This window comes from Pseudoalteromonas sp. SCSIO 43210, from assembly GCF_054133285.1.
Genome location: NZ_CP087225.1, coordinates 3,517,961 through 4,440,706 on the forward strand (window position 1 = coordinate 3,517,961; position 922,746 = coordinate 4,440,706).

Sequence of the window (922,746 nt, forward strand, 5' to 3'; positions counted from 1 at the left end):
TAAAATTCTCCGTTGGTTGTTGTAGTGTGTTTTAGTTATGTGTCGCTTGTTATGCTTGTGTAGATAGAATGTGAATCCTGTATTTAATATACTCAACTGAAGTCACTTGATCAACCAATTTAACACTTAAATATTACCAGCGTTAAGACCAATTCTATTTTATAGGTATTACCAAGGGGTAAAATAGGTTGTTGGTACAAGTATTACGAATAAAATATTTGCTTATAAACGCAACATGCGTCTGGGCGTGTCTATCTATTGGGAGTCAATTTACCTGCTGCGCAGGTTTGAGGGGGTATTTGGGAGGAAATAAAAAGCCCCAAAATTGGGGCTAAAAAATTAGTAAGTTTTTAATCAAAACACCGATTAAACGTTTTACTACAAATTAATCGTTTTGTATTTTCCAAGTAGATCCAACACCCACTTCTGAAGTTTGAATATAATGAAGGCCTCTAGCACCAGCCAAAACCTGCGCACCAGTTGGTGATGTTTCTATTAGCGTACTTGTTGCTGTAACATACTCTAGCACTTCTTTATTATTAGTTGCTGGGTCTTGGTCGATAGCTCCATCAGTATCAAATGCACCATTACCGTTTAGTTTTCTGATTTCAACCCAGTCGCCGCTTGCATCACCTGATACTCGACTATCCGTATAACCAAAGTTGTTACTTAATACCGATGAAGTATGATTAATTAAGTCGCAGTCATATTCAAAAGCATGGTCACTACTAAGTGTATATGGGTAAAATAAACCTTGTGTTAATGCACTACTGGCAATTGTATCGCTACTAGATTGATCACCTAAACCGTTTGCAATTAAATTTCCATCAAAGTTGATAACAAACGCATTTTTGGTTAGACCATATAGCACTGGCGCATTCACTGCGGTTAACTCATCACAATCACTTGCTGGTGCTTTAGAGCCGATCTCAGTACTGAACACTATGGGTTGTTGAGAGTTTAATACCGTATTGTTCTTAACGTTAAGTGTAAAGTCACCAGCAGCATTTAGCACTGCTTGATTTCCTGACTTTGGTACGCCGCCATCGTCTTGCGAAAAGGGATTAGCTGTAAACACTATGCCACCCGCTTCTTTATTATCAGAGCGAATACCTGCAATATAGTTATTACTAACGGTATGTCCAAGTGGTGTAATTAACACACCGCTCGGTCTATCATCTGAGCTAGCAATATCCGTAGTACGAATAATCACATTATCTGTGACACTGTTAAATCCTCCATCTTCTAATGAAATACCGCCATTAGGATTTACAATTGTATTGCCTTTGATAGTTGCACCAGATGTTTGCACTTTGATTAAACGACGCCCTGTTACAAAGTTTTCTATCCTGTTGTATTGAATAGTAAAATTAGCGTTTTCTGCCGCGTCAGCGCCCGTTGTATTACCCGCATTAATTAGGTGTAAGCTTGATTCAGCAAAGTTTGGATTATTACTATTACTGAATAAATTATACTGAATAGTGTGATCAGAGCTTGAAGATGACATTTTAATCACAGAGCCTTCTTCTACCGTATTTCGGTTAGTAAACGTGTTTCGTTCCACTAGTGCGCCTTTACCTTTTAACACTATCCAATTGTATTTAGCGTTATTAAGTGAAGTGTCTTCTCCATCCATCGTATTTTGTGAAAATATAAAGTTATCGCCCTCTGAGTAAATTACAGTTTCTTCTTCGGTTTCACAAAATGCACCCGCTTTAGTGTCTATGTTTTTAAAGGTAAGCCCTGTTAATGCAGCGCCGTCAACGCCGTTGGCAACATGTACACATACTTCCCCGCTAAGTACCGGATTCTGCCCTTCTACAGCGCGCAGCGTTACTGCACTGGTTAATAAAATTGCGTCCATATCAGCATAAACACCGGTGTTTAAGCCAATAACATCGCCATCAGCTAAACCGCCACTTATAGCACCAAGGAGTGCTTCGGGGTTACTAACTAATTGTGTGTAAACCACTGTGTCAAGTGAGTTTGTAGCGCTACTTGCAAAGCCATCGTTGTCTGTATACGTAGCTGTAACTGACATTATTGAGCCTGCGTAAGCAGAAGGTGTAAATGTTTTACTATTGCTGCCAGCTATTTCAACGCCATCAGCAGACCAAGTATAAGTAACGTTAGCCTCTTCAACACCGTTGTTATCAGTTATCTCAGCGGTTAACTCACCACTTGTTAAATAAGGCACTACTCCCATAATGGCTACGCTACCGGCTTCGTCAACCGCAACAGCAGAAACAGCAATTGTTTCCTCTGATGTATTATCCTCGATAAATCCATTATCATCTGTATAAGCAACTTGCACACTTATTTTTTGACCTAAAAGTGATGCATCAACTGCAAAGGTGCTCTCTATTGCGCCATCTATCTCTTGTGCGTCAGCAAGCCATTGATAAGTAATATCTCCTGATGCTCCATCGGTATCATTAATTTCTGCTGTTAATGTGTTTCCAACAGTTGGCGTGCCGCTAATTATCACTTCACCCTCTGAGTTTGTTCGTGCTACAACCTCTGTACTGGCTGAAGTAACAGATTCAGCAAACCCACGTTCATCTTCAAAAGATGCACTAACAGTAATAACCGTACCAAACTGTGCGTCTGTTAACGTGAGCGTTGAAAGTACTTCATCTGCAATTTCTACATCATCCGCAAACCATTTATAAGTTACTGTATCGCCATCAAAACCATTTTCGTCAGCTACATTGGCAGTTAGTTGCGAACCAACTAGCGCGTCACCCGTAATGGTTAAGCTTGCAGGGAATGCAATTGCGGCAACATCTGCGGTTGGTTCTGTGATATGTGATTCATTAATGCCATCATCATCGGTATAAAGTGCTTGCGCAGTAATAGATAAGCCGATTTGGTCATCCGTTAATGTAAATGATGAACTTTTAGCCCCTTCAATAGCTTGCCCATCTGCATACCAAAAATATGTAATTTCACCCGATATCCCATCTGGGTCACTAACGGCCGTTGTTAATGTTTGCCCACTTGTTACTGTTCCGGTTAGAGCAATAGAGCCCAAGTTGTTGTCATTATTGTTTGAATCTGTGTCACAACCAACTATTGCTATCGCAATAGCGCATAGTGCAAAGTGTTTTAATTTCATGGTGGCTCTATTCTCCAAATTTATAGTTTTAATATTTGGCTATCTATTGTGTGTGTTACCAAATAAATCGCGCGCTTATTACCAAACCCATCTAAATTGCAAATGAATTGTTAACCAACTTGGTAATATAACCATAATAAAATAACTTTTTCCACTATACCCAACGAATTAAATAACAATAAATGAACATACAGTTAACCCTACGCTGTTATTTCTAGTCAAAAATTGAATTCAATCGTGCATAATTACTAGGAAAATACATAACCCTAGAGTAAAAAATTGGTTTTACTCGGGATTAAGTAAATAAGATTTATTTAATATGTGAAGTATTCTTACTTGAAGACTATAAAAAATTAAGAAATGCAGTGAATTTGCATAGAAAAGATTATTTACAAAGAAAATGAAAAATAAGGGTAAAAAAAGGGCAATTTTCTTGCCCCTTTTTTGTTGAGTGCTGTTTTATAACATAGCGCTATTATAAAATTCCACAGGTTCATTCGAGCCTAAAGCAACAGGCACACGTTGATGCAAGCTAGTTGGCGCAATATCTAAAATTCGCGCTCCTCTAGAGGTTGCTTTGCCACCTGCGTTTTCAACTAAAAGTGCTAACGGATTTGCTTCATAAAGCAGTCTTATTTTTCCGTTATCGTTACCGATACGTTTATCTTGTGGATACAAAAATAAACCGCCTCGGCATAAAATACGATGAACGTCGCCGACCATCGCTGCATTCCAACGGATTGAGCTTTTTTCGAAGTTTTCACAGGTGTATAGCAATTTATCAAAATACACTTGTGTTGGTTCGTCCCAGTAACGGTAGTTAGCCATATTAACGGCAAATTCACGACTTTGTTCTGGCACACTTAACTGCTTATTTGTCAGTAAGTAACCGCCATGTGTTGAGTCTAACGTATAACAACGTGTTGGCCCGCCAGTGCTCATTACAAGTAATGATGAAGGGCCGTATAACACATAACCTGCACATACTTGATTTATACCAGGCTGACTAAATTGCTCGTCGCTGTCAAAAGGAACATCATCACGGGCTAAGTAAATAGTAAATATAGTGCCTATTTGCCCATTAACATCAATATTAGAAGAGCCATCTAGCGGGTCAAAAGCAACAATAAATTGACCTTCAGGATGGCCACCTACCGCATGATCTTCTTCCTCTGATGCAACTGCTCGTACGCTGCTATCGTCAAGTAGGATGTCTTTAAGTAGTTGATTTGCGATTACATCAAGCTTTTTTTGAACTTCACCTTGAACGTTTTCATTCAATGTTGAACCTAAAACACCGGCTAATTCACCTTGGCTTACTCGAAAGGCGATTTCTTTACTGGTCGCTAAAATTGTGCGAATAAGTAAAATAAGGTCGGTATTTACACCGTCTTCTTTCAATACTGTATTTAATCTTTTCATACGCTATACCTATTTACACAATTTAGATCGTCAAAGCATTGCTCTAGCCTTGCAACCATACTTTGCTCTGAATGACGCAGCCATACGCGAGGGTCGTAATATTTTTTGTTTGGCTTATCATCCCCATCAGGGTTACCAATTTGCCCTTGTAGGTATGCTTGGTTGTCTTTGTAGTAATCTAAAATACCTGTCCAACACGCCCACTGCGTATCGGTATCAATATTCATCTTCACTACGCCATACGTTAAAGACTCTGCAATTTTACTGTACTCAGAACCACTACCACCATGAAAAACAAAGTTAATTGAGTTACTTGGTAGATTAAATTTTTCTGATACGTAAGCTTGTGAATCTTTTAAAATAGTTGGCGTAAGAACAACGTTACCCGGTTTATATACACCATGAACATTGCCAAAAGATGCCGCAATTATAAAGTTAGGGCTAATACGACTTAAACGCTCGTAAGCAAATGCAACATCTTCAGGTTGAGTATATAAAGCAGAACTATCTAAGTGTGAGTTATCAACACCGTCTTCTTCGCCGCCCGTGCAGCCAAGCTCAATCTCTAGCGTCATACCTATTTTTGCCATACGCATTAAGTAACGTTCGCAAATTTCGATATTTTCTTCTAAAGGCTCTTCTGACAAATCAATCATATGCGAGCTAAACAGTGGTTTGCCAGTCAGTTCAAAGTGTCTCTCACCTTCATCAAGCAAACCATCAATCCAAGGTAGTAGCTTTTTAGCTGCATGATCAGTATGAAGCATCACTGCCACTTCATAATGTGCTGCCACTGAATGTACATATCTTGCAGCACTTACCGCCCCAAGCACTGCTGATTGTTGCTCTGGTAAGGATAAGCTTTTACCACAAAAAAATTGAGCTCCACCATTAGAAAGCTGAATAATAACGGGCGAGTTTTTCTTTTTAGCAGCTTCTAGCGTCGCATTTATAGATGTTGTACTAACAACATTTACCGCTGGTAACGCATATTGGTTAGTACGTGCGTGTTCATACACAGCACTTACTTCGTCGCCAACGATTACGCCTGGCAGTATTGTTGGGGCTAAATAATTCATTTATCAGATCCTTTCTACTTTAAAGCTTGGATACAAGAATCGGTAATTGCTTGCCAATTTTCTTGTTCAACCCATTCTTTTTTCGCTATCCAAGTACCGCCAACGGCGAATACATTATTTAAAGAAAGATAGTCCATTTTGTTACTTTCGCTAACACCACCTGTAGGACAAAAGCTGACTGCTCTAAATACTGACGACACAGCTGATACAAAAGGTGCTCCACCGGCAAGCGAAGCCGGGAATAATTTTTGCTCTTCAAAGCCATATTCAAGCGCCATTAAAATATCACCGGTGTTTGATACACCAGGAAGTACCGGTACATTACATTTAGCAAGCGCTGTAAGTAATGCAGGAGACACCGCTGGCGTTACAATAAAGTCAGAACCAGCTTTAAGTGCTTGCTCTAAAATATCAGTATTTATGACTGTACCCGCACCTACTTTTAGCTCAGGCACTTGTGCTTTAATAGCTTTTAATGCCTCTATTGATGCCTCTGTTCTTAGTACTACTTCAACTAGAGTAAGGCCCGCGTTAGCCATGGCTTTTGCTATTTGAACACCTTGCTCTGGCGTATCAGCTTGAATTATAGGTAGCAGTGTTTGTCCTGACATAAGTTCAGAAAAGCGAGTCATAACGTTGTTCCTTTATAAAAAGTAATGCGGCCTATGTATGGCGGCCTTTAATGTTTGATTAACCTGAACTCTAGATAATAAATCTATCTCAAGCAGCTATTTTCAGCGCTAACTGTGTTGAATTTACTTGCAATAGGCCCGCTATTGACGCGTAAATTCGCCTTGTTTTCACTGACAATCTCTAGCTAGAGAAAATAATTTTAAATATCACCATGATTCAATATGTTAGTAAATCTCTTAACCAGAGTTCAGGTTAATTATTTTGTTATACCAATTGCATTAAATTAATGAGCTATTATAGCGACAAGAAAATAGCTCAATAACAAGGCTAAAATTATGATACATAGTTGCTCTATATAAATAATTTTTAACGTAGTTAGTGAGTTATTTAATACGCTAAGGTGATCATGTTTTTAATAAAATTGGTATCAGCTCCCAGCTTCAGCCATTGCTAGCTGAAATATATCTTTTGGAGCAATTGCGCCTGGCTGTTGTATAACAGCACCTGCTGCTTTTGCAGCAAGTTGTACAGCACTTGAAATTGATTTATCAGTTAAACGAGCACCTAAATAAACACCGTTAAAGGCATCGCCAGCGGATGTCGTATCTACAACATTTGTTACCGGTATTATGGTGTGGCTTTGAAGCGTATCGCCCTCTTTTGTCACTACCGATTCAGGGCCATTTTTAACAACAATTTCTTCAATTTGGTAAGGTTTTAAATATTCAACAACCGCTTCTACGCTATGTACGTCATAAAGTGCTGTTAAATCTTCAACCCCTGGTAGGGTGATATCTGCAAGCGTAAAAGCTAAATGATATTGCTCTTTAGTTTCCTCTACACTATTCCACAAACGCGCTCTGTAATTAGGATCAAAAACTATTTTAACCCCAGCATCTTTAAGCTGCTTTACAACTTTCCAAAAGTGCTTACGTGCACTTTCTTCAATTATTGCTAATGAAATTCCTGAAAAGAAAAACATATCACCTTGGCTAAGCTGCTCGAGCGCATCAGAATCTAAAAAATCAACAACCTTTTTAGCTGCAGAATCATTACGCCAATAAATAAAGCTACGCTCACCATGCTCATCGGTTTCTATGTAGTACATACCTGGTACTTTGGTGTCGTGAGCAAATACAAGTTGTGTATTTATTTTTTCACTTTCAAAGCGTTCTAGCATTTTTTTACTTAAATTATCTTGACCTAAAGCCGTAACAACCGAAGTAGTAACCTGCGGGAAGCAACGTTTTAAATACACTGCAGAATTATAAACATCGCCTGCAAATGATTGGTGTAGTGTGCCTGCGCTCATAGCTCTAAGCTCGACCATGCATTCACCGATAAAGTAAATATTTTTCATCTTGGAAGTTACCCTATGTAGTTAACTGCTATGCGCTTATACAGAATATGTTGGCATAGCAGTTATTATCTAGATTATTGAGGCTTTTTAAGAGGTTCTATTTTTGGAATTAAAATCCAAACAGCTGCCATTGCTATAATGGCTAAAGAAGCACCAATTACAAATGCTGGCGTGTAGTTACCATCAGCAGTAAGAATAGGCACAAGCGATGTAAGGCCTACAGCACCAAGTTTTGCCGCCATACCAGAAAAACCTGATAATGTACCTACCGCTTTTTTGCCTAACAAATCACTTGGTAGTGTTTGCACATTACCAATTGCAGTTTGAAAACCAAATAAAATAACAGCCATAATAAGCACCGCTGTCGTTGGTCCGCCAGGATTGGCCATCGCAAGTAACGCTGGTAGCATAATTAAACAACCTAGCGTAATAGTTAACTTACGTGTTTTATCTGTATTCCAACCGGCTTTAAGCCTGTTTTGTGCCAATAAGCCACCAAACCAAGCACCAAACATAGCGCCAACATAAGGTACCCAACCATATATACCAATAGATTTAACATCCATGCCGTATACTTCGTTTAGGTAAATAGGGATCCAAAAAACAAATAACCACCAAATTGGGTCAATTGCGGCAGAGGCAATGATTACACCCCAGCTTTGCTTACGAGAAAGTAACTCAGCAGTTGAAGGATTATATTCTTCTTCGCCTGTTACATCGCCATTATCATCAACACGTCTTTGACCTGTTAAAATGTATTCACGTTCTTCAGCTGTAAGCCAAGGATGAGAGCTAGGCGGCGCTTTAACTAAAATTAACCAAGGCACTAACCAAAGAAAACCTAATACGCCCACAAAAACAAACACCATTTGCCAGCTAAAGTAGATAGTTAAATAAGCAATTAAAGGAATAGCAATAATACCGCCAATTGCGGCGCCAGAGTTGAAGATACCCTGTGCTAAAGCACGTTCTTTAGTAGGGAACCATTCTGCGTTACCTTTAGCTGCACCTGGCCAATTACCGGCTTCTGCTACACCTAAGATTGCGCGAAAAATACTAAGACTAAGTACACCTTGTGCAAATGCATGCGCAACGGTTGCAATAGACCAAACACCTATTGACAGTACAAAACCGAAGCGTGTGCCTACCCAGTCAAATATTTTACCAAATATGGCTTGACCAAATGCATAAGCAAATACAAACACAATTGAAATATTAGCGTATATTTGTTTGCGTTCTAGCGCTGATTCATCAGGAAATAAATCTTCAACAATGTCCGGCCAAAGCACACTAAGTGCTTGGCGGTCTATATAGTTAATAATGGTAGCTAGCGCAATTAGCGCTATAACCCACCAACGTAAGCCTTTAAGTTGCATAATTAATCCTCAAGAAAGTCTTCACGCGCTGGGCTAAAAGTATCAATCAGGATTCCGCCTGTTGGACAGGTAGCTCCATGATCAGCAAATGGTGGGATTAAGCAGCTATCACCCGGTTTTAAGATTTTAGTTACGCCATCAATGTTAAAGTGAAACTCACCTTCAACAACATACGTTACTTGAGAATGTCTGTGAGCATGGTTATAACCAATAGCCCCTTTCTCAAACCAAATTTTAACAGCCATTAGCTCTTCGTTATAACCTAGCATTTGACGTTTTAGACCATTTCCTAAGTCTTCTATTTCGGTCTCGTTACCAAATGAAAAGTTTGCGCTTTGCTTTTGCATCCTATTTACTCCTGATTATTGTTCATCATATAAACGCCTAATCGGCCATTTAAAGTGAACTCTTTATTTTGATAATTGAATGTGTTTTTAGCTGATGTTGGTGCTTTATTAATTGCCACTAAATATGAGTTGCCTTTAATATCAAGTTCAACAAGTGTTAAATCGCCCTGCTGACTATATTCAAGCTTTGTAACTCGACTAACAGCTTCTAGGGTATATTCTTTACTTGGGTTGTACTCACCATGTGGCTCTAATACAGATATAAACTTATGTTGCTTTTGACCCTCAACACGACGAATAAAACCGTTTTCGTTGCGTAAATTAAAGTGAGGGTCATTTGCGCCTATTTGAGTAAACAAGAAAGACTCATCACCTTTAACCAAGCTCGTTTGCGTATAAAAGCGACCATTTTCGTTTAGCCACGTTACTTTAGCTAAACCACTTTGAGGTTGCGCTTGAGCTTTAAGCCATAGATGTTGGTAGCCATTTTTAGTACCTAGCGCAGACAGTTGTGTTGCATTTGCTTTTAACTCAAAGCTGGTATCGATAAGCTGACCTTTATAATGCAAAGGCAGGTCAAGTTGATGCGCTTCATTTGCAGCAACATCAAATATATCAAGTGCAACTGTGCTTTGTAGTTCAGGTAAGTTAATAAGTGCAAGCGTACGCTCAAGATCAACGCCGTTATAAGCTGTGCTTATTTCGCCGCTTGAAATCGTGCCGTATTCATTTGTTTCGAAAAAGTTAAGTGTAGGGTAATTACTATTTCCTACTTCAACATTTGCATTAAAATGCGTTGTTTCGTCAACCACTACCGTATTGTGCGCAACAGTGTGTTTAGCGTAAGTTTCGTTTTCAGGTAAATAACGACCGCCGTATTTAGCTTCTACATTTAAAAAACGTGCTGCGCCATAATCAGATACAATTTCATTACCGTGGTCGTAAAATTGCCATGTTAGTTTGTCAAAATGACCGTGACCTAAGCCTTGTGCAGCAGGTTTAAATAGCAGTGCTTGATCGCCACCTACCTGCGTTCTCATTACAACTAGAGCACCTTGTTTACCGTCATTACCATCGCCGAAGGCAACAGATTTAAACGAATAAGGTTTTGCCATGTTGTTATCAAGTGCTTGAGCTACTTTTAGTCCATCACCAGAGAGAATTATTTGGTCTTGTTGCTTAGCAATATCTAAATAACCCGCATCGTTGGTTAAGCCATAGGCTGCCGTTACACCATTAACTAACTCAATGGTATCGATACCTTTACTTTTTATTGCATCGTTAATTGGGAAAAACAAACCGTTGTAGCTAAGTTGAATCGTCGTATCAATCGCTTTTAATAATATGCCATCACGATATTCAAATATTTTTCGTTGTGGTTCGTTATTTTCAATCGCTTTAGCAAACGTTACAAAGGGTAATAGTGCAAAGCGTTGATAGTAAGGACCTTCGTTATAGTAACCTTGTGGTGAAAACAGCATCTCTAGCTGCTTAATAAAGCCACCCTTACCCGACTTTTCTAAATCGTATAATGATTTTTCTACCCACTCAGATTCGCCTAATACATACCCTGCCATGCCAACACCCGCTGTTGCCCATGTTCCATGGTTATGTACTTTATTAAATGTAGAGGGTTGGCCTACAGACGTGAACAACGAAACAGGACGGAGTAAGTCATTCTCGATTGTTTTAATGTTATCGGCATTTAACGAGTCATGAATTAGATCATAAGCTTGTATTGTGTACACAAGCCACATTGCTTCATTTAGGCTTTGCCAAAAAAACTTACCTGGATTTTGCGAGTCCATTTTACGTTTTGGATGCAGACCAAGCGTTGGGTATAATTTTGCATACTCAAGCAACATATCACGTACATAGTTTGCATATTTATCATCTTGGCTTAGTTGATAAATGATGCCTGCGTTATACATAAGCTGATAATTTTTTTTGTGGCGTTCATGTGTATAACCACCACCACCATCTTTTGGTACAGGTACCGCAATTGGTTGAGCTATTTGTTCGTCTACTTGCGCTTTTAATAGCTCAAACGCAGTAGAAAATTTACCTTCGCTGCCTATTGCTTGGCGCATTTGCTTAACATCATCAGTAGTAATTACTAAGTTTGGGTGCGCTGCATGCGCCCCCAATGATGTTAGTAATGTAAGTGCAGCTACAGCGGCTATTTTAAAACCTGTTTGGCATTTTAATAAGTACATAGTATTTACCCTGCCTTATTTAAAATGTTGTTGTTTTTTAATACTGCCGTGTGTGGGCCTTTAACTCTTAGTTCTTTAACACTTGGTGCTTTAGTTGCATCAAATGTATTGTCTGAGATTTCAGTTTTAGGCTCGCCTACTGTGTGCTCTACAACAATAGGAGCAGATTTAACAAATTTATTATCTTTGATATTAGTAACCTGAACACCGTGAACATAAATGCTCGCTTGCTCTTTGTTACGCTTACCAAGGCCGACGTTATTAAGCGTGTTATTTGTCATTTCAAAATGGGGGCCAAATGTACTTTCATCAGAACCACCACGGTAAAGCTTAACTATGCCGCCTTTTACATCATTAAATGTATTATTATTGACAATAACGTATTCGGCGTTATAAACACCTAAGTCTTCAATTTCAGTATTTAAACGTAAAATATCGCCAGTTACTGCATTAAAGGTATTATCTGTAACAATAATTTCGTCAGCCATTGCGCCTTTACCAGTGATAAAGAAATGGAATGAATGATTAATATCTAAAGCATTTAACTGTGAGTTGGTCATTACAAAGCGGTAATTATCAACCATACCCCATTTTTGCGTACGAACAATGCTGTTACCTATTGCATCTGGCGCGTTTTCACCTGAAATTGATAAACCATCTAGTTTTAAGCTGCCGCCATCATGTATTTCAAACAAGGTAGAGCGTTGAAAAGTAAGTTTAGACTTTGCGCTCTGCTTCGCTTTAATTGTCAACGTTTTATCAATTTTAACCAGTTTAGAAACATCATACTGGCCAGGCGCTAGTTCTAGAACATCGCCAGACTCTGCATTATCAATAGCGTCTAGTAATGCACTTACATCAGCTTTAACAGAATGTGTCTTACCAGAATCAAAATCAACTAAAGCAGGTACTTTTGCATACCAGCTAACACCGGTATCTTCTTTTTTAAGTACTTTTAAATCGCGCTTTGCACCTACATTTAAACTTTTAGATGTTGGGTAAAGTAGACCATTACTTGCTTTTTCAAGCGTGATTTTTTCTTTTTTTACACCGTAAGTTAGCTCAGAAAGCACTTTTGTATCTGCAATGTTGTTACTTAGTACCAGCCCGCTTACATCGTCGAATGTGGTAAATGGCTGTTCACCATCTTGATTTATGATTAAGTTGTTTTTCATTACGCTATTTTTAGGGGTTGCGCTACGCTCAGCATCGCTACCTGCAGCAAGTTGAATATGACGCACATTTATAAATGTGTTGTTTTCAATCGTCGCATTTTCTACTTGGTGATAACGATTAATAGATGAATTTGGTACGCCGTTCATCACAGTAAAACCACTGCCAAAACGATAGCCTGTTAGGCCTTGTAGGTAGTTATTTCTTACAATTTGATCTTTATTGATAACGCGGATACCACCTGTGTGATCAACACCATTACCAATAAAAATATTTTCTTCTATAAGATTACCATTACCATGGCGCAGCGTTAATGTACCGCGCGCTTCATAAAATACGTTATTACGAAGGATGTTTTTGCCTGATTTAACCGAAACAATTTCTACTTCACCATTGGTACGTTCAAAGTAATTATTTTCAACCAATGTATGCGAATCAGTTAGTGAGTAGTGGCTGGTGCCAATACGCAGGGTTTCACCACCGTTCGAACCAAAAGTAGGACGGTAGCCAAAATAGTTGTTGTCTATGTGGTGATAGTTTTCCTGGCTTGCTTTAGTGTTTAAACGAACAGCAACTGTCACACCTTTATTTCGTTTGCCAACTAAATGACTATGATCAAAGCGGTTATGCTGTCCATATAAGGCAACCCAATAATCAGACTCTCGTTTGTCTGGATTACTGTAATTATCGATTACTGTTTGAGTAACTCGTGAATTGTAGGCTAATTCATTTTTATTTTTACGAAATTCTATTACAGCTGAGCTCGGTGTGTAGCCGTCTTTAAATACTAAACCTGAGGCTTCAAGGTATTTACCTGCAAGTCTTAGGTTAGATTGACCTGATAGAATTACTTTTCCGTTAGTTTCAGCGGTTAATATAATAGGAGAGTTTTTTGTACCTTGGCCTTCAAGTAGGATTTCGAAGTCAGACCAAGTACCATTTTTAAGTACTACTTTGTCGCCAGCAACTAGATTGGCTGCGATATCATTAAAAGCTTGTTTACTTTCTATAAAATAATCTTTGGCCGCTATTTGTGTGGATATGCAACCGATGAGAACTAGACTAAGCTTTATTGTATTAATCAAACGCATAGTTAACTCTTTTTCGTTGTGACTGAAAGTAATGCTTCATCAGAATTTAAAAAAGCTGACATTGCACAAAGACTTTAGTCAATTGGTGTCATGTGTGTTAAAGCGCCTTAAGTTAAAAACTTAAAGCGCTCAATAAGGTCGAGAAGTATTACTTTTCTAACTTTTTGAAGTAATCAAAAATTTCAGGAACGTTACCTTGACCCATACCAGCGTCAAACGCTGCTTGTAGGTTAGCTGATGAACCTTCAGCGATTTTTGATTCAGTACCTAGGTCTTCTACCATTTGTAGGAAGTAGCCTAAATCTTTGTTTGCATTAGCAATCGAGAAACCAAGGTCGCTAACATTATCAACTGCATAGTTTTTACAAAATTGCATAAACGGTGAGTTAGATGGACCAGTCGACATGATGTCGAAAAGTTGTTGACGATCAACACCAGCAAGCTCTGCCACTGCAAATGCTTGTGACATAGCACAAACTGTCGTCATGCCCATAAAGTTGTTGATTAGCTTAGTTGTATGACCTGCACCTAGCTCGCCAAGATGGAAAACGTTTTCACCTTGATCTTCCAGTACTGGTTTAACTTTATTGAATGTATCAATATCACCTGCAGCCATAATGTTTAAAAGACCGTCTTTAGCATGTGCTGGTGTACGACCTAGTGGCGCGTCGATCATGCCTGCGCCTTTAGCGGCTAAATCAGCACCAATTTTTTTCGTAGATGATGGGATAGAAGTACCAAAATCAACTAATACTGCACCTTCTTTAATGCCCGCTAGGATACCGTCTTCTGCGTAAACGATTTTTTCTACAACGGCAGACGTTGTAAGACAAAACATAACAATATCAGAACCTTCAGCTAGCTCTTTTGCAGTGCTTGCTGTTTTTGCACCTCGAGCAACACATGCTGCAACCGCATCTTTACTAAGGTCCATAACAATTAGCTCATAGCCTTTGTTTTGTAAATTTTCGGCCATATTGCCGCCCATAAGGCCTAGACCAATGAAACCAATAACAGGTTTTGACATGAATAACTCCTAGATATGATGGCGCAAACTTTTATGAGTATGAGTAATGATTTACCCCATAAAATAGGTACGCTCTGTCTTTATTTTAATTCAGTAGAGTAACCCTTAGTAAGCTAATGAAATAAACCATCTATGTTCTGCAATTTTGCTATATAAAATAACTCTACCTATAAATAAGTTGTCTTATTTGGCTGAAACATTACTGGTTATATATTAACTACGACTAAGTATTACTCTGATAATTTACCAACATATTTAACCCCCTGAAAACAGAGGTTACCAATTGGTATGCAAAAACTTTATTACCATACAGTAATTTTGTCAACCAATAAGTTAACTTTGTAAAACATGTCAATTTACAATGCATTAAACCAAAAACAACTAAGTTACTTAATAACAACAACTTGGTTAATAAAAACCATATTTCAAGCAATAATTTCCAATAAATATTTAAATGTTTTCATAACCATTCACAGGTTGACCAATAATCAAACTTTCACTGTTAAACTTGTTATATTAGACAAAAATAAAGTAAATCAATAAATAAATGTTGTAACAGGATTAGCTCAACCGATTTTATTTGCCTAGCTTGCCTTCATCTATTGCAAAAGCGCATAAAGCTCATACACTGTGCAGTAAATAACAGCTTAATAAATGAAACTAAGGTAGTAAAAATGCGCTTATTACATACTATGCTGCGTGTAGCCGATTTGAATAAATCAATTGCTTTTTATACTGAAATACTAGGTATGAAGGAATTACGCAGAGCCGATAACAGTGAATACAGATACACGCTTGCTTTTGTTGGATATGGCGATGAAGTAGATAACACAGTGTTAGAACTAACTTATAACTGGGACGAAGATAGCTACGACCTTGGTAATGGATATGGCCATATTGCTATTGAGTTTGATGATATTTACAAAGCATGTGCTGATATTAAAGCTGCCGGTGGCAATGTAAGCCGTGAACCTGGGCCTGTAAAAGGTGGTACTACTGAAATTGCTTTTGTAAAAGACCCTGATGGTTATGCAATTGAGTTAATTCAGAAAAAAATATGAGTGAATCTTAAATTACCTACCAACTAATTCAAGTTATAACAATTTGCTTAATGCTAGTCTGCTTATATATGGGGTCTATTTAACGTTAAGAAAATTACGCTAGAACTAGGCAAAAATTTTTGTATCTAGTTGTTCTAAATGAAAATTTTTAACGACGTTATAGTGCAATTTAATTCGTTAAATTGTTCAAAGATTCATGCTGGTTGGTATAACTATGGAGGGATTTAATTTTATAAATTTCAAATACTTATTTAGATTGGTATTAAATAAAAAGGTGCTTTTCAGCACCTTTTTAACGCAACTGACTATCTTTACTGCCACGTCTATTAAACGATTTAGCGCTAGTACCATTACCTTCTATTGCAGCTTGGCATGCAACACAATAACGCACTCCAGGTAACGCGAGCCTTCGCGCTTGTGGGATTTTCTCATCACACTCATCACATAGCTCTGCACTTGCGCCAGATATTAAATTGCTTCTTGCAAACTGCACGGCGTCGTTAACACTTGCATCAATTTGATCTTGAATTGCACCGTCTCGTGCCCATCCACTTGCCATAAATCCTCCTAATAAAGTTGGATGTTTAAATTTATGCTACCAAATTGAATCTTTATAAGTACTGAATATTTTTGGATTTTTGGATTTTTGGATTTTTGGATTTTTGGATTTTTGGATTTTTGGATTTTTGGATTTTTGGATTTTTGGATTTTTGGATTTTTGGATTTTTGGATTTTTGGATTTTTGGGTTTTTGGATTTTTGGATTTTTGGATTTTTGGATTTTTCAACACTAATAACACTTCACTTCCCTATTAAATAAGTAAGTGGCGTCCCCAAGGGGATTCGAACCCCTGTTACCGCCGTGAAAGGGCGGTGTCCTAGGCCTCTAGACGATGGGGACACATAAATGTGTCACTAGGACAACTGAATTTTTAAACTCGTTTCAGGCGAGCTTTCTTAATAACACTACACTTTCCTATTAAAAATAAGTAAGTGGCGTCCCCAAGAGATTAGTACTCTTGATAACGTCGTGCATAGAGAGTGCGGTGTCACACTGCTTTACACAATACTTAAAATAAGTAAGTGGCGTCCCCAAGGGGATTCGAACCCCTGTTACCGCCGTGAAAGGGCGGTGTCCTAGGCCTCTAGACGATGGGGACACATAAATGTGTCACTAGGACAACTGAATTTTTAAACTCGTTTCAGGCGAGCTTTCTTAATAACACTACACTTTCCTATTAAAAATAAGTAAGTGGCGTCCCCAAGGGGATTCGAACCCCTGTTACCGCCGTGAAAGGGCGGTGTCCTAGGCCTCTAGACGATGGGGACACATAAATGTATCACTAGGACAACTGAATTGTTTAACTCGTTTCAGGCGAGCTTTCTTAATAACACTACACTTTCCTATTAAAAATAAGTAAGTGGCATCCCCAAGAGATTAGTACTCTTGATAACGTCGTGCATAGAGAGTGCGGTGTCACACTGCTTTACACAATACTTAAAATAGTAAGTGGCGTCCCCAAGGGGATTCGAACCCCTGTTACCGCCGTGAAAGGGCGGTGTCCTAGGCCTCTAGACGATGGGGACACATAAATGTGTCACTAGGACAACTGAATAGTTTAACTCGTTTCAGGCGAGCTTTCTTAATAACACTACACTTTCCTATTAAAAATAAGTAAGTGGCGTCCCCAAGAGATTAGTACTCTTGATAACGTCGTGCATAGAGAGTGCGGTGTCACACTGCTTTACACAATACTTAAAATAATAAGTGGCGTCCCCAAGGGGATTCGAACCCCTGTTACCGCCGTGAAAGGGCGGTGTCCTAGGCCTCTAGACGATGGGGACACATAAATGTGTCACTAGGACAACTGAATTTTTAAACTCGTTTCAGGCGAGCTTTCTTAATAACACTACACTTTCCTATTAAAAATAAGTAAGTGGCGTCCCCAAGGGGATTCGAACCCCTGTTACCGCCGTGAAAGGGCGGTGTCCTAGGCCTCTAGACGATGGGGACACATAAATGTGTCACTAGGACATTTGATAAGTTTAACTCACATCATGAGCTTTAAGGTAATTGCGTTTAATACAAGTAAAGACTCGAGCCTTAATTGTGACGCTATTTTCTCGGTAAAACCGCCTTTAACTAACAAAAGTTAAGTGGCGTCCCCAAGGGGATTCGAACCCCTGTTACCGCCGTGAAAGGGCGGTGTCCTAGGCCTCTAGACGATGGGGACACAGAAAACTGCTACCCTAGGACAAAACACTAATTTTTGGTGGAGCCATGCGGGATCGAACCGCAGACCTCTTCACTGCCAGCGAAGCGCTCTCCCAGCTGAGCTATGGCCCCAACTTAATCAATACTCGTCGTGATGAACACATCGTGTATTGCTTAGTGCGGGGCGCATTCTATGCACCACCCAAAATAAAGTCAACAGTTTTTTACCTAGCTTTATTTAAATGGTTTAATTTTCAACAAACTGGCTATCAAGCGTGCTAAAAAATACGATCTGAATAAAATTATCGCTCTACTGCTTATAATAACATCACTATATTGCAGCTAATACTCAATAACACCCTACTCTTCCTAATTAATGCAACTAAAGCTGCATCTAAGTAAAGGTATACATTTATATGCAAATTGAACTTATCTAAAAACTACCCATTAAGGCCTGACTAATCGCATTAATCTTTTAAAAGTTACAATTGCTTATAATTACCAAAGCTTAAATGTGGATTTGAGAGTACAGCAGCTTTCACTCGCTTAATAACCAGTGTAGCTCGTACTGGAAAAACTTGATTATTGTTTGAAGAACATTTTTTAAAGAGCATTGCAGTTTCGTAATTCTATGCACAAAACTTCAGGGCGTGTTGATCTTTGATGGGTGAATTTGCAGCAGTATGTTAGGTTTTTAGGCAAGGCAGAGCCTATGTAGTTTGGTTATTACCCATGAATAGGCGATAACGCCGCATAAAGTCCAAACATGCGCTGCCCTTTGGGTTCAATCCACAAAGGTCAACACGCACTAGTTATATGTGATCTATTTAGTTTTAACCCGAAGAGCTAGTAGTGAAGAATGGATATTTACGAATTGGCTAGGTTGGCTTATAAAAATAAAGCAAGTACAAAAATAAAAATAGGGTTTAGGATGCCGTAAATATCATTTGTTTTGGGAAGTTTAAATTAAATTCATTTTTAAAAGCCAGCTCTACTCTCTAAATAACTTGCCCTAATGTTAATTCATCTTGTTCATAGTCATAAAAACGACTCCAATAAAAAACAATGAGTATCGTAAAACTAAATTTAAGATTAATAGAACTACAATTCCCTGCTCACTTTTAGGTGTTTAATTGAACTGCAACCTTAAATTTGATGATAAAATAGACTTCAATCGCATCCTGTTGTTTATAAAACCTTCGTTCAGTACATTTTTATCATTCAAGTGTTGACACATTTTCAACTCTATCTATAATAGCGCCCCACAACAACGCAGCAATGCAATGTTGTTTAGATGTGGGTGATTAGCTCAGTTGGGAGAGCATCGCCCTTACAAGGCGAGGGTCACTGGTTCAAGTCCAGTATCACCCACCACTTTTTAATTAAAGTGTTCACATCTAAATTCTATATGAGTCATAAGCTCAGTTAGAAAATAGAGAGCATTACCGCTACTTACAAGTAACGGCAAAGTTCACTGGTTAAAGTCCAGTACTATTTATTTAATAGTAGCGTTTTAATTTATATGTGGGTGATTAGCTCAGTTGGGAGAGCATCGCCCTTACAAGGCGAGGGTCACTGGTTCAAGTCCAGTATCACCCACCACATATAAAATCTATTACTATATTAATAGTCGTGTTTTAAAATTGTAATATGGGTCGTTAGCTCAGTTACAAGAAAAGAGAGCATCACCGCCTTTATAAAAGATGGCGAAGTTCACTGGTTAAAGTCCAGTACTATCTAGGTAGTAGCATGTAATATGGGTCGTTAGCTCAGTTGGGAGAGCATCGCCCTTACAAGGCGAGGGTCACTGGTTCAAGTCCAGTACGACCCACCACTTTTTAAGTGGTGCATATTACAATAAAATCTAAATGGGTCGTTAGCTCAGTTAGAAAAAAGAGAGCATAACCGCTATTTACAAGTAACGGAGAGGTTCACTGGTTAAAGTCCAGTACTATTTATCTTAATAGTAGCGTTTTAATTTATATGTGGGTGATTAGCTCAGTTGGGAGAGCATCGCCCTTACAAGGCGAGGGTCACTGGTTCAAGTCCAGTATCACCCACCACATATAAACCTATTATTATATCAATAGTCGCGTTTTAAAATTTAATATGGGTCGTTAGCTCAGTTGGGAGAGCATCGCCCTTACAAGGCGAGGGTCACTGGTTCAAGTCCAGTACGACCCACCATTCCTAGAATGGTGCATATTAAAATGTAATTTGGGTGATTAGCTCAGTTGGGAGAGCATCGCCCTTACAAGGCGAGGGTCACTGGTTCAAGTCCAGTATCACCCACCAAATTACATCAAGCGGTTAATTGATAATAAAGAATTAAATAACAGGCATACCTATTATATGTGGGTGATTAGCTCAGTTGGGAGAGCATCGCCCTTACAAGGCGAGGGTCACTGGTTCAAGTCCAGTATCACCCACCACATATAAGTACTATTAGATAACTCCTTTAATAATAACTTCTCTAGTAATAACTCTTTCTTCCCATATTAAATACATTTAAGAACTTTATAAAAACTCAATATATAAGTCGTATGTAATTAACTTAGCCGTAAGAAAAAGAGCATCGCCACCCTTTACAAATAATGGCGAGGGTCACAGGTATCAAGCCAAGTAATCACCCACCACATATAAGTACTATTAGATAACTCCTTTAATAATAACTTCTCTAGTAATAACTCTTTCTTCCCATATTAAATACATTTAATAACTTCATAAAAACTCAATATATAATACCAATCTGCTTATATATGGGGTCTATTTAACGTTAAGAAAATTACGCTAGAACTAGGCAAAAATTTTTATATCTAGTTGTTCTAAATAAAAAATTTTTAACGACGTTATAGTGCAATTTAATTCGTTAAATTGATCAAAGATTTATGTAGGTTGGTATACGTCGTATGTAATTAACTTAGCCGTAAGAAAAAGAGCATCGCCACTCTTTACAAATCATGGCGAGGGTCACAGGTATCAAGCCAAGTAATCAACCATCACACATAAATCCCATTCGATAGTTTCTTTAAAAATATAAATTTTCATATCAAAACACTCATCATTTAATTATGTTATTTAGATCCTTGCTTTTATAGTTAGCAAAAACGTATTAGGAAAAGTTAAATACCTAATAAATACTGCTATCATTTGAATTTTCTTGTAAGCAGCTAAAGTGTTGATTATAGTCAGTACTAAACATAATAACTGTTAAGCCAATGCCAACTAAGATTTATTCAAAAGCAAAAATACTTATAGTCGAGGAGCAACCACTTGCTCAAAGCTATATGAAACAATCGTTAGAAAGGCTTGGCTTTCAGCAATTGCACTTCGCTGATCATGCAAACTCAGCAAAAGAGCAGTGTTTAAGTGAAGAATTTGATTTGATCGTTTGTTCATTTAATTTAAGCAAACAACAAGACGGCTACCAACTTTACGAAGAGTTACGTGTTAAGCACCTCATAAAAAGCTCTACAGGCTTCATTTTTATATCTGCTGAAACAAATGGCTCGCTAGTTCATAGTGTTCTTGAGTTACAACCTGATGATTTTTTAGTGAAACCTTTTACCGTTCAGGAACTACAAGTACGTATTGAGCGTATTTTAAGACGCAAACACGATTTGCAAACGGTTTATACTCTAATTGATGATGGTAACGATTCAAAAGCAATTAAATACATCGACACCGTTCTAAATAAAAAAAACAATAGTTATAGCCCTATCTTACTGCGTTTAAAAGGTGATGCTCTTCTTCGTTTAAATCGCAGCGAAAATGCAAAAGACTTTTTTAAATCTGTTCTCGATATACAAAAATTTGCTTGGGCAAAAGTAGGTTTAGTAGAAGCACTTACAGCAAATAATGAACATATTTTAGCTCAGCGTATGCTAAAAACGATGCTTGAACGACAAGAAACTCGATTAGTTGCGCTTGATTTACTCGGCCGTTTAGAAATAAAACTTAATCAGTTTGAACTAGCGCAAAGTTTTTTAAGCCAAGCAGCCTACATTGCACCGCGAAATATTTCACGCCAAAAATCACTAAGTAATGTGTCATTAATTAATCACGACTACGAAAAAAGCTACTTAACTCAAAAAGACATTGCAAGTTTTGCAAAGCACTCAATACATGACCACCCCGATGTGTATTTAAATGCTGCACGTGCCGGTATCGACTTTGCATTAACAACAGATCAAACAGATCAAATACAGAGAATATCTAGACAAACTAATCAATATATAAGCGATTTAAAAAAGCAGTTTCCTAACAATGCCAATCAAGCTCAAATTGATGTGCTTAACGCACGGCTTCATTATTTAAAAGATGAGCATAAAAAAGCGAAAAAACTCATTGAGCAACTCGAAGATGATGATACACATATTCGCTCTGTCGATGGTGCACTTGATAAAGCGAAAGCGTTCCATGAGCTGGGCTTTCATCAAAAAGCGCAAACTCTCTTCACTCAAATTATTGGACACTGTGAACGCCATCCAAGTGTTAGCGACACAACTTACTTACGTTATATCCAGCAACAGCAAAGTGAGCGACGCGATATTAAAATGGGGCCAAAGGAGCTCAACAACCATGCTGTTACTCAATTTAATAGAGGACAGTTAAACACTGCACTTGAAGCTTTTACGCAAGCATTTAGGGTTATGCCTCGTAATCAGAGTATTGCGCTTAATTTATTGCAGTGTTTATTTGATTCCACTAAGCAACACAATGGCTCATTTAACCTTGAACTTGCTAAAAAATGCTACGCCTTACTTACTAAAACTCAATTACCAGCAGATCAGACGCAGCGGTTAGATAAAATTTTGCACATAGCAAAAGAAATGAATTTAGATATTGGAAGTTAAAGCTTTTTCATTGATGCCGCATTAACGCAATAGCGTAGACCGGTCGGTAATGGACCATCAGGGAAAATATGGCCTAAATGTGAATCACACACGTTGCAAACCACCTCTATGCGCTCCATACCATGACTTGTATCACTTACGTAGCCAATTGCTTCAATTGTCGCCGGTTGTGTAAATGACGGCCAACCAGTGCCACTATCGAACTTTTCATCTGCATCAAACAATAAATTATCGCAGCAAATACACACATACTTACCAGGTTCCAATAATGTGCAACTACCAGAACTACTTGGACGTTCGGTTCCCTTTTTACGTGTTATGTAATACTCATCTTCTGATAGTTGCATCCGCCACTGCTCGTCCGTTTTGACTACTTTTTTACTTGGAGTAGGATTGCCGTTGGTGGCAAAGTTAATAACATCATTCCACTTCAACATGATAACCTCATTGAATAGTTAATTAACCGTACTTAATAAAATTATAAAAAGTACGGTTAGTTATTACGTTATTGAATACACTAAAGATCAGCTAAAGAGTGTTGACCGTTTAAAACTAAAACTTGTTCAGTTTTAAGGTGATTTTCCTAGCTAAAGGTAATATTTTGTTTTTCTGAGTCGGTAAATATTCGTTTAATAAAACTATCTAGTTCTGCTTTTTTTGCAGGTAAGCTAACACTCATTTGGCGCTCGTTATTACTGTAAATTATTAGCTCGTCATCCTTCGTCGTTATGCGTTCAATACTCTCAATTACTAACCAATCTGGACCGTGCTTTTTATCAAAAAAACCCATTAAACTAAAAAGTAATAAGTGTTGGGCGTCTCGCTGAATAAAATCCTCTAACCGGTTTCTTGATTTAAATAGAGGCGTTAGCCTATAAACGCTTGAGCAAAAAACAAATACCCATAAACCAAATAACGCTTTAAACCACATAAATTCTAAAAGCTCAGTGCTAATCATTAAAATAATAAGCACTAACCCTATTAACGATATAGCTATCGCTATTTTTTTATTTACAGCGTCCACAACTAATCCCTTTTAAGTCGCTTTTTTTCTTCTGATGCTTTTTCTGTCGGCTCAGGCCAATCATTAAAAAAAACGGTTAAATAACGGCTTTTCACCAAATACCACAATACCCATAAAACAATCATCATTTGTACTGCTAAAAATGATGAAAATCGATAATGGCTATGCGCGGCTTGAATACTTAACCATGTTAAATCAACAACAGCACATAAAATAAGAGGCCAGCGCATATGTCGCCATACTTTTGCTAACCTGTCGCTCGCACTGTGGGAGTCTCGCGGCCGACGTAAACAAAATAAAATAGTCGGTATTATTGCAATACTTCCAATTGCTATTGCGATAAAAAAATCATTTTTATTTTTAAAAAATAACGACATTAAATCCAGTTCTGGCCTGCGGCTTAAAGCCGCAATAACCCAAATAAAATAGCCACGTAAAAGCACCAGCAAACTTAAATGAAATGCTATAGGTGTACGGTAACTTCCGTACTTATCCCAGTATTCTGGCCCATATCGGCTCATTGTCGTTTTCCTAGCCATTATGCTTTTTAAGCAGCTCAATTAATTCATCTTCCGTGAGTATGTCGATACCTAAATCTTGCGCTTTAGTTAGTTTTGAACCTGCTTTTTCACCTGCGACTAACGCATCTGTTTTAGCCGATACGCTACCCGAGACTTTAGCACCTAATTGCTGCAAGCGAGCTTTAGCATCATTACGGTTAAGTGTATTAAGCGTGCCGGTAAGTACATATGTAAGTCCTGCGAGTGGTTGCTCTTCCTCAGAAGGCGCACTTAACGCTGGCCAATTTACGCCTTGCTCTATTAATGCGTTTACTACCGCTAAATTATGCTCTTCAGCAAAAAAACCGCGAACATGCGCTGCAACTATTTCACCGACATCACTTACCTGCGTTAAACTATCAATGCTGGCATTAATTACATTTTCAAGGGTTAAAAAGTGAATAGCTAAATTTTGTGCTGTCGCTTCCCCCGCTTCACGAATACCTAGTGAGTATAAAAACTTAGCGAGCGTAGTGCCTTTAGCTTCATCAAGTGCTGTTACTAAGTTTTTAGCTGACTTAGGTCCCATACGTTCAAGTGATTCAAAATGCCCTTGTTTTAAAACGAATAAATCAGCGGGCGTTTTTATAAGCTCTCTATCTACAAGTTGATCAACAATCTTATCGCCAAGGCCATCTATGTCTAGCGCTTTTCGTGAAGCAAAGTGTTTTATCGCTTGTTTGCGTTGTGCAGGACACACAAGCCCGCCAGTACAACGGGCTACAGCTTCACCTTCCACTTTTTCAATATGCGAATCACAAATCGGACAAGTCACTGGAAATTCAATATCTCTAGCATCATCAGGACGGCGTTCAAGTACAACTTGTGTTATTTGCGGGATTACATCTCCTGCGCGACGAATAATAACCGTGTCGCCTACTTTTACACCTAAACGTGCAATTTCATCGCTATTATGAAGTGTTGCATTTGATACGGTTACACCACCGACAAAAACAGGCTCTAAACGCGCAACTGGCGTAATTGCCCCTGTGCGCCCTACTTGAAAATCAACATCAAGTAATTGAGTTATTTCTTCTTGCGCCGGAAACTTATAAGCAATAGCCCAACGAGGAGCACGTGCTACAAAGCCTAAACGCTCTTGTAAGGCCTTTTGGTTTATTTTGATTACTACGCCATCAATTTCATATTTAAGCTCGCTACGGCGCGTTAAAATATCGCTGTAGTACTCAAGCGCGGCTTTAGGACCTTCAACTAATTTTGTTTCTGGGCACAGTGGCAACCCCCAGTCAGTCAGCTTTTCTAGTTGCTGATAGTGATCCTCTGGAATGCTGCCATCAGCAACAAGTCCAGTACTGTAAGCATAAAACATCAATGGGCGTTTAGCGGTAATTTTAGAGTCGAGTTGGCGTAAGCTACCTGCCGCTGCGTTACGCGGATTAACGAATACTTTGTCTCCACGTTTTTGCGCTTCCGAATTTAGTTTGTCAAAGCCGGCGCTGTTCATAAATACTTCGCCGCGCACTTCAAGCTCTTTTGGGTAATCGCCACGTAACTTAAGTGGTACATTACGAATTGTTTTTACATTCTGAGTAATGTTTTCACCGGTAAAACCATCACCTCGCGTAGCCGCTTGTACAAGTACACCATCACGATAAATAATTGATACAGCTAAACCATCAAGTTTTGGCTCACAACAAAAAGTAAGCTCATCGGTACTCATTAAACGCTCTTTTATACGGCGATTAAACGCAGTGAACTCTTCTTCACTAAAGGCGTTATCAAGTGAAAGCATGGGTACTTGGTGCGCTACTTGCTCAAATTTACTCAGTGCTGCACCGCCTACTTTTTGTGTTGGGGAGTCGGCGGTTAAAAATTCAGGGTGCTCGGTTTCTAGTGCGCTTAGTTCGCGTAATAACCTATCGTATTCAGAGTCAGGAATACTGGGGGTATCAAGCACATAATAGTTATAATTGTGTTGCTCTAATGTAGTACGAAGATGATTAACTTGCTCACTAATGCTGCTAGACATTTAAACCTCAATAAACATAAAAAAAGCCACTTTGATGAATAATCATCCAGTGGCTTATAAAAATATAATATGTGCGCTATTTACGCTGAAAAAGAACGGACCTGCTCAACATACTGCCTGACGCGTTCTACGGTCATTTCATTTCGCTCTGCATCTAAAATTTGCGCACCAAACTCGTCAGCTAACTTTTTAGCTGCACTGTGCAACATGTTAAATGCAGCTAGGCCGTCACCGTCGCACGGCAATGTCATAAATAAGCTAACCCCTGCGGTACTAAACTGTTCCATATTATCAATATCAAACGTACCTGGGTTGTACATATTTACTAATCTAAATAATACAGGGCCTTGGCCTGCCGGATCTAAGTGGCGATTAAAAAAGCCTTCCTCAGAATATTTAAATCCTAACGTGTTAACGGCTGGTAATAATTTACTGCCCTGCATGCTAAGCCCCTCTGGCATTTGAATATGCACAATAACAAAGTCAGGCATTTGCGCAGATGATTTTTCATCATTTTGCTCTTTTGCTTCTAGATCATCAACTACTTCTAGGTCATCTTCAATGGGCACTGCTGGTACGCTTGTATCAATTTGTGGCTCATTCTCATCAAAGTTAAGCTCACCGAATTGTGGTTCATCACGTTCTTCTACCACAGGCTCTTTTAGCTCTGCCTCTGTAGGAAATGATTTAGATGAAGCTGGTGCACTTTCTTGCAATGGTTCAACCCGTTCGTTATTTAACACTTCTGGGCGGTCTTTTTTTCTAACAGACCACAATCCATGTATTAATAAACCACCAATGACAACTACACTGATAATGATTAAAACCCATCTTAATTGTTCGGCCATCCCCTCACCTTTTCTTATTTGATATGCCTAAAGCCTGTATATTAATTGAAACTAATATACTTGTTATAAAAATTTATACATGTGCAAGTTGCACTGCTTGTTCTATATCTACAGCAACCATACGCGATACGCCAGGTTCTGCCATAGTTACACCTGTTAATCTACCCGCCATTTCCATCGCAATTTTATTATGACTAATATAAATAAACTGTACTGATTGTGACATTTCTTCAACCAAACGGCAAAAGCGAACAACATTAGCATCATCTAATGGTGCATCTACTTCGTCCAGCATACAAAATGGGGCTGGATTGAGCCTGAATATAGAAAACACTAATGATAATGCGGTCAGCGCTTTTTCTCCACCACTTAACAAGTGAATTGTTGAATTTTTCTTACCCGGTGGTCGTGCCATTATACTAACACCACTTTCGAGTAAATCGTCACTGGTTAATTCTAAATACGCACTGCCACCACCAAAAACTTTAGGAAATAGCTCAGCAAAGTCTTCGTTAACTTGATCGAACGTCGCTTTAAAGCGTGTTTTGGTCTCAATATCAATTTTACGAATAGCACCTTCAAGGGTACTTAACGCTTTTGTTAAATCATCTAATTGATTATCAAGATAATCACTACGAGCTTTGGCTAAATCAAACTCTTCTATTGCCGCTAAGTTTACTGCACCTAATTTATCTAACTGATTAGTAAATCCGGTTAACTGATTTTGCGCTGCGCTCAAATTTAATGAATCTGGTAATTCATCAAGTATCGCTTTTAAGCTTTGTTTTAATTCTTCTAATGGTTCAAGCGCAGCTTGTGCTTTTATCAGTAAGCTTTGCTCTTCAATTGTTAGCTTTTGGTGCTGCTGTTGCAAGCCCACCAGCTCACCTTGTGAATTTTTAAGGCTTATTTGCTTAGTGTTTAAGCTCTCTTTCGCCTGAGCTAATTCTTTTTGTAGCAATACTAATGCCTGCTCACCTTTTTGATGCTGTGCTAAGAGCTGCGTAATTTTATCGCTAAGTTCTTGCTCTGGTATCAGCAGCTCTTCTATTTCACTAAGTAGTTCTTGCGCACCTTCTGATGCACTAACGTGCTCTTGCTCTGCATGGCTCAATTTGGTTTGGCTTAACTGCCATTCACTGCGTGCCTTTTGCTCTGATAGCGTTGCCTTATGTGCTTGTGTTTTATATTGCTCAAGCATGCTTAATGCTTCGCTATAACTTTTATCACTTAGTGAGCGCAAACTATTTGCAGCGTCTACTTCATCCGCTAAGTTAAGTTGCTGATCATTTAACACTTCAAATTGCGCAGTTTGCTCATCAAGCACGGTATTTAATTGTAAAAGCTGATTTGTTAATTGCTGTTTTTGTTGTTGTAGCTTTTCTAGTTGTAACTTAAAGTACGCTACTTGCTGTTTGAGCATATCGCTTCGCGTACCGGCTACCGCTATATTTTGCGCAAGCTCATGTATCGCTTCTTTTAGCTCGCTTTGCTCGTTAACTAACTTTATTTGCTCAGCTGTATGTTCGTCACGAGTGTGTGTTACTTGTTGTAACTCGCCCTCAGTATTAGTTAACTGCTGAGCTTTATCTTGCAATTGCTTATGCTTTAACAGTAATGAGTTTTCTGCATTACATTCGGCACTTACATGCCAATTACGACCATATAGAGCACCGTTTTTATCCATAACGGCTGTATAAAAACTATCTTTTAGTATTTCTAAATCACCGCTTTCACTATAAGCAATACGTGCTAAATGCTCTGGATAAACACCGCTTGTTATATATGTAGCTAAGCTATTTGTTGGCATGCGTTTATTACTATTTGGCCACACACTGTTATCAGCTTGCTGCTCACTTACATTTAAATGCTCTAAAGATTTAAGTGCTTGCTCTATTAGAAGCTCAAAGCCCTCTTTAACACTTAGCTGATTAAACAAACCATTAGTACGTACACTTTTCTCATCAAGCCCTAATGTACTTTTAAGCCCAGTTATACTGGCTTTTAACTCGTTTATTGTTTGAGTAAGCGTCGAATATTGCTTTTGTGAGTTATTAACAAGCTCATTTTGCACTTCAAGCTTAGCGCTACAGTGCGTATGTGCTGTTTGTTTAGCGGCAAGTTCTTGAGTTAATGTTTGTATTTGCTGTGTTTGCTGCGTTAATTGCTGCTCTACATCACTACTTTGTAGCTCGCTAAGCTGAACAGTTAACTGATCAATTTGCTCGTTAACATGATCAATTTGCTGCTGAGTTTGTTTAATGTGACTACCATGTAGTTGCACATTATTATTAAGTTGTTGCTGTTGCTCACACAAAGCTTGCCAATGAGTATGGTGGCGCTGCTTAAGTGCTAATAATTCCTCAAGTTCATGCGTTAACCCACTTACTTGCTCTTCACATATTAAGGCATTTTCACTTGCCTCTTGCAGGGTTTCATTTAGTTGCTCGCACGCAATTTGCTGCTGCGCTTTAACTTCAAGGCTATGTGTTTGGCGTTGCTGTAATTTAATTAAATTTTGCTTAAGCGTTTGAGTTTGTTGTTTTACGTTTATTTGTTGTTGCTCAGCGCGAGTAAGCTCGGTGTGTATTACATGTTGTTGATGCTGGGCATCGCTTAGTTTATCTTGCTGGGCTTGTACTTGCCCTTCTAGGCTTGCAAGTACATCGTCATGCCCTGAGTTAGCGGTTTTAAAAAACGAAATTTGATCGTTCAGTTTTTTAATTTGGGCACTTTTTTCAAGTTGCTGCTGATGTAACTTTTGCCATTTTAAAACCGCAATTTGGCCTTTTAGCGTGCGTTCTTGTGCTTTTAATTCGCGGTATTTTTTTGCATCAACCGACTGCACAGCCAATTTATCGAGCTGGCTTTGTAGTTCTTTACGCACATCTAACAAGCGTTCAAGATTTTCGCGAGTGCTTTTTATACGAGTTTGTGTTTCGCGGCGACGCTCTTTGTATTTAGAAACGCCAGCGGCTTCTTCTAAAAATACGCGCAGCTCTTGTGGTTTGCTCTCTATTAAACGCGAGATCATCCCTTGCTCAATAATTGCGTAACTACGCGGACCAAGACCGGTGCCTAAAAATATATCGGTAATATCGCGCTTACGGCATTTACTGCCATTTAAAAAATACAGTGACTGTCCGTCGCGCGTTACTAAACGCTTAATAGCAATTTGGTTTCGATCGGCAAATGTGTTTGAAGGACTTCCTTTATCGTTATCAAAAACAAGCTCTACAGAGGCTTGTGATATGGCTTTACGATTAGTTGAGCCATTAAAAATAACGTCGGTCATGGCGTCGCCACGCAGATTTTTAGCAGAGCTTTCACCTAGCACCCATCGTACTGCATCAATAACGTTAGATTTGCCACAGCCATTGGGGCCAACAACACACGTCATTTGATCAGGAAATGGAATTTTAGTGGGCTCTACAAACGATTTAAAGCCCGCTAATTTAATAGTGCTTAAGCGCATCTTATTGTTATTACCGATTATTATTGTTATTGATTACAAACAATTTAACTCATTAACAGTTAAATTGTTAAGCTTGTCGTTTAAAATTATCTAAAATAATACCGGTCGCCATTGCCACATTAAGCGACTCTGCACCGCCAAAAGCGGGAATGGTGATTTTATTAGTTACTAACTTTGCACATGTCTCGCGTATTCCATGCGACTCACTGCCCATTAGTAAAACGCCTGAGCCCGTAAATTGGGTTTTATGCACGCTTTGCCCATCTAAAAAAGCACCGTAAACAGGTAAATTTAAAGACTGTAGGTAATCAGGTAAATCTACTTGGCTTACCGATACCCTTACAAATGAGCCCATCGTGGCGCTAATTGTTTTAGGGTTGTAAGCGTCTGCGCTGTCGGTGCTAGTTACTATATGTTTAATACCGTACCAGTCTGCCACTCTTATTATTGTGCCTAAATTACCAGGGTCTGATACGCCATCAAGCGCGAGTATTAAGCCATTTGCGTGTGGTAAAGCCGCCGTTGGCATATCAACAATAGCAATGGCTGCATTATTGCTAACTAGCGTGCTGGCTTTGGTGAGGGCTTCTTCATCCGCTTCAATAAAATTAGCGTGCGGATACTTACCTTGGTACGCATTTATAAATTCGTTTGTAGCAAAAATATTAACCACATTTAATGGGCTGTTTAATAACTCAAGTACGTTTTTCTCACCCTGTACAAGGTATTGATTATATTGCTTTCGGTACTTTTTTTGGCCAAGTTGGCGAATAAGTTTGAGTTGGTTTTTTGAAATCATAACAGCCCCATAAAATTATCCAGCAAGTATAACAGATTTCGTTATAACATCTGAACTCGAAAAGCAGCGAATGGGGCTAATTTATCTTACTCGCACTTCTTTCGAAGGTCAGATTAATTCGAATAAACATGCCTTTTATTGCCTCTAATTGATTTGAATCGTCAACCGTCTGAGCCAATTCCTCATAAAGATTATCTGACGCTTGCTTAAACTTATTATTAAACTTGCCCTTGGTTGCCAACATAAATGCATCGGCTAATGTACGCTGCCACTCATTTAAATACTTTAGCTTTGTATTACCAGCCAAATTTTCACAAATTGAGTTTAATCGAACCGACGCATGCCCTAAGTTTAGAGCGGTTAGTGCAAGATCTGTAATAACGCGTGAGTGTGAACCTTGATCGTAATTAGTTAAGCGTATTAACCTATCGGCCATGCGGCGGTTATACCAAATACTTGGGGTTGGATGGTTATTTATTTCGAGTAAATCTTTATAAGTAGCCTTAAAAACACGATGAACAAGTAATTGTACACTCGGACCTGTAAATAACTGAAAAATCCAAAATAAAATACTCACCCCCGCAAAAATTGCCATTGCAGAGCTAAGTGTGTAATCGATTGAAAACGCAAGGCTCATATCGGTACTGGGTCTTACCAAAATCGTAAATGGGATACAAAACCCCAAGCCATATGGCAATGTTTGTTGATCAGCTAGCAGCAGTAAACCCAGAAAATAAGGCCCTGCTAATACAAGTAGTAATATTTCTAATTGCCCACCACTTTGTGATAATAAATTGAGTGCGTAAAAAATAGTTACAATAGCAGCAACCACCACGCCTACCAATAAACGCTTTATTACCACCTGTAAAATAGCTAACGGTATTCTCGCCAACATTATCGAAAATATGACCGGTAAAATCATAATTAATAATGCAGCAGAAGAGCCTGTATTAATCCAAATAAATGCGCCGATAGAAAACACCAAAGCAGTTCTAAATCCAACAATTATGCCAGCTAATGGGTCGCGATATGTAAGCATACTGGGTGCATTTAATAATGTTTTATCACGCTCTTCTAACGCTCTGTATGCGCGTAGTAAAATTGTTAAGTCGGCTGCTACTTCTAAGCTCACATTGAGCATGTGAGATTCAAATGGCGAATCACACACCGTATTTGCTCTATAGTCGGTTAGCTCTTTACGCAGCGTTTTAACTTGTTCGGCGCAGTAATCAAAATCGTCAGACTCTTTAATTTGCGCAAATACCTGCTTAAGTTTACTTATTAATTTATCTAAAGTAGGTGTAATAAGATCTTCGTGGTTTCGCTGTAGACGGCCAATTATTTGAATTAAGGCCAATAAAGAAAGTACTTTTTGCGACAACTGATTTGCAGCACGCGAGCGCCCTGGACCTTTTGGTCCTTCGTACCTTACTGCGCTGGAATCTTCGTTTATTGATCCCAATGTTGCCATAATGCCATCTATTTGCTGATGGCGATTTTCGTGCGAGCCCTTAGAATCAAGCTCAATAACTAAATAATGTAACGTTTGATTTATAACCGACCGCGCTTGTGTTTGCAGTAAATGTTTAACCTTTACAGGCCAAAATAGATGACTCACAAGCCCAGCACATACAGACCCTATTATTATTTCGCTTACTCGCGCTTGTGCAATATCAAATATACTTTGACTGCTTACCATTGCCGGAGTAACCATGACTAAAAGCACAATAATGGCGGCTGTTACACCGGCCATAGCAAACGCATACACAAAGTTTGCTTGGCGTACCATTGCCGATAACGCAGAGTTTACTCCCAACCATAATGCCAGTGCACCGAGCGCTAAATAAGGGTAGAGAATTAACTGAGTTAAAAGCAATATGCCAAATAAACCGCCCACTATGGTGCCTATTATTTGACAAATTGCTTTTTCAATAACCAATCCGCTTTGCGGGCGTAATTGCAAAAATATAGCCGAGACTAACGCCCAATAAGGCCTTTCAAGATTAAGCGACATAGCAATAGTCAGCGCCATCACCATGGCTATAACGCCCTTAGTCGCAAAAATAATTGCCTGTTTTTTAGGAAAAAACAAATTTTGTAATACAACGCCCACTGTATTCCCCTTAGCGCGTAGCGAGATGTATAGTGGCGGTCATTCCTGCGCTAAGCTGTGTATTTTCGGGCAATGAATCTAACTTAATATCAACAGGTATACGCTGTGATAAACGTACCCAATTAAATGTTTGTTGCACTTGCGGTAAAAGTTGTCCGTTACTTTGTGTATTCGTATTTGCAATTGCTTTACCTACACTCACTACATGCCCTGTTAATTGCTTACCACCACTTAAAAGGGCTATTTTAGCTTTTTGATCAGGATAAATAAGCGGTATTTTACTCTCTTCAAAGTAACCCGTTACATAAAATGAATCTGACTGAACAATAGCAAAAACAGGTGTGCCTTGAGCTACATAGTTACCTTGGCGTAAATTCAAATTAATTATTTGCCCTGATGCAGGCGCAACAATTTTAGTTCTATCAACATTTAACTGCGCAATTGTTTGCTCTGTCTTGGCTAAGTTATAATTTGCTTCAGCAATTTTAGTATTAATACGAGTTGATTCTAGCGTTTCTTCACTAATTGCCTGTTGAGTGTTTAGCTCAACACGTCTTTCGTATTTGTGCTTGGCAAGTTCCCATGTATACAATGCGTTTTCTGTGTTTGCTTTACTTTTATCAAGCGCTGCTTGATAACGCTTTTTATCAACATTAAAAAGTACTTCGCCTTTTTGTACGTTTTGACCATCTTTAATATTTAAAACAGTTACCCAGCCCGACACGTCTGGAGCAACCGTGACAATATCGGCTCGAATACGCCCATCACGCGTCCAAGGAGTATGCATGTAGTCAGTCCATACCCAACGCCCAGCAAAAACCGCAGCTATAACAACCAAGATAGTAAAAGTAATACGCAGATATTTAATCATTCAATTTATCTTCCACTTAGTAATACCAATCCGCAATAATACTTGAGCAATTTGAGGGCTTAAACCAGACGCTAACTGTGTTAAAAATTTCTGATATAGAACAACTAAATAACGAAATTTTTGCCTTGTTATCGACACGGTTTTCTTACCTCAAAATAGCTCACTTAATTAAGCAAATTGGTATAAATAGACGGCCAGTGCCAAGTAACAAACAAATAGTGACACTTCAAACCAAGCCACTTTCCAAATACGGTCATGCCAATCTAGTCGATGCAAAGCAAAACGAGTCAGCGCTGTTAAAATAAACGCAATTGGGAAGTAAACAATCAGCGGGCTAAACTCTAATCCCCCTAACACGACTGCTTGAAACATAATAAATATCCTAATGTTATTTAAAGCGGTGATAAAAGCTGTAAAACCTAAATAAATTTACATCCTCACTACTCTTACAATCTATTATTTTGGCATATAAATCAATTAGCTTAATTGTACGTAGGTGTGCTTAATACATAATTAATGCCATTACATTTAAGCAGCATTAACTATGTATAGTAGCTAAATCGCATATTAAAAAGCTAAAGTTCCCAGTTACCAGCCAAATAAATAAAACCAGCGAGGTTTATTTATAAAAAAGTATTAGAGTATTTAACTCAATACTTAAAACGCCTATTTATAGCTGTTTACAGAAGGGTGAGATAATTATAAACATTGAATTTTGCACTAAAAATAGGTAAATTAACAAAAAAAATATGGACATAATTTTAATGGAATCAATACACCCTACCCTCTCTGAAACAAGCCCACCAATAAATGAGCCTGCTGAACCAATTTTTAGCGGAAAAGTGCAATTTAGTGGTAAAGGCGGTGAGTTTTTTGGAATTTGGATTGTAAATATATTACTTAGCGTTATTACGCTTGGCATATATTCAGCGTGGGCTAAAGTACGTACGCATCGCTATTTTTACGGCCACACTCGTATAGATGGTCATAGCTTTGACTACCTAGCAACACCAATACAAATTTTAAAAGGTCGGATTTTAGCGGTTGTTGTATTTTTTATTTACACATTCTCTATTAGCTTTTTGCCTATTTTAGGGCTGTTTATTGCTCTTGGTTTTATCTTTTTAATGCCATGGATTATTAATCAAGGTTTACGTTTTAATCTGCGTATGACGCGCCATCGTAATGTTCGTTTTACTTTTAAAGGCAATTACGGCGAAGCCTTTATTAACTTTATACTTTTGCCTATCGCCAGCATATTTACACTTTATTTATTAATGCCTTATGTTATAAAACGTATTGATAGCTATATCCATAGCAATATTAGTTACGGTGACAAACCACTTACTGTAAACCTAAAAGGCGAAACCTATTACCTAACAGCGCTTATTTGTTTTGTAGTGAGCTCTATCACCATGGTGCTCTTTATGGGAATTTTAGGGTTATTTGGCCTCAACTTAATAGATGTTGAAAATCAACAAAATTTAGAAAACTCCGCTGCTATGGTTATGCTTCCTATCTTTATGATGATTGCCTATGTACTAATGATTGCCATTGTTTCTGCTGTATGGCACGCCGCTATTCGTAATCACATTTTTGATAACAGCCATTTTGAAGGCGTTGCCACATTTAAATCAGAGCTAAAACCAATTCCTTTCGCTGTTTTACTATTAACTAATATGTTGGCTATTGTATTTTCTTTAGGGCTTGCATACCCATGGACAAAAGTACGTACATCAAAAATGCTCGCTGATGTAACTAACGTCACTATTTATCCTGGTGCATTAAACCTAATCGATACCGCGCAAGAACAGCAATCATCATTTGCTGAGGAAGCTGCAAACGTATTTGATATTGACCTTTCTCTAACTTAAGAGCTCACTATGCATGTAAAGGGACATTTTTTCCCCATCGCATCGAGTAACTATCAAGTGTGTGTTGCAACTATTAGCGACACGCACATTGAAGTTATTAACGATGAACACGTTATAGCTCGCCACGCAATCTCAAGTCTAAAATTAAGTTCGGGGATGGCAGGACTTGCCGACGAACTAAACTTTGAAGATGGTAGTCGTTTTATTCCTCAAGATGTAAGTTACAGATGGCCATTTAAAGAAAATAACCATCACATAATGGAGCGCCTTGAAAAAAGTAAATGGGCAATTTTAGCCGCAGTCATATTTACACCACTTTTTATGTGGTTAGTACTTTATAAAGCGGTACCGGCCATTGCTGTTTACAGTGTTGATACCCTGCCACGTAATGTTGTGGAACAAATGGGGGAGCAAAGCTTTACACTTATTAAAAAGATTGCGCTTGACCCAAGTGAGCTCCCCGCAGAGCAGCAAGCTAAAGTACAAGCACATTTTACAAGTATGCTTAATGCGTTATCGCTTGATCAATCGGTTTATAGATTATCGTTTTATAAATCAGACAGCTTTGGTGCTAACGCGTTTGCACTACCCCATGGCCGTATCGTGGTCACAGATGATTTAGCAAATTTACTTGCCGATAAACCCAATGCACTAAAAGCGGTATTGCTACACGAGATGGGCCATGTAGTCCACCAGCATAGCGTACGTATTACAGCACAATCTGCCGCAAGTACGATTGTGCTAGCGGTTGTATTTGGTGATTTAGAAGGGGTTGCAGAGGTTGCATTAGGTACGGGTGCATCGTTTGCTCAGCAAGGGTTTTCACGAGATATGGAACGCGAGGCAGATACCTTTGCACTCATTCAATTAGAGTCGCTTGGGTATTCGAGTAATGACTTTGCTGATGCAATAGAGGCCCTACAAGAAAGCCATACCAGCAAAAACGAGCACCTCGAAAAAGTAAATGACTTTTTAGAGTACTTGTCTAGCCACCCAAGTGCACAAGAGCGTATTGACAATGCTAGGAAATAATCGCGGTTATATTCAACTTGCTCGCTACATAGTGAGTTTAAGTTGGATATACTAATTCAATTAACTATGGGGGCTATTTTAACGTTAAATAAATCATTTAGTAACTAGGCAAAAAACTTTGTGTTTAGTGGTTCTAAATAAAAGTTTTTTAACGACGTTAGTAATTGATTTAGAACGTTAAATTGTTCAAATAGTTATTTGGGTTAGTATCATTCACGGCTTTTTCCCAAAGCTTTATCACGTAGCACCGCTTGAAAAATTAATGACTGGCAGTGCCGGCTATTCTGAACAGGTGTCTGACTTAATTACACGTTCGGCGGGTGTTGGCGAGATTATATTTGGATTGTGTTTATTTGTGTTTTATAAAAATAAACACCTAGTAATTTTAAATATTTTAGCATTAATTGGCCTTTTACTCGCTGTAGTTGCAATGCAGCCACAATTACTTATTGAAGCATTTAACCCTGTTACTACTAACCTGCCTCTTATTGGGCTAAGCGTTATTTGGTTAAAGGAAATTAAGCTGCTGAATAATCGATACCTCTAAATAAAAAAGGGTATGCCTGCGCATACCCTTTTTTGTAGTACTTAAGTTATATAATTAGTACTTGTTTTTATGCGTCCACAAATGCAGTAATTCGCTCGCAATGGTTGCTGCGGCAATAGCGGTAAGCTCACTTTGGTCGTACGAAGGTGATACTTCTACCACATCCATACCTACCATGTTTATGCCTTTTAGCGCACGCAGTACTTTAAGTACTTTATCTGACGTTAAACCACCGCACACAGGAGTGCCTGTACCAGGCGCAAACGCAGGGTCTAAACAATCAATATCAAACGTTAAGTAAACAGGTAGGTCACCTACTCGTTCAAGTATTTGCGCTGCAATATCATTTGCATGTAAATCGTTGGCTTGCATTGCATCAATCACAGCAAACTCATGTTTACTTTGATCAAAGTCGGTACGAATACCTATTTGTATACTGTGCTCAACATCAATCAGCCCTTCCATTGGCGCATGATAAAACATAGTGCCGTGATCAAAACGCGAGCCATTGCTATAGGTATCGGTGTGCGCATCAAAATGTACTAACGCCATTTTGCCATGTATTTTTGCGTGAGCACGTAATAGCGGAAGCGTTACAAAGTGATCGCCCCCTAAACCTAATAGCGTTTTACCTTGACGGAGTATTTGATCAGCAGCCATTTCAAGTTGCGCAGTAAAATACTCAGGATCCCCGACAGGGTAAGTAAAGTCCCCTGCGTCTGCCACTTTTAGGCGCTCAAACAACGGGAACGTCCACGGGTATTTAGTGTCTTCCCATGCTAAATGAACCGATGCACGACGAATTGCATCAGGGCCTAAGCGCGCACCAGGGCGACCCGATGTCGCTAAATCAAACGGTAAGCCTAAAACGACTACGTCTGCATCAATTGCATTAATATTTTGCACCATAGGACGACGTAAAAACGTCATCCCATTTGAGTACAATGAGTGATCTGCGTGACCAAACAAAGTCGACATTGCTTATAACTCTTCTAAATAAGTGTAGCCATCAAGGCCGCTTTGCAACTCGTCTAAAACGCTTTGCTGTTCGTGTTTTTCAATTTTAGTGCTTACTAACTGCTCGTATGATTGCTGAAAACTTTCTACATCTAAATGTACATAGCGCATCATATCGGCAACAGTGTCACCTTGGTTTATCTCGGTAATACTTGCAACGCCTTGCTCATCCATATTGACAATTGCGCTGTGCGTATCGCCAAACAAGTTATGCATGTCACCTAAAATTTCTTGATAAGCACCCACCAAGAAAAAGCCCATTAAATAAGGTTTATCAGCACTAAACTCTGGTACAGGTAATGTGCTTTCAATACCTTGTCCATCTACGTAATGTTCAAGTGCGCCATCTGAATCACAGGTTATATCAAGTAATACAGCACGCTTTTTTGGTGCTTGCGTTAAGCCACTTAATGGCAATACCGGAAACACTTGATCAATGCCCCATGCATCTGGAAGCGATTGAAATAACGAAAAGTTTACAAAAAACTTATCGGCTAAACGAACGTTTAACTCGTCAATAATAGGACGATGAAAACGGTTTTTATTATCCATGTGCTTGTTAAGTTCATAACAAATACGAATATTAATTTGCTCAGCCCACGCACGCTGCGATAAGTCTAATAAACCGAGTGCAAATTGATTATGCGCTTCAGCTAAATCACCTTGGCTGTCGTGATAAATTTCAATTAATGCACGGTCATCCGTTAAATCAGTTAACTGTACAAACGATGCCCACATGTTTTTTAATAACAGGGGTGCATCTGCCGCTGGCGCTACTAACTCTTCTGGCGTATAGCTTTCAGTACCAATAACATTAGAAATAAGCACAGCATGATGCGCCGTAAGCGCACGACCCGACTCAGAAATAATAGTCGGCATTGGTTGCTCATATTGCTTACATGTATCACCAATGGTGTACACGATGTTATTTGCATATTCAGCTAAGCTGTAATTCATAGAGTTATGCGATTGGCTACGCGTGCCGTCGTAATCAACAGCTAAACCACCGCCTACATCAAGGCAATCAATTTCTGCGCCTAATTTACGTAGCTCACAGTAAAAACGCGCCGCTTCGCTTACACCTAAACGTACGTCACGAATGTTCGCCATTTGTGACCCTAAGTGAAAATGTACTAGCTGAAGCAAATCAAGCTGGTTTGCGTCTTTTAAACGATTAACTACATGCAAAACTTGCGATGCAGATAAACCAAATTTTGATTTTTCGCCGCCACTCGCTTGCCATTTACCTTTACCTTGCGACGCTAAACGTACACGAATACCAATGCGTGGTTTTACGTTAAGCTCTTTTGCTTGGCTAAGTACCATGTCTAGCTCAGAAAGCTTTTCAAGTACGATATACACTTTATGACCTAGCTTTTCGCCAATAAGTGCTAAACGTACGTATTCTTTATCTTTGTAGCCATTACATACAATAACAGCGCTGGTTTTTTCAGCTAATGCTAATACTGTGAGTAGTTCAGGCTTGCTGCCTGCCTCTAAACCAAGTTGCTTTTTTTCTACTTGTGCTTGGCTTGCTACTATTTCTTCAACCACTTCACGTTGTTGGTTTACTTTTATTGGGTAAACTAATAGGTAGTCTTTAGGGTAACCATAGTTTTCAATCGCAGTATTAAATGCGCCGCATAAGCTGTGTACACGATGGTGTAAAATTTGCGGAAAACGAACTAAAGCAGGTAAGCTTAAACCTTTATCTTGTAGTTGCTTTGCGATATCTGTTAATGCAATGGTTTGCTCTGGTGCATGAGCCTTGGGTGCAACATACACATCACCTTGATCATTAATACCAAAAAAACCTTGGCTCCAATGACGAACATTGTAGCTCGTACGAGCTTGTTCTAGTGATGTTGTTTCTTTCATTTATCTTTCTCTCTTATTTAATTAATGCCGACTCGGCTAGTGCCGCGCATTAAAAGAAAAATAGAGATTTAAGTCCAACAAGTATTTTTACTCGTAACGAGTGATTTTTAATGTTGATAAAACAACCAATCACGTATTGCTCGCTAGCGTATATAAAATAGGACTTTGATGATTATTAAAGATAAGAAAAGTTGTAAAAAATGGCTGTTTTTAAATGACTCATTATAAATTTTATTAGCAAAATGAGTTAGCTCATTCACTAAAATTAATCTTGAGTTACTTTGCTTATTGAATTTACTTTTGATGGATTAGAGTAAGGTGTTCTCAACGCCTCAAATTACTGCTATTTAGCCAACGTGTTGTGACCAAGTAATACCTATGTATTCTGCAACATGAATAAAAACTACACGTCTAAAACGCGATGGATAACATCCACCAGCTTAAATCATTACTTGGCGCATATGTAGCGTTAGGTATTGCCTGTGGCATTGAAAGTAGGAAATTGCAGTAGTGTGCAGGCGAATTCGATTAATTGAGTATAAGCTAGCTATGCACTTTTTGGGGCGAACATAATTATTGCCATACCCAGCAGTGCAACTAAACCACCGATAATATCCCACATAGTAAGCTTTACGCCATCAACAACCCATAACCATAATAGCGCAACGCAAATATATACGCCGCCATAAGCTGCATACACACGCCCGGCAGCAGTAGGATGTAAAGAGAGCAACCATGCAAATAGTGCCAAACTTAAAGCCGCTGGAATTAAAAGTAAAATGCTTTTATCTTGCTTAAGCCAAAGGTAGGGCAAATAGCAACCCACTATTTCTGCTAAGGCTGTAATAGTAAAAAGTGCGATTGTTTTTAATTCAAACATAATGCTCCGCGCTAAGATAACAAGCATAACAATCTATATAAATTGTTATGCTTAGTATTCGTTATGAATCTGAGTTGTTATTCGCTAAGCGCCATAGTGGCAAGTTTCATTGTGCTTTCAAACGACTTAGTGCCCGCTATAAATAAACCATTGTGACAGAACACAGCGTCGTCAATACCTGTTTCATCTACAAACGCTTGGTCAGATAAACCAGACCATGCTTTAGGCAGCGATTTTCTATCTTCAAACGAACCTGGCTCAACGGGTACAGTTTGTAATATCCATTGTCCAGAATGCGATGGGTAAACCATGTATAGCGCATCGCTTGATAAAATATGCACCGTTTTTTTCCACGGTGTGTATTTTTCAAGTACGATTACTCTGGCATCTTCAGCATTTTCAATTGCTTTGGCGACAATCTCTTTTGCATTTACACTTCCGTGAGCCGAAGCGATAAAACGAATAAGCATGCGAGCTGCAAATTCAACGGCTTCGTCAAAACAAGTATCAAAGTTACTTTCTTCTTCCCACGTAGGGTTAAACATTGAGATTGTTTGGCTCAAGCTTATCCCTTTTGATACCCCTTCAACATGACCACAATCGATGGCGTCAATAGTTGAAACTAAGCCTGAATCCACTCTATCAGCAACGGCTTGGTTATCATCACACAACGCTAAGCCGTATTTTTTCCATATTAAACCAAACGACGAAAAAGGAATGCCATTTTCTCGCTCGCCTGCACCACCACGCTGGTGATGATCAAAGCGGTTCGTTTCAGGGTCGTATTCGCCACCTACATCAATTACAAAATCGGCATTTTCTATAAGCGCTTTATCGCGAGTACGTACCAGTTTAAACGCTGGCAACACGTGTTTAAGTACTGCAATACTAAAAACGTCATCCGCATGAAAATTACCGTTATGGGTTACTACTGTTATGTCTGTCATTGGTTTAGTGTCATTTTTAGAAAGGATAAGAAAGTCTCGCTATTTAAACGTTATGGTTTGAAGTATTTTAAGGAGCATAGTAAATGACGGATTTTATACGATTATAGCCAACAAAAACAGTATTCTGCTTTTGTTAATTTTAAGAGGGCATTTTTGAAATGATCTTTAACAGACAATATATAATAGTACTAATGAACTTTGGGTATATTTGAAAGTAGCAATTCATTATAGTTTAATTTATACACTATAAAAAACTATAATTAATCGCTACTTAAATAATTTAGTGTGGTCACTTAGAGTGAAGCTGTTAACCTTTATGCGCTTTGTTACTGGCTTAGGCCTAACTCCATAAATACACTTTGTGGATTCTCGAGGTAAGGCCCAAAACTAGCACATCGTTTGAAACCAAGATTTTCATATAGCTTAATCGATTGAATTTGCTTTGGCCCTGTTTCTAGCCTGATCAGTGGGATTTTCTCCTCACCTGCGTGATGTAAAAGTATCTGCATAATACGCCTAGATAACCCTTTACCACGATAACTAGGGCTTACATAAAGCCGTCTAATTTCACCATAGGGCGTTTTATCAAACTGCTTTACAATAGCGCCACACGCAATAATACCATCATCATTCTTTAAACCAATCGCATACACACTTGGCTCATTTAGTTCATTTAACGTAAGAGACTGTGCAGTGGCAACTGGATATAGAGAGTTTATTAGTCGGTCGATATCAGAAAAAACATTAATCACATCCTGGTCATTCGGTTTTAAATCAACTAACTGCATAGAACATCTCAATTTATATTAAAAATATGTGTTGGCAAACTATACCGAATTGTAAAAAATGAACAACCTCGTTCTACTTATTTAAACGTTTAAATAAACCCAGTAATTTACGCGAATAAAGAATGCCCTCATTATTAAATGCAATTACTTGCTAAATTCAGTGTAGGCCTCTAAAAATAGCATATGCTACCAGCTCAATCATTTTATTTAATTTGGTCGATGCAAAAAATTTTAATAACAGAAAAGTCATATTTCGTATTCACTTTAATGGGGTCAGCGAATAGTCAAAGTATTTTCTATGTTCTTTTCCAGCTAAATTAGAGTTAATTTTATTTGGGTGTTTATATTCTTTCCAGTTGGCGACTTGACGTCCTATATTTAATTTAGGGAAACAGGTATTTCCTTGTATCTCCACGCCTAAAAACTGTTTTAGTTTTAACAAACTATCAGGTTCACTAATATCTATTGCTAAAAAATTGTCACTATTTTTGAAATACGAAAAAACAGCTTGTTCATGCTTTAAATAACAACCAGCTAGCGCTGTCGATGATAAGGGTAATACATCAGAGAACGTACGATGAAAACTACGCTTTAAAATAGGATTAAACTTACCTGTATTTAAATCTAAATGAGGCGCCATTTTTTCGAGCAACATAGTAATTGAAGGCACCCATTTGTTTAGCTCTCGACTTAAGTATATAAATTTAGCATTTGGGAATAACTCGTCTAAATGCATGTAGTCACTAAAGCAAGGTGCGTCAGATATTGCATCAGACATTTCAAATGCTTGCTTTGTAAAAGCGGTATGCGCCACCGAAAAGCCCATTTCTAGTAGCGCAACACTTATGCTAGTAGTGCCAGTTCTGGGCAACCCAATCACAAAGATCTTAGCCATCTATAATTACTCGCTTTTAAAATAATGTCACTAAAACTGCATGCGTTAGGGAGCTGAACAGAATCAGCCTAAGCTCTCTATAAAAAAGTAACTTAATTCCCTGCCATAGATAAATCACCATTAAGTTAAGCCACTTTATAGCATTATTAGTGCCTGTTGGCCTTTCAGAATTAAAATTCATTCAATCTATGGGCTATTTAATCGCGGCGTGAGGTTTGTAACCTAGTGGGCTCGGTAACTGCTCCTGTATTACTCTACTGGCTTACTCTACTGGCTTACATCCATGTAAGAATAAGTAAAAACCGAACCAAGCTTCCGCGGGCAGCGCATGCTTGGCATTTATTCTACGTTATCGCCTATTTATGGAGAATAACCAAACTACATAGGCTCTGCTTTGCCTAAATACCAAGCACACTGCTGAAAACTTAACCTCGAAAGATAAACAAGCCTAGTATTTAAACACTTTGTTACCTAAAAACGCTGTTCAAAAAAATTCAGCTATTTATACTAGCTACAGTGGTAAACATTTATTGAGGTTACTGTGCAGATAGTACAAGGTATGGAATATTTTTTTTCAGGTTTTAAATTAATTACTCAAAAGGGGTTAAAACGTTTTGTTTTTATTCCATTATTAATTAATATTTTACTTTTTGGTAGCTCGCTATTTTTCTTATTCGGTTGGCTAAGTGACAGTTTTAGCTACATCAATGATATGTTGCCACAATGGTTAAGTTGGCTTGAATGGCTAATGTGGCCAATTGCTATATTAATGGTTTTATTTAGCTACAGTATGCTCTTTACAGTGATCACTAATTTTATCGCAGCCCCCTTCAACGCTTTGTTAAGCGAAAAAGTAGAACTTTATTTAACAGGCCAAAAGATTAACGATGATGGCTTTGCTGAATTAGTAAAAGACATACCTCGTATGCTAGCCCGCGAGTGGACAAAGTTATGCTATTACCTTCCTCGCGCTATAGGTTTTTTTATACTGCTTTGGATACTCCCCGTCATAGGTCAAATATTATGGGTCCTATTTACCTGTTGGATGTTCGCAGTGCAATACGAAGACTATGCGTTCGATAACCATAAAATTGGGTTTAAACAGATGAAAGACGATTTAAAAAGTAAACAAGGTCTATCGTATGGGTTTGGCTTGGCCGTTATGCTATTAACAGCAATACCATTTATAAACTTAATAGTAATGCCTGTCGCTGTGTGTGGGGCTACGCGTTTATGGGTTGATAATTACAGGCCCAAATATCGAAGTTAAATATATAAAAAATGGGTCATCAGACCCATTTTTTATTACTAATAAAACTTAGCTGTATAGGTTTTGTGGCACCTTAGTAACGTTTAAATGAACGGTTATTTCCTCACGATCATGATACAAATGCTTAGCTTGCAACTCGTAGTTAATACCTTGTTTATCTAGCTCTTTTCTAATCATCGAAAGGCATTCGTAGACACTGTCAAAACGTTTTTTCATTGGAAGCTTTAAGTTAAATATAAACTCTTTAGCGTAGGCACTCACAGCCCAATCAATCATTAAGGTCGTCACTTTAGTGGGTTTTTCCACCATATCACACACCAACCAGGTAACATTTCTTTTTTCAGGGCGATATTTAAAACCGTCAGCTCTAAAATGTTTAACCTGGCCTGTTTCCATCAAATCATCATTCATCGGACCATTGTCAATTGCACTTACAAACATACCACGGCGAACAAGCTGATATGTCCAGCCCCCAGGGCAAGCGCCTAAATCGACACTGCGCATACCTGCTGCAACACGAGATTCGCGCTGTTGTTCAGGAATAAATACATTAAACGCTTCATCAAGCTTTAATGTTGATCGACTCGGTGCATCGCTTGGCATGCGAAGACGTAAAATACCCATAAAAAATGGAGAATTATTAAAACTATATGAGTAACCTACATAAGCTGTGTTGTTTGTTAAAAACATGACATGCATTACAGGACGGTTTGCTTTGGGTTCGCGCAATACTGTATTTTGTTTTTCGAGGGCTTTTTTAAGTGGTGTTGATATTTTTTTACAAAACGTTAAAAGCTCTTTTCCTTCATTTGTGTCAGGGGTTTCTACACGTAGCTCTGAGCACAATGTAAACTCTTTTGCAGCTTCAACTACCGCGCCAACGCGATCTTCCACAGGCATGTTTTCAAGTAATGTACCGGCAAACCATTGGCGTGCAAACACCATATTTTTAAAATCAACTTTTTTGATTATTTCGTCGCTGTGATGCGCTTCAAAACATTCATAAACAACGTAACCCGTATTTGGCTTTGCTTTTACATAACCCGCAAAGCCTTGCTCTGCAGCGTGAAACGTTATTTCAGCAGCGGCATCGTTTTCAAACCCACTACGACAGTAAATCACAACACTAGACATATAAACCCTTAAACTCTTTAAAACTTAAATCGTGCAACTTGCACTAAAATAACTACCCAACCAATAATAAAGCACAGCCCACCAATTGGTGTTATTGGCCCCAGCCACTTCATACCAGTTAATGCGAGTAAATATAAACTGCCACTAAAAAGTAGTGTGCCTGTTATAAAAAAACCACCAGCCCAGCTCAGATTTATGCCCCACTTAATTAAAATAGCAACCGCAATAAGCGCAAGTCCATGCACCATTTGATATTCAGCAGCAGTTTTAAAAACCCCAAGCGAATACTCTGTTAAACGGCTTTTTAAACCATGTGCTGCAAATGCACCTAACATGACCGAAAGCATACAAAAAATACTGCCCATCATTAAAAATACTTTAATCATTAATTACCCTCTAAATTTAAATCCACACAGTTTTTAATAAATTCAACAGCCTCCAAAGCAGCTGTTCCTCTATTTTGTAGCTCAGTCATACCACTTTTTTTACGAGGTTTAAGTGAGTGGTCCCCATCTGTAAGCCATATATATTGTGGCTGTTTCGGCATAACCATTGTTGCAAGCTCTTGGCGAGTACCAAACGTATCTCGCTCACCTTGCAATACTAAAAAAGGGCAGACTATATCTGCGAAGTGATCGGTACGCAGCTTTTCAGGTTTGCCTGGTGGATGAAACGGATAGCCAAAAGCAAGAACACCTAAAACAGGTTGTTCTGTCGTACAAGCAAGCATGGATGCCATTCGTCCACCCATTGATTTCCCGCCAATAAATAGCGGAACATTTGGCTGTGTATGGCTAAGTATTTGCTCGTAATAACTAAGTAATTTAGGTGCTCGCTCAGGAGGCCTACGCTTATTCGTTTGTTTGGCTATTTGCATATACTCAAAATCAAATAGGCCGACATCAACACCCTGTTCACTGATTAGTTTTGCCACATGCTGCATAAAGTCTGAATCACTACCGGCACCAGCTCCATGGGCAAATATAAATTGCGCTATTGCTGGCTGCTGACTACTTTTAACCCACTCAATCATATTAATACTCTTGCTCTTGCTCTACTAAGCTCAACATCCACTCTTTAAAGGATACTATTTTACCTAGCTCTGTTTGTGATTCTCTAAGGACTAAATAATAGGCGTTTTTACTTTCAAGACTGTGATTAAATGGGATCACTAAGCGCCCAGCGTCAATGTCAGGCTTTGCCAGCACGCTGTTACCAATTGCCACACCTTGGCCATGCACTGCTGCTTGCAGCACCATCGACGAATGACTAAATATAGGACCTTGGTTAACTTGAATATTGCGCACACCAGCCGTTTTCATCCATGTTTTCCAGTTTTTACGGGTAGTGTCATGTAGTAAAGTGTGATGTGCTAAATCGCTTGGTTGGTCAAGCGGTTTTATCCCACTTAACAACATCGGGCTACATAAAGGGACTAAATACTCGGTATGTAATTTATACGCTTGCACACCACTCCAATGACCTCGCCCGTAATAAATAGCCACATCAACATCATCTGTTAATGAGTTTTCGTCTTGGTCTTGCGCTTTGATCCGCACGTCGATCTCAGGATGTAACTCATTAAATAAGCTTAAACGAGGTACAAGCCATTGAATTGCAAAACTTGGTGTTAAGCTAACTGTTAATGAGCCCTTAGCACCACGCGCTAATAGTTTTTCGGTTGCATCAATTAGTTGCGTAAAAATCTCTTTAATATCGAGGAAGTAGCCTTGCCCTTCTTCGGTTAATAATAACGAACGATTTTTACGTAAAAACAATTTCAAACCTAAATGTTCTTCAAGTGTTTTTATTTGATGACTGACAGCCGCTTGAGTTACATAAAGCTCTTCAGCAGCTTTTGTAAAACTTAAATGGCGCGCAGCGGCTTCAAAAGCTTTTAATGCGTTTAATGGAGGTACTCGTCTTGACATGATGACCAAGCTTAGAATTAGTTTTTCTTATGCGGTGAATTATATACCTATGCTGAGAAAGAGTATATTTAAGGTGTAAAAAAAGCGACCTAAGTCGCTTTTCTAACATTTCACTTAATTGTTAAGCTTTTAATTATAAGTTATTTGCACTTGTATCAAGCGGTTCAAAGCTTTTAATCAAATCGTCTACCGCTTTCATTTGCGATAGGTAACCTTCTAACTTGCTAAGTGCTAGCGCGCAAGGGCCATCACATTTCGCTTCGTTAGGATTTGGGTGCGCTTCTATAAATAAACCAGCAATACCCAATGCCATACCACTTCGAGCAAGCTCAGCTGCTTGTGCACGACGACCATCAGCCGAATCTGTACGACCGCCTGGACGTTGTAGCGCATGTGTTGCATCAAAAATCACTGGAGCCATTGCTTTCATGTCATCCATGCCAAGCATATCAACCACTAGATTATTATACCCAAAGCTAGAGCCTCGTTCACAAAGTGCTACGTTGTTATTACCCGCTTCATTAAATTTAGTAATGATGTGACGCATTTCGTGTGGTGCTAAAAACTGTGGTTTTTTCACGTTAATGATCGCGCCTGTTTTTGCCATAGCAACCACTAAATCAGTTTGACGTGCTAGAAATGCAGGTAACTGAATAACATCGACAACTTCAGCAACAGGGGCCGCTTGATGTGGTTCATGTACATCGGTAATAAGCGGAATATTGAACGTTTTTTTAATCTCTTCAAATATTTTTAAACCTTCTTCCATACCTGGACCACGGTACGAATTGATTGAAGATCGATTAGCTTTATCAAATGACGCTTTAAATACATAAGGAATATTTAATTTAGCGGTTACTTCTACGTAATGCTCTGCAACACGCATAGCTAAATCGCGAGATTCTAATACGTTAATACCACCAAACAATACAAACGGTTTGTTGTTTGCTAGTTCAATTTCATTAATTTTAATAATTTGGTCTTTCATTTAAATTCCTTACGGTGCAACTGCTTGCATCATTAATCCACAAATATAAGCCATATACGTACCCACACCATAGCCCAGTACAGCTAACAGGACACCAACAGGCGCTAATGACGGATGAAACGCTGATGCTACAACAGGTGCAGACGCTGCACCGCCCACATTAGCCTGCGAGCCCACTGCCATATAAAATAACGGTGCTTTAATTAGTTTAGCAACTAGCAACATTAAACTTGCATGTACAAGCATCCAAATAGCACCCACTAAAAACAAGCCGGGATTATCAAAAATGGCGGTTACATTCATATGCAAACCAATCGATGCAACTAAAATATATAAAAAGCTAGAGGCCACTTTTGAAGCACCAAACGCCTCTATTTGTCTCACTTTAGTAAAAGATAAACTAATACCAATCGTAGTCGATATGACAATCAACCAAAAGAATTTGCTGTTTAGGCTGTACTCTTTTGCCCACTCATAAGTAGTGCCAAAATAAGGACCTAGAAAATCAGCACAAAAATGTGCTAAACCAGTAATACCAAATGCAATAGCAAGTAATGTCATGTAGTCGTTAAGAGTAGGCATGCGAGCATGTTCTGCGTGATATGTTTCTACTCGGCGTTTTAAATCTTCAATTGCGCTAGTATCGGCACCTGTTGCCGCATCAATTTTCTTATGATTTGCTGCCATTAACAATAAAACAGCCATCCAAATATTAGCGACTATTACATCAACAGTAACCATCACCGAAAATATATCGCCGCCAACTTCAAACATCTCTTTCATTGAAGCTTGGTTTGCACCGCCACCAATCCAGCTACCCGCAACAGTTGTCATACCGCGCCATACCGCATCAGGACCATGGCCACCAACAATACTAGGGTCAACAGCACTGACGACTAAAATAGCCAAAGGTCCACCAATAACAATACCCAAGGTACCTACTAAAAACATAATAAGTGCTTTAGGGCCTAAATTAAGTATGGCTCTTAAATCAATACTAATGGTAAGAAGTATTAAACAAGCTGGCAGTAAGTAGCGCGAAGCTACGTAATAAACATTGGACTTATTGCCATCAACTATACCAAATGTATTCAGTAGTGACGGTAAAAAGTAACAAAGTAACAAGGCCGGTACGTATTTATAAAATCTTTTTAGTGCTGGGCGTTCACTGTTTGAGGTTTTAAATATAAACCCCAAAATAACAGCAAGTAAACCAAGTACAACGGCATCATTGGTTATTAATGCACTTTGAGTTTCAACCATAATTTTTCCTATTCTTAATGGTGAGTTTTATTATTATCTTCTAATTCTTCTATCTGATGTTGAATAATCTCAATAGCAGGATCGTCAGGACATTCATCGACAAAAAATTGTAAATCATCTCGTGCCATTTTAGGACAATCGAGTTGATTTAATAAGTAGCCTCTGTCGCGTCTTTCATACGGGTCGTCGCCAATTAATTCCATCAACATTTCTACACACGTTAAAGCATGGCCAAATTTATTTTCGCTTATAAAAGACCATTTTTGTTGAGCTAAGAACAATTTATATACTTCATCATCAAAAATAAGTTCTAGTGGTTCCTGTTCTTGCCCATCATCTTCATCCGCATTTTCAGGGATAATATACCAACTTTGTTGACCGCTACTTGGTTCAATTATGTAGCCTTCCTCATCGCTAATAGCGACATGCACACCAATATCGCCTTGGTTTAAGCTCATGCTAGCATCGAGTTTAGCGTGTTGTAAAAAGTGGCACAGTAAAATAGCTAATGTAGTTGGGGAGCCACTGCGCATGGTTAAGGTATAACTTAAACTATTTAGTTTATGCTCAGGCACTTTTAAGCTTGAGGCACTAAATAGCCAGGTACTATAAAAAGTATCTAATAATTTTTCTAAGCGATCGTGATCGTCGCTGACTTTTAAGCACAAAACATTTATTTGTTGCTCAAAGTCGGTGAGAATGTCAAAACTTGCTGTTAAATCTAATTGAGGATCCCATTTAGACTCAGCTTTAATACAACGATAAATTGCCGCTGGGGTAAATTCATCAAAAGCATCATCAACATAAGATTCATCGTGTTCATCAAACCCGAGGGTGGTCATCAATACTGCAACATTTTAGAAAACGAAGGCGTAGTTTACCTAACTTTAAAGCTATATACCAATATAGTGATGTTTTTGAATACTTGCAGCGAGGTGGAAGAACGAGCTTTACAGACAATACCGTAAAGCTCAAATTATTAAGGTTGACTTTAGAACAACAAAGCTGATTTAGACGTCGCTAAATAACCTATCGCTAAAACAACAACGGTATTAATTACAATGTAAATAATTTTAGCTAGGGTGTTAGTTTGCTTTGAACTTTTAACCCCTATCGCAATATACACAACAACTAAAATTATCTTTTCTAACAACCATAGCTGCTCAAAAGGGTTAATTTTAGCCATAAAAACAAGTGTAAGAGCAGAAACCAACAGTAGTGTATCTATGCTATGACTACCAATAAGTACCAACTTATTCTTAGCTATTTTGCCACTACCAATTCGCGAAAAAGAGCGAACATAAAATAAAATAACACTGAGCATAGCAATTGCCATGTGTGAGTGCTTTACTGCTAAATAATCCATATGCCCCTGTACTTCTATATTTTTGATATTAATCTGGAAAACGAGTTAATACTATTTCTATTTCATTAAGCTTATCGTTAAGCACTTCAACAAGTTTAGGCTCAAAATGCGATCCTTTTTGTGAATTGATTTCATCAACCACTCGTTGCAGTGACCAAGGCTCTTTATAACAGCGTTTATGGCGAAGTGCATCATAAACGTCAGCAAGAGAGACTATTCGGCCAAATACATTTATTTCTTCACCTTTCAATCCATTCGGATAGCCAGAGCCATCCCATTTTTCATGGTGTTCTTTTGCTATAATTGCACCAGCACTAACAATTTCCCTCGGTGAATCTTTTAAAATGCTATAACCTTTATCTGTGTGGGTTTTCATCACTTCCCACTCTTGGCCGTCGAGCTTTCCTGGTTTATTTAAAATAGCATCCGGTATACCTACTTTTCCAACATCATGCAAAGGCGATGCTAATCGAACTAAATCGGCTTCTCGCTTAGATAAGCCATAACCCTCAGCCAATATATGACAAATATTAGCCACACGCTTAACATGATTACCTGTTTCACTTGAGCGCTGCTCTACCGCTTCACTCAATCTATAAACTAATTCCTGCTGAGTTGCTTCTATTTCTGATTGTAACTGCACATTTTCAAATGCTAATTGCACATTTTGCGAAAAAATCTCAATTAAATGACGTTGCGTATCCGTTAATAATTTTGGGATACCTGATATAAATAACATTGAGTTATGATTATATTGACTACTGCAGTAAGCAAATAGGTAATTATCTTTATATACGATTGTTTTGCCACTTAATGCTTGTTGACACGCCGTAAGTTGTTCACTTTTAAGAACCAGCTCTAACTCTTTTCCTTCACTTTGTTCAAAGTCCCCTGTACCTGAACGAACAATAAGCTTTTTGTTATTGTTTTCTTCTGGATTTTGAGCAACTAATGTAGTGGCGTACATTGCTTGATCTGCAATACCTAATAACGAGGTAAGTTGCTGCATTACGCCCTCAGTGAAACTATCTATTGAATGAGCCGAAAATATATCCCTTGAGGCTTTTATTATTTTCTCTAGCCCTTCGCGTGATTGTTCAATAGAAATAATATCGCGATATGAACGAAGACTAGACATAATAACAGTGAATAGTTTTTGCGCCGTTAATTCCGTTTTCGATTTATAATCATTAATATCATAATCAACAATAACTTGTCTTTCAGGTGCTTGACCCGGTTGACCCGTTCGTAAAATAATTCGAATATGATTGTTTTTAGCTGTTTCACGAATGTATTTAGCGACTTGCAAACCCGCATCATCCGTTTCCATTACTACATCAAGCAAAACTATGGCGGCATCAGAGTGCTCGTCTATTAACTTTTTCGCTTCTGCACCAGAGTATGCACTTACAAACTCCAATCGTTTATTTTGAAAATCAAAATCGCTTAATGCCAATTTTGTTACAGCATGAACCTCAGGTTCGTCGTCAACGATTAATACTTTCCAGGTGCCCTGTTCTATTTTACTAACAGGCTCTTGAGGCTCATCTGAAAATAAGAAATCATCCATCATAGCTAAAATTTCCTCGCAGCATTTTTTAATACACAAGTAGACAATTTTTACTATTTAAGGCCACTGTGCGAGCGTTACACGGTCATTATTACCAAGGTCTTTCACTGTTTTAATATTAACAAACGCCATTTTTTCAAAGAAATGACGAACAGCTTCACCTTGCTCAAAACCGTGTTCTATTAAAAGATAGCCATTAGATAGCAAATAGTCACGTGATTGTGTAATTATTTGTTTAATATCAGACATTCCGCAATCATCAGCCACTAATGCCGATAAAGGCTCAAAACGCACATCGCCCTGATTTAAATGTATATCGTTGCTTTCGATGTAAGGTGGGTTTGTGACTATTAGATTAAACTTTTCACCGTGCAACTCACTAAACCAGTTGCTTTGTTTAACGTGCACGTTATTAATTGCCAATCGCTGCTGGTTACGTGTAGCAAGTGCAACGGCATCACTTACTCTATCTACTGCAATAATTTGCCAATCAGGCATTTCACTACCCAGTGCCAACGCAATTGCACCAGTACCCGTGCCTAAATCAAGTACTTTAGCTGTAGCAGGAACAGCCACTTCAAGTGCTTGTTCTACTAATGTTTCAGTATCAGGGCGAGGTATTAAGGTTGTTGCGTTAACTTCAAGCGATAAACTCCAAAACTCACGTTGCCCTGTAATATGTGCAACAGGTTCACCGTTTAAACGTCGTTGGCAAAATGTATTAAATTGCTGTTGTTGCTTAGCGTTAAGTTCATGCTCTGGCCAAGTAAAAAGGTAACTGCGAGGTTTTTGAAGAATATGTAGAAGTAAAACTTGTGCGTCTAATTTAGCACTTTCGCTGCTAGGTGCTAATAAATTAGCGCCTGCAGCAATTGCTTGTTCAAGAGTTTGGCTCACGATTACTCGTCGCCCATAGCCGCTAATAAGTCAGCTTGATACTCTTGCATTAATGGGTCAATAACGCAGCTTAAATCACCCGCTACCACTTCGTTTAAACGATAAAGTGTTAAGTTAATGCGGTGATCGGTAATACGACCTTGCGGGTAGTTATAAGTACGGATACGTTCAGAACGATCGCCACTACCAACTAAGTCACGACGTTCAGATGCTTCTGCCGCATGGCGCTTTTCATCTTCAGCTTGTTGCAAACGTGCTGCAAGTACTGACATCGCTTTAGCGCGGTTTTTATGCTGCGAACGCTGATCCTGACACTCAACCACAACACCGGTAGGTATATGTGTAAGTCGAATAGCAGAATCGGTTTTGTTAACGTGCTGACCACCTGCGCCTGATGCACGAAATGTATCAACTTTTAAATCTGCGGTATTAATTTGTATCGCTTCGGCCTCTGGTACTTCCGCCATTACCGCAACAGTACACGCAGAGGTATGCACTCGCCCTTGTGATTCAGTTTCTGGCACACGTTGTACACGGTGTACACCTGATTCAAACTTTAATTGACCGTAGACGCCTTCGCCACTGATATTCGCAATCACTTCTTTGTAACCACCGTGCTCACCTTCATTGGTGCTCACAACTTCTACTTTCCATTTTTTAGTTTCTGCATAGCGGCTGTACATACGGAATAAATCGCCAGCAAAAATAGCCGCTTCATCACCGCCTGTTCCAGCGCGTACTTCAACAAACACATTATTGTTATCTCGCGGATCTTTTGGCAACATTAATACTTGAATTTGATCCTCAATTACCAAAATTTGTGCTTTAGCTTCTTTATATTCTTCTTGCGCCATTTCACGCATTTCAGGGTCAGAATCTTTAAGCATCTCTTCTGCACTGGCTAAATTGTCTTGCGTTTCTTTATAAGTTAAAAACGTTTTTACAATCTCTTCAAGCTCGGAGTATTCTTTTGAAAGCCCACGAAAACGATTTTGATCACTAATGACCGACGGGTCGCTTAGCAGCGCTTGTACTTCTTCGTAACGCTCTACTAAGGTTTCTAATTTATTATAAACAGACTCTTTCATTTAACGGTTATTCCTGATCAATACCTAACATTTTTTTCAACTGGTTTAGCTGCGCCACTTCACCTTTTTTCGCTGCATCTTGTATTGCACGGGTAGGCGCGTGCATTAAGCGATTGGTTAATTTATTGGCCAACTCTAAAATTACTTTTTCTGCGTCTTTACCACTAGAGAGCTGACTAACGGCTCTTTCCACTAATTCCGACTTTATTGTTTGTACATCATTTCGATAATGGCGAATTAAATCTACCGAATCGAGTGAGCGCATCCACATTGCAAATTCTTTGGTGCGTTCAGTGATAATTATTTGTGCTTGTTCAGCCGCTTGTTCTCGTGCCGCCATATTCTCGCTTACAATGGTTTGTAAGTCATCAACGGAATATAAATAGGCTGCATCAAGTTCTCCTACCTGGCTTTCTATATCGCGTGGAACCGCAATATCAATAAATAGCATAGGTTTATGGCGTCGCTGTTTAAGCGCTTGCTCAACAACCCCTTTACCAATAATTGGTAATGTACTGGCGGTAGAACTAATCACGATATCCGCTTTATATAAACGTTCAGGCAGTTGCGCTAATGCAATAACATCCGCAGACACTTCATCAGCTAAGCTACGCGCTCGTTCAATTGTTCTATTGGCAACGGTGATATTTTGCGGCTCATTTTGGTATAAGTGTTTAGCTACCAGTTCAATTGTTTCGCCTGCACCAATTAATAAAACTTTGGTTTTGTCGAGTTTGCCATAAATATGTTTTGCCAAGTTAACGGCGGCAAACGCCACTGAAACAGCGCTTGCACCAATATTGGTTTCTGTACGAACTTCTTTAGCAACCGAAAATGTTTTTTGAAACAACCTATCAAATGTAACACCTACAGCATCATGCGTTTTGGCGCTATTGTAGGCTTGCTTAATTTGCCCTAAAATTTGCGGTTCACCCAAAACTAAAGAGTCTAACCCGCAAGCAACACGCATTAAGTGCTTTATTGCCTCGTTATTTTCATAGCAATATATATTCTTAATCAGTTCAAGTTCATCCAAACCATGGAAACTGGCAAGCCAACTCAACAGTGTTTGGGAATTTTGCTGAGCAAGGCTACAATAGACTTCAGTTCGATTACAGGTAGAAACAATTACAGCTTCATTAAAGTCGGCGTGGCCACTTAATTGTTGCAACGCCTCTGAAATTTGCTCAGGCGAAAAAGCCACTTTCTCACGTAATTCTACGGAAGCGGTTTTGTGATTAATACCGAGTGCTATTATGGTCATATGTGCCAAATATTGCTGAGCCCTACTTCAAAGGCGGCAATTTTATCAAAAATCAGCGGAATATGGAAAGTAAGGAACAACATTTGATTCGACAATATTTTATTTTACTCATGTTTTTTTTATTTTTAGGCGGTTGCGCCCAACAAATAACATCTAAAACAATACTTTATGACAATTGGAAAGCTCACCTAGCAGATCAAAAAACTTGGCATGTAAAAGGTAAATTGGCTTTTATAAGCCCAGATGAGCGCCAATCTGCAAATTTAAATTGGCAACAAACCAAAAACAATAACAATTTAGTGCTTACCTCATTTATTGGTACGCGTATTTTGCAACTCAGACAAACAAGCGAAGGCGCAGAACTAGAATTTGATGACGATAAGTATTACGACACAAATGCCGCACAACTTCTTAAGCGTTTAACTGGTTTTACTCTCCCTGTTAATAATGCTGAAAATTGGTTAAAAGGCACAATTGACGCGCAAAGTTTAAAAGTCGATGAACTTGGTCGTGCCACACAAGTACTGTGGTTCGATGACATAGGTAAAAAGTGGCAAATAGAGTATGCCAGCTATATACAAAGTGCAGGATATTGGCTGCCAACAAAAATAACATTAAAACACCAAAAAATTAAAATCAAAATTCAACTCTACGATTGGCAATTTAATTAAATATGAATAACACGACGTCTTTTACACTTATTGCTCCGGCAAAACTCAACTTATTTTTACACATTAATGGTCGCCGTGAAGATGGCTATCATGAGTTAGAAACGTTATTTACTTTTTTAAATTTTGGTGACGAACTGACTTTTGAGCTGATAGATACACCCGACATTTTTATAACAGGTGATACTAAAGGCATACCATTAACCGATAATCTAATCTATAAAGCCGCTTTATTATTAAAAACTCAGAGTAAAACACGACTGGGTGTAAAAATAAATTTAATAAAACGTTTACCAATGGGTGGCGGTGTTGGCGGTGGTTCGTCTGATGCTGCGACCACGTTATTGGCCTTAAATAAACTCTGGAAAATTGATCGTAGTTTAGATGAATTAGCACGTTTAGGGTTACAACTAGGGGCTGATGTTCCTGTATTTGTTCGAGGTCAAAGCGCCATAGCACATGGGATTGGCGAAGAATTACACCAGGTAGAACTTGAGCAAAAATGGTACTGCGTCGTACACCCAAATCAACATGTAAGTACAGCTACAATATTTACGCATCCGGATTTAAAACGCGATACACCAAAAATTTTAGGCGATTGGAAACACCATACTTTGACCAACGATTGTGAGCCTTTAGTTAAAAAGCTCTGTCCCGAGGTTGAAAAGACCCTCCAGTGGTTGCTAAAATACGCTCCGTCGAAGATGACCGGAACAGGTTCATGTTGTTTTGTAGAATTTGCGAGTCAAGTTCAAGCACAAGATGTACTTGCTAATCTCCCCCATACTTGGCAGGGATTTATCGCCTCAAGCGTTAATATCTCCCCTGCTCATACGGAGTTAGCCGCCATATTCGATCAATGAAGTAACGTACAAGTAATAATAAGTTAACTCGCAGTGGTATTTATCATTGCCCGTTAGTCCAAAATTTCAGTGCCTGAGGAACCCAACCGTGCCTGACATGAAGCTCTTCGCTGGTAACGCAACACCTGAGTTAGCTCAAAAAGTTGCAAAACGTTTATATATTGAATTAGGCGATGCTGTTGTTGGCCGTTTTAGCGACGGTGAGATCAGTGTTCAAATAAATGAAAATGTTCGTGGCTCGGATGTTTTTATATTGCAATCAACCTGTGCCCCTACAAACGATAACCTTATGGAACTTATCGTTATGGTTGATGCACTACGTCGTGCATCTGCAGGTCGTATTACTGCCGTCATTCCTTATTTTGGTTATGCCCGTCAAGATCGTCGTGTACGTTCTGCCCGTGTACCAATTACTGCTAAAGTTGTTGCAGATTTCTTATCAAGCGTTGGTGTTGACCGTGTTCTTACGGTTGATTTACACGCAGAGCAAATCCAAGGCTTCTTTGATGTACCAGTGGATAACGTATTCGGTAGCCCTGTATTACTTGAAGATATGAAAGAGCGTCATTTTGATGATGTCGTGATTGTATCTCCAGATATTGGTGGTGTTGTACGAGCTCGCGCTATTGCAAAATTACTAAATGATACTGATTTAGCTATTATTGATAAACGCCGCCCACAAGCAAACGTTTCTCAAGTAATGCATATTATTGGTGACGTTGAAGGCCGTGATTGTATTATCGTCGATGATATGATTGATACCGGTGGTACCTTATGTAAAGCAGCTGAAGCACTTAAAGAACATGGTGCAAAGCGTGTATTTGCTTATGCTACCCACCCGATTCTTTCAGGTAAAGCAGCAGAAAATTTACGTGACTCAGTAATTGATGAAGTTATTGTAACTGACTCAATTCCATTATCTGAGGAACTTAAAGCCCTTGATAAAATTAAGGTATTAACGCTTGCAGATATGTTAGCGGAAACTATTCGTCGTATTAGTAACGAGGAATCTATTTCAGCGATGTTCGAGCACTAAAATCAAACATTTCTGAATATAAAAGCGCCTTTAGGCGCTTTTTTTGTAAGCGATGTATATTTTAAAATCGTGTGGTGGTATGATAGCGCGCCTTTTGGCTGGGGTCCTTGGTCGCAAAGGCCCTACACATTTAATTATTGGAGACATCATGTCTAACAAAACTTACACTTATAACGCTGAACTTCGCGTAGAAACTGGTACTGGTGCGAGCCGCCGCCTACGTCGCGAAGACAAAGTTCCAGCAATCCTTTACGGAGCTGATAAAGAAGCTTTATCACTTACTTTTGCTCATAAAGATATGATCAAAGCACAAGAAGACGAAGGCTTTTACACGCATATCCTTACGCTTAACGTAGATGGCGAAGCTGTTGAAGTAATCTTAAAAGATATCCAACGTCACCCATTCAAGCCTAAGCTTACTCACCTTGATTTCCAACGTGTAGATGCTACTCATAAATTTCAAACTAAAGTTCCTCTACACTTCATCGGTGAAGAGATTGTAACTAAAGCTGGCGCAACTGTTGTTCACCAGTTAACTGAAGTTGAAATTACGTGTCTTCCAAAAGCACTTCCAGAATTCATTGAAGTAGATGTTTCTAAGTTTGTTGTTGGCGATTCTGTTCATATTTCTGACCTTACTTTCCCTAAAGGCGTTAGCTCTGTAGATTTAGGTAAAGGCGAAGGCCATGATCAGTCTATCCTGACTATCAAAGCAAACAAAGCAGCTCCAGTTGAAGACGACGCTGCAGCAGCAGAATAATTTTTAAGGTCTCGCAACCTTGAATTCTATTCAAATGCTTGTGGGCCTGGCTAATCCAGGCCCCGAATACGCAAACACACGCCACAATGCAGGTGCTTGGTTTATCGAGCAAATCGCTGCACGCTATAACTGCACTCTAAAACACGATCCTAAGTATCACGGCCTTACAGGCAAAGTGATAATTCAAGGCCAAGAATTCAAATTATTGATCCCCACTACTTACATGAATTTAAGTGGTAAAGCGGTCAGTAGTTTAGCTAATTTTTTCAAAATCCCTGTCGAGGACATTTTAGTTGCCCATGACGAATTGGATTTAGACCCAGGCGTTGCCAAATTAAAAAAAGGCGGCGGGCATGGCGGTCATAATGGTTTAAAAGACATTATTGCAAAAATGGCAAATCAAAAAGACTTTATGCGCTTGCGCATTGGTGTAGGTCATCCGGGGCATCGTGAAATGGTAACTGGTTGGGTGCTTGGAAAAGCGGCCAAAGAAGACCAAGAAAAAATGGATGCTGCTGTTGATGAAGCAGTTCGTTGCATGGAAATGCTTGCAAAAGATGGTGTGTTAAAAGCACAAAACAGACTACATTCGTTTAAACCCTAGTAACTTGGGTCCAAGTACACCGTTTAAACGAATTCTAAACAAGGTATCTTACTATGGGTTTTAAATGTGGCATCGTTGGCTTGCCTAACGTTGGTAAATCAACGCTTTTCAATGCACTAACTAAAGCGGGTATTGAAGCCGCTAACTTTCCTTTTTGTACCATTGAGCCTAATACAGGTGTGGTACCTGTGCCAGATCCTCGTCTAGACGAACTTGCTAAAATTGTTAATCCTCAACGAATTCTTACCACTAGTATGGAATTTGTAGACATTGCAGGATTAGTAAAAGGCGCATCTAAAGGTGAAGGCCTTGGTAACCAGTTTTTAGCTAATATTCGTGAAACCGATGCAATTGGCCACGTAGTTCGCTGTTTTGAAGATGAAAACATCATCCACGTAGCTGGTACTATTGACCCTGCTGACGATATTGACGTAATCAACACTGAGTTAGTACTTGCTGATATGGATAGCGCTGAAAAAGCCCTTTTCCGTAACGCAAAAAAAGCAAAAGGTGGTGATAAAGACGCCAAAGAGCAAAATGCCGTACTTGAAAAAGTAAAAGTACATCTTGATGAAGGCTTAACTTTACGAGCTTTAGCATTAACTAAAGAAGAAAAAGCAGCAATCAGCTCTATCAACTTCTTAACTATTAAACCAACTATGTATATTGCAAACGTTGCTGAAGATGGTTTTGAAAATAATCCATACCTTGACCGTGTACGCGCTATTGCTGCAGCTGAAGATGCGATTGTTGTTCCTGTATGTGCTGCTATCGAATCTGAGCTTTCAGAATTAGATGACGAAGACAAGCTTGAGTTTATGGCTGATCTTGGCTTAGAAGAGCCTGGCCTTAATCTTGTTATTCGTGGTGGTTATGAATTACTACAATTACAAACTTATTTCACTGCGGGTGTTAAAGAAGTGCGTGCATGGACAATCCCTGTAGGTGCAACAGCGCCACAAGCAGCGGGTAAAATCCATACCGACTTCGAGCGTGGCTTTATTCGTGCGCAAACGATTGCTTTTGACGACTTTGTTGCCTTTAAAGGTGAAAGCGGCGCAAAAGAAGCAGGTAAGATGCGTCAAGAAGGTAAAGAGTACATTGTTAAAGATGGCGATGTAATGAACTTCTTATTCAACGTATAAGTCAAATGAAACCAAATTAGTATTGGTAATAATTTTAAAGGCTCGTTTTTACGAGCCTTTTTTGTACCTCCAACGTTATAAACTTATAACATTGGCATAGCCACAACCTAAATGCCTACGTTTAATCTAAAAATACACCCTAAGCAGAAGATCAAACCTCAATAATAAGTACCTCTTAAACAAATTAATGTTAAGATTTAACCAGAGCGTAATAATTTGTTGAATAATCAAACACCTTCAAACTATTGGTTTTTGCTTTTTTTATTTAGCGACAAATTTTGTATGTGAATTGCACTCAAAAAATCATCATTTTTATTAAAATTTAGCCGCTTAGCTTAATTTTCCTGCAAACAAACACAGTTAAGTGTTTTTTTGCAAAAAAGGTGTTGACGAATTTGGGTCATATCAGCATAATACGCCCCGCACTCAGCGATGAAGTGCTAACAAAAAAAGATGGCTAAGTAGCTCAGCTGGTTAGAGCACATCACTCATAATGATGGGGTCACAGGTTCAAATCCCGTCTTAGCCACCATATTTTTTGTTGCTCAATGAAGAGTTTAAAATAACTACCTTGTGTGCGGGAGTGGCGGAATTGGTAGACGCGCTGGATTTAGGTTCCAGTATCTTAGGATGTGAGAGTTCAAGTCTCTCCTTCCGCACCATAATTCTTGATAAGAATTAAAACTATCAATTGTTATTGTTGGGATATCGCCAAGCGGTAAGGCACCAGGTTTTGATCCTGGCATTCCCAGGTTCAAATCCTGGTATCCCAGCCAACAATGGCTAAGTAGCTCAGCTGGTTAGAGCACATCACTCATAATGATGGGGTCACAGGTTCAAATCCCGTCTTAGCCACCATTTCTTTTTAGAAGTGGCTCTGCAAGAGTTAAATTGCACTCAATGAAGAGTCTAAAATAACTACCTGTGTTTTATAACACAAACGATGCGGGAGTGGCGGAATTGGTAGACGCGCTGGATTTAGGTTCCAGTAACTTCGGTTGTGAGAGTTCAAGTCTCTCTTTCCGCACCATGTTCTTGATACGAACTAAAAATATCAATTAATTCTTTGTTGGGATATCGCCAAGCGGTAAGGCACCAGGTTTTGATCCTGGCATTCCCAGGTTCAAATCCTGGTATCCCAGCCAACTTCTTCTACCAAGGAAAGTTGGATAAAAGAATAACTCTTGCTTAGAGTTTAAATGAGCAAATTAGTGATGCGGGAGTGGCGGAATTGGTAGACGCGCTGGATTTAGGTTCCAGTATCTTAGGATGTGAGAGTTCAAGTCTCTCCTTCCGCACCATGTTCTGATAAGAACTAAAATTATAAAAGAATTCTTTGTTGGGATATCGCCAAGCGGTAAGGCACCAGGTTTTGATCCTGGCATTCCCAGGTTCAAATCCTGGTATCCCAGCCAACTTCTTCTACCAAGGAAAGTTGAATAAAAGAATTACTCTAGCTTAGAGGTTAAATGAGCACATTAGTGATGCGGGAGTGGCGGAATTGGTAGACGCGCTGGATTTAGGTTCCAGTAACTTAGGTTGTGAGAGTTCAAGTCTCTCCTTCCGCACCATGTTCTTATTAAGAACTAAAACTAATGCAAATTTATAGTTGGGATATCGCCAAGCGGTAAGGCACCAGGTTTTGATCCTGGCATTCCCAGGTTCAAATCCTGGTATCCCAGCCAATTTGTTAAACTACCCCACCTATTTCTTCATTTAAGTACTTCAGTATAAAATCATTAATTTTAATAGGTTTGCTATAATAATACCCTTGTAAATAATCACATTTCATTGCTGTGAGTGTATTTCTAAGCGCTTTATTTTCAATGCCCTCTGCCACTACTTTACAATTAAGTCTGCTAGCTAAAAATAACGTTGATTCTACAATCGCATAGTCAGCGGGTTGTGTTAGCATATCTTTAATAAATGACCGGTCTATTTTTATTTGGTTGATTGGTAACTCTCTTAGTAATGATAACGAAGAAAATCCAGTCCCAAAATCATCTACACTAAACTCAAAGCCGCGGTCGTTAAGCTTGTACATCATAGTGCGAGCGGCTTCTATATTTGTCATCATAGCACCCTCTGTGATTTCAAAAATTATTGAGTCACTCAACGTCGGATCGACACTGATTAATTGCTCAATAAGCTCATAAAAATCTTGGCTCTCTAAATCCCTTGTTGATAAATTTACGTGAATAGCCCCGATAAACCCCAAAGCTTTTAACGACTTTAAATGATTTATAGTTTCTAACACCACCCACTTGGAAATATTTAAAATTAACCCCATTTGCTCAGCTGTTTTAATAAACACCTCAGGGCTAATAAATGAACCATCACTTTGTGGCCAGCGTATTAATGCTTCAGCTCCATGCATTTCATTAAGGTTAGAAGAAAATATTGGTTGTAAATAAAGCTCAAACTCTTCATTTTTCAATGCTTGCTTTATAAGTAAGGACATATCAAATAAATTATCCGCCCTAATGCTCAAATCCTTACAATAAATAACACTCTGTTGCTGTGTCTTTTTTGCTTCATGCAGCGCTAAATCAGCCTGTTTGAATAGTTCGTTAGTTTGCATACTATGTTTGGGGTAATAGCTCACTCCAATTCTTAGCTTAACGCGTATAGTTTGTTCATAAATTAAAAAAGGTTTTTGTACTGACTTATTTATTAATTGAATACATAAATCATACTTATCCTGAGTGGCTGAGTTTAAAAGCAATGCAAATTCATCTCCCCCAATTCTATATAACTTAGCAATCTCGGATAAGTGTTGGCTTAATGTTTTGGAAAATGCACACAACAACAAATCCCCAAAATTATTTCCATAAGTATCGTTTACACGTTTAAAGTTATTTAAATCTATTAAAAACAAAATGAAAGGTTGGTTATATTCTATGTTCTCATTGAGTACATTAAAGAATTTTTTACGTTTAGGTAGGTTAGTTAAACTATCGTGTTCAGCTAGAAATTGTTGGTGTTGAGCTGATCGCTCTAGCTCTAAGATACTTTTGAGGCTTAACCTAACAACTAAATACACAAATGTGCCGCCACCAACTAAAATAAATGAAACACTAGTTGCTACAAACGGTTCACCACCATAAAAAGTAAAATAATAAAGTACCCAACAGTAGCCAAAAATAAACAGCACAATTAAAATAAGCAATAAGCTCCATGCAAACCGATTCGTTTTTTTGCATACTTGTATTGTTGGTTTGATACTTACAGTTAACAGTAATATCCCTACTATAATCATAAAAATAAATGGCTTATCCACAGACACTCTTTAAATGCAATTTGTTATACATTTAGTATGGCTAATAAATCTAATAACGAAATAAAATACATTAAAAAGCTCAGGGTAGCCCACTTACCAAATATGATTGTTGTTTTATGAAGAGGTTATAACTTTTAAGGGCGCGATTAACAGCATTGTTAATCGCTTTATTAGGGGGTAATCTTTTTAGAAACTAACTTAGCTCTCCGCTAATGGCATATTTTAACACCCAGTTTTTTATTGGCCCTGTATTATTAGCCATTTTTAAAAACTGGCTACGTGCCCATTTAAGCGGCGCTACTTGGTTAGAAAAGCCAAAGTAACAGGCATCCATCATGCTCATCATTAACAAATTAGCCTTACGGCGAGCTCGCTCATATTCTTTAAGCATTAACGGGCACCCTATATCCCCAGCATTGTCTAAAACCTCAGCAAGTGCCACTACGTCCTGAAAACCTAAATTTACACCCTGCCCTGCAAGCGGATTAATTGTATGTGCAGCGTCGCCCACTAAAACCAAACGCCCTTGCGAATAGTTGTTAGCATGTTGGCGAGTAAGCGGAAATATCGCATGGGTTTGTACTTCAAAGTCTCCAGCAAGCTCTGGAAATTTATTAAGTATGTGCGTTTTTAACTGAGTTGGGCTTAGCCCTTTAAATGCTTGCAGTGTATTTGCATCGTCGTACCAAATTAAATTAGCGTACGGTGCCTGCATTGGCAAAAATGCGAGTGGCCCACTTGGCGTAAACTGCTGCCAGGTTTTAATTTGTTGCGGCGCATCGAGTTTAATTAACACCCCCATGCAATGCTGCTGGTACTGCCACCCCGTAATACCAATATTCGCCTTATCACGCAATTGCGACTGCCCACCATCGGCTGCAATTACTAAATCAGCGGTATAGGTTTGAGCTCCATACTCAAGCGTAATTAAATCACTGGTTTGCTCTATTTTAGTAATCGGTGTGGCTTGCTCAATAACTTCAATATTGTATTGTGCAAATTGCTGCCACAAACAGGCTTGAATTAAATTATTTTCAATCAAATGACCTAAATGCGTGGTGTTTATATCGGCGCAATCAAATAACAAATTGTCACCACCGCGCTCAAAAGCCTCTAATTGTTGATAAGGCGCTATGCGGTTTTGTCTTAAAAGCGGCATGGCACCTAATTCATCAAGCAAATTTTCTGAAAAACGATTAATAGCCGACACTCTAATATCCACCTTATCACTACTAAGAAGCTGTGATGGGTCTATTAGGTGTTTTTCGATTATGCGAACGCCAAAGCCTTGCTGGGCAAGCTTTATCGCCATAGCCGCGCCAACCATGCCCCCACCAACCACTATCACATTATTTTTAGTCATGTTTTTCATCATTTTATTATTACTTGAGTCTGTTTTGATTGTATCAAAATTAATTTGTTTTATACCAGAGGATATCCCTAACAGCACATTAAACTGGCCTCGTATTGATTTGAGATCACAAACATGAAAACTATACTTGGATCTGGGCGGGTATCCAGCTAAAATACGCGTCCTTTAAGTGAGCATGCTTGCTCCTTAATCCTGTTTCAAGCACATTTTTGTGCCACTATCGAATTGAACACGAGGCTATATTTCAATGAGCAAAAAGCTGCATATTAAAACCTGGGGTTGTCAGATGAACGAATACGACTCTCAGAAAATGGCTGAACTTTTAGATGCCACTAACGGCTACCAGCTAACTGAAGATGCAACAGATGCCGACGTAATCTTACTTAACACCTGTTCAATTCGTGAAAAAGCACAAGAAAAAGTATTTCACCAATTAGGTCGTTGGAAGTTGTTAAAAGACGACAAGCCAGATTTAATAATTGGTGTAGGTGGGTGTGTTGCCTCACAAGAAGGTGACTCTATTCGTCAACGAGCGCCATTTGTAGATGTTATTTTTGGCCCACAAACACTACACCGTTTACCAGAAATGATTAAACAAGTGCAGGGCGACAAAGGCTCATCGGTAGTTGATATTTCATTCCCAGAGATTGAAAAATTTGACCGCCTGCCAGAGCCAAAAGCTGATGGCCCATCTGCATTTGTATCAATTATGGAAGGCTGTTCTAAATACTGTACTTTTTGTGTTGTACCTTATACTCGCGGCGAAGAAGTTAGTCGCCCAGTCGATGACGTATTACTTGAAATTGCACAGCTTGCTGAGCAAAACGTACGTGAAGTAAATCTTTTAGGTCAAAACGTAAACGCATACCGCGGCGATACGCACGATGGCGAAATTTGTTACTTCTCTGATTTAATTCGTCTTATAGCAGCTATTGATGGTATTGACCGTATTCGTTACACCACATCGCACCCGGTAGAATTTACCCCAGACATCATTGAGGTTTACGCCGATGTACCAGAGCTTGTAGATCACTTACACCTACCAGTACAAAGTGGTTCAGACCGTATATTAAACCTGATGAAACGTGGCCATACGGCAATTGAATACAAATCGACAATTCGTAAGTTACGTAAAATTCGCCCTAACCTAAGCATGTCGTCAGATTTCATTATTGGTTTTCCAGGCGAAAGTAAAGAAGACTTTGAAGCAACCATGAAGCTTATTAGCGACATTGGTTTTGATATGAGCTTTAGCTTTATTTACAGTGCGCGCCCAGGTACGCCAGCGGCAGATTTGCCAGATGACGTAACAGAGCAAGAGAAAAAAGAACGCTTATACTTACTACAAAACCGTATTACACAAATGGCGCAGCAAATTAGCCGTCAAATGTTCGATACAGAGCAACGTATCCTTGTTGAAGGTCCTTCTAAGAAGAACCCAATGGAATTACGTGGCCGTACCGAAAACAACCGTGTAGTAAACTTTGTTGGCCCGCACACAGTGATCGGACAGTTTGTTGATGTACGTATTACCGAAGCACTGCCTAACTCTTTACGTGGTGACTTAATTCGTACAGAATCAGAAATGAACTTACGACGTGAAGTCGCTCCTTCAGCTATTTTAACTAAAGCTGCAGCTGCAGAGCCAAAACCAGACACTGTTAACGAAATTGGCGTAGCTACTTTCGTTCCTTAGTCACACAATTAGCGCCAGTTAACGCTGGCGCAGTACGATAGGAAGCAATTTTGAGTAATCAGTTAAAAACGTTAGAGATTTATTTAGAACCTGCCGATAACAAACGCCTTTCTTCTTTATGTGGCCCGTTTGACGAAAACATCAAACAAATTGAACGCCACCTGGCTGTTGAAATAATTCACCGTGACAACTTTTTTAAAGTAACCGGTAAACTACACAACTGCGCCGGCGCTGTAGAAATCTTAAAAAACCTTTATGTTGATACTCAACCAGTGCGTGGTGTTTTAGGCGAAATAGAACCCGACGCCGTTCATTTAGCTATTACCGAATCAAAAGCCTTAGAGCAAGATGCATCAAGCAGCGCTTATGGCAAAGAAATGGTGATTAAAACCCGCCGTGGTGTTATTAAACCACGTAACGACAACCAAGGTGTTTATGTGGCTAATATTTTAAACCACGACATTACCTTTGGTATTGGCCCTGCTGGTACTGGTAAAACTTACCTTGCAGTTGCTGCCGCCGTTGACGCCCTTGAGCGCCAAGAAATACGCCGCATATTATTAACGCGTCCTGCTGTAGAAGCGGGCGAAAAGCTTGGCTTTTTACCAGGCGATTTAAGTCAAAAAATAGACCCATACCTGCGCCCTCTTTACGATGCGCTTTTTGAAATGCTAGGTTTTGAAAGAGTAGAAAAACTCATCGAAAAAAATATCATCGAAGTCGCCCCGCTTGCTTACATGCGCGGACGTACTTTAAACGATGCCTTTATTATTTTAGATGAAAGCCAAAATACCACCGCCGAGCAAATGAAAATGTTTTTAACCCGTATAGGGTTTAACTCAAAAGCGGTGATTACAGGCGATATTACACAGGTCGATTTACCTCGTAGCACACGCTCAGGCCTTCGCCATGCAATTGAAGTGCTTGATGGCGTAAACGAAATTAGCTTTAACTACTTCAAAGCCCACGACGTAGTACGCCACCCTGTTGTAGCACGCATAGTTGAAGCCTACGAGCGTAACGACGAAAGCGAGCGACTTAAGCGCATTGAAAAGCAAAATGCAAAAGACGCACTTGCAGCTCTTCAACAGCCTACTACTAAAGAGTAATACTTTGACAACCGAACTTGATTTACAAATAGCCTGTGAGTTTGACAACCTCCCAAGCGAAGAACAATTTGCACTGTGGGCCGACAAAGCCCTTAGCCAATACCGTGACGAGTCAGAACTCAGCATCGTTATTAGCGACGAAGCGCAATCGCAACAACTTAATAACGACTATCGCGGTAAAAATAAACCAACCAACGTACTGTCGTTTGAATTTGAAGCACCACCCGGAATAGATATTCCTTTGGTTGGTGATTTAATTATTTGCCCAGCCATTGTATTAGCTGAAGCAATTGAGCAAGAAAAGTCATTTCATGATCACTTTGCTCACATGGTTATTCACGGATGCTTGCATTTGATTGGATTTGACCATATAAAGAGTGAAGATGCTTTTGAGATGGAAAGCATAGAAAAGCAATTACTTGCAGAGCTAAACATAGCAGACCCATACCGGGACGAAATTTAAATTAACGGAGCAATTAGACGCAATGAGCGACGGTAACTCGCAATCTAGCCAGGGTTCTTCTGGCAAAACGTGGTTGGGTAGAATAGCCCAAATGTTGCAAGGGGAACCCCAGAATAGAGAAGAGCTGGTCGAAGTTATTGCCGATGCGCAAGAACGAGACGTAATCGATCCAGAAACAAAAGAGATGATAGAAGGTGTGCTTGGCGTGTCTGAGCTTAAAGTGCGAGACATAATGGTTCCGCGCTCACAAATGATCACTCTTGAGATCGACAGCCCGCTTGAAGAGCTAATTCCAATGATGGTCGATTCAACTCACTCACGTTTTCCAGTGGTGATTGAAGACAAAGACCATGTAGAAGGTTTTTTACTCGCTAAAGATTTGCTACCGCTTATCTTAAATAAAGACGAGCACTTACCATCAATACGCGATTATTTACGCCCAGCTATGGTAGTGCCAGAAAGCAAACGTGTTGATACATTGCTAAATGAATTTCGTCAGCAACGCTACCATATGGCCGTTGTTATTGACGAATATGGCGGCGTATCGGGCTTAGTAACGATTGAAGATATTCTTGAAATAATTGTTGGCGAAATCGAAGATGAGCACGACGAAGAAGAAGAACATCAAGATATTCGTCAACTTGCTAAACATGTTCACGTAGTGCAAGCACTCACACCTGTAGATGACTTTAACGAGCACTTTAAAACAGGTTACAGCACAGACGAAGCCGACACTATTGGCGGGACTGTACTGCACGCATTTGGCCATATGCCAAGTCGTGGTGAAACGATTGATATAGAAGGTTACCAATTTAAAGTAACCAACGCCGACAATCGTCGTATTTTGCAACTGCAAGTCACCGTTCCTAAGGCTGATGATAACGACATTGAAGAAACTGCTAACTAGGCTTACCGTATTAGCAAAAGATAAAAAAGCATGGCTCGCACTCGTTGCGGGCCTTATTTTAACTTTTGGCTATGCCCCCTTTGAAATTTGGCCCATCGTATTTATTAGCCTTGCAGCCATAATTTTTTGCATCAACCCAAATAATACCGGTAAAGCACACGCAAAAAGCGCCGCTAAGTATGGCTTTATATTTGGCCTAGGCTGGTTTGGTGCAGGTATAAGCTGGGTACATGTTTCTATTGCCACCTTTGGCGGCATGCCGCTTATTGCGTCGCTCTCGTTAATGGCCTTACTGTGTTCATACTTAGCGTTATTCCCAGCCCTTGCCTTTTGGGCAACTACTCGCTTTGCCACAGGCCCTAAAAGCTTTGGCGCATCACTAATTGCCTGCTTTGCAATTAGTGAGTATTTACGTGGCACTGTACTTACCGGTTTCCCGTGGTTAAGTTTTGGCTATACACAAACTGACGGACCTTTTAGGCTGCTTGCCCCTTATATTGGCGAGTTTGGCTTAACACTTACCTGTGTCGCTATTGGCTTTGCACTGTATAGACTTACCCAAAAAGATATTAAAACCCCAGCACTTACTGCCTCTGCTGTTGCGCTTATTTTTACAGGTGCAAACACCACAGGCAGTATTCATTACACTGATAAAAACATGTCAGTATTGCTTGTACAAGGCAACATACAGCAACACTTGCGCTTTGAGCCAAGTGAGTTTTGGACCACAATGAGCAAATACCAAGATATGACGCGCCCACATTGGGATGCCGACTTAATAGTATGGCCAGAAGCCGCAGTGCCTGAAATAGAAATGCTTGCCGATTCCTACCTAGCCAATTTAGACAGTGCCGCCTCGTTTAATAAAACCGCCCTTGTAACCGGTATTGTTGACTATCAACTAGACACTAAAACCATTTACAACACCCTTATTGTGGTCGGTAATAAAGAGCACAACGACGATCAGGGCCACTATCGCTATTTAGACAAAAACCGCTATCGCAAGCATCAGCTACTCCCTATTGGCGAATTTGTACCGTTTCAAGATATATTGCGCCCAATAGCACCACTATTTGATTTACCTATGTCGTCGTTTACCCGTGGTGATAAAGTACAAAACAACTTACGCGCCAATGGCTATAACCTGCTACCCGCCATTTGCTACGAAATAGTATTTGCCGATTTAGTACGCGGTAACTACAAAAGCGACTCAGACCTACTTTTTACCGTAAGTAACGACGCCTGGTTTGGTGACTCTATTGGGCCATTGCAACACATGCAAATAGCTCGCATGCGCGCGCTCGAACTACAACGCCCGCTGGTACGCGTTACCAACAATGGTGTAAGCGCCGTATACGACCCAATAAGCCACACACAACAAACTATGCCACAGTTTGAAGCTGCAACCATGAAAGCCGATATAAAGCTTATACAAGGCGACAGCGTGTACAGCCAATACGGAAACATGTTTGTATGGGGATTTGTGGTGTTGCTCGGTGCTTTAGGGGTTGGGGTAAAACTGAAAGATAAAATAAACACTTAAGATTAAAGCGCGGTAAGATAATTATCGCGCTTTAATTTCAAGCTAAAATAGCTGCCTCAATTAATTGAAACTAAAGTTTTAACATTTCCGATATAAACTTCAGTGCATCATTTTTTAGACCTTCAAATTTACTTTCGCTTACTTCTGGTCTATCAACTATTTGACTATAAATCACACGGGTGTTTTTTGATTTAATATTTTTGATCAAAGCGTGTACTTTATTTAGAGTTGCTTTATCTAAAGCACTGACTAAATCAGGAATATCGTCGTGACAGTTTAAGAATAAATACAGCAAATTAGCTTCGCTGACAGGATCCTTGCCATCAATAAATTGTAAAATAAGATTATTCATAGGGATTTTATAATCTCTCTGTTCACCGCTAAAGCCCTTATAAATTTTTAATAGTGCAAACAAGGTTCCATGTTTAAAAGAGGTACGTTGCTCAAATAAGTCGTTTATTATCCTTTCTGAAAAAAGGTATTTAACAAATGCGCTACTTGAGTCAACATCATAGCCTCTTACAGCAAATGATGTTAGAAGTTCTAAAGATTTCCTTGATGACCGAACATTAATCGCTTTTTCAAATAATTGCATAACGGTCACTTCATCTTTAATTTCATTGTAAAGAATATGCCAACCATAATACTTGATTGACTCAAGCCAAAAACCAGAAGTCTCATTATCTTCCACAGCGGCACATAAGTCAGTAATTGCTTGGTTTTTAATAATACGGCTATCACCACTAGAAATTTCATTCAACGTTTTAAAAACGTGCCTTTGTTTAAGCTTTTTCGCTGTAAGTCTGCCTTCGATTAATGAGCTACTTATATGCTCGTGTTTATAAAATGATAAAACATGAGCAGGCGGGTTATCTTTTGAAACGCATATTTCGTTACTTTTCTCATTAATAAAAATATCAATTAAGCCAAAGTGAACTAAACAACTTTTTATAAGTTCTTTATCTAAATTATCTTCCCGAGAAAAGTTATCTGCAATAAATTTAGTTAATGGTTGGCTTTTAAAGGACTTTTTATTTAATAACACTATTAGTGCATCGTAAATAGCTGGGCTATTATTTTTCAATGCCTGAAGTAAAACAAAGTCGTAAAATAATACTTCACCACCTAACGTCTGCCAAATAGGTTTAATTTGTTCTTCAAGAGTGTGTAAAGCCCTAAATGAAGGTAACAATTGATTAATGAGTTGTGGGCACCCAGGTATATATTGACCCAAAAGAATTTTTTGATAATAGTTTTTCATATCTGCATCTATTAACTCATTTTCTAACTCGTTTATTTCCTCAGTAAAATTGGGGATAGAAAAGTCAAATCGGATTGGGCAAATACGTAGTAACGTATCTGAAAACTCTGGGCGGTTTTCACCTGCAAAAATATAATCTATACCTTGCAGTTCTTCTAATCGATCTAGCAGACCAGCAAGCGCATGAAGACTGTCTAGCGCCTTTGCATTACGGTCGAGATCTTGAACCGTTACTAATAACCTTAAATTTGCTGCATTAATAACATCACTTAAGCTTTTTAAAAGTGCATCAGGAGATGTAGGTTTATGCATAAACGCTGCAAATATTTTAGAAGACGTATTACCTGCATTCATAGCTGAAATATAGTGCGACGGTAAAGAACGGAACTTACACATATCAATTTCAGTACTAAGTGCTATTAGCACTTCATCCAATACATATTGGATAATAGATTCAGCTTCAACACCCCACAGATCAATATTACAGTGAACTAATTTAGGCAGTTCTTTTTTATTTTTTAGTTTATCAACTGCTAAATTTATTGCCGTTGTTTTCCCGACACCAAAAGCTCCACATATTAAAATGCGCTTACTCTTCGCTTGATTTTTCTTATCGCATAAAGTTTTTTCAATTTGTTTAGCAATATGCCGCGTTGAAGCATTATTTTTTGGTTTATTAGGTTTAGTACGAGTTTTAAAAAGTTCTAATACAGGTAAAAATACTAACCCGACTATAAGAGGTAAGTATAAGAGTACTAACTCTAAACTAACCACAGAACCAGTTGCTTTAGATTCAAAAAACAACCAAATAGCAATAGTGCATGTTACAGATAGCATTAGCGAAGGATACCGCCAATTAAATTGCCAATACCTTTTTGAATTATAGATAGAAAAGCTATCTGCAATTTTGTTTACGGCTAAGCCTGCTAAAAATAATAATGTAGCGTAACCATACAAAGGTGTGAAATTTGAAGTATTAAATGTTTTTTGAAGAAGATTAGTCCAAGCGAGCAACAATTCTTGAATAATGGTTACTGAAGACATAATTAAAAACAAAATATAGGTAATAACACCATATAAAATTAATGTCGTATAACGAGAAAAAGTGACCATATTCATCCATGTACTCAATATTTACTTTTTTATATGCTAACACGCCCTAATATAAACAGAAAAATAGTCTGAGCTACTTTATGTCACTTTAAGCATTAGCTTTTTCTAATTAATGTAATTCAATTGATAAGAGCTATAAGTCATCAATGCTAACTTCAATCTCCTGAGATAAATCAGCTCTACGACTTTCAATAATTTTAGCTAATTCATAGTCATCAAGCTGATCCATTATCAACTCATACAATTGTGCAGGAACTAAATAAGCAACTGTCTTATTATATTTCGAAATTTCGATGCTCTTTCCACCAGCTTTATTTAAGAGCCCAATTGGATTTTTTCTCAGTTCTGAAATACTTGCTGAACCATCAGCTAATAACGCTTTCATAAAACACCTGATAAAGTTAAACCTGTACTTAATTTTAAGTTTTTTAACTCAATCTGTATATTTTTATAATTACTTTACTCTTTCACTGCATCTTCTACCGTTTCAACATTTACAACTTGATTCAAGTTACCTTTAATAACCACTGTCGCTGATATTTTATCTTGAATGGCTTGCCTGTTTGGGTCCCAATACACTTGTAAAAAGCCTAATAAGCCCGTGGCAAAACCGGCGCCGTAGCCGCCATATCGGCCAAAGCAATCTAATAAACCTAATGGTTCACCGCTTAGCGCTACTACGCGAATATTACATACTTTTTTACCTGGGGTTTGTCCGCGCCATAATAACGAGAACAACGTAAAATATACGGCGGCCCAACCAAAGCCAAGGCCTAGGTCTTGAATAATGCCCTTGCTCCACTGCAAAATACTGTTTGTGGTTGTTTGTGCAGGTTTTTCTTCTATTAACTGTGCAGGCTTTATTTCGTTATTTTCACTGACCACTAATAGCTGTAAAAGTAGGGTAGCAAGTTGTGGGCTTTGTAGGTCGTCCATTTCTGCTAATTTGGGAACTTGCCCAATTAAATTATCAAACGCGTTTTGTTGGCAAGGTTGCTCACAGCTTTCATCGGCTGTTTGCGCTAAATAAGTATTTACCCGTTGTTTTTCTGTGGCGGAAAGCTGAATTTCATCTTGTATTTTTACGCCCTGAACAGCTAAACCTTGATCAGCGTTATCGCCTTCTAGGTAATCAATGCCAATTGAAAGCACAGTAAGTGCGCTTACAAATAAAATACTTGCTGCCGTTATTTTTAAAATTCTTCGCCACACATTCGACATTTTTGGAAGGTATTGCTGAGCCGTGCCTTTATAAAAGGCCATTGCAGCAACAAATGCTATTAAAGCCGCGCTGAGCTTGGCTGCTAAAAATATCAGTGCTACATCAATAATAATAGCTAGTGCACGCCGGATTGGCGTAGCTAAAGGCAAGCCCAGTAAAGCACTGTCAATTTTAAAGGCGTAGGGGGTAATCACTTCTCTGGTTTCAGAATTCGACAATTCTAATTGTTCTATCTCTTTGGCTTTCATTTATTTTCTTGTTATTAAAATAGGTAACCCGGTTAACTTACGCGTTTTTTATTTTTTGCTCAACATTAACTTTTACCCCAATTTACTAAAAGCATCGTCTCGGCCAATTGGATAAAAGGAAATATAAGCCTCAAATTACAAACTTTAGGTTAACATCATTTACAAATGTACCTATTGAACATATATTAACGCTCGAATTTCTTTCATCCTTAAAATTAAATACATGGAGTATATTTTGAAGTTATTAACTAACGTGTTTTTCTTGTTTTCTGTCCTTATTTTGAGTGGCTGTGCCCACCAAATAAGTTTAAATCCAGACACTGAAAAACTTCAAGTTACAGAAAATAAATCAGCATCAGCTGTAGGTTATTATATTTCTGAAGATGATATAAAAAAGCAAGTAAAAACACCTGGCGGTGGTGGCGATAATGTTAGTTACAAACCTTATAAAGACACAGAAGCAGCACTGTATACTGTGCTTTCTAATAAATTTGAGAACGTTTATAAGCTTGAATCATTAACTAATAGTGCATTTTTAAAAGATAAAAAAATTGAGTATGTATTCATACCGACAATAACAACGGAATCTAGCTCAGATAGCTTATTCACATGGCCTCCTACAGAATTTACTTTCACGCTAAACTGTAAAACTTTAAATAACAATGGCGATATAGCATGGAATAGTGAAGTTAAAGGTTTTGGCAAAGCTGAATTTGATGAGTTTAAAAATGATTTTTCTTTATCTGCAAAACGTGCAACAGAAGAAGCATTCAACAAACTAGTTGTAGAGCTTGATCAATCAAACTTATAAATAAGGACCGAAATAAAATGAATTATAAAAGTTCACTGGGTTTAATCTCGGCTTTATTTTTAAGTGCATGTACCATTCAAGTTCCACCTTATAGTGCAGATATCAGCAACGTTTCTAAACTAAAAGAAGAGTCTAATACACCAGTCTCAGTCGGAAAAATTGAATCTGAAAAAAAATTAAATAAGATATCGCTTCGAGGCTCACCTCTTGTTTCATCAGTAGGCAAAAGCTATGGTGAATATATTGAGAGCGCTTTGATACAAGAATTGAAACTAGCAAAACTATGGTCTGGCGTTGCAACAAAGCAAGTCTCGGGAAAAGTAATTGAGCAAGACATTGATGTAACAGGTTTCTCTGAAGGCAGTGCGTTTATAAAAGTTAAATTTACTGTATCAGATGGCGATATTACTTTATTTGATAAGGTAATATCTGCCGAACACACTTTCGACTCTTCTTTTCTCGGAGCAATTGCAATACCAAACGGGCAGCGAAGTTATGTAGAATTAGTTCAAAAATTGCTTACGAATCTATACGCTGATGAAGAATTTATAGCTTCAATAAAGTAAATAAATAAACTAAAAAGGAGCTTTATGATTTCATACAGCTCCTTTTTTATATTACATAAATTTATTTACTTTAAAATTACTAAGCGCTCATCAATAGGCTCACTTTTAGGTAAGCGATACCTAAACTCTCTGCGTAATAACATAAAACTAATAACTGCCTGAACAACAACTGTGCTTGCCGATAAATACCACAATTGCGTTAAATTAAAGCCATCCATTTGGCTTAATAAAAGAGCTGGTAAAACAAATAAAATAATCCGCAGTGTAGTACTATAAAGTGAAGGGAGTGTGTTACCGAGAGACTGAAATAGCCCCGAACACGTAAACACTATGCCCGTAGGAATAAAGTTAATACAAATAATTTGTAAAAATGTAGCTGCAACTAAAATAACATTTTGATCATCAGAGAACCCTTGCACTAGTAATTCTGGAATAAAAAAGCAAACTACGCTTAACACTGCCATTAAACTACAGGTCATTAGGGCTGACCAAAAAAAGGTTTCTCGGACACGGTCAAATTGCTTTGCACCAAAATTTTGACCCGCGACGGCTGGTGCAGCAAACGCAATTGCCATTGCAGGTAAAAACAATGACTGCATGATGCGAGAACCTAAACCAAAGCCAGCTTGGGCTTCAGGTCCAAAATGTTGAATTAACCAATAAATTAACCCCATATATGCAAACATTAAAAAGAATTCACCTCCTGCGGGTAATCCAATCCCTAATAAGCGCTTTATAATAGCGCTATCTACGCGCCATAAACTGACTTTAAAGGTAACGAACTTTTCAGCCTTAACAAAGTATACGCATAGCATTACTACCGTAACAACTACCGAAATAGTACTTGCCAACCCAGCTCCGGCTATACCCATTGGAAAGTCAGTTCCCCAACCTATAATTAAAATAGGAGATAAAATAATATTGACGATAATAGACAAGGTTTGAATCAACATAGTTGGCTTAACAATACCGGCTCCTCTTAATGCAGCACTAACTGCAACTAAAGGAAACTGCAATGCCATACCCGGCAAAAACCAATGCAAATAACGTTGTCCCGCTTCAATTGTTGCAAGGTCTGTTGAGATGCTAGTTAAGTATGTATCAGACCCTAAATAACCTAAAAACATGACAACCAAGGCCATGAAGCTAGCCAGCATCATACTTTGATTAAACACTGCATTTGCATCTTTGGCATCTTTTCGACCCGCTGCATGAGAAATCAACGCGGTTGTTCCCACATTTAGAATTTGCGTGAGTGCAAAAATTAAAAACATTGCATTACCTGCTAAGCTGAGTCCTGCTAAAGCATTTCCACCTAAATTACCTACAAAATATAAATCAACTAAAAAATACAATGTTTGAATTATCATTCCTATCATCATAGGAATAGCCATTTGGATTAAATGCTTGGGTATCGAGCCACGAGTCAGATCATGCATATTATCATCCTAACCATTAATAAGAATAGTTATCATAACAAGTTGCATGCAATTAAGCATACTTTTAATAGTTATGGAAAGGTGTTTTATATAGCGTGAATTTCATACTACAACTTTGCTATACTGGCTGTAAGTCTTCATTAAATGATTCATTATTATTCATTCAACATACCCTCTTTTTTGGCGAGATAGCGCCCTACCTTATGTAGAACTAAGGCAAGTCTTGGATGGTCGAAAAGTAACTTACGCCGCCCATTCTCATGCTCAGTGATCAATTGGTGCTATTTTAGAGGGCCAAAGTGAATTTATTTGGAAGACAAACTTTACCAAATAGATAAAGGCACTTTAGTGCTAATGAACCCTGATGCTGTACACGCATGCAACCCCAACCAAAACTCGCCCTGGGCTTATTATATGATGCATGTAGATAAAAGTTGGTTAGCTCAATTGCTTGTTAAGTTTAATATAAGGGCAAGTAACCACTGGTGTAATAGCCAACCTGATACATTAACAACCCCTGTATTTTACCAGCAGTTTGTTTTAGTTTGCGAAACCTTATGTCGAATAAGCTGTCTTCTAAACCCAAGTGCTGCACTGGTTAAGAGATTTACTGACATATTGAATCATGGTGATATTTAAAATTATTTTCTCTAGCCAGAGATTTTCAGTGAAAACAAGGCGAATTTGCGCGTCAATAGCTGGCCTATTGCAAGTAAATTCAACGCAGTTAGCGCTGAAAATAGCTGCTCGAGATAGATTTATTATCCACAGTTCAGGTTAAATTAACTGGCCCTGACGATAAAGACGCAGCTAATGCAAATAACGACATTGACATAATTAAAGATAAAGTCATGGTTCACTTTCTAATTAATTCAAACTGATGGTGAGTATCTACATTAAATAGAGGCTGGTATTGAACAAAATTGACTTAATCAAATAAAAGTAAGTTATTTCGCGCATATCAATACTAGTTTTTAATTTTCAGCATTGTGAACTATTAATATTTTTAGTCGTATCAATAAAGTGTTAATTCATTAGGATCGACCATGACCACTAAACAGCTTTCGTCACTGTTTGTATTTAACTTAGTCTTAGCGACAAGCGAGGCCAATGCAAATCAACAATGGTATGTTATTAACGACTCTGTAATGGGCGGCGTATCTAATAGCCAAGTAACAAAAACACAAGATAGCTTGCTGTTTACAGGCAATGTTTCGCTTGCTAATAATGGCGGTTTTGCATCAATACGTACCGAAATTGACACGCAAGGTCAAAACTCAAAAACTATAGCGCTGCGTGTTAAAGGCGATGGGCAAATCTATCAGCTTAGGCTCAGAACAACTACTTACCTTGATGGCGCAGCGTACACCCACTCATTTAAAACAATAAAAAGCGAATGGGTAGAAATCAACTTTACCCCGAGTGATTTTACTTTAACGTATCGCGGACGAGTGCTTGAGCAACAGCCTATTATTGATTTTAATGATATAAAACAGCTAGGCTTTATGATTGCAGGTAAGCAAGAAGGTAAATTTAAACTTGAAGTGAGTAAAATCGAATTTAAAAGCTAACCCACCAGCATGTTAGTGGCGCTATACAGTATAGTCGTGATCGCCCCGCCTTTTCATTTCACTAATAACCAGCTCAACCATTTGTTGCTTTATTGCCGCTTGCTCTGATTTTAACTCCCCTAATTGCAGCTCTAACATATCTATTTGCTCTTGCTGTTGCGTGTTTTTATATTTTTTAGAACCTAGGTGCTCAGCGTCTAAAGTTAAACTCGCATCACTTTCATCTAGCTCACTTGCTGAAGTATTTATAGTTAAACTACGTTGTACGGGGCTTTGTTTAAGTTTATTAATTTGTTCTTGCAGCGCAATAACTCGCCCAGTGAAGTGTTTATATACTTTTTCGAGATTTTTATACTGATCGCCAAATGTTGCGTTATCTTCACTGTATTTTTGCGCTTTGGTATCTAAAAACTTTGATAACACATATTTTGGCTCTTCCTCATTCTCTTCCTCACTTCCTTTTTCAACAGCTAGTTTATCTGATTGCGCTAAAGGTTGAGTATTTGAGCTATGTACTTGGTATGGAATGGGAGCCGCTGAAATCTTCATTATTTTGTCCCTAAAATAGCTTACCTCTTTTATAGGTATCGACCTCGTATTAAAATCCTTGAGTAAATTTTATTGTTAGCTAAAAGCAAAAAGCCCCACTTTATTAAAGTAGGGCTTTAGCAATTAATTACTTTGAATCAAATTATACCAATCTGCTTATATATGAAGTCTATTTAACGTTAAGAAAATTACGCTAGAACTAGGCAAAAATTTTTGTATCTAGTTGTTCTAAATAGAAAATTTTTAACAACGTTATAGTGCAATTTAATTCGTTAAATTGTTCAAGTATTTATGCAGGTTGGTATTACGGCTCAATTGCCAGTAACTCTACTTCAAAAATAAGTACTGAGGCAGGTGGAATACTGCCTACACGTTTTTCGCCATACGCTAATTGATGCGGTACATAAAACGTGTATTTATCGCCTGGGCTCATCAATTGTAGGCCTTCGGTCCAACCTTTAATCACTTGGTGCAAACCAAAACTAATCGGTGTTTTACGCTCTACTGAGCTGTCAAACACAGTGCCGTCGATTAGCGTGCCATGATAATGCACGTTAACCATACTTGTTGAGCTTGGTGTGTTTTCACTCTCACCTTTATGCATTACTTTGTACTGTAAGCCAGAAGCTGTTTCTACTATACCTTCTACTTTTGAATTAGCGGCTAAGTAATCTGCCCCTATTTGCGCATTTATGCCTGCTTGTTGTTTTGCTTTTTTACTATTTTGAAATATTAAAAAACAAAAAATGGCGATAACCACCGCCAAAATTATATTGATCATTATTAACCTTTTTCGTTATCTAGTTCTTCGTCTTTTTCGTCGTCATTATCGCCATTTACAATGTCGGCAATCTCTTTTAGACGCGCAAGCGCAATACCGTTTACTGAGTTTTCTGGATACTGGTCATCAATAATATCGCCTGCTTCTATATCCATTAATAAGTTAAGCGCTTGATCTACGGTTTCAACTGCGTAAATATTAAATTTACCCGCCTCTACCGCATTGAGGATCTCGTCATCAAGTACTAAGTTAACTTGGTTTGATTTAGGAATAATAACGCCTTGCGAACCGGTTAAACCACGCATTTTACACAGTTTAAAAAAGCCTTCTATTTTTTCGTTTACACCACCAATAGCTTGTACATCACCATGTTGGTTAATAGAGCCTGTCAGCGCGATAGATTGGCTAATAGGGAGGCTTGTAATAGATGAAATAAGCGCACAAAGCTCTGCTAAAGATGCACTATCGCCATCTATGTAACCATAACTTTGCTCTATGGCAATATTAGCACTAAGCGTTAAGCTAAACTGCTGTGCGTACTTATTGCCTAAATAGCCGGTAAGCAACATCACGCCTTTTGAGTGGATAGCTTTACCTAGTTCGGCTTCGCGTTCAACGTCTATTACGCCATCGGCGCCTGCATAAACAGTTGCCGTAATACGCGCAGGGGTACCGAACGAGGTATCGCCAATGTGTAGTACTGTTAAACCATTTACTTTACCTATAGCTTGGCCATCGGTTGCAATAAGTGTATGGCCTTCTTTTATATCGCTAAGCATGTTTTCGCTGATCTGACCGGTACGATATTGTTTGCCTTCAATGGCTTCGTCAATATGGTATGCATCAATAACCGTTAAGTTATCTTGTTTCGCGTAATAACTCGCTTCAGCAACTAATTCAAGCACATCAGCAAAGCGCGCCGAGAGTTTATTATGATGCTCAGCTTGGCGGTAACTAAATTTAAGTAACCGTACCATAGCAGCCTCTGTAGCAGTGCATTTTAATGTTTGCTCGCAATACTCAGTCACTTTGGTAATAAACTGGTACTGTAATTTATCGCTACTTGGTAAGTAGTAATCAAAATCGGCAAGTACTCTAAATAGCTCAGCAAATTCTTCGTCGTATTCACCTATGGTGTAGTACAACTCGCGCGATCCCAATAAAATAATCTTCACATCAAGTGGAATAAGTTGCGGGCGAAGCGTAAAACTTGTCCCGACTGTGCTGTCTTGATAGGGTAAATCATTTTTTATTTGATGTGTTTTTAAACACAGCTTTAAACCATCCCACACTTGTGGATTAGCCATTATTTTTTCGGCATCCATTATTAAGTAACCACCATTGGCACGATGCAATGCACCGGGCTGAATTGAGCGATAACTCGTAATCAATGTACCTTGGGATGTAGCGTATTCAATTTTACCAAATATATTACCAAAGGTTGGGTTTGGCTCATAAACGACTGGCGCTGCGTCGTCTTCTTTAAATTCAACTAAAATGTTAGGTGCAAAAAAGTCGGTAAGCATACCTTTGCGGTCAAAGTCTTCTTTGCTTTCTTCGCTTTCGTCTTCGTCATCTAGCCATTCAAGTACCGCGTCGATAATTTCAACGCGAATATCTTTTAAATAACGCAGTACGCCAATGTGTGTCGCGTACTTATGTTCTAAGTCTTTTAAAAGTGGTTTAGTGGCTTGCTCTGCGGTCGATTTTTTAAGATTACGAAGTTTTTCTTTTGATTCGCGTTTCCACCGTGGTAGCTCTATTAACGCTTCTATTAATGCATCTTCTAGCTTTTCGATTTTTTCAAAAAACGCTTCGCGCAATGTTTCTTCAAGCTCACCAAATTCACTGTCGCTCAATTGTTTTCCATCAACAAGTGGTGCAAAACCCACTGAGCTTTTTTCTTCTACTAGAGCAACACTTTGCTCAAGTGCTGCGATTTCAACTGCGGTAATTGCGCTGTCGTAAGCGTCGTTAAACTCGCGATCGATTGATTTTTTCTTGCGTTGGTACGCTGGATTATCAAATGCCGCTGGAAAAGTGTCGAGCACTTCATCTAAGAATGAGTCTATGTCGTCGCTAAGTTGCTTACTTTGCCCTGCTTGCATAAAAAGTGCGATAGGCTCACGGTGATCGGCGTAATTATTTACGTACAACCATTCATTAGGCGTTGCTCTGTCTTTTGCGTGTTGTTTAAGTTTATCTTTGACTAGCGTATAACGTCCATGAGCCGCTTCGCCCATTACATAAACATTATAGCCAGGTAAATCCATACCTAATGAAAAGTCGAGCGCACTTTGGGCACGTTGTTGGCCTATAAAAGTAAGTTGCTCTGGGTACGGGTTACTCATGCATGTATGTACATGATTACTAGAAATACTCGGTGCGAGCTTTGAAACAGATAGTGGCAGCAATTTTTTCGTCATTCTAACTTCTTTGTTTACCAGCATATTCACTGGCTTTTGGGCGTATTAAGTGGCACGCAGCCACCTAATACCAATATTTAAGGGTTCAGCGCCTTACGACTAAAGTAGATTCCATCACATTGCGTGCAAGGTATTATTTGCGTTGCGTGATAAATGTCGTGGCTATGGTTGCAATTCTTACATACTAATGTGCCCATGGCTATCCATTCGCCTGCGTGATACACCCCATTGTGCTTAAAATCTTGGCTTAAAGATTGCCACTCTAGTTGTGTTTTATCTTCTATGTGCGAGAGTTCAAACCATAAAGATTCTTTAAGTTCTTGCCATGCAAGCGAATTGTAATAAGCTTCGTGCTCAATAATGTGTTCAATATCATGCTTTAAGTAACTTTTATAAAGTTCATACCTTTCTTGACTTAAATCTTTGATTGCTTGCTCAGATTCAACAAACCCAGTAACTACATCTTTTACACCATGATCTTTTACATCTTTTAGCCAACTAGTAAAACTGCTAAGCCATGCTTTGTAATCAGTCATTTTTTACTCCTTCAAAATTGCTGTTAAATCAGTCTGTAACTTATGTATTTAGCTAACTACATTATAAAAAAGCAGGTTAACCTGCACTGAAAGTTACAATTTAATAAAAGCATGTTTTTGACGCTGTGAATAGTGTTTTATTTGGGGTATCCTAACGGCAATTTTTTATTAGTTTGCAAGAAGTCTGGAACCATAGATGCAAGAGCAATATAACCCGCAAGATATAGAGTCAAAAGTACAAAGCTACTGGGAAGAAAACCAGGTATTTAAAGTCACTGAAGATGAGAATAAAGAAAAGTATTACTGCCTTTCTATGTTTCCTTATCCGAGTGGTCGACTGCATATGGGTCATGTACGTAACTACACCATCGGTGATGTTGTTTCTCGTTTCCAGCGCCTGCAAGGCAAAAACGTAATGCAACCTATGGGTTGGGATGCGTTTGGTTTACCTGCAGAAAACGCCGCTATTAAAAACAAAACAGCACCAGCTAAGTGGACATACGAAAACATTGATTACATGCGTACACAGCTTAAGCAATTAGGTTTTGGCTATGACTGGGATCGCGAAATTGCGACGTGTCACCCAGAGTACTACAAGTGGGAACAGTGGTTTTTCACTAAGCTTTACGAAAAAGGCCTAGTGTATAAAAAAATGTCTACAGTTAACTGGGATCCAGTGGATCAAACAGTATTAGCTAACGAGCAAGTTATTGACGGTCGCGGTTGGCGTTCAGGCGCTGTGGTTGAGCAAAAAGAAATTCCACAGTGGTTTATTAAAATTACTGATTACGCACAAGAGCTACTAGATGACTTAGATCAGTTGGAAGATTGGCCAGAGCAAGTTAAAACAATGCAGCGCAACTGGATTGGCCGCTCTGAAGGCTGTGATATTGAATTTAAACGCACCGATAACGACGAAACATTTAGCGTATACACAACTCGTCCAGATACCTTTATGGGTGTTACATATGTTGCTGTTGCCGGTGGTCACCCTATTGCACAAGAAGCGGCTAAAAATAGCGATGCTATTGCAATGTTTGTTGAAGAATGCAAAAACACCAAAGTTGCCGAAGCAGACATGGCAACAATGGAGAAAAAAGGCATAGCAACAGGCTTTTACGCCACTCACCCATTAACGGGCGAGCAAGTACCAATTTGGGTCGCTAACTTTGTATTAATGCATTATGGCTCAGGCGCTGTAATGGCAGTACCTGCACACGATCAACGCGACTTTGAGTTTGCAACCGCTTACGGTCTTGATATAAAACAAGTCATTGCACCGGTTGAAGGTTCAGACCTTGAAGTAAACCTTAAAGAATCAGCGTTTACTGATAAAGGCGTACTTGTAAATTCAGGTGAATTTAACGGCCTTGATTTTGACGCTGGTTTTAAAGCCATTGCGGATAAATTAGAAGCTCTCGGTGTGGGTGAGCGCAAAGTAAACTTCCGCCTGCGTGACTGGGGTGTTAGCCGTCAACGTTATTGGGGTTCACCAATCCCAATGCTTAGCGACGAAGATGGTAAAGAGCTTGCAGCAACAGAAGATATGCTACCCGTTCGCTTACCTGAAGATGTGGTAATGAACGGTGTAACTTCACCACTTAAAGCAGACCCAGAGTGGGCTAAAACTACCGTAAATGGTGCACCTGCGTTTCACGAAACTGATACGTTTGACACCTTTATGGAGTCTTCTTGGTACTACGCACGCTACTGTAGCCCACGCTACGACGAAGGCATGCTAGATCCCGCAGCTGCTAACTACTGGTTGCCAGTAAACCAATACATTGGTGGTATTGAGCACGCTATTTTACATTTATTGTACTCGCGCTTTTTCCATAAATTATTACGTGACTTTGGTTTAGTAAATTCAGACGAGCCGTTTGACCGCTTACTTTGTCAAGGTATGGTGCTTGCTGAAACATTTTATCGTAAAGATGAAAAAGGCGGCGATATTTGGATTTCGCCAAGTGATGTAAACACTGAAACCGACGATAAAGGCCGCGTGACTAAAGCATGGCATAAAGAGGACGGTGAGCCAGTTTTCTCATCAGGCATGAGCAAAATGTCCAAGTCTAAAAACAACGGTATAGACCCGCAACATGTAATTGCCCAATATGGTGCAGATACTGTGCGTTTATTCATGATGTTTACAGCACCACCAGAGCAAACGCTTGAATGGTCAGACTCAGGTGTTGAAGGCGCGCATCGCTTCTTAAAACGTGTATGGAAATACGCGGTAGACGTTAAAACAGTAGGTTACCAAGCACTTGATAAATCAGCGCTAACAAACCCACAAAAAGTATTACGTCGCGACTTACACAAAGCGATTGCTAAAGTGACTGATGATGTTGAACGTCGTCAAACCTTTAATACCGCCATTGCAGCTATTATGGAGCTTTCTAATAAATTATTAAAAGCACCTTTAATAGATACGCAAGATATAGCAATTGCAAACGAAGCATTAGAAGCGCTTATTATTATGCTTGCACCTATTACGCCACATTTATCGCACGAGCTTTGGAAAGAGTTAGGTAAAGAAGGTGAGATTTTGGATGCTGCATGGCCAAAAGTTGATGAGTCGGCACTTGTTGAAGATGAAAAACTAATCATCGTACAAGTAAACGGCAAGCTCCGCGCTAAGTTAACCGTTGCAGCTGATGCAACGCAAGAGCAAGTAGAAACCCTTGCGTTTGCAGAATCTAATGTAACTAAATTTACTGATGGCTCAACCATTCGTAAAATCATTTACGTACCAGGCAAGCTACTTAACGTGGTAGCTAACTAATATGGCTGCATTTAACGCCATTAAAAACGGACTAGCCTTAGTGCTAGTCTGTTTTTTGATAACTAGCTGCGGGTTTCATCTAAAAAAAGCCTCTAGCATGCCTGATAACCTAAAACAGCTAACTCTTGTAGGTGATGATGAAAAGTCAGCCTTATTTGAAAGCCTTAAAAACGAGCTAAGAGCGAGTAATGTAGAGCTAATATCAGCAGCTAAAGATAAAGATAAAGCCCAATTATATTTGTATAAAGAAAGTATTGAACGTCAAACACTATCGTTATTTCAAAATGGTCAAGTAGCTGAATACGAACTCGCTTATGGCGTATCGTATGTAGTTAAACGCCCTGGCGAAAAAGCCATTGAAAAGCGCTTTGAGCTTTACCGTAATTACCAAGACGATCCAGATCATGCGCTAGCTAAAGCAAAAGAGCTTGAGCTACTCATTAGCGAGATCCGTGAGCAAGCCAGTCGTCGTATTGTTAGAGAGCTGTCGCAACTATAATGCGCTGTTATGCTAATCAACTACCGAGTGAATTAAATAAAGGGCTAAAGCCCTTTTATTTAGTGTTTGGGGAAGAGCCTTTTCAAGAAGCACAGTGCGTACAACAAATTCGCGACAGTGCTAAAGCACAAGGCTTTGACGAAGTAATTAAGTTTACTTTAATGCAAGGATTCGATTGGCAAGAAATCATAGCTCAATATCAAAGCATGTCACTATTTAGCGCGCGCACTATTATTGAGCTTGATTTAAACCAACAAAAACCAGGCGTTATTGGCAGCAACACCTTTAAAAAAGTAATTGAGCTGGTTAATCCAGATACTATTTTAATTGTTAAAGGCGCTAAAGCCAGCCAAGAAGTACAACGCGGTGCATGGTTTAAAGCCCTTGATAAGCAAGGCGTATTTGTACCTTGCTACCCGCTTACCGGCACGCATGTAAAACGATGGCTTGATGAACAGTGCCAACGCTTATCGCTCAACATGCAAAACGATGCCAAACTGAGTTTAATAAATGCCACAGAAGGTAACTTATTAGCGTGCTTCCAAGAGCTTGAAAAGCTCTCACTACTGCACGGCAATGCATTAATTACTCAGCAATTAGTAATGCAAGGGCTGTTAAACCAAGCCAAGTTTGATATTTTTGATTTAAGCGATGCACTATTAAATGGCCACGCTAAACAAGCTATAAAAGTATTAAACAAACTTGCCAGCGATAACACCGAAGTGGTGAGTATTTTATGGGCTATAACCAAAGAGCTTAATACGCTAATAAATGTGCAACTTGGTTTATTAAATGGCGAACCAATCGCTAATTTATTTAAACAAAATGCTATTTGGAAAAACCAGCAAGGGCCAGTTCAAAACGCAATTAACCGCTTAAACATACACACACTTGAACAAATAAATAGTGATGTAGCTTTGTTTGATGCCAGTTATAAGCAAGGTAATTTAATTGCCCCTTACCAAGCGCTTGCTCATATTTGTATTAAATTTTGCCAGCCGCTCAACATTCCTATGCCGTGCCACGCGGTTAATTAATAAATAGCTAATAGGTGTTAAATGATCGCAATTTTTGGTGGCACTTTCGACCCTGTCCATTTAGGCCATATAAATATGGCGCAGCAATGTGTTACTGCGTTTAATTTAAACACACTTTATTTTATGCCTTGTGCATTACCGGCGCATAAAGCAGCGCCTGGTATTAGTACGCAGCACCGTATTAATATGCTAAACGCGGCTATTGCGCCCTACCCTCATTTTAAACTCGATTTAAGAGAACTTAACCGAGCCGGCCCATCGTATTCGTTACTTAGCTTGCAAGAACTTCGTAAAGAGCACCCTACTACACCTATCTTATTTTTAATTGGTATGGACTCATTTAACAATCTCGATAAATGGTTTGAGTGGAAGGCAATTACGCAGCTTTGTCATATTGTGGTATATCAGCGCCCTGCTCAACATTGTACTGCAAGTGGTGAACTAAAAGGCTATATGCAAGATGCGAATGTAGACGAAGCAACCTTACTTGAGCACTCACTTGCTGGTAAACTTTATTTTTTACCGGGTAAAATGCTCGATGCTGCTTCGAGTACAATTCGCGAACAACTGAAAAAAAGCAATAAAAAGAATGAACTATTACCCGCTGCAGTGAGTCATTACATAGAACAGCATCAACTCTATCAAATTGATGCTTAAAAACGCCTAGCGTGTTAAAATGCGCGCCATTAAATTTTTAAATTGAGACAAAACCTTGGATTCAAAACAACTACTCGCCTTTGCAATGGATAAAATTGACGATATGAAAGCACGTGACATCGTTCATATTGACGTAACAAAGACATCAGATATTACAGATTACATGGTAATTTGTTCTGGTACTTCTAAACGTCACGTACAGTCAATTGCCGATCACTTAGCAAAAGAAGCGCGTCACGCAGATTCAGAACCATTAGGTTATGAAGGTGAAGGCGATGGCGAATGGGCACTGGTTGATTTAGGTGATGTAGTTGTACACGTGATGCAAAACGAAGCACGTAGCTATTACGATCTAGAAAAACTGTGGGGCTAAACACGCACTCATTTTAGACAATGCTTGGAAGTAATACGTGAAAATACAAATGATTGCTGTTGGTACAAAAATGCCAGCATGGGTAGAAACGGGATTTGCAGAATATCAGCGCCGTTTCCCTAAAGATATGGCCCTTGAGTTAATTGAAATCCCTGCCGGTAAACGTGGCAAAAACGCAGACATAAAGCGCATTTTACACATTGAAGGTGAAAAAACATTAGCGGCTATTCCAAAAGGCAATCGTATTGTAACGTTAGAGGTAACAGGGAAAGCACTGGATACTCACCAACTTGCTAAAAATATGGAAAAATGGCAACTCGATGGCCGCGATGTAAGTTTACTTATTGGCGGACCTGAAGGGCTTGCTCCAGAGTGCATTGCAGCGTCTGAGCAAAAATGGTCGTTATCTAATTTAACATTGCCGCACCCCTTGGTGCGTATTATTGTTGCAGAGAGCCTTTACAGAGGCTGGAGCTTAAATAACAACCATCCTTATCATCGCGAGTAATGCCTTGCCATGCTAAAACATAGACCCACTATTCGTGACCACTCCGCAGAAGCAAATTTATTTGCTAGGCGAGCATTTGTGGGTTTTGTTTTTGTATTAGCTATGGTGGCTATTTTGCTGTCAAACCTATATAAAATTCAAGTAGAGAACCATCAAGATTACCAAACCCGCTCTAATGACAACCGTATTAAAGTTATTCCTATTGCACCCAACCGTGGTTTAATTTACGACCGTAACGGTGTACTCCTTGCTGAAAACAAACCAGTTTACAATCTTGAAGTCATTCCCGAAGATGTAAACGATTTAACCGAATCGCTCGATCAAGTCAGTAAAATAATTACTATTAGTGAGCAAGAAAAAGAAGATTTTTTAAAAGATATTAAACACACTCGGCGTTTCAAATCGCAAATTCTTAAAGCACGCTTAAACGAAACTGAAGTCGCTAAGTTTTCTGTAAATCAACATAAATTCCCAGGCTTTAGTATTGAAGCACGCCTAGCCCGCTACTACCCCTTTGGCGATACCCTAACCCATGCACTCGGTTATGTGGCAAAGCTTAATAAAAAAGAACTTAATAAACTAGATCAAGAAGGTCAAGCAACCAATTATCGAGCCACATACGATATTGGAAAATTAGGCATAGAAAAATATTATGAACAATTATTACACGGTGAAGTAGGCTCCCAGCGCGTAGAAGTAAATAATCGCGGCCGCGTTATTCGCACACTCAGTATGATCCAACCTAAGCCTGGTAGTGATATTGTACTTACGCTTGATATTGGGCTACAGCAAATAGCACAACATGCGCTTAAGGATATGCGCGGCGCTATCGTCGTTATGGATGCAAAAGATGGTGGCGTACTCGCACTTTATTCAAATCCAAGCTACGATCCAAATTTATTCGTACATGGTATAAGTAGCAAAAACTACAAAGCATTGCTTAACCAAGATCGCCCGCTAATTAACCGAGCAACACAAGGTCGTTACGCGCCAGCTTCGACTGTTAAACCTCACATGGCAATTTTAGCCCTTGAAGAAAATATTGTAAGTGAAAGCACTTCTATTTGGGATCCTGGCTTTTTTGAAATACCAAATGTGGAACATAAATGGCGCGATTGGAAACGCTGGGGTCATGGCCATGTTGATGTATATAAAGCGATTGAAGAGTCGTGCGATACTTATTTTTATGATGCAGCTTATCGCTTAGGTATTACTAAAATAAGCGATTTTATGGCGCGATTTGGCTTTGGTGATTTATCCGGTATTGATATTCATGAAGAAACCACTGCAATTTTACCTTCAAAAGAATGGAAAGAAGGCCGCTTTAAAGAATCATGGTGGCGAGGTGATACTATTTCTGTAGGTATTGGACAAGGCTATTGGACGGCAACCCCGATTCAAATTGCTAACGCAACGAATATTCTTGTTAATAAAGGGATTAATCATCCACCGCATTTAGCCCAAGTTGCAAAAAAAGAAGATCAAGTAACGCAAATTAACGGTGATGAAAAACCGCCGGTAATACTTAAAAACCCTGATAACTGGCGCATTGCAATTGATGCAATGCATAACACGGTAAAAAAAGTAACAGGTACCGCACACAAAGCTTTTAAAGGTGTAAGCTACGATCCGGCGGGTAAAACAGGTACTGCGCAAGTAGTTAGCATTGCCCAAGGCGAACGTTACGACGCTAAATCATTAAAAGAGCGTCAGCGTGATAACGCCATTTATGTTGGTTTTGCACCTTATAACAACCCACAAATTGTGCTCTCTATCGTTGTAGAAAACACTGGGGGCGGAAGCTCGGTAGGTGCGCCAATTGCTCGTCAATTAATGGACTACTATTTTGCAGCTAATCCTGTTGAACTTGCAGGGAATATAAAATAATGACCATTTTACACGATAAACGATCCATATGGATGCGAATGCATCTAGACCTACCATTACTCATCGCTTTGCTTATCATGATGATTGGCAGTATTACCGTTGTATATAGTGCAAGCGGGCAAGATACAGCAATGATGATCCGCCATATGACTCGCATGGGCGGAGCCGTTATAGGCATGATTATTCTAGCCCAATTTTCTCCAGCAACACTTAAACGTTTAGTTATCCCACTTTACTGTGTTGGCTTACTCATGCTGGTGGGTGTACTTTTATTTGGGGTCAGCTCAAAAGGCGCTCAACGCTGGTTAAACTTGGGGATCACTCGCTTTCAACCATCAGAACTAATGAAGCTAGCCGTCCCAATGATGGTGGCTTGGTACATAGGCAGAAACCACTTACCACCCCGCCCACTGCATTTAATTATTGGCTTTATGATTGTAATGCTTCCGACATTATTAATTAAAGAACAGCCCGATTTAGGTACTTCTATACTTATTGCGAGTTCGGGTATATTTGTGTTGTTTTTATCCGGTTTAAGCTGGCGCTTAATCGGCTTTTTAAGTTCTGTTGTTGCGCTTGCTGCATGGCCATTTTGGCACTATGGTATGCACGACTACCAAAAACAACGTGTACTTACTTTTTTAGACCCCGAAAGCGATCCGCTTGGTTCCGGTTACCATATTATTCAGTCAAAAATAGCAATAGGCTCTGGTGGTGTTGAAGGCAAAGGCTGGCTGCTTGGTACACAATCGCAATTAGAATTTTTACCAGAGCGTCATACTGATTTTATATTTTCGGTTTTAAGCGAAGAGTTTGGCTTATTCGGCGTATGTGTTTTACTTAGCCTGTACTTATTTATTATTGGCCGAGGCTTGTACATTGCCGTTAATGCGCAAGATGCATTTGGTAAATTACTGGCAGGTGCACTCACTCTGACATTTTTTGTTTATGTATTTGTAAACATAGGTATGGTATCAGGGTTATTGCCTGTTGTAGGAGTTCCTTTGCCTCTAATCAGTTATGGAGGAACATCGATGGTGACGCTCATGGCTGGCTTTGGCATTATTATGTCAATAGCGACAGATAAAAGGATGCTTTTAAAATAATGAAATTCACTTTGCGTGTTCTAATAACTGTTTTTTTAATACTCACCTTAAGTGCATGTAGTAGTTCAAGTAACCGCTACCATATGCGCCATGATTCAGCACCACTTAGAGCCCCAACTGCACTTGAAATGCAAGACGCAATAATCACTGATGTTACTAAAAGCGCCAGTGCAAGTCGTCCATATACAGTGCTTGGTAAAAGTTATTCGCCAATGCTTGATGAGTCAGGCTACTCTGAGGAAGGCATTGCCTCTTGGTATGGTCGTAAATTTCATGGTTATCACACCTCTAATGGTGAAACCTACGATATGTTTGCCATGACTGCTGCGCACAAAACACTGCCGTTACCTAGCTTTGTTAAAGTAACCAATACAGCGAACGGTAAATCAGTAATCGTGCGCGTGAACGACCGCGGCCCATTTCATGACGATAGAGTAATTGATCTTTCGTACGCTGCCGCTTACAAGCTAGGCTATTACACCCATGGTACAGCAAGGGTTAAGCTAGAAGCCGTTAAGCTTGCGGGCGCAACTGCCCGTCAAACCTATATTCAGGTAGCTGCAGGTAGTACACTTGCTAATATTGAAGCGCTTGCCAGTACATTGCGAGAGCAATACAAATTACCAACAAATATCGTGCAAAAAGACGATATTTACAGACTGCATTTAGGGCCAATAAAAGATACCCCTCATGCAGACGAAGTATTAAAAAAATTAAAACAAAATCAATTTCAAAACGCGTTCTTGCTTTACACTCAGTAAGACCTTTAAAATGGCGTAACGCGAACCTTTAACTTTAACCATTAATGAGTATGATGAAATCTATTAAACATAAAATCCTCAAAGGTGTATGCGGCTTAGTTTGTACAGCCGCCGTATTTTCAGCCAGCGCCCAAATTATCCCGGCACCACCTCAAGTTAATGCAAAAGGTTATTTTTTAGTAGACTTTACAACAGGTAAAGTAATTGCCCAAGGTGAAGCTGATACGCAGCTAGCCCCAGCAAGCTTAACTAAGATGATGACCAGTTATGTAATTGGTACTGAAATTAAAGCCGGCAATATTGCACCAACAGATATGGTAACTGTGAGTGAAAAAGCATGGGCTAAAAACTTCCCAGAATCGTCTAAGATGTTTATTGAAGTAGGCAAGCAAATTAGTGTTGATCAGCTTAATCACGGCATTATTATTCAATCTGGTAATGATGCCTGTGTTGCAATGGCTGAACATATTGCTGGAAGTGAAAGCGCATTTGCTGATTTAATGAATGCACATGCTACTAAATTAGGTATGAGTAACAGCCATTTTATCAATAGCCACGGCCTTGATACGAATGAGCATTATACTACTCCACGCGATATGGCAACCTTAGGCGCAGCACTTATTCGTGACGTACCGGATGAATACGCACTTTATAAACAAAAGTCGTTTACTTATAACGGTATTAAGCAATATAACCGTAACTCGCTATTATGGGATGAAAGCTTAGACGTAGACGGTATAAAAACAGGCCACACCTCGGAAGCTGGCTACAGTTTAGTCACTTCAGCAACTAAAAATGGTATGCGTTTAATTGCCGTTGTAATGGGCACTTCAAGCGAACGTGCTCGTAAAGTGGAAAATAAAAAACTACTTAACTACGGTTTTCGTTTCTATGAAACAATTACCCCGTACAAGGCCGGCGATAGCTTTGCTGAGCAACGTATTTGGATGGGTAACAAAGAAAATGTATCTTTAGGTATTTTAGAAGATACACCAATTACTATTCCACGTGGTCAACATAAAAACCTTAAAGCTAACTTTGAGCTAGATAACACGCTTGAAGCACCACTCGCTAAAGGCACTAAAGTAGGTACGTTATTCTTACAATTAGAGGGTGAAGACATTGCTCAATACCCACTAGTAACACTTGAAGAAGTGGAAGAAGGCAGCTTCTTTAGTAAGATTTATGACTACTTACGTTTACAAATAATGTAGACGTAAAAATAAACTCACAGCTATTGTGAAAGTTAAACGAGACGCCTCTATTATGAGGCGTTTTTTTTTGCTTGAAAAATGCTAGAATGCGCCCCATATAAAGCAATCATATTGAGTTGTTATTTTTGGCACTCCAAAAAAGCAGCATTAGCTCAAGATTGTCATAACCCTTTCAGTTTAGCGCCTAGCATTTTGCTCAGAGCCAATACTTTATTTGTTTGAGGAGTCACCGTCGTGGTTCAACCTGTTAAAGATACAAAATTTGATGAGTACTTAGAGTACCCTTGCCCATTTACATTCAGAATAATGGGTTTAGCTAACGTAAACTTAACTGATCAAATTTTAGCTAAGTTACAACCAATAGCACCTGGCGATTACGCCCCTAAAGTAAAACCAAGCAGCAAAGGTAATTACGAGTCAGTAAGCCTTGTAGCAACAGTTACTAGTGGCAAACACATTGAAGAAATTTACAACGTGATCAGCAATATTGATGACGTACGCCACATGCTTTAATCCATAGTTGAGATTTGTTGTGAACGAAAACACTTTGATCGTACGCCAACTGGGTCGTCAGCGTTATATGCCTATTTGGCAAAAAATGCAGGACTTTACCGACACCCGTGATGAAAATACGCCAGATGAAATTTGGCTTGTAGAGCACGAGAGTGTATTCACCCAAGGTCAGGCTGGTAAGGACGAACACTTACTAGCTCCTGGCGACATTGAGGTGATTAAAGTTGACCGTGGCGGGCAAGTAACTTACCACGGCCCTGGCCAGCAAATGATGTATGTATTATTTAATCTACGTCGTTTAAAGATTGGTGTACGTGAACTGGTTACGTGGCTTGAAGAGTGCATTATTGAATCACTCGCCGAGTATGGTATTGAAGCTTATGCTAAAGCTGATGCACCAGGTGTATACGTTAACGACAGCAAAATTGCATCCCTTGGGTTAAGGGTTCGTCGTGGCTGCTCGTTTCATGGCTTAGCATTAAATGTTAACATGGACCTAAGTCCATTTTTACGCATTAACCCATGCGGTTATGCGGGCATGAATATGGTGCAAACTAAAGAATTAAATGGTCCTCAAAACCTAGAAAGTGCGGGTGAAGGATTGGTGAAACACATGATCAAGAAGCTTAATGCAACACAGGTTAAGCATACTGAAGGGTTTGAAAACGAATGAATAAACCAGTCAAAATGGAACCAGGTGTAAAACTACGCGACGCAGAAAAAATGGCGTTGATCCCAGTAAAAGTTTTACCTACAGAAAAAACTGAAATGTTGCGTAAGCCAGAATGGTTAAAAATTCGCTTACCTAAATCAACCGATCGCATTGACGGCATTAAAAAAGCGCTACGTAAGCATGGCTTACACTCAGTCTGTGAAGAAGCTTCGTGCCCTAACCTATCTGAATGTTTTAACCACGGTACAGCTACCTTTATGATTTTAGGTGCTATTTGTACTCGTCGTTGCCCATTTTGTGATGTGGCTCACGGTCGCCCATTAAAACCTGATGCCACTGAACCTGAAAAGCTAGCACTTACTATTAAAGATATGAAGCTAAGCTACGTTGTAATCACTTCGGTTGACCGTGATGATTTACGTGATGGTGGTGCACAGCATTTTGCTGATTGTATTCGCGAAATTCGTAAACATAATCCAACTATCACTATCGAAATTTTAGTACCTGATTTTCGTGGCCGTATGGACCGCGCACTAGAGATACTAATCGAGACGCCACCAGATGTGTTTAACCACAATCTTGAAACTGCGCCACGTTTATACAAACTAGCTCGTCCTGGTGCTGACTATAAGTGGTCTTTAGAATTACTTCGTCGCTTTAAAGAAGCTCACCCAGAAGTAAAAACTAAATCAGGCTTAATGGTTGGTTTAGGTGAAGAAATTAGCGAAATTGAAGAAGTACTTCGCGATTTACGTGCACACAACGTTGACATGCTAACTGTAGGCCAATACCTACAACCTTCTAAGCATCACTTACCGGTTAAGCGCTACGTGCCACCAGTAGAGTTTGACGGCTTAAAAGCGTATGCAGACGAAATTGGCTTTACTCACGCGGCTTCTGGCCCGTTTGTACGTTCAAGCTACCATGCTGATCAACAAGCAGCGGGTAAAGAAGTGAAATAATCACTTTCTCAAAAAATTAAAAAAGCCGTTAATGATGCATAATCATTAACGGCTTTTTCATGCCAATTGATAAAATAGCTTACTGCGCTAACTTACCTTTTGTAATAGAAAAATCAGCAAACCTAACACGTTCTTCATCAGCGCGAAGGCTGTCGGTTTCAACAATTGAGCGGTATATTCCCCACTTAGGACGAGCAAAATCATCATCACTAAAGCCCCGCCACATATCTATGTTTTGCTCGCTTATAGTAAATATCTCTGCATTATCGCTTAAGCGCGTTAACGTCATATCAAACTTACCACTTTCACTAAATGTAGCTTGTACAAATACCTCAACCCATTCATCTGTAATGAGTGACCAGTCGGTTTCAATTAAGTTTTTATCAAGACCCGTACTGTTACCGTTTTCATCAAACCCTGCGCTATATCGAACCTGTAGCTGATTACCTATACTATTTTTTTGCGCACCTGAGAGCGTGATAATAGGCTGATCGTCATTACCATTGGTGTTGTCGTTACTCTCGTTACGGGCTTTTATTTGAAAAAAATGGCTAAATTTACTCGTAAGCTCAAGCTCGCTACTTACTTTAAATTTCCAGCTATATTGAAATGTCTCGCCCTCAAACGCCAGTGTTTCTTGTGGTGATTTATCGTAGGTTTTTATTTCGTTGCGTTGTCTGTCACTTGCGCCTTTGTCTTTATCTTGGTCATCATCTCGGTGAGCTAAAAAGACAAAATGGTTACCAATTATCGTATCGGTATCTTCAATAATATGGACAACACTTTCATGATTGCCAGCGTATAAGTCTGGAGATTCAATTGACCCTTCGCCGAAGGCATTTTCAATAAGTGTGTATGCGTCAAGCCCCGAATTAACGCCATCTGATCGCAATAAAACGTGTGATATTTTCTCAAAGCCATCAGCTTGAGCTATTGGTGCACCTACAATTGTTATGATAATTTGTGCGCTAGTACCATCTACAGAGTTTACTGTTATTGTATCTTGCAGTATTCCACCTTCACTTAAAGATGTTATTGATGCGTTTAAATCATCAAGTGTGTATGACCAATCTCCACCAGCATTTAAGCTAAAAAAACCATAGCTTGTAGCGCTATTTTCTTGTGCTGCAAAAGCAGCTTCACCTGATTGTTGATCCGTAATAGTTAACGAGCCTGTTATTGCATCATTACTATCGCTAATAACTTCACCTAGACTGTTACCACCGATTATTGCAGGAGTTTGTATAGTAATCGCTTCATTATTTTGCACCGTAGGATCAGAGCCTGAGCTGCCACAACCAGTAACTAAACAAGATAGAAGTATAGCTGTAAATGTATTGCACGGTTTAAGGGTATATTTAGACATGATTAGTTCTGTGGTTAATAGCAAGTTAATAAAATATGAATTTACCAATTTATTGTACAAATAACCACAATTCAATTACCAATTAACATTACCAATTTACTGATATTTCAAATTTAATTATAAAATCTATTATTTTCATAGTGATACAAAAAATTATTTCTATCGAGTGTTTATTTATATTTGTTTTAAAATAAAATTAGGTTAAACCTGAGTTACTTGAGATAATTAGTACTGACATAATTATTTAGGTTCATTATGAAACTATTAGTTCGTAACTTGTCTCGTGCTACCACTGAGCATGAGCTTCGTACTTTATTTGCAGAGCACGGTAAAGTGACTACCTGTAACTTGGTACTTGATAAAGAAACTGGCCAATCTAAAGGTTTTGCCTTTGTAGAAATGCCAAACGACATAGAAAGTAAAAGCGCAATTACTGCACTTAACCAATCTACTGTTGATAAAAGTAAGATCCGCGTGAAATTAGCGGATGCTTAAGTAATAATTTATTACTTAAAGTTAAAAGAACCAGCTTGCGCTGGTTTTTTACTAATGACTGATAGTTAATCTGCAATTGAATGAAAAGTTCTCTATAAAAATTCGACATCGCTGCGGTGCTTCCTTTATATTGAAAGCCTAATTAAATAACAATATGAAGACCATGGCATCTACTCTTTTAAAAAGCGCTAGCCTAAGCCTGCTAGTTGCACTCTTTGGCTGCTCAGAGCCTGCAAGCGAACAAACTCCATTAGAAAATACAGCAGGTGTAAGCCTTAGCAATATTAAACAGCATATTAAAACGCTAGCCTCTGATGACTTTCAAGGCCGAGGCCCGCTAACTCATGGTGAAGTGAAAACAGTAGGCTACTTAAGCGAGCAATATAAAGCGCTGGGTTTAACCGGTGCTTATAAAGGTAAATACTTACAGCCTGTAAAAATGGCAATGGTGACAGCTAATCAGGATATGCAGTTAAAAGTAGGTGATTTGAGCTTTGAATCAGGTAAAGACTTTACCGCACGTACCGAGCAACTTCAGCCATTAATTGATGTACGCAATTCTGACGTTGTATTTGTTGGCTATGGTATTAATGCGCCAGAATATAAGTGGAATGACTATAAAAATATTGATGTAACGGGTAAAACAGTGGTTGTGCTCGTTAACGATCCAGGTTTTGCTACTCAAAACGACGCCCTTTTTACTGGTAATGCAATGACCTACTACGGTCGTTGGACTTATAAATATGAAGAAGCCGCTCGCCAAGGTGCAAAGGCTGTATTTATTATTCATGAAACTGCACCTGCGGCATATCCTTGGGGCGTAGTTGAAAGTTCAAACACCGGCACTAAATACACGTTAATGGATAACAATTTAAACGCGTCTAAATTACCGGTTATGGGCTGGCTAACACTTGATGCGACTGAGAAAATGTTTAACGCCGCAAAGCTTAACTACCAAGATTTAAAACAAGCAGCATTAAATGATGACTTTAAAGCGACGCCACTTAACTTAAAAGCAAACCTTGCTTTTAAAAACGAAGTATCACATGCAAAATCGCATAATGTAGTTGCACAAATTACAGGTAGCGAATCACCTGACGAATACGTTGTTATTAGCGCTCACTGGGACCACTTTGGTACTAAACAAACTGATACCGGCCCTAAGATTTATAACGGCGCGGTAGATAACGCTTCAGGCACTGCAGCCACGCTTGAAATAGCACGTATAATGAGTAAAAAGAACAAGCAAAAGCCATTTAAACGCTCAATTATTTTTGCTAACTTTACAGCAGAAGAAACGGGGTTAATTGGCTCTGAAGAATTTGCATCGGGTGCGGTTGTACCTACAAAACAAATGGTCGGTCTATTAAATATTGATGGCATGAACGTGCTTGATGGCACTGACTACATTTTACAATACGGTAAAGATTTATCGACAATGGAAAACTATTTAGCAAAGGCTGCAAAATCACAAGGCCGTGTTGTTAAAATGGATCCTCGTCCGCAAAATGGCTTATTTTTTAGATCTGATCATTTCTCACTTTCTAAGCAAGGCGTGCCTAGTTTATTATTTATGAGCCTGGGCGATACCGATCCTGAGTACATTGCGCATAAGTACCATAAAGAAGCAGACGACTACTCTGCTGATTGGTCGTTAGGTGGTGTTAAGCAAGATATAGATCTTATTGTTGATATAGCCACTCAACTTGCAAACAATGGCGATTGGCCAAAGTGGACGAGCGAGTCTGACTTTAAAGCCAAACGCGCGCAAGATAAACAATAAATAACTATTAATAGTTATGTAATATAAAAATCCTCCTACTTGGAGGATTTTTGTTTTAAACGAGCCCGCATTAATAGCGTTTCGGCCTTTGCTCCTAAATAAACATAAATAGCTAGTGCAATTAAAAGCCCCACTACTGCAAGCATCATCGCTATTGCAGGCATTAAATACTCCGATTGCCCCAACGCCGCTTTAAACATAGTTAACAACGCCTCAATTGATATAGCAATTAACACGGTAGATATAAACCGTGTAATAGTGCGCCGCGTAGATGAGTGCCTAAAAATATCCTTATGCATAAGGATTTCTTCTTCGAGTATTGTTTTACCTAAATCGAATACTGCTAATGCTAGGGTGATGTAAATAATGATACTAAAGGGTTCAAGTGGGTCTGATGAGGTATCTACATGGGTTAATAGCGCGTATATATCATTAAAAACGATATTCAGTAAAAATAATACTAAGCAAAATAAGCACGCAACAATAATACCGTAACCCGCTTTAAAGTAAGGCGACATATTAGCGCGCGCAGTATCACCCATTACAAACTCAATAAGCTGCGTTAAGCTCACATCAACGACCAAGTAATGTTGATTATTAATTGGTTTTTTTAGTTCTTTAATCGCCGATATACATAAATGGTTAGTCGCTATAGAAATGTAGGGATCAGTAAAGCACACCCTATCACTTGTTTTAGCGTTCAAAAAATAGGGGCGCTCGCTTAAATCTTGTTGATTACCACTTTCACCTAATTTTTTGCTATATGCCCGTTTAAAGCAGACATTATTACCCTGCTGCAAACCTTCTGCATTTAAACAATATTGTAATTCTAAAAATGGGTACTGCTTAATCAGATAGCGGGTATCACGCTCTTTGGTTAATCCGTCCTCAATACTCATTAAAATAGATTCAAGTAAACTGTGTATTACATGCTCATATTCGTGGTAGCGCTCAACACTACTGATATAACTCATTCGCGCCATTTTAAATACTCATTAGCCTAAGTTATCAATTGATTTGCAAGTTTAAAACCAACAATAAAATAACTTAATAATCAGTAACTTGACACTATTCAAACTCAAGTTTTGCACCACTTTGGTGACTAAAAAGTAATATATTAAATTAAATGCACAAAAAAGCAGCTAAGTATTAATTACTTAGCTGCTTTGTGAGTATGACTGGTAAGGTTCTACATAGAGCTTATCACTGAACCTTCGAAAACTCTTCTTTAGATAACTCGCCATTTCCATCTGTATCTAATTGATCAAAAAGCTGTACTAGTTGCGAGTTTACTTGGGCTTCTGTTTTACTAATTACGCCGTCGCCATCTGTATCAAAAGAATCAAAATCTACCGCAGCAAACGCCGCTGAAGAAGAAGCTAGGGCTACAAGAGCTAAAGTTTTGTGTAATGTTTTCATAATCGTTTCCTTAGGCTTTGAGCCTGATTAGGGGTAAGAAGTCCTTTTCAAAGATCCTTTAGGAGTAAAGTGTCTATAAATTAATATTCAAAAAAATCATTTTCTGTCGGGCCACCGCTACTTTGAACATTCAGCGCGTCAAATTGCTCTATCACTTGAGCCGATTCTTCAGAGCGACTAATTGAAGCGTTGTCGTCTGCATCGCGTGTTTCAAAGTCTGTGTTTGCAAATACTACTGACGAAGAAACAATAGCTATAAGTACAAATGTTGATTGTAGCTTTCTCATAATTTAATCCTTCAAAAGTATGCGGTGTCCTAAATAAATTTGCTCTATGGTGCTCTCTAGTCACATCCTGGTTATTCTTTTTAGTAGGCTCCCTTGCCTACTTAGGTTGTCTTTGGCAACTCAGAATTTAGATAACATTACAGAGCATTAACTGCTTAAGGCTTTAATTTTAGGCCTTAGAAAACTCATCTTCAGATAGCTCACCATCTTGGTTTGTATCGAGTTCTTCAAATTTGCTTAAAAGCTCAGCATCCACTGATGCTTCGGCTTGGCTGATTGCGCCATTACCATCTACGTCTAGCGTATCAAAATCTGTTGCTGCAAAAGCCGCTGATGAAGAAGCTAGCGCCATTAGTACTAATGTTGATTGAAATGTTTTCATAATAGTATTCCTTCATTGGGTTGTTGCGATTAAGGCCTTTGGCTTTCATCACGTTTTGCTTAATACACTCTAGGTATTACAACTTCGGTGCCACTTTTTATTTATTATTTAAAAACAATGAGTTGAATTATATAAAGCGAGAAAAGCTTAATTTGGGGAGGTGTTATTGTTGCTATTTAGCAACAGCCATTTAACTAAAAACAATAAACCATTATAAATCAATTGGTTAAGTTTAATTAAAAAGACACACTTTTGCTAAAAAGCCGATAAGGGGGCGTTTAGGTTAGCCTTCAAAATAAACTGAATATGAACATGGAAATGACATAGGATTTATTTTCGGCTACTAAAAAATTAATTCATTTATAATTAGTAAGTTACATTATTTTTTGAGATTTATTATAAAAATTTTGGAAGGATATTTTGAAATTAACTGTTTTGTTGCCAAATGGCGAATTTATCTAGGAAGGTTTCAATGCTAAAGCTAAGTTGTAGCATTAAACTCATAATTTAATGCGCCGTAAAATATAGGTTCGCTTGAGTTAAGCAAACCTACATCGTGTGCCAGCTATTGGAGTGAGGTAAATTATATAGATTTAAACTACTTCCACCCTTGCAACCACTTTTGGTTATCTTTTAAATCTCGCCAACTAATTGGATATTGATTTTTTGACATAACAGCCTCGGTAATACATTCAATTACGTTGCCATCTTCATCAAATTCCACCTCAACAATAATGAAGTGTTTTTCTTTATTTATAGCAGGTGTTGCGGTCCATTTACTATTCAATAATTTTTTAGGGTTTAGTTTATTCATTGAGTATAACGACTCCTACTCATCTATTTATGCAGCTTATCTAAGGCAACTATACGACCCCAACACCTACTTAGTTCAGATTACTCTGCAACTAGCTTGCCCTTATACATTTGCATTTGGCAATGAAAGTCATATTCACCGGCTTCAAGCGCAGGTAGTTTAACTGTATTGCCATCACCCATTGCCAGCGTTTTACTTATATCAAGCTGTGGAAATACAACGGTTTCGGCGCACGGCGCGCTGTCTTTTCTATCAAAGGTAAGTACAACCTCTTTGTTGGCTGCCACTTTAATGTGTCCTGGCTTATAAACACCGTTATCAACGACTATTGTTTCTTTGTTGTCATCACTTTGTGTTTGCTCTGGTTTGTATAGCCAAAACCAATAAATAATTGCAGCTATTAACAGTGCACCACCTATATTAATCATCAACATAATGTACTCCTTAGCTTAAATTACGATTTATTTGGTTTGAAAAAACGTAAGCGATTAGCGTTACTTACCACTGTAAGCGATGAAAGTGCCATAGCTGCACCTGCAACAACAGGGTTAAGTAGGATGCCAAAAAATGGATACAACACGCCGGCTGCAATCGGAATACCCGCCACGTTATAAATAAAGGCACCAAATAGGTTTTGTTTAATATTTGAAATAGTTGCATTACTCACTGCAATTGCATCAGCAAGGCCATGTAACGAACCACGCATTAAGGTAATGTCTGCACTTTCTATTGCAACATCGGTACCTGTGCCAATTGCAAACCCTACATCCGCTTGCGCAAGTGCGGGGGCATCGTTAATACCGTCACCTGTCATACCCACTATTTCACCGTTTGCTTGGCGTTTTGTTACTTCGTTTACTTTGTCATCGGGCATTACTTCTGCAATAAAGTCATCAATACCGACTTGCTTAGCAACGGCTTGTGCAGTGGCTTTGTTGTCACCTGTTAGCATAACTAGGTGGATACCTTTATCTTGCAGGCGTTTAATAGCTTCAACTGAATCCTCTTTGATAGGATCCGCTACTGCAATAATAGCGTGGAGCTTATTATTGCTTGCAAAATACATGGGCGTTTTAGCATCACAGGCAAGTGCTTGAGCTTGCTCGGTTGCATCATCAACGGCCACGTTGTATTTATCCATTAGCGCTTTATTACCAAACAACAATGTTTGCCCGTCAACACTGCCAGTGACACCTTTACCTGTAATTGCGTTAAAGTCAGCTACTTTGCTTAAAGCTAAGCCCTGCTTTTGAGCATATGCCGTAATTGCTTGGGCCAGTGGGTGCTCTGAGCTACTTTCAAGGCTTGCAACAAGTTGCATTACTGTATTTTCATCACTGTTATTAAAGGTAACTACATCGGTAACTTGCGGTGTGCCTTGAGTAATAGTGCCTGTTTTATCTAAAATCATGGTGGTGATTTTAGATGTTGTTTGCAGCGACTCACCATTTCGAATTAATATTCCTGACTCTGCAGCTTTACCAATACCCACCATAACCGACATAGGGGTTGCGAGTCCTAGCGCACAAGGACAAGCAATAATAAGTACGGTGGTAACCGCAACAACGGCATAAGCAATTGATGGCTCAGGTCCGAAGTTTAACCATGCAAGGCCTGCAAGCACTGCAATAATCATGACTGTTGGTACAAATATTCCTGATATAACATCAGCTAAGCGCCCTATTGATGGCTTTGAGTTTTGTGCACGCTTAACCATATTGATAATATTGGCAAGTGTGGTTTCGCTACCAATGTGCGTGGCTTTAAATAATAAAGTGCCACTTTTATTAATACTTCCGGCAACGACTTTATCGCCCGTTTTTTTGCGGACGGCCATTGGCTCACCAGTAAGCATTGACTCATCAACCGTACTGCTGCCTTCAATAACATCGCCATCCACAGGGATTTTTTCACCCGGGCGTACGCGTACTTCATCATTTTTTACAACATCACTAATGTCGATGTCTTGCTCTTGCCCATCGCGAATTACGCGTGCAGTTTTTGGTTGCAGGCCAATTAAGCGTTTAATTGCTTGTGAGGTGCGCCCACGTGCTTTTACTTCAAAAGCGAGCCCTAAACTAATTAAACCGATGATCATCGATGATGCTTCAAAATATACGTGTCTTGCGACTTGTGGTAATAAGTTTGGTGCTATTACCACAAACATTGAATACAACCACGCAGTACCTGTACCAAGCGCTATTAATGTATCCATATTAGCAGCATGGTTTTTGAATGCCTGCCATGCACCGTTGTAAAATTGTTTACCTGATATAGCCATAACCACAAGCGTGACTATACCCACTAAAAACCAGGCTATTCGTTGTGTGTCGGTGGTCACACTCATGTCAAAAATAAGCCCGTATATCATTAACGGCGCACCGACCCCTAACGCTAATATCATATTACGCATCAGCTTTTTATAATGTGCCTCATCCGACTTTGCTTTTTCATCAAGTGCATCTTGATCAGACTCATTACTCATTGGCTTAGCTGAATAACCAATGTTTTCGACTGCTTTAATAAGCATGCTTTCGCGGGCTTTACCTTCTACACGTACTGTACGCTGTGCAAAGTTCATTTCCACGTTTTGCGCGCCTTGCACGCTATTAAGGGCTTTTTCAATTTTAGCCACACAACTGCCGCAATTAGCGCCTTCAATAATAAAGTTTTGCGCGGTGTCTTTTGTATTAGTCGTCATTACGCTGCTCCTTATTTGCAGAATCGTTTATTGGATCAACAAAAGATTCTATTAAACTACACACGTCACTGGCATTTGCACCATCGGCTGATGTATCCCATTGATCCAGAGCTGCATGCATCCTGTTTCGTAGTTTTAATGTTTCTTGAAATAGTGCTTCGGTTTCTTCTAGGCGTTTAGTAATGAGTTTTCGCGTTAACGGACAAGGACAATTCCCTTGCTCTGACTCGCCTATAATGTGTTGAATATCTTTGAGTGAAAAACCAAGTTGACGCGCACTAATAATAAACTTTAAACGTTGCTGGTCTTGCTTTGTATATTCTTGATAGCCATTTTCTTCACTGCGTATTGGGTTAAGTAACCCAATACGTGTGTAATGACGAACAGTATCGGCAGTCACGCCCATTAATTTGGCAAGTTGTTTAACATACATAATTTAGCCCCGTGGAATTTCAATAGATCAATAATAAACCTATGTGCAACACACAGGTCAATAGAGAGGAGCATTAAAGCATAATTTAAATTTACTGAAACTGATTTAGCGAAAAAGTGAAAGCGCTCTGGCTAGAGCGCTTAAATAAGAGAGATAAAAGTATTGAATCTATTGTTCTTTAAAGGTTAAATTTAACCAGCAAATATCAGCAGTCTCTAGTTAGCATGCTCGCGTGAGGCTTTTAGCTCTTCGCTTAGCTTGCCTGCTATATCTTGAATTTTTGGTATAGCATCTTTCATTAAGCTTTGTGACATTTGCATAGACTCTTGCATTACAACAGGCATTTTTTCAAGTATTTTTTGCCCTGTATCTGTTTTATAAAACGCTAACATATCAGCAATTTCTTGCTCACTAAAATGTTTGTCGTACACGCTAATCATCATTGGCTGCATTTTAGCCCAGCTCATTTCGGTTTTTAATACCGTTGTCATGTCGCCGTAGTATTTATCAAAAATAGCCTGTTCAGAAGGCTTAACGCCCATTTGGTCTGACATGCCTTTCATCATACCTTCAACCTGGCCGTACATAGAATCAACCATTGCATCCATGTTCATTACATTAATGAGTTCATCTATTTTTTGCTGCTTAGAATTTTGTTCAGCATACAAACTACTAGAAAAAATCAGTAATGATAAAAGTAGTACCTTACCCATAATAATATCCTTTCATATAAATAATGGACTTATGGTCACATGAATAATTTGTATTGTAAAGGGTACAAGCAATCATTAAAAAGGCCGAGTAAAATAAATTTATTCGGCCTTTTATAAATATATTTTTATGCTAATCGTCTTCTACATTATCTAGGCCTTTAGTGCCTTCTTTGGCTTTTAGCTTATGATGGATAGCAGACTTTATTAACATGTAGCCACTAATCGGTGCCGTAATTAGTAAAAATATAGTAATGAGTATTTCTTTAACACTTAGGCCATGCCCTGAATTTGCAAAATAAACCATAGCAGCAATTAACATACTCGCCATGCCCAACGTGGTTGCTTTAGTTGGTCCATGCAAACGCATAAAAAAGTCAGGTAGTTTAATTAAGCCTATTGAGCCAATTAAAATAAACGTACCACCAAATAACAATAATATTGATACAACCCATTCGCTGATCATGTTTTCACCTTATTCAATTATATCGCCACGTAGTAAATACTTACACACTGCAACTGTACTTATAAAACCGAGCATAGCAATAAGCAGTGCAGCTTCAAAATAAAGCCCTGTATCCATACTAATACTGTATAAAATAATCAGTGCGATGACGTTAATGTACATAGTATCGAGCGCTAAAACACGGTCAGGCACTGACGGACCGATGATCAATCGCCATAAATTAAGTAATAATGATAAGCCAATCATCGAAAAAACAATGAGTAATACAGTATCTAACATTGAAATATCTCCTTTAGTGGAGCTTCGTAGCGTTGTTTTATTTGTTTGATAAGTGCTTGTTCATCTTTAAGATCAAGCACATGTATTAATAAGTAGCGTTGCGTTGGCTCTTTACTCTCAGGTAACGATTCAGCAATTGGGTAAACCTCTGCACTCACAGTACCAGGTGTAAGCGATACACAACTGGCCAATATAGTAATTGGCATATCATGGGTTAAATCTATCGGTACTTTTATAAAGGCCGGACGCAAATTTTTAGATGGCCCAAGTATAAGTAAAGCCACTTGTAAATTTGCTACAACAATATCGTACAGCACAATAAGCAACTGCTTGAGAGCCAAGCCCGGCTTTAAAATTAGCGGCTGAGGCTCGCGAAGCGAAAAACTTAATATCGGGATAAGTATTGCAAAAATAGTCGCTAATACTAAGTGCCCTACCGACACGCTATTATTTAACAATAGCCAAACCATAAACAAAAATAAGCTACGAAATGGCGTTGGTAACCAACGAAAACGGGCTTGTAATCTCATCACATGCCTCCTTTAAGTACAGCATTAATGCCGCCGCTTATTTCATGTAACTGCACAGCAGCACCCAGCATATATTCACTAATGGGCCCGCCAAAAATTACTAATAATGGTGAACACGCAAGTAAACCTATAATTACAATTACTTGCAATGGGTTCGCATTTACACACTCAGCATTTTCGCTATTTTTACTTTTATGCTCCCAGAACAAGGTTGTGCCAGCGCGCGAAAGCGCTACTAACAACGCAAAACTTGTTACTAAATATACTGGCCAAAATAGTAAAGCTTGCTCACTGTTTAATGTCGCTTTAAGTATCCAAATTTTACCTACAAAGCCTGACAGTGGTGGCATACCAACTACCGTTAAAGCCGCAATAATAAAGCACACACCTAATAAAAATGGCTGTTTAACAGAGCGACCCGCCACAAGCCTATCGCCAACTTTACCCCGCTGGATTGAAACTAAGTCTGCTAGTAAAAATAGAGCGGCACTAACAAGTGTTGAATGCACTAAATAATATAAAAGTGCAGCAGTGGCATTTACATTTTGCAATGCAATTAGCGCAACCAACGTACCTACCGATACTAATACTAAGTTAGCCGTTAGTTTACGTAAATCTTGCGCTGCCATAACACCAATGGCACCCACTATAATGGTGGCAATTGCTAAGCCCCAAAGCCAAGGCTGCGCCATATGTTCAAGCGCTCCTGCTTGTTCGCCAAAAATCACAGTGTAAACTCTAAGCATGGCGTAAACGCCTACTTTGGTCATAATCGCAAACAATGCAGCAACCACAGGTTTAGCACTTGCATACGTATTTGGAAGCCATAAATGCAGAGGTAATAGTGCGCCCTTTAAAGCAAATACAATGAGTAATAATAAACCACCTGCTTTTGCTAGGTATACATCATCGCCCGAAAGCTCCGATACCTTTTGCGCCATATCTGCAATATTGAGCGTACCAAGTACACCGTACAAAATACCCAAACCGATTAAAAATACGCTTGAGCCAACTAAATTTAATATTACATATTGCAGCGCAGCACGGGTGTTTTGTTTATCACCTGCGTGCATTAACAATGCATATGATGCAATCAGTAATACTTCAAAAAATACAAATAGGTTAAATAAATCGCCAGTTAAAAACGCGCCATTTACACCCAATATTAAAAAGTGAACAAGTGGGTGATAAAAACTGCCTTTTTCATCATCGCCAGCACTACCATATAAAATAGCGCCCAAACCTAAAAGTGAAGTTAACGTAACCAATAAGGTAGACAACATATCGGCTACTAAGACTATCCCAAATGGTGCAGACCAATTACCAATAGCGTAAACGTTAATACCCGTATTATTAATATGTACAAGTAAAAATACACTAATGGCAAAAGTAGCTATTGCCATTACAATTGAAACTAAGCGGCGTATTTTAACGCTTTTACCACATGGTGGCAGTAATAAAATAACGGCCGTAAGCATAGGTAATAAAATAGGGAGCGAAGCTAAATGTTGGATCATTTTTGCTCCTTGTTATCTGCTGAGGTATTAGGCACATAACCATCAACATGGTCGCTACCTAAATCGGCGCGTCCACGTATTGCCAAAATAACCACGAATGCGGTCATCGCAAAACCAATAACAATAGCTGTAAGCACTAAAGCTTGAGGTAGAGGATCGGCGTATTCTGTGCCAGTACCAAGCACTACTGCTTTATTAATAGTAAGACGACCTGCTGAAAACAAAAATAAGTTAACAGCATATGAAATCATAGTAAGCCCAAGTACTACAGGGAACGTACGAGCTCTTAGCAGTAAAAACACACCGCAACTGACCAATACTCCAACGCAAGATGCGTACAATAATTCCATTAAATATTTACCTCTTTTTTCTGGGTATCTGCCGTCATATTACCTAAGCTTGCTAAAATCATTAACGTAGCGCCTACAACCGTTAAGTAGACACCTAGGTCAAATGCAATCGCGCTGGCAAGCTCTGTTTTACCGACAAACGGAATATCAAAGTAGTCAAACCAGGTTGTTAAAAATGGCTTATCAAAGAACCAGCTACCCACACCTGTAAACAGTGAAATACCAATGCCTGAAGCTATGATTTTACGATAATTAACATCAAAACGTTCGTTTATCCATGCCGTACCATGCGCCATATATTGTAAAATAAACGCGATTGACGTTACCAGTCCTGCAATAAAGCCACCACCAGGTAAGTTATGCCCTCGTAAGAAAATATACGCCGACACCAACAACGCAAGCGGTAATAAACTTTGTGAAATACTCGCCAATAATATTGGATGACGTTCTTTAGCCCATGGGCGGCCTTCGCTGTCACTTGCAGGCATAAATAATGGAATTCGAGAAAGTACTTTAAATATACCTAATGCGGCAATGCCTAATACGGTAATTTCTCCAAGCGTATCAAAGCCCCTAAAGTCGACCAAAATAACGTTAACTACGTTAGTACCACCGCCACCAATTTTAGCGTTAGCAATAAAGAAGTCTGAGATTGAATCTAATGGGCGTGTGAGTAACGCGTAACAAATACTTGCTATAACTACACCTAACGTAGAGGCTATTGCTAAATCTCGAAGTACACGTAATGAACTTGATTCTTTTGGCGTATGTTGGGGCAAGAAAAACAATGCCAGCATAAGTAAAATAATAGTAACCACTTCAACGGTTAGCTGCGTAAGCGCTAAATCTGGAGCAGAAAAACGTGTAAATACAACCGACACCATTAACCCCACAATTGAGAGCATTAACAACGATACCATTCGAGAGCGATGCCAAATAACGGTGGCAAGAGCACCAATAATCAATAAGCCTGCACCAATTGCATTGTGCACATCAACAGGCGTAAGTGGCATGCTACCGGCAAGTTGTTGCATTTCAAATAATGGCCAACCTGCACACAGTAATACTACCGCTAACATAATTACAAGGTAGCGCTGCAGCGATCCATTTTCTGTACTGCTTACCTTTGACTGACACCAAGCAATAACGCTTAATATTACACGTTCAAACGTTTTTTTAGCGTTTAGAGGTGGTAACGATGCTTGAAATTGAAATAGATATTTACGATTAACATAAATAAATAAGCCGCCAACAACAGCCATTGCACTCATAAGTAAAGGTAAGTTAAATCCATGCCAAATAGCTAATTCGTAATGTGGCATCTTTTGCCCTAATACAGCTAAGGATGCCGCAGATAAGATGCCATCAATTGCAAAGTGCGGAAACATCCCTACTAATAAACAAATGACAACGAGTATCTCTATTGGTACACGCATATAACGTGGTGGTTCATGAGGTATTCGTGGTAAATTAATTGGATCACCGTTAAAAAACACATCGTGAATAAAGCGTGCGGAATACGCAACCGCAAATGCGCCTGCAACAGTTGCCAGTACTGGTATTAGCCACGACATAGAACCAAGTACTTGCTGATGCAGCGTTTCTGCAAAAAACATTTCTTTAGATAAGAACCCATTAAGTAATGGTACACCCGCCATTGCAGCCGCCGCGACCATCGCAAGCGTTGCAGTGTATGGTAAGTATCGCCACATACCATTTAATTTACGCATATCGCGCGTGCCTGTTTCGTGATCAATAATACCAACGGCCATAAATAACGACGCTTTAAACGTGGCATGGTTAATGATGTGGAATATTGCCGCAACAGTTGCAAGCTCAGTATCAAGCCCGAGTAACAGCGTTATTAAACCCAAATGGCTTATTGTTGAATAGGCTAACAAGCCTTTTAAGTCATGTTTGAATAATGCTATATAAGCACCAAACAACAGCGTAGCTAAACCCGTTAACCCAACGAGCAAGAACCACGTATCGGTGCCGGCTAAAGCAGGGTGAAAACGTGCTAACAAAAATATACCGGCTTTTACCATGGTTGCAGAATGTAAATACGCGCTCACTGGCGTAGGTGCAGCCATTGCATGAGGAAGCCAAAAATGAAATGGAAATTGTGCCGATTTAGTAAATGCACCCAATAGCACCAATACCAATGCTACTTCGTATAAATCGTGAGATTGAATTATTGCTTTACTCGCTAGAATAACATCTAAGTCATAACTACCAACAATATCACCTAATAGCATTAAGCCTGCAAGTAACGCTAAGCCGCCCGCGCCTGTTACAGCAAGTGCCATACGAGCACCCTTTCGCGCTTCAGACTTATGCCACCAAAAACTAATTAATAAAAATGAGCTGATGCTCGTTAATTCCCAAAACAACCACAGCTGAATAACATTGTTAGACATAACAATGCCAAGCATAGCGGTCATAAACAGCATTAAATAACTATATAACTTAGCCATTGAATCGTTAGCGCTTAGGTAGTAACGCGTGTAGAGGATAACGAGCAAGCCTATGCCTAAAATCATAAACATAAACAATAAACTGAGGCCATCTAACCGCAGAGATAAATCGAGTCCTATTGACGGGATCCAAGCTAATGAATAACGAATGGTTTCGCCCGCTAAAACTGCAGGTGCATGGTATAGAGTAATCCCCAAAGCCGTCAAAGGCGCGAGAGCCGTTAAACTAGTGCTTAAATTGCGGGATAACTTACCTGTGCATGCAGAAATAACACTGCCAATTAAGGATAACAAGGGTATCCAGAGCAAAGTCATAATGTAGGGCCTTTTATAATCATAAGTTTATCAGGGCGTCACTCTTTTAGGATTAAGTGATGCTTTTACTGCCTGTTTTTTAACGACATTAATAGTTATAGTTATACTGAAAAACACTAATTTTGTCTATATAAAGCGGGGTTATATGAATGTTTTCAAAACAAAAACTAACAATTTTTTCAAGCTAAAAAATCAATATAGCATTGCTGACGATTGTTAATTTAATATAGCCTTATTTATAGACGTAAGCTCATCTGAGTGACGGTAGAAGTCCCCCTTAGTCATATCTAAATACTTCAACCAAAGTTCCCTGTATTGCGTTGAGAGCCCTAATTGTTGATACTGCATAATAGACCACTTTTCACTTGGCTTATAAGCTATACCTCCTTGTTGACAACTTTCACTTTTATGCCAACCTTCTGGTGCAGGTTCACCATGTGTAATATATAAATTTGGTGCTACAAACCCACTTTGTGCGCACAACCATGCTTGTTTTGATATAGGCAAAGTATACTCATCCTCAAAACGGTTAAAGTGCATAAGTTCGTGTAAAAATATACTGTAGTTTGCCTGTGAGTTAATAAGCATTTTGCCTTTACTGACATTTGCAGTGCCATGCTTTGGCATCATTACTAAAAAATCATAATTGCTAAGAAGCTCATTTTTAAATCTAGAGGCCTGCCAATCACATTGCGCAGCATTATTGATATTACTCTTACAATTGAGCGCAGTCGCAACATAAACGGGCTTTGAAAAACAAAATATATTTTCGCGTGGCTCTGGCTGCCGATTGTATGTAGTTATAAAGTCACCTAATTTATATAAACCATTTCGGTGATCGCTCATTACAATTACATTAAACATACAGTGCTTTTTAGGCTCATCAATATCCTCTAAAAAAGAAAAGCCCAAATTTTGTATAAATTCACGCGGTATATTATTTTCCGCTATAGATAAATGCAACCTGAGGTGATTAAAAACATCCCCTTCTGGTAACTGCTTTATATCGGCTAAAAGCTTTAAATCAACCCAACGTGATTGAGCTAATAACTGAACAGCTAACTCTTTACGCTCAATTGCATTTAATTTATTTATACCTGCCAACCAAAATTGTTTAGCCGTATCACTGTCGTTATTATTTAAAAGTCTTATTGAATAAGCATATTGTGCAGAGGGAATGTGATTTCTAGCCAATATAGCAAGGGAGGTATCTGGTAGTTGCGGTAAATGAACCGCAAAATAATTAGGGAAGCGTCTATAGACTTTTAACACACTGGCCTTTGTGTTCAAAACATGCCAAAAGCCAATCGCGTCAAGGTGATTACCTGAGCCTGTTATTAAAAGGCTACACAGTAATACACCTGCCAATTTTAATGCCTTAACTTGCGTCGTCACCAGCCATTAACTCAAGTTCTAAACGTGCATATTTATACTCAATAAACTCATGTACATTAGTTGCTAGAGCTAATCTAAAATAATCAGCGGCTAAGTATTTATCACCAGCAGCCTGATGCAATTTAGCTAAGTAAAAATAAGCTTCACATAAACGCTGAGCATATTCTTGTTCCGACTTAACACCCTCACTAATGCCAGATAAAAAAGCATGCTCGCTCATATCACCTGCAAAAAGCGAAATTAGTTGAAACGCCCATTGTGAATCGTCAAGTGCTGTTGCATTCGTTTTAAGTTCAACAAGAGCTTGCTCCTTATTTACCTTGGCATCTGCTAAATAAACCCATAATACACGATAAGGGTCATTTGGAGAGCGGGCTAAAAATGCACTAAAATCGGTTTTAGCAATACCAGACCTATCACCATAATAAAGTGCAATACCTCGATTTAAATAAGCATATTCATGATCTTCATCAAGCTCAAGGGCCGAATCGAAAAATTCATAAGCTTTTTCATATTGTTGCATTAACGTATGTTGAATACCCAAAAAATTATATACTTCAGCTAAATCAGGCTTAAGTTTTACAGCGCGGTTAAAATCAATACGCGACAGCGTAGTCATGCCTAAGCTATCAAATAACACACCACGGTCATAATATAACTTCGCTTGTTGATCAGGGCTTAAATCTGCTCTATTCAATAACTCTGAGTAGCGTGCAATAGCAATTTCACTTCTAAAGTCAGAGGCTAAAGGTGCAGTAAATGGCACATTAACAATCGGGGTTGGTTCTGATTCTGTTGTAGTTTGGCAAGCGCTTAAAGACAAAATAGCGAAAGATGCCAAAGCTAAATGTTTGAGTATCATTAAAATCCTTAATACCAAGATAGGTAGCAATATGACAGACGATGTCTCAATAGGTTCATAGCAATTGATGAACTATTATTGCTCTAGGTAAACTGCTCAGTAATTAGGTAAAATTATGTTGTGAGTTTGTCACTTTTAAATTTGAACACTATTTATGAGTAATTTAGCTTCCTTGAATAATCTTTGTTTAAATTTAATTAGCCTCATTAAAGCATAAAAAAAGGGGCTAAACAGCCCCTCTTTTATATTATCCAGTAAATATCTGGATGAAGTATTAGCAATTACGCGTCAGTTGGCGCGTCAGCTGCAGGTGCTGCTGATTCCATTGCTTCTTTAATACTTAGACGTACACGGCCTTGGCGATCTACTTCTAGTACTTTAACTTTAACTTCTTGACCTTCAGAAAGGTGATCAGCCACGTTATTAACGCGCTCAGTACTAATTTGAGAAATATGTACTAGACCATCTTTACCAGGAAGAATGTTTACAAACGCACCGAAGTCTACGATACGTACAACTTTACCTTCGTAGATAGTACCTACTTCAAGTTCAGCTGTTAATTGCTCAATACGGCTAATCGCATTAGCTGCACTTTCGCCATCTGTAGCGGCAATTTTAATTGTACCGTCGTCACCGATTTCAATCGTTGTGCCAGTTTCTTCAGTAAGCTGACGAATAGTTGCGCCACCTTTACCAATAACTTCAGCGATTTTCTTCTGTGGGATTTTCATTGTGTATATGCGAGGAGCAAACATTGATAGCTCTTCAGAAGGAGCCGAAATCGCTTCATCCATCACTTCTAAGATATGTAAACGTGCAGCTTTTGCTTGTTTAAGCGCAATTTGCATGATTTCTTGAGTGATACCTTCGATTTTGATATCCATTTGAAGTGCAGTAATACCCGCAGCAGTACCGGCAACTTTAAAGTCCATGTCACCTAAGTGATCTTCATCACCTAAAATGTCAGAAAGAACAACGAATTTTTCGTCTTCTTTAACTAGACCCATCGCAATACCAGCAACAGATGCTTTAATTGGTACACCCGCGTTCATAAGTGCTAGTGAAGTACCACAAACAGACGCCATTGAAGAAGAACCGTTTGATTCAGTAATTTCAGATACTACACGGATTGAGTAAGGGAACTCAGTAAGTGTAGGCATTACAGCTGAAATACCACGCTTAGCAAGGTTACCATGGCCGATTTCACGACGCTTAGGAGAACCAACAAAACCAGTTTCACCTACACAGAATGGAGGGAAGTTGTAGTTAAGCATAAAGTGGTTTTTATGAGTACCCGTTAAATCGTCGATTAACTGTGAATCACGTTCTGTACCAAGTGTCGCTGTTACTAACGCTTGAGTTTCGCCACGTGTAAAGATAGCAGAACCGTGAGTACGCGGTAATACGCCAGTCATTACGTCTAGTGCACGAATCATATCTGGTTCACGACCATCGATACGTTTTTCGCCAGCAGCGATACGGCCACGAACGATTTTCTTCTCAAGTGAACCGAAGATTTTGCCAATTTCTTGCTTGTCTAAAGACTCGCCTTCAGCAAGTTCAGCTGTTAATACTGCAACAACTTCATCCTTCGCTTCGCCAAGTGCTTCTTTACGCGCTACTTTATCAGTGATTAAGTAAGCTGCGCCTACCTTATCAGCAGCGATAGTTGCTACTTTATCTTCAAGTGCAACATTTTTCTCAGGTGCAGTCCAATCCCAAGTAGGCTTGCCTGCTTGCGCTTTAAATTCTTCGATTGCAGTGATGATCGCTTGAGATTGCTCATGACCATATACAACAGCACCAAGCATTACGTCTTCAGCAAGTACGTTAGCTTCTGATTCAACCATAAGTACCGCTTTATCAGTACCGGCTACCACTAAATCAAGTTGGCTTTCTTCAAGCTCTTTTAATGTAGGGTTAAGTACATATTCGCCGTTGATGTAACCAACGCGAGCTGCACCAATTGGGCCACTGAACGGGATACCAGAGATAGCAAGTGCTGCTGAAGTACCAATCATCGCAACCATATCTGGTTGGATTTCAGGGTTAACAGAAACAACAGTTGCAATAACTTGTACTTCGTTTACAAAACCGCTTGGGAAAAGTGGACGAATTGGACGGTCAATAAGACGTGCAATAAGTGTTTCGCCATCGTTAGGACGACCTTCACGCTTTAAGAAACCACCTGGGATACGACCAGCAGCGTACATACGCTCTTGGTAGTTTACCGTTAATGGGAAAAAGTCTTGACCTGGTTGTGCTTCACGCTTACCTACAACAGTTACTAAAACTGAAGTATCGCCAATGCTTACTAGTACTGCGCCGTCTGCTTGACGAGCGATTGCACCAGTTTCTAGTGTCACTGTGTGTTGACCTAGTTGAAATTCTTTAATAATTGCTTGCACTTAAAATATTCCTTAAATGTATTCTAATAAGTTGTCATCAAAGTACCAATTACAGTACATAATTGTATTCAGTTGGAAATCAATTAAGTACTACAATTGGCAATGATGTGGATAAGCGTAGATAAACCTTTTTATCTACGCGCATAGTATATACCAAAGCTACTTCAAAATGCGAGTCTAGGGTGTGTTGTTCTTTGCGGATTGAAATTTGTTCAATCTAACTACTCGATTTCAGCTGGGCTTATTTTAGCGGTTAAATACAATAGCTCTTGGTAAGCTATGAAATGGGGGTTTTATATTGCAATTCAATAGGTTTAAGAATTTTCTTAATTTAAAAACACAAATTTCAGGCACAAAAAAAGGAGCTAAAAAGCTCCTTTTTCTATAATCTAGTTCTTAGCGACGTAGGCCAAGTTCTTTGATTAGTGCAGTATAACTAGTGATATCTTTACCTTTAAGGTAATCAAGTAGTTTACGGCGAGTGCTTACTTTACGAAGCAGACCACGACGTGAGTGGAAGTCATGCTTGTGATCAGCAAAGTGACCTTGAAGCTTGTTGATATCATAAGTAAGTAATGCTACTTGTACTTCTGATGAACCTGTATCGCCTTCTGCACGTGCAAATTTAGCAATGATATCGATTTTTTCTTGATTGCTTAGTGACATAGTAACTCCAAAAATTAAATTTAAAAGGTGTCTTAGCCGATCACTAATTCAGCCAAAACGATTAAGCGGGCGTATTCTACCAACTGTGGGAATAACTACAAGTTAATTATCCCCATCTACAACTAATAAGCCACTACTGGGCACATTAGTTGCTTATTCCGGCTTTACGTAATCATCTTGCTGGCTAGCAAGACCACGTTTAACCTTTAAATGTCCATTTGAGTTGCGCTCACCAGTACCAATAAATATATTATCCGCAACAACTTTAATTGCACCATCAGGTAAAGCGATTGGTAATTCTACAGCTTGCCCGTGACTAAAAATTCCCCCTTGTTCTTTTGTGATTTCAACAACGGGTAAATCAGTTAAAGCAGTGTCTATAGGTAATAACAACGAGTCTAAATAAGTCGAAGGCGCAAGCTCTTCTTCTTTCGCTTTAGCAAGTAATGCTTCAATTTCATCAAGCGATACCATTTTATCTGCCGGATACTGACCAACAGCGGTTCTGTGGAGCATAATAACGTGTGCACCGCAGCCTAGGTTTTCGCCTAAATCGTCAACGATTGTACGAATGTACGTCCCTTTAGATACATGAGCCGTCATTTGTAATACGTTGCTTTGTTCATCAAATTCGTCAAACGATAAGCTAAACACGTTTATTTTTCTGCATTTGCGAGGTACTTCAATACCTTCGCGAGCGTACTTATATAACGGTCTACCTTGATACTTAAGTGCCGAGTACATTGACGGATATTGATCAGACTCACCAACAAAAGCAGCAATTTCTTTTGTTAGCTGTTCACGCGTTACGTTCACATCTTTAGTGCTAACAATTTCGCCATCAGAATCTGATGTTGTTGTACGCTCACCCAGTTGTGCACGAACGATATAGGTTTTATCTGTATCGAGTAAAAACTGCGTAAACTTAGTCGCTTCACCAAAACAAATTGGCAGCATACCTGTAGCAAGTGGATCTAAAGCACCTGTGTGCCCAGCTTTTTGCGCAAAATAAACACCTTTTGCTTGCTGCAGAGCTTTATTTGATGAAATGCCTTGCGGTTTGTTTAACAACAAAATACCGTCAACTGCACGGCCTTTACTGCGCTTTGCCATCTGTATCAGTGCCTTCTTCGCTATCTGTATCGTCTACGTGCTCAGTACTTTCTTCGCTATCTAAAACTTCATCAGCATCAACACTTTCTACGTCTTCATCAACATGCTTTGCGTTATCTTCGCGGATAATAGAATCCACTAAATTAGAAATACGCATACCTTCCATTAATGAGTTATCAACAACAAACTTTAACTCAGGCATTATACGTGCACGAATACGCTTACCAAGTAACGAGCGAATATAACCCGTTGCTTCATTTAGTACTTTTGCGCTTTGCTTTGCTGCATCTTCATCTTGTGTGTTAAACACAGTAATGAAAATTTTGGCATAAGATAAATCGCGCGATACTTCTACCGCTGACACTGTCACCATACCTAAGCGTGGATCTTTAATTTCGCGTTGTAAAATTACAGCAATTTCTTTTTGGATTTGCTGTGCAACACGATCAGTGCGAGAAAATTCTCTCATTATACTTGTCCTAAAATAATAACTTATTGAAATTAAATAATAAGTTAACTAAATAATGGATATGCAAATGGGGGCTAAGCCCCCATTTAAAATCTTAGCGTAGAGCGTGTAGAACGCCCGGGCGTTAACCTTAAGCGTTCAATACACCCTAGTAACAATTATAGAGTACGTTGTACTTCAACTGTTTCAAATACTTCGATTTGGTCACCAACACGTACGTCATTGTAGTTCTTAACGCCGATACCACATTCCATGCCGTTACGAACATCAGCAACATCGTCTTTAAAGCGACGAAGTGACTCAAGCTCACCTTCATAGATAACCACGTTTTCACGTAGTACACGGATTGGAGCGCTACGTTTGATAACACCTTCAGTAACCATACAACCAGCAATTGCGCCAATTTTTGGAGACTTAAATACGTCACGAACTTGAGCAAGACCAATGATTTCTTGTTTAAACTCTGGCGCTAGCATACCTGACATGGCTTGCTTAACTTCTTCGATTAAGGCATAAATTACGCTGTAATAACGAAGGTCTAAGTTTTCAGTATCAATCACTTTACGAGCAGAAGCATCAGCACGAACGTTAAAGCCAACTACAATTGCGTTAGACGCTGCAGCTAGGGTTGCATCAGTCTCAGTAATACCACCAACACCTGAACCAACAATCTTCACTTTTACTTCATCAGTAGAAAGCTTAGTTAGTGAATCAGAGATTGCTTCGATAGAACCTTGAACGTCTGCTTTAAGTACCACGTTAACTTCAGAAACATCGCCTTCAGTCATGTTAGTAAACATGTTTTCAAGCTTAGCTTTTTGCTGACGTGCTAGCTTAACATCGCGGAACTTACCTTGACGGTATAAAGCAACTTCACGCGCTTTACGCTCATCTTTAACAACAGTCGCTTCGTCGCCCGCAGCTGGAATACCAGAAAGACCTAAAATCTCAACTGGAATAGATGGACCAGCAGATTTAATGTCTTTACCGTTTTCATCGCGCATTGCACGAACACGGCCATACTCAAGACCACATAATACAATGTCACCTTGGTTAAGCGTACCAGATTGAACAAGTACTGATGCTACTGGACCACGGCCTTTATCAAGACGAGATTCAATAACAACACCTGCAGCCATACCTTCAGTAGGTGCAGTTAATTCTAAAAGCTCAGATTGCATAAGCACAGCTTCAAGAAGGTCGTCAATACCTAAACCAGTTTTAGCTGAGATATGAACATACTGCGTATCGCCGCCCCACTCTTCTGGAATAACGTCAAGTACAGCTAGTTCGTTTTTAACGCGATCTGGATCTGCGCCTTCTTTATCCATTTTGTTTACAGCAATGATTAAAGGAACGCCAGCTGCACGTGCGTGCTGTACCGCTTCTTTAGTCTGTGGCATAACGCCATCATCTGCTGCAACCACTAGGATTACGATATCTGTCGCTTTAGCACCACGAGCACGCATTGATGTAAATGCAGCATGTCCTGGTGTATCTAGGAACGTGATCATATTGCCGTTTACATCAACATGGTATGCACCAATATGCTGTGTAATACCACCGGCTTCGCCTGAAGCAACTTTTGCAGAGCGAATATAATCAAGAGTCGATGTTTTACCGTGGTCAACGTGACCCATAACAGTTACTACTGGAGCACGTGGCTCTGACTTACCATCTTCATGGCGGTCATTAAGTACTGTTTGCTCTAATTCGTTTTCTTTAACAATGATAACCTTGTGACCCATTTCTTCTGCAACTAATTGTGCAGCTTCTTGGTCAATCACTTGGTTAATGGTAACCATGTCACCCATTTTCATCATTGTTTTTACAACTTCAGCGCCTTTAACAGCCATGCGTGATGCAAGCTCAGCTACTGTAATTGTTTCGCTAATACGCACTTCATTTTTAACATCAACAGTTGGTTTTTGGAAACCATGCTGCAGCGATGCTGGTGCTTTTAACTTAGACTTGTTACGGCCTCTTGACGCTGCAAATTTATCTTTTGCTGGCGCTTTTTTCTTTTTCTTAGCACGGCGTGTACCTTGCTCATCACGAGCATCGGCAACATCTTCTGCTTCACGTGCGTAAGTAGAAGTCGTAAGATGGTGATCCGCTGTTTCTTCGCGTTTCTTACGCTCTTCTTCTTCTTTCTTCCAGCGTGCCGAGTTTTCTTCAGCTAGCTTTCTTGCTTCTTCTGCTTGACGTTTCGCTTCTTCTTCAGCTTTCTTCAATGCGGCCTCTTCTGCTTCTTTTTGCAGACGCTCAGCTTCTATGCGATCTTTCTCAGACTTAGCACTTTGCTCTGGGGTCATCTGCTTTTGTTTCGCTTTACGCTCTGCATCTGCTTTGCGTTTAGCTTCTTCTTTGGCTTTACGGTCAGCGTCTTCTTTCGCTTTGCGCTCTGCCTCTTGTTTCGCTTTTAATTCTGCGGCTTCTTGCTCAGCTTTTTGCTGCTCTTCAAGACGTACTTTTTCTTCAGCGGCTAGGCGTGCTTGCTCTTGCTCTTGTTCCATTGCGCTTTTTTTCACGTACGTACGTGTTTTGCGAACTTCAACTTGAACAGCTTTAGCTTTACCCGTAGAGCCAGTCACACTTAATGTGCTTTTGCTCTTACGTTGTAAAGTCATACGCGCTGGACCATCTGAACCTGTACCGCCATGATGCTTGCTTAAATGATCAAGTAACGTTGCTTTTTCAGCTTCTGTTACATTATCAGTTGCTTGCTTAGTGATACCTGCTTGTGAAAACTGCTGTAGCAATTTATCAACAGTTGTACCTATATCGCCGGCTAGTTTTTCAACATTTACTTCTGCCATAGTGTGTAATACCTCCGTTAATAAATTACTCGTCTGCAAACCAACAAATGTTTCGTGCAGCCATAATTAGTTCACCCGCTTTTTCAGATGAAAGTTCTGTAATATCAACTAATTCGTCAATACCTTGCTCTGCCAAGTCTTCAAGTGTAACAACACCCTTGCTTGCCATAACAAATGCTAAGTGACGCTCTAAGCCTTCAAGCGCAAGTAAGTCTTCAGCCGGCTCTGCGCCTTCTAAGCTTTCTTCCGTTTTAAGTGCTTTAGTTGTTAATGCATCTTTTGCACGTGAGCGCAGCAGATCAACTGTTTCTTCGTCTAAGCCATCAATTTCTAAAAATTCAGATGCTGGTACGTACGCTACTTCTTCAAGTGTCGAGAAACCTTCATTTATAAGTAATGATGCAAACTCATCATCAATTTCTAAATTTTCAGTGAATAAGTTAAGCAACTTATCTGATTCAGCTTCATTTTTAGTACGCATGTCTTCAACAGTCATTACGTTTAGTTCCCAACCTGTTAGTTGGCTTGCTAAACGAACATTTTGACCATTACGACCAATCGCTTGTGCTAGGTTATCTGCATCAACTGCAATATCCATTGAGTGAGTGTCTTCATCCATTACGATTGAAGCAACTTCTGCAGGTGACATTGCATTAATAACAAACTGCGCTGGATTATCGTCATAAAGAACGATATCAACACGCTCGCCGCCAAGTTCTGACGATACAGCCTGAACACGTGCGCCACGCATACCGACACATGCACCAATTGGGTCAATGCGTTTGTCGTTAGATTTAACTGCAATTTTAGCGCGAGAACCTGGATCACGCGCAGCTGCACGTAACTCAATCATTTCTTCGCCAATTTCTGGCACCTCAATGCGGAATAGCTCCATTAGCATTTCAGGCTTAGAACGCGTTACAAATAATTGTGCGCCGCGAGCTTCAGGCTTAACTTCGTATAAAAGGCCACGGATACGGTCACCCGGGCGGAAGTTTTCACGTGGAAGCATATCATCACGGTAGATAACAGCTTCAGCGTTATTGCCTAAATCAAGAACGATAGAATCACGTGTTGCTTTTTTAACAACACCGGTTACTAACTCACCAACTTGATCTTTGTATGCATCGACTACTAAAGCACGCTCAGCTTCACGTACTTTTTGTACGATTACTTGCTTAGCCATTTGCGTAGTTATACGGTCAAATTTAATTGAATCTATTTGCTCTTCAACGTAATCGCCCATCTGCAAATCAGGTTCTTCAACCTGCGCAGCTTCTAACGTAATTTCGCTGTATGGGTTCTCTAAAGAACCATCTTCTAATACTGCTGCAATCTGCCAACGACGGAACGTATCGTAATCGCCGGTCTTACGGTCAATTGCTACACGTACTTCAATTTCGCCATCATGCTTTTTCTTTGTCGCTGTCGCTAATGCGAACTCTAAAGCTTCAAAAATCTTTTCTTTTGGAACCGCTTTCTCATTGGAAACGGCTTCAGCAACCAATAATATCTCTTTTGCCATGGGTAATGCCTCGCTTGCCCTATTCCTTCGCACTCGAATTTAAAACTTAGCGATTAAATTCGCACGTTCGATGTTACTAAGCATGATTAGATGCTCTGCACCATCACTAGATAGTGTGATCATATCGCTGCTAACTGCTACTAAGTCGCCCTTAAAATTACGGCGACCATCCTGTGGAAGTTTGGTACGCACGCGTACTTCCTCTCCTTGCGCCTGCTCGTAATGATCTTGTTTGAATAATAGACGATCAACACCAGGAGACGATACTTCCAAATCATATTCATTTGTAATTGGGTCTTCGACGTCTAAAATCGCACTAATTTGGCGACTTGCATCCGCACAGTTATCAACTGAGATCCCATCCTCATGAGCAATATACACTCTTAAGGTAGAATGGCGACCCGCTTGTACAAACTCAAGACCATGTAATTCAAAGCCTAACATTTCTACCGCTGGCGATAACATGGTTACTAAATCTTGTTCAAGTTTTGTCACGAAAATCCTCCATACAAACAAAAAAAGGGCTTATAGCCCTAAAATACTGAGTTTAAGTTTTGATTTGATGACAAAAGCCATAAATCGAAAGGTGCAGATACAACAACGCCCCGAACCAAGCGGGGCGTCACACCAATAAAGCATAAAACTGTGTGGCCGAGGGCCGAGCTTGGTTGCGAGTCAGTAACTGACCAAATTAAACTACATTAGCCTAAACGCAAAACGCGCATTACTTAGAATGCGCGATATAAATTAATAAGCTTACACTTATTAGTAGAATTGGTTGCGGGAGCCGGATTTGAACCGACGACCTTCGGGTTATGAGCCCGACGAGCTACCAGACTGCTCCATCCCGCGCCAATAGATATTAAATCTTAATTTAATATCGCTGTTAGCGGTTATACAACACACTAAACAATGGCGGCTATTATAAGGATGTGCGGGATAATTAGCAACCATAATAACTAATAAGTTTATAAAATTTGCAATTCGTCAAGTTGTTAATTTAATGTATTACAAATTAACATTTGTTGTAATAACCTTTAGGGCCTCATTATCTTGCGAGCCTAAATTTAAAGCACCCGTTTAGCTTCTACGCAAGGCTGTGTCGATCATGTGTGGTTATTCCTCACAAATAAGCGATAGCACAGCATAAATGCCAAACATACGCTGTCCTTAGGTAAAACAGATTTAATCCTCAAAGATCAACAACCCCAATCGTAGCATTGAAGTAAATATTAAACAGCCATCCCAATGAATAGATAATCAATCTCATTAACAAAAACAAAATAAATAAAATCAGTAACTTATTAATTAAACCCTCTATTTAAGCCAATAAACCCGTGCGGTTTCAACTTCTCTAGCTATAATAAAAGCAACGAAAGCAATAACAATCACAATCACACTTAATGCAAAGAGGCATTTAATGAACACAAACCAATCAGTATTATTAAAAAGCCTACAGATTGTTAAGCCGAATTTCCATGCTTTTACAGCACGCTTTCATCGTAAATTAGCAGAATCAGGTATTGTAATGAATTACCCAACTGCAAATCAATTCAACGAAAAAAGTTATACGTTTTACTGCGTGCTAGAGCGCATAATTAAACATTTAGATAATCCATCTTCTGTCACTCCTTTTTTAACACATTATTTAGAACACCTAAATAAACGTAATATTCAGCAAACTGATATTAAAATATTGTGTGATATTTTTTACGCTACTTTAGAAGCTCATCTTGGTCAGCATTTTTGCTTACAAAGCCAAACCGCATGGCAAGAATTTCTAACCTTTTTTGAAAACTGCACTAACAGTTCACTTTTCAATATAAGTAACGTTATTTCACTTCAACAACGAATAAGCAAAACAAAAAATAATACCAATTAGAACCTGTATTTATTGCTCATTCTTTTATAACAAATGCGCTTATATATAAGTAGGTATTGAAATACATATAAGCTAAGCATAACAACACTCAAGTTTATAATGAGCCGGTTAAGCTTCATTAAGTAGTAAAAAAACAGCCCCTTATAAAACCAGCAAAGCTCAATACCTTTTTAGAATTAGCTCATCGAGCATTAAAAACACCAGCTATTGTAAAACTCCACGCATAATTAAGCGGTACTACAACACCTTTAAAAGATCGTTTTACGACACTTTGGCGTACTAAATATATTTGGCTCTAAGTATGAAACACTATAAAACACTCAGGCTTATTTTGGGCGACCAACTAAACCCATCGCATTCTTGGTTTAAACAAAAAGATAATGAAACCCTTTATATTATTGCTGAACTTGCACAAGAAACTCATTATGTTAAACACCATATCCAAAAATTATGTGCTTTTTTCCATGCTATGGAAAACTTTGCTTCAGCGTTAAGCCAGGCTGGTTTTAATGTATTGCATTTAACCTTAGATGAGACTTGTAACGACAACAATTTACCCGATTTGCTTAACCGTATTGCAAAACAATACCAATGCTCGGTAATAGAGTATCAATACCCTGATGAATTTAGACTTCACTCGCAATTAGAACAATTTAAAAAAACGCATATGCTAAGTGTGAGGGCTGTGGATAGCGAACATTTTTTGTTCCCCTTTTCACAAATTAAAAAACGCTTTGTAAAAAATAAACATGTAACGATGGAGCATTTTTATCGCGATATGCGCAAGCAGTTTGATATTTTAATGGACTCCGGTAAGCCTGAAGGAGGTAAATGGAATTTTGATAGTAACAACAGAAATAAATTTTCTAAGAACGACATACACGACATCCCCTCTCCAAAGCTATTTACTAATGATGTAAAGTCAATTATATCTCGCTTAAACAAACATAAAGTCGCTTATTTTGGCAGTATAGATAATCAACTCACTTGGCCAACAACGCGAAAGCAAGCAATTAGTAGCCTTGATTACTTTTGTGAATATTTGCTCGTTAATTTTGGCAAATTTCAAGATGCTATGACTGACCAGAGTAAGCATAATACTAGCCTTTACCATAGCCGTTTATCATTTGCTTTAAATACAAAAATACTACACCCGCTTTATGTAATTAAACGCGTAATTACTGAATATAAACAAAGACCCAGCGAAATATCCATTTCACAAGTCGAAGGTTTTATAAGGCAAATACTGGGTTGGAGAGAATACGTACGCGCCATCTATTGGGTTAACATGCCCGACTACGCAACTAAAAATCAACTACAAGCCAATAATAAGATGCCATCCTATTTTTGGACTGGCTCTACTAAAATGAATTGTTTAAGCCACACACTTACACAAAGTTTAGAAACCTCATACGCGCATCATATTCAGCGCTTAATGGTTATTGGAAACTTTTGTATGCTCACGGGAATTAATCCTGATGACGTAGATAATTGGTATTTAGGTGTCTATATAGATGCAATAGAGTGGGTAGAAATGCCTAATACTCGAGGAATGAGCCAGTTTGCCGATGATGGCATTATTGCTACAAAACCCTACGCAGCAAGCGGAAACTATATTAATAAAATGAGCGATTATTGCAAGCGTTGCCAATACGATGTTAAACAAAAAGTGGGAGAAAAAGCATGTCCCCTTAATAGTCTGTACTGGAACTTTATGCACACCCACCGCAGTAAATTAGAGAAAAACCCGCGTATAGGCATGGTTTATAAAAACTGGGACCGACAAACCGAAGAGCAAAAAACGGTGCTATTAAAACAAGCTGCTGCGCATTTAATTGATTTAGAAAGTTTGTGATATATAAAACAGGTAAACTTGTTAATTAAATGTTTAATTCTTCTGTCATTGTAATGTAATAGCGCTATCTTTTAATAGCGTTAATTTTTAAATACAGCAATGAGATAAAAATGAAAAAAATATTAACGTCGGCAATTATATTACTTACAAGTATCAACCAAGCACACGCATTTAGCCAAGAAACCCATAAGCGGATTGTTATTGACGCTGTAAGTTATATGGAGCAAAACCCACAATCAACGCAATATGCAGCACTGTCGCAATATGCTTTACAAAATAAAATGTCAGTCTCACAACTGGCTGAGCTACTAGGGCAAGCAGCCTATGATGTTGATGATTTTGAAGATACTTTTTTATGTGGTGCCATTACAGGCTCTTGTGTCCAAGCTCCTCTTTGGGGCGCGGCTGAAAGCATTGTAAAATATACTAGCTATTGGCACTTTCAAAACCATACGCAAGGCGCTGATCAGCATGGTAATGATTTTGGCGGCTATAACTACGACAAACTCACTGTATGGGGCACCATTGATAGCTTAGCTGCGGCTTGGTTAAAAGGAGACTATTTAGATGATGGAAAGGGAAGAGAAACGGGCTGGTTTAATGCTGACTCTTCAAAATATAATAGTTATGACATTACCGAAGCTCATTACCGAATTGATAGTCAATCAAACTATAGTATGTATAATGATTTTGAAAAAATCCCTTTTCAACCAATCGATAACTTAGGCCAATACTGGTTTCAAAGCTATTTAGACAGTGGTAATCCACAGGTACTGGGCTTTGTATTTCATACAACTGATTTACTTCAGCCGCATCACACATGGACAACTTCAGATTTAAATCACTCTAGCTGGGAAGGCTGGATAAAGGATTATTATGATCAAGAACAACTCAATGATCCTAGCTTAATACGTCAAGCAATAAATACCTTTTCACCGTTAGATAAAGCCTCAACGGATGTACGTCCATTGCTAACCCAAGGCGGCTCTTTTTCGTACGCTCAAGGCGGTATTGTGCTTAATTCGGAAGATCATTACGACCGTGTTGATACCGCAAAACAAGTTATCCCTCATGCTATTGCAATGGTTGTACATTTATTAAATCATGCCATGGTTGCCCGCTAATGAGGTATTTAGTCTACCTATGTGTAGTAATGTTTGGGCTGCTTTACAGCAGCCAAGCATTTACGAGTGTTGAAAAGTACACACCCGCTGAAATACAGTTGATGCATCAAATATATCAACAGCAAAATAGTGACATTAGTCTTTCGCAAACACGTTATCGTTTATACGAGAACCAATTTTTACTAAGTGAAGCAAAACGCCTAATGCCCAACAAGGTAGCGCGTTTGTCTGATGTCGGTTTTACCACCGGTTACCATGTAGATCGCTACCTAAATAACCTTTTTATAAATCAACTACATTTACCACCGAGCATCGAAGCTTCTAATAATGTTAAACATTTTACGGCCAGCTGGCTTACAAACACATTAGGTGAATATCCTGCGAATGGACAATATTCTGAAACGCAAAAAAACACATTAAATTTAGTAAAACTTGAAAATTTTGCGTTTCCTGCAATGTCTGTTTATGACTTCATTAAACCACTTTCTATGCAAATACGGTTTAGATTGCATCAAGGCGATAACCAGTTATTTCATACAGAAATAGCTAAAAAGCATCAATATTTTATAAATTTAGAAAAAGCGACCAACGCGTTTAAAGCAAAAGATATCAACATTGATAATTTAATAAGCATTGCTCAAGGTGACATCTTGCGCCCTTCGATTCAAAGCTGGCTTGGCGTAAAAGACATGATGCATGGACAGAGCCCGATACTCGAACAATTAGAAAAACAAGTTTCCGAACAACAAATAAATCAGTATTACCAAAAGAATAAAAGTCGCTTCAAATATTTATACCAAATAACAGCCCAAGGTGCTGAATTTAAAAACAGAAATGACGCGGTTAAATTTAAAAATGAAGTGGCAAAGAGTACTTTCAAAGTTGCTTTAAAAGCGGCTAATATGAATGATATTTATAGTAAATTTAATAATAATATCAATCGAGAGCATAAAAAAGAGTGGGTAGTACAACTTGCATTTACGCAAAATGAGAATGAGCTTTCTGAAGTCATTCGTTCGCCAACGGGATTATGGGTTGTGGTGTTAACTAGTGACTATGAATATAAATATTTTGCAGCAACGGGCCAAACAGTTCGCTATCAAGCGATTAAGTCTGTGGCGTTACAAAATGCGCATCAGCAATACCAGCAAAAGTGGGCTGCGTGGCACACACAAAATGAGATTAAGTTATGAAAATAAAGCTCCCGGCACTCATTATAATGTCTTTAGGCATCACCCTCATATACTACTTATCTGGCTCCACCGAGCAGAAAAAAATGGTACTAGCGACTAAACAACCAACAGATGAGCGTCCTACAATAAAGCAAACAGTACATACCGTAAAAAAAATTGAAGATGTACATTCTTCAAATATTAAAAAAAGTACCTTGAATGAGCATGCTCAACAGGCAATTACCGAACCGAATTACTTACCCCCACTAAATAAAAGTAAACTAAGCAGTGTTCAATACAAGGGGGATTTAGACGACCATAAAGCCTACGAACAATTTCAACAAGAGAAGCGGCGCGCACTAGAAAGTAGCTTTGTAAGTGCTGTTAATAGCAAAGTAGCAACGCTAGAAAACTTACTTGCTAAAGGGCGTAAACAAGGAATGAAGCAAGAGCAGCTTCAAGAAGCGATTGATAAAATTGCTCTGCTGAAAAAAACACAAAAGCACTTAATTAACCTGAACTCTGGTCAAGAGATTTACTAACGTATTGAATAATCGTGATATTTGAATTTATTTTCTCTAGCCAACGATTTTCAGTGAAAACAAGGCGAATTTACGCGTCAATAGCTAGCCTATTGCCAGTAAATTCAACGTAGTTAGCGCTGAAAATAGCTGCTTGAGATAGATTTATTATCCAGAGTTCAGGTTAATTAGCCAAGACTAAGAGAACGTTCTAGATTCAAGACCATTTAAAACTCTATTGCATAAAAAAGCCGTCTCAAGCGAGACGGCTAAACAATCAGGGGAAACTAAGGTTAAACAGGGTTTATTTGTCTTCGATTAAATGACCTTGCCCTATCTGGATTTTACGAGGTTTAAGTGCTTCTGGGATTTCACGCTGAAGCTCTATGCTCAATAAGCCGTTAGCTAAATCTGCACCAAGTACTTTTACATGGTCGCCAAGCTGAAATTTACGCTCAAAGTTACGCTCCGCTATACCTTGATGAATAAACTTACGTTCATTATTCTCATCTTTATTAGCCTTAGTACCGGCGACTTTCAACGTGTTATTTTCTGACTCAATGGTCAACTCGTTATCACTAAAACCAGCAACGGCCATAGTAATCCTGTATTTGTCTTTATCGAGCGCTTCAATGTTATAAGGAGGAAAACTTGGCTGCTTGTCTGTACTTGCTGCCGCATCCATAAGTGATGCTAAATGTTCGAAGCCGATAAATGAACGATAAAGTGGTGATAAATCTACTGTACGCATAATAATATCCTCATATTTAAGCGATATTTTGCATGTGCTTTTCTATTGAACAAGCTCAAGCAAAGTATAATTAATAATATAAATTTCAATTGTTTAAGTTTAATTTAGGACCCATCAGGCGTCCTACTTAACTATATATGGACGGTAAAATTGTTTTCAAGTAAATTTATTAAAAATAAAATATAAATTTAAGCGCGCTATTAAACACGCCTAAATTTATGCATAACAACTTAAGAAAATGTTCCTCTAATAGGGTAATCATTTTCGCGTGTATATTGAATACCTGAAAGTAACTGCTGCATATCAGGGCGTGAAAACGGGCTGTTTGATTTATCTAAAACTTGCACTTGATTTTGCTCGTTTAGGACAATAATTGCAGGCTCTGCAAACGGATGATCTGTCTCAGTGTTACTTCTTGGCTCACTGATATACAAACCTAATTCAGTCATTTGCTCAAGCGTTAAATTATAATAAAGAGGAAAATTAACGTCTAGCTTTTCAAAGTGCGCTTCCAACTGATCATGGCTATCACCACTTACAGCAACAACTTCAACACCAATATCTTTAAAATCTTGAGTCATTTTAGCCAAAGCATTTAATTGCTTCGTACACATAGGGCAATGCTGACCTCGATAAACAACTATCATTTTCCATGGAGCATCTGTTATACGCTGCGTAATATCAACCTGTTCTCGCTCTGTATTACTTACAATCAGCTCAGAGAGTTTTGATGCGGGTTTTACTGTGTTATTACTCATAATGTTCTCCTTAAGAAATGTTATAAACCATTTACCAAATAGAGCTTAGGGCAGATAACTAATTTTCAAGAGGATAAATTGTAACCAAGATTGAATTATCGACTCTAATAACATCAATACATACATAATCTATTTAAATAAACTTAGCTAAACGCATTATAAAAATACCTCTGAAGCTTTGCAGCTAATTAAAAACATTTTCTGCATCGTGTAATTAATTATGCTTATGGCACGCTTTATAAAGCTTAAAATATAGCCATTAATGGTAAAGCTTAAAGGAAGGTTGGTATTAGACCCAAAGGTCGTTTTATTGGTAAGCAGATTTATTTTTGGTAACAAATTTATGACGATTTTTAATGCGCAATATGTCATTTTATTTTGTACGCTAAAATTAACGATTGAAATTTGGGTAAACTGTAACTTTATGTCAGCTTATTCGGATTAATTGGGCTACAGCTAATCAAGTGAAGTATATGCCGGCATAAAGTTACAAACAAAGCTTTATAAAGTTAGATTCCTTAAAGCACAATCGACTGGTACGGACTGCGCTATGCACCATGAGAGGACGTTGGCAATATTCATCGCTTGTTAGAGTAAATTTACTTTATATATAAATTATGCTTGACCAAAATATCTCTAATTGAATCAGGCTCTGTGAGTGTTTTTTGATATATCCATTTATAAAAATACTTTGAATTTGTAGAAATGATTTTATGTGCTTCTTCTTCACCTAAAATTTCTGTAAGAGCATCATACTCTAATAAACAAACAGCTAAATGTAAGTACGTTGAAAGTTCACTTCTTGCACCTTCAGGCCCTTTTTTTGGTGCATCAGGGTATTTTATTTTTAGGTCATTTATGACATTTTGGACTTCTGTTTTTCGAGAATCTTCAAACCAATGTATCTGCTCGTGCAAATATTGTGATAAGAATGCACCATCGTTTTTAGGCATACTAACTGTCAAGGTAAGCTTAGGGTGACTATGCGGTCTTTTAGCGAACTCATCTATTACAACACTGTCTGTAAATTGCCATTTACCAAGGTCATAAGTCTTTTCTACTCTTTTTAATTGAGAATATTTAAGTTGCTCTTTTTCGGATTTGTTTGCTAATTCGACATTGAGATCGGCAAAGGCGTCAAATGATAAAATAGCAACAAATAATAATGAATATTTCAACTGAACTCTCCTAGTACCCTAACATTTTAGTATTTATGCGACGAACAAACTAAACAGCCACTTTAATTTAACAAACAAAACTATGCCACTAAATTTATTTTTAGGTTCAGAGTCTGTTTCTTTTTGTACAGGGTTAATTCCTGTTGTTTGATGCATTAGTTGGCATAAGAATATACGTTTTTACTGGGATACAGCGCAGTAAGTGAAATGTAACTTGGCATGAAATTGAAGCTTAAGGTGGCATAAAGTTACCAAATACAGACTTTATGAAGACAATCTCAAAAAATACTGCCAAGTTTAATTGGCTGCTATGTGCCCAGACTGTGTAAAAACTAATTTTGAATAAATTGTCTTGAGTGTGTTCTTAGTTTGAAACCATCTAAGATGGTTGCGATCGATTTTTTCTTAGTATCGCAATTTTCCCTGCGCGAGCGAAACTGCTATAGCAACGCTACTCTAATCGCTTTACTTAGACCATTAACTCCCATAATTGTTATCATTCTTCTGAAGTTGTAAGCCAGAACATGAAGACTTATTTCTGTCCCCACGCTTTTTAAACCTCGTGTTAGTAAGTGGGTAGCTCCCATCCAGAGTTTAATTGTGCCAAAGGGGTGCTCAACAGCTTGCTTGCGATGAAGCATCAATTCAGGTTCATTCTTTAGCTTTTGAAGCATTTCTTCTGTCAGAATCTCATGCACCCACCGCCTTATTCGCCTAGGGTCTTTTTTAGAGTTAGTGCACTGACTTCTTATTTTACAATCTCGACAAGCAATGTGATTGAAGTAAACATCAAGGTATTTACCTTGCTCAAATACCTGCATTCGATTTTGAAGTTCATTGCCAGCGGGGCATAAGTAAATGTCTTTATTTGCATCGTATTTGAAGAGTGAGCGGTTAAATATCCCTTTCTTTTCAGAGGACGATGTATCCGTCTTGGGCATGATTGGCTCTGCACCTAAATCTATAGTGTCTTTTATATCAGGCTGACTGAAGTAACCTTTATCTGCTAATACCCGTATATCTTTCTTACGCAATGCTTCTTGTGCGAGTTTTGTCATTGACGCAAGCTGACCTCTATCTGGCACATTGGTCACGTCATGCGCCACTATGTGAGGTGGTGCTTGGTATCAACCGCACTTTGTACGTTATAACTCACAACTCTTGTAAAACCTTGAGTTTTCATTAAACGTGAATCAGAATCAGTAGTGGATATTTGCTTGTCAGGATGAGCTTCAACTTGTTCTTTAATCTCGTATAGTTTTTTTAACTGGCTGCGAAAGTCAGCTAGCCTCTCTTTTGTGGCTTTAATTTTTGTGACGTTAGCTTGCTCTTTATCGGCTTCATTAAGTAATTAAAGATAACGTTCAATGTTTTTTTCGACTCGGTCGATGTAAAATTTAACTTTGCTTGGCGTAAAATTATTGCCTTTGTTGTTGCTAGCTTTAAACTTACTACCATCGATGGCAACAACTGGTTTCTCAAACATATTCAGGCGACGACAGACTTCAACAAACGTTTTGCACACATTTTTTATACCGCCTCCGTTGTCTTTTCTAAAATCAGCAATCGTTTTAAAGTCGGGTGCCAACTTACCAAGTAGCCACATCAGTTCAATATTCCGTTGGCATTCGGTTTCTAATCGGCGGGATGATTGAATACGGTTGAGGTAACCATAAAGATAAAGCTTTAATAGTGTGACTGGATGATACTTAGGGCGGCCTGTGGACTTTAAGGTTAATCCCTTAAACCCCAATTCAGCTAGATTTAGTTCCTCAATGAAAACATCAATCACTCTGACCGTATTATCTTCACTGACGTAATCTTCCAACGATTCTGGAAATAACGTTGATTGGTCACGACTTTCACCGCTTATAAACTTTGACATATTGCCTCAACCCTCGACTGAATCAATAGTCTTATTATATAAATATCAGTATATTAAGTGAACTAAATGTATAGATTAATCGATCATAAGCAGCACATACTTAGACCAAAAGGTGATCAGAGTTTGGACAAAGAGCGGACCTTCCCTACGTCAACTTGGCTTTCTGCTTTGCTTTTATTTTGAGAGCAATGTCGCGCAAAAAGAAGCGACCGTTTAGCCAATAATAAGTGCGAAATTTTCTCTCTTTACACCAAATTAAATAATATCAAACTTATTAATTTTGAAGGGGCTAAAGACTTTAATTTCTTATTTCACGCTAATTATATCTGAAATATGCTGCATGACTTTTGCGCCGTCCCCGGTTTCATAAACTTCAAAGGCAATATCCCCAACAACAAAATTGCATTCAGTGTTTTCCTTAATGCACTCTTCAATACTATCAAACTCCACAGGAGGAGCTTGAACCCAGCTGGAAACATTTGACAACTTTAGTCTCATCAATTTATCACTAATTACTGAATCAGCTTCAGAATTAAGGTTGTCAATTGGTTGACCAATTGGTAGGTACCCCAACGACAAAGAAGAATTCGCTTTGATTAGATAAGTCTCGTCTTCATAACTCGATTGCGCAACCCAACTCAGTTTTAACTTAATGTCTATTTCAACAAAGTCAGAAAGTGATTTTGCTGCGGCATTTTCGATGTTTATATAGATTGGATTTAATCGAAAGGCATCAACAGATTCGGAATAAATAAGGTCGAAAGTGATGTCCAATCCAGATTTTAAAGAGTCGTCATCTTCAAAAAAACGAAGAAACCGAATGCATCGACTGGGAATGCTTAAATTCCATGAATTTTCCTCGTTATTCTCAGCTGGTGCCAAATGATAAAACCCATTGACGACGGACTTACCAGAATACTTTGAAAGAAATTTAGATTTTTCTATCTCAAACACTTTTGTGCTTATGTCTTTCAATTTTTCTAGAATATCCATCTCGCTAAAACCAATACCCTCGGCAGAGCTCCTAGCTCCTACAACCACAATCTTTTCTAACTTGTCTTCATCCACCCCTTTTTTTACAGCATACTCTTTGACAATAAGGGAGTTGTCACAGTGTTCTTTTATTTTTTTTGGTAATTGATAAGTGGAGTAGAATTTATTATTTTCACTTCCATAAAAAAAAGCTAAAGAGAATGCTCCATTGGATTTCCCAGAATGTTCAACTCCCTGAACAAAAGAAAAGCCGGAAATCGTATACAAAAAGTACAACACATAGACGCTTGCCATTCCTAGGGCACCTTTAATGAAAGGTAGCCAATTTGCTAATATTGAGTTCTTTTCTTTTTTTTCATCATCTTGCATGTCGTTTATGTCCGTATGAATATTATCCAATCAGACCATGAAGATAGTACAGTTACAAACAAGTTGCTTTCATTTGGGATAAGTTATTGCATGATATTTCTATTAGAATTTTGACTGCGGCGCACTTCGTCGGTGGTCGTGAGTGTAGTGGTACAGTGATTTTGACCACTACAACTGCAGCATCAAAAGTACAAAGCAGTAAATCTGCAATATTTGGATGTTTAGCTTTAGGATTACTATCAACTAATTCGACAAAATAATTAATAATCTCATCAATTACTTTGTTTTTACGGTTACTTGTTGCAGCTATTTGACCATCACGGATCATATTGCCATAGACAGAGTTGAACTTAGTTTTATTAAAAGGGTTAAGTTGCTTAAGCCGCGCATTGTTTGTGAGTAAATCTAATTCAGCGTTAAAGCCATCAGGCCAAGTACTAAAGTAATCAACAAAAGTACGGTTAAAGTCAGCATCGGTTACATCAAATTGCTTAATTTTCGCAAACCAAGATATTAACCCAACTATTTTTTGGCTGTTATTACCTGCAAGCGCAATTGCAATTTTAAAGTCTGCATCGTTTAACTGTTTACTATTGGTTAGTTTACAACCACAACCACACTCTAAAAGCACCTCAGAAGCTCTTTAATCAATTGGCATTCTTTACAATGTGTAGTTAATTGTGCTTTATGCTTATGACACGCTTTATAGGGCTTTAGATGCCAATAAAAAGGAATATATGAAGATTCAGCTAAGCATTCAATGCAAACAGGTATGTTATCAGTGCTAAGTAGTTCAAGAGGAATGGTCAGATCATTACGGCTTACTGCGGCAAGGTTGCCAAATTTAAAGTTACTGCGCCGCCATGCAAGTTCAAGAATGTCACCAGCGTTAACATCAGCTAATTGGGCTACTAACTTAAGCGCTCTTATTCTAAAGCTGCTCGCTTGCCTAGCATGATAAACATCAACCTTACTCAGCTCTAACGGCAACGAACCTTCAAGTTCATGATCTTGCTCTGCAAGCCATTGCCATAAAATATCAGCAAGCTCACTATAGCCATCGTATGAGTTATCCCTTGCAAGCCTGAGTAAATAGCTTTCAAGCGCCTCATCAGGATAAGGTTTTGTTTGAACTAAAAAATGCATCGCCAACCTAAACTAAGAAAATCTTAGTTTAGGTTTAGGCTAAATAAATTAGATAGTCAAAAATAATTAACGTTAAATCATTCGTACTTCACAAAAGTACAATATCTGATACTGTAGAAAGTGTTACGGCATTTCTAAAGGATGTATTAATAGCCAGTAACACAATAAAAACTCTAATTTAAAAATACAAAGCTAACTTATAAGGAGATTCTTATGGCTTGTAACTGCTGTGGCAAAGCTTTAAATAGTGGCATGGTTCAAAAAAAAGATTCATCAACTGGTCAAAAGTTTAAATCTTGCCCTCATTGTTCAGACGCTAATAGTTCTGAACATATATTCCATCCATATCCGGCTTCTTTTGGAATTACTCCTGCTCGTAAAACAGCTCGCAACCCTGATGGATATCAAAGCTATTGCATTGATTGTCGACGATTAAAAAAGGGCGTTGCTTCGAAAGCTTTTCACAATGGCCGTTTGTGTAGCACATTTTAGCTAAAGAGATTTAATGCAAGTACATAAAGATGATGCAGTAAATTGGTTATCAACACTTTCAACCGAAAGTGTTGATCTTTTAATTACTGACCCACCCTACGAATCATTAGAAAAACATCGAAAAATAGGAACTACCACTCGCCTAAAAGTAAGTAAATCGTCAAGCAATCAATGGTTCGACATATTTCCAAATAATCGCTTTGAAGATCTACTAATAGAAATATACAGAGTGCTGAAAAAAGGTTCGCATTTTTATCTATTCTGCGATCAGGAAACAATGTTTTATATTAAGCCAATAGCTGAAAACGTAGGTTTCAAGTTTTGGAAGCCAATAATTTGGGATAAAGTGACTATTGGAATGGGCTATCATTACAGAGCTAGACACGAATATATTCTTTTTTTCGAGAAAGGTAAGCGCAAGTTAAATGATCTAAGCGTTCCAGATATCCTCACATGTAAAAGAGTATACAGGGGCTACCCTACTGAAAAGCCAGTTAAGTTAATTGAAACACTCATCTCGCAAAGCAGTAATGAAAATGAACTCGTCGTTGATCCTTTTTTTGGCTCAGGAGCTACTTTAGTAGCAGCCAATAACTTAAATCGACAAGCTATCGGATGTGATATCTCTGAGTCCGCTCACTTACATCTAAAAGGTCGAATCACATAAGCAGTTATTGATTATGTGATTCAATAAAATCCCAGACCGTTTCACATAGCGAAGTTAGCTCTGGCGTTAACTTCCAATCATCAGACTCATTCATTAGTGAAATTGCAGTATGACAAAATTTAACTTTGTCTTTAATTGTACCTGATTTGTCAGAATAGAATTTCCGTTCAAGTCCATCAGCTTTGTCGACATAGCGCTCTAACACTTCACCAATACCATACCTATTAGATTTAAATAGCTCTTCCTTCATATTTTCAAATCTATCGATATTACTATCAGTACTCTGTTTAAAAGTCTCCCATCTAGCTTTAGCTGTATCAATCAAAATATCAAAGGGTATAAAGTTTTCGATTTCCTTATATTCAAGTAAATAAAATGCCTCTTCCAAAGCTTCTCGTAAGCTTTCAACACGCTCACCTTTGCCCTCAATATCTGCATCAGCAATTAATAAGATATTTCTGTTGAGTCTTTTAGCGGGGGTTTCACTACCATTATTTTCAACATCATCACTGAAATCCCAGTGAGTAATATTACTGCCTTGGTATTCTGTGAAAACAAAATGAAGATTTTCATGATAACTTTTTAACTTACTTTTCTTATCTTCATCTTCGAGCTCTTCAATGTATTTATTTAGATAGGCTCGCAAGTATAATTTATCAGTAACGCCTTCCACCCAAATTGAACAATTAGCAAGAAGTACCGACGATGCACGTACACCAAGCTCATTAAGTAACTCACCGTAATCTAATGAGGCTTGTACTTTACTCTCACCATTTACCCTGGAAACTTGTTGAATAGAAATATCGTCACACTCTTGAGCCAAATCTAAAAAATGGTTTGAATGGGTAGTCATAAAAAACATATGTTCTTTATGTTTTGCAAATATTTCAATTAACGTTCTTTGAAGTCCAGCGTGTAAAAAGTGTTCAGGCTCTTCAATAAAAAACATTGTCGATTTTTCAGCCATAAAAACTTTATACGTCAATAATATAATTGATTGAATACCATCGCCTAAATCATAAATAGGCCTGTCTTCATCATCACCTTCTTTGACATGTACAACATCTTTATCAACCATTGGTACTAACGAAATATCCCTGCCAAAAAAGAAGTTTTCAGAAAGATACTGTTCATAGTCGCGAACTTTTTGCCGTTTTCCGTAAGAGCCTAGTAAGTGTTGTGTGAGATCTTTATAAAGGCTGTGACCTGTAAAAACCTCACACTCATCTTTTTTTAATTGAGGAAAGTAATCAGACTTAGTTCGAGACTCAAAAATATCTTCTCCAGCAACATGCCGAAGCCCTCTCAAAGTTGGAATATAAATTTTACTCCAGTGATTGGTCACAGAGTAATCGCTAATATTTTTTAATAACGCTTCAGAGAAATATCCATTTATCATTGAATTAATGACCTCAACAAATCGGCCTTGCTCTCCAGGGGAGGTATAGTTTGAAGCCTTAAACATTGAATAAATTTCTTCTGCTAAATTGTTTAAACCGATAGGTTTATTCTGAATTGATGATAATTGATTAAGCATTTGATCATAATTTAGCGATCTCATTCTTACTAGCAGTTCCCTCGAACGACCTTGATGGAAGTCACTTTCTAGTTTTTCGATTATTCCCTTTATTTCAAAGCCTTCATACTCTAATGCCAATTGCTTTACATTTTCATTAAACAATTTTCTTAATTCGCGACTTTTACCTGAATTATTTGGGCCAATAAAAAATGTTATTTGACGAGTATCCTTTAAGAGCCAAGAATCATCTCCCGTCTTACCTATTTTCCTAATTGAATTAGCATTTACTTCCATGTTTTCTGATCCTTTATAGCTTTGCAGGTTTGAGTGTATTTAATAATTCAATTTGGTCTTCTTTTTTTAACTTACCCAAAACACAAATTAGTTCAGATAGAATATCTTCTTCACAATAAAAGTAAGCTACTGGCACATCTAGCTCTTTAGCAATGCGTTTCATGGTTAAAAAATCAGGGGCATGTTTGCCTTTTTCGTATTGGTTCATGCGAGCACTTGCCGTGTTTGGCTCCATTCCTAATGCCATACCTAGCTGTTGCTGAGTAAGGCCAGCTGCTTTTCTTGCAGATTTTAGGCGTGAAGGTGTTGGAGTTTCCATGTGAACCTTAGCGATAAATTATATTATGCTAAGATTCTCTTAGTATAACGTCCTATTTGGTACTAAGGAATACTTAGTTAAGTTACAAGTTCTCCTTTTTTAAATTTAGAACTAATAGCTACCAATAATAATTTTAGATTGAGCACAACCAGAAAGAAACCATACATATTTGAAAATACAAGTTACATTGCATAGTAGTTTATTCGATTATTTAAACTAATTTTATTTGTAAAATCATAAGGTAGATGTCATAAAGTTAGTTTGCCGCCGTTTTCTCAAAGACTAAGGAAGTATTACCCGATGACAAACCTTGCTAATTTATCACATATTGACTTTGAGGAATTATGCATCGACATCATCCAAAAAGAGACTCAAGAAAGGTTTTCTTCTTTTGGACCAGGAGCTGATGGTGGCATTGATGGCCGGCATTCAAAAGGCGATAATTTAACTATTTTACAATGTAAGCATTACATACGCTCAAACTCTTCTGAACTAATAAGAGCCGCAAGAAAAGAGTTACCAAAAATCCAAAAATTGGGAGCTAATAAATATATTTTCTTAACCTCATACTCATTGACTCCCGCCCTAAGCGATAAGCTTCAGGACTTATTTTCTCCATACATTGAGAATGTTGAAATCTGGGGTACTGAAGATATTCAGAGTTCCCTTAGAAAGCATCCAGATATCCTTAAATCACATATAAAACTATGGCTCACTGATTCTGCAATATTGGACAAGATCCTTCATTCGGGTTTAGAGAATTTTACCGCTATCACTAAAGAAGAAATTATCGAAGAGTCAAAAATCTATGTGATGAACCCAAGCTACCCTGATGCATCCACTATTTTAAACGACAAAAATACCCTCGTTATTTCAGGTCCTCCAGGTGTTGGGAAAACTACCTTAGCAAAAATGGTATGTTACCAATATCTAAAAGATGGCTGGTCCTTTCAAGCAATAAATTCGCTAGAACAAGGATATGCGAGAATTAACGAAACAAAGCCGACAATTTTCTTCTTTGATGACTTTTTAGGCAAAATTGAGCTCAATAGAAAAGCCTTAGTGACCCACGAATCAGCTTTAGCGACTTTTGTCAGGAAAATCCAAAGGTCTAATAACTCAAAGTTTGTTCTGACTACAAGGTCACATATTTACGAGGAAGCAAGAACCTTATCTGACAACATAGACAGCCAGAGGTTTGAACTATCAAAGTTTGTCCTCAATGTAGGGCTCTATACGAGAAAGATAAAATCACATATATTATTCAATCATTTATCTATTTCTGAGATTAGTTCAGAGCATATTTCTAAGCTATTAGAAAATGATTGGCTACGCCAAATTGTCGATCACGAAAACTATAACCCTCGGGTTATTTCTCATATGTCTAGTGAGAACATTGCACTACCTTCACCTCAAAACTACCCACAATCAATTTTGTCAGCCCTTGAAAATCCGAGCTTAATTTGGGAAAAGGCTTTCAACCAGCTACCTGTTAATTGTCGTCACTTGCTGATTACGTTGTTTTTTTGTGATGAGTATTTCGGAACTGAAGTCGAAGATTTAAAAGGTTATTATATACCGCTGCACAGATTGTTATCTGAGCACTATTCCAATCAACAAAGACCAAATGATTTTGAAGAAGCAATTAAGGTTTTGGAGTCAGGGTTTATTTCAATCTCAAATACTAAAATAAGTTTTGTAAATCCGTCAGTTCAAGATTTTTTAAAAGCCCACCTAAAAAACGATGAACTTATATTTCTCGTTTTAAGCAGCGCCACTCGTGTGAGATTTGTGCAGAAGGTATGGCGCCACATTCGCTTTCTCTTTAAGCAGAATCGACTAAACCTAAAAGCTAGTACGTTTAAGTATGAAAGCTTGTTCCCACTGTTTCTTTCTTCACCTGTTTCCTTAGTAGAACAAGAAAATGAGTACACTACCTATAAAAACTATGATCTCTATCTTTCAGATAGAATTAGCCTACTTCTTAATATATTTTTTGACACCTCAGACATAAAGACCATCGAGGCGATCACATCATTATTACTTGCAGACAATCTGGCTCTAGATGTTTCCCGTGACTCTAGAAACCTTCCAGAAATACATGCTGAGATATTGGAAATAGAGGATATCAGTAGCCAACAGAAAATAGCGTTACTTACCTTGATTGAGAACAAAATATGCCATTTATTGAGTTTAAACATGGACATAGAGGATCTCGTATCTACTATCGAGTATTTATATGAATTCATGCCCGAGTCTTTCACCAGTAAAGTCCAAGTAACCATTAATGGTTTAATTTCTGATGAAATACTAAACGTAAAAAACGGCAATGCATATCTGGAAGATCTGTACGATGTAGATCTATACCTTGAAAGCTTCAAAAAAATAACTGATATAACAAAATACAGTACAGATGACGTCATCACGCTTTTAGACTCAATGGCCTCAGAAATTGAAGAAGCGGAAAGTACAACTAAGAAGCCATCGGATGTCCAAAACTCAGATCACATGCTCAAAAACTATTCTGACGCTGAAATGAAAAATTTGTTTAATAGTCTTATAAAATAAGGAACTTAATAGCCCCTTGTTTTACTTCCGATTATAAATAAAGCTCATCATGACACTTGTTATATTACGCACATCTGCAATGCTCATTACCATCAGTTCATGCATTGGCGTGTACCGCTACAAGGCATATGTGTAGAACAATTTATTCCTGATATTCTTTATACGAATAATTCGATAATTAAAAAACTATTTACATATACCGTGATTTCATAATTGCCTTCACTTCCTCAACAACTGACTAATAGGCATCCGGTCTGTAAACCTAGTCGCTATAAACGGATCTTCATCTTGGGCGCTTTCAGGTTTGTATAGTGAATAGTACTCGACTTCACTTGCTGCGATTTCTGCGACTGGCAAGGTAAATAAATTTGGAATATTAGGAAAGAGTACATCAAATGCTTTGACTAAATGCTTGGTTGTGAGGGTTTTCGAATGTTCCATTAATGCATAAAGTACGGCATCATCTAAAAAGTATTTGAGCGTTCTAAAGCAGCCTTTTGATAATGAGAACAAAGCAAAAACTGTAGCTTGTTCACTTAGGTTTGGCTTTTCGGTGAATGGCATACGGTTGGCTAGGCCAATTATTAACTGCACAAAATGCTTTGGGTTTTCTGATAATTTAAAATAAGGCACCTGCCGTCTTACCAATAAACGCGATGACCATTGAGGTTCGTCTGCTATTTTTTCTGTCCACGGCATACCAACTAATACTATCGATACCCCCGCTTCGTCGTTAATATATTTTAATCGGTTGGCAATCTCGCGGCGTTTTTTACCTTGGTTGTGCTCAATTAGCTCTTGAAACTCATCAATAATTATAAGCTCTGTGCCACACGTTTTTAGGCATTTTATTAGTGATGTCGTTAACCGAGTACCATTTACTCGCAGTTTCCGCTCTGTGCTACCCGCTTGCCCTAAGTCTTTAAGAAGTTCGGCTAAAGTAGATTCTAGTGTAGGGTTACTAGGTATGCGGCTTACTAATACAGGGTGATTCATCACTCCATTAATAAATTGCGGTAAGTGACGTTCTTTATACTGTTTTATTAGTGCTGTTTTACCTGTGCCTGTATCGCCACTTAACAGCATGCAAGGCTTTTCACCTGTTAACCCTTTACCAAGTCTTAATCTATCAAAGTCGTTAAATACCGTGGTTATTATTGGGTATTCAATAAATACATCGCGAAATTCATTTAGCTTTTCTTTTTGTTTGTCGGTCAGCATAATTAAAATCCATCTAAGTCTGAAATAAAGTCATCCCAGCTATCTGTTGGTTGCTCTTTAGGTGTAACCTTTTTGTGTTCTACTGGCTCGCTCTGAGCTATTGATTTCTGCGAGTCGCTACTAACATTTTGATGCTTAGCTAATGCTTTACCGCCTTTTACTTTTGAGTGTTTTGGCGCATTTTTTAACTCTTCAAACTCGTTTTGAATTTTATTATGAATAAACATACGCGCTTTTGCTAAGCCTACATTATCGATAGAGCCCGAAATAAAATCGCGATGAATACGTATATTTATTTTATGCTGATTTAAACTTAAATTTTGGGTGTAACCGTTTGGATCTATGCATGGCACTTTTATGTAATGCTCTAGCTTATCGAGGTAAACGTATATATAAGAAATATCATCGGGGTTTAATTTAATTAAAACTTCTTGAGATACTTTGTGGCTAAACTGCTTTCTATAGTTCGCCAGTTCAGTACTGTCGTAGCTTAAGTTTTCTAGCCGTATCCCACCTTTACGAAGCACCCGATGATTTGAAATACTGAGCACAACATCCAATTGTTGCAGATCATCATTACTCAGCACTGTTGGTGGTAACGTATTAAAGCCTTGATCCCATAATTGGCTAGGTATGTACTTAAATCGGCTGTCGGCATCTTGGTGGTAAACGTCTACTACCCATTTATGAAATAACTGCATAAAGGTCGTAAAGCGCATGATTGCATCTTTTTTGGGATTGTATTCATGCTTTTGTAAAATGTTAGAAAAGGTTTTACCAGGAACAGGATCTAGTATTAATTGTGCCGAACATACGTTCTACAAACGGTTTTAACCACGGCTTTGCAACAGGGTTATATTGAGTATTAATGCCTATTTCTTCACAAGCTAGTTCAAGGCTGTTACTCCAAAATTCAGCGCCATTATCAACTACGAGTGTTTCAATTTTACCTGCACACTTCCACTCATTAATCGTATCTGGGTATAGTTTTGCCACTTCATTTTTAGGTTTCATCGCATTTAGCATTGCTCGCCTTACTGCATCATAGCTAGGCTCACTGAAACTAAAGTAATAGCCAACAATACAATGGCTATACACATCTACTAACATGGTGAGTGTTGGCCTACCAAGTGGGATGTGCAGCTCATCATCTAATAGAATAAGATCAAGTGGTGTATGGTCAATCTCAACTTTTTCGAGTACTCGGGTAGGCCGTGTATGCCCTTCTACTTTATTAAAAGCAATATCAGCAAGGCGCTTACCATAACGAGCAATCATTACTTCGTATTGTGGTAAGTTATCTATTCTGTTTTTAAACGCTTTGTATGTTAAAGGCTTTAAATCAATACCTACAACATTATCATTTTCGATAGTCACTAAGTCTTTATAAAACTTGTAAGCCGTAGACACAAAAGGCTTTTCTTTTACTAAGTAACGCTCAAGCGCTTTTTCAAAAAACTTATCGGTGGCTGTATCACGCTCCCTGTTCCCTTTTTTTTGGTGGCTTGGTATTAGCGCCATTATATTTTTATCCGCATTGGTATAAACGCTATACCATCGTGCGGCGGTTCTCCAACTGGGCTTTTTTTCACCCTCAGCTTCTGGCATTAGTTTTAATAAAGGCTCAAGGTTTTTTTGTGTCCAACCGCCTTGAATATTAGCCTCAAGCCATTGAATATATTTAAGCTTAGCAAACGTTGTGGTTTTTATTTTTTCAGGTAGGGCTTGTAAGTCTTTGGCGTAATTTTGAGGTAGTTTGGCTGCTACTTTTGTTAATGGCTGGTTAAATTCATCTTCAAACAAACCATCATTAAACATTGTTAGACCAAATTGCTGTTTCTATTGATATTTCATTTGTAGTTAAGTCGGCAAATAACTGCCCTAGTGATAATAAGCGTAGCACAGTAGCAAGTAGCTCACCGGCAGTTACTTTTAAAAAGTTAACTAACTGGCCCACTTTAATAGAGCCGTATTGCTTAACAAGCTTTAGCACCGATGCTTGCAGCTCTGTTAAAGACTGAAAACCAGAGTAGCGATGCAAAAGCTTTAAGTTATTGAGTGTTGGGTATACACGGATTTGCTTATCAGTAACCAGTATTAAATCGCGCCCACCTTGCTTAGCGATGGCTTGCTTTTCAATAAAACGTGCACGAAAGTCTTCGTCAGCAATTTCGCTTTGCGGTTTTACTTCAATAAATTTTTGTGTACCGTCTGTGTGGGTAAGTAAAAAGTCAGGCGTGTAAGGGCAAATACGGTTATCGAACTCATATTCGTAACCTAGTGGTTGTGCTTCAAATACGGCTATTGATGGTGAGAATTCAAAATGGAAACAAGCATCAAACTCTAAAGAGGATTGAACTAAACAGGTAGATTTATTTTTTGACTAGCAAATTTATGATTGTGATTAATTGGAGATTTTTTGATTTTTTTTACGTACATGTGAGTTAACCATTTAACCATTTGGTTAAATACTAGACTATGCCACCTTATGCTTCCAATTTATGTCATCTTTTAGTAAAAATATGTCAACTTATACTTCAAACAACACCCAAATGAGGAATTTGGGTGGCAGTCTTACCAGCCACATCTCGGCACACACATCACAAACTGTGGCTGCTCCCTTCCGGGCCTGACCAGGTTCGCCTGCTAGTGTTGCGAGAGGACCAATAAGACTACCATTGAGGGCCTTGGTTGGCGCGGGGGGATTATCTCTACTTTTGCTCTGTTATTCAAGGGATAATCTAAAAAGAAAGTGCGATTGCATACTTCATATACAATCGCGATGCATTTAGCTGTTTTAATGCGTATTAATTGCTCTCTAACTGAGTTTTAATATTACGTAATGCTGCTTTTACTTTTTTCATGTTCTCAGGGCCCATGCGTAAAAGTTGTTTTTGTGCGGCTGGTAATTGCTCCCACTCTGAAAATGCGTATTGATATGTTACTGAATTACGAAGTAATGGTAAGTCGCCCTCAGGTTCTGGCGTATCAAGTAATAAATCAATTGCATCGGTTAGGGTTTGATTAAACTCATCATCGCCGTAACCTATTTCAGTGTATGCACTATTAATAAGCGGTTTATATTCTTCGTACATACGCACTGCTTGAGCGGCACTCATACTGGTGAATACTTTTACATACGGTGTATAACGCTCATAGCTATTAGGATCAATCGTTAAAATATCTCCTTCTGTTACGCTAAAACTCTCTTCTGGCTTAATAACAGGTGTATGCTTTTTGGCGATTTTGCCTTGGGCAATGTTATCTATAAATACAACACCACGGCGAATCACATCGTCGGTTACCATTAAGCTCATCACAGAATCACTCAAGTACTCATCCATTTTAGCAACAACCACCGTGTCACTTTCGTCAAGCGTCACTAATGGTTCTACTTTTGGGGCCGGCTCAACAGCGCGTTGTGTTGGCACTTCAAGTTCTTCAGGTTCCTCTGGTTTTACTGCAGAAGGAGTATCAATAATAGGAGCAATTTCTGGTTTAAGCTCCATTATTGGCTGCTCTTTAGCTGGCGGTTCTACCTCTGTGCGTGTTACTTTTTCATCACTTGGTTTAAGTAATACGAAAGCAGCCGCGCATGCTACGACTATTAAAATAATAACGGCAAAAAGAAGATTGTTATTAGGTGGACGTTTTTGAACATCTGACACTTCTGGTTTATCTGACATACGAACTCCATAAAAAATTAAAATGCGATATCACTTAGAATACGCTAAGTGGATTAAATTCATTCTGACACACATACTATGACATTTAATAACACGGCAATAATAGCTCAAAGGTTAAGCGCTAAATTGCAAAGTTAAATAAGGTAATGAGTATAAGGGCAGTTATCCTTTGATTCTTCTAGCTTAAAGACTTACAGTGAATAAATAAAGCAAAGACGTAGAACAGTTTAACCACCAATATGAAAATCAAGCAAGTTGATCCCAAAAAACCTAAAATAGCCTTGTTACTTACAGGTGGTGGCGCACGTGCTGCTTACCAAGTGGGCGTACTAAAAGCACTCGCTCATAGCATGCCGCGTACAGCTCCATTACCATTTAGGGTAATAAATGGCACCTCAGCTGGGGCAATTAATTCTGCAGCGTTAGCATGTTACGCCTCGTGTGCGCATTTGGCTGTACGAAAGCTCGAATCTGTTTGGAAAAACTTTTCAACCTCTATGGTGTATAAAAGCGACTTTTTAAGTGTGTTTGGTCATATTGCGCGTAATATTTTAACGAGCTTTCAGTCAGAGCATATTAATCACCCGCCTGCGAGCTTGCTAAATAATCGCCCTCTGCGTAGTTTATTAAACGAAATTTTAGATTTACACCGCATTGAACGCAATTTACATCGTAATTATTTAGATGCGCTGTCTATTACGGCCTCAAGTTATACAACGGGTGACTCGGTTGCATTTTTTCAATCTAATACGCAAACATCTTGGCAGCGTGCTAAACGCGAGGGTCGTGCTACGCGCATTAATGTTGAGCATTTAATGGCGTCGAGTGCCATTCCGATGGTATTTCCTAGCGTAAATATTTATAACCATTACTTTGGTGATGGCTCTATACATCAGCTTTCTCCGCTTAGTCCGTCGATTCATTTAGGCGCTGAAAAAATATTTATTATTGGGGTCGACCAACCCAAAGAATTACACCCACCGGGTTACTCGCCACATTATCCGGGTCTATCTGCTGTTGCAGGGCATTTACTCGACAGTGTATTTACCGACACTATGCAATCGGATTTAGAACGTTTGGACCGTATTAACCGAACCCTAGGGCTATTACCTGCACGCGATAAACATCAAGAGCTTAAACAAATTGATACGTTTGTAATTAACCCTTCGCAAAATTTTAATGCCATTGCAGCGCAGTATTACAACGATATGCCATGGGCTATTAAAGTATTGCTTCGTACCATAGGTGTAAAAAAGCATTCGCAATCGAGCTTAACCAGTTATCTATTGTTTGAAAAACGCTACACCCAGCATTTAATGCAAATTGGCTATGAAGACGGTATGAGAAAATTACCGGAGATACGCAAGTTTTTAGAACTAGATTAAGCCCAAACAGAAACGTTATTCTATTCCGTCGAGCAGGTAGTGCTCTACTCGCTCAACGCGCCTTGGTTTTCCTTGCAGTACTAATATATCGTTAGCCAGTAATAAGGTTTGATCCGATGGAGCGTCTATTTCGCGATCTTGCCTGCGTAACGCTTTTATAAACACTCTTCGTTTTGTTAAATTAAGCTCACTAATACTTTTATTTACAGCAAACGCTTTATCGGGCAAAGCTATAACATGCAGGTATTCTAATCTATCGCTATTATTTTCATCGCTATCAATGTGCTCACCGGAAAAAAAGCTTTGCAAAAATTTATAGCGATTACGGCGCTCTTTACTTACACGCCTAACAATTCGGCTCATGGGTACACCCGACATAGATAAAACATGCGACACTAACATTAAACTTGCTTCTAAAGTTTCGGGCACAACTTCGGTTACCCCCAATTCTTTTAACTTTTCGAGCTGACTGTCATCTCGCGTGCGTATAAGTATTTTAACTTCGGGCGCTATTTGCTTTATAGCGTCTATTACTATTTGTGTTTGCTCAAATTCAGTAAAGGTAATAATGACTAAGCGTGCACGCTCTACCCCTGCACATTTTAAAATGTCTTTTTGTTTAACGTGTCCAAATATTACGGGTTCTCCAGCGGCTTTACCTTCTTGAACGAGTATTGGGTTACTCTCAATAGCGACATATTCTATTGCCTCAGGCTTTAAAAACCGCGCAATGGTTTGCCCAACTCTTGAAAAGCCACAAATAACAACATGATTACTATAAAGCGCGCTACTTTTAGGTTCATTTTCCCATCCCATACTTGCGCGTTTTAATACGCCTAAACGTTTTAAAATAAGCGGTGTTTTATCAATTAAAAATGGTGTAAAGGCCATTGAAAGTACACCCAATGCAATTAAAAATGAGGTTTGATCACTCGTTAATAATTGCTGTTGTCCACTTAAGGCAATAAGTACAAAACCAAACTCCCCCATTTGCCAAAGCATAATTGCACAAGCCAATGCATCTTGTCTTCGCTCACCCATAAGCTGCGCGCTTATTGCAACAACGGTTATTTTTAAAATTAATAAGCCAAGTAACGCACCAATTATAAATAAGCCATTACTAAACACATATAATAAATCAAGCTGCATGCCGACAGTTACAAAAAAAAGGCCCATTAAAATATCGCGAAAGGGCCTTATATCAGCCTCTAGTTGGTGTCTGTAATGACTCTCGCCCAACATCATACCGGCTAAAAAAGCGCCAAGAGCCATTGATAGACCAAACATATATGTTAGCAACGCGGCAAATAACGCAACCAGTAATGTTGTAAGCACAAATAACTCATCGGTGCGTACTAGCGCTATTTCGTTAAATACTTTAGGCAGTATCCATTTGCCTATAGCCCATAACAATAAACAAACAAATGCGCCTTTAGTTAATGCAAAAGCAAGCGCCCAACTAATGCTTTGTGAATCGCTAGATGCTAATAAAGGAAGGATAATAAGCAAGGGAACAACCGCTATATCTTGAAATAACAATACACCAACGGCTAGTTGTCCACGACGCTGGTTTAGCTCGCCGGTTTCTTTTAATAACTTAACCACCACGGCAGTGGATGAAAGCGCCATAATGATACTAATAGCAAAGCTAGTTAATAAGCTGAAATTTAAGCAATATAAAACAACAATAAGTATCAGGCTGGTCACAACTACTTGTAGTGACCCAAGGCCAAACACAATATTGCGCATTGCCATTAAACGTGAAATAGAAAACTCTAACCCTAAGCTAAATAACAAAAATACAATACCAAGCTCTGCCACAAAGTCGATTTCATGCGTGTGTGCCACCCAACCAATACCATGGCTGCCAGCTAAAACCCCTGTTGCTAGATACGCCAAAATAGGCGGCAATCCAATGCGCTTAAAAAACCATACAAAAAGTACTGCAACAACTAATAAGCCAAAAAATTGAACATTAATACTCTGCAAACTGAACCTCACGCTTAAATTAAACCAAGGGACTTACATTAAATATAGCAACCATCTGTTTTTCGGCCAGTTTTAAAATATGGCATAAAAATAGCTTAGTAATTGTAAAGCAACACCCTCGGGGGAGATTTTAATGGAAAACGTCCATATTTTGACACAACGTGTATCAGGTCGCGGTGATTTTTTGCCGTTCTCGGCAGAACACACACGTGTAGATGAAACAACTGAAACACACGAACTTGTTACTGAACTACAAACTAGTTTAGTTATTGAAGATGTTTTAGCTATGTATGCTAAGTTCGCAAAACAATTGCTAAACTTTTCGGGTATACAGTTTCAATCGACGCTTGGCACAGCGCAAACATCAGATAGTGATACAAACAATACACCCTATATTTTTGACTTAACAATAGCAGCAGAACACTTAGGACAACTAATTTACTTTAGTAAATATCCTCTTAGTGCTGTAATTGAAAAAAAATTACGCGTTTTACATACCGCGTTAATTTACCCACTTCGAAATGCGATGATGTATAGCCGAGTATTAAAACTTGCGACAAAAGATACCTTAACGGGATTAAACAACCGCAGTCAATTTAATGATATTTTGTCGCAAAAACTCGAAAATTGTCGCCGCTACCAACGTCCTTTTAGCTTAATGCTGCTCGACTTAGATAACTTTAAACAAGTTAACGATAACTTTGGTCACAAAGTGGGCGACGATACATTGAAAGAATTCGCTAAAGTTTTATGTAGCAGTATTCGTGGTACAGACTCAGTATTTAGGTTTGGCGGCGATGAGTTCTCAATTTTAATCGAAGACCCTGAGTTTACAACTAACAAAGTAGTTGCTGAACGGATCATGCGCCTTGTTAGAGAATCAAGTTTAATGTCGCAATATGGCGTAACAACCAGCATAGGTTTTACCTTAGCAAGCAGTCAAGATTGTGATAATGAGATATTTGCTCGCGCAGATAAAGGGCTGTATAAAGCAAAGGCCTCGGGCAGAAACTGTGCTAAAGCATATTAAAATTTAAAAATACATTTAAAATAAAAGAGTCTAACTTCCCCCGTTAGGCTTTTTTATTTTGCTGTATTGTCCTGTTTAAAACTCAGGACAACACACTAAAAAGCATGACTTAACGCTCTGACTTTATTGGTAAAAATTTATATATAACAAGTACTAAGCAAAAACCAAAAAAGAAACCACTCACTAAGTTAAGTAATGCAGCACTCTTTGCAATTGGCGTGAATAAAACTAAAATTAACGGCGTACTCACTCCTAAAACAAAAAACAGCCCACCTTTACCTAACCAATAAGCCAGTAATAATGCACCACATAATATTCCACCAGCAATAGCGTGACCCAAAGTAATTAGGTTAAGCGAAAACAAGGCATTAGCTAATACCGCAACGATAGCTGTAACTAACATCCCCAGTGGTGCTTTGTTTACTAGTGATAAGCCTACATGTGGTTGTTCTGTCATTATTTACACTCCCAAAAAATACCTGTTTCGTCAAGATGATTGGCACTCATAAAGTAGCCAACCACTTGAACCAATTCGTCATTATAAAAAATTAATGGCACATTAGCACGTAACCAAGGGGCTACTTTTGCATCTTTAAACCAATGTTTTAATGTATTACCACCTGGTTTTTTTTCCGGTTTGATCCGCGCATTGTTACAGTTAAAACGCACAGTAACTTGTTCATGCTTAAACGGCGGTCGAATACCCTTGCCATTTTTTTTTATTAGCAAACGGTCATCATTAAATTTAAGCTCATCACTTACAAGCATTTGATCTTGTAATATTTGATATGGATTCACAAAATACAAATAGCCTTGATGGCGACGTACTTGCCCACCAGCCAAATCAATAAGCATTTGCGAATCGCTCTTAGCGCATATAGCTTGATTAATAATTTGCTCAAGTTGTTTTTGCGATGGCATAATTTGTGTAAATAATGCAAGCCACGCACGCACTATATTTGCAATGCGCGTAGTGCTGTATTCGCTTATTTTATTAATACACAATGCTTGATGCTGGTTAATACACTTATTTAAATCAAGCTGAGTATATTCATCAAGTAATGTTTGTTGTTGCTGCAGTAGCTCAATACTTCGCGCTGTACATTGCTCAAACCCATTAAAGCGTTCGGCTAATAATGGAATAACTTTGGAACGTAAAAAGTTTCGATCAAAGCGCTCATCTGTATTAGAGTCATCAGTGATATGCTTAATATTAAACTGCGCCGCAAAGGCTTCTATATCACTTCGCTTTACATTCAATAACGGCCTGAAACACACACGCCCACTTTGTAGAAAACGCGCTTGGTGCATGGCGCCAAGCCCTTTTAAACCCGAACCACGCTTTAAGCGCAGTAAAAACGTTTCTACTTGGTCGTTTAAATGTTGGCCTAGTAAAATAATGCTGCCTTGTGGGCTTAGTCCATCAAGTGCTTTATAACGGGCGTCGCGCGCTTGGGCTTCAAGGCTCGTGCGCGACTGCTGCTCAATTACCACTTTCGCAGCTTCAAAAGGCACATTGAGCTCAACACATACGTTTTTGCAAAAGCGTTGCCAGTCATCAGCATACTGGCTTAAACCATGGTGAACATAAATAGCCGATACATCAATTACAGGGTTATCTTCTTTTAACGCACGCATTAAATGCAGTAACACCACAGAATCAACGCCACCAGATAACGCAACTGTAAAAACAGTCTTACCTTGCTCAATATAGCTACTTAGTGATTTTTTTAATTGTTGATAAATTACTGATGTATACATATGGGCGCACTTCAATATAAAAACTCTGAGTATTTTAAAGTAAAAAAGCCGCATAAGCGGCTTTTTTTAACATTTAATGTGCTTAGCAATAGCCAAACGACATTAAACGCTTGTAACGCTGATCAAGCATTTCTTCAAGCGTAAGAGCTTGTAGGTCAGCTAAATCTCGTTTTAGGCGCACTTTTAAGTTACGTGCCATAGCATCGTAATTACGGTGCGCACCACCTAGTGGCTCATCAACTAAGTTGCTGATTAAATCTAGTTCTTTAACGCGCTCTGCGGTTACACCCATTGCTTCTGCTGCAAGGGGTGCTTTGTCGGCGCTTTTCCAAAGAATAGACGCACAACCTTCAGGCGAAATTACAGAATAAGTACTGTACTGCAACATATTAACTCTGTCGCCAACACCAATCGCTAATGCACCGCCTGAACCACCTTCACCAATAACTGTACATATTGTCGGCACTTTAAGTGTCGCCATTACTTTTAAGTTACGTGCGATTGCTTCAGATTGGCCACGCTCTTCAGCGCCTACACCTGGGTATGCACCCGGCGTGTCGATAAAGGTCATGATTGGCATTTTAAAACGCTCAGCCATTTCCATTAAGCGTAATGCTTTACGGTAACCTTCTGGCTTTGGCATACCAAAGTTGCGTTTAATTTTTTCAGCAGTGTCGCGGCCTTTTTGTTGGCCAATAACCATTACTGGTTCGCCATCTAAACGCGCTATACCACCTAAAATAGCCGGATCGTTAGCAAAAGTTCGATCGCCAGCAAACTCGTCAAATTCCGTGAAAATACGCTCGATATAATCTCGAGTATAAGGACGCAACGGGTGACGTGCCAACTGTGATACTTGCCAAGCGCCAAGTTCAGAGAATATCTTCCCTTTTAACTGGTCGCTTTTCTCTTTTAATTTGCTGACTTCCTCTTCTAATCCAAGGTCTAATTCGCCAGCGCGGCTTACATTTTGTAATTCTTCAATTTTCGCTTCTAATTCTGCAATCGGAAGCTCAAAATCAAGATAATTGAGGCTCATGCTCTAAACTACCTAATTAGTTAAATTCCAGTTCTACATCTTGCGCCGCCATTAGCGATAACTTATGAATTAAGTCATCACTTGGCGTAACACACCATTCGATCCCAAGAGTTAATTGTGCCAACGCATCTGGACGTTGGTAATAAACCTTGATCGGACACGTTCCCATTTTGTAGGGTTCGAGTACTTTTTGTAATTTATCGAAGAAACCAGCCTCGATTTGCACCATGTTCAGCGTCATTTTAATCGCTTTAATACGCTTTTCACGCGCCTGAGCAATGGTGCTTATTTCTCTGGCGGTCATTGTAATACCACCAGAGAAGTTATCAAAGCTGACCTGTCCAGATATTACCAAGATATTATTAACTTGGAGCATATCTTGGTACTTTTCAAACTCGTCTGAATACAAGCGTACATCAATGCGTGCACTCTTGTCATCTAAAGTTACTAAGGCCCAACGATTTCCTTTTTTATTAATTAACACCCTAGAAGCAATCACTAAACCAGCCGCTGTGGCAAACACATCGCGATTAGTAGGCTGTAAATCAACTATTTTCCCACTGGTGTAATGCTTAAGTTCACGGCGGTATTGATTTATCGGATGCCCTGTTAAATAAAGGCCTAGGGTCTCTTTTTCACCATCCAACCATTCGTTATCAGTGAGGCCTATGGCTTTAATAAAAGCTTGTTCAACTTCATCAGGCTCAGTGGCTAATAAACCAAACAAGTCACTTTGCCCTAATAGCTCAGCTTTGTTGTGTTGGTCGGCCGCACGCATTGCACTTTTTAAACTAGCCAATAACGTAGCACGTCCAGGTTGCGTTTTTTCAGGCCCAAGCTTATCAAGTGCGCCTGAGTAAATTAATTTTTCGGTCACACGCTTATTTAAGCGTTTTAAGTCAACGCGGGCACAAAAATCAAATAAATCTTTAAATGGGCCGCCTTTTGCACGCGCTTCTAGGATTGCATCAACCGGTGCTTCACCCACGCCTTTTATTGCGCCAATGCCGTAAACAATTTCACCTTCAAGGTTTACTGTAAACTTAAACTCACCTGCATTTACGTCTGGCGGTAATAAGGTGAGTTTCATGTTTTCACATTCATCCACCAAAATAACTATTTTGTCGGTGTTATCCATATCGGCCGACATTACCGCAGCCATAAACTCTGCCGGATGATGGGTTTTCATCCACAATGTTTGATACGAAACCAGTGCGTAAGCTGCCGAGTGAGATTTATTAAATCCGTAACCTGCGAACTTTTCTACCAAGTCGAAGATTTTTATCGCAAGCTCGCCGTCAATGCCGTTATTTCTTGCGCCATCTTCAAATGTTGAACGCTGCTTTGCCATTTCTTCGGGTTTTTTCTTACCCATTGCACGGCGCAGCATATCGGCGCCACCTAGCGTGTAACCTGCTAGTACTTGCGCAATTTGCATTACTTGTTCTTGATACAAAATAATGCCGTAGGTTGGATCAAGTATTGGTTTTAAGCTTTCGTGCTGATATTGCGCATCTGGGTATGAGATTTCTTCTCGGCCCAGTTTTCGGTCGATAAAGTTATCTACCATGCCTGATTGCAGCGGACCTGGTCGGAACAAGGCCACAAGTGCAATCATATCTTCAAAGCAATCGGGCTTAAGGCGGCGTACTAAGTCTTTCATACCACGCGACTCTAGCTGGAATACAGCAGTCGTTTCGGCGCGAAGTAGTAGCTCAATACTTTTTTTATCATCCAGTGGAATAGTGTTTATATCGACAGGGTCTTTACCTTGGCGCTTCATGCGCACGTTGGTCATATCGACCGCCCACTGCAAAATAGTCAGTGTACGTAAACCCAAGAAGTCGAACTTAACTAAGCCTGCAGTTTCTACGTCATTTTTATCAAACTGTGTGACCGGAAACTTACCTTCGTCATCGCAATAAAGCGCGGCAAAGTCGGTAATAGTGGTTGGCGATATTACTACGCCACCCGCATGCTTACCGGCGTTACGTGTACACCCTTCGAGGATACGACACATATCGATTAAGTCTTTTACTTCGTTGTCGCCATCGTAGGCTTCTTGCAAGCGAGGCTCTATATCAAACGCTTTAGCAAGTGTCATCCCAGGGTCCCCTGGAATCATTTTTGAGATACGATCAACGAATCCATAAGGATGCCCAAGCACTCGCCCTACATCGCGTATTACCGCTTTTGCAGCCATAGTACCAAAGGTAATAATTTGCGATACCGCATCTCGACCATACAAAGCCGACACGTGATCAATTACTTCGTCTCGTCTATCCATACAAAAATCGACGTCGAAATCGGGCATTGATACACGTTCAGGGTTTAAGAATCGCTCAAAGAGTAAGTCAAACTCAAGTGGATCAAGGTCAGTAATTTTAAGCGCGTACGCAACTAACGAACCCGCACCTGAACCACGACCAGGTCCAACTGGAATATTATTATCTTTACTCCACTGAATAAACTCCATTACGATTAAGAAGTAACCTGGGAATCCCATTTGGTTAATTACGCCAAGCTCTATATCAAGCCGCTCATCGTATTCAACGCGTTTTACTTTTCGCTCTTCTTCATCGGGGAATAAAAACTGTAGACGTTCTTCAAGGCCGTCTTCTGACACTTTAACTAAAAAGTCTTCAATTTTAAGCGAGCCGGTTGGGTAATCAGGTAAAAAGTAAGTCCCTAATTGCACAGTTACATTACAACGCTTAGCGATTTCTACGGTATTTTGTAGGGCTTCTGGAATATCGCTAAACAACTCAGCCATTTGCTCTGGTGTTTTTAGGTATTGTTCTTCAGAGAATCGTTTAGGCCTGCGTTTATCATCAAGAGTGTAACCGTCAAAAATAGCAACTCGAATTTCGTGCGCTTCAAAGTTTTCAGGTTTTAAAAATACCACTTCGTTGGTGGCTACAACAGGTAACTGCTCTTTAGCTGCAAGCTCTACCGCCATGTGTAAGTAATCTTCTTCAAGCGGGCGATTGGTGCGAACAAGCTCAAGGTAGTAGTTATCGCTAAAATGCTGCTTATAAAAACTAACAACCGATTCAATTACACTCGGATTATTTTTTAATAACGCCTTACCTAAATCACCGTCTTTAGCACCCGAGAGAATAATTAAGCCTGCTTTTAGCTCAACTAACCATTCGCGGTCAATCACTGGGCGATGAAATACATGCCCACGTTGATACGCTTTAGATATTAATAAGGTAATGTTTTTATAGCCGTCGTTGTCTTTGGCTAATATGGTTAAACGGCTTGGCTCGTCAGGAAATTCTGGGCTACGAACCCAAAAATCAGCACCCACTATAGGTTTAATACCGGCATTATGTGTTGCGCCATAAAAGCGCACTAAACCACAAAAGTTCATTTGATCGGTAATCGCAATCGCGGGCATTTGCAGCTCTTGCGCTTTTGCGACTATTGGCTTTGTTTTAGCAAGGCCGTCAACCATCGAAAAATCTGAATGAACTCTTAAATGAACAAAATCAGGAGCAGCCATGCTTAGCCCTCACCATTGGCTTGCGCCAATACACGCTGCACAGGTTTAAAGCTTTTACGATGCTCGTCAATCGCGCCGTACTGCTCAAGCGCTGCAAAATGCGCTTTAGTTGGATACCCCTTATGCCCTGCAAAGCCATATTCAGGGTGGCGTTTATCAAGCTCAATCATTTCGTCATCGCGCGCTACTTTAGCTAAAATAGACGCTGCTGAAATTTCTGCCACTAGGCTATCGCCTTTAACAACAGCTTGCGCTGGCATAGTGAGTTTTGGCAAACGATTACCATCTATAAATACAAATTCAGGTTGCGTACTTAATGCCTCCACTGCGCGAGTCATGGCAAGCATAGTCGCGTGTAAAATATTTAACTCATCAATTTCTGTTGGACTGCAGCGACCATATGCGTAACACAATGCTTTTTCTTTAATTTCAATTGCCAGTGCTTGGCGTTTTTTATCCGTTAATTTTTTAGAATCCGCTAAGCCAGCAATAGGTTTAGTGGGATCTAAAATGACGGCGGCAGTAACTACATCACCAACAAGCGGGCCGCGCCCAACTTCATCTACACCGGCAATTAGGGTTACATTTGGTCTATCAATTTGCATTTATTAACTCCGCCACAGCGTTGGCTGCTTGTTCACTGGCATTTAATCTAATTTTTTCGTGAATGGCTAAAAAGCGTGCTTTTAGCGCTTTGTTATCTGTGTTGAGCATAGGAGTAAGCGCATTTGTTAAGTTAGTTACGTTACACTCACTTTGCAAAAACTCAGGCACTAGCTCTTCGTCGGCTAATAAATTAGGCAGCGAAAAGTACTTAATATTAAACGTAAATAGAGTTTTAAAAATCCAATAGCTCAAAGGCTTTATTTTATAACCCACTACCATTGGCTTTTTATAAAGCATGCCTTCAAGTGTTGCAGTGCCCGACGCTAATAAAATAGCATCGGCAGCTTGCATCGCTAATTTTGATTGCCCATCAAGCAGATTAACATTAAGGTCAGGCGCGGTGGCGTTTAATATTTCAGTAAACTGCGCTTTGCGCTTTTCGTTTACCAGTGGCACCACAATTTTAAGATTTGGGTTTTGCGCTTGCAGCTTTTCAGCTGTTTTAATGTAAGTTTCACTTAGTAAACCAACCTCAGAGCCTCGACTACCAGGTAGCAATGCCAGTACTTTGTCATCAAGGCTTAAGCCGAGTTCTTCACGCGCTTTGCTGTCGTCGTGTTCAAGTGCTATATCGTCTGCCAAGGTATGACCCACAAACGTACACGGTACTTGATGCTTATCATAAAATTCTTTCTCAAAAGGCAACAATGCAAGGACTAAGTTAGTCGCTGCACTTATTGTATGAATGCGCTTTTCGCGCCATGCCCAAACAGATGGACTTACGTATTGCACCGTTTTAATACCCGCATCTTTGAGCGGCTTTTCTACTCGTAAGTTAAAGTCGGGTGCATCAATACCTATAAATACATCAGGTGGGTTATCTACAAAATGCTGCACGAGTTGTTTACGTATTTTGAGCAAACGCGGTAAACGCCCTAACACTTCAACAAGCCCCATTACCGAAAGCTCATCCATGTCGTAAAGTGTTTTACAACCCTGCGCTTGCATTTTAGGCCCCGCTATCCCTTCAAAAATAGCGTCCGGAAAGTGTTTTTGAAGGGCTTTAATTAAGCCTTCACCTAAAATATCGCCCGACAGTTCACCTGCCACAATACCAATTCGTAGTTGTTTTTTATCTTTATTCATTTGATTTTATTTCACAAGTAAACCAGGCGTTCATGCTTATTAGTTTACCGTGTTTTACTGTTTGATTAAACGCTTTAAATAACTGGTTTTTTATCACCTGAGTTAAGCCTTTATGTTGTTTGTTTTTAATACTGATGTAGCATAGGAAATATATTAAGTTTTACTAATATACATATTGACAAAAATTGCACAAACGTAAATAATATTACAAACTTTCAGTAATTACTGAAAGTTCATTAAATGTTAACTTTGCCAATTAAGCACTGCCCTGTTAATCCGTCACTCTCAAGGAGCCAATAATGATAGATGAAACCTTTGTGGATCTATCGCGATTACAGTTTGCTGTTACCGCTCTCTTTCATTTCTTATTCGTACCGTTAACGATAGGTATGACCTGGATTTTAGTTATTATGGAATCGGTTTATGTTATGACCGGTCGCGAAATTTATCGCGATATGACTAAGTTTTGGGGAAAATTGTTTGGTATTAACTTTGCAATTGGTGTGGCGACAGGCCTTACCATGGAATTTGAGTTTGGTACTAACTGGTCTTATTACTCGCATTACGTAGGTGATGTTTTTGGAGCTCCCCTAGCTATTGAAGGTTTAATGGCATTCTTTTTAGAATCGACCTTTGTAGGTATGTTCTTTTTAGGCTGGGACAGACTCTCTAAACGCCAACATTTAGGTGCAACCTTTTTAATGGCCATTGGTACTAACATGTCGGCGCTGTGGATTTTAATTGCCAACGGTTGGATGCAAAACCCAGTAGGCGCTGAATTTAACTATCAAACCATGCGCATGGAAATGACCAGTTTTGCAGAGCTTGTGTTTAACCCTGTAGCCCAAGTTAAGTTTATTCATACTGTATCGGCAGGTTATGTAGCAGCGTCTATGTTTGTGCTAGGTATAAGCAGTTGGTATATATTAAAAGGCCGTGATTTAGCATTCGCTAAACGTTCTTTTTCAGTCGCATCAGGCTTTGGTTTAGCGTCAATTTTATGTGTAATTTTACTCGGTGACGAATCAGGCTACGAAGTAGGCGAAGTCCAAAAAGTGAAACTTGCCACAATTGAAGCCGAATGGCACACAGAAGAAGCTCCAGCTGCGTTTACCGCATTTGGTTTTCCTGATTCAGAAGAGCAAGTAACACATGCGGCGGTTAAAATACCTTACGCACTTGGGTTAATTGCTACGCGCTCACTTGATGAGCAAGTAACGGGTATTAACGACCTAGAAAAACAACATGAAGTACGTATTCGTAACGGTATGATTGCTTATAAATACCTTACGATGCTCAGAAACGGTGAAGATACGCCAGATAATATTGCCAAATTTAATACTCTAAAAGATGATTTAGGTTATGGCTTGCTACTTAAGCGCTACACACCTGATGTTGTAGATGCTACCGAGGAGCAAATTCAAAAAGCAGTTAAAGACTCTTTTCCTAAAGTAGGCCCTATGTTTTGGTCATTTAGGATTATGGTTGCCTGTGGTGTGGCCATGCTTGGTGTATTTATATTGGCATTTTACTACAACGCACATCGCGTTATTGAGCAAAAACGCTGGTTGTTATGGGCTGCCGTATTGAGCATTCCACTACCTTGGATAGCGATTGAATTTGGCTGGATAGTTGCTGAGTATGGCCGTCAACCTTGGGCTATATCTGAAATACTGCCGACCTTTTTAGCCACGTCGTCACTAACAGTAAACGATATTTTAATTAGCTTAACTGGGTTTGTTATTTTCTATACTGGTTTAGCCATTGTTGAAGGTTGGTTGATGATCCGCTTTGTTAAGCAAGGACCAAGCTCGCTACATACTGGTAAGTATCATTTTGAATTACCAAACAAAACTGATCAAACTGAAGGAGAGCAATCATGATTTTTGATTATGAAACATTAAAAATGCTTTGGTGGTTGATCATTGGTGTGCTGCTTATTGGTTTTGCTATTACCGATGGCATGGATATGGGCGTTGCTATGTTACTTCGCCTCGTTGGTAAAACAGATTCAGAGCGCCGCACAGTAATAAACACAATTGGCCCGCATTGGGATGGTAACCAAGTATGGTTTATAACTGCAGGCGGCGCGTTATTTGCAGCGTGGCCTATGGTTTATGCTGCCGCGTTTTCGGGCTTTTACTTTGCCATGATGCTAGTACTCTTTGCTTTGTTTTTTAGACCACTTGGGTTTGATTACCGCAGTAAAGTAGATTCAAAACGCTGGCGCAATAACTGGGATTGGGGTTTGCTTGCAGGCAGCGCGATTCCAGCATTAGTTTTTGGTATTGCGTTTGGTAATTTATTTTTAGGCGTACCGTTTAATATTGATAACCTTATGCGTGTTAGCTACCAAGGTTCATTTTTTGGCCTGCTTAATCCATTCGGATTACTTGCAGGTTTAGTGAGTATTACCATGTTAGTTGCGCATGCGGGTATGTGGTTACAACTTCGTACAGCAAGTGTGGTTGCAGAGCGTTCGGGTCAATATGGTCGCTATTCTCTGATTGTGTTTATCGTGTTATTTGCTGCAGCTGGTTTTTGGGTTGCTAATTTAACGGGATACCAAATTGTATCTATGGCTGATACACAAAGTCATGCAGATCCTTTAGCTAAAGTGGTCACTACAGCGCAAGGTGCTTGGTTAAGTAACTATAGCACCCGTCCGTGGACAATGACCTTCCCTATTTTAGCCTTTGCAATGGCATTAAGTGCACTTGTGTTTTCTAAATTAAATAAACCAGCACTTGGGCTTATTTCAACAAGCTTAATGTTAATTGGCGTAATTATGACGGCCGGTGTTTCACTGTTCCCATTTATTATGCCATCTAGCAACAACCCTAATATTAGCTTAACAATTTGGGATGCGGTATCGAGCCATAAAACGCTCAATATAATGCTTATTGCAGTGTGTATTTTTGTACCACTAATTTTGTCCTACACCACTTGGTGTTACGTAAAAATGTGGCGCAGAGTAACGGTAGAAGAAATTGAAAACAACACTCACGGTAGCTATTAAGGAGACTAAACTATGTGGTATTTCGCTTGGATTTTAGGTGTACTTTTGGCCTGTACCTTAGGTGTAATAAATGTAATGTGGTATGAGTTTCATCAAAATAAAAACAGTATTGCTGATGATGAGCAAGTTATGCATGATTTATTAAATGAAAATAACTCGACCAAAGATGACGACTAACCCCCGACCAGATCGCGCGCAGCAGCAATCACTGCGCGCTTTTTTAAAGCGTCAAAGTAAACCCGCTGCAGTGTGGTTAAAGTTAAGCATTGCATTGGGTACTTTTAACGCATTACTAATGATTGCAGGTGCTTATTTACTGGCTCAAGCTATTCATAATGTAATGTTTGAAGGTAATAACTTAGCCCAAGTTACTTATTTACTATGGCCCTTAGCAGGCATTATTTTATTACGCGCAGTGTTTTTGGCGCTAAGTGAACGTTTGAGTGCATTTGCTGCACTTAAAATAAAATCGGCTATGCGCCAAACACTTTTAAATAAGCTCAGTTTACTTGGGCCAAGCTATATAGAACAACACGGCCAAGGCGCTACATTAAATACCCTGCATAATGGCGTTGAAGCACTCCACGACTATTATGCTAAATACTTACCCGGTGTTGCTTACAGTGCGCTTATTCCGCTGGCAATATTGGTTGTTATTTTTCCGACAGATTATAAAGCTGGGCTGATATTTTTATTAACCGCCCCGCTCATTCCTTTTTTCATGATTTTGGTAGGCTCAAAAGCCGAGGCTTTAAACCAAAAACGCTGGAAGCAACTTGCTGTACTAGGCAATTACTTTTTTGACCGCGTACAAGGTTTAACTCAACTCAAGCTATTTAATGCAACACGTACCGAACTTAAACAAATAGCTAAAATTTCAGACGACTTTAGACACGCGACACTCGATGTTTTAAAAATCGCATTTTTGTCATCATTCGCACTTGAGTTTTTAGCTACCATTAGCGTGGCACTCGTTGCCGTAATTATTGGTTTTAGGTTGTTTTTTGGTACTCTTGATTTTGCAACTGGCTTTGTCGTGCTGCTTTTAGCACCTGAATTTTATTTACCACTGCGCCAGCTGGGTAGCCATTATCATGCGCGCTTACAAGGCATTAGTGCGGCGGCCGATATGGTTGCAATTTTAAATGCACCACTGCCAAGTGACGTAAATGCGTTAGTGGCTACAAGCACACCTGAAAACAATTTAACTTTAAATACAATTAACTCAATAAGTATTACCGACCTTAATTTTATATACCCAGATAGTAACGAAGGCATTAAAAATATAAATTTAACACTACCAAATAAAGGCTTAATTGCCGTTGTGGGCAGTAGTGGCTCAGGTAAAAGTACATTGTTTGATTGTCTATTAGGGTTTCACCCTGAGGTAATTAAGCACCTATCTATTAATGAGCAGAGTTTAAGTGCAACCGATATTACTTACTTGCAAAATAATATTGCATGGATTCCACAAAAAGCGACGCTGTTTTACGACACCATTGCTGCCAACATTAAATTGGCCAAACCCACTGCCACACAGCAAGAGCTTGAACATGCAGCAGAGCAAGCTGGTGTGCTTGAATTTATAAATACCCTACCCGATGGTTTTAACACGCTGATAGGTGAGCAAGGCGAAGGGCTTTCTGGCGGTCAAAAGCAACGTATTGCACTGGCTCGCGCATTTATAAAACAAGCACCAGTCTTAGTGCTTGATGAGCCCACAGCGCACCTTGATAGCCAAACAGAGCTGCTTATTCAAGATGCTATTAATGAATATGCTAAAAACAACTTAGTGTTAGTTATTGCCCATAGATTAAATACGGTTAAACATGCCAGCAATATCATTGTGATGCACGATGGAAAAATAGCTGAGCAAGGTCACTTTGAAACACTTGCAGCGCAAAATGGTGCATTTGCTGACTTACTAAAAACGGCTGAACAAGGGGTGGCGCATGCGTAATTTTATTCGCTTATTAAAGCTTTGTGCTCCTCATTACAAAGCTATGCTATTAGGTACATTTTTAGCGACGATTACGGTATTAGCTAATGTGGGCCTGTTGGCTATATCTGGCTGGTTTTTAGCATCAATGGCCGCTGCTGGTATTGCAGGCGTACAAATGAATTATTTTACTCCTGCCGGCACGATTCGTTTTTTAGCCATTGTACGAACAGCATCGCGCTATGGCGAACGCCTAGTTACTCATAACGCCACGTTCTTATTACTAAGTGAAATACGTACCAATGTATTTGCAACGTTAAGTAAGCTTAACAATGTTGATTTAGCAATGAGCCGCAGCGCTGATCTAGTTAACCGATTACAAAATGATGTAGACGCACTCGACAAATTTTATTTAAACGTTTTACTTCCTATGCTGGTCGCTCTTTTAAGTGTGCCAATCATCATGCTGTTTATGTCGGCCTATAATGGCAACGTCGCCCTTATTTGCTTTACTGGCATTATACTTATTGGTGTAGTTATACCTGCCCTACTCAGCGCAAAGCTCACTAAAAACAGCCACAAAGAAACACAACTTAGTGCACAACTTCGCTCTGAGCTTTCAGATACACTCACAGGCCTTAGAGAGCTTAGTATTTATCAAGCCCGTTCGCAGCAGCTTAATAAGTGCGACGAATTAAGCGAGCAGTACAATCAGCAATTATTTATTCGCCACAAAGCATTGGCAAACTCTGATGGGTTAAGCTTGTTGGTTGTTCAATTAGCCATGCTTGCTAGCATAGTAACCATTGTCCCACTAGTTTACGCAAACAGTATGGTAAATGTAGAGCTTGCTATGTTGAGTTTATTTGTACTGGCAAGCTTTGAAAGTGTATTGCTACTACCCAATGCGTTTATAGAGCTTCCGAGTGTTTTAAAAGCAGCAGAGCGATTGTTTACACTTGAAGATAAGGCTGCTAGTTCGCAAATTGAAAGCACACATATAGACGTTGATGAAAACTTTAGCGCGCAAAACCACACGTTAGTACTTAACAATATTAGCTACCAATATGGTGAACAAACAGCGCTAACCAATATCAGTTTTGAACTAAAGCCCCAGCAAAAGGTAGCAATTGTAGGTAGAAGCGGCAGCGGTAAAACGACGCTTGTAAATTTACTTACTGGTTTATGGCCTTTGCAACAAGGCAGCATAGCGCTAAACAATCAAAATAGCGTTGTTGACTTACATTCGTTAAATAATGATATACGCGCAAATGTTATAAATATACTCGCCCAGCAGCACCATATTTTTGATGGCACATTAAGTGAAAACTTACGTTATGCCGCGCCAAATGCAACTAAAGAGCAAATGATTGAAGCGCTCGCATTAGCTCAATTAAGCCCATGGTTTAATGAACTAAAAGAAGGTTTAAAAACACGATTAGGCACTGGCGGGCGTAACGTGTCGCAAGGTCAATCTAGGCGTATAGCTATTGCACAAGCATTACTTAAAAACCCTGCTATTTTGGTTCTTGATGAACCAACAGAAGGTCTTGATAATCAATCTAAGCAAGGAGTAATGCAAGCAATAATGCATGTTATGGATAACGCGAGCGTGCTGACAATTACGCACGATCCCGCTCTACTTGCTCAAATGGATAATGTTGTGTGGTTAGAAGACGGCAAAGTAGTTGCGCAAGGCTCTCATAAAGAGCTCAGTGGCACTTATCCCAACTATGTGGCGCTCACTACTCGGTTTTAGTTAAAGTCACCTGAACTTTGGATAATAAATCCTTTAACCAGGGTTTAGGTTAAGTAACAATTCCATTTTTAGTTTTTTCAGTTAAACAGTACCGCTTAAACCAACCTGCATAAATTTTTGAGCAATTTAACAAATTAAATTGCCCCTGAGCAAAACCGTACGGGCAGCACATGTTTGGCATTTATTCTACGTTATCGCCTATTTATGGGGAACACCGCACTACATAGGCCCTGTCTTGTCTAAACACCAAGCTTACTGCTGCAAGTTCAGCCTCGAAAGATAAACAGGCCCAAAATGAAGTATTTCTTAATCGATTACAAAAAAAATACTGTGATTACAAATATACACACTTTCTTAAATGCATGATATTTATATGTTATTTTATTGTAAATTAATTATTACAAAAAAGATCGCTCCATCTAATCCTTTTTACTTATTGTTATTATTATTATTTAAAGTGAATATGCCACCGGTGGCATTTGTAGTTCAAGAATAAAACTTGTTAATGATCACTGCAGTCTTAAATACAAAAGTTTTTACACTGAAAACCATTTTAATTGGAGTTAAAATGAAAAAAACTAATATTTTAAAATACTCTTTACACACAACTGCAATAGTAGCCGCAATTTATGGCGGCAGTGCCCTAGCTGCAAATGCATCTGGATATGCTTCAACAAACGGTAATACAACAGGTGGTGCCGGTGGTGATGTAGTATATGCAACAACAGGAACCCAAATACACCAAGCTTTATGTAATCGTGCATCGAGTGATACACCAATTATCATTCAAGTTGAAGGCACAATTAATCATGGTAATACAAGCAAGGTATCTGGTGATAGCTGTAACACTGGTCCTGACTTAATTGAACTAAAAGAAATTAGTAACGTTTCTATTATTGGTGTTGGCAGTGGTGCTTTATTTGACCAACTCGGTATCCATATTCGTTCTTCGTCAAACATTATTATTCAAAATGTTCATGTCCGAAATGTAAAAAAATCAGGCTCACCAACCTCAAACGGAGGTGATGCAATTGGTATGGAATCTAATGTTCGAAATGTATGGGTTGACCATGTAACACTTGAAGCAAGTGGTGGTGAAAGCAGTGGCTATGATGCACTTTTTGATATGAAAAATAATACAAAATACGTAACTTTATCTTATAGTATTTTGCGTAATTCAGGTCGAGGTGGTTTGGTTGGCTCAAGCGACAGCGATGATGCTAATGGCCCAGTAACATTTCATCATAACTACTATCAAAATATAAATTCACGAACACCTTTACTCAGACACGCAACAGCCCATGCTTATAATAACTACTATAGTGGCATACAGTCATCTGGGATGAATCCACGCATAGGTGGTAAGATGCGTGCTGAAAATAACTACTTTCAAGACTCTAAAGACCCACTAGGTACTTTTTACACTAACGATATGGGATATTGGCAAGTAAGCGGTAATATCTGGGACAATATTGATTGGTCTGAAGATGAAAGTAAGCTTCACCCAGCAGGCCCAAATCCTTCATCAACTACTTCTATTAGTATACCTTATAACTATCAACTGGATAATACTCAGTGTGTTCCTGCAATTATTGCAGCAACCGCAGGTGCAAATAAGGGCTTAAAAGAGTCAAATGGTGAATGTGGTACGACTGAGCCCACAGATCCAACTGAGCCTACGGATCCAACAAATCCACCTGAGCCGACTCCTTCAGGGGAAAATCTTGCTTTGGCTGCAGGTGTAGATGGCAGCTCTAAAGCCAGCGGTACAAGTTATGGTAATGTTAAAGATGGAGATACATCCACTTACTGGTCGCCAAATTCATCTACTGGCACAATAAATATTAAAAACTTAAATACGACAATTAATGCTGTAAAGATTATTGAAGCGTCAGGTGCTCAAGGAAATATTACTTCATGGTCGCTGGTTAATTACGATACAGGCACAACGCTCGCTAATGGCGGGGCTGTACCTAATGTAATCACCTTTTCGAGTGTAAATTTGTCAAAAGTCAGTTTTGTTATTAACTCTTCAAACTCAACACCGAGAGTTGCTGAATTTGAGGTTTACAATGGCTATAACGACTCAGGTAGTTCAGTCACTAATACCCTAGTTAATGGCGTATACAGGGTTACACCTAAGCACAGTGCTAAATCACTTGATGTAGCTAATTGTGCAAATAGCAATGGTGCTAACATATCGCAATGGTCATGGTTAAATAACGATTGTCAAAAATTCAATATATCAACGGTCGATGGTATTTGGCATAGAATTTCACCAGTTAATGCTCCATCAAAGGGCCTTGATGTAGCCGCTAATTCAACGGTTAATGGTGCAAACATTGCTCTGTACACATATACCGGTAGTTATAATCAACAATTTAGATTCCAAGCCGCTGGTACAGGAAAATGGCGGATAATAAATCGTAATAGTGAACTTTGTTTTGATGTTGAGGGAAATAAAGCAAATGACGGGGCAAATCTATTGCAATGGACTTGCAGCGCTGGATCTGAAAATCAAATGTTTGAACTAACGCGACAGTAAACTTTAAATAATAAAAAACCACCTTCGATTTCTCTAAGGTGGTTTTTTTAATTAAGAAGCCGTTATCTGACAATACCGCGCTCAGAACCTTTAACAAAGTCGATCATCAACTGCACTGCAGGATACTTTGCAGCATCTTCACTAAGCGACTCAATAGCTTCTTCAACACCTAGGCTCTTACGATAAAATGCTTTATATGCACGGCGTACAGCCATAATTTCGTCACTTTCAAAACCACGGCGTTTCATGCCTTCTTTATTGATAGCTGCAGGGCCTGCTGGCATACCAATGGTAGTAACAAATGGTGGTACATCTTTGTTAACACCAGAATACATGCCAATAAATGCATGTGCGCCGATTTTACAAAACTGATGAACTCCCGAATTACCACCTAAGATAACCCAATCGCCTACATGTACATGACCAGCCACACTTGCATTGTTAGCAAAAATTACGTTATCGCCAATTACCGCGTCATGTGCAACGTGTGTATAAGCCATAAACAAATTATTACTACCAATTTTAGTAACGCCTTGGTCTTGAATCGTACCACGGTGAATAGTGGCACATTCACGGATAACGTTGTTATCACCCATGATTAATGTGGTTGGCTCGTTGTTGTATTTTTTGTCTTGGCAGGCTTCGCCTACAGACGCAAATTGAAAAATATGATTGCCAGCGCCAATAGTTGATGGCCCTTTAACAACAACGTGAGACTCAATAATACAGTTATCACCGATAACAACATCATTGCCAATATAACTATACGGACCAACTGAGACATTGTTGCCTAGTTTAGCGCCAGGTTCGATTATTGCTGTAGAATGGATCACTATTAAAACTCTCTTCTAGCACACATAATTTCGGCACTACATACTATTTTGCCGTCGACTCTTGCTTCTGCCGAAAATTTCCAAATGTTGCGACGTTCCTTTAAGAACTCAACATGAAGATGCATTGTATCACCAGGAATTACCGGTTGCTTAAAACGCGCATTATCGACTGCTGCAAACAAGTAAAGCTCGTTTTCGCTACGATTTTCAACCGTTTTAAAACCAAGTAAGCCCGTTGCCTGAGCCATTGCTTCTAAAATTAACACACCTGGAAAAATAGGCTGATTTGGAAAGTGCCCAGTAAAAATAGGTTCGTTTATAGAAACATTTTTAATAGCATGTAAAGATTTACCAGGAGTAAAGTCAATAACACGATCTATTAATAGCATCGGATAACGGTGCGGTAATAAAGCTAAAATTTCTTGAATATCAAGGCTATTTAATTCGTTTGCCAAAATAGCATCCTTATTAGTGTTCAACGTTTATGACTTAGCCAATGCTTCAAGCGCTTTAAGACGAGATTTCATATCTGAAAGGTTACGCAAGTGAGCTATTGATTTACGCCATTCTTTGTTTGTTGTATGGGGCATACCAGATGAGTAAATACCTGGTTCGGTGATTGATTTTGTCACCATACTCATGCCGGTAATTATAACACCATCACATACAGACATGTGACCATTAATTGCAACCATGCCACCAATTTGACAGTTTTTGCCAATGGTAACGCTTCCAGCAAGTACAGTGCAGCCCGCAATTGCGGTGCCTGAATTAACTTCAACGTTGTGCGCTATTTGACATTGATTATCGATAATAACATTGCTATGGATGATGGTGTTGTCCAGTGCGCCACGATCAATTGTTGTGCTAGCACCCACTTCAACTTTGTCACCTATGATCACAGAACCTAGCTGGGGTATTTTAACCCACTGCCCGCGTTCGTTCGCATAACCAAACCCATCGCTACCTATAACACTATTTGCTTGAAACAAACAATCTGTACCAATTTCGACATCGTGATAAATAGTCACACTAGGCCAAAGCTTAGTGCCAGAACCAATTTTAACACGTTCCCCGATAAAACTGTTCGGACCAATTTGCGCATTGTCACCTATCACTGCACCAGCTTCAATGACTGCGTTAGCACCAATAGCCGCGCTGTCACTAACGATCGCTGTTGAATGGACAGTGGCACTTGGATGAATACCCGTCGAGGCTGAGCGTGGCGTGGTATCCATAAATTGCGCTAATTTAGCGTAACTTACATACGGATTAGCAACAATAATTTTACTGCCATTAAAGTACTGTGCATCGGCTTGGCTTACTATTACAGCACTAGCTTGAGTAGTCTCAAGTTGCGATCGATATTTTGAGTTCGCTAAAAATGCAATATGCCCAGAATGGGCATTTGCAAGTGTCGCTATTTTTTTTATTTCTAAAGCGCCATCACCCTGAAGTTCGGCGCCTAGAAGTTCCGCAATTTGCGAAAGCGTATAATTTTGCATGGAGTGATTATTTCTTACTAACAGCGGCTACAACTTTAGATGAAAGATCGGTAACTTCTTTAGGGTTAAAGTAAATTGTCGTGTCTTTTACTTTAACTTCATCAAAGTCGCCATCTTTAGCAATTTCTTCAATTGTTTTAATAATAACACCCTGAACTTTAGCAAGTTCTTGGTTTTGGCGTGCTTTAATTTCTTGCTCTAAAGGACGACCTTGTTCAGCAAGGTTTTTTTGCATACCTTGAATTTTGTCACGTAGTGCATCTTTTTGAACTTGGCTCATCGTTGTGCTTTCACGCTTAAACTTTTCAGCTTCAAAGCGAATATCACCTTGTAACTTTTCAAGTTCTTGACGGCGCTCAGCAAACTCGGTTTGTAAAGACTGTTCGATTTTTGCCATTTGAGGAATTTGTTTATAAATTTCCTGCATATCTACGATACCTACTTTATGTGCAAGTGCACTCGCAGAAGTTCCCATAATAAGTGTTGCTAAAACAGCTACTGCTGTTGATTTAAATAATTTTTTCATAAAAAGCTCCTTTAAAAAGTGTTACTAATATTAAAACTGATGGTTTTCGTATCGTCATCTTCTTCTTTTTGCAATGGATACGCAAAACTTATCAGCATAGGACCCATTGGAGAGATCCACTGTAATGATAAACCGGTTGAAATCCTAAAACGCAGCGGATCTGAATAATCATCTAATTTGGCACGCTCATCAACACCTAAGTTTTGAAAGCGATCTACATTAAATTCAGTATCCCAAACGTTTGCCGCATCAACAAAGAAACTCGTACGGACAGAACTGGTATTTTCTTCATCTAAGAATGGCGTAGGAACAATTAGTTCCATTCCAGCTACCGCTTTAGCATTACCACCAATTCGACCTTGAGGTATTAATACATCAAACTCAGACGCACCGCCTATAGTGCCTGTTGTAGCACCGTCTGTGCCCGGTGTACCCGGAATAGACTGCGGTATACGCGATACAGCACGTGGTAATATTGTATTACGGTCAAAGCCACGAAGTTCCATTTCAGTTATACGAAAGTATTCTTGAAATGGTAATGTTTGATCATAACCATTTGTTGAACCGTAACCGTTACCATAACCAAGCGCTGCACGCGTTGAAAATACCCAACGGTGGTCATTTGATATAGGCCAATAAAAACGTGAATCGTAATTCAGTTTAAAGTACTGAAGATCAGAATTTGGCGTTGTCGCAGTTAGGTTAAGTGTTTGACGTGAGCCCGCTGTTGGAAATAAACCTCGGTTAACAGTAACGCGCGACCAACCTACACTTAGCTCATATTTATTAAAATCGAAACCAGCATCTGGGTTTTCCGGATCTAAGAATGTTTCACGCAATACTCGTGTTTGCTCATACTCAGCAATATCCGATAGCTCTTCTTTGATCCAGCGCACACCAAAGTTAATACGATTAATCGCATCAATTGGGAAACCTATATTTGTACCGATACCGTAACTTTTCGATTTGTAGTCAACAAGACTAAAGGCACTCGCATCATAGTTACTGTAAAAAATACTACTACCTTGTGATACACCATCAGGCGTAAAGTAAGGGTCAGTGTACGATAAACTTACACGTTCAGAACCCTTAGAGGTATTAATATTGAATCCAATTTGGTTACCAGTACCTAAAAAGTTAGATTCTGTCACACCAATATTAAATTGTAAGCCTTGGTAAGAACCATATGCCAGACCGGCATTAAAGCTACCGGCTGATTGCTCTTTTACTGTAAAATCAACATCTACTTGGTCATCCACACCAGGGACTGGCACTACATTAAAATCAACTTTTTCCATGTAGGCCAAACGTTGAATTTGTAGTTTTGAACGCTCTAGGTTCTGATTAGATAACCAAGCACCTTCAAGTTGTGTCATTTCGCGGCGCAATACTTCATCAGCCGTATTTTGGTTACCACCAACAATAATACGACGCACATAAACACGTTTACCCGGATTAACCGACAACGTTAATTGCACTTCTTGCTTTTCGTCGTCAATCTCTGGAATAGTACGTACTTCAGCATTTGCGTAGCCAAAACGTGCTAAGTAACTTTTAATAAACTCTTCAGAAGACGTTACTACTGAACCGTTATATAACTCGCCTGCACGAAGTGGAATAACACTTTTTATTAAGTCTTCGCGCCCAAGTAAGTCACCAATAAAATCAAAACCCTTAACTTTGTATTTTACGCCTTCAGTTAAGTTGGCTGTAACATATACTGACTCACGTTCAGGACTTACTGACACTTGTGTTGAATCGATATTAAATCGTAAGTAACCACGGTCTAAATAAAAGCTGCGAATTTTTTCTAAATCGCCTTCAACCGTTTGCTTTTGGTAACGGTCGCTGCCCATAAATTGCCACCACGGTAAATCTTGTTGTGACTCGGCAAGCTTTAATAAGTCTTCATTAGAAAAAAGTTCGTTACCAACCAAGTTTATTTGGCGGATGGAGGCGGCATCACCTTCATCAAACTCTAATTTAAGCTTAACGCGGTTACGTGGTAATTTAGTTACACTAATATCAACTTTAGCGTTGTATTTACCAATACTGTGGAAGAACTCAACTAACCCTTTTTCGATATTATCGATAACAGTTTTATCAAGCGGTTCACCTTGGCGAATATCTTGTTGTTCAAGCGACTCATTAAGTTGCTCGTCTTTTATATCTTTATTGCCTTCAAACTCAATAAAGCTAATCGTAGGACGTTCTGTTACTTTAAAAATAACATTATTGCCATCACGAAGTGCTTTTATGTTGTCAAAGTGACCAGAGCGGTAAAGTGACTTTATTGTTTTTGAAATCGTATAGTCGTCAACATTATCGCCCACATTGATAGGAATATGCGTTAATGCAGCACCCAGTGCTACGCGCTGTAAGCCTTCAACTTTAAGATCTTCAACAATAAAGGAAGTTTGGCCCAGTGCTGCAAAGCTTGCACCCAATAAACTTGAAACTGCCAAATGTTTTTTTATAGCCATTTTATTATCTTTATCCTATACAACTGTATTACCGCTTAGCACCTAAAATTAATGATGCTTTACAATCGTGTTCTAATTAGTAATTGTCACGCTGTAGCTACAAACGTGATACATCATTGAACAAAGCGAAACATGTTAGAAAAATGAGTAGCAAGGCTCCCACTTTAAAACCAAACTCTTGTGTCTTTTCAGAGACTGGCTTTTTACGAAAAAGTTCAATTATGTAATACATTAAGTGTCCACCATCAAGCACTGGCAAGGGTAATAAATTAAATACACCCAAGTTAACGCTAATCAAGGCTAAGAAGCTTAAAAATGCAACTAAGCCATAGCTTACGCTAGTTCCAGCACCGACTGCAATGCCCACGGGACCACTTAAATTTTTAACAGAAACTTGGCCTGTAATTAAATTACCTATCATGTCAAAGCTAAGAGTAATCAAGCGCCATGTTTCTTTTGTTCCTCGGACAATGCTGTCAAGAGGGCCGTATTGTCTAGTCTCTACATACCCTTCTGGCCATTGTTGAACAACCGGTGCTACGCCCAAAAAGCCCTGTTCAATACCGCTATTATCAAGGCGGCTTTGCGGGGTTACTGTAATGCTTTTTATACTATCTTGTCTTTTTACACTAAATTGTAAAGATTTGTTAGCCGATTGCGTAATAAGATTAACTAATTGCTGCCAACTGCTTATTGTTTCGCCATTTACAGCCAAAATAGTGTCATTAACCTTCAAATCTGCTTGTTTTGCTGCTGAATTTTCAGTCACAGCGGCAATAGTCAGTGTTGCCTGAGGTCTAAATGGAACAATACCTAACGAACTCAGTGGCGGAACATCTTGCTGATCAAGTTTCCAACCATCTAAATTAAGCGTTTTAATACGTGGTTGTAGATTTTTATCACGAACCGTAACCTCAACGCTTTCCTCACCTAAGCTCGACATTAGTGCAAATGTAGCATCTTGCCACGTTGTTATATCGTCATCGCCAATTTTAATAATATGCTGGCTTGGCATTATGCCCGCCTGCTCCGCTCGACTCCCTTCAGTAACGCTGCCAACAACTGGCTTAACCGATTGCACACCCACCATATACATGGCAGCAAGTGCAAAAATAGCAAACAAAAAGTTTGCCATAGGACCCGCTGCAACAATAGCAATACGCGCTTGAACCGATTTAGCATTAAACGATAAGTGACGTTGGTTTTGTGGTACTTCATCAACACGCTCATCAAGCATTTTTACATAACCGCCTAGTGGTATTGCTGCAATTACGTATTCAGTATTATATTTATCGTGCCATTTTATAAGTGGTTTACCAAAACCAATTGAAAAACGCAGCACTTTAACGCCCATTTTGCGCGCAACCCAAAAATGGCCGTACTCATGTATGGCCACTAAAATACCAAGCGCTAAAATAAATGAGCCTAGGTTCCAAAAAAAATCAAACATATTAATGCGCCACTTTTGTTATAAATTGCAAAGCGCTAATCCGCGCTAATTTATCGCACTCTAAAATTTCATCTAAGCTTTGCACATTGGTGTACGTTGCAGCTTCAAGTGTTTGTGCATTTATTTTGTATATATCGGTAAAACCAATTTTACCATTTAAGAACGCGTTTACTGTTATTTCATTCGCTGCATTTACTGTCGTTGTAGCACCTTGCCCTGCACTACATGCATCAACCGCAAGTTGTAAATTAGGATAACGGGCGTAATCAGGCTTGGTAAATGAAAAGTCTGTAATATCAGAAAAATTGAGAGGCTTTACACCCGCATTAATTCGCTCAGGATATGCAAGTGCATGGGCAATAGGAGTGCGCATATCAGGGTTACCCATTTGCGCTAAAATAGAACCGTCGTGGTACTGAACCATTGAATGAATAATGCTTTGCGGATGAATAACTACATCAATATCACTGGTGTCACAATTGAATAACCACTTAGCTTCAATAAACTCCAAGCCTTTGTTCATCATAGTGGCCGAATCTACTGATATTTTTTGACCCATAGACCAATTAGGGTGAGCGACTGCTTCGCTAACAGTGACATCTTTTAACGTATTTATATCACGGGTTAAAAATGGGCCACCAGAACCGGTAAGCAAAATTTTACTTACGCCATGTTGCTGTAAATTTTGATCGCCTTTGGCATTTTGTAACGAAGAAGGTAGACATTGAAAAATAGCATTATGTTCGCTATCAATTGGTAGTAAAGTTGCTTTATGTTGTTTAACTTTGTCAATAAACAACTGGCCAGACATCACAAGTGATTCTTTATTGGCAAGCAGTACTTTTTTACCTGCTTCTACTGCACTTAATGTTGGCAATAAACCAGCAGCACCTACAATTGCCGACATAACAACATCAACATTAGGATAAGCACACACGTCACTCATAGCTTGCTCGCCATGCCTTACTTTAGTTTTACACTGAGTATTAGTTAAATACGATGACAACTGCTCAGCAGCCGTTTGCGAAGCCATAACTGCATATACAGGTTCATGCTCTATGCATAACGCAGCCATTTTTTTTGCATTTTGTCCGGCGGTTAAAGCAAAAACATCAAATAGTTCTTTATTTAGCGATACAACATCTAATGTGCTTAAGCCAATAGACCCTGTTGCACCTAAAATAACCAGTTGTTGCTTTGGGCTCATAAACTCAGCGTCCATGCATAACACATAACAAACATTGGAGCCGCAGCGGTTAAGCTATCAATTCTATCTAAAATCCCACCGTGACCAGGTAAACAATTACCACTGTCTTTTAAGCCAGCTTCGCGTTTAAACATGCTTTCGAGTAAGTCACCTACAGCAGAAAACAACGCAATCAAAGCGGTCATAATGGCGTATACAGGCCAAACAACTAAATCAACATCGGTGAAATGACAAAATATTAAGACAAAAATAACAGCAGCAACGACACCACCGGCGAGCCCTTCAATTGTTTTATTTGGGCTCACTTTAGGCATCAATTTATGCTTACCAAAACTTTTTCCAGTAAAGTAGGCACCCACATCAGCGCTCCACACAATACCTAAAACGACTAAAATCAGCATAGAACCAAAATGAGCAGATTCAGCATACTGCGCACTACGTAAGGTATTAAGTGCAAGCCACAATGGCACAAGCGTTAGTAAACCAGCGATGCCTCGCATCACGAGGCCTTCATTCCAAGCTTTAGCCATAGCGGGATAACGCCATACTAAATAACTGGCAACAATCCACCAAGCAAATGCAAGTGTAAATAAATAATTTGCATCACCCACTAATTTACCATTTTGCCATAAAGCTTCAATTGGCCAATGTAAGTTGAGCACTGCGAGTAAAGCCGCAACTAAAAGTACAAAAGCACTTCTTTTGAGTTTGTCACACAGGCCCATAAATGCAGACCATTCCCATGCACCTAATAATACTATTGCACCTGCAAAATAACTAAATAACGTAAGCGGTGTATAAAAAACCAATGCTAATGCTAAAGGCGCTAGCACGAGCGAGGTTAAAATGCGTTGTTTTAACAAAATTGTGACCCTTATTCTATTTAGGTTTGAGCGAGTAATTGTTTTATTTGTTCGCCCGTACAACCAAAACGTCGCTCTCTGGCAACGTAACACGCAATGGCCTCAGCAAATGCTGCTTCATTAAAATCAGGCCAAAGTGTGTCGGTAAAGTAAAGTTCTGCGTAAGCGGCTTGCCATAATAAAAAGTTACTAATACGAACATCGCCACCAGTGCGAATAAGTAAATCAGGTTCTGCCTGATCTGCCATGCTCATATGCTGCGCTAAACGCTCTTCGGTAATATCTTCTGCGTTGAGTTCACCCTTTGCTACTTGCAACGCGAGTTGTTTTGCCGCATTCGCCATGTCCCAACGTCCGCCATAGTTAGCGGCTACATTTAAACACAACCCGGTGTTATTCTCAGTCAACGCTTGTGCGGAATATACTTTACTACGCAAGCTCTCCGAGAATCGTGATAAGTCTCCAATAATGGTCAGTTTTACATTGTTTTTGTGAAGCTTTTTAACTTCTTTTGTTAAAACAAACAAAAAAAGCTCCATTAACGTATTCACTTCATCCTCAGGTCGGCGCCAGTTTTCACTGCTAAAAGCAAATAAAGTTAACGATTGTATCCCTAACTTAGTGCAAAACTGAACAGACTGACGAACGGCATCCACGCCTTTTTTATGCCCGTATACACGAGGTCTATTTCTAGCTTGCGCCCAACGTCCATTACCATCCATTATGATGGCAACATGTTTAGGTAAACATTGCTGTGAAATTGTGTCAGCGTCTAGAACCATAAATATTGAATATTCCATAAAAAAACGCCGCCTAGTATACCCCAGACGGCGTTTCAAAACTAATAATTTTAGTTGCCTAGATTTCCATCAATTCAGTTTCTTTGGCAGCTAATAGCGTATCCATTTCTTTAATAAACTTATCAGTAAGTTTTTGAATCGCATCATCTGATTGACGCGCTTCATCTTCTGATATGTCTTTATCTTTTAATAACGCTTTCACATCGCCATTAGCATCGCGACGAATATTACGAATAGCAACACGACCGCCTTCAACTTCAGCGCGTACAATTTTGATTAAGTCTTTACGACGCTCTTCTGTAAGTGGAGGAAGTGGTACACGAATAACAGTACCTGCTGACATAGGGTTTAAGCCTAAGTCAGACGCCATAATCGCTTTTTCAACAGCTTGCGCCAAAGACTTATCAAATACACCAATAGCAAGTGTACGAGAATCTTCAATTGTCACGTTAGCAACTTGGTTTAAAGGCGTTGGTGCGCCATAGTACGACACCATAATGCCATCTAAGATAGCTGGATGTGCACGGCCAGTACGAATTTTAGATAATTGGCTACCTAGTGCAGTTACACTTTTTTGCATGCGCGCTTGCGCGTCTTTTTGAATATCGTTAATCACGGTTTAATCCTAATTATTTGATTATTTCATCTGAGGCTTGTGAAGAAATAAGTGTTCCTTCTTCTTCACCCATAATTACGCGTTTTAGCGCGCCTGATTTATTCATGTTAAATACGCTCAACGGCATATTGTGATCGCGGGCTAGAGTAAATGCCGCTAAATCCATAACTTTTAATTCTTTATCGATGATTTCATTGTAGCTTAAGTGGCGATAAAGCGTCGCTTCTGGGTTTTTTACAGGGTCATCACTGTACACGCCATCCACTTTCGTTGCTTTAATTACTGTATCCGCTTCAATTTCGATACCGCGTAAACACGCTGCAGAATCAGTCGTGAAGAATGGATTACCCGTACCCGCTGCAAAAATAACAACGCGGCCCGTTTTTAATAAGCTAATTGCTTCAGCCCAGTTATATGCATCACACACACCATTTAATGGGATAGCCGACATTAAACGACAATTTACAAATGCACGATGCAGCGCGTCACGCATTGCAAGGCCATTCATAACTGTTGCAAGCATACCCATATGGTCACCAACAACGCGATTCATACCTGCTTCTGCAAGCGATCCACCGCGTAAAAAGTTACCTCCACCAATAACTAAACCCACTTCTACGTCGAGCTCTACTAGCTCTTTAATTTCTTGTGCCATACGGTCTAAAACTTTAGGATCGATGCCGAAGCCTTCGTCTCCCATTAAAGCTTCACCACTTAATTTGAGAAGAACACGTCTAAAAATAGGTTTACGATTGATAGTCATAGTATTGGGGCCAACTTTTATTGAATTATGGATAAAAAATAACCGCGCTTATGTTAAACATAAAAGCGCGGTTATTTTAAAGAATTTCTAGCTGTGAAGCAAAACCAAATAGTACTTTAATTGCATCTAATTTCCTTTTGCATCACAAATAGTTAATCTTACTGACCTTTAGCTGCAGCAATTTGAGCAGCAACTTCAGCAGCAAAATCTTCTTCTTTCTTCTCGATACCTTCACCAACTTCTACACGTACGAAGCTAGTAACTGTTGCGTTTTTCTCTTTAAGAATATCGCCAACAGATTTTTTAGGTTCCATGATGAAAGCTTGACCAGTAAGAGAAACCTCACCAGTAAATTTCTTCATACGACCAACAACCATCTTCTCAGCGATTTCAGCAGGCTTGCCTTCATTCATCGCGATTTCGATTTGTACTTGCTTTTCTTTTGCAACAACATCAGCAGGCACATCAGAAGGTGTTAAGTATTCAGGGCTAGATGCAGCAACGTGCATTGCAACGTGCTTAAGTGTTTCTTCATCAGCAACACCAGCAACAACAACACCGATACGATCGCCATGACGGTACTCAACTAGGTTTTCACCAGTTACGTACTGCAGGCGACGTACGTTGATGTTTTCGCCAATTTTAGTAACTAGCTCAACACGGTCTTCTTCAAACTTAGCTTGTAAGTCTTCGATAGAGATTGTGTCAGCAATTGCAGCGTCAGCAACTTTGTTAGCAAATGCTAAGAAGCTTACGTCTTTTGCAACGAAGTCAGTTTGACAGTTAACTTCTACTAGTACTGCAACACCCGCATTCTGCTTGATGATGATAGTACCTTCAGCAGCAATGTTACCTGCTTTTTTAGCAGCTTTAGCAGCGCCACTTTTACGCATATTTTCAATCGCTAACTCGATGTCGCCATCAGTCTCAGTTAACGCTTTTTTACAATCCATCATGCCAGCGCCTGTGCGCTCGCGTAATTCTTTAACTAGGGCAGTAGTTACAGCCATTAGTAAATCCTCAAATCTGAAATCTGGTTTAGATAAGCGGGTTACCCGCTCTACAAGAATAGCAAGTCTTCACCTTAAAAAGATGAAGACTTGATGACAGCTAATTACTCAGCTTCAACGAAATCGTCTTTCTCAGCTTGAGCAACGATGTTATTCTCGCGACCTTCAGTGATAGCAGCTGCAACAGCGCTAGTGTAAAGGCTTACAGCACGGATAGCATCATCGTTACCAGGAACGATGAAATCAACGCCGTCTGGATTAGAGTTAGTATCAACGATTGCAACAACTGGAATACCTAGGTTGTTAGCTTCACGGATAGCAATGTGCTCGTGGTCAGCATCGATAACGAAAAGCGCGTCTGGAAGACCGCCCATGTTTTTGATACCACCAAGGCTTTTTTCAAGCTTGTCCATTTCGCGGTTAAGCATTAACGTTTCTTTCTTAGTTAATTTCTCGAAAGTACCGTCTTGGCTTTGTACTTCAAGGTCTTTAAGACGCTTGATTGATTGACGAACTGTTTTCCAGTTAGTCAACATACCACCTAACCAACGGTGATTAACGTAATACTGGTCGCTTGCAATAGCTGCTTCTTTAACTGCTTCGCTTGCTGCGCGCTTAGTACCAACGAAAAGAACTTTACCTTTGTTTGAAGCAGCACCAGTTAAAAACTTAAGTGCGTTATTGAACATTGGTACTGTTTGCTCAAGGTTGATGATATGAACACGGTTACGTGTACCGAAGATGAAAGGCTTCATCTTAGGGTTCCAGTAACGTGCTTGGTGACCAAAGTGAACACCAGCTTGAAGCATATCGCGCATTGAAACATTTGCCATTTTATAGATCCTCTATAGTTGTTTAGGGTTAGGCCTCCACATATCCCATAGCACCAACACCGAAGTAATTAAACTTCAAATGCACCCAAGTGTATGTGACGATACGTGTGTGTGTTAAAATCAAATTGTGTTTGCCTTAAATACAAAAAATCATTTAAGAATTTATTTGTAAAAAGACGGCGCGCTTTATACCATATTAAAATTAAATACTCAACGTCGCGTGCAAAATTTGTTCGACGATAAATGTTAAAAACTCAACTTTGGAGCCTCAATGAGCGCTATTATCAAGACCCCTGAAGAAATAGAGAAAATGCGCGTAGCTGGGCGCTTAGCGGCCGATGTACTTGAAATGATCGGCCCTCATGTAGTGCCAGGTGTTACCACCGATGAGCTAAATACACTTTGTCATGATTATATTGTTAATGTGCAACAAGCAATCCCTGCTCCATTAAATTATCATGGCTTTCCAAAATCAGTTTGTACGTCAGTTAATCACGTTATTTGTCACGGAATTCCAAATGACAAAGCATTAAAAGAAGGCGACAGCGTAAATATTGACGTAACTGTCATTAAAGACGGTTACCACGGCGACACATCTAAAATGTTCCACGTTGGTACACCAAACATTCAAGCTAAGCGTCTTGCAGAAGTAACACAAGAAAGCTTATACCTTGCTATTAAAATGGTAAAACCAGGTGTGCGCTTAGGCGATATTGGCTCAGCAATTCAAAAATATGCAGAAAGCTTTAACTACTCAATCGTACGTGAATATTGCGGCCACGGTATTGGCGCAGGGTTTCATGAAGAACCACAAATAATGCATTATGGTAAAGCCGGCACTGGCGAAGCCTTAAAAGCAGGTATGTGTTTAACTATTGAACCTATGGTTAATGCGGGTAAACGCCAATGTAAGCTTCTTAAAGATGATTGGACAGTAGTAACACGCGACCGTAGTTTGTCTGCACAGTGGGAACATACTTTATTAGTGACCGAAAATGGTGTTGAAATTTTAACGCTACGATCGGATGATACTATCGACAGGATAATAGAACACTAATAAAACCGAAACACTTGATAAGAAAAACCTTATCCGTGTGAAAGGTTCAACAAGGAGCCAGCCCACGTGGCATTACCCAACAAAGTAAAAAAGTTGCTTAGCGATGCTGAGCAACTTAGTGATTATCGCGATTGTTCTAGCTATTTTTATAAATGGCTACATAACGAATTTTCTAAGCAACCGGTTGGGAATTTAATTAATGCCCGGGCTGAGTTTATTGACCGCCTATTAATTAAGCTCTTTCATGTTTATGAGTTATCGCACGAACCTGATTTAGCGCTAATTGCTGTGGGCGGATATGGACGCGGCGAACTTCATCCTTATTCCGATATTGATTTTCTACTTTTAGTCACTGAACAACCCAGTGAAGAAATATGCGAAAAAATAGGCCAGTTTGTCACTATGCTGTGGGATCTCAACTTAGAGATTGGCCATAGCGTGCGTACCATTGAGCAAGCTATTGAGCAAAAACGTGAAGACGTCACCTTTGCCACCAGCTTACTCGAAAGTCGGCTTATTTTTGGCAACCATATCGAGTTCGAAAAACTTAAAACCTTTGTACTAGAAACCCCTGTTTGGGGTTCTAGCGACTTTTTTGTTGCCAAAGTACAAGAGCAAAACTTACGTCACAGAAAGTGCCACGGCACTGCGTATAACCTTGAACCAAACATCAAAGAAAACCCCGGTGGCCTTCGCGACTTACAAACCATCATTTGGGTTGCTAAAAAACACTTTAGAGCAGAAACACTGCAAGAGCTAATTAGCCACGGTTATCTGACTCACGAAGAGTTTCAAGAGCTATCAGAGTGCCTAGAAAACCTATGGAACATTCGTTTTGCTCTTCATTTGGCTGCAGGGCGTTCAGAAAACCGTTTATTGTTTGATCATCAACCCCAAGCCGCCGAAATTTTAGGTTTTGGCAGCGATGGTAAAGCCTCGGTTGAGCGTATGATGAAACGCTTATTTAGAATAATGAGCCGCGTACGCGAGCTTAACCAAATGCTGCTTTCGTATTTTGAGCAAAGCATTTCACCGCAAAACAGCGAAAATGTTGTAGAAGTACTCGACAGAAATTTTGAACGTGTTGGCCATCAAATACGCGTAAAAGATCCATCCGTATTTTTTAGACGTGACCAGCTCTTTGTATTGTTTGAGCACATCGCCGACAACCCCGAAATCACCCATATTTACCCAAGTACTATTCGTACTATTCGACAAGTACGCCGTCGTTTATTGGGTGATTTACAAGATTATGCAGCCTGCCGTGAAGCATTTTTACGCTTAGTCAAACACCCTAACGGTATGGGACGCGCATTTACGTTAATGCACAAACACGGCATGCTTGCCGCCTACTTACCGCAGTGGCGTAATATATTTGGGCAAATGCAGTTCGATTTGTTTCATGCTTATACCGTAGATGAGCACACTCACAAATTAATCAAAAACATTTACGAATATTTTGATAAAACCGGTATTAGCGAGTTTCCTATTTGCAGTGAAATAGTCACTCGCATGGATAAACCGGAGCTACTTTATTTAGCAGGTATATTTCACGACATCGCTAAAGGCCGAGGGGGCGATCACTCAGAACTTGGCGCTGTTGATGCTATAGCCTTTGCTAAATTACATGGTTTTTCATCGGCTGATGCAAAATTAGTAGCATGGCTTGTAAGTAACCATTTACTTATGTCGGTTACCGCGCAGCGTAAAGACATTAACGACCCTGCTGTAATAAAAGACTTTGCAACACGTATTAAAACAGAGCGCCAACTCGACTATTTATATTGTTTAACCGTTGCCGACATACGTGCAACCAACGACAACTTATGGAACGATTGGAAAAACACCCTACTGCGTGAATTGTACTTACACACGCAACGCGCGTTGCGCTTAGGGCTCGAAAACCCAATGGATCAACGCGACCAAATTCGCGATAAAAAGCACCAAGCTAAACAACGTCTACTTAACTTGGGCTATCAAGAGGAAAAAATTGATTTAATTTGGAGTCGCTTTAAAGCCAATTACTTTACCGCCTTTAGCGAACAGCAAATATCGTGGCAAAGTGAGCATTTATTAAGTAGCACCGATTTAAGCCAACCTAGTGTAATTGTATCTAACAAAGCCATGCATGGTGGTACACAAGTATTTGTATACAGCCCTTACTCTGGTGCACTATTTGCGAGATTAGTGAGTGTCATTGGCTCTAAAAAAGCACAAATACAGCACGCGCAAGTACTGACCACCAAAGACGGTTACGTCCTGTTTAGCTTTGTCATACTTGAAGTAAGTGGCGACCCAATAGCGAGCGGTCGAGCGCAATCAATTAAACGCGGGCTTGAGCAAGCACTTAGCGATCCACGTAAAAAAATTCGCTTTAAAAAGAGCCGCTCTCAACGCTTTAAAGATTTTAATATTAAACCTAAAATTGTGTTGCGCCCACATGCACGCAAAGACCGTAGCTTAATAGAAATTCAAGCCGTCGATATACAAGGTTTACTAACCAAAATAGCCGAAGTTTTCCAAGCGCATTTACTACACATTCACGCTGCCCGTATTACCACGGTGGGTGAACGTGCAGAGGATTTCTTTGTTGTATCTAATAACGAATACCAAGCGCTGACTGATGAAGAGCAAGCAAAAATTCATCAGGCATTACGTAAAAAATTCAACGCCGAAACAGAATAGAGGACACACATGTCAGATTTAAAAACGATGATCGAAAACGCATGGGACAACCGCGATAGCATTAGCCCAAGCACAGTATCAAGCGACGTAAAACAAGCTATTATCGACGCACTTGATTTACTTGATAGCGGCGCAGCACGCGTTGCTGAAAAAATATCGGGTGAATGGGTTGTACACCAGTGGCTTAAAAAAGCAGTTTTACTGTCGTTTCGTATTCGCGACAACCAACCAATGAACGACGGCGTAAACCAGTTTTACGACAAAGTACCGCTTAAATTTAGCGACTACACGCCAGAGCAATTTCAGCAAGGCGGTATGCGCGTAGTACCAAACGCGGTAGCACGTAAAGGCAGCTTTGTAGGTAAAAACGTCGTACTTATGCCATCGTACGTAAACATTGGCGCATACGTTGACGACGGCACCATGGTTGATACATGGGCAACTGTAGGCTCATGTGCACAAATTGGTAAGAACGTACATTTATCAGGTGGCGTAGGCATAGGCGGCGTTTTAGAGCCTCTACAAGCTAACCCAACCATCATTGAAGACAACTGTTTTATTGGCGCACGTTCTGAAATTGTTGAAGGCGTAATTGTTGAAGAAGGCGCGGTAATTTCAATGGGCGTTTACATCAGCCAAAGCACTCGTATTTATGACCGCGAAACTGGCGAAATTCACTATGGCCGCGTACCAGCAGGCGCCGTAGTTGTTCCAGGCGCACTACCGTCAAAAGATGGCACCCACAGCCTGTACGCTGCAATTATCGTGAAAAAAGTAGATAAACAAACACGTGAAAAAGTAGGCATCAACGCCCTACTACGCTCAATTGATGAATAACACATAGGTTGGGTTGAGTGAAACGAAACCCAACGATACTTTAAAGTTAAGTGTTTTAGCTGAACTTTAATTGTATATAGAAAAGCTCTAAGCCGTTGGTTTGGAGCTTTTTTAAACTAAAAGGATTTATAATGTCTTCACTTTTAGACCTATCAAACTCAATAAAATCATCTATAACAGATAAAGTTACTCACCCTTTATTAGGTAGCTTTATTATATCTTGGTTTTTTTTCAACTGGAAAGCCGTTTATTTCATCTGCTTCTCAAATCTAGATGCTACTTATAAAATAAAAAGTATTACTGAAAATTACTCTGATTGGTGCCTGAATTTATTTACACCGCTCATCTCTAGTCTAGTACTTGTATTTTTGTTACCACTTTTTACCGCTGCTTACACACGCTTCATAGCCTATACTAAAGAGTTTCAAATGAAGTCACTACCTGAATTTTTTAAACCCCACAGCCTAACTTTAGAAGATTCAAACTCATTAAGAGATTTCTATGAAACCGAATTTACCTCTTTAAATAAAGAGCTTTCTAAAGCAAATAAAACTATCACAAGTTACAGAACAAGAGATGAGGGCATATTTAAAGAGTACAAAGGCAAAATTAATAATGTGTTTGATTTGTTAGCTGCAGTAAAATTAGATGAAAAAATTCTAACAGTAGAGCTAGGAAGCTCTGAAATAGATAAAATAAAATTCTTAGAGCAATTTTTAAGCTCATCAGTTAATTATGAAAGCTTCTATCCAGATTCAGTATATATTTTAAAAAATAGTAACGATTTATCAACATGGGGATTTGAAGAAGATTTAATAGAAAGTGAAGATGGGAATAACGATAAGGTGAACATAACAAGAAAAGGGGTTGAAAAGCTTTCTAATTTGAAGTTTGAAGCCCTCAAAAAACATTACGGTTTAGATTCAGCCAATAACCTCAATGGGCGTGGTTTAACATATTAAACAATAAATTAAATCGTTGGGTTTCGTTTCACTCTACCCAACCTACGCTAATACCCCCCCAAAACCAAAAAAGCACTTATAAAAGTAAGTGCCTTTTTAGTTTACTCAATTAATTTTTAATTACAGCGCGTTAAATACGTCGTCTGTTTTAGCTGCGCAAATAAAATCGTTTTTGTGAAGGCCTTTAATTGAATGACTCCACCATGTAACGGTTACTTTGCCCCACTCGGTTAATAAACCTGGGTGATGGCCTTCGTCTTCTGCCATGTCGCCTACTTTATTGGTAAACGCGATAGCTTGCTTAAAGTTTTTAAATTTATAAACACGCTCAAGCTGCATAATGCCGTCGCGTACTTCTGGTACCCAGTCTGGGATTTTAGTAATTAATTGTGCTAACTCTTCGTCAGATACTTTTGGCGCATCTACATGACAGGCTTCGCATTTTTGTGCACTTAATGAAGACATTCTAAATCCTTACTTTTAGCTTTTTTAGCATTAATGTTTAACTGGCTAATTTTTCTTTTGGTGGAAATTTTGGGTCGTGCAAACCAAGCTCTTTAGCTCGCTCAACCAAAGTCATAATATCCATTTGCGATATATCAAACAGATCATGAATCGAATTTATGGTGTAGTACTGTGGTTGCATAATATCAATACGGTACGGCGTACGCAGTACATCAAGCACGTTCATTGGGCTAATTTCTGGCGTATTTGAGTATACGTACTGAGTCTCCCCTGGGCTTGATAAAATGCCGCCGCCGTAAATACGCAGGCCATCTTCGGTTTGCATTAAGCCAAATTCGACTGTAAACCAGTATATACGCGCAAGGTATACACGGTCTTTTTTCTGCGCTGCGTAACCTAATTGCCCGTACTTATGCGTAAACTCGGCAAAGTCAGGGTTAGTTAGCATGGCGCAATGGCCAAATATTTCATGAAAAATATCTGGCTCTTGTAGGTAGTCAAATTCTTCGCGGCTACGAATAAATGTAGCTACCGGAAACTGCTTGTTTGCCAGTAATCTAAAAAACTCATCAAAGTCGATAAGCGCAGGTACTGGCGCAACTTGCCAACCGGTAGTGGCTAGCAACACTTCGTTTAGCTCGCTTAACTGCGGAATACGGTCGTGCGGCAGGTTAATCTTTTTTAACCCTTGCATGTACTCACTGCAGGCTTTGCCTTCAATGCACGCAAGTTGGCGCGCTACAAGCTCAGACCAAATTTTATTTTCTTCATCACTCCAGTGTATAACACCATTTTCGTCTGGTGTTTTGGATGTGTATTTACTTGCTTTAGCCATAAGTACCTTCTTGGGTGTGAGCCCTAAATCGGTGTCAGTGTGATACTCAAACCTGTTGAATATCGAATGACCCCATACTATGCAAAAGTGAAGAAAAGTTTAATAGATAGGCTAACATCAGTATTTAGCGTGATCACTTAGATCGTAAAGTTAAAATTACACTCATGGCACATTAAAAATACAGACCTTTAAATAAAGGCCTGCAGCTTATTTTTAAGTGTATACAATTAAATACACCTAACCAACTTTAGTAAAAGCTTGGTCTAAATCACTAATAATGTCGTTAACATCTTCAAGCCCAACCGAGAGTCTGATCAGCCCATCACTTATTCCAGCGGCAGCTCGCTCCTCTGGCGTATAAGGCGAGTGAGTCATAGATGCAGGATGCTGAATCAGTGTTTCAGCGTCGCCGAGGCTTACTGCAAGTGTACAAAGTTTCATACTATCAATAAATTGTGCGCCATCTTGTAGCGTGCCTTTTATTTCAAACGCAATAACACCACCAGCAGCTTTCATTTGGTCACCAATAAACTTATAACCTGGGTGCGATTTAAGCCCCGGGTAATATACGGTGCTTACTTGTGGATGCGCTTCTAGATATTGCGCTATTGTTTGTGCGCTTTGACAATGGCGCTCTATTCTAATAGCGAGTGTTTTTAGGCCTCGATTAATTAGCCATGCATCGTGCGGGCTTATGGTTGCACCAATGTCTTTTAGTACGGTCATTTTAATGTGTGTTATGTGCTCAAGCGATCCACATACAATACCGGCGACTACGTCTCCGTGGCCATTTAAGTACTTGGTCGCACTGTGCATTATTATATCGATGCCGTATTTTTTGGGTGATTGCAGTAGCGGCGTTAAAAAGGTGTTGTCGACTACACTAATTAAGTTGTGCTCTTTAGCAACTGCGCCAATGAGTGCCAAATCAATAACCGCCATAGTGGGGTTGATTGGCGTTTCTACAAATATCATTTTTGAATTAGGTTTGATGGCAGCGCGTAGTTCATCCTCATTGGTCATATCAACAAAGGTGACTTCGATTCCCCAGCGCGGCAACATGTGCGAGAAAAACGCAAAGGTACAACCATACAAAGCACTTGAGGCAACAAGGTGATCTCCTTGCGATAAAAAGCTCAGTACTGAGGCAGATACGGCCCCCATACCTGTTGCGGTTGCAGCAGCTGCTTCACAGCTCTCTAGTTGAGCAACTTTTTGTTCAAGCTCTGTGGTTGTAGGGTTTCCTAAGCGCGTATAAATATAGCCAGGTTCGTCGCCTGCAAAACGCGCAGCACCTTGAGCGGCATTTTCAAAATGAAAGGTAGAGGTTTGATACAAAGGAGAAGTGAGTGCGCCGTGCGGGTCGTTTGCTTTTTGTGGTCCGTGAATACACTGGGTGTTTATATGATACTTGCTCATTGTAGGCTCATTTTTTTGATTATTATGTTTTTGCGATTCAACAATCAAAACGTATGCGCTTACAAACAGCAAGCATGCCGGATGCTCAGATGGCTATTTGTGTAAAAACCGTGCAGCGCACGTTTGTACACAAATATTGCCACTGCTAATCTAGTGTGTTGGTTCCGCCTTTTTACGGCTCATAATTTTACCTGCGATGCTTTGCACAGTGCCTTTTAGTAAGCTGCGCTTGTTTTCAAGCCTTGGTAATGGGCGACTAAGCTCCATTGCTTTGTAACCAATACGCGCTGTAAAAATACCAGCACTGACCCCTTGCGCTGCCCGCCCCGAAAGCTTACCTAAAAGCTCAGCACTTAGTGCAGTTGCAGCAAGGTCAGATACAAGCTCTGCACTGCCTACAAACATTACTTGTTTTATCAGCATACGGTACAGTTTTATACGGCTCGCGTAGCCAAAACCAATGCCGTAAATTTTACCAATTTGTTCTATTAACTTAGTACCGCGCCAAAGCACAGCCATCATATCCACCAGCGCAAGAGGGCTTAGGGCAACTAGTAGAGCTGATTCAGTCGCAAAACGATTTATAAGCTTTTTAGCTTTGGTGTCTTGGGTTATTAATAAACTGTTGGCGTACAGCGTCATTATTTCTTTGTCGCTGTGATGCGTCGCTACTTGGTTTTTAAAGGTTTCAAAGTTATCAAGCTCCTGATGTTTATTGAGCTTTTCGAGCCAAGGTAATGCACCGCCTACTTGCTCGCTGTTTAAAAGCCTGTCGGCTTCAACTCGGTGCAGTTGGTTACGCTTTAAACTGCGCAGCATTCGGTACTCTCGCCACAATAAGCGCCCAATTAGCAGCACGCCACTTACAACTGCGGTTAGATAAACACTGCCTAAAATAATTGACTGCTCGAAAGCAAATAATAACGAGTACGCAAATTCTAAAAGCACCAGTACTATAAAACTAAGAGCAAAAACACCTTTAAGCGTTTGCCACTTTGACTTTTTATAAACAGGTTCCAGATCTATTTCTGGCTCTAGTGCTTCATCTTCAAGTTCTTCGTAATCACTTTGTCCGTGGTGAATAATTTTTGCAGGTGCTAAAACGGGTTCGTTTTGCTCAATGCTTTGCGTATCTATACGACGCCCTGCTTGAAATGGTTGGTTTGACTCACTCATGTTAATTTGTCTCCTAGCAGGTACTGCATGACATGATCTAATCGAATATGTTTTAGTTGTTTATCGGGGCTCGGCATTGGGGAGAACGATAAAAACTCAAATCCCTGTGCTGGCCACTCATTTTTATTAAGCATCCGCGAGGGAGGTTGCGGCGGTAAATACGTAAGCCAATCAGGCTCGTTTAACGGTTTACCGTAAATACAATCAAGCGTTTGACCTTTGTCGGTAACTTGGCGCGGCTGCGTTGCTGTAATTGACGACATAGCCATGGTTTCTATTTTTACACCATCAAACTTTAAATGATTACTTTGCTCATGCACGAGCGAATCAAGTAGCAGTGCTAAATCTTTATGGTGCTTAGCACTTATATGATCTGATTTATTAGCTGCAAATAATATTTTGTCTATGTTGGGCTTAAATAAACGTTTAAAAAAGCCCGACTCGCCATAGTTAAAGTGTGCGAGTAATTGGTTTATTACACTGCTTTGCTCTTGGAGTGTTTCGTGCCCTTCGTTTAACGCACTAAGTACATCTACAAGTACAATTTGGCGATCGAAGTGCCTAAAATGCTCATTATAAAATGGTTTTACAACTTCTTTTATATAGGCGTTAAAACGCTTAGTTAAATGCGCTAAATTAGAACCCGCAACGACATCGTCACTATTTACTTTACCCGATACCGGAAAAAACAATAACAATGGCGCACCTTGTAAGTCGCCAGGCATAAGCATGCGCCCAGGTTGCAACATGGCAAGTTTGGTGTCTTTTTTAAGCCCGACTAACATGCTTTGATAAAGCTGAGCAATATGAGCAAGTGCGTTTTCATCAACGGGGGCGTTTAAGTCAAGTTGCTCTACGGCCGCTAAAAAATCACTTGATGTGTTTACGCGCGAAGGCTGAGTTAATAACGGGTATTGCTGCTCGCACCATTGAGCATAGCTTTGCTCAAGCATAGGTAAATCAAGGAGCCATTCACCCGGGTAGTCAATAATATCTAAATAAAGCGTTGATTGCGGCGAAAAGTGGCCGCGCAGCCCTGCATTACTTTGATACTTTATTGCCAAGCGCAGCGTATTAATCCGCTCAGTTGATGCCGGCCATGTAGGCATCCCATCGCTTGGTAATAATGAATTTAGCGCACGCGTATAATTAAACGTAGGGACTTTTAACGCCTCTTGCGGCACAACTTTAGTGGCCACATGGCGGTGCTCGCGCATTACATCAAAAAAAGGTAAGTTTTTATCGTCAGCTTGGGTTGTTAAGTGTTTAACAAGCGCGGTAATAAAGGCTGTTTTACCACTACCACTTAGGCCAGTTACGGCAAGTTTTACGTGTTGGTCTAAACTGCGATGAAGGGCTTTTTGTGCTTTGCCTTTAATACTTTTAAAGGTCTTTTTTGCAAATGATTGGCTCATAAAGTGTCTTGCACCTAATTTGCCGTAATTTATCACGCTGCAAATAAGGTGCTATTAAATCCTTTAAAGTTTGTTAATTTCACGGCTCACCGTAAACTCGCTTGAAGTTACATGGCGCTCCATATCTTGAAGGCGAGTATCTACACGCGTTAAACGCTCTTTTAAATCTTGCAATGCGCGGCGCGGTGGCTCGCCTTTTTGCCATACTTTAAATTTTACTTCTAGCGGATCGTCAGTTTTAGTTGAGCTTTTTGTTTGCGCCGCTGCGGGCTCTTTTTTATCTAAAATGAACCAGGCTGCAATATACGCTACCACAAATAATGGGCCACCCGTTAGCAGTACCGCACTAACAAATATAATGCGAACTAACCATAACTCCATATTAAAGTAGTCACTTAATCCCGCACATACACCGGCTACTTTACCGCGTTGAGGGTCTCTTAATAATTCGCGTTTGGCACTCATACTTTGCGTCTCCATTGTGGTGACTCTTGATCAAGCAATGCTTCAAGTGTTTCTAATCGTTCAGCCATTTTTTCAGCTTTGTGTGCAAGCTCAAGTAATTGGCGATGTTCGTGTTCACTTAAACCTTGGTTTACTTGTTTTTTGCTGCGGTAGTGTAAAATTAGCCACAGCGGAGCAACAAAAATCATAAACAAAATAAATGGTGCAACTAATATCTCTGGATCAAACATAATCCTCTCCTGACAATCCGTTTTGATGTTTTTAAGCAGTGGGGCACTTTAAGTGCCCCTTTATAAATTATTTATCAGCTAACTTCTTTTTAAGTTCGGCTAGCTCATCATCTATCTTTTCATTTTTTTGTAGGTTAGCAATTTCATCCGCTAACGTCTTTTTACCTAAATCGTACGACTCAATTTGAGATTCTAGTCCATCAATTTTGGTTTCGTAACGTTCAAAGCGGTTAAGTGCTTCTTCTACTTTTGAGCTATCAAGTGTCTTTTTCACTTCAAGGCGCGACTCAGCCGAACGTTGGCGAAGTATAATCGCTTTTTGACGAGATTTAGCATCTGCTAGCTTTTCTTGTAACGTCGTTACTTCTTGCTGTAATTTCTCAATATGAGACTCTACATGTTCAAGCTCACTCGCTACTGAAGCAACGGCATCTGCCGACTTTTGCTTTTCAAGTAGGGCTGAACGCGCTAAATCGTCGCGGTCTTTACTTAAAGCCAGTTCGGCTTTATCTTGCCAATCACTTACTTGCGCTTTAAGTGTATCTAAGCGGCGTACAATTTCTTTTTTCTCAGCCAATGTTTTAGCTGATGTAGAACGTACTTCAACAAGCGTATCTTCCATTTCTTGAATAATCAGACGAACCATTTTTTCTGGGTCTTCTGCTTTATCTAAAATGGCATTGATATTAGAATTAACAATATCTGCAAAACGTGAAAAAATTCCCATAACATTTACCTCTGTAATTAAAACTTAGTTAGTCTGCTATAACTAGTATCAATATGCTTGCCAACTTTTTAAAAGATAAAATACACTTTATTTTCATTAAGTTAAACTAAATATACAAATTTCTTTAGTTCTCCCTAATTATGAAATACACTAACAGTTAGTAAAAATGACCAAGAGTTAGGAAATATGAGCCAATATCGCCAACAGGATAATTTACTCGGCCAATCAGATAGCTTTCTGTCTGTATTAGATCAGGTATCGCAACTGGCTAATTTAGATAAACCGGTACTTATTATTGGTGAACGCGGCACAGGTAAAGAGCTAATAGCAGCACGCTTACACTTTTTATCAAAACGCTGGGATCAAAACTACGTAAAGCTTAACTGTGCAGCGCTTAACGAGAACCTACTCGAAAGTGAATTATTTGGCCACGAAAGCGGTGCTTTTACGGGGGCAAGCAAACGCCACGAAGGTCGTTTTGAACGCGCTAACAGCGGCACACTGTTTTTAGATGAATTAGCTAATACCTCAGCTATGGTACAAGAAAAACTGCTGCGCGTTATAGAATACGGTGAGTTTGAACGTGTTGGCGGCAAACAAACTGTAAAAGTAGATACCCGCTTAGTGTGTGCGACAAACGAAGATCTTCCTTATTTGGCCGAGCAAGGTGAATTTAGAAGTGATTTACTCGATCGCCTTGCCTTTGATGTAATTACCCTGCCACCACTGCGCGAACGCCAAGACGATATTATGCTTCTTGCTGAGCAGTTTGCGATGAATATGGCGCGCGATTTAGAGTGGGAACTGTTTAGCGGTTTTACCCGAAGCGCAACAGAAACACTGCTTAGTTATGATTGGCCCGGCAATATTCGTGAACTTAAAAATGTGGTTGAACGTAGTTTGTATCGCCATGGCAGTGAACATATCCCCGTTCACCAGATTATTTTAGACCCATTCGATAGCCCATTTAGACCAAAAGCGCGCATTAAAGCACCTATAGCGGCCCAAACTGTTAATGTCGAGCCTATTGTTGTTGCGCCGCCGATTGCTCAAGCAAGCAGTAATATAGCCGTTGATATTCAATTTCCGTGTAGTTTAAAAGAGCGTTCAAACGACTTTGAAATAAACATGATTAATAAAGCACTCGAACATAGCCAATTTAATCAAAAGAAAACTGCAGAAGTACTTGGTTTAACGTATCATCAATTACGTGGTTATCTTAAAAAATACAATTTGTTGGATCAACAATAGTTAGAGGTTATGCGGGTGCATAAATTATTACTTACTTTACTAGCGGTCACCTTAGTAGGTTGCATTGATAACAAAGAAGAAATCATAGAAGAAAAAAACCAAGGCTTAGTTTATTGCGCTGAAGCTAACCCTGTGTCGTTTAATCCACAAGTTACGACCACAGGTTCTACTATTGATATTATTGCCAACCAGCTATACGACCGCCTAATTAGCATTGACCCTGTTACGGCAGAGTTTCAAAGTGAGCTGGCAACCGATTGGAAAATAAGTAAAGACGGTAAATCTATTACCTTCACATTGCGCAAAGGTGTGAAATTTCATACAACCGCTTATTTTACCCCTACTCGGGATTTTAACGCCGACGACGTTATATTTACCTTTAGCCGACTATTCGATGTCTATAATCCATATCACTTTGTGGGCGATGCCAATTACCCGTATTTTCAAAGTGTGGGGATTGATCAACTTATTCGTAAAATTGTGCGTGTTACTGATCATCAAGTTCGTTTTGAATTGTTTAATCCTGAAAGCAGCTTTTTAGCTAATATGGCCACCGACTTTGCCGTGGTGCTTTCAGAAGAATACGCCATGAAACTTAAGAAAAATAATCAAGAAAACTTATTTGATCAGTACCCTATTGGCACCGGCCCATATATTTATAAAGAATATCGCCGAGATCACCTCGTACGCTTTTACCGAAACCCACTTTATTGGAAGCACCACGTCGCACTTGAACAATTGGTTTACGACATAACGCCTAACGGCACTACGCGTATAGCAAAAATGCTGACTAAAGAGTGCGATGTAACGGCTCATCCAAGTAGTGCGCAATTGAGTATTTTAGCGCAACGCGACGATATAAACGTTGAAAAAGAAACAAATTTAAATATTGGTTACTGGGCTTTTAATACGGAGCGCGCCCCGTTTGACGACTTACGTGTACGCCAAGCACTTGCTCACGCCATTGATATCGATAAAATTATGCAAGCTGTATATTATGGTAATGGTACACGTGCACAATCTATTTTACCGCCAACCTCATGGGCATTTGAGCCACAAGCAAACATGCCAAGTTTTGATCCAGAACTTGCTAAAAAGTTATTAATTGAAGCTGGGTTACCAGATGGTTTTGATATGACTATTTGGGCGATGCCCGTAAGCCGTATTTATAACCCGAATGCGCGAAAAATGGCAGAACTAATGCAAAGTGACTTACGTAAAATAGGCGTTAATGTCAGTATTGTAGAGTATGAATGGAATACGTTTATTCAACGTATTGGCGAGCACAGGCATGATAGTGTATTGCTTGGTTGGGCCGCTGATACACCTGATCCGGATAACTTTTTTAGCCCTCTTTTAAGTTGCACTGCAACCTTTACCGGTAAAAATCCTGCTAACTGGTGCAATCCGCAATTTGATTTATTACTTACAAAAGCGCTCGATACGACTGATTTAAACATGCGAAAAAAATACTACGATGATGCACAAAGCTTAATTGTTGACGAGCTGCCATTGCTGCCTATTGCACATGGCTTACGTTTTCAAGCCAGTAGCGCAGACGTTGAAGGTATAACGCTTGGCCCATTTGGTGCAATTTCACTAGCTAATGCGAGGAAAAAATAATGATCTTAGATTATATTTTACGTCGTTTAGGTTTATTGCTTTTTATGACCCTAATGCTGAGTGTTTTTACATTTTCAATTAGTTATTTGTTCCCAGGCGATCCATTAAGTAATTTAAGTGGTGTACCAAGTAGTAACTTTGCTCAACACAGTGAGCTTGAAGATAAATATTTGTATAACAGTAACTATTTTGTTCAATATATAGCCTTTTTAGGACGAATATTCCAAGGCGATTGGGGGCTTTCTTTTGCATCAGGTGACAATGTATTTAGCCATATTGTTGATTTATTACCCGCTACACTGGAACTAAGTGTTTATGCATTAATTGTATCGATTGTCGTTGGCGTACCCGCTGGCATTTTAGGTTCTGCGTACTATAAACGTTGGCCTGATAAACTTATAAATTCAACCACTATGGTTGGTTATTCCATGCCCGTATTTTGGTTAGCACTATTGCTTATTATGGTTTTTTCTCTCAAACTGGGCTGGTTTCCGATGTCGGGAAGAATGGGGTTACTTTATGAGATCCCCGCCAATACAGGCTTTATTTTAATTGATATTGCACTGGCTGGATTTCCATATAAAGGAATGGCATTTTTAGACGCCCTGCGCCATTTAACACTACCCACAATTGTGCTCGCCATGTATCCGACCACCGTATTAGTGCGCTTTACTCGTGAGTCTATGCTTAAAGTTATGGACCAAAGTTTTATTAAAACCGCAAGGGCTAAAGGCCTTAACCGCAGACAACTTATAATTCATCATGCACTGCGTAATGCGCTATTACCGGTAATTAAACAAATTGGTTTGCAATTTAGTACGCTAATAACGCTTGCGATGATTACTGAAGTTATTTTTTCGTGGCCCGGCATTGGCCGCTGGCTTATCGATAGTATTTATCAACGCGATTATCCAGCTATACAAGGCGGCTTAATGGCAGTGTCACTATTTGTTATATTAGCCACTATTATTGCAGAGCTTACTTATACGCTATTCGATCCACTCTCGCGGAATCAAGCCCATGGCAAAGTTTAATATATTTTCTGAAGAGTCGAATAAATCGCCACTTGCACGATTTTGGCGTAAATTTAAAAATAATCACCCTGCGTTAGTTGGCTTGTGGATATTTGTAGCATTTGCTTTACTTGCCGCCAGTGCTCCACTTTTAGCACCGTACGGTGTTAACCAACAGCATAGTGATGCATTACTTATTCCGCCTTCGTGGCGGGAAATGGGTGATGTACGCTTTATTTTAGGTACTGATGACTTAGGTCGCGATGTACTTTCGCGTTTAATGAATGGTGCAACTTACACATTTGGCCTCTCTGTTGTCGCCGCGCTTATTACAACTATTATTGGTGTATTAGTAGGTACATTTGCAGGTATTAGCCGAGGTATTCGCTCAAGTTTTTTAAATCACTTACTTGATATAACGCTCTCTATACCTTCTTTGTTACTGGCTATTATTATCATAGCAATTTTAGGCCCAGGCTTAATGAACACGGTATGGGCAATTATTTTAGCGCTATTACCACAATTTATTCATTCAATCAGAAACCTAATTGTTGATGAACTAAACAAAGATTATATTACCGCGTTTAGGCTCGATGGTGCGTCTAACTGGCATATTATATCACGCGGTATCTTTCCTAATATTTATGAGCACATTGTGGTTATATTCACGATGGCGCTCTCCACTGCAATTTTAGATATTTCTGCATTAGGTTTTTTAAAGCTTGGTGCTCAGCCACCTACCACTGAATGGGGAGCTATTTTAGCCGAAAATTTAGGGCTAATTTATTTGGCACCATGGACTGTTGCGCTGCCAGGCGTACTGTTATTTTTAGCTGTGTTATCGACTAATTTAGTAGGCGATGGCCTGCGACAAGTGTTAAAAGCACGTAAGGCTGATTAAATGCAATTACTTGATGTTCGAAATTTAACCATTGAGCTGCGTACCTCAGAAACGATAATTAGAGCCGTTGACAAGGTAAGCTTTAGCTTAAAAGAAGGCGAAGTACATGCCCTTGTAGGTGAGTCTGGTTCTGGTAAAAGCTTAATTGCAAAAGCAATTGTGGGTGTACTAAACGAACGCTGGAATATTACTGCCGACCGTATGCATTGGCGTGGTGTTGATTTAATGCGCTTAACACCCGAGCAACGCCGTAAAACGGTAAGCCAAGATATTGCCATGATCTATCAAGACCCTAGCCGTTGTCTTGACCCTACAGCAAAAATGTTTGATCAAATAGCCGAAACCTTGCCTGAAAACCCAACAAAGGGGTTTTTCTTAAAACGTAACCGCGAGCGAAAAGACAGAGTAAAAGCGCTTATTCATAAAGTGGGCATTAAAAATCATGAAGCCGTGCTGGATAGCTATCCACATGAGCTCTCAGAAGGCGTATGTCAAAAAGTAATGATTGCAATGGCCATAGCCCGCACACCAAAGCTTTTAATCGCTGATGAGCCCACTACAGCACTAGAAAGTACCACTCGCGCACAGGTATTTAGGTTGTTGAAAAGTTTAAACCAGCTAAAAAACATGTCGATTTTGATGATTTCTCACGAATTAGAAGAAATTGCACATTGGTCACATGGGATCCATGTTTTATATTGCGGGCAAATGGTTGAAGCTGGCCCAACTCACAAAATTTTTAGTCAGCCTCGCCACCCTTATACACAAGCTTTATTAAAAAGCCTACCTGATTACGAACAAGGCCTAGCTCATAAAGAGCCTTTTTACGCATTAAAAGGCACCATACCTACATTACAACATTTACCGATAGGTTGCCGATTAGGGCCACGCTGCCCACAGGCTCAAAAAGCCTGCGTAGTTACACCTAAGCTTACAAAGCACAACGGGCACAGCTACGCGTGTCATTTCCCGCTGATTAAGGATATGAGATAATGCAACCAGTATTGAAAGTACAAGCTTTGTCTAAAACATTTAATATTCGTGCAGGCTTATTTAGTCGTAAAAAATTTGCGGTACTTAAAAATATTTCATTTTGCATTGGCAAAGGTGAAACTATTGCTGTTATAGGCGAAACGGGAGCGGGTAAAAGCACACTTGCCAAACTGCTTTCAGGCGCTGACAGCGCAGACTGCGGACAGATCTTATTAGAAGGCAATATTATTGAAGATAACGGTATTCGTGATAATCAGTGTCGCTATATTCGTATGATTTTTCAAGATTCAGCGGCCTCTCTTAATCCAGGTTTAACCATTGGTGATACGCTTGATGACTGCCTACAATACAATACTGACTTTGATAAAGCTGAACGGACTGAAAAAATTAGCGCTACGCTGTCAAAAGTTGGATTATTAGTCGATCACCAACATTACTATCCACACATGTTTAGTGTGGGGCAATTACAGCGCGTAGCACTTGCTCGTGCGTTAATTTTAGATCCAAAGGTTGTTGTACTTGATGAGGCACTATCATCACTAGACCCTTCTGTTCGTGCACAAATAGTTAATCTACTTCTCAAATTACAACAAGAAACAGGCCTGACATATGTGATGATCACTCATCATTTAAGCTTAGTTCGTCATATTAGCGACCAAGTTCTTGTACTTGATAAGGGAGAAGTCGTTGAATATGGCGCCACTGAAGTTGTTTTCCAAACACCTCAATCGAAAATCACCCAACGTTTATTAAGCTGTTAAAACAGCATTTTTTTCGTATCTAACCTGAACTCTGGTTAAGAGATTTACTATCATATTGAATCATGGTGATATTTAAATTTAATTTTTCTAGCCAGAAATTTCCAGTGAAAACAAGGCGAATTTACGCGTCAATAGCTGCTCGAGATAGATTTATTATCCAGCGTTCAGGTTATCTATTCTGCTTTGTAATATAACCTCGTTTATTAAGGTCTCTTGTTAAATACACTGCATTTAACAGTTATACCAATTCGCTTAATTAAGTGATCTATTTTGAAGTAAGAAAATCGTGTCGATAACAAAGCAAAAATTTCGTTATTTAGTTGTTCTATATCAGAAATTTTTAACGCTATTAACGCCAGATTTAATCCCTCAAACTGATTAAGTATTATTGCGAATTGGTATTAATACTACAAAGAGGATTTATGTTAAAAAAGACACTACTCGCTAGCATTTCATCGCTATTACTTTTATCAACAACGGTTATCGCCGATGTAGCACCTAGTTCAAATGTTAAAAACTGGGTTGGCGGAGTTGACCACTTAGGATTAACCGTGTCAGACCTTGATGCGTCTAAAGTTTTTTTTACTGACGTACTTGGTTTTAAAGTGCTCGGGAGTGACCCAAGTTACCCAGCTTACTTTTTGTCAAACGATAAAATAACGATTACGTTGTGGCGTGTTAAAAATGATGAAAAACGTGTGGAGTTTAATCGAGCAGAAAATGTGGGGTTACACCACTTAGCACTCAGTGTTGAGAGTATTGAAAAGTTAGCGCAGCTACACGATCATTTAAAAACGCAACATAATATTAAAATAGAGTTTGCACCCGAAAATCTAGGTAAAGGTCCAACAAAACACATGATGATTAGAGAGCCTAGCGGTAATCGCATAGAGTTTATTGCAAGAGGCAAATAATACCAACTATATTGAAGACAATAAAAAAGGCGCTTTAAAAGCGCCTTTTTTTATGAGCTAAATTAATTACTCAACGGGTTGTGCAACCGTTGGTAAGTTAAGCTCAGCATTCGCTTTTAACGCTTCAATAAATACCATGTAGTTTTTATTAGCTTGCGCCATAGTGATACTTTGCTTTGCTTGTGGGTCAATATTAGCTGTAACTTGTGCATCTGTTACCGACTTAAGTGCAACAATTGCAGCATCACCATTATTTAAATCAACTACTTCAAACACTGCAGAACCTGCAGGATGAGCCATTTTAAATGCTTTAGTTACAATTGCTGGCGAAACAGTATAGCTTTGACGTGTTAATTGCGCTTCTTGGCGAAGTGTTAAGCTTTGCTCATTGGCTACATCACTTAAACTCTTACCTGCTTTTACTTCTGCAAATAAGCTACGTGCTTTATCTTTAGCAAGCTCAGATGATTTTTCATTAACTAAACGTGCTTTAATTTGCTCGCTTACTTCACTTAGTGGCTTAGTGGCAGCTGGTTTGTGTTCATTTACACGAACAATAATCGCATGCTCATCGCCAAGCTCAATAACTTCAGAGTTAACTTTATCTTCCAGTAAATCAACTGACGATAACGCAGCAATTACAGAGGGCGTATTTAACGGCTCTGGTAATGCGTTAATTGCTAAAAGCGGCGTTGATTTAATCTCTACCTCTGCAACTTCGGCAGCATCGTCTAAGCGATCTGAAATTTCAAATGCTAGTGCACCCATTTCAGTTTGCTTTTCGTAAAAGGCATCTATTTTTTCAGCTTGTTCAAGCTCCGCACGTAAATCAGCTTTAACATCGTCATATGCTTTAACTTGTTGCGGCTGAATATCAGTAAGTTTAATTATGTGGTAACCAAACTCTGATGCTACAACCTCTGAAAAGTCACCTTTATTTTTAAGCGCAAATGTCGCGTCTTCAAATGCAGGGTCCATTACATCGCGTTCAATCCATTCAAGGTCGCCGCCCATTTCACCACTAACAATATCATCAGATGATGACTCTGCTAATTCAGCAAAATCTGCACCTTGCTCTAATTGTGCGTGAAGTGCATTGGCTTTTTCTTTTGCTGCATCATCGTCTTCGCTGTTATCGATTAAGATATGTGAAACACGGCGTTTTTCTGGCTCAACGTATTGTGCCTTATTTTGATCGTAATACGCTTTAACATCATCTTCAGTAACTGACTCAACCGTAATATCTGTGGCTTTAAGCTCAATATAATTAACTGAGATAAGTTCTGGCGATAAAAACTGTGATGCATTTAGCTCGTAGTAATCAGATACTTCTTGCTCTGATACTTCAACACTTGCTGCTAGCGCTTCTTTGTTTACAACTAAGTAATCAATGCTGCGCGTTTGCTGCTGTAGAGAAATAGCGCTTTTAAGCTCGCTCTCAAGAGCAAAGTCAGTACCGGCTACGGCAGTAACAAGTTGACTGCGCGTCATATCTTTACGAAGGTATTCACGAAATGCATCTGGTTGAAAATTCATTTGACGAATAACTTGTAGGTAACGGTCGTTATTAAACTGCTCACCTACTTGAAAATACGGTAATTCTAAGATTGTTTTACGTACACTTTCGTCGCTTACGCGAAGGCCTAAATCAGCCGCTAGCTGTGATTGCAATTCTTGTTGTACTAAGCGGTCAACTACACCTTGACGTATTTGTGCCATGTAATTTGGATCTGCAGAAATTTGTGCAAAATATTCACCAAATTGTTGTTCTAATCGACTACGCTCATTTTGGAACGCACGATTAAATTCAGTTTGGCTAATTTTAATTCCATTTACTTCAGCAACAGGTTGTTCCGTGGTTTGACCTAGGTAACTACCAATCCCAGCTAAAGCAAAAGATAAAATCACCGCGCCTAAAATTATTTTGGCTACAGGTCCTTGTGAACCTTCTCTGATTTTCTCAAGCATTTGTTTATCTCTTTTTGATCAAGGTTTTTACCTTGTCACATGTAAAAAAAGCGTATCTTACCAGATACGCTTTTTCACTTGAAGTAATTGGCGGTAAAGTTACTTAATTCATCATTTAGATTGATTAAGTAAATTTACATTCGCCATAACTAAACTGTATGAAAACAGTGATTAGTTTACTGCGTCTTTAAGCGCTTTACCGGCTTTAAAAGCAGGAATATTTGCAGCAGCAATTTGAATAGCTTCACCAGTTTGCGGGTTACGACCTGCACGTGCAGCACGCTCACGTACTGAGAAAGTACCAAAGCCAACAAGTGCAACTGAGTCACCATCTTTTAGCGCACCAGATACAGATTCGATGAATGAATCTAGAGCACGACCTGCAGCCGCTTTAGAAATGTCAGCATCAGCTGCGATTTGATCGATCAATTGAGATTTATTCACAATATCATCCTCTTTCATTGTTATTATCAAGAGCGATGGTTTTTTAAACTAACATCACTTTTTTGAAAATTTTAGAGCAAACTAATTATGCTCACATGATTATATTTTTCTTAAGCCTAGGCCCCGTAAGGGCTAGGCTTGAAAACCAGTGCTTAACTTATCATATCGTTTAGATTTGAAAAGCCCTAAAAAGCACTTTTTTCGGTTTTTTACTGTTTTTTTGGTGTTTCGACTGAAAAACTCTCAACCGGATGCACTAAAGCCAGTTTTAAAACTTCGTCAATCCATGTAACTGGGTGAATATCTAAGCCCGCCAGCACATTGTCTGGGATCTCTTTTAAATCACGTTCATTAATTTTTGGAATGATGACTGTTTTAATCCCACCACGATGCGCCGCGAGTAATTTTTCTTTTAAACCACCAATTGGTAATACTTCACCGCGTAGTGTAATTTCGCCGGTCATTGCAACATCCGCACGTACAGGGTTACCCGTTAAACTAGACACTAAACCAGTCACCATAGCAGCACCTGCGCTCGGACCATCTTTAGGTGTTGCACCTTCAGGCACATGCACGTGAATATCACGTTTTTCATAAAAGTCGCTATTAATACGAAATGTATCTGCACGATTACGCACGACCGTCATGGCCGCTTGAATCGACTCTTGCATTACATCGCCCAGTGAACCTGTATAAGTAAGCTTACCTTTACCTGGTACCGCTGCGCATTCAATAGTAAGTAAGTCACCGCCTACTTCAGTCCATGCAAGACCAGTTACTTGGCCAATACGGTCGCCATCTTCCGCTTTACCGTAATCGAAACGCTGTACACCTAAAAAGTCTTCTAGGTTATCTTGATTGATAGTCACGGTTTTAGTGTCTTTTTCAATTAAGATATTTTTAACCGCTTTACGACATAGTTTTGAAATTTCACGCTCAAGATTACGTACACCCGCTTCACGTGTGTAGTAGCGAATAATGCCAATAATTGCACTATCAGCAATCTCAATCTCATGCTCTTTCAGGCCATTACGTTTCACTTGTTTAGTAATTAAGTGCTCTTTTGCGATGTTTAGTTTTTCATCTTCGGTGTAACCCGATAAACGGATAACTTCCATACGATCCAGTAATGGACCAGGAATGTTAAAGCTGTTTGATGTCGCTACAAACATAACGTCAGATAAATCGTAATCTACTTCAAGGTAATGATCGGCAAAATGGCTGTTTTGTTCAGGATCAAGCACTTCTAATAGCGCTGATGCTGGGTCGCCACGCATGTCTGATGACATTTTATCGATTTCATCTAGCAAGAATAATGGATTTTTAACACCCACTTTAGTCATGTTTTGAATTAACTTACCTGGCATTGAACCAATATAAGTACGGCGATGGCCACGAATTTCAGCTTCATCACGCACACCGCCTAGCGCCATACGGATATATTTACGACCTGTAGAGCGTGCGATAGATTGCCCAAGTGATGTTTTACCCACACCCGGAGGGCCAACTAAACATAAGATTGGACCTTTTAGTTTATTAGTACGCTGTTGCACCGCAAGGTACTCCAGAATACGTTCTTTAACTTTATCAAGGCCATGGTGATCACTATCAAGAATTTTTTGCGCGCCTGCTAAGTCTTTTTTAACTTTAGAGCGCTTTTTCCACGGCACATTAATTAATGTATCTATATATGAACGCACTACGGTCGCTTCTGCTGACATTGGCGACATCATTTTGAGTTTATTAAGCTCTGTGGTCGCTTTATCTTGTGCTTCTGTTGGCATACCAGACTCTTCAATGCGCTTTTTAAGTGCTTCAAATTCATCCGGTACATCATCAAGCTCACCCAGCTCTTTTTGGATGGCTTTCATTTGCTCATTTAGATAATACTCACGCTGAGATTTTTCCATCTGCTTTTTAACGCGAGTACGAATCTTTTTCTCAACTTGCAGTAAGTCTATCTCGCCTTCCATAAGCGCCATTAAATATTCAAGACGCTCTGTAACGCTTGAAATTTCTAGCACTTTTTGCTTTTCAGGTACCTTTAATGGCATATGAGCAGCCATTGTATCGGCTAGCCGCGCAGGATCATCAATACCTGAAACTGACGTTAGTACTTCTGGTGGGATTTTTTTATTTAGCTTTACATAGCCTTCAAATTGGCTAATTGCGCTGCGAATAAATACATCTTGCTCTTGCTCATCAATTAAGTCAGATTCAATAAATTGAGCATTAGCAACAAAAAAGTCTTCGCTATCAACGAAGTCTTCAATTTGTGCACGTTGCGTCCCTTCTACTAAAACTTTAACGGTGCCGTCTGGTAACTTTAATAACTGAAGTACAGTAGCAATAGTACCAATACGATAAATATCATCTTGTTCTGGCTCATCTACAGTTGCATCTTTTTGTGCAACTAAGAAAATTTGTTTATCTTTGTCCATTGCCGCTTCAAGGCATTTTATTGATTTTTCACGGCCTACAAAAAGCGGGATCACCATGTGTGGATACACCACAACATCGCGCAGTGCTAGCACTGGGATTTCGACTCGGTCGGTTCTCTCAAGCGTCATTATAATTTCTCTTCGCACTTCATTTATTTTAAAGATTACTCAAGTATATGGGGATAACCTAATTAAAGTTCAACAATTTTCCCATACTCGATTAAATTAATTATAAAAAAAGGAGCCTAAGGCTCCTTTTTTCATTCAAATAGCTTAAAAACTATTCTGATGCAGCTTTATCTTGTTTATTATTTTCATAAATCAAGATTGGGTCAGATTCACCTTTAATAACGGTTTCATCAATAACCACTTTACTTACATCATCCATTGAAGGAAGCTCGTACATTGTATCAAGCAATACACCTTCAACGATTGAACGAAGACCACGCGCACCTGTTTTACGCTCCATTGCTTTGTGGGCAATTGCAGCTAAGGCATCATCGCGGAACTCAAGTTCAACGTCTTCCATGCCAAACAACACTGAAAACTGTTTAGTAATCGCGTTTTTAGGCTCACTCAAGATTTGTACAAGTGCTGCTTCATCAAGCTCAGTTAACGTTGCAACTACTGGCAAACGGCCTATAAATTCAGGGATTAAGCCGTATTTAACTAAATCTTCTGGTTCTACGTCTTTAAATGTTTCACTTAAAGAACGACTCGCCGCAGACTCTTTTACGCTAACGCCAAAACCGATACCGGTATTTTTATGGCTACGTTGCTCAATTACTTTATCTAGGCCTGAAAATGCACCACCACAAATAAACAAGATTTTAGATGTATCTACTTGTAAAAACTCTTGTTGTGGATGTTTACGACCACCTTGCGGTGGAACTGAGGCAATTGTACCTTCGATCAGTTTAAGTAGCGCCTGTTGAACGCCCTCACCCGATACGTCACGCGTAATTGATGGGTTATCTGATTTACGAGAAATCTTGTCAATTTCATCGATGTATACAATACCACGTTGTGCTTTTTCAACATCGTAATCGCACTTTTGTAAAAGCTTTTGAATGATGTTTTCAACATCTTCACCTACATAACCCGCTTCGGTTAATGTAGTGGCATCGGCCATAGTAAACGGCACATCAAGTAGACGCGCTAACGTTTCTGCAAGTAATGTTTTACCACTACCAGTTGGGCCGATAAGCAAAATATTACTTTTACTTAATTCAATATCTTGCTTAGTCGATTGATTGCGCAGTCGTTTATAGTGGTTATAAACTGCAACAGACAATACTTTTTTAGCATGATCTTGACCAATAACATAATCGTCTAAGTGTTTACGAATTTCTTTTGGTACAGGTAGTTTATCAGACGTGTCATGCTTAGGAGCAATGTCTTTAATTTCTTCCCTGATAATATCGTTACACAACTCTACACATTCATCACAAACGTATACTGATGGGCCTGCAATTAATTTACGTACTTCATGCTGGCTTTTGCCGCAAAAAGAGCAGTATAACAATTTATTACTTTTGTCGCCGTCTGTAGGAGTGTCAGACATTCAGCTACCTCATTTTATTACGTTGGCCACCAAAACTGTTGGTGGCTATTTCAATACGCTTTAACTATACCAAAATTTATTGGTTTTCGCATAGTAACTCTAAGTGGTAAGCAGATAACCTGCTCACCAAGCGCTTACTTTTTATCGCGATTTGTAAACACTGAATCAACCAAGCCGTAATCTACAGCCTGCGAAGCACTCATAAAGTTATCACGATCAGTATCTTTGGAAATCACATCTAACGGTTGGCCTGTATGCTCAGCCATTAAGCGATTTAGTTTGTCTTTAATAGACAGAATTTCTTTCGCATGAATTTCAAAGTCAGATGCTTGACCTTGGAAACCACCTAATGGTTGGTGAATCATCACGCGTGAGTTAGGTAGGCAAAAACGCTTACCTTTAGCACCAGCAGTAAGTAAAAAAGCACCCATGCTTGCAGCCTGACCTACACATATTGTACTTACATCAGGTTTGATGAAGTTCATAGTGTCATATATAGCCATACCTGCAGTTACTGAGCCACCTGGTGAGTTGATGTATAAAAAGATATCTTTATCAGGGTTTTCTGATTCTAAAAATAGCATTTGCGCTAAAATCAGATTTGCCATGTTGTCTTCAACTTGACCTGTTAAAAAGATAATACGCTCTTTTAATAATCTCGAATAAATATCATACGAGCGCTCGCCTTTAGGTGTTTGTTCAACAACCATAGGGACCAATGCATTGAGGGGATCTGTAATACCAGTATTCATACTTATTTAATTCCTTATGCGCTTATACTTATCCTTACTATAAGAAAAGCATAATTATCGTTTTTCGCAAATTAAAGGCCAAAAACTAAAATGGCCCGGGCACGCTGTATAAACAGAGTAGCACGAGCCATTTAATCGTTAGCGAGAGCTTAAGTCAATGACTTATTAAGCACCTTGCTGTGGATTCATGATGTCATCAAATGCTTTTTCAACGTCAGTTACAACTGCTTTAGCTAAAATAGCTTCAACAGCTTGCTCTTCCATTGCTACATTACGCATTTGCTGCATAAGTTGATCATTTGCTTTGTAGTATTCTACTACTTCAGTTGGATCTTCGTATGCAGAAGCAACTGTTGCGATTAATGCTTCAACTTTAGAATCATCAACTTTAATCTCGTTAGCTTTGATCACTTCACCTAATAAAAGGCCAGTTTTAACACGTGTTACAGCTTGCTCATGGAACAATTCAGCAGGAAGCTCAGGCATATTTTTAGCATCACCACCAAAACGTTGAGCCGCTTGCTGACGTAGTGCATCAACTTCTTGATCAACAAGCGCTTTAGGCACTTCAATTTCGTTGTTAGCTAAAAGACCTTTGATTGCTTGGTCTTTAACACTTGCTTTAACCGCTTGGTCTAGCTCACGTGTCATGTTCTTTTTAACTTCTTCTTTAAGCGCGTCTACGCCGCCTTCGGTAACACCGAATTTAGTTGCAAACTCTTCGCTTAATTCTGGTAATTCTTGCGCTTCAACTTTTTTCACTGTGATAGTGAATTGAGCCGCTTTACCTTTTAAGTTTTCAGCGTGGTAATCATCAGGGAACTTTACATCAGCAACTACTTCTTCGCCTGCTTTTTTACCTACGATGTTATCTTCAAAACCTGGGATCATACGACCTTGACCAAGTTCTAATGGGAAGTCTTCAGCCTTGCCGCCTTCAAATACTTCACCGTCGATAGTACCTACGAAATCAACTGTTACACGGTCGTTTTCGCCAGCAGCTGCATCAACATCAGCCCACGCTGCATGTTGCTTACGAAGTGTTTCTAGCATGTTAGCTAAATCTTCGTCAGTTACTGTTACCGCTGGTTTCTCAACAGTAATCTTATCTAAACCTTGAACTTCAACTTCAGGGTAAACTTCAAACGTTGCTGAAAACTCTAAATCTTTACCTGCTTCAAGTGATTTAGGAGCGAATGTAGGCGCGCCAGCTGGATTGATTTTTTCAGAAACGATTGCTTCGTAAAAATTACGTTGCATTACTTCGCCAGCAACTTCTTGACGAACTGCAGGGCCAAAACGCTTGTTAATTACAGATACTGGAACTTTACCAGCACGGAAACCATCTATACGCTGTGTTTTTGACAGTTGTTGTAGGCGTTTTTTTACTTCGGTCTCAACGTTCTCTGAAGGAACGGTGATAGTTATACGGCGCTCAAGGCCTTGGGTCGTCTCAACAGAAACTTGCATGATTTACCTCAATATTCAATTTTGGCGATTGTTCGCCTTCCTTACAAACAAAGTGATCTGCATGAGTCTTGATAAAGTTTAAGCGGTTTTTCACACTTAAAAGCATCCGTCGCTACCATGAGATACCATTGCTGCTTTGCCCTTCGGGCACTATGTTAAACAATAGACGCGGCATTATAACCTAATATTTATGATAGTCGAGTATAGGGCGCAATTATTTGGACTAGATATGGGACTATAGAAGCTAACTGAATAAAAAACAGACTAACTAAGCGTTAGATGAAATGAAATACAAATTATTTAATATAATTATAGGTTAACGTGTATTGATTTATAATATTAGAGGATTTTATTTACTAATCTTACTAGATAAGAAATGGTCGGCGATGCAGGATTTGAACCTGCGACCCCTTGGACCCAAACCAAGTGCGCTACCAAACTGCGCTAATCGCCGACATTGAAGAATTAACTTCTTTTTCATACTGAACACTTAAACTGAGAGCTTAAGACCATTTTAAGAAATGGTCGGCGATGCAGGATTTGAACCTGCGACCCCTTGGACCCAAACCAAGTGCGCTACCAAACTGCGCTAATCGCCGATATTCGTTGTAAATGGGGTGACTGATGGGGCTCGAACCCACGACAACCGGAATCACAATCCGGGGCTCTACCAACTGAGCTACAATCACCGCTATATTTACATGTTTTCAAATGGTGCACCCAGAAGGATTCGAACCTTCGACCCACGCCTTAGAAGGGCGTTGCTCTATCCAGCTGAGCTATGGGCGCATCGAAAACTTCGTAGTTTACCAATAAGCTATTCGATTATAATAAATTATAAAAAAATGGTCGGCGATGCAGGATTTGAACCTGCGACCCCTTGGACCCAAACCAAGTGCGCTACCAAACTGCGCTAATCGCCGATACTTACTATTGTTTGCGAGTGACCTCGTTGACAACGGGGTGCATAATAGTGATTTGACGGGGTTAGGTCAAACGTTTTTTTTATTAAATCAATCAAGTGTTCATTTTTAGTGCACAATGGTTAAATATTATAATAGAAGACTGAATTTTAAACTATTTAACCACTCAAGTACTATATAACTTAAAAGCAACTTGGCGCTGCAATGCTTTTCTGCGAAAATAGTAGGCACATTATAAAACGAGTTAAATAAAGACTGTATTTTCTTTATTAGCATTTTTACCCCTATTTTATTATGCATTCGTTTTTAGAGTATCGGTATCGAGTTAATTAACCCCAATTAAAGGTCACCCATGACGGCAAACATCATTGATGGTAAGGCAATCGCAAAACAAGTACGTAGCGCTGTAGCAGAACGCGTAAGTGAGCGTGTAGCAAATGGTTTACGTGCACCAGGACTTGCAGTAGTACTTGTAGGACTTGATCCAGCAAGCCAAGTTTACGTTGGTTCAAAACGTAAAGCCTGTGAAGAAGTAGGTTTTATTTCTAAATCATTTGATTTACCTGCGGACACACAAGAGCAAACTCTTTTAGATTTAATTGACGAGCTAAATAATGATGCCGAAGTTGATGGAATTTTAGTGCAGTTACCACTGCCCAAAGGTCTTGATGCTGAAAAGATTTTAGAACGTATTACCCCACATAAAGATGTTGATGGATTTCATCCATATAACATTGGCCGATTAGCACAACGTATGCCTGCTCTTCGCCCATGTACGCCAAAAGGTATTATTACATTACTTGATTCTACGGGCGTACGTTATAAAGGTATGCATGCAGTTGTCGTTGGCGCATCAAATATTGTGGGTCGTCCAATGTCGTTAGAGCTTTTATTAGCCGGTTGTACAACCACAGTATGCCATAAGTTTACTCAAGACTTAGAAACGCATGTTCGCCGCGCTGACTTATTAGTTGTGGCTGTCGGTAAACCTGAATTTATACCTGGAGATTGGATAAAAGAAGGCGCTATAGTCATCGATGTAGGCATTAACCGTTTAGATACGGGTAAATTAGTCGGTGATGTTCAATACAGTGTGGCTGAACAAAAAGCGCATTTTATTACACCTGTACCAGGTGGCGTTGGCCCGATGACGGTCGCAAGCTTAATTGAAAACACACTTGAAGCGTGTGAGAAATATCACAGCTAAGCTGTTAAAAAATCAAAAAAGGGTTGCCATTTGGCAACCCTTTTTTAGTTGAACGTGAATTACTTTAAACGCTTACGCTTTACGCCACGTTGTTTTACCGGCTGAATCTTCAAGTATTACACCTAACGCATTAAGTGCATCACGAGCTTCATCAGCAGCAGCCCAATCTTTACTAGTACGCGCTTCATTACGTTTTACAATTAATGCTTCAATTGTCGCCACTTCGTCATCATCTTGCCCGCCTTGTAAAAAGGCTTCCGGTGCTTGTTGAGCAACACCCAAAACGTTACCAATACTGCGTAATATAAACGCAAGTTGCCCAGCTTGAACTACGTCACTTTCTTTTACGCGGTTTAACTCTTTAGCAAGTTCGAACAACACAGGTAGTGCTTCTGGTGTATTAAAGTCGTCATCCATCGCTTTTCTAAATTTAGCAACAAACTCATTGCCTTCTAAATCGCATTCTACTGGCTCAACATCACGAAGCGCTGTATAAATACGTTCAAGTGATGAACGCGCTTGGTCTAAATTTTCTTGCGAGTAATTTAATTGGCTACGGTAATGACCTGAAATTAAAAAGTAACGAACAGATTCAGCATCGTATGCTTTTAAAACTTCACGCACTGTAAAGAAATTATCTAACGACTTAGACATTTTTTCTTTATTTACTTGTACCATACCAGTATGTATCCATGTATTTACATACTTGCCGTTGTTTGCACAGCACGACTGGGCAATTTCGTTTTCATGATGTGGAAACTGTAAATCAGACCCCCCACCGTGAATATCAAAATGCTCACCTAAATGCTTTGAGCTCATTGCCGAACATTCAATATGCCAACCAGGACGCCCTTCTCCCCACGGTGATGACCATGATGGTTCACCTGCTTTTGCTTTTTTCCATAACACAAAATCAAGTGGATCGTCTTTATCTTGTGCCACTTCAACGCGAGAACCTGATTGCAACATTGTTAAATCTTGCTGAGAAAGCGCGCCATATTGCTCAAACGTTGATACATCAAACAATACATCGCCATCAGCTGCGACATAGGCATGGCCTTTTTCAATCAAGCGCTTAACCATGACGATAATTTCATCCATATGGCTTGTAACTGTTGGTTCAATATCTGGGCGTAGCATATTTAGGCTATCAAAATCTTCATGCATCGCTTTAGTCATGCGAACAGTTAAGTCGTTTATTGACTCACCATTTTCGTTCGCACGTTTAATTATTTTATCGTCGATATCTGTAATGTTACGAACATATTTTAAATCGTAACCAATATGACGTAAGTAGCGCACAATAACGTCAAAACCAACAAAAGTACGCGCGTGTCCAATATGGCAGTAATCATAAATGGTGATACCACACACATACATGTCGATTTTTCCTTCGACCATCGGTTTAAATTGCTCTTTTTGTCGCGTGAGTGTGTTGTATATATTTACCATTTACTTTGAGTCCTTGACTATTTACTTGAACAGTTATGTTACCACTTGAAAAGCCCCTGCTCTAGCGCTTTATAACAAACCAAACATCTACTTTGTTAATCTTAGCCAACTACGATAAAATAGCGCCAATATTTAAACCGGATATAGGAAAACACATGGTTGTTCTACACACTAATTTTGGTGACATCACCATTAAAATGTTTGAGCAAGAAGCTCCAAACACAGTTAAAAACTTTTTAGAGTATGCAAATGCTGATTTTTTCAACGGCACTATCTTTCATCGTGTAATCGATGGTTTTATGGTTCAAGGCGGTGGTTTTGTTCCAGGTATGGAACAAAAAGAAGTAAACGACCCAATTCAGAATGAAGCTAATAATGGCCTGTCTAATAAAGTAGGCACTTTAGCTATGGCACGTACACCTGATCCTCATTCAGCTACAGCACAGTTTTTCATTAACGTGAACAACAACGACTTTTTAAACCACAGCAGCGAAACATCGCAAGGTTGGGGTTATTGTGTTTTTGCTGAAGTTGTAGAGGGCATGGACGTAGTCAATAAGATTAAAGCAGTTGCAACAGGTAGTACTGGTTTTCACCAAGACGTACCTCTTGAAGATGTGATCATCGAAAGCGTTACTGTTAGCTAATAGTACGTTTACCCACGTAATGTGGAGTACCAGCGGGCATTTACGCAATGTGTATACGCCCGCTTTATTTATATCGAAAAGATTGATCTATGACTCACCAAACTTACTTTATTGCAGATTTACATCTAAGCGAAAACCGCCCCGACATTAGCGCTGCATTTTTTGACTTTTTAAATACACATATACTAAATAAAAATGTAGATGCACTTTATATTTTAGGTGATTTTTTTGAAGTTTGGGTTGGAGATGACTACATTACAGCGCTGAGTGCCGATGTAGCAAAGCATTTAAGCGCCGTTAATGATGGTGGGACACCTGTTTATTTTATACATGGCAATCGTGACTTCATTATGCGCAAGCAATATGCTGACATGGCCGGTATGACATTACTTGCTGAACAAACGGTCATTGATTTATATGGTACGCCAACAGTCATTTTACATGGCGACGAAATGTGCACTCAAGATACTGAGTATCAAAACTTTAGAAAAAAGAGCCGTGGTTGGTGGTGGCCAAAACTAATGCTTGCAATGCCGCTTTGGTATCGTAAAAAAATAGCGCGCAACGCCCGCGAAAAAAGTAAGTTAAGTCAAGCTGATAAACCTATCGAAATTTTAGACGTTGTCGATGACGCTGTACTTGCAACCTTTGCCAAACATAACGTTACTAATATGATTCATGGTCATACTCACCGCCCTAATGTTCATACATATAAAATTAATGAACAAACACTTACTCGCACAGTGCTAGGTGACTGGTATACCCAAGGTTCTTATTTAGTGGTCACCCCTAAATCACAAGAGTTAATCAACACGCCTTTCGCATAATTTCGAATTCTGACTACTCTTGTTCAGTAAAGTTTAATAAAAGTGAGGGGCTAAATGATAAAGCTGATAATTTTCATCCTAGTGACTGTTATTCCAACAAAGGCATTATGCGAGCAAACATGGCAAATTGTTACTGAGAACTTTCCCCCATACTTTAGTAATGACTTACCTAAAAACGGCTGGCTCTATGAGATAACCCGCGCGGCCCTTATAACACAAGGTATTAATAGTGAAATAGAATTTACCACATGGGATCGCGCTTTAAAATTATTAGAAAAAAAGAGAAAAACAGCTATTTTAGGCGCTTTTTATTCTGCAAAGCGGAATGAGGTTTTTTATTATTCTCGTCCACTTGCACGTGCCCACACTGGAGTTTTTAAACGAAAAGAAAGTACAATTAATTTTGATGGCACCACTCAATCATTAGTACCTTATAGTATTGGTAAAGAAGGTAGCGCTTTTATAAGCCAAGAATTCACTAGAAACACCGAATTGGCAATCACGTCCACTAAAAGCCTCCCTACTAGCTTATACTTACTGCAACAAGGGCGTATTGATCTGGTCGCAGGCACTAAAGAGGTTGGCAAGTATTGGCTTGAGTACAGTACAGAAGTTAATTTAGATAAGAATAAAATTGAGTACTTGTTACCCGATCTTGCTACTCACAAGTTATATTTAGTTGTTTCTCAATCAAACTATAGAGCTAAAGAATATTTACAAAAGTTTAATAGGGGGATTGATGCAATAGTAGAAAACGGAAGTATTGCTGATATTATGAAAAAACATAATTTCAGCAATGAAAAAATTACTGAATACATTAATTTTTTAAAAGAAAATTAACTAGTTTGACACTGTAGGTACGCCACTATGAAACTTAAAGTCAGTGTCAGTTGTAGAAATTAGTTCTTTTTCTTTTTCACCAAAAAAGTTCACGCGTTCGGTAATATCAAAATCAGCTATTTCTTGCGCTAAAGTTAAATAATCTTGGTAATGACGCGCTTCTGAGCGTAATAACGAAATATAAAAATCACCCAAACGTTTATCAACATGTGGCGCAAGCTTTGCAAAACGCTCACACGAACGTGCCTCAATATAAGCGCCTACTATTAGCTTATCGACTAATGCATCAGGCTCGAATGTTTTAACATGACGAAGCATACCTTTTGCATAACGACACGGTGTAATGCTTTGATACTCTACACCGTACTCGTCCATAATTTCGAGCACTTGATAAAAGTGATGCAGCTCTTCTTTTATTAATAAAACCATTTTATCGATTAGGCCTTGCCCGTATTGTGAGCTAGATTTAGGTATTATTGATTTAGTGAGTTTATTTTTAGCCGCCAGATCGCGCCAGTTACCTTCACGCTTATAAATAAGTGCTTCAAATGGCTTTAGCCATTCAAGTAAGGCATCACTTCCCTCTTTATCAACAGCATATTTACGTATTAAAAACATCGCACTTTGAGCCGCTTTTAATTCACAAATTAAGTGATCTATTAAAATGACTGATAGGTTTTCTTTTTTAATTGCTTGCTCCACCCATTGCTCTGGGGTGGTACACAATAAAAAGTTATTAATCGGCTCTAAAAGTTGGCTGTGTGGCACGTTGACTGCTCATTACTAAATAAATTTGATAGACCATTATTTTAACACGAAATTTTGCTTGGGATAAATCAAAGCCCTAACTTGCGTAAAAGTGTTAATAGCGAGTTAACTTGACTTTGCAAAATAAGTGAACCATAACTGTACATAGACTGTATAAAAATAAACCAACCAAAACAATAATACGTTCCTTTATGGAGTAAATACTATGATACTAAACCATCTTTGGGGAATCTATGCTCATCCCCTAGAAGAGTGGCAAACAATCGATAACCGCCACGAAAGTTTAACCTACAGCTTGTCACATATTTTATTAATTGCTCTGTTCCCCTCAATAATGGGCTACTACTCGTCTGTTTATTTAGGATGGAGTATAGGCGCAGGTGATGCGGTATTTTTAACACACGATAGTGCACTGCTAATTGCAGGCGCGATGTATTTTGCTTTAATAGCGGGCGTATTCGCATTGGCGTATTTAGCCCATTGGATGGCGGTTACATTTGGCTCTAAGCCTACATTTACACAAACACTTGAACTTGCAGCATATACTGCAACTCCAGTGTTTATGTCGGCACTCGCCGCTTTTTGGCCTGTACTTTGGTTTGTAGTGTGTGTTGGAATTATTGCACTGGCTTACTCGGTTTATTTACTCTACACCGGCGTACCAATACTTATGCATATCCCAGAAGAGCGTGGCTTTATTTACGCCAGCTCGGTAGTAACGTGTGGATTAATATTACTGGTTATTATTTTAGCTGTAACAGCTATGCTTTGGACAAATGGGATTGTTAGCCCAATGTTTACTTAATAAAGTTTACCTAATAGAGAGTCGTGTTTGATAGAAATGTTCCCTTTCTTTCCTTCGCAAAAAAGGAGCTAATTAGCTCCTTTTTTTATGTGTAATAATACCAATTTAATTAAAAACATGATCATTCTATCGCATTAAATAACTCACTAACTGCGTTAAAAATTATTCATATAGAACAACTATATGTCACAATTTTTGCCTTGTTATTGTGCTATTTCTTTAGCGCTATAATAGATCACTTATTTAATGCAATTGGTATAATATTTATTAATGATTAATCAGCTTCGTTTTCGTCTTGGTTGTGTATTTCTAAACCTGAAGACATTGCACTTTCGCGGGTGCTTTTTGCTGAATCGTTACGTAGCTTATCGATACGATTTAAATAGTTTTGATCAATATCGCCTGTAATATATTGGCCATCAAATACTGACGTTTCAAACTTAGTAATTTCAGGATTTTCTTGGCTAACCGCAGCAATTAAATCTTTTAGCGATTGAAAGATTAAACCGTCAGAACCAATACTTGCATTAATATCTTCTACTTCACGTCCGTGAGCAATAAGCTCAGCTGCTGAAGGCATATCAATACCGTACACATTAGGGAAGCGTATTTCAGGCGCTGCTGATGCAAAGTAAACGTTTTTAGCGCCAGACTCTCGGGCCATTTCAACAATTTGTGCTGATGTTGTACCACGCACAATTGAGTCATCAACCAATAATACGTTTTTACCTTTAAACTCACGATCAATTGCATTTAGCTTTTGACGTACTGACTTTTTACGCATCTCTTGACCAGGCATGATAAACGTACGACCAATATAACGGTTTTTAACAAAGCCTTGGCGGTATGGTAAATCAAGCACACGTGCGATTTCCAGTGCTACATCACATGACGTTTCTGGGATTGGGATAACGACATCAATATCTTTGTCAGCCCATTCACGTGCAATTTTTTCGCCTAGTTTAGTCCCCATGTTTACGCGTGTTGCATACACAGACATACGGTCTATTGTTGAATCAGGACGTGCAAAATAAACGAATTCAAAAATACATGGCGAGTAAGATGCCTTATCAGCACAACTAAGCGAATGAAATTCACCTTCTTCTGTAACATATATAGCTTCGCCAGGCGCAACATCACGAATAAACTCAAAGCCATCAGGCTTTAACGCAACGCTCTCTGAGGCAAACATGTATTCCGTACCCTTTTCGGTTTCGCGTTTACCAAATACAAGTGGGCGAATACCATTGGGGTCGCGAAAAGCAACAATACCGTGACCGATGATCATAGCAATTGTTGCATAACCACCGCTTACTTTATTATTTACTTCGGTTACCGCAGTAAAAATATCTTCAGGGTCTAAATGCAACTTATCAGATTTACTTAATTCATGTGCCATAACATTAAGTAAAATTTCAGAGTCTGATGTTGTATTAACATGACGACGTGCTTCTGAGAATAACTGCTCTTTTAAAGTTTCTGCATTAGTAAGGTTACCATTATGGGCAAGCGCTATACCAAACGGTGAGTTAACATAAAAAGGCTGTGCTTCAGATGAACTTGAAGATCCTGCGGTAGGATAACGCACATGGCCAAGACCAATTGTACCTTGTAGTCGTTTCATATGACGAGTGTGAAAGGCATCTTTCACTAAGCCATTTGCTTTGCGTAAGCTAAACGTATTATTCTCAATGGTAATGATACCCGCGGCATCTTGACCACGGTGCTGCAAAACAGTTAAGCCATCATAGATCGCCTGGTTAACAGGAGATGTTCCGACTATTCCAACGATACCACACATGTAATTTATCCTCGCCGATTAACGGTTTACTGAATTTAAAAAGCTCGAGTTGTTTTCTAGGTACGAAAAGAACCATTCAACAACAAAGCCAAATTCTGGAATCAAAATAGAATTGCCCCACCAGTGCGTATTGGGTGCACCAGTAAAAGCATCAAGAAAGAAGAGTAACGCGCTCACGACCAACACGCCTCGTAGAGCACCAAACACTATGCCAAAAACACGGTCGGTACCCGATAAACCAGTACGATGTACAAGCTCACCTAAAATATAGTTTAGTAAACCGCCTAACAGTAGCGTCGCAAAGAATAATATGGCTATGGCCGCAGCATTTCTTAAAAGGGGTTCAGAAATGGTTGTTAGGAAGGAAGCTAAATATTGGTAAAACAAGCTAGAGATGATAAAGGCGCCAGCCCATACCGCTAATGACATTGCTTCTTTTACAAAGCCGCGTATTAAACCGATGATGGTAGACAGTGCAATGATGCCAATAATGGCGTAATCAACCCAGATCATAAGAACCAATTAGTCGCTAATTTGGGGCGCATTCTATACCCAAACATCGTTAGTATGCAAGTTTAAACGGGAGAATACTGGGTTGTAGTCAATACAAAAAATTAACATTTTAGAATGGGTATTGCGGGCGAGTGATAATCATAAAAACAAATATTAATAAATAAAAAAGGCTTGTTATACAAGCCTTTTTTATAATTATTTTGTTACTTCGTATTGCGTAACTTTACCATTTAATTTAGTAAGCTTTTTAAGCTGGGGGAGCTGCTTTTGTAATTCACTTTTATCAAGTGAAGGGCCAACAAATACTTTGGTTAATGTCCCATTTGGGGTTTTAATCGGTTTAGTAAACGTTTTAAACCCTTCAACCTTTAGTTTAGCTTGTAATGCTTTTACGTTTGCAACATGTGAAAAACTACCTAATTGAATAACATAAGCCATACTCATTAGGTTTTCATCACTTTTACGCGGTGCAATCGGTTTTGGTTTAGCTTGAACAGGAGTCGTTGGTTTTGCTTTAGGCTCTATGCTTGCTTCAACGACTTTATCCTCTACAGCATAATCACTTTCCACTATTGCATTTTGCTGCTCAAAAGCCTCATCATCAGCTTGAATATCTTCGATTTCATCTTGCTTTAGTGGCTCTGCGTTAGCAACATTTTCATCAATCGACTCTTGAAGATCGATTGTTTTGAACTCAGGGCGATCAGGAATCGCTTTAAAGCCTTCTTTATAATGCACTTTTTCGCCATCGAGTATATTAGGGATAAACACAATTGCTGCGATCACCACTATACTTGTTCCGACTAAGCGATTAATAAAACTTGAGTTCACCGACATCCTCTCTATTTTTTAAAGTAATTAATAGCGCCGGCCACAGTAAAAAAAGAACCAAATACAATCAACATAGTATCACGTTGTTGTTTTGGTAAAATTACACTTAGTGCCTGTGCCACACTATCATAGCTATTGATAGTATTATGATGAGACAATTCCTGCAGTGCATTTTGTAAATTACTTGCAGTGTCGCCTCGCGGGCTACTTAAGCTCGCTAACGACCACTCATCGACCAGGTTGCTTACTTCTTTAAGTACACCGACTTTGTCTTTATCAGCAAGCATAGCGACTAATGCATGAATTTTAAAGCCTTTATCTTTATAGCTTGATAACTTATTGGCTAAATAACGCGCCGACTCAGGGTTATGTGCCACATCTGTAAAGACTAAAGGCTCAGTACTTAACTGCTGAAACCGCCCTTCTACAACTAAATTAGCTAGGCAATCTCTTATTATCTGCACACTAGGTAATAAGTTTAAAACACTTAGCGCAGTTAGCGCAGTGGCTGCATTTTGACACGGTATTGCTGGCTTATCTATTTCAAGATTATGCTGTTTATATTGCCAATTAAAGCTCTCAGCATTTTCTTTGAAAATAAAGTCACTGCCCGACAACGTCATATTGGCATTAATTTCCTTGCCATAATTAGTCATTGTATGAGGAATATTTAAATCCCCGATAATAGCGGGCGTATTTTCACGAAAAATACCGGCTTTATCATAAGCCACCAACTCACGGGTATCACCTAAATACTCTTTATGGTCTAAGTCTATAGTGGTAATCACACTTGCATACGGCGTTACTATATTTGTAGCGTCAAAGCGCCCACCTAAACCAACCTCAAGTAATACATAATCGACGTTACAGCGTTTAAAAATTGCCAATGCCCCCAAAGTACCATATTCAAAATAAGTCAGAGGAGTGTCTTTACGGCCTTGCTCAAGCTGGTGAAAAGCATCTATATGAAATTGGTCTGCCAATTCTTCCCCATTAACTCGTACACGCTCGTTATAACGAATTAAATGTGGAGATGCGTAAGTACCCACGCTAAAACCTTGCGCTAGTAATAGCGACTCTAAGCAACGTGCAGTGGTGCCCTTACCATTTGTACCGGCAATAAGAATAATTTTACTTGGAGTGTTTAAAAGGCCAATATTGTTGGCAACATTAGCAACTCGTTCTAAGCCCATTGCAATGTTAGCAGGGTGAACACTTTCTAAATAAAAAAGCCAATCATCAAGGCTTGATGATTGGCTAGGAATTGTTTTTGTCATAGCGTGTAATCAGTAAAGCTGAAATTTACGCTACTCTATGCTCTTGTTCCGTAGAAGGCAAGTTCATAAATTTAGCTAAAATGCGTGCAAGGGTATCGCGCATTTCACGGCGGTCAATAATCATGTCAATTGCACCGTGTTCTAGCAAAAATTCACTACGCTGAAAACCTTCAGGTAATGTTTCGCGAACAGTTTGCTCGATAACACGAGGACCCGCAAAACCAATTAACGCTTTAGGTTCTGCAACGTTAATATCGCCCAGCATAGCAAGTGATGCAGATACACCACCCATTGTTGGGTCAGTCATTACTGAAATAAACGGAAGGCCTTTTTCAGTCATTTTTGCAAGCGCAGCACTTGTTTTAGCCATTTGCATAAGCGACATAAGCGCTTCTTGCATACGTGCTCCGCCTGATGCAGAAAAACAGATAAGCGGCATATTGTGCTCTAAACATTGATCAACAGCATCAACAAAACGAGCACCAACAACCGAAGCCATTGAACCCCCCATAAATGAGAACTCAAATGCTACCGCTGCCACTGGAATACCTTTTAATCGGCCTTTCATAGCTACAAGTGCATCTTTTTCACCACTTGCTTTTTGGGCTGCACTGATACGGTCAGAGTACTTTTTAGAATCTTTAAACTTAAGAATATCTTTAGGCTCATGTTGTGTACCAAGCTCTTGACGATCACCTTCATCTAAAAAGTGCTCTAGGCGCTTACGGCCACTAACACGCATGTGGTGGTCACACTTAGGACATACGTTTAATGACTTTTCTAATTCAGCTTTATATAAAATTGAATCACACGATGTACACTTAGCCCAAACACCTTCTGGGATTTCTTTACGACCTGATGATTTTGTCGTTTTAGGTAAGATTTTTTCTAGCCAACTCATTTGCAACTCTCTTAATACTGTTCTGTGTCGCGAGCCTGCTAATAGCAATTAGCAGACAAATTTTTTCAATTAAAACATGAATTACACTAACGCGGTATAAAAAACTGGTCTTAGTAGTTAAAAGTGCTCATAAAAAGCACTTATACTAACCTTAATTAAACATCTATATCCGGCAAAAATAAAGGGCCTAAAGGTGTTTGAGGAATATCAAATTGCTCAGGGTAGTCAACATCCACTAAATACAAACCAGCAGCCTTAGCGGTAGCACTGGCCTTTGCGCGTTCTTTACAATCAAGTAGCTCTTTTATCCATATAGGTTGGTGTTTATGCAAACCAACATCCATTAAACTGCCTGTGATATTACGCACCATGTGATGTAAAAACGCATTCGCTTTAATATCAATAATAACGTAAGTACCTTGGCGACGTACCGATAAATGATGAATTGTTCTTGTCGGTGTATTCGCTTGACAATGAATGGCCCTAAAAGAAGTAAAGTCATGTTTGCCAATTAAATACTGACACGCTTCCTGCATTTTGGTTTCATCTAGTTGATGATGGAAATGCGTAACGCCTTCATTTAGTACAGCTCCTCGCAAAGGCGAGTTATAAATAATATAACGATAACGACGTGCTGTAGCACTAAAACGAGCGTGAAAATCATCTGCAACGGGTTGAGCAAAACGAATAGCAATATCTTTAGGCATTAAAGTATTCATACCTAGTGTAAATGCAACCATATCGCGATCGGCCTCAGTGTCAAAGTGTATTACTTGGCCTGTACCGTGTACACCCGCATCTGTACGACCTGCACATATAACTTCAACTGGATGATTACAAATGCGCGACAGCGCCTTTTCTACTTCTTGCTGTACGCTATTTACATGAGATTGACGTTGCCAACCACTATAACGTGCGCCGTTGTATTCAACTCCAAGTGCTACTCGCATAATTACTGCTTTACCTACTGTGCTAATGAACGAGGCATTTTATGCTATCTAACGATGCAATAAAAGGAGACCTGTCGTAATCAAACCAATACACATAAAAAAACCCGTATTTAGCTAAGCCAGATACGGGTTCTTATAAACATTTTAATTATTTTAGTTTAGCTTTTAAACTAAGCGCCTCTTCTTGAACTTCTTCAGGACCTTTGTTAATAACATCCTCAATGACTTTAAGCGCAGAATCAAAATCATCAATTTCAATATAAGCACGCGCTAAATCTAATTTAGCTGAGTAGCCACCACTTTCAGCATCAACATCCGTCGGGTTATCACCGGCAAGTAACGCGTCAAATTCACTCAAGCCAACATCCATATTAACGTCGTTGTAAGGTTCGTGTTCAATTTCTGCGTCGTCACTTTCTTCTAATAATGAATCAATATCTACAAATTCATCATTATCAAGTAGCTCAACATTGTTACTTTGAACAAGCGGTTCTTCAACAACTAACGCCTCATCAACTCCTAAGTCTTCTTTTAGCAAACTGTCAAAATCAACGTCAAACTCACTACTATCTTCAACACTTAATTCTTCTGGTTCAGCTAATTCGTTAAGTAATGAATCAAAATCAGTTTCCGTTAGCTCAGCCATAAACTCATCATCAAGCTCATCATCTGATGCCATATCACTGCTATTAAATAACTCAGTTCGGGTTATTTCAGCTTCACGATCGGCATTCGTTTGCTCACCAGCGAGCTCATTAGAAAGCGCTTCATCTGGGTTTTCCGAAATCATAGTTTCAGAGCCTGCGGTGCTTTCTAATTCAGCATCAAGTTCCGTAAAATCATTATCAAGTAACAGCTCGTTGTCAAAATCATCATCCAAGTTATTTAAATCGTTTCCAGCTGAGAGCGCATTCATTAAGTCTTGTTCGGTTTGACTCGGTAATGAATGTGTTGGTTCGTCATCTAAATTTACCGATAATTCATCGCTATCAGCATCATCCTCTACATTAAGAGCTTCATCTATTTCAGCGTTTGAATTATTTTGTGGCTCAGCATCAATTGCTAAATCTGTATCAAGCTGCGCAGAATCATTATCGAGTAATAATTCGTCGTCCGGCTCTGTAGGTTGAGTTTCTTCAAACTCGGGAGTTTCAGATTCATTAACCGTAATAGCATCATCTAAGTTTATCGGTAATTCATCGCTATCTGTATCAAGCTCCGTAAAGTCATTATCAAGCAATAATTCATCGTCAAAATCATCATCTAAGCTATTTAAATCATTTTCAGCTGAGAGCGCATTCATTAAGTCTTGTTCGGTTTGACTCGGTAATGAATGTGTTGGTTCGTCATCTAAATTTACCGATAATTCATCGTTATCCTCTACATTAAGAGCTTCATCTATTTCAGCGTTTGAATTATTTTGTGGCTCAGCATCAATTGCTAAATCTGTATCAAACTGTGCAGAATCATTATCGAGTAATAATTCGTCGTCCGGCTCTGTAGGTTGAGTTTCTTCAAGCTCGGGAGTTTCAGGTTCGTTAACCGAAATATCAGCATCTAAATTTACCGATAACTCATCGTTATCCTCTACATTAAGAGCTTCATCTATTTCAGCGTTTGAATTATTTTGAGGTTCAGCATCAATTGCTAAATCTGTATCAAGCTGAGCAGAATCATTATCTAAATTTACCGATAATTCATCGCTATCTTCTACATTAAGAGTTTCATCTATTTCAGCGTTTGAATTATTTTGAGGTTCAGCATCATTGACTAAATCTGTATCAAGCTGCGCAGAATCATTATCGAGTAATAATTCGTCGTCCGGCTCTGTAGGTTGAGTTTCTTCAAGCTCGGGAGTTTCAGATTCATTAACCGCAATATCAGCATCTGAATTTACCGATAACTCATCGTCATCCTCTACATTAAGAGCTTCATCTATTTCAGCGTTTGAATTATTTTGAAGTTCAGCATCATTAACTAAATCTGTATCAAGCTGAGCAGAATCATTATCGAGTAATAATTCGTCGTCAGGTTCTAAAGGTTGACTTTTTTCAAGCTCTGGAGTTTCAGATTCATTAACCGTACTAGCATCATCTAAATTTATCGGTAATTCATCGCTATCTGTATCAAGCTCCGTAAAGTCATTATCAAGCAATAATTCATCGTCAAAATCATCATCTAAGCTATTTAAATCATTTTCAGTTGAAAGTGCATTCGCTAAATTTTGCTCTGTTTGACTCGGTAATGAGGGTTTTGGTTCGTCATCTAAATTTAGTGATAATTCATCATCATTGATTAGATCTGTATCAAGCTCAGTAAAATCATTATCAAGTAATAATTCGTCGTCAGGTTCTAAAGGTTGACTTTTTTCAAGCTCTGGAGTTTCAGATTCATTAACCGTAATATCATCATCTAAGCTTATCGGTAATTCATCATTATCGAATTCGTCAAGGTTTTCACCTATTTGACTGTTTTGTGGTTCAGCATCAATTGCTAGATCTTTATCAAGTTCAGTAAAGTCATTATCGAGTAACAGCTCATCGTCTAAATCATCCTCGAGGCTATCTAAATCGCTTCCTTGCGCAAGTGCACTCGCTAAATCTTGTTCAGTTTGACTTGCTATAACTTGTTTAGTCTCAGATTTTAAATCAATATCTTGCGTAGACTCAACATCTTGTTCATCAGTAGCACCTGAGTAAGGTTCGTCTATATCTAATTCAGTATATTCGTCTGAATTTTCATCACTCACTACCATATTGGTATCTGAATGTTCAGGTAATCGATTTGTGCTTGCATCATCTGCTAATGGATCATCACCTAAATCAATTTCAACTTCTTCAATATCATTATCTAAATCTTCTAAAGACCACTCTGGCGTTTCAATATAATCATCTTCTACCTGCTGTAACTCATTTAAGAGTTCATCAACACTTTTTAGTTCGTCATCATTGTATTCTTCTAGTGCATCTTCTGGATCAAGTAAGGTCTCTGAAGTATCTGAAAAATCATCTAGGTCTGCCGCAAGTTCAGGCTCTTCTATAAGCGCAGGCTCTTCTAAAAGCGCAGGTTCTTCTGCAAGTTCAGGTTCTTCTGCAAGTTCAGGCTCTTCTACAAGTTCAGGCTCTTCTACAAGTGCAGGCTCTTCTACAAGTTCAGGTTCTTCTGCAAGTTCAGGCTCTTCTAGAAGTTCAGGCTCTTGTTCAAGTTCAGGCTCTTCTTCAAGTTCAGGCTCTTCTTCAAGTTCAGGCTCTTCTTCAAGTTCAGGCTCTTCTGCAAGTTCAGGCTCTTCTGCAAGTTCAGGTTCTTCTACAAGTTCAGGTTCTTCTACAAGTTCAGGCTCTTCTACAAGTTCAGGTTCTTCTAAAAGCGCCGGCTCTTCTTCAAGTTCAGGTTCTTCTACAAGTTCAGGCTCTCCTGCAAGTTCAGGCTCTTCTAAAAGTTCGGGCTCTTCTGCAAGTTCAGGCTCTTCTTCAAGCTCAGGCTTTTCGTCAAGTTCAGGCTCTTCTACAAGTTCAGGCTCTTCTGCAAGTTCAGGCTCATCTACAAGTTCACGCTCTTCTGCAAGTTCAGGTTCTTCTACAAGTTCAGGTTCTTCTACAAGTTCAGGCTCTTCTACAAGTTCAGGCTCTTCTACAAGTTCAGGTTCTTCTAAAAGCGCCGGCTCTTCTTCAAGTTCAGGTTCTTCTACAAGTTCAGGCTCTTCTGCAAGTTCAGGCTCTTCTACAAGTTCAGGCTCTTCTGCAAGTTCAGGCTCATCTACAAGTTCAGGCTCTTCAATTAATGTAGATGCTAGTGACTCTACATCAGCAACATTTAATTCTTCCTGCGCTTCGGCTAAATCATCGGCAGAATCGGCTAATGCCACATTAATATCAGAGTCACGCTTTTCAGTCTCAGCTTCTTCATCTGCGGATTCATCAATTAAACTATCAATACCATCTAAATCAAAATCATCTTTTTCTTCGACTAACGCATCAGCTGCACTGTCATCCCCAGCGTCGTCAATTAAACTATCAATATCATCTAAATCAAAATCATCATTTTCTTCGACTAACGCATCAGCAGCACTGTCATCCGCAGCGTCATCAATTAAACTATCAATATCATCTAAATCAAAATCATCATTTTCTTCGACTAACGCATCAGCCGCACTGTCATCCGCAGCGTCATCAATTAAACTATCAATATCATCTAAATCAAAATCATCATTTTCTTCGACTAACGCATCAACAGCACTTTCATCCGCAGCGTCATCAATTAAACTATCAATATCGTCTAAATCGAAGTCGTCACTTTCTTCGACTAAGGCTTCATCAACGCTATCGTCTGTAGCCTGGTCAATTAAGCTATCAATGTCGTCTAAATCAAAATCATCTTTTTCTTCGACTAACGCATCAGGTGCAATGTCATCCGCAGCGTCATCAATTAAACTATCAATATCATCTAAATCAAAATCATCACTTTCTTCGACTAAGACTTCATCAACGCTATCGTCTGTAGCTTGATCAATTAAGCTATCAATATCGTCTAAATCAAAATCATCTTTTTCACTTGAAAGACTATCTTCTGTATTATCTAAATCTGATTCAGTATTTGTTTGATCTAATAAGTCATCAATATCAAAATCATCATCTTCAGCGAGTTCTTCGCTAAGGGCGGCCATTTCATCATTCGATTCTAAGCTATTATCTTCTTCTATATCGTTTGTTTGTGGTGAGTCAAACTCCGATAAGCCATCATCTTCATTAAATAAACTATCTAAATCATCATTACTTAAAATATCATCACTATTTGATGATTCTAGTGGCGAATCTAAATCAATATCACCTTCTGAGCTATCATCAGGTGATTTATCGAAATCTTGTTGCATGAAAATATCAAGTTCATCGTCTTCAATATTTTCATCGTCAAAAACAATATCATCGCTTAATAAACTTTCTAATTCATCCTGATCAAGTAGGCTATCAGACTCAGTAAAGTCCTCTAGGCTGTCATCAAAAGCAATATCATCATCCGGTAATGGGGTATCATCGTCCGGTAAGATATCATTTTCTAAACTATCATCTAGCTGAATACTTAAGTCATCAAGTGGTTCCGGGACGATAGGGTCTTCAATATTTTGAGTATCTAAATCGTCATCGTTTGCGTAGGTAGGTGTTTGTGGTAAAAAATCATCGTCGCTTTGGACATCATCTTTACTAGCCCGCTTGCGTAAGAACATCACAACAGCAAAAACAATCAATAACCCAGGAATAACCATCAATAATCCAAGAACAAAAGGATTAGATAAAAAAGATCCCAGATCAAATTCAGCTTCTGGCTCTATTTTCTCAGCCTTTTGCTGTTCTATCATTTCATTTTGTTTAATTATTAGTTCTTTTAACTGTTGCTGTATTTCACTGTCTTGACCGAGCTGCATACGCACATTTTCAAGCTCTTTGGAGATGCCCGTAAGCTGTTTTTTTAAATTATTATTTTCAACTAAAATTTCTTCTACGTTATCAACTGAACTTTTAAATTGTTGTTGAAGCTCAACTAACTTACTAGTTTGATCTGTTTTAATTTCTTTAATTTCTTTTTGTAATTCTTTTTTTGCGTCATCTACATCAACTTTACGAGCTTGAGTAACTTGAGTTTGAGCTGAATTAATTTCACTTTGCGTAAGCGTACCGTTTTTTTTCTTTTCCCATAACGCATCATCTTGTTCAGAACGTTGTTTAGCGAGTTGTGTATTAACATTTCTAATTTCAGCTAGAGTAGGAATTTTTAAATAGGCACCACTTTGCATGTGGTTAAGGTTTTGCTCTAAAAATGAATTAGGATTTTTGTTATACAAAGCCTGCATAACTTGATAAATGCTAACCGAGTTGTCCGGGCGTACCTTAGCCGCTATACGCCAAAGCGTATCCGTCGGTTTTATTGGCCCAATAGATCGCCCTTGCGCACCATAGTCAGCGCCCTTTGGCCCCTTTAACTGGGTACTGTCTTGAGAGTAAACTGATGTTACTATCAATGCAGACGCTAATATAATAAGTGTAGCTAAACCGCGCATGCTGATCCTTTAATGTTTAAATGTTAACGCAGCACCGAGAAAGTTAAGTGCATAAACATTGATTAATCTTGCTTTTATCAGTCAAATGACTGATTCACATTTGTTATTACAATCTATTTTTGTTGCAAGCTCTATTCCAATTACAAACTATAAACCAGTTCAGGAGTAATATCCATTGCAACACATTGAAAATAAATACCTAAAAACATTATTAATAATATAAATTTATCGAGGATTATCAGTAGGTTTATATACTTCGTGAGATAAGTGGCAAAAAAATGGCGGTAACCCGAATAAAAAGCGGCAAACAATTGGTGCTTACCGCTTCTAAACTAATCGTTAGCTATAAAATATTACATGTAATTAGCAATAAGTTCTTCTGCAATTTGTATACTGTTAGTTGCAGCGCCTTTACGCGTGTTGTCACTTACAACCCACATATTTAAACCATGAGGGTGCGAGATATCAGCTCGTAAACGACCAATATAAACAGTGTCATTTCCACTTGCATCAGATACTGCCGTTGGATAATCACCTTCATCGTCAATCAACTCAACACCAGGGGCATCTTTTAAAAGTTGCTTAACATGCTCAAAGTCATAAGGCATACGCGTTTCAATATTAATTGATTCAGAATGTCCAAAAAATACAGGCACACGTACGCATGTAGGATTTACAGCAATAGTCGTATCACCCAAAATTTTATGGGTTTCATTTACCATTTTCATTTCTTCGCGTGTGTAGCCGTTCTCTTCAAAGCTATCAATTTGAGGAATAACGTTAAATGCTATTTGCTTTGGAAAAACTTTATTATCCATAGGACGAGCATTCATTAAATTAGCAGTTTGTTTTGCAAGTTCATCAACCGCTTCTTTACCTGCGCCCGATACAGCTTGGTAAGTAGATACATTGATACGGTCTATTCCGTAAGCATCATAAATTGGTTTAAGTGCTAGCATCATCTGAATAGTTGAACAGTTAGGGTTAGCGATAATATTACGATTTCTAAAATCAGCTAGGCTTGAAGCATTAACTTCTGGCACTACTAATGGGATTTCAAAATCATTTCTAAAGTGTGATGTGTTATCAATTACAATACAACCGGCGTCTGCTGCAATAGGTGCATATTTTTCAGATACACTGCCACCAGCAGAAAACAAACCTATGTGCGCTTGGCTAAAGTCAAAGCCTTCAACGTCTAATACTTCAATGGTCTCACCACGAAACTTTATATCTTCACCCGCGCTGCGGCTGCTAGCAAGTAAAAAAAGCTGATCAACAGGAAACTTACGATCTGCTAGCGTTTCAATGATTTGACGGCCTACTAAACCAGTAGCGCCAAGTACGGCAACGTTATATTTTTGCGACATATTTCTTCCTCTATAAACGACATTAAAACAACATCGTTAGTTAAATAACTATTTAGCTATGGTAAAACCAAGTTGACTAAGTGCAGCTAGTTGTGAGCTATCACCTTGTATCGACAAGGTGCTAAATTCTCGTCTTACCGGATAGCTTTTTCGTAAACTATCAAAACCATCACTTTCTAAGTGGCGAAGTAAAATACCATCATCACGGCGAACGTCGTAAATTAAATGCACTAAACGGGCAACATCCTGCTCATTAAAGTTTGGCGTAATAACCGATTGTGTAATAGCTGGAGTAGGTAAAAAATCATTCAACGATTTACTCGCATCGACACTTTTCAGTTCACACAGTTTTTGATACAGCATTTGTGTACCACGTGCTTTGCCTTCAAGCGTATGACCCGCAATATGCACACTGGCGTAGCGAACATGTTCTAGTAATTCAGTTAAAATATTGGGCTCTTTTTCCCATACATCAAGCACTAAATCCAGATCAGCTCCCGCTTCCATTACCTCAAGCAACGCTTGGTTATCAATTACATCGCCTCGGCTTGCATTAATCAGCGTAAGCCCTGGCTTAAGTGCTTTTAATCGCTCTTTACCCATCATGTGCAGCGTTTTATGCTCGCCACTTTTAACAAGGGGAACGTGAAAAGTAACAACATCTGATTTTGCTAATAACTCATCAAGCGCTATATGATCTTGTAGTAAGCCTTGTTCGTGCTTAATTGGATCGCATAACAGTACATCAACATCTAGTGCTTTTAATTTTTCAGCTAAACACGTACCAATGTTACCCACCCCGACTATACCAATTGTTTGACCACACAATGGGCGCGCATTCTCTTGGCTTAATGCAAATAAGCTACTAATTACATATTCAGCTACCGCAACGGCATTACAACCAGGCGCGCTAGTAAAAGCGATATCTCTATCATGCAGTAATTGCGTATCAATATGGTCAATGCCAATTGTGGCTGTACCCACAAAGCTAAGCTTATTAGCTTGTGACAACAGCTCATAATTAACATTGGTCACTGAACGAGTAAGGAGTACATCTACATCAATTAATTGTTCAGGGGTTAATTTACGACCATCAAAACGCTCAACCTCACCAAAGTCTGCAAAGTACTGCTCAACTAAAGGCATATTTTGATCGGCAAGAATTTTCATTACAGAGTCCGTTTGGCAATTAAGAGGCGCTATTGTAGCGAACAACCTAGCCTTTACACAAACTAAAAAGCGAGGGCTTGTTGACCTTTCAGGATTAAAATTTGCTCGTTCTAGGGGCAATTTAATTGCGGCATGAGGTTGTAACTTAGTGGGCTAAGTAAAAATCGAGCAAAGCTTCCGCCCCTTACCTACACCCATTTAGGCAACAAAGAGTAAATTTCCCCTAGGGCGAACGCAAGGACTGTGTATGTTTAACCTCGAAAAATAAACAGGATCTAGTCAGTCCATTTTTGAAAAAAATCACCTTTAAAGGATCATATTAAGCTTTTGGATTACCGGTCAATTTAGAGAGGATTTATCACAGTATTATATTTTTAACCTGTGAGCTTAATAACGACACCGCTGTATATTTAATTTCTAAAGATAAATATATGTTGAAGTAACTCCCTAAAAAAAATGCAGCTCATCTAAACGAGCTGCATTTAATCAAAAGTAACTTTGAAGGATTACTTTATTATTTTATCTTCGTTTACTTCAACAACCTCAGGCGAGGCTTCTGTAGCATCTTCTTGCGTAACTTCAACGTCCGCTTTAACCGCAATCGCTGCATCCACAGTTGCTTGCTCACCAGCTATATCGGCTTGTAAAACAGTGTAAAAAGTAGCACTAGAGCTTGCCATTGTTACCAGTGATTCACATGGTGCAAAGTTAGCATCGCTGTTAGCTAATGTAGACATATCAGAGCTTATTTTACTTGCGCCTAATTTATCCATATAGCTAAACGGGCCACCTAAAAATGGTGGAAAACCAATACCAAATATTGCACCGATATCGCCATCACGTGGGCTGGCAATAATGCCATCATCTAAACAGCGTACTGCTTCGTTAAGCATTTGCGATACACAACGCTTAGCAATTTCGCTCTTGTTTAAACGTGGAGCCGGGGTAACACCCAATAGTTCGTAAACTGACTCATCAACCTTTTTGCCTTTTTTATCGTATTCATAAAAACCACGACCCGATTTACGGCCAAGGCGTTTTGAATCAATCATACGCATAAATGCATCAGGGCCTTTAAAACGCTCGCCTAATTCTTTTTCAAGAATTGGGGCAATTTTAGAGCCAATATCAATACCTACTTCATCAAGTAGAGCCAGCGGTCCTACCGGAAAACCAAACTCAACAAGCGCTGCATCAATCTTTTCAATTGGCTCACCCGCAAGCATCAAATTAGCAGCTTCGTTTAAGTAAGGCGCTAAAATACGGTTTACGTAAAAACCGGCCATGTCTTTTACAACAATTGGCGTTTTACCTTGCTTACGTGCAAAGTTAACAACGCGGGCAATGGTCTCTTGAGATGTACCTTCGTGTGGAATGATTTCCACTAATGGCATTTTTTCCACTGGTGAAAAGTAATGCAAGCCAATTACATTTTCAGGACGTGCTGCCTGCGCTGCAATTTGCGATATTGGTAATGATGACGTGTTACTTGCAAAAATTGTATTTGCTTGGCATTGCTGCTCTACGTCTGCAACCATACCTTGCTTAAGTGCAAGATCTTCAAACACCGCTTCTATTACTAAATCAATATGTTTAAAGCCGCTGTAGTCTGTTGCACCTGTAATGCGGTTCATTGTTAACTGCATATCAGCTTTAGACATAATACGGCGCTTAAGACGCTTATCTAAAATTTTGTAGGTGTAGCTCATTGCATTACTAATGCCCTGCTCTGCTACATCTTTAATACGTACCGGTACTTTAGCTTTAACTGCACTTACGTGCGCAATACCTGCGCCCATTAGTCCACCACCTAAAACAGCCGTTTTACTGATTGCGGGTGCGTCATCATTGCGCCACTCTTTTTTCATTTCAGTGGTTGCAAAGAAAATACCGCGAAGCGCTTTAGATTCGTCACTCATTACAAGTGTTGCAAAGCTTTCAGCTTCTGTTTTATACGCTTTTAGCTCATCAAGCTCTACACTAGCACGCACTGCTTTAATAATAGCGAGTGGTGCTGGGTAGTGCCCGCCCGTTTTTTTAAGTACGTTTTCTTTGGCTTTTTTAAAGATAAAGTTACGACCAAACGGGTTTGACTCTAATAATTTACTAATATTGTCAAGCTTTGGCTCTTTTGCTTGTGGCTTTTTCTTAGTCGCAAATTCTTTTGCAACTTTTAACAGCACACTGTGCGGTACGCAATCATCAAGCACGCCTGCTTTTTTAGCTTGCTTAGGGCGAATTTGTTTACCTGTTAGCATCCACTCTAGTGCTTTTTGAATACCAACAATTTTAGTTAAACGCTGCGTGCCGCCGCCACCTGGTAGTAAACCAAGTTGCACTTCTGGTAAGCCAATTTTTGTTAAATCGCTGTCGGTACCAACACGGTAATCACACGCTAAAGCAAATTCTAAACCACCACCTAATGCAGCGCCATGAATCGCACTTACTGTAGTGTATGGCAGTTTTGTCATATCAAAAAAAGCTTGATGGCATAGTTCGCTAACCGCTAGCGCATCTTCACGCTTTTGAACGCTATCGAGCATTTTTACATCGGCGCCCGCGATAAAGTTATCGCTTTTCCCGCTTATAAATACCATGCCTTTTACATTTTGCGACTTAGCGTCTTCTAGTAACGCTTTTAAATCATCGGCAAAACTGCTGCGCAGGGTATTCATTTTCTCCCCTGGCACATCAATAGTTACAACGGCGATTTTATTTTCATCTACCGCTAAATTAAATACTGAATCTGTCATTACGCGCTCTCCAATACAAAGGCTGCACCTAAACCACCAGCAGCACACGCTGTTGTTAATGCTAAACCGCCACCACGACGCTTAAGCTCGTGTAAGCTTTGCGTAATTAAGCGCGCACCTGTCGCTGCAAATGGGTGACCATATGCTAAAGAGCCGCCGTTAACGTTAAACTTATCCATGTTAATTTCGCCAATTGCTTTGCTGCGACCTAAATGCTCTTGTGCAAATTTGTCTGAGGCAAACATTTTCATATTGGCAAGTGTTTGCGATGCAAACGCTTCGTGCATTTCAATTAAATCTAAATCAGCAAGCGTAATACCCGCTCTATCTAGTGCAATAGGCGTTGAATGAGCTGGGCCCATTAACATGTCTTTTTCTACGCCAATTGCCGAAAATGCAAAGCTACGTACGTAACCTAGTATTTCATAGCCAAGTGCTTTTGCTTTGCTTTCGCTCATCATAAGTACGGCCGCTGCACCATCAGTTAATGGTGTTGCATTTGCGGCGGTAACAGTACCGTGCTGACGGTCAAAAACAGGTTTAAGCTTGGCGTAGCCTTCAACCGTTGAGTTTTTACGAATGTTGTTATCTTCTGAAATAAAGCTTTTATATGGCGGTAAATGCGCCGTCATTACTTCATCTTTTAACTTTCCATCAGCCCATGCTTGCGTTGCAAGTGAGTGAGAACGATGCGCTAACGCATCTTGATCTTCACGGCTAATATTATGTGTTTTAGCCATTTGCTCAGCAGTTTGCCCCATTGAAAGGCCTGTTGAGTACTCTGCAACTGCAGGAGGCACTGGTAATAAATCTTTTAAACGCAGTTTTGAAAATATTTTTAAGCGTTGACCAAGCGTACGCGCTTTATTTAAATCAACTAAGCTGCCTGCTAGCTTTTTACTAACACCAATTGGCAGTACTGATGACGAATCTGCGCCGCCTGCAATACCTACACTTACAGATCCCGCCATAATAGACTCAGCTACATTAGCAATAGCCTGAAAGCTGGTAGCACATGCGCGCGATACAGAATATGCATCGACCGATACCGGCATACCTGTGCCCAATACAATTTCACGTGCAATATTTGGCGCTTCTGGCATTTGTACTACTTGACCAAATACAAGTTGATCAATTTCTGACTTGTTGAAATTTAATCGTTCAAGCATTTCGTTAACCACCAATTTACCCATATCAAGTGCAGGTACATGGTGAAACGCTGTTGCTTGCTTTGCAAAAGGTGTACGTAAGCCGCTAACTATGGCAATACGGTCGCCCTTTGGTGTTTTTAGTATGTTTTGCTCAGACATTTATGCTCTCCCGCTGACAGGTCTGACCTGTTTGTTTTCCTCGATTCTAAACAACCCGTGTACTAAAGCCAATAGATAAACACAAATTTATATAAATAGTGTTTAATTACGACTATCACAATAGGCTTTTTTAGACGCATTTACAAAGTTTTGTGGTACGCTAAAAATCGTTAAAAAATAACGAACTATTTTAAAAAATACAGTCTAACTCTTGAGTTACCCAATTATAAACCTTATAAATAGGTCAGTATTTATCACCTAACACTATTAGGTACAAACCCAGCTGACGAGGACAGTCCACTTATTATGGCAGCTAACGCATTTTCACAATTAAAAACGTACTTAGATACACAAATCATTGGCCAGCCAGAGCTTACACAAGCGCTACTTATTGCTATTTTAGCTGATGGTCACTTATTAGTAGAAGGCCCTCCTGGGCTTGCAAAAACACGTGCAGTTAATGCACTTGCTAAAGGTATTGAAGGATCGTTTCAGCGCGTACAGTTTACGCCAGACTTATTACCGGCTGATGTAACAGGTACCGATATTTATCGCCAACAAACTAGCGAGTTTGTATTTGAAAAAGGCCCTCTTTTTCACAACCTAATTTTAGCTGACGAAATTAACCGTGCACCAGCCAAAGTACAATCAGCACTATTAGAAGCCATGGCAGAGCGACAAGTGACCGTGGGTAAAAACACTTATCCGCTTAGCGAACTATTTTTAGTTATGGCAACACAAAACCCGCTAGAGCAAGAAGGGACTTACCCGTTACCAGAAGCCCAGCTGGATCGCTTTTTACTGCACCTAAGTATTGGCTACCCTGGCGCTGAGCATGAGCTTGATATACTACGTTTAACACGTGGCGAAGCGCTTAACGAGCAACAACCAGTAATGCAAAAAATTAGTCAAAGCGATTTATTTGCAGCTCGTAAAGAAATATTAGGCCTTTATTTAGCAGAGCCGCTTGAGCAATATTTAGTACAACTTATTATTGCCACCCGTGAAGGCGCTAAATTAGATGCGCAACTAGGTAGCTGGATTGAGTTTGGTGCAAGTCCGCGTGCAACAATAGCACTTGATAAATGTGCTCGTGCTCATGCATGGCTTCAAGGCCGTGACTTTGTAGCACCTGATGATATTCAAGCTGTTGTGCATAACGTACTGCGTCATCGCATTATTTTAAGTTACGAAGCCCAAGCCGATGGCATTACTAAAGATCAAGTAATAAGCCGTATAGTTGAACTTGTAGCCGTACCATAAGTTATGCAAAAACAATTAGAATCCCAAGCATGGCTCAAACAGAGCCATAGCCACGGTGTTAATTTAGCACTCAAAGAGCTGATGTATTACAAAGCCAAAGCGCAATTGCTTGAACTTGCCCCTAAGGTAAAAATAAAAAATACCTTAACAGGGCAATACCTTGCACCGCACAAAGGCCGAGGAATGGAATTTGCCGAAGTCCGACATTATCAGCAAGGTGACGATATTCGCTCTATTGATTGGCGAGTTACTGCGCGTACCGGCGAGACTCACACAAAGCTCTTTCAAGAAGAAAAAGAGCGCCCTGTGTTTGTATTTACTGATTTTTCTAACTCAATGCTGTTTGGTTCAAAGTTACTATTAAAGTCGGTGCAAGCTGCGCATATAAGCGCTCTTGTTGCATGGTCGGCGTGTCAGCGCGGCGATAGAATTGGCGGTATTGTGTTTAATCAGCACTCGCATTTGGAGCTAAAGCCCAGCGCCCGTGAAAAAGCCGTCCTTAAGCTTTGTCATAATTTATGCGACAACCACCAGCAAGCACTCAACAACATTGATAAAACAGCCACTAACAACTTTAGCGATAACCTAAAGCGCCTTAACCATTTAGCAAAACCAGGCAGCTTAGTGTATTTAGTGTCTGATTTTAATGCTCTGGATGATGCCAGCTTTAAGCAACTTGAAATATTAAGCCGTCACTGCGAGCTGATTGGTTGCCACATAAGCGATCCATTTGAGCATCAGTTACCTGCATTTAAGCAAGCAGTCACCGTTAATGCAAATGGTCAAGACTTTGCCCTACCATTAATGGATAACAGCTTTAGAGAACGCTTTGCTAAAAATGCTGAGCAAGCATTTAGCGCGCGCTTTAATCGCCTAACTAAATCGGGTCTTAATTTAATATCATTCAATGCAGCAACACCGCTTGAGCTGCAATTAGTGAGAAAATAACCATGCAAACCAATCCACTCGATGGCCTGCACGATATAATAGCGCCAAGCCAAGTTAATTGGTGGCCACTCGCCCCTGCTTGGTGGGTTATTATTGCACTGCTGTTTTTAGCACTGTGCGCAGCTATTTATATATTTTATAAAAAACATAAATTTAAAAAGCCTAAACGCTACGCAATACAATTGAGCCAAAGTGAGCAAAACCCTCAGCAACTGCATATTATTTTAAAACGTTTAGTGATTGAATATTACGACAAGCGACTTGCTGCGCAATCTACCTCTAAATGGTGCACAACTCTTAATACGCTTACCGGTTTAAGCTTTACAGAACAAGAAATACTAAGCTTGTATAACCCCAGCCAAAAAGATACAACACTGTGCGAAAAATTTCGCCAAGGTATTAAGCAATTTAAAATAAAGGAGTCAGTAAATGTTTGAATTTAGCTGGCCATGGTTATTTTTATTAATACCCTTACCTTTATTACTTTTACTATTAAAACCCGCAGCAAGTAATGCCAGTACGCGTTTACGTATACCCAGTTTTGCAAAGCACAATTTAACCAGTCAAAGCATTGAGCCACACGCACGACGTTTAAATCCTTTCGAGTGGGTAATTTGGTTATTACTTGTTACTGCCGCTGCCAATCCAACATGGTTAGATGAGCCAATCTCATTACCAAATGAAGGGCGCGATATAATGTTAGCAGTTGACTTATCAGGCTCAATGACCGAACAAGACATGGCTTACAATGGCCAATATGTTGACCGCCTTACCATGGTAAAAGCCGTACTCAGTGATTTTATAGAGCAGCGTCAAGGCGACAGGCTTGGGCTGATATTATTTGGCGACACCGCGTTTTTACAAACCCCGCTCACGCGCGACGTTAAAACAGTAAGTAAAATGCTCAGTGAAGCGCAAATTGGTTTAGTAGGACGCGCAACAGCCATTGGTGATGCATTGGGTCTTTCAGTAAAACGCTTTGCCAATAAAGATGAGAGTAACCGTATTGTGGTGCTATTAACCGACGGACAAAATACCGCTGGTAATTTAAACCCAGAAGATGCTCTGCTGCTAGCTCGCGAGGAAGGTATTAAAGTGTACACCATTGGCGTTGGCTCAGATAATCCGCGCGGCTTTAGCCTCTTTAACATGGGTGGCTCTAGTGGCAGTAGTTTAGATGAAAGCTTACTTAAAAAGATTGCCGAGCAAACTGGCGGATTATACTTTAGGGCCAAAGATGTAGCAGGCCTTCAACAAATTTACGCAGAGCTTGATAAACTTGAACCTATTAGCGCTGATGAACAAACATTCCGCCCACAAAGCTCATTATTTTACTACCCGTTACTTATCGCTATTTTACTTATTAGCTTAAAAGTAATGCTTAGTACACTACGTGCATTAAAGGAGCCAAACTAATGGATTTTGAATTTATTCGCCCCGCTCTTTTATGGTTACTCATACCTGCTGTGGCATTATTTTTTGTCGCCTTAATTAAGCATAAAAAAACGACTAGTGAGCAGCTAATTGCACCGCATTTAGCACAATTTATAATGAGCGAAGCAAACACTAAAGCCAGCCAGCCACTTTGGTTAGTTGCTTTGTTTTGCAGCCTTGGCATTTTATTTAGTGCTGGGCCTAGCTTTGAGAAAAAACAAGTTCCTGTATTTCAAAGTAAAAGTGCCCGTGTAATTGTTATGGATATGTCGTACTCAATGTACAGCACCGATATTTTACCAAATCGTTTAATGCAATCACGCTTTAAAGCGCTTGATATGATTGAGCTATTTAGAGAAGGTGATACCGCGCTTGTAGCATACGCAGGCACAGCCTATATAATATCGCCGCTAACAAACGACGCCACAACACTCAGTAATTTAATTCCAAGCTTAAGCCCTGAAATAATGCCAGACAAAGGCTCAAACGTTTTAGCCGGTCTTGATATGGCCAAAGAGCTATTAACGCAAGCGGGTTATATTGATGGCGACATTATTTTAGTGACCGACGGTATTGACCAGCAAGAACAAAGCGACGTGAGTAGCTTTACCAGTAACACCCAATATAGATTAAATATATATGGCGTGGGTACCGCTCAAGGCGCTCCAATTAAGTTACCTGAAGGTGGTTTTTTGAAAGACAGATACGGCCAAATTGTAGTACCTACTCTCAATGCCAGTCAGCTTAAAAATTTAGCATCGAGCAGTGGTGGTAAATTTGCTAGTTACCAGCCTAGTAATAACGACATAAATACGTTTGCCCCAAATGCACAGAGTGAATTATTGAAAGACGAAAAACAAAGCCACGCACTTTGGCGAATAGATGCAGGTATATACGGACTCTTGTTATTACTGCCATTTGGCTTGTATTTATTTAGACGCGCTGCCTTGCTGGGGGCTTTTTTAGCTTTTGGTTTTTTACCGCAGCAAAATGCGTATGCCGTAGAGCTCCCTACTCTTTTGCAAAATGCAGATCAACGTGCATTAGAGGCTTACAATAATAAAGAATACGATGCAGCAACACAGGCGCAATCGAGTGAATTAAAAGGCGCGGCGCTTTACCAGCAAGGTAATTTTGATGCTGCACTTAATGAGTTTAGTAATGATAAGTCGGCTACCGGTTTATACAACTACGGTAATGCCCTCGCCAAAGCTGGCAAGCTTGAGGACGCCATTGAAGCCTACAAACAAGCCCAAACCTTACAAGACGACTTTACACAAGCAACTGACAACCAAGCTTTAGTTGAACAATTACTCAATCAACAAGAGCAACAAAACCAGCAAGATCAGCAAAGCGACGGCGACGACTCTCAAGACCAAGATGATAGCCAGAAAAAAGATGAGCAAAACCAAGGGCAAAATTCTGATGAGTCAAAACAGGATCAACAGCAAAATGGTGATAAAAGCGATTCTGAAAAAAGCGAAAACGAAAGTCAAAGCCCCGGCGATGAAAAATCTGATAAAGAATCAGATAAAGAGTCTGAACAATCAAAAGATCAACAAGGTGAGCCTGGCGAGCAATCAGACAAGCAAAATGAACCTGATATGCAAGCTCAGCCACAAAGTGAGCAAGGGCAAAATAAAGACACTGACCAACCTCAAGACGAGCAGCAACAAAGTAAGCCACAAGCAATGAATGAGCAACCTGCTACTGATGAGCAAAAACAAAATGCTCAGCAACAAGCTATGCAAGCCCAAGCAAGTGAGCTCACTAATGAAGAAAAAGAAAAAGCACAACAGCTTAATCAACTACTTAGAAAAGTCCCGGACGATCCGGCTATTTTATTACGGAATAAAATGCAATTAGAAGCCCAAAAAAGACAATATAAACGTCGCCCTACAGGAGTCGAAAAATCATGGTAATGCGATTATTTTGCTGTTTATTGCTATTAAGTGCGATGCCTTCGTGGGCTGCCACCAAATTAGAAGCCAGCGTAGATAAAAACCCTGTTTTAGCGGGTGAATTTTTTATGCTTAATATATCCGTAGACGATACGGTTAAAGGCGAGCAACCAGACACCTCATCGCTGTTAAAAGACTTTGTGGTAGGCCCAACAAGCTTAAGCTCTCGTACCAACATTATTAATGGCAGCATTAATAAACAAACCACGTGGTCAGTTAAATTAATGACCCGTGCAGAGGGTGATTACACGATTCCGGCATTTAGCGTTGCAGGGTTAACCTCAAAGCCTATTAAATTAAAAGTGGCAAAACGCTCAGTTGATGCAGATAAAAATAACGAAATATTTTTAAAAACGTCGCTCTCGAGTAATTCATTATTTGTGCAAGAAGCAGGCGTTTACACTATTAAACTTTACCTTGCGAAAGAACTGCTTGATGGCAGCCTAAGTGCACCAAGTATGGAAGACGCTCAGCTTACTCAATTAGGTAAACAAACCGAGAGCTATGAGCTGGTTGATGGCAAGCGCTACCTTGTTATTACTCGTGAGTATTTAATTCAGCCACAAAAAAGTGGTGTCTACACGATTGCAGGTCCTGCTTTTCAAGGGCGAGTACAACAAAATTATCGTCAATTAGAAGTATCCGCTCTTGGCGACGACCAGCAAATAGAAATCAAGCCAATTCCGAGTGACTATAAGGGAACGTGGTTACCAAGCGAGTTGGTTAATCTAGACGAAGAATGGCAACCTAACGACAACACCGTAGAAGTCGGTACGCCTATAACACGTACTATTACACTTACCGCTCTTGGCGTTACAAAAGAGCAATTACCTGAAATCTCTATGCCTACCATTGATGGCATACGCAGCTACCCTGATAAAAAAGAAAATAACAATGCAGTACGTGACGGACGTGTTGTATCGCAGCAAACTGCATCGTATGCATTACTGCCGCAAAAACCAGGTACTTACACTTTACCTGAAATACAGCTGCCTTGGTTTAATACTAAAATGAACCGTATTAGCGTAGCTACATTACCCAAGCGTACTATAACTGTTACACCTAGTAGTACAGCTATTAGCTCAACAACTAACAGTAATCAACAAACTATCGATACGCTAACATCTTCGCCAAATAATAATGTAGATGCTACACAGTTAGAATCAATGCAAGTACAAAAAAATATACCATTGTGGCTTATTGCTGTTGCGATATTAGGTTATGTTTTATGGATTGTGACTGTAATTTTTTATTGGTTTAACCGTTCTACTAGCAATACCACTAAGAAAGTACAATCAACTGCGGATATAATTAACCAACCAAGCTTGAAAAAGCTGGTTGCGGTAGCAAAATCAAACGATAATAAAGTGTTTTATAATGAGCTTAATAATTATGCGGTCCTGGTTACGAATAAAAATGTGGGCGCAATTGATGAACTATGCTGCATTGTAAGCAATAGTGAGTTAAATAACTATATTATGCAATTGCAGGCACAGCTTTACAGTAATAGAACTACAAACTGTGATCTTAATGCTATTATTAAAATTCTTGAGAACCATCAAACTCAGGCATTAAAGTCGCAACAAGCTGTATTAAAAGACCTTTATGATTAATAACTACGATACTCAGGTCTTTTTTGCAATAAATAATAATTTTTAATTAAAAAAGTGCTTATGCTTGGAAAGAAAAAATCAAACAATCAGGTCTTAATCGATATGGCAGAGAAACAAAAGCGTTATGAAGCCTTGGTCCACGTTTACAATAAAGAGCTTTATCGCTTTGCTTATTGGCTATGTCGTGATCCGCACATAGCAGATGATCTAGTACAAGAAACGTTTTTACGCGCTTGGCGTTCACTCGATTCTTTACTTGATCAAAAAGCAGCTAAACCCTGGTTACTTACTATATTACGAAGAGAAAACGCACGCCGATTTGAACGTAAACAGTTTGATTATAGCGACGTAGAAAACGATACGCTTGTTGATGAAACCAGCCACTCATTAGATGATGAAATGGAACAAACGGTTATTCAACGCCAGATTGCACTGCTATCTGATGAATACCGAGAGCCGTTATTACTGCAAGTTGTAATGGGCTGCTCTGGTGAAGAGATTGCAGACATACTTAATTTAAATAAAAACACGGTAATGACCCGTTTATACCGTGCCCGAAATCAACTTAAAGAGGCTTTAAGCCGTGATGATGAACAACTTAAAGGGGCATCAAAATAATGGATGAACTTGAGTTTCGTCGCCGCACTATTGCGCAGCCAAACGACATTGACAAGGAGCTTATGGAGTTTGCTGACAGTAATCCTGAGCGACAAAGTTTTATTAACGATATGAAAGATTTTGATAAATTTATTCAAGATTCTTTAGACATACCTGTGCCTGAAAACCTTGCAGATCGCATTCTTTTAAACACATCGTTAAAAGAAAAAGCACTACAAGAAGAACAAGCAACAGGAAAAAATGTAGTTGATGCCCGCTCGCGTTTTAAGCTTGACCGCGTGCATCTTGCGTTAGCAGCATCTTTTGTAGTGGCGATTAGTGCCTTCTTTTTTAGTACAGAGCAAAATATTGCACACGAAGCGGGTGAACATGCACTAGCTCATGTGTACTACGAAATTAGTGCGCTTGATAAAAAGGAGCCCATTAGCTTGCAAAGTGTAAACGATAAGTTAGCTGTTTTAGGCGGTCATATTGATGAACTTCCTGGTGCAGTCACTTACGCTATGTTTTGTGATTTTAAAGGCGAAAAAGGCCTGCATTTAATATTTGAATCTGACTTTGGCCCTATGACTGTATTTATAGTACCTTCTGAAAATCAATCATTTGGATTTGGTGATGATGATTTTAAAGATGAGCGCTTTGAAGGCCATATCAACCGAGGTTCACAAGCTGATACTATTTTAGTGGCAAGTGTTGGAGCACCTTTAGATACTTATAACGAACGCGTTACAGGCGCCATTCGTTGGCTTTAAAAAACAAATTTACCGCTTAGTTTCTACTGAGCGGCTTTTTTATTAAATACCCTATAATAAACCCTCCCTTTTATACCTAAAAACTCTTATTTATAAACTAATTAATTAAATTCCTCATGAAAGTAAATTATAATCGCGGCTCGATTAAAATTAAGGAATTTCATGAAGAATATCATCGTTATTTTTTCACTATTGGCATTGTTATGTGCTGCCAGTTTTGATGCACACGCACGTAAAAAATTTGGCAGCAGTAAACGCGGAAAAACGCCTGCAACACAACAAACAGCGCAAAAACAAAAAGCTAATACAACAACCCCAACGGCTGCCCCAAAAGCTAAATCAAATAAAAAAGGCATTATGGCAGGCGTTTTAGGTGGCCTTTTAGCGGGTGGCTTAATTGCAGCAATGCTAGGCGACAATTTTGAAGGTTTTCAGCTATTAGAAATGATTTTATTAGCTGGCGGGCTCTTTATTTTATTTAAGCTAGTAACGGGCTTTTTACGTGCTAATCGCGCCCCACAACTTGCAAATGCCAGTGCAGGTACAAGTGCTCAGCAAAATGCTTTTAAACAAGCACCTATCGAGCAACCAACAAGTACAGGCTTTGCAAGCAGCGCCCCACAAGGTGAAAGTGTGCCTTTTAATTTACCACCTAACTTTGACGTTAATGGCTTTTTGCAAGGTGCCCGTAGTCATTACCATACGCTACAAACTGCATGGAACAATGCCGATTACACCACAATGGCTGAATACTTAAGCCCTGCACTTGTTGCCGAGTTTAAAGCTGAACGTGAAGCTATACAAAGCGTAGAAACAGAAGTGATGTTTATTGATGCCGAACTTGTGCGCGCAGATACAAACGCGCAATCGTGGCAGGTTAGTGTTCGCTTTAAAGGTAAGTACCGTGATTTAGGCGATAAAAAAGAAGAGCCTATTTTAGAAATTTGGCACTTAGAGCGTCTAATTTCAGACGACGCTCCATGGCTAATAGTGGGTGTTGAAGATTTAATTGATACTCAATAATTTTATATTGTGTAAAACACCGCGCTTTTAGCGCGGTGTTTTTTTATTTAAAAAACAATTGACTTACCACGTCCTGATGCTTCAGAAGCGGCATCTAATTGGCCCTCTTTATTAATAATAACGTGTAAGTCACCAAAGTGATTCTCATCTATGGTGTAACCCATTTTTGTAAGCTCTGCTTTTACGCTATCGGTTAAACCTATGTGTGTTCTAATTATATTTTTAGGCCATAGTTGATGATGAAAACGAGGGCTATTTACAACCTGCTCAGCAGTCATATCAAACTCTACCGCATTTAAGATAGATTCGTACACAGAGCTAATAATTGTTGTGCCACCAGGCGAGCCTGTCACCATTTTAACGGTGTTGTCTTTAAGGAGTATTGTAGGCGTCATAGAGCTAAGCATACGCTTATGCGGCTGTATTTCGTTAGCTTTACCGCCTATTGCACCAAACACATTCATAACGCCTGGTTTGGCACTAAAGTCGTCCATTTCATCATTTAAAATAAACCCTGCACCTTCAACAACCACACCGCTACCAAACCCTAAGTTTATTGTGGTGGTATTTGCGACAGCGTTACCCATTTTATCAACGATTGAAAAGTGCGTAGTTTGCTCACTTTCTTTAAGGCCCGGTTTAATATTTTCAGTAGTCGAGATCGCGGTTAACGAAATGCCATTACTTCGCTCTTTGAGGTAGTTAATATTAGTTAATGCGCTAACTGGTACATCAAAAAAATCAGGATCGCCTAAATACTCCGCCCTATCTGCAAATACACGTTTACCTATTTCAGAAAGTAGGTGTACATACTGAGTAGAGTTATGCGCTAAGCCCGCATCTGGTTTTTGTAACTCATACATTTTAAGCCACTGTAAAATAGCAATACCACCTGAACTCGGCGGTGGCGAAGTAAGTACTTCATAACCATTCCAACTCGCTTTAATAGGTGTACGTGATTTAGCGGTATAATTTTTTAAATCATCTTGATTAATAATACCACCATGCTGGTGCATAAATTTAGCAATAATATTTGCAGTTTCGCCTTTATAAAACCCATCTTGGCCGTTATCACGGATACGCTTTAACGTTACCGCTAACTCGGGTTGCTTAAATACTTTATTAGTTTTTACATCAGCAAAATATTTTTCGAAGTTTACATTTATTTTTTGCTCTTTTAGATGGGCTATATAATGGCTAACACCTTTTGCTAACTTAGGCGGAACGACAAACCCTTGCTCAGCCAACGTTACAGCAGGCTGTACTAGTGTTTCCCACTTTAAAGTGCCATGCTTTTGATGGGCAAGCCACATACCCGCTACACTGCCAGGTACACCGCTTGCGTGAATGCCATATATTGATTTGTTTGCAATAACATTACCTTGATCATCTAAATACATATCACGATGAGCCGCTGTTGGCGCTGTTTCGCGATAGTCTATAAAATCGCCCTTGCCATCTTTTTGAATAAGCATAAATCCCCCGCCGCCAATATTGCCGGCTTCAGGAAGCGTTACTGCAAGTACAAATTGTGCCGTTATAGCCGCATCAACAGCATTACCGCCTTGCTCTAATATACTTTTAGCAGCATCGGCACTGAACGAGTCAGGCATTGCGACCGCGCTTTGCGATAAAGGCTGCGCTAAAACACTAAAAGCAGCGAACTGTAAAACCAGCACACTTTTGACGATTAATTTACGTGGTGAAAAAAACAATCCCATACAACATCCTTAATTTATTATTTTTGTTGCCCATATTAATGCACGTCATTTAAAGACAGGTCAATCTTTATACTATTGATATTTAATCATCTTCAAACTTTTTTTGAATAAAGCACCGCTGGTAAATCGCCTTGCTCATCTGTATGTGTGTAATTTTTTATAAATTGCAGACCTAACTTTTTCATTATTTTTATAGAGGCTGTATTATCTTTGAGTGCCGTTGCACTTATCGCCTTAACGTCATCTTGTTTTATAAGTTCATCACATAATGCTAAAGCCGCCTCGGTTGCATAACCATGCCCCCAACTTGATTGCTTAAAACGCCAGCCTATTTCAATATCACCGTAATTTGGTGCATCACTAAAAAAATCCATAGGCCTTATTAATACCCAGCCTATAAATGTATTGGTTTGCTTTATCGTGATACTCCACAGCCCCCAGCCTTTTAGCTCATTTCGATATGCGAGCATACGAGGTACTCCCTCATTTTTTATTTGCTCTAAAGAGGTAGGCACACCTCGCGTTAAATACTGCATTACAGCTGGGTCTTGGTCGAGCTCAAATAATTGAGGCCAATCATGCTCATTCATTAATTTGAAATTTAATCGTTTTGTTACGGGGGCGTTCATTTTCATTGTTGTATAGTCTACCTTGAATTAATTATCAGTCTCTAAAGGAGATAGCACATGAATAAATTAGCAGGTTTAGCTTTATTAGGCACTTTAATTACATTAACTGGTTGTGAAGATGCCAACGAAGTAAAAGAAGATGCAAAAGATAAAAGCGCACAAATGCAAGAAAAGCTTGGTGATGCATGGAACGACGTTAAAGAGACAACTAACGATCTTAAAAATGACGAGTCTTTAAACGAGCTATTAGAGCAAAGTAAAACAATGGGCTTAGACATGTACGACGACGGCAAAGAGATTGCGGTTGACGCATGGGTTAAAAGCAAAGAAGCTGCTGGCGAATTAACTGAAAAAACCAAGCAAAAAGCGCAAGAAATTGCTGACGAAATTGAACAAGCGCGTAAAGAACATAACGAAGGTTAATTTTACCTTCAATAATAAAAAAGGAAAGCCTCGGCTTTCCTTTTTTGTTTTCAATATTTGTTAATACTGACTAATTATATGTATTAGTTCAGACAAGATCTGACAATTCAACTTGAAAAAGTGAGAGTTACCCGTTTTGATAAAGGTGTCGAATCTTTAAATCAAAACAAACAAAAAGGTAACTCTCATGTTGCATACTAACAATCCAATCATAAAACACAAAGCTGGTTTACTTAACCTTGCCGAAGAACTAGGCAATGTATCAAGAGCCTGTAAAGTCATGGGCGTATCACGAGATACATTTTATCGTTATCAAGAACTCGTTAATGAAGGTGGTATCGATGCATTAATCGAAAAGAACCGCCGTACACCAAATATAAAGAATCGCGTTGACGAAGAAACAGAGCAAGCCGTCATTAACTATGCAGTTGACTATCCTGCTCACGGTCAACATAGAACCAGCAATGAGCTTCGTAAGTTAGGCGTGTTTGTCTCAGGTAGTGGTGTTCGTTCAATCTGGTTGCGTCACGATTTAGAAAACTTCAAAAAACGATTGAAAGCATTGGAAAACAAAGTCGCTAATGAAGGCATTATTTTATCTGACGCTCAAGTTGCTGCGCTAGAAAAGAAAAAGCATGACGATGAAGCCTGTGGTGAAATTGAAACAGCGCATCCCGGTTATCTTGGCTCACAAGACACATTTTATGTTGGTAACCTTAAAGGTGTTGGTCGTATCTATCAACAAACCTTTGTGGATACCTACAGTAAAGTCGCCTTTGCGAAGCTCTACACAACGAAAACGCCAATTACAGCGGCTGACATGCTCAATGATAAAGTATTGCCTTATTTCGAAGCTCATAAGTTGCCTATGCTTCGAATATTAACTGACCGAGGAACTGAGTATTGTGGGCGAGTAGAGCATCATGATTATCAGCTATATTTGGCAATTAACGACATCGATCATACAAAAACGAAAGCAATGTCCCCGCAAACAAATGGTATCTGTGAGCGTTTCCATAAGACGATTTTGAACGAGTTCTATCAAATCACATTCCGCAAAAAGTTGTACGATTCAATGGAAGAACTACAAAAAGATCTGGACGAATGGATGGATTACTACAACAATGATCGGACTCATCAAGGAAAAGTATGTTGCGGTCGAACACCACTTGAAACATTACTGGATGGAAAAAAGGTTTGGGCAGAAAAGAATTTAGCTCAAATCTAAACTAACAGTCACCATTAGAAAAATGGGTAACTGTCAGATCAAGTCTGAGCTAGTACAAATTATAGCTCAAAATCTTTTTTGAATTTCAAACCAAACTCGCTGCGGTCATTACTGCGCATTACACCAACAAAACCTGATTGTTGTAAGCGACCTACATCATAAACTTCATTTAGAACATTCTCGCCGTATAACGTTACTTCCATATCGCCATATGGATTCGTGTACGAAATATTAAAGCCAACCAATTCTCGAGAATCAATCGTTTCACTTTTGTTAAAAACAGATTGACCTTGCATATCACTTCTAAATGAATAATTAGCATTAAGTGCTAACGTTCCGCCATTACTTAAATCCATAAAGTAAGATGGTGCAATCATTACAGTCCAGCGAGGTGTCAGTGCTGGTGAATCACCTTTACCAATACCTTGAACCCCTTCTGATACTTCGGTAATTTCAGAGTCTAAGTAGCCTACCGCACTTCTAATTGTAAAATCATCAGTAATAGCCACTGTTGTTTCAAGCTCAATACCTTGCGCTTTAGATTGACCAGCATTTTCGACAATAGTCACAAACCCACCACCTGAAGTAGGGTCAGAGAACGGTAATGCTAAATCGGTGTAATCAGTCACAAATACCGCAAGCATCATAGACACATTTTCGTGTACTTGACCCTTTAAGCCTATTTCGTAGTTAATCGCTTTTGTTTCATCAAACGATACAAACTGGTCTGGCCCGCCAAATGGGCGCGGTGGGAAACCACCTGTTTGATAGCCTTTTTGAACTTGCCCATAGACATTCATATTATTGCTAAGCTGATAAGAAGCATTTATATCCCACGTAACTGCATCAAAATCTGCACTGACATATTTACGAGTTGGGAATGATGGGAATATAACATTTGCATCTTTTTCATCTTGTGAATAGCGAAGACCACCACCAAGCGTTAAATCGTCAGTTAAATCGTAGCTGGCATTGATGTACGCGGCATATGAGTTAGTTTCTTGGTTAATTTCAAAGTCGCCGTAACCACCAAACGATTCCGTTACACCATCATTTAATAAACCATTAGGTGTATTAAATGGGCTAAAAACAAACGGACCTGAACGTGTAAAGCCATCTTCATTAAAAAAGTAAAGACCCGATACAAAGTCCATATTATCGAATGTGGCGTTTAGCTGAACTTCAAAAGAGTACTGATCTGCACCGCCCTCTTCAGGGAATTCAGATAAGTTTAAAGGTGATGCATCATCATCTAGGCCACCTTCATACTCAGATGTACGGTAGCTTGAAATGAATTTAGCAGTATAAGTATCGTTAATTGCCCAATCAGCGGTAAACGATGTACCCCAACCTGAGTAAGACGTAGATTCAATACCAGCAACCGTTGTGCCTAGATCATCAGGGTCTGATGGAATTAAATCTTGAGTTAATAATGGGAAATCACCATTAAAAACATCATTTGGATCGAGGGGTTCTGTCAACTCAATTGTATAAGGCGACTGGCCAGATTCATTATCAACACCATCTAAAGAAAAAGTAAATGCTAAATCTGAATTAGCTTGCCACTTAAGTGCAATACGACCGCTAAACTCTTCTTCTTCGCCTATTTCTTTTTCTGGATTCGTTAAGTTAACAGCTTCGCCCACACCATCACGTGTTTTGTACGATGCACTGGCAGACATACTCACATCATCAGAAAGCGCGTTATTAAAATACACATCACCAGCAATTCGCCCACGGCTACCAACTTTTGCTGTCGTTGTAATAATACCTTCATCACCGGGTTGTTTTGTAATTACATTTACTGCACCACCTAATGTATTACGGCCATATAAAGTACCTTGTGGACCACGAAGTACCTCAACACGCTCAACATTTGGTAATGATAAGTTAGAGCCCATTTGACGGCCTAAATAAACACCATCAAGATAAACACCGACTCCAGGATCAGTAGTAATAATGTGATCTTGCAAACCAATGCCACGAATAAACACTGAAGCATGAGCCGCATTACCTACGCCATAGCGAGTAATATTAAGGTTTGGTACATATTTTCCAATATCTTCAAGGTTACTCATATTGGCTTTATCAATTAAGTTGGCACCAATTGATGTGATAGCGGTTGGAGATTCGAACAGACTCTCTGTACGTTTACGCGCTGTTACTTCGATTTTTTCAAATGCATCTTGTTTTGCTGTTGTTTTAGCTTCTTCAGCATGTATTGAGGTCGTCAGTGCAGCAAGAATTGCTATGCTTAGCTGTGAGAGGTTGCGTAGTTTCAAAATATTCTCCAAAGGATACCGTATGATTAGTTATGCGTTTATATTTTGATAATATAAATTTCAGGCATAAAAAAAGACGCTAAATAGCATCTTTCCTCTGGAGGGGTATTATATGGCAGAATTGTAAAGAAATGTATAAATTTTTCATAAAACATCTATAAAAGCGACTTATGTTGTTACTTAACCTGAACTCTGGTTAAGAGATTTACTAATATAGTGAATCATGGTGATATTTAAATTTATTTTGTTTAGCCCGATATTCTCAATAAAAACAAGGCGAATTTACGCGTCAATAGCTTGCCTACTGCAAGTAAATTCAACGTAGTTAGCGCTGAAAATAACTATTCGAGATAGATTTATTATCCAGTTCTCAAATTAATTAACGCAACCACAGCTCGGGTTTATCTACATAAAACTTATCAAAGAATTTCATTATACATTTATAGCCTTCTGACTTAATCTCGTAAAATGATAAAGTTAAACAACAAAATCATTCTGTTAATTAGATAAATTGTTTTTATGCTACTACAATTAAAGTGAATTAACATTTAAACAACAAGTAGGAAACATACATGAATAAGCTATCAGTAGCAGTAGCGGTTTGTTGCGCGATTGCAACAAACTATGTAAATGCCGAAGTAAGAATTAATGGCTTTGCATCAATTATAGGCGGAAAAAGTCTAGATAGTGAGCAAACTATTTATGGTTATGACGACGACATATCATTTAAAAATGAAAGTGTTTTTGCATTACAATTATCAGCGGATTTACAAGAGAAATTAACAGCCACTGCACAGATTGTTGCTCGTGGTGACAATGATTTTGATGCCGATTTTGAATGGGCTTATTTAACATATCAATTAAACGATGAAATACAAATAAGCGCAGGTAAAATGCGAGCTCCATTTTATAAGTACTCTGATTTTTTAGATGTAGGCTATGCATATAGATGGGTACGTCCCCCACAATCAGTATATAGCATTGCTTTTTCAACATATGAAGGATTAAGCTTGCTATATGATACTCAAATGGGTGATTGGGACTCTTCATTACAACTTATTTATGGATCGTATGATGGAAACCTCAACGGCTCTGCTTCTAAAACTATATTAAATGATTTTACTGGTATTAACTGGTCTGTAACACGAGACTGGTTTAGTGCGCGAGTAGCATATTTACAGGCAGAGTCATCTACAGAGCTATCAACCGATAGCTCACTATATGGCTTATTAGCGACATTGAACGAAAATGGTCTTGTCGAGCAAGCAAAAAGTTTAGATATAGATGAAGAAGATGCACGGTTTTACGCTTTAGGCTTTTCTATAGATTATAATGATGTGCTTTTTGATGCTGAATACACTAAGTTAAACCCAGGTGACAGCCTACTACCAGAAGAAACACAATACTATGCATCTATCGGTTATCGAATGGATGAAATAATTGTTCATTTTACTTATGAAGATAATGATGATGCTAATGACTCATCAAGCTATGATCAAATACCAGAGATCCCTGCACTAAACGCTGCAATTAATGGCTCTTTTGATGCATTCAATGCCCAAGATAATGTCTATACAATAGGTGTTCGTTATGATTTTCATCCTTCAGCAGCCTTTAAAATTGACTTCAGCCGATATGAAAATAACATAACAGACACTGAAACTGATGTTGTTGCTGTCGGCGTTGATTTAGTATTTTAATTGGAGCAAATGATGAAAAAAATTATTTTAGCTGGCGTATTTTCATTGTGCTCAATCAGCACCTTTGCAGAAGTAGCCGTTATTATTAATCCGAGCAACGCAAGTAATATTGATGCGGACACAATCAAAAAGATCTACTTAGGAAAAAGTAAGTCATTTGACAATGGAACAAAGGTCAATCCTGTAAATCAAAATGACAATGCAATAGCCGACGAATTTAATGATAAAGTTGTTGGAAAATCGAGTAACCAACTTAATGCATACTGGTCGAAACTTATATTTACAGGCAAAGGAACTCCCCCTGTAAAATTAGATAACGACCAAGCAGTGCTAGATTTTGTAGCAGCAAATGGTGATGCTATAGGTTATGTCGAAAGTGGGAAAGTAAATGATAAAGTCAAGGTCGTTGGAAAGTTTTGAGACTAACCTTATTGTTAAGTGCTTATCCGATATAAAACAGCGTTAGCAATACACATATTTAAAATATGAATTAACAAAAAATACAAAAATTGTAACTTAGCCTGCTAAGTTACAATTTTTCTTGTCATTGAATGACCTTCCATTTTCAACTAATTAAAACCTCAATAATCCCAACAATATTAATCGTCAATACTTATCCTGTGTCGGGAGTCACATTATTAATATAACAAATAACAACAATTCGTATAATTATTATTATCACCTTTAAAAAGAAGCACTTATATTTTATATAATATTATAAACGTCTCTATTTATTAGATATATTTTAAATAAGTACCTATAATGAAAATGAAATCAACATTTAAATTAAACAGGAAATACATATGAAAAAGCTATCTGTAGCAGTAGCGGTATGTGCAGCTTTAGTATCAAGTTATACAAGTGCTGAAGTACGAATAAATGGATTTGCATCAATTGTTGGCGGAAAAAGCCTAGATAGTGATAGCACATTATATGGGTATGACGACAACATTTCGTTTAAAAACGAAAGTGTATTTGCGCTGCAGTTATCTGCGGATTTGCAAGATAAGTTAAGCGCAACAGCTCAAATTGTAGCCCGTGGTGATAATGATTTCGACGCGGAGTTTGAGTGGGCATATGTTACTTATGAGTTTTCAGATGAGTTGCAGTTAAGCGCAGGTAAAATGCGAGTTCCTTTTTACCGTTATTCTGACTTTATTGATGTAGGCTATGCCTATAGATGGGTTAGGCCTCCACAATCTGTTTACAACATTCCATTTTCAACTTATGAAGGCTTAAGTCTACTACACAACACTCAATTAGGTGATTGGGATTCAACCCTACAGGTTATTTACGGTGGTTTTGATGGTGAAATTGATGCTGTAAGTGCTAACGATAAAGCCGAGTTAAACAATTTTGCAGGTATAAACTGGACAATGTCTCGCGATTGGTTAAGCCTCCGTGCAGCTTACTTAGTTGCTGAAACCTCTTTTGAGCTTGATTCAAATGACTCAACAGGCGCAGCATTGAACGGCCTGGAAGATATACTTAGAGCAAGTAATTTGACTAGCCTAGCGGATGATATAGCTATTGATGAAGATAATAGCACATTCATTGGTTTAGGTTTTTCAATTGACTACAACGACATTTTGTTTGATGCAGAATACACACAGCTTGAAGTTGAGAACAGTATTTTAGCTGAGCAATCTCAATATTATGCATCAGTAGGTTACAGATTAGATGACGTCATCATTCATTTCACCTATGAAGACAATGACGATAAACATGATTCTTCTCGTTTTGATAAAATTCAAGCGATTCCAAGTCTTAATGCCGCAGTGAATGGCGCTTTAGAAGGTGTTCGTGCACAAAGTAATGTTTACACTATTGGTGCTCGATACGACTTCCACCCTTCTGCTGCATTTAAAATAGATTTTAGTCGATTTGAAGATGACATAACAGATACAGAAACTGATGTTATTGCTGTAGGCATAGACCTAGTATTTTAATTGGAGCAAACCATGAAGAAGTTAATTTTAGCCAGTGCACTAACATTATGCTCAATCAGCGCCTCTGCTGAGGTAGCTGTTATCGTAAATGCGAGTAATACAAGTAACCTTGATGCAGATACAATCAAAAAGATTTATTTAGGTAAAAGTAAATCATTTGATAATGGTGCGAAAGTGAATCCAGTCAACCAAAATGGCAATAGTGTTGCCGATGAGTTTAATGATAAGGTTGTTGGTAAATCGAGTAGTCAGCTCAATGCCTATTGGTCAAAGCTGGTATTTACAGGTAAAGGAACCCCTCCTGAAAAGCTAGATAATGATCAAGCAGTACTCGACTTTGTTGCAGCAAACAACGACGCAATAGGTTATGTTGATAGTGCAAAGGTCAATGATAGCGTAAAGGTAGTTGGTAAATTTTAATTTACTGATGAATAAAAAAAACCACAATTATTTTTAATTGTGGTTTTTTTAGTTTTAATAAATATAGTTACTTAAAAGTATTACTACTCTATTCTAAATTTAGCTGTTGCATCTAATAAGTTATCTGATAGGTAATGAAGGTTTTTAGCAACATCACGTGCTGCCAATAATGAGTCCATGGTATCCTCAAACGATACGTGCATATTCGATACGTTTTCTACTACCATTGCAGCTACAGAGGTTTGTTCTTCCGTAGCAGCAGCTATTTGAGAGTTCATTCCATTTATCTCGAGCATTTGCTCTGCAATTTTTTCAATAGAAATCCCTGTTTTTTCTGCTGCGGTCGCATTATCAGTAGCCATGTCTCTTGCCGAAGTCATCGCTGTCACAGATTCATTAGCAGCCGTTGTTAATGCACCTAATAACTCGCGTATTTCATTGGTCGAATGTGCTGTACGAGATGCTAATTCTCGAACTTCATCAGCTACAACAGCAAAACCACGGCCATGCTCACCAGCACGAGCTGCCTCAATGGCGGCGTTAAGTGCAAGTAAATTAGTTTGATCTGCAATAGAAGTAATTACATTCAATATTTGTGATACATTTTTTGTATCATCCGCCAGTTTATTTATTGTAGTAGCAGCTTGGTTTATTTCATTACTAAGCGTGCGAGATGCAGTTACTGACATCTGTACTTGAGTTCTGCTTTGTTCGACCTCTTTTTCTGCTGTTTCAGCAGCATGGGAAGCACTAGCGGCTGATTGAGAGATATCACCAACGCTTTGCTTCATTTCTTCCATTGATTGCTTAACAATTTCAGCATCGGTAGTTTGTTTCGTTGTGGCACGCTCAGCTTGCTCCATCCCCTGAACAAGTCGCGTAGAATTTTCCATCAAAGGTTCGCACACGGCAATAACCTCAAGTACAGTTTCTCTAAGCAGAGTAATAAACGCATTAAAGTTAATTGATACTTGCCCTATTTCATCTTCAGAGCTTACTTTTAATTGTGTACTAAGAGAGCCTTTACCGCTTGCTAATAAGCTTAAGTTATTTGCAGCATCACTAGCTGACGAACCAATCCCTCTGGCAATCCAGACGGCCATAAATAATAGTAATATTAACGATACGACGGATACGACTAGCATTAAAGTTAATGCATAGTCAGAACGATCTTTGGTACTAGTAACAAGTTCAAAAAAACGATTGTCTGCTTTTTGTTGCGCACTTTTAAAATTACTTAAGACCTCGTTATAAAGAGATGTTTTTAACTGAGCTTGCTGTTGAATTTTACTAAAATCAGCAGTGCCACTAACCATCCCATTGGCAATAATCGAAGATATCTCTTCATAATTAGCTAACTGCTTTTTTGTCTCACTGTTTATATAGGATTCATTTATCTGTTCAATTAAATTAATATTCGTTTCTAACAATTTATAAGTGTCACTTGCTTTAACAACAAGGTCTTGCTCACCGAATGTGACAGCTTGAGTATAAAGCTCGTCTAACTTTTCTAAAGTACTAACATTTTCTGAAGTAAGCTTAACAACCTTGTATGTAGAGCTCTCCATTTCATTAAGTGATATCCTATTATCATTCATTGCAAAATAATTGATCAGAACGATCGCTAAAAAAGCCAAAACTGCAATACATGTTATTGCATGTATTTTTTTAGTTATGCTTAGGTTTTGAAAAGAGAAGCCTGCGGCCATATTGATTACCTTATTTTATTGTCTATAACTATTATCGGCTTAATAACCATAAGTGTTAACTATATTTGTAATATTTCTAGTTTTTTTGTGATTTTTCGCGAATTTATATGAAATAATTTAAAAACAGGCTGAGTAGTTCGAAAAACAATCAAAATTATTTTTATTAAAAAAAAACCAGTAACATTGCTGTTACTGGTTTATTAAATTTGGTGCGGATGGGGGGACTTGAACCCCCACGCCCTAAAGCACCACCCCCTCAAGGTGGCGTGTCTACCAATTCCACCACATCCGCATTTCAAGCTTTCGCTTAAGTGTTAAACTTAATGATTTAAATGAGGAATATAAATCGTCTAACATTTATTTAAGTTAAATTAATTTGGTACGTCAGAGCTTTTCTCTTTCGTAGATGTTACAGGAACATCCTCTTCTACAGGAGACACTGTTTCAACTGCAGGCGCTGCTTCTAGATTTTCCCATTCGTCAGTCTTTTTAATTTGACCCGCAGTAAGGTTACCTAAAACAATGCTTAAAACAAAAAATACAGTTGCCAAACTTGTCGTTGTTTTCGTCATGAAATTACCAGCACCTGACGATCCAAAAACAGTAGCAGACGCACCGGCACCAAATGAAGAGCCCATATCTGCGCCTTTACCTTGTTGGATTAAAACCATACCAACTAATGCCAAGGCAACAACTAAATAAACTACTAATAAAATTTCGTACATCTTATACGGTTCCTTCTGCACTTTTACAAATTGCAATAAATGAATCTGCTTTTAGACTAGCACCACCAATTAGGCCACCGTCTATATCTGTTTGTGCAAATAATAATTCGCTATTTTTTTCATTAACGCTACCACCATATAAGATGGTAAGCCCTTGTGCTAAATTGCCATCTAATGAAGCAATTTTATCACGGATAAATTTGTGAACGTTTTGTGCCTGTTCTGGCGATGCAGTTTTACCTGTGCCGATGGCCCAAACGGGTTCGTATGCTATCACAGAATCTTTTAGTGCCGCTACACCTAATTTATTAATTATTGCATCAATTTGTGTAGAAACGACAAGCTCAGTTTTACCATTTTCTTGCTCTGTTTCACTTTCACCCACACATAAGATTGGAATGAGACCAACATTTTGAGCTCGAGCAAATTTTTCAGCGACCGTAGTATTACTTTCATTATAAATACTACGTCGTTCTGAATGACCTACTAGCACGTACTTCGCGCCTAAATCTTTAATAAGTTTCGCATCAACTTCACCGGTAAAGGCGCCTGGTTCGTTTTCAGAAACAGTTTGCGCTCCTGTACAGACTCCGGTTAAAACCATTGATGATACTAATGGGAAAGGGGGAAATAAGACAATGTCTATCTCTTTTGATTTAACATTGTTGATGGCACCAGACATTTCTTTAATTAGCTCTAACGAACCGTTCATTTTCCAGTTGCCTGCGACCATTGGCTTGCGTATTGCCATTTTTCCACTCCACATTAGAAAGCGGGCGAGATATTAACTTTTCTCGCCCAAAGTTACAAGAGGTTATTGTTATCAATCAGTTTATTTGCTCATAGATTCGACAACTGTCGCAATTTTTTGCGCACTATCGAGTACTATTTTTTCTTGTTCTGCTTCAACCATAACACGCACAACAGGCTCAGTACCTGATTTACGAAGTAAAACGCGCCCTTTATCGCCTAAGCTTTTCTCTACTTCGGCAACAGCTGCAAGGACCTCTGTTGTACTCGTTGGATCAGTTCCCGGTGTATAACGTACGTTAATCATTTTCATTGGGTATTTAGTAAAGCCTGCACCTAAGTCTTGTAGAGTACGGTTTTGTGCAACCATTGCAGCCAATACTTGTAGGCTTGAAATAATACCATCTCCGGTACTTATCAAATCTAGATTTAGAACATGGCCCGAGCTTTCCCCACCAATTTTCCAACCCTTCTGTTGTAGTAATTCCATAACGTAGCGATCGCCTACTTTACTACGTGCGAACTCAATTCCTTTGGCTTTTAAAGCATTTTCAAGACCCATGTTAGACATAACAGTCCCAACTACGCCACCACCTAAGTTATCTTCTTGGGCTGCTTGACACGCAATTATATAAACTAGATCATCACCATCAAATACACGGCCATTATGATCAACCATCATAACGCGATCACCATCACCATCATAAGCAATACCTACGTCTGCTTTAAATTCAAGTACTTTACGTTTAAGTGTATCTACGTGTGTAGCACCACATTCATGATTTATGTTTACGCCATTTGGCTCACACGCATGGGTAATTACTTCAGCACCAAGTTCGCGCATAACAGAAGGAGCAATATGATATGTAGCACCATTAGCACAATCAACGACGACTTTGAGACCCTCTAATGACAAACCTTGTGGAAACTGACTTTTACAAAATTCTATGTAACGACCATCTGCACTGACTAAACGAGATGCTTTACCTAATTTATCAGATGCAACGCAAGTCATTGGCTCATCAAGCATCGCTTCTATTTGAAGCTCTACGGAATCAGCTAGCTTTAGGCCTTGTCCGTTAAAAAACTTAATACCATTATCGTAATAAGGGTTGTGTGATGCACTAATTACAATTCCCGCTTCCGCACGAAACGTTTGCGCTAAATAGGCAACAGCAGGCGTTGGCATAGGGCCAAGTAACACGACGTCAATACCTGCGGCAATTAACCCAGCTTCAAGTGCTGTTTCAAGCATATAACCTGAGATACGTGTATCTTTACCAATAATTACTTTTTTAGTGCCACCCAGAGATAAAACACGCCCTGCAGCCCAACCTAATTTCATAGCAAACTCTGGGTTAATAGGTGCTGTACCAACTAATCCACGCACTCCATCAGTGCCAAAATATTTTCTTTCTTTCATTATTGTATTCCTTGTTCGCAGGCTCGTAATACACTAAGCACGTCTGCGGTTTCTTTTACGTCATGTACGCGAATAATTTTTGCGCCATTTTGCGCCGCGATTAGCGCACCTGCTAAGCTACCTGCCAATCGCTCACTTGTTTCTCTATTTAATAAATTACCTATCATCGATTTACGAGATAAACCAGCCAATAATGGCAAACCCAATTTATTAAAATCATTAAACTTAGCCAATATTTGATAGTTATGGTTAAGCGTTTTTCCAAATCCAAAACCGGGATCTAGGATAAGTCGTTCAAACTTAATCCCGGCTGTTTCACAGGCTTTAATACGTTGACTAAAAAACATATTTATATCTGCAAACAAATCATCATAATGAGGTGCACATTGCATACTGCGAGGTTGCCCTTGCATATGCATTAAACAAATTGCTACATCTTCATAGTACGCAACCGTTTCTAACGCATCTAATTCTTGCAAAGCTCTTACATCGTTGACTATATCAGCCCCTGCGAGTATTGCTTGTTCCATTACTTGCGCTTTACTGGTATCAATTGAAATAACGCAATCACTGTGCTCACGTATTGCTTTAATAGCGGGAATTACGCGGGCAAGTTCATCTTTCAAACTCACATTTGGTGCGCCGGGGCGGGTAGATTCTCCGCCTATGTCTACAATTTTCGCACCATCATCCAATAACTGCATTGCACGTTTCAGTGCTATTGTTGGGTCTAAAAACAGCCCACCATCAGAAAATGAATCCGGCGTTACATTTAATATTCCCATAATAACGGGCTTTTCAATATTAAGCGTACGTCCTCTGGGAAGCTTTAATATGTTAGTCATTGCCAACCTTTATTCTTTTTCCAATAAAATTAAATTAATGATCTATTATAGCGATAAGTAAATAGCTTAATTACAAGGCGGAATTATGATATATAGTTATTCTATATAAATAATTTCTCAGCGAAGTTAGTGAGTTATTTAATTCGCTAGAATGAACATCCATCAATAAAATTGGTATAAATAACTGATACAAAAAAGCCCCGAAGTACGGGGCTTTCATTCGCTATTTTAACGATTATTCAGCTTTATCATCAAGGTTTGTTTCATCTTTTTTCGATGAATCATCCGATTTTTGACTCTCATCGCTAACTGGCTCTTGAGATTCTTCAGCTTTTACCGGTTTTGCTTCATGGCGGTCATGTGCATCACGCGGTTCACGCACTGGTTGGCGTGCCATTAAATCATCAATTTGCTTAGCATCAATAGTTTCATACTTCATCAGGGCATCTTTCATTGAGTGAAGAATATCAATGTTTTCTTTTAATATTTCTTCTGCTCGTTGATAGTTACGATCTGAAAGTAATCGAACCTCTGCATCAATTATCTTTGCTGTGTCGTCTGACATGCTAGATGCACGACTGCCGCCGCCACCCATATACATTTCATTTTGATCTTCAGCGTAAAGTAACGGACCTAGCTTTTCACTTAAACCCCAGTGTGTAACCATTTTACGAGCAATATCTGTAGCTCGTTCAATATCATTACTCGCACCTGTTGTTACTTTATCAGCACCATAAATAAGCGCTTCAGCAATTCGACCACCGTAAAGGCTAGAAATCATTGATTCTAAAAGCTCTTTTGAATGACTAACACGGTCTTGTTCAGGCAAGTACATTGTTACACCTAGCGCACGGCCACGTGGAATAATAGATACTTTGTAAACTGGATCATGTTCAGGAACCATACGGCCCACAATTGCGTGACCTGCTTCATGATACGCAGTCATTGCTTTTTCTTGCTCGCTCATCACCATGGTTTTGCGTTCTGCACCCATCATGATTTTATCTTTAGCAGCGTCAAATTCAGCCATACTTACAACACGCTTATTGCCACGTGCGGCATAAAGTGCAGCTTCATTTACTAAGTTTGCTAAATCAGCACCGGAGAAACCTGGGGTACCTCTTGCAATAAGTGCCGCTTCAACGTTATCGCCTAATGGCACCTTACGCATGTGTACTTTAAGTATTTGCTCACGGCCACGAATATCAGGTAAACCTACTTCTACTTGACGGTCAAAACGACCTGGACGAAGTAATGCTGGGTCTAATACATCTGGTCGGTTAGTTGCTGCAATAACGATAATACCTTCGTTACCACCAAAGCCATCCATTTCTACTAGCATTTGGTTAAGTGTTTGCTCACGTTCGTCGTTACCGCCGCCCATACCAGCACCACGTTTACGACCAACAGCATCAATCTCATCTATAAAGATAATACAAGGCGCTGCTTTTTTAGCTTGCTCAAACATGTCACGTACACGTGATGCACCAACACCTACAAACATTTCAACAAAATCTGAACCAGAAATTGTAAAAAACGGTACTTTCGCTTCACCCGCAACAGCCTTTGCAAGTAACGTTTTACCAGTACCAGGAGGACCAACCATTAGTACGCCTTTAGGAATACTACCGCCAAGTTTTTGAAACTTAGAAGGGTCACGTAAAAAGTCTACCAATTCGGTAACATCTTCTTTCGCTTCATCACAACCAGCAACATCTGCAAACGTTGTTTTAATTTGATCTTCGCTCATTAAACGCGCTTTACTCTTACCAAATGACATAGCGCCTTTACCGCCGCCGCCTTGCATCTGACGCATGAAGAATATCCATACACCAATAAGCAGTATCATTGGGAACCAAGAAATAAATATACTTGCTAAAAATGACTGTTCTTCAGGTTTTACACCTTTCACATTCACATTACTTTTTAATAAGTCATTTAAAATATCTTTGTCATAAATAGGCATAATCGTTTGAAAACGTTCGCCACTGGTTTTAGTACCTGTAATTGTCCCACTGGTACTTTCAATTGCCACTTCTTGTATAGAGCCATTTCGGGCGTCTTTAACAAATTGACTATAGCTTGTCTGACGATCAACTTGATCGCCACCATTAAAGCTCTGAAAGACTGACATCAGCACAACTGCAATGACCAGCCATAGTATTAAATTTTTCGCCATATCGCTCAAGGGGTTAACCTCTTGTATCCAATTAATTTAAATTCAACTAAACGCCAAGCAACTGTACTACAGTTTGTATCCAGTCGCTACTATATATACTTCCCGAGAACGGGCACGCGAGGCATCAGGTTTACGTATCTTCACTACTTTAAAACTATTACGTACGTCTTGTAAGTATTGATCAAAGCCTTCACCTTGAAACACTTTAACAATAAATGCACCATTTTTCTTTAGCACTTGGCTACACATATCTAATGCAAGCTCTACCAAATACATACTACCAGCTTGATCAACTGAATTATTACCACTCATATTTGGTGCCATGTCAGAGAATACCACATCAACATTTTTCCCATCAATGCGTTTTAATAATGCATTTAATACAGCCTCCTCACGAAAGTCACCTTGTAAGAAGTCTACACCTGCAAGGGAATCCATCGGTAAAATATCACATGCTATTACTTGACCTTTATCACCCACTTTTTCGGCTAAATACTGTGACCAACTACCCGGCGCGGCCCCTAAATCTACCACTGTCATACCCGGACGCAGTATCTTATCTCTGTTCTGAACTTCATCTAATTTAAAAACCGCTCTAGAACGCCAGCCTTTTTTTTGCGCTTCTTGAACATATTTATCATCAAAATGTTCTTTCAGCCATCGCTGTGAACTGGCTGACTGTTTTTTATTTGTCATAAATTAACACGCAACTAATTAGTAATATTCTTTAGATGGCGGTAGAATACCCTTAATTCAAGCCATATTCAGCAAAATTTGTATAAACATGACATTATCAAATAAACAAAAGCAGTTTTTAAAAGGTCAGGCACATAGCCTCAAGCCAGTAGTTTTACTAGGTTCTAACGGTTTAACCGAAGGCGTAGTAATGGAAATTAAAAGTGCGTTAGAAATTCACGAATTGATTAAAGTGAAAGCACCGACTGACGATCGTGAAACTAAAGCTCTTATTTTTGAAGCTATCGTACGTGAAACTGGTGCGACTAAGTTACAAACAATTGGTCACACTATTGTACTTTATCTTCAAAGTGCTGAGAGAAAAATACATTTACCACGTAACTAAATTACTATTCTAAGTAACCTAGTGTGTTTAATGAAAAAACCAGCTTAATGCTCAGGGCAAGAGCATGAAAAAAGTCTATGCGTTCAGTACCGTTTCAAGGTAGGCTGTACTTCGCATAGCTTTTTTCTGTTTTGCGGGCATGCCTTTACTAAAACTTTTTTCTGCTTTTAGCTGATTAAATGCGATGTGTCTCAGCCCCGCAAATACAGGTGCTGCACCTTCGCGCCTAATTCGACACTCATCTTCTTTAAATCCTACATCTAAACGCCAATGTAATCCATTTTCTATTTGCCAATGTTGTCGTGCTCCTCTCGCGAGTTCTTCCGCTGTTAAATTCGCTGAACTAATATAGTATCTATAGCATAACTCATTGCTTAATTTACCTTTTTCTTTTCTATAAGAAACAATAACACCCACTGTTTTTACACCTTCCCAGTGTATCGTTTCTGATAAACCGCTCACGTTATGGCTCACTGCACAGCACCTAAATTCTTCTCTATTTTTTTGATAATCGGCTTCGTTAAACAAGAGCCCATCAGATGCTTGTCGTGCTACCTCAGGTAATAACACATCTTCTATTTGTGACAGTAGCCTTTTATGGTTTGCTTTTACCGCAAGTAAGTAATCGGCTTCTTTACCTACTATTTTTTTTGCAATTGATTTTTGACACCCCATAGCGTCAATCGTTACTAAGCAGCCTTTTATCTCTAATAATTCAAGCAGCTCTGGCAACGCTTTTATTTCATTCGACTTTTTATCAACAGGGCATTGTGCCAAAACAACACCATTTTCGCATGCAAATGCACTGATCATATAAAGCGCATCGCGTCTATCTGACTGATTAAATGAACCTTTCAATCGTTTACCGTCAATAGCAACTACACCGCCTTGAGTTAATTTGGAGCAGGCTTTCATCCAAGAAGAAAAGGAATCTTGGAATTGCGTCATGTCAATACGGCTCATTACACGAGCAATTGTGTCATGGCGAGGGATCCCTTGTTCAAGAAGAACATATTTTCTGAGCCAATCTAGTCTATCATGACCAAAATCTTCAATCTCTTCCCAGCCCTGACAGCCTGAAACAACAGCGCTAACAGCTAAGAATATGATATCAAATAGTTTATGAACAACTTTACCTTGTTGGCGAGGGTCGTCGATTGATTCGAAATATTTAAATAGCTGAATGTTAGACATGGGGATGCTCCTTAAAAAAGGAGTATAAGATCATACTTTTAAGTCAAGGTAAAGTTCGTGATCTTGCCCTGGCTTAATGCTGGTTTTTTGTTATTTAACGTTTTAAATTAAAAGCTCATTTTATGATGGGTTACATCATATTCACTGCCAGTACTACTGGGCTTCTTATTTAATATAAAGTACTGAGTAAATTGTGTTTCACTCATTGCTGGCACTTTTTCATTCGAAAGTAGCTCGGCTAATTGCGGTGTTGTATTACTGTGCCCAATAACAACAACTACACCTTTTAGTTTTAGTAACTCATTTTTTAAATCACTTAGCTCACCTGCGTTATACACATTTACGTCGATATTAAAATATGCCTGCAAAGGAGCTGCTGTTTGTAACGTACGTTTATAGTTGCTGCTGAAAATATGTATCTTTTGATATTCTTTAAAAAAAGTAACTAAATTATTTGCACGTGCCTTTCCCGCCTCTGAGAGCGCTGGATTTTTACCCGCTAATTTTTCGCTATGACGAAACAAATATATTTCATCCGGTGTTGCAAATGCCAAACTACAATTAAATAACATAACTAAAAAAATGATTGCTAATATTATTTTATTATTCATATTTTTTTACCTCGTTTGTATTCTAATAGTCTGTCGATGAATTCAGTCGTTAGTTCATTGATTACGCCAGTTTCAGCATTAACTATTAAGCTAAAACCAATATTTAAGTGAGGAAATACAACCACATCACTCCTATAGCCTTGCACCCACCCGCTATGATAATAAAGCGTTTCTTCCGCGTAGTTATAAACACGCCAGCCTAAGCCGTAATATGCTTCATTAAGATGCTTTTTCCACACCCTGCGATACAGTTCTTTTTTTGTATGTGTATAAGGACGTGTTTGTTTTGCTAACGCATCTAGCGATAGAACATCAGGGTATTGTCCTAGTTGCGCCTTTAACCAAATAGCCATGTCACTAGCACTGGCATTAACACCTGCTGCGGGCCCTACTTTATAGTAATTTTTTTTAAGTTTAGCAGTATACCAACGCTTTTTACCACGCACGTGAGGGAGTGCAAAATTTTTATCTTTTACCATACCGTCATAACCTAAACTGGCATCTGCCATTTTCAGAGGTAAAAAAACAGCTTTACTTAACCATTGGGAATAATTTTTATTTGTAGCGTGAAAAATTACATCGTCAATTAAGCTAAACATTACATTTTGATAACCGTAGCATTGTCCGGGTTCACAAATTGGCTTAACGCTAAGTAGCTTTTCAACAATATCGGGGTAGCGCATACGCGACTCAATTAAGTTATCGTATGCATTTGGTACTAAACCACTTGAGTGACTTAAAAGGTGAAATACTTTTAAATCATCTTCATACACTGTGTTTTTGAACTCTGGAATATAATTACTTATTGGTTCATCTAACCTTAATATACCGTCAGAGGCTAGCTTTGCAGCTAACGAACCTGCAAAGGTTTTAGACACAGATGCCAATCTAAAACGAGTATGAGCATCAATACTTTGCCCATTACGTGCTTTGGTAGCTCCTATCGGATGAATGTAGTCACTATTTTGAATATTAACTATCGATAATGCCGCACCGGGAATACCTTTACTCTTTAGTTTCTTTTCGGCATAGCGACCGTACTTTTTTACAAATGAATCCCAACCGGGATCCGCTTTTGCTACGACATCTATTGAGCTAAGCAATAAACACAGCGCTAAAAGGCTATACAATACAGGGGGGAGGTACTTCATTTTTTATAATTTTTATCTTTTTAAACTACATCTAGGTACATAATATCATGAAGTTTTGTTTGGACTAACGTACAATACGACGATTATTGTATTTTTAGTGGGTGTGAAGTACTTATGCGTTTTTTAGTTGTGTCACTTTTTATTTTATTTTTAAGCGGGTGTGTTATCACAAAACAACTAGCGGAGCCTTTGGCTATGCCGTTGAAGCCTAACTTAAAAAGCCAAACATACCAGCTTGAATATGAAACGACTCATTCGTCACCAAAAGTTAAATCTGTTCAATTACCTGCGCATAAAGTTATAAAAAATCAAACTGTTAAGATAATTTCAGACAAAGCAAGCCTAACAGACACACTATTATCGCAAATAAGCCAAGCATTAAACGACAAAGCATTAAAAGTAACGACAAAAAATAATAGTGACTATGTTCTTACTATACAGCAGCTTGATTTGTCATTTACAGACGATACAAAATATTTAATTAAACAGCCACAAAAACCCTTTTCGTTTTATACAGAGGTTGCCCAACAGTACCCAATTCAACAATGTGCCACTATTTTTGCTCAAGTCAGCATGCGTCTAACTCATAAAAAGTCTGGCGACATTGTCTGGTTTGCTAAGTCTTCAATCGACAGCGCAAGCTTTCATCGTGAGCCGCTAGTGTATAGTTTTAATGAAGAACAAAAAATTACGAATGAATTAGAAGTTGTTGCCTTTATCCACCAGCAAAATACAGAAGAGGCACGTTTAGCAAGGTTAGGTAAAGAAATACAAATTCCTAGCTACAAAACACTATCTAAGTTATCAAGCTTAACAAAGCTTACCGGTCCATGTAATCGTACAGAAATAAGTGCATTAACCCCCATGATGCAATTTTATTTAAGCAGTATATTAATCGATAAAATTAAAGTTCAGTAATTTCTAATGTTTGCTACATTTTTTTACAGATTTAAGGAACGTATTAACAATATACTACGCTTTATAACATATAATAATTAGGCTCTTTTGAGATGAAAAACGCTTTACTTAATTATACTTTTTTTATCATTACACTCCTATGTATGAGTATTTTTAGTACTTCAAGTATGGCAAGTAATCGTTATTATGCTGATAACACCTTAGAGCCAACTCAAGGTTTTGCATGGGATTGGAGCGCTGGTGTTGGTTATCATATCGGTGACTCTTACCTAATAGGTGTCGACTCTTATGACCATGGAATGCTGGTTGACTTAACACTTGCCCTATCTTATGAAAATTTTTATCTCGACTTTGATCATAATCAACTAAGTGGCGGCCTTGTTGTAGGTTACAGCCTGATAGACAAGTTTGATTGGGGTCTCGATATTTTAGGTACAAATGTTCAAAGTGGCTTTAACGATAAAGGACTTGGTCTATACAATGATGGCATTATCGATGAGTTAAGGGGTATAAAAACACGTAACTACGATTTTGATACCGGACTCAGATTAACTCGTCGATTTGAAAACTCACAAATTTCTTTTGAATACCTTCATGACATTTCTGGCACACATAATGGCTGGATCGTAAATACCTTTTTTAGCCATATTTTACCCTGGCGTAACTGGGAGTTTAGAACTGGAGTTGGGTTGAGTGCTTACTCTAGTGACTTCACCAATTATTATTTTGGTATAGACAGTAGTGAAGCGACGAGTGATCGTCCAATTTATAGAACAAATGCAAGTAGCAGTATGATGTTTGAATTCCATGCTGAGTACCCAATTAACCAAGATTGGGTCTTTTTAGCAGGATGGCTGACGACTTGGTTTTCAAATGAGATTGATGAAAGCCCTATTATTACTCGAAGATATCAACACCAAGCCAAGGTAGGCCTTCGTTATGTATTCTAGATGGGTCTGTGCTTTTCTGCTTTTCCCTACGGCATTTTTATCAAAAGCAGATGAAATGCCCAATGCTCTTATTGCGCTTCCAGATACTTGTGTCGCACTTAGAGAAGGAAGAAACTGTTATGCTGATATCACTCTAACATGGCATCAGCCAACGTTTGGCAATTACTGCTTACGCGATGCGACCTCAAAGTACATTATGCAATGCTGGCTTAAACAAAAGGAAGGAACTTTTAATTATGCTTTTGATTCACAGCAGAGTATCTCATTTGAGCTCTTTGATAGTAATACATCTAAAGTTATTAGCCTTACAGAAGTAAAACTACAGTGGGTATATCAAAACAGACAAAAGAAACGCCGTTGGCGATTATTTTAATAAACACATTAAGGATAATTTATGAATAACTACGGCACTATTTTACTCGTTGAAGATGATGTATCGCTCGCTCAGTGGGTTGCAGAATACTTAACGGAGCAAGGTTATACGACCCATGTATGCCATCGAGGCGACGAGGTTATTGGCCAAGTAAAAACCTTAAATCCTAGCATTGTCCTACTTGATATTATGCTTCCTGGACAAGACGGAATTAGCGTATGCAGAGAACTGCGTAGCTTTTATAACTCCCCTATTATAATGCTCACCGCACGCGATGAAGAAATGGATGAAGTAATAGGGTTAGAAGTTGGTGCAAGTGACTATGTCATGAAACCAGTTCGCCCTCGTGCACTTTTAGCTAGAATTAAAGCTGCACTTCGCCAAAATAATGAACCAAACAAATCACTGGCAAACGAAAAATTAATAACGGTTGGCGCGCTGAGTATTAACACAGAATCTAGAAGCGTAAAATTAAACGATCTTGATATAAATATATCCAGCGCAGAGTACTTACTTCTTCACTATTTAACGAGTAATGCGGGTCAAGTCGTATCACGTGATGCTGTTTTTAAAGCAACAAAAGGCCGTGAGTATGACGGCTTGGATAGAAGTGTTGACGTACTTATTTCAGCACTGCGCAAAAAATTTAATGATGATCCACAAAATCCGACTAAAATTAAAACTATATGGGGACGAGGTTACTTACTCGTATCTACCGCATGGTAAAAAGTGATACATAAGTGAAGAAGTTTTATATTTCACTACTTAGCAGTGCGCTTTTATCTATCGTTGTACTTGGCTGGTTAATTGATGCATTTAGCCAACAAACACAAACCTCAGAAGATGAATTTAGTGTGCAAAGTAAGATGATAATGGGCTTTAGCAAACAATTAGCTAATATCCCAACTTCTGAACGTGGTCGTTATGTAAAGCAACTAGCGAATGAGTTTAATTTATTAATTGATTACAAGCACAATGAATCTCTCGCACTACCTCCTTCATTATTATTACAGATGCACACTGCCGGTGGGTTGATTTTAGAAGATCAACAAGGCTTCTATATGCTTTATAGTAGTCAAATATTAAGCCCCTTTCATATATCAATGCGGTTAGACAAACGCGTAGATACTGAGCAGCGCAATGATATATTTTTAACACTACTATTTTATGCTGGTTTGTGCGTATTTATGGGGTTTATTATTACCCCTCTTGCAAAGCGCTTAACAGTCTTAAATGAAGCAGCTAAAAAGTTTGCCTCAGGTAATGTACAAGCAAGAATTAAAGTGTCGCACTTCACCTACATAAAAGATGTAGAGCTCACATTTAACAGAATGGCCAGTCAGATAGAAAAACTAGTCGCCGAAAATAAACTAATGGCGTCAAGCTTATCTCACGATATTCGTACACCCATTGCGTGCCTGCGCTTTGGATTAGATGCGGCTATTGATAGCTATGATGAGCAACAAATAAAAAAATATTTATCCCGTATGGAAAGCGATTTAGACCATATGGAGTCTATGTTAAAAAGCTATTTAGCCTTTGCAACGCTTGAGCAAAATGCCAACAAATTGACCTACTCTTCAACTAATATTAAGCACTATCTCAGTGATATATTAATACAACTTGCACCTAAATTTGAATCGCAAATGCTCAACGTACAACTTAATAGCTCAAGTGACATTATCAATGCCGACTTACATTGGCTTGCTCGTGCAATAACTAACTTATTAAATAATGCTTGTGACTTCGCAGAGCTACATATTTATCTAAGTGCTAAAGTGTACGAACACCAGCTTGTAATCACTGTTGAAGACGATGGCCCTGGTATAGCAAAAGAAAATTTTAACAACGTATTTAGCCCATTTTTCAAAGAAGAAGAACATCGTAACCGCGCAGATAAAAGCTATGGGCTAGGCCTTGCGATTGTTGAAAAAGTAGCTGATTGGCATCATGGCAGCGTAAAAGTAAGTAAAAGTAACCAATTAGGTGGAGCCTGCTTTACACTCATTATCGATCAACATCACAAAGCGTAAAGCATTAATTACACCCTGTAATTAACATTTTAAAAACAAAAACAACCTGTTAACTATAACTATACAGTAACATTTATTAAAAACATCGCGTATACCATACTACTGGCATACTAAATTGTGTGAGATCAGCAAATAAGCACTTTTTATTTTTTTACATTTCCAGTAGATTGTCTGCGCCGTCAAAAAATAGAGAAGTACAATAATATGAGCGCAGTTAGAGGCGAGTTTAGTTCTCGTTTTGGTTTTATTATGGCCGCCGCAGGTTCTGCTGTTGGCTTGGGTAATATTTGGGGATTCCCTACACAAACAGCCAGCAATGGTGGTGCTGCTTTTTTAGTAGCATATTTAGTACTCGCGTTCTTTTTGGCTTACCCAGCTTTAATGGCCGAACTTATGATTGGTCGCCATGGTCAAGCAAATGCAGTTTCATCGCTTCAAAAAATATCTAATAGGCCTTGGCAAAAACACTTCGCGTTTATTGTGGGTTTTGGCGGTATTTTATGTGCTGGATTTATATTAAGTTTTTACGCGATTGTTGCCGGTTGGATGCTCAGCGCAACAGCAGAGCCAATAGCGACGCTTGTTGGTGCAAACTCTACATCCACATGGCTAAGCGAGCAATCACTTACGCGAAATATTATATTTACTATGGTCTTTATCTTATTAACCGTCGCTATTATTAGTCGAGGTGTTGAAAATGGTATAGAAAAATGGTCAAAGCGTTTAATGCCTGCATTACTGGGAATTTTATTTTCATTAATTGCTTATGTAATGACGCAAAATGGCGCAATGGAAGGCTTAAAGGCGTACTTAGTTCCTGATTTTTCTTCTATTTTTGATCCTCAGTTATTAGTCAGTGCGTTAGGCCAAGCTTTTTTCTCATTATCATTGGGTACCAGTGTAATGATTATTTATGGCTCATACATTAGTAAAAAAGAGAACCTCGTTTCATTAGGTGCTTATGTAACTCTTATTGACGTCTTCATTGCCTTTGTAGCAGGTTTACTTATTATTCCTGCAATGTATGTCGCTCAAGCACAAGGCATAGAAATATTTTCACCGGTAACAGGGAAGCTGTTATCAGAAGATACATTAGTATTCCAAGTACTACCTGCATTATTTGATGGTATGGGTAGCGTAGGCTTATTTGTTGGCTTTGCATTTTTTGCGTTGATGAGCATAGCAGCGCTAACATCATCAATCTCAATGCTTGAAGCACCGGTATCATACACAGTAGAACGCTTTGCAATGAAACGTGTGCAAGCTACTTGGTTCATTGGCGCTTTAATTGCTGTCGTTAGTATTATAATTGTATGCAATCTCAGCTCTTTATTTGGTCTGGTTATAACACTTACAACGAAAGTTGCCCAACCACTATTAGGGTTAATGTGTTGCATATTTGTTGGTTGGATTTGGTACAGGGGTTCACTACTCAAAGCTATTCAGCAGGGAAACCCTGAAGTCCATAATACATTTTTTTGGAAAATATGGCCTTGGTATACTAAGTTTGTATGCCCACTAGCAATAGGTACAGTTTTTTTACATTCGTTATTAGGTTAAGCACTATAAAAATAGCCCACATTTGTGGGCTATTTTGTTAGCTATTAAATTAAGTCACTTAGCGTAACTAAAATCACTAAACCACTTTTAAAATCATGTCTTGATGAGGAATACCATCTTCAAGGTACTCTTCCCCCACACTTTCGAAACCAAATGAGCGATAAAAGTCGAGTAAATATGTTTGCGCGCCAATGTAAATATCACGCTCAGGCCACTGGTCTTTACAACAATTTATAGCTGTAACTACAAGCTCACTTGCATAACCTTTGCCTCGTACCTTTTCATTCACTAAAACACGCCCTATTGAGCTGTACTGCGCGTTTCTATCATAACAACGAGCGTAGCTAAGCAACTTATTATTATCAATGCTATATATGTGCCGAGTAGTTACAGCAACATCATGATCATCAAGCTCTGGGTAAGGACAAGCCTGCTCAACTACAAACACATCCACCCGACCACGAACAATAGTAAAAAGTGTATGTGTATCAAAAGCCTCAAATGACTCACATTTAAACTGCATATTAAATCCTATAGACAAAAAACCCAGCCTAAGCTGGGTTTATTTAAATCACTGGCGAGTATTAAGCAAATAAACGCTCTAACTGATCACAAAGCTGTGAAAGATTAACATGATCATGCTCTATTGTTACGTCAATATAACCATCACCTTTAAAAGCACGATCGAGCTCAATTAAAACATGTGTTTTATGCGCTTCCGGCACAAACGACAATTCAATTTCCTGAATGCCAAATAAGCTTCTGCTATTAGGTTTATATTCAAGCTCTTGATAACAGCCAGATACAGACTGAAATGTAGATGCGCGTAAATGCCCCTTCTCCACATCAGCTTTAGCTAAGCTAAAACCTAATTTTTCCATTGCCTGCATACAAGTTTTAACTGCTTCATTAGGGTAAATATGCAAATGGTCTTTATCAGTAGGGTCAAGTGCTAAATCAATATCCAAACCAGTTTCTAGCCAAACGTGAGATTGATTGTAACCTGCATTAATTTCTGTAATTGGTGTTTCAGAGTGAAGACGCGCCTCAAAAGGAATACTTTTAACTTCGCCAGGCTCAATTGTACCAATTTCAGTGATGCGCCACTGATCAATTACATGATTAGTAAAATAGTCCCCATCATCTCCTGCTACTTTAACACGAGTCATTAGTAGCAAATCTAATCCTGATATTTCTTGGCTTACATCACCCGCAGTAATCACAATTTGTGCATTGAAAAGCTGGCCTGGTTGCAAGTGCTCTGTCTCTAAAATAGTGTCTACTTTAGCGGCACCAATACCTACCGATGCTAAAATCTTTTTAAACATATATTTCTCCTTAAGCTGAGCGGCTCTGTTATATGCTCTAACTTAAACCTCTTCGTTATCGCATCTTAACCATATTTAAAAGCGGTTGTCAGTGAAAAAGTGTTATTTACATGCTATTTACGATTAAATACGTGTTATATGAGCATTTTTCATACGCAGTAAGGTATCAACTTCATTAAATGAGCATGTCTTTACACTATATTTATTTTCATTGATATGAGTTTTTCGCTACACTGCAATACCAAATGAAGTGATATTAAGAATTATGGAACTAATCTATTTTGCTACCGCGTTTGTTTGTGGTTTTGCTGTTTACCAATTAAAACTACCTCCTCTTATTGGCTTTTTATTAGCAGGCTTTGCTTTAAATTTATCGGGTTATAAAAGTACAGAATTGCTTGATACAATTGCAGCCCTTGGTGTTACCCTTTTATTATTCAGCATTGGCTTAAAACTCAAAGTTAATAGCTTAATGAAACCGCAAGTCTGGGCACCAGCCACGCTTCACATTATTTTTAGTAGTGCTTTATTCAGTGGCTTTATGTTATTGCTTGGGGTCTTCGCCCTCCCTCTTTTTGTCGACTTGAGTTGGCAAAGCGCCTTATTAGTTGGGTTTGCCCTAAGTTTTTCTAGTACTGTATTTGCGGTGAAAGTACTCGAAGAACGCGGAGAAATGGCAAGCTTACACGGCAAAATTGCCATTGGTATATTGGTAATGCAAGATATATTTGCCGTAATATTTTTAGCAATTAGTACAGGCAAAGTCCCTAATGTTTGGGCGTTAGCGCTTATTGTTGCTCTACCTTTATTGCGCCCTCTTATGTACTGGGTGCTTAATCGCTCTAAACATGGTGAGCTACTCCCATTATTTGGCTTTTTCTTTGCCCTTATTGCAGGTTATAACGCATTTGAATATGCAGGCCTTAAAGGTGATTTAGGAGCACTTATAATAGGAATGATGTTTGCACCGCATAAAAAAGCTGGCGAATTATCAAAATCGTTACTTAATTTAAAAGATATATTACTGGTTGGTTTTTTCTTAAGCATTGGCTTAAATGCCGAGCTAACGATTAATTCTTTAATTATTGCCATCATACTTATTTTTGTATTACCGATTAAAATAGCCCTTTATTATTTATTTACAAATGCATTTAAACTACGTGCTCGTACGTCGCTACTTACAGCCTTTAGTTTATCCAATTACAGTGAGTTTGGCCTTATTGTATGTGCGGTAGCGGCTACAACGGGGATGATTACCTCTGAATGGTTAGCGGTAATGGCTATCGCTGTCTCTATCACCTTTGTGATTGCATCTCCTCTAAACAAGCGTTCCAACGAGTTATATGTAAAAGTAGAACATTGGCTATTAAAGTTCGAAAGTAAAACACGCTTAGCAGAAGAACTACCTGTAAATCTGAACGATACTAAAATAGTTATTTTTGGAATGGGTCGAATTGGTACTGGTGCATACGAAACAATTAACGCTACGCACCCAAATTTAGTTGCTGGTATTGACATAAAACCTGAGGTGGTTGATAAACATATTAATAGAGGCAGAAAAGTGCTGATTGCAGATGCAACCGATCCCGACTTTTGGCAACGCGTAAACCACTCTCATGTAGAAATGGTTATGCTTACTATGCCAAAGCATATGCAGAATATTTTTGCTTTAGAGCAGCTCCAAGCCTCAGGTTATAAAGGTCAGGTAACTGCCATTGCAAACTACCCAGATCAACAAAAAGAGCTTGAAGATATGGGCGTACACTCGACCTATAACTTTTACCTAGAGGCTGGTAGTGGTTTTGCTGAACATGTAAAACAAAAACTGTTTACGTAAAGTGAGATCTAGTCCTTAACAATTACTAAAGATAATTTAAGCTTTTTTCCTACACGGATGTAGGTCTGTCTCTTATACACAAGTCTTTGAATATCGTTAAGTCTGTGATCTAATCGATCATCATCACTCATAGATTTATCATATGCACACAAACACTTCTGAAGAATGGGCTCAATTAATTTTTGGTAACGCTAATTTAGGAGATCCGAGACGCACCCGACGATTAGCTCTACTAGCAAGCGATATGGCTGAGAATGCAGACAGCTCAATTGTTAAGGCTTCTGATACACCTGCAAAAATTGAAGCCGCTTATCGTTTCATTAGAAATGAGAAAATATCCCCTCAAGCGATTGCCGATTCAGGATTCTCACAAACGAGTGAAGCGGTAAAGCAGTTGCCTTTGGTTCTCGCTATCCAAGATACGACAGGATTGACATTTAAACACAGTGTTTGCAAAGAATTAGGCGATGTGAACTGTGCAAATACATTAGGAAAACCATCAAAAACAAGAACGCTATATGCGCATTCAACTTTAGCAATTGATGCAGATACGGAGCACGTTATTGGTTTACTCGACCAATACTATTGGTTTAGGAAATCAAAGGTTAAAGGGACTAAAGATCAACAACAGCAACGCCCTTACGAAGAGAAAGAAAGCTATCGCTGGCAACAAACATTAATGGATATAAAAAAACGTACAGGTGAATTATCAAATATACTTAACATCTGCGACAGAGAAGCTGACATTTATGAGTACATGACTTACCAAAAAGATGAAGGGCATCGATTTTTAGTCAGAGCAAAAGAAAATAGAAAATTAATAGAGCCTCAATGCAATCTCAATCAGTTAATAGAAACAGCGCAGGGTCAGTGTTGTTACACTATTAATATAGCGCAACGTGCGGGAAGAAAAGCGCGTCAGGCCCGAATTACATTGAGCTATCAACCTATAACACTCGCCAAGCCTAAGCGAGTACAAGGGCAAGAATCACCGACATTGAGCGTCAATGTCATTGTCTGTCAGGAAAAAGAAAGTACGCAAAAAAATCCATTATGTTGGATTTTATATACGACAGAGCCCGTAAACACAGCAGAAGATGCCCAGAAATTAGTAAGATACTATGAACTTCGCTGGCGTGTAGAGGAGTTTCATAAAACATGGAAAACAGATGGAACCGAAGTAGAAGATTTACGTTTGCAGCACAGTGATAATATTTTACGAATTGCGATCATTAAAGCGTTTATTGCTGTCAGGTTATTACAGCTGCAAAATATGGCGCAAAGGAGTGAATTAGACAAAGAAGTGAGATGTACAACGTGTGTTAAAGAGTTGACGTGGAAATTACTATGGGCAAAGGTTGAAAAGGATGTGTTGCCGGATAAAGTACCGTCTCTCCATTGGCTATACTATAGTTTAGCGAAATTGGGAGGGTGGTATGACAGTAAAAGAAATGGTCGAGTTGGCGTAAAAGCACTCTGGAAGGGGTGGTTGAAATTAGCAGAAATGGTCGAATCTGCCGAATTGTTAATATCAATTCAGCAGACAGAAAAGTTGTGTTCAAGAGACAGGGATGTAGGTAATGGGCGTTATCAGAACGTAGAAACGTGTTAATAATTTTTATTTAGAACAACTAGGTAAAAAAATTTGCCTAGTTCGGCGCAATTTTCTTACCGTTAAATAGACTCCATATAGAAGCAGATTGGTATAAATCCCCCCAAGTTAGAACAAATTTTAATCCGGAAAGATCAACAAACACTAGCTAAAAAATAAAAATAATGAACTGTACATCTATTTTAATACTTTTTGATGACTGAAAATCAATTCTATTTACATTCCTTTACAAGCGGGCCAACTAACATGTAAAAAAACAGGTAAACTGTTCGTGTTGGTTAAATAAGCTTCATGTTCTAAGACTTAATTAATTAGACTCCAGCTAATTAAAGTTCAACTAAGTTTAATTTTCTAACATAAATTCTTAATTAAGAGGGCCTACTCCCTCACTCAATAGGCTGTTTCTTGCCCGTCACAGCCTATTTTATTTCCTTAAAACACCTTACACTTAACTATGTCTTATACATTGAAGTAAGTGAATGGATCCAGAACAATTAAAACTTGCCATTAATACCAAGATGCCGTTTGGAAAATATGCAGGACGCCCATTATTAATGCTGCCAGAGCCTTATCTTGTGTGGTTTAAGCAACAAGGCTTCCCTGATTCAAAACTAGGTAGTCAATTAGCAATGATGTACGAAGTAAAGTTGAATGGGCTTGAGCAAATGTTGATGCCGTTATTAGAAAAAAAATAAAATAATTGGAAACTATTTTTAAAATACACGGTCTACTACTTTGCTACTTGTTGATTTTGGTTTTAACCACAAAAAAAGCGCCTTAAGGCGCTTTTTTTATATCCTCCATGAAACTACTTTTTAGCGGCAAGCTAATGACAAATTTAGCCCCACCAAGGACTGATTTTTCAACCCAGTAATCACCTTGATGCCAAGATACAATTTTACTCACAATAGCGAGTCCTAAACCAAACCCACCTGTTTTTTTGTCTCTACTCTTATCGAGGCGCGTAAAAGGTTTAAACACATTTTCTCGCTCCATTTCAGCGATACCTATTCCATCGTCTTCAACAATAAATAGTATGCTGCGAGGCTCTGTAAGCAGTGTTACTTTTACTTGGCTTGTTGCGTATTTAATAGCATTACCAATCAAGTTCTGAAATACGCGAGCAATGAAATGACTATCGCATTTATAGCTTAACTTATCAGGCAAGTTATTTATAAGTCTAGTTCGCGTGTCAAAATTTAGCTTTTCAATACTTGTTTTAACCAATCCGACTAGATCACAACTTACAGACTGTAAACTTGGTTGCTGAGAGTCTAACCTTGCGTATTCAAGCATTTCTGAAACAAGTGATTCAAGTTCATTTATATCAGCGCTCATATTAGCTAAATATTTTTCGCTTTTATCATCTAAAAGTTGCTCTTGGAGCATAGCAATTGCAAATTTAAGACGTGCCAACGGCGTTCGAAATTCATGAGAAACAGACGATGTAAGCTCCTGCTGAGCTGTTAATAAAAAAGTTATACGTTGTTGCATTACTTTTAGTGTATCGGTAACGGGTAAAAAGAACGATTTAGAGGTATTTGTTAATTGAAAATCTTGCAAGCCTTCGACGGCCTCACATGCGTGTCGTAATTTAGAAAAATCACGCCAAAGTAAAAAGCTCCAAAGGCCGACAGGCACACCAACAATAATAAGTAATAACAAATATGGCCAAACAGAAGTGGGGGTAGACGTTGATACTCCTACAGGACCAACCTGTAGCAGTTCATTTTCGCTAAGCTCTACATACCATACAATACGTTGTTGTTTATCGTATAAATAGAGGTAGTGATTGTCTGTTAATTTCGCTTGTTGTGCTAAAGGTAATATTAAATCACGACGAGCAATTATGTGGCTTTCAAAATTATGTTCTAGCTTTTTTAGACCGTTAGGAGTTTGTGAGAGCAACCAAAGCGATTGCCCAAACTCATCGTCTAATAATACTTGCTGCTGTGAGTCTTCATAAGGCCATAACTGTTCAACTACACCGCTTACTACGAATAAAGAAACCACGATGTAAATATATAAACTCGTAAACAGTTTTCCCATTAAAGCCGACTAACCCATAACATTAATTATAATTCCCATGCATCAGAAACAAATAAATAACCTTGTCCCCACACTGTTTTGATACGATAAGGCTTATCGCTATTGTCACCTAGTTTTTTACGAATGCGTGATACCCTAACGTCAACAGTTCGATCAAGACCGTCGTACTGACGTCCTATCATATGTTGATGGACATGTTCACGACTAAGCACTTCACCCGCATTAGAGGCCAGTAACCAAAGTAGTTCAAATTCATGAGAAGTAAGCGTTATTTCATTATTATTTAATTTTACGATACGGCTTGTTTTATCTATGCTTAGATCACCAAACTGTAACTCTTCACTTGCTTTCACGATAGGTTGACCACGGCGTAACAGCGCATTTATTCTGGCGAGTAATACACGCGGTTCGGCAGGTTTTATAACGTAGTCATCAGCACCAAGCTCTAAACCAAGTACCTGATCAAAATCTTCACCTTTGGCTGTTAGCATAAGAATAGGCAGAGTATATTTATCGCGAACTTGACGGCAAACGCTAAAACCATCTTTTCCTGGTAGCATTACATCTAAAATAATTAGATCGACTGGATTAGCTTCTAAGTAGTCAAAGACTGCATCGCCACGATCTAACACTGCGACTTCTAAGCCGTTATGTTCAAGATAATCTTTTGTTAATTGCTGTAAGCCGAGATCATCTTCAACAAGTAAAATTTTTGGCATTAGTTGCTCCTAATTTAAAAAAAGCTCCACGGAGAGCGAAGTCTGCGCCTATTTTTCTTTGCGTGCGCGCTCTGTACTTCAACCTGTATTTTTGCTAATAGTACACCCGTGTGAGGATTGATTAGGGAGTATATGGTCTCTACCTGAACCCGCGCTTTATAATTGAATTGCCCCGAACGTTGCTGTTTCCAACAATAAATTTTTTCATCTTGTTGATATAAACAAACATCACTCAATGCTTCTTGCTGCCAATTAAATTGTAAATCAAGATCACAAAATGCTTGTTGCTCAGAAATCACACATACTTTGGGAGAGACGCTAAAATTAGCGGTTTGTGCTCTGCAAGAACCACTAAATAGCGATGCTATAAACACAATAAACATTAAATACTTCATATTAAAAAGTATGATCTAATCCTATAAAGGCAGTCATTGAATAAGCATGTTCAAAGAGCGGACTACCATCCATAGCCGAATAATTGTAATATGCTAAATGAAAACGAAGTGAGTTAACCTTACTCAGCGGCCAACGGGCGTCGATTTTAGCATAAGGCTGCCAACTACTGCCAACATCAATTTTACCTAATTGAGTTTCGTCGGTTTTTAGTCCATAGAAATAGTCATTTAGTTCAGCCGATTTATAATTTATTCCAAGCGTCGGTTTTATTTTTAACTTTCCAACTTCAGCATGATATTGCCACTGCAATGCACCACGCAATCCGTTATAAACACTGGTAACATCATGAAGTGCTTGAATAGAAAATACGTTAGCATCATCTACATAGTGATATGCAATGCCCGCATCGAGGGCAATATGGCGTTTTTCTATGTCATTTATATTGATATTTTTGGGAGATGAAGTACTTTGTTGCTGCACTAACTGACTGTTTAACTCACTCGTTTGCAGAGTAAAAATATTAGTAGGATGCCAATCAATAAAAAAACGAGACTCTGCATTTAATTCACTAACAAGGTTTAAATTATGTTTTTGACTTTGTATAAAAGAATAACCAAGCCTTCCATTATCGAAAAACCAGTGCTGGCCATAAAAAGCCACCTGCGGAATCAACACAAGGGGAATGTTGTCCCCACCTCGTAATGGGTTTGTAACAACTCCAGCACCAGCGCTTAGACTAAAATGCCACTGCTCTATAGCTATATGTTGCTCTTCAAACTCTTGTGTTACATTTTTAGCTTGCTGTCCATTGGCAGCAAAGCATGCAACTAAAGTGATCAGCAAAAAAGCTGTTAATATTGAAAAGTTAAACCGCATCAGTATAAGTCAAAGTGTGTGAAAATTATTAAGTGCCCCATAGTAGCAAGGTCGTTTTAAACTAGCTCTAGCTAGTTACAATCATTCACAATTTTTATACATATCAATTAACTTATGTGCATTATTTGAACAACTAAACATCTGGCGCTATCTCTATTCGATTACGACCATGAGTTTTTGCTATGTAAAGCGCTCTATTAGCGCGTTCAACTAACACAGTGCCATTAGTAAATGGTCGTAGAATAGCCAAACCAAAACTCGCAGAAATAGCACGTTTAGTATTAGTATCACCTTTTTTACGAACAGCCAATTTTGCAATATCCAAACGAATACAATCTGCAAATGCCATCATATCGTTGATAGTGTCAAAATAAGCTGTAATACAAAATTCTTCACCGCCATAACGATAAACTTTTGCAGTCTCTTTAATTTTTTCTTTCACTTTTTTTGCTACTAACTTTAATACTTCGTCACCTTTTTGATGGCCAAAGTCATCATTAAAACGCTTAAAATGATCAATATCAAACATAATGAGAACCGCAAGTGATGTGTGTTGATTTTGCTCAGAATACTTTTTACAAAAATCCGTAATATCTAAATCAAACTTACCTCGGTTATAAAAACCAGTAAGAGGGTCTGTATCAGCAACTTTTTTTGAAACATTGAGTGCTTCTTTTAAGTCTTTTATTTCATTATAAGCAAATGCAAGTTTAGTTTGAAACTCACGTGCATGATTTTGCATTGCAATCGATTCGTCGGTTAAACGTTCAACGCACCCAAGCACTTGATTATACGAGCTAATATCTGTAATCAAATTTAACTCATTCTGGGAGTCAACCAAGGTTGTAGTAAAACTTTTTGAATGCTCAAGCGCAATGCCTAAATCTTGTTGCACTTGATCGATTGTGCTATGAAATTTTTCGGATACGTCTTGAAATAACGCTAAATCGTCTTTATTTAAATGCTTATCAAATATTGCCTTCGCTCTATCTTGAGTGCATGTTTGTTGCTGAGCAATGACATGATCAAGCTCTGCATTTAAAGAGGGTTTATTACCTTGTATATAACAATACCAAATAGCGTAATTGATTGGCGTAACCGGCATGCGGTACTTTACCATCATAGGAATCGCCTTTTTTAGGCATTGAGCAGAATGAGCAAGTGATACGGCACGATCCATAGTAAAATAAACTCTCAAGCGTCATTATTTTTTATTGTTAGGTTTTTGATGTTAATTAATAGTAAACCTATAAGCAACTAATATTCATACTATTTTATGAACTAAATGAATATTTGATCCTTTAAATAGCACTTGCGTCTAAAGTTTGTGCAATACTCCATAAAGCACTAATAGCAGGATCATTTAACTCTTTACGAAGGACAGCTAGACCAATCTCAAAACCTTCTGGAGTAGCCCTCTTTGTATCCAATACTTGTACCTTATCCTGCAGTGGACTGTTATCTAGCACTATTTTAGGGACCATTGCGACACCTAAACCCAGACTCACCATTGACACTATAGCTTCATGTCCAGCGACTTGCGCATAAATCTTTCCATGAACATTATTTTTACGCCACCACTGCTCAAGTCGTTGCCTTGAAAAACCTTGCTCCGGAACAATAAATTCAAGTTCAGACCAATCAATATTATCACCGCTCTTTATTAACTTTTCAGTGATCTGACAATGAATTCTAGGTGCAATTAAAACAAGTGGTGAATAGCCTATTTTTACAAATGCTATTTGTGTAGGAAGCTTATTTGGCTTGGCTGCAATTGCCATCGACTCGTGACCATCGAGTACCCTATTAATAGCTAAAGCTGGATCACCGGTATTTAAAGTTATTTCGATATGCTGATGCTGTGCACGTAATTGCTCTAATATTTGATGTAAAAAACTATAAGAAGCTGTCACTGAGCAATAAATACTAACATTGCCATAAATATGCTGTTGTGGATCTTTCACATTCGCTTTAAAACGTTGCCAACTGGCTAACGTTGCCGTAGCGTAATCAATAAACGACTCTCCTTCACGTGTTAATTTAACACTGCGGTTATCGCGTATAAATAATGCAACACCAACCTCTTCTTCCAAGTGTTTTATATTGCGGCTCAAAGTAGGCGCACTTATATGGCAAAGTTCGCTTGCGCGGCCAAAATGAAGTGTTTTAGCCAGTGCTAAAAAGTAGTTTAAATGTTTATGATCCATGCCAAACCCAGTATTTCATATTATGAAACACTTTAATTCAAATATATCATTTTACGCAAGTAACTATTTTACATATGGTGTTTGTAAGCGCAGTAAACATTGCGCATCTAACAAATATTACTTTATAGGACACTAACAATGGCGAATTATTTCAATACCTTACCTTTACGCGAGCAATTAGCGCAATTAGCGCAATGTGAATTTATGGACGCAGCCGAATTTGCCGATGGCGTTGATGCACTTAAAGGTAAAAAACTCGTTATTGTAGGCTGTGGCGCACAAGGTTTAAACCAAGGCTTAAACTTACGTGACTCTGGTTTAGATGTTTCATACACATTACGTGCATCAGCCATTTCTGAGCGCCGTCAATCTTTCCTTAATGCATCTGAAAATGGCTTTACTGTAGGCACTTACGAAGAATTAATTCCTACAGCAGACGTAGTACTTAACTTAACGCCAGATAAACAACATACCGCTGTAGTAAGTGCGATTATGCCGCTTATGAAAAAAGACTCTACACTTGCTTACTCTCATGGCTTTAATATTGTTGAAGAAGGCATGCAAGTGCGTGAAGACATTACCGTAATCATGGTTGCGCCTAAGTGTCCTGGTTCTGAAGTCCGTGAAGAATACAAACGTGGTTTTGGTGTACCAACTCTAATTGCAGTTCACCCAGAAAATGACCCTCAAGGTTTTGGTTTAGCACAAGCTAAAGCGTATGCAGCGGGTACTGGCGGACATCGCGCAGGTGTACTTAAATCATCATTTATCGCCGAAGTTAAATCTGATCTAATGGGCGAGCAAACCATTTTATGTGGCATGTTACAAACTGGCTCTATTTTATGTTTTGATAAAATGATAGAAAAAGGCATTGATGCTGGTTACGCATCAAAACTAATTCAATACGGTTGGGAAGTAATTACCGAAGCACTTAAGTACGGCGGCGTTACTAACATGCTTGACCGACTTTCAAACCCTGCAAAAGTAAAAGCGTTTGAACTAAGTGAAGAGCTAAAACTAATTATGCGCCCGCTTTATAATAAGCACCAAGATGACATCATCGACGGCACTTTTTCACGCACCATGATGGAAGACTGGAATAACGATGACGTAAATTTACTTAAATGGCGCGCTGAAACAGCAGAAACTAACTTTGAAAAGACTCCTGCAGGCGATGTAGAAATCTCAGAACAAGAATTTTTTGATAACGGTATTTTAATGGTAGCAATGGTAAAAGCAGGTGTTGAACTTGCTTTTGAAACCATGACAGCAGCCGGTATTATTGAAGAGTCAGCTTACTACGAGTCTTTACATGAAACGCCATTAATTGCTAATACTATTGCACGCAAAAAGCTTTTTGAAATGAACCGTACAATTTCTGACACTGCAGAGTATGGATGTTACCTATATAACCATGCATGTTTACCATTACTTGCTGATTTTATGAAAAACGTTGATACAGACATTATTGGTAAAGGCCTTGGCGAGCACAGTAACCAAGTTGATAACCAAACATTAATTCAAATCAATGCGGCACTGCGTGAACACCCTGTTGAAAAAGTAGGTGCTAAACTACGTGGCTACATGTCTGCAATGAAGAAAATTGTTTAATTCTAGACAATAAAAGTTTCGCTTGTTAGAAACCAAGCCCATATGCTTTTAGCACGTGGGCTTTTTTATGCATATTCACAACACTGCTTACTTTCATTTGTTCAGCTTAAGCTAATAATTAGCCCATAATAAATAATGTGCTAACATGGCTTTCTAATTAAGTTGTAAAATAAATTATTATGATGTTACAAAACCTTTCTATTACTCAAAAAATAACAGCCCTTGGCAGTAGTATTGCTATCTTTGTTGCCGCACTAATAGGCCTAACCTCGTTGTACAGTTCAGAAGATATTATTGAACAACGTATGATTGAGTCTGAACTACCAAGTAAGTTGCAAACTATCAGTAACCATATTGGTGGTGAAATAAACGCACTCATTGGTGCTGCTGAACAATTATCGTCAAATGAATTCATTTTACAATGGTCGCAAACTAATACTAAAAATGATGCTGTCTTACTTAAAGAATTAAACCGTTTAGTTACGCAGTACAATTTAGCAACCGCGTCTTGGGCAAATAGAGACACAGCTCAATATTGGAACCAAAATGGCTTTTTGCGCGTATTAAAAAATGATACTGCTGATGGCTGGTTTTTTGCATTTAAACAATCGAAAAAACCATACTCAATAAGTATTTACCAAGAGTCTGCAAATGATGTAAAAATGTTTATAAATCATCAACAGCCTAATGGAACAGGCTTAGCTGGCCTTGCTAAAAGTATTACTGAGATGCAAAAGCTATTGCAGCAATTTAAAATTGAACAAACTGGTTTTGTATTTATTGCAGATAAAAGTGGTTTAATTCAGCTGCATAAAGATTCAAGTAAAGTAGCAAAAGTTAATATTGATGAATTATTTACAGCTGACATACACAACCAGCTATTAAGCAGTTATGGCTTTGTATTAAAAGAAATAAACTTAAATGGTGAACCGACCCTCGTGGCGGCAACACCAATCAAAAACACCGATTTATATGTTGTAGCCCAAGTGCCAAAAAGCGAAGTATTCGCAAGCGTAAATACCCTGCAATGGCAAATTTTTACTTTTACATTAATCATTGCATTAGTTGCTAGCCTAATTAGTTACTTACTTGCTCGATCGCTCTCATCACCTTTATCTAAAATGGCAGAACTATTTTCACGCTTGGGTTCTGGTGATGCTAATCTTGCTTATAGATTACCTGAATCAAGCCAACCAGAGCTTAATAACTTAAGTGCTGGTTTTAATCAGTTTATCGAAAAAATAGAAATTGCTATTCAGCAAGTCGCGAATGAAAGCCATGACATAAGAAAAAGTTCAGATCATGTTTTTGAACAAGCTAAACGCAATTCACTCGCAATCGATAGTCAAAAAGAACAAACGATCTCGGTTGCTGCTGCGATAAACCAAATGGGTGCAACGGTACAGGAAATAGCACAAAGTGCGGCAAACACAGCAAAACTCACTGATAGCAGCCGTGAAAAAACTATACAAAGCCATCAGCAAGTTGTTCAAAGTCAGACAACTATTTCTGCTCTTGCGAGTGATATAGATGGCATTACAGAGCAAGTTACCCTGTTGTCTAAAAAAACAATTGATATTGCTAACATTATTGATGCAATCAGAAGCATTTCTGAACAAACTAATTTATTGGCATTGAACGCAGCTATTGAATCGGCTCGTGCTGGAGAGCATGGTCGCGGGTTTGCTGTTGTTGCCGACGAAGTGCGCGCACTAGCAAACCGTACTTCTCAGTCAACAAATGAAATTCAGTCAATGATAGAAGAGCTAACACAGATTTCTGATGATGTAGTTAACGATATTAGCCAATCAAAAGATAAAGCGCAGCAAAGCGTAGGGGCAATGCAAAACTCAGTAGAGTTACTCAATACGATAACCGAAACTGCAAACCAAATAAACGATATGGCCACACTTATAGCCACAGCGACAGAGCAGCAAAGCAATGTAGTTGCCGATGTAGGACGTAACATTGAGCAAATAAGTGAAATTAGTGATAAAGCAATGAGCGAGCAAATTAATACAGAGCAAGCCATTCGTGATTTAGCAAATAGCGCTCAAACTCTTGATGAGCTTGTCGATACATTTGAAAAGCATCGTTAAGTGGTTTGGCACTGCGATTACGAACAAGCTAGTATTAACTGCAGTTAATGCTAGCTTGTTCGTAGAGGTGAAGTTTTAATTACGATGAATAAAATGTATTAGTTCAGACAAGATCTGACAATTCAACTTGAAAAAGTGAGAGTTACCCGTTTTGATAAAGGTGTCGAATCTTTAAATCAAAACAAACAAAAAGGTAACTCTCATGTTGCATACTAACAATCCAATCATAAAACACAAAGCTGGTTTACTTAACCTTGCCGAAGAACTAGGCAATGTATCAAGAGCCTGTAAAGTCATGGGCGTATCACGAGATACATTTTATCGTTATCAAGAACTCGTTAATGAAGGTGGTATCGATGCATTAATCGAAAAGAACCGCCGTACACCAAATATAAAGAATCGCGTTGACGAAGAAACAGAGCAAGCCGTCATTAACTATGCAGTTGAATATCCTGCTCACGGTCAACATAGAACCAGCAATGAGCTTCGTAAGTTAGGCGTGTTTGTCTCAGGTAGTGGTGTTCGTTCAATCTGGTTGCGTCACGATTTAGAAAACTTCAAAAAACGATTGAAAGCATTGGAAAACAAAGTCGCTAATGAAGGCATTATTTTATCTGACGCCCAAGTTGCTGCGCTAGAAAAGAAAAAACATGACGATGAAGCCTGTGGTGAAATTGAAACAGCGCATCCCGGTTATCTTGGCTCACAAGACACATTTTATGTTGGTAACCTTAAAGGTGTTGGTCGTATCTATCAACAAACCTTTGTGGATACCTACAGTAAAGTCGCCTTTGCGAAGCTCTACACAACGAAAACGCCAATTACAGCGGCTGACATGCTCAATGATAAAGTATTGCCTTATTTCGAAGGTCACAAATTGCCTATGCTTCGAATATTAACTGACCGAGGAACTGAGTATTGTGGGCGAGTTGAGCATCATGATTATCAGCTATATTTGGCAATTAACGACATCGACCATACAAAAACGAAAGCAATGTCCCCGCAAACAAATGGTATCTGTGAGCGTTTCCATAAGACGATTTTAAACGAGTTCTATCAAATCACATTCCGCAAAAAGTTGTACGATTCAATGGAAGAACTACAAAAAGATCTGGACGAATGGATGGATTACTACAACAATGATCGGACTCATCAAGGAAAAGTATGTTGCGGTCGAACACCACTTGAAACATTACTGGATGGAAAAACGGTTTGGGCAGAAAAGAATTTAGCTCAAATCTAAACTAACAGTCACCATTAGAAAAATGGGTAACTGTCAGATCAAGTCTGAGCTAGTACAAATAAAATTAATTAAAGTTTATATTTACAGCGATTTAGTCTTATTAATATCCACTTTTTTAAAATTGAGAACATATGCCTCTTTTCTAACTTTTGTCAGTTTTTTAATCTGATGCTCCAACTTACTCGCATCACTTTTACTGCCCACTTTTTGTTGGTGGATAAGCAGTAAAGGGCCTTTCCCTCTGAGGTTTTTGGCCCCTTTACCCACTTGATGTGTAGCAAAGCGTTTTTCTACATTTGTTGTAATACCCGTGTACCAATGCCCAAAGCGAGTCTGCACGATGTACAAATACCAAATAGAATCCCTTTTTACATTACAAGATTCAATATGATGTAAACTTTTTTCATTATTAATGGTCAAAATATTACCTTAACGCCCTTAACAAAAAACAATTGCTAAAAGGGTTTTACCTTCAGTGACTAATCGGTATCATGCAGATTATAAAAAATAAGGATCACAACTAACAATGCAGTCGTTAAAAACTTTTTCCCTTTGGCTTATCGTTGCACTAACACTCAGTACAACAGCGGGTTGTTCTAGCTGGGTATACAGAATCAACATCCCTCAAGGTAATTTTTTAGAGCAATCTGATGTTGAAAAGCTTCGTGTTAGTATGACTCGAGAGCAAGTTATTTACGTTTTAGGCCGTCCAATTGCCGAGGATGCTTTTGATAACAATACATGGCGTTACGTTTATAGCTTCAATAAAGGCCGTAAAAACGAGCAACACAAATCTTTAGTTATTAAATTTGAAAACGAAAAACTAGTCTCTATTTCGGGCGATTATGATCAGCCAGAAAATTTTAACACACCGCTAGAGCAATAAAAAAGCGAGTTGTGCGTTAATAAAAAAGGTGAGCCGTGCTCACCTTTTTTATTTCTACGTTAACGTTCTAATGGACGCCCACCCGTTACTTTGTTTGCTCGCCCTTCTTCCTTTGCTTTTTCAGCGCGTTTTCTACGGGCATCTTTAGGATCTGCAATTAATGGGCGATAAATTTCAACTCTATCACCATTTTTAAGTTCTTGATTTAATTTTACCGTTCGATTCCAAACGCCTAGAGTTAATGAAGTAGCCTCTATTTCTGGACATTTTTCTATAATGCCAGATTGGATAACAGCTTGCTCTGCTGTCGTCCCCTCTGGTACTTCAAGTGATAAACACGTCGCCATGGTTGGTAATGCAAATACCACCTCAACATTAATCATACTCGCGCTCCATAAACCTGCTTAGCACGTTGAGTAAATGCACTCACCATGTTTTTGGCAACATCGTTAAATATTTTACCAAAAGCAAGTTCGATTAATTTGCTTGAAAACTCAAACTCTAGCTCTAAATAAACTTTACATGCTTTAGCATCAAGTGCTTGAAAGTGCCAACGACCCTGCAGCATTTTAAATGGCCCATCCACTAGGCGCAGTAACACGGTTTGTTCATCAACAAAGGTGTTTTCGGTGGTAAACCACTTTTTTATACCCGCCTTAGATATTTCTAAACTCGCGGTCATGTTATTATCATGCTGTGAAACAATTTTTGAGTCTGAGCAATTTGGTAAAAACTGTGAATAAGCTTCTACATCATTAACTAGATCAAACATCTCTTTAGTGCTGTACATAACAAGCGCACTTTTTTCTATTTGTGGCATACTCACTCCCAACTGTGTGGGCGAATTTTAGCAAGCTTTGTGCGTTTCCCCAAATTTTCATACAGCTTAAATAAAAGCTTAATTTTTAAAAGCATTATTAAAAAATCGATGTAAAACATCTCACATTACGTATATTATAGGGCACTATGGCTAAGAAAAATTCATCAAAATCGACAAGTAATACCATCGCGCTAAACAAAAAAGCGCGACATGAGTATTTTTTACACGATAAGTTTGAAGCGGGTGTCGAACTCCAAGGCTGGGAAGTTAAAAGTATCCGAGCTGGAAAAGTAAACATCACCGAAACTTATATTCACCTTAAAAATGGCGAAGCATTTTTACTTGGCGCGCAAATCCAGCCACTTAATAGTGCATCAACCCACGTAATTTGCGATCCGTTACGTTATCGTAAATTACTATTAAGCAGACGCGAACTTGACCGTCTACTCGGAGCAACAGAGAGAGATGGTTATTCATTAATTGCTACTGCTATGTACTGGAAGAAATGTTGGGTAAAACTTGAATTTCATCTAGCAAAAGGTAAAAAGCTACATGACAAACGAGACGACGGGAAAAACAAAGATTGGTCTCGCGAAAAAGAACGCTTAATGAAGCACAAAGTATAATAAAAATGCCTAACCTTGTTAGGCATTTTATTTGATATGGATAACCTCCCCGTAGTAAACAGATCTCAAGCAGCTATTTAAAATGTTAACTCTGTTGAGCTTAATAGCAATAAAGTTGCGAGCGTCACGTAAATTCGCTTTGATAAATCTAGGCAAAAATTTTATATTTAGTTGTTCTAAATAAAAAATTTTAACAACGTCATAGAGTTATTTAATTCGCTAAATTGTTCAAATATTTATGCCGGTTAGTATTGTCACGGCGCAAAGTTTATAACCTCGTAGACTCAAAAAGCCGAGCAGCATAAGCTCTACCTTAGCTAAAAACCAAACGCTTGATGAAAATTCAACCTAAAAAGATAAGCAAGCCCTAATTTCCCAAGAAATAAATTATTACAAATTAGTTTTATCTTCATTACTTACTTTTTCAGCCTAATTTAACAAGACAAGAAATATCAAATACAGCTCCTATTTACGCCCAGTTTGGCCTCAAGCAAAAATATATAAAAATTAATATACAAAAACTCTTTAAAATTCATAATCAAAAGCTAAAAAAGTAGAGCGAATTCAAGTTACTGGTTCTCGTATTAAGCGAACTGATATTGAAGGGCCTTCTCCGGTGCAATCAATCGGTAGAGCTGAAATCGAAAACATGGGTTACGATAACTTACAACAGCTTCTAGAAAGAATGCCTGTGGCAGGTAGCGGTACTTTTTCAACCCGCGGAAATAATCAAGATTCAACCGCTAACGGCTCAGCTGCAGTAAGCTTACGAGGCTTAGGTGCTGATGCAACACTGGTACTAATCAATGGTCGTCGTGTATCAATTAGTGCTTTTGCTGAAGGTATCACCAACTCATTTGTAGATATTAACAGTATTCCCGTTTCTGCTATTGAGCGCATCGATATACTAAAAGATGGCGCTTCAGCTATTTATGGTTCAGATGCAGTAGCCGGTGTAGTTAACGTTATTTTAAAGAAAGATATTGACGGCGTTGAGATTAATTTAGGCTATGGCGGTACAGATGGTCCAAATTATGAAGAGACAACAGCCAGCCTTGTTTGGGGTACTACGAGCGAAAAAAGTAGTGCATCCGTTATTATCGATTACTTTAAAAATACATCCCTTTCTTCTGATGAAATGGGCCGCTTAGGCACTGCAAACCAATCGCCTTATGGTGGTGAGGATTTCCGTTCATCTCGTGGTTTTCCTGGCTACTTTTATGTAGATGGTGTTAAAACTATCGATCCTGATTGTCCTGCTGAAAATGCAACTTCAAGTGGTAGCTGTTTATTTGATTACGGCCCATATGGCTATATTTCTCCAGCCTCTGAACGTATAGGCGCTATTTCACAATTTGAATACCGCTTTGATAACGGTATTACAGCCTTTTTAGAAATGGCTGTTCAGCATAATAGTTCTGTCGCTGCAGGAGCACCAACACCACTTGATGAAGATGCTGGCCTGACAGTGCCTGCTAGTCACCCTAACAATCCATTTGGTGAAGACATTCAAATTGGTCGTTACCGTACAGTTGATGCGGGTGCTCGCCAATGGGATATTGAGTCAGATACCTTACGCTTTGTTGCTGGGTTAAAAGGCGAAATAAACGATTGGAGCTGGGAAACAGCAGTACAAAAAGGTCGCAGTAAATCACTGCAAACTGGCGATCGCACACAAGGCTGGGTACGCACCGATTTTTTACAGCAAGAAATTGATGCCGGTAACTATAATCCATTTGGTGGCACATATAACGATCCTGCTGTAGTTGACAGAATAACAACCAGCTTAGTACGTCGCGGTGAATCTCATATGACGTCTTTTGATGCCAATATAACTGGTGAAGCATTTAGTTTTGGTGGCGAAGCAGTAATGATGGCCGCGGGTATTGAATACCGTGAAGAAGATGTAAATGATATTCCTGATGATCAATTTCAACGCGGTTTGATATTTGGTACTGAATCAGTATCCGCTTCAGCAGATCGTGATCAATACGCTGCATACGTTGAATTCTCAATCCCGCTTGCTGAAAACCTTGAGTTGCAATTAGCTGGTCGTTACGACGATTACAGCGACTTTGGTACTACAACGAATCCAAAAGTAGCTCTGCGCTGGGCACCGACTGATGAAGTAACCGTTCGAGGTTCATGGGCGCAAGGCTTTAGAGCGCCTTCATTAGCGCAAATAGGCTTAGGTCCGTCACAAAAGAGCCAATTTTTTGTTGATACGCAGCGCTGTGAACAAACTGGGTTAGATTGCCAAGCGCTGGATTACAATATTGAGTTCTCTGGTAACCCTGATTTACAAGCAGAAGAGTCAGAATCATGGAACGTGGGCGTTATATGGGCACCAACAGCCGAGTTTGGCTTAAGTGTTGATGTATGGAGTATTACCCAAGATAACAAAATAGATGAAGAAGAGTTTGGCCCTATTTACGCTGCAGAATGTGGCAGTCAAAGTAGTACCGTGTGTGTTCGTTTGGCCCCAACGGGTGGTGCAAGCTTGGGCACAATACAAAAAATACACAGCACCTTCAAAAACTTATCATCGCAGGAAGTGTCTGGTGTTGATGTTTCAGCAAACTATAATCACTCTCTTGATGACTTAGGTTTACTTAAATTTAATCTAGAGTGGGCATATCAAGATAAATTTGAAAAAGATGGCCGTGATTACACGGGTGAATATGGTTACCCAGAGCACCGCTTTATTTTCTCAACTAACTGGGAAATTGGCGACTTTAACACTAACGTAAATATCAGTTATGTGGGTGAATTTGAAGATACACCTGATATCGACTTTGATGGTAATTTAGATTTTGATAGTAATACATCGCGTATGATAGATTCACAAACGCTTGTGGATTTACAAACATCGTACCGTATTACTGAATCAGCTAAAATATCTTTAGGTGTTAATAACTTATTTGATGAAGAGCCACCATTTGCTATTGGTGATGGCGATGGCGATTTATATGGTTATGCGTCAGGTGTGCACAACCCTCGTGGCCGTTACCTGTATACTAAAGTAAGCTTCTCCTTCTAAGTAAAAGACACAAAAAAAACCGCCAATTGGCGGTTTTTTATTTAAAACTAAGGGCTAAATTATAGCTCGCCTTCGTTTTCAGATAAGAACTTTGCAACGCCTTCAGGGCTTGCGTCCATACCTTTTTTACCTTCAGTCCAACCAGCAGGACATACTTCACCGTGTTCAGTATGGAACGCTAGTGCGTCAACCATACGAAGCATTTCATCGATATTACGACCTAGTGGTAAATCGTTCACTACTTGGTGACGTACATTGCCTTCTTCGTCGATTAAGAATGACCCACGAAACGCAACACCCGCTTCAGGATGCTCAACGTCATATGCTTTACAAATTTCGTGTTTAACATCTGCAACTAGTGCGTATTGAACTTTACCAATACCGCCATCTGCTACAGCAGTGTTACGCCATGCGTTATGTGAGAATTGTGAATCGATAGAAACACCAATAACTTCTACGCCACGCTTTTGGAACTCTTCAAAACGCTTATCAAATGCAATAAGTTCTGAAGGACACACAAACGTGAAATCTAGTGGGTAAAAGAAGATAACTGCTTTTTTACCTTTGATTGTTTCATGAAGGTTATAGCTATCTACAATTTCACCGTTACCAAGAACAGCTGCAGCGGTAAAGTCTGGTGCCTGGCGGCCTACTAATACACCCATTTTATTCTCCAAATATTTTGAGTTTGTTTTCAATTGCTTTCGCAATGCTGGTACTTATATGGGCGCTAAAAATTAAAAACCAATAGCGCATACATATAATTAATTGGCATTCTAAATTTTTTAGTTTAAAAAGAACAATCGTATTTAGCGATGTGAGCAATCGAAAATAACGAACACTTACAACTTGCACTAATCTGCTTGAATAATAGATCTATTTTGAGGTGTAAATTGCGTTGTAATTAGATAGTATTTTTAGCGTTACTGAAGAAGGGTTAATACATTAAATTGTTTAAAAAAACATATAATGTGGTATGAATTTTTACAGATAAAAAAACCTGCAAATGCAGGTTTTTCGTTTAGATTTAATCCATTATATCCGAAGGCATATCACCTCGAATATTCTGCCAAATTTCACCCGTTTGATGACCATACTTACGCATCATAGAAATAGCGCCATCATGCTCTTTATTTTCAGCCAGTATAGTTAAATCTTTATAAAACTGACGAGCAAGCTCTCGTGTTCCTGCATCTGAAAAGTAATGACAACCAATCTTTGAATAAAACCCTCTAAAACCGTTAAGAATTAATACATAAATACGGTTATTACCAGCAACTGCTAATTCGTGATGAACTTTATAATCGTAATCAGCAAATGCCTGTGCAGTATCTTCTAATTCATGGCTTTGTGATAAAATTTCAATAACGCGCTCTGGATTCAACTTAATAGCGGCACGCGTATAAATAGCACTAATATTCGTTCTTGCCGATAAAAGCTGATCTGTCAGCTCAGGCATTTTATCTTCATCAAGGCGTGCTAACGTTTCAAGAATATTTAAACCAGACGTTTCCCAAAAATTATTAACTCGTGTCGGTTTACCGTGCTGGATAGTCAACCAACCATCGCGAGCTAAACGCTGTAGTACTTCTCGTAAAGTTGTTCTTGTGACACCAATTAACTCTGAGAGCTCTCGCTCGGCAGGTAGAATTGAACCTGGAGGGAAATCGCCATTCCAAATAGACTCAACTATATATTCTTCAGCAAATCCTGCTGGGCTTTTCGCTTTAAAAATTCTCATTCAATTCCCACTCGAAGTAATCTACAACTTATCGTCTTACACGAATAACTGACTGATTGTACCAGAGGAAGCACAACTAACAAGTAAAGTAAGGCATATTAGTTCAACCAAATGAGTAGAAATTTAATATTTATAAATAATTAAATTTTGATTTTTCTATTTTAGCTACAGTGTATATAAATATAGGCCACATTCACATTAGGTACATTGTTATCACTCGCATATTTTTGTTTACACAAAGCTTTAGCTGAATTAACTTAACGGGCACTAGCTATACATATAAGTACAATAAAAAGGAACACCTATGCAGCAGAGTGTTTTAACTGCAACATTTAAGAATTTTTTAGGTAATGCGCCACAATGGTATAAATATACGATCATTACGTTTCTAATTATTAACCCTATCCTTTTTCAACTAAATCAATACGTGGCAGGCTGGGCGTTAGTATTAGAATTTATATTCACCTTGGCAATGGCACTTAAATGCTATCCACTGCAGCCTGGTGGCTTACTTGTCATTGAAGCCTTATTTATAGGAATGACGACTGCAGGACAAGTTGAACATGAAATAGCACAAAACTTAGATGTAATTTTGCTGTTGATTTTTATGGTCGCCGGCATTTACTTCATGAAAGATTTATTACTCTACATTTTCACGAAACTAGTCGTGTCAGTCAGAAGTAAATCTATTTTATCTTTAGCGTTTACTCTTGCAGCTGCTTTTTTATCTGCATTTTTAGATGCATTAACAGTTATGGCAGTAGTCATTGCCGTTGCAATGGGATTTTACAGTATTTATCACAAAGTCGCGTCAGGAAAAGACTCCAACAGCGAACATGATATAAATGATGATAATCAAGTAAAAGAAGTTAATCGCCAAGAACTCGAAGAGTTTCGTGCTTTTTTACGTAACCTATTAATGCATGCATCTATTGGCACTGCACTCGGTGGTGTTTGTACTATGGTTGGTGAGCCTCAAAATTTAATTATTGCTGAGCGAGCGAGTTGGCAGTTTGGTGAGTTTTTCTTAAGAATGCTGCCTATCACCTTGCCTGTATTTTTTGCTGGTTTATTAACTACTTTTGTTCTGGAAAAAACAAAAGCCTTTGGGTATGGCGCTAAATTACCTAAAAAAATTCACACTATCTTAAAAAATCACGCTGAAGGGCTTGATAGTAAACGAACTAAACGCGATAAAGTTAACTTAACTATCCAAGCGTTCATTGCGGTATGGCTTATTGTCGGTTTAGCAATGCATTTAGCCGCTGTTGGGTTAATAGGTTTATCAGTGATTATATTGGCAACTGCCTCTGCCGGTATTATTGAAGAACATCAACTAGGAAAAGCATTTGAGGAAGCTCTGCCATTTACAGCGCTTTTATGTGTGTTTTTTGCCGTTGTTGCCGTTATTATAAACCAACACCTATTCACACCTGTTATTGCTTGGGTACTTACATTTGAAGGGCAATTACAATTAGTCATGTTCTTTATTGCCAATGGGTTACTCTCCATGGTAAGCGATAATGTATTTGTTGGTACTGTGTATATAAACGAAGTTGCAGCGGCACTGAAATCTGGGGAAATTACCCGTGATCAATTCGACCTTTTAGCTGTTGCTATTAATACAGGTACCAATTTACCAAGTGTTGCGACTCCAAATGGTCAAGCTGCATTTTTATTTTTGCTTACATCAACACTTGCCCCAGTACTGCGTTTGTCCTATGGGAGAATGGTTTACATGGCATTACCATATACAATCGTGTTAACTACTATAGGGCTTACCTTTACTTACATAGGTTTAAGCGATATGACCGAACTAATGTATCAATGGGGCTGGATAGATCATCATGTAGCGACCATAGGGGCTGCATCAAGTAGTCACTAATCTCATCTTAAAAAAAGCTACTTCAGTAGCTTTTCTTTCCTTTTTGTTGCTGCGTACTTTATCCTACGCCATAATATATCGTCTTATTTAAGCGTGGAATTTTTATGAACTGGCTTGCACAATTACCGACTCAACGTACCCCGTGGATTTTATTCACCGTTATTGTTTTTTTACTTGAAGTAACCGCCCTTTTCTTTCAATACAAAATGGGGTTAGCACCTTGCATAATGTGTATTTATCAACGTACCGCAGTACTAGGGTTACTTAGCGCTGGTATTATTGGCTCAATTAAACCGCAAAACAAAGTAGTCAGAATAGCGGCTTACTTAACTTGGGGCGTATCAAGTGTTTGGGGATACCTGATTGCTCAAGAACATATAGATATGCAAACCACCACAGACCCTTTTGCTTTTAGCTGTGAATTTGAACCTAATTTCCCATCATTTTTACCATTGCATGAGTGGATCCCTAGCTTTTTTCAGGCAACTGGTGATTGTGGAAATATAGACTGGCAATTTTTGGGTTTGAGTATGCCCGCTTGGATGGAAATCATATTTGGACTATTTGCTAGTGTATTTTTTATAGTGATTAGTAGTCGTTTACTTTTTAAAAGATCGGTTTAATTAGTATGTTTACTTTTTTTTCGAGTCAAATTATAGAATTAAAACATTTAAAAGTACGCGAAAGGCAAGCCGTTATAGCCCTATCGCTAGGTCTGATTTCACCTACTGAACGCGTGTTATTACGTATAATAAAGCTTATATTATTAAGCCCACTGTTTTTAATATTTACCCTATTTGAAGGCTGGGTAGTTATTCCATTTTTAATGCTTGGTGTACTTTGTTATCCATTATTAACTACGCCTATCGAAATTAATTTTGCCAAAAAAAATCTTAGTAAAGCATTAAAAGAATATGATCAGGGCGCTTAGAAGCGCCCTAACCCACTTATAATGTTATTTTATCTTTTAGCTTAGTTATTAACTTTTTTCCTACACCTTTCACTTTCGCTAAATCGTTTACTTCAGTAAACTCTCCATTTGCTTCCCTATAATCAACTATTGCTTGTGCTTTTTTCTTCCCTATTCCTGGTAGCTTAGCGAGCATACTCGCATCAGCATCATTAATACTTACAACATCATATTTAGGCATTTCTTTGACCACATCAACTACCTGTGAAAACGCTGCAGTAGTCGGGAGCAAACATAATATACTTATGAATAAGAGTTTTTGTAAAAGACGCATTTATTTTCCTTATTGTACTTTCGAATTATTAAATTTTGCTCAGGAAATAGTAAAATAAAAATAGCTCATTATATAAAATCACCTAAACACATGATCACTATTATCCGAAATCCTAAAATGCAGCTGGTACAACAAGTGATTTATTAAATAAAGTAAAGTTACAGTTTTTTGTCAAATCTTAAATAAACTAAAAATTAATATCAGATACTTGCAAATTACACCACAAACCATTACTGTACATAAAAACAGTAATCTAATGGTTTTCATAAACCACATTGCCACGCAAGCTTGCAGGAGAAATCATGGCTGTTGTTGTTAAATATGTTGTAGAACGAAACGGAGTCGAGCGCATGACGTTTACTACTAAAAAAGAAGCTGATGCTTATGACAAAATGCTCGATATTGCTGAGTCGCTTGAGCTAATGTTAGAAAAGGTAGATGTGCCATTAAGCGAGCAACAAATAGAGTCACTTGCTTTAGAAATAGCAAAGAGTAAAGAAGACTTTATGACTATATTAAAAGGTGGCAAAGACCCAGTTGTCACCAAAGCCCCAACAAAAACTAAAAAGTCAGATAACGTTGCATCAACTGAAGACAACAACGATAAAAAAGCAAGTTAACTAGCCGTTTGCTCCCTATTGGATGAGTTAAGCTAAATAAAAAAGGGAGCAACTAAGTTGCTCCCTTTTTTATTGCTTACCACTTATTTTAAAATAGGTGGTAATTGCTATTTAAAGCTCTTTCTCTACTTCATCAAATAAAGCAGTGATGTTTTGCTCTGGCTCTTTTGTTACTAAGCTGATAACAACAATTGCGATACAAGATAAAATAAAGCCAGGTACAATTTCGTACATAAAGCTACTTAAGCTTTCGCCATTAATAGTAAATGGGCCATAAATCCAAATTAGCACAGTAAATGCACCCACTAACATACCCGATAATGCACCGGCAAAGTTCATGCGTTTCCAATAAAGGCTAAATAAAACCAATGGTCCAAACGCGGCGCCAAAGCCTGCCCAAGCATTACTTACTAAATCTAAAATAGAGCTATCTCTGTCGTAAGCTAAGTAAATGGCAAACATAGCAACTATAGCAACACTGATACGGCCAACAGCCACTAGCTCTTTATCACTCGCCTCTTTACGCAAAAATGTTTTGTAAAAATCTTCTGTTAGTGAACTTGAACTCACTAATAACTGAGATGAGATTGTGCTCATAATTGCAGCTAATATAGCGGCAAGTAAAAAGCCTGCTATTAGTGGATGAAATAAAAGCTCTGAAAGCACTAAGAAAATAGTTTCTGGGTCTTTGACCGTAATATTATTTTCGTATGTGTAAGCGGCGCCAAAAATACCAGTAGCAACTGCACCAACAGCAGCAACAATCATCCAAGTCATACCTATACGACGCGCTGTGGGCATCTCCTTCACACTACGAACAGACATAAAGCGCACAATAATATGAGGCTGTCCAAAGTATCCCAACCCCCAAGCCATTGCTGAAATAATCCCTAAAGTAGACCCTGCACCTATCCAATTAAGCATTTCGGGGTTTACACTATGTAAAGTGGACTCTAAAGGCTGTTCTAAAAGTGAGTAGGTTACACAAGGCACTAAAATTAGTGCGATGAACATAATACAACCTTGAACAAAGTCAGTTAAGCTGACGGCTAAAAAACCACCAAACAAAGTATATAAAACAACAACACCTGTAGTGATATACAAACCCATCTCATAACTTAGCCCAAATGAGCTTTCAAATAATTTACCGCCGGCAACAACACCAGAAGAGGTATAAAGCGTAAAGAAAACAATAATAACTACTGCAGATACAACGCGTAGTAAGTTAGATTTGTCGTTAAAACGATTTGAAAAATAATCTGGAATAGTAATCGAGTCATTTGCTTTTTCTGTATAAACTCTGAGTCTTGGAGCTACTAAAAAATAGTTTAACCAAGCACCTGCGATCAAACCAATCGCTATCCATGTACTGCTAAATCCACTTACAAACATTGCACCGGGCAAGCCCATTAAAATCCAACCACTCATGTCAGATGCGCCAGCAGATAATGCAGCGACACTGGGGGAAAGGTTTCGCCCACCTAACATGTAACCAGAGACATCGCTTGTAGATTGTTTATATGCATATAGTCCGATACCTAGCATTACAACAAAATATAACGCCAGTGAAATAATCATTCCTGTTTCCAAATTAGCCTCCGCACATTTAATAATACCAAGCTTTTAATCCGAATATTGACTCTTAAAATTTTATAATAAAGACAGCATTGAGGTAAAAGCATTCCAGCCGACTATATCATGCCTAATATGGAAATCTCCAACTTGTTACCTTTTCCTAGTTTAAAAATATTCATGCTGCACACTTTTAGAACAACACTATGTAAACTCACAAAATAAAACAGATAAACCCTCTTATTTTTAATGATAATTTATTAATCATGCAAATATACGTAATGCTATTTTGAATGTTTTCCAATATATTATTACAATACCTGCTGACTTTACTCATACGGAATTGTTTATGTACTTTTATGCCGCACGCCAACCGATTTTAAATCGTGAAAAAGAACTCATTGGTTATGAGCTTTTATTTCGCGATGGCGTCGATAATGTGTTTCCCGATATAGATGGTGACGAAGCGACAACACGTTTAATAGAAGGCAGTCAATTCAACTTTGGTTTAGAAGATTTAACTGATAATAAGCCCGCTTATATAAATTTTACGTTGGATACGTTATCAAAAGGTTATCCAACACTACTGGGTAAAGATACAATTGTGGTTGAAATACTCGAAACAGTTCAACCCGGGAAGCGCTTATTAGCAATTGTTAAAGACCTAAAAGATAAAGGGTATACTATTGCACTTGACGATTACATTCATCAGCCTGTGTGGCGTCACTTTTATCCATTTATAGACATCATTAAAATTGATTTCTTAACATGTGATACAAGTACAATAAACAACGTTATTGACGATATAAAACAACATTCTCATATTAAATTACTTGCCGAAAAAGTTGAAACGTATGAAATGTATAGCTTGGCATTAGAACTCGGTTTTGATTATTTTCAGGGATTCTTCTTTTCAAAACCCGAGATGGTGCAAAGTAAAGCATTGCCACCATCAGAGATGGCATTAGCTGAATTACTGTATGAAACCTCAAGTATTGAAATAGATCTTAAAAAAATCACTAATGTATTTGAGCGTGATGTAAATCTATCTTATAAGCTTCTTAGGTATTCAAATTCTGCTGCCTTTGCAAGGCGTGCTGAAATCAGTACAATTAAGCAGGCACTTATTGTGCTTGGCGCTAGCGAAATTAAAAAGCTCTTATCATTACTTTTTGCTGCGCAAGTATCTGCAGATAAGCCCGTTGAATTAATCAAATTATCCTTAACCCGAGCACGTTTTGGTGAATTACTCGCTATTTCTCATGGCCAATTTAAAGATACTGGCATGGCTTTTTTAACCGGTATGATGTCTCTAATGGATGCTATTTTAGATGAGAGTATGGAAAGCGTAATGCAGAAATTACCTTTATCTAACGAAATAAAAGCAGCATTACTCGATAACGAAGGTTTATTGGCACAATACCTAAACCTAGTTAAGTATTATGAGCAAGCAAACTGGTCAGCGGCCAACGACATAACTACAGAACTAAACCTTGGTGAAAAAGTACCTGATGCCTACCATGAAGCGCTAGCTTGGGTCGATGAGCAAATGCATTTAATGATTCACGAATAATAACAACACCAGCAAACAAAAACGCCAGCATTTAGCTGGCGTTTTTGTTTGCTGGTGTTGGGTTATAAGCTTTCTAAAAAGTCTTCATCAAAATCAGCGGGCTCTTCTTTGATTGGCGGATTACCATCGTATAGTTCATAAATTTGACGCTGGAAATAAATATCTTTCACAAACAAGTATGGATCAAGTGAATCATTTAATAGCCCCTCTTGAGGGATTAATGAGGCGCGCGCTTCCACTGCCTTTAAAACAAACACTAGAATAGTTTGTGGAGTCGTTAATGCTACCTCAGGTAGTACAAAGTTATCGACGACATCACCCGTTAAGTTACGCACTGTTTTTGGCCCCATAGCAGGCAGCATTAAATAAGCGCCATCGCCCACCCCCCACACACCCAAGGTCTGTCCAAAGTCTTCATCTACAACTTCAAGGCCTAATGAGCTGGCAACATCAAACAAACCAAATATGCCAACAGTAGAATTAACTAAAAAACGCGCAAGGCTAACACTTGCATTACCCGGCTTACCTTGCAGGCCGGCATTTATCATATCTACAGGAGCCGTTATATTGTCGGTAAAATGGACAACGCTCTGGCGTACAGGTACAGGTGTAACTGTCATGTAACCAACTGCTGCGGGGCGCAACAAGTATGCATCGAGTACATCCATATTAAAGTCATATAATGGACGATTAATACTTTGCAGAGGATCTCTCTCATCTACTTTACTTTGTGGTACTTGAGCACAACCGGCCAGTACCAATAAACATAAAAAAGTAAAACTATGCTTTAACATCTAACGTCCTTAAGGTATTAATGTATCAATTTGAAGTTGGTAGTCACTTACACTTTCACGCTTTAACGACTGTGAATGACCTTCTAGCTCACCAGAACTTGGCATAACCGAGTCATCTATAGAAATACGCGCCGAAATAATAATATTTTCGGCACTCGATAAGTTAAGCCCTGCAACCATTGCACTACTATCACTCAACTCGACTGTAATTGGAAATGAATATTTAGCGAGTTTAACAGCAGCTAATGGCATAGGTGAGCCAGTTGCAGCTTTTGCAAATATAAATAAAATACCGTTTTTTGGTTGTTTATCAATAAGCTCTTTTGCAATGTCGACAGTAACTGCAATAGCACCCGTTGTAGTAGTAACTGGCATAACTGAGCCTTCCGTTTGCATTTGCTGCTCAATATCAGCAATACGCTCAGAGATCATGCTATAACGAGAATCATTTTTTCCCATACTTGCCAATAAAACTTCAAATGCAGTTTTAGCTTGCGGCCAATCTTTACGCTCATACGCTATAAGCGCGAGTAACGAAATAGCATCTAAATTGGTAGGCTCAACTTTTAGTACTTTTGAGAGCATACCTGCCGCACGGGTCATATTAGCTTCGCTGCCTTCTAGTAATAAAACTTGGCTATAACTAATAAGTACCTGCATATTATCAGGATTCATACGTAGTGCTTTATCAAATGACTGCTGCGCCATGTCAAATTCATTAAGCGACATAGCAACTCGTCCAAGTAGCATCCAAGCGACTTCATCATCGCCCGAACGGCTAAGCTTAGTACGAAGCGCCAATGCAAAAGCCTGCAACTCATTTTGACTAAGCGGCTCACCTTTTTGCATTACAGCACGCTCACCGTAATCCGCTAAATTATCCATTGCATCATGCCAAGCCGAAATTTGCTGCTGACTACCTGTAAAGCTATAAAAAATCCCCGTTAGCGCAAGAACAAATGCACCGCCTGTTAAAGCAAAAATACGATTATTACCTTTGCTATTAAGTGACTTTTCTGGCGATAATTCGTTCAATAAACGGCGTTTTAATTCAACAATTGATTCTGCGTGATTGACGCTATCAATGCGTTGATTATCTAAATCGGTTTGTAAATCAACTAAACGCTGCTCATAAATACTAATTAGCTCCGCATTGGCATTATGAGTAATTGTTTTAACGTGCTCTTTTTTTAAAAAAGGCAACATCACAAACGCAAGAGCAACCAGTGTGAGTAAAGCAAAACACGCCCACATTAAAATCATTTAACTTTGCTCCTGACGTTTATTTTGTTCAATTAGCTTAGCTAGCAGCATTTCGTCGTCACTGCTCCAGGTTTGTTTTACTGATGCTTTTCGCTGGCGAATAACAATAAAACCAAAGCCGACTATGACAATTAATACAGGTAATACCCAAAGTACTAAAGTCGCGGGTGTAACTGGTGGGTCGTAATGAACAAAATAGCCAAAGCGGTCAATCATGTAATCAATCACTTCGTCTTTGCTCTTACCTTCTTTAACCAAAACGAGCACTTTATCGCGTAAGTCTTTAGCAACAACGGCGTCGGAGTCCGCAATATTTTGATTTTGACACTTAGGACAACGCAGCTCTTTAGTTAGCTCTTCAAACAATATTGCTTGTTTGTTGTTATCAAATTGATAGCGGTCTTGCTCAGCAAACGCACTGATGCTTACAAAAATGCTAAGCGTAAGTAGTAACCATTTCATTATTTAAGCTCCTGCATAATTGGCGCAAATTTAGCTCGCCATACTCGCGGGTTTATATCGCCCGTGTGATGCAACAAAATAGTGCCGTTTTTATCGACTAAAAATGTTTCAGGCGCACCCGACACGCCTAAATCCAACGACAAAGTACGATGTAAATCCAAGATATTAAATTGATATGGGTCACCCGCACGTTGCAGCATATCGCTCACTTCTGTGCGAAGTGATTGCATATCAAAAGGGCCATCAAAATCAGCATCGTAACCTTGTACGTAATAAAGCCCAATAATTTTAACACCTTGCTCACGTAACTTAGTTAAATAGCCAAGCTCAACTAAACATGTAGGACACCAAGTGCCCCATACATTTAGTAAGTAAACCTCGCCTTTTAAAGACTCGTTAGTCCATGGCTTATTGTCTTGCATTAAATCAGGTAGATTAAATGCTGGCATTTCTTGACCTAATCGCCCCGTTTGAATTTCACGAGGGTTAGCAAAAAGACCTTGGTATAAAAATACACACACAAAAACAAACACTAAAAGCGGCGCAATAGCTAAAATTTTACGGTTCATAAAACACTCTCCGATGCAGCCCTACGCGCTGTTTTAGCTGATGTGCGGTAGCGTTTATCAAATAAAATCATAAATCCAGCGAGGGAAATAAGCACACCACCAATCCACATCCAACGAACAAACGGTTTGTGATAAATGCGAAGTGACCATGCGCCTTGGCTTAACTGCTCACCTAACGCTAAGTATAAATCACGTGTAAAGCCTGCATCTATTGCCGCCTCGGTCATAAACTGCATACCAATATCATACTTACGTTTTTCGGCGTGTAAGCGTGTTACTAGTTCATTATTTTTAAGCACAGATACAACACCAGCATGACCACTGTAGTTTGGTCCGCGAATAGCTTTAACACCATCAAAGCGGTATTCATATTGATTAAGCTGGACTGTATCGCCTTGTTTCATAGATACATCACGCTCAACTGAATATGCCGACGTAAGCGTTACACCCGCAATAACAAATGCAATACCAATATGCCCAAGCACCATAGCCCAGTAACTTACACCTAAGCGTTTTAAACCTTCTTTTAAGGTGCCATGCACTGCGGCTTTAGTGTAAATATCGATCCCGGTTGATATTGCAATCCAAACCGCAAGCGTAGTAGCTAATAGCGTAAGTGGTTTTACTAAGTCGTAACTTGAAAACAACCAAGCGCAGGTAATTACAACACTGGCTAATACGCCCATTAATATTTTGTTTTGTAAGAAAGCCCATTTATTTTGCTTCCAGCGTAAAAATGGTCCTATACCCATCAAAATAGCAAACGGCACTAAAATTATTGCAAACATTTTATTAAAAAACGGTTCGCCAATAGAAATACTGCCTAGGCCCATCTCTTTATGTACCATAGGTAATAGCGTACCAAGCAATACGATCAATGTAGCAACCACTAAAAATATATTATTGAGCCATAACGCCACTTCGCGCGATACCAGCTTGTATCGTCCTTCACTGTGAACTTGTGACACACGCAGTGCATATAGCGCCAAGCCACCACCTACAACGATGCCTAAGAAGGCAAGTATAAATAAGCCACGATCAGGGTCTGTTGCAAAAGCGTGTACCGATACAATAATACCCGAGCGTACAATAAAGGTTCCCAAAAGGCTTAATGAAAACGCTGCGATAGCTAGTAAAACAGTCCATGATTTAAATACACCGCGTTTTTCAGTTACGCTTAATGAGTGCAGTAATGCGGTTGCCACAAGCCATGGCATTAACGATGCGTTTTCTACTGGGTCCCAAAACCACCAGCCGCCCCAGCCAAGCTCTGAATATGCCCACCAGCTACCAATTGTGATTCCTAGAGTTAAAAAGCCCCATGCAGTCATTGTCCATGGACGTGACCACTTAGCCCATGTGTTATCAAGCTTACCGGTTAATAACGCAGCAATAGCAAAAGAAAAAGCAACCGATAGCCCTACATAACCCATGTACAGTAATGGCGGGTGAATAATCATACCCGGATCTTGAAGTAACGGATTTAAATCACGCCCCTCTACCGGAAAATAAGGAAGTAGGCGCTCAAACGGGCTTGAAAGTAGCAAGGTGTACATCATAAAACCGACACCTAAAAAGCCAAGCACACCCAATACGCGAGCACGTAACACCCAAGGGAGTGATTTAGAGCGTGCAGCAACTACTGCAGTCCAACCCGCTTGCATTACAAGCCACAGTAAAATAGCGCCTTCATGGCCGCCCCATGTAGAGGTGATTTTGTAATACCAAGGCAGCGTGCTACTTGAATGATATGCTACGTACGATACGGTAAAATCATCCGTTACACTGGCGTAAATAAGTGCTGCAAAAGAGATTAAAACAAAAGCGAATTGCCCAATTGCTAAAGAGGGAGCTGCACGCATTAATCGAAGATTACCGGTATGCGCGCCCCAAAGAGGAAAAATACACAGTAAAACGCTTAATACCATAGCAAGCGTTAAAGAAAAATAACCAATTTCTGGGATCATAGCTAATTACCACTATCTAAGTTGTATTTTGGTTTTTCGTGCTTAATACCTTTAACTGCCTCTGCAACTTCTGCTGGCATATATTCTTCGTCATGCTTTGCTAGCACTTCAAATGCTTCAATAACGTTAGGTTCGATTAATACGCCCTGCGCTACAATGCCTTGCCCTTCACGAAACAAGTCTGGCAATATACCTTGATAACGCACGGTCACTAATGGACCTGTATCTATTAGCTTAAAGCTTACTTGTAAGCTCTGTTCATTACGCTCAACGGTGCCTGGTACAACCATGCCGCCAATACGTAACTTTTGGCCAATGAAAGGCTTTTCTTTATTAGGCCCTTTGCCATCAATAAGTTCGCTTGGCGTATAAAAAAGATTAATGTTTTCTTGAAGTGCATAAAGCACTAAACCAATTGATCCACCAATACCAAACAGCACGGCAATAATTACCAATAGGCGCTTTTTACGTCTTGGATTCATGAGACTTGTTCCTGTTTAGCTTTTTTAATTCGCGCTTCGCGTATTATTTGCTGTTCTACTGAAGCCATAATCCGTTTGGTATCTCTTAAAGAGCTCACTAAAATACCGAGTAAAATAAGTGCGCATGTACCAAAAGAAAGCCATATATAAAACCCATAGCCCCCCATTGCAATAAAATCAGAAAAAGAGTCAAACTGCATAATTACCCCTTATTTAACAACGAGCGTACCCACGGTCGGTGCTTTTCGCGTTGTAAAATTTCATTTTTAAGACGAATTAAAGTCACTGTTCCTACAAAAGCAGCAAAGGCTAAAATATTAACCATAAGTGGCCAAAACATACTTGGGTCTATTGCTTTTGTGTCTAATTTTGTAATGCTTGCGCCTTGGTGTAGCGTATTCCACCACTCAACTGAGTAATGAATAATAGGTAAGTTGATTACGCCCACAATCGCTAAAATAGAAGCCGCACGCCCTGCTGACTTCTTATCTTCAAATGCATGGTAAAGCGAAAGCACGCCAAGATATAAAAATAATAAAATAAGTTCAGACGTTAAACGCGCATCCCATACCCACCAAGCACCCCACATAGGCTTACCCCATGCAGCGCCAGTAATAAGCGCTATAGCTGTAATACAAGCACCAACAGGCGCTATAGCAATAACGGCAAGTTCGGCATTTCGTAGTTGCCATACAAGTGCAACAACAGCTGCAATAGCCATTGATGAGTAAGCGCCCATAGATAAAATGGCGGAAGGAACATGAATAAAAATGATACGGTAGCTGTCTTTTTGCTGGTAATCGGCAGGTGCAAAACCAAGCCCCCATACCCAACCAACAATCATACTAACTACAGTAACTACGGCAAAATAAGGCAGTAACGTATTGCATAATTGATATGCACGCTCCGCTTTAGCATAGGGATGTAACCACTTCCACATTAACTTACACTCACTTTTAAAGCTGACGATATGGCAATTGGTGCGCTAATAATAGCAATAAGTAACATTGCACCAAGGATAGCAAGCTGTCCACTATAATCCAGTGACATGGTACTGGTATCGATAGCCGACGTTGCAAAAATTAAAACTGGAATATACAAAGGCAGTACGAGTAAACTCATCAAAATTCCCCCTTTTTGTAATCCCACAGTAAGCCCAGCGCCAATTGCGCCGATAAAGCTCAATAGCGGTGTGCCTAATAATAATGTTAAAACGGTCGCTGTTAGCGCCGAACTTTCTAGATTCAATAACAATGCAAACAATGGTGTCATTAATACAAGCGGTAAACCTGTTACCACCCAATGAGCAGCCACTTTAGCAAGTACGGTTAGCGATAATGGATAAGAGGATGCAATTAACTGCTCCAACGAGCCATCGTTAAAATCATCCCTAAACAACTTATCTAAGCCCAACATGGTAGAGAGTAATGCGGCAACCCAAATAATACCTGGCGCCATTCTCGCAAGTAGACCGGGCTCAGGCCCTATTGCTAACGGAAACAATGAGATTACAATTAAGAAAAATAAAATAGGATTTACAATTTCGGCGCGCTGGCGAAACGCAAGCTTTATATCTTTGGTAAATACCGCACTAAATAGCAACCAATAAGAGTGTTGACGAGTCATTAGTGGCGATACTCCAGTGTAACCGTTTGTAAGTTACTAAAGTGGGTCGTTAAGTCTTGGTGGGTTGTTAATAAGATAGCACCACCGCGTTGTAAGTGCTCAGTAAATCGTTGTTGTAAAAAGGCGACACCACTTTTATCAAGCGCAGTAAATGGCTCATCAAGCACCCATAGTTTAGCATCACTTAACCATAGTCTTACTAAAGCAACACGTCGCTGCTGCCCTGCAGATAACATCCTAACAGGCACATCTTCAAGTCCAACAAGGCCTAGTTTCGCTAAAATAGGGTATAGTTCAGGCTCGCTATAGCCATTAATTTGCAACCAATGGCTAACATTTTCCACTGCACTAAGCTGAGTGTTTACGCCCGTTTTATGACCTATAAACAATAGCTCTCTGGCATACTCTTCATAGTACTTAGATATCGGCAATTCTTGGTATAATATAGCCCCTTCATCAGGCGCAGAAAAGCCTGCGACAATACGCAATAACGATGTTTTTCCAGCCCCGTTAGGGCCTGCTAATTGCATGATTTGACCGTTATTAAGGCTAAAATTAAGATCCGCAAACAAACAACGATCTTGCTTGATGCAGGTGACGGACTTAATGTGTAACAAGATGACGATTCTCTCTGCCAAAAATTAGGCGTTAGTCTACCATAATGATAGGGTAATACGAATATTGCTTTAAAATCGATTCACTTAAAATAGAGAAAACTTGATTTAAAATAATGAATACGCCAACGCAAATCACATTATCTAATTCATTGGTTATCAATCAATCGAGCAATGCTCAAACGAATGAATTATCGCAATTACCTGATGAGGTGCTTGCGGCTAAAAATATACAATTTTCGAAAGATTCGATTACGCTTGATGTATTTATTGATAAGCATTGGCAAACATTAAGGCTTGGCACTACAAGCGCACCTCAAAACTTACAAAAAATAGCCAGTGCTAACATACAGCTCAGCCCTGATGGCAAAAAGCTCAACATTATACCAAACAGTACAACCCTCACCTTAAGTCAACCAACTCAGTTACAGCGTTTATTAAATTATGTAAGCACAGGCACTGAGGTAGAAAGTAAGCCAATGGATGTCCAGGTTGTTTTATCGCCTACTCCCAAATTAGTCATTGATAAACTCAACGCCAGTATTGCAATAAATAAAGACGTAGCGCAGCTACTTATAACCGAGCAACCTTTAAAAGTAATTGTAAGCACTAACAATAAAGGCGCACAGCTAAATATTATTAACAGCTTTGCTGATACAGTTCATTCGCAACCACTGAGTCAAACAAGACTGACTAAATTACTCGCAGCGCTGCTACCTAATGCACAATTGCAAGCAACACCAAAACTGGCCATTTTAACTCATCCACAAAAGTCGGGGTCGTTTACAACGCCTATAAATAATAAACAAGTTAGTGAACTACCCAGCACGACTATTAAGGTAAACTTAGTAAACCAGGCTGATAAATTGTTTATTAAAACCGATACTAGCAACATAAAAGTGATGCTTAATAACTCCTTCTCGAAACCATTTAACGAGTTGCTTTTAGCTCAAAAAAATAATGTACCTGAAGTAGCCGTTTCTGCGAGTAATATTAAAGTAAATCCATTACTTACTACTGATAGCCCAATAAAATCGTGGCTACAAAATAGCTTGAGTGACATAAGAACACGAATTAATGATGCGGTAAAGTATTTTGAAAGTAAGCCTTTTACGACACAAAATAAGTCAGAGTTTACAGCTGCCTATTCATCCGCCGCCTTACAAAAAAACACCAAAGTTGTACCACTAGACAGAGTTAACATTACCCAAGGTGCAAGTGTTCAGATATCAAAAAATACAAGTAACATTTTGACCGAGCACTTTTCTAGACTCCCGCCGCTTGTGCAATTAACTCAGCTTATGAAAGGAAGTGTTAGTGTTTGGCAATCATCTTCAAACATAACAACCAACACGCCAACAACAAATAACATTACTCAAAATACAGTAGCTAGCTCTACACCAAGTGATTTAAAAGCAAATCAATTAAACACCCTAAATGCGAGTACTAACAGTAAAACTGACACGTTAATTAAGACTACAAATGAAACAGTTACTAAAAATATTATCTCATTAACAGAGCCGTTATCTAATACAGGCTCTCGTAGTCAAATGCTTCAACCAATAGAAGCAAAGCTATTAACTATATTATTAAAGCTTCCTGACACCACCGCCCCTACAGATAAAATGGCTAGCAATAAACAACTTTTAAGTAATCAGATCACTGATATTACAAATAAAGTAACAAAAGAAACACCCGATTTAACTCGGTTAATCAACCAAGCATTTAATCGTATGGTCTCAAGTAATAACACACACCCTGCGACCATACAGCGTGAAATACTTGCTACTTTACAACCGTCTCATCTAACGGGGGACATTTTGCAAAGTAGTTTCACTAAAGGGCTTGAACAAGTAGCTGTGAGTATTTTAGCCGCCCCTATAATTAGCCAGTCAGTAACACCTATCAGTTTTAATAATCAAACTGGCTTAGATGCACTTTTGCAAGTACTTATACCTACTTTTAAAACAGGTAACACTGGAGCAAAAATGCTTGAGCAACTCCAACAGGCTCAAGTTCAAGCTTTGGCTAGCGAAATTGTACAAGTTAAAAATACACTTACCCAAGTGAATATTTCAACACCAAATCAACAACCAGACACAAACCCGCTTGCACAATTTTTATTACCCATGAGATTGCCACCAGAAGCAGCACAAACAGAAATAACACTGGGGCAATATAAAAAGCCAAATGCAGATAAATTAGGAGATAAAAATGTATGGTTTGTAAGGCTAAACTTTGATTATGCCCAACTTGGGCAGCTACAAATTACTGCTGAGTTAATGGATAAAGCACTTGATTGCCAGCTATTAGCCTCAAGCCAAGAAGTAAGCGCAATTGCTCATCCTCACCTAGATAATTTAAGATCAAAACTAGCTAAACATGGTTTGCAAGTTGGTGAACTTAATTTAAAACGAGGAGATGCTAACAATCAGGCATTTTATAAATCTCATGCAATTATTAATATTAAGGTTTAGCTATGAGTGATACACCTATTAATAAATCAGCCATTGGACTTTTATACGAAGCTGGCAACACCCCCACTGTAAGTGTGAAGGGGTTTGGTGAGTTAGCTGATGAAATAATAGCAGCGGCTAAACTAAAAGGAATTATGATCCACGAAGATGCTGCACTTGCTAAAACGTTGTCGCATTTGGAGTTAGGAGAAGAGATCCCAAAAGAACTTTATTATGTAATTGCAGAACTCATTGCATTTTCGTATGTATTAAGGGGTCAATTCCCGCCAGGTTGGCAAGACTTTCAAGGTAAGTTGAATATTAAAGCATGAGATTATTTATACGCTGATAACTAAAAAGGCGCTAAGCGCCTTTTTGTTTATGCAATGAAAAGAGTAATTCAGCCTCAGCGCGAGGTAATTCACACTCGCGTATTACCTCCTCTAAATCAGCCCCTAACTCAACCATTTTAACAGCACGCGAATAAATTTTGGCATCTGGATCATCATACTTTTGAGCCGCTTGTTGTTGAACTAATTCTTGATGCTGCTGTTCAACATCAAGTACACGCTTACCTATACTCAACAAGCCTGTTCGTAATTCAGAAACCTCACTTCGCAAAATATGAGTTTGTTCGGAGGTATCTTTAAGCTGCTGCATGACAAAATTCAGCTCACTCGTTTGTTTATTTTTCAATGCAAAAACTAACGCTAACGATATTAGACCTATCGCCAGCGCAGCTATTGCAATACTAAGTAACAGCATATTTTTATTGGTAAAGCTTATAAATCGCTTAACTCATCCCATTCATCATCACTGAGTAACTTGTTTAAATCGACTAAAATAAGTAACTCATTATCACGATTACAAACACCTTGGATAAATTTAGCACTCTCTTCAGTACCGACATTAGGTGCACTGTCAATTTCTGAACTGCGTAAATATACAACTTCAGAAACACTATCGGCTAAAATACCAATAACTTGCTCTTCAGCTTCTATTATTAAAATACGAGAGTTATCGGTTGCATCAGCGGCGTCTAAACCAAAACGAGCACGCGTATCAATAACTGTTACTACGTTACCCCGTAAATTAATAATACCAATTACATAAGAAGGAGCACCTGGTACTGGAGCTATTTCAGTGTAACGTAATATCTCTTGGACTTGCATTACGTTTACGCCATAAGTTTCTTCTTCTAACTTAAAGGTAACCCACTGTAATATTTCGTCATTGTCTGCATTTTTATTTGCTGACAGTAATTTATCTTGATTCATGCTGTTACTCCGTAATGGTCATTATTACTGACGACTATCTAAGCCTTTCTCTAATAGCGCATTTAAATTATCTACATCAATTAAAGCACACATTTTCTTTTTAATAACTCCAGCAAGCCATGGGCGCTTACTTTGATCTGTACGCCATTTTACATCTTCTTTACTCAATGTAATGTTATTTATTAACTTTTCAGCTAATAACCCCCATTGGCTGTCACCTAACGTTATTAAATATTGATAGTTAAGTGACGCTTCTAGTTTTTCGTCATACTTCTCAGGCATCACCCAATGCGCTGTATCAACAACATTAAGTTTTTCATCTCTATTAAGCATAACGCCTTTGAACCATTTTGGCTTACCAAATAAGTGATTTACTTCACCTAACTGATGAATCCCACCTAACGCTTTTAATGGTACAGCCAAAGTCAAACCCGCAACTTCAAAAAATAATGCTTGAAACTCACCGTCAAAATAATCTTCTTGGCTTTTTGTTACTGCTCTTTGTTCCGGCTCTACTGATAAATGTGAGCTTGTCTCTACAACTAAATCAGCTTTAACTGGCTCTGGCTCATTAGTAATATCTAATGGTTTTAGCTCTTCTGTTTGCAGATCTTGAGCAAATATTTTTTCCGCTGCTTTTAATTGTTCATTAGGCTTTAAATGTACTTGCCCTTTTTGCTGTTCACTCGGTATTTGTTCAAGCAGTTTTGCCACAGGTTCAAGGTTATCTGTAGGCTCGTCATCACGTAATAACGCACCTAAATATTGAGTCATTACTTTTTCATTAGCAAATAATTGCTTACTCATTCATTAACCTTGCTCTATTAAATAGTCTAATAATGCTTTATATGCAAAAACACCACGGGAACGAGGACAAAACTCTATTGGCACTTTTTGTGCCAAACTCGCATCTCTAAATTTTGTATCAACAGGAATAACACCTGGCCACACTTTATCTTTATAGGTTTCTTGTAAAGTTTTATATGCTTCCAACGATGCTTTAGTGCGTTTATCATACATAGTAGGAATTATAGTATATTGATAACTTTTCGCTTGAGAGCTTTGCATTAATTCCATAGTCCGCATCATCCTATCAAGCCCTTTCAGGGCCAAAAATTCGGTTTGTACGGGAACTAAAATACGCTCACTCGCAGCTAATGCATTAACCATTAAAACCCCCAAAACCGGCGGGCAATCAAGTATTGCATAGTCATAATATTCACTAATTTTAGCAAGCGTTTTCTTTAGTATTAAACCCATGCCTGTTTTATTACCCATACTTCTATCAAGTGTAGCTATTGCCATAGTAGCGGGTAAAATATCAAGATTCTCAAGAGTTGACGGGCAAAGTGCTTGCAATATTTCTTCACTTTGCATACTTGTTCCGCGAGCAAAAATATCGTACACGCTGACTTCTAAATCTTCAGAGTCGATACCAAAATAATAAGTTAGTGATGCATGGGGATCTGTATCAATAAGCAATACACGTTTGCCCTGTAACGCTAAAATACCGGCTAGGCTAACTGCCGTTGTTGTTTTACCGACCCCGCCTTTTTGATTCGCAACAGTCCAAATCTTCACATTACATCCTAATTGCTATTAATTTCGCGTCGTTATTCGGATCCCACCATGAGGTAAACGAATTATTTTTATTGTATTATCGTCTGATGGTAGTTCCACTTCAGGCTCTGTCTGTACTGCTATATTTTTTTGCTCTAACGATGGACTATCTTTAGGTGGTAAACCATACTTAGAAAGAGCGATTACAACCTTACGGTTTTCAGCTCGACCTTTCTCTGTGTTATTATCAGCAAAAGGAGAATACTGGCCATAACCTTCTATTGCCATTCGTGCAGAATTAATACCCAACGCTTCAAGCTCGACTAAAATTGAGGTGGATCTTGCAACTGAAAGCTCCCAGTTTGAACGAAATATTTCGTTACTAATAACCTCATTATCTGTATAACCGCGCACTCTAATGTAGTTATCGACTGGATCAATAATATCTTTGACAATTTTTACGACTTGCTTAGCACGCGAATGAGCAACTGAACTACCACTAGAAAATAACATTCCTGAACTCAACTCTATAATGAGCCAATCTTGATTCAATTCAAGACTCGCTTCTCCATCACGAATTTCATCAATGAGTGCTGATTGAAGTTTAGTTAACAAGCTATCTAATGGTTTTCCTAAATATTTTTGTTTAATGTTACTTGTGTCACTTTGACCATCTAATAACTCAGGGCCTTGTTCCTTTTTTTGAATACTTTCGCCATACAACACCTCTTGTTCCGGCGTTACTCTGTCGGTTAAGATCCCACTCCCATTAACACCGTCACCAACTTGTGAATGTTGGCGCGCAGATTTATCAAAAACATGCTCGAGCGAATCCGATAATATTTGAAATTTTTCTTCCTTATCTATAGCAATAGCGTACATAACCACAAAAAAAGCAAACATTATCGTCATATAATCTGCATAAGAAACAAGCCAACGCTCAGTATGCTGACTTTTAGAGGAAGTGTGACGTAAACGTCGACGTAGCATAATCGTTATTTATCCACTAAATTAGGGCGTTCTACACGATAAGCTTCTAACTTTAGTTCAATATTAACAGGGCTTTCGCCTAAACTGATTGCAATAACACCTTCAGCTAACAGTTCGTGATACAACATTTTTTGTTCAACACGTTGTTTTAGTTTATTTGCCATCGGTAAAAATAGTAAATTAGCTAAACCGACACCATAAATAGTGGCTATAAATGCTGTCGCGACACCAGCACCCAGCTTTTGCGGATCGGTAATAAATGACATAGCCTGAATAAGACCAAGCACTGCGCCCAAAATCCCTATTGTTGGGCTATACCCGCCCATAGCTTCATAAACGCGTCCTGCCTCTAATAAACGGTCGCGTTCTAATAATAAATCAATTTCAAGTGTATCGCGCAGCTTTTGCTCAGAGCAACCATCAACAAGTAAGCTAAGACCTTTAGCTGCATATGGATCGGGATGAATTAAGGCCTCATTTTCAAGTGCTAAGTAGCCTTCTTGTCGTGCTTTGTGAGACCATTGTTTAACTTGTTCGATCGCTTCGTCTACATCATGCTTTGGCGAAATAAAAACCCAGTGGCTTATTTTTAGCATTTTTTTAAAAGTACTAGATGATGTTTGCAACATCACAGCGCCAAGCGTACCACCAACTACGATTATAAGTGCTGGTCCATTGAATAACGCAGAGACAACACCGCCTTCTAAAGAATAACCTATCGCTATAGCGCCTAACGCAATAAATAAACCTAATATAGAAAGCTTATCCACAACCAATCTCTTTTTTAATCCTTAGAGCTATATCATCTAGAGCAAGACTTTCACTTGCTAAGCCAGCACTTGCAACCGCCTGTGGCATACCGTAAACAACACAACTTTTTTCGTCTTGTGCCCAAATAGTGGCGCCAGTCTGCTTCAACATTCGAGCACCATCACGCCCATCAGCCCCCATACCAGTTAGAACAATAGCCAGTACGTCACCTTGACAAGCTTTTGCAACGCTTGCAAAAGTCACATCAACACTTGGTTTATATGTTATTCGCTCACTGTTATCTTCAAATACGCGCAATGTTTTTGAAGACCCACGCCCCTCAACCATCATTTGTTGGCCACCTGGAGCCAAGTATGCAGTCCCTGGTTGTAATCGATCCCCTTGTTGAGCTTCCTTTACTTTTATCTGGCATAAACCATTTAAACGCGAAGCAAATGCAGGTGTGAATGCGGCAGGCATATGCTGAATTAATAATATAGGATGCGGGAAATTTGCTGGTAATTGAGTTAATATTGTTTGTAATGCAACGGGTCCGCCAGTCGATGTACCAATAGCAACAAGTTGATATTTTTTACCACTAGCATGAACGGAGGCATTAGAATTCGTACGTTGAAAGCTTCTATCTGGCTGCTTTAACGTTGCCGTGTTCCTTAATGAACTTGGAGTCGCTAATGGCATACTTTGCGGTTTAGCTTGTGTTATGGGCTTGAATGTACGGGGAACTCTTCTTCGACCAATTTCTTTCACTTTAGCTTGTAAAAGCTTTATTGCATCTTCATTGTTACGTGCAATATCTTCGAATTTTTTCGGTAAAAAATCCATTGCTCCGGCATCTAATGCATCAAGCGTTGCCGTTGCACCATCTCGAGTTAGTGAAGAAAACATTAAAATTGGTGTCGGATTACTCGACATTATTTCTTTAACTGCGCTAATACCGTCAAGCACAGGCATTTCTACATCCATTGTAATCATGTCAGGGCGTAGTTCAGCTGTTTTTTCAACAGCTTCTCTGCCATTCACAGCAAAACCTATTACTTTTATATCGCTGTCTTGCTCAAGTATTTCGCTCACTCTGCGGCGAAAAAAGCTAGAATCATCAACAACTAAAACTTTAACGGCCATTTAGCTCTCTTATTAAATTGAAGTGTAGGGCACTTTTACAGTGCACCTACTTTATTTATTATCAGCCCGCGTAATGTTTTAACATATTTGGTACATCTAAAATAAGTGCAATACCACCATCGGAAGTAATTGTAGCACCAGCCATACCGGGTGTTCCTTGTAATAAAGCATCAAGAGGTTTTATTACAACTTCCTCTTGCCCTATTAACGAATCTACGACAAAGCCTACTTGTTGTGTACCAATTTGGACAATAACTACATGACCATGTGCTTTACGCTGAGAGCGGTCAGCGCCTTTAACTAGCCAATGCTCAAGATAAAACAATGGAATTGCTTTTTTGCGCACAATAATTGTCAATTGACTATCAACAACATTCGTTTTAGTTAAATCGAGGTGGAATATTTCGCTAACACCCGCAAGTGGTAATGCAAATGTTTGCTCTCCAACAACAACCATTAAGGTCGGCAAGATAGCGAGAGTTAATGGTACTTTTATCTCTAAAGTAGTCCCAACACCTAACTCTGACTGAATACTTACTGAGCCATTAAGTTGGGTAATTTTGGTTTTAACTACATCCATACCAACGCCACGACCTGAAATATCCGAAATCTCTTCTTTTGTTGAAAAACCAGGTGCAAAAATTAAATTATATGCTTCAGTATCAGAAAGCCGGCTTGCTTGGTCGTGATCAAGAACACCTTTACTAATCGCTATTTTTTTCAGCTTCTCAGCATCCATACCAGCACCATCATCTTTAATGGTAAGTAAAATATGATCGCCTTGCTGAGATGCTGATAACGTAACAGTACCTGTTCTTGGTTTTCCAGCAGCCTCACGAAAATCTGGCATTTCAATACCGTGATCAACAGAGTTACGCACTAAATGCACTAAAGGGTCGGCTAATGCCTCAACCAAATTTTTATCTAAATCAGTCTCTTCACCAACTAATAATAGATTAATGTCTTTATTTAAGCTGCGTGCTAAATCACGAACAACTCGAGGAAATCGGCCAAACACTTTTTTAATTGGTTGCATGCGGGTTTGCATAACCGCACCTTGAATATCAGCAGTAACAACATCTAAGTTAGATATAGCTTTACCCATTGCTTCGCTTTCAGAATTCGTAGCCAAGCTAACTAAGCGGTTACGAACAAGTACCAATTCACCGACCATATTCATAATTTGATCTAAGCGTTTAGTGTCAACACGCACTGTCGTTTCAGCAGTTGGTGCAGTAGCCTTTTTTGGAGCTGCAGCAGCTGTTTTTTCAGCAGGTTTTGCAGGTACTGGTTTTGATGCTTCAACTTTTGGTACTGGGGCTGCTTTGGGCTTAGGAACAGCTTGTTTTGCGGCTGGTTTTTCAGCAATCGCAGGAGTGCTTTCTAAAGATTTAGGTGCAGTTCCCTTACCATGAAGTTCATCTAACAGTGATTCAAATTCATCATCACTGATATCATCGTTCGATGAATCTGTATTGTTAGTCGAAGGCGATGGCTTTTGTACATCAGGTGTAACATTACTTTCTTGCGCTGCAACAGAGCCGAAACTGCCAACACCATGAAGCTCGTCTAGTAAATTATCAAACTCATCGTCTGTAATATCACCATTCAAATCATGACTATTTGTGGGGGCTTTTACTGCCGATTCTTGGCTTGTACCATGTAATTCATCAAGTAGGTTTTCAAACTCATCCTCTGTAATTTCATCAATTTGAGAGTCAGTTTCAGATGAAGTTGGGCCACTAAACAGCTCATCAAAAGCAAAAGGGTCCGCACCATCAGTACTGGGAGTTTGTGCTTCAGCGGCTTCTTGAGGCTGTTCTACAACAACTTCAGGAGAAGTACCTGATAACTCGTCTTCTGTGGGGGGAGACCTAACTTATGTAAAACTTCAAGTAGTTGAGGATCCGCAGGTTCTGGTTTATCACGATTTTGAATCGTCGCAAACATTTCATTGATAGTATCAAGTGCTTGTAAGATAACATCCATTAGCTCAGAATTAACAGAACGAACGCCCTGCCTTAACAAGTCGAATACATTTTCTGCGCCGTGACATGCGTCAACAAGCTCAGTCATAGCTAAGAATCCAGCACCGCCTTTTACGGTATGAAAGCCTCTAAATATAGCATTTAGCAACTCGGTATCTTCTGGATTGTTTTCCAGTTCAACTAACTGTTCAGATAAAAGCTCAAGGATTTCTCCTGCTTCTACAAGAAAGTCTTGTAAAATATCTTCATCGACTTCAAACATGCAGTTACTCTCCTCTTAGAAGCCCAAACTTGATAAAAGATCATCGACTTCATCTTGATCAGACACAACATCATTACGTGATTCTTTATCAATAATAGGCCCTTCAGGACCTGCTAATGTTTCTGGGTCAACTGGGTCATCTATTTTTTGTGGTTTTAGGGTGACTGCTTTACTGATATCTTGTTCAGAAAAAGCAGTTAAAAGATGAAGTAAGCTTTCTTCAACTTCCCTAACAAGCTCTATAATTCGGCGAATTACTTGACCTGTCAAATCTTGATAATCTTGGGCCATTAATATGTTAGTCATGAAGCTTTGTAACTCATCAGTTTTATGATGAGAACTGCTCATGAATTTATCAATGCTGTGGCACAGTACTTTAAATTCACCGAGTTCAATTTCACGACTCATTAGACGGTCCCATGTCGGTTTGATATGGGATATTTCATCCGCTAACTGTTGTGCTATCGGTAAACTCGCCTCAACCGCATCCATGGTTTTATTTGCAGCATTTTCTGTCATCTCAATGACATAATTAAGCCGTTTTTTAGCATCAGGTATAGCGTCGTTAGTGAGATCTGTTAGGCGCGTGTCTAGCTCAAAGCCTTTTAAAGCTTCATGTAGTTGACGCGTCAACTTTCCCACTTCGTCAAATATTTCCGACTGCTCTTTAGATGCAGTATCTAAAATTAGTTGATCAGCTTTATCATGTTCGCCATTTTCTAAAAAAATGACGAGCTGACGAGCTTGTTCTAACGTTATCCGAGGCGCAGCAGGTGCTGGCATAAGCCTTTCCCCTATTATTAACCTAAGCGTTCGAACACTTTTTCTAATTTAGTTTTTAATGTGCCAGCTGTAAATGGTTTTACAATATAGCCATTAACACCAGCTTGAGCCGCTGCTATTATTTGTTCTTTTTTAGCTTCAGCTGTCACCATTAAAACAGGAAGGTGTTTTAATTTATCGTCAGCCCTTATCGCTCTCAAAAGATCAATACCTTGCATTCCTGGCATGTTCCAATCTGTTACCACAAAATCAAAAACTTGATTTTGTAGCATGGGTAAGGCTGTAGAGCCGTCATCCGCTTCTTGGACGTTGGTAAAGCCTAAGTCGCGCAATAGATTTTTAATAATACGTCTCATTGTCGAAAAATCATCAACAACAAGAATTTTCATGTTTTTATCCAAAACATCCTCCAGTGAGGTCTTAACCTGTATTTACTTACTACTAGTTTATCCAGTCATTGATTTTTGCTTTTAGCTTAATCATCGCCTGACCATGTATCTGACTTACACGCGATTCACTTACATCGAGTATATGTCCAATTTCTTTTAAATTCATTTCATCGTTATAGTATAAAGAAAGTACCATTGCGTCTCGCTCTGGTAATGACTTGATAGCATTTAATAATGATTCATTAAATCGTTCATTTTTAACGTTATTAAACGGTTTGTCTAGCGTTAAATCTTGGCCCGCCGTGGTAATAACATCTTCATCGACCCCGAGGTCTTCGATGCCTAACACTTTACTTGTGTTTACATCGTTTAAAATATGATGGTACTCATTTAACGAAATTTCAAGTTTTTCAGCAACTTCTATATCGGTTGGTTCACGATTTAAGCTACTTTCTAATCCAGCAATCGTCTCGGCTACAAGACGGCTTTTTCTATGAACCGACCGAGGAGCCCAGTCACCACGGCGCATTTCATCAAGCATGGCACCGCGAATTCGTATTCCCGCGAACGTTTCAAAACTTGCGCCTTTGGTTGCATCAAAGTTTTTTGATGCTTCAATTAGGCCTATCATACCCGACTGAATTAGGTCATCGAGTTGGACACTTGGAGGCAAACGAGCAATTAAATGACATGCCACTTTTTTGACTAGCGATGCATGTTTTTCAACAATCACATTTAAATTTTGTGTTGATTGATATCCCATAGCTCTATTTACCAATGTTGTCATAATTAGCCGTTAACTAGCTTCTCTATAAAAAACTCTAAATGTCCTGAAGGTTGGTTAGGTATAGGCCATTTCACTGCTCTTGTCGCCAGTGCTTTAAAGGCAACTGAAGCAGGAGAACTAGGAAAAAGTTCTACAATCACTTTTTGACGGCGAGTTGCCTTACGCATATTTTCGTCATAGGGGATTGTTGCAACCAACTCCATTGACACATCTAAAAATCGGTCCGTTACTTTTGAAAGTTTTGCAAATAACTCATGACCTTCACGCATACTACGAACCATATTAGCTACAATTTTGAATTTATACACCCCATGCTCACGACTTAACACTTTAATAAGTGCATAAGCATCTGTGATTGAAGTCGGTTCGTCGCACACTACAACCATTACATCTTGAGCAGCACGAGAAAAACTCAGTACCATATCTGAAATACCCGCAGCGGTATCTACAATTAAGATATCAAATTCGGTATTTAATTCGCTAAAAGCGCGTATAAGGCCTGCATGTTCAGACGGTGATAATTCCACCATACTCTGAGAACCAGAGGTCGCTGGTACAATTTTAATTCCTGCAGGACCTTCAACTAAAATCTCATCGAGTTCACACTCACCAGAAAGTACATGTGATAAATTACGTTCAACCCGTAATCCGAGCATCACATCACAGTTCGCTAGACCTAAGTCGGCATCAAGTACTAAAACTCGATTACCTTGCTGGCCTAATGCTATTGCCGTGTTAAGTGAAACATTTGTTTTACCTACACCACCCTTGCCACCAGTAACAGCGATAACTTTTACGCCGTTGTTATTGTTTTGACTCATTTTGCGCAGGCCGCTTGCTTGATCTAATACTGTGTTAATCATACATCCCTACTGTGCTCGACGCCACTGCTTGGTGTCGTGAATGTTGTGCTTTTATTCTTTTCAAATACAATTGCTCAGCTTTTTTTACTAGTTTTTCTGCATTTGCAACACGAATGTCTTCTGGAACTCGTTGACCATTAGTAAGATACCCTATTGGAAGGCGATTTTGAATCGCAATACTAATAATCTCACCTAAACTTAAAGATTCATCCAACTTGGTGAAAATACAACCACTTAACTGCACTTTTTTGAAGTGTCGTACTGTTTCTTGCAAGACATTTATTTGCGCTGTTGCACTTAATACTAAATAACTACGAATATCAACACGTTGATTGCGCATAAGCGTATTCAATTGCTCTGTTAAACGTAAGTCTCGTTGACTCATACCTGCTGTATCAATTAATACTAGACGTTTATTTCGTAAATGGTATAAAACTTCAGCTAATTCATTAGCATCTTTAACCTGCTTTACTCCACAACCGATAATTCGACCGTATGTTGCAAGTTGCTCATAAGCACCAATTCTGTATGTATCGGTGGTTATTAGCGCCACTTTATCTGCACCGTATTTCTGTGCGCCTAAAGCAGCTAACTTTGCAACTGTTGTCGTTTTCCCCACACCAGTTGGGCCTACCAATGCGTAAACACCACCTTGACGTAGTATTTCATTATTCGTAGTTTGCATCTGGTCTTCGACCATTGTTAACAAAGCCTTCCAACCTTGTTGGCGAGATACGTCATCAGGTACAAAACACGCCATTTGTTCTGCAACTTCTTTATCGATTCCCATACCAACTAAACGGTCAATCATACAAGCACGTGTGGGGTCACGGCGTGCCATATCTTGTTGCATTAAACCTGATACTTGGTGCTCTAGCAATTGACGAATAGCGTTCATTTCTTCACGCATTGACGTCATTTCTTCACTTTCATTATTTTTAACGTGCGCTTGAGGTGTTACAGGGCTATCTAGATCATCAAAATCACGATCTAGGTCATCAAAACCTAAACTATCGGCTTGGGTCTGTGGACGTGTTGGTGCAATATCTTCGCGAGCAAACATATTCGCTGAGCGAGGTTTGACAACGGGCTCTTGATAATTATCGGTCGTTTCAATACCCGATTGAGAAAACATTGATGCTAATTCAGGTGAACGTGGGCGAGGAGATTGACGCTCTAGTAAAGCTTCTAAACTATCTGCAACCCTAGCTTGGGGAGCCGCTTTAGGGCGTTGTGGCTCTGGCTTTACAAAATTATGTATACTGTGTGATTGTGCTGAGTCATCCGCACGCGCTAAAGTATTTTGCGGCTGTGCAACTGATTTAGGGGCCGCTTTTTCATAATCAACTGCGGCTACAATCTCAACGCCATTAGCCAGCTTTTTGTTAGACATAATAACCGCATCAACACCAAGTTCATCTTTCACTTCTTTAAGTGCTGTACGCATATCTTTAGCAAAAAAACGTTTAATTTTCATTATTCAACCCCTTTAAAATCTTATTGTTGGCCTACAGAGCTGACAATTTTTATCTGTCTTTCGTCTGGCACCTCTTGATAAGACATCACCCTTAATCCTGGGATGGTGTACTTAACAAAACGAGATAACACAGTACGTAACATTCCTGACGTTAACAGTATTGAAGGTTCACCGGCCATTTCTTGATTTTGATGCGCTTCATTCAATGACACTTGAAGTCGCTCTGCAAGTCCTGGCTCTATACCGGCACCTTCATCGCCTGCATTTTGCAATGACTTATGCAACATCTGTTCCAACTCAGGCGCCAAGGTTATGACAGGTATTTCAGATGACATTCCAACCGCATCTTGAACAATTAATCTACGCAGAGAAATACGCACTGCAGCCGTTAATACATCAGGGTCTTGGCTACGCGGGCCATACTCAACAAGGGTTTGTACAATTGATCGCATATCGCGAATAGCCACCCCTTCGTTCAATAAGTTCTGTAGTACTTTCACAATTGCGGTTAACGGCAATACATCAGGGACAAGTCCTTCAACCAAACGAGGGTGACTCTTTCCAAGCATATCAAGTAAGTTTTGAACTTCTTCATGCCCTAGTAACAACGCTGCGCTGTTAGTTAACAACTGACTAATATGAGTTGCAACCACTGTGGCAGAATCAACAACGGTATAGCCTAAAGATTGAGCTTCGTCTTTTTGATCAGGTTTAATCCAAACCGCGTCTAATCCAAATGCAGGATCTTTAGTTTCAATTCCTTTTATTGGACCAAATACTTGCCCTGGGTTAATAGCCAGCTCATCACCATGCTTAAGCTCCCCCTCACCAGTAGATACTCCCATTAGCGTTATTCTGTAAGCATTAGGGTCTAGTTCTAAATTATCGCGAATATGAACAGGAGGAACTAAAAATCCAAGCTCTTGAGAAAGCTTTTTACGCACTCCTTTAATCCGGTTGAGTAGTTCACCACCTTGTGATTGATCAACCAGCGGAATTAATCTATACCCTACTTCTAATCCTATTACATCAACTTGCTGAACATCATCCCAACCAAGCTCTTTTTGCTCTTGTTTATTCGCAACACCTGTCGCGGTGCTTCCGCCATTTGCAGCCTCTTCAGCTTCGGCTGCAGCAGCTTTGATTTTACTTTGCTGCGTGTAATAGGCTAAGTAACCAAGTAGTGCGCCTAAACTCAAAAAAGCAAAATGCGGCATACCAGGGACTAACCCCATGATGATCAAAATACCAGAAGCAATAAAGAGTGACTTTTCGTTACCAAGTTGTTTCTTGAATTGGTCACCCATATTAAGCGACTCATTTTGACGTGTTACTACAATTGCCGTGCCAATTGAGAGCAATAATGATGGAAGCTGAGCAACCAAACCGTCACCAATGGTTAGAAGTGTATATACTTCCATTGCATGGCTAAAACTTAAGTTATGCTGGATCATCCCAACAAATAAGCCACCTACAATATTAATAATTAAAATAACGATACCGGCTATTGCATCGCCTTTTACAAACTTACTCGCACCATCCATTGAACCGTAAAAATCGGCTTCGCGAGTTACTTCCTCGCGACGGTCACGCGCTTGCTCAGCACTAATAAAGCCGGCATTTAAATCGGCATCTATTGCCATTTGTTTACCTGGCATTGCATCAAGGGTGAAACGTGCAGATACCTCAGAAATACGTCCAGCACCCTTTGTTATTACTACAAAGTTGATAATGATAAGAATTAAAAATACAACTAAACCAACTGCATAGTTACCACCAATTACAACTGAGCCAAATGCTTCAATGACCTTACCTGCAGCATCACCACCGTTGTGACCCTCAAGTAACACAACTCGAGTACTAGCAACGTTGAGCGCTAAGCGCATAATCGTAGCGATAAGTAATACAGCGGGGAACATACCAAATTCAACTGGTTTCATCGTGTAAACAGTCACGAGTAATACAACTAATGCGAGCGCAATATTAAACGAAAAAAGGATGTCGAGTAAAAATGGCGGTAATGGTAAAATCACCATTCCCAGTGCAGCAAGCACAAGCAAAGGAGTCCCTACTCCTTTGGCATATTCTTTTTTGTCTCTATTAAGTTGTTGTAATACCGCTTTAAAACTCATAATTCTACAATTTCAAAAAATTGACACTATATAGAATTAGCAATAACTATTCCAAGTTAGTAAATTTGCGATATTAATACTTGTAGGCGTCGGGGATGGGGAGTTTATTACTAAGCTTTGTAGGGCGTTTTCCTCGTCCCTTGTTAAAACGTTTTAGCTGAAATACATACGCTAGCACTTGTGCAACAGCCGTAAATAGCTGATCAGGTATTTGATCGCCAACTTCAGCCGTATGATAAAGTGCTCTAGTTAGCATGGGGGACTCTACAATGGGGACTTCATTACCAATTGCTACTTTACGAATTTGCATTGCCATCTCGTCAATACCTTTGGCTAGTACAATAGGCGCTCCTGCACGCTCCGTATCGTACTTTAAAGCGACTGAGTAATGAGTTGGGTTAGTAACAATAACATCTGCATCAGGCACATCTTGCATCATGCGTTTTTGCGACATTTGCCTTTGTGTTTGCCTAATACGTGCTTTTATTTGTGGGTCACCTTCCGAGTTTTTATACTCATCTTTAACCTCTTGCATTGTCATTTTAAGTTGCTTGTTATGGTTATAACTTTGAAATGGCGCATCAATTGCTGCAATAATAATTAAAGTGCATGAAAGCCCTAAAAACATCCACGCTAAAATCTCTAAGGCATGAATAATATTACCCGGTGCACTTTCTAAGCTTAAGTGCAGTATTTCATCAAAAAAAGTATCAATTAAAAACACTGCAAAACTTGCAACTAAACCAAATTTTAAAAGTGACTTTATAAGCTCAACAGCCGCTTGCGGGCCAAACATTCGCTTAAAGCCCTTCATTGGTGACATTTTGCTTGCTTTAGGCGCGGCAGCTTCCCAGCTAAAATTAAAACCACCTAACAATGTATTACCAATAAATGCAGCTAAAACAATAATTAATACAAACATGGCCATCGGGAACATTAAAGCGTCAGCAACTTCTCCCCAAACGGCAAACATTTTAGTTGTATCAAATGCTTCGTTACGGTTTAAGCTAAGTGTACGGCCCATCACATTATATAAACCTTTGCCAATTTCTGGTCCATACATCAAAAGAGATATAGCCGAAAAAATAAGCACAAACATGGTACCTAACTCTTTTGAGCGCGCTATTTGACCTTTCTTTTTAGATTCGTCAAGTTTTTTGGATGTGGGTTCTTCTGTTTTTTCCTGCCCTGAGTCTTCAGACATGACTTTCTCCTAAGGTGAACAACCAACTAAAGTACACATTAGCTCAATCATTTTTAACCATTGAAACTCAAACTGAGTAACAAAGTTGCCTAGTGTCGCCCAAATAATAATAAGTCCCGCTACCAAGGTAAACGGAAAACCAATAGAGAAAATATTTAATTGCGGCGCTGCACGCGTCATAATACCAAACGACATATTAATAACGAGCATAGCTGTGAGCGGTGCAAGTGAGAGTACAAGTGCTGTAGTAAACATCCAGCCGCCCCAGGTCACTATGTCCCAGTAATGATCTACAGACCACCACGTGCCATCAATCGGTAACACTTGAAAACTATGGACCACCATCTGAATCATCATTAAGTGGCCATTAAAAACAAAAAATAGAAGTGTCGCTAAAATCAGAAAAAACTGTCCAACAGCAGGTACACTTGCACCATTAGAGGGATCAATAACTGAAGCAAAACCTAAACCTGTTTGCATTGCTAATATTTGCCCAGCTAACACAAAGGTGTTTAATAAGAGTATAGATGCAAAACCAATCGCAATACCAATCAACATTTGCTGGATAACAACTAAAATCATTTCAAACGAAAACAAATTAGTGAAGGTGGCCGGAGGTAATACAGGTATAACAACGAGAGTTACTACAACCGATAACCCCATCTTTATCCGAGTAGGGACGTTTTTAGCACCCAAACCAGCCATAATCATTATCATTGAGCTGATGCGAACTAAGGGCAGCAAAAAATCACTCAACCATTGAATTACGACTGAAAACGGATACTCCACTTTTAACCTGCTATTTCAGGAATGAGCAATACTAAACGAGTGAAAAAATCCATTAACTCTTGAGTAAGCCAATGGCCACCCACAATTAGCGCACTTATAGTGATTAATAAACGAGGTAAAAAACTGAGTGTTTGTTCATTGATTGATGTTGCAGCCTGAAATACAGCAACAATTAAACCAATAATTAGGCCTGGTACTACAATTGCAGACACCAACTTAATAACCAAAAACAAGGCATCACTTAGAATATCAACAAAAATTTCCGGTTCCATGTTGTACTCCTATTGTTGAATTACATTAATACTTTGCATACTAAGTCCCTAAGCCAAAGCTTTTGGCTAAGGTACCCATCACTAAGCTCCAACCGTCAACAAGTACAAATAACATAATTTTAAACGGCAAAGACACTATCATAGGAGAGAGCATCATCATACCCATCGCCATTAATACCGAGGCAACAACTAAATCAACAATTAAAAATGGAATAAAAAACATAAACCCGATTATAAATGCGGTTTGCAGTTCACTGGTAACAAATGCAGGGATCAATACAATTAATGGTGTATCTTTTGGCGAGTTAAGCTGGTCGTACCCGGCAATTTTAGCAAACGTTTCTAGATCTTTAAGACGAACTTGAGATAGCATAAAGGCTTTCATAGGCTCTTTTGCAAGCTCTAAAGCTTGCACTGAAGTAACCTGCTCATTTAAATAAGGTTCTATGGCCTGCTCGTTCACCTGCTGGTAAATAGGAGACATTATAAAAATACTTAAAAAAAGCGACATGCCTAGTAACACTTGATTCGACGGTGTTTGCTGCAAACCAATTGCTTGGCGTAAAATAGCAAGCACAACAATAATACGTGTAAATGAGGTCATCATGATTATAGCGGCTGGTATAAAACTCAGCGCCGTCATAATCGCTAAAACTTGTAACGTTACTGAGTAATCTTGTGTGCCATCGGCGTTTGTTGTAATGGTTAGCGCATCAATACCCTCAGCACTGACACTTGGTACAAATACCATGGCGAAAATAATAAGCAGCCACTTTGTCATAGGTCTAATTCTTTTTATTTTGGTTTGATTGCGGGTTTAAAAGTTTACCAAATCGTTTAGCTAATTCAGGAAGTTCTTTTTCGCTTAATGGGGTTTCTAACTTGTGTAAGTAATTAATACTGTGAGGCGTTACACCAAGCAAATGCTGCGCATTGTCTATTTCAACAACCATTAAACGCTCACGAGAACCCAAAGGTAGGCTTCTAACTACTTTAAACTCATCGCTGTTTGCTAGATTTGGATTAAGCTTCTTTACAAAAAATGCCAGCACGATGATAAGTACTAGCACCATTACGAGTGACAGCACCATAGAGAGTATATCTCCAGTTGGTGTTGCCACATCTGCTTTTGAAAAAACGGAACTCGTTAAAGCAACTAATAAGCTCATCGTAATTTTTTGATCCGCTCTATTTGGCTTATTACATCAGTTAAGCGAATACCAAACTTGTCATTTACTACAACAACCTCTCCATGAGCAATCAAAGTACCATTAACCAAAACATCCAATGGCTCACCCGCAACACGATCAAGCTCAACAACTGATCCTTGGTTAAGCTGCAGTAAATTACGAATATTTATTTTAGAACGGCCAACTTCCATAGAAATGGTAACTGGTATGTCTAAAATCGTATCGAGTTTACGTTTTTCATCGCCGCTGATTTCGTGCTTTGAATCACTTAACTCGTCTAATTCTGCAACATGCGCCTCAGCACCTTCATCTGGGGTATCGGCTTCTGCAAGCGCAGCAGCCCACTCGTCCATAGTATCTTGATCATCACTCATACTTTTAACCTTTTAATCAATTACCAGTCTAAATCTACACCATCAGAAAGGTGTAAATCATCCTCTAATTCTGCTAATTCTGCATCTGAGTCAATTTTCTTGCCGCCTTTGGTAAATACATGCAGCTCAGATTTAACTGAATCAGGTCGTTTAATTTTTTCGCTAATCTGTAGGGCAACACTATCACGAGAGCGGCCCATTTTGGCTCTGAATGTAGGTAACTCTTCGACAAATACTGTAATGTGCTCAGGCATTTCAACAGGGATTATATCGCCTGCTTTGAGTTCCATTATTTGCTTTAAAGACAAATCAACTTCAAGTAATTGAGTTGATAATCCAACTTCTACATCCATAATCTCATCGCGAAGCGCTTTACTCCATCGTAAATCGGTATCTTCAGTATCCGACTGCACACCTGCATCTAACAGCTCTCTGATTGGCTCAAGCATGGAGTAAGGTAATGCTATGTGAAAATCACCACCACCACCATCAAGCTCAATATGAAAAGAGCTAATAACTACAACCTCTGTGGGGCTCACAATATTAGCCATGGCAGGGTTGACCTCTGAGTCGAGGTATTCAAAAGATACATCCATGACAGGCGCCCATGCTTCTTTATAATCTTCAAAGATTATTTTAAGTAGCATTTGTACAATACGACGTTCTGTTGGTGTGAACTCGCGGCCTTCTATTTTTGCATGATAACGTCCATCGCCACCAAAAAAGTTATCAACCAAAATAAACACAAGTCGTGCTTCCATGGTGATTAGTCCGGTGCCTTTTAGTGGTCGAAAGCGGACCATATTTAAGCTGGTAGGTACAAAAAGGGTGTGAATATATTCACCAAATTTAATCATTTGCACACCATTTATCGATACTTCAGCAGTACGGCGCATCATGTTAAATAGGCTAATTCGCATATGCCTAGCAAAACGTTCGTTAACAATTTCAAGTGTCGGCATGCGACCACGCACGATTCGATCCTGCGAAGAAAAGTCGTACTGAAGTGTACTACCTCCGCCGTCTTCACTATCGTGCTCTTCCTCTTCGACATCATCAACACCGTGTAATAACGCATCAATTTCGTCTTGGGATAATAAATCGCTCACGCTAACCCCTTATTGCATCACAAAGCCGGTAAACAGAACCCGCTCAATTACTTTACTACCTTCAACGCCAGCTAAAGCTGTTTGTACTTTTTCAAGCGCAGAAAAACGCAATGTTTCTTTGCCTGCACTTGTACTTAATTCATCAGCTGTAGTTGTAGAAAATACACTTAATAACGTGCCTTCTATAAGTGGGATATGTTTTTTTGCAGTCTCTTCATTGACTTCACCACGAACCAATAACTGCACTTTAATTTGTACAATCCTATCACGACTTGAACCTGGTACATTAAATACAAAAGGTCTTGGCATAGCAACATACAGTGCACTGCCAATCGAAGCAGATGAGCCAGAAGCAACAGGAGCCTCAGCCACTATGGCCGTTTCTTCATCTAACGTTTCTGCTGGGACCTCATCAGAACCTGACATTAAAAAATAACCTGCGGCGGCACCAACAACAAGTACAACGGCAACAATAATAATTATCAGCTTCTTTTTACTTTTACCTGTTTCTTCAATTTCTAAATTAGTGTCTTCAGCCATTGTATTTCCTTTATTTGCAAAGGTACTTACTTGTTTTAGTTATTATAATAGCAGTACTTAGGCATAGTAATCTATTGCTGATGAAGTTTGTTGTCGAGAACTTTGTAGTTGAGCCTCTCCTGAATCGGCATTTTCTTCGTTAATGGTATTTTTATTAACCAAACCGTTTTTTGAATCATCGTCATTTTGTTCTGTGGTTTCGTTCTTAGAATCGCCATATGAAATACTGCTATCGCCTAATTCAATACCTTGTTGTGCGAGCATTTCACGCAAACGAGGTAATGATTGTTCTAACGCCTCTTTTGCTTGCTGATTTTGTACTACAAAATTAATTTGGGCTTGCTCAGCATCACTTCTAATACGTATTTGCATACTGCCCATTTCAGGTGGATCTAAGCGTATTTCAGCTTCTTTATTGTTAATACTTAGCATTGAACTGACGCGCTCTTGCAAGAGCTTAGCGGCATCACTTTTAATAATATTAACCGCCTGCATAACACCCGGATCAATACTCATTTGCTTACCTTGCGCAGTGCTTTGTAATTGTTGAGATTGCAACACTTGCGTATCTAGTATTGCTTGTTCATAGCCTAAAGTATCGTAATTACTTAATCCGCCCCTTTGCAAGGTATCAAGTGCGCCTGTGATTTGTGTAAATAGCTGCATAGAACGCGGGGTTAGCTGTTCTGCATTATTGATTTTAGAACCATCTTTTTGAATCGTGTCTAGTTGTTTTATCAAATCATCGTCCGCCTCAGCTAATTGGTCTGGCGGAATACTATTTTCATTTATTGTCGATTTCACACTCTGCTTCTGCGGATTGTAAACAGTATTTGGAGTTTCACCTGCAACAAAAGTAGTTATTTTATTCTTTGGTTGTTCTAAATTGATTGATGTTTCAAGCACACTTACCGCTTCTTTGAGATAAGTTAACTGAGCACCTTGTGGCTGTTCGGTTTTAATATAAGTTGTTAACTGAGACAATAACGCTTGTTTTTCAGTCGTCGTTAACGCGCTAATTTCTGCATTAAAAGATTGTTTAGGTACTAAAGCTTGTGGTTTATTATTTTCAGTCACAAACGCATTAAGCATTTGTTTTAAAGCCGCAATATTATCATTGTTAGTTGATTTATTTACGGTTTGAGATTGAGTAATTAATTGTTCACGCTGCACAGGAGTCAAACTTGACAATATTTTATCTAACTTTATTGCACTATCATCTTTACTTAACAACGTTTCAACTGCAGCACTGTTACTGCTTTGAGAATCCACATTACTTACACGTTGAGTATTCGTGATCTCACTTTTTGGCGTTTGCTTGTTGTCTACCAAGGCAGGTTTAATTTGTGATTCATCAGCAGCAACACGTTTGGCGACGCCTGGTTTATCTATAATAGGCCCCTCTTTATCGTGTTCATTTTTATCAACGACTGGATTTAATTGCTCATCAAGCTTCTCTGCGGCAAAACCTTTATTTATATTACTTTTATTTAATGCTGCAGCATCGCTAGTACCTTTGTCAGTAGCTTGCGATTCAGTACTTTTTTGTTCAGCGGCCTTTTGCCCGATGTTTTGTGATGCACTTGAAATTATATTATCAGCGGATTTAGTTTTATCTAAATCAGTATCAATAGTATCAGAACTCTGTTCAGAGTGTTTTTTAACTGATATATCAATAGCTTGTGCAGAGTTAATTTGAGCCAGCATACTATCTCCAGATAAGTTAGTATTATCTTGGTTTTCTTGCTCATTTTCTACAATATCAGTTTTTGCCTGTTTAGGCTCAGCGGCACGAATCGAATCTTTCGCATCACCTGAAGAGCTACGTTTACTTGCCGCTTCAATTGAATTATGCGCACTGTGTAACTGATTTAGAAACTCGGTGTCATTGCTTTCTTTATCTTTAGCTAAACGATTGTCTTTAGCTAAACGATTGTCTTTAGAGGCTAAATAAGAATCTTGCTCAGACGCAACCAAACTAGAAATATCATTCATCACCATAAACCACCTAACATTATTGCGGCAACACGCCACCGCATATTGCCAAAAATTAAAGACTGCCTAAATAAAGCAATTTACGTGCCTAATTTATAAAAGTTTACGACGCTGAAAAAATTGGTTGGATGAAAACTCATCTAACATTTTTTGCTCACTTTTCGCAATAAGCACATCTGCTTTTAATTTTTGGTTTTCAATTAACTTAGCAACAGCTTTAGCTTTAATTTGTTGCTTTAACCAAATTGCTTTTCGTTGACTGACTACTTGCTTAGCCGTATTAACTGTACTCGCCTGTTGGCGAATTGCTTCTTCTATTTTTGCTATAAAAGCATGATATTGACTAAATCCTGCACTTGATAAACCTGACTGGCCTTTTACATGTAACTGTTGCATGTATTCCATTCGAAAATCATTCAGACCTTGTAATTTTTGTTGATTGGCCTGCAAATTCTGATTTGCTTGTAGGTAACTCATGCGTAAGTTTTCTTCTTTGTCATTTTCAAGCTTGAGCAACAAATACAGCTTATTCTTAGCCATTATGCTTGTCCTAATAGTTGTGCTAAGCCTTGTAAGCCATCATCGTAACTAATCACATCACGCATACCTTGCTGTAAAAAAGTATTAACTCTGGGCATCATATTAATAGCTTGATCAAGCATTTGGTCAGTGCCTTTTTGATAAGCGCCTAAAGTGATCATATCTTTATTTTGCTGATACATAGAATATACCTGCTTAAGCACACGAGCTTGTTGCATATGCTTTTGTGAGACAACTTGAGGCATCACTCGTGAAATCGACTTTTCAATATCAATTGCCGGATAATGACCACTGTCAGCTAAATCACGGGAAAGTACAATATGACCATCTAAAATAGCCCGTGCAGCATCAGCAATGGGATCCTGCATATCATCACCTTCACTTAATACTGTGAAAAAAGCAGTAATTGATCCCTGCCCTTCCCCGCCGTTACCGGCGCGTTCCACCAGCGCCGGTAATTTAGCAAACACTGATGGCGGATAACCTTTTGTAGCTGGAGGCTCGCCAACAGCAAGTGCAATTTCACGTTGTGCCATTGCATATCGAGTAACTGAATCTAGTAGCAACAATACATTTAAACCTTGATCACGAAAATACTCAGCAATTGTTACAGCACTTTCACAGCCTTTTAAACGCATAAGAGGAGATGAATCAGCCGGTGCAGCAACAACAACTGAACGTTTTCTCCCTTCTACACCAAGAATCTCTTCAATAAATTCTTTTACTTCTCGGCCACGTTCACCTACGAGTCCAACAACAATAACATCGGCCTCACTGCCGCGTGTCATCATACCTAAAAGCACCGACTTACCGACACCAGAACCTGCAAACAAGCCCATGCGCTGGCCTTGACCTACAGTAATGACCGAATTTATAGCACGCACTCCCACATCCATAGGCTGGCTTATCGGACGTCGAGAAAGTGGGTTTATAGTATTTTGTGCAAATTTTAAATAATGTTCCGCATTTATTTTACCAAGACCATCAAGTGGGCGACCTAATCCATCAACAACGCGGCCTAACAAACTCATTCCAACGGGTAAACCTAAGTTATTGACCTGAGGGATCACTCGAGCACCAGGTAATACTCCTGAAATATGATCATTAGGCATTAGGTAAAGAGTTTGCTCATTAAAACCTACTATTTCAGCATCAACAAAACCATTCATAGTTTCTATTTTGCATTGGCTTCCAACAGGCGCACGTAGACCTTTTGCTTCAAGTGTGAGGCCTACGACACGTGTTAAAATACCCGCTACCGCGAGGGCTGGTGTATTAATATGCTGTTTATATTGAGATAAGCGTTCGCTTAAAGATGCACATTGTTCAGACATGACATGCCAATAAAGTAGTTAGATACCACTATTATGCAAAAAACTATCCAATGTTTCTTTGACGCGAGTTTTCAAGGTCATATCGAGTGAGGATTGGGCCGTTTTAACCTCACAACCACCACGTTCAAGTGTAGGTTCAGCGATTAGTTGCCAACTATTATCTGCGATGGTTTGTTCTCCATAGCTGTTTTTTATGAGTTCTAAATCTTCTGGGTGTAAATGTATACGTACCTTTTCTTGCTCAGCATTAAGCGAATCTATACTTAGTTTAAGTGTATGTAAAATAACATCAGGAGAGGTTTTTACTTCTTGATAAATTATTGCTTCAGCAAGCATTACTGTCAATTGGACTAATTGTTTTTCAACTTGTTCATCCACTTTATTCAAAGGAGTAGTTAAATTATCTAATATGCTACGCAAACCCGTGAGTTGCTCTTCAATTAATGGTTTTACGTCCTCATGACCTTGAGTTTTACCTAGTTCAAGCCCCTCTTTATAACCGGCCTCCTTGCCCTCTGTAACACCTTTATCAAAACCATCAATATAACCTTGCTCATGGCCTTGTTTAAGGCCTTCTTCATAAGCATCTTGTCGAATTCGCTCAAGTTCAGCCATGGTAATAGAAGGTAATTCAGGTTCTTGTGGTTCCTCTACAGGTATTTCCTCGGCCATTTCTTTTTTGTATAAATCCGAAAGTGGTGTGCCAAAAGCAGTTGAACGATCTCCAAAACTTCTTTCGTCCGGAGCCATATCTGGCACCGGCCAGTTTTTTAATAATTCATCTGCTTCTTCTGCATTGAGTGGACGACCTTTTAACTTACTCATGCTTTACAGGAACTCCTCACCACCACCGCCACCTAGCTGAATCTCGCCAGAATCAGATAAACGACGTGCAGTTGATAAAATTTCTTTTTGCGCAGCTTCAACTTCACTAATTCTTACAGGTGCCATTGCTTCTAAATCATCAGCAAGCATTTCTGCTGCACGTTTAGACATGTTACCTAATATTTTCTCTTTAAGAGCATCGTCTGTGCCTTTAATCGCTTTCATAAGTACATCTTGTTGTACTTCACGCAAAATTGCTTGAATGCCACGGTCTTCAACATCCATTAAGTTTTCAAATACGAACATTAAGTCTTGAATTTGCTGTGACATCTCTTCATCGTGCTCACGAATAGAGTCCATTAACTGCCCTTCTACATTTGTATCAAGGTAGTTCATAATATCAGCTGCAGCTTTTAAACCGCCCATTTTAGCTGCTTGCGCACCCGCTTGACCTGCAAATTGTTTTTCCATAATCTCATTGAGCTCTTGCAATGCCGCAGGTTGCACTTCTTCAAGATTAGCAATACGCATAGTTAAATCTAAACGTACTTTTTCAGGAAACTGTGCCAATATTTCAGCAGACTGCTCTGGCTCTAAATAAGATAAAACAATAGTTTGAATTTGCGGATGCTCATTACGAATAATATTCGCTACCTGCTTAGAGTCCATCCACTTAAGAGAATCAAGTCCCTTAGCGCCTGATCCCATAACAATTTGGTCAATAAGGCTGGCTGCTTTATCTTCACCCAATGCAGCTGTAAGTGCTTTTTTGATAAAATCTTCAGATTGGAAGCCTATCGTACTAAAACTCTGAATTTGTTCAATAAACAAATTATGCACGGCACTTATTTTAGCTTGAGACAAGTCATCTAAGCCCGCCATTGCCATACCCACTTTTTGTACCTGTTTAGGTTCTAAATGCTTGAGTATTTGCGCCGCATCTTCTTCTGATAAACTCAAAAGTAATATAGCCGCTTTATCTACACCATCGAGCTTATCAACATCAAATGCTGTTGGCAGTTGTTTTTGTTCTTGATCAGTCATCTTCTGTTAACCACGCTTTCACTACTTGTGATGATAGTTCTGGTTCGTTAGCTACAAGGGCACGAATTGCTTTTAATAAGTCCTCGTCACCATGTAGGTCTGGTAACTGTAGTGTACCATCGCTAGAGAAGCCAATTGAAGCAGAATCAAAGTCTTTATTTAGCATATCAAGTGTACTGTCACCAATATCAACCCCTGAACTCAATGCATCTTCATCATACTCTTCCAAGGTATTATCTGGGTAAATTAGACGTTTAAGCATTGGTTTAACAACGGCCATAATAAGAACAATAATTACTAAGGCACCTAGACCCAGACGCACATACTTCACAAACCAATCTTGCTCCCACATTGGGACTTCAAGGTCTAAACCTGTCGTTTCACGCACAAATGGCACTGTTACCACTTCAAGTGCATCGCCACGCTGCATATCAAACCCGACACCGCCTTGTAATAAACGACGAATATTTGACAATGCCTCCACTGATCGTGGTGTCATGGTCGTTTCGCCGTTTTCATCCACTTTTGGAATATAATCAACAGCAACCGATACACTTATTCTGCGTATTACCCCCGTTTGCTGGCGTTTATGCGAAATAGTAGTATCAAGCTCATAGTTTCGCGTAGATTCTTTGTGATTACGAGTTGGCGAAGTGCCTGTTCCTGCACCACCTTGTCCTGCTACTTCTGGAATATTCGAGTTTAGTGGAGGCTGATTCGTAAGCGCACCTGGAATACCAACGGCTAAACCGCCTATGTTATTTTCTTCAAATGTGGTTTCACTTCTCACTGCAGGTAAATCTGGATTGTAGCGTTTTTGTGTTTCTTCTATCGCACTAAAGTCCATACTTAAATCAACTTGGGCTGTATAATTTGCAAGCCCTACGACAGGTATTAAAATGCTGTCTATTTTTTCTAAATATTCTTGTTCTCGTTTACGTTCTAAGTCGTACTCTTTACGAGAACGTGCTGCTAATGAGCTTTGCGAACCTGAATTTAATAAGCGACCATTTTGATCTGTAACAGTCACCCTACCTGGCTCTAAGCCTTGTACTGCTGAAGCAATCATATCAACAACAGAGTCTATCTCTTCACCATTAAGAGAGCGTCCACGTTTAAGTGTTAGCACAACGGTGGCAGATGGCTTTTTCTCTCTGCGCGCAAATACGTTCTCTTTTGGTATAGCAAGCAATACTTTCGCACGAGTAATATTATTAAGCTCTTCTATAGTACGTGCTAATTGCTGCTCTCTACCATGTTTGAGGCGCTCACGTTCAAGACGCTGACTAACCCCAAACCCCATATCTTGCATGATAATATCTGATCCCGAAGTAGGTCCTTGGTCTAACCCTTCGCGAGTCATTAATAATTTTATATTTTGATATTCACTTTCATCAACCGATACGACATTACCATCAAGTTGATATTCTATCTTTTGTGCATCTAAAAAATCGAGGGTTTGAATTAACTCTTCTGTTTGCATTTTACCCAATGGGCGCATATCTGGCTGACGTGCCCAAATAATGATAAAAATGGCAATAGCCAAACAAATAGCCAGAGCTATAACCAGTGTCACTTGGCGTAATACATCAGTACCATTTAAAGCACTTAAATAGCCTGATTTCTGTTCTTGTTGATCATCACTATCACTTTGGTCGATATCACCACTAGCAAGTGCAAGGTCTGTAGATTGGTTAGATTGCGCCACGATAATTCTCCACTACCTAGTTAAACAGGCATGTTCATGATTTCTTTGTAAGCTTCTACAAGTTTATTACGAACCTGTACTGTAGCTTCAAATGCAACCGAAGATTTCTGAGAAGCAATCATCGCCTCAGCAAGCGATACACTTCGGTCACCCATTTCAACTGCTTTTACTTTTTGGCCTGTATCTTGTTGTAACTCATGCACTGTATTTAGCGCATTACTTAGCATATCGCCAAATTGTGCAGTAGAAGTAGACTGCACTTGAGTTGGCAATTTATTAATTTGATTATTACGGCCAGCTTCAAGGGCCATTGATTGCATTTCTTGAAAGACAGCGCTATTTTGAATTTTCATAATTTTTCTCTGACAATGCAGTTAAGCTTATAAAGATAATAAAGCACAAACCATGCCAACTAAAAACACAATTAAAACAATTGGTTACAGTCAGCTTGTGAGTCAGAGTTTTGACAACCCCAAATTAAATTAATTAAATTTGGGGCTTAGAGGGATTATGCAGGAAGTGAAATACCTAAATCGCGCATTTGCGCTAGCTTATAACGTAATGTTCGAGGGCTAATACCTAATGTTTCTGCTACATCTTTGCGCTTACCTTGACAGCGAGCTAATGTTTCTAAAATAATACTATGCTCTTTGTCTTTAAGTTCATCTTTATAGCTCCCGGTGTCAACCGCAAGTAAATCTTGCTTTGGCTCACCAACCATAGGCATTTTTTCATCGTAATATGCCGTGCTTAAGCTATTTATAGCTTCGTTTGACGTTGCTGTTTCCAATACTTCTGTTGGTGTAATTACAAAATCGCTTGCTACTAAGTTTTCGATAAAAATAGCATGTTCATTTATTGTATTACCACTTCGTAGTATCAGTGCTCGCTGAATTACGTTATCCAGTTCACGAACATTACCAGGCCATGCATGAGCAAGTAGTTTTTGCTCTGCTGCTTTATCTAAGTAGGCCATAGGCTCTTTACTTTTATTTATATGGCGTTCTATTAAATGCTTTGCGAGTATAATTATATCACCAGGGCGCTGGCAAAGAGGTCGCCACATTAATGGAAAAACATTAAGTCGGTAATATAAGTCCTCTCTAAATTGGTTCTTAGCGACCGCTTCTTTTAAGTCACGATTACTCGTTGCTAATACACGAACATCTAGTTGGATTGTCTTACGAGCACCTAAACGCTCTACTTCCCGCTCTTGTAGCACTCGTAGTAGCTTTGCCTGTAATCCTAAATCCATTTCAGTGATTTCATCTAGTAAAATTGTTCCGCCTTGCGCTTGTTCAAATTTACCAGGGCATGCTTGAATAGCACCTGTAAACGCCCCTTTTTCGTAACCAAATAAAGTGGCCTCAAGCATATTTTCAGGGATCGCAGCACAATTTATAGCAACAAAGGGTTCATTGCATCGACTCGATTTATCGTGAATATAACGCGCGAGCACTTCTTTACCTGAACCACTAGGCCCGAGCACCATTACACTCGCATCAGAGCGTGCAACTTTACTTGCAAGTTCGAGTAATTGAATGCTACTTGGGTCGGCAACAATAGGGCCATCTGTCTCTTTCGCTTTTTCAGGCAAATAGCGACTCACCATATTTAGCAGCACTTCAGGTGCAAATGGTTTAGCCATATAATCAATAGCACCTAAACGCATAGCTTCAACAGCATCATCAATCGTGGCATAGGCCGTCATCATCAATACAGGTAAATCGGGATAATTTAATTTAATACTTCGCAGTAAGTCCAAACCACTCATGGTTCCCATTTGCACATCACTTACGACTAATGAAAATTGCTCTTTTTTAAGCAATAACATCGCTTGCTCTGCGCTATTAGCTGAAACGCATTCAATACCTGACATCTCCAGCGTATCAATTAAAGCTTCACGGAGCCCCGCATCATCTTCTACGACTAAAATAATATTACTCATAATGATTCCTCTAATTTAGATGTCGCGCGTATTGGCAACAGTAAACTAAAACAAGCTCCACCATGAGCATTGTTACTAACGTCAACACGTCCTTGATGCGCATTAACCACCGAACTTACAACAGCGAGCCCTAGACCAGTGCCTTGGCTTTTTGTAGTAAAAAAGGGTTCAAACATTTTATCAGCCTGACTTAAATCAATACCGGGACCATTATCGCTTACACTAATACGCACAAAGTCGTGATCTTGTAAATCAGTCGCGGCACTCAAATGCACTTTAGCCCCAGAACCAATCACTTGAATGCTATTGTGAATAAGGTTTTGAACAGCACTGGCTAGCGCTGTCTTATTCCCCACTATTACAATATCTGGTTCAGGAAGACTTACATCCAGCTCGCTTTCATTAAGTGCGACCATGGCATCAGCACCGGTTTTCACTTCTGTTAATAATTGCTGCATAGAGACTTGTTCAACGACTTGCTGCTCACCGCTTTTAGCAAATAACAGCATGTCATTAACCTGCGTTTCTAAATCTTTTAATCGTGACATCAATTTAGTTTGGAAATTATCGCGAGATGCTTCTGGCAAGCGCTTTGAACCTAAGTTAGCAGCATAAAGCATTGCTGCAGATAGAGGCGTGCGTACTTGATGCGCAAGAGACGCCACCATTTTACCCAGCGCACTTAATCGCTGCATATGTGCAACACGTTTTTGTAAACGTCGCGTCTCAGTTAAGTCCGTCATTAAAATAAGTTGTCCCGGCTCTGGAGCCAAAGCGGTAATATCGAGCTTAATTAAACGCCCGTCTTTTAATGATACTTCGTGTCCATCATCTTGATGTGGTTTGAAAGACCGCTGAATAACATAAAACCACTTTTCACCTTCAAGTGGTTCACCAAGCATATCAATCGCAATTTGGTTCGCTTTAGCAACCATGCCTTTACCATCAAGTACAACAACACCAGTGGGCATTGTATCAACCAAGTGCGAAAGCCAACTTGCCTGCTTACGAAGATCACTTAGCTCACCAATGTACTCCTCTTGAAGTAAACATGGGTTATACTTATTTGCAGAAATAAACTGTGGTTTTAGCACGCTTGCAAGGGCCATAATCAAATCTCAAACTAATGTAGATACAGAGTTAAATGCACAATTTGTACCAAAGTTTATTTATATATTTATCATTAAGTTACATAAGAAAAACAAGCGACATAAAAATGACGCACGCTAAGGAATAATAATGAGTGAGCAAATAGAATGCCGTTGTCCATGGCTAGACACGACTAAACCTGACTACGTTACTTACCATGATGAAGAATGGGGGGTGCCACTTTATGATGACCAAAAACTATTCGAATTTATAACTCTTGAATCAGCGCAGGCGGGTTTGAGTTGGTACACCATATTAAAAAAACGCCAAGGTTATAAAAAGGCATTTGCTAATTTTGATGTAAAAAAAGTAGCTGAATTTACATCAGATGACATTGAGCGTCTAATGTTAAATAAAGAGATTGTTCGTAACCGTTTAAAAATTGCAGCAACTGTTAATAACGCAAAATGTTTTATCGGTATTCAAAAAGAGTTTGGTAGCTTTAGCAATTATCAATGGCAATTTGTGAGTAATAAGCCGCTTGTTAGTCACGTGAATAATATTGAGGACTACCCTGCTATAACTGAACAATCAACTGCATTTGCTAAAGACTTAAAAAAGCGAGGATTTAAGTTTTTAGGCCCAACAACAGTCTATGCACACATGCAAGCCTGCGGTATGGTTAACGATCACAGTAATGACTGTTTTAGAAAAGAAGAAATTATTAAGGCTTTTAGTGGTGAGTAAGCAGGTAAATAGGTAGGTAATTAAAAGCTTCGCTTTTCACGCGAGCAAGCTCAGCGTCTACGCCAAAGTTTTGATTTGAGGTTGCTTTGTAGACGCGCTGCTTACAGGCGTTCAAAAACGTAGTTTTTTGGATGGGTGTTTAAATAATTAAAAGCTTCGCTTTTCACGTGAGCAAGCTAGACGTCTACCACCAAAGTTTTTGAGGTTGTTTTGTAGACGCGCTGCTTGCAGGCGTTCAAAAACTAATCTCTTGAAAGGTTATACTTTTTCATTTTTTCAACTAGCGTGGTTCTGCGTACACCTAATATTTCTGCTGCGCGAGCCACAACGTAATCAAAGCGCTCTAACGCTTGCGTTATTAAGCTAATTTCAAGCTCGGCTAAGTAATCTTTAAGTTCAATACCGTCATCGGGCAACAACCCACTTCCAACTTGGTTAAACTCTGCTTCAGGTTCGTTTTCGTAATCACTGAATCCTGTGCTAAATATATCATTAAACGCGTCTTTTTCCATTAACTCTTCTGGGTACTCAGGCTCATATGCTTCTACCTCAATATAGCGGTATTTATTAGGTAAATCGGGAATATCGACTACCTTTTCAGGAAACATAATAACCATTCGTTCCACTAAATTAGCTAGCTCACGAATATTACCAGGCCAAGCATGCTCTTTTAAGCTCTCCACTGCGCGCTCAGTAAACTTAGCGGTAGAACCTGTTTGATCGTTAACACGGCGCATCAGTTCTTTTAAAAGCAGCGGAATATCATCTGCGCGCTCACTTAATGACGGGTTTTCAATAGGAAATACATTTAATCGGTAGTACAAATCTTCACGAAAACTACCTTCTTCAATCATATTTTCTAAATTTCGGTGCGTTGCAGCAATAACACGTACATCAGCTTGAATCGCCTTTGTACCGCCAACTCGCTCGTAACTGCGTTCTTGTAATACGCGCAGCAACTTAACCTGCATTTGCAACGGCATATCACCTATTTCATCTAAAAACAGCGTACCACCTTGTGCAAGTTCAAAGCGTCCTTTACGAGCGGATATTGCTCCTGTAAATGCCCCTTTTTCATGGCCAAATAGCTCACTTTCTAATAACTCCGCCGGAATAGCACCACAGTTAACAGGCACAAATGGCCCATTGTTACGCTTAGAAAGCAGGTGTACATTACGAGCAACAACTTCTTTACCGGTTCCTGACTCACCTAAAATTAAAACATTAGCGTCCGTTTTTGCCACTTGCTCAATTAAAAAGCGTACATCTTTTACTGCATCTGTTTCACCCACTAGCCCGTCAAAGGTTTTGAGGGGTTTGGTATGTTTATGTCCATTTGGTAACATTCGCTGATATTGCTGACAATCGTGAAGCAACTGTGTTGTTACTTCATGACTAAACGGTTCGCAAATGAGGCCAACCACATTAGCAATGCTTAGTAATGGTTTAAGGGTTTCGCCTATTAATAAAAAAGGTAAGGTTGGGTAGCGCTTAATTAAACCTTCGTGATCAAGAGACTGCAATGCACCTAAAATGATCATGCATTCTTTTTGTTGGTACTTTTCACACTCTTGTTCAAAATTTGTTTCATTTAACAATTGTACTGCTTCACCAATAAAAGTAAGCGATGCATTTAAACCTATTGCGCGATTGTTATTATTATCTAAAATCAAGATCATATTTAGCGAGCCGTACTTTCACTCATTTATTTAATTACCTAAATTGTAAGCCAGTTCGCCATGGATGCAAGCGATAGCGGCATTTTTTTGACATAAACGCCAAAAAACAGACAGCTAGTTAAAATAACAATACTTAAGAATTAACAATTAAGTACCAATTATTGAAGTTGTGTCAAAATCATTTTTTAAAATTATTTAATTCCTTAGCAAAGCTGACTTTCTTAATAAATATAATCTAATATTAGCTTAAGTTGAAAGCGAACATGCCGATAAATAGATAAGTAAAAAATGCTTGGCATTATTATTGCTTTTATTTTTACATAATTTTTATCGTTTAAATCTAGGATTTCCCCATGGCTCATGTTTCAGTAAAAAAATACAGTCAAGTTCGTGTAAGTAATATTGCCGAAATGACCCCGTACGAACAAATAAATCTTATTTTCAGTAATATTATTGGTCGCTTAGCAGCTACAAAAGGATTTATTGAGCGAAAAGAGATTGAAAAAAAGGGCGAGAATATATCAGCCTGCGTTTTGTTATTCGGCGCGCTGCAAGATGCACTTAATTTAGAAGTAGAACAAGACCCTAGTATTTCTAACAACTTATTGGCACTTTACGATTATTGCCAACGCACATTAACCAAAGCCAATTTAAATAATGATGTTGACGCGGTATTAGAGGTGTCTAACATTGTAAAAGAAATAAAAGAAGGCTGGGATAATATTCCTGTTGATCAACGTGTTTCTGCGGTTTAGCTTATATTATGAATGCGAGTAATGCTTCAGAGCAGCTAACAACAAATCAAGCAGAACATATAAAAATACTGCTTAAGGAAATTGAATCGTTAGTAAACGATAATAATGCCGATGAAGCTCAACCCATTTTAAAAACCTTAAATACAGATTTAAAAAAATGGTGTGAAAGTAATAACAGCCCTAATGCAGAGCAATTACAGTCAATTCAAATTACAATTAATTCCATTTTAGCTAAAGCTAACATAGCTAAAAGTGAATCATCTAAAGCAATTATTAAGTATAAAAAGTCAGGAAGGGCTATTAAGGCTTATAAAGCGACTTAGTAAGTAAATTGAATAACTTTATTCAATACTCTATATATTACACGTAATTTATACCAATCAGCTTAATTAAGTGAGCTATTTTGAGGAAAGAAAACCTTGTCGATAACTGGGCAAAAATTTCGCTATTTAGTTGTTCTATATCAGAAATTTTTAACACAGTTAGCGCCAAGTTTAAGCTCTCAAATTGATCGATTTTTATTGCAGATTGGTATTAGCGCTGAAAATAGCTGCCCGAGATAGATTTATTGTCCAGAGTTTAGGTTAAATAGACCCCATATAAGCAGGTTAGTATAAGTATTATCTCAGATAAATATTACACAGTAAAAAACCGCTAAGTTTAAGCTTAGCGGTTTTTTATTGTTCACGTTTAGTAAAGCTTTTACTAAAGGATTAATTTGATTGTCTAACTACACCTGGCATATTTTCTAATTGAGCTTGAACATAACTACTGGTGTTATTAAGGCTTGCAACTAATAAATCCATTGCGTTATATTGAGCATATAGTCGAGACGATAACGATTCCATTTTACTTGTTAAACTCTCTCGCTGATCATCTAAATCATCTAGTTGATTTGTTTTACTATCGATTCTGTTTTGAATAATTCCGTCAGAATCTGTATAGAAACTCATTAACTCATCAAACGACTGTGCAAAACCACCATCATCATCGTTACTGCCAACAAAAAACTGCTGCACAGAACCTACATCTGCATTAATTTGGTCACTTAAGGTATCACTATCTAAACTAAGCACACCATATCGGTCTGTTGTTACACCTAGTTGTGAAAGTGACAGCGAATTACCTTCTACATTAACTGAATTTGTTATTGTATCTCTTAGTTTAGACATGACTCCACGTAATAGGGAATCTCCCGCCATTACACCTACGCCATCTTCGCCAGATGCACCTAAAGTGTTACTAAGTTCTAGCAACTCATTGTAGCTTGCAATAAAGCCGCTTAAACCACTTTTAATATTATTGTTATTTTCAGTGACCGATATGTCACTTATGTCACCACTATCCGCGGCATCATGCAGTTTTTTAGCGGTAATATCGACACCATCAATCACATTACTAAACTCGTTAGTACTGCTAGATACAACCAACGTGCCATCAATGGTGATTTGTGCATTCTGCGCAGCGTTTACTTCAGTTAAGTTAGTTGTATGATTTAGGGGGTCTGCATCTGTTACATCATAGGCTAATCGAGATAATCCACCTGTATCTGTATTATTACCATCACTGTCTTGTACAGTGATTTTAATCGCGTTTTCTTCACCGGTCTCTTTACTTGTGAGCACTAGGTGCTGACCTAAATCACTTGTTACTATCGTTGCAACAACTGAGTCATTACTATCATTGCCAGTAAAAGGCCCGTTATTAATTTGGTCTCGTAAGTCTTCTAAAGTATTGGTAGCCGATAAAACAGTGGAGAAACTATTATCACCAGAGCCTATCGTAATTACACCTGCCCCTATTGCCTCATCTGAAGTAAATGCGCTTGATGATAACTTATGAGCCTGCGCTAATGCATCCACTTTTACGTTATAACTGCCTGGTTGTGCGTCTTCATCTGCACTTATTGATATAAAATCATCAGTGCCTGATGTACTACGTTGCTGATATTTGTCACTATCACCAAGGGCTTCCATTGAGGTTTGCACTTTTTCAAGCGCTGACTTTAACGCCCCAACGGCTGAAATATCAGTTGTTAAACTAGCTTCTTTAGTATTTAAACGGGCTTCAGCTGGTGCTTGTTCTGAATTTACTAATGCATCAACAATATCTGATACAGCTAAACCAGAGCCTAAGCCATTAAACGAAATAGACATACTTCACCTCTTTAAATACTTAAAAAACAAACTAATTTAATATTGATACTAAACCGTTTGATCAATCAAAATACCTGCCGATTCAGACAGCTTAGACACTAAGCTTAATACTTCCTCCGAAGGATATTGCTTAATTACTTCTCCACTGTTTTTGTCGAGCACTTTAATTACATCACGTCCTGAATCTTCATCTACTTTAAATTGCAGACTGCGATTCATTTCTCCCATAAAGTCCTGCAATTGTTGCGCCATTTCTTCTAGTTGCTCACGTTCTAAAGGCTGTTGTTTATCTTCAGCCTCTTTTTCATACATTTTCTGCTGCAATTGCTGCTGGGTCTGTGTATCTACTTGCTTTACATCATCAATAGCACGTTCAGTTAAATTACTAGCAGTGTTACCTGCTTGCTTTACATCACTCGCTGTAGTTGAAACTGGCAACATCGTTTCCGAGCTTGAAGTTATGGTGTTCATATCACCTCCTGCATTACGCATATGATTGGTACTAATTGTAGCTTTAAACTACAAAAGGAGATAGCTAAAGCCATCTCCTTTTTAATTACTAATACTGACTTTTTGTATTAGTTAGCCAACAACCTAGCCGCTACTATTAGCTTATTAACCTAGTAGGCTAAGCGCTGTTTGCGGTAACTGATTCGCTTGCGACAAGATTGATGTACCTGCTTGTTGCAATATTTGGTTTTTCGTCATCTCTGCTGTTTCTGTTGCGAAGTCAGTATCTTGAATTCGGCTACGTGATGCAGACACGTTCTCTGATATATTCGCTAAGTTACTTATTGTGTGGTCAAAACGATTTTGCACCGCACCTAAGCTCGCTCGTTGTGAGTCGATGTTTGCAATCGCGTTATCAATAATTGCTAACGCATCTTGCGAGCCTTTCTGGCTTGTAATATCAACATCAGCAACATCATTTAGCTTACTTGTTACATCAGTTGTACCGGCGGCTAAAGACGCATCACTTGCTTGAGCACTAAATGTCTCTGAAGAATTCAACTGAACAGCACCTGATACTCTCGTTGCACCAGCGGCTGTATTTAATGTTACCGCTGTACCAGCAGCCCCATCATAACCTTCTGGAGTAACATCAAGTTCAACTGTAGGTGTACCGGCACTGTCTGTTAAATCTGCAAATGTAATATCTGCACCATTATTGTTCGATACAGAAAGAGCACCATTTTCGATCGTTGCAGTTACACCATGCTCGTCTGTTGCACTGTTGATAGCTTCTGCTAATGCTTGCTCATCACCTGATTTAGAACCTGTAGCAACAAATGATAACTTCTCACCATTAAGTTCAAAACTTACAGATTCATCTGCAGCAGCTAGCGCAGAAAGAGATAAGCCAGCTTCAGTTCTTGCTTGAGCTGTAACACCTGTAGAGCTCGTTACACTGTTAATTGCAGCAGCTGCATCTTCTGCGCTAGCGCCTGCAGCAATAGTAACTTGAGCGTCATTACGTCCAGAGATATCATATGTACCGCCTGCAACAGCACTTGTTGCTAGTGTTGCTGTAGCAGCTGCAGCTTGACCAAAACCATCTGCTGCTGCTGATTGTAGATTAACTTGGTTAGAACCAATTTTTTCTGCCGCTACACTAGACAGTGATACGTTAATTGTTTCGTTTGCATTTGAACCAATTTGGAATGATTTTGAACCGAAGCTGCCGTTCAATAATTGCTGACCACCAAACGAAGTCGTATCTGAAATACGTGTTAGCTCTGTTGATAAAGCTGATACTTCTTTTTGTAGCGCTTCACGGTCTTCTGATGAATTTGAACCATTCGCTGATTGTAGTGCTAATTCACGCATACGTTGTAAAATACTTGTAGACTCACTCATCGCGCCTTCAGCTGTTTGCGCCATTGAAATACCATCGTTTGCATTTCTTTGCGCTACGCCTAAACCATTTACTTGTGATGTTAAACGATTTGAAATTTGTAGGCCTGCCGCATCATCTTTCGCGCTGTTAATACGCATACCCGATGATAAACGCTCCATTGATGTCGCTAAATCAGAACCTGATTGAGATAGGTTACGTTGTGCGTTTAATGAAGATACATTTGTGTTTACTGAAATCATAATAAAACTCCTGATTACTTTCGTAAAAGTACTGTTTTGATTTAACCAAGAGCCGTAACAAATTTATGTACAAGCCCCTTACTGATTAAGTTAACGGCAGGAAACAAAATACCTTTAGCTTTTATTTTAAAAAAATTACAAATTCATGTTAACAAATTTGTAATTTGTTGATTAGTCTATTTTATTACGATGACATCGTTAACACCTTAAGATTAAAATTCATTTAATCTTAAGGTGTTAACGATGGCGCGATATTTATAACCTAGTGGGTTAAGTAAATCGAGTAACAAGGAGTTAGTCGCCCTTAAAAAGAACCTGTGAGCAGCGTATATTACACTTATTTGCCTATTTATGGGGAATAACCACACACCATAGACCTTCTTCACGTAAACAAACCAAACTATTGTAGTACCAGTCCGTAATAATATTTAATTAATTTGGGGGGGCTAAATTTGATACAAACTGTATTATTATTTTTGATTACGACTGCATGGATGTACAAAGAAGAGGGAACAATATAAAAGTAATTATCGAGAACAACCAAATTACACAATTATCTTGTCGTTAAATAAAGCCCATATATAAGCCGATTGGTACAATATTAAAAGCTAAATAAAAAGGAGATGACCAAAGTCATCTCCTTTTTAAATTATTATTGGTATTCGCTAAATTAAAGAGGTAGCTAATACCTTATTTCAATTAACCTAATAGGCTAAGCGCTGTTTGCGGTAACTGATTCGCTTGCGACAAGATTGATGTACCTGCTTGTTGCAATATTTGGTTTTTCGTCATTTCTGCTGTTTCTGTTGCAAAGTCAGTATCTTGAATTCGGCTACGTGATGCAGATACGTTCTCTGATATATTCGCTAAGTTACTTATTGTGTGGTTAAAACGATTTTGAACCGCACCTAAGCTCGCTCGTTGTGAGTCGATGTTTGCAATCGCGTTATCAATAATTGCTAGCGCATCTTGCGAGCCTTTTTGGCTTGTAATATCAACATCAGCAACATCATTTAGCTTACTTGTTGTTTCTGTGATTACACCAGCTAGTGAATCATCAGACGCTTCTACGCTAAATGTTTCTGAAGAGTTTAATTGAATACCACCTGAAATTCGTGTTGAGTCAGTCGCAGTACCAGCCACACCACTTGTTAGTACAACAGGGACAGCCGTACCCGTTCCGCCATCATCTTCAACACCGGCATAAGACAGAGCTGTCACTGATAATGTACTCGCTACAGGAGCACCAGCAGCATCTGCTGTTGCATAACCTTCTAACGTTATATCTGCACCCGTATTATTAGATACTGATAATACACCGTTTTCAATACTCGCTGTTACGCCATGCTCATCAGTTGCACCATTAATAGCTTCAGCCATTGCTTGCTGGTCGCCATCTGCATTACCTGTAGCTACGTATGAAACCTTCTCGTCGTTAAGCTCAAAACTAACCGTCTCGCCAGAAACTGTTGCAGCACCACCAACAACTACCGTGGCCTCTGTTCTAGCTTGCGCACTAACACCTGTAGAGCTCGTTACACTGTTAATTGCAGCAGCTGTATCTTCTGCGCTAGCGCCTGCAGCAATAGTAACTTGAGCGTCATTACGTCCAGAGATATCATATGTACCGCCTGCATTTGTACTTGCCGCAGCGGTAGAAGCAGCTGCAGCTGTAGCAGTACCAAAACCTTCGTTAGCAGTACCACCTTGTAAATCTACTTGGTTAGAACCAATTTTTTCTGCCGCTACACTAGACAGTGATACGTTAATTGTTTCGTTTGCATTTGCACCAATTTGGAATGATTTCGAACCGAAGCTGCCGTTCAATAATTGCTGACCACCAAACGAAGTCGTATCTGAAATACGTGTTAGCTCTGTTGATAAAGCTGATACTTCTTTTTGTAGCGCTTCACGGTCTTCTGATGAATTTGAACCATTCGCTGATTGTAGTGCTAATTCACGCATACGTTGTAAAATACTTGTAGACTCACTCATCGCGCCTTCAGCTGTTTGCGCCATTGAAATACCGTCGTTTGCATTTCTTTGCGCTACGCCTAAACCATTTACTTGTGATGTTAAACGATTTGAAATTTGTAGGCCTGCCGCATCATCTTTCGCGCTGTTAATACGCATACCCGATGATAAACGCTCCATTGATGTCGCTAAGTCAGAACCTGATTGAGATAGGTTACGTTGTGCGTTTAATGAAGATACATTTGTGTTTACTGAAATCATAATAAAACTCCTGATTACTTTCGTAAAAGTACTGTTTTGATTTAACCAAGAGCCGTAACAAATTTATGTACAAGCCCCTTACTGATTAAGTTAACGGCAGGAAACAAAATACCTTTAGCTTTTATTTAAAAAACGACCAAAAAAAAGGCTAACCACCTGATTTAAATATTAATTAATATGAAACCCAAATACTATAAAGCATAAAAGCGCAATAAATGCGCTTTTAATATAACAAAAACTATTGTTAGTTTAATTAACCACCTAATAAACTAATTGCGGCTTGAGGCACTTGGTTAGCTTGCGACAAGATTGATGTACCCGCCTGTTGTAATATCTGATTTTTAGTCATTTGCGCTGTTTCTGTTGCAAAGTCAGTATCTTGAATTCGACTACGTGATGCAGATACATTCTCAGAAATATTTGCCAAGTTACTAATTGTATGGCTAAAGCGGTTTTGTACTGCACCCAAGCTGGCACGTTGTGAGTCAATATTGGCAATCGCGTTATCAATTACCGATAAAGCATCTTGTGAACCTTTTTGACTTGTAATATCAATATCAGCTGCATTTTCTAAAGAACTAGTCACTTTAGTCGCAACCTCATCCACAGAAGTACTACCTGTTGTAGTAAATATATCTGATGAATTTAATTGGATAGCACCGGCTATTCTGGCAGAGTCTGTCGCACCAGTAGTCAGTACCACAACATCACCGGCAGAACCTTCGTTATAGCCTTGAGGAGTTATATCTAAGGTTGAGCCTGCGTCTCCGGCAAATCCAACGATTTCAATATCTGCGCCATTATTATTTGAAACAGATAAAACACCATTATCAATGGTTGCTGTAACACCATGCTCATCAGTTCTGCTATTAATAGCTTCTGCCATTGCCTGCTCATCACCGGTTGCAGTACCTGTTGCAACAAACGAGACTTTTTCGCCATTTAGCTCAAAGCTTACAGGTTCGCCTGCAGCTGTTTGCGTGCCGGTAATATCAAGCTGAGCTTCAGATCTTGCTTGTGCCGAAACACCTGTAGCACCCGTTACTTGATTTATTAAATCAGCAGCTTCTTCTGCACTGGCACCATTTGGAATAGTGACCGTAGAATCTTCTCGACCAGAAATTGCCAAGTTACCATATGCAATTACACTAGCGGCAAGCGTACCGGTACCCGTTTCATTTACTTGACCAAAACCATCCACAGTAGTCGCTGATTGCAAATTCGTTTGATTTGCGCCAATTTTCTCAGCTGCAACACTTGAAAGCGATACATTAATCGTTTCATTAGCGTTAGCACCTACTTGGAAGGTTTTACTACCGTAAGCACCATCTAGTAATTGTTGACCACCAAACGAGGTTGTATCTGCAATACGTGTCAATTCAACTTGAAGTGCTGATACTTCTTTTTGCAGTGCCTCACGATCTTCTGGCGAGTTTGAACCATTAGCTGATTGCAATGCAAGTTCACGCATACGCTGTAAAATACTTGTTGACTCACTCATCGCACCTTCAGCGGTTTGTGCCATTGAAATACCATCGTTGGCATTTCGCTGGGCTACTGACAAACCATTTATTTGCGACGTAAGTCGGTTTGAAATTTGCAGACCGGCAGCATCATCTTTTGCGCTATTAATACGCATACCTGATGATAAACGTTGCATTGAAGTTGCTAAGCCTTCGCCTGATTTATTTAAGTTACGTTGTGCGTTTAATGACGACACATTAGTATTTACTGTTAATGCCATTTTACCATCTCCTAGGTTTAAGCAGAGTGTGGTTCAACACGTTTTAACAGGAACCACTATTCGATAATTTCTTATTATTATAAAAGCATTTACTGTGCCAACTTTAAAACAAGTTTAAGTCACTGTTTTTACTGGTTTATAATTGAAATTTAAAGTTGAATTTAAAAAGTAACTTGAAGCGACAATTTTTTGCCGCTTTAAAATAAGTAAAGCGGCAAAATATTTCTGGTTAAAGGTAGTCGAACAATGAAAGGTTAGATAAACGCCCAAAGGTTGCTTGAGATACTTGCAGTGCGGTTTCTTGCTTAGTGAGCTCGCTAATAGCAGCAGCCTGATCCACCTCAATTAAACTAGATCTATTACTTTTATTTTGAATATCAAGCGCTAAGTTAGTGTCGGTTACGAGTTCAAGCGCAACCATTCTTCCGCCTAAACTTGCCTGCGTGAAAACCACTTGTTCACTGGCATTTTGTAGCTGAACAACACCATCGGCTAATACTTGTTGAAAGTCGTCTCCTTCAAGTGTGCCATCATTCAAACCTGTAATAAGTGCTTGCAACGTATTAAGTACGTTTTCTTTCTCCGGTTTTTCAAGGCTAAAATCAAGCTGACCAGGTGCTGTACCTTCAAATTCAATTTTCATTCCTGCAAAATCTATTGGTTCATCGGTAATATCACCTATCACTTGAGGAGAAAGAGACACGCCATCACGTTGAATTTCGTATTGATCAGGATCAGTTGGCGTTGCCCCAGCTGTAATCACAACATTATAAGTATTTGCTGTTGCTGGCGCTGCTGGATCTGCATTGTAATTAGATTGATGAAATCGATCAAATTCAGTTTGACCATCAACATATACTGTACCTGCGGTGATGTTATTAGCAGGGACTGTAGTAGGAATTGAAGCCGTGTTTGAGTCTACATCTAAGCGTGCTGCTGTTTTTTCAAATGTATCAAAACCGTTATCACTCGATTTAATTGATACACCTTCAGCTATCGTTATTTGATGGACACCTTGATCGCCATTATAAGTGTATTCACCTAGCGTTGAGTCAAACTGATAAGGTTGGGTGCTATCTTGATAACCTGAAAATATAAATTTCCCATCTTCGGAGCGGGTATTCATTAAATTAGCAAGCGTTTGCTGAATACCACTTAGCTCGGATGCAATCGACTTCAAATCGTCTTTAGTATAAGCGCCATTACCCGCTTGTAATGCTAGAGATTGCGCTTCTTGAATACTGGTATTAATACTTTTTAAAACGCTTTCTTCTGTTTCGAGACGACCACTAAGCTGATTAATATTTTTTGTATATTGCTCATTGGTTTGTATTTTATTTGAATATAACATTGCCTGTGAAATATCTGCAGGCGCTTCAGACGTTGTTAAATATTTTTGCCCTGTATTAACGCGTTCTTGCGCATTTGCGACACCTTGTTGCCCATCCAGTATTTTATTAATACTGCTTTGATACATTAAATTATTTGATAAACGCATGATTACCTCGCAGCACTAAGTAAAGTGTCGAAAATTGAACGCGCAGCAGCTAAAACCTGTGCTGAAGCGGCATAAGACTGTTGAAAACGCAATAAATTTGCAGCTTCTTCATCGAGATTTACTCCCGATAATGATTCATACCAAGCTTCAGACTGCTGTGCGAGAGCATCGAATGCAGCTCCACTCGTAATAGCTTGTCCAGTTACCACACCAATATCGCTAACCATACCAGCATAGGCTTGATTAAATGTTTTATGGTTATCTGCCGTCGTTGTTGTGACAACATTTTGACGTACCAACTCACCATTTTGCAAATCAACCAACTTTAAACCATTACGGTTATCGTCAAATCCACCTTCGTTAAACTCCAGCGTAAATGTATCGCCTGTTGCCGGTGTACCCTCTATATCAAAGTCAAAACCGTATGAGTCATAAGGAGCACCAAGGCCAGCTAAAACATTTTCACCCGGCGGCGCTATCGTCACAGCTACATTAGCGCCATTACCATCACTAATAAGGTAATCATTAGTACCCGCTGCTTTAACAATTGTGATATCGCCATTCGCTAAGGCAGGTGGTGTAGTTGATGTAAAACCACCTGAGGTAACACTACTAACTGTACCTGCTGATATCGTGCCTGTGCCTATATTATTTATATCGTTCGCAGTTCTAATTGGCGACGCTAACGCAAGGTCATCACCACGTCCGGTTGCAAGCGATATGCTAGAAGCGGCTTGAGAATTTAGCTTAACTTGAAATTGATCACCAGTAGCACCTGTACCAGCAACTGTTATTTGCAGTCCAAAGGACTCGCCACTGGTAATTGATGATGAATCAATCACTCCACTGGTTGTATCTGCAAGTGATGGGTTGCCAATAGGCTCCCCTTTATTATCAATTGCCTGAATACTTACTTCGTTCGGATTAGCGGTATAGGTAATAATGAAGTTACTGGCAGGTAATTCACTACCTTTGCCTGGCTCAACCGTTGCGGTCATGTTTGTAACACCACCAGTATTATCTTGATAAGCAAATGCATTTTCTGTTGGTATGGTAAAAATATCCCCCCCCAACTCACCATTTGCATTCATGCCTAATTTATTTTGTTCGTTAAATGCATCTGCAATAGCCAGTCCCATTTGACCGATTTGATTTTGCGCCGGCACTAAAATATCGTCTCTAAAAGCAAGTAAACCGCCAATTTTACCTTTTAATTTGCTCGTATCAATTTCAAGTGGCACAGCTTTGCCACCGTTAACATCTAACGTTAGCTCTTTAAAACTAGGATCGGGGTCGCCTCTCATAGAAAACAAATTAAACGAACCATTTTGCATAACAACGGCTTCTCCTGTACCCATAAACACAAGCTTTTCACCATTTGGTCCATCAAGTGTTTCTATATCTATAAGTTCGGATAAATCACGTATTGCTTTGTCACGTTCGTTAAAAGTTGAACTTGCATCAGCAGCATTATTCGTTCCATTTACAGCAGCTATATCTTTATTTAAAGCGCTAATACTTTGGATTAGCGTATTGGCTTCCTCTGAAAATATTTCTAATTGTTCATTCACTATACTTTGCTGATCAAAGACAATACCTGAGAGTCTATCCATTTGATCAATTAAGCTTTGTGCATCAGTAATAACTAAAGAACGAGCTACCGTTGATGATGGTTGATTGAGTGCCTCTTGCATGTTATTAAATAACGAATTTATGCCTGTAGATAAGCTATTTGCTTCCTCTGAAAATAAGGTATCAACCCTATTTGCCTCTGTTACAAACTGATCAAAAAATGATTTATTAGATGTATCTCTGTTTAGCTGTTCTTGAGCAAATTGGTTTAGCAAACGGTAGGTTTCACCCCTACCTACCTGATTATCTACCATGGTAGTAAATTCTGTGCGCTCGCGTACATAGCCTTCTGTATTTACATTGGCAATGTTTTTACTTGTCGTTTGCAGTAACTCAGAACTAGCTCTGACTCCTGAACTGGCAATACTCAATAAATCATACGACATGTTACTTTACTCCTTGGCGAATCGCGTTTGCTGCAATATCTTTTAATTCTGCACTATTGAGTACTTGTTTTATTTTGCTAGCGTAATTTGGATCGGTTGCATAACCCGCTTTTTGTAACGAATCTAAAAAGTCGCTTGGCTTTGCTGTATTTTGTAATGCTTCTTGGTAGCGTGGGTTTTGTGTCAAAAAATCAACAAAGTCATTTACACTTTCTTTTATTGAGTCGTACGCCCTAAAGTTTGCTTTCTTTTTGACCGCTGTACCTTGCTCAAATTCGAGTGTGACTTTACTGGCTTTTTCACCTTCCCAGCTTTTATCTGATTTAATATTAAATAAGTTATTTGAACTGTTACCATCACTTTTATTAATGATATGTTTACCCCAACCAGTCTCAAGCGCTGCTTGCGCAACCATTACAGCCGGGTTTAAACCAATTTTCTTTGCTGCCGTTTTAGCGTGTTCCCACACAGAGCTAACAAACTCTTCAGCCGATTCAAATACCGGAGTCTCTATTTTTGATTCTGTAATATCCATGTTCATGTTCGTACTTACAGGCTCTACTGATTTATTATTATTTTCATGAGGAAGCTCTGAGCCCACTCGCTTATCACTTAAAAAGTCCGCTGTTGTTCTCAAAACAGATCCGGGCATAAAATTTTTACCATCAGGGGATAACTGTTGAACGATTAAGTCTGCAAGGCCTAAAGAACCATTTGATGATAGTTCTGTCGATAATTGTTGATCGTGCATTTCTTCAAAGAACTTAACCCCACTGGAATTAAATGGGCTTTCTTTGTCCTCAAATGCTTCGTTTGCCTTGCGCATACTTTTAAGTAACATTTGAGTGAAAATTGCTTCAAATTGTGCAGCGGCTTTTTTTAGCGCAGCCTTTGATGCATCAGTCGATGAATCACCACTGGTTAAGGCTTCTTTACGAAGTGAATCTAAGTTGCCTAAATCAAAAAAGTTTTGCTTATCGAGATGATTTGTTTCCATCAGCTTTTTGACACAATAATGAGTAATGCAATTAAAATGCAAAAATTGAGCCAGTTGACTAACTTTAAATTAGATATATTGCGAGGGAATGATTTTGCCCTAGTAAAAATGTTACTAGGGCGTGTTTAAATACTAAATAACAACTAGTTGACCGTTTATTGCACCAGCCTCTTTTAGCGCTTCAAGAATAGCCATCAAATCACCTGGTGCAGCACCAACTTCATTGATTGCTCTGACTAAATCGTCCAAGCTAACACCAGGATTAAATACAAATGCACGTGAATCATCCTGATTCACATCAATGATACTTTGATTCGTAACGGCGGTTTCACCTTCACTTAATGCATTAGGCTGAGATACATTTTGTTGCTCGGTAATCGTCACAGTTAAACCACCATGAGTAATCGCGGCTGGCTGTAGTTTTACATTTTTCCCAATTACAATCGTCCCCGTACGAGAGTTAACAATAATTTTTGCTGCGTTATCCGCAGGGGTAAACTCTAAGTTTTCAAGTGTTGATAAATACGATACACGTTGTGATGCATCTCTTGGGGCAATAACACGAATAGATGCAGCATCAATAGCTTGTGCGCTATTGGGACCAACTAAGTCGTTTATCGTACTTTCTAAACGTTTCGCTGTTGTAAAATCTGGGCGATTTAAATTAAAAGTAATATAGTCGCTTTGCATAAATGGACTTTTAACGGCACGTTCAACAGTAGCACCATTGGGAATTCGACCGACAGTGGGTGTATTTATAACAACCTTGCTGCCATCCAACCCCTCAGCACCTAAGCCGCCAACAATAAGGCTACCTTGTGCTATAGCGTATACATTCCCATCAACACCTTTTAAAAATGTTTGAATTAAAGTACCACCGCGCAAACTACCGGCGCTGCCAATAGACGACACGGTAATATCAATTGTTTGTCCTGGTTTTCTGAACGCAGGTAACTCTGCATGCACAGCAACAGCAGCCACATTTTTAATTTTAGGGCTTAAATTAGCCGGCAGTGTAATACCAAAATTACTTAACATGCCCTTGAAACTCTGTTGGGTAAACTTACTTTGCTCGCCAGTCCCAGGTAAGCCAACAACTAACCCGTAACCCACTAATTGGTTAGAACGCACACCTTCAACCATAGAGATATCTTTAATACGCTCTGCATGTGCCGAAAATTGACATCCCAGCAAAACAATTAAACAAAAAAACTTAAATACATTCATATTGAATGTCCTCTAAAAAGGAAAGAGCGAGCTACTAAAAAAGCGCGTTAACCAACCAGCACTTTGTGCTTCTTGGGTTTGCCCTTTACCTGAATATTGAATCCGTGCATTAGCTATTCGGTTTGATTCAACCGTATTATCTGAGCCAACATCTTGCGGGCGCACCAACCCTTCTAAGCGAATAAACTCTTCGCCTGTATTAAGAGTTAACCATTTTTCACCTCGAATAACTAAGTTACCGTTTGGTAAAACACGCATCACATTAACCGATATATTGCCAAATAAACTATTTGATTGATTTGATTTAGAGTCACCAGAAAACGATGAATCACTGCCAATTCCAAATTGAATACTGTCGCCACCGATATTAACAGGAAGTCCCCCCAAACCAATTACAGGGTCAAGGCTCGTGTCAGATTGCTTATCTGTTTCTGTTTTTGCCGCTTTTGTAGCTTGGGTAGATTCTTGCAATTTAACCGTAATGATATCGCCGGTACGCAGAGCTTTTCTGTCCGCGTATAAATCGTTCGACACATTCGTGTTAAATAAGGAGCCAGTAGCTACAACAGGTTCTATATTCGGTTCTGGGTACATTGGCGCATAGTAAGGATCGTCTTGCACTATTTCACTATTTTGTGTTGATACACACCCACTTAAAAATAGAGTGCCTGCCGCAAATAACATAATATTACGCATATTCTGCCCCTAAACCTTATAGTTGCTGATTGATATAACTCATCATTTCGTCGACGGCTGAAATTACTTTTGAATTCATTTCATAAATACGTTGAGTTTCGATAAGATTTACCAGCTCTTCTGTGACATTTACGTTTGATGTTTCAAGTGAGCCTTGAATAATACTACCAAGCCCCTCAACACCAGGGTTACCCTGCACCGGAGCACCACTTACAGCTGTTTCGGTATAAAGGTTTTGACCAATCGGCTCAAGACCCGATGGATTAATGAAGTCACTAATGGTGATCTGACCAATAACTACGTTATCGGCTTGACCTGCAACACGAACAGATACTTCTCCGTCTTGCGAAACAGTAATCGATTGAGCATCTTCGGGGACATTCATTTCTGGCTGAATAACATAACCAGCACCCGATGTAACAATTCGTCCATCACCATCGGTGGTAAACTGGCCATTGCGCGAATAGGCAATATTGCCATCTGGCTGCAGCACTTCAAAAAAACCTTCGCCGGAAATCATCCAATCTAGTGAGTTTTCGGTGGTTAACATGTTACCTTGCGTAAACTCTTTTTGGTTGGCTACAACTTTTGCACCCGCACCTAACATTAGGCCTGATGGCATTTCAGTGTCTTGCGATGAACGACCACCTGGCTGATTAATATTTTGATAAAGTAAATCTTCAAATATAGCGCGGCTTTTTTTGTAACCAACCGTACTGGCATTCGCTAAATTATTTGAAATAACCGAAATATCGGTTTGTTGAGCATCAAGCCCTGTTTTACTGATCCACAATGCAGGATTCATAATAGTGTCCTCATTTTAAAGTTAAACTATGCGCAACAGCTGATCTTGACGTTCGTCAATTTCTTCAGCTGTTTTCATCAGTTTGACTTGTAATTCAAATTGGCGTTGATGACTTATCATATCGACCATTTCATGAACGGGGTTTACATTCGACATTTCTAAGGTTCCACTCAATACTTTTACATTAGCGGAAGTATCAACAACTTGATTTGGTTTTGGTCTAAATAAGCCATCATTACCTTTTTCAAGTTGTGAATTATCAGCCTCAACGACTCTTAAGCGATCAACTTCTTCTAAAAAATTTGCTGGGGCGCCTTGCGGACGAACCTGAATAGCACCATCTTGACTAAATTCAACCTTTTCAATTGGTACAGGCAGTATAATTGGACCACCTTCGCCAATAACTTGACGTCCATGACTTGTTACCAGCATGCCTTCTGCTGTGATATTGAGCGTGCCTACTTTAGTGTAAGCTTCATTACCCGACGCATCTTGCACACTCAGCCATGCGTTATCGCTCATTGCGATATCTAAGTCTCTGCCTGTTTCAACTATGCCACCCGATGTCATGTTTGAACCCGGACGTTCTTGCATCGAAAATACACGTGTTGGCAGCCCTTCACCAAACGCTTGCATAGAACGTGCTTGAGCAAAGTCTGATTTAAAGCCTGTCGTATTGGCATTCGCCAAATTATTGGCTTTAAGGGCAAGGCCCTGCAGGCTCTGTTTAGCGCCTGAGGCCGCAATGTAGACCATTTTGTCCATAACATCGACTCACATTAAAAATCTCTAACTTAACAAATGCAAAATAGATGCCAGATTAGAGTTTACGTAACATTAGAGTGATGAAACAAACAATAGAAATGATAGCCACTTACTGTAACCATTGGTTTAGAGGCTAAAATAAAAAAGGCTGCAAAATGCAGCCTAAAATATTTAATTAAATTTAAATTATCGAATCTGCAAAATACTTTGCTGGATTGTTGAGTTAACTTCAAGCGCTCGCGAGTTAGCTTGGTAATTACGTTGAGCTGTGATTAAATCGACAAGCTCATTAGTTAAATTAGTATTTGATTGCTCAAGTGCTGATGAGTTAATACTACCAAATGTACCTGACCCTGCCTCACCTGCAACAGGCTCACCTGAGTCAATACTTTGCTTCCAACTTGTGTCGCCTATTTGTGATAAACCTTGCGAATTAGGAAAGCGAACCATAGCTATCTGGCCAAGGTATGTTGAATCACCGTTACTGTATGAAGCAACTAGTTTACCGTCGGTGCCAATATCAATTCCAGCTAAACGACCAACAGTCGAACCATCTTGATCAAGTGCTTTAACTTCAAAACCACTTGAATACTGTGTTGGTATACGTCCTGCCGTATTGTTTTCATCACGCCAATTAAGCTCAATACCTGTGCCTGGGAATGTAGCACCATTATCAAGCATTGTAGATAAACCAGTACCAGCACCAGCAGGTAGGTTTATCTCATCAAAAGTGGTTAGGTTTGTATTTGCTACTCCGCCTGTCGTTGCAGGTAAACCACTTGAATCAAAACCAAGAGTTGTGATCGGTGCATAAGGGGTCGTGGTTTGTTCTGCGCCCGAAGTTCCATCAACTACCTTTCCATCAAGTGTCGCATACACTTCCCAGCTATTATCTGCACCACCTGAAGCTGCGTCAGGTTCTTTTACGAAAAAGTATTGCAATATATGCGGCTCACCTAACGAGTCATAAACTGTCGTTGATGTAGATGAGTTATAAGTACCATTGGATGTAGGATCAAAATCTATACCCGGTGCATCAGCTGTAGCATCTAAATTGAACGATAAGAATACATTTTCTGTAGCACGTGGCGAACCTGATGAATCTGGTATTTGAACTGGGTTTGTCGTACTCAAACTCACTGATGTTGTATCACCGGTTGATGAATCTACAGGGAATGCTTGTAAGAAATTACCCTTAGCGTCAACCATAAAATTATCTTGGTTTAATTTAAATGCACCGGCACGAGTATAGGTTAAATCTTGCGATGAAATATCATCGGTCATCGCAAAATAACCTTCACCTGTAATAGCTAAATCTAAAGAGTTATTAGTAAACTGCAGTGATCCTTGGTGAAACTGCTGTGCAACCATCGTCGTTTGCACACCATCACCATTTTTAGTCCTACCTGCGCTAAATACTGACGATGCATAAACATCGGCAAACTCTGCGCGTGACTCTTTAAAACCGGTAGTATTGACGTTCGCAATATTATTTGCTGTTACATCTAAATCTTTTTGCGCGGCAGCAAGGCCTGTTAATGCAATATTGAAGCTCATAATTCACCTCTAACCTATCAATCTGAAGCCTGCTGGCAGGCAAAAAATACTAAAATTAATTATGCGATTTCTGCGACATCCGTCAGCCTAACCGCACCTTCTTTAGTGTTAATAATAATGCCACTTGAGCCGTTAATATTTACACTTTCAATGTTCTTAAAAGTAGCAACGGGTAAACTTGAAAATTCACCGTTAGTACTTCCTTCAGCTGTTATTGTGTATTCACCTTCAGGTAAACGTTCGCCGGCTTCGTTGTTACCATCCCAAGCAAAGCGAATTGCTCCAGCTGCCTGAGAACCCATATCAATCGTTCTTACTAATTGACCTGATTCGTCAGTTACTTTGATTTTAAGGTTATCCATAGCTTCTTCTGCTACTGCTGAGCCTCTAGCATCACCCGTTTCATTTAAATCAAGGGTATTTGACTCTAGTAAAGCCTGCTTACCAACAAGCGTTGAGGCTTGTAATGCAGAATTAGACGTCATCGAAGAGGCTAAAGATTCAAAGTTAGTATTTAAATCTGTAATGCCTTGCGCCATAGTAAAACTAGTCATTTGCGCAATCATTTGATCATTGTCCGCAGGGTTACTGGGATCTTGATACGACAATTGCTGCGTCAACAACGAGAAAAAATCTTCTTGTGTTAACGCGTCACTCTCATCTTCGCTGCTAGCTACTTGCTGCTCTTGCCAACGGATTGAGTCTAAATAGGATGAAGATGTACTTATATCGTTATTCATAACCTACCCTCGGTTACCGCTGACCTAGCAGCAGTGTTTTACTTAACATTTGCTTAGCTGCATCTGCAACTTGCACGTTTGTTTCATAAGAGCGAGAGGCAGAAATCATATTAGCCATCTCCTCAACAACATTAACGTTGGGTTTATAAATATAGCCATTTTCATCCGCACTCGGGTGATTTGGATTATACTCAATCTGTAATGGAGCACTGCTTTCAACAATGCCTAAAACTTTAACGCCAACGGCGGAGCCCTGTTGATTACTTGCCGATGCTGAAGCTTTGGTAAGTTCAGCAGCAAATACAGGTTGTCGCGCTCGGTATGTTTTGTCTTGAGAAGAACTAATCGTATTCGCATTAGAAATATTACTTGCGGTGGTATTTAAGCGTACATTTTGTGCGCTCATACCTGAACCTGCAATATCAAATACATTATATAAACTCATAATTTTTATCCTTGACTACCGAGTGCTTTATTCAGACCTTTAAATCTGCTGCTTAAAAATTGCAAGCTGGCCTGATACTCCATAGCATTCTGTGTATACAAGTTTCGTTCCACTTGTATATCAACCGAGTTACCATCGCCCGTATCTGCTTGATTTGGTAAGCGAAATAATTCTGAATCATCCATACTACGAGTACCACCACCGATGTGTTTATCGTTAGTTCGTACCATTGTATTGCCGCTTTGCTGGTTTGATCTTGCCGCTTTTAATGCAGAGGCAAAATCAATATCTTTTGCTTTGTAGCCCGGCGTATCAGCATTCGCAATATTAGTTGCAATTACTTCTGCTCGTTGTGAACGGATCAACATAGCCTGCGGATGCACACCTAATGCCTTATCAAAACTGATAGCCATAACCATCTCCAAAAAATTGACTTACCTTGAATAAAGCAAAAAATACGCCATTAATACTAGAGTGGTGATTATTTATATAAGGGTATGTATTAAAAAGAAAAATGACGCTAGGCGCGTCATTTATATAGGGAAGGAGTTACTATTACAGCTTTTTTTGATAAATAATGCCAGGGTTGCATCGTACCATGTCAAATTCACTGCTTAAGCCTGTCATTGACTCTGATGCACCCAAAAATAAGTAACCTTTAGGATTCAGCGCTTGAGCAAATTGACTAATAATTTTAGCTTTTACTTCTGGGGCAAAATATATAAGTACATTTCGACAAAATATAATATCGAATTTACCCATAAGTGCGTAAGAATCAAGTAGATTTAAATGCCTAAAGCTAACTTGCTTTTTTATTGAATCATTTACTTGGGCCATACCATTGCCGCTATCTTTAAAAAACTTTTTACGGCGATCCGCAGAAAGACCTCTTGCTAAAGCCAATGCATCGTATTCACCATTTTTACACATATCAAGCATCGTATTAGAGATATCGGTGCCAATAATTTGCGCCCCCATCCGTAACACATTAGGCTGCTTTGCTTGAAACTCAGCAACAGACATTGAAATGGAGTATGGTTCTTGACCAGAAGAACTCGCTGCCGACCAAATTTTTAGTGGTCTTCTTAGCTCCTTAAATTCCGGGAAAAGCTTATTTTGAAGCAATTCAAACGGATATTGATCTCTAAACCACAACGTTTCATTCGTAGTCATTGCGTCTACAACCGCTGCTCGAAGCTGTCGCTCATGAGGACCCAGCGTTTTGCTAACCAGCTCTGATAAAGATTCTACATTAAATCGAGTCATTAACGGCGCAAGTCGGCTTTTCACCAAATATTGTTTATTTTCACCTAAAACGATCCCGCATTGCTGCTCCAAAAACGAACGAAACTGATCGTATTCACTTTGCTGCAAATCTTTATTATTCAAATTAGTAACACCTATTTTTATTAATCACAATGAACCCATTTTTTCACAGCAGTTGCTAGTTCATCTGGGTTAAATTTTGCAATAAAGTCATCAGCCCCTACTTTTTCAATCATCGCCTGATTAAAAACACCACTCAATGAAGTATGTAAAATAACATGTAAAGGGGCGAGTTTAGGATCTGCTTTAATTTCTGCCGTTAACGTATAGCCATCCATTTCAGGCATTTCAACATCAGATATAAGTAAAGCGACCCGTTCGGTAATATTGTCTTTACAATCTAATTCAGCTATTTCTTTTAACCTTATTAAGGCTTCTTTACCATTTTTAGCTAACTCAGTTTGAACACCAAGTGGCTCTAGCGCACGTTTAACTTGGTTACGCGCAACAGCTGAATCATCAGCAATAAACACAATTCGCTCACCCAAGTCTTTTTGAATATCGCCGCTAGCTGCTACATCAGCACTTACTTCTGTGTTTACAGGGCAAATTTCGTTAAGAATCTTTTCTACGTCTAATATTTCGACCAGTTCATTTTCGATTTCGGTTACAGCGGTTAAATATGAATATCGGCCAGCACCTGATGGAGGCGGCATTATTTTTTCCCAATTCATATTAACAATACGCTCTACCCCACCCACTAAAAAACCTTGCACTGAGCGGTTATATTCAGCAATGATAATAAAACTGTCTGTTATGTTTTCTATTGGTCGCCCACCCACGGCCATAGAAAGATCTATCACCGAAATAGTCTGGCCACGAATATGTGCAACACCACGAATATAGGCGTTTGACTTTGGCATACTTGTTAGTGGAGGGCATTGCAATACTTCCCTCACCTTAAATACGTTTATACCAAAACGCTGCCGACCCCTGAGCTTAAATAATAGTAATTCTAGGCGGTTCTGCCCAACCAACTGGGTGCGCTGGTTTACTGAGTCTAAAATGCCTGCCATTCAAATCTCCTAAAGAAAACAAATAATACGGAATGATAATTGCTTTCTATTTATAAAGCTTACATAACATCACGGGAGCGTCTTCTTTTTGACGCAAAATATTTATACCCTGTTTGAAACCATAAGCATAGTCGAAACATTATGAGTTTGTTAAAAAAAGTCAGAAGATACAGTGTTTTTTATTTTGTTGCTAGCCTCAGCTTCGCTTTACCCCTGCACGCAAAAGTCTTTAATAAAGATTTATTACAAGAGATCGCAATAAGTTATGTCGCCGATCAGATTGGTTCTACAGAAAATACTAAAATACAATTAAGTGCTTTACCACTTGATAGTCGTATTCCTGATCGAACCTGTCAAAATGCGCTCGAGTTACTAATCCCAAGTGAGCCGCCATTTAATCGACAAGTTACATTACAAATAAAATGTAACGATACTCAAAATTGGTCTCAGTACGTGCATGTAAGAATAGTTGAAATGGCACCTGTTGTGATCGCTAACGCAAATTTAGTGCGAGGTGAAGTAATAACAAGTTCTCACTTAAGTATTGAAATGAAACCAACACATTTTGTTAGAATGCAGTATTTAGATAACCCAGAAATACTTATTGGAAGTAGGAGCAAACGCAACATAAGAAGCGGGATGCCTATATTACTTAACCAAATATGTATGGTGTGCAAAGGTGATTCTGTAAACATTTTAGCTAACCTTAGAGGGTTGAAAATAAAGACAACGGGAGTTGCTTTAGAGGACGGAACAATTGGAGAACAAATACGTGTTAAAAACAAAAAAACGGGTAAAGTTTTAAATGCACGAGTGGATGGTGTAGAGTCGGTGCAGGTAAACATTTAATTCAAAATTATGCTAAAGTATTCTTCGTAGGTGCCGATATGTTGGCATAAGTTGGGTAATATACAGGTTTATTATTATGGTCAGTCAAGTTAATTCAGGTAATCAACAAACTGCTGCTTTAGCTAATACTAAGCAACAAAAAGTTGATTTACAAAGAGATAATGTAAATACGCAATCACTTCAGTCTGCTTCACCTAAGGCCGCCAGTGACTCAGTAAGTCTAACGCCGCAAGCGAAAGAATTAAAAACGTTGCAAGAAAAAGCGCAGCAATCATCTGGTTTCGACAGTGATAAAGTTTCAGAACTAAAAAAAGCAATTACTGAAGGTAAGTACCAAATTGACAATGAAAAGTTAGCTAAAAACTTAGCTAGTTTCGAGTTTGACGTATATGGCTGATCATAACAGTTTAATTATCGTCAAGCTGAACGAGCAAGGAAAATGCTTAGATTCATTAGCCACCTTATTAAATGATGAGCTGACCGCGATTGCGTCTCGACGTGGCGAAGGTTTGAAAGAAATTGCTCAACAAAAAATGCCTTTTTTAACTAAGTTAAATTCTCTTGATAAAGAATTAAACAAACTCATTGCTAATAACGACGAACTGTCAGATGAAGTTCCTGATTTAATTTCCATTGTGCGTAGTAAACTTGAAAAATGTAAAAAACAAAATGATGTAAATGCACATGCGGCGCATCAAGCTCAATTGAGCGTTAAACAATTGAAAGAGATTTTAATTGGTGCTCCTTCCTCAACTACATACGATCAAGCCGGTGGCGAAGTAAACACCAACAGCCAACTTGTACGTAACCTAAAAGCCTAGATTGATTGGGTATAATAAAAAGTCATCATCCCTAATTAAATAAATTTAGTAATACGTTACTTTCTTTACTTCTCGAGGCTTAACTTCACCTATATATAAATCGTGAACACGTTTCATATTTAATTCAAGCTCAGTTACATAAGTATCATCTACAGCATACGTTTTAATTACTTGCGCCCCTTTTATAATCCCCTGCACTTTACTTTGTAAATAGTCATCTTGCGCTATTGAGCCTGCAACAGTAGTTCCGGCGGTAATTTTTTGCCCGTAAACTTGTTCTGTTAATTCTCGATAAGCCTCCAGCTTTGACGCTTTAATAGCCATTAGTTGCTTTTGCGAACTGTTAACGCCCTTTTGCAAGCTGATAGGCGCATAACCAATCGCTTTTATAATAGGGTAATTATTTGGCGCTACATATTTATATTCAACATGTTTATCAAACACGCTACTGCAACCACTTAGTGCTAAGCACCCCAGTGTGATAGATAATGATATTGCTCGCATTGTACATCGTCCTAATAAACTAATTATGTAACTATATGCACGTTTAATGCCATTTATAGTATTAAAAACAACGTTGGTATAGTCCTTGCTCTAAACACACTACTAGCTAAAGTTTAATTGGAGTAAGTGTATGAAATCGTTTTTATCATCAGTATTTGTAGGATTAAGCGCAACTGCTTTATTAACGTTTTCACCTTTCACAAAAGCGCAGTGGTATGAATCGACTGGGCACGCACTTGTTCAAAATGGGGATATGAGCGCAGCCAAATCTGCCGCTATAAAAGACGCAATAACCCAAGCTTTAGTATTTTCAGGCGCAAGAGTAAGCTCAGTGCAAACCTTGGTAGATGGCGTGTTAATGCAAGATCAACTTAAAATTAGTAGTCACGGTGAAATTCAAAAAATTGAGCTTATAAGCGAAAATAAATACGACGATAAATTTGCAATCACACTGCGCTTAGACATTTTCGCTCAAACAGAACAATGCCCGCAAAACAGCTTTAATAAATTTTTAGCTGTAACCCAAAGCCAGCTTAATCATCGCGAGCAAGCAAAAATGGGTCAAATTTTTGACATAGATAAAGCGGTTAGCAAAAATATTTTTTCGGCGCTGCAAAAATCAAAAATGAGTGCAATACCTGTTGCCTATTACAAAAACGCTATCAAAGTTGATAAATATTTTACTCAACAACATGATTACTCCACTGCTCAGTTAGAAGAAATTGCAACTCGCAGCAACGCTCAATATGTTTTATTAAGCCAAATAACAAACCTATCGACCAGTAATAAACTCAATAGTGAATATGCGTTTTGGCAAGATGAAAGCTACCAGCGTAGCTACCAAATAGAATTAACATTGTTTGATGGCACAACGTACGAGCAACTTTGGCAAAATAGCTATCAAAGCCAAGCAATTTGGCCATTCGAAAAAACAGCCATAATTGATGTAAACAGTGATAGATTTTGGCAATCACCTTTTGGGCAAAGTATAAGTGAAATAAATCACTCTTTAAGTTACGACATACAAGCTGCAATGGCGTGTTTACCAACGCAAGGTAAAATAATGCACATTGAAAACAGCAAAATAGTCTTAAATTTAGGTAAAGCACACGGTTTACAAAAAGGCCAACTGCTCAGCATTGCACATCATAATTACTTAACGGATGCAGCGGGTAATATCATGCCGCATAAAGTAACCACACTTAACACCATTCGCGTTGAACAGCTTTATCAACAAAGTGCCATTGCGGTAAGTATTGATGACAAACCGCTACCAGGCGTGCAAATAAACGATGTAGTAGAAATAATCAGCCAAGATCTTTAATTAACCTTTTTAGTTAATTTAGCTTTTAAATTAGGGTGAGCAGACAACCACTCGCCCAATTGTTCTACACCAGATAAATGCGGATAATGCTTTCTGCATGCAAATACCACATTACGCTGCTGATTAGGAAATATAGGCATGTAGTCAATACCCGCCCGCTCTGTGCAAGCAAGCTTTGGTACAAATGTAATACCGTCATCCATGGCCACTAACGCTAATAATGTTTCTAAACTATTACCTTTATACTGATTAGATACATCGACTCCTGCAGAAAAACAAAACTTTTGGGCTTGATCTTTAAAGCAATGGCCATCACTTAACATTAGTAGGCTGCATCCTTGAAGGTCGCTTAACGCCACTTTTTTATGCTTAGAAAGCGCGTTATCTTGTGATACCGCCACTAAAAAATCTTCTTTGTATAGAGCAACCGTATGATAATTAATAAGTTCTGGCACATCGGCTAAAATAGCAAAGTCGAGTTCGCCATTATTTAAAGCTTCTAAAATTGTTGCTGTTTGCATCTCAATAAACGAAAACTGACTATCAATAAATGCCGCTTTCATTGATGTTAATAACGCAGGCAACAAGTAAGGCGCAATGGTAGGAATTATACCAATGGTTAATTTTCCTTGCAGGGGTTCATTTGATGTCGCGGCTAATTCTTTCAGTATTTGTGTTTGCTCTAAAATCAGCTCTATTTGCGCCAATAAACGAGCGCCTTTACTCGTAAGAGTAACTTGCTTGGTGGAACGATCAAATAAAACAACACCCAGCTCTTGTTCAAGTTTTTTTACTTGCCCACTTAATGTAGGCTGGCTAACAAAACAGGCATCAGCAGCTTTACGAAAATGTTTATAGTGCGCGATTGCTTTTACATATTCGAAATCTTTTAAGTTCATATTCAGCTCCACCTGATAGTTTATAGCTATCAGTTTAATACAAACAAACGATTGGAACTATATTTAATTATTCACCATAATGGCTATCAACAAATCAAGAGGAACAAAAACTATGTTAAACAATATCGAAGGTCAAACAATCCCAAGTGTTACATTTGCAACTCGTGAAAATAACGAATGGAAATCAGTAACAACAGATGACATTTTTAAAGGTAAAACGGTTGTAGTATTTTCACTACCAGGTGCATTTACACCAACATGTTCATCAACTCACTTACCGCGTTACAACGAATTAGCAGGCGTACTTAAGCAAAACGGCGTTGACGAAATTGTATGTTTATCAGTAAACGACACCTTTGTAATGAACGCATGGGCTGAACATCAAGAAGCGCAAAACATTACTTTATTACCAGACGGCAACGGCGAATTTACTGACGGCATGGGCATGTTAGTAGACAAAAATGACCTAGGCTTTGGTAAGCGCAGCTGGAGATACTCTATGCTGGTTAAAGATGGTGTAATTGACAAAATGTTCATCGAACCAGATTTACCAGGCGACCCGTTTGAAGTATCTGACGCAGACACAATGCTTGACTACATCAACCCTAAGCAAGCTAAACCAGAACCAGTAAGTATCTTTACTAAACCTGGCTGCCCTTTCTGTAAAAAAGCGAAAGAGCTACTTGCAGAAAAAGGTTTCGCCTATGAAGAGATTGTTATGGGTGCAGGTGCATCACTAACAAGCCTTAAAGCTGTATCTGGTCGTGATACTGTTCCACAAATATTTATTGGTGGTAAACACATTGGCGGCTCAGACGATTTAGAAAAATACTTTGCTTAATTAAGTAAAAATTAACAGGGGCCTATTGCCCCTGTTTAATAAAGGATACCTACTATGAAAGAATTGCAAACCGATGTTGTTGTTATAGGCGCAGGTACAGCTGGTTTAAGTGCTTATCGTAATGCTAAACAGTTCACACAAAATGTATTAATGATTGAATCAGGCCCATATGGCACAACATGCGCACGTGTTGGTTGTATGCCTAGTAAATTATTGATTGCAGCCGCCGAAGCCGCACACGCAATTGAAATGGCACCTGCATTTGGTGTTCATAGCTCAAAGCCAGTCATTGACGGCAAAGCAGTTATGGCACGCGTTAAAAGTGAACGAGATCGTTTTGCAGGATTCGTAGTAGAAGCCGTAGATGAATTACCAGATGGAGATAAAATTCGTGGTAACGCTAAATTTTTAGACACAAACCGCGTACAAATAGACGATCATACAATTATTACAGCAAAACGCTTTGTAATTGCCACCGGTTCACGCCCTTCATACCCTGGCGTATTTAATAACTTTGGCGACAAACTTATTATAAACGACGACGTATTTGATTGGGATGACCTACCAGAATCAGTCGCTGTATTTGGCCCTGGTGTAATAGGTCTTGAAATTGGCCAAGCACTTAGCCGACTAGGCGTAAATGTAAAACTATTTGGTGTAGGCGGCGCAATTGGCCCACTTACAGATCCAGTAGTAAAAGACTATGCAAACACTGTGTTCGCTCAAGAATTTTTTGTAGATACCGACTCAAACGTATCTGACATGATGCAAGTTGGCAACAAAGCACAGCTAACTTACACCGACAAACAAGGTGAAAAACACACCGAACAGTTTGACTACGTACTTGCAGCCACAGGCCGAGTACCTAACGTAGATAAACTAGGCCTTGAAAACACCGGTATTGAACTTGATGAACGCGGCGTACCGCACGCAGACACACACACAATGCAATGTGGTGAGTCGAACATATTTATAGCCGGTGATGCCAGCAACATGATCCCATTGCTACACGAAGCATCTGACCAAGGTGCTATTGCGGGTCAAAATGCAGGGCGCTTTCCAGATGTACGTATAGGTCTGCGCAGAGCTAAAATTGCAGCTGTATTTAGCGACCCACAAATAGCAATGGTAGGCGAAAGCTACAAGCAAATTACTGACCGATTAGGCCCATGCGGTTGTTTTGAAGTAGGCGAAGTGAGCTTTGAAAACCAAGGCCGAAGCCGAGTAATACTTAAAAACAAAGGCCACATGCGTGTATACGCAGAGCAAGGCACAGGCTTATTTTTAGGTGCTGAATTTATTGGCCCACAAGCCGAACACATTGCTCACTTATTAGCATGGGCTGTTCAAAACAAAATGACCGTGCCACAAATGCTTGATATGCCATTTTACCACCCAGTAATTGAAGAAGGCTTACGTAACGCCCTTCGCGACTTAAATGCCAAACTTAAATTTGGCCCAGACATTGTAAACTCATGTATGGAATGTGGCCCAGGCGCATAAACTGCTCATTGCACATACACTTGCTAACAAAGGCCAAAGTATTTACTTTGGCCTTTTTATTTTTATAAATTTTTTAAAGCAGACCTCTCAAATAATATATTTACTGTTACACTCAATTGATAACTCAATTAAAATGATGGAATAGCTATGTCCAATAATAAATTTAGACTTGTTACACGCAGTGATTTTGATGGCCTAGTATGTGCCGTCCTTTTAAAAGACTTAGACCTAATTGACGACATTTTGTTTGTTCATCCAAAAGACATGCAAGATGGCAAAATAGACATTACCGAAAACGACATTACCACCAACCTTCCCTACGTTGCAGGTTGTCATATAGCGTTTGATCATCACCTTAGCGAAACCGTACGTAACTCAAACGACATTAAAAACCATATTATTGATCCGCAAGCCCCTTCGGCTGCACGTGTAGTTTATGACTATTATGGTGGCGCTGAAAAATTTCCGAACATCTCAGTTGAAATGATGGACGCCGTAGACAAAGGTGATGCCGCTCAGTTTTCAAAAGACGAAATATTAAACCCAACAGATTGGGTATTAATGAACTTCATTATGGATGCACGCACAGGGTTAGGCCGTTTCCGTGAGTTTAAAATTTCAAACTACCAATTAATGATGAAACTCATTGACGCCTGTAAAAACCAAAGCATTGAACAAATACTGCAAATAGAAGATGTAGCCGAACGTGTTGCTTTATATAACGAGCATAACGAAAAAGCAAAAGAGCAAATTACTCAATGCGCCACTGTCCATAAAAATTTAGTGGTACTTGATTTAACCCAAGAAGAAACTATTTACGCTACCAACCGCTTTGTTATTTACGCCATGTACCCCAACTGCAACATCTCAATTCATAAACTGTGGGGCCTTAAAAAGCAAAACGTAGTGTACGCAATTGGTAAATCAATCACCAACCGTACCTCAAACACCAATGTTGGCGAGCTATGCTTAAAATATAATGGTGGCGGGCACTTAAATGCAGGTACTTGCCAAGTAGAAACAAGCCAAGCAGAAGCCGTACTTAGTAAGTTAATCGATACAATTACAAGTGATGGTTAGGCATTAAAATTTAGCATTTTTTAAACTATTAATAGAGCGAGTAAATTGACGTTTACTCGCTTTTTTTGTGTATAAAAATACTAAAGTATGCTTACAAAGCTATTACGATGGAGAACTCATACTCAAAGTAAAAGGCTTGTAGTTCGCTAGTAAAGCGGCTTTTACAAGGTAGTAGCACTAGGCATTGCACGTGGAAGGTAGAAAAAGCATAACCTAAAGCTATAACGTATTAGCTAAAGCTCATCACGTTCAAATAAAATTGCAGTTAAATGCAACCTTTCAAATAGTTAAAGACCTTACTAAGCTCTAGCTCATATTAAACACCAAGAAAAAGCCAAAAATTATCTTTAGCTAGCTACTTACCGGAATGGCAAAAAGGACCTTACTTGGCGCTCTGTAAATAACTGTACTGAATAAAATAGTAACCATTCTCGCTTTCATAGTCAGTATTGGGCGATGAGCTGTCAGTCAGAGTTCCTCTGTATGAAGTGAAGTTTTATGCGTTTGACTATCAGCTTGTTGGCAATTTTTTCAATTCATTCTTAAAATTTATTTTGTTGTTATTCTTGAGTAGTTATCGTTTAATAACATGATGTTCTTTAAAGATAACGACTAGCAAACCTTCATCTCTTTAATGAAAGCTAATGTCGGACCACATATAAGGAAATAGGTATAAAATGGACACTACAATACGGAAAGCTGAATCAACCGATATCCCTGCAATAAAAATGCTGTGGCAGTTTTACCAATATCATCAGAGTATATTTGACTTAGAAGATGTTGGTTTAGATGGTTGCTATGATATTGATGAAGGATATTTAGAATGTGTAGTTCGTGGTGAGGAAGACTGCATTATTTATCTTGTACTCGTTTCTAACCAAATTGCTGGTTTTGCTACCGTAGAACCAACTGAGATCGCTGGCAAAGAAATACCTGAGTTGGCTGATATTTTTATTCTACCCAAATATCGCAAACAAGGCATTGCCAAATTCGTTATTCAAAATTTGATACCTGTTGAAACAAATCAGTGGCATGTAGCAGTTCACTTAAACGATAGTTTAGCGTTGAAATTTTGGAATAGTTTGTTTGCTAAATTAAATGTTGTGCGTGTTGATAAAGTTGATCCTCCTGAAACAGAAGGTTACCACGAGTTTGTTATCACAAATGCCCAATAAGATTACAAGGTCTTCTGAGCTTTAGTCAAATTCGGTAAAGAGCGATAACCGGTCATTGAGATTGGCTAAACATCGTCGTTAATAGATTGGTTAGACTGCTCTTAGTGTGTATATTCATGATAATGCGGTTGCTGAAAGCTTTTTCGCAACGATTAAAAAACGAACAATTAAGCTTAAGATATATTCGTCACGCGAAGATGCGAAAACTGAGATATTCAATTTTATAGAAATGTTTTACAATCCAAAAAAGCGCCATTCACACACGGGCGGTGTTTCACCTGCTAAGTTTGAGTAAGCGTACTATTCTGAGTTAAAAACTGTCCATTGAAAGCTGGGAAGTCCATACCTTCGGATCATTGCTCATAAAATAAAAGGATTAAACAGGACAGCCACTCTAATTGTACAAATAATATTGTGTCATTAAATTTACTTTTTTGACCAAGAATTCATTTCTTTTTATATTATTATTTTTCGGGGGGATTACCAAATAAGCCATTATCACTGTTAAACTTAAATTACGCGCATGAAAATAGCTGCATCATTACAGTTTTAATTTTTATTGAGTTGTTTAAACGTTATGCGAGTAGCTTTTCGCAGTTACTGATATTCGCTCGCCGTTTTCGGTTTAAGTTTTCACAGTAACTCACTTGTGAAGTGGGCCTCCCTACTGCACCGTGAAATACGCGTGTAAATTGTGTAGTGAGTTTTAACCAGTTTTCGGGGGAGATATTTACTCTTTCGAGTAAGGGTAAGCGTGTACTTTCAATATACCCGCGTTTATCTTCTCGCATACAACGCCCTGTTAACTCAACAAGTTCAAGATACGATTTAAGCTCAAACGGGAGTCCTTTTGGCATTATTTGACGTGGCATGCCTGCAAAGCGGAGCAGTTGTTTTGGTTGCTTACCTTCGTTTGCCCGTGTTAAGCGTTGTTTGATGCTGGTATGGTCTGATTCCTCTGGTGTATTTGCCATTTTGGCTCTGATGGGATTTAAATCTACATACGCCATACAGGCGGCAAGTGCTGCTTCATCTAATAATGCTTGGGATCTAAATCGTCCCTCCCAAAAACGGCCAGTACAGTTATCTTCTTTATTTGCTCTGCGCGCAATGTCTTCATTTAATAGCCTCATAAACCAGCTAATACTTGATAAGCGCTCTCGGTATTCCTTTACTGTTTGATTAAAAAAGATAAGTTCAGCTTTACTTAGCTTTTCACCTTGTACATATTTCTGCGTTAACAATGTGCCTTTACAGAGTTTATGCCAGCGAATAACAATCGCTTTATCATTCAGCCTGTTTGCTTTTTTATCATCAACATACAGTACTAAGTGAGTGTGATTACTCATCACTGCATAAGCGCATACATCAATACAAAATACCTTAGCTAATTCAAGCAGCTTATCTTCAACCCAACCTCTACGATGCTCATAAGATTGACCTGTGAAATGGTCTTCGCCACATAAAAAAGCACGGCGAACACAACGTGAAATACAGTGATAATATTTTGTATCAACCAAACTTACTTGACGCTTTCTTGCGATTGCCATGTAACACCCTGCTTGTTTTTTGCACTAAATAAAGACTAGTACTTCGTTTTACAAAGTGCAAAAATTAGAATGGGTGTCTTTGTTATTCTCTGCTAATTCAAGCAGCTTATCTTCAATCCAACCTCTACGATGCTCATAAGATTGACCGGTGAAATGGTCTTCGCCACATAAAAAAGCACGGCGAACACAACGTGAAATACAGTGATAATATTTTGTATCAACCAAACTTACTTGACGCTTTCTTGCGATTGCCATGTAACACCCTGCTTGTTTTTTGCACTAAATAAAGCCTAGTACTTCGTTTCATAAAGTGCAAAATTAGAATGGGTGTCTTTGTTATTCCAGTGAAATGGTCTTCGCCACATAAAAAAGCACGGCGAACACAACGTGAAATACAGTGATAATATTTTGTATCGACCAAACTTACTTGGCGCTTTCTTGCGATTGCCATGTAACACCCTGCTTGTTTTTTGCACTAAATAAAGCCTAGTACTTCGTTTCATAAAGTGCAAAATTAGAATGGGTGTCTTTGTTATTCGCATAATTCAATACGGCTACAGTAGAGATGTTTAAAGAGATTCCAGAGCATAAACAGTTAACTCTGACCTTGGATAATGGAAAAGAATTTTCGAAATTTAAAGCTTTGGAAGAAGAACTAGATTTTATTATTTACTTTGCTGATCCTTATTGTTCGTGGCAACGAGGAACAAATGAACATACAAACGGTCTGATCAGGCGTTATTTCCCAAAGAAAACTGATTTTTCAACTATAACTAATGAACAACTCCAAGAGGTTGTAATGAAAATTAATACTCGCCCAAGGAAAATACTAAATTATCAGACAGCTGAAGAAGTCTTTATTAATTAGTGATTTAAGGTTTGGTGCACTTGGAACCTGAATTCGGGATTCAAGCAGCTTATCTTCAATCCAACCTCTACGATGCTCATAAGATTGACCGGTGAAATGGTCTTCGCCACATAAAAAAGCACGGCGAACACAACGTGAAATACAGTGATAATATTTTGTATCAACCAAACTTACTTGACGCTTTCTTGCGATTGCCATGTAACACCCTGCTTGTTTTTTGCACTAAATAAAGCCTAGTACTTCGTTTCATAAAGTGCAAAATTAGAATGGGTGTCTTTGTTATTCCAGTGAAATGGTCTTCGCCACATAAAAAAGCACGGCGAACACAACGTGAAATACAGTGATAATATTTTGTATCGACCAAACTTACTTGGCGCTTTCTTGCGATTGCCATGTAACACCCTGCTTGTTTTTTGCACTAAATAAAGCCTAGTACTTCGTTTCATAAAGTGCAAAATTAGAATGGGTGTCTTTGTTATTCCCAATAGAGTGTCAAAAGTAAAAAAGAAACTATTTATCAAAAAATAGTAACTAAAAATCATCGATAAGCTCATCCAACTCATCGATAAGCTCATTTAAAAAAATCTGCATTGTAAAACACCTCCTGAAACGTTAATAACTCAGGAGGCACTTATGCCAACCACCACAAACAAACGCGCATTATCAGAAATAGAAACAGCCGAGTATATCGGTATGAGTCGCTCTTTCTTACGTCAATCACGTATGGAAGGAAACCGCACTAATAGAACCCCTGCCCCGCCATTTATTAAAATTGGTCGCACTGTTCGTTATTTAAAAGATGATTTAGATAACTGGTTAAATAACTTTTGTCGCTTAGAGCATTTAGGCCAAAACCCTAACGGGGGTGATCATGCCTAAATTAACTAAAGAGCAAACTCGACTACTAATTTGGTTATCATTAGAAAATACCTATTTCGAAATTTGCCGTGAAATTGGTTATTCATATAGGCAAAAGCACGGCCTACATACTTACGTTAATAAGCATGGCCAGCCGTTTAAATTTGATATTCGTTCTCTTGGAAAACTAGTTAACGAAGAACTGGTAACAAGTGAAATAATTTATCATTTTGGCGTTAAATATGAACATTACTTTTTAACCAAAAAAGGTCGTGATTTTGTATTTGCTTACGCTAGCCCCAAATAGCCAATGAGTGCTTTTAGAGAAACATTAATTGCAAAAGCGATTAATGAACAAGACGATATTTTAACGCCGTATTTAGCATTAGTTGATAGGTACGATGCGGCGTTTTTAACGAAAAAATTAGCGCCATTTTCCAATAAAATTAAAAGTACAATTTTAACTGATGCTTTTAATAAACCTAACAACTTCGAGCGCAACCGTCATGTTTTAGATACAACAAATAAGCTTTATAAACTTTTACCTAAAAAACTCGCTCACCTCTTTTTTTGCTTTGATGATGACATTAACAATATAGCGAAAGAGTGTGCAAACTATTGCCGCCAAATTGCCATTAACCCCGAAAAAGTTAACTTTCTATACTATCAAGCTAAAAACAAACAGCGAAATGATAGCGAACTAGAGCGAACCGTTTCGCATGAGTTTCGTAGTAATGAAATGATTGATAGTGAAACCAAAAGCGTAAATTCCGCTGTGTTTCGCTCTGCTAATACCGAAATTGATAGCGAATTCGCTTATGCCAAGCAAAAAGCGCTTTTTGATTTTTTATCAAACTACGCAATTAAGTTTGGTGTTTCGCCTATAGAGCCTAAAAACAACATTAAAATATCAGGCTGTATAAAACGCTATATTGATAATCGTTGGTGGCTACGAAAGTTTCGTAAACTCATTACTCAAGCAAACGAAAAAGCAGCCCTGCATTTAAATTTCGTAAACAGGAAAAGAGAAATTTATGCGAGCAACATAACAACTCAAAATCGCATTACTCAGCGCCAACGAAATGACGAACTGCTTAGTTCAACTTACATACTTAACGAACAAGGCCAGCGCTATTCGTTAAAAGAAATATCCGACCTAAATGTATCAAACCCTAAAATACGAAAAGATGAATTATTATGTCGTGCACGAGGCTTTGAAGACCTAGCTAAAGAGCTAGGACATGAAGCACTTTTTATTACGGTTACGTGCCCTTCTAAATACCATCGTGCTTTTTCAAAATCGGGAGCTGCTAACCCCAAGTGGGAAGGTTTTATGCCTGATGAAGCCAATAGCTATTTAAATCACCAGTGGCAAAAAGCCCGTGCAGAGTTTAAACGTCAAAATATTGCGCCTTATGGTTTTCGTGTAGCAGAGCCACAACATGATGGTACACCGCATTGGCATATGCTGTTTTTTATTGAGAGCGAAAAGCTAGAAGCATTAAAAGCAATTATTCGTCATTATGCGTTAGAAGTTGATGGTGACGAAAAAGGCGCAGCGGAAAATCGTTGTGACTTTAAACAAATAGACCCTAACAAAGGCTCTGCAACTGGCTATATTTTAAAATACATAGCGAAAAATATAGATGGTGAAGGTGTAGGCGAAGATAAATTTGGTAACGATTCGCTGCTTGTAGCACAACGTATTGATGCGTGGGCTTCTTGCTGGTGTATTCGTCAGTTTCAACAAATTGGCGGTGCCAGTGTATCTGTATGGCGCGAATTAAGACGTTTACGTTCTGTATTTAATGATAAAAAAGACAGCCTATTGGAGCAAGCTCGCTTTGCTGCTGATAACAGCGATTGGAAAGGCTATATACTCGCTATGGGCGGTTTGCACACAAAACTAAAGGATAGACCTATCAAATTGCATTACGATTTAAACATCGTTGAGGAAACTGGCGAGTGTTTGCAAAGCTATTACGATGGTGAACTCACACTCAAAGTAAAAGGCTTGTGGTTCGCTGGTAAAGCTATAATCACAAGGCACTATTCGTGGAGGGTAGAAAAAGCTTAACAAAATTATTTTAAGTAACTAAAGCCCTATTATGAGCTTTAGCTACCAAGTCATACTCAAAGCATTGTTTTGATGCTTGTACAGACAACCTAAAGCTAAAACATGAGCTTTAGGTGGTTCAAATACCCTACTCAACTTCTAAAATAACCTTTAGCTATCTTCTTGCCAGAATGGCAAGAAAGCTCTTACTTGGAGTTCTGTAAATAACTGTACGAATCATTTTTTTAAAAATTATTTATGCTGCTTGGTATGAATTCTAACGCCACTATCCTCTATCTTAAAACTAGAGATATAATTTTCAGAATCCAATAACTGCGCAAGTTCTTTATCAAGCGCTGTATTTCCAATCTTTGGCTTTTTTCCATATAAGCTTATATTACAATAAGGTTCATCCAAATTATTCAGAATGTCAAAAACCTCATCTTCGTCCCACCTATCAAAAAGCATGCAGATTAGACTTAACGAGGTTTCAATACTTCGACTCCCGTAAGTTACCCACGTTAAAATTTCAGGATTAATTTGATCTACTTTGCAGTTACCTGTAAAAATTAATTCAGCAATTTCTATCGCCAGATCTTTATCATCCTCATCAAACACGCTCAACTCATAAAGCAAATCGATTTTATACTTAATTGCTACTTTGGCTTTTAATAAACTAGCTATAAGATCTTCACTAACATCAATTTCTTCCTCAAGCTCCATGAAAGAATCAATATTGTTAATTACAAACGTAGTTATAAATGAAAAATTTAATATTTCTTCATAAGTATCAATATTGAATGCAACAATTTTAGAATCAACGAGAAGCTTTATTTTTGAATCTGATAAGTGAGCTGGGAACACTGTTGTTTGTAATGGGAAATTTGATATCAACTTTTCATAACTTTCATTAGATAACTGTTCAGCAGGAAGTATTAAGTCCATAATTTCATAGACTTCATCTTCATCCAAATCATCATTCCAATTTTCAAAACTAAGCCTATCAGCAAAGTAATTTGAATCTAAAAGCTCTATCAACTCGTTTTCATCAAAAGTTCTGTTTACTAAAAGTTGATGAATATTACTCCAAGATGGTGTCACTTTTAAATTTAGTGCCAACTCCTTCCAATAAGACCCATGGGTGTTTGTTATATCTACAATTTCAAAGTTCAAAGAGTCTATTAGATGAAATTTTTGATCATCAAGCAGGTTTGAGTTTTCTAATAAGTTTAAAACACTTTCTTCTGATTCATTTTTATTTATATCGAAATGGGGGAGCATTACTTGCTCATAATAGTCAGAAATATTATTTTCTATGTATTCTTTTACATCTAAAATAGGTGAATTTCTAATCGCTGTGTAATTTATAAGATTAAGCTCATTAAAATCATAACTGCCTGTTAAAATATATGCCAAATTACTTGCTGTAATTCTATAACAAGCATTTTCTTTTACGAAATCAAACCAAGGTTTATGGCCGCTCAAGCCAGAAATGTCTGAGACCTTCACACCGAGCAAATTGACTATCTCCATATCTATAGAATCACTAATTTGTGAATCAATTACTAAAGCTAGGTTTTCATTCAAAAACTCTGTCAATCGATTGTCGATATTCATATTAGAGGATATAAAGCTTTTATCTACATATTCAAATACGTTTATAATATGGTCAATGGATAGTTCTCTATCTAATGCATCAATTAGATAGGCTGGGTTGGATTTTGAAAAGCCATTTAAAAAGCTTTTAACATAAAGCCCTTTGGTAAAATAACTTTTAAAAAAGGTTTCAGTCTGATCTAAATGTTCGCTTATATAACCAAAAACTAGTTTTAATTCTCCTAGTGAGTTACTTTTAACTAAGTAGTCGATAAGGTTTATATTTAAAACATATTGTGTTGAAAAGTCTTCTCCTCTAAGCTCTGAACAAACTTCTCTTGGATTATCTATCTGATGAAATGAGTCTACTAAACTGTAGCTTCTGATTGCCATTATAAATGTATGGTCACTAAGTGTTTTTCGCCCTTCATAAAATTTAGAAATATATAAGTAATAACTTTCATCAAGATGTCCTTCAAACACCAAGTATCTTAATAGACCTAAGTTGCTTAGCTTTTCATTTTTATATAAATGTTCATCAAATATCTTAGGCTGATCCTTGAGTAACTCAGACAATTTAAATTGATTTATTTGGGAAGATAGGTTTCTTAACTCGCTAATTTCATTGTGTAAAATACTTCTTTTCCTATTTCCTTTATTTTCAATACTGAGTTTTCTTTCTTCAAAAGAGTTTTTAAATGCTAATTTTTTTTCAAAATCTGAAAATCGAACACTGAAGTAAGTGGAACTATTGTGTGTGTATAAAGTCTGTCTGTTAACGAATAAGCTCAAGAACTCTTCAACACTTGTTATTGATGAAAAGTGTCTAATTTGATTACTTTTTTGATATGCATAAGCATTGTTATTTTCTTTAGATAATTCTTTCAAATATATTGAGATCAATTCTTCATAACTTACTAACTCTTCAGCTTCTATCTCCTTAATACGAGCATCTAAATCAATAATTTTTAAATTAACATCTTTTTTTCTATCTTTAATTAGTTCATTTTTTTTATTACATAACGTTTTGAAAAAACCTTCACCATGATGTAATAACTAAAAATCATTTGGGTACATATTTTTAAATATAATAAGTGAAAATAACTTTATAGAATTATCATTATCAATCTTTAATAATTTATAATAAATTTCGAATTCATTAAAAATATTATGAATTAACCTCATATCGTCTAAATAATTAGATACATCGCGAAGAAACCTTGAACCTTTTATATCTTTATAAACATTTGAATCTATCTTATTCAAACGAGTATTTAAAATTTTATCTAACGAATTTTTTGAATTCACTATCGGTATAACTGGTATTATCAAATCAAAAAATTTAGCCCTATTTTTATGGACAAACATGTCGTCTTTGAGTGCGTATAGAAACTTTATTTCTCCAGTTGTTTTATCATTATCATTTATAAGTTTATTTATTTCTCTTAATTTAACAAAGATCTCTGGGCTTCCGAATCTGTCTAAGTCTTCGATTACTACTAAGTTGTATTTAGAAACTTGGAAAAAATATATTATTTCATCTAAATAACGGTTCAGAATTGAATTTTCCGTAACTTCACTAGTTTCTAATTCTAGATTTTTTAATGAAAGCTTTTTAAATGAAAAACCACTTTTGAGCTTTAAAAAGTCATAAAAAAGCAGAGTAGGTATAGCTGCCACATAAATTAAACAGAGCACTTCTAAAGAGAAAAACTCTGAATAAAAAAGTAAATTATTAATATCAATTGAAAATAAAAAAATAGAACTGATGAACCAAATAAAATATGTAAGAGAGATGAAAGCGGCTGTGCCTGATTGCATAGTTTTGATGCGTTTAAAACGAGAATGAATTAATTTACTTGAATCTGCACCATAGAACATTTGTTGAATAATGCTTCTTTCAATCGACCTATCTTGCTCTTCTTTTTGTGCTTTAGAGAGCTCTCTAGCCTCATCTTTGAACGAGGCTAGAGAAATATTTAATAGTCTGTAGATGCCTAAACTTTGCTTTTCATATGATTTTATTATGCTACTTTTACCTGAACCATATGGCCCTGTTAGAGCTATATTTTTAACATTTGGGTTTTTCATCCCCTGATCAATTGCCTCAAAATATGTATCGCAATCTTCAGCAGAGTCAGTAGGAGTTAAATCAACTAATTTTAAATTTGATGAAGATTCTAGTTTTTGTCTAGCTCTATTAGCTAACTTTAAAAAAAACTTTTCGATTTTCTCTAATGCTTTATTTTTAACTGAACTATCCATAGTAGAGCCTTAATTTTTATTGATTAAAATAAATCTACGGTAGGTGATATTAGTGCAAACATAGAGCCCATACAATTATATGAGTTGAAGATTATCCATTATATAAATAACTCGCCATGCTACACATGTGCTACACAGAAATTAAACAAGAAGGAAAAATATATGTAAGCTATTGATTTAATTGGTAGCCCCTGCAAGAATCGAACTTGCAACTGCCCCTTAGGAGGGGGCCGTTATATCCATTTAACTAAGAGGCCACAAATAAGCGTGTGCTTAGAGGTGTGAATTATAACGGTATCTGGTTTTTTATATCAAGCGACAACTGAACTTAATTGCTTGATAAGTATATATCTTCTTTATTTAGTACGTATAACGGTATTAATTTTCGGCTAGTGGCAACAACTTGCTTGGTGTCTATGTTAATAACACGCGCATTGACCGCAACCCCATTACGTCGATAAATTAAAGTACCTGCAAGTACGTGGCTGGCCATTTGGTCTTCATTAAGTTTTGCTATATCACGCGATAAAACAAAGTCGCCACGGCTATTTACGTCTATGGTTTCTGTGGTTTTAAAATCAACAACACCATAACCAAATTTTTGTAATTGATGGATTAAGGTTTCAGATATTTGATTTCCAAGCTGATTTGTGTTGTTTAGTGTGGCATCTAAATTAACTAAGGTTGTAACCGCAATATTTAAATGCGCATTAGTATCATTACCTGATTCGAGGGTGTCGACTAGATCGAGGGCCATTTGCTCTACATAATTAACCAATGTTTGATGGTGGTTAAGGGGCATAAATTGTTGTGATGAATCGTATTCGTCATGTACATCTACTTTAGCCGACGACAGCATTTCCGGTGTTTGCTCATGCTGTGTGTTTACATCTACGCGGGTATTTGTGTTTTGTTGCTGTTGAGTAATATGTGTCATAGAACACCCAGCCAATGCTAGCATGCTAAAAGCGCTAAGCACGCTGTTTAATGTATAACGCATAATCACCTCACTCATCCGCTTGCTTAAGCATTATGCCATCAGTTCGGTAGCTGCTGTTAAGCGCATCAACAACTGACTGAGGAATAAAGCCTTGTGCACTGCCTACAACCGCTTTACTTTTCAAACCAACAATACGAGCATTTACTAATACCCCCCCTTGGTGGCTCACTAAGGTACCGGCTAGGACGTAGTTAAAATTTTGATCTTGATTTAACTCTAAATAGTCGCGACTAAATACAAAGTCACCCGCCGGTGTTACTCGCATAAAGTCGGTTGTTTTAAAATCAATGACCGGTATACCAAAACTATGCAGTTCGTGCATAAAGCTTTCTGATATCTGATTTCCTAATAAACTGCCATCGTTGTAGTTATCATCTAAAAATACAAAGCTTGAAACAGCAAGTGGTGTTTTATCATTTACGTACTGTAAGTTTTCGACCATGTCTTGCATTATGCCACGCACGTAATGGTTAATATTTTTACGCTTGGCGGGCATTGATTTAGTGTAGTTATTTTGCTCAACCAACCCAGACTGAAAAAGTTGATTATTTACAACAGGCGACGCAACTTCGCGTTGCTCACTTACAAGCATTACAGGGCTATTGCTTTGCGGTTCTTCTACTTGTTCTGACTCCATGCCATTAAACATTTGCGAACAGCCAAATCCCAATGGCAAACATAATGTAATTAGTAGGTTTCTCATTTTGTGCTCCAAATTAGTATTCGCTGCGGTATAAAAGGCCGTCGCGCTGCTGAATTTTTTCATTTCCCCACATTACATTAATAGGGATCTCGGTACTGCCTGCTGATAAAACTTGTTTGCTGTTTATATTAACTAGTCGCGCATTTACTATATATGCATGCTGCTGACGAGTCACAGTACCGGTAACTATTAAGTCAATTTTTTGACGTTCACGTAATTTATTTAAATCGCGACTTAGTACATTATCGGCATTACTCGATAATGTTATATTATTGTCTAATCTATACTCTACCGTATGGTAACCAAGCTGGGTCATTTGGGTTAATAGACTTTCTTGGATTTGCTGGCTAAGCCCTGAAGCTTGCTCTGTCATTAACTTGGTGTCGAGCCCATCAGCAAAATAAAAGCTACTTACACCAATGCGGGAATTACGACTTAACGGCTCTTTTAAATGACTAAGCTGCACTGTTAGCGTATTTACATAATCATTAACTGTGTAAGGTGCCATAGCCGCTTTAGGAGCGTGTGTGCTTATACTTGGCGCTGGTTGCGGTATCAAACTGCAAGCGGCTAAGTTAACTAATAATAGGGGTAATAAAAGGCGCATAATTGCCATCCTCTTTCAAATATAAAAAAGATAAAGCAATTATTATGCCTAAAAGATTTTTTAATTATTTTGCTAGTTAACCTACACCAATGCTTAACCTAAACCCGATTAACATGCCTACCTCAACTATTTGTTTAAACTATAGTTTAATGGGTTTATCTGTGTAACTACTTACTATGCAATCGAGTTTATAAAGTTTAAATACTTCGCAATCTGCTTTGGCGTTATTTAACTTTTGATATGAACCCAGTTTTAAGCGGTAAAATGTTTTATCGTTAATACGGATTTGCTCTACGTTAGTCTCTATTTTTTTTCTAAACAATGGAGCTGCCTGTATGTTCAGGTTTTGCCATACTTTTTTTAAGCTTGGCTCAGAGCTAACTGATGCCACTTGTAATGAAAATGAATGCTTAAGCGTATTTAATTTTACAGCCCGTTTTTTACTGTAGCTATGTTTAGGCGCTTTCGAAAGCACCTTTATGGTATGAGCAGCTGTAGGATTGCGTGTATCAGCACGAGTATAACGTTGGTTGGATTGCGTTATCGCTTTAGTGTTAATAATGTCGATATGGTCAACTAAATAAGTGATCTCTTTTTCGAGCCTTAAAATACGCTCAAGGCCCGCTCTAGCTTGTTGCCATTGCATTGCTGCATCTTTTAACTGAGCAAGCTCTAAGGCTGTGATTGACACATATTCTGGTAAATTACTTGGTTTTTCTAACTGGTTTACTTCTGACGTAGAAGCACAGGCAGTACAAAATACAAACGTTAAAAGACTCAGAATTATATTTTTATTATTATTTTTATGTTTAAACATGTATTCGTTATCCTGAAAGCAGTGTAATTACACTTACATTTCAGCTAAACATTCTTATAAATTATACCAATTCGCTTGATTAAACATTATTGCAAGTTGGTACTAAGCGTTTAACTTTAAATAGGCCATGGGAACAACTCATTTCAGCTTTAATTGTGTTTTAAAAAACAATTAATGCGGGTCCCTTTATCCTTAAGAAAACATTTAATACAAATTTAGTGCCAGTTAACAAAAAAACAACAATATAACTTAAAAACCGCGCATTTAAACATATTCAATCCTTAAAATAACAACAGCTTTTGAGTTACTGTATTTTTAGATACTACGTTTGCAACAGTGTATTTAACCCAAAATTTCGATAATAACTTCATCCCCAAAAGCTATTGACGCGTAAATTCGCCTTGTTTTCACTGAAAACCTCTGGCTAGAGAAAATAAATTTAAATATCACCATAATTCAATATGTTAGTATATCTCTTAACCAGAGCTCTGGTTAAACATTAAAAAAGGCGCCATGTTGGCGCCTTTTTATTATTAACGTTATCTTTTAAATTAAATCAACGCTTTAATAAATGCTTTTAATTCATCTGCAAATTCATCACGGCGTAGTGCAAATTCAATAGTTGCTTTTAAATAACCAACTTTACTTCCACAATCGTGGCTACGGCCTTTTATAGCGTATGCATCTACTTTTTCGTGTTCCATTAGCATCGCAATTGCATCTGTTAATTGAATCTCATCGCCTGCCCCTTGCGGAGTTTTTGCAAGTAAAGGCCATATGTTTTCACTTAACACGTAACGACCCACTACCGCTAAGTTTGATGGTGCTTCATCTACAGGTGGTTTTTCTACCATATTTATAATTGGCGAGCTTTCGCCCTGTTTTAACTCAACGTCACCTAAATCAACTACACCAAATTGGTTTACTTGTGCCATTGGTACTGGCTCTACCATAATTTGGCTGTGCTTGGTTTCGTTAAAGTGTGCGATCATTTCTGCTAAGTTATCTTTTTTAAGATCGCTCTCTACATCATCAATAATTACGTCTGGTAAAATAACTACAAATGGTTCGTTACCAATAATCGGTGCCGCGCAGCTAATAGCATGCCCTAGGCCTTTGGCTTCACCTTGGCGTACGTGAATAATGGTTACGTCTTTAGGGCAAATAGCTTGCACTTCGGCAAGTAATTGCCGCTTAACACGCTTCTCTAAAGTAGCTTCTAGTTCAAAACTGGTGTCAAAGTGATTTTCGATTGAGTTTTTACTTGAATGCGTTACAAGCACTATCTCTTTAATACCGGCAGCAACTGCTTCATTAACTACGTATTGAATTAAAGGACGGTCTACCACTGGCAGCATTTCTTTAGGAATTGCTTTTGTTGCTGGTAACATCCGAGTACCAAGGCCCGCTACGGGGATCACTGCTTTCATTATGTTTTCCTTAATCTTTTATTATACTGAAAATGGATATTGAATCGCTTCGTGGCATTGATAGCCTGTTACTTCGAAATCGTCTCGTGTTACCCACGTTTCTATGTCTTCTAACGATTTAATTTTTGGATTAATTTTTAATTGAGGCGATGCAAATGGCTGACGTGTTAACTGCACATCTCGCATCAACTCAAGTTGGTTTTCATAAATGTGTGCATTGGCAATTTTATGGTATGCCTTACCCGCTTTATGGCCAGTAATTTGAGCTACTAACGCCAATAATACAAAGCATTGTATTTGATTAAAGTTCAAGCCAAGCGGCACATCACAGCTGCGCTGATAAGACGTTAAATATAAGGTATCGCCAAGCAACGAAAAGGTGTGCGTATGCATACACGGGCGCAAACAACCAAGCTCAAATTCGCCTGGGTTATAAAACGTGATTATCTCACCACGGTCATCAATGCCATTTTTTAAGTTATTAATAACTTTAGCGAGCTGATCAAGTGTTGAACCATCTGGGCGTTGCCAACCACGCCCTTGTACGCCGTAAACGCGTCCCATGTCGTCCTCACCTTTACGGTTAGGATTATTAAGCCATGCGTTATTATCGTTCGCATTAGCATCCCATGTTTTACAGCCAATATCACGAAACTGCCCAGCACTGTCGTAACCACGTAAGTAACCTAGTAATTCAGCAATCGCTGCTTTGTAGTAACTTTTTCGTGTGGTGATCATCGGAAACTGATTATTAGCTACATCGTATTCTAAATCAGCATTAATTACAGTTAAACAACGCGTGCCTGTACGTTTGTTTTCTACCCACTGCCCTTCGTCAACAATACGCTGACATAACTTTAAATATTGTTTCATGTTTTTTGTATTATGCCTTAGCTGTTGTAACGTGTTGTGGTTGCTTATAAGCCCAAATTAATAACCCTAATCCGCCTACTATCATAGGAAGCGAAAGTATTTGCCCCATTGAAATAAAGTCGGCAAATAAACCGAGTTGTGCATCTGGTTGGCGGAAGTATTCAATACAGAACCTAAACACGCCATAACCTAATAAAAACACACCGGCAACGCTGCCTGCCGGACGAGGCTTTTTAATAAACCATTGCAAGATTAAAAAAAGCACTAAGCCTTCAAAAAATGCTTCGTATAATTGCGATGGGTGACGCGCAAGCGGCCCGCCCGTTGGAAATACCATTGCCCATGGCACGTCGGTAACTCGGCCCCATAACTCACCGTTTATAAAGTTACCAATACGTCCGGCTAAAAGCCCTACAGGAACCAATGGTGCAACAAAGTCGCCTACTTGAAGAAGCGATTTTTTGCGCGTCCACGAAAAAATTGCGACGGCGGTTATAACGCCAAGTGTTCCACCATGAAACGACATGCCGCCCTGATCTATTCTAAATAAATACAGTGGGTTTTCTATAAAGTAACTAAACTGGTAAAACAATACGTAGCCAATACGCCCGCCTAGTATTACCCCTAACATGCCGTAAAACAGTAAATCGCTAACTTGATCTTTAGTCCAACCAGAGTTTGGTTTTGACGCTTGACGATTTGCAAACCACATCGCAAATGCAAAACCTATTAAATACATTAAGCCGTACCAACGTACGCTAAGTGGCCCAACTGAAAAAATTATTGGATCGATTTGAGGAAACTCAAGTGCCATAAAAATAAACCTTTAGCTAAAAACCATTTTAATTGCGATAACTACAAGCAGCACCGCGAAAACTTTCTTAATTGTATTAACAGGTAAATAATGAGTTGCTTTAGCACCAATAGGTGCAACAAACCACGACGTTAATACAATACCAAATAACGCAGGAAGATACACAAATCCTGCAAAACCATGTTCTAAATCAGTCACGTGCCAGCCGGCACTGACATAGCCAACAGAGCCAAATAATGCAATAACAATTCCGCAGGCTGCGGCACAACCAATTGCTTTTTTTATATCAACCGAAAAATAATTAAGCATAGGGACTATTAATGCGCCGCCACCAATACCTATTAAACCTGATAACCCGCCCATTATTGCCGAAATCCCGCCTAAAATAGGACCTGCTGGTAACGGTTTTTCTGACATTGGTTTATTACGAGTTGAGAGCACCATTCTCCCTGCTATAAATACAACACTTACAGAAAACACAGTGCGCAATATTTGCTCTGGAATAAGGCTAGCTGCAAAGCCGCTAATAAGCGCGCCTAAAGCCACACCCGACATAACCCAAGGCGCAATTGCCCAAGGCACATTATCATTTTTATGATGAGCCAACGCTGAAGAGGTGGAGGTAAATAAAATAGAAGCAAGTGACGTTGCAATAGCAATCACTAATACATGATCTGCTGAGGTTACATTAAATGACAGCAGTAACGCACTGAGTACAGGGACAATAATTAAACCGCCGCCAATGCCTAGTAAACCCGCTAAAAACCCGACAATACAGCCTAGTAGTGCGCAGCTTGCGACTAACAAACCTAAGTCATACATAGTAATCTCAAATACCCTTTGGAGACTTATATATTAAAGGATTATAAAACTAATAGCATCTTCGTATTTAAATTAATTCGACGCACTTAGTTATTTTGGCGTGTAAAACAAGTCACCTAAGTGATGTTCTAACATAAAATTACGTGTTAAACGCAGTACTTGCTTTGCAGTCGACTGCGCCAAACATGCAGTTAGTAATTGTTCCATATCACTTACACTTAAACGTCTAAGTACCCACTTAACTTTATTAAGTGATGATAGATTCATGCTTAAACGTCTGTATCCCATAGCAATAAGGAGTATTGCACCTTCAGGATCGCCGCCTAACTCTCCACATAAACTAAAAGGTAACTCATACTGTTCGCACTCGCAGGCTATTTTATTAAGCACTCTAAGTACGCCAGGGTGATAGGGATTAAACAACTCAGCAACTCGGGCATTTGCTCTATCTACCGCTAATAAATACTGCGTTAAATCGTTACTGCCTACGGAGCAAAAATCAACTTTTTTAGACCACTCTGGCAGCATAAATACGCTTGATGGCACTTCAAGCATAATACCTATATCGGGTCTTTCTATTTGTTGTTCTGGGTATTTTTCACTTAGCTCAAAATAAGCCTGCTCAAACAATGCGAGTGACTCGTCTACTTCTTCGGTTCCGCTGATCATTGGCAGCATTATTTTTAAATTACCTAAACCTATATTGGCTTTAAGCATGGCTTTGAGTTGATCTAAAAACAATTCAGGGTGATCAAGGCTGATACGAATACCACGCCAACCTAAAAATGGGTTTTCTTCGGTTATGTTAAAGTAATCAAGAACCTTATCGCCACCTATGTCTAATGTTCGCATAACCACAGGATTGGGATGATAGCTAGTTAGTACTTCTCGATACCAATTTTCTTGCTCTGATTGCGAAGGAAACTGACCTTTTTGCATAAACCACGCTTCGGTTCGATAAAGCCCTACACCGTCACAAATATGTGAACTACTTTGCTCGGTATTAAGCTCAAGGCCTGCGTTCAATAATAAGCTAACATGCTCACCGTCAAGCGTAATTGATTCTGAGTCTTGCTCTGCTAAAAAGCGATTATTAAGTAGATTATCTTGATGCTGTAATTCGGTGTATTCATCCATTAACATTTGCGATGGCGATATGTATAAACGCCCTGCAAATGCATCTAAAATCATTGATTTACCGTCAAACTGCAATAAAGGTAAATCCTCTATACCCCAAATAGCAGGAATACCCATTGCACGCGTTAATATAGACGCGTGACTATTTGCTGAGCCATTTACACTAACGACACCGGTTAAATGCCCTTTTGGTACTTCTGCAAGCATTGCTGGTGTTAACGTATTGGCAATCAAAATTGTATTGGGAGGGTAATTTTTAACAGCATGTTCGGTATTTACAAGATGATGCAGTACCCGCAAGCCAATGTCTTTAACATCAACGGCGCGCTCTTTTATGTAAGGGTCTTGCATGGCATTAAATTGAGATATTAAACGCTCTATTACAATTTTTAATGCACTTTTAGCACACCAGCCTTCTTGTAATTGCATTTCTACATTGTGGCCTAAACTTTTTGCATCAAGCAGCTGTTGGTAAACATCAAATACAGCAAGAGCTTCGTGCGGAATAGAATCACTTAGCGTCATCGAAAGGGTACTAAATTCTTTACGCGTTGCAGCTACGGCTTGTGTAAACAAACGGCGTTGCTCTGTTGTATCATGATCTTTTTTGAGTTCAATCGATTTAAAATCAAGTTTAGGCAAAAGTACAAATGCCTGTCCAATACCGATACCCGGCGCACTCGATACGCCTTTTAATACCGATGTTTGATGAGATGATTCATCTTGGCGCAAAACTTCTTTAATTTCGGCATGTGCTAACTGTGAAGCCAGTTGAGCAGAAAGCGTAATTAAAAATGACTCTTCATCTTGGCTAAATACACGCGCCATTTTTTGTTGAACGACAATAACACCCAATACTTTTTTTTGATGAACAACGGGTACAGATAAAAAAGCGTTGTAGCCTTCTTCATTTACTTCAGGGGAGAGCTTAAAACGCGGATGCGATTTAGCAAATGCAATATTAATAGGTTCTTCGCGTTGCGCTACTAGGCCAACTAAACCTTCGGTAAAACCAATTCTAAACTTACCTACCGCATCGGGGTTTAGTCCTTCGGTTGCCATAAGTACAAAATTGTCTTGGCTGTAATCTGCAAAATAAATGGAGCAGCACTGGGTTTTCATGGCATCTTTCACCATTTGCACAAAGCACACTAATGCGCTGTCTAAATTCGCTTGCCGCGATACAGACTCCGCAATAGATCTCAGTGTAGCCAGCATACCCTGCTCCTTTATTGTATCGAGAAATTACTACCTTTTACTTCGCCAATGATCTTTCTGTTGTTCTCTCTTATTAAAAGGCATGGCGAAAGGAGCAAACTCTTTCATTACTCGTCGATAAACATCCCGTTTAAACGATACAACCTGTCTTACAGGATACCAATAACTTACCCAGCGCCAATCATCAAATTCAGGATGATGGGTTTTAAGTAAATTTACATCTTCGTCTTTACAGCGTAATTTTAGTAAAAACCATTTTTGTTTTTGCCCAATACACACCGGACTAGAGTCTCGGCGGATTAATCGTTTGGGTAATTTATAGCGTAACCAATGTTTTGAACTTGCGACTATTTCTACATCTTCTGGTCGCAGCCCTACTTCTTCGTGTAACTCGCGGTACATGGTTTGTTCTGCTGTCTCACCATCATCAACACCACCTTGGGGAAATTGCCAAGAATGTTGACCATAGCGTCTGGCCCAAAACACCTGTCCCTGATTATTGCAAATTACAATTCCGACATTGGCACGAAAACCTTCGGCATCAATCACCTTAGTGCCTCATTTGTAAGTCGATTTTTTATGATTGTTCCACATAACCCGCAATACGGCAAATACTATTACGAGTTTTACTCTGCTTACCCACAGCTTGTGCATAACTTTTGTAAAACACGCTCATTTTGCAAACAAATCCACAATATGAGATCTAAAAACTGACTTTCTCCACAGAATCTGTGGATAAACTTGTTCATACATCTGTATTTATCCCTGCAACTCTAATCTCACTTAATTAAAGCTGAACTATAAAACACAAAATTACAAAGCAGTTCAGTTACTTAAGTTAATTCGCTCACTTTTTAGCGTGTGTAAAATTACAGCAAACACCTCATGTACAAAAAACACACAAACGCAAAGATATCCACGGCTTAGCTGATTTGCTATCATGACAAGGGTATTTATTCAACTCAAATTAGTGATATGCGACCAACAAAACCACATTCAATTAATGACCTAATAAAGCGGGTTGATAATATTGCAGGCCTGACACTTGGCCAATTAGCCAATGAGTATAACTTTAAAACGCCTGACGATTTACTGCGAGAAAAAGGCTGGACGGGACAATTAATAGAATACGTTTTAGGTGCAACTGCAGGCTCTAAACCACTACCCGATTTTGAAGATTTAGGCATAGAGCTAAAAACACTCCCTATTTCTTATAAAGGGAAACCACTGGAAACAACATTTGTATCTGTAACGCCACTAATGAACGTGACGGGGATGACGTGGCATACCAGCAGCGTTCGCAAAAAGCTTAATCACGTTTTATGGCTACCTATTTTAAGCGAGCGTGATATTGCTCCATTTGATAGAACAATCGGCAGTGGCTTTTTATGGCAACCCACACCTGAGCAGAACGCTTTATTACAGCGCGACTGGGAAGAGCAAATGGAGTTAATTGCACTTGGCCGAATTGACGAAATATCGGGCCATTTAGGCGATGCAATGCAAATACGCCCAAAAGCGGCCCATAGCAAAATAGTCACTGATGCCATTGGCCCTAATGGGCAAATAATAAAAACCCTGCCCCGTGGCTTTTATCTAAAAACCAGTTTTACTGGCGAGATTTTAAAACAGCAATTTCAGCTTTGAGTGCTCTGTAAAGTAGTAAGATTTAAACAAAGAGTTATTATTTGTGAATCTTCCTTTTAGCACTGCGTGCGCGTCAGCAAGCTTAACGCCTACAACTTATTTTCATCTCTTTGAATAAAAGTAGCAGGCATAAAAAATCCCCGCTTGTGCGAGGATTTTATCATCTAAAATTAAAAATTAGATTCTATATAAAATAGAATTACTGACCTTTAACTTCTTTAAGACCGTTGTACGGTGCTTTATCGCCTAATTGCTCTTCAATACGTAGCAATTGGTTGTACTTTGCAACACGGTCAGAACGGCTCAATGAACCTGTTTTAATTTGACCTGCAGCAGTACCCACTGCTAAATCAGCAATTGTTGAATCTTCAGTTTCACCAGAACGGTGAGAAATAACAACAGTGAAACCAGCGTCTTTAGCCATTTTAATTGCTGCTAACGTTTCAGTTAAAGAACCGATTTGGTTAAACTTAATTAAGATTGAGTTAGCAATACCGTTGTCGATACCACGTTTTAAAATCTTAGTATTTGTTACGAATAAATCATCACCTACTAATTGGATTTTATCACCCATTAGCTTAGTTTGATGTGCAAAGCCATCCCAATCAGACTCATCAAGACCATCTTCGATAGAAACGATTGGGTACTGTTCAGTAAGATCTTGTAAGAAAAAGTTAAATTCTTCAGAAGTGAATTTTTTGCCTTCACCCTCAAGGTCGTAGATGTTTGCTTCTTTGTCGTAAAACTCAGAAGCTGCACAATCCATCGCTAAAGTAATATCTTTACCTAGCTCGTAACCTGCGTTTGCGACAGCTACTTTGATTGCAGCAAGAGCCGCTTCGTTAGATGCAAGGTTAGGCGCAAAACCACCTTCATCGCCAACTGCTGTTGAATGGCCATCAGCTTTAAGTACTTTAGCAAGGCTATGAAATACTTCAGCGCCCATACGTAGACCTTCGCGGAAGTTAGTAGCGCCAACAGGTTGGATCATAAACTCTTGAATATCCACCGAGTTATCTGCATGCTCGCCACCATTGATGATGTTCATCATTGGAAGTGGCATTGAATAAACACCCGGCGTGCCGTTTAAGTCAGCAATATGTTCATAAAGCTCAACCTTTTTAGATTGTGCAGCTGCTTTTGCTGTTGCTAGTGATACAGCTAAGATTGCATTGGCACCTAATTTTTCTTTATTTTCGGTACCATCTAAATCTAGCATTACTTTATCAACAGTACCTTGCTCCAATGCATTTTGACCAGCTAAAGCGTCAGCAATTTCTTTGTTGATATAACCAACTGCTTTTAATACGCCTTTACCTAAATAACGCGTTTTGTCACCATCACGTAACTCTAATGCTTCGCGAGTACCTGTAGATGCACCAGAAGGTGCTGCAGCACGGCCCCATGAACCATCAGCTAAATGTACATCAGCTTCAACAGTTGGGTTACCACGCGAGTCCATAATTTCGCGACCTATTACTTTTACGATTTTTGACATCTTGATTCCTCTATATTCCCAAAATGGTGAGTTCGACTAACTTTACTATGTTTTATATAGTTTATACCAATTGCATTAAATTAGTGAGCTATTATAGCGCTAAGAAAATAGCTCAATAACAAGGCAGAAATTATGACATATAGTTGTTCTATATGAGTAATTTTTAACGCAGTGAGTGAGTTATTTAATGCGATACAATGCTCATGTTTTTAATAAAATTGGTATTAGTCAGCCCTTAAAACAAAAAAGCCGTGCAATATGCACGGCCTTTTTAAATTACGATGACGCTTTTTGGTGGATATGAGCGGCTGCTACAAACCCTTCAAATAGCGGGTGACCATCACGTGGGGTTGACGTGAATTCCGGGTGGAACTGCGCGGCAATAAACCAAGGGTGATCTTTATTTTCGATAATTTCTACCAGTTTTTTATCTTCTGATAAACCGGTAAAGCTTAAACCTGCTTTTTCTAATTGCTCTACAAAGTTGTTGTTAACTTCGTAGCGATGGCGATGACGCTCAACAATTTCATCACTACCATATACTTCATGTACTTTAGAGCCCGGTGTTAAATGACATTTTTGAGCGCCTAAACGCATTGTGCCACCTAAATCAGATTCAGCATCACGCGTTTCAACATTGCCTTCTGCATCTAGCCATTCAGTGATTAAACCAACAACAGGTGCTGCAGATTTTGCATTAAACTCGGTTGAGTTTGCATCACTAAGGCCTGCAACATTTCGTGCATATTCAATAAGCGCTACTTGCATACCTAAACAAATACCTAAGTAAGGCACTTTATTTTCACGCGCATATTTAGCCGCTAATATTTTACCTTCAACACCACGACCGCCAAAGCCGCCTGGCACTAAAATAGCATCTAAATGCGAGAGTAACTCAACACCTTTACTTTCAAGATCTTGTGAATCTACGTATTCGATATTAATTGTTAAACGGTTTTTAAGGCCCGCATGCTTTAATGCTTCGTTAACCGATTTGTACGCATCTGGTAATTCAATGTATTTACCAACCATACCAATTGTCACTTCACCTGTTGGGTTAGACTCTTGATAAAGTACTTGTTCCCACTCAGCTAAATCAGCTTCTGGTGGATCTAAGTGAAAACGACGACATACAAAATTATCTAATTCTTGCGACTTTAATAATGCTGGAATTTTATAGATGCTGTCTACATCTGGCAGTGAAATAACCGCTTTTTCTTCTACGTTTGTAAATAATGAGATTTTTGCACGCTCATTATTTGGTAGTTTACGGTCAGAACGACAAATAAGAATATCTGGTTGAATACCGACTGAGCGTAACTCTTTAACAGAGTGCTGAGTTGGTTTAGTTTTCACTTCACCGGCAGGGCCTAAGAATGGCACTAACGTTAAGTGAATAAATAGCGCGCGTTCGCGGCCAATTTCAGTTCCCATCTGACGAATTGCTTCAATAAACGGTTGTGATTCTATATCACCTACTGTGCCGCCAATTTCTACAATAGCAATATCATAACCTTCAGCACCGTCGTATACACGTTGCTTAATATCGTTAGTGATATGTGGAATAACCTGAATAGTTGCACCTAGGTATTCACCACGGCGCTCACGACGTAATACGTCTTCGTATACACGGCCTTGTGTGAAGTTATTACGACTAGTCATTTTGGTACGAATAAAACGCTCATAGTGACCTAAATCAAGGTCAGTTTCTGCGCCGTCTTCTGTAACGTATACTTCACCGTGTTGAATTGGGCTCATTGTGCCTGGGTCAACGTTGATGTAAGGATCCAGCTTTAAAATGGTAACATTTAAACCACGGGCTTCTAAAATAGCTGCCAACGATGCTGCTGCAATACCTTTACCCAACGAAGAAACAACTCCGCCAGTAACGAAGATAAATTTTGTACTCATGCGAACCCTAGAATATCAGGAATTAAAAGGAATATAACACCCAAAGAAGAGCCTAAGGGTATATCATCAAGACGGGGCGAAATTGTACCAAAACACGGCTTATCAATCCAGCTAAAAATAGCAAATGTGCGCACAAAAAATGTGCATAATTTAATTACAATTTTTTAATCGCATCCCATGCGCGATCCATTTCTTCAAAGGTGGCAGTATCTAAACTTTTGCCTTGTGCGTTTAAATACTCTTGGACTTTTTCAAAGCGCGTTGAAAACTTATCATTGGCACTGCGAAGAAGTTGCTCAGGGTCGCGTTTTACATGGCGTACTACATTCACGGTTGCAAAAAGTAAGTCGCCAAGTTCTTCTGCGGTATGATCCGAAAAAGGGTCCTGTTCAATCGCTTCTTTTACTTCAAGCACTTCTTCGCTCACTTTATCAAGAGCACCATGATACGTTGGCCAATCAAAACCAAGAGAAGCCACGCGTTGTTGGATTTTTTTAGCTTTGCTTAAACTTGGCATATTTGCAGGAATATCTTGCCAAAAGGAAGGTGATTCGCTTTTTGCTCTGGTACTGCGTTCTTGCGCTTTTATTGCTTGCCACTGCTGCGATAATTGCTCAGCAGTGAGTACTTTTTTATCGGCAAATACATGTGGATGACGACGGATCAATTTGCTGTTTAATTGCTCAACTACATCATTAAAATCAAATAGGTTTTGCTCTTGAGCTAGTTGGGCATAAAACACGATTTGAAATAACAAATCACCGAGCTCACCTTTAAGCTCACCTAAGTTGCCTGACTCAATACAGTCAGCAACTTCGTATGCTTCTTCTAATGTATGCGGCACAATAGATTTAAAATCTTGCTTGAGATCCCACGGACAACCGCCCTTGGGATCTCGCAGTGTGTTCATTATGCTAAGAAGTTGTGTAAGCGCTGCATTATCATTCATGGTTAATGACCACGCTTGGCATCGTGTACACCTTCAATTTGGTGTAACTTAGAAAGAACACGGTTAGTACCCGATAAGTCATGTACTTCTATTTGCATTGTGAACACTGCTAACTGATTATCTTCAACTGTATTTACATTCATATTAAGTACGTTGACTTTTTCGTTAGCAAGTACTGAGCTTATATCGCGTATTAGCCCTGAACGATCGGTTGCTTCTATTTTAATACTTAGTGCATATGAACCACTAATATCGTCTGACCAACTCACTGCAATAACACGCTCTGGGTGTTGTGCCTTAAGGTGGTTAAATGAGTCACAATCTTCACGATGCACCGCAATACCACGCCCTTGCGTAATATAGCCGATAATTTCATCGCCAGGTACAGGGCGGCAACATTTTGCAACATGGCTCATTAAACTACCAACGCCATCAACTACAATGCCGTTTTTATCACCCGTTACTTTACTGGGTGCTTTAATACGAATTACCGGTTCGTCTTCTGTGCGGTCGGTAACAAAATTTAGCATTTGATTGAGGCGTACATCACCCGCACCAATGGCAACCATTAAATCGTCAAGCTCTTTAAAGTTAAACCGCTTTATTGCTGGCTCTAGAGCTTTATAGCTTAAACCTAATTTTTGCAGTTCATTATCAAGTATTTCTTTACCAGCACTTAAGTTTTTGTCGCGATCAAGTTGCTTAAACCAATGATGTATTTTAGCTCTTGCACGCGATGACTTAATGTAACCTAGTGACGGGTTTAACCAATCTCTACTCGGATTAGGTTGCTTTTGTGTCAGTATTTCTACTTGATCCCCAGTTGTAAGTTGATGCGTAAACGGCACTATTTTGCCAAATACTTTTGCACCAATACAGCGGTGGCCAACGTTCGAATGAATATAATAAGCAAAATCAAGCGGTGTAGCGCCAAGTGGCAAATCAATAATATCGCCACTGGGTGTAAATATGTATACGCGGTCTTCAACCACCTGATTTTTAAGCTCTTCAGCTAAATCGCCGCCATCAACTACTTCTTCTTGCCATTGCAGTAATTTACGTAGCCAGCTAATTTTTTGCTCATAACCCGAGCCACGCCCTGGTAATGCGCCTTCTTTATATATCCAATGCGCTGCCACACCCAGCTCTGCATCTTGGTGCATATCTTGGGTACGTATTTGAATTTCTACAGTTTTACCTTCAGGGCCAAATACCACGGTATGAATAGACTGATAGCCGTTTTGTTTCGGCGTCGCGACGTAATCGTCAAACTCTTTATTAAGATGACGCCAATTGGTATGCACAATACCCAACGCACCGTAGCAGTCTTGCAAGCGCTCAACCACAATACGCATAGCACGAATATCAAACAGTTGATCAAATTCGTAGTTTTTTTGCGCCATTTTTTTATAAATACTGTAAATGTGTTTAGGTCGACCGTAAACTTCAGCCTCTATGCCTGCTTCACTCAAACGGCTTTTGACTTGCTCCACCATATCTTCCATATAAGCTTCGCGTGCTAAACGTTTATCATCGAGTTGCTTAGCAATATTTTTGTAAATATCAGGACGAAGATACCTAAACGATAAATCTTCAAGCTCCCACTTTAATTGCCCAATACCGAGTCGATTAGCTAGTGGGGCAAAAATATCGGCAGTTTCTTTTGCAGCAATAACGCGATCTTCTTCGCCAGCATCTTTTACGTTACGTAAATGGCAAACCTGCTCAGCTAACTTGATAACCACTGCACGGACATCTTCAACCATGGTTAACAGCATTTTTCGAATGTTATCGACTTGCACCGTGCCTTTGCCTTGATGCGATAAAGTGCTAATAGTCGCCATTTGCGCAACGCCTGTTAGCAGTATGGCCACATTACTACCTAGCTGCTCTTCGATCACTTCTAAAGGCACTAAGCCATCTAAAAAATATGGGGTTAAATACGCCGTCGCTAACGATTCAGCATCAAGATTTAACTCAACTAAAATCTCAACCATTTCAATGGCTGTATTTTGTCGACTCTGACTATTACTGTTAACACACAGTGCTTGCGCTTGATTAAGCATCTCCGCCTTTTCAGCACAAAGTTTGAGTACTTTAAGACGAGTCGCAAAATCACCTGTTTCAACTTGCTGATGTGATTGACGTGTAGCTACCATAATGCGCTTTACCTCCGTTGAAATAACGCCATAGTTTCGATATGTCCTGTATGAGGAAACATATTCATTAGCCCTATTTTATTAAGCTCAAAGCCTGCTTGCGAAATAATAGCGCTGTCACGGGCTAAAGTAACAGGGTCGCAAGAGACATATAAAATTGTTTTAAACTGCTTTAAAGGTAGTTGCTCTAAAACAGCCATTGCACCAGTACGAGATGGGTCTAACACTAATACATCTAAATCTTTACTAAACCACGGCGCATTTTGTATTTTTTGCGTTAAATCAAAGCAATAAAACTCGGCGTTGGTAATAGAGTTAGTTTGCGCATTTTGAGCCGCCATTGCAACCGCTGAAGTAACACCTTCTACGCCAATAACTGTTTTTGCTTGTTTTGCCAACACGAGTGAAAAGTTACCAATGCCGCAAAATAAATCTAATACGCTTTCATCGCCATTTAAATTAAGCCAGTCTGCGGATTGCTTTAGCATAGCTTGATTAACTTGCGCGTTTACTTGGATAAAATTACCTAAACCAAATTCAAACTTAAGATCAAATTCTTTTAAATAATAGTACGGCATCGCAAAGTGTGAATGTTCAATCACGTCACTTTCACTTTGCCATACAATCTCATATTTATGAATTGCAGTAGCCTGCTCGACTAATATTTTAAACTCGTCGGGGATTGTTTTTGTATGACGAATAACAACAAAGCTGTGCTCGTCGCTTTCACACAATTGCAGATGACTTATACTGTGCAGCGATTTATGTTGATTAATTAAACTATCAAAAAGTGTAAATACATCTGCGAATGCTTCACTCAATACTGCACACTGGTTAATACTAACAATATTTTTAGAACCACTCGCCCTATAACCCACGCGTATTTTTTTAGCCGCTTTATCAAACATAACAGCAATACGGGCGCTGCGCCTGTAATGCGTTGACTTGCTTAATAATGGCGCCTCCCAATTTAAGTTTTTTTGTTTGGCGAACTTTTCAAATAACTGGTTAACCGCCGTTTGTTTTTCGATGACTTGTTGGCTTGTCTCTAAATGCTGTAATTGACAGCCACCGCAGTGATTATAATGTTCACAAAAAGGGGTTACGCGTGCATCACTTGCTTTAATAACCTTTTGCGTTGCCGCGCTACTGTAGCGGGCTTTATCATCGATTATTGTTGCTTTAACTTGTTCGTTAGGTAAAGCACCACTAACAAAACACACTTTATTATTATGCTTAGCTATACCACGCCCTTGATGATCCATTGCTGTTATATCAAGTACCACTGACTTTTTTTGTAGCGGCTGTTTTTTAGCTTTAAAAATTTGTGCCATTTGGCATTACCTTAAATAATTATTGGTTAAAACAATTGATCTTCAACGATGGTAGATGCTTTGAGAATAGGTGTTGATCCGTATATACTCAAAGGATACTAATAATGATAAAAATGCTTCCATTATGACCAAATTAGGCTTACGCGATTCTGTTTTAACACTGACCCTGATCCCGACGGTGATCATTGGATTGTTACTTGGTGGGTATTTTACAATAAATCGTTACATTGAGCTTGATGAAATTTTATATCAACAAGGGACTACTATTTCAGAGCCTTTAGCAATTGCGCTTGAACAACCACTACAAGAAAAAAACAAACAACTGCTTAATCGACTAATTAGCTATACCCATAATAAGCACTCACCCACAGTAAAATCGATTGCCATTTTTGATGATAATAATCAGCTCATCATGACCAGTAATTATCATCGCTCTTTTGATAAGTTAATTAATCAAAAAGCAATGCAAAACTTAAATACTACTCAAGTGCAAAAGTCAGATGAACTCGTCACGTTTTTTACCCCCATTTTTAATCACACTAACCAAGATTTGAAATGGGAACCGACTCAATTACAATCACCTTTAGGTACGGTTATTTTACAGCTAAATAAAGATCAAGCTGTAATAGGCCAGCAACGTGCGTTATTAATAAGCGGTATTGTTATTATTCTATCTTTGGTGTTTGCCGCTATTTTAGCATTAAGACTTAGTCGTATGTTTATGACGCCACTTAATAAACTCGTACTTGCCACCGACAAGTTGGTTGAAGGAAAAAGAAATACGGGACTAACTGATACCATGATCGGTGAGTTTGAACTATTGCGGGAAGGTTTAAATACGATAGCCCATACAATGGTAATGCAAAAAGATGAAATGCAAAAAAACATCGATCAAGCAACCAGTGATTATCGTGAAACATTAGAGCAGTACGAAACTCAAAATATCCAGCTCACGATGGCAAAAAAAGAAGCGCAAGATGCTAACAGAGTTAAGTCTGATTTTTTAGCTAAAATGAGTCACGAACTACGTACCCCTTTAAATGGGGTGATTGGTTTTACACGACAACTTTATAAAACACCGCTAAATAAACACCAAAAAGACTATTTAGACACAATTGAACTTTCTGCAAATAGCCTGATGACGATTATTAGTGATATTTTAGATTTTTCTAAATTAGAAGCCGGTGCAATGGAACTTGAATCAATTCAGTTTCAACTTAGGGATGCCATAAACGAAGTAATGACATTGCTCGCTCCGAGTGCTCATGATAAGCAACTTGAATTATCTATTTATATTAATCAACAAGTCCCTGATGACTTAACTGGCGATCCAACTCGTTTTAAACAAATACTTATAAACTTATTAAGTAACGCTATAAAATTTACTGAAAAAGGCTCTATAAAAGTAGATGTGAGTTACCGATTACTTGATGAAGAGCGTGCTTCTTTATTAGTTTCAGTAACTGATACGGGTGTTGGTATTCCTATGAATAAACAAGACTCACTGTTTACCCCATTTGGCCAAGCTGATTCAAGTATTACCCGAAAATTCGGTGGCACGGGCTTGGGGCTTATCATTACCAAACATATTGTTGAAGCAATGAATGGCCGAATAACACTCAACTCAGCACCTGGTAACGGCACGTGTTTCACATTCAACAGTATATTTAGATTACCGAATCACGTATTTACCAACGATTTACCGAGTAAATCTCTCATTGGTAAACGTATTTTATATTTAGAACCGCATGAGCATACTCATCACGCTGTTCTATCGTTATTAACACAGTGGCAAACATCAGTTACAGCCTGCTTTAACGAAACCAGTTTTTTAGACGCTATAACAAATAAAGAGCATAAATACGATATTTGCTTAATAGGCCACATGGCTTCTGTTGATGATATGCAGCAATTAAAAAGCTATGTAAAATCAGTTCGCGAATCGACTGACTACTTATATTTAATGTTAAATACAGTTTCGCACAATATGCGAGAAGCGTTTATAGGCAGTGGTGCTGATGCGTGTTTAAGTAAACCACTTAACCACCGAAAACTGTGTGAAGTACTTGCAGCACCATACAGACTAGACCACCCTGTTCATAATATTGAGCAGAATGAACACCAGTTACTTCCACTTAAAGTACTCGTCGTTGATGATAACGATGCTAATTTAAAGCTTCTCCATACTTTATTAAGTGAACAGATTGAAGTAATAGAAACCGCTCATAACGGCTCACAGGCTTATAGTTTAAGTAAAAGCCATAAATATGATGTCATCTTTATGGATATACAAATGCCAATTATGGACGGTATTACTGCATGTAAACTTATTCAAGAGTCATCTCTAAACGAAGATACACCAATCATTGCAGTGACTGCTCATGCACTGAATAGCGAAAAAGAGCAGCTACTTAAAGATGGCTTTAAAGGTTACCTAACCAAGCCTATTGATGAAGACATGTTGAAACAGATAATCAGCGAACATAGCCCGCAGACACCTGTTAATCGTGATAAAACCAAAAATGAAGTACCACAAAGCCCTGCTCCTTTCGAAAGTAATCGTATAGATTGGGCATTAGCACTGCAACGTGCTGGTGGTAAAAATGAGCTTGCTCTTGAAATGCTCAACATGCTGTTATCAAGCATACCTGAAACACTTAGCTTACTTGCAAAAGCAATTGATGATACCAGTTGTAAACAAGTGCTAAGCATTGTCCACAAGTTCCATGGAGCGTGTTGTTACACAGGTGTACCAAGACTTAAGTCATTGGCAGAGACCATCGAAACATCACTTAAGAGCGAATGTATACTTGAGAGTATAGAACCAGAGCTTTTTGAGCTACAAGATGAACTTGAAAGCTTACTTCTCGATTCAAAATCAGCTGAAAAATCTGAAATAGACACGCTATAATAAGCGTGTCTTTTTAACTAAAATAACTTAAGTTCGTGCTTCAAGCATTAGGCGTTTCATATCGCGGACTGCTTTTTCCAATCCATCAATCGCGGCGCGAGCAATGATAGCATGACCTATATTAAGCTCGTAAATTTCTGGCATTGCTGCAATCGGTTTTACATTATGATAATGAAGTCCATGTCCCGCGTTAACAATCAGCCCCAAATTCGCTGCGTATTTAACACCTTCACGAATGTGCTCTAACTCTTTGTGTAAATCGGTATCATTTGTTGCATCAGCATACGCGCCTGTGTGTATCTCTACATAAGGAGCACCACATTCTTTGGCTGCATCTAATTGCACTTTATCTGCATCAATAAATAACGATACTTTAATGCCTGCGTCAGTAAGCGTTTTTGTTGCGGCTTTAATTTTATCTATATTACCCGCTACATCTAAGCCACCTTCGGTTGTTAATTCTTCGCGCTTTTCAGGTACTAAACACACGTACTCAGGTTTTACTTCAAGCGCTATTTTTATCATTTCATCGGTAACAGCGGTTTCAAGATTCATACGTGTTTGAATCGTTTTAGCCATCACGTAAACGTCGCGGTCTTGAATATGGCGACGATCTTCACGTAAGTGAATTGTAATGCCGTCGGCGCCTGCGTGCTCAGCAACACTGGCTGCATGAGCAGGGTCTGGATATATAGTTCCACGCGCTTGGCGAAGCGTTGCAATATGATCAACGTTTACACCCAAAAGAATATCTTTCATTATTTTACCTGTAAAATTACGATTATTGAGAAGCACTAAAAAGCTCACGGCTCTTTAATGGCTTATTACCTAACAAAGGCTTTAATAAATATCGACTTAATTGTTTTGCCATATATAACACATCCGTTTGGCTAAAGTCATGATTTGCTATCGCATTTAGTTGTAAACCGCTAAAGCCAGAACGCGTATCTTCTTGCACTAAAAAACCAAACTCAGGAAAGTAACTATACGTTTGCGTCTCGTCTATTGGTTCACCACTGGCATCAAAACTAAAATCGACGCCATAGCCAAGTAGCTCTAATAATTGAAACTCGTATGAGCGAAGCACAGCTTGTAAATTAGCCCCACTGTTTAGGTTTTCTAAATGCGTTTTATAAAGATGAAAAACCTGTTCTATAGGTTCATTAATAGGCACTATTCGGTTAGTTAATTCATTTAAATAAAAGCCACAATAAAGCTCATCACCTTTTAAAAAAAGTGGTGTGCCATGTAGCTCAAACTTATTGATGTATTTTAGATCGTATTTACCACTGTAATGGACAAGTAGTGGTTGAAAAGGTTGTAACTGAGCTTTATGTTTAGTGGCCTGGCGGCCACTAATGCGTGCAATCATTCTAAGTTGCCCAACGCCTTCTACAAGCATATCAAGCATTACTTGCGAGTCACTGTAAGGACGTCGATGCAATAAATAAGCAGTGTAGAAGTCGCTATCCATAGATAATACTAATTATTGGTTTAGTCTTCACCATAACCTAAGCTTCGTAGTGCTCGTTCATCATCAGCCCAACCAGATTTAACTTTCACCCAAAGCTCTAAAAATACTTTGTTATCAAGCATTTCCTCTATGTCTTTACGGGCTTCACGGCCAATGGTTTTTAGCTTTTCGCCTTTATTACCAATAACCATGCGTTTTTGTGTTTCGCGCTCAACAAGAATTAATCCGTTGATATGCCAAATACCGTTGTCTTGCCATTTAAACTGTTCAATTTCAACAGTAACAGAATACGGTAATTCTTCACCCATGAAGCGCATTAATTTTTCACGGATAACTTCAGCTGCCATAAAGCGCATTGAGCGGTCAGTGACGTAATCATCCGGAAAATAAAACTCACACGGTTGTAAGCGCTTAGTTACTTCAGCTTTGATTAAGTCTATATTTTTTCCCTGTTTTGCAGACACAGGCATAATACCAACAAAATCAAACTTATCGCCTAACCACTTCATATGAGGCAATACAAGATCGCGGTCTTTAACTTGGTCTATTTTATTAATAACCAATAATACCGGCTTACCACTTTGCGATACTTTGTTCAGTACCATGTCGTCATCAGCATTCCAGTGAGTGCCTTCAACTACAAATATAATAAGCTCTACATCACCGATTGAGCTAGACGCTGCACGGTTCATTAAGCGGTTAATAGCACGCTTTTCTTCAACGTGTAGCCCTGGCGTATCGATGTAAACAGCTTGATGTTTACCTTCGGTATGAATACCCATAATACGATGGCGCGTTGTTTGTGGTTTACGTGAGGTAATACTTACTTTTTGCTCAATGATCTCATTGAGTAAAGTCGATTTACCAACATTTGGACGTCCTACAATTGCGACCATGCCACAAAACGTATCTACATCACCTTCACGAGGCTGTATTAGGGTATCAAGATTCATTTTTAATTATCTTCAATGCTTTTTCGGCAGCTTTTTGTTCAGCCTTGCGGCGTGAGCTACCAACAGAAATTATGCTATCCATTCCATCAACAATACATTCAACCGTGAATGTTTGATTATGTGCCTGGCCTTTAGTATCAACCACAGTGTAACCTGGAAGAGGCAACTTACGGCCTTGTAGATGCTCTTGCAGCAGGGTCTTCGGATCTTTTTGATTAAGCCCTGGTGAAATAGCATCCAAGCGAGATTCATACCACGCTAATATAAGCTCGCCACAGCGGTCGATACCTGAATCTAAAAATGCAGCACCAATAATTGCTTCTACTGCATCGGCAAGCGTTGACTCACGACGGAATCCGCCACTTTTAAGCTCACCCGGACCTAAGCGTAAATAATCGCCCAAGCCAAATTCAAGACCAAACTCGGCAAGAGTTTGACCTCGTACAAGTGTTGAGCGCATACGGCTTAAATCACCTTCACGCGCTTTAGGGAATTTGGCATAAAGTGCATTAGCAATCACAAAGCTCAAAATAGAGTCACCTAAAAATTCTAGTCGCTCATTATGTTGACCTTTGTGGCTGCGGTGCGTCATTGCCTGCTCAAGTAAACCTTGATCAGTAAATACATAGCCAATTTTGTCATATAATTCTGTTACATTTTTTTTCATTGTTACTGAATATTACCTAGGCGCTCAAAGCGAACACCAGTTGGAACCCATCCTGGTAAAATATCATCAGGGCCATTCTCAAATTCAAAACTCATCCATATAAAGACAGCTTTACCCACCAAGTTTTCTTTTGGTACAAAGCCCCAAAAGCGACCATCTTGGCTGTTGTCGCGGTTATCACCCATCATAAAATAATGATCAGCAGGAACAGTCCATTCATCAGAAGGCGTGCCCGGTTGCTGGTAATAACGCCCTTTTCTTTCAGGCGCTTGTGGGTTGATTAAAATATCATGCGTAACTGTTGTTAAATTTTCATTTACGCGAGCTAGAGGCATTGGGCCTTGTTTAAATTCGTTATCATTAATTAATTTAAAATCAATTTTATTGAATTCATTACATAAAAGCTCACCCTGCTGGGTTTCGCCTTCTTTACAATTAGGCTGAATATATAAACGTTTATCACGATAAACAACTTTATCGCCAGGTAAACCTATTGTACGTTTAATATAGTCAACTTTTTCATCTAACGGGTATTTAAAAACAACAATATCACCACGTTCAGGTTCACCCATATCAACTAATTGGGTACGCCAAACAGGGTCTTTTATTCCATATGAGTACTTTTGCACTAAAATAAAATCACCAACTAGCAGCGTAGGCATCATTGAACCCGATGGAATTTGAAACGGTTCAAAGATAAATGATCTAAAAATAGTAATCGCAGCAATCATCGGAAAAATCGACTTTGCCGTTTCTGTTATTACTGGCTCTGGCGCTATTAATGCAGCTGTTTCGTCATCTAACGGCGCACCTGCAGACTTTTGCGCTATATCTAAAAGCACTTGCCTTTTAGGTGCATACAGTAAGTGATCTATTAACCATATTAAGCCTGAGCCCAAAGTTAATAGCACCAATAAAACTGAAAAATAACCAGCCATTTATAATCCTTTGTTTTTATTTACCAACTTTTAAAATAGCTAAAAACGCTTCTTGAGGCACTTCAACATTACCTACTTGCTTCATTCGTTTTTTACCATCTTTTTGCTTTTTAAGTAATTTTTTCTTACGACTCACATCACCGCCATAACACTTAGCGATTACGTTTTTACGTAATTGCTTGACTGTGGTACGTGCAATAACATGCTGTCCAATCGCTGCTTGAATCGCAATATCAAACATTTGACGTGGAATAAGTTCTTTCAATGCATCAGCTAACTGACGACCACGAGATTGTGCACCATCTCTGTGAACAATAATCGCAAGCGCATCAACACGTTCACTGTTGATCAAAATATCAACACGCACCATGTCTGATGTTTGGAAGTGCTTAAAGTTATAGTCAAGCGATGCAAAACCACGGCTTGTAGATTTTAATTTATCAAAAAAGTCCATGACCACTTCAGCCATAGGTAGCTCATATGTAACAGCTACTTGCTTACCGTGATAAGTCATTTTTGTTTGACTACCACGTTTTTCAATACATAAGGTAATAACATTACCTAGGTATTCTTGTGGTACCAAAATATTTGCTTCAACAATTGGTTCACGAATCTCTACAATATCGTTTACAGCAGGTAGATCAGACGGATTATCAATCTGAAATGTACCTTCTTTAGTAACTATCTCATAGATTACCGTAGGTGCAGTTGTTATTAAATCAATATCGTATTCACGCTCTAAACGCTCTTGAATGATTTCCATGTGTAGCATGCCTAAAAAGCCACAGCGGAAACCAAAACCTAGTGCGGTTGAATTCTCTGGTTCAAAGAATAACGACGCATCGTTTAGGCTTAATTTGTTAAGTGCATCACGGAATGATTCATACTCATCTGATGCAATTGGGAACATACCCGCATAAACCTGAGGCTTAATCTTTTGAAAGCCAGGTAAACGAAGTGGAGCTGCATTTTTTTGATGAGTAATAGTGTCACCTACTGGCGCACCATGTATCTCTTTAATGCCCGCAATAACAAACCCTACTTCACCTGTTCTTAAAATACCGGTGTTGGTTTGCTTAGGTGTAAACACACCCACTTGGTCGGCAGTATGGATATGCTCGTTCGACATTATTTTTATTTTATCGCCAGTGCGTAATTCACCGTGCTTAATACGCACTAGTGATACAACGCCTTGGTATGGGTCAAACCAAGAATCGATAATAAGTGCTTGTAAAGGTGCATCTTTGTCGCCTACTGGTGGCGGAACATCTTTAACAATCATTTCAAGTACTTCAGCAATACCTACGCCTGTTTTAGCACTACACTGCACAGCATCTAGGGCATCAATACCAATAATCTCTTCAATTTCTTCTGCAACACGTAAAGGGTCTGCTTGCGGTAAATCGATCTTATTAAGTACTGGAATTACTTCTAATTCCATTTCAATAGCGGTGTAACAGTTAGCTAGTGTTTGTGCTTCAACGCCTTGGCCTGCATCAACAACGAGTAGCGCACCTTCACATGCAGCTAAAGAACGCGACACTTCATACGTAAAATCAACGTGTCCTGGAGTATCAATGAAATTAAGTTGGTAGGTTTCGCCGTCGTTCGCTTTGTAATTCAACGTTACACTTTGCGCTTTAATGGTAATACCACGTTCGCGCTCAATATCCATTGAATCCAAAACTTGTTTTTGCATTTCACGGTCGGTTAAACCGCCACAAACTTGGATCAAACGATCTGAAAGGGTCGATTTACCATGGTCAATATGGGCGATGATCGAAAAATTACGGATATGCTTCATAAACTGGATTCTATACTTCTATTTTAATGGACTAAATATGAATACCTAAGTGACTTGAAAATACTTGCTTTAGGATGCCATAAGCTCAGTTTGTAAATTACAGACTTAGCTCACGCTTTTTAAGATGGGTTATAATCATTTTATTTAATGAATAACAATAAGTTATGCTTAATAAACTTAAATAAGTCAGTCAGATAAAATAATTTTAAAAACCACAATTCCCTGTATTTCCAAGTTACTTTGGTATAAAACGGCAATTTTACATTTAATTGGCGTCAATCACCATCTATTTGAGTTAAAGGGATACTAATTGGATGAATTTTTATTACTTTTATATCGTGCTTAAGTGATTTAACACGAGTTTTAGCAATAAAAAATCCAGTAATGCCACCTAAAGCCGCCGCTAAGATTTGCCAACCTTCGGCCATTAAAAGTAACTCAGAAGCAATAAATGCAAACGTTAGACTTAAAAATAAAGGTAACATATATACAGCAAAAGCATGTTTAACAACGAGGCTATCATCAAGTGACAAAGTAACTTTTTGACCGACCTCGACTGGTAAGTCGAATCTATATGGAAAGGTTTTTTTTGCGGTGCCGAATAACTTGCCAAACACTTGTGAGCCGCAACGACCATTGCAGCCTTCACAAGCTTGTTTTTGCTGTGCTTCTAAATAAGCAATGTGGCCATCAAGGGCCACAACTGTGAGGGTTTGTTCAATCATAACAATCCTTACGGAATCGTCTATAGTGCGCGGGTAACTGACTCTGCAATTGCTTTTGCGGTCATACTCGGTACATTACCAACAACCGATACATCAAAATTACCGCCATTATGCACATATACCGTCGTTGCACCAGATGTTAATGCACCGCTTAAACGCTTACCAGGTAAAGGTCGCTGTATAAATATAGAGATCTCAACAAAACCATCAGAAAATAAATAATAGTCTGTTAACTCATTATTTAAATCGAGTTTATGCCTGTCAGATTTTAATAATTCAAAGCCATTAGGTAACCAGTTTATATTCCAATTCTTTGCTGTATTCTCTGCACCACCTAAATCACTTTCTGGTAGAGGCGTTGGAAAGTTACGATTGAGTACTTCCAACAGCATACTAGCAGGCTGTTCAGTAACACTAACATGAGTTAGCTGTAGCTGTTCAAGCGCCTCACCTTCGTGGTTCACATACGCTGCTTTTAAAAGTAAAGACGACTCCATATCAAGCCAAATCCAGTAGTTATATTTGAATTCATCTTTGGATTCAATTCGAACTAATTGAGCCGCACGACCTGCAATGCGCCCTTTACCACCCATTACAAAATCATAATGTGCGCTCAAACGCTCAATGTCTTTAAATAACACTTCAGGAATGGGGCCAGCAATCGAATCAGTTTTAAGAGAGTATGGCTCTGACTGCGGTTCAAAATAAGTGACTTGATTATTAACACGAACCATTTCAAGGCCTGCGCCATTGAGTAAACTTAAATGCTCAAGCTCTGTGTCGCCTTGTTTGGCATGGACCCAACGATATGGTTCCATTGTTTTACCCTTAACAACCACAAATGAAGCATCAAAATTACGGTTATGTACGGCATTAGCCATTTTAAGTAATAAATCTTTGGCAGGATTTATATCGTTGGCAAATGCAGTAAAGCTAACTACCAACGACAGAATAAAAGTGATTACTTTCATTTAATTAGTTTTTTTCCTCTTGCGCTTTTATACTATTTTGCGCTGTTTGAAGCGAGTTAGCAACACGTGCTTGTCGTTGATGCTCTAAAACTAATGCGCCAATACGTTGTTGCTGCAATTCACGTAAGCCTTGTTCAGCATTTTCAAGCGCTGGCTCAGATGAGTAACTTACTGGCGAAGCCATACCTGTTAAAGGGGTAGTTTGCAGTAAAGGGATTTCGCTTTGCTGCTGATTGTTACTTTGCGGAAGTGTATTAACGCCCACAATAGCAAACATTGCCACACTTGCTGCAATCGCTAGTTGGGCAACAGGTTTGCGCCAATTAAAAGCAACTACATTATTTTTTACAGTTTCAGTGACTGCTTGAGGCTCTGTGTTTGGCTGGTTGAAGTCAGCATAAACAGGCTCGCTTTCTAATGCTAATGCAACGCGATCGCTAATATCAATATGTATGTCATTATTATTTTTTTGAGCACGCATTGCATCACCAATTAACGCATAACGGCCAAACGTGGTTACATCTTGCTCTGCAATTTTTGCATCAGTTAGATGTTGTTCGCCATCAAGTAATGCCGATAACACTTCGTTATCTAACTTGTTAAGGTGTGCTTTCGTCATACTAAGACTCGCCTATTAATGGGTTTAATTTGTTATCAATTGCTTCTCGGGCACGAAAGATACGCGAACGCACCGTCCCGACAGGGCAATCCATGACCACTGCTATTTCTTCATAGCTCATCCCTTCGATTTCTCTTAGGGTTATCGCAGTTTTAAGATCTTCAGGCAAACTATCAATCGTATTAAAAATAACAGCGCGTACTTCTTCGCTTAAAAGTAGATTTTCAGGGGATGCATTTGAACGCATCGAATCCGCACAGTCATAAAATTCAGCTTCTTCAGCGTCGATATCATTTGCTGGCGGTTTACGGCCCTGTGCTACTAAGTAATTTTTAGCACAATTAACGGCAATACGGTATAACCAAGTATAAAAGGCACTATCACCTCTAAAGTTTGGAAGTGCACGATAAGCTTTTATAAATGCTTCTTGTGCTACATCTGCAATATCACCTTGGTTTGATACATAACGTGATATCAAACCTGCAATTTTATTTTGATACTTCTTTACTAATAGATTGAAGGCGTTTTTATCACCCTGCTGAACCCTTTTTACTAGCGCTAAATCTAATTCCTGCTCGCTCATTCGAGCCGGTACTCCTATGTCTGATTTTTGCTTGTTATTCATAGTGTCGCTATTGTTCACAAATACTCTGACCTCTACATGAATAAAAAGTTCTGTTTAATATTATTTTTTTATAAAATAGTTCATAAATAACAGCGTTAGGCTATTAAAATCACTACGTAGTAATATGACAAATATGATACAACTACAGATATTGAAAACAAATATTGCTCTATACGAGCATTGTAACCGCAAAGTACCTCTGACATGAACCAAAATAAACACCACATTGCTGATGTCGCTATTATCGGTAGCGGCGCAGCAGGCTTATCACTAGCTTTATCTTTAGCTAATTTTTGTAACGTTACCGTAATTAGTAAAGGGGCTCTGACAGAAGGCTCTACATTATATGCTCAAGGCGGTATAGCTGCTGTATTTGATAAACAAAATGACAGCATAGAATCCCATGTAGAGGATACACTCGATGCTGGCGGCGGCTTGTGCAACAGAGAAGCCGTCCACTACACTGCAAGCAACGCCCATGATTGCCTGCAATGGTTAATTGATCAAGGCGTGCCTTTTGATATGGAATTTGATAGTAAAGGCAAAGAGCGCTTTCATTTAACGCGCGAAGGCGGTCATAGCCATCGTCGTATTTTGCATGCAGCTGATGCGACTGGCAAAGCAGTACAAACTACATTAATAAGCCAAGTAAAAGCGCATAAAAATATTACACTTTTAGAGCAATACAACGCAATTGATTTAATTACTGATAAAAACACCGAAAAAACAGCTTCGCATATTCACGGTATGTATGTGTGGAACAAAAAAGCTAAAAAGGTAGAAACCATTTCGGCAAAATTTGTTGCCCTGGCGACCGGCGGGGCAAGTAAAGTGTATTTGTACACCTCAAATCCTGACGTATCAAGTGGCGATGGTATTGCAATGGCGTGGCGGGCGGGCTGTAAAGTGGCCAATATGGAATTTAATCAGTTCCATCCAACAAGTTTATATCACCCTGAATTACAAAACTTCTTAATTACTGAAGCTATGCGTGGTGAAGGCGCTTATTTAAAACGCCCTGACGGCACTCGCTTTATGAAAGACTTTGATGAGCGTGAAGAACTTGCTCCACGCGACATTGTTGCACGCGCAATCGATTTTGAAATGAAACGCCTCGGCGCAAACTGTGTTTACCTTGATATTAGTCACAAAGATAAAGATTTTATTATTGAGCACTTTCCTACTATTTATGCGAAATGCTTAAGTGTAGGGCTTGATATAACCAAAGAAGCAATCCCAGTTGTCCCCGCTGCCCACTATACTTGCGGCGGTGTAATGACCGATTTTAACGGAAAAACCGATTTAGATAATTTATACGCTGTGGGTGAAGTAGCTTATACAGGCCTTCACGGTGCAAATCGCATGGCAAGTAACTCATTACTTGAATGTATTGTGTTTGCCCATGCTGCTGCAAAAGATATTTTAAGTAAAATAGAGCATGCGCCAGAGCTTATAGCACTTCCATATTGGGATGAAAGCCGAGTTAGTAACTCCGATGAAGAAATTGTAATTACCCATAACTGGCATGAACTACGATTATTCATGTGGGATTACGTTGGTATTGTTCGATCAACTAAGCGTTTAGAGCGTGCACTGCATCGAGTTGAACTATTACAGCAAGAAATACATGACTACTATGCTAATTTTAGAGTCAGTAATAATTTGTTGGAGCTACGTAATTTAGTGCAAGTAGCTGAATTAATCATTAGAAGTGCAATGGAACGCAAAGAAAGCCGTGGCCTTCATTACACTATTGATTACCCTGAGCAAAACGAAAATCCAACACCAACTATTTTGACCCCGCAGCGCCACTAATAGCGCTAAGTGTTGCACGTTTTAATCGAGCATAGCTTTGTTCGTTAACTCCATTGGCTGAAATAATTAGCCAATGGTTTTTACTAAAGCCTTTAATATAAAGCCATACACTGCTACCAAGTATGCGACTTTGAGTACTTATTTCACCTTGAATTTTTAGCGACTGACTTTCAAATCTAAATAGGTTTGGCTCTAAAATAACAACTCCCCGTATCGGGTGAGCAGCTAAAACTTTTCGCCAAACAAATAATCCAGCCACTGTATTTACTACAACACAAAAAAGCATTGCCAGTACAGAACTTAAAAATAAGCATAATATCAAAGCCAGCATACAAAAAAAGACCACAACTGGTTTATGGTCTGCTTTATTATCTGTAACTGTAAATCTATACACGAACTCTATCTAAAATAAGTGAAACCATTGTATTTAACTGCTCATCTTTACACTCTTGATGCCCCATAAACCATGCAAATAAATCAGGGTCTTCTTCTGTTAGCAAACGCTGAAAGATAGCTTGCTGCTCTGTGTTCAAAGAGTCGTATGCTTCTTCTACAAACGGCATAAACAAAACATCTAGCTCTAACATGCCACGACGGCAAGCCCAACGAATACGTGCTTTACTATGAATTTCAACCATTTTAAACCTCATACTTAATTGACTCGAGTTTAACAAATGCGTGTCAACTTATCAGCTATTAATCGCCGATTAAAATAATAATCCACGCCAATTAGCGCTTGTCTGTACCATACGTAACAACTACGTTATTATGTCACTTCATTTATATTGCAAAGAAGGTTTTTATGTCGAGCGTTTATGCATGTCCGTTATCTCATCAACTTATTAGCCTTAGCGGTGCTGATAAATTATCTTATTTGCACGGGCAAATTACTCAAGATCTCAATAAATTAACCAGCAGTAACTATTTATGGACTGGCCATTGCAGTGCCAAAGGAAAGCTTTGGGGTGTATTTAAATTATTTTCTTATCAAGATAACTATTACCTTACAGGCAGCGCAGCCGAAGTAGAAAAGTCGTTAGTTGAACTTAAAAAATACGCTGTATTTGCAAAGGTCGATATAAATGTCTCCTCTGAGCGTTTAATTGGCTTAATCGGCGATGACTTAACAGACGTACTTGCTCAGCTTAGTATAACATTTGAAGACGATGCTACTGCGTGCGACTTTAGTTATGGTAAAGCATTAAAGTTAGCAGATAATCGCGTGTTATTGATGGTTGATAGCCAATTTAGTATTCCTGATAATATATCGACTCTTGATAACGATGCGCCCTGGAAACAAGCAGCAATTTTAGCCGGCGAACCACAATTAAGTAGTGAAGCTATTGGGGAATATGTTCCGCAGATGGTTAACCTACAAGCTATTGGTGGCATTAGCTTTAAAAAAGGATGTTATACAGGTCAAGAAACTGTGGCCCGTATGAAATACCTTGGTAAGAATAAACGCGCAATGTATATCGTTTCAGGACAAAGCGAAGGGATTCTTTCAGAGCCTGATTTAGAAACCCAATTAGGCGAAAACTGGCGCCGTGCGGGTAAACTTATAACGCAAAGTTTTGATGAGCAAACAAATAAACTAACAGGCCTCGTTGTGTTGCCAAACGATACTGATGTAACTCAGGTACTTCGTGCAAAACACACACCTCAGGTGGAGCTAAGCATTCTGCCTCTACCCTACTCTCTTGAAGATGAATAAATAGGAATGACTATGATCGTTGCGGCAAACAAAGTGGTAAAAATGCATTATTCGGTAATGGATAATGATGGCAATAGCATTGATAACTCGTTCGGTGGTGAGCCGCTACACTTTATCATTGGCACAGGCTATTTAATTTCAGGCCTAGAAAATGCTTTGCTGGGCAAGCAACCAGGCGACACGCTTAGCGTAAAGGTTGAACCTGAAGAAGGTTACGGCGAGCGCCACGACAACCTAATGCAAGCGGTACCTAAATCAATGTTTGAAGGTATGGAAATTGAAGTTGGCATGCAATTTCGTGCATCAACAGATGATGGCGACCAATCAGTAATGATCATCGATATTCAAGATGAAGAAGTGATTGTAGATGGTAATAACCCGCTTTCAGGTATAACACTTAACTTTGATGTAGAAATTCTAGAAGTGCGTGATGCAACACAAGACGAATTAACTCACGGCCACGTACATGGCGAAGGTGGGTGTGGCCACGACCACTAATATTGTATACAGCAGATAAAAAAGCGCCTAAGGCGCTTTTTTTATATCATATTGTTGCGCTTAACCACTTCAGTTTCGCTTTTTTTCTTACTAGGAAGTGCTATTGATACTTTCTTTTCTTTCAATGCGGCTAGTAAACCTTTTTGATCGTTTGTACCTACACGATACATAGTGCCATCCTTAAGCGTTAGCTGTATTGCACTAAAACCAGATACTGTATACACCCAACCATCGTGAGTAATACGGATACCTATACCATGGCGATATGAATTTTGTACTGCTTTTACTTCAGTAATCTCGCTAAGCAAAATACTTTGCCCAGCAACACCAGGCCCAAACGCCCAACTTATTTTATTATCATCAACTTTTACTGTTAAGCCATGAAACAAAAAGCCCACCAGCACTAAAATACCAGTAAATATCATTAAAGGTCCATCTGCACCTAATAAGTTCCACGCTAGTGCAACAAATCCGCCTATCCATGCTAATACAAAAAAAATGAACACCGCGTACTGCTTATGCTGATACATAACACTCTCTAAAATTAAATAAATACTTAAAAGTTATAAACCAAGGTTGCACTAAGCTCTGAATCAAACTTAAGTTTATCATCCTCGGGTTTTGAATTATAACGGTACATATACGCAAACTTAAGTGATACAGCACCAACGACTTGGCTTATTAATGCTGTTTCTGATTTAAAACGAGAATTAAGACCCGAGAGCGATTGCTCTACACTGACATCTTGATTAAAACGAGTTCGCTTAGAAACCAAACGCTCCCATTGCATTGCAACTCTGACTAAATAACCCGTTTTATTTATATCGTCCTCACTTACATCTGACTCTTCATCAGCAACGGAGCGATATAAACCGGGTCCTACATCAATATCAACTTTGTTTTTAACACCTTGATATACACGAGTACCGTAACCGGTTGCGATTGTGCTTTTAAAATCTAAGCCGCTAAATTCATCTTCTTCGTAATCGCCGTAAATAAAAAAGGATGAGTTTTTCACACCCACTTTATAATTACCCTGTGCAGAGACAAACACACGATTAGCTGTTACATCGCTGTCGCCTGTTTCATCGTTTTCATCGCGCTTATAAAGGGAGTCTATTTTGAATTGATTACGCCACTTCTCAAAGTCTTGATATAAATTACCTTTGAGCTTAAAACTGGTCGAATTAGCGTTGCCTTTGCTAAGAATAAAGCCAAACTCAGTATCCCCATAAAGCATTTCACCTTTGTGTAACTCATGGATCTCTTCATCCGAAAGCTGTCCATATTCATGAAAATCTTCAAAAGGATCAACAGCCCAGCTTGGGCTACTAATCAATAAGAGAATTAAAAATAAATACTTACGCACAAATACGCTCTCTTGCACACAATTATAAACAAACAAGCCATATGGGCTTATTCACTTTCTTTCCATAAAATATGACAAAACGGCGCGTCTTTATCACGACTAATTAAAATTTTTGCAAATAAGGCATCTTCATTTTCAAATTCTAAACCGACTAACACTTGAATAAAGTGCTCTGGTTCAATTTCAAGTGCCACAAAATCTTGCCATTGGTCATCTGGCTCATCTTCTTCAATAAAGCCAAGATCTTCTCGGTATTGATTAAAGTCTTCAACATCTTTATCGCTCAAGTTATTTGGCGCTAGCTCTAAAAAAATATCATAGGCTTGATGAGTTGCTTCTTCTATCGTGTGTAAACGTGGGCCAGACATGAGTGATTAACCTCTAAGCTTTTAAGTGACATCATAATAACAAAACTAGCATCTATATAGATAAAAAAACGCTTAAATACCTTACTTTTTTATCATCACTGCACTCATTTCGAAATATTTATATTGTTATTAGCAAGATCAACAATATAAGACTTTGAATTACTCAATTAATTCATTTTTTGTGTAAAAACTTTCTCTCTTTACTTAATTAACTTAACAACATAAGCTCAAGTAACAGGTCAGAGGAGTGTGTAATGATAAAACTAGAAAAACAACATGGCATTGCTACCGTCACGCTTAGTAGAGCAAAAAAGCAAAACGCATTAAGCTTTCAAATGTTTGTAGAGTTAAACAAAGCCATTAAAAGCATAAAAAGAGATCGCAGTATTCGTGCTGTAGTAATAAAAGGCGATGGCGAGCATTTTTGTGCAGGCCTTGATATATCAGCTGTCATGGCGGCACCATTGAATATTATAAAATTATTGCTCAAATGGTTACCTGGCAATCAAAACTTAGCGCAAAAAGTAGTATTAGGCTGGCAGTCACTAAGCGTTCCTGTTATTGCACAAATTGATGGCAACTGTTTAGGAGGGGGCTTACAAATAGCACTAGGTGCCGATTACAGGATTGTTCATGTTGATGCCAAGCTTGCCATTATGGAAGCACGCTGGGGGCTGTGCCCCGATATGGGCGCAAATGTAATCATGAGCGCTTTAGTTAAGCGTGACCAAGCACTTTGGCTTGCAAGCCACGCAAACCCAATCACAGCACAACAAGCAAATGAGCTAGGTTTGGTTACTCAGCTTACCGATGATACTCAACAAGCCACGCAAAACATGCTCAATACATTACTCGAGCGCTCACCCGATACGCTTGCTGCTATTAAACGTGTTACACAACTTAGCTATAAACCAAACCAACGAAAAATACTCGCTAAAGAAACCTTCAGCCAAATTCGCTTATTGCTAAACCCAAACACTAAAAAAGCAATTGCTAAAGCAAAAGGAAAAGCGGACATAACCTACGCAGATACAAAGCACTGGTAGACAATGCATAAAAGAGTTTGATTTGTTAAAGTTAAGCTCTTATCTTTTCTGTGAGCCACTTTGATGAAATATCTGCTCAGTAGCGCTATTATTTTACTATGTTTAGCCTGCGCTAAACTCATTATGCACTTTATTGGTGGAAGCTTTCCTGCACCGTTACTCGCTATGGTTATTTTATTAGTTTTACTCTTATCGGGTATTGTAAAAGAGCAACATGTAAAACCATGCGCCTCCCCTATTTTAAATATTATGCCTATATTTTTCATTCCTGCGGGTGTGGGATTTATTGAACATCTCGGCCTTATAAAATCGCACTGGGCATTTTTAGCATCAGTTGTGTTGCTAGTTCCTATAACTACCTTATTGCTTGTTAGCAGTGTAATTGCGTACTTTAAGGGAAAAGAAAATAATGACTGATTTTACTTTTTCCGCTATTTCAGAGCTACAGCCCAATTTATGGTGGCTAAGTATTCCTTTTATAATTGCATTGTTTTTAGCACTAAGGGCCGTAAACCAAAGTATAAAAAATAGCGTATTAAAATCGCTCACCAACCCCGTATTTTTAAGTATTAGTATTATCGCTTTATTCCTCGTTAATCTAAATTTGCCTTATACGCAATTTGCCACGCACAGCAAATTACTAAGCTGGTTATTAGAGCCCGCAATTGTCGCTTTAGCGCTTCCTTTATATCAGCAGTTTACACACGTACGAAAAAATCTATTACTTATAGTCGCAACATGTAGCTTAGGTATTGTTAACGCAACCGTTGTGGCATTTTTGCTAAGCATATTATTTAATGCGCCAGCGCAGCTAAGTGCATCTGTTGCCGCACTCAGTGTCACTACACCTATATCTTTAATCGTCACTGATTCATTGGGTGGAATCAGTTCACTTGCTGCAGCTTTAGTTATTTTTATTGGTTTACTAGGGGCTTTATTTGGTTTTATGCTTTTTAAACTCGTTAATATTTTTAATCACGAATCTCAAGGCGTTGCCATGGGCACAGCTTGTCATGCAATTGGGACTGCCGCTGCTATTGCCGAGCATCCAAAAGTTGGCGCTTACTCATCGGTTGCAATGGCGCTAAGCGCTTTACTAACAGCGATTATAGTACCGCTGTTATATCCATTTTTAGTCAACATTTTGCTATAGTTGGAAAAATACAACATAGCCCTAACATAGAGCGCTTTATGATCAGTTCTGAAATCGAACAGTTTGAAAAATATTACACCATGCTTACTGAGTATATGGTTACCTACAGTATGCAAATTGTCGGTGCTATTTTTATCGTCCTCATTGGTTTGTGGATAGCGCAAAAGCTTGCCAAATTTGTAGCTGCGTTAATGACCCGCCATAATGTTGACATTACGCTCACTAACTTTGTCAGTAGCGTGGTAAAAGTACTGCTAATTGTAATGGTTATAATTATTGCACTTGGCAAAATAGGTATCAGCGTTACGCCATTTGTAGCAGCTATTGGTGCTGCGTCTTTAGGTGCAGGTTTAGCACTACAAGGAATGCTCTCTAACTATGGTGCAGGCCTTGCCATTATAGCCACTCGACCTTTTGTTGTTGGTGATACTATTGAAGTTAAAAATGTAAGCGGCCAAGTTAAAACAATTGAGCTTGGCTACACAATTTTAATCAATGAAGAAAAAGTAGAAATTACTATTCCAAATAAACATATTGTGGGCGAAATACTTCACAACTCGTTTAGTTACTCATTGGTCAAAGGTGAAATAGACATAGCTTATAGTGCATGTTCTGATAGCGCCATTAGTCTTATTGAAGAGGTACTTAAAGCGCACAAACTGGTCGCACAAAACCCATTATCGCAGGTCGGTATTGAACGTTTTGCCGATAGCGGTGTTACAATCAGCTACAGATATTGGGTGCCTACTACTAAAATTATCGAAACCAAACTGGCTATTAACGGCGGTGTTTATAAAGCAATTAACAACGCTAAGATTGAAATTCCATTTCCTCAACGCGTTATTACAATTAATAAAAACGGTTTAGAAAGTTAATTTAGTTTTAAGTGTGAGCCTGCTTAGCCGCAAGCTCACACATTTTAGAACAAACTAAATATCAATTAGTAAACCATCGTCTTGTTTAATTTTTTCAATCACCATATAAGTGTGGTGCGTACCGACTCCCGGTATATCAACTAAATCCCCCAATACTTGTCTATACTCTTCCATGTTAGACACGCGTATTTTTAATAAATAATCATAGCCACCAGCAACCATGTCGCATTCAACCACTTGCTTAATTTTTAAAATATGCTCTCTAAACACTTTAAATACGGCTGTATTTGAGGTAACAAGCGAAACTTGCACATGAGCAACTAAGCTTTGATTTAGCTTAGCTTCACTAAGTTTTGCATAATAGCCTTCTATGTAGCCCTCTTGCTCTAAACGTTTAACACGATCAAGGCATGGGCTAGGGCTCAAGTTAACCTGTTTTGCCAGGTTAACATTAGAAATTCTGCCGTTCTTTTGTAGAACGTCTAGTATGGCTAAATCGATACGATCTAGCATGCGTAATCTATTTGGAATTGTCATAACAGAATTTTATGCGGATAAGTTAAATTTATGCCCTGTAAATTATCGTAAATCGCGAAATTTAACCAGCATATTCTGCGGAATTTTAATTAGAATGCACTCACAATATCACTGATAATTTATTGGTAATTAATTTTACTTTAAATCCTAAACACTCCTGAGGGTTGCTTATGTTATTCAACGGCGATTTAACTACTAACTGTCCTATTAGACAGAAAATTCGTGACTTTTACCGCATAGACGAAAATGCGGTTATCGATCATATTTTACCGCTTGCAGAAGTGGGCGTAAAAGCACGAAGCCGTGCATGGGAAAGAGCCCGCCAGATTGTTTTAAACATTCGTAAAGAGCAAGATGGACAAGGCGGTGTTGACGCACTTTTAAATGAATTTTCACTCTCTAGTGAAGAAGGTGTTGTATTAATGTGTTTGGCCGAAGCTCTGCTTCGCGTACCAGACAAAGCAACTCAAGATGTACTTATTCGCGACAAATTGGCCAAAGGTGATTGGAGCTCTCATTTAGGAAGCAGCGATTCTTTATTTGTAAACGCGTCTTCTTGGGGATTATTAGTTACCGGTAAAATGGTTAACTACACAGACAAAACGAAAGAACAGCAGTTTGGTATGCTTAAAAAGACCATTGGTCGTTTAGGTGAGCCAGTTATTCGTAAATCTGTAAACTTTGCTATGAAAATTATGGGCAAGCAATTCGTTATGGGCCGTACCATTGACGAAGCAATTGAACGTGCTGCCGATACAGAGCAAAAAGGTTATGTGTATTCTTACGATATGCTAGGCGAAGGCGCGCGCACAATGAAAGATGCGAAGCGTTACTTTGACAGCTACATGAATGCTATACACTCAATTGGTAAAGCGGCTAATGGTCGTGGTCCAATTAAGAGCCCTGGCATTTCAGTTAAGCTTTCTGCTATTCATCCACGCTATGAGTTCACTCATAAAGACCGTGTGATGGAAGAAATAGTCCCTAAGTTAAAAGAACTTGCTCTTGCCGCTAAAAAATACGATATCGGCTTTACCGTTGATGCCGAAGAAGCTGACCGTTTAGATATTTCATTAGATGTAATTGAAGCGGTATTCAGTGATGAAGATCTTGGTGATTGGCAAGGGTTTGGTTTAGCGGTTCAAGCGTACCAGAAACGTGCTATTTTTGTAATTGAATGGCTAACCGAGCTTGCGACCCGCGTTGGTCGTAAAATGATGGTACGTTTAGTTAAGGGTGCTTATTGGGATACAGAGATTAAAACCACACAGCAAGATGGTTTAGATCACTACCCCGTATTTACACGTAAAGCCACAACCGATGTTTCCTACAAAGCATGTGCAATTAAAATGCTTGAAGCGCGCGATGTGCTTTATCCGCAATTTGCTACACATAACGCTTACACTGCTGCGACTATTTTAGAAGTAGCAAAAGGCGACAACACTGGTTTTGAATTCCAACGCTTGCACGGTATGGGTGAATCATTATTCGATCAAATCGTTAACGAAGAAAAAATTCAGTGCCGCGTATATGCCCCTGTTGGTCAACACGAAGATTTACTTGCTTACCTTGTTCGTCGTTTATTAGAAAATGGCGCTAACTCATCATTTGTAAATGCCATTGTAGATACATCTAAACCTGTTGAATCGCTATTACCAGATCCTGTAGAAACACTACAAGGCTTACGTAACAAGTATAATACGCAAATTAAAATGCCAATTAATTTATACGGTGAAGAACGTGCTAACTCTAAAGGCATGGATTTAACCGACATTAACGTTATTACCCCTTTCAAAGAGAATCTTGAAAGCTGGTTTAATGAGCATTTAATTGAGCAAAGCCAAGTACCTGAAGGCTCATTAGCCGTTAAAAATCCAGCGAATCATAAAGAAATCATCGGCCACGTTAAATTACAAACTGGCGAAGAGATGAAAGTATTACTGGCTAACGCAGAAGCAGCTTTTGAATCATGGTCGCAAACATCAGTAAAAGAACGTGCAAATTTACTGCGTCGCGTTGCTGATATTTTAGAGCGTCATCACGACGAACTAGTCGCTATCTGTATTAAAGAAGCGGGTAAAGTAGCACAAGACGGTATTGATGAAGTGCGTGAAGCGGTTGATTTTTGTCGTTACTACGCGGCGCGCGCTGAAGAGTTATCGCAAGATGAACGCTTTGAAGCCCGTGGCGTTATTTTATGTATCAGCCCGTGGAACTTCCCGCTTGCAATATTCTTAGGCCAAGTTGCTGCTGCCATTGTTACAGGTAACACAGTAATAGCAAAACCTGCTGAACAAACAAGCTTAATTGCCCTTCGTGCAATTGAACTAATGCTGTCTGTTGGCTTACCTGAACATGTTGTTCAACCGGTTATTGCTCGTGGTAGTGAAGTAGGTAAAACAATTGTTCCTGATGAACGCATTCAAGCAATTATGTTTACCGGCTCTACTGAAACAGGCACATTAATTTCTCAAACACTTGCTGCACGTAACGATATTCAAGTTCCGTTAATTGCAGAAACTGGTGGCCAAAACTGTATGATTGTTGACTCAACGGCGCTTCCTGAGCAAGTAGTTGACGATGTGATCAGCTCTGGTTTTCAAAGTGCTGGGCAACGTTGTTCGGCTCTTCGTGTTCTATTTATTCAAGAAGACGTAGCTGATGGCATCATCGATATGCTTAAAGGGGCTCTAGCTGAGTTACACATTGGCGATCCATCGTTACTATCAACTGATGTAGGCCCTGTAATTGATGAAAAAGCACTTAAAAACTTAAACGACCATGTTGAGTACTTAAAAGGTAATGCAACACTGCATTACGAGTGCAAAATTCCTGATAATACATTAAATGGTGCATTCTTTTTTGCGCCTCGTTTATATGAAATTAAGGACTTATCAGTACTTAAACGTGAAGTATTTGGCCCATGTGTTCATATTGTGCGTTTTAAATCGAGCGAACTTGATGATGTGATGGATCAAATTAACAACACAGGTTATGGCTTAACAATGGGTGTACATTCACGTATTGAAGAGCGCTGTGAATACCTTGCTAAAATGTCACGTGCGGGTAATGTTTACATTAACCGCAACATGATTGGTGCTATTGTTGGTGTGCAACCATTTGGTGGCCGTGGTTTATCAGGTACTGGCCCTAAAGCCGGTGGCCCTAACTACCTTCAACGTTTAGTAAAAGAAAAGGCATCACCAGATAACGTGCAAATGACAAACCTGACGCCAGATGAGCTTGATTTACACCACTACAGCGGTGCAAATGAACAAGTTAAAAAGCTAATGGCTAACTCAATGCGCGATGAAAAGATTTGGCGTGCAACACCGCTAAATGACCGTGTTTCGGCTGTACGTCAGTTGCTTGCTAAAATCGCGACGGTAGAAATTATCGACGATTTAGCAGACGATTTGGCATTAACACTATCAGAAGCTCGTGCACAGCTTAACCGCCTTGAAAAGCACATGCGTAAATTTACTACCCTGCCTGGGCCAACGGGTGAGTCTAATACACTTCATCTAGAAGCGCGTGGTTGTGTCGTGTGTTATGCAGATAAGAGCACATCATTTAACTTCTGGGCATTGTCTATCATTACCGCTATTGCCGCAGGTAATACGGTAATTACTGTAGCGTCTGAGCTGTTTTATGATGAAGCTGTTGCCTTTAAAGATAAATTTATCTCTACAGGTGTTGCTGAAGGTGTTTTCCAAGTTGCTAAACCTAATCAGTTACAAGCTATCTTGGCTCACCCTCATTTAGCAGGTGCAGTAGTTGCTGCTCGCTCGTCTCGCTTAGGCTACTTTAGCCAGCAGCTAGCACAGCGTAAAGGTGCTATTTTACCAGTAATTAGCTCTGAGTATTACGATACGTTAATCAAACGTCTTATTACTGAAAAAACAATCAGTATTGATACAACAGCATCAGGTGGTAACACATCACTAATGACGCTTGTTGAAGATGATGAGTAATTAGAAAACTAATTTCTTAATAGACACGAGAGGCACCTAATGGTGCCTTTTTACTATGTAAATAGCGTAAAGTTTGTTACTTTATAGTTAATCAAACTATATAAGTTAATAAATTGAAAACCATTCTTATTTCACAATTACTTCCAGGTATGTTTGTACAACATGTTACTAAGCAAACAGGTCGCATTAAAGTTAAAAGCCAAGGCTGGGTTAAAACTCAAGCGGATATTGATAAGCTAAAAAAAGCAGGGATCTTAGAAGTAGAAATAGATCCTGATAAAACCCTTGTCAATACAGTTCCTGAAAAAGAGCTAGAAAGCACTTCTGCAGTAAAAATCAAACGAGACCCTTGGCAAAAAGCACACAGTGCAGAACAAGAAATGGGCAAAGCTAAAAAGCTTTATGACGAAGCTAAAACACTTCAACTCAAAGCATTTAAAGAAATAAAAGCTGGCCGAAAAATAGATATAGCCCCTTTTAGAGAGCTTGCAAGTGGCTTTATGGATTCAGTGTTTAGAAATCAAGATGCGTTAGCGTGCCTTACACAAATGCGTCAAAAAGATGCTTATTTACTTGAGCACTCTATTAATGTTTCTATTTTAATGAGTATTTTTGCTAAGCACTTAGAAATAGATAAAGAGATTATCGAACAATTAACAACAGGTGCTTTGTTACATGATATTGGTAAAATAAAAATACCTGACGAAATTCTCAATAAACCGGGTCGTTTTAGCGACGCTGAATTCGAAATAATGAAAAAACATTCCCTTTTTAGTAAAGAAATTTTAGAAGGGTCTGGCTTAAAAGGAATCGCTGTTGATATTGCTGGTATGCATCATGAGCGTTTGGATGGCAAAGGTTATCCGTTTGGTAAAAAAGGCAATGAAATAAGCCAATATGTGCGCATGGCCTCAATTGTTGATGTTTATGATGCATTAACCGCTGAACGCGTTTATAAAGCTGGCATGGAACCTATTAAAGCATTTAAAATATTAAAAGAAGGCTGCCCCGATAGTTTTGACCCTGTGCTGCTTACTAAATTCATTCAATGCATTGGTATTCACCCGGTTGGGACTTTAGTAAGGTTATCAAGCCAAAAAGTCGGACTAGTGACTGAAAGCAACCCTGCATCGCCACTAAAACCGATAGTAAAAACATTTTACAGCGCTAAACACAGCCGTTATACGGAAGTACAAGATATCGATTTAGCTAATAAAAAGACTTTAGATACCCTTGAATCAACTGTTAAACCAAAAGAATATAATATTGATTTAGAACGTTTTTATAAAAATTCAATACTGCCATAGAGTGGTCGCTTATTGCGGCCAATCTTGCAATGCTTTTAAACTAAACTCGTAACCATCAAAATCAAGGACGCTCTGCTCTGGTGTTATTTCTCTAACCGTTAGCGCACCAATACTCTCTCCTTCATGTAGCTCTCGTCCATTTAACTTTATCCAACGTTTATCAGCACTGGATGAATAAATATGCGCTTGGTATTTAATACTAGGCAACATTGATTGCAAACCATCAGGCAGTAGCTCCACAGGCTCAACACGTGATGACGTTTTTGATGCTTGAGTAACTTCATAATCTTGATTTTTTTCGACATCTTGTATCGCTTGCGCAAATGCATTTTTAAGTGTTGTAGGCACGTCATCAAGTTCAGGATAGCTCACTTGTTGAGATTGATTGCTACCATTAATTGGCTTACCCAGTACTTTATATTTACTCATATCTAGTTGAGCCGAAGCGGTATTTTGATTTTGCCCGAATACCGAAGTGTTTTGTGCATTATTTGGATTGTAATTATTTTGTGGGTTAAACGCTGGCTGATTATAATTTTGAACCGGCATTACTTGTTGCATATTTTGCTGATTATAACCTGCTGCGCTCGTGATCTGGCTCGACGGCATAGGAATATACTGGCCATTTGGGGTTAATAACATTTGCTGTACACCATTGGGGGTTTGCACATGCACAAGTTGACCTTCAATTGTTGCAGTATTTGTTGGAGCTACTTTTGCAGGCTCTAACTTAGCTACTTGCTGTTTTTCAGCTTCAGCATCTTCCTCTTTAACGTCTTTGTTAGGCGATGATTTTTTGCTTTCCACCACCTTAATTACAGCGGGTCCCGCTGCGTTTAATAAGGTAGAACTTTGAAACCACTTTCCGGCGGTAAAGCCACCAGCGACAGCAATAAAAGCACCTAAGCTTGTACCAAAAACTAATGCTAATCGTCTATAACGCTTGAGTGCTTGTTGTTGTTTTAACTGCTCTGATTGCAAGTCGTACTGCTCAGCACTCATATCTGATTGCTGCGACTGCTTTAGCGCATCTAATAAATAAGACATAACTTACCTAACTATAAAATAAATGAAAGCCCAATACCTACGGCAAATAAAGTAGCGAAAGCAAAGCTGTATGATACAAATGATGTTCCCTTGTTCGCTTCATTAACTGGCGCTACAAAATCCATTGGTAATGATTCATGTGCTGATTTTTTTATTATATCGCCATCAACTATCAACTGCTGCTTTGCAAATGTGCCCACTAAAGCACGTTCACACACCAAGTTCATTAGGCGCGGCACACCACCCGTTAATTGATGAACTGCTTGCATAGCATCCATCGAAAAAATCCCTTTATCGCACCCTGCAACGTGCAAACGATGCTTTATATAAGCCACGGTTTGGCCTTGCGTAAGCGGCAATAAATGGTAACGAGCTGTTATTCGCTGAGCAAGTTGTCTTAATTCATTGCGCTTTAAAAGCTCTTGGAGTTCAGGTTGGCCCACAAGCACTATTTGTAATAGCTTTTTATGATCGGTTTCTATATTTGTCAGCAAGCGCAATTGCTCAAGCACATTAGGAGCAAGTAACTGTGCCTCATCAATGATAAGTATGGTGTGACCACCCGATTTATTATTAGTCTCTAAATGCTTTTTTATAATATCGGTAAGGCTTTTAAGCGTCGAATTATTAGTATCGTAACTAATATTAAGCTCATCACAAATACTGGCTAATAACTCTAGCTCCGAAAGTGCTGGATTATGGATCATTGCGACTTGGGTATTTTCAGGCAATTGCTCAAGCATACTGCGAGTGATCGTGGTTTTTCCGGTGCCCACTTCGCCCGTTAATAATACAAAGCCACCATCTTCACCCAATCCATAGGTAAGGTGCGCTAAGGCTTCTTTGTGCCGTTCACTTAAAAACAAGTAATGGGGGTTAGGCGAGATAGAAAAAGGTTTTTCATTCAGGCCAAAATAGCTTAAATACACCGTGATGTTCCTTCATAATTAAATCACGGCCTATAATGGCAAAAAAAGCCCCTAAGTGACAACACTGTGAGTGCTTTATTATTGAAATAACGTAAATTTATGAAAAACAAAAAAGCGCAGCTGTTTTAAAGTTGCGCTTTATATCTTTAAATTTACACTTTTTTATTTTTCATAGCGCACTAATCGTAAATACACATTACTTGTTTTAGCATGCAAACTATTTAGGCCACTATCAAACTGATAGACCCATGCAGAGCTCATTGTGCTCACACCCGATGTATTTGACCAATAATTTTGAAGCTTAGTGCCAAAAAATACAGTTTCATTAATACTCGGCTCTGTGCAACTGTGCTCTAAAATACTCGCCAATTCTTTAATGTTAGGCATTTGCCAATCATCGTAATCTGCGGTTGTATCATTTTTAGCACCACGTAGTGCCTCTTGCCAAGTGAGAGAAGGTGTTGAGCCTTCACAAAGTTGTGTCTCTGTATTGTAAGTCTGCCCATAACTACAGCGTTGCCACATAAGGCCAGTTTCGCTATCAGACACTGTGCCATCTGCATTTATAGTAAATCTATCTGTCGGTGTTGTGGTATCTGCACCGTCGTAGCACGTTTGCGCCGCTGCAATATTAAAGCTCAAACTTATAGTTGCTATTGCATAGAGTAATTTTAATTTCATTATTTTCTCCTAACGACTTCTAACTAAACGTACATAAGCAGTATTTTCTTTTGGATAAGCAAGATCGTTACCATCACTCATATCAATAATATACGCTTGCGATAAACTTGTACCATCAGCTGCTGTTTGTGAGGTCCAGTAACGTAAATGGCTTAATGCACTTTCACTTGGCATATTAGGGAAAAATGCCTCGTCAATTAATACACTTTGACCTTGTTTTCCGTAATCAATTAAACCTAAAAGCTCTGTATAACTAGGTAATCGCCAGTTCGTACCGCCACAAAAATCTAAGTCATTTACTTCGTTTATATAGCTTTGTACACCACAACTTGTATTATCAGGGCACGTACTATTAGCTGAACTTGTATCTGTAAAGGTCGTGTTGCCTACATCCCAAAAATAATGATTTTGACCATCACGTAACGAAGTATTTGGTACCGTGCCAGATGCCACACTTTTCACCTCCCAAACCAAACCTGTTACGTTATCGCGAATACAACTAAAACTATTGCTGGTGTCAGACACTTCATCGGCAAATTCATTTAACTTCGTATAATCAAACGCTAAATTACCTTTACCTACTTTATCCAAACGGTTTGCAAAGCTGTCGCGGCCAAGTTCTGCATCTTGCGCGGGAAAGTCATCGCTTTCACAATTAATACGCTGGGTATTGTTATAACACTCACCCACACCACTATCATTTATAAGCCCGAGAGCTTTTGGCGATACATCTACAAATAAAGAATCTGTGTCTGTACGTCCTTTTGAGTCAGTTACCGTTACTTCAAAGCTCAATGTGGTCTCGGTGTCTACATCTGAGGCAAAAAATGTCGTTGTGCATTGATTACTATTACTTAATGTTTCGGTATTACCGGTAAGTTGTTGCCATTTACATTGGTATGTATCTGTTACGGTTTCACTGCTAGTTGCATCAAGTGTTACCTGCTCAAACTCTTCAATATTTTGATCAGCACCCGCATTTGCATCCACTAATTCATTTGTTTTGTTGAGGGTCATTGAATATTGAGTGCTTGCCTCACCGCCTTCATCATCTATAACAGTTAACTGCCAAGATAAATTTACGTTACTTTCAAGCAATGGATGAGAAAAGCTGAGTGTTGACTCATTAAAGCTCGCAATATTTAACTCAGGCCCCGATAGCAATTGCCAAAAATAGCTATCAATTTGGCCATTTTCATCCGGATCGCTTGACTCAAGACCGCTTAAAGTGACCGTGTCTTTGTATACAGAAGGAAGTGTTTCAGGCGATGTTTGTGTAACAGTAACAAGGGGAAGCTGGTTATTAGAACTAACTGAGATGGAAATGTCGTCACTAACGGCGCTAGTGCCGGAGCTTTGATAGCTCACTCTTAAAACTATTTCACTGTCAGTTTTTACATCTGGTGCGGTGAGCGTTTGTTCTGCTCCCTCTAACGGAAAGCCATCTAAGCTTGGACCGCTTACTTGTTGCCAAGTAAAAGTTCCATCAGCAGGAGAACCCTGTGCTGTAATGGAAAAATCGGTTTTTTCAATAATTTGTAAGTCGTTTCCAGCATTAACAGATGATTCTACATCGGCATCATCGCTGCCACCACCGCCCCCACATGCGCAAAGCAAAGCAATAAGAGGAATTAAAGCAAACGCTTTCATACAAAGCACCTTTTATGTCAAATAATTACTATAGTGTAATCATAAGCAATAAAGATGCCATTAAAGTGCTACATATAAGTATCTTGATGAATACGTACAAACAACTTAGTACCGATTTTACTGTAATCTACTTTGTATTCACGCCCATCTAAGGCTTGAATGAACAATAGCTGTTTTTCTTCACCAAACACGTCTGGGCTTCCAACATACACTATTTCTAAATAACGATCTTTTGCATCACGTCGATTTTTTGGCAACTCTTCTTTAAAAGGCTCTAGACCATTTTGTGTTACTTTAATTCGCGGATGAATTTCAGAGTTAACAATCACTAAATCGTGTTTTTTATCTTTATGTATTATGGTATTTCGCCCACTTTTTAAAAAGGATCTGTCTTGACTCATTACTATTCCTACTACCGCACTAGAGTATTTACGTTATTTACTCTGCGTCGCTATAAACTGACTGGGGTTTTGCTTCCACTTATTTAAGTTAGCACTAAACGCCCAAATATCTCTATCTAATACACTGGCAGGTAACAATAAATCATAACCTGTTAACAGCTGAAGGTGCTTTGTTCTATTTGCAAACATAGCTATAAGCCCATTATAGCTTATTCCCCTTTGAGAGATATACTGTGTATCTTCTATTAACCATTCTGATGGGCAATGACCATTTTTGCAATGTTTTTGAACAGCTTGCATAAATAAATGTCGTTGTTCTATTAGCAGTTTCCCTGCAATTCTAGGTGATAAACTTGCTAAAAACTCATCAATATCATTTACTTTGATACCCACAGTATTTAACTCAATGTATTCAACCCCGTCCTCAACCTTAGGTATACCACTATACCTAAAATTACTTTGAAAAAGGTGCCATGCTCCATACTTATGCTGATATATAAGTTTAGATTCACTTAATACTAAACTATAGAAGGGTTCTTGGGTTTTTAAAAACCCAATAAAAATAGCACCGATACAAGCACTCACTAAAAAAACTTCAACAATACTTATTTTATCTGGACGTAATAAATTAAAACCCATAATAAGCACCAACCCAATGGCACCCACTATTAATATTTCGATGCCATTACGTGCGCCTTGTGCCCTGTATTTCACATGGTTTCTATCGTTTTTATCCATGCTGATAGAACACCATATAAAATATCAACATAATAATAGCCCATAAAATAACTTTGCGGGCAGTTATACAAGCCTTACAGGATGTTTTAAAATTCATATATTTACCACTTTATATGTAACAAAAGAGGGACACTGCATCAGGATCATTAACTTTTACGCTTAACGCACAAATTTATGAGACACATAACCGCCTTTCTCCGGTCTTATTTCGTACAATACTTACAATTAATTTTCAGGTATGAAAACGATGTACTCAAGACAATCAGGCAAAGCTCTTTTTCCATTTATTATTACGCTACTTTTGATATTTAGCGTTTACTTATATTTACCGTCAAGCCATGGTGAACAAGCCGACTTATCTAAAATGTCTACTCAGGTATCTGCGCATACGGTGACATCACAAGAAAACGCGGTAATGATAGAAGCCATTGGTAGTGCACGTGCTAACCAAGCTGTTTATATTAAAAGTGCCCAAAACGATTATGTCACAGATATTTACTTTAAAGACGGTGACTTAGTTAGTAAAGGCCAAAAATTAGTGCAACTACAAAGTAAGCAAGAACAACTTGCAGTTAAAGAGCTTGGCATTAATTTACAAGAAGAGAAACGTCAACTCAACCGCTTAACCGAACTCTCACGCTCTCAATCAACTGCAAAGTCATTGTTAGAAGAGCAGCTATCTCGCGTTGATGCAACAGAGGCGCAACTAGAAAGCGCTAAAACTAAGTTAAATGAAATGACTATTACAGCCCCTTTTTCTGGCCTGCTAGGTAAACGTGAAATATCAGTCGGTGCATACGTAAACAACGCTACAATAATCACCACACTTGATGATATTAGTATTATTAAAGTTGATTTTAAAGTGCCTGAAAAATATTTAGCACAATTAAACATGGGCATGAAAGTACTTACCCAAAACGATGCCTACCCAGGGCAGACATTTAACGGCAAGGTAACGCATATTAGCTCACGTATTGATTCGGTAACACGCAGTGTTGAAGTAACAGCAAGTTTTGCGAATAAATCAGGGTTACTTCGCCCTGGCATGTTATTAAATACAGCACTTGAGCTAAGCAGCAACCAAGCTTTAATGGTGCCAGAAAAAGCGGTTATCCCTTTACAAGACAAACACTTTGTTTTTCAAATTCAAGACGGAGTAGCCAATAAAGTTGAAGTACATGTTGCAAGCAGAAATAATGGCTGGGTTGCTATCGACGAAGGTTTAACTGATGGCGAGCAAATTGTTACTGAAGGGCTAATAAAAATTCGCTCTGGAAGTAAAGTAAGCGTAAAGGGGTAATACGTGAAAATTACTGATACTAGCGTTAAACGCCCCGTTTTTGCCATTGTAATTAATTTACTACTTCTCACTTTTGGGATAGTTGCGTTTACGATGTTACCGCTTCGTGAATACCCTGATATTGAAACACCGATTGTAAATATCAGCACTGAATACACTGGTGCTTCTGCCGAAATTATAGAAACCAAAATAACGCAAATAATAGAAAACCGTATTTCGGGTATTGAAGGTATTAAAAGTATTAACTCATCAAGTCGTAATGGGCGTTCAAACATTACCATTGAGTTTGATATTAACCGCGACATAGATGCTGCATCTAACGATGTACGTGAACGTGTAGCACGTGCACTTGATAGCTTGCCTGATCAGGTACGCCCACCAGAAGTGTCTAAATCAAATAGTGATGAAAGCCCAATCGCCTGGTTTGTATTAAACAGCGAAACAATGGACTCGTTACAGCTCTCTGATTACGCACAGCGATTTATTGTTGATCGCTTAGCCGTTGTAGACGGTGTATCTAATGTACGTATTGGTGGTGAGCGCCAATACGCCATGAAAATTTGGTTAAACCGCCAAGCAATGGCTGCACGCGGTATTACCTCAAGCGATATTGAAAATACACTGCGTACAGAAAACGTTGAATTACCCGCCGGCGAAATAGAATCAATAGATCGCGACTTTACCGTGCGCACCGCACGTAATTATAAAGATCAGCGCGATTTTAAAAACCTTGTTATTAAACGAGGTGAAGAAGGTTATTTAGTGCGTTTAGGTGAAGTTGCCGATGTAAAATTAGAAGCTGCCGATGACGAAAGCTTATTTCGTGGTAACGGGCGCAACATGATTGGCCTAGGCATTGTAAAACAAGCTAAAGCAAATACACTTACCGTAGTAGATAACGCACGCAGTGAGCTTGAAAAAATCAAACGAAACTTGCCTGAAGGCACTACAATTCAAGACAGCTACGATTCATCAGTATTTATTAAAGAATCAATTAGTGAAGTTTACAGCACACTTGCCATCTCTATGGGTTTAGTCGTACTCGTTATATTTTTGTTTTTAGGCAATATACGAGCAACGCTTATTCCAGCTATTACCGTACCGGTCGCACTTGTTGGTAGCTTTATATTTTTATTAGCAATGGGATACTCAATCAACTTACTCACTTTACTTGCCTTAGTACTGGCTATTGGTTTAGTAGTAGATGATGCCATTGTAATGCTTGAAAACATTCACCGTCGTATTGAACTGGGTGAGCCGCCGTTGCTAGCTGCATTTAGAGGCGCGCGTGAAGTTGGTTTTGCCATAGTAGCAACCACGCTTGTACTAATATCTGTTTTTGTGCCATTGGTGTTTATGGATGGCCGTATAGGAGCGTTATTTACTGAGTTTGCTATGGCGGTAAGTGCTGCCGTATTTTTCTCAAGTGTTACAGCGCTTACACTTGCACCAGCCCTATGTTCTAAAGTACTTAAAGTATCAGACAAACCAAATAAATTTAGCCAATGGATGGACCGCCAGTTTACTAAAATTGAAGTAAGTTACCGTAATTCACTCTCCACTAACATAACCCGTAAATGGGGCTTAATGGTGAGCTTATTATTAGCTGGCTTTGTTAGTTACTCGTTGTTTTTACAAGTTCCTTCTGAACTAACGCCAAAAGAAGACCGTGGCACGTTCTTTATTATGATGAGCGGCCCTGAGGGCGCAAGTTACGAAAATAATGCTGCTAATATGGCTAAAATTGAAGAACGCTTAATGCCTTACTCGCAAGCGGGTGAGCTAAGTCGTGTACTTGTTCGAGTGCCTGGCTGGGGTGGCAGCGGCGGTGTTGCGATTGTTGGTATGGCCGATTGGGATAAACGCAAACGCTCAACATGGGAAGTAATGGACGAAATAAGCGTTAAAATGCAAGAAGTTACCGATGTGCGTGCATTTGCCATTATGCGCCGTGGTATCGGCGGTGGTGGCTCATCTCGCCCAATTGAGTTTGTATTGCAAGGTAATGATTATGCGCAACTAGCCGATTGGCGTGACCGTATAATTAAGCGTGCCGAGCAAAACCCAGGTTTAGTAAGAATCGATCATGATTATAAAGAAACCTTTCCGCAATTTTTAGTCAGCATAGATAAAAACAAGGCCGCTGATTTAGGCGTTTCTGTATCTGATGTAGGCCGTACACTTGAAACAATGCTTGGCCAGCGCCGTGTTACAACCTTTATTGACCGTGGTGAAGAATACGATGTAATTTTAAAAGGGACTAAAGAAGACTTTACTAACCCTACTGACATTTCAAATATATACCTTAAATCACGAAGCGGTGAACTAGTCCCACTTGATAGCCTTATCAGCTTAAAAGAAGAAGCAACCGCATCGCGCTTAAACCGATATAACCGTATGCGCGCAATTACATTAAGCGCCAACTTAGCCGACGGTTATACGCTTGAGCAAGCGCTTAACTTTTTAAACGAAGTAGCCGCGCAAGAAAACGATATAGATGGCGCCGTAGATTACAAAGGCGAGTCGCAGCTTTATTACGAAGGCGCATCAGCGATGACCTACGTATTTATACTTGCACTCACCGTTACCTTTTTAGTACTGGCAGCGCAGTTTGAAAGCTTTATGCATCCGTTCGTCATTATGCTTACCGTACCACTTGGTTTAATGGGCGCTATGTTCGGACTTTGGGCTACAGGACTTACTTTAAATATTTACAGCCAAATAGGTATTGTCATGCTCATAGGGCTAAGTGCTAAAAACGGTATTTTGATTGTAGAATTTACTAACCAACTGCGCGATAAAGGCGTTGAATTTAGTGAAGCTATTTTGCAAGCAGCAACTCAGCGTTTGCGCCCTATTATTATGACCTCGCTGACTACGGTTATGAGTTCGGTACCTTTAGTACTTGCTTCAGGTCCGGGCGCTGAAAGCCGTATGGTGATAGGTGTAGTCGTGTTTACTGGGGTTATTGTATCGACCCTACTAACGCTTTTTGTTGTACCTGCTGCATATTATGCACTTGCACGTAACACTCAATCACCTGAGTTTTTACAGCAAAAATTAGACAAACAAGCTGCTGAAAAACCTTTCGAAGAGATCTAGCCTCTTAATTGCGCCGTAACCTTGTTGTTGCGGCGCATACAATTTATGCTCGCCCTTAAACCCCATATACATTTTAGGAATACTTATGAGCTCAACAACGCAAGTAGCAACATTTGGTGGCGGCTGTTTTTGGTGTATAGATGCTGCATTTAGACGTGTAAATGGCGTACTAACCGTAAGCTCTGGCTACACCGACGGTGAAACAAATAACCCAACATATGATTCTGTATGCTCAGGCACAACCGGTCACGCTGAGGTTGTTAAAATTGAATTTGACGCGACTGTAGTTAGCTTTGAAACACTCTTAGCAATGTTTTTCACACTGCATGATGCAACACAATTGAATCGCCAAGGTAACGATATAGGCACACAATATAGAAGTGTGGTTTACTATCGCGATGAAGCTCAACTTAAGCAAACCAACGAAATGATAGCTCAACTGCAAAGCCATGTTGCTGAGCCAATCGTGACAGAAGTCAGCCCTGCCACTACGTATTACCCAGCAGAGCATTATCACCAAGATTACTATAACGAAAACCCACAGCAGGGTTACTGTAGTATTTTAATAGCACCTAAGTTACACAAGTTTGAAACCGTATTTAAAGAGTTCTTAGCTGACTAGCTAATTTGAGTAGTTAAACTTAGCCACACATTAAAAAGCCCGACATATGTCGGGCTTTTTAATATTAATAAATACCGTTAAAACTGGTAGCTTGCGCCTGCAAAAAAGCGACGCTCTGGCGTGTTGTAGTAATACACTTCACCCGTTGTAAAATCAGCGTTTGAATCAACAGCGTTATACTCTTTATCAAATAAGTTTTCTACACGAAGCGAAACTTCAATATGTTCATTTACTTGATAATTACCCGCTAAGTTCCAAAGTGTATAAGAGCCTAAGCGAGTCACAGCACCTTGTCGGTCGCTACGGTATTGCATGTCTAAGCTTGCATCAAAAGCACCAAACTGTTTTGCAAGTTCCCAGTTAAAAGTACGTTTAGCAACATTACGTAACTCTGCGCCCGTTTCTTCGTCTTCAGCGCTTAAGTAAGCAAAGTTAAGGTTGCTATCAAAACCAAAAAACTGCTGAGATAAGCTAAATTCAACCCCTTCGTAGCGTGCTTCATTTAAGTTGATAGGAAAAAAGTTAGAATCTAAAGATATCTTATCTTCAATATCATTTCTAAAAATAGCAACGTCAATACTTGCTATATCAAAATCTACATTTAACCCAATCTCTTGATTTAATGATTTCTCAGGCTCTAAATCAGGATTAGATGAAGGTGGAAAACCAGGAAAAGCCGGAAAGTATAAATCGTTAAATGTAGGTGCTTTAAAACCAGTGCTTTGGCTTATGCGGAACGTGGCGTCTTCAGATAAATGATAACCCGCAGCAGCTGTATATGTTGTTTCGTCGCCAAATTGTTCATCATCGTCTTGGCGAATTGTTAAATTAGCTAACACTTTTTCAGCATTGTAATAAGCCCCAACAAATACTGCTAATACATCACGCTCTTGCACATCATACTGCGTTGAACTGTGCGATACATCATCGTTGTACCAGTTAACACCACCGCTAATATTAAGCTCTTCAGATAATATATATTGACCGTTATAATCAAATTGCACACGTTTCGTTATAAAATCATTTACACCAAATGCTGAGGTATCGTGAGAATCATCTGTTGAAAGCGCTAAATCAATACTATGCGTTTGGTTAGTGTAGTTTTTACTCCAACCTGCAGAAAGCTGATAGTTTTTAAAATCACCTGTTTCTATAGTACTTGTGGCTGGACTAAAGCGACTGTCGTAATCTGCATAGCCTTCACTGTATTGGCCTAATAACTTAAAGTCGCCGTAATGTGCATCGGTGTAATTTACTTTAAAACCAAGGTTTTTATTTTCATAGCCATCTTCATCTGGTGCTACGCCTTGCAGTGCATCAAAGTTATCTGTTTTTTCAAAGCCTGCGTTAAATGCTGTTGTTATATCATCTGATTTTACAGAGCCTGCCACTTGATAATTTTGATAAGAGTCAGAACCAAATGTAGCGCTTAGGGATAAGTTATCTGACTCACGCGTAATAATATTAATAACACCAGCGAGTGCATCAGAGCCATAAACAGCCGCGCGAGAGCCTTTAATAATTTCTATGCGTTCAATACTATTTAGAGGAACATTATTTAGTGCTTTTTGACCAAGTGTTGCTGAGCCTGTACGTACACCGTCAATTAAAATCAACGTATCGCCAGAGCCCGTACCACGAAGTGACACACCTGTATTTTGACCAAAACCACCGTTTGGATTAACCTGAAAACCCACTCGCGTGCTTAAAAGTGTAGGTAAATCGCGTACGTTACTTGCTTCTATTTCAGCACGTTCAATAACATTTACACTCGCTAAAACGTCGTTAATTGATTGCTCAAACTTATTAGCTGTAACGGTTATTTTTTCAATTGATTGCTCTGCACCAGACACAGAAAATGAAAGCGCAGCAGAAATTGCAACGCCTAGAGTTGTTTTGTTTAACATGATGTCCCCTACCTTTGCCCACCGCAAAGATTTAAGTAAGTAAGATTGCATCAAGGCCGGTCTCCGGACTCAGCAAGCATATAAAACATGCAATACTTTACCGTTGCGGGGGCAGTGTTGGGCTTGTAGTCATCATGAAAACTCACCAACTTCCCGATTATCCTGCTAAAAAAATCATTACATGAAGTGGCTAGCAAGCACCTTGAAAATATGCCGCTATTGTGGGTATTTTGTTTATAAATGTCAATGGACGTCTATACAGCTAAAGATAGATTCATCTATGATAAATACGAAAAATAACCTCACAAAAAAGCCAAACATTGCTGCTTAGCTTTTATTAATACATTTTATACACTCGTTAGCTAGGTTCTAGCTGGTGTACTTTAGTCGCGAAAGTTTTTAAACTGAAAAGGCTGACCTAGCTCAGCGCTACGCACTACTTGCATAGCCTCTTGAAGATCGTCACGCTTTTTACCAGTAACGCGTACTTCTTCGCCTTGAATAGCGGCTTGAACTTTAACTTTAGAGTCTTTAATGGCCTTAACTACTTTTTTAGCCATGTCTTTTTCGATACCTTGCTTTAAGCCAACGTTACGAAATACATTTTTACCTGCACGAGTAATATCTTGAAGCTCTAAGCTTGATACATCCATACCACGCTTAGAGATTTTGTTTGCCAAAATATCAAACAATTGCATAACTTGAGAATCAGCTTCAGCTTTTAATTTAATTGTTTTGTCATTTAATTCAATAGATGCATCAACACCTCTAAAATCAAAACGGGTCTCTAGCTCACGGTTGGCGTTGTCAACCGCATTTTTAGCTTCGTTCATTTCTACTTCAGATACAATATCAAATGAAGGCATTGGTTTCTCCTAACTATTTAATCTTAATTTTATGTGGCAATTATAACGCTAAAATTATAATTCTTTACATTTTTCTGCATCTTGTTCAGGTGCGATACTAAATTAGTTTGATATACTGCGGTCTCTTTTTTAAGCGATTTTAGGATTTGTCGTGACAAGGCGTGTTTACCAAGCAATTTTTTTAATTAGCATTGTGGCTTTTACCCTTTTATTTGCTAAAGAAATAAAAGGTGGCGTTGTAAATTTATTCCCTCATGTTGATAAAGTCGCTCATTTTGGGATTTTTTTTATACTAGCCATAATAATGGATAAAGCGTTTAAACTTCCTTTATATGCGCAAATACTTTTATTGGCAGGCTATGGCGCATCTATAGAAATAATGCAAGACGCACTCCCGTATAGGCAGGCATCACTCGGTGATTTTTTTGCTGATTTTGCAGGTGCTGCAAGCTACTTTTTACTTAGAGTAATTTTTACATCTCGAAAAAAGAACCCATATGGCTAATATTTTAATCGTTGGCGATGGTGCTATTGGCTTATTACTTAGCCACTTTTTAAGCGCATCGCATAATGTCAGTGTTTTAACTCGTAAAAGCCCAAAAAATACCCGCTTTTATAGTCGAGGTAAAGGGACCTCTAAAAAAATTGACGCTCAATTTATTTCATTAAATCAGCTAAATAAAGCTGCTGAATTTGATGTTGTTTTATTTACTGTTAAAGCTTTTCAAGTACTTGATGCGTTTTCACAAATAAAGCCATTTTTACCAATTCATTGCTCTATTGTACTTTCGCATAACGGAATGGGTAATGTTGATGAGGTAAATAGCCAACTAAACACCCATCAAGCACTCTACTTTTTAACGACAAGCATAGCGGGCTTTAAATCAAACCAATATATTGTGCAACACACTGGTGAAGGACAAAGCGTTATTGGTGGCTGTAATGAGCTAGCACTTCAAAATAGTGCGCCAATAGCTGATATTTTTAAAGTAATACCCAACCTAACATTTACTAATAACATTCAGCAGCTTCGTTTTGAAAAACTACTCGTAAATATTGCCATTAACCCATTAAGCGCTTTAAGTAATGTAAGAAATGGCGAATTACGTGCACCTAAGTACAACACAATAATTTTTAATGCACTCACTGAAGCATGTAATATTGCAAAGGCTCAAGGGCTTAATATTCCATTAATTAAAGCACTCAATACCGCTTATAAAATAATGGAGTTAACCGCAAATAATTACTCATCAATGCAGCAAGATCTAACGTATAAAAGAGAAACTGAAATCTCAGCTATATGCGGCTATATTAGCCAGCAAGGTAAACTTCACGGTATTCCAACGCCTTACAACGATGAGTTACTTGTCAAAATTAAGGCAAAAAAAAGCGTGGTATAAACCACGCTTACATAAGCTTTAACTTTACGGGCGATAAACTTTTACAGTTTCGAAGCCCTGTTCGTGCAGCATAAGTGCCTGTAGTTGGCTCATTACGCCTCTGTCACAATATAAATAGTAGTCGGTGTCTTTTGGTAAATCACCAAACTTAGTCGCCAGACGAAAGAACGGTAAATGCACCACTTCAACACCGTCGATTTCTAGCGGTGCAGCTTCTTCTTCTTCTGGTGAACGAATATCAACTACCACAGAGCCTACAGGTAAATCAGCAACCGATTCAGCTTCTTTAAGTTCTTGTTTGGCTTCAACGTCAATATCACGCACATCCATTATACGTGCGTTATTTACTACGGTATCTAGCACATCAAAATCGAACTTTTCTTCTTCGGCTTCTATTACTTCAATCTTGGCTTTAACTGTCGGTTTTTTAGAAATAACACCACAGTATTCAGGCATTGTTTCTGCCATTTCAGCTGTACCAATTTGGCGAGCAAGATTAATAATTTCTTGTTTATCATTTTGAATTAGCGGGCGTAAAATAAGCGTTTCAGTAACACGGTCAATCACGCTTAAATTCGCTAATGTTTGACTAGATACTTGGCCAATACTTTCACCAGTGACAAGTGCCTGAATGTTTAACTTTTCAGCCACTACACTTCCAGCTCGCATCATCATACGTTTAAGCACAACACCCATTTGGCTGTTTTCAACGTTTTCTAAAATTTCAGCAACAACAGGTTCAAAATCAACCGTTACAAATTTAACTTTATGTGTAGAGCTGTATTTTTTCCATAAGTAGTAACTTGCTTGCTTAACACCAATTTCGTGCGCTGCGCCACCTAGATTAAAGAATAAAAAGTGCGTACGTGCGCCTTTACGAATCATTTGATAACTTGCTACGCCAGAGTCAAAACCACCAGACATAAGCGACAACACATCTTCTTGCGTTGGTAGTGGAAAACCAGCCATACCAAAATGCGTTTGCGAAACAATGTAAGCTTTGTCGTCTTTTACTTCTAAACGTATTGTTACTTCTGGACGGCTAAGTTTAACGCTTGCGCCTTCAATATGTTGATTCAATCCACCACCAACATAACGCTCTAAATCAGTTGAGGTAAAGTCATGTTGACCTATACGCTTAGCACGAACACAAAAGGTTTTACCTATAATTGTATGCCCAACTAACGCTATTGTTTTTTGGTAAATATCATCAAGAGTTTCGAATTGTGTTTCGGTTACTTCAATAAATTGAACGATGCCAGGTATGCGTTTAAGGCTATCGATAAAATCTAAACGAACTTGCGCATCTTCAAGCTTTGTAACAACTGAAATATTATCCCAGTTATTTCTAACTTGTACTTTTTCGTCAACACGGCGCAATACAATTTTAATGTTATTTTCTAACACTTTAGTAAAGCGTTTACGGACTGAACGGCTTTTAATGGCTATTTCAGGATGTAGTTTGACGATAAATTTAAGCATAGTTCACTCTTAGACTGCGGGAATTCGCGCTCCCAGGCATTTGGCGCGCGATTATAGCAAAAAATTCAGCGTCTAGGAAACAGCCAATGACTAGCGATTAGGCAACAGTTTGCGCGTGTTGTGCTAATTCGGTGTATTTTTCGCGTAGCAGGTTCATTTTATCGATACTTTTATCAGTACTATACGCTCTAAACAATGTAAGTACTTTTAAAATACCGTGATATATATCTTGCTCAGCAAGGGTACCGCTTGGCCTGCGGGCTTTTATATAAGGCGTCCAAAAGCTAACCGTTAGCTTAAGCGTATGGGCTAAATCAATGACATCTTGCTCATCAATTGCAATCATTTCACTGTCGCGAAGCCCCAGTATAATTTTTCGCACTTGTTCTAATAATTCGAGTTGGAAATCAATGTAAGCTTGCTTCAAATCAGCGTCTCTGGCGAGTATATCGCCGAGGTTGTCGTAAAAAAAATGATAGCGCCACATCAATTCAAACAACGAATCTAAATAAGCTGTTAAGTGGTTAAATGCATCGTCATTTTTGTTGATAGGTTTAAATTGCGTACTTAAATGATCGCGATATAACGCAAATATATGACGAATAATGTCTTCTTTATTTTTAAAATGGTAGTAAAGATTACCGGGGCTCATCCCTAAATGCGACGCTATATGATTGGTTGATATTGCACGCTCACCTTGCTCATTAAATAACGAAATACTGGTGTGTATTATTTTATCCTTGGTATTCATACGCTAATACTCTAATTATCTTATGCACTACATTACACTAAAAATAGACCACGCAGTATAAACAAATATTATCGATTAAAACACACTTACTCCTTAACCATCATTAGGAACTGAATAAATAATCTATTTGGGCAAAGCTGATTTGTGCCCTAAACACTGTTAAACTAACGCTAAAATAATAAATAGTGAATATTATGAACGTTACTGCAATTTACCCAGGCACTTTTGATCCGCTTACCAATGGGCACACAGACTTGATTCATCGTGCTGCAAAAATGTTTGATACCGTATTAGTTGCTGTTGCCCACAACCCAAGTAAAAAACCCTGCTTTACCCTAGAAGAACGTGTTGAACTTGCTAATACCATTTTGAGTCATTTAGGTAATGTTAAAGTTATCGGATTTTCAGGCTTGCTGGCTGACCTTGCGCGCGATCATAATGCTAATGTGCTTATTCGTGGTATTAGGGCTGTATCTGATTTCGATTATGAATTTCAGCTCGCAAATATGAACCGTCGCCTAAACCCCGATTTAGAAAGTGTATTTTTAACGCCCGCAGAGCGAAATTCATTTATTTCATCAACACTCGTTAAAGAAGTAGCACGTCACAATGGTGATGTAAGCGAGTTTGTGGACCCTGTAATTGTCAAAGCGCTAAAAACTAAATTGGGCTGTGGTGCCCAATAGTAATTTACTGCGTTAGCGCATAACTCGTATGCGCTAATTTAGCTTTGATATAGATGATGTCTTTAATTTTTTAATTAACCAAACCAGCTTCAGTAAGTCTTTATTGATAATTAATATTAGTGCCATCGTAATATCAATAACAAGCATAAAGAAACCATACAGCATCCACAGCCACCAAAAGTCCCAATTGCCATAAAGAGTATTATCAATATACATGCCCATAAACAGTGAGGCATTGATACAAAGCCCTACAATAAGATAATAAAATCCGTACGGTATTTTACGTCCTAAAAAAATACGCCACATAAGAATAGCGGCAATTGTTAGTACATCAAATATAAACAACTTTAAATGTGGAGCTGCAGTAGTTATGTCCATAAATAAACTAGATGTGTACGAAGCCATCATAATAAAGCAAAGATGAACTCGGCTTTTATCTTGCTTATTAATAGCAATTGATAGAGTGAACAAAAAAGCAAAAACAAAAAGCCATGTAATAAGTATTCCAAAATATTCATTAATTGAATTTAATTGCCAAAATAGACCCTCCATTCTATTCAACCTTTTTATGAATGCTTTTTGTACTGCCAAATAAATAACGTTTTAATGCAACCAAACCTAAAAAGTCTTTATTAATTAGGAGAGCTAAAAGCATTGTTAAATCAGAAATTATTTGCCCGATTACATACAAGGCCCAAAACCACCAGTAGTCTAAATTTCCTAAAACAATACTGTCGTAGTGCATTCCAAAAAAAACAAATGCGTTAAAGCTAAGTCCAACTAAAAGATAATAAAAGGCTATAGGGAGGCTTTTACTAAAATAGCTCCGCCATATAATCAGAAAAAATATAGTTACGATATCAAATATGAAAAGGGTCAAATGAGGTGTGTTGCTAAAGGGATCCATAAAAATACTTGAGGTGTAAGATACCACCATAATGAATGCAAGCTGTGTGCAGCTTTTGTCATACTTGTTAATGCTAATAGACAAATTATATAAAAAAGCAATAACAAAAGACCATGTAATAAAAATAATTATATAGTCGTATAAACCAGCCAGCCTCCATAGAAAGTCAGGCATGGCGTGACCTGTTAAATTTTTCAGTTAAAAATTTAGTAAACTTAACTAAACCTAAAAAATCTTTGTTAAAAAAGAGAATAGTTACCATTGTGAGATCGACTAAATTGATAACTATTAAATAAAAATTCCAAAGCCACCAATAATCAACATTATCTAGTACATAAATATCATAGTGCATAAAAAGGTGCAGGGTTGAATTTATAGTCAAACCAGTTAGAAGATATATATAGGCAACATCCCTTTTTAGAAATCGCCTTAGAAGTGTAAGAGCTATAATAGTTAAAATATCAAAACATAAAAAATCAAGATAAGTTACCGTATTCATATTTGTAAATATACTAAATGAATATGAAACACTCATAACCAAAGACAAATACACTTTTTCTTTATTAGGCTTATTAATCGAATGAGCAAGGGAATACAAAAAGGCCATAAGGAATCCCCATTGTACAAATGCACCTATGTACAAAGAAACTGTTGGGCTAATTAAAAGTTCATTCAATATTTTTCAACTTTTTAAAGTTCAATGCAGCACCCCTTTTAAAAATGGTATTTTTATTGAATACTAGTGAAAGAATCATTAAAACATCGAACATATTTCCGCCAATAGAATAAACACTCCAATACCACCAAGGCTCATAGTTATATAAAACGTATAGGTCATAATATATTACGAGGGTGAGTACAGCATTTATTGTTAACGAAATTATGATTAAGTGAAAAGCTACAGAACGTTGGAGTACTTTGAAGCACTGTAAAGTTAACAAAGCTAAAATTGTAATGAAATCGTAGAGTGCCCAGCTTAAATATAAATTTTCTAATAAATCTATGTAGCCACTAAAAATATATGAGCAGAGCATAAGCGCAGATAAATAAACAGGAGACTTACTTTCCTTATTTATATTAATAGCTAAACAGCATAAGAAAGCCATTAAAAAGACCCCTTTGGGAGAAAGCTCCTACATAATCCGTTAAGGCTTCAGTAACGTACATATTAAACTAGGTTAATTTGTGGGTATCGTTTGATTTGAAGTAACTGAGGGTTTTGTTCTTTAACTTATGAAGACCTAGGAAGTCTCTATCAACAATTAATGCGACTATCATAATTAAGTCCATTAAATTAACTGCGTATGTATAAACATCCCAAAAAAACCATCGTTCCATATTTCCGAATATATACATATCTAAATACATACAAAAAAAGAAAATCGAATTTATAGACAATCCAACAATTAAATACAAAAAAGAAGGTGTTGTTTTTTCGGTTATTTTATATATGCATATTAACGCTAAAATAGTAGAAATATCATACAAAGCCCAATCCAAGTATATTGAGTTTTTAATAGAAAGCCATGTATAGAAGTAGTCAGATAAGGTATAAGATATCATCATAATAAATGAACTGAGCAGAAGAGTTGTACCTCTTTTTAAATCTAATGAGTATACAAACACATTAAAAAAGAAAGTCATCAGAAATCCCCACATCGTAAAAGCAGACAGTGAGAACAACCCAAAAAGCTCAGTTAGAATCATTTAAAACCTTAAATTATTACTTTGGTCTGACAGGCATTACACTGCCCCCGCCACGTTGTAAGCTATCACTACTTGCTGCAGCAATAGCCTCTTGAGAAATGCTTACTGTATCAGATTGCAGGGTTTTAGGGCTAGCAGTTTGTTCCATTGCAGGCTTTAATTGTTGTGTTTTATTATATGCTTGCATTTGTACTTGGTTATTCGCTGAAATTTGCATGTTATTAATCCTTATAAAATTATAGTTTGCGCAACTTTTATCACGCTATTATATAGGTAAACATGTTACCTGTTTTAATCTAGGTAGCCATTTTTGCCACCCACCTATAATAAAGCAACCTGTATGCCAACTTTATTTGACACTTTAAAAAATGCAACAGATCAAACCAGTTTGTTTTAGATATAAAAAAACGCACAGGGATAACCGTACGTTTTTTGTATCCAGGGAGTTTAAGCCACGTATTTACACGGGATCTCCACACTTTTACTTGGCTTTAAAATAAATTCCATAGCAACTTCATCGCAATTTTCTTTACGAAGACAAAGCTCACAATCTTTCATTACTTTTTCTGGCAAACTGTCTTTAGTGCAAAAGGTAAAGCGCTGCTTTTCGAAAAAGTCAGGCACACGCGTTAGTACAATAACTCTATTCAACGCCAGTTTTTTAGCTTTAATTAACAAATGCTCAACGAGTTGCCGCCCCTGCCCAGTAACAACGCTTTGAGGATCAATACCTAAAGAGCGAATTTCAGCAAGACCTGTATCATATATATACAGCGAGGCACAGCCCGATACCTTACCGTTAATTTCAGTGACCGCAAATTCATTTATAGAATGCACCATGTCACTTTTAGCTCTAGGTAGATTTTCGCCAACTGTAGCCCAATGCTGAATGAGCTTAGCTATAGATTCAACGTCATCTAGATTTGCATCACGAACCGTTATTTGCTGTTTTTTTTTGGCTTCTTTAATTGCACCAGTTACTTGCTCAATCGATGTGCCGCCAAGAGCTTGGCGCGCTTTTATACACGCATCAATTTCTAATACCGGGTATACATCGTCTTCAAAAACATCATTAACTGATTTGTATTGCTCAAGCGAAAGCTCTTCTAGCGTTTTATTTTCGCTAATAGCAAGCTGAACAAGGACGCCTACAATGTGGTGCCCCTCTCTAAAAGGTACGCCTCTTGCGACGAGATAATCAGCAAGCTCTGTTGCATTAGCATGACCGCCTTTAGCAGCAGCAAGTGTACGATCTCCTCTGACCTTAACGCCCTTAATACAAGCTTGTGCCATATGAATACACGCAAGCCATGTTGGCATAGCGTCAAATATACCTTCTTTATCTTCTTGCATGTCTTTGTTGTAAGCAAGAGGGAGTGCTTTTAAGGTCATCATCATCGCACTAAACGCGCCAAATACACGACCCGTTTTACCACGGATAAGTTCTAATGCATCAGGGTTCTTTTTCTGTGGCATAAGCGATGAGCCCGATGTCACGTTATCTGCAAGCTCTATAAAACCAGCTTCACCCGAGTTATAAAATATTAAATCTTCTGACATACGCGATAAGTGAATCATCGAAATCGATGCACAGCTTAATAACTCTACAACAAAATCGCGATCAGAGACGCCATCAAGACTATTTTTAGTCGCACCAGTAAAACCCAAACCTTGCGCAAGTGCTTGACGATCAATTGGGTAAGCAGTACCGGCTAATGCACCACTTCCTAGTGGGCAAAAATTCATGCGCGCTTTCGCGTCTTGCAAGCGACTTTCATCACGCTCTAGCATTTCTACGTAAGCCATACACCAGTGGCTAAATAATACTGGCTGTGCTCGCTGTAAATGAGTATAACCGGGCAATATAGTACCAAGTTCACGCTCAGCTAAAGATACAAACTCGCCTTTAAGTTGCTCAATTGCTTTTAAAATATGCTCAGCGGTATCACGGCACCATAATCTAAAGTCTGTTGCGACTTGATCATTACGGCTTCGGCCTGTATGTAATTTTTTAGCTAAATCACCTACTTTTTCGATTAATGCAGCTTCAACATGCGAGTGAATATCCTCTGCGCCCGATGTAGCTACAGCGAGTGGATCAGCTTTTACTTCTTCAAGTAACTCATACAATGCTGCAACGAGTTCTTTGTGCTCATCACTCGATAACACATTAACTTGCTCAAGTGCGCCAGCCCATGCCACAGAGCCGATAATATCTTGCTCTGCTAACTGATAATCGAAGGGAAGAGAGTCGTTAAATTGCTTAAACGCCTCATCTGGACCCGTAGAAAAACGTCCGCCCCATAATGCCATGAAATATCTCCAAACCCTGTATTGCCCCTTTTACAGGGGCGTAATAATTTACTTTTTAGCGAGTGCTGAAATTCTGCTTGAAAGCGAGAATAAACGAATAAAGCCTTCAGCGTGTGATTGGTCATACACATCATCTTCACCAAATGTGGCAAATGCTTCGCTATATAAACTATTTGGCGACTGCTTTTGAACCGCAGTTACTTGACCTTTATATAATTTAAGTACGACTTCACCTGTTGCCACTTTAGAAAGCGCTTCTGCACCGGCTAAAATAGAATCTTTAAGTGGTGTAAACCAGCGGCCGTCATATACTAAATGCGAAAATTCACCACCCAGCACTTCTTTCCATTTACGGCTTGCTTTATCAAGCACTAGCTCGTCAATTGCTTGAAGTGCTGCCATGATAACTGTACCGCCGGGCGTTTCGTAGCAACCGCGTGACTTCATGCCTACCAAACGGTTTTCTACAATATCAACACGACCAACACCATGAGGTGATGCAATATCGTTTAATTTAACTAAACAGTCATATGGTTTAAGTTCTTCGCCATTTACAGCAACCACTTCGCCTTCAACAACTTTTAAAGTTACGAGTTCTGATTTATCTGGTGCTTGCTCTGGAGAATTAGTCCATGTCCATACTTGCTCAGTTGGTTGACACCATGGGTCTTCAAGCTCGCCACCTTCGTGTGAAATATGCCATGCGTTAGCATCACGGCTGTAAATTTTTGTCGCTGATGCTGAGCACGGAATGTCACGATCCGCCAAGTAATCAAGTAATGACTCACGGCTCGATAAGTCCCACTCACGCCATGGCGCAATTACTTTTAAATCAGGTGCGAGTGCTGCAAAGCATGATTCAAAACGAACTTGGTCATTACCTTTACCAGTACAACCATGAGAAAGTGCATCAGCGCCTACTTTACGCGCTATTTCAACTTGCGCTTTAGCTATAATTGGGCGCGCCATAGAGGTACCTAATAAATAAGTGCCTTCATAAATTGAGCCCGTTTTAAGTGTTGGGTAAATGTAATCACTTACCATTTCATCTTTTAAGTCAACTACATAACATTCAGATGCACCAGAGGCAATTGCTTTAGCTTCTACGCCTTCAAGTTCTTCTGCCCCTTGACCTACATCTGCTACAAACGCAACAACTTCACAACCATAGTTTTCTTTTAACCATGGCACAATAGCCGATGTATCAAGACCACCTGAATAGGCTAAAACGACTTTTTTAATTGAACTCATAGGTGTTCCTTAACAAAATTTGGATTTAATAATGTAACTAGCAGAGCATTTTGCGCGTGCATACGATTCTCTGCTTGTTGAATAATTTTAGATGCTGGACCATCCATTACCTCTGAGGTAATTTCAAATTCACGGTGCGCCGGTTGGCAGTGTAATACCGTCGTAGCACCGGTTTGATCTAGCAATGCCTGATTTAGCTGATATGGCATATACTTGGCTTTAACTTGCTCAATTGGTGTTGTATTACCCATTGATACCCAAGTATCTGCGTAAACAACATTTGCGCCAACAGCAGCTTCAACTCTGTCGCTCACCATAACTGATGCACCGTTCATTGCTGCAATCTGCTCTGCTTTTTTAAGTATTTGTGAATCTGGTGAGCACCCTTTTGGTGTTACAGCTACAAAATCTGTACCTAGTGTAGCTGCTAACAACATCAATGAATGAGTTACGTTATTACCTTCACCTAAGTAAGCAACTTTAAGCTCACTTACATCTCCATGTACTTCTTGAAGCGTTAAAAAATCAGCGAGTGCTTGGCACGGGTGATACAAATCACACAAACTATTAACCACCGGTACCGATGAATATTCACCTAATGTAGTTAGCGTACTGTGTTGATTAACACGCGCTACAATCCCGTCAGCCCATGTTGAAATATTAAGAGCGAAATCTTTAATTGATTCGCGTGCACCCATAGCGCCATTTTGCTGATCTAAATAAACCGCGTGACCACCAAGACGATTAATACCTATATCAAATGATAAACGCGTACGTAAACTTTGTTTTTCAAATAACGTTACAACCGATTTACCAGCTAATACTTGGCTGTATTTCTCTGGTTTTACTTTAATGTCTTGCGCTAACTTTAGTAAATTAAGTGCGCCTTCTTGGTCTAATTCTAAACCGGTTAAAAAATTCTTAAACATAATAAACCTATGGTGTAATTTTAGTTCCGACATGCTTGCCTTCAAGCAAGTCAGTTAAATTTTCTGGCTTTTGCCAGCTGGAAATATACACACCGCGTCGTAAATGTTGGGCAGCGTGAAGGCTGGTCTTAACTTTGACCTCCATCCCGCCCACAATTACTCCTTCATCTATTAAAGTATCAATGTGTTTTGTGTCAAGTTGATGTAAGGGCTGCTTATTTGCGTCAAGCACCGCTTCTACATCAGTCATAAAAATAAGTTCTGCGTTTAAATTACTAGCAATAGCCGCTGCAGCTTCATCAGCATTTACGTTATACCAAAGGCCTTGCTCATCAAAACCGATAGAGCTAACGATCGGTAGCCTGCCAATTTTAAGTAAATCGTTAATAATAGAATCATCGTTACTTGTACATTTACCTACTAAACAAAGTGCTTTTAACTTTTGAGTAGCAGTAACACCCGCTTCATACAAACTTAACCCAACCGGTTTATGCCCTGCACTAATAGCCTGAGTCATTAATTGTTTATTGGCACAACCTGCTAGTGCACCTACGATGTAAGGCATTTGCTCTGCAGGGCTGATACGCAAACCTTGGTGCTTAGCACTGGCAAAACCAGCTTCTTTTAGCCAAGTATCAACAAGTGCACCGCCACCGTGTACAATTACAAACTGAGCATTTTGTTGCTCATTAAGTACATCAAACAATGCTTTAGCCGCGTTTTCTGTATTAAGTACAGCACCACCTAGTTTAATAACCCACGTTTTTTTACTCATTTAAAACGCTCCTTTTAAGCCCGTGGTATGCTCTAAATTCATTGATAGATTAATACACTGTAAAGCTTGACCTGCAGCGCCTTTTAATAAATTATCTATTGCTGCAATAACAATTAATTGCGATCCTTGCTGCTGCCAACCAATATCAACATAAGGTTGCTTAGCTACACCTTTTATTGATGGGATTTTATCGCCTAATAAACGAATAAGTGGCTCATCGGCAAGTACCTGATACGCTTGTGTTACTTGCTCACTTGTTACCTCAGGCTTTAACTGCACATAAATAGTTTCTAAAATACCACGAGGAAAATTGCCTAAGTGCGGCGTAAATAAGACTTGGTGACCAAGATGTTGCTCAATTTCAGGACCGTGGCGATGATTAAACAAACCATAAGGTGCAAGCGACACTTCACAAAAATGCGTTCCTACACTGGCTTTACGCCCTGCGCCGGTAACTCCCGATACCGCATTAATAATAATACTCTGTTCGCTTAATAAACCGGCTTGTTGCAAAGGCTTTAATGCATTTAGTGCGGCCGTTGGGTAGCATCCAGCAACAGCGACTAACCGTGCATTGGCAATAGCTTCGCCATTCCACTCAGCTAAACCATAAGCAGCTTTATTTAATAGCTCAGGATGTTGGTGCTCAAAACCATAATATGTAACGTAATCATCATTGCTTGCAAGGCGATAGCCACCAGATAAATCAAATACCTTTTTACCCATTGCTAAAAAACGCGGTGCTAAATCAACACTCACTTTATGGTCTGTACATAAGCACACATAGTCAGCACTAGTTTGAATGTAATCAAAAGCTGATTCACCAAGAGGGAGTAATGGTAAGTCGAGCAAGCCTAGATGTTCAGGATATAAATCACTTAGCAATTTATTTTTATCTAAGCTGCCTTCTGATACATAACAACCCGCTAAAGTTAAGTTTGGGTGTTTAGCAACTAAACTTGCTAACTCTGCGCCGCTGTAACCGCTTGCGCCAATAATCACTACATTCATTTGTTACTCGTTATCTTAAAATTAGTTGTTACTTGTCTATCTTGTTCGCTTAAACTAGCCTTGGCGCTAATTTAGCCTTTTATTAATGAATTTTGATTATCGTCGCATTGTTTTCATAACGTTACTTTAATATATTTATGCTTAAAAAGTGAATTGATATTCATCATAAATACTTTTATATTGTTATGCAATTAAATTGAATACTTATTTTGGATTTTTTTATGCCTTTGCCATCGTTTATTTCTATGTATCAACAATTGATTGCAGCTCCGTCTATCAGTGCAATTGAAGATAGTCAGTGTATGAGTAATAAAAGCGTAATTGAACTACTTGCGAGGTGGTGCGAAACACTTGGCTTTACATGTGAAATCATTGAATTAGAAGGAGGTAAAGGTCGCTATAACTTATTAGCTAAACGTGGCAAAGGAGATGGTGGATTAATGCTCGCGGGCCACACCGATACTGTCCCGTTTGATGATAGTCGCTGGAATCATAATCCGTTTAAACTTACCGAACTCGACAATAAATTATATGGGCTCGGTAGCATTGATATGAAAGGTTTTTTTGCGTTTGTATTACAAGCGATTAGTGAACTTGATGAAAAGCAGCAAACCCAGCCTATCTTAATACTCGCCACTGCCGACGAAGAAACCACAATGGCAGGTGCACAGCAAATATGTAAGCACCCAAATTTAAAACCTGCGCGATGTATAATTGGTGAACCTACTGATATGACACCGGTATTTACACATAAAGGACATATGAGTACAGCGATTAGAGTAATTGGACGCTCAGGTCATAGCTCTGATCCCGAACGTGGTCTCAACGCCATAGAAATCATGCATAAAGTGACTTCAAAATTATTGTTCTTAAAAGAGCAGTTAAAGCATAAGTATTCATTAAGCCACTTTGAAATACCTTACCCAACATTAAATTTTGGTAATATTCATGGCGGCGACAACGCTAACCGAATTTGTGCTTGCTGCGAAATGCATATAGATATGCGCCCATTACCAGGTTTGAGTGTAAAAGAGTTACAAGCATTAATACTTGATGCAACGAAAGAGATAAATCAACAATACCCCAATGCGGTCAGCGTAATTGATTTACACGAGCCAATACCAGCCTTTACTGGCAACACCGACAGTGCTTTAGTGATATTAGCTGAAAAAATAGCAGGGCAAAAAGCAATAGCTGTTAATTACTGTACTGAAGCACCTTTTATTCAGCAATTAGGGTGTGAAACAATCGTTATGGGGCCGGGCTCAATAGATCAAGCCCATCAGCCTGATGAGTTTTTAGCAATGGAAAAAATAAAACCGTCACAAAAAATTATCAGTAACATTATTAAAGCCAGCTGTTTTAATATCAATTAACTTAATTAAGTGCCCTATTTTGAGATAAAAAAATCTTATCGATGACAACAGAAAATAATTATTTAGAGCAACTAGATACAAAATTTTTTGCCTAGTTCTAGCGTAATTTCCTTAACGTTAAATAGACCCTATATTTAAGCGGATTGGTATTACTCCTGTGTTCATACAGTTGTAAATAAGAAATTAGCGTTAGGTTTAATCCCTCAAGTTTATTAAGTAACCAAGTAAAAAAAAGACGCAATTAAGCGTCTTCTTGTTTTAAATTACACCCTATTAGCTACATATACTTACTGAGGTACTTTTTAAATACAGGATCTGTTTTAGCTAGTTCTTTTTGCTCGGCTAAAATATCTTTTAAAATAGCGCCTGATGTAAGTGGGTTTGCAAGGACCACTCTAAATACAACAGTAGGTTGATTATCGTATTTAGATGGCGTTAGGCGTGTACGTGATACAAACGAGCGACCAGACTCCCGCTGACGCTTTTGCATACTCGCAGTAAAACGATTAAGTGATGCAAAAATGTCTAAACGTGTTGTTGCATCAGCATCTTTTATTGCCTGCTTAATCTGTTTAGGTACATAACGATACGTTAGTAAACACAGCTCAGGCTCTGAAATAAGTTCGAAATCTTCATCTGCTTTAATTAAACCAGCAAAATAATGTGCTTTTTTTATACTACGATCGATTAACATCTCGTAGCCTTTACGACCAATAACACGTAAGCAAGCATGTACTAACATCGCCATACCTGGGCGACTACCTTCAAGCGTGTGACTACCTAAGTCTTTTGAACCTTTACGTAATATATACTCAGCATGGTGCTCTATTGCATCAGTTGCAGCAGGATCTTTAAATAAAACTAAACCAGCGCCCATGGGTACATACATTTGTTTGTGTGCATCAATGGTAATTGAATCTGCTCGCTCAATTCCTTTTAATAAAGGACGATGCGTGTTTGATAAAAGCGTCGCTCCTCCCCATGCAGCATCTACATGAAAATGGCAGTTAATATCTTGTGCCAAATCGGCCATTTCGTCCAGTGGGTCAATATTACCGGTTTCGGTTGTCCCCGCGACCCCAATAATGGCCATTACTTTAATGCCTTGCGCTTCAAGCTCACGTGCTTTTTCGCGCATCGCTATTACATCGACTTTATTATTTTCGCAGGTTTTAATACCAATTAAGTTATCGCGACCAATGCCGAGTAAATCAACCGATTTACCTAATGAATAATGTCCACGTTCTGATATTAATACCGCTAAACCTTTATAGCCATAATGCAGCATACCGGCAATTAAGCCTTGTGCGCCTATACCTCTAAAATCGCCATCCGGTTTTAATAAACGGTTTCGCGCAATCCAAAGCGCAGTAATATTAGCAACCGTACCACCAGAGCAAAATGCACCTAATGAGGTTTTAGCACTGTGCATCCATTTAGAATAAAATGAATCTTCTTGCCCATAAGCTAGATGATGCATCATCCCAAGTACTTGACGTTCAAGAGGCGTAAACGCTTTAGATGTTTCTATTTTTACTAGATTTTGATTTAGCCCTACCATCAGTTTTGACAGCGGTAATAAAAAATGCGGCAAAGCAGAGGTCATGTGACCAATAAAGCTAGGCGCAGCTGTATGCACAGAATGCGCAACAAGTTGCTCCATAATGTCTTGGGCATAAGCAGATACAAACGTTGGATCTTCTGGGATCACTGCCGATTGAAAGTCTTTTTCTATTTCATGTAATGGTTTTTCAATTGCCGCAATATTTTCGTTTAAGAAACCTGCTAAATTACTCGAAATTTCAAGCTCGATTTTGCTTAAAGTTGAGTCTGGCGCTTCAGGTACAGTAAATATACGCTTAAGGCTTTCTTTAGAGGCGACGGCACAACGCTTTTGATCCATCTCAATACCTAGTGTGTGTAGCTAAAACACGTGTTTGTCTATGAAACACGCCAAATTAAGGCGTTATTTTAAGTAACAGTGTTTTTAATTAATTGCGCTAACTTTACTGCAATATAACTAAAATGTCTCGCTTAAAGCCATAAAAGCAGACAAAGACATGACAAAAAAGTGATAATTTAATTAATATTTAAGCCTTGCCAATAAATAAGAATTAATTATTGGGCATTTATATATTTTGCGTATAATAAAAAAATAACAAAAAAGGGAAGCACATGCTAAAAGGAAGAGTAAGGGTAAGTTGGTTAATGGCGGGTTTTAGTCTATTTTTAATCAGTTTACTTACCTACGTTTATTATACTTACCAAACAACACGCGCAGATATAATGCACTCTGTTGATACGCGCTTACTTAACGCAGCCACCAGTGTTAAGCATATACTCGGCGATACATACCTAAATAAAGTTAATCAGGGAAAAACGATTAGTTTTTCTGATTATCAAAAAAAGAGTAAGCAACTTTCTGACTTTGCCCAAGCACTCAACATTGCTTATGTATACGCGATGGTACTTCAAGATAACAAAGTCTACTTTAGTGCATCGAGTTATACAAAAGAAGACCAAAGCAATGGCAAAGTAACCCAGTTTTTAGATCTTTACCCTGAAGCCACTAAGGCGAACATTAGTGCTTTTTATTCGACAGAGCCTGTATTTGAAATATCAGCAGATCAATGGGGACATTTTAAAACTATTTTTATCCCTTATGTTGATAGCACTAATGGTAAAACCTACATAACAGGTGCTGATATCACCATTTATGATTTAAACCAAAAACTTAAAGAAAGTGTATCAAAGGCGGCCGCTATGGCGAGCTTCTTTTTCTTTATCGCTATACTTGTTGCAACTATTTATATTTACTTACTCAAACGATCTTTAGCAACAGACTCCAGTACGGGCTTTGCAAATCATATAGCGCTTGAATACTTCCTAAAGCAAAGTAATGCGCACCATATGCAATTAGCTGTTATTTGGATTAACGAAATTGAAGACATAAATAGCTTTTATGGCACTGAGGTGGGCGATAAAGTAATGAAAAACTTGCTCATGCATTTTAAAAGTCGCTGCTCTGCTCGTTGTCATATTTATCGCTTAGCGACCAATAAACTGGTATTACTTGCACCAAAAGAAATTCCGTACGATGAGTTTAACGACTTAATCGAAACCTACAACTTTAATACCCCACTATTAACCGACCCGTTTATTTATATTACGTTGTGTGCCGGTATAGCCAGCGGTAACAAATCTTTGTTATTAGAAAATGCCCATATTGCGGCACTGCAAGCCAAACAAGGTCGTCATACCGTTGTTAATTACTCAAAAGCACTTCACGATGTAAAAGTGCAATATCAATACAATGTAGAAATGGCTAAAGAGGTTCGCGAAGCATTTGATAACAATCGTATTGTCCCTTACTTTCAACCTATTATTGATATAAACACTAAACGCGTAGTGCAGTATGAATGTTTAGCGCGCATGGTTACAGCAAGTGGTGAAATACTCAAGCCAGAGGCTTTTTTAAATGTAGTTACCCGTTCAAGAATGGATGGCTTGTTGACCCGTACTATATTCTCACAATGTATTAGCCGCTTTAGAAAAACAGATATTTGCTGGAGCTTAAATATAACCGCGCAAGATATGCTTGATCCTAGTTTGAGCGAATTTATAGCCGACGAATTAAAACGTTATCCACACCCGAGTAACATCACCTTAGAATTATTAGAAACACAAGCTATAGCTAATTTTTCAGAGGTAAAAGCATTCATAGGAATGGTTAAAACAAAGGGTGTAAAAGTAATCATTGATGATTTTGGCAGTGGTTATTCAAATATTTCTAACGTACTAAAACTTGAAGTTGATGGTATTAAGTTAGATGGGGCCTTAATAAAACAAATTGTTAACGATAAAGATATCTATTTGTTTATTGAACACATAGCAAGCTTTGCAAACCAACTTGGCTTACAACTCACAGCCGGTTCAGTAGAAAATACAACCATAGTGACCGCACTGAAAAAAGCGAATGTGACGCTGATGCAAGGTATTTATTTTGCTCCCCCAGCGCCACATGTTAATTCTCAAAGTGATGAAGAATTAATGAGCTAAATTGGTCATCACATTAGGTTAAATTAATAATGAGTCGGTGGCTTTGCTGGCCACTGGCCCAATATTTACGCTCAAAAGGCGTAATTGCATCGTCTGACTCATAAAGCGTTACTTCGCAAGGGTTGCCTGTTAATTCAAGTGCCCTAGCAAACTCCTTAACGTAAATATCCCAATTGCTGCGCACTTCTAATTGACCACCTAACTTAACAATAAATGGAAAAATAGCCGCGCCATGCCAGCGTCTACGAATATGCTTAGACTTAGGCCATGGATTTGGATACAACAAGTAATGGTGCGTAGGTTGCCAATTAGCAGCAACCGCTAAACGCCAAAAATCATTTAAATCAGCTTGAACTAAAATATATTGCCCGCTGTCGGTTTGCTTGTACTCAACATCGTGCTTATCTAATCGGTGTGATGACTTATCAATACCAATGACAAGTGCATCAGGATGGCGCTTAGCTAAGTTAGCTGAGCTTTCACCCACGCCACAGCACGAGTCTAAAATAAGCGGGCCATTAAAGGCCTGTACTTTAGCGTTTACTTCATCAAATGCGGCCTGAGTATGCGCTGCAATCGGTTTTTTAAACTCAGCCTCTAAGTGCTTATTTACTATTTCATCAAGCTTTTCGTGAATACCCGCTTGATTAGATACAATACTACGTGAATTTGCATCACTCATTAGTGTCTTAGCCCCACACCTTTTTTAATTAATGTAAGCGCTAATGTAAATAACGCTGTTATAAATACTAAAATAACCCCAAGCGCCACGCTTAAATCGACATCCGACACGCCTAAAAAGCCATAACGAAATGCGTTAACCATGTAAATTATAGGATTGATTTGTGATACATTTTGCCAAAATTCAGGCAATAACGATATAGAATAAAACACCCCTCCTAAGTAGGTTAATGGCGTTAGTATGAAGGTGGGGATAATGCTTATATCGTCAAAGCTATTTGCATAAATTGCATTAATTAAACCACCTAAAGCAAATACAGCCGAGGTTAAAATAACGGTCGCCATAATTACAAAAATATTATGAATTTGAATATCAACAAATAACAACGACACACAGGTAACTATAAAGCCCACCATAATACCGCGCGTCATACCACCGCCCATATAACCAAGCACGATAATGTAGTTAGGCACAGGTGCAACTAAAAGCTCTTCAATGCTTTTTTGAAACTTTGTTGAATAAAAACTAGAGGCTACATTGGAATAGGAATTAGTAATAACCGACATCATTATAAGACCAGGTACAATAAACTCCATGTAGCTAAAGCCACCCATATCGCCAATCCGTGAACCAATCAAGTTACCAAAAATAACAAAATATAAGCTCATCGTAATTGCCGGTGGTACTAAGGTTTGCACCCAAATACGTAAAAAACGAATGCACTCTTTAATCCATAAACTCTTTAAGGCTACGCCATATTTAAACATTTATTCGCCCCGCCCTTGCTCTAATAATCCTACAAATAATTCTTCTAGTCTGTTCGCTTTATTTCGCATACTCAAAACAGTATTACCTTGAGTTGTTAATGCACTAAATACCGCATTTAACCCCTGAGATTTAGCGACTTCAACTTCAACAGTGTGATCGTCCGTCATGGTAAATTTATAGCCTTCAAGCGTGACAGGGTTTGCAGGCATTTTTAAATCTAAAATAAAGGTTTCTTTATCAAGCTTTGCAAGCAACGCTTTAATTGTGGTGTTTTCAACAATTCGGCCATTATCGATTATGGCGATGTTTTTACACAGTAACTCAGCTTCTTCAAGGTAGTGTGTGGTTAAAATAATCGTTACGCCTTGCTCATTTATTTGGCGTAAAAAATCCCACATTGAACGGCGAAGTTCTATGTCTACACCTGCTGTTGGTTCATCAAGTATAAGCAGTTTTGGCTCGTGCATAAGTGCGCGGGCAATCATTAAACGGCGTTTCATACCGCCTGAAAGCGTACGCGCTTGTTTGTCTTTTTTCTCTAACAAACCAAGCTGCGCTAGGTATTTATCGGCGCGCTTGTGGGCTTCGCCGCGTGGCACACCATAATAACCGGCTTGGTTAACCAGTATTTGGCTAAGCGTTTCAAACTGGCTGAAGTTAAACTCTTGCGGCACGAGTCCTAAATGCGCTTTTGCAGCTTCTAGCTCGGTATCAATATCACAACCGAATACCTCTACTTTGCCTTTTGTTTTATTAACAAGTGACGAAATAACACCAATAGTAGTTGATTTACCTGCTCCGTTTGGACCAAGTAAAGCGAAAAAATCGCCCTCTTCAACTTGTAAATCAACGCCTTTAATAGCCTCAACACCATTTTTATAAACCTTGGTAAGGCCTTTTATATTTAAAGCAATATTTTGCTTATTCATTATTTACCCTCACCATAACCCCAACGTTTTGTTAGGTTATGTTCAATGTTTAAATGATCTAAAATTCTCGCCACCATAAAATCAACTAAGTCTTCAATACTTTGTGGCTTATGATAAAAACCAGGCGCTGCTGGCATAATTGTCACCCCTAAACGAGATAACTTAAGCATGTTTTCTAAATGAATTTCGTTGAATGGTGTTTCGCGAGGCACTAAAATGAGCTGTCCGCGTTCTTTAATTACCACATCAGCGGCGCGTTCTAATAAATTATCTGACGCCCCCACTGCAATTGCAGAAACCGACCCAGCACTACACGGACATACCACCATTTTTTTAGGTGCAGCTGAGCCCGAAGCCACAGGGCTAAACCAGTTATCTTTACCGTATACTTTTAGCTGCTCAGGTTTGGCATTAAACAGCGTACTTAACTGCTCAGTGGCTTTATCTTCATTACCAGAGAGCTTGATGTTTGATTCTGTATCAAGCACCACTCGCGCAGCACTTGAGATAAGTACGTAAACTTGAAATTGCTGCTCAAGCAATACTTCAAGTAACCTAAGCCCATAAGGCGCACCCGATGCACCACTAAAAGCGAGCGTAATTTTATCTTTAAATTGCACGTTATTCTCCGCTGTATTTAGCTGCTAAACCATTAACAAGGTGTTGATGAAGGCCATTAAAACCGCCATTGCTCATAATTAAAATGTGTTGATTAGGCTCAATATTTTCAAGCACTGCATCAATAATTGTTTGTGTACTGTTAAAGCACTGCATACCCGCTTTATCTGCTTGTTCTTTTAGCGACCAATTTAGATTCTCTGGTTCAAAAAGTAGTACCTCGTCAGCATCACGCAGTGAATCTAATAATGTATGTTGGTGTACGCCCATTTTCATGGTGTTTGAGCGCGGCTCTAAAATAGCGATAATTTTTTCATCGCCTACTTTTGCGCGCAAGCCCGCAAGCGTTGTTTTAATTGCCGTTGGGTGATGCGCAAAGTCGTCATACACTTTAATATTATTTATATCAGCCTTAAGCTCCATACGCCTTTTAGGGCTAATAAATTCTCCTAACGCATCAATACTATGATCAATGGCTATACCCACATGGCGCGCAGCAGCTATAGCCATTATCGCATTTTTAACATTATGCTCGCCTATTGCTTGCCAGCGAACAACTCCCTGCTTTTCGCCATTAAGTAATACATTAAACTCACTACCATCGGCTTTTATTAGCTCATAATTCCAATCAACACCGAGCGTTTCGCTTTCGCTCCAAAGCCCTTGTGCTATTACGTCATTAAGCGCTACGTCTTGCTTTGGCCAAATTACCTTGCCGCTTTGGGGTAATGTACGCATTAAGTGATGAAATTGTTTTTTTATTGCGTTTAAATCTTCAAAAATATCAGCATGATCAAATTCAAGGTTATTTAAAATAAGCGTACGTGGGAGGTAATGCACAAACTTACTGCGCTTATCAAAAAAAGCAGTGTCGTATTCATCGGCTTCAATAACAAAAAATGGCGTTTCGCCCACTTTCGCTGATATACCAAAGTTTTGTACTATGCCGCCAATTAAAAACCCAGGCTTTAAGCCAGCGTATTCTAATACCCATGCCAACATACTCGCTGTGGTTGTTTTTCCATGGGTCCCTGCTACAGCAAGCACCCATGAGTTTTGCAATAAATTATGTTTAAGCCATTCAGGACCTGAAGTATAAGGCAGACCTTTATCAAGGACATATTCAACACACGGGTTACCACGGCTCATTGCATTACCAATAACCACCATATCAGGCTTTGGATCTAATTGAGATACGTCATAGCCTTGGGTTAATTCAATACCAAGATCTTCAAGTTGCGTACTCATTGGCGGGTAAACGTTTTGATCAGAGCCGGTTACTTTATGACCCAACGATTTAGCTATGGCTGCAATACCACCCATAAACGTGCCACAAATGCCCAAAATATGTATATGCATATACTTTCCTTAAATCGCGTGACCACTTTACAGTAATGTAAAGTTTAATGGCGCTATAATGCCAAAATTAGTGCTGAGTTACCATTGCGAGTAAGCATTTCACTCATGCCAAAAAACAACACTTTAATAACAAAAAAGCCTTCTTAAGTTAGAAGGCTTTTTTGTTCGTCGGTGGTTAACTACATTGTCAAAAATACAATCAAGCCAACACCTAGTAATAAGCGGTATATTACAAACGGCAGCATACCCATTCGCTCTATCACTTTCAAAAACATAAATATACATGCATAAGCTGATAGGAACGATAACCCCACACCTAGTAATAACGTGTTCCAATCTACAACATGATCGCCTAGCGCAAGCTCTACTGTGTAATATAGCCCCATCATAGAAATAATAGGAATTGCCAGTAAAAACGAAAAACGCGCTGCGCTTTGCTTATTCATTCCAAGCATTAAACCAGCAGTCATGGTAATACCTGAGCGAGAAGTTCCCGGGATCATTGCAACAGCTTGTGCAAAACCGATGAGAAGCGCTGTTTTCCAATTAAGTTGGTAAATAGTTTTAATTTGCTTACCTTTTGCATCGGCGTACCAAAGGAGTAAACCAAATACAATGGTCGTTGTGGCAATAACCCATGCACTGCGTAAATACAATTCAACTAAGTCTTTTAGCAGTAAGCCTAAAATAGCCGCTGGAACAGTGCCTAAAATAATCCACCAGCCTAACTTACTATCATCTGTAGTACCTTGTGCGCCAAATGATTTAAACCACCCAGTAAGTATATCGGCCACCTCTTTACGAAAATAAATAACGACCGCAATTAAAGTCCCAACGTGAACAGCGACATCAAATGCAAGTCCCTGATCTTCCCAGCCTAAAACTTGCGATGGTAGAATTAAATGCGCTGAACTCGATATAGGTAGAAACTCAGTAAACCCCTGAATGAGGGCTAAAATAATTATTTCAATAATACTCATGGGTTAGAAAACTCCACCTTCCATAATTTTTGTTGAGGGTTATTATACGCACTCCATAACTGGGCAATTGTTTGTTTAGCTACAGGGTGATAAAAATCAGGAGCAACCTCGCTCAGAGGCTGTAATACAAATGCATTTTTAGTTATTTCGTCACGGGGCAGTTGTGCAGGGCTTTGGCAAATTACATCGTCGTAAAACAGTAAATCTAAATCCAGTGTCCGAGGGCTAAATTTTTTGTCACTGGCAGTACGGCCATTATCACGTTCTATTTGCTTTAATAGAGCGCATACATCAGCCAATGCCATGCTTGTTGTCGCTGCAACCACCGAGTTATAAAAATTATTACCAGCAAACCCCACCGCTTCACTCTCAAAAACAGACGAGTGAATAATTTTTTTAAAGTGGCGCTCAAGTGCGATTAATGCAGATTGCATGTAATGTACTTTATTTATATTTGACCCAAGGCTGATATAAATCTGCGCCATTTACTTACTTACCTTAGCGCGTGTAATTTCAACACCTACAGTTTGCGCTTGCGCCACTGCTGCGGGTTTACTTACTTTAATTGTTACTTGTGGAGTATTAAATTCAGTCAAAATAATTTGCGCTAATTGTTCTACTAATGTTTCGAGTAATTCAACTGGTTTAGCAGTGCAGTGCTCAATAACTCGCTCACTTACTTTTGAGTAATCAAGTGCTAAATTAATATCGTCATTCGCAGCTGCGGGTTTAATATCACTCAGCATTTCAATATCAAAATAAAGGCTCTGTTTACTTTCTTTTTCAAAGTCGTACACTCCAATAATGGTGTCGACGTGCAATTGAGATATAAATACCTTGTCCATTGATACTCCAAATAACCAAAACGACTGAACTTGTTATATAAAGCATCAAAAAAATTAATGCTGTATATGCTTTAATCAGTGTTTAAATATGTAAAAAATCCTTCTACAATAACAAAATAGCTAGGTTAGCTAGTAATGAAAGAAGCATAATAATTTTTACGATAAATTTTGCCGCCAATAATAGCCCAAAAGCAATACCAATTGCATTAAATGTGGTTGGTATAACAATAAAAAAGTAAGGAAGCGTGTGTTAGCCATTTTGATATTTGTTTTAGCTTATTTACTCGGGTCAATTTCATCGGCCATATTGGTGTCACGACTATTCTCCCTTCCAGATCCTCGAAGCCATGGTTCTAACAACCCTGGCGCAACTAATGTTTATAGATTGGGAGGTGCATTACCTGCTTGCTTAGTGTTAATTTTTGATATTTTAAAAGGGACGATTCCGGTCTGGGGCGCTTATTTTTTAAAGTTTGAGCCATTTGAGTTAGGTTTGATTGCAGTTGCTGCGTGTTTAGGACATATGTATCCACTGTTTTTTAGTTTCAGAGGCGGTAAAGCAGTCGCTACAGCATTTGGGTCATTGTTACCTATTGGTTTATCGCTGGCGGGTTTACTTATTTTTACGTGGTTAGTTATTATTGCAGTTACACGTTATTCATCACTTGCAGCATTGGTTACTGTCTCTTTAGCACCTTTGTATACTTGGCTAATAAAACCACTTTATACATTACCAGTCGCTTTTATTACGATCTTAATTATTTTTCGTCATCGCACTAATATTATTAGATTATTTAGTGGCGATGAACCAAAAGTGGGCACTAAAAAAACACCCACAGATGAAAATTAAAACATTTAATATATCGAGTATCAAATAGCTTCCAAGCTATCTATTGGCCAACGCGGTTTTGTTTTCATATCAAGCGTGGCAAATTGCCCTGCTTTTAAACGCTGCATACCCGCATAAGCAATCATTGCTCCATTGTCGGTACAAAACTCAGTACGAGGATAAAAAACCTCGCCTTTCATGCCCTTCATAACGCGCTCAAGCTGTAAACGAAGCTGTGTATTTGCACTTACTCCGCCTGCAATGACTAAACGTTTAATACCGGTTTGTTTAAGTGCTCGCTTACATTTAATAACAAGCGTATCAATAACTGCAGTTTGAAATGCATGCGCTATATCGGCTTTAGTTTGTTCGTCATCATCATTTTCACGAATAGTGATTGATGCAGCTGTTTTTAAACCACTAAAACTAAAATCAAGGCCTGGCTTATCAGTCATCGGACGAGGAAATACAAAGCGTTTAGCAACACCTTGTTCAGCCATTTTAGCTAAGCGCGGACCACCGGGGTAATCAAGACCAAGCAACTTAGCCGTTTTATCAAAAGCCTCACCTGCAGCATCATCAACCGACTCACCTAGTACTTCGTATTGTCCAATACCTGCTACTTTAATCATCATGGTATGACCGCCAGATACTAATAAAGCAATAAACGGAAACTCAGGGATATTTTCCTCAAGCATAGGGGCAAGTAAATGCCCTTCCATGTGATGAACCGCTACCGCAGGAATATCCCACCCGTATGCTAGAGAGCGGCCAATGGAGGTACCTACAAGTAGTGCGCCAACCAAGCCAGGTCCTGCAGTATAAGCAATACCATCTAAATCTTCGGGGCCACAACCAGCTTGCGCAAAAGCAGCATCTATAAGCGGTAGCGTTTTACGAACATGATCGCGTGATGCAAGCTCCGGCACTACACCGCCATAATCAGCGTGTACTTTTACTTGGCTATATAATTGATGAGCTAACAAGCCTTTTTCATCATCGTATATTGCTATACCCGTTTCATCACACGACGATTCAATGCCTAAAATTCGCACAGTATTTCTCCAGCCTTTTTAAATTATTACTAAACTATTTTTATAACGAAAGACCAATATTTGTTTGGCCATCTTCAAGGGCAAACTTTTTAAGTGCCTTTACGCTATCGGAGGTAATACGCCCCATATTCTCTACAAAATCAATTAGCTCACCCAATACTTCAATCTCGTATTGCATTAATGGATGCTCTCTAACGGCGGTATTATCTGCGATTTCACCTTCAACTGTCATTTGGTATTCAATAAAACGCGCAACGGTCGCTTGCGATATTTTGCTTACACTAATGAACTCTTGCTCGTCTTGCGCCATTAAACCGTGCATTAAGCTAAGTAACGACGTTGCTGCATCAATAGCTGGATACGTACCAAACATATCAAAATCAGCAAGTTCAGGAACATTTGGCTCTATTTTTTCAACTTGTTTCTCGAGATCTATTTTACTTTTAGGTAGTAATATTTTTTCCCAACAAACATTAAGCGAATTTCGTAATAAGGTTTCGTCACCAAACCCTGTTGCTTCGCTAAATAAACCGTAATTTGGCAGCATTCGCTCAATTAAAGCACTCGCTAAAACGGCTTTTTGTAAATAGTTTAGCTCTCTAATACGCTGAAAATTATTTGCTTTAGTCATTCTTTGATGTCTCACATGACCAACAAAAATCAAATGTTGATCCATTATGCTCATTACAGTTAGGGCATACCCAATCTGAAGCGGATTGTTTTACTTGTTGATAGTTTACCAATATTTGTCGCGCATGGCGCTCTTTTATCGCATAAACCTGCACGCTAACTTGGGTTTGATCAAATGGGATTTCTCCCATTGCGCCTTGCAACATCTCTCCTTTAATTTGGCATTCAATACCACTTGTTTGTATTAAACCTTTAAGAATATTAGCTTCAAGGGTATTTTCGGCATTATAAATTGTTACCCATTGAAAAGAGCCTACAGTTTCGTTTGTATTATTAGTATTTTGCAATTTCCACCTCGTTTATTTTATGTATACAATATCTTGCGTTACGCTGTACAAATTAAAGCTAGTAATACCACTTAAGGATACATTATGACACTCACCACTCCAGGTTTACTTTTTCCTGCAATATCATTGTTATTACTTGCCTACACAAACCGATTTTTAGTATTAGCACAATTAATTCGGGAACTAAACGCACGAGAAGGAGAGTCAATTCGCCCCGTTGTCGTCGCGCAAATAACAAACTTGAGAAAGCGTATTAAGCTAATTAGAACTATGCAAGTATATGGTGTGGCATCATTTTTATTATGCACTTTATCCATGTTTGCACTATTTATTGAATTTAATACAGCGGGCATTATTTTATTTGGTGTTAGCTTAACTTGCTTAAGTTTATCGTTATTAACCTCTTTATTTGAAATCCACATATCATGTGATGCTATTGAAATAGAACTCCAAAGCATAGAAAACAAACCATTAAGCAACCGTGTTAATCGTAACTTTGTTAAATAAAAAGCTGATATGTGTCAATGTTCATTCAACTATTCGTAAATTGTGCTTAATCAATACCCTATTATGTGGCATACTTTTTTCTTAATTTAGAATGTTCGTCTTTACTAGAATATATAAAAAATTGATTACAAAGCCTTTTTTATGATTTACTTATCCCTAAAAAGGATACTAGGTAAGTAATAAATCATGAGTTTCAAGGCTAAAGGATAATACTTTTTAACAATTTACCTCTTTGATAAATATTAAAAGGGGGATATCCTGACCAAAATTTGTCATAAATTTGCAAACGCATTTAGATATTAAATTTTACTATTTTGTTTAGCTAAAAATTAATATAATTGATGTTCGCGGCATCCGCGACTTACTTATAAAAAGGGACTATAAAGTGAGATTTGAACAATTAGAACAATTTGTAGCACTCGGCATACTACGCCATTTCAGACAAGCAGCAGAACAAACCCAAATCAGCACCTCCGCACTTACGCGAAGTATTCAAACACTTGAGGATGAAATGGGATACGAACTAGTTAAACGTTCAACTCGTTCTGTAAAGCTAACTCAGCAAGGTGAGCTATTCCTTGATTACGCAAAAAACACTTTATCTGAGCTAGAGCTTACTAAAAAGCTTATTTTTCAATCCGTAAGTGGAAAAACAGGTGAGAAATTAATTATTGGTTACACCAATAAAGCAAGTAATGTTGTACCTATTTCTTGCGGGCAATTTTTAGCACAGTACCCACATGTAAAAATAGAAATGCAACTGCAAGAAGAACACGAACTGAGCCGAAAGCTTCAACTAGGTGAAATTGATATTAGCGTATATTCACAAGCGATTAATAGTATTGGCAGTGATATACATTTACCAGATCAACTCATTTTATTCGTATCTAAAAATCACCCATTAGCTCAAAAAAATGACATTAGTAAGCACGACCTTGATAGCTTCCCGATGTATGGTTGCTTTTCGCAATCAAAACAAGTTCAAACAATGCTAAATGAAGCAATTGACTCTTTAAATAAGTCATCAAGCATTAAAGTGGGTAGTATTGAACAGGTCATAGCTGGTTTAGAAAAGTCAGACCACTTTGCTATTGCTAGCATAGAGCATACGAATGCTGTAGCAGAGCACTCTGAGTTAATTCAGCTAAAAACAAATAAGAGTTTAAGCCACGAACAGTTAGTCGTACAAACAAACAAACAGACAGCTGTTAATGAACATATAGATCAACTGTTATCTCTCATTAAAAAAGCCGCAACGACAATCAACTAACCTCGTTTTGTCTTGAGATAAGTGCGACACAAAGTGATAGCTTTTAACTTCTTTTGAGCTACACTGTCGCACCTTCAAAAAATGACCCACTTGAATGATTAACTTTTCAGCCGACGATACTTATTTAAATGATATCGAAGAGCTTGGCTACACTGTTATACCTAATGCTATAAATGAAGAGCTTATTATTGATTTAATGGCTGACTGTTATCGTATAAATCCTCAATTTAGCCTCGCTGGTATTGGCCGTTTAAATAATTTACAAATTGACGATACTATCCGCAAAGATAAGACCTTTTGGTTTGATGGTACCTCACAAGCGCAATTAACTTATCAAGCGACTATGGAAAGTATTCGTACAACGCTTAACCGTACTTTTTTCATGGGCTTATTTGACTATGAATGCCACTATGCAAAATATACTGAAGGTGATTTTTATAAAAAACACGTTGATGCTTTTAAAGGCCGCTCAAACAGAGTTTTTACCAGTGTGCTTTACCTAAATACTCCAGCACAAGGTGGTGAGCTTGTTGTCTACAAAACCAAAAGCAAAGAAATTGAAATAATAATAAAACCTCAAGCCGGTACATTGGTTTTATTTGAAAGTGAGCGTTTTGTACATGAGGTATTGCCAGCCATAGATAATCGTTATTCAATTGCTGGGTGGTTTAGAAAAAACGCATCTATCAGCGGCATTATTGATCCGCCTCGCTAAAAATGACTCAAACTAAATAGCCATTGGATACGAAAACAATAAACCTATAAAAATAGCTAATCCAACATAGTGATTATTTAAAAATGCTTTAAAACATGCCCCGCGCTCACGTTTGTGGATAAGTGTTTGCTGATAAAACAACAAACCAGCAGCGACACTTAATCCAACTCCAAATGCAGTTGATAGTTCATTAATAAAACCTATAAAAGCCACTATAACTACAAAGATCATATTAAGGAAAAAAATGATGTGACGATCGTATTCACCAAACAAAATAGCCGTCGATTTAACGCCTATTTTTAAATCATCATCTCTGTCTACCATTGCATACATTGTGTCGTAGGCTACCGTCCAGCAAATATTAGCAATAAATAATAACCAAGCCTGTAAAGGAAGTGCATTTATCGAGGCCATATAAGCCATCGGTATTGCCCAGCCAAATGCTGCCCCGAGTACAACTTGAGGTAACTGTGTGTAGCGCTTCATAAACGGATAACAAAAGGCTAATGCTAACGCCCCAAAAGAAAGTAAAATAGTATTAAAACTGAGTATCAACACTAAAATAAATGCTATGACTATTAATAGTAAAAACAAACTAAGTGCTTCACCACTGCTAACCAGCCCCGAAGCCAATGGACGCTGGGCGGTCCGCTTTACTGAGCCATCTATCTCTCTATCAGCAAAATCATTTATTACGCAACCTGCACTTCGCATGACAATAACACCAAGCGTAAATACAACAAAGTTGACTAAGCTAGGCATTCCATCATTAGCAAGCCATAAAGCCCAATAGGTTGGCCAAAGTAACAATAGTGTACCAATTGGTTTATCTACACGCATAAGTTGTATGTAGTAAGGGAGATGCTGTGACTTTAAGGTTGCTAGCTTCATGAGTAAAGGTACGCTCCAGGTAAAAACACTTCACAGACCAAAAAATTGTAATCTTTAAGCGAAAATACGCTACGTCGGCCTAACAACTTTTGTATTGGTAAGTTTAGTTGTAATGCTAATTGCTGTATCGGGTGCTCTGTATCAAAACGAGCGACTTCTATCTCTTTGCGCACGAGCTCTGGATTTTGAAAAATAACATCGCCTAATGGGCGATCCCCCATATTATGCAGAGGGTTTTTTGGTTGATTTGATAATTGATTATCTGGCAGCCAGCTTTGTGCATATACCATGGGAATATTATCGCACAATAAAAGTACTTCTCGGTTTAATGCCGTTGAGGCTTCGCAGCCAAGCAATGCTTTTTGCTCAAGTGTTAAATCAAAAATTTTTTCACTGAGCACTTTTACGCTAAATACTTGCGCCCTGCTTTTTAATTTAACTGTTAAGGAATGTGGCTCAAAAAGCCACTCACGTTCAGAGGATGATAAATCACTTACTTGTGATGTGCATTGCCAATTGACTAATAACGAAATAGGGAAAGTAATCACGATAACTCTATTAAATAAAATCCAACGCGATAATAACATTGCCAAAGCATTTGAAAAAGTGATCATTCATTATCGTAAATAACGAGGGCGTGTTGACCTTGCAAGATGGAAAATGGTTCGACTTAGGGAGGATTTAATCGCAGCGCGAGATAATAAGCGAAACAATTCGTTCAAAATATCTTTTTTAGTCCATAAGTTAAACCGCCTCCATATGGCACTCCATGCACCAAAGTAAGAAGTCAGATCTCGCCATGGAATATCTGTGCACAGATTATAATGCTTTCAAGCGTTTTTCTATGATCAAACTGATTATAAATTAGACCACTTAAGCACATTACTTTTGATAAGATATCCATGACGCCTGTGAACATTAATCTTGGTATTAAGATTAGGTGTATCGTTTTCTAGCGAGTTCAATTATGCCTTTCTTTCATGCTATTTATTTTCATACCTCAAAGTTCAGCGCGCTCTAGTATAAATAGCTCGACTCAATAGGGTGTATTAACCGAATTTACTGCCAACTCACACGTAAATCTAGTGCTTCCCCTATACTCGAAGAACAAGGACCAAAAACGGCATAGTCGCCAATAATTCTCATAAATTTAGCCTGACGGCTCCTTGGCAGCGTTGATAAATCGAGTATAGTATTAAGGCCATAAGGTTGCCCCTCTTCGACAAATTCATCTACGACAAGCTCATTAACCTCATCGCCATAAATTCCATTATCGTTGAGGTCAATCCAGACTTTCCATGAGGTAGATCGCTCTGTTACTTCAGTATCTCCTTGAATATTAATGATAGTATTGCTGGGATCTATTAGCTCTATAGGCATTTGGGTATAGTCCCATGCTGTTGAACTATAATTAATGTTGTTATCACCAATTAAAACATGAGTGATATGCTTATCGACGCGAGCTGAGTTTATTGAACAATACTCATCTGTTACCTGAATAAGCCGTTCAAAGGTATCCTGATCATCGGATTGATCAGTTACTGTCAACTTAACTGGGTAGCTTCCAGATTCTGCGAAGATATGCTCGGGGCTTGCTTCTGTTGAAGTTTGGCCGTCTCCAAAATCCCATAACCATTGAACTACTTGACTCGTTGAGCGGCTATCATCGGTAAACTGAGTGCGTAATTTAATTTTCTCTGCATTAAAATAGCTAAGCACGCCTTGGTCAAAAAGTTTTATTTTTACCACCTTAAAAGCTTCAACAACATCTTCTTCAGATAAGCCAGCTACACCTGCTTGCTGTTTAATACATTCAGCAGCTTCAGTTAGTGTGGTCAACGCACTCCAACAGACCTTCGCTGAATTTAAATACACTTTATAGGTAGCCTCTATTCCCCATTGATTTGATAGTAAATAAAATGGGTAGGTGATCATACCAATGCGTAAATAGAAATTATCACCAGCCTCTTCATAATCAAGAAAGCTATCAATTGCACCATTTTCAGTTTTTATCTGATCGAGATGACGAATAAAGCCGCCATTCTCTTGGCCGTGAATCCAATTATCTGAATGTCCCGTAAACTCGTATTTTGCCATTACACCTGAGATATCGCCAAAGGCTTCATGCAAGGTACGAGCATCAGTACTAATTTCATGATCGAATCGATTTAAATCAGATATTCTATTTAAAACTCCATGGCCTACTTCGTGCGCAATGATGTCAAGTGAAGCCATAGAGTAAAATAATGGATACGCATCACCAAAGTTGGCATATGCGCCATCCCAAAAGGCGCTTTGTTCATATTGTTGACCATAGTGGACACGGATTCTAATTTTGTCCTCCAGTGGCGGCTCCCCTAGGTATTTAACAAAGCTATTGTAAACTAGTGTGCCGTAAAACATGGCGTCATTTAGCGTTGAATACGTCCAAACCCCAGTCTCATCAGAAATCATATCTTCGGAATGTGTTGGCTGCGTACCACATAAAAAGGAATAAGGAGGGAAGGCATTCTCATTAATATCGTTAGGGAGTTCGTTACGATTATAACTCTCCCCAACTTCATCCTTAGTATTATTCATATGCGTAATACTAACTAAACCATTATCAAAAATACATAATCCACCTTGCTCTTCTGTGCGTTGAATTGAAATTTTCTTGCGACCAACGCCATAATCCCAAGTGTGAACTTTATTTCCACCAGGCCCCGATAATTCAGCATTACCGATGAAATCATGAAAGGGAATAAGGGTACCTTTCGTGGCCTGTCCAATGGTGTTTACCGGCAAAAGAAGTAACGCATTGGTATTTTCAGGTATACTTGTATCCTCTGGAATATTAAGATCGTAAACCGATTTTTTCATAGTTTTTAACCAAGCATCACCCTGTTTATTTCCTTGCTCATCTACCCAATAAGCCCATACAGACTCAACTCTAGCGGGGTCACTATCAATAACTTCAGGCGCGACAATAGTTACGCTGCCAGATAGTTTGCCAATAGAACTATCTTGATCACGAAAAAACGCATGTAATATTTGATTTGTTGGTACTTCAGTAACAGAGTTTAGCGGTTCTTCAATTGGCGGTAGTTTTATCTCAGGAGAGCCAGAGCTGCCGCCCCCACACGAAACGAGGAATAAAGTAATAAATATAGAGGTGAATTGTTTAAATCGAATAAGATTTAATTGGATGAGATTTGTCGGCAATAAAAGTGATTTAAAAAAAGTCATTGGCTATCCTTAGTCGATGGGCATATAAAAAGACATTATAAATCAATGAAATATGAGTTGACTTTAGCTTTTTATCATTAAGTTTACACTCTAGAACAAATACGCTATTTTTTCAATTTATTAGGCTAAATTATAGACTGTAGTGTGTAAGTAACTTGAGGTTTCAATTAGCCTGTTTTTCATCCAAAGTTCAGGTTAAATAACCCCATTAGTTAAATAACCCCATTAGTTAAAGAACAATCTAACTAATGTGGCTAGACATCGAGTTAAGAGCGTGCAGTATCGCAGATATTCTTCCAAATATTTGTTCAACTAGTCAACGTTCGCTATCGCAGATTCAATACGGCTTTCGCAAAGAGTTGTTCCGGGCAAAATTGCACAATACTCGCCAGCTTGCTCAAGTTCGATACGTTGAGTATTACGTGCAGTAATACGCGCTGCTAGTTGCTCGATTTCAAGCGGCTCTTCAGATACCGCTTTAAACGCACTCAACCTCTCTATCTCGTCATAAACTAAATCTTGATAGCTTCTGAGCCTTGCGGACAGCGCAATATAGCGCTCAGATATTGCAGCTTGACCAGCATAGGCTAAGTCATAATGGCCAGAATCCTCGTAACTTTCGACTTCATACTTTAAAATATTTAAATGTTCGTCTTTAAGATCATCAACATAGTTACCACCATCAAATAAATAGCTAAACAAATTATCGGCATACGTTATACAAGGAGTTAGATTATCGGTTTTACAATGCATAGTGCCATTTTTACTTAGCCCTGCTAGTTCTGGCGTCATACCACCATCGGTGTTCACCTGAATAGTATATACAGCATCTTTGGTAGCTTCTTGAAATACTTTAGTTTTAGTAAAAGTCTTACTAAAAAAAAGAAACTTCACTTTGATTTTAGTCTGAAACCATTCGTATTTAGCGCGATCTTTAAAATGGAGTTTGGCTGTTACATAGATACGCGAGCCGAGTTTGATATTGTGGATAAAGCTGTCACCACAGCGGCTTCTTACTTGATTTGGATCTGTATTTAGTAGCCCTTGAATAGCCATTTTAGTCGTTCTATTTTCAAAGTTATAACTTCCTTTTTCATAGGTTAATTCTACTGCCGAGGCGGCAGAATTTCTATTTTTTGTTACTTTCCTGCGCATGGAAAATTTGGCTGAACCTCCAAAAATAACCAAGTTGATACCAGCCTTTACGCTGCCTGTGATGGTATTGATCATGGTATCTGAGTCAAAGTCGCCACGATAAGCCAAATCGCCCATACTACCGCCTTGAAATTGCCACTGACCATCGAGGCATGGTTCAAGCGGTATGCCTAATTTCTGCTCAAACCCGTGTCCAAGCTGTTCTTGTTCGGTATTTAAAGAGTAATAGGTATGTCCATTTGCGTAAAAGCTTAACAGGCCACAGAGCACTATTAATATGGTTATTAAGTGCATACATAAATTCCTGTAAATGGTTTGCAGAGGCAAAGGGCGAGGAAGCAATAACTCAATATTCGATTGTTTATTACTTACCACGTCCCAATTTTACTAATTGAATCTTAGCATTTTTTATTACTCGCTAATTTTCAAAAGCAGCTCCATAGGTTGGAAGGGCTGATTTACATGGTAGCCATGCCATCACACCCACAGCGGGGTCATTAGCATCAACGAATGATGGTGCCCAACCTAATTGCCTAAACCCAAGCGATACATGGTTTTCTTCAATACCAAAGTTCGCGGTTGCCTCTCGAGCATTTTCGCATTTGAAATATTGGCTCATGTTATCCGCTGGTATATTCAGATCAGCAAGCGTGTAGCTTTGTATGCAGCCGACACCGCTACCACCACAGGTGTTGAGGTAATCATTCCATGCATCTGAACATGCTGCCCCGTAAGGGTTATCGCGACAAACTCGGGCATATTGCTCATAAATCCAAGCGTTATTGTAAGCGGCTTCCTGCACACTTTCTGCTTTTTGACGCTGTACATCAGTCATCCAGCTAGCGTATTGTGCAAGCACACCACGAGCACGGTGCTCATGATTAACCGACTTTTTGAATTGATCTTCAAGCCATAAAGTACGGTAGGTAGTTTCAAAGCGAATATCTTTATTACCGGAGTCTAAGCGACGTAAATCCTGTGAACTGATCTCGTAAGGAGTTGCTTTGTAACGCACAACATTATAATCAGAGAGTGCATTAAACTGATTGCCAAAGTCGTTCTTCGCATAGTTCACCGCTTGCTCAAATAAGGTAAAGCAAGGCTCATAGTTATCAAGTGAACAAGTGATAATATTGTTAGGAATTATACTTAGCAGCTGCTTAGGATCCCCCCCTTTTTGCAATGCTCTGACGGTGATACGCACACTTTTCTTAAGATCTTCGTCAATATAATTAAGCTTACCATCGACGCTAATACCAATATTTCCTGCGCCATAGCTAACGCCTAAATAACCGCCAATTTCACTTTTGTGCTGCTCACTTAAGTACTCAATTTTCATGTTAATAAGTAACTGAGCACCGTATTCAATCTCACTAATAAAGGCATCACCAGCCATGCTCATTAGTTTACTTTGATACTCATTTGCTAGCGTATTACCTGAAGGTGTCAATGTATAACCAATATTGGCATCTGTTGGCATAAGAACACGTTTTTTGGGTGTCAACGATGCTTGGAAGGTATAAGTATTCGAAAACTCAGTAGAGGACATTTCCTTGGCTAAATGACCACCCGCTTTAATACGAATAACAGGAAAGCCAACATCTACATCAACATTACCATTTAGCTGACGAAGAACTGCGTCGTAGCTGCCATTATTTACTAACTCAAATTGCACACGAGTATTACCAAGGGTTTCAATGGTTTCACCTGCGACAGTTTGAACATTCAAAAAGCGTTTTTGATCGCTGTTATAGGCTGTACCCAACACAATGTGATCGTTCACCAATCCAGGTATTTCACTTTGGAAGGTATTCACATTGAGTGCTTTTTGCATTAGCTGTGCTTCATTCACAAAATTTGAATCTGCGAATGCGAAAGGTGTAGTGCAGGCAATAAGTGCCGCGATAGTCTGTTTGTATAAGTTCATGTTGCCACCTATTACTTCACGTAAAGGAGGTAATCTTCTACCTCTCCGGAGTCTACTTCTTTACATGCATCATTGCTGCCACCCAAGTAATCCATGGTAACGCGCATTTTCGTCATGCCCTTTTTTGCACCTGTTGGTGGGGTAATTTCGACCTGAGTTGCTTGCTCAGAAACACCAGCAAACAAGGTTTCTTTTGTATCGTTGAAATCACCGTCTTGGTTCCAATCAATAAACACATGCCAAGTTTCAGGGTATGCTTCTGCACTACTAAATCCTGGGGTTAATGTTAACTGGTAGCTTTTATCTGCATATATTTTCGCGGTATCGCCAACATAGTTACTGTAAAAGGTGTTGCTGCTGGTGTTCTCAATATTGGAAAACTTCACCGATTGGATGAATTCGTAGGTTCGCTCACGAGACTTTGTCGTACAATAGTTTGGCATTGTAGGGGTGACCATAACAGCACTGATCCGATAGTCAGACGGGATCTGAAAACAAGAGGTAGTTGGTAATTTACCCGCAAACCAGTTCTTAGGATTCGCATTATCTTCGTCACCAAAGGTGAGGTATTTAGCATCTCCCCTAAGGGTATTATTTTCGTATAACATCACTTTTTTAAGATCCGCTATTTTCTCATCGTTTGGAATGGGGGTTGTGGGGTCGAAAATATTATCAGAGACCTCAACCAATAATCCTGAATAGCACTTTTCCAACCATTGAAAGCGACCTAACGCTTGCTGTGGTGTGAGTAAATCTCGAGATTCAAATAAAGTCGTATTCGCTTGTACTGATGGCACTATTATGGCAGCAAACGAGGTAATTAATGTGCTGGTTAGCATGACTTTTAACATAGTCTTATTCCTTATAATTCTAGCCATTTACGGTCATATTGATGAACGCGGCCACGAGTCTGTAGCTCTCTATCACGGCAATAATTACCTATTGGATTACGCTTACAAAAATCAACGGCGTCCGCCAAAATAAAAGAGTTAAAGAGTGAATTATCGCGAATGGTTTCTAATGCAGTTCGATGTGAGTTATTCAACTCACTGGCGTAGTAATTGAGTACGTTATCCGCACGACGATTATCGAGAATTGCCTGCACCCAATCATCACTCATGTTTTTGAGCGCCAATTTAGTCAAGATGCTTTTAGCTGGGTACACATCATCAGGTACTAAAGGAGATAGACTTGGCCCTGAATCGGTGTAACTTTGTGTCAATACTCTACCGACGTTATATTTATCCAAGGTATCAAACTGAGCAACGTAGTTGGTTTTGATGTAATCGATGCTGTTTTTAAAAACATCAAAGCATGGTGTCGGGTTTTCCATCGTACAGTTGACGAGTTGATTTGGGATCACCTTCAAAAGCTCTATCGGGTCGCCACCAAACTGTAATGCTGAAACCGTAATTTTGATATTACGTTTCACGTCTTCGTCTACTTTTTGCAATTTACCACTGACATTGACTTTACCAGCCCAATCGACACCAAGCTGTCCCCCCCATTTTACTTTGTCTTCGTCATTTTTATATTGGAACTTGAGGTTGATCATCACTTGAGATCCATATTCAATCGCTGACACGAACTCATTACCAATATTATTGAATTTGTCTCCTGGATTAGCATTGGCCAAATCAAGCGCGGCTTGTGTAGGTTTAAACCCTGTTTGAGGATCTGCAACTAACAGCCGTTTTTTTGGCTTTAAGGAGAGAAATAGTGTGTAAGTACCGGTGTAGTTATCTGCAGTATTTTGTTTTGCGTAGCTTGCGCCAACCCCCACTTTTATTACGGGAACATCAAGGGCCGCTCCTAAGTTACCATCAAGCATACTCGATAGTTGGCTATAACTCATGTCAACACCGACAACAAAATCCATTTCAGTATTACCATAGGTTTCATCTACTTGACCAAGTACACTTTGCAGTGCATAAAAACCTTCTTTTTCACTGTGGTAAGCGGTACCTAGCGTGACTGAATCTAAGTCAGAGTTACTTGCTTGAGTAGCAAAGTTAAAATTGCCTATTTGCTCAGCTGCGGTTGAAAAACTACAGGCAAAAAAAACCGCTACCCCCATGGCACGTGCCAATGGAGAATATGTAAATTTCATATTTAATTCCTTACAGAGAAGTATGGCCTTTCGAATAGAAAGGCCTAGTGGCCTGATTAATCCAAACTGTTGATATAGTCAGTTTTCCACTTTTCAGGAAGGCGTTGAAGAATCTCTTCTTCTGACATGCGAATATTCTGATCTTTGTAGTTCAATTCGTCTTGAGTAGCCAAATCCCCTACCGCCATGCCGTTTGCAAACATTGCAAAATTACGAGACTCAGCGAATTTCGAATTTTCTGTAGGCGCCAGTTTCAAATTGTAGATTTTGTCTTTGTACTTCTCTTTTGTTACATTAGTAACAAGCACGGAACCTGTTTCCGTAAGAATACGATCACCTATTTGCAGTTCTTTCGCCCAAATAAGACCTTTATTAGAGGTAGAAATTGGGTGGGTTTCAGTTGTTAAGATATCAGAGCCATCAGCGCCTTTTATGCGATACATCTTAATCGCTTCAATTCCTACTGACACATCAACAACTTGCATAGGTTCTTTAACTTGAGTATTCGAAGCTAGTGCACCTAACACCAAATCGCCTTTCGCAATATCTTCAATAGCGCGTTGCTTGCCATCGGCCATAGTGATCATTGTGCCGGTTGCTAAACAACTGTAACCAAGCTTCATCATAGGCAACACTTCACTATAAAAGTTACCAAAACGCGCTGATGTCTCTGACGTTAACGATACTTGGAATGCATTCGCGCCACCACGTCCCTTTTTAAAGTACGGATAACCTTTAACAGCAAATGTCATATACCAGTTTGCTTGGGCGATATTCGAGAAAAGTTTGGCATTGCCAAAACGACCTTCTGAACGCGGGATGTTCCAGCGGATGATCGACTCTTGGTTTGCACTATCAACTTCAAATTCTAAATAGTCAGAAAATTGTTTAACTGCATTTTCGAGTCCTTTGTAGCTTTGCTTTGTCGCGCCACCATAGATACCTTCTTGTAAATAGATATTTGTTGGCTCATCTATACCGTTTGGTAAATCACCTATAGTTGGATAAATATCAGTGATCTCGTGAGGAATGCGTAATTCACCGTTGAATGGGATGTTTACATCCGTAATCTCGTTAGGATCTCCAATTTGATCTGCTGCGTAGTCACAGTCTGCATGACTACGGTTTAGACAGATTTTAATAACAGCATCATTATTTTTATCGATAGGTGCAGTTGCATTGTATTTTGGACGTGTGTCCAATGATGAACTGATCCCAACGTTAAGTGCAGATACCGGAGCGTCGCCCTTTGCAGCTGGTGAAGCTGAGCCATAAAGTGCTTCAAAATGCTCCCATGAGAAGGGGTATTCAGTATACTTCATCGTTGTACTGATGGTGCCATCTTCTTGCTCAAGTTCCACATATGAACTGGCATAAATGGTATCTAAATTTGGGAAGTTTGCCTTCAATGATTTCAGTGAAATAGTCGAAGTTGCAAGCGTGTCTTTGCCATACAACACATTAAATGTAGAGCCCAAAGGAGCAAGCTGATTGCCGTTTGCATCTTCTAATAATAAGTCGATGTAAGTCGCTTTTGTACCGCCAAAACGTGAGCTTTTTGCACGTACAATAATATATGGCTCGTTTGTATCTGATGAAATGGCTAAGTTCATATCCAAGAAGAAATGCGCTTCTTTGATGATATCGACTTCAGCTTCACTAACCGGTGGCACTTCAGACGTTGTCATGTTCATTTTTGCTGATAAATGCTGTCCTTTAGCTACATCTAGCGTTTTATGTAGTTGCGGATAATCACTCTCAATACGATTTGCTTTTATCAATCGTGACTTTGCCAATTGATAGTGCTGTGGATTTGACATATCTAGCTTGCGGATCCCAAATTGATCCGGCTGTGTTACCGCTGTGCCCCTCGTTGCTGCAGGCCCAGACTTCTGTTTTGACGCGGTGGTAACTTGTTGTTCATTAATATAGTTGCTAGCAGCTACCGCGTTACTGATTGCTAAAGCGATTGCAAGCGGCATGAGCACCTTTTTATTTAGTTTTTTCATGTTATTTTCCTTAATTTTTATAGATTTCGACAAGGTAGTCTTCAATTTCTCCGCTCCCCGAGGTTGCGGCACTGCTATAGTCAGAGCAAGGATTAATACTATTTACTCTGCTAAATCCGTAATACTGCAAAATTCTCATACGAGTCGTCGTGATAGGCTGTGACAACTTATTGCTTAAAATGCTAAATTCCCCTTCAACATAACCTTTACCGTAGTCTTGGTTAGTCTGGTCGAAGTCCATTATTAAAAGCTCTGATTTGTCGTTTCTCCAGTCACCATTACCAAATTGGCCATCACTATTTAAATCAATCCAGACATGGTAATTCTCAGCGAATGTTTCACTGCCTGCATAACCGGCTTCAATACGATAGGTATTACTCTGTGTGGCATATAGTTTGATTGGATTATTCGGGTTAACGACGCCAGATTGCTGCGCATTGCTAAACGGACCATCTTGATTGAAAGTCACTTTACTAATGTGTTCATAGTCTGTGAGATCCACCGCCGTGCAATATTCAACAGATTGTGCTGATTTAAGCTCTAGCAGCATATTTTTGGTGCCAGTAGCTCGGCTTCCCCAATCATCCCACAAAGGTTTGTCGTAACTAATAGTTAAGCTAGCGGTATAGGTTCCAGCGACTTGATATGTATGCTCTGTGTCTTGGCCAAAATTACTGTTTTGTGTAAGTGTTGTGCCGTCTCCAAAATCCCAAACTAGAGTAACATCGGGATCCCAAGCTGCATTTTCAGGTTTTGTGGTAGTGTTATTAAAGCTTACCTTAAACGTACCATCTGCTTGTTCGTTTACCGTATAGCTCACTTCAGGAGTAAAATTGCTCTCGCCAATTTTTACCGTTTCACTGGCCGATTGCGTACCATCGACATGTTCAATTGTGAGTGTAATAGTGTACTCACCATCGGCTTGGTAGGTGTGCTGAGTATCTCTAACCGAAGAGTTATCGCCATCACCAAATTGCCACTGTATCGTACTGTTTTGGGGTATAATACTTTGATCTGTATTTACAGAAATAGTGTTACCAGATCTTTGTGGTGTAAATTTTGCTGTGATTGTCGTATCAAACTGAACTTGTTTGTTCCAACTTCCTATCTCTTTGCTGAATCTATCATACGCTTTTAGTTCTACCTCATAGTTTCCAGACTGCGCATATCTATAAACAGGAGATTTTTCGCTACTAGTGGTGCCGTCGCCAAATTTCCACTGCCAACGCTTAACACGCGCATCTACCGTGCTGTTATCAAAACTCATTTGATTAACGCCTTGATTAGCGGTAACTCTCAAATCAGCAGGGTCATTGTTTTCGATTAGTTTAACGGTGTAATCTTCAACTTCACCCCAAGACATATCCCCACACGCTGATTTTACTAAACCAAATGACACCATAGTACGAATGCGGTAAGTTTGGTTTAACTCGCCACTCAATGATATCTCGCCAGTCAATTGCGTCTTAGTGCTTCCATAGAGCACGAGCTCTTCAGTCTTGTGGAATAAACCATCATTGTCTTTGTCTAACCAGACATAAAAGTTCTTTGTTTTGTCTTGAGTATCTGGATGTGGTGCTGCGGTTAGCGTTACATTGAGTGCTTTACCGTCCTCCACGTCGACGATATTATATGAGTAGTCACTGTAATTGCTTGAAGTAGAGTCATTTTTGTAGTTATTTAACGAAACTGACGATAAGTAATACTTACTATGATTAATGCCTTGCGCTAGACAATAGTCGTCAAAAACGTCAATAGGCAACATGAAAGTATCTGATTGACCAGAAGGGTCGATAGCCGTAAGTTCAATGTTGTATTCGCCTGCAATAGCAAAGTTATGTTTAGGCTCAAAGACGCTACTTTGCAAACTGCCATCACCAAAATTCCACTGCCATTGCCAGCCCTCGCTGTTGGCAGCCGTAACTTGCTGACCATCTTTACGGGTCAAATTTTTAAAATCAAAGACCAAAAATTGGCGGTCATAACCAAGTTCGCTTTCGAGCCCATGGTCAACTTTCAGGCCAATACCTACTTGCGCAAACGCCTTACGTACATGGTTTTGTAATTCAATGATTTGCCATTGGCTACCATCTTGCTTTTTAATCCCATCTTGAGTCAACTGATCACGTACCGTGTGGGTTTGTCGCATTACACAATCTGCGCCAGTAAGATAATTACTATTGCTGGTCCAGCAGTTTTTATTTGCGTTAGCAAACAGGATAAAGGAATATTTTGTATTCCAAGGTGAGGATTCATTATCTAAATCAGTTGTAGTGAGGTAGTAAAAAGCTTTGTTAAATACCCCTGCGCCATGATGAGAAGTTACTGAGTCATCATAGTCATCAACATGATCAATTGAATTTCCATCGAGTGTAGGTGTTTTGAAATAACGCAGTGCATCATCGAGGCGAAATGTTTCGTGATTGCTTTTCCAATCATTGGTTCCCAAGTAAAAATATTTAGCTGCTTCACCCGCCATATCAGAAAACGCTTCATTAATAGCACGAGCCTGTCCTGTCAGCATTGACTTTGGCGTATTTGAGCCAAATTCCTCAGTAAAACCATGAGCGATTTCATGCGCAACTACATCTAAGGAAACCATAGGATAGAAGAGGTAGTCACCATCACCAAAATATACCTCGCCGTTTTCGTAAAATGCCTGATCCATATTAAGACCATAATGGACATTTTGAGTTATCTTTTTATTAAAGTAAGGCTTATGCCCAAGGTAAGCTTCAAACATTAAATTCGCTGTTTGTCCATGATGATGGGCATCATTCAAGGCAGAGCGAGCACCGTGATATTCTTTATAATTGTTACGAGTTGAATCTGAGCAGTTGTAGCTATAAGGGTTATTAACTTGCGCTGTGCCGTGATTATAGTTTCTAGTCTCAACGTTTTTTGCATCGAATAAACAGGTGGTTTGCTGATTGTCAGTTTCCATTGCAACAACAAAAGTCTTTGGTGGATAAGAAACATAATCTACTTGCTTATAATCTGGACGTGAAACCTTGTCATTGCCTGATGGGCCGCTTCCTCCCTCATAAACGATCCGCTGTAATACATCGGATTGGCTGATGAGTTCGTTTGTCGTTAAGTCTATAAAAGAGATGATTCTTTGTGGTTTAAAGGGCCCTGACTCGAAATCGGTGAAAAAGGCAATTTTAGCAGCGTGCCGTGCTTTTCCTTGAGTATCTATATAAATGACTTCCTCTGCTGATTTACGTCTATACACTCTGGGGCGTTCATTATTAAACTGAGAAATTATTGAATCTAGAGCTACGCTTAGCTGTTCTTCTGACGCGGGAGTTAGAGTTGATATATCTTTAGCAACATTAACAATGAGATCGCCATAAACTTGTTCAACTACACCACTCTCGTCAGTCAGTACAACAAGGTCTTGATTCCAAATAGGAATATTTTGGTACTTTTGGGTAATTGTATGGCTTTGCTTGGTTTGACTAATTTGGCTTTGGTGAAATGTAAGCGTGTGACCTGAGTATTGCGCTGCAAATACTTTTAGCGCGAGTAGATAGTTTTGATCTGAAGCATTACTAAATATGGATTGTTTTTTTTGTAAAGAAGGCGCTATTTTTTGCGTGTCGTTGAATAAAGATACACGTTCTGTTGCATGGCAATGCGTACTTATCGCTAATGCTAAAACGCAAAGAGACTTTAATCCTTTCATATTAACTCCATAAGTATTTGAAGATACCTTTCCACTTGAACGCAATGACTCAATAATTAAAACAGTCGAGCGAATAAGTGCTGTTAAGAATAAAACCCTAGCCCAGTAACCAATTTAAAACAAGTGAATAACATAAAATAAATAAAAACTTAACACAAAGTTCACAAATAAAATTAGAGATTAATTTCACTTTTTTTGTTCTGTTTATTTAACCTGTTATTATTGTTGAATAAATCTAAATTTTTTTGAGAACTAATAAAGATGTGAAAAGGTCTGTACGATGCGAAGCACAGTCATCATTTTGTAATTTACAGTGAATTTGAAAACGGAAGCGTTAGCTAGCCATTTTTGTATTGGGATCATTGACGCAATATTGAGGAAGTAAAATGAGTAATAAACGTCGTTCTAGATTGGATGATTGTAAAATAATTACTCTGGTAAAAAGACTAGAGCCATTTAATCTTTCAGGATTAAGGTTTACTTAACCCAGACGAAACCCTTCAGGCGGCATATATTTGGCATTTATACTATTTTATCGCCTATTTATGGGGAATAACCACATGCAGCTTTACCTAAAAACCAACATACGGGTTATCTTTGTAATACATAACAACCCATATAAGTAAGTACAGCAAAGGCATACCTTCGTAGCTATTTCTCTATATTGCTTAATTCGATCAAATGCATTGCCAACCAAGTGCCTATATTTTTACGTACACCAGTCAATCTTTTCATTACCGACCAAGCTGTTACACTTACGTGGAATAAAAGGTGTAGCGCTGTTATTACAAACGAACGCTCTCAGTTTTTCACTATCGTAGCCTTTATACCAACCTGCATAAATCTTTGATCAATTTAACGAATTAAATTGCACTATAACGTCGTTAAAAATTTTTTATTTAGAACAACTAGATACAAAAATTTTTGCCTAGTTCTAGCGTAATTTTCTTAACGTTAAATAGACCCCATATATAAGCAGATTGGTATTGCACTGTTTACTGGGAAGTTAGCTTCGAGTGACTCTGCATGGAAGGTATCTGCATATTTACACAGGATAATTCATAGTAAACAGGTAACTCTCTGCTATCTACTGCAAGGTGAATTTTTTGTAGACCCACCTCGACTTTTCCGATTGATTCATTCTCTGCGATTCTTACACCGCAATTATACTGCTGAGCCATAACAATACTGCCATAAATAAAGACCTAATCCATACCAGTATCGCGAGATAACATGCGAAACAATTCGTTCAAAATATCTTTTTTAGACCATAAGCTAAACCGACTCCATATGGCACTCCATGCACTAAAATAAGAAGTCAGATCTCGCCATTGAATACCTGTGCACATATTATATAATTTGCTTTCAAGCGTTTTTCTATGATCAAGCTGATTATAAATTCGACCGCTTAAGCACATTACTTTTGATAAGATATTCCATGACGCCCATAAACATTAATCTTGGTATGAGGATTCGGTGTATCGTTTTTTAGCGAGTTCAATTATGCCTTTCCTTCATGCTATTTATTTTTCATACCGCAAAAATCAACATACCCTAATATAAATAATTGTTTGGCGCTGTTTATTACCTATTATTAAGTATAAACTATTTACAACAGGTTTTAGGAAACGCTTAAAATATGAAAAAAATAGTATACGCAGGTCTTTTTACATTCTTGGTAAGCGTAATAAGCTTTACGGCACGTGCGGAATCAACCGTCGGTTACTTTGGCTTTGAGCCAGATATAATCACTAATTATATAGGTGCATCAAGTAAAAAAATGGGCTATGTGCGTGTCACTGTCGATTTAATGCTTAATGATACTTCAGATATTGCCGTAGTCGAACACCACACACCATTACTGCGTGACGCTTTAGTAGAGATTTTATCTAAAGAGCCAGAAGAAAAAGTAAAATCCCTCACTGGTCGTGAAGAAATACGCGCAAAGTGTGTAGAAAAACTAAAAAGCCTTTTAAAAGAAGAAACAGGACAAGAGATCATCCGTGAAGTCTTGTTCACTAAATATTTATATCATTAGTGTTTAACGTTTTGCGTTAAATATTTTGGCGGTGTAGGCAAAAGCCATACCGCTAACTAACCCACCTAAATGCGCCCAATTAGCCATACCTACAAACAAAACATCTGCAAAGCCAAGTACTAACCAAATCAACATAAAACCAACAATTGCCGTACTGACTAGCGCTGGCTTATTAGGATTTAAAAAACTATGGATCCAGCAAAAACCGAGCAATCCATACACCACGCCGCTTAGCCCACCAAAATTCGGGCCAACCATTAAGTACTGTGCCCAATTACTTATAAGTGCAGTCACTAAAAACAAACCTATTAGGCTTAGTTTTCCGCATTGCTTTTCGATATTGTCACCAAGCGACATCCACCAAATTAAGTTAAACACTATATGCATCGCGCTAAAGTGAACGAGCGCGGGGGTTAGCCAACTAAGTGGTTGTGATGGGTTAAATTGCAGAGCGGTATAAATTTCATTAAATCCACCTAATAAAAAAGCAACATAAATAACAAGACTCAATATGCTAACCGTTTGATTAAGCCAGCTTAGCGCTTTAAATCGCGCCATTAGATTAAGTGATTGCCCTTGATATTTAAGCGGCGATTGTGTGCTACCTACATCCCATGAAGCTTGTTGATAGCGTTCATGGTTAGGGTTTTGCGTAAATTCAGCCCATAAAGGTTGTATTTGATGAAAATGCTCAGGCGCAACACTAATAATGACATTGCTACCATCTGAGGAGCTTAATTGTCCTTGTAAACCTTGGCTTTTTAAATAATCTATAAAGCCCTGTGCGGCGCGCGGGTTATTTAAACTGCCAAGCTCTATCATCGCTCTACTTTCTCGCTGTAAGCAGCTTCCCAAGCTGTAAAGCCGCCATCCATACTGTAAACGTCTTCAAAACCTTGCTCAACTAAGTAGCTAGCTGCGCCTTGTGAGCTCATACCGTGGTAGCAGACAATAATAATTGGCTGATCGAATTCTTTTTCCATCATAAATTGTGCGATATTACCGTTAGAAAGTGCTTCTGAGCCTGGAATGCGACCGGCTTGATACGAATTAGGATCGCGAATATCTGCAATTACCACGTCTTCTTTATCTAAAAGCTCTAACGTTTGCGCTATAGAAATATGTTTAAATGCCATTGAAGTCTCTTTAATTAATAGTATAAAAAAGGCGGCTAGAGCCGCCCTTCTTGTAATTTAGTGAGGAACTAATCCCAGTTTAAAATTACTTTACCTGACTGACCTGAAATCATCATATCAAAGCCAGCTTGGAAGTCATCCACAGAATACTGATGTGTAATGATTGGGTTCAAATCAAGACCAGATTGAATCAAGCTTGCCATTTTGTACCACGTTTCGAACATTTCGCGACCGTAAATACCTTTAATCACTAAACCTTTAAAAATAACTTGGTTCCAATCAACTGCCATATCAGATGGTGGAATACCTAGCATGGCAATTTTACCGCCGTGGTTCATGTTATTAAGCATTGAATTAAAAGCGCTTGGCACACCTGACATTTCAAGACCAATATCAAAGCCCTCTGTCATACCTAGCTCTTTCATTACATCTTCAAGCTTTTCATTGGCAACGTTTACAGCGCGTGAAGCCCCCATTTTACGTGCTAAATCTAGGCGGTATTCGTTTACGTCGGTAATTACAACGTGGCGAGCACCAACATGTTTTGCAACAGCTGCTGCCATAATACCAATTGGGCCTGCACCAGTAATAAGTACATCTTCGCCAACTAAGTCGAACGATAATGCGGTATGAACTGCGTTACCAAATGGGTCGAAAATAGAAGCGAGTTCGTCAGAAATATTATCTGGAATTTTAAATGCATTAAACGCAGGAATAACTAAATACTCTGCAAATGCACCTTCACGATTTACACCTACGCCTGTTGTATTACGGCATAAATGTACACGCCCAGCACGACAATTTCGACAATGCCCACACGTAATATGCCCTTCGCCAGATACGCGGTCGCCAACCTGAAAGCCACGAACTTCTTGACCCATATCAACAACTTCACCAACATATTCATGGCCAACAACCATAGGCGTTGGAATGGTTTTACTTGCCCATTCGTCCCACTTGTAAATATGTACATCGGTACCACAAATAGCTGTTTTGCGAATTTTAATCAGTAAGTCGTTATGACCTACTTCTGGCTTTGGTGCATCTGTCATCCAAATGCCCGGTTCTGCTTTTAATTTAGATAATGCTTTCATAATCCACACTCAACTAAAAAACCGAAGCGAGGCTTCGGTTTAAAATAAAATTAAATAACGCCCATTTCTTTACCAATACGGGTAAATGCATCGATAGCTGTATCGAGTTGCTCAATACTATGTGCCGCTGAAATTTGTGTACGAATACGCGCTTGCCCTTTTGGTACTACAGGGAATGAAAAACCGGTTACGTAAATGCCTTCAGCAAGTAATTTATCAGCCATTAACGAGGCTACTTTAGCATCTCCTAGCATTACAGGGATAATTGCATGATCTTTACCTGCACACGTAAAACCAGCAGCTTCCATTTGCTCACGGAAATATTTAGCATTTGACCAAAGTTTAGCGCGAAGCTCGCCGCCATTTTCAAGCATTTCAAGTACTTTAATTGATGCAGTAACAATTGAAGGCGCTAATGAGTTTGAGAACAAGTATGGGCGTGAACGCTGACGTAACCATTCAACAATTTCTTTTTTACCTGCTGTATAACCACCTGAAGCACCGCCCAGCGCCTTACCTAATGTACCGGTGATAATATCTACACGGTCTAATACATTACAGTACTCAGGTGTACCCTTACCGTTTTCGCCAACAAAGCCAACTGCGTGAGAGTCATCAACCATCACAAGCGCATCATATTTATCGGCTAAGTCGCACACAGCTTCTAAATTACAAATAACGCCGTCCATAGAAAACACGCCATCGGTAGCAATTAGTTTAGTTTTAGCACCGGCTTCGTCTGCTGCAATAAGTTGCTTCTCAAGATCAGCCATGTCGTTATTTGCATAACGAAAACGTTTAGCTTTACATAAACGTACACCATCAATAATTGATGCATGATTTAATGAATCAGAAATAATAGCGTCTTCTGCGCCTAAAATAGTTTCAAACAAACCTGTGTTTGCATCAAAACATGAAGAATATAAAATAGTATCCTCTGTTTCTAAAAACGCACTGATTTTTTGCTCTAGTGTTTTATGGATATCTTGAGTGCCACAAATAAAACGTACTGAAGCCACACCAAAACCATGATTATTTAAACCATTTTGCGCCGCTTCAATTAACTCTGGACTATTAGCTAAACCTAAATAGTTATTAGCACAAAAGTTGATTACTTTACCTGATGCAACTTCAATTTGAGCTTGCTGCTGGGACTTAATAATACGTTCGTTTTTATACAAACCTTCGGTTTTTACGTCTTCAATTTGCTGTTGTAACTGGCTAAAAAAAGCAGATGCTCTCATCTAGGTTCTCCATCTATTTGAACGGGTAAACAACCGCACTTTCGCGGCTGTTTATTATGCGGGGTATTGTAAAAGTTTAATGGGTAAAATGCACGGTTTGCAGTTCGTCGCAAACGCCCTAAGTTGGAAGGAATTCCTGCCAGTTTACAGGCTGTTTATTTATGTGTTTAAAAGTGCAGGTAAACTACTTATAGAATCGATAATTAAATCAGCTTCTTGCTTAGCGCTTTCGTCAAAGCTTTGCCCTGAACGCACTAAAACACGGGTAGTGATGCCCGCTTTTTTCGCAGCCTGCATATCACTGAGTTTATCGCCCACCATAATACTGCAAGCAGGGTCGATGTTATGCTCTTGTATGCCTTGTAATAACATACCTGGCGCAGGCTTTCTGCAACTGCACTCTTTCAAATATTCAGGGTGCGCTTTTTTAGGGTGATGCGGGCAAAAATACACATCGGTAACTTCAATGCTGTGGGCACTAAACTGGTCTTTCATCCAGTCGGTCAGTGCTAAAAAATCAGCTTCGGTATAATAACCTCGACCAATTCCAGATTGATTAGTGACGATTATGATTTTATAGCCTGCATCATAAAATGTTTTACAAGTGCTAAAAACACCGTCAATAAATTCAAATTTATCGCTTTGATACACATAACCATGATCAACATTTACCACGCCATCTCGGTCTAAAAAAAGCGCTTTATTTTTTTGTTGTGCATTCATTACAAAGACTCTTTTTGTACAACATGGTCAAACATCGCTTTTACATCATCAACTGTAATTTGGCTCATTAAATCATCGCCTTTTACGCGTGTACCCCACGAGACTTGCTCAGCCGTTTTACCTGTTTGCTTAAACAAATTTTGATGATAAACCTCTACCACGTAGTCTTGATATAAATAAGGAGCTGTGCGTGCTGGATTTGAATGTGCATATAAACCAATAACCGGCGTACCAACTGTTACTGCCATATGCGCAGGACCCGTATCGGGCGCGAGCACTAAGCTGCCACGCTTTAACACGCACAACAACTCTTTGAGTTTTGTTTTACCGACTAAATTTAAAATAGGCGTGTTGCTGTGCTCAATAATGCTATTTGCTAAGTTAATCTCAAGCTCTGTTGGGCCACCCGTCAATACCACCTTAAAGCCTTGCTCGCTTGCATAATCAGCCAATGTGGCATAACGATCAGCGAGCCAATTACGCTGCGCTTTACTAGCTGCGGGCGATATTACTAATAGTTTATTAGTTAGGTATTCTGATGTTAATAACTCATCTGCAACCGCTTGGTCTTGCTCGGTATATGGCATGTCCCAACTCGGTTTATAATCAGCTACACCAATGGCTTTTGCAAAACCTTTAAAGCCTTCAAGCACATGCGCCTGGGCTTGTGGGTCTATTCGTTTATTAATAAATAAGCTGTGCAATTCTTTTGAACGTGCCCAATCGAACCCTATTTTTACTTTTGCAGGAATACTGCGCGCTACAAACCCAGCCCTTAATGCAACTTGCATGTTAAGTAACACATCAAATTTTTGGTTTTTGAAGCGTTGCTTTAAGCTTTTCAGCGCTGCTTTGCCTTGCTTTTTATCAAATACCACCAGCTCAACACCCGGTAAGTCGGCAAGTAGCATGGCTTCTACTTTGCCAATAACCCACGTAATTTTTGCATTAGGGTGTGCTTTTTGAATAGCTTGTACAGCACTCACACCATGACATACGTCACCAATGGCTGAGAGTCTTAATATACAAATAGATGAATAATTAGGAGCTTGAGTCACACATTCCCTTAGGTATTAAATACAAAAGCCGATCTTAAATTATAATCACGCTATTGCAAGCACTTATCCTGCGCTTTAAAACGCGCTAATATAGACACATTATTTAGCAATTACACAGAGCTATGTTTAAACAACACGTGCAAGGCAACCACACTGTATTAAGCCACCCTAAATACTCAAGCCAAATTACCCTCGATTGGTTTGATGCAAATTATTGGCAACAACGAAATAAAATTGTGGGCGCTAAAAAAGGCCGAGCAACTGCGTGGTTTTTTAAACAAGACGAATTAACAGCCGTACTGAGGCATTATTGGCGTGGCGGTTTAGTCGGTAAATTACTAAGCGATCAATATTTATACCCAGGGCTTGAACAAACCCGTGTGTATAAAGAGTTTAGTTTAATGAGTAAACTTATAGAGCTTGGTTTAAACGTACCAACCCCTGTTGCAGCTAAAGTAACCCACAGCGGATTAATTTACCGTGGTGATATTATTACCGAGGCTGTTAAAGGCGCTAAAAGTGTACTTGATATATTAATTGAACGCCCATTGACTGAAGATGAGTTGGAGCGCATTGCTAAAACAATCGCGCTATTTCATTCAAAAGGTGTGTATCACGCCGATTTAAACATTAATAACATTTTATTTAATGATACTGGTGATGTGTATATTATCGACTTTGATAGAGGTGAAATAAGAGCGCCTAACCCACAGTGGCAACAAAGTAATATGGCACGCCTTGAGCGCTCATTTTTAAAGGAACAAGGTCGAAACAAGCCATTCAATTGGCAAGCGAGTGACTGGCAAACTCTGCACAGCAACTACCTCAAAGCGCTCGCCAATATCAGTTAACCTAATATAAGTTAATTAGCCAATGCTAAATACTGCAGAGCAACCTGCTCTGCCTGTACTTGTTTTAAAATATCTGCGTTTTCTACATTTGGCTTATCTGCTAGCACCTGCTTAACGGCATTGGCTAATGCCTCACTTTGTTGAACGGGTACTAAATATTTACTCAGCTCGCCTGTTAATATCTCGCTTGGTCCAAATGTACAATTAGTACTAACTACCGGAGTAGCCACTGCTAAAGCCTCAATTAATACCGTTGGAAGTCCTTCAAAATCAGAACTCAACACTAAAGCTTTGGCATGCTTAATCCAGTTGTACGGGTTTTGTTGAAATCCTGGCACTACTAACTGTTTTTCTATGCCGTATTCCTGTGCAAGCTTTAGCGCTTTAGCCGGTTTATTACATAAAAGTACTAACTTGTATTTTTTATCAAGCTTTGCAAATGCTGCAAACAATATATCGTGGCGTTTTTGTTTGGCGAGTCTTCCTACATGAATTAAGTAGGGCTCATTTGGGATATTGTTATTTTGCTCATTTGCTTGCTGTCTTATTTTTTCAAAATCGAACGGGTTATAAATAGTCGCGATTGCACTTGGGTTAATTAAATCCCCTTGTGTTATTTCTTTTTCAACACCCTTTGATACGCAAATAAGTGATTTACCATTTAAGTTTTGCTTACTTTTTTTAAGGTATAAATATGAAAATGGACCTAACTTTTTTTGACGGGCAAGTTCTGCATTGACGGAGTTATGAATAACAAAGTGAACATTTTTGATATTACTAAGCGCGAGCAAGTTATTACTTCTATCAAGATTAGAAAGCACTAGATCAATATTGCCAATCTCGCTTTGTTTTTTTTCAAACCACGCTTCTAATCGCAAAATACTGTTTTTTCGCTGCCAGAATCTATCTACTTTAGATGCTCTATCAGGAAAAAGGCTATCAACTTTAACTATATCAGGAATGTCATACTCAGCGTTGCTCGCAAGAGATAATATAGTGACGTTGTGCTGTAGTTTCGCCATTTTTTCAGCCAAAGTAAGCATTACTTTTTCAGCACCACCACCTACTAGTGAATCAATTACAATAATGATATTCATAAAGAGGATCCATCAAGCATATTTTTCACACCATTAGTAATAACATCATAACTGTGTATATTTTCAAGCTGAGCATATTTACTAGTTGTCTCATTATAAAAAGCCACCTCTATAACTTTCTCTACTTTAGTCACTATGTCATCAATATTAAGATTTGCTTTTAATACAACCCCCGTATTAATGCAGTGGTCTAAACGTGCATTTTGATCCTTAGATATTGCACATGCAACAGCAGGTGTGTGCACGGCAATTGCTTGTAATAAGGTGTCACCACCACTTAGCAATGCGACTTTAGCTTGGCTCATTAATGCTAAAAACTCAGTATTTTGCAAACTTTTGATACAAAGAATGCTATCAGAACTTGGGATCGTTTTACTATAATTTTGGCCAAATACAACAACGCCCCTCAAACCCGTTTGTTTAGCAATTTTAAGCGCAGCTTCAAAGTAAATATCGGCGCAATTTTGACCATTTAGTGTGTGACCGCCAGATCCTGCATTAACTATAAAATAATTTTTTAGTTCTAAACTATATCGGCTCAACATCTGTTGCTTTTGCTCATTGGATGCAAAAGCAACAAATGGGCCCACATTACGTGGACGCACTAAAGGAAATATATCTAACTTAGCATTTTCAGCCCAAGTTAATGGCTCTATACAATAGTCTGGCTGGACAACCCAATGTACATCAATCAAATTGATTCTATTAAGCTTTAAGCCTTTTGCTCGTTTTTTAGCATGTTGAGAAATAAAGACTACTTTTGCACCTACCTTTTTAGCCGCTTTCATATGCCCTGCTCGTCCGGCACAATCAAAAATAACAACGTTAGGCTTAAATTTTTCAATGACATCGCACACATAATCCAGCTCTTTGGTCGCTGAATGATCAAGTAGTGTCGTTTCGAATGGGCAGCTTTTTGTATAAGCAGCATGCTTATTTAATATAAAATGAATATCGATAGAAGCGTGAAGTTCATCCTGTAAACTTTGAGCTAACAGCAACGAGCGCATATACTCACCAATGCCTTCTGGTGATGATACTGGAATAAATAAAAGTCGTTTGTTGCTCATTGCATTCTCAATTTCCTATTTAACCCGCAGTATATCAACCACATCGTTATTACGATAGACAGGTTACATTTTTATACATTAAATACCCCCTATTTTGTCTATTATTTGCTGCAATAGACGCCTGAGGTTGATAAACTTAGCCGCAATCTAAATCACAAGGATCTGAACTTTGCGAAACAGAATTTTTCTTCTTTCTTCTCTTTTTTGCGCAATGAGCGTATCGATTAACGCTGAACCATGGGTAAAACCAGATGACTACGGATTAAGAGCTGACATTCAACAATTAGCCGATGCCGGCGTTATTTTAGCTCCTGTAACCACTTACCCACTTATGTGGAAAAGTTTTATAAGCGATGTTGATAGTATGCCGCTTGAGCAATTAACACCAAGTCTACAAGATGCATTGTTACGTGTTAAACATCGATATAAATCCGAAAATAGTAGCTCGCATAGTCTTCAATTATCAGCTTTTGCAGCTACAGATCCAATTGTAGCAACAAGCTTTGGTACAACAAATACACAAGAAACAGAGCTTTCAGCAGCTTACGCTTATTTAGGCGATAACTTTGCTGCTAAAGTCGCTGTAAATTATAGAAAAGACGGTAAAAAATGTTTAGCCGATGGAAAAACGGCTGACGATATAGTTACTGATCAGCAAGCTTTAACAGATTGTAACGACACTTCACTTGACGATAGTTACTTAGCTTATCGTTTAGGCAATTGGATTTTTAGAGCCGGTGCTGTTGAACAATTTTGGGGACCTGGTGTTGATAACAGCTTAATTATGTCTGGTAATGCGAAACCTTTACCTGCACTAAGTGTAACCAGAGAAAAAAGTACTGCTTTTGAAACACCGTGGCTAAGCTGGATTGGCCAATGGGGCTTTACCGCACAAATGGCTAAACTTGAGTCTACACGTGTAATTCCTGATGCTTTACTTTGGAGCAGTAGATTAAATATACGCCCAATACAACAATTAGAAATTGCCGTTAGCTGGTCTGCGCAATGGGCAGGAGACGGACAACCAGGATCTGCTGGTGACTTTATTGATGTTATCACTGGGCAAACAGCATGTATTGATGGCAATGATAGCTGTGATAGCCAGTTAGAATCAAAAATAGGTAATCAATTAGCAGGCATAGATATTCGCTGGTCAGATACACTTTTCAACCAACCTTATGCTGTATATGCCAGTACGATTGGAGAAGATGCCAGTTCACAGTTTAAGCCAGCCGATAGAGCCTACTTATTTGGTGTACAAACAACACAACGAATATACGATCAAAACTTATTAATAAATGTAGAGTACATAGATACAGGTGTTTCATGTTCAGCTGAATCAATAGTTGAAAATTGCTACTATGAGCATTCAGATTATAAATCGGGTTACCGTTACCACGGTCGCACTATTGGCTCTACTTATGATAACGATGCACAGTCAGTTGTTTTAACCCTATTAGGTCAGTTATCTAATGGAGACGATTGGCAGGTAAAATTGCGCAGTGTTGATTACAATAGCGATAACCGAGATAGTTACCCAAATAATCCTGACTTAGGTAACACCATTACTAAAATAGGGTTTAACTCTAAGCAGCTAGAAATGCGTTACAGAATGCTTTCTATGGGCGGCCGCGTCACTTTAGGTGCTTTTGCATCTAACAACGACGGTGCTGAAAACGATACATCAGCATTTGCCAAGTACGAATATAACTTTTAATACGTTACTATTAATAAAGTAACGTATTAAATGTAAAAAAGGGATGAAAACAGTGTTTTCATCCCTTTTTTGTATTTTTTAAGCAAACTTAAATCAGTAATTATACCAATTGCATTAAATTATTGTTCTATTATAGCGATAAGAAAATAGCTCAATAACAAGGCTAAAATTATGATACATAGTTGTTCTATATAAATAATTTTTAACGTAATTAGTGAGTTATTTAATACGCTAGAATGCTCATGTTTTTAATAAAATTGGTATTACTGTTTAATTTTACTAATTACTTTTGATGTTGAGCACCCATCTAAAAATTCAAGCACTTCAACTTTTCCGCCATGGCGAAGTACATGCTCAGCACCCGCTATTTGATCTACAGTGTAATCTCCACCTTTAACTAAAATATCCGGGCTTATCTGCTCAATTAATTTAGCGGGAGTATCGTTTTCATCTAAGCTACCAAACGGAATAACCCAATCAACTGATGAAAGTGCACTAAGTACCATTGCACGCTCATCTAGCGGGTTAATAGGGCGTTCTGCCCCTTTTAAACGCGTAATTGATTCATCATTATTTAATCCAACAACGAGCCTATCGCCTCGTGCTTTAGCTTGCGCTAAATAACGTACATGCCCGGCATGTAAAATATCAAAACAGCCATTAGTGAATACAATGGTTTCGCCGTTTTGTTTTGCAAATTCAATATGCTGAAGTACATCATCAAATGGTGTTTGGTAATGCTCACCCGTAGTATGTAAATACTGACCAAGCTTGCGGCTTAGCTCTTCTGGCGAGACAGTTGCAGCCCCAAACTTACTCACAACGATACCTGCGGCTAAATTAGCAATTTCGACAGCATCTTTAGGTTCCATGCCCGCGCCAAGCATAACAGCGAGTGTAGCTATAACCGTATCACCAGCCCCAGTTACATCGCTTACTTCAAGCTCTTGCGCTGCAAAATCAAATTTTTCAGCTGCACTAATAAGCGACATACCTTGCTCAGAACGCGTAAGTAACATGGCTTTAATGCCATTTTTGCTTATTAAATCACGCGCACTTGCTGCTAAAGCTGCTTCTGAATCGGTTTGACCACCCGCTAACTTAAACTCATGTAAGTTAGGTGTAATGTAATCAGCACCTTCATATAAATGCAAATCTGGCGATTTAGGGTCGATTAAAACCGTTTTTCCCGCGCCCTTAGCAAGGCTTACCATCTCTTTAATTAAGCTTAAAGATCCTTTGCTGTAATCAGAGAACACAATAAAGTCGTATTCATCAAGTACAAGCTCTAAGCGATTTAATAAAAGCTGGCTGTGTTGCTCGGTAAATGTCTCTTCTAAATCAAGTCGGACTAGTTGTTGATGGCGGCTAATAACACGCATTTTTGAAATAGTCGGTAAATCACATACACTGACTAATTGTGAGCTTATTTTTTCACCTTTTAGGATGGTCTCTAAAATTTGCCCGCTTTCGTCCTCACCAATTAAACCCAATAAGCCAACTTTTGCATCTAACCGCGCTATATTTTTTGCAACGTTAGCTGCGCCGCCCGCTTTGTCTTCAAATTTACTTACTTTAACAACCGGTACTGGCGCTTCTGGCGAAATACGACCAGTATCGCCATACCAATAACGGTCTAGCATTACATCGCCAACAACTAATATTCGTGCCGCTGATAAGTTTTTTAATAACGATAAATCCATTACTGCTGCTCCGCAACAACCATATCCATGGCTTCACATAACCAGTGACCTATAAACATGTGAGCTTCTTGAATACGTGCTGTTTCGTCATTTTTTATAATAATAGGTAACTTAGCAATATCTTTTACTTTACCGCCATCACGTCCAGTTAATGCAACAGTAAAAGCGCCTAGTTTATTTGCAGCCTCTAATGCTAAATTAATATTGTTACTAGTACCTGATGTGGTTAAACCAATAACTAAATCTTCTGGCTTACATAACGCTTGAACTTGGCGCTCAAACACCGTATCAAAGTGATAATCGTTGCTGTGCGCTGTTAAAATAGAAGTGTCGGTGGTCAATGCCATTGAGGCAAGCGGACCACGCTCTAATTTGTAACGCACTACAAATTCTGCTGCTAAATGCTGTGCATCTGCTGCACTACCACCATTACCAAACCAAACAATCTTGCCACCAGCTTGTAATGCACTGTGGCATGCTTCTAACAGTTGCATAGATTCTTGATGATAAGCCTCCATCGTTTCAAATAATGCCTGATGACGGTTTAATGTTTCAACGTAGCTAGTTGCCACTGAATCGATAATTGACATGAAAAATTCCTCTAGGAACTGAAATAGCAGGGAAAAATTAAATCCATTATTCCATAATTTTATTTAATTGTGTGCATTTTATCGGGTTATAACTGAACCCAGACCATATTTTATAACGAGTATGTTTAGAAAACGGCTATTTCACGGTAAACTAACGCCACTTCCCTTTAAGAAAGATCAGTATGGCACGCATTTTTTACTCATTCGCATTAATTATTATTAGCCCACTGATTGTATTTTATCTCTATATTTTACGAGGTAAAAAAAACCAAGGTTATCGTGCACACTTTAAAGAGCGCTTTGGGTTTGTCAGTAAGTCTTTATTTACGGTTAAAACTAAACCTTTAGTTTTTCATTGTGCTTCTGTTGGTGAAGTACTTGCCGCAACGCCACTTATTAAAGCTTTGCAAAAAGCGCATCCAAACTTAAATATATTTATAACCTGTAATACTCCAACAGGCAGAGAGCAAATACTTAGCCAGTTTAAAAATACTGTAGCGTGTAGCTATTTACCAATCGATTTTCCGTTTGCGACGGCTCGATTTTTAAAGCGTATAAAGCCACAAGCATTATGTATTTTAGAAACCGAGCTATGGCCAAATTTAATGGCGATAAGCCACAAAAAAAACATACCAGTACTTGTCATCAATGCAAGACTCTCTGAAAAGTCGCAGCAGGGCTATCAAAAGGTCGCTAAATTAACGCATATTATTATGCGCTCAATTACGGTACTTGCGAGTCACAATAAAACAGATGCTAAACGCTTTATTGAACTTGGTCTTGAAGCTTCAAAAAGCCATGTAACAGGCTCAATAAAATTTGATATAACACCAAGTGAAGAGCAACTAGCTAAAGTACTCAACCTTAAACAGCTTTATAGTAGTAATGAACGCTTTGTGTGGGTGGCAGGCTCAACACATCCTGTTGAGCATGAGCTGGTACTTTCAGCCCATCAAGAGTTACTAAAAAAACAACCGAACGCATTACTTATAATTGCCCCGCGCCATCCAGAGCAATTTGACAAAGTGGCAGAGCTTTTAACGCAAAGCCCACTTAGCTTTAGCCGTCGTAGCCAAAATAACTATAATAATGAGCAAGTACTTCTTGCTGATACGCTTGGTGAATTACAGTGTTTATATGGCGCTGCAAATGTGAGCTTTATTGGTGGCAGCTTAATTCGCAGAGGTGGGCATAACCCACTGGAATCAGCAGCGTTTTCGGTAGGTGTAATAACAGGTCCACACACATACAATTTTGACCATGTTTATCCCGAGCTAATAAAACTTAAAGGCGCTGTAGTGGTTGATAGTAACGACGAACTCGCAAAGCAGCTTATAACGTTTAGCCAAAACACAAAAGCGTGCCAAACCTTAGGTATTAAAGCTGCGCAATGCGTAACTAAAAACCAAGGTGCTATACAAAAAACACTTACCATTATTAATCAATATTTAGAGCCAAAACCGTGACCAACATAGCTATAAGCCAAACCCGCGAATGGGTATCATCTGTTATTGTTAAATATAACTTTTGCCCGTTTGCTCGAAAAGAAGTAGAAAATAACTGTATTCATTACATAGTAAGCTTAGCAACGAGTATGGATGATGCTGTAATGGATATGCTTGAGCAATGTGTTGAGCTTGACCGTGAACCAGAGCGCGAAACAACCCTTATCATGTTTGACAACGGCTTTAGTGACTTTGAAGACTTTTTAGACTTGGTCGATTTAGCTAATGCACTTTTAGTCGCGCAAGGCTTTGAAGGTAAGTATCAAATCGCTAATTTTCATCCTGACTACGTATTTGCTGACAGTGATGAAACCGATGCCGCAAACTACACAAATAGAGCCCCCTTTCCTACTTTGCATTTAATCCGCGAAGCAAGTATGAGCGAAGCACTTGATAGTTATAACGAGCCTGAATCTATTCCTGAGCATAATATAAATTTAGCAAGGCGTAAGGGGGTTGATTTTTGGCAGCAGTTACTTGAAAGCTGTAAAAAACCGAGCGCTTAAATGCTCGGTTTTATTTTGGTTTGTACAAAACTTTGTGCAAAATAAAGCAATAACTAACGCTTATTTTTTAACCCAGTTACCATTTACTTCAACGTAATGACCACTTTGGGTTTTTTCAATTGTTTTAGCGGCAGCAAGCGCTTCAACTTGTGAAAGCGACAAGTTATTCTTTTTAGCGAGCTTTAAGTACTGCGCTTTACGCTTTGCATTTATGTCATCAACAACGGCTTTTGCCTCTGCGTTTTGTACAACAAGTCCTAAATAACCAGAGCTATCTTCACCTACTAAACCTTGGTTTTTAGCGTCATCAAGGCTAATAGCCCACGCAGAGAACGACATACATACTGCACTAACTAACGTAATAATGTTTAATTTTTTCTTCGTATTCATGTTCTAGCTCCTTAAAATAACTCACTGTCGTCACTAAATAAATTGTCGAGTTCTTTATCTACTTTTACGCGAATTTCGTGATCGACCTTCACATTTAAATTAATAGTAATGGGCTCTTTAGCAGACACCTCAACACGGTGCGTGCAGGCACTTAGCGCACTAATAGCACTCAGCGCGAGCAGTACTTTTATCAATAACGACTGTCTCATTATTAGTTTCCTTTTTGTGAGTATTGTTGCTCAACTTTTTGTGTAATTTCGTCACTTAAACGCAGTGCACGTAAAAGTGTAAATACGTTTTCTTCGTGGTTATAATTAAAGTTAACCTGCTGCTGCTCTGCTTTATTATAGCCTTGCAAATTAACCCCTAGTTTTAACCAACCATCGTTTTTTAGTGCCACACTGCTATTAAGTTTTTGAATATCTAAATTAGTTAATAGCCCTAACACAGGTTGTAACTCTTGCTGTTGCTGCATTACTGAATCAAAAGCGGCATTATTGGTAATTTTTAAATTACTTGTTCCTTGGCTAAATAAGCTACCGTCAATTATTTCAATTTTTCCACTATCAAAGTGAACCGGTAAAGACCCCGCCAAGCGTCCCGTTAATACAATGCCCGACTTATCGTCGAATGTAACAAGTTTACTCGCATCAATATTTTCAAACTTAACATTAGCAACTTGGTTTGGCTTCCCTACTGTGTAGCTATCTAATGAAAACTCGCCACCAAACACACTTCCTTTTACATCATTTATAAGCGCGGTATTGCTATTAACTTGCCATTGCCCTTCAATCGCTTTAACTACGGCACCCGCCCTAAACTCATTTAAATTAAAGGTAGTTGGTTTTACATTAAGCTTACCTGAATTATATTCCCCACTAAATGTACTGTTTAAATCGCTCGCAAGGTAATCGTTATACAGTGCACTTGCATGACTAATCCCTATATTGAACAGTGCATTTTGTAAGTTTATATCGCCACTAATATAGCCATTAAATTCGCCCTTAGTTAGCTGTGCAAGTGGCTCAAATTGCCTAATAAACGCATTTAACAGCAGCGCACTTTGTTCAGGAATAACCACTTCAAACGGATGAGCTTGCGACGACATATGATGATTTATAACTAACTCAACATCGTTTATAAACGCGTGATGCGTGGCTTTTAGTGCACGACTTTGCAAGCCCGTAGACTCTACTTTTATATTATTAAGTTTTATGTCAGGGCTATTAACAGCCTTTATATTGGTTTTTGCTGTTAGATCAGCAAATAACTCACCTACGCCTAAATTAGCATTTGCTGTTAATGTGTTACTTATATCCGTTGCTTTAAATTCTTTATATTCTGCGCTTTTTAATTGCTGCGTTAACGCTACCTCTGCGTTTAACTGTTTATCCATTTTTGCTGTTAAATCACCTTGATATTGCACTGCACTTATATCAAACGCATCTACATTATTAAGCGTTAATTTAGCGTTTATAAGCCCAATTGGTTTTGAGTCTATAAACTCACTTATATTAAAGTGACCACTAAGGCTAAGCCCATTCGCTGTTGCAGGTGCAAACTCAGGCAAGCTTTCAAGCATAACGACGTAATCGCCTTTAATTGCAGTGCCAGCTAACTGAGCATTAACGCTAATATTATTTATATTGGGTGTATTTATTTGAGCTGATAAAGTTGTATGTAGGTACTCAAGTGGAGATTTAATATTTAGTGTTGTATCTGTTATTAAAATATCAAATTGCTTATCGCCCACGCTTACCAAATTAATTACAGGTACACTCAACTCACTAGCCTCTAAGCTAATTGATTGAGGGAGTTTTAGTTGCCAATTTAAAGGCACTTGTTTGCTAATAAAGCCTGCATATTCACTTGGTGGAATTAACTCAGTACAGCTTGGTGTTAAATTAATTTTGTTATTAAGCAAATCGGTATTAAATATTAACGCTTGGCTATTTAAATTAAAACGCGTCGCCAATTTACCAGTGGTTAATACGTTAACTTTGCACTGCTCATACGTGTGAGCAAACTGGGATCTAATATCGCCATTTAACTCAAGTTCTATACCATCAAAGCTAAATGCTTGCTGAGTATTAAAGTTAAAATCTGCTATTAATGTATTTTTAGTGTTTATAACTTGCTTTAAAAAAGTGTCATTAATTTCAAACTGACCACTTACTTTATTAGCAGTCAAAATTGCACTCGCGTTTATATCACCTGAGACATTAAATTTATTTAGTTCGGGTTCTAATATGCTTATTTTAAGTGGCTTATTGAGCTCATCACTTTTTACTACAAGCTGTTTAATATTGATTAATGGGCGATTTAAGGGAAGTGCTAAATCGAGATTTTTAGCAAGCTGATTAGCATTATCACTTTCAGGGAGTGGATTAACTGTTAGCACTGCATTTTCAATATCTACACGCTTTGTATTTGCAGTAATACCAGTAAGTTGTAATTGTTGATTTTGATAATTTAAACACACTCTATCAGCATGAATATTTAAGCTAGACGTGATTGAAAAATCAAGGCAGTTTAATGTTACACCCGCTTTTTCGAGCTCTGGCGCTATAACCCACTGTAATAAAGGTAAACGAAATACATAACCAAGCAGCAAGGTACTTAGTAATACAGCTCCAACAATTAAACCAATTCGCTTAAACATACTATCCTTAAATGCTTTGTGCTTTTAGCTATACTAATACCAACCTGCATAAATCTTTGATCAATTTAACGAATTAAATTGCACTATAACGTCGTTAAAAGTTTTTTATTTAGAACAACTAGATATAAAAACTTTTGCCTAGTTCTAGCGTAATTTTCTTAACGTTAAATAGACCCCATATATAAGCAGATTGGTATAATCAAAAAAGGCTGCACAATGCAGCCTTTTTAATTTTACAGTAAGATTATGAATCTAACTTGTATAAACGTAAATATAATTAACCTACGTTTTTACGTGCGTTACGGAACATACGCATCCACGGGCTATCCTCGATCCACTCATCAGGATGCCAAGAGTTGGCAACGCTTCTGAATACACGTTCTGGATGCGGCATCATTACAGTGGCACGACCATCTATTGACGTAATACCTGTAATACCTTCTGGAGAACCATTAGGGTTAGCTGGGTACTGCGTTGTAGGGCTACCGTAGTTGTCTACAAACTTAACCGCTACAGTGCCGCTATCAAGCGCCGCTTTAGTGGCTGCATCGTTTGCAAACTCAGCATGGCCTTCACCATGAGAAACTGCTATTGGCATACGCGAGCCAGCCATTCCATTAAAGAACACAGACGGATTCTCTTGTATTTCTACTAAACTAAAGCGTGCTTCAAAACGCTCTGATTTATTAGTTACAAAGCGCGGCCAATGTTCAGTGCCAGGGATCAACTCTTTTAACGTTGATAACATTTGGCAACCGTTACATACACCTAAGCTGAAAGTATCTTCACGGTGGAAGAAGTTTTGGAACTGATCGCGTGCCATGTCGTTAAACAAAATAGACTTAGCCCAACCTTCACCCGCACCAAGTACGTCACCGTATGAGAAACCACCACAGGCAACTAAACCTTTAAATTGCTCTAGTGTTAAACGACCTTCTAAAATGTCGCTCATGTGCACATCAACGGCTGCAAAACCTGCGCGATTAAACGCTGCCGCCATTTCTAAATGAGAGTTAACACCCTGCTCACGTAAAATAGCCATTTGCGGTTTAGCACCGGTTGCAATGTATGGTGCAGCTATATCTTCATTTAAATCAAAGTTAAGTTTTACGTTTAAGCCTGGATCTTTTGCATCAAATTTAGCATCAAACTCTTGCTTAGCGCACTCAGGGTTATCACGGCGTGCTTGCATTTGATACGTTGTTTCAGCCCAAATAGTACGAAGCTCAGTACGCGTATGATTAAGTACCGTATTTTCGCCACGGTTAAATATAATCGTATCGTCACTGTTAAGCGTGCCAATGTTGTGGCTAATTGCTGCTATACCATGTTGTTCAAACACCGCATTCACTGCATCTAAATCAGCATTTGCAACTTGAATTACGGCACCTAGCTCTTCGTTATAAAGCGCTTCAATGTCTGAACCTGTTAAAGCTGCTAAATCAACCGTTACACCGGTATGACCCGTAAACGCCATTTCAGCTACTGTGGTAAATAAACCACCGTCTGAGCGGTCATGATAAGCAAGTAACTTACTATCAGCCACAAGCGCTTGCATTGCGTTATAAAAGCCTTTTAATAACTCTGGGCTATCAACATCAGGGGTTACATCACCCAATTGCTTATAAACTTGCGCAAGGCTTGATGCGCCCATGCGGTTTTTGCCCGCACCTAAATCAATTAATATAAGCGATGTATCGCCTTTATCTGTGCGCAGTTGTGGTGTTACTGTTTTACGTACGTCGTCAACACGACCAAACGCAGTTATAACCAGTGAAAGCGGCGATGTTACTGACTTCTCTTGTGAGTCACCTTCATCTTTCCATGTCGTTTTCATCGACATAGAATCTTTACCTACAGGAATCGTTAAACCAAGCGCAGGACAAAGCTCTTCGCCTACGGCTTTAACAGCTTCATATAAACCAGCATCTTCACCTGGGTGACCCGCTGCTGCCATCCAGTTTGCCGATAACTTAATGTTTTCAAGGCTACCAATATTTGCACAAGCAATATTAGTTAACGACTCAGCTACAGCTAAACGAGCAGATGCACCGTAATTAAGTAATGCAGCCGGAGTACGCTCACCGAGTGACATAGCTTCACCGTGGTAAGTATCATACGTTGCCGCAGTTACTGCACAGTTAGCAACAGGTACTTGCCAAGGACCGACCATTTGATCGCGCGCTACTAAACCCGTAACTGAACGATCGCCGATTGTTATTAAGAATGTTTTTTCTGCAATGGTAGGTAAACGCATTAAGCGCTGCGCTGCATCTGCTGCATTTATTGATGTGATATCAAGCGCTTTGCCAACAACTTGCTTTGACGTTACATCGCGGTGCATTTTAGGTGCTTTACCTAATAATACGTCCAGCGGCAAATCAACAGGGTTATTTTCAAAATGGCTGTCTGACACCGTTAAGTGAGGTTCAGCGGTTGCTTCACCAATAACAGCGTACTGGGCACGTTCACGCTTACAAATTGCTTCAAAGCGGTCAAAGTCCTCTTCGCCAACAGCGAGTACATAACGCTCTTGTGATTCATTACACCAAATTTCGTGTGGTGCCATGCCTGGCTCATCGTTAGGGATGCTACGTAATTGGAACTTACCACCACGTCCGCCATCATTAACAAGCTCAGGAAACGCATTTGATAAACCGCCAGCACCTACATCGTGGATGAATGCAATTGGGTTTTCATCACCTAGCTGCCAACATTTATCGATAACTTCTTGGCAACGACGTTCCATTTCTGGGTTTTCGCGCTGTACTGAAGCAAAGTCTAAATCTTCATTTGACTGACCAGAGGCCATACTTGATGCAGCACCACCGCCTAAACCTATGTTCATTGCAGGTCCGCCTAGCGCAATTAATTTAGCGCCTACAGGAATATCACCTTTTTGAACATGATCAGAGCGAATATTACCTAAACCACCGGCAAGCATAATTGGTTTATGGTAACCACGTACTTCTTCACCGTTATGGCTTGTTACTTTTTCTTCGTAAGTACGGAAGTAGCCTAACAAGTTAGGACGACCAAACTCATTATTAAATGCAGCGCCACCTAGTGGACCTTCTGTCATTATATCAAGTGCGTTTACAATACGACCCGGCTTACCAAAATCGCTTTCCCACGGTTGCTCGTAACCTGGAATACGTAAATTTGATACAGTAAAGCCAACTAAGCCTGCTTTTGGCTTAGAGCCACGACCCGTTGCGCCTTCATCGCGAATCTCACCACCAGAGCCTGTAGCCGCACCAGAGAATGGCGCGATAGCTGTTGGGTGGTTATGCGTTTCAACTTTCATTAGTATTTCAATGTCTTCTTGATGGTACGCATATTCACCTTGCGCATTTGGGAAGAAGCGACCCGCTTTTGAGCCTTTCATTACTGCCGCGTTATCTTTATACGCCGACAATACATTTTCAGGATTTAACTCAAACGTATTTTTAATCATTTTAAACAGCGATTTTGGCTGCTCTTTTCCATCAATTGTCCAGTCAGCATTAAATATTTTATGGCGACAATGCTCTGAGTTTGCTTGTGCAAACATAAACAATTCGATGTCGTTAGGGTTACGTCCCAACTTTATAAAGTTTTCTACCAAGTAATCTATTTCGTCATCAGCAAGGGCAAAACCTTGCTCAACATTGGCTATTGCTAATGCTTCGCGTCCGCCACCTAAAATATCAACAGACGACATTTGGCGCGGTGCATCACTGCGAAACAGCTGAGCAGCATCTTCAAGCTCACTATGTGTGGCTTCAGTCATGCGGTCGTGCAATAACGCAATTACTTGTGCAAGTTGTTCTGCGTTTAAATTACCTTCAACATAATAAGCAATACCGCGTTCAACACGGTGAACCTGCTTTAAACCACAGTTGTGGGCGATGTCGGTAGCCTTAGATGCCCAAGGTGAGATGGTACCTGGGCGAGGTGTAACAAGTACAAGTTTGCCAGCTGGGGTATGCTCAGCAATGGTTGGACCGTAAGTTAATAGTTTTTCAAGCTTGGTTTGCTCAGCGCTACTCAACGGCGATGTTAAATCGGCAAAGTGAGTATACTCGGCATATACGTTAGTGATTGGAAGTTGCGATTGTTGGCAACGCGCTAAAATTTTATTAACTCTGAACTCTGAAAGTGCTGGTGCACCACGAAGGATCAACATAGATAATTTCATCCGGGGTTAGGGATTGAACGATATTTTAGGCACGCATTATAGTCCAATTAGCATTCAGATTTAACTCAAAATTACGCTTTTCATAAAATTAACTTTTCAGCTGTATTTATAGTCTGTTTTGGTTAATAAAATAAAAGGTAAAGTGACGTGATGGCCTAGTTTTGCTATAACGGTGGCTGGCGAGTTTAAGGGGCACTCAATGTTCAAAGAAAAACTAATAATAATCATTACTTTAGTTATGCTGTTGTGCGCATGTGATATGCAAGAACAGCCAACTCAACTCGCCCAAATAAAAGAGCAAAACAAAATACGTGTGGGTACGCTTGCGAGTGCCAGTAATTATTATCAAGCAGTACAAGGAGAGCAAGGTTTTGAATATGAGTTATCTCAAGCCTTTGCTGATTATTTAGGTGTAGAGCTTGAAATAGTCCCTTTCTTTAACTTATCTGACATGTTTGAACGCCTTGAAAAGGGGGATTTAGACTTAATTGCCTCAGGACTTACCTACAATAAAACCCGTGCAGAGCAATATCGCTATGGCCCAACTTATCGCACAATTAGCCAAAAGTTAGTTTATAAACAAGGGCGCGTTCGCCCACGTGATTTTGATGATTTAGATGGTAACTTTACCGTTATAGCTAAAAGTAGTCATTCGCTTACTTTACAAAAAATGAAAAAAAACAATCCTGAACTCACTTGGACCGAAAGCGAAGAGTTTGACGAAGAAGAGTTACTTCAAGCAGTTATTGATGGTGAGATAGATTACACCCTTGCCGATACACATACCTTGTCGCTGTTTCGTCGGTATCACCCTAATTTAAGTATTGGCTTTTCAGTTACCCATAACGACCCAATCGCATGGATACTCAACAAATCTAAAGACGACTCTTTATATGCTCTACTTGTACCTTTTTTTGGTGATATAAAACAAAGTAATCAACTTTACGTACTCGAAGAAAAATACTTTGGGCATGTACGCCAATTTAACTATGTAAATACCCTAGCTTATATAGAAGCGATAAAAGAAACTCTACCAACATACCAACCGTGGTTTGAACAATATGCAGGTAGTCTTGATTGGCGTTTACTAGCAGCGCTTAGTTATCAAGAATCTATGTGGAATCCTCGCGCTAAATCGCCAACAGGCGTTCGCGGTATTATGATGTTAACCCGCAGTACAGCAAAACAAGTGGGTGTTACTAACCGATTAGAGCCAGAGCAAAACATTCGCGGTGGCGGTAAGTATTTAAGTAAGCTTATTAAGCGTATTCCCGACAGAATCCCGCAACCCGATAGAACATGGCTTGCACTTGCGGCTTACAATGTAGGCTGGGGGCACGTTAATGACGCACGTATAATTACCGAACAGCAAGGCGCAAGCCCTGATAAATGGGCTGATGTAAAAAAACGCTTACCACTGTTAATTAAAAAGCGCTATTACCGTAAAACCCGCTATGGTTATGCGCGTGGCGATGTAGCGGTTAAATATGTTGATAATATTCGTCGCTATTACGATGCACTTGTTTGGCTAGATGAAAATAATGCTATTACAGAAAAACCTGAATCAATCGTAGAGCTAAGCACTGTAATCGAGCCAAAGCTAAACGTAACAAGTGAGATAAAAATTGAGGCAAGTGAAGCTCAAATACAAAAGCAACTACCTATAATTGAGCCCGAGCAGTCAAGTGAAAAAAATAACTAAGATTAATTTAGGTGTTTATTTTTGACCATATCTATAAGCAAAATTTAAGTAAATTAAATATCTGTTTACTTGTCATCAAATGATCACTAATGTGTGTTAATTGTATATCATTAATTTATAAGATATACCTCGTGCCTTTCTCACTCTTGCATTAGGAGAAAACATGCTAAAACGTAGACGCACACAAAGATTAAAACGTAATGTAATTTATTCAACGGCCACACGTCGTCGTGTTATGTTGCGCAAATTGCACAAAAAGATTATCTGGCGTCGCCGAATGTTTGCTATGCAGCAAATGGTAGAGTCAGAAATATCCCCTGCGACTAATTAAAGATTAGTCGGATCACGAGCAGCTTTTTTAGCTGCTTTAATTTGTGCTCTTCTACGTTTAAAAAAATCTGAAATAGTATTGCCACACTGCTGTGCTAAAACACCACCACACACTTCAACTTGATGGTTTAACCTCGGTTCTTGTAATAAGTTCATAATTGAACCAGCAGACCCTGTTTTTTCGTCGGCTGCACCAAATACTAAACGCTTTATTCTGCTATGCACCAACATTCCTGCACACATAGAACAAGGCTCTAATGTTACGTACAGTGTACAATCTATTAAACGATAGTTGTTAAGCACTTTTCCTGCTTCTCGTACTGCGATCATTTCAGCATGGGCAGATGGGTCGTTATCGGTTATTGAACGGTTGTACCCTACTGAAATTAGCTGGTTATCTTTTACTACAATCGCTCCTACAGGGATTTCATCAAGCAACTCTGCCTGCTTTGCATACAAAAGCGCTTGCTCCATCCAGTAGGAATCATCAAATGGCTCGTTCATTCTTTCTACTTAAATAACTTTTTATGCTGTGATTATACCTAGTTAGCACTCTAAAGTGCGTCATTCATTACTTTATTGCAAAAATAAAACAATATTTACCCGTTTGTAATGGCTCACTCGTGCTGATTTACGCTATAATCTCACGCTTTTTTTATTTAGCTCACAACACGGGTAGCAAATGAAATTTCCTGGACGCCGCAGGCATAAACATTATTTTCCAGTGGAAGCCAAAGATCCACTTACCAATCAACTTAACGCAACAGAGCGATTACAACGTAGTTATATTACGGGTATCGATCAGATCGTTGTTGATATAGAGGCAAAAGTTGATCAAGCTTTCCTTGACGAATTTCAACTACGTAGAGGTATGTCGCAAGTTATTGATAGCGACATAACAAACGCCTTATACGATCGTTTAAAATTAAACGATATGGTTGATTTTGAGTTTGCCGGTGGGACCATTGGTAACACTATGCACAACTACTCTGTACTTGCAGATGATCGCTCAGTTTTATTAGGCGTAATGAGCGAAAATATAAAAATAGGTAGCTACGCCTACCGCTTTTTATGCAACACCTCAAGCCGCGTAGATTTAAACTATCTTCAACCAGTAGATGGGCCTATAGGTCGTTGTTTTACATTAATTGATGAAACCGGTGAGCGTACTTTTGCAATAAGTGCGGGCCTAATGAATCACTTACGTCCTGAATCTATCGATAAAAACCTTATTGAAAATTCATCAGCATTAGTGATCAGTGCCTACCTCATGCGTACGCAAGGTAGTGAAACGATGACTGAAGCGACTATGCAAGCGGTAAAATACGCTAATGATGCAGGTGTGCCAGTTGTTCTTACACTCGGTACCAAGTTCTTAATTGAGCAAGACCCTACCTGGTGGGCAAACTTTGTTGAAAAGCATGTTGATATTCTTGCTATGAACGAAGAAGAAGGGTTAGCTATTACGGGTTTTGAAGACCCACTCCTAGCTGCTGATAAAGCACTTGATTGGGTAGATTTGGTAATTTGCACCGCTGGCGAAAAAGGTTTATTTATGGCCGGCTACGTTGACGAAAATTTAAAGCGCGAAACCGAATACCCGTTATTACCAGGAGCAATACCTGATTTTAATCGATACGAATTTTCACGTGCTATGCGTAAAACCGAGTGTGATAAGCCTATCAGAGCATATAGCCATACAGCCCCATTCATGGGTGGACCTGACTCAATTAAAAACACCAATGGTGCAGGCGATTGTGCTTTAGCGGCTGTACTACATGACTTATCAGCAAATGTTTATCATAAACTTAACGTGGCAAACTCTGCTAAGCATCAGCAACAAGCTATTACTTACTCATCACTATCGCAAATTAGTAAATATGCTAACCGAGCTAGTTATGAAGTGTTAGTTCAGCATTCTCCTCGCTTATCTCGCGGTTTACCAGAACGCGAAGACTGCTTAGAACAGGTTTATTGGGAACAGTAAATAACGGTGGGAGCAAGTATTGCTCCCTCTCGATTTCCTAAAAAATAGAAATATCGAGCTTTTTAGATAGTAGTTCCAGCGCCGCAATTCCTGCTACCGAATTACCAAACGAATTAAGCCCTGGAGAATAAACAGCTACCGTAAACTTATTTGGTAACACGGCTAAAATAGTCCCTGACACTCCCGACTTACCTGGCATACCTACTCTGTAACCAAAATCCCCCGCAGCATCATATAAACCACTGGTAAATAAAAGCGAATTTAGCTGCTTATTTTGACGACTACTTAAAACACGATCGCCCGATCGATTATCAACACCTTTATTAGCTAAAAAATTATAAGCTTTGGCTAATTCAATACAGTTGAGCTCAATAGAACAAAAGTTAAAGTAAGACCATAAAACATCATCGACTTCATTTTCAAAATTACCAAACGACTTCATTAAATGTGCCATAGCAGCATTACGATGCCTAAATTCATACTCAGAATTAGCGACTTTTTTATCAATCACTATCCCTCTATTACCAGCTAACAACCTAAAGGTCTCGAGCATAGAGTGCATTGGTGCAGATAAGCGGCTGTATAACGCATCACATGTTACAATTGCGCCTGCATTTATGAAAGGGTTACGAGGAATCCCTTTTTCAAACTCAAGCTGTGTAAGCGAATTAAAGGCAGTACCTGAAGGCTCCTTTCCAACTCGATGCCAAAGTTCATCACCATAACGTTGCAGTGCCATAGTAAGTGTCATAACTTTTGAAACAGACTGAATGGTAAAACGTTGAGAGCAATCCCCCGCACATACAGTCTTACCATCAGTTGTATAAATAGCGATAGAAAATTGCTCAGGATCGACCTCTGCAAGGGCCGGTATATAATCAGCTACTTTTCCTTGTGATAATAAAGGGCGTACTTCATGTGCTATTTCATCAAGCACCTTTTGGTAATCAGCTGTAGGCAAACTAGACCTCTATATCATCATTCATAAAAATTGGATTTTAGCACGCGCGAATAGACGCAACTAGTTTTGTTGTTGAATTTAAAGAGGGATGTTTTTCTTAATTTAAAAAAGCAAAAAACGTCACATTACTGTAACGGGTTTCTCTTAATTAAATATTGGTAATGTCGTAGTGCCACAGCGGTGGAGAGGCACATAGCAAATGCTACACTATCTTTGTGTCGGGGCGTCCTTCTGCGGGGCTCGCCTTAGAACTATTTTATTTCGCCACTGAGTTCGGCATGGACTATTTACAAAATTTCAAAAAAGCAAAAAACCCGTCACATTACTGTAACGGGTTTCTCTTAATTAAATCCTGGTAATGTCGTAGTGCCACAGCGGTGGAGAGGCACATAGCAAATGCTACACTATCTTTGTGTCGGGACGTCCTTCTGCGCGGCTCGCCTTAGAACTATTTTATTTCGCCACTGAGTTCGGCATGGACTATTTACAAAATTACAAAAAGCAAAAAACCCGTCACATTACTGTAACGGGTTCTCTTAATTAAATCCTGGTAATGTCGTAGTGCCACAGCGGTGGAGAGGCACATAGCAAATGCTATACGATTATTAACCTTGTCGTCACTTAGTGTGCAGAGTTCTACTAATTTCAAAAAGCAAAAAACCCGTCACATTGCTGTAACGGGTTTCTTTTAATTAAATCCTGGTAATGTCCTACTTTCACATAGCAAATGCTACACTATCATCGGCGCTGTTTCGTTTCACTACTGAGTTCGGCATGGAGTCAGGTGGGTCCAAAACGCTATTGTCACCAAGAAAATTCTTTTCAATTTTCTTATTTTAATTATTAAGGTTAAAGTCCTTCGACTGAATTTGAAGCCTGGTAATGTCCTACTTTCACATAGCAAATGCTACACTATCATCGGCGCTGTTTCGTTTCACTACTGAGTTCGGCATGGAGTCAGGTGGGTCCAAAACGCTATTGTCACCAAGCAAATATGGTGCAAAGAATTAATGACAAGCACGTAGTACTACCATTTTCTTTGCGCAAGGTGCCTCAAATTTAACGCTACGCGCTAAGAGTCACCTCTTGAATTTGGAAAATATCTGATAATATTTTTTAAGTCTTTCTAAGTAATATCTACTTTAGTCATATTAACTTCTATTTAAACTGTCGCATAAAACGCGTTTGGCGTTGTATGGTTAAGCCTCACGGGTAATTAGTACAAGTTAGCTTAATGGCTCACACCACTTCCACATCTTGCCTATCAACGTTGTAGTCTTCAACGGCCCTTCAGAGACTTTAAAAGTCTAGTGAGAACTCATCTCGAGGCCTGCTTCGCGCTTAGATGCTTTCAGCGCTTATCAGTTCCGAACGTAGCTACCGGGCAATGCCATTGGCATGACAACCCGAACACCAGCGGTTCGTTCACTCCGGTCCTCTCGTACTAGGAGCAACCCCTCTCAATTCTCAAACGCCCACGGCAGATAGGGACCGAACTGTCTCACGACGTTCTAAACCCAGCTCGCGTACCACTTTAAATGGCGAACAGCCATACCCTTGGGACCGACTTCAGCCCCAGGATGTGATGAGCCGACATCGAGGTGCCAAACACCGCCGTCGATATGAACTCTTGGGCGGTATCAGCCTGTTATCCCCGGAGTACCTTTTATCCGTTGAGCGATGGCCCTTCCATTCAGAACCACCGGATCACTATGACCTACTTTCGTACCTGCTCGACGTGTCTGTCTCGCAGTTAAGCTGGCTTCTACCATTACACTAACCGTACGATGTCCGACCGTACTTAGCCAACCTTCGTGCTCCTCCGTTACTCTTTAGGAGGAGACCGCCCCAGTCAAACTACCCACCAGGCACTGTCCGTAACCCCGATTCAGGGGCCAACGTTAGAACATCAAAACTACAAGGGTGGTATTTCAAGGTTGACTCCACAACAACTAGCGTCGCTGCTTCAAAGTCTCCCACCTATCCTACACATGTAGGTTCAATGTTCAGTGCCAAGCTGTAGTAAAGGTTCACGGGGTCTTTCCGTCTAGCCGCGGGTACACAGCATCTTCACTGCGATTTCAATTTCACTGAGTCTCGGGTGGAGACAGCGTGGCCATGGTTACACCATTCGTGCAGGTCGGAACTTACCCGACAAGGAATTTCGCTACCTTAGGACCGTTATAGTTACGGCCGCCGTTTACCGGGGCTTCGATCAAGAGCTTCTCCCTAAGGATAACCCCATCAATTAACCTTCCGGCACCGGGCAGGTGTCACACCGTATACGTCATCTTGCGATTTTGCACAGTGCTGTGTTTTTAATAAACAGTCCCAGCCACCTGGTCACTGCGGCTCCCGTCCGCTTAGAGAGCAAGTCTCATCACAGATAGGAGCGTACCTTCTCCCGAAGTTACGGTACGATTTTGCCTAGTTCCTTCACCCGAGTTCTCTCAAGCGCCTTAGTATTCTCTACCTGACCACCTGTGTCGGTTTGGGGTACGATTCCATATAATCTGAAGCTTAGAGGCTTTTCCTGGAAGTATGGCATCAGCAACTTCATCACCGTAGTGACTCGTCTCGTGTCTCAGGTTTAATGTTCGTCCGGATTTACCTAAACAAACGCCCTACTCACTTTCACATAGACTACCAACGCTATGCTTGCTTAGCCTGCTCCGTCCCCCCATCGCAATTATATCGAGTACAGAAATATTAATCTGTTTCCCATCGACTACGCCTTTCGGCCTCGCCTTAGGGGTCGACTTACCCTACCCTGATTAACATGGGATAGGAACCCTTGGTCTTCCGGCGTGGGAGTTTTTCACTCCCATTATCGTTACTCATGTCAGCATTCGCACTTCTGATACGTCCAGCATACCTCCCGGTACACCTTCAACCGCTTACAGAACGCTCCCCTACCACTCAGAATAAATTCTGAATCCGCAGCTTCGGTGCATAGTTTAGCCCCGTTACATCTTCCGCGCAGACCGACTCGACCAGTGAGCTATTACGCTTTCTTTAAAGGATGGCTGCTTCTAAGCCAACCTCCTGGCTGTCTGGGCCTTTCCACATCGTTTCCCACTTAACTATGACTTTGGGACCTTAGCTGGCGGTCTGGGTTGTTTCCCTCTTCACGACGGACGTTAGCACCCGCCGTGTGTCTCCCGGATATTACTTTACGGTATTCGGAGTTTGCAAAGGGTTGGTAAGTCGGGATGACCCCCTAGCCTTAACAGTGCTCTACCCCCGTAAGTATTCGTCCGAGGCTCTACCTAAATAGATTTCGGGGAGAACCAGCTATCTCCCGGTTTGATTAGCCTTTCACTCCTAGCCACAGGTCATCCCCTAACTTTTCAACGTTAGTGGGTTCGGTCCTCCAGTTGATGTTACTCAACCTTCAACCTGCCCATGGCTAGATCACCGGGTTTCGGGTCTATACCTTGCAACTAGTCGCCCAGTTAAGACTCGGTTTCCCTACGGCTACCCTATTCGGTTAACCTCGCTACAAAATATAAGTCGCTGACCCATTATACAAAAGGTACGCAGTCACCCAACAAGTGGGCTCCTACTGCTTGTACGTACACGGTTTCAGGTTCTATTTCACTCCCCTCACAGGGGTTCTTTTCGCCTTTCCCTCACGGTACTGGTTCACTATCGGTCAGTTGGGAGTATTTAGCCTTAGATGATGGTCCACCTATATTCAGTCAAAGTTTCACGTGCTCCGACCTACTCGATTTCACTTAAAATGTCTTTTCATGTACGGGACTATCACCCTGTATCGTGGCGCTTTCCAGCAGCCTTCCATTAACACATAATAAGCTTAAGGGCTGTTCCGATTTCGCTCGCCGCTACTTTCGGAATCTCGGTTGATTTCTTTTCCTACGGGTACTTAGATGTTTCAGTTCTCCGCGTTCGCCTCGTTAACCTATGTATTCAGTTAACGATACCTGCAAGCAGGTGGGTTTCCCCATTCGGAAATCCTAGTCTCAAGCGCTTTTTACTAGCTTGACTAGGCTTATCGCAAGTTAATACGTCCTTCATCGCCTCCAACTGCCAAGGCATCCACCGTGTACGCTTAGTCACTTAACCATACAACCCAAACGGGTCTTTGTTTTGTGACAGTTTAACTTCGCCAGAAGTCAATATTGAATACTAAAGTAGATACCAATCAATCAACTCATAAGAGTTAATTAAATGGCACTCAATGGTACTGCTACCATTGTTTTTTTACTTTTGAAAACTCTTGATAAATACAATGTATCTATCAGAATTTTATTATCAGCTTTTCCAAATTTTTAAAGAGCATATTAATTAGCTATCCCAAAGGGACAAGCACTAATTAACAATCATCTGTGTGGACACTACGAACAAATAAGTTCTAAATCGTATAAGGAGGTGATCCAGCCCCAGGTTCCCCTAGGGCTACCTTGTTACGACTTCACCCCAGTCATGAATCACTCCGTGGTAAACGTCCTCCCGAGGGTTAGACTATCTACTTCTGGAGCAACCCACTCCCATGGTGTGACGGGCGGTGTGTACAAGGCCCGGGAACGTATTCACCGCGTCATTCTGATACGCGATTACTAGCGATTCCGACTTCATGGAGTCGAGTTGCAGACTCCAATCCGGACTACGACGCACTTTAAGTGATTCGCTTACCTTCGCAGGTTCGCAGCACTCTGTATGCGCCATTGTAGCACGTGTGTAGCCCTACACGTAAGGGCCATGATGACTTGACGTCGTCCCCACCTTCCTCCGGTTTATCACCGGCAGTCTCCTTAGAGTTCTCAGCATTACCTGCTAGCAACTAAGGATAGGGGTTGCGCTCGTTGCGGGACTTAACCCAACATCTCACAACACGAGCTGACGACAGCCATGCAGCACCTGTGTCAGAGTTCCCGAAGGCACCAAACCATCTCTGGTAAGTTCTCTGTATGTCAAGTGTAGGTAAGGTTCTTCGCGTTGCATCGAATTAAACCACATGCTCCACCGCTTGTGCGGGCCCCCGTCAATTCATTTGAGTTTTAACCTTGCGGCCGTACTCCCCAGGCGGTCTACTTAATGCGTTAGCTTTGAAAAACAGAACCGAGGCTCCGAGCTTCTAGTAGACATCGTTTACGGCGTGGACTACCGGGGTATCTAATCCCGTTTGCTCCCCACGCTTTCGTACATGAGCGTCAGTGTTGACCCAGGTGGCTGCCTTCGCCATCGGTATTCCTTCAGATCTCTACGCATTTCACCGCTACACCTGAAATTCTACCACCCTCTATCACACTCTAGTTTGCCAGTTCGAAATGCAGTTCCCAGGTTGAGCCCGGGGCTTTCACATCTCGCTTAACAAACCGCCTGCGTACGCTTTACGCCCAGTAATTCCGATTAACGCTCGCACCCTCCGTATTACCGCGGCTGCTGGCACGGAGTTAGCCGGTGCTTCTTCTGTCAGTAACGTCACAGCTAACGGGTATTAACCGTTAACCTTTCCTCCTGACTGAAAGTGCTTTACAACCCGAAGGCCTTCTTCACACACGCGGCATGGCTGCATCAGGCTTGCGCCCATTGTGCAATATTCCCCACTGCTGCCTCCCGTAGGAGTCTGGGCCGTGTCTCAGTCCCAGTGTGGCTGATCATCCTCTCAAACCAGCTAGGGATCGTCGCCTTGGTGAGCCATTACCTCACCAACTAGCTAATCCCACTTGGGCCAATCTAAAGGCGAGAGCCGAAGCCCCCTTTGGTCCGTAGACATTATGCGGTATTAGCAGTCGTTTCCAACTGTTGTCCCCCACCTCAAGGCATGTTCCCAAGCATTACTCACCCGTCCGCCGCTCGTCAGCAAAGTAGCAAGCTACTCTCTGTTACCGCTCGACTTGCATGTGTTAGGCCTGCCGCCAGCGTTCAATCTGAGCCATGATCAAACTCTTCAATTAAAAAGTTTTATGTCTTTCGACAGCTCAATGAATTCTGAATTTTTTAATATCTTTCGATATTGAATTGACTGTGCCGAATAATTACCGAAATAACTATTCTGTTGGTCACTCAGCTTTCAATTGAGACTCTAATTTTTTTGCTTCGTTACTTGCTCAATAAAGAACGAAGTAGCTTGGCTGTTAGAACTCAATCTGTACGAGTGCCCACACAGATGATTGCTTTATATTGTTAAAGAACGTTTTGAGTCGCTTTAGCGTCTCAAGGGATGCGAATAATACACCCTTTATTTTTCGAGTCAACACTTAGTTTTAAACTTTCTTTTGGAAGATTTAAAACCGAAGTTTTATTTAACTCTCTGAGTAGTTCGTGCCTTGCTATGCGTTGGCGTTTCCCGTCTCAGTGGGGTCGCATTATAGGGAGCGGCGGATTTTACGCAAGCGTTATTTGCATAAAATAGTAATTAAAATTAAGCCCCAAGCAAGCGCACATGATAAGCACAAGTTACCCACAAAAGCCTGTTGATAACTCTTGTTTTTACATAGCTAAACCATACTAAAGCTTTTAATTAAAACCCTAAAAATACAAAAAGCACCCTATATAGGTGCTTCTCAAAAGTAATAGTTATTAGAATCTAGGGTCTGTTTATCTTTCAAGGTTAAATTTGCAGTAGCCTGTTTGGTATTCAGGCAAGGCAGAGCCTATGTAGTGTGGTTACTCCCCATAAATAGGCGATAACGTAGCATTAATGCCAAACAGGCGCTGCCCAAAGGGTTCTTTCTAGGGGCTATTTACTCTTTGTTACTCGGTTTTTACTTATTCTTACATGGATGTAAGCCAGTAGGGTAACGCAGGAGCAGTTACCGAGCCCACTAGGTTACAAATCTCGCGCCGCGATTAAACAACCCCTAGTTTGAACAAATTTAATCCGCAAAGAGCAACAGACCCTAGTATAAAATACTATATAACTTGCGACGATACTTAGCTGCGAGTGCGTCGCCATCAGGTAAAGAGGCAATAATGGCTAAAAAGCTTGGTTTTGCTTCGTTGAAATTCAGATCTTTTTGCAGCACTTTAAATAGTACATCCAATGCTTCTTCTTTTCTGCCTGCTTCATTGAGTAAAATACTGAGCTCTTCTTTTAATTCTAGGTCATTTGGGTACTTTTCTACTTGTTGTTGCTTTTCTTTAATCTCTGGTGAATCTTTTGCTTCAAGCGCGGCTTCGCATTTTGCTTTTATATTATTAAAGTAAGCATCTTGCTCTTGTGCATCTATTGTATTTATAAGCGCTTGCGCTTCATCTACCTTGTGAATTTGAATACATATGTCTGCTAGCACTAATTTGATACGTGCATTCCCGCTGTCTATTTCATAAGCTTGCTTTGCATAATTAAATGCAGCATTTAAATCTGACTTTAATAACGCTTGCTTTGCTTGTTCTAACAGTAAGTCTTGTTGCGCAGGTAAATGCTTTGCTAGGGCTTCGCGTATTTGTACTTCGCTTTGAACACCTGCAAGTAAATCTACTGGTGCAGAGTCTTTTAATAATACAAGCGTAGGCAGTGTTTGAAGACCAACTTGTTGCGCAAGTTGAGAAGCGAGTGCTTGCTCTGCATCGCAATCTAGGTTTGCTACTACTATATGGCTTGCATATTCTGCTGCTACTTTATCTAAAATTGCAGCCTGTCCGATGCAGTCAGGACTTTGAGGAGAGAAAAAGTTAAGCAACACCAATTTTTGTTGTGATGTTTCACCGAGTACTTGTTGAAGGTTTTGCGCATTAATACTAACTATGTTGCTCATTGAATTGATTGCCATATTCGTCTATTTAGGTTTTTATATGGTGGTGAACATAATAATTACAAGTCATATACCTAAATCACTCGGTATACATATTCAACAATAAGGGAAAATATGAAATTAACTTACCTAAGTGCAATACTTTTATTAGCAAGCCCATTAGTACAAGCAAATGGACTCGATCTGAATTTAAGCAAAGCCATGCCAGCTATTGAAAAGTTTTACCTCGATTTACACCAATCCCCAGAGCTCTCTTATCACGAACAAGAAACAGGTAAAAAGATAGCAGATAGATTAACTCAGCTGGGTTTTAAAGTAACAAGTAATGTAGGTGGCTTTGGTGTAGTTGGTATTTATAAAAATGGTGAGGGGCCGACAGTAATGATCCGTACTGATACCGATGGCTTACCTATAATAGAGCAGACAGGAAAGTCCTATGCCTCAAAAGTTAAAGTAACAGACGAGCACGGTGCAAAAGTAGGTGTAATGCACGGCTGTGGCCACGATATCCACATGAGTTCTTTTATTGGAACTGCAGAGCAGTTAATTACTCATAAAAAACAGTGGCAAGGTACATTAATGATGATTGCACAGCCTGCAGAAGAAGTAGGTGGGGGTGCTAAAGCGATGCTAAGCGAAGGACTATTTAGTAAATATGCAAAACCTGATCATATAATTGCTTTACATGTAAGCGCTAGCGTCCCCGCTGGTAAGATATCAATGAAAAATGAATACACGATGGCAAGTGTAGATTCTGTCGATATTACAATTAAAGGTAAAGGTGGTCATGGTGCTTATCCGCATACAACTATAGACCCAGTGGTTATAGCTTCACGCACTGTACTTGCTCTACAAACAATCACAAGCCGAGAGCTTTCACCGCTTGAGCCTTCTGTTATTACAGTGGGGTCTATTCATGGTGGTTCAAAACATAATGTGATTTCGGATGAAGTAAAATTACAACTCACTCTCAGAAGCTATAACCCCGATGTAAGAAGCGCTCAAATAGCTGCTATCAAACGTATTACAGCTGGGATAGCACAAAGCGCTGGATTGGATGAATCAAACTACCCTGTAGTATATGTACATGAAGATGAATCGATTCCATCTACTTATAATAACCCTGCACAAACAGACATTGTTAGAAACTCTATTGCCAGCGCAATTGGCGATACTAATGTACTTGAAACACAAGCTGTAATGGCGGGTGAAGATTTTGGCCTATACGGACGCACCGATGAAAATATCCCTATTACCCTCTTTTGGCTAGGAGGCGTAAACCAAGCACAATATGCAGATTCAATAAAAACAGGTGAGGTACTCCCTTCTCTACACTCTAGTAAATTTGCACCTGATTATAAAGTTGCTATCCCTACTGGAATAAAAGCAATGAGTAACGCTGCTGTTGCCTTATTTAATAAGTAATCTGAGTTTAGGTTAAGTAATACCAATTCAACATTAAGCAATATGGTTTAATAAAATGGCTCTGTTGCTAACTAGCAACAGAGCTTTTTTTATAACTCGACTTTTTAAAGGTCGCTTTTCCACCTCGTTTAGCAAAACGTTTTTTAGGTGAGGTTTTTGGTAACTTCGCAAATGCATTGCTATCGCAGTTTGCTGCTAATTGAACAAACCCATTTAGGTCAGCAAGTAAAGGTTGTAAAAATTGCTGATAACTCATTGCCTGCTGTGCAATATCACCTAAGCTCGACTCCCACTTTGCGGTTAAATCAGGACTCGCTAAACCTTGTGGTAATACGCTAATAAGAGCAAGTCCCGTTTCGGTCGCTCTAATTGACTTACCTTCACGTTTTAAAAAACGCCGCTTAAATAGCAACTCGATTATTCCCGCACGTGTTGCCTCCGTACCTAAACCATCAGTGTCTTTTAATACTTTTTTAATTTGTGGATCTTTAACATAACGGCTAATGCCCGTCATCGCAGCCAATAATGTGGCATCGGTAAAATAAGCTGGGGGTGATGTATGCTTTTCGACTACTTCGCCTTTATCGCAAAAAAGAGGCATACCTTTTGTTAAAGGAGGTAGCGAGGTTTCATCTTTTAATTCAGATTTACCCATTAACACCTTAAAACCCAAGCTTACATCTTGCTTTGCATTTGCCTTAAAAAGCCCACCAGCAATAATTACCTCAGCTTTAGTTTCGTTATATATATAGTCGGGATAAAACTGAATTAAGTAATGACGGCTTATTAATTGATATACCTTTGCTTCGTCACCGCTCAAACTCGCTGACTTTAACTGTTTAGCCGTAGGCACAATGGCATGATGGGCAGCCACTTTTGAATCGTTAAAACATTTACTACGCTTTTTTACATCAGCCCCGTTTACTAATTCACTGCTTTGCCCACCATTAGCACTTATTGCCTTAAAAATAGCAGATGCTTCTTGATGGTGATCTTTGGGTAAATAACGATTATCTGAGCGTGGGTAAGTAATTAGTTTATGACGTTCGTAAAGTATTTGGCAAATATCCAATACTTTTTGAGCTGGCATACCAAATGCTTTAGCTGCATCTATTTGCAGAGCAGATAAATTATAAGGTAATGGAGCACTTTGCTTTTTTTGTTTTTGGTCGAGTGAAGTAAGCTCAGCACTTTGCTTTGTAATGCGTGAAGCAACATTTTCTGCAAGAGCTTTGTTAAGTATTCGCCCTTCTTCATCTTGATGTGGCTCACATGCTTTGCTTGGAACCCACTTAGCTATGAATGGTTGATTATCTGGAGTAAACAAATGCGCCAATACATCGTAAAAAGGCTTAGATACAAAATTCGCTATTTCGTTATCTCTATTAACAACAAGACCTAAAATAGGGGTTTGAACCCGCCCTACCGAAAGCACATTACCAAATCCTGCTTTTTGCCCAGCTAATGTATATGCACGCGTTAAATTCATACCAAATAACCAATCCGCACGAGAGCGCGCTAAAGCAGATACACTTAACGGAATAAAATCTCGATTAGAACGCATAACGCCCAGTGATTTTTTTACCGCAGATAAATTTAAATCACTAATGAGTAAACGTTGCGTACTTTGCTTTTTAGCCTGACTTATTTTAGCTTCTTCTATTACTTGGTCAACCAGAAGCTGGCCTTTAGCATCAATGTTACAAGTTATTTTTTATAAAATGTTTAAATAATTGTTTTATATGAGCTATTTTAAATTTAATCTTTTTCCTACTTTTCAAATTTTTATGTAAGAAAAAGACTGAAAAACAAGCAGTAAATAACACTAAATTTCACACTTACACAGTATGCTTCAACTATTTAAACCACTATATAGTCAATTAAAATATTTCATCATTTTCAATTAATTCAGGTAACGTCATTAATCTACCTCTTTTATAATTGAATTTTGTTAACATCAAAATTAATGTATGTGTAGCCAGTTAAGTTAGCTGTTTTCGCAGCCTCTCTTGCACCTACTTTTGTTAGGAATAAAGGTATATTAGCTCTAAGCAATTTAGAAACACTAGCATCATGATCAAGAACAACCTTTGTAAAACCACCAAAGGCCATAGATATTCCATTAGTGCTTTCAAGCTCGTTTGCATGAACAAACTTTAGATCACTAACAGCTTCATACTGCTCTGTCTGAAAATTATAAAACATCAATGCTTTATCTACTTTTATAACCGCCCACATAATTAAATTCCTTTTATTTTTCAGTGCTTAGTCACTGTCTGTATCTAGCAGTACATAGCTTATGCCAATTTCTAAAAAGTAATCTAGAAGCGCGTTAACTGCTTTTGTTTTTGATAAGTTTTTGCATCCGATATATCAGTTGTTACTGCGAAGCTTTTGCTACCTCATAATGCGATTTAATGTGGCACTAACTTTTCCAATTATCTTTTGTAAAAATATCATGCAGGCGCTCGTTTTTTTAAATTAAAAAACATATTTTCGATAACAAAACAGCTTTCTTTACTTAGTAGTATTTGTTTTTCAAATCTTGTTAATCCCTGCTAAAGTCTTTTATCAATAAAGTAGACTGCTGTAGAAATTAAGCGGTCATGATTCCTGCTGTTAGTCTTCCACTCAATTAAAGTGGCTATCCCTAAAGACCTTGAGCTAGTGTTGGAAAAAGTTAAATCTTGTTTAGTTGAGATTAAATTGAATCCTTTATAATCTGGGTGGCATCGCTCAAAATCAGAACGTGTGGCAATTTTAATAGCATTTAACCGTGGCTCGGAAATAGAAACTGGCCCACTAAACTGAAACTCACAGACTTGATTTTCTGAGATGAATTTAACGTTATGGAGCATTGATGACTTATCAAACTCACCTGTTAATAGTAGATATATATCACCACTAGAATCAGAGGTAAGCGCCATATTCCCCTTGTATTGCGTGCTATCGAATTCTTTAAATACTGCTATAGGCTTTATCGTTAGTTTTTCAATATCATTATGGGTACCAATTGTGCAACCACTTAGAATAACGAATATTAAAATACTCAAAAAAATTTTCATAACTTACCCTTCTTTCTAAAAAAATTACTGTATCACCATGAACATATAGCTCAATGGACATGTCCTCATGTTACATGGCGTTAACTATTTTTGACAAACTTTTTCATAACTTCATGGTCAATGTAACCTTTAACAATAAATGTTTGAGTAATTACTTCAGTGGATAACTGTGTAAGCTTTACTTTCTAAGCCATTACAAATCCCGTATGCCAATGTTGGTTTATGCTTAGCATTTGATAAAAATATGATCGACCATTACTCTTAATTTTCAGTTGGACTAGACGATATCTACATCAAAAATAATTCTACCTTCATAATGCTTCTTTAGATTTTGCAATAAAATATCCTGACTTAATATAATTAAACTATTGCTCAAGTTCTGTATATAATTTGGCTTTTCTAACACATGTTTTAGGAATTCAACTGCATCACTTTTATTATTTTGTGCATGTGTCAGCTCATTCAATTCTCTGTCGTAAATCCAATCATAGTTCTCGCAGTAATTATTGTAACGCGCCAAATAAAACAAGGTCGAAAAATCCGCTTGGGCTGCTATTCCTAATTTATCGTATACTTCTTTAACAATTTTAGCTCTTCGAATCATCCCTTCGTAAAGTTCATTCGCGTCAATATCCTTACCGCTCACAAAACTAGAGATAGGCTTTTCATAATCATTTTCTAAACGCTTTTTCATTATATCTGGGTGATATAGTAACCATGCATCTAAGAAAACGTGTAAATCTTCAAATGTGGCAGCCTTTAGATCAAAGTTTATTCCTATGTTATGCGCGAATGTTCGATGTGACTTGATTATATCAAGTGCAGTACTGAACTCAGCATTTCCAATTTTATAGATCTCCTTGATTTCAGACTTAACCTCTTTGAAAACCTGCTCTTTCCAACGGTTAATAGGAGGTATTGACTTAGATATTAAAGATATCTCCGCTCTTGATAGGGTCTTTGTATAAGTACATAAATCGTATTCACCAACCAGTTCTTTTAACAAATGATTAAGTTCGTTCAAAAGAATTCGCACTTCACCTATACGAGCTGTGAGGTTGTAGATATTAATAATAGGCGTTTTTACTAAGTGCTTTTCCTCTTCTGTACTATAGGGATACCTAAAGGTCTGCCCTGTTGGATCTATTGCGCTTATATCCTCAACGTATTCCTTTAGTTGTTCATTTATTTGCACCAAACGTGAATCCCTTTCTTGGGAGTTAATCAGCCACCACTCCCACAGGGTTACTATATTGTGGGTCTTTTCCATGTGCTTTTGAGTAAGCCTGAACCTTGAGCCATCTTTGGGGCATATTCCATATAGATCTGCGCTTCTAATTCCACGAAGGCATTGAGTAAAATGCATCAGCCATAATTCAACGCTATGCCGCAAGTTAAACGCTATAGGATAAATAAACTCATCTACACTGTATTCTATATTATTTAATGTAACTAGCTCTCCCAGCGTATACGCTGCATCAAGAAAGCCTTGTGCGTAATGGGGTAAGTCAGGGAAACCGTTATTGCCAACACATGCATTTAAATTACTAACCCCTTCAAGACCTTTAAAGGTATTATTGAAATAATGACCGTCTTCGTCTTTTTCCATATTAAATAGTTCCCTGCGCTAGTAGCGAATCCTGTTTTCATACCTCTTAATTTAAGCTATCTGACAATAACTTTACAGCTTTCTTTAAGAGGATGGTCTTACATCATTATTAAAAAATGAGTCTTATTGAAAGCATAGCCCTATGTTTTCAATATCAAAATAACTTATCTCCAAAAATCCATATAAGCAAGTTAAGACAATAAGACTATGTAGATATTGGAAGATTCATAACAGGTTTTAGGGCAAACTACAGGATGAGATATTTTAATGAGTTTATTCCTCGACCACAGCTTGTTGGATATTATTCAATGCTGCTAACTTCCCCTTAATTGATAGCAGACGCGCTTGCCCTTTATCCAAAAATACTACTATTGCGTCATAGCAATTAGGGTTTACCTTTATAAGCCGCTTATACTCTTCAAGCTCACTAACTAATATCGTCATTTCTGACTCATATGTTTTTATGGTGTCATGAAGCTCATTGCCAAAGCTTTTACCTATAATTTGAGATTGTGGAAAGCTTGCAATCGAGTCATTGGTTACGCTAGTGAATATTGATGTTTTAAATAACGGCGTTTTACTATATTGAGCCCGTTTTGGGCTTGGGTTTTCATCCCTAACTAGCAAACCTTTATCAACCAAGCGCATCACCTGCCTATAAACAAAGCGCCTAGCCTCATCTGAATCTTTATAAGTATCATTAAGCGCTTGCAAAGTATTACGCAGTGCAGTGATAGTGAAATGGTTAAAATTTTTTTCTACTAGCAGATGATAAATATCTTCATTGAACTTAATTGTTTTGGTCATTTGGAGTCACCAACAAAACTTAGGATTGCTAAGTATACTAATATAAGTAAAACTTAGACAATCTAAGTTATTCAGGTGAACAAGATGAAAACTAAGTGTCTAAACCAAACCCTATTCCAATCAGGCTTAAAGAAGCTCGTAAGCGAGCAAACATGACTCAAAAAGAATTAGGTATTCGTATTGGCATGGATCAAAGCTCTGCAAGTAGCAGGATGAACCATTACGAAAAAGACAGGCACACTCCTGACATACAAACATTACAGCGCATGGCTGATGAGCTAAAAGTACCTTTGAATTATCTATTTTGTGATAGTGCTGAATCAGCAGAGTTGGCTTGTTTGATCGATAAACTTTCAATAAAAGAAAGGCAAAAACTAATTGAGCTATTAAATAAATAAACTATTTATATCCGCCTCTTTAGAATAAATTAAGGGAATGATTTTGAGTAACTCAGGAGCAAAAGCCGCACTTCGTGGTTATCGACTACAGACGTTATATATATTAAATGAAATTTTAAGATCTGAAAGTACAGATTTAGTTTTTCAACCAGAAGGTAATGAAGACCTTGCGGTATATAAAGGAAGACAATTAGTAAGAGCAATTCAAGTCAAAGCTTATAGCGAACCTTTAGTCTTATCTCATTTTATTAAGCCTGATCAAGAGGATTCATTCTTTCATCGCTCAGCTAAATTATTATATTTAAACGGCAATGTAAAAGTTGAAGTTATTAGCTTTGGAGATATAGGTAAAGAGTTAAAAGATGCTTGGATTGGAGTTGAATCGAGTAAAAATAGCGTACTTAAAAAATTAGTTAATCATAGAATGACAGAACAACAAGTCAATTCTATGTTTGAGAGAGTAATTTGGAATAAAGTTTCAGAATCTGATTTAAATATTGATATAAATCGCTGTTTATCAAATAGTTTAACGGTCGGTTCCCCTGAAAACGCGTTATCATTATTAACTGCTTGGCTGTACACAGCATCAGAGCAACAAACAAAAATCACATACTCACAACTGATAGAAAAAATAAATTCAATTGGAAAATACTTATCAGAAAGAGAAGCACATCATACTGAATGGTTCAAATCATTAGAGCCTCTAATTGAAAATGAGATATCAGATACGTTAGCTTTAGAAAAAGAATTTTATAAAGGGGTTTCTACGAGGTTTAGTCATATTCAAGCTAACCTTGATATCGAAAGAACAGAACAGCTTGATGAGATTGATGAACTATTTAAGCAAAACCAAACAGTAATTATTCATGCTGCTTCAGGACAAGGAAAAACATCCTTAGCTTATCGGTATTTGTATAATTTTATCCCTGAAAATTGGCGGTTAAAAGTTAATTTTATTGAAGATCGAGGACATGCTAAAAGTGTAGCTTTAGCTCTTGCTGATCATTTAGCTGCCTTTAATGCAAAACTATATCTATACATAGACGTTTCACCAAGAGACCTAGATTGGACTAGTCTTGTTAAATCATTATTAGATCACTCAAATATAAAAATTTTACTCACTATTCGAGAAGAAGATCTTGCTCGTCAAAATATTTCAAATGAGGAAATAGGTTTCCCAGCATTATTGCGGCTTCAGTTTACTAAAAAAGAAGCTAAACATATTTACCAAAACCTTATTACAACAAAAGCAGCAAAACCATACCCTTCATTTGAACAAGCTTGGCTAAGTTTTGGTGGAAATGGCTCACTTTTGGAATATATCTATTTTCTAACACAAACAGAATCATTAGTAGATAAATTAACATTTCAGGTGAAGCGTTTACGTTCTGAGGTTAGAGAAGGTCGATTAGAACCTAAAGCGATTACCGTACTGTTAGCTTGTGCAGTTGCAACAGCTTATGAATCTAAACTAAAAATAGGCTTGTTAGTTGATGAAATATCATTAAATGATCCAATTGGTACGTTTGACTTATTTGAAGGTGAATACTTAATTAGACGATCAGACGATAAACTTCACATAGAAGCGTTACACCCCATCAGATCAAGAATTTTGGTTAATGTTTTAGCTGACCCAATTTTTTCTCCTTGGATAACTTCTGCATTAAGTGTAATGCCGTGTTTGGAGGAAACTGACCTTGAGACTTTTCTTCTTTACTCTTTTTCTGAAAAACCAAATGATTTTAGTTTGATATTTAATCAGCTTTCTAAACTTAAAGTTGATTCTTGGGCTACTGTCGCTGGCATTGGTCGAGCTTTGTTGTGGTTTGGTATACATCGTTATGTAATTAAAAATAAAAACATTATCGAATCGGCAAGGATATTGGTAGGCAACGATGCTTGGGCGTATATGTTACTTCCTGATATTGGTGGAGTAATGAAAACTGATCCTGCAGAAGGGTTTATTAGTCTTTTGGGGCAAAATAATCCAATAAAAAGGAATGAAGTACTAAAGTTAAGATCTGAAATTGGTTCTTCAGAGATAGTTTACGAAGATATTAAAAAATGGTTAGTACAACTTAATGATGAATTCATTATACCTAAAAATGATAGAGATTGGTCTGGTTTAGGGGAGGTCTTATTATGGCTTGGAAAGTTAAAAATCAATTCAGGAGTTGAAATAACTTGGCTAATTGATATAGACATTGCTCACTCTTTTACAAGTATCGAATCTCTAGCGGATTTAGTCATCGGTATTTACTATTTTGATAAAAGTTTATATCAGAAGTTTATGATGAAAAATGAAGTCATCATAGGAAGGTTATTTCAAGAATCAACTCAAACGATATGGTTAGAACAAAAATCCGAGAACCCTATTGCACATTACATCGTCCCGGAACAACACCTTAATGATAATGGGCATTCAGGTAGTTCCCTGAATGAATTTAGCGTATTACGAGCAACATTATTAAGAAAGCTATTTCCTGATAAAGAAAGGTTTGGTGCAAAAGGCTATGGTCATCAAAATATTTTTATGGAATTCCCCATAGATGAATCAAATAAACCTAGCATCCTTAAGTCTTATATTCCTATAGACCAATTTGTTAATATGAACTCAACATGGGCAAATTATGCTGATTATATTCATAGACCTGATGATTGGCTTGAGTATGCTAACAATATCATATTAGTACGAGAGCAAATTGTAGATGGCTTAGTGTGTTTAAATAAAACGTTAAACTCATATTTTAAAAAGTTAAAATCACAAGCTCTCATAGGAGAAGGTAAAATAGAAAGTAAGTATTGGGAGGCGTTATCGCTAGTTAATTGGCAAATTACAAAGTTACCTAAATTAGCTGTAGATCAATGGGGTATGACAAGTGAAGGTACCCTAAATGGATCAGAAGAAACAAGATCAAATCAAATTAATTTTTTGATGATGCAGGAATACTCTAAAACTTACCAAAAATCTTTAAGTAACTATATTCACTCTATAAGTAACTTCTTTAGTCAATCACATATTATTTTGATTATTAATGGGTTAATCGGCAGGCTTCCTCTCGAACAACATCAAATATATTATGAAAAAGCTGAAGAAATAGGTCATCCATACAATGAACATACCTTACATCTTGCAACAATGAACTTCAATGATGCACATAATCATTTGGAGATATTTCAGAAAGACTTTAGAGATCACTTTCAGGAAATATTAGACCCTGTTCTTTTAGAAAAACTAGAGAAGAAAGAACATGAAAAATTCAAGAAATCTTGGCCGTTATGGTATCAATTTGCTTATAACCCTGAAAATCATTGGAAAGATTTACCAGAAGTAAGAGCATCATCGATTGCAGATAGAACGCAAAAAGAATTACTTCAATCGATTAAGTATTCACTTACTAATAGTCTCCCAGAGGACTTAAAGGGTTATGTTCTAAGTGAAAGCCTTAAACATGAAGGACAAAAAGCATTATGGATAGGTATTGAAGTTAATAATCTATCTTCTTTAGGCACTATATTAAAAGCTGTTATTGATGCCCTGACCGAGGCAATAAGACCGATGCAGTATAAGGATTTAAAATACTACTCAATGTCTAACCAATGGGATAACTTTGTAATTGTTCCTTTACATAATGATAAAACCTTTTCTAATTTAGCATGGGTATTATTAGTTAATAAATTTGTTGGAGAGGAGCCTGTACTAGACGAAGAAAAACCCTATTTTTATATACCGAGACCTCTCAATAAAGATTTGATTAAGCATTTCAATTTTAAAACCAATCACATGATTTGTTTTGCTGAGTTATTATTAATCGAAGAAAACATTTCTCACATTTTTAATACTGCTAACCATATACATTGTTTTAACGAAATAGCACCTAACCTTGATGATGTAGGCATAGAGATTTTGCAAGAACATTTATCGCCATTAATGATAAAAGTAGCTTCCCATATAACTCAAGTAGACAAGATAATTTATAGGGTGAGAAAAGATAGTCCGGATGAGTTATTGCGAGAGGTTTTAGATGTATGTGCGAATGCAGTAAAATCCGATGAACTCTATGAAGATCAAAGTATTAATATTTCTGATTGCTATGAGTGGGCAAAGTTGCTAAGTGAGGCATTAACTGAGTTGCAACTATATAAATGGCAAAATTTGTTTAAACATAGTTCAAAATAATAAAATGAAGTAACTCGTATGAGCCTATTACCGTTTTTACTAATTGATTTATATTTTATCTGACAGGATATCATGGGTGATAACTGAATATTGGGTAAGGGTTCAAATTTAATCCTAAAACAAAGAACTAGTGATTTAGGTTATTTCACCTTTTGATTACAAAAGTAATTTCTGGTGTAATTATGATGACATGTAATGTAAGGCTTTTTGGTGTGTTATAAAAAACAATTTGTTAACAGTTAAATTAGCATACGTAAGTAGATCTTCAATTTTAATAAAAAGGTATAATATTAATGAAAATTATTTTAGAAAATAAGAGGTTGGCTAGGTTTTTTTGGATCTGTTGCCTTCTGATTTTAGCCGTAATTGGATTAATTAATTACTATTTTATTGGAGATCCAAAAATAAATCCTACATGGATTAAAACTTTTTCTTCTGGCGTGTTGGAGTCTTTGGCAGCAGCATTTATTACCACTTTAGCTATCGGTGCATTTCTTTTTTACATTACTCCAAAATTTGATCCTAAGTTTGGCGCAGAATTTATAGGTTCTCACGAATTTAATGACCATTTTAATAACGCCTTGAAAACCGCTAATGAATGGCACTTTAGAGGTGGGTTCGGAAGATATTTAAGAACGCAAATTCTTCCAATTCTAAATAAAAGAGCTTTACAGTGCAGAGCCCCTGTTATCGTTAAAGCGCAGATACTAGATCCTCGAAATAACAGACTATGTGAACTTCATGCAGACCTTAGGAATTCTGTTTCTAATATTGATAAGAAAAATGACTGGACTTCTATCGATATAAAGTCCCATTTATATGCAACAATAGTTACGTGCGCAATTTTCGAAAAAAACAACGCATTCATGGAAGTATCTGTCTATCTGAATTGTTTTTTTTCAACTGACAGAGTTGATGTGTGCGGAAGTTATGGTCTAGTGACGAAAGAGGATCGCAAAGTTCCAGGATTGAGGTTTAGAAAAGATACCTCTCATTATAATGCATATAAAGGGGATCTATCAGTAACTCAAAAGCAGGCCGATGTAGTTAAGGTGATTAGCCAAAGCTATACTATCGGAGACCTTACAAAAAATAATGTAAAATCAATTCTCACAGAGTTAAATTTTGAAGAGCCTTCCTTCTCAGATTTAGAATATGAAACTATTGCTAATTTAGTGAATGGAAAAGAGAATCCTTATGCGTGAATTGGTTGATGATTTGTTTCTAAGCTTTACGACCCAAAAAATGAATGTGTTATGTGAGCATTTAATTGATAATATATCCGATATAAATGCAACTTGGCACCCGTTAGGTTTTGCCATTGTTAAACTTCTGGAGACGGAATCATTAAAATATCGACTACATATATGGCCGGCAGGAGAGCGAAAACCCAAGTATCCTAATTGGCCAATACACAATCATATATTCGATCTTGAAAGCTTAGTTGTTGCGGGGAATATTGGTAGTAAGAATTACTTAGTGCTGAATTCAGAATATGGGAAACGATCTTCAAATTTAAAATATATAGTTAAATATCATGATACCGGCTCAGAAATAATATCTACTAAAACCTATATTGATGTAATCCAAGACACGGAACAATGGTTTAATACTGGAGAGATATATAAGATTATACGGGGAGCTTTTCATCAATCTTGCGTGCATGAGAACGAATTTGCTGCATCTCTAGTCCGAACAAGTAATGAGAGGGTGGGAACGTCACCAACAGTTGTTGGATTCAGCGGTTTTGAAAGGGTTTATAATTGCCAACCTAGCAATTTACCGACAATGAAGTTAGTAGAGTTAATTGCTGGTATTCGCTGCTAAAGTGGCTTGTCACGCAATAATTTAGCCATTGAAGGTTATATCCATTACAAAGCGCACTTGCGTGCGTTAAATTCATAGAAGTTTCATGTACCAGACCCTGAAAGAAGCTATCTATTATTCAACTGTCAAAGCAGTGTTATTTAAATTTGAATCGAGAAGTAAGCTCGCTGCATACAGCATGGGGACTTACTGCACATTAATTGAGTTATCAGAATCTTTTTATACATTGGTTCAAACCCAAAACTATACAGGCTCACTTTCGCTATATCGTTCATTTATTGAAAATTTCGTTGTTCTGAAAAACCTAAAATTAAATTACCTCTATGTCACCAGTTAGATTACGGTAGTTACGAACAAAGTATACGGATGCTTAAAGCAGCCAAAGACGGTAATGCCTATTTAACTTCTATCGCTAAGTACGCTGATGATAAGGTGCCTGAGATTAAAAAAGAAATGAAGATATTAAAAGAAAGTAACAAATTTGAGCTGTGCGGAAATATTTATGAAAAATTTTGCTTAGCCGGTATGGAAGAGGAATATCGAGGATTATACCCAACATTAAGCGCTGAGCCACATTGCAGTTTGGAAGCAATATTTTCAAGGCATTTTGAGCGTGATCATTTGAATAATAAGGTTAATCGGTAATCCCCCCATTTTTAATGGAGGCTATCTGTAGAATTTTCGTTGTTTAACTTTTCCAGTTTTTGTATGGGTGTTATTCCACCTATGCCCATGTTAGGGCGTTCATTATTATAAGTCCATAACCAATCGGTTGCTTTATCTTGTAACTCACTAATATCCCTGTAAATATAATGACTTAGCCAGTCATACCTAACCGTGCGATTGAACCGCTCTACATAAGCATTTTGTTGCGGGTTACCTGGTTGAATAAATCGTAATTCAATATTATTATTTAACGCCCACTCTGCTAATTTATGGCTAATATATTCAGGCCCATTGTCACACCTGATAGCTTTTGGCTTACCACGCCATTCTATAATTTGATTGAGTGAGCGGATAACACGCTCAGCGGGGAGTGATAAGTCAGCATCTATTGTGAGTCCTTCGCGATTGAAATCATCAATCACATTGAACAAGCGACACGCTCTGCCATCAGATAATTGGTCGTGCATAAAATCCATTGACCAACATTCGTTAATGGCCTCAGGGACAGCCAATGGTTCAGGCTTCTTCCTTGTTAGACGTTTTCTATGTAGTGGTCAACTAATTTTGGCCACAGTTTTAGAATCTTGATATCTAACCTCAGATTCATTTGGCGCTAAACCGGCATTATAATGATGCGGCCTAACATTGTTGTAATATCCATTTATGTAATCACTTACGCTATATTTAGCGTCTATAAAGTTTCCATATCCAATCTTTGGCATCCATTCCGTCTTAAAGCTTCTAAAAAATCGCTCCATTGGCGCATTATCCCAACAATTTCCACGTCTACTCATACTTTGTGCTATTTTATAGCGCCATAAACGTTGGCGATATTTTAAACTTGTATAATGGCTACCTTGGTCTGAATGGAACATGAGTCCTGTCGGTTTCCCTCTGCTTTCATATGCGAGTTCAAGCGCTTTTAGCGTTAAATTAGTATCTGGTGACAACGACATTGCCCAGCCAACCACTTTGCGTGCAAATAAATCAATAACCACGGCTAAATAAGCCCAGCGATTGCCTGTCCAAATATACGTCACATCACCGCACCACACGGTATCCGGCTCAACAACATCAAACTGTCTATCAAGCAGGTTTGGGATTTCAAGGTGTTCATTACCACCACGTTTATATGAATGTTGAGGTACTTGGCAGCTTTCGAGCTTTAATTTAACCATTAGCTTAGCTGCACGATAACGGCTCAATTCAAAATCATTGTTCGTTGCTATCGCTGCGATTGTCCGTGCCCCTGCTGAACCACCACTCATCGCATGTATTGCTTTTACTTCAGCCTCTAACCTTACTTGCTCAGGTGTCGGCGTTGTATCCCGTATGGCCCAGTACTTATAGCTGCTGCGATGCACATTGAATACGCTACACAGCAGACTAATTGGATAACGCTCTCGTTGATTTAACTTCTCGATTAACGAGAATTGTTCAGGGAGTCGGACATCAAGAGAGCGGTAGCCTTTTTTAATATATCCTTTTCTAATTCAATGCGTTGGATTTGCTTTTTAAGTTCGCGGATTTCAATTTGTTCGGGCGTCATTGGTGAAGCTGTGGGTGTCTGACCATTGCGTTCTAGCTTTAATTGAGTAACCCATTTACTTACGGTTGATTTACCCACCCCCATCGCTTTTGCTGCGTCTTCTTGCGTATAACCTTGGTCTACTACAAGCTGAGCCGTTTCTAATTTAATTGCCGCTGAATATGTTGCGCGTTTTAATTTCGTCATTTTTTCACCCAAATTTGTATGCTTATTAGCATAACATTTCTTTCTTAATGGGTGGCCAAAATCACTGTACCACTACACTAGGCTTTATTCGCAGATTCAACTCAAGCTCACGGTAAATACGATAAACGCGCTTATGATTCCATGTGTAGCCTTTAACATTGCGTAAATATAAAAAACATAAACCGAATCCCCAATTACGCTGACATTGGCTTAAATCCAATAGCAACGCTGCAATTTTCTCATTTTCATCAGACAGTTTTGGCGTATAGCGATAGCATGTTTCACTTATCATGAAAGTACGACAGGCTAAGGCAATACTCATTTTATTTGTGCTAACGACTTCATGAGCCAAGACTTTGCGCTCAGAAGCCTTTACCACTTTTTTGCCATTGCCTCCTGAATGACCTCAGATTTCAGCCGCTCTTCTGCATACATTTTCTTTAAACGGCGATTTTCATCTTCAAGCTCTTTCATTCGTGTCATTAAAGACGCATCCATGCCGCCGTATTTAGCGCGCCATTTATAAAAGGTTGAGTTGCCCATACCATGTTCGCGGCATAGCTCAGGAATAGGCACGCCGCTTTCTGCTTGTTTTAAAATGGCAAGGATCTGACTGTCTGTAAAATGTGCTTTTTTCATAATTTTCTCCTGTGTTTACAATAAGAGAAAATTCTACGTTTGGCATCTATTATTTTTCGGGGGGATTACCAATCTAGTTATTCATAACAAAGATAAATCTTCTAATTACGAATTTTACATTGCTAACCTAGCTAACTATCTAATCTCAGGGGGAATACTTGTTGCAAATATATTAGAAGGTCAACAATTAAGTGACTTCGAACAGAAAAAAGAGCAAATCCTTTCAGCGCTAACGTAAACATATAATAAGAAGTTAAGATCATCACAGCCGCCCATTGGACATACGCGACAGTCTGATTTGATTGTATCTCACTAATCGAATCTGACTGTTCAAGTTAAGATTTATTCAAATCCAAGTACACTCCCGTCCTCTGCAGTAGAATCCACATTTACTTTTTAGAGCACGAGACCTTCTTTCTGAAGCTCAAACTAGCTTTTAGACTTTCCTAATCTTTGCACCTTACGCTTAAAATTTCTCTTAGCTTTATAAGTCGTTCCTTTGCCTTTCAACCCACTAAATGTAACTGCTTTAACCTCAGAGATTAAAGTATCTATACTTTGCGTAATTGGATTCATAAAGTGAGCATATTTAATTTCTTTTTGGCTAATAGCTTCTAATTGAGATTCCCAATGGGCTGTCATATCAGGTATTGTCATTCGCTCAGGCAAAGAGCAAATTAATTGCGTACCAACATCAGTCGCTCTTATATCTTTACCTTTACGAGTCAAAAATTGACGCTTGAATAAAAGCTCAATTATCCCAGCTCTGGTTGCTTCTGTTCCTAAGCCATCAGTATCACGTAATACTTTTTTAATTGAAGCGTCAGTTACATACCGAGCTATACCTGTCATAGCTGAAAGTAATGTAGCATCTGTAAAGTACTTAGGTGGTGTAGTTTGCTTTTCTATTAAGTTGGCTTGCTGGCAATGTACTTCATCTCCCTTTGAAACATTTGGAAGGCTAACCGCTGAAAACTCACTTTCCCCCTGTGATTTTTGTTTTGAAGGAAATAAAGCTTTCCAACCTTGCGATACCACGTCTTTTTGTTTGGAAATAAATAAACCACCTGACACTTCTGTATCGATTTGTTTATCTACATACTCAAACGGAGAGTAGAACTGAATAAGATACTGGCGAGCAACCAGTTCATAAATATTATTTTCAGCAGGTGATAAGCGGCTTAAATCAGTTGATTTTGATGTAGGAATTATCGCGTGGTGGGCACTTACCTTTGAGTCATTCCACGCTTTACTTTTTAGACTAAGATTCGCGTTATTTGCGGCATCACTTAAAGCTGAGCATGATTTACCAATAGCGCCTACAACTTGCTTAACATCGCTCAAATGTTCTTTAGGTAAATACCGGCAATCTGAGCGAGGGTAAGTAATTAATTTATGTCGCTCGTATAATTGCTGACACGTATCAAGTACTGATTGCGCGCTCATACCAAACCTTTTTGCGGCATCAATTTGTAAAGCCGATAAGCTATAAGGCAATGGCGGGGGGGTCGCTTTTTTTGCTTGAGTTACATTAACTACTTTTCCAGCTTTATTTTGTACCTTTGAAATAACATTTAATGCTAACGCTTTAGACAACACCCGATTATCTTCATCCATGTAAGGTTCACATGCTTTACTTGGCCTCCATTTAGCCTGATACGCCTCACCTTCTGAAGTAAGAAGCGTACAGATAACTTCATAGAATGGTTTTGATACAAAACTCGCAATCTCTAAGTCTCTGTGGACAACTAAACCTAAAACAGGTGTTTGTACCCTACCAATGGATAAAACGCCATTATAGCCAGATTGGCGGCCTTGTAGCGTACATAGACGGGTCATGTTAATGCCATAAAGCCAATCAGCTCTTGCGCGTGCTAAAGCAGATGTAGCAAGCGGAATGAAATCTGTATTCTTACGTAAGTTGTTTAATGCTTTTTTTACTGCTGCAGGATTCAAGTCACTAATTAAACACCTCAAAACCTGTGTTTTTTTTGCTTTTGACACACCACAATGATTAATCACTTCATCAATCAGGATTTGCCCAACTCGATCTGGATCGCCCATATTAACTAACGTATCCGCTTTTTTTATTAATGTTTTTACTACTGTAAATTGCTTTCTTGTTTTACTTTTAACGACAAGCTTCCACTCATTAGGAACAATAGGTAAATGCTCAACAGCCCATTTTTTATAATCGGGGCTGTATGCCTCTGGCTCTGCTTGCTCTAATAAATGACCTATACACCAAGTAACAACATCGCCATTACCAGCGGTGATAAAGCCATCACTTTTTTTATGTGGTTTAGGTAATACATCGACTAGTGCCCTACCAAGGCTTGGTTTTTCTGCAATAAACAATCTCAAATTTTTTTACCTGTAATTGGACTAACTTTATATATTTCTAATTGTTGCTCTAACAAAGATACTTTTTCTAACGCTTCAAAAAGCGTGAATTCAAGCTGAGCGTTATGAGCTACAACTTGATCACTAAAAGCTTTTATTTGGTCGCGCTGCGTTCTATAACGTTCTTTTAATTCTTTTTCTTTGTCGCGCTGTTCACGTAGCTTACTTTCAGCCTGTTTACTTTTTTCACTTTTACCCACAGCTAAGCTTTGCTTTAGTAACTGAATTCTTTGATTAGCAATTTTGACAAATTCTGAATAGTAATAAATACCACCAGAGCTTAAACCAGCTTCATCATTGATTCTTTTTAAGCTAATACGTCCATCAGGCTTTGTATTTAATGGCTTACCTTCAATAAGCCTATCTAATGCTTGCTCTAACCTGATTAACGTTTCTCTGCCTCTATCTGATTGTTCAGTCATAGGTGCTCTTATAAAAGTGTTTGGTTAATGTCATGTTTGAATACATCAAAGGTAATATTATGATCTTTAAAACATTGTTCTATCGATTTAATCTCATAATAGAGCTTCGACAAAATGTTAGGCATTTTCAACCCAAACTCGATTAATGATTCAAATTTGGTGATCAACAATTGCCTTTTAGGGATAAGTTCTAATGCCTTAGCTTTAGTGACAACCGCATACTTACAGACAGGCGCATCACAAATACGATCACATCGGGGATTAGTGCAATGGCCAACAGGCGTTTCTATTATAGACATTTGGCCATCTCGAACTTGCCTTGATATTTCATCACGACTCAAATAAATGGTACTTCTATCATCACCACGTAAATTTGCGATTCGTTTACCTTCAGCACCAGACAAAGACTCTGCTTCATTATAAATATGGTAAAAAGTGTCGGTCATGAAATCATGATTTTCTTGTGCTATGTCTAAAAGTAATTCTTTATCTAGCATCATATCGAAATAGCCTGCGACATTGGCTTGGTTAGAATACCAAGAGGTCATAGCTATATTGATGTGTTTAAATTGGTATTTTAAGTCTAAAAGTGATGCCAGTTTATTACGAACAAGGAATACAGCAAAAGTTCTTCTAAAACAGTGTGGGTTTGGAATTAGTATTTCATCAACAACTAAACTTCCCTTTCTCGAAGGGTTTAATAAATTAAACTCCTCAACATCATGAGCCGTTGCTTTATAACCGGTAGCCTTAACAAAATTTTTTAAAGATTTATCGATTGCTTGCCTACCTGCGGCAGGGTATTTTGCAGTAGGCGAGTATGATAGAAAAAGGGAGTCGGCTTCTTGAATCATTTTATTTTGCTCGTCTATGTGAGAACAAAGCTGAGCACGATCTTTCCAATTTTTTCTCGAAAATTCATAGATATCCCATATAAGCTCAATTGCCAGCTTAACAGCAGGAATAGTGACCCAACTTGTTTCTCTTTCTACCCCTGCGATATTAACTTTTGTATGAACCCCATTAACAATAGGGATAGTCATGTCCGCATACTTTTTTTCTTGATAAGACTCTTTTGTTAAAGACTTTATTTCGCCATCTCTACAGCCAGTAAAACCAGCTATAACTATATAGCATGCAGCTCGAATGAGGCTTAACCACTGCCCAGTGAGATCTAGTTTGAAATCTATTGCTTTAGTTATGTCTTGATAGTTTTTTTGAGCGTCCCCCCTTGCTGTAGGGACGCCATACCCTCGCTCAATATTTTTATTATAATCCTGAATAAAGCTTTCATATGTATCACTGATAACCTTTCTACTTGGGTGATACTTAGTAACAATATCTAATGCAACCAGAAAATAATTAGATGCTATATTTTCTGGTAAAGCTATTGTTTGATGTGAAATACGCTGACTATTTGAAAGTAAAACAGCTAATTCATCAGCATTATCAATTACTCTGGTGATAATTTTTTCTTTTTTTAAGACGCTAAGAATTATTAAGTAGTTTTTCCATGTTTTGTATTTTAAATTACGACTTTGGGCTACTTTTATAAACTCTCGGAACCCTCTATCTGAATTAATAAAAGTAAAGTCAGTACCACCACATTCAATGATACATTTATCAAAAATTGAAAAGCCTTGGATGTACTTTACACCTATACTTTTTTTACTTATAAGATCACTACCATTAAACATCTTAGAAATCAGTTTCTTACAAACTGATTTAAATCCATCACTGAGATTTCCAAAATTCAACTTAACGCCTTCATTTAGAATTCTCCAAACATCATCTTGAAAATAGCTAAACGGTTTTCCATCTGAAGAGTAAGAGATAACTGTATTATCAGAATTAATTACGTTTTGATGCTCAGCATTAATAGTGTTTAGAGGCTTAGTTAACTCATTCATTATTAATTTAACTCCATTAAAACATTAAAATCCGTTTTATCAGCCCAGAGAGGATGCGGAAGCTCAGAATATTTCAACTCAGCACTTTTATATACGCGTGGAAACTCTCGCTTCAACCGTTCTAAAATTGACTCTACGGTATTAGTAACCTTGGCTAATGTAGTAGTGGGTATTGAGTTAATTGATGGCTGACAGGCAACCTCAAGAATTACATCTCTGAATGACAGCATAAGCCAGATATCGTCGACTTCAGCAATAACGGCATGATATGGACAACCAAAGCATTCTAAAAACTTGTAACATGCGACTTTATTTTTTTTCTTAGCTAAACCCGCTTTAACGAGTGATTTTTTTAGCTGCTTAGCTTTTTCACCGAAAGAATCCTTACAGCGGAGTCCATTGGATAAAGCGTTTGGGATATCTAATTTATTTTTTAAGTAAAATTGCTCTCTCACTGGATCTTTAAAGTGATAAGCACTTTTAATAACCGCATCATTTAATGTCTCTCCTTGAAGTGTCCGCTGCCTAACATCAAGAGCTCCTGCAATAGAAAACTCCATTAATTCAGGAACTCCATTAGAGTAATGTTTTGACACTGTATCAGGGCTATTATTTAAGCCTTCAGCAACAGAGAATATACTTTCGGTTGCTCTTATTATTAAAGTAGCTTTAGTTTTTCTAAATCGGTTTGTACGCAGTACCGGTAATTCAAAATATTTAAGCTTTTTATTAATTAAAGTAGCAAACTGATTTTCTAACATTCCAGTATATTTTTTCTTCGAGTAAACTGAAAAAACGTAATCAGAAGTATTATTTGTTATTAATTTACTTAAAGACAACCATGTATCAAAAAATTCTTTGGCTCTTTTACTAAAGCCTACTGTAGTAATGTTTTTTCTACCACGCTGCCTGTGCTTTGTTGTCGATAGCTTATAAACACCATCAGATGTTCGTTCAAAATGCTCACTTGAAATATCAGAAAACTTAATTGCTAACAGTTGGCTTTCATTTAATCCCGTGTAAAAAGATGTCAAATAAAGAGCTGCTTTCACAAGCTCATTTTTCCAAGTATGGCTAGGCCTAACGACTGAGAAAATATGCTTTCCGTTAAACGGGTTACCTAAAAAGTCATTTCCTAAATCATCACACAGTAAAGGATGAACTGTAGGGTTAGAGCCATTAAGTAAATGAGTTCTATACTTATTAAATATCACGTAAAGTAATTTAACAATTTGTTTTAATTCTAAATCAGTATATGGCTTGGTACTTTCATGACTGTCTTTTATAAATAAAAAATTATCTCTTAGCTCATGAGTTAAAACTGGCTCAATTTCATTTAAAAACATTTTAAATGCGCCTAAAGTACTATTTATCGTCGTACCTCTAATATTTTCTAGACAACGTTTTTTTAAGTTATTAATAAACGGAATAATAGTTGTATGGTTGAAACCAACTTCGAGCTCATTTTTATCGCAAAATTGAAAAAAAATGACTAAAGAATTAAAGTAACTGACCTTAGTGCGATCCCTTCTGTCCATTAGTAATATCGCATTATAACAATGTCGAATTAACTCCCATCGTCGCATATCAATTAACTCAGTGTTAGGTGAAAGTTTAAACTCTTGACCACTTGTACCAATCTTTATTTTTGGGCAATTTTTATAAGCTAGACGTTTAAAAAAACAATTCCTATTGCCAGCACTAATCACCAACTTGTCTATTGGTAAAGTAAATACCGCTGGACGATTCGTTATTTCAGCATTAGTAACTCTGCGCTTTTCATTTCCGATAAAAGCCATAGCCCTATTCCTCGACCTTTAAAACCAGATCAAGGGCTTGCTCATAAACTTCATTAGCCTCCAATGTTTGGTGACAAAACTTTAAATAATGCAGAAGTGTACTTCTTGACTTGTGTCCCATTACAGATTGAATGTAATCAAGAGCATCACCTTCTTTTACCCCTTAATTTAATAGCTCTTTTAAACGCGTTACGGCATAAGTTGAACGCAAATTATGAAACTTATGGTTAAAACTAGGATATTGCAGTTTTGCTGTATTTCGAACTTCGCACCATCGAGCATTAAATGTCCTAGAGGCGTAATGATGTCCATTCTGTGAAATAAACAAAGGTGGATTGTTTAATTCATCGGGGTTATTTACTTCGAAGAGTTTTCTACGTTTTATGTAACGCTTTGAATTAATGTATTGATGTAATTGATGCATTAACGATGAAGGTATCTCAATTGTTCTGCTGCCAGAGCCTTTAGTGTTCACTCCCTCTTGCGGTGATATGTGCACGCCATTTGTATGGATTAAATATTTATGACGAAGTTGCTCAGCTGTTGGCTTATAAATAAACTTTGATCTAAAAGTAACAATCTCTTCTCTACGTAATCCTGTATGTCTTGCTAAAGCTACGGCAAGCTTAAATTCCTCTGATAGGTTTACTAAAGCAGCTCCTTTTGAAGTATTTGAATTTACCTTTCCCTGACTGCATATTTCATCGACCAAAGTCCATTCATGCTCACTCAAAGGAACAAGCTCTCTTGGCATACCAAAATTACTTTTATCCTTAGGTAAGTTCAGTCTAATATCTGTCGAGTCGACAAAGACAAACTTACCTCTACTAAACTCATGCCCACCATTAACGTTCACTTTAATCGTTTTATAATTAAATGGCTTATTTGTAAATTCGTAACCTTTGTTTAAATAAAACTTATAGAAACTGACAATTGAGCCTAAGTAATTATTGGCTGTTGTTCTAGCAATAGTTCCATTCTTCACTGCATCTTTAAGATGTTTACTGAACTTATACGTAGGTTTATTTCTTGAAGTAATGGGCATCTCGTCCCACTCAAGCCCTATTTCATCTAGGAAGATAAAGTAATGTAGTAATGCCTGAGCTTGAGTGTTTACACTTTTTCGATATAGAGAGGTCTTTAGATAAATAAGCCAATTATTTACAACACTAACTGGTAAACCATTATCTTGATATAACAATACAACATTCTGAACATGGTGGCCTAATCCATTAAAGTTAAAGCTGATTTCACCCGTGTCTGAATTAACTGACTTAGATAATTTTTGGTCAATAGTTAAACTTGGTACTGTCCATAAAATGTAGTTCATAAGTCAGATCCTATTTCACACTTTTAATGATATTTATTGTAACAATGAGCTTTCATTAAAATATCGTAACAGTGCGCGGTCTGGATCGCCAGCATGAATAAGTTGCGAAGCTTGTTTAATTAATTTTTTTAAAACAGTGAGCTGTTTGCGAGTTTTGGTTTTGGCTTTTAACTTCCACTGCTCAGGTATTATAGGTAAGTGATCAAACTGCCACTTTTTAAAGCGCTCATCATAATCATCAGGCTCTGCTTGTTCTAGCAAATGCCCAATACACCACGAGACACAATCACCGTTAGCAACTTCTATATAGCCATCGTGTTTTTTATGTGGTTTTGGTAACGCATCAGCAATAGCGCGTCCAAGTGAAGGTTTTTCTGCAATGTAGAGTTTCATAGCTTGCTCACCACTGTTTATATAAACAGTAGTCTAGCACATTAGTTTAAAGCTATAAATTTTATTGTTCGTTTGATGCAATATTGCGCTTGTTACTTAAGAAATAAACTAGCGGTAGGTAACAAACAACAACGGTACCAATATTAATGAAAGGCAATAAGGTTTTATAAATATATGTACTATAAGAAAGATCCCATAGATGGCGATCAACCAACCTAAATAGCTGTAAAATAGGGGCACTTATAACAACTAGTTGACCGATAACACACTGCCACAAATAAATTTTGTCTTTTATTCCTAAATAGGCGATCAAAGCCATCCAAGCAAGATCATTAAATGCCCAAATAACGTAACGATATATATAAGTACTGCTATCGAACTCTTTTAAATAGTCGTTGATCAACGCTCCATAAAAAAAAAATACAGCAGTAACCAACACAAAGCGTAATGCAAGGTGATCTTTGCGTAGGTAAAACACAAAAATAGCAGGGCTTAATATAAAAACCCAGCTACTCTCGAGTAACCTAGAAATACTTTCAAACCATTCAGGCAAAATATTACACTCAGCCTATTTTTTATCAGGTTCTTTATCATCATTATCGTCATTACCACCGCCATTACCTGGCATATAACTAAATTTATCGATATTCTTCATGGCTGACTCCGTTACATTTGTTATTGAAAGCTTACTTTATGATAAATAAACGTATTTGCCAAGTAAAGTTACCTAACATCAATAGGTGCTGACTCTTTTGCCTTACCTTGTAAAATAGAAATCTCTACACGCCTGTTACGACGGCGGTCTTCATCTGTATCATTTGGTACAAGAGGTCTTGTTTCAGCTCGCCCAACAACCATCATCCGAGTTTTGTCAAAGCCTTGTACTTTTTGTAATTCACTTGCAACAGCCACAGCACGTTTAGATGATAAATCCCAATTATTAACATACAGTTCATTCGACACCTGAAAATCATCGGTATGCCCTGAAACTGTAATCTCTCCTGGCACATCTTTTAAAAGAACACCGATATCTTGAATTATAGGTTTAAACTTAGGTTGTAAAAATGCACTACCTGAAGGAAAGGAACCGTTTTCTCTAATACGAATAATTATTTGCTGCCCTAAAGACTCAAGCTCTATTGCACCATCAATAATTTGCTTTTCAAGCTGCTGCGCGATTTTTTTAACAAGCTCGTTTGTTTGTTCTTGATCCGCTGCTGAAATAGCCTGCTCTGAAGATTTTTCCTGCGAAGTGCTCCGAGACTCACCACCACGTTTATCACCTCGTTGTTCTTGCCTGCCGCCAGCTGAACTTTCATCACCGGCTTGAAATTCAAGCATTTGCTGAGTCATTTCTACGGTTTGCTGCTGAATAGTTTCAATTGGTGTAGGTTCTGGTTTACCTGGCGTAAACTCCATTGCAATAACCGAGGTACCTTTGGGAATATCTTTTACTTCTATTTTGTTTTGTACACCGAAAGCAAACTTCATCGAGCCTGCTATTTGTTTAAATTTAAGTACATCCATTTCAGAAAATGCAAGCAAGAGTACAAAAAAGCACATCAGTAAAGACATTAAGTCGGCAAAGGTCCCCATCCAAGCAGGTAAACCAGGAGGCGGACATTTACACTCTTGCTCAGACATGGTTACTCCTCAGTATCAACTTTACGTTTTGATTCAGCTAAGTAGTTCTTCAAAATACCTTCAATCACTTTTGGATTTTGACCATCTTGGATACCTAAAACTGCATCTAAAATCAAACGTTGATTCATCGCCTCTTCGTCTTTACGAAGTTCCAATTTAACTTGAATAGGGATAGCCACTACGTTTGCTAAAAAGGCACCGTATAAGGTAGTTAATAGTGCAACAGCCATTGAAGGACCAATTGATTTTGGATCGTCCATATTCGATAACATAGCAACTAAACCAATAAGCGTACCAATCATACCCATTGCAGGAGCAATATCGGCCATCGCTTTAAATAAGCCTGCGCCCATTTCATGTCGTGTTGAAGTTAAAGTGATATCTTTTTGTAAGGTCGCTCTAACAACGTCAGCATCGTGACCATCAACTAGCATATCTACACCTTTACGCATAAATTGATTTGGTATTTCAGCTTCCTCAAGCGCCAGAAAACCGCCCTTTCGAGCTGAATCTGCAAGTTCAACCGCTTTTTCAATTAACTCTTCCGGCGATTCAATTTTAAACATAAAAGCTTTAGCGGCAACTTTACCTATCCCAAAAAATTGTCCCATGGTGTAATTAGATAAAACTATAAATATAGAGCCACCAAATACAATTACCACTGAAGGGGTATTGTAAAACATGGCCATTTCACCACTACTACTCATAAACATGGACATGACAATTAAGCCAATTGCGCCAAGGATCCCTATTATGGTTGCTAAATCCACATTACCTCCAGAGGTTTCATGCACTAAGGCCTTATTGTAAAACTTTTATTATTAACTGCTTATCGGCAACATGCTAAATTGCTTGAGTCATATATGAAAATAAACATAAAAAACAATTCCAAGATTATTTTTAAACAAAGTTACAATGTTAATATAACGATTAATCATTTAAATGATATCAGTATGACCGTAATTAAGGCTTTATTAATCCACATAAAGTAACATTTAGCCGTAATAGAAGAAAAAAACATATCATTCTTTGACCTAGTTTAGCATTCCCCCTAAAATTGGCTCCTAAATTTATCAAGTAAGCTGAAATAAGATGGCGACTAAAAAACCTGAAAACTTAAGTTTCGAACAAGCACTAGAAGAATTATCAATAATTGTTAGTGATATGGAACAAGGTGATTTATCGCTTGAGCAGTCATTGAAGCAGTTTGAACGCGGTATTGCTCTAGCTAACGCTTCATCTGGTAAACTCAAGCAAGCAGAACAAAAGGTATCTATTTTAATGGGTAATGGCGATAAATCAGTACTTACAAACTTTGATAATGATATGGAATAGCGGTGAGCATTAAAGAACATATTGAGCGTGCTCAAATAGACGTTGCATCAGCACTAAACCTTTATTTTGAACAAGCACTTGATAGTGATAGAGCAATAAAAGAAGCAACTCATTACAGTTTGTTTAATGGTGGAAAAAGGCTGCGCCCATTTTTAGTCTACGCAACAGGCAAAATATTAGGGGCAGACAAAAAAGATTTAGATATATTAGCAGCAGCTATTGAATGCATACACAGTTACTCGCTAGTACATGATGACTTACCTGCTATGGATGACGACGATCTGCGTCGTGGTCGACCAACTTGTCATATAGTTTATGGTGAAGCCCAAGCAATTTTAGCCGGCGATGCTCTTCAAACTTTAGCTTTTGAACTAATTGCTAAACATAGTTTTAACTGCTCTGCTCAAACACAGGTAAAAATGATAGCGGCACTCGCCCACGCATCAGGCCTTGAAGGAATGGTTTCAGGTCAAGGTTTAGATATTGCAGCCACTGATAAAATAATTACAGTACAAGAACTTGAGCGAATACATAAGCTAAAAACTGGCGCACTTATTAATTGCGCAATTACACTTGGTGCACTGTGCAGCGAAAATGTTGATGAACAAACCTTAGAAAACTTAAGCGTTTTTGGGTATGCTATAGGGCTTGCATTTCAAGTACACGACGACATTTTAGATGTTGAAGGCGATACGGTTACTTTAGGTAAACCACAAGGCTCCGATATTGCCGCGAATAAAGCGACATACCCTGCGTTATTAGGTATGCTAGGCGCTAAAGAAAAGGCACAAAACTTAATACAACAAGCCCATGAAGCGTTGGCAAATATAGATGCAGACACCACACTTCTTGCATCGCTGGCAAATTACCTAATTGAGCGTGACCACTAATTATTACTCACACGTATTGCAATTAACACTGACATTATTACTCAACATTAATTATTCGTGAAAGCTTTGGATTAATTAATGTTAGCGAAGGATATATATAAAACCATGACACTTGATAGTAGCAAGTATCCATTACTTAATTTGGTTGACGAGCCAGCCCAATTGCGTGATTTAGCGCAAGATAAACTCCCTGCATTTAGCAATGAGCTGCGCGATTATTTACTCAACTCAGTATCGCAAAGTAGCGGTCATCTAGCGTCTGGTTTAGGGACGGTTGAACTAACCGTTGCGCTGCATTATGTTTATAACACTCCAGACGATCGCCTAGTTTGGGATGTGGGTCATCAAGCTTATCCACATAAAATCCTTACAGGTCGTCGCGACCAAATGCACACTATTCGCCAAAAAGACGGTTTACACCCTTTTCCTTTTCGCGATGAAAGCCAATACGATACGTTTAGCGTAGGTCATTCAAGCACCTCTATTTCAGCCGCCTTAGGTATGTCTATTGCCGCCCAAAAAGAAGGCAAAGGTCGAAAATCTGTAGCCATTATCGGTGACGGAGCAATAACCGCAGGCATGGCATTTGAAGCGATGAATCATTTAGGTGATGTAAAATCAGACATGCTTATTATTTTAAATGATAACGAAATGTCGATTTCTGAAAATGTTGGCGCCTTAACAAATCACTTTGCCCGAATTTTATCAGGTAGCTTTTACACTAACATTCGTGAAGGTAGCAAAAAGTTACTCTCAGGCGTGCCTCCGGTAAAGCAACTTGCCAGTAAAATGGAAGAGCATATTAAAGGCATGATGATCCCAGGTACCTTCTTTGAAGAATTAGGCCTAAATTACATCGGCCCAATTGATGGTCACGATGTAAACATGCTTGTAGATACATTACGTAATATGCGTAATTTAAAAGGTCCGCAACTTTTACATATAAAAACGCAAAAAGGTAAGGGTTATAAACCAGCTGAAGCCGATCCGATTGGCTATCATGGCGTACCAAAATTTGACCCAAGCACAACTAGCTTACCTAAATCTAAACCTAGTGCAGCTACTTTTTCAAAAGTATTTGGCGATTGGTTATGCGATATGGCAGAGCAAGACAGCAATTTAATGGCGATTACGCCAGCAATGCGCGAAGGCTCAGGTATGGTGCGTTTTTCTAAAGAATTCCCTGACCAGTATTTTGATGTGGCCATTGCAGAGCAGCATGCTGTTACTTTAGCTGCTGGTTTTGCCTGTGAAGGTTTAAAGCCTGTTGTGGCTATTTACTCAAGCTTTTTACAACGTGCATATGACCAATTAATACATGATGTTGCACTGCAAAACTTACCTGTATTATTTGCCATTGACCGGGCAGGCATTGTTGGAGCCGATGGTGAAACTCATCAAGGTGCGTACGATTTAAGCTTTATGCGCTGTATTCCAAATATGGTCATTATGGCACCAAGCGACACTAACGAGTGTCGCCAAATGCTATACACCGGTTATAAAGCAAACTGCCCTGTTGCAGTTCGTTATCCTCGAGGTAGCGCAGGTACTGCAGACATTGAAAGCACTATGCAATTGCTTGAAATAGGCAAAGCAAATACGGTTAAACAAGGCAGAAAGATTGCCATTTTATCATTCGGTACATTACTTGAAAACGCACAGCTTGCCGCAAATGAATTAGATGCAACGCTTGTTAATATGCGTTTTATTAAACCACTTGATACTGCACTTTTAAATGAGCTTGCTACTAGCCACGATACCTTTGTTACGCTTGAAGATAACGCGATTGCTGGCGGTGCCGGCTCTGCAGTTAACGAATACCTCGCAACGCAAAAAGCTGATATTAATATCCTTAACTTAGGTATTCCTGATGAGTTTATTAAACACGGCACGCAAGATGAAATGCACGATGAAATGGGATTAGGCGAGCAAGGAATACTAACCGCGATTAAAACGTTTATTAATTAACTTCTATACATTTAAATGTAGAGCACATTAAAAAAGGAGCCTAGGCTCCTTTTTTAATGTCAAATATTACCCATCAGCTGATCAGCGCATCCACACTTTAATATCAGCTAGGCCATTAGTTTGTAAAATACCTAATTGTTGGTCAACGTTAGAGTTTTGCTCAAACTCAAATGCATCAAGCTGATCATCAAATGTAATGTTTGCAACACCATCGCCACCACGCTTTTTAACTTGGTGCAGTGCAATATCAGCTAAGTTAATAGATGTCTCCCAACTGATTACTTGCCCACCTAAAAGTGGTAACGGGTAGAAAGACCAACCAATTGACGCCATAATATTAGTACTTTTTCCATTCGGAAGCTGGAATGAATACTCTGCAACAGCTTGGCACAGCTCCGAAGCATAGCTATCTATTTTATTACATTTAAAATCACGCAGTAGGAGTAAAAATTCATCGCCACTCCAACGCGCTACGTAGTCAGATCCTTGTGTGCGAGAGTTAAGTAATGCTGCCATTTGCTGCAAACAGCTATCACCCGCTATTGGGCCATATGCATCGTTAATTCGACTAAAGTTATCAAAGTTGATTATTAGTAAAACAAGTGACTTACCCTGAGCTTGCAGCGATTGAGAATTACGTTGAAAGTGTTCGATATCTTTAGGCAATTGATCGAACAAAAATCGACGACTACGAAGCCCCGTAAGCTCGTCTGAATGACTTACTAGCTTGAGCTGTGAATTCACTTGATTAAGCTTATCATTAGCTTGACGTAACTCTAATGTACGTTCGGTGATCAATCCCTCGAGTGCTTCTTGCTTTCTGCGCTCTTGTGCTCTAAATACCCAAAAAACCAAGTAAAAAAACAAAATGAAGCCACTGGTGATCAACAATCTAAAATAAATAGTTTCATCAAAGCGCTCTGGCACAATAAAGCCGTATTCAGCTTCTTGTGCTTTACTCCAATCTTCACCTTGTCGCTTTGCTTCAAGCTGAAATAAAAACGACCCTGCCGGTAAGTTAGTATAAATAGCTTCTCTACGTGTATTTGCATAACGCCAATCGCTATCTAAGCCACTTAGCTTATACCTAAATTCAATGCTGTTTGGTGCATAATAATCTATAGCCGTGTAGGTAAGCGTTATATCTCGCTCATCAGTTTCTAATGATGGTTTTTGACCTAAGGCTGCAGTTGTTAAATTACGCAATGGTGTGGTAATTGTTTCTACTTTTGGCTTCAATGACAACACGCCAAATAGCTCTACGTTTTTAGGGATCTCTACAATCCCTTGCAAACTAGGATACCAAATTGAACTGCCAATATTAGCAACTGCGTCATGGCCTAACCCACTACAACACTGATTAGCTTTACCATCGAGTTGACGATCAAATGAAGAAATAACTTCCTCTACTTTTAAGCTTTTAATATCTGCTTTGAATTGATCTACAGGCATCCTATAAACGCCTTTCATGGTGCTAACCCAAACATGTTTTAGCTTTTCATCGTATTCGAGGCTAAAAATTGATCCATATGGTAGACCATTAGCCGCATCAAGTTGACGCCATTGCCCTTGGGTACTTCTATAAAAAAGCCCGTCGTTAAGAGAACCAATTAAAATACCTACACCATCAATATGCAGTACACTTGTTACATAAGCACTTTCTAAAGATGTTTGATCACCAATTTTTTCAATGCCACGCTCGGTAAAGTAATAGGCGCCTTTACTTGTACCTATCACTCCAAAATTAGTTTTATCCAATACGTAAGTAATAAACTTACTACCTAAAAATGCATTATACGCAAACGGCGTTAGTCCCGCATAACCAAGACGATATAACCCCCGTCCAGTGCCAATCCAAAAACCACCTTTGCTTGAACGGCTTATAGCAAATACAGGGTTATCACGTAGCGCACGCCCTGGAACGGTATAAAGTGTATTATTCTCATAAACAAATAAACCTCTTCCTGTGGCTATATAGAGTCGCTCACCATCAAACTGTAAGTCATGGACTGACGATCGGCTGTATTTACTACTAGGGATCAGGTTTATAAAGCTTTTACTTAAATCAAAGTAACCAATACCACTTTTGTTAGCGACCCATAATTTTCCATCAGGTGCTTGGCTTATTGCCATAACGGCCTCAGTCATCTCAGATACAGCTGAATGTCGTTCAACCCGCCCTTCATGCGCAAGCCATAAGCCTTCACTAAAGCTTGCTAGCCATACATTATTTTTATCATCACGAAAAATATCTGCAAACCAAATACTTTGATCTAGTTGGCTTGGCTCAACCCATTGCCATTCGCCTGACTTATCTCTAAATAATAAACGCCCGTAAGTTGAAACCCATAATCCACCATTGGTATCACTCATAAACTTATAAACAGCTGAATTATTAGCATTGGGTAAAGGAAATGGCCTTAGCTCATCATCTAAATCTAGAAAATATGCACCTAGTTCTGAAGCCAAGTATAAATTGCCGTTCAAAAATGATAAATCATGCACAATAGTTTGCGCTAAACGCTCTGGTAGCGATATTTTTGCAGTGAGCTCTAAACGTAATTTAGAAAAATCGGAGGCGTTTTTAGTAAGGCGTAACAAATGACGGTCATTAACCAGCCAAATACCTTCCGGAGAAAGTGCCATTTGACTAACTGAGCCGACAATTTGGGTGATTACTGTCGCATTGACAATAGGTAGTTGACCGCTAGCGTGAGTTTGCAAGTCAACTTGCCCTCTATCAACATAATACAAACCATTTGCCGCAATCCAGATACTGCCTTTAGAATCTTCTAAAATATCCCTTACAGGGCCTTTAATATTAAATTCTTGTGCTGCAAATGTTGCCGGGTTAATTACAACTAATCCGCTTTTAGTACCTATCCACAATAACCCGTTCGAATCGATTAAAAGTTTATTAATACCATTACTTGGTAAAAAATAACTATTTTGGGTACTATAGTTAGTAAATGTTGTTCCATCAAAACGGCTTAACCCAAACTGAGTGCCCAGCCACATATAACCTTGCTGATCTTGCACTACACTTTTGAGTGATTGTGACGGCAAACCGTCTTTTATATTCCATTGCTTAACGACATAATCAGTAATTGAGGCCCAGCTTGGCGTCGCGCACAACATCAGTACACAAACCAGTAAAAATCGCATCATATTGCTGCCACCTAGTTAAACAATTCAAATATAAAAATTAAAAGGGTAGTAAACCCACTTTTATTAACGCTTGCAAACAAATAAGCGAAAAAATACCAGCCAATATATCATCAGCCATAATACCTAAACCGCCATGTACTCGTTTATCTAGCATACGGATTGGGCCTGGTTTTGCTATATCAAAAAAGCGAAATAACAAAAAGCCAACTAATAAACTCTGCCAGCTAAGCGCTGCGCCAATCATGGTAATGTAATAGCCAGCCACTTCATCCCATACAATTGCAGGATGGTCGTGCACGCCTAAATCATCAGCCGTTTTACCACATGCCCATATACCAAATATACTGATCACTACAGCAAACACAATTTGTAACCATAATGGATAGTACATTGTCATAAAAATAAATGGCAGTGCAGCAAAAGTACCAAATGTACCAGGCGCTTTAGGCGCAAGGCCTGTGCCAAACCCTAAACCAAAAAATTGGTGCGGACGCTTTAAATTAAACTTGCGGTTATTATTCAAACCTGCTCCTTTGCAAAATGCTCAAAGCCATGCTGCTCAAAATTAAGCTCTTCACCATTGTATAAAAGCTCAATTTGGCCATCACCACTTTTAACTTGTCCTATACATACGGCATCTACACCATATTGACGTAGTTTTAAATCCAACATCCCTTTATTACTATCAGGAACAGTAAATAACAATTCGTAGTCATCGCCGTAGCTAAGAATAAACGGTAATTGCTGATCAAAATCAAGGCTCGATTTCATCGCATCTGATGTAGGAATACTTTCAACATTAATAACAGCACTTACTTGCGACATATCAAGAATATGGCCTAAATCAGCAATAAGACCGTCAGATACATCAATAGCCGATGATGCAAGTCCGCGTAAAACTTGGCCAGCTGCTACGCGAGGTGTTGGATAATCGAAACGTTTATTAACATATTTTAAATGTTCAGGCTCTATTTTAAAACCTTGCTTGCGCGATTCAATAGCTAAACCTGCATCCCCTAAAGGACCTGTAACATAAATCCAATCCCCCACTTTAGCACCACTTCTGCGCAGAGCTTTCCCCTCAGGTACCGTTCCTTTTGCACAAATAGTAATAGTTAATGGCCCTTGAGTCGTATCGCCACCAATAATTTGTACATTAAAGTATTCTGCAATTTCATGCATACCTTCAGTAAATTCTTCAATCCACTGCGGATCTATACTTGGCAATGTGAGTGCAACCGAAACCCATGTTGGTTCAGCGCCCATTGCAGCTAAATCACTTAAATTCACAGCGAGTGCTCTATGACCGAGTGCACGAGGGGAAATATCATCAAAAAAGTGCACGCCAGCAACAAGAGTATCTGTTGTAACGGCAAGTTGGCAATTTTGTGGAACAGAGACCAATGCGCAATCATCCCCTATTCCTAGGTTTACATCACGACGAGTGATACCGCGACCTTTAAAGTAGCGATTAATTAATTCAAATTCCTTCATACACAAAAAAGCCGACCTATGCCGGCTCTCCTTTTAACGGTTGTTTAACCAATCAATCTGAAATTTAAAATTCAGAGTGAATTGTTATTACTTGCGTAAATGCTTAACAGCTTTATCAAGTACACCGTTTACAAATTTATGGCTATCTTCAGCGCCAAAAATTTTGGCAAGCTCAATACCTTCGTTAATAGCAACTTTATAAGGTACGTCTTCACGGAACTTAAGCTCATAGCTGCTTAAACGTAAAATTGCACGCTCAACCATATCTAAGTCATCAAACGGACGTGTTAAATGTGGTGATACAGCTTCGTCTAGTTGCTTGTAATTTACAGCAACACCCGTCGCTAAATCTTTAAAGTATTCAACATCAATTTTAGTAACGTCTGTTTCGATCAACATTTGTTGTTCGATATCGGCAATTAGATTGCCACTTATTTGCCAAGAATAAACGGCTTGGAGTGCTAAGATACGTGCTTTACGTCTTGCTGCTGGTTTCACAAAAATTCCTTAAACTTAAATTTTATCTAACACATTAACCATTTCAAGCGCGCCTAAAGCAGCTTCGCCGCCTTTATTGCCCATTTTGGTGCCAGCACGCTCAATTGCTTGTTCAATGCTTTCTGTGGTTAATACGCCAAATGCAACCGGGATATCATACTCAAGTGATACTTGCGCAAGACCTTTGTTTGATTCGCCAGCAACTAGGTCAAAGTGTGGTGTACCACCTCTGATCACTACGCCTAATGCGATGATTGCATCATACTCTTTTTTTGCTGCAACGCGTTTAGCCGCTAAAGGTAATTCTACCGCGCCTGGTACATAAATAACGGTAATGTCGTCATCAGATACGCCACCAGTGCGTTTTAGCTCATCAACAGCACCTGCAAGGAGGCTGCTACCAATAAAGTCATTAAAACGAGAAATGACAATGGCAAACTTTTTGCCTGGAGCGTACTTATTACCTTCAATAATTTTCATTTGATAACCCTAAAAATAAGTTCAAGCGGTTGCGATTGCGCAAAAATTGCTGCGCATCATACCATAAAAATAAAATAATAGCCTAGTTTAAGCGTGATGCTTATTGTGGCTCAACGTAATCAACAACTTCTAAATGAAAGCCCGAAAGTGCATGGTACTTTTTAGGGCGACTCATTAATCGCATTTGTTTAATTCCAAGATCGGCAAGTATTTGCGAACCTACGCCAACAGTACGAGATGTACCTTTGAATTTACGTGGCGTAACGCTTTCGCCTGCATCAGCTGCTGCAAATGCTTTCACAGTTGCCTCTAACTCTTCAGTGCTTTCTTGCTTACCTAAAATAACTAAAGCACCTTCATTTTTAGCAATATAGGCCATTGCTTCAGAAAGACCCCAACTACGCTCAGCACTTCTGTCTGAAAGTAGAATATCGTTAAAGGTACTTTGTAAATGTACACGTACATTTGTCGGCTCTTGATCTTTTATATCGCCTTTGAGCAATACGTAATGTAATTGGCCGTCAATTGTGTCTTTGTAAGTCACCAAATCAAACTCACCATGCTCTGTTGGTAACTTACATTTTGCTACTTGCTCAATTGTTGTTTCGTTTAAGTTGCGGTATTCGATTAAATCAGCAATGGTGCCAATTTTAATACCGTGCTCTTTCGCAAAGACTTCTAAATCAGGGCGACGCGCCATGGTGCCATCAGCATTAAGTATTTCAACAATAACAGATGATGCTTCAAGCCCAGCCAAACGCGCTAAATCACAGCCAGCTTCGGTGTGTCCTGCGCGAGTTAATACGCCACCAGGTTGTGCCATAATAGGAAAAATATGCCCCGGCTGCACAATATCACTTGGTATTGCACCTTTAGCTATCGCAGCTTGCACTGTGCGCGCTCTATCTGCCGCTGAAATACCGGTTGTAACACCTTTAGATGCTTCTATCGACATTGTAAAGTTAGTCGAAAATGCTGCACCATTGTTTTTAACCATCAACGGTAAATCAAGTTGCTCGCAACGCTCTTGCGTCATGGTTAAACAAATTAAACCACGGCCATGGGTAGCCATGAAATTAATCGCTTCTGCGCTAATATGCTCAGCAGCTATTATTAAATCGCCTTCATTTTCTCTATCTTCATCATCCATTAAAATAACCATTTTACCGGTTTTAATATCGTCGATGATTTCTTGTGCGCTGTGTAAATTCATAAATTTGCTCGTGTAAGTTATCAGTTTCGTTATTTAATAAAACCCGCTTTAGCGAGTAAGCTCATCGAAATATCAGAGCCCGTTGGTTGCTCTGCACCTTTTATAAGGCGCTCTAAATAACGTGCAATTTGATCGACTTCTAAATTAACTTGAGTGCCTACTTTAAAATGAGCAATTGTGGTTTGCTCACTCGTATGTGGGACAATTGTTAATTTGAATTTATTACCTTCTACAGCGTTTACTGTCAGGCTTATACCATCAATACATACCGAACCTTTGTAAGGAATGTATTTCATTAAATTTTCTTCGGTTGTAAGCCAATACTCTGTTGCTCGAGCGTTTGCTGTAATGCTTGTAATCGTTGCTATGCCATCAACATGGCCAGATACTAAATGACCGCCTAAACGCGAAACAGGTTGCATGGCTTTTTCAAGATTCACCGTTTGCCCTAAAGCATAGTGAGCAAAACCGGTTAAACCAATCGTCTCGTTAGATAAATCAGCACTAAAACCGTCAATATGTTTATCAACTACGGTTAAGCAAACGCCATTGGTTGCAATGCTGTCGCCTAGCTTTACGTCTTTCATATCAAGGTCAGCACTTTGGATACGAATGGCTAAGTCGCCTTGTTTTTTTTGTAATAAAGCAATTTTGCCTGTGGCTTCTATTATCCCAGTAAACATAGCGCTACTCTTTTTATTAAGTGATTTTAATGAGTTTTTAACGCGGTGATACGTAAGTCGTCACCAATGCGCGCACATTCATTAAATGTTAAATCAACGGTGTTTTGCATACTCGTCAATTCAGGAAAATTAACTAAACTTTTTGCATCATGGCCCATTAGTTTAGGCGCTAAATAAAAAACAAACTCGTCAACTAAATTAAGCTCTGTCATTTTACCAGCAAGTGTTGCGCCAGCTTCAAGCCAAACATTATTAAACTGCAGTTGCCCAAGTTTTTCTAAAACGGCTTGTAAATCAACTTTACCGTTACTTTCACTGACTTCAATATGCTTTACAAAATGCGGCCATTGCAATGATTTATCAACCTTAATGGTAAATATAATTACATCACTTTGGATTTCAAATAAAGCAAGGTCAGGTGTTAAACGGTTTTGAGAGTCAATTATAACACGCACGGGCTGGCGAAGCGGCAAATCAGTAGGCAGTGTGCAAGGCAGCTCACTTAGTCGCACATTAAGTTTAGCATCATCGACTAACACGGTATCGGCACCGGTTAAAATAGCGCAGCTTTTCGCTCGGTATAATTGTACGTCTTGTCGAGCAGCAGGACTTGTGATCCACTTACTTTGCCCATTTTTAAGCGCTGTTTTACCATCAATACTTGCTGCCATTTTACAGGTCACATAAGGTAAGCCTTGTTCCATACGCTTAAAAAAGCCAACGTTAAGTGCCCGCGCTTGTGATTCAAGTAACCCATAAGCAACGTCAATACCGGCGTCGCTCAATATTTTAAGGCCTTTACCTGCAACTTGTGGGTTTGTATCAACCATAGCGGCAATTACTTTTACTACGCCCGCCTTTTTTAAGCCTTCAGCGCACGGTGGCGTACGCCCATAATGACTACACGGTTCAAGCGTTACATAAGCCGTTGCACCTTGTGCATTTTTTCCAGCGATTGCCAGTGCATTTACTTCAGCATGACCTTGACCTGCTAATTGATGAAAACCCTCACCAATTATTTGATTATTTTTAACTAATACACAGCCAACATTAGGGTTAGGCGTGGTAGTAAACCGGCCTTTTTTGGCAAGTTCTATGGCACGTGCCATATACATTTCGTCATGTTCAGTAAAAGTAGTTTGGTTAAGCATTTATTATACCAATTGCGTTAAATAAGTGGTCCATTATAGCGCTAAGAAAATAGCGCAATAACAAGGCTAAAATTATGACATATAGTTGTTCTATATGAATAATTTTTAACGCAGTGAGTGCGCTATTTAATGCGATAGAATGATCATATTTTTAATAAAATTGGTATTACTCCCCTAAGCGGGCAATTTCTTCGCCAAATTCACGTATGTCTTCAAACGAGCGATAAACAGAGGCAAATCTTACATACGCTACTTTATCGAGCTTCTTGAGGGCTTCCATAATGCATTCACCAACCAAATGGCTTGAAATTTCTCGCTCGCCTGTAGCACGCAACTGCGATTTTATTATATTCACTACTTCGTCTACTTGCTCTGTGCTTACTGGGCGTTTTTCGAGTGCGCGATTTAAGCCATTTAATAATTTATCTTCGTTAAATGGTTCGCGGCTGCCGTCTTGTTTAATAACACGAGGCATAACCAGTTCAGCGCCCTCAAATGTAGTAAAGCGCTCGTGGCAGTCGTTGCACTCACGCCGCCTGCGAACTTGATGGCCGCCGCCAACAAGGCGTGAGTCAATAACTTTAGTATCTTTTGCAGTACAAAATGGACAATGCATAGCTCGGTACTTCCGTTTTAAAACAAAAAAGACCGCTAAATAGCGGTCTTTTATCTTAGCAAAAAAATAGGGCCTGTTGACCTTTCAGGATTAAATTTGTTCTATCTAGGGGCGATTTAATCGCGGCGCGAGGTTTGTAACCTAACGGGTTAAGTAAAAACCGAGTAACAAAGAGTTAATCGCCCCTAGAAAGAACCCAAAGGGCTGAGGGATCCCCACTTTATCCAGCGGCCTCTTTTTGATAATTAAAAATAAAGTTTTTTAAACTTTTTTCTATATAGCTTTGTGTAATACGTCTCTTACATAGCTTTATGACTTGCTTGGCTAAGGTTAAAAATGAAAGAACTCGGCGATTCTTAACACTATTTGCTTGAAAGTTTATATGCCACTTTCTTTTTTCTGCTTCACACCCTATAAACCATAACGCAGTGCTCGCTATTGTGGCTATCAAGCATAATATTCCTATTCTATTTATGCCGGTGCTTTTACTAAAACGCCACGAAAAACCATATCTCAAACTTTTGTCATCGCGGAAATTTTGCTCTATTTGCATTCTTTTACTATATAAACCAACTACTCGCTTACTCGTCATTGTATTGTCTGATGTCGCGAGTAACCATGGCTCTTTCGCTAAGTTTTGATACATTTTTGTATCTTTCGTAAATCTGCTTTTTCCTTTTCTTCCTTTATTTTTTCCATGATATACGTGTAAAAATGCATCGCATGCTGTCGGGCTGGACTGAGTTAGTCTTGCTTGACCTAACGCCTTTGGTATATCGCTGGCACCAGCCCTAAGTTGTTTTAATGTATGCCATTGTGATTGCATGGCTAGTTTACACTTCATTGAGCCTCTTAATCGACCTATCATATGCCAACCAAGTTCGCGTACTTTACTATACCAAGGCGTAAGAAAGCCGCCGTCTGTTACAATATAGACACTAGGATGTCGTCCAAGCACTTCATAAAGTTCATCTAAAAACAGGCTGTTGGTTGCTGGGCTATCAAAATTCTTCTGCTCAACAATCATGTTATAAATCACGATAGAGCGCCCATCCACAAGTAAGCTTGCTCGCAGTAAGTGATAGTCGTGACCACAGGCACCGCTCCAGTCAACGGCAATTGCAAGCATTGGTAAAGAGTCGATAATAGGATGAGCTAATGCTTTATAGATAGCGACCCTTTCATTGTAGAGGTGAGTATTTTTTAAGAAGCGATCAACGCGTTTTATTTTATGTTTTACATCCACAGCGCCAGACAAATTTCTGCCGATTTCAGTTAAGGTAAGTTTATTGCCCGAAATTAATGCATTACTGCAGCTTAGTAATGTTTTTACTCTGGCATTATTGAATGGCGCTAATGCATGTTTAAAGTACTTATGGCAAACTGATGTGTCAGGCATAGCAGTTGTGACTTATGTGGGTTGTGGTGATTTACATAAGATCATAAATTGCTGTGCCTGTCACGTTTTGGGGATTCGTCAGCCCAAAGGGCAGCGCATGTTTGGCATTTATGCTGCGTTATCGCCTATTTATGGGGAATACCACACCTCATAGGCTCTGCCTTGCTCAAATACCAAACAGTCTGCTGCAAATTCAACCACGAAAGGTCAACACGCCCTAGCCTATGTGATCTAAATTACTGCTGCTTATGCAATTAAGCGTATACAGGTAATTTTGCACAAATTGCTTTAACTTTTTCTTTAACTTGCGCCTGTACAGATTCATCAGTGATGTTATCTAGTACGTCACAAATCCAGCCAGCAAGCTCTTTTGATTCTTCTTCTTTGAAACCACGACGAGTGATTGCAGGAGAACCAATACGCAAACCAGATGTTACAAATGGAGAACGTGGATCGTTTGGCACTGAGTTTTTATTAACTGTGATGTTAGCGTTACCAAGGGCTGCGTCTGCATCTTTACCAGTAATATCTTTATCGATTAAATCGAGTAGGAATAAGTGGTTTTCAGTTTTGTCAGATACGATTTTGTAGCCGCGCTCTTGCATTACAGCAACCATTGCTTTTGCGTTTTTAACAACTTGTGTTTGGTATACTTTAAATTCTGGTTGAAGCGCTTCTTTAAATGCCACTGCTTTTGCTGCAATAACGTGACATAAAGGGCCACCTTGGCCACCAGGGAAAACTGCGCTGTTAAGCTTTTTATAGATTGCTTCGTCGCCACATGCAGAAATAATTAAACCACCACGAGGACCAGCAAGTGTTTTATGCGTAGTTGTAGTTACAACATGTGCATGAGGAACTGGGCTTGGGTAAACCCCTGCCGCAATTAAACCTGCAACGTGAGCCATATCAACAAACAGGTAAGCACCTACTTTGTCAGCAATTTCACGGAATTTAGCCCAATCAACAATACCTGAGTACGCTGAGAAACCACCAATAATCATTTTTGGTTTGTGCTCAAGTGCTAGTGCTTCAACTTGTGCGTAATCAATTTCGCCCGTTGCTTCATCTAGTCCGTATTGGATTGCATTGTAAAGCTTACCAGAGAAGCTTACGTGAGAACCGTGAGTTAAGTGACCACCATGAGCTAAGCTCATACCTAATACAGTATCGCCTGCTTCTAATAGCGCTAGAAAAACAGCAGCGTTTGCTTGCGAACCAGCATGTGGCTGTACGTTTGCGTAGTCAGAACCAAATAATTCGTTAGCACGGTCAATTGCTAATTGCTCAACAACATCTACATGCTCACAACCGCCATAATAACGTTTGCCTGGGTAACCTTCTGCGTATTTGTTAGTAAGCTGTGAACCCTGTGCTTCTAGTACACGTGGGCTACAGTAGTTTTCAGATGCAATTAGTTCAATGTGCTCTTCTTGGCGAGCAGTTTCTTTAGTGATTGCGTCAAATAACTCTGGATCAAAATCCGAAATATTCATGCTACGTTCTAACATTGGGGTCTCCTAGGGCAACGTGTATGGTGTTTTTTAGAGGCTTTATTGTACGCTTTAAACGACTCTTTGCCTACGCTCTTAAGTTGAGGATATTTAAACAGGGATTGAAACTATTTCACAGACTTTTTAAGATGATATTTTTTAATAAGTACATAACTATTTTAAATGCATTTCATTTTTCACATTTAATTAGCTAATGAAAGCCTCTCTTTTTTGAATTATAATTTATAAAAAAAGCGGCCATAGCCGCTTCAATTGTTATTTTTTATTATCCTAGCTTTGCAAGTATTTCTGTACGTAATGCGTCGTAATCGGCGTTTATATCGCTTGCTAGACATGGTTTTGCTAATGCATCGCTAAGTGGTTTTGGCATATCCAATTCAATATTTAAAATATCCTCCACGCTTTCTTTAAACTTAGCAGGGTGAGCGGTCGCTAAAAAGATACCCGCTGCACCAGGCGCTCGATTTTCAACAAGACCTTGGTACGCAATAGCAGTGTGAGGCTCTGCAACATAACCCGTTTGTTGAATTTTTTTCATCACCGATTGCGTGTCTTGCTCGTTTACGCTAGTTGAATAAAAGTTATCGTAGCTAAACCAGTTATTATCTAACATTGTTTGCACACGTGGCCAGTTGTTTGGCTTACTTACATCCATTGCATTTGAAAGCGACTCAAGTGTTGCGTTTGGCGTCCACGTTTTATCAAGCATAAAGCGCGGCACAGTATCATTTTGGTTGGTTGTTGCACTTAATTTACCTACAGGTAAGCCAATAACCGCACCAATCATTGCAGCACATACATTACCAAAGTTGCCACTTGGCACTGATATATGCGCTTTTGCGCGTTTTTCTTTTGGTAGTTGTGCAATGGCCTCAAAGTAATAACAAACCTGAGCAACTAAACGGCTAATATTAATTGAATTAGCAGAATTAAGCCCAAGTGTTGATTTAACTTCTTCATCTAAAAAGGCATTTTTAACCAACTCTTGGCAATCATCAAAGCTGCCCTCAACTGCATAACAATGAATATTGTTACCTAGCGTAGTAAATAGCTTTTGCTGAGCAAGTGAAATTTTGCCTTTAGGATATAAAATTACTACGTCGATATTTGGTTTATTGTAAAAAGCATGCGCTACAGCTGCACCAGTATCGCCCGATGTTGCGGTTAAAATAGTTACTTTTTCATCTTTATTAAATTGCGCCAAACACTCTGCCATAAAGCGACCACCAAAGTCTTTAAACGCAAGCGTAGGACCATGAAACAACTCTAAGCAGTATGTATTCTCTTCAACTTCCACCAGCTTAACTGGAAAGTTAAATGCATTTTTAACCATTTGTGCCACAGTGTCGCTTGGTAGCTCATCACCAATTAGATGAGATAATATTTTGCCACTGCGTGTTACAAAGTCCATATCAAGCAATGCATCAACATCGGACAGTGGGGCAAGGGTTTCAGGAAAAAACACACCTTGATTACGACCCAAACCTGTTTTTACGGCTTCAACGAACGACACTTTTTGTGAGCTATCTTTTAAATTATGTAATTGCATGACTACCTATCCTATAAAACTGTTAATTGACGCGTGCCGTCGTTATCTAATTTACAAATGTGGCAAAAGCCTTGCTCGTTAATGTAATTTGCCTCTAACCACTGCGCGCATTGCTGTGCAGCTTCAAGTGTTTTACATACACTAAACAAGGTGGGTCCTGCGCCCGAAATACTCACTATTTCAGCGCCCAGCGATGGCAAGCTTGCTTTAGCTTCACTAAAGCCTTTAATAAGCGGTGCGCGGTAAGGTTCTGCTATTTCATCTTTCATTATGCTTAGCGCATCGTCAAAACGGTTAGTTAACAGTAGGCTACTAAATGCCGATAAACGCTGTGCAAACTCAACACTTGCATGCATGCTCAACTCTTTTGGTAAAACCGAGCGCGCTTTTGCAGTGTTGAGTGAAAAACCAGGGAACGCAGCAACGTAGTACCAATTATCATCAACAGGCAGTGCAATCGATTTATCAGGGATTAAATCACCTGTTAATTGCAAACCACCTAAATAACATGGCGTGATGTTGTCGTAATGACGACCGCCGCTTACCACAGCTTCAAAGTCAGCCATAAGCTCAATAAGCTCAACCTGACTCAAGTTAGTTTGTGCAAACTTATCAAGAGCTGCAAAGGTAGCCACTACCGAACATGCACTGGATCCAAGTCCAGATCCAATTGGTAAATTCTTTTTAAGCTCGAGCTTTACGCTTGGCATATTAGGCGCAACATGCGCTCTAAAATGCACTAAACACTGGTACGCTAAGTTTTCATTCGCATCACTTGGTAACTTGTGAGCGTAGTCGCCAGTACAAATAAATTCGTCACTTGGTGCTGCACTTACAACAGCTACATCGCCTAATAAACTACCATCAATTGGCGCAAGCGCTGCGCCAAGTGCATCAAAACCCACTGCAAAATTACCAATAGACGCCGGAGCATATACTTCAATCATAACGAGCTCCTAGCGCGATAGTGTTTTTAAAATATCAGCAAATACACCCGCTGCTGTTACTTCAGAGCCTGCACCATAACCACGAATTACAAACGGACGTGGCTGGTAGTATTGGCTTAAAATAGCCAGCGCGTTTTCGCCATCGCGAATTACATTAAGGGCATGTTTTTCATCAACAGCCTCAATACCTACTTTACAGTGACCTTCTTTAATTGTACCTACATAACGAAGTACCTTACCTTCGCTCGCAGCACTTTGAATGCGGTCATTAAAATCAGCATCTAGGCTTGGTAGTTTTGCCATAAACTCATCAACGCTATCACCTTGTGCAAAACCTTGTGGTAATACTGACTCAACTTCGATATCGCATAGCTCCAACTTCATGCCGGCTTCACGAGCAATGATCAGTAACTTGCGTGCTACATCGGTACCCGATAAATCATCACGAGGGTCTGGCTCAGTAAAACCGCTTTCTTTGGCTTTAATAGTTGCCTCAGAAAGTGATAAACCATCTTGAAGTGCGCCAAACATGTACGAAAGTGAGCCTGATAAAATACCGCTAAACTCTAATAACTCATCACCGGCACCAAATAATGACTGCAAGTTATCGATAACTGGTAAGCCTGCACCAACATTTGTTTCGTATAAAAATTTACGATTATTCTTTTGCGTTGCCGCAATTAAATCTTGGTAATACGTGTATGAGCTTGTTGTCGCTTTTTTATTAGCAGCAACTACATGAAAGCCTGCATTTAAAAAGTCTACATACTGCGCAGCAAGTGCATCTGAAGATGTACAATCTACTAATACCGGATTCACTAAGTGGTTTTGCTTAACAAATTGCTCTACTACCTTTAAATCAAATGCTTGCTCAGATGAGGCTAATTTTTGCTGCCAATCACTAAAAGCAATGCCTTCGTTATCAAGGTGTAATTGACGAGAGTTAGCAACACCGTACAAGTTGAGTTTAATATTACGCTTTTCAAGCCAAGCTTGTTGACGTTCAAGCTGATTAATAAGCTCTTGCCCTACTAAGCCACAACCTAGTAAAAACACATCAATTGACGGCACATGTGTGAAAAAGTTTTCATGGCATATTTTTACGGCGTCATTACATAACTCACCATCAATTACCGCAGAAATAGCACTTTCTGTAGAATCCTGTGCAATTGCCACAATATTTACTTGCGCTTGTGCAAGCGATGCAAAAAACTTAGCTGCTAAACCACGGTGTGCGCGCATGTTATCGCCCACTAAAGTAACAATGGCTAAATTGCGCTGCACTTGTACAGGCTCAATAAGCCCTGCTTGTAATTCAAGCTCAAATGCAGTTTGTAGCGCATCGAGTGCAAGTGCTAGGTCTGTTTCGTGCACACAAAAACTAATGCTAAATTCACATGATGATTGCGTGATCAATACAATTGATACGTTATCGTGAGCAAGCGCGTTAAATACCTTAGACGCCATGCCTACTTTACCTTTCATGCCAGGGCCTGAAACAGTTAACATTGCAAGGTCTTGTAAGCTAGAAAGCGCTTTTACGGGCTCATCAGATGAATAATCGTTACCAATTAATGAGCCTTGTGCGTCTGGGTTATGCGTATTTTTAATTTCACATGGCACGCCTGCTTTAGCACACGGTAAGATTGTTTTAGGGTGAAGTACTTTTGCACCAAAGTAAGAAAGCTCCATCGCTTCTTTATAAGATAAAAAATCTACTTTAGTGGCTTTTTTAATATAACGAGGATCAGCGCTATATACGCCATCAACGTCAGTCCAAATTTGGCAAATCTCAGCTTCTAAACATGCCGCAGCAATAGCTGCTGAGTAGTCTGAACCATTACGGCCAAGCGTTGTAAGCTCACCTTTATCATTACTCGCCGTAAAACCAGGCATGATATAAATAGTTGCAGGGTTTTCTTTAAGCACAGCTTGAAAGCGCGCTTTACTTGCCACTAAATCCGCTTCTGCATCAATGTAGCCACCCGTTGAAGCTATACAGCTTGTTGCTTCTAAGTATCTTGCATCTTGCGAGTTCAATAAAGCCTGCATTAAAGAAACACTAACGCGCTCTCCAAAGCTAATTACAAATGCGCGAACTTGATCAGGGCAACACTGTATAAGCGACACGCCATCTAATTTATTTTTAAGTTCCCTTAGGTCTGGCCAGCTTGTAACTACTACGCCACTTTTTTCAACGTCAGCTTTTAAGCCTTCACAACGGCTAGCTAATGCTTGCCATTGCTGCGAAAAATCTAAGCCTTGCTCTGCCTCACTTGCTAACGCAACTAATGAATCGGTCATTCCACCTGGAGCAGAAAGCACCAATAACATTTCATCTTTTAGCTGTGCTTTAACTAATTGAGCTACCTGCTGAAGGCAAGTAAAGTCGGCAAGCGACGAGCCTCCAAATTTTAAAACGCGCATTGTTTATGTTCCTCATCCCATAAAACGAAAAAAGGCCTGTGTTCTAAGTGAACACAGGCCTTTAAATTTGTTGCACCGACCTATGCCACTATCCAGTAAGAATGGTGGTTGTAATAATAATGGTCAGTACGCGATTAATTGTTTTCATAGGTTAAGACTGCCTTAACAAAGGCTATGCTGTCAACCCCAAATTAAAAGATAAAACAGCCTTTTTGAACATAAAAAAACCTAATGAATGCCAAATTTATGCAAAATATTATTCATGCGGGTTTTATCTATTGGTTTATTTATAAAATCGATAGCGCCTAATTGAGTAACTCGTAACTTCATTTTGTCTTGAATATCTGCCGATATGACGAGCACAAAACACTCTATTTTATTAGCTTTGATATACTCAAGCACTTGAACTCCATCAACTTCAGGCATAGTTAAATCCAAACATAACAAATCAAAATTATGAGTATTTAATAGCTCAATAGCTTGTGCGCCATTTATTGCTTGCTGAATATCTGCATCAAGACATTGCTGCAAACATCGAATAACTTGCTTACGAGCCACGGTTGAGTCATCACATACTAAAATAGAAAAATTCATAATATTTACTACTGTATTAAGCATAATTAAATTTGTTAAAAAACAGCTATCCATAGCAACTTTATTTTATCTTATCACGGTCTCTTTATAAGCAAACAAAGTAATGGTAATTATTTACTCTTAAATTTTCACCCTACGATAAACTATAGTACTAGGCGTATTGTTCTTACATAACTAAACATGCTCATTTCGGTAGCTAATCAGGTACAAAGTTTGTAACCTAACCGCTTAGTAAAAATGTCGGGATCTGGTTATGCATTCCTTGCTTAAAATCAAACATGCCGAAGTAAAATAAAGCTAAAGACTCAATGTAATCAGAAAATAAATTTTGATTACATTAACAGAAATCATTATTTAACTAAGGGGGGAAAGTTAAATATCTGAGATACACTTCCGACTTTTAACACTTTTTAATAAGTAAAAATTAATTTTTATTTATTTTTACGCCTTTATTGACTAGCTTTTATATAAACCGCAGTTATTTAACTCAACCCAAGGAACCATAAATCACTTATGTTACAACAAAGCCTTTCTAAAAAGTTGCTGACCAGTGTGCTATCGGTCTATTTTTTGCTTACCTTTGTGGTCACTTGCGGACAAGTTATTGCCGAATATGTAAACACTAAGGACTATATAAGAGACGAGCTAACTACTTTACAAAAAACCTTCAGCCGAAGCCTAACCCGTGCTATTTGGGAGCTGAATATAAAGCAAACCATAACAACTGCAGAAGGTCTGTTAGCTATTCCTATGATTGAAGGTATTATTGTCCGTGATGATAGTGGTGAAGTAATTTCGCAACTCGGCCGTTCTCTCGATATACATAAACTTTACAGCCAACAGCTAGTACAAGAAGAAGTCATGTTAGAGGACTCTAAGTCTGGTTTGTTTGGTTATACTTTTCCGCTTATTTTTGAGTTTTCAGGCAGAGCAACGCAAGTTGGCGATGTGACGTTATTTTCTAGTCGTGAAGTCGTTTTTAGTCGAATCATGGTTTCAATCTACTTTTTGATTGGTAACGCAATGATTAAAACTACTTTTTTAATCATTCTATTTCTAATGGCATTTAGAAAGTTACTCACAGACCCTTTATCTCAGCTAACAGATCAAATAGAAAACCTCGAACTAGACGAACTTGAAGGGCAACATATAGAAATCGAAACGGAGGAACATAATGAACTCAACGTTATGGAACAATCGTTTAATAAATTAATAGATAAAGTAGTCCAATACCGTCTAGAGCTCGAGCAAGCACAAAAAGAACTCATTATTAGTAATGAGAAGCTAGATCAACATAACATTCAATTAGAACAAGATGTAGCACGTAAAACATCAAATTTAAGCCAAGCAATGATGGATCTACAGCAGCAAAAATATGAATTAGAAAAACAAAAAATTGTACTTACTGACGAAGTTGATCTTCGTAGAAGTACAGAGCAAGAGCTGTTAACAAAACAAACTGAACTAGAACGCTATGTTGAAGAATTAAGTCTTGCACAAGAGCGCTTACTTGGCACTGAAAAAATGGCTGCATTAGGGGGACTCGTTGCGGGGATAACTCATGATATAAATACCCCTATAGGAATTGGGGTGACTGCAATTTCGTTTTTACAAGAACGCTTAAATCAGCTTGAAGCCGCCTATAAAGAAAAAACGCTTTCGCCGAAAGCCCTTGAAGAGTTCATTAATGACGCAAAGCAAAGCACGAGTTTGCTTACAACTAACCTTGATAGAGCCTCAGAACTAATTGCTAGTTTTAAACAAATAGCCGTAGATCAGGCAAGTGATGCAGTAAGAACGATCAATTTTAAAGACTACGTGAACGAGGTGATCCGTTCACTTCATCCCAAGCTCAAAAAAACATCTCATAAACTTCAGCTAGAATGTCCTGATGACTTAGTTTTAAATTTACCTGCGGGGGCAATAAGCCAAATTTTCACTAACCTAATAATGAACTCGCTAATTCATGGTTTTGAAAATATAAACAACGGCATTATAGATATAAAAATAGCCAGCGACGAAACATTTTTAACTATTGATTATAAAGATAATGGGAGCGGTGTTACAGAGCAACAACTTAAAAAGCTGTTTGACCCTTTTTTCACAACAAAGCGAGATCAAGGCGGTAGTGGACTTGGTACACATATAATGTTCAATTTAGTAAAACAAACTTTAAGTGGTTCAATTGAAGCGATTAGCGAACCAGGTGAGGGTTTGCACTACCATATACAATTCCCTAAAAACATGCCTAAACCCCTGCCTATTTTTAATCAGAATTAAATTGGCAGGAATAAAATCAAGCATTTCGAGATAGTGATTTTATTGTTATGATTGTGCAAATTTTTCAAATGGATCAGTACCCCTATGTGGTTTAGTAACCTTATATGTTATCGCTTTAAACAAGACGTTTCATACACGCAAGAAGATTTCGACAAAGCATTAGAGCAAGATTTATTTCGTCCATGTACAGGCCAGGAGCTTTCTACATTTGGTTGGACAAAAGCATTTGGAAAGCACGGTGAAACACTATCGCATTTTTCTCAAAAAAGTATTTTAGTCTGCGCTAAACGTGAAGAAAAGGTACTACCAGCATCAGTTATTAATGAACTTGTCGCTGAAAAAATTGACTTAATTGAAGCTGAAGAAAACCGTCCAGTTAAGAAAAAAGAAAAAGACGAATTAAAAGAAAACATTCTTCATGCTCTTCTACCTCAAGCATTTAAAAAATCGAGCTTACAATTTGCATTTATTGACCAAGAAAATGGCTGGGTAGTTGTTAATAGTGGCAGCTTTAATAAAGCCGAAGAGCTACTTGCATTGCTTCGTAAATCACTTGGTACATTACCAGTAGTACCTGCATTTGCAAACTACGACTTGGATGTATTTTTAACTGATTGGTTAACTAACTTTAGTACACCAGAAGGCTTTGCTATAGGCTCAGACGCAGAACTTGAAGAAGCAGATGACAGCGGAGCACAGGTAAAGCTTAAAGGTCATGACTTGTCGTGTGACGAAGTTAAATCACATCTTGAAAGTGGCAAACGCGTAACCAAACTTGCTCTAGATTGGCAAGAACGCGTTAAGTTCATGCTACAAAATGATGGCTCTATTAAGCGCTTAAGTTACTCAGAAACATTAAAAGAAGAAAATGCGGATATCCCAAAAGAAGATATGGCTGTAAAACTAGATGCTGACTTTATTTTGTCATCAGAAGAGATTAAGCAACTTCTTGAAGAACTTACTCTTGGCTTAGGTGATTCTGACGATTTAACTAAACCTGAACTCTAACTTAGAACTCTTTAATATTCTAAGAGCAAAGGCAAACTTTCGTATTAATAGCTAATTGCCAGAAATAAATACGCCGTTCATTTAAAATGAACGGCGTATTTATTTTATCTTTTTATACCAATCTGCTTATATATGGGGCCTATTTAACGTTAAGTAAATTACGCTAGAACTAGGCAAAAATTTTTGTATCTAGTTGTTCTAAATAAAAAATTTTAACGACGTTATAGTGCAATTTAATTCGTTAAATTGATCAAAGATTTATGCAGGTTGGTATTACTTATGAATCTTACTTTTCTAGCAAAATATCATGTATTTTTGCAAGGTCAGATTTACCTGCAATAATTTCATCTGGTGTTAAACCCGATAGTTCATGCGGAAACACCAACCACTCTTCAGACTCATGAATATAGTAATCTGGCACTGTATCTACTTTTGAGTTTTTTGGTTTGTAATATGGGCATGCGATACGAATATCACGTGGCAAGTTTAAACGCATAAGCTCTGAAAGTTTTTCTTTTAATGCAACAATACTACGACCAGAATCAAATACATCATCAACAATTAATAATGAATCGCCTGCATTCGCGTTTTCAACTATGTAATGTAAACCATGTACTTTAATTTCTTTCGATTGTTTACCAATACCGTAATAAGACGAAGTACGTACTGCAATGTGGTCAGTCTCAATGCCTTTGTAATCGTAATATTCTTGAACAGCAATACCGATCGGTGCACCACCTCGCCAAATACCAATAATAAAATCAGGACGAAAGCCATCTTGGTATACTTGTGCCGCTACGCGGAACGAATCTTCAAGCAGTTGTTGAGCTGTGATGTAGCACTTATCTGACATAATTAGAAACCCCAGTGGTGGATATAACGCTTGAGCGCAGCTTAGAGTTAAGCAGAAATTAAACTCAAACAGGTATTGGCGACGGATTTTACCGCAAATGAAATAAAATTGCTTGCTTCACGTACAAAAAAATAGACACCAAGTGGTGCCTATTCATTCAAAGTATAAAAAGCATAAATTTAGTAAATACTATGCTTTTTCTAGTAAAGTTCGCGCAACTGTACGCATACCTTGAGTAGTTGCACCCGCTGCCCACTGGCTTGTGCTGCCCATGTTAAACGCAGCGGCTAAATCTATGTGTACCCAACCTTTGCCGTCGTTTGGCACAAAGCGTGATAAGAAGCCAGCCGCATTTGATGCACCGCCGTAACCGCCACCCTTTTGTGCACGGCTATTTGCCGTATCAGCATAAGGAGACGGGCAGTTTTGTTGATGCCATTTTTCAAGAGGCAGTGGCCAAGCAGCTTCCATTTCTTGAGATGCAAAACTTTCAACTTCGCGTGCAAGTTCTTTATCAAGTGCAAATAAAGCATTGTACTCTTGGCCAACAGCAACAAGCGCTGCTCCAGTTAGTGTTGCTGCATCAATGATAAGTGGAGCGCCAGTCTCTCCTGCTGCCATTAAGCCATCAGCAAGTACTAAGCGACCTTCAGCATCAGTGTTTACAATTTCAACTGTCGTGCCATTTTTATAAGTAAGAATGTCACCTAATTTGTATGCATGGCCCGAAATTAAGTTCTCAGCACAACATAAAAACAGTTTAATGCGCTTTTCAATACCACGGTTAATAGCCAATGCTAAACCTGCGGTTACAGTTGCAGCGCCGCCCATGTCGCACTTCATACCAAGCATACCTTCGCTTGATTTAATTGAGTAACCACCTGAGTCAAACGTAATACCTTTACCTACAAGCGCAGCACTTACTGGTGCATTTTCGTCGCCTGTTGGGTTGTAATCAAGCTCAAGCAATACTGGTGGACGTTCACTGCCACGACCAACAGCATGGATACCAATCCATTGTTGCTCTAGTAAGGCATCGCCTTTAATAATTTGGTAACTTACATGCTCAGGCGCTAATGATTGAATAAACTCAGCCGCTTTTTCTGCAAGGCTTTCAGGATAAATGTCATCGGCAGTGCCATTAACCATTTCACGTGCCCAAATTGCTGACGTTTTTAAGTGAGCAAGTTCTTTAATATCTGATTGTGCGTTATCAACAAACTCAACACCGTTTAACGATTTTGGTGTTACAAAACCTTGATAAAAAGCCCACTGACTTTCTGTACACCAGGTATCGCCAGCTAGTTCAACGTTTTTAACGCCTTGGCTTGCAATAGTACGGCCTGCTTTTTGAACATTTTTTAATGTGTCTTGCTCAGATAAATGAACAGTTGCACCGCGCTCGTTAAAAGACAATGACGCATTATCGCCCCAATGACTCGCTGCTGCTTGTTCGCTTAGTTGAACAACAAATTTTTCACTCATGTTAGAATACCCTTGCACTTAAATGTGCCACCGAGTTTACTATAGAGCGCTTAAGTTCCCAACAGCTTGAGATAAATAACATAAACCACACTGCTGTGCAGTATTTACGCTTTGGAATTTATCATGAAGTACACGCCAACTCTGCAACCTGCCACCTTATTAAAGCGCTACAAACGTTTTTTAGCTGACTTACAATTAAGTGATGGCAGCGAATTTACCGCCCATTGTGCTAATACAGGTAAAATGACTGGCTGCGCAGAACCTGGCTTTGCTGCTTTTTATTCAACGAGCGATAACGCAAAACGAAAATACCCACAATCATTAGAGCTTACGCAAAATAATTTATCGCAGCTTATTTGTGTAAATACAGCGGTGGCTAATAAAGTAGTAGAAGAAGCAATAAACAATAATGTGATAAGCGAGCTACTCGACTACAGTCAATTGCAAAGCGAAGTAAAGTACGGCAGTGAAAATAGCCGCATAGACTTTTTACTCACAGACGAAAATAAACCTGATTGCTACGTAGAAGTTAAATCAGTCACATTACTAAGCCAAGATGCACCACAAAGTGGGCAAGGCTACTTCCCAGATGCGCAAACACTGCGCGGACAAAAACATATTCGCGAACTAATAGAAATGATCGAACAAGGTCACCGAGCAGTATTACTGTTTGCTGTTTTGCATGAAGGAATAAATACAGTAAGTGCAGCTGCGCATATTGATGAAAAGTACGCCATGCTATTAAGCCAAGCAATTGTGGCGGGGGTTGAAGTATTAGCATACAAAGCAAAGATTTCAGCAAATGAGGTTTTGCTTCATAAAAAAATAGCATTTGTAAAATAATGTATAAATACAAACAATTAAACTAGTCTTACTGTTGAAATGACAAAGACTCGAAAATAGTCCTTGTTAAATTGTACAAATCAGCTTGTTTTTAAAACTTTTGCCCACATAACTAGGCAAGTTTTAAAGAGCGAATACATGAATTAATAAAAGTGTAAATAGACTATTAATACACTTTTTGATCAGTGAACATGGTTGAAGCTAATTCGATTAATTAAAAATAAATTTGCCTAGGGTATAAGATTCTGTTATTTATACCGCCGGCTAATGCTGAGGCATTAAATTAAGGATTTAGGAGAGAGTTATGCCAGACCAAAAGAAACATGGTTTATTGGCTCAAGCCGGTTTAGAACCATACCAAGAAAAACCAGGTGAAGAGTACATGAATGATGCACAACGTGCACATTTTAGAGCGATTTTAGAAGCTTGGCGTAATGATTTACGCAATGAAGTCGACCGTACTAAATCGCACATGCAAGACGAAGCTGCTAACTTTCCTGACCCAGTTGACCGCGCTGCACAAGAAGAAGAGTTCTCTTTAGAACTTCGTACTCGTGACCGCGAACGTAAATTAATCAAAAAAATTGAAAAAACAATTAACCTGATTAAAGAAGATGATTTTGGCTTTTGTGAGTCTTGTGGCATCGAAATTGGCATACGCCGCTTAGAAGCGCGTCCTACTGCCGATTTATGCGTAGACTGTAAAACACTTGCAGAAATCAAAGAAAAACAATCTGGACGCGGCTAATTAACCTCTATTAATTAGTTATGTCTCCTACAGCCGTTACTGCGCCAGTGCGTAAATATCGCGGTCGTTTTGCACCGTCTCCTTCTGGGCCATTACATTTTGGCTCACTTGTGGCGGCTGTGGGTAGTTACCTTGATGCAAAAGCAAACAAAGGTAAATGGTTAGTCCGTATCGAAGATATAGACACTACGCGCGTTGTAAAAAATGCCGACTCCGATATTCTAAATACCTTACACGCTTACGCCCTTTACTGGGACGAACCGGTTGTTTATCAAACACAGCGCTTGCCTTTATATCAAGATATTACCCACTCACTTTTAAAACAAAAGCTTATTTATGGTTGCACCTGTACTCGCAAACAAATAAAAACCATTGGTGGTATTTATCAGGGGCATTGCAAAGTACTTGATCACAGCACTGAATCCGGTGCACTTCGCTTAGTTCAACAACATCCAACGACTCAATTTAGTGACTTAATCCAAGGTGATATAACGGTAAATAGTCCCCTTGCCCATGAAGATTACTTAATTAAACGTAGCGATGGTTTATTTGCTTATCAGCTTGTAGTGGTTGTTGATGATATTGATCAAGGGATTAATCGAATTGTAAGAGGTGCAGATTTAATTGAACCTACTGCTCGGCAAATTAGTTTGTTTAAACAACTCAACAGCCCTGTACCTGAATTTGCTCATTTACCTTTAGCGGTTGCCAAACCTGGCTTTAAACTGTCTAAACAAAATTATGCACCCGCAATTAGTAAAAACAATCCAAAACCTGCATTAATCAGTGCATTTGAGTTTTTAGGACTACCTGTAATTGCTGATCTAATCGATTTAAATATTGAACAATTAGTCGCTTGGGGAGTTAAAAACTTTAGCTTAAAACAGGTGCCACACGTTCCCGAAATACAGATTTCTCAGCATCCGACGAGTCAAGCCATCCAATTTACTCAACTAAGTAAATAAAAATCGCTAAAAACGGCTTAATTTCAACACATCAACTTAATTTTTAAACCCTGCTGGTATATGATAGCCGCCTAAATATATGCTATTTACGTTAAACAGCTTGTACTGGGTTATAACTTCCCTATTTGCTGTAATTTTTGATTGCGATGACAAGTCAATCAACACCTTCTAGGAGACAGACTATTATTTCCAAGCTTTTTCAATTTTGCCGACAAATAATCGGCCCGAATACCAGTGCAAAAAGCGCTTCGGTAAGCAGTGAACCTATTGTTGTCACTCGTGGTGAGCATGGTATTTCACGCAAACAATTTAGCCCAAATGCAATCAAAGTACTGTACCGTTTAAAAGATGGTGGTTACGACGCCTACCTAGTTGGTGGTTGCATTCGCGATATATTGTTGGGCCAACAACCAAAAGATTTTGATGTAGTAACCAATGCAACGCCAGATCAAGTAAAGAAACTTTTTAGAAACTGTCGCTTAATTGGTCGCCGCTTTCGCTTAGCACATATCGTATTTGGTCGTGAAATTATAGAAGTCGCAACGATGCGCGGACATCACGAAGCGCCAGAAGATAAAAACCAAATAAGCCAATCGAGCGATCAAGGTCAATTACTACGTGATAACGTATTTGGCAGTATTGAAGAAGATGCAGAGCGCCGCGACTTTTCAATCAATGCACTTTATTACTCAATCAATGATTTTAGTATTCATGATTACGCAAACGGCTTAGCTGCAATTAAAGCCAAACAAATTGAGCTCATTGGTGACCCTGAAACTCGCTACCGTGAAGACCCTGTTCGTATGTTACGTGCAGTGCGTTTTGCCACTAAACTTGATATGAGCATCGCACCGAAAAGCGAAAAACCAATTACAGAACTAGCAAGTTTGCTTGATAACATTCCGCCAGCTCGCTTGTTTGAAGAAGTACTTAAACTGTTTTTAAACGGTAAAGCTGAAGCTAACTTTTTAATGCTGCGTAAATACGGTTTATTTAAATCGCTATTTCCAGACCTTGATAGCATTTTAAATAAAAAGCCTGGTGGGCTAGAGCACACACTTGTTCAGCAAATGTTTCAAAACACCGATGAACGTATAAATGCCGATAAAAAAGTAACACCTGCATTTATTTTTGCAGCGCTACTTTGGTTTCCATTATTAGCACGAACTAAAGAAATTCAAGAACAAGAGCAACTCGTTGAATACGATGCTTTTGCTCAAGCAATGAATAAAGTATTGAGCGATAGCGCTCAGCACATTGCAGTTCCAAAACGCTTTACACTAGGTGCTCGCGACATTTGGCATATTCAGCACCGTTTAGATAAACGAGCAGGGCAACGCGCTTACAGACTAACGCAACAGCCTCGCTTTAAAGCCGCTTATGACTTTTTGTTATTACGTGTTGATGCAGGTGAAACACAGCACACCGAATTAGCACAATGGTGGACACAGTATCTAGGCCAAGACATTAACGGCCAAAAAGAGATGGTTAAGAACCTAGGTCACCCTGGCGGTCCTAAACCACGAAAGCGCACACGCCGTCGTGCACCTAAAAAGCCTGCTGAGTAATACCATGCATTGTGTTTATTTGGGTTTAGGTGCAAATCTAAACTCACCAAAAGAGCAGCTTGATAACGCCGTTATTGCGCTTAAAAAGTTGCCTCACTGTGAATTTATGAGCGTATCGCATTATTACGCCAGTAAACCTATGGGTCCACAAGATCAACCCGACTACATAAATGCCGTTGCATGTATTAAAACAAGCCTTGAGCCAGAGCAATTACTTGATTTAACACAAAGTATAGAGCTTGAGCACGGTCGAGTTAGAAAAGCAGAGCGTTGGGGGCCACGCACTCTTGATATAGACACCCTATTATTTGATGATCAAATCATAAATACACAGCGCTTAACAGTGCCTCATTATGGTTTGAATAATCGCGAGTTTGTAGTGTATCCACTATTAGAGCTTGCACCTGAACTTATTTTACCTAGCGGCGTTGCATTAAAAACCATTGCAAAAAATTTACCGCTCAACGACTTACAACAATTACCTCTGTAATTAACCTAGGCTCAGCCTGCGAGGAATATTATGTCTAAAATAACTGTTTCTACTTTAAATAAAATGAAAGCAGAGAATAACAAAATTACTGCGTTAACGGCATACGACGCCAGTTTTGCAAAGTTATTTCATGATAACGGCGTTGAAGTTATTTTAGTGGGCGACTCTTTGGGCATGGTACTTCAAGGTGGCGATGACACGCTTGGCGTAACCAATCAAGATATCGCATACCATACACGTTGTGTGCGCGCTGGTAGTCGTGAATTATTTGTAATTGCCGACCTGCCTTTCATGACCTATTCAAGCGTAAGTGATACCTGTAAAAATGCAGCTGAGCTTATGCGCGCTGGCGCAAACATGATTAAGCTTGAAGGCGGAGAATGGCTTTACGAGAGTATTAAAACGCTTACTCAACAAGGTATTCCAGTTTGCGGGCATTTAGGCCTTACACCGCAGTCAGTGCATGTATTTGGTGGCTTTAAAATACAAGGTCGCGAAGAAGACAAAGCACAAAAAATGATTGATGACGCAAAAGCACTAGAAGCTGCTGGCGCACAATTATTAGTACTTGAATGTATTCCTAGTGCATTGGCAAAACGCATTACAGACGCTCTAAGTATCCCAACTATTGGTATTGGTGCTGGTAGCCTAACTGACGGCCAAATACTGGTAATGCACGATCTAGTCGGTATTTCAGCTGGGTATATTCCTAAATTTTCTAAAAACTTTTTGCTCGAAACAGGCAATATGCCTGCAGCCGTTCAAAAATATTGTACAGACGTTAAAAGCGGTGCATTTCCTTGCGCTGAACACGAGTTTAAATAATGCAGTCAATCACTGAAATAAAATCATTACGCAGCCAAATTAAAGCATGGCGACAAGCAGGTCTTAGCGTGGCATTAGTACCAACCATGGGAAACTTACACCGAGGGCATTTTTCGCTAGTCGAAAAAGCAAAAACACTGGCCGACAAAGTGGTTGTGAGCATTTTCGTAAACCCTATGCAGTTTGGTGCTAACGAAGATTTAGATAACTACCCTCGTACACTTAACGAAGACAAACAAGGTCTTGCTGAGCTTGAAACCGATATTGTATTTACTCCAAGCGTAGAAACAATCTATCCTAACGGACTTGGTGCACAAAGCTTTGTCGATGTGCCTGACATTTCATTAGGCTATTGCGGTGGTTCACGCCCAGGGCATTTTAGAGGCGTTGCAACAATCGTTACTAAGTTATTTAATCTAGTACAACCTGATTATGCCTGCTTTGGTGAAAAAGATTTTCAACAGCTGCAAGTCATTAAAACCATGACACGCGACTTATCAATTCCGGTTGAAGTGATTGGTGTCCCTACAATGCGAGAAGTTTCTGGCCTTGCTATGAGTTCACGTAATGGTTATTTATCTGAAGAGCAAAAAACGACTGCAACCGTATTATTTAAAACGCTTAATACATGCGCAGAACAGCTAAAAAGTGGCGAGAAAGACTTCGTAAAACTTGAAAGCTTAGCTAAACAGAGCTTAGAGCAAGCTGGTCTAAAGCCAGACTATTTTGAGATAGCTCAACAAGATACATTAAAAACTGCTACACTCAAAGACACCAAGTTTGTTATTTTAGCTGCTGCCTATTTTGGTAATGTTAGATTAATCGACAATATTCAGGTCGAAATTTAATATTATTGCGACTCCATTTTTAAGGATTAAACATGCACAATTTAATAAAAACAAGCGTAGTTGCCCTTACTTTTGCATTTTTAGCTGGTTGTCAAAACCAAATACAAAGCCCTGAACTTAACCAGTGTGCTCAACAAAACTATCAATGTGAAACTACCTGTGAACAGCAGTCAAGTGGCGAAGGCTTAAAGCAACAAGTATGCTCTGGCAAATGTGTTGAAAGCTACAATCAGTGTAAAGTACAAGCCGAAAAATTAGGTGGTATATAAGCGTTTAAAATACTTGGAGCTGTTTATCTTTCAGGCCCTTAATTTTAGGCACAAAAAAACCGCTCAATGAGCGGTTTTTTTATTGCTTATAGTTTATTAATTTAAACCTAGCTTTTTAAGCTCTACTTCTACGAGCTTTGCCGAAAGTGGTACATAACCATCTTTTTCTACAATTTGTTGACCATCTTGCGAAAGCACCATTTTTAAAAATTGTGCTTCGATAGGCGCTAATGGTTTATTTGGGTGTTTATTCACGTAAACGTATAAGAAACGAGATAGCGGGTATTTACCTTGAGCAACGTTATCAAGAGTCGCATCAACAAAATTACTGCCTTTTTTAGCCAATGGAACAGTACGTACACCCGACGTTTTGTAACCAATGCCTGAGTAACCAATTGCATTCAATGATGATGAAATTGACTGTACTACCGATGCAGAGCCTGGTTGTTCATTTACGTTGTTACGAAAGTCACCTTTACACAATGCTTTCTTTTTAAAGTAACCGTAAGTACCTGATACCGAGTTACGTCCGTAAAGTTGAATATCTCTTGCTGCCCAGCTACCAGTTAGGCCAACTTCACTCCAGCGGTTAACTTGCTCTGGTGCTCCACATTTACGAGTCGATGAAAAAATAGCATCTACTTGGTCAATACGAAGACCTTCAATTGGGTTATCTTTATGAACATAAACCGCTAGCGCATCAATAGCAACGCGCACTTCTGTTGGTTTATAACCGTAACGTTTTTCGAACGCTTCGATTTCTTTTGATTTCATTTTTCGGCTCATTGGGCCTAAGTTAGCTGTACCTTCAGTCAATGCAGGTGGTGCAGTAGAAGAACCTGCGGCCTGAATTTGGATATTTACATTTGGGTAAATACGTTTGTACTCTTCAGCCCAAAACGTCATCATGTTGGCTAAAGTATCAGAACCTACCGATGAAAAGTTGCCTGAAACACCACTAATTTTTTGATATTCAGGAATGTTTTTATCTAGTGCAACTGCTTGCGCAGATACGAAAGTTGTAACAGCCACACCCATTGCGGCAACTAAATTTTTAAATTTCATGTCGGGTTCCCCGGTTTGTTCGTCTCATTTACTAACTGTTGCCCACTCTAAAGTGAGTAGATGACAGTTAGATTGCTATTAAGTGACACTTTTATGACTTTGCTTTTTATACCAATTCGCTTAATTCGTTGTTCTACTTTGAGATAAGAAAGTTGTGTTGATAACAAGGCAAAAAATTCGTTATTTAGTTGTTATATATAAGAAATTTTTAACGCAGCTAGCACCAAGTTTAATCCCTCAAATTGATTAAGTATTATTGCGGATTAGTATTAGGGCATGTTGTTCTTTGTGGATTGAAATTTGCTCAATCTAGGGGCGATTAAATCGCGGCGCGAGGTTTGTAACCTAGTGAGCTAAGTAAAAACCGAGCAACTAAGCGTTAACCCTCCCTAGAAAGAACCCCTTGGGCAGCGCATGTTTGGTATTTATGCTGCGTTATCGCCTATTTATGGGGAATATCCACACTACATAGGCTCTGGCTTGCCTAAAAACCAAACATACTTGCAAACTCAACCACTAAATATTAGCACGCCCTAGTATAATTACTTCGCCAACGGAACTATCTTATCGATTGAAAAATCAAAAGAAAAACATGAACCTTTGCCTATTTCACTGCGAATATTTAATTTGCTATCGTGGCGCGTTAGTACATGTTTTGTGATCGCAAGGCCTAAACCCGATCCTCCTGTTGTTCTGCTTCGTGCTTTATCTACCCGATAGAAGCGCTCCGTTAAACGATTAATATGCTCTGGCGCAATACCATCACCATTATCGGTAACACTAAAACAAGCACGATCACCTTTATGCTGCCAGCATACCTGTACTTTGCCGCCAGCTTTGGTGTAATGAATAGCGTTAAAAACGAGATTAGAAAACGCGCTGCGTAGTTCATCCTCAGAGCCTTTAATATCTAAAGTCGCATCAATATCAAAAACAAGTTCATGACCTTTATCCTGATTAATTGATTGTGCTTCGGTTTGAATGTAACCAAGCAACTTCGGAACATTAATTGCTTTATCGTTATCTTGACGCCTAGCACCTTCTATTCGCGAAAGTGATAATAACTGGCTAACCAAGCTATCCATGCGCTTACATTGCTCAAGCATCGTTTTTTGTGCCTTGCCCCACATTGCTGGCGGCGGCATCATATCGCCATCCATCATTTCAAGATAGCCAGATACCACTGTAAGCGGCGTACGTAGTTCATGTGATACATTGGCTACAAAGTCTTTACGCATTTGTTCAAGCTGCTTTAAACGTGTTACATCACGCACAACGACCATTAGCTGTGTACTTGCATATGGCATAACCCTAAATTCAAGTACTTGCTCAACCGCATGTCCATTATCAAGCTCAAGGGCATCATCAAATTCACCTTTGTGCATGTATTTAGCAAACTTAGGTTCGCGAATTAAGTTATCAAGGCGCTGACCGTGATCAGTTGGCCACTGTAGGCCAAGCACCTTAAGTGCTAGTTGATTACACCACACAATACTTAAATCATTTTGCAGTACCACAACAGCATCAGGTACAGCTTCTGCCCCATCGCGAAAGCGCCGAATTAAATCAGCAAGCTCATTACGCTTTTTACGATTGCGGTGCTGTAGATGATAAATGCCTTCGAATACTTGTTCCCACGCACCTTCGCCCTCGGGTGGATTAAAGCTGCGTTGATTAAGTAGCCAATCGCTCAAGCGATAAAGCTGATGATAGTGCCAAATAAGGAGGGAAAAAGATCCTAAAAATAAAAGCAAAAATGGCGCGCCAACCAGCACACCAATTAATAGTAAAGGTAAAAAATAGATAAACAGACGTTTTACTAACGCCTGCTTATTAACAACTCGATACATACACTTACTTTACCTTAGAGTAGTAATACACACGCACGTTATACCAACTGGCTTATAAATGGGGTCTATTTAACGATAAGGTAATTGCGCTATAACTAAGCAAAAATTTTATTTCTAGTTGTGTTCTAAATAAAATTTTTAACAACGTTATAGAGTTATTTAACTCGTTAAATTGTTCAAATATTTATGCAATTTGGTATTACAGCTTACTTGAAAAACGATACCCAGCACCACGTACAGTTTGCACCAAACGGTCATGTCCAAGTGGGCCAATTGCTTTACGCAGGCGACGAATATGCACATCAACCGTGCGATCTTCGACGTAAACGTTAGTTCCCCATACATGATCAAGCAGTTGTTCACGGCTATAAACACGCTCTGGGTGGGTCATAAAAAAGTGTAGCAATCTAAATTCGGTTGGCCCCATATCAAGCTCGTTACCTTCAGAGGTAACACGGTGAGAAATTGGATCTAAGCGCAGGCCATGTACTTCAATAGCTTCCTCTAATGAGGTTGGCGATACACGGCGAATAACTGCTTTAATACGCGCCATAAGCTCTTTAGGGGAAAACGGCTTAGTGACGTAATCGTCAGCCCCTACTTCAAGACCGCGTACTTTGTCTTCTTCTTCGCCACGGGCTGTAAGCATAATAATTGGGATTTGGCGGGTATGTTCATTTTGCTTAAACTTTTTCGCAATTTGAATACCGCTGCCACCTGGCAACATCCAATCAAGTAAAACCATGTCTGGATAAGGTTCAACCATAGCTGCAATTGCAGAGTCATAATCTTCTGCTTCAATCGCCTGAAATCCATTTTGCTCTAAAACAAAAACCAGCATCTCCCTGATAGGAGCTTCGTCATCTACGACTAGTACTTTACGTGACATTCCAATTTATCTCTTACGCTATCGAATTAGTTTTCATTATTATGACTAAGTATGACATTTTTATGAAAGTGTAACGTGTAAATTAAAATGGTGGTAAAAAAAATACAAATTAGTGACAAATAACCTCATTAACGTCATATTTTTAAAACCTTTTTAATATTTAACGCAATAAAAAGAGGTTTACGATAAATTTATGTAATAGCTAACTTTTTGAAATTATCTTTTTTGTATCGCTATTTAAACCACTAAACAATATTAAACTAGCTGGGATCATTGTTTTACTAACCAAGACATTTTTACAGATCGATCGTTTAAAAGTAGCTTTAAAGCCCTTTTAAAATCAACAAACCCGCCTGTGCAACCATCAATACGTTTAAAAATAGATCTAAATTTTACTAAGCCTTAAATAAAGGATCAGATTTTTACCAAGCCGATCCCCCCTCAGATCAGAGTTGTACTTAGTCAAAGCTATAAGTTGTTGATTGTTTGTACAAATAAATAACGATCAGATTATTTCAAAGCCTAAAATAGCGTCAAAGTGTACTTTTCTTAGTAAAATAATGATCCAAAAATAGCTATGTTAGTAAATGCGTGATCCCAAAGTACGGTGTTGGTAATACAGTGATCTGATCAATAAACCGTAATCTGCAATATAAAAAGGGCTAACATTAAAAAAGCCAGTAACAAAGTTACTGGCTTAGGGCCTGTTGACCTTTCAGGATTAAAATTTGTTCAATCTAGGGGCGATTTAATCGCGGCGTGAGGTTTGTAACCTAGCGGGCTAAGTAAAAACCGAGCAAAGCTTCCGCGTCCTGCTCACGCCCCTTACCTACATCCCTGTCTCTTATACACAAGTCTTTGAATATCGTTAAGTCTGTGATCTAATCGATCATCATCACTCATAGATTTATCATATGCACACAAACACTTCTGAAGAATGGGCTCAATTAATTTTTGGTAACGCTAATTTAGGAGATCCGAGACGCACCCGACGATTAGCTCTACTAGCAAGCGATATGGCTGAGAATGCAGACAGCTCAATTGTTAAGGCTTCTGATACACCTGTAAAAATTGAAGCCGCTTATCGTTTCATTAGAAATGAGAAAATATCCCCTCAAGCGATTGCCGATTCAGGATTCTCACAAACGAGTGAAGCGGTAAAGCAGTTGCCTTTGGTTCTCGCTATCCAAGATACGACAGGATTGACATTTAAACACAGTGTTTGCAAAGAATTAGGCGATGTGAACTGTGCAAATACATTAGGAAAACCATCAAAAACAAGAACGCTATATGCGCATTCAACTTTAGCAATTGATGCAGATACGGAGCACGTTATTGGTTTACTCGACCAGTACTATTGGTTTAGGAAATCAAAGGTTAAAGGGACTAAAGATCAACAACAGCAACGCCCTTACGAAGAGAAAGAAAGCTATCGCTGGCAACAAACATTAATGGATATAAAAAAACGTACAGGTGAATTATCAAATATACTTAACATCTGCGACAGAGAAGCTGACATTTATGAGTACATGACTTACCAAAAAGATGAAGGGCATCGATTTTTAGTCAGAGCAAAAGAAAATAGAAAATTAATAGAGCCTCAATGCAATCTCAATCAGTTAATAGAAACAGCGCAGGGTCAGTGTTGTTACACTATTAATATAGCGCAACGTGCGGGAAGAAAAGCGCGTCAGGCCCGAATTACATTGAGCTATCAACCTATAACACTCGCCAAGCCTAAGCGAGTACAAGGGCAAGAATCACCGACATTGAGCGTCAATGTCATTGTCTGTCAGGAAAAAGAAAGTACGCAAAAAAATCCATTATGTTGGATTTTATATACGACAGAGCCCGTAAACACAGCAGAAGATGCCCAGAAATTAGTAAGATACTATGAACTTCGCTGGCGTGTAGAGGAGTTTCATAAAACATGGAAAACAGATGGAACCGAAGTAGAAGATTTACGTTTGCAGCACAGTGATAATATTTTACGAATTGCGATCATTAAAGCGTTTATTGCTGTCAGGTTATTACAGCTGCAAAATATGGCGCAAAGGAGTGAATTAGACAAAGAAGTGAGATGTACAACGTGTGTTAAAGAGTTGACGTGGAAATTACTATGGGCAAAGGTTGAAAAGGATGTGTTGCCGGATAAAGTACCGTCTCTCCATTGGCTATACTATAGTTTAGCGAAATTGGGAGGGTGGTATGACAGTAAAAGAAATGGTCGAGTTGGCGTAAAAGCACTCTGGAAGGGGTGGTTGAAATTAGCAGAAATGGTCGAATCTGCCGAATTGTTAATATCAATTCAGCAGACAGAAAAGTTGTGATCAAGAGACAGACCTACATCCATGTAGGCAACAAAGAGTAAATTGTCCCTAGGCAGAACCCTTCGGGCAGCGCATGTTTGGCATTTATTTCACGTTATCGCCTATTTATGGGGAATAACCACACTTCATAGGCTCTGCCTTGCCTAAATACCAAACATACTGCTGTAAATTTAACCTCGAAAGATAAACAGGCCCTAATAATGATCAATTATAAATTGATCGATTATCTAATTTTAGGGTCTAGCTCACCGCTTAAATATTTAAGGTGCATTTCATCAAGTGAAATTGGCTTAATTTTACTCGCCTGACCAGAGGTACCAAACGAGTTATAGCGTGCAACACAAATCTCTGTCATTGCTTTAGTTGCTTCAGCTAAGTATTTACGAGGATCAAAGTTAGATGGGTTTAACGCCATGTGACGGCGAATTGCACCGGTAGAAGCTAAACGTAAATCAGTATCAATATTTACCTTACGAACACCAAACTTAATACCTTCGACAATTTGCTCAACAGGCACACCATAAGTTTCTGGAATTTCGCCACCATACTGATTAATAATTTCTAACCACTCTTGTGGAACCGAAGATGAACCATGCATCACTAAGTGCGTGTTAGGAATACGTGCATGAATCGCTTTAATGCGGTCAATCGCTAAAATGTCATCTGTTGGTGGGCGCGTAAATTTATAGGCACCGTGCGAAGTACCACATGCAATTGCAAGTGCGTCAACGTGTGTTTTATTTACAAAGTCAGCCGCTTCTTCAGGATCTGTTAGCATTTGCTCAGTGGTTAATATGCCTTCTGCGCCAACGCCATCTTCTTCGCCAGCTTCACCTGTTTCAAGTGAACCAAGTACACCTAGCTCGCCTTCAACCGATACGCCACAGGCATGCGCCATAGCAACAGTTTCACGCGTTACTTCTACATTGTATTCGTAGCTTGAAGGGGTTTTACCGTCGCTCATTAGCGAGCCATCCATCATTACTGATGAAAAACCAAGCTGAATTGAACGCTGACATACACCTGGCGATGTGCCGTGATCTTGGTGCATAACAACGGGGATATGTGGCCATTCTTCAACGGCTGCTAAAATCATATGACGAATAAATGGAGCACCAGCATAAGCACGTGCGCCCGCTGATCCTTGCACGATTACTGGGCTGTTTGTTTTGTCAGCCGCTTCCATTATTGCGCGCATTTGCTCTTGGTTATTAACGTTAAAAGCAGGTACGCCGTAACCATGCTCTGCTGCATGATCTAAAAGTTGTCGCATACTGATTAAAGCCATTGGGTATTCTCCAATTTATCGACAGTAGTTCCCTACCATCTAGTTTGAACGGATTTGTTAGTTTGGCGTTATAACAACACCACGAAAAACCACTGCTTTGCAGTAAAATTCCGTCTAAATTAACTATTAAATTAGGGTGAGAGGTATTTAATAATTAATTGTCGGTGAGGGCTATTACCCCCTCACCTTACGCGACTAAAATTACTTAGCGCGCGATTCTAGCATTTCAACTGCTGGCAGTTTTTTGCCTTCTAAAAACTCTAAGAACGCACCACCACCAGTAGAAATATAAGAAACTTTATCGGCAATGCCGTATTTATCAATGGCGGCTAAGGTATCACCGCCACCCGCAATTGAAAACGCATTTGAGTTAGCAATTGCTTGTGCAATAGCACGAGTGCCATTACCAAACTGATCAAACTCGAACACGCCTACTGGACCATTCCATACAACAGTGCCCGCATTTGCAATGATTTTTGCAAGCTTGCTCGCTGTATCAGGGCCAATATCAAAAATCATATCGTCGCTTGTCACTTCACTTACATCTTTAAGCGTAGCTACAGCAGATTCAGAAAACTCATTACCAACAACTACGTCAGTCGGTACCGGGATTTCGCCATTATTAGCAATCGCTGCTGCACATAAACGGTTCGCTTCATCCATTAAATCAGGTTCGTAAAGCGATTTACCAACTGGGCTACCTGATGCCGCGATGAAGGTATTTGCAATACCACCACCGGTAACTAACTGATCGACAATTTTAGAAAGTGAATCTAAAACGGTTAATTTAGTTGAAACTTTAGAACCACCTACAATCGCCACTAATGGACGAGCTGGGTTATCAAGTGCCTTGCCTAATGCTTCTAGCTCAGCCGATAACAGCGGACCTGCACATGCAACATCGGCAAATAAGCCAACGCCATGGGTAGATGCTTGTGCACGGTGAGCCGTACCAAATGCATCCATTACATATACATCACACAGTGCTGCTAGTTGCTTAGATAGCGCTTCGTCGTTTTTCTTCTCGCCTTTATTAAAGCGCACGTTTTCAAAAACAACCACTTCGTTATCAGCAATATCAACACCATTTAGGTAATCTTTTTCTAAACGCACAGTTTGCTCAAGGGCATCGTTTAAGTAATCAGCTACAGGTGCAAGCGAAAACGCTTCATCGTATTCCCCTTCCGTAGGACGGCCAAGGTGTGACATAACCATTACTTTAGCGCCTTTCTCAAGGGCTAGTTTAATAGTAGGTAGTGCTGCACGAATACGCGCATCTGACGTCACTTTACCTGCTTTAACTGGTACATTTAAATCTTCACGAATTAATACGCGTTTGCCGTTTAAATCTAAATCTACCATTTTTATGACCGACATGAACATCTCCTTAGTTAACGATACTGAACCTGAAAAATACGTTTAAAATTATTATATTAATAAATTACTTATTCACTGCCATCATAGCACGCGCTGTGTCGAGCATACGATTAGCAAAACCCCATTCATTATCACACCATACTAATAACTTTATCAGTCGTTTGTGACTAACACGTGTTTGTGTGCCATCAATAATACAAGAATGTGGGTCGTGATTAAAATCAACCGATACAAGCGGCTCTTCGGTATAACTTAAAATACCTTCTAAGCGATCTTTTGCTTGTGCTTTAAGTGCATTATTTACTGCGTTTAAATCTACATCGGTATTAACCGTTACACTTAAATCCATTGCCGTTACATTTATAGTCGGAACTCGTACGGCAATTGCCTCAAAACGACCTTTAAACTTTGGTAAAATACGGTCTATACCACGGGCAAGCTTTGTATCAACTGGAATAATTGATTGGCTTGCAGCGCGAGTACGGCGTAAATCATGATGATAACCATCAATCACTTGTTGATCGTTCATCGACGCATGAATCGTTGTAATAGCGCCCGACTCAATACCAAATGCATCATCTAATACTTTAATAACCGGCACAACACAGTTAGTTGTACACGAGCCGTTAGACACAATTGTATGTTCGCTTTTAAGCTCATCGTCGTTAATACCATACACAATAGTGGCATCAACATCGTTGTCGGCCGGATGTGAAAACAACACCTTTTTAGCACCTGCTGTAATATGTAACTGCGCATGTTCGCGCGAGTGATAAACACCTGTACATTCAAGTACAACGTCTACATCGAGCGTTTGCCAAGGTAATTCAATTGGGTTTTCTTCACAAAAAAGTGCAATGGTATCGCCTGCAACACTAATGGTGTCTTCACCAAGTTTTACAGGAAAAGAAAAGCGACCGTGGGATGTGTCGTATTTTAATAAATGAGCAATAGCTTCAGGATCAGCAAGTTCGTTAATCGCAACAATTTTTATATCGTCGCTCAAACCAGACTCGTATAACGCGCGGACAATATTTCGACCAATACGACCAAAACCATTAATTGCAAGTTTGATTGCCATGAAATATAAAATCCACTCTTTTAGCGTGCAGATAAAGGCAATATGCCTTTTAGATGGCTGTATTGTAATCGACCTTGCATCTGATTATAAGAGGGAAGCATTAGAAACTTTAAATTAAGAGTAAAGTACAAATATATTTCAAAACATTTAAGTTACGTAATCATCTAGCAGCTATGACTTAGATACCTATTTAAAACAACCTGCCATCCTACTACCACCATAGTATTTGACCGCTGATATTGGTTTATCGTGTATACGATTAAAGTTGCCAAACCAATTGCTGTAAACAAGCCTACTAACAAAACTAAATGACCAGAGCTGTTTTTCGAGAAAATCTAATCCATTTATCTTAGCAAAAGGAAATCTATGAGGCTCAAATAATATGCTATAAATAATGAGTTCTATTAAATCACATTATTTTACAAAATGTATCACCCTCTCTGTGTTCCCCGGCTGTATCTCCTACTCTTGTTCGTGTTAATATTAGGCACAAATAACAACATTGTTTATTTTCAGGGTTATTAATGGCTACAAATAAAAATTCAAATAGAGTATACATTATACTCATGTTTTTAGGCATGGTCCCTTGGGCATCTTATACATACTATCACTCTATGTATGGTGCATCAGAGATGGCTTGGTTTTGTCTTATTAATCTAATATTTCTTTTATACTGTGCAATAACAGCTGTTCGTTATGGTTTGAAAAGTTATCATAAGAAGCTTTTAACTTATATTTTAGGGCTTGGTATTATATATACATCTTATTATTTTGATGTGCGGGGAATTGTTTACCTCTATCCTTTTATTATCGTGATGTACTATACGAATACGACAAACAAAGCTCTCTTAATTAGCTTGATTTTCGCTATAGCTTCGTTATACGCAGTTAGTTTCCAACAAGTTATCCGAGTAGTCATTGGTTTATCTATTAGTATTTCGATAACTATAATTATCTCATATTTATATTCGAAAAACTTGAAAAGAAATGAATTGAAATTAATTAAAGAAGCTAACAAAGACTATCTAACAGGTATTAATAATAGGAGAAGTATTACTTTTTGGATTAAGCATCAGTTTAAAAATTTAGAGCCCACTACACAGCTTGTTTTCTACTACATAGATATCGATAATTTTAAACGGGTAAACGATACTTATGGCCATACTGTCGGTGACTTATTGCTTAAAGAAATTAGCCAAAAACTTATTACATTTATAGATGAAGTAAAAACAAATAAAAATGTCCTCGATGGTACGGTATCAAGAGTCGCAGGTGATGAGTTTATAGTTGTATTGAAAGTCTCGAATAATAATTTTCATATTACCGAAACAGCCAATGAGTTATTAAAAAAAATTAATTTATCAATGTATATAGAGCGTGTAAAGTTCAAATTAGATGCTTGTATTGGAGTATCAACAACTAACGATCTCAAATTAACACCTTTACAGGCAATTAGCGATGCTGATCAAGCTATGTTCAAAGCTAAAAAAACGGGGAAAAATAGAATAGAGTTTTTTAATGAAAAATTATCAAATGAACTAGTCGTCAAAAACGAAATTATTATAGCACTGGACCGCGCGATAGAAATAAAGTCCTTTTTTCTAAATTTCATGCCTATTTATAATTCTAATGAAATGATTGGTGTAGAAATACTAATTAGAAATGACGACGAAATTTTAAAAAAACATGGGCCAGATAAATATATTCCTATAGCGGAGGAAGCAGGCCTAATATCAAGAATTGACTTTATAGTAATTGAAAAAGCATTTAATGAAATAAAAAAAATATTACCAATAATTAAAAATAAAAAATTCTTTTTTGCTATAAACATTTCAGCTTTGGAGCTAAATTCAGAGTCTTTCATTGGGAAAATACTTAAATTAATAACAAAGTATAATATTCCCCCCGAAATAATCGAGTTTGAAATAACAGAAACAAGCTTAATAACTAGAGAAGAAAATGCAACTCGAACTCTAGAACAATTAAAAAATGAAGGCTTTAAGTTATCCTTGGATGACTTTGGCACTGGATATACAGCCTTTAATCAGTTGCAAAACTATCCGGTTAACACTTTAAAAATAGATCGTAGTTTCATTAATAACATTAATGAAACTACGATAAGTAATAAAAATAAGAACTCTATGGTTGAAGTGATTTTGTCTTTAGCTAATTTATATGATTTAAATGTAGTGGCTGAAGGTGTTGAAACTGAATTTCAGTTAGATTATTTAAAGTCATTAGGATGCCATTTTTTTCAAGGATATTTATTATCAAAACCTATCGATATAGATGAATTTAAATCCAAATTGTTTTTATAAAAAAGCTAAAAATCAAACAAAAACAAATTCGTTAAAGAGTTCCCCGTACTTACTGTTATTATTTTACGTCTAAATCAAACACCACGTTTATTGATGATGTAAAAATTATTGTTTCATCCACATACCGCACCTGTTCGAATGGATTTGAGTTAGCACCAGAACCTGGAAAAATTAAACTATTAACATTATTAGTAGGGTATCTTTCAGGGCAAGAGCATGAAAAAAGTCTATGCGTTCAGTACCGTTTCAAGGTAGGCTGTACTGCGCATAGCTTTTTTCTGTTTTGCGGGCATGCCTTTACTAAAACTTTTTTCTGCTTTTAGCTGATTAAATGCGATGTGTCTCAGCCCCGCAAATACAGGTGCTGCACCTTCGCGCCTAATTCGACACTCATCTTCTTTAAATCCTACATCTAAACGCCAATGTAATCCATTTTCTATTTGCCAATGTTGTCGTGCTCCTCTCGCGAGTTCTTCCGCTGTTAAATTCGCTGAACTAATATAGTATCTATAGCATAACTCATTGCTTAATTTACCTTTTTCTTTTCTATAAGAAACAATAACACCCACTGTTTTTACACCTTCCCAGTGTATCGTTTCTGATAAACCGCTCACGTTATGGCTCACTGCACAGCACCTAAATTCTTCTCTATTTTTTTGATAATCGGCTTCGTTAAACAAGAGCCCATCAGATGCTTGTCGTGCTACCTCAGGTAATAACACATCTTCTATTTGTGACAGTAGCCTTTTATGGTTTGCTTTTACCGCAAGTAAGTAATCGGCTTCTTTACCAACTATTTTTTTGCAATTGATTTTTGACACCCCATAGCGTCAATCGTTACTAAGCAGCCTTTTATCTCTAATAATTCAAGCAGCTCTGGCAACGCTTTTATTTCATTCGACTTTTTATCAACAGGGCATTGTGCCAAAACAACACCATTTTCGCATGCAAATGCACTGATCATATAAAGCGCATCGCGTCTATCTGACTGATTAAATGAACCTTTCAATCGTTTACCGTCAATAGCAACTACACCGCCTTGAGTTAATTTGGAGCAGGCTTTCATCCAAGAAGAAAAGGAATCTTGGAATTGCGTCATGTCAATACGGCTCATTACACGAGCAATTGTGTCATGGCGAGGGATCCCTTGTTCAAGAAGAACATATTTTCTGAGCCAATCTAGTCTATCATGACCAAAATCTTCAATCTCTTCCCAGCCCTGACAGCCTGAAACAACAGCGCTAACAGCTAAGAATATGATATCAAATAGTTTATGAACAACTTTACCTTGTTGGCGAGGGTCGTCGATTGATTCGAAATATTTAAATAGCTGAATGTTAGACATGGGGATGCTCCTTAAAAAAGGAGTATAAGATCATACTTTTAAGTCAAGGTAAAGTTCGTGATCTTGCCCTGGGGTATCTTTGATGATTAGCAGTTGAATTAATACTATAAACTTTTCCAAGTTCAACGCCAAATGCTTTAGCAAGCATGCTTCCTTTAGCTATTGCGTCATCTACTGCAGCTTGTGTTGCCTGCGCCTCTAACAACTTTGCTTTTGAAGATAAACTCTCGATTGCTATAACATTATTTATTTTTAGACTTTGTGCAAATTCAATAAAACCATCTATTTTTTTAATATCGTTTATTGTTACTTTAACCGTTTTTAGCGCTAAGTATTTATCGCCTGAAACAGTCCCCGTTTCTGTACCAATAATATTGTATACATTGCTTTTTAAACCAGATACAAAAATATCGTCTTGCTCAAAACCGTATTTATCGACTCCTTCAAGTAACAAGTTAATCTGGGTATCAAGATCTCGTTTAGCCTCAAGCAACGTATCTTTAATGCTCGTTACTTCAAAAGAAACTTGAGCCATGTCAGGCTCAACTAATATCTCAGCAGTCCCTTGAACCGTAATATGACGATTTGTAGCTAAGCTTGAATTAGCAAAAGTGATGAGTGGGAATAATGTTAGAAAAATAGTGATAATGAGTTTCATATTCGTTCCTTGAAGTAATTAGTTAGATAATGATTACGCAACTGTACCTATAGTCATACGGATAACAATAAAAGTAAACTGTCCTTTATTGTAGGCGGGAGTTTATCTCGCGCGGCATAAAGCCCCGCCTACAGCCAACCTACGCCAACTCGCCTACTTTTAACTCTTTGCCACGGCTTATTTGATGGCACTGGGCTAGCAGTAACTCGGCGGTCGCTTGTGCATCGGTTAACGCATGATGGCAATGATAGCTTGGTAACTCATAACGTGTGCGGCAAGCATTAAGGGTTAAATCATCTTGTTTTATTTCAGATGAATGGTTGAGTAAGCGCTTTTTCTCGATGTGAAGGGTGTCGAGTATCAGTTTAGGCCGCGTTGTTATATTGGCATTTTTTAAGGCTATTTTTAAAAAGCCCCAATCGAGCATGGCATTATGAAACACTAAAATACAATCATTAAAGTGGCTGCTTAGTTGCGTTAGTATACTGTGTAAACTTTGCCCTTTTGCTACCGCATCATCATTTATACCGTGATAAACAGGGCTTTGTTCGAGGCTTATAACGTCTTTATTGATAATATGCTGCGACTCACTCATTTTTATACATTGATTATCTATTACCACCCACGCTACCGATACAATTTCGTGCTGTTTTGCATCAAGGCCAGTGAGCTCTAAATCAATCACTAAGTAACGCTGTTGCAAGGCATTTTTGCCTAGTAATTTACGGCGCTTTAAGTACCGAGTGAGCAGCTTTTTTACCATGTTAGTAATCCATCATTATAAACTGCCGCGAGCAAACTTAAACGCAGCAGCTTGCTGCGCTTGTTTAACAAGGTAAAACGCTTCTTTTAGTTGATGGCGCTCTAGTGAGTTTAATTTATTAGGATTAATACAATTACTTGGTAAACCTTCTTCGTTTATTTGTGTACTCAAACGAAGCTGCGTTAAAAACCGCCAGCAATCTTTTAGGTTGTATATATCTTCTTTGCTAAGCAATTTATGTTTGAGCAGTGCCTCTAGTCGCTCTTGGGTATTAGCTCGCTTAATACCCGCTTTTAAAGCGTATAACCGCACTATGTCATTTATAATTACGACACCGCGTTTTTTTAAATCTATGTATTTATTATTTTCATCGGTTTTTTCGGTTTTAAATTTATTAAATAAACCAATTGGCACGCTGTTACTACTTATGTCGGTTGCCATTGCAGCATAGAATAAGTCGTTACGCGATATACGAATTAGCTGCTCGCAAAAAGCGGTGTATAAAGCGTTTGAACCTTCAATAAAGCGCAGGTCAAAAAATATTTTACAATTAAGCATCGCATCTGGTGTGGGGCTTTTTATCCATTTAAAAAAGCGCTCGCTCCAGTCGTTTACGCTCATTCGGCACTCATCGCTGCTTGCCATAATATTACCTGGGCAACGCCTAATGCCGCATTCAACTAAGTTCTCACATACAAATTTCCCCATGCTTTTAAAGTAAGCTTGCTGATCATTGCTTAAGTCGTTAGGGAGTAATAAGCCGTTATCTTGATCAGAATGCAGAGTTTGCTCTTCGCGTGCTTGCGAGCCAAAGCAAATAAAACTAAAGCTGGTTGGCGCTGCGCCATGCTCTTCTTGAAATAAGTGAATAAGTCGCGATGTAAGCGCATCGGTTAATCCACTTAGTAATTTACCAATTAGCGATATGTCGTCAATGTTGTACGAAAAACCACGCAATAACTCGGGGATTTCTTTTGCATAGCGTTTTAAGTCAGTAATAGTGTGCGCTTTATAAATGCGCCCAATAAGCTGCACGGGGTCACTTTTTTGTTGGCGTAATAAGTCGGTGCTGGTTATCATTCCTATCGGTTTATGGTTTTCATCAAGAACCGGTAAGTGATGAATATTATGCTTAAGCATTAAATGCAGCGCTGAAAACACTCGATTATTTTCAAATATAAACTTGGGCTTAGCGGTCATAATGCTACTTACAGCATCTTGAGGGTTTACCTCGTCGGCGAGTACGCGGTTACGTAAATCACGATCGGTAACCACGCCAACTAAATGTGCATGCTGCGTTATCATTATTGACGACACACCATGCTGTTTCATCTTTTTAGCGCTTTGCCTAATGCTTGCATCAGGCGCAAGCGTAATCGCTGTGCGTGCCATCAGCTCTGATATTTTACGCTCAGACCAGCTATCGTTTTTACTTTTATAATGCGATGACAACAACCGGTTAGCATGAGCGCGTACAAAGTATTGCTCAAACGATTTATATTCTCTGCGTAAAAAATCAAAATGCGTTTGAGAGAGCATATACACTATGCCCTCTTTTTGTACCGCTAAACGGTTTTGAATCGCTTCCCCCGTTAGTAACGACGGGAAGCCAAAGTAATCACCTTGTGCTAAACGCGTAACAACGTCGCCTTTAGCATCAACTAAATCATACAAACCAGAGCGAATTAAAAATAGTTTAGGGTTTTCACTTTGCAACCACTGAGTTTGATTTTCGCGGGTGAGGTAAATAATGTCGAGGTGATTTACAAAATACTCGTATGCACTGCTATCAAGTAGGCTAAATGGTGCTTGCATGCAAACATATTGGGCTATTTCTTGTTGTTCTACGCTCATCGTTGTGCTCATTAAAAAGTATACACAACACCAATGTACTCATTTTTTATACAAATAAAAAGCCCGACTTAAGTCGGGCTTTTTACGCTTTATTTTAAGTAACCTTAGTGATCGTGCGCTTCTGCCGATCCTTTAGGATTACGAATACCTTCTACCATTTCTTGAATTTCAACAGGTGTTGGTTGAGTAAATTTAAGAACAATTGCAGCAACTGCAAAGTTAATAATCATACCAATTAAGCCAATACCTTCAGGCGAAATACCTAAGAACCAATTTTCAGGGCTGTTTAGCTCTGGACTAACAAACTTGAAGAAGATGATATACGCAGCGGTAAAGCCTATACCCGTTACCATACCGGCAACAGCCCCTTCGCGGTTCATTGTTTTAGAGAATATACCCATAATAATTGCAGGGAAGAAACTCGCAGCCGCCAAGCCAAAGGCAAATGCCACAACCGATGCCACAAATCCAGGCGGGTTAATACCAAAGTACGCGGAGATAACAATAGCAACCATGGCTGCCAACCTCGCTGCAAGTAGCTCTTGCTTGTCGGTAATATCGGGCTTGAGGGTTCGCTTGAGTAAATCGTGCGAAACGGAGGTCGAAATAACCAGTAGTAAACCTGCTGTTGTAGATAATGCGGCAGCAATACCACCTGCTGCTACAAGTGCAATAACCCATGCTGGTAAGTTAGCAATTTCTGGATTTGCTAATACCATAATGTCGCGATCTACATTGACTTCGTTAGCACTGTTCGGATCGGTAATTTTACCCGCCGTGTAGAACATTTTGCCATCGCCATTTTTATCATCAAACGTGATTAATCCCGTACGTTCCCAATTTTTAATCCATGCAGGTGCTTCTGCGTAAGCTGTACCGCTACCGTCTTTACCATTAATGGTATCAACCATGTTTACGCGAGCAAAAGCTGCAACCGCAGGTGCTGTAGTATAAACAATCGCGATGAACACAAGAGTCCATGCGGCAGAAATACGCGTGTCTTTTACGCGAGGTACAGTGAAAAAGCGTACAATTACATGTGGTAAACCAGCAGTACCTACCATTAAAGCACCAGTAATAGCGAACACGTCAATCATGCTCTTAGAGCCTTCGGTATATTGCGCAAAACCAAGTTCAGCGCTTAAGCCGTCTAGTTTATCAAGTACGTACACGCCGTCGCTGCCAATTAATGTGGCACCAAAACCGGTTTGTGGGAAAAAGTGACCCGTCATCATCATTGAGATGAAAATGGCTGGTACAAGGTAGGCAAATACAAGTACACAATATTGCGCTACCTGTGTATAGGTAATGCCTTTCATGCCGCCAAGTACCGCATAAAAGAATACAATCACCATACCGATGTAAACACCAGTTTCAATTTCTACTTCTAAAAAGCGTGAAAATACGACGCCTACGCCGCGCATTTGCCCTGCAATATAAGTAAAACAAATGAATATGGCACATACAATTGCCACTAAACGTGCGGTGCGTGAATAGTAACGGTCGCCAATAAAGTCAGGTACAGTAAACTTGCCGAATTTACGTAAGTAAGGCGCTAAACACATAGCTAATAGTACATAACCACCTGTCCACCCCATTAAGTAAACGCTGCCATCGTAACCTGCAAACGAAATAATACCCGCCATTGAAATAAACGACGCGGCGCTCATCCAATCAGCTGCTGTTGCCATACCATTAGCAAGAGGAGGTACGCCGCCGCCCGCGACATAAAATTCTTTAGTTGAACCCGCTCGGGCCCAAATTGCTATGCCGATATAAAGCGCAAAGCTTAAACCAACAATTAAAAACGTGAGTGTTTGAACATCCATTGCTTAGCTCCTATTCGTCTACGCCATATTTTTTATCTAACGTATTCATTTTGAAAACGTACACAAAAATCAAAGCAACAAAGGTATAAATCGCGCCTTGCTGGGCGAACCAGAAGCCAAGTTTAAACCCAAAAAAACGTACTTCATTAAGTACATCTACCAATAATATGCCAAAGCCAAAAGACACAATAAACCACACTGCTAATAGTTTAAATAACAGTGAAATATTTTCTGCCCAATAAGCTTTTGCTTGTTCTTCATCTTTAAAAGCCATTTTTATTTTCCCCTTTAAGCACCGCAATATCGCGATGAGTGGTTTTTTATCTTCACTTACCAATTTAGCAATGCTGTCTCAAGATTGAATTGCGACCATAGTCGTAACAGCTTATTAACGTTTACGTAAACTGTATAAAAACAACTAAACCTAAATAGCTCTTTTTGTTATTTTTCAGCCTGTTAAGGTTTTTAAGTTGAGTTTTAGGGTTATAAAGAAGCTAAGTACTAAATTAATGCGACATTAGTCTAATGCTATAAGTTATTTTATTTTTATCTTTAATATTCAAAAAGATAAAAATAAAACTAAAATTATGATTTAAATTCAACCCTCACACTTAACCTGAGTTCTGGTATTGTGTTAATCCCTCATAGGGTTGGGGGCTATTTTAAATAATAAGGTTTAATAACAACATGACTGCCGTACTCATTATTGTTGCTTTAGGATATATAGGTGTGCTGTTTTGGCTGGCTAACTGGGGTGATAAAACGACGCCTTTAGCAAAACGCATTAGCCACCACCCTTTTGTTTACTCATTTTCATTAGGTATTTATTGTACTTCATGGACCTACTATGGGTCAGTAGGAACTGCGGCGACTAGTAGCTGGAGCTACTTACCTATTTTGCTTGGTCCTGCATTGTTGTTTTTTTTCGGACAAGGCTTTTTACGTAAATTAGTGTTGGTGAGTAAAAAACAAAACATAACCACTATTGCCGATTTCATCTCTGCTCGTTACGGTAAGCGCCAAACTACTGCAATTATGGTAACAGTTATCGCGTTACTGGCGACTATTCCTTATATCGCACTACAACTAAAAGCACTCAGTACCAGCTTTTTACTTTTGCAAAACAGTAATAAAATATCCGGCGATATGCTCGCGCTTTCTGCCACATTAATTATGGCTTTATTTGCTATATTTTTTGGTACGCGCAAAGTCGATGTGACCGAATATCGCTCAGGCTTAATGCTTGCTGTTGCCTTTGAATCAATGATTAAACTTATTGCACTTATGGCTGTGGCAGGACTTGCCATATTTACACTATTTAATTTGCCCGAATCAACCTCAAGTAAAATCACCGAATCAATTTGGGATCACTGGAGCGATTTTAACTTTTTCAGTTTTAACTTTATTGGTCAGTCGTTAATGGCTGCAGCTGCCATTATATGCTTACCACGCCAATTTCATGTCACCGTTGTAGACAACCAAAATAAACGTCATTTATTTACTGCTCGCTGGGCTTTTCCTCTGTATTTGTTATTGACTGCTGCGATGATTTTACCCATTGCAACTGCCGCTATCCATCCTGAAATCGGCAGTGGTTATTCCCCCGACAGCTTTGTACTTGCCCTACCGTTAATTAACGACAATGCATTTTTAACCACTTTTGTATTTATAGGCGGGTTGTCTGCCGCCACCGCAATGATAGTGCTCGCAACACTTACATTAAGTACTATGATCTCAAATGATGTTGTATTGCCATTAATATTACGCCGTAAATTTAAACGTAACTTAATTACCACCAGCTACAAATCGCAAATTTTATTGGTAAGACGTTTTACCATTGCCGGTATTCTAATCTTGGCTTATTTTTATCAACAATGGTTTGGCCACAGCAGTGCATTGGCGAGTATGGGGCTAGTGGCATTTTCACTCGTTACGCAATTATTGCCCGCTATTGTTGGCGGTTTATACTGGCGAAAAGGTCATGCTTACGGTGTTTATGCTGGTTTAATAGCTGGCATTATTTGTTGGGTGCTATTTTTAATGCTACCTATTTTAGATGCAGGCAACACCTTAAATAGTGAATTACAACAAACACTCATAACACGCGGGACGCTCATTGCCTTATTTGCCAATATTGGTTGTTATATTAGCTTTTCATTAGGCGCAGAAGAGCGTCTAATCGATAAAATTCAAGCAGCTGCATTTGTTAACCCAAAAGATCAGGCTATTTTAGCAAGGCGTTTAAATAAAGACGTAAAAGCCACGGTTTACGATTTTAAAATACTACTGCAAACTTTTTTAGGTATTCAGCGTAGCCAACAAGTCCTCGCGCATTACGCATTGGCACATCATTTAAGTGACAACAACGCTCACCCTGAACCTGAATTTATTGCTTATTGTGAGCGTGCTCTTACGGGTGTGTTGGGCGCCTCATCGGCACAAGCATTAATACATACGGTATCGTCGGGTAAGCGCATGGCGTTTGAAGAGGTTGTAAACTTTTTTGACGAAACGACACAAGCACTGCAGTTTAATCAAAACTTATTGTTTACCTCGCTCGAAAATTTAAGTCATGGTATTTCAGTAGTCGATAAAGACTTAAAACTTGTTGCATGGAACAAACGCTATGGTGAAATGTTTGCCTACCCAGAGGGCTTTTTAGAAGTAGGCCAACATATTGAAGATATTATTAGGTACAACGCCAACCGTGGTGAATGTGGCCCAGGCGAAATAGAACGCCAAGTAGAAAAACGCGTGCAGCATTTAAAAAATGGCAGTTCCCATCATTTTATTCGCCACCGCCGTAACGGCCAAGTATTTGAGATGATTGGTAACCCACTACCTGATGGCGGTTTTGTTACTAGCTTTTCGGATATTACAAATCACATAAGTACGCAAAATGCGCTTGAAGAAGTAAACATGGATCTTGAAAACCGCATAGAAGCGCGAACTCAAGAAGTGCAAACAATTAATAAAGACTTACAAGCTCAAATAGATAGCCGTGTACAAACCGAGCAAGCACTTACTTTAGCCAAACGAGAAGCAGAGCAAGCCAACGACAGTAAAACACGATTTTTAGCATTGGCAAGCCACGATATTTTACAGCCGCTTAATGCAGCGCGTTTATACCTTGCTGCTATTGACGAAAAGCAACTCGATAGTACCAACCAAAATAACTTTGATAAATTGGGCGACAGCCTCGACTCAACCGTGCATTTAATGTCAGCTTTGCTCGAAATAGCCAAACTAGAACAAGGCGCAATGACCCCAACGCCACGCCATTTTTGCATTGATGAAATTTTAGCGCCATTACAGAGCGAATACGCAATATTATCTAGCGATAAAGGGCTTAAACTAACGGTGCGTTCAAATCAACAAATCGTACACAGCGACATAACCTATTTACGCCGAATTATTCAAAACTTAGTATCTAATGCCGTTAAGTACACTGACAAAGGCCGTGTATTAATTGCCTGTAGAAACCGTAAACACAACCTACTGATAGAAGTATGGGATACCGGCCCAGGTATTAGCGAAGTTGAACAAGCCAAAATATTTAACGACTTTTACCGTGTTGAATCAGGTGATAACAAAGGCGTTGGCTTAGGCCTTGGCGTAGTGAAACGAATGGCTGACTTACTTAGCTTGCCATTGCATGTACGCTCAGAGCCCAATAAAGGCAGTCGCTTTAGTGTTGAAGTACCTTATGGCGATAAGCTGTTCGTACAGCAAAAAAACACTGCAAGTAGCCTAATAGAAAACCGCGCAGCAATTAATATAATAGCCGTAGACGACGACCCCGAAAATTTAGCCGCCATGGCGAGTTTACTTAAAAAATGGCAAGCTAATTACACACTATTTGATAACGTAGATAGTGTACTCACTTATGCTAAACAAAATGGCGCACCCGATGTTATTTTAATGGATTATCAACTAGGCAGCGACTGCGATGGGATAACACTAATTAAAACCCTGCGCGAAATTTGGCAAAGCCAAGTACCTGCTATTTTAATTACCGCAGTACGCGACACAGAGCTTAAACAAGAAACCAAAGCCGCTAATATTCATTATTTAAGTAAGCCAATTAAACCGGGCAAACTAAAAGCACTGCTTAATCACAGTACATAATAAGCGAGTAACAAGTGTTCTAGTTAAAAGTTATCTAGTTAAAAGCTATCTAGTAATACCGTAAAACAAAAAGCCCAGTATCTTTACTGGGCTTTGCTTTATAAAGTGTTCATAAAGTTAAACTAATTTACTCGGCTTCTGAGCTTTTGGAACAACCAACTTAGTCCCACTAACGAAAGCCCCAATCCAATAAACGAAAGCGCTTTAAGTAAGCCCTCCAAGTTAGCCATATCAATTAAAAACACCTTAACAATAACGGCAGCTAGTAAGCCTAAGCCTACTTTTTGTATTAATAATTGATTTTTTAAATGACCAAAAATAACAGTAGCCGCACCCAATAATAACCAAATAACAGAGTAGCTATAAAGCTCTGCATTGCTTGCGCCTTTTGATAAGTAAATGTAAGGGCCCTGCCAATATTGGCGAATAAAGCTGTTTATAGCCAATAATATAAAACCACCCACAACGGCCAATATAAATGACGTAGCTTTAGCATTTATTGGTTTTACAAGCTTGGCCAGCCAAAGCGTTAATCCTGCAGGTACTAACCACAATAGTAATAACCAGTTAAATATTGGCAGCTCACCTATGTAAAGTGATTCAAATAATGGGTTGTCGTCAAACAGTGTTTTAATAGCAAAAAGCCCCGCTAACCCTGCAAGTGCAAAACCCGCCACTTTATATAACTTAGCTAAAGTACCGGCAAGTTTTGCTCTGTGTAAGTACACGCACCCTAATGCCAGCCAGTTACAGGTAAGGAGTATTTGTTCGTAAAAGTTAAGTGAATCAAATTGCGGATAATGCCCTACTAGCTGATAACTTGTTTCGGTGGTAATAAAAAGTGCTAAACAATGAAGCGCCGCACCTTCTAACCATACTTTTAATTGAGATGCTTTAAAGCACCTAGCTGCGGCAAAAAATAACGCAATACATAACGGATAAACCACAATACTCCAATGCAAACCAAATACCGTTAACGCATCGTAGCTTGGCGTCCAAGGTGAAAGCGTAAGGCGCAGTAACAACGCAGCAACCAAGGCTTTTATAGGCCAATGCGGCATAGGCACGCTATAGCGCTTAATAAGCACGCTTATAAGTAATACTTGTACAGCAAGTGCAATGGTTAAGCCGCTGTCACTGAGTAGCATGGTAATTGCTAACGTAATATTGGCATTAGCGCCTACCCAATAAGTAAAACGCTGAAATAGCGTTGTATTATGCTGCGCGAGCCTTATTAAAATAGCGGCGACTACAAACAATACAACGGCCCAAAGTGGATATGCAGTACTTAACGCAGAGTTAGGAATAAGCGCATACAAAGCCGCTATCATTACAAATACACTAAATGCCCCCGTTATATGAAACGCTAAACGCTTAGATTGCTTTTTACCGTAATAAAGCCCGTAAACTGTAAGTAACAACCCGAGTAATAAACCCAAACCATACTCATTTTTGAATATAAAGAGTGCGTCATCAAATAGGTTTGGCGACAAATGCGTGCGCTGAGCACTTATAACTAATAGCGTTGAAATAACTAACGCTACGCCCTGCCAAATATCCCAGCGGCTATTTTTAAGGACTAAAAATAGCACCAAACCAATACTTAACACGCCAACTGTTTGCCACTGCATATCAAAGTGACTGATCAACATGGTAAATATTAAGGGCGCTATAAAAGCGAGTAATAAGAGGTGATCTGGGAGCACTTTAATTAAGCGTTTTAAACTGTGCGGGCGATGTTCAATAACATTCAGTTTTAGGCCTAAGCGTGGTATAGCAATTAGCCCTATAATACTAAGTAAAGCAAACGTCCCCATTAACCAAACGGTATTAATTTTAAGTAATGTAAAACCAACTAAATACCAGCCAATGTGCCCTGCCCATAATAAATACCACAACCAAGCTCGCTGTACTTTATGTGCAACTAACGCAGCCGACAAACTTACAAAACCAACATACATAAATAATGCAAACAAGTTACCACTGCCTGTACTAACCCATATTGGTACACTATAAGCGCCAATAATACCTAATACAGCCAATAATGGGCCTAGCCTAAGCGCCATTGCACTTGCACTAATCGCAATAACAGCCAGTGCAAAAAATGCCACGGTAGGGCTAAGCATAGCGTAGCTACTGTAAGCTAAAAGCGTTAAAGCAAAACAGGTAATAAACCCGCCGCTGGCAAGCGCTGCGGGTATGTAATTATTAAAGCCTTCAAATACAATGCGTTTATGGTGTAAGTAAGCTGCGGCTGCAATTAAGCTAAGTCCAAATAATCCACCCAAACTCAGCCTCATTACAGGCGATAGTAATCCCGCTTCTAGGCTGTATTTAGCTAAAAATATGCCACCAAAAGCAAGTGCTATTGCGCCAATCCAGGTCATCCAATTCTCTTCAAACCCTGTACGTAGTTTATTAAGTAATAATTCGATAGGAGATGGTGTTTTGCGTTTTGTTTTAGCTGTGCTGTTAATACTGGATTTAACCGCTATTTGGGATTCAGTGTCTAGATTTGTGTATACGGGTTCTGGTTTATATACTTTGGCTGAAGCAATCACAGGCTGGTTATGTGCAATATTTGCATCAACACATTGAGTTTGTTTTTGCACTACGACATTTGATTGTAACTCATTCACTTTTGCTTTTAAAAAAGTAATATCTTGCTTCAAACTCTTTAATTGTATAAGCGCAATTAATCCACAAATAGCGCCCCCCACAACTACCAATATAAGTATTACTGCTAAACCTATTAAATCATCCATGGCACACTCTGTAGTTATTCATTTACAGCGGCTATAGTACCTATTTTTTTATATTATCTACATTAATAATATTTTTTACGCTATTACTTAGCCTGAACTCGGGTTAAGAGGTTTACTAACGTATTGAATCATGGTGATATTTAAATTTATTTTCTCTAGCCAGAGATTTTCAGTGAGAACAAGGCGAATTTACGCGTCAATAGCTGGCCTATTGCAAGTAAATTCAACGTAGTTAGCGCTAAAAATAGCTGCTCATGATAGATTTATTATCCAGAGTTCAGCTTAATTAGCATCAATAAATAATACAAAAGCCAAGCACAGCTTGGCTTTTGTTGTGTTAAGCTTTTATATTATTGTGTGCGTTTTTTAAACCTAAATTGCCCCTCATCTATCAACCCACCACTTAAGTTTCGCGGCGTTGTATAAAAACTAACTTTAAGTTGATCTTGTTGATTATCAATATTTATGTGACTAAAGCCCCAAACAAAGCTCTTTGACCACACTAAATCATACTCCGGATATTTTTGGGCTTGAAACTGTGCAAATGGGGAATGTTTGCCACGCATTTTTGAAGCTGCACCAGATATTATAAGCGGTAATTTGCCATGACTACTGCCGCTATCAAACTCAGAGCAATCATCAGTTAACAGTTCTAAATCATGTTCATGACCCGCAATATAGCCATCAGCATATTTACATAGTGTTGGCATTAGTAAACGCCGTAACACATGTCCTTCTGTGTATTTTGTACCACCAATTGACCATAAAATATGATGCCCATACACTAACTTCCACTTAGCCGTTGAGTTAGCAATTTCTTTTTTTAACCATGCTAGTTGCTTAATATCTTCGCCATTTTTTGGTCCTTCGTGCTTATCATGAACTTCAAGCTTGGCTGCACCACTTTTAATTGCTTGTTGTTCATTACCTTCACTGCCATCAGGGTTAAGCGGCACTTTATAGTATGTTTGCCCCGCCAACAGCATATTTGTATCTAAAACGAAAAATTCTACGTCGTTACCTGGCGTCCCTTTTTTATAACTGTAGTACCCTTGTTCACCCATAAAAAAATTAGGTTGTTGCGCCATCCACTCAGTTTGTAATGCCACCCCTTTTCGAGAGCTGCGCCAGTCATGGTTACCTAAAGCAGAATATACAATCAAAGATGGATCAGCATCGAACAAAGGTTTCAAAGGGGCATAAATTAAATCATGTAAACGTTTTTGATCATCTTTACCATCATTAGCATCTGCGCCATCGGGGTAAACATTATCGCCTAATTGAATAGCAAACTGACACTCTTTGCTTTCACATAATTTAGCCATAGCTAGGCCAACCGCTTGTGCACCACCTTGTTCGGTTGCTATATCTGTCCCCGGATACACATAAATAGGAGCATGATCAAACTCTTTACGTGGTCGATAATCTTCAAGCCAATCTTGTAATTCTTTGGCTATAAATTCAGTTTTGTTTTTGGGGTTTTTAATCTGTTTCTTTTTGGGGTAGTCAACGTGATAGCCGCCATCCCCAAAAGCGATAAAATTTATATTTTTACTAGGTGTTTTTTCAGCCTGCGCACTGCACGCACTAAGTAACATACAACAAGCAAATGCAAGTGGTGAAAGAAGTAATTTGTTCATCATTTTATATTCCACAAAAAGGCCTACTTATATCAAGTAGGCCTTTTTAGTTGTGTAAATTAAAGAGAGTTAATAGTAAACCCTAGCTCATAAGTACGACCGTATGATTCATATTGGTAGTTGTATTTACGCTCACCATGATAAAGATACAAAGGCTCATCGGTTAAGTTTTTCGCATTAAAGTAAACATTAACAGAATCATTTATAAAGTACTTACCGCTGAAATCTAATTGCGTGTGACTATCTTCATATACATTCATGTCAGCATCTTCAAATTGGAAGCTTTCACTCTTATAAGATGCGCTCAAACGAGTGCTAATTACATTGTTTTCATAACCAACAATAAAGTTACCTATTTTATCTGCTTGATTTGGTAAGCCATCGTCAGCATTAATAAATGTGCCATTTGCACTAATTAAAAAACCAGAATCAAACGTTTTACTCCAGTTAAGTTCAAGCCCTGTTAGTGATGCAGAGCCACCATTAACCATTTGCACAACTTCTTGGTAACCATTCCATTGGCCGTTATCTTGTACTTCTTGCTGAACAATATAGTTGTCGATATCTTTGTAGAACAGCCCCGCTGAAAGTACCCCAATACTGCCTGGGTAGTATTCAATAGAGGCATCGAGATTCATTGATTCATAAGGGTCTAAATCGGGGTTCCCCACTTCAGCTTTACGCTCAACGGAAATTACGCCGTCATCTTCACTGCTTTCAGATTCAATTAACTGAAACGCCGCAGAATCTTTAAATGAAGGGCGTGCAATTGTATTTGTATAGGCAAAACGAGAGACTAATTTATCACTGTGCTCATAGCGCATATTTAAACTAGGTAAAAAATGATCATAATCTTTTGTGGCTTTCCAAGGCGTGCTTGTAACTACTTCCGTATCGTTTACATCGTCAGTTAATAGCGCGACCTGATTACCTTCAGTATCAAATTGAGTTCCTTCATAACGAAGGCCTGCGACAATTTGTAACTTATCAATATCTAACGTTACCATTGCATAAGCTGCAACAATATCTTCATTACTGGTATAACTTGCACCATCGGACTCAACTTGTGAGTCGTTTTCGTTCAGTTCAAATGCATCACGATTATTATTCACAAATTGACGGATAGCTGAACGATTTAGACCAGGACCAAATTCTCCTAAATCATAGTCGGGGACAGGCGCAGCGAAGTCACTCGCGAGTGCTCCTTGTAAGTCATCCTTATAAATCCAAACATTTACATCGTTACGTTTTTCACGGCTTTGATATTTAGCGCCAAACTTGAATTCACCATTGTTATTATTCCAAACAAAATCACGACTGAAATCAACCTTAAAGGTCATTGCTTCATCTTCACTAAGATTGTCGTTAGCCTCTACTTTATCTAAAACAAAATTGCTCATGTCGTTAGCATTAGATGATTGAGATAAGCTTGGTATTTCACTTTGTGCAATATAACCCAAATCAAGCCCTTCACCCGCAAAGCTTACATCTAAGCGATCTGGCTCTTTTTCGTCTGACTTTGAGTAACCGACGCTGTATTCAACAAACCAATTGTTTAATTGATGCTCGCCACCTGCGACCAATGACAAAATGCTTTGTTCTTCATAACGATCTTTCGTATCTCGGTCCATTTCAGCGTCAGAAAAAGAAGCGCTGTTATTATCATGGGTATTAACTTGGCCATCGCTAAACTTAAACTCTTTACGCTGGCGGTATTCATCATCCGAGAAATCACTGTAAAGTGTGCGTAAATAGTATCGATTTGCTACACCACTGTGTAAATCAAAGTTAAGCGCAGCACCTAAACGCTCACGTGTAATTTGATATTGGCGTTGCTCAATCTCTTCTGCTCCAAAGATTTTTATATCTTCACCCGTAGCGTCATCTTCAACTTTAAATTCGCTCCAGCCACCATCAGTTTCAACATTACGAGAACCAAAGTCACGTTTAAACCACGAAATAGCAGTCGCTACCCCTAAATCCAAACCGTTATTGAGTTCATAAACATCTGTAAAACTTGCCGAAAGTTTAGGGCTAGTGTCCGACTCAAGTTCATTATATGAACCTTGTGCGGTGAAGCTATAACTCTGCCCAGATTTATCAAAAGCACTTAAACTTTTAACTTCAATTGAACCACCAATCGCACTTGCATCCATGTCAGGTGTGACCGTTTTACTTACTTCTAAACTTTGAATTAATTCACTTGGAATAACATCCATTGCCACACTGCGAACCCCGGCCTCGGGAGAAGGTACATTAAGGCCATTCACGGTCACATTATTTAAATTAGGATCGATACCACGAATACCAACAAAACGTCCTTCGCCTTGATCTCGCGCTATAAAAACCCCCGGCAGGCGTTGTAAAGCTTCCGCTGCATTTTGATCTGGGAGCTGACCAATTGAATCAGCACTTACCACTGACTTTAGATTACTGGCATTTTTTTGTCTGTTAATCGCGCCAGCTTGCCCTGCACTTTGACCATAAACAATAATATTATCAATCGCATCCTCTTGCTCACCTATTATTATTTGTTGCGTGAACACGTTTTCATCAACAATTTTTATTTTTTTCTCTACCGAGGATGCACCAATATAATCAACCATTAAGGTGTAATCCCCTGCTGGTAAATTATTAAATGAGAAAGTACCATCACGCCCGCTGACTGTTTTTAGATTTAGTTCTTTTACAGTAATTTTTGCACCACCAAAGTAAACACTTTGACTTGAATCGGTAATGCGTCCTTTAACGGCGCCATCAGCTAAAACTGGGGTTGTATATAAAATGCCACAACATGCTAATGCGAGACTCGACTTAATAAAAGGTGATGATTTAAAAGGGTTCATAATGTTTCTCTTAATTGCTGCTTATGATTAATAGGCCATACTGGCTCGGCACGGACATCCTAATTACAGAAGATGAATTAAATATGTCAGTGTTTTTTATCCCCTATTTAAACCATGTGTTTATGTTGTTTTTTTTACAAAAAAACGACAACGTGAGCTAATTTGACTCCCCTTAATTTACCTATAATTACGGTTTGATAATAAAAACTACAAACAAAATAGAGCTAAAATAATAAACGATTAAATATGTTGAGCTGTTCAGACTCTAACTTAACTAAGACATCTGTTTACGACCAAAATACAACCTGTCTCCATCAACAAACAAACCTGTTATTTTTAATCAAAAAAAAGCCCCAAGTAAAAAATACTCAGGGCATGTACTATTTTTAAAACTAACTATTCAACACTATCGGTGATCGTACGTTCTAAGGTCATTTTATAACCTGAGCTCGTTGTTGTATCGTGCTCTAAGATAAGTATGTAGTTTCCTTCTTGCGTAAAGTCCATATCGCTTTGTTGGATAAGCACAATTTGCTGCCCGTTATCCTCAAATACTGCATAAACAGTGTAAATCTCGTTGTCTACGACTTGCTCTTCTTGATCGTATTTATCAAGCCCATCAACAACATTACTTGTGTCTTCTACTGTTTCACCGTTAAGTGTAAAGTACACGTCAACTTCAGAGACTGATTGACCTGCATAATTTTCAATTAAATTTACAACTGATACCGTATGACTATAACTGCTAGGTGTAAGGTTTTCTTCTACGCTCATCATACGAGGACCATTTTCTTCGTCGTTATAAAAAATCCCCACTGCACTTTGTTCACGCTCTAACGTCATTAAAAAGTTATCAGCAAGCTTAGTGCCTTCTTCGTCATACATAGCAACACTGTAGCTGTTAGGCGATAATTCAACATAGTTAGTATAAGTATCGTTGGCTACTGTATCGGTTGTTAACTCTGTAGTACCACGAGTAATTGAGAAGCTAACCGGTGAATAGCTATCCATTGTATTAATGAATCGTAATTGGCCTTGTGCATCTTGATGATTTAGCTCCGTGACATAGTTATTATCAGTCACTATATCAAGCGTAATACCGTTTTTTTCGGTTGCATAGCTTGGACGGATCATAGCAACGTAGCTTGCTTCGTCGTAGTAATAAACTGAAGGTGATTCAAAAATAACATCCGAACTACCTGCCGCTGTCACATAAATTGTATAATACCCTTCTTCAAGTGTTTGCAGATCGGGCTCAGTCAAATACTGCGCAGAGGCAAATAATGTTGCGCTTTCAAATACACCATCATCCGTAGCTATATAAATATCATAGTTATTATTTTCATTCGTGGTATTAAAAAAACCTAAGTTAAATTCATCAGTGTCACTAGAGATAGGCACGCTAAGCTCTGTGAATATAGGCTCAGCAAAATCGCCACTCATCACAATTAATTGCGTTTTATCACCTTTAATCGACACTTCTTGTTCACTAATGGTTATGTAACTGTCGTTGGCATCAAGGTACTCAAAACTTACATCATAAGTGTCAGTACTGTAGTTGTGACGAGTAGTTACATCAGCAAAGTCAGTACCTGAACGCTCTGTTTCATCAATAAATAGTCGAGTGTATGGGCTGTTATAAGAGCCATTGTATAATTGAATATAACCGGTATCACTTGAGCTATCATCGGAGCCACAACCGGCTAAGATAGAGATTAAACTAAGTGGTAAAGCAGCTTTAAACAGGGAGTTGGTCATTAGAGTTATTCCTTATTATTAAAATCCCTTTTATGACTCGAATACCCTATTTTAATTTCATAATTTACAAAGCATTACTCGCACTGACACTTCCTGACGTAAACGTTAAAAAGTGTATGAAAGTGTCTTTAATATTGATAATAGATTACAAAAGGAAAAGTTTGAGGGACAACCACAGCAAATGCTTAGCGTTTTGACGTCTGCGTTTAGAGGTTGAAAAGATCAGCTCACTACATACCTATTACGGCCAGTTTCTTTTGCTTTATACAAAGCAAGATCAGCTCGCTTCATTACCTCATCAAACAACTCTCGTTCAATGCGTTGTGCAATACCTATGCTTACAGTTATAAAGCGGTCGTTTTTCACATTAATTGTATGGGCGAGTTCTAAAATAGTTTGGGAAAAATCAGTCACATCATTAATATTACTTGGGGGGAAATAACCGGCAAACTCTTCACCACCAATTCGAGCAAAAACACTCGTGTCATCAAATAAAGCATTCACTTTATAGGCAAACTCTTTAAGTATTTTGTCTCCCATATCGTGACCGAAGTCATCATTTATAGATTTAAAATGATCTATATCAATAATTAAAAGAGTGTATGCGGGTGTCGTCACATTTTTCACATATCGATAGAAACAACGCCTGTTATGCACATTAGTCAAATCATCCATAATGAGCTCTTTAGCTAGCCGATTATGCATTTTTTGCATAAATAACATAGTTTTAAATAAGCCAAAAGCGGTTATTGTCATGCCTATAGTTCGGCATAAATCTTCAACATACAAACTTACCCAGTAAGGCGGTATAACCACCTCATCAAGCACATCAGCCGTAATACCGACAATCCATAATAACAATCCAGTGCTTACATAAAAATATGCTTTTTTAGCTAACTTTGAGCACTGTACAACCCAAAAAATAGCAACAATGACTATTAAATTAATAACATCCGTCGTAAAACCATAAATATTATTTTTAAAATCTAAAAAAGGGAAATTCATTAAAGAATAAGCAGAAAACACCAAAATATAGGAAAGAAGTATAAACATTAAAAGCTTATTCAGCTTAGTGAGATGGACAAAGCGACTTAACTTTATACTTACTATTTCGGGATTCATTATCGTCCAATTTTACGTTAGGCTATATGAGCAACACGTAAAATTATAACACACGTTCAAAATTCAGATACAAAACCACTGCGTTAAATGAGTGTACTTACCCCCCATGTCCCTAGTATTAAAACACTTAAACCAATCATAGCCTTAGTTTTATGTTTACTAATTATCCGTTCAGCTTGATTACCCGCGTAATACACAATAATAGCCAAACTAAAATAACGAATAGAACGTGCAATAGCACTGGCTAACAAAAATAACCAAATTGAATATTTAGTTGCACCAGCAGCAAGCATCGCTATTTGAAAAGGGATTGGTACAATACCAAGCGTTATAACAAACCAAAAACCTTGTTCTTGCATTTGTTGCTGAACATTTTTAAATTGCTCTGGTGTTGAAAACGTATTAATGATCCAATCACCAACGGCGTCAAATAGGTAATAACCCAAAGCATAGCCAAACAGGGCTCCCACAATACATCCCAAAGTAGCCATAAATGCAATAAGCCAAAGTTTTTCACGTCGAGCTTGCATTAATGGCACTAAAACAGCCTCAAGTGGAATAGGGACTATGGTCGACTCTAAAAAAGACGCAACGGTAATACCACTTAACATATGCTTAGAATCTATAAATTGACGTGTTTTTTGTTTAAGTTTTTTTTGAATAGCCATTATAATTCCCTTCTATAATTTAAACTCTCGACAATATAAAGTAGAGGCCTTTATTTCTATTTATCAGATACTTAAAAAACAAAATATAAAGTCTATTTCACCTAAAAAACCACTACTGTAAATTTAACCTACAGAGATAAACCCACCAAAATCGAATGCTAATAAAGTTAAATTAACCTGAGATCTGGTTAAGATATTTACCAACGTATTGAATTATAGTGATATGTAAATTTATATTCTCTAGCCAGAGATTTTCAGTGAAAACAAGACGAACTTACGCGTCAATAGCTGGCCTGTTGCAAGTAAATTCAACGCAGTGAGCGCTGAAAATAGCTGCTTGAGATAGATTTATTATCCACAGTTCAGGTTAAATTAACCACCCTACAATCCAAGTAACAATATAACTAACTTGCGAAGTATCATCGCATATTCAGCTTAATATAGGATGAAAATACATATTTATGAGCAAGTCGCTATTTACTACATATGTTTCGCCTTATAAGCAATAAACGTTACAAGCTAAGTCCAAGGTTTTTACTGAAAACATATTCATGTAAAAAACACATCAATTAAATGAAAATGATATTGCGAATTGTTCGCATTTGTATATAATGTGACGAAATTATTGCCCGCTCAACTGTATTATTTGTTTACTTAATTAGGAATTTATTATGCGTTTAAAAAAACTATTAACAGGTGTGATGCTACTCACAGTCTGTGCAACAAGTTATGCCCACACTCCTTATTTAGCGCCCTACTCTTTTGATGAATCAAGTCAAGATAACGTTACTTTAGACGCTGCTTTTGCAGAGAAATTTTTTGTTCCTGAGCTTGCGTTTAATAACAGTATTTTTACTGTTATTACTCCTAATGGTGAAACCATAAATCCTGATAATGTTGTTAAATTGCATTTACGTATGGTTGTAGAGCATCAGCTAAAAGAAGAAGGTACTTATCGCTTTAGCACAGGTAAACGCTTAGGCCGTGTGTTTAAAATGTATGAAATAAACGGTGTAAGAAAATCGCTAGAAAACCCAATGGATGCAATCCCTGAGGGAGGAAAGTTACTCGCCTTTTTCCAATCACTCACCTTAGCTGAAAGTTATGTAACCAAAGGTGCCCCAAGTGAAACAGCCCTAAAACCTTACGGTCAAGGCTTAGAGTTTATTGCTAAAAGCCATCCTAATGAACTTTTTGTTGGTGAACGTTTATCAATGGTTAGCGTGTTTAATGGAAAACCACTGGCTGACTTAACTGTTGATGTTTTTCAGGCGAACGATCAATTTAGCAATGATAAACCTTCCATCTCATTAAAAAGTAACGATAAAGGCGAGTTTAGCTTTATGCCACAAAAACAAGGCGTATACCTTTTACGTGCACGTTATAAAAGTGATGCACCTAAAGGCTCTCCGGCTCCTCAAATCAGTAATACCTACACCCTTGTTGTTGAAGCGACAGAATAAACGAGAAATAAAATGAACAAAATAATAACGATTACTTTTACTACTGTTTTAGCACTACTAAGTACAGTCACAAATGCAGCATCGCATAGCAAGTCGATTTACATAAACCAATACGATACCAACAATGACGGCAATGTGCACTTAGCTGAATTTGACAATGCCCGACAGAATAACTTTAACAGCACTGACGAAAATAAGGATGGCGCAGTAAGCGAAAACGAATATGTTTTTGAATACCAAGACCGTATGGATAAACAACTTACCCTTGATAGGTTAGTGCAAGTTAAACAAACCACAGTACGCTTCAAAGCACTCGATAAAAATGAAAATGCTAAAATGGAATGGCAAGAATACCAAGCATCTGGTGTACGTAGTTTTACAAAATATGATGTAAATAAAGACGGCACAATTAACGACCTAGATCCTGAGCCAAAAAGAAAAACAGAAAAGAAAACGGTTGAAAAAACTGAGCAGCAATTAGCACAAGAAAAACAAAACAAATTAAACAGAGCAAAACGCCTACTTCGTATGCCAACAACGCACGATCGAAAAGGTTTTTTTATTAAATACGACCTAAATCAAGATAACATTATTACCCAAAAAGAATTTAACCAACGCCGTCGACAAGACTTTAATCGTGCCGACGAAGATGCTAATAATTGGCTAACAGAGCAAGAGTATATTTTTGAATATGAAAACCGTTTAGATAAAAAGATAGCCAGTACACGCAAAGCTGCATTAAAACAAACACACATTCGTTTTAATGTTTTAGATAAAGATGAAGATGGTGCAATGACCTTTGCTGAATACCAGCTGTCAGGGCATCGTAGTTTTACACGTTGGGATACTGACAAAGACGGTATCGTCAACAACCTAGATCCAGCGCCTAAAAAAAATGAATATGTGAGCAACAATAAAACGGCAAAATCATCAAACACTAATTACTGAATATTAAACGCCTCCCTGCCAATAAATTTACAGGCAGGGAGAACAATATTGAATTAAGGAATGTTGATAAATCATGTTAAAAAAAATATTCGGTGCTGCTTTATTGCTTATTTTTAACACACAGCCAGTTCTTGCAATGGTAAATGCCCATTACGATAATGTATTAGGTACATCAATGGATATAAGCATTGCAGGTGTACCTCAACTGCAAGCAGAAAAAGCGATAGGTAGTACATTAAATGAAATAACACGCTTAGAAGGGATTCTTTCAACGTGGCAAAAAGAGAGTCAGATTAGCTTGCTAAACAAATTAGGAAGTAAACAAAACCTTCCTAGTGAATTAATTGAAATTGTTGAATTATGTGAAAAATGGCATGCCGCTTCGCATAAAAAATTCAGTTGCAAAATGGGAAAATTAAAAGAGCTTTGGTTAGCCGCTGAACGCACTGATAGCGTACCAGATAGGATTGCCGTACGTTATAAAGCTCGCGACATCCAACGCTCAACCATTAACATTGATGCTGTAAAAAGCAGTGTAATATTAGATGAAAAAATAGCACTTGATCCTGCGGGGTTAGCAAAAGGGTTTATTATTGACTTAGCTTATGCGCATTTGCATTCGTTATTGCCTGATGCAACGGGATTAAAATTAGATATTGGCGGTGATGCATATTATTGGGGAAAACCAAATAATAATGCTAAATGGCATGTTGCAATAGCCGATCCGACAAATCTAAACGATGCTCAATCAGCAGCGCCATATTATGTGAATTTATCAAATATGGCCATTGCATCAAGTAGTCACCATAATCGCTTTAGACAGATTCAAAGAAGAAAATTTAGTCATATTTTAGATCCACAAGATGGCTGGCCAATGGACTATGCGCCATCTGCAACGGTTATAGCTAAAGACGCCGTCACTGCAGATGCCATCGCAACGGCATTAAGCACTCAATCAATATCACAAGGAATAGATTGGGTTAATCAACTAGGAAATGTTGAAGCATTAATAGTATCGCCTCAAGGTTTAAAAGTGGCATCAGCTGGATGGCATACTTTTGTAGGCTCTGAAACTGAAGCCATTGATGAGCTTTCTGCTAACTCACTGCAAATAGAATATCAAATACCTAATTTACAAGTAGCTAAATATGAAAAACCTTATGTTGCTATTTGGATAAGCGATCGCCAAAACCGTAGTGTTTATAATTTACTATTACTGGGTGAAAGTAATCGATGGGCTAAAGAAAACAGTCGTTGGTGGCGACGTGTCGGTCGTAAAAATCCAGATTTATTAGATGGTATAGCTCGTCCAACTCGCCGACCAGGAGAATATAAAGTTCTTTGGAGTGGCCTAAATAACAATGGTGAATTTGATAGAAAAGCTAAATACTATCTAAATATAGAAGCGGCAAGAGAAGGTGGAGGCCACAACTATAAACGGATTGAATTTGAGTTTAGCCCTCATACTGAATCAGCCTCACTACCTAAAAAATTAGTCATTCCTGCTAAAGGTGAACTGGGAATTGTAAGCATAACTTATAAAACAACAAATAATAATCGCCTCTAACGCTTACTCATTTAAAGGTATTATTAAAAAATAAATGTGTAAATCGCAATCGTTTGCCTTTGCATTTAAATTAACATTAAATTAGGGATCATCATGAAATATAAAAAATCCATTTTAACCAGTGCAATAACCATTGCACTTAGTGGGCAAGCTTTCGGACAGACCATACAAACACTAGAAAAAACGGTTGTTAAATCTCAAAGCATTGAGCGTGATGCGGTAGTAGAAGTACTTAGTAGTGAAGAATTAGCACTTCGCCAAGTTGATAACTTTGAAGATTTAGTAAAATTAGTACCTGGTGTATCTGTATCAAAAGGTGATGATCGCTGGGGTGCAAGTGGCTTTAATATTAGAGGATTAGATGAAGACCGAGTTGCTATTAATGTTGATGGCGTGCCACAGGGCGAAACACTAAAGTACGAAAGCGGACAAGCTTACGGATATTTTAAAGGTTCACGTAATGGTGTCGATATTGAAGCACTAAAATCAGTTGAAATTGTTAAAGGTGCTGATGCTATTTTATCGGGTAACGGTTCGCTTGCTGGTGCCGTTAATATGACAACGAAAGATCCTGACGATTTTCTTTCTTATCAAGGCGATGACTCAGGTTTTGCCATAAAAGCAGGCTACAGTGGTGAAAATAGCGAAACAATGACCTCACTCACTGCGGCTAATAGAACTGGTGCTCTAGAATCACTCATTATTTATACCTATCGCGATGGTAATGAATTTGAAAACTATGACATGAATGGCGCTGATATAGAAGGCTCTGCCAGAGAAATTCCTGACCCTCAAGATACTAAGTTAAATAGTGTACTAGCTAAGCTTATTTATGAAATTAGTCCTGACAATGAAATTGGATTTGTTGGTACTTATTACAAAACAAAAGTTATTACTGATACGCAATCATTTAATGGGGGTTGGTATTCAAACCGAGTAGGCAACGATATAAGTAAAACAACCCGAGTTGGTGTTTTTCATAAATACGAAGGTGAAACAGCTCTTTTTGATAAAATAACCACTGCATTAAATAAACAAAGTATCGACTTTGCGGCTAATACGAGCCAACACGCTAGATTTGGTTTTGGTGGTGGAATAACTACCGATGAAGACCGTGTTGATACACGTGCTTTTAATCAAGACCTATTCCAAGTAACAGTTGATCTAGAGAAGTCATTTAAGTTTGCGCAACAAAAACATAAATTAGTTTATGGTGCTGAAATATTAAATAAAGACTATGAAAACTCACAAGTACGAAAGTCTAACAGCATTTTAAACGACAAGGGTTGGGTAGAATCAAGCAGCCAAGCTTTGATCCCAAAATCAGAAGCCGACATTTATACTTTATACGCCTTAGATACGTTTAATCTTGGAAAAACAACTCAGGCGCGTCTTGGCGCACGATATGACCACTATACATATAATGCTAAAGCAGATGAAAACTATTCAGATGAATCAGGAACATTAGGAGAAATTTCGTTCTCTATGGCAACATGGACAGCTGGCATTGAACAAGCACTCAATGATTCATTTAGTATTGAAATGGGTGTATCAACTGGCTTCAGAGCACCTACCATTGAAGATATGTACACAACAAGTGGCACTCTCGATGATTGGAATGAAGTTCCCAATGCCGATCTAAAAGCGGAATACAGCACTAACTATGACGTTGCATTAGTTGGTGAGTTTTCTAAAGGTAGTTTTCGTTTAGGTACTTTTTTCAGTAAGTATAAAGACTTTATTGATAGCGAAAAACGCCAAGGCATAAATACTAATACGGGTGAAACAGACCCAGATGGATTTTTTGTCAACTTTAATTCAGATACCGTTGAAATTAAAGGTATTGAGTTCTCGGCCGACCTTAACCTAAGCCGCACATTTGATTTAACACCCGGTTTAAAAACACGTGTACAAGCAGCTTATACAAGTGGTGAAAATAGCGAAGATACGCCTATCTACTCTATTCAGCCGTTCAATTTAACGTGGGGAATAAGCTACGACCAGCCTGAAGGTAATTGGGGCGTTCACACATATGCTTCTTACACTGCAGGTAAAGAAGATAAAGACTCCTTTACAATCGATGAAAATGGCGAAAAAACATACCCTCTTTATTCTAGTAATGCAGCAACAATTATTGACCTAACTGGGTATTACAATATTACTGAGTCTTTACGCTTGGTTGCAGGCGTATACAACGTAACAGATAAAGAATATTACCGTTGGGATAGTGTCCGCTTTGTTGACCAAGGTGATATGAGACCTGGGATCGGAGTGACTGATAACGGCATTAAACGCTACAGCGAAGCAGGCCGTAATTTAGGTGTAAATGTAAGTTATAAATTTTAAAGGTACACAAAATAATTAATATTTAGGCCGAGTTATGACTATAACTCGGCTTTTTTCCTTCTAGCCAAGATAAATAGTGCTTAAACAAAAAGCACGTTAGAAATAGCAGACAAATTAACTTACAATTAAAAGTAGTGAGTATTTTAATTGTAAGTAGTTATTAAATTTATGCAAAGTGCGCGTTTTATTCCCTTTAGAAAGCAAGATATTGTTGATATGTGCAGCGAAGAGCTTAGAAGCAGTACACAAAAAACATCGTTTAAACAATTTTGCGATTTACTAGCCAGCCTTATTCATTACGATTACCACGCAACACTTGAATCACTTAAAAATAACTACGCCCCGTTTGATCCTAATAGTGACACGCGATCATTAGCGCCAGTATCGGCGGTTCAAAAAGCGCAGTGCCAACGTGAGTTTGCTAAAGATTTTGCCAAAGTACTCAATGCTGCTAATTTTGAAGTGATCACCAATGAAGACTTACAAGATGCATTAAACGAAGAGTCACTATTTAAGGTGCGCCTTGAAGTTGAATTTGACGACTTTGAAGAAGTGGTTTTTTATCGCCGTGGCGAATCGCAACTCACTGAAGCCATTACCAGCTTTTGGGGCCTTCGTAAAAAGCCGCTGCACTTTACTAATTACGACCGTGTTGCCGTGTTTATTCGCTTTAAAGACAGCGCTTATTTTGAAGCTAAAAATAAAACGCCACTGGGATTTGAGCCAAGCTCAACCATAGTAAAGCTGTTTCAAAATGTGCCAAAGGCCGATCTCGAAATGCTATTTCCTAATAGCGAAGTACGCATGCGCCCTATTGATAAAGCAATTATTGGCTCATCGGCTTTAGTTGGCGGTGCAGTGGTACTTATAACTAAACTTGGCGCATCAATCGTATTATTGCTTGCTCTGTTTGCTTTTTGGGGTGGTTTTAGAAGTGAAGCTGTAGAAATGACCCAACAACACTTTATTACCTTTGCTATTGGCATGGGAGTATTTGGCAGCTTTATTTTTAAAGAATGGAGTAAGTTTAAAAACCGTAAAATTAAATTTATGAAAGCGCTTAGCGATAACCTCTACTTTAAAAACCTCGATAACAACGCGGGTGTTTTTCACACGCTTATTGACGCCGCCGAAGAAGAAGACATAAAAGAAGCGCTGCTTGCGTATACCTTTTTACTAAAATCAGAAAGCGGCTTAACCGCACAAACGCTTGATGAACAAATAGAGCATTGGTTTAAAAGTAAATACCAGTGCGATCTTGATTTTGAAATTAGCGACGCACTTGAAAAGCTGATACGTATGCGTTTGGTAACGTGCACTAGTGATGTGTATAGCGCAATCAATTTAGAACACGCAAAAACGATATTAGATGAGCGCTGGGATAATCTTTTTCAATATAATTAATGTAGTATTTTTGCTAAATAATACCCAAATAAAAAAGCAGCTGATAAGTACAGCTGCTTTTTTATTATATTATCAATAGCTAGTATTTAAGCTAATTCAGCTTCTGCTTTTTTAGTAAATTTAGAATGCACTAACTTATAAAGCGCAGGCAATATTAACAGTGTCAGTAAAGTTGATGAAATAATCCCGCCAACCACTACTGTGGCGAGAGGTTTTTGCATTTCAGAACCCGTTCCCGAATTAAGCGCCATAGGTATAAAGCCTAAACTTGCCACCAGCGCAGTCATCAGTACTGGGCGCAGGCGCTGTAATGCACCGCTGTGAATTGCTTCAAACAAACTTAAGCCGTCGCTTCGTAACTGCTTAATAAACGACAGCATAACCACGCCGTTTAATACCGCGACACCACTTAGGGCAATAAACCCCACACCCGCTGAAATTGAAAGCGGCATATCGCGCAGCAATAACGCAAGCACACCCCCCGTTAATGCCAGTGGCACACCACTAAATATAATCAATGAATCACGAAGCGATCCAAAGGCGCTATACAGTAAGCCAAATATAAGCAATAAAGTGACCGGCACAACCAACGATAATCGCTTACTTGCTGATTGTAGCTGCTCAAACGTGCCGCCGTATTCAAGCCAATAGCCACTTGGTAAATTAAGTGATTCATTCATGCTCGCTTGCGCATCACTTACAAAGCTTGCTAAATCGCGCCCCTCTACATTGGCAGTTACCACGACGTTGCGCTTACCGCTTTCACGGTTTATTTGATTAGGCCCTTTTTCAATGCTGATTGTCGCTACTTCGCCAAGCGGTACAAATGCAAGTTCTGGGTTACTATCTTTAGGTAAAGCAACTGGCAAACGAGCAAGTGCTGATACATCGCTAGACCAACGCTTATCAAGGCGTACTAATAACGAAAAACGTTTATCGCCTTCGTAAATTAGTCCGGTTTGCACGCCGCCAACAGCGGCGGCAAGTGTTTGTTGAATGTCGTTTACGCTTAAACCTAATAACGCCATATGGTCGCGCATTGGTGTTACCGAAAGTGTTGGCAATCCTTCCATTTGCTCCAAACGTACATCGGTAGCACCTGCAATATTACGCATTAGCCCTGTGGCTTTTTCGCCAAACTCTTTAAGTACGCTTAAGTCGTCACCATAAATACGCAGTGCCACATCGGCGCGCACGCCAGCAATTAACTCGTTAAAGCGCATTTCTATTGGTTGTGTAAATTCGTAATTATTAGCAGGTACATCGTTAACACGGGTACGAATTTGCTGAACCAATTCTGCTTTAGTGAGTGCTGGATTAGGCCACTCTTCTTGCGGTTTGAGTATTAAAAAAGTATCGGCAACATTGGGCGGCATAGGATCGCTTGCTACATCAGCAGTACCAATTTTTGAAAATACGTTAGCAACCTCAGGCTGATCTAATATGGCTTGTTCAAGTTCTTTTTGCATTTGCACAGATTGCTCAATACCAGTGCCAGTAATGCGCAGCGCGTGCATAGCAATATCGCCCTCATCAAGTTTCGGTAAAAATTCTGCGCCCATGTTTTTAACTTTAAAACCAAGCACTAATACTAATGCAGTGGCAATACCCACCATCAGCCACGGTAATTTAAGCGATATACCAAGTAATGGCTTATACACTTTTTTAACGCCGCGCATGACTGCGTTTTCGGTTTCATCAACCTTACCGCGAACAAACACTGCAATAGCAGCAGGTACAAAGGTAACGCCAAATATAAGCGCGCCAATTAACGCCGCAACTACAGTAAATGCCATTGGCTGAAACATTTTGCCTTCAACGCCGCTTAGTGCAAATAAAGGTAAATAAACCAGCATAATAATAACAATGCCAAATACAGCCGGTGTAAATACTTCTTTGGTGGCTGCGGTCACTACATTTAAACGCTCGTTTAAGGTAAGTAGCCTGCCATGTTTATGCTGAGCTACACCGAGTTGGCGCAGGCAGTTTTCAACTACAATTACAGCACCATCAACAATTAAACCAAAGTCGATTGCGCCTAGGCTCATTAGGTTACCCGATACGCGATTACCCACCATACCTGTAACGGCAAACAACATACTCAACGGAATAACCATTGCCGTAATAAGCGCGCCCGTTACATTACCCAGCAGTAATAGCAAAATCACTATCACTAAAACGGCACCTTCAAATAAGTTGGTTTGCACGGTTGCTATGGTTTTATCAACAAGAGTTGTACGGTCGTAAACCGCTTCAACAATAACGCCAGCGGGTAAGCTTTTTTGCACATCAACTAACTTATCAGCCATCGCTTTTGCCACTACGCGGCTGTTTTCGCCAATTAGCATCATGGCGGTGCCGAGCACGGTTTCTTCGCCGTTATAAGTGGCCGCGCCGGTTCTAAGCTCTTTGCCTAAAAGCACGTTAGCCACATCTTTAATGCGTACAGGTGCATCGTCGCGCTTAGCTATAACGGTATTGGCTATGTCATCAATGGTTTTTAACTGCCCAGGCGAGCGTACTAAATATTGCCCGTCAAAGCGCTCAATATAGCCTGCGCCTCGGTTACTGTTATTAACCTCAAGTGCACTAATTACATCGCTAATAGTAAGCTTGTAGGCAATGAGTTTTTCGGGCACTGGCGCTACTTGATATTGGCGCTCAAAACCACCTTGGCTGTTTATTTCGGTTACGCCTTTTACTTTTAAAAGCTGAGGACGAATAACCCAATCTTGCAAAGTACGTAAATCTTCAGCGTTGTAGGCGGTACCATCTTCTTTTAACGCATTAGGCGCGGCGTGCACACTATAAGTAAATATTTCGCCTAAACCACTGGCAATAGGACCCAAGTTTGGCTCTACATTATTAGGTAAGTCGGAGCGAATACTTTGAATACGCTCACCAATTTGCTGACGCGCCCAATAAATATCGGTGCCTTCATCAAAAATAACCGTTACTTGCGAAAGCCCATAACGCGAAAGCGAACGGGTGTAATCAAGCTTAGGTATGCCCGCCATGGCGGTTTCTACCAAATAAGTAATGCGTTGCTCTACCTCTAATGGCGTAAAACCTTGCGCTTTGGTATTAATTTGCACTTGTACGTTAGTTATATCGGGTACTGCGTCTACCGCTAAATTTTGAATGTTGTATACACCAAATCCAGCAAATAAAAATGTAAGCGCAAGCACCAGCATGCGGCGTTTAACCGCAAAAGAAACTATCCAATTAATCATGGTGCCTCCTAGTGAGCGTGGCTTGCGCCGCTTTTTAAAATATCAGCTTTAATGACATAACTATTGTCTGTTACGTATTCGCTACCCGCGTTTAAACCTGCAAGTACTTCTACCCACTCGCTATTTTTTGCGCCTAAGGTAACGGGGCGCACTTCAAATACATTATTTTTACGAACAAACACACTGGGTTGACCGTTAAACTCTTGAATGGCTTGTGGCTTTACACGCACGCTGGCATTTATTTTAGCCACACTTACATCGCTATTTATATGCATGCCTGGGCGCCAATGCCCGTCTGGGTTATTAAGCTCTATACGGGCACGCGCTATGTGCCCGCCTGTCATCATTGGGGCTATAAAAAACACTTTGCCTTGCGTATTTAAATGGTGATGCAAGTCGTACACTTTAGCGCTTTGACCAATGGCGAGTTTTTCAATGTTTTCAGGAAAAGCCGATAACTCAACCCACACTTTATCAAGGTTAACTACCTGCATCAGTGCGCTGGTGCTTGCAAGCTCGCCACGCTTTAAGTATTGCTCGGTTACAACGCCGCTAATTGGGCTTTTAATGGCGTAATTTTGCAGTGTTTCGCGGTTGGTTACATTGGCAAGTACTTCGCCTTTTTTAACGTTTTGACCAATGCTTACAAAAATATCGCTGATCAATCCTGTATACGGCGCCATTACTTCTACCGTGCCATGTTGTGTTGGGGCAATAACGCCAAAAAGCGTATCGGTAATATCCACTTTACCACTTTGCGCTATCTCAGTTTTAATAACTGCGCGCTCAATAGCTCGCTCTGTTAGCGTGGTACGGCCTTCGTGTTGGTCGTATTCATAGCTAATGCTCTCGCCTTTATAATTAGCAGTAACGGTAAGTGCAAACGAATGTGGTTCGTTAATTGATTGCGTGCTAACAAGGTAGTCGCCCTCAGCTGCAAACTGTATATTTTGCGACCCTTCAACTAAGCGCTTTAAACTCATTGTTATGTTTAAGTCGTTTATATTAATTGGCTTATTTTGTTTATAGCCGTATACGCGCAGCTCAACATTACCTGCAAATTCTTGCAATTTAAGCTCAAGGGTTAATTTAGAGTCAGTTAATAAAAAGCCGCCGTGTGGACCTTGTTTTTTATCGTGTTGCTCTGTTTCTTTATGACCTGACTCGCCATGTTCAGCAGAGGCAAATACATCAGTGCTTACAAAGCTGCAGGCAAACGAAAGTGATACTAGTAATGCGATTATATTTTTATTCATGATTGATGAGTCTCAATTAAAGATTGGCCTGTTAAACGCTCAAGAGTAAGTAGCACTTGGTGCAGCTCTGCGTGAGTTGTAATAAGTGTGCGTTTAGAATCAAAAAGTGCTTGTTGAGCATCAAGCAATTGCAACACCGAAATTTGTCCGCGTTGATAACTTTTTAAGCTTTGCTCAATCAATGTTTGTGCCTGAGGAATAATTTGATCAGATAATAGCTTTGCCTGATTAGCTCGACCTTGATAATAAGCGTACAAAGTACGTACTTGCTGGCGTAGCTGGATGCGCAATTGCTCTTGCTGCTCATTTAAAAGCATGAGCTGACTATTTGCAGCTGCAATATTTCCGCTATTAGAGTTACTTAATTGCAGTGGCATAGAAAACGAAAACACTAATGAGCTGGAGTCGCTTTGTTGGTTATAGCGCACGCCTCCCCCTACATTAATATCGGTTTGTCCGTTTGCTTTTTGCAATGTTAAGTTGGCTGTTTGCTGTAAATATTGCTGCTGTAATAATGCAAATTCAGGGGCTTGGTTAACCGCATCTAAAAGTGCTTGCGCTGATTTAAGCGCAGTAATTGCATTAATATTGCCAGCAAAAGTGTTGTAGGGTTGATCCTCACTCCACAGCTCGTTAAGCGATAAACTTGCTCGCTCAAATTCACTATTAAGCATGGCTTTATCAAGCTCTACTTGGCTAAGTGCATAACGCATACGCGTTACATCGGCTTGCGACGCTGCACCCGCATTAGCTCTTTGTTCAATCGCTTTAAGCGCTTGGGTTACGACCTCTTTACGCTCGTTATTTAAACTTAATAATGTTTGAAATTTAAGCCCTTGGTAGTATCGCTCAGCAGTGGTTGCCAATAATGCTAAACGGGTATTTTGATACTGTATTGCTTGGGCTTTTATATTGGCGGTTGCGTAATTAATACGACTTTGGCGCTTATCGCCCAGCTCTATTAGTTGGCTAAGCCCAAGTGTTATTTCAGCGCCTTGAATGCCACGCGCCTTGTTAGTACCCAGTAAGTTTTCGGCTTCAACATTCAATACAGGATTAGGCGAAAGAGCTGCTTGAGTTTTAAGCGCACTCAATATTTTTTGATGATAAGGGTAGCGTTTTAATACCGGGTTTTGTTGTTCGGTATTACTCAGCGCTTGCTTAAGGGTTAATGTTTTAACATTCGCCAAAGTACTAAAAGCAGGTAACGCGCACATTAGCGCCACCAGTATAATTGGTTTTTTATTCATATAGCGTGTCCGTTTTTTAATAAACAGAGTTAACTTAATCACTACGCCTACTTTAAAAACAAGCGCGATCAAGTAACCTAAATATGCATATAACTAGCCTAATAGCGCATAAACGCAGGCTCTAATATACAAAGTATTTAAAGTTAGAAACTAGCTATAAAAATTTGGTGGCGGTACATCTGGCGGGTAATTTAACCCGTTATAGCACGCAGGCGAAGTTGCTTTACTTTGCTCTGGGCTTATTGAATGGCTAGAGGTGCTGTTGTAGCCACAATGGCAATGTTGGTGGGCATGAATCTCGGTAGTTGATGTTTTATCGCTTTGGTTATCATCGGCTGTGGAGTCGCCTTGCGATAACGAACTGGTTACGTGATCAACGTCTTCTTGCAAATGATACGCAGCGCCATCACAGCTAATAAAGCTGTGTACAAGCACTAATAATATCACTATTAAAAAACGGTTTGAGCGCATTACCTACCTAAAACTCTAAAATGCAATTTAAGAAATCGCACAATACCTTAAATTTATTCAAATGTAGAGAGCCGCTAACGTTATTTTCTAAATTCGCTTGGCGACACACCTACCGACTTCTTAAAACGTTTGGAAAAATTAAAAATATTAGAATACCCCACATAACTTGCCACATGCGAAATTGGCCAAGCCGTGTTTAACAATAAGTTTTTAGCCCGTTCAATTCGTAAATAAATAAGTTGTTGTATTGGGCTTTTACCAAATTGCGCTTGGCATAACCGATGTAAATGCGGCGATGAGTAATGCAGATGTTCGCACATTGCCTCTATTGTCCAATCAAACTGCAAGCGCTTGTCTACCTCTTCAAACAAACTAATTAAACGGTTATGCGCCGCACCTTGTGAGTTATTTTGCAGCGTAGCATTTAAGTAATGACTTAAAATAGGCGTTACGCTTTCGCGTAAATTAGCATTGGGCTCGCTGTATAAAAGCTCCATAGCAAGGTGTAACGGTTCAAGTTTTTGCTCGGTTAATACCAATGCTTGCGCTAAGTTTAAATGCTGCCAACGTTTAGTATTTGCAAGGTTTAACCAAATAACATCCCAATGTTCAGCATCAATTTTCACTTCAAAGCTTTGCTTTGCTGGTAGCACAATAAGTGTATTAGCATTAAGTGTGTACTGCTCATTTTGTGTTGTTAATTTACCCTGCCCTGCAAGCGTATAAAAAAGTGTATGTTCTAGCGGTGCTGAGCGTGCTACGCAATAACGACCCGATAGGTTTGAGCAACCCGCAAGTGCTATTTCAAGGTTTGGCATTTGCGCGAGCGTTTGTGAATCAATAAAGCGTTCTATACAGCGCGGACCAATATCGAGTATGTCTTTAATGTTATAGCGCATAATTACAATGATAGTTTTGGATAAATAAAGGAGAGCTTTAAGCATAACCCCTGCGATTATTTTTAGCTATATTTAGCGCATTATAATTGCCCGCTTATGCAATAGGATAAACATGACCTCTTTACAGCACATAATTAATCGCCGCGATTGGGAAAACCCAATTTCAGTACAAGTTAATCAAGTAAAAGCGCACAGCCCACTCAATGGATTTAAAAGCGTTGACCATGCCCGTACTAACACGCAATCGCAAAAACAAAGTTTAAACGGTCAGTGGGACTTTAAATTATTTGATAAACCCGAAGCAGTTGATGAATCGTTGCTAAGTGAAACACTAAATAGCAACTGGCAAAGTATTACAGTGCCTTCTAACTGGCAATTACACGGCTTTGATAAACCTATTTACTGTAATGTTAAGTACCCATTTGCAGTTAACCCGCCTTTTGTACCAAGCGACAACCCTACAGGCTGTTACCGCATTGAATTTAATATAAGCGAAAGTAAGCTAACTCAGCGTAATCATATTATTTTTGAAGGCGTTAACTCGGCGTTTCACCTGTGGTGTAACGGACAATGGGTGGGTTATTCACAAGATAGCCGTTTACCGAGCGAGTTTGATTTAAGCGAACTATTAGTTGCAGGCACTAACCGTATTGCCGTTATGGTTATTCGTTGGAGCGATGGCAGTTATTTAGAAGATCAGGACATGTGGTGGCTAAGCGGTATTTTTCGCGATGTTAACTTACTTACAAAACCACAAAACCAAATACGTGATGTGTTTATAACCCCCGATTTAGACGCTTGCTATCGCGATGCAACGCTACATATAAAAACGGCGATTAATGCGCCAAATAACTATCAAATAGCAGTGCAAGTTTTTGATGGCGAACAGGCGCTATGTGAGCCGCAAATTCAAAGTACTAACAATAAACGTGTTGATGAAAAAGGTGGCTGGAGCGATGTAGTATTTCAAACAATTGATATACAAAGCCCTAAAAAATGGACCGCCGAAACCCCGTACTTATACCGCTGCGTTGTGAGTCTGCTTGATGATCAAGGCAATACTATAGACGCAGAAGCCTACAACATTGGCTTTAGAAAAGTAGAAATGCTGAACGGGCAGCTTTGCTTAAACGGCAAACCGCTACTTATTCGCGGTGTTAACCGCCACGAACACCACCCAGAAAACGGCCATACAGTTACTACCGCCGATATGATTGAAGATATTAAGCTGATGAAGCAAAATAACTTTAATGCCGTGCGTACTGCTCATTACCCTAACCACCCTCGTTTTTACGAACTATGTGACGAGCTAGGTTTATACGTAGTTGATGAAGCAAATATAGAAACCCATGGCATGTTTCCTATGGGGCGTTTAGCTAGCGATCCGCAGTGGGCTGGTGCATTTATGTCGCGTTATACACAAATGGTTGAGCGCGATAAAAACCACACCTCAATTATTATTTGGTCACTAGGAAACGAATGCGGACACGGCGCCAATCATGATGCTATGTACGGCTGGTCAAAAAGCTTTGACCCTTCGCGCCCTGTGCAATACGAAGGCGGCGGCGCAAACACAAAAGCTACCGACATTATTTGCCCTATGTATGCTCGTGTAGATACCGATATTAAAGACGATGCGGTACCAAAATATTCAATTAAAAAGTGGCTAAGCCTACCGGGTGAAACGCGACCACTTATTTTATGCGAGTACGCCCATGCAATGGGTAACAGCCTAGGTAGCTTTGACGACTACTGGCAAGCATTTAGAGAATACCCTCGCCTGCAAGGTGGCTTTATTTGGGATTGGGTAGACCAAGGTTTATCTAAAACTGACGAAAACGGTGAGCATTATTGGGCTTACGGTGGCGATTTTGGTGATGAACTAAATGACCGTCAATTTTGTATTAACGGCTTATTATTTCCAGACCGTACGCCCCACCCTAGCCTGTTTGAAGCTAAATACAGCCAGCAACATTTACAATTTACGTTGCATGAGCAAAATCAAAACCAATACATCATTGATGTATTTAGCGATTATGTATTTAGACACACAGATAACGAAAAGCTCGTTTGGCAATTAATGCAAAATGGCGAATGTGTTGAACAAGGCGAGCAAATTATTAATATTGCTCCGCAAAGTACGCACACGTTAACGATTAAAACTAAAACAAAGTTTGAGCAAGGTGTGCAATATCACCTTAATTTAGATGTAGCACTTATTAACGATTGTAGCTTTGCAAGTGCAGAACATATATTAAACACCGAGCAGTTTAAGCTTATAAATAGTAATAATTTAAACAGTAAATCATTTGCATCAACTACAGAGCAAAGCGCTATAAGTATTAGCGAAACCGACTCTCAACTATGTATTGAAAACGATAAATTTAAACTTGTTTTTAGCAAGCAATCAGGGCTTATAGAGCAGTGGTTACAAAACGATATCCAAGTTATTAGTAGCCCACTGGTTGATAACTTTTATCGTGCCCCGCTTGATAACGACATTGGTGTAAGCGAAGTAGACAATCTAGACCCCAATGCATGGGAGGCTCGTTGGTTGCGTGCAGGTATAGGGCAATGGCAGCGCACATGCAGCTCAATTCACGCAGTGCAATCAAGCGTTGATGTACGTATTACTTGTGTATTTAATTACGAATTTAATGGCGTGCTACAGGCTCAAACACAGTGGCTATATACACTAAATAATACCGGTAAGATTAGCTTAAATATTGACGTGCACTTAAACGATACTCTGCCACCAATGCCGCGCATAGGGCTAAGTACAACGCTTAACAAGCAAAGCGATACAAAAATAAACTGGCTAGGTTTAGGGCCTTTTGAAAACTACCTAGATCGCAAAGCCGCAGCACGTTTAGGTTATTACAGCTTGAGCTTAAATGAGCTACATACACCGTATATATTCCCAACTGATAATGGCCTGCGTAGCGATTGCCAATTGCTGAGTATTAATAACTTAACCGTGACTGGCGCGTTTTTGTTTGCAGCCAGCGAGTATTCGCAAAGTACGCTAACGCAAGCAAAACATACTAACGAACTAATTGCTGATGATTGCGTACATGTACACATTGATCATCAACATATGGGTGTAGGTGGCGATGATTCATGGAGCCCAAGTACCCATAAAGAATATTTACTTAAGCAAAAACAGTACAGCTATTCTTTAACATTATCTGCTAAATAATTTAAACAAAAATAGCGGCCAAATTGGCCGCTATTTTTTAATTTAAAAACTCTATTTATTAGCTAGTTTTTTAACTAATACGTTATCAAGCGAAAAACTTCCCGCTCCCTGAATTGCTAAAACCACAGTTACAACAAGTAACGTTAATGCATATTCATAACCATTGTTTGCCATAAATAAGCCATTACTAATATGTACGCTAAAAATAGCAATCAGCATAGTAAAGCCAGAAACTACAGCAGCAGGGCGCGTTAACAAACCAATTGCTAATGCAATGCCACCAAAAAACTCAGCGCTACCAGCCATCATTGCTAACCAATAGCCAGGCTCTAAACCAATACTCGCCATCCACTGCCCAGTGCCTTCAAGCCCGTAACCGCCAGACCAAGCAAATAGTTTTTGTGCTCCATGCGCCGCTAAAATAAGGCCAACTGGCACTCGTAAAATTAATGCTGCTACGCCTGCTTTTGAGCTAAGTAATGTGTTTAGTAATTTCATGAGTTTTAGTCCTGTTTGAATTTATTTAATCGTTAGGTTTTTCCTAACCGTTGAACACAGTTTACTATCATCAGTAAAAACATTAACATGGGATTTATTGGTTAATTAGCAACGCAGTGTTTATAATAATCCATAAAAAAACCGCCAACCCAAAGGTTGACGGTTTTTTATTAACGTATTACTTAGGGCGTGTTGATCTTTGTGGATTGAAATTTGTTCAATCTAGGGGCGATTAAATCGCGGCGCGAGGTTTGTAACCTAGTGGTCTAAGTAAAAACCGAGCAACAAAGAGTTAATCGTCCCTAGAAAGAACCCAAAGGGCAGCGCATGTTTGGTATTTATGCTGCGTTATCGCCTATTCATGGGGAATAACCACACTACATAGGCTCCGCCTTGCCTAAAAACCAAACATACTGCTGCAAATTCACCCACCAAAGATCAACACGCCCTAGTATATTTAAGTAAGCGCTTAGCTTTGAAAATTAAGCGACTGCTTGCTCTAAAATTTCGCGGCTTTCTTTAAGCGTAATAGCTTGGTTTTCACCAAGTGCCAGCATGCCGTGCGCTTCAAGTTTGCCAATAATATTGTCAATAGCTGCAGCTTTATCATCGCCATGCTCAGTAAGCTGGGTCGCTACGTCAAGGCTGTGGTAAAACGCTTCAATCGCTAGAATTGTTTTCTCAGCCAGGTCGTCAGATTGCTCAAGACCAAACACATTTTTACCCATTTGCTCAAGCTTTGCTTTTTTAACTGCAAATTGGTTGCGCAGTAAAGAAGGCTGAACAATAGCAAGTGAACGTGCATGGTCAACGCCGTAAGCGGCTGTAAGCTCGTGACCAATCATGTGCGTAGCCCAATCTTGCGATACGCCAGAACCAATTAGACCGTTAAGTGCTTGGTTAGCAGACCACATAAGGTTTGCGCGCCATGCGTCGTCTTGGTTTTCAAAGTTATCGCCCAGTGTTTTAAGCGCTTTTAATAGTGCTTCTGCGTAGCCATCTTGTACAAGTGCGCCTGCTGGGAATGTTAAGTATTGCTCACAGGTATGAACCCATGCGTCTACTAAACCATTTACAAGTTGGCGCTGTGGTAATGTTTTCATTACATCAGGGTCCATAATTGCAAACTTAGGTTGTACCGCAGGAGACATAAACGGAAGTTTTTGTTTAGTCGCAGCTTTGCTCACAACAGAACCTTGGTTAGACTCAGAACCTGTAGCAGGAAGAGTAAGTACTGCCCCAATAGGTAATGCGCTAGTTACTTTATGTTTACCAGTAGGAATATCCCAACCTTCGCCATCATAAACTGCAGATGCTGCGATGTATTTAACGCCGTCGATTACTGAGCCGCCGCCTACACCTAGTACAAAGTCGATACCTTGTTCTTTACAAATTTTTACTGCCTGGTCTAGTACTTCAATTGTTGGGTTAGCGCCAACGCCCGAAAACTCTACCCAATCAAAGCCTTCAAGTGCTGCAGCAACTTGGTCGTACACGCCGTTCTTTTTAATTGAACCGCCGCCGTACACTACAAGTACTTTTTGATCCTTTGCGATCAAATCAGTTAGTGAGGCAATTTGTTCTTGACCGAACTGGATAAGTGTTGGATTTACGTAGCTAAATTTCATTATTTTGCTCCTAGGTGACGGTTAATTGCTGAGTACTTTACTTAGTTACCTAATAAAGTATCGATGCGTGCATATTAATGGCAAAACAAACATAAAAAAAGCCCAATAACTCGCAAAAGCTTGCCTAAAACTATCAACGTTGTTATTTTACGCAAAATACACTCAATTAAAGATGCCTTTTATGCCCACCATAGCCAATATGTTGCAACAATACGCCGAGCATAATCAATTACTCAGCTTTGAAGGCACCATGGAAACTATTATTCCAGGCGTGTATTTTCATCGAGCAACTAAAAGCTCGCCGCGTCAGCCGCTTATATATAACTCAGGTATTATTATTGTTGGACAGGGTCATAAAATAATTCACTTTCCTGAACATCAAATAAGATACGGTGCAGGGGACTACTTAGTCCTTGGCGTACCGGTGCCATTAGAATGTGAAGCATTTACCGATAACGATTTACCCGTTATGGGCATTGCCATAGATATAAACCCTGCAATGCTACACAAACTCGTTAATCAAATAATGCAGCATAAGCCTCTTTCAGCGTCATCGTCGTCAGCACAAATTGGCGCAGTGCAGTCGGCAACTCTAGATACAGCAATGGAGCTCATTACCCATCGGCTATTGACTGTTTTAAATAACCCACTTGAGGCAGAAATATTTGGCGAAGATATAGTAAAAGAATTGGTATATCGCGTACTCTGCGGCCCTCAAGGCAACACTTTAATAGGCCTTGCGATGCATGATGGGCATTATGCTCGCATAGCACGTACGCTCTCCACTATGCACAGTAGTTATGCAAACCAAATAACTGTTGAAGGTTTGGCGGAAGATGTAAACATGAGTGTATCGTCGTTTCATCGCGCCTTTAAGCAAATTACCTTTGAATCCCCTCTACAGTACTTAAAAAAAGTACGCTTGGCTAAAGCAAAAGAACTCATTACTGCCAGCGGCAGTAAAGCCAATGAAGCCGCGTTAAGAGTAGGTTATACCAGTCCATCGCAGTTTAGCCGTGAGTTTAAACGCCTCTTTAATAAAACACCTAGCGAAGTATTAACTCAGCTACATAGCTAGCCCACAAAAAAGCCACTATAAAAAGTGGCTTTAAATAGCACGAGTGAAAAACTATACTTTTTTAAATAAAACCTCTGGGTTAACCATGGTTTTCATTTCAAGTACATTGCCATTTGGATCTTCAATAAAAAATGTTTCTTGCTCAAACTCATCACCAATAAAGCGACGGTAAGGTTTATCAAGATACTCTATACCCGCACTTTGTATTCGTACTTTTAACGCGTTAAAGTCGGTTTCTGATAAATGAATACCAAAATGCGGTACAGCTACAGCGCCCATATCTACGTCGTGGCGCACTGTAGGAAGACGCTCAACACTTTGATGCAATGTTAACTCGTTACCCCAAAAGTCGATATCAACCCAGCGACCCTCTTCACTATTACCGGTTTTACAACCAAGTACGTCACAATAAAATGCTTTAGTGACTTTTAAATCACCAGCTGGAATAGCTAAATGCAAACAGTTAGACATAAATTACCCTTGGTTAACTCTTTTAATATACTAAATTACCCGCATTATACATAAATCTTAATTTATAGAACATTAACAGCCATATAATTAAGCATATTTAATACTTTCAAAATGATTAATAAACAACCTTATTAAAGTTAGTGAATACTTATGCAATTATATTTGCAGGCAGTGCTTTAAAACCAAAAAGGGTTACTTTAAAATGCGTGGACTATGATTAAATTCTTATCTTTAAAATTCATCACTTTTTTTATAGGTTTTATATCCTGCTTTGTGATGCATACAACATTTAATGTTCCATTAGTGATTTCGGCCGCATTAACTGGGCTCATTGGCTCGTTTATACCGTTTCCTAAAAATGTTAAAAATCACCCTTATGCTGCTATTTATGCCGGTAGTTTTGCTGGCATGTGCTCGACTAATTTAATTACTAGTTATTGGGAGATTGTAATTATCTCGCTTATAGGTGCTAGTTTGTATGTGCTTACTATGAACTTATTTACTGGTTTTGGCGGCAAGTTAGGTGGTGTTGCTTTTGCAAGTGTTGCAATATTTGTATTAGCTAAAGGGATTGTATTATGAGCCTTGAATATCCGTTAATTGCGCTGCTAGGGGCATTTTTAACGTTTTTTTTAGCAAAACATAATCGCTTTGATGCCATAAGAGCATCAGCTGCGCTTTCCATTGTTGCCTATCTACTTCTTAGCGTGCTTAACTTAAACCCTGAGCTTTACAGCATTGTGTTTTTTGGCGGCACATTTATAGGCATGAGCGCCCCACATCGCTTTGGTATATATACTGTAACTAACTCAGCCATTATTTTTTCAATACTCTTTGAGTATTTAGTTCCAAGGCTCGATGGCTATGGCGGCGCACTTGGCATTAGCGCGTTTTTGTCTGTATGTATTTGCCATACTTTTATTCTACTAGGCGCACCAAGAAGTAAAAAATAGTTAGGATTTACGAAAGCATGTGGGGTAACCAAATAAAACGTTTAGCTTTGCTTTAATGCCTTTTACTCTATAAATGCTTTTTATCAAATAGTCCCATTGGTGAAATGTTATTTTAAATGGGTTGTTAGTCTTTAACTGTCCTACGATGCCATATTTACAGGTTTTATTTGGGTCTTCCTCAATAAAGGTGCCAAATAATTTATCCCAAATAATTAATACACCCGCAAAATTTTTATCCAGGTAGCCTGCATTAATTGCATGATGCACTCTGTGATGAGAAGGTGTATTAAACACCTTTTCAAACCAACCAAGCTTATTCACTATTTGTGTATGCACAAAAAACTGATACGCCAAGTTGAGCGCCACAACAGTTAGGACTGTCATTGGGTCAAACCCGATCAACATCATAGGTAACCAAAATATCCACATGCCCACCAAGGGATACATTAAGCTTTGCCTAAACGCGGTAGTAAAATTCATTTTAGTGGAACTATGGTGTACGACATGCGCCGCCCATAACCAATGAATATGATGTGATGCTTTATGAAACCAATAGTACAAAAAGTCTTGCAGTAAAAAAGCACATAAAATAGAAAATACAGAAAGCTCTATATCAAACAAGCGGTATCCGTAAAGCCAATAAAAAAACGGCATAAGTATAATTAATGAAAGCGCATCTGCTCCTTGATGCATTAAAGCCAAAACCGTATTAGCTAGGCTGTCTTTTATACTGTAATAACGCCTAAACGCTATAAATTCAAATACTACAAAGGTTAAAAATACAGGGCTTAAGGCAAGTAAAATAATTTCAACACTCATGTTGTGCACTCCTTAAAATAGCGCTCTAATTTTGTAAGTGCGTTTTTAATATCTTTTTTAATGAAAAATTTAAGTATAAAACTGGGCATCCACCAAGGTGAAATACACTGTATAGAATAAGTAAGCTCAGTAGAGATAAATGCCTGCTTTTCGATAGCAGTTAAATAAATATCACCTTGATGAGCAGCCACAGGCTTATTGCCCACAATTTGATAGCAAATGTGATTATCACTAGCACTTATAACTTGCTCAGTAAAAGTATACCCTGATGTTCTAACTTGCCTCACGGCTCCTTTTCCGCCGTTTATCTGCCCGCAATTTTGCGGTTTCAATAATAAAAATTGAGCGTTAAAAAACCTATTTAAACGTTCATGATCAAGCAACACATTAATTATTTCAGTGGGAGGAGCTGCAAGGTTTCGTTTTAAATTTATTAATATCACTGCTATAACCTTAAAAATTATTCACCTAGGGCCCGTTTATCTTTCTAAGTTAAATTTGCAGCCGTATGCTTGGTTTTTAGGCAAGGCTGCGCCCATGTTGTGTGGTTATTTCCCATAAATAGACGATAACGCAGTATAAATACCAAACATGATCTCCCTTTGAGTTCGTCCTAGGGGCGGTAGCAGGATACAGAACTTTGCTCAGCTTTTAGGATGTAAGCCAGATCGGTAACACATGAGTAGGTACTTAGCCTTCTAGGTTACAAACCTCGCGCTGCGATTAAATTGCCCCTAAATAGAACAAACTTTAATCCCCAAAGGTCAATAGGTCCTAGCATAATAAAATTTTACATGGCAGACTTGCTCATACACGACCATTTTTTAGCTTTAGACGACAAATGTACTCACTTGCTGATCATTACTTTTCAAGTACTCTTGATTACTTACAAAGCCAAGGTATAGCCAATGAAGTGGCTTTGAAGGCCATCAAATTTACTGAGTACATTGATAATAAAGCACGACAATTCGCACCTCGTATTACCTTAACTAGTTACAACGCATTACTTGAATATTCACAAAAAACACTTAACGATCCCCTGTTCGGCTTTAAGCTTGGGCAGCATATTCGCACAGCAAATTTTGGAATTTTAGGTTACTTAATAGAATCAAGCGATAGTTTAGCCAGTGCTATACAGGTACTTTTAAATTATGACAGCTTGGTCGCTGACATAGGTAAATCACAATTTGAGCAGCTTGGAGATATTGCAATTATTCGCTGGCTACCGCATCCAAGTTGTAACGAACAGGTTATTTTGCGTAATATGACTGCTTGGGTATGTGTAATACGTCAATTACTTAACTCCAAACTATCTCCTAGTTCAATATGTTTTACGCATCACTACTCAAAAGAACATTTAAATACATTGGCTACGTGGTTTAATTGCCCTGTAAGCATAAACGCTAAGTACAATGAAATTTCATTCCCGAGTAGTTATTTAACCCTGCCATTTAAAACCGATAACGCAGCAGTTCACTTAGCACTTAGGCAAATATCAGAGCAGCAGCTTTCTAACTTTAAAAGCCAGCAACATGTAAGCGAAAAAATTAACCATATGCTTATGGTAAAAACCGACTTGCAAGAGTGCGACTTAATACGTACTGCAAATGCGCTAAATATCACGCCAAGGACCCTTCAACGGCATTTAAAGCTAGAGCAAACATCCTTTGCAATATTACTCGAACAAGAGCGTAAAAGACGTATTCCCTTATTAATAGGAACACAATCCTTAGCCAATTTAGCTTTATCACTCGGCTTTAAAGATCAGAGTTCGTTTAATCGGGCATTTAAACGCTGGTACTCATATAGCCCTATTAAATATTTTAAAATGCAAATAGGTAAATAAACCTACAATATAAAATTTACTTATTTCATACATTTGAGTATATATTTCAGACAAGAGTCTTTAAACTCAAGACATTGTAGTTAAAAAGATTATTGCTATGTATTTGCGTATTGTAGTTAATGCCTTTGTATTTATGTTTTGTAGTACGGTAAACGCAACTAGTCCACTTACCTTTATTGCCGAAGATTTACACCCTTATCATTTTCAAAACGAAAACGGTGAAGCAGACGGAGCCTCGGTAGATATAGCTAAAGCAGTATTAAGAGAAGCTAAGCTAAACGCGAAGTTTGAAATAATGCCTATGGCGCGTGCTTCCCATGAATTAAAAACCAACCCTAATACTATTATGCTCTCTTTTTTAAAAACCCCTGTTAGGCAAAATCAATTTAAATGGTTAGGTGCGATATACTTTACAGATGCGTACTTAGTTAGTTTAAAAGATCATAAAGATAATATTAGCCATTTAAATCACGCCAAATTTTACAAAGTAGCAACCATTCGCGGTTATACGAGCGCCAAATATTTAAAAGATATGGGTTTCGAAGAAGACAAAAATTTAATCTTAGTTAGTTATTATCAGCAGCTATGGCAAATGCTCTACAAAAAACGTATCGATTTTGTTGTAGTGAATACACTTACTTTAAATAATGAACTAAAAATGTCCGGGCTTGATCCTAGCTTAATAGCTAAACGAGTTCATTTAACTGATTTTCCTTCAACCCTCTATCTTGCTACTAATAACCAGTTTGATGAACAAACAGCCATCGCAATATCAAAAGGGCTAAAAACGCTAAAGGTAAATGGCAAGTACCAAGCTATTTTAAAAAAATGGCAACTCCCCCTCCCACCTACCATAAATTAAATGTAATAAAGCTGCCCTATACTCCTCACAAAGCTTGCTAACACTCACTTTGCCATGGCTATTATTAAGACTAAAAAAGGTATTAAACTCAGCTACCAAGATGAAGGCGATAAAACAGCACCAGCTATTATTTTAATTATGGGGCTTGGGGCGCAAATGATAGTTTGGCCAGACTCGCTCTATTATGGTTTAGTAAAAAAAGGCTTTAGAGCGATTAGATTTGATAACCGTGATGTCGGGTTATCTAGCCATTTAGATGATTACAAAAATCCTAGTTTATTTAAAACATGGTTAAGTAAGTACTTACCTATACGCTCGAATATTCCTTACCTGCTTGATGATATGGCTGATGATGTACTCGCCTTAATGGCTGCACTTAAAATAAAAAAAACGCATTTAGTTGGCGCATCAATGGGTGGGATGATTGCCCAAATTATTGCAGCAAAACATAAAAAGAAAGTACTTAGCTTAACCACAATAATGTCGAGTAGCTCTACTTTTAAGCCAACAATAAAAAGTTTAAAGGTATTTTTAAAAGTATCTAAACTGCAACCAAAAACACTAACGCGCAGTGCCGCTATAAACTACAACATTCACTTAAACCAACTTATTGGTAGCCCAGCTTACCCACAAAGTGAAGAGTTATTAAAAGAGCATGCAATTAAAATAATTGACCGCTCATATAATCAAAATGGCTATAAACGCCAACTAATAGCCATAGCAGCCAGTAAAAACAGAGCCCAGTTAATAAAAAAAATAAAAGCGCCTACGTTAATTATTCATGGTAATGCCGATATAGTTTTTCCATCTATTGAAGGTGAAAAAACGGCTAAACTCATTAAAAAATCGAAGTTAAAAATTATAGATGGTATGGGTCATAACTTTGTACCAGAGCTTACGCCTAAAATGACAAAGTGGATTGCTAAGCATATAAAAAAGTCTCAACGAAAGTATTTAGAAAAATTACGCAATAAAAAACACCAACTGGTTAACCAAAATAAACTTTAAAAATAAGGTTTAATTATAAAAAACACAAAATTGGTAAGTTTTAATTTTTAAATTGGTATGTTAGATTGAAGTTGAGCGATGTCTTTACCGCACAATTTTTACTTCATCACACAGAGACAATAATGATAAAAAATACATCCACATTTAAACTTACGGCTTTAGCCGTTATCACACCTCTACTTTTTACGGCTTGTTCAAGTACCCAAAGCACTAATCAGCAAAGCGATGCGCCGGTACCTGCAACAAAGTTTGATTTATCACACTGGAAAATAAATGTACCAGTTGATTTAAACAACGACGGTAAAATTGATGAAATAGATGTAGAAGAAATTCAGACTTACGCACACCCTGATTTTTTCTATCTTGATGATAAAGGCTACATGGTATTTACCTCGCCTAATAAAGCGCTTACAAGTGCTAACTCTACTAATACTCGTAGTGAACTTAGACAAATGATCCGTGGATCAAATACTAAAATTAAAACTAAACACTCTAAAAACAACTTTGCTTTAGCTGTACATCCGTTATCTGACCGATTTGGTTCTGTTGGTGGAAAAATGGAAGCAACGTTAAAAGTAGATCACGTTGCGCTACGTGCAACTGATCCTGATAAAAAAGCGGCTTACTCTGTTGTTGTAGGACAAATTCACGCAGGTAAAGATCAGGCACTTATTGATACCAAGCTTGGTTATGGCTGGGGCAATGAGCCACTTAAAATATATTACAAAAAATGGCCAGGGCACAAAACAGGCTCAGTTTTTTGGAACTACGAACGTAACTTAGCTAAAACCAATCCTGACCGTACAGACATTACTTACCCAGTTTGGGGGAATACATGGGAAAACCCTAACGAACCAGGCGCCGCCGGTATTGCACTAGGTGAAGAATTTAGCTACACGGTAAATGTGTATAAAAATGTTATGCACCTTACATTTAGCGCACAAGGCAAAGAAGACGTTAACTACTCTATTAACTTAGGTAATAACGTAGACGCTTATGGCAAAGTGGACGAAAAAGATCATCCACATGGTTACGCTGCAGATTGGCATTACTTTAAAGCCGGCGCTTATAACCAATGTAGTACTAAAAGCGCGAAAGGTATTTGGTACCCAGGTTGTTTAGGTACTGGCGATTGGACTACAGATAAACAAAATGGCGATTACGCTCAAGTAAGCTTTAGTAAACTAGCGTTAAGCCCAGCGACACCGCCAACAAAATAACTAGGCTATTACAGCCTCAGATAAGTAATTTTTTAGTGATGTAAACAGTGGCGTTGGTAGATTATTAATATCGCACCAGCGCCACTTTAAACATTTACTAGGCTCTTTAAGCTCAGGCTCTCCGCCTTCAAAGTCAGCTTTTACATACAGCGTAATATAGTGCTTGTTCTCTGCTGTAAAAATATCATTGGTAAAATCAAGCTTGGTAATTTTACTTACCTTTAAACCTGTTTCTTCAAACACTTCTCGTATTGCACATTGCTCAACACTTTCACCAAACTCTAAATGCCCACCAGGTGTTGCCCATGTATTAGCACCATGCGCGCCAATGCGCTCACCTAGTAAAATTGTGTTTTGATGCTTTATGATAACCGCAACCCCTACTCTTACTACGTTACTCATATCGTGTTTTCTCCTATTTTTACTGCCCGCCATGCTGAACCACACGCTTTGTATTGTCAATTTTGTATTTTTAAAACCAGTGTGTTGATTAACTTTTAACCGACCAAGGTCGAATAGCTTGCTTGCTAAAAAAAGCCTACATTTTGTAAGGTCTCTCACACACAAATTTAGCTTTAGGAGCCTTACATGTCAGGCGAATATAAACAGCAATATAATGGCTTTAAACAAAACCCAGCCCAATTTTGGCTCGAACAAAGTAAAAATATTCCGTGGTACAAAACCCCCACAAAAGCATACACACAAGACGACGACGGGCTTTATCATTGGTTTAGCGACGGGCAATTAAACACCAGTTTTTTAGCGCTAGACCAACATGTTATTGCCGGATTTGGTAAGCAAACCGCACTTATTTACGACTCTCCAGTCACTAACACAAAGCAAACTTATAACTACTCACAACTACAACAAGAAGTTGCTAAATTTGCAGGCGTAATACAATCGTTAGGTGTTACAAAAGGCGACCGCGTAGTTATTTATATGCCAATGATCCCACAAGCTGTTATTGGTATGTTGGCGTGCGCTCGCCTTGGTGCTATTCATTCGGTGGTATTTGGTGGGTTTGCTGCACATGAATTGGCTGTACGCATTGATGATGCCAAGCCCAAACTTATACTTAGCGCCTCATGCGGTGTTGAAGTAAACAGCATTATTGAATACAAACCACTTATTGATAACGCAATAGAGCTTGCTGCGCACAAAGTAGAACACTGCGTTATTTATCAGCGCCCACAAGTAACCGCCACTCTTAAGCCTAAACGAGACATAGATTGGACTCAGGCAATGCAAACTGCTGCAAGCGCAGATCCGGTGCCTGTAAATGGTGACGATCCGCTTTATATTTTATATACCTCAGGCACGACAGGCACACCCAAAGGCGTAGTGCGCGAAAATGGCGGTCACGCAGTGGCACTGCAATACAGCATGGAAACCGTTTATGGTATGAAGCCCGGCGACGTATTTTGGGCAGCGTCTGACATTGGCTGGGTAGTTGGGCACTCTTATATAGTTTACGCGCCGCTAATGTATCGCTGCGCGACCGTATTATATGAAGGTAAACCCGTTAAAACGCCCGATGCTAGTGCATTTTGGCGCGTGGTTGAAGAATATAAAGTAAATGCATTATTTAGTGCCCCCACCGCCTTTAGAGCAATTAAAAAAGAAGACCCAAATGCCAATGGTTTTAATCAATACGATACCTCTAGCTTAAAACGTTTGTTTTTAGCCGGCGAGCGATTAGATCCTCCCACTTACGAGTGGCTTAAAGAAAAAACCAAACTGCCAGTGCTCGATCATTGGTGGCAAACAGAAACCGGCTGGGCTATTGCTTGTAACCCTGTAGGGCTTGAGTACTTAACAACAAAACCGGGCAGCTCTACCGTGCCTACTCCAGGTTTTGACGTGCGAATATTAGATATGGATGGCAATGAATGCGCAGCTAACGAGCAAGGCGCCGTGGTAATTAAACTGCCACTACCACCGGGTTGCCTACCAACAATTTGGCAAGATACCCCGCGTTTTAAAGCAAGCTACCTAAATGAATACGAAGGTTATTATTTATCTGGCGATGGCGGCTATATTGATGAAGACGGCTACCTATTTATTATGGGCAGAACCGACGACGTTATAAACGTAGCAGGGCATAGGCTTTCTACCGGCGAAATGGAAGAGATAGTAGCCGCGCACCCTGCTGTTGCTGAATGCGCTGTTTTTGGTGTAAACGATCCTCTAAAAGGGCAGCTTCCTATGGGAATGATCGTGCTTAAAAATGATTTTATGGGCTCAAGTACCGACGTGGAAGAAGCGCTTGTTTTAAGTGTTCGTAATCAGATTGGCGCTATTGCGTGCCTTAAAAATATAGTTAGCGTAGATAGGTTACCTAAAACTCGCTCGGGTAAAATACTGCGTAAAAATTTGCGCCAACTAGTCGATGGCGAAGAGCTACAAATACCTTCAACCATAGACGATGCCAGTATCTTTGAAGAAATAAACCAACAACTAACACAAAGATAAACCCAACCAACCTATCTAAAGCCATTTTTATAATGGCTTTTTATTTCATCCTTATATTTGATCCTTTTACTTAAGTTTAGGCTTAGGTTTAAGTTTTAATTTAACTAACAACTGAAATTTTTTACGGCCTTGCACTCTCTTCTTTTAAACGTGTTATTAATTAATTTAAAAAGGAATGGTGTATGCCCCGCTTGCTACAAAAACTATTAACTACAGCCCTATTATTTATGGGCTTTGCCACACAAGCCTATGAAATAGAAGACCTAGGCAATGGCTTACACCGCTTTATAGACGACAGACACCGCTCAGTATTTTTAATCACTTCTGAGGGCGCGATTGTTACCGACCCACTTAATAAAAAAGCCGCCACCTGGTTAAGCGAGCAAATTAAAACTCGCTATAACGTGCCTGTAAAATATGTAATTTATAGCCATAATCACAGCGATCATATTTACGGCGCCGAGGTATTTAAAAGCCCGCACACCACGTTTATAGCGCATAAACTCGCTGCGCAAGATATTAAAAATACACAAATGAAAACGGTAGCGCCCAGCCTTATTTTTGATGACGAGCTACTACTTACCCTTGGTGAGTCAACAGTAAAACTTAACTATCATGGTCCAAACGATGGTCGTGGTTCGGTTAGTATATTATTCGAAAAGCAAAAAACGTTATTTGTGGTTGATTGGATTGTTATTGGCAGAATGCCATGGCAAAAACTGTGGAGTTACGATATTCAAGGCATGATTAACTCAACCCAAGCGGTACTCAAATATGACTTTGATACTTTTGTAGGTGGTCATGCCGATATTGGCAGCAAGGCAGATGTAGCGCGTTACTTAAGTTATTTAGATCTTTTATATAGGCAAGTAACAGCAGGCGTTTTAGCCGGTAATACGCTTGACGAAATTAAACAAAATGTAAAGTTAGACCAATTTAGTGACTTTAAACAGTTTGATGCATGGTTACCGCTTAACATAGAAGGCGTGTACGAGCGTTTAATGGAAGAGTCAGGCATGGGTTGGCGCAGCGATTTATAAGCTTTAGTCTAATAATCATTGGTATTGCCGTATTTAACGCAATACCAATGTATTCATTAATTAAGGTTATTACTGATCAAACCTTTTTAATCTATCCCAATTACTTTAAGTAGTAACCTACATATAAACCGAGTAAGTAGTACTCCAAAAGCTCGCTAACGTTGCCAACATTTACTGCGTCTAGCTCATTTACACACAACCACGCTTTGGAAATAACCATACTTTATAGGCTGGGTATATTTAGGTATTTTAAAAACTTCTTAGGTTTACCAAGCATTCATAGGGATTTTTAAAGGTACTTGGCTACCATCTTCATTCTCTAAAAGTAATTGTAAAATCTCTCCAGACTCCTTGCGCATTAATTCTTTTGCTTCACTGGCAGGGCAGCCTGGAATTTTACAATTTTCTATAGAAATTATTTTTTGCCCAGCAACAATCCCTGATTTTTCAGCGGGTGAATTAGGTTCTACTTTTTGAATAATAAATGACGTTACCGTCGGGCTAAAAAAACCATCAGTTCCAACGTTCCCTAAAACTCCAAGTTTAACCTTCTCTGCAGCCAAGGCATTGAAAGAAGTAATTGAGATTAAAATAATTATGAATTTGAACATATGAATTAACACTCCATGTAAGTCTATCGTTAATATTCTTTACTATTTATAGTTTTAACACATTACTATCACTAAGTTTTTTATATTCTCAGCGTTACATTAAATATTTTAGATATAAAAAAACTCAAGGATTAAAAAAAGCGTATTAACTAAAATCGACCACCACTTCATAACACCCAGGCATATCGTTTACTTCGTATACCCAACCGTGTCGTTTTATTATTTTTTCGCTTAACTCCAGCCCTAAACCGTAGTCAACATTAGCGGGCTTATTTTTATTATTAGTAGCGTGCCGTATTAGTTTGTACGCTTTATTTACTATAGAGATCTCGCTGCGCAATATACCATTACCTTGATAGCTTGACTGGCTGCTTCATGCAGCAAGCGTACAACTAAGCGCAAGTAACAAACTGGTTAAGTGCTTTTTAAAATAAACCATTAATTATGCTTAATTCATACCATTACGAGCAGTTTATTAGGGCGAGGGTTAAAGATGAGTTAAATGGGCACACTTTATGAGAGTAAATACAAAAATTATTGTTACGCCATATTTAGCTATTTTTAGATTTTCTCTAAATACCATCTCAACAGGTGTTTTTAAGATTGTAACTACGTTACTGCGTTTTTATGACTCCTTACTACATCACTTCTACTTTATACCTCCCATATTTATGTTTGAGTACGTCCTCAGCCTCAGAAAAACATACAACACAGGTATTTTCTACTCTTAAGCGTAGCTTCTCTGCCCCCCCCCTTTGTGAGCACCTCTTTTTAATTTCAAAAAATATAAACTATAGCCATTATTTATCGTCGGATATAAAAACGCCCATGTTAGTTAAACTATGGGCATTGCTTGAAATACATTTTAAGCGTGGGGTTACAAACCAAACACAACCTTTTCACTTTTCAGCATTCGGCTGCTTAAAAAGCTAAACACGCTAAATAATATTAATGTAATCAAGGTAGAAAGTACTAATTGTGGTACTGGCAATGGGTTACCTTTGATAAACTCAATAAGTGCATATTGCTGAGCCGCAATAGGAACCCACTGTATAATATCGGTGGCAATGTCATAGGTAGTTATCATACTTAGCGACATAGGAATAAATAACACCATAGTTACATATGACTGTGCCTCTTTGAACGACTTTGCCATAAACGAAACAAATACCTGCAAGCTTGCCGACATTAATGCAATAGGTAAGCATACTGCAAAACAAAACAGCATAAATGCTGGGGTAATAGTGATACTAAAGCCGAGCTGTTGCCAAGGTACTAAGCCGTATGTAATTTTAGATACAATTAAAATGATTACGAGTCCTAGCATCGAAAAGCTGGCAATAGCAGCCGATTTAGCAAGTACAATTTGTAAGCTACTCAACGGATGGCTTAATAATAACGACAGCGAATTACGTTCGCGTTCACCGGCGCTAGTATCTATAGCTAGGTTCATCGCAGCGTAAAATACCGTTAAAATTATAGACAACGTAGCAATGCCTAAAAACATACCGCCTTTAGAGTCTGGAGTCGCCTCATCATGCGTCTCTACCGCTAAGGTACGCATAATGCTTGGATCAATGCCACGCGATATTAAACGTAAACTAGCCACTTCAGCGTTATAACTTGCCAGAGCTTTTTCAATACGATTTATATGCTTACCAAGTTTATCATTTGATTTATCAGCAATTAATGTAACTGTTGCAGGGCGACCTTCACGCATATTTTTTTGATAGTCATCACTAATATTTAATGTAATAGACTTGAGTAGTTCGTCATTTTTATCGTTTGTACTCTGTATTTCATTGGCCTTTAAATGCGCAACTAAACTAGGGGCTTGCTCCGCATTTACTATGGTGATTTTGAGCCCTTCGGGCGATGTAAGCTGTTGCAGTAATACACTTAATAGTAAACACATTGCAATGGGAGTACCTATTGCGTAATACAAGCCCGCCATCACTGAACGTTTGTCTCGACTGGCATCAATGATTTCTTTTTTATAGAGTACTTTTAATAAGTTAATCATGCTGCTATTCCTTCATCACTACCAATTAGCTCAATAAATGCTTCTTCTAGTGTGGCTTTTCCTGCTTTTTCACACAGTTCATCTACCGAACCTTGCGCTATTACTTGGCCGTTAGCCATGATCACTACGTGGTCACATAATGCGGCAACTTCTTGCATCACATGCGATGAAAAAAGCACGCAATGTCCTTGTTCCTTTAGCTGTATAAGTAGATCTCTTAAAATACGTGTGCTCATTACATCTAAGCCGCGTGTAGGTTCATCTAAAATAACGTTAGACGGATTATGTACCACAGCCTGTGCTAAAGCGGTTTTCATGCGTTGGCCTTGTGAAAAACCTTGGCAGCGGCGATCCGCAATATCGTCCATATTTAATTTTTTTATTACCTCACTGGTTGCTGCTTTCGCTTTTACAGACGAAAGCCCGCTTAATTGTGCAAAAAAGGTAATATATTCTCTAGGTGTTAATCGCTCATACAGACCACACGGATCAGGAAATAATCCTAAATTTTTCTTAGCTTCCATAGGATTTTTTGCTACATCTATGCCGTCTATTTCGGTTTCACCGCTGTCGGCTTTTAATAACCCGAACACGGTACGTAAACAGGTTGTTTTGCCTGCACCATTAGGTCCAAGCAAACCTGTAATTTGGCCATTTTTCGCATCAAAGCTTAGGCCGTTAAGGGCGTTAACATCGCCAATTTTTTTAGTTAGATTAGTTACCTTAATCATACCTTTACTCCATACTTTGAATTGTTGAACTGGCTGCGCCATTTATATTCATAAAAAACTTTTTATCGTTATTGTTATTGATACATTTTGTATCTATATCTTGCATATTTTGTTGATTAATAAACTGAGCAATTATTTTGGGCGCGCATGTTTGTGAGCCAATACCATGAGTTGCCGAAGGTGACACCAAATGAGTGGCATTTTTCATATTTACCATTGCCAACTCAGCCCAACTTGCAGGGGTTGCAGGGTCTCGCCCACCAGAAAGTAATAGAGTAGGCACTTCAGTCGTCACGGGCTTATAAAAGCTCTTATTTACTGGGGTTACATCCCAAATTGGGCACATTACATCAAACCCTTCAATCATCATTTTTCCCATGTAGCTTTTATTATATTTTGAACGCTTTTGCTCATTAAGCTGCGGCCAATCTTCACCACATACAATGGCATTGTGCATGCCCATTGCGAGCTGTTCAGTTATATCAACGCCCGACATCAATCCAACCCATGGCGAAAAATTACCATTAGCGGCTTGGCTAATTGCCAAAGGCAAAATTGCTCGCATTGAGTGGCTATAAAGTGCCATACGTATTGCGCCAAAAAACTTAGTTTTAGTCACCACTAGCGTTATGTTTTTGTATGTACGCGGGTGTTTCACTGTTGTTTCAATTGGCTGGCTATCTAACTGCGTCATTAAGGTATTAAATTGATTTTTTAACTGTGGATACTGTGAATTACAAAGCGTATTACTTTCACAACGTGCAAATAAAGCCGCTAACGAATCATCAATAGCTGCGCCTATTGCAGCCAAGCTTTGCTGCATAGGTACAACCCCATCCAATGTACTCGTTAATACTGAATTTGGAAATTGGCGGGTATATTCTTGCGCAATACGTGTACCATACGATACCCCGTACAAATGCAGCCCTTTATAACCTAAAGCTTTACGCACAGCTTCAAAGTCTTTTGCAGCAACAGGTGTTGAAAAGTGACTTAAATCAATATTCAGCTGCGCTTTACATTTTTGTGTTTCTTGAGCGCCCAGTAATGCGAGATCAGTCATTGAATCGTTAAATGCAAACTGTGTTTGCAGGTCATTACTTTCACATTGCAACTTATTTGAGTAGCCAGTGCCGCGTTGATCAACCAATAAAATATCACGCGTTTCGCGGACAAATCGTAAATTACGATTAAAAATAGCAGCTAGCTCTATTGCGCCCTGCCCTGGGCCACCAGCAAAAGCAAGCGCTGCTTCATCAGGGTGGCTAGGTTTAATAGCTGGAATAATCGCAAAGTTAATGTCGATTTCGCCATCAGCGCTGCTATCTGAGAGAGGGCGCTTAATACTGCCACACATTAATCTATCGGCTAACCCTTCCATATAACATGGGGTTAAAGCTGTATGTATTTGATCATTACTTTGAGCAAATACACTACTGCCACTTCCCGCTAATATTGATAAAAGCGTTAGCTTAGTTAGTTTTTTACGTAAATTAAACATGGTTTCCATTACTTTTCCCTTGTTGCTTTTTACACTCAATATGATAACTTTAACTACAGTGTATCGGTGTATTAATGTATTAATACAGTAGAGAAAGAATAATGTTAGAATTTATTAATGTCAACCCTAATAGTGGCGATCCAATTTATAAACAATTGCATGAACAAATTGTGCGGTTGATTGTGGGCGGGCAATTATCGATAGGCGAGCAATTACCTTCAGTAAGAAAAATAGCTGAGCACTTTTCGGTTAACCCTATGACTGTGTCGCGTGCGATAAGTCAATTGGTTGAACAAGGTTGGTTAGAACGAAGGCGTGGGCAACCAACCTGTGTTGCGCAAAAATCACAGCAGCAAACACAACAACAAGATACGCTATTATTTAATGGTGCCGATCAACTTATTCAGCAAGCCAAACAACTCGATGTATCGCAAGCTGTTTTAATAGAATTAATTAAAAAGCGATGGAAATAACCCCTATGGAACAACCACTCCTTAGCTACAAAAATGTATATAAAACAATTAACTCAAAAAATATTCTGAAAAATATTAATTTAGATGTGTATCCAGGTATGGTAATTGGCTTACTCGGTAAAAATGGCGCAGGTAAAACGACTTTACTACGCTGTGCACTTGGATTAGTAACTCCCGATATGGGTGATATTAGTGTTTTTTCAGAGCCAAGTTTACAAATTAATGCTGAAAACAAAGCTAAAATTGGCTATGTTGCTCAACAGTCATTTGGTTATGAGGGGTTTAAAATAGCCGATGCATTGGCACTACATCGTAGTTTTTACCCTAACTGGGATACCGAGCTTGAAACCAAATGGCTAGGTCGGTTTGAACTTTCAAGCACCGCTGCAATTAGCAACTTATCAATAGGTCAAAGACAAACACTTGCGTTAATTATGGCAATGGCATATCGCCCTAAATTACTTATTTTAGATGAACCAGTTGCAAGCCTAGACCCTATTGCCAGACGCGAGTTTATGAGCGATTTGTTCGATCTCGCACTCGATTCCGGTTCGGGGATTTTGTTTTCATCACATATCACTTCCGACATAGAGCGCGTTGCAAGCCATATTGCCCTTATAAAAGAAGGTGAACTGCTGTTATTTGATGAACAAGATGAGATTCGCGAAACTATCCGAAAAGTTAATTTTACCGATAACACCATTAACTTAACTGCTTACACTGTATTAGCTCAAAACAAAAATTCGGCCATTATTTATGGTTATAACAACGAAACAATTGATGGCGCATTGAGTATTAATCCGCTTTCTTTAGAGCAACTGTTTGTGGAGCTACATGCATGAGTTCGCCACAAAGCCGTAAGTGGTACCAAGGTTGGAGCGGTTTATGGTTAAAAGAAGCCGGTCCCGCTAGTTATTTTGTGCCATCAATATTTGCGACTATTTTTTCCCCCCTATTTATTGGTAGTGAACCTGTTATTCTTAATCTGCTCGCAATGTTTGCGATTATTTGCATGTACGCATCACTTGCTTTACAAAGTATTCGCTTACAAGCCACAGAGTGGCAGGCGCTAGTTGTTGATTATTGCCAACATATAACGCAACAAGGCAAAGTGTTTATTGCAATAATAAATGGTTTTATGCTGATAAATGCAGCTATTGAGCAGAGTATTCATCTTTTATCTACTATCTTTGTAGCGAATACACTTGGTTTAGGGCTATGGCTTTTATGTAGAGTGAGCAGTCATTTATTTACCCTTGGATGTTACATAATATTCACCACAGGCATTATAAGTTGTGTGTTATTAGAAAAAACACCTATTTTTTTAATCCCTATAGCTATTGTTACTTACTTAGTCCTATTAGTATTTAGAGATAAATTTGGCCAACCATATCACTTTAGCAGTCATGCCTTTGCTAATTATCGTCATGGTGTGCAATCGGGGTGGTCGCCTGTTCCTGTTGGTTTTTTATCAAGTTACTCTAAGTATTTAAATAAACAGCTCTTCCCTTTGAGTTACTTTGTAGGTCCTTCACTATCTCAATTTGCTATTTTGCTAGTAGGATTGAGTGCCAGCGCAATAATCATTAACTTTTTTTACGATATATCTAAGCACTCAATGTTTAGTTTAACAAATGTCTTGCTTGCGCTATTCACGCTTTGCCAATGGAGTCGATCACAAAGGACGCAGTCATGGGAATTGCTTTACACTCTCCCTATTTACAATAGCACTGCACAAGCAAAAAGCGCTTTTATTCAAAGTGCATTAAAATTTACAATTTACGTAGGAATATTTTGTTTTATTGTTACTTTGCCATTAATTGGACAACAACAATGGCAGTTTGTATATGCAGCTAATTTTTCACTTACAGCATGCGCAGCTTTTTTAGCTAGTTTTATAATTGGTAACATTGTTAAAAACACCAGTATTATGGGTATACTTTTATGTTTTTCATATGGCGGCCACATGGCTTTAAGTACTTACATCATTCAAAGCGATAACGGCTTTACAGACCTTGTTTTGGTAAGCTTATATGTATGTTCATTAGCATTATTAAATCGTTTCTCTGCAAAATATTTATAGCTTGAATTAAATAGGAATAAACCAAGTAATGATAAAATTAGTGCTTATTTACATATCGTTATTATGCTGTAGCTTTTCAACAAGCGCGCTGGTGCTCGTTAAAAAAAACACCCTGTATTACAGTGGCCAAATTACTGAGGTTCAAAATAATAAAGCTTCTGAACTTTTAAAAAGCAATTCCTCGATAAACGCATTAACGATTACCAGCGGTGGCGGTAACATCGATTTTGGTATGGATTTAGCTGACTTGATCGCCGCTCATAAACTTAGCGTGAGCATAAAAGACTTTTGCTTTTCATCTTGTGCTAACTACATACTACTCGTAGGGCAACCGACAACCATTGAGAAAAATGCAATAGTTGGCTGGCATGGCGATGCAGCCTCTGCAAAATGGCTCGACAGTGATATAGACACTATGGTCAAAAATTTAGATGAACCAAAAAAAAGTAAAAAATGGCAAGTACTCCGTGCGCATTATGATCAGGTTATAGCCAAAGCAAGTAAGCGAGAACGAGCAATGTATAAACACTTTAATGTAAATCATGACCTACTTACTGTTGGTCTTGAGCCAAGTTTACGCAAAGCAGCAATAAAAAAACATGCGCGAGGCTGGACATACTCACCCAAAGCACTTGCGTCTTTAGGTGTTAAAAATATAATTTTTAATCAGTGGCAACCTCGTTCCGTTAAGCACTTCCCTTTATTAATAATAAAAGACGTTAATTAAAGCTTAATCTATTGTTTGCTAAGGAATAACCATTCAGCCTTAGCAAACTACCATTCTATTTTTTAGTTTATTTAAACCCCTTAAACTTTATTTCATCCAATAAATCACTTTAATTTATCATATAAATTACTTTTCCCATATGAAATGCAATTGATATGCGTTATCATTTGCAACATCATTAACCTTTATTGTTCAACAATCATGAATAAGCTAATTCAACTCACACCTATATTATGCACTTTAATTTTAACTGGTTGCGGTGGTGGCTCTAGTAATAAAGCACCTTTATTTAATGAGCCAAACCTAAGCTTCACTTTAAACGAAGACACCTCTTTTACTGCTCAAGTAACAGCCACCGACGATGACGTCCTAAGCTATACACTTGCTAACGCGCCAAGTAATGGCATCATAGCAGTAGAGGCTAACGGTGAGTTTACTTACACACCATTTAGTAATTATTTTGGTGACGATACGGCAACCATAAGTGCAAACGATGGCAGTTTAACGGCAAATGTAGTAATACGCTTTGCTATTGAAAATGTTAATGATGCTCCTCAACTTCTCGCCACTAACGTGTTTGTTACTTCTTCAACCACCACCGAAGGGGTTATAACCACACAGGACTTAGATGGCGACACCGTAACTATTAGCCTAATTACCCCACCAAGCAATGGCGTAATGAGCATAAATAGCACCACGGGTGAATTTACCTATGAGGCACAAACTCTAAGCAGCATTGATGAGCAATTTGAAATTAGTTACACAGATGGCCTAATTAGCGAGCCATTAACGGCTATTATTTCGCTAAGCCCTTCTTATGTAACTAACGAAGACAAACTTAATTATTACTACAGCTCTAGCTTATCTCACTTAAAACAAGCAGATGAGTTAAGCGTAAATATTGCTGATGAACTTTCTCGATATGACGTATACGCAACACAAGCTGCGGCCTATGCGCGTGCAGGTTTTTTAGATACTGCTAACGACTATTTAGCACTTATAAACGAGCAAACGGCGCGTTCTTCGGCACTAAAAGAGGTAGCGCAAGCACTTGATGAAATAGGCCAAACAGAGCAAGCAAACGATTACCGCGTCCAAGCGGTAGCGGCCTACAACCAATACTTAGCTGATAAAGGTTTCGATAACATTGCCTCATCAGACGCATCAGTACTTTACTCTTTAGTAAAAAGCTACCTAGACGCCGATCAAGTCTCGCAAGCAAGTAATTTGTTGAATACAATTTCGTTATACGCTGAGCAAGTACGCGAAGACGAATACACATCAAGCTATGGCTACTTTTTAAATAGCGTACGCTTATCAATAGATGATGCCCTACAAAGCTATGCACAAAGCCTAGATGAAAGCGATTTAACTCAAGCCAAATTACTTGCCAATAACTACGCGCAACTTGCGGTAAAAACGGGTTACAGACTTGTACGTAGCGGCGAATACGAAGGCCAACCATACGAGCAATACAAAACGTTGCACGGGGCTTGGGCTGCGCAATACCTTTATAGAGCTGGCGAATTTGAAGCAGCAAAAGATTACACTAACCAAGTCCTTGCTATGTATGGCTCTACCGGTTTTGATAGTAACTACGCCTACTCAGCGTCGCCATACAGCGCCGCTACATTAGATAACTACACTTACCCTATTCAATTTTTAGCGGGCTTAATTGAAGGCTTATACCAAAGCGACGAAAACCCAGCAATAACGCTGTCAGACAGCGAAACCGATATAAACAACGCGCAAGAGCAAGTATATGGCTTTAATATAGCTAACCGCCTACTTGCCGGTGAAGATATAACAAGTGCCGCAGCACAAGCTCGCAGCTTTTTTACTGAAAATGACGACTACAACGAATTTTTTAGAGCACTAACATCGCTTGATAACGTCCCAGGCACAGGCCTAATTTTAAGTGAGGCCGGCAGAAACGACTTAGCACAGCAAGTATTTACCTATGCGGGCGACTTTTTAGCCTCTGATGAATACATTAGCAAAGAGTCATCAACCACGTTTTTAACGGGTTTTAAAGGCTGTAAGTCATTAGTAAGCTTAACAGCGCGAGTTGGTGGTGATACAGCAAGTGCAGCTAATAAATGTTTAACCATACTTAATACGCTTAATGATGGCGACATACGCACGCTAAGTAATAGCTCATCAATTACGGCGCATAATCAAGTAATAGTATCGCTAATTGAAGGCGGCTTAGCGGAGCAAGTAGCTGGTGTACACAATCAACTACTTAGCTACATTGCACTAGATGAAGATACCGAAGACAGGTTTGAAGCCCGTCTAGAAACATTAGGTTATTTAGTTAATGCCAACCAAACATCACTGGCAAGCACCACCTTAAATGATGCCATTGCCGAAATAACGCCTGCGTTAAATGAGTTAACAAGCGATCAGCTAGAAACTATATTAGCCGCTGTTAAAGCTGAAGTCATTGGTTTAGAAGCGGCTACAGGCGGGGAATTTGAACGTTACTCTATGCTTTCAAGCATGGGCACAAACGCGGCCAATATAAGTGATTTTTCAGCAAATTATAGTAATGCAAAAAATCAAGCAAGCACGCTTTTAAATACGCTTGAGCCTCTTATTTTGGGTTTTGCCAATACAATTATTGCCGACAACATGGAAGATTTAGTTAACAGCTTTACGTTAATTAACGATATTACCAAAGCACAAAGCCTAATAACTAATGGCGTTAATGGCGAGGCTGATCAGCTTGAGCTTTACATAGGCATGACCAACTTAGTTGCTTCACGCGATGACTTTAGAGGCATAGCTATTGCGAGCGTAGACACCGACCACGACGGCTTACCTAACTTCTTTTTACCTAATAGCAGTGATGAAGACATAGCCTTAGCTGGATTAATAGCCGACCAAGACGCTGATAATGATGGCGTAATTGATAGCGAAGACACAACCCCACTAGGTATTTAACAAAGAGCCGAAATATATGCAGACACCGACTACCCTCGCGTGTCTGCTTTTGCTTTCTCAGGGTGTATACGCCGCAGAACCGCAACAGCAGACAGAGCCAAAACCACAGCCATGTAACGAACTTAAAAATGAGCAAAAAGAGCGCTGTGAAGCACTTGAGCACATTGAAGTAAAAGGCCAGTACATAGGCATAGAAGTACCCGAAGTTATTGGACGTTCTTACTTAAATCGTGACTTTATAAACGCCACACCTAAAGGCAACGGCGATATAAATGAACTAATTGCCCTGCTCCCTGGCGTACAGCTAAGCAACGAGGCCTACTCTATTGGTAGCCTCGCAGAAATTAGCGCACCAGAAATTTCTATATCAGGTGCGCAACCTTGGCAAACGGGGTTTTCGTTAGATGGATTGAACTACAATAACCGCATAGACCCTGGCAGTTCATCTCGGTTGAGCTCATCGTCAAACGATGTGTCGGGCGGCGTACAAAGCATGAATGTAAATTCAGATGTAGTTGAATCAATCACAGTGTACGACCATAACATTCCGGCAGAGTTTGGTGGTTTTTCGGGTGGTATTGTTGATAGTAAAACTAAAAGTGTATTTACGAACGACAGCTATAGTTTTGGCGTACGTGGCAATCAAAGCAGCTGGGGGAGTTATCACTTTATAGAAGCCGAGCAAGACAGCTCTCAGCAAAGTGTTGACCAAAGCACACTTGAAGAACCTAAATACGAAAAAATAAGCTACAACTTACGTGCTAATAAACAAATTAACGAGCGCCATGGCTTAATGATGAGCGTTAATTACTTAACTAGCGATATTAGTGATTTGTCGTTAGGAGAAGTCAAAACGCAAAGCCGTAAAAACATTAATGCCATTGTAAAATATGGTTACCGTAATGGCTGGATAGACGCATTAGATTTAACTTTAATGTATTCACCTTACGAAGTAGATGACTTTATAACCGACGCCAAAGACAGTGACTTTCATTTAGAAGGTGGTGCAATTGGCGCCGTGGCGGCACTAACTGAACACTTTGATTTAGCAACGTGGCACAGTAATCTTAATTTTAGTATGAGCGACAGCAGCCGAGAAGGCCCTGCTCACTTTTATAACTGGCTACAAGCAAAAGGAAAAGATTGGGGGCAATACGCCGACCAAGGCGATGCGCAAACACGTTACTCTCGCCAAGGGGGTTATGGCGCGCTCGATAACACCCAATATACCACCAGCTGGAAAAATACCCTCGACTTTAAGACGTTTGAATTTGCTGGCACAGAGCACCGTATTAAAGCCGGTATTGAGCTTATTCGCCAAGAAGTAGAACGCGAACGTATACAAAATAGCTACGGCTATGACTCGCCAATTATATGGTCTAGCGCTAGCACGCCACTTAATTGCAGTGGCTATACACTTGACTGCCAAGCACTTGAAACAACTATATCGATTGACGAACTTGCAGCGCAGTTAGGCGGCGAAATTGATTTTAATAATAAAGATCACAATAAAGCGTACAGTAATAATGTAACAGCCACCGCGCAGTATTTTAATGGCCGTTTAGTAACTCCTGCAGAGTATATAAATGCAACCTTAAATCGAGCCTCATTTTATGCAACAGATAGCATTACATTAGGGCAATTAAATCTAAACTTAGGTATGCGCTACGAATATGATGACTTTTTAGCTAATCATAATATCGCACCGCGTATATCGCTTGGTTACGATGTATTTAACGACAACCGCACAATTATTAGCGCAGGCGTTAACCGCTATTACGACTCAGCTATTATTGGTTATAAAGTAAAAGAACAGCAGCGTTTTTCATACCGAGAGTACCGTCCTATCGAAAATGGCTACCTTCAAGGTTGGCTGCCATCTAACTACACGGGCGCATTTAAATACCGCTTTGATGATGTAAATACCCCCTACGATGACGAGCTAGCATTAGGCATAGCCCACTCCTTTGAGAAAGCAGGAAATATATCGCTTAAGTATGTAAAGCGTAAAAAGCATCAGCAGTTTTCTCAAGTTACCGACGAGGAAGCAGGCAGTGATGGTTATAAATATATTTATATGACTAACGAAGGTGATGGCAGCTCAGAGCGCTACTCAATATCGTGGAGCGCGCAGTTTGGTAGCCACTCATTATGGGCTAACGCCTCATACGCTGAAAACAAAATTTCAAACGACGAATACAGTGCTAGCGCTGAAAATACCCCGCTTGACGAACTTGTTTATTATGTAAATGCAAGTGGCAGCGGCAAGCTTGTAACGCTTGGGCAGCTTGCTCAAATACGTACCAACTTTGGTACCCCTGTTACAGGCGCACTTGGCTGGAATGTTGATTGGAGCGACTCGTTTAGTACAGGCTTAAACGTTACATATAGTGGCAGCTACACCAGCGCTGTAAGCACCGGCGCAAGTCAAAGCATTGGGCTTGAAAAAAGCTGTGCAAGTTGCCCCGTAGAATCAAGTTTAGCTGATGAATACGAAGAGCGAGAAATGCGCGCCAGAACCATGCTAGGGCTAAGTTTACGCTATAGCCATAACCTAACAAAAACTCAATCTATTGACATTAGAGCGGATATTTCTAACTTATTAAATGCCCGTACTTACACAGTAAACGAAGGTGCATCAGGCATTGAGCCTGGGCGTATGTTTTGGCTTGGAGTAACTTATAAATATGATTAAGCAACTTTGTGTAATTACATTATTACTCTCCTTTAGTATGCACGCTCAACAATACAGCAACAAAGAGTTACGTGGTTTGTATAGTAAGAGCCAAGTAAACTGGCCGGCCATTCAAACCAGTGATGAGCGTATAGTTGAGCCTCTTTCGTTATTGCCAATAGCTACTCCATTGCCAGAGCACGTTGCACTTGGTAATAAGCTTTTTCATGATCCACAGCTTTCGCGCGATAAAACCGTAAGCTGCGCAAGTTGTCATGAACGAGATAAGGGGTTTCATGATGGTCGTGCCACTGCTATAGGCATAAATGATCAAGTAGGCACTCGCAATACCCCTGCTATTTTTGGTATAGATCAGTGGCAAAGCTTTTTTTGGGATGGTCGCGCTAAAACAGCTGAGCAACAAGCACTTATGCCTATTAGCAATCCAATTGAAATGGACTTAGATCCACAAGAAGCCTTAATACGGGTCAATAAAGATAAAAGCTATACGGCATTTAATAAAAGTGCCTTTAATTCAGACACGCTTTCTATGGCACAAATGGCAGAAGCCCTCGTTGCATTTGAGCGAACACTCATTGCACCTAATACTCGCTTTAAATCATTTATTAATGAGGTTCAGAGTAATCCAAAAAAAGCGCTTAGACGTTTATCAGATAATGAATTAAACGGATTACATTTATTTAGAACTAAAGCAAAGTGTATGACTTGCCACAATGGCGCGCTATTAAGTGACAACCAATTTCATGGCACTGGCCTTCATTACTACGGCCGTAGTTTTGAAGATAAAGGCCGGTTTAATTTTACAAATAATCCAAGTGATATAGGGTTATTTAGAACCCCTTCTCTACTTGGTTTAACTGAAACATTTCCATGGATGCACAATGGACTTTTTGATGATCTACTAGGCATAGTAAATATGTATAACCATGGTGGAGTAAGACCTAAGCCTAGGAAAAACCAATTAAACGATCCACACTTTCCTAAGACGACGAAACTGTTAAAACCATTAAAACTCACCAAGCAAGAGCGTTTAGATCTTGTTGCATTTTTACGGATTTTATAAGTTTTGTAATTGCTCTATCAACCATTTATGAATTGGGCTGTTATTAGTACGTGGATGCCATGCTGCTATCACTTTAAAAGTAGGTGGAAGTGCCTCAACTTCTAGCAGTCTAACTTTACTATTTGGTAATAATCTTGAAGGGTAAAACGCGAGCATATCAGTAGTATGTAAAATGTCGGGCACCGCTGAAAAACTCGGTACCGACATAACAATATTACGTTTTAGCCCTTGGCTTTCAAACCATTGATCGTGCGACCCGCGTAAATTAGCGCGTGAAGGCGACACCACCAGCTGCGGGTGCGCTGCAATTTCCGACAGTGTTAAGGGCTCATCTTCAAACTCATTTTTACAGCCTGTAATACACAAGTGCTGCTCTTCTAGCAAAGTGACATACGCTAAGTTGTCAGGTATAAACTCTGGAAAGCTTATCAGTAAATCAAGCTCGCCTGCCGTTATAAGTTGATTAACGTTGTCAGACGCAAAGTCGCGCACTATCAGCTTTAAACCTGGCGCTTCACGGCGGGTAATATTAAATAATTGCGGCAATAAAGCCTGCGTGGCGTAGTCGGTTGCGCTTATGGTAAACACACCTTTATAAGTTTGCGGGCTAAACTGCTCAGGCTCTAGTAACGACTCTAATTGCTTTAAAATATGATTAACAGGCGCCTTTAGCCCTTGCGCTTTAGGAGTAGCAACCATGTTATTGCCTTGGCGAATAAACAAACGATCGTCAAATAAATCTCGTAGCTTTCGTAGTTGCTCACTAATAGCTTGTTGCGTTAACCCCATTTTTTTGGCTACTTGTGAAAGGTTTTGCAGTTCTAATAAGCTACTGAGTACTCTTAACTGCTTTATATCAAGCCGACTAATACCATTCATAATTGTATGCTGTACAAAAAAGTGTTGTTTCAAATTGTATCTTTAAATCTCTATGCTGCCAATGTCGCTTAACCACTATTTAAGCCTTTGTTTGCTTTATAAGAGAATTTAAAATGAAATCAGAATTAATTAACACCGCCCCTTTATTCTCATCAATTGAGCTTGGCCCTTTTACACTTAAAAACCGTATTGTGATGCCTCCTCTTACTCGCTCTCGCAGCACTCAGCCTGGCAATATCCCTAATGAATTAATGGCTGAGTATTACTCGCAGCGCGCATCGGCTGGTTTTATGGTTACTGAAGGCACACAAATAGAACCTCGTGGACAAGGTTACGCTTGGACCCCAGGAATTCACTCGCAAGCACAAATTGAAGGCTGGAAAAAAGTAACACATGCAGTACACGCTAAAGGCGGCGTTATTTTTGCTCAGCTTTGGCATGTAGGGCGCGTATCGCACACCACACTACAACCAAATTCAGGTAAACCGGTTGGCCCTTCAGATATTATTGCTGACAATGTAAAAGTCTTTATTGAAACCGCACCTGGTGAAGGCGCATTGGCTGACCCAAGTGAACCCTGCGCACTAACTACAACTGAAGTTGGTGAACTGGTAAACATGTACGCTCAAGCTGCACGCAATGCTTTAGAAGCAGGCTTTGATGGTGTGGAGCTTCATTGTGCTAACGGGTATTTAGTTAATCAGTTTATTTCTGAGCATACAAATAACCGTGATGATCAATACGGTGGAACACTTACTAATCGCCTGCGATTTTTAAAAGAAATAGTTGAAGCGGTAAGTGACGTTGTAGGCGCAAACCGTTTAGGTGTACGCTTTGCTCCTTTATTTGAAAGCACAGACGAAACACGAGTGTATTTAGGACTTGTTGAATCAAACCCTCACCATACTTATATACAAGCCATTAAAGTGCTTGAGCAAGCTGGTATTGCTTACTTATCGATTGCTGAGGCTGATTGGGATAACGCTCCCGATTTACCACTAGAGTTTTATAAAGCAGTACGAGCTGAATTTTCAGGTCGCATTATTTATGCTGGTAAATACACAGTAGAAAAAGCGGGGCGTATTTTAGGTGAAGGTTACGGTGACTTATTTGCATTTGGTCGCCCATTTATAGCTAACCCTGATTTACCAGAGCGTATAGCGAATAATTGGACGTTTAACGAAGCCGATGCAGCCACTATGTATGGCGGTACTGAAGTGGGTTATAGCGATTATCCGCTCTACGAAAAATAGTTAATTTAATTAAGCCAAGGAAGGCTTAATTACTAATTTCGTATCCATTTTTTGTGATACCACTAATCATTTTGGTGTATCAAAATATTCCTAAAATCGTCAAAAACTAGAGATTATGTCAAGAACCGTCAGTAAAATGTAAAAAGCTGTAAGCATAACTCCGTTTGCTGTTGTATGTCAGTTAACATTCAGTTTGAGCCGCTAGTATTGAACCCAGTTATGTAAAAACATAAACGAGGCAATACTATGAAACTTACTTTTTTACTACCTGCCCTGCTCGCCATTGGCGCAGTATCAGGCTCTGCGCTTGGAGCACAAAACGAGCGAGAGAATGATAAAAGCTTTAAACGCGATCACGACAAACGTGTTGAATATAAACGCGATGTACGCCGCCATGAAAAAAAGCAGCGTATTGAGCATAAAAAAGAAAAACGAGAAGACCGTAAACAAGAAAAACGTAGACTCGCAAAGTACAAGCAGGAAAAGCGTGAACAACACCGCTACAACCAGAGAAAATATAACTACTTAACAAACCATCATAATTCAGTCACTTACAGACAAAACCGATTTGTAAACCATTTACCACGCAGTAGCGCATCGATTAGGTTTAATGGTATTTCGTTTACGTTTAACGACGGCCTTTACTACCGTAAAGCTAAAAGAGGCTACCATGTTGTTAAACCACCTAGAGGTCTGCGTATAAATACGCTACCAAGAAATTATAGGCATTTTAAACACCATAATACGACTTACTACACTTATCAAAATGTATACTACATGGCGGATAATGATGGTTATACGGTTATTGATGAGCCATCAACTCGCCTTAATCAGGCAATAAAAGTGGGTAATGTAAAGGACTATCGCTTGGGTCAAACATACGACTCACTGCCTATGGCTGCACAGGCCGTAATAATTAACTCACAGCAGTATTTTAAATACGGCGATATTTATTTTTTACCGCAAATAAGTGACGATGAAATAAAATACCTCGCTATAAAGCTGGGGTGAATTAATTTATGTATATTGCTATTTAAACATTAAACCTACCACTCTCTCATTGAGCTCAATGAGAGAGTGGTAATAGCCCGTATACGCTAAATGGCTCTGATCAATAAAAGCAACAACGTCATTTTCGCCATTATTTTATAGTGTTAAAAAATACATTTTTATTGTTCTAACTTTAAACGTTGATGCCACTGAGCAATACTTTCGCTTGGGTATTGATCAAACTGCAGATCACCGTTTTTTATAGGCGCATCAACCCAATGAGCTTTACTGCCTAACATTAAATGAGTGCGCTCTGGTGGTATGGGTAACTCACTATCAATTGCACCAGCAAATGGGTGAACTTGATCTGGCCAACGCGCGTCGTACAGCCATAAATTAGCACTACAATGCTTGCAAAAATGACGCTCAGCAGGGCTGATTTTATTGTCTATTTTAGCGTGATAAATCGTTATATGCTCCGCACCTGTCACTTTTAATGTTTTATATTCTGCACTTAAATTAATAACAAAACCCCCGCTTCCTGCGGTTTTTCTGCATATAGAGCAATAACATAAATTGTAAGGATAAGGGTGTTTTGAGTTGACCGTAAATACCACTTTGCCACAGTGGCAAGCGCCATTAAGCTTCATAATATATCCAATTTTTTATTGTTGGCTTGAATTAATACCTTAACTAGGTGAGCATAAAAAAACCACAACAATTACACGCTGTGGTTTTTAAATTAATGAGCTTACTAACGTTTCCAAAATCTTAAATTACGCAATGTACTTATAAATTTATTGGCAGAGTCTACCTTTAAATCTATCCAACCATCATCTACTTTTCCATCAAGGCCTGCCGCTTTAAATAAAGGCTTGGCCTCATTTGTAAAGCCTATAAATTTCATATGTGCGTACGCATCACTTACAAAGTCTTTAGCTTCTGCTATAGCAGCTAGTTTTTCAGCTCCTTCTTCAGTGGTGAGCACAAGTACCGCATCGTATAAAACCGATGGACCACCATTAATAACCTGATCAGCTTTAAAGTGCTTACCTTTACTGCATTTAGCACCGCCAACTTGTGGGGCAATAATTTCAAAGTTTGCACCTTCACTTTTAAGTGCATTAGTAACCGATTCAAAAATTTCTGCATTAAAGCCATCACTTACTAAAATACCTAATTTACGGCCTTTGAAGGTGTTGGGCGCGTTTTTCAAAATACTCAACGCATCAGATACAGGTAAGTCTTTACGTGTTGGCATAGCAGCTTCAGCTGGGTCTGGCATTTCTTGCAAGCCAAGCCCTTCGGCAACTTTGTTTGCGAGGGTTTCGTCAATATTTAATAAATGCGATACCAAACGTTCTCGTATTGGCAAATGCTCAACTTTAGACAGCTCAAACACGTACGCAGATTGTATATGCGCCTGCTCTACCTCTGTTTGACTTAAATAAAATTGACGAGCTTGACTGTAATGATCGCTGAATGTTTCTGAGCGATAACGCAGTTTATCACCGCCGCTTACTTCAGGTTCCCTTGAGCTTTTAAAGCCATGTACTGGGCATTCGCGCGGGTTGTTTTCGTCGCCGCTCCATGAGTTGGGTTCGTAATTAACACGCCCTTTTGGATTGTGCATTGCCATGTGGCCATCTTGCTGAAAATGCCTCATTGGGCACTTAGGCGCATTAACCGGAATATGCGTAAAGTTAGGACCACCTAAACGCTTAGTTTGAGTATCAAGGTATGAAAAGTTACGACCTTGCAGTAGCGGGTCGGGTGTAAAATCGAGCCCTGGTACAATGTTTTGTGTACAAAATGCAACTTGCTCTGTTTCTGCAAAAAAGTTATCGACTACGCGATTAAGCACCATTCGCCCAACTATTCTAACGGGCACTTGTTCCTCTGGTATTAGTTTAGTGGCATCGAATACATCAAATTCAAATTCATCAGCAAATTGCTGATCAAACACCTGCACACCTAACTCCCATTCAGGAAAGTCGCCGTTACCAATTGATTCCCACATGTCGCGACGGTGAAAATCAGGGTCTGCGCCATTTAGTTTAAGCGCCTCGTTCCATACTACAGATTGCATTCCGCCTTTTGGTTTCCAATGAAATTTAACAAATTTCTCATCACCTTTGGCGTTAATAAATTTAAAGGTATGAACGCCAAAACCTTCCATAAAGCGCAAAGAGCGTGGAATAGCTCTATCAGACATTGCCCACATAACCATGTGCATTGACTCAGGCGATAAGCTCACAAAATCCCAAAAGTTATCGTGTGCGGTTTGCGCTTGAGGAAAACCTCGGTCGGGCTCTGCTTTAGCTGAATGAACTAAGTCTGGGAATTTCATCGCATCTTGAATAAAAAACACCGGTATATTGTTACCGACTAAATCCCAATTACCTTCTTGAGTATAAAATTTAACGGCAAAACCACGTACATCGCGTGCTAAATCCGGAGAGCCCTTGTTACCAGCAACAGTAGAAAAGCGCGTAAACACAGGTGTTTTTTCACCTTTGCGTTTAAAAATATCAGCACAGGTTAAATCTTCAAGCGTGTCGTAAGTTTCAAAGTACCCATGTGCCCCGTAACCACGAGCATGTACTACTCGCTCAGGAATACGCTCGTGGTCAAAATGAAAAAGCTTTTCGCGCAGTACCTGATCTTCCATTAAGCCAGGACCGCGTTTGCCTGCTTTTAACGAGTTTTGATCGTCGCTCACAGGGCAGCCTTGCGCTGTGGTCATTGTTGGGTAGCCATCAGATGCACTTTGGCGCAGCTCGCCGCCATTGCCTTTCTTACCTGCGTATTTAAATGATTCAGCCATGTCTAATCCTTCATTACAATTTAAGTGATTGGGGTCGTTTTTTAAAGTTTGCTTAACAGCAAAAACAACTGAGCTAAATGCAAAATAAAGACCAAACAGTAAGAGCAATAAAAGCGCGGGATACAGAGTGAAAATGATACTTTAAGTGGTATTAAAAATAGAAAAACTTACAGAGCCCTGTAAGTTTTTTCAAGATCAAAAAAAGGGCACTTTAAAGTGCCCTTGCGTTTAAATCGTTATAAATTTAGTTAATCTTTACTTTCGTTAACTAAAATTACTTTACGATGAGGGAAAGGTATTTCGATGTTGTTTTCATCTAGTGCTTTTTTAATTAACTCTGGCACAGTGTAAAGAATATCGAAGTAATGCTCACCCTTACAAAAAGGTCTTACTAAAAAGTCTACTGAACTGTTGTTAAGTGTTTCTACTTCAACAAAAGGCGCTGGATCTTTTAGTATGTGTGGGTGCGCTGCAAGTACGGCATCAATAACTTTACGTACAGCCGTTGTATCTTCACCGTATGCAACACCAAAATGCATATCAACACCACGAATTGGATGATGTGAATGGTTTATAATTTGCGCGCCCCAAATTTGACTATTTGGTATAATAACCTGTTGGTTATCGAACGTTTGTAAAATAGTAGTAAACATATCTACTTCTGTTACTTTACCAAAACGCCCTGCAGCCTCAATAAAGTCATTCACTTTATAAGGTCTAAATATTAGCAACATAACGCCTGCGGCAAGGTTCGACATTGCACCTTGTAACGCCAAGCCTATAGCAAGTCCCGCAGCACCGAGTAAAGCAATAATAGAGGCTGTTTGTACACCAAAGCGATTTAACACAGCAATAATAACGAACGCTAATATTATGTAGCGAGCCATGCTGCCTAAAAAGCGAAAAAGCGTATCGTCAAGATGAGTGTATTTATGACACAAGCCAATAATTAAATTGCGTACTTTACCCGCTAACCATAAGCCCGCAAGTAAAATTGCAATAGCTAGTAATATGTTGGTTGCCCACGTAATTGCAGCGGGTAAATATTGATTAATATCAATGTTGTTTATTATGTCTTCCATTATTTTTCCTGTTTTAAAAACTTTTAACTAATTTTAGCTAGTTTTGCTATACCAAGCGCAACAGTTTAACAAAAAATTAACCAAAGTACGAATATAGGTTCAGTTTTACATGTGTAAGCGCTTTGAAGGAGGGATTTCTTAACTACTGCTTTTAAAACGATGGATTGATAAAATATAATTTTAAGCCCTATTTAGCGCCAATATTTAATTAAAGATTATACCCAGTAATATCTTGCTATAACGCAGTTTGGCTCATATAGTCAGCAAATTATCACACCTTATTTTGAACATCTTTGTTTATGAAAGCTTCTGCTAGTGATTTTGGTACTTTATTAGGTTATGCACCTGGTAATGTTGCTGTTTACTCATCTGATTATGATACGGCTGACGAAAGCATTTATCCTAATCGTAGCGCCTATCGTAGTTACCTAGACGGTATTTACATGGGCTATAAATGGCAATGCGTTGAGTTTGCCCGTAGATGGATGTATCTCAACCATGGTTATATTTTTGATGACATAGCCATGGCTTACGATATTTTTGAGCTGCGTTCAGTGCGCGATGTAAATAGCCAAAATAGACTGCCACTAAACGCGTTTAAAAATGGTGCTAAACATCACCCTCAAGTAGGAAGTTTACTGATATGGGAAGAAGGCGGCGAGTTTGAAGAAACAGGCCATGTTGTTGTTGAAGTGCATGAAGATAAAATACGCCTTGCTGAGCAAAATGTAGGACATCAAATATGGCCAACAAATCAAAACTGGTGCCGAGAACTAAAAGCAAAAGTAACTAAAGATGGCGACTATTGGATTGAGTGCTCTTACAGCGACGCCACTATTTTAGGTTGGATGACACAAACTGATGAAACAGAATATGCTGAGTCAACGCCTGAGCTAAACACTGACTTATTTACTATAGAAGCCCATAAAGCAGCAGATACAGGGCAAGCAAATAAGTCATGGTTAAATATTGCGAATGACGATGAAGCTGCTTACGTAGAAATGATGCAAGGTCATAAACTTACATCCGTAGATGAAGATCAACATAATTACTTTGCGATATCTCAAACGGCGCAGCAAAGCATTGAGCATGCAACAAATGAGCTGCATGGCTTATTTATGCATGCAACCGACTATGTACTGCAGCACCCTGAGTTATTAAAAAAGTTTAATTTACCCGATGTTGTGCTTAATAAAATTCGCCAATCGTGGGATAACCGCTTAAACCAATTAATTACCAGCCGGTTTGACTTTGCCTTAACAGCAGCAGGTTTAAAAGTTTACGAATACAATTGCGATTCGGCATCGTGTTATATGAAAAGCGGCAAGGTTCAAGGTAAATGGGCAAAACACTTTGGTGTTAAAACAGGTGTAGATGCAGGCCAAAATTTATTTAAAGACCTCGTAAAAGCATGGCGTAAAAGTGAAGTAAAAGGTCTTGTTCATATTTTACAAGACGATGAACCAGAAGAACATTACCACGCATTATTTATGAAAGAAGCTATTGAAGCCGCAGGCTTTGAGTGTAAGTTAATAATTGGCTTAAGCACACTTCGCTGGAATGAGTTAGGCAACATAGTAGATGCAGATGGCGCACAACTGAGTTACGTATGGAAAACCTGGTCGTGGGAAACCGCACTTGATCAAATTCGTGAGGAATGCGAAGCTGATCAATCATTAGGTGATAACTTTGAACCACAATTCAAAGCTGGTGAAACGCCGCGCTTAGTCGATGTACTACTGCGTAAAAATGTCATGGTATTTGAACCGCTGTGGACATTAATCCCAAGTAATAAGGCCATTTTACCAATACTTTGGAGCTTGTTCCCTAATCATAAGTATTTACTTAATACCGCGTTTGAACTTAATGACGAGTTATTACAAACTGGTTATGTAGTTAAACCGATAGTAGGACGTTGTGGTGCCAATATTCAACTTGTCGATGAACAGCAGCAAGTTATAGAAAAAACAATGGGGCACTTTGCCGAGCAAGACCAGATATACCAACAACTATTTGCACTGCCTAAAGTAGATGACTACTTTGTACAAATATGTAGCTTTACGGCTGCTGGCAAATACTCTGGTGGTGGCGTACGCGTTGATAAAAGTATGATCATAAACGGTCATAGCGATTGCATGGCACTGCGTATTAAATAATAAATAATACTAAGCCCGCAATTTGCTGCGGGCTTAAGTTTGTGTGGCCCTTCCCTCTTTTAAGTTTTATGGCTATCTCAAGCGAGTTACTCCTGATAGAGTAAATTTATTAAACACCACAAATTAAGGTATTTCATGGCGAATCAATTTAATGTACTCGGCACACGCTTAAAACTATGTTGCGGTAATGGTGGCTACACACGTGAAGGGTTTTGTTATGTACCAGAATCAGATCTTGGCAATCACAGTGTGTGTGCAATTATGACTGATGAGTTTTTACAATTTTCAAAATCACAAGGTAACGATTTAATAACCCCGAACCCTCTTTACGATTTCGAAGGTTTAAAAGCCGGTGATAAATGGTGCTTGTGTGCAGTAAGATGGCTTCATGCTATTTCAGCAAACGTTGCGCCACCGGTGGTACTTGAAGCCACAAATAAAAAATCATTAGAAATAGTGCCGCTCGATGTTTTGAAAGCGCACGAATATATAGCCAACGTTTAAATACACCTAAGAGTAACTAAATCGAAGTCTGCATATTTTACAAATATATGCAGGCTTTTCAAAAACCCAATCTCCTCTTCAGCCTTAAAAACCTTAAATTAAAATATAACCATTTGTTTTTAAATTACTTTTCAAACAAATCAACTTACGGCATAGCAGTTGCTTTATTAAGCTTAAGTCACGCTCATCACGCAACATATATATGAGCAACACATTAGTTAAGTAGGAGAAATTATGAGTAACAATAACGAATCAAACAAAACAACTAAATTTACCGCGCCAGGTATGAGTGACGAATCAGCTCAAAAAACAATAGCTACCCTCGATAACCGCATGGTTGCATTGATAGACTTACAACTAACTTTAAAACATATTCATTGGAATGTAGTCGGACCTAACTTTATTGGCGTACACGAAATGATAGACCCACAGGTAGACATTGTGCGCGAAATGACAGACACCATCGCTGAGCGAATTGCGACTCTTGGTGGAGTACCAGTGGGCACTCCAAAATCAATTGTAGATCGCCGAACATGGAGCGAATACTCAATTGGTAAAGGGCTAGTGACCGAGCATTTAGCTGCACTTGATAAAGTATATAACGGCGTTAATGCCGATCACCGCAAAGCAATTGAGACTCTTTCTGAATTAGATCCTGTGTCTGAAGATATGATCACCAGCCAACTGGCTGATCTAGAACAATTTCAGTGGTTTATTCGAGCCCACTTAGAATCATCTACAGGCGAACTAAAAAGCTAATATATTTAAGCTAAGAAAGCCCAGCATTTATATGCTGGGCTTTTTTTTGCGTAAAAATCTATTTATCACTACCTAGTGTATCGCCCCCACCCCAGCTAGTACAAAATCAATATAAAAACAATAGAAAATTGGTATTACCAAAATAATTTTTAATTATTTTAACCTCTCCACTATTTCGCAAATTTATAAATCATTTAGAACTTTTAGTGGTCGCTCTTCCAATTCAATATCACTTAAAAAGTAAGCTAAACACGTATAAAAGTACGGCATAAAATTTAAAAATAGTACTAACAAATGTATTAAATAGTACAAAAAATATAAAAAACGCCTCTGGTAAAGATACTTTAATAAAATTCACTCAAAATATAAAAAACAAAAGCAAATCATAAGCCATTAAATTTATTAAATATAAAAAAACAAATGAACACTTTGTAATACATTTTGTGAATTTTTGGTAAACAAAGGTTGTAATAAAAGCTGAATTGGACTAATTTCAACCATACCACCTGTATGACACACTACAGGAAAAAGCAGTTAAATTGGTTAACCAAACCAAGTAACAACACACACAATGACGTTAAGTCGTACCCAAACGGGAGAGATACATGAAACTCAATCAAATTACTTCAACATTAACTAATAAACATAAAAGAAGTAGCTCTACAGCAATCAGTGCAGCAGCCCTTTTATTAATGGCTTCTTCTAATATTGCAGCGCAAGAGGCTCCAACTGCTTCAGAAACCGCATCTGATGATATTGAAGTTATTGAAGTAAAAGGCATGCTAGGTAGCATGAAAGCTGCGGCAATGCTTAAACGTACTGATGGGCGTATTGTTGATGCTATTGTTGCTGAAGATATAGGTAAATTACCAGACAATAACATTGCAGAAGCACTGCAACGTATTACTGGCGTATCTATTAATACCGACTTTGGTGTGGGTGACAGTGTTTCTATTCGTGGCTTACCTCAAAACCGTGTTGAATTAAATGGCCGCTCTACGATTGGTGACTCTCGTGACGGTATTAGCTTGCAAGATTACCCATCAAGCTTCTTAAAAACAGTAGAAGTAGTTAAATCGCCTACTGCCGATATGATTGAAGGTGCATTAGGCGGAACAGTGAGTTTAAAGACAGTTCGCCCACTAGAGCTGGATAAGCTAACCGGCGCAATCTCTCTTGATGGCGAATACGCTGATAAAACAGAGAATATTGCACCTATTTTTAGCGGCTCAATTGGTAACAATTGGGACTTTGACGAAATGGGTACTTTTGGTGCCATTGCTATGTTTTCATATCAAGATCGTGAAATTCGTCAAGATGAAACATCTAGCCGAGTTAAACCTCAAGATATCGAAATTAACGGTCAAGAAGGTAATACACCTAGTGGTAATGCCATTGTTAGAGATGAGCACAGTGTTGAACAATACGTAGAAAAACGTGAACGTACTGCTGTAAATTTATCTCTTCAGTGGGCACCAACATCTGGTAACGGCATGGTGTACCTTGATTTAAGCGGTACTAAGCGCTCTGGCGAGCAAGCTGGTAATTCTATTTTAGGTGTCGTTGGCTCATTATCAACAGATGCAAACACAACTCAAGGTGCTAACGGCGTAAACAACTACACGCTAACAAACGAATTTGGTATCCCAAAAACATACAGTGACTTTCGTGAAACCGACTCGTTTTCAAATGCACTTGGTGCAGAGTGGAACCTTACTGACAGCATAAAAATCTCTGGTGAAATTGCGGTAGCATCATCAGAAAGCGTAAGACCTGATTCTGAATTTACACTTCGTCCAATCGAAAAGTCGACCTTTGAAGCTAGCGGTGGGGTTGATTTAGTAAATCATTTATATGATGGTGCATTTTCGCAAAACGGTAATAAATTACCAAGCATCATTCATTCAGATCCAAATGCATTTACCGACCCACAAAACTTAGCATTACGTACTTTTAAAAGTGAAGATAAAAGAACAAACAATGATGAAACAGCGGTTCGTTTTGATATTGAAATGTTCGAACCTCTCAGCAGCTTAAGTTGGGTATCTAAAGTAAAAGCAGGTGTACGTGTTACTAACCGTGATTACGAATACGAACAATACAAAGTAGAAATTAAAGACATTTATAAAAATGCATTTAATGACTCAGATGGTTCATTAGCTACTTTATGGGTTGATGATTTCAATGCTGCATTTCCTGATAGCTTTACTACCGTTAGCCACGACAACTCTTTTGACCAACTAGGACACTCGGGGCAAAATGACCTACTAACTTTTTTAAGCTATAACGGTTTATCCAATCCAGCAAATACTTATGCTCAACTTCAACAATTGCTTGTAGGCACTAACCTAGCTTCAACGGGCAGCCTTTCAGACAACCAAAAGTTTCAAGATAGCGCATACCGCAATGTGGTTGAAGATACAGCCGCAGTGTATGTATCTGCATATTTAGATTTTGATGATATCACCGCTATTGTAGGTGGTCGTTATGTAACTACAGATTTAGAATCAAGCGTATTTCTTAATGGCGAAAAAGTAACTGGCGACAATGACTACAGCGACTTTTTACCAAGCTTAAACGTTACTTATAACTACTCAGATGAAACACTATTTCGTTTTGCTGCAGCAAAAGTTATGCGCCGCGCTGACTTTAGCGAGCTAAGCCCTGCGTTTGACGTTAACAACGACATTACGGGGGCAACGCAAGGCTCTATTGATTTAGAACCATACCGTGCAACACAATACGACTTATCTGTAGAGCATTACTTTGATGAAGGTAACGTAATTTCTTTCGCAGTATTTTATAAAGATGTTGAATCTTTCTTAAGCAACGAAAGTAGTTGTGTCGCTTCATCAAGCACTACTGCAGGTCAAAACGTGACTCAGTGGAACCAAGTATGTCAACTTGATGCAGCGGGTGTATCTCAAGACAATTTAGTTTACTCTGATGCAACTGACTTTCCAGTAGATGCTGACGGCTTTAACCATGTTGCAGGCTTACGCGACGCAGGACTAACGGGTATCGATACTGTTAAAAATGTAAATGGTGAAAACGGTTCAGTTCAAGGTTTTGAAGTGGGCTACCAGCAGTTCTTTACAAGCCTACCAGGTGCATTTTCTGGCTTAGGCATCAATGCAAACTACACATATGCAGATAGTGAGCAACCAAATGGCAATCCGTTATTAGATATCTCTAAAAACACTTACAACCTACAAGTATTTTGGGAGTACGAAGGGTTCTCTACTCGTATCGCTTATAACTATCGTGACAGTTTCTTGGATACTGAAAACGAAAAACGTGTAGAAAATATTAACTCCAATGGCAGCATTTCTGAAGATGGCACTGTTTATGGTAATAACTACCGTGACGATAGAGGTCAGTTAGACTTCTCTGCAAGTTGGGACATTAACGAAAACATTACGCTTGTTGGTAATGCAACCAACTTAACAGGTGAACCTTCGATCTATCTATCTGAACTAGGTGGTGCTTGGAAGTACACTGAAGCGGATCGTCGTTACAGCTTTGGTATTCGCGCAAAATTTTAATATCTCCCTAAAGTTTAGCCTGCTCCTTATTTTTATGAGCAGGCACTTTTTAAAACTATAAAATGGCGCGCGTGTTATCACAACGCAAGCGTCATTTTTTATATCTGTAATTTAACTGTTTTTCAGCATAACAATCCCACATTAATTATCAGCTCGTGCTTTAAAGTAATTTAAAATCATTATTAATTTAAATCATCCCCATTTATTAAAATAACCCCGTGCCCGCTATACTTATTTGAATATTAAATTTACTATCAAAACGTTGTAACTATTAACAGGAAAACTGAAGTGCTGTCGCGTTTATATAATTTTATGCCCGGTTTAAATACATTGCTGCACTATGAGCGACAATGGTTTGCTGATGATGTAAGGGCGGCGCTATCGGTAGCTGCAGTGGCTTTACCTGTTGCCATTGCTTACGCACAACTAACCGGTGTTAACGCCGCCGTAGGGTTATATTCTTGCATACTGCCAATGATGCTATATGCACTTTTCGGCACTTCTAAACAACTAATAGTTGGCCCTGATGCCGCAACCTGCGCCGTTATTGCAGCTGTAGTAACACCTATTGCTGCAGGTGACAGCTTTAAGCATTGGCAACTTGTTGTCACCATGACCGCTATGACCGGCTTTTGGTGCTTTATAGCCAGTAAATTTAAGTTAGGTGTATTAGCTGACTTTTTATCTAAGCCTATTTTAATGGGCTTACTAAACGGCGTAGCCATCACTATTATTGTTGGTCAATTTTCCAAAGTATTCGGTTTTACCTTTGACGAGCGCGACTTACTTGAACGCCTAGGTGGCGTACCCACATACCTAGCGCAAACACATGTTCCCACCTTATTAATGGCCTTGTTTACACTTGCTGTTTATTTTGCCATGAAGCGGATAAAGCCCACTTGGCCTTCGTCTATGTTCGCCATTACATTCGGTGCGCTTTTGGTATGGATTTTTGATTTAAAACAATTTGATATAAAAACTATTGGCACCGTAACTGGCGGGCTTCCTGTTTTTAATACCCCTGTTTTTGATTTAGGGGTTATTCGTGAGCTGGTGGTACCCGCACTTAACTTAGCCATTGTGAGCTTTGTAAGTATGATGCTAACTGCTCGTAGCTTTGCAGCTAAAAACGGCTACGACATAGACGCCGATAAAGAATTTAGAGCGCTAGGTATTGCCAATATAGCGTCAGCTCTTTCGCAAGGTTTTGCCGTCAGTGGCGCCGACTCATGCACCGCTGTTAACGATGCAACGGGTGGTAAAACGCAGTTAGTGTCTATAATAGCCGCTGCCATTATTACGCTCATAGCTGTATTTTTAACAGCTCCACTTGAATTTATTCCAAGTGCAGCGCTAGGTGTTGTGCTTATAATTGCCTCAGTTCATTTACTCGATTTAAAAGCGGTTTGGCAATTAAAGCGAAAAGATAAACAGGCATTTTATCTAGCCTCGGCCACCTTACTTGCGGTGTTATTTATTGGTGTTATCCCTGGCATCACGCTTGCTGTATTACTGGGACTATTTCAGTTTATCCGCACAGTAATGCGTCCAACTGACAATATACTAGGCGTAGATATAAACGGAGTTGTAAGAAGTTTAGATGCAACAGATAAAGCAAAAGCAGTCCAAGGTGTGTTTATTTATCGTTTTAATTCCCCTCTAACTTACTTTAATGCCAGCTACTTTAAACGCAGATTACTAGAGCAATACGCAAGACAAAAAGACGACACTCAGTGCGTAATAATTGATGCTGTACCCTGCTTTACTCACTTAGATTTAAGTGTAATGGCCATGCTTGCCGACTTAGACATTATATTTAAAAAGCGTGATATAAGGCTTGAATTAGCAGGTAGAAAACGCCAACTGCTTTCATGGTTTGAAATTGCAGGAATGACATCAGGTAAAGAAGGTATATACATCCACTCCGACTTATATATCGCCTTAAAAAGGAACAGCGTAAGCCAGCACTGTTTAGAAGTTAGTTTATTCGAATCAGCTCAAAACTAACGTACTACATAAATTTACTAGGAAAAAATACTGTCACCAACCGCTCCTAGACATATAAAATGAAGGGCATAAGGGAAATACATAACTATTATAGTTAATCTGTTTTTTTGCTTTAAAATATAGGGCTATGTTCAGCCCTATTTTATAGCCATCCTTTTTGTTTCGCTATACGTGCTGCATCTATTCGGTTTGTGGCATTTAATTTAGCTATAGCATCCGAGAGATAATTACGTGTAGTTCCCTCGCTTATAAACAACTGCTTGGCTATTTCACTCGTTTTAAGACCGTCACTTGCAAGTTTAAGTGCTTTGCGCTCTTTATCTGTAAGTGGATCTGAGTCATCCAATGCATTAATAGCAAGTTCTGGGTCTATCACTTTTTGACCTTGCATTACTTTTTTAAGGGCATTTATTAATTCTTCACTTGGTGCTTCTTTTAAAATAAAGCCTTTAACACCCGCCGAAAGTGAACGTCTGATATAACCTGCGCGGGAAAACGTAGTCATTATTACTACTTTAATTGATGGGTGTTTTGCAGCTATTTGTTCACTTAGTTCAATGCCATTTATATTTGGCATTTCAATATCGCTAAGTACAATATCTGGTAGTAATACGTTTGATAAACTAGATAGATGATCAAGTGCAGCTTGTCCGTCGCACGCCTGGCCTATTACTTCTATATTAAAGTCGAGACTTAGTAATGCCGATATAGCATCGCGAACTAACCCTTGGTCTTCTACTAAAAATACTTTGATCATATTTTTTCCTTTACTTGGTATTTTTAACTTTGCTTATGGCAAAGGAATGTGTGCTGTCAGTTTAAATCCATTTTGAATTTCAAATTTCACTTGGCCATTTAATTTTTCTACGCGCTGTTTAATACCCGTTAAACCATTGCCAGGAGTGATATTTTCACAATCACCGTTATTAAATAAATTTAGCGTTATGCTTTGTTTAGTTGATGTGAGATTAATATCGCATTGATTGGCTTTACTATGACGTAAAATATTCGTCACGCTTTCTTTAATAATTAAGCACAGCTCGCTTTCTATTACTGCAGGTAACACCGGTAAATTAAGCGTTACATTAGTGATAATGTTTTGCTCCTCTAAGCGCTGTTTTAGTTGCTCAACTTGCCCTGTCAGTTGCTGCTGTTTTAAATCGGTTACAGCGTGACGAACATCTGATAAAAGCGCACGGGCTAAATCGGCTACTTGGGTAATTTCATTTCCAGCTTGTTCAAACCGCTCAGCGTTATGTAATTTGTTGGCAAGCTCGGCTTTTAGAGCTATTGATGAAAGTGAATGGCCTAAAATATCATGTAAATCACGAGCTATTCGCTCTCGCTCTGCAATTGCTGCTAATTGCTCTAGTTGGTTTGCATTTTCTTGTTCACGCTTTTTATATTGACGCTCCCTTCTTGCTGCAATGCCGTAGCTAAATAACGCAGCGCATAAAATTAAAGCAATCGCTAAAAAGTACTGAACCTTTCCTATATCACCAATATATGCGCTTAATAAAACCGAGAATATAATCGCTAGTGCAGCATAAACTCTTTGACGCTTGCTGTATGCATAGCCTGCTATATAGGCTGCAAAGCCAAACAAGGTAGGAGTGCCAGTGCTGTAAAAAGTAGCACTGAAGCAAATTAATAGCATTGCTAAAAATAACTTAGTTACACCAGTACCTTTACAATTTATTGCTTTTACATATAAAAGAATAAAAGCAATATAAAAAGCTAAAGAAATAACGATTTGCTCACTCGTGAAATGAGCAAAATCGATTATCATCGGTAGTAAGTAAAAGCCAGTAAAAATTAGATGTCCATATTTCCAAAAACCTTTATCGCTTTGCTTAGAAAAGACACTAAGTGAACTCATGCTAATACCTCTGGTATATTATTTTTATTTATAATTTTGTTTTTATTACTAAATATAAATAACACGAAAATACATATCAGCATAAAGCAATATGCGTCACTAATAGTAAAATTTAATGTTTCTAGCGCTTCACTAAGAGTCAAACTAAATAAAATTAAGGAATTCATAACTACCTCCAATTAAGTAGAGTAATTATGCCAGTGTGCAAAAATAATGTGAGTGTGGAATGTCATTAACTTTACTGACATTTGTCATGTATTAAAAAAATCATCTCAAGAATTTTTAACCGATGCTAATATGCTAAAAAAGCATAACAAGGAAACTCAATGCAACCCCAACAGCAAAGCCTGCTTTATTTACATATTGCCGTATTACTTTTTGGCGGAACCGCTCTATTTGCAAAGCTCATTGGCTTAAATGCACTTGATATAACCGTCTATAGAACCGCAGTTGCTGGCATTGCGATTTGGTTTTTGCTAAGTATGCAAAAAAAACCTATTAAGCTTAATAAACCTAAAGATTATTTAATGGCTATATTGCTCGGTGTGGCGGTAGGTATACATTGGGTTACCTACTTTGCTGGTATGCAAATGGCGGGTATAACAATTGGGATGCTCGCATTTTTTAGTTATCCAGTAATTACTGTATTTTTAGAGCCTTTATTTAATAAGAGTAAACCCAAAGCTAAAGATATACTTAGTGCAGCGGTGGTTATATTAGGTATTTACCTTCTTGTCCCTACTGCCAGCTTAGGTGACGACGTAACTCTTGGAGTGATAACAGGCGTAGTGTCAGCATTCTTTTTTTCAATAAGAAACATCACTCACAAACGTTACTTTAGCCAATACGGTGGCCCACAAACTATGTTTTATCAAACCTTGGTTGCAAGCCTTATGCTATGTGCATTTATAAAAGTACCTGTGTATGAAGTAAGTAACCATGATTTGTTATTAATTTTGATTGCAGGGGTAATATTTACAGCTACGCCTCATTCACTATTTGCAGCCAGTTTAAAACATTTATCTGCAGCTACTGCGGGGCTCATTTCTTGCCTTCAACCTCTCTATGGCACACTATTAGCGATTATTATAATACATGAACGCCCATCAGCAATGACACTAATAGGTGGCACATTAATTGTTAGTGCCGCCTGCTTTGAAACTTGGTCAATCACAAAAAAGGCACGTAAATGAAAGTATTTGCACACAGAGGCGCAAGCGGACATTTCCCAGAAAACACTAAAAGTGCTATTTTAGAAGCGCTAAAAATAGGTGTAGATGGCATTGAAGTAGATATACAAAGTGCTATTGATGATTACATGTTAATCCACGATTCATGGCTTGATAGAACGACTAATGGCACAGGTAAGGTCAATGAATTTGACGCTGTAACAATAGCCAAGCTTGACGCGGGAAATGGTGAGTATGTACCTAACTTACAGCAGTTATTAGATTGGAATAACGATAAAACATTACTCAACCTAGAGCTTAAGCATACTTTTGAACTTGAAAAACTTGCAACTCAACTTGAATACAATATAAGCATGGGAAAAATATCACGTACCAATGTTTTAGTGTCATCGTTTGATCACCATCAATTACTGTGGCTTAAAAACCGTTTACCATGGTTGAAAATAGGCGTACTAACGTCTTCCATACCTATAAGCTATGCAAAATTTGCTGAAGATTTAAATGCCTATAGTGTGCATGTAGATAAAAATTTTGTTAATAAAGCATTTGCTAATGATGCAAAGCAACGCGGACTAAAAATTTATGCCTACACGGTAGACAAAGAGCAAGATATAGCACTAATGCTCGAATATGGTTTAGATGGGATTTTTACCAACTACCCGGCACAAACTAAAGCATATTTACTATCGTTAGATCATAATTAAACACATCTATACTCCTTACATAGAACGTAAGAGCACTAATACCATAAAGGTTTCAGTAAAATGAGTAGCTACATGAAAATTTATAATTACATTGAGCAGACCTTCTTTTTCACATTAACACGTAAAATTGTAGGCAATCTAAGTTTTGTATTCCTATTTCAAGCCATCACTCTGTTTTGGTTGTACCAAAGCCTTAGCGAACAACAAAGTACAGAGCTATTTTGGCTTTTAACACTTGTAATTGTTATGGGGTTTGGTTTTACACTTTCGTATATGCGTTTTTTAATCGTGCGTCCTATTACCGCGATGCGCGATACACTAATAAAAATAAACCAACAAGATGCTAATTTAGCCGCAAAACTTCCGCATTTTTCGTATGATGAATTTAGAGATTTAAGTACCCAATACAATACTTTCACCACTCACTTAGGCGAACTACTAAATACAACTTACAGTAGCGCTGAAGCCAGTGCCAATAGTAATAAAGCCGTTACCGAGTCAATGAAAAATACGGATAACTCAAGCGAGCAACAAATACATTTAAGCCACAGTATAATTAATGCGAGTATGCAAATAACGCAAAGCTTACAAAACATAGTCATTAATACCGACAGTGTCCATAACGTTAATAATGAACATCTAAACTTTGTAAAACTCTCAGCTAAAGAGCTTTCAGCGCTTGTCGAACAAGTTAAATTAATCACTAATATGCTAGGTAGTTTTTCAAATACGGTCGCAGGTTTAAAAGAAAACAGTGAAAATATACGTAGTATTTTAAAAATGGTTGAAGAGTTTTCAGATCAAACCAACTTATTAGCACTCAACGCTGCAATAGAAGCAGCCCGAGCAGGTGAAGCTGGACGAGGCTTTGCTGTAGTTGCCGATGAAGTCCGTACGCTTTCTATAAAGGTAAGTGGCGCAACAAGACAAATTAGTGATTTTATTACCCAAATGAATGAGCTAGTAAACGAAACAAATAAAGAGTCAGAGCAACTGATCACCCACTCTAATAGTGCACAAAGTGCAATTAGTGCAACGTCTGACGGGTTTAGCAAGATGCTTAATGAATTTGAGCAAAATCAGCAACAATTGAAGCAAATAGCCAGTGCCGTGCATCTGCTTGAGCAAACACAAACTCAAACTCATCAATCTGTTGAGCAAATTGTAGAGCTAGGTGAGCAAGCTAAGCAATTAATCGACACTGCTGTGGCCGATAGCGAAAACTCTCAGCAGCTAAGCTTACAAACTCAACAACAGTTAAAACGTTTTGTACTTTAACAAAACGTTTTAACTTATTAGAGCCTGTTGGCCTTTTAGGATTAAAATTTTTTCTACCTAGAGACAGCGCATGGCAGGCATCTATGCTGCGTTATCGACTATTTATGGGGAACAACCATACAACATAGCTTTGCCTTACTTAAAAACCAAACTCACGGCTTTAAATTCAACCCGAAAGATAAACAAGCCCTAGTAAATATGGTAAATTACGCAGCTATTAATTTAAGTGTGTGAAGTGTGTGAGCAACCCAACCCCAGACTATGAAAAATTAGCCCTGCAAATAAAAACCTGGGGACAAGAGCTTGGCTTTAGCGAAGTGGGTATTACCGATATTGACCTAAGTAAGCACGAGGCTCAACTGCAACGTTGGCTTGATGCTGGCTTTCATGGTTCAATGGACTACATGGCTTCACACGGCATGAAACGCGCTCGCCCAGCTGAATTAGTACCTGGCACACAGCGTGTAATATCAGTAAAAATGAATTACCTCCCACCCGATGCTGGCTTTGCAAAAACTTTAAAAAATAAAGAAAAAGCATATATAAGCCGATACGCACTGGGCCGTGATTATCATAAATTAATGCGTAATCGATTAAAAAAACTCGGCCAAAAAATAGAACAAGAAATTGGTGAATATGGCTTTAGACCCTTTGTAGATTCAGCCCCAGTACTTGAACGTCAACTCGCCGAGAAAGCGGGTTTAGGTTGGCGTGGTAAGCATTCTTTATTAATTAATCAAGAAGCAGGATCGTGGTTTTTTTTAGGCGAGCTATTTATTGATTTACCACTGCCAATAGACGCCGAAAACACCTTTGAAGGCTGCGGTAAATGCGTTGCCTGCATCACTCTTTGCCCAACAGGCGCAATTGTAGAGCCTTATGTCGTTGACGCACGTAAATGCATATCGTACTTAACAATAGAGCACCAAGGGCCCATTCCTGAGCAATATAGGACTTTATTGGGTAATAGAATTTATGGCTGCGATGATTGTCAGTTAGTATGCCCTTGGAATCGTTATGGCCAAATTACTGACGAAAACGATTTTCACCCGCGCACTCAATTAAAAGACAAAGATTTACTTGAGTTGTTTGCTTGGGATGAAGCTACTTTTTTAAAAAATACCGAAGGCAGTCCTATTCGCCGTATTGGTCACGAACGTTGGTTACGTAACTTAGCAATAGGGTTAGGTAATGCACAATTTAGCCCCGCTATTATTTATGCCTTAGAAGACAAAAGCCAAATATGCAGTGAACTTGTTTTAGAGCATATTGAATGGGCACTTTCCCAACAAAATGATAAACAACGAGTAGCGCTTCGTAAAACAGCTAGGTTAATCAGAATTGTAGAAAAAGGCTTACCCAGAGATGCATAATGCAGTTGGTGTAAGCCTTTAAAGTAACATTATTTAGTTAAGTATATTTAACCTGAACTCTGGTTAAGAGATTCACTAACATTTTGAATAATAACTATATTTAAACTTATTCCCTCTAGCCAGAGACTTCCAGTAAAACAGGCGAACTTGCATGTCAATCGCGGGCCTATTGCAAGAAAATTCAACGCAGTCAGTGCTGAAAGAACTGCTTAAGATAGATTTATTATCCAGTTATCAAGTTACTTAGCTCTTTAAAAGTAATGACAGGTCTTGTTCAATCTCAGCAAAAGAGGCTTTAACTTCTTGAACTGACTCCTCTCTTGAAATTGAATTTTGAATTGTTTCATCTACTTTTTTGTAAATAAAAACCTCTTGGTCCTCATCTAATCCCATTGTTGGTATTCGCACTTCAAGATCTTCTTGTAGTTGCTTAAAAACTCTTTCGTTATTTTTACGATTATCGTTAAGTAAGCCAATTAAACTATGAAATTTACTATGTACGGAATTTGCGACCGTATTTAGTCGTTCTTGTTGGGATACAAGTATTCTTTTGGTCATTATTGCTCGTAATTGCTGCTCTGTAACACTGACAATAAAACATACGTGGTCACGAATTCGTCCATGCTTATCTGGATCATGATCCGGCATATTTAAAACCAGTAAGCTTATGTATTCGTAGTTAACCAAAATTCGATGTGAAAATTCGTGCAACCGACCTTTACTTTTAAGCATTTCAAATAGTTCAATAACAATCGGTGAACAAACCCCATGTAACGCAAAATGCTCTATAACATTCGCATATCGAAACTCTACGTTACTTTGCAAATTAAAAGACTGTAGACAATCTATGAGCGCTTTTCCTAAGCTTTGGGGATCATTTATAAAACCAATATTTTCAACATAATTAACTATTTGCCCCATTTCACTACTGTTAGCCATCGCATTAAATGCTGTAGAAGTTGCATCTTCAACTTGTTTTTCAAGACTCTCTTTCTCTACCAACACTTGATTCAAATTATTTAATTTAGACTTGAGTTCGTCATGCCCAAACGGTTTAACAATATAATCTTCTGCACCAACAGAGTAACCTTCCATACGTTCCTCAACCGTCCCCCTTGCTGATACAAACATCACAATTATATGCGCGGTATTTGGGTTGGATTTAAGGCTCTTACAGACTTCGTAACCATTCATTTGTGGCATACTCACATCCAGCAATATAACCTGAGGCATATAGTCTTCTACCATACTCAAGCACTCTGGACCGCTAACGGCTACCTTTAATTCAAAATCGAGGTCCTCCAGAATCTCTTCTATAATTTCAAGATTAAAGGGTTCGTCATCCACTGCGAGTATTTTTGTTAAAGCCATCGTTTCATCATCCATTTAAATTCTAAATATGCTACTTCAAACACTTGTTTAAAAAATTAACTGCTTTGCAGTGCTAAGTGTTCGTCTAGGTTTATTTTAAGTGGTATTTGTATACAAATAGTAGCGCCGCCATTAGTGTTATTTAAGGCTGTAATATTACCTTGATGCAAAGAAACAAACTCCCTACATAATGCAAGGCCTAACCCTGTTCCACCAGCTCCGCTATTGGTTTTACTGCTTTGTACAAATTTAGTGAAAATGTCTTCAAGTTCATCCTCAGGTATACCAATACCATTATCGATAACGGCTATTACTGCAAACTCGTTCTCAGATGCCAATTCCACTTTAATTTTACTTTTTGGCTCACTAAACTTTAATGCGTTACCTAATAAATTACACATTAATTGATTAATTTGTTCCTCATCACACAGAGCGACTACCGGGTTAGACTGCACTGAAAAAATGATTTCAATCTCTTTTTCCATTGCAGTTCCAGCGACATCATCAATACTCGTTCTAATGATATTAGCTAAATTATGTGTTCTAGGATTGAAAGGAAATTTACCCACATCAAGCTTGGATAGATCCAGTAAATTATTAAGTAATGAAAGTAACCGTTCTCCACTGGATTCAATTCGAGACAAGTACTTAAATAATTTTTCTTCCGCAAAATCACCAACCTCTAATTTATTTAAGCCAAAACGAGAAAAGCTTAAAATTGAATGCATTGGTGTGCGAAGTTCGTGAGACATGTTTGCTAAAAATTCTGATTTACTCAAATTGGCGGCTTCAGCCACATTTTTAGCGTGCTCTAACTGTGAGGTACGCGCTCTAACTTGTTCTTCTAAAATATCTTTTGCTTCAAGTAGCAACTCTTCTTTTTGTTTTAAGTGCGTTACATTTTTAAAAATAACTGCCAGCGCAATTTCACCATGATGATCTATTTCATTAAAAGATCCCACAAGAGGTATATAACCCCCTAGTGTTTTTGTTAAACGTAAATCGCAACTAAACTGTCGATTACTATTTAAAGTCAAAATTTTATCTTTAATTCCTGCGCTTGAATCAACATCTAAAAAATCAAAAAGAGACTTACTTTCTAATTCATTAAACGGTAAATCAAATAGTTTTAAGCAAGCATCATTCGCTTCGATAACTTTACCACCGCGCTCAAATAACATAATTGCATCGGGTGTATGCTTATAAATAACTTGTAATAAGCTATCCTTTTCAATAAGCGCATCTACGGTGTCTTGAAGCCTTTCTACTAACTCTGCATTATGTCGTTTCAATAATTCGGTTTGCCATAGCTTATGGACCGACTGCAAAAGAATACTATCGTTAAGGGGTTTAATGAGTACATCTTCAACTCCCTCACGAATAGCCTCAATCATGGACACTTGATCAGGGCGTGACGTAAAAAGTAAACACCTACAATGTGGCTGCTTTAATTTTAGGCTAGAAAATATACCTAACCCAGTTACATCACCAAAACTAAAATCACTAATTAATATATCAATTTTAGTATCAACGGATATTGCCAATACTTCATCTAAATTTGTCGCGGTGTGGGTGTTTATATGAGCGCCTACTAAGCTGCTTTTCATTTTTTCAAGACGCTCAGGTATATGATCAACCAGTAAAATAGTGGGTAATTGAAGAATATGGTTAGAGCCAAGCTCTAATAAACTCTCAAGTAGAGAAGTTATCTCCTTATTAGAAAAAAATGGGTAAACTACAGTTGCATTAGCAACAGCATGATTAAGCTCACTAAATGCGTTTAGTTGTTCACCATTTTCAGCTTTTGGAGCAAGCAACATAAACCGTGATTGTGAGACCTTAGCAATCAACGGTTCAATAGAAATAACAGGTACTCCATGCGCCACTATAATTAAATCATACGCATCAGCATTTATATGCATATCGAGCATAGAAAAATGAATTAATTCAACCTCACATCCAATTAACTCTAAAAGTACTTTTACTCGCATTGCGATAATAGTGCTGCTGTCTACTACTAATATTTTCCGAATCATCAAGCTACACTTTAAAAATAATTAACTTAATATATTAATAGCGTAGCCTATTATTGTTTAGTTAGCATAGGTTCTTAGCGTTATTTCATAAGAATTTTTACCTAAAAGAGATACGAACTTTATTCTACATGTTTTCCGAAAATAGTAAGGCTATAAAGCTTACTATCCATCATAGCGACATTGGGTAACTCTCCCCAAACATCGAAGCCAAAATGTTTAAATAGATTTACACTTGGTAAGTTGTGGCTAAAAATAAATCCTAGCAATACGCGTATATTTAGTTGTTTAGCTTGGATTTGTGCAAATTCCATCAATTTTTTGCCAAGCCCTTTACCTTGTGCTTTTGCGGTAATATATATGCTCATTTCAACAGTACCATCGTAAGCTGGGCGACCATAAAATGATTTATAACTAAGCCATGCGAGTATTTTGTTATTCTCACAGTAAACATAAATAGGTCTTTTTTGTGTATGGCTATTAAACCACTCACGCTTTTCTTCAACGGTCACTTCTTCAGTGTCAGCAGTCACCATTCGACCAGCAATAGTCTCGTTGTAAATTGCTACGATTTCGCTAAGATCATTTATAGTTGCTAAACGGGTTGTCATAATAGATTGCATGGTTGATCAATTTTCTCCATATTAGCGTATGATCATCCACTCAAACAATCGTAAAGTTTAGGTCGTTAGCTATGCTAAAAAAAATATTACTCGGGTTAGGGGTTTTATTAATAAATACACCACTTCATGCTCAAACAGAATCAATTGATAAGCACGTGGCCACAACATGCCAAGATTTTACTAACGTCAATATACGTAAGTTACGTTCTGAAGAGTCAATCAACTTATGTCAGTTTAAAAATAAGCCTTTATTGATCGTTAATACAGCCAGTAACTGCGGTTTCACACCTCAATTTAAAGGTTTAGAAGCACTTTATAAACAATATAAAAATCAGGGGTTAGTTGTCTTAGGGTTTCCTTCTGACGATTTCTTTCAAGAAGAAAATGATGAAAAAGCGACAGCTAAAGTCTGCTTTATTAATTATGGGGTTACTTTTCCTATGTTTGCTACCAGTGAAGTACGAGGCAGTGATGCCAATCCTATTTTTAAACACCTAAATGAGCAAACTAGTTCCCCTAATTGGAATTTTTATAAATACCTAGTATCTGCAGATCGCAAAACAATTTTACGATTTAACAGCAAAGTGTCACCTAACTCAGAAAAGATGATTACGGCAATTGAAAATACACTTTCTAATAATTAAGTTTATACTGGTACAATTAGTTGAAACTAACTAGAATGACATTTCATTAGGTTAAAAAAACACCACATAAATAAGCGGGAGATTTTATGACAGTGGCAAGCGCACGACACATATTAGTAGATAGCGAAGCACAATGCTTAGACTTAAAAACAAAAATTGAACAAGGTGAAGATTTTGCTGAATTAGCAAAAAACCACTCTAACTGTCCTTCAGGTCAAGATGGCGGCGCCCTTGGCGAGTTTGGACCGGGCATGATGGTACCAGAATTTGATAAAGTGGTGTTTTCTGCGCCTATTAACCAAGTACAAGGCCCAGTACAAACACAATTTGGTTATCATTTACTTGAAGTTACTAGCCGTTCAGAATAAATTTTTGTATTGTAAGTAAAACTTCTAAAAGCCGCTTTTGCGGCTTTTTTAATGAGCAATTAATACCAACTTTCTTATACCAATCCGCAATAATACTTAATCAATCTGAGATATCAAATCTGACGCTAGCTACGTTAAAAACTTCTGATATAGAACAAATAACGAAATTTTTCCTTGTTATCGACACGATTTTCTTACTTCAAAATAGATTATTTAATTAAGCGAATTGGTATTATATATGGTGTCTATTTAACGATAAGGAAACTGCGCTAGAACTAAGCAAGAATTTTTACTAATATATTGAACCATAATGGTATTTAAATTTATTGTTCTCTAGGAGCTATTTAATCGCGGCGTAAGGTTTATAACCTAATGGGCTAAGTAAAAACCGAGCAACAAAGAATAAATAGCCCTAGACAGAACCCTACGGGCTGAGGGATCCCCACTTTATCCAGCGGCCTCTTTTTGATAATTAAAAATAAAGTTTTTTAAACTTTTTTCTATATAGCTTTGTGTAATACGTCTCTTACATAGCTTTATGACTTGCTTGGCTAAGGTTAAAAATGAAAGAACTCGGCGATTCTTAACACTATTTGCTTGAAATTTTATATGCCACTTTCTTTTTTCTGCTTCACACCCTATAAACCATAACGCAGTGCTCGCTATTGTGGCTATCAAGCATAATATTCCTATTCTATTTATGCCGGTGCTTTTACTAAAACGCCACGAAAAACCATATCTCAAACTTTTGTCATCGCGGAAATTTTGCTCTATTTGCATTCTTTTACTATATAAACCAACTACTCGCTTACTCGTCATTGTATTGTCTGATGTCGCGAGTAACCATGGCTCTTTCGCTAAGTTTTGATACATTTTTGTATCTTTCGTAAATCTGCTTTTTCCTTTTCTTCCTTTATTTTTTCCATGATATACGTGTAAAAATGCATCGCATGCTGTCGGGCTGGACTGAGTTAGTCTTGCTTGACCTAACGCCTTTGGTATATCGCTGGCACCAGCCCTAAGTTGTTTTAATGTATGCCATTGTGATTGCATGGCTAGTTTACACTTCATTGAGCCTCTTAATCGACCTATCATATGCCAACCAAGTTCGCGTACTTTACTATACCAAGGCGTAAGAAAGCCGCCGTCTGTTACAATATAGACACTAGGATGTCGTCCAAGTACTTCATAAAGTTCATCTAAAAACAGGCTGTTGGTTGCTGGGCTATCAAAATTCTTCTGCTCAACAATCATGTTATAAATCACGATAGAGCGCCCATCCACAAGTAAGCTTGCTCGCAGTAAGTGATAGTCGTGACCACAGGCACCGCTCCAGTCAACGGCAATTGCAAGCATTGGTAAAGAGTCGATAATAGGATGAGCTAATGCTTTATAGATAGCGACCCTTTCATTGTAGAGGTGAGTATTTTTTAAGAAGCGATCAACGCGTTTTATTTTATGTTTTACATCCACAGCGCCAGACAAATTTCTGCCGATTTCAGTTAAGGTAAGTTTATTGCCCGAAATTAATGCATTACTGCAGCTTAGTAATGTTTTTACTCTGGCATTATTGAATGGCGCTAATGCATGTTTAAAGTACTTATGGCAAACTGATGTGTCAGGCATAGCAGTTGTGACTTATGTGGGTTGTGGTGATTTACATAAGATCATAAATTGCTGTGCCTGTCACGTTTTGGGGATTCGTCAGCCCTACGGGCAGCACATGTTTAACCTCGAAAGATAAACAGGTCCTAGCCAGAGGTTTTCAGTGAAAACAAGGCAAGTTTACGCGCCAATAGTGGGCCAATTACAAGTAAGTTCAACGCAGTTAGCGTTAAAAATAACTGACTAGGGTAAGTTTATTATCCAGAATTCAGATTACTTACGCTTTAATTTCATAAAATGAACATATTGTTGAAACATTAAACTATTTAACTGCCCATTTAACTGGTGATGAATTTAAAGGCTGTGAATGCTTCAACATCAGTTTATACTGCCCGCTTGATTGGATTTGCTTTCGTTTGTTGACTCATTTTTGCCAACATTCGTAATTTATTGCTTTTCATAAGTAATATAACCAACGCCAAGCAGCTATAGATACTAATCCTAGTCACTAATTAAAAAGGTAAACACATGAGCGATATCGAAATTGAATCACAACTAGTTAACTTTGTAGAAAAAGTACGTGTTAGCGAAGTAATTTGGGCGCTAGGTGCAGAAGATAATGGCTTTGTAGTATGTGATTCAAATCAATTTGACGAAACTGACGTATTACTACTTTGGGAAAGCGAAGAAGCTGCTAAGGCACAATGTAAAGAAGAATGGAAAGACTACAGCCCTGTAGAAATTAATCTTGACGAGTTTTTAGATGCTTGGGTTGAAGATTTAAGCGAAGATAACGCACTAGTTGGTATTAATTGGAATGATGACCAAGTATGTGTGGAAATTGAACCTGTTGGTCTAGCTCGCGCATTAAGCGAATAAACAGATAGCGTAGCTTATTATAAAGTTACTGAAACCCAACGAGTCCCGCTGCTCGTTGGGTTTAATTGATTTTAACCTCAACGACACTCGCATCTTACTGTGGTTTGAGTATAAAATATAATACGTCATTATTTTCAAGGTATTGCGTTGAAAACCCATCTTGGCCGTCGCCCTTTTTCAGCTATGGAGCTGCATACACTTTATAATGGATATATATACGGTGATGTTAAAGTTATCCGCGAGCAACCAAAACATTGGCACTTTTGGCTGCCCTTAATTTCATATTATAGTGGTGCTTACAGTGACGAAATTGGTTACTTAACACTTGATGATCTAATCTTTAAACAAAATATTTTATGTTTTAGTTTTCATACTCACGGAAAAATAAAGCCCCGCTTAGTCCCTGTACACAAAGCGCTTATAAATTATGGTCTTAATGAATATATAGCGTTTATTAAATCGCAAAATCAACACCGATTGATGTTCGACTTGCCCGCAAAAACTGGCAGGTACAGTGAAAAAGTGCGTATTTGGTTTTCAGGTGAAGGTGAGCGAGCCGGCTATTTACAAAAGTGTGATATACCAAATGTTGATCAACTCGGCATGAAAACAGCAATAAGCAGCTTACGCCTCAACTTTGAGCAACAAGTTCGTATACATGCTCTGCAGGCTAACTCGAAAGACGCCTTTAATTACCTCATGGGATTTAACGAATATTCACATAATGAATTTAACAACGTGCTTTTATTAAATAACGTGATCCAAAAAATACGTGTTATTAACTCACACCTGCATTGGCAACGTTTTATAACACGTGAAAGTCACTGACAAACTTTGTTACTATTTCCCCTTAAAGTCACTGTTATAATCAATTACTCTATTTAAAAAAGCTGTTAGGATATCCACATCCCTAATTATATACGCATAAAAAAGCCTATTTAGGGTAATTTCTAACAACAACAATCTAGGGATCATTATGTTTCTCAAAAGCCTCTTAACTGTGAGCGTTGCGCTGGCAATGAATGCTGCAAACGCTAACGAATTTGTTATCGAAAAACTCGCAAAACCAAGCTCGCAAAAAGTATCGCTAACACTCGACCCAAGCCAAGATACATTCACAGGGATGACAGAGATTTCCCTAGAAGTACTAAAACCAACAAAATACATTGAGCTAAATGGCGTTGCTTACGCTGTTAAAATGGCGCAACTGCTTGGTGATGAAAACTGTGATTTAAACAATGAAATGCTTAAAACAGGCAAAGTTAAATTTAGTTGTGATGAGCAAATTCAACCAGGTAAATACACGCTTAAAGTTGATTTTTCAGCGCCATATAATCGCCAAAGCGTAGGCTTGTACAAAACGCTAGACCAAGGTACGCCTTATTTATTTACTCAGTTTGAAATGAGCGACGCGCGTCGTGCGTTTCCTGTTTTTGACGAACCTAGCTATAAAATTCCATTTCAGTTAACGATTACTGCGCCTACATCACAAAAAGTATATTCAAATACGCCTGAGCTTAAAGCAATCGTTAATGGTGATATGACCACACACTACTTTGATAAAACGCCGCCAATTCCTTCATACTTAGTCGCTATGGCTGTTGGCCCGTTTGAAGAATTAGAAATAAAAGGTATGCCAATTCCTGGTCGTGTAATTACCCCACAAGGTAAAATCCACTTAGCCCAATACGCTAAAGAAAACATGCCAAAAGTACTAGGCGCACTTGAAGCCTATTTTGGTATTCCTTACGTTTACAAAAAATTAGACTCAGTAGCGGTACCAGAGTTTCCATTTGGCGCAATGGAAAACTCCGGCTTAGTAACCTACCGAGAAGATATTTTATTAGTTGATTTAGCTGCAGCAACACGCAGTAAAAAACAGCGTAATGTATCAATTATAGCTCACGAACTTGCTCACCAATGGTACGGTAACTTAGTAACCATGAAGTGGTGGAACGACTTATGGTTAAATGAAGCATTTGCTAGCTGGATGGCTGCAAAAATTACTAAGCAGCTTAACCCTGAGTTTGAATCGCACTTAGACCTGCCACAAAACAACGTAATGGCACTTGATGCACGACTAAGTACCAAGCCTATTCGTAAGCCAATTAAAACCGAAGCCGACATTATGGACGGTTTAGGTCTTGCTTACAGTAAAGGCAGCTCAGTACTTGCCATGGTTGAAAACTGGATTGGCGAAGACGCATTTCAAAAAGGTATTCAAAGCTACTTAAAAGAGTTTTCATATAAAAATGCTGAAGCAGCCGATTTGTGGGAAGCACTTGGTAAAGCATCAAATAAAGACGTAGCGAGTGTTTTAAAATCGTTTATTGAGCAATCTTCTTTCCCACTAGTTAAAGTAACTCAACAAGGTAGCAAAGTAACTATTTCACAAAGCCGCTTTGTAAACGCAGGCGTTGATGCGCCGGAGCAGTTATGGAATGTACCGGTGGCAATTAAATATGGCGCTGGCGATAAAGTAAAAACTGCAAACGTATTACTTAATAAACAAAGCCAAACACTAGATTTAGACTTTGAACCAGAGTGGATTTATCCTGACCAAGGTGCACTAGGCTACTACCGCTGGGTAATGGATGATGCACAATTTAGCGCACTTGTTAAAAAGGCGCCAAGCGTACTGAGTGACCGTGAACGCTTAGCGTTACTGTCTGCTACTGATGCGCTACTTGATGCTGGTGTTATATCTGCTGCTAAGTTAATGCAAACACTTGAAGTGTTCGTAAGCGATAGCCACCCTCGCGTAGCAAATACCGCACTAGGTTACTTAGTATCGCAACAGCGCACTTTTAAAGACGATAGCAATAAAGACCTATGGCCTGAATTTATTCGCGGTGCAGTAACGCCTGCTGCTAAAAAGTATGGTTTAGAAGCAAAAGCGGGTGAAGATGGTGCTATTGCACAACTTCGTGCAGCCGTTGTATCACGCTTAGGTTTTGATGGTGAAGATCAAAACGTCATCAATAAAGCCAAAGAACAAACGCAAGTTTATTTAAATGATCCACAAAAAGTAGACCCATACTTAGCGGGTACGTACTTAACTCTTGCTGCTTTTCATGGTGACAAAGCGCTGCTTGATCAATTCATGACAACGTTCAAAACAACTAAAGATCCGCAAGTGCGCACAAACATGCTTGCAGCTATGGGCTTTTTTGGTAAACCTGAGTTACAAAAAACAGTATTAGCTTATAGCTTAACGGATGAAGTAACGGCATCTGACATGCGTACTATTTTGTCAGGTCAAAGTTACACAGATGAGCGCCAAGCATTATTTATTGATTGGGTTTACAGTAACTACGATAAAGTAACAGCAAGCTTACCGCCGTTCTTTATACCTAACTTACCTTACTTTACAACTGCGAGTTGTGATGCAGAAAGCTTAGCGACAACAAAAACCTTCTTTAACGAAAAAGTAGCTGATGTAGCAGGCTACGCGCGCACATTAAGTAAGCTTGAAGAAAGCACAAACGATTGTATCGCGCTTAAAACACGTGAACTTGAATCGGTTAATAGCTTCTTAAAAAGTAAGTAATTATTAGGTTTATTGAGCTATAAAAATACAAAAGCCGCTGAATATAAATTCAGCGGCTTTTTACTTTTTATATAAAATTAGTTGCCAATAATCATAGTTAGCTTGGCTATAAAATCTTTGGCTGCTTGCTCAGAGTTTATTTTAAACGCAACACCGTAGTGAATAGGTTGAGCGCTTTTAAAAATGCGCGTAGGAAAGCGTGTCATCTCACTGCTATGGAAGTACCCTTGCGCACGCGTTACGCCATCTATATCATTAAAATCATCGCTAAATACTTCAAATGCTGGGCGAATTACTATTTTACCCTTGCCGCTTTCGCTGTGGGTATAAAATGCTTCTTTAGAGTTTACTAACATGTACTCTGCAATATTTTTAATCTTAAAATTACTTCTGCACTGTAATTTAATGAGCTGTTCTGTCAGCTCGTCTGCACTATAAGCCACGTGTAATCCCTATTAGTTAATTTGCGTATTAGATTAACGCATACACACAATAAAATCTGAATTTATTTGTCTATTTTACTTTGTTATATCACATACAAAAGCGAGTTTTTCATTGTTGTAACTCATTCTTGTTATATTTTTTTCGCAGTAGGTGCTTAAATTAAGCCATTGCGATACTTCATCACTTCCATCAAGTTTACGCTGATAAACGCGGTTTTTAATAGCATAAGCAATGGTCGTATTATCTTTTAAAATAAAATCTTGAACTTGAGCCGGTAACCTTAATAGGTCTTCAACTTGTTTATCTTGTGGATTAAAACTCGCTAAAATGTGTTGCTCGTTTTTAGTGTAACTAAATAAAAATGCAGCTGTAGAGTTGTTATAAATAAGCGTTCGACCAATATTACTGGCTGCTATTTCCCCCTTCGCTTGTGCAACAGAAGTATATTGAAGAGTATGAGGCTTTCCTAAAATGAACATCACTAAATCATTTTGAACACCCCATGCATGGTATCCAACAGGTTCAATCCAATCAAAAATACGACTTGGCGCATCTTCATTTTTGAGTGGGTATTGCCACAATTTTTGCTTACCGTCAGCTTCTACAACAATCGCTGATATCGCATCACCACTTGGCATAACCGTTGGTGAATATTCGCTTACTGGAGAATTAGTTATATTGCTGATTTGTTTTGATGTTAAGTCATAATAAGCAATATCGGTTTGGCTTTGCTCATCAGTAATTACTTCATGAGTAAAGTATAAACCTGTATTTGTTAAATGTGGCTGGTTGTTATAACTGTTTTTATCACTCACAATACTAACTTGTAAGCCATAAGGCGTATTTAAATCAGCAAGTAATACTTGGCTTTTTGGCATGCTAGCCTGCACCACAATTGGGCTAAGCGCTGCTATAGAAAATAATCCAAGTAATGGTTTAATAAGTTTCATGCTTTCTCTCGTTTTAATTTTAAGCACCTCATGATAACGTTATTTGCTGATGGCGTCACTTGAGCTAAGTCAGTCAACTCTTAAGATACCCAAACGACTTAAAATAATGTTAAGTTTAGTCTGGTTATAAAATCGGCTCCTAAAAAAGAGAATTAACATGTCAGCTAAAAATCCTATTATTGCGATTACGGGTTCGTCTGGTGCAGGCACAACCACCACAACCAATGCAATTAAACATATTTTTCGTAGCCTTAATATTGAAGCGGCTTTTATCGAAGGGGATAGCTTTCATCGTTACACTCGCCCTGAAATGGATAAAAAAGTACGCGAAGCACAGCAAGAAGGTAAGCACATAAGTTACTTTGGCCGAGAAGCCAATGACTTTGGTGCCCTCGAAACTTTATTTAATCATTATGGTGAAACTGGGCAAGGTAAATTACGCCGCTATTTACATACATTTGATGAAGCGGTTCCGTACAATCAGTTACCGGGCACCTTTACTCCTTGGCAAGAGCTTGAGCATAATACTGATATTTTATTTTATGAAGGTTTACACGGTGGTGTAGTCGATCAAGATGTAGACGTTGCTAAGCATGTTGATTTATTAATAGGCATGGTGCCTATTATTAACCTTGAGTGGATTCAAAAACTGATACGCGATACCTCTGAGAGAGGTCATTCACGTGAGGCTGTTATGGACTCAATTGTCCGTAGTATGGATGATTACATTAATCACATCACGCCACAGTTTTCTCGAACTCATATAAATTTCCAACGAGTGCCGACCGTTGATACTTCAAATCCATTTAGCGCTAAAGATATTCCATCGCTTGATGAAAGCTTTGTAGTTATTCGCTTTAGAGGTATTGATGATGTTGATTTTCCTTATTATTTACGCATGATCGAAGGCAGTTTTATGTCTCGTATAAATACGCTTGTAGTACCTGGTGGCAAAATGGGCTTAGCAATGGAGCTGGTGCTTACTCCACTAATTAAAGATATTATTTTGAAAAAGCGTGCACTGGAAAACTTAGCACCTCTGGATATACCTATTTAACTCCTCTTCTAAGGTTGAGTTCTCTCACGTACACTGCTGATTTTTAGTAACAATAAGGGACATTGTGTTGTACTCATTAAAAATTATTGTGGGTTCTAAAAACCCTGTAAAAATTAACGCGGCTAAATATATTTTTGCAATGTATTTCCCTGATCATGAAATTGATTGCCAAGGTGTTGATGCACCATCCAATGTGCCCGATCAACCTATTGGCGAAGACGAAACACGCATTGGCGCGCAAAACCGCGTTGATTACTGCAAAGAACATTACCAAGCTCACTATTACGTGGCAATGGAAGGCGGTGCAGAGCAGTTTAGCTATGGCCCAGCAACCTTTGCCTATGTAGTTATTGATAATGCCTTAAATCAAGTTGTAGGGCGCAGCAGTAACCTCCCCTTACCTCAAGTACTTTATAATGCATTACTTAAAGGTGAAGAGCTTGGCGATGTAATGGACAAGGCATTCAATACCACCAATATTAAGCAAAAAGGGGGTGCTATTGGACTACTTACAAACAATCATGCCACGCGTGAAAGTACGTATACACAAGCACTCACTTTAGCTATGGCGCCATTTTTACACTCTGAGCTATACAGCCAAACAAATTAATTTAGGAAGTTTAATGAAATACAGCTATGTATTGTTTGACGCAGACGAAACCTTATTTAGGTTTGATATTTTAGCGGGCATGACTCGCATGTTTAAAGCTTACAACGTAGATTTTAGCCAAGACGATTATATTCATTATCAAAAAACCAATAAGCAGCTGTGGGTTGATTATCAAAACGGTTCTATAACTGCTGATTACTTACAAGTAACTCGCTTTAATGAATGGGCTGCAAAGCTAAATGTGCCAGCAAAAGAGCTGAACGATGCTTTTTTAGATGCTATGGCGCAAATTTGCGAGCCATTACCTGGCGCTATAGAACTTTTAAATAAGCTTAAGCCAAATGCTCGATTAGGTATTATTACTAACGGATTTGCCCGCCTACAAACAGTACGTTTAGAACACACTGGTTTAAAAGATATGTTTGAATGGTTGGTTATATCTGAGCTTGTTGGCATAGCAAAACCGAATAAAGCGATTTTTGAACACACATTTGAGCTAATGGGTAACCCAGATAAAAGCGAGATACTTATGGTCGGTGACACCGCAGCAAGTGACATACTTGGCGGCAACAATGCAGGTATTGATACTTGCTGGTTACAACACCCTGGTGAGCAATTACCCGACGGAATAAAACCAACCTATACCGTAACTCATTTAAATCAGTTACAAGCTATTTTAGAATTGCAATAAAGTAAATTTTACGCAAAAAAATGACGCTAATTAGCGTCATTTTTTATAACTGTTTGCGAACTGTACTTTTATTGCTTTTAGGCTGGAGCTAACTCAAGACCGGGTGCAGGCATCGTCACAGGCGTTTCAAATGTTGCCCACTCCCATGCTGACTCTGTAGCCATAATTTTACGAAGTAATTTATTATTTAAATCATGACCCGATTTAAATGCGGTTACTTTACCTAAAAGGTTATGACCTGTCATAAACATGTCACCAACACAGTCTAATATCTTGTGCTTAACAAACTCGTCGCTATAACGTAAACCATTAGGATTTAAAACTTTGAATTCATCAAGTACCACAGCACTATCCATACTACCACCTAGTGCTAGGTTGTTTGCATGCATGTATTCAATATCTTTCATAAATCCAAAAGTACGCGCACGGCTAATTTCTTCAATAAAGCTTTGCGTTGTTATATCTAACCCTATACGTTGGCGACTTTCGTTGATAGCAGGGTGGTTAAACGCAATCTCAAAGTCGATATGAAAACCATCATAAGGTTCAACTTCAGCCCATTTATCACCTTCTTCAATACGTACTTTTTCTTTAATACGAATAAAGCGTTTAGCAACATTTTGCTCTTCAATTCCGCCTTTTTGTAACAGATATATGAATGGTAATGCACTACCATCCATAATCGGCACTTCTGAGCTGTCTAATTCTACAATTAGATTATCAATGCCCATTGCAGCAACGGCTGCAATAAGGTGCTCAGTAGTCGATAAGCGAACGCCATCTTTGTTAATTAAACAAGTACACAATTGCGTATCACCAACGGCTTCAGGTGTTGTTTCAAAATCAACAACCGGATCAAGGTCGACACGACGAAATACAATCCCAGTATTTGCGCTCGCAGGTCGGAGAGTTATTGTGACCTTCTCACCTTTATGAAGTCCAATTCCTATGGCTTTGACTATTTCTGCAATCGTACGCTGTTTAATCATAGGTTCGCTCACTTTTAAATCAGTTACAGTTAGACGGCGGAGTTTAACATAAATCCTTTTGCCTTTCAATATTTGTACATATTTCAAACAAAAGTATTATTAAATGTTAATCTGCCTGCTTACGTAAAAAAGCTGGAATATCAAAATAATCACCGCCTTCTGATTTATCCGCTTTTTTACCGCTTTGCGCTGAAGAGCTCGAACTACTTGAACTCGTTGAAGGCACTTTTTCTTTGCTTTGCGTTTGTGCTTTAGCAGCATTTTCTTCAGTGTTTGTGTCTTGGCTTGCAAAGCTTGGTACGTACATACTACTTGCTTGGTTTGATGTGCTTGCAACATCAGATCCTGATGCCTTTTTAAAGCCATTATCAACAATACCAAACTGTGGACGACGATCACCGCCTAAACCTGTTGCAACAACCGTTACACGTAGCTCATCAGTCATTTCTGGGTCGATTACCGCACCAACAACAACCGTTGCGTTTTCTGACGCAAGTGCTTTAACGTGATTGCCAACAATTTCAAATTCTTCAATCGCAATGTCCATACCGGCGGTAATATTAACCAAGATGCCTTTAGCACCTGTTAAATCAACGTCTTCTAGTAGTGGGCTTGAGATAGCCGCTTCTGCAGCCTCCTGTGCACGATCAGGACCTGACGCAGACGCCGTTCCCATCATTGCAGTACCCATTGCAGACATTACTGTACGTACATCGGCGAAATCCACGTTAATTAAACCAGAACGTGTAATTAGCTCTGCTATACCCTGTACCGCACCAAATAATACGTCATTAGCTTTAGCGAAGGCATCTAGAAGAGTAGTCCCTTTTCCTAAAACCTTAAGTAATTTATTGTTCGGAATTGTAATAAGCGAATCTACAATTTCTGACAATTCATTAATGCCTTGATCGGCGGCTGCTGCACGTTTTTTACCTTCAAAATCAAAAGGACGTGTTACAACTGCAACTGTTAAAATACCAAGCTCTTTAGCAATTTTAGCAACAACCGGAGCTGCACCAGTACCTGTACCACCGCCCATACCTGCAGCTATGAATACCATGTCGGCGCCTTCAAGGCTGGCACGAATTGTATCGGCGTCTTCTTCAGCCGATTTACGGCCTACTTCAGGATTTGCGCCCGCACCTAACCCTGAGGTTATTTGCGTGCCTAATTGAACTGTAATATCGGCAGCAGAGTTACGTAATGCCTGTGCATCCGTATTAGCAGCAATAAAGCGTACGCCTTCAATCTGTTGTTTTACCATGTGCTCAACAGCGTTACCGCCGCCGCCGCCCACGCCTATCACTTTTATGACAGCTTCTTCGCTGTGTTGTTCCATTATATCAAACATATTTACTCTCCGACTTGAGCATTAAAACTCGCCTTGAAACCATTTTGTAACACGGTTCCATAAATTATTGTTCCCTTCTGCTTTCGACTTTTGTGCATTCATCGATTGCATTGTACGTCCGTATTGTAACAAACCAACAGCAGTTGCGTACGAGGGATCATCTACATAGTCTGTCAAACCAACTATCCCAATTGGTTTTCCTATTCTAACTGGCATTTGGAAAATGTCTTCTGCCACTTCCATTGCACCAGTCATTTTAGCAGTACCACCAGTAACAACGAGGCCTGCAGCAATTTGATCTTCTAAACCAGAACGACGAATCTCTTCCATCGCAAGCTCAAATAATTCTCTAAAACGAGGTTCTACTACCTCTGACAATGTATGGCGTGACATCAATCTTGCTGGTCGTCCGCCAACACTTGGTACTTCAATTGTGTCTTCGCTACTTGCCATTTGGCTACTAGCACATGCGTATTGTACTTTGAGTGACTCTGCATGTGATATAGGTGTACGAAATATTTTTGCAATATCACCTGTAACCTGATTACCAGCAACAGGAATAACGGCAGAATGGCGAAGTGCACCATTAATATAAATAGTGATATCCATAGTACCGCCACCAATATCAAGTACTGCAACACCTAGCTCTTTTTCGTCATCTGTTAATACAGAATAACATGATGCTAGTGCGGTAAAGATAAGTTGATCGACTTCGAGACCACAACGTTCTACACATTTTTCAATGTTTTTTGCCATATCGTTTGAGCAAGTAATGATATGTGCTCGCGCTTCCATACGAACACCACTCATACCAAGTGGGTTTTTAATGCCCTCTTGCATATCAATACTGTATTCTTGCGGCAATGCATGCAGCATTTTACGCTCTGCCGAGATAGGCACAGAGCGTGCAATATGAATGACATTTTCAATATCTTCATCGGTCACTTCAGTGTTGTTAATAGCAACCACACCACTCTCGTTCTGGCACTGAATATGTTTACCAGAGATACCAAGGTACACAGAACTAATACGACAATCAGCCATTAACTCAGCTTCGTCTATAGCTCGTCGAATAGACTCAGATACCAAGTTTAAATCGTTAACGCCGCCTTTATCCATACCACGAGACACTTGGCTGCCCACACCAACAATACTGAGTTTGTTATCTGCGGTGATTTCACCTACCGTGGCAACCACTTTCGAGGTACCAACATCTAATCCAATCACGAGGTTTCTTTCTGCTGACTTAGTCATGCCTTACTCTTATTTTGTAATTGTTCTTCTTGCATTGGCTTAAAGCTTACTGCAAGGCCGGTATCATACCGTAAATCGATTGTATCTATCTGTGCATTTTCAGGATGTTTCATTCTCGGGTAAACATCTATAAAGCGCTGAACTCGCTTGGCTTTATCTTTACGCCCTAAATTTAAACGTACACCATTATCTAACCACAGTTGCCATGAAAAACGCTCAGACAACGCTAAACTATTTAATGTTAACGCATTTACTTTAAGCATTTCATCAAACTGTTTAAAAGCTAACCATGCTTCTTGTTCACTGCCTTCTGGCCCGAATAATTGCGGTAAATCTACATTTAGTTTATCGCTACTAGCCTGAAAAGCTTCACCTTTTTGATTTAGTAATAAATCACTATTCCAATGTGCCACAGCATCATGCTCAACAACATATACTTGCAAAGTATCTGGCCATTGCTTACGTACTGATACTGTCGCAACCCAAGGTAAGTCTTGCACCAGTTGTTGCACATGTTTTACATCAAGTTCAAAAAAACTACTTAAATCGGCTCTTTTTATTGCTTTTATTATTGCCGTTTCATCAGTGTACTTAGGATGCCCTTGCACTGTTAAATGCTTAATTTGAGCATCTTTGTTTTCAACTAACCAATGCGAAATCCCCGCCGTGATCTGTATTAAGCCAATCACAACAATTAGAAAAAAGCTCACACCAAAAATGAGCGACCAATTTAGTTGCTGTTTGATTTTCTGAGCTTTTTCTAAAAGGGGGTGCATATTAAAGTGTTTGCTCCAAAATGCGAACAACTAATTGCTCAAAACTTGCCCCATTCGCTTTTGCAGCCATTGGTACTAGTGATTTTTCAGTCATGCCAGGCACTGTATTTACCTCTAGTAGGTAAAAGTGTCCTTGCTCATCTTGCATTGCATCCACACGTCCCCAGCCACTTGCACCTACAAGGTCAAATGCATCAAGTGAAATTTCTTGTAAGTGCTCTGTATCGTGCTTTGATAAATTTGCAGGGCAATGATATTGCGTCGTGCTTGATTGATACTTAGCTTGGTAATCGTAAAAACCATTAGGCGTGGTCATCTCAATTACAGGCTGTACTTCATCACCCAATACAGTAACCGTGAACTCTCGTCCTGTAATCCACTGTTCGACAAGTACTTGGCTATCAAACTTAAATGCATTAGCGAGTGCTTCTTCTAACTCTTGCGCATTACTTGCTTGTGCCATACCTATGCTTGAGCCTTCGTGCGATGGCTTAACCATTACCTTTTTAAACTCATCCATAATGGCAACTGCATCAAAGCCTTTTTTAGCATCGACAACCGCATAAGGAGCCGTACTTAGACCCGCCGATTTAAACAAGTGTTTACAGCGAATTTTATCCATAGCGAGGGCTGAGCCCAATACATTACTACCTGTGTAAGGCAGGTTCATAAATTCAAGCGCACCTTGTACAGTGCCATCTTCACCACCACGACCATGTAACGCAATAAAAACGCGCTCTACATTTAATTCTTTTAATTCCCACAAAGAACGACTTTGTGGGTCAAATGCAATTGCATCAATGCCACTACTTTGCAGTGCATTTAAAACAGCTTGACCAGATTTTAATGACACTTCACGCTCTGCTGAATTGCCACCTAACAGCACCGCTACTTTACCAAATTGTGTGTTTACCTGGGTCATACTTCACCTTGCTTAAGTTTTTCTATCGACATACCCGTTGCAGCTAAGGTTTTTACTAATTGGCCTATATTACCTGCGCCTTGGGTTAATACTAAATCGTTATTTTTTAGGCATTCACCGAGGACACCTGCAAGCTCTGAACTTGAAGCAACATGAAGTGGCTCTTTGCCACGTTGGCGTAAACTTCTACAGAGGCTTTTACTATCAGCACCGACTATAGGGTCTTCACCTGCGCTATACACATCAAGTAATAGTAACTGATCTACATCAGCAAGTACTTTTACAAAATCTTCGTACAAGTCGCGTGTACGAGAAAATCTATGTGGTTGATATACCATAACTAAGCGCTTATCAGGCCAACCTTCACGCACTGCAGCAATTGTTGCTGCAACTTCTGAAGGGTGATGCCCATAATCATCAACTAACATCACATTGCCACGCTCGTTTTCAAATTCACCATAGTGTTGAAAACGACGACCAATGCCTTCAAACTTCTGCAGCGCTTCTAAAATTGCATGGTTAGCAATGTTTTGATCTTTTGCTACAGCAATCGCTGCGGTTGCATTAAGTGCGTTGTGTCTACCTGGCATATTCAACGTGGCAGTTAAACACTCACCTTGTTTGTTAGTTACTGTAAATGTGCACGTATTAGCTGATTGGCTAAAGTCGCTCATGCGGTAATCAGCATCCTTCGATTCGCCATACGTGATAACTGGGCGACCAAATCGCGGGATAAGTTCAGCAGCAACTTCAGAATCAATACATACAACAGCTAAACCATAAAACGGTAAGTTATGAATGAAATCTACATATGTGTCTTTCATTTTTTCGAGACTGCCGCCGTAAGTATCCATGTGATCTTCTTCAATATTTGTGATCACCGAAACCATTGGCTGCAAGTGTAAAAACGACGCGTCGCTTTCATCAGCTTCTGCTATTAAAAAATCACTTTTTCCTACTTTTGCGTTACTACCTGCGCTATTTAACAAGCCACCAATAATAAAAGTTGGATCAAGCCCCGCCTGTCCATAAATACTCGCAATTAGGCTTGTTGTCGTTGTTTTACCATGCGTCCCCGCAATCGCTATACCATGGCGAAAACGCATTAGCTCCGCGAGCATTTCTGCGCGGCGCACAACCGGAACTCTTGCTGCTTTTGCTGCAACAATCTCAGGGTTTGTTTCATCAATAGCACTTGAAACAACGACTACGTTAGCATCTTTTACGTTATTTTCGTGATGACCAATAAATACCTCAGCACCGGCTTTAATTAAGCGATCTGTCATAGCGCTATGAGCAATGTCAGAACCTGTAATACGGTAGCCTTCAAATGCGAGTACTTCAGCAATACCGCCCATACCGGCACCACCAATGCCAATAAAATGGATAGTATCAATTCGACGCATTGCAGGTCGTGTGTGTTTTTCTTGTACTGATGCTTCTTTCACTTACACTCTCTTATTTGTTACTTGCTCACAGTGTGCTGCAACGCTTACTGTGGCATCTAAAATGGCTTGCTTTTGAGCATTTGCTGCCATTTGTTTAATTAATATAGGCTTAGCTAAATAAGGATTTAAAAGCTCAACAATTGAATGTTGATTAAACTGTGCTTGAGGCATTAACAAAGCCCCATTTGCCATTACTAAATACTGTGCATTCGCTGTTTGATGGTCGTCCACTGCATGAGGAAACGGAACAAATATAGCCATTTTTCCAGCCGCAGCAATTTCACTAACCGTTAACGCACCCGCGCGGCAAATGACAATATCAGCCCAAGCATAAGCCGTATCCATATCATCAATAAATTCAGCAACGTTTAAGTTATTACTATCAAAACTGTGTGCTTTATAAGCCTCTTTAACGCTGTGTAAATGGCCTTTACCTGTTTGATGCCACACACTAATTGCGGTGGTATTACTCAATACTTTAAATGCTTCAGGTAATGTTTGGTTAAGTACTTGTGCCCCAAGTGAACCACCCACTACCAACATATTTATTGGGCTTGATACATCACGCTTTGGTATATCAATAACACTTTGACGTACCGGATTGCCAACAAGTTCAGCTTGACCCTGTGCAAAAGCACTTGGAAATGCTGCTAATACACGTGTAGCCACCTTAGCTAGCAATTTGTTACTCATGCCCGCTACCGCATTTTGCTCATGAATAACCAGCGGAATACCTAAACTTTTGGCAGCAATACCTGTTGGTCCAGTTACATACCCGCCCATAGCAAGTACGACATCTGGACGCTGTTTTTTTAAAACTTTACGTGCTTGCAATATGGCGTTAAGCACCATAAATGGCGCTTTAACAAGACGTTTTATACCGTTACCACGCACACCCTTAACATCAATAAAATCAATGTCTATGTTATGCTTTGGAACAACGTCAGCTTCCATTCTATCAGGTGTTCCTATCCAGCTAACTTGCCAGCCTTGTTGTTTTAAATAGTCAGCTACAGCGATACCAGGGAAAATATGCCCGCCAGTTCCACCAGCTACAACGACTAATTTTTTACTCATCGCTTACCTCCGCGTGAAGTGGCTTGTTTTGTTGCCATCTTAGTCTCAAAATCTACGCGTAATAAAATGCCCGTGGCTATCGTCATAATCATTAAGCTTGATCCACCGTAAGAAATAAACGGCAGTGTTAATCCTTTTGTTGGTAAAATACCCGCACTCGCACCTACATTAACCATGGTTTGAAACGCAAACCAAATACCAATAGCAAACGAAAAATAGCCTTCATATTCTTTGCCACACTTTAATGCTTGCTGACCAATTAATAGCGCTCTAAATACCAAGGTAGCTAATACCATTAAAATACTTACAACGCCGATTAAACCTAGTTCTTCACCTATAACAGCAAAAATAAAATCGTTATGCGCTTCAGGTAAATATTGTAGCTTTTGTACGCTGTTGCCAAGGCCTTGGCCAAACCAACCACCTTGGCTATATGCCATTAGCGATTGCACCAACTGATAACCTTTACCAAAAGGATCATCCCAGGGATCTAAAAAGCCAACAACACGTGCCATACGATATGGCTCAACAATTATAAGTAAAACAACGAGGCCAACCCCCGTTAAAATAAGTACAAAAAACTGCCATAACTTAGCACCGGCTAAAAATAGCAGACCAACCGTAGTTACAAACATAACAACTACGGTGCCCAAATCGGGTTGCAGCAAAATAAGCAGAGCATATACCGCAAACACAGCAATAGGCTTTGCAAAGCCTTTAATATTTTCTTGTACCTCTTCGCGTTTTCTTACTAAATAGCCCGCAATATAACTAAAAAAATACAGCTTTGCAGCCTCAGCCACCTGAAAACCAACCGGGCCAATAGGGATCCATCGCCTAGCTCCATTCACTTCACGACCAATAATTAATACGGCTATTAACAGCACCATGCCTAGTATTAATAAATAAGGGTTTGATCTTTTCCACCAATCCATTGGTACACAAACCGTTATCCAAAAAAGAACAAAAGCCATAGCTAAAAACATACTGTGACGAATAGTAATATGATACGAGTTATCAAATAATCGTTCAGCGGTCGGCATTGATGCGCTGGTTACCATGATAAAACCAACACCTATTAGCATTATTACGCAGTACAATAGCGGTACATCGTATAACTGCGCCGAAGGCTTAGGTGTTAATGCGTCTTTTATATCGGCAAAAGCAATCATACTTTCTCCGCCATAACGCACTCAACAAAGTCATCACCGCGTTGCATATAGTTGTTATACATATCAATACTGGCACACGCGGGGGCCAATAAAACAATATTACCAGCACGACTAAGTACTTTGGCCAAAGTAACGGCTTCTTCCATATTGTTAGTTAAATAGCTCTTATTGGTAATCGCAGCTAAGTCGCTTGCGTCTTTACCAAAACATATTAATGCTTTTACATGCTGTTCTATGTAAGGTTTTAGCGCATTTAAATCAGCGCCTTTAGCATCGCCACCTGCAATAACAATCAGGTTTTCACCGTCAGTTGCTAAACTATCTATTGCTGCAATAGTTGCCCCAACATTAGTCGCCTTTGAATCGTTAAAATATTTTATACCGTTAAGCTCAGCTACAAATTGGCAGCGATGCGCCAACCCATTAAATTGGCTCAACGCGTTTACATACTGCTCTTTGCTTACTTCAAACGGACTTAAAAGCGCCATTACAGCAAGTGTGTTTAAATAATTGTGTTTACCCACTACAGCAAGCGTACTCACTGGTAAAAAGGCATCGCCTTTAACCATAAAGTGAGTTTCGTTATTGTATTGCGCTAAATGGTAATCACCTTGTTGAACACCAAAGCTAATTTTGGGGGTTGTACTGCGCTCAACTGGATGCGTTTGACTATCGTCAATATTAACTATAATAAGCTCTGCACCGTCATAAATACTTAGCTTTGAGTCTATATAAGCTTGGTAACTGTCGTAGCGGTCAAGGTGATCTTCTGACACATTTAATACCGTTGCACTTATTGGCTTTAAGCTCTTTGTGGTGTCTAGCTGAAAACTAGATAGCTCAAGTACATACACATCAAAATCATCATTGAGTAAATCAAGCACCGCAGTGCCAATATTCCCACCCAAAGCAACTTTATAGCCGGCTTCTTTTAATACTTCATAAGCGAGCGTAACCACGGTTGATTTACCGTTGGAGCCAGTTACTGCAACAACCGGTTTTGTATTAATACGTGCAAATAACTCAACGTCGCCAATCACTTCAACACCTGCGTTAATCGCATCAGCAACAGCTGGTATTTTTAAGCTAAGCCCTGGACTTATAATAATTATATCGCTTGAACGAAGCTCTGCGTCATCCAAATTACCAAAGTGTGTATCTAGATTTGGTGCATGCTCTTTAAGCCAATCAATCCCTGGAGGGTTTGTACGGCTATCAACAACTTTTGGCATAAGACTATGAGATAATAAAAAACGCACAATGCCCAGACCGGTAACACCGAGTCCGATCACTGTTATTTGTTTATTTTTTATCTCGTTTAAATACTGCATTTATCGAATCTTTAATGTCGCTAGACCAGCGAGGACTAGCACAATAGAAATAATCCAAAAGCGTACGATAACACGTGGCTCCGGCCAACCTTTTAATTCGTAATGATGATGAATTGGCGCCATTCTAAAAATGCGTTGCCCACGTAATTTATACGATCCCACTTGTAATATGACCGAGAGTGCTTCCATAACAAATACGCCGCCCATAATAATAAGCAGTAATTCTTGGCGTACTAAAACAGCAATAATACCTAATGCACCACCAAGTGCTAATGAGCCTACATCACCCATAAATACTTGTGCTGGGTAAGTGTTAAACCACAAAAAGCCAAGCCCTGCACCCACAATGGCAGTACACACAACCACAAGCTCACTTGCTAGCGGTAAATGCGGAATATGTAAGTAAGCCGAAAAGTTAATATTACCTGTTAAGTAAGCAATAATTGCCAATGCTGCGGCGACTAAAATAGTGGGTACGATGGCTAAGCCATCAAGCCCATCAGTCAGGTTTACTGCATTTGATGTCCCTACTATTGCAAAATACGTAAGCACAATATAAAACAAGCCAAGTTGCGGTAATACATCTTTAAAAAATGGAACAACAAGTGATGTTTCAGAAGCTTGTGCACTGGTAAAATATAATGCTGTCGCTATCACTAACGCAATTACTGACTGCCAAAAATATTTCCATTTAGCAATTAAACCTTTTGGATCTTTACGGATAACTTTACGGTAGTCATCAACAAAGCCAACAATACCTAATGAGCCAATTACAAACAGCGTTGCCCATACATACTTATTCGATAAATCAGCCCATAGTAGCGTACTGGTAAAAATAGCCGCTAAAATAAGTAAGCCACCCATAGTCGGCGTACCCGACTTAGATAGATGCGATTGCGGACCATCGTCTCGAACCGTTTGACCTATTTGCATACGTTGCAAACCACGAATTAACTTAGGTCCTAAATAAAGAGACATAATTAGCGCAGTTAAAATACCTAAAATGGCACGTAGCGTTAAATACGAAAAAACATGAAAACCACTAAAATACTGGGTTAAATACTCTGCCAGCCAAACTAACATTATGATACTCCATTGATGGCTTGTTGCTGGCCATTAACTAAATCGGTTACTAATAATTCCATGCGAGAACTGCGCGATCCTTTCACTACTATTGTTGTTTTTGTATTCACTTTATTAATACTTTCTTGAATTTTTTGCTGCATTTGTTCACGGCTCGAAAAGTGGCGATTAGGGAGTTCAAACACATCACTTGCGCATTTACTTAATACACCTAATGTAAATAACTCATCAATCCCTTGCTCAAGTGCATACTCACCAACTTCTTGGTGATATTTACGTGCATCTTCACCTAGCTCCCCCATGTCTCCCAGCGCTAAAATGCGGTGACCTTGCATATCACTTAATAAGTCAATCGCAGCCTTTACCGACTTAACATTGGCATTATAGGTATCATCAACCACGGTGAGTAAATCAGACACTTCAATTAGATTAACGCGCCCTTTTACATCACCCATAGTGGCAAGTGCATTGGCTATTTCTTCAACAGTTACATCAAATTCACTAGTAAGTGCAGCCGCAATAAGTGCGTTACCAATATTGTGCTTGCCAGGTAGCGCCAAAGTAACAGGGACTTGCTTGTCTTTAGTACAAAGCGTAAAGCTTGCACGCGCATTGGCATCAAGCGTGATATTCTCTGCCCAAATGTCGAGTTTTTCGGTTGTAGAAAAACGTTTAACATTACGCCCTTCAAGTTTATCTAACCAATACTGGCTAAATTCACTATCGCAATTAACAATGGCAACGCCGTCATCTTTAAGGCCGTCAAAAATCTCACCTTTAGCTTTTGCAACCCCCATTAAGCTGCCAAAGCCTTCTAAGTGAGCGGCTGCAACATTACATACAACGGCTACATCTGGTTTGGTCATTGCAGTTGTGTAGGCAATTTCACCTAAGTGATTTGCACCTAGCTCAATTACTGCAAAACGATGTTGAGGCTCTAAGCGCAATAACGTAAGTGGGACGCCAATATCGTTATTAAAATTACCTTTAGTAGCTAATACATCACCGTGAACCGACAAAATTGCTGCACACATTTCTTTTACGGTGGTTTTACCTACACTCCCTGTAATTGCAATTGTTTTAGGCGCCACTTGCGCCATAACAGCAGTGCCAATTGCACCTAGTGCAATACGTGTATCGCTTACTATAAATTGTGGAATATCTACATCTACTTTGTGCTGAACAATAACGCCAATAGCGCCTTTTTGTTTAGCTTCTGCTATAAATTTATGGCCATCAAAATTGGGCCCTTTAAGTGCTAAAAACACTTCGCCATCGCACACTGTACGAGTATCAGTATTTATATTAAGCACTTGTTGATTATCACCTTGATAATCGGTTGTTAGTACATTGGCTAACCAATCAAAATCCATTGGGATCATTGTGTTATCCCTCTTACTGCTTTTTTTAGTTGTTCTTGTACATAACGGCGATCGCAAAAGTCGATGCGCTTATCGCCTATAATTTGATAATCTTCGTGGCCTTTACCTGCAATTAAAATAACATCATCAGCTGTAGCATTTTCTATAGCAAAACGAATTGCAGTTGCTCTATCAGCCTCTAAATGTGCGTCTTGAGGGTTCACTAAACCGCCAGCCACATCAGCAATAATGTCATCAGGATTTTCAGATCGCGGGTTATCGCTGGTAATAATAACTTTATTAGCATTTTTCTCAGCTGCTTGCGCCATTAATACTCGCTTACCTTTATCTCTGTCACCACCGCAACCAAATACACAACTCACACCACCTGGTACATGCTGTTGCAATGCTTGCAATGCAAGTGCAAGTGCATCGGGCGTATGTGCGTAATCAACAACACACGTTGGCATGCCTGCTTGACTAAATGCTTGCATTCGCCCAGCGACTGGCTGTAACTGCGCACAACCTGTAATTAATTGCTCTAGCGGATAACCAAGCCCTAGCAATGTAGCGAGCGCTGCCGTTAAGTTATATAAATTAAATTCGCCAAACAGAGGCGATTTAATTGATATATCACCCCAACTCGTCGATAACTGCGCCGAAATACCTACACTTGAATATTCAACATCAGAAAAATAGACGTATCGAGTATTCTTAGGAGCTAAGTTTTTGCGACCATAACAAATTAGATTATTAAAATCATACTTTTCAAGCCATTGCTCTGCTTGAAAATCATCTTGATTAAGCACCACAACTTGCGGTTCAAAATCACGAAAAAGCATTAATTTTGCATCACCGTAACTTGCCATATCACCATGATAATCTAAGTGATCACGCGAAAGATTAGTAAACACAGCCGCTTTAAATTCACATTTAGCAACACGCTGTTGCACTAACCCATGCGATGACACTTCCATGGCGACTAGCTTTTTATGCTGTAAATTTAGATCACTCAAAATATGCTGTAAATCAACCGTTGAAGGCGTAGTATTCATCAGTGGAGTTAAGTTATTAGGATGTCCATAACCTAGCGTGCCAATAATCGCTGACTCAGTACTACAAAATTGCGCTAAGTGAGCAATCATTGCTGTGGTGGTTGATTTACCATTTGTGCCAGTCACACCAATTAAATCCAAAGCCTGACTTGGTTGGTTATAAAAGCGATTTGCTAATTCTGGAAGCTTTTTATCAAACTCTGAAACTAAATATAGTGGTTCGAAACTTGTTTCAAATTCGCATAATCTGTCAGCAATAATAGCTGTTGCGCCATTTTCAATTGCTTTAGCAATAAATTGTCCGCCATCAAGTGAATGGCCTTTAATAGCAACAAATACATCACCTGGTGTTACCTCACGACTATCAATGCGTAAATGTTTTACCAGTTGCGAGGGCGCATCAATTTCGATGTATTTTAAAATATCTCTTAAATCACGCATCGTTCTTTTTACCTTCCACGTAGGCAACATCTTCCTTGTCCGGTGCTACATTTAATATTCTTAATGAATTCGAAATTATTTCAGCAAATGCAGGCCCAGCGGTGGCCCCTCCGTAGTACACATCCCCGCCGGGTTCATTAATCATAACAACAACGGCTAATCGAGGATTACTTGCAGGTGCGACACCTGCAAAATAGCCAACATATTCGTCACCATAACCACCAACAGCTGCTTTTTTAGATGTACCTGTTTTACCTGCTGCCCGATAGCCATCAACTTTAACGCGACTGGCTGTGCCGCCCTCTTCAAATATACTTTCCATCATATGGACTACGGCTTCTACGTCTTTTTGTTTAAAAATACGTTCGCCTTCTGGTACATTATCTTGTTTTAAAATCGTTAATGGACGGTTGACTCCCCCAGCGCCTAACATGGCATAAAATCGTGCCATTTGGGCTGTACTTACTGCAATATTGTAACCAAATGAAAGCGCAGCAATTTCATGATCCGACCAACGACGATTAGGGTAAAACAAACCACTGCTTTCCCCCACCATACCGGTGCCTGAATCTGAGCCAAACCCTACCTTTTGAAACAATCCCACTAAATAATCTTTAGGTACTAACTGCGTTACTTTCGTAACTCCCATATTTGAAGAGTATTTTAAAATTTCGCGCAGTGTCATCTCACCATGATTGCGAGTATCTTGAACTAAGCTACCGCCTAAACGCATCCAACCAGGGTAAGTATCAATTTTGTCATCGGCTTTAATTGCGCCGTAGTCTAGCCCAGCTAAAATGGCTAGGGGCTTAACAGTTGAGCCTGGTTCAAACAAATCGGTAATTGCGCGGTTACGGCGCTTATGCGGGGCAGCATCGCTTAAGTTGTTTGGATTAAACGAAGGGCTATTAACCATCGCTAATACTTCGCCTGTTTTTATATCAACAACCATCGCTGAACCCGATGTCGCTTTATAAGTAAGTACAGCAGATTTAATCGCTTTATAAGCGATGCCTTGAATACGTTGATCAATACTTAACTGAATACTTTCAGGTTCTACGCGTTCGCGCTCATCAAGCACTTCTACTTCGCGTCCTTGTGCATCTTTGCGTATAGTACGACGGCCTTCTTCGCCCGTTAATGCATTCTCATACAGCTTTTCAATACCTTCAATACCTTTGCCATCTATATTGGTGAAACCAATAATATGTGCAGTTACTTCACCGGCAGGGTAATAACGCTTAGATTCATCTAATAAATGAATGCCAGGCAAACGTAAGTCGCCAATATAATTTGCAACGGCAGGAGTTACTTGGCGTTTTAAGTAAACAAAGCGACGAGAAGGATCGTTAAGAAGGCGTGAATTAATTTTTTTCGGATCGGTACGCAGAACGTCAGCGAGTTCACGCCAGCGCATATCATTTTTGTAATACTGCACTGTACGTTTATCAAGTTCGACCGCATTGTCTGCAAGTGATTGTTGATCCTCGCCATTTTTACGCGCTTGCTTAATCACTTTAGAAACAAGTGATTTGTGAAGTGCTTTAGGATCTGCATACACACTCACTACCGGTACACTCACCGCGAGCTCTTTGCCATTACGATCAAAAATCATCCCACGCTGGACGTGAAGTTTTTCGACACGTACGGTACGTTTATCACTTTCAGAACGGGCTTTGTCAGGTTCAATTACTTGTAAATAAGCAGCACGAGATACCAGTGTTACAAACACCATAAACACAACGCCACACACCAGCATAAAGCGCCATGTAATTAAGTTATTTACTGGTTTTTTGCCTCGATTTCTCATTGCAGTATTATTACCTGTTCATCTTGACTCGTTGGTCGTTTCATTTTTAGCTGTGATTTCGCAATTTCTTCGATACGTGCATGCTGTGAATAAAATTCCTCTTCAACTAATAAATAACGCCATTCTAAATCAAGTTCATCACGCTCTTGGAGTAACGAATCTTGTTCAATAAGTTGCCCTCGAGCAAGATGTGTTACTTGTACCACAGTTAAACTTGACGCGAATATCACAACCAACAAGGCCGAGGTAAGCTTATTAGCTCCTAGGCCTTTAACAATTTCAAAAAATAAATTAGGTGGTTGACGATGATTCGCTTTTATATTCATTCCAGCCTCTGAGCAATCCTAAGTACAGAGCTACGAGAACGCGGATTACGCTCAACTTCAGCGGCACTTGGCTTAATCGCTTTACCCACTGCCTTTAACGTCAGATTTTTATTTATTTGTGCGTCAGTTAAAGGCAGACCTCTGGGTAATACTTCTCCCCGACTCTGTTTTCTAATAAACTGTTTTACAATACGATCTTCTAATGAATGAAACGAAATAACAACCAAACGACCACCGGGTTTAAGGACCTTAATTGCAGACTGCAATGCCGTTTGAATCTCTTCAAGTTCGCTATTAATATAAATACGGATCGCCTGAAAAGTACGAGTAGCAGGGTGTTTAAACTTATCTTTTACAGGTACTGCTTCATCGACTAAATCAGCTAACTGCTTAGTCGTAGTAATTGGCGTGTGCTCTCTAATCTCAAGTATTTTATGCGAAATACGCTTACCAAATTTCTCTTCACCCAGCTTTTTAATTACATGGGTAATATCATCCAATTCAGCTTCAGCTAACCATTGGGCTGCACTGCGACCACTTGTTGGATCCATACGCATATCTAGTGGGCCGTCTTTCATGAAACTAAAACCACGCCCAGCATCATCTAACTGTGGCGACGACACACCTATATCTAATAAAATCCCGTCGACTTTACCAATGAGATCGTTTTGCTCTGCTACTTCGTAAAGTTTTGAAAAGCGAGTATGTGCAATTGCAAATCGCGGATCATCAGCAAACTTTTCAGCTGATTGTATTGCCTGCGGATCTTGGTCAATCGCTTGCAAACGACCTTCATTACCAAGGCGTGCTAATATTTGCCCTGAATGACCGCCACGTCCAAAAGTGCCGTCCATGTATATGCCGTCTGGCTTAATTGCAAGGGCATCTATGGTTTCGTCCATTAAAACGGATACGTGTTCAAATTGCGCTGTCATTAGCTATTATTTGCCTTTTATTGTGCTGTTAGAGAGTGAAATTATCTAAATCAGGGTGAGGTTCAAAATCACCAAGCCTCTCAAGCTCAGTATCTTGGCGCATTTGTTCGTTCCAACGCGCCTCATCCCAAATTTCAAACTTATTCATCAAACCAACCAACATTATTTTTTTGCCTAGATCTGCATGTGCACGCAATGAAGGCGCTAACAAAATCCGACCATTTTTATCAAGTTGATATTCTGTGGCATTCCCTAGCAACATACGCTGCATACGTCGAGCTCGTGGATTCATATTTGAAATTTTAGCTAAACGATTTTCTATTTCTTGCCACTCAGCAAGCGGATATAACCATAAGCACGGCTCATTTAGCGCAACAGTACAAATAACAGTTCCTTGGTCTTCAGATAGCAGAGATTCTCGGTACTTGGTTGGTACCGCAAAGCGTCCTTTATCATCCAAACTCAGTGAACTTGCGCCACGAAACATAAACAGCCTGCTTTAAATTATTTTAATCGCCTAGCGATTACTTTGATCCAGTTTGATCCACTAAAAACCACTTTTTACCACAGTCCTCCAGTTTAGGGCTTGACAAGCCTTTTTGTCAAGTAAGCTGACCAGCTTTAACGAGTCTCAAAGCTAGAAAAAATAAGGGTTCAAGCAAAGCGATTGAATTACGTGGGAAAAAGTGGAATAACAGCGAAAAAAAAATTTACTTAGTTTTAATATGCTTATTTCTACACGTTCTGCTTACTGAATAAACAATGAATATTTACAGTTTTTTAAGCATTTTCACCTTCTTTGTAAAATTTACCTAACCGTGTAGTAATAGTTACTGTTTTTTTTAATTACCAACCATGACAAAACCAGGAGAAACAAAAAAAACAACTTAAATTCAATAAGTTAAAATAAAAATTAAATTTGGTTTAATCATTGCATCGTCTAAATCACTATTTAAATTTTTAACTTATTAAGGATTGATTATGGCTACTGCAACAAATACGAAACCAAACACAACTTCAGATGTTAAGCCTGACGTTAAACTAAAAAATACTGACTCACCACTTACAGAGAAAGCCACATCAGCGGCGCACGATGCTGTAGATGCACTTTCTAGCAAAGCAGCAACAGCTGAAAGCAGTGTTCGTAAAGGCGCTTCTAGTTCAGCAGAAGCACTAAGCGAAAAACAACTTATTGCACGCGAAAAGCTGAGCGAATGCACTGCAAAAACGCGTGCTTTCGCTTCTGAAAACCCATTAGCAACTGCGGGCATTGCTTTTGCTGCTGGTATGTTAATTACATCATTATTTCGTCGTAAGTAATCAGTGATGAATAACCCACAAACAACCGCAACCAAGGATGGTAACGCGCAAAACCAAGCTACTGAGCAGCCAAGCCAAAAGGACGATTGGCAAGATCATATTGCAAAGCTTTTAGAGTACTCTAAGCAACTCAAGGATGATTACCAGACCCAAGGAGAGATCACCCATCAGCTTGCTAAAGCTGAATGGCGGTTGTCGCTTAGATCGCTTGCATTGATCACTATATTTTTAGGCTGTTTTGCCAGTGGCTTGGTTTTGTTGTGGGCAGGATTTCTAGGTGCTGTTGGATACGGTGTATATGATCTCTTTGGGTCGGTATGGCTGAGTATTGCAACAGCTACTTCACTGCAAGTTGCTTGTTTAGTATGGCTTTGGAAAAACACAGTTTACCTAAGCAATAAAATTGGTTTTAGTAAAACACTTAAAAGCTTAAAGCAGCTATTAAATTTACATGGGAATTAGTATGTTAGTAGATAATTTGATTAAGGCCCCAAACAAAAACGTTCAAGCTCTTAGTAAGCAAATGGATATGCGCAGTGAATTAAAACGCCAACACCATGCGGCGTTTCAATATCGGTTAAAACGTTTTGCAGCAACTAAAGTAGGACTAACAAGTGCTTTTTTAGCCGGTGCTGCTGTACAAGCAGGGAAAAGCGAAACCAGCTTGGTTAGAAAATATGGCTGGCTTGTTAGGCTACTCGCTTAAAGATAAATACCTCTACCGTGATCAGATAAGTAATCAATACTTGGACCACTTGGCACAACTTGTGTCGGGTTGATCATTGTATGGCTAAAATAGTAATGACGTTTAATATGATAAAAATCAACTGTTTCGGCCACTCCTCTAACTTGATATAGATCTCTAAGATATCCGCTCAGTGCAGGGTAGCTTTCAATTGTGCGTAAATTACATTTAAAGTGACCAACGTACACACTATCAAACCGAATCAGCGTAGTGAATAAGCGCCAATCAGCCTCGGTGAGTCTGTTTCCGGCTAAATAACGCTGCTTGCTCAGAATCCCCTCTACTGTATCGAGTGCTTTAAATAAATCGTTAAACGCCTCTTCATACGCATCCTGAGTTGTTGCGAAACCCGTACGATAAACACCATTATTTATATTTGGATAAATCAACGCGTTTAATTCGTCAATTTTTGGTTGCAATTCTTCAGGATAAAAGTCATCGGTATTGCCAGTCAATTCATTAAATGCACTATTAAACATACGTATAATATCGGCAGACTCATTGCTGACAATTTTATTTAGCTTTTTATCCCACAATACGGGAACGGTTACCCGCCCGGAGTACTTTGGGTTATTTTTTGTATACACTTGATGTAAGTAGTTACTATTAAATAAAGCATCACCAGTACTGTGGTTTTGCGTATCAAAAGCCCAACCACTATCAAGCATATCAGGGCTAACAACCGACACAGTAATTAAATTTTCCAACCCTTTTAACGCTCTAAATATAAGCGTTCGATGCGCCCAAGGGCACGCAAGTGATACATATAAATGATACCGATTAGATTGGGCTTTAAAACCTGCGTCGCCCGTTATTCCAGCGCTACCATCACCAGTTATCCAATGACGTAACTGCGCAGCTTCACGCTCAAACTTTCCGTTACTTGAATCGGTGTCGTACCACTTATCTTGCCATTGACCATCAACTAATAATCCCATGAAACTCTCCTAAAAATAGGGTTAAATTTTGCCGAACTCGCCGTTTTGATAATCACGCACTGCTTGCTGTACTTCAGCTTGCGTCGTCATTACAAACGGCCCCATGTGAGCAATCGGTTGATTAAGTGGATCGCCTGCTAAAACCAAAACACGAGCGCCTTGCTCTGAGGTAATATTAATATTACTGTCTGGCTCTAAAATAAGTAACTTACCAGCTGGGATTGTTTGATCGTCGCTTGTTATTATTGAGCCGCTATGAATATAGATCATTACTTTTTGTTGGCTAAGAGGCTCCAAATGAACGCTTTTACCGGCGGGTAATGTAATGTCAGCAAGTAGAGCATTAGCAGCTAAACCCTGCAAACTACTTGTAAGCGTTTCACTTTCGAACTGCCACGATCCCGCAAGTGCTTTTAACGTCACACCGTGCGTATTTGTAAAACTCGGAGCTGAATTTTGCGTAGTATCTTGATAACGTGGATCGCGCATCTTATCCAAACTTGGCATGTTGATCCAAATTTGAAAGCCATGCAATCCATCAACGGTATCAGCGAGTGGCATCTCACTGTGCATAACGCCGCGCCCTGTACTCATCCATTGCACATCACCTGCTTTAATTGCTTTTTTGTTACCCATTTGGTCACGATGTTCAAAGCCACCTTTTAAAATATAAGTAAACGTTTCAATCCCTCGATGGGGATGCTCTGGAAAACCTCCCATATAATCTTTTTTGTCGTCTGACTTAAGTTCGTCAATCATTAAAAATGGATCTAAATATTTACCATCAAATCCTGGGATACGACTAATACTTACGCCATCGCCATCTTGAGTTGCATAAGCTGTAAGCACTTTTGATATTTTCATTTTTTAATTCACTTTAAAAAAGAAGTTGATGAGGGTATTAAATCATTCATTAAATAAAACAACTATGTCTTTAAATTGGTCATAACATTCTAAAAAATAGAAAGCTATGCTTTATTGTTCATATTTCAAACCTTGTATTACCGTGGTTATTTTTACTTATTTTTTAAATATCCGCTTTATCAATTACTTAAATTGCTGAGTAATTGATTGTCAATCCTGAAGTACTAATGCAAAGTTGTTTAATAATGATTGGTAAAATTAGAATGCAGCTTGCTTTCGACGGCTTTGGTACAGGCTCCTCATCACTTATTTACAATAAATGGATACGACTACTTAAAAATAGAAATGATTTTATGGCGTTTCGAAAAATAAAAAATCATTCTATCTAAATAATCCAACAAAAAGTTTAACTGTTACGCAATAAATAATGAGTCTATGCGGTCAAGTTATGCAATCAGATAAAAGTGGTAGTAAGATAAAATATGGCGAAAGCAACACTAGAGCAGTGGAGAATGTTTAAGGCTGTTGTTGACCATGGTGGATTTGCTGGTGCAAGTGCAGCTGTTCATAAAAGCCAGTCAACGGTTCATCACGCAGTGCAAAAACTAGAAGTCGCTTTGCAAATTAAATTACTTGAAGTAAAGGGTCGCAAAGCCTTTTTAACAGACAGCGGGAAACTTATTTTACGCCGCGCAGAGTTTTTAATTGAAGAAGCGAGTAAAATAGAATCTGTCGCCAATACGCTCAGCGAAGGTGTGGAGAGCACATTAAAAATTGCAGTTGATGAAGTATTCCCCCACCCCATTTTGTATCAAGCACTGGCCAGAACCAGTGAACTTTATCCGCTTTTAAAAATCGATTTAATAGAAAGCGTGTTAACGGGCGCTAACGAGTTATTAAATAATGCCGTTGTTGATTTAGCTATTTCTTCAATTCCTATTTACGGTATTAGTTGTAACCAGCTTTGTGATATAGAATTTGTCGCTGTAGCACACCCAAATCATCCGCTGCATCAGCGCACAGAGACTTTGTCATTTCGTGATTTAAAATTGTATAGGCAAATTGTAGTTCGTGATTCTGGCACGCAAACTAGCCATGATGAAGGTTGGCTAGGCGCAGATATGCGCTGGACGGTTAGTCATTTACGAAACTCTATTGATATGGTTAGCCAAAATTTAGGTTATGCATGGCTTCCTCGTACACAAGTATCTCACCTAATTGAAGAGGAAAAATTAAAAGTACTAAATCTAGAGCAAGGGACAACCCGTGCCCTTAAGTTATATTTAATGTGTAATGACACAGACAGACTAGGGCCTGCTGCACAAGAGTTTAAAGAGCAATTAATTAACCTGAGTTTAGATTAACAATCTTTAACTCATCGCCCTAAGTTATAGTAAATTAAATCACTTGTTTTTCACATCGAGGTGGTCGGCTACATATGCGCCTCGATTGCCTCTTTTTTTTGCGGGGCCTGTTGTGCTGTCTATCGCCGTTTGTTGTTCCGTTGCGGCGTTAGTCGAAGCGCCTAAAATAACAATATAGGCACTTATATAAAGCCACATTAACATAATAACTACCCCACCTAACGAGCCATAGGTTTCGTTATAGCTCGAAAAACGCGACACATAAAATGAAAAACCAATAGATGCCAAAATCCAAAGCACGGTAGCAATGGAGGATCCTATTGTGATCCAACGCCATTTAGCTGGCTTTCGGTGCGGGGCGTAGCGATATAAGAGCACTAATGTAAAATTAAATATTAAAGCCAATAATGGCCAAGAAATAAGCTTGATCAGTAAATCTATGCCTTCTTTAAGTCCAACTAAGTTAAGTACAATTGGCAAGATACCAATAATTATAAGTGAAAAAATAGCAACGATAATCGCACCCATAGAAAATAAAAAGCGCACTAGTAACGCTTTAAAAAATGAGCGTTTTTCGTATTCTCGATAACTAATATTACACGCAGTAATAAGCGCCTGACTCCCTTTAGAACTACTCCAAATAGTAAGTACTAAAGTTCCCAATGCACTGATACTTAAACTAGCGTTTGAACTTTGAGCAAGACTTGAAACTTGAGACAAAATGAGTTCTCGTGAGCTGTCAGGTAATAACGTAACAAACAAACTCAAATGTTCACTAATATCAGTAGGAGAGGAAAAATAAGCATAAATAGAAACAACGGCGGCAATAGCCGGAAAAATAGCAAGCAGTGCATAAAACGCAACTCCTGCAGCAACAAGCGATAAATTGTCCTCGTTCATTTGCTTAAAAATACGCTTAACAATATCCCACCAACCTACTACAGGAATATGCACAGGTTGGGCTGCTTGCTGCCCTCGTTTAGTCTCTTTCATTCTAAATCCCAAAATTTGTGTTACGTTATCTCAGCAAAATGTTTGCCAAGTTATATTGAACATTTGGTACTAAACTTGCTGCTAACAATTATAAAAACTAAACACGGATGACAGCCATGCCCAGTAGCCATGCAAACAACATAGTACAAAATAATGCCCCTCTCATAACACATAGTTTTGAAGGTGATATACTTTCATGGCATTTTTTCCACGAACAAAGTCTGCAATTACTGCACGCAACAGCGCAAATATTACCCACTCTATTACTTGGCACAGTCCTTTTAGTACTAAGCTATTTAATCGCAGGGCCGCTTTCGCGACTACTTATAAAACCCATCGATTATATGACCGACAGTAAACTCGTTCACTTAGTCGCAAGGCGCAGTATTAGCACCTTAATTATTTTATTAGGCGTGTACTTATTTTTACGTTTAGCTGGGCTTACTGAGTTTGCAGTCGCTATTATGAGTGGAACAGGATTAATAGGCTTAATATTAGGTTTCGCTTTTAGAGACATAGCAGAAAATTTCATCGCCAGTTTATTACTAAGCATACAAAGACCTTTTAAAATTGATGATGTAATAGAGGTAGATAATCGCTTAGGGATCGTTAAAAAAGTAACCGCACGCGCAACAACACTAGTGGATTACGATGGTAATCATATTCAAATACCAAATGCGACAGTGTACAAAAACACCATTAAAAATCTCACCGCCAATCCCAAAATGCGCGGTAAAGTAGAAATAGGTATTGGCTATGATAACGATATACGCAATGCACAAACTCTCGCACTCGACATTGCCAATCAGCAAAGTGCCGTACTAAGCGACCCACCAGCGCAAGTATTAATAAAAAACCTTGGCTCATCCACTATTAACTTTACCTTGTTCTTTTGGGTTAATAGCGAGCAGCACAGCCCATTAAAAGTAGGCTCACAACTTATGCGAGAACTTGTAAACGAATTTACAAAGCACAATATCAGCATGCCTGACGACGCAAGAGAGCGTATTTTACTTACCCCTGCTAACGAAACTATTTTTGGTTCAGAGCAAAAACAATCACCAAAAGTAAAAAACATAGTTAACGAAACAGACGATAAAACTAAAACACTCGATGATGTGAGCAGTGATACTGACGAAATACGTGAACAAGCAGATAAATCAAGAGATCCTGAACAAGGAAAAAATATTATTTAACCTGAGCTCTGATTAAGAGATTTTCAGTGAAAACAAGGCTAATTTACGCGTTAATAGCTGGCCTACTGCAAATAAATTTATTGCAGTTCGCGCTGACAATAACTGCTTGAGATAGATTTATTATCTAGAGTTCAGGTTCTTTATTATAAACACTGCGCATTTGCAGCTTAGCTTGCTAAAATAGGAAAAAATATGTTTTAAGTAAAACAATATGGCATTAACTACTACCTATACACTTGATAGACCTTACTTTTATGAATGCTTCGATGAGTCGCTTCCTTATAGTAAACGTGCGCAACCTAAATATTTTCTACTCATGCTATTAACAGCACTGGGTTTGTTTGGTATTTATGGTTTAAATGATCATTACTTAGGTTCTTTTTTAATCATGCTGGCAATTCTTGAATGCGTTGCCTTTTACTATCGCCGTCCTTGGTGGGTAACCAGACAAATGCTCAGCAGAGCATCTGGCTCAGAAGTCACCCTTACTTTTGATGACGAAGGCATTAAATCGGTTAATCATTACAAAAACTATCAATTAGTATGGCAAGATATAAACGAAGTTATAGATACAGAGCGCGGATTATTATTAAAAAATAAACATGGTATGCAATATATTTCAAAACAAATTTTAAGCCCCGAAATTATTAATTATATAAACAAAAAAGCCACTCGATGAGTGGCTTTTTTGTTTAGCTAAGTAAATTACTTAGCTATTTTATACCAATCTGCTTATATATGAGGTCTATTTAACGTTGAGAAAATTACGCTAGAACTAGGCAAAAATTTTTGTATCTAGTTGTTCTAAATAAAAAATTTTTAACGACGTTATAGTGCAATTTAATTCGTTAAATTGATCAAGGATTTATGCAGTTTGGTATTACATGTTGATTAAGCATTGCCCGGCTCAGGGTTAGACTTTTCAGCTTGTATACGCATGTAAATTTCTTCACGATGCACTGATACGTCTTTTGGTGCGTTAACACCGATTCGAACTTGATTTCCTTTAACACCTAGAACGGTAACTGTTACTTCGTCACCAATCATTAGGGTTTCACCTACTCTACGAGTTAGTATTAGCATTCTATTGCTCCCATGTTCCAATAAAAATTATAAGATTCCGCTTAAACATACTAATAAAAATTAGACTGAAAAGTAAGTAAAAACTCCCAATCTATTCATTTTCTGTTAAAAATACTTTGTGTAATGCACGAACAGCCAACTCTAAGTACTTTTCATCTATTAAAACTGAAATTTTAATCTCGGATGTTGAAACTAAAACTACATTAATGTTTTCTTGCGCTAATGCTTCAAAAAATAGACTCGCGACACCAGAATGCGATTTCATACCCATACCAACAGCAGACACTTTTGCCACTGTGGTTAATCCGCATATACTTTGAACACTTAATTGAACTTGCTGCTCAGTGAGCAATTCAATTGCTTGCAGGTAATCATTCGTGTGCACAGTAAAAGCATAGTCTATTTTTTCAAAGTTATGATTAACTTGATTAATCATATCTATTTCGATGCCATTTTCGGCAAAAAGTTTCAATATTTTTGAAAGATATTGCGTACCCGTTGGCACACCTTGTACCTTAATTAAACATTCGTCACGATTAAACGCAATCCCCGATACAACCTTGCTTGGCATATCGTTCTCCTCAAAACTTATTAATGTACCTTCATCGGGATTAAAGCTCGAAAGCACCCTAAGTGGCACATCATGTTTGCCTGCGGCTTCTACTGAGCGAATATGCAAAACTTTCGCCCCTAAACTTGCCAGTTCTAGCATTTCGGCAAAGGTAACTTGGCTCATTCTGCGCGCGTTAGGTTCAACACGAGGATCTGTAGTATATACGCCGTCAACGTCTGTATAGATCTGGCATTCGTCAGCTTTTATAGCCGCAGCTATTTCCACAGCCGATGTATCGGTGCCACCGCGCCCAAGCGTTGTAATGTTGCCCTCAACATCACGCCCCTGAAACCCAGCAATAATAGCAATACGATTATGCTCAAGCTCATGCTTCAAACGCGTAGCAGCAACCTCTGCAATACGAGCTTTACCAAACATGTTATCGGTTAAAATATTGACTTGATCGGCTAATAAGCTCACAGCAGAGTGGCCACGTTTTATAATAGCCATAGCAAGTAGTGATACAGAAACCTGCTCTCCGGTGCTAATAAGTACATCTAGTTCACGGCTACTCGGGCGAGTATCAATTTGTTTGGCGAGATTAATTAAGCGGTTGGTTTCTCCCGACATAGCAGAGAGCACCACAACCACTTGATGTCCTTGTTGTCTGGTTTTAACAACAAGGTCGGCGACCGCTTCAATTCGCTCTATTGAGCCGACCGAAGTGCCACCGAACTTTTGAACAATAAGCGCCACTTAGGCTTAAGTACGCTCAGTTAACCAAGCTGTAACGCTATCTAGTGCAGCAGCAAGGTTTTGTGGCTCACTACCACCGGCTTGTGCCATATCTGGACGACCGCCACCTTTACCACCTACTTGGCCTGCCATGTGGTTAACTAACTCACCGGCTTTTACTTTGCCTGTTAAGTCTTTAGTTACACCGGCAATTAGGCTTACTTTGTCGCCACTGGCAACACCGAGGGCAATAACACCTGAGCCAATTTTGTTTTTAAGGTCATCAACCATACCGCGCAGTGCTTTAGATTCAGTACCTTCAACGTTTGCTACAAGTAGCTTAACGCCGTTAATTTCAACAATCGAATCAAGTAAAGACGCACCCGCTGCACTTGCCAACTTATCGTTAAGTTGCGCAATTTGCTTTTCAAGACCTTTAGACTTTTCAAGTAACGCGGTTACTTTTTCAAGTACCGATGCGCTATCACCTTTAACTAAAGCTGCAACATCGCTAAGTTGTTGCTCTTGCTCGCTAACATAAGCAACTGCATCTGCACCAGTTACCGCTTCAATACGGCGAACGCCTGCGGCAATACCACTTTCAGATACAATTTTGAATAAACCAATATCGCCAGCGCGCTCAACGTGAGTACCACCGCAAAGCTCAATAGAGTAGTCGCCAATAGTAACTACACGTACTTCGTCATCGTACTTTTCGCCAAACAATGCCATAGCACCTTTCGCTTTAGCATCATCAATAGCCATAAGCTCAGTATTAAGTGCAAAGTTACGACGAATTTCGTCATTAACTACACGCTCAATTTCACGTAGCTCATCTTTAGTAACTGCTTCAAAGTGCGAAAAGTCAAAACGTAAACGATCTGGCTGAACAAGTGAGCCTTTTTGGCCTACATGGTCGCCTAATAATTGGCGTAGTGCTTCGTGTAAAATATGTGTAGCTGTGTGGTTTTTCTTAATGCTGTCGCGGCGCGTATCATCAATAGTCGCATCCACTTTATCGTTAACACCAATGCGGCCTTGCACAGTACCGTGGTGAGCAAAAGCATTACCAAGTTTAGTGGTATTAGTAACATTAAATTCGCCACCAGCAACTGTAATAGTACCCGTGTCACCCGTTTGACCGCCTGATTCAGCGTAAAACGGTGTGCGGTCTAGTACTACAATACCTTGTTGACCATCTTCTAATAACTGAACAGCTTCGCCACCGGCAAAAATTTCAATAACGGTCGCGCTGTAATGTGTGCTGTCGTAACCTTTAAAGTCAGTGTGTTTATCTGATTTTAATTGGTCATTGTAATCAGCACCAAACTTACCCGCTTGTTGCGCTGTTTTACGTTGTACAGCCATGCATTCTTCAAAGCCTTGATGATCAATTGTCATCTGGCGCTCACGCGCAACATCGGCCGTTAAATCAGCTGGAAAACCGTACGTATCGTAAAGTTTAAATACTAAGTCGCCCGGTATAATATCGCCTTTAAGGTCGCTTAAGCTTTCTTCTAAAATAGCTAAGCCACGCTCAAGTGTTTTACCAAACTGTTCTTCTTCAATGCGTAATACTTTTTCAATAATTTCTTGTTGCTTAGCAAGCTCAGGGTACGCTTGACCCATTTGCTCAATTAGCGCAGCAACTAATTTATAGAAAAACGAACCTTGTGCACCTAACTTGTTACCGTGGCGCACAGCACGACGAATAATACGGCGCAGTACATAACCACGACCTTCGTTAGATGGCATAACACCGTCTGAGATTAAAAACGCACACGAACGAATATGATCCGCCACTACGCGTAGTGACTTGTCGTCCATGTCTTGTGCATTAGTAACACTTGCAGCAGCGGCAATTAAGCCTTGGAATAAATCGATTTCGTAGTTTGAATGCACGCCCTGCAAAATAGCAGCAATACGCTCAAGGCCCATTCCCGTATCAACAGATTGCTTAGGTAGAGGCAACATTGTACCGTCGCTTTGACGGTTATATTGCATAAATACAAGGTTCCAAATTTCGATGAAACGGTCGCCGTCTTCCTCAGGAGAGCCCGGAGGTCCGCCCCAAATATGCTCGCCATGGTCATAAAATATTTCAGAACACGGACCACACGGACCAGTATCGCCCATAGACCAAAAGTTGTCTGAGGTCGCAATACGAATAATACGATCCTCAGGTAAGCCAATTTCGTTAGCCCAGTAACCAAACGCTTCTTCATCATCGTGATAAATAGTTACTAAAAGTTTTTCTTTAGGTAGGCTTACTACCTCAGTTAAAAACTCCCATGCAAACTTAATCGCGTCTTGCTTAAAGTAATCACCAAAGCTGAAGTTACCTAACATTTCAAAAAATGTATGGTGGCGAGCAGTGTAGCCTACGTTTTCTAAATCGTTATGCTTACCGCCAGCACGTACACAGCGCTGCGAGCTTGTCGCACGTGTATAAGGGCGGCTTTCTGCGCCTAAAAATACATCTTTAAATTGCACCATGCCGGCATTGTTAAATAACAACGTGGCATCGTTACCCGGTATAAGCGAGCTAGAAGGTACTATTTGATGTTGCTTGCTGGCAAAAAAGTCTAAAAACTGTTGCCTAATTTGTGCGGTAGTCATGTGCTGCATTTGAAAGTCTCACCTGTATTTACTGTGCTTGCATTGCAAAATTAATTTCATCGTAGCTAAAACCCCGATACATTAAGTAGCGCACGCGCTTAGCTTTATCTTTGTAATCGAGATCTGGCGGTGTATTTGAATATTTTTTATTGTACGCATCCTGCGCAAGCTCAAACCAATCTATTTCAAGCTCTTCAACTACCAATTCAAGTAGCGAACGATCAATCCCTTTGCCCATAGCTTCGCTTTTTATTCGCTTAAGCCCGTGGCATTTAAATATGTGTTTTCTTACAAAGCCTTCACAGTATCGCTGCTCGTTAATAAAATTGTGCTTTTCGCACCAATCAAGCAGCGTTTCAATAAACTCTTCTGTCGCTTCTTTTTGCTGTAATTTGAGCGTTAACTCACGACGCGAATATTCTTGGCGCCCTAGTAACCAAAGTACATAGTTTTTTAGTTTTTGCTTTAATTTATCATCCATTAAGCGTCAAAACGCCCGCTTGTTTCACTACTAAGTGGCTTAACATTAATGTCGTCACTCGGTGGTACAACAGGCATAAAAATGGCTTGATAAGATACAAAAAAGCTAATGTAGCAAATCGGCATTAAAATCAACAGTGGTAAGAACGATAAGAACATCGAAAGCGCCATAAATAATGCGCAAATAAGACCAAAAACGCCAAGTGGCAAAATATTATGATAAAACACCATTAACGACTTTTTCAGCGCCGTTAAAATGCGTGTTTCTTTACTAAAATAAACAAGCGGTACAGCGTAAGCAAACGCCGTTAAATAAATTAGCATTGCCATAAAAAATAAAATTACATTCGCGCCCGAAATACTCTCAAGCATTTGTTCAAGTGCTACGTTTGGATCAAGTCCCGGTTGACTCATAACCGCCACTGCATCGGCAAATAAGCCATTAGCAAGTAACGCCATTAAAATGCCCGCACCCATTTGATAAAGTGCTAAACGCAATAACCCTAAACGATTTCCCTTAGCCGTAAATGGCTTGAGAATATCGGCTAGCATAATTTTTCCGCCCTGCTGCTTACTAAGCACCGCTTGGTAAAACCCTGCGGTTAAAAATGGCGTAGCTAGCGCTGCTACCACTTGCAGTAAAGGTAAAAATAAAGACAGCAGCCCTACAATGCCAATAAATAAATGCATAAAAATAAAGGTTGCTGGCTGGGTTTTAAAAATAAGCCATCCGGCTTTTAACCACTTTAGCCCTGCATCGGCTTTAAAAATTCGTAATTGTGTAGACATACTTACTCTTAATTTAAAACGAAACACGCCAAGTATAACTTGGCGTGAGGGGGTATTAATAGACGAAACGTAATTAAATGATTAAGGTTTTTTAATTTTCTTAATATCTAACATATGCGCGCCATGCTTAATTTTTGTTTCTAGGTACGATTTATTACCCGCAACACCCGCTTTAATGTGTGCATGCGTGCCCACAACCGAGTCAACACTAATACCGGCATCCTTTAATGCATTAAGCTTCTTAGGATTATTGGTCATTAATTTAACGTGGCTTAAATTAAGCGCATTAAGCATTAATACCGCATCCGAAAAGTCACGTAAATCATCAGCAAAGCCTAAGTGATTATTAGCTTCGTAGGTGTTCATCCCTTGCGATTGCAGTACATAAGCGTCAATTTTGTTGTATAAACCAATGCCACGGCCTTCTTGGCGTAAATACAATAAAATACCGCCTTGCTCGTGCATCATTTCAATACATTCATTTAGCTGCTCGCCACAATCACAACGCGATGAGTAAAACACATCACCCGTTAAACACTCAGAATGCATACGAATAAGCGGTACATCTTGCTCTGTATCAGCGTTGTTAAACACCATAGCAATATGTTCTTTACCATCTTTTAAATCAGTAAATGAGATTATTTCTGCAGGGATATCACTATTTCTGCCAACATTAAGCTGGACTCTTGCTCTTACTTGCGCCACGACAAATCCAAATATTTAAATAACTACGACACGACAATAAAGTGATAATATCACAAAATAGGATAAATACACCGTAGTACAAGACTTTTTATGGCAAATATATGGCGACGATAAGCGTTATTTTCAATGACAGTTAGCAATAAATTGATGCAAATAACAGCCAATGTTATTTACGTTGATTTACCTTAATCAGTGGCACTTAAGGACACGTTTGGTATTTTGTATTTTAAACAACGATAGGGATTATTATGAAACGTCAGCAACTCGCTTTATTTATGGGCTTAAGTTTATCTGCTTTAAGCGCAACAACTTTAAGTACTACAGTACTCGCCAGCCAAGTAAGCGATCCTCAAGCGGTATTTAGCCAAGCATATCAAAGCTATTTAGCGGCAGTTAAAGCAGACGAAAACGTACAACAAACAGCCAAACTTGCTTACACATCAGGTAAAGCCGTTTATGGTGAAAGCTCAGATAACACCGCTAACTTAGCTATTAACTACGCTAAAGCTATTAAAGGCTACGGCAATGAGCTAAACGAACAGCGTTTTTCACTTTATAATAAAGCACATGCTATTTTAGCTGCAAATCACGGCAAACAATCAATAGAAACAGTTGATGCACTGCTCGGCCAAGCTAACTACACAACATCGGCTTACAAAGCAGCTAACTTTTTAGAACAAATAATAGATATAGCTAAAACACAAAATAAACCTAAATTTGTAGCCGACATGAAACTAGAAGCGGCATCACTGCTTGCTAAAAAGTTTAGCTCTAAAAAATATCGCGAAGCGAAAAACTACCTAGAAGAAGCCGACGAGTACTACCAGGAAAACTTACCTGAAAACTCACTAGAGCGTATAAAAGCCGATTTTTTAATGGCCTCATTCGCAGAAGGTCGTAAAAAATACAATCAAGCGATTGAAAGGCTAAACCGTATAGTGAATGTATTCGATAGTAACTTAAACTTTGATCACAGCGCAGAGCTAAGCGCTCACTCTAAGCTTATTGGCCTGTACGAAAAACAAGGTAAAAGCGAAGAAGCAACTAAACATTGCCTAGCAATTGCTAAAATGGTGCCATGGAAAGAATCGCAAGAGCAAACGCCGCTTTACCGTGTTAACCCTAAATATCCAGTTAACAAAGCCAGATTTAGTACCGATGGTAGCGTTGTTATGGAGTTTGAGGTAGACGCAGCTGGCTTTGTAAAAAACCCAAAAGTACTTAGCTCTGAAGGCGGCAGCGCATTTGAAAAATCAGCCAAAGCAGCGCTTGAGCAATGGCGTTACGCGCCAAAGTTTGAAAATGGCAAACCCGTTAGCGCTATTTCTCAGGTACAACTCGACTTTAAAATTAATCGCCATTAAAAGCGGCTCATTAAAAAAGGCGCTTTAAGCGCCTTTTTTAATACTAACTAATACAAACCCTACGTAGTTAAAATTCGTAACTTAAACTAATACCGCCATCTGCTCTATTTTCATTGCTGTCACTTGTTTTACCGTAGCCTACATCTAATTCCAGTCTAAAACCGGCATTGTTTAATCCATTAAAGTTATAGCTGTAAGTAAGCCCTATGCCGTTAGTTGTTTCCTCATCAAAAATACTGCCAATTGCGCAGCCTAGCGTATTAGCAAAGTCAGTTGCTATATCATTTGTTGAACTTTCACATTCTTGGTCTGTATCTCTTGCGCCAATAGCGCCCAAAAGCGCGCCAAATGCATGCTTTTTATTATCGCTTACTGCTTGTTCAAAACCTGCTGAAAATCCATCATCAAGGCCTATTTTATAGTTTGCATACCAACGTTGTTGATTCTCATTAGCCGATAAAGACACTTCTGGAATAACTAAGTAAGGATAGCCACCCCCAATCGAAAAACTAACATCGTTAGCAAAAGTAGAACAAGAAGCGATAGATAAAGTGAGTAGTAATATTTTTGTTTTCATAAAATTCCCTTTGAGTAAGCACCAAATGTACCTAGTTTAGTTCCTTTTCACAATGTAACAAAAGTCCTAACCGTGCTTTTTGTGATTTTAAAACTTCCTGTTGCGATTAAAGCTGGCTTCTCTTCCTAGCTAGAAGTTTCAGTAGTACGCTGATTTTAATATGGTTATTCTCCATACATAGGCGATAACGCAAGAGCAGTTGCCGAACCGACTAGGTTACACACCTCTCGCCGCGATTAAATACTCCTTAGATAGAACAAATTTTAATCCTGAAAGACCAATAAACTCTAAACCACATTAACTGTATTTAATTTAAAAAAGACTTTAGTAGAGCAATAATAAATACAGATAATGCATGTAAATAATCATAATTTATGGTGAAATTAGCTTAATTGATAAAAGGTACCCACGGAGCTTTCATGACTATTTTAGTAACCGGTGGCGCAGGCTATATTGGCTCGCACACTGTTTTAGAACTTTTACAGCAAGGTAATGATGTTGTTGTTATTGATAATTTGAGCAATTCATCGCAAGAATCTCTTGCTCGTGTTAAAAAAATCACAGGTAAAGATACTACCTTTTACCAAGGTGATATTCTCGATAAAGCTTTTTTAGATTCAGTGTTTGCTAAACACTCTATTGATAGCGTTATACATTTTGCAGGCTTGAAATCGGTTGGTGAATCAGTGGCTAAACCAATTGAATACTACCAAAATAATGTACAAGGTACGTTAACGCTTGTTGATGCAATGCGCGAAGCTGGTGTATTTAAATTAGTATTTAGTTCATCAGCTACCGTTTATGGTGACCCTGCTAGTTTACCAATTAAAGAAGACTTCCCTGTGGGCGGTACTACAAACCCTTACGGCACATCTAAGCTGATGGTTGAAATGATGCTGCAAGATATCGCTAAATCAGACGAGCGTTTTGCGTTTGCTATTTTGCGTTACTTTAACCCTGTTGGCGCACATGAATCGGGCCTAATTGGTGAAGATCCTAACGGTATCCCAAATAATCTTTTACCGTTTATTGCACAGGTTGCTGTGGGTAAATTAAAGCAACTTGCTGTATTTGGCGATGACTACGACACAGTTGACGGTACAGGTGTGCGCGACTATATACACGTTGTAGATTTAGCAATTGGCCATTTAAAAGCGCTTGATAAAATTGCCAGCAGCACGGGGGCATTAGTTTATAATCTGGGCACTGGTAACGGGTATTCTGTACTGCAAATGGTTAATGCATTTATTAAAGCCAGCGATCAGGCTGTGCCATATCAGGTTTCACCTCGCCGCTCAGGCGATATAGCCGCCTGTTATGCAGCACCAGAAAAAGCACTTAATGAACTTGGTTGGGAAGCGGTGCGTGGCATTGATGAAATGATGCAAGATACATGGCGTTGGCAGTCAAATAACCCCAACGGTTATAAAGGTTAAGTAAAAAGTATTTTATAAGCTTTGCCTGTTACACCAGCAGGTAAAGCGCCCTTTACACTCTATGTAAATAAATTATCTAAAACGCTATTGCACAAAAAAAAGAGAATAAAGGTAAGTGAGAAGACACCAAAGCATGAGATTACGAGCGTTGCTCGTCACGCCAGCAAGCTGTGCGTCTACACGTAAATCAAACCACACTGTAAAACTTTGCCTGTAGGCGTAGAGCTTGCTCACGCGAAAAGCGCAGCTTTTAATATCTACAACTGATAGCTAAGCTACTCTTTATGAATAAATCATTTAAATAAATTACGAGCGTTGCTCGTCACGCCAGCAAGCTGTGCGTCTACACGTAAATCAAACCACACTGTAAAACTTTGGCTGTAGCCGTGGAGCTTGCTCACGCGAAAAGCGCAGCTTTTAATACCTACAACTGATAGCTAAGCTACTCTTTATGAATAAATCATTTAAATAAATTACGAGCGTTGCTCGTCACGCCAGCAAGCTGCGCGTCTACACGTAAATCAAACCACACTGTAAAACTTTGCCGGTAGGCGTAGAGCTTGCTCACGCGAAAAGCGCAGCTTTTAATATCTACAACTGATAGCTAAGCTACTCTTTATGAATAAATCATTTAAATAAATTACGAGCGTTGCTCGTCACGCCAGCAAGCTGTGCGTCTACACGTTAATCAAACCACACTGTAAAACTTTGGCTGTAGGCGTAGAGCTTGCTCACGCGAAAAGCGCAGCTTTTAATATCTACAACTGATAGCTAAGCTACTCTTTATGAATAAATCATTTAAATAAATTACGAGCGTTGCTCGTCACGCCAGCAAGCTGTGCGTCTACACGTAAATCAAACCACACTGTAAAACTTTGCCTGTAGGCGTAGAGCTTGCTCACGCGAAAAGCGCAGCTTTTAATATCTACAACTGATTGCTAAGTTAGCTCGTCACGCCAGCAAGCTGCGCGTCTACACGTAAATCAAACCACACTGTAAAACTTTGCCTGTAGGCGTAGAGCTTGCTCACGCAAAAAGCGCAGCTTTTAATTACTTATATCTAAATCTAACACTTAATAACGAGTATCTTCGTTATGTCTGTGCCCACTGCCTAAGCAAATTATGATAAACCCCCGTTAACTGAATAATCTCAGGGCTATCTTCTACTTTGCTGCGCAAACTTTGAATCGATGTATCTAAATCAAATAATAAACCACGTTTTTCGTCGCTATTAACCATGCTTTGCAACCAAAAAAATGAGGCTAACCTTCGCCCACTTGTAACTGGCATTACACGGTGCAGGCTGGTTGATGGGTACAACACCATACTCCCAGCTGGTAATTTTACGCTGTGCGATCCATACGTATCTTCAATAACTAATTCTCCACCCTCATAATCTTCAGGCTCATTAATAAAAAGCGTCATTGATACATCTGTTCGTACTTTTACAGGCGTACCAGGAACCTGCCTAATGGCATTATCTACATGCACACCAAACGATTGTCCGCCTTGATAACAGTTAAATAATGGAGGAAATATTTTTGCAGGAAGTGCTGCCGACATAAACAAATTGCTACGAGCGAGAGCTGCCATAATAATGTCGCCAAGCTCTTGGCATTCAGGACTATTTTCAGGTAACTGTAAGTTGTTTTTAGCTTTCGTTGATTGATGCCCAGCCGTAATACTACCATCTGCCCACTGTGCTTTTAGTAAAACCTCATGACAATAAGCAACTTCTTCTTTAGTTAACAACTCTGGTATTTTAACTAACATGTGCGCCCTCTCACATAATAAAAAGAAAGGGCAGAAATTTCTGCCCTTAATGATTATGTACTCTTAAAGTAAAGTTTAAAAAGAGTAACTTGCCGTTAAGCTAAACTTACGACCTTCACCAGGAACAAAGTGTCCGCCACCTAACTGGTTAACGTAATCTTTATCACCTAAGTTTTCAGCATTAAGCTGCAAGCTCAAATCTTTTGATACATCATACGCAACCATTAAATCAAAAATAGTATAGCTTGGAGCACGAGCGCGAGTAGACGATGAGCTACTGTAACGCTCACCTAAATACTGCATACCTGCACCAAATGATAATTGCTCAGATATTTCGTATGTTGTCCATATGCTCGCACTATTTTTAGGCGTACGTGGTAACTCATTACCTATTTGAATAATATCGTCACCTGATGCTTTAGTTACTTCGCTATCTTGATAAGTATACGATGCAATAACGGTCCACTCTTTGGTGATTAAACCTGTAGCTGATAACTCTAAACCCTGAACTCGTTGTTCGCCATTTAATAAATCAGCTCGTGTATCTTCTGCAAATGGATCATCGGTACGAGCATTTGTTTTTTCAGTACGAAAAAGAGCTGCATTAGTTTGTAAGCGACCATCCATTAAGTTCCATTTCATACCTAATTCATAGCTATTACTTTCTTCTGGATCAAGATCTGCTGTATTTCCGCGAGTAGATACCGTAATACCTTCGGCTGAAGGATTAAACGAATTACCCGCCCCAAAATAAATACTGCCGTTTTCTGTAGGTTTATAAACTACAGCTGCATTCCAGCTAAATAAGTCGTCACTTGTAGAAATTAAAGCACTTGGGTTCGCGTAATCGTAATGGTAATCCGTAGTAAAGCTATCAAAACGAATTCCGCCTGTAACTTCCCATTGCTTATTAAGGGTTACTGTATCAAATGCATAAATAGCTTGGTTTTTAGCTTTAGCTTCAATACTTGTGCCGTTACGACCGTACACACCCGTAAATGCAATTGTTGCATCAGGATTGTATAAGTCGTTACGGATTCCATCTTCAATTAGATTATCAGCCGTAGTTGCAACAAAGTTATGGCGTGTAAACGTTTCGTTTGCAAGTTCAATACCCACTACAACATCGTGAGTAAAACCAGCAAACTCGTAGTTACCAATTAAATCAACTTGTAATGCAGCCAATGAATTTTCTGTATCACGTGTTTTTTCATCTGCAAAGGTAATATCTGTATCGGTTGTAACTGAAAAGAAACGTGGTGCAGTTGTTACCGATTCACGCTTAACTTTACCTAAACGGACTTGTGTACGTAACGTAGTATTTTTAGAAAAATCATACTCATGACGGGCAGTTGTTGAATAAGCTTCTATGTCTTCATAATCACGGTAAACGTTACCATAAAAGTTATCAAAATCGACTGGTGGTGGAGCGTATTCATTGCCAACTAGTTCAGCAACTGGGGTATCACTTCTAACCCATGCAATACCGTAATCTGGTAAATTATCTTGTCGTTGGTATTCAAAATTAAGATCAAATCGACTGTTGGTTCCAAGCCCTGTAGCCAAAGCAACAGCAATTGCATTTTTTTCGTTTTCAACATAATCACGGCCAGCAACATCACCTGAATCAGACAATAAATTAACACGTAATGCGCTTGTTTCGTTTACTTGAATATTAGTATCAAGACGACCACGGTAATCGTTTTCTGTGCCTAAACGTAACGAAACATCATTAAAGTTGTCTAATTTCGCCTTTTTAGTTTCTAGATTAACGCTGCCGCCTGTTGCACCACGACCAGAGACTGCAGAACCAGGGCCTTTAGCTACTTCAACGGCTTCAATGTTATAAACATCGCGAGTGTATCCAGCAACATCACGAATACCATCAACAAAAATATCACTTGCGGCACTAAAACCACGAATAGACATGCTATCGCCAGTAGGAGAACCACCTTCGCCTGCAGCTAAAGAAATACCTGATACATTGCGTAATGCATCTTGTAAACTATCTACGTTTCTATCTTTCATTACCGCTTGGTTAATTACAGTAACTGTTTTAGCCGTATCGAGTAGCGGTTGAGTATATTTATGCGATGTTGATTTTTCTACAACATAGCTAGACTCAGTTTTAGTTTGCGCTTTCGTTACCGATAACTCTTGAACATCCTGTGCACTCGCCCAAGTTGAAAGAGTGGCTGTAACAACCGCCGCAATTGGTTTTGCGTAGGTATTCCCTTTATTCGATGGCTTACTCATGGTTACTCCAAGGTTTAAACTAATTAGGTACATGTTGAATTTCGGCAAAATCCTACCACCGCCATAAATAAATGTAAACGCTAATTGTTATCAGTTGCGTTGTTATACCTGTTGTTATATTGTATGCGCACTTAAAAATTAACAGTAATTGCTCCATGTAATTACTCGTCGTAACTTTCAGGGTCTTTGTTGAACAATGCGAAGTTTAATTAAACCAATCAGTATGGTTATCGCGCTTTGTTGCGCTATGACAGTGCAAGCCGATACCGTTAGCGAATTAGAACAACTCATCAACAAATGGCTGCAAATAGAAAATCAAAACAATAAATTAAATACTCATTGGCTTGAACAAAAAAGCAGTATGGAGCAAACATTAACGCTTTTAGATGCTGAGCAGCAGCAACTTAGCGAGCTTAATCAGCGTAGAAAAAAAAGCACCAGCGAGCTTACTCAAAAACGCGAACAGCTTGTTACTAAACAATCGGAACTTGAAAACGATCAACAACAATTAAACGAACAACTTACACGCATTTCCCAGCAATTACTTTCATTACAAGTGCAATTACCTCCGCCACTTTTAAGTAGCTGGAAAAACACAGGTGATTTAACTAACTCACAACTAAATACCACAGATAAATTGCAAACAGCACTCAAGATGCTGGGGTTATTACGTGATTTTCAGCAACGGATTTCTATACACGAAATGGCAATTCTGCACCCTGACGGCCAAGAAGTATGGGTAAAACAGCTTTACTTAGGTGCAGCCCAAGCTTGGTTTGTAAGTGAAGATTTAAGTTATGTAGGCATTGGCTTTCCAAGTGATTTAGGCTGGCAGTGGGAGTTCGATCCGAGTATTAACGCTGAGCAAGTTGCATTAGGAATAGCTGTTCAACAAAAAAAGCGCGCTGCTGACTGGGTAACACTACCTATCTTAAGTTATGCAAAAAATACACAAAAAGGGGCTAAATAATGATTTTCGCCCGCATCCTTAAAATAGCTAATATTTTAGCTTTACTCTTTAGTGCAAACATCGTTTTTGCAGCAAGCAGTGATGACGCGCAACAAAGTATTTTAAGTGACATTAAAACAGCTCAACGCGCGTTGAATAAAACTCAAAATAACATTGCCAAAGAGCAAGCCGCTCTTGCTAACAATATATTTAACAAGCAGCAATCACTGAGTAAATTACGTGAGCAGGCTGCCATTAACCGCCGCCTTGCTGATGAAGATACTTTGAGTTTAAATCAGCTGCAAACACGCCTAGATACATGGCAACAGCAGCAACAATATCAGCTAAATTTGTTAAATCGATTTGTACGCCAAAATAGTAAAAACCAACACATTACTAATGATCAAAACGAATTATTGAAACAAGTAGTATCACTTATTAATGACCAAAAACAGGCACTTTATCCACAATTTAAAAAGCAATCGGTTGTGCTAAGTAATGGCGAATTAAGCCAAGCGAATACCCTGCAAGTAGGCCCAGTTGCTTGGTTTAGTACACAAACCCCAAAACTAGCTGGATTACTCGATTTAGACGACAAATCTAACGCGTTAAAGGTAGCGCTAGTGCAATCTACAAGTGACGATAACCCACTCGATAATACCTTAAAACAAAATGGCGTAGGATCTACACTCCTCACTTTTGATCCGAGTTTAACGCATTTAGTAACGAGTCAGTCTCAACAAGAAAGTCCGCTGGAGCATTTAGAAAAAGGCGGTTTATGGGCTATTCCTATTATTTTATTTGCCTGCTTTGCACTAACTATCGCATTACTGAAAGCAGCTCAGTTACTGCGTTTAAATAAAATAAAAATGCACTCGCAATTGCAATTACAGAAATTGTTTATAAGTAAAAATAGCAGCGAATTTAATGGCATGCAGCAACAGCTATTTAACCTAACCTTGCAAAGCGAAAAAGGCCAAGTACGAGATGATCAGTTATTTAACCAACTTATGCACGATAAACACAAGCTCGATAACTTTATTGGTGCAATAGCCGTTACTGCAGCAGTAGCACCACTACTTGGCTTACTGGGTACTGTAAGCGGTATGATCGAAACATTCAAAATGATGACCTTGTTCGGATCAGGCGATCCTGAGGTCGTATCAGGTGGCATTGCACAAGCACTCATAACCACAGAACTTGGTTTAGTCGTTGCTATACCAGCTCTGGTACTAAACGCCTTGTTATCGCGTAAAGCTAAAGCCTATTACAGCCAATTAGAAGGCTTTGCATTACAGCTAAGTCAGCTAGATGAAGGAAAAAACAATGTTTGATCAAATCATTAGTAACCCTATTTGTTGGTGCATTATTTTACTGGCTTTATTTGTGTATCAATTGATTTTTCATGACTTACTACATCTGAAACATTATCAAACACAACGCAAAGGTTATTGGCAAGAAGTAAGCTCTATTTTAACTGCGGCTTTGCCACTACTTGGTTTACTAGGCACAATTGTTGGCTTACTCGATACCTTTAAAGTTATGGCTCAGGGTCATAATGAGTTAATGAGTGATGCAATTGGCCATGCATTACTAACCACTCAACTTGGTCTGGTGTGCGCTATTCCTGCTTGGTTAATGCAAGCCTATTTAGCATATTCGCAGCGCAACCCTAAATTACATGCACTAAGTAAACAATTAGGGTAATAACCATGCAATCACGTTTAAAACATCGCTTAGAACAAGAATCTGGCCAACATATTGATATGTCGCCGCTACTTGATGTGGTATTTATATTGCTAATATTTTTTATTGTGACTACGGTATTCGTACGCGAGAGTGGCGTTGAGGTTGATAAACCACAAGCCGTATCGGCCAGCCGTCTAGAACAACAAGTTATATTTTTAGCCATAACAGACACCCAACAAGTATTTTTTGATGGCAGCCAAATTGGTGTTGCTGGCGTGCGCAGCAGCGTTGAACAAATGCTAAAGCAACAACAGCGCCCTGTGGTTATTCAAGCCGATAAAACAGTACCTACCGAGTTGCTTGTTCAAGTGATTGACGAGGCAAAGCTTGCCGGTGCTGCACAAGTTAATTTAGCGACCAAACAATAATATGTACGCGATTACACCGACCCAAAAATCACGAAATATTCGTCATCCATTGTTTGCATTTGCGCTAAGCCTAATAGTACTTACTGCTGCATTGTTACTTTTATGGCTCGCTCAACTAGCTGAACATATAGTGCAAGATAAAGTTATTGTACGCGAGGTAGCTATGGTGGCATTACCGCCACCACCTCCGCCTTCAATACAACAGCAACAAGCAAATGAGCCTGCGCAAAGCTTAATGGTGGAAGGCGCTGGCGCTTCTATTCAAGCAGTTAAAATTAAAATAAAGAGTAAACTAAAAATTGTAAGACCCGATACGCCAAGTGTAAAAGTAAGTACGCCACAATGGCAATCGGTCAATGTAAATTGGGATGCACTTAGCCTAAACCAGCTCGACGGCCTACCCACTTTACTCACACCAGTAAAAGCATTACTCCCAAAAAGCTTAACTCGCCAAGGTATTGATACATTTACCGTAAAGCTCGATGTACTAATTGATGAGGGTGGCAATGTAAGTTTGATTGAAGTGGTGCAAAATCCGTATCCGTCGCTTAAACCTGCAATCGATAAAATAATTAAACAGAGTCGCTTTAGCGCACCTAAAAAAGAAGGCGAAGTCGTACGCGCTCGCTTTATTTGGCCCATAGAATTTAAACCTTAAGCTTTAAGCCTTATTAAAATGAAAAATATGAACGTAATTAAAACGCTAAAACCTTTCACTCACGCATTACTAACAACTTTAATGTGCTCATTGCCTTTATTAGCTGTTGGTAATGTGAATGCAAACACAGTAAGTACTCCACTGAAAGTAATTTTATCTCCTAGCGATCCAACATGGCAATTGGCCATAAATAATAAATTACTTAGTCCTACTGAAATGCTTATTGAACCGACTGAACGTGGCTTTGCACGCCAAGTGCAACCATTACTACAAGCAGGTAATTATAACGAAGTAGCCGCGCTATTTAAAAACCGCGACCTCACGCAAGATAGCACCGCACTCAATTTATTGCGTGCTCAGGTTTTACTCACCTTAAAAGAGTTCGATAACGCCGAAAATGCATATTTAGCATGTTTAAAAGCCGCACCTAACTTAGTAAAAGCACACCAAGGCTTGAGTCTTTTATACATGCAACAAGCAAATTACAACAAGGCACAAACACACCTAGTACACAGTATTGAACAGGGCCAAGCAGATGCACAAAGTTATGCGCAACTTGCTTATATTCATGTACAACACAGCCAGCCTTGGAGCGCAGTAGCCGCTTATCGTCAAGCACTGATGCTTGCCCCTGAAACGCCTCAGTACCAACAAGGGCTATTGTTTGCCTTAATTGAATCGGGCGATTTAAATCAAGCAAATGCATTATTAAAAGAGTTGCTTAATAAAACACCTGATAATGCTCAATTGTGGTTGCAACGTGCACAAATAGCACTGCAATTAGAGCAAAATAAAAAAGCACTTGCCGCCATTGAAGTGGCCTTAAAACTCAACCCTAAAGATACCAGTAACCAGCTTTTAGCAGCCCAGCTGCATTTAAGTGAAGGCAGCACTGAACGCGCTGTTAGTTTATTAAAGCAAGGTTTAAAACACGCCACTAAACAGCAGCAAGTTGAGGTTATTAATACCACGATGCAAACTTTAGGCTGGCTTGTATCTCAACAAAAATGGGATTTAGCTAAAGAGCTAATAGGCAGCGCAAAAAGATTAACTAAGAAGCTACCCCGTGATGAACAAGCGCAGTTTTCTGTATACAGCGCACAAATTGCTATGCAACAAGGTAATGCTAAGCGCGCACTTAAAAGTTTAAACAACGCACTTAAAATAAACCCGAATTTAGGTGATGCTTTACTTAGTTTAGCAAGTATATATCGCAGTAAAGGCCAACTCACCCAAGCTAAACTTATGTATGTTCGTGCACAGGCACTTCCTGATTACCAACTATCGGCATGGCTTGGATTATCGCAAATAGCAATTGATTCTAAAGACTACTCTAGTGCGCTGAAGCATCTTAGAAAAGCATTGCAAGCTAACCCGCAACGCCAGGATTTGATTACCAATATTCGTGCACTTGAAAATATTGTGCGCCAAGAAGGGTAAGTTTATAGCTTTAACGTGAGCAAGCTCTACGCCTACAGATAAAATTTAACGCCGTGGTTAAACTCACTTGTAGCCACACAGCTTGCTGGCGTGTAAAAACGCAGTTTTTAAAATAGCTTAATAATTAGAAGCTACGCTTCTCACGTGAGCAAGCTCAACGTCTACAGATAAAATTTAACGCTGTGGTTAAACTCACTTGTAGACGCACAGCTTGCTGGCGTGTAAAAACGCAGTTTTTAAAATAGCTTCTCGCGTGAGCAAGCTCTACGCCTACAGATAAAATTTAACGCCGTGGTTAAACTCACTTGTAGACGCCCAGCTTGCTGGCGTGTAAAAACGTAGTTTTTAAAATAGCTTAATAATTAGAAGCTCACGCTTCTCACGTGAGCAAGCTCTACACCTACAGATAAAATTTAACGCCGTGGTTAAACTCACTTGTAGCCACACACCTTGCTGGCGTGTAAAAACGCCGTTTTTAAAATAGCTTTATAACTAGAAGCTATGCTTCTCGCGTGAGCAAGCTCAACGTCTACAGATAAAATTTAACGCTGTGGTTAAACGCACTTGTAGACGCACAGCTTGCTGGCGTGTAAAAACGCAGTTTTTAAAATAGCTTCTCGCGTGAGCAAGCTCTACGCCTACAGATAAAATTTAGCGCTGTGGTTAAACTCACTTGTAGCCACACAGCTTGCTGGCGTGTAAAAACGCAGTTTTTAAAATAGCTTAATAATTAGAAGCTACGCTTCTCACGTGAGCAAGCTCAACGTCTACACTATATATCAAACCAAAGCGTTACCAATTTTGCATTTCGACTATGCGTGATTGTGTGCGTGCATATTCAAAGCGCAATTTTTTACCTTTATACAAATGTTCAATGTCGGTTTGCGCATTTATTACCAGCAATTTATGGCAATCGTAAAATTCATCTACTAAGGCAATAAAGCGACGCGCTTCGTCGTCAAAGGTGTGCTCATCAAGCGTTTGTTTTTCGCGCTGATAACTATCTTCTATACCGTGAACTATAACTTTACCCGTCGCCTTAACACCCATTTGTGGCACATTCGATACATATAACACATCAAATTGCGTTGCTAAATACATATAATCGTTAGCACTACGCGGGCCTGAGCATAGCGCCATAAAATCAATCATCAAGGCATTATCGGCTTTTAATAAATAAGGTAAATCGCGGCCATGCACGCTAATTTTATTGCTGTATGTTGCAGCAGGATAAGAAACTAAAAACTCATTTTGAAAATCATGTTTAGGTAAATTAATAAAATAGTGCCGGCTGTTTTTACCATATCTAAAGCGGTGATCGTCCTCCCCTGCCACGTTAATTATATGGCAATGGTTATTAATTAAATCGATAGTAGGTAAAAATCGCACTCGTTGTAGGCCGTTGTAATAAAGCTGCTCTGGCTTTGCGTTCGATGTGGCCACCAGCACAACACCTTGTTCAAACAACGCATTGAACAATCTGGCCATAATCATGGCATCGCCGATGTCGCTCACAAAAAACTCGTCAAAACACAGTAAACGAATGTTTTTAGCCCACTGTTTTGCAATTAAGATTAATGGATTTTTTTGTCCTTGTAGCTTCGAAAGTTGGGCATGCACTTGTGCTATAAAATGATGAAAATGCAGCCGCTGCTTTTGCTCAATCGGTAGGTTTTTATAAAATAAATCCATCAGCATAGATTTACCGCGCCCTACTGGTCCATATAAATAAACACCTTTTGTTAAGGGCGCTTTTTGCCACCATAATGTGTGGACTTGAAGTTGCTCGCTTAGTGTATTTAAAGCTTCCACCGCATTTTGCTGCGCGGCATCAAAACACAGTTCACCCGTGTCTATTTTTGCTTGGTAAAGGCTTAATATTTGTGTGCTGTGCACTGTCATGGTATTTCACTATCGGCTATAATCGCGCCCATTGTAGCCGACTAAAAATGTGAACCAAAATGAAATTCCCTTGCCGCTTAGATAAATTTATTAGCCACTTAGCTGAAATGCCACGCACGCAAGCCCGCGCCAGTATTAAGCGAAAAGAAGTAAGCGTTAATGGCGAAATAATTACCTCACATAACTTTCAGCTATCTCAGCAAGACGAAGTACTGCACCAAGGTACGCCTTTGGTATTTTTAGGTAAACGCTATTACATGCTAAATAAACCAGTCGGTTATGTTTGCGCTAATAGTGACGAGCTACACAAAACCGTTTTTGACTTACTTGATGAGCCAAATATGAGCGACTTTCACGTGGCAGGCCGCCTTGATATAGATACCACAGGATTAGTTATAATTACCAATGATGGCGATTGGTCACATAAAATCACGTCACCTAAAAGTAATAAATTTAAAACCTACTTAGTCGAAACTCAAGAGCCTATAACCGACGAAGCGCTTGAGCAATTACGCACAGGTGTCATGCTGCATAACGAAAAAGATTTAACCCGCCCAGCGATTGCCGAACGACTTGCTAATTACGGACTGCGTTTATCAATAAGTGAAGGTAAGTATCATCAAGTTAAGCGTATGCTTTACGCGGTAGATAACAAAGTCGTTGAGTTACATCGCGAGCAGATTGCAGGCATTAAATTAGATGAAAACTTGGCAAGTGGTGAATATAGATTACTAACAGCTGATGAGATTAAATTATAAAACCTCACCTACAATATGTGTACCCCTGTAGGTGCGAATTAACTTCGCGCTCATGTAACGTGGCTTGGGTGTTTAAAAAGCGAGGTGTAAAACCTCACCTACAATATGTGCAACCCTGTTGGTACGAATTTACTTCGCGCTTTTATAGTTAATATTTAAATTACGATTTTATCTGTACTAAATCAAAGTCAGCCATGCCTGGTACAATTGCCTGCAGGCGAGACTCGGTAACATCGAGCGCGTTCAAGCATTCGCAATATTCTGAAGCTTTTAGCTCAAGTTGATGTGCTTTTTTTTGCAATGATTTATCAATTTCTTTTGAAATGATATCCATTCGCTGTCCCATATCGTTAATACGATCTTCTATATTACCTTCTCGGGACTTAAACGCATCACCTAGTGACACTAAAATGGCGCCGAGAGATCCATGAACTGCGGAATGAATTTTTTGGCTGATCTCTTTAGTAAAAAAATCATCTATTTGAGAAAGTGATTGTGGGGCTATAAAAAAGAAATCATCGCCGCGCTTAAATTTATCCATTAGCGCACGCTCTACATATTGCAGTTGGGTTTTAAGCACCTCAGGCTCTTTATCTGACATACCTTCAACCACGTGCTCAATAGCACTTAAACCTAAATTAACACCATCGGTGGCTAAATTAACTAGTTCAGGGACTGTATGGCGAATACCATTACTAAACTGCTCGAGCACTTTACTTTCGTCATCACTTAAATCAACCCAATAACCGCGAATAAACAGTTGGTTATTGTTGTTAATTTGCACACGTGTTTGGCCTTTATCAACAATTCGAATTACATCGTCGGTGATGATTAACCCATGCCTGAGTTCTACATCACATTGCTTTTGAGCAAATACACTGGTGCTTGAAAGTGCTATGGACAACGCCAATATCGAACGAGATAGAAACGCCATAAACACCTCAAAAAGACTAAAATGGAAGGCGAGTAGGTTAACAAAAAACCAACTTTATGCAAGTAAAAGAACATGCACAATACAAACACTACACAGCTAATTAAGCGAGGTATAAAACCTCACCTACAATATGTGTAACCCTGTAGGTGCGAATTTACTTCGCGCTCATGTAACGTGGCTTGGGTGTTTAAAAAGCGAGGTGTAAAACCTCACCTACAATATGTGTAACCCTGTAGGTGCGAATTTACTTCGCGCTCTTAAACATGCTATTGGCGCTCAAGAGCGAGGTTTATAATTAAATTGGCGATCCAGGCGGTATTGGTAACACTTTAAAATTATTTGGCCAATGCCCTTTAATTAAAAACTGATTTACTTGTTCGGCTAAATATTGCTTAAACGCACTCTCGCCAGTACTGGTATGGCTCAATATTGAGTTTTGGTTAAAGTCTTCACTCAACTTAACTAAGTAGTAACGTAACTGCGCCTGCACTTCAGGGCTTGCACTATCGCTTGCTACTAAGTCAGCCATGGTTTTTGCTGTTAAAAATTGTACGCGCTGAGTTATTTTACCTGTCATTGTATTAGGCGACGATACGTTAAAAACGTGGCTATAAAGCGTTTTTAATAGTTCATCTAAACTATAAAAGTCGTTACTACGCGCTTGCTGCTGGGCTAGACGATTTAAACGTTGTGCGTTTAATAAAAGCGACAAGCTGTGCTGCACTGCAACCTCGGGTAATGCCATTGCATCGAGCGTTAACCCTGTGCGCCCAACTATGCTCTCGCGCGACTTAGACTCGCCATACGCTTTTGGCGGAATTAGCGATAATACAGATTCAGGAAGTAATAAGTTACTTGGCTTAAGCGTTGCAAAAAGAGCGTTTACCGCTTCTTGTTGCATTTTTTTATCAACCACTTGCGCACCTTTTACGGGTGAGTCACTGCGTGTTTCGTATTCGTAATCAACACCGGCTATAAGCTTCACCGCAGCCTCAACCTGAAAACGGTGAAACAGATAAAGCGGAACTAGTTTTTCCTCTAATTGCGATAGTGAGTCGCCCGTTTTAATATTATTAATACCAAACTGCGAAAGCGCTTTTTTACGTACGTCGAGTACTCGTAAAAGCTCCTGCGAAGGATTAGTGCCGTTATCCCATAAATGAGCGGTTGGATGCGCGCCACCTTTAGCACGAGCGTCGCTATCTGATATAAACTCAAGGCCTTTGGCTTTGTTCTCCTTTAAAATAGCAGCGAGTTCTGCGCTTTCATCTTGGTTAGTAAAATCGCTATAGCCATATTTAATTACTTGGGTATCCCATACGCCCATGCCTGTTGCATAGCCACGCGTTACATCAAGCTTACCTTGTTCATTAAAACTAAGTAGCGGGTGTGGGTAATCCATTACAGAAGCTCTATCCCCTACCGATGCCGCGAAGTTATGAGCAATACCTAACGTGTGACCAATTTCATGCGCGCTTAATTGGCGAATGCGATCAAGCGCCATTGCTTGCAAGTTTTTAGCAACTTCATTACCTTTTAAATAAGGAGCAGCGAGTGCTTCAGCTATTAAAATATCTTGGCGAACACGCAATGAGCCAAGTGTTACGTGCCCTTTAAGTATTTCACCTGTACGTGGGTCGATTACCGAACTTCCGTATGACCAACCACGCGTTGCGCGGTGTACCCACTGAATGACATTGTAACGAATATCCATAGGGTCGGCGCTACTTGGCAGCACTTTTACTATAAATGCATTTTTATATCCTGCACCAGTAAATGCGTCGTTCCACCATTTTCCACCTTCAAGCAAAGCGCTTTTAACGGGCTCTGGAACGCCAGGATCAAGGTAATAAACAATTGGTTTAACAGGTTCACTAATAGGTAAACTTGAGTCCTTTTTAGTTAGACGATGGCGAGGTATATAACGCACATACATAGACTCACCAAGCGGCGCTGCGTAATCTTTATGTTCTATACTCCAAAAACCTGATTGCGGATTAAACTTGCGCGGTGTGTAGTTATCATCTGGTAATTGAATAAGTGAATGATGCATATGAACAGTAAGCGCATAAGGGTCGGCACTTACTTGGCGAACAAATTCACCTGGTTTTGTGCCCTTAAATGTAAGTACGGCTTCAAGCTCGGTATTTTTTACAAATGCTTTTGAGCGACTTATATAAACGGCGCTACGTGATTGATCAAGGCTAAAGTTCCCTTGCTTACGTGCAGCAAGCGTGCGGCTTACGCCATGTACATCACTTAATAAATAAGGCGTGTAATCAATAAGTGCTGTGGCTTTATCTTCTGCAACCACTTTAAAACCTGCAAGTATACTTGATGCAAACGCTTCTTTAATACTTTGCTGTTCAGCCTTATTACTTGTATTAGCACGATAGTAAGTATTTACAGCGCGTAGCATTACTTTGTCGCCAAAACGCTCAAACTGCACAAGGTGAGTATTACCAAGCTGACCTCTATCAAGGCCTATGTCGTTAGAGCCAATACCGTAAGGCAAGCTTTGCTGCAGTAAAAATTGTTGTTCAAACTTATCAACTTTTAAATATACTTTTCCGTTTTGGGTGTCGTAAAAAAACGAATAATAGCCCGGAAAATGATTCATTTGCGTAGTAAATTCATCAATTGACTTAATTGCTGCGTGCGCTTGAGTTATGATAGAGCACAGCACAGTAAAGAATATGTAACTTAGTAGTGGTATTTTTTTCATAATCTTATCTTTGTTATTTGTGTTTTAAGTACGATTAGGTGGTCCCATTATAGGGTGCTATTTAAACAATACAGTTATTTAAGACGAATTTCAGCGCTCTAAGCTAATCTCTCTCACATTATGATTGGTTTTAACACGTTATCAGGAAAATAGAATGCGTAGACTCCCTCCAGTATTACTTGAAGATGGTTGTTCAAGAGAACTTTTATCATTAATTCGAACAATTTTAGCAGCATGTAAAGAAATTTCGTTTCGCGTTGGTCAAGGCGCGCTTTCTGGCGTATTAGGCTCAACCCTTGATGAAAACATTCAGGGGGAAACTCAAAAAAAGCTCGATGTATTATCTAATCAGCTGTTAAAAGATATTTTACTGGAATCTGGTACGGTTAAAGCAATCGCCTCTGAAGAAGAAGACTACACAGTAGCAGGTAATCCAGATGCTAAATTTATAGTGGCATTTGACCCACTTGATGGCTCGTCAAATACTGATATTAACTCGCTTGTCGGTACTATATTTTCTATTATGGAAGCACCTGAAGGTTCTGACGCTGCTGATCAAAGTATATTTATGCAGCCAGGTCATAAGCAAGTTGCAGCAGGTTACGTACTTTACGGCCCGTCAACAATGCTTGCGCTGACTACAGGTAAAGGCACGCGCATGTTTACTCTTGATAAAACACAAGGCAGCTTTTTACTTACACAAGATTTTGCTGATATTCCTGCTGATACAAACGAATTTGCCATTAATACGTCTAACCAACGCCATTGGCAACCAGCTATGCAAAACTACATCGATGATTTGCTAGCAGGTGATACAGGCCCGCGCGCTAAAAACTTTAATATGCGCTGGATTGCCGCAATGGTGGGCGATGTGCATCGCGTGCTTAGCCGTGGTGGTTTGTTTACTTACCCTACCGACACCAAAGATCCTAAAAAGCCAAATAAATTACGCCTACTTTACGAAGCAAATCCAATGGCTATGTTAGTAGAGCAAGCTGGCGGCATTGCATCAACCGGTACTGAGCGTATTATGGATATTCAGCCTGATGCAATCCACCAGCGAGTAGCCGTTATTTTAGGTTCTAAAAACGAAGTAGAAACGTGCTTGGGATATCATAAATAATCGCTTAAAACGATTGTTCTCAATTTAAAAACCGCATTCAATTGAAGTGCGGTTTTTTTGTAGGTGAGGTTTTATACCTCGCTTTTTAAACGCCAAAGCCACGTTACATGAGCGCGAAGTAAATTCGCACCTACAGGGTTGCATATATTGTAGGTGAGGTTGTAGGTGAGGTTTTACACCTCGCTTTTTAAACTCCCAAGCCACGTTATATGAGCGCGAAGTAAATTCGCACCTACAGGGTTTTACATATTGTAGGTGAGGTTTTATACCTCGCTTTTTAAACAAATCAAACTTTTACTAACGCAACTATTTGAGCAAGCTTTTGATGATTAAGCTCTCCCATTTGCTCGCTATTACTGAGCGCATAAATAAAACCTTCATGCTCAGTACAATCAATATCATCTCGCGATTCAATTACGTTTGCCCAAAGCTCTAAATCATCTAAGTCTATTTCGTTACTTAAACAGCGTTTAAGCACATCAATTAAAACCTCGGTTGAGAGAGTATAGTGAGTTTTATTGCTATCAGCAGGGCTTGAAACGATAACCGATATAGCTTCATCCCTATGCTCACCAAACGTAATAAATTCAGCTAATGCTTTTTGTGTATTCATAATATTTGTTATTCTTGGCTCACTGTTACTAAAAAGAATTATAATGACTCAACTTAACTGCACTCAATGCCACAGTACTCTAACGTGTAATGTAGACGATATATCAGCGTGTTGGTGCAATGAGCTGCCAGCTATTTTACCGCTTGATACCACAGCAACAAGTTGTTTATGCCGCAAGTGCACGCTTAATAAAATAAATATTTTTTTAGAGGGGATTTATACACAGCCTATTAAAACCCAAATAAACTTTGCAAAGCAATTTAGAGGTAACGACAATTTAATTGAAGGGCTCGATTACACCATGCAAAGTGGTTACATGATATTTAGTAAGTGGTTTTTTTTAAAGCGCGGTTCGTGTTGTAAAAACGGTTGTAAAAATTGCCCGTACGGTTATAAAAAATAAAGTAAAAGCTGCGCTTTTAACGTGAGCAAGCTCTACGTCTACAACTAATCTTTACTCGGTGTTAAATTTATCTGTAGATGAGCAGGTTGCAGGCGGGACTAGCGAAGCTTGTAAATTAAACCGCAAAAGCTGCGCTTTTAACGTGAGCAAGCTCTACGTCTACAGCTAATCTTTACTCGGTATTAAATTTATCTGTAGATACGCAGATTGCAGGCGGACTAGCGAAGCTTGTAAATTAAACCGCAAAGCTGCGCTTTTAACGTGAGCAAGCTCTACGTCTACAGCTAATCTTTACTCGGTGTTAAATTTATCTGTAGATGAGTAGATTGCAGACGGACTAGCGAAGCTTGTAAATTAAACCGTAAAGCTGCGCTTTTAACGTGAGCAAGCTCTACGTCTACAGCTAATCTTTACTCGGTGTTAAATTTATCTGTAGATGAGTAGATTGCAGACGGACTAGCGAAGCTTGTAAATTAAACCGCAAAAGCTGCGCTTTTAACGTGAGCAAGCTCTACGTCTACAGCTGGTTTATGTCTCGTTCGTAGCAATTGGAAACGAATCACTTGCGCCCCATTCACTCCACGAGCCATCATAAACACTTAAATTACTGTAACCACATTCAGTAGCCAATAACGCTAAAACACACGCCGTAATACCTGAGCCACAGCTAAATTGTAACTGCTGCGCATCACCGACTACGTCATTAAATATCGCTTTAATTTCAGTAAGTGGTTTGGCTTCACCTTTATTAAGTAAATCCATAAAAGGTAACGAGTGACTATTTGGGATATGCCCGCTACGCATACCTTTACGAGGTTCACTTTCTTCACCAGTAAAACGTTTATAAGCACGTGCATCAAGCAATAAAGTATTAGGATCATCTATTGCGTTAAGCACTTGTTGACTATTAATAAAATACTCACAATTATAGCTTGCCGTAAAATCACCTTTACCTGACGCCTCGCTATAACTTTGTTGTACGTCGTAGCCGTACTCCAACCACTTTTTAAGACCACCGCTGAGTATTTTAACATTGTGATGCCCCATAGCTTTAAACATCCACCATGCTCTTGCTGCGCTAAATAAACCGCCATCTTCGTATACAACTATAAATGCATCTTTATTTACGCCTGCATTTTGCATAACATGAGTAAATTGCTGCTCGCTGCATATCGTACTTGGTAAGGGGTTTGACTTATCAGCCAATTCGTTTTTTATGTCAAAACGTTTAGCGTTAGGCAGCATTGCTTGCGGCGAATAAGTACCCAAAACACCTGGGCGCAGCATACCTGCATCAAATATCACTAATGCAGGGTCATTAAGTTGCGTTTGTAATTGCTGGCAGGAGATAAGGTTTTTCATGATTTATTTCGTGTTATTTATTTTATCTAATACGTTTCTTAACATTGTACTCGACGTATGAGATGTATACGAAAAGTAACATATCTCTACATTAAACTTTGCAAAGTCAGCTTCAATCTTTTGCCACTTTTCAGTGCCCTTCCAGTCATCACCAACAAACATTTTATCAAACTTTAAATTGTTCCACGCTTCTTCTTTATCATAATTAACCTGCGGGACAACTTCGTCAACAAACTTAATTGCTTCAACTATTTCCATGCGCTCTTGAAAGGGAATTACTGGCTTTTTATTTTTAGCTGACTGGCTTAACTCATCCGTTGTTATACCTACAATTAGGTAATCACACTCTAATTTTGCTCTTTTAAGAATATTTAAATGACCAATATGAAATAAGTCAAAAACACCCGTTGTATATCCAATTTTTTTCATTTAACAAACCTAGTTTATTATTTTTCAATTTAAAAAATCCTTTTATAAAATATAGTAACGTCCAGTTAGCCTAGTTATTTTCAATTACGTACTCAACAATTCTTTGGCTCGCTTTGCCGTCTAACTTGCCCGCGAGTTTTTCCGATAAAGCCAACCTAGTATTGGCTAGCTTTTCTGGTTTAGCTAATTGTTCTACAACTAATTTTTTTAGATTTTTATATTTGCTAGCATGCACCGCAATATTTGCGTATTCCCCGTAATCTCGGTCCATACGTTTTTTAAAACGAAAAGAAAAAATTCCTTTATAGCTCCATCTCAACTTTAAAAAATCACACCAAATAACCGGCTTATTTAATAGTGCGAATTCAAATAAAGCTGACGATGCATCACTAATCAACAAGTCGGCTTTATCTAAAAAAGGCACCAGAGAATAATCCTCAACCTTAGCCAAATAAACATTTGGGAAAGTAGACCAGTGATTTAGCAGCGCTAAATGGCATTTATACTTTTCTTTACTAATCGAAAAATAATGAGGCTTTATTAAAATATTGTAATCACTAAAATGTTCAGGCCAGTTTTCAGGAAACAGTTCTAAGCTACTTGGATAAAATGTTGGCGCATACAAAATGGTCTGCTTTTTATCACTAAAGCCTTCTAATGAGAGTGCTCCATCAATTTCTTCATTATTAAAAATAGGATCTAATTTACAAAAACCTACATCAATAAACATATCATCAGGGTACATACTCTGTAAGCGGCTTAATCTGTATTCACCTTCTACAAAACGTACAGTCATAGCTTGGCTAGACTTAGTGTAATAACTTGATTTAGGGCCTATCCCATGTCCAAGTTGAGCACTTTTAGATACCTTATGTAAACGTTCTAGATGGCAAAACGAGTTAGCAAAAAATACCCAATCAGATTTTTCTTGCTCGTAGTAATCAATAGCTTGTAGCTGATTTTCAACCCATATATGTTCTAAATTGTAGTTATCTATAACACCTTGAATCAAATCCTGATGACTATTTTTATAAAAAACAAACTGACTTTTAATGCCTTTTTCGCATAACTTTTTAAATACTGGAATGTACTGAGGAAGGTAATAAAGGCTTTGAGTGTCAAAAATTATATTCATAGTATCGCCACAGTTGTTTTCTTTATATTCTACATTGAAAGCCACATAACAAAAACCAAGGTACTTATATTTTTATTATTCCACCACGTAGTGGTGCCATTTTTGAAAGTATTTTATTTTGCACGTTATAACTAATATTTTGCTCATTCATTGCGTTAACGAGTAAATCGACCACATGATTAAAGTCTTTTTCCGATATATTCATACCCGTATGAATAGCAATCATAGAATCGCCTCTGTACTCACATGGGCCTTCAAATAACATACACATATGGGAAATAAAACCATCACGAAAATGCGTAATATTAGCGTGTTCAAAGTAATGAAATACTTGCTCGTCGTTACCTATTTGATAGATAAAACTATCAACAAGCTTAGCTATACCTGCTTTTCCATCTAACTGCTGATAAAGCGACAGTGCAGGTTTATTTGCACAGCCTACTAATAACCCTGCGCATAATAAAAATAAGGCTATATTTTGCATCACCAATACCCTGTTACCGAAAAATACCAACCAGTTTGATCATTAGCACCGGCAATGCGTCCTAAGTCTAAATAAGCCGCTGTTATACTCACGTACTTATTTGGTATCCAAGCCACAAATACATCTTTCCAATCTTGTTCGCCTAAATTAAGGTTATTCGCTTTTTGACGATACTCAACACCTACGGCCAATTCACGGCTTAAAAAAAGAGCAGTACTGCCTTCAAACAACACCCTAGTACTGTCGCTTTCACCACCATAGCCTAGCAAGCCTAATTCGTTTGCTTCACTGTAGCGTGTCGTTAAGTCCCAAAACCAGTTGTAACCTGCAATAGCGCCTAAATGTAATTTACTGGCCGCTAAATAAAAATCGGTTCCACTGGTACTTTTCGCGCCAACTAACTGTGCAATAGAGCCATCATCCAGTGATTTATGTAAAATGCCTGCACTTAATTGTGGCCACTCACTGTAAACAATATCCCCATATAAACGAACTTTAACGCCGCTAATATTTTGCTCTATCTGCGCATTGAATGCTGGTACATCAAATTGCTGTATTGCGTAACTAAATTCAACACGATTAAACAAGTTTAACTGGGCACCGCATACATCAAGAGTGTAATCGGTTACATCTGCCCGGCTACAAAAGCCATTTATCGAAAACTCATCATCACTGGCATAACCAGCTAGTTGCGCCCAAGGTACAATGCCTCCACCCGCATTGCCTTCAATTTGAGACACACCAGGAGTAGCAAGCAGTTTTCCACTGCTGGCTACACACGGTAAACTCATTAAACAAAGGGCAACTACGCTCCAATATTTAATGTGATACATAATGATCTAAAAGCCATTCTTCAAGTAATTCAGCTTTTAACGGTCTACTTAAATAATAGCCTTGTGCATGATCGCATTGCATATTTTTAAGCAACTCTAAAGACCCCAATGTTTCGACCCCTTCAGCAACAACAGAAAATCCTAATTGATGACCTAACGTAATCGAAGACTGCACAATAAACTGATCTTTTTGTGACTCATCAAGTTTTAAAATAAAACACTTATCTAATTTTAACTCATCAATAGGTAGCATTTTTAAGCGCCCAAGTGACGTTTGCCCTACGCCGTAATCGTCTAGTGATATTTTAACGCCAATTGCCTTTAAATTTTCGAGTGCTTTAATACCTTTCTCTTCATTTTCTATCATATCGCGCTCGGTAAGTTCAATCGTAATCAACTTAGGGTCTACTTTATGTTTTTCAAGCGTACTGACCAAAGCTGAATGAAATCCCGAAAAGGCAATATCTTGCGCCGATACATTAATAGCGGCTTGTAACTCAATGCCTTTTGATTGCCAGTTAGCTACCTGTGCAACAACGGTATTAACCACCCACGCGGTTAGCTCAACAATAAGCCCCGACTGCTCAGCTAAATCAATAAATAGCTCTGGATTAACCCAGCTACCATCTTTTCGTTGCCAGCGTATAAGCGACTCAACTTTATCGATTTTTTGCGTTTTCATATGCAACTTAGGCTGATAGGTCATAAATAATTGGCCATCATCGTCAATAATTGCTTGTTTTAACTCATCAAGCATTATTAAGCGCTCTAAATGCGCCTCATCTTCGCCACTTTGATAATAATGAATACTTTCATGATCGCTTGCAGCACTGTCGACAGCAATCAATACACGGCGCATTAAATCATCGCTAGTAATACCTTGCGCTGGGTATTGCACAATACCGGCACTAAACCGTAAATTAATTTTTAACTTTTGAATGGTATAGCAAGCCTGTAACTGCATCATTAAGCCGTCAATGCCACTTTTTAGCTCTTGTGCTGCAGTTGCTGGGAATACCGTTAAAAATTCATCGCCGCCAATTCGCGCATGAAAACCACCTAGCTCATCAGAAAACTCACTAATACGACTTGCTACCGCTTTTAAACAGTCATCCCCAACACGAGGGCCTAACTTATCGTTTATGTGTCGCAAACCCTTAATATCAATAGCAACAAGTGTGTATTCATTCGTTGCATCTAATTCATCCCCCAACACATCTAGCATTGCTGAACGATTATAAAACCCTGTAAGGGAGTCATGGCGAGCCTGAAAACTAATTTGTTTCTCACGTTCATTAATATCGTTACCCATGCTATTAAATGCATCAACTAGGGTCGTTATTTCTGTACTTTGTTTTTTTCCTTTAAATTCGAAACTATAGTTACCTTGTGCAAATTGCCTAGCAATAACAGCGAGTTGAGATAAAGGAGTAGTAAGGTTGTTTGCTAATAAGCTACTTGTTATAACACCTACAAACATGGTTAAAATAGCCAATATCATTAATGTAAAAAATAGCTTTTCAAAATCACTGTAACTTTGCGTTAAATCGGCACTGAGTAAAATAACAATTGGGTGAGAAAGTAGCGACGGTAAATCAATATCACGATTGCGATACACTAAATATTCACCAAAAAAGCGTGATGTGGTTAATGTATTAAAATAGTTCACAGGTTCAAAAGGGGTTGGGCGTTTAACTAAAGAGCTAATAACTAAATTATCCGCACTGCCTATAAAGCTTACATCCATACCTGTTAAGCTTTTAAGCTCGGCGGCCACTTCGTTATTTATTTTAAATCCAACTAAACTATAAGCAACTGTACGTGGCGCTTTAACGGGAAGTAAAATCACTTGGTAAAGTTCGTTATTTAAAACAACAAAACTAGATTGCTCCGAAGTACTTAATAATTCTTTCATTAGCGGCTGTAAATCATGCCCGTAAATATCTTCGCTAGTATTAGCCGAAATTAATTTACCCGACAAATCAATTAACAACATTAGCTCGGCGTTTATACGCTGACTGTGGTTAAATAATACGCTACTTATTGTACCGGCGTCTCGTGTAGCAACAGCTTGTTTAAAGCCAAAGTCAGAGGTAAGTACTTTAGCGGCGGTTAATAATAGGCTCTCTTTTGACTTTAAGTATTGCTTGTATACACTTTGGGCAACGCTTATATCTTGGTTAACTTTTTCTTCTTGGAATTTACTCGTAGACCACCAAAAACTAAATAAGCTAACCACAGTGGTTAATAGCACTAAGCCAACGCAGAGTATGGTTATACGGTTTTTTAAACTATTAGTCATTTTGGGCCTTAAATTTACTGCCAAATGTATTTCGAAGCTCTGGGACCGCAGTATTTATGGTTATTAAAAGCTGAGTTTGAGAATTAATAGTAATTATTTTTTTATTCTCCAATGCGGCACGCTGAAGAGGATGCCATACAGTCACCTCAGAAGAAGTGGCTGGCAAAGTAACACGCCCTCTTTCATCTGTTTTATAAACAAGATCATTATCTGCCACATAAATATAGCCAATCATAGAGTCATGAATATTGCATCCTAAAACAACCACACCGGGCTTATCAAATACAATAGGGTCTTTTGGTTGCCCTGAATATAATTTTAGCTGAAAAGGCTTGGCTTGTGAAAAAGAATACACATGATGGCGAATATTATCGCTATTAGGAAAATTTACTTGCTGCCCCTTTTGAACAATTAATAATTCAGGTGAAAATTGCTTATTAACTTGATCCATTGTCGCAACCGTCTTTGATGTAAAAGCAGACTTTATATTATTTTGATTTAGTTCAACCACCGCATCAGGTAATGCTTGCCCATGTTGGTCTTGTATAACTAAATCAATATTTGCGCTCAAAGCAAAATGGCTAAAAAACAAACCTATTGCTAAAAAACAACGATTTTTTGCAATTTTTTGCAATGCTCGCTCTAACATAACAACACCAAACTATTAACGTTAAGCTAAGTTAATTAGAGACGAGCACTAATTGCAAGAATTATAGCCCAGTAACCACAAATAAAGACCGAGTAACTAGGTTAAGCCATCCTTTAGTCGTGTTATTTTACAATCAATCCGTATTCAGCATCTAAAATAGCAATTACTTCTTGGCGAGGATCGCTAGGTATAACAATATCTTTGCCAACAATTTTACTCGCAATACCTACATAGGTATTTGACACTTCAAGCATGACTGATTCTGGTAAAATATAATCTTTAGCAAGTTGTTCACGTTCACTCATACGGTCTTTATTTAATAATACATCGCTTTCTGGCACATTATTAATTAGTAACTGGCGAAAGCCTTCTTTAGAATTTTCGACAATTTTGCCATCGCGATAAGCGGCTTCATCCCAAATACGTGACGAATCAGGCGTGCCTACTTCATCAATATAAATAAGTTGCTGCGCGCCATTTAAATCTTCCACATAACCAAACTCAAATTTTGTATCCACAAAAATTTGATCAAGCTTTGCAAGCTCATCGCTAATTAACTTAAAGCCTTCAACTAGCAGTTTTTCGTACTTAGTTACATCATCTGCCGACTTAAAGTTAAATACATCTAAGTTATTAGTAATGTTAGCACGCGTGATATTTACATCATCAACAGGTGGAATGTCGGCAACACCTTCAATAATACCTTTTGTTGAGGGCGTAATTAGAACGTTATCAAGCTTTTGGTTTGCTTTTAAGCCTTCTGGTAAATCAATACCACAAAAATTACGCACGCCTTTTGCGTAATCGCGCCACATGCTGCCTGTAATGTATTGGCGTGCAATCGCTTCTACTTTTACTGTACTGGCTTTGCGTACAATCCATACGTAAGGATGCGGAATATCAACAATATGGTTACCTGCAAGACCTGCTTGATCAAATAATTTAAACCAATGCGATGCAACCGAGTTAAGGGCGATCCCTTTACCTGGCACGCCATTTAACCCGTTTTCGCCTTGCCAAATACAATCAAACGCCGAAATTCGGTCTGAAATAACCATAATTGCAAGCTCAGTGCCTGCAGGTACTTTATAGTCTTTGTCGCTAATTAATCGCGCGCTGTCTTCATCTGTTAGCCAATAAACTGAACGAACCTTACCGCTATGTACTTCACCTTTGGTACGAATGGGTAAATCATCGTTTACATCTAAAACTTTATAGCTAGTCATGCTATCTCCGGGGTTAGGGGTGCTCTTTGAGCAAAGTATGGTATGGGGTTATGTGGGCTGTATAATAATCTAGCCAACCCTAAAGCTCAATCGGATGCTTAAAACAAATAAAGGCACATATTTATATGCTCGTTGGGATAAGGTAAACTTTACGCGTAAGCTAAATAACCTGAACTCTGGATAGTAAATCAATCTTAAGCAGTTATTTTCAACACTAACTGCGTTGAATTCACTTGCAATAGGCCCACTATTGACGCGTAAATTCGCCTTGTTTGCATTTAAAAATTTTGACTAACAAAAAGCAACTTTAATTATATTTACAGGTCAACCTCTTAGTTAGTTTCTTAACCCGAGTTTATCTTCGTCAGATTTATACAGGTATACATTTAATGATCAGCCTAAAAAACGTTACTTTTAAATGGCATAAAAACGATAAAAAACCGACTCTAAGGATTGCAGAGCTGGCTGTAGAAAAAGGCGAACGTATTTTTTTATATGGCCCAAGCGGTTCAGGAAAATCTACTTTATTAGCGTTACTTACGGGAATTAATACAGCCACCAGCGGTGATGTGTATATTTTAAATCAATGCCTAAACACACAAAGTAATACCAAGCGCGATGCATTTAGAGCCGACCATATTGGCACCATTTTTCAAAACTTTAATTTATTACCTTATTTAACACCTATCGAAAATGTCATTTTAGGGTGTCAATTTTCTAAAGTACGGCAAAGCCAAGCACTTAAACACGCCACAACATTACACAAAGAAGCTGAGCGCTTATTAAACGCACTTGGCTTAATTGAGCAATACCATCATAAAAACGTAGCACAGCTCAGTATTGGCCAACAACAACGTGTTGCAGCAGCCCGTGCTTTTATTGGTAACCCTGAGCTAATAATAGCTGACGAGCCAACATCAGCACTTGATGCAAATAACCGCGAAAGCTTTATAACGTTATTATTTGAACAGGCATTGCATTTAAACATCACCTTAATATTTGTAAGTCATGACGAAAGCTTAAAACCGTTATTCGATCGTTCAATAGATTTAACCCATTTGCAGGAGCAAATATGATCCTTGCTAAACTTGCTTACAAAAGCTTATTAAATCGTCGTGCCAGCGTATTTTTAACACTGTTTACTATTGCAATTAGCGTTATGTTATTGCTAAGTATTGAGCGTGTAAGAGTTGATGCAAAAAGTAGCTTTAGTAATACTATTTCGGGCACTGATTTAATTGTGGGCGCACGCACTGGTGATATTCAATTATTACTTGCGTCGGTATTTAGAATTGGCCATACCAACAACGGCGTAAGCTGGCAAAGTTATAAATATATAACCAATCAGCGCGGCGTAAAATGGAGCATACCTATAAGCCTAGGCGACAGCCATAAAGGCCAAGCTGTACTTGGCACTACTCTTGACTACTTTGAACATTACCGCTTTGCTAAAAAACAAAACTTAAGCTTTAACCAAGGCCATCCGTTTTTAAGTATTAACGAGGTTGTACTGGGGAGCAACGTAGCCAACAAGTTAGGTTATAAACTTGGCGATCATATCGTTATATCCCACGGTATGGGCAATACTAGCTTTCATCATCATGACGACAACCCATTTAAAGTTGTCGGTATTTTAAACCCCACCGGCACACCTGTTGATAAAACGTTACACATACCGCTTGCCTCTATCGATTTAATACATGCCAGAGCTAGCACTAAACATGACGAACATGACGAACATGACGAACATGACGAACATGACGAACATGACGAACATGACGAACATAACGATCTTATCGGTCATCCAAAACAAATCACTGCATTTTTAATGGGTTTTAAATCACCGCTATACACATTGCAAATTAGGCGCAATATAAATCAATATAAGCAAGAAGCATTGCTTGGTATTATGCCCACCGTAACACTGAAAGAATTATGGCAAATGCTCGCCATAGTAGAAAAAACACTGCAACTATTTTCCGCAATCGTCGTACTTGTTAGCTTACTAGGCATGCTAACCACACTGCTTGCAAACCTAAGTCAACGTCGCCGTGAGCTTGCTATATTACGTTCGGTAGGTGCCCGCCCTTGGCAATTATTCACACTTATAAGCATAGAGTCACTGTTAACTACTTTATTAGGCTGCTTAGTTGGCTGTGCATTATTTTATTTAGTTATGTATTTAGGTGCCGGCTACCTACAAAGCCATGCAGGTATTAGCGTAAATATAGCGATGCTCTCTTACTATGAACTCACATTAATAGGCGTTATTATGGTAGCTGGTTTTATTATTGGTTTAGTACCTGCCACACGCGCTTACTTTTATTCTCTCAGCGATGGCATGAGTATAAAAACATAATTTTTAGGTATCCCATGACGTTTTTTAAAACAGCTTTTCAATACATTACTATTCTTAATTTGCTACTCGTAAGTTTTGCAAGTAATGCAAATCCACCAAAAGAGATTTTTTGGGAAGACTTAATCCCTAAAAATCACGTGCAAATAAACACACAAGCACAAGCCAATCACGAAGGCAGCGATCAAAATTGGGTGCAACCCGATCTAGACGCACCTGTAGTTAAAGCGTTAAACGGTCAGTCTGTAAGCTTACCTGGCTTTGTAGTACCACTTGAAGGTGACAGTGAAATTATTACTGAGTTTTTACTCGTCCCATATTTTGGTGCATGTATACACGTACCGCCACCGCCGCCAAATCAAATTGTGCATGTAACTATTAAAGGTGGCGTACCTATAGACAGCCTGTATGACGCAATCGTTGTAACTGGTGTTATAAGCACAGAAACGTGGTCAGGCGAAATAGCCCAAGTAGGCTATAAAATGAAGGCAGTTGGCGTTGCGCCATTTGAACTTTAATTAACTAACCTGAACTGCTGATAAATTTATACCAATCTGCTTATATATGGGACCTATTTAACGTTAAGAAAATTACGCTAGAACTAGGCAAAAATTTTTGTATCTAGTTATTCTAAATAAAAAATTTTTAACGACGTTATAGTGCAATTTAATCCGTTAAATTGATCAAAGATTTATGCAGGTTGGTATTAAATACCAATATAACGCAATATGTTACTAGGGCGTGTTGTTCTCTGGTGGTTTAATTTGCAGTAGTATGTTTGGTTTTTAGGCAAGGCAGAACCTACGTTGTGTGGTGTTCCCCATAAATAGGCGATACGCAGCATAAATGCCAAACATACGCTACCTTTGGGTTCGGCCTAGCGGCGATTGACTCTTTGTTGTTCGGCTTTGACTTATTCTTACATGGATGTAAGCCAATAAACGCAGGAGCCGTTATCTGGTTACAAATCTCGAGCCGGGATTAAATTGCCCCTAGATTGAACAAATTTCAACATGCCCTAAACCCCTTAGTCAAAGTTTAGATTAAATACTTTTACTTTTTCAGTTAAAAAAGGAACCACCAGTGCTAAATAAAGATCTGCCTTCTCTAAACAAAACAAGCGAATTTAAATATTTGTTTTTTGTAAATTTATCGTACTCGTTTAACGTTTTAAGACCCATAGAGCACGAAATAAAAAAGCGAGGAGGCAGCGTTGCTTGGTTTATTCCTACTGGAAGTGAGGCTGAGGGTTTTTTACAGCCTGATGATTACCAGCTTCTCAATATAAAAGAAGTTAAAGAATATAACGCCAATGCCACTCTTGCGCCTGGTAACGTGATCCCTCATTTTTTTCCTGGGATTAAAGTGCAGGTTTTTCATGGTTTTGATTCGGGTAAAAAGAACAAGTTTAATATTAGAGGATTTTTTGACTTATATTGCACACAAGGTCCAAATATTACTCAAGGGTTTAATGATATTAACGATGGCACTTGCGACGTAGTCGAAACCGGCTGGTCAAAGTTAGATCCTTTATTTACTGAGCATAAAGACATAGCGCTATATCAATCTGATAAGCCTACCATATTATATGCCCCCACTTTTTCGCCAAAGCTAACAAGTACCTACAAGCTTTACCCTTATATTAAAGCGCTATTAAAAACACAAAACTGGCAGTGGATAGTAAAGCTTCATCCAAAAGCAACAAGCGAAGAAATTGAAATGTATAAATCACTCGCCTGCGAAAACCTCACCTTTATTACCACCGGTGATGTGATTCCAATTCTACAGGCTACCGACATTATACTGTCTGACACATCATCAATTATTACCGAATTTGCATTACAAGAAAAAGTAGCCGTTGCGTTTAACAACCGCAAACCTAAAGACTGGATGATTAACTTTAGTAACGAAGCCGACCTAGAAAGTACTTTAATAAGCGCTTTTCAAAAAGATGAGCACACATTAGAAAAAGTAAAACAATACTGCGACAGCGTTCATCCATACAGAGATGGCAAGTCGAGTGTGAGGGTATTAGGCGCTATTAATAATTTAATTTGTTCTGGTACATCTCACCTAAAAAGAAAACCTTTAAACTTACTTCGTAAATTTAAAATTAGAAAAAGCCTAAATTACTATTGGTGGTCATAACTTTAAAGCCAAACAATCACATATAAAACAAAGGATTATTGGATTTTTAGGGTTGAAACTTGTTTTAGCTAGGCTTTTATATCAATTAGCTTAATTAATACCAATTCACTTAATTAAGTGAGCTATTTTGAGGTAAGAAAATCGTGTCGATAACAAGGCAAAAATTTCGTTATTTAGTTATTCTATATCAGAAATTTTTAACGCAGTTAACGTCAGATTTGATCCCTCAAATTGATTAAGTATTATTGCGGATTGGTATAAGTAACCTGAACTTTGGATAATAAATCTATCTCAAGCAAAGTTCAGGTTAAGTATTATTGCGGATTGGTATTTATGCGCCGTTATAACCTATATATGGGAAATAAAAACACTCTAAACTAGATACGATTTTAATCAGGTTTTATATTTTACTAAGTACTTCACGTAAAATAGTGCTCGAAGTATGCGTAGTATAAGGGAAATACATTATTTCAACTCCCCGCTTAGCAAAATCTTCTTCTATTGCGTTCCACTTGTCAGTGCCTTTCCAATCGTCTCCGACAAACATTTTGTCAAATTTTAAATTATTCCACGCTTCTAGTTTGTCATAATTAACTTGAGGAACAACCTCATCCACAAACTTAATCGCTTCGACAATTTCTAGCCTTTCTTGAAAAGGGATTACCGGCTTTTTGTTTTTAACCGATATAGATAACTCATCGCTTGTTACCCCAACAATAAGGTAATCACACTCTAGCTTTGCGCGTTTAAGTACATTGAGATGACCAATATGAAACAGATCAAAAACCCCAGTGGTATAGCCTATTTTTTTCATTTCAAAACCTACGACTAAAAGTAATACCCTAATAATTTAGTACGTAGGATAACATAAGCATAAACATGAATAAAAATCAGGAACAAACCAATACAAACCTGCACTAAAGCTAACATAGTATAATTAACTTAAACTCTGGATAATAAATCCATGCTTGAAATGTAGTTTATTGAAATAATTACAGTTATTTTAATTTATTTAAATACTGGATTACCTTGTCGGCTAATTTTTCTGCATTAAAAACAGTATCACTCTCAGTATAACAACGTAACTCAGGAGCGTTGCCGGAAGCTCTTAAATGCACTACGTCATCATTTTGAAGGACAATACGCAAACCATCGACTGTATTAACTGAGTAATTTAGACCGCAGCCTAATTCTGTGAGAAATGCATCGGCACTACACTTAAGCGTTGCAATTAATTCAAGGCTCTTGGCTTTTGCAAAATTTTGCAGCCTATCGCTCGCGGTGAAGCGCCCTGGTAATAACTTCAATTGCATAGATATTGGTTGCTTTTGTATTAACAACATAAGTGCAGGTAACACTGCATCACGTGTTGGTAAAGCTGTAAGCTGCTTTGCATTTATGTCTATGTTTGAGCCTAATAAAAACCCACCATTGGCTTCGAAACCAGCAACACGTGTAAAGTTTTCATTTAATTGGCTAAACTCTGCGATTACAAAAGGTGATCCAATTTTTGTACGTATGATGTGTTTAAAGCTATTTGATTTTTCTATCGCCGTGTTACAACTTACAGGGACAGCCAATGCTTCAATACCAAGGAGTTGACTGCACAATAAACCTAATAAATCACCGCGTAACCAGCCACCATTTTCGTCAGCAACGAGCGGGCGGTCACCATCGCCATCTGTTGAAAATATAGCGTCAACCCCATACTTTTTTGACCATATAATTGCTTGTTTTTTATCTTCCTCAGAAACGGCTTCTGTATCAATTGGTATAAAATTTTCGCTGCGCCCTAAGCTTATTACCTTCGCCCCCAATTGTTCGAACAAACTTTTATATAAGTCTCGTCCTGCGCTGGAGTGCTCATAAATGCCTACTTTTTTACCAATCAGTGCATCGGCACTAAATAACTTGGTATAACGCTTTATATAAGCTTCACTTGCTGCAGTATTTAGATCAAGTTCACTTACTTGTGTTACCGCTGAGAACGGCATTATATTATTTAAGATAGCTTGTTCATCAGCTTTGGTGATTTCACCGTCTGGTCGATAAAACTTAAGGCCATTTCGGTCAAACGGTATATGGCTACCTGTAACCATTATGCTTGGGATAGAGTCTTGCATCGCTTTATAAGCAAGCGCTGGAGTGGGTATAACACCATAGTAAATTACATTAATATTGAGTTGCTTTAAGCTTTGCGCGCAGGCTTGCGCCATAAAATAACTACTGGGGCGATTATCAATAGCTAATGCTACGGTATTAAAGCTAAATTCTGTTTTTATCGACTTAACAAACGCGATAGAAAAAGCAGCACATACATCTGCGGTAAAATCTGTAACTAAACCACGTGCACCACTGGTGCCAAAAACAACACCACTTTTGGCTATCACTTCTGAGCAAATTAATGTGTTATCCATATACAACCTTATCGCTTTTTATACAAAGAAAAGTGAAAACGAAAAATTACTAATAACTATCACTTATCTAAATAACCTGAACTCTGGTTAAGAGATTTACTAACGTATTGAATCATGATGATATTAAATTTATTATCCCGAATTCAGGTTAAATACAGCGCCCTTACAAGCATTGAATACCAAATAATTAATCACTTCACTCGGCCGTAGCAATCTTCAAAACGCACAATGTCATCTTCACCAAGGTATGAACCAGACTGAACTTCAATAAGCTCTAAATCAACTTTACCTGGGTTTTCCAGCGCATGTACTGCAGTAATGGGAATGTACACCGACTCATTTTCAGTTACGAGCTGCTCAGCACCATCTATTAGCACCTTTGCAGCGCCTGATACAATAATCCAATGTTCTGAACGGTGATGATGCATTTGCACACTGAGTTTTGCGCCAGGCTTTACTGTAATACGCTTAACTTGGAAGCGTTCGCCGCTATCAACTGAGTCATATTTACCCCAAGGTCGGTAAACTTCGCGGTGCGTGACTGCTTCTGAACGATTTTCAGCTTTTAATTGCTGTACGATTGCTTTTACATGCTGTGATTGATCTTTGTGCGCAACAAGCACTGCATCTTTAGTATTTATTATAACGAGGTCTTCAATACCGATTGTAGCAACGAGTTTATCTTCACCAAAAACCAGGGTGTTTTTAGTGTTAATCGCTTTTACATCACCTGTAAATACATTGCCATTTTTATCTTTAGTTGATACGTCCCACAATGCAGAAAAACCACCGACATCGCTCCAACCGGCATCCATCGGCACAACCACTGCATCTTTGGTATGTTCCATCACAGCATAGTCTATCGACTCGCTCGCGCATTTTTCAAATGCGGCTTTATCTATACGAACAAAATCCATATCGTCGTTTTGTACTTGCATAGCTTTTTCGCATGCTTCATAAATATCAGGGCGAAAAGTGTTTAGTTCCTCTAAATAACGACTTGCTTTAAATAAAAACATGCCACTATTCCAATAATAATCGCCACTATCTATGTATTTTTTTGCCATTTCTAGGCTTGGCTTTTCTACAAAACTATCAACCACAAAACCGCTATTAAATTGCTCACCGCGCTTTATATAGCCATACCCTGTTTCAGGTTTGTTTCCTACAATACCAAAGGTAACTAACTTGTCTTGCTTGGCCAGTTCTACAGCTTGGTTAATACTATGTTGAAATGCAATAGTGTCGTCAATCACATGATCTGCGGCAAGTATAAGCAGCAAAGGGTTTTCACCTTTCTCTACAGCTTTAAATGCAGCTAAGGCAATCGCTGGCGCCGTGTTACGCCCTACAGGCTCTAAAAACAGTCCACTATGCTGCACACCTAATTGTCGAACTTGTTCTGCCGCTATAAAACGATGCTCTTCATTACAAATAAGCATTGCAGGACTATGAACTAAACCATTTAAACGACTTATCGTATTTTGTAGCATAGTTTGTTCGCCACTTAATGGTAAAAATTGTTTTGGGTAATTCCCGCGAGAAAGCGGCCATAAACGCGTACCCGATCCACCAGCCATTATTACAGGTAAAATCATTATTAAATTCCTTTGCTAAAATGGCTTCAAAGTACCACTTTGAATGTGTGAAGAATGTTCATAATTGAGTGTCAGATTAAAAAATCTGACATGCTACCTAATTGACCTTCGAAACGGGAAATTAATTGCGACAATATTTAGCTTCATTTAAAAGCGAGGTGTAAAACCTCACCTACAACATATGCCAAACCGTAGGTGCGAATTTACATCCGCCCATACACCATAGCTTTAATGTTTAAAAAGCGAGGTGTAAAACCTCACCTACACATACACCAACCCGTAGATTCGAATTTACTTCGCGCTTTGTAACGTGGCTTTGGTGCCAAAAAGCGAGGTGTAAAACCTTACCTACAACATACACCACCCCAGAGGTGCGAATTTACTTCGCGCTCATGTAACATGGCTTTGGTGTTTAAAAAGCGAGGTGTAAAACCTCACCTACAACATACACCAAACCGTAGGTGCGAATTTACATCCGCCCATACACCATAGCTTTAATGTTTAAAAAGCGAGGTGTAAAACCTCACCTACAACATGCACCAAACCGTAGGTACAAATTTACTTCGCGCTCATATCACGTAGCTTGGGTGTTTAAAAAGCGAGGTGTAAAACCTCACCTACAACATGCACCAAACCGTAGGTGCGAATTTACTTCGCGCTTATATCACGTGGCTTTAATGTTAAAAAGCGAGGTGTAAAACCTCACCTACACATACACCAAACCGTAGGTGCGAATTTACTTCGCGCTTTGTAACGTGGCTTTAATATTTAAAAAGCGAGGTGTAAAACCTCACCTACAACATATGCCAAACCGTAGGTGCGAATTTATTTCGCGCTCATGTAACGTGGCTTTAATGTTTAAAAAGCGAGGTGTAAAACCTCACCTACAACATACACCAAATCGTAGGTGCGAATTTATTTCGCGCTCACTCATCTTAAAAATTTCTATATTTCTGCTACCTTTAAATAAAAAGGATCAATAAAAATGCATCGTTCCGATTTATTAAGAAAAGGCAGAGTATCGTTAATAAATCGATTTTACTCTATTACATTGGTAGCACATAAAATAGAAGATAAGTTTATCTCTATAGATATTAATCGTTTAATTATTAAAGAAATGAAAAATATAGAAGATCAAAAAGCAGCTAAAACAATAGCGTTTGTAATTATGCCAAATCATGTTCATTGGTTAATTCAATTGGGAAATGAAAAATCCCTATCGGATGTAATTAAATCTTTTAAAGGTCGCTGCTCCAAAACTATACGCGATCGCTTAGGGGTACAAAAACTATGGCAACGTAACTACTACGACCATATGATTAGAAATGAGGATGATTTACTTAATAACGCTAGGTATATAATTGCAAACCCTTTAAGGGCTAAAATCGTCGATAAAGTTGCTTCGTATCCCTACTGGGACTGTATTTACATAAAGTAAAAAGCGAGGTGTGAAACCTCACCTACAACATACGCCAACCCGTAGGTGCGAATTTACTTCGCGCTCATATCACGTGGCTTTGGTGTTTAAAAAGCGAGGTGTAAAACCTCACCTACAACATGCACCAAACCGTAGGTACAAATTTATTTCGCGCTCATATCACGTGGCTTTAATGTTAAAAAGCGAGGTGTAAAACCTCACCTACACATATGCCAAACCGTAGGTGCGAATTTACTTCGCGCTTTGTAACGTGGCTTTGGTGTTTAAAAAGCGAGGTGTAAAACCTCACCTACAACATACACCAACCCGTAGGTGCGAATTTACTTCGCGCTTTGTAACGTGGCTTGGGAGTTTAAAAAGCGAGGTGTAAAACCTCACCTACAACATACACCAACCCGTAGGTGCGAATTTACTTCGCGCTTTGTAACGTGGCTTTGGTGTTTAAAAAGCGAGGTGTAAAACCTCACCTACAACATATGCCAAACCGTAGGTGCGAATTTACTTCGCGCTTAAAGGTTTTCTAAAACGTATTCTGCGCGGCTTACTGCAAATTCTTTATCTTGTTCTACAAACAAACCGGTTACTACCGAGTTATCAACAATCATTGCGTAACGTGAAGAACGTATACCGCCAAAGCCAGCGGTGTCTTTATCAAGGCCTAATGCCTTAGTAAAGCTTGCATCACCATCGGCAAGCATGGCAATTTCTTGTGCGTTTTGTGAATCGCCCCATGCTTTCATAACAAATGCATCGTTAACTGATACACAGTAAATAGCGTCAATACCTTTTGCTTTAATTTTATCAGCGAGGGTAATAAATTCTGGTAAATGAGCATTTGAACAGGTTGGTGTAAACGCGCCTGGCACAGCAAACAGCACAACTTTCTTACCTTCAAATAACTCACTGTTCGTCAATGTTTGCATGCCGTCGTTAGTTAATTGCGTAAGTGTTACAGCCGGTAACGTTTGGCCTTGTTCAATCATAATAAATCCTTAAAAAATATTGAAACGTAATGAATTTTTAGCTTATCGCTTAATGCGGCTAACATACAGCTTTGTTTATTTTTTAAGGCCCAAGCTACCTTTTATTGTTTGCATTTGCTGCTGTAACTGATTACGAATATCATCAACAAGTAAACTTGATTCACTCACTTGCCCTTTCATGCTTTGCATTGATTTACTAAAATTGTCGAGTAAGCTACTTTGTTGCTTTGCCAGTTCCATTGCCTCAAAAGCAACGCTGTTTGCACTTTGAGCATTACTAGCTACCCCTTCGGAGTTTAGTTTTAGCTCTTGAGCATTTTGTGTTTGCGACTGTGCACCGTTGGCCAATGCTGATATTTGCGTAGACACCACTCGCGAGTTTTCAGTTAACAAGCTTAGTTGATCGTTTATATCGCTAAGCGATCCTTGTGTTTGCCGCGCTAACTGCCTTACTTCATCAGCAACCACAGCAAAGCCACGTCCGTGCTCTCCTGCACGCGCTGATTCAATCGCTGCATTTAGGGCTAAAAGGTTAGTTTGTTCGGCAATATTACGAATAACCTCAATAATTTTACCCACTCCATCAACACCTGTTAGTAACTCTTGTATGCTTTGCATTCCTTGCTCTACACGCACTTGCGTATCAGAACTGGCATCTAACATATTTGCTGAAAAGCCCAAACTTTGCTCCATTGCAGTAAATGTACTTTGTGCGTTATCGGCCACCTGTGCATTTATATCATTTACCTGCTCACCAATACGTTGAATGTCGCTTAATAAGTTTTGGTTTTGTTCAACTTGCCCATGGCTAAGCGATGCTTGTTGACTAATAGTGTATAAGTTTTCGCTCATTTGCTGCATAAAGCTGTTAACCACCTTTAGCATTTGTGCCCGCTCTTGCGCTTCAGTTCGCTGCCTATCGATGAGTTGATTAAAAAACTGCGCAATCTCACCAATCTCAGTTTTTGAATTTTTACTTTCAATACTCTTAAGCTCATTACTTTCAATTAAAAAAGCAAAGCCATCTCGCAATTGCCTAAGCGGGTTTAGTACTTGATTACGTTGTACAAAATAAACGCTCGCAGCCAATATAACCAACGTACCTATTGCAACACAAAATACCCAAAGTACTTGCTGCTTTAAATTATCTTGCTCCGCCTTAAGCGCCTGCTCTGCATTAATAACCGTATTTGAAAGTGCACTAATTTGTGAGCGTAACGCATTAGAGCCATTTTCTCGTAACTGAGTTTGCTCAAGAGTACTTGCTAAATCACGCGGATAACGATTAGGCCAACTGACAAGCTCTGACTTTATTTCGTCGCCAAGGTCTTCGGCTTCTTCATCAATAAATAGAGCGTCTTCGTCAACGGCACTCATAACGCCTAAATTAGGAAGCTGCTCAATAGCTTGTGCTAATTTATTTAAATTTACGATGCTTTGTTGCAAGCTTTGTTCTGTGTTTTTATCGTACTGAACAATAAGTTGATAGGTAAATAAAGATAAATTAATTACTTCAGTGTAATAATCACTCGCCAGAGAGTAATACATTAGCGCATGGTTATTTTGCTTCGGTGCTTTTTTAGCATAGCTAATTAATGTTGATGCTGAGCCTGCCATTTGCCTAAGCGCGTTATCAAGTAGTGCGGTTTCGTTACCCGAAAGCTTACCAAGTGCACGGTATTTGCCATTTATGTCATTGTTGAGGTTCGTTAATTGCTGTTCAAGCGTTGTGCTTAACTCACTTGGCAATATAGATAATTGATTAACTTTAACATTGTTAATTAAAGTAGAGGCTTGATTTAAATATTGGTTGTCACCTTGGTCTAAGTAACGCCCTAAATAACCGGCTAAATCAACTAAAATAGTATTTTTGAGTTGGCTGTATGCGGTATTTTGCTGCTCTAGCTTAAGTAAAGTTTGGCTTGCCCAAAATAAGGTAAAGCCTAATAAAATACTCGCCAAAGCCAATAATATAGCCAGTAACCGGGTGATAGATGACACGCGCATAAATCTTAGCTCCAATAGTGAGTGCGCGCTTAGAGTATTAACTATTTATGACACTTTTATGTAAACCACCTTTAAAGGCAGAGTTATTCAACAATTTTTAATGTAACCAATACAAAAGAACTAATTTAAAGGGCAAGATAAAAATCGCTCCTAAAAATGATGAATTAAAAATTCACCTAAAATCGGGGTTAAAATTAGATTCCAGATTATTTATTTTAAATATAGAGGTCTGTTGAACTTTCAAGATTAAAATTTATTCTACCTAGAGGTGATTAAATCGCGACACTAGGTTTGTAACCTAGTGGTCTCGGTAACTGCTCCTGCGTTACACTACTGGTTTACATCTATATAAGAATAAGTAAAAACCGAGCAACAAAGAGTAAACCACCTTTAGAACAAACCCAAAAGGCAGTAAATTCAGCCTCAAAAAATAAACAGGCCTAGCTTAATCACTACCAAACAAATCTCGTGTATACACTTTGTCAGTAATATCACTAAGCTCTTTAACCATGCGGTTAGATACAACAACATCAGAGATGCGTTTAAATTCATTTAAATCTTTGATTACGCGAGAATGAAAAAATTCACTTTCTTGTAACACTGGTTCGTAAACTACAACCTCAATACCTTTGGCTTTAATGCGCTCCATAATGCCTTGAATGGCTGAAGCCCTAAAATTATCAGACCCTGCTTTCATAACTAAGCGGTAAACACCAACCACTTTAGGGCTGCGTTTAATGATTGAATCAGCAATAAAGTCTTTTCGCGTTGTGTTGGCATCAACAATTGCACCTATTATATTATTAGGAACCGATGCATAATTTGCTCTAAGTTGTTTGGTATCTTTTGGTAAACAGTAACCACCATATCCAAACGATGGGTTATTATAATAGTTACCTATACGTGGGTCTAAACTAACACCTTGTATAATTTGCTTACTATTCAAACCATGTGTTTCTGCGTAGCTATCTAACTCGTTAAAGTAAGCTACGCGCATTGCTAAGTAAGTGTTTGAAAATAATTTAATTGCTTCAGCTTCTGTAGAGTCAGTAAACAATACTTCAATATCTTTTTTTATAGCGCCTTGCTTAAGTAAGTTAGCAAACACACTTGCACGCTCACTTTGCTCACCCACTACAATGCGTGATGGATATAAATTATCGTGTAGTGCTCTACCTTCACGCAAAAACTCTGGTGAAAATATTAAATTATCAACACCTAACTTATCTTTAATACCATGAGTAAACCCTACAGGCACTGTAGACTTAATTATCATTACAGCAGTTTTATTGTGCGCCATTGCATCTTTAATCACAGCTTCTACTGAGCTTGTATTAAAGTAATTATTTTCGACATCGTAATCGGTAGGTGTTGCAATAATTATAAAATCTGCATTTTTGTAAGCGGCTACTTTATCGGTAGTCACTGTAAAATTTAAGTCATTACGTGTTAAAAAATCACTAATTTCGATATCAACAATAGGCGACTGCTTCTTCTTTAAAAGCGCTATTTTTTGCTCATCAATATCGAGCGCAACCACTTCATTATGTTGCGCTAATAACATAGCGTTAGAAAGGCCAACATAGCCCGTACCTACTACTGTAATTTTCATATAAACCCTTCGCGCCAATAAATAAACGAATGTTTCAAAATACGCAAAAAAACTAACGCAAGTTAAAAATCATCAAAATTGTTTTTAGAGTTTAGTATAAAATTAAACAATAAGCTTAACGCAAAAAGCTAATGCCTCGAAATAGAATCATCAATTACATGATTATTTTTACCATCCATAAAAAGCACTAAGCCTAAAAAAGTTATCATCGAACACTGTTTTACCTGTATATAACTCTAAACCCCAATAGCCATCTTGCAACTGCTGGGTATAACGTGTTTCTAGCTCAAAACCTATTGAATATGGCGCATCAGCAGAGCCTATCTTACCATTTGAATCCATTTCTGTTTCGATACGTCTAAATGTAGTATCTATGTTTTGCGTCGCGCTATATTGCCATACCCAGTTAACTGATTGGCTTTCAGCGCTTGGGTAATGCTGAAAATAACGCTGTTCAGCCCCCCAATGCCCTAATGCCTGTTTATCAATAGTATTACCTTGAGAATAAAGCTTTGACCAATACCACTCCGTTTGCCAGCGGCTGTTTTCAAGTCTTAAGCTGTGGTTTTCACTTAAATAAGGTAAATATAAACCAAAGTTATAACTGTTATTACGAGTACCACCAAGAGTGTCTTCAAGCCCCATATCGCCATAAAGGCTAAACGGCATGTCAAACCATGCCGCTTTATAATCAAAACTTAGTGAAGCTAATTGGTCGCCTACCTCATAGTTAGGGCCATATTTTTGGATTTCTTCTGCATTTACATTATCGTTACCACCCGGTAAAAAAAAGGCTTCGGTAAAACCTTTTAAGCTTACTGAACGATCACCACCACCAAATTGTAATAACCTATTTGCCCCTAACGTTAATCCATCAAAAGGTGCAAAGCTTAAATGCACACCAGCTAAATGAGGTTTTCCTGATGAGAACTCTGTATATGTAACACCTGAGTCAATAGCTGGATCTGTTTTCATTTTCATGTAAAACAAGTCGTAGCGTATATCAAAATCGGTAATGGGTTTTACATTACTAATACTTATTGAAGGAAGTGTTTTAGCATTGGTACTTAAAATCATTGCGCTATCGTTAAACGGTGAGTACCAATGCTCACGGTAACCTATGTCAACTTGCGCGTATTCGTTACCAAAATAAACAAAACTTTGAGTAGGTAGTAGGTTATCCTCGTTAGCAATACCAGCAACACTTACACCAAAGTGATTACCAAAATTAGCAAAGCCACCGGCCTCTAGCTTTAAATACGTATCAACCTTTTGGCCACGCTGGTTAGGGATTGATTTAGATTCATTACCATAAGCAAGCGTTGCTTTAGCATAAGTTACTGCATCTGATTGCTTGTAAAGAGCCAATTCATTAAATAACTTTTGATATAAGCTTGGGTAGCTATGCTCAATAGATTTTAATACCCTTAATACTTCAGACGTTTTATAAGGTTTACTCATCATATGGGCGTTATCGCCAACTACTAGCAACTTTTCAACTAGGTGCTCTAATTGAGGATTCTGTTTTAAAGGTAAATAAGCTGATACACCATTTGCTAGAACCTGAGAACTAAACATCAATCCTATTAATACGGGTAATTTTTTTAGCATTTTTATTCCATTTATTGTTATGTTCTAGGTAATACGTACATAATAAAAAATCGCTGCTGAGTTAACAACAACGATTTGATTAATTTAACATTTTAGTAGGTATTAGTTGATTTGACACTGATACAACTTAAATTTTTCAAAAGCGAGGTGTAAAACCTCACCTACAACATACGCCAACCCGTAGGTGCGAATTTACTTCGCGCTCATGTAACGTGGCTTGGAAGTTTAAAAAGCGAGGTGTAAAACCTCACCTACAGTATACGCCAAACCGTAGGTGCGAATTTACTTCGCGCTCATATACCATAGCTTTAATGTTAAAAAGCGAGGTGTAAAACCTAACCTACAACATGCACCAAACCGTAGGTGCGAATTTACTTCGCGCTTTGTATGTGGCTTGACTGTTTTAAAAGCGAGGTGTAAAACCTCACCTACAACATTCGCCAAACCGTAGGTGCGAATTTACTTCGCGCTTTGTATGTGGCTTGACTGTTTTAAAAGCGAGGTGTAAAACCTCACCTACAACGTACGCCAAACCGTAGGTGCGAATTTACTTCGCGCTCATGTAACGTGGCTTGGTTTTTTAAAAAGCGAGGTGTAAAACCTCACCTACAACATACACCAACCTGTAGGTGCGAATTTACTTCGCGCTTTGTAACGTGGCTTTGGTGTCAAAAAGCGAGGTGTGAAACCTCACCTACAACATACGCCAAACCGTACAAAATCACTAGATTATTAATTTTTTGCGTTCATAAGCATATTTAAATGCTGAGCAAACTCTTTTCCTAGCTTTGCGTCACGCATACCGTACTCAACAATCGCTTTTAAATAACCTAACTTGTCGCCACAGTCGTGCGAGCGCCCGCTCATATGGAATGCTTCTACCGTTTCTTGCATAATTAACGCATCAATCGCATCGGTAAGTTGTATTTCGCCACCTGCACCTGCATGCGTTTTAGCAAGTAAAGGCCAAATATTTTTACTTAATACATAACGCCCAACCACCGCAAGGTTTGAGGGGGCTGCATCCGTTGCTGGCTTTTCAACCATGGCTTTAATTTTTTCGCTTTCACCTGAGGCTAATTGAACGCCATTAATATCAGCAATACCGTATTTACTTACATCTTCCTGTGCCACAGGTTCTAGCATAATCTGGCTTGCTTGGGTTTCGTTAAAGCGCTTAATCATCGCGGCTAAGTTTTCAGTTTTTTGATTCGACGTGTAGGCATCGAGTATTACATCAGGGAGTAGCACAACAAAATCGTTATTACCTACAATTGGCTTTGCACATAAAATTGCATGCCCTAGCCCTTTAGCCTCACCTTGGCGTACACTCATAACCGTTACGTCTGTTGGGCAAATTGAGCGGATTTCGTCAAGCAGTGCGCGTTTAACACGCTTTTCGAGGGTGGCTTCTAGCTCGTAGCTTGTATCAAAGTGGTTTTCAATCGCATTTTTTGAGCTGTGTGTAACTAACACTATATCTTTAATACCTGCGGCTACACATTCACTAACAATATATTGAATCAGAGGTTTATCAACAATTGGTAGCATTTCTTTAGGAATTGCTTTAGTCATGGGCAACATGCGAGTGCCTAGGCCGGCAACAGGAATTACAGCTTTCATAGGTAGTCCTTTATTGTAAATAATTAAATCTATATTTGACAATAACGTACCAAACGCTAGTTATATATAAACTGAATAGATACAATAAACTCGGATAAGTAGGAATTAGTTATTAGAGGCTAGGGGGCTAGCTCCTAATAATTATCAGTAGGCATTTTTATTTATAAAACCTTTAAAGATAGTCAAAAACACTATTTTCAAATCAAAAATAAGTGACCAATTACGAATATATTCAAGATCGAATTCAATTCGTTTTGCCATTTTATCGAGCGTATCGGTTTCACCACGCCAACCGTTTATTTGCGCCCATCCTGTAATACCTGGTTTTACTTTATGACGAAGCATATATCCATTTACAAGTGAACGATATTCTTCATTATGAGCTACGGCATGAGGTCGAGGGCCGACTATCGACATCTGCCCTTGCAATACATTCAAAAACTGTGGGAGTTCATCAAGGCTTGTTTTACGAATAAACTGCCCTATTGGGGTAAAACGACTATCATTTTTAGTGGCTTGGGTTACTTTAGCCCCATCCTCCATCACGTTCATCGAACGAAACTTCCAAACTTTTATTGCTTTACCATCAATACCATAACGATTTTGTTTAAAAAACACAGGCCCTTTAGAGCTAACTTTAACAGCAATAGCAAGCCCTATTAATACAGGTGAAATTAAAGCAAGTATTAATACTGATAATATTACATCTTCTATACGTTTAACTATAGCGTTACTACCATCTATGGGTGAATCGTAAATGCTTATAGTGGGTATGCCCATAATAGTATCACTGCGTGAATGTAATAACTGGTATGTAAAAACATCAGGCACTATATACACACTTGCAGTGCTATCGGCGAGTTCTTTAACTAACCACTTACGACGTTCATACGCTTGTGGAGGTAGTACGATATAAACTCGGTCAATTCCGCCTATTTTGCAATCAGCAACCAACTGTTCAAGATCGCCCAAAGTTTGTGCAGCCACAACTTTTTGATTAGGCGTTTCATCGTCATAATAACCACTAAAAACTAACCCAAAACTAGTATGTTCAATAATATTATTTGCAAATTTTTGACCTAATACACCAGCCCCTACAACTACCACACTACGAGTATTGTAACCCTGTGCACGCAACAACCTTAATAAAAAACGTAAAAATATCCTGTAAGTACCTAACAATACTGTCGCTAATGTAAACCACGCAAGCTGTAATCCTGTAGGGTTTAAGTATTCAGGGGCTAAAAAGTTAACGCTTAAAAATAATACGGCAGCACTTATAAACCAATGAGATATTGTTTTTTTAAGCTCTTTATAGAGTGACAATCCGCGCCATGATATATACAACTTGTCTAGTTCACTAGTAAAATGAAATAAAAACACAGCTAATAGTGCAGCCGTGGTGTGCTGCAATAGCCATGCTTTATCATGTAAAAAAGTACTTAACCATAAAGTACCAACAATAATAGTAATATCGAGTACTCGTTGAACAAATGCAACAATGGTTGCATTACTTTGCAAAATTCCTTTATGCATTTGCATATGATCCCAATTATTATTGTTAAAAACGCAATTCTTATTATAACACTTTATTTAAATAAAATATAAACGGATCATTTGAGCTTTTCTTTAAATAAAAGCCAAGCAAATTTACAATTAGTAACCAAATAACGCTTCCACATTCTTCTCGGCTCTTGTATTACACGATAGAGCCATTCTAAACCATATCTTTGCATCCACAAAGGCGCACGTTTAACTTTACCTGCTACAACATCAAACGTACCACCAACTCCCATTACAAAACTTACACCTAATTTATCTTGCCATTTATTAATGAAGTTTTCTTTTTTTGGGGATGTAATAGCTACAAATAACAATTTTGCACCAGACTGCTTTATTTTTTCAACTATCGCTTCTTCATCATCCCAAAAATATCCATGGTGATACCCTGCAATAATTAAATCAGGATTTTGCTCTTTCACTTTCTGTACTGTTTTACTAACAATATCGTCTGTTGCTCCCAATAAAAAAACCGGAAACTCCTCAACGGCACTCATATTTAGTAAGTTATGAAATAAGTCCACCCCAGCTACTCGCTCAGGCACATCATGCCCACAAAAACGAGCCCCCCAAACAACGCCCATACCATCTATATTAATAATATCGCAGCTTTGAACTGACGCAGCTAAATGTGTATCACTTTTCATATTAACTAACTTGGCTACATTAACAACAGAGTGCTGAGTAAAAATATTACTCTGAATTTGTTTTTTTATTATTTGCACAGTCTCCACACTTGTACCTGCATGTAGTTCAGTGTTTAAAAATTTAATTTTTCTCATAATCACCCTTTTTTAAAGCACTCTTTGAGATAAAAAGTATAAGTAATACATTTAATGTCATTATAAATAGTTTGGCAAATAAGAAGTAAGTTTCATCGATGAATAATAAATAAAACATAAATGAGATAGAAAGAACCCCTGCAACTTTTACTTGCTCACCAACTATTATTAACGGTGTACCTATTAAAATAAAAATGAAATACAAAGAGTGACTCAATCCTAAAAGTATAAAATTTAAAAGCTTTACTTCATGGACCAAAAAAAAGTGCTGCATTAAAAAAGGCCCCAAAGCAACGATTGGCAAAACTGACAAAATGAAAAAAGGAGATAACTTAATTATTTTTTTCCAATAGCTTATAAACTCCTTTGGATTACTCTTATGCATTTTGCTCAGTCTAGGGTAAACAACCATCATAATTACACCACAAATAAGAGAGATTGACTGTGTAGATAAGGTTGACATGAGTATAAAGTTCGATTTAGGTTCACTTTGCTGCATAAAGCGCTCACAGTATATATAAGCAGCAATAGCTAAATCTAAAAAAACGAGAGGAACAATATTATTTACATAAATTTTAATTTTTTTAAAAGAAATATAATCAACTCTCAAATCGCAAATTATATTTGAGAAAAGGAAATGAAAGCCATAAACAAAGAAAATACCTATAGCTAAAGATAAAAAAATAAACTCACCACTTTCAAAAAGAAACACCGAAAAAAAAGCAAAAACCCAACGTAATATAATAGATAATGTATCCGCTTTTAAAAACGCACTTGTGTTACCTGTAACTCTTAAATAGGCACCAAAGTAATAAACAAAACCTAAAGCTAAAGTTAGCAACCAAACAGAAAAAAAATTAACACCACCCTTGAACACAGCTATAATTAAAAAAGACACCAAGACACTGAAAATAAAAAAAATAAAACTAGTAGTTATAATTTCTTTATTTACACAAAGTTTTATCACAGCGTTTTTCTGTGATTGAAAAAGAAAAGTAACAACCCACATAACTAACGAAAAATCTAACAGAAAAAGTTCAAAGCTTTCAGACGAAATTTTTCTACCGTAGTAGGCAAAAGAAAAAAACATTAATAATGGAGGAAGTGCCCTATTAAAAAATGATAAATAAATCTCTTTTTTCAGGTTCATTAATTACGTTGTCCAATTCGTTTTGCTGGTACCCCTGCGTAAATACTATATGCGGGAACGCTCTTAGTGACAACTGAACCAGCTGCAATCACTGCGCCCTCTCCGATATGAACCCCTGCTAACAAAATAACTTTAGCTCCAAGCCAAACGTCATCTGATATTGTTATGTTTTTATATTCATAACCTTGCTCATTAACAAGTTGGTTTTTTTTTATAATATGGTTTCTTGAGATAATACAGCAATCCATTGCGATCAAAACATTATTGCCAATATCTACCCCACCACCTCCATATATATTAACCCCTCGACCAATATAAGTTTTCTCACCCACACTCACTTGAGATGGCTCTAAAATTGTAACATTGGGCATGATATTAACACCACGACCTTTATTGCCTAGAACCCTACTCCAGTACAAGTTTTTTAGAGGCCTTAAAAACGAATGAAAAGATAATACACCAGAAATAACACCTAATATTTTGTTAATCATTGATAGCTGACTTCCTCTTTAAAATGAATAAGTACTAATATTAAAACTAAAAAAAATGAACCATTGACAATAATATTGCCTACCATCATTGGAGTAAAAATTAATATAAAAAAACCCAACCTATTGCTCTTCAACATAAGAATGCTTTTCAATAAAATAGTCAAAAACACCAAAAATAATAAGATACCATTTTCTACAAGTATCTTAATAAAATCATTATGTGGGTCAGTGTACATAAAATGAAAAATATAGTTACCGTAGCTAAGAGTGTTAGTACCAAGACCAAAAATATAGTCACTGAGGTTAAGTGCAAAAAAGTGCTTTAATATTAATGACCAATATACTAATCGCCATGCCAAGGAGCCATCACCGCCAAGATTACCCTCCGAAATCAAGTTTTGAACACTTCCATCATATAGGAAGTCAAACTGAGTAGAAACTTTATCTAAAACACCTAATTTAAATAGAATTACACATGAAAAAAGAGTAAGAAATATAACTTTAGGAGTTAAAATTTCACGTCTGAATCTATATAAAACTAACAAGCAAGAGACAATAAGCGGGCCCGAACTTTTTGAAATTAAAAGAACTAAAAAACAACTTGCAAGAGAGCAATAGCCATAAATATTTCTCTCTCGTGTAGAAAATAAAAAATAAAAAAGTATGGGTAGAAAAAAATAAGCCATATGATTAGGGTGTTGAAATACAAACGCATACCTTTTTAGGCCACCAATTGTCTCCAATAGATAAAAGCTTTCAAAAAAGCTTAAGATAATAGCGAAAAAAATAATACTATTAAAAACCTGCCCAATATTAAACCTCATTTTTGATCTAAAATAAATTAAGAATAAAAGTAAATAACTTATATATCTAAAAAAACCTTTCACAGCTTCAACATTCAAATTCTCATTGACGGAAAATAAAATTGAAAGCAAGATCAATAAAAACCAACCATTGGACGTATTACCAACCTTAAACTTTAGATCACTGTTTAGTAAAAACAAAAATATAGTGACGGGGAATATAATATAAACAAGTGATGGGAACTTACTTATTAAAACAAATACAATTAATAAAATTAAACTATGCATTAATTTTTTATCTTTCTACTTAAATACTTTGAAAAATAGTTTCTTACTCTAATATCACCAATCTTTTCTTCCCTATTAAATAAAGAATGAAAATACCCTAAGAAAAATTTCACAGCATTTTTGGGGTTTTTAAAAAGTAAGTAAAACGATTTCATCAATGCGTACAGTACAGAAGTGCCTCTATAATAACTCGCGTATCCATAATATTTATAGTTTACATTAATACCAACTTCCCTTGAATAAACCTTAGCCTCTTTACATACAACTGACTTCCAGCCACTCATATCTGCCAGCGCGCTGCTTATAGCATCAGCGGAAGGGCCTATCAGGTAACCTGATTTATCAAAACAAGCCTTGCTCCATAGACGACAACCTCCCCGAACCCAATTTGGATCAGCTTGATCTAACTTTCCGCCATCTAAGTAAATCCGCCCACTTGTGATTCCTACCTTTTTATTGCTTTTCAGGAAATCAGTGAGTTTTTTATAATAATCCATTTCAGGAAAACAATCAGAGTCTAAAATACCTACATAATCAAGCGAAAGTTCTAAGCTCAATAATTCATCAAATGCACTCTTGATTATTCTAGAGTATTTAAATCCCAACTCATGTGCTTTACCATATGAGTCATCATAAAAAACTTTCATTTGCTTAACATTTTTTGGCTTTTTTATTTCTTTAAGTAACTCTTTACTTCCATCGGTACTACCATTTTCAAGAATTATCCAGCATTCAATATCAACCGTCTGTGAAGCTATTGATTCAAACAGAGGTATAATCGAATCAATCTCATTATGCAGGGGCGTAATTAAGCCTATACTCATTTTATACCCTTATCATGTTTTATGTACCAAGCTATAGCTTTAAATATACCTTCATCAATCCTGAACTCTGGTTTATAACTTAAAGAGTTAAAAGCCTTGCTAATGTCAGCTTGCGAATGGCGTACATCACCAGCTCTAAAATCACGATATATTGGTTTTTTTGAAGCATCTATATCGCACAGCTTTAGTGCAGACTGTATGGCATTGTACAAAACGTTAAGCGTTGTTCTATCGCCTACCGCTACGTTGTATACGTTGTCTTTAGCTTCATCGTCAGCAGTTGCAGCAAGAATATTCATTTGCACTGTGTTTTCTATAAAGCAAAAGTCGCGGCTTGTTTCACCATCACCGTTTATATAAACATCTTCACCTTGAATCATAGCCGCAGTCCACTTAGGGATTACAGCTGCATATGCCCCATTTGGATCTTGGCGTTGACCAAACACATTAAAGTAGCGTAAACCAATTGTTTTAAAGCTATATGTTTTTGCATATACATCCGCATAAAGCTCATTTACATATTTGGTTACGGCATAAGGCGAAAGCGGGTTACCTATGTTTTCTTCTACTTTTGGTAGGGCCGGGTGGTCGCCGTACGTAGAACTACTTGCTGCATAAGTGAAGCTTTTTACGTTAGCCTCTTTTGCTGCTTGTAACATATTTAAAAAGCCAGTGATATTAGCCGCATTTGTTGTTAAAGGGTCAGCCATTGAACGCGGCACCGAGCCAAGTGCTGCTTGGTGTAATACGTAATCAACGCCGTTACCATTATTAGCTAATGCTGCTTCGCAATTTTGGTAATTACGAATATCACCTTCTATAAAGTTAAAACCTTGCCACTGCTCTGCTGTCACTAGGCCTTGCACTTCATCTAGGTTATGTTGATGGCCTGTTGCAAAATTATCAAGCCCGACTACTTTTTGATTTAATTTTAATAAATGCTCTAAAAGATTAGAGCCAATAAATCCAGCTACCCCTGTTACTAACCACGTTTTAGGCGATGAAAGTAGCTCGGTTTTAATTTGTTCGTAACGTGACATGTGTTCCCCCCTATAAGATATTTGTATACTGAACTAAAAACGTTTAAATTATTAATTATGCTTGGCGTATGCTATCTAATTTAAAAGCGCGGGGTAACCCCACGCCTACGACTGTTATAAGCGCATATCTACATTTTGCTTAGGTAGTACGTATTTTAAATCGTAAAGGACATGTTCAGCTTTACCTAGTGCACGAATTTGCACTGCACCCAATTTTTTAAATTCGTTATGGCCTACTGCAAGAATAATTGCATCGTAATTATTTGGTTTGTACTCGTTGGTTAAGCTTAAACCATATTCACGCTCAGCCTCTTCGTTTGAACACCACGGGTCTAATATATCAACATTAATGTTATATTCTTTAAGCTCGCTTACTATGTCGACCACTTTTGTATTACGTAAATCTGGGCAATTTTCTTTAAAGGTTAAGCCCATGACAAGTACGTTAGCGCCATCAACATAAATACGCTTTTTAAGCATCTTTTTTACAAGTTCAGATACGACATGCTTGCCCATACCATCATTCAAACGACGACCCGCTAAAATCATTTCTGGGTGGTAACCTACGCTTTGGGCTTTATGTGTTAGGTAGTAAGGATCGACCCCAATACAATGCCCGCCTACTAGACCAGGGCGAAATGGCAGGAAATTCCATTTAGTTCCCGCTGCTTCTAATACTTCAAGCGTGTCTATACCTAGTTTATTAAAAATAATTGAAAGTTCATTAATTAGTGCAATATTTACATCGCGCTGTGTGTTTTCAATTACTTTTGCAGCTTCAGCAACCCTAATAGAGCTTGCTTTATGTGTGCCTGCGGTAATTACTGATTTATAAAGTTGATCTACTTTTTCAGCTATTTCTGGCGTTGATCCACTTGTTACCTTTAGTATGTTAGTTACGCGGTGCTCTTTATCACCCGGGTTTATACGCTCTGGTGAGTATCCAGCAAAAAAGTCTTTATTAAATACGAGGCCTGATACAAGCTCAACCACTGGTAAACATTCCTCTTCTGTCGCACCTGGGTAAACCGTAGACTCATAAATAATTATGTCGTTCTTTTTTACAACATTACCAAGCATTTCACTCGCTTTAATTAACGGAGTTAAATCTGGCTGCTTATGCTCATCAATTGGCGTAGGCACTGTAACAATGTATACATTACAACTTTCTAAATCTGCGACAGCTGAAGAGAAACTAAGTTGTGGTGAGTCTTTAAGCTCTTCATCACTTACTTCAAGCGTAGAGTCATGGCCTGATTGTAACTGGTCAATTCGAGCCTGATTAATATCAAAACCTAAAACGGGGAATTTTTTGCCAAACTCAACAGCTAATGGTAGACCTACGTAACCTAATCCAATAATTCCAAACTTGATATCTTTAAGATTTACATTCATTTCCAGACTCCTTTTGTGTCGATTAAATAGTCAGAGTGAATTTTAATATTTTTAAATTCAATATGATCAACAAGCAATAAGTGTATATCGGCGGTATTCATAGCCGATTCAAACGAAGTTAACTTAAATGTATCTATATTAGTTGGTATTTCGTTAATATTGGGCTCAATAGCTAAGACTGTACCGACATGAAAATTAGAAATATCCTTTGTAATATTTAAAGCAGGACTCTCACGTAAATCATCAATATCTGCTTTAAAAGCTAGACCATAACAAGCGATGGTAACATCTTTAGCTGTTTTATTTGGATTGCTTTGTAAAAAGTCCGCGATAGCTATTTTCACCTTACTAATTACCCAGACAGGTTTACTATCGTTAACTTCACGAGCAGTGTGAATAAGCCTAGCCTCTTCCGGGGTTTTACTAACAATAAACCAAGGATCTACTGCAATACAGTGTCCTCCCACACCGGGGCCTGGCTGTAAAATATTAATTCGAGGATGACGATTAGCGAGTGATATAAGCTCCCAGACATCAATATCTAACTTATCACAAATAATAGATAGCTCATTAGCAAATGCTATTTGTACATCACGACATGAATTTTCAGTGAGTTTTGCCATTTCAGCAGTACGGGCATTAGTAATTACACACTCACCTTGTACAAATGTATTATATAACTCAACAGCCCTAGCAGAACACTTTGCCGTCATGCCACCAATTACACGATCATTTTCTACAAGTTCACGTACAACATGACCTGGCAAGACCCTCTCAGGGCAATGAGCTACGTTTACATCTGCATTTTCACCCGCTACCTGTGGGAATGACAAATCAGGGCGTGCATCAGCTAACCACTCAGCCATTTGTTCAGTAGCACCGACTGGTGATGTAGACTCGAGTATTACTAAGTCGCCTTTTTTAAGTACAAGTGCAATTGCCTCACTGGCTTTTTTTATATAGCTTATATCTGGCTCAGGGATTGAATAGTCATTCTTATTATTAATAGCATTTTTAAAAGGAGTCGGTACAGCAATTAAAAATGCATCGGCAGATTCTGGTACTGTTACTGCTTTTAAATACCCTTCAGTAACTGCAGCATGTACTATCATGTCTAAATCAGGTTCTACTATATGTATTTCACCACGGTTAATTGTATCAACCGTATGTTGATTTACATCAACACCTATTACATTTTTTTTACGTGATGCAAACATAGCTGCTGTTGGTAAACCGATATAACCTAAACCAATAACGGAAATAGTACTGAATGACATGGGATACTTGTCCTTTATTTTTAACTGCGAGTTTCACAATACTTATGAAACATATTCAATAATTTTTCAAAAAATACGGAAAAACCATACGTATAATAACTAAAATAAAAATGACATGAACATTATGAAGGCTTCATTTTTTTAAATTAGCTCGGTTACATATCTAATACTTATAACCACCTAAAACATCACAAATACGCTGACAAGCTTGACCATCACCATATGGATTATGGGCACGACTCATCTTTTTATATGCTGTTTCACAGGTTAACAATTCATTTAGTGCAAATGTAATTTTATCAACATCAGTACCAACAAGCCTGACAGTGCCTGCATCAACGGCTTCTGGCCGCTCTGTAGTATCACGCATAACAAGCACTGGTTTGCCTAAACTTGGCGCCTCTTCTTGAATACCACCGGAGTCAGTTAAAATTATATGTGAACGATTCATTAAATATACAAAAGGCAAGTACTGCTGTGGTTCTATAAGATGTACGTTGTCTACATCTTTTAATATCCGCTTTACTGGCTCTTGTACATTCGGGTTTAAATGCACAGGATAAAGTATTTGTGTATTAGGGTGTGCTTTAGCTGTTTGCGCTAAAGCCTCACAAATACGTTCAAACCCACCACCAAAACTCTCACGACGATGACCCGTTACTAAAATAAGCTTTTTACTTTCATCAAGCATAGGGAACTTTGACGCTAATGCATTGCTCAGTTCTACATCCCCTTCAACTTGCTGCTTAACCAGTAATAAAGCATCAATAACTGTGTTACCCGTTACAAAGATATTTTCATCTGCATAATTCTCTTTAACTAAGTTAGCCTTTGATATTTCAGTTGGCGCAAAGTGGAGCTTAGTTAATGCTCCTGTTAGCTTCCGGTTAGCTTCTTCAGGCCAGGGAGAATAAATATTACCAGTACGCAGCCCTGCTTCGACGTGCCCTACATCTATCTGCTCGTAATAAGCAGCTAAGCTCGCTGCAAAAGTGGTGGCAGTGTCTCCATGAACAAGTACTATATCTGGCTTAAAAGCCTTAAGTACTGGAGTCAATTCTTGCAAAATTCGACTAGTTACTTCAGGTAGTGTTTGCCCTACTTTCATTAAGTTTAAATCGTAGTCTGGTACGATTTTAAAAAGGTCCAGTACTTGATCTAGCATTTCACGGTGCTGAGCAGTTACACAAACCTTTGCCACAAAGCGACTATCATTTACTAGAGCATGAACCAATGGAGCCATTTTAATTGCTTCAGGTCGAGTGCCAAATACAGTTAATACTTTCACTTTTATGTCCTTTGTGAGCATTTTATTATTTATCAGCCATCATTGTAACAATGATTAAATTACAGCACTAATTTAATACAGTGAAAACGTCTAAGTTAATTCAATTTCAAAGAAAAATACTTACAATTACCACCAATTAACTACTTGTCTGATTTATATTCATAATTGTAGTAGCCGTAATAGCCGTAAGCATTACTGGCCTTTTTAACTACACCATTAAACACCAAGCCTTTTACGTCTATACCATTTTGCTCAAAGCGATTTCTAGTTAGCTCTATTTCACGCAAGTGGTTTTGCCCAAAACGCGCCACAAGTAATGTGGTGCCCGTATGGGCGCTTACTATTGCAGGGTCTGTTACAGCGAGTATTGGCGGAGTATCAATAATTACTATATCGTAAGCGGCATTTATCTCTTCAATTAATTTGCTAAAGTTTGAATGCATTAATAATTCAGATGGGTTTGGTGGTATTTGCCCACGGGTAATAACACTTAAGCCTTCAACCTTAGTGGGTTTAGTTACTTGCTCTAAATTTAAACGGCCCGACAGATAGTCACTTAAGCCGTCGTCCCACTTTAAACCGAACTGCGTTTGCAAGTAACCTTTACGCATATCGGCATCAATAATAAGTACTTTTTTACCACTTTGAGCCAACACCGCGGCTAAATTAACTGATATAAATGACTTACCTACACCCGGGCTTGGGCCCGATATTGCAATAATATTATTTTTAGATTCCATCATCGCAAAGTGTAAGCTCGTACGCAGGCTTCGTAGTGCCTCAATTGCTAAATCGGCAGGGTTGTCGAGCGCAAGTATTGATTTAGGTTTGCCCACTTTATTTTTTTTGGTTCTTACTGTAAAGCCTGCTAGTTTATCTTGAAAATCTGAGTGCGGCACACTTGCGTAAACAGGTATTCCAAGCGCTTCTATCTCTGCAGGGTCTTCTACGCCTTTATGTATCGCTTTTTGAATCAATACAATTGCTACAGCTAAAAACCCACCAAGTAGTGTTGCCACTATAGCTATAAGCGCCTTTTTAGGTTTCACTGGTTCAGTCGTATCAACCGCGGCTATATCTACAACTCGCACATTACCTACAGTACCAGCACGCACAATATCAAGCTCTTGCGTTTTACTAAGTAGTAACATGTAAATTTCGTTACCCACTTCAACATCACGCGTTAAACGAAGTAACTCTTGCTGTGTTTCGGGTAGATTGCTTATTTTAGAAGTAAGTAATTTTTTTTCGGTTTCAATAGATTCAATTTGCTTAATAACACCTTGATATGCTGGATGTTCACGCTTAAATTTGCGACTTAATTCTAAGCGTTTCAAATCAAGTTCTTGCAGTGTTGTGTCTAGTTCTACAATCTGCTCAAGCACCGCTTGAGTTTCTAGAGTTATATTTACAGACTTTCGTTGTTTTTGGTAATCATTAAAACGCTGTTCTGAACCTTCAAGTTGTTTTTTTACTTCAGGCAACTGTACTTCTAAAAAATCGAGAGATTTTTTAGCCTCGGCGCTGTTACGCTCTACATTACGGCGCACATAAATATCAGCAACTTTATCGAGTACTTTTGCTGCATGAGTAGAACTTTTATGTTCGTACGCCAAAGTAATAATACCTGAGTCTTTACCTTTTTCACTGGCAGATATTTCTTGCTGCAAATCGATTACTGTTCGATAACGGTTATTCTTAATTAAAGTAAATGTTGTACCAGGGCGTGCATTTAAACTGCGTACTGTAAGTTCATAATATCCACTGCTTTCATCCTGACCCACTTTACCCGTAAGTACAGTGTCTCCATCAGGGTTAATTAATTCATACTGCGCATTTTTATTTACAACTAATTCAAATTCTTTATCTTCAAACGCTGTTGGTACTACAAATCTAAATACATTAATTGCTTCGCCGCCCCAAGCATAGCTACTAGCGCCTAGCATTGGTTCCGCTATATCATTTTCTTTTTCGGCTACAAACCCCCTAAAAAAACGCCCTCCAATAACAGGGAATAACTTTGGTTCGGCTACTATATTAAGCTTTAACGAATCAACGGCTTCACCAATAACGCTGCGCGACTTTAATAGTTCAATTTCGGTTACAGCTTCGCTTGAACTCTCAAACATGCCAGCCATGTCATCTAAACCAGGAACGGAAGGGCTACTTTCTTCAACTTGTATTAGGGCTGTTGCCTTGTAAATAGGCGTACTAAATAAGGCTACTGCGACCCCAATTATTGCAAATACAGCCGTAAATAAAACAATAAAATACTTACGGTCGAGTAGTGTTCCAAATAGAGCCAGTAAGTCGATTTCTTGTTCATTTGATTTATTTTGATTGCTGGTTGGAGCTGTCGGCTTAGGATTCATTAACTTTGCCATTCCTTATAAATACTTTTGCCAAGCGCTGCATGCGCTGTCGATTAATGTGTAAACGTGTTCAAAAGCCTCTTGGCTTTGGCGGTATGGGTCGGGGATTTCGGCGTTATTAATCCATTTACCTAGTAAAAATGTTTTACCGCGCGCTTCAGGATAACGCGCATGTACGTCGTTTAAATGGCGTTCTTCCATAACCAGTATTACGCTATTTTGCGCGACTAAGCTTGATGTAAGCTTCTGCCCTTGGTGAGCATCCATATTAACACCATGAGCGAATGCTATTTGTTTGGCTTTTGCATCTGCGGGTTTGCCTTCAAGCGCTGTTAAACCCGCTGATGATACTTTAATATTTTTACCTTCGAGCTTTGCTTTTAATACATACTCACCGGTTGGGCTGCGGCAAATATTACCCGCACACACTATTAAGACAGAATCAAACATATCCATTAACCCTTAATTGGCGCTTATATCATCTAAACTATCAACGGTAGCTACCGATGGTAATAATAAACTAATTACACGGTTCCAACGAGCTAGTGGCGCTGATGTTACATATATAATGTCATGCGGTTGTAGTTCAAATTGCTCGGCCAATACCATTGCTGCTATATTTTTAGCATGTAGTTGATATACATCGGCAATAATTCCACTTTTCTCAGTATTGCTTTTACGCATTACAAATATGCCATTGGCGTCGGCTGTATTTTCGTTCAAACCACCTGAGGTACTTAACGCTTCAGCCAAGTTTAAACCATAACGATTAAGTGTTACTGTACCGGCTCTTTTTACATCACCTAATACAAACACTTTTTGTGCGTCGTTACGACTAACATGCACTATATCACCGTTTTGTAATAATCTGTTTTGCGAAATGTCGCCATGAGCATAAAAATCATCGAGTTTAATAACTTCTGTTTTATTGCCTCGGGTAAATGTTACTGTTCGCCAATCAGCTGCACTAGTTAAACCACCGGCTTGGTTTAAGGCATCGATTAAAGTTAGCGGCACTTCTGTTACAGGGTATATACCTGGCTGTTTTACTTCACCAGTCACATACGCTTTTTGACTTCTAAACCCTACTATTTTCATATCTACCTGAGGGTCTTCAATTACTCGGCTTAAACGCTCGACAAGTTCGTTACGAACTTCACTTACAGTGCGCCCCACCGCTGGTATGTTGGGTGCATATGCGTAAGTTATAGTGCCATTTTCTTGCACTCTAAAGCCGTCAAACTCTGCTGTTCGTTGTACCGCTGCAGGTATTGTTAGCTCAGGGTGGTCCCATACGCCAATAGTTAATACATCGCCAACACCTAGTTTATATTCGTAGTTGCTTGTGTTTATGTTATTTAAACTAGATATAGGCCTAGCAGCTACTCGCGCTTGTTTTTGAGTATTAATTAACGACGAATCAATAATTTGAATATTTACTTTTTCGAGATCTTGTTCGAGGTTTTGTGTTTGCTCGCCAGGGGCAACCCCCTCAAAATGGCTACCAGGGACTATAGTGCAACCGGTAATTGATAATAATGCGAGTATTGTTGTGAGTGACTTACAGCTTAACGCCATTGTAGAATCCCAATTTTTTTAATATTGCACTTACTCACCGACCTTGGTGAGTACTTGTATTTTTAACTGGCTAATTAAAGCATGGCTATAGTAGCGGCGCAAGATACGACTGTTCAGTAAACGCGCAACCAGTTAAATAAATGTGAAAAGCAGGCCCTAAAAAAGCCTCTTTAGCATATTATTCTTATATTTCCACCTTCGCCCTATCCTCTACCCCTAGTTAAAAGTTTGCGTACTGATTTATTTTCAACCTAAAATTTCAGTGCTGCGTTTACTTTTTAACGAATATATTTACTGGTAGTATTAAATGAGCTGGAATAAATAACTTAAAAATAAAATAGCTTGTTTAGCGCCACAAGCTTTAACCAGTACTTTAGTGAAAAACTTAAAAATACTTTACCTATTGATTAAAAAGCCGATTATTATTCTCTTTTATTAATCAAGGCTATTGCTAGCTTTCTATAGTAAGGATGTAAATTGAGTGAGGGCAGATTGTACTTGGTTAAGAAGGGGTGTGCAAATAACGCTGTAGGGAATATAGGTGCAAAGTAAATTTGCACCTATATTCATTTAGTTACTAGTTGCCGTTGGTAAAACCGTAATGTTAGATTGTGTATTATATTTTTGCTTCCAGTTTAAGTCGCAAATACCATCTGTTGGTGAAAATGCAGTTGGTGCTGTTAACAATAATTTACGTATTTCAGGATGATCAGACTCATCACATGCAATTTTAAGTTTATCTAAAAACGGATCAAGCTCTGCCCATGGCATTTTTATTTCTTGCGCGCTTAAAATTCTAGGGTGCTCAGTACCAATAACATTATCGCCAATAAGTAGCTCTTCAAAAAGCTTTTCGCCAGGTCGTAAACCGGTGCATTTTATTTCTATGTCGCCATTCGGGCGTTTTTCATGTTTTACCTCAAGCCCAGATAAATGAACCATTTTGGTTGCTAAATCTTTAATTTTTACAGGCTCACCCATATCGAGCACAAATACATCACCTCCCACCCCCATTGCACCAGCCTGAATAACTAGTTGAGCAGCTTCAGGAATGGTCATAAAATAGCGGGTTATGTCTTGATGGGTGAGTGTTATTGGGCCACCCGCTTTAATTTGTTTTCTAAAAAGTGGCACAACAGAACCCGATGAACCTAAAACATTACCAAATCTAACCATGGTGAAACGTGTTGTACTTTGAATTTCAGATAAACCTTGCAAGACAAGCTCAGCCATACGTTTTGTTGTCCCCATTATGTTGGTTGGGCGTACTGCTTTATCTGTAGATATAAGTACAAAAGTTTCTACGTTAGTGAATATTGCAGCCGTTGCTACATTGTATGTGCCATAAACATTATTACGTACACCTTCTACTACATTGTGCTCAACTAAAGGAACGTGCTTATATGCAGCCGCATGATAAACAGTTTGTACATCAAAAGTTGAGAATGTTGACTCTACTAGTTTTTTATTTTGGATTGACCCAAGTATTGGCAAAACTTCTATATTTAAGCCATTGCTAATGCAATATTCAGATAACTCTTTTTCGATTGCGTATAACGCAAATTCAGAAAGTTCAAATAACACTATTTTAGTAGGGCTACTTTTTACTATTTGCCTACAAAGCTCAGAACCAATTGAACCACCAGCTCCTGTCACCATAACAACTTTATTAGCTATATTTGCCGCCATCAAATCATCTCTAGGTTCAACGGAATCACGCCCAAGTAGATCTTCTATTTCAACGTCTTTTACTTCATCTAAATTGTTAGTCCCAGACACAATATCAGCCATGCCTGGGATGGTCATTACCTGTAGTTTAAATTTTTCAATCGCATTTAGTATTTCTTTTCTGCGGCTACGCGATGTACTAGGTAACGCTAGTAAAATTTTGTTGGCACACTTTTGCTTTGCAATTGCAGCTATTTGCGAGGGAGCATGTACACAAATACCTTGTATTAGCGATAAATGTTTTTTCGGATCGTCATCTATAAAAGCAACAGGAGAGTATTCAGGACCATTGGCAAGTGCTGTAGCAAGTTGACGTCCAGCTGAGCCTGCACCGTATATTATTACGCCTTCTTTGCTACGCATAGTAATTTGCCCAACTACGGCACGTACTGTCAACCTTGCGCCACCTACAAATAAAATACAAAAACTAGCATAAATAAAAGGAACGGTGCGTGGTACTGGCGCACTTAGAAAAAAAGATAAAACAGTCAAATAAACAGTTGAAAGTATAACTCCTGCAATAATTGCCCACATAGCCTGAGAGTTCATATAACGAAGTACTGCTCTGTATAAACCAAGTTTTACAAAACTTAATAAACTTAATGGAAGTAAAGCACAAAGCAATGTCCATGTATGTGTGCTTTTCAGGACAGCCGTACTATCTAGCCTTAACAAAAATGCAAGCCAAAAAGCAACTACTATAAATACACTATCAATGAGGAGAGAAACAACTCTTTTTTGGGGACGAGGTAAATTAACTAAGAATTTTAAAAACACAATACATTTCCCTGAAGTTAGCAGCGCCACTACTATTCTATTGATTACAATTTTACTACAAGATGAACAACTATTGCACTTAATAATTAAAGACTATATATAAATATTTATATAGTCTTTATGTATTTGGTTGTTTTTTGTAAACAAACGTTATCAGCGAATGTTAGCCTTTGATTATAAAGACGCCAAACCCAAAACTTCCCTTATAACCTGTAGCATTTTATCCATTTCACCTTTACTCAAGGTTGGATGGACCAAAAGCATAAGTGAAGTTTCTCCTAGCTCTACTGCATTTGGTAAACGTTTTTCAGGCCTCCATGAGGTATCATCAAATGCTTTTTCAAGATAAACCTCAGAACAGCTGCCTTGAAAACAAGGTACACCACGCTCAACTATTTCGTTTACTATACGATCGCGATCCCAACCATCAACTAAGTACTCAGGTTTAACAAACATGTAATGTTTATATTCAGCATGTTCGATATACTCTGGCACTTTAACTAATCTTACACAATCGAAGCTATCTGCTGCTTTATCCAGCTGTGCAGCATGCGATTGCCGTTTTGCAGTCCAATCACTCATTCGAGTTAACTGGATTCGCCCTAGCACTGCTTGCATTTCAGTCATGCGCCAATTCGTACCAAAACTCTCATGCAGCCATCTAAAACCAGGAGGATGCTGTCTATTGTATATTGCATCAAAGCTCTTACCGTGATCTTTGTAGCTCCACATGGTTGACCATAACTCTTTTGAGTTAGTCGTTACCATGCCGCCCTCGCCGCCTGTTGTCATAATCTTATCTTGGCAAAAGCTCCATGCACCGATATGCCCAATACTACCAACCGAGCGGCCTTTATACTTTGCACCATGTGCTTGTGCGCAATCTTCAATTACATAAAAACCATGTTCTTTACTGAGCGCCATTATTTCATCCATTTCAGCTGGCATGCCCGCTAAATGAACAACAATAACCGCTTTTGTTTTTGGTGTAAGCACTCCTTTTATAGATTCGGTAGTAATAGCTTGGCTATTTAGATCTACATCAGCAAATACGGGAGCAGCACCAGCAGTTACAATACTTGAAGCAGATGCCAAAAATGTTCGTGGAGTAGTTATTACTTCATCACCAGTGCCAACACTTAAAGCTTTAAGTGCTAAATCGAGTGCTAAAGTGCCATTACCAAGTGCAATTGCGTACTCGCTATCAGCCCACGCAGCAAATTCTTTTTCAAATTCACGACCTTCAGTACCAGTCCAATAATTTACTTTATTCGACAAAACTACCCGGCTAACTGCATCGGCTTCTTCTTGCGTAAAATTAGGCCAAGGGGAAAATGGGGTGTTTAACATGATAATCCTATAAAATATGATAAGGCTTAACTATTTTCTGAAACTTTAGTGCAAGGAGAGCCGTAAGCAATTACACCAGATGGTATATCTTTAACAACCAAACTACCTGCACCAATTAATGTATTATCGCCAATATTAATAAGTTGTTTTACTTTACTTCCAATACCTAGCCAACTACTTCGCCCGACGCTAACCCCGCCAGCTAATGCAGTGCCTGGGCAAATATGCGTAAAGTCACCTATTTTACAATCATGCTCAATTATAGCTGAGGTATTAATTATACAGCCACGGCCTATTACTACAAAAGCGTTAATGACAGCATTAGCAGCTATAACAGACCCAGAATCTATTTGAGCATATTTACTTATAATTGCACTTGGGTGTATTAGGATTGGAAGTGTGTAGCCATTTTTGGCTAACGTTTTAATTTTTTCTTCTCGAGTATTATTGTCACCTATAGCAACAGCAACATTCATGTTGTTACTAGGTACATTAAGCAAATCTGAAAATGTACCTACAACAGACCAATGCTCTATATTTTTTTTATTAGGATATGCGTCATCATAAAAGCTAACACTAAAGCCTAGCTGCTCCGCAATATCAGCTATTATTTTACCGTGGCCGCTAGCCCCTAAAATAGCCAGCGTTTTTAAAGCTGGCTTAGTCATTATTAGAACCTTTAAAAGGTTCAATAGTGACGTGCCCATCAGCACTGATGCCCTCTCTTACAAAAACTTTTTTTACTGTTAACAGTAATATTTTCATATCGAGGAGGAGACTTTGATTGTCTACATACCATACATCAAGCTTAAATTTTTCATCCCAGCCAATTGCATTACGACCATTTACTTGTGCCCAACCAGTTATACCAGGTCTTACATTGTGGCGTTTAACTTGTTCTGAATTATACAGCGGTAAATACTGTACTAGTAGTGGTCTTGGCCCAACTAAGCTCATATCGCCTTTGATAACATTAAACAAACCAGGTAGCTCGTCTAAACTAGTTGAGCGTAAAAAAGCACCAAATTTAGTCATCCTTTCGTTATCTGGAAGCAAGTTACCGTGCTTATCTTTGGCATCGAGCATGCTTCTAAACTTCATCATTTTAAAAATATAGCTATTCAAACCAGGACGATTTTGAGTAAACAATATAGGTGAACCTAATTTTAAACGAATTAATATCGCAACTATAATTATTAATGGTAATAAAGTAAGCAATACACTGAGGGCAACTATAAAATCGAAGGTGCGCTTCATTTCTTTACTCCGGTAACCCAAGCCACCCACTTATCCGCTAAATTATGACGATTAAAATCGCGCTTAGCCAGAACTTGTGCTCTTTCACCCATCTCAGGTAATAACTCCCTATTATCTGCGGCATTTATTAATGCGTCAGCAAATGCTATTACATTATCAGGTTCAATTGCGTATCCACAATTATTATCTTTAATCATACTCGCTAACCAACCCGGATAATTGTTAAGTACAGGTAAACCAGCTGAAATATAATCAAAAAACTTATTTGGCGATGTACCGTAATAAAAAGCGGGTATATTCGTTAATAATTGCAAGCCAATGTCAGCCCCTTTCATTAATTCTGCTAGCTTACTTTTATTAACTGGTGGGTGGAATATCACATTATCCAACTTTTCTAATTCAGCTCGAGCCTGCAAGCTTTGCTTTAACTTACCTTGACCAACAAGTACCAGTTTAATATCGTCACGACCACGTACCTTTAGTTCAGCTGCTGCATCCAATGCAGCATCCAAGCCATTGGCTTGTCCGTGAGTACCAGTAAATACAGCCATTAAATCTGTATCAGCTACACCATCAGGCCGCCAGGGGGTAACATCCTCAGCAAATATAGTTAAATCACATCCATTTGGTACTATTTCTATTTTACTTGCTTTTACACCGCATTTTTTAATACCTTCAACGATACCGGGCGATAAACCTATACAGCGATTAGCAGAGCGGTACGAGCACCACTCAAGCATAGACATTGCAGCTAAAACTAAGGGGTTTTTTATCACTCCCATCTCTTTTGGTAGTTCAGGCCATAAGTCCCGAACCTCAAATACGAAAGGTTTACCTCGTAACCAGCGTGCAAATATGCCAGGTATTCCAGCAGTCAGAGGGGTTGTAGTTGCAAAAAGAACATCATATTTGTACGTTAGCGCTATACCGACACTCTTAGTTGCAAACTTTAAAAATGTGCCAGCACGTTTTACTAACCCATCAGCATTAGAATAAGCTAAATCAAATTCAATTATATGAATACCATCAACCACTCCTTCCCTGCGACCTTTGATAAAGCTGGGAGTTAAACCCGTTTCTCCACCGCCATAACTACCACACACCATAGTCACTTGATGTCCATGTTTTAATAACCGCTGTGCCATTTCATAAGAACGGATGCCTGTAGAGCCGCTAGGCGTAGAAAAGTGCTGATGAAAATATAAAACATTCATAATTAAAATTTTACTTCCGTGGTCAATGTTCCAGGCTCGTTAACTTCTATTTCGAGTACTGGTATTTCAATTTCTTGGTGGTAATAGCGAGATTCAAAACCTGTAGTTAGTTCAATACGAGTTATATTCATATTCGCCGAAAAATCAATTGTGCAAAATTCACTTACAAGGCTATCCCCTGCTAATGTCCAATCTATTGGAGAAAGCCGAAAACGCAGTACAGCCTTTTGCTTAAATCCACTAATAGTGTCTTGTACGGTTAATAAATGTGGCTGTAAACTAATCACGCGTATATGTTTGCAGCCAAATCTATCTTTATACCCAGCACTAATTTGTTGCTCGCTACCTGCAACTATGAGAGTTTTCTTATGAATAGTTTTTACCCAGTCACCTAGTAAAAAACGGCTCAAACGAGGCATTTGATCGTGCGAATCAAATTCAATCGTATTATGACTTTTTACTCCACCATAATAATCAATATATTTTTTCCCAGCATTGTAGCTAAATGTGCCTCCATCGCGAAATATATTTTGATCATTCAACCAAAAATCGATGTGCAAGGCATCACTCTGACTGGGTCTAAACTTAAACATGGGGTAGTTAAAATAAAGCGCAGCGTTTGCCGCGCTCAAATAAGTATAGCCACCATCTGTAAAGTCTTTTGCAACTTTGTTTGCTATACATTGGTTAGGTTTTTCTAATTTTAGCCACTTAAGTGGCACATTAAAATCACCACTAAAATTATACGCCGCTTTTTTGAAAAACAATGTACTGGCAAGCTGAACACTCGGCCTAAAGTCTCTATAATCAGTACTTGTTAGCGGAATTAAGCGTGCCCCGTCGTTAGCACCAAGATTTGGAGCATCTCCAGATATAGAGTCTGTAAAATAAAATAACCAATTGGTAGCAGCTTTTAACTTTATATACAAAGGCTCTGAAAACGAAGGTAGGCTGTGTTTTTGGCGCCATACTTCGGAAAAACTATAGGTATCGAGCATAACTCGGTGGTAATTTACAGAGTGTTGGCTAAAGCTTCCATCTGTTTCAATTAATTTCTTAGATCTATTCTCAAGCCACTTTAAACCCTGTTTCTGCCATTTAACACCGTCATTATCACCGTTTAGTACTAACCACGAACCGCCAATATAAAGCGCCGCAGCTTCAGAAGTTCCATGATTGTTATCTTGAGCAACCGCGTACATAACAGTAGGCGATATTCTCTTTAAATGTGCTTTAATTAAACTTAATAGTGCTGGAGTCGTATTTTGGGTTTGTTTTAGCAATAAAGCGGCTAGAGCTAAATGCATTACCCTTATTGAAGCTTCTTGTCCACACTTCCAATTAACTCCGTTGTAGGGAGGATTGCTCTTAACCCAGCCGGTCACCCAGACATTTAACTTAATAAGAGCGCCTTTATCGCCGCTTGCTACTTGTTGAGCAAAACTGACGACCCAATCAAAGCGTGATGCTTCCCAAACGCCTTTAATATCACCTAACTGCTCATCAAAGTCCCCAATTAAATACCAAGGTATGTCACAAGGAGTTAACTCTTTATTTAAACAGCTTTGATGCCAATTGGGAATTTCAGCTCTACCTGATTCGACACCAAAATAAGTATGCTTATTAAACCACTGAGCATTACATGGGCTATTAACTGTAGGACCTACATATGGAGTAAAAAAGTCACCTGATTTAATTTCAGAGGTAATATTTTTTACTTTATTAAACCCTGTTTTTAGCCCAAGCTGATACGTAAACACTCGGGCTAGGTTTGGTAAACCTAATCCGAGTGCTGTTTTAACTTTGATTAAATTCATTTTTGTATGCGCAACTGCTCTGCAACATCAATGGTTATCTTAGCAACTTCAAATAACTCATCAGCCGGTATTGGTGCTGTGGTACCTTTTTTTATAGAATCAATGAAGGCTGCCGAGCAAGTTGTTTGGCCCTTATCTTGTTTCCATAAATTAAGCTTCTTAAACCCTTTCCAGCCAAAACCTTTAAGTTTTATAAAGTTATCCAACTGCAATGTCCCGCCCGCTGCAAACACTTCGATTCTTTCTTTTGGAAAGCTAGCAGCACCATTTGCTAAATAATGAATAGTTCCAAATGATCCATCAGCAAAGCCAAGAATAATTGCCGCTTTATCTTCTGTTATATCAACTGCGTTGGTGTCACCCATTCTACGAGCTTGAACACTTACAATTTCACTACCAGCTAAGTAACGCATTAAATCGATAAAGTGACAGGCCTCACCAATAATGCGTCCACCTCCAACATTATTATTTTGCGTCCAATGATCGGCTGGAATGCTGCCAGCATTCATTGTCATAATAAATGATTTAGGCTCTTTAATCGGTGCTAATAGTGCTTTCATTTTTTGTATTTGAGGTGAAAAACGTCGATTAAAACCAACCATCAATTTAGGTGGTTTTTCTGCTTTAATAGCATCCTCATAAGCAGTCTTAACTTCGGCTAGTTCTTCATGAGTTATTGCTAACGGTTTTTCTACAAATACGTTTTTGCCTGCCTTAAGCGCTTGTTGAACAAAATATGCATGGCTATTATGCTGAGTAACAATAGCAATAGTATTGATGCTTGAATTTTCAATCATACTCTGTGTATCAGTGGTCGCCTCGCTGAAGCCTGCCTTCTCACCATGAATTACACCGTTAATACCACCAGAAGTTGAAATACTATGAAGTTGCGCTCCCGCTTTTTTAAAGGCAGGGATCAACATACGTGATGCATAGTTGCCAGCACCAATAAAGCCGACTATAGCATCATCGGGTTGATACTCAGGTGCTGCTTTTAAATTTATGATTCTTTCATGACGACTTACTGAATCAGATTCAAACTGTAGCAAAATACCCAAAGCACTTTTATCTGTTGTTAATAAATCATAGGCATCATTTGAGTATTCGAATTTAAATCGATGTGTAATTAATGGCTTAACATCGACTTGACCACACGACATCATATCAAGTATTGCTTCAAAATTACGCTGCTCAGTCCAGCGCACAAATGCTAGTGGGTAATCATTACCTTGCTCTTCGTAACTAGGATCATAACGGCCAGGGCCATAAGAACATGAAACCTGAAAAGTCAGCTCTTTTTCATAAAAGTCAGCACGATTTAGTTCAAGGCCAATTACCCCCACTAAAATAATACGGCCACGTTTACGACTCATTCTAGCTGCTTGGGTTGCAGGGTCGTTTGATTTAGTTGAGGCTGTAATAATTACACCATCTACGCCAACCCCGCGACTAAATGTCATCCCAGCGGCAACTGGGTCTTCACCTTTACCGGGGTTGCAAATTTCTGCGCCAAACTGCTTAGCTAAATCAAGCTTTGATTGGTCAAAATCAATTGCTAATACTCTACATCCCTGAGCCCTTAGCATTTGAACTGTTAACAAACCAATTAGGCCAACACCTGTAACAACAAAACACTCACCCATTGTTGGGTTCGCTAAACGTATGCCTTGTAGACCAATACTTGCAACAACTGTAAAAGCAGCTTCTTCATCAGAAACATTACTCGGTATTTTTGCAACTAAGTTTTTTGCAACTCGCACTACGTCAGCATGAGGCCCATTAGATACAACTCGGTCACCAGCTTTAAAACTCTCCGCACCTATTCCTGCGCTTTCAACTACACCTACATTGCAGTAACCCAACGGTAATGGCTGAGCAAGCTTAGACTTCACAGCATCAACTGTAGTCATCAAACCATCCGTTTGTACTTTTTCAAGCACCATTTTAACTTTATCAGGCTGGGCACGTGCTTTATCAATTAGGTTAGCTTTACCAAAATCAACGAGCATTCTCTCAGTACCTGCAGATATGAGCGTAGTTGTAGTGTTTATCACTACATTATTTTTTGTTACCTGGGGAGCAGGAGCTTCAACTATAGTTGAGCCCCCTTTGGCCATATCTTGTAATATTTGTTTCATTTATAAATGCTCTATTAATACTCTTTTTAAATCTTCGAAAGAATCATATTCATAAATCACACACCCTTTTGGACGAGCGATTGAATTAGAAGCTATAGTCAAGCAAGAAAAATATAATGCTTCTCTCACACTAACGCTATCGCCATCTGTTGGTGTTAACCTTAAACAAATTGGCTTTTTCTTAAACACGGGCCAAAGTTGATGTTGGCCAGTTAAAATACAAAGGCGACCTGATTGAGTATGTTTATCTATTAATTTTTTACACTCATCAGACAATACCTCTGGTTCGTATAAACCTATAACCAATAATAATTTCATGCTAGGTATAGCATCAAGCAGTTTTAAACTTGTCCCTACACCATATAAATCTTCCCCTTCATAAGGAATATATTTCCAAGCAGAATTAACCGTAAAACAACCATCCTCTATAAAGTTTTTTACAGGTCGTGGATAATTTTCAACTATAGAATTATGCTCTGACTCGTCAGGTGCTACGAAAGGTGATATCAACTTTACATTAAACTGAGGTGGATAAAAAAAGACTAACTTCGGATTAACAACATAAACTCCGTGACAATATTTTAAAATAGCTAATAGTAGCTTTTTCTTAATACCGCTATAGTGTCTTGAAGCATTATGATCGATAAAAACACTATTTCTTATCTTCCCTAAAAATAAAAATGCTAAAACAACATATAAATTAAGAGAGTTAACCTCATACTTTTGAGCTTTTGAGTTAAACAAATTAAATAAAAAGTTCTTTTCTGAGAAATCTAATTTTGTAACTTGCTCTGAAGTTTTGAGTAATTCAGCGTAACGTCTTGTAACATAAACACTAACGCCACCGATTGGTGGTGGAAACCTTCCAGCAACACATATACTCATAATAACCTGATCACTTAAATTGAATTTATAAAAAATATCTATTTTGCATATTATGACATTAAGTACTTATTGCGTCCCTCTTTCATATAAAAAATTAATCATTGAGTAGTTTTATATATTTTTTTAAAACACTTTCAGACTTAAAATTCTCTGTTGCATAATATTTAGCATTTTCACACAACTGCTGATATTCAATAGAATCAATTTTTGTGGCAGCCTCTAAACAACGCGATAACTCAATAGGCTTTTCTAAATCAACTAAAAAACCGGCAGAAGAATCTTTTAAAATAATTTCATGATCAGAAATATTGCCAAGTATTGTTGGAGTACCTGTTGCTAACGCCTCTGCAACTGAGTTAGACGATGACTCGAATTTGGACGGATGAATTAACATGAATGAACTCTCTAATACGTGTGGAATATCCTCAGACGGACCACGAAACACTAAATTTTCAGTTAAATCATGCTGCTGTAATAAATTTTCAACTTCTTTAAATTCATCCGATTTTATAATTCGACCATACCAATATATTTTAGGTACTGGAGATAAAAAATTTGTTTTATATAATATAAGCGCTTCTGCAATATATCTGAAATTTTTAAATGGCGTGGTATGCGCTACAACAGTGAATATCCGCTCCTCAATGGCTTTAGGATTGATTTCAATGTCAAAAAAAGGCTCTGGCATAGCATTGGGGATATAAACAACATTTTTGTTAACATGAACTAACTTTAATTTCTCAGATTGAACAATTGAATTTGAAGTGATGTTTTTACATACGCCATGAAATTTGTATCTTATTTTACTTAAAAGGCCTGTTGGCATTAGCTCAAGTGAGGTTCTTTCTGAATAAGTAAGTGTTATTTTTTTCACATAAAACAAACTCGCCAACTCCAAATAAAATGCAGGAGTGTTTAAAAAAGCAAGAGCGCTTTTATAATTATACTTATATAATAAACCGAGCAATTTAAATACCACAGAGAAACCAAGCTTATTGGATTTAACCGCTTCATGAACCACAACTCGATTATTTAAGTTAGCTCTGTGATGTGTAAACTCGGGGTAGTATATTAATATATGAACATTTTCACCTGCTTCAACTAACCCGTTAGCAATATTAACAATTTGCCTTTGTGCGCCACCTGAACCGAAATGATCAATAACTAGCAATATTGGAATTTTTTTTTTCATCATTAAGCTTATTTTTTATCTAAAACAATACAACCTGGAGATAGAACTACAATAGAATTATCCAGAATATCTTGATTAACGACAGCGTTAGCTGTCAATAGACACATTATTTCCTATCGTTATCTTCCCCAACACTTTTGCTTCTGGTGCGGTATAAACATTATTTCCAATTACTGGAACTCCTCGTCTATCTCCTTTCCCAGAAATTCCGATTATAACACCTTGCGATAGATTAACATTTTTACCTATCTTTGTTTGGCTAGAAACGACAACCCCTCCATGATGCTCGATATAAAGGCCTGTATCTATATTTTCAACCCGAGGAATCTCAATTCCCCACTTACTGCACATACGATGATACTGAAAAAACACCATGGCTCTAAAAAGATACGAATTATATATTTTGCTTAACCCATTGCCCATACCGATACGTTACGATTGCGTGAAAACCGGGGTTCTATAGCAGCCTATATTTTCTTCAATCGACCGCCTAGAACTAACTCATAAGTACGTCGCCAATCATCTTTGAGCATTTTTCATTCCCATTTCTTTTTGTGATAAGAAGATTAAAATTAGTAAAATTAACGGATAAATTATTTTAGTAATGAATGGTTCTTTGAACTCAATTATAAATAAAGGCATAAAAAAAACGATACACAACAGCTTGTTGACTGAGTTATCTAACTTTAAAATACTGCGGACTAAGTAAAAAAAGAAACTACCGTAAAATAAAATAGAAACGACTAACCCAAAACCATAATAAGTTTGAACATACCCTATATCACTGCCTGAGGCATTTAGACCATTAGCTTTTGCAGCCAACCCAGTGCCTATGATAGTGGTTATTTCAAGAGCTGGTATAGGCATTTTAGCTAATGCGCCAGCAGTTGCATCTTCTCCCTTTAAAAAAATCGAAAAAGAACGTTCTAATGGGTAAGCTATTGCCTCCCAATCAATTTCTAAGCTAAAATATAAAATAAATAAACTAAGAAAAAATGTCAGTACTATAAAAAACGTATGTTTCAAATTGCTCGATGCTATTATAAAAAAAATAAGAATATAAAATAAACTAAGAAACAAACCTAACTTACCTACCAAAATGCAAGATGCACTCATAAACAAAGATATAAATAAATATAATAATTTACGCTTTAACATTGTTGAGCGCCAGTAAAGCGCCATAGAAGCAAAAACACCCACTGATATAGTCAACGCTAAACTTGCACCAGATCCTGTAGAAAAGCCTGGTACTCTAAATGGGTCAGTGAAGGGAATGTTGCCGCCCTCAACCATAACTGTTGAAAGCCAATCTCTGTATCCAGGAAATATAAAAGAAATAAATATCATTACCGATTGTATACAACAGCAAATCACAATTACTTTTAAGAGGTGCCGTACATCATTAAAAAAAAATGATGCTGCGGCCGCCATATAAAGAGTAAAAACTAAAAACACTATTATTTTACTCAACATCCCAAAATCTGTAGATAAAAAAATAACTTGAAAAATAACATACAAGAAAACTGAGAATTGGAAAAAATAAAAGATTACATTTCTTTCAATATCCTTTTTAAAAAAATAAAGTAATTTTAAGCCAATAGTTAAAGTACATAGTAAAAAAACGAGCCGCGTAGCTGGCATCCACTCAAATTTTAAAAACTTTAATTGAAATAAATAGAAAAATGTTAAAACCAACAATAAAGACTTAAACAAAAAGCCTTCTTGAGATGTTTTAATTGTTAGCTTTGGTAGTTTCATTGTTCATCTAACCAAGCATTAAACATTAAAATTGACCATAGTAATGTTCCCCAGTTATTGACTTTGCTTTGGTGTTGTTCCCACATCTTTGCAACGAAAGTAACATCAAAAATATCATCTCGCTTTAATCTTGATGGGCAAAGTAAATTGTTAGCCCACTCATTCAAAGCACCTCTTAGCCAATCGTCAAGCGGAATAGCAAACCCCATTTTTGGACGCTCAATTAATTTTTTAGGTACTTTTTTATACAGAAGCTCTCTTAATAAATATTTCCCTTTTCCATCAAATCTATGAACACTAACAGGGATTTTTTTTGAAAATTCTACAATATTATGATCAAGTAAAGGAATACGCCCTTCTAGGCTCGAGCCCATGAAAGCTCGATCAACTTTTACTAAAATATCATCTGGTAAATATTGCATAGAATCAGCATTCATCATGTGACTATATAAATCATACTCAGCTTGCTCATCATAAGCTGAAAAAATGGGCAAAGCCCCTTTTACAAGTGATTCTACATTCATAAGGGTAGATACTGAGCGCTTATAAAAAGAATTAAAATCAGTACAACCTAAATAGTCCAAACTTCGTATTAGTCCATGGGTACTTTTACCCATAGCTTTAAAGTTATGAACATTATTTAAAACATTAATATGTTTACTTGTACTATTTATTAAGCCACGGATTGGCTCTGGAATTTTGCTAACCTTATTCCAGCGTTGGTAAGTTCTCTCATAACGACTATAGCCACAAAATAACTCATCACCGCCATCGCCAGATAACGCCACTGTTACTTTTTGTTTTGCTAAAGCTCCTACTATATATGTAGGTAACTGCGATGAATCTGCAAATGGTTCATCATAAACAAGTGGGAGTTTGGGAACTACTGATAACAAATCAGACTGGTCTATATAATGCTCTGTATGATTTGTACCTAAATGGTTTGCTATTTCTTTAGCAAATTTAGCTTCATTATACTTAGGATCTTTGAAACCAATTGTGAAAGTATTAATTGGTTTAGAGGACTGAGATTGCATATAAGATGTAATTAAAGACGAGTCAATTCCGCCAGATAAAAACGCCCCAAGAGGCACATCTGCTTGAGATTGTTGCTCTACACTTTTACTGATTAATACATCTAGTTCACTTAATGCTAATTTTGGATCATTTATTCTATCTTTATTTTTATATGTTTCACTCACGTTTTTAAATGACCAATATGCGGCTGGCGGACTAGCTATTGTTTCATTATCTCTAAGATCAATAGCTAAAAAATTACCTGGCATTAATTTTTTAGTGTTTTTATAAACACTAAAAGGTGCAGGAATATAACCATGTCTTAAATATAATCCAATAGCATTCCTATCTAGCTCTTTATCAAAAAGAGGATGCTGAGTTAAGCAACCTAATTGCGAACCAAAAACAATACCACTCGGTAGAATCGAATAATAAAGAGGTTTTTCACCCATGCGATCGCGAGCTAAATATAATTGTTTGTTTTCTTTATCCCACAAAGCAAAAGCGAACATGCCTGTAAATTTATTAAGTGAGGCTTCCACTCCCCACTTTTCAATACAGGCTAATAATACTTCTGTATCAGATTCACTTTTAAACACACTTCCCGATGCTACAAGCTCTTCTTTAAGCTCTAAGAAATTATAAATCTCGCCATTGAATACAACAACAAACCGATTTGAATGGGAGTGCATAGGCTGATGACCTAGCGGAGATAAATCATGAATAGATAAGCGTTGATGCCCAAAAGCAACGCCATCCTCTATCCAAGTACCTGAATCATCGGGTCCTCGATGATTAATTTTACTTAACATATCCCTAACTACAGATTCCGCTCCAAAATCTATAGTCTTCTTTATACTTATAAAACCGGCAAAACCACACATGCAAAAGTCTCTACTAAATTATTTTTTATTTTTTATTTTTTTAAATGAATAAATAAGACGAAAAATCAAAGAGAAATATCTTGTTAAATGTAAAAACTTATGCAACCAAGTTGCATATTTATACTCTTCAGCCGAAAGTTCAATCAGCCTTTTAAAACCAGAGTAATCCCCAGAAAAACAACACCTTAAAGAGAAAGCAAGCTTTTTATGTACTTGCGCTTTTTTTACTATTGCTTTATTTACCCCTAAGCTAAGGGCTAAATTATAGGCATCAAGATAAAAATTTTCTATCGCTGATTTATAAATAGGGTTTGATGATACACCACCACTATGTTTGCGATAACAACCAAGCACTGATTTATCTAAATAAATAGAACCATTAATTGCTGTATCAATATAAACATAGAAATCTACAGCCTCAAATCCTTCAGGATATTTCTTTCTACATTTGTATCGATACATAACACTACTATGCACAAAGTATGTCCCAAGAGATACTAATTGCTCAACGCTCGCTATTATAGGTAACTTGGGGTCTGCCCCAATCACTTCTTGACTATCTATAACTTTAACAGCATGAGTTGTCATCGAAATAAAAGGTTTTTCATCAAGTAGATCAGCTTGTTTTTGGAGCTTGTCTGGCAAAAACAGATCATCACCATCACAATGACTAACATATTCACCAATGGCTAAATTATGTGCATCAAAGTAGTTGGTGCCTGCTCCTACATTTACTCTTCGTAAAACAGGTCTAATAAACGCATATTTATCAGCATATTCTTGAATGATTTCAGCCGTACGATCAGTAGAGCAGTCGTCACTGACGATTACTTCAAAATTAAAATTAGTACTTTGATTCACTATGCTTTCTAGGCAATCACGAATATAATTTTCTTGGTTATAAGTGACAACACAAACAGATACTTTAACTTTACTATTTTGGGTCAAGACATTACCTTATTGAAATATTTTTCACCTAAAACCTTTCTTGCTATAGGAGAAAAAAATAAAGAAGTTAAAAAAACAGGTATACCGGTGCTTATAACTACATAAAAGTTATCTAATCTAGTTACAGGTTCAAATAATATATAATGAATAATATAACCTACACATACTGCTGGTATGCACACAAATATAACATTATTAAATAGCCATTTGAGATGTAAACCAGGTTCAATCTTATAATGAATAAATCCTACCCAAAACGTTAAAAATAAAAAATTTATAATAACCCATGTGTAGCCTGCCCCCACTGCACCATAATACTTAGCGGCTAGTACTATGGCTGGAATTAAAATACCCGCAAATATAAAGTTACCATACAAATGATATTTCAAATTACCCTTTGCATATTGAAGATAATAAGGAAATGAAGTAATTATTAAAAAGCTGTTCCCTATAACATACAGACGTAATATCGGTGCTACAGCTTCAGACAAATGTTTATCCCCAGTCCATGCAAATAGCAAGCTTTCAGCACTAAAGAAGATAGTAATTGCTGCTGCACCACCAATGATTGCAACCAATTGAGTTGCGTTGTGATACACGTTTAGCATTTCAATATTTTTATTCTGAGCAAATAATGATGTCATTCTAGGTAATACAGCATTACTAATTGGACCACTTATTATCATAATCCCCCCAGCAACTAAAACCGCTAAAGTGAAATAACCATACTCAGCTAATGGTAATACATTTGAAAGCACCAACTTATCCGTTTGAGTAACTAATACCCAAATAGATGCAGTAAAAGCGATAGTCATTGAAAATTTCAGTACAGGTAATAATGGCTTTAAAGACCAGCCAATTACTTCTAGGTTAGAGTTTATAGAGGGTAACAATGTACGCGATTTGTTAAATAGAATTAAGGTTTCTACAAACGCTATTATTAGCTGGTAGACAAAAAAGATAAAAATTGTAAATCCAAACTTGAACATTACAACAAATACACCTAAAGCTCTTAATGTAGCCATAACTATATTAAAGTAGCTAAGCCATACGAGGTTTTCACTTCCAGTTATCACCCCTCTGTAGAGGCCACAAAGCCATCTACATGCCACTGTAAGTGCCATTATCTTTACAGAGAAAATTACACTATCCGTGTCTAGACTATCGAAATTCAACCATTTTTTAGCAACAAGTTCAGATAACAAATATAAAAAGAGACCCCCAACTAACGCAATAATAAAAAATATAACATTCAACGCTCTATATATTTGACGAAATCCTAAAGGGGTCGTAGCTCCTGACTTAAAACGAGCTGTTTCTCTGCTAATTGTGGGTGTTAAACCTAAGTCAAGCAAATTAAACCAAGCTTGTAACAGTACAAAAAAGCCAACTAAACCATAAGCTTCCGCTCCCATATACTCTATATAGTAAGGTAGTATCAGTATTCCTATAGCAGTTACATATATTTGACTGACATAATTTGCTATTATATTTTTCTTCAATGACATAATATCGCTTAATTATTTTTCTTAATTATTGCCATTGAAGTCATGTTGATATATCTCCCATTTTTGTAAACTGCGTCCACCAAAGTGCCTTCTTTTTTGAAGCCTACCTTGTTATATAACCCTATTGCCGCTTGGTTTTTTTCTAAAACAGTTAAATATACCCTATGTAAATTTAAATCTAAAAATGCATGTTCTAAAGCAAGTGTCGTAGCACGCTCTCCAACCCCTTGTCCTCTAATGCTTTCATCACCTAACCAAATTGCAAACTCCGTATTACGGTTAAGCCAATCTATATTAAGCAAATAAACAGCACCTAATAACTGATTAGTTTCTTGGCAGCAGATGGCTAAACGAACATTATTCGCTCTATTATTCTGATAATTTTCAAACCACTTTTTATCTATAGCTATATCCACATAGCGAAAATTTGCACCTAAGTAATCAACGGTTTTTTTTGTATTTCGCCATTCATTTAAAACTTCCATATCTGCTATAGATAATTCTCTTAAACAAATCTCTTTCATCATTTATCTCTTTTGACAAGCATTTTAAACTTATAGCTTGTTTCTAATTAATTTAACCAGCTGCAGTAATTCAGTTGTGCTAATACGCTCGTCAACAGGTAAAAACAAAGTGTTTTCAAACATATCTTTCCCTACACTACCGCTATGATGACTACACCAGTATCTAGGTAAATAAACAGCACTACTAACAAGTTCCTTACAAATACCAGCAACATTAAAACTAATTTTTAGTGGGTAACAAAGTGGTACATGATCATCTACAGGAAGATTTAACTGATTTATTGATTTAAACTTATTATATAAAATTTTATAGTTACGCCGTCGTTTCTCTTTAATTGCGTTTATGTCTGCGCATTTAATTAGGTGAGCCGATATTACTGATATCTTTTTTGGTATAAAGCATTCAAGCGCCTGCTCCGCGGCTAAAAACCGCGCGTACCCTGCTTGCACATCACCTGCAGCACGAAGTAACAAATGCCCTACATTTTCGCTAGCATCATATAGAGCTTCTGGCATATTAATTTTTATTTCTGTTCTCAGCAGCCCACCATCGGGTATGCCTAAAAATTTACGCGGCGAGTAAATACTTGTCGTACCATCTATGTGCTCACTAAACAAAGCTTGTGAGTTATCAACAATAAATAACTCAGGAGATACGGCAGTTAACGTTTTGATTTGCTCATTTAACAAACCAAAATAATTCACTAAAAGTATTCTACTGTTGCTTTTATTTATTTGCTTTGGACAACTTGCAGGAAGTAACTGCTCATTAACCGAATAAAACTTAACCTCGACAGTTAATGACTTAAGTGCTGGAAAAATACTATCGCAAATATAATTTGGTACATACAGCGTTTTAATTTTCGCGGTATTTAAGTACGCGTATAAAGCTGCTCGAGCTGATTGAAATTGATAGGCATCAGAGCCTAATTGTGTATCTAAACTGATTAATGGTAATTGATTATACCCACCAATAGCCATCAGTTAGACCAACTTATATTTATCTAATAGCTCAACAACTTGTATTTTGTTATTCCACATCAATACATCTATCATCGATAAATGAGGAATAAATTCGTCATTATTTTGTGAGTATTCATATTTTTCAGTTTCGATAAACGATAAAGATATTTCTTTTTTAGCGAAATATTCTTTATCATAAAGCGACTTTCCACCAGGGCTATTTATGTAATCATTTGATTTTAAAACACTAGCCATCGCTATCAACTTATCAGCAGCAGATAAGTCACGGTTATACTCGAGTTCACTTGAATAATAAAAGTCTTTACTAATACCTAAATAATCAAACACGACTGAAATACTCTTCGCACAAAGATGATCCACACGTCTGTTTTCATTATTCAATACGGATTTAATAAGTGGAAAAACATGCTCAAAGTAAGGGGCTTTTTTATAACTTTGTTCAATTGTTTTAAGTATTTTTTTTATATTTTTATCAAAGCTTAGTTCATTAATTAATGTATTTGATGACATGCCAGGCACCGGGATAGTAAAGCGCTGAGCTTTACCATTTGATAGAATGTTATTCCGATTTATGTAGCCTCCTTTTATAAAGGTTACATCGTCATAAAAAACAAATTTATCTACAGCATTGACCAATTGATAATAACCTAAATAAGGGAATAAATAAGGCTGCATTACAGCAAAGCTCATAGTATTTCCTTAATAACGTTAGTGACGGTTAACACATCTTCAGCGCTCATAGAGTTATGCAATGGTAAACAAATGATCCCGCCTGCTACCTTTTGACTGTTGCCGCAACCAAAGCTTTTTTGTTTGCTATAGGCTAGATCAAGTGAGGGTGTAAAATAGCGACGGCATTGAATATCATTTTTAGCCAGAGCTTGCATTACATCTTTCTGCTTTTGTGCATCCGCGATGTATATAGGCATATAAGCACCATTGAGGCTTGCTTGCGAATGCCATTGTGGTAATTCAACCACATCTTTCAACTGATTTGTGTAGTTATCAAATAGTGCTGTTCGATGCTTTATAACACTTTCAATATCATCAAGTAATGTTAAACCTACAGCGCATTGGTATTCGTTAAGTTTGGCATTGATACCTGCCGCGCCTAGTGTTCCATTAGCTTGTATACCAAAATTAATCAGTTGCTTAGCTTTATCAAAATCAGCCTTACATTTGAAAATAATAGCGCCACCTTCAACCGTATGGAAAACCTTAGTAGCATGAAAACTTAACGTGCTTGCATCACCATAATTAAGCACTGATTGTTCAGCTATTTTCACATCAAAAGCATGTGCCGCATCGTAAATTACTTTTTTATTATACTTATTGGCGACCTCAGCTATATCGTGAACATTACATGGGTTACCATAGACATGAGTTGCAACTACGCCATCGTAGTTACTATCTTTTGCGAGCGCTTTATCAAGTGCTATTGGGCATAAGTTATAGCTGTGCATATCAATATCACTGAATGCTGTGTCAATGCCTTGCCACAACAATGAGCTGGTCGTTGCTACAAAAGTAAAAGGAGTTGTAATAGCTGAATTAATATTTAATGCTTTACAAGCGACTTGAATTGCGACAGTACCATTAGAGACTAGCAATAAGTTTTCAACACCTAGGTATGCCTCTAGACGCTTCGTGAGTTGCTCATGCAATGGACCAAAATTAGTGTACCAGCCACTCTGGTTGACTTGCGCTAAATAAGCAGTCAACTTCGTTAAGTCTGGGGTTAGTGGTTTATTAAGTGCTATCATTATTTAATCTTTTATCAATTGCATTAGGTATTGGCCATAACTATTTTTTAAAAATGGTTTTGCTAGTACTTCAAGCTCTTGCTTACTTAACCAGCCATAATTAAATGCAATTTCTTCCAAACATGCGATTTTATAGCCTTGCCGTTTTTCTATAGTCTCTACAAATTGTGCGGCTTCAAGCAGGCTTTCGTGCGTGCCAGTATCTAACCAAGCAAAACCACGACCAAGCATCTCAACATTTAGCTTACCTTCCTCTAAATACATTTCGTTAAGGCAGGTAATTTCAAGCTCACCACGCGTTGAAGGCTCAACTTTTTTAGCTAGTTCAACTACGGAATTATCATAAAAATAAAGACCTGTTACTGCAAAGTGTGACTTTGGCTTAACTGGCTTCTCTTCAATTGAAATCGCTTTTTGTTGTTCATTAAATTCGACTACACCAAATCGTTCAGGATCTTTAACTTGGTAACCAAAAACAGTCGCACCTTGACCACTTTTAGCATTCTCTACAGCCTGTTTTAATTTAGGTGTAAAGCCTTGTCCATAAAAAATATTATCTCCAAGTACTAAACACACATCGTCGCTACCTATAAACTCTTCGCCTAAAATAAACGCTTGCGCTAAGCCATCAGGGCTAGGTTGTATGGTGTAACTAAGTTTAATACCAAATCGTGAACCATCACCTAACAAACGTTTAAATGAATCTCTATCTTCAGGGGTAGTTATAATAAGCACTTCACGAATGCCAGCTAGCATCAATACCGACAGTGGATAATAAATCATTGGCTTATCATAAATAGGCAGTAACTGCTTTGATACACCCATTGTTATAGGGTAAAGGCGAGTGCCCGAGCCGCCCGCAAGAATAATTCCTTTCATATTACTCTCCTTCAACCTGTGTATTTAGTTCACCTAAGCGTTCGCGTTTGTATGAGCCGTCTTGCACATTTTTACACCATACTTGGTTATTTAAATACCATTGAATCGTTTTTTTAAGTCCTGTCTCAAAGGTTTCAACAGGTTTCCAGTTGAGTTCGTCACTCATCTTTGATGCATCAATTGCATATCGGCGGTCATGTCCAGGGCGATCCGTTACATAAGTAATTTGCTCTGCGTATTTTGTCTTTTTAGGTACTAGCGTATCTAAAATACTACAAATACTTTGCACCACTTCAATATTTTGTTTCTCGTTATGACCGCCAATATTATAGGTTTCACCTACAATCCCTTCGGTAACTACTTTATACAAAGCACGAGCGTGGTCCTCTACATAAAGCCAATCACGAATTTGGTCACCTTTACCATAAATAGGTAATTCCTTGCCTTCAAGCGCATTTAAAATAACTAACGGTATTAACTTCTCGGGAAAATGATAAGGCCCATAATTATTCGAGCAATTAGTTATTATTGTAGGAAAACCATAAGTACGTAACCAAGCTCGAACTAAGTGGTCGCTCGACGCTTTACTTGCGGAATATGGGCTACTCGGTGCGTAAGCTGTTTGTTCGGTAAATAGCGGAAGATCGCCGTCTTGTTCATCAGGATGCGGTAAGTCTCCATATACTTCATCGGTAGATACATGGTGGAACCTAAATGCTTTTTTTGCTGTATCAGTTAACGTATTCCAGTATTCACGCGCCGCTTCTAATAAGTTATAAGTACCTACAATATTTGTTTGAATGAATTCTGCAGGCCCTGTAATTGAGCGATCAACATGACTTTCTGCTGCTAAATGCATAACAGCATCGGGCTTGTATTTGTCAAAAATACAGTCAAGCTCTAAACGATCACATATATCCACTTGTTCAAAAATGTAACGTTCGTTATTGCTTACAGATTTAAGCGACTCTAAATTACCTGCATATGTTAGCTTATCTAGGTTAATAACGGCGTCTTGAGTATTATTTATAATATGGCGAATTACTGCAGAACCAATAAAGCCCGCACCACCAGTGACAAGTATCTTCATATTATTTATTACCTAAAAACTCTTTATACCAAGGCATTGCTTTACTAATTCCCTGTAATATCTTGTATTCGGGTACGTAACCTAAATTATTTATTGCTTTACTTACGTTTGCTTGAGAATGACGCACATCACCGGCTCTGAAATCTCTGTAGACAGGCTCTTTCCCAGCAGGAATTTTACATTCTGTTAAGGCTGCTTGGATAGCTTCGTGTAAATCATTTAACGTAGTACGATCGCCAACGGCCACATTATAAATATTGTCTTTGGCATTATCTGGAGCCGTCGCGGCTAAGATATTCATTTGAACCGTGTTCTCTATAAAGCAGAAATCGCGACTTGTTTCACCATCACCATTAATAAACACTTCATCACCTTGAATCATAGCAGCAGTCCACTTAGGAATAACTGCAGCATAAGCTCCGTTGGGATCTTGACGTTGACCAAATACGTTAAAATAACGTAAACCTATCGTCTTAAAGTTATATGTTTTAGCATAAACGCCAGCATATAATTCATTAACGTATTTAGTTACAGCATAAGGAGACAGAGGGTTGCCGATATTTTCTTCAACTTTAGGCAACGCTGGATGGTCACCATAAGTTGAACTGCTAGCAGCGTAGGTGAAGCTTTTAACTTTAGCCTCTTTTGCAGCCTGTAACATATTTAAAAAGCCAGTAATATTAGCAGCGTTAGTTGTAACAGGATCTGCTATAGAGCGCGGGACTGAACCTAATGCAGCTTGGTGTAGTACGTAATCAACGCCACTAATTGCCAACTCACAGTCTCGATAGTTGCGAATATCACCTTCAATAAAACTAAAGCCCTGCCATTGCTCTTTTGTAACTAAACCTTTTACTTCATCTAAATTATATTGGTGACCTGTAGAAAAATTATCAAATCCAACTACTATTTGGTTTAACTTTAATAGGTGTTCTAATAAATTTGAGCCGATAAAACCTGCGACACCTGTTATTAACCACGTTTTAGGCGAGGAAAGTAGTTCTGCTTGTATTTGTTCATAACGAGTCATAAAAATCCTTAAAATAAATTTGCCAAAGAGTCAAAATGAGTACTAAAGTAAAAACCTAATTAAGCCCAAGCTAATTTACTTTACTTAATAACTTCATTTTATAATCTCATATCTACATCTTGCTTCGGTAATATATATTTAAGGTCGTACAAAACATGATTCTCTTTACCCAAGGAGCGTATTTTATTTGTCCCCATTACTTTAAATTGATTATGGCCAACAGCTAGTATTACTGCATCGTAATTGTTTTCTTTATACTCTGTTACTAAGCTGAGACCATACTCATGTTGAGCGTCACTATTTGAGCACCAAGGATCTATAATATCTACATTGATATTATATTCCTTAAGCTCACAAACAATATCAACTACTTTTGTATTTCGGAGATCCGGGCAGTTTTCTTTAAAGGTTAAGCCCATAACCAATACATTAGCACCGTCTACATGAATACGCTTTTTAAGCATCTTTTTTACTAGCTCAGATACTACATGCTTGCCCATACCATCATTTAAGCGACGCCCTGCTAAAATCATTTCAGGGTGATAACCCACACTTTGTGCTTTATGAGTTAAGTAGTAGGGGTCAACACCTATACAATGCCCCCCAACGAGACCCGGTCGAAAAGGTAAAAAATTCCATTTGGTACCTGCAGCTTCTAATACCTCAAGAGTATCTATATCTAGTTTATTAAAAATAATTGATAATTCATTAATCAATGCAATATTTACATCTCGTTGAGTATTCTCTATTACTTTTGCAGCTTCAGCTACTTTTATTGAACTAGCTTTATAAGTACCTGCCGTTATTATTGATTTATAGAGTTGATCAACTTTTTCAGCTACCTCAGGTGTTGACCCTGATGTTACTTTTAAAATATTAGTTACACGATGTTCCTTATCACCTGGATTAATACGCTCTGGTGAGTAACCTGCATAAAAGTCCTTATTAAATTTCAGGCCAGATGCGTGTTCGACAACAGGTAGGCACACTTCTTCCGTAGCACCAGGATATACTGTCGATTCATAAATAATGATATCGCCATATTTAATCACTGAGCCTAACATTTCACTAGCTTTAATCAGTGGTGTTAAATCAGGCTGCTTATGCTGATCAATTGGTGTTGGTACTGTAACTATATATACATTACAACTTTTAAGATCCGATACACTATAAGAATAATTAAGCAGTAACGACTCTTTGAGTTCTTCATCACTAACTTCAAGGGTTAAATCCGTACCGGATTCCAATTGTGCAATTCTATTTTTGTTCACATCAAAACCAAGTACTGAGAATTTTTTACCAAACTCAACCGCTAATGGCAGGCCTACATAGCCTAAACCTATTACGCCTATCTTTATTAGGCCTTGATTAGCTATCATGACCAAATTCCTTTAGTATCAATTACATATCTTGAAATTGGGTTTTTCATTTTAAACTCGTTATGATCTACTAATAATAAATGAATATTTGCATTTAATTTTGCATATTCAAATGAAGATAATTTAAATGTATCGAAACGCTTCGATAATTCATTTATATTTGGCTCCACAGCAATAACATCACCTGCATGCAGTTTCGCTATTTGCTCAGTAATATTTAATGAAGGACTTTCTCGTAAATCATCTATATTTGGTTTAAATGCTAAGCCATAACAAGCAATAGTTACATCTTTAGCTGTTTTTGTAGGATTTGCTTGCAAAAAATCAGCTATAGCGAGTTTTACTTTATTGATTACCCACAAAGGCTTTTCATCGTTTACTTTACGCGCTGTGTATATTAATTGTGCTTCATTAGGAGTTTTACTTACGATAAACCAGGGATCTACTGCAATACAATGTCCGCCAACACCAGGTCCTGGTTGTAAAATATTTATACGTGGATGGCGATTAGCAAGTGATATAAGCTCCCACACATCAATATCTAACTTGTCGCATATTACCGATAACTCATTAGCGAATGCTATTTGTACATCACGACATGAGTTTTCTGTTAACTTTGCCATTTCAGCTGTACGTGCATTTGTAATAACGCACTCACCTTGTACAAATGTTTTGTATAATTGTACTGAGCGTTTAGAACACGTTGCAGAAATACCACCAATAACACGATCATTTTCAACCAATTCACGCACAACATGCCCTGGTAGGACTCGCTCAGGACAATGAGCTATATTTATATCCGCATTGTCATCTAGTGTTTTTGGAAACGATAGATCTGGACGCGCAGCAGCCAACCACTCAGCCATTTGTTCTGTAGCTCCAACCGGTGAAGTAGATTCAAGTATGACTAAATCACCTTTTTTCAGCACTGGTGCAATAGCCTCACTTGCTTTTTTAATATAACTTAAATCAGGCTCTGGAATGGTTGAGTTACTTTCATTACCTGAGGTGTTTTTAAATGGTGTTGGTACTGCTATTAAAAAAGCATCAGCAGGTTCAGGCTTAGTGGTTGCCTTTAAGTAACCTTGAGTTACAGCAGCATGAACTATCAAGTCCAAATCAGGCTCTATTATATGTATTTCACCACGATTAATTGTATCAACGGCATTTTGATTAATATCAACACCTATTACTTTTTTTTTGCATGATGCAAACATCGCAGCTGTTGGTAAACCAATATAGCCTAAGCCAATTACTGATATTGTATTAAATGACATGGGATTCCTTGTTCTCTATTTAGCTCGTAACCTTCACTCATAAAGAGATTTAGCTAGTATATCGCATATACGTTGGCATGATTTACCATCCCCATACGGGTTATGAGATTTACTCATTACTTTATATGAAGACTCGTTGGTTAATAGCTCGTTTAATTCAGTCGTTATTTTTACGACATCTGTGCCAACTAACTTTACAGTACCCGCTTCAACAGCTTCAGGGCGCTCTGTGGTATCTCTCATTACCAGTACAGGCTTACCTAGACTAGGGGCTTCTTCTTGTATACCACCTGAATCAGTTAAAATAACGTACGAACGATTCATCAAATATACAAAGGGTAAATACTGCTGCGGTTCAATTAAATACACATTATTTACACCTTTCAAAATCCGCTTTACTGGCTCTTGTACATTAGGGTTTAGGTGTACAGGGTACAAAATTTGACAATCAGGGTGGGCTTTTGCCGTTTGCGCTAATGCTTCACAAATTCGTTCAAATCCACCACCAAAGCTTTCACGACGATGCCCTGTAACTAAAATAAGCTTTTTATTTGAATCAAGCATTGGAAATTTTTCTGAAAGTTTATTACTCAAGTTCTCGTCAGATTCTATTTGCTGTTTAATAAGTAATAATGCATCAATTACAGTGTTGCCCGTTACAAATATATTTGTAACGCTATAGTTTTCTCTCAATAAGTTAGCTTCGGAAATTTTCGTTGGTGCAAAGTGATATTTAGTAAGCGTACCAGTTAACTTACGATTGCCTTCTTCTGGCCATGGAGAATAAATATTGCCCGTCCTCAAACCTGCTTCAACATGTCCTACTGCTATTTGTTCATAATATGCAGCCAAGCTAGCAGCAAATGTAGTTGCCGTATCACCGTGGACAAGAACTACATCAGGCTCAAAATCTTTTAATACACTGGTAAGTTCAAGCAAAATACGGCTTGTTATTTCAGAAAGTGTTTGCCCAGGTTTCATCAAATTTAAATCATAATCAGGAATTACTTCAAATAGTTCTAGTACTTGGTCTAACATTTCTCTGTGTTGTGCGGTCACACATACCTTTGATTCAAAACGCTCATCACTCTTCAGTGAATGTACTAAAGGAGCCATTTTGATTGCCTCTGGACGAGTACCAAAAACAGTTAAAACTTTAATTTTAGACATATTAAAACCTTTCTTCACTTTATTATTTAACAATCAGATTTATTACCCTGATTCAGGGTAAAGCATGAACTTTCAGTCTTGCCTTTTAATAAAGTACCTAACCAAAATAAGAAAAACACTTAATATGACACCTAACATAGTACCTAAAATACAAATCATTGCTCGTGCAGGCTTACTCTTTTGTTCTGGTATAACAGCAGGGTCAATTGTCTTAAAAACATATTCATCACGTACATTTGCAAACATTATTGTTTTTGTTTGCTCTTCAATTAATTTATATAGTACGACGCGAATATCTGCAATTTTGGTTTTTTTTAGTTGATTTTCTAAAAATTCACTGCTTCTCTTCGCTTCAGTTACATCCCTTTCTTTCATAACCTCGTTAATATCTTCTACAAGCCATGAAACCCACTGTTGAGCGATAACTGGAGATATGTGTTCTATAGAAACAACTATCATTCCTGTATCTTCATTACTTATAAACTGACTCTTATCTATAAATACTTTATAAGCTTCTTGCATTGATGGTATAGGTTTGAAAGGTGCTTTAACTTTTCTAGTCCACTCTTTAGACTTAATGTTATATAAATCACTGTTATATACTATTGTATTATTAACGCTATCCCATTCTTTAACAGCCATCAAATCAGCTAATATATTATGCCTTTTTATAAACTCAGATATAAAATGACGGGATTTCAAAACTTCAATAGCTAATTGACTTTTATTATTTCCTCCACCACTAAGATTAACTCCAGCTAAACTCGCTAAACTGCCAAATTGCCCAGCTAAACCACCTAAACTAGCATTTTTTGGGGTCTCAGTCGGAGCAAGTAGTGCCTCTGATTTATAAATATTGGGCTGATTAATTGCATAGAAAACCGAAGCTACCGCAAATAGTGTAGTGACCGCGATAATAATCCATTTACCTTGCCAAATAGCTGTAAATAATTCTCTCAGGTCGATTTCATCATCAGCGACAGCTAAAACATTTGCTTGTTTTGGGTTATTTAAATTGTTTTCCATGTAAGTCTCAGGCTCATTCTGCGCAGCATAAAGCTACGCCTGCTAATAAATGCGTAACAAAAAGCCACGCCTACTAATAAATAAATGCGCGGCAACAAGCCGCGCATAACTATTAAATACCGCTTATTGCAGCTACCGCTACACCTAATTGGTACATAATCTGCGTTGCTGTGCTCCAAAGCGTTAGCTTATCCATGTGCCCTGCATCCATTGGTACCACAATGGTATCCCCTGGTTCTAATTGGTCTGTATTATTAGCAGCAAACCAGCCGCCTGTATTAGGGATTTTTACTGAACCATTAGCTTTAATAATGTAAATACGATCCTCTGCTGCACGTTCTTTTAAACCACCACTGAGATCAATATAATCATCAACACTCACACCAGCTTGATAAAGGTGAGATGTAGAGTAGTTAACTTCACCTATGATGCTTATAGAGTCGCGCTTGCTTGGCACATAAAGCGTGTCACCATCTTGTAATACTAAATTTTGTTGATTACTTACTATACGAGGAAGGTCGATAACTAAACGCCCTACGGCTTCAACATTGGCTAAATCGTTTAACAGTTTATCCATTTCTTCATAAGAAAGGGTATTGCCGCTTACGGAGTTTTGGAAGCTTTTTGATGCAATATCTCGTCGAAGTTCTGTAGACAAACGAGCTAGTTGCTCTTGTTCCTGTTTTTTAATCGATTTACGTGTAAATACCGCAGCTTTTTGCTCTGCAAATTGAGAGAAGCCACCTGCACGCTCTAATAAATCAGTTAGTTTTTCACCACGACGAATAGTATAAGTACCAGGGAATTTGAGCTCACCTCTTAATTCTACTTTTACGTTTTCTTGCCAGTTGGGAATGGCGAAAATATTAATGCTATCTTTACTGCGTAGTATAATATTATTTTGTAAGTCACCTTTCATAGCGCCTTCAAGATCAAACCTTACATGTTCAACCTGAGATGCATTACCAGACACGATGCGTGTAATTTCTGCTTGCTTAATAAAGGCAGACTCTAATAACCCACCTGAGGCTGTCACTAAATCAACAACTTCGCCGCCCACCGTTAACGGGTAAATACCTGGATAAGTTACATTGCCACTAATTTCAACCAATTTCATTGCTTCGCTAACAGAAGCTTGTTGTTTAAATTTAGCAATAATAGGCGCTAATAAGTTATGGCGACTAAATGACGCATACTCTTGAGCTTTAAGCTCTTGTTCTTCTTCTTTTGCTTTACGTTTAGATATTTCAGCAATAGTTAAAATTTTATTGTCTTCAAGTACAAGCTCTTCGTCTTTTTGATTTATACCTATATATTTTTCGAACTCTTTTTGTTCAAACTTATGCCATTGCTCTGCTTTAGTTTGCTGCTCTTGTTGCTCTTGGCTTAATGCCATATTTGCTAGCGCAGACAACTCAGCTTCTTTCTCTTCAAAGCGGCTAAATACAATTATTTTATCGTTTGCTTTAAGCTGTAGGTTATTTGCGGTGTTTTTAACTATTGCTTGCGCTATATCAAATTGGTGCGCTTCTATGTCACCATTAATATTTGTTTCACGAATAAGTAAGCCGTAACTTAAATCAGCTTGTGGGAGTAAGTCGCCACGTACTGATTTTAGAACGTCGGAAATACGTTTTCCTTGGTACCATTGATAATTACCCGGGCGTGCTACCGCGCCAATCAAGCTAATAGTATTTTGGTATTGAGAGCTAACTGAATTAAAGCGAATACGGTCGCCATCTTGTGGAATATAATTAATTTGCGGTTTTGAAAAGTCTACCGATAGTACTTCTTTACGATCATAGTTAAAGCGCTCTACCACTGCATTTTTAGCATAAGCGTTTGCCTTAAGGCCACCTGCCATAATTAGCAATTGCTGAGCAGTCTCACCTTCTTTAAGTTCAAAGATAGCGGGACGTTTAACCGCACCTTCAACTCTTACTTGAGCGCCAACTGATGGTATAAACACAACATCGCCAGGCTTTAATACGATGTCGTTACTGCTATCGCCATTAATAAGTAAGTCGTAAAGGTCAAAATTTGCTACAACCTTGCCTGTGCGTTTAACTTGAATATTACGCAGTGAAGCAATATCAGACACGCCACCACTTACAAATAATGCGTGCGAAACAGTTGTTAATGAAGAAACACTGTAGCTACCAGGCTTATACGCTTCACCTAGCACTAAAATGCGCATACTGCGAAGTTGACCAAGCGATACAAATGCTTTTACACCAATAACTTCTTGCTCTACTTTTGCATTAATTAACTCTTTTACTTCAGCAAAAGTAAGGCCAGCCACTTGAACTGGACTTAAGTCAGGAATATTAAGTCGCCCTTCACGGTCAACGGTTATGTCGAAGCTTTCACTTTCTTTACCATAAAAATTAATTCTTAGTTGATCGCCGCGTCCAATTAAGTACGTATCAGGAACAGCTGCATTTTCACTTGGCATAAATGTTGTAGGTTCACCTGCAAATAGCGCATACCCAAAAGGCTTTATTTCGTCTACTTTTGGTTTAAAGCGCTCTTCACCTGTAAGCTGCTCCGGCTCAGATTCTGAGCGTTGGCCGATAGTCGACTGTTCAGTTTTAACCTGTTCGCTTGATTGATTTGTACCCGTGATTGTAGATAAGTCTACACCGTACTGTTTTGCGAGGGCTTCTTGTTGCGATTTAGGCAGCTTTTTAAACTGCTCCAATTGTGACGCTGTTGGCGTTAAAGCCAATGCACTAAAACTGCACAATAGAACAAAAGCACTAAAAAATTGAGTAAATACTTTCACGAGTAGGTATATCCCTAGGTCTACAACCAAAATTGGTCGCCATAATACATTATTTAGTAGCAAATAAAAAAGGGACTTTCGTCCCTTTTTGTCACTTAAATGTCATTTCTTTAGTTACATTGGTTAAAAACTGTAAACTAACGTGAATGACGTTTCAGTATCAGTGCTTTCTTTATCATCAGCAACATCTGAGTTGTTGGTAACATTAAAAGCAACTTTCATTTGTAATGAGCCATTAATTTTTGCAAGTAGTGCAGTTTCTGAACGCGTTTTAGTGTTTGTATCACCATACTCCACTGCAATTAACTGAGTAAAGCGCGCATTATCAGAAATCTTCCAGTTATAATCTAACTTACCTAGAGCAATCACCTCACCTTCAAACTCACCAGCAAGTAAATCGCCGTTGTCGTCAATTTCAGTGCTGTCATCTGGGTATTCGAAATATTTATAACCTGGACCAATTTCAGCACTTAGCCACATGGTTTTTTCGTTTAATAAACGTAAACCATAACCAGCAGAAATTACTGATTCACTTCGGTATGCGCCAAAGTAATCTGACACGTGTGAACCATAAATGAATAAGTGAGCATGCTTTTCATTTAATTTGTAATTACCTTGCGCAGAAATAGAGTATTTTTCGTTGGTACGCTGCTTATCTTTATTACCGTCAGCATCTTCAACTTCATCTTCTTTGAAGATTCCATCGATTTTATACTCGTTGTTCCAGTTTTCTAGATTGTGCTGTACTTTAATACCACCTTTAAGCGTGGTTGTTTCTGTATTACCACTTGTGATAATAGCACCAAGCTCACTGGTAACTTCCCACGTTTTTTGCTCTGCATCTTCGGCAAATGCGTTAGTTGCAGCAGAGGCTGCAACTAACATTGATAAAAGCTTTAATTTCATTAAAAAAATAACCTATTTAAAATTAGTCTTGCTTGTGTAAATGAACATCCATTTGTGGAAATGGAATTGAAATGTTTGCGTCGTCTAATGCAATTTTAATATTTTCCATTAGCGAGAAATATGTTGGCCAGTAATCCGCACTGTTAACCCAAGGACGCACTACAAAATTAACACTCGAATCACCTAGCTCAGATACAGCAACTGTATAAGCTGGGTCTTTAAGTAGACGTTCTTCTGCATCTAACACTGATTTTAATACTTCTTTTGCTTGACGTAAATCAGCATCGTAACCAACACCGATAACTAAATCGATACGACGAGTAGACTCACGTGAGAAATTAGTAATAGCACCCGACATAATTTGTGAATTTGGCACAATTATTACTTTATTATCTGGAGTGCGTAGTTCAGTTGAGAATATTTCGATTTTCTTAACAGTACCCATTTTACTACCAGCTTCAACAAAATCACCTGATTTGAATGGACGAAGTAAAATAATTAGTACGCCAGATGCAAAGTTAGACAATGAACCTTGAAGCGCTAAGCCAACAGCTAAACCTGCGGCACCTAAAATAGCGATGAATGACGTAGTTTCAATACCAATTTGCGAAAGTGCCATTAAAATAGTGACAGCAAATACAAGTGTATACACAATGCTTGAAACAAATGAGCCAACCGCTTTATCTACGTTCTTTTTAGCAAAACCTTTTTCAGTTAAGTTAGAACAAAACTTAGCAATACGACTACCAAGTAAAAAGATAACAAGCGCAACAACCGCCTGTATACCGTAATGTAAAATTAGGCCTGAGTTTTCGTTCAGCCAGTTTAATATTGAATCCATAATCACTCCAAATAGTTTTCATTAAGCGTTTTTCCAGCCAACATTATACATTCATTTACAATTTATTCTCAAAAAACAATGAATTTTCACTACAAAAACGCTATGTTTATATAAATTAATATATAAAAGCGACAATATGTTTCATATTTATTGAGTATTTATCGGTTTTTTAGAAGGTATGCGCTGTTTCTTAATCATTCGCACTTACTAAGAAAGAAAGTAAGTAAGTAAGTAAGACTTAAATATTTCTTCTCCCTTTACTAATCCAGTTCGTTACACGTTTTGCCCCCAGTTAAATGGCCTAAAGTAGCCATATTTAAGCACTAATCAATCACCACCTTACATACTGTATTTTACGCATTAATTATTTTTTTTGATTTTTTTCACTTTTAGACTTCACAAGATTTATTATTTTATGTATTATGCGCGCCACACCAAACAAGGTGTGTTGTGGCGGTTGTAGCTCAGTTGGTAGAGCCCCGGATTGTGATTCCGGTTGTCGCGGGTTCAAGCCCCGTCAATCGCCCCAATTTTTCTCCTTTTTTATTTTTTGTATAATCATTTTCATATTATTTCCCCAGTAATTTTAAATAACTAAAAATACAATCTATTTCCCCCTGCACTTACTTGTCTGAACAGCTAGACCAGCTCTAAACCAATTTTATTAAAACATGACTAATTTACCGAATTAAATTACTCTAAAATGTTGTTAAATTTTATTTAGAATAACGAAATTTATGCTTTGTTATCAAGCTGTTTTATTATCGCTATAATAGGTCACTAATTTTATGCTATTGATTTAAAAAGCTGGAAGATATTAATATTTACATTTTTGAAATAATGTTTTCATTTGCTTTACATGCCTATAAAAAGTGCTAAATTATTACCTACTACCATCATTTTATTAGGGCTTGTTTATCTTTCGAGGTTAGATTTGCAGCGGCGTGTTTGGTTTATTCTTATAGGTATGTAAGCCATTAGAGTAACGCAGGAGCAGTTACCGAGCCCACTAAGCTACAAACCTTGCGCCGCGATTAAGTCGCCCCTAGATAGAACAAATTTCAATCCGCAAAGGTCAACTGACCCTAATGGCAATAAAGCAAAAAATTTCTTATAGGATATTCGATAAAACATGATTAAACAGGCTCTAGCACATTTACTGTGTGGTTTTTTAACTGTAGTTAGTGTTAGTGCTCTGGCTAAAAATGACGAAAGCTACGCTAAATTGTTAACTGAACTACAACAATTAATTTCTGATCATAAGTTTCAACAAGCCTACAAAATAAGTCATATTGAAAATCAATATTTAGGCGAGCCTGCTTTTGACTTTTTATTAGGGATTTCCGCACTTAAAACAAACCAACCAGCTACAGCAGTCTTTGCTTTTGAACGTGTAGTTGAGGCAAGCCCGCAATGGTACGAAGCTCGCCTACATTTAGTTCGAGCTTATTTAATGGTTAAAAACTTACCCGCAGCAGATACTCAAGCGCTAATACTTATTAACGCGGCTAATACACCTAAAAATATAAAAACGAGCGCGCAATCACTACTTGATGCTGCCATTGTTGAACAGCAACGTGCAGGGCGCTCTTATACACAAAATATTCAACTGGCTTTTGGTGTGGATGACAATGTAAATGCAGGCACAGTCGAAGATACTATTATCATACCTAATTTAGGCGAATTTTTACTGTCGCCAGACAGCAAAAGTACTGATGATAACTATATGCAGCTTAACTATAGAGGGAGCTATTCTCATCCTCTGGACCAGCAAAGCTTATTAACGTTAAGTGTTAATACTGCATGGTATAAGTTTGAAGCGTTAGAGCAATATGACCGCGTTAACACACACATAAATGCAGCTTATAAACACAAACAAGATAAGCTAAGTTGGTATGTACAAGCTGGTGTAACACCATTAATACTTGATGGCGAACTTTATAGAACAGAATCGTCGCTCGTAACAGGGGCTGATTTTAAATTATCTAAAAAATCTCGCTTATTTGGGGCTGTTTCTTTTGGTGTAATGAATAATAAATTTGATGAAAAACTCGATAACACATTTATTGCACTAAACGCAGGAACTAGTTATGTATCTCAACGCTGGTTCCAAAGTGTGAGTATTAATATCAAAACTGAAAATGCGGATGTACCTGCGGGTAAATCAAATAGTCGTAATATACTTGGCATGTATTATCAGGCTAATTCTCAGCTTGCTGAACATTGGCAACTACTAACACTTGCAGGATATCAGTGGATCGATTACCAAGATGAACATCCTTTATTTTTAAAAGACCGTGAAGACAATTTACTGATGCTTACAAGCACCATACGTTATTTAATAAACGACGATTTAGCTATACAACTGGCGGCCAATTACCAAGATAAAACCAGTAATATATCTTTATTCGAATATGACCGCTTAGATGTTAACTTAAGCGTTTCTTACTCATTCTAATTTAAGGTACTTATGAAACTTTTACTCCCTGTGATAACAACCTTACTTTGTGTGAGTTTTAATGCACAAGCCGTCAATCCTGCTGGTAAAACGATTCTTGCCCGAGGTACTGTTTTAGCTCTAGATGCTAACTCCGAACAGAAAAGACAATTAAAACGCAGAGACACTGTATTTGGTGTAGATCGCATAACTACTGGTGAAAAAAGTAAGGCACAGTTTTCAATGTCTGACGGTGGCTTGATTGCGCTAAAAGAGAATTCGGTGCTCAATATTGCTAATTATGAATTTGATAGTAATACCCAACAAGGTTCTGCGTCAATTGAGTTACTTAAAGGTGGTTTGCGTTCGATTTCGGGAGTGATTAAAAAAAATGGTGGCTCTTATAGCGTAAAAACCCCTGTTGGATCTATTGGTATTCGCGGTACACATTTTGAAGTTCAGTTGGTTGAAGGCGATGTGTTTTTAGCTGTTTGGGACGGCGCAATAGATTTAACACTCGAAAACCAGCAAGTTGTTTCTTTAGGCAGCGATGAAGCGTTTTCCTTTGCGCAAGTAACGTCTTCTGGTGAAGTATTCACAAGTATTAGTGCGTCGCGCGTTTTTGATCAAAATATAACAAGTATCGATAGCCCAAGTGAAAGTGAGGATGAAGAAAGTGAACAACAAACGGCTACTGCCTCGCCCGATCCTGTTACTGAGATTGTAGTAGAAAGTAACTTTGATTCAGAGACAGTTATTATTGCTGATGTTTATTCTGAACAACAATATCAAACGGTTAGTGATGCATCTTTGGTTGATCAAATAGCACAACGCCAAGGCGTTTTTAACTATCAAGCGACAAGCTTTGGAGTGAATTCTAGTTTAGGTGCAGTGACTGACTTTACAATGACCATGGCGGTTGATTTTGATAATGGTACGGTGCCCGAGGGTGAAATTAGCTTTAGCGATACTGGTGGTAATTGGTATGCAGCTTACAGCGGCTTAATAGATATAAGTAAACTTGATTTAGCTGTTACCTTTGCATCTCATGGTAATAACAAAGCGGCTGGCGATATTGAGGCGATTTTTTTGAATGGTTTAGATACGATTACCGGCAATTTTAATCTCAATGAAATAAATAACCCTAATGTAAATGCTAATGGCTCCTTTAGGTTAGAACCATAAACACATTGGACACAGCGCTTTTTATTATGGAGTATTTAAAATGATAGCAAAAAATATATTTTTGCTTGGTGCCATGGCGTTTATATTAAGCGCCTGTGGTGGCTCAGAAGACACCACTGCACCAGAAGCTTCACCAAGTTCGAGTAACGAAGCAACACCTCAGCCTATTTCAAGTAACCTCAACTTAACGGGAGTTACTGCTAGTAATCAATCGACCAAATTTAAAGTTTCAGGTGTTTCGACGTCAAGTAGAGCATTTGTTAGCGATGTAGTTGCTAATTCACAGGCTGATATTATATTTGCGCAAAAAAATGAAGTTGTGCAAGGTAATGTAACGTTTTCACTTGCGGTTTCAGATCCCGATGGTATTGCTACAGTAAGCTTGGTATTACCAAGTGTAGATAAAAGCATCGCACTTTGTTCTGAACTATGTGGCTTAAGCTTTGAACAATCAATTATCGGCTTTAACCCTTATTTTTATGGTGAAAAAGCGGGCGATCTTCGTTTAGAAATATGGATAACCGATAATTTAAATAACCAAGTACTTGCTGACGCGACTACATTTAGCTGGCAACCCCATCAAATTGAAGGCGTTACGGCGCAGCGTAATGATCAAAGTATTGATCTTTCATGGCAAGCCAATTCAGACCTCAATCGCTATAACGTTTATTTAGCAACTCAAGCTGGTGTGACTCCTGAAAATATTAATACGCTCGAAAATGGGCAACAATTTCTAAGCTTATCCAATTCAGCTTTTAGCTTTGATGGATCGCTTGTTGATAAAAGCTATCAAATACTGATCACTGGCATTGATGGCAGTGGCGAAAGTGGTTTTGCTGAAGCAATAAATATAGCCCCTATTGGTGGAGAACTAAATTTTGCCCCGAATGCGCAACCCGATCAATTTCAAATTAATGAAGATGAAAGCCTACAAGGCAATGTAGTTGCTAATGATACCGATCAATATATGGGTGAATTGCGCATAAATTTAGATGCGCTAGTGCAACCACAGCACGGTACGTTAAATATAAATGAGTCTGGTGAGTTTAATTACACGCCAACGGCCAATTTTAATGGTGAAGATGCTTTTAGCTATCAAGTGGTTAATGAGCTTGATATGACAGACATCGCTGTTGTTGAAATTGTTGTTAATCCGATAAATGATGCACCTATTGCACTTGATAACAGCTATAGCATTCCACTTGATGGTAATTTGAATATTGCATCACCTGGCTTACTTGCCAATGATAGTGATATTGATTTAGATAGCTTAACGGTTGATACCTCACCTATCACTGAACCAGAAAAAGGACGTTTGACTTTACGCGCAGATGGTAGCTTTGAATACCTTGGTGAAGTAGATATGCGCGGGGAGGATAGCTTTCAATATCGTATTGTTGATAGTCAAGGTGAGCAAGCTATTGCCAATGTAGTTATCATCGGCGTAGCTGAAAATATGCCACCGATTGCGACTAACGATAGTTATAGTTTAAGTGAAGACAGTACATTAGTTGTTGAAGCTATTGCTGGTTTACTTAAAAATGATACAGATCCTAATAATGACAACTTTTTTGTTGATGAAAACTTTATTGTTGCGCCTGTTCATGGCCAATTATTACTTGCAACTGATGGTAGCTTTACTTATATACCCGATGCTAATTTTTTTGGTGTAGATCAGTTTCAATATCAAATAATTGACTCTCAAGGTGCTACAGCTCAAGCCAGCGTAACGTTAACAATTAATAGTGAAGCTGATAATCCGATTGCCCAAAATGATGAGTATTTATTCAGACCGAATAAGTTGCTTGAAGTTAACGTTGAAAGCGGCCTGCTAGTTAATGACATTAATATTGAAAGCGGTGATCTTTATGTTAATACCGTACCGGTTGTGGCTGTAAAAAATGGCGAGCTTAATCTTAATACTGATGGCTCTTTTACTTATCAACCGAATCAAAATTTTGTAGGTGTTGATAGCTTTACTTATTTAGTTTCAAATGAACAAGGCCTTGCGGCGAGTGCTCAAGTAATATTAAGTAAAAGTGGTGTGAATACTTTGCCAAGTGCAAATAATGATACCTTTACACTAAATGAAGATAGTCCAGCGACGTTACTTGATGTACTGGCTAACGATAACGACTTAGATGGCGATGTAATTAGTATATCTCGTATTGAAAACACGATTGGCCAAGCTGTTATTGTCGATAAAAAAATAGAATTTACACCACCAGTCAATTTTAATGGTGATATAACGCTAACTTATAGTATTACTGATGGAAACACCTTAGAAAGCACCAATGCTAATGATACAACCGCAACAGTAACTATCACGGTTATCCCAGTAAACGATGCGCCTATTGCAAACGCAGATACAGCAACAATGGCCGAAGATGCCGCCCCACTACTAATTAATGTGCTCGCCAATGACACCGATATTGACGGAGATACCTTAACAATCACCTCTGCAGCTACTGACTTAGGGTCGGTATTAATTATTGGTAATCAACTTCAATATACACCTGCTATAAATAGTTATGGCGCAGCAACCGTTTTATATTCTGTAAGTGATGAAAACCAAGGCACTGCCTCGGCAAATTTGTCGATTACAATCACAGCTGTAAACGATGCGCCCATTGCAAATGCTGATACAGCAACAATGGCCGAAGATGCCGCCCCGCTATTAATTAATGTGCTCGCCAATGACACCGATATTGACGGAGATACCTTAACAATTACCTCAGCGACCGCCGACTTAGGATCGGTATTCATTATTGGCAATCAACTGCAATATACACCCGCTGTAAATAGTAATGGCGTGGCAGCCGTTTTATATTCTGTAAGTGATGGAAACCAAGGCACTGCCTCGGCAAATTTGTCGATTACAATCACAGCTGTAAACGATGCACCTACTGCATCAAATCAAACATTTAGTGTTAGTGAAAATTCGACAGACGGTGACGTTGTCGGCACCATTGTTGCCAGCGACATTGAAAACGAAAATTTAAGCTACACACTGGTCAGTGGCGATATAGGTTTGTTTAACATTAACAGCAGCTCAGGCCTATTAACAGCAAACGGCCCGAGCCCTTTTAATTATGAAAATGCGACTCAGCATTTGATAACAGTAGCCGTTACCGACGATGGTACTCCTAATGAAACAACTTCTATTAATATTACTGTTAATGTAACTAATGCTGACGACTACCTTATACCTGTCGAAAGTGAAACTTTTGGACGCCCTGTGACTGGTGAGTTAGAGCTGTCTAGTGTTTTTTCAAACGGTGAATTTAACGACAGTATTGAGTTAAATAATAATCTTTATTTTGTTGGGTTTAGTCAAAACACAGACCAAGATATTGTCATTGCTTCATATACTAATAATGGTGCGGCCAATAATGCGTTCGATGAAGATGGCATAAAAATACTGGATTTAGGGCACGATGAAAAAGCAACGGCCATAATTTCAGGTGGCGGTGACTTGTTTATCGCCTTTTCTAGTTTTGATGGTACCAACACCGAAGCATGTTTATTAAAAATGAGCGTTACAGGCGTGATAAGCAACACCTCAGGTGACAATAATTCAGGTATTCACTGTACTAAAATGGCAAGTACGCTGGTTATTAATGATCTTGAATTTAGCGACAATAAAATTCAAGCTGTTGGCAAACAGTTTAATGGTAATGACGATGATAGTTTATGGATAAAATATGACATTTCGACATTAGCTTACGAAGCGTCTAGCCCTAAAATTAAAGATGTAAGTGGTCAACAACGCGATGATGAAGCATTTGCCATTAAAAACTTTAATGGTTCTGATCTTATGGTTGTGGGGAGTGTTACCAGTGCAAACGGTGATAAAGATGCATTAATCCGTTACCTTATTTCAGATGGTGAAAATAACGGTAATTTTAATGATTATAATGCACTTAGCATCGATTTATCTGGGAATAACACCGACGATGAACTCTTTGCACTTGGCGGTTTAAATACAGCTGATTTTACCGCCTTTGTTGGCGGATATACCACTCGCCATTCAGGTGAAAAAGAAGCTGTTGTTCTCGCTATTGATAAAAAAGGCGATTTGGTAACGAGTATAGGTAATCATGGTATTGCCGTTTATGACATTGATGGTAATACAGGTGCTGGCAATGGTGGTGCTGAAATTACTGGCGTAAAATATGAACCTATAAATAATCAAATTACTTTATCGGGCACAACGGGGAAAGGTGAGACTGAAAAGCTGTTTTCTACGCGTATTTTAGCAACCGATGGGGCACTTGATGACACCTACGGCATTAATATTATTTCGGATATTAACGGTAAACAAATAGCTAATGCTGCAACAATAGATTTAAACGATACGCTTTGGGTATCAGGCATCAGCGATGATTCAAGTAGTCAGCCATTTATTGTAGCAATAGACAATCACGCGGCATTGTTTACTGGCTTAGCAGGGTCAGGTTACCTTACATTGAGCAACTTAGGGACTGACTCTAATGATCAATCAAAGCAGGTGATACAGCTTAGCCATGGCACCCATGCTGGTAAATATATTATCGCATCAACAGCTCAGCAAGGCTCCGTAATTAAACTAGTATTAACGCGCCTGACCGTAGCCGGGCTGTTAGACACTAGCTTTAGTGAAAGTGGGCACAGGCAAATTGCAATCGACTTAAGTACATCTAATTTTGCGTTAATTGAGCAAAATGATGGCAAACTTATTATCGCGGGTTCGCGTAAAACTGAAAATAATGAAGAAGGTTTTGTAGCAAGAGTAGATCAAAATGGTTATTTTGATACAGACTTTGCAACAGAAGGGATTTACGCCACTACAGCCGTAACGACGCAGAAGCTCAATCTAACTGACGCAGCACTGGATAGCGATAACGATATTATTGCCGTAGGCTCGTTAACAGTGGCAGATACACCGAGCTCATTTGTTATGAAGTTAACGCCAGAAGGCTCACTGGAGAGCGACTTTGGTAACAATGGTAAAATTATTGGAACCGCTTTCCAATCCTATAAAACTGTTTACATTGATAATAGCGATAAAATTTTTATTGGCGGAAAAGTTGTTTCGGGTTCTGATTCTCAGATACTAGCAGTAAAGCTAAGTGTTGATGGTGAACGCGAATTTAGCTATATAGACTCTGTAATGAGTTTAGATAACGACGATAGAATAGTTAAAATATTTGCTGATACCTTAAATAATCTGTATTTAATTGGTAATGAAACGAATACGCCAAACCAAGCTGTCATTGTTAAATTATCATCAGCAGGAATAAAAGAGACTAGTTTTGCTGAAGGTGGAGCTGGCCAGTACATACTAACGCAAACCGGTGACACTAAGGTAAAAGATGCCGCGCTTGATAGCATGGGTAACATTGTACTAAGTGGTATGGGTAATAATAAAGGTGTGTTAGCGCGCATTTTAAGTAATGGTGTATTAGATGGCACATTTGGCCACAACGGTGTTGGTTTTTACAAGGCCGAGCAATGTGCAAATGAACAAATATTTACATCAATGATTTTACAAAGTGATACCCAAGTTATTGTTAGCAGCACCTGTAATAACGGCACTTCTAATAATATAAGTGCATCTAAGTTCAATTTTTATGTTGATGGAGTTACACCTTAATTTATGAGAGTTGAACTTTTTGGTGTTAGGGGCTCAATGCCCTCAACAGGAAAACATACGCACATTTTTGGTGGTAACACATCTTGCGTATATATAGAGCAGAAAAATGGGAAATCCCTTATTTTAGACTCAGGTACAGGTATTGTTGAACTAGGTAAACGTTTAGTGGTAAAAGCGGAACCTATCGCTATATTACTGACACATAATCATTGGGATCATATTCAGGGTTTCCCCTTTTTCACCCCTATTTATCAATCTAACCAAAATATAACAATAGTGGCTGGAAATGTAGATGACGAAGAAAGTAAAGATGCCATACTAAAACAAATGAGTGGCTCTCAATTTCCGGTTAAATACCAAGAGTTACCTGCAAATATTACGCTAAATACGACATTGTCGGCTAAAAAAACATTTAGCCTTAATAGTTTTTCAATTTCGACTGCGCCGCTTAATCACCCCGATGGCGGTACTGCGTATTGTATTAACGCTGACGGCAAGAAAGTAGCGTATGTTACTGATAATGAATTAAACCCCCCAGAAGATCTAAGAACCGATATCAACGAGTGGATTAACTTTATTAAAGGCGCTGATTTACTGATCCATGACGCACAATTTATAGATATCGACTTACCACTTAAGCATGGTTGGGGACACAGCACGATTAATCAAGTTGCCGATCTCGCCGTAAAGGCGAACATCAAAAACATTGTTATTATCAGCCACGACCCTGCAAGAAGCGATGATGAACTTCTAGCAATAGAAAACTCATTGCAAGCTAAATACGGTGACAAGTTACTGATAGAATGCGGCCGAGAAGGACGAGTTTTTGATTTTTAATCTATCAAGGATAAACGCCCATTAGATCTTTAAAGCCTATAATTTCCAGGCATTTTTTTATTGGTGCCGTTATAACTTTATTTATTGCATCAATAGAGTTATTTGCGACAGGAACATTAGCCAAATTAGTTAATCGTGTGGAAGGCATCATTTATGATTCTCGGCTCTTATTAACAACACCTGCAACACCTAGACATATCGACGAATCAGTAGTTATTATCGATATTGATGAAAAAAGTATGCGAGAGCAAGGTCGATTTCCTTGGAGTAGATCTAAAATAGCTGATCTTGTAACAAAACTCACCGATGCAGGTGTTATTGTTATCGCTTTTGATATATTTTTTGCCGAGCCTGAAGTAAATCCAGTTACACAAATCATTTCTGAAATACCTAACTTATCAAAGCAATATAGCTTACCACTTGCCAAAATTAAACAGCAAGTAGACGCCGATACCAAGTTTGCTAACGCACTTGCTAAAAATGATACCGCCCTTGGGTTTTTACTAACCGATGACCAACTTGCAGCCCACAGTCCACCCAAAAAAAGCAGCGTTTTATGGCAAAATGCTGAACATGCGAACTCACAAATAAGTGAGTTTTCGGGGGCTATTGTAAATATCCCACAATTACAAAATGCCGCTGCTGGTATTGGTTTTATAAATGCGCATAGCGACAACGATGGCTTTATCCGCAGAGCCGCTCTTATTAATCGGGTCGGTGATAAACTTTATCCCTCTTTAGCACTTGAAGTGGCTCGACTGTATGTCCTTGCTAATAAAATTGAAACGCGCTCAAATATTTTAGATGGTATTACTTTGTTTGAAGGAATTAAGTTTCAAGATAAATGGATTCAGACAGATGAGCACGGCCAAATACTCATTCCCTATAAAGGCCGAGCACATAGCTTCCCTTATTATTCAGCAACCGATGTGCTGATGCAAAGAGTTGGCTCTGATGAACTAGAAGGAACAGTTGCCTTTATTGGTACTTCAGCTGTGGGCTTAGCTGACCTAAGGTCAACCCCAGTTGGTATGCAATATCCTGGTGTTGAAGTGCATGCCAATATATTTGAAGGACTGATGCACCCAGAGATACTGCCAGCCAAGCCCAACTGGTCTTTAGGTGCGAGCCTATTTATTATTGCGCTAACGGGTGTCGTTTTATCACTTTTTAGCCACGGCAGAAGTGCCCGATTTATTATTTTTCTTTCGTTAACTATTACGGTAGCTGTTATATCATTTAACGTGTATTTATGGTCAGTACAAAAAATTAGTTTGCCATTATTAATGCCACTCTTACTCATAATATTATTAGCTGGTTATTACATTATTGTTGGCTCTATCGCCGAGATGCACCACAGCCGAAAAATTAAATCTATGTTCAATCAATATGTCCCCCCTGCGCGTATTGAACAACTTATAAAACAAGGCAATGAGCTATCTCAAAGCAGTGAAAAAAGAAACATGACAGTATTATTTGCTGATATTCGCAGTTTCACCTCATTATCTGAAAACATGACTGCGCATCAATTAAGCGAGTACTTAAACCAATACCTTACTTCAATAACGCAAATAATATTTGATCATAACGGGACTATCGATAAATACGTTGGTGATATGGTGATGGCGTTTTGGAATGCTCCATTAAAAGATGAAAACCATGCACAAAACGGCGTTGAAGCAGCAATGGCTATGATTAACGGACTGACTCTCATTAATAAATTATTTGCCGAACAAAAACTACCTGCGGTCAAAATTGGTATAGGCTTAAGTACCGGTGATATGAATGTGGGCGATATGGGATCCGTTTATCGTAAAGCTTATACCGTACTAGGTGATACAGTTAATTTAGGTGCAAGAATTGAAAACTTGACCAAGTTTTACGGCGTAGCTATTCTAGTAGCTGAAGAAACAATGAATGCATGTCCACATATAACGTTTCGCTTGATAGATAAAGTGCAGGTCGTTGGAAAAACGACCGCAACGCAGCTATTTGAGCCCATTGGCTTAACAAATAAATTAGATACAAAACAATTCGCTGAAATAAAAAAATCATTTATCGCCATGACCCATTTTTATAATAAAGATTGGCCGCAAGCACTAAGTTTATTTACTGAATTACAAAGTACTACACTGTTTAGTTCGCATGTGTACGGTGTTTTTATCAAACGAATTCAAAATACTGATTTACAAGCACTCGCAAAGGATTGGAATGGTGCCTTTATTCATACCAAAAAGTAGTGGAAATATGCCGCAGCACATCAAAGATAAAATAAACCTGCATCACTTTATTGATATCAGCGTTAGGTTAACAACCGAAAAAGATTCGAGTAAATTACTCGATGATATACTGCAAGTAATTATGTCTATAGCTAATTCAGATGCTGGGACTATTTATTCGATTACAGATAACAAACAACTTAAGTTTGAAACGGTTATTAATGAATCATTGGATCTGTATTTAGGCGGTCGTTTAGGTAAGCCTGTTGATTTTCCTAATATAGATCTTTTTATCGACGGAAAAGAAAATAAAACAGCGATTGTTGCTCATGCGGTTAATTCTGGGGAAGTTATTAATATTCCTGATGTTTATGCTGCACTGCCTTTTGATATGAGCGCAGCTCGCGCTATGGATGCTCGTACAGGTTATCGTACCCAGTCAATGTTAACTATTCCCTTAAAAGATCATGCTGATGATATTATTGGCGTTATCCAGCTTATCAATGTAAAAGACGACGAAAATAATAATATTCCTTTTAGTGAGGAGCTTGTTACGCTAGTTCGTTCTTTCGCCTCTTTAGGTGCTATTTCGTTAACAAACTCTGCATTAATTAAAGATATGGAAGAGTTGTTTGCAACTTTTGCTGAGGCTATTGCCATGGCGATAGATGAAAAGTCACCTCATACAGGAGGTCATTGCAAACGAGTACCCGCATTAACATTGATGCTTGCCGATGCTGTTCATCTAATAGATAAAGGCCCACTTGCTACATTTAAAATGAGTGATGCAGAGCGCCATGAGTTAGATATTGCAGGATGGCTACATGATTGTGGAAAAATTGCGACTCCCGACCACGTCATGGAAAAATCAACAAAGTTAGAAACTATTTTTGATCGAATCAAATTTATCGATGCAAAATTTGAAATAATTAGCAGAGATTTAAAAATAGCGTATCAGCAGAAAATAATCTCTGCGATGAAAAAAAATAAGCCAATTGAAGTACTCCAATTTGAACGATTGCTTGATACCGAACTGAAACAACTCGCATTAGATCGTGCATTATTACAACGCGTGAACGTTGGCGGAGAGTTTTTAGGTGAGGAAGAACAGGCGCATATCCAAAGAATATCAACCCAATATCAATTAAAAATTAATGGCGAAAAAATCCCATTACTGTCTGATAATGAAGTTGAAAACTTAATGATTCGGCGTGGTACGCTTACTCAAGGTGAACGTGACATTATGAAGCGCCACATGGATATAACTAAGAATATTTTAGATATCTTACCGTTTCCAAAGCATTTAAGTAATGTATCTGAGTATGCTCTAGGGCATCATGAAAAACTTGACGGTACAGGCTATCCTCGCGGATTAACAAAAGAACAAATGTCAGTACCTGCTAGATTAATGGCTATCGCTGATATTTTTGAAGCTCTTTCGGCTGTAGACCGACCATACAAAAAAGCAAAACCAGTAAGTGAATGTTTGCATATTTTAGGCTCTATGGTTAATCAGAACCATCTTGATGCAGACATTTTTGCAGTATTTATTGAATCCGAAGTGTATAAACATTACATCAATGAATATGCAAAACCTGAGCAGCTAGATGAAGTCGACCTCGATAACCTTCCCGGTTACTCACCTATCCGTTGATCTATTTATTACAAAAGCTGGTTTGTGTGATTTAAATAACACAGACCAGTTTGTAATAAAATTAAAAATCCTCACTCGTTATACCAATTCGCTTATATAGAGTCTATTTAACGTTAAGAAAATCACGCTATAACTAGGCAAAAATTTATTATCCAAAGATCTGATTATTGAATGCTTAATTTAAAATTCTCTACCAGTTATTTTGCTAAAATTAACCTTTTTAAATTTTGAACAAAAAAATGCCACCTTACGGTGGCATTTACACACGGGGTTATTTCTACTTATAGAAATCCTTTTACTTTTTATTAGTTTTTGTCTTATTTTTTTAACAAAAAATATACTGCCAAAGGTAGCATTTAGTGCCTTGTGTGGCAACAGTAAAGGATAAAGATCATATATCTGCCACATTACTGTAATAAAAAATTGATTATAAAGATTTACGTTTACAATCACTTGTACCCATATTGACAATATAGCTGTTAGTTTGTTTTTTGCCCATAAATTAAGCGTTATAAGCAAATAAACCGCGTAAATAAGACGTTATTAAATTTTAATACACACGTACTTTTCTTCTAAGTACTCATCAAGCCCTTGATGGCCGCCTTCACGCCCTAAACCTGATTGTTTAACGCCACCAAATGGCGCTACTGGATTTGATATAACACCTTCATTTACGCCGATCATACCAAATTCAAGCCCTTCACTAATTCGGTAGACTTGCTTAATGTTTTGGCTGTAAAAATAAGCTGCTAGACCAAATGGTACATCGTTGGCAAGTGCAAGCACTTCACTTTCTTCATCAAAAGGAATAACCATTAATACTGGCCCAAATACCTCTTCGTGGTAAATATCCATGTCAGTGGTTACATTATTCACTATTAATGGGTTTTGAAAGCTGCCACCTAAGTCACTATTATCGCCAATCAGCGTCGCGCCTTTATCGAGTGCGTCTTGTACTAACTGCTGCACTTTCTCTTTGGCTTTAGGGTAAATGAGTGGGCCAATATCAACATCGTCCTCAAAACCATTTGCCACTTTTAACCCTGCAACCTTAGGCGTGATTTTTGACAGTACTTTGTCGATAATATTACGTTGTATAAAAATACGGTTTGCAGCAACACATGCCTGCCCACTATTTCTAAATTTAGCCGCCATTAGCCCTTCAACAGCTTCATCTAAATCTGCATTATCAAAAATGATAAAAGGCGCATTGCCGCCAAGCTCCATTGAAGTACGCTTGATTGTGCTTGCACACTGCGATAGTAATTGCTTACCTACACCGGTAGAGCCAGTAAATGTAAACTTACGCACAACGTCTGAGTCGGTTAACATTTTGCCTACTGTTTTGGCATCTTGTGAAACCAGTACATTAAATGCACCTTTAACAAAACCAGCTTGATCGGCCAGATAAGCAAGTGCGATAGCGCATAGTGGCGTATGTTCAGAAGGTTTAAGTATAAAGCTACAGCCCGCAGCGTAAGCTGGCGCTACTTTACGAGTAACCATAGCAACAGGGAAGTTCCATGGCGTAATACCAGCTACAACACCTACAGGCTGCTTAAAGCTAGTTAAACGATGCGAGTCATCTGTTGGCGGAATTACATCTCCGTAACTACGTTTGGCTTCTTCTGCAAACCATTTGATAAAACCTGCACCGTAGTTAATTTCGCCAAGGGATTCTTTGAGCGGCTTGCCTTGCTCTTTAGTCATCAGCTCTGCGAGTGTTTGCTTGTGCTTTATAACTAGCTCATACCAGCGCATCAAGGTTTCACTTCGCTCAGTCGCATTCGTCTCTTTTAACTTAACAAAAGCCCATTGAGCTGCGGTTATTGCGCTATTTACACCCTGCTCGTCAATATCGCTTACTTCAACAATACTTTTTTCGGTAGCGGGATCGTTAACACTAAAGCGCGTGTCAGTTTTATAAAATCCGCCGTTAATAAATGAGTCTGAGAAAATAAGATTACTCAAAATAAACCTCCAAAATTACGTTTTAAGTTCGTCACGCCAGCAAGCTGTGCGTCTACAACATAAATATATAATTTAAACTTTGCTGTAGACGTTGAGCTTGCTCACGTGAGAAGCGCAGCTTCTATATTTTTGCCCTTGAGCTAAAACACATCACGCCAGCAAGCTGTGCGTCTACAAAATAAATATATAATTTTAAATTTGCTGTAGGCGTTGAGCTTGCTCACGTGAGAAGCGCAGCTTCTATATTTTTACTCTTGAGCCAAAACACATCACGCCAGCAAGCTGTGCGTCTAAAAAATAAATATATAATTTTAAATTTGCTGTAGACGTTGAGCTTGCTCTCGTGAGAAGCGCAGCTTCTATATTTTTGCCGTTGAGCTAAAACACATCACGCCAGCAAGCTGTGCGTCTACAAAATAAATATATAATTTTAAATTTGCTGTAGACGTTGAGCTTGCTCTCGTGAGAAGCGCAGCTTCTATATTTATAACTTAGAGTTAAAACACATCACGCAAGCAAGCTGTGCGTCTACAAAATAAATATATAATTTAAAATTTGCTGTAGACGTTGAGCTTGCTCACGTGAGAAGCGCAGCTTCTATATTTTTGCCCTTGAGCTAAAACACATCACGCCAGCAAGCTGTGCGTCTACAAAATAACTTACGAGATTTGCTCGTCACGCCAGCAAGCTTTGCGTCTACAAATAACATACGAGCTTTGCTCGTCACGCCTGCAATTCACAAACAAAAAAGCCGCTGTATCAAACAGCGGCTTTTAATATATACATCGTTAAAAACTAGTGCTCTTCATTAACGATATTGAGATTGTACTTAGGTATTTCAACCACTAGGTCTTCATCTCTTATAATTGCTTGGCAACCAAGGCGCGATTCAGGCTCTAAACCCCATGCTTTATCTAGCATGTCATCTTCTAGCTCATCACTTTCGTCAAGTGAATCAAATCCTTCACGAATCACTAAGTGGCACGTAGTACATGCACACGACTTTTCACAGGCATGCGCAATGCTAATACCATTTTTAAGCGCAGCGTCGAGTACCGTTTGGCCTGTTGGTGCTTCAATTGCAGCGCCGTCAGGACATAATTCAGGATGTGGAAGAAAAACAATTTGTGGCATTCTAATCTCTCTTAAATGTTGTCTACTGACTGCCCTGTAAGGGCCTTTTTAATTGATGCATCCATTCTGCGCGATGCAAAATCGCTACTCGCATTATCGACTTTTTCGATAGCTGCTTTAATCTCGCCAGGCTCTTGTGCATTTTCGCGCACTTTTACTAGTTCTGCAATTTCAGCGCGTAAGTTTGCTAGTTGCGTATCGTCTAGTAATGATCCATCGCTTGCAAGTGATGCATTAAGCGCTTCAATTACGCGCAGTGCTTCTACTTGTTGCTCTTTAAGCATACGCGCTTGCATATCGCCTTTAGCGTTACTCATTGACTCTTTTAGCATATTAGCTACTTGGTCATCAGATAAACCAAACGACGGTTTAACCTGAATCTCAGCTTGTACGCCTGTTGATTTTTCCATAGCTGAAACACTTAATAGACCATCGGCATCAACTTTGAAGGTAACACGAATATGCGCAGCGCCTGCCGCCATTGGTGGAATACCTTTTAAGCTAAACTTAGCAAGCGATCGACAATCATCAACAAGCTCACGCTCACCTTGCAGCACATGTAGTGACATAGCGGTTTGGCCGTCTTTAAACGTTGTAAATTCTTGTGCGCGTGCTACCGGAATTGTCGTGTTACGTGGGATGATTTTTTCAACCAAACCACCCATCGTTTCAAGGCCCAGTGATAACGGTAATACATCAAGCAATAACATGTCAGAATCGGGCTTATTGCCAATTAACACGTCGGCTTGAAGCGCGGCACCTAAGGCTACAACACGATCAGGATCGATTGAAGTTAGCGGCTCTTTATCAAAAAAACTTTGTACTTGGCTACGTACTAATGGCATACGGGTTGAGCCGCCTACCATAATAACTTGCAGTATTTCTTCGTTTTCTATGCCAGCATCTTTTACAGCACGACGACACGAACGCAGTGTTTTTTTAACCAGCGGCATAGCCATTTCGTCAAACGTTTCGCGCGTTACTTCTACTGTGTATTTTTGATCGTCAAACTCAAGACCCACGTTTACTTTAGCGTATTGGCTTAATGCTTCTTTACACGCTTTTGCTTTATTGATGAATAAACGTAAAACTGAAGACGATAACGCCGACACACCAGTTTGCTGCTTAAAGTAATCAACAAGGAGCGAGTCAAAGTCATCGCCGCCGAGGCTAGAGTCGCCACCGGTTGCCATTACTTCAAACACACCTTGGTGTAATCTAAGTACTGATATATCAAATGTACCACCGCCTAAATCGTAAACAGCAATAATGCCTTCTTGGCCAGAATCTAAACCATAGGCAACGGCTGCTGCTGTTGGCTCGTTTAATAAACGCAGTACGTTAATACCAGCAAGTTCTGCGGCATCTTTAGTACTTTGGCGCTGTGCGTCATCAAAGTACGCAGGTACTGTAATTACCGCCCCTAAAATTTCTTGGTTGCCAAAACTTTGCTCAGCTCGTGCTTTTAGTGCAGCTAAAATATGGCTTGATGCTTTAATTGGACTGATTTTACCTGCCGCAGTTTCTATTGCTAACGCACCATTGTGCTCACAAAATTCATACGGTAGTTGCCCATAACTTTGCTCTATTTCAGCCTGAGTTTTACCTAAAAAACGCTTAACCGAAATAAGTGTATTAGCAGGGTCTTGCGTTGCTGCTTGAGCAGCCTCTGCGCCAACAGTAATACCGCCTGCTTGATAACGAACAACCGACGGTAACATAGCCGCGCCAAGATCATCAGTTAACGTGCGGGCTTCGCCACTTTGCACTGTTGCAACTAATGAATTGGTTGTACCAAGGTCAATACCAATCGCTAGTTTATGTTCGTGTGGTGCCGCGCTCTGCCCCGGCTCAGCAATTTGCAATAATGCCATAATGCTCTTTAAACTCGTGTTGCTCGCTTTGCAGCAAGTAATTAATCGTCAAATAAACTGTCTTCAATACGCTCTAGTTCGTCACGTAACTTATAAACAAACTTCAGTTTACGAATATTATCAGCGGCAAGTTGATATTGCTGCTCATCGTTACTTGCGAGTTGATCGGCAAGTTGTGCACTGTACTGCGTGTTTAGTTGCTTAATTTGTTTTTCAAAATTTGCAATCGCAGTATCAGGATCGCTTGCTGATGTTAGCTCTTCAAGTTCTTCGCGAAGTTCCATTTGTTGCATTAAAAACATTGGATCTTGCAAGGTTTGCTGCTCTGCACGAATATCAACGCCTAGCTCGCTCAGCATATACTCGGCACGCTTTACTGGGTGCTTTAATATTTGCAACGCATCGTTAATTTCGGCGGCGCTTTGCACGGCCATTAACTTATCGCGGCTGCTCGCATTCGCGTGGCGATCTGGATGTACAGTACGCTGTAATTCCAAGTAGTGCTTGTTAACTGTTGCTAAATCAATATTGTAATCAACGGGGACTGCAAATAATTCAAAGTAACGCATAACTTCAACCAATAAAATTCAGAAATTAATTTCAAAAATAACAAAGCCCTACATTAACTGGCAGGGCTTATTGATACTACAAAGATATTTTAAGCTTAAACGGTAAAGCTTTCGCCACAACCACACTCATCTGCTTGATTAGGGTTTCTAAATTTAAACCCTTCATTTAAGCCTTCTTTAGTGTAGTCGAGCTCTGTGCCGTCAATGTAAACTAAGCTTTTAGCGTCAACAATTAATGTGACACCTTTAGCAGCAAAAGTTTCATCGTCTTCGTTTAAATCGTCAACAAACTCAAGTACATAAGCAAGACCTGAACAGCCCGTCGTTTTAATGCCAACGCGCAGGCCTAAACCTTTGCCGCGGTTTGCTAAAAATGATTGTACGCGGTTTGCTGCCGCATCTGTCAATGTCACTGCCATGAGTTTCTCTTCTTACTTCGCTTGTTTGCTTTTGTAGTCTGCAATTGCTGCTTGAATTGCGTCTTCGGCTAAAATTGAACAGTGAATTTTCACTGGTGGTAATTCAAGCTCTGCACTGATATCAGTGTTTTTAATTGTCGCTGCTTCGTCTAGCGTTTTGCCTTTAACCCACTCTGTTACAAGTGAAGAAGAAGCAATTGCGCTACCACAACCGTAGGTTTTGAATTTTGCATCTTCAATAACGCCTTCGGCAGATACTTTGATTTGCAATTTCATTACGTCACCACATGCTGGTGCGCCTACCATACCCGTTGCCACTGACGGATCGTTCTTATCTAGAGTACCTACGTTACGTGGGTTTTCTACGTGGTCGATTACTTTATCACTATAAGCCATTATTCTATCCTCATTACCTGCTAGGGTATGTGCTCACACTATTAGTGGTGAGCCCATTCAACTGAATCTAAATCAATACCTTCTTGATGCATCTCCCAAAGTGGAGACATCTCACGTAGGCGACCGATAGAGTTTTTCATTAATTCGACGGTGTAATCAATCTCTTCTTCGGTAGTAAAGCGACCAATACTAAAACGAATTGAGCTATGTGCTAATTCGTCGTTACGGCCAAGTGCACGCAGTACATAAGAAGGCTCTAAGCTTGCAGATGTACAGGCTGAACCTGACGATACTGCAATATCTTTTACTGCCATAAGTAACGACTCACCTTCAACAAAGTTAAAGCTGATGTTTACAATGCCAGGTACTGATTGGTCTTGTGTGCCGTTAAAGTATACTTCGTCCATATCAGCCATAATGCCGTCGATTAAACGATTACGTAAGGCGCTGATGTGTGCGTGATCTTTTTCGAAATCTTGCTTAGCAATTTTAAACGCAGTACCCATACCCACTAATTGGTGAGTTGCTAGTGTACCAGAGCGCATACCACGTTCATGTCCGCCACCGTGCATTTGCGCTTCAAGGCGAGCACGTGGTTTACGACGAACGTAAAGTGCACCAACACCTTTAGGGCCATACACTTTATGTGCAGAGAACGACATAAAATCAACTTTAAGCTGTTGCACGTCGATTAATACTTTGCCCGCGCTTTGCGCTGCATCTACGTGGAACATAATTTTACGTTCGCGACACATTTCGCCAATAGTCGCGATATCTTGAATCACACCTAGCTCGTTATTAACGTGCATAATGCTTACAAGTACTGTGTCGTCACGCATTGTGTCGGCAAGTTTTTGTAAATCAAGTAGGCCGTTTTCTTCAACGTCCATGTAAGTTACTTCAAAACCTTGGCGCTCAAGCTCACGACATGTGTCGATTACAGCTTTATGCTCAGTTTTAGCGGTAATAACGTGCTTACCTTTTTTCTTGTAAAACTGTGCTGCACCTTTAATAGCAAGGTTATTTGATTCTGTTGCACCCGATGTGAAAACAATTTCACGTGGGTCTGCATTAATTAAATCAGCAATATCTGTACGCGCTTGGTCAACAGCTTCTTCTGCTTGCCAACCAAAACGGTGTGAGCGTGACGCAGGATTACCAAACTTACCGTCCATTGTCAGGCACTGCATCATTTCTTTAGCAACACGTTCATCAACAGGCGTGGTCGCTGCGTAATCTAAATAAATCGGTAACTTCATTTCTCTCTCCGCTGCAGGTCAACCTTAAAGTTGACAGCTTACTTGAATGTTTTCCAACTGCTTAATTGCATTATTGATACTGTTATCTTGGCGCGATGCTATTTCTTTCACATCTGATTTTTCCACCAATTCAGCAAGGGTAATATTATTCAAAAATTCTTCTATGCGTGCGCTTAAGTCTGACCACAAGTTATGTGTTAAACAGCGCATACCACTTTGACAGCCGGTATCGGCACCTTGGCAACGTGTAGCATCGACCGATTCGTCTACGGCGCTAATAATATCGCCAACAGAGATAACGCCCGCTTCACGCCCTAGTAAATAACCACCACCAGGCCCACGAACAGAACTTACTAAGCCATTTTTACGTAAACGAGCAAATAATTGTTCAAGGTATGACAAAGAAATTTCTTGTCGCTGTGAAATATCAGCAAGGGCTACAGGACCTACACCTGTGTGCAGTGCAACATCCAGCATCGCTGTAACGGCATATCTGCCTTTTGATGTTAACTTCATAACGCCCCCTGCACAAAGAGTGCAAATTTTAATTACCAGAGTAAATTAGTCAAGTATTATCACTTGATAAAAATTTGATTTAAAACTCTTACTTATTAAATTGTAGAGTTAACAAATTTTTTAATACCTGACCTCTTTGGTCAAGTATTACAGCCATTGTAATTACCTGAGTATTTTAGTCAAGTATTAGCTAGTTATTTAACCACTGGTTTTTATAACTAATCGCTATACCTAAGTTACTTAACCTGAACTCTGGTCACTTAGGGATAGACTTATTAATTGAAGTGAGAATACCGCGTAGAATGTTCATCTCTGCATCTTCTGGACGAGCACGGTTAAATAAACGACGTAGTTTTGTCATTACAATACCTGGGTGCTGTTTTATGATGAAACCGGTGTTAAATAGTGTCTCTTCAAGGTGGTCATAAAACAACTCAGTTTGTTTTGAGCTTGGGTAAACAGTATCATCTTCTTCAACCTTTTTAGGTTGTTGATTTAAAAACGCCATACGCGTTTCGTAACACAGAGTTTGCACAGCCATCGCTAAATTAAGCGAGCTATATTCAGGATTCGCAGGGATGCATACATGGTAATTACAAAGCTGTAATTCATCGTTGCTTAAGCCACTATTTTCACGGCCAAATACCAATGCCACTGGGCCATTTATAGCTTCCGCAACTAGTTTTTCGCCACATTCACGAGGTTCAACCATAGGCCAAGAAAGCGTACGTGAACGTGCACTTGTCCCAATTGTTAATGCACAATCGGCAATAGCTTCTTCAACTGTACCAACAATAACAGCATTACCTAAAACATCACTAGCACCTGCAGACAAAGCACTCGCGTGGCTGTCTATTTCACATGCAGGGTCAACTAAATACAGTTTTGATAAACCCATGGTTTTCATGGCGCGAGCCGCCGAACCAATATTGCCTGAGTGTGATGTGTTAACTAAAACAACGCGAATATCATCTAAGATCATTGCTATGCTACTTACCTATGCCAAAAAATTGCGCGAATTCTAACACGAAAGTGTAATAAGATCCTAGATTCAAAAGGCGAGATCCTAAGATCTAGCCTAATATAAGGCATCTTACGTGAGTGAATTCTTGTCGCTGAATTTATGAGATAACAACTGTGATATTAAAGAACAAATGCTTACATATACTTTAACAACCATACGATCATATAAAATAAAACGACATAGTTTACAGATCTAATGGAAATGGTTATTAGACTCAGTACTGTAAACCAAATTCGTTAACAGCTAATTTTGAATATTTAATTTATTTTATCTAGAGGTAATTTAATCGCGGTGTGAAATTTGTAAGCGAGTAGGTTCGGTAACTCTGCTCCCGCATCTATATAAAAAGGAAAATTTCCCCGAGGACGAACTCAAAGGGCTGTGTATGTTTGGCATTCATGCTGCATTATCACCTATTTGTGCGGATAGCCCACACACCATGAAAAAACCAAATATACGGCTATAAATTTAATCTCTAAAAATAAACAAGCTCTAACAATTCCAAATATTTATTAATTCAATTTAAGTAAACTTATAGCTTATATCAAAGATAAACCTTTATAAAAACATATAAATAAAACGTAATCTGCTGTTATACTCTTTTTATTCAGAGAGGGTCTTATTCTAGTATGGTTACAATTAAACAAGTGGCTGCCCACGCTGGTGTTTCATTTAAAACAGTATCTCGTGTTGTAAATCATGATCCCACTGTCAAGGATGCTAACCGTGAAAAGATTCTTCGATCGATAAAAGAATTAGGTTATCGACCTAATCGCGCTGCAAGCTTAACACGACGTAAAAAATCAAATATTTACGCTATTATCGCAGATGAATTACTTAGTGTTCCTTATACGTTTGATATTATTCGTGGTGCCCAAGAAATTGCTTGGCAGAAAAATAAAGAACTATTGATCCTCAATGTTAACGAAACCCAAGCGAGTATAGATAGAGCGATTGAAAGTCTTTTAGAGTATCGTGTTGAAGGCGTTATATATTCAGCAATGTACCATCGCCAAGTTATTATCGCTGATGAATTAAAAAAAATACCCACTATTTTGGCCAACTGCTTTCCTGCTTCGAATAATTTCCCCTGTGTTGTACCTGATGAACAACAAGCAGGTGAAGATATTACCGACGCATTAATACGTAAAGGCTATCGTCGAATTGCTTTTTTAAACTTAAATGAAAATATAGTTGCTGCTAAAGGGCGAAAACAAGGCGTTATAAATTCATTTAAAAGGCATGGTTTACCATTAGAAGATTTGCTCATTGAATCGGTTATTATTAGCCAAGCAGACGGCAGTGAAATTTCTACCTCAAGAGAGTCAGCCGCGCGAGTGATAGACGAGTTTAAACCTGATGCCATTATATGTGGTCAAGATCCCATGGCGCTGGAAATTTACTTTGTAGTGCATGACAAAGGAATGGTCGTTGGTAAGGATATTGGTATTGCCAGTTTTGATGATTGGGGCAGTATTCCACAGTTATTACAACCGAACTTAACCACCATGGCACTTCCACATCTTGCAATGGGACGTTGGGCAATGGAGTATCTTATAGAGCAGCGCACTGACATTGTTCACCACCACTTAGCATTTAAATTGATTGCTCGCGATTCGTTTTAATAACGTCTTTTTTTAATGTGAAAAACGACAATACGATAAACACACTGATAACCAAACCCAAATACTGGTAGGCTAGCGCAAAGCCTAAATGATCATATACAACGCCTACCACGACAGCTAGAATTGACGCCATCAATTGAGTCGTAAATTGAAAGCCAATTATATAGATCATTGCTGAATAACGAGCGTCAAAATGCATGTTTATATATTTAAATAACGCAATCAGCATAAGTGGTAATTCAATTGCGTGTAACAATTTCAATACGCTAATACTGATAGAGTCACTAACAATCCCCGAGCAATATATTCGTACCGCCATCAATACTCCACTTAACAGCAACGAGTTTTTAACGCCTAAATAATTCACCCACTTTACAGCTAAATACAAAGCAGCAGCCTCAAGCATAACTTGCGCTGAAGTTAAATAGCCAAAAAACTCTCGACCTTGTTCTGGGGTGTCAAAAAAAGAAGTGTAATAAATAGCAAATTGCTGATCAAATACCGCATAGATACAACTTACACCGATCACAAATACACTTAAACGCCATAACCCCGTCGTTTTAAAAAATGACTTAAACTGTCGTGTAGAAGAAAAAGCCTGAGAAGGAACTCGCCCATGGTTACTTTTTGCGACTTTAACAAAAACTAATAAACCAATTAAACAGAGCGCTGCAATGCTTGATAACCAGTAATTTAAGTTGGGCGCTAAATTATAAGATAAACCTGCGAAATAGCTTGCTGCAGCCCAACCTAGAGATCCCCACATTCGCGCCTTACCAAATTCAAAATACGTGATTCGACTTTGTTTATCTATATAACTCTCAATTACTCCCACTCCAGCCAAAAATGCACATGAAAAAATCCCACCACCTAAGATAGCAGCCAGGTAAAACTGCGTTTGTAGCAGTGGTGCGTATACATAACTAACAAACGGGCCAATCAACATCATAAAAAATGCAATGAAGTAAAGCAGTGTTTTTTGTAAACCAAGTCTATCTTGAAAAATGCCATAGCAAGGCATCACGAGTAAAGCCATGATGGAATTAATACTAAAGATAACCCCGACTTTAGCACTGTTGAGGCCTACCTCTTGACTAAGCCAAATCGGAAATAATGAAAAAGAAAAAGACCATGCCATAAAATAGACAAAGAAAATGACACTTAATAGCCGATAATTGCTACTCATATATCGCATAGCCTTGGAGAAAGGTTAATGACTCTATATTAATATAGAGTCATTTTGGAAGTTATTTTTCTATTGCTATATTATTTAAGCGAATGTCACTCAGTGATATGGACTGCTGAGCACTAACTTGTATTTTATCGTAAGGAGATGTTGGAAAAACAATCGAGGTCATAGAGCTAACTCCCTTATTTACAAACACTTCTATCGACGCTTTATCTACCCATATATCGACATCGTAAGATTTAAGCCCAGTCTGTAATGGCGCAGTTTGTAAAGAAGCAAAACCATCTTCAAAGTCTTTTAAACCTGATTGTCTGCGATCAAGTACAAGCTGTCCTTGAGCTGGATTTAGCTGTAACTTAGTGTACTCACCTGTTTCAGAGCTAAGCAAGATATCAATAACTTGTTCAGTATTTAATAAACTAAAGCTCACCTTAAATTGCCCAGGTTCAACAGTAAAAAACTCATCTAACTGATAGCTCTTTGCGCCAGTTAGGCTTGCCTTTTGTTGTGTCTTACTCAATAAACTATTTAGCTCTTTAATAGGTTGGGATGCCAAACGCACGCCTGTTGGCGTTTGCAATAACTTTAATTCTCTGGGAATAGTCATTGCGCTGCGCCATGCTTCTGTAGGTACTTGATTTGCATATTGCCAGTTACTCATCCACCCCATAAATAAGTGTCTACCGTCTTGAACATCAGAAAAAGTCACGCCAGCATAATTATCTGTGCCGTAGTCTAACCATATCGAAGGTTCATACTTTTCATTTGCTGCTTTATCCGAAAATACGATATCAGCAATTTTTATATGCCCCCAATCACCTCGTTCATTGTCTACCACTTTAATATAAGCTTGCTGACCTTTTAAATGACTCACGTTCCAAGAACGTTCAGTCATAGTACCTGTATTATTTCCGCTTGCGGTTTTAACTATCTCGTCATTAACTAACAGCTGTATTGCAGTACTATTGTGATGCTTTCCGCCTGCAATCTTGAAGTTAATGAAATCGTGATCGATCGCAAATGATTTTGAGGTTAACGTGCCAATTGCCTTATCCGAACCTTTAAAAGAACTAGCAATCGTATTTGACGGTTGAGCATTAACTATATGGAATGCTTCACCTGATACTTGCCAATTTTTTAAACCACTTTTGAAGTCAGAAAAATCAAGTCCATGGGGGAAAACTGCTGGCGTTGCTGTGAGCATTTTTTGATAATCGCTATCAAGTACAAATTTTTCACCGTCGAAATCGCCAACAAAGTATTGCGTACCAGAGCCGCCATTTGGAGCGCCAGGGTTTATACTCACTAATAAAACATATTTATATTCATCAGTGCCTTCAATACGCACGCGAATAAGATCTGGGCACTCCCATACACCGGCGTGACTGCCCCAATCAGCGCCAAAGTTACTTTCAAATTGCCATGTTTTCAAATCTTTTGAGCTGTAAAAGCCAATATGATCATCTTGAGCCAATACCATGATCCATTGCTGGGTACCCTCATGCCAATTTACTTTAGGATCACGAAAATCTCGGATCCCAGGGTTTTTCAATACCGGATTGTTCGCGTACTTTTTCCATGTACGACCCTTATCGATGCTATAAGCGATGCCTTGTGTTTGAAAATCAATTGCCCCCTGTGCAGCCTTTTTATCGTCATGATAGGTAAATATAGCCACTAATGGTGGATTTTCTTTACTGCCAAAACCGCTACTATTTTGCCAATCAACCACCGCACTGCCTGAGAAAATAGTACCGAGCTCATCAGGAGACAACTTAATTTCTTGGTGCTGCCAATCAACCATATCTTTACTAATCGCATGCCCCCAATGCATAGGTCCCCATACAGATGAATCAGGATTATGCTGGTAAAATAGATGATACTCACCTTGGTAATAAACCATACCGTTAGGATCATTCATCCAATGCTTTTTTGGAGTAAAATGAAAAGCAGGACGAAACGCCTCTTTACCAAGTTTATCTAAACCCTCATGGGTGGTCTTTTCAGTTTGGTTTGTCATACTACATGCTGCCAAAAATAATGAAATTAAAACTAAATTAACGGTTCGCATCTAATGCTCCATGTTTATTATTGGTATCTGATGAAATAGCTTCTAAAGAACGTCCTTTTGTTTCTGGCATGAACCACGCAACAAAAATCAACTGCCCTAACATCATTAAAGTAAAGAAAGTGAACACTTCAGTTGCACTAAAATGTTCTAAGAAAAATGGCATAAATAAAGTAATTGCAGCGGCAAAAAACCAATGCGTACCAGAGCCCAAAGACTGACCTTTAGAACGGACTTTGTTAGGAAATATTTCCGCAATGAAAACCCAAATAACGGTACCTTGACCAATGGCATGAGCGGCAATAAAAACAAAGACAAACGCAACAACCGTTAAGCCACCAGAATCTGTACCAAACGCCCACGCCACCATAGAAAGAGAAATAACGTAACCAATTGAGCCAATATACATCAGTGACCGTCGACCATACTTATCAATCAAAGATAAACCTAGCATGGTAAAACATAAGTTAACCACACCAATTCCAGCGCCTGAAAGTAATGATTGATTTACGTCCAGTCCTGCAAGTTCAAATACGCGCGGTGCATAATAAATAATAAAGTTAATGCCAGATAATTGATTAAATGCGGCAAATAAAAATGCAAATAAAGCCGCCTTATTGTAACTACCACCAAATAGCTTTGATTGACTGTTTTGTAACTTGTCGCGTTCTATGTCATTTAATACTTGGTCTGGGTTTTGTTCACCTAAAGTAACTAAGATTGAACGCGCTTTAGCTTTTTCGTTTTTCTTTTGCACTAACCAACGTGGGCTTTCAGGTGCCTTAATAATCATTAATAAATAGGCTAAGGCAGGTATTGCTTCCACACCTAACATTAAACGCCAATCAATTGCGGATGTACCAGCGATTAAAAAATTAGAAATAAACGCAACTAAAATACCAAATACAATTTGAAATTGATAAAGTGCGACCAGACGTCCTCGAAACTTAGCTGGAGCAATCTCAGAAATATAGGCAGGTACAACAATTGAAGAAATCCCCACTCCCACACCACCAATAAATCGCAATATTGCAAAGCTGTAAACTTCAGGAGCCATAGCAGAGCCAAGTGCTGAGATAAAAAATAACACCCCAACTAAAATCAATGTGGGTTTTCGACCCCACTTATCACACGGGTAATTACCTGTTAAGGCGCCAAGGAGTGTTCCCCATAAAGCCGAAGACATAATAAATAGGCCATGAAATAATGAACTCGTATTCCATAATGCTTGAATAGGTTTATCCGCACCGGATATAACTGCGGTATCAAAGCCAAATAAAAAACCAGCCACAGCAACAGTGACTGACCAGTAAATAATTTTTTTCATAATCACTCTTAAAGCTTAACAATTAAAAGGTGGGCCGAAACCCACCACTATTAATAACCTGGGTTTTGTGTGTACGACCCGCCACTTAAAATCATTTGCTGGTTTGGAATAGGTAAATACTCATGCTTACCTTTAGTAAAAACAGCGTCGACTAAGTAAGGTTTACGTACAGCCTCAATTGCTAAATACTTATCAATAGTTTCTTTAGCTATCCCCCAACGAACTAAGTCAAAAAAGCGATGCCCTTCAAGTCCTAATTCTAAGCGTCGCTCAAAACGCAGTGCCTCTATTGCTTGCTCTTTAGAATCAAAGCTTATATATGCGCCAATATTATAAATGCTGGCATTATGTAATTTATCGGTGCTTTGCTTAGCTCGTTCACGAATTCGGTTAATAATTGGCAATGCTTCGTCATACCTGTCTAACTCAATTAATGCTTCTGCTTTCCAAAGCAATACATCTGCGTAACGAATTAGCGGTGTATTTAATGAAAAAATAGGAAAAGGGCCATTCTCACCGCGGCAGCTACAGTCTGGGTGTTCAAGATCTTTCATTGCCGTAAAGTTGCCATATATGCCTGGAGCACGTGACCAACTATCACCGCCATGAATCAAGTTTTCGTCATACTTAAATGGCTTACCTTCCATTGCAACAGTATGATCTAGGCGAGGGTCAACTGAGTCAGTCGTCATGTCGTAGTTAAAATCGTTAAAGGAGTCAAATAACGGCAAGCCTTGTTGATCTGTTTTAAACGCATTAACAAAATTTTCTGTTGGAACGTGAAAACCACAACAACCAAAACCTCCAGCCATTGGTGCATTTAATGCACTAGGCCAACTACCACGACCATCTGGTGAACCGTCATTTAAAGAACGCTGAATAGCAAACACTGATTCTTTGCCATTCTCAGTTTCAAATAAAAAGTTATTTGCGTAATCATCAAACAAACCATATACATCGGCTTGTTCAATTTCATCAATGAGATTTACTACTTTTACAAGTTTATCTTTATTAATATTAATAACTTGATGTAATTCATTTTGCTCATAAGCCTGATAGAGCAATGTTTTAGCTAAATATGCCTTGGCTGATAACGCTGAAGCTCGCCCTACATCATCTTGGGTTTGTGGTAAGTTGCCTGCGGCAAACTCAAAGTCTGCTGCAATCTTATCCCATAGCTCCTGATCGCTTAGCTCACGATTAGTTGCTGTAAGTATCTGATCTTGAGTCATCGTTTCATCAATCCACGGAATATGCTTATGATGAATTTTTAAGTCAAAGTAAAAAACACTGCGAATAAATCGCAGTTCAGATTGTTTTTCAGCGCTGTTTTCAATTGCATCGGGCGCATTTGCGATGACTGCTAATGCTGAGTTTGCTCTTGAGATCCCCGTGTAATTACGTGTCCATTTTTTATTATTCAAATCAATCAAATCTGGCGGGAAAGACTCCATATCAGGCACTATTGGCTGATATAAAGACAAAGCATGATAAGCAAATATATCACCGGGTCCATTACCACCTTTATGGGCATCTCCTGCGCGTAAGTTCCCTGTCGGCCATAAAAAATTAGGCGCGGTATAATGATCGTTACCTAGATATGAGTAAGCAGCAATAATCAACGCATCTACATTTTCACTATTAGAAACTTGTTCTTCGGTCAATACTCCCGAAGGTGCAACATCAAGATCAGACCCACCACAAGAAGCTAAAGAAAGAACAAATGTAGTTGCTGCAAATAGAGTTTTTATTTTTTTCATAATATGTGCTCGTATCGTTGTCGTTTTAATAAATCAAAAAGAAAGGTTCACGCCTAACGTGATACGTTTTGGAATTGGAAAGTTACTGTTTGGCGTCTCTGGATCCTGACTTAGCGTCCCGGATGGAGTAATGGTCAATAAGTTGCTTCCCTGCAAATAAATTCGCGCAGAACTAATACCGTATTGACTTAGCCACTGTTCATCAGGTGTATAACCGATAGATAAGTTACGGAGCTTTAGGTAGCTACCATCTTCCCAAAATAAGCTTGATTGACGGCCTTCGCCATTGTTATCAATTAAAGTTAATGCAGGTACATTGGTGTCAGTATTGTTAACTGACCATGCATCAAGAACTCGGTCGCCGTAGTTAGAGCCTATATTTAATGATGTGAAGTCAGTAAATCCACGCCAGCTATTACGTATTTCACCTCCCTCAACACCTTGCCAGAACATATTTAAATCCCAATTTTTGTATTTGAAATTCATGTTCAATCCATACATAAAGTCAGGATCAGTATCGGTGAAAAAGCTTTGATCGTTTTCATCAATCACGCCATTGCCGTCTAAATCTTTCCAGCGGACTCGACCTAAACCAGCCCCTGATTGCGCTGCGTGAGTATCTATTTCACCTTGATTTTGGAATAAACCATCGGCGACATAACCATAAATAGAGTTAATAGAATGACCAACAATCGTTTTATCATTGCCATTACCGCCGAATGAATTAACAACATCTTCTGGAAGTGATACAACTTTATTTTTAGCTGAAGAAATATTAAAACTAATATCGACATCAATATCACCATCTAAGCTATCAAAAGTAAGATAGTCGGCATATCCAATGAGAAACTCAAAACCAGAGTTTTCAATTGTGCCACCATTAACCCATTGCTGAGCGCCTTCGCCTAATGTTGCAAGTGGATTGGTTAAAGTTAAAATATCCTCTGTCGTTTTTTCAAACCAATCGATACTGCCGTATATGGTTTCGTAACGCATGCCAAAATCAAGACCAATGTTTGTTTGCGTTGATGTTTCCCATTTTAGGTCATCATTCCCCGTCTGTGCTTTTACAAACCCAGAAGGTAGCGTGCCGCCATTAGCCCCGCCTATATCATAAGCCGTTCCTTCATCTTGCTGATCAGTGAATAAGGATTGCGTTGCATAACGACTTAAATAGGTTGTGTACGTTGCATCTGTAGGGATTTCTTGATTACCTGTTTTGCCCCAACTAGCACGAAGCTTTAGAGTAGATAAAAACTCAATATCGTAGAATGATTCGTTACTAATCACCCAACCTGCAGAAATAGCGGGGAAATTACCATAGTTATTATTACTACCAAAACGAGACGAACCGTCACGACGTATTGTCAGACCTGCTAAATATCGATCATCATAGTTATAGTCCATACGCGCAAAATAAGAATTAAGAGACCATTTATCACCATCCCCCTCCACACGAACATCACCAGTTGCTTGTGATAAATGAGCGTAATCGCGATCATCAGAAGCAAAACCAGAACCAAAACCAATAGACCCTTCATACTCGTAATCTATTTGTTCAGTACCAAGCAAAAACGTGAAATGGTTTGCATCTAAATCAAGCTTATACTCTGCGGTATTAGTCCAACTGAAACTGCTATTCCAATTTTCTGTCACTGACAGCTGATCACCATAGTTTAGTGAGCCAGCTTGAAAAGCACGGGTATAATTCCTGAAATAGTATTGTCCGTAATCTAAGCCGATAGAGCTTTTTAACGTTAAGCCCTCTATTGCTTCATATTCAACAAAAATATTCCCCATTAATTTATTGAATCTACTGACATTATCTCGATTCATTTCAATTAATCGAACTGGATTATCACGGTCAGTTACACCAGGAACCGGTCCTCCCCAGTCTCCATTTTCGTTATATACAGGAACGATAGATTGTTGCTCTATAGCCAAATTTAGAATATTACCGGCCAGATCATTAACCAAGTTTGACTCTTGGTTTGTCACTATAAAGTTCTCACCAATCTTAAGTTTATTTGTTAACTGATAATCCGAGTTAACGCGAAAACTAATTCGCTCAAATTCTGAGCCATCAACAATACCTTCTGAGCCGTAATATCCAAGTGAACTATATATCGAAGCTTTGTCTGAACCTCCTGAAACTGAAAAATTAAGATCCGTTACTTTTGCAGATCGCGTAACTTCATCAAACCAGTTTGTATCTGCAGGACGCTGCACCTGTGCAGCATCTGTGAACTCAGGTAAAACAACGTTGTTTAATTGAGGGTTATTAAAATCATTATTCCAATCATAAGTATAAAGAGAACTTGCTGCATTTGGATCTGACCTATCATTTACTGCAGCTTGCCAGACTGCTTGTGATCTTTGCTGTGTATTTAATGGATTTAACTCATAATTAAAATCATCATATGACTGATTAAAAGAAAAATTGAAGTCGAGCCCTTCATTCCCTTTTTTTGTTGTAATAACAATGACACCATTACCAGAGCGAGCACCAAAAATACTTGCAGCTGCCGCATCCCTTAGTACCTGTATATCTGCAATATCGTGGCTATTTAGTTCATGCATGCCCGATTTAGTGGGTACACCATCAACAACATAAAGGGGATCGTTGTTACCTAAAGGTCCCAAACCTTGCCCCCGAATACGCACCGTTGCTGAAGAATCGGGTGAGCCACTCGTCGTAATTTGCAAACCAGGTACACGCCCTTGCAAATTTTTCATGATATTACCAGACGGCAAGTCAACGACATCTTCAAGGCTAACAGTGCTCACCGCACCTGTTAAATCTTTCTTTTTGACACTACCATAACCATATGAAACTTCTATTATTTCAATACCATCACTAGATATAGCTTTTTCTGGCAGCTGTTCAGCGGCAACAACACTGAATGGTAACGTGCAGCCTAGTAGAATTGTATTAACACTAACTGCAAGTTTGTTTTTTCGAAATATGAGCATTGTGTGTGTCCTCATTTTAATTATTAATGTTGATTTCATCATACAAATTAACAACGTTGTCTTTTTATCGTGTGAATATATTTTCTGCACTCAAATTTTATGGTTACGCTTGGGCATAGAAAATAAACAACGTTGTCTTTTTAACATTTAAAAAACATCTAATCAATATAAATTAAAAATTATTAACGACAGCATTAATGCTTTTGAATGTTAACCTGGGATGGATAAATAATAATCAAGGTGTTATGAATTTATTGCGAAGTCAATTACCCACCTTAAAGATAACGACTATCCTAATGTAGGCAATTATTTTAAATTATGGTTTCAGCGACAAGACATCTGTGTAGGAAGCTTATCGCGTTGTTATTTTTAAACCATTGCCGCCTTTACATACACATCAAAACGGTTCTTTTTGGTTTTAATTTGCATACTTGGGGTTTTGTCATTTAAAAATGGGGCGTAATCGGGACGTTTTACTACTACGCGCTTACTGGCGAGTGGGTAGGCGAATTCGAGTAAATCGTCAGCGTCGGTATCTGCACCAACAAGCTCTTGAAATACACGCATTTCTTTTTTTACTAATGCTGATTTTTCGCGATGCGGGAACATAGGATCTAAATAAACCACATCGGGCATGCTTTCACATTGCGATAGTAGAGTGTGGCTTGAACCAAATATAAGGCTCATGCTTTGCTTCATCCATGCGCCAATTTCAATGTCGTTATAAGCACGTTGCAAACCATCATACAATAACGCGGCGACTACGGGGTGGCGCTCATGTAATATAACGTTGCATCCAAGTGACGCAAGTACAAAACCATCACGCCCTAAGCCGGCAGTTGCATCAAGCACTACGGGCGTTGCGCCTTTATTTAAGCCAACCGCTTTGGCAATTGCTTGGCCTTTACCACCACCAAACTTGCGCCTATGCGCCGCTGCGCCGGTTACAAAATCAACGTTGATCGCGCCTAATTTGGGTTCATCCGTTTTATATAAACTCAGGCCGCTATCGTCGTAATTCAGCCGAAAACCATTGTTTTTCTCTGCCCATTGAGCCAAACCAAAACGCGTTTCTAACTCATTTAAATAAGGGCGACACTCTTTAAAAGCACACTGAATAACCACTCTACACTCCGACGATAAAATACCTATTTAGTATATCAATCAGTACAGGTTAAAGCACTAAAATAGCTCTATATCGTTATTTTCAGTGGTATTTTGTAAGACAACTTCACTATCGTTACTACGCAAGCTAGCGAGTAGCCCATTACGAGTTTCACTAATTTGCTTAAGCTGACATTTAATAAATGCTAGATCGCTATTAGCAGAAGTAAACAACTGCGTAGTTTTATCTAGCTTGGTAAAGTAAGGCGTTAAGTCACAAATATTATCACTCTCTTTTTGCACTTTAATTGCACTATCAAGCTCACTTAATTGCTCTATAAGCTGTTTAGCAATACTGTTTTTTGCCTGGCTCTGAGAATCTAATTGCTTCACTATGTCTTCAAGCACGATGCCTATTTGCGTGGCCTGTTCGTAGCTATTTTCATTATTTTGTATAGTGATCACTTTTTCATTGGTGATCTCCAATATGTGTGGAAACAAATCTTTGTAATGCCCAAATTTAGCGCTATCGTCAACGGGCATGTTTTTTATCAGTAATGATATTTTAGGGTAATTAATAATTGTGCTGGAGCTAATATCGACAAACCGCTGTGCATGCCTATGTTGTTCTAATAACTCTTGTTCTAATGGGCACACTGCACTTTGCTGAGAATAAAATATGCCTCTACTTTCATACCAAAAAACAACAACAACATCTAAATCTAAATGTGTAAAAAATGCTAAAAAATATTCGCTTAATGATGAGAAATTATTAGCATGATAACTTTGCCCAACGTAGCGTATTATTCGGCCCATATCACCTGATTCAGTCATGGCCATTTCGGCTGTTTTATTTGCGTGAGCTACATCATATTTTAACTTTATGCCTTGCTGTCGATATTCGTAAAGCACTTTTATACGCGCCATTAATTCTTCTGCGTTAAAAGGCTTAGCTATATAGTCAGATGCACCAGCACTGTAACCTTTAACACGATCAGCCAACTCAATGTTGGATGATAAAAACATAACGGGAATATCTTTGGTTAGCTCATTTTTTTTAATCGTTTGGCAAACTTCAAAGCCTGATTTACCCGGCATTTCTATATCGAGCAAAATAATGTCGGGGTTATATTTATTAGCGAGCCTTAAACCTTCATCCCCATCTTTTGCATGAATGATTTTACAAAACCCTGCTAAAGACTCCTCTATTATATGGTGAACCAACTTATCGTCATCAATTGCCAATATTAGCTTTGCCATGCCCGAGTCCATTTTATTAGGTATGTTAAGAGCATAGCTCGGTAGACTGAATTTACTAAAAATTTTAGTGAATAAGTTAAGGCGTATTGATCTTTGTGGATTGAAATTTGTCCCTATAAAGAACCCAAAGGGCAGCGCATGTTTGGCATTTATGCTGCGTTATCGCCTATTTATGGGGAATAACCACACTACATAGGCTCTGCCTTGCCTAAATACCAAACAGTCTGCTGCAAATTCACCCACCAAAGATCAACACGCCCTAAAATTTAGATAATAAAAAAGCGCCATTAGGCGCTTTAATTTGGTTTGTGCTAAATATTAGCTTTTTTAAGCTGCAATACCGCTGTGGCGTAGTAACGCGTCAACATTAGGCTCACGACCACGGAACTTTTTAAATAATTCCATTGGCTCCTCACTGCCGCCTTTTTCTAAAATATTTTGCATGAAAGCTTGCCCGGTTTGCGGGTTAAAAATACCTTCTTCTTCAAATTTAGAATAAGCATCAGCAGATAGAACTTCAGCCCATTTATATGAGTAATAACCAGCGCTGTAACCGCCTGCAAAAATGTGGCTAAAGCCATGCTGAAAACGGTTAAACTCAGGTGGATTAACGACCGAGGTACGGCTACGCACATCGTTTAGTACGGCTTGAATTTGACACTCTTCACCCGCTTTATAATCATTGTGGATTTTAAAGTCGAATAACGAGAACTCAATTTGACGTAGCATTTGCATGCCTGAGTTATAGTTTTTAGCCGCTAGTAGCTTATCAAGTAGCTCTTTAGGTAACGGCTCGCCCGTTTCATAATGACCTGAAATAAAGCTCAATGCTTCTTCTTCATAACACCAGTTTTCTAAAAACTGGCTAGGAAGCTCTACCGCATCCCACGCTACACCATTAATACCCGCAACAGGGGCAGCATCAACTTGTGTAAGCATGTGGTGAATACCATGACCAAACTCGTGGAATAAGGTTGTCACTTCGTCATGAGTAAACAATGCAGGTTTATCGCCAACCGCTTTATTAAAGTTACACACTAAATAAGCCACTGGAGTTTGTAGTTCGCCGTTAGCACGTACTTTACGACCCATACAGTCGTCCATCCACGCCCCACCGCGTTTACGGTCGCGTGCATATAAATCGAGATAAAAACGTCCACGTAAGGTATTGCTGCTATCTACAATTTCAAAAAAGCGTACATCTTTGTGATAAGTATCAAAATCAGTAACTTCTTTTACATTGATACCAAATAAGCGGTTAACGGTTTCGAATAAGCCACTTAATACTTTATTTGCTGGGAAGTAAGGACGTAGTACTTCATCTGAAATAGCGTATTTTTCTTGCTTAAGTTTTTCGCTGTAGTAACCAAAATCCCATGCCTGTAATTCAGAAATACCATGTTTTTGCTCAGCATAGGCTTTTAACTCTGCCACTTCTTGCTCTGCTTGTGGTTTTGATTTAGCCGCTAGGTCTTCTAAAAACGAGAATACTTGCGCCGGTGTTTCGGCCATTTTAGTTGCCAGTGACTTTTCAGCGTAGCTGTTAAATCCTAGTAACTGTGCAAGTTCATGGCGAAGCGCAAGCTCCTCACTCATAATCTCTGAGTTATCAAATTCACCGGCATTAGGGCCTTGATCTGATGCGCGCGTAGAAAACGCGGTGTAAGTTTCTCTGCGTAATTCGCGGTTATCTGCATAAGTCATAATTGGTAAATACGACGGAAAATCAAGGGTAAATACCCAACCGTCTAACTCTTTACTTTTTGCAGTATCAGCTGCAAGCGCTAAAGCAGATTCTGGCAAGCCAGCTAAGTCGCTTTCATCAGTAATATGTTTGTGCCAAGCAAGTGTGGCATCCATTACGTTGTTGCCAAATTTTGAGGCAAGTTCTGATAAACGCGCGCTAATTTCGCCGTAGCGTTTTTGCTGCTTCGGTGCTAATGCAATACCCGATAATTTAAAATCACGAAGCGCATTAGTAATTGTTTTTTGCTGTGCTGTAGTCAGCGTTTTAAATTCGTCGCTGTTATAAAGCGTATTATACGCGTTGTATAAACCTTGATGCTGACCTACAAATGTTGAATATTCAGATATTAACGGTAAGCATTGCTCGTAAGCTTCACGTAATTCGTCATTATTCATTACTGAATTTAAATGCGATACAGGGGAGAACATGCGCGATAATTTGTCGTCGGCTTCTTCAAGGGGTAATACTAAGTCATCCCACGTGTACAAACCTTTCGCTAACACGTCATCAATGGCTTTACGACAAAGCTCAATACCGTCTTTTAGTGCTGGTACTACGTACTCAGGCTTTATTTTTGAAAATGGTGGTAAGCCTTCAAGGCCAATTAGTGGGTTGCTCATAAATACTCTCTTTGCGTTAATGCATTACGTTTTAAATTGGGTCTAAAAGTAAAAAAACAACTCAACTGCTTTTAAGTTGTGTAATTTTAATAAGGTTGCTCTAAAGCAAAGCACAAATAACCCATTAATGAGTCGGCCACTTTATAACGCTCTAGGGCGTGTTGAACTTTGTGGATTGAAATTTGTTCAATCTAGGGGCGATTAAATCACGGCGCGAGGTTTGTAACCTAGTGGGCTAAGTAAAAACCGAGCAACAAAGAGTTAATCGTCCCTATAAAGAACCCAAAGGGCAGCGCATGTTTGGTATTTATGCTGCGTTATCGCCTATTTATGGGGAATAACCACACTATATAGGCTCTGCCTTGCCTAAAAACCAAACACACTGCTGCAAATTCACCCACCAAAGATCAACACGCCCTACTACCGTATCAACTAGGTTATTACTGCATATTTGCTTTTGAGTAAGTGGGCTAATGGCTATAAAGTCTTTTCGTTTGAGCTCATCTATTAAGGGATGCTCTTTTTCAAAACCTCTTGGTGGGCGTTTTAGCGACTCTCCTGACATTTCAAATATAGATTTAAATTGCTCATCATAAATTGCTTTTTTATAGCTATTTGGGTTTTCATCTATGCAGGTTCTAATTGCGTTAAGCGCCTTTGATTCTGGTCGCCAAATACCAGCACCTATAAAACATTCGTCATTTGCTAAGTGAAAGTAAAAACCTGGGGCGTGTACGTCTTTTCCCATAAAATGGCGAAATTGAATTCCTACATTAATTTTATATGGGGCTTTATCTTTACTAAAACGCGCGTCTTTATGGATTCTCATTAAACTACCGCCGACTTTTTTATCTGATGCGACAAAATGGCTAGAAACCTCAGCAAGTGGTGCTTGCATTTGCCTAATGAAATCTAAAGCGGGCTCTCTTACGTATTCCTCATACTGTGATTTATGGTCGTTAAACCAGTCTCTATTATTGTTTTGATCAAGCTGAGCAAGAAATTCGAATGTTTTTTTACTAAACATAGGTCACCTAAACACTCTTTATTTTTAAAACTTAATGTTATGCTAATGCGCATAAAACTCAACGCCTAAGGACATAAAATGACACAACACTTTGATTATATTGCAATCGGTGGTGGCAGTGGTGGTATTGCCTCTGCAAATAGAGCGGCAATGCGTGGCGCTAAAGTAGCACTTATAGAAGCAAAACACATGGGCGGCACATGTGTAAACGTGGGTTGCGTACCTAAAAAAGTAATGTGGCACGGTGCTCAGGTTGCTGAAGCAATTAATTTATATGCCCCAGATTACGGCTTTAATGTTGAAGTTAAAGGCTTTGATTGGAGCAAGTTAGTAGAAAGCCGTGAAGCCTACATAGGCCGAATTCATAAAGGTTACGACAGTGGCCTTGCAAGCAATGGCGTTACTGTAATTAAAGGCTTTGCTAAATTTGTAGATAATAAAACAGTTGAAGTAAACGGCGAGCACTACACAGCCGACCATATATTAATTGCAGTAGGTGGTCGCCCAAGCATTCCGCATATTGAAGGCGCTGAGCACGGTATCGATTCAAATGGCTTTTTTGAACTAAAAGAGCAACCTAAGCGCGTTGCCGTTATTGGCGCAGGCTACATAGCCGTCGAACTTGCTGGTGTATTACACGGTTTAGGTACTGAAACACATTTATTTGTTCGTAAACATTCTCCACTTCGTAACTTTGACCCATACATAGTTGAAACACTTGTTGATGTTATGGCTGCTGAAGGCCCTACTCTTCATACAGAATCTGTACCTCATAAATTAGTTAAAGAAAATGATGGCTCTGTAACGCTACATTTAGATAACGGCAAAACTCATAACGTTGACCAAGTAATTTGGGCAATTGGCCGCCAGCCAACAACAGACGCAATTAATGTAGCTGCTGCCAGCGTAGAAGTTAACAGCGATGGTTTTGTTAAAGTTGATGAGTTTCAAAATACCACAGCTAAAAATGTTTATGCTGTTGGTGATATTATCGAAAACGGTATTGAACTTACGCCTGTAGCAGTTAAAGCAGGGCGTACTTTATCAGAACGCTTATTTAATAAAGAACTACCTGATGATTTAAAAATGGATTACAGTCTAGTTCCTACTGTTGTATTTAGTCACCCACCAATTGGTACTATTGGCCTTACTGAACAAGAAGCTATTTCTCAGTATGGCGAAGAAAACGTTAAGATTTACCAATCTGGCTTTACGGCTATGTACACAGCGGTAACTAAACATCGCCAGCCTTGTAAAATGAAGCTTGTATGTGCCGGCCCAGACGAAAAAGTAGTTGGCCTACATGGTATTGGTTTTGCGGTTGATGAAATGATTCAAGGTTTTGCCGTTGCCATGAAAATGGGTGCAACTAAAGCTGATTTTGATGCTGTTGTGGCTATTCACCCGACTGGCTCAGAAGAGTTTGTAACCATGAGAGGTTAGTGTAAAAAAGATACACATAAACGTTTTCAATATCTGAAAACGTTAAACTCCCCGCATTAATCACTTTATCAATGAGGGGAGTGATCAACTAACTTTAGACAGTAAATTAATTTTTCCATCCGTAGCAGTAAGGCGAGCCGCCTATTGTGACTATGTAGCCCTCCAAGCTTTAATCTATACAGTAACAACCTATATCTTTCTCTATTTCTGAGTTATTTCGATAAACGGCTGTAGGTAACCATTCTACTTTTAAACTTCTTGATAAACGCCCTACCCTTATTATCGCCTTACGGTCTTATGTTTTGTTGAATTGGATAACAGTATGGGAACTTACTGCCAGCTTTGTTACTTCTTTCGGTTACGCTTGTTTCTACCTCCTATCAAAGCTTCTTTTATAACCATAATTAGTGCCATCACTACCGGCGATATCATTCCTACCACGGCAGTAAACGCTTGAAGCTCAAGAAAATATCCAGCAAGGCAAGTTACTAAGACTAACACTACCGTAGTGGGCATCGCCCATCGTCCTATTAACATAATGACAATATCTTGAGGCATAGTACGATTGGTAGATTGATCTATATTTGTTTGCTCAAGCTCGGGGTTAGATTTGGTTTTTGCATCGCAGTCCGATGAACTCTCAAAATTTTTTTTCATCAAAATTACTCCTCTGATTGATAAATTTTTTGGGGAAGGAGGGGGAGGCAAAAGCCTCCTTAGTCAGTCGCTGCAATAGTCGTTATTAACAGGAGAAGGAAGGAGAGTATGGAAGAGGGTTATGTCTTTAAATAGGGCTACTTAATGAAGCCAAACTTGAGGACTAAAAAAGTGTTGTTCCGGTGAATATTCGAGTTGAGAATATAGGTGTGTTTGATTGGCATAAATATCAAAATAAAGAGTATATAAACGAAGCCATATAGTGAGCCTAGGCTGATCAGTTTGATTAATTTGTTGCAGCGTGTACGAACACATTACGCCACTAATAGGGAGTGAAAAACACTGCTGAAATTGCACTAATAATTCGTCAACATAGCCTTTAACTGATGCTTTAAATAATAAATTAGCAATACTTTGTTGCTGGATATTTTCTCCCTGCAACTGCAGCCATATTTCTTCACAGTAATGATGTTTAAATAGTTGGTATAGCTCAGATGAGGAGAAGCCAATGTCCTTCATGGTTTGCCAGCAGGTGAGATCCTCAATATTGACACTATAAATGTTTGCTGCTTCACGCTTTAAAGCAAAGACTTTTTCAAATGCCTGCACATAATTTGCCATTATCACTTCCTTTGTTAGAACTTCTAGGAATAACGTGCGGGCATTAGAAATGTGAATTAAATTCGACTCAAACTAGTCCTTTTTTCAATAAAAATAAGTGAAATAAAATCATCAAGGATTGATGCTAGCTCTGAATGATTCCTTAAATGCCCGTGCCACAAAGTCTTAGACTCGCCATTCGCTAGAAAATGACTGTATCCTTCATCGTCAAAATATAAGTGTTGTATCTGACTATTTAACTGTGCTGTTTTATAACGACAAGCAATATGATTGCTGCCTGGTTGTGTGAAAAATACCATTTGACTATCACCGGAGGCTATTGTGTCGTCACTTTGTAAATTACAATTAAATTTAAATGTGACTTCATAAATAAAATCAACAACAGTGTTGCCACTCTCTAACTGAGCTGTTTCCGTTATAACTTCACTCGCGTAACCATGACTGGCCAACTCTATTTTTATATCACTTAACTGCGCTAACACTGTGTGTGAAAACAGCTCGTCAAAGTAACGCTTGCGATCGTATTCGCTAAGTAGGCGAGTGCTATCGGCTTTCGCTTTAGCAGCGTCATAAAGTGTTGATTTATGCTGATGTGTAAGAATCAACTCATGCGTGTTGGTTTCGCTATAGGTATGCATAAAAATCCTCTGTAACTTGTTTGTTAAAAACCATACTTCCATTCAATATGAAGTAACGCTTGACCTAACCAAGGCAATGTCACCATGCCAAGCCCCCAAGGCAACTTTGACATTAGAACGTCTTGCGGCATAGTCACTACGCGAATATGACAACCTGATTCTGTTTGCTCAACCGTCCCCTCTCGTGTAATAAACATCTTAGAAAACTCAATCGTTGGCATTCTTTTTAACACTTCCCAACGATTCACAAGCGCATGTAACATATGATCAATTGCCATAATTGTCTGTTCATTCAACTCAATGGGTTCCTCTATTTGGGTATCTAATGGCAGTCCCAGCAACGCATTAACGGTTAAACTAACTTCAATAAGTGGATCAATATTAGCGATATAACAAAGCACGGCATGCGCCTGCATTTGCGTGTCATCGTTTTTAAACTCCCCTTCATCCATCAGCTCAAGCCTGGTAAACAAAGTAGGTAAAAAAGGCCATAGAATAACCAAACCCACATCAAATGTGACAGGCTCATTTTGCTGTTCATTCATTTGTTGTAATTGCGCTAGCTGCGTTTTAACTTGTGAAATAGCACTTTGAACAACCCCTTTTTCGCCCTCTGAAGACGTGGTTCTGGCAAGCTTTGTTAAAAGTCTTTTACTTTGTTTAATTGCCTGTTTGAGATCAGAATTTTGCAGTGTTGATTGAACATCAGCTCGTTTTTCTATATGAGCTAATAAGTTTTGCGTTTCATCAACGCGTTCAACCGCCATTAATGCGTTAAGTAGCGTTTCAGAGGGGGTTACTACTTGGTTTTTCTCTCCTTGAGGCAAAGTTACGAGCGTCTGTGCTATCAATGCTTCTTTTGCGTCATGTTTAACTAATATTGATGAATGAGTACCTATGGTTTCCTCTGGATATGAACTCACTTTATTAAGCTTATTATTCTGTGCTGATAACGCTGAACCATGGTGTACTTCATCGTCTTTAATTGTCTCTATATCCAGCTCGACATGTGAGCTTTGAGTTTGTTTTATACCCCCCTTACTTTGACGTGTATTATTATTTTCAAACGCTATTTTTTGCATATTGAGCTTAGGTACTTGCGCTGAGTTTTTATCGAGTGTCACTTGTGTTTTATCGACATTAACTTGATGTTCATCGCTATACTCAAACGTTTCTGAAGGTTTATGACTTATGTTCATATCGCTACTCATGTTTAACAATACGCTGTCATTGTTATCTTCATGCGTAAGTACATCTGGTAGAAAATTATTACGTAGTTTGTCATCGTCTTTAGTGGCATTTAAGGTAGCTTTAGTGAAAGACACTTGCTCGTCTTCAACCAAGGTTGATACCGCTCCATGTGTAATATGCGTATCAACTTTATGCTTTTGTAAATTACATTGCACCGCTAGAGGTTTTTCATCCACCTCATATTCTTGGGTTATGTTATGAGTAACGCTGTCAGCTCGTCGCTCATTTTTTTGTGGCTGAAAAACCGTAACTTGTTCATCATTGAAATTTGCTATGCGTGATGTATAAAGTTCCTCAATATTAAAAGGCTGCAGCCATACACTATTCATTTCTGTTAGATGTTTTGTTGCATGACTAATCAAAGGTGTGAACCAAGCATCCAAACCAACCTCGGCACGCGCTATGAGCGGTAACTTTTGAAGTAGCTCTTTTTCAATCAAACCTAACGACTGAACGTGCTGTGTAATTATTTTTTGCAGCTGCTTGCACTGCTCATCTTGCTTTATTTCACCAAAAAGTAATGAACTTAGTTCATTAGCAAGCCATACTTGCTGATTTAAAACAAAACGATAAACACGCTGTAATGATGGCTGATAGCAAAACTGTAATTTATACCCAAATTTAGCCATGTGGGTGACTCTAGCGTAACATTGCCAAGTAATAGAGCCACGGTTATTCATTGCAGTTTGCCCAGATGTTAAAGCATGTTGTTGCTCAAAACTTTGAACCATGTTTACTAAATTGCGGTTAAGTTTTTGATAAAGTTTATCTAAACACTCATGCATAGCTTTTTCACTCTGCGCACCATCAAATAACAATCCGGTTAAGTTAGCTTGAGTAGTTGATTCATCTGAAAGAGCGCGTTGACACTCTACCTGTAACTTTTCAACGATCCGATTAAATGCATGACCACTTTCTGTACTGTGTAATTGCAACCATAAGTTCGAGTTTTTTTGAATAGGTAAGCTTTTCAATAGTTCAATAACACAAGGTAGTACTATGTGATCATAGGCATCTAGGGACATCGTTTGTTGATACTGCACCAACCAAATTTTAATCTGTTTGAGCACAGTCGATAGTTCATTATGGTTAACTTGTATAGCGAACTCATCTAATTGCTTCTTCGTCGCTATTTGCTGATATTGCTTACTCCATCTATTTACGTCATCAAACCAGCATTGTATTTCTTGTTCAGGTATACGCTTTTTTACTTGCCATTTAATCGGTCTCTCTAAGAGTAGAGCTGGCACATCAGGCAACCGACTCAACAAGCTATAGAGCCTCAACACTCCCAATTTTTGGTTATTTACGTGGCAACTAAATAGTCCTTCAGAACCTAGCTTGTCTGTTAGTTTTACTATTTTATCTACTGTATGCTCCGGTGTTTCTCTCTTTCGAAAAGTATCGCCGACCGCTTGAGTTATTTGGGTTAATTTGGAAGCTAAAGTTACGCTTAGTCGTGTTTGATTGGCGCGAATAACCTGCAGTGCGAACCAAGCTTTTAGCCTTTGCTTTGGTAAAGCATGTGAATCAGCAAGGATCTGTAATAATGTTAATACCTGTTTTAAAGTTTGTTGTTGCTTTACCCCTAAAGCATTGACTTTTTTGGCTATATTTAGTTTCCTACTGTCATTGTTAACCAACTCTGTGTGCTCAACCAGCTCAATTGCTAGATCACTTTGCTTCGCAGCACTAGTCACAATACGCTGTAAATCACTCAGTAATTTTTTATTACACTGCGCTTTATTTAATACACACCACATGCTGAGCATTTGCCTATATTTAGGTGTATTAAGTACAGCAGTAGTTTGTAGTAATAATCGCTCGCTAAAAGCGCTATGGGCAACAAATAATTCATGTAGTGAGAGCAACAAAATGCACTGTTGTTCGCGTTCAGTATGCTCAGTGATACTCGTCGTAAATTCTAATAAGCGAATAAAACGATCACATTGCGCCATACTTAAGCAAGCCAACAATTTGCTAACTCTTTGCTGTTCTTGCGCATTATAAAGTGGCGCCACCAGCAACAGGAGTACCGTTTTATCTTGTTTGAATAACTGTACAAACCTTTGCCTAAGTTGCGGCCAATTTGGCTCTGCTTGGAGTTGTTGAAGCGGGTTAGAGATGGTTTTAATTGCTTCACTAATTTGCCTTTTTAACTCAAGTCTAAGCGTCGTCTTGGCCATTATTCCCTGTGGATTTTGTTTACTTAATTTTGTAAGTAAACTAAGTAAAACCCTATTAAGACGAGTTGCACCTTGGCTATTTATCACCGCGAACTGAGCAGAGTTCTGTTTACGGTATTGTTTTAATGGCCTTGCTATGCTGTCGCTCAGCAGCGGATAAACATAATGTTTAAACGCTGCAAATGGGTCTAGCATTACAAATTGCCAATCAATTTCAGCCAAATCAATAACCAAATCGGGTAACTTAATCGTATCAAGCTGTAAGTCTGATTCATCTAATTCAGGCCAGTCCATTTGTGATAGACCTTGCATGATCCACTCTGAAAATTGACTTTGAACATCATCCAAGGTTATGTCTGATGCACGCAAAGCTGATTGAGGGGCCTGTATATCAGCCCTAAACTGTTTGATGGTTAGTTTCATAATTAAAAGTGATCATTGCGCCAAGGTTGAGTACCACACATCACTGGGCCATCTAAATATAATGCATGCCACCAGTAATCTTGATGTGTATGGTCATCGTGACTAATGTCTCCTCCTGCACTATAAATATGATGCCCAACACTCGCCTCCGCACGGTTACTTCGCCAATAACCCTGTGCCATCAGGTTTTGACATTTATATGCGCCACCACCGTATAGCACCGCGGTGTTAGCACGTGCAACTACTTGACAATCATCGCAATACGCAACACCTGCGCCATATTCAGAGTGACATGACGACACATCTAAAGTTGACTCTCGCACACCATACACACCGCCACCTTGGCGTGTTGCTGAACAGTGTTTAATATTGCTAGCTTCGACACCACTGACGTCAGCTTCACCGTAAATAGCCCCACCATCACCATTAACATGGTGATTTTCGATGACACAATTAAGTTTTGTGCTTTGCACATAACGTAAATGAAATGCGCCTCCATTACCTTCATACAAGCCACCATTAAGTAATGAACCATCGAAGGTAAAACCACGCATTTCAACACTTTTGATCAGCGCGTCACTTTGACCATGAATTAAAAAGCGACACCCTGCATGTTCTTTTACAATGCGCGTTTCTCGTTCATTAAAACCTATAATACTAACGTTTGAACCTATGCGTACTTGTTGTTTCAATTTGTAAACTCGGTTCATTTGTGGATGACTGGTGTGTGGCAGTAGTAAAAGAGTCACATTGCAGAGCAACTCTCGGCTCATCACTTCATCAAACTCTTGCTGATTTTGTATCAACAGTACTTTGTTACTTTTAGCCCACGACCAACAATGTGCATCTATATACGCTTTTACGGCAGCCTGTGTTGCCAGAGCTTCATCTGAAGCCATATCACCACCAAGATCAACATCAGCTGATATACAGTCAATCATTTGGGTTTCACCCAATTGGAGTGTTGATGAATTAAGTGACCCATTAACAGTGCAATCACTTTGTATGATGGCACCATCAGCAAAGCTTAAGCTATTATCCACCAGCAATGCATTGCGAACACGTACATCCCCTTCAATATCTAATTTATGGCTTGGTGTTTGCGTGCCGATACCAACATTACCTTCTGATGTTATGTGTAGGGCATCGTGGCCATTAGCTTGAATCATTAATGGAGCAGCATCTTTGCCCGACTCAACATTGATAAGATGCTCACCCTCAGTGCCAAATACCGACATAGAGGGCCCCGTTATACGGCTTCCCATTTGCAAAGTACTAAGTAAATTAACTTGACCATGCACTGTTACTGCATTATTGAACGTGGCTGCTGGTGTAACAGACACCTGTGAACCAACCTCTAATCCTTCAATGTTTATACCGCCTTGGAACGTTGCTTGCTTAGCAACTGTAAGGGTATCTCGCAATGACGTGTGATTTTGGACCGAAAGCTCATCATTGAGCCTTACCGAACCTTGGAATGTACTTTCACTTTTCACTTCAACATGGCGATTAAATGTTGAGATACCATCCACTAACAACGTATCTTTGAGATGAACATCATCACTAACAGTTAAGTCCGATCGCAGCTCAACATCGCCAAATATTTTTGCTCCATCCAAGCACTCTAATCGACCAGAGCCGTGCAACGTTCCTTTAAGCTCAACATCACCTCTAAATACTGCATTGCCGTTAACATCCAATGCTTGTGTTGGTGAGTCGGTTTGTACACCAAGCTTACCGCCTTCAATCACAACGGGTTTTGCACCTTGATGGTAAACAGCAAAAGCTTTTGCAAAATGATTTTGGTCAATAGCCACTTGTGCTATACCCGCAGGCATACCTGCTGATTCGTCATCAATAACGCTACTAAAAGGTAAACCAAAGCGCGCTTCTCCTGCGAGTTCGCTATTACCGTACACATTAATGTTACTTCTAAAGCTGGCATACTCATCAACATGTAAACTTTCATCGACCTCTAAGCGCCCTTTGATCCCAACGTCTTTTCTAAACTGACTATCTTCAGCAACATCGAGCGCATAATCGGGTCGCTCAACACCCACACCTAATCGACCGTCGTTAAATACTAAACCCGCCTGGCCTCCCTGCCTTTCAATATAAAGCCCTTGCTTTCCTTGCTCTTGAATATGTAACCGTGCGTTTGCCGGTTTATCTGATAGATTTAAGTCACCCTCTATCTCTACATCAGTATCAAATTGCGCTCCGCCTTCAACAAGTAACGCATTACCGCTTTCAGTGGGCGATATTTTCATACCATCCATAACACTCACATGGCCATTCACTGTAAGTGTATTATCGACGGTCGTTGGACCATTAGCATTGAAGTTATCAGAAAAGGTCACATCACCATCTGTTACCGTTAAGCCATTATGAAAATCAACGGCATCTGTCACAGATAAAGTGCCAGCTAGGTGGCTAGAACCTTGCACAGCTAAGGCATCTTTTTGTTGCTGCGCGCTATTATTCGTTACGCTAAGTGATAAACCATCATCAACTTGAGCCGTGCCATTAACACACAGCTTGTTTTTTAGTTTAGTGTCGCCTTGAACTTCAAGCGCAACCTCTTCACCTGAGTTCGCCTCCCCCATGATCTGCACTTGACCAGTCACACAAGCTTGGCCAGTTAGTGCAAAATTCACATCAGATACTGGTAATGGCTGGTTAATAGCAAGTTGACCGGCAGCCATATAAGTTGCAAAACCTTCAGTGGCATGTTCCACTTTTATTGCCGCTTGTTCACTCAATTGGGTGATATGCACTTGCGAGTTGGCAGTTCTTAATAATGGATTACCAGCAACACCCACCGTTAATTGACCATGAACCTCTGTATTACCAAAAATACCAGCACCGCCATGCACACTAAGTTGTGTGGAAAAATTACTGTTCCCCACAACCACATTCATATCGTTGACGCTAAAAATGGCTTCGTCATTATTGTTCAATACATTAATATCACTGGCAAAATCTACAGAGTGCGCAAACAGCGCATCAGCTCCTACGTGCAAGGACTTCATTGGGTTAGATTCAAAAAGACCTAATTTATCCATCTTACTGGTGATAATAGGCGTCACTGCTTGGCCGTTAAAATGACTGATCTCAACGCCTGAAGGGTTACTTGGACTACTCAATACAGCAAGCTTTGCGTCGCACTCCCAGTTTAGTTGATCATTGTTTGAAGCAATATTAAGCTGATTATAAATCTGCGCTTGTTCAATATCAGCGTGAGTGTTCACCGTTAAACTATCAGTCGTTGTACTGCCAGCAATTAACTGGCCATTTATTGTTGCTGTATCACTATCAAGGTGCTGATTTACTGTTACGCTTTCGCCAGTGACATGTCCCTCAACGCTTAAAGCATCTTTGATTTTAGTTGCTTGGTACACCGTAATTTTTGATTCATCTAGCAATGGGGCATCTGTGACTTTGACAAACTGTGCTGCGTTCGTCGCTATATTTAATAATGACTCTCCGGTGTTACCATTCACATCTAACTTAGCCGTAGCGTTAACTTTGCCCAATGCAAGCTTACCTGATACCGCTAAGCTTCCAGCGTCAATCGGTAATTCATTCACACCCACTGACATTGATTCAGAGACACTAACATTACCTTCAAAGTGACTTTTATCTAGCCCGTTAAGCTTCACATAATGCGCATTTCGTATATCACCAAAAAGCGCATCACTGGCCACATGAAAATCGGCAGCAACATCCGTCGTGCCCACACCAACCTTACCTTCAGAATTAATAAAAAATGGCGTGGTATCGTTGTTATAGTCATCTACTCGCAGCAAGGCATCCATATCACTACTACGTTTTGATATGTGCAGTTTAGCTTGCGTACTTTGCGCATCAATCCCCACACCTAATGTGTCACTTACTTCTAGATGCCTGGTAAATATCGCATTTTCACCTTCAAGCTTGTCGCTAAGTATTGTTTTACCTGTAACCACTAATGTATTGGCACTGGCATTTGCAAGTGTCGATGATACTGACACCACCAAATCTGACGCATCAATTGTATCCGTCACATTAAGTGATTGAGCTGTAACAGATTTTGTGATCTTTGCATCACCAGATATCGTGACTTTAGGTGCTGTATTTTCATCAAGCTCGGCACGTAAGATTTCTGTACTGGCATTGTTAACCAGCAATGCATCAGTATTAAGTTGAACCGTATTCACCTGAGCAGTCGCATTGAGCATACTTGCTTGTACAGTGCCCGAAACTTGCAGCTTTTTATCGTCTTTTGAAAGCGACAATACACCGTCAAACATTTCCATGCTGTCACTATCGAGATTTAGCGTTTGCGTCTCACCTTGTGTCATGCTCAATTCGTTAGCACTTAATTTCAACTTTTCATTGGTTTGTGTATCAGATGTGATAGTCAGAGGTGCAGACACTTCTAATTCACTTTTATCATCTACTTTAACCACTTGAATAGGATCATCTACTTGATTGAAACTAGAGCGGATCAACGCCTCAAAATCATTGCCTGAGGGCGTTTTTAGATCATCAAACTTCTCAATAAGTGAATCGCGGTTTTCCTTTTCAATTACTGTTGTTGCATGCGCAGGTAACGTCGCATTTTGATCATTAAGTGTAGTCATTATGTGTTCCTTAATTAAATTCGATTTGGCGTGCTGTTAGCAACGATAAATTGGTACTTCTCTGGCGAAATTGGATTAATAGCAGAAATAGACACAGGAAAAAGTGGCTTTAAATAAGCCAAAGGCGTATAGCTAATGGCGAGCCGCTGCTGACGGGATGCATGCTCTTGTAGACTAGGGCGACAGATTTCATCAATGTGATGCTGTGCTGTTAGATAAAAAATAGTATCGGCATCAAATCCATCGGGAAAGTTCGCATCGTGGCTTAGGATATTCTCATTAACCGAATCATGTATTTGATCAGCGTTTTGCCCTGTGATAATAAAATCAGTATTTGAATGTTCACTATCGTAGGTATTGAGTAGCTCCACTATGGTGGCTTTTATTGCATTCCAATTACCATGCTGCAGTGCTTGATACGTGAGTATTAAATCTGCAAGCAGCCAATGTGTGTGGCCTTTGTCATCAGTACTTTTGGGTTCAATTAAAAAAGAACTTAGTAGCTGGCTAAGTTGCTCTGTAATATTTAGCAGAGTGTCATTTTGCTCACTAAAACGAGTACGTTGAGTTTGCGCAAAATAATTCAACCAACCATAATATAAGCGTTCAAATAAACTCATCGTTTCTCTGTCTAGCCATAGACATTGCACAGGCATATGCAACGGCGTGTATTCACGGATCGTACGTTGTACAAAATCCTGAAATTCTGCTGTGGCAAAACGAGTTGTCCAATCAGGTAAAATGACATGTAAAGTATCGCTCAGTGCTGGCGTTGTAAGTAAACTCCCTTCAACCAAGTAAAAGCTTTCTCGGTTATGGGTGGCCAATGGCATTTGACCAGGGTGCGACATACCAAGGCGGCGCATAATACCCTTAGCCATAGAACTGCAATGCTGATACTGTAAAGTTTTAGAAAGATAATCAAAACCACGACAACGATTCTGCCCTAAATCACCAATCTCACTTAGCAAGCGGCATTTATCTATGTACTGACGCAACAATACCAAACGCTCAAGCAATGATTCATCAGGGTTAGGATCTCGTTCATCTTTTAAGCTTGGTGCATAAAGCGCAAATACCGCTTTGTATTTTAATAAATTACTATCAACAGGACGTTCAGCAAATCGCGCTAGTAAATGGTCTACGCTTTGATTTAATCGTGTCAATTGTGCAATAGAAAAGTCACTCTCAAGGCTGTGTTGCATGCCCCGCTGCCTGTAATTAAGCGATTGAGTATCTAACAAATGCTCAATTCCACTTATTTCTTCTAGCGCCTGACTTAATTGCGAATGCGGTAAAGTGCAAGCATGCTGCCAAAATACGTCGACCTGTTGAGCATTTAACGACTCACTAGCCAACATACAATCGAGTAACTTACCCAAACTTTCAAATGATTGCGGCTTTGGAAGCGAGAGAATATCGGGTAAAACATCAAGTTGTTTATGCTGATCTGCCAGTATTTGATCAAACAGATGTAAATACCCTTTAAACTGTAGTAATCGAGCCTTTTCAGTACTATCAATAGCTTCATTTAAGGTGTGCTCTGCAACAGCATACACTTGTGGAAGTTCATTCTGTAATGAACGATAGTCACTTAATCCTAAATGCCCTGCTTGCTCAAATTTAGGTAACATGACTGACTGAGTAACTTGAGGAGCTTGATTAAGCACCTGCAAACCTTGGCGTATCAGGGTTTTTTCTTGTTCGGTTAGCTGATATGACTGACCATCAATCAGTAAATTTAAGCCATTAAAAAAATTATCTTCATCAAAGCCTAATTGCGCAATGTTAACGATTTTCTCGTTATCATCGCTACCAAATTGAATTTGCCAAAACTCATAACCATCTTGAGCATTGTAGTTCCCATCCGCATTATTCTGATCGGCTAAAAACCGAAACGCGTTAACGCGCTCTATGTTTTCATACCCATGTAATACACTTAAAATGTCTGAGCTAAACAAGCGCACGCTATAAGATGACTTATGTAAGTCTTCATCTAGTACAAAGCCATGATGTAATTTGGGTCCTTGATAGATTTGCCCAGTACTCATGCCAAGTTGTAATAACTGCTGCGCAGAATACTTAGGGATATCAGGGGAGATCTCCCGACCGATTAACGTATACAAATCCGTTAATAAAGCCACTAAATTATCAACATGTTGTAATGACAAGGTCATGCCTATTGTCACTTTACTGACGTCATAAAATGTAATATCACCTAGTCTATGGTTCACGCATCGAGCTTGGCTAAATACACGACTAATCAGCTGTGTTACATTTGTTTTTTTGTCGTCATTAGTTGAGTACAACAGCACATTAAAATCTAAAACAGTGGCATTTGAGTCTTCGGTTTGACGCGATATAACATGTACATTTTTAACTTCTAGTAAATCTAAAATAAGGCGTCGATAGTCATCTTCTGTCACGCAGTGACTAAATAACACTTGCTCGGGCTCGTAAAATTTAACACTCCCCCCACTATGTGGTTGCGCTAATAGCTCCGGAATTGGATAGTCCAACTTATAACTGAGATCAGACAGCACATACACCAACACTTCTAGTACCGTTACACCAGGATCAAAACGGTTGTGATCGGTCCAGGTATTGGGCGCGAATTGTTGTATTCTAGCTATGCCTTGCTGACGCAGTGCCTCTAAATCTTGCCCCGTATTTCTGGGCGCAATATTTAAGATCTGCAGAACTTGATTGTCCATAACATTCCTGAATTAGTCATATGAATAACTACAAGACGCACGCATCCAAAAACTGTGAAAATTAATTTCAATTATTTTGTAAGCGGCCGTTTAATAATTAATTTAGTGGGGGAATACGGGCTTATTGAACAACAAAATCCAGTTCAATTTCCCATTTGCCAATACCTTCAAATACATCGCCTAAGGTATTAGCGAGGGCTATTTTGTGATTGCGAGCAGGCACTAAAATATCATGTGCATTATCGGCGCTAATTACGCTGTATTGTTTCTCAGTTTGACCTTTTTTAGTGGCACGGATCACTTGAATCATATCCACTGCAGGGTGGGTTTCTAGCACTTGTGCTATTGATGCTAAATAAATAGTACGCTCAAGCGGTTTATCTAATTTATTCCATGGTGTTAGTGAATCTACTACCATCTCGTTCAGGTCAATAACAGTGCTTTGAATATCGTATAATGGATCAATTTTTACGATCAATTCCAGCTGTACTTCAACATAATTTGGATCATCTATTTCAATTGTTAAGTTTGGTACAGACAACGCATTTACCTGCTCCCTAACTTGTCGCTTAAGATAACGCGGCACCTTGGGCTGCAACACCGTAACATCATAATTAAGCGGTACAACTACAAGCGATAAACCAGATGCATTAACCACAGGACGTACCGAATGCAACTGCGGGAAAGTTTGTAAAACGAAGTGCTCATAATCCCACCCGCTTAATAAGCGCTGTCGATGATGTAATCGTTCACTCACCCGACGGTCAAATTGCACTGTTTTTTCTGCTACTTTGGCATCAAAAGAAGCAAAAGGCTGCAATACTTTATCAACGTTAGGGTTGGGTAATAGCAACTTACTAATAGACTCACTGGGTAATGGTTGATCAAAATGAGAGGCGTCATTACCTTGGCTGGTTAGAGTCACCTTCATACCTTGCGCAAACACCCCTTTGAGTTTGGAGTAAATAGGAAAAGCATTAACGAAGCTACTCGGCACTTCAGTTTGACTATGATCTACCGTGGCGCGTAGCCAAAGCTTACCATCGTGATTAAATGAACCGTCTTGTGTCAGTTCAGGTAAATAAAATACCACTAACCCCGAATCGAGTAGATCATAAGTGCTGTCTCTGAGGATGCGTCCCTCACCCGCTTGACCTTGTGATTCTTCACGCTTGAAACGATGCCAAGTACCTGCGTTAAAGTACTCCCATACAAATAACGGGTTATCACCCATGTTATAACCATCAACGGGGTCAACCTGATAGTACATACGCACTTGCCCTGGCGTATTGACTTGGCTAAGCGCTATATACAAATAACCAAATTTTTCTATTCTGGGCAGTAAAGACAATAGGCTTTGCTTGTTTAATTGCTCAATTGGTCGCCCTACAGGAGTTATATGCTCTAAAAAAATAGGATTACCCACTGTCAGCGCTGATGAAGTAATACTTTCACTCTCATAGTGTAAAGTTAAGCTATCAAGAGTTGGGGTGTAAGGTGCATTCACTAATACAGGGTTATTTGAATTAGCATTCTTATAAGCAAATAGCTCAATCACTTTGGTATAATCTTTGTGGGCAAAATCTTGCTCTGATAACTCTAAGGTATAATACTTAGGCCATTTACTAGCTGTTGGCTCATCAAGAGGTAATAACTGATAGTCACGCAATGCATTATTATCGTTATACACAAAGGTTAGTGTGTTAATAGCGATATTATTTTTTACTTCAGGCAACGCGCCCGAATCTTCATTATAAAACAACTCAAGATGCGTTTGCGCATCACTTCTCGCATCTGAGCGAGAAATATTCACCACAGTGTGTGGCCAAGTTAAGCAGTGGCAATCACTTGAAAACAGTGTTTCCACCAACAATTCAATGCCTTCACAAGGTTGATCAATACCACATGAGGCGCTGCTATCAAAATAGCGTTCATCTAGACTATGCTGTGCACTGTAATAATAACTGTAGGCACGATAATAATTATCAAAATTATCGGGTCTATCTAACCATGCAAACTCGACATTAGCATGAGTGATATTTTTGATAACCAGTTCGGGGTGAGTAAAATGAACTTTAGACGCCAACCTTGGCGTCAGACCAAACGGCTCAAATGGCTTTGAGGTATCTAAATCTATCTCGCCATTATTCGCAACCACGCCACCTAGACCGCTCACTTGTGTAGTTAAACTCATTTGTGAGATTGTGAAACTATTAAAGCGCGTAAATACACTCGAATCATCACTATAGAGCAGATAGTAATAATCATTTTTAAGTACCAAAGCAATAAAAGGCAGGGCTTTATCTTCGCCAATAGGCGTATCTTCTAATGGTGTTATGGCAGGAAACAAACTATTGAATGTTAATTGCAGATGCTGTTCAACAACGCTCAATTGAGCTGCATCGATTTCTTTTATCCCTTCACTGGTTGAAATATAGAAGTCAAACCAAGTTAACCAATTTTGTAACAGTGCTTGTTCTCCAAAACCTAAGCTGACGATACGTTCACCGCCACTTAAAAATAAATCTTGTGAGGCAATTTTAAAGCCAACCTCAACACTTGATGACACTTGTTCAGCTAGCTTTTGCCCAAAAGTAGGCTCGCTTTGCTCAAGTAATATACTCTGCTCATTATCAAGTAATACTTGCTGATTTAAACTGATTCGGTCTGAAGACTTGATTTTATTAACAGTAGCAACATAATCCACTTGCGCTTTGCTAATAGTCACTACTTCATCAGTACTGTAAATAAGAGGGGCTCCCTCTGCATCTTTACCACCATCAAATTGTGTTCCCGCAGGTAAAGTCAGCATATCAACATTATTCAACGACATTACTAAATGCGCACTGTCTGCGCTTTCTGATAACGGCTCAAAGCGCAACACTTCGCCATAAAAATGATCTAAATGCCGCGCTACAAATTGATTAAACTGAGCATTACTGTGTTGTAATAAATCTATAAAGGTGAGTAATAACGCCATATCAGGACGACTGGCTAACTGTTTAATATGTTCATCCGCGTTACCATGTTCAAGTAGCTGCGCAAGACCCGCAAGCTTTTCTGGCTCGGGTAGTAGGTTTTCCCATGTGCCATTAGCTGATAATACACGCTCATCGATATAGTTTACTTGTTTGGCCAGCACAGATAAGTACTTCAACCAAGCGTCTACAGTACGCGGCTCTATGTCAAAAAAAGAACGAGATAACGCTTTAATATGCCGCCCTAGTTGACTTCGTCCCACTTCACTTGGGTTAACTGTATTAAGCGTCGCAACGGTGAGGTTGTTGTTAGACTTCAAAGTCATGATAGTACCTTGATAAGTAATAGATTTAATTAAAATGCAATAAAATAAAGCGTGCTCACAAAGATGACAGAACGTACTTTGATAGTGGCTAAACTGACTGCTCAGTCAAGTAGAATGGAAACACCATGTTGCTACGGCTGTTGGTTTGCCGTATCACGTAGTTAAGCTGAATTAACAGCACGCCGTCGTACAATTCGCTGCTATCAAATTCGATGGTTTGCAGAGTAATACGAGGTTCATGATTAAGTAACACGGTGGCAATTTCTTGTCTTAGTTGCGATAAACTCTGTTCATTCGCATCAGCAAATGAATAACTCGAAAGACCAGAACCCATATTGGGCGACAAAGGCCGCTCTCCGACTAAGGTATTTAAAGTCAAATGAATCGCTTGTTTAAGTAAGGTTTCACCGCTATCCATACCAGGCCCTGTGGCGGGGTTGCTAAACTGCACGGGAAAGCTCCAGCCAGTTCCTAGAAAAGCTTGATTTAACATTGCTGCTCCTTTTAGCCTTAATTTGAGGTTATTTTACATCCACACCTTTGCCTTCTAGTGTGATGCTATCTGAAGTTTTAAAATTAATGGCTTTTGCCACCTCTAAGGTAGACTTATCTTTGCTTTCAATCATTAATGACTCCCCTGCAACCAAAGACGTCATATCTTTTTGGGTTAGTTTTAAGCCTTCTTTAGCGTCAAAAGTGATGGTGTGATCGGCGCTACTTTGTAGTGTAAGTAGCGGCTCTTTTAAGGTGAATTGCAACGCTAATGCTTGCTCTTTAAAAAACAATCCGCGCTGCTCATTTTTATCATCATATTCAAATGGTGGCTTTGCTTTGGGGTTATGACATGCACCTAAAATCACAGGGTAACGACTATCGCCCCCAATAAATCCAACCATTACTTCTGTATCTATGTCTGGGGGCAGAAACAACCCCTCTTCAGCTCCTGAGAAAGGACTGGCTAACCGTGCCCAAAGTGGTTTTTCACCACTGGCACTGGGTAATAAAACTGGGATACGGTGTAATGCTTGTGCATCGGCTTTAAATGCAGCTACTTTCCCTATCAATATTGGGGTATAACTTGGTTTAGCATAGTCTGACCAAATACTTAGCGTTAAAGGAACACCCAGTATGAATTCACTAAACCAGCCATCACTCGACAAATGGTGATGAATTTCACCCACCACATAATCACCACTATATTCCTTTCCCACTCCAGAGAGTGTCAGTGCATCTAAATGCTTGACTTTAGTAAGCGCTTTTTGCGCAGACATATCTATACGTACATGCCCTTGGTACATATCGAGTAATCGATAATATTGCTCAGCACCGGCTTTAGCCGCCAACTCTAATTTTTCAATAGGTGCTTGTGATAGGCGTAAAGTATCAGGTAAAGCCATCGCCGTATCTGCATCACTGTGAGTTTTAAACTTAGCAGCCGGCATGACTGGATCAGCATTGTCGTAGAGTTTTTGTTCTTTTATATCCCAACTACTGTATTGCAGTTTTTTAAGATGCGAACTCACATCACAGTGCAAAGCGAAATCAACACAGCCATCCATTGCCACGTTAAATTCATGCGCAGTGGGAGTGTGTTTTGCCAAATCAACAACGTGATTTTTGCCATCGTTAAAAAATGCAAAACCATTGCACAGCACTCGGCGCATAAACACCGCCCATGGCTGTTCATCCACCACTAAAAATTGGTGATGTTCAATTTTACTGGCCGCTATAGTGCCAGGCGTTGCACCGTATGTAGTGAGTAAATCACTGAGAATATCGCCGTCTTTGGCTTTTTCATCATAGAGTTTACTCATGGCACTTTGACACAGCTTAATTGTATCGGCTCGAGCTTCAATATGCATAAATGGTTGCCGTTCAAAGCCTATACCTTGAGCAGTAATAACACCGCTAAATAGTACACTTTGTTCGCCATCACCAAAGCCGGCTTTTAGCTCTATCGCTTTACCCATAGTGAATAGCCCTTCATCAGTTTTAGCAAAGGTTTCTTTGGCCATATCACCGTCGTCAATTACTAAACTCAGATGCGCAATTTGATTAACGCCGTTTTTTACAGTTGCTTCTCGCAAGGCAAATTTATCACTGATTTTGTTGCCCTCTACGGCAATGGTATATCGCAAATCCATACTAACGCTCCAACGGCGGATAAATGATTTGCGTACCCACCTCAGCGCTACGAATAGAAGGTAGACGATTAACCATCGCCACCTGATGTACAAACTGTTGGTTGCCGTATATTTTTGCACTTTGCACAAGCACCGAACTGCCCGCCTTATGTTGGATAACATGAGTTAAGTCGGGAGAACTTTTACCTGATTTAAGTTTCATTTCTTTTTCAGATAAACACTCCACCACACAACAATGAACTTTGGCTTTTAAACGGCGTCCTTTGTTATCTACCAGTTCAGTTTCCACTTTAGTGGTGCATAACATGCCATCAAATGTCCCACTTGGGCCATGATTAAGTACCATATTCAATGGTTGGACTGTCACATAAGTGGGTTCGTGTGTTTCACTCTGAACTGCGGTGCCATACTTCAACAAAGTTTGGATGTTTTTTTCTGTTTCTATGTTCCCTTGCAACTTTGCTAGTAATTCGGTGGGTAAATCAATAATGGTGTCATCTAGCAAAAAGGTCACCGATAGCTTTGAAGGCGAAGACTTTTGATATTGGCTTGCGCCGCTTTCGGCGCCTATCGTTTGTGATTTTTGAATACTGTTGGAATAGCTGGTTTGCAACGATTTTGCATCATACGCAAGTGTCATCTCAGCCAGCTGGTTACCAGAGCCACGCTCTATTTTACTATAAAAGGTCACTTTACATAGCGGTGACCCAGCCGCATTTGCGCCAATACCTATCATTTTTATGGCCTTTTTTGTTTAGTAAATTGCTGAAACTGCTTGTCTATGTAGCGTTTTAAAGATTTTTCGATTTGTTCAACTTGGTTATTAATAGTCCCAGTATTTTCGCCTGTGCTAGTACTTTGTGATTGCGGCCTATCGCCATCAGGTTCACTTTGTCCAGATAAACGAGCTTTAACATGAATCGCATCACATTGAATTTCCATTAGCATCACCTTGTCTTTAATGTGTTAAGTAAAAGGAATTGGCACTGTCACCAAGTTTTGATAGCTAAACGTAATAGACTCAATGAGTACATCGTTACGCGTTGCATCTAGACTGTCCCACTCCCAACTTTCCATAAATGCGCGAGTGACTAGCCATGCTTTTGTGGGTAGGTTGTTATCGCTAAGTAAAGTGATCAAAATATCGTTGCGAACCGCAAACTGATTCCACTGCGGTAAACTAATAAAGTTTGTTAATTCCAAGGTGCTACCAGTGCGCAGTACACCACGTTTCAAAGTTAAGGTGCGCGATTGTTTATTACTGCCTACCGTTGCTCGATTACCGTCATACTCAATGTTGCGATTAACTTTTAGGCCACTGATTTCCTTAAAAAAAATATCTATCGGATTCGGTATAGCCGCTGATGTAATTAGCGCAGCAAAGCGGTATCCCACCATAGGTGTTGTTAGTTCTTGAATCATAGTAATGTCCAAAAAGGGCACTAACGTGCCCAAGACAAGGAGAATAAAATTAGTGGAATTCGATCTTAATATCATCGGCCATCATTTCTAACGACTCCACACTGGCTTCGTTTGAGCCACCATTAATACTTGGCGCTGTAAGCTTTTTAGGAAAAGCATTAATCACCTTCCAAGTAACCAATGGCTGTGAACGGTCTTCGTTAGTGAGTGAAATAGTAATGTCTTTTTTATCAACCAAATTTAAGCTAATTGATGAAATCCAATCATAAAACTGACTCTTTTGACGCACTAAACCTCGTTTAAGTGTGATATTCACATCGGTTGATTGCCCAGGCATGTGCTTTTTGCCGTAACCATCTTTGTAAGTAATGGTTTCAACACCAATGTCTAAGCCCGACACTTCAGAAAACGGAATGCTCTCCTCACCAAAACTAACGACAAATCGATATACCGGGATCGGGTATTCTGCTGCAATGTCTGCTGCTGTAGTAGCCATAAAAAACTCCAAAAAATAATAATTTTAGTGCCCAAGTTACAATAAAACTTAGGTAAATAAGTAAATTAAAAAGGCTGATTGAGAAAACATAAAACGTATAAATATGACCCCCAACCAACCTTGGTCGGGTTCGTTAGCCTTCTAAGCTCTTATGTGAGAAGGTTAATACAATAAACTCAGCAGGGCGTACCGCAGCTAAACCAATTTCTATATTCATTACACCATTATTGATGTCGTCTTCGGTCATGGTTTGGCCAAGGCCTACGTTTACAAAGAAGGCTTGATCTGGGGTCTCACCAAAGAAAGCACCTTGACGCCATAAATTCTCAAGGTAACTTTCAATCATGGTTTTGAGCTTTAACCAAGTGAAAGGCGTGTTTGGCTCAAACACCGCAAACTGTGTGGCTTTTTGAATTGACTCTTCCACTAAGTTAAATAAACGGCGAACCGATACATAGCGCCACTCATTGTCATTACCAGCAAGAGTACGTGCACCCCAAACCAAAGTCCCTTTACCAACAAAGGTACGAATCGCGTTGATTGATTTACCAGAAATGGCATCAACGTTAAGGCTCTCTTGCTCAGTGCTATCAATAGCAAGCGTTGGCGCAAGCACTTGCGATAAAGCTACGTTAGCAGGTGCTTTCCATACTCCGCGTTCTTTGTCGGTTTTAGCGATAATACCCGCAACGGCAGGTGACGGAGGCAATACGAGATAACTTTTTGCTAACGCCGCCTTAGCTTGATTATAAATTTGCGCGTTATAATCTGTATTTGTACTGTCATCATTACCTAGTACAGATAGCATCACATCTTTGTAAGTTATAGGGTCTGCTGTTTCATCTTCTACCACCTTAACAGTCACGTTTGCTTCATCGTAACTGCGTGCGATAGTCGTCTTTAAATATGGGTAGTAAGATGCACCATATTTTAAACCCTGCGTTACTTTGGCGCGCAAACGTTCAGAGTCATGAACAATTGCAGTAGTCCCAGCAGGCGTTTCTTGCATTTGCACATCAACTAATGCAAAACGGTCCATGCGTTTTTCTGCATGTTTAAGCGCCTTATTTTGCACCTCGTAGTGGCCAACTTCGTCTAAACCAATTGCTTCTGGAGATGAAATAAGTGTTACTTCATCAACCTTATTTAAAAGGTCAATGCCAGCGCTATAAGACTCTTTTGACGCAAGTGTACCTGCCATACCAATAGAAACGACATAACACGCCCCACCACCATTAGCAAAAAAGTGACTAACTGCTTGATGAAGAAAGAACTTAGCACCTTCTAGTTTTGCAAGATCATCAGCAACAGCCGCTACATTGGTAATATCATAACCTTTAGAGCTAGGCATTAGCGTAAAGCTCTCTTTGTATGGGCCACCAAAGTTTGCTTCAAACTGCACCATGCTAGTAATACGCACAGGCATGTTTAAAAAGTTGGCAGCATCACCGGCTTCATTAAGTTGAGTGGTATGACCAATAAATGCTGGAATTGCCGTTGCCACCTCTGCGACTGACGGCGGTAGAATTGATTTTTCTCTAACGTAGACGTCAGGGGTTTTATATTGAGACATAGTATTTCCTTTAGTTAATAGAACGCATTCTTAAACGCCGAAATGGCAAGAATTAGGGATTGAGCACCAAGCAAGCCTTTTATCAATGCCTACCCACCAAATAAAATGGATAAACGCCTGGCGGATCCTACTTAGTACTCAAAAGACTTTATGGGTTAACCCACGGCTCCGCCTCATCAGTCACAACTGATGGCAAAATAATTGAAACTTACTTAGAAGAAAATTTGAGTTACCTCACAACCAGCTTCATCTGTCACGTTAAGGCCTGTTAACCTTTTAAGATTACAGCTTGTTCTATCTAGGGACGATTAATCACGTTGCGAGGTTTATAACCTAGTGGGCTCGGTAACTGATCTTGCGTTACCCTACTGGCTTACATCCATGTAACAATAAATTGAAACCAAGCAACAAAGAGTAAATCGCCCCTAGGGCGAACCCAAAGGGCTACACATGTTTGGTTTTTTATACTGCGTTATCGCCTATTTATAGGGAATAACGCAGCATAGGCGCTGCGCTGCGTTGCCTACAAACCAAACATACCGCTGTAAATTCAACCTCGAAAGGTAAACAGCCCTAATAACAAGTTTATTTATATTGTGTTCAGAAGACGTTGTTCGATAAGAAATGTGAAAACTAATTGAAATATAATTTTGTAATGCATTATTTTATAGCTAGCGAGAAACACCTTTGAGTTTTTCAACGGTTCGTAAGCCCGCTAACCCCAACATGGCCAAAGTAAGCTCCATCATGACGTCGAGTGGTAATTGTGGAGTACCAATCTCTGGCAACAACCACTGCAATATAGGATTAATAACAAAGGCAAATAAAAAGCCAAGGCCGCACACCCACATTAAAAAAGGCCGGGCACCCGCCACAAATAAACTACGGTGAGATGCTTGCACTTGATTAATTTTTGCTTGAACTAAATTAGGTTGCTGCGCTACACGTTGTTTGAGAATATCTAAATTTAGCGTTTCTTCATCACTAGTAAATAACTCATCTAGTATTGAGCCGATTGCGTTAATAGGCTCTTGTGCTTTGGAAGAAAATAAAACCGATAACAGTCCCATCATTTATTCTCCTGCTTTAAATTAAATATGCTTTTTTACTGATGAAGAGTAATAACACTCCACGAACTAAACAACTGTAAGCTTTGTCTGCCCTGCATCAGTAAACTCAATAGTAATATTGATCATAGGTACGGGATCGGGTACACCTTGTGGACTTTGCGCTGGTTTTGAAATTTGTAGTAGCGCCATTATTTGCGTGTCTTTGGTGACTAGCGCTGTTTTAGACTTACCTTTAACCGTTAAATTTGGCTTACCAGAAATGACTTTACCCATCGCAATACCGCCCTTAAAAGCAGCGTTATCGTAGTTTGACTGAAATTTTTGCAACCACTGTTTTACATCATCCTCAGTGAGCACTGCTTTTTTACCTTGTGAGAATTTGTTTTTAGTCGCAGTTGGAATTTTATCACTGGTTTTTACTAGCTGCTGGGCGCCATTAACTGTAATTTTAATCGCAGCACCATCCACACATACAAGCGGCATAACCATCCCTTACTCAAATAAAATAAATTGCATACCTGAACAGACGCGTGAAAAGTAAAAATGTGAAATCCAACATTATCACAATAAATGAAAGTACAATCATGTAGGAAATTTAAGGGGTCAGAGGAAGTTTAAGGGGTCAAATCGCTTGCTTCATAATACTGTCAAAAATAGCATCTAATTGTTTTGAAAATTGCTTATCCTCTCTGCGCTTTTTTCTTATTTGATGAGTAATAAAACTCACAGAGCCACTATGACCAAGGTTAAAATACTCTGCAATATTACTTAACTTTTCAGCCAAAACCTCTTGGCAAAAATACATGGCAACTTTACGTCCTTCAAATCCTTTGCTTGGCCCTTTAAGCACACTGGTAATTTTAGATAGCGGGCAAGCATAATAATCAGCAACCGCCATAACCACCTCATTCATTGTGATATTCGGTTTTAGTTGCTGTAAAACCTCAGGTTCGGGGCTATTTATAAGCTGAGTGTTTTTCAACCAACGTTTAAAACCATCACTGCCCAAAACCGATGCAATATTACCTTTGTCGTAAAAGTCAGTGAGTTCATCACTGCTACCTCGTAATACATAAGCTTTGTACTGCTTAAACTTGTGACGATGACCCAGTATTTGATAAGTAAAGTCGCGCGTAAGCCATTCTGGTGGTTTTACTTTCCCGATATAAGCTGGGTAGCTCGACCAAGAATAGTGCGCTAAGTCATCCACCAGCGGCATAGTCATATCAATAGGATTACGATGGATATAGCGGCTTAATTGCAGCAGATACTCATCTTTTTCGACCAATATCGCCTTATACCTCCCGCGAAATAATGGCCCATCGGTATGCTTCAACTTATTATATCGCTGAGTATAAACCCCATTAATATGGCGCATAACATGGCCTAAATTCGCTTTGGGTGTTTCAATCAACAAATGATAGTGGTTCGTCATAAGGCAATACGCATGAATAACGCAATCAAAGCGCGCTTGTGCCTCACCCAATGTGGTTAAAAAGGCTTGAAAGTATAATTCGTCGTGAAAGGTATTTTGCCGTCCGCGCCCACGGTTCATAACATGATAAAAAGCATGTTCGTACTCAATTCGTTGTGGCCTTGGCATTGTGAACTACTTGTTTTAATAATACTCCTTTGAAGGTAGTCGACTCATGTCATGAAGCAAGTGATTTGACCCCTTTTTTTGCTTTCTTTAAACATTTTAACTTAAAATAAATCGTTTTTTCACTACAGCCCAAAAATGGCGTGCTATTTACATAATTTAAAATGAAGCAGCTCCTTCTTTTTCTTTTTCCTTTGCCAAATCAAAACCATATTTAGCTGTATCATTGTATATCTCATCATCAACTGAACGACCATACTTCTTAAGTAATTCTTCGGTGTATTGTGAATAATACCAATTTCCAGAATCGGCTTTAGTCGTTGCTTTTTGATGCCCTTCCCTTCCCTTATAATATGTTTGGAGATCTTTGCGTAAACCCGTTGTTTTTACCCATGGATCAATAATTGTTTGTTCCTCAGGTTTTGCTTTATCTTCATTATCATAGGCAACAGCATAAGCATGGTGTGCATCATATTCTAAACTCACATTATCGGCTTTAGTAGTTCTCAGTGCTTCACTGTAAGCGAGTGCAGCAAATTGATTGCAATTAGCAGCCTTTATGTCAACTGCTAATGTTGCGCGTTTGGCTAAATTAGTGCGATTCTCCCAGCTTCCAGCATGATCTTTATCAATTAAATAATGAATCAGTGCCACGCCTGCATAAGATTTGCCATTTGAAGCAATCACTTCTTTAGTACGATTACCTGAGTTCGGTATCATTGCCCGAGCATAAGAACTGATCGTATTTGCTTCATCTGTAAATTTTTTTAGTTGTAATAAAGCAGTTTTTTTCTGAACAACCGAATTTGTAACTACTCGACTTTTATTTTCTTTTGGCTTCTCTAATTGTGCATACATATCTCAACCCTTTTTAAATTGGCTTTATTTACTGTTATAGGCTGTTTTTAGTTGCCTATAACAATCCCAGATACACCACACAGTGGTGGATGTGGCGTTTATTCTGACTATCTCATTATCATTTCTGGACTTTTAACACCTATTTTGGCTGTTAAAAGTCCACTTTTTTAAACTTCATCTACTTCCCATTAGCGGTGGCTCTTTAATACCCGCATGGGCTGTTAAAGCGCCACTCTTTTGGTCATCTATTCACAACCCGTCAATCTCATCCAGCGGTGAACTTATCCCCTCAAAACCTTTCGTGGTTATGTGCGTATAAATCTCGGTCGTTTTAGAGCTAGAATGCCCTAGCAATGCTTGGATATATCTCAAGTCAGTACCTCTTTCTAATAGGTGTGTAGCGAACGAATGCCGCAAAGTATGCAGCGATGCTTTTTTGTGGATTTTTGAACTCTGTAATGCTCGATAAAAAATTTTTCTTAGGCTGGTAGCTGAGAGAGATAAGGGGTCAAGTCACTTGCTTCATAACACTTGAGAGAGATAAGGGGTCAAGTCACTTGCTTCATAACACTTAACTTAAAACAAAGCTTGTCAATTCGACATGACGCTCTAACTTAGTCACATACTCTCTGCTCTTGCCCCTATCACATCGGCTTCATGTTCTAATTTTGGATCATCATTCACCGCTTGCCCTGCAAACTGGGTAGTGGCTTGTACGCGACCTTGCATTTGCTGGCCAATGTGAGCAAGCTCATGCCCTAAATGGCGGTCTTGCCCCGGGCTGATGTGTACTTCTCTGCCTTGGGCATAGGCGTGGGCATTAAGTTGCGCGGGCTTGGATGAGTTGGTATGCACAGCAACGTGGCTTAAATCGACGCCCATCATGCTGCCTACGTTGTCTTTTAAACGCGTTTCTCGGCTTATTGCTTGGCGTTGTACGGGGAGCGTGTCGTGTTCTTGCTGCTTTTGACTAAGTGACTGGTACATAAAAATTCCAAGGTATAATAATAGGTTAAATGAAGCTGCCGTATATAAGATGTCAATGAATAAAAAGCAGCATTAATGCATTTTAATAATGTAACGAATCGGTTGAATGGGGTTATCCACCAACGGTGCCAAACTAGGAGTACCGTTTAGGCCATCGCAGGCTAAAAAGCCGTCGGGGATTTGTGCGCCGCAGTAGAGTAAAATACAGCCAATTGGCACGCTAACTTGTTGGGTATTTGCGTTAGCCGCACTGTAGTTTGATGTTTCATAAACTCGGCTGGTTGGTGTTGTGGCGCTTGATGAAGGGGCACCGAGTAGCTGCCCCTCTACAATTAAATCGCCTTGAATACACACACTTTGTTGAAAAACTGCATTGTTATGATGGTGTTCTTGCAGTAAAAAGGTCAGTACTTGCCCCGCTGCAGATGACTTCTTCGTAATGCCATCATCACTTTGAATAAACGCTGCATCTAAAAACTCGGCAAACTGCGCCTGGGTTGGTTTTGCACCTGTAATGAAGTAGTGTTTTAGCTTTTCTCGAAAGGTCGTAAACATGGCTTAGTTGTACCGTATAATTACGTGATTACGCAATTACACGCTCTTGCCATATATCGTTGGAGAGGTTGAATATACTGTGTTTTTGTACTAAATCATTTTCAACTAATTTAAGTACAACAACGGCAACATCGCCTAAATATCGTTTTAAAGCAGGGTCTAGGTCGTACGTTTTAAAACCAGCCCCATCATCAAAAATGGTGATTGGATAAATACCGCGATCAGAACCATTTTTAACCAAAAAGTAATCCCCCGTGTAAAACTCTGTTGCGCCAAACATGGCAGGCTCAACCGGGGTCACTGGAAAGTCATCACTAGCGGCGACTACACGACCAGCATAGCCAAGCACATCTGCAATATCTTCTACCCTGTGTAAGTCAGTTGTTTGCATACCTAAATATTGGTTCATATCAGCACGAACCTGATAAATAACACTATTTAATAAGTTTAGGCTTCTAGCTTTATTACTATCACGAGCACTCAGTTCTTCAAGTTTTTGGATCACGTTTACAAAATTATTCATAGGGTTTTCCTTTTAGAGGGAGGGGGTGTTTGAATTGATGACTAAATTAATAACTGGTTGCCTTAGAGAAAGAATTTGCCAGTTGAGTCATAGGAATAAAAAATGTCATTTACTTTGTATAAATCATAATAAGCATGTGAGCTGTTGAGCAATATTGTAAGGCTGGAGTTATCTGCAAATTTAAGAATAACTTGGCTGTTTGTCCCCCAAGTTCCACTAAAGTCCTGCACCCTAAAATAGGTGACTTTTTCATCAATTATAGCTGTCAATGTAGTGTCATCTGTAAGATCTAAAAAATGAATGGAATTTGCGTCAATAGTAAAGTCAGTAGTGTGTACTTGAGGGTTAATATTAAGCATTTGGTTTTGAAGCTGTTGCCCAAGCGAAGTTAAGTTTTGCTTTAATAAAGCACTATCAATAACCTTATCAACTCTGCCATTAGCGAGATCATTAGCTGAAGCGAAATTTACACTGAAGCGGTTTTTACTCTGTATAAGCCCATCACCAACAGTCACTAAACTGGCTGTCATTTTCCATTGATACTCAAAATCAGCATCATTATCGTAAATAGCCCTAAGCATAAATGCTTGATCTTTATAAATGTCACCTTGAGTTATGATCACCGCATCGCCGTGAACCATGTCAACAGGTTCATAGCGGACTACAGACTGTAAAGAAAATGAGCTTGATAGTTCATTTACTTGCCATATGCGGTTTTCACTCTTATTCGTTTGGGCGTTCAATAACACCAAATCACCATCAACAAGCATATAACCATCAATTTCACTAGGAACGTTATCAATATCGATGTTTTGTGTTGTCTCAACACATGCAATCAGCAGCGGCAACAAATTGGGGCATGTAAGCGCTTCTACTTTTTGATTTAACCAGCCACCGTGTTGTGCGGTAGTCAGCTTGCTTGTATCACCCATTTGAATATCTGCAAACGTTGCAATGGGTAAACTAGTAGTTTGAATATTAGATAACCTAGCCCCATCACCAATAAATTCACCTGCTTCAATGCGCGAATCCGTCACCGTTCCCGCTTGGGTTAAGTCAACTTGCGAAGGGAGATCAATCTGAGGTAAGTTTATAAGGCCAGATCCATCACCAATAAATTCACCTGCTTCAATGCGCGAATCCGTCATCGTTCCCGCTTGGGTTAAGTCAATTTGCGAAGGGAGATCAATCTGAGGTAAGTTTATAAGGCCAGATCCATCACCAATAAATTCACCTGCTTCAATGCGCGAATCCGTCACCGTTCCCGCTTGGGTTAAGTCAATTTGCGAAGGGAGATCAATCTGAGGTAAGTTTATAAGGCCAGATCCATCACCAATAAATTCACCTGCTTCAATGCGCGAATCCGTCACCGTTCCCGCTTGGGTTAAGTCAATTTGCGAAGGGAGATCAATCTGAGGTAAGTTTATAAGGCCAGATCCATCACCAATAAATTCACCTGCTTTTATGCTTGAATCCGTCACCGTTCCCGCTTGGGTTAAGTCAATTTGCGAAGGGAGATCAATCTGAGGTAAGTTTATAAGGCCTGACCCATCACCAATAAATTCACCTGCTTTTACACTTGAATCAGTGACTAAGCCACTCTGCGTTAAATCTATTTGAGGCGGTAAATGATTGTTGGCAATATTCGTGATTTGTGCGCCATCACCAATTAATTCACCCGCTTTTACACTTGAATCGATGACCAATCCACTCTGCGTTAAATCTATTTGAGGCGGTAAATGATTGTTGGCAATATTGCTTATTTTTGCCCCATCACCAATAAATTCACCTGCTTTTACACTTGAATCGGTGACCAATCCACTCTGCGTTAAATCTATTTGAGGCGGTAAATGATTGTTGGCTATATTGCTTATTTTTGCCCCATCACCAATTAATTCATCCGCTTTTACACTTGAATCGGTGACCAATCCACTCTGCGTTAAATCTATTTGAGGCGGTAAATGATTGTTGGCAATATTCGTGATTTGTGCGCCATCACCAATTAATTCACCCGCTTTTACACTTGAATCGGTGACCAACCCACTCTGCGTTAAATCTATTTTCGACGGTAAATGATTGTTGGCAATATTCGTGATTTGTGCGCCATTAGCTATAACCTCTTTCACTTTAAGCGATGAATTTTCTCCAATTTGAGTTAAATCTATCTGCTCTGGTAAACGATCATTATTGATACTGCTTGTTGCCGTATCAATTAGATCCCCAAATTCTTGTTGAGTAGGGATATCACCACGCTGAAAGTAGCTTTTTAATCGTTCATTGAGTTCTGAAGTACTCATAATATTCCTCTGTAATCTAATAAATAAATGATGATTTCAGCCGCTGAGCTGAATGCTCAACAACTGCCGATTAAATTATGGGATCTGTTAGGTAAAATAATTGAGGTTAAATTAAGCTTTGTTATCTAAGAGTTTATTAATTTCTTTTACTATTGGCAGTTGTACTGGCTCAAATACTGGCATAGGCAAAGAGAGCGTATAGAGAATGGTTGCTTTAGGCGTACTCCCGAGTGCCTGCCATACTTGCCCTGTTACTTTTTCACTGTACTCATTACCGAATATTTGGCTGCGGATACCATAAGGTGATATATCAATTTGTTGTGCGAGTAGTAACTCTTCAGGTAGAAAATCGTACCGTCCTATACCTGCAATTAAATAGCCCATGATCAAATGCTCTATCGCAGCGCTTTGCTGTGGGTTTTTACTCCAAACGGTTAGCATATAAGTCAATGACACAAATTTAGGCTCAATGAATCGTGTACGGTGAGTTTGCGTAAAATTTATTTGCGTACGAGGTGGCTCACTTTGACGACGCTGAATATCTTCAGTTATACCAACTAAATAACAATTTATTGCGGGGTCGCTGCCTAAACCAGTAGTAAATTCATTATCTGGCGCTTGAAAGCTCAATACAATAGAAGTATCTACTACATCATCGTTATTATTGAGCGATAAAACTTTGTCTTTAATAAACGAATCAAGTGCCTGTTGTACTTTATAAATTAAGGTTGCGTCCATTGTGCCCTCCCGTTAACCACGTTGATAAAGATTGCTGGGTCATAAAGCCGGCATGTTGTTTTGAGAGTTCTCTATGTAATGCATTGGCAATCTCGGCTCGACTAATCAACTTTTTGTCAGCGATCAAACTTTGCAACAATGCCATTTCGCAGATATTGATTATTTGCGCAGCACTGAGCTCAAACAATGCTGCAAGTTGGCCAATGCCTTGGCATAAATCACTATCTGCATTGGTGCTTAAATTACGCTGCCAAATATCAACGCGCTGCTGTTTATCAGGTAAAGTAAACTCAATTACCCCTTGAAAGCGACGTAAAAATGCCTCATCAAGGTTACTTTTAAAGTTAGTACTTAGTAACAACAAGCCCGTGTAGTGTTCCATACGCTGAAGTAGGTAACTTACGCCCATATTGGCGTTTTTATCATGGCTTGACTCTACCTCGCTGCGTTTTGCAAAAATCGCATCTGCTTCGTCAAACATGAGTACCGCATTATATTTCTGAGCTGAATCAAATAGCTTAGCTAAGTGCTTTTCAGTTTCACCTATCCATTTACTGGCAATATTGGCCAAATTAACTATGTACAGTGGTAGTTGCAATTCACCTGCAATGGCTTCTGCGGCCATAGATTTACCAGTGCCTGGTTTACCCCAAAATAGCGCTTTACATCCTTGATTAAAACTAGGTAGACGCTGTTGTAATGAAGCTTCAAAATTAATTCTGGCGATTAACTCCTGCAATTGCACCGTAATTTTGTCATTCAATATCATGTCGTCGAGGGTAAAGCGCGCTTGACACAATTTAGCTAGTTCATCGCAGTGTTGACTTTGCGCTGAAAAACACAGCGCTTGCAATGTTTCCCAGTAATCTTGTTCATCACTTTTATCTGCCTTAGCATTGTTTGCTAGCTGCTTCATATGAGGTAACGCTACGGGATATTTAGCCACCAACTGCTGAGCTTGGGCTTTATCTAAATGCGTATGTTGCTCGCTATTACATAACGACAACCAAGCCTCTTTTAATTGTGACAAATTTGGTACTTGTACTTTAATTTTTAATGATTGCGTAAATACCTCGTCAAACAAGGGGCTAGCTGTTGTTGTTATTAACGCCAATTTTGTACATTGCTCAACTAGAGTATTTAATTGAATTAAGTTGTGCTGTAACAAGCTACCAATTTCGGGCCAATACAATAATACTGGTTGCGTTTGAGCTATGAGCTGTAAGCAGGCAAATTCATGCGCTAAATGAGATATGTTGAAACCATTGTTTGGCTCTGCTACATAGTGTGCCAACGTGGTATCGCACCGTAATGCCAACTGCTGAGTATACCAGGCGGTTATTTCATCATTTTCACTGTCGATAATAAGTAATGATTGAGCTGCAACCTCTTCTGGTAAACTAAAACAACTATCAAATACTGGGTCCTGCGCCGTGTCTACTAAAGTAAAGAAACTAAGGTAATCACAGCTTGTAGTACCACATTGCAAAAATTCATGTAAATAAGGGGCAATATTCACTGCGCTTTGTAAACCTATACTCTCATTTGTTAGGTATATTAACCCCCATTTAAACAATGCTGATTTAGGGCCAAATTCTGCTATGGTGTTGTATTTATTTAAAGATTCGTCCACTAATGTTACTAACTTATCTAAACTCAATGTTGGCCCTTGCTCAAACCAACTTAATCCTAAAAATGGGGCTATTACGTCTGGATCTTGAACTTGAATATAAACAAGTGCTAGCAACTTAGTTTCAGAATGAGACAACGAAAATAAATCAGTAAGATGGTTAAACCGTGGCATAAAAATTAGTTTATTTAACTGCTCATGTAGCTCTTTAACAGTATCACTTAGATGTTCATCTTGTGCTTTTAGCGCACTACCAAACTGATAGAGATGATAAGCAACTCGCCGCTCTTGCTCTGAATGAGGCACTTGTAATTGAGGTATAATGGCACTCATATCACTCTCCTAGAGCCATTTTTTGTGCCAGCTCATCAGCTCTCACTCCAACCTGCTTAGCCCATCTAGAGTCAAGCATTTCAGCCGCTGCTAAAGGGTAATTTTTATCTTCCAGTGCCCTGAGCATATTTTTAAACTTACATAGCCCTGCAACCCCAAGATTAAACGCCATATCTAGCAAAATAATCTTTTTAGTTTCATTCAATAATTTGAAAACGCGAATATGCACTGCAACCTGTGCTATAACATTATTAATGTCATTGTTTAATAGGTAATCTACCTCATCCAATGACAAACCTTTATCTTCTAAGTTACGGCCAATACCGATCGTTAATTTTCCTTCGGTACATCTATATGGTTTTAATGATAACCCCTCATAACGCAATAATTGGGCTTTCAGCGTTTGTATATTTGTTTCACTTAGATACGCCATAATTAAACCTCAACAATCGGTTTCAATAGCATTTCAGGTAAAGTTAGCATCATACTTTGCGCTAATCCCTCGACTTCAATTGCGACTAATTGTTGATTACGTCGCTCAACCAGAATACCGCAATACCCTTGTAAACTACCGCTAACAATTTCCACTTTAGTTCCTACTAGCAAACGATTAGACAGCACTTCAACCACTTTACCTGTAGATATAAAACGTTGAATTTTTTTCATTTCTTGCTGAGAAATCACAGCTGGTAGATTATTAAATTTAATATATGAAACGAAACCTGGTAGGCGTTTTAACTGTTGAAATTCATTACCGTCAATATAAACAAATACGTATGATTTAAATAACGGTACGCTTACCACTTTGGTTCGGTCACTCCATTGGCGGGCCTGATCTATTAAAGGCAAAAATGCTTCACAATCACTTTGCAAAAGATTGACCTGTACAGCAAATTTTTTCTCACTATTGGCTTTGGTATAAACCACAAACCACTGCCTTTCATTTTTCATATTAATGCTCCAGCCAAGCTCCGCCACATCAATCCCAGCTAAGGTGATGCGAATGTTCGATTTAAATTTGGGTATCTTGGTCAGATACCCCGTTATTTGAATAACGGGGTATTCATCTGTTTGTGAAAAAGATTTTTTAAATTATTTTGTGGTTACAAGCCAAGAAAAACCGATGACCTGAACATGAGGGCTTATACATACTGTAATGCACTTAGTTTCTTACGAGCCAATTGCACACGCTTTCTTGCATTTTCTTGGCTAATTTGTAATTGGTTTGCTATTTCTGAGTACTCCATTTCATAAATAAATTTATACTGGATCACTTGCTTTAAATCATTAGGCAAATCATTAATGGCATCCATCAACTTCTGATATAGGTGAATACGTTCATACTCACTTTCCAATGTTTGTGACTGGCTCTCCGTAAAATAAAACTGTGTTGAGGAGCTGTTGGCTTGTTTCACTAAATCGCTTTCTTTACTATTTAAGCGATGTATATCCATACAGATGTTATGGGCTATCCGACAAAGCCAAGCAAACATGTTTTCTATTTGAGAGCTGTCTTGTATATAAACTTTAAGCGCTTTTTCACACGCTTGTGCCATGGCGTCTTCAACTCGATCTTGGTCGCTATATAACCATTTATAGCAACAAGCCCGCACTCGTTTTTCATAATCTGACCAAATAACCCAAAACTTTAGGTGGGGATTAGTTTCAAGCTGAACGCTTGAATGGGAACTCCTTGATAAAAACATCATCTCTCCGCTTTAAATTGAATTTACGAAGCGATGACGTAGAACCAAGAGTTATGTGAACAAAAATAAAACAAAAGAAAAACAAAAAAATAACAATATGTAGTTATTTATCATTAATCGGTGTTTTTCTTACTTGTCTGTATTTAAGGAAATAATAGTATTACTTTTTTGATTCGTGTCTATTACAAAGCATTACAACAAAAAAGCGCCAATATATTGCAAGGTAGAGGAGTGATAAAAACTAATAATCGCTTTTATTACTGTATGTAGTTTTAATTATTAGAATAGCGTTATAAATTAAAGTCTGTGAACTTAAACCTCATCAAATAAAACTGCACTGACAAAAAATTAGCAGTTCTAGTCTCAATAGGACGGTTCAATACCTTCTAACTTATAAGTAGTTGTTTTGTTATTTCCGACTTATAAAATATGGGTTAAATGGAACTTATGAAGTAAAGGGAAAGTACTTAGTGAAATAAATTTAATGCTTGATAAGTATTCTAATTCTATATTGCGCGTACTTAAATAAAAGCCGGGAATACGTATCTAGCAGCTTGTCTTATCGATTAAAACCACAATACCCATCTTCACTTGAAATGCGTGCTTCACACTAAATTATCTATAGGATCTGGACTATTCCACCACGGTACATCTAATTTACTCTCGATAAAATACAAGCAAAGGCATTATTGATGTTAAATAGCCTTTAATACCAACTGACATAAGTACCGGTACAATTTAACGAATTCCCCTTCCAATAGCGTTGTTATAATTTTTATTTAAAACAACTAGATATAAAAAATATTACCTAGTCTTTAAGTATTAAAATTTATTTAACCTAGGGCTGCACATGTTTGGTATTTATACTGCTTTATTGCCTATTGATGGGGGTAACCGCACAACATAGGCTAACCCTTACCTAAAAGATAAACAGACTCTAGTTATAGTGCAATTTACCTATCGTTAAATAGACCTCATATCTAAATAACCTGAACTCTGGATAATAAATTTATCTCAAGCAGTTGTTTTCAGCGCTAACTGCGTTTAATTTACTGAAATCTCTAGCTAGAGAGAAATAAACTTAAATATCACTGTAGTTCAATATGTTAGTAAACCTCTTAACCAGAGATCAAATCAGGGCAAGATCACGAACTTTACCTTGACTTAAAAGTATGATCTTATACTCCTTTTTTAAGGAGCATCCCCATGTCTAACATTCAGCTATTTAAATATTTCGAATCAATCGACGACCCTCGCCAACAAGGTAAAGTTGTTCATAAACTATTTGATATCATATTCTTAGCTGTTAGCGCTGTTGTTTCAGGCTGTCAGGGCTGGGAAGAGATTGAAGATTTTGGTCATGATAGACTAGATTGGCTCAGAAAATATGTTCTTCTTGAACAAGGGATCCCTCGCCATGACACAATTGCTCGTGTAATGAGCCGTATTGACATGACGCAATTCCAAAAAAATAGTTGGTAAAGAAGCCGATTACTTACTTGCGGTAAAAGCAAACCATAAAAGGCTACTGTCACAAATAGAAGATGTGTTATTACCTGAGGTAGCACGACAAGCATCTGATGGGCTCTTGTTTAACGAAGCCGATTATCAAAAAAATAGAGAAGAATTTAGGTGCTGTGCAGTGAGCCATAACGTGAGCGGTTTATCAGAAACGATACACTGGGAAGGTGTAAAAACAGTGGGTGTTATTGTTTCTTATAGAAAAGAAAAAGGTAAATTAAGCAATGAGTTATGCTATAGATACTATATTAGTTCAGCGAATTTAACAGCGGAAGAACTCGCGAGAGGAGCACGACAACATTGGCAAATAGAAAATGGATTACATTGGCGTTTAGATGTAGGATTTAAAGAAGATGAGTGTCGAATTAGGCGCGAAGGTGCAGCACCTGTATTTGCGGGGCTGAGACACATCGCATTTAATCAGCTAAAAGCAGAAAAAAGTTTTAGTAAAGGCATGCCCGCAAAACAGAAAAAAGCTATGCGCAGTACAGCCTACCTTGAAACGGTACTGAACGCATAGACTTTTTTCATGCTCTTGCCCTGGAGATCAAATAGAGTAGGTTGGTTTAACCATTGAAAATTACTGATAAAAACGAATACTCCTTAGCATTAATTTGCTAAAGGGTTTTTATTTGCGTTAAATTAGCCCATTGGCAAAATAAATCAATAAACTGGTCGTGTTTATCAACTTTAAACCATTAGGAATTTATGACTAAAGATATATTACTGCATCCGTTTCTTCTCTCACTAATAATGTTAACAATTGCATTTGTGCTTAAGATACTTGTCGATAAGTTAGCAAAAAGTCGCGCTGAGAAAAAAGAAAAAGATATTCGCTACATCGCGCATAATATTAAGCACTTTATTAACTTTGTAATGGTGATATCACTTCTCTTTGTGTGGTCTACAGAGATTCAAAACTTTGCACTTTCTATTGCCGCCTTTGCTGTGGCGATTGTACTTGCAACGCGTGAATTTATTCAGTGTGTAATAGGCTTTTTTTACCTAGTAACAACACGCCCGTTTAGAGTGGGTGATTGGATACAAGTTGGTGATTACTTTGGTGAAGTTGCTGAAACCGATTGGATTAAAACGACCATGCATGAAATTGATATACATACTCATCAATTTTCGAGAAAAACCATATACATACCAAACAATAAGCTAATTACCAGCTCGATTAAAAACTTAAACTTTGTAAAACGCTTTGTTACACACCATTTTATTATTGTCCGAAGAGAGAGCTTTAACCCGTACCCTATTCACGACACATTGACCGAACAGGCTAAGCTGTACTGCGAAGAGTTTCAAGAAGTAGCAAGCCGCTATAATTCGATGATTGAGCGTAAACTTGATGCAAAAATATCTGGCCCAGAGCCTGTAATTCACTTTGGTACAACCGATTTAGGTGAGTTTAAAGCAAGCTTTACCTTGTTTTGTCCTACAGAAAAAGCGCTTGAGATAGAGCACAAATTAACAGAGTGCTTTTTTGCGTTATGGTATAAAGAGGCTGAAAAAACTAAAGGGGATGAGGGAGAAGTATAAACCTCACCTACACAGAGTAAGCAGGCAAATTGTAGGTGCGAATTTATTTCGCGCTCTATTTCTGAGCCTATATTTAAAAAGCGAGGTGTAAAACCTCACCTACACAGAGTAAAAATACAAATCGTAGGTGCGAATTTATTTCGCGCTCTATTTCTGAGCCTATATTTAAAAAGCGAGGTGTAAAACCTCACCCACCCAGAGTAAGCATGCAAATTGTAGGTGCGAATTTATTTCGCGCTCTATTTCTGAGCCTATATTTAAAAAGCGAGGTGTAAAACCTCACCTACCCAGAGTAAGCAGGCAAATTGTAGGTGCGAATTTATTTCGCGCTCTATTGCGTGAGCGTATATTTAAAAAGCGAGGTGTAAAACCTCACCTACACAGAGTAAAAATACAAATCGTAGGTGCGAATTTATTTCGCGCTCTATTACGTGAGCGTATATTTAAAAAGCGAGTGTAAAACCTCACCTACCCAGAGTAAAATACAAATCGTAGGTGCGAATTTATTTCGCGCTCTATTACGTGAGCGTATATTTAAAAAGCGAGTGTAAAACCTCACCTACCCAGAGTAAAAATACAAATCGTAGGTGCGAATTTATTTCACGCTCTATTTCTGAGCCTATATTTAAAAAGCGAGGTGTAAAACCTCACCTACACTGAGTAAGAATGCAAATTGTAGGTGCGAATTTATTTCGCGCTCTATTACGTGAGCGTATATTTAAAAAGCGAGGTGTAAAACCTCACCTACCCAAAGTAAGAATGCAAATTGTAGGTGCGAATTTATTTCGCGCTCTATTTCTGAGCCTATATTTAAAAAGCGAGGTGTAAAACCTCACCTACAATAAACATCAGCACGTAGGTGCGAATTCACTTCGCGCTTGAGTAATATTTAAGCTGTACCACCGACCGTTAACTGATCAATTTTAAGGCTTGGTTGGCCCACGCCTACCGGTACGCTTTGACCATCTTTACCACACACACCCACACCTTTATCAAGTGCTAAGTCGTTACCAACCATAGATATTTGCTGCATTACTTCTGGGCCATTACCAATAAGCGTTGCGCCTTTAATTGGCTGAGTAATTTTACCGTTTTCGATTAAATACGCTTCTGATGCGCTAAATACAAACTTACCTGAGGTTATATCAACTTGTCCGCCGCCAAAGTTAGGCGCGAATACCCCTTTTTTAACACTACTGATAATATCGGCTTGGCTGTGCTCACCACCTAACATGTAGGTATTAGTCATGCGAGGCATTGGTAAATGTGCATACGACTCACGACGTGCGTTTCCGGTAGGATTTACACCCATTAAACGCGCGTTTAGCTTATCTTGCATATAGCCTTTTAAAATACCGTTTTCGATTAGCACGTTGTAAGCCGCTGGTGTACCTTCGTCATCTACGTTAAGTGAACCTCGACGGTCAGCCATTGTGCCATCATCAACAACAGTACACAGCTCAGATGCTACTTTTTGGCCCACTTTACCACTAAACGCAGACGCGCCTTTACGGTTAAAGTCGCCTTCAAGGCCGTGCCCTACCGCTTCGTGTAAAAGCACGCCAGGCCAACCATTACCAAGTACAACTTCCATCGTGCCTGCAGGTGCATCAATAGCTTCAAGATTTACTTTAGCTTGGCGTACCGCTTCTTCTGCAAACTCCATCCAACGCGGTTTACCATCAACAAGCTCTTTAAAATAGCCATAATCTAAACGTGCACCACCGCCTGCGCCGCCGCGTTCACGGCGACCATTTTTTTCAAGCAGTACTGAACAGTTTAAGCGAATAAGTGGGCGAATATCGGTAGCAAACGTGCCATCACTTGCCGCGATTAATACTTCTTCGTATACCGCAGACATTGAGCTAATTACTTGCTCTGCATCGGGTGCTAATTCACGAATGTAGTTTTCAAGTTCGCGTAATAAATTAACCTTGTCGGTATCGCTCATACTCGAAATTGGTTGATGCGGTGCAAACTGCTCTTTAGCTTTAACATCGCTAAATACTTTAATTGCTCTATCTTCGCCAGCATCGGCAATGCTACGCGCTGCTGTTGCCGCTTTATTTAGCGCTTCAAGGTTTATTGCATCAGAGTAAGAAAAACCTGTTTTTTCGCCGCTTACAGCACGTACACCAACGCCACGCTCAACGTTATAAGAGCCTTCTTTAACTAAGCCGTCTTCAAGCACCCATGATTCGTGGTGGCTTGATTGAAAATATAAATCGGCGTAATCCACTTTATGCTGATGTATGTAAGCGAGCGTTTTTTCGAGCTCTTCTCTATTTAGCTGGCTGTCGTGTAGTAAATGCTGTTCAACCGAATTCATAATAAATGCTCTCTAAATCGTTGATGAGACTGCACGGGCATATCTCGTCTAATTTTTTGTAACTGGTCTAAATCTGCGTTGCAGCTTATAAAACCGGTGCCTGTTGGCAATTCGCTCAGGGTATTGCCCCAAGGTGAAATAATAATACTGTGGCCATATGTTTGTCGGCCATTTTCATGTGTACCGTACTGAGCTGCTGCAACTACATAACATTGTGTTTCTATTGCGCGAGCTGCTAATAGCGGCTGCCAATGCGCTTGCCCTGTAGGGACTGTAAATGCACTGGGTACTAAAATAATATCGGCGCCTTGGCGTACTAGTTCGTTAAATAAGCCACTAAAGCGCAGATCATAACATACTGTTAAGCCAATTTTACCAAAGGGAGAATCAACAACCACTACATCGCGACCTGCTTGGGTAAAATCTGACTCTCGATAGCTACCTGTTTTATCATCTACGGTTACATCAAATAAATGTATTTTGTTATACGTTGCAACCAGCTCGCCTTGATTATTATATAAGTGCGATGCTGCGTAATACTTCTGTTCGTTAAATGGCTCAGGCATTGTGCCTGCATTTAACCAAATATTATGGTGTTGGCACAATTCACTAAGTTGTAATTTGTATTGCTCAACTTGCTTAGCAACACGTAACGTATCGTTACCACTTTTACTAAACACTAAAAAAGCTTCTGGCAAGCAAACAAGTAATGGCCTTGTTGCTGGCAGAGTTTTAAGTGCGCGCTTTAAGCTTGCTATATTGTCATCAGGGTTTGGCCCTGAACACATTTGTAGGGCAACTATTGTGGGTGTGCTTATGCTTGCTGTTTTGTTCATTGCGTTACTGTTACTTGAGCATCTTTAAGTTTTAAATCGACTGATGCTTGTGGCTGATTTTGCGCAGCTTGAGGTAGTGTAACTTCACGACTTTTTCTGTCGAGTTCTTGAACAATAGGATCGTTCATTTTACCCGTTACTTTAAAATTGATCTCTGAGATGACGCGCGCAGAATGAATAACTTTATCAAGTGCTAAAGCAGCAAGCCCTGTTACTGGATTAACCATCCATGCCACTATAACCGGAATGCTTGAGGTTACTTGTGGCGCTACAGCAAGGTCATAATCTATATCTAGCGTATTTAAGTTTGCGTAGCCTTTAATAGTTAAATCGGCAGGCACACCGTCCATTTTAGTATCTTTAGTGTAAGCGATACCGTTTTCTAACTGCATAGAGCCTTGCATGCTGTTATAAAAAAAGCCCTTTGAAAATACATCTCTAAAATCAAGTTTCAGTTTGCGTACGAGTGAATCAAGGCTCAACAGCGAAAATACGCGTGCACCACCATCACTGATTTCAGTTAAGTGACCTTCCCCTAAATCCCAAGTAACTTCACCACTTAAAGTTTTCACATCAAAATCATAAGGTGCAGCTTGCCAAGTAAGATCATAATTTAGATCAGCTTTAGAATCCTTAATTGCAGAGGTAATATCAAACTCGCCAAACAATGCGCCTATATCATCACTTTTAAGCTCACCACTTAGCATTGTCAAACCATTTTGCCATAGCCCTTTAGTGCGCAGTACATGATCTCCTTTATCGATTACAAGTTCTGATATCGATAAGCGCTCGCCATCACCTAATAATGACGCACTCACTTTATCAAGCTGATAGCGATCAATTTTGCAGTCACTACATTCAAACTCAATGGCAGGTATTTTAGTAAGCCAGCTCAAGTCTTCCTCAGGAAGTACATCTGTTATTTCAATTAATTGCTCGCTAGGCTGTGCAAAATTAAGCCTTAAGTAATCGGCATTAATTCGTATAGGCTGGCTAGGTTGTGATGTAGGAATAAAAACTCCAGCTCTAAGTTCTTTAGCATTTAGCTTTAGGTATAAATCGTCTTTTGATGGTGCTAAACGCATTTCAAAATCATTAAAGATGATGTTACTCGCATCAAGCATACCTACATTTGCGACCACCTCATTAAGCGGTGGCATAATCCCTTTTGATTCTTTATCTGGATTTGCTTTACCTGCTTTAATTATTTGATCAATCAGATCAAACCAAGGCACTAATTCACTCTGCTCAAGATTTATATTTACGCTTAAGTCTTTTTGGTTTAATCCTAAATCTTGTTTTCCGAGCACAAAATGGACATTACTAAACTGTGATTTTCCATTTTCTAAAATAGCATTAAAGTAAAACTGTTGATTAGCGTTTGCTGTAATGAGATTAGAAATATCATCACCTTGAACTACTGCATCAAGCGCCCACGCTTGTTCGCTATTTTTATTATAAGGTGCGGGTAAGTTACTCGTTAAGCCAAGTAGTTCTGAGTTTACCTGTGCACGATAATTAAAGCCTTGTTCGGTAAAATTAAGTACTAAACCAATATCAACATCGCTTTGCCCGCTTAAATAATTTTTTAATATACCTTGTCCACTATCAATTAGTGTATCGGCGTCAATTTTGGCGTTTATATCTATGTTTGCTTGGTAATTTTTAGCATCACTTTTACTGCTGTAATTAATATTTAGCGGCATGCCCAACCACTTCGCAGTCGCATTTTTAAGTGTAATGTTGTCGTTTTTAAAATTAAGCTCGCCAGTTAAGTCTTTAAGCTCAATGCCTGGCGTTGCTATAAATACTGGCAAGTCATTTAAATTAACTTTGCCGCTAACACTGGCTCCGCCTTTAAACTTAGAGCCTACTAAAAGCTCAATACTGGCATCGGCTTCGCCTTTGCCCTGTACAACTTTAAAAATTTCAGCAAGAGGTTTGGCAATAGGTGTCGCTGCAAAAAAGTCATGTAACTTTTCCATCTCTGCTTTTTTATCAATTTGCACAATAAGTTCATCAGCATTCATTAAATCTGCAATACTCACCTGTACACTATTACCAATATCTAAATTAACCAACTTGCCTTGCTGGCTATATATGTCCATCCGCTCATTAGCAAAATGTAGCTGTACATTAGCATTAGTGACCGTAGGCCAATCAGGGTCAAACTCATAGGTTGCATTATCTATTTGTGCTAATACATCAAACTGACCACTACCATCAGTAAATGGGAAACCAGACAAAGGCCCTGCAAATAAGACCTGTGCTTTAGATACTTCTCCGCCTTTAATTGCACCATTTAAATAGCTAACGAGCTCATGGCTCATTGCTTTTAGCGGGAAGTAATGCCCTGCAATATTGGCATCTGGAGCGAACGCTTCTGCATATAAATCTAAACGAGGCGTATCCCCGAGGCTCAGCTGCATTTCAGCAGCAAGTGTTATTTCATTATTATCAAACCAAATTTCATCACTACTGATGTGCCAACCTTCTTTTCGATTTACTAAATCTAAATCGATATTAATTTGATTATATTGGATATCATTACTAAAGTTTTCGCCAGTAACAAGCGTGCCATTTTCGCCAAATAAGCTAATACGTCCGCTTGCTTGATTTACAAGACCACTTACTCTTAACCCTTGAGCAGCCGGTACTGAATCGAGCTCTTGCCAACCAATATTGTCAGCCTCAAACCATAGCTGCCACTGCTCAACGCTTTCAAAATTTAAATATGCTTGTTTAATCAAACCACTTGGTTCACGCTCTAAAAAAGGGGCTAAACCATTAAAATTAGTTAATCCAGCTAAATTATTTAGTAGTTCTAAATCAACTTGCTGTAACCATACTTTGTTTTGCGCATCTAGCTTTGCTTCAAACTCTAAACTTGGCCAAGCCTTGCTGTTACTAGCAAATGTTAAACCTGTACTTTTTAAGCGCCAACCATTTTGCTCTGGGTATAAATGAAATCCCCCTTCGCTTAAACTAACTTGTTGATTTTGTTCTTCATACTGCCAACGCACAAAGCTTGGTAACCATTGCACTTTTATATCGCTAAATAGCCCTTTTTCGAGCTTAAACCAAGCTTGTAAATTTATATCACTGTGTAATTGCTGCTTTTCACTTGTTATGTATTGCGCTAACCAGTTAGATACATCTACTTTATTTGCTTGCACATACATATCACCAATTACCTTTTCCAAGGTTTTACCCGATAAAGCAATGCGCGCATCAAAATTACCAACTGAGATACCAGGCAATGCCAAGCTACCACTGCCGAGGTGTTTTTTATCTTCATTTTGCCAAGTAATATTTTTAAGCATTACTTTACGCTCTTTACCATCTTCAAGTATGAAGTTGACGCTTGAATTCTCAATTGCAAAATGCCCAGTTTCACCTAAAAAAAGACCTTCAATGAGTTCTTTTTGTTCAAAAGAAACTTCACCTTGCTCATTGCCATTAAATAAGTTGCCCACATTAACGCTGGTGTGAAAGCCACTAATAACAAAATAATTAGATTTTAACTGTAGCGTTTTTAAGCTTTCCCACAAATTAAGCTCTAAACTGGTTTTTGCGATGGTAAGAGAAATAGGAGCCGTTTCATTATCTTTAAAGGATAAATCTTCAAGAACCAAAGCGGGGCCACTACCCTGCCAACTTGCTGAAATAGAACCAATTGAAAGGCTGACATCAAATTTACTGTGTAAGTAAGTTTCAATATCGCCTTTATAGTCATTAGCATAAGGAAGTGTATATTTTAAAATAGAAACAATAACGGCCAGTAATACCAAAATTATGGCGCAGGTTTGCCATAACTTTCTAAAACAAAAAAAACAGACCGCTTTTGCTTTCATTACATCATTACCACATCAAACTGTTCTTGGCTGTATAAACTCTCGGTTTGAATATGTACTTGCTTACCAATAAAAAGCTCAAGTTCCGCTAGGTTATGATATTCGTCATTAAGTAAAGATTCACTCACTGCTGGGGCAGCGTACACCATAAATTTATCGGCTGCGTAAGCGCGATTAACGCGCACTATCTCGCGTAATATTTCATAGCACACTGTTTCAACTGTTTTTTGCGAACCACGACCTGAACATGCAGGACATACATCACATAAAATATGTTCTAGACTTTCACGCGTACGCTTACGGGTCATTTCCACTAAACCGAGTGCAGAAAGACCATTTATATTCGTTTTGGTGCAATCTTTCGATAACGCAGATTCAAGCGAATGTAATACGCGGCGTTTGTGGTCTTCGCTTACCATATCAATAAAATCGATAATAATAATGCCGCCTAAATTACGTAGTCTGAGTTGACGGGCGATAGCCGAAGTAGCTTCTACATTAGTATTAAAAATAGTTTCTTCTAAATTACGATGGCCAACAAAAGCTCCAGTGTTTACATCAACCGTGGTCATCGCTTCGGTTTGATCAATAATGATATAACCGCCCGATTTTAACGTTACTTTACGATGTAATGCTTTTTGAATTTCATTTTCGACATCAAACAAATCAAATATTGGGCGCTCACCTGGATAATACTCAAGTACTTTAGAAAGCAGTGGTACAAACTCATCAGTAAATAATTTAAGCTCTTGATAAGTCAATTTTGAATCGACACGAATACGCTCCATGTCTTCACCTACATAATCACGAAGCGTTCTGAACGCAAGTGTTAAGTCTTCATGTAAGATGCTCGCT

The 922,746-nt window shown here is 38.8% G+C and carries 780 protein-coding genes, 34 tRNA genes, 4 rRNA genes, 1 other RNA gene, 15 pseudogenes and 1 riboswitch (1 of these 835 running past the window's edge); of the genes and pseudogenes, 268 read left to right on the forward strand and 566 right to left on the reverse strand.

Annotated features, from left to right (window positions below; all coding sequences use genetic code 11):
- Nucleotides 1–385 precede the first annotated feature (385 nt).
- The 10 genes from LOS73_RS15125 to LOS73_RS15170 form a co-directional block, all read right to left on the reverse strand.
- Nucleotides 386–3,118, reverse strand: a complete 2,733-nt coding sequence (locus LOS73_RS15125; RefSeq protein ID WP_457933930.1) for a poly(beta-D-mannuronate) lyase — start codon at nucleotides 3,116–3,118, stop codon at nucleotides 386–388.
- Between the two features lie 459 nt (nucleotides 3,119–3,577).
- On the reverse strand, nucleotides 3,578–4,540 hold the full coding sequence (locus LOS73_RS15130; RefSeq protein WP_096792784.1) for a class 1 fructose-bisphosphatase: 963 nt from the start codon (nucleotides 4,538–4,540) through the stop codon (nucleotides 3,578–3,580).
- On the reverse strand, nucleotides 4,537–5,619 hold the full coding sequence (fbaA, locus tag LOS73_RS15135) for a class II fructose-bisphosphate aldolase (RefSeq protein WP_149606176.1): 1,083 nt from the start codon (nucleotides 5,617–5,619) through the stop codon (nucleotides 4,537–4,539). The genes LOS73_RS15130 and fbaA overlap by 4 nt, the downstream gene beginning before the upstream one ends.
- Before the next feature lie 14 nt (nucleotides 5,620–5,633).
- Nucleotides 5,634–6,251 carry a bifunctional 4-hydroxy-2-oxoglutarate aldolase/2-dehydro-3-deoxy-phosphogluconate aldolase gene (eda, locus tag LOS73_RS15140; protein ID WP_033040597.1) on the reverse strand — a complete coding sequence of 206 codons (618 nt, stop codon included), beginning with the start codon at nucleotides 6,249–6,251 and terminating at the stop codon, nucleotides 5,634–5,636.
- Between the two features lie 428 nt (nucleotides 6,252–6,679).
- Nucleotides 6,680–7,612, reverse strand: coding sequence for a sugar kinase (locus tag LOS73_RS15145; RefSeq protein WP_033040596.1), 933 nt, complete (start codon nucleotides 7,610–7,612; stop codon nucleotides 6,680–6,682).
- 74 nt (nucleotides 7,613–7,686) lie between these two features.
- A complete protein-coding gene (locus tag LOS73_RS15150) occupies nucleotides 7,687–8,988 on the reverse strand; it encodes an MFS transporter (protein ID WP_007378592.1) in 1,302 nt (433 codons plus the stop codon).
- Nucleotides 8,989–8,990: 2 nt separating this feature from the next.
- Nucleotides 8,991–9,335: a cupin domain-containing protein gene (locus tag LOS73_RS15155; RefSeq protein ID WP_002962963.1), complete on the reverse strand. Its 345-nt coding sequence runs from the start codon at nucleotides 9,333–9,335 to the stop codon at nucleotides 8,991–8,993.
- Nucleotides 9,336–9,340: 5 nt separating this feature from the next.
- Nucleotides 9,341–11,551 carry a heparinase II/III domain-containing protein gene (locus LOS73_RS15160; protein WP_457933931.1) on the reverse strand — a complete coding sequence of 737 codons (2,211 nt, stop codon included), beginning with the start codon at nucleotides 11,549–11,551 and terminating at the stop codon, nucleotides 9,341–9,343.
- 5 nt (nucleotides 11,552–11,556) lie between these two features.
- A complete protein-coding gene (locus LOS73_RS15165; protein ID WP_457933932.1) occupies nucleotides 11,557–13,815 on the reverse strand; it encodes a chondroitinase-B domain-containing protein in 2,259 nt (752 codons plus the stop codon).
- Between the two features lie 148 nt (nucleotides 13,816–13,963).
- Entirely contained in the window at nucleotides 13,964–14,842 is an 879-nt protein-coding gene (locus tag LOS73_RS15170) for an NAD(P)-dependent oxidoreductase (RefSeq protein WP_002962960.1), read from the reverse strand.
- A gap of 674 nt (nucleotides 14,843–15,516) precedes the next feature.
- Here LOS73_RS15170 and gloA point away from each other — a divergent pair.
- Nucleotides 15,517–15,903, forward strand: a complete 387-nt coding sequence (gloA, locus tag LOS73_RS15175) for a lactoylglutathione lyase (protein ID WP_007378595.1) — start codon at nucleotides 15,517–15,519, stop codon at nucleotides 15,901–15,903.
- 292 nt (nucleotides 15,904–16,195) lie between these two features.
- Here gloA and LOS73_RS15180 read toward each other — a convergent pair whose 3' ends face one another.
- The 10 genes from LOS73_RS15180 to LOS73_RS15225 form a co-directional block, all read right to left on the reverse strand.
- Nucleotides 16,196–16,462, reverse strand: coding sequence for a DksA/TraR family C4-type zinc finger protein (locus tag LOS73_RS15180; protein WP_149606181.1), 267 nt, complete (start codon nucleotides 16,460–16,462; stop codon nucleotides 16,196–16,198).
- A gap of 36 nt (nucleotides 16,463–16,498) precedes the next feature.
- The gene (locus LOS73_RS15185) at nucleotides 16,499–16,693 is read right to left on the reverse strand and encodes a hypothetical protein (protein ID WP_457933933.1); all 195 of its coding nucleotides are present in this window, start codon (nucleotides 16,691–16,693) and stop codon (nucleotides 16,499–16,501) included.
- A 34-nt stretch (nucleotides 16,694–16,727) separates the two neighbouring features.
- Nucleotides 16,728–16,803: transfer RNA gene (locus LOS73_RS15190), tRNA-Glu, on the reverse strand.
- Nucleotides 16,804–16,986: 183 nt separating this feature from the next.
- A tRNA-Glu gene (locus LOS73_RS15195) sits at nucleotides 16,987–17,062 on the reverse strand.
- Between the two features lie 93 nt (nucleotides 17,063–17,155).
- Nucleotides 17,156–17,231: transfer RNA gene (locus tag LOS73_RS15200), tRNA-Glu, on the reverse strand.
- 182 nt (nucleotides 17,232–17,413) lie between these two features.
- A tRNA-Glu gene (locus tag LOS73_RS15205) sits at nucleotides 17,414–17,489 on the reverse strand.
- 182 nt (nucleotides 17,490–17,671) lie between these two features.
- Nucleotides 17,672–17,747, reverse strand: a tRNA-Glu gene (locus LOS73_RS15210).
- A gap of 93 nt (nucleotides 17,748–17,840) precedes the next feature.
- A tRNA-Glu gene (locus LOS73_RS15215) sits at nucleotides 17,841–17,916 on the reverse strand.
- A gap of 144 nt (nucleotides 17,917–18,060) precedes the next feature.
- Nucleotides 18,061–18,136: transfer RNA gene (locus LOS73_RS15220), tRNA-Glu, on the reverse strand.
- Between the two features lie 37 nt (nucleotides 18,137–18,173).
- Nucleotides 18,174–18,249: transfer RNA gene (locus LOS73_RS15225), tRNA-Ala, on the reverse strand.
- A gap of 1,166 nt (nucleotides 18,250–19,415) precedes the next feature.
- Here LOS73_RS15225 and LOS73_RS15230 point away from each other — a divergent pair.
- The 8 genes from LOS73_RS15230 to LOS73_RS15265 all read left to right on the forward strand — a co-directional run bounded on the left by LOS73_RS15230 (nucleotide 19,416) and on the right by LOS73_RS15265 (nucleotide 22,973).
- Nucleotides 19,416–19,491: transfer RNA gene (locus LOS73_RS15230), tRNA-Val, on the forward strand.
- Between the two features lie 152 nt (nucleotides 19,492–19,643).
- Nucleotides 19,644–19,719: transfer RNA gene (locus tag LOS73_RS15235), tRNA-Val, on the forward strand.
- A gap of 156 nt (nucleotides 19,720–19,875) precedes the next feature.
- Nucleotides 19,876–19,951: transfer RNA gene (locus LOS73_RS15240), tRNA-Val, on the forward strand.
- Nucleotides 19,952–20,104: 153 nt separating this feature from the next.
- Nucleotides 20,105–20,180 (forward strand) — tRNA-Val (locus LOS73_RS15245).
- A gap of 48 nt (nucleotides 20,181–20,228) precedes the next feature.
- Nucleotides 20,229–20,304: transfer RNA gene (locus tag LOS73_RS15250), tRNA-Val, on the forward strand.
- Between the two features lie 32 nt (nucleotides 20,305–20,336).
- A tRNA-Val gene (locus tag LOS73_RS15255) sits at nucleotides 20,337–20,412 on the forward strand.
- A gap of 61 nt (nucleotides 20,413–20,473) precedes the next feature.
- Nucleotides 20,474–20,549: transfer RNA gene (locus LOS73_RS15260), tRNA-Val, on the forward strand.
- 786 nt (nucleotides 20,550–21,335) lie between these two features.
- Nucleotides 21,336–22,973 (forward strand): response regulator, encoded by a 1,638-nt coding sequence (locus tag LOS73_RS15265; RefSeq protein WP_457933934.1) that lies wholly within the window; start codon nucleotides 21,336–21,338, stop codon nucleotides 22,971–22,973.
- Here LOS73_RS15265 and msrB read toward each other — a convergent pair.
- The 10 genes from msrB to LOS73_RS15315 all read right to left on the reverse strand — a co-directional run bounded on the left by msrB (nucleotide 22,970) and on the right by LOS73_RS15315 (nucleotide 35,025).
- A complete protein-coding gene (msrB, locus tag LOS73_RS15270) occupies nucleotides 22,970–23,410 on the reverse strand; it encodes a peptide-methionine (R)-S-oxide reductase MsrB (RefSeq protein WP_007378087.1) in 441 nt (146 codons plus the stop codon). The genes LOS73_RS15265 and msrB overlap by 4 nt on opposite strands.
- A gap of 146 nt (nucleotides 23,411–23,556) precedes the next feature.
- On the reverse strand, nucleotides 23,557–23,997 hold the full coding sequence (locus LOS73_RS15275) for a hypothetical protein (RefSeq protein ID WP_007378088.1): 441 nt from the start codon (nucleotides 23,995–23,997) through the stop codon (nucleotides 23,557–23,559).
- Nucleotides 23,998–23,999: 2 nt separating this feature from the next.
- Nucleotides 24,000–24,518, reverse strand: a complete 519-nt coding sequence (locus tag LOS73_RS15280; RefSeq protein ID WP_008138231.1) for a DUF2919 domain-containing protein — start codon at nucleotides 24,516–24,518, stop codon at nucleotides 24,000–24,002.
- 10 nt (nucleotides 24,519–24,528) lie between these two features.
- On the reverse strand, nucleotides 24,529–26,547 hold the full coding sequence (gene ligA, locus LOS73_RS15285; RefSeq protein ID WP_457933935.1) for an NAD-dependent DNA ligase LigA: 2,019 nt from the start codon (nucleotides 26,545–26,547) through the stop codon (nucleotides 24,529–24,531).
- Nucleotides 26,548–26,627: 80 nt separating this feature from the next.
- Nucleotides 26,628–27,395, reverse strand: coding sequence for a cell division protein ZipA (gene zipA, locus LOS73_RS15290; RefSeq protein WP_008138233.1), 768 nt, complete (start codon nucleotides 27,393–27,395; stop codon nucleotides 26,628–26,630).
- A gap of 73 nt (nucleotides 27,396–27,468) precedes the next feature.
- Nucleotides 27,469–30,870: a chromosome segregation SMC family protein gene (locus LOS73_RS15295; protein WP_457933936.1), complete on the reverse strand. Its 3,402-nt coding sequence runs from the start codon at nucleotides 30,868–30,870 to the stop codon at nucleotides 27,469–27,471.
- A gap of 67 nt (nucleotides 30,871–30,937) precedes the next feature.
- Complete coding sequence (locus tag LOS73_RS15300) at nucleotides 30,938–31,669, reverse strand: RNA methyltransferase (RefSeq protein WP_008138237.1); 732 nt, start codon at nucleotides 31,667–31,669, stop codon at nucleotides 30,938–30,940.
- Between the two features lie 76 nt (nucleotides 31,670–31,745).
- Entirely contained in the window at nucleotides 31,746–33,782 is a 2,037-nt protein-coding gene (locus LOS73_RS15305; RefSeq protein WP_007378094.1) for an FUSC family protein, read from the reverse strand.
- Nucleotides 33,783–33,792: 10 nt separating this feature from the next.
- Complete coding sequence (locus LOS73_RS15310) at nucleotides 33,793–34,653, reverse strand: efflux RND transporter periplasmic adaptor subunit (RefSeq protein ID WP_457933937.1); 861 nt, start codon at nucleotides 34,651–34,653, stop codon at nucleotides 33,793–33,795.
- Nucleotides 34,654–34,821: 168 nt separating this feature from the next.
- Complete coding sequence (locus LOS73_RS15315; RefSeq protein WP_024597474.1) at nucleotides 34,822–35,025, reverse strand: DUF1656 domain-containing protein; 204 nt, start codon at nucleotides 35,023–35,025, stop codon at nucleotides 34,822–34,824.
- A gap of 392 nt (nucleotides 35,026–35,417) precedes the next feature.
- On the opposite strand from LOS73_RS15315, the gene LOS73_RS15320 reads away from it, so the two are divergent.
- From LOS73_RS15320 to LOS73_RS15330, 3 genes are all read left to right on the forward strand, one after another.
- Nucleotides 35,418–36,527 (forward strand): YjgN family protein, encoded by a 1,110-nt coding sequence (locus tag LOS73_RS15320; protein WP_008138245.1) that lies wholly within the window; start codon nucleotides 35,418–35,420, stop codon nucleotides 36,525–36,527.
- Between the two features lie 9 nt (nucleotides 36,528–36,536).
- Entirely contained in the window at nucleotides 36,537–37,559 is a 1,023-nt protein-coding gene (locus tag LOS73_RS15325) for a M48 family metallopeptidase (protein ID WP_033029046.1), read from the forward strand.
- A gap of 181 nt (nucleotides 37,560–37,740) precedes the next feature.
- On the forward strand, nucleotides 37,741–38,106 hold the full coding sequence (locus LOS73_RS15330; RefSeq protein WP_033029049.1) for a DoxX-like family protein: 366 nt from the start codon (nucleotides 37,741–37,743) through the stop codon (nucleotides 38,104–38,106).
- A gap of 54 nt (nucleotides 38,107–38,160) precedes the next feature.
- Here the strand turns inward: LOS73_RS15330 and speB are convergent, their stop codons facing one another.
- From speB to LOS73_RS15360, 6 genes are all read right to left on the reverse strand, one after another.
- A complete protein-coding gene (speB, locus tag LOS73_RS15335; RefSeq protein WP_024597470.1) occupies nucleotides 38,161–39,084 on the reverse strand; it encodes an agmatinase in 924 nt (307 codons plus the stop codon).
- 3 nt (nucleotides 39,085–39,087) lie between these two features.
- Nucleotides 39,088–41,001: a biosynthetic arginine decarboxylase gene (gene speA, locus LOS73_RS15340; protein WP_033029053.1), complete on the reverse strand. Its 1,914-nt coding sequence runs from the start codon at nucleotides 40,999–41,001 to the stop codon at nucleotides 39,088–39,090.
- Nucleotides 41,002–41,548: 547 nt separating this feature from the next.
- Entirely contained in the window at nucleotides 41,549–41,881 is a 333-nt protein-coding gene (locus tag LOS73_RS15345) for a YnfA family protein (RefSeq protein WP_007378102.1), read from the reverse strand.
- Between the two features lie 77 nt (nucleotides 41,882–41,958).
- Complete coding sequence (locus tag LOS73_RS15350; protein WP_008138255.1) at nucleotides 41,959–42,828, reverse strand: MYG1 family protein; 870 nt, start codon at nucleotides 42,826–42,828, stop codon at nucleotides 41,959–41,961.
- A 326-nt stretch (nucleotides 42,829–43,154) separates the two neighbouring features.
- Nucleotides 43,155–43,616 carry a GNAT family N-acetyltransferase gene (locus LOS73_RS15355; RefSeq protein WP_007378104.1) on the reverse strand — a complete coding sequence of 154 codons (462 nt, stop codon included), beginning with the start codon at nucleotides 43,614–43,616 and terminating at the stop codon, nucleotides 43,155–43,157.
- Between the two features lie 259 nt (nucleotides 43,617–43,875).
- Nucleotides 43,876–44,511, reverse strand: coding sequence for a sulfotransferase (locus LOS73_RS15360; RefSeq protein WP_168157899.1), 636 nt, complete (start codon nucleotides 44,509–44,511; stop codon nucleotides 43,876–43,878).
- Between the two features lie 559 nt (nucleotides 44,512–45,070).
- On the opposite strand from LOS73_RS15360, the gene cysZ reads away from it, so the two are divergent.
- Nucleotides 45,071–45,781, forward strand: a complete 711-nt coding sequence (gene cysZ, locus LOS73_RS15365) for a sulfate transporter CysZ (protein ID WP_457933938.1) — start codon at nucleotides 45,071–45,073, stop codon at nucleotides 45,779–45,781.
- A 48-nt stretch (nucleotides 45,782–45,829) separates the two neighbouring features.
- On the opposite strand, the gene rlmM is transcribed toward cysZ, so the two are convergent.
- The 12 genes from rlmM to hemA form a co-directional block, all read right to left on the reverse strand.
- On the reverse strand, nucleotides 45,830–46,915 hold the full coding sequence (gene rlmM / locus LOS73_RS15370) for a 23S rRNA (cytidine(2498)-2'-O)-methyltransferase RlmM (protein WP_007378107.1): 1,086 nt from the start codon (nucleotides 46,913–46,915) through the stop codon (nucleotides 45,830–45,832).
- Nucleotides 46,916–46,932: 17 nt separating this feature from the next.
- Nucleotides 46,933–47,301 carry a DUF423 domain-containing protein gene (locus tag LOS73_RS15375; RefSeq protein WP_033029060.1) on the reverse strand — a complete coding sequence of 123 codons (369 nt, stop codon included), beginning with the start codon at nucleotides 47,299–47,301 and terminating at the stop codon, nucleotides 46,933–46,935.
- Nucleotides 47,301–47,948 carry an alpha/beta family hydrolase gene (locus tag LOS73_RS15380; RefSeq protein ID WP_457933939.1) on the reverse strand — a complete coding sequence of 216 codons (648 nt, stop codon included), beginning with the start codon at nucleotides 47,946–47,948 and terminating at the stop codon, nucleotides 47,301–47,303. Before LOS73_RS15380 ends, LOS73_RS15375 begins: the two co-directional genes overlap by 1 nt.
- Before the next feature lies 1 nt (nucleotide 47,949).
- Nucleotides 47,950–48,846, reverse strand: coding sequence for a transcriptional regulator GcvA (locus LOS73_RS15385; protein WP_008138266.1), 897 nt, complete (start codon nucleotides 48,844–48,846; stop codon nucleotides 47,950–47,952).
- A 133-nt stretch (nucleotides 48,847–48,979) separates the two neighbouring features.
- A complete protein-coding gene (gene kdsA, locus LOS73_RS15390) occupies nucleotides 48,980–49,834 on the reverse strand; it encodes a 3-deoxy-8-phosphooctulonate synthase (protein WP_342863840.1) in 855 nt (284 codons plus the stop codon).
- A gap of 9 nt (nucleotides 49,835–49,843) precedes the next feature.
- Nucleotides 49,844–51,097: a DUF819 family protein gene (locus LOS73_RS15395; RefSeq protein WP_007378112.1), complete on the reverse strand. Its 1,254-nt coding sequence runs from the start codon at nucleotides 51,095–51,097 to the stop codon at nucleotides 49,844–49,846.
- A gap of 14 nt (nucleotides 51,098–51,111) precedes the next feature.
- A complete protein-coding gene (locus tag LOS73_RS15400) occupies nucleotides 51,112–51,939 on the reverse strand; it encodes a tetratricopeptide repeat protein (RefSeq protein WP_007378113.1) in 828 nt (275 codons plus the stop codon).
- 149 nt (nucleotides 51,940–52,088) lie between these two features.
- Nucleotides 52,089–52,463, reverse strand: coding sequence for a SirB2 family protein (locus LOS73_RS15405; RefSeq protein ID WP_007378114.1), 375 nt, complete (start codon nucleotides 52,461–52,463; stop codon nucleotides 52,089–52,091).
- A gap of 28 nt (nucleotides 52,464–52,491) precedes the next feature.
- Nucleotides 52,492–54,036, reverse strand: coding sequence for a DUF3369 domain-containing protein (locus LOS73_RS15410; protein WP_457933940.1), 1,545 nt, complete (start codon nucleotides 54,034–54,036; stop codon nucleotides 52,492–52,494).
- A gap of 54 nt (nucleotides 54,037–54,090) precedes the next feature.
- On the reverse strand, nucleotides 54,091–54,930 hold the full coding sequence (gene prmC, locus LOS73_RS15415) for a peptide chain release factor N(5)-glutamine methyltransferase (protein ID WP_033029070.1): 840 nt from the start codon (nucleotides 54,928–54,930) through the stop codon (nucleotides 54,091–54,093).
- Nucleotides 54,931–54,932: 2 nt separating this feature from the next.
- The gene (gene prfA, locus LOS73_RS15420; RefSeq protein WP_007378117.1) at nucleotides 54,933–56,018 is read right to left on the reverse strand and encodes a peptide chain release factor 1; all 1,086 of its coding nucleotides are present in this window, start codon (nucleotides 56,016–56,018) and stop codon (nucleotides 54,933–54,935) included.
- A gap of 7 nt (nucleotides 56,019–56,025) precedes the next feature.
- The gene (gene hemA / locus LOS73_RS15425; RefSeq protein WP_457933941.1) at nucleotides 56,026–57,282 is read right to left on the reverse strand and encodes a glutamyl-tRNA reductase; all 1,257 of its coding nucleotides are present in this window, start codon (nucleotides 57,280–57,282) and stop codon (nucleotides 56,026–56,028) included.
- Nucleotides 57,283–57,365: 83 nt separating this feature from the next.
- Between hemA and lolB the strand changes: the two genes are divergently transcribed.
- The 16 genes from lolB (at nucleotide 57,366) to LOS73_RS15505 (ending at nucleotide 64,043) form a co-directional block, all read left to right on the forward strand.
- Nucleotides 57,366–57,953: a lipoprotein insertase outer membrane protein LolB gene (gene lolB, locus LOS73_RS15430; RefSeq protein ID WP_007378119.1), complete on the forward strand. Its 588-nt coding sequence runs from the start codon at nucleotides 57,366–57,368 to the stop codon at nucleotides 57,951–57,953.
- A gap of 2 nt (nucleotides 57,954–57,955) precedes the next feature.
- Nucleotides 57,956–58,813 (forward strand): 4-(cytidine 5'-diphospho)-2-C-methyl-D-erythritol kinase, encoded by an 858-nt coding sequence (gene ispE, locus LOS73_RS15435; protein ID WP_007378120.1) that lies wholly within the window; start codon nucleotides 57,956–57,958, stop codon nucleotides 58,811–58,813.
- Between the two features lie 88 nt (nucleotides 58,814–58,901).
- Nucleotides 58,902–59,849 (forward strand): ribose-phosphate pyrophosphokinase, encoded by a 948-nt coding sequence (locus LOS73_RS15440; protein ID WP_007378121.1) that lies wholly within the window; start codon nucleotides 58,902–58,904, stop codon nucleotides 59,847–59,849.
- A gap of 148 nt (nucleotides 59,850–59,997) precedes the next feature.
- Nucleotides 59,998–60,609: a 50S ribosomal protein L25/general stress protein Ctc gene (locus LOS73_RS15445; RefSeq protein ID WP_033029113.1), complete on the forward strand. Its 612-nt coding sequence runs from the start codon at nucleotides 59,998–60,000 to the stop codon at nucleotides 60,607–60,609.
- Nucleotides 60,610–60,628: 19 nt separating this feature from the next.
- Entirely contained in the window at nucleotides 60,629–61,213 is a 585-nt protein-coding gene (gene pth, locus LOS73_RS15450; RefSeq protein ID WP_033029079.1) for an aminoacyl-tRNA hydrolase, read from the forward strand.
- Between the two features lie 53 nt (nucleotides 61,214–61,266).
- Entirely contained in the window at nucleotides 61,267–62,358 is a 1,092-nt protein-coding gene (gene ychF / locus LOS73_RS15455; protein WP_182753487.1) for a redox-regulated ATPase YchF, read from the forward strand.
- 455 nt (nucleotides 62,359–62,813) lie between these two features.
- Nucleotides 62,814–62,890: transfer RNA gene (locus tag LOS73_RS15460), tRNA-Met, on the forward strand.
- 45 nt (nucleotides 62,891–62,935) lie between these two features.
- A tRNA-Leu gene (locus LOS73_RS15465) sits at nucleotides 62,936–63,020 on the forward strand.
- Between the two features lie 39 nt (nucleotides 63,021–63,059).
- A tRNA-Gln gene (locus tag LOS73_RS15470) sits at nucleotides 63,060–63,134 on the forward strand.
- 5 nt (nucleotides 63,135–63,139) lie between these two features.
- A tRNA-Met gene (locus tag LOS73_RS15475) sits at nucleotides 63,140–63,216 on the forward strand.
- An 87-nt stretch (nucleotides 63,217–63,303) separates the two neighbouring features.
- Nucleotides 63,304–63,388 (forward strand) — tRNA-Leu (locus LOS73_RS15480).
- A 40-nt stretch (nucleotides 63,389–63,428) separates the two neighbouring features.
- A tRNA-Gln gene (locus LOS73_RS15485) sits at nucleotides 63,429–63,503 on the forward strand.
- Between the two features lie 71 nt (nucleotides 63,504–63,574).
- Nucleotides 63,575–63,659 (forward strand) — tRNA-Leu (locus LOS73_RS15490).
- Nucleotides 63,660–63,698: 39 nt separating this feature from the next.
- Nucleotides 63,699–63,773 (forward strand) — tRNA-Gln (locus LOS73_RS15495).
- A gap of 71 nt (nucleotides 63,774–63,844) precedes the next feature.
- Nucleotides 63,845–63,929 (forward strand) — tRNA-Leu (locus LOS73_RS15500).
- 39 nt (nucleotides 63,930–63,968) lie between these two features.
- Nucleotides 63,969–64,043, forward strand: a tRNA-Gln gene (locus tag LOS73_RS15505).
- 5 nt (nucleotides 64,044–64,048) lie between these two features.
- Here the strand turns inward: LOS73_RS15505 and LOS73_RS15510 are convergent.
- Together LOS73_RS15510 and LOS73_RS15515 are read right to left on the reverse strand one after the other, a co-directional pair.
- A complete protein-coding gene (locus tag LOS73_RS15510; RefSeq protein ID WP_457933942.1) occupies nucleotides 64,049–65,638 on the reverse strand; it encodes a putative bifunctional diguanylate cyclase/phosphodiesterase in 1,590 nt (529 codons plus the stop codon).
- A 193-nt stretch (nucleotides 65,639–65,831) separates the two neighbouring features.
- Complete coding sequence (locus LOS73_RS15515; protein ID WP_306725148.1) at nucleotides 65,832–67,013, reverse strand: FAD-dependent monooxygenase; 1,182 nt, start codon at nucleotides 67,011–67,013, stop codon at nucleotides 65,832–65,834.
- Nucleotides 67,014–67,257: 244 nt separating this feature from the next.
- Here LOS73_RS15515 and miaB point away from each other — a divergent pair, with 244 nt between their 5' ends.
- Genes miaB through lnt form a run of 5 tightly spaced genes read left to right on the forward strand, consistent with a single transcriptional unit; the run spans nucleotide 67,258 to nucleotide 72,728 of the window.
- A complete protein-coding gene (gene miaB, locus LOS73_RS15520) occupies nucleotides 67,258–68,706 on the forward strand; it encodes a tRNA (N6-isopentenyl adenosine(37)-C2)-methylthiotransferase MiaB (RefSeq protein ID WP_007378278.1) in 1,449 nt (482 codons plus the stop codon).
- Between the two features lie 50 nt (nucleotides 68,707–68,756).
- Nucleotides 68,757–69,815 carry a PhoH family protein gene (locus tag LOS73_RS15525; RefSeq protein WP_457933943.1) on the forward strand — a complete coding sequence of 353 codons (1,059 nt, stop codon included), beginning with the start codon at nucleotides 68,757–68,759 and terminating at the stop codon, nucleotides 69,813–69,815.
- Nucleotides 69,816–69,819: 4 nt separating this feature from the next.
- Nucleotides 69,820–70,278, forward strand: a complete 459-nt coding sequence (gene ybeY, locus LOS73_RS15530) for an rRNA maturation RNase YbeY (RefSeq protein WP_457933944.1) — start codon at nucleotides 69,820–69,822, stop codon at nucleotides 70,276–70,278.
- Nucleotides 70,279–70,300: 22 nt separating this feature from the next.
- Nucleotides 70,301–71,185 carry a CNNM family magnesium/cobalt transport protein CorC gene (gene corC / locus LOS73_RS15535; RefSeq protein WP_007378276.1) on the forward strand — a complete coding sequence of 295 codons (885 nt, stop codon included), beginning with the start codon at nucleotides 70,301–70,303 and terminating at the stop codon, nucleotides 71,183–71,185.
- A complete protein-coding gene (gene lnt, locus LOS73_RS15540) occupies nucleotides 71,166–72,728 on the forward strand; it encodes an apolipoprotein N-acyltransferase (RefSeq protein ID WP_457933945.1) in 1,563 nt (520 codons plus the stop codon). Before corC ends, lnt begins: the two co-directional genes overlap by 20 nt.
- A gap of 70 nt (nucleotides 72,729–72,798) precedes the next feature.
- Here lnt and LOS73_RS15545 read toward each other — a convergent pair whose 3' ends face one another.
- The 3 genes from LOS73_RS15545 to LOS73_RS15555 all read right to left on the reverse strand — a co-directional run bounded on the left by LOS73_RS15545 (nucleotide 72,799) and on the right by LOS73_RS15555 (nucleotide 76,572).
- The gene (locus LOS73_RS15545) at nucleotides 72,799–75,102 is read right to left on the reverse strand and encodes a P-loop NTPase fold protein (RefSeq protein WP_198022422.1); all 2,304 of its coding nucleotides are present in this window, start codon (nucleotides 75,100–75,102) and stop codon (nucleotides 72,799–72,801) included.
- Nucleotides 75,103–75,235: 133 nt separating this feature from the next.
- A complete protein-coding gene (locus tag LOS73_RS15550; protein ID WP_033040991.1) occupies nucleotides 75,236–75,487 on the reverse strand; it encodes a type II toxin-antitoxin system Phd/YefM family antitoxin in 252 nt (83 codons plus the stop codon).
- Between the two features lie 74 nt (nucleotides 75,488–75,561).
- Complete coding sequence (locus LOS73_RS15555) at nucleotides 75,562–76,572, reverse strand: RDD family protein (RefSeq protein WP_033040993.1); 1,011 nt, start codon at nucleotides 76,570–76,572, stop codon at nucleotides 75,562–75,564.
- Nucleotides 76,573–76,807: 235 nt separating this feature from the next.
- Between LOS73_RS15555 and LOS73_RS15560 the strand changes: the two genes are divergently transcribed.
- Together LOS73_RS15560 and LOS73_RS15565 are read left to right on the forward strand one after the other, a co-directional pair.
- Entirely contained in the window at nucleotides 76,808–77,383 is a 576-nt protein-coding gene (locus tag LOS73_RS15560) for a hypothetical protein (protein ID WP_050482476.1), read from the forward strand.
- Between the two features lie 17 nt (nucleotides 77,384–77,400).
- Complete coding sequence (locus LOS73_RS15565) at nucleotides 77,401–77,949, forward strand: hypothetical protein (RefSeq protein WP_457933946.1); 549 nt, start codon at nucleotides 77,401–77,403, stop codon at nucleotides 77,947–77,949.
- A gap of 65 nt (nucleotides 77,950–78,014) precedes the next feature.
- Here LOS73_RS15565 and LOS73_RS15570 read toward each other — a convergent pair whose 3' ends face one another.
- On the reverse strand, nucleotides 78,015–79,388 hold the full coding sequence (locus tag LOS73_RS15570) for an MATE family efflux transporter (protein ID WP_457933947.1): 1,374 nt from the start codon (nucleotides 79,386–79,388) through the stop codon (nucleotides 78,015–78,017).
- Nucleotides 79,389–79,697: 309 nt separating this feature from the next.
- Here LOS73_RS15570 and LOS73_RS15575 point away from each other — a divergent pair, with 309 nt between their 5' ends.
- A complete protein-coding gene (locus LOS73_RS15575) occupies nucleotides 79,698–80,027 on the forward strand; it encodes an AraC family ligand binding domain-containing protein (protein ID WP_457933948.1) in 330 nt (109 codons plus the stop codon).
- 407 nt (nucleotides 80,028–80,434) lie between these two features.
- A complete protein-coding gene (locus LOS73_RS15580) occupies nucleotides 80,435–80,959 on the forward strand; it encodes a CIA30 family protein (protein ID WP_457933949.1) in 525 nt (174 codons plus the stop codon).
- A 21-nt stretch (nucleotides 80,960–80,980) separates the two neighbouring features.
- Here LOS73_RS15580 and LOS73_RS15585 read toward each other — a convergent pair whose 3' ends face one another.
- From LOS73_RS15585 to LOS73_RS15600, 4 genes are all read right to left on the reverse strand, one after another.
- The gene (locus LOS73_RS15585) at nucleotides 80,981–81,508 is read right to left on the reverse strand and encodes a hypothetical protein (protein WP_033029109.1); all 528 of its coding nucleotides are present in this window, start codon (nucleotides 81,506–81,508) and stop codon (nucleotides 80,981–80,983) included.
- A gap of 304 nt (nucleotides 81,509–81,812) precedes the next feature.
- Nucleotides 81,813–82,289, reverse strand: a complete 477-nt coding sequence (locus LOS73_RS15590) for an FKBP-type peptidyl-prolyl cis-trans isomerase (protein ID WP_033028514.1) — start codon at nucleotides 82,287–82,289, stop codon at nucleotides 81,813–81,815.
- A gap of 2 nt (nucleotides 82,290–82,291) precedes the next feature.
- Complete coding sequence (locus LOS73_RS15595) at nucleotides 82,292–84,715, reverse strand: Lon protease family protein (RefSeq protein WP_457933950.1); 2,424 nt, start codon at nucleotides 84,713–84,715, stop codon at nucleotides 82,292–82,294.
- A 77-nt stretch (nucleotides 84,716–84,792) separates the two neighbouring features.
- On the reverse strand, nucleotides 84,793–85,251 hold the full coding sequence (locus tag LOS73_RS15600; RefSeq protein ID WP_007378259.1) for a zinc ribbon-containing protein: 459 nt from the start codon (nucleotides 85,249–85,251) through the stop codon (nucleotides 84,793–84,795).
- Between the two features lie 196 nt (nucleotides 85,252–85,447).
- On the opposite strand from LOS73_RS15600, the gene leuS reads away from it, so the two are divergent.
- From leuS to lipA, 13 genes are all read left to right on the forward strand, one after another.
- Nucleotides 85,448–88,036: a leucine--tRNA ligase gene (gene leuS / locus LOS73_RS15605; protein ID WP_008134654.1), complete on the forward strand. Its 2,589-nt coding sequence runs from the start codon at nucleotides 85,448–85,450 to the stop codon at nucleotides 88,034–88,036.
- Between the two features lies 1 nt (nucleotide 88,037).
- On the forward strand, nucleotides 88,038–88,535 hold the full coding sequence (locus LOS73_RS15610; protein WP_457933951.1) for an LPS-assembly lipoprotein LptE: 498 nt from the start codon (nucleotides 88,038–88,040) through the stop codon (nucleotides 88,533–88,535).
- Nucleotides 88,535–89,572, forward strand: a complete 1,038-nt coding sequence (gene holA / locus LOS73_RS15615; protein WP_007378256.1) for a DNA polymerase III subunit delta — start codon at nucleotides 88,535–88,537, stop codon at nucleotides 89,570–89,572. Before LOS73_RS15610 ends, holA begins: the two co-directional genes overlap by 1 nt.
- Before the next feature lie 21 nt (nucleotides 89,573–89,593).
- Nucleotides 89,594–90,229, forward strand: coding sequence for a nicotinate-nucleotide adenylyltransferase (gene nadD / locus LOS73_RS15620; RefSeq protein WP_149606206.1), 636 nt, complete (start codon nucleotides 89,594–89,596; stop codon nucleotides 90,227–90,229).
- 55 nt (nucleotides 90,230–90,284) lie between these two features.
- The gene (gene rsfS, locus LOS73_RS15625; RefSeq protein ID WP_007378254.1) at nucleotides 90,285–90,602 is read left to right on the forward strand and encodes a ribosome silencing factor; all 318 of its coding nucleotides are present in this window, start codon (nucleotides 90,285–90,287) and stop codon (nucleotides 90,600–90,602) included.
- A gap of 37 nt (nucleotides 90,603–90,639) precedes the next feature.
- Nucleotides 90,640–91,110, forward strand: coding sequence for a 23S rRNA (pseudouridine(1915)-N(3))-methyltransferase RlmH (gene rlmH / locus LOS73_RS15630; RefSeq protein ID WP_002958522.1), 471 nt, complete (start codon nucleotides 90,640–90,642; stop codon nucleotides 91,108–91,110).
- A 9-nt stretch (nucleotides 91,111–91,119) separates the two neighbouring features.
- The gene (gene mrdA / locus LOS73_RS15635) at nucleotides 91,120–92,997 is read left to right on the forward strand and encodes a penicillin-binding protein 2 (RefSeq protein ID WP_033028520.1); all 1,878 of its coding nucleotides are present in this window, start codon (nucleotides 91,120–91,122) and stop codon (nucleotides 92,995–92,997) included.
- Entirely contained in the window at nucleotides 92,997–94,103 is a 1,107-nt protein-coding gene (rodA, locus tag LOS73_RS15640; protein WP_033015254.1) for a rod shape-determining protein RodA, read from the forward strand. The genes mrdA and rodA overlap by 1 nt, the downstream gene beginning before the upstream one ends.
- On the forward strand, nucleotides 94,103–94,864 hold the full coding sequence (locus LOS73_RS15645; protein WP_457933952.1) for a septal ring lytic transglycosylase RlpA family protein: 762 nt from the start codon (nucleotides 94,103–94,105) through the stop codon (nucleotides 94,862–94,864). The genes rodA and LOS73_RS15645 overlap by 1 nt, the downstream gene beginning before the upstream one ends.
- Before the next feature lie 53 nt (nucleotides 94,865–94,917).
- Nucleotides 94,918–96,078, forward strand: a complete 1,161-nt coding sequence (locus LOS73_RS15650) for a serine hydrolase (protein WP_007378250.1) — start codon at nucleotides 94,918–94,920, stop codon at nucleotides 96,076–96,078.
- A gap of 234 nt (nucleotides 96,079–96,312) precedes the next feature.
- Nucleotides 96,313–96,591 (forward strand): DUF493 family protein YbeD, encoded by a 279-nt coding sequence (ybeD, locus tag LOS73_RS15655; protein ID WP_002958517.1) that lies wholly within the window; start codon nucleotides 96,313–96,315, stop codon nucleotides 96,589–96,591.
- Between the two features lie 19 nt (nucleotides 96,592–96,610).
- Nucleotides 96,611–97,264: a lipoyl(octanoyl) transferase LipB gene (gene lipB / locus LOS73_RS15660; protein ID WP_033015251.1), complete on the forward strand. Its 654-nt coding sequence runs from the start codon at nucleotides 96,611–96,613 to the stop codon at nucleotides 97,262–97,264.
- A complete protein-coding gene (lipA, locus tag LOS73_RS15665; RefSeq protein ID WP_002958515.1) occupies nucleotides 97,261–98,226 on the forward strand; it encodes a lipoyl synthase in 966 nt (321 codons plus the stop codon). Before lipB ends, lipA begins: the two co-directional genes overlap by 4 nt.
- A gap of 79 nt (nucleotides 98,227–98,305) precedes the next feature.
- Here lipA and LOS73_RS15670 read toward each other — a convergent pair whose 3' ends face one another.
- The gene (locus tag LOS73_RS15670) at nucleotides 98,306–99,592 is read right to left on the reverse strand and encodes a VCBS domain-containing protein (protein ID WP_457933953.1); all 1,287 of its coding nucleotides are present in this window, start codon (nucleotides 99,590–99,592) and stop codon (nucleotides 98,306–98,308) included.
- A gap of 255 nt (nucleotides 99,593–99,847) precedes the next feature.
- Between LOS73_RS15670 and LOS73_RS15675 the strand changes: the two genes are divergently transcribed.
- Nucleotides 99,848–100,087: an RNA recognition motif domain-containing protein gene (locus LOS73_RS15675; RefSeq protein ID WP_002958513.1), complete on the forward strand. Its 240-nt coding sequence runs from the start codon at nucleotides 99,848–99,850 to the stop codon at nucleotides 100,085–100,087.
- Between the two features lie 163 nt (nucleotides 100,088–100,250).
- The gene (locus LOS73_RS15680) at nucleotides 100,251–101,870 is read left to right on the forward strand and encodes a M28 family metallopeptidase (protein ID WP_457933954.1); all 1,620 of its coding nucleotides are present in this window, start codon (nucleotides 100,251–100,253) and stop codon (nucleotides 101,868–101,870) included.
- Nucleotides 101,871–101,905: 35 nt separating this feature from the next.
- On the opposite strand, the gene LOS73_RS15685 is transcribed toward LOS73_RS15680, so the two are convergent.
- The 25 genes from LOS73_RS15685 to LOS73_RS15805 form a co-directional block, all read right to left on the reverse strand.
- The gene (locus LOS73_RS15685; RefSeq protein ID WP_024591129.1) at nucleotides 101,906–102,853 is read right to left on the reverse strand and encodes a PDC sensor domain-containing protein; all 948 of its coding nucleotides are present in this window, start codon (nucleotides 102,851–102,853) and stop codon (nucleotides 101,906–101,908) included.
- A 220-nt stretch (nucleotides 102,854–103,073) separates the two neighbouring features.
- Nucleotides 103,074–103,289 carry an EF-hand domain-containing protein gene (locus tag LOS73_RS15690; RefSeq protein ID WP_024597051.1) on the reverse strand — a complete coding sequence of 72 codons (216 nt, stop codon included), beginning with the start codon at nucleotides 103,287–103,289 and terminating at the stop codon, nucleotides 103,074–103,076.
- 80 nt (nucleotides 103,290–103,369) lie between these two features.
- A complete protein-coding gene (locus LOS73_RS15695; protein ID WP_457933955.1) occupies nucleotides 103,370–103,576 on the reverse strand; it encodes a calmodulin in 207 nt (68 codons plus the stop codon).
- A gap of 169 nt (nucleotides 103,577–103,745) precedes the next feature.
- Nucleotides 103,746–103,958 carry an EF-hand domain-containing protein gene (locus tag LOS73_RS15700; protein ID WP_007585535.1) on the reverse strand — a complete coding sequence of 71 codons (213 nt, stop codon included), beginning with the start codon at nucleotides 103,956–103,958 and terminating at the stop codon, nucleotides 103,746–103,748.
- Nucleotides 103,959–104,556: 598 nt separating this feature from the next.
- Nucleotides 104,557–104,772: a TIGR02450 family Trp-rich protein gene (locus LOS73_RS15705; RefSeq protein ID WP_002958506.1), complete on the reverse strand. Its 216-nt coding sequence runs from the start codon at nucleotides 104,770–104,772 to the stop codon at nucleotides 104,557–104,559.
- 80 nt (nucleotides 104,773–104,852) lie between these two features.
- A complete protein-coding gene (locus tag LOS73_RS15710) occupies nucleotides 104,853–105,206 on the reverse strand; it encodes a cupredoxin domain-containing protein (protein WP_008134637.1) in 354 nt (117 codons plus the stop codon).
- A gap of 20 nt (nucleotides 105,207–105,226) precedes the next feature.
- Nucleotides 105,227–107,473: a heavy metal translocating P-type ATPase gene (locus LOS73_RS15715; RefSeq protein ID WP_457933956.1), complete on the reverse strand. Its 2,247-nt coding sequence runs from the start codon at nucleotides 107,471–107,473 to the stop codon at nucleotides 105,227–105,229.
- Entirely contained in the window at nucleotides 107,463–107,906 is a 444-nt protein-coding gene (locus LOS73_RS15720) for a MerR family transcriptional regulator (RefSeq protein ID WP_007378490.1), read from the reverse strand. The genes LOS73_RS15715 and LOS73_RS15720 overlap by 11 nt, the downstream gene beginning before the upstream one ends.
- A 215-nt stretch (nucleotides 107,907–108,121) precedes the next feature.
- Nucleotides 108,122–108,619, reverse strand: a complete 498-nt coding sequence (locus LOS73_RS15725; protein WP_007378491.1) for a DUF2059 domain-containing protein — start codon at nucleotides 108,617–108,619, stop codon at nucleotides 108,122–108,124.
- A gap of 130 nt (nucleotides 108,620–108,749) precedes the next feature.
- Entirely contained in the window at nucleotides 108,750–109,082 is a 333-nt protein-coding gene (locus LOS73_RS15730; RefSeq protein WP_007378492.1) for a Na+/H+ antiporter subunit G, read from the reverse strand.
- A 9-nt stretch (nucleotides 109,083–109,091) separates the two neighbouring features.
- Complete coding sequence (locus LOS73_RS15735; protein WP_007378493.1) at nucleotides 109,092–109,361, reverse strand: K+/H+ antiporter subunit F; 270 nt, start codon at nucleotides 109,359–109,361, stop codon at nucleotides 109,092–109,094.
- Nucleotides 109,355–109,891 carry a Na+/H+ antiporter subunit E gene (locus tag LOS73_RS15740; protein ID WP_033028528.1) on the reverse strand — a complete coding sequence of 179 codons (537 nt, stop codon included), beginning with the start codon at nucleotides 109,889–109,891 and terminating at the stop codon, nucleotides 109,355–109,357. The genes LOS73_RS15735 and LOS73_RS15740 overlap by 7 nt, the downstream gene beginning before the upstream one ends.
- A complete protein-coding gene (locus LOS73_RS15745; RefSeq protein WP_457933957.1) occupies nucleotides 109,891–111,408 on the reverse strand; it encodes a monovalent cation/H+ antiporter subunit D in 1,518 nt (505 codons plus the stop codon). The genes LOS73_RS15740 and LOS73_RS15745 overlap by 1 nt, the downstream gene beginning before the upstream one ends.
- Nucleotides 111,405–111,758: a Na+/H+ antiporter subunit C gene (locus LOS73_RS15750; RefSeq protein ID WP_010554685.1), complete on the reverse strand. Its 354-nt coding sequence runs from the start codon at nucleotides 111,756–111,758 to the stop codon at nucleotides 111,405–111,407. Before LOS73_RS15750 ends, LOS73_RS15745 begins: the two co-directional genes overlap by 4 nt.
- On the reverse strand, nucleotides 111,758–114,550 hold the full coding sequence (locus tag LOS73_RS15755; RefSeq protein ID WP_033028530.1) for a monovalent cation/H+ antiporter subunit A: 2,793 nt from the start codon (nucleotides 114,548–114,550) through the stop codon (nucleotides 111,758–111,760). The genes LOS73_RS15750 and LOS73_RS15755 overlap by 1 nt, the downstream gene beginning before the upstream one ends.
- A 216-nt stretch (nucleotides 114,551–114,766) precedes the next feature.
- Nucleotides 114,767–115,918: a hypothetical protein gene (locus LOS73_RS15760; protein WP_457933958.1), complete on the reverse strand. Its 1,152-nt coding sequence runs from the start codon at nucleotides 115,916–115,918 to the stop codon at nucleotides 114,767–114,769.
- A gap of 10 nt (nucleotides 115,919–115,928) precedes the next feature.
- Nucleotides 115,929–116,807 (reverse strand): lipoprotein NlpI, encoded by an 879-nt coding sequence (nlpI, locus tag LOS73_RS15765; RefSeq protein ID WP_007378499.1) that lies wholly within the window; start codon nucleotides 116,805–116,807, stop codon nucleotides 115,929–115,931.
- Between the two features lie 281 nt (nucleotides 116,808–117,088).
- Nucleotides 117,089–119,215 carry a polyribonucleotide nucleotidyltransferase gene (gene pnp, locus LOS73_RS15770; protein WP_007378500.1) on the reverse strand — a complete coding sequence of 709 codons (2,127 nt, stop codon included), beginning with the start codon at nucleotides 119,213–119,215 and terminating at the stop codon, nucleotides 117,089–117,091.
- Between the two features lie 396 nt (nucleotides 119,216–119,611).
- Nucleotides 119,612–119,881 (reverse strand): 30S ribosomal protein S15, encoded by a 270-nt coding sequence (gene rpsO, locus LOS73_RS15775; RefSeq protein ID WP_002958490.1) that lies wholly within the window; start codon nucleotides 119,879–119,881, stop codon nucleotides 119,612–119,614.
- A gap of 153 nt (nucleotides 119,882–120,034) precedes the next feature.
- A complete protein-coding gene (truB, locus tag LOS73_RS15780; protein ID WP_033028531.1) occupies nucleotides 120,035–120,994 on the reverse strand; it encodes a tRNA pseudouridine(55) synthase TruB in 960 nt (319 codons plus the stop codon).
- A complete protein-coding gene (rbfA, locus tag LOS73_RS15785; RefSeq protein WP_007378502.1) occupies nucleotides 120,978–121,463 on the reverse strand; it encodes a 30S ribosome-binding factor RbfA in 486 nt (161 codons plus the stop codon). Before rbfA ends, truB begins: the two co-directional genes overlap by 17 nt.
- A gap of 158 nt (nucleotides 121,464–121,621) precedes the next feature.
- Nucleotides 121,622–124,282, reverse strand: coding sequence for a translation initiation factor IF-2 (gene infB / locus LOS73_RS15790; protein ID WP_007378503.1), 2,661 nt, complete (start codon nucleotides 124,280–124,282; stop codon nucleotides 121,622–121,624).
- 25 nt (nucleotides 124,283–124,307) lie between these two features.
- On the reverse strand, nucleotides 124,308–125,807 hold the full coding sequence (gene nusA / locus LOS73_RS15795) for a transcription termination factor NusA (RefSeq protein WP_007378504.1): 1,500 nt from the start codon (nucleotides 125,805–125,807) through the stop codon (nucleotides 124,308–124,310).
- 39 nt (nucleotides 125,808–125,846) lie between these two features.
- A complete protein-coding gene (rimP, locus tag LOS73_RS15800) occupies nucleotides 125,847–126,302 on the reverse strand; it encodes a ribosome maturation factor RimP (RefSeq protein ID WP_007378505.1) in 456 nt (151 codons plus the stop codon).
- A gap of 280 nt (nucleotides 126,303–126,582) precedes the next feature.
- Nucleotides 126,583–126,659: transfer RNA gene (locus LOS73_RS15805), tRNA-Met, on the reverse strand.
- Between the two features lie 568 nt (nucleotides 126,660–127,227).
- Here LOS73_RS15805 and LOS73_RS15810 point away from each other — a divergent pair.
- The 5 genes from LOS73_RS15810 to LOS73_RS15830 all read left to right on the forward strand — a co-directional run bounded on the left by LOS73_RS15810 (nucleotide 127,228) and on the right by LOS73_RS15830 (nucleotide 132,382).
- Entirely contained in the window at nucleotides 127,228–127,689 is a 462-nt protein-coding gene (locus tag LOS73_RS15810) for a globin (protein WP_007378506.1), read from the forward strand.
- 301 nt (nucleotides 127,690–127,990) lie between these two features.
- Nucleotides 127,991–129,544: a cryptochrome/photolyase family protein gene (locus LOS73_RS15815; protein ID WP_457933959.1), complete on the forward strand. Its 1,554-nt coding sequence runs from the start codon at nucleotides 127,991–127,993 to the stop codon at nucleotides 129,542–129,544.
- A gap of 110 nt (nucleotides 129,545–129,654) precedes the next feature.
- Nucleotides 129,655–130,668 (forward strand): phospholipase C/P1 nuclease family protein, encoded by a 1,014-nt coding sequence (locus LOS73_RS15820; protein WP_007378508.1) that lies wholly within the window; start codon nucleotides 129,655–129,657, stop codon nucleotides 130,666–130,668.
- 29 nt (nucleotides 130,669–130,697) lie between these two features.
- The gene (locus LOS73_RS15825; RefSeq protein WP_457933960.1) at nucleotides 130,698–131,861 is read left to right on the forward strand and encodes a peptidylprolyl isomerase; all 1,164 of its coding nucleotides are present in this window, start codon (nucleotides 130,698–130,700) and stop codon (nucleotides 131,859–131,861) included.
- Nucleotides 131,858–132,382: a hypothetical protein gene (locus tag LOS73_RS15830; RefSeq protein WP_457933961.1), complete on the forward strand. Its 525-nt coding sequence runs from the start codon at nucleotides 131,858–131,860 to the stop codon at nucleotides 132,380–132,382. Before LOS73_RS15825 ends, LOS73_RS15830 begins: the two co-directional genes overlap by 4 nt.
- Before the next feature lie 283 nt (nucleotides 132,383–132,665).
- Here the strand turns inward: LOS73_RS15830 and LOS73_RS15835 are convergent, their stop codons facing one another.
- The 7 genes and pseudogenes from LOS73_RS15835 to LOS73_RS15865 all read right to left on the reverse strand — a co-directional run bounded on the left by LOS73_RS15835 (nucleotide 132,666) and on the right by LOS73_RS15865 (nucleotide 139,441).
- Nucleotides 132,666–133,112 (reverse strand): Hsp20 family protein, encoded by a 447-nt coding sequence (locus LOS73_RS15835; protein WP_007378511.1) that lies wholly within the window; start codon nucleotides 133,110–133,112, stop codon nucleotides 132,666–132,668.
- Nucleotides 133,113–133,342: 230 nt separating this feature from the next.
- Nucleotides 133,343–133,870 carry a redoxin domain-containing protein gene (locus LOS73_RS15840; RefSeq protein WP_007378512.1) on the reverse strand — a complete coding sequence of 176 codons (528 nt, stop codon included), beginning with the start codon at nucleotides 133,868–133,870 and terminating at the stop codon, nucleotides 133,343–133,345.
- 599 nt (nucleotides 133,871–134,469) lie between these two features.
- A complete protein-coding gene (locus LOS73_RS15845) occupies nucleotides 134,470–135,048 on the reverse strand; it encodes a hypothetical protein (RefSeq protein ID WP_149606223.1) in 579 nt (192 codons plus the stop codon).
- A gap of 440 nt (nucleotides 135,049–135,488) precedes the next feature.
- Nucleotides 135,489–136,933 (reverse strand): annotated as a pseudogene (locus LOS73_RS15850) (IS1182 family transposase).
- A 306-nt stretch (nucleotides 136,934–137,239) separates the two neighbouring features.
- Nucleotides 137,240–138,295, reverse strand: a complete 1,056-nt coding sequence (locus LOS73_RS15855; RefSeq protein ID WP_457933962.1) for a hypothetical protein — start codon at nucleotides 138,293–138,295, stop codon at nucleotides 137,240–137,242.
- Nucleotides 138,296–138,347: 52 nt separating this feature from the next.
- Nucleotides 138,348–138,926: a hypothetical protein gene (locus tag LOS73_RS15860; RefSeq protein ID WP_457933963.1), complete on the reverse strand. Its 579-nt coding sequence runs from the start codon at nucleotides 138,924–138,926 to the stop codon at nucleotides 138,348–138,350.
- Nucleotides 138,917–139,441 (reverse strand): TniQ family protein, encoded by a 525-nt coding sequence (locus LOS73_RS15865; protein ID WP_457933964.1) that lies wholly within the window; start codon nucleotides 139,439–139,441, stop codon nucleotides 138,917–138,919. Before LOS73_RS15865 ends, LOS73_RS15860 begins: the two co-directional genes overlap by 10 nt.
- Before the next feature lie 213 nt (nucleotides 139,442–139,654).
- Between LOS73_RS15865 and LOS73_RS15870 the strand changes: the two genes are divergently transcribed.
- Nucleotides 139,655–139,933: a hypothetical protein gene (locus LOS73_RS15870; protein WP_457933965.1), complete on the forward strand. Its 279-nt coding sequence runs from the start codon at nucleotides 139,655–139,657 to the stop codon at nucleotides 139,931–139,933.
- A gap of 13 nt (nucleotides 139,934–139,946) precedes the next feature.
- Nucleotides 139,947–140,600 carry a DNA-methyltransferase gene (locus LOS73_RS15875; RefSeq protein WP_457933966.1) on the forward strand — a complete coding sequence of 218 codons (654 nt, stop codon included), beginning with the start codon at nucleotides 139,947–139,949 and terminating at the stop codon, nucleotides 140,598–140,600.
- A 4-nt stretch (nucleotides 140,601–140,604) separates the two neighbouring features.
- Here LOS73_RS15875 and LOS73_RS15880 read toward each other — a convergent pair whose 3' ends face one another.
- Nucleotides 140,605–142,413, reverse strand: a complete 1,809-nt coding sequence (locus tag LOS73_RS15880) for an AAA family ATPase (RefSeq protein ID WP_457933967.1) — start codon at nucleotides 142,411–142,413, stop codon at nucleotides 140,605–140,607.
- Nucleotides 142,414–142,426: 13 nt separating this feature from the next.
- Nucleotides 142,427–142,732: a helix-turn-helix domain-containing protein gene (locus LOS73_RS15885; protein WP_457933968.1), complete on the reverse strand. Its 306-nt coding sequence runs from the start codon at nucleotides 142,730–142,732 to the stop codon at nucleotides 142,427–142,429.
- A gap of 300 nt (nucleotides 142,733–143,032) precedes the next feature.
- Here LOS73_RS15885 and LOS73_RS15890 point away from each other — a divergent pair, with 300 nt between their 5' ends.
- On the forward strand, nucleotides 143,033–145,300 hold the full coding sequence (locus LOS73_RS15890) for an nSTAND3 domain-containing NTPase (RefSeq protein ID WP_457933969.1): 2,268 nt from the start codon (nucleotides 143,033–143,035) through the stop codon (nucleotides 145,298–145,300).
- 219 nt (nucleotides 145,301–145,519) lie between these two features.
- Here LOS73_RS15890 and LOS73_RS15895 read toward each other — a convergent pair whose 3' ends face one another.
- The 7 genes and pseudogenes from LOS73_RS15895 to LOS73_RS15925 form a co-directional block, all read right to left on the reverse strand.
- Nucleotides 145,520–146,521 carry a TniB family NTP-binding protein gene (locus LOS73_RS15895; protein ID WP_457933970.1) on the reverse strand — a complete coding sequence of 334 codons (1,002 nt, stop codon included), beginning with the start codon at nucleotides 146,519–146,521 and terminating at the stop codon, nucleotides 145,520–145,522.
- A gap of 2 nt (nucleotides 146,522–146,523) precedes the next feature.
- Nucleotides 146,524–147,240, reverse strand: a complete 717-nt coding sequence (locus LOS73_RS15900) for a Mu transposase C-terminal domain-containing protein (protein WP_457933971.1) — start codon at nucleotides 147,238–147,240, stop codon at nucleotides 146,524–146,526.
- Nucleotides 147,241–147,295: 55 nt separating this feature from the next.
- Nucleotides 147,296–148,339, reverse strand: a complete 1,044-nt coding sequence (locus tag LOS73_RS15905; RefSeq protein ID WP_457933972.1) for a hypothetical protein — start codon at nucleotides 148,337–148,339, stop codon at nucleotides 147,296–147,298.
- A complete protein-coding gene (locus LOS73_RS15910; protein ID WP_457933973.1) occupies nucleotides 148,332–148,562 on the reverse strand; it encodes a hypothetical protein in 231 nt (76 codons plus the stop codon). Before LOS73_RS15910 ends, LOS73_RS15905 begins: the two co-directional genes overlap by 8 nt.
- Before the next feature lie 105 nt (nucleotides 148,563–148,667).
- Nucleotides 148,668–148,826: pseudogene (locus LOS73_RS15915) on the reverse strand (Tn7 transposase TnsA N-terminal domain-containing protein); the annotation flags it as partial.
- Nucleotides 148,827–149,093: 267 nt separating this feature from the next.
- Nucleotides 149,094–149,190, reverse strand: an RNA gene (gene ffs, locus LOS73_RS15920) — signal recognition particle sRNA small type.
- 138 nt (nucleotides 149,191–149,328) lie between these two features.
- On the reverse strand, nucleotides 149,329–150,207 hold the full coding sequence (locus tag LOS73_RS15925; RefSeq protein WP_457933974.1) for a DUF3014 domain-containing protein: 879 nt from the start codon (nucleotides 150,205–150,207) through the stop codon (nucleotides 149,329–149,331).
- A 239-nt stretch (nucleotides 150,208–150,446) separates the two neighbouring features.
- Between LOS73_RS15925 and LOS73_RS15930 the strand changes: the two genes are divergently transcribed.
- Entirely contained in the window at nucleotides 150,447–151,592 is a 1,146-nt protein-coding gene (locus tag LOS73_RS15930; protein WP_457933975.1) for a patatin-like phospholipase family protein, read from the forward strand.
- Between the two features lie 15 nt (nucleotides 151,593–151,607).
- Here the strand turns inward: LOS73_RS15930 and LOS73_RS15935 are convergent, their stop codons facing one another.
- On the reverse strand, nucleotides 151,608–153,581 hold the full coding sequence (locus LOS73_RS15935) for a monovalent cation:proton antiporter-2 (CPA2) family protein (RefSeq protein ID WP_457933976.1): 1,974 nt from the start codon (nucleotides 153,579–153,581) through the stop codon (nucleotides 151,608–151,610).
- A 133-nt stretch (nucleotides 153,582–153,714) separates the two neighbouring features.
- Between LOS73_RS15935 and LOS73_RS15940 the strand changes: the two genes are divergently transcribed.
- On the forward strand, nucleotides 153,715–154,611 hold the full coding sequence (locus LOS73_RS15940) for a GGDEF domain-containing protein (protein WP_007376792.1): 897 nt from the start codon (nucleotides 153,715–153,717) through the stop codon (nucleotides 154,609–154,611).
- 109 nt (nucleotides 154,612–154,720) lie between these two features.
- Here LOS73_RS15940 and LOS73_RS15945 read toward each other — a convergent pair whose 3' ends face one another.
- The 6 genes from LOS73_RS15945 to lpxB form a co-directional block, all read right to left on the reverse strand.
- On the reverse strand, nucleotides 154,721–155,068 hold the full coding sequence (locus LOS73_RS15945; protein WP_007376793.1) for a hypothetical protein: 348 nt from the start codon (nucleotides 155,066–155,068) through the stop codon (nucleotides 154,721–154,723).
- Nucleotides 155,068–156,372 (reverse strand): tRNA lysidine(34) synthetase TilS, encoded by a 1,305-nt coding sequence (gene tilS, locus LOS73_RS15950; protein ID WP_457933977.1) that lies wholly within the window; start codon nucleotides 156,370–156,372, stop codon nucleotides 155,068–155,070. Before tilS ends, LOS73_RS15945 begins: the two co-directional genes overlap by 1 nt.
- 82 nt (nucleotides 156,373–156,454) lie before the next feature.
- Nucleotides 156,455–157,411, reverse strand: coding sequence for an acetyl-CoA carboxylase carboxyl transferase subunit alpha (accA, locus tag LOS73_RS15955; RefSeq protein WP_008133897.1), 957 nt, complete (start codon nucleotides 157,409–157,411; stop codon nucleotides 156,455–156,457).
- Nucleotides 157,412–157,427: 16 nt separating this feature from the next.
- The gene (dnaE, locus tag LOS73_RS15960) at nucleotides 157,428–160,919 is read right to left on the reverse strand and encodes a DNA polymerase III subunit alpha (RefSeq protein WP_457933978.1); all 3,492 of its coding nucleotides are present in this window, start codon (nucleotides 160,917–160,919) and stop codon (nucleotides 157,428–157,430) included.
- Nucleotides 160,920–160,921: 2 nt separating this feature from the next.
- A complete protein-coding gene (gene rnhB, locus LOS73_RS15965; RefSeq protein ID WP_096792712.1) occupies nucleotides 160,922–161,524 on the reverse strand; it encodes a ribonuclease HII in 603 nt (200 codons plus the stop codon).
- On the reverse strand, nucleotides 161,514–162,671 hold the full coding sequence (lpxB, locus tag LOS73_RS15970; protein WP_007376798.1) for a lipid-A-disaccharide synthase: 1,158 nt from the start codon (nucleotides 162,669–162,671) through the stop codon (nucleotides 161,514–161,516). Before lpxB ends, rnhB begins: the two co-directional genes overlap by 11 nt.
- Before the next feature lie 299 nt (nucleotides 162,672–162,970).
- Between lpxB and LOS73_RS15975 the strand changes: the two genes are divergently transcribed.
- The 6 genes from LOS73_RS15975 to LOS73_RS16000 all read left to right on the forward strand — a co-directional run bounded on the left by LOS73_RS15975 (nucleotide 162,971) and on the right by LOS73_RS16000 (nucleotide 171,933).
- A complete protein-coding gene (locus LOS73_RS15975; protein WP_008133891.1) occupies nucleotides 162,971–164,554 on the forward strand; it encodes a cytochrome ubiquinol oxidase subunit I in 1,584 nt (527 codons plus the stop codon).
- Nucleotides 164,551–165,690 (forward strand): cytochrome d ubiquinol oxidase subunit II, encoded by a 1,140-nt coding sequence (gene cydB / locus LOS73_RS15980; RefSeq protein ID WP_457933979.1) that lies wholly within the window; start codon nucleotides 164,551–164,553, stop codon nucleotides 165,688–165,690. Before LOS73_RS15975 ends, cydB begins: the two co-directional genes overlap by 4 nt.
- A 12-nt stretch (nucleotides 165,691–165,702) precedes the next feature.
- Nucleotides 165,703–165,867: a cytochrome bd-I oxidase subunit CydX gene (gene cydX, locus LOS73_RS15985; RefSeq protein WP_007376801.1), complete on the forward strand. Its 165-nt coding sequence runs from the start codon at nucleotides 165,703–165,705 to the stop codon at nucleotides 165,865–165,867.
- Nucleotides 165,857–167,650 carry a thiol reductant ABC exporter subunit CydD gene (gene cydD, locus LOS73_RS15990; RefSeq protein ID WP_033028552.1) on the forward strand — a complete coding sequence of 598 codons (1,794 nt, stop codon included), beginning with the start codon at nucleotides 165,857–165,859 and terminating at the stop codon, nucleotides 167,648–167,650. The genes cydX and cydD overlap by 11 nt, the downstream gene beginning before the upstream one ends.
- Nucleotides 167,643–169,388 (forward strand): thiol reductant ABC exporter subunit CydC, encoded by a 1,746-nt coding sequence (gene cydC, locus LOS73_RS15995; RefSeq protein ID WP_457933980.1) that lies wholly within the window; start codon nucleotides 167,643–167,645, stop codon nucleotides 169,386–169,388. The genes cydD and cydC overlap by 8 nt, the downstream gene beginning before the upstream one ends.
- A 568-nt stretch (nucleotides 169,389–169,956) precedes the next feature.
- Complete coding sequence (locus tag LOS73_RS16000) at nucleotides 169,957–171,933, forward strand: pectate lyase family protein (RefSeq protein WP_457933981.1); 1,977 nt, start codon at nucleotides 169,957–169,959, stop codon at nucleotides 171,931–171,933.
- A gap of 62 nt (nucleotides 171,934–171,995) precedes the next feature.
- Here the strand turns inward: LOS73_RS16000 and lpxA are convergent, their stop codons facing one another.
- From lpxA to rpsB, 13 genes are all read right to left on the reverse strand, one after another.
- Nucleotides 171,996–172,766 carry an acyl-ACP--UDP-N-acetylglucosamine O-acyltransferase gene (gene lpxA / locus LOS73_RS16005; RefSeq protein WP_033028555.1) on the reverse strand — a complete coding sequence of 257 codons (771 nt, stop codon included), beginning with the start codon at nucleotides 172,764–172,766 and terminating at the stop codon, nucleotides 171,996–171,998.
- Nucleotides 172,767–172,768: 2 nt separating this feature from the next.
- The gene (gene fabZ / locus LOS73_RS16010) at nucleotides 172,769–173,221 is read right to left on the reverse strand and encodes a 3-hydroxyacyl-ACP dehydratase FabZ (RefSeq protein WP_007376807.1); all 453 of its coding nucleotides are present in this window, start codon (nucleotides 173,219–173,221) and stop codon (nucleotides 172,769–172,771) included.
- A gap of 27 nt (nucleotides 173,222–173,248) precedes the next feature.
- Entirely contained in the window at nucleotides 173,249–174,271 is a 1,023-nt protein-coding gene (gene lpxD / locus LOS73_RS16015; protein ID WP_008133880.1) for a UDP-3-O-(3-hydroxymyristoyl)glucosamine N-acyltransferase, read from the reverse strand.
- 7 nt (nucleotides 174,272–174,278) lie between these two features.
- Nucleotides 174,279–174,797: an OmpH/Skp family outer membrane protein gene (locus LOS73_RS16020; protein WP_007376809.1), complete on the reverse strand. Its 519-nt coding sequence runs from the start codon at nucleotides 174,795–174,797 to the stop codon at nucleotides 174,279–174,281.
- Between the two features lie 11 nt (nucleotides 174,798–174,808).
- A complete protein-coding gene (gene bamA, locus LOS73_RS16025; RefSeq protein WP_007376810.1) occupies nucleotides 174,809–177,280 on the reverse strand; it encodes an outer membrane protein assembly factor BamA in 2,472 nt (823 codons plus the stop codon).
- Between the two features lie 97 nt (nucleotides 177,281–177,377).
- A complete protein-coding gene (gene rseP, locus LOS73_RS16030; protein ID WP_033039699.1) occupies nucleotides 177,378–178,730 on the reverse strand; it encodes a sigma E protease regulator RseP in 1,353 nt (450 codons plus the stop codon).
- A 1-nt stretch (nucleotide 178,731) separates the two neighbouring features.
- Nucleotides 178,732–179,937 carry a 1-deoxy-D-xylulose-5-phosphate reductoisomerase gene (gene ispC, locus LOS73_RS16035; protein ID WP_007376812.1) on the reverse strand — a complete coding sequence of 402 codons (1,206 nt, stop codon included), beginning with the start codon at nucleotides 179,935–179,937 and terminating at the stop codon, nucleotides 178,732–178,734.
- Nucleotides 179,934–180,800, reverse strand: a complete 867-nt coding sequence (locus LOS73_RS16040) for a phosphatidate cytidylyltransferase (RefSeq protein ID WP_007376813.1) — start codon at nucleotides 180,798–180,800, stop codon at nucleotides 179,934–179,936. The genes ispC and LOS73_RS16040 overlap by 4 nt, the downstream gene beginning before the upstream one ends.
- Before the next feature lie 20 nt (nucleotides 180,801–180,820).
- On the reverse strand, nucleotides 180,821–181,600 hold the full coding sequence (locus LOS73_RS16045; RefSeq protein ID WP_457933982.1) for an isoprenyl transferase: 780 nt from the start codon (nucleotides 181,598–181,600) through the stop codon (nucleotides 180,821–180,823).
- Between the two features lie 58 nt (nucleotides 181,601–181,658).
- Nucleotides 181,659–182,180 carry a ribosome recycling factor gene (gene frr / locus LOS73_RS16050; protein ID WP_370587472.1) on the reverse strand — a complete coding sequence of 174 codons (522 nt, stop codon included), beginning with the start codon at nucleotides 182,178–182,180 and terminating at the stop codon, nucleotides 181,659–181,661.
- 49 nt (nucleotides 182,181–182,229) lie between these two features.
- On the reverse strand, nucleotides 182,230–182,979 hold the full coding sequence (gene pyrH, locus LOS73_RS16055; RefSeq protein WP_008133874.1) for a UMP kinase: 750 nt from the start codon (nucleotides 182,977–182,979) through the stop codon (nucleotides 182,230–182,232).
- 158 nt (nucleotides 182,980–183,137) lie between these two features.
- Nucleotides 183,138–183,989, reverse strand: a complete 852-nt coding sequence (gene tsf, locus LOS73_RS16060; RefSeq protein ID WP_149606277.1) for a translation elongation factor Ts — start codon at nucleotides 183,987–183,989, stop codon at nucleotides 183,138–183,140.
- Nucleotides 183,990–184,093: 104 nt separating this feature from the next.
- Nucleotides 184,094–184,822 carry a 30S ribosomal protein S2 gene (gene rpsB, locus LOS73_RS16065; RefSeq protein ID WP_007376819.1) on the reverse strand — a complete coding sequence of 243 codons (729 nt, stop codon included), beginning with the start codon at nucleotides 184,820–184,822 and terminating at the stop codon, nucleotides 184,094–184,096.
- Between the two features lie 271 nt (nucleotides 184,823–185,093).
- Here rpsB and map point away from each other — a divergent pair, with 271 nt between their 5' ends.
- The 4 genes from map (at nucleotide 185,094) to LOS73_RS16085 (ending at nucleotide 190,363) form a co-directional block, all read left to right on the forward strand.
- Entirely contained in the window at nucleotides 185,094–185,879 is a 786-nt protein-coding gene (map, locus tag LOS73_RS16070) for a type I methionyl aminopeptidase (protein WP_007376820.1), read from the forward strand.
- A gap of 66 nt (nucleotides 185,880–185,945) precedes the next feature.
- Nucleotides 185,946–188,564: a [protein-PII] uridylyltransferase gene (gene glnD / locus LOS73_RS16075; RefSeq protein WP_007376821.1), complete on the forward strand. Its 2,619-nt coding sequence runs from the start codon at nucleotides 185,946–185,948 to the stop codon at nucleotides 188,562–188,564.
- A 9-nt stretch (nucleotides 188,565–188,573) separates the two neighbouring features.
- Nucleotides 188,574–189,401: a 2,3,4,5-tetrahydropyridine-2,6-dicarboxylate N-succinyltransferase gene (gene dapD, locus LOS73_RS16080; protein ID WP_002958324.1), complete on the forward strand. Its 828-nt coding sequence runs from the start codon at nucleotides 188,574–188,576 to the stop codon at nucleotides 189,399–189,401.
- Between the two features lie 131 nt (nucleotides 189,402–189,532).
- Nucleotides 189,533–190,363: a hypothetical protein gene (locus LOS73_RS16085; protein WP_457933983.1), complete on the forward strand. Its 831-nt coding sequence runs from the start codon at nucleotides 189,533–189,535 to the stop codon at nucleotides 190,361–190,363.
- 120 nt (nucleotides 190,364–190,483) lie between these two features.
- Here the strand turns inward: LOS73_RS16085 and LOS73_RS16090 are convergent, their stop codons facing one another.
- The 8 genes from LOS73_RS16090 to pspA all read right to left on the reverse strand — a co-directional run bounded on the left by LOS73_RS16090 (nucleotide 190,484) and on the right by pspA (nucleotide 197,095).
- The gene (locus LOS73_RS16090) at nucleotides 190,484–190,828 is read right to left on the reverse strand and encodes a 4a-hydroxytetrahydrobiopterin dehydratase (protein ID WP_002958326.1); all 345 of its coding nucleotides are present in this window, start codon (nucleotides 190,826–190,828) and stop codon (nucleotides 190,484–190,486) included.
- Nucleotides 190,829–190,865: 37 nt separating this feature from the next.
- Nucleotides 190,866–191,663, reverse strand: a complete 798-nt coding sequence (gene phhA, locus LOS73_RS16095) for a phenylalanine 4-monooxygenase (protein WP_008134775.1) — start codon at nucleotides 191,661–191,663, stop codon at nucleotides 190,866–190,868.
- Between the two features lie 237 nt (nucleotides 191,664–191,900).
- Entirely contained in the window at nucleotides 191,901–193,082 is a 1,182-nt protein-coding gene (gene megL / locus LOS73_RS16100) for a methionine gamma-lyase (RefSeq protein WP_457933984.1), read from the reverse strand.
- 150 nt (nucleotides 193,083–193,232) lie between these two features.
- Nucleotides 193,233–194,258, reverse strand: a complete 1,026-nt coding sequence (locus tag LOS73_RS16105) for a TIGR01620 family protein (RefSeq protein WP_337120067.1) — start codon at nucleotides 194,256–194,258, stop codon at nucleotides 193,233–193,235.
- Nucleotides 194,255–195,673, reverse strand: a complete 1,419-nt coding sequence (locus LOS73_RS16110) for a YcjX family protein (RefSeq protein WP_457933985.1) — start codon at nucleotides 195,671–195,673, stop codon at nucleotides 194,255–194,257. Before LOS73_RS16110 ends, LOS73_RS16105 begins: the two co-directional genes overlap by 4 nt.
- 63 nt (nucleotides 195,674–195,736) lie before the next feature.
- Nucleotides 195,737–196,138 (reverse strand): envelope stress response membrane protein PspC, encoded by a 402-nt coding sequence (gene pspC / locus LOS73_RS16115; protein ID WP_008134760.1) that lies wholly within the window; start codon nucleotides 196,136–196,138, stop codon nucleotides 195,737–195,739.
- Nucleotides 196,135–196,368 (reverse strand): envelope stress response membrane protein PspB, encoded by a 234-nt coding sequence (pspB, locus tag LOS73_RS16120; RefSeq protein ID WP_008134759.1) that lies wholly within the window; start codon nucleotides 196,366–196,368, stop codon nucleotides 196,135–196,137. Before pspB ends, pspC begins: the two co-directional genes overlap by 4 nt.
- 67 nt (nucleotides 196,369–196,435) lie before the next feature.
- A complete protein-coding gene (gene pspA / locus LOS73_RS16125; protein ID WP_007376832.1) occupies nucleotides 196,436–197,095 on the reverse strand; it encodes a phage shock protein PspA in 660 nt (219 codons plus the stop codon).
- A gap of 186 nt (nucleotides 197,096–197,281) precedes the next feature.
- On the opposite strand from pspA, the gene pspF reads away from it, so the two are divergent.
- From pspF to LOS73_RS16160, 7 genes are all read left to right on the forward strand, one after another.
- Nucleotides 197,282–198,346, forward strand: coding sequence for a phage shock protein operon transcriptional activator (gene pspF / locus LOS73_RS16130; RefSeq protein WP_007376833.1), 1,065 nt, complete (start codon nucleotides 197,282–197,284; stop codon nucleotides 198,344–198,346).
- Between the two features lie 15 nt (nucleotides 198,347–198,361).
- Nucleotides 198,362–199,969, forward strand: a complete 1,608-nt coding sequence (locus LOS73_RS16135; RefSeq protein WP_007376834.1) for an ABC transporter substrate-binding protein — start codon at nucleotides 198,362–198,364, stop codon at nucleotides 199,967–199,969.
- Nucleotides 199,969–201,003 (forward strand): ABC transporter permease, encoded by a 1,035-nt coding sequence (locus tag LOS73_RS16140; RefSeq protein ID WP_007376835.1) that lies wholly within the window; start codon nucleotides 199,969–199,971, stop codon nucleotides 201,001–201,003. Before LOS73_RS16135 ends, LOS73_RS16140 begins: the two co-directional genes overlap by 1 nt.
- The gene (locus LOS73_RS16145; RefSeq protein ID WP_007376836.1) at nucleotides 200,990–201,883 is read left to right on the forward strand and encodes an ABC transporter permease subunit; all 894 of its coding nucleotides are present in this window, start codon (nucleotides 200,990–200,992) and stop codon (nucleotides 201,881–201,883) included. Before LOS73_RS16140 ends, LOS73_RS16145 begins: the two co-directional genes overlap by 14 nt.
- Entirely contained in the window at nucleotides 201,884–202,876 is a 993-nt protein-coding gene (locus tag LOS73_RS16150) for a peptide ABC transporter ATP-binding protein (protein WP_007376837.1), read from the forward strand.
- Entirely contained in the window at nucleotides 202,876–203,637 is a 762-nt protein-coding gene (locus LOS73_RS16155) for an ATP-binding cassette domain-containing protein (RefSeq protein ID WP_007376838.1), read from the forward strand. Before LOS73_RS16150 ends, LOS73_RS16155 begins: the two co-directional genes overlap by 1 nt.
- 422 nt (nucleotides 203,638–204,059) lie before the next feature.
- The gene (locus LOS73_RS16160; RefSeq protein WP_457933986.1) at nucleotides 204,060–204,551 is read left to right on the forward strand and encodes a VOC family protein; all 492 of its coding nucleotides are present in this window, start codon (nucleotides 204,060–204,062) and stop codon (nucleotides 204,549–204,551) included.
- A gap of 66 nt (nucleotides 204,552–204,617) precedes the next feature.
- On the opposite strand, the gene LOS73_RS16165 is transcribed toward LOS73_RS16160, so the two are convergent.
- The 11 genes from LOS73_RS16165 to LOS73_RS16215 all read right to left on the reverse strand — a co-directional run bounded on the left by LOS73_RS16165 (nucleotide 204,618) and on the right by LOS73_RS16215 (nucleotide 214,113).
- A complete protein-coding gene (locus LOS73_RS16165; RefSeq protein ID WP_007376840.1) occupies nucleotides 204,618–206,519 on the reverse strand; it encodes a SurA N-terminal domain-containing protein in 1,902 nt (633 codons plus the stop codon).
- Nucleotides 206,520–206,690: 171 nt separating this feature from the next.
- Nucleotides 206,691–206,981, reverse strand: coding sequence for an HU family DNA-binding protein (locus LOS73_RS16170; RefSeq protein ID WP_157847577.1), 291 nt, complete (start codon nucleotides 206,979–206,981; stop codon nucleotides 206,691–206,693).
- A 191-nt stretch (nucleotides 206,982–207,172) separates the two neighbouring features.
- A complete protein-coding gene (gene lon, locus LOS73_RS16175) occupies nucleotides 207,173–209,533 on the reverse strand; it encodes an endopeptidase La (protein WP_008134748.1) in 2,361 nt (786 codons plus the stop codon).
- Nucleotides 209,534–209,684: 151 nt separating this feature from the next.
- Nucleotides 209,685–210,968, reverse strand: a complete 1,284-nt coding sequence (gene clpX / locus LOS73_RS16180) for an ATP-dependent protease ATP-binding subunit ClpX (protein ID WP_007376843.1) — start codon at nucleotides 210,966–210,968, stop codon at nucleotides 209,685–209,687.
- A 134-nt stretch (nucleotides 210,969–211,102) separates the two neighbouring features.
- Nucleotides 211,103–211,720 (reverse strand): ATP-dependent Clp endopeptidase proteolytic subunit ClpP, encoded by a 618-nt coding sequence (clpP, locus tag LOS73_RS16185; protein ID WP_007376844.1) that lies wholly within the window; start codon nucleotides 211,718–211,720, stop codon nucleotides 211,103–211,105.
- 165 nt (nucleotides 211,721–211,885) lie between these two features.
- Entirely contained in the window at nucleotides 211,886–213,190 is a 1,305-nt protein-coding gene (gene tig, locus LOS73_RS16190) for a trigger factor (protein ID WP_457933987.1), read from the reverse strand.
- A gap of 377 nt (nucleotides 213,191–213,567) precedes the next feature.
- Nucleotides 213,568–213,644 (reverse strand) — tRNA-Pro (locus LOS73_RS16195).
- A gap of 68 nt (nucleotides 213,645–213,712) precedes the next feature.
- Nucleotides 213,713–213,789, reverse strand: a tRNA-Pro gene (locus LOS73_RS16200).
- 14 nt (nucleotides 213,790–213,803) lie between these two features.
- Nucleotides 213,804–213,879 (reverse strand) — tRNA-His (locus tag LOS73_RS16205).
- A gap of 23 nt (nucleotides 213,880–213,902) precedes the next feature.
- Nucleotides 213,903–213,979, reverse strand: a tRNA-Arg gene (locus tag LOS73_RS16210).
- A 57-nt stretch (nucleotides 213,980–214,036) separates the two neighbouring features.
- A tRNA-Pro gene (locus LOS73_RS16215) sits at nucleotides 214,037–214,113 on the reverse strand.
- Between the two features lie 352 nt (nucleotides 214,114–214,465).
- Here LOS73_RS16215 and folD point away from each other — a divergent pair.
- Nucleotides 214,466–215,320, forward strand: a complete 855-nt coding sequence (gene folD, locus LOS73_RS16220; RefSeq protein WP_002958348.1) for a bifunctional methylenetetrahydrofolate dehydrogenase/methenyltetrahydrofolate cyclohydrolase FolD — start codon at nucleotides 214,466–214,468, stop codon at nucleotides 215,318–215,320.
- A 72-nt stretch (nucleotides 215,321–215,392) separates the two neighbouring features.
- On the opposite strand, the gene cysS is transcribed toward folD, so the two are convergent.
- Entirely contained in the window at nucleotides 215,393–216,772 is a 1,380-nt protein-coding gene (cysS, locus tag LOS73_RS16225; protein WP_096792695.1) for a cysteine--tRNA ligase, read from the reverse strand.
- Nucleotides 216,773–216,927: 155 nt separating this feature from the next.
- Here cysS and LOS73_RS16230 point away from each other — a divergent pair, with 155 nt between their 5' ends.
- The 3 genes from LOS73_RS16230 (at nucleotide 216,928) to LOS73_RS16240 (ending at nucleotide 219,086) form a co-directional block, all read left to right on the forward strand.
- On the forward strand, nucleotides 216,928–217,419 hold the full coding sequence (locus LOS73_RS16230) for a peptidylprolyl isomerase (protein WP_096792694.1): 492 nt from the start codon (nucleotides 216,928–216,930) through the stop codon (nucleotides 217,417–217,419).
- Between the two features lie 89 nt (nucleotides 217,420–217,508).
- Nucleotides 217,509–218,246 carry a UDP-2,3-diacylglucosamine diphosphatase gene (locus tag LOS73_RS16235; protein WP_007376848.1) on the forward strand — a complete coding sequence of 246 codons (738 nt, stop codon included), beginning with the start codon at nucleotides 217,509–217,511 and terminating at the stop codon, nucleotides 218,244–218,246.
- A 54-nt stretch (nucleotides 218,247–218,300) separates the two neighbouring features.
- Nucleotides 218,301–219,086, forward strand: a complete 786-nt coding sequence (locus tag LOS73_RS16240; RefSeq protein ID WP_457933988.1) for a substrate-binding periplasmic protein — start codon at nucleotides 218,301–218,303, stop codon at nucleotides 219,084–219,086.
- Here LOS73_RS16240 and miaE read toward each other — a convergent pair whose 3' ends face one another.
- Nucleotides 219,087–219,854, reverse strand: coding sequence for a tRNA isopentenyl-2-thiomethyl-A-37 hydroxylase MiaE (gene miaE, locus LOS73_RS16245; protein WP_007376850.1), 768 nt, complete (start codon nucleotides 219,852–219,854; stop codon nucleotides 219,087–219,089).
- A gap of 205 nt (nucleotides 219,855–220,059) precedes the next feature.
- Here miaE and LOS73_RS16250 point away from each other — a divergent pair, with 205 nt between their 5' ends.
- Nucleotides 220,060–220,659: a Yip1 family protein gene (locus LOS73_RS16250; protein WP_007376851.1), complete on the forward strand. Its 600-nt coding sequence runs from the start codon at nucleotides 220,060–220,062 to the stop codon at nucleotides 220,657–220,659.
- Nucleotides 220,660–220,933: 274 nt separating this feature from the next.
- On the opposite strand, the gene purF is transcribed toward LOS73_RS16250, so the two are convergent.
- The 11 genes from purF to fadI form a co-directional block, all read right to left on the reverse strand.
- Nucleotides 220,934–222,460 carry an amidophosphoribosyltransferase gene (purF, locus tag LOS73_RS16255; RefSeq protein WP_007376852.1) on the reverse strand — a complete coding sequence of 509 codons (1,527 nt, stop codon included), beginning with the start codon at nucleotides 222,458–222,460 and terminating at the stop codon, nucleotides 220,934–220,936.
- 18 nt (nucleotides 222,461–222,478) lie between these two features.
- Nucleotides 222,479–222,973, reverse strand: coding sequence for a CvpA family protein (locus LOS73_RS16260; RefSeq protein WP_007376853.1), 495 nt, complete (start codon nucleotides 222,971–222,973; stop codon nucleotides 222,479–222,481).
- Nucleotides 222,974–223,168: 195 nt separating this feature from the next.
- Nucleotides 223,169–223,804 carry an SPOR domain-containing protein gene (locus LOS73_RS16265; RefSeq protein ID WP_457933989.1) on the reverse strand — a complete coding sequence of 212 codons (636 nt, stop codon included), beginning with the start codon at nucleotides 223,802–223,804 and terminating at the stop codon, nucleotides 223,169–223,171.
- 11 nt (nucleotides 223,805–223,815) lie between these two features.
- A complete protein-coding gene (gene folC, locus LOS73_RS16270; protein ID WP_457933990.1) occupies nucleotides 223,816–225,081 on the reverse strand; it encodes a bifunctional tetrahydrofolate synthase/dihydrofolate synthase in 1,266 nt (421 codons plus the stop codon).
- 25 nt (nucleotides 225,082–225,106) lie between these two features.
- Nucleotides 225,107–225,982, reverse strand: coding sequence for an acetyl-CoA carboxylase, carboxyltransferase subunit beta (accD, locus tag LOS73_RS16275; RefSeq protein WP_007376856.1), 876 nt, complete (start codon nucleotides 225,980–225,982; stop codon nucleotides 225,107–225,109).
- A 155-nt stretch (nucleotides 225,983–226,137) separates the two neighbouring features.
- Entirely contained in the window at nucleotides 226,138–226,932 is a 795-nt protein-coding gene (gene truA / locus LOS73_RS16280; protein WP_007376857.1) for a tRNA pseudouridine(38-40) synthase TruA, read from the reverse strand.
- A gap of 148 nt (nucleotides 226,933–227,080) precedes the next feature.
- Nucleotides 227,081–232,984 (reverse strand): FimV/HubP family polar landmark protein, encoded by a 5,904-nt coding sequence (locus LOS73_RS16285; protein WP_457933991.1) that lies wholly within the window; start codon nucleotides 232,982–232,984, stop codon nucleotides 227,081–227,083.
- 353 nt (nucleotides 232,985–233,337) lie between these two features.
- Nucleotides 233,338–234,354: an aspartate-semialdehyde dehydrogenase gene (locus LOS73_RS16290; protein WP_007377758.1), complete on the reverse strand. Its 1,017-nt coding sequence runs from the start codon at nucleotides 234,352–234,354 to the stop codon at nucleotides 233,338–233,340.
- A gap of 48 nt (nucleotides 234,355–234,402) precedes the next feature.
- Nucleotides 234,403–235,524 (reverse strand): 4-phosphoerythronate dehydrogenase, encoded by a 1,122-nt coding sequence (locus LOS73_RS16295; RefSeq protein WP_033041044.1) that lies wholly within the window; start codon nucleotides 235,522–235,524, stop codon nucleotides 234,403–234,405.
- Nucleotides 235,525–236,030: 506 nt separating this feature from the next.
- Nucleotides 236,031–238,277 carry a fatty acid oxidation complex subunit alpha FadJ gene (gene fadJ, locus LOS73_RS16300; protein ID WP_457933992.1) on the reverse strand — a complete coding sequence of 749 codons (2,247 nt, stop codon included), beginning with the start codon at nucleotides 238,275–238,277 and terminating at the stop codon, nucleotides 236,031–236,033.
- On the reverse strand, nucleotides 238,277–239,587 hold the full coding sequence (fadI, locus tag LOS73_RS16305; protein ID WP_004335629.1) for an acetyl-CoA C-acyltransferase FadI: 1,311 nt from the start codon (nucleotides 239,585–239,587) through the stop codon (nucleotides 238,277–238,279). Before fadI ends, fadJ begins: the two co-directional genes overlap by 1 nt.
- A gap of 306 nt (nucleotides 239,588–239,893) precedes the next feature.
- Between fadI and LOS73_RS16310 the strand changes: the two genes are divergently transcribed.
- The 9 genes from LOS73_RS16310 to LOS73_RS16350 all read left to right on the forward strand — a co-directional run bounded on the left by LOS73_RS16310 (nucleotide 239,894) and on the right by LOS73_RS16350 (nucleotide 249,199).
- Nucleotides 239,894–240,850, forward strand: a complete 957-nt coding sequence (locus LOS73_RS16310) for an AAA family ATPase (RefSeq protein WP_004335627.1) — start codon at nucleotides 239,894–239,896, stop codon at nucleotides 240,848–240,850.
- 3 nt (nucleotides 240,851–240,853) lie between these two features.
- Complete coding sequence (locus LOS73_RS16315) at nucleotides 240,854–241,798, forward strand: DUF58 domain-containing protein (RefSeq protein WP_457933993.1); 945 nt, start codon at nucleotides 240,854–240,856, stop codon at nucleotides 241,796–241,798.
- Between the two features lie 2 nt (nucleotides 241,799–241,800).
- Nucleotides 241,801–242,235: a DUF4381 domain-containing protein gene (locus LOS73_RS16320; protein WP_004335624.1), complete on the forward strand. Its 435-nt coding sequence runs from the start codon at nucleotides 241,801–241,803 to the stop codon at nucleotides 242,233–242,235.
- The gene (locus tag LOS73_RS16325; protein WP_024591645.1) at nucleotides 242,228–243,214 is read left to right on the forward strand and encodes a vWA domain-containing protein; all 987 of its coding nucleotides are present in this window, start codon (nucleotides 242,228–242,230) and stop codon (nucleotides 243,212–243,214) included. Before LOS73_RS16320 ends, LOS73_RS16325 begins: the two co-directional genes overlap by 8 nt.
- Nucleotides 243,214–245,154: a VWA domain-containing protein gene (locus LOS73_RS16330; protein ID WP_457933994.1), complete on the forward strand. Its 1,941-nt coding sequence runs from the start codon at nucleotides 243,214–243,216 to the stop codon at nucleotides 245,152–245,154. The genes LOS73_RS16325 and LOS73_RS16330 overlap by 1 nt, the downstream gene beginning before the upstream one ends.
- Nucleotides 245,148–246,806: a BatD family protein gene (locus LOS73_RS16335; protein ID WP_457933995.1), complete on the forward strand. Its 1,659-nt coding sequence runs from the start codon at nucleotides 245,148–245,150 to the stop codon at nucleotides 246,804–246,806. Before LOS73_RS16330 ends, LOS73_RS16335 begins: the two co-directional genes overlap by 7 nt.
- Nucleotides 246,807–246,866: 60 nt before the next feature.
- On the forward strand, nucleotides 246,867–247,424 hold the full coding sequence (locus LOS73_RS16340; protein WP_007377767.1) for a sigma-70 family RNA polymerase sigma factor: 558 nt from the start codon (nucleotides 246,867–246,869) through the stop codon (nucleotides 247,422–247,424).
- Nucleotides 247,424–248,176, forward strand: a complete 753-nt coding sequence (locus tag LOS73_RS16345) for a DUF3379 family protein (protein WP_008138632.1) — start codon at nucleotides 247,424–247,426, stop codon at nucleotides 248,174–248,176. The genes LOS73_RS16340 and LOS73_RS16345 overlap by 1 nt, the downstream gene beginning before the upstream one ends.
- Nucleotides 248,177–248,338: 162 nt before the next feature.
- Nucleotides 248,339–249,199 (forward strand): Tim44 domain-containing protein, encoded by an 861-nt coding sequence (locus tag LOS73_RS16350; protein WP_457933996.1) that lies wholly within the window; start codon nucleotides 248,339–248,341, stop codon nucleotides 249,197–249,199.
- Between the two features lie 47 nt (nucleotides 249,200–249,246).
- Here LOS73_RS16350 and ggt read toward each other — a convergent pair whose 3' ends face one another.
- A complete protein-coding gene (gene ggt, locus LOS73_RS16355; protein ID WP_337120038.1) occupies nucleotides 249,247–250,920 on the reverse strand; it encodes a gamma-glutamyltransferase in 1,674 nt (557 codons plus the stop codon).
- Nucleotides 250,921–251,012: 92 nt separating this feature from the next.
- The gene (locus tag LOS73_RS16360; RefSeq protein WP_008138626.1) at nucleotides 251,013–251,555 is read right to left on the reverse strand and encodes a GNAT family N-acetyltransferase; all 543 of its coding nucleotides are present in this window, start codon (nucleotides 251,553–251,555) and stop codon (nucleotides 251,013–251,015) included.
- A 51-nt stretch (nucleotides 251,556–251,606) separates the two neighbouring features.
- Between LOS73_RS16360 and LOS73_RS16365 the strand changes: the two genes are divergently transcribed.
- Nucleotides 251,607–251,972 carry a hypothetical protein gene (locus tag LOS73_RS16365; RefSeq protein WP_008138625.1) on the forward strand — a complete coding sequence of 122 codons (366 nt, stop codon included), beginning with the start codon at nucleotides 251,607–251,609 and terminating at the stop codon, nucleotides 251,970–251,972.
- A 187-nt stretch (nucleotides 251,973–252,159) separates the two neighbouring features.
- Entirely contained in the window at nucleotides 252,160–253,200 is a 1,041-nt protein-coding gene (locus LOS73_RS16370) for an IS481 family transposase (RefSeq protein WP_004335921.1), read from the forward strand.
- A 59-nt stretch (nucleotides 253,201–253,259) separates the two neighbouring features.
- Here the strand turns inward: LOS73_RS16370 and LOS73_RS16375 are convergent, their stop codons facing one another.
- Complete coding sequence (locus LOS73_RS16375; RefSeq protein WP_457933997.1) at nucleotides 253,260–255,482, reverse strand: TonB-dependent receptor; 2,223 nt, start codon at nucleotides 255,480–255,482, stop codon at nucleotides 253,260–253,262.
- A gap of 572 nt (nucleotides 255,483–256,054) precedes the next feature.
- Here LOS73_RS16375 and LOS73_RS16380 point away from each other — a divergent pair.
- The 4 genes from LOS73_RS16380 to LOS73_RS16395 all read left to right on the forward strand — a co-directional run bounded on the left by LOS73_RS16380 (nucleotide 256,055) and on the right by LOS73_RS16395 (nucleotide 259,551).
- Nucleotides 256,055–257,182, forward strand: coding sequence for a porin (locus LOS73_RS16380; RefSeq protein WP_008136003.1), 1,128 nt, complete (start codon nucleotides 256,055–256,057; stop codon nucleotides 257,180–257,182).
- A 12-nt stretch (nucleotides 257,183–257,194) separates the two neighbouring features.
- Nucleotides 257,195–257,602 carry a type 2 periplasmic-binding domain-containing protein gene (locus LOS73_RS16385; RefSeq protein WP_033015656.1) on the forward strand — a complete coding sequence of 136 codons (408 nt, stop codon included), beginning with the start codon at nucleotides 257,195–257,197 and terminating at the stop codon, nucleotides 257,600–257,602.
- A 383-nt stretch (nucleotides 257,603–257,985) separates the two neighbouring features.
- Complete coding sequence (locus LOS73_RS16390; RefSeq protein WP_008136002.1) at nucleotides 257,986–259,131, forward strand: porin; 1,146 nt, start codon at nucleotides 257,986–257,988, stop codon at nucleotides 259,129–259,131.
- A 12-nt stretch (nucleotides 259,132–259,143) separates the two neighbouring features.
- Nucleotides 259,144–259,551, forward strand: a complete 408-nt coding sequence (locus LOS73_RS16395; protein ID WP_007377777.1) for a type 2 periplasmic-binding domain-containing protein — start codon at nucleotides 259,144–259,146, stop codon at nucleotides 259,549–259,551.
- Between the two features lie 83 nt (nucleotides 259,552–259,634).
- Here LOS73_RS16395 and LOS73_RS16400 read toward each other — a convergent pair whose 3' ends face one another.
- The 8 genes from LOS73_RS16400 to rlmE all read right to left on the reverse strand — a co-directional run bounded on the left by LOS73_RS16400 (nucleotide 259,635) and on the right by rlmE (nucleotide 267,878).
- On the reverse strand, nucleotides 259,635–261,260 hold the full coding sequence (locus tag LOS73_RS16400; protein ID WP_033023762.1) for a methyl-accepting chemotaxis protein: 1,626 nt from the start codon (nucleotides 261,258–261,260) through the stop codon (nucleotides 259,635–259,637).
- 207 nt (nucleotides 261,261–261,467) lie between these two features.
- A tRNA-Leu gene (locus LOS73_RS16405) sits at nucleotides 261,468–261,552 on the reverse strand.
- Nucleotides 261,553–261,631: 79 nt separating this feature from the next.
- The gene (secG, locus tag LOS73_RS16410; RefSeq protein ID WP_007377779.1) at nucleotides 261,632–261,985 is read right to left on the reverse strand and encodes a preprotein translocase subunit SecG; all 354 of its coding nucleotides are present in this window, start codon (nucleotides 261,983–261,985) and stop codon (nucleotides 261,632–261,634) included.
- Nucleotide 261,986: 1 nt separating this feature from the next.
- Nucleotides 261,987–262,736, reverse strand: a complete 750-nt coding sequence (gene tpiA / locus LOS73_RS16415) for a triose-phosphate isomerase (protein WP_008136765.1) — start codon at nucleotides 262,734–262,736, stop codon at nucleotides 261,987–261,989.
- An 81-nt stretch (nucleotides 262,737–262,817) separates the two neighbouring features.
- The gene (gene glmM, locus LOS73_RS16420; protein ID WP_007377781.1) at nucleotides 262,818–264,158 is read right to left on the reverse strand and encodes a phosphoglucosamine mutase; all 1,341 of its coding nucleotides are present in this window, start codon (nucleotides 264,156–264,158) and stop codon (nucleotides 262,818–262,820) included.
- Nucleotides 264,158–265,003, reverse strand: coding sequence for a dihydropteroate synthase (gene folP / locus LOS73_RS16425; protein WP_457933998.1), 846 nt, complete (start codon nucleotides 265,001–265,003; stop codon nucleotides 264,158–264,160). The genes glmM and folP overlap by 1 nt, the downstream gene beginning before the upstream one ends.
- Before the next feature lie 235 nt (nucleotides 265,004–265,238).
- Nucleotides 265,239–267,182, reverse strand: coding sequence for an ATP-dependent zinc metalloprotease FtsH (gene ftsH / locus LOS73_RS16430; RefSeq protein WP_033015932.1), 1,944 nt, complete (start codon nucleotides 267,180–267,182; stop codon nucleotides 265,239–265,241).
- Between the two features lie 66 nt (nucleotides 267,183–267,248).
- Nucleotides 267,249–267,878, reverse strand: a complete 630-nt coding sequence (gene rlmE / locus LOS73_RS16435; protein WP_007377784.1) for a 23S rRNA (uridine(2552)-2'-O)-methyltransferase RlmE — start codon at nucleotides 267,876–267,878, stop codon at nucleotides 267,249–267,251.
- Nucleotides 267,879–267,966: 88 nt separating this feature from the next.
- Between rlmE and yhbY the strand changes: the two genes are divergently transcribed.
- Nucleotides 267,967–268,263, forward strand: a complete 297-nt coding sequence (gene yhbY, locus LOS73_RS16440) for a ribosome assembly RNA-binding protein YhbY (RefSeq protein WP_007377785.1) — start codon at nucleotides 267,967–267,969, stop codon at nucleotides 268,261–268,263.
- A 75-nt stretch (nucleotides 268,264–268,338) separates the two neighbouring features.
- On the opposite strand, the gene LOS73_RS16445 is transcribed toward yhbY, so the two are convergent.
- The 3 genes from LOS73_RS16445 to LOS73_RS16455 all read right to left on the reverse strand — a co-directional run bounded on the left by LOS73_RS16445 (nucleotide 268,339) and on the right by LOS73_RS16455 (nucleotide 271,219).
- Nucleotides 268,339–269,457 (reverse strand): ISAs1 family transposase, encoded by a 1,119-nt coding sequence (locus LOS73_RS16445; protein ID WP_457933999.1) that lies wholly within the window; start codon nucleotides 269,455–269,457, stop codon nucleotides 268,339–268,341.
- A 107-nt stretch (nucleotides 269,458–269,564) separates the two neighbouring features.
- On the reverse strand, nucleotides 269,565–270,068 hold the full coding sequence (locus tag LOS73_RS16450; protein ID WP_007377786.1) for a SixA phosphatase family protein: 504 nt from the start codon (nucleotides 270,066–270,068) through the stop codon (nucleotides 269,565–269,567).
- Entirely contained in the window at nucleotides 270,065–271,219 is a 1,155-nt protein-coding gene (locus LOS73_RS16455; RefSeq protein WP_457934000.1) for a serine hydrolase domain-containing protein, read from the reverse strand. Before LOS73_RS16455 ends, LOS73_RS16450 begins: the two co-directional genes overlap by 4 nt.
- 114 nt (nucleotides 271,220–271,333) lie before the next feature.
- Between LOS73_RS16455 and LOS73_RS16460 the strand changes: the two genes are divergently transcribed.
- The 6 genes from LOS73_RS16460 (at nucleotide 271,334) to LOS73_RS16485 (ending at nucleotide 277,053) form a co-directional block, all read left to right on the forward strand.
- Nucleotides 271,334–272,137 (forward strand): hypothetical protein, encoded by an 804-nt coding sequence (locus LOS73_RS16460; protein WP_457934001.1) that lies wholly within the window; start codon nucleotides 271,334–271,336, stop codon nucleotides 272,135–272,137.
- Between the two features lie 92 nt (nucleotides 272,138–272,229).
- Nucleotides 272,230–273,087, forward strand: a complete 858-nt coding sequence (locus tag LOS73_RS16465; protein ID WP_007377789.1) for a MipA/OmpV family protein — start codon at nucleotides 272,230–272,232, stop codon at nucleotides 273,085–273,087.
- Nucleotides 273,077–273,460 carry a DUF3019 domain-containing protein gene (locus LOS73_RS16470; protein WP_033023763.1) on the forward strand — a complete coding sequence of 128 codons (384 nt, stop codon included), beginning with the start codon at nucleotides 273,077–273,079 and terminating at the stop codon, nucleotides 273,458–273,460. Before LOS73_RS16465 ends, LOS73_RS16470 begins: the two co-directional genes overlap by 11 nt.
- Nucleotides 273,461–273,481: 21 nt before the next feature.
- Nucleotides 273,482–274,186, forward strand: a complete 705-nt coding sequence (locus tag LOS73_RS16475; protein ID WP_007377791.1) for a response regulator transcription factor — start codon at nucleotides 273,482–273,484, stop codon at nucleotides 274,184–274,186.
- A gap of 14 nt (nucleotides 274,187–274,200) precedes the next feature.
- Nucleotides 274,201–275,493: an ATP-binding protein gene (locus tag LOS73_RS16480; protein ID WP_007377792.1), complete on the forward strand. Its 1,293-nt coding sequence runs from the start codon at nucleotides 274,201–274,203 to the stop codon at nucleotides 275,491–275,493.
- 204 nt (nucleotides 275,494–275,697) lie between these two features.
- On the forward strand, nucleotides 275,698–277,053 hold the full coding sequence (locus tag LOS73_RS16485) for a sodium-dependent transporter (RefSeq protein ID WP_342863747.1): 1,356 nt from the start codon (nucleotides 275,698–275,700) through the stop codon (nucleotides 277,051–277,053).
- 76 nt (nucleotides 277,054–277,129) lie between these two features.
- Here LOS73_RS16485 and LOS73_RS16490 read toward each other — a convergent pair whose 3' ends face one another.
- Both LOS73_RS16490 and LOS73_RS16495 read right to left on the reverse strand, forming a co-directional pair.
- A complete protein-coding gene (locus tag LOS73_RS16490) occupies nucleotides 277,130–277,576 on the reverse strand; it encodes a GNAT family N-acetyltransferase (RefSeq protein WP_008136946.1) in 447 nt (148 codons plus the stop codon).
- A 61-nt stretch (nucleotides 277,577–277,637) separates the two neighbouring features.
- On the reverse strand, nucleotides 277,638–278,381 hold the full coding sequence (locus tag LOS73_RS16495; protein ID WP_007377795.1) for a sporulation protein: 744 nt from the start codon (nucleotides 278,379–278,381) through the stop codon (nucleotides 277,638–277,640).
- Between the two features lie 265 nt (nucleotides 278,382–278,646).
- Here LOS73_RS16495 and LOS73_RS16500 point away from each other — a divergent pair, with 265 nt between their 5' ends.
- From LOS73_RS16500 to LOS73_RS16510, 3 genes are all read left to right on the forward strand, one after another.
- Nucleotides 278,647–280,218 (forward strand): cation:proton antiporter family protein, encoded by a 1,572-nt coding sequence (locus tag LOS73_RS16500; protein WP_033028584.1) that lies wholly within the window; start codon nucleotides 278,647–278,649, stop codon nucleotides 280,216–280,218.
- A gap of 142 nt (nucleotides 280,219–280,360) precedes the next feature.
- Nucleotides 280,361–281,830 carry an IS4 family transposase gene (locus LOS73_RS16505; protein ID WP_457934002.1) on the forward strand — a complete coding sequence of 490 codons (1,470 nt, stop codon included), beginning with the start codon at nucleotides 280,361–280,363 and terminating at the stop codon, nucleotides 281,828–281,830.
- Nucleotides 281,831–282,309: 479 nt separating this feature from the next.
- Nucleotides 282,310–282,525 (forward strand): DUF3820 family protein, encoded by a 216-nt coding sequence (locus tag LOS73_RS16510; protein ID WP_008136951.1) that lies wholly within the window; start codon nucleotides 282,310–282,312, stop codon nucleotides 282,523–282,525.
- 82 nt (nucleotides 282,526–282,607) lie between these two features.
- Here the strand turns inward: LOS73_RS16510 and LOS73_RS16515 are convergent, their stop codons facing one another.
- The 6 genes from LOS73_RS16515 to ilvY form a co-directional block, all read right to left on the reverse strand.
- Nucleotides 282,608–283,879: an ATP-binding protein gene (locus tag LOS73_RS16515; RefSeq protein WP_457934003.1), complete on the reverse strand. Its 1,272-nt coding sequence runs from the start codon at nucleotides 283,877–283,879 to the stop codon at nucleotides 282,608–282,610.
- A 26-nt stretch (nucleotides 283,880–283,905) separates the two neighbouring features.
- Nucleotides 283,906–284,598, reverse strand: coding sequence for a response regulator (locus LOS73_RS16520; RefSeq protein ID WP_007378650.1), 693 nt, complete (start codon nucleotides 284,596–284,598; stop codon nucleotides 283,906–283,908).
- Between the two features lie 14 nt (nucleotides 284,599–284,612).
- A complete protein-coding gene (locus tag LOS73_RS16525; protein WP_007378649.1) occupies nucleotides 284,613–284,981 on the reverse strand; it encodes a DUF3019 domain-containing protein in 369 nt (122 codons plus the stop codon).
- A 13-nt stretch (nucleotides 284,982–284,994) separates the two neighbouring features.
- Complete coding sequence (locus LOS73_RS16530; protein ID WP_457934004.1) at nucleotides 284,995–285,870, reverse strand: MipA/OmpV family protein; 876 nt, start codon at nucleotides 285,868–285,870, stop codon at nucleotides 284,995–284,997.
- A gap of 133 nt (nucleotides 285,871–286,003) precedes the next feature.
- Nucleotides 286,004–287,050 (reverse strand): GGDEF domain-containing protein, encoded by a 1,047-nt coding sequence (locus LOS73_RS16535; RefSeq protein ID WP_457934005.1) that lies wholly within the window; start codon nucleotides 287,048–287,050, stop codon nucleotides 286,004–286,006.
- Nucleotides 287,051–287,171: 121 nt separating this feature from the next.
- Nucleotides 287,172–288,077: an HTH-type transcriptional activator IlvY gene (gene ilvY / locus LOS73_RS16540; protein ID WP_457934006.1), complete on the reverse strand. Its 906-nt coding sequence runs from the start codon at nucleotides 288,075–288,077 to the stop codon at nucleotides 287,172–287,174.
- 138 nt (nucleotides 288,078–288,215) lie between these two features.
- Between ilvY and ilvC the strand changes: the two genes are divergently transcribed.
- From ilvC to LOS73_RS16555, 3 genes are all read left to right on the forward strand, one after another.
- Nucleotides 288,216–289,688 carry a ketol-acid reductoisomerase gene (ilvC, locus tag LOS73_RS16545; protein ID WP_457934007.1) on the forward strand — a complete coding sequence of 491 codons (1,473 nt, stop codon included), beginning with the start codon at nucleotides 288,216–288,218 and terminating at the stop codon, nucleotides 289,686–289,688.
- A 179-nt stretch (nucleotides 289,689–289,867) separates the two neighbouring features.
- Nucleotides 289,868–291,787, forward strand: coding sequence for a methyl-accepting chemotaxis protein (locus LOS73_RS16550; protein ID WP_033023841.1), 1,920 nt, complete (start codon nucleotides 289,868–289,870; stop codon nucleotides 291,785–291,787).
- A gap of 202 nt (nucleotides 291,788–291,989) precedes the next feature.
- Nucleotides 291,990–293,030, forward strand: a complete 1,041-nt coding sequence (locus LOS73_RS16555) for an IS481 family transposase (protein WP_033032172.1) — start codon at nucleotides 291,990–291,992, stop codon at nucleotides 293,028–293,030.
- A gap of 81 nt (nucleotides 293,031–293,111) precedes the next feature.
- On the opposite strand, the gene LOS73_RS16560 is transcribed toward LOS73_RS16555, so the two are convergent.
- On the reverse strand, nucleotides 293,112–293,450 hold the full coding sequence (locus LOS73_RS16560; RefSeq protein WP_193371851.1) for a GIY-YIG nuclease family protein: 339 nt from the start codon (nucleotides 293,448–293,450) through the stop codon (nucleotides 293,112–293,114).
- A gap of 106 nt (nucleotides 293,451–293,556) precedes the next feature.
- Here LOS73_RS16560 and LOS73_RS16565 point away from each other — a divergent pair, with 106 nt between their 5' ends.
- On the forward strand, nucleotides 293,557–293,916 hold the full coding sequence (locus LOS73_RS16565; RefSeq protein ID WP_008135869.1) for an outer membrane protein assembly factor BamE: 360 nt from the start codon (nucleotides 293,557–293,559) through the stop codon (nucleotides 293,914–293,916).
- A 59-nt stretch (nucleotides 293,917–293,975) separates the two neighbouring features.
- On the opposite strand, the gene LOS73_RS16570 is transcribed toward LOS73_RS16565, so the two are convergent.
- Together LOS73_RS16570 and LOS73_RS16575 are read right to left on the reverse strand one after the other, a co-directional pair.
- A complete protein-coding gene (locus tag LOS73_RS16570; protein WP_007378641.1) occupies nucleotides 293,976–294,299 on the reverse strand; it encodes an RnfH family protein in 324 nt (107 codons plus the stop codon).
- Nucleotides 294,296–294,736, reverse strand: a complete 441-nt coding sequence (locus LOS73_RS16575) for a type II toxin-antitoxin system RatA family toxin (protein ID WP_007378640.1) — start codon at nucleotides 294,734–294,736, stop codon at nucleotides 294,296–294,298. The genes LOS73_RS16570 and LOS73_RS16575 overlap by 4 nt, the downstream gene beginning before the upstream one ends.
- A 146-nt stretch (nucleotides 294,737–294,882) precedes the next feature.
- Here LOS73_RS16575 and smpB point away from each other — a divergent pair, with 146 nt between their 5' ends.
- Together smpB and LOS73_RS16585 are read left to right on the forward strand one after the other, a co-directional pair.
- Nucleotides 294,883–295,362 (forward strand): SsrA-binding protein SmpB, encoded by a 480-nt coding sequence (gene smpB / locus LOS73_RS16580; RefSeq protein WP_004335699.1) that lies wholly within the window; start codon nucleotides 294,883–294,885, stop codon nucleotides 295,360–295,362.
- A 541-nt stretch (nucleotides 295,363–295,903) separates the two neighbouring features.
- A pseudogene (locus LOS73_RS16585) lies at nucleotides 295,904–298,402 on the forward strand (TonB-dependent receptor); the annotation flags it as partial.
- Nucleotides 298,403–298,461: 59 nt separating this feature from the next.
- On the opposite strand, the gene LOS73_RS16590 reads toward LOS73_RS16585, so the two are convergent.
- Nucleotides 298,462–299,067, reverse strand: coding sequence for a peroxiredoxin (locus tag LOS73_RS16590; protein ID WP_007378637.1), 606 nt, complete (start codon nucleotides 299,065–299,067; stop codon nucleotides 298,462–298,464).
- A 362-nt stretch (nucleotides 299,068–299,429) separates the two neighbouring features.
- A complete protein-coding gene (gene fadR, locus LOS73_RS16595) occupies nucleotides 299,430–300,143 on the reverse strand; it encodes a fatty acid metabolism transcriptional regulator FadR (RefSeq protein ID WP_007378635.1) in 714 nt (237 codons plus the stop codon).
- Between the two features lie 304 nt (nucleotides 300,144–300,447).
- On the opposite strand from fadR, the gene nhaB reads away from it, so the two are divergent.
- From nhaB to LOS73_RS16610, 3 genes are all read left to right on the forward strand, one after another.
- Nucleotides 300,448–302,028: a sodium/proton antiporter NhaB gene (nhaB, locus tag LOS73_RS16600; RefSeq protein WP_457934008.1), complete on the forward strand. Its 1,581-nt coding sequence runs from the start codon at nucleotides 300,448–300,450 to the stop codon at nucleotides 302,026–302,028.
- A gap of 104 nt (nucleotides 302,029–302,132) precedes the next feature.
- Nucleotides 302,133–302,651 carry a disulfide bond formation protein DsbB gene (gene dsbB, locus LOS73_RS16605; protein ID WP_033031451.1) on the forward strand — a complete coding sequence of 173 codons (519 nt, stop codon included), beginning with the start codon at nucleotides 302,133–302,135 and terminating at the stop codon, nucleotides 302,649–302,651.
- Nucleotides 302,652–302,656: 5 nt separating this feature from the next.
- Nucleotides 302,657–302,959 carry a DUF6170 family protein gene (locus tag LOS73_RS16610; RefSeq protein ID WP_008133810.1) on the forward strand — a complete coding sequence of 101 codons (303 nt, stop codon included), beginning with the start codon at nucleotides 302,657–302,659 and terminating at the stop codon, nucleotides 302,957–302,959.
- Between the two features lie 16 nt (nucleotides 302,960–302,975).
- Here the strand turns inward: LOS73_RS16610 and LOS73_RS16615 are convergent, their stop codons facing one another.
- A complete protein-coding gene (locus LOS73_RS16615) occupies nucleotides 302,976–303,272 on the reverse strand; it encodes a ComEA family DNA-binding protein (protein WP_007378631.1) in 297 nt (98 codons plus the stop codon).
- Nucleotides 303,273–303,574: 302 nt separating this feature from the next.
- Here LOS73_RS16615 and LOS73_RS16620 point away from each other — a divergent pair, with 302 nt between their 5' ends.
- Nucleotides 303,575–303,892 carry a YebG family protein gene (locus LOS73_RS16620; RefSeq protein ID WP_033031453.1) on the forward strand — a complete coding sequence of 106 codons (318 nt, stop codon included), beginning with the start codon at nucleotides 303,575–303,577 and terminating at the stop codon, nucleotides 303,890–303,892.
- Between the two features lie 111 nt (nucleotides 303,893–304,003).
- Here LOS73_RS16620 and putP read toward each other — a convergent pair whose 3' ends face one another.
- Nucleotides 304,004–305,482: a sodium/proline symporter PutP gene (putP, locus tag LOS73_RS16625; RefSeq protein ID WP_033031455.1), complete on the reverse strand. Its 1,479-nt coding sequence runs from the start codon at nucleotides 305,480–305,482 to the stop codon at nucleotides 304,004–304,006.
- A gap of 331 nt (nucleotides 305,483–305,813) precedes the next feature.
- Here putP and LOS73_RS16630 point away from each other — a divergent pair, with 331 nt between their 5' ends.
- Nucleotides 305,814–307,037, forward strand: a complete 1,224-nt coding sequence (locus LOS73_RS16630; RefSeq protein ID WP_033040147.1) for an EAL and HDOD domain-containing protein — start codon at nucleotides 305,814–305,816, stop codon at nucleotides 307,035–307,037.
- Between the two features lie 62 nt (nucleotides 307,038–307,099).
- Here LOS73_RS16630 and LOS73_RS16635 read toward each other — a convergent pair whose 3' ends face one another.
- The 10 genes from LOS73_RS16635 to ccmA are packed head-to-tail and all read right to left on the reverse strand — an operon-like array spanning nucleotide 307,100 to nucleotide 314,817.
- Nucleotides 307,100–307,831 (reverse strand): MlaA family lipoprotein, encoded by a 732-nt coding sequence (locus LOS73_RS16635; RefSeq protein WP_007377921.1) that lies wholly within the window; start codon nucleotides 307,829–307,831, stop codon nucleotides 307,100–307,102.
- A gap of 9 nt (nucleotides 307,832–307,840) precedes the next feature.
- The gene (gene ccmI / locus LOS73_RS16640) at nucleotides 307,841–309,094 is read right to left on the reverse strand and encodes a c-type cytochrome biogenesis protein CcmI (RefSeq protein WP_096792658.1); all 1,254 of its coding nucleotides are present in this window, start codon (nucleotides 309,092–309,094) and stop codon (nucleotides 307,841–307,843) included.
- Nucleotides 309,095–309,556: a cytochrome c-type biogenesis protein gene (locus LOS73_RS16645; protein ID WP_007377923.1), complete on the reverse strand. Its 462-nt coding sequence runs from the start codon at nucleotides 309,554–309,556 to the stop codon at nucleotides 309,095–309,097.
- On the reverse strand, nucleotides 309,556–310,125 hold the full coding sequence (locus tag LOS73_RS16650) for a redoxin family protein (RefSeq protein ID WP_007377924.1): 570 nt from the start codon (nucleotides 310,123–310,125) through the stop codon (nucleotides 309,556–309,558). The genes LOS73_RS16645 and LOS73_RS16650 overlap by 1 nt, the downstream gene beginning before the upstream one ends.
- On the reverse strand, nucleotides 310,122–312,092 hold the full coding sequence (locus LOS73_RS16655; protein WP_008136761.1) for a heme lyase CcmF/NrfE family subunit: 1,971 nt from the start codon (nucleotides 312,090–312,092) through the stop codon (nucleotides 310,122–310,124). Before LOS73_RS16655 ends, LOS73_RS16650 begins: the two co-directional genes overlap by 4 nt.
- 2 nt (nucleotides 312,093–312,094) lie before the next feature.
- On the reverse strand, nucleotides 312,095–312,574 hold the full coding sequence (ccmE, locus tag LOS73_RS16660; RefSeq protein ID WP_007585848.1) for a cytochrome c maturation protein CcmE: 480 nt from the start codon (nucleotides 312,572–312,574) through the stop codon (nucleotides 312,095–312,097).
- On the reverse strand, nucleotides 312,571–312,774 hold the full coding sequence (gene ccmD, locus LOS73_RS16665) for a heme exporter protein CcmD (RefSeq protein WP_007377927.1): 204 nt from the start codon (nucleotides 312,772–312,774) through the stop codon (nucleotides 312,571–312,573). The genes ccmE and ccmD overlap by 4 nt, the downstream gene beginning before the upstream one ends.
- A 2-nt stretch (nucleotides 312,775–312,776) precedes the next feature.
- Nucleotides 312,777–313,514, reverse strand: coding sequence for a heme ABC transporter permease (locus LOS73_RS16670; RefSeq protein ID WP_007377928.1), 738 nt, complete (start codon nucleotides 313,512–313,514; stop codon nucleotides 312,777–312,779).
- Entirely contained in the window at nucleotides 313,514–314,200 is a 687-nt protein-coding gene (gene ccmB, locus LOS73_RS16675) for a heme exporter protein CcmB (protein WP_149614291.1), read from the reverse strand. Before ccmB ends, LOS73_RS16670 begins: the two co-directional genes overlap by 1 nt.
- The gene (ccmA, locus tag LOS73_RS16680; RefSeq protein ID WP_457934009.1) at nucleotides 314,200–314,817 is read right to left on the reverse strand and encodes a cytochrome c biogenesis heme-transporting ATPase CcmA; all 618 of its coding nucleotides are present in this window, start codon (nucleotides 314,815–314,817) and stop codon (nucleotides 314,200–314,202) included. The genes ccmB and ccmA overlap by 1 nt, the downstream gene beginning before the upstream one ends.
- Before the next feature lie 113 nt (nucleotides 314,818–314,930).
- Here ccmA and fliK point away from each other — a divergent pair, with 113 nt between their 5' ends.
- Nucleotides 314,931–317,291 carry a flagellar hook-length control protein FliK gene (gene fliK / locus LOS73_RS16685; protein ID WP_457934010.1) on the forward strand — a complete coding sequence of 787 codons (2,361 nt, stop codon included), beginning with the start codon at nucleotides 314,931–314,933 and terminating at the stop codon, nucleotides 317,289–317,291.
- A 2-nt stretch (nucleotides 317,292–317,293) separates the two neighbouring features.
- The gene (locus LOS73_RS16690) at nucleotides 317,294–317,602 is read left to right on the forward strand and encodes an EscU/YscU/HrcU family type III secretion system export apparatus switch protein (protein ID WP_007377933.1); all 309 of its coding nucleotides are present in this window, start codon (nucleotides 317,294–317,296) and stop codon (nucleotides 317,600–317,602) included.
- A 31-nt stretch (nucleotides 317,603–317,633) separates the two neighbouring features.
- On the opposite strand, the gene LOS73_RS16695 is transcribed toward LOS73_RS16690, so the two are convergent.
- The 32 genes from LOS73_RS16695 to LOS73_RS16850 form a co-directional block, all read right to left on the reverse strand.
- Nucleotides 317,634–318,035, reverse strand: a complete 402-nt coding sequence (locus LOS73_RS16695; RefSeq protein WP_007377934.1) for a DUF2802 domain-containing protein — start codon at nucleotides 318,033–318,035, stop codon at nucleotides 317,634–317,636.
- Between the two features lie 17 nt (nucleotides 318,036–318,052).
- Nucleotides 318,053–318,547, reverse strand: coding sequence for a chemotaxis protein CheW (locus tag LOS73_RS16700; protein WP_007377935.1), 495 nt, complete (start codon nucleotides 318,545–318,547; stop codon nucleotides 318,053–318,055).
- 24 nt (nucleotides 318,548–318,571) lie between these two features.
- Complete coding sequence (locus LOS73_RS16705) at nucleotides 318,572–319,354, reverse strand: chemotaxis protein CheW (RefSeq protein ID WP_007377936.1); 783 nt, start codon at nucleotides 319,352–319,354, stop codon at nucleotides 318,572–318,574.
- 3 nt (nucleotides 319,355–319,357) lie between these two features.
- Nucleotides 319,358–320,128, reverse strand: coding sequence for a ParA family protein (locus LOS73_RS16710; RefSeq protein WP_007377937.1), 771 nt, complete (start codon nucleotides 320,126–320,128; stop codon nucleotides 319,358–319,360).
- Between the two features lie 18 nt (nucleotides 320,129–320,146).
- Nucleotides 320,147–321,097: a flagellar motor protein MotB gene (locus LOS73_RS16715; protein ID WP_033031464.1), complete on the reverse strand. Its 951-nt coding sequence runs from the start codon at nucleotides 321,095–321,097 to the stop codon at nucleotides 320,147–320,149.
- Between the two features lie 5 nt (nucleotides 321,098–321,102).
- Nucleotides 321,103–321,867: a flagellar motor protein gene (locus LOS73_RS16720; RefSeq protein WP_033031466.1), complete on the reverse strand. Its 765-nt coding sequence runs from the start codon at nucleotides 321,865–321,867 to the stop codon at nucleotides 321,103–321,105.
- On the reverse strand, nucleotides 321,860–322,990 hold the full coding sequence (locus LOS73_RS16725; RefSeq protein WP_033039937.1) for a protein-glutamate methylesterase/protein-glutamine glutaminase: 1,131 nt from the start codon (nucleotides 322,988–322,990) through the stop codon (nucleotides 321,860–321,862). The genes LOS73_RS16720 and LOS73_RS16725 overlap by 8 nt, the downstream gene beginning before the upstream one ends.
- Nucleotides 322,991–323,051: 61 nt before the next feature.
- Complete coding sequence (locus tag LOS73_RS16730; RefSeq protein ID WP_457934011.1) at nucleotides 323,052–324,602, reverse strand: chemotaxis protein CheA; 1,551 nt, start codon at nucleotides 324,600–324,602, stop codon at nucleotides 323,052–323,054.
- Between the two features lie 209 nt (nucleotides 324,603–324,811).
- Nucleotides 324,812–325,240: an Hpt domain-containing protein gene (locus LOS73_RS16735; RefSeq protein WP_457934012.1), complete on the reverse strand. Its 429-nt coding sequence runs from the start codon at nucleotides 325,238–325,240 to the stop codon at nucleotides 324,812–324,814.
- 15 nt (nucleotides 325,241–325,255) lie between these two features.
- A complete protein-coding gene (locus tag LOS73_RS16740) occupies nucleotides 325,256–326,023 on the reverse strand; it encodes a protein phosphatase CheZ (RefSeq protein WP_457934013.1) in 768 nt (255 codons plus the stop codon).
- A gap of 17 nt (nucleotides 326,024–326,040) precedes the next feature.
- A complete protein-coding gene (cheY, locus tag LOS73_RS16745) occupies nucleotides 326,041–326,424 on the reverse strand; it encodes a chemotaxis response regulator CheY (RefSeq protein ID WP_007377943.1) in 384 nt (127 codons plus the stop codon).
- A gap of 40 nt (nucleotides 326,425–326,464) precedes the next feature.
- On the reverse strand, nucleotides 326,465–327,175 hold the full coding sequence (locus LOS73_RS16750; RefSeq protein WP_033015920.1) for an RNA polymerase sigma factor FliA: 711 nt from the start codon (nucleotides 327,173–327,175) through the stop codon (nucleotides 326,465–326,467).
- Nucleotides 327,176–327,201: 26 nt separating this feature from the next.
- Nucleotides 327,202–328,062 (reverse strand): MinD/ParA family ATP-binding protein, encoded by an 861-nt coding sequence (locus tag LOS73_RS16755; RefSeq protein WP_007377945.1) that lies wholly within the window; start codon nucleotides 328,060–328,062, stop codon nucleotides 327,202–327,204.
- Nucleotides 328,055–329,539: a flagellar biosynthesis protein FlhF gene (gene flhF, locus LOS73_RS16760; RefSeq protein WP_007377946.1), complete on the reverse strand. Its 1,485-nt coding sequence runs from the start codon at nucleotides 329,537–329,539 to the stop codon at nucleotides 328,055–328,057. Before flhF ends, LOS73_RS16755 begins: the two co-directional genes overlap by 8 nt.
- A gap of 20 nt (nucleotides 329,540–329,559) precedes the next feature.
- Nucleotides 329,560–331,671 carry a flagellar biosynthesis protein FlhA gene (gene flhA, locus LOS73_RS16765; RefSeq protein WP_457934014.1) on the reverse strand — a complete coding sequence of 704 codons (2,112 nt, stop codon included), beginning with the start codon at nucleotides 331,669–331,671 and terminating at the stop codon, nucleotides 329,560–329,562.
- 73 nt (nucleotides 331,672–331,744) lie between these two features.
- Nucleotides 331,745–332,875 (reverse strand): flagellar biosynthesis protein FlhB, encoded by a 1,131-nt coding sequence (gene flhB, locus LOS73_RS16770; protein ID WP_007377948.1) that lies wholly within the window; start codon nucleotides 332,873–332,875, stop codon nucleotides 331,745–331,747.
- 9 nt (nucleotides 332,876–332,884) lie between these two features.
- Nucleotides 332,885–333,664 (reverse strand): flagellar biosynthetic protein FliR, encoded by a 780-nt coding sequence (gene fliR, locus LOS73_RS16775; RefSeq protein ID WP_033023775.1) that lies wholly within the window; start codon nucleotides 333,662–333,664, stop codon nucleotides 332,885–332,887.
- A 2-nt stretch (nucleotides 333,665–333,666) separates the two neighbouring features.
- On the reverse strand, nucleotides 333,667–333,936 hold the full coding sequence (locus LOS73_RS16780; protein ID WP_007377950.1) for a flagellar biosynthetic protein FliQ: 270 nt from the start codon (nucleotides 333,934–333,936) through the stop codon (nucleotides 333,667–333,669).
- A 40-nt stretch (nucleotides 333,937–333,976) separates the two neighbouring features.
- Complete coding sequence (gene fliP / locus LOS73_RS16785) at nucleotides 333,977–334,717, reverse strand: flagellar type III secretion system pore protein FliP (protein ID WP_007377951.1); 741 nt, start codon at nucleotides 334,715–334,717, stop codon at nucleotides 333,977–333,979.
- A gap of 4 nt (nucleotides 334,718–334,721) precedes the next feature.
- Entirely contained in the window at nucleotides 334,722–335,105 is a 384-nt protein-coding gene (gene fliO / locus LOS73_RS16790) for a flagellar biosynthetic protein FliO (RefSeq protein WP_007377952.1), read from the reverse strand.
- Nucleotides 335,102–335,500 (reverse strand): flagellar motor switch protein FliN, encoded by a 399-nt coding sequence (gene fliN / locus LOS73_RS16795; RefSeq protein WP_007377953.1) that lies wholly within the window; start codon nucleotides 335,498–335,500, stop codon nucleotides 335,102–335,104. The genes fliO and fliN overlap by 4 nt, the downstream gene beginning before the upstream one ends.
- Nucleotides 335,501–335,520: 20 nt before the next feature.
- On the reverse strand, nucleotides 335,521–336,609 hold the full coding sequence (gene fliM, locus LOS73_RS16800; protein ID WP_007377954.1) for a flagellar motor switch protein FliM: 1,089 nt from the start codon (nucleotides 336,607–336,609) through the stop codon (nucleotides 335,521–335,523).
- 9 nt (nucleotides 336,610–336,618) lie between these two features.
- Entirely contained in the window at nucleotides 336,619–337,149 is a 531-nt protein-coding gene (gene fliL, locus LOS73_RS16805; protein ID WP_033031477.1) for a flagellar basal body-associated protein FliL, read from the reverse strand.
- Nucleotides 337,150–337,206: 57 nt separating this feature from the next.
- Nucleotides 337,207–339,144 (reverse strand): flagellar hook-length control protein FliK, encoded by a 1,938-nt coding sequence (locus tag LOS73_RS16810; protein WP_457934015.1) that lies wholly within the window; start codon nucleotides 339,142–339,144, stop codon nucleotides 337,207–337,209.
- Nucleotides 339,145–339,237: 93 nt separating this feature from the next.
- Entirely contained in the window at nucleotides 339,238–339,684 is a 447-nt protein-coding gene (gene fliJ, locus LOS73_RS16815) for a flagellar export protein FliJ (protein ID WP_457934016.1), read from the reverse strand.
- Nucleotides 339,684–341,018 carry a flagellar protein export ATPase FliI gene (gene fliI / locus LOS73_RS16820; RefSeq protein ID WP_007377958.1) on the reverse strand — a complete coding sequence of 445 codons (1,335 nt, stop codon included), beginning with the start codon at nucleotides 341,016–341,018 and terminating at the stop codon, nucleotides 339,684–339,686. Before fliI ends, fliJ begins: the two co-directional genes overlap by 1 nt.
- A gap of 18 nt (nucleotides 341,019–341,036) precedes the next feature.
- Entirely contained in the window at nucleotides 341,037–341,843 is an 807-nt protein-coding gene (gene fliH, locus LOS73_RS16825; protein ID WP_457934017.1) for a flagellar assembly protein FliH, read from the reverse strand.
- Between the two features lie 3 nt (nucleotides 341,844–341,846).
- On the reverse strand, nucleotides 341,847–342,887 hold the full coding sequence (fliG, locus tag LOS73_RS16830; RefSeq protein WP_007377960.1) for a flagellar motor switch protein FliG: 1,041 nt from the start codon (nucleotides 342,885–342,887) through the stop codon (nucleotides 341,847–341,849).
- Nucleotides 342,880–344,595, reverse strand: a complete 1,716-nt coding sequence (gene fliF / locus LOS73_RS16835) for a flagellar basal-body MS-ring/collar protein FliF (protein WP_033039951.1) — start codon at nucleotides 344,593–344,595, stop codon at nucleotides 342,880–342,882. The genes fliG and fliF overlap by 8 nt, the downstream gene beginning before the upstream one ends.
- 20 nt (nucleotides 344,596–344,615) lie before the next feature.
- The gene (gene fliE / locus LOS73_RS16840) at nucleotides 344,616–344,948 is read right to left on the reverse strand and encodes a flagellar hook-basal body complex protein FliE (RefSeq protein ID WP_007377962.1); all 333 of its coding nucleotides are present in this window, start codon (nucleotides 344,946–344,948) and stop codon (nucleotides 344,616–344,618) included.
- A 155-nt stretch (nucleotides 344,949–345,103) separates the two neighbouring features.
- Nucleotides 345,104–346,543 (reverse strand): sigma-54-dependent transcriptional regulator, encoded by a 1,440-nt coding sequence (locus LOS73_RS16845; RefSeq protein ID WP_149614306.1) that lies wholly within the window; start codon nucleotides 346,541–346,543, stop codon nucleotides 345,104–345,106.
- Nucleotides 346,540–347,652, reverse strand: a complete 1,113-nt coding sequence (locus tag LOS73_RS16850) for a sensor histidine kinase (protein ID WP_007377964.1) — start codon at nucleotides 347,650–347,652, stop codon at nucleotides 346,540–346,542. Before LOS73_RS16850 ends, LOS73_RS16845 begins: the two co-directional genes overlap by 4 nt.
- A 130-nt stretch (nucleotides 347,653–347,782) precedes the next feature.
- Here LOS73_RS16850 and LOS73_RS16855 point away from each other — a divergent pair, with 130 nt between their 5' ends.
- Nucleotides 347,783–348,379, forward strand: coding sequence for a DNA-3-methyladenine glycosylase I (locus tag LOS73_RS16855; RefSeq protein ID WP_457934018.1), 597 nt, complete (start codon nucleotides 347,783–347,785; stop codon nucleotides 348,377–348,379).
- Nucleotides 348,380–348,621: 242 nt separating this feature from the next.
- Here LOS73_RS16855 and LOS73_RS16860 read toward each other — a convergent pair whose 3' ends face one another.
- A complete protein-coding gene (locus LOS73_RS16860) occupies nucleotides 348,622–350,058 on the reverse strand; it encodes a sigma-54 dependent transcriptional regulator (protein WP_096792640.1) in 1,437 nt (478 codons plus the stop codon).
- Nucleotides 350,059–350,411: 353 nt separating this feature from the next.
- On the opposite strand from LOS73_RS16860, the gene fliS reads away from it, so the two are divergent.
- Both fliS and LOS73_RS16870 read left to right on the forward strand, forming a co-directional pair.
- Nucleotides 350,412–350,813, forward strand: coding sequence for a flagellar export chaperone FliS (fliS, locus tag LOS73_RS16865; protein ID WP_007377968.1), 402 nt, complete (start codon nucleotides 350,412–350,414; stop codon nucleotides 350,811–350,813).
- An 8-nt stretch (nucleotides 350,814–350,821) separates the two neighbouring features.
- Entirely contained in the window at nucleotides 350,822–351,136 is a 315-nt protein-coding gene (locus LOS73_RS16870) for a hypothetical protein (RefSeq protein ID WP_033031494.1), read from the forward strand.
- Between the two features lie 390 nt (nucleotides 351,137–351,526).
- Here LOS73_RS16870 and fliD read toward each other — a convergent pair whose 3' ends face one another.
- From fliD to LOS73_RS16965, 19 genes and pseudogenes are all read right to left on the reverse strand, one after another.
- Entirely contained in the window at nucleotides 351,527–352,969 is a 1,443-nt protein-coding gene (fliD, locus tag LOS73_RS16875) for a flagellar filament capping protein FliD (RefSeq protein WP_007379097.1), read from the reverse strand.
- A gap of 48 nt (nucleotides 352,970–353,017) precedes the next feature.
- A complete protein-coding gene (locus tag LOS73_RS16880) occupies nucleotides 353,018–353,440 on the reverse strand; it encodes a flagellar protein FlaG (protein ID WP_007379096.1) in 423 nt (140 codons plus the stop codon).
- Between the two features lie 144 nt (nucleotides 353,441–353,584).
- Nucleotides 353,585–355,069: a flagellin gene (locus LOS73_RS16885; RefSeq protein WP_058230558.1), complete on the reverse strand. Its 1,485-nt coding sequence runs from the start codon at nucleotides 355,067–355,069 to the stop codon at nucleotides 353,585–353,587.
- 696 nt (nucleotides 355,070–355,765) lie between these two features.
- On the reverse strand, nucleotides 355,766–356,446 hold the full coding sequence (locus LOS73_RS16890) for a flagellin (protein WP_007379113.1): 681 nt from the start codon (nucleotides 356,444–356,446) through the stop codon (nucleotides 355,766–355,768).
- Nucleotides 356,447–356,941: 495 nt separating this feature from the next.
- A pseudogene (locus tag LOS73_RS16895) lies at nucleotides 356,942–357,301 on the reverse strand (flagellin N-terminal helical domain-containing protein); the annotation flags it as partial.
- A gap of 253 nt (nucleotides 357,302–357,554) precedes the next feature.
- The gene (locus LOS73_RS16900) at nucleotides 357,555–359,045 is read right to left on the reverse strand and encodes a flagellin (protein ID WP_007378698.1); all 1,491 of its coding nucleotides are present in this window, start codon (nucleotides 359,043–359,045) and stop codon (nucleotides 357,555–357,557) included.
- A 229-nt stretch (nucleotides 359,046–359,274) separates the two neighbouring features.
- Nucleotides 359,275–360,543 carry a flagellar hook-associated protein FlgL gene (gene flgL / locus LOS73_RS16905; RefSeq protein ID WP_007378699.1) on the reverse strand — a complete coding sequence of 423 codons (1,269 nt, stop codon included), beginning with the start codon at nucleotides 360,541–360,543 and terminating at the stop codon, nucleotides 359,275–359,277.
- A 2-nt stretch (nucleotides 360,544–360,545) separates the two neighbouring features.
- The gene (flgK, locus tag LOS73_RS16910) at nucleotides 360,546–362,561 is read right to left on the reverse strand and encodes a flagellar hook-associated protein FlgK (protein WP_457934019.1); all 2,016 of its coding nucleotides are present in this window, start codon (nucleotides 362,559–362,561) and stop codon (nucleotides 360,546–360,548) included.
- Between the two features lies 1 nt (nucleotide 362,562).
- Nucleotides 362,563–363,558: a flagellar assembly peptidoglycan hydrolase FlgJ gene (gene flgJ / locus LOS73_RS16915; RefSeq protein ID WP_007378701.1), complete on the reverse strand. Its 996-nt coding sequence runs from the start codon at nucleotides 363,556–363,558 to the stop codon at nucleotides 362,563–362,565.
- A 132-nt stretch (nucleotides 363,559–363,690) separates the two neighbouring features.
- Complete coding sequence (locus LOS73_RS16920; protein ID WP_007378703.1) at nucleotides 363,691–364,785, reverse strand: flagellar basal body P-ring protein FlgI; 1,095 nt, start codon at nucleotides 364,783–364,785, stop codon at nucleotides 363,691–363,693.
- A 12-nt stretch (nucleotides 364,786–364,797) separates the two neighbouring features.
- Nucleotides 364,798–365,481 carry a flagellar basal body L-ring protein FlgH gene (flgH, locus tag LOS73_RS16925; RefSeq protein ID WP_007378704.1) on the reverse strand — a complete coding sequence of 228 codons (684 nt, stop codon included), beginning with the start codon at nucleotides 365,479–365,481 and terminating at the stop codon, nucleotides 364,798–364,800.
- Between the two features lie 16 nt (nucleotides 365,482–365,497).
- Nucleotides 365,498–366,286 carry a flagellar basal-body rod protein FlgG gene (flgG, locus tag LOS73_RS16930; protein ID WP_007378705.1) on the reverse strand — a complete coding sequence of 263 codons (789 nt, stop codon included), beginning with the start codon at nucleotides 366,284–366,286 and terminating at the stop codon, nucleotides 365,498–365,500.
- 21 nt (nucleotides 366,287–366,307) lie between these two features.
- Nucleotides 366,308–367,051, reverse strand: coding sequence for a flagellar basal body rod protein FlgF (locus LOS73_RS16935; protein WP_007378706.1), 744 nt, complete (start codon nucleotides 367,049–367,051; stop codon nucleotides 366,308–366,310).
- Between the two features lie 186 nt (nucleotides 367,052–367,237).
- Complete coding sequence (gene flgE / locus LOS73_RS16940) at nucleotides 367,238–368,608, reverse strand: flagellar hook protein FlgE (RefSeq protein ID WP_033032091.1); 1,371 nt, start codon at nucleotides 368,606–368,608, stop codon at nucleotides 367,238–367,240.
- A gap of 59 nt (nucleotides 368,609–368,667) precedes the next feature.
- Nucleotides 368,668–369,348 (reverse strand): flagellar hook assembly protein FlgD, encoded by a 681-nt coding sequence (locus LOS73_RS16945; protein WP_007378708.1) that lies wholly within the window; start codon nucleotides 369,346–369,348, stop codon nucleotides 368,668–368,670.
- A gap of 13 nt (nucleotides 369,349–369,361) precedes the next feature.
- Nucleotides 369,362–369,793: a flagellar basal body rod protein FlgC gene (gene flgC, locus LOS73_RS16950; RefSeq protein ID WP_007378709.1), complete on the reverse strand. Its 432-nt coding sequence runs from the start codon at nucleotides 369,791–369,793 to the stop codon at nucleotides 369,362–369,364.
- Nucleotides 369,794–369,798: 5 nt separating this feature from the next.
- Entirely contained in the window at nucleotides 369,799–370,206 is a 408-nt protein-coding gene (gene flgB, locus LOS73_RS16955) for a flagellar basal body rod protein FlgB (RefSeq protein ID WP_007378710.1), read from the reverse strand.
- A 142-nt stretch (nucleotides 370,207–370,348) separates the two neighbouring features.
- The gene (locus LOS73_RS16960) at nucleotides 370,349–371,182 is read right to left on the reverse strand and encodes a CheR family methyltransferase (protein ID WP_457934020.1); all 834 of its coding nucleotides are present in this window, start codon (nucleotides 371,180–371,182) and stop codon (nucleotides 370,349–370,351) included.
- A 20-nt stretch (nucleotides 371,183–371,202) separates the two neighbouring features.
- Nucleotides 371,203–372,135, reverse strand: a complete 933-nt coding sequence (locus tag LOS73_RS16965) for a chemotaxis protein (protein WP_007378712.1) — start codon at nucleotides 372,133–372,135, stop codon at nucleotides 371,203–371,205.
- A gap of 141 nt (nucleotides 372,136–372,276) precedes the next feature.
- Here LOS73_RS16965 and flgA point away from each other — a divergent pair, with 141 nt between their 5' ends.
- From flgA to flgN, 3 genes are all read left to right on the forward strand, one after another.
- Nucleotides 372,277–372,984: a flagellar basal body P-ring formation chaperone FlgA gene (gene flgA, locus LOS73_RS16970; protein WP_007378713.1), complete on the forward strand. Its 708-nt coding sequence runs from the start codon at nucleotides 372,277–372,279 to the stop codon at nucleotides 372,982–372,984.
- 76 nt (nucleotides 372,985–373,060) lie between these two features.
- On the forward strand, nucleotides 373,061–373,381 hold the full coding sequence (flgM, locus tag LOS73_RS16975) for a flagellar biosynthesis anti-sigma factor FlgM (protein ID WP_007378714.1): 321 nt from the start codon (nucleotides 373,061–373,063) through the stop codon (nucleotides 373,379–373,381).
- Nucleotides 373,374–373,805 (forward strand): flagellar protein FlgN, encoded by a 432-nt coding sequence (gene flgN / locus LOS73_RS16980; protein ID WP_007378715.1) that lies wholly within the window; start codon nucleotides 373,374–373,376, stop codon nucleotides 373,803–373,805. Before flgM ends, flgN begins: the two co-directional genes overlap by 8 nt.
- Nucleotides 373,806–373,850: 45 nt before the next feature.
- On the opposite strand, the gene LOS73_RS16985 is transcribed toward flgN, so the two are convergent.
- Entirely contained in the window at nucleotides 373,851–374,309 is a 459-nt protein-coding gene (locus tag LOS73_RS16985; protein WP_007378716.1) for an LPP20 family lipoprotein, read from the reverse strand.
- A gap of 130 nt (nucleotides 374,310–374,439) precedes the next feature.
- Between LOS73_RS16985 and LOS73_RS16990 the strand changes: the two genes are divergently transcribed.
- The gene (locus tag LOS73_RS16990) at nucleotides 374,440–375,633 is read left to right on the forward strand and encodes a flagellar assembly protein FlgT (protein WP_007378717.1); all 1,194 of its coding nucleotides are present in this window, start codon (nucleotides 374,440–374,442) and stop codon (nucleotides 375,631–375,633) included.
- On the opposite strand, the gene LOS73_RS16995 is transcribed toward LOS73_RS16990, so the two are convergent.
- Nucleotides 375,630–376,532, reverse strand: coding sequence for a LysR substrate-binding domain-containing protein (locus LOS73_RS16995; RefSeq protein ID WP_007378718.1), 903 nt, complete (start codon nucleotides 376,530–376,532; stop codon nucleotides 375,630–375,632). The genes LOS73_RS16990 and LOS73_RS16995 overlap by 4 nt on opposite strands.
- A 112-nt stretch (nucleotides 376,533–376,644) precedes the next feature.
- Here LOS73_RS16995 and LOS73_RS17000 point away from each other — a divergent pair, with 112 nt between their 5' ends.
- The 5 genes and pseudogenes from LOS73_RS17000 to LOS73_RS17020 all read left to right on the forward strand — a co-directional run.
- On the forward strand, nucleotides 376,645–377,373 hold the full coding sequence (locus tag LOS73_RS17000) for a glutathione peroxidase (protein WP_007378719.1): 729 nt from the start codon (nucleotides 376,645–376,647) through the stop codon (nucleotides 377,371–377,373).
- Between the two features lie 54 nt (nucleotides 377,374–377,427).
- Nucleotides 377,428–378,876, forward strand: coding sequence for a dihydrolipoyl dehydrogenase (locus LOS73_RS17005; RefSeq protein WP_457934021.1), 1,449 nt, complete (start codon nucleotides 377,428–377,430; stop codon nucleotides 378,874–378,876).
- 147 nt (nucleotides 378,877–379,023) lie between these two features.
- Nucleotides 379,024–379,956 (forward strand): exopolyphosphatase, encoded by a 933-nt coding sequence (locus tag LOS73_RS17010; RefSeq protein ID WP_457934022.1) that lies wholly within the window; start codon nucleotides 379,024–379,026, stop codon nucleotides 379,954–379,956.
- Nucleotides 379,957–380,633: 677 nt separating this feature from the next.
- Nucleotides 380,634–381,131, forward strand: coding sequence for a GNAT family N-acetyltransferase (locus tag LOS73_RS17015; protein ID WP_033040026.1), 498 nt, complete (start codon nucleotides 380,634–380,636; stop codon nucleotides 381,129–381,131).
- 115 nt (nucleotides 381,132–381,246) lie between these two features.
- Nucleotides 381,247–381,426 (forward strand): annotated as a pseudogene (locus LOS73_RS17020) (IS3 family transposase); the annotation flags it as partial.
- Nucleotides 381,427–381,706: 280 nt separating this feature from the next.
- Here the strand turns inward: LOS73_RS17020 and LOS73_RS17025 are convergent.
- The 3 genes and pseudogenes from LOS73_RS17025 to LOS73_RS17035 form a co-directional block, all read right to left on the reverse strand.
- On the reverse strand, nucleotides 381,707–382,681 hold the full coding sequence (locus LOS73_RS17025; protein WP_007377502.1) for a transposase: 975 nt from the start codon (nucleotides 382,679–382,681) through the stop codon (nucleotides 381,707–381,709).
- An 87-nt stretch (nucleotides 382,682–382,768) separates the two neighbouring features.
- Nucleotides 382,769–382,936: pseudogene (locus tag LOS73_RS17030) on the reverse strand (Mobile element protein); the annotation flags it as partial.
- Between the two features lie 85 nt (nucleotides 382,937–383,021).
- Nucleotides 383,022–383,132, reverse strand: a pseudogene (locus LOS73_RS17035) (Mobile element protein); the annotation flags it as partial.
- Between the two features lie 93 nt (nucleotides 383,133–383,225).
- Between LOS73_RS17035 and LOS73_RS17040 the strand changes: the two are divergent.
- Nucleotides 383,226–383,549 (forward strand): annotated as a pseudogene (locus tag LOS73_RS17040) (IS30 family transposase); the annotation flags it as partial.
- 39 nt (nucleotides 383,550–383,588) lie between these two features.
- On the opposite strand, the pseudogene LOS73_RS17045 reads toward LOS73_RS17040, so the two are convergent.
- Nucleotides 383,589–383,747: pseudogene (locus tag LOS73_RS17045) on the reverse strand (Mobile element protein); the annotation flags it as partial.
- 435 nt (nucleotides 383,748–384,182) lie between these two features.
- On the opposite strand from LOS73_RS17045, the gene LOS73_RS17050 reads away from it, so the two are divergent.
- Genes LOS73_RS17050 through LOS73_RS17060 form a run of 3 tightly spaced genes read left to right on the forward strand, consistent with a single transcriptional unit; the run spans nucleotide 384,183 to nucleotide 386,484 of the window.
- On the forward strand, nucleotides 384,183–384,428 hold the full coding sequence (locus LOS73_RS17050; protein WP_008170945.1) for a helix-turn-helix transcriptional regulator: 246 nt from the start codon (nucleotides 384,183–384,185) through the stop codon (nucleotides 384,426–384,428).
- Nucleotides 384,421–384,714 (forward strand): hypothetical protein, encoded by a 294-nt coding sequence (locus LOS73_RS17055; RefSeq protein ID WP_457934023.1) that lies wholly within the window; start codon nucleotides 384,421–384,423, stop codon nucleotides 384,712–384,714. Before LOS73_RS17050 ends, LOS73_RS17055 begins: the two co-directional genes overlap by 8 nt.
- 3 nt (nucleotides 384,715–384,717) lie before the next feature.
- Complete coding sequence (locus LOS73_RS17060) at nucleotides 384,718–386,484, forward strand: replication endonuclease (RefSeq protein WP_457934024.1); 1,767 nt, start codon at nucleotides 384,718–384,720, stop codon at nucleotides 386,482–386,484.
- 231 nt (nucleotides 386,485–386,715) lie between these two features.
- On the opposite strand, the gene LOS73_RS17065 is transcribed toward LOS73_RS17060, so the two are convergent.
- The 13 genes from LOS73_RS17065 to rppH form a co-directional block, all read right to left on the reverse strand.
- Nucleotides 386,716–388,947, reverse strand: a complete 2,232-nt coding sequence (locus LOS73_RS17065) for a hypothetical protein (RefSeq protein ID WP_457934025.1) — start codon at nucleotides 388,945–388,947, stop codon at nucleotides 386,716–386,718.
- 168 nt (nucleotides 388,948–389,115) lie between these two features.
- Nucleotides 389,116–390,324, reverse strand: coding sequence for a YobI family P-loop NTPase (locus LOS73_RS17070; RefSeq protein WP_457934026.1), 1,209 nt, complete (start codon nucleotides 390,322–390,324; stop codon nucleotides 389,116–389,118).
- A gap of 182 nt (nucleotides 390,325–390,506) precedes the next feature.
- Nucleotides 390,507–390,581 (reverse strand) — tRNA-Arg (locus LOS73_RS17075).
- A gap of 71 nt (nucleotides 390,582–390,652) precedes the next feature.
- Entirely contained in the window at nucleotides 390,653–391,324 is a 672-nt protein-coding gene (locus LOS73_RS17080) for a FlgO family outer membrane protein (RefSeq protein ID WP_007377505.1), read from the reverse strand.
- Between the two features lie 7 nt (nucleotides 391,325–391,331).
- Nucleotides 391,332–392,027, reverse strand: a complete 696-nt coding sequence (locus tag LOS73_RS17085) for a FlgO family outer membrane protein (RefSeq protein ID WP_007377506.1) — start codon at nucleotides 392,025–392,027, stop codon at nucleotides 391,332–391,334.
- 13 nt (nucleotides 392,028–392,040) lie between these two features.
- Complete coding sequence (locus LOS73_RS17090; protein ID WP_007377507.1) at nucleotides 392,041–392,634, reverse strand: FlgO family outer membrane protein; 594 nt, start codon at nucleotides 392,632–392,634, stop codon at nucleotides 392,041–392,043.
- Nucleotides 392,635–392,773: 139 nt separating this feature from the next.
- A complete protein-coding gene (locus LOS73_RS17095) occupies nucleotides 392,774–393,451 on the reverse strand; it encodes an SPOR domain-containing protein (protein ID WP_457934027.1) in 678 nt (225 codons plus the stop codon).
- Nucleotides 393,452–394,002: 551 nt separating this feature from the next.
- On the reverse strand, nucleotides 394,003–394,881 hold the full coding sequence (gene galU / locus LOS73_RS17100) for a UTP--glucose-1-phosphate uridylyltransferase GalU (protein ID WP_033029018.1): 879 nt from the start codon (nucleotides 394,879–394,881) through the stop codon (nucleotides 394,003–394,005).
- A 21-nt stretch (nucleotides 394,882–394,902) separates the two neighbouring features.
- Nucleotides 394,903–395,754, reverse strand: coding sequence for a thymidylate synthase (locus LOS73_RS17105; RefSeq protein WP_007377511.1), 852 nt, complete (start codon nucleotides 395,752–395,754; stop codon nucleotides 394,903–394,905).
- Nucleotides 395,755–395,764: 10 nt separating this feature from the next.
- The gene (lgt, locus tag LOS73_RS17110; RefSeq protein ID WP_007377512.1) at nucleotides 395,765–396,568 is read right to left on the reverse strand and encodes a prolipoprotein diacylglyceryl transferase; all 804 of its coding nucleotides are present in this window, start codon (nucleotides 396,566–396,568) and stop codon (nucleotides 395,765–395,767) included.
- A 12-nt stretch (nucleotides 396,569–396,580) separates the two neighbouring features.
- A complete protein-coding gene (locus LOS73_RS17115; RefSeq protein ID WP_033029013.1) occupies nucleotides 396,581–397,390 on the reverse strand; it encodes a sulfite exporter TauE/SafE family protein in 810 nt (269 codons plus the stop codon).
- A gap of 90 nt (nucleotides 397,391–397,480) precedes the next feature.
- Nucleotides 397,481–399,745 (reverse strand): phosphoenolpyruvate--protein phosphotransferase, encoded by a 2,265-nt coding sequence (ptsP, locus tag LOS73_RS17120; protein WP_007377514.1) that lies wholly within the window; start codon nucleotides 399,743–399,745, stop codon nucleotides 397,481–397,483.
- A gap of 30 nt (nucleotides 399,746–399,775) precedes the next feature.
- Nucleotides 399,776–400,294, reverse strand: coding sequence for an RNA pyrophosphohydrolase (gene rppH, locus LOS73_RS17125; RefSeq protein ID WP_033029011.1), 519 nt, complete (start codon nucleotides 400,292–400,294; stop codon nucleotides 399,776–399,778).
- Nucleotides 400,295–400,720: 426 nt separating this feature from the next.
- On the opposite strand from rppH, the gene mutH reads away from it, so the two are divergent.
- The gene (gene mutH / locus LOS73_RS17130) at nucleotides 400,721–401,392 is read left to right on the forward strand and encodes a DNA mismatch repair endonuclease MutH (protein ID WP_457934028.1); all 672 of its coding nucleotides are present in this window, start codon (nucleotides 400,721–400,723) and stop codon (nucleotides 401,390–401,392) included.
- Nucleotides 401,393–401,591: 199 nt separating this feature from the next.
- Here the strand turns inward: mutH and eno are convergent, their stop codons facing one another.
- The 5 genes from eno to rlmD all read right to left on the reverse strand — a co-directional run bounded on the left by eno (nucleotide 401,592) and on the right by rlmD (nucleotide 409,243).
- Nucleotides 401,592–402,890 (reverse strand): phosphopyruvate hydratase, encoded by a 1,299-nt coding sequence (gene eno, locus LOS73_RS17135; RefSeq protein ID WP_457934029.1) that lies wholly within the window; start codon nucleotides 402,888–402,890, stop codon nucleotides 401,592–401,594.
- Between the two features lie 276 nt (nucleotides 402,891–403,166).
- Nucleotides 403,167–404,801 (reverse strand): CTP synthase, encoded by a 1,635-nt coding sequence (locus LOS73_RS17140; RefSeq protein ID WP_033015319.1) that lies wholly within the window; start codon nucleotides 404,799–404,801, stop codon nucleotides 403,167–403,169.
- A 154-nt stretch (nucleotides 404,802–404,955) separates the two neighbouring features.
- The gene (gene mazG, locus LOS73_RS17145) at nucleotides 404,956–405,750 is read right to left on the reverse strand and encodes a nucleoside triphosphate pyrophosphohydrolase (RefSeq protein ID WP_007377520.1); all 795 of its coding nucleotides are present in this window, start codon (nucleotides 405,748–405,750) and stop codon (nucleotides 404,956–404,958) included.
- A 2-nt stretch (nucleotides 405,751–405,752) separates the two neighbouring features.
- Nucleotides 405,753–407,909, reverse strand: coding sequence for a GTP diphosphokinase (relA, locus tag LOS73_RS17150; protein ID WP_008134814.1), 2,157 nt, complete (start codon nucleotides 407,907–407,909; stop codon nucleotides 405,753–405,755).
- A gap of 8 nt (nucleotides 407,910–407,917) precedes the next feature.
- Nucleotides 407,918–409,243 carry a 23S rRNA (uracil(1939)-C(5))-methyltransferase RlmD gene (rlmD, locus tag LOS73_RS17155; RefSeq protein ID WP_457934030.1) on the reverse strand — a complete coding sequence of 442 codons (1,326 nt, stop codon included), beginning with the start codon at nucleotides 409,241–409,243 and terminating at the stop codon, nucleotides 407,918–407,920.
- A gap of 124 nt (nucleotides 409,244–409,367) precedes the next feature.
- Between rlmD and barA the strand changes: the two genes are divergently transcribed.
- Nucleotides 409,368–412,154 carry a two-component sensor histidine kinase BarA gene (gene barA, locus LOS73_RS17160; protein ID WP_457934031.1) on the forward strand — a complete coding sequence of 929 codons (2,787 nt, stop codon included), beginning with the start codon at nucleotides 409,368–409,370 and terminating at the stop codon, nucleotides 412,152–412,154.
- Between the two features lie 27 nt (nucleotides 412,155–412,181).
- Here the strand turns inward: barA and pdxJ are convergent, their stop codons facing one another.
- From pdxJ to rpoE, 10 genes are all read right to left on the reverse strand, one after another.
- Nucleotides 412,182–412,913 (reverse strand): pyridoxine 5'-phosphate synthase, encoded by a 732-nt coding sequence (gene pdxJ / locus LOS73_RS17165; RefSeq protein ID WP_033040037.1) that lies wholly within the window; start codon nucleotides 412,911–412,913, stop codon nucleotides 412,182–412,184.
- A gap of 22 nt (nucleotides 412,914–412,935) precedes the next feature.
- Entirely contained in the window at nucleotides 412,936–413,628 is a 693-nt protein-coding gene (recO, locus tag LOS73_RS17170) for a DNA repair protein RecO (protein ID WP_007377525.1), read from the reverse strand.
- A 20-nt stretch (nucleotides 413,629–413,648) separates the two neighbouring features.
- Nucleotides 413,649–414,581: a GTPase Era gene (era, locus tag LOS73_RS17175; protein ID WP_033028994.1), complete on the reverse strand. Its 933-nt coding sequence runs from the start codon at nucleotides 414,579–414,581 to the stop codon at nucleotides 413,649–413,651.
- Nucleotides 414,571–415,248 carry a ribonuclease III gene (gene rnc / locus LOS73_RS17180; RefSeq protein WP_007377527.1) on the reverse strand — a complete coding sequence of 226 codons (678 nt, stop codon included), beginning with the start codon at nucleotides 415,246–415,248 and terminating at the stop codon, nucleotides 414,571–414,573. The genes era and rnc overlap by 11 nt, the downstream gene beginning before the upstream one ends.
- A 2-nt stretch (nucleotides 415,249–415,250) precedes the next feature.
- Nucleotides 415,251–416,186 carry a signal peptidase I gene (lepB, locus tag LOS73_RS17185; RefSeq protein ID WP_033040038.1) on the reverse strand — a complete coding sequence of 312 codons (936 nt, stop codon included), beginning with the start codon at nucleotides 416,184–416,186 and terminating at the stop codon, nucleotides 415,251–415,253.
- A gap of 16 nt (nucleotides 416,187–416,202) precedes the next feature.
- Nucleotides 416,203–417,990, reverse strand: coding sequence for a translation elongation factor 4 (lepA, locus tag LOS73_RS17190; protein ID WP_007377529.1), 1,788 nt, complete (start codon nucleotides 417,988–417,990; stop codon nucleotides 416,203–416,205).
- A gap of 275 nt (nucleotides 417,991–418,265) precedes the next feature.
- A complete protein-coding gene (locus LOS73_RS17195) occupies nucleotides 418,266–418,715 on the reverse strand; it encodes a SoxR reducing system RseC family protein (RefSeq protein ID WP_033028992.1) in 450 nt (149 codons plus the stop codon).
- Nucleotides 418,716–418,735: 20 nt separating this feature from the next.
- Complete coding sequence (locus LOS73_RS17200) at nucleotides 418,736–419,686, reverse strand: MucB/RseB C-terminal domain-containing protein (RefSeq protein ID WP_033040040.1); 951 nt, start codon at nucleotides 419,684–419,686, stop codon at nucleotides 418,736–418,738.
- Between the two features lie 4 nt (nucleotides 419,687–419,690).
- Nucleotides 419,691–420,305: a sigma-E factor negative regulatory protein gene (locus LOS73_RS17205; protein ID WP_033028990.1), complete on the reverse strand. Its 615-nt coding sequence runs from the start codon at nucleotides 420,303–420,305 to the stop codon at nucleotides 419,691–419,693.
- A 1-nt stretch (nucleotide 420,306) separates the two neighbouring features.
- A complete protein-coding gene (gene rpoE / locus LOS73_RS17210; protein ID WP_007377533.1) occupies nucleotides 420,307–420,888 on the reverse strand; it encodes an RNA polymerase sigma factor RpoE in 582 nt (193 codons plus the stop codon).
- A 246-nt stretch (nucleotides 420,889–421,134) separates the two neighbouring features.
- On the opposite strand from rpoE, the gene nadB reads away from it, so the two are divergent.
- Entirely contained in the window at nucleotides 421,135–422,745 is a 1,611-nt protein-coding gene (gene nadB / locus LOS73_RS17215) for an L-aspartate oxidase (RefSeq protein WP_007377534.1), read from the forward strand.
- On the opposite strand, the gene LOS73_RS17220 is transcribed toward nadB, so the two are convergent.
- Both LOS73_RS17220 and LOS73_RS17225 read right to left on the reverse strand, forming a co-directional pair.
- Complete coding sequence (locus LOS73_RS17220) at nucleotides 422,720–423,076, reverse strand: hypothetical protein (RefSeq protein ID WP_007377535.1); 357 nt, start codon at nucleotides 423,074–423,076, stop codon at nucleotides 422,720–422,722. The two genes, nadB and LOS73_RS17220, sit on opposite strands and share 26 nt — an antisense overlap.
- Nucleotides 423,077–423,131: 55 nt before the next feature.
- A complete protein-coding gene (locus LOS73_RS17225) occupies nucleotides 423,132–423,383 on the reverse strand; it encodes an FAD assembly factor SdhE (protein WP_007377536.1) in 252 nt (83 codons plus the stop codon).
- Between the two features lie 164 nt (nucleotides 423,384–423,547).
- Here LOS73_RS17225 and ygfZ point away from each other — a divergent pair, with 164 nt between their 5' ends.
- Entirely contained in the window at nucleotides 423,548–424,459 is a 912-nt protein-coding gene (ygfZ, locus tag LOS73_RS17230; RefSeq protein WP_007377537.1) for a tRNA-modifying protein YgfZ, read from the forward strand.
- Between the two features lie 12 nt (nucleotides 424,460–424,471).
- The gene (locus tag LOS73_RS17235; protein WP_007377538.1) at nucleotides 424,472–424,957 is read left to right on the forward strand and encodes an FKBP-type peptidyl-prolyl cis-trans isomerase; all 486 of its coding nucleotides are present in this window, start codon (nucleotides 424,472–424,474) and stop codon (nucleotides 424,955–424,957) included.
- 41 nt (nucleotides 424,958–424,998) lie between these two features.
- On the opposite strand, the gene LOS73_RS17240 is transcribed toward LOS73_RS17235, so the two are convergent.
- The 3 genes from LOS73_RS17240 to LOS73_RS17250 are packed head-to-tail and all read right to left on the reverse strand — an operon-like array spanning nucleotide 424,999 to nucleotide 426,694.
- A complete protein-coding gene (locus tag LOS73_RS17240) occupies nucleotides 424,999–425,487 on the reverse strand; it encodes a hypothetical protein (protein WP_033040043.1) in 489 nt (162 codons plus the stop codon).
- Nucleotides 425,488–425,513: 26 nt separating this feature from the next.
- Nucleotides 425,514–426,326 carry a DUF481 domain-containing protein gene (locus LOS73_RS17245; RefSeq protein WP_007377540.1) on the reverse strand — a complete coding sequence of 271 codons (813 nt, stop codon included), beginning with the start codon at nucleotides 426,324–426,326 and terminating at the stop codon, nucleotides 425,514–425,516.
- 47 nt (nucleotides 426,327–426,373) lie between these two features.
- On the reverse strand, nucleotides 426,374–426,694 hold the full coding sequence (locus LOS73_RS17250; protein ID WP_007377541.1) for an HI1450 family dsDNA-mimic protein: 321 nt from the start codon (nucleotides 426,692–426,694) through the stop codon (nucleotides 426,374–426,376).
- Nucleotides 426,695–426,948: 254 nt separating this feature from the next.
- Between LOS73_RS17250 and LOS73_RS17255 the strand changes: the two genes are divergently transcribed.
- From LOS73_RS17255 to LOS73_RS17270, 4 genes are all read left to right on the forward strand, one after another.
- Entirely contained in the window at nucleotides 426,949–427,740 is a 792-nt protein-coding gene (locus LOS73_RS17255; RefSeq protein ID WP_033040045.1) for a crotonase/enoyl-CoA hydratase family protein, read from the forward strand.
- 63 nt (nucleotides 427,741–427,803) lie between these two features.
- Nucleotides 427,804–428,157 (forward strand): CidA/LrgA family protein, encoded by a 354-nt coding sequence (locus tag LOS73_RS17260; RefSeq protein ID WP_007377543.1) that lies wholly within the window; start codon nucleotides 427,804–427,806, stop codon nucleotides 428,155–428,157.
- Complete coding sequence (locus LOS73_RS17265) at nucleotides 428,150–428,893, forward strand: LrgB family protein (RefSeq protein ID WP_033040048.1); 744 nt, start codon at nucleotides 428,150–428,152, stop codon at nucleotides 428,891–428,893. Before LOS73_RS17260 ends, LOS73_RS17265 begins: the two co-directional genes overlap by 8 nt.
- A 38-nt stretch (nucleotides 428,894–428,931) precedes the next feature.
- Entirely contained in the window at nucleotides 428,932–429,768 is an 837-nt protein-coding gene (locus LOS73_RS17270) for a mechanosensitive ion channel family protein (protein WP_007377545.1), read from the forward strand.
- Nucleotides 429,769–429,822: 54 nt separating this feature from the next.
- On the opposite strand, the gene LOS73_RS17275 is transcribed toward LOS73_RS17270, so the two are convergent.
- Nucleotides 429,823–430,305, reverse strand: coding sequence for a winged helix-turn-helix transcriptional regulator (locus LOS73_RS17275; RefSeq protein WP_033015324.1), 483 nt, complete (start codon nucleotides 430,303–430,305; stop codon nucleotides 429,823–429,825).
- A 170-nt stretch (nucleotides 430,306–430,475) separates the two neighbouring features.
- Between LOS73_RS17275 and putA the strand changes: the two genes are divergently transcribed.
- Nucleotides 430,476–434,279 carry a bifunctional proline dehydrogenase/L-glutamate gamma-semialdehyde dehydrogenase PutA gene (putA, locus tag LOS73_RS17280; RefSeq protein ID WP_033028985.1) on the forward strand — a complete coding sequence of 1,268 codons (3,804 nt, stop codon included), beginning with the start codon at nucleotides 430,476–430,478 and terminating at the stop codon, nucleotides 434,277–434,279.
- 113 nt (nucleotides 434,280–434,392) lie between these two features.
- The gene (locus LOS73_RS17285; RefSeq protein WP_337119955.1) at nucleotides 434,393–435,586 is read left to right on the forward strand and encodes an HD-GYP domain-containing protein; all 1,194 of its coding nucleotides are present in this window, start codon (nucleotides 434,393–434,395) and stop codon (nucleotides 435,584–435,586) included.
- A gap of 9 nt (nucleotides 435,587–435,595) precedes the next feature.
- Here LOS73_RS17285 and LOS73_RS17290 read toward each other — a convergent pair whose 3' ends face one another.
- The 6 genes from LOS73_RS17290 to LOS73_RS17315 form a co-directional block, all read right to left on the reverse strand.
- Nucleotides 435,596–436,633 (reverse strand): general secretion pathway protein GspB, encoded by a 1,038-nt coding sequence (locus LOS73_RS17290; protein WP_342865952.1) that lies wholly within the window; start codon nucleotides 436,631–436,633, stop codon nucleotides 435,596–435,598.
- A gap of 11 nt (nucleotides 436,634–436,644) precedes the next feature.
- Entirely contained in the window at nucleotides 436,645–437,562 is a 918-nt protein-coding gene (locus LOS73_RS17295) for an ExeA family protein (protein WP_007377550.1), read from the reverse strand.
- A gap of 162 nt (nucleotides 437,563–437,724) precedes the next feature.
- Nucleotides 437,725–438,243 (reverse strand): Lcl C-terminal domain-containing protein, encoded by a 519-nt coding sequence (locus LOS73_RS17300; RefSeq protein ID WP_007377551.1) that lies wholly within the window; start codon nucleotides 438,241–438,243, stop codon nucleotides 437,725–437,727.
- Between the two features lie 9 nt (nucleotides 438,244–438,252).
- Nucleotides 438,253–439,893, reverse strand: coding sequence for an Lcl C-terminal domain-containing protein (locus LOS73_RS17305; RefSeq protein ID WP_007377552.1), 1,641 nt, complete (start codon nucleotides 439,891–439,893; stop codon nucleotides 438,253–438,255).
- Nucleotides 439,894–439,961: 68 nt separating this feature from the next.
- The gene (locus LOS73_RS17310; protein WP_007377553.1) at nucleotides 439,962–440,294 is read right to left on the reverse strand and encodes a hypothetical protein; all 333 of its coding nucleotides are present in this window, start codon (nucleotides 440,292–440,294) and stop codon (nucleotides 439,962–439,964) included.
- A 33-nt stretch (nucleotides 440,295–440,327) separates the two neighbouring features.
- Complete coding sequence (locus LOS73_RS17315; RefSeq protein ID WP_033028982.1) at nucleotides 440,328–441,032, reverse strand: DUF2982 domain-containing protein; 705 nt, start codon at nucleotides 441,030–441,032, stop codon at nucleotides 440,328–440,330.
- A gap of 247 nt (nucleotides 441,033–441,279) precedes the next feature.
- Between LOS73_RS17315 and LOS73_RS17320 the strand changes: the two genes are divergently transcribed.
- The 3 genes from LOS73_RS17320 (at nucleotide 441,280) to msrA (ending at nucleotide 446,056) form a co-directional block, all read left to right on the forward strand.
- The gene (locus LOS73_RS17320; protein WP_033028981.1) at nucleotides 441,280–442,332 is read left to right on the forward strand and encodes an efflux RND transporter periplasmic adaptor subunit; all 1,053 of its coding nucleotides are present in this window, start codon (nucleotides 441,280–441,282) and stop codon (nucleotides 442,330–442,332) included.
- A 3-nt stretch (nucleotides 442,333–442,335) separates the two neighbouring features.
- On the forward strand, nucleotides 442,336–445,434 hold the full coding sequence (locus LOS73_RS17325; protein ID WP_457934033.1) for an efflux RND transporter permease subunit: 3,099 nt from the start codon (nucleotides 442,336–442,338) through the stop codon (nucleotides 445,432–445,434).
- Nucleotides 445,435–445,519: 85 nt separating this feature from the next.
- On the forward strand, nucleotides 445,520–446,056 hold the full coding sequence (gene msrA, locus LOS73_RS17330; protein WP_457934034.1) for a peptide-methionine (S)-S-oxide reductase MsrA: 537 nt from the start codon (nucleotides 445,520–445,522) through the stop codon (nucleotides 446,054–446,056).
- Nucleotides 446,057–446,133: 77 nt separating this feature from the next.
- Here msrA and LOS73_RS17335 read toward each other — a convergent pair whose 3' ends face one another.
- Both LOS73_RS17335 and LOS73_RS17340 read right to left on the reverse strand, forming a co-directional pair.
- Nucleotides 446,134–447,963, reverse strand: a complete 1,830-nt coding sequence (locus tag LOS73_RS17335; protein ID WP_457934035.1) for a TonB-dependent receptor domain-containing protein — start codon at nucleotides 447,961–447,963, stop codon at nucleotides 446,134–446,136.
- Nucleotides 447,964–448,000: 37 nt separating this feature from the next.
- Nucleotides 448,001–448,183, reverse strand: a riboswitch (cobalamin riboswitch).
- A gap of 163 nt (nucleotides 448,184–448,346) precedes the next feature.
- Nucleotides 448,347–448,829, reverse strand: a complete 483-nt coding sequence (locus tag LOS73_RS17340; protein ID WP_007377833.1) for a YajQ family cyclic di-GMP-binding protein — start codon at nucleotides 448,827–448,829, stop codon at nucleotides 448,347–448,349.
- A 151-nt stretch (nucleotides 448,830–448,980) separates the two neighbouring features.
- On the opposite strand from LOS73_RS17340, the gene LOS73_RS17345 reads away from it, so the two are divergent.
- Together LOS73_RS17345 and LOS73_RS17350 are read left to right on the forward strand one after the other, a co-directional pair.
- Nucleotides 448,981–449,334, forward strand: coding sequence for a VanZ family protein (locus LOS73_RS17345; protein ID WP_007377834.1), 354 nt, complete (start codon nucleotides 448,981–448,983; stop codon nucleotides 449,332–449,334).
- A complete protein-coding gene (locus tag LOS73_RS17350; protein WP_457934036.1) occupies nucleotides 449,327–450,229 on the forward strand; it encodes a ketopantoate reductase family protein in 903 nt (300 codons plus the stop codon). The genes LOS73_RS17345 and LOS73_RS17350 overlap by 8 nt, the downstream gene beginning before the upstream one ends.
- Nucleotides 450,230–450,253: 24 nt before the next feature.
- On the opposite strand, the gene thiI is transcribed toward LOS73_RS17350, so the two are convergent.
- The gene (thiI, locus tag LOS73_RS17355; RefSeq protein ID WP_033028977.1) at nucleotides 450,254–451,711 is read right to left on the reverse strand and encodes a tRNA uracil 4-sulfurtransferase ThiI; all 1,458 of its coding nucleotides are present in this window, start codon (nucleotides 451,709–451,711) and stop codon (nucleotides 450,254–450,256) included.
- Nucleotides 451,712–451,808: 97 nt separating this feature from the next.
- On the reverse strand, nucleotides 451,809–452,462 hold the full coding sequence (locus LOS73_RS17360; protein WP_007377837.1) for a TetR/AcrR family transcriptional regulator: 654 nt from the start codon (nucleotides 452,460–452,462) through the stop codon (nucleotides 451,809–451,811).
- A 194-nt stretch (nucleotides 452,463–452,656) separates the two neighbouring features.
- Here LOS73_RS17360 and coaD point away from each other — a divergent pair, with 194 nt between their 5' ends.
- Nucleotides 452,657–453,148, forward strand: coding sequence for a pantetheine-phosphate adenylyltransferase (coaD, locus tag LOS73_RS17365; protein ID WP_007377838.1), 492 nt, complete (start codon nucleotides 452,657–452,659; stop codon nucleotides 453,146–453,148).
- A gap of 33 nt (nucleotides 453,149–453,181) precedes the next feature.
- Here coaD and LOS73_RS17370 read toward each other — a convergent pair whose 3' ends face one another.
- From LOS73_RS17370 to argC, 10 genes are all read right to left on the reverse strand, one after another.
- Nucleotides 453,182–453,700, reverse strand: a complete 519-nt coding sequence (locus LOS73_RS17370; RefSeq protein WP_007377839.1) for a hypothetical protein — start codon at nucleotides 453,698–453,700, stop codon at nucleotides 453,182–453,184.
- A 1-nt stretch (nucleotide 453,701) separates the two neighbouring features.
- Entirely contained in the window at nucleotides 453,702–454,229 is a 528-nt protein-coding gene (locus LOS73_RS17375; protein ID WP_008134861.1) for a hypothetical protein, read from the reverse strand.
- On the reverse strand, nucleotides 454,222–454,731 hold the full coding sequence (locus LOS73_RS17380) for a hypothetical protein (protein ID WP_050484154.1): 510 nt from the start codon (nucleotides 454,729–454,731) through the stop codon (nucleotides 454,222–454,224). The genes LOS73_RS17375 and LOS73_RS17380 overlap by 8 nt, the downstream gene beginning before the upstream one ends.
- Nucleotides 454,732–455,228: 497 nt before the next feature.
- A complete protein-coding gene (locus LOS73_RS17385; RefSeq protein ID WP_033015339.1) occupies nucleotides 455,229–455,762 on the reverse strand; it encodes a hypothetical protein in 534 nt (177 codons plus the stop codon).
- A 16-nt stretch (nucleotides 455,763–455,778) separates the two neighbouring features.
- On the reverse strand, nucleotides 455,779–455,979 hold the full coding sequence (locus LOS73_RS17390) for a hypothetical protein (RefSeq protein WP_007377842.1): 201 nt from the start codon (nucleotides 455,977–455,979) through the stop codon (nucleotides 455,779–455,781).
- 230 nt (nucleotides 455,980–456,209) lie between these two features.
- Nucleotides 456,210–458,075: an argininosuccinate lyase gene (gene argH, locus LOS73_RS17395; RefSeq protein ID WP_007377843.1), complete on the reverse strand. Its 1,866-nt coding sequence runs from the start codon at nucleotides 458,073–458,075 to the stop codon at nucleotides 456,210–456,212.
- 48 nt (nucleotides 458,076–458,123) lie between these two features.
- Nucleotides 458,124–459,326: an argininosuccinate synthase gene (locus LOS73_RS17400; RefSeq protein ID WP_033030930.1), complete on the reverse strand. Its 1,203-nt coding sequence runs from the start codon at nucleotides 459,324–459,326 to the stop codon at nucleotides 458,124–458,126.
- Nucleotides 459,323–460,255 carry an ornithine carbamoyltransferase gene (locus tag LOS73_RS17405; RefSeq protein WP_007377845.1) on the reverse strand — a complete coding sequence of 311 codons (933 nt, stop codon included), beginning with the start codon at nucleotides 460,253–460,255 and terminating at the stop codon, nucleotides 459,323–459,325. Before LOS73_RS17405 ends, LOS73_RS17400 begins: the two co-directional genes overlap by 4 nt.
- A gap of 7 nt (nucleotides 460,256–460,262) precedes the next feature.
- The gene (gene argB, locus LOS73_RS17410; RefSeq protein WP_007377846.1) at nucleotides 460,263–461,030 is read right to left on the reverse strand and encodes an acetylglutamate kinase; all 768 of its coding nucleotides are present in this window, start codon (nucleotides 461,028–461,030) and stop codon (nucleotides 460,263–460,265) included.
- Nucleotides 461,031–462,041, reverse strand: coding sequence for an N-acetyl-gamma-glutamyl-phosphate reductase (gene argC, locus LOS73_RS17415; RefSeq protein ID WP_007377847.1), 1,011 nt, complete (start codon nucleotides 462,039–462,041; stop codon nucleotides 461,031–461,033).
- Between the two features lie 221 nt (nucleotides 462,042–462,262).
- On the opposite strand from argC, the gene argE reads away from it, so the two are divergent.
- Nucleotides 462,263–463,417, forward strand: a complete 1,155-nt coding sequence (gene argE / locus LOS73_RS17420) for an acetylornithine deacetylase (protein ID WP_007377848.1) — start codon at nucleotides 462,263–462,265, stop codon at nucleotides 463,415–463,417.
- 277 nt (nucleotides 463,418–463,694) lie between these two features.
- Here argE and panP read toward each other — a convergent pair whose 3' ends face one another.
- Nucleotides 463,695–465,320, reverse strand: coding sequence for a pyridoxal-dependent aspartate 1-decarboxylase PanP (panP, locus tag LOS73_RS17425; protein WP_007377849.1), 1,626 nt, complete (start codon nucleotides 465,318–465,320; stop codon nucleotides 463,695–463,697).
- A 272-nt stretch (nucleotides 465,321–465,592) separates the two neighbouring features.
- Here panP and LOS73_RS17430 point away from each other — a divergent pair, with 272 nt between their 5' ends.
- Nucleotides 465,593–467,476 (forward strand): bifunctional diguanylate cyclase/phosphodiesterase, encoded by a 1,884-nt coding sequence (locus LOS73_RS17430; protein WP_007377850.1) that lies wholly within the window; start codon nucleotides 465,593–465,595, stop codon nucleotides 467,474–467,476.
- A 13-nt stretch (nucleotides 467,477–467,489) separates the two neighbouring features.
- Here the strand turns inward: LOS73_RS17430 and trmB are convergent, their stop codons facing one another.
- The 8 genes from trmB to folB all read right to left on the reverse strand — a co-directional run bounded on the left by trmB (nucleotide 467,490) and on the right by folB (nucleotide 473,657).
- Nucleotides 467,490–468,158 (reverse strand): tRNA (guanine(46)-N(7))-methyltransferase TrmB, encoded by a 669-nt coding sequence (gene trmB / locus LOS73_RS17435; RefSeq protein WP_007377851.1) that lies wholly within the window; start codon nucleotides 468,156–468,158, stop codon nucleotides 467,490–467,492.
- A complete protein-coding gene (locus LOS73_RS17440; protein WP_007377852.1) occupies nucleotides 468,158–468,925 on the reverse strand; it encodes an ABC transporter permease in 768 nt (255 codons plus the stop codon). Before LOS73_RS17440 ends, trmB begins: the two co-directional genes overlap by 1 nt.
- Entirely contained in the window at nucleotides 468,926–469,855 is a 930-nt protein-coding gene (locus LOS73_RS17445) for an ABC transporter ATP-binding protein (RefSeq protein ID WP_033030928.1), read from the reverse strand.
- Nucleotides 469,855–470,475 carry a flavin prenyltransferase UbiX gene (locus LOS73_RS17450; RefSeq protein WP_033030926.1) on the reverse strand — a complete coding sequence of 207 codons (621 nt, stop codon included), beginning with the start codon at nucleotides 470,473–470,475 and terminating at the stop codon, nucleotides 469,855–469,857. Before LOS73_RS17450 ends, LOS73_RS17445 begins: the two co-directional genes overlap by 1 nt.
- Nucleotide 470,476: 1 nt before the next feature.
- Nucleotides 470,477–471,832 carry a UDP-N-acetylmuramate:L-alanyl-gamma-D-glutamyl-meso-diaminopimelate ligase gene (mpl, locus tag LOS73_RS17455; protein ID WP_008134879.1) on the reverse strand — a complete coding sequence of 452 codons (1,356 nt, stop codon included), beginning with the start codon at nucleotides 471,830–471,832 and terminating at the stop codon, nucleotides 470,477–470,479.
- A gap of 179 nt (nucleotides 471,833–472,011) precedes the next feature.
- A complete protein-coding gene (locus LOS73_RS17460) occupies nucleotides 472,012–472,812 on the reverse strand; it encodes an undecaprenyl-diphosphate phosphatase (RefSeq protein WP_007377856.1) in 801 nt (266 codons plus the stop codon).
- Nucleotides 472,809–473,297: a 2-amino-4-hydroxy-6-hydroxymethyldihydropteridine diphosphokinase gene (folK, locus tag LOS73_RS17465; protein WP_306725231.1), complete on the reverse strand. Its 489-nt coding sequence runs from the start codon at nucleotides 473,295–473,297 to the stop codon at nucleotides 472,809–472,811. Before folK (LOS73_RS17465) ends, LOS73_RS17460 begins: the two co-directional genes overlap by 4 nt.
- Nucleotides 473,298–473,657: a dihydroneopterin aldolase gene (gene folB / locus LOS73_RS17470; RefSeq protein WP_008134884.1), complete on the reverse strand. Its 360-nt coding sequence runs from the start codon at nucleotides 473,655–473,657 to the stop codon at nucleotides 473,298–473,300.
- Nucleotides 473,658–473,904: 247 nt separating this feature from the next.
- Between folB and plsY the strand changes: the two genes are divergently transcribed.
- Complete coding sequence (plsY, locus tag LOS73_RS17475) at nucleotides 473,905–474,507, forward strand: glycerol-3-phosphate 1-O-acyltransferase PlsY (RefSeq protein WP_008134886.1); 603 nt, start codon at nucleotides 473,905–473,907, stop codon at nucleotides 474,505–474,507.
- Between the two features lie 20 nt (nucleotides 474,508–474,527).
- Here the strand turns inward: plsY and tsaD are convergent, their stop codons facing one another.
- Genes tsaD through LOS73_RS17490 form a run of 3 tightly spaced genes read right to left on the reverse strand, consistent with a single transcriptional unit; the run spans nucleotide 474,528 to nucleotide 476,518 of the window.
- On the reverse strand, nucleotides 474,528–475,541 hold the full coding sequence (gene tsaD / locus LOS73_RS17480; protein WP_457934037.1) for a tRNA (adenosine(37)-N6)-threonylcarbamoyltransferase complex transferase subunit TsaD: 1,014 nt from the start codon (nucleotides 475,539–475,541) through the stop codon (nucleotides 474,528–474,530).
- A 40-nt stretch (nucleotides 475,542–475,581) separates the two neighbouring features.
- Nucleotides 475,582–476,172, reverse strand: a complete 591-nt coding sequence (locus LOS73_RS17485; RefSeq protein WP_008134889.1) for a YjaG family protein — start codon at nucleotides 476,170–476,172, stop codon at nucleotides 475,582–475,584.
- Nucleotides 476,165–476,518, reverse strand: coding sequence for a putative signal transducing protein (locus LOS73_RS17490; RefSeq protein ID WP_457934038.1), 354 nt, complete (start codon nucleotides 476,516–476,518; stop codon nucleotides 476,165–476,167). Before LOS73_RS17490 ends, LOS73_RS17485 begins: the two co-directional genes overlap by 8 nt.
- Nucleotides 476,519–476,602: 84 nt before the next feature.
- On the opposite strand from LOS73_RS17490, the gene LOS73_RS17495 reads away from it, so the two are divergent.
- From LOS73_RS17495 to LOS73_RS17505, 3 genes are all read left to right on the forward strand, one after another.
- Nucleotides 476,603–477,025 carry a DUF2721 domain-containing protein gene (locus tag LOS73_RS17495; RefSeq protein WP_007377863.1) on the forward strand — a complete coding sequence of 141 codons (423 nt, stop codon included), beginning with the start codon at nucleotides 476,603–476,605 and terminating at the stop codon, nucleotides 477,023–477,025.
- A gap of 385 nt (nucleotides 477,026–477,410) precedes the next feature.
- Nucleotides 477,411–478,295, forward strand: coding sequence for a LysR family transcriptional regulator (locus LOS73_RS17500; RefSeq protein ID WP_033030912.1), 885 nt, complete (start codon nucleotides 477,411–477,413; stop codon nucleotides 478,293–478,295).
- Nucleotides 478,296–478,389: 94 nt separating this feature from the next.
- Nucleotides 478,390–479,010, forward strand: coding sequence for a 2OG-Fe(II) oxygenase (locus tag LOS73_RS17505; RefSeq protein ID WP_007377865.1), 621 nt, complete (start codon nucleotides 478,390–478,392; stop codon nucleotides 479,008–479,010).
- 12 nt (nucleotides 479,011–479,022) lie between these two features.
- Here the strand turns inward: LOS73_RS17505 and ubiA are convergent, their stop codons facing one another.
- From ubiA to LOS73_RS17560, 11 genes are all read right to left on the reverse strand, one after another.
- Entirely contained in the window at nucleotides 479,023–479,901 is an 879-nt protein-coding gene (gene ubiA, locus LOS73_RS17510; RefSeq protein ID WP_306725233.1) for a 4-hydroxybenzoate octaprenyltransferase, read from the reverse strand.
- Entirely contained in the window at nucleotides 479,898–480,449 is a 552-nt protein-coding gene (locus LOS73_RS17515) for a chorismate--pyruvate lyase family protein (RefSeq protein WP_033030935.1), read from the reverse strand. The genes ubiA and LOS73_RS17515 overlap by 4 nt, the downstream gene beginning before the upstream one ends.
- A 69-nt stretch (nucleotides 480,450–480,518) precedes the next feature.
- On the reverse strand, nucleotides 480,519–480,719 hold the full coding sequence (locus LOS73_RS17520; protein ID WP_083829645.1) for a transposase: 201 nt from the start codon (nucleotides 480,717–480,719) through the stop codon (nucleotides 480,519–480,521).
- A 241-nt stretch (nucleotides 480,720–480,960) separates the two neighbouring features.
- Complete coding sequence (locus tag LOS73_RS17525) at nucleotides 480,961–483,129, reverse strand: PKD domain-containing protein (RefSeq protein ID WP_306725234.1); 2,169 nt, start codon at nucleotides 483,127–483,129, stop codon at nucleotides 480,961–480,963.
- Nucleotides 483,130–483,441: 312 nt separating this feature from the next.
- Entirely contained in the window at nucleotides 483,442–484,578 is a 1,137-nt protein-coding gene (locus tag LOS73_RS17530; protein ID WP_457934039.1) for a hypothetical protein, read from the reverse strand.
- A gap of 124 nt (nucleotides 484,579–484,702) precedes the next feature.
- The gene (locus LOS73_RS17535) at nucleotides 484,703–486,211 is read right to left on the reverse strand and encodes a hypothetical protein (RefSeq protein ID WP_008134907.1); all 1,509 of its coding nucleotides are present in this window, start codon (nucleotides 486,209–486,211) and stop codon (nucleotides 484,703–484,705) included.
- An 11-nt stretch (nucleotides 486,212–486,222) separates the two neighbouring features.
- Nucleotides 486,223–487,050 carry a GEVED domain-containing protein gene (locus tag LOS73_RS17540; RefSeq protein WP_232224818.1) on the reverse strand — a complete coding sequence of 276 codons (828 nt, stop codon included), beginning with the start codon at nucleotides 487,048–487,050 and terminating at the stop codon, nucleotides 486,223–486,225.
- Nucleotides 487,051–487,073: 23 nt separating this feature from the next.
- Nucleotides 487,074–488,321 carry a hypothetical protein gene (locus tag LOS73_RS17545; protein ID WP_033030905.1) on the reverse strand — a complete coding sequence of 416 codons (1,248 nt, stop codon included), beginning with the start codon at nucleotides 488,319–488,321 and terminating at the stop codon, nucleotides 487,074–487,076.
- 56 nt (nucleotides 488,322–488,377) lie between these two features.
- Nucleotides 488,378–490,330 (reverse strand): Hint domain-containing protein, encoded by a 1,953-nt coding sequence (locus LOS73_RS17550; RefSeq protein WP_033030904.1) that lies wholly within the window; start codon nucleotides 490,328–490,330, stop codon nucleotides 488,378–488,380.
- A gap of 10 nt (nucleotides 490,331–490,340) precedes the next feature.
- Nucleotides 490,341–494,018 carry a PKD domain-containing protein gene (locus LOS73_RS17555; RefSeq protein ID WP_033030902.1) on the reverse strand — a complete coding sequence of 1,226 codons (3,678 nt, stop codon included), beginning with the start codon at nucleotides 494,016–494,018 and terminating at the stop codon, nucleotides 490,341–490,343.
- Nucleotides 494,019–495,223: 1,205 nt separating this feature from the next.
- Nucleotides 495,224–495,451, reverse strand: a complete 228-nt coding sequence (locus tag LOS73_RS17560; RefSeq protein ID WP_420892175.1) for a transposase — start codon at nucleotides 495,449–495,451, stop codon at nucleotides 495,224–495,226.
- A 206-nt stretch (nucleotides 495,452–495,657) separates the two neighbouring features.
- Here LOS73_RS17560 and LOS73_RS17565 point away from each other — a divergent pair, with 206 nt between their 5' ends.
- The gene (locus tag LOS73_RS17565) at nucleotides 495,658–496,056 is read left to right on the forward strand and encodes a flagellar basal body-associated protein FliL (protein WP_007378947.1); all 399 of its coding nucleotides are present in this window, start codon (nucleotides 495,658–495,660) and stop codon (nucleotides 496,054–496,056) included.
- 3 nt (nucleotides 496,057–496,059) lie between these two features.
- Here the strand turns inward: LOS73_RS17565 and glpG are convergent, their stop codons facing one another.
- The 6 genes from glpG to LOS73_RS17595 all read right to left on the reverse strand — a co-directional run bounded on the left by glpG (nucleotide 496,060) and on the right by LOS73_RS17595 (nucleotide 501,311).
- On the reverse strand, nucleotides 496,060–496,878 hold the full coding sequence (gene glpG / locus LOS73_RS17570; RefSeq protein WP_033030900.1) for a rhomboid family intramembrane serine protease GlpG: 819 nt from the start codon (nucleotides 496,876–496,878) through the stop codon (nucleotides 496,060–496,062).
- Complete coding sequence (gene glpE, locus LOS73_RS17575; protein ID WP_010554397.1) at nucleotides 496,875–497,192, reverse strand: thiosulfate sulfurtransferase GlpE; 318 nt, start codon at nucleotides 497,190–497,192, stop codon at nucleotides 496,875–496,877. The genes glpG and glpE overlap by 4 nt, the downstream gene beginning before the upstream one ends.
- Before the next feature lie 68 nt (nucleotides 497,193–497,260).
- Complete coding sequence (tdh, locus tag LOS73_RS17580) at nucleotides 497,261–498,286, reverse strand: L-threonine 3-dehydrogenase (protein WP_024595694.1); 1,026 nt, start codon at nucleotides 498,284–498,286, stop codon at nucleotides 497,261–497,263.
- 50 nt (nucleotides 498,287–498,336) lie between these two features.
- Nucleotides 498,337–499,530 (reverse strand): glycine C-acetyltransferase, encoded by a 1,194-nt coding sequence (locus LOS73_RS17585; RefSeq protein WP_033030898.1) that lies wholly within the window; start codon nucleotides 499,528–499,530, stop codon nucleotides 498,337–498,339.
- A 159-nt stretch (nucleotides 499,531–499,689) separates the two neighbouring features.
- Complete coding sequence (gmhB, locus tag LOS73_RS17590) at nucleotides 499,690–500,253, reverse strand: D-glycero-beta-D-manno-heptose 1,7-bisphosphate 7-phosphatase (RefSeq protein ID WP_457934040.1); 564 nt, start codon at nucleotides 500,251–500,253, stop codon at nucleotides 499,690–499,692.
- On the reverse strand, nucleotides 500,253–501,311 hold the full coding sequence (locus LOS73_RS17595) for a glycosyltransferase family 9 protein (protein ID WP_033030894.1): 1,059 nt from the start codon (nucleotides 501,309–501,311) through the stop codon (nucleotides 500,253–500,255). The genes gmhB and LOS73_RS17595 overlap by 1 nt, the downstream gene beginning before the upstream one ends.
- 122 nt (nucleotides 501,312–501,433) lie before the next feature.
- Here LOS73_RS17595 and LOS73_RS17600 point away from each other — a divergent pair, with 122 nt between their 5' ends.
- Nucleotides 501,434–502,162 (forward strand): 3-deoxy-D-manno-octulosonic acid kinase, encoded by a 729-nt coding sequence (locus tag LOS73_RS17600; protein WP_457934041.1) that lies wholly within the window; start codon nucleotides 501,434–501,436, stop codon nucleotides 502,160–502,162.
- 11 nt (nucleotides 502,163–502,173) lie between these two features.
- Here the strand turns inward: LOS73_RS17600 and LOS73_RS17605 are convergent, their stop codons facing one another.
- Complete coding sequence (locus LOS73_RS17605; protein WP_457934042.1) at nucleotides 502,174–503,259, reverse strand: glycosyltransferase; 1,086 nt, start codon at nucleotides 503,257–503,259, stop codon at nucleotides 502,174–502,176.
- Nucleotides 503,256–504,329 (reverse strand): glycosyltransferase family 1 protein, encoded by a 1,074-nt coding sequence (locus LOS73_RS17610; RefSeq protein ID WP_457934043.1) that lies wholly within the window; start codon nucleotides 504,327–504,329, stop codon nucleotides 503,256–503,258. Before LOS73_RS17610 ends, LOS73_RS17605 begins: the two co-directional genes overlap by 4 nt.
- 211 nt (nucleotides 504,330–504,540) lie before the next feature.
- Between LOS73_RS17610 and LOS73_RS17615 the strand changes: the two genes are divergently transcribed.
- Nucleotides 504,541–506,046, forward strand: coding sequence for a capsule assembly Wzi family protein (locus LOS73_RS17615; RefSeq protein ID WP_457934972.1), 1,506 nt, complete (start codon nucleotides 504,541–504,543; stop codon nucleotides 506,044–506,046).
- 263 nt (nucleotides 506,047–506,309) lie between these two features.
- Here the strand turns inward: LOS73_RS17615 and hldE are convergent, their stop codons facing one another.
- Nucleotides 506,310–507,749, reverse strand: a complete 1,440-nt coding sequence (gene hldE, locus LOS73_RS17620) for a bifunctional D-glycero-beta-D-manno-heptose-7-phosphate kinase/D-glycero-beta-D-manno-heptose 1-phosphate adenylyltransferase HldE (RefSeq protein WP_149606110.1) — start codon at nucleotides 507,747–507,749, stop codon at nucleotides 506,310–506,312.
- A complete protein-coding gene (locus tag LOS73_RS17625) occupies nucleotides 507,749–508,339 on the reverse strand; it encodes an SIS domain-containing protein (RefSeq protein WP_002961065.1) in 591 nt (196 codons plus the stop codon). Before LOS73_RS17625 ends, hldE begins: the two co-directional genes overlap by 1 nt.
- Nucleotides 508,340–508,521: 182 nt before the next feature.
- On the opposite strand from LOS73_RS17625, the gene waaA reads away from it, so the two are divergent.
- A complete protein-coding gene (waaA, locus tag LOS73_RS17630; RefSeq protein ID WP_457934044.1) occupies nucleotides 508,522–509,805 on the forward strand; it encodes a lipid IV(A) 3-deoxy-D-manno-octulosonic acid transferase in 1,284 nt (427 codons plus the stop codon).
- A complete protein-coding gene (locus LOS73_RS17635) occupies nucleotides 509,802–510,350 on the forward strand; it encodes a DUF1415 domain-containing protein (RefSeq protein WP_457934045.1) in 549 nt (182 codons plus the stop codon). The genes waaA and LOS73_RS17635 overlap by 4 nt, the downstream gene beginning before the upstream one ends.
- A gap of 60 nt (nucleotides 510,351–510,410) precedes the next feature.
- Here the strand turns inward: LOS73_RS17635 and LOS73_RS17640 are convergent, their stop codons facing one another.
- The 4 genes from LOS73_RS17640 to purL all read right to left on the reverse strand — a co-directional run bounded on the left by LOS73_RS17640 (nucleotide 510,411) and on the right by purL (nucleotide 517,570).
- Nucleotides 510,411–510,740 (reverse strand): YdbL family probable chaperone protein, encoded by a 330-nt coding sequence (locus LOS73_RS17640; protein ID WP_002961068.1) that lies wholly within the window; start codon nucleotides 510,738–510,740, stop codon nucleotides 510,411–510,413.
- Nucleotides 510,741–510,751: 11 nt separating this feature from the next.
- The gene (locus tag LOS73_RS17645) at nucleotides 510,752–510,949 is read right to left on the reverse strand and encodes a YnbE family lipoprotein (RefSeq protein WP_007378800.1); all 198 of its coding nucleotides are present in this window, start codon (nucleotides 510,947–510,949) and stop codon (nucleotides 510,752–510,754) included.
- Between the two features lie 2 nt (nucleotides 510,950–510,951).
- Nucleotides 510,952–513,402, reverse strand: a complete 2,451-nt coding sequence (locus tag LOS73_RS17650; protein ID WP_457934046.1) for a YdbH domain-containing protein — start codon at nucleotides 513,400–513,402, stop codon at nucleotides 510,952–510,954.
- A 277-nt stretch (nucleotides 513,403–513,679) separates the two neighbouring features.
- On the reverse strand, nucleotides 513,680–517,570 hold the full coding sequence (purL, locus tag LOS73_RS17655) for a phosphoribosylformylglycinamidine synthase (protein WP_033030875.1): 3,891 nt from the start codon (nucleotides 517,568–517,570) through the stop codon (nucleotides 513,680–513,682).
- Nucleotides 517,571–517,781: 211 nt separating this feature from the next.
- Between purL and mltF the strand changes: the two genes are divergently transcribed.
- Complete coding sequence (gene mltF / locus LOS73_RS17660) at nucleotides 517,782–519,284, forward strand: membrane-bound lytic murein transglycosylase MltF (RefSeq protein ID WP_007378796.1); 1,503 nt, start codon at nucleotides 517,782–517,784, stop codon at nucleotides 519,282–519,284.
- 163 nt (nucleotides 519,285–519,447) lie between these two features.
- On the forward strand, nucleotides 519,448–519,615 hold the full coding sequence (locus tag LOS73_RS17665; RefSeq protein ID WP_007378795.1) for a hypothetical protein: 168 nt from the start codon (nucleotides 519,448–519,450) through the stop codon (nucleotides 519,613–519,615).
- Here LOS73_RS17665 and tadA read toward each other — a convergent pair.
- The gene (tadA, locus tag LOS73_RS17670) at nucleotides 519,612–520,118 is read right to left on the reverse strand and encodes a tRNA adenosine(34) deaminase TadA (protein WP_457934047.1); all 507 of its coding nucleotides are present in this window, start codon (nucleotides 520,116–520,118) and stop codon (nucleotides 519,612–519,614) included. The two genes, LOS73_RS17665 and tadA, sit on opposite strands and share 4 nt — an antisense overlap.
- Before the next feature lie 178 nt (nucleotides 520,119–520,296).
- Here tadA and LOS73_RS17675 point away from each other — a divergent pair, with 178 nt between their 5' ends.
- Nucleotides 520,297–521,601: an inosine/guanosine kinase gene (locus tag LOS73_RS17675; protein WP_033016283.1), complete on the forward strand. Its 1,305-nt coding sequence runs from the start codon at nucleotides 520,297–520,299 to the stop codon at nucleotides 521,599–521,601.
- Nucleotides 521,602–521,638: 37 nt separating this feature from the next.
- Here LOS73_RS17675 and glsB read toward each other — a convergent pair whose 3' ends face one another.
- From glsB to LOS73_RS17705, 6 genes are all read right to left on the reverse strand, one after another.
- A complete protein-coding gene (gene glsB / locus LOS73_RS17680; protein WP_002961081.1) occupies nucleotides 521,639–522,562 on the reverse strand; it encodes a glutaminase B in 924 nt (307 codons plus the stop codon).
- Between the two features lie 697 nt (nucleotides 522,563–523,259).
- Nucleotides 523,260–523,374, reverse strand: a 5S ribosomal RNA gene (rrf, locus tag LOS73_RS17685).
- A 62-nt stretch (nucleotides 523,375–523,436) separates the two neighbouring features.
- Nucleotides 523,437–523,551: ribosomal RNA gene (gene rrf, locus LOS73_RS17690) — 5S ribosomal RNA — on the reverse strand.
- Nucleotides 523,552–523,757: 206 nt separating this feature from the next.
- Nucleotides 523,758–526,648, reverse strand: a 23S ribosomal RNA gene (locus LOS73_RS17695).
- A 299-nt stretch (nucleotides 526,649–526,947) separates the two neighbouring features.
- Nucleotides 526,948–528,483: ribosomal RNA gene (locus tag LOS73_RS17700) — 16S ribosomal RNA — on the reverse strand.
- The 16S, 23S and 5S rRNA genes sit together here, the layout of an rRNA operon.
- Before the next feature lie 945 nt (nucleotides 528,484–529,428).
- The gene (locus LOS73_RS17705; RefSeq protein ID WP_007377456.1) at nucleotides 529,429–530,286 is read right to left on the reverse strand and encodes a tetratricopeptide repeat protein; all 858 of its coding nucleotides are present in this window, start codon (nucleotides 530,284–530,286) and stop codon (nucleotides 529,429–529,431) included.
- A 111-nt stretch (nucleotides 530,287–530,397) separates the two neighbouring features.
- On the opposite strand from LOS73_RS17705, the gene LOS73_RS17710 reads away from it, so the two are divergent.
- Nucleotides 530,398–531,708: a M20 metallopeptidase family protein gene (locus LOS73_RS17710; RefSeq protein WP_008137954.1), complete on the forward strand. Its 1,311-nt coding sequence runs from the start codon at nucleotides 530,398–530,400 to the stop codon at nucleotides 531,706–531,708.
- 67 nt (nucleotides 531,709–531,775) lie between these two features.
- On the opposite strand, the pseudogene LOS73_RS17715 reads toward LOS73_RS17710, so the two are convergent.
- From LOS73_RS17715 to LOS73_RS17735, 5 genes and pseudogenes are all read right to left on the reverse strand, one after another.
- Nucleotides 531,776–533,404 (reverse strand): annotated as a pseudogene (locus tag LOS73_RS17715) (DNA topoisomerase 3); the annotation flags it as partial.
- Nucleotides 533,405–533,643: 239 nt separating this feature from the next.
- A complete protein-coding gene (locus tag LOS73_RS17720) occupies nucleotides 533,644–533,946 on the reverse strand; it encodes a hypothetical protein (RefSeq protein ID WP_011328997.1) in 303 nt (100 codons plus the stop codon).
- Between the two features lie 320 nt (nucleotides 533,947–534,266).
- Nucleotides 534,267–534,773: a hypothetical protein gene (locus tag LOS73_RS17725; RefSeq protein WP_011328998.1), complete on the reverse strand. Its 507-nt coding sequence runs from the start codon at nucleotides 534,771–534,773 to the stop codon at nucleotides 534,267–534,269.
- 277 nt (nucleotides 534,774–535,050) lie between these two features.
- Entirely contained in the window at nucleotides 535,051–536,382 is a 1,332-nt protein-coding gene (locus tag LOS73_RS17730; protein WP_011328999.1) for a hypothetical protein, read from the reverse strand.
- A 273-nt stretch (nucleotides 536,383–536,655) separates the two neighbouring features.
- The gene (locus tag LOS73_RS17735; RefSeq protein ID WP_457934048.1) at nucleotides 536,656–537,189 is read right to left on the reverse strand and encodes a hypothetical protein; all 534 of its coding nucleotides are present in this window, start codon (nucleotides 537,187–537,189) and stop codon (nucleotides 536,656–536,658) included.
- A 152-nt stretch (nucleotides 537,190–537,341) separates the two neighbouring features.
- Between LOS73_RS17735 and LOS73_RS17740 the strand changes: the two genes are divergently transcribed.
- The 6 genes from LOS73_RS17740 (at nucleotide 537,342) to LOS73_RS17765 (ending at nucleotide 544,239) form a co-directional block, all read left to right on the forward strand.
- A complete protein-coding gene (locus tag LOS73_RS17740; RefSeq protein WP_457934973.1) occupies nucleotides 537,342–537,587 on the forward strand; it encodes a helix-turn-helix domain-containing protein in 246 nt (81 codons plus the stop codon).
- A gap of 43 nt (nucleotides 537,588–537,630) precedes the next feature.
- Nucleotides 537,631–541,767 carry a hypothetical protein gene (locus LOS73_RS17745; protein ID WP_457934049.1) on the forward strand — a complete coding sequence of 1,379 codons (4,137 nt, stop codon included), beginning with the start codon at nucleotides 537,631–537,633 and terminating at the stop codon, nucleotides 541,765–541,767.
- Nucleotides 541,768–542,060: 293 nt separating this feature from the next.
- Nucleotides 542,061–542,972 (forward strand): hypothetical protein, encoded by a 912-nt coding sequence (locus LOS73_RS17750; protein ID WP_457934050.1) that lies wholly within the window; start codon nucleotides 542,061–542,063, stop codon nucleotides 542,970–542,972.
- A complete protein-coding gene (locus tag LOS73_RS17755) occupies nucleotides 542,965–543,594 on the forward strand; it encodes a hypothetical protein (protein ID WP_457934051.1) in 630 nt (209 codons plus the stop codon). The genes LOS73_RS17750 and LOS73_RS17755 overlap by 8 nt, the downstream gene beginning before the upstream one ends.
- A gap of 178 nt (nucleotides 543,595–543,772) precedes the next feature.
- On the forward strand, nucleotides 543,773–543,931 hold the full coding sequence (locus LOS73_RS17760) for a DUF5677 domain-containing protein (RefSeq protein WP_457934974.1): 159 nt from the start codon (nucleotides 543,773–543,775) through the stop codon (nucleotides 543,929–543,931).
- A gap of 29 nt (nucleotides 543,932–543,960) precedes the next feature.
- Complete coding sequence (locus tag LOS73_RS17765; RefSeq protein ID WP_457934052.1) at nucleotides 543,961–544,239, forward strand: DUF5677 domain-containing protein; 279 nt, start codon at nucleotides 543,961–543,963, stop codon at nucleotides 544,237–544,239.
- 11 nt (nucleotides 544,240–544,250) lie between these two features.
- On the opposite strand, the pseudogene LOS73_RS17770 reads toward LOS73_RS17765, so the two are convergent.
- The 12 genes and pseudogenes from LOS73_RS17770 to pomA form a co-directional block, all read right to left on the reverse strand.
- Nucleotides 544,251–544,805: pseudogene (locus tag LOS73_RS17770) on the reverse strand (DDE-type integrase/transposase/recombinase); the annotation flags it as partial.
- Nucleotides 544,806–544,814: 9 nt separating this feature from the next.
- Nucleotides 544,815–545,995, reverse strand: a protein-coding gene (locus LOS73_RS17775; RefSeq protein WP_457934053.1) for an IS3 family transposase whose coding sequence is annotated in 2 segments (ribosomal slippage) — nucleotides 544,815–545,737 and nucleotides 545,737–545,995 — 1,182 coding nt in all. Because the reading frame shifts where the segments join, the coding sequence is not laid out codon by codon here.
- Nucleotides 545,996–546,074: 79 nt separating this feature from the next.
- Nucleotides 546,075–546,634 (reverse strand): annotated as a pseudogene (locus LOS73_RS17780) (transposase); the annotation flags it as partial.
- A 429-nt stretch (nucleotides 546,635–547,063) separates the two neighbouring features.
- Complete coding sequence (locus LOS73_RS17785; RefSeq protein WP_457934054.1) at nucleotides 547,064–548,998, reverse strand: DNA topoisomerase III; 1,935 nt, start codon at nucleotides 548,996–548,998, stop codon at nucleotides 547,064–547,066.
- Nucleotides 548,995–549,459, reverse strand: a complete 465-nt coding sequence (locus LOS73_RS17790) for a hypothetical protein (RefSeq protein WP_457934055.1) — start codon at nucleotides 549,457–549,459, stop codon at nucleotides 548,995–548,997. The genes LOS73_RS17785 and LOS73_RS17790 overlap by 4 nt, the downstream gene beginning before the upstream one ends.
- An 8-nt stretch (nucleotides 549,460–549,467) precedes the next feature.
- Nucleotides 549,468–551,369: a site-specific integrase gene (locus tag LOS73_RS17795; protein WP_457934056.1), complete on the reverse strand. Its 1,902-nt coding sequence runs from the start codon at nucleotides 551,367–551,369 to the stop codon at nucleotides 549,468–549,470.
- A gap of 2 nt (nucleotides 551,370–551,371) precedes the next feature.
- On the reverse strand, nucleotides 551,372–553,168 hold the full coding sequence (locus LOS73_RS17800; protein ID WP_457934057.1) for a site-specific integrase: 1,797 nt from the start codon (nucleotides 553,166–553,168) through the stop codon (nucleotides 551,372–551,374).
- Nucleotides 553,169–553,331: 163 nt separating this feature from the next.
- Nucleotides 553,332–554,498 carry a site-specific integrase gene (locus tag LOS73_RS17805; protein WP_457934058.1) on the reverse strand — a complete coding sequence of 389 codons (1,167 nt, stop codon included), beginning with the start codon at nucleotides 554,496–554,498 and terminating at the stop codon, nucleotides 553,332–553,334.
- A 75-nt stretch (nucleotides 554,499–554,573) separates the two neighbouring features.
- Nucleotides 554,574–554,891: pseudogene (locus LOS73_RS17810) on the reverse strand (toprim domain-containing protein); the annotation flags it as partial.
- A gap of 61 nt (nucleotides 554,892–554,952) precedes the next feature.
- The gene (locus tag LOS73_RS17815; protein ID WP_007377459.1) at nucleotides 554,953–555,444 is read right to left on the reverse strand and encodes a hypothetical protein; all 492 of its coding nucleotides are present in this window, start codon (nucleotides 555,442–555,444) and stop codon (nucleotides 554,953–554,955) included.
- A 170-nt stretch (nucleotides 555,445–555,614) separates the two neighbouring features.
- Nucleotides 555,615–556,535, reverse strand: coding sequence for a flagellar motor protein MotB (locus LOS73_RS17820; RefSeq protein WP_007377460.1), 921 nt, complete (start codon nucleotides 556,533–556,535; stop codon nucleotides 555,615–555,617).
- A 2-nt stretch (nucleotides 556,536–556,537) separates the two neighbouring features.
- The gene (pomA, locus tag LOS73_RS17825; protein ID WP_007377461.1) at nucleotides 556,538–557,305 is read right to left on the reverse strand and encodes a flagellar motor protein PomA; all 768 of its coding nucleotides are present in this window, start codon (nucleotides 557,303–557,305) and stop codon (nucleotides 556,538–556,540) included.
- Between the two features lie 322 nt (nucleotides 557,306–557,627).
- On the opposite strand from pomA, the gene LOS73_RS17830 reads away from it, so the two are divergent.
- The 3 genes from LOS73_RS17830 to dxs all read left to right on the forward strand — a co-directional run bounded on the left by LOS73_RS17830 (nucleotide 557,628) and on the right by dxs (nucleotide 560,728).
- Nucleotides 557,628–557,870, forward strand: coding sequence for an exodeoxyribonuclease VII small subunit (locus LOS73_RS17830; protein ID WP_008137959.1), 243 nt, complete (start codon nucleotides 557,628–557,630; stop codon nucleotides 557,868–557,870).
- A gap of 2 nt (nucleotides 557,871–557,872) precedes the next feature.
- The gene (gene ispA, locus LOS73_RS17835; RefSeq protein WP_007377463.1) at nucleotides 557,873–558,760 is read left to right on the forward strand and encodes a (2E,6E)-farnesyl diphosphate synthase; all 888 of its coding nucleotides are present in this window, start codon (nucleotides 557,873–557,875) and stop codon (nucleotides 558,758–558,760) included.
- A gap of 105 nt (nucleotides 558,761–558,865) precedes the next feature.
- Nucleotides 558,866–560,728 (forward strand): 1-deoxy-D-xylulose-5-phosphate synthase, encoded by a 1,863-nt coding sequence (gene dxs, locus LOS73_RS17840; RefSeq protein WP_342865390.1) that lies wholly within the window; start codon nucleotides 558,866–558,868, stop codon nucleotides 560,726–560,728.
- Between the two features lie 81 nt (nucleotides 560,729–560,809).
- Here the strand turns inward: dxs and LOS73_RS17845 are convergent, their stop codons facing one another.
- The 15 genes from LOS73_RS17845 to LOS73_RS17915 form a co-directional block, all read right to left on the reverse strand.
- A complete protein-coding gene (locus tag LOS73_RS17845; protein ID WP_457934059.1) occupies nucleotides 560,810–563,896 on the reverse strand; it encodes a diguanylate cyclase domain-containing protein in 3,087 nt (1,028 codons plus the stop codon).
- A 37-nt stretch (nucleotides 563,897–563,933) separates the two neighbouring features.
- Nucleotides 563,934–564,419 carry a phosphatidylglycerophosphatase A family protein gene (locus tag LOS73_RS17850; RefSeq protein WP_007377466.1) on the reverse strand — a complete coding sequence of 162 codons (486 nt, stop codon included), beginning with the start codon at nucleotides 564,417–564,419 and terminating at the stop codon, nucleotides 563,934–563,936.
- A complete protein-coding gene (thiL, locus tag LOS73_RS17855) occupies nucleotides 564,416–565,390 on the reverse strand; it encodes a thiamine-phosphate kinase (protein ID WP_457934060.1) in 975 nt (324 codons plus the stop codon). Before thiL ends, LOS73_RS17850 begins: the two co-directional genes overlap by 4 nt.
- 87 nt (nucleotides 565,391–565,477) lie before the next feature.
- Nucleotides 565,478–565,888 (reverse strand): transcription antitermination factor NusB, encoded by a 411-nt coding sequence (nusB, locus tag LOS73_RS17860; protein WP_002961751.1) that lies wholly within the window; start codon nucleotides 565,886–565,888, stop codon nucleotides 565,478–565,480.
- A gap of 15 nt (nucleotides 565,889–565,903) precedes the next feature.
- Nucleotides 565,904–566,368: a 6,7-dimethyl-8-ribityllumazine synthase gene (gene ribH / locus LOS73_RS17865; protein WP_002961753.1), complete on the reverse strand. Its 465-nt coding sequence runs from the start codon at nucleotides 566,366–566,368 to the stop codon at nucleotides 565,904–565,906.
- Nucleotides 566,369–566,468: 100 nt separating this feature from the next.
- Complete coding sequence (gene ribBA, locus LOS73_RS17870; protein WP_457934061.1) at nucleotides 566,469–567,581, reverse strand: bifunctional 3,4-dihydroxy-2-butanone-4-phosphate synthase/GTP cyclohydrolase II; 1,113 nt, start codon at nucleotides 567,579–567,581, stop codon at nucleotides 566,469–566,471.
- Nucleotides 567,582–567,610: 29 nt separating this feature from the next.
- Nucleotides 567,611–568,264, reverse strand: a complete 654-nt coding sequence (locus LOS73_RS17875; RefSeq protein ID WP_033032244.1) for a riboflavin synthase — start codon at nucleotides 568,262–568,264, stop codon at nucleotides 567,611–567,613.
- A 26-nt stretch (nucleotides 568,265–568,290) separates the two neighbouring features.
- On the reverse strand, nucleotides 568,291–569,415 hold the full coding sequence (gene ribD, locus LOS73_RS17880; protein WP_457934062.1) for a bifunctional diaminohydroxyphosphoribosylaminopyrimidine deaminase/5-amino-6-(5-phosphoribosylamino)uracil reductase RibD: 1,125 nt from the start codon (nucleotides 569,413–569,415) through the stop codon (nucleotides 568,291–568,293).
- Nucleotides 569,416–569,581: 166 nt separating this feature from the next.
- A complete protein-coding gene (nrdR, locus tag LOS73_RS17885; RefSeq protein WP_002961761.1) occupies nucleotides 569,582–570,031 on the reverse strand; it encodes a transcriptional regulator NrdR in 450 nt (149 codons plus the stop codon).
- Between the two features lie 220 nt (nucleotides 570,032–570,251).
- Nucleotides 570,252–571,430: an IS4 family transposase gene (locus LOS73_RS17890; RefSeq protein ID WP_457933648.1), complete on the reverse strand. Its 1,179-nt coding sequence runs from the start codon at nucleotides 571,428–571,430 to the stop codon at nucleotides 570,252–570,254.
- Between the two features lie 254 nt (nucleotides 571,431–571,684).
- Nucleotides 571,685–572,941 (reverse strand): serine hydroxymethyltransferase, encoded by a 1,257-nt coding sequence (gene glyA, locus LOS73_RS17895; protein WP_008137971.1) that lies wholly within the window; start codon nucleotides 572,939–572,941, stop codon nucleotides 571,685–571,687.
- Between the two features lie 268 nt (nucleotides 572,942–573,209).
- Nucleotides 573,210–574,493 (reverse strand): threonine synthase, encoded by a 1,284-nt coding sequence (thrC, locus tag LOS73_RS17900; protein WP_457934063.1) that lies wholly within the window; start codon nucleotides 574,491–574,493, stop codon nucleotides 573,210–573,212.
- 11 nt (nucleotides 574,494–574,504) lie between these two features.
- Nucleotides 574,505–575,440: a homoserine kinase gene (gene thrB / locus LOS73_RS17905; RefSeq protein WP_457934064.1), complete on the reverse strand. Its 936-nt coding sequence runs from the start codon at nucleotides 575,438–575,440 to the stop codon at nucleotides 574,505–574,507.
- 9 nt (nucleotides 575,441–575,449) lie between these two features.
- Nucleotides 575,450–577,867, reverse strand: coding sequence for a bifunctional aspartate kinase/homoserine dehydrogenase I (gene thrA, locus LOS73_RS17910; RefSeq protein ID WP_457934065.1), 2,418 nt, complete (start codon nucleotides 577,865–577,867; stop codon nucleotides 575,450–575,452).
- Between the two features lie 228 nt (nucleotides 577,868–578,095).
- Nucleotides 578,096–578,461, reverse strand: a complete 366-nt coding sequence (locus tag LOS73_RS17915) for a response regulator (protein WP_188085272.1) — start codon at nucleotides 578,459–578,461, stop codon at nucleotides 578,096–578,098.
- A 513-nt stretch (nucleotides 578,462–578,974) separates the two neighbouring features.
- Between LOS73_RS17915 and LOS73_RS17920 the strand changes: the two genes are divergently transcribed.
- Entirely contained in the window at nucleotides 578,975–580,741 is a 1,767-nt protein-coding gene (locus LOS73_RS17920) for an ATP-binding protein (RefSeq protein ID WP_007377476.1), read from the forward strand.
- An 84-nt stretch (nucleotides 580,742–580,825) separates the two neighbouring features.
- Nucleotides 580,826–581,749, forward strand: coding sequence for a recombination-associated protein RdgC (gene rdgC / locus LOS73_RS17925; RefSeq protein WP_342863049.1), 924 nt, complete (start codon nucleotides 580,826–580,828; stop codon nucleotides 581,747–581,749).
- A gap of 286 nt (nucleotides 581,750–582,035) precedes the next feature.
- Here rdgC and LOS73_RS17930 read toward each other — a convergent pair whose 3' ends face one another.
- A complete protein-coding gene (locus LOS73_RS17930; protein WP_007377478.1) occupies nucleotides 582,036–582,602 on the reverse strand; it encodes a phosphoribosyltransferase in 567 nt (188 codons plus the stop codon).
- A gap of 189 nt (nucleotides 582,603–582,791) precedes the next feature.
- Nucleotides 582,792–584,087 carry an aminopeptidase PepB gene (pepB, locus tag LOS73_RS17935; protein ID WP_007377479.1) on the reverse strand — a complete coding sequence of 432 codons (1,296 nt, stop codon included), beginning with the start codon at nucleotides 584,085–584,087 and terminating at the stop codon, nucleotides 582,792–582,794.
- A 123-nt stretch (nucleotides 584,088–584,210) separates the two neighbouring features.
- On the opposite strand from pepB, the gene sfsA reads away from it, so the two are divergent.
- From sfsA to LOS73_RS17975, 8 genes are all read left to right on the forward strand, one after another.
- Nucleotides 584,211–584,930 (forward strand): DNA/RNA nuclease SfsA, encoded by a 720-nt coding sequence (gene sfsA, locus LOS73_RS17940; RefSeq protein ID WP_457934066.1) that lies wholly within the window; start codon nucleotides 584,211–584,213, stop codon nucleotides 584,928–584,930.
- A 304-nt stretch (nucleotides 584,931–585,234) separates the two neighbouring features.
- Nucleotides 585,235–585,678: an RNA polymerase-binding protein DksA gene (gene dksA, locus LOS73_RS17945; protein ID WP_007377481.1), complete on the forward strand. Its 444-nt coding sequence runs from the start codon at nucleotides 585,235–585,237 to the stop codon at nucleotides 585,676–585,678.
- Between the two features lie 20 nt (nucleotides 585,679–585,698).
- Nucleotides 585,699–586,643 carry a tRNA glutamyl-Q(34) synthetase GluQRS gene (gene gluQRS, locus LOS73_RS17950; protein ID WP_007377482.1) on the forward strand — a complete coding sequence of 315 codons (945 nt, stop codon included), beginning with the start codon at nucleotides 585,699–585,701 and terminating at the stop codon, nucleotides 586,641–586,643.
- A 146-nt stretch (nucleotides 586,644–586,789) separates the two neighbouring features.
- On the forward strand, nucleotides 586,790–588,211 hold the full coding sequence (gene pcnB / locus LOS73_RS17955; RefSeq protein ID WP_007377484.1) for a polynucleotide adenylyltransferase PcnB: 1,422 nt from the start codon (nucleotides 586,790–586,792) through the stop codon (nucleotides 588,209–588,211).
- Between the two features lie 4 nt (nucleotides 588,212–588,215).
- Entirely contained in the window at nucleotides 588,216–588,701 is a 486-nt protein-coding gene (gene folK, locus LOS73_RS17960) for a 2-amino-4-hydroxy-6-hydroxymethyldihydropteridine diphosphokinase (RefSeq protein WP_033040306.1), read from the forward strand.
- Between the two features lie 30 nt (nucleotides 588,702–588,731).
- Nucleotides 588,732–589,526 (forward strand): 3-methyl-2-oxobutanoate hydroxymethyltransferase, encoded by a 795-nt coding sequence (panB, locus tag LOS73_RS17965; RefSeq protein ID WP_008137984.1) that lies wholly within the window; start codon nucleotides 588,732–588,734, stop codon nucleotides 589,524–589,526.
- Nucleotides 589,526–590,374, forward strand: a complete 849-nt coding sequence (gene panC / locus LOS73_RS17970; protein WP_457934067.1) for a pantoate--beta-alanine ligase — start codon at nucleotides 589,526–589,528, stop codon at nucleotides 590,372–590,374. Before panB ends, panC begins: the two co-directional genes overlap by 1 nt.
- A gap of 32 nt (nucleotides 590,375–590,406) precedes the next feature.
- Nucleotides 590,407–590,643: a hypothetical protein gene (locus LOS73_RS17975; RefSeq protein WP_007377488.1), complete on the forward strand. Its 237-nt coding sequence runs from the start codon at nucleotides 590,407–590,409 to the stop codon at nucleotides 590,641–590,643.
- 96 nt (nucleotides 590,644–590,739) lie between these two features.
- Here LOS73_RS17975 and LOS73_RS17980 read toward each other — a convergent pair whose 3' ends face one another.
- The 3 genes from LOS73_RS17980 to phoB all read right to left on the reverse strand — a co-directional run bounded on the left by LOS73_RS17980 (nucleotide 590,740) and on the right by phoB (nucleotide 594,447).
- Nucleotides 590,740–591,708, reverse strand: a complete 969-nt coding sequence (locus LOS73_RS17980; protein ID WP_007377489.1) for a PstS family phosphate ABC transporter substrate-binding protein — start codon at nucleotides 591,706–591,708, stop codon at nucleotides 590,740–590,742.
- A gap of 542 nt (nucleotides 591,709–592,250) precedes the next feature.
- Nucleotides 592,251–593,558 (reverse strand): phosphate regulon sensor histidine kinase PhoR, encoded by a 1,308-nt coding sequence (phoR, locus tag LOS73_RS17985; RefSeq protein WP_033041152.1) that lies wholly within the window; start codon nucleotides 593,556–593,558, stop codon nucleotides 592,251–592,253.
- A 199-nt stretch (nucleotides 593,559–593,757) separates the two neighbouring features.
- On the reverse strand, nucleotides 593,758–594,447 hold the full coding sequence (gene phoB / locus LOS73_RS17990; protein ID WP_006791869.1) for a phosphate regulon transcriptional regulator PhoB: 690 nt from the start codon (nucleotides 594,445–594,447) through the stop codon (nucleotides 593,758–593,760).
- Nucleotides 594,448–595,361: 914 nt separating this feature from the next.
- On the opposite strand from phoB, the gene LOS73_RS17995 reads away from it, so the two are divergent.
- Nucleotides 595,362–596,777 carry an IS4 family transposase gene (locus tag LOS73_RS17995; protein WP_457934068.1) on the forward strand — a complete coding sequence of 472 codons (1,416 nt, stop codon included), beginning with the start codon at nucleotides 595,362–595,364 and terminating at the stop codon, nucleotides 596,775–596,777.
- A gap of 223 nt (nucleotides 596,778–597,000) precedes the next feature.
- Here LOS73_RS17995 and fba read toward each other — a convergent pair whose 3' ends face one another.
- The 3 genes from fba to epd form a co-directional block, all read right to left on the reverse strand.
- On the reverse strand, nucleotides 597,001–598,065 hold the full coding sequence (gene fba / locus LOS73_RS18000) for a class II fructose-bisphosphate aldolase (protein WP_007377491.1): 1,065 nt from the start codon (nucleotides 598,063–598,065) through the stop codon (nucleotides 597,001–597,003).
- Between the two features lie 201 nt (nucleotides 598,066–598,266).
- Nucleotides 598,267–599,442, reverse strand: a complete 1,176-nt coding sequence (locus LOS73_RS18005) for a phosphoglycerate kinase (RefSeq protein ID WP_007377492.1) — start codon at nucleotides 599,440–599,442, stop codon at nucleotides 598,267–598,269.
- A 64-nt stretch (nucleotides 599,443–599,506) separates the two neighbouring features.
- Complete coding sequence (gene epd / locus LOS73_RS18010) at nucleotides 599,507–600,523, reverse strand: erythrose-4-phosphate dehydrogenase (RefSeq protein WP_002961528.1); 1,017 nt, start codon at nucleotides 600,521–600,523, stop codon at nucleotides 599,507–599,509.
- Nucleotides 600,524–601,047: 524 nt separating this feature from the next.
- On the opposite strand from epd, the gene LOS73_RS18015 reads away from it, so the two are divergent.
- The gene (locus LOS73_RS18015; protein WP_007377493.1) at nucleotides 601,048–602,841 is read left to right on the forward strand and encodes a putative bifunctional diguanylate cyclase/phosphodiesterase; all 1,794 of its coding nucleotides are present in this window, start codon (nucleotides 601,048–601,050) and stop codon (nucleotides 602,839–602,841) included.
- Between the two features lie 227 nt (nucleotides 602,842–603,068).
- On the opposite strand, the pseudogene LOS73_RS18020 reads toward LOS73_RS18015, so the two are convergent.
- The 6 genes and pseudogenes from LOS73_RS18020 to LOS73_RS18045 all read right to left on the reverse strand — a co-directional run bounded on the left by LOS73_RS18020 (nucleotide 603,069) and on the right by LOS73_RS18045 (nucleotide 609,564).
- Nucleotides 603,069–604,186: pseudogene (locus LOS73_RS18020) on the reverse strand (ISAs1 family transposase).
- 43 nt (nucleotides 604,187–604,229) lie between these two features.
- Nucleotides 604,230–604,844 carry an SIMPL domain-containing protein gene (locus tag LOS73_RS18025; RefSeq protein ID WP_457934069.1) on the reverse strand — a complete coding sequence of 205 codons (615 nt, stop codon included), beginning with the start codon at nucleotides 604,842–604,844 and terminating at the stop codon, nucleotides 604,230–604,232.
- Between the two features lie 139 nt (nucleotides 604,845–604,983).
- On the reverse strand, nucleotides 604,984–605,607 hold the full coding sequence (locus LOS73_RS18030; protein WP_457934070.1) for a 3'-5' exonuclease: 624 nt from the start codon (nucleotides 605,605–605,607) through the stop codon (nucleotides 604,984–604,986).
- Nucleotides 605,608–605,622: 15 nt separating this feature from the next.
- Entirely contained in the window at nucleotides 605,623–607,461 is a 1,839-nt protein-coding gene (locus tag LOS73_RS18035) for a DUF294 nucleotidyltransferase-like domain-containing protein (protein ID WP_457934071.1), read from the reverse strand.
- 104 nt (nucleotides 607,462–607,565) lie between these two features.
- Nucleotides 607,566–609,290, reverse strand: coding sequence for a sodium:solute symporter family protein (locus tag LOS73_RS18040; RefSeq protein WP_007377497.1), 1,725 nt, complete (start codon nucleotides 609,288–609,290; stop codon nucleotides 607,566–607,568).
- Between the two features lie 10 nt (nucleotides 609,291–609,300).
- Complete coding sequence (locus tag LOS73_RS18045; protein ID WP_007377498.1) at nucleotides 609,301–609,564, reverse strand: DUF4212 domain-containing protein; 264 nt, start codon at nucleotides 609,562–609,564, stop codon at nucleotides 609,301–609,303.
- Between the two features lie 413 nt (nucleotides 609,565–609,977).
- Here LOS73_RS18045 and LOS73_RS18050 point away from each other — a divergent pair, with 413 nt between their 5' ends.
- The gene (locus tag LOS73_RS18050) at nucleotides 609,978–613,418 is read left to right on the forward strand and encodes a PAS domain-containing hybrid sensor histidine kinase/response regulator (RefSeq protein ID WP_457934072.1); all 3,441 of its coding nucleotides are present in this window, start codon (nucleotides 609,978–609,980) and stop codon (nucleotides 613,416–613,418) included.
- Between the two features lie 122 nt (nucleotides 613,419–613,540).
- Here the strand turns inward: LOS73_RS18050 and LOS73_RS18055 are convergent, their stop codons facing one another.
- From LOS73_RS18055 to LOS73_RS18080, 6 genes are all read right to left on the reverse strand, one after another.
- A complete protein-coding gene (locus LOS73_RS18055; protein ID WP_033040582.1) occupies nucleotides 613,541–616,183 on the reverse strand; it encodes a DUF2339 domain-containing protein in 2,643 nt (880 codons plus the stop codon).
- Between the two features lie 350 nt (nucleotides 616,184–616,533).
- On the reverse strand, nucleotides 616,534–617,826 hold the full coding sequence (locus tag LOS73_RS18060; RefSeq protein ID WP_050482465.1) for a metallophosphoesterase: 1,293 nt from the start codon (nucleotides 617,824–617,826) through the stop codon (nucleotides 616,534–616,536).
- A gap of 56 nt (nucleotides 617,827–617,882) precedes the next feature.
- The gene (locus LOS73_RS18065) at nucleotides 617,883–620,669 is read right to left on the reverse strand and encodes a TonB-dependent receptor (RefSeq protein ID WP_033040706.1); all 2,787 of its coding nucleotides are present in this window, start codon (nucleotides 620,667–620,669) and stop codon (nucleotides 617,883–617,885) included.
- Nucleotides 620,670–621,065: 396 nt separating this feature from the next.
- Complete coding sequence (locus tag LOS73_RS18070; protein WP_008135145.1) at nucleotides 621,066–622,427, reverse strand: hypothetical protein; 1,362 nt, start codon at nucleotides 622,425–622,427, stop codon at nucleotides 621,066–621,068.
- 222 nt (nucleotides 622,428–622,649) lie between these two features.
- Entirely contained in the window at nucleotides 622,650–623,480 is an 831-nt protein-coding gene (locus LOS73_RS18075) for a GGDEF domain-containing protein (protein WP_457934073.1), read from the reverse strand.
- A 152-nt stretch (nucleotides 623,481–623,632) separates the two neighbouring features.
- Nucleotides 623,633–624,217, reverse strand: coding sequence for a YqaA family protein (locus LOS73_RS18080; RefSeq protein ID WP_008135143.1), 585 nt, complete (start codon nucleotides 624,215–624,217; stop codon nucleotides 623,633–623,635).
- 671 nt (nucleotides 624,218–624,888) lie between these two features.
- Between LOS73_RS18080 and LOS73_RS18085 the strand changes: the two genes are divergently transcribed.
- The 5 genes from LOS73_RS18085 to LOS73_RS18105 all read left to right on the forward strand — a co-directional run bounded on the left by LOS73_RS18085 (nucleotide 624,889) and on the right by LOS73_RS18105 (nucleotide 631,945).
- Nucleotides 624,889–625,680: a DUF4198 domain-containing protein gene (locus tag LOS73_RS18085; protein WP_008135141.1), complete on the forward strand. Its 792-nt coding sequence runs from the start codon at nucleotides 624,889–624,891 to the stop codon at nucleotides 625,678–625,680.
- Between the two features lie 12 nt (nucleotides 625,681–625,692).
- On the forward strand, nucleotides 625,693–626,628 hold the full coding sequence (locus tag LOS73_RS18090) for an EF-hand domain-containing protein (protein ID WP_033028715.1): 936 nt from the start codon (nucleotides 625,693–625,695) through the stop codon (nucleotides 626,626–626,628).
- A gap of 73 nt (nucleotides 626,629–626,701) precedes the next feature.
- A complete protein-coding gene (locus LOS73_RS18095) occupies nucleotides 626,702–628,195 on the forward strand; it encodes a DUF2271 domain-containing protein (RefSeq protein WP_457934074.1) in 1,494 nt (497 codons plus the stop codon).
- Between the two features lie 93 nt (nucleotides 628,196–628,288).
- Nucleotides 628,289–630,541, forward strand: coding sequence for a TonB-dependent hemoglobin/transferrin/lactoferrin family receptor (locus LOS73_RS18100; RefSeq protein ID WP_007378237.1), 2,253 nt, complete (start codon nucleotides 628,289–628,291; stop codon nucleotides 630,539–630,541).
- Nucleotides 630,542–630,709: 168 nt separating this feature from the next.
- Complete coding sequence (locus LOS73_RS18105) at nucleotides 630,710–631,945, forward strand: TMEM143 family protein (RefSeq protein ID WP_457934075.1); 1,236 nt, start codon at nucleotides 630,710–630,712, stop codon at nucleotides 631,943–631,945.
- An 86-nt stretch (nucleotides 631,946–632,031) separates the two neighbouring features.
- Here the strand turns inward: LOS73_RS18105 and LOS73_RS18110 are convergent, their stop codons facing one another.
- The 5 genes from LOS73_RS18110 to LOS73_RS18130 all read right to left on the reverse strand — a co-directional run bounded on the left by LOS73_RS18110 (nucleotide 632,032) and on the right by LOS73_RS18130 (nucleotide 639,054).
- On the reverse strand, nucleotides 632,032–635,178 hold the full coding sequence (locus LOS73_RS18110) for an efflux RND transporter permease subunit (RefSeq protein WP_457934076.1): 3,147 nt from the start codon (nucleotides 635,176–635,178) through the stop codon (nucleotides 632,032–632,034).
- An 8-nt stretch (nucleotides 635,179–635,186) separates the two neighbouring features.
- Nucleotides 635,187–636,434, reverse strand: a complete 1,248-nt coding sequence (locus LOS73_RS18115) for an efflux RND transporter periplasmic adaptor subunit (RefSeq protein ID WP_033028712.1) — start codon at nucleotides 636,432–636,434, stop codon at nucleotides 635,187–635,189.
- Nucleotides 636,431–637,684, reverse strand: coding sequence for a TolC family protein (locus LOS73_RS18120; RefSeq protein WP_457934077.1), 1,254 nt, complete (start codon nucleotides 637,682–637,684; stop codon nucleotides 636,431–636,433). Before LOS73_RS18120 ends, LOS73_RS18115 begins: the two co-directional genes overlap by 4 nt.
- Before the next feature lie 150 nt (nucleotides 637,685–637,834).
- On the reverse strand, nucleotides 637,835–638,155 hold the full coding sequence (locus tag LOS73_RS18125) for a hypothetical protein (RefSeq protein ID WP_008135125.1): 321 nt from the start codon (nucleotides 638,153–638,155) through the stop codon (nucleotides 637,835–637,837).
- Between the two features lie 80 nt (nucleotides 638,156–638,235).
- Nucleotides 638,236–639,054: an AraC family transcriptional regulator gene (locus tag LOS73_RS18130; RefSeq protein ID WP_457934975.1), complete on the reverse strand. Its 819-nt coding sequence runs from the start codon at nucleotides 639,052–639,054 to the stop codon at nucleotides 638,236–638,238.
- 112 nt (nucleotides 639,055–639,166) lie between these two features.
- On the opposite strand from LOS73_RS18130, the gene LOS73_RS18135 reads away from it, so the two are divergent.
- Nucleotides 639,167–642,253, forward strand: a complete 3,087-nt coding sequence (locus tag LOS73_RS18135) for a beta-galactosidase (protein ID WP_457934078.1) — start codon at nucleotides 639,167–639,169, stop codon at nucleotides 642,251–642,253.
- A 51-nt stretch (nucleotides 642,254–642,304) separates the two neighbouring features.
- On the opposite strand, the gene LOS73_RS18140 is transcribed toward LOS73_RS18135, so the two are convergent.
- Together LOS73_RS18140 and LOS73_RS18145 are read right to left on the reverse strand one after the other, a co-directional pair.
- Nucleotides 642,305–642,751 (reverse strand): DoxX family protein, encoded by a 447-nt coding sequence (locus LOS73_RS18140; protein ID WP_457934079.1) that lies wholly within the window; start codon nucleotides 642,749–642,751, stop codon nucleotides 642,305–642,307.
- 482 nt (nucleotides 642,752–643,233) lie between these two features.
- Nucleotides 643,234–644,379: an iron-containing alcohol dehydrogenase gene (locus LOS73_RS18145; RefSeq protein ID WP_007378228.1), complete on the reverse strand. Its 1,146-nt coding sequence runs from the start codon at nucleotides 644,377–644,379 to the stop codon at nucleotides 643,234–643,236.
- A 181-nt stretch (nucleotides 644,380–644,560) separates the two neighbouring features.
- Between LOS73_RS18145 and LOS73_RS18150 the strand changes: the two genes are divergently transcribed.
- Nucleotides 644,561–645,457 (forward strand): AraC family transcriptional regulator, encoded by an 897-nt coding sequence (locus LOS73_RS18150; RefSeq protein ID WP_149606459.1) that lies wholly within the window; start codon nucleotides 644,561–644,563, stop codon nucleotides 645,455–645,457.
- 51 nt (nucleotides 645,458–645,508) lie between these two features.
- Here LOS73_RS18150 and LOS73_RS18155 read toward each other — a convergent pair whose 3' ends face one another.
- Nucleotides 645,509–645,928: a VOC family protein gene (locus LOS73_RS18155; RefSeq protein WP_007378226.1), complete on the reverse strand. Its 420-nt coding sequence runs from the start codon at nucleotides 645,926–645,928 to the stop codon at nucleotides 645,509–645,511.
- Nucleotides 645,929–646,141: 213 nt separating this feature from the next.
- Here LOS73_RS18155 and LOS73_RS18160 point away from each other — a divergent pair, with 213 nt between their 5' ends.
- Both LOS73_RS18160 and LOS73_RS18165 read left to right on the forward strand, forming a co-directional pair.
- Nucleotides 646,142–646,510 (forward strand): hypothetical protein, encoded by a 369-nt coding sequence (locus tag LOS73_RS18160; RefSeq protein WP_457934080.1) that lies wholly within the window; start codon nucleotides 646,142–646,144, stop codon nucleotides 646,508–646,510.
- Nucleotides 646,507–646,881, forward strand: coding sequence for a hypothetical protein (locus tag LOS73_RS18165; protein ID WP_007378224.1), 375 nt, complete (start codon nucleotides 646,507–646,509; stop codon nucleotides 646,879–646,881). The genes LOS73_RS18160 and LOS73_RS18165 overlap by 4 nt, the downstream gene beginning before the upstream one ends.
- Here LOS73_RS18165 and LOS73_RS18170 read toward each other — a convergent pair whose 3' ends face one another.
- Both LOS73_RS18170 and LOS73_RS18175 read right to left on the reverse strand, forming a co-directional pair.
- On the reverse strand, nucleotides 646,882–647,700 hold the full coding sequence (locus LOS73_RS18170) for a sterol desaturase family protein (RefSeq protein ID WP_457934081.1): 819 nt from the start codon (nucleotides 647,698–647,700) through the stop codon (nucleotides 646,882–646,884).
- Nucleotides 647,697–648,143: an SRPBCC family protein gene (locus tag LOS73_RS18175; protein ID WP_457934082.1), complete on the reverse strand. Its 447-nt coding sequence runs from the start codon at nucleotides 648,141–648,143 to the stop codon at nucleotides 647,697–647,699. The genes LOS73_RS18170 and LOS73_RS18175 overlap by 4 nt, the downstream gene beginning before the upstream one ends.
- A 398-nt stretch (nucleotides 648,144–648,541) precedes the next feature.
- Here LOS73_RS18175 and LOS73_RS18180 point away from each other — a divergent pair, with 398 nt between their 5' ends.
- The 4 genes from LOS73_RS18180 to LOS73_RS18195 all read left to right on the forward strand — a co-directional run bounded on the left by LOS73_RS18180 (nucleotide 648,542) and on the right by LOS73_RS18195 (nucleotide 652,636).
- Nucleotides 648,542–649,546 carry an AraC family transcriptional regulator ligand-binding domain-containing protein gene (locus LOS73_RS18180; protein WP_457934083.1) on the forward strand — a complete coding sequence of 335 codons (1,005 nt, stop codon included), beginning with the start codon at nucleotides 648,542–648,544 and terminating at the stop codon, nucleotides 649,544–649,546.
- 97 nt (nucleotides 649,547–649,643) lie between these two features.
- On the forward strand, nucleotides 649,644–650,408 hold the full coding sequence (locus LOS73_RS18185) for a substrate-binding periplasmic protein (RefSeq protein WP_008135107.1): 765 nt from the start codon (nucleotides 649,644–649,646) through the stop codon (nucleotides 650,406–650,408).
- 54 nt (nucleotides 650,409–650,462) lie between these two features.
- Nucleotides 650,463–651,416, forward strand: coding sequence for an alpha/beta fold hydrolase (locus LOS73_RS18190; RefSeq protein ID WP_457934084.1), 954 nt, complete (start codon nucleotides 650,463–650,465; stop codon nucleotides 651,414–651,416).
- A 122-nt stretch (nucleotides 651,417–651,538) separates the two neighbouring features.
- Nucleotides 651,539–652,636: a polysaccharide lyase family 7 protein gene (locus LOS73_RS18195; RefSeq protein ID WP_342865378.1), complete on the forward strand. Its 1,098-nt coding sequence runs from the start codon at nucleotides 651,539–651,541 to the stop codon at nucleotides 652,634–652,636.
- On the opposite strand, the gene LOS73_RS18200 is transcribed toward LOS73_RS18195, so the two are convergent.
- On the reverse strand, nucleotides 652,637–653,038 hold the full coding sequence (locus LOS73_RS18200; RefSeq protein WP_033040204.1) for a nucleotide triphosphate diphosphatase NUDT15: 402 nt from the start codon (nucleotides 653,036–653,038) through the stop codon (nucleotides 652,637–652,639).
- A gap of 186 nt (nucleotides 653,039–653,224) precedes the next feature.
- Here LOS73_RS18200 and LOS73_RS18205 point away from each other — a divergent pair, with 186 nt between their 5' ends.
- Both LOS73_RS18205 and LOS73_RS18210 read left to right on the forward strand, forming a co-directional pair.
- Nucleotides 653,225–655,108 carry a propionyl-CoA synthetase gene (locus tag LOS73_RS18205; RefSeq protein ID WP_342865379.1) on the forward strand — a complete coding sequence of 628 codons (1,884 nt, stop codon included), beginning with the start codon at nucleotides 653,225–653,227 and terminating at the stop codon, nucleotides 655,106–655,108.
- Nucleotides 655,109–655,290: 182 nt separating this feature from the next.
- On the forward strand, nucleotides 655,291–656,148 hold the full coding sequence (locus LOS73_RS18210) for an MBL fold metallo-hydrolase (protein WP_033040200.1): 858 nt from the start codon (nucleotides 655,291–655,293) through the stop codon (nucleotides 656,146–656,148).
- Nucleotides 656,149–656,414: 266 nt separating this feature from the next.
- Here the strand turns inward: LOS73_RS18210 and LOS73_RS18215 are convergent, their stop codons facing one another.
- From LOS73_RS18215 to LOS73_RS18235, 5 genes are all read right to left on the reverse strand, one after another.
- Entirely contained in the window at nucleotides 656,415–656,759 is a 345-nt protein-coding gene (locus LOS73_RS18215) for a PDZ domain-containing protein (protein WP_457934085.1), read from the reverse strand.
- Nucleotides 656,760–656,904: 145 nt separating this feature from the next.
- Nucleotides 656,905–657,099 carry a hypothetical protein gene (locus tag LOS73_RS18220; RefSeq protein WP_457934086.1) on the reverse strand — a complete coding sequence of 65 codons (195 nt, stop codon included), beginning with the start codon at nucleotides 657,097–657,099 and terminating at the stop codon, nucleotides 656,905–656,907.
- A 537-nt stretch (nucleotides 657,100–657,636) separates the two neighbouring features.
- On the reverse strand, nucleotides 657,637–658,782 hold the full coding sequence (locus LOS73_RS18225) for an ABC transporter permease (protein WP_306724733.1): 1,146 nt from the start codon (nucleotides 658,780–658,782) through the stop codon (nucleotides 657,637–657,639).
- Nucleotides 658,779–659,513, reverse strand: a complete 735-nt coding sequence (locus LOS73_RS18230; protein ID WP_008135099.1) for an ABC transporter ATP-binding protein — start codon at nucleotides 659,511–659,513, stop codon at nucleotides 658,779–658,781. Before LOS73_RS18230 ends, LOS73_RS18225 begins: the two co-directional genes overlap by 4 nt.
- Before the next feature lie 4 nt (nucleotides 659,514–659,517).
- Nucleotides 659,518–661,023, reverse strand: coding sequence for an alpha/beta fold hydrolase (locus tag LOS73_RS18235; protein ID WP_096792518.1), 1,506 nt, complete (start codon nucleotides 661,021–661,023; stop codon nucleotides 659,518–659,520).
- A 92-nt stretch (nucleotides 661,024–661,115) separates the two neighbouring features.
- Between LOS73_RS18235 and LOS73_RS18240 the strand changes: the two genes are divergently transcribed.
- The 7 genes from LOS73_RS18240 to LOS73_RS18270 all read left to right on the forward strand — a co-directional run bounded on the left by LOS73_RS18240 (nucleotide 661,116) and on the right by LOS73_RS18270 (nucleotide 671,001).
- The gene (locus LOS73_RS18240; RefSeq protein WP_007376926.1) at nucleotides 661,116–661,487 is read left to right on the forward strand and encodes a GntR family transcriptional regulator; all 372 of its coding nucleotides are present in this window, start codon (nucleotides 661,116–661,118) and stop codon (nucleotides 661,485–661,487) included.
- Between the two features lie 5 nt (nucleotides 661,488–661,492).
- Complete coding sequence (locus tag LOS73_RS18245) at nucleotides 661,493–662,329, forward strand: ABC transporter ATP-binding protein (protein WP_007376927.1); 837 nt, start codon at nucleotides 661,493–661,495, stop codon at nucleotides 662,327–662,329.
- Nucleotides 662,326–663,570, forward strand: coding sequence for a hypothetical protein (locus LOS73_RS18250; protein ID WP_033029947.1), 1,245 nt, complete (start codon nucleotides 662,326–662,328; stop codon nucleotides 663,568–663,570). Before LOS73_RS18245 ends, LOS73_RS18250 begins: the two co-directional genes overlap by 4 nt.
- A gap of 28 nt (nucleotides 663,571–663,598) precedes the next feature.
- A complete protein-coding gene (locus LOS73_RS18255) occupies nucleotides 663,599–664,297 on the forward strand; it encodes a hypothetical protein (RefSeq protein WP_232224820.1) in 699 nt (232 codons plus the stop codon).
- A gap of 201 nt (nucleotides 664,298–664,498) precedes the next feature.
- Nucleotides 664,499–667,243, forward strand: coding sequence for an Ig-like domain-containing protein (locus LOS73_RS18260; protein WP_457934087.1), 2,745 nt, complete (start codon nucleotides 664,499–664,501; stop codon nucleotides 667,241–667,243).
- 16 nt (nucleotides 667,244–667,259) lie between these two features.
- Nucleotides 667,260–669,938, forward strand: coding sequence for a porin (locus LOS73_RS18265; RefSeq protein WP_457934088.1), 2,679 nt, complete (start codon nucleotides 667,260–667,262; stop codon nucleotides 669,936–669,938).
- Complete coding sequence (locus LOS73_RS18270) at nucleotides 669,931–671,001, forward strand: cytochrome-c peroxidase (RefSeq protein WP_342863085.1); 1,071 nt, start codon at nucleotides 669,931–669,933, stop codon at nucleotides 670,999–671,001. Before LOS73_RS18265 ends, LOS73_RS18270 begins: the two co-directional genes overlap by 8 nt.
- Here LOS73_RS18270 and LOS73_RS18275 read toward each other — a convergent pair.
- Entirely contained in the window at nucleotides 670,996–671,913 is a 918-nt protein-coding gene (locus tag LOS73_RS18275; RefSeq protein ID WP_457934089.1) for a LysR family transcriptional regulator, read from the reverse strand. The two genes, LOS73_RS18270 and LOS73_RS18275, sit on opposite strands and share 6 nt — an antisense overlap.
- A gap of 80 nt (nucleotides 671,914–671,993) precedes the next feature.
- Between LOS73_RS18275 and LOS73_RS18280 the strand changes: the two genes are divergently transcribed.
- Both LOS73_RS18280 and LOS73_RS18285 read left to right on the forward strand, forming a co-directional pair.
- Nucleotides 671,994–673,133 (forward strand): alkene reductase, encoded by a 1,140-nt coding sequence (locus LOS73_RS18280; RefSeq protein WP_457934090.1) that lies wholly within the window; start codon nucleotides 671,994–671,996, stop codon nucleotides 673,131–673,133.
- Nucleotides 673,134–673,379: 246 nt separating this feature from the next.
- The gene (locus LOS73_RS18285; protein WP_457934091.1) at nucleotides 673,380–674,144 is read left to right on the forward strand and encodes a DUF6515 family protein; all 765 of its coding nucleotides are present in this window, start codon (nucleotides 673,380–673,382) and stop codon (nucleotides 674,142–674,144) included.
- Between the two features lie 158 nt (nucleotides 674,145–674,302).
- Here LOS73_RS18285 and LOS73_RS18290 read toward each other — a convergent pair whose 3' ends face one another.
- From LOS73_RS18290 to LOS73_RS18300, 3 genes are all read right to left on the reverse strand, one after another.
- Nucleotides 674,303–674,773 (reverse strand): GFA family protein, encoded by a 471-nt coding sequence (locus tag LOS73_RS18290; protein ID WP_007376937.1) that lies wholly within the window; start codon nucleotides 674,771–674,773, stop codon nucleotides 674,303–674,305.
- A gap of 104 nt (nucleotides 674,774–674,877) precedes the next feature.
- Nucleotides 674,878–676,950, reverse strand: coding sequence for a catalase (locus tag LOS73_RS18295; RefSeq protein ID WP_457934092.1), 2,073 nt, complete (start codon nucleotides 676,948–676,950; stop codon nucleotides 674,878–674,880).
- Nucleotides 676,951–677,198: 248 nt separating this feature from the next.
- Nucleotides 677,199–678,032, reverse strand: a complete 834-nt coding sequence (locus LOS73_RS18300) for a mechanosensitive ion channel family protein (RefSeq protein ID WP_024590253.1) — start codon at nucleotides 678,030–678,032, stop codon at nucleotides 677,199–677,201.
- 299 nt (nucleotides 678,033–678,331) lie between these two features.
- Here LOS73_RS18300 and gss point away from each other — a divergent pair, with 299 nt between their 5' ends.
- The 5 genes from gss (at nucleotide 678,332) to LOS73_RS18325 (ending at nucleotide 687,003) form a co-directional block, all read left to right on the forward strand.
- Nucleotides 678,332–680,188: a bifunctional glutathionylspermidine amidase/synthase gene (gene gss / locus LOS73_RS18305; protein WP_457934093.1), complete on the forward strand. Its 1,857-nt coding sequence runs from the start codon at nucleotides 678,332–678,334 to the stop codon at nucleotides 680,186–680,188.
- A 135-nt stretch (nucleotides 680,189–680,323) separates the two neighbouring features.
- Nucleotides 680,324–680,692 carry a DUF2237 family protein gene (locus LOS73_RS18310; protein ID WP_149606479.1) on the forward strand — a complete coding sequence of 123 codons (369 nt, stop codon included), beginning with the start codon at nucleotides 680,324–680,326 and terminating at the stop codon, nucleotides 680,690–680,692.
- A 234-nt stretch (nucleotides 680,693–680,926) separates the two neighbouring features.
- On the forward strand, nucleotides 680,927–681,451 hold the full coding sequence (gene dps / locus LOS73_RS18315) for a DNA starvation/stationary phase protection protein Dps (protein WP_007376944.1): 525 nt from the start codon (nucleotides 680,927–680,929) through the stop codon (nucleotides 681,449–681,451).
- Nucleotides 681,452–682,056: 605 nt separating this feature from the next.
- The gene (locus LOS73_RS18320; RefSeq protein WP_033029932.1) at nucleotides 682,057–684,996 is read left to right on the forward strand and encodes a TonB-dependent receptor; all 2,940 of its coding nucleotides are present in this window, start codon (nucleotides 682,057–682,059) and stop codon (nucleotides 684,994–684,996) included.
- 288 nt (nucleotides 684,997–685,284) lie between these two features.
- Nucleotides 685,285–687,003: a SulP family inorganic anion transporter gene (locus tag LOS73_RS18325; RefSeq protein ID WP_033029930.1), complete on the forward strand. Its 1,719-nt coding sequence runs from the start codon at nucleotides 685,285–685,287 to the stop codon at nucleotides 687,001–687,003.
- A 142-nt stretch (nucleotides 687,004–687,145) separates the two neighbouring features.
- Here LOS73_RS18325 and LOS73_RS18330 read toward each other — a convergent pair whose 3' ends face one another.
- Nucleotides 687,146–687,760: a response regulator transcription factor gene (locus tag LOS73_RS18330; protein ID WP_008135054.1), complete on the reverse strand. Its 615-nt coding sequence runs from the start codon at nucleotides 687,758–687,760 to the stop codon at nucleotides 687,146–687,148.
- Nucleotides 687,761–687,793: 33 nt separating this feature from the next.
- Nucleotides 687,794–688,882, reverse strand: a complete 1,089-nt coding sequence (locus tag LOS73_RS18335) for a sensor histidine kinase (protein ID WP_033029928.1) — start codon at nucleotides 688,880–688,882, stop codon at nucleotides 687,794–687,796.
- A gap of 326 nt (nucleotides 688,883–689,208) precedes the next feature.
- Between LOS73_RS18335 and LOS73_RS18340 the strand changes: the two genes are divergently transcribed.
- The 4 genes from LOS73_RS18340 to queG all read left to right on the forward strand — a co-directional run bounded on the left by LOS73_RS18340 (nucleotide 689,209) and on the right by queG (nucleotide 693,427).
- Nucleotides 689,209–690,075, forward strand: a complete 867-nt coding sequence (locus LOS73_RS18340; protein ID WP_008135050.1) for a DMT family transporter — start codon at nucleotides 689,209–689,211, stop codon at nucleotides 690,073–690,075.
- Nucleotides 690,072–690,776, forward strand: a complete 705-nt coding sequence (locus LOS73_RS18345; RefSeq protein ID WP_457934094.1) for a glycerophosphodiester phosphodiesterase — start codon at nucleotides 690,072–690,074, stop codon at nucleotides 690,774–690,776. The genes LOS73_RS18340 and LOS73_RS18345 overlap by 4 nt, the downstream gene beginning before the upstream one ends.
- 60 nt (nucleotides 690,777–690,836) lie before the next feature.
- On the forward strand, nucleotides 690,837–692,054 hold the full coding sequence (locus tag LOS73_RS18350; protein WP_007376955.1) for a methyl-accepting chemotaxis protein: 1,218 nt from the start codon (nucleotides 690,837–690,839) through the stop codon (nucleotides 692,052–692,054).
- 239 nt (nucleotides 692,055–692,293) lie between these two features.
- Nucleotides 692,294–693,427: a tRNA epoxyqueuosine(34) reductase QueG gene (gene queG / locus LOS73_RS18355; protein ID WP_033029925.1), complete on the forward strand. Its 1,134-nt coding sequence runs from the start codon at nucleotides 692,294–692,296 to the stop codon at nucleotides 693,425–693,427.
- 243 nt (nucleotides 693,428–693,670) lie between these two features.
- Here the strand turns inward: queG and LOS73_RS18360 are convergent, their stop codons facing one another.
- From LOS73_RS18360 to LOS73_RS18370, 3 genes are all read right to left on the reverse strand, one after another.
- Nucleotides 693,671–694,798 carry a response regulator gene (locus LOS73_RS18360; protein WP_007376957.1) on the reverse strand — a complete coding sequence of 376 codons (1,128 nt, stop codon included), beginning with the start codon at nucleotides 694,796–694,798 and terminating at the stop codon, nucleotides 693,671–693,673.
- A 56-nt stretch (nucleotides 694,799–694,854) separates the two neighbouring features.
- Nucleotides 694,855–696,834: an ATP-binding protein gene (locus tag LOS73_RS18365; RefSeq protein ID WP_033029924.1), complete on the reverse strand. Its 1,980-nt coding sequence runs from the start codon at nucleotides 696,832–696,834 to the stop codon at nucleotides 694,855–694,857.
- A 119-nt stretch (nucleotides 696,835–696,953) separates the two neighbouring features.
- The gene (locus LOS73_RS18370; RefSeq protein WP_033015403.1) at nucleotides 696,954–697,442 is read right to left on the reverse strand and encodes a GNAT family N-acetyltransferase; all 489 of its coding nucleotides are present in this window, start codon (nucleotides 697,440–697,442) and stop codon (nucleotides 696,954–696,956) included.
- 83 nt (nucleotides 697,443–697,525) lie between these two features.
- Between LOS73_RS18370 and LOS73_RS18375 the strand changes: the two genes are divergently transcribed.
- Both LOS73_RS18375 and LOS73_RS18380 read left to right on the forward strand, forming a co-directional pair.
- A complete protein-coding gene (locus LOS73_RS18375; RefSeq protein WP_033029923.1) occupies nucleotides 697,526–698,098 on the forward strand; it encodes a glutathione peroxidase in 573 nt (190 codons plus the stop codon).
- A gap of 86 nt (nucleotides 698,099–698,184) precedes the next feature.
- Nucleotides 698,185–698,466, forward strand: coding sequence for a peptidylprolyl isomerase (locus tag LOS73_RS18380; RefSeq protein ID WP_007376961.1), 282 nt, complete (start codon nucleotides 698,185–698,187; stop codon nucleotides 698,464–698,466).
- Between the two features lie 447 nt (nucleotides 698,467–698,913).
- Here LOS73_RS18380 and LOS73_RS18385 read toward each other — a convergent pair whose 3' ends face one another.
- Entirely contained in the window at nucleotides 698,914–700,092 is a 1,179-nt protein-coding gene (locus LOS73_RS18385; RefSeq protein ID WP_096792381.1) for an IS4 family transposase, read from the reverse strand.
- Between the two features lie 507 nt (nucleotides 700,093–700,599).
- On the opposite strand from LOS73_RS18385, the gene LOS73_RS18390 reads away from it, so the two are divergent.
- The 3 genes from LOS73_RS18390 to LOS73_RS18400 all read left to right on the forward strand — a co-directional run bounded on the left by LOS73_RS18390 (nucleotide 700,600) and on the right by LOS73_RS18400 (nucleotide 704,500).
- Entirely contained in the window at nucleotides 700,600–700,950 is a 351-nt protein-coding gene (locus LOS73_RS18390) for a DUF2750 domain-containing protein (RefSeq protein WP_007376962.1), read from the forward strand.
- A gap of 147 nt (nucleotides 700,951–701,097) precedes the next feature.
- Nucleotides 701,098–701,778 (forward strand): hypothetical protein, encoded by a 681-nt coding sequence (locus LOS73_RS18395; protein ID WP_457934095.1) that lies wholly within the window; start codon nucleotides 701,098–701,100, stop codon nucleotides 701,776–701,778.
- A 148-nt stretch (nucleotides 701,779–701,926) separates the two neighbouring features.
- Nucleotides 701,927–704,500 carry a M1 family metallopeptidase gene (locus LOS73_RS18400; RefSeq protein WP_457934096.1) on the forward strand — a complete coding sequence of 858 codons (2,574 nt, stop codon included), beginning with the start codon at nucleotides 701,927–701,929 and terminating at the stop codon, nucleotides 704,498–704,500.
- Between the two features lie 77 nt (nucleotides 704,501–704,577).
- Here LOS73_RS18400 and LOS73_RS18405 read toward each other — a convergent pair whose 3' ends face one another.
- Nucleotides 704,578–704,943: a hypothetical protein gene (locus LOS73_RS18405; RefSeq protein ID WP_007376965.1), complete on the reverse strand. Its 366-nt coding sequence runs from the start codon at nucleotides 704,941–704,943 to the stop codon at nucleotides 704,578–704,580.
- Between the two features lie 75 nt (nucleotides 704,944–705,018).
- A complete protein-coding gene (locus tag LOS73_RS18410; RefSeq protein ID WP_457934097.1) occupies nucleotides 705,019–705,894 on the reverse strand; it encodes a hypothetical protein in 876 nt (291 codons plus the stop codon).
- A gap of 157 nt (nucleotides 705,895–706,051) precedes the next feature.
- On the opposite strand from LOS73_RS18410, the gene LOS73_RS18415 reads away from it, so the two are divergent.
- From LOS73_RS18415 to yjjG, 3 genes are all read left to right on the forward strand, one after another.
- Entirely contained in the window at nucleotides 706,052–706,951 is a 900-nt protein-coding gene (locus LOS73_RS18415; RefSeq protein ID WP_007376967.1) for a phosphoribulokinase, read from the forward strand.
- Nucleotides 706,952–707,015: 64 nt separating this feature from the next.
- On the forward strand, nucleotides 707,016–707,561 hold the full coding sequence (gene yjjX, locus LOS73_RS18420) for an inosine/xanthosine triphosphatase (protein WP_086007036.1): 546 nt from the start codon (nucleotides 707,016–707,018) through the stop codon (nucleotides 707,559–707,561).
- Between the two features lie 13 nt (nucleotides 707,562–707,574).
- Nucleotides 707,575–708,252 carry a pyrimidine 5'-nucleotidase gene (yjjG, locus tag LOS73_RS18425; RefSeq protein WP_007376969.1) on the forward strand — a complete coding sequence of 226 codons (678 nt, stop codon included), beginning with the start codon at nucleotides 707,575–707,577 and terminating at the stop codon, nucleotides 708,250–708,252.
- Between the two features lie 77 nt (nucleotides 708,253–708,329).
- On the opposite strand, the gene lpxC is transcribed toward yjjG, so the two are convergent.
- From lpxC to mraZ, 16 genes are all read right to left on the reverse strand, one after another.
- Complete coding sequence (gene lpxC, locus LOS73_RS18430) at nucleotides 708,330–709,241, reverse strand: UDP-3-O-acyl-N-acetylglucosamine deacetylase (protein ID WP_007376970.1); 912 nt, start codon at nucleotides 709,239–709,241, stop codon at nucleotides 708,330–708,332.
- Nucleotides 709,242–709,347: 106 nt separating this feature from the next.
- Nucleotides 709,348–710,592, reverse strand: a complete 1,245-nt coding sequence (ftsZ, locus tag LOS73_RS18435; RefSeq protein WP_457934098.1) for a cell division protein FtsZ — start codon at nucleotides 710,590–710,592, stop codon at nucleotides 709,348–709,350.
- 21 nt (nucleotides 710,593–710,613) lie between these two features.
- The gene (ftsA, locus tag LOS73_RS18440) at nucleotides 710,614–711,846 is read right to left on the reverse strand and encodes a cell division protein FtsA (protein WP_033023600.1); all 1,233 of its coding nucleotides are present in this window, start codon (nucleotides 711,844–711,846) and stop codon (nucleotides 710,614–710,616) included.
- Nucleotides 711,843–712,622 carry a cell division protein FtsQ/DivIB gene (locus LOS73_RS18445; RefSeq protein WP_033029914.1) on the reverse strand — a complete coding sequence of 260 codons (780 nt, stop codon included), beginning with the start codon at nucleotides 712,620–712,622 and terminating at the stop codon, nucleotides 711,843–711,845. Before LOS73_RS18445 ends, ftsA begins: the two co-directional genes overlap by 4 nt.
- Nucleotide 712,623: 1 nt before the next feature.
- Nucleotides 712,624–713,544, reverse strand: coding sequence for a D-alanine--D-alanine ligase (locus LOS73_RS18450; protein ID WP_007376974.1), 921 nt, complete (start codon nucleotides 713,542–713,544; stop codon nucleotides 712,624–712,626).
- The gene (gene murC, locus LOS73_RS18455) at nucleotides 713,541–714,992 is read right to left on the reverse strand and encodes a UDP-N-acetylmuramate--L-alanine ligase (protein WP_008135027.1); all 1,452 of its coding nucleotides are present in this window, start codon (nucleotides 714,990–714,992) and stop codon (nucleotides 713,541–713,543) included. The genes LOS73_RS18450 and murC overlap by 4 nt, the downstream gene beginning before the upstream one ends.
- Nucleotides 714,993–716,069, reverse strand: a complete 1,077-nt coding sequence (murG, locus tag LOS73_RS18460) for an undecaprenyldiphospho-muramoylpentapeptide beta-N-acetylglucosaminyltransferase (RefSeq protein ID WP_457934099.1) — start codon at nucleotides 716,067–716,069, stop codon at nucleotides 714,993–714,995.
- Complete coding sequence (ftsW, locus tag LOS73_RS18465) at nucleotides 716,066–717,241, reverse strand: cell division protein FtsW (protein ID WP_007376977.1); 1,176 nt, start codon at nucleotides 717,239–717,241, stop codon at nucleotides 716,066–716,068. The genes murG and ftsW overlap by 4 nt, the downstream gene beginning before the upstream one ends.
- Nucleotides 717,238–718,572, reverse strand: a complete 1,335-nt coding sequence (gene murD / locus LOS73_RS18470; protein WP_457934100.1) for a UDP-N-acetylmuramoyl-L-alanine--D-glutamate ligase — start codon at nucleotides 718,570–718,572, stop codon at nucleotides 717,238–717,240. Before murD ends, ftsW begins: the two co-directional genes overlap by 4 nt.
- Nucleotides 718,573–719,655 carry a phospho-N-acetylmuramoyl-pentapeptide-transferase gene (mraY, locus tag LOS73_RS18475; protein ID WP_457934101.1) on the reverse strand — a complete coding sequence of 361 codons (1,083 nt, stop codon included), beginning with the start codon at nucleotides 719,653–719,655 and terminating at the stop codon, nucleotides 718,573–718,575.
- Complete coding sequence (locus tag LOS73_RS18480) at nucleotides 719,655–721,037, reverse strand: UDP-N-acetylmuramoyl-tripeptide--D-alanyl-D-alanine ligase (RefSeq protein ID WP_457934102.1); 1,383 nt, start codon at nucleotides 721,035–721,037, stop codon at nucleotides 719,655–719,657. Before LOS73_RS18480 ends, mraY begins: the two co-directional genes overlap by 1 nt.
- Nucleotides 721,034–722,512, reverse strand: coding sequence for a UDP-N-acetylmuramoyl-L-alanyl-D-glutamate--2,6-diaminopimelate ligase (gene murE, locus LOS73_RS18485; protein WP_457934103.1), 1,479 nt, complete (start codon nucleotides 722,510–722,512; stop codon nucleotides 721,034–721,036). Before murE ends, LOS73_RS18480 begins: the two co-directional genes overlap by 4 nt.
- Entirely contained in the window at nucleotides 722,505–724,322 is a 1,818-nt protein-coding gene (locus LOS73_RS18490; protein ID WP_007376982.1) for a peptidoglycan glycosyltransferase FtsI, read from the reverse strand. Before LOS73_RS18490 ends, murE begins: the two co-directional genes overlap by 8 nt.
- Complete coding sequence (gene ftsL, locus LOS73_RS18495; RefSeq protein WP_007376983.1) at nucleotides 724,319–724,648, reverse strand: cell division protein FtsL; 330 nt, start codon at nucleotides 724,646–724,648, stop codon at nucleotides 724,319–724,321. Before ftsL ends, LOS73_RS18490 begins: the two co-directional genes overlap by 4 nt.
- Nucleotides 724,645–725,583 (reverse strand): 16S rRNA (cytosine(1402)-N(4))-methyltransferase RsmH, encoded by a 939-nt coding sequence (rsmH, locus tag LOS73_RS18500; protein ID WP_457934104.1) that lies wholly within the window; start codon nucleotides 725,581–725,583, stop codon nucleotides 724,645–724,647. The genes ftsL and rsmH overlap by 4 nt, the downstream gene beginning before the upstream one ends.
- A gap of 28 nt (nucleotides 725,584–725,611) precedes the next feature.
- Complete coding sequence (gene mraZ, locus LOS73_RS18505) at nucleotides 725,612–726,070, reverse strand: division/cell wall cluster transcriptional repressor MraZ (RefSeq protein ID WP_007376985.1); 459 nt, start codon at nucleotides 726,068–726,070, stop codon at nucleotides 725,612–725,614.
- 494 nt (nucleotides 726,071–726,564) lie between these two features.
- Here mraZ and LOS73_RS18510 point away from each other — a divergent pair, with 494 nt between their 5' ends.
- The 3 genes from LOS73_RS18510 to LOS73_RS18520 are packed head-to-tail and all read left to right on the forward strand — an operon-like array spanning nucleotide 726,565 to nucleotide 727,609.
- Entirely contained in the window at nucleotides 726,565–726,903 is a 339-nt protein-coding gene (locus tag LOS73_RS18510) for a hypothetical protein (protein ID WP_007376986.1), read from the forward strand.
- A 6-nt stretch (nucleotides 726,904–726,909) separates the two neighbouring features.
- Nucleotides 726,910–727,365, forward strand: a complete 456-nt coding sequence (locus LOS73_RS18515; protein WP_149614404.1) for a threonine/serine exporter family protein — start codon at nucleotides 726,910–726,912, stop codon at nucleotides 727,363–727,365.
- 1 nt (nucleotide 727,366) lies between these two features.
- Complete coding sequence (locus tag LOS73_RS18520; RefSeq protein WP_007376988.1) at nucleotides 727,367–727,609, forward strand: hypothetical protein; 243 nt, start codon at nucleotides 727,367–727,369, stop codon at nucleotides 727,607–727,609.
- Here LOS73_RS18520 and LOS73_RS18525 read toward each other — a convergent pair.
- Nucleotides 727,606–728,586: a glutathione S-transferase family protein gene (locus LOS73_RS18525; protein ID WP_457934105.1), complete on the reverse strand. Its 981-nt coding sequence runs from the start codon at nucleotides 728,584–728,586 to the stop codon at nucleotides 727,606–727,608. The genes LOS73_RS18520 and LOS73_RS18525 overlap by 4 nt on opposite strands.
- Nucleotides 728,587–728,607: 21 nt before the next feature.
- On the reverse strand, nucleotides 728,608–729,450 hold the full coding sequence (locus LOS73_RS18530) for a pirin family protein (RefSeq protein WP_457934106.1): 843 nt from the start codon (nucleotides 729,448–729,450) through the stop codon (nucleotides 728,608–728,610).
- 482 nt (nucleotides 729,451–729,932) lie between these two features.
- Here LOS73_RS18530 and LOS73_RS18535 point away from each other — a divergent pair, with 482 nt between their 5' ends.
- The gene (locus LOS73_RS18535; protein ID WP_008135010.1) at nucleotides 729,933–730,814 is read left to right on the forward strand and encodes a LysR family transcriptional regulator; all 882 of its coding nucleotides are present in this window, start codon (nucleotides 729,933–729,935) and stop codon (nucleotides 730,812–730,814) included.
- A 39-nt stretch (nucleotides 730,815–730,853) separates the two neighbouring features.
- Here LOS73_RS18535 and LOS73_RS18540 read toward each other — a convergent pair whose 3' ends face one another.
- Nucleotides 730,854–731,807: a YihY/virulence factor BrkB family protein gene (locus LOS73_RS18540; RefSeq protein WP_457934107.1), complete on the reverse strand. Its 954-nt coding sequence runs from the start codon at nucleotides 731,805–731,807 to the stop codon at nucleotides 730,854–730,856.
- Nucleotides 731,808–731,923: 116 nt separating this feature from the next.
- On the opposite strand from LOS73_RS18540, the gene LOS73_RS18545 reads away from it, so the two are divergent.
- Complete coding sequence (locus LOS73_RS18545) at nucleotides 731,924–733,003, forward strand: mechanosensitive ion channel family protein (RefSeq protein WP_149614401.1); 1,080 nt, start codon at nucleotides 731,924–731,926, stop codon at nucleotides 733,001–733,003.
- Between the two features lie 211 nt (nucleotides 733,004–733,214).
- Complete coding sequence (locus LOS73_RS18550) at nucleotides 733,215–733,682, forward strand: YcxB family protein (RefSeq protein ID WP_457934108.1); 468 nt, start codon at nucleotides 733,215–733,217, stop codon at nucleotides 733,680–733,682.
- A gap of 212 nt (nucleotides 733,683–733,894) precedes the next feature.
- Here LOS73_RS18550 and csrA read toward each other — a convergent pair whose 3' ends face one another.
- The 6 genes from csrA to LOS73_RS18580 form a co-directional block, all read right to left on the reverse strand.
- The gene (csrA, locus tag LOS73_RS18555; RefSeq protein WP_011327236.1) at nucleotides 733,895–734,086 is read right to left on the reverse strand and encodes a carbon storage regulator CsrA; all 192 of its coding nucleotides are present in this window, start codon (nucleotides 734,084–734,086) and stop codon (nucleotides 733,895–733,897) included.
- Between the two features lie 91 nt (nucleotides 734,087–734,177).
- Nucleotides 734,178–735,395, reverse strand: a complete 1,218-nt coding sequence (locus LOS73_RS18560) for an aspartate kinase (protein ID WP_457934109.1) — start codon at nucleotides 735,393–735,395, stop codon at nucleotides 734,178–734,180.
- Between the two features lie 6 nt (nucleotides 735,396–735,401).
- Nucleotides 735,402–738,002 carry an alanine--tRNA ligase gene (gene alaS, locus LOS73_RS18565; protein WP_457934110.1) on the reverse strand — a complete coding sequence of 867 codons (2,601 nt, stop codon included), beginning with the start codon at nucleotides 738,000–738,002 and terminating at the stop codon, nucleotides 735,402–735,404.
- 19 nt (nucleotides 738,003–738,021) lie between these two features.
- The gene (locus LOS73_RS18570; protein WP_033031909.1) at nucleotides 738,022–738,474 is read right to left on the reverse strand and encodes a regulatory protein RecX; all 453 of its coding nucleotides are present in this window, start codon (nucleotides 738,472–738,474) and stop codon (nucleotides 738,022–738,024) included.
- Nucleotides 738,474–739,262, reverse strand: coding sequence for a BPSS1780 family membrane protein (locus tag LOS73_RS18575; RefSeq protein WP_007378958.1), 789 nt, complete (start codon nucleotides 739,260–739,262; stop codon nucleotides 738,474–738,476). Before LOS73_RS18575 ends, LOS73_RS18570 begins: the two co-directional genes overlap by 1 nt.
- An 81-nt stretch (nucleotides 739,263–739,343) precedes the next feature.
- Entirely contained in the window at nucleotides 739,344–739,967 is a 624-nt protein-coding gene (locus LOS73_RS18580) for a GTP cyclohydrolase II (RefSeq protein ID WP_007378959.1), read from the reverse strand.
- Nucleotides 739,968–740,215: 248 nt separating this feature from the next.
- Here LOS73_RS18580 and LOS73_RS18585 point away from each other — a divergent pair, with 248 nt between their 5' ends.
- Nucleotides 740,216–741,331 (forward strand): energy transducer TonB, encoded by a 1,116-nt coding sequence (locus LOS73_RS18585; RefSeq protein WP_033031911.1) that lies wholly within the window; start codon nucleotides 740,216–740,218, stop codon nucleotides 741,329–741,331.
- Nucleotides 741,332–741,398: 67 nt separating this feature from the next.
- On the opposite strand, the gene LOS73_RS18590 is transcribed toward LOS73_RS18585, so the two are convergent.
- Nucleotides 741,399–741,908: a hypothetical protein gene (locus tag LOS73_RS18590; protein ID WP_033031913.1), complete on the reverse strand. Its 510-nt coding sequence runs from the start codon at nucleotides 741,906–741,908 to the stop codon at nucleotides 741,399–741,401.
- 419 nt (nucleotides 741,909–742,327) lie between these two features.
- Between LOS73_RS18590 and galE the strand changes: the two genes are divergently transcribed.
- Nucleotides 742,328–743,344, forward strand: coding sequence for a UDP-glucose 4-epimerase GalE (gene galE, locus LOS73_RS18595; RefSeq protein ID WP_337150751.1), 1,017 nt, complete (start codon nucleotides 742,328–742,330; stop codon nucleotides 743,342–743,344).
- A 1,092-nt stretch (nucleotides 743,345–744,436) separates the two neighbouring features.
- Here the strand turns inward: galE and LOS73_RS18600 are convergent.
- Together LOS73_RS18600 and LOS73_RS18605 are read right to left on the reverse strand one after the other, a co-directional pair.
- Nucleotides 744,437–745,117 carry a Fe2+-dependent dioxygenase gene (locus LOS73_RS18600; protein ID WP_033031917.1) on the reverse strand — a complete coding sequence of 227 codons (681 nt, stop codon included), beginning with the start codon at nucleotides 745,115–745,117 and terminating at the stop codon, nucleotides 744,437–744,439.
- Between the two features lie 75 nt (nucleotides 745,118–745,192).
- Complete coding sequence (locus tag LOS73_RS18605; protein ID WP_033031919.1) at nucleotides 745,193–747,373, reverse strand: TonB-dependent receptor; 2,181 nt, start codon at nucleotides 747,371–747,373, stop codon at nucleotides 745,193–745,195.
- Nucleotides 747,374–747,569: 196 nt separating this feature from the next.
- Between LOS73_RS18605 and LOS73_RS18610 the strand changes: the two genes are divergently transcribed.
- From LOS73_RS18610 to LOS73_RS18635, 6 genes are read left to right on the forward strand one after another with little or no spacing between them, the layout of a single operon-like run.
- A complete protein-coding gene (locus LOS73_RS18610) occupies nucleotides 747,570–748,343 on the forward strand; it encodes a DUF3450 family protein (protein ID WP_033031921.1) in 774 nt (257 codons plus the stop codon).
- Nucleotides 748,343–749,656, forward strand: coding sequence for a MotA/TolQ/ExbB proton channel family protein (locus LOS73_RS18615; RefSeq protein ID WP_033031923.1), 1,314 nt, complete (start codon nucleotides 748,343–748,345; stop codon nucleotides 749,654–749,656). Before LOS73_RS18610 ends, LOS73_RS18615 begins: the two co-directional genes overlap by 1 nt.
- Nucleotides 749,649–750,029: a MotA/TolQ/ExbB proton channel family protein gene (locus LOS73_RS18620; protein WP_007378976.1), complete on the forward strand. Its 381-nt coding sequence runs from the start codon at nucleotides 749,649–749,651 to the stop codon at nucleotides 750,027–750,029. The genes LOS73_RS18615 and LOS73_RS18620 overlap by 8 nt, the downstream gene beginning before the upstream one ends.
- Before the next feature lie 5 nt (nucleotides 750,030–750,034).
- Nucleotides 750,035–750,439 carry an ExbD/TolR family protein gene (locus LOS73_RS18625; protein ID WP_007378977.1) on the forward strand — a complete coding sequence of 135 codons (405 nt, stop codon included), beginning with the start codon at nucleotides 750,035–750,037 and terminating at the stop codon, nucleotides 750,437–750,439.
- Between the two features lies 1 nt (nucleotide 750,440).
- Nucleotides 750,441–751,097 carry an energy transducer TonB gene (locus LOS73_RS18630; RefSeq protein ID WP_033031925.1) on the forward strand — a complete coding sequence of 219 codons (657 nt, stop codon included), beginning with the start codon at nucleotides 750,441–750,443 and terminating at the stop codon, nucleotides 751,095–751,097.
- 27 nt (nucleotides 751,098–751,124) lie between these two features.
- Nucleotides 751,125–752,537, forward strand: a complete 1,413-nt coding sequence (locus LOS73_RS18635) for a tetratricopeptide repeat protein (protein ID WP_457934111.1) — start codon at nucleotides 751,125–751,127, stop codon at nucleotides 752,535–752,537.
- Nucleotides 752,538–753,329: 792 nt separating this feature from the next.
- Here the strand turns inward: LOS73_RS18635 and zapE are convergent.
- On the reverse strand, nucleotides 753,330–754,439 hold the full coding sequence (gene zapE, locus LOS73_RS18640) for a cell division protein ZapE (protein ID WP_033032261.1): 1,110 nt from the start codon (nucleotides 754,437–754,439) through the stop codon (nucleotides 753,330–753,332).
- Between the two features lie 59 nt (nucleotides 754,440–754,498).
- Between zapE and rsuA the strand changes: the two genes are divergently transcribed.
- A complete protein-coding gene (rsuA, locus tag LOS73_RS18645) occupies nucleotides 754,499–755,197 on the forward strand; it encodes a 16S rRNA pseudouridine(516) synthase RsuA (protein WP_033032263.1) in 699 nt (232 codons plus the stop codon).
- Between the two features lie 160 nt (nucleotides 755,198–755,357).
- On the opposite strand, the gene LOS73_RS18650 is transcribed toward rsuA, so the two are convergent.
- Both LOS73_RS18650 and LOS73_RS18655 read right to left on the reverse strand, forming a co-directional pair.
- Nucleotides 755,358–756,131 (reverse strand): YggN family protein, encoded by a 774-nt coding sequence (locus tag LOS73_RS18650; RefSeq protein ID WP_007376785.1) that lies wholly within the window; start codon nucleotides 756,129–756,131, stop codon nucleotides 755,358–755,360.
- Nucleotides 756,132–756,426: 295 nt separating this feature from the next.
- The gene (locus LOS73_RS18655; RefSeq protein ID WP_457934112.1) at nucleotides 756,427–758,856 is read right to left on the reverse strand and encodes a zinc-dependent metalloprotease; all 2,430 of its coding nucleotides are present in this window, start codon (nucleotides 758,854–758,856) and stop codon (nucleotides 756,427–756,429) included.
- Nucleotides 758,857–759,010: 154 nt separating this feature from the next.
- On the opposite strand from LOS73_RS18655, the gene LOS73_RS18660 reads away from it, so the two are divergent.
- Nucleotides 759,011–759,979 carry a class 1 fructose-bisphosphatase gene (locus LOS73_RS18660; protein WP_033032267.1) on the forward strand — a complete coding sequence of 323 codons (969 nt, stop codon included), beginning with the start codon at nucleotides 759,011–759,013 and terminating at the stop codon, nucleotides 759,977–759,979.
- A 286-nt stretch (nucleotides 759,980–760,265) separates the two neighbouring features.
- Here the strand turns inward: LOS73_RS18660 and LOS73_RS18665 are convergent, their stop codons facing one another.
- Nucleotides 760,266–760,592 (reverse strand): hypothetical protein, encoded by a 327-nt coding sequence (locus tag LOS73_RS18665; protein WP_033032270.1) that lies wholly within the window; start codon nucleotides 760,590–760,592, stop codon nucleotides 760,266–760,268.
- Between the two features lie 43 nt (nucleotides 760,593–760,635).
- Here LOS73_RS18665 and LOS73_RS18670 point away from each other — a divergent pair, with 43 nt between their 5' ends.
- Nucleotides 760,636–760,995 (forward strand): DUF5522 domain-containing protein, encoded by a 360-nt coding sequence (locus tag LOS73_RS18670; RefSeq protein WP_033032272.1) that lies wholly within the window; start codon nucleotides 760,636–760,638, stop codon nucleotides 760,993–760,995.
- 528 nt (nucleotides 760,996–761,523) lie between these two features.
- Here LOS73_RS18670 and LOS73_RS18675 read toward each other — a convergent pair.
- From LOS73_RS18675 to LOS73_RS18710, 8 genes are all read right to left on the reverse strand, one after another.
- Nucleotides 761,524–762,357: a sulfurtransferase gene (locus tag LOS73_RS18675; protein WP_457934113.1), complete on the reverse strand. Its 834-nt coding sequence runs from the start codon at nucleotides 762,355–762,357 to the stop codon at nucleotides 761,524–761,526.
- 3 nt (nucleotides 762,358–762,360) lie between these two features.
- The gene (locus tag LOS73_RS18680; protein WP_007376780.1) at nucleotides 762,361–762,786 is read right to left on the reverse strand and encodes an adenylyltransferase/cytidyltransferase family protein; all 426 of its coding nucleotides are present in this window, start codon (nucleotides 762,784–762,786) and stop codon (nucleotides 762,361–762,363) included.
- A 70-nt stretch (nucleotides 762,787–762,856) separates the two neighbouring features.
- Nucleotides 762,857–763,921: a CDP-glycerol glycerophosphotransferase family protein gene (locus LOS73_RS18685; RefSeq protein WP_457934114.1), complete on the reverse strand. Its 1,065-nt coding sequence runs from the start codon at nucleotides 763,919–763,921 to the stop codon at nucleotides 762,857–762,859.
- A 64-nt stretch (nucleotides 763,922–763,985) separates the two neighbouring features.
- The gene (locus tag LOS73_RS18690; RefSeq protein ID WP_033031584.1) at nucleotides 763,986–764,405 is read right to left on the reverse strand and encodes a group I truncated hemoglobin; all 420 of its coding nucleotides are present in this window, start codon (nucleotides 764,403–764,405) and stop codon (nucleotides 763,986–763,988) included.
- Entirely contained in the window at nucleotides 764,405–765,238 is an 834-nt protein-coding gene (locus LOS73_RS18695) for a DUF3034 family protein (protein WP_457934115.1), read from the reverse strand. The genes LOS73_RS18690 and LOS73_RS18695 overlap by 1 nt, the downstream gene beginning before the upstream one ends.
- On the reverse strand, nucleotides 765,225–767,540 hold the full coding sequence (locus LOS73_RS18700) for a bifunctional diguanylate cyclase/phosphodiesterase (RefSeq protein ID WP_008137361.1): 2,316 nt from the start codon (nucleotides 767,538–767,540) through the stop codon (nucleotides 765,225–765,227). Before LOS73_RS18700 ends, LOS73_RS18695 begins: the two co-directional genes overlap by 14 nt.
- Nucleotides 767,533–768,189, reverse strand: a complete 657-nt coding sequence (locus LOS73_RS18705) for a methylamine utilization protein (RefSeq protein ID WP_457934116.1) — start codon at nucleotides 768,187–768,189, stop codon at nucleotides 767,533–767,535. The genes LOS73_RS18700 and LOS73_RS18705 overlap by 8 nt, the downstream gene beginning before the upstream one ends.
- A 122-nt stretch (nucleotides 768,190–768,311) precedes the next feature.
- Nucleotides 768,312–769,415, reverse strand: a complete 1,104-nt coding sequence (locus LOS73_RS18710; RefSeq protein WP_149606515.1) for a phosphoribosylaminoimidazolesuccinocarboxamide synthase — start codon at nucleotides 769,413–769,415, stop codon at nucleotides 768,312–768,314.
- Nucleotides 769,416–769,804: 389 nt separating this feature from the next.
- On the opposite strand from LOS73_RS18710, the gene LOS73_RS18715 reads away from it, so the two are divergent.
- From LOS73_RS18715 to LOS73_RS18730, 4 genes are all read left to right on the forward strand, one after another.
- On the forward strand, nucleotides 769,805–770,491 hold the full coding sequence (locus LOS73_RS18715) for an ABC transporter ATP-binding protein (RefSeq protein WP_457934117.1): 687 nt from the start codon (nucleotides 769,805–769,807) through the stop codon (nucleotides 770,489–770,491).
- The gene (locus tag LOS73_RS18720; RefSeq protein ID WP_457934118.1) at nucleotides 770,488–771,774 is read left to right on the forward strand and encodes an ABC transporter permease; all 1,287 of its coding nucleotides are present in this window, start codon (nucleotides 770,488–770,490) and stop codon (nucleotides 771,772–771,774) included. Before LOS73_RS18715 ends, LOS73_RS18720 begins: the two co-directional genes overlap by 4 nt.
- A 14-nt stretch (nucleotides 771,775–771,788) precedes the next feature.
- A complete protein-coding gene (locus LOS73_RS18725) occupies nucleotides 771,789–772,289 on the forward strand; it encodes a DUF3299 domain-containing protein (RefSeq protein WP_033031589.1) in 501 nt (166 codons plus the stop codon).
- Nucleotides 772,290–772,854: 565 nt separating this feature from the next.
- Nucleotides 772,855–773,919, forward strand: a complete 1,065-nt coding sequence (locus LOS73_RS18730; RefSeq protein WP_007376769.1) for a CDP-glycerol glycerophosphotransferase family protein — start codon at nucleotides 772,855–772,857, stop codon at nucleotides 773,917–773,919.
- Nucleotides 773,920–774,319: 400 nt separating this feature from the next.
- Here LOS73_RS18730 and LOS73_RS18735 read toward each other — a convergent pair whose 3' ends face one another.
- The 3 genes from LOS73_RS18735 to LOS73_RS18745 form a co-directional block, all read right to left on the reverse strand.
- Nucleotides 774,320–774,733 (reverse strand): adenylyltransferase/cytidyltransferase family protein, encoded by a 414-nt coding sequence (locus LOS73_RS18735; RefSeq protein ID WP_007376768.1) that lies wholly within the window; start codon nucleotides 774,731–774,733, stop codon nucleotides 774,320–774,322.
- 184 nt (nucleotides 774,734–774,917) lie between these two features.
- Nucleotides 774,918–776,336, reverse strand: coding sequence for a phosphomannomutase (locus LOS73_RS18740; RefSeq protein WP_457934119.1), 1,419 nt, complete (start codon nucleotides 776,334–776,336; stop codon nucleotides 774,918–774,920).
- 191 nt (nucleotides 776,337–776,527) lie between these two features.
- Entirely contained in the window at nucleotides 776,528–777,934 is a 1,407-nt protein-coding gene (locus LOS73_RS18745) for a mannose-1-phosphate guanylyltransferase/mannose-6-phosphate isomerase (protein WP_457934120.1), read from the reverse strand.
- A 985-nt stretch (nucleotides 777,935–778,919) separates the two neighbouring features.
- Between LOS73_RS18745 and LOS73_RS18750 the strand changes: the two genes are divergently transcribed.
- Nucleotides 778,920–779,372: an REP-associated tyrosine transposase gene (locus LOS73_RS18750; RefSeq protein ID WP_457934121.1), complete on the forward strand. Its 453-nt coding sequence runs from the start codon at nucleotides 778,920–778,922 to the stop codon at nucleotides 779,370–779,372.
- A 509-nt stretch (nucleotides 779,373–779,881) separates the two neighbouring features.
- Here the strand turns inward: LOS73_RS18750 and LOS73_RS18755 are convergent.
- The 46 genes from LOS73_RS18755 to LOS73_RS18980 all read right to left on the reverse strand — a co-directional run bounded on the left by LOS73_RS18755 (nucleotide 779,882) and on the right by LOS73_RS18980 (nucleotide 836,183).
- Nucleotides 779,882–780,355 carry a peroxiredoxin gene (locus LOS73_RS18755; RefSeq protein ID WP_033031288.1) on the reverse strand — a complete coding sequence of 158 codons (474 nt, stop codon included), beginning with the start codon at nucleotides 780,353–780,355 and terminating at the stop codon, nucleotides 779,882–779,884.
- Nucleotides 780,356–780,430: 75 nt separating this feature from the next.
- Nucleotides 780,431–782,362 (reverse strand): methyl-accepting chemotaxis protein, encoded by a 1,932-nt coding sequence (locus tag LOS73_RS18760; protein ID WP_457934122.1) that lies wholly within the window; start codon nucleotides 782,360–782,362, stop codon nucleotides 780,431–780,433.
- 445 nt (nucleotides 782,363–782,807) lie between these two features.
- Entirely contained in the window at nucleotides 782,808–783,974 is a 1,167-nt protein-coding gene (locus tag LOS73_RS18765) for a nucleotide sugar dehydrogenase (protein WP_033031285.1), read from the reverse strand.
- Between the two features lie 168 nt (nucleotides 783,975–784,142).
- Nucleotides 784,143–785,585: a capsule assembly Wzi family protein gene (locus tag LOS73_RS18770; RefSeq protein ID WP_457934123.1), complete on the reverse strand. Its 1,443-nt coding sequence runs from the start codon at nucleotides 785,583–785,585 to the stop codon at nucleotides 784,143–784,145.
- Between the two features lie 732 nt (nucleotides 785,586–786,317).
- A complete protein-coding gene (galU, locus tag LOS73_RS18775; protein ID WP_457934124.1) occupies nucleotides 786,318–787,208 on the reverse strand; it encodes a UTP--glucose-1-phosphate uridylyltransferase GalU in 891 nt (296 codons plus the stop codon).
- A 144-nt stretch (nucleotides 787,209–787,352) separates the two neighbouring features.
- Nucleotides 787,353–788,744 (reverse strand): undecaprenyl-phosphate glucose phosphotransferase, encoded by a 1,392-nt coding sequence (locus LOS73_RS18780; protein ID WP_457934125.1) that lies wholly within the window; start codon nucleotides 788,742–788,744, stop codon nucleotides 787,353–787,355.
- A gap of 77 nt (nucleotides 788,745–788,821) precedes the next feature.
- On the reverse strand, nucleotides 788,822–789,550 hold the full coding sequence (locus LOS73_RS18785) for a WecB/TagA/CpsF family glycosyltransferase (protein WP_457934126.1): 729 nt from the start codon (nucleotides 789,548–789,550) through the stop codon (nucleotides 788,822–788,824).
- Nucleotides 789,537–790,700 (reverse strand): hypothetical protein, encoded by a 1,164-nt coding sequence (locus LOS73_RS18790; RefSeq protein ID WP_457934127.1) that lies wholly within the window; start codon nucleotides 790,698–790,700, stop codon nucleotides 789,537–789,539. The genes LOS73_RS18785 and LOS73_RS18790 overlap by 14 nt, the downstream gene beginning before the upstream one ends.
- Nucleotides 790,700–791,191 (reverse strand): acyltransferase, encoded by a 492-nt coding sequence (locus LOS73_RS18795; RefSeq protein WP_457934128.1) that lies wholly within the window; start codon nucleotides 791,189–791,191, stop codon nucleotides 790,700–790,702. The genes LOS73_RS18790 and LOS73_RS18795 overlap by 1 nt, the downstream gene beginning before the upstream one ends.
- The gene (locus LOS73_RS18800; protein WP_457934129.1) at nucleotides 791,188–792,282 is read right to left on the reverse strand and encodes an O-antigen ligase family protein; all 1,095 of its coding nucleotides are present in this window, start codon (nucleotides 792,280–792,282) and stop codon (nucleotides 791,188–791,190) included. Before LOS73_RS18800 ends, LOS73_RS18795 begins: the two co-directional genes overlap by 4 nt.
- Nucleotides 792,282–793,106: a glycosyltransferase family A protein gene (locus LOS73_RS18805; RefSeq protein ID WP_457934130.1), complete on the reverse strand. Its 825-nt coding sequence runs from the start codon at nucleotides 793,104–793,106 to the stop codon at nucleotides 792,282–792,284. Before LOS73_RS18805 ends, LOS73_RS18800 begins: the two co-directional genes overlap by 1 nt.
- A complete protein-coding gene (locus LOS73_RS18810) occupies nucleotides 793,103–794,146 on the reverse strand; it encodes an NAD-dependent epimerase/dehydratase family protein (protein WP_457934131.1) in 1,044 nt (347 codons plus the stop codon). The genes LOS73_RS18805 and LOS73_RS18810 overlap by 4 nt, the downstream gene beginning before the upstream one ends.
- Before the next feature lie 114 nt (nucleotides 794,147–794,260).
- Complete coding sequence (gene tviB, locus LOS73_RS18815) at nucleotides 794,261–795,541, reverse strand: Vi polysaccharide biosynthesis UDP-N-acetylglucosamine C-6 dehydrogenase TviB (RefSeq protein ID WP_457934132.1); 1,281 nt, start codon at nucleotides 795,539–795,541, stop codon at nucleotides 794,261–794,263.
- Nucleotides 795,538–796,818: a UDP-N-acetyl-D-mannosamine dehydrogenase gene (gene wecC, locus LOS73_RS18820; RefSeq protein ID WP_457934133.1), complete on the reverse strand. Its 1,281-nt coding sequence runs from the start codon at nucleotides 796,816–796,818 to the stop codon at nucleotides 795,538–795,540. Before wecC (LOS73_RS18820) ends, tviB (LOS73_RS18815) begins: the two co-directional genes overlap by 4 nt.
- A 163-nt stretch (nucleotides 796,819–796,981) precedes the next feature.
- Complete coding sequence (gene wecB / locus LOS73_RS18825; protein ID WP_457934134.1) at nucleotides 796,982–798,106, reverse strand: non-hydrolyzing UDP-N-acetylglucosamine 2-epimerase; 1,125 nt, start codon at nucleotides 798,104–798,106, stop codon at nucleotides 796,982–796,984.
- 140 nt (nucleotides 798,107–798,246) lie between these two features.
- Nucleotides 798,247–800,478, reverse strand: a complete 2,232-nt coding sequence (locus LOS73_RS18830) for a polysaccharide biosynthesis tyrosine autokinase (protein ID WP_457934135.1) — start codon at nucleotides 800,476–800,478, stop codon at nucleotides 798,247–798,249.
- A 15-nt stretch (nucleotides 800,479–800,493) separates the two neighbouring features.
- Nucleotides 800,494–800,928 (reverse strand): low molecular weight protein-tyrosine-phosphatase, encoded by a 435-nt coding sequence (locus LOS73_RS18835; RefSeq protein WP_033031294.1) that lies wholly within the window; start codon nucleotides 800,926–800,928, stop codon nucleotides 800,494–800,496.
- Between the two features lie 12 nt (nucleotides 800,929–800,940).
- Entirely contained in the window at nucleotides 800,941–802,056 is a 1,116-nt protein-coding gene (locus tag LOS73_RS18840; RefSeq protein ID WP_457934136.1) for a polysaccharide export protein, read from the reverse strand.
- A 570-nt stretch (nucleotides 802,057–802,626) separates the two neighbouring features.
- Nucleotides 802,627–804,561 (reverse strand): polysaccharide biosynthesis protein, encoded by a 1,935-nt coding sequence (locus tag LOS73_RS18845; protein WP_033031255.1) that lies wholly within the window; start codon nucleotides 804,559–804,561, stop codon nucleotides 802,627–802,629.
- Between the two features lie 174 nt (nucleotides 804,562–804,735).
- Nucleotides 804,736–805,911, reverse strand: coding sequence for a DegT/DnrJ/EryC1/StrS family aminotransferase (locus tag LOS73_RS18850; RefSeq protein WP_033031253.1), 1,176 nt, complete (start codon nucleotides 805,909–805,911; stop codon nucleotides 804,736–804,738).
- A 26-nt stretch (nucleotides 805,912–805,937) separates the two neighbouring features.
- The gene (locus LOS73_RS18855; protein WP_033031251.1) at nucleotides 805,938–806,579 is read right to left on the reverse strand and encodes an acetyltransferase; all 642 of its coding nucleotides are present in this window, start codon (nucleotides 806,577–806,579) and stop codon (nucleotides 805,938–805,940) included.
- Nucleotides 806,572–807,168 (reverse strand): sugar transferase, encoded by a 597-nt coding sequence (locus LOS73_RS18860; RefSeq protein ID WP_033031249.1) that lies wholly within the window; start codon nucleotides 807,166–807,168, stop codon nucleotides 806,572–806,574. The genes LOS73_RS18855 and LOS73_RS18860 overlap by 8 nt, the downstream gene beginning before the upstream one ends.
- On the reverse strand, nucleotides 807,165–808,382 hold the full coding sequence (locus LOS73_RS18865) for a glycosyltransferase family 4 protein (RefSeq protein WP_457934137.1): 1,218 nt from the start codon (nucleotides 808,380–808,382) through the stop codon (nucleotides 807,165–807,167). Before LOS73_RS18865 ends, LOS73_RS18860 begins: the two co-directional genes overlap by 4 nt.
- Before the next feature lie 2 nt (nucleotides 808,383–808,384).
- Nucleotides 808,385–810,199 carry a heparinase II/III family protein gene (locus LOS73_RS18870; RefSeq protein WP_033031245.1) on the reverse strand — a complete coding sequence of 605 codons (1,815 nt, stop codon included), beginning with the start codon at nucleotides 810,197–810,199 and terminating at the stop codon, nucleotides 808,385–808,387.
- On the reverse strand, nucleotides 810,196–812,337 hold the full coding sequence (locus tag LOS73_RS18875; protein ID WP_033031243.1) for a bi-domain-containing oxidoreductase: 2,142 nt from the start codon (nucleotides 812,335–812,337) through the stop codon (nucleotides 810,196–810,198). Before LOS73_RS18875 ends, LOS73_RS18870 begins: the two co-directional genes overlap by 4 nt.
- Entirely contained in the window at nucleotides 812,338–813,222 is an 885-nt protein-coding gene (locus LOS73_RS18880) for a hypothetical protein (RefSeq protein ID WP_033031241.1), read from the reverse strand. It abuts the gene before it with no gap.
- A 94-nt stretch (nucleotides 813,223–813,316) separates the two neighbouring features.
- On the reverse strand, nucleotides 813,317–814,417 hold the full coding sequence (locus LOS73_RS18885) for a glycosyltransferase (RefSeq protein WP_081824588.1): 1,101 nt from the start codon (nucleotides 814,415–814,417) through the stop codon (nucleotides 813,317–813,319).
- Between the two features lie 84 nt (nucleotides 814,418–814,501).
- The gene (locus LOS73_RS18890; RefSeq protein WP_457934138.1) at nucleotides 814,502–814,837 is read right to left on the reverse strand and encodes a hypothetical protein; all 336 of its coding nucleotides are present in this window, start codon (nucleotides 814,835–814,837) and stop codon (nucleotides 814,502–814,504) included.
- Between the two features lie 96 nt (nucleotides 814,838–814,933).
- Nucleotides 814,934–816,172, reverse strand: a complete 1,239-nt coding sequence (locus LOS73_RS18895) for a hypothetical protein (protein ID WP_033031237.1) — start codon at nucleotides 816,170–816,172, stop codon at nucleotides 814,934–814,936.
- Nucleotides 816,169–818,073: an asparagine synthase (glutamine-hydrolyzing) gene (gene asnB, locus LOS73_RS18900; protein WP_033031235.1), complete on the reverse strand. Its 1,905-nt coding sequence runs from the start codon at nucleotides 818,071–818,073 to the stop codon at nucleotides 816,169–816,171. Before asnB ends, LOS73_RS18895 begins: the two co-directional genes overlap by 4 nt.
- A gap of 18 nt (nucleotides 818,074–818,091) precedes the next feature.
- The gene (locus tag LOS73_RS18905; protein WP_050484160.1) at nucleotides 818,092–819,021 is read right to left on the reverse strand and encodes a glycosyltransferase; all 930 of its coding nucleotides are present in this window, start codon (nucleotides 819,019–819,021) and stop codon (nucleotides 818,092–818,094) included.
- Nucleotides 819,018–820,529, reverse strand: coding sequence for an oligosaccharide flippase family protein (locus LOS73_RS18910; RefSeq protein WP_033031233.1), 1,512 nt, complete (start codon nucleotides 820,527–820,529; stop codon nucleotides 819,018–819,020). Before LOS73_RS18910 ends, LOS73_RS18905 begins: the two co-directional genes overlap by 4 nt.
- A gap of 8 nt (nucleotides 820,530–820,537) precedes the next feature.
- The gene (locus LOS73_RS18915) at nucleotides 820,538–821,056 is read right to left on the reverse strand and encodes a GNAT family N-acetyltransferase (RefSeq protein WP_239462847.1); all 519 of its coding nucleotides are present in this window, start codon (nucleotides 821,054–821,056) and stop codon (nucleotides 820,538–820,540) included.
- A gap of 27 nt (nucleotides 821,057–821,083) precedes the next feature.
- Nucleotides 821,084–822,034, reverse strand: coding sequence for a hypothetical protein (locus tag LOS73_RS18920; RefSeq protein ID WP_457934139.1), 951 nt, complete (start codon nucleotides 822,032–822,034; stop codon nucleotides 821,084–821,086).
- A gap of 3 nt (nucleotides 822,035–822,037) precedes the next feature.
- Nucleotides 822,038–822,727, reverse strand: coding sequence for a WbqC family protein (locus tag LOS73_RS18925; RefSeq protein ID WP_033031225.1), 690 nt, complete (start codon nucleotides 822,725–822,727; stop codon nucleotides 822,038–822,040).
- The gene (locus tag LOS73_RS18930; protein ID WP_457934140.1) at nucleotides 822,724–823,800 is read right to left on the reverse strand and encodes a DegT/DnrJ/EryC1/StrS family aminotransferase; all 1,077 of its coding nucleotides are present in this window, start codon (nucleotides 823,798–823,800) and stop codon (nucleotides 822,724–822,726) included. The genes LOS73_RS18925 and LOS73_RS18930 overlap by 4 nt, the downstream gene beginning before the upstream one ends.
- A 3-nt stretch (nucleotides 823,801–823,803) precedes the next feature.
- A complete protein-coding gene (gene rfbA, locus LOS73_RS18935; protein ID WP_033031222.1) occupies nucleotides 823,804–824,679 on the reverse strand; it encodes a glucose-1-phosphate thymidylyltransferase RfbA in 876 nt (291 codons plus the stop codon).
- Between the two features lies 1 nt (nucleotide 824,680).
- The gene (gene rfbB / locus LOS73_RS18940) at nucleotides 824,681–825,769 is read right to left on the reverse strand and encodes a dTDP-glucose 4,6-dehydratase (RefSeq protein WP_033031220.1); all 1,089 of its coding nucleotides are present in this window, start codon (nucleotides 825,767–825,769) and stop codon (nucleotides 824,681–824,683) included.
- A 1-nt stretch (nucleotide 825,770) separates the two neighbouring features.
- Entirely contained in the window at nucleotides 825,771–826,799 is a 1,029-nt protein-coding gene (locus LOS73_RS18945) for an NAD-dependent epimerase/dehydratase family protein (protein WP_033031218.1), read from the reverse strand.
- Between the two features lie 98 nt (nucleotides 826,800–826,897).
- Nucleotides 826,898–828,178, reverse strand: a complete 1,281-nt coding sequence (gene tviB / locus LOS73_RS18950) for a Vi polysaccharide biosynthesis UDP-N-acetylglucosamine C-6 dehydrogenase TviB (RefSeq protein WP_033031216.1) — start codon at nucleotides 828,176–828,178, stop codon at nucleotides 826,898–826,900.
- Nucleotides 828,175–829,455, reverse strand: coding sequence for a UDP-N-acetyl-D-mannosamine dehydrogenase (wecC, locus tag LOS73_RS18955; protein WP_033031214.1), 1,281 nt, complete (start codon nucleotides 829,453–829,455; stop codon nucleotides 828,175–828,177). The genes tviB (LOS73_RS18950) and wecC (LOS73_RS18955) overlap by 4 nt, the downstream gene beginning before the upstream one ends.
- 33 nt (nucleotides 829,456–829,488) lie before the next feature.
- Entirely contained in the window at nucleotides 829,489–830,616 is a 1,128-nt protein-coding gene (gene wecB, locus LOS73_RS18960; protein WP_108912443.1) for a non-hydrolyzing UDP-N-acetylglucosamine 2-epimerase, read from the reverse strand.
- Nucleotides 830,617–830,697: 81 nt separating this feature from the next.
- Nucleotides 830,698–831,651, reverse strand: a complete 954-nt coding sequence (locus tag LOS73_RS18965) for a Wzz/FepE/Etk N-terminal domain-containing protein (protein ID WP_033031210.1) — start codon at nucleotides 831,649–831,651, stop codon at nucleotides 830,698–830,700.
- Nucleotides 831,652–831,763: 112 nt separating this feature from the next.
- Nucleotides 831,764–834,436 carry an SLBB domain-containing protein gene (locus LOS73_RS18970; RefSeq protein ID WP_033031208.1) on the reverse strand — a complete coding sequence of 891 codons (2,673 nt, stop codon included), beginning with the start codon at nucleotides 834,434–834,436 and terminating at the stop codon, nucleotides 831,764–831,766.
- Between the two features lie 123 nt (nucleotides 834,437–834,559).
- Nucleotides 834,560–835,342, reverse strand: a complete 783-nt coding sequence (locus LOS73_RS18975; RefSeq protein WP_007376723.1) for a DUF481 domain-containing protein — start codon at nucleotides 835,340–835,342, stop codon at nucleotides 834,560–834,562.
- Between the two features lie 22 nt (nucleotides 835,343–835,364).
- Nucleotides 835,365–836,183 (reverse strand): mechanosensitive ion channel family protein, encoded by an 819-nt coding sequence (locus LOS73_RS18980; protein ID WP_008133554.1) that lies wholly within the window; start codon nucleotides 836,181–836,183, stop codon nucleotides 835,365–835,367.
- 453 nt (nucleotides 836,184–836,636) lie between these two features.
- Between LOS73_RS18980 and LOS73_RS18985 the strand changes: the two genes are divergently transcribed.
- From LOS73_RS18985 to LOS73_RS19015, 7 genes are all read left to right on the forward strand, one after another.
- A tRNA-His gene (locus LOS73_RS18985) sits at nucleotides 836,637–836,712 on the forward strand.
- Between the two features lie 603 nt (nucleotides 836,713–837,315).
- Complete coding sequence (locus tag LOS73_RS18990; protein WP_457934141.1) at nucleotides 837,316–838,641, forward strand: DUF2860 family protein; 1,326 nt, start codon at nucleotides 837,316–837,318, stop codon at nucleotides 838,639–838,641.
- A 12-nt stretch (nucleotides 838,642–838,653) separates the two neighbouring features.
- On the forward strand, nucleotides 838,654–839,805 hold the full coding sequence (locus tag LOS73_RS18995) for a FecR family protein (RefSeq protein WP_457934142.1): 1,152 nt from the start codon (nucleotides 838,654–838,656) through the stop codon (nucleotides 839,803–839,805).
- 40 nt (nucleotides 839,806–839,845) lie between these two features.
- Nucleotides 839,846–845,440, forward strand: coding sequence for an Ig-like domain-containing protein (locus LOS73_RS19000; RefSeq protein ID WP_457934143.1), 5,595 nt, complete (start codon nucleotides 839,846–839,848; stop codon nucleotides 845,438–845,440).
- 36 nt (nucleotides 845,441–845,476) lie between these two features.
- Nucleotides 845,477–846,277: an MBL fold metallo-hydrolase gene (locus LOS73_RS19005; RefSeq protein WP_007376717.1), complete on the forward strand. Its 801-nt coding sequence runs from the start codon at nucleotides 845,477–845,479 to the stop codon at nucleotides 846,275–846,277.
- A gap of 137 nt (nucleotides 846,278–846,414) precedes the next feature.
- On the forward strand, nucleotides 846,415–848,517 hold the full coding sequence (locus LOS73_RS19010) for a CHASE2 domain-containing protein (RefSeq protein ID WP_237113682.1): 2,103 nt from the start codon (nucleotides 846,415–846,417) through the stop codon (nucleotides 848,515–848,517).
- Nucleotides 848,489–850,150 (forward strand): HD-GYP domain-containing protein, encoded by a 1,662-nt coding sequence (locus LOS73_RS19015; protein WP_033038700.1) that lies wholly within the window; start codon nucleotides 848,489–848,491, stop codon nucleotides 850,148–850,150. Before LOS73_RS19010 ends, LOS73_RS19015 begins: the two co-directional genes overlap by 29 nt.
- Nucleotides 850,151–850,693: 543 nt before the next feature.
- Here the strand turns inward: LOS73_RS19015 and LOS73_RS19020 are convergent.
- The 9 genes from LOS73_RS19020 to trmJ all read right to left on the reverse strand — a co-directional run bounded on the left by LOS73_RS19020 (nucleotide 850,694) and on the right by trmJ (nucleotide 859,270).
- Nucleotides 850,694–852,121, reverse strand: coding sequence for an NAD-dependent succinate-semialdehyde dehydrogenase (locus LOS73_RS19020; RefSeq protein ID WP_457934144.1), 1,428 nt, complete (start codon nucleotides 852,119–852,121; stop codon nucleotides 850,694–850,696).
- A gap of 795 nt (nucleotides 852,122–852,916) precedes the next feature.
- Entirely contained in the window at nucleotides 852,917–853,255 is a 339-nt protein-coding gene (gene fdx, locus LOS73_RS19025) for an ISC system 2Fe-2S type ferredoxin (protein WP_007377671.1), read from the reverse strand.
- A gap of 11 nt (nucleotides 853,256–853,266) precedes the next feature.
- Nucleotides 853,267–855,129 carry a Fe-S protein assembly chaperone HscA gene (hscA, locus tag LOS73_RS19030; protein ID WP_149605107.1) on the reverse strand — a complete coding sequence of 621 codons (1,863 nt, stop codon included), beginning with the start codon at nucleotides 855,127–855,129 and terminating at the stop codon, nucleotides 853,267–853,269.
- A gap of 41 nt (nucleotides 855,130–855,170) precedes the next feature.
- Nucleotides 855,171–855,698, reverse strand: a complete 528-nt coding sequence (gene hscB, locus LOS73_RS19035; protein ID WP_033031194.1) for a co-chaperone HscB — start codon at nucleotides 855,696–855,698, stop codon at nucleotides 855,171–855,173.
- A 95-nt stretch (nucleotides 855,699–855,793) separates the two neighbouring features.
- Complete coding sequence (gene iscA / locus LOS73_RS19040) at nucleotides 855,794–856,117, reverse strand: iron-sulfur cluster assembly protein IscA (protein WP_007377674.1); 324 nt, start codon at nucleotides 856,115–856,117, stop codon at nucleotides 855,794–855,796.
- Between the two features lie 12 nt (nucleotides 856,118–856,129).
- Nucleotides 856,130–856,513, reverse strand: a complete 384-nt coding sequence (gene iscU / locus LOS73_RS19045) for a Fe-S cluster assembly scaffold IscU (RefSeq protein ID WP_007377675.1) — start codon at nucleotides 856,511–856,513, stop codon at nucleotides 856,130–856,132.
- Between the two features lie 41 nt (nucleotides 856,514–856,554).
- Entirely contained in the window at nucleotides 856,555–857,772 is a 1,218-nt protein-coding gene (locus LOS73_RS19050; RefSeq protein WP_002958425.1) for an IscS subfamily cysteine desulfurase, read from the reverse strand.
- A gap of 24 nt (nucleotides 857,773–857,796) precedes the next feature.
- Nucleotides 857,797–858,288, reverse strand: coding sequence for a Fe-S cluster assembly transcriptional regulator IscR (gene iscR, locus LOS73_RS19055; protein ID WP_002958424.1), 492 nt, complete (start codon nucleotides 858,286–858,288; stop codon nucleotides 857,797–857,799).
- A gap of 256 nt (nucleotides 858,289–858,544) precedes the next feature.
- Entirely contained in the window at nucleotides 858,545–859,270 is a 726-nt protein-coding gene (gene trmJ / locus LOS73_RS19060; RefSeq protein ID WP_096792402.1) for a tRNA (cytosine(32)/uridine(32)-2'-O)-methyltransferase TrmJ, read from the reverse strand.
- Nucleotides 859,271–859,941: 671 nt separating this feature from the next.
- On the opposite strand from trmJ, the gene LOS73_RS19065 reads away from it, so the two are divergent.
- Nucleotides 859,942–860,937: a LacI family DNA-binding transcriptional regulator gene (locus LOS73_RS19065; protein ID WP_008136301.1), complete on the forward strand. Its 996-nt coding sequence runs from the start codon at nucleotides 859,942–859,944 to the stop codon at nucleotides 860,935–860,937.
- Here LOS73_RS19065 and LOS73_RS19070 read toward each other — a convergent pair.
- From LOS73_RS19070 to LOS73_RS19110, 9 genes are all read right to left on the reverse strand, one after another.
- Nucleotides 860,909–862,123, reverse strand: a complete 1,215-nt coding sequence (locus LOS73_RS19070; RefSeq protein ID WP_342866146.1) for an oligosaccharide MFS transporter — start codon at nucleotides 862,121–862,123, stop codon at nucleotides 860,909–860,911. The genes LOS73_RS19065 and LOS73_RS19070 overlap by 29 nt on opposite strands.
- Nucleotides 862,124–862,184: 61 nt before the next feature.
- Nucleotides 862,185–864,197: a glycoside hydrolase family 32 protein gene (locus LOS73_RS19075; RefSeq protein ID WP_457934145.1), complete on the reverse strand. Its 2,013-nt coding sequence runs from the start codon at nucleotides 864,195–864,197 to the stop codon at nucleotides 862,185–862,187.
- Nucleotides 864,184–865,521: a sugar porter family MFS transporter gene (locus LOS73_RS19080; protein WP_457934146.1), complete on the reverse strand. Its 1,338-nt coding sequence runs from the start codon at nucleotides 865,519–865,521 to the stop codon at nucleotides 864,184–864,186. The genes LOS73_RS19075 and LOS73_RS19080 overlap by 14 nt, the downstream gene beginning before the upstream one ends.
- Nucleotides 865,522–865,571: 50 nt before the next feature.
- Nucleotides 865,572–867,281, reverse strand: coding sequence for a RagB/SusD family nutrient uptake outer membrane protein (locus tag LOS73_RS19085; RefSeq protein ID WP_457934147.1), 1,710 nt, complete (start codon nucleotides 867,279–867,281; stop codon nucleotides 865,572–865,574).
- A 33-nt stretch (nucleotides 867,282–867,314) separates the two neighbouring features.
- The gene (locus LOS73_RS19090; protein WP_457934148.1) at nucleotides 867,315–870,254 is read right to left on the reverse strand and encodes a SusC/RagA family TonB-linked outer membrane protein; all 2,940 of its coding nucleotides are present in this window, start codon (nucleotides 870,252–870,254) and stop codon (nucleotides 867,315–867,317) included.
- A 369-nt stretch (nucleotides 870,255–870,623) separates the two neighbouring features.
- The gene (locus LOS73_RS19095) at nucleotides 870,624–871,379 is read right to left on the reverse strand and encodes a class I SAM-dependent methyltransferase (protein ID WP_007377683.1); all 756 of its coding nucleotides are present in this window, start codon (nucleotides 871,377–871,379) and stop codon (nucleotides 870,624–870,626) included.
- A gap of 57 nt (nucleotides 871,380–871,436) precedes the next feature.
- Entirely contained in the window at nucleotides 871,437–872,618 is a 1,182-nt protein-coding gene (locus LOS73_RS19100) for a response regulator transcription factor (RefSeq protein ID WP_457934149.1), read from the reverse strand.
- Nucleotides 872,619–872,945: 327 nt separating this feature from the next.
- Nucleotides 872,946–874,985 carry an oligopeptidase A gene (gene prlC, locus LOS73_RS19105; RefSeq protein ID WP_457934150.1) on the reverse strand — a complete coding sequence of 680 codons (2,040 nt, stop codon included), beginning with the start codon at nucleotides 874,983–874,985 and terminating at the stop codon, nucleotides 872,946–872,948.
- Nucleotides 874,986–875,331: 346 nt separating this feature from the next.
- Nucleotides 875,332–876,012, reverse strand: a complete 681-nt coding sequence (locus LOS73_RS19110) for a DUF2461 domain-containing protein (protein WP_007377686.1) — start codon at nucleotides 876,010–876,012, stop codon at nucleotides 875,332–875,334.
- A 78-nt stretch (nucleotides 876,013–876,090) separates the two neighbouring features.
- On the opposite strand from LOS73_RS19110, the gene gorA reads away from it, so the two are divergent.
- Nucleotides 876,091–877,455 (forward strand): glutathione-disulfide reductase, encoded by a 1,365-nt coding sequence (gene gorA, locus LOS73_RS19115; protein ID WP_457934151.1) that lies wholly within the window; start codon nucleotides 876,091–876,093, stop codon nucleotides 877,453–877,455.
- 345 nt (nucleotides 877,456–877,800) lie between these two features.
- Here the strand turns inward: gorA and LOS73_RS19120 are convergent, their stop codons facing one another.
- The 28 genes and pseudogenes from LOS73_RS19120 to LOS73_RS19255 all read right to left on the reverse strand — a co-directional run bounded on the left by LOS73_RS19120 (nucleotide 877,801) and on the right by LOS73_RS19255 (nucleotide 911,809).
- Complete coding sequence (locus LOS73_RS19120; RefSeq protein ID WP_033015760.1) at nucleotides 877,801–878,112, reverse strand: hypothetical protein; 312 nt, start codon at nucleotides 878,110–878,112, stop codon at nucleotides 877,801–877,803.
- A gap of 141 nt (nucleotides 878,113–878,253) precedes the next feature.
- Nucleotides 878,254–878,733 (reverse strand): hypothetical protein, encoded by a 480-nt coding sequence (locus LOS73_RS19125; RefSeq protein ID WP_007377688.1) that lies wholly within the window; start codon nucleotides 878,731–878,733, stop codon nucleotides 878,254–878,256.
- Nucleotides 878,734–878,789: 56 nt separating this feature from the next.
- Nucleotides 878,790–879,371: a hypothetical protein gene (locus LOS73_RS19130; protein ID WP_457934152.1), complete on the reverse strand. Its 582-nt coding sequence runs from the start codon at nucleotides 879,369–879,371 to the stop codon at nucleotides 878,790–878,792.
- Between the two features lie 23 nt (nucleotides 879,372–879,394).
- Complete coding sequence (locus tag LOS73_RS19135; RefSeq protein ID WP_457934153.1) at nucleotides 879,395–883,231, reverse strand: contractile injection system tape measure protein; 3,837 nt, start codon at nucleotides 883,229–883,231, stop codon at nucleotides 879,395–879,397.
- 2 nt (nucleotides 883,232–883,233) lie between these two features.
- A complete protein-coding gene (locus LOS73_RS19140; RefSeq protein ID WP_033028855.1) occupies nucleotides 883,234–887,856 on the reverse strand; it encodes a hypothetical protein in 4,623 nt (1,540 codons plus the stop codon).
- Nucleotides 887,857–887,870: 14 nt separating this feature from the next.
- On the reverse strand, nucleotides 887,871–890,570 hold the full coding sequence (locus LOS73_RS19145; RefSeq protein WP_033028854.1) for a hypothetical protein: 2,700 nt from the start codon (nucleotides 890,568–890,570) through the stop codon (nucleotides 887,871–887,873).
- 121 nt (nucleotides 890,571–890,691) lie between these two features.
- Complete coding sequence (locus LOS73_RS19150; RefSeq protein ID WP_007377693.1) at nucleotides 890,692–893,874, reverse strand: hypothetical protein; 3,183 nt, start codon at nucleotides 893,872–893,874, stop codon at nucleotides 890,692–890,694.
- Nucleotides 893,875–893,962: 88 nt separating this feature from the next.
- Nucleotides 893,963–894,325: a GPW/gp25 family protein gene (locus LOS73_RS19155; RefSeq protein ID WP_237113683.1), complete on the reverse strand. Its 363-nt coding sequence runs from the start codon at nucleotides 894,323–894,325 to the stop codon at nucleotides 893,963–893,965.
- 70 nt (nucleotides 894,326–894,395) lie between these two features.
- A complete protein-coding gene (locus LOS73_RS19160; protein WP_008136320.1) occupies nucleotides 894,396–896,018 on the reverse strand; it encodes a phage baseplate assembly protein V in 1,623 nt (540 codons plus the stop codon).
- A 1-nt stretch (nucleotide 896,019) separates the two neighbouring features.
- Complete coding sequence (locus LOS73_RS19165; protein ID WP_007377696.1) at nucleotides 896,020–896,754, reverse strand: CIS tube protein; 735 nt, start codon at nucleotides 896,752–896,754, stop codon at nucleotides 896,020–896,022.
- Between the two features lie 2 nt (nucleotides 896,755–896,756).
- Nucleotides 896,757–896,960 (reverse strand): hypothetical protein, encoded by a 204-nt coding sequence (locus tag LOS73_RS19170; protein ID WP_007377697.1) that lies wholly within the window; start codon nucleotides 896,958–896,960, stop codon nucleotides 896,757–896,759.
- Between the two features lie 24 nt (nucleotides 896,961–896,984).
- A complete protein-coding gene (locus LOS73_RS19175; protein WP_008136322.1) occupies nucleotides 896,985–897,440 on the reverse strand; it encodes a phage tail protein in 456 nt (151 codons plus the stop codon).
- Between the two features lie 49 nt (nucleotides 897,441–897,489).
- Nucleotides 897,490–897,936 carry a phage tail protein gene (locus LOS73_RS19180; RefSeq protein WP_007377699.1) on the reverse strand — a complete coding sequence of 149 codons (447 nt, stop codon included), beginning with the start codon at nucleotides 897,934–897,936 and terminating at the stop codon, nucleotides 897,490–897,492.
- Between the two features lie 133 nt (nucleotides 897,937–898,069).
- Entirely contained in the window at nucleotides 898,070–899,509 is a 1,440-nt protein-coding gene (locus LOS73_RS19185) for a phage tail sheath family protein (protein ID WP_007377700.1), read from the reverse strand.
- A gap of 671 nt (nucleotides 899,510–900,180) precedes the next feature.
- On the reverse strand, nucleotides 900,181–900,582 hold the full coding sequence (locus tag LOS73_RS19190; protein ID WP_007377701.1) for a 3TM-type holin: 402 nt from the start codon (nucleotides 900,580–900,582) through the stop codon (nucleotides 900,181–900,183).
- Nucleotides 900,583–900,645: 63 nt separating this feature from the next.
- Complete coding sequence (locus LOS73_RS19195) at nucleotides 900,646–901,062, reverse strand: hypothetical protein (RefSeq protein ID WP_007377702.1); 417 nt, start codon at nucleotides 901,060–901,062, stop codon at nucleotides 900,646–900,648.
- A 139-nt stretch (nucleotides 901,063–901,201) separates the two neighbouring features.
- Nucleotides 901,202–902,182: a transposase gene (locus tag LOS73_RS19200; protein ID WP_457934154.1), complete on the reverse strand. Its 981-nt coding sequence runs from the start codon at nucleotides 902,180–902,182 to the stop codon at nucleotides 901,202–901,204.
- Nucleotides 902,183–902,338: 156 nt separating this feature from the next.
- Nucleotides 902,339–903,037 (reverse strand): hypothetical protein, encoded by a 699-nt coding sequence (locus tag LOS73_RS19205; protein ID WP_033028852.1) that lies wholly within the window; start codon nucleotides 903,035–903,037, stop codon nucleotides 902,339–902,341.
- 249 nt (nucleotides 903,038–903,286) lie between these two features.
- Nucleotides 903,287–903,523: pseudogene (locus LOS73_RS19210) on the reverse strand (tyrosine-type recombinase/integrase); the annotation flags it as partial.
- Nucleotides 903,524–903,655: 132 nt separating this feature from the next.
- Nucleotides 903,656–904,024 carry an eCIS core domain-containing protein gene (locus LOS73_RS19215; RefSeq protein ID WP_033028851.1) on the reverse strand — a complete coding sequence of 123 codons (369 nt, stop codon included), beginning with the start codon at nucleotides 904,022–904,024 and terminating at the stop codon, nucleotides 903,656–903,658.
- A 72-nt stretch (nucleotides 904,025–904,096) separates the two neighbouring features.
- Nucleotides 904,097–904,579 carry a hypothetical protein gene (locus tag LOS73_RS19220; RefSeq protein ID WP_007377706.1) on the reverse strand — a complete coding sequence of 161 codons (483 nt, stop codon included), beginning with the start codon at nucleotides 904,577–904,579 and terminating at the stop codon, nucleotides 904,097–904,099.
- Between the two features lie 28 nt (nucleotides 904,580–904,607).
- Nucleotides 904,608–905,102 (reverse strand): hypothetical protein, encoded by a 495-nt coding sequence (locus LOS73_RS19225; RefSeq protein WP_033028850.1) that lies wholly within the window; start codon nucleotides 905,100–905,102, stop codon nucleotides 904,608–904,610.
- A 62-nt stretch (nucleotides 905,103–905,164) separates the two neighbouring features.
- Nucleotides 905,165–907,399 carry a hypothetical protein gene (locus LOS73_RS19230; RefSeq protein WP_457934155.1) on the reverse strand — a complete coding sequence of 745 codons (2,235 nt, stop codon included), beginning with the start codon at nucleotides 907,397–907,399 and terminating at the stop codon, nucleotides 905,165–905,167.
- A gap of 111 nt (nucleotides 907,400–907,510) precedes the next feature.
- Nucleotides 907,511–908,137: a Pvc16 family protein gene (locus LOS73_RS19235; RefSeq protein WP_007378999.1), complete on the reverse strand. Its 627-nt coding sequence runs from the start codon at nucleotides 908,135–908,137 to the stop codon at nucleotides 907,511–907,513.
- Nucleotides 908,115–910,100 (reverse strand): ATP-binding protein, encoded by a 1,986-nt coding sequence (locus tag LOS73_RS19240; RefSeq protein WP_457934156.1) that lies wholly within the window; start codon nucleotides 910,098–910,100, stop codon nucleotides 908,115–908,117. The genes LOS73_RS19235 and LOS73_RS19240 overlap by 23 nt, the downstream gene beginning before the upstream one ends.
- A gap of 1 nt (nucleotide 910,101) precedes the next feature.
- On the reverse strand, nucleotides 910,102–910,533 hold the full coding sequence (locus tag LOS73_RS19245) for a glycoside hydrolase family protein (protein WP_007378997.1): 432 nt from the start codon (nucleotides 910,531–910,533) through the stop codon (nucleotides 910,102–910,104).
- A gap of 2 nt (nucleotides 910,534–910,535) precedes the next feature.
- Nucleotides 910,536–911,078 carry a UpxY family transcription antiterminator gene (locus tag LOS73_RS19250; RefSeq protein ID WP_008137321.1) on the reverse strand — a complete coding sequence of 181 codons (543 nt, stop codon included), beginning with the start codon at nucleotides 911,076–911,078 and terminating at the stop codon, nucleotides 910,536–910,538.
- A gap of 164 nt (nucleotides 911,079–911,242) precedes the next feature.
- The gene (locus LOS73_RS19255; RefSeq protein WP_232224826.1) at nucleotides 911,243–911,809 is read right to left on the reverse strand and encodes an RNA polymerase sigma factor; all 567 of its coding nucleotides are present in this window, start codon (nucleotides 911,807–911,809) and stop codon (nucleotides 911,243–911,245) included.
- Between the two features lie 1,203 nt (nucleotides 911,810–913,012).
- Here LOS73_RS19255 and LOS73_RS19260 point away from each other — a divergent pair.
- The 3 genes from LOS73_RS19260 (at nucleotide 913,013) to LOS73_RS19270 (ending at nucleotide 914,872) form a co-directional block, all read left to right on the forward strand.
- Nucleotides 913,013–913,288, forward strand: a complete 276-nt coding sequence (locus LOS73_RS19260; protein ID WP_457934157.1) for an ISAs1 family transposase — start codon at nucleotides 913,013–913,015, stop codon at nucleotides 913,286–913,288.
- A complete protein-coding gene (locus LOS73_RS19265) occupies nucleotides 913,278–913,847 on the forward strand; it encodes an ISAs1 family transposase (protein WP_457934976.1) in 570 nt (189 codons plus the stop codon). Before LOS73_RS19260 ends, LOS73_RS19265 begins: the two co-directional genes overlap by 11 nt.
- Before the next feature lie 188 nt (nucleotides 913,848–914,035).
- The gene (locus tag LOS73_RS19270; protein WP_457934158.1) at nucleotides 914,036–914,872 is read left to right on the forward strand and encodes a mechanosensitive ion channel family protein; all 837 of its coding nucleotides are present in this window, start codon (nucleotides 914,036–914,038) and stop codon (nucleotides 914,870–914,872) included.
- 889 nt (nucleotides 914,873–915,761) lie between these two features.
- On the opposite strand, the gene tldD is transcribed toward LOS73_RS19270, so the two are convergent.
- The 4 genes in view from tldD to rng are tightly spaced (each overlapping or abutting the next) and all read right to left on the reverse strand, a layout consistent with a single transcriptional unit that may run on beyond the window.
- On the reverse strand, nucleotides 915,762–917,201 hold the full coding sequence (gene tldD, locus LOS73_RS19275) for a metalloprotease TldD (protein ID WP_457934159.1): 1,440 nt from the start codon (nucleotides 917,199–917,201) through the stop codon (nucleotides 915,762–915,764).
- Complete coding sequence (locus LOS73_RS19280; RefSeq protein WP_457934160.1) at nucleotides 917,198–918,037, reverse strand: carbon-nitrogen hydrolase family protein; 840 nt, start codon at nucleotides 918,035–918,037, stop codon at nucleotides 917,198–917,200. Before LOS73_RS19280 ends, tldD begins: the two co-directional genes overlap by 4 nt.
- Entirely contained in the window at nucleotides 918,034–921,891 is a 3,858-nt protein-coding gene (locus LOS73_RS19285) for a YhdP family protein (RefSeq protein WP_457934161.1), read from the reverse strand. The genes LOS73_RS19280 and LOS73_RS19285 overlap by 4 nt, the downstream gene beginning before the upstream one ends.
- On the reverse strand, nucleotides 921,891–922,746 hold the 3' portion of the coding sequence (gene rng / locus LOS73_RS19290) for a ribonuclease G (RefSeq protein ID WP_149613901.1). The gene runs 617 nt beyond the window's last position; the window shows 856 of its 1,473 coding nt (coding positions 618–1,473); its start codon lies off the right edge, out of view; its stop codon occupies nucleotides 921,891–921,893. Before rng ends, LOS73_RS19285 begins: the two co-directional genes overlap by 1 nt.

Excerpts from the sequence above, each read along its gene's own strand:
- LOS73_RS17875 (WP_033032244.1), bottom strand. The coding sequence starts at position 568,264 with ATGTTTACTGGGATAATAGAAGCCACAGGCAAAATTGCTTTATTACAA.
- argH (WP_007377843.1), bottom strand. The coding sequence starts at position 458,075 with ATGGCATTATGGGGCGGACGTTTTTCTACGGGTCCAGATGAGGCGTTT.
- LOS73_RS15750 (WP_010554685.1), bottom strand. The coding sequence starts at position 111,758 with ATGGAATTATTGTACGCATCTTGCGTTGGAGTATTGGTCAGTTGCGGT.
- LOS73_RS17015 (WP_033040026.1), top strand. The coding sequence starts at position 380,634 with ATGGACACTACAATACGGAAAGCTGAATCAACCGATATCCCTGCAATA.
- speB (WP_024597470.1), bottom strand. The coding sequence starts at position 39,084 with ATGTCGACTTTGTTTGGTCACGCAGATCACTCATTGTACTCAAATGGG.
- LOS73_RS16695 (WP_007377934.1), bottom strand. The coding sequence starts at position 318,035 with ATGCTGTTACTTAGTATTGCAATAGCTGCGCTGGCGATAGGTCTAATA.
- LOS73_RS17600 (WP_457934041.1), top strand. The coding sequence starts at position 501,434 with ATGTTTAAACAACACGTGCAAGGCAACCACACTGTATTAAGCCACCCT.
- LOS73_RS17980 (WP_007377489.1), bottom strand. The coding sequence starts at position 591,708 with ATGAAATTTAAAAATTTAGTTGCCGCAATGGGTGTGGCTGTTACAACT.
- tsf (WP_149606277.1), bottom strand. The coding sequence starts at position 183,989 with ATGGCTGTAACTACTGCCCTAGTTAAAGAATTACGCGAGCGCACAGGC.
- LOS73_RS17545 (WP_033030905.1), bottom strand. The coding sequence starts at position 488,321 with ATGAAATTTACATATTCTCCATTGGCACGTGCCATGGGGGTAGCGGTT.
- LOS73_RS18140 (WP_457934079.1), bottom strand. The coding sequence starts at position 642,751 with ATGAAATTACTAAACACATTACTTAGCTCAAAAGCAGGCGTAGCAGCA.
- LOS73_RS18100 (WP_007378237.1), top strand. The coding sequence starts at position 628,289 with ATGAAATATAAAAAATCCATTTTAACCAGTGCAATAACCATTGCACTT.
- LOS73_RS16170 (WP_157847577.1), bottom strand. The coding sequence starts at position 206,981 with ATGAAAGAGGATGATATTGTGAATAAATCTCAATTGATCGATCAAATC.
- LOS73_RS18125 (WP_008135125.1), bottom strand. The coding sequence starts at position 638,155 with ATGCGCTCAAACCGTTTTTTAATAGTGATATTATTAGTGCTTGTACAC.
- LOS73_RS17140 (WP_033015319.1), bottom strand. The coding sequence starts at position 404,801 with ATGAGTACAAAATTTATCTTCGTTACTGGCGGAGTTGTTTCTTCGTTG.
- LOS73_RS15355 (WP_007378104.1), bottom strand. The coding sequence starts at position 43,616 with ATGCAGTTAGTTGATTTAAAACCGAATGACCAGGATGTGATTAATGTT.
- LOS73_RS15610 (WP_457933951.1), top strand. The coding sequence starts at position 88,038 with ATGGCTGCATTTAACGCCATTAAAAACGGACTAGCCTTAGTGCTAGTC.
- LOS73_RS16445 (WP_457933999.1), bottom strand. The coding sequence starts at position 269,457 with ATGTCTAACATTCAGCTATTTAAATATTTCGAATCAATCGACGACCCT.
- LOS73_RS18005 (WP_007377492.1), bottom strand. The coding sequence starts at position 599,442 with ATGTCGGTCATAAAAATGGTAGATTTAGATTTAAACGGCAAACGCGTA.
- LOS73_RS15720 (WP_007378490.1), bottom strand. The coding sequence starts at position 107,906 with ATGTATGTTAAACAACTTGCCAAATTAATGGGCGTGACTGCCGATACT.
- LOS73_RS15555 (WP_033040993.1), bottom strand. The coding sequence starts at position 76,572 with ATGAAAGCCAAAGAGATAGAACAATTAGAATTGTCGAATTCTGAAACC.
- mrdA (WP_033028520.1), top strand. The coding sequence starts at position 91,120 with ATGCTAAAACATAGACCCACTATTCGTGACCACTCCGCAGAAGCAAAT.
- map (WP_007376820.1), top strand. The coding sequence starts at position 185,094 with ATGAGCGCTATTATCAAGACCCCTGAAGAAATAGAGAAAATGCGCGTA.
- LOS73_RS18060 (WP_050482465.1), bottom strand. The coding sequence starts at position 617,826 with ATGATGAACAAATTACTTCTTTCACCACTTGCATTTGCTTGTTGTATG.
- LOS73_RS17550 (WP_033030904.1), bottom strand. The coding sequence starts at position 490,330 with ATGAAAAAACTAAATAAAAAGGTGCTCATGCCGCTTGCAATCGCTTTA.
- LOS73_RS16260 (WP_007376853.1), bottom strand. The coding sequence starts at position 222,973 with ATGATCTGGGTTGATTACGCCATTATTGGCATCATTGCACTGTCTACC.
- LOS73_RS15380 (WP_457933939.1), bottom strand. The coding sequence starts at position 47,948 with ATGATTGAGTGGGTTAAAAGTAGTCAGCAGCCAGCAATAGCGCAATTT.
- LOS73_RS18660 (WP_033032267.1), top strand. The coding sequence starts at position 759,011 with ATGCGTAGACTCCCTCCAGTATTACTTGAAGATGGTTGTTCAAGAGAA.
- LOS73_RS17105 (WP_007377511.1), bottom strand. The coding sequence starts at position 395,754 with ATGAAACAATATTTAAAGTTATGTCAGCGTATTGTTGACGAAGGGCAG.
- msrA (WP_457934034.1), top strand. The coding sequence starts at position 445,520 with ATGAGCTCAACAACGCAAGTAGCAACATTTGGTGGCGGCTGTTTTTGG.
- LOS73_RS17705 (WP_007377456.1), bottom strand. The coding sequence starts at position 530,286 with ATGAGCAACATAGTTAGTATTAATGCGCAAAACCTTCAACAAGTACTC.
- LOS73_RS18245 (WP_007376927.1), top strand. The coding sequence starts at position 661,493 with ATGGAACAACCACTCCTTAGCTACAAAAATGTATATAAAACAATTAAC.
- LOS73_RS18210 (WP_033040200.1), top strand. The coding sequence starts at position 655,291 with ATGCCCCGCTTGCTACAAAAACTATTAACTACAGCCCTATTATTTATG.
- LOS73_RS15395 (WP_007378112.1), bottom strand. The coding sequence starts at position 51,097 with ATGGTTGAAACTCAAAGTGCATTAATAACCAATGATGCCGTTGTACTT.
- LOS73_RS16920 (WP_007378703.1), bottom strand. The coding sequence starts at position 364,785 with ATGAATGTATTTAAGTTTTTTTGTTTAATTGTTTTGCTGGGATGTCAA.
- LOS73_RS18380 (WP_007376961.1), top strand. The coding sequence starts at position 698,185 with ATGACAGTGGCAAGCGCACGACACATATTAGTAGATAGCGAAGCACAA.
- iscR (WP_002958424.1), bottom strand. The coding sequence starts at position 858,288 with ATGAAGTTAACATCAAAAGGCAGATATGCCGTTACAGCGATGCTGGAT.
- tpiA (WP_008136765.1), bottom strand. The coding sequence starts at position 262,736 with ATGGCAATACGCAAGCCAATGGTCGCAGGCAACTGGAAAATGAACGGT.
- LOS73_RS18345 (WP_457934094.1), top strand. The coding sequence starts at position 690,072 with ATGAAAGTATTTGCACACAGAGGCGCAAGCGGACATTTCCCAGAAAAC.
- LOS73_RS18990 (WP_457934141.1), top strand. The coding sequence starts at position 837,316 with ATGATTAAACAGGCTCTAGCACATTTACTGTGTGGTTTTTTAACTGTA.
- LOS73_RS17025 (WP_007377502.1), bottom strand. The coding sequence starts at position 382,681 with ATGGCAATCGCAAGAAAGCGTCAAGTAAGTTTGGTTGATACAAAATAT.
- eda (WP_033040597.1), bottom strand. The coding sequence starts at position 6,251 with ATGACTCGCTTTTCTGAACTTATGTCAGGACAAACACTGCTACCTATA.
- LOS73_RS15325 (WP_033029046.1), top strand. The coding sequence starts at position 36,537 with ATGCATGTAAAGGGACATTTTTTCCCCATCGCATCGAGTAACTATCAA.
- LOS73_RS17805 (WP_457934058.1), bottom strand. The coding sequence starts at position 554,498 with ATGAACTACATTTTATGGACAGTACCAAGTTTAACTATTGACCAAAAA.
- LOS73_RS18290 (WP_007376937.1), bottom strand. The coding sequence starts at position 674,773 with ATGAAGCTTAATGGCGCTTGCCACTGTGGCAAAGTGGTATTTACGGTC.
- gorA (WP_457934151.1), top strand. The coding sequence starts at position 876,091 with ATGACACAACACTTTGATTATATTGCAATCGGTGGTGGCAGTGGTGGT.
- holA (WP_007378256.1), top strand. The coding sequence starts at position 88,535 with ATGCGCTGTTATGCTAATCAACTACCGAGTGAATTAAATAAAGGGCTA.
- LOS73_RS16330 (WP_457933994.1), top strand. The coding sequence starts at position 243,214 with ATGGATTTTGAATTTATTCGCCCCGCTCTTTTATGGTTACTCATACCT.
- folC (WP_457933990.1), bottom strand. The coding sequence starts at position 225,081 with ATGACAAAAACAATTCCTAGCCAATCATCAAGCCTTGATGATTGGCTT.
- ftsL (WP_007376983.1), bottom strand. The coding sequence starts at position 724,648 with ATGAATATAAAAGCGAATCATCGTCAACCACCTAATTTATTTTTTGAA.
- fliD (WP_007379097.1), bottom strand. The coding sequence starts at position 352,969 with ATGTCTATTTCGTTTAATGGCTTAGGCTCTGGTTTAGCTGTATCAGAT.
- LOS73_RS18335 (WP_033029928.1), bottom strand. The coding sequence starts at position 688,882 with ATGAGTTCACTTAGTGTCTTTTCTAAGCAAAGCGATAAAGGTTTTTGG.
- LOS73_RS16495 (WP_007377795.1), bottom strand. The coding sequence starts at position 278,381 with ATGTTTAAAAAGATTTTAGCATCGGTAGGTATTGGTGCCGCTAAAGTA.
- zapE (WP_033032261.1), bottom strand. The coding sequence starts at position 754,439 with ATGACAGTGCACAGCACACAAATATTAAGCCTTTACCAAGCAAAAATA.
- LOS73_RS18180 (WP_457934083.1), top strand. The coding sequence starts at position 648,542 with ATGTACTCACTTGCTGATCATTACTTTTCAAGTACTCTTGATTACTTA.
- LOS73_RS15570 (WP_457933947.1), bottom strand. The coding sequence starts at position 79,388 with ATGCATGATCTGACTCGTGGCTCGATACCCAAGCATTTAATCCAAATG.
- tdh (WP_024595694.1), bottom strand. The coding sequence starts at position 498,286 with ATGAAAGCATTATCTAAATTAAAAGCAGAACCGGGCATTTGGATGACA.
- LOS73_RS18875 (WP_033031243.1), bottom strand. The coding sequence starts at position 812,337 with ATGAAACAAATATTACAAGATATGGCCAAAGGGGGCTCAACTATAGTT.
- LOS73_RS19065 (WP_008136301.1), top strand. The coding sequence starts at position 859,942 with ATGGTTACAATTAAACAAGTGGCTGCCCACGCTGGTGTTTCATTTAAA.
- LOS73_RS19165 (WP_007377696.1), bottom strand. The coding sequence starts at position 896,754 with ATGATAGGTATTGGCGCAAATGCGGCTGGGTCACCGCTATGTAAAGTG.
- LOS73_RS19090 (WP_457934148.1), bottom strand. The coding sequence starts at position 870,254 with ATGCTCATATTTCGAAAAAACAAACTTGCAGTTAGTGTTAATACAATT.
- ribD (WP_457934062.1), bottom strand. The coding sequence starts at position 569,415 with ATGCTTAACCAAACTACTTTTACTGAACATGACGAAATGTATATGGCA.
- ispC (WP_007376812.1), bottom strand. The coding sequence starts at position 179,937 with ATGAGCCCAAAGCAACAACTGGTTATTTTAGGTGCAACAGGGTCTATT.
- LOS73_RS19005 (WP_007376717.1), top strand. The coding sequence starts at position 845,477 with ATGCCCTCAACAGGAAAACATACGCACATTTTTGGTGGTAACACATCT.
- LOS73_RS18385 (WP_096792381.1), bottom strand. The coding sequence starts at position 700,092 with ATGCCTGACACATCAGTTTGCCATAAGTACTTTAAACATGCATTAGCG.
- flhA (WP_457934014.1), bottom strand. The coding sequence starts at position 331,671 with ATGAGTTTTAAAGCGGTATTACAACAACTTAATAGAGACAAAAAAGAA.
- pspC (WP_008134760.1), bottom strand. The coding sequence starts at position 196,138 with ATGAGTGCCAAACGCGAATTATTAAGAGACCCTCAACGCGGTAAAGTA.
- LOS73_RS16395 (WP_007377777.1), top strand. The coding sequence starts at position 259,144 with ATGAAGAAGTTAATTTTAGCCAGTGCACTAACATTATGCTCAATCAGC.
- tviB (WP_457934132.1), bottom strand. The coding sequence starts at position 795,541 with ATGAATGTAAATCTTAAAGATATCAAGTTTGGAATTATTGGATTAGGT.
- LOS73_RS19145 (WP_033028854.1), bottom strand. The coding sequence starts at position 890,570 with ATGGACAATCAAGTTCTGCAGATCTTAAATATTGCGCCCAGAAATACG.
- LOS73_RS18310 (WP_149606479.1), top strand. The coding sequence starts at position 680,324 with ATGGCGAATCAATTTAATGTACTCGGCACACGCTTAAAACTATGTTGC.
- yhbY (WP_007377785.1), top strand. The coding sequence starts at position 267,967 with ATGACATTATCAAATAAACAAAAGCAGTTTTTAAAAGGTCAGGCACAT.
- hemA (WP_457933941.1), bottom strand. The coding sequence starts at position 57,282 with ATGACCATAATAGCACTCGGTATTAATCACAAAACCGCTTCCGTAGAA.
- nrdR (WP_002961761.1), bottom strand. The coding sequence starts at position 570,031 with ATGCATTGTCCATTTTGTACTGCAAAAGATACTAAAGTTATTGACTCA.
- LOS73_RS18585 (WP_033031911.1), top strand. The coding sequence starts at position 740,216 with ATGAAACGTCAGCAACTCGCTTTATTTATGGGCTTAAGTTTATCTGCT.
- LOS73_RS18665 (WP_033032270.1), bottom strand. The coding sequence starts at position 760,592 with ATGAATACACAAAAAGCATTAGCTGAATTTATTACGTTTGGTGAGCAT.
- LOS73_RS18025 (WP_457934069.1), bottom strand. The coding sequence starts at position 604,844 with ATGAAACTCATTATCACTATTTTTCTAACATTATTCCCACTCATCACT.
- LOS73_RS15865 (WP_457933964.1), bottom strand. The coding sequence starts at position 139,441 with ATGCATTTTTTAGTTCAAACAAAACCTTATCCTGATGAGGCGCTTGAA.
- LOS73_RS18650 (WP_007376785.1), bottom strand. The coding sequence starts at position 756,131 with ATGGCGTTTCTATCTCGTTCGATATTGGCGTTGTCCATAGCACTTTCA.
- LOS73_RS16500 (WP_033028584.1), top strand. The coding sequence starts at position 278,647 with ATGGAACTAATCTATTTTGCTACCGCGTTTGTTTGTGGTTTTGCTGTT.
- LOS73_RS16810 (WP_457934015.1), bottom strand. The coding sequence starts at position 339,144 with ATGAATGATATTTCTAGTTTGGTTGCGTCTGAGCAAGATTCTTATTTA.
- LOS73_RS15645 (WP_457933952.1), top strand. The coding sequence starts at position 94,103 with ATGAAATTCACTTTGCGTGTTCTAATAACTGTTTTTTTAATACTCACC.
- argC (WP_007377847.1), bottom strand. The coding sequence starts at position 462,041 with ATGAATGTAGTGATTATTGGCGCAAGCGGTTACAGCGGCGCAGAGTTA.
- LOS73_RS18770 (WP_457934123.1), bottom strand. The coding sequence starts at position 785,585 with ATGCTAAAAAAATTACCCGTATTAATAGGATTGATGTTTAGTTCTCAG.
- LOS73_RS16475 (WP_007377791.1), top strand. The coding sequence starts at position 273,482 with ATGAATAACTACGGCACTATTTTACTCGTTGAAGATGATGTATCGCTC.
- LOS73_RS18040 (WP_007377497.1), bottom strand. The coding sequence starts at position 609,290 with ATGGATGTTCAAACACTCACGTTTTTAATTGTTGGTTTAAGCTTTGCG.
- LOS73_RS19150 (WP_007377693.1), bottom strand. The coding sequence starts at position 893,874 with ATGACTTTGAAGTCTAACAACAACCTCACCGTTGCGACGCTTAATACA.
- LOS73_RS17800 (WP_457934057.1), bottom strand. The coding sequence starts at position 553,168 with ATGGCTTTTATCGGAAATGAAAAGCGCAGAGTTACTAATGCTGAAATA.
- prlC (WP_457934150.1), bottom strand. The coding sequence starts at position 874,985 with ATGAGCAACCCACTAATTGGCCTTGAAGGCTTACCACCATTTTCAAAA.
- fliI (WP_007377958.1), bottom strand. The coding sequence starts at position 341,018 with ATGTCTGAACAATGTGCATCTTTAAGCGAACGCTTATCTCAATATAAA.
- LOS73_RS17335 (WP_457934035.1), bottom strand. The coding sequence starts at position 447,963 with ATGTTAAACAAAACAACTCTAGGCGTTGCAATTTCTGCTGCGCTTTCA.
- LOS73_RS18785 (WP_457934126.1), bottom strand. The coding sequence starts at position 789,550 with ATGAGAAAAATTAAATTTTTAAACACTGAACTACATGCAGGTACAAGT.
- LOS73_RS16325 (WP_024591645.1), top strand. The coding sequence starts at position 242,228 with ATGTTTGAATTTAGCTGGCCATGGTTATTTTTATTAATACCCTTACCT.
- LOS73_RS16295 (WP_033041044.1), bottom strand. The coding sequence starts at position 235,524 with ATGAAAATTCTTGCCGATCAAAATATGCCTTTAGTTGAGCAGTACTTT.
- LOS73_RS16160 (WP_457933986.1), top strand. The coding sequence starts at position 204,060 with ATGTTAAAAAAGACACTACTCGCTAGCATTTCATCGCTATTACTTTTA.
- LOS73_RS16285 (WP_457933991.1), bottom strand. The coding sequence starts at position 232,984 with ATGCGCGGTTTAGCTACACTTATTATATTAGCGTCTGCATTGATAGTA.
- LOS73_RS15445 (WP_033029113.1), top strand. The coding sequence starts at position 59,998 with ATGTCTAACAAAACTTACACTTATAACGCTGAACTTCGCGTAGAAACT.
- LOS73_RS16575 (WP_007378640.1), bottom strand. The coding sequence starts at position 294,736 with ATGCCACAAATAGAAAAAAGTGCGCTTGTTATGTACAGCACTAAAGAG.
- secG (WP_007377779.1), bottom strand. The coding sequence starts at position 261,985 with ATGTACGAAATTTTATTAGTAGTTTATTTAGTTGTTGCCTTGGCATTA.
- LOS73_RS18835 (WP_033031294.1), bottom strand. The coding sequence starts at position 800,928 with ATGTTTGATTCTGTCTTAATAGTGTGTGCGGGTAATATTTGCCGCAGC.
- pdxJ (WP_033040037.1), bottom strand. The coding sequence starts at position 412,913 with ATGAAAGATATTCTTTTGGGTGTAAACGTTGATCATATTGCAACGCTT.
- infB (WP_007378503.1), bottom strand. The coding sequence starts at position 124,282 with ATGGCAGAAGTAAATGTTGAAAAACTAGCCGGCGATATAGGTACAACT.
- LOS73_RS19130 (WP_457934152.1), bottom strand. The coding sequence starts at position 879,371 with ATGCATACCTATAGCGAAACCAACACGCATGAGTTGATTCTTACACAT.
- LOS73_RS18540 (WP_457934107.1), bottom strand. The coding sequence starts at position 731,807 with ATGAAAGAGACTAAACGAGGGCAGCAAGCAGCCCAACCTGTGCATATT.
- tviB (WP_033031216.1), bottom strand. The coding sequence starts at position 828,178 with ATGATAGCTAATCAAGGCCTAATAAAGATAGGCGTAATAGGTTTAGGC.
- LOS73_RS16725 (WP_033039937.1), bottom strand. The coding sequence starts at position 322,990 with ATGGCCGTTAAAGTTTTAGTTGTTGATGATTCTAGCTTTTTTCGCCGC.
- LOS73_RS16020 (WP_007376809.1), bottom strand. The coding sequence starts at position 174,797 with ATGAAAAAATTATTTAAATCAACAGCAGTAGCTGTTTTAGCAACACTT.
- lipA (WP_002958515.1), top strand. The coding sequence starts at position 97,261 with ATGAATAAACCAGTCAAAATGGAACCAGGTGTAAAACTACGCGACGCA.
- LOS73_RS18285 (WP_457934091.1), top strand. The coding sequence starts at position 673,380 with ATGAAACTTACTTTTTTACTACCTGCCCTGCTCGCCATTGGCGCAGTA.
- ccmB (WP_149614291.1), bottom strand. The coding sequence starts at position 314,200 with ATGACTCGTCAACACTCTTATTGGTTGCTATTTAGTGCGGTATTTACC.
- miaB (WP_007378278.1), top strand. The coding sequence starts at position 67,258 with ATGAGCAAAAAGCTGCATATTAAAACCTGGGGTTGTCAGATGAACGAA.
- LOS73_RS16315 (WP_457933993.1), top strand. The coding sequence starts at position 240,854 with ATGCAAAAACAATTAGAATCCCAAGCATGGCTCAAACAGAGCCATAGC.
- LOS73_RS18080 (WP_008135143.1), bottom strand. The coding sequence starts at position 624,217 with ATGGCTATTCAAAAAAAACTTAAACAAAAAACACGTCAATTTATAGAT.
- LOS73_RS16365 (WP_008138625.1), top strand. The coding sequence starts at position 251,607 with ATGAATAAATTAGCAGGTTTAGCTTTATTAGGCACTTTAATTACATTA.
- LOS73_RS18670 (WP_033032272.1), top strand. The coding sequence starts at position 760,636 with ATGACTCAACTTAACTGCACTCAATGCCACAGTACTCTAACGTGTAAT.
- fliP (WP_007377951.1), bottom strand. The coding sequence starts at position 334,717 with ATGACAAAGTGGCTGCTTATTATTTTCGCCATGGTATTTGTACCAAGT.
- purL (WP_033030875.1), bottom strand. The coding sequence starts at position 517,570 with ATGTTGATCCTTCGTGGTGCACCAGCACTTTCAGAGTTCAGAGTTAAT.
- LOS73_RS16705 (WP_007377936.1), bottom strand. The coding sequence starts at position 319,354 with ATGAGTAAGCAATTATTTGCTAATGAAAAAGTAATGACTCAATATTTA.
- LOS73_RS18945 (WP_033031218.1), bottom strand. The coding sequence starts at position 826,799 with ATGACTCGTTATGAACAAATACAAGCAGAACTACTTTCCTCGCCTAAA.
- LOS73_RS16140 (WP_007376835.1), top strand. The coding sequence starts at position 199,969 with ATGATCTTAGATTATATTTTACGTCGTTTAGGTTTATTGCTTTTTATG.
- LOS73_RS15350 (WP_008138255.1), bottom strand. The coding sequence starts at position 42,828 with ATGACAGACATAACAGTAGTAACCCATAACGGTAATTTTCATGCGGAT.
- LOS73_RS19000 (WP_457934143.1), top strand. The coding sequence starts at position 839,846 with ATGATAGCAAAAAATATATTTTTGCTTGGTGCCATGGCGTTTATATTA.
- glpE (WP_010554397.1), bottom strand. The coding sequence starts at position 497,192 with ATGGCATTTAAACATATTTCTATAGCGCAAACGTTAGAGCTTTTAGAT.
- ribH (WP_002961753.1), bottom strand. The coding sequence starts at position 566,368 with ATGAAAATTATTGAAGGTAATAAGTACGCTCCAGGCAAAAAGTTTGCC.
- LOS73_RS18360 (WP_007376957.1), bottom strand. The coding sequence starts at position 694,798 with ATGGCTTTAACAAAAATACTCGCAGTGGATGACGAACCCTTTAATCTT.
- LOS73_RS16460 (WP_457934001.1), top strand. The coding sequence starts at position 271,334 with ATGCGTTTTTTAGTTGTGTCACTTTTTATTTTATTTTTAAGCGGGTGT.
- LOS73_RS17070 (WP_457934026.1), bottom strand. The coding sequence starts at position 390,324 with ATGGATAGTTCAGTTAAAAATAAAGCATTAGAGAAAATCGAAAAGTTT.
- LOS73_RS19135 (WP_457934153.1), bottom strand. The coding sequence starts at position 883,231 with ATGAAACTAACCATCAAACAGTTTAGGGCTGATATACAGGCCCCTCAA.
- LOS73_RS17830 (WP_008137959.1), top strand. The coding sequence starts at position 557,628 with ATGGCGACTAAAAAACCTGAAAACTTAAGTTTCGAACAAGCACTAGAA.
- LOS73_RS15820 (WP_007378508.1), top strand. The coding sequence starts at position 129,655 with ATGAAAAAAATATTAACGTCGGCAATTATATTACTTACAAGTATCAAC.
- flhB (WP_007377948.1), bottom strand. The coding sequence starts at position 332,875 with ATGTCTGAAGACTCAGGGCAGGAAAAAACAGAAGAACCCACATCCAAA.
- LOS73_RS17275 (WP_033015324.1), bottom strand. The coding sequence starts at position 430,305 with ATGACAATTCCAAATAGATTACGCATGCTAGATCGTATCGATTTAGCC.
- LOS73_RS18530 (WP_457934106.1), bottom strand. The coding sequence starts at position 729,450 with ATGAAAATATCAAAAGTGCTTACAGCTTATGCAACTCAAGATGGCGAT.
- LOS73_RS15670 (WP_457933953.1), bottom strand. The coding sequence starts at position 99,592 with ATGTCTAAATATACCCTTAAACCGTGCAATACATTTACAGCTATACTT.
- phhA (WP_008134775.1), bottom strand. The coding sequence starts at position 191,663 with ATGGCTAAAGCAAGTAAATACACATCCAAAACACCAGACGAAAATGGT.
- LOS73_RS19195 (WP_007377702.1), bottom strand. The coding sequence starts at position 901,062 with ATGCCGCTTGTATGTGTGGATGGTGCTGCGATTAAAATTACAGTTAAT.
- pspA (WP_007376832.1), bottom strand. The coding sequence starts at position 197,095 with ATGGGAATTTTTTCACGTTTTGCAGATATTGTTAATTCTAATATCAAT.
- rnhB (WP_096792712.1), bottom strand. The coding sequence starts at position 161,524 with ATGCAAATTGATAGACCAAATGTAACCCTAATTGCCGGTGTAGATGAA.
- panC (WP_457934067.1), top strand. The coding sequence starts at position 589,526 with ATGCAGTCAATCACTGAAATAAAATCATTACGCAGCCAAATTAAAGCA.
- LOS73_RS17055 (WP_457934023.1), top strand. The coding sequence starts at position 384,421 with ATGCCTAAATTAACTAAAGAGCAAACTCGACTACTAATTTGGTTATCA.
- dxs (WP_342865390.1), top strand. The coding sequence starts at position 558,866 with ATGACACTTGATAGTAGCAAGTATCCATTACTTAATTTGGTTGACGAG.
- LOS73_RS18230 (WP_008135099.1), bottom strand. The coding sequence starts at position 659,513 with ATGATTAAGGTAACTAATCTAACTAAAAAAATTGGCGATGTTAACGCC.
- ftsA (WP_033023600.1), bottom strand. The coding sequence starts at position 711,846 with ATGACTAAGTCAGCAGAAAGAAACCTCGTGATTGGATTAGATGTTGGT.
- alaS (WP_457934110.1), bottom strand. The coding sequence starts at position 738,002 with ATGCAGCACATGACTACCGCACAAATTAGGCAACAGTTTTTAGACTTT.
- LOS73_RS17765 (WP_457934052.1), top strand. The coding sequence starts at position 543,961 with ATGCTTAAAGCAGCCAAAGACGGTAATGCCTATTTAACTTCTATCGCT.
- LOS73_RS18700 (WP_008137361.1), bottom strand. The coding sequence starts at position 767,540 with ATGACTAATAGTTTAAAAAACCGTATAACCATACTCTGCGTTGGCTTA.
- LOS73_RS18120 (WP_457934077.1), bottom strand. The coding sequence starts at position 637,684 with ATGAATAAAAAACCAATTATACTGGTGGCGCTAATGTGCGCGTTACCT.
- mraZ (WP_007376985.1), bottom strand. The coding sequence starts at position 726,070 with ATGTTTCGTGGCGCAAGTTCACTGAGTTTGGATGATAAAGGACGCTTT.
- dps (WP_007376944.1), top strand. The coding sequence starts at position 680,927 with ATGAGTAACAATAACGAATCAAACAAAACAACTAAATTTACCGCGCCA.
- LOS73_RS17260 (WP_007377543.1), top strand. The coding sequence starts at position 427,804 with ATGAAATATCTGCTCAGTAGCGCTATTATTTTACTATGTTTAGCCTGC.
- LOS73_RS15885 (WP_457933968.1), bottom strand. The coding sequence starts at position 142,732 with ATGGAAACTCCAACACCTTCACGCCTAAAATCTGCAAGAAAAGCAGCT.
- gloA (WP_007378595.1), top strand. The coding sequence starts at position 15,517 with ATGCGCTTATTACATACTATGCTGCGTGTAGCCGATTTGAATAAATCA.
- LOS73_RS19120 (WP_033015760.1), bottom strand. The coding sequence starts at position 878,112 with ATGAAAAAAAATTTTGAGAGTTCATCGGACTGCGATGCAAAAACCAAA.
- LOS73_RS18740 (WP_457934119.1), bottom strand. The coding sequence starts at position 776,336 with ATGGATAACACATTAATTTGCTCAGAAGTGATAGCCAAAAGTGGTGTT.
- LOS73_RS15870 (WP_457933965.1), top strand. The coding sequence starts at position 139,655 with ATGGCTTGTAACTGCTGTGGCAAAGCTTTAAATAGTGGCATGGTTCAA.
- LOS73_RS16240 (WP_457933988.1), top strand. The coding sequence starts at position 218,301 with ATGATAAAGCTGATAATTTTCATCCTAGTGACTGTTATTCCAACAAAG.
- LOS73_RS17525 (WP_306725234.1), bottom strand. The coding sequence starts at position 483,129 with ATGACTTTTTTTAAATCACTTTTATTGCCGACAAATCTCATCCAATTA.
- LOS73_RS16530 (WP_457934004.1), bottom strand. The coding sequence starts at position 285,870 with ATGCGGTTTAACTTTTCAATATTAACAGCTTTTTTGCTGATCACTTTA.
- msrB (WP_007378087.1), bottom strand. The coding sequence starts at position 23,410 with ATGTTGAAGTGGAATGATGTTATTAACTTTGCCACCAACGGCAATCCT.
- LOS73_RS18095 (WP_457934074.1), top strand. The coding sequence starts at position 626,702 with ATGTTAAAAAAAATATTCGGTGCTGCTTTATTGCTTATTTTTAACACA.
- LOS73_RS18330 (WP_008135054.1), bottom strand. The coding sequence starts at position 687,760 with ATGATCAAAGTATTTTTAGTAGAAGACCAAGGGTTAGTTCGCGATGCT.
- LOS73_RS19070 (WP_342866146.1), bottom strand. The coding sequence starts at position 862,123 with ATGAGTAGCAATTATCGGCTATTAAGTGTCATTTTCTTTGTCTATTTT.
- LOS73_RS18240 (WP_007376926.1), top strand. The coding sequence starts at position 661,116 with ATGTTAGAATTTATTAATGTCAACCCTAATAGTGGCGATCCAATTTAT.
- dksA (WP_007377481.1), top strand. The coding sequence starts at position 585,235 with ATGCCAGACCAAAAGAAACATGGTTTATTGGCTCAAGCCGGTTTAGAA.
- LOS73_RS18545 (WP_149614401.1), top strand. The coding sequence starts at position 731,924 with ATGCCCAGTAGCCATGCAAACAACATAGTACAAAATAATGCCCCTCTC.
- LOS73_RS15315 (WP_024597474.1), bottom strand. The coding sequence starts at position 35,025 with ATGTTTCAAGCAGTCGTGTTAGGGGGATTAGAGTTTAGCCCGCTGATT.
- LOS73_RS16505 (WP_457934002.1), top strand. The coding sequence starts at position 280,361 with ATGCACACAAACACTTCTGAAGAATGGGCTCAATTAATTTTTGGTAAC.
- LOS73_RS19285 (WP_457934161.1), bottom strand. The coding sequence starts at position 921,891 with ATGAAAGCAAAAGCGGTCTGTTTTTTTTGTTTTAGAAAGTTATGGCAA.
- nlpI (WP_007378499.1), bottom strand. The coding sequence starts at position 116,807 with ATGATACTCAAACATTTAGCTTTGGCATCTTTCGCTATTTTGTCTTTA.
- mltF (WP_007378796.1), top strand. The coding sequence starts at position 517,782 with ATGTTCAAAGAAAAACTAATAATAATCATTACTTTAGTTATGCTGTTG.
- truA (WP_007376857.1), bottom strand. The coding sequence starts at position 226,932 with ATGCGAGTAGCACTTGGAGTTGAATACAACGGCGCACGTTATAGTGGT.
- LOS73_RS16470 (WP_033023763.1), top strand. The coding sequence starts at position 273,077 with ATGTATTCTAGATGGGTCTGTGCTTTTCTGCTTTTCCCTACGGCATTT.
- LOS73_RS17235 (WP_007377538.1), top strand. The coding sequence starts at position 424,472 with ATGATCGTTGCGGCAAACAAAGTGGTAAAAATGCATTATTCGGTAATG.
- LOS73_RS15895 (WP_457933970.1), bottom strand. The coding sequence starts at position 146,521 with ATGCTGACCGACAAACAAAAAGAAAAGCTAAATGAATTTCGCGATGTA.
- fliJ (WP_457934016.1), bottom strand. The coding sequence starts at position 339,684 with ATGGCTAAGAATAAGCTGTATTTGTTGCTCAAGCTTGAAAATGACAAA.
- LOS73_RS17565 (WP_007378947.1), top strand. The coding sequence starts at position 495,658 with ATGAAAAAAATAGTATACGCAGGTCTTTTTACATTCTTGGTAAGCGTA.
- LOS73_RS19110 (WP_007377686.1), bottom strand. The coding sequence starts at position 876,012 with ATGTTTAGTAAAAAAACATTCGAATTTCTTGCTCAGCTTGATCAAAAC.
- rfbA (WP_033031222.1), bottom strand. The coding sequence starts at position 824,679 with ATGAAAGGAATTATTCTTGCGGGCGGCTCGGGCACTCGCCTTTACCCT.
- murE (WP_457934103.1), bottom strand. The coding sequence starts at position 722,512 with ATGCGTGATTTAAGAGATATTTTAAAATACATCGAAATTGATGCGCCC.
- LOS73_RS15725 (WP_007378491.1), bottom strand. The coding sequence starts at position 108,619 with ATGGGTAAGGTACTACTTTTATCATTACTGATTTTTTCTAGTAGTTTG.
- ptsP (WP_007377514.1), bottom strand. The coding sequence starts at position 399,745 with ATGCTGGCTACACTGAGATCTATTGCGGAGTCTGTATCGCGGCAAGCG.
- LOS73_RS18535 (WP_008135010.1), top strand. The coding sequence starts at position 729,933 with ATGGCGAAAGCAACACTAGAGCAGTGGAGAATGTTTAAGGCTGTTGTT.
- asnB (WP_033031235.1), bottom strand. The coding sequence starts at position 818,073 with ATGTGTGGTTTTGCCGGTTTTATAAGTATAAAGAAGACTATAGATTTT.
- LOS73_RS17795 (WP_457934056.1), bottom strand. The coding sequence starts at position 551,369 with ATGAATGAGTTAACTAAGCCTCTAAACACTATTAATGCTGAGCATCAA.
- LOS73_RS17405 (WP_007377845.1), bottom strand. The coding sequence starts at position 460,255 with ATGTTTAAGAATTTTTTAACCGGTTTAGAATTAGACCAAGAAGGCGCA.
- LOS73_RS17720 (WP_011328997.1), bottom strand. The coding sequence starts at position 533,946 with ATGTGGGCGGTTATAAAAGTAGATAAAGCATTGATGTTTTATAATTTT.
- LOS73_RS18920 (WP_457934139.1), bottom strand. The coding sequence starts at position 822,034 with ATGGCTATTGGTGGGTATAATCAATTACCATTAATCAGTTTAGATACA.
- ilvC (WP_457934007.1), top strand. The coding sequence starts at position 288,216 with ATGGCGAATTATTTCAATACCTTACCTTTACGCGAGCAATTAGCGCAA.
- sfsA (WP_457934066.1), top strand. The coding sequence starts at position 584,211 with ATGAAGTACACGCCAACTCTGCAACCTGCCACCTTATTAAAGCGCTAC.
- mpl (WP_008134879.1), bottom strand. The coding sequence starts at position 471,832 with ATGCATATACATATTTTGGGCATTTGTGGCACGTTTATGGGTGGTATT.
- ygfZ (WP_007377537.1), top strand. The coding sequence starts at position 423,548 with ATGTCGAGCGTTTATGCATGTCCGTTATCTCATCAACTTATTAGCCTT.
- rsuA (WP_033032263.1), top strand. The coding sequence starts at position 754,499 with ATGAAATTCCCTTGCCGCTTAGATAAATTTATTAGCCACTTAGCTGAA.
- LOS73_RS16740 (WP_457934013.1), bottom strand. The coding sequence starts at position 326,023 with ATGCCAGCACCTGCTGCGCCTCGGATAACGTTAGAACAAGCTCGTCAG.
- LOS73_RS17920 (WP_007377476.1), top strand. The coding sequence starts at position 578,975 with ATGTTACAACAAAGCCTTTCTAAAAAGTTGCTGACCAGTGTGCTATCG.
- LOS73_RS19050 (WP_002958425.1), bottom strand. The coding sequence starts at position 857,772 with ATGAAGTTACCGATTTATTTAGATTACGCAGCGACCACGCCTGTTGAT.
- LOS73_RS19220 (WP_007377706.1), bottom strand. The coding sequence starts at position 904,579 with ATGTTTACGACCTTTCGAGAAAAGCTAAAACACTACTTCATTACAGGT.
- LOS73_RS15565 (WP_457933946.1), top strand. The coding sequence starts at position 77,401 with ATGAATTATAAAAGTTCACTGGGTTTAATCTCGGCTTTATTTTTAAGT.
- LOS73_RS16455 (WP_457934000.1), bottom strand. The coding sequence starts at position 271,219 with ATGAAGTACCTCCCCCCTGTATTGTATAGCCTTTTAGCGCTGTGTTTA.
- LOS73_RS18550 (WP_457934108.1), top strand. The coding sequence starts at position 733,215 with ATGGCATTAACTACTACCTATACACTTGATAGACCTTACTTTTATGAA.
- LOS73_RS19015 (WP_033038700.1), top strand. The coding sequence starts at position 848,489 with ATGGTGCCTTTATTCATACCAAAAAGTAGTGGAAATATGCCGCAGCAC.
- LOS73_RS17095 (WP_457934027.1), bottom strand. The coding sequence starts at position 393,451 with ATGTTTAAACATAAAAATAATAATAAAAATATAATTCTGAGTCTTTTA.
- LOS73_RS18655 (WP_457934112.1), bottom strand. The coding sequence starts at position 758,856 with ATGAAAAAAATACCACTACTAAGTTACATATTCTTTACTGTGCTGTGC.
- LOS73_RS16290 (WP_007377758.1), bottom strand. The coding sequence starts at position 234,354 with ATGTCGCAAAAATATAACGTTGCCGTACTTGGCGCTACTGGTTTAGTA.
- tig (WP_457933987.1), bottom strand. The coding sequence starts at position 213,190 with ATGCAAGTTTCTGTTGAGACGACCCAAGGCCTTGAGCGCCGTATAACT.
- LOS73_RS17400 (WP_033030930.1), bottom strand. The coding sequence starts at position 459,326 with ATGAGTTCAATTAAAAAAGTCGTTTTAGCCTATTCAGGTGGTCTTGAT.
- LOS73_RS18070 (WP_008135145.1), bottom strand. The coding sequence starts at position 622,427 with ATGACCAACTCCCTGTTTAAAGCTGCTTTACCACTTAGTTTAATCTCT.
- LOS73_RS16385 (WP_033015656.1), top strand. The coding sequence starts at position 257,195 with ATGAAAAAAATTATTTTAGCTGGCGTATTTTCATTGTGCTCAATCAGC.
- LOS73_RS17650 (WP_457934046.1), bottom strand. The coding sequence starts at position 513,402 with ATGTTTAAGCGAATTGGTTTAATTGTTGGAGCTGTATTACTAAGTACC.
- LOS73_RS17240 (WP_033040043.1), bottom strand. The coding sequence starts at position 425,487 with ATGTATCAGCATAAGCAGTACGCGGTGTTCATTTTTTTTGTATTAGCA.
- coaD (WP_007377838.1), top strand. The coding sequence starts at position 452,657 with ATGAACGTTACTGCAATTTACCCAGGCACTTTTGATCCGCTTACCAAT.
- rfbB (WP_033031220.1), bottom strand. The coding sequence starts at position 825,769 with ATGAAGATACTTGTCACTGGTGGTGCGGGCTTTATTGGTTCTGCAGTA.
- LOS73_RS15265 (WP_457933934.1), top strand. The coding sequence starts at position 21,336 with ATGCCAACTAAGATTTATTCAAAAGCAAAAATACTTATAGTCGAGGAG.
- lepB (WP_033040038.1), bottom strand. The coding sequence starts at position 416,186 with ATGGCTGGTTATTTTTCAGTTTTATTGGTGCTATTAACTTTGGGCTCA.
- tilS (WP_457933977.1), bottom strand. The coding sequence starts at position 156,372 with ATGTATACATCAGTAATTTATCAACAATTAAAAAAATCACTAAGTAGC.
- LOS73_RS18805 (WP_457934130.1), bottom strand. The coding sequence starts at position 793,106 with ATGAGTATAGGCTTAATTACGCCCCTGCATAATGAGATTGATTCGATT.
- folK (WP_306725231.1), bottom strand. The coding sequence starts at position 473,297 with ATGGCGCAGATTTATATCAGCCTTGGGTCAAATATAAATAAAGTACAT.
- thiL (WP_457934060.1), bottom strand. The coding sequence starts at position 565,390 with ATGAAGGAATTTGAATTAATTAATCGCTACTTTAAAGGTCGCGGTATC.
- murD (WP_457934100.1), bottom strand. The coding sequence starts at position 718,572 with ATGCAGTATTTAAACGAGATAAAAAATAAACAAATAACAGTGATCGGA.
- LOS73_RS18715 (WP_457934117.1), top strand. The coding sequence starts at position 769,805 with ATGATCAGCCTAAAAAACGTTACTTTTAAATGGCATAAAAACGATAAA.
- LOS73_RS15320 (WP_008138245.1), top strand. The coding sequence starts at position 35,418 with ATGGAATCAATACACCCTACCCTCTCTGAAACAAGCCCACCAATAAAT.
- fliH (WP_457934017.1), bottom strand. The coding sequence starts at position 341,843 with ATGAGTAAGTTAAAAGGTCGTCCACTCAATGCAGAAGAAGCAGATGAA.
- LOS73_RS17890 (WP_457933648.1), bottom strand. The coding sequence starts at position 571,430 with ATGCCTGACACATCAGTTTGCCATAAGTACTTTAAACATGCATTAGCG.
- LOS73_RS17820 (WP_007377460.1), bottom strand. The coding sequence starts at position 556,535 with ATGTCTGAGCAAGAGTGTAAATGTCCGCCTCCTGGTTTACCTGCTTGG.
- LOS73_RS18840 (WP_457934136.1), bottom strand. The coding sequence starts at position 802,056 with ATGGCGTTAAGCTGTAAGTCACTCACAACAATACTCGCATTATTATCA.
- LOS73_RS15650 (WP_007378250.1), top strand. The coding sequence starts at position 94,918 with ATGAAATCTATTAAACATAAAATCCTCAAAGGTGTATGCGGCTTAGTT.
- LOS73_RS18510 (WP_007376986.1), top strand. The coding sequence starts at position 726,565 with ATGGCTACTGCAACAAATACGAAACCAAACACAACTTCAGATGTTAAG.
- phoB (WP_006791869.1), bottom strand. The coding sequence starts at position 594,447 with ATGTCACGTAAAGTACTAGTCGTAGATGACGAAGCTCCTATCAGGGAG.
- LOS73_RS18620 (WP_007378976.1), top strand. The coding sequence starts at position 749,649 with ATGTTTGATCAAATCATTAGTAACCCTATTTGTTGGTGCATTATTTTA.
- tadA (WP_457934047.1), bottom strand. The coding sequence starts at position 520,118 with ATGAACGAGCCATTTGATGATTCCTACTGGATGGAGCAAGCGCTTTTG.
- LOS73_RS18865 (WP_457934137.1), bottom strand. The coding sequence starts at position 808,382 with ATGAATGTTTTATATTTTCATCAGCACTTTTCTACGCCTAGCGGCTCT.
- yjjG (WP_007376969.1), top strand. The coding sequence starts at position 707,575 with ATGAAATACAGCTATGTATTGTTTGACGCAGACGAAACCTTATTTAGG.
- LOS73_RS16715 (WP_033031464.1), bottom strand. The coding sequence starts at position 321,097 with ATGCTACGTCGACGTTTACGTCACACTTCCTCTAAAAGTCAGCATACT.
- LOS73_RS18410 (WP_457934097.1), bottom strand. The coding sequence starts at position 705,894 with ATGAAACTTATTAAACCATTACTTGGATTATTTTCTATAGCAGCGCTT.
- LOS73_RS16590 (WP_007378637.1), bottom strand. The coding sequence starts at position 299,067 with ATGGGTGTATTAGTAGGCCGCCAGGCACCAGACTTTACCGCTGCAGCT.
- LOS73_RS16110 (WP_457933985.1), bottom strand. The coding sequence starts at position 195,673 with ATGAGCCAATCATTTGCAAAAAAGACCTTTAAAAGTATTAAAGGCAAA.
- LOS73_RS17370 (WP_007377839.1), bottom strand. The coding sequence starts at position 453,700 with ATGGAGGGTCTATTTTGGCAATTAAATTCAATTAATGAATATTTTGGA.
- LOS73_RS17360 (WP_007377837.1), bottom strand. The coding sequence starts at position 452,462 with ATGAATACCAAGGATAAAATAATACACACCAGTATTTCGTTATTTAAT.
- LOS73_RS16520 (WP_007378650.1), bottom strand. The coding sequence starts at position 284,598 with ATGCCAAAAATTTTACTTGTTGAAGATGATCTCGGCTTACAGCAATTA.
- LOS73_RS15545 (WP_198022422.1), bottom strand. The coding sequence starts at position 75,102 with ATGGTCACTTTTTCTCGTTATACGACATTAATTTTATATGGTGTTATT.
- LOS73_RS18145 (WP_007378228.1), bottom strand. The coding sequence starts at position 644,379 with ATGAAATTTAGCTACGTAAATCCAACACTTATCCAGTTCGGTCAAGAA.
- LOS73_RS17625 (WP_002961065.1), bottom strand. The coding sequence starts at position 508,339 with ATGTCAATTATCGATTCAGTGGCAACTAGCTACGTTGAAACATTAAAC.
- ligA (WP_457933935.1), bottom strand. The coding sequence starts at position 26,547 with ATGTCTAGCAGCATTAGTGAGCAAGTTAATCATCTTCGTACTACATTA.
- LOS73_RS18320 (WP_033029932.1), top strand. The coding sequence starts at position 682,057 with ATGAAACTCAATCAAATTACTTCAACATTAACTAATAAACATAAAAGA.
- zipA (WP_008138233.1), bottom strand. The coding sequence starts at position 27,395 with ATGGCCGAACAATTAAGATGGGTTTTAATCATTATCAGTGTAGTTGTC.
- LOS73_RS15145 (WP_033040596.1), bottom strand. The coding sequence starts at position 7,612 with ATGAAAAATATTTACTTTATCGGTGAATGCATGGTCGAGCTTAGAGCT.
- folD (WP_002958348.1), top strand. The coding sequence starts at position 214,466 with ATGACGGCAAACATCATTGATGGTAAGGCAATCGCAAAACAAGTACGT.
- LOS73_RS18575 (WP_007378958.1), bottom strand. The coding sequence starts at position 739,262 with ATGTCTACACAATTACGAATTTTTAAAGCCGATGCAGGGCTAAAGTGG.
- LOS73_RS18735 (WP_007376768.1), bottom strand. The coding sequence starts at position 774,733 with ATGAAAAAAATAGGCTATACCACTGGGGTTTTTGATCTGTTTCATATT.
- LOS73_RS15700 (WP_007585535.1), bottom strand. The coding sequence starts at position 103,958 with ATGAAAACATTTCAATCAACATTAGTACTAATGGCGCTAGCTTCTTCA.
- LOS73_RS15410 (WP_457933940.1), bottom strand. The coding sequence starts at position 54,036 with ATGATGGATGATTTCTTATTTTCAGATGAGCCTCAAGAGCCTGTTAGT.
- LOS73_RS18030 (WP_457934070.1), bottom strand. The coding sequence starts at position 605,607 with ATGGTAAAAAAGCTGCTCACTCGGTACTTAAAGCGCCGTAAATTACTA.
- epd (WP_002961528.1), bottom strand. The coding sequence starts at position 600,523 with ATGGCAATCAAACTTGCAATTAATGGTTTTGGTCGTATTGGTCGAAAT.
- flgN (WP_007378715.1), top strand. The coding sequence starts at position 373,374 with ATGGCTGATCATAACAGTTTAATTATCGTCAAGCTGAACGAGCAAGGA.
- fdx (WP_007377671.1), bottom strand. The coding sequence starts at position 853,255 with ATGCCACAAATTGTTTTTCTTCCACATCCTGAATTATGTCCTGACGGC.
- LOS73_RS16105 (WP_337120067.1), bottom strand. The coding sequence starts at position 194,258 with ATGAGTGAGTCAAACCAACCATTTCAAGCAGGGCGTCGTATAGATACG.
- LOS73_RS15730 (WP_007378492.1), bottom strand. The coding sequence starts at position 109,082 with ATGATCAGCGAATGGGTTGTATCAATATTATTGTTATTTGGTGGTACG.
- LOS73_RS18205 (WP_342865379.1), top strand. The coding sequence starts at position 653,225 with ATGTCAGGCGAATATAAACAGCAATATAATGGCTTTAAACAAAACCCA.
- LOS73_RS18610 (WP_033031921.1), top strand. The coding sequence starts at position 747,570 with ATGCGAAGTTTAATTAAACCAATCAGTATGGTTATCGCGCTTTGTTGC.
- galE (WP_337150751.1), top strand. The coding sequence starts at position 742,328 with ATGACTATTTTAGTAACCGGTGGCGCAGGCTATATTGGCTCGCACACT.
- LOS73_RS18745 (WP_457934120.1), bottom strand. The coding sequence starts at position 777,934 with ATGATTTTACCTGTAATAATGGCTGGTGGATCGGGTACGCGTTTATGG.
- LOS73_RS18480 (WP_457934102.1), bottom strand. The coding sequence starts at position 721,037 with ATGATCCCAATGGATTTTGATTGGTTAGCCAATGTACTAACAACCGAT.
- folK (WP_033040306.1), top strand. The coding sequence starts at position 588,216 with ATGCATTGTGTTTATTTGGGTTTAGGTGCAAATCTAAACTCACCAAAA.
- LOS73_RS19185 (WP_007377700.1), bottom strand. The coding sequence starts at position 899,509 with ATGTCTCAATATAAAACCCCTGACGTCTACGTTAGAGAAAAATCAATT.
- LOS73_RS17080 (WP_007377505.1), bottom strand. The coding sequence starts at position 391,324 with ATGCGTTATACATTAAACAGCGTGCTTAGCGCTTTTAGCATGCTAGCA.
- rodA (WP_033015254.1), top strand. The coding sequence starts at position 92,997 with ATGACCATTTTACACGATAAACGATCCATATGGATGCGAATGCATCTA.
- pspF (WP_007376833.1), top strand. The coding sequence starts at position 197,282 with ATGAGCCAATATCGCCAACAGGATAATTTACTCGGCCAATCAGATAGC.
- LOS73_RS15300 (WP_008138237.1), bottom strand. The coding sequence starts at position 31,669 with ATGATTTCAAAAAACCAACTCAAACTTATTCGCCAACTTGGCCAAAAA.
- LOS73_RS19235 (WP_007378999.1), bottom strand. The coding sequence starts at position 908,137 with ATGGACGCAACCTTAATTTATAAAGTACAACAGGCACTTGATTCGTTT.
- fliG (WP_007377960.1), bottom strand. The coding sequence starts at position 342,887 with ATGACTGATCAAGAACAAAAACAACTGCCAACAGCATTTGATGTTGAT.
- LOS73_RS15685 (WP_024591129.1), bottom strand. The coding sequence starts at position 102,853 with ATGGCGCGAATGAGTTATATCAGTAGTGTTGAGCGCTACCACGAATAT.
- nadB (WP_007377534.1), top strand. The coding sequence starts at position 421,135 with ATGAACCAAAATAAACACCACATTGCTGATGTCGCTATTATCGGTAGC.
- LOS73_RS18880 (WP_033031241.1), bottom strand. The coding sequence starts at position 813,222 with ATGAGTATATGTGTTGCTGGAAGGTTTCCACCACCAATCGGTGGCGTT.
- nhaB (WP_457934008.1), top strand. The coding sequence starts at position 300,448 with ATGCAGCAGAGTGTTTTAACTGCAACATTTAAGAATTTTTTAGGTAAT.
- LOS73_RS15375 (WP_033029060.1), bottom strand. The coding sequence starts at position 47,301 with ATGATTAAAGTATTTTTAATGATGGGCAGTATTTTTTGTATGCTTTCG.
- LOS73_RS15930 (WP_457933975.1), top strand. The coding sequence starts at position 150,447 with ATGAAAATCAAGCAAGTTGATCCCAAAAAACCTAAAATAGCCTTGTTA.
- mraY (WP_457934101.1), bottom strand. The coding sequence starts at position 719,655 with ATGTTAGTTTGGCTGGCAGAGTATTTAACCCAGTATTTTAGTGGTTTT.
- LOS73_RS18860 (WP_033031249.1), bottom strand. The coding sequence starts at position 807,168 with ATGAAGCGCACCTTCGATTTTATAGTTGCCCTCAGTGTATTGCTTACT.
- LOS73_RS17090 (WP_007377507.1), bottom strand. The coding sequence starts at position 392,634 with ATGCGCCTTTTATTACCCCTATTATTAGTTAACTTAGCCGCTTGCAGT.
- csrA (WP_011327236.1), bottom strand. The coding sequence starts at position 734,086 with ATGCTAATACTAACTCGTAGAGTAGGTGAAACCCTAATGATTGGTGAC.
- LOS73_RS16335 (WP_457933995.1), top strand. The coding sequence starts at position 245,148 with ATGGTAATGCGATTATTTTGCTGTTTATTGCTATTAAGTGCGATGCCT.
- LOS73_RS17535 (WP_008134907.1), bottom strand. The coding sequence starts at position 486,211 with ATGAACTTATACAAACAGACTATCGCGGCACTTATTGCCTGCACTACA.
- LOS73_RS18525 (WP_457934105.1), bottom strand. The coding sequence starts at position 728,586 with ATGGGATTATTAGTTGATGGTCAATGGCAAGATAAGTGGTACGACACC.
- LOS73_RS16045 (WP_457933982.1), bottom strand. The coding sequence starts at position 181,600 with ATGGAATATTCAATATTTATGGTTCTAGACGCTGACACAATTTCACAG.
- LOS73_RS19170 (WP_007377697.1), bottom strand. The coding sequence starts at position 896,960 with ATGGAAATTCAATGTGATGCGATTCATGTTAAAGCTCGTTTATCTGGA.
- ubiA (WP_306725233.1), bottom strand. The coding sequence starts at position 479,901 with ATGAAGCTAGCAACCTTAAAGTCACAGCATCTCCCTTACTACATACAA.
- LOS73_RS17255 (WP_033040045.1), top strand. The coding sequence starts at position 426,949 with ATGATAAAACTAGAAAAACAACATGGCATTGCTACCGTCACGCTTAGT.
- LOS73_RS15590 (WP_033028514.1), bottom strand. The coding sequence starts at position 82,289 with ATGATCAATATAATTTTGGCGGTGGTTATCGCCATTTTTTGTTTTTTA.
- LOS73_RS16390 (WP_008136002.1), top strand. The coding sequence starts at position 257,986 with ATGAAAAAGCTATCTGTAGCAGTAGCGGTATGTGCAGCTTTAGTATCA.
- LOS73_RS17505 (WP_007377865.1), top strand. The coding sequence starts at position 478,390 with ATGATTAACTTTTCAGCCGACGATACTTATTTAAATGATATCGAAGAG.
- LOS73_RS17740 (WP_457934973.1), top strand. The coding sequence starts at position 537,342 with ATGACTCAAAAAGAATTAGGTATTCGTATTGGCATGGATCAAAGCTCT.
- LOS73_RS17205 (WP_033028990.1), bottom strand. The coding sequence starts at position 420,305 with ATGACGAAAGCACACCTTAACAAGTTAGATAACGAAGTGTTATCGGCA.
- dnaE (WP_457933978.1), bottom strand. The coding sequence starts at position 160,919 with ATGGCTGCTCCTGATTTTGTTCATTTAAGAGTTCATTCAGATTTTTCG.
- LOS73_RS17735 (WP_457934048.1), bottom strand. The coding sequence starts at position 537,189 with ATGACCAAAACAATTAAGTTCAATGAAGATATTTATCATCTGCTAGTA.
- rsmH (WP_457934104.1), bottom strand. The coding sequence starts at position 725,583 with ATGACAGCGCAATTTGAACACGTATCCGTTTTAATGGACGAAACCATA.
- fadR (WP_007378635.1), bottom strand. The coding sequence starts at position 300,143 with ATGAGAATTTTTAAAGCGAAAAGCCCAGCAGGATTTGCTGAAGAATAT.
- leuS (WP_008134654.1), top strand. The coding sequence starts at position 85,448 with ATGCAAGAGCAATATAACCCGCAAGATATAGAGTCAAAAGTACAAAGC.
- LOS73_RS18750 (WP_457934121.1), top strand. The coding sequence starts at position 778,920 with ATGCATCGTTCCGATTTATTAAGAAAAGGCAGAGTATCGTTAATAAAT.
- LOS73_RS17750 (WP_457934050.1), top strand. The coding sequence starts at position 542,061 with ATGAAAATTATTTTAGAAAATAAGAGGTTGGCTAGGTTTTTTTGGATC.
- LOS73_RS16535 (WP_457934005.1), bottom strand. The coding sequence starts at position 287,050 with ATGGATCGTGCCGTATCACTTGCTCATTCTGCTCAATGCCTAAAAAAG.
- ilvY (WP_457934006.1), bottom strand. The coding sequence starts at position 288,077 with ATGGATCATAAACATTTAAACTACTTTTTAGCACTGGCTAAAACACTT.
- LOS73_RS15880 (WP_457933967.1), bottom strand. The coding sequence starts at position 142,413 with ATGGAAGTAAATGCTAATTCAATTAGGAAAATAGGTAAGACGGGAGAT.
- LOS73_RS19245 (WP_007378997.1), bottom strand. The coding sequence starts at position 910,533 with ATGGCGTATCTAAGTGAAACAAATATACAAACGCTGAAAGCCCAATTA.
- LOS73_RS16485 (WP_342863747.1), top strand. The coding sequence starts at position 275,698 with ATGAGCGCAGTTAGAGGCGAGTTTAGTTCTCGTTTTGGTTTTATTATG.
- lgt (WP_007377512.1), bottom strand. The coding sequence starts at position 396,568 with ATGGCACTTGAGTTTCCTCAAATCGATCCAATAATTTTTTCAGTTGGG.
- LOS73_RS15815 (WP_457933959.1), top strand. The coding sequence starts at position 127,991 with ATGAAACACTATAAAACACTCAGGCTTATTTTGGGCGACCAACTAAAC.
- LOS73_RS18690 (WP_033031584.1), bottom strand. The coding sequence starts at position 764,405 with ATGCAAAATATAGCCTTATTTTTATTATGCGCAGGGTTATTAGTAGGC.
- LOS73_RS16635 (WP_007377921.1), bottom strand. The coding sequence starts at position 307,831 with ATGTTAAAGCATAGTTTTACTTTTTTATGTTTATTGGTACTGGCCGGT.
- LOS73_RS15125 (WP_457933930.1), bottom strand. The coding sequence starts at position 3,118 with ATGAAATTAAAACACTTTGCACTATGCGCTATTGCGATAGCAATAGTT.
- pcnB (WP_007377484.1), top strand. The coding sequence starts at position 586,790 with ATGACAAGTCAATCAACACCTTCTAGGAGACAGACTATTATTTCCAAG.
- LOS73_RS15580 (WP_457933949.1), top strand. The coding sequence starts at position 80,435 with ATGACCACTAAACAGCTTTCGTCACTGTTTGTATTTAACTTAGTCTTA.
- LOS73_RS18720 (WP_457934118.1), top strand. The coding sequence starts at position 770,488 with ATGATCCTTGCTAAACTTGCTTACAAAAGCTTATTAAATCGTCGTGCC.
- flgH (WP_007378704.1), bottom strand. The coding sequence starts at position 365,481 with ATGCGTAATATTATGTTATTTGCGGCAGGCACTCTATTTTTAAGTGGG.
- LOS73_RS17540 (WP_232224818.1), bottom strand. The coding sequence starts at position 487,050 with ATGCTAACCAGCACATTAATTACCTCGTTTGCTGCCATAATAGTGCCA.
- LOS73_RS16735 (WP_457934012.1), bottom strand. The coding sequence starts at position 325,240 with ATGTTTGAAGTCGATGAAGATATTTTACAAGACTTTCTTGTAGAAGCA.
- LOS73_RS15180 (WP_149606181.1), bottom strand. The coding sequence starts at position 16,462 with ATGGCAAGTGGATGGGCACGAGACGGTGCAATTCAAGATCAAATTGAT.
- lepA (WP_007377529.1), bottom strand. The coding sequence starts at position 417,990 with ATGAAGCATATCCGTAATTTTTCGATCATCGCCCATATTGACCATGGT.
- thrB (WP_457934064.1), bottom strand. The coding sequence starts at position 575,440 with ATGATTGAAGTATATGCTCCGGCGTCTATTGGTAATTTTGCAGTGGGT.
- LOS73_RS17270 (WP_007377545.1), top strand. The coding sequence starts at position 428,932 with ATGATCAGTTCTGAAATCGAACAGTTTGAAAAATATTACACCATGCTT.
- LOS73_RS16630 (WP_033040147.1), top strand. The coding sequence starts at position 305,814 with ATGTACTTTTATGCCGCACGCCAACCGATTTTAAATCGTGAAAAAGAA.
- LOS73_RS15405 (WP_007378114.1), bottom strand. The coding sequence starts at position 52,463 with ATGGATTATTTAGCAGTAAAGCACTCACACATGGCAATTGCTATGCTC.
- rseP (WP_033039699.1), bottom strand. The coding sequence starts at position 178,730 with ATGTTTGATTTTTTTTGGAACCTAGGCTCATTTATTTTAGCGCTTGGT.
- LOS73_RS16570 (WP_007378641.1), bottom strand. The coding sequence starts at position 294,299 with ATGATTAATGTTGAGGTGGTATTTGCATTACCAACCATGGCGACGTGT.
- LOS73_RS16465 (WP_007377789.1), top strand. The coding sequence starts at position 272,230 with ATGAAAAACGCTTTACTTAATTATACTTTTTTTATCATTACACTCCTA.
- ribBA (WP_457934061.1), bottom strand. The coding sequence starts at position 567,581 with ATGAATTTACACAGCGCACAAGAAATCATCGACGATATTAAAACCGGT.
- LOS73_RS18350 (WP_007376955.1), top strand. The coding sequence starts at position 690,837 with ATGAGTAGCTACATGAAAATTTATAATTACATTGAGCAGACCTTCTTT.
- LOS73_RS18895 (WP_033031237.1), bottom strand. The coding sequence starts at position 816,172 with ATGAAACTACCAAAGCTAACAATTAAAACATCTCAAGAAGGCTTTTTG.
- panP (WP_007377849.1), bottom strand. The coding sequence starts at position 465,320 with ATGGATCAAAAGCGTTGTGCCGTCGCCTCTAAAGAAAGCCTTAAGCGT.
- LOS73_RS18035 (WP_457934071.1), bottom strand. The coding sequence starts at position 607,461 with ATGAGCGTAGAACAACAAGAAATAGCCCAATATGTTTGCATGCAAGCA.
- LOS73_RS15745 (WP_457933957.1), bottom strand. The coding sequence starts at position 111,408 with ATGATCCAACATTTAGCTTCGCTCCCTATTTTATTACCTATGCTTACG.
- LOS73_RS18150 (WP_149606459.1), top strand. The coding sequence starts at position 644,561 with ATGCCCACCATAGCCAATATGTTGCAACAATACGCCGAGCATAATCAA.
- LOS73_RS18680 (WP_007376780.1), bottom strand. The coding sequence starts at position 762,786 with ATGAAAAAAATTGGATATACAACGGGTGTTTTTGACTTATTTCATATT.
- fliL (WP_033031477.1), bottom strand. The coding sequence starts at position 337,149 with ATGGCTGAAGACACTAATTTAGAAATTGAAGAAACAGGTAAAAGTAAA.
- nusA (WP_007378504.1), bottom strand. The coding sequence starts at position 125,807 with ATGGCAAAAGAGATATTATTGGTTGCTGAAGCCGTTTCCAATGAGAAA.
- LOS73_RS17640 (WP_002961068.1), bottom strand. The coding sequence starts at position 510,740 with ATGAATACGAAGAAAAAATTAAACATTATTACGTTAGTTAGTGCAGTA.
- LOS73_RS17710 (WP_008137954.1), top strand. The coding sequence starts at position 530,398 with ATGAAATTAACTTACCTAAGTGCAATACTTTTATTAGCAAGCCCATTA.
- LOS73_RS18850 (WP_033031253.1), bottom strand. The coding sequence starts at position 805,911 with ATGTTAAACACCCCATTTTCCCCTTGGCCTAATTTTACGCAAGAAGAA.
- LOS73_RS15295 (WP_457933936.1), bottom strand. The coding sequence starts at position 30,870 with ATGCGCTTAAGCACTATTAAATTAGCGGGCTTTAAATCGTTTGTAGAG.
- LOS73_RS16090 (WP_002958326.1), bottom strand. The coding sequence starts at position 190,828 with ATGTCTTCATTAAGTGCACAAAAATGCGAAGCCTGTCATGTAGATGCG.
- flgB (WP_007378710.1), bottom strand. The coding sequence starts at position 370,206 with ATGGCTATCAGTTTTGATAAGGCATTAGGTGTGCATCCGCAGGCTATG.
- LOS73_RS15735 (WP_007378493.1), bottom strand. The coding sequence starts at position 109,361 with ATGTTAGATACTGTATTACTCATTGTTTTTTCGATGATTGGCTTATCA.
- LOS73_RS18675 (WP_457934113.1), bottom strand. The coding sequence starts at position 762,357 with ATGAAAAACCTTATCTCCTGCCAGCAATTACAAACGCAACTTAATGAC.
- LOS73_RS18630 (WP_033031925.1), top strand. The coding sequence starts at position 750,441 with ATGTACGCGATTACACCGACCCAAAAATCACGAAATATTCGTCATCCA.
- rpsB (WP_007376819.1), bottom strand. The coding sequence starts at position 184,822 with ATGGCAAATGTTTCAATGCGCGATATGCTTCAAGCTGGTGTTCACTTT.
- rlmD (WP_457934030.1), bottom strand. The coding sequence starts at position 409,243 with ATGGCACAAATTTTTAAAGCTAAAAAACAGCCGCTACAAAAAAAGTCA.
- LOS73_RS17265 (WP_033040048.1), top strand. The coding sequence starts at position 428,150 with ATGACTGATTTTACTTTTTCCGCTATTTCAGAGCTACAGCCCAATTTA.
- LOS73_RS16615 (WP_007378631.1), bottom strand. The coding sequence starts at position 303,272 with ATGCGTCTTTTACAAAAACTCTTATTCATAAGTATATTATGTTTGCTC.
- pyrH (WP_008133874.1), bottom strand. The coding sequence starts at position 182,979 with ATGACTATCAATCGTAAACCTATTTTTAGACGTGTTCTTCTCAAATTA.
- LOS73_RS15385 (WP_008138266.1), bottom strand. The coding sequence starts at position 48,846 with ATGTCAAGACGAGTACCTCCATTAAACGCATTAAAAGCTTTTGAAGCC.
- LOS73_RS15155 (WP_002962963.1), bottom strand. The coding sequence starts at position 9,335 with ATGCAAAAGCAAAGCGCAAACTTTTCATTTGGTAACGAGACCGAAATA.
- LOS73_RS17755 (WP_457934051.1), top strand. The coding sequence starts at position 542,965 with ATGCGTGAATTGGTTGATGATTTGTTTCTAAGCTTTACGACCCAAAAA.
- LOS73_RS16565 (WP_008135869.1), top strand. The coding sequence starts at position 293,557 with ATGCAGTCGTTAAAAACTTTTTCCCTTTGGCTTATCGTTGCACTAACA.
- LOS73_RS18890 (WP_457934138.1), bottom strand. The coding sequence starts at position 814,837 with ATGGGCAATGGGTTAAGCAAAATATATAATTCGTATCTTTTTAGAGCC.
- kdsA (WP_342863840.1), bottom strand. The coding sequence starts at position 49,834 with ATGAAAGACCAAATTATTAAAATTAATGAAATTGAACTAGCAAACAAC.
- LOS73_RS18705 (WP_457934116.1), bottom strand. The coding sequence starts at position 768,189 with ATGTTAGAGCGAGCATTGCAAAAAATTGCAAAAAATCGTTGTTTTTTA.
- cydD (WP_033028552.1), top strand. The coding sequence starts at position 165,857 with ATGACGACTAACCCCCGACCAGATCGCGCGCAGCAGCAATCACTGCGC.
- trmB (WP_007377851.1), bottom strand. The coding sequence starts at position 468,158 with ATGAGTGATGCAAATTCACGTAGTATTGTATCTAATCAAGCGGGTATT.
- putA (WP_033028985.1), top strand. The coding sequence starts at position 430,476 with ATGTTATTCAACGGCGATTTAACTACTAACTGTCCTATTAGACAGAAA.
- LOS73_RS19085 (WP_457934147.1), bottom strand. The coding sequence starts at position 867,281 with ATGAAAAAAATAAAAACTCTATTTGCAGCAACTACATTTGTTCTTTCT.
- fliK (WP_457934010.1), top strand. The coding sequence starts at position 314,931 with ATGAATACGCCAACGCAAATCACATTATCTAATTCATTGGTTATCAAT.
- LOS73_RS16935 (WP_007378706.1), bottom strand. The coding sequence starts at position 367,051 with ATGGACAAAATGGTCTACATTGCGGCCTCAGGCGCTAAACAGAGCCTG.
- galU (WP_033029018.1), bottom strand. The coding sequence starts at position 394,881 with ATGAAAGCAGTGATCCCCGTAGCGGGCCTTGGTACTCGGATGTTACCA.
- LOS73_RS18235 (WP_096792518.1), bottom strand. The coding sequence starts at position 661,023 with ATGGAAACCATGTTTAATTTACGTAAAAAACTAACTAAGCTAACGCTT.
- clpX (WP_007376843.1), bottom strand. The coding sequence starts at position 210,968 with ATGTCTGACACTCCTACAGACGGCGACAAAAGTAATAAATTGTTATAC.
- LOS73_RS16750 (WP_033015920.1), bottom strand. The coding sequence starts at position 327,175 with ATGGGATATCAATCAACACAAAATTTAAATGTGATTGTTGAAAAACAT.
- rnc (WP_007377527.1), bottom strand. The coding sequence starts at position 415,248 with ATGAAAAAAAATGTAACAGAATTATATGACAAAATTGGCTATGTATTT.
- LOS73_RS17610 (WP_457934043.1), bottom strand. The coding sequence starts at position 504,329 with ATGAGCAACAAACGACTTTTATTTATTCCAGTATCATCACCAGAAGGC.
- LOS73_RS18195 (WP_342865378.1), top strand. The coding sequence starts at position 651,539 with ATGATAAAAAATACATCCACATTTAAACTTACGGCTTTAGCCGTTATC.
- rpoE (WP_007377533.1), bottom strand. The coding sequence starts at position 420,888 with ATGAGCGAGCAGGAATTAGATTTAGCGCTAGTAAAAAGGGTTCAGCAG.
- LOS73_RS17585 (WP_033030898.1), bottom strand. The coding sequence starts at position 499,530 with ATGAGAGCATCTGCTTTTTTTAGCCAGTTACAACAGCAAATTGAAGAC.
- glmM (WP_007377781.1), bottom strand. The coding sequence starts at position 264,158 with ATGAAAGAAAGAAAATATTTTGGCACTGATGGAGTGCGTGGATTAGTT.
- LOS73_RS19205 (WP_033028852.1), bottom strand. The coding sequence starts at position 903,037 with ATGTATGCACAATTAGAGAAGCCAAAAGAAAATAAAAGTCGAGTAGTT.
- LOS73_RS18375 (WP_033029923.1), top strand. The coding sequence starts at position 697,526 with ATGCTAAAAAAAATATTACTCGGGTTAGGGGTTTTATTAATAAATACA.
- dsbB (WP_033031451.1), top strand. The coding sequence starts at position 302,133 with ATGAACTGGCTTGCACAATTACCGACTCAACGTACCCCGTGGATTTTA.
- iscA (WP_007377674.1), bottom strand. The coding sequence starts at position 856,117 with ATGGCAGTGACATTGACAGATGCGGCAGCAAACCGCGTACAATCATTT.
- LOS73_RS16645 (WP_007377923.1), bottom strand. The coding sequence starts at position 309,556 with ATGAAATGGTTACTACTTACGCTTAGCATTTTTGTAAGCATCAGTGCG.
- LOS73_RS17730 (WP_011328999.1), bottom strand. The coding sequence starts at position 536,382 with ATGGAAAAAGACGAAGACGGTCATTATTTCAATAATACCTTTAAAGGT.
- LOS73_RS16780 (WP_007377950.1), bottom strand. The coding sequence starts at position 333,936 with ATGGAACCGGAAATTTTTGTTGATATTCTAAGTGATGCCTTGTTTTTG.
- ftsH (WP_033015932.1), bottom strand. The coding sequence starts at position 267,182 with ATGGCGAAAAATTTAATACTATGGCTGGTCATTGCAGTTGTGCTGATG.
- LOS73_RS15905 (WP_457933972.1), bottom strand. The coding sequence starts at position 148,339 with ATGTTTAATGATGGTTTGTTTGAAGATGAATTTAACCAGCCATTAACA.
- rdgC (WP_342863049.1), top strand. The coding sequence starts at position 580,826 with ATGTGGTTTAGTAACCTTATATGTTATCGCTTTAAACAAGACGTTTCA.
- LOS73_RS17300 (WP_007377551.1), bottom strand. The coding sequence starts at position 438,243 with ATGAAATTAAAATTACTCTATGCAATAGCAACTATAAGTTTGAGCTTT.
- LOS73_RS15695 (WP_457933955.1), bottom strand. The coding sequence starts at position 103,576 with ATGAGAAAGCTACAATCAACATTTGTACTTATAGCTATTGTTTCTTCG.
- LOS73_RS18260 (WP_457934087.1), top strand. The coding sequence starts at position 664,499 with ATGAATAAGCTAATTCAACTCACACCTATATTATGCACTTTAATTTTA.
- LOS73_RS18605 (WP_033031919.1), bottom strand. The coding sequence starts at position 747,373 with ATGAGTAAGCCATCGAATAAAGGGAATACCTACGCAAAACCAATTGCG.
- cydB (WP_457933979.1), top strand. The coding sequence starts at position 164,551 with ATGATTTTTGATTATGAAACATTAAAAATGCTTTGGTGGTTGATCATT.
- recO (WP_007377525.1), bottom strand. The coding sequence starts at position 413,628 with ATGGATAGCGACTTCTACACTGCTTATTTATTGCATCGACGTCCTTAC.
- LOS73_RS16400 (WP_033023762.1), bottom strand. The coding sequence starts at position 261,260 with ATGGCCGCAGGCTTCTCTTTTCAAAACCTAAGCATAACTAAAAAAATA.
- phoR (WP_033041152.1), bottom strand. The coding sequence starts at position 593,558 with ATGTATCGAGTTGTTAATAAGCAGGCGTTAGTAAAACGTCTGTTTATC.
- relA (WP_008134814.1), bottom strand. The coding sequence starts at position 407,909 with ATGGTAGCTACACGTCAATCACATCAGCAAGTTGAAACAGGTGATTTT.
- LOS73_RS16890 (WP_007379113.1), bottom strand. The coding sequence starts at position 356,446 with ATGGCTGAAGCTATTAATGGTGCAACTGATGAGCATGGCGTAACAGCG.
- LOS73_RS17995 (WP_457934068.1), top strand. The coding sequence starts at position 595,362 with ATGCACACAAACACTTCTGAAGAATGGGCTCAATTAATTTTTGGTAAC.
- LOS73_RS18045 (WP_007377498.1), bottom strand. The coding sequence starts at position 609,564 with ATGGCTTTTAAAGATGAAGAACAAGCAAAAGCTTATTGGGCAGAAAAT.
- LOS73_RS15875 (WP_457933966.1), top strand. The coding sequence starts at position 139,947 with ATGCAAGTACATAAAGATGATGCAGTAAATTGGTTATCAACACTTTCA.
- LOS73_RS16990 (WP_007378717.1), top strand. The coding sequence starts at position 374,440 with ATGAAATCGTTTTTATCATCAGTATTTGTAGGATTAAGCGCAACTGCT.
- thiI (WP_033028977.1), bottom strand. The coding sequence starts at position 451,711 with ATGCTTAAATTTATCGTCAAACTACATCCTGAAATAGCCATTAAAAGC.
- LOS73_RS19100 (WP_457934149.1), bottom strand. The coding sequence starts at position 872,618 with ATGGCAAAGCTAATATTGGCAATTGATGACGATAAGTTGGTTCACCAT.
- ggt (WP_337120038.1), bottom strand. The coding sequence starts at position 250,920 with ATGGGATTGTTTTTTTCACCACGTAAATTAATCGTCAAAAGTGTGCTG.
- LOS73_RS16515 (WP_457934003.1), bottom strand. The coding sequence starts at position 283,879 with ATGGGAAAACTGTTTACGAGTTTATATATTTACATCGTGGTTTCTTTA.
- LOS73_RS18155 (WP_007378226.1), bottom strand. The coding sequence starts at position 645,928 with ATGTCTAACTGTTTGCATTTAGCTATTCCAGCTGGTGATTTAAAAGTC.
- LOS73_RS19280 (WP_457934160.1), bottom strand. The coding sequence starts at position 918,037 with ATGAACAAAACAGCAAGCATAAGCACACCCACAATAGTTGCCCTACAA.
- purF (WP_007376852.1), bottom strand. The coding sequence starts at position 222,460 with ATGTGTGGTATCGTTGGAATAGTCGGAACATCTCCTGTTAACCAGGCG.
- LOS73_RS19075 (WP_457934145.1), bottom strand. The coding sequence starts at position 864,197 with ATGCGAACCGTTAATTTAGTTTTAATTTCATTATTTTTGGCAGCATGT.
- LOS73_RS15550 (WP_033040991.1), bottom strand. The coding sequence starts at position 75,487 with ATGAAAGCGTTATTAGCTGATGGTTCAGCAAGTATTTCAGAACTGAGA.
- barA (WP_457934031.1), top strand. The coding sequence starts at position 409,368 with ATGACCAAATTAGGCTTACGCGATTCTGTTTTAACACTGACCCTGATC.
- ispE (WP_007378120.1), top strand. The coding sequence starts at position 57,956 with ATGAATAACACGACGTCTTTTACACTTATTGCTCCGGCAAAACTCAAC.
- LOS73_RS16670 (WP_007377928.1), bottom strand. The coding sequence starts at position 313,514 with ATGTGGAAGTGGTTACATCCCTATGCTAAAGCGGAGCGTGCATATCAA.
- LOS73_RS17530 (WP_457934039.1), bottom strand. The coding sequence starts at position 484,578 with ATGCACTTAATAACCATATTAATAGTGCTCTGTGGCCTGTTAAGCTTT.
- LOS73_RS17115 (WP_033029013.1), bottom strand. The coding sequence starts at position 397,390 with ATGTATGACTTAGGTTTGTTAGTCGCAAGCTGCGCACTACTAGGCTGT.
- LOS73_RS18490 (WP_007376982.1), bottom strand. The coding sequence starts at position 724,322 with ATGAGAAATCGAGGCAAAAAACCAGTAAATAACTTAATTACATGGCGC.
- LOS73_RS18255 (WP_232224820.1), top strand. The coding sequence starts at position 663,599 with ATGATAAAATTAGTGCTTATTTACATATCGTTATTATGCTGTAGCTTT.
- frr (WP_370587472.1), bottom strand. The coding sequence starts at position 182,180 with ATGCAAAAAAGTGTAACTGCACTAGGTAGCCAATTATCTAAAATTCGT.
- LOS73_RS17930 (WP_007377478.1), bottom strand. The coding sequence starts at position 582,602 with ATGTCAGATAAGTGCTACATCACAGCTCAACAACTGCTTGAAGATTCG.
- LOS73_RS16380 (WP_008136003.1), top strand. The coding sequence starts at position 256,055 with ATGAATAAGCTATCAGTAGCAGTAGCGGTTTGTTGCGCGATTGCAACA.
- LOS73_RS16700 (WP_007377935.1), bottom strand. The coding sequence starts at position 318,547 with ATGAATCAAGATAAATTACTGTCAGCAAATAAAAATGCAGACAATGAC.
- LOS73_RS18400 (WP_457934096.1), top strand. The coding sequence starts at position 701,927 with ATGTTTCTCAAAAGCCTCTTAACTGTGAGCGTTGCGCTGGCAATGAAT.
- LOS73_RS18110 (WP_457934076.1), bottom strand. The coding sequence starts at position 635,178 with ATGATTAATTGGATAGTTTCTTTTGCGGTTAAACGCCGCATGCTGGTG.
- LOS73_RS18105 (WP_457934075.1), top strand. The coding sequence starts at position 630,710 with ATGCAAAGTGCGCGTTTTATTCCCTTTAGAAAGCAAGATATTGTTGAT.
- LOS73_RS17200 (WP_033040040.1), bottom strand. The coding sequence starts at position 419,686 with ATGAAAGTAATCACTTTTATTCTGTCGTTGGTAGTTAGCTTTACTGCA.
- LOS73_RS18790 (WP_457934127.1), bottom strand. The coding sequence starts at position 790,700 with ATGAACCTGAAAAAAGAGATTTATTTATCATTTTTTAATAGGGCACTT.
- LOS73_RS18590 (WP_033031913.1), bottom strand. The coding sequence starts at position 741,908 with ATGAAAACAAAAATATTACTACTCACTTTATCTATCGCTTCTTGTTCT.
- LOS73_RS18225 (WP_306724733.1), bottom strand. The coding sequence starts at position 658,782 with ATGATTAACTTATTAAAAGTACTCTATAAAAAAGAAATCATTGATGCC.
- LOS73_RS15940 (WP_007376792.1), top strand. The coding sequence starts at position 153,715 with ATGGAAAACGTCCATATTTTGACACAACGTGTATCAGGTCGCGGTGAT.
- argB (WP_007377846.1), bottom strand. The coding sequence starts at position 461,030 with ATGAGTAAAAAAACGTGGGTTATTAAACTAGGTGGTGCTGTACTTAAT.
- LOS73_RS15975 (WP_008133891.1), top strand. The coding sequence starts at position 162,971 with ATGATAGATGAAACCTTTGTGGATCTATCGCGATTACAGTTTGCTGTT.
- LOS73_RS16995 (WP_007378718.1), bottom strand. The coding sequence starts at position 376,532 with ATGAACTTAAAAGATTTCGAATATGTAAAAGCAATCGCGCACTATAAA.
- thrC (WP_457934063.1), bottom strand. The coding sequence starts at position 574,493 with ATGCAATTACATAATTTAAAAGATAGCTCACAAAAAGTGTCGTTCGTT.
- lpxC (WP_007376970.1), bottom strand. The coding sequence starts at position 709,241 with ATGATTAAACAGCGTACGATTGCAGAAATAGTCAAAGCCATAGGAATT.
- LOS73_RS18600 (WP_033031917.1), bottom strand. The coding sequence starts at position 745,117 with ATGTTAGTTAAAATACCAGAGTTGTTAACTAAAGAAGAAGTTGCTTAT.
- LOS73_RS18725 (WP_033031589.1), top strand. The coding sequence starts at position 771,789 with ATGACGTTTTTTAAAACAGCTTTTCAATACATTACTATTCTTAATTTG.
- fbaA (WP_149606176.1), bottom strand. The coding sequence starts at position 5,619 with ATGAATTATTTAGCCCCAACAATACTGCCAGGCGTAATCGTTGGCGAC.
- LOS73_RS15515 (WP_306725148.1), bottom strand. The coding sequence starts at position 67,013 with ATGATGAAAAACATGACTAAAAATAATGTGATAGTGGTTGGTGGGGGC.
- LOS73_RS18925 (WP_033031225.1), bottom strand. The coding sequence starts at position 822,727 with ATGAGCTTTGCTGTAATGCAGCCTTATTTATTCCCTTATTTAGGTTAT.
- LOS73_RS15345 (WP_007378102.1), bottom strand. The coding sequence starts at position 41,881 with ATGTTTGAATTAAAAACAATCGCACTTTTTACTATTACAGCCTTAGCA.
- LOS73_RS17485 (WP_008134889.1), bottom strand. The coding sequence starts at position 476,172 with ATGACTAAAGCAAATAATTTTCAGCGTATTAGAGAGCTAAACTATTTA.
- flgE (WP_033032091.1), bottom strand. The coding sequence starts at position 368,608 with ATGAGCTTCAATATTGCATTAACAGGCCTTGCTGCCGCGCAAAAAGAT.
- LOS73_RS18090 (WP_033028715.1), top strand. The coding sequence starts at position 625,693 with ATGAACAAAATAATAACGATTACTTTTACTACTGTTTTAGCACTACTA.
- LOS73_RS16345 (WP_008138632.1), top strand. The coding sequence starts at position 247,424 with ATGGATGAACTTGAGTTTCGTCGCCGCACTATTGCGCAGCCAAACGAC.
- LOS73_RS15925 (WP_457933974.1), bottom strand. The coding sequence starts at position 150,207 with ATGTCAGATAAACCAGAAGTGTCAGATGTTCAAAAACGTCCACCTAAT.
- LOS73_RS15600 (WP_007378259.1), bottom strand. The coding sequence starts at position 85,251 with ATGACTGATTACAAAGCATGGCTTAGCAGTTTTACTAGTTGGCTAAAA.
- waaA (WP_457934044.1), top strand. The coding sequence starts at position 508,522 with ATGGCACGCATTTTTTACTCATTCGCATTAATTATTATTAGCCCACTG.
- LOS73_RS15945 (WP_007376793.1), bottom strand. The coding sequence starts at position 155,068 with ATGACAGAACAACCACATGTAGGCTTATCACTAGTAAACAAAGCACCA.
- LOS73_RS18250 (WP_033029947.1), top strand. The coding sequence starts at position 662,326 with ATGAGTTCGCCACAAAGCCGTAAGTGGTACCAAGGTTGGAGCGGTTTA.
- LOS73_RS17305 (WP_007377552.1), bottom strand. The coding sequence starts at position 439,893 with ATGAAAGCGTTTGCTTTAATTCCTCTTATTGCTTTGCTTTGCGCATGT.
- LOS73_RS16230 (WP_096792694.1), top strand. The coding sequence starts at position 216,928 with ATGGTTGTTCTACACACTAATTTTGGTGACATCACCATTAAAATGTTT.
- LOS73_RS17440 (WP_007377852.1), bottom strand. The coding sequence starts at position 468,925 with ATGTTTAAATATGGCGTAGCCTTAAAGAGTTTATGGATTAAAGAGTGC.
- LOS73_RS18365 (WP_033029924.1), bottom strand. The coding sequence starts at position 696,834 with ATGATTCGGAAAATATTAGTAGTAGACAGCAGCACTATTATCGCAATG.
- LOS73_RS17390 (WP_007377842.1), bottom strand. The coding sequence starts at position 455,979 with ATGCAAATTTCAGCGAATAACCAAGTACAAATGCAAGCATATAATAAA.
- LOS73_RS16610 (WP_008133810.1), top strand. The coding sequence starts at position 302,657 with ATGTTTACTTTTTTTTCGAGTCAAATTATAGAATTAAAACATTTAAAA.
- LOS73_RS17915 (WP_188085272.1), bottom strand. The coding sequence starts at position 578,461 with ATGAATTTTTCTATTTTAGTATGTGATGACTCAACCGTGGCTCGTAAG.
- flgC (WP_007378709.1), bottom strand. The coding sequence starts at position 369,793 with ATGAGTTTATATAATGTATTTGATATTGCAGGTTCAGGTATGAGCGCA.
- LOS73_RS15680 (WP_457933954.1), top strand. The coding sequence starts at position 100,251 with ATGGCATCTACTCTTTTAAAAAGCGCTAGCCTAAGCCTGCTAGTTGCA.
- flgK (WP_457934019.1), bottom strand. The coding sequence starts at position 362,561 with ATGTCGTATGATTTATTGAGTATTGCCAGTTCAGGAGTCAGAGCTAGT.
- LOS73_RS16850 (WP_007377964.1), bottom strand. The coding sequence starts at position 347,652 with ATGGCCCTTGCAAGCGTGCTAAAACCACAGTTTATTTCTGCAAATAAG.
- fba (WP_007377491.1), bottom strand. The coding sequence starts at position 598,065 with ATGGCTTTAATCAGTATGCGACAACTTTTAGATCATGCAGCAGAGCAT.
- tldD (WP_457934159.1), bottom strand. The coding sequence starts at position 917,201 with ATGAATTCGGTTGAACAGCATTTACTACACGACAGCCAGCTAAATAGA.
- ccmD (WP_007377927.1), bottom strand. The coding sequence starts at position 312,774 with ATGCAGTTTGACTCTTTTTCTGATTTTATTGCAATGGGGGGCTATGGG.
- LOS73_RS19255 (WP_232224826.1), bottom strand. The coding sequence starts at position 911,809 with ATGATGTTTTTATCAAGGAGTTCCCATTCAAGCGTTCAGCTTGAAACT.
- LOS73_RS15890 (WP_457933969.1), top strand. The coding sequence starts at position 143,033 with ATGACAAACCTTGCTAATTTATCACATATTGACTTTGAGGAATTATGC.
- cysS (WP_096792695.1), bottom strand. The coding sequence starts at position 216,772 with ATGGTAAATATATACAACACACTCACGCGACAAAAAGAGCAATTTAAA.
- LOS73_RS18755 (WP_033031288.1), bottom strand. The coding sequence starts at position 780,355 with ATGATTGAACAAGGCCAAACGTTACCGGCTGTAACACTTACGCAATTA.
- flgL (WP_007378699.1), bottom strand. The coding sequence starts at position 360,543 with ATGCGTTTATCAAATAATTTAATGTATCAAAGCAGTATTAATAAAATA.
- LOS73_RS15705 (WP_002958506.1), bottom strand. The coding sequence starts at position 104,772 with ATGAATAAACTAAACCCTAAAAAATTATTGAATAGTAAATGGACCGCA.
- LOS73_RS18185 (WP_008135107.1), top strand. The coding sequence starts at position 649,644 with ATGTATTTGCGTATTGTAGTTAATGCCTTTGTATTTATGTTTTGTAGT.
- LOS73_RS18165 (WP_007378224.1), top strand. The coding sequence starts at position 646,507 with ATGAGCCTTGAATATCCGTTAATTGCGCTGCTAGGGGCATTTTTAACG.
- accA (WP_008133897.1), bottom strand. The coding sequence starts at position 157,411 with ATGAGCCTCAATTATCTTGATTTTGAGCTTCCGATTGCAGAATTAGAA.
- LOS73_RS18295 (WP_457934092.1), bottom strand. The coding sequence starts at position 676,950 with ATGGCTGAATCATTTAAATACGCAGGTAAGAAAGGCAATGGCGGCGAG.
- LOS73_RS15310 (WP_457933937.1), bottom strand. The coding sequence starts at position 34,653 with ATGATTAAATATCTGCGTATTACTTTTACTATCTTGGTTGTTATAGCT.
- LOS73_RS16985 (WP_007378716.1), bottom strand. The coding sequence starts at position 374,309 with ATGCGAGCAATATCATTATCTATCACACTGGGGTGCTTAGCACTAAGT.
- LOS73_RS18685 (WP_457934114.1), bottom strand. The coding sequence starts at position 763,921 with ATGAATATAATTTTTGACACTCAAAGCCTTTATTACCTTCCTCAGTAC.
- LOS73_RS18870 (WP_033031245.1), bottom strand. The coding sequence starts at position 810,199 with ATGAATTTAATCAAAGTTAAAACAGCACTCGGATTAGGTTTACCAAAC.
- flgJ (WP_007378701.1), bottom strand. The coding sequence starts at position 363,558 with ATGGAAACAAATCATCTCGATAAGCAAAACTTTTTTGATTTAGGCAAC.
- bamA (WP_007376810.1), bottom strand. The coding sequence starts at position 177,280 with ATGGCTATAAAAAAACATTTGGCAGTTTCAAGTTTATTGGGTGCAAGC.
- LOS73_RS16650 (WP_007377924.1), bottom strand. The coding sequence starts at position 310,125 with ATGAACCGTAAAATTTTAGCTATTGCGCCGCTTTTAGTGTTTGTTTTT.
- LOS73_RS17220 (WP_007377535.1), bottom strand. The coding sequence starts at position 423,076 with ATGCTGGCTTTGATATTATGCTTATTTTTAAGTTCTGTACTGGCAATG.
- LOS73_RS17010 (WP_457934022.1), top strand. The coding sequence starts at position 379,024 with ATGTCCAATAATAAATTTAGACTTGTTACACGCAGTGATTTTGATGGC.
- LOS73_RS17310 (WP_007377553.1), bottom strand. The coding sequence starts at position 440,294 with ATGAGTCAAGACAGATCCTTTTTAAAAAGTGGGCGAAATACCATAATA.
- LOS73_RS16150 (WP_007376837.1), top strand. The coding sequence starts at position 201,884 with ATGCAATTACTTGATGTTCGAAATTTAACCATTGAGCTGCGTACCTCA.
- LOS73_RS16755 (WP_007377945.1), bottom strand. The coding sequence starts at position 328,062 with ATGATTAACACAGTATTAGATCAAGCAAGCGGCCTGCGCAAAATGAGT.
- LOS73_RS18445 (WP_033029914.1), bottom strand. The coding sequence starts at position 712,622 with ATGCACCCCCTTTTAGAAAAAGCTCAGAAAATCAAACAGCAACTAAAT.
- LOS73_RS17760 (WP_457934974.1), top strand. The coding sequence starts at position 543,773 with ATGGGGACTTACTGCACATTAATTGAGTTATCAGAATCTTTTTATACA.
- LOS73_RS19225 (WP_033028850.1), bottom strand. The coding sequence starts at position 905,102 with ATGAATAATTTTGTAAACGTGATCCAAAAACTTGAAGAACTGAGTGCT.
- rbfA (WP_007378502.1), bottom strand. The coding sequence starts at position 121,463 with ATGAGAGAATTTTCTCGCACTGATCGTGTTGCACAGCAAATCCAAAAA.
- gluQRS (WP_007377482.1), top strand. The coding sequence starts at position 585,699 with ATGTCTCCTACAGCCGTTACTGCGCCAGTGCGTAAATATCGCGGTCGT.
- LOS73_RS17195 (WP_033028992.1), bottom strand. The coding sequence starts at position 418,715 with ATGATTGAACAAACCCTCACAGTTGTGGCCCTTGATGGCCACATTGCT.
- mutH (WP_457934028.1), top strand. The coding sequence starts at position 400,721 with ATGCGACCAACAAAACCACATTCAATTAATGACCTAATAAAGCGGGTT.
- LOS73_RS17725 (WP_011328998.1), bottom strand. The coding sequence starts at position 534,773 with ATGAAAATTTTTTTGAGTATTTTAATATTCGTTATTCTAAGTGGTTGC.
- corC (WP_007378276.1), top strand. The coding sequence starts at position 70,301 with ATGAGCGACGGTAACTCGCAATCTAGCCAGGGTTCTTCTGGCAAAACG.
- LOS73_RS15825 (WP_457933960.1), top strand. The coding sequence starts at position 130,698 with ATGTTTGGGCTGCTTTACAGCAGCCAAGCATTTACGAGTGTTGAAAAG.
- LOS73_RS18765 (WP_033031285.1), bottom strand. The coding sequence starts at position 783,974 with ATGAAAATTACAGTAGTAGGTACGGGCTATGTTGGCCTTTCTAACGCT.
- LOS73_RS16310 (WP_004335627.1), top strand. The coding sequence starts at position 239,894 with ATGGCAGCTAACGCATTTTCACAATTAAAAACGTACTTAGATACACAA.
- rpsO (WP_002958490.1), bottom strand. The coding sequence starts at position 119,881 with ATGTCACTAAGCAATCAAGAAAAAATCGATATCATTGCTAAATTTGCA.
- LOS73_RS15855 (WP_457933962.1), bottom strand. The coding sequence starts at position 138,295 with ATGCAAGATGATGAAAAAAAAGAAAAGAACTCAATATTAGCAAATTGG.
- LOS73_RS17250 (WP_007377541.1), bottom strand. The coding sequence starts at position 426,694 with ATGTCTGGCCCACGTTTACACACGATAGAAGAAGCAACTCATCAAGCC.
- LOS73_RS16525 (WP_007378649.1), bottom strand. The coding sequence starts at position 284,981 with ATGTTTATTGTGTTTATAGCATCGCTATTTAGTGGTTCTTGCAGAGCA.
- LOS73_RS18300 (WP_024590253.1), bottom strand. The coding sequence starts at position 678,032 with ATGGAAGACATAATAAACAACATTGATATTAATCAATATTTACCCGCT.
- LOS73_RS15710 (WP_008134637.1), bottom strand. The coding sequence starts at position 105,206 with ATGTTGATGATTAATATAGGTGGTGCACTGTTAATAGCTGCAATTATT.
- LOS73_RS16845 (WP_149614306.1), bottom strand. The coding sequence starts at position 346,543 with ATGAGTAATATTATTTTAGTCGTAGAAGATGATGCGGGGCTCCGTGAA.
- LOS73_RS16855 (WP_457934018.1), top strand. The coding sequence starts at position 347,783 with ATGAGTGAGCAAATAGAATGCCGTTGTCCATGGCTAGACACGACTAAA.
- accD (WP_007376856.1), bottom strand. The coding sequence starts at position 225,982 with ATGAGTTGGCTAGAAAAAATCTTACCTAAAACGACAAAATCATCAGGT.
- trmJ (WP_096792402.1), bottom strand. The coding sequence starts at position 859,270 with ATGATCTTAGATGATATTCGCGTTGTTTTAGTTAACACATCACACTCA.
- LOS73_RS18265 (WP_457934088.1), top strand. The coding sequence starts at position 667,260 with ATGCAGACACCGACTACCCTCGCGTGTCTGCTTTTGCTTTCTCAGGGT.
- LOS73_RS18910 (WP_033031233.1), bottom strand. The coding sequence starts at position 820,529 with ATGTCATTGAAGAAAAATATAATAGCAAATTATGTCAGTCAAATATAT.
- LOS73_RS18055 (WP_033040582.1), bottom strand. The coding sequence starts at position 616,183 with ATGGATGATTTAATAGGTTTAGCAGTAATACTTATATTGGTAGTTGTG.
- prfA (WP_007378117.1), bottom strand. The coding sequence starts at position 56,018 with ATGAAAGAGTCTGTTTATAATAAATTAGAAACCTTAGTAGAGCGTTAC.
- LOS73_RS16450 (WP_007377786.1), bottom strand. The coding sequence starts at position 270,068 with ATGAATAATAAAATAATATTAGCAATCATTTTTTTAGTTATGTTATTT.
- ccmI (WP_096792658.1), bottom strand. The coding sequence starts at position 309,094 with ATGATTTTAATGTGGGCGTGTTTTGCTTTACTCACACTGGTTGCTCTT.
- LOS73_RS17460 (WP_007377856.1), bottom strand. The coding sequence starts at position 472,812 with ATGAGTATTATTGAAATAATTATTTTAGCCCTCATTCAGGGGTTTACT.
- lpxB (WP_007376798.1), bottom strand. The coding sequence starts at position 162,671 with ATGAATAAAGATAAAAAACAACTACGAATTGGTATTGTGGCAGGTGAA.
- dapD (WP_002958324.1), top strand. The coding sequence starts at position 188,574 with ATGTCAGATTTAAAAACGATGATCGAAAACGCATGGGACAACCGCGAT.
- fliE (WP_007377962.1), bottom strand. The coding sequence starts at position 344,948 with ATGAAAATTCAAAATAGCGCTGTCTTTCAAGAAATGCAATCAATGGCC.
- LOS73_RS17085 (WP_007377506.1), bottom strand. The coding sequence starts at position 392,027 with ATGAGAAACCTACTAATTACATTATGTTTGCCATTGGGATTTGGCTGT.
- LOS73_RS18695 (WP_457934115.1), bottom strand. The coding sequence starts at position 765,238 with ATGTATCACATTAAATATTGGAGCGTAGTTGCCCTTTGTTTAATGAGT.
- LOS73_RS17790 (WP_457934055.1), bottom strand. The coding sequence starts at position 549,459 with ATGACTGAACAATCAGATAGAGGCAGAGAAACGTTAATCAGGTTAGAG.
- LOS73_RS16655 (WP_008136761.1), bottom strand. The coding sequence starts at position 312,092 with ATGATCCCAGAAATTGGTTATTTTTCTTTAACGCTTGCTATGGTATTA.
- LOS73_RS18270 (WP_342863085.1), top strand. The coding sequence starts at position 669,931 with ATGATTAAGCAACTTTGTGTAATTACATTATTACTCTCCTTTAGTATG.
- LOS73_RS17430 (WP_007377850.1), top strand. The coding sequence starts at position 465,593 with ATGCTAAAAGGAAGAGTAAGGGTAAGTTGGTTAATGGCGGGTTTTAGT.
- fadJ (WP_457933992.1), bottom strand. The coding sequence starts at position 238,277 with ATGACAGATTCAGTATTTAATTTAGCGGTAGATGAAAATAAAATCGCC.
- LOS73_RS18975 (WP_007376723.1), bottom strand. The coding sequence starts at position 835,342 with ATGAAATTAAAGCTTTTATCAATGTTAGTTGCAGCCTCTGCTGCAACT.
- LOS73_RS15400 (WP_007378113.1), bottom strand. The coding sequence starts at position 51,939 with ATGACCACCCTCGGGTTTGATGAACACGATGAATCTTATGTTGATGAT.
- LOS73_RS17845 (WP_457934059.1), bottom strand. The coding sequence starts at position 563,896 with ATGATGCGATTTTTACTGGTTTGTGTACTGATGTTGTGCGCGACGCCA.
- cysZ (WP_457933938.1), top strand. The coding sequence starts at position 45,071 with ATGGAATATTTTTTTTCAGGTTTTAAATTAATTACTCAAAAGGGGTTA.
- LOS73_RS17225 (WP_007377536.1), bottom strand. The coding sequence starts at position 423,383 with ATGGTTGAAATTCATAGTAAAGCACGTATTCGTTGGGCTTGCCGTCGT.
- LOS73_RS19200 (WP_457934154.1), bottom strand. The coding sequence starts at position 902,182 with ATGCCAAGGCCACAACGAATTGAGTACGAACATGCTTTTTATCATGTT.
- LOS73_RS16235 (WP_007376848.1), top strand. The coding sequence starts at position 217,509 with ATGACTCACCAAACTTACTTTATTGCAGATTTACATCTAAGCGAAAAC.
- LOS73_RS18615 (WP_033031923.1), top strand. The coding sequence starts at position 748,343 with ATGATTTTCGCCCGCATCCTTAAAATAGCTAATATTTTAGCTTTACTC.
- LOS73_RS18515 (WP_149614404.1), top strand. The coding sequence starts at position 726,910 with ATGAATAACCCACAAACAACCGCAACCAAGGATGGTAACGCGCAAAAC.
- LOS73_RS16155 (WP_007376838.1), top strand. The coding sequence starts at position 202,876 with ATGCAACCAGTATTGAAAGTACAAGCTTTGTCTAAAACATTTAATATT.
- LOS73_RS18215 (WP_457934085.1), bottom strand. The coding sequence starts at position 656,759 with ATGTTCAAATTCATAATTATTTTAATCTCAATTACTTCTTTCAATGCC.
- LOS73_RS16360 (WP_008138626.1), bottom strand. The coding sequence starts at position 251,555 with ATGAAAATGAACGCCCCCGTAACAAAACGATTAAATTTCAAATTAATG.
- LOS73_RS17975 (WP_007377488.1), top strand. The coding sequence starts at position 590,407 with ATGCACAATTTAATAAAAACAAGCGTAGTTGCCCTTACTTTTGCATTT.
- era (WP_033028994.1), bottom strand. The coding sequence starts at position 414,581 with ATGAATCTTGATACCCTAATACAGCCTCGTGAAGGTGATGTAGATACG.
- wecC (WP_457934133.1), bottom strand. The coding sequence starts at position 796,818 with ATGTCATTCAGTACTATTTCCGTTATTGGTTTAGGTTATATCGGTTTA.
- LOS73_RS18780 (WP_457934125.1), bottom strand. The coding sequence starts at position 788,744 with ATGCATAAAGGAATTTTGCAAAGTAATGCAACCATTGTTGCATTTGTT.
- iscU (WP_007377675.1), bottom strand. The coding sequence starts at position 856,513 with ATGGCTTATAGTGATAAAGTAATCGACCACGTAGAAAACCCACGTAAC.
- LOS73_RS18810 (WP_457934131.1), bottom strand. The coding sequence starts at position 794,146 with ATGTCACGTTACGAACAAATTAAAACCGAGCTACTTTCATCGCCTAAA.
- folP (WP_457933998.1), bottom strand. The coding sequence starts at position 265,003 with ATGACTAACATATTAAAGCTTCCCAGAGGACGTACGCTTAATATTGAA.
- LOS73_RS18930 (WP_457934140.1), bottom strand. The coding sequence starts at position 823,800 with ATGATAGCACTTAATAAACCACTAACCCCAGACTTAACGAAGTTGACT.
- fliS (WP_007377968.1), top strand. The coding sequence starts at position 350,412 with ATGGCTCATGTTTCAGTAAAAAAATACAGTCAAGTTCGTGTAAGTAAT.
- clpP (WP_007376844.1), bottom strand. The coding sequence starts at position 211,720 with ATGAATACTGGTATTACAGATCCCCTCAATGCATTGGTCCCTATGGTT.
- LOS73_RS15170 (WP_002962960.1), bottom strand. The coding sequence starts at position 14,842 with ATGTCAAAACCTGTTATTGGTTTCATTGGTCTAGGCCTTATGGGCGGC.
- LOS73_RS17060 (WP_457934024.1), top strand. The coding sequence starts at position 384,718 with ATGAGTGCTTTTAGAGAAACATTAATTGCAAAAGCGATTAATGAACAA.
- LOS73_RS16880 (WP_007379096.1), bottom strand. The coding sequence starts at position 353,440 with ATGAACACCATAACTTCAAGCTCGGAAACGATGTTGCCAGTTTCAACT.
- LOS73_RS15900 (WP_457933971.1), bottom strand. The coding sequence starts at position 147,240 with ATGCGCTTTACGACCTTTATGCAGTTATTTCATAAATGGGTAGTAGAC.
- LOS73_RS17495 (WP_007377863.1), top strand. The coding sequence starts at position 476,603 with ATGACACTCACCACTCCAGGTTTACTTTTTCCTGCAATATCATTGTTA.
- LOS73_RS18075 (WP_457934073.1), bottom strand. The coding sequence starts at position 623,480 with ATGTTTATACTTCTTTCCTATATTTTGGTGTTTTCTGCTTATTCTTTA.
- LOS73_RS17315 (WP_033028982.1), bottom strand. The coding sequence starts at position 441,032 with ATGGATAAAAACGATAGAAACCATGTGAAATACAGGGCACAAGGCGCA.
- LOS73_RS16165 (WP_007376840.1), bottom strand. The coding sequence starts at position 206,519 with ATGCTTGAGAAAATCAGAGAAGGTTCACAAGGACCTGTAGCCAAAATA.
- LOS73_RS17290 (WP_342865952.1), bottom strand. The coding sequence starts at position 436,633 with ATGTCTTATTTATTAGATGCGCTAAAGCAGTCGCAGCAATCAGATATG.
- LOS73_RS15130 (WP_096792784.1), bottom strand. The coding sequence starts at position 4,540 with ATGAAAAGATTAAATACAGTATTGAAAGAAGACGGTGTAAATACCGAC.
- LOS73_RS18915 (WP_239462847.1), bottom strand. The coding sequence starts at position 821,056 with ATGATGAAAGAGATTTGTTTAAGAGAATTATCTATAGCAGATATGGAA.
- LOS73_RS16085 (WP_457933983.1), top strand. The coding sequence starts at position 189,533 with ATGTCTTCACTTTTAGACCTATCAAACTCAATAAAATCATCTATAACA.
- fliO (WP_007377952.1), bottom strand. The coding sequence starts at position 335,105 with ATGAGCTTATTAGTTGCTTTAACGAGTTCCGTTTTTTCAAAAGCAGAT.
- gss (WP_457934093.1), top strand. The coding sequence starts at position 678,332 with ATGAAAGCTTCTGCTAGTGATTTTGGTACTTTATTAGGTTATGCACCT.
- LOS73_RS15840 (WP_007378512.1), bottom strand. The coding sequence starts at position 133,870 with ATGAGTAATAACACAGTAAAACCCGCATCAAAACTCTCTGAGCTGATT.
- murG (WP_457934099.1), bottom strand. The coding sequence starts at position 716,069 with ATGAGTAAAAAATTAGTCGTTGTAGCTGGTGGAACTGGCGGGCATATT.
- smpB (WP_004335699.1), top strand. The coding sequence starts at position 294,883 with ATGGCTAAGAAAAATTCATCAAAATCGACAAGTAATACCATCGCGCTA.
- cydC (WP_457933980.1), top strand. The coding sequence starts at position 167,643 with ATGCGTAATTTTATTCGCTTATTAAAGCTTTGTGCTCCTCATTACAAA.
- LOS73_RS16900 (WP_007378698.1), bottom strand. The coding sequence starts at position 359,045 with ATGGCATTAACAGTAAATACTAATGTGTCGTCATTAAACGCACAACGT.
- nadD (WP_149606206.1), top strand. The coding sequence starts at position 89,594 with ATGATCGCAATTTTTGGTGGCACTTTCGACCCTGTCCATTTAGGCCAT.
- LOS73_RS18160 (WP_457934080.1), top strand. The coding sequence starts at position 646,142 with ATGATTAAATTCTTATCTTTAAAATTCATCACTTTTTTTATAGGTTTT.
- LOS73_RS19160 (WP_008136320.1), bottom strand. The coding sequence starts at position 896,018 with ATGGATTTGCGATATACCATTGCCGTAGAGGGCAACAAAATCAGTGAT.
- LOS73_RS18135 (WP_457934078.1), top strand. The coding sequence starts at position 639,167 with ATGACCTCTTTACAGCACATAATTAATCGCCGCGATTGGGAAAACCCA.
- LOS73_RS16490 (WP_008136946.1), bottom strand. The coding sequence starts at position 277,576 with ATGCAGTTTAAATGTGAGTCATTTGAGGCTTTTGATACACATACACTT.
- LOS73_RS17340 (WP_007377833.1), bottom strand. The coding sequence starts at position 448,829 with ATGCCTTCATTTGATATTGTATCTGAAGTAGAAATGAACGAAGCTAAA.
- fliN (WP_007377953.1), bottom strand. The coding sequence starts at position 335,500 with ATGAGTGATGATCAAGATACTATGGACGAGTGGGCTGCTGCGCTTGCA.
- LOS73_RS17645 (WP_007378800.1), bottom strand. The coding sequence starts at position 510,949 with ATGAGACAGTCGTTATTGATAAAAGTACTGCTCGCGCTGAGTGCTATT.
- truB (WP_033028531.1), bottom strand. The coding sequence starts at position 120,994 with ATGGCAAAGCGCAGTAAAGGCCGTGCAGTTGACGGTATTTTGTTGTTA.
- LOS73_RS17555 (WP_033030902.1), bottom strand. The coding sequence starts at position 494,018 with ATGAAAGGATTAAAGTCTCTTTGCGTTTTAGCATTAGCGATAAGTACG.
- ccmE (WP_007585848.1), bottom strand. The coding sequence starts at position 312,574 with ATGAATCCAAGACGTAAAAAGCGCCTATTGGTAATTATTGCCGTGCTG.
- LOS73_RS17665 (WP_007378795.1), top strand. The coding sequence starts at position 519,448 with ATGCTAAAACGTAGACGCACACAAAGATTAAAACGTAATGTAATTTAT.
- LOS73_RS16320 (WP_004335624.1), top strand. The coding sequence starts at position 241,801 with ATGCAAACCAATCCACTCGATGGCCTGCACGATATAATAGCGCCAAGC.
- LOS73_RS16340 (WP_007377767.1), top strand. The coding sequence starts at position 246,867 with ATGCTTGGAAAGAAAAAATCAAACAATCAGGTCTTAATCGATATGGCA.
- LOS73_RS19180 (WP_007377699.1), bottom strand. The coding sequence starts at position 897,936 with ATGGCTACTACAGCAGCAGACATTGCAGCAGAATACCCGATCCCGGTA.
- LOS73_RS19125 (WP_007377688.1), bottom strand. The coding sequence starts at position 878,733 with ATGGCAAATTATGTGCAGGCATTTGAAAAAGTCTTTGCTTTAAAGCGT.
- LOS73_RS16250 (WP_007376851.1), top strand. The coding sequence starts at position 220,060 with ATGATACTAAACCATCTTTGGGGAATCTATGCTCATCCCCTAGAAGAG.
- LOS73_RS15160 (WP_457933931.1), bottom strand. The coding sequence starts at position 11,551 with ATGTACTTATTAAAATGCCAAACAGGTTTTAAAATAGCCGCTGTAGCT.
- LOS73_RS18370 (WP_033015403.1), bottom strand. The coding sequence starts at position 697,442 with ATGACAACCCGTTTAGCAACTATAAATGATCTTAGCGAAATCGTAGCA.
- LOS73_RS19080 (WP_457934146.1), bottom strand. The coding sequence starts at position 865,521 with ATGAAAAAAATTATTTACTGGTCAGTCACTGTTGCTGTGGCTGGTTTT.
- LOS73_RS18450 (WP_007376974.1), bottom strand. The coding sequence starts at position 713,544 with ATGACCCAGGTAAACACACAATTTGGTAAAGTAGCGGTGCTGTTAGGT.
- LOS73_RS19260 (WP_457934157.1), top strand. The coding sequence starts at position 913,013 with ATGTCTAACATTCAGCTATTTAAATATTTCGAATCAATCGACGACCCT.
- lon (WP_008134748.1), bottom strand. The coding sequence starts at position 209,533 with ATGACGCTTGAGAGAACCGACCGAGTCGAAATCCCAGTGCTAGCACTG.
- LOS73_RS19270 (WP_457934158.1), top strand. The coding sequence starts at position 914,036 with ATGACTAAAGATATATTACTGCATCCGTTTCTTCTCTCACTAATAATG.
- LOS73_RS17615 (WP_457934972.1), top strand. The coding sequence starts at position 504,541 with ATGAGCGTATCGATTAACGCTGAACCATGGGTAAAACCAGATGACTAC.
- LOS73_RS18980 (WP_008133554.1), bottom strand. The coding sequence starts at position 836,183 with ATGGATTCAATATTAAACTGGCTGAACGAAAACTCAGGCCTAATTTTA.
- LOS73_RS17000 (WP_007378719.1), top strand. The coding sequence starts at position 376,645 with ATGTTAAACAATATCGAAGGTCAAACAATCCCAAGTGTTACATTTGCA.
- LOS73_RS17385 (WP_033015339.1), bottom strand. The coding sequence starts at position 455,762 with ATGATTCTAACTGAGCTTTTTGGGTTGTTCTCACTGTCTGCTTTTACG.
- LOS73_RS15150 (WP_007378592.1), bottom strand. The coding sequence starts at position 8,988 with ATGCAACTTAAAGGCTTACGTTGGTGGGTTATAGCGCTAATTGCGCTA.
- LOS73_RS17050 (WP_008170945.1), top strand. The coding sequence starts at position 384,183 with ATGCCAACCACCACAAACAAACGCGCATTATCAGAAATAGAAACAGCC.
- eno (WP_457934029.1), bottom strand. The coding sequence starts at position 402,890 with ATGTCAAAAATCGTAAAAGTAATAGGTCGCGAAATTATGGACTCGCGT.
- LOS73_RS15690 (WP_024597051.1), bottom strand. The coding sequence starts at position 103,289 with ATGAAAACATTACACAAAACTTTAGCTCTTGTAGCCCTAGCTTCTTCT.
- LOS73_RS18995 (WP_457934142.1), top strand. The coding sequence starts at position 838,654 with ATGAAACTTTTACTCCCTGTGATAACAACCTTACTTTGTGTGAGTTTT.
- LOS73_RS16860 (WP_096792640.1), bottom strand. The coding sequence starts at position 350,058 with ATGATCTTGATTTTAGATAATAATAACAATCGCGCAATAGGTTTAAAT.
- LOS73_RS18625 (WP_007378977.1), top strand. The coding sequence starts at position 750,035 with ATGCAATCACGTTTAAAACATCGCTTAGAACAAGAATCTGGCCAACAT.
- panB (WP_008137984.1), top strand. The coding sequence starts at position 588,732 with ATGTCTAAAATAACTGTTTCTACTTTAAATAAAATGAAAGCAGAGAAT.
- LOS73_RS16145 (WP_007376836.1), top strand. The coding sequence starts at position 200,990 with ATGGCAAAGTTTAATATATTTTCTGAAGAGTCGAATAAATCGCCACTT.
- gmhB (WP_457934040.1), bottom strand. The coding sequence starts at position 500,253 with ATGAATGCACAACAAAAAAATAAAGCGCTTTTTTTAGACCGAGATGGC.
- LOS73_RS15595 (WP_457933950.1), bottom strand. The coding sequence starts at position 84,715 with ATGACGAAAAAATTGCTGCCACTATCTGTTTCAAAGCTCGCACCGAGT.
- LOS73_RS17005 (WP_457934021.1), top strand. The coding sequence starts at position 377,428 with ATGAAAGAATTGCAAACCGATGTTGTTGTTATAGGCGCAGGTACAGCT.
- flgG (WP_007378705.1), bottom strand. The coding sequence starts at position 366,286 with ATGAATCCTGCATTGTGGATCAGTAAAACAGGGCTTGATGCTCAACAA.
- glyA (WP_008137971.1), bottom strand. The coding sequence starts at position 572,941 with ATGTTAGAACGTAGCATGAATATTTCGGATTTTGATCCAGAGTTATTT.
- speA (WP_033029053.1), bottom strand. The coding sequence starts at position 41,001 with ATGAAAGAAACAACATCACTAGAACAAGCTCGTACGAGCTACAATGTT.
- pepB (WP_007377479.1), bottom strand. The coding sequence starts at position 584,087 with ATGAGTGAAAAATTTGTTGTTCAACTAAGCGAACAAGCAGCAGCGAGT.
- LOS73_RS18390 (WP_007376962.1), top strand. The coding sequence starts at position 700,600 with ATGAGCGATATCGAAATTGAATCACAACTAGTTAACTTTGTAGAAAAA.
- megL (WP_457933984.1), bottom strand. The coding sequence starts at position 193,082 with ATGAGCAAGTATCATATAAACACCCAGTGTATTCACGGACCACAAAAA.
- hscA (WP_149605107.1), bottom strand. The coding sequence starts at position 855,129 with ATGGCATTATTGCAAATTGCTGAGCCGGGGCAGAGCGCGGCACCACAC.
- rlmE (WP_007377784.1), bottom strand. The coding sequence starts at position 267,878 with ATGACAAATAAAAAACAGTCAGCCAGTTCACAGCGATGGCTGAAAGAA.
- LOS73_RS16620 (WP_033031453.1), top strand. The coding sequence starts at position 303,575 with ATGGCTGTTGTTGTTAAATATGTTGTAGAACGAAACGGAGTCGAGCGC.
- LOS73_RS17350 (WP_457934036.1), top strand. The coding sequence starts at position 449,327 with ATGGCTAATATTTTAATCGTTGGCGATGGTGCTATTGGCTTATTACTT.
- LOS73_RS15830 (WP_457933961.1), top strand. The coding sequence starts at position 131,858 with ATGAAAATAAAGCTCCCGGCACTCATTATAATGTCTTTAGGCATCACC.
- LOS73_RS17605 (WP_457934042.1), bottom strand. The coding sequence starts at position 503,259 with ATGAATATCATTATTGTAATTGATTCACTAGTAGGTGGTGGTGCTGAA.
- LOS73_RS18170 (WP_457934081.1), bottom strand. The coding sequence starts at position 647,700 with ATGAGTGTTGAAATTATTTTACTTGCCTTAAGCCCTGTATTTTTAACC.
- LOS73_RS16690 (WP_007377933.1), top strand. The coding sequence starts at position 317,294 with ATGAGTGATACACCTATTAATAAATCAGCCATTGGACTTTTATACGAA.
- flhF (WP_007377946.1), bottom strand. The coding sequence starts at position 329,539 with ATGAAAATTAAACGTTTTTTTGCTAAAGATATGCGTACAGCACTTAAA.
- LOS73_RS16965 (WP_007378712.1), bottom strand. The coding sequence starts at position 372,135 with ATGGCAGGCATTTTAGACTCAGTAAACCAGCGCACCCAGTTGGTTGGG.
- LOS73_RS18085 (WP_008135141.1), top strand. The coding sequence starts at position 624,889 with ATGCGTTTAAAAAAACTATTAACAGGTGTGATGCTACTCACAGTCTGT.
- LOS73_RS17375 (WP_008134861.1), bottom strand. The coding sequence starts at position 454,229 with ATGCCTGACTTTCTATGGAGGCTGGCTGGTTTATACGACTATATAATT.
- hscB (WP_033031194.1), bottom strand. The coding sequence starts at position 855,698 with ATGCGTTACTTTGAATTATTTGCAGTCCCCGTTGATTACAATATTGAT.
- pspB (WP_008134759.1), bottom strand. The coding sequence starts at position 196,368 with ATGTTTGATCCAGAGATATTAGTTGCACCATTTATTTTGTTTATGATT.
- folB (WP_008134884.1), bottom strand. The coding sequence starts at position 473,657 with ATGGACAAGGTATTTATATCTCAATTGCACGTCGACACCATTATTGGA.
- LOS73_RS19215 (WP_033028851.1), bottom strand. The coding sequence starts at position 904,024 with ATGTACCAGTCACTTAGTCAAAAGCAGCAAGAACACGACACGCTCCCC.
- LOS73_RS15810 (WP_007378506.1), top strand. The coding sequence starts at position 127,228 with ATGAACACAAACCAATCAGTATTATTAAAAAGCCTACAGATTGTTAAG.
- flgA (WP_007378713.1), top strand. The coding sequence starts at position 372,277 with ATGAGTTTGTTAAAAAAAGTCAGAAGATACAGTGTTTTTTATTTTGTT.
- LOS73_RS18115 (WP_033028712.1), bottom strand. The coding sequence starts at position 636,434 with ATGAATAAAAATATAATCGCATTACTAGTATCACTTTCGTTTGCCTGC.
- LOS73_RS18200 (WP_033040204.1), bottom strand. The coding sequence starts at position 653,038 with ATGAGTAACGTAGTAAGAGTAGGGGTTGCGGTTATCATAAAGCATCAA.
- LOS73_RS18340 (WP_008135050.1), top strand. The coding sequence starts at position 689,209 with ATGCAACCCCAACAGCAAAGCCTGCTTTATTTACATATTGCCGTATTA.
- flgM (WP_007378714.1), top strand. The coding sequence starts at position 373,061 with ATGGTCAGTCAAGTTAATTCAGGTAATCAACAAACTGCTGCTTTAGCT.
- LOS73_RS18050 (WP_457934072.1), top strand. The coding sequence starts at position 609,978 with ATGACTGCCGTACTCATTATTGTTGCTTTAGGATATATAGGTGTGCTG.
- LOS73_RS18570 (WP_033031909.1), bottom strand. The coding sequence starts at position 738,474 with ATGGATGATAAATTAAAGCAAAAACTAAAAAACTATGTACTTTGGTTA.
- LOS73_RS19140 (WP_033028855.1), bottom strand. The coding sequence starts at position 887,856 with ATGACTACACTTAATGATCAAAATGCGACGTTACCTGCGCATGCAACA.
- LOS73_RS18965 (WP_033031210.1), bottom strand. The coding sequence starts at position 831,651 with ATGGAAAACAATTTAAATAACCCAAAACAAGCAAATGTTTTAGCTGTC.
- wecC (WP_033031214.1), bottom strand. The coding sequence starts at position 829,455 with ATGTCATTTAATACAATATCAGTAATTGGCTTAGGCTATATTGGTTTA.
- LOS73_RS18280 (WP_457934090.1), top strand. The coding sequence starts at position 671,994 with ATGAAATCAGAATTAATTAACACCGCCCCTTTATTCTCATCAATTGAG.
- LOS73_RS16945 (WP_007378708.1), bottom strand. The coding sequence starts at position 369,348 with ATGAATAACGATATAAGTACATCTTCATCCTATTTAGACTCAATCCGT.
- LOS73_RS18415 (WP_007376967.1), top strand. The coding sequence starts at position 706,052 with ATGTCAGCTAAAAATCCTATTATTGCGATTACGGGTTCGTCTGGTGCA.
- LOS73_RS15715 (WP_457933956.1), bottom strand. The coding sequence starts at position 107,473 with ATGACGACTAATACAAAAGACACCGCGCAAAACTTTATTATTGAAGGC.
- LOS73_RS18855 (WP_033031251.1), bottom strand. The coding sequence starts at position 806,579 with ATGACTAAGCCAGCTTTAAAAACGCTGGCTATTTTAGGGGCTAGCGGC.
- fadI (WP_004335629.1), bottom strand. The coding sequence starts at position 239,587 with ATGTCTGAGCAAAACATACTAAAAACACCAAAGGGCGACCGTATTGCC.
- LOS73_RS15835 (WP_007378511.1), bottom strand. The coding sequence starts at position 133,112 with ATGCGTACAGTAGATTTATCACCACTTTATCGTTCATTTATCGGCTTC.
- LOS73_RS18885 (WP_081824588.1), bottom strand. The coding sequence starts at position 814,417 with ATGATGAAAAAAAAAATTCCAATATTGCTAGTTATTGATCATTTCGGT.
- galU (WP_457934124.1), bottom strand. The coding sequence starts at position 787,208 with ATGAAAGCTGTAATTCCTGTTGCCGGCCTAGGCACTCGCATGTTGCCC.
- cydX (WP_007376801.1), top strand. The coding sequence starts at position 165,703 with ATGTGGTATTTCGCTTGGATTTTAGGTGTACTTTTGGCCTGTACCTTA.
- glpG (WP_033030900.1), bottom strand. The coding sequence starts at position 496,878 with ATGATAGAGCTTGGCAGTTTAAATAACCCGCGCGCCGCACAGGGCTTT.
- LOS73_RS16000 (WP_457933981.1), top strand. The coding sequence starts at position 169,957 with ATGAAAAAAACTAATATTTTAAAATACTCTTTACACACAACTGCAATA.
- LOS73_RS19175 (WP_008136322.1), bottom strand. The coding sequence starts at position 897,440 with ATGATTCAAGAACTAACAACACCTATGGTGGGATACCGCTTTGCTGCG.
- LOS73_RS19190 (WP_007377701.1), bottom strand. The coding sequence starts at position 900,582 with ATGATGGGACTGTTATCGGTTTTATTTTCTTCCAAAGCACAAGAGCCT.
- LOS73_RS18710 (WP_149606515.1), bottom strand. The coding sequence starts at position 769,415 with ATGACTAGCTATAAAGTTTTAGATGTAAACGATGATTTACCCATTCGT.
- LOS73_RS15165 (WP_457933932.1), bottom strand. The coding sequence starts at position 13,815 with ATGCGTTTGATTAATACAATAAAGCTTAGTCTAGTTCTCATCGGTTGC.
- LOS73_RS15675 (WP_002958513.1), top strand. The coding sequence starts at position 99,848 with ATGAAACTATTAGTTCGTAACTTGTCTCGTGCTACCACTGAGCATGAG.
- LOS73_RS18800 (WP_457934129.1), bottom strand. The coding sequence starts at position 792,282 with ATGCATAGTTTAATTTTATTAATTGTATTTGTTTTAATAAGTAAGTTC.
- LOS73_RS15740 (WP_033028528.1), bottom strand. The coding sequence starts at position 109,891 with ATGAGATTACAAGCCCGTTTTCGTTGGTTACCAACGCCATTTCGTAGC.
- LOS73_RS16550 (WP_033023841.1), top strand. The coding sequence starts at position 289,868 with ATGATGTTACAAAACCTTTCTATTACTCAAAAAATAACAGCCCTTGGC.
- LOS73_RS18760 (WP_457934122.1), bottom strand. The coding sequence starts at position 782,362 with ATGCGCGTGTCATCTATCACCCGGTTACTGGCTATATTATTGGCTTTG.
- LOS73_RS18015 (WP_007377493.1), top strand. The coding sequence starts at position 601,048 with ATGGCTACAAATAAAAATTCAAATAGAGTATACATTATACTCATGTTT.
- LOS73_RS19230 (WP_457934155.1), bottom strand. The coding sequence starts at position 907,399 with ATGAGTACTTCAGAACTCAATGAACGATTAAAAAGCTACTTTCAGCGT.
- LOS73_RS16870 (WP_033031494.1), top strand. The coding sequence starts at position 350,822 with ATGAATGCGAGTAATGCTTCAGAGCAGCTAACAACAAATCAAGCAGAA.
- ychF (WP_182753487.1), top strand. The coding sequence starts at position 61,267 with ATGGGTTTTAAATGTGGCATCGTTGGCTTGCCTAACGTTGGTAAATCA.
- hldE (WP_149606110.1), bottom strand. The coding sequence starts at position 507,749 with ATGGATTTATCGTTATTAAAAAACTTATCAGCGGCACGAATATTAGTT.
- LOS73_RS16510 (WP_008136951.1), top strand. The coding sequence starts at position 282,310 with ATGGATCCAGAACAATTAAAACTTGCCATTAATACCAAGATGCCGTTT.
- lpxD (WP_008133880.1), bottom strand. The coding sequence starts at position 174,271 with ATGCAAAATTATACGCTTTCGCAAATTGCGGAACTTCTAGGCGCCGAA.
- LOS73_RS18635 (WP_457934111.1), top strand. The coding sequence starts at position 751,125 with ATGAACGTAATTAAAACGCTAAAACCTTTCACTCACGCATTACTAACA.
- LOS73_RS18830 (WP_457934135.1), bottom strand. The coding sequence starts at position 800,478 with ATGAATCCTAAGCCGACAGCTCCAACCAGCAATCAAAATAAATCAAAT.
- LOS73_RS17675 (WP_033016283.1), top strand. The coding sequence starts at position 520,297 with ATGAAATTTCCTGGACGCCGCAGGCATAAACATTATTTTCCAGTGGAA.
- LOS73_RS18795 (WP_457934128.1), bottom strand. The coding sequence starts at position 791,191 with ATGATTAACAAAATATTAGGTGTTATTTCTGGTGTATTATCTTTTCAT.
- LOS73_RS15585 (WP_033029109.1), bottom strand. The coding sequence starts at position 81,508 with ATGAAGATTTCAGCGGCTCCCATTCCATACCAAGTACATAGCTCAAAT.
- LOS73_RS18520 (WP_007376988.1), top strand. The coding sequence starts at position 727,367 with ATGTTAGTAGATAATTTGATTAAGGCCCCAAACAAAAACGTTCAAGCT.
- LOS73_RS15360 (WP_168157899.1), bottom strand. The coding sequence starts at position 44,511 with ATGGCTAAGATCTTTGTGATTGGGTTGCCCAGAACTGGCACTACTAGC.
- LOS73_RS16350 (WP_457933996.1), top strand. The coding sequence starts at position 248,339 with ATGAAGAATATCATCGTTATTTTTTCACTATTGGCATTGTTATGTGCT.
- LOS73_RS16370 (WP_004335921.1), top strand. The coding sequence starts at position 252,160 with ATGTTGCATACTAACAATCCAATCATAAAACACAAAGCTGGTTTACTT.
- thrA (WP_457934065.1), bottom strand. The coding sequence starts at position 577,867 with ATGCGCGTTTTAAAATTTGGAGGCTCGTCGCTTGCCGACTTTACTTGC.
- LOS73_RS15280 (WP_008138231.1), bottom strand. The coding sequence starts at position 24,518 with ATGAGCCGATATGGGCCAGAATACTGGGATAAGTACGGAAGTTACCGT.
- LOS73_RS19240 (WP_457934156.1), bottom strand. The coding sequence starts at position 910,100 with ATGAGTGCCATTATACCTCAATTACAAGTGCCTCATTCAGAGCAAGAG.
- LOS73_RS17320 (WP_033028981.1), top strand. The coding sequence starts at position 441,280 with ATGTACTCAAGACAATCAGGCAAAGCTCTTTTTCCATTTATTATTACG.
- rlmM (WP_007378107.1), bottom strand. The coding sequence starts at position 46,915 with ATGTCTAGTGTTGTGATTTACTGTCGTAGTGGGTTTGAAAACGATGCC.
- LOS73_RS18065 (WP_033040706.1), bottom strand. The coding sequence starts at position 620,669 with ATGAACCCTTTTAAATCATCACCTTTTATTAAGTCGAGTCTCGCATTA.
- LOS73_RS18130 (WP_457934975.1), bottom strand. The coding sequence starts at position 639,054 with ATGCGCTATAACATTAAAGACATACTCGATATTGGTCCGCGCTGTATA.
- mazG (WP_007377520.1), bottom strand. The coding sequence starts at position 405,750 with ATGAATGATAATGCAGCGCTTACACAACTTCTTAGCATAATGAACACA.
- ftsW (WP_007376977.1), bottom strand. The coding sequence starts at position 717,241 with ATGATTGCTTTTGCCGATATAAAAGACGCATTAACACCTAAGCCTTCG.
- LOS73_RS17445 (WP_033030928.1), bottom strand. The coding sequence starts at position 469,855 with ATGAATAAGCAAAATATTGCTTTAAATATAAAAGGCCTTACCAAGGTT.
- LOS73_RS15755 (WP_033028530.1), bottom strand. The coding sequence starts at position 114,550 with ATGACTTTGCTCTGGATACCCTTGTTATCCTTAATTGGCAGTGTTATT.
- LOS73_RS16555 (WP_033032172.1), top strand. The coding sequence starts at position 291,990 with ATGTTGCATACTAACAATCCAATCATAAAACACAAAGCTGGTTTACTT.
- LOS73_RS18190 (WP_457934084.1), top strand. The coding sequence starts at position 650,463 with ATGGCTATTATTAAGACTAAAAAAGGTATTAAACTCAGCTACCAAGAT.
- argE (WP_007377848.1), top strand. The coding sequence starts at position 462,263 with ATGCCTTTGCCATCGTTTATTTCTATGTATCAACAATTGATTGCAGCT.
- ftsZ (WP_457934098.1), bottom strand. The coding sequence starts at position 710,592 with ATGTTTGATATAATGGAACAACACAGCGAAGAAGCTGTCATAAAAGTG.